Source organism: Nocardiopsis moroccensis (genome assembly GCF_055763695.1).
The window spans coordinates 4676730-5599475 of the sequence record NZ_CP199747.1 but is presented as its reverse complement, the minus strand read 5'-3'; the positions used below and the strand labels follow the sequence as shown (position 1 = coordinate 5599475).

Here is a 922746-nt window from a genome sequence, read left to right as displayed (position 1 = left end):
GGTGCGGGCGCCAGCCGGGCCAGGGCACAGGCGCGCAGGTCCCGCTTGGTCAACTGCCCGTCGTGCTCGAAGGCCTCGTCGGGCAGTCCGGCGACCAGCCCGTACCCCGCCGGTCCGGCGAGTTCCACCGCCAGTACGTGCAGTGCGGGGACCTCCTCGGGCGGTGCGCCGAGCCAGTCGTGGGCCGTGCTCTCCAGCCGTGACTCCGCGGCCGACCCCAGGTCGCCGAGGACGGTCATCCGGCTGGCCCCGTAGCCCGCACCGGCCAGCAGGGCGGCGACCGTCCCGGGTGTGTCGGCGCCGGAGGAGAGCACCAGGACGCGGTGGCCGGGCGCCAGTTCACGCATCAGCAGTCGCGGATCGCGCCCGACCAGGGTCAGCACCGAGCACCCCTGCGCCGGCCAGCCCATCCGGGCGCGGGCCAGGGACACCGAGGAGACGGCGGGTTCGACGTGCACCGCGTCCGCGCCGAGTAGTTCGACCAGGGTGCCGCCGATCCCCGACACCAGGGGGTCACCGGAGGCCAGCGCGACGACGGCGCGGCCTTCGAGGCAGGAGAGCAGTCCCGGTAGGCCCTCGCGCAACGGGGAGGGCCAGGCGCGGCGTTCCTGGCCGGGCACGTCCGGCAGCATGGCCAGGTGCCGGCGCCCGCCCAGTACCGTGTCGGCCGCCAGAACCAGCTCGCGCAGCCTCTCGGGCACGCCCTGCCAGCCGTCGGCGCCGACGCCGACGACGGTGATTCGGGGAGGGGACGTCTCGACCTTCATGGGCAGGACGCTATCGTGGCGGCCGAAGGTGTGAGGTGCCCCGGCTGCCCAACCATCGGAAACGGTGGGGACGGTGCCCGGGGAGAATCTGGGAAGCCCGGTGAGATTCCGGCACAGGCCCGCTGCGGTGAGCCGAGCCTCCGGACAGGAGGACTCGGTAAGTCCGAAGACCGGCCCCGCACCCGCCCATGACCGATGGCGAAACGAGCGGGAGCCTCACATGCCATTGCGGACGTCCCACTACCCCTTCTCCGCGATCGTCGGCTGCGACGCCGACCCACTCGACGACCTGGGCCTGGCGCTCGTGCTGGCCAGCGTCTCCCCGGAGATCGGCGGTGTCCTGGTCCGTGGCCAGAAGGGCACCGCCAAGTCCACCGCGGTCCGGGCCCTGGCCTCCCTGCTGCCGCCGGTCGAGGTCTACCGGAGCGACCGTTTCTCCGTGGACCCCGCCGACCCCGCGCAGGAGTCACCGGACGGCCCCTTCCCGGCGGGCACGGCCGTGGAGAGCCGCCCGGTGCGCCTGGTCGAACTCCCGGTCGGCGCCACCGAGGACCGTGTCCTGGGCTCCCTGCACCTGGAGCAGGCGCTCACGCACGGCCAGGTCGCCTACGAACCGGGGCTGCTGGCGCGGAGCCACCGCGGCCTCCTCTACGTCGACGAGGTCAACCTGCTCCACGACCACCTGGTCGACCTCCTCCTGGACGCCGCCGCGACCGGCCGGGTGACCGTGGAGCGGGACGGGTTCTCGGTGGAGCACGCCGCCCGGTTCCTGCTCATCGGCACGATGAACCCCGAGGAGGGCGAGCTGCGCCCGCAGCTGCTGGACCGGTTCGGGCTGACCGTCGAGGTGGCCGCGCCCGCCGACCCGGCCGCCCGGGTCGAGGTGGTCCGCAGACGGATGGCCTACGACTCCGACGCCGCCGCGTTCGCGGAACGCTACGGCGCCTCCGAGAAGGCCCTGGCCGAGCGGATCGCGGCGGCCCGGGAGACCGTCCGGCACGCCCGCCTGTCCAACGCCGCGCTGTTGAAGATCGCGCAGGTGTGCGCGGCGTTCGAGGTGGACGGCCTGCGCGCCGACATCGTGACCGCGCGCACGGCCCTGGCACACGCCGCCTGGGAGGGGCGGACCTCGGTCACCCGGGCCGACATCCGCCGCGCCGCCCTGCTGGCCCTGCCGCACCGGCGCCGACGGAACCCGTTCGACGCACCGGGGCTGGACGAGGAGCTCCTGGACCGGATCCTGGGCGACGAGGAGCCGCCGCCGGACGACCCGGAACCACCGGGCGGCTCCGACGGCCCCGAGGACTCCGACGACCCCACCCCCGGCCGGGACGGCGGGCCCGAGGAGGACGGCGCCCCGGCCACCGACGGTCCGGAGGCGGATCCCGCCCAGGGCCCGGACCCGGGTCCCGACCAACCGGACCAGCCACCCGAACAGCCCCGGGGCCCGGAGGACTCCCAGGCCCCGGCCCGGGAACCAGAAGAAACCGAGGAGGCCGAGGGCGACGGTTCCCGGCCCGCGCCGGGCACCACGGTCGGGGCGAGCACCCCCTACCGCCCCCGAACGTTCACCGCCCGGGGCACCGGGATCGGTGCGGACGGCCGGCGCAGCCGCGCCCTCGGCACCCGGGGCCGCCGGATCGGGGCCGAACCTCCCGGCGGGGGCTCGGGGAGCTCGCTCCACCTGGTGGAGACCGTCAAGGCGGCGGCCTCCCGCCCGCACGGCGGCGGCCGGGTGAGCCTGCTCCCCCGCGACCTGCGCGTCGCGGTGCGTGAGGGGCAGGAGAGCAACCTGGTGCTGTTCTGCGTGGACGCCTCCGGCTCGATGGCGGCGCGCAAACGCATGGGCGAGGTCAAGACCGCCATCCTGTCCCTGCTCCTGGACGCCTACCGGCGCCGCGACAAGGTCGGTCTGGTGACCTTCCGGGGAACCAGGGCCGAGCTGGTGCTGCCGCCGACCCGTTCGGTGGACACCGCCGCCGCCCGCCTGGACGAACTGCCCGCCGGGGGGCGCACCCCGCTCGCCGAGGGCCTGCTGGAGGCCGCCCGGATCCTGCGGCGCGAGCGGCTGCGCGACCCGAGGCAGCGTCCGCTGCTCGTCCTGGTGACCGACGGCCGGGCCACCGGGGGTCGGGGTTCGGTCGGCCGTTCGCTGGCGGCCGCCGACCACGTCGCCGAACTGGGTGTGGCCACCGTCGTCGTGGACGGTGAGTCCGGCCCGATGCGGCTGGGCCTGGCCGCAGCCCTCGCCACCCGCATGGGTGCCGAGCACCTCCCCGTCAGCGAGGTCAGCGCCGACGCGCTGAGCACCGCCGTGAGAGAAAGGGCCGCCTGATGCCCCAGGGCAAACCGCTCGTCGTCCCCGATGACGGGCTCACCACGCGGCAGCGCCGCAACCAGCCCGTGCTCGCCGTCCACACCGGGGACGGCAAGGGCAAGTCGACCGCCGCGTTCGGGCTCGCCCTGCGCGGCTGGAACCAGGGCTGGCGGATCGGGGTGTTCCAGTTCGTGAAGTCGGCGAAGTGGCGCATCGGCGAGCAGACCGTGCTCGAACGCCTGGGTCAGCTGCACGAGGAGACCGGCGAGGGCGGTCCGGTGGAGTGGCACAAGATGGGTTCGGGCTGGTCGTGGAGCCGCCGCAAGGGCAGCACCGAGGACCACGCGGCGGACGCGGCCGAGGGCTGGGCGGAGATCAAGCGCAGGCTCACCGAGCAGACGCACGACCTGCTCATCCTCGACGAGTTCACCTACCCGATCAACTGGGGCTGGGTCGACGCCGACGACGTCGTGGCCGCCCTGCGGGACCGGCCGGGCCGCCAGCACGTCATCGTCACCGGCCGCCGCGCCGATCCCAGGCTCGTGGAGGCCGCGGACCTGGTCACCGAGATGACCAAGGTCAGGCACCCGATGGACGCGGGCCGCAAGGGCCAGCGGGGGATCGAGTGGTGACGACCCCGGCGGCCTCCGGGCCGACGGAGCTGCCCCGACCCGCGGCCCCGCCGACGCCCCTGCCGAGGCTGATGGTCGCCGCGCCCATGACCGGGCAGGGCAAGACCACGATCGCCACCGGGCTGATGGCCGCGCTGGGAGACGCCGGATTGGTGGTGAGCGGCCACAAGGTCGGCCCGGACTACATCGACCCGGGCTACCACGCGCTGGCCACCGGCCGCCCCGGCCGCAACCTCGACCCGCACCTGGTCGGTGCGGATCGGGTGGCGCCGCTGCTCCTGCACGGAGCCCGGGGCGCGGACGCGGCCGTCGTCGAGGGTGTCATGGGGTTGCACGACGGGCGGATCGGCACCGACGGGTTCGCCTCCTCCGCGCACGTGGCGGCCCTGACCCGCACCCCGGTGGTGCTGGTCGTGGACGTGTCCCGGATGTCCCGTTCGGTGGGTGCGCTGGTCAAGGGCATGGCGGACTTCGACCCGGCGGTCGAGGTCGTCGGCGTGATCCTGAACAAGGCCGGTTCGGCGCGCAACGTCGCCGAGATCACCCGCTCGGTCGGCCTGCCCGTCCTCGGTGTGGTCCCGCGTGACGAGCGGATCGCCAGCCCATCCCGGCATCTCGGGCTGGTCCCGGCGGCCGAGCGGGAGGGGTCGGCGCGGGTGGTCGAACGCCTCGGTGAGCACGTGGCCGACCACGTGGACCTGGACGCCCTGCTGGAGGTGGCCCGTTCGGCGCCCGCGTTGGACGCCCGCCCCTGGGCCCCGGCAGCGGAGGTGGCCACACCTGCCGGGGGCGAACGCCCGGTGGTCGCCGTGGCCGGGGGCCGGACCTTCACCTTCCGCTACACCGAGACCGAGGAGCTGCTCACCGCGGCCGGATGCGAGGTCGTCGCGTTCGACCCGCTGGAGGACACCGGGCTTCCGGCCGGTACCCGGGGGATCTACCTGGGCGGTGGTTTCCCGGAGGTGTACGCGGGCGAGCTCGCCGCGAACCGGAGCCTGCTGGCCGAACTGCGCGAGGCGGTCCGCGACGGGGTGCCGACCGTCGCCGAGTGCGCGGGCCTGCTCTACCTCGCCGCATCACTCGACGGCCACGGCATGGCGGGGGCGATCCCGGCCGATGCGCGGATGACGAAGCGGCTCACCCTGCGCTACCCCGAGGCGGTCTCGCCCGGGGACACCCTGCTGACCCGGACAGGGGAGCGGATCACCGGCCACGAGTTCCACCGCACGGCCCTGACACCCGGACACGGGGACCGCCCGGCCTGGGAGATCGACGGCGCGCCGGAGGGTTTCGCCTCTCCGAGCCTGCACGCCTCCTACCTGCACACGCACTGGGCCGGACACCCGGAGCTCGCCGCGAGGTTCGCCGGGGCCGTGCGCACCGCCCCGGCCGTCGCACCGGCACCGACGCCCGAGCCCTCCCCCGCCGCCCGGAGCACCGGAGCGGGCATCGCGCCGCTGGCCGACCCGCTCCGCCACCACGGCGACGTGGAGGCGCGCGGCGGGCTGCTGGACTTCGCCGTCAACGTCCACCCGGGGCAGCGGCCCGCCTGGCTCGACCGGGCGCTGCGGGAGAGCCTGGACCAGGCGGGCGTCTACCCCGATCCCGGACCCGCACGCGGGGCCGTCGCGCGTCGGCATTCCCGGGCGCCCGCCGAGGTCCTGCCGACAGCGGGCGCGGCGGAGGCCTTCACCCTGGTCGCGCGGCTGCGTCCGTGGAAGCGTCCCGTCGTCGTGCACCCCCAGTTCACCGAGCCGCACGCCGCCCTGGAGCAGGCCGGGCACACCGTCACCACCGTGCTCTGCGCGGAGCGCGACGGGTTCGCCTTCGACCCCGCCACCGTCCCCGAGGACACGGACCTGGTGATGGTCGGCAACCCCACCAACCCCACCGGTGTCCTGCACCCGGCCGAGGCGCTGCGCGGACTGTGCCGCCCCGGGCGGCTGGTCGTGGTGGACGAGGCGTTCATGGACGCCCTGCCCGGGGAACCGGAGTCCCTGGCCGGGGAGCGGATCACGGGACTGGTGGTACTGCGCAGTCTCACCAAGCACTGGTCGGTCCCGGGCATCCGGGCCGGGTACGTGGTCGGTGACGAGGCCGTGGTGCGCGAGCTGGCTCGGGTGCAGACGCCCTGGTCGGTGTCGGCGCCGGCGATCGCCGCCACCGTCGCCTGCATGGGTAAGGAAGCGAACGCGGAAGCGGGACGCCGGGCGAAGGAGTTCGACGGCTGGCGCGCCGACCTGGAGTCCGGCCTGCGCGGGGCGGGGCTGGAGTTCGTGTCCTCCCGGGCCCCGTTCGTACTGGTCAAGACGGGCGAAGGGGTCCATGCGCGGCTGCGCGAACAGGGCATCGCCGTGCGTCGGGCCGACACCTTCCCGGGGCTGGACGCCGTCTGGGTACGGGTGGCCGTGCGCCCGCCGGAGACCACACGGAAGCTGCTCGCCGCCCTGGCGGGGATGTAGCGGGAGGACCGCCTGGTTCGCAGGCCGGTCCCCGGCCCGGCCGCGCTGTGTAAGCACTACCCGGCGAAGAATTCGACGAGGGCACGGGCGACCCGGGCGGGATCGTTCTCCATCGGGATGTGTCCCGCTTCCGGAACCCGGACGAGTGTGCTCTCCGGGATCTCCGATGCGAACCGCTCGGCGTACTCCACCTTCTGGAAGCCGTCGTCCTCGCCCCACACCAGCAGTTTGGGCACCGTGGACCGCCGCAGTCCGGGGACCAGGTCGAGGGTGTGGCGGTCGTCGGCGGCGCCCGCCAGCGCCATCCAGGACCGCCGGACCCGTGGATCGGTCAACGGGTCCAGGTAGTCGGCGACGAGCTGCTCGGTGGCGGCACCGGCCAGCGCCGTCGTCACCGCCTTCCGGCGGGCGGCGAGGAACTCGTCGGCGGTGGTCGCCGCGACGACCTCCGGGTCCCGGAACCGGGCCACCCCGGGCACCGGCCAGGAGTCGTAGGTGACCGAGTTGACCAGGGCCAGCCGGGAGACCTCCACCCGGCCGTGGACCAGGAGGTGCTGGGCGACGGCGCCGCCGATGTCGTGGCCCGCGACCGCGACGGGCCCGGAGAGCCCCAGCGCGGACGCGAACTCCGCCGCCCGGTCCGCGAGAGCCGGGACGGCGGCCGTTACCGGGGTGAGTTCGCCTCCCGAACGCCCGAGCCCGGGGAAGTCGAGCGCGACGGGCCGCAGCCCCGCCTGCCCGAGGCGGCCCAACACCGGGAGCCAGGCCCGGCTCCAGTAGGTTCCGTGCAACAGCAGCACGGCCGGGCCGTCCCCTCCCGCGGTCAGGTAACTGGCCGTCCCGCTCCCGGTCCGGACCTCTGCCCTCTGCACGCCTGTCTCGGTGGTTTCGCTCATGGGACCACTGTGGCCGGAATCGGCCCACGGGCACAGAGCCCGGGAGGACACCCATGGGTACATTCGTGCCATGAGCCTGCACCGGGTCGTGGCACTGCTCAACCCGCCCCAGTCCCCCTTCGAACTCGCCTGTGCCACCGAGGTCTTCGGCATGGACACACCGGACGCACCGGCACGCTACGACTTCCGGGTCTGCGCCGAGCACCCAGGACCGCTACGGACCACCGCCGGCTACTCGGTGCTCGTAGACACGGGTCTGGCTGCTCTGTCGGAGGCGGACACCGTGGTCGTCCCGGGCCGACAGCCGCCCGGTGCGCCGGTGTCGTCGACCGTCGCCGAGGCGTTGCGGGCCGCCCACGAGCGCGGAGCGAGGATCGTGGCCGCCTGCACGGGGGCGTTCCTCCTCGCCCAGGCCGGGCTGCTGAATGGCCGCCGCGCCACCACCCACTGGCGCCACACCGACCGGCTCGCCTCCGCCTTCCCCGAGGTGCGTGTGGACCCGGAGGTGCTCTACGTGGACCACGACGACGTGGCGACCAGCGCCGGGACCGGGGCGGGCATCGACCTGTACCTGCACCTGGTGCGCCGGGACCACGGAGCGGCGTACGCGGCCCGGATCGCCAGGAACATGGTGCTGCCACCGCACCGGGAGGGGGACCAGCTCCAGTACACCGCGCGGCCCGTCCCGTCCGAGGCGGAGGAGTCACTGGCGCCACTGCTGGACTGGGCCGCGGCCCGGCTCGACACCCGGCTGGCCCTCGACCGGCTCGCCGAACACGCCGGGCTGTCCCGCCGGACCCTCTCCCGCAGGTTCACCGAACAGTTGGGCACCAGCCCGGGGCAGTGGCTGCTCCGTCGGCGCCTGGACACGGTACGGGTGCTGTTGGAACAGACGGACCTCCCGGTGGAGGCCATCGCTGCCCGGGTCGGCCTGGCCTCGGCGGTGAACCTGCGCCGCCGGTTCCGGGCGAGCTTCGGCACGACGCCCGGCGCCTACCGGAGGGCCTTCTGCCAGTCCCGGCACGAAGGCGGCGGCCCGGTTGCGTCCGTGGGCCCCGTCTCCGACTTTCGGCCGATCCGCCGCCAGGGCCGCCCGGCTAGCCTGTAGCTGTGCACGGCTTGCTCCGTTCCCTGTGGAACGAACCCCGCCCTCCCGGCGCGCGGGGACCCACGTGGTGGGACGGGGCCCTCGTCGTGGTGTGCGCGCTGGCGGCGCTGACCGAGGGCGCCCTGCGGCCGGACCTGCCCTGGCCGGTCCCGACCGTCGCGGTGGTCGCCGGTCTGGCCCCCGCCCTGCTGTGGCGACGGACCCGCCCGCTGGCCGTGGTCGCCGCGGTCTTCGGCGGCGCGACCGTGCTCACCCTGGCGACCGGCGGAGGGGCCGGGCAAATGTACACGACGGTGTACTTCCTCGCCCTGCCCTACGCGCTGGTGCGGTGGGGGTCCGGCCGGGAGGTCGCGGCGGGGGCCGCGATCGTCCTCCTGTCCTCCTCCGTCGACCTGTTCCTCGACGGGGCACCGGCGGCGGACCTCCTGGGCGGTGCCGCCGTCCTGTTCGCCACCGGCACCCTCGGCGCGGCGCTGCGCTACCGAGGCAGGGCCAGAGCGCGCGAGATCGACCGCGCCCAGCTGCTCGAACGCGAACACATCGCCCGGGAACTGCACGACACCGTCGCCCACCACGTCTCGGCCATGGCGATCCGCGCCCAGGCCGGGCAGGCGGTCGCCCGGACCCGACCGGAGGCCGCCGTCGAGGCCCTCGGGGTTATCGAGTCCGAGGCCTCCCGTGCCCTGGACGAGATGCGCACCATGGTGCGGGCCCTGCGCCGGGACGGGCCCACCGATCGTTCGCCGAACCCGGGCATCGGGGACCTGGAGGAACTCGCCTGCCGGGCCGGACCGGGCCCGGCCGTGGCGGTGGAGGTGACCGGTTCCCTCGACGACCTCCCGCCGTCGGTCACGGCCGCGGTCCACCGCCTGGCCCGGGAGTCGGTCACCAACGCCCGGCGCCACGCCCGCGACGCCACCCTCGTCACCGTTCGCGTGGCCGCCGACGACACTTCGGTGCGCCTGAGCGTGAGCGACGACGGTGACACCGGCCGCCTGCGGCCGACCGCTTTGCCGGGGTACGGGATCATCGGCATGGCGGAGCGCGCCGAACTGCTCGGGGGCAGCTGCGAGGCCGCCCCGAACCCCGACGGAGGCTGGACCGTGACCGCCGTGCTGCCCCGTTCGGGGGCGCCCTCGTGAGTATCCGGGTGGTCGTGGCCGACGACCAGGAGATCGTGCGTACCGGCCTGTCCATGATCCTGGACGCCCAACCCGGCATCGAGGTGATCGGCCAAGCCGCGGACGGGCGCGAGGCCGTGGACCTGGGGCGGCGGCTGCGCCCGGACGTGTGCCTGTTCGACATCCGGATGCCCGTGCTCGACGGGGTGGAGGCGACCCGGGCGCTGGCCGGGCCCGAGGTCGAGGGCCCCCTCGCCGTCGTCGTCATCACCGTCTTCGACCTCGACGAGTACGTCTACGCCGCCCTCAGGGCGGGTGCCCGGGGGTTCCTGCTCAAGGACGCCGGAACCGATCTGCTCACCCGGGCCGTGCGGGCCGCCGCCGCGGGCGAGGCGCTCATCGCCCCGAGCGTGACCGCCCGGCTGCTCGACGCTTTCGCCGTTTCCGGCCCCGAAGGGCATCCTGCCCAGCCCCTGCAACCCCTGACCGGCCGGGAGGAGCAGGTCCTCGCCGCCGTGGCGCACGGTCGCACCAACCATGAGATCGCCGAGGAGTGCCACATCGCGCTGAGCACGGTCAAGACCCACATCACGAGCCTGATGGCCAAGCTCGGGGTCCGCAACCGGGTCGAGATCGCCATGTGGGCCTACGAGACCGGCCGTGTCCGGGGACGCCGGGACCGGTAGTACGGTGCGGTACCCGTACTTTCGGCCGAGTGGATCCCGGCCTGTGCTCCGATGTCCGGCGCCCCTCCCGGCGGCCACGATCAGGACATGACCACCACCGTGAAACCCCCGGCCCGTGCCGAGTGGACCGTGATCGCCCTCCTGATCGTGCTGAGCGTCGTGCCCCTCGTAGCCGGGGCCTTCCGCCTCGGCGAGCTGGCCACCGGCGCGCCGGTCACCGCCGACAACGCCCGTTTCGCCGCCTCACCCCTGCCCGTGGTGCTGCACGTCCTCGCCGCGGCCCCCTACTGCCTGTTGGGAGCCCTCCAGTTCTCCCCGACCCTGCGCCGCCGACGTCCCCTATGGCACAGGGCCTCCGGCCGGCTGCTCGTGCCCCTGGGGCTGGTCGCCGCGCTGTCGGGGCTGTGGATGACGCTGTTCTACGCGATCCCGGCGATCGACACGGGCTTCCTGACCGTGCAGCGGCTGGTGTTCGGTGCGGCCATGGCCCTCGCGCTGATCCTGGGCTTCGTGGCGGCGCGGCGCCGGGAGTTCGCCCGGCACGGTGCCTGGATGATCCGCGCCTACGCGATCGGGCAGGGGGCCGGGACGCAGGTGCTGACCCACCTGCCCTGGACACTGCTGGTCGGTGAGTACGACCAGCTCAGCCGGGCGCTGCTCATGGGAGCCGGGTGGGTGATCAACATGGCGGTGGCCGAGTGGGTCATCCACCGGACCCTGCGGCGTCCCCGTGCCGTCCGGCGCGTGCCGGAGCGCACGCCGGAGTGAAGGCGGTGGCCGGGGCGGCGGTGGTGCGGCACTCCCATCAGCCCTGACGGAGGCCGGGGGCACCGCACCGCGACGCTGTCCGGACGCGGTCAGGCGGCCGCAAGGACGTGCAAGCCGCCCGTGTTCCGGGCGAGCTTCGGCACGACCCTCGGCGCCTACCGAGGCCCTGTCACCTGCGGAGATGCCCCCGTCCACACAGCTCTACGTCCTGCCAGAATCGCTTCCAGGAACTGTTGGTTCCTTGAGGTGAGTCCAGGTGGCCGCCCTCAACAACGGCACGGAAAACGTCGGGTGCATCGGACTCGGTGTACTTACGCCCTTTACCCCCCGAGACCTCGTGCTTGAGGATGCTCTTCGGGTCGGGGAAGCGTCCGGTGTCCTTACCAGCGTGCTTGGCAGGGAGCTTCCACGCCTTCACCACCTTGGGCAGCGCTGCGGGAAAGAGGAGCATCCATGCCTCCATCTCGGCGACCGCGAGGACGTAGTGCCCGTGGCCCATCTGACGGTGGATCTCCCGTTCCACACGCTGGTGGGCTTCCCGGTAGGCAGGGCCGTCAACGGCGTCGAAGTCCTCGTGCACGTAGAGGCAGCCGACCTGAGTCCCTGGCCCTTGCTTTTCTGCGACACCCTCCGCTTTGCTGAGGATGGAGCGGACCCGATGGGTGAGGTTCGCTCCCGTTGCCTTGTGCAGACGGACGGTGTCCTTGATCTGTACAACGTTTCCGCGTAGCTCCGGATGCTTCTCCTCCAGGAGGGTCCTCAGGCTCTCCCGGTCGTTACGGTCCTCACCCGCAACGACGATGACGCTTCTGGGACGCCCTTTGCGTCGAGTCTGGCCTCGACCACTCACAGATCACCGCCCAGGACCCCCGAGAACCACAGCTCCCCCAGGGGGAGGCCCTCGCTCCGTTCCACGATGGCTTCCAACCGTTCCTGAGACACTGCCGGAATCCGGGACGCCCCGTCCTCACCCCGCTCGCAGACGATGAGTTCGTCTGGTCTGAGTCTGTCAGCCAGTGCTGGCGAGTGGGTCGCTATGAGGAACTGGGTGCGCTCACTCGCCTCACGTATGCGTTCCACGAGGAGTTCCAACGCTTGGGGGTGGAGCCCGTGGTCGATCTCCTCGATGCAGGTCAGAGCCGGGGGGTTCGGATCGTACAGAAGCGCGAGGAGTCCGAGGAGCCGGATGGTTCCGTACGAGGCGTCCGCCAGTTGAGTGGGGACCCGAAGTCCGGACTCGTGCAGGACCACGACGACTTCGCGTGCCGCTCCGGAAGGGAATTCGAAGTCGATGCCTTCGAGCTGGGGCAGTACTTCCCTGGCGTCAGCTACCAGCCGTTCCCATGAGACGAGATCATTCTCCCTGAGCGCCAACAGGGAGAACGCGAGGTTGGAGGCGTCTTCCGCGAGCACGGCCTCGGGAAGGGAGCCAAAGGCGATGCGGGACGGGAAGCGAGCTGAATTCACGTCCACGTCGAACACACGGAACGCCGCGAGCCCTTCTGCCAAAGCGGCGACTTCACTGCCTCCTGCGTCGTCGCTCAGACGCGGCAGGGTGGACAGACCGCTGCTGAAGCGTTGCAGGCCGATGGAGCGGGTGACCGGGTCTTCGTCCTCGCTCCTGCGAGTGTCCACGACCTGCGCCTTCTCACCTTGGATGGTGATACGGCGCCCGCGCCCCTTGGTCCTCTTGAACTGGAAGCTCTCCTGACGGGAAAGCGTGTCTTTGCCTTCCCTACGACGCCTCGTGATCTGAAGCGCGTACTCATCGGGCGCGTTGGGGCTGCTGTGCTTCGTCCAGGTCGCCTTGAGCTGGATACGGATGTTGGAGGGGGGTCGGCTCCCACCACGGAACGCCGTGCTCTCGAAGCCACCACGCCCTTCCAGAGCGGGCTCGATGTCGGTCTGGATGATGTCGGCCAGGAAGCGGAAGACGTCCAACAGGTTGGTCTTGCCCACACCATTGGGTCCTACCAAGACGTTGAGGGGGCCAAGCGGGATGCTGACCTGGCGCAGACTCCGGAAGTTCTGGACTTCGAGTTCCAGCAAGCGCTTGTGCATAGCTCCCAGCGTTCGTTGTCGTCGTTCCACTCGGACCGAAGGGGGAGGTGTCGTGGTTAGGACCCGTCCCCGCTTGCGCGGAGACAGCCTTTGAACACAACCCCTAAGCACCTTAGTAGCGCGTACCCCCGCGTGCGCGGGGAGCAGCTACGCCGCCCCCTCTTCCAAGGAGTGACCGTGGGGTCCATCCCCGCGTGCGCGGGGAGCAGAGGAGTCGCAGAATTACGCGACTAGTCGCGTAGGGACCATCCCCGCGCAGGCGGGGAGCAAGCCGTTTCACCAGGGACTTTATCCCGGGGGTCGTCACCGACACATGTTTTCCCGGGACACTTCGTTTTAGAGCTGAGCCGGGAGACGAACTGCGGGCGGGGCGGTGTGCGTCCACAGCTCCAGGAGGAGCGTGTCGACGTCGGGGGCCTCGATCATGCCGGTGGGGGTGGCTGCCCAGAAGGACTGGGTGGCCTCGCCGTAGTAGACGATCAGGTGGCGGTAGTGGGCCTGGAGCTGCGCGGCCTGGGCGTGTTCGCGGGTGTACTCGGACCGGTGTCCGCCCAGACGGGGCAGGTTCTGGGCGCGGCGCTGTCGGCAGGAGGGGTGCTCGCACACCCGGCAGGCGGGGCCTTCCAGAGGCTGGCGGCGCGGCAGGGTAGGGAGGGGGCGGAAGTCGTCGGAGCGTCGGGGCCTCGGGATAGGGTGCTGCATCAGATCCTCTTTCCTTGCATATGCGTTGTTGGGTTTCGGGGGTTCAGGGCCCAGGGCAAGCGTTGGCGCGCTTTCCTGGGCCCGTCTCATGCACGGGGCATGTGTGGCCGGTGGTTCAGAGCCCGGCGGTGTTGTTCCAGCGGCTGCGGTCCAGGTCATGGGCCAGGTAGAGCCAGACGCTGCGGTACTCGGCGTTGCCGTTGTCGCCCCAGGCGGTGGCCAGGGCGTCGATCATGGCCAGGCCCCGGCCCGATTCGGCATTGGGGTCGAGGCCCCGGGGGTGGGGGGCCAGTGGTGCGTTGCGGGTGCGCAGTCCGCCCCGGTCGCGGCAGGTCAGGTGCAGGCCGTCCTTGGTGCGGTGCACGCGCAGTGTGTAGCTGCCGCCCGGGTGTCCGGAGAGGCTGTGGCGGATGGCGTTGTTGGCGAGCTCGCTGCCGAGCAGGGTGAAGAGGTAGCGGTAGTCGCCGGACTCGGTGGCGGCGCAGGTGTCCAGGAAGGCGCGGACCAGCGGCACGGTGGCCTCTCCCTGGACTGGCACGGGTGCGGGTGACGGCATGACGAACACACTCCTTGGCATGGACCACTGGGAACAGAGGCACCGGCTGTACAGCTACGAGCTCCCGAGCTCTTCTCCCTTTGCGTTGCACGGAGCTCTGCCAAAGCCTCATCATCTTGATAGTCAATATTGATTTTCAATATAGAGTGCCAAGCAGAGCTTCGCCAGCGATTCCCGAAGCTGGTCAGCCAGGTTTCTCCAAGCGCCTGAAGCCCGAAGTCGAGCCGACTAACGTTCGATCGACTGCTTCCGGACAGACAGGGTGGTGCGAATGGGCTCAAGCCCGACCGTGTGGCGACGCTGGCTTGCCCACGAACTGAAGCGCCTACGGGTGGAGGCGGACCTCAGCCGCAAGGAAGTCGCCGCCAAGCTCCGATGCACCCAGGGCAAGCTCCACTACATCGAGACGGCAGTGGTCGCCCCGCGTGTGCGCGACCTGGAAGAGATCCTCTTCGACCTCTACCAAGTTCCCGAGGAACACCAAGAGCACTACCTACAGGCTGCGCGCAACGCGAAGAAGAAAGGCTGGTGGGAACAGCAAGAGGATGCCGTCGCCGTACCCAAGTGGTTCTCTTTGTATCTGGGCTTGGAGCAGGGTGCGTCTGAAATCTACGCCTGGGAGACCCATCTGGTACCAGGCCTGCTGCAAACCCATGGATACGCAACAGCCCTCAACAGGAACGGCACGGCGGAACTCAGCCAAGAGGAGATCCAAGCCCGCGTCGACATGCGAATGTCACGGCAAAAGGTCCTTCACGGAGCAGACCCCATACGCTTCTGGTGTGTGATCGACGAGGCTGCCCTGCGCAGGGATGTCGGCGGAGTCGAGGTCATGCGGGAACAGATAGCTCACCTTCTGGAGATCTCCCAGCTCCCAAAGGTGACCCTTCAGGTACTCCCGCAGCCCAGCGGAGCCCATACCGGCATGGCAGGGAGCTTCTCCATTCTGGGTTTCCCGGCTCCCCTCGACCCCGGCCTCATCTATATCGAATATCGCACTGGTGCTGTCTATCTGGAGCAGCCATCTGAGATCAAAGAACACCAGATAGCGTTCGAGCACCTGAGGGTGGCGGCGTTGAAACCAGCACCATCGCAAGTCCGACTCCAAGAAGTCATGGAGAGCTACTCATGATCACAAAGACCGCCCACGCCAATCTCACGTGGATGAAGAGCAGCTACAGTGCCGACACCGGCGGCAACTGTGTCGAGGTCGCGCACATCCCCGCCAGCTTCCGGAAGAGCACCTACAGTGGCGCTGGCCAGAACTGTGTGGAGGTCGCCGACCTTCCCTGCGGCGCCGCCGTCCGCGACTCCAAGCACCCCACCGCCGGACACCTCCCCTTCCCCAGTTCCGAGTGGAGCAGCTTCCTCTCCGCCACCCTCTACCGCTGACCAGCCGAAAGCGCGGACGCCCGGCTATCGCTGCTCCCCCAAGGGCAACCGGGCGCTCCTGCCTTCTTCCCTTCCCGAGGCGGGCGCTCCTGGGGTCCCCCCTTTCCCGCCGCGTGAGTGTGGCCGCCCGCACCGCACGCGTCAAGGTCGTACGTCCTCGCTTCGCTCCGGGCGCTCCACCTTGACCCGCACGCCACGGGCGGCGGGTTGGCGGCTGTCGGGAAACGGGGGAGTGTGGTCGGGCGGCGAACGGTGCCCGGGCTTCGCCGGACCCCGGTCCGGCCGTGGCCGGCCGGATTCCCGCCCGTCCCTCTGGCTCTCTCGGCAGGCGCGTCCCCATCCAGTGACGGGTGGGCAACGAAGGGCCCGAGCAGCCGGGTAGGGGCCGGGCGCGTCCCACCGGGCTGACCGGCCCAGGGGTGGCGGAGGCGGCTCGTCCCCCGGGTCCTCGGGGCGGATTCGGTCCCCTTTTCCCCGGTGATCTTGCTACCAGGGGCAATTTCGGCGCCGAAGTTGCCCCTGGTAGCAAGATCACCGGGGAGCTAGGGGTTTTGGAAGCAGCGGACAGGCAGAGATGCGGGTTTCGGCCCCACGGGCCACCGGCCCCTGCCTTTCACCGGCCCGAACAGCCCTTATCCGCCCTGCGGACCGTTGCCCCTGCCCCTACATCCTGCCTCTGCCGCTACTCCGCCGCCGCTGTTTCGCAGGAGCGAATGACCGGCCGCGACACGCCCAGGCGTGGAGCGGCGGACTGGGGAAGAGGGGGTTGCTCGGACCGGGGCCGAAGGCCGTGGAGCCGAAGACCGGGAACAGCGGGCCCGGCAGGGCCCAGGCTGTCCGGCCTGTCCCGGCGGGGCCCGGCCTACTCAGCCTGTCCGGGCGAAGCCCGGGAGGCATCTGCCGCCCCGACCACACTCCCCCCCTTCCCCGACAGCCGCCAACTCGCCGTCGCAGCGCAGCGGGTCAAGGTGGAGCGCCCGCAGCGAAGCGAGGACGTACGACCTTGACGCGCGAAGCGAAAGACGGCCACCATCACGCGGCGGGGAAGGGGGACCACCCGCACCCGCCGCGCCCACGAACAGGCACCAAGTGTGCTCGGGAATCCCCCGAAGACTCACCCCAGCCCGGTCACCCAGTCGAACGCTTCCGCCACCCTGTTGACCGTGGGCACACCCTGCGGGCCCGGTGGGCGCCGCACCACCACGACCGGAACGCCGAGCTGCCCGGCGGCTGCCATCTTCGGCCAGGTGTAGGTACCCCCGGAGTCCTTGGTGATGAGCACGTCCGCCCGGTGCCCGGCCATCAGCTCCAGCTCACCGTCCAGGTGATACGGGCCCCGGCTGGTCAGCAGCCGCCAGGCGGCCGGCAGTTCGAGATCGGGCACGTCCACCACCCGGGCCAGCACCGCGCGCTCCCCCAGCGTCGGCACGAGGCGGGCCAGCTCCTGACGGCCGACCGTCACGAACGGCCGTTCCCCCAGCCCGGCCGCCAACTCCGCCGCCCCCTCGTGGGTGTCGGCGTAGTGCCATGCCGGGTCCGGCTCCCACCCGGGCCGCTCCAACCGCAGCAGCGGCAGATCCGTGCAGGCGGCCGCCGCGTTCGCGGTCATCCCGAGCGCGAAGGGGTGGGTGGCGTCCACCACCGCGTCGTAGTCGGCCAGGGCCGCGCGCAGTCCGGGCACGCCCCCGAACCCACCGATCCGCACCTTCCCCACCGGCAGGCGCGGCCGGGCCACCCGGCCGGCCAGTGACGTCGTCACGTCCACACCGGCCTCGACCAGCAGGGCGGCCAGTTCACGGGCCTCGGAGGTGCCGCCCAAGAGAAGAAGTCTCATCGCACACCACCCGGGCCCAGCAGGGGCAGTCCAGCAGGAGAACCCTCGCGAGCCAGCTCCAGCAGCGCGTCGACGTCCAGGTAGCGCTCCGCGAGGTCCGCGAGCAGGTCGATGCGCCGCTCGCGCGCGGCGGCGAACTCCACCCCGGACGGCCCGTACCCCAAAGCCTGGTCGAGGAAGGCCGCCCGGAAGGCGTCGCCCTCCAGGCTGCCGTGCCACATGGTGCCGAAGACGTTGCCCGAACGCGCTCCGCCCAGGAACTCCTCGGCTCCCGCGCCCACGGTGACGCGCCCGTGGTGGATCTCGTAGCCGTCGGCGGGCGCGCCCAGCGCCTCGCCCTCGGGCAACCGCAGGGTCTTGTCGGCGGTGAAGTCGGTGCGCACGTCCAGCAGCCCCAGCCCCTCCGCCGACGCACCCGGGGCGGCCTCGACACCCTCGGGGTCGGCGACGGTGCGCCCGAGCATCTGGAACCCGCCGCAGATCCCGAGCAGCGGCCGCCCCCGACTCACGTGCTCGGTGATCGCCGCGTCCAGCCCGCGCGAGCGCAGCCAGGCCAGGTCGGCGAGGGTGGAGCGGGTGCCCGGCAGCACCACCAGGTCGGCGTCGGCGACGTCGCGCGGCCCGGAGGCGAAGACCACGTCGAGCCCGGGTTCCAGGCCGAGTGCGTCCACGTCGGTGAAGTTGCTGATCCGGGGCAGGCGCACCACCGCCACCCGCAGCGCCGCCTCCCCGTCGGCCCGCCGTCCCTCCAGGTCCAGGGCGTCCTCGGAGTCCAGCCACAGCCCGGGGTCCCACGGCAGGGTCCCGAACACCCGGCGGCCGGTGATCCGTTCCAGGTCGTCCAGGCCCGGCCGGAGCAGGCCGTGGTCACCCCGGAACTTGTTGACCACGAAACCGGCGATCAGCTCCTGATCGGCCGGCTCCAGCAGCGCCACCGTCCCGTACATCGCGGCGAACACCCCGCCCCGGTCGATGTCGCCGACCACCACCACGGGCACCCCCGCGTGCCGGGCCAGGCCCATGTTCACGTAGTCGCCCGCGCGCAGGTTGATCTCGGCGGGACTGCCCGCCCCCTCGGCGACGACCACGTCGTAGCGCTCGGACAGGTCGTCGAAGGCGGTGTGCGCGGCCTCGGCGAGGTGACGGCGTCCGGCCTCCCAGTTCGAGGAGGACACGTCCCCGGCGGGGTGGCCCATCAGCACGGCGTGGCTGCGCCGGTCGCTGCCCGGTTTGAGCAGCACCGGGTTCATCGCGGGTTCGGGGACGACGCGGGCGGCCAGCGCCTGCACCCACTGGGCCCGCCCGATCTCCGCGGGACGACCGTCCGGGCCGTGGCAGACCATGGAGTTGTTGGACATGTTCTGCGCCTTGTACGGCGCCACCCGCACGCCCCGGCGGGCGAAGGCCCGGCACAGGGCGGTGGTGACCACGCTCTTGCCCGCGTCGGAGGTGGTCCCGGCGACCAGCAGCCCGCTCACTCGGGCCTCCTCAGCAGGGCGGTGTCCATCACCCAGCCCGCCTTCTCCCTGGCCCGCCGCCGGGCCGCCCCGATCTCCGGCAGCACGTCACCGAGCCTGCCCGCGACCAGTTCCTCGGAGTCGGCACCCAGGTTGGCACCCCACCACAGGGACCAGTCCTCCAGGCCCTCGAAGCCGTGCCGCCCGGTGAGCATGACGACGATGTTGTCCTGTCCCGCCGCCACGGCCTCGGGCAGCCGCCGGGCCGTGGTGACGTGCACCGGGCGGCCCACCCCGTGCAGCACGATCCGGTGCCGCGCCGCCAGGATCTGCGGCGCGCTGATCCCGGGGAGCACGTCGTAGTCCAGGGCGACGTTCCCGCGCTCGGCGATCCGCGCCACGATCCGCAGGGTGGAGTCGTACAGCGAGGGGTCGCCCCAGACCAGGAAGGCCGCGGTGCCGCCGCGCTCGCCCAGCACCCGCTCGAAGGCGGCCACCCGGGCCTCGTGCCAGTCGGCGACCGCCGCCGGGTAGTCCGCCGGGTCGTCGCGGTCGCGTTCGGGGTCGGCCACGGCCACCAGCGACAGCCCGAAGGCGTCACAGACCTGCTGCCGCAGGGCGAACAGGCCGTCGTCGTCCCGTTTGCGGACGGCGACGGCGTAGTCGCAGCCCCGCAGCGCCTCGGCGGCCTCCCCGGTGACGTGCTGGGGGCCCATCCCGATCCCCAGAATCCGCACCCTCACTCGGACTTCTCCTCCAGGTCGCCCTCGACCTCCAGGTAGACCTCGGTGAGGGCCTCCATGGTGGCCGGGTCCGGCTCCTCCCACAGGCCGCGCCGGGCCGCCTCGTGCAGCCGCTCGACGATGCCGTGCAGCGCCCACGGGTTGGAGCGGCGCAGGAACTCCTGGGTCTGCTCGTCCAGCACGTACTCGGCGGCGAGCTTCTCGTACATCCAGTCGTGCACGACCCCGGCCGTGGCGTCGAAACCGAACAGGTAGTCCACGGTCGCGGCCAGCTCGAAGGCGCCCTTGTAGCCGTGGCGGCGCATGGCCGCGATCCAGCGGGGGTTGACCACCCGGGCGCGGAACACCCGGGCGGTCTCGTCCGCGAGGGGGCGGGTGCGCACCGCGTCGGGCGAGGTGGAGTCACCGACGTAGGCCTTGGGGTCCGCCCCGCTGAGGGCGCGGACGGTGGCGATCATGCCGCCGTGGTACTGGAAGTAGTCGTCGGAGTCGGCGATGTCGTGTTCGGCGCTGTCGATGTTCTTCGCGGCGACCTTGATCCTTCGGTAGTTCGCCCGCATGTCGTCGGCGGCCGGAACACCGTTGAGGCCGCGCCCGTAGGCGAAGCCGCCCCAGGCCGTGTAGACCTCGGCGAGGTCGCGGTCGTCGCGCCAGTTGCCCGACTCCACGACCTGGAGGATCCCGGCGCCGTAGGAGCCCGGCGCGGAGCCGAAGATCCGGGTGGTGGCACGGCGCTGGTCTCCGTGCTCGGCCAGGTCGGCATGCATGTGGGCGCGCACGTAGTTCTGCTCGTCGGGCTCGTCGAGGTCAGCGACGAGGTTGACCGCGTCGTCCAGCATCGCGACCACGTGCGGGAAGGCGTCCCGGAAGAAACCGGAGATGCGCACGGTGACGTCGATGCGCGGGCGCCCCAGCTCCTCCAGCGGCACCACGTCGAGCCGGCCGACCCGACGGGAGGCCTCGTCCCACTCCGGCCGCACGCCCAGCAGGGCCAGCACCTCGGCGATGTCGTCGCCGGAGGTGCGCATGGCGGAGGTGCCCCACACCGACAGGCCGACCGACTCCGGGTAGGTGCCGGTCTCCTCCATGTGGCGGCGCAGCAGTGACTCGGCCATGGCCTGCCCGGTCTTCCAGGCGAGCCTGGAGGGCACCGCCCGGGGGTCGACGGTGTAGAAGTTGCGGCCGGTCGGGAGCACGTTGACCAGGCCGCGCAGCGGTGAACCGGACGGCCCCGCCGGGATGAAACCGCCGTTCAGGGCGTGCAGGACGTGGTCGAGTTCGTCGGTGGTGCGGGCCAGCCGGGGCACCACCTGTTCGGCGGCGAACTCCAGGACGCGGCACACCTCGGCGTCGTCGTGCATGCCCGCCGCGGCGGCGGGGTCCCAGTCCGCGGCCTCCATGCGCTCGACGAGGCCGCGGGCCAGCGTCTCGATCCCGTCGACCTCGTGGGTGGGCGCGTCGTCCTTCAGGCCCAGGGCGGCCCGCAGTCCGGGCACAGCCCCGCCGACCCCGCCCCAGACCTGGGCGGCGCGCAGCACGGACAGGACCAGGTTCACCCGGCCCGCACCCGCGGGGGCCTCGCCCAGCACGTGCAGGCCGTCGCGGATCTGGGTGTCCTTGATCTCGCACAGCCAGCCGTCGACGTGCAGCAGGAAGTCGTCGAACTCCTCGTCGCCCGGCCGCTCGTCCAGGCCCAGGTCGCGGTGCATCTCGGCGGCGCGCATCAGGGCCCAGATCTCGCCCCGGATCGCGGGCAGCTTGGCCGGGTCCATGGCGGCGATGTTGGCGTACTCGTCCAGGAGCTGTTCCAGGCGGGCGATGTCGCCGTAGCTCTCCGCGCGGGCCATCGGGGGGATGAGGTGGTCGACGACGGTGGCGTGGGCGCGGCGTTTGGCCTGGGCGCCCTCCCCCGGGTCGTTGACCAGGAACGGGTACACCAGCGGAAGGTTTCCCAGGGCGGCGTCGGTGGCGCAGGCCGCGGACAGCGCGGCGTTCTTGCCGGGCAGCCACTCCAGGGAACCGTGCTTGCCCAGGTGCACGACGGCGTGGGCGCCGAAACCGTGCTCCAGCCAGCGGTAGGCCGCCAGGTAGTGGTGGCTGGGGGCCAGGTCGGGGTCGTGGTAGATCGCGATCGGGTTCTCGCCGAAGCCGCGCGGCGGCTGGACCAGCACGACGACGTTGCCCGCCCGGAGCGCGGCCAGCACGAGTTCGCCCTGCTCGTTCACGTACAGCTTGCCGGGCGCGGCGCCCCACGCCTCGGTCATCGCCTCCTTCAGGGCCGGGTCCAGGTCCCGGGTCCATTCGGCGTACTGCTCGGGGGTAATGCGTACGTGGGCCTCGGTGAGCTGGACGGAGGTCAGCCAGTCCTCGTCCTGGCCGCCCGCCTCGATCAGGGCGTGGATCAGGGCGTCGCCCGCCTCGGTCTCGTCTGGCAGGTCCAGACCGGGCAGGGCGTCGGGCTCGCCCAGGTCGTAGCCCTCCTCTCGCAGGCGGCGCAGCAGGCGCACCAGCGAGCGGGGGGTGTCCAGGCCGACGGCGTTGCCGATCCGCGCGTGCTTGGTGGGGTAGGCGGACAGGACCACGGCGAGCCGCTTCTCGGCGGGCGGCACGTGTCGGAGTCGGGCGTGGGCGGCGGCGATACCGGCCAGGCGGGCGCAGCGCTCGGGGTCGGCGACGTAGCGGGGCAGCCCGTCGCTGTCGATCTCCTTGAAGGAGAACGGCACGGTGATGATCCGGCCGTCGAACTCGGGGATGGCGATCTGGGTGGCCGAGTCGAGCGGGGTGACCCCGTCCTCGGACTCCTCCCAGTCCGCGCGCGAACTGGTCAGGCACAGGCCCTGGAGGACGGGGACGTCCAGGGCGGCCATGCGCTCCACGTCCCAGGCCTCGTCCTCGCCCCCGGCGCTCGCGGACGCGGGCACGCTGCCGCCCGCCGCGAGGACGGTGACGATCAGGACGTCGAGACCGCGGAGCGCCTCGTAGAGGTCGTCGGGGGCCGAACGCAGCGAACCGGCGAAGACGGGGACGCCCACGGCCCGGCCGGTCGCGTCGACGGCGTCGGCCAGGGCGTGCGCGAACGCGGTGTTGCCGCCCGCCTGGTGGGCCCGGTAGTAGAGGATGCCCACCTTGGGCAGGTCCGCATCGCGCGGGCGCTCGCGCTCGGCGAAGCCCCACGGCGGCAGGGCCGCCGGGGGCTCGAAGCCCTCCCCGGTCAGCAGGACGGTGTCCGACAGGAAGGCGTGCAGGCGGGCGAGGTTGGCGGGGCCTCCCTCGGCGAGGTAGCGGTGGGCCTCGGTCGCCAGCCCGATGGGCACGGTGGAGTGTTCCATCAGCTCGGCGCTGGGCTGCTGCTCGCCGCTGAGCACCACCAGGGGTGTGCCCCGCTCGCGGACGGCGGCCAGGCCGGGCCACAGGTCGTGGGAGGAGCCCAGCAGGCGCACCACCACGAGGTCGGCTCGCTCGACGGTGTCGGTGAGTTCGGCGTCACGGGCGCGGGACGGGTTGGCCCACAGGTATGAGGCGCCGCTGGCCCGCGCGGACAGCAGGTCGGTGTCGGACGTGGACAGCAGAGCGATCCGGACCGTCATGGCCGGGCTCCTCCCTCGGGGTTCTCGCCCCATCGGCGGTCGGACTGCCCGAGGCCAGTGTCTGGCTGCACCCCGGATCGGGGTGTCACAGTGGCGGAACCGCCCCGGACTCGCACCGGGTTCCTGTACCACGAGCAAAGGATTCACACTTTAGCCGGGCCGCTCCCGTGCCGCCTCGGCGGGGAGGTCAGGGGGCGCGGGGAGGCCGGTCCGCCCCGGTCCGGCCCGGCGGGGCGGCGCCCCGGCGCAGGAAGCGCACCACCGGATGGTCGGAACCCGGGGTGACCTCGACCGGGACCCCGTAGACCTCCTCGATGAGGGCGGGGGTCAGGACCTGGGAGGGCGTGCCCTCGGCGACGGCCCCGCCGTCCTTGAGCACCACCAGGCGGTCGCAGTACATCGCGGCCAGGTTGAGGTCGTGCAGGGCGATCACGGCGGTCACCGGCAGGCCGGTGACCAGTTCCAGCAGGTCGAGCTGGTACTGGATGTCGAGGTGGTTGGTGGGTTCGTCGAGCAGGAGCTCGCCGGGTTCCTGGGCCAGGGCCCGGGCGATCTGGGCGCGCTGGCGCTCCCCGCCGGACAGGGTGTGCCAGGACTGGTCGGCCCGGTCGGTCAGGCCGGTGCGTTCCAGTGCCCGCGTCACGGCCGCCAGGTCGTCCGGGCCCATGGGTGACCAGGAGCGGCGGTGCGGGATGCGACCCAGTGCCACCACGTCGCGGACGGTCAGCTCGGTCTGGGTGTGCGCGTGCTGCTGGACGGTGGCCACCCGCCGCGCCACGGCCCGGCGTCCGACCCGGTTCAGCGGGCTCCCGTCCAGGGTGACCACGCCGGCGGAGGGGCCGAGTACCCCGGCGAGCAGCCGCAGCAGGGTGGACTTGCCCGACCCGTTGGGGCCCAGCAGGCCGATGGTCTCCCCCGGCCGGGGGACGAGGGTGACGCCGTCGAGCAGGATACGGCCGCCGATTCCGAGGCTGACCCGGTCGGCGCGCAGCCCCTCCCCCGAGGCCCGGACGAGTTCGTTCAAGTCTTGCTCCTCACGCGGTACAGCACGGCGACGAAGGCGGGCACGCCGATGAGGGAGGTGACCACCCCCACCGGGATCTCCTGCGGGTCCAGCGCGGTCCGGGCGACCGTGTCCACCCACACCAGGAAGACCGCGCCCGCCAGCACGGTGACCGGCAGCAGCCTGGCGTGGGAGGAGCCGGTGAGCGCACGGGCGGCGTGCGGCAGGACCAGTCCCACGAAGCCGATCGCGCCGGCGGAGCTGACCAGGACCGCGGTGAGCAGCGCGGTGGCGCTCAGCAGCAGCACCCGGGCCCGGCCCACCTGGACGCCCAGGTTCGCGGCGGCCTCCTCACCGAAGGCGAAGGCGTCCAGGGTGGTGGTGTTCGCCAGGCAGACGGCGAGCACGAGGCCGAGCACGGCGGCGCACAGGAGCACGTCGGTCCAGCCCGCGCCGCTGAGGGAGCCCAGCAGCCAGAACAGCACCCCGCGGGTGGTCTCTGCGTCCGCTGAGGTCAGCACGGTGAACGAGGTCAGCGCCGAGAACAGCTGCATGGCCGCGACCCCGGACAGCACGACCCGGTCCATACTGCCGCCCAGGGAGTGGCTGAGCAGCATCACCATGGCGAAGGAGAGCAGGGCGCCCACGAAGGCACCCGCCGACAGCGAGACCACACCGGCGCCCCAGCCGAGCACGATCACGGCGACCGCACCGGTGGAGGCGCCGGAGGAGACCCCCAGGACGAAGGGGTCGGCCAGCGGGTTGCGCAGCAGGGACTGCATCACCGCGCCGCACAGGGCCAGCCCCGCCCCGCAGACCGCGGCGAGCAGGGTGCGGGGCATCCGCAGGTTCCACACGATCCCCTCGCGCAGTTGCGACAGCGGGCTCTCGCCGAGGCCGAACCGCGCCGCGACCGACCGCCAGACCTGGGCCGGGGTGATGTCGGCGGGGCCGATGGTGACTGCGACCGAGACCGACAGGGCCAGGAGCAGGAGACCTGAGGTGATGAGCAGTGCCGGGCGGGCACCTCTCACCGGGTGTACCCGAGCTCGCGCAGGCCGTCCGCGACCAGCTCGATGCCCTCGACCGTGCGGATGGAGGGGTTCATCGCCTGGCCGCTGAGCAGGACGTACCGCTCCTCGCGCACCGCGGTGAGGTTGCGGGTGGCCGGGTTGGTCTCCAGGAAGGCGATCTTGGCCTCCGCGGTCTCGGCGGTCTGGGACTCACGGGTCAGATCGCCGAGCACGATGACGTCGGGATCACGGTCCGCGACGGTCTCCCAGTTGATCTGGGGCCACTCGTCGTGGGTGTCGTCGAAGGCGTTCCGGGCGCCGACGGCGCCGGTGATGGCCCCGGGGGCGCCGCAGCAGCCCGCGAGGTAGGGCGACTGGGAGTTGGCGAACCAGTACATGAGGCTCACGTCCGAGACCTCCAGGTCCTCGGTCGCGGTGTCCACCCGGAGCTGGAGTTGCGAGACCAGTTCCTCCCCGCGCTCCTGCACCCCGAAGACCTCGGCCAGATCGTGGATCTCGCCGTAGACGGAGTCCAGGGTGAGCGGTTCGCTCCGGGAGCCGTCCCCGCCGCTCTCGTTGTCCTTGCCCGCGGCGCAGTCGGTCGGGGAGACGTAGGTGGGGACGCCCAGTTCCTCGAACTGTTCGCGGGTGGCGACGCCGCCGGTGCCGAGCGTGGAGACGAAGGAGGCGGTCACGAAGTCGGGGTCGGCCTCCAGGACCCGTTCGAAGGAGGGGTTGTTCTCGGCCAGCCGGGGGATGTCGGCGTTGGCCTCCTCCAGCCCCGTCATGATCGGGTCGGTCCAGGTGGCGGTGCCGACCACCCGGTCCTCCAGGCCCAGGGAGAGCAGGATCTCGGTGGACCCCTGGTTGAGGGAGACCACCCGTTCCGGGGGTGTGTCGAGGGTGATCTCGTGGCCGCAGTTGTCGATGGTGCGGGGGTAACCGGATGCGGTGGCCGCTTCGGTGCTGTCGTTTTCCCGGTCTCCCGGGACACCGCAGGCGGTGAGGGCGAGGGCGGGGACGAGCAGGAGGGCGAAGGACGGGAGCGCGTGACGCGGCATGGGGACGCCTCGGGTTCGGGGCTCGAACGCGGAGCCCGGCACGGGTTCGCCTCCGCGCACTCGACGCGGAGGGGCCAGCAGGTCTTCGGACTCGGGTTCCTCCGGACGGGGTGCCTTCCCGGGTCGGTGCCGCGCGGACGCTGCCGCCCGCGCACCCGTGCCCCAGTGGCTCGCGTACCCCGCCCGTCCCCCACACCGCTGCGCGTCAGTTCCGGATTCGCACCGGATTCCCTGACCACCTGAGTGGTACGACTGGCCCGGGAAGGATAACAAGGGCCGCGTGCCCCTCCCGGCCCCGGGCGCGGTTTGCCCCGGGGGTCCGTGGGCGGCGGTGGTGCGGCCGGATCAGACGATGACGCGCAGCAGGGGGACCCGCTGGGCGAGGGCCACCAGCACCAGGCTGATCGCGGCGGTCGCGACTGCGTAGCCCACGGCGGCGAACAGCGCGAGGAAGCCGTCGGGCACGCCCCAGAGGTCGCGCAGCGTGTACAGCACCATGACGTGCACGAGGTAGACGCCGAGGCTCAGCCCGGACGCCACCCGGACGGCCCGCCTGGTGGCCGCGGCGGTCGGACCCTGCGCCATGGCCAGTCGGGTGCCCGCGGTGCGCAATACGAGGTAGGCGCCCGCCCCGGCGAGGATCATCGGCAGGGAGAGGAAGCCGTAGAAGTACTCGCCGGCGGGGCCCCACTCCCCCGCCATGCGGGCGGCCGTCCCGGCGCCCGCGGCGGTTCCGGCCACGCCCAGGACGAGCGCGACGGCTCCGTAGCGCGTGGTCCGGGGGCCGGTGTCGGCGGTCAGCAGCAGCCAACCCAGCAGGTAGTAGCCGAGGAACGGCAGGAAGCGGGTGACGGCGCTCGCCCCGCCGGCCCCCTCGACCAGGGACAGCAGCTGGTCGGCGATCCCCACCGCGAACGCCACCCCGGTCAGCCACCACAGCCCGGTGCGCGAGGTGTGTGCGACCACCGTGCGCAGGAACGGGGTGAACAGGTAGAGGCCCGCGATGACGTAGAGGAAGTACAGGTGGATCGACGGCGATCCCGAGGCGGCCTGGGCGGCGGCCTGGGAGGCGTCGATGCCCTCGCGCCAGTAGTGCCAGAGCAGGTAGGCGGCGCTCCAGACCAGCAGGGGCACACCGATCCTGGCCCACCGCTTGCGGTAGAAGTCACCCGCGCTCTCCTCGCGTGGGCGCAGCAGCAGCGCGCCGCTGATCATCACGAACACCGCGACGCACCAGCGCACGGCGGCGTCCACGACGTTGGCCGTCCACCACGTGGGACCGCCGAGCTCGGCCTGGAGGGTGCTCACCAACGGGGAGTAGGCGTGCACGAGGATGACCGCGACCATGGCGGCGACGCGGGCGAACTCCATCCAGGATGTGGCCGGAACGGTTGGGGGTGGGGCCTGGGCGCCCACCGGGGCTCTCTCGACTCGCACCCCCCATCGATACCACTTCGTTATCTTCGAGTTCAACCCGCGTTACCGATCGGAAAGCCCGGACGGCGGCGGGCCCCAGCGGCTTCCGGCAGCGCGGGCACGGCACGGCGGGCTGGTCCGAGCACCGGCCCGCCGTGCCGCGCCGTTCGGTCTCCCGTCGGCCGACGAGGGCTCAGCCCTCCTCGGGGATGGCCGCGGCCACCACGTCGCGCTCCTTGCGACCGAACAGGGGGAACAGGATCCGCAGACCCTGTTCCTCACCCGGCACGGTGACCACGAAGGACGAGTTGATCACCCGCTCGCGGATGCGCGAGCGGACCAGACCGGCCCGGCGCAGGGTTATCAACAGTTCCTTGGGCTTGGCGAACGTCGGGTCCGCCTCGAAGATGAACAGACGCCGGTCGGTCATCGCCAGGTACATGGGGACCGGGCTCGGGATCATGACCATGCCGCTGCCCAGGGCCACCGAAACGGCCGCGGTGGCCGCGGTTCGGCCCACGGAGACCGACTTGAGGTTGACGATGGTCGTCACCTCGACCCGCTCGTCGGATTCGAGCATGGGTTCGAGGGTCGCGAGAAGGTGCCGACGGCGTCTTCCGTTCACGGGTACTGCTCATGAGGGGATCGTGCGGAACCGGACGGGGGGTCCGTCCGGCGACGACCGGGGCCGCGTGCGCCGGCGCCTGCCCGGGCCGGAGGGGTGCGGCGGGGACCGGTCGCCGTGAAACGTCGCCCCAGCCTGCCACAGGGCCCGGGGACGCCGATCGGCAGCCGGTTCGGCAACGGCGGGGCCGCGGTCGGTCCGGGAGCGGTCTCCGGCGCTAGGTTGGTCGGTGACCGAGCCGTCCACAGGACGCTCCCGAACCTCCGAGGCCCCGTTGAACGAAACTCCCCCCGCACCGGCTCCCGTCCGCTCGTCAGCCCTCTTCCTGGCCGGAGCCCTCCTGTGCTTCGTCGCCCCGCCGCTGGCGGTGGGCATCCTGGCCCCGGTGCCTCCGCCGCCCTGGACGCTCATCGCCCTGGCCCTGGTCGAACTCGTGGCCGCGACGGCACTGGTGCTCTGGTGGCTCCGCCGCCGAGGGCTGACGCCGGCCGACGCCGGACTGACGTGGCGTTCGTGGAAGCGCGACGCGCTCATCGGCGCCGCGACCGTGCCGCCGCGCCTGCTCCTGGAGTTCGGTGTGCTGATCCCCATGGCCGGAGGGATCGACAACCCCGGTGTCCAGGAGGTGCTCACCAACGCCTCGGCGGGGCTGACCGCGCTCACGGCCGCCCTGGTCCTGGGTGTGGTCGGCGGAGGAGCGGCCGAGGAACTGTACTTCCGCGGTTTCCTGCTGGGAGCGCTGCCGAAGCTGTTCGTCCACCGCAGGGCCGCCCTGTACACGGCAGCCGTGGTCTCGGTGCTGCTCTTCGCCGTGCTGCACCTGCCGACCTCGGCGCCCGACGTGGCCGCCATCATGGTCGCCGGACTGGTCTACACGGCCCTGTTCCTCACGACCCGCCGGATGACGGCGACCGTGGTGGCGCACTCGCTGTGGAACACCGCTGCCGTGGTGGCCGTACTCGTGATCTACGGCTGAGTCCCGGTCAAGACCGTCCCAGACCCCTGGGCCAGGTATCGGCCCCATGGGAGCTGAACGCGACCCGCCACCCCGGGAGGCGGGTCGATCGGCCGCCGTCGGGTGCACGGTGCCCGGCCGCCCGATGCCTGGCGGCCCGGTGTCCGGTGTCCGGTGTCCGGTGTCGAGGGTGCCGCTCGCGGCCGTGCAGCCGATCTCTGCCGATGGTCATGACGCGGACCTGGTTCGAGGGCGACTGTCTGCAGGGTGAAAAGGAGGGCGGCCCACGGGCTTCGGCCTCAACCCTCCGGGCGAACACGGCTCACTCTCCGGGGTGAGGCGCAACGGTGCTGCGATGGTTAACGTTTCTTCCATGATGACCCGACGCGGGATGAGATTCCTTTCCTCTCATCTTTTTCCAACCCTCAGATCCGCTCTCACACTTTCCATGACAGTCGGCATGGCTTTTATCTTTACTTCGCTTCCGGTGCACGCCGACACAGCAGGAGAAGAACTGGTCGACACCTACCAGGAGGCGTACGACAACCCCGGCCTGGCTGTGGCGGTGATCGACGGTGACTCGGTCGAGACCATGGTCCGCGGCAAGGATGGAAACGGGGAAGCCATCACTTCGGACACACGTTTTCGGATCGCCTCGATGAGCAAGTCGATGACCGCGGCGTCGATCATGCTCCTGCTGGAACGAGGAAATTTCGATCTCGACGATCCGGTCGTCGATGTTCTACCGGAGTTCACCATGGCGGATCCGCGGTTTCGCGACATAACGGTCCGTCACCTCTTGAGCCACACCTCGGGTCTGTCGATCAGAACAAACAACGAGTACGCGTTTCCGCCCCCACGCAGTGCCGAAGATTCCGTCAACGCACTCGCGGACAAGACCTTGGACGCCGCCCCGGGTGCGCAGTACGAGTACCACAACACAAACTACTCGGTGGCCGCGCGGATCGTTGAGCTCCAGTCAGGAAAGCCGTTCAACGAGTTCATGGAATCGGAGTTGTTCGCCCCGCTCGGCATGAACGGGACCACCGCCACGGAAGGCTGTTCGGATCCGGCGGACGGGTTGGCTTCAGGGCACGAGACGATTCTCGGCCTGGCGTTCACCGTCCCGGAGATGCCCGGCACATGCGTGGGGAACGGCGGTGTCGTCTCGTCCCTGGACGACATGGTGCGGTGGGTGCGGTTCAATCAGGGAACGCTCGGTGTCGACCTGTTGAGCACAGAGTCCCTGGAGGAGATGCACACGGCCCAGCCAGGAGCCGATGGCCACGGTTTGGGATGGGAAGTCCGTCCCGAACAGGAGTGGGCTCCGCAGCCGCTGATCGGCCACGGCGGCGCCTTGGCGACCTGGACCGGCGACATGGTCTTCTCACCCGGAACCGGAGAGGCCGCGATCGTTCTGGGCAACAGCGCCGGTGCGCCCGGGCTGCTGTCGACGAACCTGCTGGCCGAACGGAGCGGTGCGGAAACGACCCGGATGAGCAATCCTCTGACCGTCGTGAACGCGGTCCTGCTCGGACTGACCCTTTTCCTGGGTGCGGTCCTCACGTTCACCGTGGTGCGCGCGCGGCGCTGGGCGGTGCGGCGCCAGAAGAGCAGCTGGCCCGGAGTGGCGCTTCGGCTGACGCCACTTGCGCTCGTGACCGTCATCGGGGCACTTCTTCCGACGCTCATCGGCGTCCAGGGCGGCTCGTTCAGCTTCCAGTACTGGATCGTCGCCGCCTGGATGATGCCTCTGCTCGCACTACTCTCCCTGGTGTGTCTCACACTCGGTACAACCGCGATCATCCGCCGGGTCCTGTGTTACGGAAAGGCTCGGAGACAGGTGGCGTGAACCGAACCCTCCGAGACCCGCGAACCGACCACCGCCGGGAACGGGAGATCATTCCGCGCGGACGAGGCCGTGTTCGTAGGCGTAGATCACCACGTGGACGCGGTCCCGCAGCCCGAGCTTCATCAGGAGCGCCCGTACGTGGGTCTTGACCGTGTTCTGGGTCAGGTGAAGCTTCGCCCCTATTTCGGCGTTGGACATGCCCGCGACGATCAGTTCGAAGACTTCGCCCTCACGCGGGGTGAGGGCGTCCAGCGCATGGGCGTCGGTCCCCGGTGAGCGGCGAAGCATACCGATGATCTTGGTCGCCACACCCGGTGCCAGGGCGGACGTGCCAGCGGCGACGTCATGGACCGCCCGGCAGAGTGCGGCCGGACGCGTGTCCTTGGTCAGATAACCGCTCGCGCCGGCTCGGACGGCGGCGACCACGAGCTCGTCGGCGTCGAACGTCGTGAGGATCAGCACCCGCGTCGACGGTGACAGGCGCGTGATCTCCTCGGTCGCGCTGACACCGTCGAGCCTGGGCATCCGGATGTCCATGAGCACCACGTCGACGCGGTGGGAGCGCACGACCTCGATCGCGGACCGACCGTCGCCCACATCACCGACGACCTCGATCCGCGGGTCGGCCTCCAGCACCGTCCGGAGCGCGCCGCGCAACAAGTCCTGGTCGTCGGCCAGGAGTACCCGTACGGAGCTCATTGGAATTCCTTGGTCGGTAGTCGCGCAGCCAGCATCCATCCACTCTTCCGCGTCACGGTGAACGTACCGTCCGCGGCTTCGACCCTCTCCCGTGCGCCCACCAGTCCGGTCCCCGCGGAGCCGCCGTGCAGCGCGCCGGCTCCGCCGTCGTCATGAACCTCAAGGAGGGCGTACGGGCCCTGCCACTCAAGGCGGACCCGCACGGCGACCGGAGGTCGCACATGGCGAAGCGCGTTGGTGATTCCCTCCTGTGCGACACGAACGAGGGCCAACTCGGCCCCGATCGTCAGCGGCCTGCGTTCTCCGGCCTCCTCGAAGGTCACCCGGTGCAGCGGTGTCGTCGCCGCCTCCGCCAGCTCCGGCAGTGCGGCCACGGTCAGTGGACGCTCGTCCCGGTCGGGGCGTTCCGCATCCAGCACGGTCAACATGGCTCGCAGCGCCCCGAGCGCGTCGCGTCCCGCCTCGGCCACGTCCTCCAGTTCCCGGCTCGTGCCGACGTCGCTCGTGGTGACAGACGCCGCATCGACCCGCGCGACCATGACCGTGAGCGAGTGAGCGATGACATCGTGCAGGTCACGGCGGATATGCGCCCGTTCGGTGGCGATAGCGGCATCCAGTCGTAGCTGCTCCGCACGAGCGGCCCGCTCCCTCCTACGGGCCGCCGCGATCGCGGCGGCCCACACCGCGATGACGATGCCCATTCCGATCGCGCCCTGGACCAGGGGTGCCCACCCGGGGACGGAGCCCTCGATCCGGGTCCAGGAGAGCAGCCCGGCGATGACGATTCCGATGAAACTCACCAGGAGCGCGGCGAGGCGCAGCCGAGGTTCCGCGACGGTCGTGAACCGCCACAACGCCAGTAGAAAGCACACCGCGGACGGAAGCGCGCTGGGCTCCCACCCGGGCACGGGCGTCAACACCAGTCCCAGCATGGCTGCCGAGGCGACCGCGAAACCCGTGGCGGGGCGGCGGCGGGCCACCTCGATCGCGGCGTGCAGTGCCACCGCCGCCAGGACTGTCGCCGTGACCTGCCATGCCCGTGCTCCGTTGAGGACGAGGAGGGGCACCACCAGTACCGACAGCGGCGCGAAGACGCAATGGACGATCAGGTTGGCCCGGAACGCCCGCGCCTCGCCTCGATCGTCAGGAATCGGATGTCCTTCCATGGTCACCTCGGTGCCGGGTCGGCAGGCCGCGGAGGAAATGGCGCGATCGCGCCGAGCACGATTAAACCACGTTGTCCACGGACCCGACCCACTGCCATGGAGTGCCCGGTGATCTCACTCTTCGGGGTGAGGAACAATGGCGTTGCGACCGTTACAATCGGCGCCGCGGTGACCGGAGATGCGTTACGCACTCTTCTGGATCAGGCCCGCACAGAGGCTGTGAACTGGCTTTACAGGCGATCCCCGGGCCTGGTCGAACGCCGGGTGAACACGTGGGACCCTCGACCCTCCCTTTCACCAACCGCCCCGATTCCGCTGACCCAATCCTCATACATGACCCCTGGACGATCCGGTTATCCGGCAATCCAATTCACACGATGTGGATTTCGGGGTTCTGTTGCGCGCACCGGCCCGCACCCGAATACCACCTACTCGGACTGGTACCACCGGCGCGGGCCCGGGGTCGGGAACTGGCATCCAGGAGTTCGTGGAGGGGCGCCGTCCTGCTCGCCGCGAAGGAGTCGCGGGGCCGACCGCGTCGAAGGCGTCCGCCAGCGCGGCAGCGTCCAGCGGATGGCACAGGGCGTTGTCGAAGTCTTCGCGCAGCCGGGAGGCCAGGAGGACGTCCTCGTCGCTTGAGCATCAGCCCTGGCCCCGGTGGGCAGGGCCGGTCGCGAACAGAACTCTGCGACGGCCGGTGAGCAGGCAGTGCGGTCCGATGGTGCGGCCAGGCCCGGCGAATCGCTGAAAACCCCCGCTCTGGCACGCCCCGCCATCCGCGCGGGGCCGTGAGGGCCCGACCATCATCGACTGGCGGCTGAGGCCGCCGCTCAGCCGCCAGTCAAGCGTGCGCGGACGCACTCGTGTGTACTCGGAGGTACTACTCAGCCGCGTCATCGGTGGTGGCCACCCCGATGGGGCAGCTGGCACCGGTGCCACCGATCCCGCAGTACCCGCCCGGGTTCTTGGCGTCGGACAGGTACTGCTGGTGGTAGTCCTCGGCGAAGTAGAACGCCCGGAGCGGGGCGATCTCGGTGGTGATCGGGCCGTAGCCGGAGCGGGTCAGGGCCGGTTGGAATGCGTCCCGAGTGGCCTCGGCGGCCTCACGCTGGGCCTCGGAGTGGTAGTAGATCGCCGACCGGTACTGGGTACCGACGTCGTTGCCCTGGCGCATCCCCTGGGTCGGGTCGTGGCCCTCCCAGAACACCTTGAGGATCTCGGTGTAGGAGATCTTCGCCGGGTCGAAGACCACGCGCACCATCTCGGTGTGACCGGTCAGGCCCGAGCACACCTCCTCGTAGGTGGGGTTGGGCGTGTAGCCACCGGCGTAGCCCACCGCGGTGGTGATGATCCCGCGTTCCGCGCCCAGTCGCCAGAAGGTGCGCTCGGCACCCCAGAAGCAGCCCATCGCCAGGTCGGCGATCTCGCTGCCCTCCGGATAGGGCGGGGTGAGCCGGGTCCCCAGCACGGTGTGCTCGGAAGGCACCGGCATCTCGGTGTCACGGCCGGGCAGGGCTTGTGCGGGGTCGACCATCGTCGTCTTTGTGCCGAACATGGTTCCAGGCTATCCGCACCGTCCAGGGCTTCCCAGGGCCCGCACCCCGCCTGTGGACAACATCCGCGCCCGGGTCACGGAGGTTGTCCACAGGCAGAGGGTGGGCGGGCGACAGGGAAACTTATTGGTCCTACGATTACGGATGTGTCGGAAACCAACCGCGGCGTCGCCCTCGGGGCGAGCGCCTTTCTCCTGTGGGGCTTCGCGGCCCTCTACTGGCCCTTCCTCTCCGCCTCCGAACCCACCGAGGTCCTCGCCCACCGCATGGTCTGGGCGCTCCTCGCGATGTGCGTCTTCCTGTTCGTCGCCCGACGCGGCTGGTCCTGGCTGCCCCAGGTCCTGCGCAACCCCCGGAAACTGCTCCCGGTCGCCGCGGCCGCCGTGCTCATCTCGGTGAACTGGTGGGGGTTCATCTACGCGGTCTCCACCGTCCAGACACTCCAGGCCTCACTGGCCTACTTCATCAACCCCCTCATGACGGTCTGTCTGGCGGTGGTGTTCTTCGCCGAGCGGCTGCGCGCCGCCCAGTGGGTGGCGGTCGGCTTCGGCGTGGTGGCGGTCGGGGTGATGACCGTCGCCTACGGCTCCACGCCTTGGCTCTCCCTGCTGATGGCCTCCTCCTTCGCCGCCTACGGGGCGGTGAAGAAGTACGTGGACCTTGACGGTATGCAGAGCCTGACCGTCGAGACCCTGGTGATGTTCCTGCCCGCGCTGGGGTTCGTGGTCTACCTGGAGGCGACCGGGGCGGGCACCGCCCTCTCCGTCTCCCCGGCACACACCGCCCTGCTGGTGGGCGGGGGGTTCGTTACCGCGCTCCCGCTGCTGCTGTTCGGCCTGGCGGCGCGCCGGGTGCCGCTGAGCATCATCGGCATGCTGCAGTTCATCGCACCGACCATGATGTTCCTGATCGGCTGGCTGATTCAGAACGAGGAGATGCCGCTGAGCCGCTGGATCGGCTTCGTGTTCGTCTGGCTGGCCGTGTGCGTGTTCGCCTTCGACCAGATCCGGAACTCGCGGGCCCGGACCACAGCCGCACGAATGGCCGCCTCCACCGCCGCGGTCGCTCCGACCGCGACGGAGGACGTCGACCGGGACGACCCCGTACGCCCCGAGCCTCCGGATCCCGAAGCCACCAGCCCCGCCGACCCCCGGGCGTGACCCTCTCCGGCTTCCCCGGTTTCGGCCATTCCAAACTACTCTCGGTGACACTGTGCTAACGTCAAGTCGTGGGCGTCGGGCTCTGCCCCGTCCCGACCTGGCAGCACGTCCCGGAGGGTTCCCTTGATACCTCGCACCAGCCGAACCGGCACGCTCCGTGCCGTCTCGGCCGCGTGCGCGGCGGCGCCCTCCCTGCTCTGCCTTCCGCTCCTGATCGGCGCGTTCCTCACCGTGCTGTGGCTGCTCTGCTCCGCCGCCCCGGCGCAGGCCGAAACCGCCCCCGCGCTCCCGGACACCCCGGCCGGCGAGAACACCTCGGCGACCCGTGGCTCCCTCCCCGCCGAGGCCCTGACCCCGGGAAGGAGTCTCGGTCTGGGCGAGGAGAAGTCCCTGGAACAGGTCGTGCCGGAGCGGGTCGCCGAACCGGTGAACACGACCCTGGGCACCGTGCACGAGAGCCTGGGCAAGCACACCGCCGACACCGCCGCTGCCGCCGCCTCCCTGCCCGAACCGGCCGTCACCGAGGTCCGGAGCGAGGTACGCGAGGTCGTCACGGAGATCGGCCGCACCGGCGACACCGCGGTCGAGCAGGGTCTGAACCACGCGCTCCCGACCACCGAGGCCCGGGCATCCCGTAGTACCGTCCCCGCCGAACCCGCCGGGGACAGCGCGGAGCGGCGTCCTCGGGGGGACGCGGAGGCCGAGCGGACCGAAGCGGAGACCGACCGGAGCCCCGCCGTCCTCGACACGACGGCCACCCCACAGCGCACCCCCGCGCAGACCGGGGGTCCGGTCGATGCCGCCGAGACGGCGGCGACCGACCACGGCGCAGCCGACCGCGCGCCCGAGCACCAGCGCGTCCAGCAGACCGCCGGCTCACCCGCGCCCACCGCCAACGGACCGGCCGGCGCGCCCTCCGTCGCCGGTTACCTCACCAGTGCTCCCCTCCCCGCGCCCGCCGCCGACACCATGCGCCTGGCCGCGCACCGGCTGCACGCCGTGCCCGTCGACCCGGCCGACGACCCCACGGTCTCACCCGACTAGCGAACGGTCCCGCCCCGGCGCCTTCCGCGCGCCCCGGACCGTTCCCAGCCAGCACTTCTCCTGGGAGCTGACCTGAGTCCCGTGCCGTCGTTCACGTGATTCACGTCAGCCGGTGGTCCGCCCCGGCTCCCCACGGCCGCCGCACGCGGCATTACGGCCATCTCGCACACCAGAGCTTCACCAGGGAAGGAAAACCATGACGCAGACCAAGCGTTTCTCCGCCCGAGTCGTACTCCTCGCCACGGGCACCGCGGGCTTCGTGGCCCTCGGCGCAGGGGTCGCCGGCGCCGAGGACCTGAAGACCCCCATGCACGAGATCGCCCCGGTCGTCGAGCGGGCGCTCGTCGAGGGCGTGGCCCCGACCATGAACGAGCTGGCCCCCCAGGGCCTCACCCCGGTCGCCGGAAGCGCCCTGAGCGAACTCCAGGACACCGCGAACAACACCAAGCCCGCACCGGACCTGGGCGCCGTGCTGCCCGACTCCCCGCTGGCCGACGCCGCGGCCCGGACGCAGGACGCCACCGGTCTGGACGGCGACCCGCACGACACCGTCGGCCAGGCCGCGGGGCGGGCCCTGGAGGCCTCGGCCGAGGACACCAGCGTCGCGTTGGAGGACACCGCCCGCGAGGCCGGGACGTCGGTGGAGGACACCGCCACCGAGGTCCTTCCCCACACGGTGGTGGCGGTGACCGAGCTGCGCGACGAGATGCTCACCCTGCCCGACCTGGACGCCCCCCGGGTGCCCGAACTGTCCGAGGCGTCCTCGCTCCCCGACGTCGGCGAGGTCACCAACCTGACCGGGGGCAACGCCCTGGTCCTGGACGAGCTCGACCCGCTGGGCGGGCAGGGGGCCACCCTCCCCATGAGCCACTCCGAGACCGCGGCGCCCACCGCTCCCAACATGTGGGACCTGGCCGCCGCCTTCGGCCTGGAGACCCCGGACCAGCTCCAGGACGTCGTGGAGGCCACGGAGCTGACCGAGGACAACTACGTGAACCTCGGCGAGGAGGAGGTCCTGGGCATGGTGGGCAACCGCGCCTGGGAGGACCGCGACCTGACCGTTCCGCAGAGCTCCGCCGGGAACACCGGCATCCCGGAGGCCCCGGGCGTCCAGGACCTGACCGACGCCGTGGTCTCGGGTGTGTCCGAGCCCGGCGCCGCCGAGACCGTCTCCCTGGACGGCCCCCTCTCCGAGGCCCAGCTGCCCCGGGTCGCCGAGGGCATCGACACCACGACCGCCGAGGACCTGGTGAACGGTCTCGGCCAGGGCGACCTGCTGGGCCAGGTGGACACCAGTGACCTGGTGTCCGTCGAGGGCGGCACCGCCGAGCAGGAGACCCCCGAGGGCATGGTCGAGCACCCCACCTTCATGGACCTGCCCGGTTCCGAGGCCCTCCCCGTGATCAGCTGACGCTCCCCGAGCCGACGGCGCCGCCCCACGAACCGGGGGCGGCGCCGTCGTCCTGTCACCTCTGCTCCCGTCATGCCCGGAGAGGACGGCGAACGTGCCGGTAGGGCGGCTGAGGAGATCACCACGCAGCCGCTCCCGGGAACAGCAGCACCCCGACCGCCCAGGCCGCCAGAAAGGCTCCCGCCGCCGCGGCCAGGACCAGGAGCCGCCGCCTCCCCCGCGCACGGGGCCGCGCCAGCCGCAGCCACCCCCGGCGCACCAGCTCGGCCGTCTGCACACCGTCCGCGGGAAGCCCGCGGAGCAGTTCCGGGGAGCGGGGGCGCCGGTCCGGGTCCTTGTCCAGTGCGGCCTCGACCAGGGGCAACAGGTCCTCGGGGACCCCTTCCAGGTCGGGTTCCTCCCAGAGGACCCGGCGCGCCACCTCCTGCGGAGTCCCCTCCCCGAAGGGTTCCCGCCCGGTCGCGGCGAAGGCCAACAGCACGCCCCAGGCGAACACATCCACCCCCGGCCCGGAACCGCCCCGCCGGTACCGTTCGGGCGCGGTCCGTCCGGGAGCCCCGGCCAGCCCTCCGGTCCGGGCCAGGACCGCTTCGTCCAATGCGCGGGCGATCCCCGGGTCGAGCACCTTCGGTCCCGTCGGTGCGAGCTTGACGTTGCCCGGTCCGAGGTTCCGGTGCACCAGGCCCCGGTTGTGCAGGGCGCACAGGGCCTCCAGGGTTCCGGCGGCCACAGCGAGCAGCGCCTCCCCGGTCAGCGGCCCGCTGCCCGCCACCCACTCGCCGAGGGTCGGTCCGGGTACGAGCTCCGTCGCCATCCAGGGAGGGTCCGCCTCCGGGGCGGCGGTGACGAAACGCGGGATGTAGGGGCTGTCGACCCGCCGGACCAGATCGACCTCCTCCCGGAGCCGTGCCCGGAAGCCGGGGTCGGCGGTGTACCCGGGACGGAAAACCCTGACCGCGAAGAGTTGCGAGTCGTGGCCCAGAGCCGCGTAGACGGTTCCCAGACCGCCCGCGCCCAGCCGCCCCACCAGCGTGTGGCCACCCATCCGCACGGGATCGCCCGAGGTGAGCGGGGACAGCCCCAGGTTGCGGCGGGCGGCCTGCGGGGGTGCGGGCATGGTGTCCGGCCTTCCGTCGGGGAGCGTAAGGACGTCACCCGTTGAGACGCCGCCTCCGCGGCCGTGGTTGCGGTTCCGCGGCCCGTACCGGAACCGTGGCCGGTCCGGTCCGGTCCGGTCCCGAACGCACCGCGGGCCCCGGCCGGAGGATTCCGGTCGGGGCCCGCGGCCACAGGTGCGCGGTGCCGGTCAGCCCGAGCGTTCCACCACGTAGTCGCACAGGGCCAGGAAGGCGTCCCGGGCCGGGATGTCCGGCAGGGTGACCAGCTCCGAGCGGGCCCGGTCGGCCCAGCCGCGCAGGGTGGCGTCGGCCTCGGCCATGGCGGGGTGCGGGCGCAGCAGCCCCAGGGCCTCCTCGGCCTCGGTGTCGTCGAGCGGACGGCCCAGCAGCGACTTCAGCCGCTCGTCGGCCGGGTCCTGCGAACGCATCGCGTAGAACATCGGCAGAGTGAGCACGCCCTCGCGCAGGTCTGTTCCGGGGACCTTGCCCGAATCGGCGCTCTCACTGGCCACGTCCAGGATGTCGTCGGCGAGCTGGAAGGCCATCCCCAGCGCGTCACAGGCGCGGGTCAGGGTGCTCACCGTCTCGGGGTCGACCTTGCCGAACATGCCGCCGAACTCCGCGGAGGAGGCGATCAGCGAGGCCGTCTTGTCGTCGATGACGTTCAGGTAGTGGTCGAGCGGGTCGATCCCGTCGCGCGGTCCGGAGGTCTCCAGGATCTGTCCCTGGACCAGGCGGGCGAAGGTCTCGGCCTGGAGCCGGACGGCCTCGGTGCCCAGGTCGGCCAGCATCGTGGAGGCCTTGGCGAACACGTAGTCGCCGGTGAGGATGGCGATGGTGTTGCCCCAGCGCTGGTTGGCGCTGGCCTTGCCGCGGCGCAACTCCGCCTCGTCCATGACGTCGTCGTGGTAGAGCGTCGCCACGTGGGTCAGTTCGACCACGGCCGCGGCCGGGATGAGGTCGGGGACCCGGGGGTCGCCGAAGTGGGCCGCGAGCAGCACCAGCATGGCGCGGAAGCGCTTGCCTCCCGCGGCCAGCAGGTGGGAGGCGGCCTCGGTCAGCATGGGGTCGCTGGACCGGACCGACTCCCTCAGCAGGTCCTCGACCTTCTCCAGGTCGTCCTTGACCTCCCGGGCGAGGCTCGGGTCAACTCTCGGCAGAGCGAGAAAACCGCTCGGGACAGCACCGCTCACCGTAAAGCTCCACCTGTTGAACGGGCGTGTGACGGCCCCCTCGGGAGGGGGCCGTCACACGCTCAGCACATGAACATGATCCGACTTGCCACGGTATCCGACCCGGAATGATCGTCCAAAGCCACACCCGGGTAGGCGGTCACTCCTCGCCCGGAACCGCTGTGACCTGGTCAACCATTACCGCTGCGGGTTCCTGACCCGGCTCGGAGGACGGCAGGAGGTTGCCCAGTACCGGCCCCGGGAAGATGCCGAGCGCCAGGGTGGCCGCGACACCCACGGTGATCACACCGCCGGTGAGCAGACCGGCCCGGGCCACCGTGGGGCCTTCGCCCTCGGAATCCCGGAAGAACATCACAACGATGATGCGGACGTAGAAGAACGCGGTGACGGCGCTGCTGAGCACACCGACGACGACCAGCGGGGCCGCCCCGGCCGCGACGGCCGCCTCGAAGACCGCGAACTTGCCGATGAACCCGCTCGTGAGCGGGATGCCGGCGAAGGCCAGCAGGAACAGCGACAGGGCCAGGGCCAGGGCCGGGGAACGACGTCCCAGACCCGCCCACCGGTCGATGTCGCCGAGCTCCTGCCCGCCGTCCCGGGTCCGCACCAGGGTGACGACGGCGAACGCGCCCAGCGTGGTGAACCCGTAGGCGGCCAGGTAGAACATGGCGCCCGCGAGCCCGTCGACGCTGCCCGCGACCACGGCGGTGAGGATGAACCCGGCGTGCACCACCGAGGAGTAGGCCAGCAGCCGCTTGATGTCCCGCTGGGTGACGGCGACGAGCGCGGCGACGACCATCGTCAGGACGGCCACCGTCCACAGCATCGGCTCCCAGATCTGCGCCGAGGTGCCGAACGGGACGAAGAACACCCGCAGCAGGGCACCGAAGGCGGCCACCAGCGTGCAGGAGGCCATCAGCGCGGTGATCGGGGTCGGAGCGCCCTGGTAGACGTCCGGCTTCCAGTTGTGGAAGGGCACGGCGCCGACCTTGAACAGCAGGCCGATCGCGACCAGGCCCACACCCATGAGCAGCAGCGGCTCACCGTTGCCGTCGGCGAAGATCTCCGCCCCACCCGACTCCACGGCCAGGCGGATCACACCGAAGTTCACCGAGCCCGCGTAACCGTAGACCATGGCGATCCCGAACAGGAAGAACGCCGAGGAGAACGCGCCCAGCAGGAAGTACTTGACCGCGGCCTCCTGCGAGAACAGGCGACGGCGGCGGGCCAGGCCGCACAGCAGGTACAGCGGGAGGCTCATCACCTCCAGGGCGATGAACATGACGAGGAAGTCGTTCGAGGCCGGGAACATCAGCATGCCCAGCACGGCGAACAGCACCAGCGGGTAGACCTCGGTGTGCTGGGAGCCCGCGAGGATGTGCGTGCGCTCCTCCTCGCTGCCCGGGACGGTGGCGGCCTGGGCCGAGAACGCGTCCCGGCCGTCCCGCCGCTCGGCGATCAGCATGAGGCTGACCAGGGCCAGCACGGTGATGGTGCCCTGGAAGAAGAGCACCGTGCGGTCCACCGCCAGCACACCGTTGGCGACGGTCGTACCCTCCCCGACCGCCTCCACCTGGAGGATCAGCAGGACGAACGTGACCAGCAGGGCGAGCGCCGCGAGGGCGATCTGTACGGTGCGGCGGGAGTCCTTGGGCCAGAAGGCCTCGAACAGGACCGCCAGCACACCGGCGCCGAACAGCACCAGGAACGGGGCGAGCAGCCACCAGTCCAGGGCCGGCGGCGCCTCCGTGACTCCGTGGAGCGCCGGGGGCGCCCCGTCCGCAAGGTTGAGGGGGATCACTCCTCGTCTCCTTCCGCGTCGCCGTCCGTGACCGCCACTGCGGTGTCGGCCTCGGCCTCCACGGTGCGTTCGACGGCGGGGTTGATCACGTTGAGCATGGGCTGCGGGTAGACGCCGAACGCGATGATCAGGGCGACCAGCGGGGCGACCGCCCACATCTCACGCCCGGACAGGTCCGGGAGCCCGGACAGCCTCTCCGGGGTGGGGCCGGTCATCGTGCGCTGGTACATCCACAGGATGTAGAGCGCCGCGAGGACCACACCGGCCGTGGCGATGACCGCCGGGACCGGGTTGAAGGCGTACACGCCGACGAACACCAGGAACTCGCTGACGAAGGGGGCCAGGCCCGGCAGTGCCAGGCCGGCGAGCCCCGTGACCAGGAAGACCCCGGCGAGTTTGGGCGCGACCTTCTGAACGCCCCCGTAGTCCTCGATCCTGGAGCTGCCCCGGCGGGCGATGAGGAAGCCCACCACCAGGAAGAGCGCGCCGGTGGCGAACCCGTGGTTGACCATGTACAGGGCGGCTCCGGCCTGCGCCTGCTGGGTCAGGGCGAAGATCCCCAGGGTGATGAAGCCGAAGTGGGACACCGAGGTGTAGGCGACCAGGCGCATCATGTCGCTCTGCCCGATCGCGAGGATCGCACCGTAGACGATGCTGACCAGGCTCAGCCCCACCACCGGCCACACGAACCAGGACACGGCGGCCGGGAACATCTCCAGGCAGTACCGGAGCATGCCGTAGGTGCCGACCTTGTCCAGCACGCCGACCAGCAGTACCGCCGTGCCGGGGCTGGAGGACCCGGCCGCGGTGGGCAGCCAGGTGTGCACCGGCCACATCGGGGCCTTGATCGCGAAGGCGATGAAGAATCCGAGGAAGAGCCAGCGCGCCGTGGCCGGGTCGACGGCCGCGAGGGCGCCGCCCGGGTCGGTGAGCTCGGTCCACAGGAAAGTGCCGCCGACGACGTACACGCCGATCACCGCGACCAGCATGATGAGGCCGCCCGCGAGGCTGTACAGCAGGAACTTCATCGCGGCCCTGGCGCTGTCGGCGCCGCGCCCGTACCGCCCGATCATGAAGTAGACCGGGATGAGCATGGCCTCGAAGAACACGTAGAACAGGAAGACGTCGGTGGCCGCGAAGACACCGATCATCATCGCTTCCAGGGCGAGGACGAGGGCGAAGTAGCCGCGTCCGCCGTCCTCACGGTCGGAGTACTCGTTCCAGGCCGCCAGCACCACCAGCGGCACCAGGACCACGGACATGAGGATCAGCAGCAGGGAGATGCCGTCGACGCCGACCGCGAAGTGGACCCCGAAGTAGGGGATCCACGGGTAGACCTCCTCGAACTGGAGGCCGCCCGCCCCCGAGGTGTCGAAGTTCAGGGCCATGGCCGCGACCAGGAGCAGGGTCGCGACCGAGAAGCCGAGTGCCAGGCGTTTGGCGGTCTCGGCCGGGGCCGCCGCGCCGCCGGTGGCGGCGGGGCGGGTCCTGGTGGCCGTGGCGGTGCCCGAACCGGCGTCGGCGCGGGCCGAGGCGCCGGCCTGGGCCGCGGTGTCCGCGGCTGCCGTGGCCTTGACGCGCGGCAGCGCCCAGATGACGGCCGCGCCGACCGCGGGAAGCGCGATCGCGAGAGTGAGCCAGGGGATCATTTAGAACCTCACAACCAGCGTCGCGGCGACGATGACGGCGCCGAGGAGCATGGTGAGCGCGTAGGTGCGGGCGAACCCGGTCTGTGTCCTGCCGAGCCCGGTGGAGGAGTCGCGGACCCCGGCACCGATCCCGTTGACCGCGCCGTCGACGACCTTGTCCTCGATGACGACCAGCGCCTTGGTGAGCACCTGGCCGGGCCGCATGAACAGGCCTTCGTTGATCTCGTTGCCGTACAGCTCGTTGCGGGCCGCGTCGGTGACGAGGTTGCCCTCGGGGGCGGTGCGTGCCACGGGCTTGCGCAGGTACGCGAACCAGGCGAGCGCCACGCCGAGGACCAGCACGGCCAGGGCAGCCAGGCCGTAGGGGGCGGTGAAGGCGTGCCCCACGGTGAAGTGGTGCGGTTCGGCGCCGACCGCCGGGGCGAGGAAGCCCGCGAACCGGTCGCCGAGCACCAGGAAGGCGCCGAGGAAGACCGATCCGATCGAGATGACCACCATGGGGGCGGTCATGCTCACCGGGGACTCGTGCGGGTGCACGCCCTCGTCCCAGCGCTTCCTGCCGAGGAAGGTCATGAAGACCATCCGGGACATGTAGAAGGCGGTGAGCGCGGCTCCGGCGATGACGGCGGTACCGAAGACCATCCCGGCCGTGCCGCCGATGCCGAAGGTGGCGGAGATGATGCTCTCCTTGGTCCACCAGCCGGACAGGAACGGGACTCCGATGATGGCGAGGTAGCCGAGGCCGAAGGTGGCGAAGGTGATCGGCATCTTCGACGCCAGCCCGCCGTACCTGCGCATGTCGACACCGTCGTTCATGCCGTGCATGACCGAGCCGGCGCCGAGGAACAGCCCGGCCTTGAAGAAGCCGTGCGTGACCAGGTGGGCGATGGCGGCGACGTAGCCGACCGGGCCGAGCCCGGCGGCCAGCACCATCATTCCGATCTGGCTCATCGTGGATCCGGCCAGGGACTTCTTGATGTCGTCCTTGGCGGAGGCGATGATCCCGCCCGCCAGCATGGTGGCGGCGCCGACCGTCATGACGGCGGTCTGGGCCACGGGGGCGCCCTCGAAGATCGGCCCGGCGCGCACGATCAGGTACACACCGGCGGTGACCATGGTGGCGGCGTGGATGAGCGCCGACACCGGGGTCGGGCCCTCCATCGCGTCGAGCAGCCACGCCTGGAGCGGGAGCTGCGCGGACTTGCCGCAGGCGCCCAGGAGCAGGAGGAGCCCGATCGCGAGGAGGACGCCGTCACCGGCGCCCGGCACCGCGGCGAAGACATCGCTGAAGCTCACCGCGCCGAGCACGGTGAACATGATCATGATCGCCACGAGCAGACCGATGTCACCGACCCGGTTGATCAGGAACGCCTTCTTGGCCGCGGTGGCCGCCGCGGGCTTGTACTGCCAGAACCCGATGAGCAGGTAGGACGCGAGGCCCACACCCTCCCAGCCGAGGAACAGCAGGACGAAGTTGTCCGCGAGCACCAGCACGAGCATGGCCGCGACGAACAGGTTCAGGTAGGCGAAGAAGCGCCGCCTGGCGGGGTCCTCGGCCATGTAGCCGAGCGAGTAGACGTGGATGAGCGAACCCACGAAGGTGATCAGCAGGACGAAGCTGATCGAGAGCGGATCCACCAGGAGGTTGATCCGGGCGGAGAAGTCGCCTGCCGCGAACCACTCGTAGACGGGGACGGAGACGCTGCGCTCGGCCGTGCCCCGGCCGAGGAGCTCGAACAGGGCCAGGACGGCCCAGACGAAGGAGCCGACCGGCAGGGCGGTGGCCAGCAGCGGCCCCCACCCGTTGGTGCGCCGCCCGCCGAGCAGCAGGATCGCCGCGCCCGCGAGCGGCAGGGCGATCAGCAGCCAGGCGTTCGACAGCACCGCGCTGTCGGCCGCGGTCGCCACCGCGGGTTCGGCGGCGAGGTATGCGTGATGTTGTGTCACTGCCACGTCGCCTTCTAGTGCTTGAGCAGGTTCGCGTCATCAAGCGACGCCGACCTGCGGGTTCGGAAGATCTGCATGATGATCGCGAGGCCGACGACCACCTCGGCGGCGGCCACGACCATCACGAAGAAGGCGACGACCTGCCCCTCGATGTCCCCGTGCATCCGGGCGAACGCGACGAACGCCAGGTTGCAGGCGTTGAGCATCAGCTCCACGCACATGAAGACGATGATCGCGTTGCGCCGTACGAGGACGCCGACCGCGCCGATGGTGAACAGAAGCGCCGCGAGGACGATGTAGTTCATCGGGTCCACGTGGACTCGACCTCCTGCCCGTTGCCGTTGCCGTTCTCTTCGCCGTCCGTTTCGGAGGCGGTCCCGTCCTCACCGTGTGCGGCGGGGCGGGACTCCCCGTCCGCGATCGGCTCTGCCTCCTTGGAGCTGGTCGGGTCCGACGCCCCTCCGGGGATCGCGGACCGCCCGGTCCGGACCTCGCCCGGGACCCCCGACTGGTACTCGGGGTCGCGGGCGGTCAGGACCGGGTTGAGGGAGAGCTGGGAGACCGTGCCGTCGGGCAGCAGCGCGGGCATGTCGATCGCGTTGTGCCGGGCGTAGGTGCCGGGTCCGGGCAGCGGGGTCGCGTGGTCGCCGCGGATGCGGTCCTCGGACATCTCCCGCTGGGTGCGGCGCTTGCCCGTCCGGGCGGTGTGCGCGAGCACCATGGCGCCGAGCACCGAGGTGATGAGCAGCGCGGCCGTGGCCTCGAAGGCCACCACGTAGCGCAGGATGAGCTCACCGGCGATCCACGGGATGGTGCCGCCGACCGGGGCGGCCGCGGCGGCGATCCCGGTCGGGTCGCCCACGACGATGCGGGTGATGCCGGTGGTCAGGGCGCCGACGAAGCAGATCGCGACGACCGCCGTCATCAGCCGCTGTCCGCGCAGGGTCTCCACCAGGGAGTCCGCGGAGCTGACGCCGACGAGCATCAGCACGAACAGGAACAGCATGAGGACGGCGCCGGTGTAGACGACGATCTGGACGACCATCAGGAACGGCGCCTCGTTGATGCCGTAGAAGATCGCGAGGCCGACCATGGCCAGCGCCATCGACATGGCCGAGTGCACGGCCTTGCGGGAGAAGACCACGCCCAGGGCCCCGAGCACGACGACCGTGCCGAGGATCCAGAAGACCGCGGCCTCTCCCGAGCCGATGGGGGCCGGGGCGGCGAGGTGGAACGCGGGGGTCGCGGGGGTGAGCGGGTTCAACGGACCGCCCCCGTGTTCTCCGGCCGGTCCTGCGTCCCGTGCTCGCCGCGCCCGGTGGCGTAGTAGTCCTGTTCGGTCTCACCGAGCCGCATCGGGTGCGGCGGCTGTTCCATCTCCTCGCGGAGCGGGGCGAGCAGCTGTTCCTTCGTCCAGATCAGGCTCTGCCTGCTGTCGTCGGCCAGTTCGTACTCGTTGGTCATGGTGAGCGCGCGGGTCGGGCAGGCCTCCACGCACAGCCCGCACAGGATGCACCGCAGGTAGTTGATCTGGTAGACGCGCCCGTAGCGTTCGCCGGGCGAGTACCGGGCGTCCTCGGTGTTGTCCCCCGCCTCCACGTAGATGGCGTCGGCCGGGCAGGCCCAGGCGCACAGTTCGCACCCGATGCACTTCTCCAGGCCGTCGGCCCACCGGTTCAGTTGGTGCCGTCCGTGGAAGCGCGGCGCCGTGGGGCGCTGTACCTCCGGGTACTCGACGGTGGGCACCTTCTTGAACATCGTGTGGAAGGTGACACCGAAACCCTTGACGGGGTTGAGCCAATCAAGCACCGGTAACCTCCCCCTTCTTCTGGTTGCGTTCGGCGGTGGCGGCCGGGGCCGTCCGCGACGGTTCGGCGAGCACGCTGCTGCCGTAGTGGGCGGCGGTGCTCGGGGGCACCGGGAAGCCGCCGTAGGAGGGCTCCCGGTGGGCGCGGCGCGCGTTCTCCGCGCGCTGACGGGCCTCCTCGGCGCGTTCGCGGCGCACGAAGCGGACCCAGGCGGCGATCGCGGCGACGGTGGCCGCGGTGAAGCCCGCGACGACCGCGGCGATGACCAGCGGGTGGGCCCCGTCGAGCACGAGCATGCGGACGACGGCGACACCGGTGATCCACACGAGCTGGATCGGGATGAGGACCTTCCAGCCGAGCTTCATCAGCTGGTCGTACCGGACGCGCGGAAGGCTGCCGCGGGCCCAGATGAACAGGAACATCACGGCCACGAACTTGAGCAGCCACCACAGGACGGGCCACCAGCCCTCGTTGGCGCCGGGGATGATCATGCTGACCCCGGGCGGGGCGTACCAGCCGCCGAGGAAGAGCGTCACCGACACCGCGGCGACGGTGCACATGTTCACGTACTCCGCGAGGAAGAACATCGTGAACTTCATGGAGCCGTACTCGGTCATGAAGCCGCCGACGATCTCGCCCTCGCCCTCCGCGAGGTCGAACGGGAGCCGGTTGGTCTCACCGACCATCGTGACGATGTAGATGAGGAACGACGGCAGGAGCAGCACCGCGAACCACAGGTTCTCCTGGGCCGCGACGATGCCGGATGTGGTGAGCGTCCCCGCCATGATGAAGACCGCGACGAAGGACAGACCCATCGCGATCTCGTAGCTGATCACCTGCGCGGAGGCGCGCAGGCCGCCGAGCAGGGCGTAGGGCGACTGGGAGGCCCAGCCGCCGAGCACGAAACCGTAGACGCCCAGGGCCGCGGTGGCCAGGACCAGCAGGGCGGCGATCGGAAGGTCGGTGAGCTGGAGCGGGGTCATGACCCCGAACATGTTCACCTCGGGCCCGAGCGGGATGACCGAGAAGGCGATGAACGCGGGGATGGCCGCGATCATCGGGGCGGCGATGTAGACGAACCGGTCCACCCCGCGCGGGATCAGGTCCTCCTTGAGGGAGAGCTTGATGCCGTCGAACAGGGACTGGAGGAGGCCGAAGGGGCCCATCCGGTTGGGTCCGTGGCGCTGCTGCATCCGGCCCATGACCTTGCGGTCGGCCATGATCATCATGAGCACGCAGACCATGAGGAAGACGAAGATCCCCAGGGCCTTGATGGTGGTGATCCACCACGGGTCGTTCCCGAAGGCGCCGAGGGTGCTCTCCGAGGCCAGGTGGACCACGCTCGGTTCGAGAGCGGCGGGGGTCACTGCTGCCTCCCGTTGGTGGTGTGCGCGGCCAGGGCTACCGGCTGACCGGCGGTGCCGCCCAGGTCACGGCGGATGTCGCAGCCGTGGGCATTGGCCGGGAGCCAGACGACTCGGTCGGCGATGTCGGTGACGACCACGGGGACGGTCACCGAGCCCCGGGTCCCGGTGACGCGGAGCGATCCGCCGTCGGGGACCCCGACCTCGTCGGCCGTGGCCTTGGACAGGTAGGCGCGCGGTTGACGGGCGGTACCGGCGAGGTAGGGCTCGCCGTCCTCCATCCGGCCGGTGCCGAGCAGTTGTCGCCAGGTGGACAGGAGCGCCTGGCCCGGTGCGGGTTCGGGCGGCGGTACCGGCCGGACCGCGGGTCCGGCGGCCCGGTCGCCGAGCCACATCCCCATCTCCAGCAGCTCGTTGTAGGCGCTGGCGGAGTCGGGCAGGCCCAGGTGGACGTCCATCTCGTCGGCGACGGCGGACAGCACCCGCAGGTCCGAGAGGGCGCCGGGCACCTTGAGGGCGTCGCCGAAGGGCCGGTGACGGCCCTCCCAGTCGACGAAGGTGCCGGACTTCTCGGCTACGGCGGCCACCGGGAGGACCACGTCGGCCCGGTCGGTGACATCGCTGGCGCGCAGTTCGAGGCTGACGATGAACGGCACCCTGGCCAGTGCGGCGCGGGCCGCATCGGGGTCGGGCAGGTCGTCGAGCTCGACCCCGGCGATGACCAGTGCGTCGAGCTCCCCCGCCGCGGCCGCCGCGATGATCGCGCCGGTGTCGCGTCCGGGGGTCTGCGGGAGGGAACCGACGTTCCAGGCGCGGGCCACCTCGGCACGGGCCGAGGCGTCGGCGACCGGGCGGCCCCCGGGCAGCAGGCCCGGCAGCGCCCCGGCGTCGATGGCGCCCCGTTCACCGGCACGGCGCGGCACCCAGGCCAGCCTGGCGCCGGTGCGCTCGGCCAGGGCCGCGACGGCGGTGAGGGCTCCGGGGACGGCGGCGAGCCGCTCGCCGGCCAGGATGACGGCGCCCTCCTGGCCGATCGCCTCGACGACGTCGGGGTGGTCCGCGTCCAGGGCGTTGAGGGCACGGCCCTCGTCACCGGGGACGGTCCGGACCAGGGTGCCCTTGGCCTTGGTGAGGCCGAGGCTGGCGTGCGAGGCGATCGAGTACACCTTCAGCTGCCGCTTGCGGGCCCCCTTGCGCAGGCGCAGGAACACCAGGGGCGACTCGTCCTCGGGTTCGAACCCGGCCAGCAGCACGGCGGGGGCCTTCTCCAGGGCCGTGTAGTCCACGTCCACCGGGGTCCCGGCCACGTGGGCGGCCAGGAAGTCGGCCTCCTCGGCGGAGTGTTCGCGGGCGCGGGCGTCCACGTCGTTGGTGCCCAGGGCCACGCGGGCGAACTTGGCGTAGGCGTAGGCGTCCTCGTAGGTGAGGCGCCCGCCGACCAGGACACCGACCTTGCCGCGGGCCGCCTCCAGCCCCCGGGCCGCGACACTGATCGCCTCGGGCCAGGAGGCGAACTCCAGGGCCCGGGAGTCCTCGTCGCGGACCAGCGGCCGGGAGAGGCGGTCGGACCGGGTGGCGTAGGTGAACGCCCACCGGCCCTTGTCGCAGTTCCACTCCTCGTTCACCTGCGGGTCGTCCCCGGCCAGTCGGCGGGTGACCTTGCCCCGGCGGTGGTCGGTGCGCTGGGCGCAGCCGGCCGCGCAGTGCTCGCACACGCTGGGGGTGGAGACGAGGTCGAAGGGGCGCGACCGGAACCGGTAGGCGGAGCCGGTGAGGGCGCCGACCGGACAGATCTGCACGGTGTTGCCGGAGAAGTAGGAGTTGAACGGCTCCCCCTCGGCGATACCGACCTGCTCCTGGGCGCCGCGTTCCATCAGTTCGATGAGCGGGTCCCCGGCGATCTGCGCGGCGAAGCGGGTGCAGCGCGCGCACTGGATGCAGCGTTCGCGGTCGAGCAGCACACCGGTGGAGAGCGCGATCGGTTTGGGGAAGGTCCGCTTGACGTCGATGAACTCGCTCTCGCCCTGCCCGGTGGACATGGCCTGGTTCTGCAGAGGGCACTCGCCGCCCTTGTCGCAGACCGGGCAGTCCAGCGGGTGGTTGATCAGCAGGAACTCCATGATCCCGCGCTGGGCCCGCTCCGCCGTCTCGGAGGTGAGGTGGGTGTTGACCACCATCCCCTCCATGACGGTGATGGTGCAGGAGGCCGCGGGTTTGGGCATCCCGCGCCCATTGCCCATGTCGGGAATCTCCACCAGGCACTGGCGGCAGGCCCCGACCGGGTCGAGCAGCGGGTGGTCGCAGAACCGCGGGATCTGGATGCCCAGCAGTTCGGCGGCCCGGATCAGCAGGGTGCCCTTGGGGACCCGGATCTGGAAGCCGTCGATGGTGACGGTGATCAGGTCCTCGGGGGGCGGGGCGGGTGTGGACCCGCCGGAGGTGTTGGAGGTGACGGTCACTGGTTCCCTCCCTCTTCCGTGGTCGGCCGGTCCGCCCAGACGGTGGACCTGGAGTGGTCGAAGGGGCAGCCGCCCTTCTCGAAGTGGTCGACGTACTCCTGGCGGAAGTGCTTGATCGAGGACATGACGGGGCTGGCGGCACCGTCGCCCAGCGCGCAGAACGAGCGGCCGAGCAGGTTGTCGCAGATCTGCAGGAGCTTGTCGATGTCGGCCTCGGTGCCCTCGCCGCGCTCCAGCCGGTCCAGGACCTGGACCATCCAGAAGTTGCCCTCGCGGCAGGGTGTGCACTTGCCGCAGGACTCGTGTGCGTAGAAGGCGATCCAGCGGCCGACGGCGCGGACCACGCAGGTGGTCTCGTCGAAGATCTGGAGAGCGCGGGTGCCGAGCATGGAACCGGCGGCGCCGACCGACTCGAAGTCGAGCGGGGTGTCCAGGTGCTCCTCGGTGAAGATCGGTGTGGAGGATCCCCCCGGGGTCCAGAACTTGAGCTGGTGCCCGGCGCGGACGCCGCCCGCCATGTCCAGGAGCTCGCGCAGGGTGATCCCGAGCGGCGCCTCGTACTGGCCGGGGTTGGTGACGTGTCCGGACAGCGAGAAGAAGCCGAAGCCGGCGGACTTCTCGGTGCCCATGGAGGTGAACCACTCGGCCCCGTTGGCGACGATGCCGGGGACGCTGGCGATGGACTCGACGTTGTTCACCACGGTGGGCGAGGCGTAGAGCCCGGCCACGGCGGGGAAGGGCGGTTTGAGGCGGGGCTGGCCCCGGTAGCCCTCCAGGGAGTCCAGGAGGGCGGTCTCCTCACCGCAGATGTAGGCGCCCGCCCCGGCGTGCACGACGACGTCGAGGTCGAAGCCGCTGCCGAGGATGTCCTTGCCGAGCAGTCCGGCCTCGTAGGCGTCGGCGACCGCCTGGCGCAGTCGGCGGATGACGTGGACAACCTCGCCGCGCACGTAGATGAAGGCCTGGTTGGACCTGATCGCGTACGAGGCGATCGCCACACCTTCCACCAGCACGTGCGGGTTGGCGAGCATGAGCGGGATGTCCTTGCAGGTGCCCGGCTCGGACTCGTCGGCGTTGACGACGAGGTAGCGCGGGTTGGGGTTGTCCTTGGGCAGGAACCCCCACTTCATCCCGGTGGGGAAACCCGCGCCGCCGCGGCCGCGCAGACCGGACTCCTTGACCAGGTCGACGATGGAGTCGGGTTCCATGGTCAGCGCCCTGCGGAGCGCGTCGTAGCCGCCGGTGGCCCGGTATCCGTCGATGGTGAAGGAGTCGGGGCGGTCCCAGTTCTGGGACAGGATCGGGGTCAGGGTGGTCACTTCGCGCCCTCCTCACCCTGGTCGTCGGTCGAGGGGGCGGGAAGGTTCCGGGGGTCCGGAGCCTCCCACCCGTTGCTTCGGGCGAGTGTGAGCCCGGCCAGCGAGGGGGCGGCCGCCTGCACGCCCTCGCCCGCGCGGCCGTCGTCGAACCCGGCGAGCACGCGCGAGGCCTGCTTCCAGGTGCACAGGCTCGCGGGGCCGCGGGTGGGGGCGACGTCCTTGCCCAGCCGCAGGTCGTCCACCATCTGCCTGGCGGTGGCGGGGGTCTGGTTGTCGAAGAACTCCCAGTTGACCATCACCACGGGGGCGAAGTCGCAGGCCGCGTTGCACTCGACGTGCTCCAGCGTGACCTTGCCGTCCCCGGTGGTCTCCCCGTTGGCCAGGTCCAGGTGCTCCTTGAGCGCGGAGAAGATCTCGTCGCCGCCCATGACCGCGCACAGGGTGTTGGTGCACACGCCCACCTGGTAGTCGCCGCCCGGCTTGCGGCGGTACATGGTGTAGAACGTGGCGACCGCCCTGACCTCGGCGAGGGTGGTGTCGAGCTGGTCGGCGCAGAACTGCATGCCGGCCTGGCTGACGTGCCCCTCCTCGGCCTGCACCAGGTGCAGCAGCGGCAGGAGCGCCGAGCGCGGCTTCGGGTAGCGGCTGATGATCTCCTTGGCGTCCTGTTCCAGGCGCGCCACGACCTCGTCGGTGAAGACCTCGGGGGTCTCCTCGGTGGTGTTCTCGTTGTGCTCGCTCACCGGTCCACGCCTCCCATCACCGGGTCGATACTGGCCACGGCCGCGATCACGTCCGCCACCGTCCCGCCCTCGCACATAGCTGCGACGGCCTGGAGGTGGGTGAACGAGGGGTCGCGGAAGTGGACGCGGTGGGGGCGGGTGCCCCCATCGCTGACGGCGTAGCAGCCGAGTTCGCCCTTCGCGCTCTCCACCGCCGCGTATGCCTGGCCCGCGGGGACCCGGAAGCCCTCGGTTACCAGCTTGAAGTGGTGGATGAGAGCTTCCATCGAGCCGCTCATGATGTGCGCGATGTGGTCCGGGGAGTTGCCCAGGCCGTCCGGGCCGAGCGCCAGTTTGGCGGGCCAGCCGATCTTGGCGTCCTCGATCATCACCGGGCCGGGCCGGAGCTTGTCCAGGCACTGCTCGACGATCTTGAGGCTCTCCTCCATCTCGGCGATGCGCACCCGGTAGCGGGCGTACACGTCGCCGCCGTCGGAGACCGGGACGTCGAACTCGTAGTCCTCGTAGCCGCAGTACGGTTTGGCCTTGCGCAGGTCCCAGGCCAGGCCCGAGGCGCGCACCAGCGGGCCGGTGACGCCGAGCGCCATGCAGCCGGGCAGGTTCAGGTAGGCGACGTCCTTGGTGCGGGCCAGGTAGAGGGGGTTCTCGTCCAGGAGCTTGCGCATGACCTGGATGCGCTTGGGCATCTCCTTGAGCAGTTCCCGGATCTTGCCGACCGCGCCGGGCGGCAGGTCCTGCGCCACCCCACCGGGCCGCACGTAGGCGTGGTTCATCCGCAGGCCCGTGACGAGCTCGAAGATGTCCAGGATCATCTCGCGCTCACGGAAACCGTTGGTCATCACCGTGGTGGCGCCCAGCTCCATGCCGAACGTCGCCATGGCCACGAAGTGCGAGGCCATCCGGTTGAGCTCCATGAGCATGACGCGGATGACGCTGGCGCGCTCGGGGACCCGGTCGGTGATGTCGAGCAGCTTCTCGACCGCCAGGCAGTACGCCGTCTCGTTGAAGAGCGGCGTCAGGTAGTCCATGCGGGTCACGAACGTGGTGCCCTGCGTCCACGTCCGGTACTCCATGTTCTTCTCGATACCGGTGTGCAGGTAGCCGATGCCGACCCGGGCCTCGGTGCAGGTCTCGCCGTCCAGTGTGAGGATCAGCCGGAGCACCCCGTGCGTGGACGGGTGCTGCGGTCCCATGTTGACGACGAGGCGCTCGGCGCTGGTGCCCTGGGCCTTCTCGACGACGTCGTCCCAGTCCCCACCGGAGGCGTCGATGTAGTCCTCGGTGACGGTCATGCCGTGCCTCCCTTCCGGAGGGGCCTTCGTGTGGCTGGTGTGGTAGCAGGGCTGATCACTGGTAGGACCGCCGCTCGTCCGGCGGGGGCACGGTGGCTCCCCGGTACTCGACCGGTACGCCGCCCAGCGGGTAGTCCTTGCGCTGGGGATGGCCGTGCCAGTCGTCGGGCATCTGGATCCGGGTCAGCGCCGGGTGGCCGTCGAAGACCATCCCGAAGAAGTCCCAGGCCTCGCGCTCGTGCCAGTCGTTGGTCGGGTACACCGACACGATCGAGGGCAGGTGCGGGTCGGCGTCGGGGCAGGTGGTGCAGACGCGGATCTCGCTGTTGTGGGTGATCGACCGGAAGTGGTAGACCGCGTGCAGCTCGCGTCCGGCGTCCTCGGGGAAGTGCACCCCGACCACGCCCGTACACAGCTCGTAGCGCAGGGCCGGGTCGTCCCGCAGGACGCGGACCAGTTCCAGCAGCGCCTCGCGGCGCACGTGGAAGGTGATCTCACCGCGGTCGACCTCGACCCGCTCGACCTCGTCCTGCCGACCGATCCCGGTGAGGGCCGCCTCCAGGTCGTCGGCGACCCGGTCGAAGTCCGCGGTGCGCGGGTCGCCGGGGTCGGTGAAGGGGCGCCGGCTGTGGGCGGGAGCGCTCCCCCGCACCTGGAGTCCGCCGAAGCCGGAGGTGTCGCCCGTGGTGTTCGCGCCGAACATGCCGGTGCGCCTGACCGGTGCGGCCAGGCGCTCACGACCGAGCTGGTCGGGGAGGTTCTCCGCGGCCTCGTCGCGCTCGTTCTCGTTGCTCATGTCAGTCCTTGGTCACCAGGGGCAGCGAACGGCGGAGCATGCGCTCCTCGGTCTCGGTGATCTCCTGCTCGCGGTGGGCGCCGAGCTTGGTGTTCTGCACCTTGTCGTGGAGCTTGAGCACGGCGTCCAGGAACATCTCCGGCCGCGGCGGGCAGCCCGGCAGGTACATGTCGACCGGCACGATGTGGTCGACGCCCTGGACGATCGCGTAGTTGTTGAACATGCCGCCGCTGGAGGCGCAGACGCCCATGGCGATGACCCACTTGGGTTCGGGCATCTGGTCGTAGATCTGTCGCAGGACCGGGGCCATCTTCTGGCTGACCCGTCCGGCGACGACCATCAGGTCGGCCTGGCGCGGGGTGGCGCCGAACTTCTCCATGCCGAACCGGGCGAGGTCGTAGTGGGGGCCGCCGACGGACATCATCTCGATGGCGCAGCAGGCCAGACCGAAGGTGGCGGGCCACATCGAACTCTTGCGGGCCAGGCCCACGACCTGTTCGACCGTGGTGAGGGCGACTCCTGCGGGTAGTTTCTCTTCGAGTCCCATCAGCTGCGGACCTCCTCCGGGATGGGCGGCTGGGGCTGGTGTGGCTGGATGCGGGGTGCGCGGGTCGTCCCCGTTCGGGTCAGTCCCATTCGAGGCCCCCGCGGCGCCATTCGTAGGCGTAGGCGATGGAGACGTTCACCAGGAAGAGGATGATCGCGACCAGACCGAACCAGCCCAGGGCGTCGAAGTGCACGGCCCACGGGATGAGGAAGATGATCTCGATGTCGAAGACGATGAACATCATCGCCGTCATGTAGTACTTGACGGTGAAACGGCCGCCGCCCGCGGGCTGCGGAGTGGGTTCGATACCGCACTCGTAGGCCTGCATCTTGGCCCGGTTGTAACGCTTGGGGCCCATGACCGCGCCGGCGACCATCGACACCACGACGAACGCGGCGCCGATCCCACCGAGCACGAATATCGGTGTGTACAGCTCCACGGCTCACCCTCCTCCACTGAATGGCTGGTCGGAGTGCGCGACCGGCAGTCTTGTGAACGTTTTCACGTGCTTCTCGAATCCGTTTCGGCGAGGCCGGGCCGCTCCGGAGAGCGCCGGGGACCCGGTCCCCGCGCCGCGGCGCCCGCCCGGGTCTGCGCGCTTGGCCTCGACCCGCCCGGACGCCAGGGAAAGCCGGGGGTTCCTCGTCCGCGCCCCGCCCGTTCCTCCTGGCGGCCCGGTTCGTCCTGCGGAACCCCGGCGGCGCCCTCGCCTAGGCGGCGGGCGCGATCTTGGTCAGTCCGTTGATGACCCGGTCCATGGCGTCGCCCTTGTTCGGCTCGGTGAGGTTGGCGAGCATCTTCAGGGCGAACTTCATGAGCGTGCGCTGGCGCAGGCCGTACTTGGTCGCGTACTTCATGAACTCGGGCTGGCCGATGACCTTCACGAAGTAGCGGCCGAGCGTGTAGTAGCCGCCGTAGGTGTCCGCCAGCACGTCCGGGTAGTGCAGCAGCGCGCGCTCCCGGGTCTGCTGGGTGGGGCGTCCGTGCGCCTGCACGATCACGTCGGCGGCGATCTGACCGGCCTCCATGGCGTAGGCGATGCCCTCCCCGTTGAAGGGGTTGACCATGCCGCCCGCGTCACCGACCAGCAGCAGGCCGCGCGAGTAGTGCGGGACCCGGTTGAAGCCCATCGGCAGCGCGGCGCCGCGGATGCCGCCCTTCTGGTTCTCCTCGGTGAAGCCCCACTCCTGCGGCATCGAGTCGGTCCACCGGCGCAGGAGCTTGCGGTAGTCCACGTCCTGGAAGGAGGAGGTGGAGTTGAGGATGCCCAGGCCGACGTTGCTGGTGCCGTCGCCGACCCCGAAGACCCAGCCGTAGCCGGGCAGGAGCACGTCCTTCTCACCGCTGCGGTCCCACAGTTCCAGCCAGGACTCCAGGTAGTCGTCCTTGTGGCGGGGGCTCTCGAAGTAGGTGCGCACGGCCACGCCCATGGGGCGGTCGTCGCGCTTGCGGATGCCCATGGCCACGGAGAGCCGGGAGGAGTTCCCGTCGGCGGCGACGACCAGCGGCGCCCGGAAGGTCACCGGTTCGCGGTCGGCGTTCTTGGCGCGCACCCCGACGATGCGGTTGCTGCGCTCGTCCATGAGGGGCCCGGTGACGTTGGTGCGCTCCAGGAGTTTGGCCCCGGCGGCCACGGCCCGGTTGACCAGGATCTGGTCGAAGTCGAAGCGCGTGCGCACGAGTCCGAATCCGGGGTAGGCGGCCAGGTCGGGCCAGGGCAGTTCGAGGCGGACACCCGCGCCGACGATGCGCAGGCCGTGGTTCTTGATCCACCCTTCGTCCTCGAAGGTGATCCCCATGGCGGTGAGCTGTTTCACCGCCCTCGGGGTGAGCCCGTCGCCGCAGACCTTCTCACGGGGGAAGGAGGTCTTCTCCAGGAGGAGGACGTCGAGCCCTGCCTGGGCCAGATAGTAGGCGGTGGTGGAGCCAGAAGGGCCAGCGCCGACGACGATGACGTCGGCGTCGTACTCGATCCGTTCCCGGCCTCTGGGAGAGGAGGTGGCTGTCTCGCTCACGGATGTGTCCTCGACTACTTGCGCGGTACGCCGTGGCGGGTCAGTGCGGGGTCGACCCGCTCACGGGGGGTGTTATGGGACGTTTTGGGACTTCCGACATACCCGACATGGGTCTTGTGTCATACGACTCGTGTGCTTGTGAAGCACTTCACAAGCCTCTTTTCCGCAGTCTAGACCCTCCCGGGCCGGGAGGCGACCCCCGGGGGGCGTTCTTCAAGAAATCGGATATAGCGCCCACAAGGCCACTCATGCGCACCAAAGAGGTCACTCAGTGCTAGAAGTGCAGCTAGTACCACCACAGGAGGCACAAGTGACTCATGAGTAACAAGAAACCCCGAGGAACGGACCGTTCCCCGGGGTTTGAGTTCTTTTTAGTTGAAAGCGAAAGCTTTTGCCCTTTGGGCGTTATGTCGGATTTTACTTCTCTCGGAAACCGCGGTGCAGGGCCACCGTGCCCAGGGTCAGGTTGCGCCAGGCGACCCGCGACCATCCGGCGTCCTGGAGGTACTTCGACAGCTCGGCCTGGTCGGGCCAGGCCATGATCGACTCCGACAGGTAGTCGTAGGCCTCGCTGCGGCCGGAGAAGGCTCCGGCGATCCTCGGCAGGGCCGCCATCAGGTACGTCGAGTAGAGCCTGTCCACGAACTCGACCGGGATGTGGCTGAACTCGCAGATGACCAGGCGGCCGCCGACCCTGGTCACCCGGCGCAGCTCCCGCAGCGCCTGGTCCACGTCGGCGACGTTGCGCAGACCGAAGGAGATCGTCACCGCGTCGAAGGTCTCGTCGGCGAAGGGCAGGGAGAGGGCGTCACCCGCCACGAAGGTCACGCCGCCGCGCGAGGCGCCGCCGCGCCGCCGGGCCCCGTTCTGCAGCATGCCCAGCGAGAAGTCGCAGGCGATCACGCGGGCGCCCTTCCTGATGAAGGACTCCGAGGAGGTACCGGTACCCGCGGCCAGGTCCAGGACCAGCTCGCCGCTGTGGGCGTCGACCGCGTCGACCACGGCGCGCCGCCAGACGCGGTCCTGGCCGAGCGAGATGACGTCGTTGACGAGGTCGTAGTTCTCTGCGATGCCGTCGAACATCGCGGCGACGTCCTGGGGCTTCTTGTCGAGCTTCGCGCGGGTCATGGAAACAGCCTAAGGGGGCCCGGACAGCAGCCCGGACCGGCCTTGTCTCAGACGGGGAACTCCCCCTGCCAGGAGCGCTCCAGCAGGGCACGGGGCAGGTAGTCCGAGCGCACGTCCATCCGGTAGCCCGGGTCGTGGTCGACCCGGTCGAAGGCCAGGCCGGCCAGGCCGAGCAAGCCGAGCGGCAGCACCTGCGCGAGCGGATCCTCCTGCCCCGCCGACCGGGCGTGGTACTCCCCGAACGACTCCAGGCCCCGGACCAGGATCCGTTCGAACTCCTCCGGTTCACCGCCCAGGAAGGCGCGCAGCAGGTCCAGTTGGGGGAAGACCAGCAGATCGAGTTCGAGGGCCGGAAGGTCGGTCCCGGGCTGCCGGGGATCGGACAGTTCCATCGCCGAACGCAGGTACGGGACGAGCCGGTCGTCCCCGTTGACGAGCGCCTGCAGGGCGCCCACCCAGTGGTGGAGGTAGGCCGGATGCGCGGCGGCGCCCCCGGCCTCCCGCAGGCGTTCGACCGGGATACTGGCCAGGTCCCGCACCCGCTTCTCGTCGCGACCGACCAGGGCCAGGAAGAAGGCCCTCGTCCAGGCACTGGCGTCGGCGGCAGCCATCGGCCCGGGCGAGGTCAGGCGACGGTCCTCGTGCTCCACCCGCCACTCGAACTCCGTGCCGCGGGGAGCGGTCCCCAGCGCGACGACGGCGTGGTGGTACTGCGTGGCCAGTACCCAGCTCTCCCAGCCCCAGAGCCAGTCGCAGTCGGGTGCGGCCACGAGGGTCTCCAGCACGGGCCGGTACACCTCGTCCAGACAGGCGCCGGCGGTCGACGGCCGCTCCTGGAGGAGGGCGGCGTAACGGGGCCGCTCGGCCTCGATCTCCTCGATCCGGGCCCGGTCGACGGACACACGGACCGGCGAACGCCTGGGAACGAACACCACGGACTTCACTTCCTCACGGAGTCGGTATGGGCGGGTCGGTCTCAGCCGGGGAACGAACACGGCCCGTGTCGGACCGGCCGGTTCCCGCGCCCGGACGGTCCGGTCCCCCGCCTCACACAACACCCCGACGGGGGCTTGCGCCAGGAAACTCACCCGACCGGCCCGGGCCCCCGGGATCGGAGAGCCGGGATAAGACGAGAACGCCTGATTACCTGGAGTAATTAATCAGCAACAACATGCAATAATGGCGTCTCCGAAACCATCCCGCCATGCGTCGAGGAGAGTCACGTGAACCCGGCCCGATCGTTCGTCGCCCTGACGATGAGCTCTCTGCTCCTGCTTCCGCTGGGGGCCGCGGCCGCCTCACCGGCCTTCGCGGCCCCGCACGAGGGCGTGGTCAGCGAACAACCCGTCCAGTGGACCCCGCACGTCCTGGACGGGACGGTCAAGGACATCCTCCGCCTCGGCGACACCGTGGTGGTGGCCGGGGACTTCGACCGCGTCTCCGACGCCGACGGAAGGCGCACCCACGACCGGTACAACCTGTTCGCGTTCAGGCACGGCAGCGGCGAGGTCCTCCCGGGCTTCGCCCCGGCCGTGGACGGCACCGTCACCTCGCTGGCGGCGGGGCCCGACGGGTCGGTGGTCATCGGCGGCGAGTTCAAGCGGGTCAACGGGGCGGACAGCAGGGGCGTCGCACGAATCGACATGGCCACCGGAAGGACCGTCAGGGGGTTCGACGCCTCGGTGGACAGCGGGAAGGTGCACCGGCTCACCGGCGGCGGGGGCCACGTCTACCTCGGCGGGGACTTCACCGGGGTCAACGGCCAACGGCGCACCGGACTGGCCCGGATCGACACCGCCACCGGGCGGGTCGACCCGTACTTCGCCCCGACCCTCGCCGAGCAGCGGCGCGGCAGCCTGCGCGTCCAGGAGCTCGCGCTGAGCCCGGACGGGGAACGGCTCGCCATCAACGGAACCTTCACCCGGGTGGAGGGGCTGGACCGCCACCAGATCGCCCTGATCGACACCGCGACCGCGTCCCCCACGACCTGGTCGACCTCCGCCTACGAGGCGTCCTGTGACTACTCGGCGATGCACACGTACATGCGGCAGATGGCGTTCTCCCCCGACGGCTCCTACTTCGTGGTGGTGACCGCGGGCGGCCCGAAGATGAAACCCGGCCTGTGCAAGTCGACGGCCCGGTTCGAGAACAACGACACCGCGGGTTCCGAGCCCACCTGGACCAACCTGACCGGCGGGGACTCGCTGTACTCGGTCGAGGTCACCTCGTCGGCCGTCTACGTGGGCGGCCACCAGCGCTGGATGGACAACGAGCAGGGCGCCCTGAACCCGGGCCCCGGGTCGGTGGCCCGGGAGGGCATCGCCGCGGTGGACCCCGGCACGGGGCGGGCCCTGCCCTGGAACCCGGGACGTTCCCGCGGCCACGGCGTGGAGGCGCTGCACGCGACCTCCGACGGCCTCTACGTCGGCAGCGACACCGAGCGCCTCGCCGACGAGTACCACGCGCGGCTGGGGATGTTCCCGGCCCCGTGAGGCACTCTCCCGGCCGAACCGGGGACCGGAGGGGGCTCTCGTCAGTTCCTGGTCTCGGCGGCCCCGGTGCCCTCCGCGGGAGCGGCCTCGGCCCCCTCCGCGCCCTGGGCCTCCAGGAGCTCGTCCTGGATCTCGTCCTCGCGGGCGGCACCGCCGGAGAGCCGGGTGCCGACCGCCCTGTCCTCGCGCTTCTTCGACCAGTCGACGACCGACGCCGACATCTGGTCGCGCCACTTCGAGAGCAGGACGTAGGAGGCGAGCCCGCTGACCACCCACGCGAGGATCAACGCGACCCACGACCTCGCGCCGAAGAGGTAGACGACTCCGAAGGCGCCCGCGAACAGCGCCAGGCGGGCGGCGGTGTAGGTCAGCCAGCTACGCATCAAAAAGCCTCACAACAGACGATTACCTGCACTAGATTGGTCGGCACACCCGCCCACGCATGATCACGCATGTGGTCGGCCGAGTCGCGCGACCACGGTCGAAGGGGTGGCGTTCCGCATCAGGCAGCCCTTACCTCCAGGTTAAGGGTGTGCCTCCGGCGGCACGCACCAGGGCGGGGTGTGTTCCACCGCAGGCCTGGCCGGGCGTGATCGGCACCGGATTCGGATAGTCATGGGATGTTTCCAATCCCGACAGCAGGGCCCGAACATCACGTTCCGATCACATATCTCCCACTCCTCCCCCCAGCGGAGCAATTTCTCCGAAAACTAGGGAGGAAACGGACCAACTCGTGCACACTAGGGGATCAAACGCCCGCCGCCCCCTCAGTCCAGGCGGGCACGATTGGGGGAATGTGAAGGTGGAACGAGCAAGCGAACGCCTGTTGACCCCCGGGGAAGTGGCCTCACTCTTCCGGGTTGATCCCAAGACCGTCACCCGCTGGGCCGCCTCCGGGCGGATCAGCAGCATTCGGACGCCCGGCGGCCACCGCCGTTTCCGGGAGTCCGAGGTACGCGCCCTCCTGCTCGGAGAGCCGAGCGAGAGTACCCCCTGACCGACCGGCGTCCGACACGCCCCCCGACGGCCCCGGACCCGACGATCCGCGCGGTCTCCCGCACCTCTGGGCAGGCGCACCCGGCTGTGCGGAGTCGACAGCAAGAGTAGGCTGGAAGCATGGTGTGGCTCGGTGGCCTGATCACGCTCGTATCGATCGTTCTGTGGGTGTACGCGTTCTTCGACGCGTTGACCACCCCTGCCCAGGAGGCTCGGAACCTTCCGAAGGTCCTGTGGCTGGTCGTCATCGCACTGTTCATGCCCGTCGGCTCGATCCTGTGGCTCTTCCTCGGTCGTCCGCGCAGGCCTGCCTCCGTCGGTGGCACGCCCTCTCCGGAGCAGGCCGCGTCCGTGGACGACCTCGACCCGTCAGACTTCGCCAAGCCCTCGGACAGCCCGCACCCGCTCGGCCCCGACGACGACCCGGAGTTCCTCCGACGCCTCAACCGTCGGATCGACCCGGAGGAGTAGTCCACTCGGTACCGCCGAACGGCACCTGCCGAAGGGCTTCGCAGACAACGGACTGCGGGGGCCGTACCCGGTTCGGGTACGGCCCTCGCCGCCGTTTCCGGTCAGGGACCCCTCGGGCCGGGCCGCCCGGCCGCCGGGCCCGGGTGGCTACAGGAGCCCGGCCCCCACCGACCGGGGCAGCCCCCGTACCGCGTGCACCGGCTCCACCTCGTCCGCCAACTGCGGCACCCAGGTCAGTCCGGTCCCGAGCTGGTCGTCCGGCCGGAGGGCGTTGTGCTCGGCGACCAGGTCGACCGGGGTGAGCCGTCCGGCCCCCTCGGTCAGCAGGACGTTCCCGTGCTCCACGATGTCGGTGCCGCCCCAGTTGCGCAGCAGCTCACCGGCCCCGATCCCGTCGTGGAGGTCGAAGATGTTGTTCTCCGCATACAGGTGCGACTCCTTTCCCACCCCCAGGCTGTAGCCGAAGAGCTCCGGGTCCCGGACCGTGTAGTAGTTGTTGTGCACGTGCACCTGTCCGTAGCGCACACGCGGTGCCCGCTCCCCCAGGCCGTCGAAGTGGTTGTGGCGCCAGGTCACCCGCAGGTAGCCCCGGTCGGTGGTACGGCCGTCGCTGTTGCCCAGCAGCATCGCCTTGTCCCGGCCCTCGAAGTGGTTCCGGGAGACCGTGACGAGGTCGGTGGCGCGCACGATGTCGAGCAGACCGTCGTGCACCTCGTACTTGCGGCCGAAGTACTCGGGGAGTTCGCTGCCGGGGTTGTCGCCGTCGTCGAAGGTGTTGTGGTCCACCCACACGTTGGTGGATCCGGAGACCTCGACCTGGTCGTACTCGGAGTTCCAGTTGCCGGTGCCCCCGTCGCCCGGGTCCCAGCCGGGGAAGCAGTCGTACGCGTCGGAGAAGGTGAGGTTGCGCAGGATGACGTTGTCCGCGTTGTGGACCCTCAGGTTCATCCCGGTGATGGTGGCGTCGTCCCCCACCCCCACGATGGTGGTGTTGGAACCGACCCCGACCCGGATCTGTTCGGCCTGCACGGCCGACGAGGCGATCCGGGCCTCCTCCAGCGGGCCCTCTGGATCCCTCCAGCCCCAGGTGTCCGGGTCGTACTCGGCTAGGTAGTCCTCCTGGGTGTAACCGTCCACCGCGTAGTCCTCGCAGCTCAGGGCTGTCCCGTCCGGGGCGGTGTTGGCGTCGATGACGCCCTCGACGTAGACGATCACCGGGGTGTCGCCGTCCCGCTCGCCCACCGCCGCACGGAACTCCGCCATGGTGGAGACCCGGTGGACGTCCTCCGGGACCGCCTCGGAACCGCCGGTCGTCCCGTTGCCCGCCGACCCCCAGCCGTCGCCCTCGGGCAGGGTCTGGCGGCCGATGCCGCGGGGATCCCCGACCGGGTCGGCCGCGGCCGGGGCGAGGGTGGTGGCGACCAGCGCGGTGGCCAGGGCCAGAGGTGGGACGAACCTGCGCATCTGTCTGCTCCTTGGTCGGGGGTCCTGAGCACATGCCTGCAAACGTTTGCAAGTATCTCTCTGAATTTGTCGCCCCCGTCAACCCTTCTTCGACCGCGTTCCGACTGGAAAAAGATGGAAAAACAGTCGTTGGGCCAGTGGGAATGACAAACAGGACGTGTGCCGACCGGGCTGACATCCGACAAACGATTGCCGTATTGTCGAGGCAGCGAGAACAGTCGGCGGAACGGAGGCCCCGGTGGCCGTCACCATCAGGGACGTGGCACGGGTGAGCGGGGTGCACGTCTCCACCGTCTCGCGTACCCTCTCCGCGGCCCACCTGGTCAGGCCGGACACCCGCGCCCGGGTGCTGGCGGCCGCGGACGCGCTCGGCTACCGGCCCAACCGCGCCGCCAGGGCCCTGTCCACCAGTAGGACCGGCAACCTCGGGCTGATCGTCGCCGACATTGCCAACCCGTTCTTCCCGCCGCTGGTCAAGTCCGCCCAGGCCCAGGCCAGGGAACGCGACTACCACGTCTTCGTCGCCGACACCGACGAACGGCCGGAGGTGGAGGAGGAACTGGTCCGGTCCATGGCCAAGCAGGTGGACGGTGTCCTGTTGGTCGCGCCCCGGCTGGCGAACCGCGTCATCGCCGAGCTCTCCCGCGAGCTCCCGCTGGTCGTCGTCAACCGGCGGCTCCGCGGGGTCCCGGGGGTTGTGATGGACGTCGGTTCCGGCGCCCGCCAGGCCCTCGATCACCTCCTCGGGCTGGGCCACCGGGAGATCGCCCTGGCGACGGGGCCGCACACGGCCTGGACCAGTCGGGAGATCGAACGCGCCGCCGAGGGACTCGCCGCCGAACGGGGGGTGCTGCTCCAGCGGGTCGGCCCCAACCCACCGACGGAGGAGGGCGGCCGGTCCGCCGCCGAGGAGGTCGCGGCCAGCGGGGCGAGTGCCGTGCTGGCCCACAACGACCTGATGGCCTTCGGCCTGGTCAGGCAGGCTGCCGAGCTGGGCCTGTCGGTACCCGGCGACCTGAGCGTGGTCGGCGTGGACAACAGCCACGTGGCCCAGTACTGCAGTCCGGCCCTGACCACGGTGGAGATGCCGGTGTCGGCCGCCGGGCGCGGAGCCGTCGACCTGCTGCTCCAGGCCGTGGACGCCGGGGGTCCCCCCGGGACGGTCTCGTTGGACACCGGTCTGGTCGTACGCGAGTCGACCGCGCCGCCCCGAGGGGTCGGCGCGGTCGACTGAGTCCGTGTGGCCCGGTGACCGGTCAGGCGTAGGAGTGCAGTCCGCTGAACATGTAGTTCACGGCGAAGAAGTTGAACATGACGGTCAGGAAACCGATCACGTTGATCCACGTCGCCTTCGGACCGCGCCATCCGCCCGTGGCCCGGGCGTGCAGGTAGGCGGCGTAGACCACCCAGGTGATGAAGGACCAGACCTCCTTGGGGTCCCAGCCCCAGAACCGGCCCCACGCCTCGTCGGCCCAGATGGAACCGGCGATGACGCCGAAGGTCCACAGCGGGAAGGCGAACAGGATGAACCGGTGCGAGATGCGGTCGAGCAGCTCGGAGCTGGGCAGGCGGCCGGCGATACCGGCGACCTTCTCCCCCAGGGCGCGTTTGGCCTCGGCCCGGTGCGCGACCAGGTAGGTGACACCCGTGACACCGGAGACCATGAAGGCCCCGCCCGCGATGATCACGGCGGTCACGTGGATCGGGACCCAGTAGGAGTGGAGCGCGGGGATCAGCGGGCCCGGGTCGACGTACAGCCAGCGAACCCCGATGCCCAGCAGGAGCAGCACCGGGACGAGCACGAAGGCGCCGAGGAAGCGGGCCTGGTAGCGCCAGGAGGCGTAGAGCAGCGCACCGACGGCCACCAGGCACATCGCCACGACGAACTCGAACATGTTGCCCCAGGGCCAGCGGCCCGCGGCCAGCCCCCGGGTGACGACCTGCGCGACGCTGAACACGAAACCCAGCGCGGTCACGCCCAGGGCGATCCTGCCCAGAACGCTCTGGGAGGCCTGGGCCACGCCCTCCGAGGTGCGGACCTCGACCTCGATGTCGCCGTCGTCGGCGTTCTCGACGGCCCCGGCGCCCACCGGCATGAGCCGGCCGGCCCTGAGCCTGGTGCGTCGTCCGTAGGCGGCCTCGATGGCGAAGAGGAACAGTGCGGCCGCGTACGTCACGATCATCGCGATGATCAACGTGTCACTGGCCGACGCCATCGTCTCGTTCACCGGTCCGGCGAGTGTGTACGTCACCGGTCACTCCCTCTTGTCGTCGACTCTGGCGGGTCGGATGGTGTGCGGGGGTTGTCGTCGGACTCGCTCCGGAGCCGTCCGGCAAGCTGTTTGGTGATCTCGTGGAACTCGGAGTTGTCACCGGCCGCCTCGGTTTTGCCGAGCCCGGCCAGCTCCACCCGGGTGCGGCCGTCCGCTCCCCTGGTGGCGCGCACCCACACCCGGCGCGGGCGCACGAAGAGGGTGAGGAGCAGACCGGCCACGGCCGTGGTGGCCGCGCCCAGGGCGGGCAGCCGGGCCCCGTCCCGGTTGCTCTGGAGGGTGGCGTACTGCTTGTACCCCTTGAAGGTGACCGAACCGGCCTCCTCGGGCAGTTCCCAGGTGTCGCCGACGGCCATCACGGGTGATTCGCCGAGCTCCTCCATCCCCGTGGTCTGGAGCTGGTAGACCGACTGCGGTTCGGACATCCCCAAATCGCCCCGGTAGGCCTCCAGGGTCACCGCGGGGTTCTCCGGTCCGGGGAAGGTGGAGGTCAGTTCGCCCTCGGCGTCCTCGGCGGCCGTGGGCAGGAAGACCCCGACGAGACCGATCTCCTCGCCGCCGGTGTCCGGGACCTTGATGACACCGTCGGAGGTGTAGCTCCTGGTCTCGCGGTGCAGGAACGGAACCGCTTGGTCGAAGACCACGTCGCCGTCGGCGTTGCGGACCTCGAACTCCGGGGCGTAACCGTGCCCGAGCAGGTAGACCTGGACGCCGTCCACGCTCAGCGGGTGGTTCACCTCCAGCCTGTGCTGCTGCTCCGGCGCCCCGGGAGCCTCCTTGTAGGTGACCTCGGCGACGTAGGACTCGGCCTGCCCGCGCAGGTCGCCCTCCTCGATGAAACTGGCCTCGAAGCTGTCGAGGTGCATCGTGAAGGGCTCGAACTGGTCGGTGTCGGTCCAGTGGCCCGGGTAGACGGCGTCGTAGGACGGCAGCGTGTTGGCGAACCCGTCGCCCTCGACGATCAGCATGTTGCCGCGGTAGCCGAAGAACGCCCCGGCCGCGAGGGCCAGCAGCAGGGCGAGCAGGGCGAGGTGGAACAGCACGTTCCCGACCTCGCGCAGGTAGCCGGTCTCCGCGGAGACCGAGTCCCCGTACCGTTCGGTCCGGTACCCCCGGAGTACTCCGCCGACCCGCTCCAGTGCGACCTCGGGTGAGGCGTCGGTGCTGAACCGGGCCACGTAGGGCATCCGGCCGAGGTTGCGCGGGGTGGGCACCGGCCGTGCCCGGACCGCCTTGGCGTGCACGAGGGCGCGCGGGAGCACGCACCCGGCCAGGGAGACGAAGAGCAGCAGGTAGATCGCGCCGTACCAGGGCGAGGAGAAGACGTCGAAGAGGTAGAGGCGGTCCAGCCAGGGCGCCAGCTCCGGGTTCTCCCGGAAGTAGGTGCTCACCTCGTCGACGCTGACCACGTTCTGCGGCAGGATCGAGCCGGGGATCGCCCCCAGCGCCAGCAGGAAGAGCAGGATCAGGGCGGTGCGCATCGAGGTGAGGGTGCGCCAGACCCAGCGCGCCCAGCCGATGGCGCCCAGGCCCCTGGGCCGGTTCCCGGGGGATGGTCCCCCGGACGTGTTCTCCGAGTTCTCGGACGTGGTCGTGGTCAAGTCAGATCACCGTCTGGAAGTTTGCGGCCCAGCCCTGCATGGCGATGGTCATCTGTGTCCAGAGGCCGGTCACCATGGCGAGGCCGACCAGGACGAGCATGACACCGCCGAACACCGTGACCGCGCGGGTGTGGCGCTTGAGCCATCCGAACGCGTGCAACGCGCGCCGGTAGAGCAGCGAGGCGAGGATGAACGGCAGCCCCAGCCCGACGCAGTAGACGAGGGACAGGAGCATCCCCCGGCCGGCGCCCCCCTCGACGAAGGCGAGGGTCTGGACGGCGGCCAGGGTGGGTCCGATGCACGGGGTCCAGCCCAGGCCGAAGAGGACGCCGAGCAGGGGCGCCCCGGCCAGCCCGGCGCGGGGCAGGCGGTGGAAACGGAACTCGCGGCCGAACCCCGGCAGGAGGCCCATGAAGGCCAGGCCGAGGACGACGGTGAGCGCACCGAGCACCCGGGTGACGGGGTCGGTGTAGTCCATGAGGAGGTCGCCGAGCCAACCGATGAATCCGCCGACCGCGACGAAGACGAAGCTGAACCCCGCGATGAACAGGATGCTGCCGGTGACCATCGTCCACCGGCGCTGCGCGAGCTCGGTGTCGATGTCGGCGACCGTACGGGTGGCCGCGGCGCCGCCCCCTCCGACCGCGTCGTTCTCCTCCCGTTCGCGGACCTGGGTTCCGCTCATGCCGGACACGTACGACAGGTAGCCGGGGACGAGCGGGAGCACACAGGGTGAGAGGAAGGAGACCAGTCCGGCGGCGAGGGCGAGGGGCGCGGCCAGGAGGAGGGAGCCGGTCAGGACGGTGGTGCCGATCGGGTCCATCAGTCGTCGTCCCCGTCCGGAGCGCCCTCGGCGGCGTCCTGGTCGGTCTCCTCGGCGGTCTCCGGGGCCTCCTCGGCGCCCTCGCCGTAGCCCTCCTGCTCGGAGACGCGGGGACGCTCCTCCGGGTCGCCGAAGTCGAACTCGACCACCAGCGGGTCGAGGAGGCCGGTGAGCTGACCGTAGGTGGTGGGGCCGATGACGCGGGCGGCGATGTTGCCGTCGGGGTCGATGACCAGGGTGCTGGGGATCGCCCGGGGCGGGACGGTGTCCCGGAAGGCCTGCGGGATCTCTCCGGGCTGGTCGTACAGGCTCGGGTAGGGCACGTCCTTGTTGTCGGTGTAGGCCAGAGCGGCGGTCTCGTCGTCCTTGATGTTCACACCGAGGAAGTCCACCCCGAGGCCGCCGTACTCGGTGTACACCTCGTCCAGGACGGGCTGTTCGGCCCGGCAGGGGCCGCACCAGCTGGCCCACACGTTGAGCACGAGGATCTCGCCCGAGTAGTCGCTCAGGGAGATTTCGTCGCCGTCGAAGGTGGTCCCGGTGATCTCGGGAACCGCTTCGCGCTCGCCGGTCTCGAAGACGGTGGCGCTGCCGTCACCGGAGATGAACCGGTCCTCCTCGCCGCCGGACTCGATCTCGTTGCCTCCGGCGCAGCCGGACAGGGCGAGGACGGCGGCCAACGCCGCGGCCGACAGGCGCGGCACGGCACGGCGGCGTCGTGTACCTGCGCTGGTACTGGGCATCGAGGGGACCTCGCGAACGCGGTGTGAACAGGGCGGACTACAACAACGACAAAGTGTAGTAGATGCCCTGGGGACCGCTCGGCCGCCCCGGCGCAAGGGCGCGGAGCGGCACTCGGCGAGGTGGACCCCTTACGGGGGCGATGTCGGGGAGTCACCGCCCCCTGATGATCGGCGGACCGGGCGCTGGGCGTGTGGGCCCCGCACCCGGGTCCGGCCCGGCCCTGTCAACCAGCCTCGACGAAAGCCTCGCGGAGGTAGTCGTGCACGGCTCGCTCGGGTACCCGGTAGGAACGCCCCACACGGATCGCGGGGAGAACTCCCGAGTGCACCATTCGGTAAACGGTCATCTTGGACACACGCATGATCGTGGCGACCTCCGCCACGGTCAAGAACCTGACCTCTTCGAGAGGCGGCTTGCTCCCGTTCATCTTCCGACGCCCTCATTCCCGGACGTGAGCATTTGTCTACCGTTCAGCCCTGGCGTGCCCGGAAGTGGTTGGGCGACCCCGGAAACTGTGCCCGTCCCACCGACACGCCAGCGTGTCGTGCTGTCACTACTGACACGTCCGTTTTCAGAGTAGAGCCGAGTTCCCGTCTACGGAAGGTCGTTTTTGCTGTCTTCGGAGCCACACGTTGACCACGGGTCAGATGAGGTTTAACGGTGGGTATAAATGGTCGGCCCTACTCAGACAAGGCCCGCGCGGGCCAGGACGTAATCGCGCAGCGGGGCGTAGTCCTCGGGCAGATAACCATCGTCCAAAGGCACCGTGACCAGTAGTTTTCCCTCGTGTTCAGCGAGAAAGAGCGCGGGGTCGTTGCAGTCGGCGAAGCCCATCGTGGGCACCCCCGCCTCCGCCGCGGCCCCCGCGAACCCGTGGTCCGCGATGACCAACTGCGGCCATGGCTCGTCCCGGTCGGTGAGCTCCGCCAGGATGGCCCGCATGGCGAAGGGGTGGTGGCTGTGTCGGGGGAGGTGCCCGTCCGTCACCAGCGCCACCTCGTCCCGCCAGACCACGATTCGGCGGTTGGGCGGCCGTTCCGTGGTCACCTCGTAGGAGTAGCCCCCCGCCGCGGTGATGACCTTGCACCCGCGGCCGGACAGGGCGTCCTTCCAGTCCCGGTAGGTCTCCCGGAGGTTGCGTGGGTGGCCGGTGGCGAACATGACCGTCTCCTGGCGCTCGGCGGCCAGTGCGAACCGGTCCGCGAGGGCCTCCAGGGCGTCGATGGTCAGGTCCGGGTCGATCGTGTCGATCCCCCAGACGTACTCCTCGTCCCCCACCACACCGCAGCGCTTGTTCATCAGGGCGAGGACCTCCGAGACGGTCCAGTCCTGGGAGAAGGTCAGCCCGAACTGGTGGTACGGGTCCTTCTGCACGAGTCTCCGGTAGTGACGCAGGTTGTTCTGCCGTGGGGTGTCGACGTGCCCCGCAATCCCCGTGCGAACCAGATAGGTGATGAGTTCAGCGCGTGTCGGCGGCGTCACCTGCGTTCCCCTTCCTCGTCAGCGCGGCGAGCTTTGCGAAACGCCGCGCGACCGCCACGACGTCGACTCCTGTTCGCCCGGTATTCATCCTCTTCCTACCCGCTGAACGCGCGCCACGCGGCGATCCGGGATATTTCACCGGGGTGTGACCGGACGGGCCGGCCCGACGCCGCCCGGGGCCCCGGTCAGGGGCCGACCCGGCCGGGTTCAGAGGGTCGGGTCGATTCCGTGGCTGGGGAAGACGGCGGTGCGGGTGGCGTGGATGGCCCGGTCCACGGGGTCGCCGGGGTCGTACCCGCGCTCGAAGGGCGTGAAGGAGACCTCGCGGCCGTCGGTCATGTAGAGCGGGGCCAGTTCACCGGTGCGCCGGCGCACGAAGTCGCGCCACCCCTGCGGGGTCTCCCGCTCCGGGTCCACGGGTGAACCCGCGGCCTCGGCCAGCAGGTGGGTCCAGGCCCTGGGTACGACGTGGACGAGTCCGTAGCCGCCGCCCCCGAACAGCAGCCATCGGCCGCCCGCGGTCTTGCGCGCCAGCCTGTGCAGCTCCTCGTAGGCCCGGCGCTGGCCGTCCACGCTCAGCGTCAGGTTGGCCAGGGGGTCGAGGGCGTGGGTGTCGCAGCCCTGCTGGGTCACCAGGATCTCGGGCTGGAACTCGTGCAGGAGCGGCGGGACGACCGCGTCGAAGGCGCGGTGCCAGCCGGTGTCGCCGGTCCCGGCGGGCAGGGCGACATTGACCGCGTACCCCTCCGCGCCCGGTCCGCCGACCTCCGAGGCGTGGCCGGTGCCGGGGAAGAGGGTCGCCGGGGACTCGTGGAGGCTGATGGTGAGGACCCGCGGGTCGTTGTAGAAGGCGTTCTGGACGCCGTCGCCGTGGTGGACGTCCACGTCGACGTAGGCGACGCGCTTGGCGCCCTGTTCCAGGAGCCAGGCGATGGCCAGCGCGGGGTCGTTGTAGACGCAGAACCCCCACGCGTTGCCGTGCATGGCGTGGTGGAGGCCGCCGGCGATGTTGGCGGCGTGCGCGCTCCGACCGGTCCACACGGCCTCGGCCGCGGCCACCGAGGCACCGGAGATCAGGGCGGAGGCCTCGTGCATGTCACGGAAGACCGGGTTGTCCGCGGTCCCGAGCATGTGGGCGTCGTCCGGCTCCAGGGTCCGGCCCGCCCGTTTGACCGCCTCGATGTAGGAGGGGTCGTGCACCAGGGAGAGGAGTTCGTCGGAGGCCGGCTCGACGTCCAGCAGGTCGACCCCCGCCCCGTCGAAGACCCCGAGTTCGCGGCTGAGCGCCATGGTCAGCTCGACTCGGATCGGTGCCATCGGGTGCTGCGGACCGAAGTCGTAGGCGGTGAGTCCGTCGTCCCATGCCACCCGAAGCGAGCAGGACGTGCGCCCTCCCATGTGGTGACCCCCGTTCCAGGTGTGCGTGCTCCGAAGCACACAGTACGCAAGGCCGCAGCGGGGGCAGAACCCCGGGGCGTCCGATCTCCGGGGAAGGACGAGGGCCCCGGCGTGAAGGGGTGCTTCACGCCGGGGCCCGGGCCGTGGTCCGTCGGCGCCCTGCGGGGCCGGCGGGAGGAGGGGTCTCGGGTCAGTCCGCCTCACCGCGGTAGAAGCAGTCGGCGTAGACCTCCCCGGCCTTCATGTCGACGTTGCCGTGCAGGGGACGGTCGAACAGGTTCTCGGTCGAGCCGATCACGATCCGGTACTTGCCCGGGTCCAGCTTCAGGTCCATGGCGTTGGGATCGCTCATGCAGGACGTGTCGGTCGGCGGGGAGGAGACGTCGCAGTCCTCACAGGGCTCGATGATGACCTCCCCGTGCACCGCGTCCGGGCCCACGTAGAGGAAGCGCATCTCCTCGTCGGTGTAGTTCACGTACTCGACGGAGACCTTGTCGCCGCCGCCGGTGCTGTAGGCGACCGCGTCGAGGTCGCTCTCGCCGAGAAGGACCGCGGTGTCCATCTCCTCCTCGATCCGGCCCGCCCCGACGTGCCGGACCAGGTCCTCGACCTCGTCGGCCTCGTGGTCCGGGTACTCGGCGGAAAGGAAGTCCGCGCGCGCCTCGGCGTCGTCGAAGTCGCCCGCGTCGACCTGGGCCCAGCCGCACTTGAGAGCGGCGTCGGGACGCTCCTCCTCGATACGGTCGGCGATCTCGGGGGCCGCGTCCCAGCTGAGGTCGTCGAACATCCCGATCTGGTCGGAGGCCGAACACCAGCTCTCCGCGGAGTAGTCGCCGGTCGCCAGGTCGTACAGGTCGTTCAGGGCGGCGGGGACCTCGGCGGCGGCCGGGGTGTCGGAGAAGTCCTCGGCGACGAAGGCGTAGGTCTCCTGGGCCTGCCGGAAGGTCTCCCTGACCTCCTCGGTCACCTCGCCGCTGTAGAGCTCGTCCGCGTCGGCCGCGAGCTGGGAGGCGTAGTCGAGGTGGATGTCGGCGATGCTGCCGTCGGTGTCCTCCCAACGGGAGGCCTCGTGCGCGAAGTAGTCGCTGTAGGACTCCAGCGCGTGGTCGAAGGCCTCGTTGTCCACGTCGGACTGGGCCCGGCTCAGGATCTGGCAGGCCTCGCTGCCGGAGCGCGCCCGGTCCATCAGCGACGGTGACATGGAGAGTTGGAATCCGCTCTCCACCTGGCCGTAGACGTCAATGGCGGTGTCGCAGTCGCCGCGCGCGTGGGCGGCGTCGGCCACGCGGAGCCGCCACTCGCCGGTCTGCCAGACGCCGAGGAGCGAGACGACCATCACCAGGGCGAGGCAGGCCGCCAGCACGAGCGTCATGGGTTTGGCCGGGGGCTGTTCGCCCCGGGCCAGGAGGCGCCGGTCGTGGGCCCGACCCGCGAAAAGGCCGTGGACGGCTGTGATCAGGATCCAGACCAGGATCGCCGGAGCCCAGACGAGCAGGTCGTCGGCGGCGCCCATGATGGCGGCGGTGACCAGCAGGCCGAGTGTGACGGCCAGGTTGATCCCGAAGAACACCCAGCTACGCAGGTAGAAGTAGCCCGCGCCGACGCCGGACAGGTTCATCAGGGCTGCGCGCAGGCCGGACTTCGACTTGAAGAGGCCGAGCGGGGGCAGGGGCGGCGGTGGCGGCGGTCCACCGAACTGGCCCGGGGGCGGCCCGCCGGGGGGCATCCCACCCGGAGGCATCCCACCGGGGGGCATTCCGCCCGGAGGCGGTCCGAACGGCGGGTTCGGCCCCGAGGGGGGTCCGCCGGGAGGCGGCCCGCTGAACTGACCGGGGGGCGGCGGCCCGCCCGCGGGGTTTCCGCCGGAGGGGGTCCCGCCGGGAGGCGGGCCCGTTGGAGGCGTCCCGCCCGGGGGCGGGCCTCCCGGTGGCGGCCCGAGCGGCGGTTGACCGCCGGACGGGTTCTGGGGTGCGGGGCCGCCTCCCGTCGGGGCGCCCCCAACGGGACTCTGCGGACCGCTCGGGACATGGGGCGGCGTGGCGGGAGGACCGGATTGTCCGGGCTGGTGGGAAGGGTCCGAAGGGGGTTGAGGAGTTGTCATGGGGCCCCGGAATCAGGAGGATGCGAACACGTACACAGGAGAGGAGACAGGAGGGTCAGCCCCCTCTTATTCCGACTTTATGCACCTGGTGTGACGCAGCGTCCGGCGCCCCACGACCAGCACGACTGGGAATTTTTTGTGTGACGTGCATCACGTGAGCTGTGGTTCAGCTCTCGGAGAGCGCCCTACTCCGGTCCCGAGCCGCCTCGATCGCGTCGGTGAAGGCGGTACGCACCCCGTGTCGTTCCAGTTCACGCAGGGCGGCGGCGGTGGTCCCACCCGGTGAGGTGACGGCTTCCCGCAAAACCACCGGATGCTCGCCCGAGCCGTCGAGCATGGCCGCGGCACCAGTGATCGTCTGACCCACGAGCCGCTGCGCCGTGACACGGGGCATACCCATGGCGACCCCGGCCTCGATCATGGTCTCGGCGATGAAGTAGAAGTAGGCCGGTCCGCTGCCGGAGATGGCGGTGACCGTGTCCATGTGCTGTTCACCGACCCGGAGCACCTCGCCGACCGCACCCAGCAGCTCCTCCGCCCGGTCCAGGTGGGCGTCTCCGGTGTGGGCCCCGCCGGAGACGGCTGTCATCCCCCTGCCCATGAGCGCCGGGGTGTTGGGCATCGCGCGTACGACCGGCACCCCCGGGTGCAGGTGGCTCTCCAGGACGGCGGTGGTCAGCCCGGCGGCCACCGAGATGACCAGGTGCTCACGGCCCAGGTGCGGGGAGAGGTCGTCCAACAGGGCGAGCATGTCCTGCGGTTTGAGGGCCAGCAGCAGGGTGTCCGCCCGTTTGGCGGCGTCCTGTGCCGGAACCGTCTCGATCCCGTAGCGGCCGCGCAGCTCCCGTGCGTGCTCCGCGCGCGGCTCCGTGACGAGCACGTCCTCCGGTGTGTGGCCCTTGGCCAGCAGCCCGGCGAGCAGCGCCTCGCCCATCTTTCCTGCACCGATGATCGCGATCATGTGGGGTCCTCTCTGCGGATTCCCTCCACGCTAGCCTCCCGCCCCCGGGAAACGGACCGGTCGTCCCAACCACTGGACAACCGGCCGACCGGGGTGTCATCAGCCCGGGTCGACCGAGCCCTCGTCGTCAGCCGCTCCCCCGGGGTCCACCGAGAAGCGCCGGGGCGGCGACTGGGGGCGCCTGCGGAGCAGCGCGATGCGCTCGCGGCGGCCCGGCACGGATTCGGAGCCCGGAGGACCCTGGGCGAAGTGCAGCCGGGTGAAGGCCAACGCCTCGGCGAGCTCACGCATACGCGCCTGACGGTCGGGGGCCTTGCGGGTGCTCACCTCCAGGACGAGTTGTCCCTCGTAGCCGTTGCCCGCCAGGTGTTCGAGCAGCTCGGCGACGGGCTGGCTGCCGCGGCCGGGGATGAGGTGCTCGTCGAGGTTCTGCCCGCCGAGCCCGTCGGCCACGTGCACGTGGGACAGGCGGCTGCCCAGCTGTTTGGCCATGTCCATCGCGTCCGATCCGGACATGGCGGTGTGCGAGAGGTCGAGGGTGACGTCGGGGTAGTCGCGGTCGAGCGGGTTCCAGCTCGGTGCGTAGGGGACGACCTCCCGGTCGCGCACCCGCACCGGGTACATGTTCTCCACGGCGAAGACCACGTCGGTCTCCTCCTGCATGCGGGCGACACCGTTCTCGAAGTCGCGGGCGTACTCGCGCTGCCAGCGGAAGGCCGGGTGCACCACGATCGTGCTGGCGCCCAGGGCCTCGGCCATCTCCTTGGAGCGGACGAGCTTGCCCCAGGGCTCCCGCCCCCACACGCGCTGGGTCAGCACGAGGCAGGGCGAGTGGACCGCGGTGACGGGCATCTGGTGGTAGTCGGAGAGGCGCCGGAGGAGTTCGATGTCCTGGCTCGTCGGGTCGGAGGAGACGAGGACCTCGACACCGTCGTACCCCAGTTTCGCGGCGATCTCGAAGGCCGCCGGGGTCTTCTCCGGGTAGACCGACGCCGACGAGAGGACCACGGGCGCGTCTGGGACCTGGATAGGGCTCACGGAAACCAGACTATGCGCTCCACGGCTCCCCGGGGCGTCCGCCCGGGTGAACGCGGCGTGGCGGACAGCCCCTGTTCCCCCTCGCACGAGGCCGGCGTGACAGAGGGAGACGACCGCCCCCGGGAGCACGGGAGACGGCCGTCGTCAGCTGTCGGGGCGCCTTCGCGCGCCTGTTCGGGACCGGTTCAAAGACGTACGGCGCCGGCGAGGTTGTAGTGGTTCACGGGCCGTTCGGAGATGCTGCCGCCGGAGTTCGGGGCGTCGATCATGCGGTCGCCGCCGAGATAGATGGCGACGTGGTAGGCGTATCCGCCGCTGTCGGTCCAGTAGAGGAGGTCGCCGCGCCTGGCCTTGGCGTAGCTGACGCGGGTTCCGGAGTTGACCTGGTCGTGGGCGATCCGGGGCAGGCTCACCCCCGCCCGCTTGAAGGAGTACTGCACCAGGCCCGAGCAGTCGAAGGAGTCCGGCCCGGTCCCGCCCCAGGCGTAGGGCTTGCCCTTCTGGGCCTGGGCGGCGCTGATGGCCTTCTCGACGGTGCTGGAGGGGAGCGCCTGGTGGATCCGCTCGGAACCGCGTGCGCCCTCCGCGGCGACGGAGGCGGCCGGTGCGGGTTGGGCCAGAGCCGGGGCTCCCCCGACGGCGAAAGCGGTCGCGAGAACGGCGACGGCGAGTGCGCGCGGCGCACGGCGACGCGACTGGGCGGGTACGGCCTGCCGCCCCGGGTCCGTGGTGGGACGGCAGGCCCGCGTTTGCTCGTGGTGTCGCGGTAGTCGCATGACGTGGTTCTCCCTGTGTGGTCCGTCGGGGCCGCCCGCGCCGCTGTGACACGGATCTCACGACCGCCGACACATCACCATTGGTCACACAGACACCAAGAGTTGTCACTCTCCGTAGCCAAATCGGTATCCAAAGACGGTAAAGCCTGCTTGACTTCGGTAGACAAAACGGTCAGAGAACCACTAAACAACCGCGCGCCACCGAGGGCGGTGACCGTGCGCTACGGGACCGGCACCCCCAGGGAGGCGTGGACGAAATCGGTCGTCGCGGCCATACCGAGGTTGTTCGGGTGGATGGGCGCCCCGTCCTCCGGGATCAGCCCCTCCACCCAACGGGTGTCCGACCCCTGGCAGACGTCGTGACCGCGTTCGAAGGTGTCGACGAAGACGGCCCCCTGGCCCTGCGCCTCCTCCCTGAGCATCTCGTTGAGCGCGGTCTGGACCTCGTCCAGGAACGGGACGTCACCGCGGGCGATCGGCGTGCTGGGCCAGCAGCCGCCGCTCTCCGGAAGGATCTGGAGGTACCCGACGCTGAGGACCGTGGCGTTCGGGCTGCGCTCCGCGATGTCCGCGTAGACCCCCGAGACCTCGCTCCGCAACCCCTCGATCCGCTGGTCCAGCTCGTCGCCGTAGTGGTTCGCGCACGGGCTGCCCCACGGGTTGCGCAGGCTCTGCTTCGCGCACTCGACGAGCACGTCGGAGAAACCGAAGTCGTTGCCCGCGATACCCACCGTGACCAGGTCGGTGTCGTGCCGGAGCGCGTCCAGCTGCGGCGGGGTGTCGTCGAACTGGGCCTCGTAGAGGTGGTCCATCCGCGCACCGGAACAGCTCACGTCGGTGATCTCGGTGATCCCCAGCTCCTCCGCCAGGAGCTTGGGGTAGTTGACCGAGGACTGCATACAGCCCAGGAGCGGCATCCGGGCACTGGCGACCATGGGACCGGCGACGAAGGAGTCCCCGATGGCGACGTAGTGACCGAAGGCCGAGGTCTGCACCTCGTCCGCGGCGGCGGGCGCGCTGACCAGGGATGTTCCCAGAGCGGCCAGGGCCAGCGGGACCGTGAGCCGGGCGAGTCGGCGCAGGGCTCCCGGACGGCGGTGGCTTCGGGTACTGCGGGGGACGGCGGGGGATCGGCGTGTACGGGACACGTGGGTTTCCTCTCCAAGGAGCGGGGGCATCGGAGTGTTCGGACCCGGGGAGTGACTCCCTAAGGAAGTCTCTAACACGACCTACGAAAGAAGGGCCCTAACCCGTAGGTAACTTTCCTGTGTCCCGGGCGGCCCCTGCCGCGGCAGCGAGAGCTGTCCCCGGCAGCCGTTAGCGTGTCGACCATGGCAAAAGCAGCGAAGACCACGTTCCGGTGCGCCGAGTGCGGATGGAGCACCCTCAAGTGGGTGGGGCGCTGCGGGGAGTGCCAGGCATGGGGCACCGTCGAGGAGGCCGGCGCCCCCGCGCCCGCCGCCGTCGCTGCCGCCCCCGTGACCTCCCGGGCCCGCCCCATCACCGAGATCAGCGTGGAGAGCGCCGAGGCGGTCCCCACCGGGGTGGACGAACTCGACCGGGTCCTGGGCGGCGGAGCCGTCCCCGGCGGCGTGGTCCTGCTCGCCGGAGAACCGGGCGTGGGAAAGTCGACCCTCCTCCTGGAGGTCGCCGCGATGCGCGCGGCCGACGCCCCCGTTCTGTACGTGACCGGCGAGGAGTCCGCCGGGCAGGTGCGCCTGCGCGCCGAACGCCTCGGCTCCCTCTCGGACCAGCTCTTCCTCGCCGCGGAGACCTCGGTGGCCACCCTGGTCAACCACGTGGAGGCCGTGGCCCCCAAGCTGCTGATCGTGGACTCGGTGCAGACGATGGTCTCCCCCGAGGCCGCCGGTGTCCCCGGCGGCGTCACCCAGATCCGGCAGGTGACCGGGGCGCTCATCCAGATCGCCAAGGAGCGCGGCATCGCGACCGTGCTGGTCGGCCACGTCACCAAGGACGGTTCCATCGCGGGCCCCCGCATGCTGGAGCACCTGGTCGACGTCGTCCTGCACTTCGAGGGTGAACGTCACTCCCAGTTGCGCCTGCTCCGCGCGGTCAAGAACCGGTACGGCCCCACCGACGAGATCGGCGTCTTCGAGCTCACCGAGAAGGGCATCTTCGGGCTGCCCGACCCCAGCGGCCTCTTCCTCACCGAACGGACCGACCCGGTGCCGGGCACCTGCGTGACCGTCGCCCTGGAGGGTCGGCGCCCCCTCATCACCGAGGTGCAGGCCCTCGTCGCGCCGACCCCGCTACCCGCCCCCCGCCGGGCCACCTCGGGACTGGACACCTCACGGGTGAACATGATCCTGGCGGTGCTGGAGAAGCGGACCGGGATGAGGCTGGCCAACATGGACGTGTACGCCTCGACCGTGGGCGGCGTGAAGCTGGGCGAACCCGCCGTCGACCTGGCCCTGGCCCTGGCCGCGGCCAGCTCCAGCAACGACGTCGCCCTGCCGAGGGGGTTCATGGCGGTCGGCGAGGTCGGCCTCGCCGGTGACGTGCGCAGCGTGAACGGGGTACGCCGCCGGGTCGCCGAGGCCCAGCGCCTGGGCTTCACCGAGGCGGTCGTGCCCCAGCACTTCGGCGATCCGATCCCGGGCATCCGCGTCCACGAGGTGGAGGAGCTGAGCGAGGCCCTGACCCGGGTCGCGCGGCGCCGCCGCTCCCGCAAGGAGGAGTGAGCGCGGGCGCCCGCCGCTAGAAGTCCAGGACCGCGTCCTTGGCACTCTTCATGACACAGGCGTTGCTGAAGGTCTCCTCGTACTCCTCCGCGCCGGTGACCCTGGCGGTGACCGGCTGGTAGACCATCGTGCAGACACCGTCCCCGACCTCCCGGATCCCGGCGATGCTGCCGTGCTCGGCGATGAGGCCACAGGCCTCCTCGGCCCGGGGGTGGGAGCCCCCGGGCTCCTCACACGTCAGGACGACCGCGCGGTACCAGCTCATACCGGTCTCCTCGCGCTGTTCGGCGGGGGTGTAGAGCTCCAGCTTGTACACGGGGGCCTGCGCGGTGCCGGTCAGCGCGGTGTCCGCGTGCCCGGGCGCGGCCAGGGCGAACGAGGCGGCTGCGGCACAGGTCAGGACGGCAGCGATGCGTTTCACGGCGGACTCCAGGATCGAGGAAGCAGAAGTTCACTCCGAATGGTAGTCATTCGATGACCAAGAGTCATGACTTTGCGGCAAGCCGCCCCGGACACACGAGAACCCAGCCCGAAGACGGGCTGGGTCGGCTCGGGTCGGGTTCTCAGGCCTTGAGCTGGAACACGAGCTGGTCGACGTTCCCGACGTGATCGCCGTGCAGGTTGGCCTTGTACCAGCCGGGCTGGGCCTTGGCACTGCTCTCCCGGCAGTCGGTGAAGGAGCGTTCCCGCGCCCAGTCGATGGTGTACTCGTGCGGTCGGCCCTGGCTGAGCTGGCGCTCCTCCTCTGCCTTGCCCTCGACACAGTCCGCGGAGGAGTAGACCCGGTCGTCGCCGGAGTGGATCCTCAGTTCGATCGCCTCCGGTCCCACGTCGGCGGTGCAGGTCTGCTCGGCGACGTTGACCACGGTCACCTTGAACCCGGGGCCGGCGCCGCCGCCGTACACCTCCCGGTCGTCCTCGGCGAAGTCGAAGGTGACGACGAGGTCCTGCGGGCGGCACGGGTCCTCCGGGCGCTCGGGAGCCGCGGCCTCGCCTCCCTCGCTCTCCGCATCCCCTGAGCCGCCGTCGGCCCCCTCCCCGCCTTCGGCCTCCTCACCTTCCGACCGTGAGGGAGAGGGCGAGGCGGACGGGTCCTCCGCCTCTTCCTCCGTTTCGGGTTCGGAGGGCTCGTCCTCCGCGATACTGGGAGAGGCCTCGGGTTCCTCCAGGGCCGCCTGCGAGCCTGTCGGCTCGCCGTCGTCACCGGAGGGACGGCACGCGTACGTGATCAGCGCGAGCACCAGCATCAGACCGGCCAGCACGAAGGCACGCCGCCTCCAGTAGATGTCCTTGCTGACAGGTGCGGGGTGTCCGGTACTTGACGCCATGGGCCGTAGTATTGCGGTTTTGCGCGCCACCCACCTACTCAACCCGCCGATTTCCCGTTAAAGATGAGCGATAACCCTTACAGCACCGCGGTTCTGGCGTGGTACGAGACCAACGCCCGAGACCTCCCCTGGCGTGCGCCGCACGCCTCGCCCTGGTCCATCCTGGTCAGCGAGATCATGCTCCAGCAAACCCCCGTCGTGCGGGTCCTCCCCGCCTGGGAGGCCTGGATGGAACGCTGGCCCACCCCTGCCCACCTGGCAAAAGAGCCCTCCGGTGAGGCGGTGCGCATGTGGAACCGGCTCGGCTACCCCCGCCGGGCCCTGCGCCTGCACGCCTGCGCCGTCGCCATCACCGAGGAGCACGGCGGCGAGGTCCCCGAGGACCACGCGACCCTGCTCTCGCTGCCGGGGATCGGCGCGTACACCGCGGCGGCCGTGGCGAGCTTCGCCCACGGGCAGCGGCACGCGATTTTGGACACCAACGTGCGGCGGGTCCTGGCTCGGGCCGAAACCGGGGTCGAGTACCCGCCGAAAACCCAGACCAAGGCGGAGACCGCCCTCGCCGAGTCCCTCCTGCCACCGGTCCCCTCGGTGGCGGTCCGCTGGGGCGTGGCCGTGATGGAGCTGGGCGCGCTGGTCTGCACCGCGCGCTCGCCGCGTTGCGTGGACTGCCCCATCGCCGGGCAGTGCGCCTGGAAGCTCGCCGGGAAACCCGCCTACGACGGCCCGCCCCGGCGCGGACAGACCTACGCGGGCACCGATCGCCAGGTGCGCGGCAGGCTTCTCGCCGTCCTGCGCGACTCACGCGAACCGGTCGCCAAGGACGCGTTGGACTCGGTCTGGGACGACCGCGTCCAACGCGAACGAGCCCTGGACGCCCTGGTCCACGACGGCCTGGTGGACCCGCTGGACGACGGCCGCTACGCACTGCCCGGGTGAGACGACCGGCGTGTGCCGGCGGGGGCACTCAGTTCATCCGCTCCTCGAGGGCCCCGGCGCCCTGGGCGTCGAACTCCGCCTGGGTGCCGTCGTAGGCGCCGGTGCACGGCGCCCCGGGTTCCGGGGACTCCGAGCTCTGCTCGTACTCGCGCAGGAAGGCGCCCAGTTCCGGATCCTGGGGATCGTCCGTCCTGAGCTGGGCGCCCCAGGCGGTGGCCACCACCGCGGAGGGCAGGCCCTCCATCGGGCTGACCAGGACGTAGGAGCCGGGGAGGTGGTAGGCGGCCAGAGCCTCGACCCCGGCCGGATCCAGAGCGGGGTCGTAGGTGATCCAGACCGCGCCGTGCTCCAGGGAGTGGACGGCCGCCTCGGTCAGGACGGGCTCGTCGTAGACACCGCAGTTCTGCCAGAAGCCGTAGTGCTCACCGCCCACCGGAGGAAACTGCTCGTAGTCGACGGTCTCGCCGGTGTCCACGTGCTCCCTCGACAGGTCCTCGAAGGTCTCGGTCTCCGAGGCTCCGCCTCCTGCCGCGACGCCGTTACCGGACCAGCCGTACAACCACACCCCGCCGAGGACCACACCCGCCACCAGGACCAGCGCGAGCACGATGCCGCCGACGATCAGCCACGGCGCCGCGGACCTCCGTTCGGGTGCGGGTCCGGGAGCCCCCGGGTAACCGTACGGCGGATAGTTCGGGGGCGGACCCTGCGGTGGGTGACCGGGAGGCGGAGCCTGGGGCGGATAGCCGGACGGAGGCCCCTGCTGCGGGTAACCGGGAGGCGGACCCTGCTGCGGCTGCCCCGGGCCGAACGCGGGCCCCTGGGGCGGATAGCCGGGCGGCGGGCCCTGACCTCCGGGAGGCCCCTGAGGCGCCTCGTGCGCCTCTGAGGGGCCGTGCGGGAACGAGGGACCGGGAGGAGGCCCCTGCGGCGGCTGGGGGCCGCCCTGGCGGGGATCGTTTGGATAGGCCACGGACGGCACCCTAGCGTCTCCCGGCCCCGCGGCCCCGACCCGGCCGCCCCGCCCCGGCAACGCCGACGGGGGCACCCCCGAAGGGATGCCCCCGTCCACACTCGGACCGGTACCGGCGGGTGGCCGGTCAGCGGCGTTACTCGCCCTTGGCGGCGGACTCCACCTCGGGGGTGTCCGGCACCTCGGCGGGCTTGGGAACGCCCTTGAAGGTGAACTTGGCGTCCGTGCCCTCGCCCTCGGCGTCGATCACGACGATCTGACCCGCCTTGATGTCGCCGAACAGGATCTTCTCGGAGAGCTGGTCCTCGATCTCCCGCTGGATGGTGCGACGCAGCGGCCGCGCGCCCAGGACCGGGTCGAACCCGCGCTCGGACAGGACCTTCTTCGCCTTGGGGCGAAGCTCGATGCCCATGTCCTTCTCCTTGAGGCGACCGTCCAGGCTCGTGATCATCAGATCCACGATCTGGAAGATCTCCGACTCGGTCAGCTGGTGGAAGACGATGACGTCGTCCACACGGTTGAGGAACTCGGGCCGGAAGTTGGTCTTGAGCTCCTCGCTGACCTTCGCCTTCATCCGCTCGTAGTTGGTGTTGGCGTCGTCCTCCTTGGCGAAGCCCATGGCCTGGCCCTTGGAGATGTCCCGCGTACCCAGGTTGGTCGTCATGATGATGACCGTGTTCTTGAAGTCGACGTTGCGACCCTGGGCGTCGGTGAGACGACCCTCCTCCAGCACCTGGAGCAGAGAGTTGAAGATGTCGTTGTGGGCCTTCTCGATCTCGTCGAAGAGGACCACGGAGAACGGCTTGCGGCGCACCTTCTCGGTGAGCTGGCCGCCCTCCTCGTAGCCGACGTAGCCGGGAGGCGAACCGAACAGCCGCGAGACCGTGTGCTTCTCCATGAACTCGGACATGTCGAGCTGGATCAGCGAGTCCTCGTCCCCGAAGAGGAACTCGGCGAGGGTCTTGGACAGCTCGGTCTTACCCACACCGGACGGACCGGCGAAGATGAACGAACCACCGGGGCGCTTGGGGTCCTTCAGACCGGCGCGGGTACGGCGGATGGCCTGCGAGAGCGCCTTGATGGCGTCCTCCTGGCCGATGACCCGGCGGTGCAGCTCGTCCTCCATGCGCAGCAGGCGGGAGCTCTCCTCCTCGGTCAGCTTGAAGACCGGGATGCCGGTGGAGGCGGCCAGGACCTCTGCGATGAGCTCCTCGTCGACCTCGGCCACGACGTCCATGTCGCCGGCCTTCCACTCCTTCTCCCGCTGCGCCTTCTTGCTGAGCAGCTGCTTCTCGTCGTCACGCAGGGAGGCGGCCTTCTCGAAGTCCTGCTCGTCGATGGCCGACTCCTTGTCGCGGCGCACGGCCGCGATCTTCTCGTCGAACTCGCGCAGGTCCGGCGGAGCGGTCATCCGGCGGATACGCATCCGGGAACCGGCCTCGTCGATGAGGTCGATCGCCTTGTCCGGCAGGAACCGGTCGCTGATGTAGCGGTCGGCCAGTTGCGCGGCGGCCACGAGCGCGCTGTCGGTGATCGAGACGCGGTGGTGGGCCTCGTAGCGGTCGCGCAGGCCCTTGAGGATCTCGATGGCGTGCTTGGTCGACGGCTCGTCCACCTGGATCGGCTGGAAGCGCCGCTCCAGGGCGGCGTCCTTCTCCAGGTACTTGCGGTACTCGTCGAGCGTGGTCGCGCCGATGGTCTGCAGCTCACCCCGGGCCAGCATGGGCTTCAGGATGGAGGCGGCGTCTATGGCACCTTCCGCCGCCCCCGCGCCGACCAGCGTGTGCAGCTCGTCGATGAAGAGGATGATGTCGCCGCGGGTGCGGATCTCCTTGAGCACCTTCTTGAGGCGCTCCTCGAAGTCACCGCGGTAGCGGCTGCCGGCGACCAGGGCGCCGAGGTCGAGCGTGTACAGCTGCTTGTCCTTGAGCGTCTCGGGGATCTCCCCCTTGACGATCTTCTGCGCAAGGCCCTCGACGACGGCGGTCTTACCGACGCCGGGCTCACCGATCAGCACCGGGTTGTTCTTGGTGCGCCGCGAGAGCACCTGCATGACGCGCTCGATTTCCTTGTCCCGGCCGATGACCGGGTCGAGCTTGGACTCACGCGCGGCCTGCGTCAGGTTGCGGCCGAACTGGTCCAGCACCAGCGAGGTGGAGGGGGTGGACTCGGAGGAGGCCCCGGTGGCCTGCGGCTCCTTGCCCTGGTACCCGTGCAGCAGCTGGATGACCTGCTGGCGGACGCGGTTGAGGTCCGCTCCGAGCTTGACGAGGACCTGGGCGGCGACGCCCTCACCCTCGCGGATCAGGCCCAGCAGTATGTGCTCGGTACCGATGTAGTTGTGGCCGAGCTGAAGCGCCTCGCGCAGCGACAGCTCAAGGACCTTCTTGGCGCGCGGGGTGAAGGGAATGTGCCCCGACGGCGCCTGCTGGCCCTGCCCGATGATTTCCTCTACCTGCTGCCGAACCGCTTCGAGGCTGATACCAAGGCTCTCCAGAGCCTTGGCGGCGACGCCCTCACCCTCGTGGATGAGGCCGAGCAGGATGTGCTCCGTACCGATGTAGTTGTGGTTGAGCATCCTGGCCTCTTCCTGGGCCAGAACCACCACTCGCCGCGCGCGGTCGGTAAACCTCTCGAACATGTCTCGTCGCTCCTCTACAGAGCGGTCAGGCAGGGACGGTTCTTTCCGACCCAACTCTTCCGCATATCGGCCCCACAGGGATAACCGCCCCGGGGAGCACTGTCGCACCCGTCCATCCTGTCGGCGGCTGCCGACGTGGATGGACATCTCCGCACGGCCGACCGCAGCCGTCCGTGTCAGAGACTTTCCCCGACGATAGGGCGTTCACCCAACATCCAACTACCAATTGCCGCGTCAGATTTCCCTGTACGCCGAAGGCGAACGACCCGGGCACTCCCATCCATCACGAGAGTGCCCGGGCCGCACGTGTGTAAGCCGGATTATCGGCTCTTAGCGAACAAGCCGAAGTCGTGTTGTTCTTCAAGCAGAAATGCTCCGGACCGTCGTCCGGTGACGGTCACGTGCCCCGCGCGCCCCGAGAGGGGGCGGCACCGCCCCGGACGCTCCCCGGAACACCTCGGGGTCCGACGGTGGCGAAGCCTGACGGCCCCGCGTGCCCCGGGCTCCCCCTCCGCGGCCCTCGGACCGCGGCACAACAGTACCCGCCCCGCCGGCACAGCTGCTGTGGACGGGGTCCTGCCCGCCCCGGCCGCCGACACGGCCCGCGTCCTCGAAAGAGCTTCACGCCCCCGGAGTATCCCCTTCACCCCGCTTGTCGCGGGATCCCGGTGTCACAGGCACTCCGGCACCACCGGTCCTGCCGGTGCGCCGGACACGGCCGGTCCGGCCCGCGATGTCACGCGGATACCGGGCCCGGCGGTTCTCCGGCACCTCGAACGTCCTTGCTCATGGGGCGCTCGGGTCGAGCCGGGCCTCGGGATGTACGGGTTCGGGGCGGTGAACTGAAGCCGCGGGACGAAATCTTGATCAAGAACTGACAACATTTCGGCCGACCGGGGCAGTGGCAAACCTAACCCTTGACGGCCTCGTATTCGGCGACGATGGCCGCGGGGATACGGCCGCGCTCATTGACGGGCTTCCCGGCAGCCTTCGCCCAAGCGCGAATCTCGGCGCTGCGCTCACGGCTGGGAGCATTCCGGCTTCCACGCCGGGAGCCGCCACGAGCCTGCTTCGTCGGGGCCTTGCGGGAAGCTTCGACGAACGGGGTAAGGGCCTCGCGGAGCTTGGCAGCATTACCCGCGCTGAGGTCGATTTCGTACGTCGATCCATCGAGACCGAACGTCACCGTCTCCTCGGCCTCGCCGCCGTCGAGGTCGTCGACCAGGAAAACCTGGACCTTCTGTGCCATGGAATCAAACCTTTCAGAAGAGCGGTGTCTCCACACCTGAATATAAAGCTATCTCGCGAGAACGCGAAAGACAATTCCCGGCGTGCCAGAAATCGCGCGGATCCGGATCGCCGTGATTCGGGGTCGCCGAAGCAGCGCGGGGCGGCCAGCGGCGCACACACGCGTGTCCCCCCGCTTCGGGAGCGTTCGGGTCCGGGTTCGTCGGACCCCGGGGCTAACGACCGTCGGATTCGGTGCGTTCCCGGCCCTGGGCAATCGGCGTCTCGTTCGTCGCCTCGGTCTCGCCGACCTTGGTCGCGCCCTTGTCACGCGTGTCTTCCGCGCCGGCCTCCTCGTCGCTGACCAGGCTTCCGTCCATCCTCCGCGGCGCCATCTCCTTGCGCAGCAGCTTGATGACGAAGGCACAGAACACGGTCGCGACTACCACCGGCGGGATGAGCGCGGACAATACGTCGATCAGTCCAGGGGGAAGCACCGATGACAAAAAGTCACCCATCGAAGCGGCCTACCCTTCCTGGTTGTTACTTATTGCAGCAAATACCCGACTCAGTGTCGGCACTGCCCTGGGGGATGGCGCTCCGGCACCGCCGGTCAAACGCATACCAGACATCATAGACATCGTTTGCCACCGGTTTGACACCGGACGTACCGAAGACGACTCGGCAAAGCCCCCTGACGGCCAATGTCCGGTCCGCTCTCGCACCGTCACACGGAAGACCGCTGACGCTCAGACGATCGAACACCGGGGGATCCGGAAAAACTGGGATCCGCAACGTCCGATCGCCACTTCGTCGGCCCACCGACGATCCGGACGGACGCAGGTACACATTACCTGCCTTGTTCCACGCCCATACCACCCGGTGCGCTTAAGCGCGCACGGCGGGAGGATCCGATGAAGCGGAGGGAAGGGGAAGCGGATCCTATGCGGGGCCCAAATCCTTTAGCCAGGCGCGCTTGCGGAGTCGGCACCCAGGTGCACAAGCATCCGGGTGTTCCCCAGGGTGTTGGGTTTGACCCGCTCAAGATCGAGGAATTCGGCCACACCCTCGTCATAGGAACGCAGGAGTTCCTCGTAGACACGCAAGGAGACGGGGGTCCCCTGGATCGGGGCAAAGCCGTGTTTGGCGAAGAAACCGGTCTCGAATGTCAGACAGAACACACGCTGCACGCCCAACTCGCGCGCGGTGTTCAGGAGTTCAGTCACGATTCGGTGACCGACACCGAAACCACGCAGGGAGGGGTCCACCGCAACGGTGCGCACCTCCGCCAGGTCCTCCCACAGGACGTGGAGGGCGCCGCAGCCGACCACACGGGCCCCGCCCTCCGGCCGGAGGGGGCCGCCCGGGGTTTCGGGGGGGTCCTCCTCCACCTCGGCCACCCAGAACTCCTGGATGTCCTCGTAGAGGTTGACCGTGCTCTTGGAGAGCACCCGCCGGTCAACGGAGTAGGTGTCGACCAGGCGGCGGATATGGGCCACGTCGCGCGTCCTGGCGCGGCGGACCCGGACATGACGAACGGGCATAGCCGGACCAGACTACGCCCACGCGGCCTCCCACCGGAACGCTCTTCGTCCGGTGGGTGCCGATGCGCGGCTTCCTGGGCCGGTATGCCCGCGGTGTCTCCCGGCGGCGGCCGGGAAGCGTCAGATCAGATGAGCTGACGCCTCGCGGCCCACACGACCGCCTCGATGGGTGTGTTCACGCCCAGCACGTCGCAGATGTTGCGAATGCGACGTCGCAGGGTCCGGGCGCTGAGTTCGAGGTGCCGAGCGGCCACCTCGGTGGTGACGCCGGTGGCGATCTCGGCGAGCAGCTCCAGCTCCTCGTGACTCAGATCGACCGGCGGGTAGGGGCCGTTGAGCGTGGTCTCACGCGAACGGGCCTGCAGGGGAACCACGTTCTCCCGGTGCTCCCGCGGCGCGAGGGTGTTCTGGTCCTCAACGGTACGTCGTACGAGTGTGGCCTGTTCCACTCCGTCCTCCCTCATCCATGTGAGTGCGGAACATCAACTCGTCGCCTACGGATCAAGCGCGTCCGACTGGCTGTCGGCGCGGGCGAGTCCCGGCCACCCCGACCGACCCCCGGAACCCCTCTGGCACAGGGGTGGGAGATGGAGGGGAGCACAAAGGACACACGACCCCGGGCGTTGCGGTCTGGGACGGACAGACCACACCGTGGGCACGCGTGCGGTGGGTTCTCGGGCCGTTCTCGGCCCTGACCCCTGCTCACCGTTGTTCTCGATCCACTTCGGCAAACTCGCGGGCCAGAGCCCGCTCACAGCACGCTAAGGCGGCGCGGGTTATACCGTCAAGGCCCCATAAATCACCATCCGTGATTACCCAAAACCCCTGTGTCACAGGGTCCTCGAAAGGGAAATAATCTTCACACCCTGACCTGCGAAAACAATCTTCGGCAAAGACAGGGGCCCGGTAACGGAACTTCTGACGGAAAAACTGCGCTCTGGCCTCGGAGACATCTGCCTCTGGCTGGGAGTTTGTTCCGTATGACCGTTAAGTGAGGCAGGTCTCATGCCCTCCGCCACGTCTTCGCAGGCAGGGACCGACGCGTCGGGGCCGTCGCAACGAAGGTGCGACGGCCCCGAATTGACCTTTCGGTCCTCCCCCTACCGGGATTCGATCTCTCCCGTTTCCCGGCAGAGGGCAAAGGACCGCGTCTAGTCCCCGGAGGGCTTCACAATCGGGAAAAGCACAGTCTCCCGAATGTTCTTGCCAGTGAAGGCCATGAGCAGGCGGTCGATACCGACGCCCACACCCCCGGTGGGCGGCATGCCGTACTCCAGCGCCCGCAGGAAGTCCTCGTCGAGCTGCATCGCCTCGGGGTCGCCGTCAGCGGCCATCAGCGACTGTTCGGTCAGCCGGCGGCGCTGCTCGACCGGGTCGACCAGCTCCGAGAAGCCCGTACCGAGCTCCATACCGAAGCCGATCAGGTCCCACTTCTCGGTGAGCAGCGGGTCCTCGCGGTGCTGACGGGTGAGCGGGCTCGTCTCCACCGGGAAGTCGCACACGAACGTGGGCTGGATGAGCGTGTGCTCCACCAGCTCCTCGAAGAGGTGCTCGACGAGCTTGCCCGGGCCCCAGTCGTGGCTGAACTCGACCCCCCTGGCCTCGGCCAGCCGACGGACCTCCTCGACCGGGGTACGCGGGGTGACCTCGGTGCCCAGGGCCTCGGAGACCGAGCCGTACAGGGTGATCCGTGGCCACTCCCCGCCCAGGTCGAAGGTCTGCCCGTCGCGCTCGATCGTGGTGGAGCCGAACACCGCGCGGGCGGCCTCCTGGATGAGCTCGCGGGTCACCTCGGCCACGTCGTTGTAGTCGGCGTAGGCCTGGTAGAACTCCAGCATCGTGAACTCGGGGTTGTGCGTGGAGTCCGCGCCCTCGTTCCGGAAGTTCCGGTTGACCTCGAAGACCTTCTCCAGGCCGCCCACGACCAGCCGCTTGAGCGACAGCTCGGGGGCGATGCGCAGGTAGAGATCCATGTCGTAGGCGTTGATGTGCGTGGTGAACGGACGCGCCGTGGCGCCGCCGTGCACCCGCATCAGCATCGGGGTCTCGACCTCGATGTAGTCGCGGGCGCTCAGCCCCTCGCGGATGGCCCGGATGGCGGCCGAACGGCGGCGCACCATCTGCTGCGACTCGGGGTTGACGATGAGGTCCACGTAGCGCTGACGCACCCGGGCCTCGGGGTCGGTCAGCCCCCGGTGCTTCTCCGGGAGGGGACGCAGGCACTTGGCCGTCAGCGTCCAGTCACTCACCATGACGGAGAGCTCACCCCGCCGGGAGGTGATGACCTCGCCCTGCACACCCACGTGGTCGCCGAGGTCGACGTCGGCCTTCCAGGCGTCGAGCCTGTCCTTGCCGACCTGGTCCAGGGACAGCATGATCTGCAGGTCCCCGGTCTCGTCGCGCAGGGTGGCGAAGCACAGCTTGCCACCCGAGCGGTAGAGCATGACGCGTCCGGCGATGGCGACCTTCGCCCCGGTGTGGGTGTCGGGCTCAAGGCCCTGGTGTTTCTCACGCACAGGGCCGATCGACGTCGTCCGCGGGTAGTTCACGGGGAAGGGATCGGTGCCCTCCTCCCGGAGACGGTCCAGCTTCTGCCGCCGGACCCGCATCTGTTCGGGCAGGTCGTCGTAGTCGTCGTGCGTGTGATTCACGGCCCTGATCCTACCGGCGCGACGGACCCCGGCCGAACCGGGCCGGACGAGCGGGAGACGGGGCGGGCGGTCCCTGGCGCCCACCCCGGACCGTCAGCCGGCGTTGCGCTCGAAGACCAGGCGCAGACCGATCAGGGTGAGCCAGGGCTCGTGCACGTCCACGGTCTCGCACTCACCCACCACCGTCGAGGCCAGGCCCCCGGTGGCGACCACAGTGACGGCGTCCGGGTTGTCGGTGAGCTCGGCGACCATGCGGTCCACGATCCCGTCGACCTGTCCGGCGAAGCCGAAGACGATCCCCGAGCGCAGCGCCTCGGTGGTGTTCCTGGCGATCGCGGCGCGCGGCCTGACGATCTCGACCATGTGCAGCTGCGCGCCCCGCCGGGAGAGGGCGTCCACCGAGATGTCGATGCCCGGCGCGATGGCGCCGCCCACGTACTCCCCCTTGACACTGACCGCGTCGAAGGTGGTCGCGGTCCCGAAGTCCACCACCACACAGGGGCCGCCGTAGAGGTGGCTGGCGGCCAGCGCGTTGATGATCCGGTCGCTGCCCACCTCCTTGGGGTTGTCCATCCGGATCGGCACGCCCGTCTTCACACCGGGCTCGACGATCACCGCGGGCAGGTCGCCGAAGTGGCGGCGGAACATGTCCCGCATCTCGTGCTGCACGGAGGGGACCGAGCAGCACAGCGCGATGCCGTCGACCTCGTTCAGGTTGCTCAGGGAGCTTCCGTCGATGAGCCCGCGCAGGACCACGGCCCATTCGTCCGCCGTGCGCCTGGTGTCGGTCCCCACCCTCCAGTGTTCGAGAAGATCGTCGGATTCGAAGAGACCGAGGACCGTCTCGGAGTTACCGACGTCGATCGCGAGCAGCATTCTGGGGGCCTCACTGGTCGAATTGGTGTGTACCAAAGGAATCTTCCACCAAACGGGTCCCTCACAACAGGTCGAGTGCGATATCGAGCGCGGGACTCGAGTGGGTGAGGGCCCCGACCGCCAGGTAGTCGACCCCGGTACGGGCCACGTCCGCGGCCGCGTCGAGGGTGAGGCCGCCACTGGACTCCAGGCGGGCCCGGCCGTCGACCAGGGCCACCGCCTCCGTGAGCCGCTCCACGGTGAAGTTGTCGAGCAGGATCTCCTCGGCCCCGGCGGCCAGCGCGTCCTCGATCTGGTCGATCCGGTCCACCTCGACCTCCAGCGGCAGGTCCGGGAAGCGCTCGCGAACGGCGCGGACCGCCTCGCCCACCCCGCCGGCGGCGACCACGTGGTTGTCCTTGACCAGCCCGGCGTCACTGAGCCCGTACCGGTGGTTGACCCCGCCGCCGCAGCGCACCGCGTACTTGTCGAGGGCGCGCAGGCCGGGTGTGGTCTTACGGCTGTCCCGGATGCGGGCGCCGGTCCCGGCCACGGTGTCCACCCAGGTGCGGGTGGCGGTGGCGATCCCCGACATGTGGGTGAGCAGGTTCAGCGCGGTGCGCTCGGCGGTGAGCAGGTCCCGGGTGCGGGCGGTCACGGTCATGAGCACGTCGCCGCGCCTGACGGAGTCGCCGTCCCCCGCCTGCCGGGAAACCTCCAGCGCCCCCTCCGCGACCAGCCAGAAGACGAGTTCGGCGAGGGGGAGGCCGCTGACCGTGCCGTCGGCGCGGGCGACCACGTGGGCGGTGCGGACCTGGTCCTCGGGGATGGTCGCCACGGTGGTGACGTCGATACGGGGCCCTGCGGTGAGGTCCTCGGCGAGGGCCCGGCGGACGGTGTCCGCGTGCGACTGGTGCGGCGCGGTCCAGGGGAGGGTGAACTCGGCGCGGGACTCGGGTGCGGGGCCCGGTCCGGCGAGGGGGAGGGCGATGGTGTCGAGCTCGGCCGCGAGGGCGGACGGGAGGTCGGGCTGCCGGGTCTCGTCTGTGGCCACGATCGTGTCCCCTTCCAGTCGGACGACCACGGGCCGCAGACGCAGCTCGGGCCGGGGTTCGGGTGTGTCGGCGCGCTGGTGCGCACCTCGGCTCTCGGTGCGGTGCAGTGCGGCGGCGGCCACGAGGCGGGCCACGGTGAGCAGGTTGGTGGCCTCCCAGGCGGCCACGTCGGGCGCGACGTGTTCGGTGGGCCAGGACAGCGAGTCGAGCCGGGCGGTGAGTCCGGCCAGGCCCTCCCCGGTGCGCAGGACCCCGGCGTCGCGGGACATCAGGGCACGGACCGTGGCCGTGGTGGCCGGATCCACCAGCGGGACGGTCGTACCCGGGACCGGTGCCCCGCCCGGGGACCGCTCCGGGACCCGCTCGGCCGCCCGTGCGAGGCCGGCGGCGATCCGGTCGGCGAAGACCAGGCCCTCCAGCAGGGAGTTCGAGGCGAGGCGGTTGGCGCCGTGCACGCCGGTGCGTGCGACCTCACCCACCGCCCACAGGCCGGGGACCCCGGTGCGCCCGTCGATGTCGACCTCCACCCCGCCCGAGGCGTAGTGGGCGGCGGGGGCGACCGGAAGGGCCTCGGTGAGCGGGTCGATGCCGTGGGAGCGGCAGGAGGCCAGGATGGTCGGGAATCGGCGTTCCCAGGTGGCCCGGCCGAAGTGGCGGGTCTCCAGGTACACGTGGTCGGTGCCCTGGGCGGCCATGGTCCGGGCGATGGTGCGGGCCACCACGTCGCGGGGGGCGAGGTCACCGAGCTCGTGCACCCCCTCCATGATCCGGCGGCCCCCGGCGTCGACGAGGTAGGCTCCCTCCCCGCGCAGGGCCTCCGAGACGAGGGGTTGGCGTCCGCGCGCCTGCGGGCCGAGCCAGAGGACCGTCGGATGGAACTGGATGAACTCCAGGTCGCGCAGGCGTGCCCCGGCCCGGGCGGCCAGGGCCAGGCCGTCACCGGTGGACACCGGCGGGTTGGTGGTGGCGGCGAAGACCTGGCCCATACCGCCGGTGGCCAGCACGACGGCGGGGGTCACGACCGCGCCGACGCCGTCGCGCTCCCCCTCCCCCATGACGTGCAGGGTCACCCCCCGCACTGCGCCCTCGTCCCCCTCGCGCAGGGTGTCCAGGGCGACGGCGTGCTCGACGACCTCGATCCGTTCCTGGGACAGGACCGCCTGGACCAGGGCCCGCTGGATCTCGGCGCCGGTGGCGTCGCCGCCCGCGTGGGCCACCCGGTCGGCGCGGTGGCCGCCCTCCCTGGTCAGGGAGAGCCCGCCGTCGTCGTCACGGTCGAACTCGGCGCCCAGGTTGATGAGCCAGCGCAACGCGTCGGGGCCGTCCGTGGCGAGGACGTTGACCGCGTGGGGATCGCAGAGCCCCGCCCCTGCCAGCAGGGTGTCGACCATGTGGGCGACGGGCCCGTCCTCGGGCGCCATCGCCGCCGCGATGCCGCCCTGGGCGTAGGCGGTGGAACCAGTGGAGAGGCGGTCCTTGGTGACGAGGACGACCCGGCCCGCCCCGGTGCGCTGGACGTAGCGCAGTGCGGTGCTCAGGCCCGCGATGCCCGAACCGATCACCGCGACGTCGGCGTGCACGGTCCACCCGGGCTCGGGGGCTTCGATCCGGGTCTGTCTGGCAGAACTCATCTGGGGTCTCTTTCCGCGATGCCGCCGGAGGGCGGCCGGCCGGGAGCGGCCTGAGTCAGAGGGTCACCGACACGTTGTCGATGAGCCGGGTAGCGCCCACCCGGGCGGCGACGGCCAGGACGGCCTCGCCCCGGTGGTCGGCTCCGGCCTCGGCGAAGGTGGCCGGGTCCACCAGGGCCAGGTAGTCGAGTCCGACCGGCGGGACGGCCTCGGCCGCCTCGGCCAGGACCGCTAGTGCCGCCGCGCGGACGGCCTCAGCGCCTCCGGGCGCGGCTTCGGCGCCGGCGCGCAGCGCCCGGGACAGCGCCAGGGCGCTGGTGCGCTCCGGTGCGGAGAGGTAGACGTTGCGGCTGGAGGAGGCCAGACCGTCGGGGTCGCGCAGGGTGGGCGCGCCGACGATCTCCACGGGCAGGTCGAGATCGGCGACCATGCGGCGGACCAGGGCGATCTGCTGGGCGTCCTTGGCGCCGAAGACGGCGAGGTCGGGCCGGACCAGGTTGAACAGCTTGGCGACCACGGTGAGGACCCCGGTGAAGTGACCGGGCCGGGAGGCGCCTTCCAGGCGCTCACCCATGCTCCCGGCGTCCACCTTGACCATCTGCGGGAGGGGGTACATGGTCTCGGTCCGCGGAGCGAAGACGATGTCCACGCCCTCCTCCGCGCACAGCCGGGTGTCGCCGGGCAGGTCGCGCGGGTAGCGGTCGAGGTCCTCGTCCGGGCCGAACTGGAGCGGGTTGACGAAGATGCTCACCACCACGGTCTCGGCCCTGGTCCGGGCCAGGCGCATGAGGGAGCGGTGGCCCCCGTGGAGGGCGCCCATGGTGGGGACCAGTGCCACGCGCCCCGTACCCTCCAGGGCCCGGCGCAGTTCCTCCGAGGTGCGGACGACGAGGGGTTCCGCGGCGGTCTCGCGCGGAGCGGGTTCGGTCATGGTCGTACTCTCCTTGCTGGTCTGCCGGGTCGGCATCGTGTCCGGGCCGTGCCCGGTACCCGTGTCGGCCCCGGTGGACGTCGTGGCCGCGGTCACCGGCCGCTGCGGCCGGGGCGCCCCGTGTGCCGGGAGGGGTGGTTCGGGCCGTTCAGCGCCTGAGGACGTCGAGCAGGCGTGCGGCGTCCTCGGGTTTGAGCATCCCGGCGTTGATGGCGCGGTCCGCGGTGAGCCGCGCGAGTTCGACGTAGCTGGCCACGCTCTCGGGCGCGTTCTCCCGCAGCTGCTCGACGTGCCCGGCCACGGTTCCGGCGTCACCGCGCAGGACGGGGCCGCTGAGCCCGTGGATGCCCAGGCGCAGGGCGTTGTCCAGGGCCGCGCCGAGCATGGGCGCGAGCATACGGCCGGGCTCGGCCACCCCGGCCGCGGTGAGCAGGGAGGCGCTGTCGGCGACCAGGGTGACCAGGTGGTTCGCCCCGCCCGCGAGAGCCGCGTGGTACAGGGTGCGCTTGTCCTCGGCGATCCACACCGGTTCCGCACCCATCTCGACCACGAGGGCCTCGGCGATGGGCCGGAGTTGTTCCGGGGCGGTCACCCCGAACGCGCAGTTGGCGAGCCGGTCGAGGTCCTCGTCCCGGCCGGTGAAGGTCATGGCCGGGTGCAGCGCCAGGGGGAGGGCCCCGGCGACGGTCGCGGGGGCGAGGATCCCATAGCCGTGGGCTCCGCTGGCGTGGACGAGGATCTTCCCCCGCAGATCGGTGCCGGTGGAGGCGAGCCCTTCCACCAGGTCGGGGAGGGCGTCGTCGGGCACGGTCAGCAGGACGAGGTCACTGGCCTCGGCCACCCGGGCGGGTTCGAGGATCCGGGCTCCGGGCAGGCGTTCGGTGACTCGGGCCACCGAAGCGTCGGAAACCGCCGAGGCCGCCACGACCTTGTGCCCGGCCCGGGCAAGGGCGGCGCCGAGGACGGAGCCGACCCGGCCGGCCCCGATGACGCCGACGCGCAGGCGGGCGGGACGCCCCTCTGTCGTCTCCATGTTCCGTGTCCCCTCGTGGTCCCGGCGCGTGCGTTTCTTCCCGCGCCGTGGTCTGCGGGCCGTGTTCGGCGGATGCACGCCCTGCTGCGCACCACCCCACCGAAGACGCCCCAGCACACGATAGCCCTCCCGGACCGGTGACCTGCCGCCCCTCCCCCGAGGGAAGGGCCCGGAACGGCGTGGCGGCAGGTCCCGGGCACGCGAACGGGGGTGGGCGCCTTCGCCCACCCCCGCGCCCGTCCCGCGGAGCCCCGGCAGGGGCTGAGGACGAAAGGGGTGCTGCCCCGCCGGGCGGCCGGCCCCCGGGGGAAACGGAACCCGGGAGCCGGTACCGGTCAGTTCTGGATGATCACCCCGGAGTTGTAGCAGGAGCCCAGGGACTGGCCCAGGACGGCGCTGGAGTTGCCGCAGCCCTCGTTGCCGGCGTCCACGCCGTTGATGTAGGCGATGTTCCCGCTGACGTCGGAGCCGCCGTGGCCCGAGGTCCAGGCCCCGGCGTGCGCCGCGGCCGGGGCGGCGGAGAGGAGGACCCCGGCGGAGGCGAGGACCACGGCGCCGGCGGCGAGCGTCTTCTTCAGCACTACTTGTCTCCTTCTGTGTCCGGACGGGGGCCGGCCGGACTTGCAGTGTCTCTTCGGTGGCACCCGGGGGGTACCGAGACAGAAGCTATCCGCGAACAAGCTCCGTGAATACGCCCTGAGCTGCATTGATCACAGAAAATCCAATAATGTTCACACTGGGTGCTGATGCATTCCGGAATCGTTCGGGGCAAAGAACCGGACTTCGCCATACCCACGTGTACGCAGTGTCACCACGGGCCGGGGTTGCAGCCGGGCGCCAATCGGAGTTCCGGACACACGTAAGGGCGCCGCCCCGTCATCACGGAGCGGCGCCCCTGCACAGAAAGCCCACGGATCCCGGTCCGGGCGGTTCGGCCGGGACTCCCCGGCCGGACACCCCCGCCCGGCCGGGCCGGGAAGTCAGGCTGCTACCAGTTCTTCACCGTGGCGTCGGAGTCGGTGCAGTTCGCACCGGCCACGCCCAGGACGGCGATGGCGTTGCCGCAGACGTTGATCGGCACGTCCAGGTCGGCGACCAGCTGGTTGCCGCCGAGGATGCTGCCATTGCCGGAGGTGAAGACGTTGCTGTTGGCCATGGCAGGAGCGCCGGCGAACAGGACGCTGCCAGCGGCAGCCGCGATGGCCGTGGCGGCGAGACTCTTCTTCAGCATGTGTTTTCTCCCGTCAGACCGGCGGGCGGGGGCGCCAACCGGTCGATAACGTTGACGATGTGTATGACAGTGAACACTCAACGTGTTCAACCACTATTTAGCCACACTCGGTCGCCCGCCGTGGCCGAAACACGAAAGCGTTTCGCGGCCCTGACCTGGAAGTATCACCATGAGTGGGAAGACATGTCGGACATGAAACCCCCAACCGGAACCCCTTCAGCCCCGCGATGTGACACACGACACACTCAAGTCCCGGGGGTGTCTTTCGGAACACCGATCCTCGGGCTTTCCGGTCCCTCTCCCCCGTCCCGCCCCGAGGCGGGCTCCCCGTGCATGGTCGACCGGGTGGCCCACCGTTCCGTGCCGGCGGAGGGCACCCGTGCGCGCCTCGCACGCTCCACCAGGGCGTCCAGGAACCGACGCGCCTCGCCCGCCTCCCGGTCCCAGGCACGGGCGGCGACCGGCCCCGGGGGCGTGTCCACATCGATGGTGGCCCTTCCCCTCAGCTGCGCGAGCGGCCCCGAGGACAGCCTCAGCGTCTGCATCCTCTCCACCGGGACGATCTCCGTCACCCGACAGAACAGGCCGCGCACGCTCACGAACAGCCGCTCGTCCACCCCCGCCGCGTTCGCCAGCAGGTCGCGGTTGACCACCAGCGGCACCACCGCCGCGTCACTGTCCGGGAAGACCTCGTTCACCAGAGAGAACGCCCTCCCGCGCGGCGCGACCGGGAGCAGATCCGCCGAGTCGCCCTGGCGGGCCCCCGCGTACCCGGCGACCGTCGCCTCCACCCGGGCCACGCCCAGGGCACGCCACAGCAGGGGCTCGACCACCCGCACGGCCTGCACCCGTCCCGGCGGAACGGTCTGCATACGGCGCTGGAACATCCCGTAGCGCAGCCGCAGACCGTCCGAGGACAGCGAGGCGTAGAAGTCGGTGTAGCGGGCCAGCGGGCCCCAGTAGTAGCGCAGGAGCCCCAGGACCAGCGGGATGGCACCGCCCAGGGCCCCGGGTTCCAGGAAGACCGCGAACGCCGTGAGCAGCAGGAGCAGCAGGACGAACGACAACAGCACCGGCACCCGGAAGGTCAGCGCGCCGAGCAGCAGCAGGAAGGGGAGCCGGTAGAAGGGCCACTCCGGCGCCTCGGGCGACCGTCCGGACAACCCGGCCGCGTGCGCGAGCACCGCCGCTCTCAGCCTCTCCGCCAGCTTCCGGCGCAGGCAGCGCAGCCGGATGGCGCTTCCGTCGCCGCCGGCCAGTTCGATCCGCAGTTCCGCCAGCCCGAACACCTGCATCAGCAGGGGCTGGACCACGTCCACCGCCTGGAGCCGGCTCAGCGGGATCTCCCTGGAACTGCGCCTGATCAGCCCGCTGTGCACGACCAGATGGTCCTCGCGCAACCCGAAGGAGCCGTACCACCAGGCGGGCAGGGCGTAGGCGAGGGAGCCGAACACCACGGCCACGGCCAGCACCAGGACCCAGGCGAAACCGAACTGGGTCAGGATCGGCCCGATCAGCGCGACGAACACCAGGGTGACCGCGAGGACCTGGAACGGGATGATCAGCCAGTGCGCGCGGAAGACCCCGGTGGTGACGTCGTCCTCCGACCGCGGCCGGGGCGGCGGCGGAGGGGGCGGCGCGCCCTGGACCTGCTGCGGCGGCAGGAACGCGGGGCTCCAGCCGGGCGGCGGTGGCGGCCCGGGCTGCTGCGGCTGTCCGTGCACTTACAACCCCGTTGAGAAGCTCTCGCTGCGCGCCGCGAGCCGGTCGCGCAACTGGACGGCATCGGCGAGCGGGAGGCCCACCACCCGTGTGTCCGCGGTGCTCGCGGCGGTGCGAACCCGCACCGTCGCGATCCCCAGCGCCTGTTCGAGCAGGTCGGCGGTGACGTCCACGACCTGCATCCGGCCGTAGGGGACGACCACGAGCTGGCGGACCAGCACCCCGTAGGTGAGGTACAGCTCGGCGGGCGCCTCGGCGTACCCCCAGGAGCGCTGGAAGCCGCCGGCCAGGAACCACAGGACGACGGCGGCCGCCAGCGCCGACCCCGCCCAGACCCCCGCCAGGAGCGGGAGGTCCCACAGCAGGAGCAACAGCGCGCCCCCGGCGCCGACGGCCAGGCAGACCGCTCCGGTCACCAGGCGGCGGTACCAGGCCAGCGCCTTGGGTATCCGCAGCCAGGACGTGCCCTCGGGCGCGGCGAAGGCCGTGTCCACGGCGCGGGGCGGCCGGGAGGCTCCCGTCGCGGGCGGTGGTGTCGGTTCACTGGTGTCCACGACCTCAGTCAACCATCAGCGGGCAAGCCCCGTCCGGAACGGCTCGGCCGGAGCCGGGAAAGGGCCGCACGGCAGTAACGGCCCAAACCACGGTGATCTTGCTACCAGGGGCAACTTCGGCGCCGAAGTTGCCCCTGGTAGCAAGATCACCGCGAAAAGAGGGGGGTCAAACCGCCCCGGGCAGGCGCTCCCTACGTTGCTCCGGGCGTGTCATCGTCGTCACCGTCGTCCTCGGGCACCCGGCAGGCGTTCTCCAGGTACAGGGCCGCGGCCAGCAGCAGAGCCGCGGAGGCCGCCGTACCCAGCGCGGTCAGGAACACCTCGCGGTGGCTGGCCAGCTCCAGTCGGCCGGACACGGACAGCGCCATCCCCACGAAGAACCCCGCCGCCAGTGCGGCGAACAGCGCGCTCGCCTTGGCCAGGGCCAGCAGCCGGGCCGCGCTGAGCGGTTCCATCGGTTCCGTTCCCGGCGCCCGGCGGATCCGGCGCGCGGTGCGTCCGGCCGTGAAGGCCTCCGCGAAGGCCAGCAGCAGCAGCGTGGGGATCGCCGACCACGGCAGGAGCGGCAGACCCGTCACGGAGTTGGCGACCAGCAGCCCGGCCAGGGCTCCGAGGGCCGCCAGCAGGGACGGGACACGCCACCCGGTGGGGGTGAGCGTGCCCCTGCCGTCATCGGACACCGTCCGCCTCCCCGGGCAGCCGCAGTCGCAGGTCGTCCCGGCGCACCAGTTCCTGTTCACCGCCGGTGTCCGCTGCCTCGACCCCGGCCAGCAGCGCGGCGACCGGGGCCCGGCCGGGCAGGACCGCCGCGGGGTCCGTGTCCAGCCAGGGGCGCAGCACGAACGCGCGCAGGTGGGCGCGCGGGTGCGGCAGGGTCAGGACCGGGTCCTCGTCGGTCAGGTCACCGAAGGCGATCACGTCCACGTCCAGGGTTCGCGGTCCCCACCGGACCTCGCGGACCCGTTCGAAGGCGCGTTCCGCGGCCTGGGCCAGATCCAACAGTTCCTTCGGGTGACCCTCGGTGTCGACGACCAGGACCGCGTTGAGGAAGGCGCCCTGTTCGGGCCCGCCCACCGGAGCGGTCTCGTAGACGGGTGAGACCGCCGCCGGCGTGACGCCCGGTCCGGCCGAGAGCAGGTCCACGGCGCCCTGCAGGGTCGCCATCCGGTCTCCGAGGTTGGATCCCAGGGAGAGCACCGCGCGCGTCACCACTGGCCCCGCCTCCCCCTGGTCACGGTGACGGACACGTCCGAGAACTCGTGTTCGATGGGGGCCGACGGCTTGTGCACCGTCAGTTCCACCCCCTCGACCAGGGGCTCGGCCGTGCACTCGGCGGCCAGGCGCTCGGCCAGGGTCTCGATCAGGTTGACGGGCTCACCCGACACCACCCGGACCAGGCGGTCGGCGAGCAGGCCGTAGTGCACGGTGTCGCCGACGTCGTCGCTGGCCGCGGCGGGCCCGGTGTCCAGGTACAGCACGGCGTCGACCACGAAGTCCTGGCCCTCGCGGCGCTCGAAGTCGAACACCCCGTGGTGGCCCCGGGCGCGCAGGCCCCGGAGCTCGATGCGGTCCCGCATCAGCCCTCCGCCTCCGTCTCCTCGTCCTCCTCCATCAGCACCGGGGAGGCGTGGTGCGACCACAGCCGCCACCCCTGGTCGGTGTCGACGAACAGGTTGGTGGTCACCACCTGGCCGCCGGCCACGAACCCGGGGCTGCCGTCCTCGGCGGTCAGCACGTTCTCCTCACAGGTCACCATGGCGATGTCGCCGCCGACCCCGATGTGGGTCTCGGTGAGCACGTACTGGATGTAGGTGACGTTGGCCATGATCAGCGACCAGGCGCGCATGATCTCGGTGCGGCCGCGCAGCAACGGCCACCCGGGGTTGACGCACACCAGGTCGGGGGCCTCGTGTTCCTCGGCCCAGACGGTGCGCATCAGGTCGATGTCACCGTTCTCGATCGCACTGTAGAACTGCGCGTTGGCCTCGCCGACGCGCTCCATGACTTCCTGGCGCGGCTTCACAGGCCACTCCCGATGCTCTGGTCACGGCCCTGGTCGAGGCCGGCGCCGCCGTCGGCCCAGGCGGACGCCACCCGTACCGCGTCGGCGTTGGGCCGGACGTCGTGTACCCGTACCGCCCAGGCGCCGCGGTGCGCGGACAGCGCGGTCACGGCCGCGGTGGCCGCGTCGCACTCGACGAAGGGCCGGTCCCGGCCCTCGGCGTCGCCGAGCAGGCGGCTGAGGAAGCGTTTGCGCGAACCCGCCACCAGGACGGGCCGACCCAGTTCGTGGAACCGGTCGAGATGCTGGAGCAGCGCCCAGTTGTGCGCCTGTTCGGGACGCTTGGAGAATCCCAGCCCCGGGTCCAGAACGATCTGCCCGGGGTCGACACCTGCACTGATCATGGCCTCCATACGGTCGCGGAGCTCATCGAGGACCTCCTGGACAACATCCGTGTACACGGCACGGCTCTGCATGTCATGACTATGCCCGCGCCAGTGCATCAACACGTAGGCGACACCGGAAGAAGCGACGAGCCGGGCCATCTCCGGGTCGGCCAGCCCACCACTGACATCGTTGACCAGTACCGCGCCGGCGTCGACCGCCCGCGCGGCGACTTCGGCGCGCATGGTGTCGACACTGACCGCGATCCCGCGCGAGGCGAGTTCGCGCACGACAGGTTCGACCCGGCGCAGTTCCTCGGCGGCCTCGACCCGCTGCGCGCCGGGGCGGGTGGACTCACCGCCCACGTCGACGATGTCCGCGCCCTCCTCGACGAGGCGCAGGCCGTGTTCGATCGCGCGCTCGGGGTCGAACCAGGACCCTCCGTCGGAGAAGGAGTCGGGGGTGACGTTGACGACCCCCATGACCAGGCACCGCCCTCGGTCGGGCAGCCCCGGAAGTGTGTGTTTCGGCGCCATGCGCATCACCCTACGCGCACGCCGAGGGGCCGGGGGCACACGGCCCCCGGCCCCTCGTCCGGTGTCGCGGGGACCCGGGCGTGTCCGGCTGACACACCCGGGCCGACGGGTCCGGCGGCGGTCGGTTCAGCTCCTGCCGAGGATGAGGCTCATGGCCTCGGCCCGGGTGCGGTCGCTGCTGCGGAAGCTGCCCCGCACCGCGGAGGTGACCGTCTTGGCCCCGGGCTTGCGCACCCCGCGCATGGTCATGCACAGGTGTTCGGCCTCGATGACCACGATCACGCCGCGCGGGTCGAGGTGCTCCATGATCGCGTCGGAGACCTGCCCGGTAAGACGCTCCTGCACCTGCGGGCGGCGGGCGTAGACGTCGACCAGGCGGGCGAGCTTGCTCAGCCCGGTGATGCGACCGTGCGCCCCCGGGATGTAGCCCACGTGCGCGACCCCGTAGAACGGCACGAGGTGGTGTTCGCAGGTCGAGTACAGCTCGATGTCCTTGACCAGGACCATTTCCTCGTGGTCGGCCTCGAAGACCGTGGTGAGGACGTCACCGGGCTTCTGGCCGAGTCCGGCGAACTGCTCCTCGTAGGCGCGGGCGACCCGCTCGGGGGTCTTGGTCAGTCCGTCGCGGTCGGGGTCCTCCCCGATGGCGATGAGGATCTCCCGGACGGCGCGGGCGATGCGCTCGCGGTCCACGGGTCTGGCGGGCAGGTCCTCGCTCACGCCTGGTCTCCTTCGGTGCTGGCGGGCTTCCCCGGGAGTTGACCGTTACTGGCGGAGCCCTGGACCTCGGCGCTGTTGAGCATGGCCAGCTCCTTCTTGGAGCGGACCGGGGGCCGTTCGGAGGGCTGGCGCTTGCCGTATCCGGTGTACGACCCGCGGGAGGGGCGCTTGCGGACCGGCGCGAAGATCTCCAGCACCTGGGTCTTGGTGAGCGTCTCCTTCTCCAGCAGCTGCACGACCAGCTCGTCGAGCACGTCCCGGTACTCGACGAGGACCTCGTAGGCCTCGTCGTGCGCGGACTCGATGAGGCGGCGCACCTCCTCGTCGATGATGGAGGCGATCTCCTCGGAGTACTCGCGTGCGTGGGACATCTCCCGGCCCAGGAACGGCTCGGAGTTGGCCGAACCGAACTTCCGGGCGCCCAGGCGCTCGCTCATGCCGTACTCGGTGACCATGTTCCGGGCCAGGTTGGTGGCCTTGTCGATGTCGTTGCCCGCGCCCGTGGTCGGCTCGTGGAAGACGAGCTCCTCGGAGGCGCGGCCGCCGAGCATCATGGCCAGCTGGTCCATCATCTGCGAGCGCGAGGTGAGGAACTTGTCCTCGGTCGGCACCGACATGGTGTAGCCGAGTGCCCGGCCGCGCGGCAGGATCGTGATCTTGTGCACGGGGTCCGCGTTGGGCAGCGCGTGGCCGACGAGGGCGTGCCCGCCCTCGTGGTAGGCGATGACCTTCTTCTCCCGGTCCGACATCACCCGCGACTTGCGTTCGGGGCCGGCCATCACGCGTTCGATGGCCTCCTCCAGGATGGCGTGGGTGATGACCTTGTTGTCCGCACGCGCGGACAGCAGCGCGCCCTCGTTGATGACGTTGGCCAGGTCCGCACCGGTCATCCCGGCGGTCTGGCGGGCGATCACCGCGAAGTCGACGTCGTCGGCCATGGGCTTGCCCTTGGCGTGCACCTCGAGGATGTCGCGGCGACCGTCCAGGTCGGGACGGTCCACGACGACCTGCCGGTCGAATCGGCCGGGGCGCAGCAGCGCGGGGTCGAGGATGTCGGGGCGGTTGGTGGCGGCGATGAGGATGACGCCGCCCTTGACGTCGAAGCCGTCCATCTCGACCAGCATCTGGTTGAGGGTCTGCTCGCGCTCGTCGTGGCCGCCGCCCATCCCGGCGCCGCGGTGGCGGCCGACGGCGTCGATCTCGTCGATGAAGATGATCGCCGGGGCGTTCGCCTTGGCCTGCTCGAACAGGTCGCGGACCCGGGAGGCGCCCACACCGACGAACATCTCGACAAAGTCCGAACCGGAGATGGAGTAGAACGGGACCTCGGCCTCGCCGGCGACGGCGCGGGCCAGCAGGGTCTTACCGGTTCCGGGCGGCCCCATCAGCAGGACGCCCTTGGGGATCTTCGCCCCCATCGACTGGAACTTCTCCGGGCTCTGCAGGAACTCCTTGATCTCGTGGAGTTCCTCGATGGCCTCGTCCGCCCCGGCCACGTCGTCGAAGGTGTTCTTCGGGGTGTCCTTGGTGATGAGCTTGGCCTTGGACTTGCCGAACTGCATCACCCGCGAGCCGCCGCCCTGCATCTGGCTGAAAATGAACCAGAAGATGATGATGATGATGATCAGCGGCAGGAGGCTGAACAGGGCCGTCGTCCAGATCGGGGTGGTGGCGACCGAGACCTCGTAGGAGTCCAGGTTCCCGTCGGGGTTCTGGCTGGACTCCTGGAGCATGGTGGCGAGCTCCAGGCCCTGCCCCTCGACCCAGTATGCCTCGTAGATGTCCTCGTCGACCGTGGTCAGCTGGATGCGCTGGTCCCGGTCGATGATCTCGGCGTTGTCCACCTGATCCTGCTCGATCAGCTGGTAAACGGTCGAGATGTCGGTTTCCTCGGGCTCCGGACCGGCCCCTACGTCGAACACGCGGAAGCCGATGACGAGCATGAGGGCGACGACCAGGATCCAGATCCACGGGCCGCGGAAAAAACGCTTCAGATTCATGTGAGCGGAACCCTGTCGGGTCCGTCCCTCCTGACCAGGCCGCCCGCCCCAGAGGACTTTCCGAAGCAGGACCTATCGGACACGTGCTCCCTGCGATGACGCCGGGATATTCGACGGTACACCTCGCCGCGCGGAGCGGGCACACCGCTCAGGCCGGACACGGGGCCGTCATGGGGGCAACGACTGCGACCCGTCCGGTTGTTCCCGGCCGACGCCGTACGGGCCGCAGGGACCCGCACGGCGGCCGTGACGCTACTCCTCGTAGACGTGCGGGGCGAGCGTGCCGATGAACGGCAGGTTGCGGTACTTCTCGGCGTAGTCGAGCCCGTAGCCGATGATGAACTCGTTGGGCAGGTCGAAGCCGATGTACTTGACGTCGAGGTCGACGTCGAAGGCCAGCGGTTTGCGGACCATGGTGCAGATCTCCACGGACTTCGGGCCGCGCGACTTCAGGTTGCCGACCAGCCAGGAGAGGGTCAGCCCGGAGTCGATGACGTCCTCGACGATCAGGACGTCGCGGTCCTTGATGTCGGTCTCCAGGTCCTTGAGGATGCGCACCACGCCCGACGAGGTGGTTCCCGCCCCGTAGGAGGAGACGGCCATCCAGTCCATGGCGACGGGGCTGTGCAGCGCCCGTGCGAGGTCGGCCATGACCATGACCGCGCCCTTGAGCACCCCGACGATCAGCAGGTCCCTGCCCGCGTAGTCCGCGTCGATCCGCGCTCCCAGCTCGGCCAGGCGCGCCTTGATCTCTTCCTCGGTGACCAGGACCTTCTCCAGGTCCTGACCCATGTCCTTAGCGTCCACGCTCACTGTCCTCGCTGCTGGTTTCCCCGTTTGCGGCAACCAGGATAAACGTGTCGAACGAGGCCATGGTGCCCGACACCTGGACCGGCGGCTCCGGTTCAGCGTTCGAAGAGGATCCGGCCGGCGGCCCGGCGCCCCCGGATCCCGCCGGGCAGGTCGATGTGGGCCTGCCCCCGCCACTCGGTGACCAGGCGATCCAACTCACGTACGTGACGTGAGTTCAACGCGCTGGCCGGGCAGCCCGCCCGGAGCGCGGCACGGTGCAGCACCCGGGAGCGCAGGGAGGGTTCGGCGCGCTCCAGCGGCTCCACGGCCAGATCCGTACCCTCCCCGCCCACCAGGGCCCGCCCGTGCAGGTCCGCGGCGAGCGAGTCCAGGGTCTCGGCGTCCGCGCGCAGCATGCCTGCGGTCCTGGCCAGAGCGGCGGCGATCCCGGGGCCCAGTGCCTTCTCCAGTGCGGGCAGCGCCTCATGGCGCACCCGGGAGCGGGCGAAGCTCGGGTCGTGGTTGTGCGGGTCCTCCCAAGGGCTGAGCCCCATCAGGGAGCAGGCCGCACGAACCGTGGCACGGTCCAGGTCCAGCAGGGGGCGCAGGTAGCGGCCGGTGCGCGGGGCCATCCCGGCCAGGGAGCGGGCGCCCGAGCCCCGGGCCAGCCCGAGCAGGACCGTCTCCGCCTGATCGTCGAGGGTGTGGCCGAGCAGGACCACCGCGGGTGCGTGTGCGTCGGCCGCCTCCCCGAGCGCCCCGTAGCGAGCGCGCCGTGCCGCGGCCTCGGGGCCGCCGCTGCCCCGGACCCGCACCGCGGCGGTCCGGACTGGGTCCAGACCGAGTTTGCGCAGGACGTCCGCCACGGCCTCGGCACGTTCGCCCGAACCCTCCTGGAGGCCGTGGTCGACGGTGACCGCCCCCGCGGCCACCCCCGACCGGGGGGCCTCGAAGGCCACGGCACCGGCCAGGGCCAGGGAGTCGGCACCGCCGCTGCACGCCACCAGGACGGTGGTCCCGTCGGGCAGGTCGGACAGCACCCGCCGGACCGCCGAGCGGACGGCGGCCACGGCGGGGGGCGGCCCGCTCACTCGGTGATGGCGGCGGGGCGCACGATCCGCTCGATCCACGTCGAGGGGTTGCGGATCTCCTCAAGCGTGGGCAGCGTCTCGGGCGAGGTCCACACCTTGTTGAACTCGGCCATCCCCACCTGGGCGACGACCTGCCGCACGAAGGCGGCACCCTCCTCGTACTGCTTCATCTTGAGGTCCATGCCCAGGAGCTGGCGCATGATCCGGTCGATGGGGTTGAGGGTCTGGCGCCGCTTCTGGAAGCGCTTCCGGATGGTCTCGACCGAGGGCACGACCTCTGGGCCGACGGCATCCATCACGTAGTCACCGTGCCCCTCGGCCAGGCTCATGACCGCGGTGACCCGGTCCATGAGCGCTTTCTGCTCGGGGCTCTGGAAGGCGGTGATGAGGTTGCCCTCGCCGCCCCGCACCGCGTCGGCCACGGCCTCGCCCGCCTGCCGGAGGCGGTCGATCAGGTCCGAGGCGTCCATCTCCGTGGAGAGCAGGAGTTCCTGCATGAGCTCCTGAACGTACGCCCGCAGCCACGGCGTGGCCGTGAACTGCATCCGGTGGGTCTCCTCGTGCAGGCAGACCCACAGGCGGAAGTCACGCGAGTCGACGTCCAGCTCACGTTCGGTGTTGACGATGTTGGGGGCCACCAGGGTCAGGCGCCCGGTCGGCGAACTGCCGTCCGGGTCCGGCGGCAGGAAGAGTTCGTACTGGCCGAGGACCCGCCCGGCCAGGTAGGACAGGACCGCCCCGAGCTGCACCCCGGTGATCCGCGAACCGACCGCGCTGGTCAGGTTCCCGGCCGGGCTGTTGTTCAGCCGGTCGGCGCCCATCTGTTGGAGCACGGGTTCGAGCACCACCCGAAACCCGTCGACGTTGGCTCGAATCCAGCCCGGGCGGTCGACGACGACCGCCGGCCCGGAGGGTTCGAGGGGGTTCATCCCGGTGAATTCGCGCACATGCCCGGCCGCCACGGTGGAGAGCTCGCGCAACTGCACCACGGCCTGCCGCGCGTCGGACAGGTCCACCTGCGGCCCAGGGCGCACGAGGCGGACACCGGTGTTGACGGCTACGTCCCAGTCGATCACAGTCACACGGCCAGCCTACCCACGCCAAGCCCGGCGGCACGGGGATCAGGGCTCTATTTCAGGGCAGGTCCGGGGTTAACCCCGAGAACGGCCGAGGCCCCGGACCCGAAACCCGCTCACCTCAGCCGTAGGGACCCTCCTGGCTCAGCCACGGGAGAAACACCCTTCCACTCACATCGGCCACAGGGGGTGTCCCTGCCCGCTCACCTTCGCCCCAGGGGGTGTTCTTTCGTTCGGGCGCCGCCAGGGTTCTGCAAGACGAGTCAAGCCGCCAGCAGGGACGGGTACAGCGCCGTAGGCGTCCGTTGAGGGTGGCGGCGGGCGACGGGTGGGCGAGCCAGGCGTGGACGAGGATGAAGAATCCCTGGCTTATTGGGCGCCCGAACACGGGCCGAAGCGCCAGCGGAGGACCCAAGCAAGCACAAACGAAGCGGAGGCCCCAAGCAAGCACGAACACGGGCCGAAGCGCCAGCGGAGGCCCAAAGAGTCAAGAACACCCGCACTGGCTGAGCGCGGCCGCCAGCGTGTCCAGTTGGGGCCCTGAGGCGCCCGGGCTGTTGGCCATCAGGGCGAACACGAACACGTTGCCCTCCTGGTCGTGGATGGTCCCGGCCAGGGTGCTCACTCCGTTCAGGGTTCCGGTCTTGCCGCGGACCAGCCCTGCTGCGGGGCTGGAGCTGGAGTACTCGGAGTAGCGCCCGGCGAGGGTTCCGGTGGAGTGGGCGGTGGGCAGGCCCGTGATGGTCGCGTTGAGCCGAGGCTGCTCGGCGGCCGTGGTGACCAGTTCGACGAGGGCGCGGGGTGTGATGCGGTTCTCGGTGCTCAGGCCGCTGTTGTCGGACAGGCTGATCCCGTCGATGCCCAGGGAGTCCATCGTCCGGTGGGTGGCGGCCGCGGCCCCGGAGGCGTCGGGCTCCTCCCCCAGTTCGAGTGCGGCGACCCGGCCGAGGGACTCGGCCATGTTGTTGTCGCTGGCCAGCATCATGTGCTCGACCAGGGCGTGCATCGGCATGGAGTCGACGGCTGCGACCGGGTCGCCGGCGGCCTCCTCCTCGGTCGGGGCGCCCTCGACGGTCAGTCCGGCCTTCTCCAGTTGGTCGGCGAAGGCCTCCGCGGCGGCGAGGGGCGGGTTCGGGGAGCGGGTGGACACGTCCGGGTCCACCCGGCCGCTGTCGATCATCAGCGCGTGGATGGTGGCGGTGCTGCCTTCGGTGACGTAGTTGGGTTTCCAGCCGGGCGCGGTGTCCGGTCCGGTGAAGTGCGAGTCGTCGTACCCGACGGCGACGGTGTCCAGGCCCAGGTCGGCGAGGGCGGAGGCGGTGTCCTCGGCGAGCTCCTCCAGGGTGGCTACCTGCGGGTAAGCTGCGGAGTCGGCGGTCGCGGTCAGCGTCACGTCGCCCTCACCGCGTAGCACCACACGGTTCTGCGCCGGGTCGAAGTAGGCCTCGGTCCGCAGCACGTGGTCGGGGCCGACGGCGTCCAGGACGGTGACGGCCGTGGCGATCTTCGTGGTCGACGCCGGGGTCACCGGGGCGTCCGCGTCCCGTTCGAAGAGCGTCTGTCCGGTTGCGCCGTCAATCACGTAACCGGAGAGGCCGTCCCCGAGCCCGGAAGCCGACATGGGATCATCAAGAACGTCCGCGATCCGATCCGGGTCCGCCGGGGTCGGGGCCGCGGGTGCAACCGCCGCCACGCCGTCGGCGTGCGTGACGGGGTTGGGCACCGCCGGAAGCGGCCGTGCCTCGATCACGTCCAGGGCGACGAACCCAGTGATCAGCACGAATATGTTGAGCAGGGCCAGCGCGAGGAACGCCTCGCCTCGTACCCGTCGCACCCGGGGCACCTGCCCTTCCTTCGGTGTCGCGGCCTGACGTTGTAGTTATACGGCGACATTAGTCGCATTGGGAGCCGAGATCAGCATGGAATTCGACGTTACGATCGAGATCCCCAAGGGGGAGCGCAACAAGTACGAGGTGGACCACGAGACAGGTCGTATCCGTCTCGACCGCATGCTGTTCACCTCCACGACCTACCCCGCCGACTACGGTTTCGTCGAGGGGACGCTCGGCGAGGACGGCGACCCCCTGGACGCTCTCGTCCTGCTCAAGGCCCCGACTTTCCCGGGTTGCCTGATCCGGGCGCGTGCCATCGGCATGTTCCGCATGCGTGACGAGGCGGGCGGCGACGACAAGCTGCTGTGCGTTCCGGCGACGGACCCGCGCCAGGAGCACCTGCGTGACATTCACCACGTCAACGAGTTCGAGCGCCTCGAGATCGAGCACTTCTTCACCGTGTACAAGGACCTTGAGCCCGGCAAGTCCGTGGAGGGCGCCAGCTGGGCCGGCCGCCACGACGCCGAGCAGGAGATCATCGCCTCGGTGAAGCGCGCCGAAGAGGCCGGTACGCACGGTGATGCATCGCACATCACCAGCGAGGGCAAGTAACCGGCAGCACCACACTCGTCTCGGTGTCTCGTAGGGCCCGGCAGGGGTTTCCCGCCGGGCCTTCGCCGTGCCCGCGAGGCCCGGGGCGCCCCCGCCGCCTCCGACGGCTCTGCGGACAGGCCCGGGATCACGGGGCTCCGACGCTCCGGGAGACCCCCGCTCCCAGTTCCCGCCCGGGGTCCCGGGCCAGCGCGTACCCGGCCAGTGCGAGCACCAGGATCGCGCACAGCACTGCGAGGGCGACGGGCAGCGCGGCCAGCAGCCCGCGTGAGACGTGCGGGGGGTCGGGGGGCAGCGGGAAGCCGTCACGGCCGAAGCGGTCGGCCCGTGCCGCCACGTGTGTGCGGTAGCCGTCCAGTTCGGGTCCGCACATCGCCTTCAGCACCCGTATCCGGACCAGCTCCGTCCGCTCCGGCAGCGCGAGGTCGGGCGCGTCGTCCGCGGGGGTCACGCGTGCCCGGTGGCGTGCGCACTCCGCTTCGGCCAACGCGTGCAGCCACTCCCCCAACCGGTCGGCGTCCGGCAGCCGCCGGATGTGCGCGTGGGCGGCGATCAGGGTGTCCCTGAGGACGACGTGCGCGGCGTCCCTGTCGCGGAGAACCAGGATGCAACGCCGGTACAGCTCCTCTCCGTAGGCGTCGAGGAGCCGCACGTAGGCGTCTGCCGACGGGGTCTGGCCGGAGCGCAGGGCGTGTAGAAGATCCTGGTCCGTCATAGCCCTAGAATCTACGCCGCGCACGGAACGGTGCTCTCCGGTTTGTCGAAAGAAGCACCGTTCACCCGGAGCGGCGCGGGAGGTGCCGGCGGCCCGGAGCCGTCGGGTCCACCGGGGCCCGATCAGGTCCGACGGACGGTGCCGGTCCGGTGGGCGGGTTCGGTGCGAGGGCCGGGTTCAGTCCGGCGGGCGCCGGGGGTGCGGCGACCGGGGCGGGCCCTGCGGAGGTTTCGGTCCCCCGAGCGGCTCCTCGGGCCCCTCTCCGTCGGCGCCCCGGCCCGGTTCGGGGAACAGGGACCGTGCGTACCGGGACCGCGCCCACAGGAGCACGTAGGTGAGCACGGTCAGGAAGGCCACCAGCAGCGCCGCCTCGGCCCCCAGGAAGCCGAGCGCCATCACACCGGCGGTGACCACGACGAGGGCCCGCACCAGCACACGTGCCCACAGGCCCTGGGCCTCCGGGGTCAAGGCTGCCCTCTGGGGACGGACGGCTGCACGGCCACTCCTGTCACTACGGCTGTACTGGGGGGTGGGGCCCGGTCCGGCGGACACGCCGTGTTCTCGGGCTCCACATGTCACCACCACCGGACGCCGCCCGCAACACGTTCCGGACGGGCGGGTGAGCGGTACGACACGCACGATTCCCGGCGTTCGCTTGACTCACCACAGGCTTTGCTGGTCTCCTTACCTTCATGTATCCGCGCACCCGCACCGACGCCACGGCTCGTACGACCCCCGGGGTCTCCTGCCACCTGGCCCGTGCGGCGTGTCCGTGTTGTCGTCACTGAGTCGTAGCCGAGGGGTCTTCGTCGACCGACCCCGCACGACCGGTCCGTGAGCGGCCTCCACCGTCCGGTGTGAGGGGCCCGCGCGCGGCCTCCACCAGGGTGATTCTCCCCTCCGAACGCGTGTTCGGAGCGACTGACCCTGCCGCCCCGGCGCCCCCGGGGTTCCCTGACGACATCCTCGCGGCCCCTGGCACCAGCCCCGGCCGCGTACACGTGAAGGATCTTCTCACGATGCCCCAGCAGGCCTCCGCCATGACCGCCGTTCGCCCTGACTCGACCGAACGCACCCCCCGTCCCCGTGCCACGGCCGTCTCCCTCGACGGGATCGGTGATGTGGTCGACGCCGGACGTCCCTCCGGCTACGCCCACCTGGGCGGGCTCCGGCTGCCCACCACCGGCCAACTGGTCGCCGCCGCACGCGGAGCCGCCTCCGCCCTGCGCCGGCCGACCCTGTGGCCGGCCCGGCGCGGGCGCTGGCAGCCCGCTCCCCGCAGCGCCCGACGACACTCGGGCGGCCGTTTCCGGGTGACCACCGTGGCTCTGGAGCCGAACAGCTTCGTGCCCGGCCCGACACAGCGCTCCGACCGCCCGCACACCATGGAGGTCCTGCACCTGGTCAGCGGGAAGGCGCACCTGATCACTTCCGGCCCCGACGGCCAGATGCGCTCGGCCGCCGAACTGGCCGTGGGACGGACCCGCGTGGTGGGCGGCGTCGGCGCCCCCGGCCGGGGCCACCACCACCTGGTCAACACCGGCGACGAGGTCGCCGTCCTGGTCCGGGTGACCGCCTGACCCCGGGGCGCACCGCGCCGGCCGCTCACTCATGGTCCGACCGTTCCGGGGCCGCTGCGCGCAGCGCGCCGTCCACGGCCTCGACGGAGCGCAGGACCTCGGCGGTGCGCCGCCCCTCGGCGAGGTAGGCGTTCATGACCTGGTCGAGGGCGTGCGGTGGCAGGTGGTCGCGTAGGTCCACGCGGGCCGTGCGGTACCCCTCCCGGGCCGCCTCCAGCGTGGCGAGGACGTACTGGCGGGCCAGCCGGGAGAGGGCTACGGGGTGGCGCCGCAGAACCCCGTGCAGGCGGTAGTCGGCCGGTACCTGGTCGAACAGCCAGTCCAGGGCCGTCTGTTCGAAGGAGTCCGACCCGGGCGGGTGCACGCTCGCGGGCCAGTCCGACGTCAGGGGCTGATCGGGCATGCCCCACAGCATACCCGCCACTCGAAAGCATGTTCGATGCCGAGTACCGGGGTGCGGAGCCCTCCGGTCGTGCGGAGCCCTCCGGTCAACCGGGCCTGTCGGACTCGGCGGAGACGTCGGACCCCTCGACCGGATCTGCCGTGTCGGGTTCCTCTGCCGCCCTCTTCTCCAGTTCCACCCTCAGGGCCTGTTCCGCCGCGTCCACGGCGGCCCGGGCGGTGATCGCGTTGGTGTGCGCCCGGTCCAGCTCCTCCAGCAGGATGCAGTCGAACGAGACCCGCGCATCGTGGATGGCGGCTTCCAGCTGTCGTGATGCCTCTTCCAGACTCATGCCCCTCCCTTACCCCAGAAGTCGGCACCTGCACACACCCACCCCGGTCCGCTTCGAGCAGGTGGCGGCGGGGTAGGTCACTGATCGGACCGCAGCACGCCGACCACGCAGGAGCGCCCATGGTCTACTTCATTCTCGTCCTGCTCGCGATCTGGCTGATCCTCGCCATCCTCGGCATCGTGATCAAGGGGCTGTTCTGGCTCGCGGTCATCGGTGGCATCCTGTTCGTCGCGACCGCGGTGTGGGGTTGGCTGCAGAACCGCCAACGTCTGTGACCCCGCTCCGGGGCCCGGTCCGGGCCCCGGCCGGTCGCCCGCCCTGCGCTCCGGACGGTCCGGCTCCGGGGCTGCTCCGACTCAGGGCTCCATGGCCGGGCGGCCCCCGCCGCCCAGGCGCCGAACGGCCCTGCGCGCACGCTCCTCGTCGCGGTCCAGGCGGGAGCGGACCAACCGGACCGCCTCGTCGTCCCGTCCCAGCGCGAGCAGGTTGCGTACCCGCGCGCGCAGTTCTTCCGGAATCTCGTCGGGATCCCGTGGAGCGGGGACGTAACCGCCCACCTGGGGGCCGGTCACCGGCTCGGGGGGCGGTTCCGGTTCCGCCACCGGAAGGCGCTCCTCCATGTGGGCGAGGACGCGGCGCAGAGCGTAGGAACCGCCCCCGAGAACAACCACAGCGCCCATCAGTGCAAACAGCATGAACATCAGACTCATAACGCCCACCTACCCACACTTCGGACACGACAGGCGCAACACCGATACACGCAGAGTAATCATTCCGCCAAGGGCGGCCTACCCGGGACCTCCCGCCGGAAGATCCTCGGGCAGCAGGGTCTGAAGCTCCGACACGTCGAAGCCCTCCCCCGCCAGGGCCGCCGCCTCGATCCGCCGTGCCTGCCGGGTCGCACCCGACTCGAACAGAGCGCGCACCTCGTGCCCGTTGCCCTCCGAGAAAGACCCGCCATCCGTGCCGACCAGCACCGACAACCTCTCGCGGGTCTCCTCCGGGACCAGGAAGCCGGCGTCCCCAGCCATCCCCACGAAGATCTCCACCAGCTCCTCTCGGCCGTAGGGGAGGAAATCCACGGTGCGGGAGAACCGTGCGGCCAGCCCCGGTTCACCCGCCAGCAGCCCAGCCGCGTCCCGGGGACGGCCCGACACGATCACCACGACCTCGTCGCGGTACTCCTCCATCAGCCCGACGAGGGTCTCGGCCGCGCCCTGCTCTCCCCCCGGGCCCCCGGTGGGTCCCCCGTCGAACCCCCGGGCCCCGGTCACGAACAGCACCCCGCCGCGTGCCCGCTCGAACAACGCCCGTGGCCGCGGTGACGCCTCCCCCCGGAGCGCCGGAGCCCCGGCCAGGTCCTCCGGGGCCGCCTCCACCACGTGCCCCCGGCCCAACACCCCCAGGGCGGCCAACAGTTCCCCGTAGATCCGGGCCACCGTGGTCTTACCGGTCCCGGACGGCCCCGAGAACACCAGGTGCGGCGACGGCTCCGGCCCGCGCCGACGGGCCGCCGACAACAGGTCCACGACCGCCCTCACCTCACGTTTGGCCTCCGTCAGACCCACCATGCCGTCCAGGTCCGCCAACAGGGCCGCCACCCGGGAGCCACCGCCCGGCCCGGCCCCGGGCCCCACCGCCACCTCACCCTCCAGATCGGCCGGCAGGACCCGGGTGAGGTCCTCCACCGTCTGGTACGCGCCCGTCACGATCCGGTCGGCCTGGGCCCGGAGCGCCTCCTCGAACATCCTCCGCACCTCCCGGGCGTTACCGAAGGCCTCGTCGCGCCGCTGCCCCGCGAAGTGCCGGACCAGGAGCTCGTGCACCCCCTCCCCGAGGAGGTAGCCCTGCTCCCCTGCCATCCCCTCGAAGAGCCCGCTGAGTTCCTCCGGGGAGTAGTGCCCGAACTCGATCATGCGCGCCACCCGTGATCGCAGCCCCGGATTCTCCTCGAGGAAGGAGCGCATCCGGTCGGAGCCGCCCGCGAGGACGACCACGACCTCCCCCCGCAGGTCCCCCATCAGTCCGGCCAGGGTGTCGACGGCCTCCTGCCCGCAGGCCATCCCACCGTCGGGCCCCGCCACCAGCTCGTCCGCCCCGTCCACGAACAGCACACCGCCCCGGGCCCGCTCCACCAGGTCCGCGGTTCGGCGCGCCGTCCCGCCCTGGTGCCCAGCCACCAGGTCCGCCCGTGACACCTCCAGGAACTGGCCCTTGCGGAGCAGCCCCAGCGAACGCAGGATCTCCCCGTACAGCCGTGCCACCGTGCTCTTCCCCGTCCCGGACGGCCCCGAGAACACCAGGTGGCGGCTGACGTTGAGCGCGGGCAGGCCCACCTCGACCCGTTTCGCGCTCACCTGCTGGAAGTTGACCAGGGAACGGATCTCCTTCTTCACCCCGTCCAGCCCGGTCAACCCCTCCAGCTCGGCCAGCAGCGCCTCCAGGGGGCGGGACCGGGCCCGCAGGGCCCCGTCGCCGGCATCCGCAGCCGTGGCCCCGCCACCCGGGGGTTCGGCCGCACCCGCGGTCCGAGCGGTGACCCGGTCGCCGTCCCCGCCCCGGTTACCGCTGAAAGTGCTGTCCTCCAGGTACACCGACGCGTTGTCGGCCGCCCACAGGCCCTCCTCGTCGTTGCCGGAGACGGTGCACCGCACCAAGCGCACCCGGCCGCCGTCCTCCACCATGAGGCCGTCGCCCCGACCGTCCCGGACCGCGGTGTCCTCCAGGGCGGCGACCCCGCCCTCGCCCACCCGGACGCCGCGCTCCCCGCTCCCACACAGGGTGGAGGAGCGGATCGTGACGTGCCCGCCCTGGACGTAGACCGCGTCCTCGCCGCAGTCGGACAGATCGGCCTGGTGGAGTTGGAGCTCGGTGCCGTCGAGGATGTTCAGTCCGTCCTCCCGGGCGTCGCGCAGCACCATGCCCCGCACCGTGATCGTGGCGTCCTCACGGCTGTGGATCCCCGAGCCCACGTCGTGGCCGACGATGTCCTCGAAAAACCCCCGGCCGCCCAGCACGATGGCCATCGGTCCGTGCCAACGGCTGACCCTGAGGTCGCTCACCTCGAACCGGGAGCGGACCGAGGCGATCGCGCCGCGCTCCTCCTCGCTGCTCTGCGCGACGGACATCCCCGCGACGGCGGCTCTGGCCCCGTCCGCGACCAGCAGGGCGGCCTTCCCGATCCGCGTACACCGGAGGTCGGTGATCTCCGCCTCGCCACCGTCGACGAACACCGCGTCGGCGGCGATGCCCTGCAGGGTCAGCCCCCTGGCGGTGAGCCTGCCGCCCTCGATCGCCACTCCGGTACGGGTGGCGTCGGTGATCTCGCAGTCGTTCAACGTGCTCTCGGAGTCACCGTGGACGAAGAAGGCATCGGTGTCCTCCTTGCGGGAGCCCTCCACCACCATGCGGGTGAAGGTCGCCCTGGAGCGCTCGTAGACCCGGACCGGCCAGTCGTAGGACCCGATGATCCGCAGGTCCGTGAATTCCGGTCGCGCCCGGTCCCGGACGTAGACGCCGCCCCCGTCGACCAGGGCGCAGTCGGTGAACTCCGGGGAGGCGTTGGCGACGTAGAGGGTGTGCCAGTCCTCGTGGGCACCGGTGAAGACCGTCCCGCTGATCCGCGGCGAGCAATCACCCTGGACGGCGATCACCGCCCCGGCGAAGTAGCAGTCCCGCACGCTGCCCTCACTGCCGTCCCACAGCAGTCCGCTCTCCTCGAACCGGCAGCCGACCACCTCGGCGCGGGCGCCCACCACGTTGACCCTCCTGGATGCGGTGAAGACGCAGTCGTCCGCCTTGAACCGGGCGCCCTTCTGCACGTACACCGGCGGGTACTCCTTCGAGGAGCTCCGCACCCAGACCCCGTGGAGCTCCAGCTCCCCACCCGCGTGCACGTTGAACACGTTGGTCTCGCCGGCCGCCACGACCGCCACCGACCCGGCTTCCTCGGTCGGCACCACGACCACACGCCGCTGCACCCCGATGACCTGCGGCTCCACGTACTCACCGGGCTCCACGCACAGGCGCAGGTCCGCCCCCGGATAACGGTGTTCCCGGATCGCCTGCCCGAGGGAGGGACTGGCGGCGGGGTCTGTCTTCGAGACGCGGACTGTGATCATCCATCGGCTCCCAAGGGGGGTAGCGGCCCCGGCGCCGCGCCGGAGGGTCTGCGCTATGTACCGTATCCACCTCGTCCGCCGGGAATCCGGGACAGCGCACACGCCTGTGGCCAGGGTCGGTCAGAACCTGCCCGGGGCGACGGCTCGTCCCCGGTCGTGACACCCCTTCGGCGCTCTCCGGTCCCGGCGTCCGGTTCGCACGCCGGGACCCGCTCAGTCTCCTTCCACCGGGAGGTACGCCCAGTCCTCGGCCCCGTTGTCCCGGAGAAGGAGGTCCTGCGTCCCGACGACGGCGTCCGGGTGCACGCGGACTCCGCCCCGCGCGTTGCCGGTGACCCGGGAACGGACCAGCGTCGCCCGGCTCCTGGCGTCTAGCACGCGGAGCCCGGCGTTGTGCCCGTCCCGGATCACGGTGTCCTCCAGGGTCAGCTCGCCGTCCCCCAGAACCGCCGCGCCGGTCCCGGCGGAACCGCTCACCGTCACCGAGGTCAGGGTGATGGAGGCTCCGTCGGCGTACGCGGCCTGGTGTCCGGTGCCGGAGACGAGCGCGTCCACCACCTCCACGACCGCACCGGTCCGGGCACCGAAGGCCTGGCCCCGGATCCCGGTGGCCTCCGCGCCGTGCACCCTCACCGTGCTGTCCTGATGAGCCGACACCACCATGTTCACGCGCTCGGCGGTCACCGAGACCAGGGTGGCCCGGGAGCCCCGGCTCAGCACAGCCACATCGTTCAGGTCCGCGGCCCTGATCCCGTCCGCCTCCAGGCGGCTGTCGCTCATGAAGAACCCGCCACCGAGCGAGTCAGGGCCGGGGAGCGTGCCTCGGAACTCGACGTCGGACAGCTCGAACCGGCTCCCGGCCCCCGAGACCGCCGACGCGCCCAGCTGCCCGAAGACGAGCCTGCGGCCGAAGAAGCGGCCCTCCTGGACGTGGACGCCGTGCGACCGGACGTTCTCGACCGTCAGGTCCTCGGCGTTGAGCGTTCCCCTCGCCACCACCACGGCCCTGGAGCCGGAGCCGGAACCGGAGCCGTCGATCCGGCAGGAGGTGAAGGCGGCCTCGGCCCCCAGTCCGACGCCGATCCCGTAACTCTCATCAGCCCATCCGGTCAGGTCGAGGTCGGTGAAGACGGCGCGGGTGCCCTCTCCCAGAACGGAGATCGCGTACCCCGGGCTGCCGCTGATCGAGAGGCCGGTGAACCGGGCGTCGCTGCCCTCCTTCACCAGGACCGCCGCACCGTCGGCCCTCCCGAAGTCGGACATGACGCAGTCGGTCACCATCACACTGGTCTCGTAGGCGACGAGACCGCCCCGGTCGTAGTCGCTGAACCGCACCGAGCTGACGGTCGGGTTGACCGCCCGCCAGAAGTACAGGGACGCTCCCCGGAAGACGGTGTCCCGGACGAAACCACCGGTCCCCCGCTTCCAGTAGAGCCCGCAGCCGTCGAATCGGCAGTTGACGACCTCGGTACCGTCCCCGCTGACCTCCACCTCGGCACCGGACGTGAACACGCTGTCGACCGCCTTGAACCGGGTCCCCTGGTCCGCGCGGATCGTCGGTGAGCCCGGTGCGTCCTGCGCGCCCCGGACGTGGATGCCGTAGAGCTCCAGAGTGCCCCGCTCGCCGGTCACGACGAACACGCTGTCCGCCGTCGAGACGGAGATCTCCACGGTGCCGGGCCCGGCGACCGGAACGATCATGACCCTGGTGGAGATCTCCAGGAAGTAGTGCTCCGTGTACTGGCCGGGTTCCACGTGGAGGTACAGGTCCGTGCCGGCGTACCGGGCGTCCCGGAGGACTGACCTGAACGAGGGGAACGCGTGGGGGTCGGTCTTCGAGACGCGGGCGGTGTACATCCGAAGGCTCCCGGTTCGGGGGACTGTGTGCGCTTCGTACGGTAGCGCCGGCCCCGTCAGGGAGCGCCTACCCGCCCCGGAGGCCGGGGACCAGGAACCGCGGGAACCCCGCGAACGCATCAGGCCCGCCCGGATGGACCGGACGGGCCTGATGTGGCTGAGCCGCCTATCGGAATCGAACCGATGACCTATTCATTACGAGTGAATCGCTCTACCGACTGAGCTAAGGCGGCACATCACCACGCGGTGCACGTGGCGAAGCAGGAACCAGTCTAACGCCTCCGCCGAGTGGCGCGTACCGGTTTCCCGGGTACCCCGCCGCCGCGCCTATCCGGCCGCCTCCGCCAGGTGGTCCGCGCAGGCCATACCGTCCTCGGGCACCGCCAGCTCCAACAGGTACTCGTCGACCATCGTGTCCACGCATTGGTCACCCATCCGGTAACCGGTGTGGCCGTCGCCGTCGCGGGTGACCAGGAAACCCGAGTCCAGCTGGGAGGCGAGCGCCTCGGACCAGGCGTAGGGGGTGGCGGAATCACGCGTGGTGCCCACCACCATGATCGGATCGGCGCCCGCGGCGTCGAGCTCACCGACCGGGGCCACCGCCTCCTGCGGCCAGAACGCACAGGCCAGCGCACCCCAGGCGAGCATCGGACCGAACGTCGGCGATTCCTCGGCGGCTTCGGCCGCCGCCTCAGCGTAGGCCTCCACGTCCCGGGGCGCGGGCGAGTCGGAGCAGTTCACGGCGGTGAGCGCGGCGGTCGAGTTCTCGTACTCGGCGGTGTCACCGCGCCCGTACAGGTCGTCGCCGAGCAGCAGCAGGCCGGTACCGTCGCCGTCCTCCATCGCGTCGGTGAGCGCCTCACGCACCCGCGGCCACCAGTTCTCGGTGTACAGGGCGGCGAGCACGCCCAGTTCGGCGCGGGCCCGGTTGACCTCGCGGCCGTCACCGGTGGTGTTGCCCAGCGGCTCCTCCCCGGCCGCCGCCAAAAACTCCTCCAGCACGGCGATCCCCTCGTCGACACTGGTCCCCGGGCCGCCGAGCGGGCAGTCCGGCCTGCCCAGGCAGTCCCGGACGAAGGAGCGCAGCGCCGTCTCGAATCCGGTGGCCTGTTCCACGCTCACACTCAGCTGGTCCTGGCTGGGGTCGACCGCGCCGTCGAGCACCAGTGCCCGGACCCGCTCCGGGAACTGCTCCGCGTACCGAGCGCCGATGTGCGTGCCGTAGGAGGCGCCGAAGTAGCTGAGTTCCTCGTCGCCGAGCAGCCCGCGCAGCACGTCCATGTCGCGGGCGACGTCGGCGGTGCCGATGTTGCGCATCAGCTCGGGGGCGTTCTCCTCACAGGCCTCGACGAAGGCCCTGTTGGCGGCCTCGATTTCGGCCAACCCCTCGGGGCCGAGGTCGGCGAGGTCACCGGCACCCTGGTCACCGCCGTAGTCCGCACCGAGGAACTCGTCGATCTCCTCGGCGTCCAGACAGGTCAGCGGGGTACTGCGGCCGACACCGCGCGGGTCGAACCCGACCACGTCGAAACTCTCCCGGACCGCCTCGCTGAGGCTGTAGGGGGCGTGGTCGACGAAGTCGTAGCCGGAGCCGCCGGGACCGCCTGGGTTGATCAGCAGGGAGCCGATGACGTCGTCTCCGGTGGCGGGGAGCCGTTTGACCGCGATCTCGATCCGTTCGCCGTCGGGGTCGTCGTAGTCCAGCGGCACCTCGAAGACCGCGCACTCGCTTCCGGGCAGGCCGCTCTCGCACTCCTCCCAGGCGAGTTCCTGCTCGGTGGCGTCCGCGCGGGCCCCCTCCCCGCCGTCCTCGGGCGCGTCCTCACCCGCCGTGCACCCGGAGACCAGCACCGCCCCGGCGAGCAGTACCGCCAACGGACCCCGAACCCTCGTGCCCACCCGTAACCGCCTTCGCTCGAATCCCGTAGCCGGACCATTCTCCCGGGGCCGGGCCCCGGCCATGCCCCCGACCCCTAGCCGGGCAGGAGTGCGGAGGTCATCGCCTCCATGGCGATCTGTGGGTGGACGTTGGCCGCGATCCGCTCCCGGCAGGTCATGATCGCGTCGATTCGGCGAAGCGTGGACTCCGGCGTGCCGGAGCGGGCGATCCGGTCCAGGTCACCGGAGCGCTCGGCGGTGGACAGCTCCACCGTCGCACCCAGCTGGAGGGCGAGCACGTCCCGGTAGAAGGCGGCCAGGTCGAGCAGGGCCCGGTCATAGGAATCCCGTTTGATCCGGGTGGCCCGGCGCTTGTGCCGCTCGTCCAGGTCCTTGAGCGCCCCCGCCGCCCCACGGACCGCCTTGGCCACGCCCTTGCCCGTCGAACCCTCGCCGAAGGCCGCCTTGAGCTCGCTCTTCTCCTTCTCGTTGAGGGCCGTGGTGAGCGCCTTGGACTCCTCCTCGGCGATCTCGTACAGGCGCGCGGCCGCGGTGACACAGGCACCGAGGCCGTCGAGCCGGGCCGGGATGGACAGAACCTCCTCGCGGCGGCGGCGCGCTTGCGGGTCGGTGGCCAACTGCCGGGCCCGGTCGACCCGTCCCGCGGCGGCACGGGCCGCGGCCTCCGCCTCGGCGGGGTCCACCCCCTCCCGCTGCACGAGGGCGTCGACGATCTGCCGGGTGCCGGGGGTGGCCAGGGTGACCAGGCGGCAGCGGGACCGAATGGTGATGAGGAGGTCGTCGGGGGTGGGCGTGCACAGCAGCCACACGGTCCGCGGCGAGGGTTCCTCCACCGCTTTGAGGAGGGCGTTGGAGGCAGCCTCGGTGGCGCGGTCCGCGTCCTCGAAGAGCACGATCCGGAAGTTGCCACCGGAGGGTTTGGAACCGGCGCGGAGCACGAGGTCACGGGTGGCGGCCACGCCGAAGCTCAGGCCGCTGGGCCGCACGTAGAGCATGTCGGGGTGGGTGCCGGTCAGCACCTGGTGGCAGGAGTCACAGTGCCCGCAGCCCCCGTCCCGGCACTGCAGGGCGGCGGCGAAGGCCCGCGCGGCCTCCTCCCGCCCGGACCCCGGGGGCCCGGTGAACAGCCAGGCGTGGGTCATCCCTGCGCCGGTCCCGCCGGCGAGGAGGTCGGACGCGCCGGCGACGGCGCGGTTCAGCTGTGCGCTCGCCGCATCCTGGCCGACGAGGTCGTCGAAGACCGTCAAGCTTGCCCCCCGAGCCGCGTGGAATGTCTGCTCCCAGGATAGGAGCCCCCGATGACACCCGAACCGTTTTCCACAGGCCCCCGCCCACCGCACCGATCCCGGACTGTCCGGCGGCGGGGCGATGAGTTTCGCCCCCTCGGCGGGTCCGTTCCCGTGGAAGGAAGGAGCCCCATGAGCGAACCGACGCCCATGACCGACGTCTGCCCGGATTTCAGCAGCAGCGGAGCCTCCCCGGTCCCCTGGGACCGGGCCCGCACGATCCTGACCGAAGCGCCCCTGTACTGGGTGACGACCGTGCGCCCCGACGGCCGGCCCCACGCCACACCCCTGCTGGGTGTGTGGGTGGACGGCGCCGTCTGCTTCTGCACCGGGCGGGAGGAACGCAAGGCGCTCAACCTGGCGGCGAACCCGCACTGCGCCATGAGCACGGGGGACAACCGGCTGGAGGGCGGACCGGACGTCATCGTCGAGGGCACCGGGGCCCCGGTGGACGATCCGGCCGGACTCGACCGGATCGCCGAGGCCTACGAACGCAAGTACGGCACCGCCGTCACCGCCGAGGACGGCACCTGGTACGGGCTCGGCGACTCCGTGCGCGGGAACGCGGTCCTGGTCGTCCGGGTCACCCCGGTGAAGGCCTTCGCCTTCGGCAAGGCGCCCGTGTACAGCCAGACCCGCTACACGTTCCCCTGAGCGGCGGGAACCGCACCGGCGCCCCGTACCGGCGGGAGGGGCCCTCCCCTGCTGGGAAGAGCCCCTCCTGTCGTCGAACGGGTACGCCGGGTCCTACTCGGGCCTGATCACCGGGATCATGCCGGTGACCGCCTCGGAGCTGGAGTCGACCGGGTCGGGCAGCAGCGGACGCATCCGCCGCTGGATCTCCCTGGTGATCCTCTCCTGCGGTTCGCGGGCGTCGAGCACCAGGTAGCGGTCGGGGTTCTCCTCGGCCAGCGCCCGGAAGCCCCTGCGGACCCTGTTGTGGAAGTCCACCGACTCGGCCTCGATGCGGTCGGCCGGTCCGCCCAGACGGGACAGTCCGTCCTCGGGCCGCACGTCGAGCAGCACCGTCAGGTCCGGGACCAGGCCCTGGGTGGCCCACGAGCTGATCGTGCGGATCTCGTCCACCGCCAGAGAGCGTCCGGCCCCCTGGTAGGCGAGCAGGGAGTCCACGTAGCGGTCACTGATCACCACGGCGCCGCGGCGCAGCGCCGGAAGGATCTCCTGCTCCACGTGGTCGGCCTTGTCCGCGGTGTACAGAAGCACCTCGGCACGGTCGGTGATGTGCGAGTTCTCCCTGTCGAGCAGGATGCCGCGCAGGCGCATGCCGAGCTTGGTGGCGCCCGGCTGGCGGGTACCCACCACCTCGAAGCCCTGGTCACGCAGCCACACCGTCAGTTCGCGCACCTGGGTGGACTTGCCCGCGCCCTCACCACCCTCGATCACGATGAAGGCCCCGGTGATCCGGGAGTCCTCCTCTTCCTCCTCGACCGCGGGGGTGACGCCGCGCAGGGCCGCGAAGAGCTCGGGGAGCAGGCCGGGACCGGCCTCCGGGTCCTCCCGGTTGGCCTGCGTGTAGGCGACGACGGCCGCGACCAGCGCGACCAGGCCGCCCGCCATCAGGACCAGGCCACTGCCGTACAGGTCGTAGGTGAGCGGGCCGCCGAGCGGGATCTCGTGGTCACCGGCGAACCCGGCGGCCAACGGGGCCAGGACGGCGCCCAGGAGCACGGCCAGCCGACCGGTGCCGTGCAGCAGGGCGAACGCGGCGTCGCGCTGGTCCTCCTCGACCTCCACACCGATCAGGGAGGTCCCGGTCACCCAGGCCAGGCCCGCGCCCAGGCCCAACAGGAGGACGAGGACCGCGGAGAGCACCATGTCGGCGATCGCCCCGGTGAAGAGCAGTGCCAGGGCGGCCAGGACGGCGGCCAGGCCGAGGAGTCGGCGGCGGCTGAACTGCTTGAGGATCCGCGGCCCGGAGACCAGGCCCAGACCCAGGCCCAGGAAGAGCGCGGCGACCAGGACACCGAAGCCCGCGTTGCCCGCGCCGAGGTCCTCCACGTGCGGTCGGCCCGCGCCGAGGACGAGGCCGCCCGCAGCCGCGGTGGCCGCGAGGCCGGTGACCACGCCGCGCACGAGTGGTCCGCCGCCGACCGCGATCCGCCCGGCGAGGACCGCGCTGAGGATGTTCGCGTCCCGGCTGGGGCTCAGCGAGTCCCTGGACACCGTGTGCTTGGGCAGCGGCAGCCCGGCCACGACGATCGCCGCGACGAAGAAGGTGAGGGCGTTCAGGTAGAGGGAGACGTCGGCCTCGGGGTTGGCCATGGACGGCACCAGCGCGCCCAGCAGGTTGCTGACCGAGGCGAGTACCGCGAACAGCAGGGCGGCGACCGGGGCCGCGCCGTAGGTGGCGAGCAGGGTCAGCCTGTTGGCCTGGCCGAGCATGCGCTTGGGCACGAGGCTGGGGATCGTGGCGTCCCGGGCGGGCGTCCAGAAGAGGGCGGTGATCTCCGCGAGCAGGCTCGCGATCAGCAGCCACTGGAGCGCGAAACCGGAGGCCAGCAGTCCGACAACCGGGATGGAGGCGTAGAGGAGGCCCCGCAGGACGTCGCCGCCGACCATCGTCCACCGCCGGTCCAGGCGGTCCGCCACGGCCCCGACGAGGGGGCTCAGCAGGACCGAGGGGGCGAGCTTGATGGCGACGACGCCGGTCACGGCGAGGTACTGGACGAGGGTGGAGCTCTCGGCGGTGAAGATGGCCGCGAGGGACACCAACGCCAACAGGCTCAGCCAGTCCCCCAGGCTGGAGAGGGAAAGCGAGATCCACAGCCTTCTGAAGGGTGTGATCGCGAGGACGTTCTGCGCCTCGGCCGGCGCTCCCAGGGGTGCAGATCTGCTCATAGCGCTCAAGATTATCGATGAGGGGGATAGGAACTGACAGGCGTCGGTCGCCCATCCAGGGAATCGGGGGACACGCCCAAGGGTCACACACGATTCTGTGTCCCCAGCCGTCACGCACAGACTAGTACGGAAGATCATCCCCGAACAGGGGGTGAGGTGGCGTATCCGCCGTGGTGCCCCGAAACATTCACCTGGGCGCCCCGTGTGGGAACGCCCAGGTGAGAAAGGGGCTCCACGGCCCGCGACCGCCCGGCCCGAACGGCGACCGGAACGGGCGCCGCGACCGGCGGCACCGGAAGGCTCAGTCGGACTTCTTCGCGTCCGTCTTCGGCTCTCCGGTCTTCTTGGCGGCGGTCCTGCGCGCCGTCGTCGCCTTCTTGGTAGCCGTGGTGGTCGTGGCGGTCGTGGTGCTCTTCTTCGCCGCGGGCTTCTTCGCCGGCGCCTTCTTCTTGGCCGGCGCCTTCTTCTTGGCGGGGGCCTTGGCCCGGCGGTCGGCCAGCAGCTCGGCGGCGCGCTCGTCGGTGATCGACTCGACCTCGTCGCCCTTGCGCAGGGAGGCGTTGACGTCCCCGTCGGTGACGTAGGGGCCGAAGCGGCCGTCCTTGACGACCATCTTGGCGCCCGAGGCCGGGTCCTCCCCGAGCTCGCGCAGCGGCGGGGCGGCCGCACGACGGCCGCGCTGCTTGGGCTGGGCGAAGATCGCCTGCGCCTCCTCAAGGGTGACCGTGAACATCTGCTCCTCGGTCTCCAGGGAGCGGCTGTCGGTGCCCTTCTTCAGGTACGGGCCGAAGCGCCCGTTCTGAGCGGTGACGTCCTCGCCGTCGAGCTGTCCCACCACGCGAGGCAGGGACAGCAGGCGCAGCGCGTCCTCCAGGGTGACCGTGTCCAGGTCCATGCTCTTCAACAGCGAGCTGGTGCGCGGCTTGACCTTGGCCTTCTTCGACTTGCTCCTGGCCCCGCCCTCGGCCTCCTCCGGCTCCGGGATGACCTCGGTGACGTAGGGGCCGAAGCGCCCGGACTTGGCCACGATCGTGCGGCCGGTCTCCGGGTCGACGCCGAGCTCCCGGTCGCCGCTGGGCTGGGCGAAGAGCTCCTCGGCCTTGGCCTCGGTCAACTCGTCCGGGGCCAGGTCCTCCGGCACGTTCACCCGGACGCCGTCGCGGTCCAGGTAGGGGCCGTAGCGACCCACCCGCAGCACGATGTCGGTTCCGGGCAGCGGCAGGGAGCTGACCTCCTTGGGGTCGATCTCGGAGAGGTGGTCGCCCACCAGCTCCTTGAGACCCGTCTCCTGGTTGCCGTCGGCGTCCTGGCCGCCGAAGTAGAACCGGCGCAGCCAGGGCAGGCTCTCGGCCTCGCCCCGGGCGATGTCGTCGAGGCTGTCCTCCAGGCGGGCGGTGAACTCGTAGTCCACCAGGTTGCCGAAGTGCCGCTCCAGCAGCTGCACCACGGCGAAGGCCAGGAAGGACGGCACCAGCGCCGTGCCCTTCTTGAACACGTAGCCGCGGTCGAGAATGGTGCCGATGATCGAGGCGTAGGTGGAGGGGCGGCCGATCTCCCGCTCCTCCAGCTCCTTGACCAGGGTGGCCTCGGTGTAGCGCGCGGGCGGCCGGGTGCTGTGCCCCTCGGCCTCCAGGTTCTGCGCCTTGACCGGGTCCTCCTCCGCCATCGCGGGCAGGCGGCGTTCGCGGTCGTCCAGATCGGCGGCCGGGTCGTCGGACCCCTCCACGTAGGCCTTGAGGAAGCCGTGGAAGGTGATGACCTTGCCGCTGGCGCTGAACTCGGCGACCTCGCCGCCGGTGGAGACGCCCTCGATACGCACGGTGACGGACTCGCCGACCGCGTCCTTCATCTGGGAGGCGACGGTGCGCTTCCAGATGAGCTCGTAGAGCCGGAACTCGGGGCCGGACAGCCCGGTCTCGGCGGGGGTGCGGAAGCTCTCGCCCGCGGGGCGGATCGCCTCGTGCGCCTCCTGCGCGTTCTTGACCTTCTTGGCGTACACGCGCGGCTTGTCCGGCAGGTAGTCGCCGCCGTACAGGCGCCGCACCTGGTTGCGGGCGGCGTTGACCGCGCTGTCCGACAGCGTGGTGCTGTCGGTACGCATGTAGGTGATGTGGCCGTTCTCGTACAGCCGCTGGGCGACCTGCATGGTCTGCTTCGCGGACAGGTTGAGCTTGCGGGACGCCTCCTGCTGGAGGGTGGTGGTGCGGAAGGGCGCGTAGGGCGAGCGGCGGTAGGGCTTGCGCTCCACCGACCTCACCGCGAACCCGGCCCCGGCCAGGCGCTCGGCCAGGCCCCGGGCCGCCGCCTCGTCCAGGTGGCGTACGTCCCGGTCGGCGCGGATGGTGCCCTGGGAACTGAAGTCGCGTCCGGCCGCGATCCGCTTGCCGTCCACGGACACCAGAGTGGCGGGGAAGGTGGCGGGACCGTCGGAGACACCGGCCTCGGTGGCGTCGAACACCGCCTTGAGGTCCCAGTACTCGGCGGAGGTGAACGCCATGCGCTCGCGTTCGCGCTCGACCACCAGTCGGGTGGCCACGGACTGCACACGGCCCGCCGAGAGCTTCGGCATGACCTTCTTCCACAGCACGGGGGAGACCTCGTAGCCGTAGAGGCGGTCCAGGATGCGCCGTGTCTCCTGGGCGCTGACCAGACGGGTGTTCAGGTCACGCGTGTTGTTCGCGGCGTGCTGGATGGCGTCCTTGGTGATCTCGTTGAAGACCATCCGGCGGACGGGGATCCTGGGTTTGAGTTCCTCGCGCAGGTGCCAGGCGATGGCTTCGCCCTCGCGGTCCTCATCTGTGGCCAACAGGAGTTCGTCGGCGTCCGCCATGAGCTCCTTGAGCTTCTTGACGTGTGCCTTCTTGTCGGTGTTGACGACGTAGAGCGGTTCGAAGTCACCGTCCACGTCGACACCGAGCCGCGCCCAGGGCTGCCCCTTGTACTTGGCGGGGATCTCGGCGGCCTTGGTGGGCAGGTCACGGATGTGGCCGATGCTGGACTCCACGACGTAGCCGCGACCCAGATAACCGGCGATGGTCTTCGCCTTGGCAGGCGACTCGACGATGACGAGGGCGGTACCCGCCCCCTGGCTTCCGCTGTCCTTCGAGCCGTTCTTGCCGGCGCTGCCCTTCTTGGGTGGCACGCTGTTTCCCCTACGTCTAGCCTTACGTGTTCTGTCGGCCTCGGTCCTTCGGCTCCCGTGGGAACCGACAGTAACCGAACTACAGGCACTCCCCCGTCGGTGAGCGGGCCCGTTCCCCCGTTCGGGGAGGACCCTTCGCGGGATCCGGACCGCCGTCCACCGGCACCCGCAGAATAAGCGCTACCCCGACCGGTACCGGCCCGTAACGTGCGCTCCCGGCCGTGGCGGCGCTCTCCTTCGGGCCGTTACCGACTCTGACGAGCACCTCTAACACCTCGCCATGGTGACTTGCCTCACACTTAAGGGCCCAGGGTGTCTCTGCCTCCAGAATGCGGCGAGTCCTCCCGGATATTCCCGGGAGGACTCGGCTCACGTCCTGAGCTCGGCCGTCACCTCCACCCTCCCGCAGTCCACCGCGTTCCATAACGGAACGGGAGCGCGGAGGCGACCCACCGATCTCGGCTCCGGACGCACACGGCACCTCGGTGCCGGTCGCGGGGACAACACCCCGGCCACGGCGTCCGCCTCACCCGGGAGTCCGGCTTCCCGCAGTCCACCGCGTTCCATAACGGAACGGGAGACCGCACTCCCCTGGTTCGGCGGGCGTCCGCGAACGGGCACCGCCCCGCTCAGGTCCTCTCGGACCCGTGCCGGCCCCTACAGGCCGACGCCGGCGGCACCCAGCAGGTCACCGACGGGGTCGACGGAAGGCATCTCGGCGGCCTCGGGCAGTTCGTCGGCGCGCTCCGGAGCGTGCTCCTGCACCGACTGGGCCGCGGTCTCGCTCAGGTCGTAGCCGACCGGCAGCATCTCGGAGACGGGAACCTCGGGCAGCTCGCCGACCACCGGCGCGCCGTCCAGGGCGGAGCTGTGCGCCTCGGTCCCGGCGCTCTGGTGGACGACCTTGGAGTCGCTGCCGGTGGAGGAGGCACCCGCCACACCCGCCACGGCGCCGACCGCGTTGCCCGCGACGTTCACCGGGACGTCGGCGTCGCCCACGAGCTGGTTGCCGCCGACCAGCGAACCGTTGCCGGAGGTCGCGATGTCGCGCTCGGCCTCCTTGACCACGGCGTCGCTGTCGGTGGCGGCCGCACCCGCGACCCCGCCGACGGCGCCGACCGCGTTGCCGGCCACGTTCACGGGCACGTCCAGGTCCAGGACGGCCTGGTTCCCGCCGAGCGCGGAGCCGTTGCCGGAGGTCGCGATGGACTGGTGCTCACGGACCGGGGCGGACTGGCGCAGGACGCCCGCGTCCACACCGGAGGTGTCGGGCAGGATCGAGGCGTTCTCGACCGCCTCGGTGACCACGTCGGTCGCGGTGAGCTGACCGGACTGGTGCTCGACGGGAGCGCTCTGGTGCTCACGGACGATCGCGTCGGCGTCGGTGGCGGCCGCACCCGCGACGCCGCCGACGGCGCCGATCGCGTTGCCGGAGACGTTCACGGGCACGTCCAGGTCGCCCACGAGCTGGTTGCCACCGATGAGCGAGCCGTTGCCGGAGGTCGCGACCTCGGGGTCGTCGTGCTTGTGGTGCTTGTGGCCGTGCCCGTCGTGCAGGACCTTGGCGTCGCTGCCGGTGGAGGAGGCACCCGCGACGCCGCCCACGGCGCCGACCGCGTTGCCCGTGACGTTCACCGGGACGTCGCCGTCGACGACCAGCTGGTTGCCGCCCAGGACCGAGCCGTTGCCCGAGGTGTGCACCTCGTCGTGGTGGTGGTCGATCACCTTGGCGTCGGAGCCGGTGCTGGAGGCACCCGCCATCCCGGCCACGGCGCCGACGGCGTTGCCGGTGACGTTGACGGGGACGTCCGCGTTGAGGACCGCCTGGTTGCCACCCAGCACGGAACCGTTGCCGCTGGTGGCCGCGTCGGTGTCGGCGAAGGCGACGCCGCTGCCCAGGGCGACGAAGCCGGCCGCCATGAGCACGGACTTCGCGGAGGTGCTAGCCCACTTACGCATGTGGGAAGTCCTTTCGAAAAACGAGTTGATGAGAAGGTGTCGTGCACGGGCCACAGGCCGTTCCACACCCCTGGGTGGGGCGCGGGCCTTCGGCCGGGGCCGGGGATCATCCGGTCGGCTCCGCACCTGGTCGGTACGTGGTCTGCCGGTCTGTTGGGTGCGGTCTCGTCACGTCTGCGCTGGCTGCGTACGGACGCTCACACCCCGTCGATCAGCTCCGCTCTGGTTGAGCGGCGGCTGACGTGAACCCCGAGCACGTGGCCTCGGCCGGTGCTGCGGGACTCGCGTCAACCCCCGGGCCGCACGGCCCGGGCGGCTGATCAGACCCGGTTCCTGCGGCGCCTGCCGAAGAGCAGGAGCCCTGCGCCGGCGGCGACCGCGAGGACAGCGGCAGCGACCAGCCCGACGAGGGCGCTCTGGTCGGCACCGGTGACCGCGAGGCGGCTCTCGTCGGCGGGCGGGGCGGACGGGGAGGCGGACTCGGAGGGCTGTTCGGAGCTCTCCTCCTCCGTCTGTTCCTCGCGGTCCTCCTCTTCTTCCTCCTCCGGGGCCTCCTCCTCGGGGCTCTCCTCTGGAGCCTCCTCCTCGGGGGACTCCTCGGGGCTCTCCTCCTCCGGCTCCTCTTCTTCCTCCTCGTCCTCTTCGGGGTCGTAGCCGTCGTAGCCCGGGTGGGGGTCGGAGGGGGCGTCGGTCACCTTGGCGTCGCTGCCGGTGCAGTCGGCGCCGGCCATACCGAGTACCGCGATGGAGTTCCCGCAGGCGTTGATCGGGGCGTCGAGGTCGAGCTCCACCTGGTTGCCTCCGCCGATCGACCCGTTACCGCTGGTCGTGGTGTCGGCGTGGGCGATGCCGTGGGTGGTGGCGATCAGACCTGCGGCCACGATGGTGGCGAATCGGAGATGGGTTGACTGGGTCATCGGCTGTCCTTTGGTCGACGAGGAGGTCTACTGGCTACTCGTGTGACCGCGGACGGATTCCCGGCATGGGAGCCAAGGGAAGGAGAGCACGCCCACCGAGAAGGGGTGAGGCGGCTGTGCGCAGGGCGCACGGACCGGCCGCGGTCTGGAGCGCGACTAGTCGGGGGAGAAGGAGGGGTCGTCCGCGGCGTCGCGGACAACCAGGGTGGGGTCGCCGGGCAGGGCGACCCGCTGGGCCCGGAGCACCATGTGACCGGCGCGGGCCATCAGGAAACCGGCTGCGCCGGGTGCCGGGAAGGACGGGGCGGAGGCACCGGTGGCGTCCGGCCCGACCTGGTGGTGGGAGCCGCCGCCGATGAGGCGGATGCGCTCGGCCGAGTCGTCCTCGGAGTCCGCGCGGTCCTCGCTCTGGGCGGCCTCGTTGGCCACCCGCCAGGAGGTCTCGGCGACGTGGGCGGCGACATCACCGTCGACACGCACCACACGACCGTCCCGGTCGCCGCTGTCCCGCTCGTCCCGTTCCCGGTCGCCGCGCTCGTCCTCGTCCGCCTCGGCGTCGGAACGCTCCTCGGCGGGCGCGGCCGCGGGCTCCTCCGCGGAGCCCAGGATCGGCAGGCCCAGGGGCCCGCCGGACTCGGTCGCGGACTCGATCCGGTCCTGGCCGACCGTTTCGGTCAGACCCTCGGTGACGCCGTCGACCAGTGTGGTCTCACGCAGGGACTCGTCCGTGGACTCGACCACGTCCTGCCCGGTGCGGGCGACCCCGGTGACGAGGCCGGTGGCCCCGCGCGCCGTGTGGTCGACGGTCTGACCGGTGTCGTGGACCATCTCGTTGGCGACCGTGCCGACCGTGCTCTCCTCGATGGTGGAGGTGGCTCGGGACGCGGTCTCGGAGATCCGGGCCTGACGGAGTTCGTCGGCGGCCTGACCGGCGCGTTCGGTGATCTCACCGACGCCCAGGACGTCGCCCCCGAGTCCGCTGGGCTCGGGGGAGGTCTCGCTGTGCGCGACACCCACTCCCCCGGCCAGCCAGGCCACGGCGACGATGCCGGACAGGAGCAGCAAGCGGGCGTAGAAGCCACGGGCGTCACGAGCAGCGCGGCTGGAGGAAACCAACCACCCTCGGCTCGCGAGCACCATGGATGCCCCTTCGTTTCGCTACTGCTGGACGGTCCCGTGCGGCGGCGCCGCTGACGGTCGTACGACGGGGCTCCGAAAACAGGAACACCGTCGAACCCAAAGCAACCGTAGCATCACGTTGGGTTATCAGGGGTCGAAAAACAAACCGCGCCGAGAGTTTCTCAGCGCGGTTCGTCCGGTTCTGTAGGACTTGCCCCGGAAGATTCGGCCGGGTTTTCGGTCAGCCCAGTCGGTCAGCTCATGCCGACGAAGCGGTCCAGCACACGGACCCCGAACTGGAGCCCGTCCACCGGAACGCGCTCGTCGACACCGTGGAACATGCCGGCGAAGTCCAGCTCCGGCGGCAGCTTCAGCGGGGCGAAACCGTAGTTGCGCACCCCCAGGCGGGAGAAGCTCTTGGCGTCCGTACCGCCCGACAGGCAGTAGGGGACGGCCTTGGCACCCGGGTCCTCGGCCAGCAGGGACTCCGACATCGCGTTGACCAGACCGCCGTCGAACCCGGTCTCCACCGCGGGCAGGTGGTGGATGAACTCGCGGCTGACCTTCGGGCCGAGCAGCTCGTCGATCCTGGCGAAGTACTCCTCCTCGGTCCCGGGCAGGAAGCGCCCGTCGACCTGGGCGGTGGCCTCACCCGGGATGACGTTGGCCTTGTATCCGCCGCCCAGGACCGTCGGGTTGAGGGTGTTGCGCAGCGTGGCACCGATCATCTTGGCGATCGGGCCCAGCCTGGCCACCGTGGCGTCCACGTCCCCCTCGTCGAAGGGGATCCGAAACTCCTCGCAGATCTCCTCCAGGAAGGTCCGCACGGTCGGGGTGAGCTGCACCGGGAACTCGTGCCGGCCCAGCCGCGCAACCGCCTCGGCCAGTTCGGTGACGGCGTTGTCCCGGTTGGTCATCGAACCGTGCCCGGCGGTACCGCGCGCGGTGAGCTTCATCCACGCGATGCCCTTCTCCGCGGTCTCCACCAGGTAGAGGCGCCGGTTCTCGTTGACCGTGAAGGAGAAACCGCCGACCTCACTGATCGCGGAGTCGCAGTCGGCGAACAGTTCGGGGTGCTCGTCCACCAGGTACTGGGCGCCCCAGGTACCGCCCGCCTCCTCGTCGGCGAGGAAGGCCAGCACGATGTCCCTCGGCGGCCTGCGCCCCTCGCGCAACCGCTGGCGCAGCATCGCCAGGACCATCGCGTTCATGTTCTTCATGTCGACCGCGCCGCGGCCCCACACACAGCCGTCGGCGACCTCACCGGCGAAGGGGTGGTGCGTCCAGTCCTCCGGTGCCGCCGGGACCACGTCGAGGTGGCCGTGGATCAGCAGCGGCGGCCGCGAGGAGTCCTCACCCGTGATCCGCGCCACCACGTTGCTGCGTCCGGGGTGCTTCTCGTAGATCCGCGACTCCACCCCGACCTCGTCGAGCCTGCCCGCGACGTACTCCGCGGCCTTGCGCTCCCCCGGCCCGGAATGGTCGCCGTAGTTGGAGGTGTCGATCTCGATGAGCTCCCGGCACAGGTCGGCGACCTCCGCCTCACCCGCGCTCGGACCCCTGTCTGGTTCCACCATCTGGCTCTCCCGTCTCCGGCCGCACCTTTCGACCTAGACACTGCCACGAGCACCCCCCACCGGAAAACTGGTTCGGGCGCCCCCAGACCTTTGCTATGGTTAAACCTGTTCGGCGCAACAGAAGCCGAACGACCCGGTCCGGGTGGCGGAATAGGTAGACGCGCTAGCTTGAGGTGCTAGTGGCCGTTAAGGCTGTGGGGGTTCAAGTCCCCCCTCGGACACAGGATGAAGGCCCCGCAGCGCGGGGCCTTTTTTCGTTTCCGGGGACTTCCGCGTCCTGCTCCCGGGCCCCTCCTCCCCCCGGCCGGCCCCTGTCCCCGCTCCCGGACCCGTGGCGCGCGCCCGAAGCGGCCCCATCGGCGAAACGACCCGTTGGCACACGGCACCCGTTGTCCCCGCCCGGAGACCGGCATACCGTCACGGAGCGGCCGCCGATCCCCCCGCAACGAGGAGGCCCCTGTGAGCATCAACGCGCACCGCCTGAGAGCGATCGTCGCACTCGCCGTCAGCGGAGTACTCACCGCCGCCACGGCCTCGGCCGTGTCCGCCGAGGAGACATCCCTGATCCCGGTACCCGTACCCGACGTCCGGGGTCCGCTCCCCGGCGGGCTCCCCGGGGACCCCGGGGCGGACGACATCGAGGACACCTACCCCTTCTTCGCCACGACCGAGGACCTCGACTCCCACGGCTACGTGGAGGAGGAATTCGTGGTCTCGGGGAGCGCGAACCGCTACTCCGGCGGCGAGGCGGTCTCGTCCCACCCCTACGAGACCCGGCTGCTGGTCCGCCGACCGGCCGAACAGCGCGACTCCAACGGAACGGTCCTGGCCGAATGGCAGAACGTCACGGCAGGCAACGACCTGGACGCCCTGTGGGGGCCGAGCGCGGAGCACATCATGCGCTCCGGATACACGTGGGTGGGCGTCTCCGCGCAGAACGTGGGCGTCGCCCAACTGGCGGAGTGGAGCCCGGCCCGCTACGGCGACCTCGACGTCACCGACGGCGGCACCGTCGGTGACGACCAGCTCTCCTACGACGTCTTCTCCCAGTCGGCCCAGGCCCTGCGCGCGTCCGGAAAACTCACCGGCGGGATCGAGCACGACCAGATCCTGGCCATCGGCGCCTCGCAGTCGGCGCAGCGCATGACGGCCTACTACGAGCAGGTGCTGCCGCTGACCGAACCGGTCTTCGACGGTTACGCCTTCATGGTGGGAAACGCGCCGGCCTCCCCGGACCGTCCGGAACCCGTCTTCCAGGTGCTGTCGGAGACCGACGCGGCGGCCATCCCCGCGGCGCGGGACAGCGACACCTTCCGGCGCTGGGAGGTGGCCGGGACCTCCCACTCGGCCTGGGCGGGCCGGATGGCCCGCGTGGACCAGGAGGAGCGCGACCTGGGCGGACAGCCCGACTACTCCTGTGCGAAACCGCCGTTCAGCCGGGTACCGCTGCACCACGCCTTCAACGCCTCCTACGACCACCTGAGCTCCTGGGCCCGCGGCTCGGAACAACCTCCGGGGGCGGAGCCGATCGAGCGGACCGAACTCGGACGCGTCGTGCGCGACGAGGACGGGTTCGCGCTCGGGGGCATCCGACTCTCCCAGGTGGAGGCGCCCCGTGCGCTGAACACCGGCGCGAACGCACCGGTGGACGAGGAGAGCTTCTTCTGTGTGCTGTTCGGATCGCACCAGCCGTTCGACGAGGCGGAGCTCGCGGAGCGCTACCCGAGCCACGGCCACTACGTGTCGGCGGTGAACCGGAGGGAGAGCGAGAACCTTCGCCGGGGCTACGTCACCCGGGAGGACTCCCGGGAGAACCGGCGGGAGGCCGCCCGCCCTTGAAGCGCGCACGCCCCGCCGCGGCCGGACCCGAGCCCTCCCGGGTCCGGCCGTCCCCGAACGGATCAGGCCAACCGGGCGGCCAGTTCGCGCAGGGCCCCGGTGCCGATGGGCTCTCGTCCGTTCAGGGCCAGTTCGACGGTGCCCTGTTCCCCGAAGCGTTCGCGGACCTGTTCGAGGACGTCGGGGTCGGCGTCCGCCGGGACCTGGTTGACCACCACGGTCCCCAGGCGAAAGCCCGTCTCCGCGAGCTCGCCGGCGGCGCGGTCGGTCTCGGCGAGGACCATCCGGCGGGGCACCAGGACCAGCCTGACCTCGGCGTCCTCCCGCAGGCGCCGCGCGGCCCGGTCCAGTTTGCGGCGCCTGGCGTGCAACCTCTCCAGCAGGGGGTCGTCCCCGTCCTCCTGGGAGCCGCCCACCACACCGACGGCGAAGCGGTCGGCGTCGACGGCGCGTTCGCGCTGGCGGACCAGCCCCTGGACCCAGGGGGCCAGGAGTTCGGGCAGGTGCAGCAGGCGCAACAGGTGGCCGGTGGGCGCGCTGTCCACCACCAGGCGGTCCCACGTGCCGGGGACCTCCTCCATGGCGTCCATGAGCAGGTCGGCCAGCGCGGACTCGGCCATCCCCGGCCCGGCGGCCGCGTGTTCGAGGTGCCGGGAGACGGCGGGCAGGATCTCGCTGGGGAGGGCGGCACCGGCGTCGTCACTGATCTGCCGGACCCGTCGGCGCAGGGCCGCCTCCGCGTCGGGCTCCCGGGCCCAGAGGTTCTCGACGACCCGGACCGGCCGGTCCCCGAGGGGGACGTCGAGGGCGTCACCGAGAGAGTGTGCGGGGTCGGTGGACACCAGCAGGGTGCGCAGGCCCTCGTCGGCCAGGCGCAGTGCGTACGCGGCTGCCATGGTGGTCTTGCCGACACCACCCTTGCCGCCGAAGAACACGATGGGCGGTGGCCCGCTCGGGCCCCGGGGCGGCTCCTGGCGCCGTCTGCCGAACCTCAACAGCACACCCCCGGCCCGCCAAAATCGTCACTCCCCATGCGCTGATGCCATTCGTGCAGGTCAGCAACCATGTAGGGGATGAGGTCGAGGGTCTCGTAGGAGACCGGCCCCTCCACGCCCAGAGTCTCCAGGAGCAGCAGGGCCCGCAGGGTGTCCTCCTGGGTGCGTGCCTCCCGGCGAAGTTCCTGACGCCACCGCGAGGCGAAGACCTCGTCGTGGAGGGCCTCCACCCGTTTCCAGGCCTCCCGTGCGCGGGAGAGCACGCCCTGCGGATCCACGGTCCTGCTCCTCCTTCGGGTTCGGGGTGTCGGCAACCGCCCGCCCCGCGGGTGACGGGTTCCGAGCGCCGCCATGATCCCGTTTCCGCGCTCGTCACCCGGCGGGATCGCGGTCGAGGAGGATGGGTTAGGGTCAGCAGAAATTAACATGCGGCATTCCTCACACATAAGGCCCGGCCTTGACTGACCTCATCACGGTTTGGCAGCGGTCAACCGTCGCCGAACTCAGTTGGACCACCGCCTCCGGCCCTTCGGGGATCCCCGTGGTCCCGCTGGTGTGGCGCGGCAGACCGTGTGCCGCCCTGCCCTACTCCATGGCCGAAACCGCCCTCTCCCTGCGTGGCCGACGCGTCGCCTTCAGCGTGAGCGCCGAGGACGCGGGGGGCCGGACCGCGGTGGTCGGTACCGGCCCCGTGGAGGTGTTCGAGGACGTCGAGGGAACCGAGTTCGTCGAGCACATGGTGGAGCAGGAGGCGGTCAAGCACCCGCCCACCCGGCTGCGCGCGGACAGCCTCATGGCCCGCCGGGAGAACTGGTGGTGGGTGCCCCGCCTGCTCGTGTCCCTGATCTCGGTCGAGGAGCAGCACGAACCGCGTCCGAGAACGCGCGCCGGTGACGCCCTGCTGGTGCGCGACCGGGCGGGCTCCCCGGAGGTCGGGGTGGTCACGGCCGAGGACTGGTCGGACCGCTCGGCACGGAGCATCGGACTGTGGTCCCGGGAGGGCGGTCTGCTGGAGGGTGCGCAGGAGCCGGTCTTCGTGTTCGCCCACCAGTACAGTCCCGACTTCGAGCGGTGGGAGCGGTGGTCCCGGTCTGGTCGGCTCGACGGGGAGACCCTGGTCGTGGACGGTGTCGAGGGCGCCCCGACCGGAACGGACCCCTCGGGCCCGCTACAGCCGTACCGGTTGCTCGAACGCCTCTCGAACCACCGCTCCCTGGCCCGGGCCTGTCGGTCGGGTATCACCGCGGCGGAGTCCCGCCTGGCCCCCTGACCCCCGGGACCAGGGGGAACGGGCGGATAGAATGCCCCGGTACCGCCGGACGGGAAGAAACGCGCATGGGGAATCTGAACAGCGAGCTCTTCGCGGCGATCGACAGCGTCGCGGACGGGGCCGAGGAACACGAGCTGGCCGCGTCCGTCCAGGAACTCATGCGTCAGTACCGGAGCAGGGTCGACCCCCGGGACCAGGTTCTCGCCTCGGACACCGACGTCGTCGCCTACGCCGCCTATCGGCTCCCCGCCACCTTCTCCGCCGCGCGGTCAGCCTTCGAGTCGGCGGCGTCCTCGATGCCCGGGTTCGCACCGAACACCCACCTCGACGTCGGCGGGGGTATGGGGGCGGCCGTGTGGGCTGCTTCCTCGGTATGGCCGTCCTTGCGCTCCATCACCGTCCTGGAGCAGTCGGCCCCGGCGATCAGGCTCGGCAGACGGATCGCCCGCAGGTCCACGGCCTCCGCGGTCAGTGGCTCGGAGTGGGAACGCTTCCGGCTCACCGGCGCCGTGCCCGACGGCCCCCGCGTGGACCTGGCCACCATGTCCTACGTGCTCAACGAGCTGCCCCCGCAGGTCCAGGAGGACGTGGTGCGCTCCCTGGCCCGGCGCGCGGGGGCCGTCGTCCTGGTCGAGCCCGGCACCCCGGAGGGCTACGAACGCATCATCGCCGCCCGGACGGTGCTCACCTCGGAGGGCAAGTCCGTAGCCGCGCCCTGCCCGCACGGGCACGCCTGCCCCATCACCCCGGGCGAGGACTGGTGCCATTTCTCCGAGCGGCTCAACCGTTCCGGGATCCAGCGCAGGCTCAAGTTCGGCACCCTGGGCTTCGAGGACGAGAAGTACTCGTTCGTGGCCGCCACGTCCGAACCCGTCGAACGCCCGGCCGGCCGGGTCCTGCGCCACCCCCACAAACGCAAGGGCCTGGTCTCGCTGAATTTGTGCACCGACGCCCCGGGGGTCGAGGAACGGCTCGTGTCCAAGCGCCAGGGCCGGACCTACCGCGCGGCCCGCAAGGCCGAGTGGGGCGACGGCTGGCCGCCGCCGGAGGAAACCGGGCACTGAACGCCGACGCAGGGGCGGGCCCGGTGACTGTTCGGATTCCTTCCAATGAAACATTGGCAGGATGATCGATCGCTACACCCTCCCGGAGATGGGCCGCGTCTTCAGCGACGCCCACAAGTACGAGCTCTGGTGCCAGGTGGAGACACTGGTCCTCGAAGCCCAGGCCGAGGCGGGAATCGTCCCCTCCGACGCTGTGCCGCCGGTCCGCGCGGCACCCGCGCCCACCCCTGGACAGGTCCTGGAGGTCGAGAAACGCACCCAGCACGACGTCATCGCCTTCCTCACCGCCTGGGCGGACAACACACACCCGCGGGAGGCGGCCGCCTGGGTCCACTACGGCATGACCTCGTCCGACCTCGTGGACACCGCGTTCGGCGTGCAGCTGGTCGAGGCCACGGACCTCCTCCTGGCCAAGGCCGACACGCTGGTGGCCGCTCTGCGTGACCACGCGCTCGAACACCGGGACAGCCTGCGGGTCGGGCGTACCCATGGAATCCACGGAGAGCCAGACGTGTGGGGCCACCGCGTGGCCGACTTCGCCTTCGGCCTCGCCCGTTCGCGTGAGCGCCTTCGACGGGCGCGGGAGGCGGTCGGTCTGGTCGCGCTCTCCGGACCGATGGGGACCTACGCCAACATCGATCCGGAGATCGAACGCCGGGTCGCGGAGAAACTGGGGTCGCGGCCCGCGGACGTGTCCACCCAGGTGGTCATGCGCGACGGGATCGCCGAGTGGGTGTCCTGCCTGGCGATCATGGCGACCGTCTGCGAGGCGTTCGCCCTGGAGATCCGCCACGGGCAGCGCACCGAGGTCCGGGAACTCCGCGAACCGTTCGCCCGGGGGCAGAAGGGCTCCAGCGCCATGCCGCACAAGAGGAACCCGGTCATGGCGGAACGGGTGTGCGGTCTGGCACGTGTCGTCCGCGCCCAGATCGTCCCCGTACTGGAGGGGATACCGCTGTGGCACGAGCGCGACATCTCGCACTCGTCGACGGAGCGCATCGCCCTTCCGGACGCGGCACTCGCGACCGACTACCTGCTGCACCTGACCACACAGCTGGTCACCGGACTCGTGGTGGACACCGACCGGATGAGGGCCAACATCGACCTCACCCACGGCCTGATCTACTCCTCGACGGTCGTCTCCGAGCTGATCGAGGCGGGCCGCTCCCGGGAGGACGTCTACGCTCTGGTGCAGGCGGCCGCCATGCGGACCTGGGAGAACGAGACGCCCTTCCGGGAGTCCCTGCGGAAGGAGGCTGCCGCCCGGGGTGTCGGCCTCGACGAGGAGCGCCTGGACGAACTCTGCCGACCAGAGCGGTTCGTCCAACGGCTGTCCGGAGTGTTCGACCGGGTCGCGGCCCTCTGAACCACCAGGTCGGCGGGCGGCGCCGTTCAGTCCGCCGTCGCGTTCCCCCGGCCCAGCCCGTGACGAACACCGGCGGTCACCAGCGGTTCCAGCAGCCTCCCCACGGGTGAGAGCCACTGCTCGGGGATGACACGGCGCAGGGCACCGGGCGCCATCGTGGCCAGGGCGGAGCGTGCGAGGGGGGTGTCCAGGTCGGGGACGGTCCCCCCCGCGCGCCCGCACTCAGCGGCGAGCACCCCCAGACTGTAAGCGTTCTCCCAGACCTCGGCCAGCAGGACGTCGCTGATCCGGTCCCGGACGAGCTCGCGGTGCGGCAGGACCTCGAGTTCGGTCGCCAGGGCCCGCATCACGCCCTCACGGCCGATGCCCCGGTCCTGGAGCGCGTAACGCGACATCCTGCGCCGCCACCCCTCCGCCTCGGAGGGGTCACGGTCGTACACGGCGGACTGCTGTGCCCACCAACAGAAGTAGGGGACGCTCTCGGGGTCGGGTGCGAGCGTCCCCGTGGCCGGGGGCACGGGGCCGGAGGGGAAGTACACGGAACTGCGCGGCCCCATGATGGCGTTGCCGACCAGGCTCGTCCCGTTGTCGTGGTCGACCGGGTTGGCGACCGGGGCGAGGGCCCGTACCCCCTCCTCCCTGATGTGGTCGAACAGGGCGACGTCATCGGGGGTGCCCTCCCCCGCGCGGGCCTCGACGAACCGGTCGAACCCCTTGGCCACGCGGGCCGGCAGGACCAGTGCCACTGACGGAAGGTAGTCGTCGACGACCGGGGCCCACGCGTGGCCGTTCAGGGCGGCGATCCGCACGGAGTTCGCGGTTCGTGCACCCCACTCGACGAACAGGCACAGTGCGTCGTCCGGGCGGGAGGCGACCAGCGCCGACAGCCTCTCGGTGAAGTCCCCGGTGAGGACGGCGTCGTCCTGGACGACGAGGTGGTGTGTCGCCTCGTCCGACACCGCTCCCCAGGCCGCGCGGGAGGTACGCAGTGCCGACGGAGGGCCGTCGGGTTCGGGGTCCGTCACGATTTCCAGGCCCAGCCCCGGGTGCTTCTCGGCGAGCGCGAGGGCCGCCGCGCGACGACGGGGGTGGGCCATGACGGCCGCGGACAGGCGAACATCCGGGATCTGCTTCACAGGGATCTCCTTCTTTCTTGCTGTGGACTGGTCGGGACGGTCACCAGGCGGCCAGGCGGCTCGACCCCGGTCCGGACGACATGTTGAGCAGACGTGCCAGCTCCGGCAGCAGAGCGCTCAGGTCGCCCTCGAGACCGGACGGCGGATTGACCACGAACACCCCGGAGCCGGAGAGCACATCCTCATCGGTCCGGGGAAGGACCTCCACCTCGGCTCGGAGCCTCCTGTGGCCGAGGGTCCGGAGCACCTCGTGGAGGCCCTCCGTGCGGCTGCTGCTCTCGATCGGGTACCAGGCCGCCACTACCGCCTCGGGGGTGTGGCGCAGGATCGTGTGGACCGCGTCGGAACAGCGCAGGACGTCGTCCCCCAGATAGGGCGGGTCAAGGAGGACGACGGTGCGGGGCCCGGCCCCGTCATCCGGGTTCCGGGCCGCCAGACGTTCGACTGCGGCCCAGCCGTCTCCGTCGCTCACGCGCACACGCGGGTCGTCGCCGGTGAGCGCGGCCAGCGAACATACGTCGTCCGGGTGGGTCTCGTGGAAGTGGAAGCGGTCCCCGCCACGGCCGAAGGCGAGCGCCAGCCACGGTGATCCCGGGTACAGGCTCAGTCGCCCCTCCGGGTTCAGCTCCCGGAGTGCCTCCAGATAGTCGCGGCAGAGCCCGGGAGGTTCCTGCGCCTCCCACAGACGGCCCGCTCCCGAACGCCACGCGGCGTCCGCCGGATCCCCGGCACCGAGCCGGTACAGCCCCGGCCCCGCGTGGGTGTCCAGGTAGGAGAGGGGACGGCGCCCGGTCGCCAGCCGCCGGAACAGGCGGGAGAGGACGACGTGTTTGAGCACGTCGCCGTGGTTTCCCGCGTGGAACGAGTGCCGGTACCCCGTCATCACCGGGCCGCCCCCGTCCGTTCCGCCCGCTCCGGCCGGGAGTGGTCCGTGGTTGCCGCGAGAACCCAGAACCCCACCGCTCCGGTCCCGACGATCAGGGCCAGGGTTCCCCAGAGCACGAGCCCGCCCTGGCCGATGAGCAGGCCGACCAGCGCCGGTCCCACCCCGGGAGCCGCGGCCCAGGTGAGCTGGAAGGCGGACATGTACCGGCCCCGGATCTCACGCGGGGACAGGGCCACAGCCAGGGAGTTGGCGGCGGGGATGGCGAGCATCTCCCCGAAGGTGAACACCACGGCGGCGCCGAGGGCCAGGACGATCGCCAGGGTGACCGGAATGTACCCGACCACCGCGAAGAGCACGATCGACACCTGGAGGACCAGAGCGGCGCCGAAGACCGTCCGAGCCCGGTCCCGGTGGCTCACCTTCGCGGTGAGGATCGTCTGGAGCAGCAGGATGACTGTGCTGTTCGCGGCCAGGATCGCCGGGGCGAGCCAGTGCGGCATCCCCGCGCCGACCGTCAGGTAGACCGGGAGGACGGTCGTCGGGATGATGAACGCGAACGAGACGAGGAACTGTGAGACGAGCAGGAGAAGGAAGCGACGGTCGCGGAACAACCGGATCCAGGCCCCGGTGTCCGCGGTGCCCGGCTCCGGCCCCCCTTCGCCCTCCCCTGCCCGTTCCGCGTTCGGTTCGGGGGCGTGCTCGGGCGTCGTGACCGGTCGGACGAGCAGTATCCCGGCCACGACGGACGTGACGATGTTGAAGCCCAGGAGGACGTAGAACATGGCATCGGACCCCAGGGCCAGTGCCAGAGCGGCGATCAGGGCGCCCGCCCCGATGCATCCGTTCCGTAGCGCGTGGGTCATCGAGTACCAGGCGTCCAGGTCCTTGCCGGTCGCCAGGTCTCCCACGAGGGTGGGCCACGCCGCCCAGTAGAGGCGGTCGGCGCTCATGACGAACAGGACCACCCCGAAGACCGCGAACCGGTCGTCCGCGAAGACGTAACCGACGTACCCCGCCGCCGTGATCAGGTTCCCGACCATCACCATCTGCCGCGCGCCGTACCGGTCCACCAGGGAACCGGCCAGGGGGATGGCCAGGAAGGACAGGAGGGTGGCCGTACTCACCACGACTCCGACCTCGGCGACGGGGAGGCTGGTGAAGTGCAGGAAGTACAGGAACGACAGGGGCATGAACGCCCCGGCCCCCATGGTGTCGATCAGGACGGAGAAGACGACCCTGCGCTGTCCTCCCAGGGGAGGCAGCCCCAGTCGCCTGGTGAGTGGCTGTCTTGGCATAGCTGATGCCCTTACGTGATAGAGGGGTGGTCGTCCCGGCCACCCTTGGGCGGCCGGGCACCTTCGTCCGATCCAGGTGCCTCTTCTCCCAGGTGCTGGAGGTGCACGGTACGGAAGCGCTCCTGCCTGTCCCGCGAGCCGACCAGCCCGAACAGGTACTGGAGGGGACCGGTGTTACGGGTGAGGGAGAAGGCCGCGACCCCGGCTGGAACGGAGACGTACTCGACCGGCCGGAGGGGGGCGAGGGAGCCGCCCATCCCCTTGACCGCTCTGCGGATGAGCCAGACGGTGAGCACCCCGTTGAGCACCGGTAGCAGCGCGGCGACGACCGGGCCGCCGAACAGGGGCCAGAGGATCGCGCAGAGGTAGGGGACCGGCCCCAGCAGGAACGCGCCCGTACTGCGGTAGAGGAAGGTCGACCGGACCAGTTCGAAGTGGAACGGCTTCTCCCGACGTTCCCGGGGAAGGAGCCGGTGGTAGTTGAGAACGTCCCACATACCCGAGAACCAGTAGCGTTTCTGGGCGGTCACAGCCCCCGGGGTGACGGGGTGCTCGGTGTCCTCCAGCACGGGTATCGCGTGGACGGGCAGGTCCAGCAGGGACAGGCGCAGTCCCATCTCCAGGTCCTCACAGGGCGTTTGTGTACTGAACCCGCCGAGGTCCACCGCAGTGTCGAGACGCAGGAGGAGCCCGTGCCCCTTGGTGTGGTACAGCCGACCGAAGGGCGTCGCCCGGCGCCCCGGGCCGTTGCGCCGACACATGTCGAACTCGAACCCCAGAGCCCACCGGGTCTGGTAATAGGCCGCACCGGCCGCGTACCAGCCGCCCGGACCGGTCATCTCACTTATGTTGCGCATGGACAGGCACACCAGCTGGCCCACCTCGGGGAGCCCCGCTGCGGTCAGTTCGTCGCCCAGCGCCTGCACGGTGTCGGTCATGGACGTGGAGTCCGCGTTGTATGCCACCACGTACGTGCTGTGCGGGCGCACACCCTGCGTGGAGGCCACCACGCGTGTGCCCGTGTTGAACGAGGCAGCCATGCTCGAGACCGGGCTGTCGTCGATGGCCGTGCTCGCGTACTCGACGCCCGCGCACAGTTCCTCGGCGACTTCTCGGGTCGTGACCCCGCCCGTTCCCTCACGCTCGGCCGCCTCGTCCTCCCGAGCCGAGGTGACGATGACGATCCGGGCGCGGTAGGTGCTGGACTCGATGGAGTGCCGGAGCGCCCTGATCGTCTGTGGAAGGGCGTCCACCTCGCGGTAGGCCGGGACGACGAAGACGATCTGGGGATCGGCTGTGGGGCCGTTCGGGGCCGCGACGGCCCGGCGGGCACGCTCGCGTTGACCCCTGAGCCGAGCCGGTGCGCGCCACAACCGGAACCAGTAGGAGAGGTTTCGGGCAAGTCCGTAGACGGTCATCACCGCGAGGAAGGCGACCAGGACTCCGGTCGGTGAGAGGGCTGGGAGGGTCAGGGGCACAGGTGGTCTCCTCGGTACGTCGAAGCGGGGGTCACGGCTCCAGGCGCCCGGCGAGCCTGAGGCACAGGGCGACCATCATGAGCAGCGGGTTCCACGAGCCCCGGGTCGGAAAGAGCGCACCACCGGTGACGTGCAGGTTCTCCACCCCGTGGACCCGGCCGTAGAGATCGGTCACCGAATCCGCGGCCGAGTCGCCCATACGGAGCGTTCCTGCCTCGTGGACGGAGAACGGCATCCTGCGGTCGGGCGGAGGCTCCACCGACCAGCGCCGTTCCGTGGGCCACCAGTACTCGGGCGTGTACCCCTGGGAGACGGTGTCGACCAGGGTGTCGGCGGCACGGTCCATGGCGTCCCAGGCGGTGCGGTCGGCATCGCTGAGGGTGAAACGACCGACCGTGGTGCCGTTCTCGTCGATCCGGATCGAGCTGGGTTCGGCCGCGGTCTCGTCCGCGGCGAGCTCGCCGAGCCCGTGCACGAGGAGGACCACGTGGTCCGGGGAGCTCATGCGCTCGGGTGTGCCCTCCCCGAACATGTCGGGCACCAGCCGGTAGATGTCCGACAGGTCCCGGCGGGGGTCAGCGGTCCCCGTGGCGTTGACGTGGAGGTGGAACTCCCGTTCGGAGGTCGAGGCGTCCACATAGAGCGCGGCCACCTCGGCATGGTTCCGGGACAGGTCCGGAAAGGCCGCGCGCGGCAGTCTGAAGCAGAACCAGCTCGCGGTATTTCCGGCGAGGTGACGACCGGCCAGGGAGGCCACCGGCCGGGGGAACCGTGACGCCAGGACCAACCGGGTGGCCTCCGTGGCGCCCAGCGCCAGCAGGACCTGGGCGTCCCCGGTCGCCAACCGGCCCAGACCGGTCTCGACAGCGGTGATCCGGCCGTCGGTGTACTCCAGTCGTTCGGCCTGGCAACGGGTCACGACGGCGATCCGACCGGGGTGGGTGTGCATCGCCGACATCAGCAGGGGGAGCGCGCTGAACTTGCGCGGGGGGTTCGTGTCACCTCCCGCGCGCATGGCCAGTGGTGCGTCGAGCCCCTCCTCCAGCGCGGGGGCCGTCATGTCCGGGGAGTCCGCGGCGGCCTTGTGCACGAGACCGCGCAGCCGTGTGTGCAGCGCGCCGAACTCCGGGCCGATCCGCCCGGCGGGAACGGCACCCACGAGCCCTTCGGCCTCCTCCCAGTACTCGGCGAGTTCGGAGACGACGGAAGCGGGCCACCCGGAGAGCTGTTCTTCGCTCGGCCGGGGACAGGAACCGCTCCAGAAGAGGGTACGGCCGCCGAGAAAGGGCACCTGCGCGACCACGGAGAGGTCCCCTTCGGACCGCCAGGGACTGGCGACAGCGGTCCCCATGAGCGGCTGCATCGCCCGGTTGAGGTTCTGGACGTGGTCCGGGATCAGGTAGGGGCCCTGTTCCAACAGGAGGACACGGGCCCGGGGGTTGCGTTCGAGGAGCTTGTGCGCCATGACCGTTCCGGTGCAGCCCGCACCGATGACGACGTGGTCGAAACGCTCGCCCTCGACCGCGGAGAAGTCACTGAGGAGGTACTTCTCCACGGTGTCGCCGGGCGCGGAGAGTCTGGAAGCGGTGTTCACGGTTCTTCTCATTCCAGAAGGTTGTGCCGGTGTTCGCGGGTGCGTCTCACAGCCAGTCCAGGGCAGTGGCCAGACGCGCGTCAGGGATGTGCCGGTCGGCGGTGCCGACGACCTCCGGGCTGGCCGGTCCGACCGCGACGGACAGGTCCGCGTGAGCGAACATCGGCAGGTCACCCGAGGAGTCACCGAAGGCGACGACGTGGTCGGCGCCGAAGTGCTCGATGGCGGCCACGGCGTGGCGGCCCTTCTCGGTCTCCCCGATCTCGATGAGCGCGCGTCCTGTGCACACGCCGTCGCTCACCTCGAGGTCGTTGGCCACACAGCGGTCGTAGCCGAGGCGTCTTTCCAGCACGCTGGTGAGCACCCTCAGGCCAGTCGAGACGAGCACCACCCGGTAGCCGCGTTCACGCAGGCCGACGATGAGCTCGTCCGCTCCGTCGTTGAGAGGGATCTTGGCCGCGAGTGCGCACAGGTCGGCGTAGGACGTCCCGGCGAGAAGTTCCGCATCCCGGTGACAGAGGAGCTCGTAGGTGATGTCCCCCCGGAGGAATTCCTGGAGGTTCCTCTCCCCGGGGCCCTCCCAGGCTCCGTGGTGCTCCAGGAGGAACTGCCAGACGGACCGGACACGGGTCAGGGTTCCGTCGACGTCGAGCAGGGCGATCCGGCTCCCGGCCCCCGGCTCCGGTTCGCGGGCGGTGGCAGTCACAGGACCACCTCGGCCAGAGACGACCCCGGACGGACCAGCATGTCGGTGTCGCGCGGCCCCTTCGTGACTCCGCCGATGTCCGTCTCCAACCACTCGCCCACGAAGTCGACGAACGCACGGGCCTGCGGAGGCAGGTCCTCGTATCGGGTGATGTCCTTGGTGGAGGTGAGCCAGCCGTCGAAGTACTGGAAGGCCGGGGTGCAGCGGGACAGGTACGAGTGCTCGGGGTGGAAGTCGACGGAGACCTCCGAGTCGACCTCGTAGGCGACGCACACGCCGATCTTCTCAAAGGAGTCGAGGATGTCGAGTTTGGTCAGGACGACGCTGGTGAACCTGTTCAGGTCCACCGCCCAACGCGCCTGCACCAAGTCGAGCCATCCGCACCGGCGGTCCCGGCCGGTGGTGGTACCGAATTCCCCTCCCTCGCTCCGGAGCCGCCGACCGAGCTCCCCCAGGTCCTCGGAGACGAAGGCACCGTTGCCGACCATGGTCTGGTAGACCTTCAGGACCCCGACGCGGTGGTCGATGCGTGACGAGTCGAACCCCGAGCCGGTGGAGACCGAGTGCACGGTGGTCGGTGACGTGGTCACGTAGGGGTAGATGCCGTGCTCGATGTCGATGAGCGCCCCTTGGGCACCCTCGAACAGGATCGAGTGGCCGGTTCCGGCCAGGTCGTCAAGCAGGCGTACCGAGTCCACCAAGCGCTCCGTGACCACGGGTGCGTAGGTCTCGACCCACTTGAGGTTGATCTCCAGCTCGACCTCGTCCAGGCCGAAGAAGTCGATATTCTCCCGGATCCTGCGTTCGACAAGTTCGGGATCACCGATCTCCACGGCCCGCAGGCCGATGCGGTTGGTCTTGCTGACGTTCGCCGGGCCGATTCCACGGAGCGTGGTTCCGATCGCGTTTCCGCTGTTCCGCTTCCTCTGCTCCTGCCGGTCATCCACCTCCCGGTGCAGGGGGAGGATCAGGTGCGCCCGCCCGCTCACGAAGACCCGGGCACCGATCCCGGGAACGCTGGTCTCCATTTCCTGGAGCTCTTCGTACAGACTCTCGGCGTTGACCAGGACACCGTTCCCGAGAATGCCGATCGTTCCGGGGTGGCGCAGGCCGGACGGGGTGATGTGGTTCTTCACGGTGTGCTGGGAACCGTCGGCGGAACGGTATACGGCGGTGTGCCCGGCGTTGTCCCCGCCCTGAACGCGAACCACAACGTCGTGGTGGGCGGCGAGCCGGTCGGTCATGGCCCCTTTGCCTCCGTCGCCCTGTTGCAGGTCACCGACCCAGGTCACCCGACGGTTCCCAGGGAAGCGTGGGTCGGGGGCTCCGGCGGAGGCGAGCCGTCGCTCCCGTGCGGCCGCACGGAGCGCGCGGACGGACTCGTGGTTCAGGGGACGAGAAAGCGCCGAGGGGGTTTCCAGAGCAGCAGGATCAGAGTTCACGTTGTCCATTGGATATCTTTCGTGGGAGCTGGAACAGAATTTCTTCTATTCCCAATAGGTACTAGACAAAGCGGGACCCCAAATCTTTCCCCGACATACCACGAGTGACATCAAGAGCAGCAAAAAATACTCAACAAACATCAAGGCGGAAGGGGAAACAAATCACTCAAACAAAAACAGACAAACGACACAGGCAGCCTTGCGAAGCCAAAGACGACCCCGTTTGCCGTAGGAAATTATGCACATCCCCCGCGGCGCCATCCAGTACCCAGACATGGCAGCTAGTTTCCGTGGCACCTAAATGCCAGATACCGCACGGGCAATTTCGGAACCCCCGCGGCGCCAACCAGCCAGAACAGCCGGAGTGTGACGTACGGCACTCGACCGGGCCAATCTCAATATGCGAGAACAGGGCTCGTGGCATCTGGAAACGAGGTTTACAGTTGGCCGGGCAACTGACCGGTAACCTCTTGGGGGAGAAATGTTGGACCTTCTGGGGTTGAGCCCTCAAGCCGAAAGGGTCTACCGAGTGCTTCTGAGGTCACCCGGGAAAGGGATCCACGAGGTGGCTGCCGAACTCGAGGTGAGCGAGCTCGAGGTGAGCGAGGCCGCCCGCTGTCTCCTCCTCCTCGGACTGGCCCGGTCCTTGGGGGACGCCCCGGACTCCCTCCACCCGGTGAGTCCCGAACTCGGGCTCACCGCGCTGCTGTCCAGGCACGAGGCCGAGATCCACCAGCGCAGACAGCTCGTGGCGGAGGCCCGTTCCTCGTTGCACACGTTGATCGCCGACTACAACGACCTGAGTTACCAAAAGGTCAGCTCGACCGTGGAACGCATCGAGGGGATCTCCTCGATCCGCTCCCGGATCGAGGAACTGGCTGCCCAGACCCGCTTCGAACTGCTCTCGTTCGTCCCGACGGCCATGGGTGAGGAGGGGATCAGGTCGGCCAGGCCCCTGGACGAAGCCCTGTTGGAGCGCGATGTCCTCCTCCGGAGCCTGCATCCGGACAGCATCCGCAACCACCCTGAGGCCCTCTCCTACACGCGCTGGTTGTTGGGCAGGGGTGCCCAGGTACGGAGCACGCCCGCGATCCCCGTGCGAATGGCCATCTACGACCGGGAGACCGCAGTACTGCCCAACAACCGCGCCACCGGTGTGGCCGAGGCGGTCGTTCTGCGCGGGCAGGGCGTGGTCACCGCCCTTCTCGCCCTCTTCGAGCAAGTCTGGAGGTCGGCGCGGCCCCTCGACAAGGAGTCGGACACCGAGGTGCCGGAGCTCAGTCCTTCCGACACCGAGCTCCTGCACCAGCTCGCCAACGGCCTCACCGACGAGGCCGCGGCCCGTCGGCTCGGGGTCTCCCTGCGCACAGTGCGGCGGATGATGTCGAGGCTGATGACGCGCCTGGACGCCCGCAGTCGTTTCCAGGCGGGGGTCGAGGTCACACGACGCGGCTGGCTCAACTGACCGGTGGCCGGCGCCCCGGCCCGGACAGCGGCCAACACCCGTACCCCGCTCCCCAACCTGGTCCCGACCTCGGTCCCGAGCACACGTTTGCTCAGAGCCAGAGTGCCGGGTCACTGCCCCAGCGGGTGGCGGGGGCGACCCAGTCCTCGGGCCCGCCCTCGTAGCGCACCGGCGGAAGGGCGTAACGCAGCGGACCATAGGGGGACGCAGCCCCGGTCAACCAGGCCTCGGCGTCGTAGCCGCCCGCCGCGGCCGGTTCCGGAGCGATACCGTTCAGCAGCCACCCGGCGGTGCCCGCCAGGGAGAACCGCAGCCGCCGTCCACGGCCGTCGGCCTGGCGTTCGGTGAGCGCGCGCAGGACCCCGGCGGCCAGCAGGTAGCCGGTGCCGTGGTCCAGTGCCTGGGCCGGCAGGGCGCCGGGGCGGCCGTCGGATCCCGCCTCGATCGCGGCGATCCCGCTCGCCGCCTGCACCAGGCTGTCGAACCCCCGCCGCCCCGCCCAGGGGCCCGTCCGGCCCCAGGCGCACAGCTGGGCGACGACCAGCCCGGGGCGGCGGGCGATCAGCTCCTCCGCCACCAGCCCGTGGCGGTCCAGCGCGCCCGGCCGGTAACCGGTCACCACCGCGTCGGCGGTGTCCAGCAGCGCCTCGAAGGTGCTCCGCCCCTCCTCCGTGGCCAGGTCCAGCAGGGTGGAGCGTTTGCCCATCCCGGTGTCGGTGTGGCTGTCGGGGTCCTCCGGCAGGCCCGGGGCGTCCACGCGCAGCACGTCCGCACCCAACAGGGCCAGTGTCCGGGTGGCCACCGGCCCGGCGATGACCCGGGTCAGGTCCAGCACCCGGACCCCGGCCGCGGGCAGTGCCGCCGGGGGCAACCGACGGTCCCCGGCCCCGCCCAACGCCTCGAAGCCGGCCAGCGGGAGCCCCGCCGCCGTGAAGTCCCCCGCTTCACCGGGTCCCCCTCCCGGACCGGGCGCGGGGGCCACGGCGACCGCCAGACCGCCCTCGGCGTAGACCTCCTCCTGGATCTGGTGCGCGGTCCGGGACAGGAGTTCCCCGGCGAGCCCATCGGGGCCCGTCCCCGTACCGAGCCCCAGGGCGGACAGCAGCCGGGCCCGGTGGTGGGGGTAGTTCGCGTGGGTACGCACCCAGCCGTCGGCGGCCCGCCAGAACCCGGACAGCGGTGCGAAGGAGGTCGGCTTACGGCCGTCGACCAGCAGGTGGCGTTCGCTGACGAAGGCGGTGGCCACCGCGCCCTCGTCGACCGGCACGCCGGGGACCGGCCCGCCGTTGCGCACGGCCAGCAGTTCGGCCGCGGCCAGCGAACACGCCCCGACGGTGGCACGGGCCAGCTGACGCACCGGCAGCGCGGCCGGGAGCACCTCCCCCGCGCCCCGATAGGAGACTCGTTCCACCAGGTCCGCAGCCCCGCCGATCGCCTGCCATGCCCGGGCCGTCGCCCTGTCCGGTCCGCTGCCGCGTTCGTTCGCCATGGCGCCATTGTGCACACCCGCCCCTCGGTCCCACTGGCCGGTCCCGGCCAACCCGGGGCACCGCCGCAGTCGCCAACGCCCGGGCCCCGAGGCACCGGGGGACATATCATCGCCAAGCGCAGGAGTCCCCCGACACGCCCCCCGAAGGAGTCCGTTTGCCGGCCGTCCGCCTGCCCGAACACCTGGAACCGCTCCTCACCGACGAACCCGTGCTGGACGTGTACGAGCACGGGCCGTGGCGGGTGCCCGGCCAGATCACCGAAGAGCTGACCGAGCTCCTCGACGGGGTGTTCCACGATCCCCGTGCGGCACGGATCGCACCGGACCGGGTCCGGGGCTGCGAACGGGACCTCCGCTCCTGGTGGTCCTGGGCCGTGGCCGACATGGTCATCGCGGTCTCCGGGCCGCTACGCGTGGTGGGCGGCAGCCACCAGGCGCTGCCCCTGCTCCTGACCGAACGTCACCTGCCCCGGGAGCACCGGCCCGCCAGGCCCCACCAGTGGGTCCTCGACGACCTCCGCCGACCCCCCGGGGGCCCGATCCCCGACCGGTTCGACGATCCCGAGCACACGCGTCTGGCCGCCGACCTCTTCGGAGAGGTCGTGGACGCGCTCGCCGGGATCGGTCCCTGGGAGGAGCGCCGGCGAGCCTGGCGGGACCTGCTGGACAGGAACGCGGCCGAGAGGGCCACCGAGGAGGCCGAAGCCGAGGTCGTGCTCAGGACCGTGGAAGGGATCCCCCGCCTCCGGTCCCGCTGGGCGCGGGAGATACACCGCGATCACTTCCCCGTGATCCCCGAGTACGCCGAGCCCGCCCCCTACTTCGGTTGGGCCTTCGGTCGCTTCACCGAGGCGCACACCCGGCTCTCGGAGATCGCCTCCGGAGTCCCGGACCGGTACGAGACCCTGGTCGACATCTGCCTGGGGTCACCGCTGACCGGGATGAGCGCGGTGGCCGCGCAGGCGCTGGGCACCGAGCGCTTCGAGGCGTTGGAGGAGGACTTCGAGCGCCGCGTGTACCAGTTCCAGCCCCTCAGGTGGTCCTTTCGGGCCCAGGAGTGGCTGTGGGAGTGCGTGACGGCCGGGGAGGCCGACGTCGCCCGTTCCTGGCTGGACGCCGGGACCCGAACGGCCCTGGCCCTGCTCTCCGACCCGGCCGAGGAGGGGTTGCGTGTCCGGTCGGACTTCGGCACCCCGCTACCGGTCAGCGGTTTCCAGGAGATCCTGCACCGCCGCTGCGAACCGCCGAGCCGCGGCGTGTCGGTACCCGGTCTCCCCGGAACCGGCGAAGCGAACGCCGGTCACGGGAGCGGCGGCGCGGACACCGCGAGCCGGACCGTCGGCGGGGACGGTGAACGGTCGGCCCCCGCACCCGCCCCCGAACCGGCCCCGGCACCGCGGCAACCCCCCGTCCCAGGTGTGCCGGCGGACCAGGTCTCCGCGCAGGACCTGCTCGACGGGCTGGTCGGTCTGGACGAGGTCAAGAGCGAGGTGCACGCCATCGCCTCCGAGGTCACGGCTCATCTGCAGCGCAAACGCTCCGGGCTCGCTCCGGCCTCCGCGCCCCGGCACATGGCCTTCACCGGCGGCCCCGGAACCGGCCGGTCGACCGTCGCCCAGGCCCTGGCGATCCTGTACTCCTCGTTCGACATCCTGGAGTCGCACCAGGTCACCGAGGTGGGCCCCGCCGACCTGGTGGCCGAGAACGCCATCAGTGTGACCGAGTGGGTGGACCAGACCGTCGACCGGGCGCTGGGCGGCGTCCTGTACATCAACGAGGCGGGCTCACTGATCGGCCCCGAAAGCAGCCGGACCCTGGGGCCGGACGCGGTCGCGGCTCTGATCCGGAAGATGGATCGGCACCCCGACGACCTGGTGGTGGTCCTCGCCGACACCGAGGACCGGATCAACCGCCTGTTCACGGCGGTCCCCGGCCTGTCCGCGCGGATACCGCACCGGCTCCGCTTCACCGCCCCCGACCGCGACCGGCTGGGCGAGGTCTTCAGCACCATGGCTGCCGCGCACGATCTCGAACCCGCCCCCTCGGCGGTGGCCAAGGCCGGCGAGGTGCTGGGCCGCGCCTTCGGCGGGTCGGGGTTCCTCGGCGCCCGATCCGTTCGCTCCCTGTTGGACCGCACCCTGTCCCGGCAGGCCCGACGGCTCGACCTCCCCATACCCTGCGGCCACCATCCGCCTTCGCCGTCGCTGGCACCCGCGGAGAAGGAGCCGCCCGGCATCCGCGACATCCGGCCCGAGGACGTTCCCGACAGCCTCCACGCGGCCGCCCCGGTTCCCCGAAGCCCCGGAGGCACGGCGACCGAACCGCCCGGGGACCCCATGGCCGCCCTCGACTCGCTGGTCTCCCTGGAGACGGTCAAACGCGAGGTCCGGCTGTACGCCGCCGAGGCCCGGGCCGAACGGCTGCGTGCGGACGCCGGGGTGCCGGTCCCCGCACCCGCTCGGCACATGGTGTTCAGCGGAAACCCCGGCACCGCCAAGACCGTCGTCGCACGCATGCTCGGCGCCGTCTACGCGGAGCTGGGGCTGCTCTCCTCCGGGCACCTGGTCGAGGCCACCCGTTCCGACCTGGTCGGCGAGTACATCGGCCAGACCGCGCCCAAGGTGGAGCGGGTGGTCCGCAGTGCCCTGGGCGGGGTGCTCTTCATCGACGAGGCGTACACACTCACCGACGCCCAGGGCAGGGACTTCGGGCCGGAGGCGATCGCCACCCTGCTCAAACTGATGGAGGACCACCGCGACGAACTGGTCGTGGTGGTGGCCGGTTATCCCGCTGAGATGACCCGCTTCCTGTCCTCCAACCCCGGGCTGGCGTCCCGCTTCCCCCGCCAGCTCAGCTTCCCCGACTACACGGACCGCGAGCTCACCGAGATCTTCGCGGTGATGGCGGCCGAGGCCGGGCTGCTCCTCGGCGACGGCACCCGATCCCGGGTCCGCCGTCTACTGCTCGCCACCCCCCGCGACCGGACCTCCGGCAACGCGCGTCTGGTCCGCAACCTCCTGGAGCGCGCGAGGGCGCTCCAGGCCGAGCGGATCACCGACGGCCGGGACCGCACCCCCGAGGAGCTCCGCTCGCTGCTGCCCGCCGACATCCCCGCCACCCTCTCCACCCGGCTCGGCGCCCCCGATCCGGAGGACCCGCTGACCCGCGCCGACCGGCTGGTCGGCCAGGAACCCGCCAAGCGGGAGCTGCGCGACCTGGACGCACGTGCCCGGGTGGAACAGGCCCGCCACGCGGCGGGTGTCGCCGCCCCCGGGGCCCTGGAGCACATGGTGTTCCTCGGTGCCCCCGGGACCGGCCGGAGCACGGTCGCCGAACTGGCGGGGGCGGTCTGCGCACGCCGTGCGATCCTGTCCTCCGGCCACCTGGTCCGTGCCCGGAAGGAGGACCTGCTCGGCAGCGGCCCCCGATCGGCCCCTGACTCGGGACCGGGCGCCACACCCGTGGAAACCGCCGTCCGGTCGGCGCTCGGCGGGGTCCTCTACCTGGAGGAGGCGCACACGTTCCTGGCCCGGCCCGCCTCCCCGGTGGTGGAGGAGACGGTGCGGGAACTGGTGCGGTTGGTCTCCCTGCACCGGAACGAACTGCTGCTGGTCGTTTCCGGGTCCGCGGAGGCACTGCCCGGGGTACTGGAGTCCCACCCCGGGCTCGACGCGCTCCTGACTCGCCGAGTGCCCTTCCCCGATCTCGACGGGGAGGAGCTGACCGCGGTGTTCACCGAACGCGCCCACGAAGCGGGGATGCGGTTGGCGCCCGGCACCGCGGACGCCGTCCGGGTCCGGCTGCGCGCGGGTGGACCGCCCCCGGGCCCGTGCAACGCCCGGTTCGCCGCCGACCTGTTCGAGCGGACCGCCCGGGCCCAGGCGGCACGGATCGCCGGGCTCGACCTGGACGACCGGGACGTCCTGTGCACACTCACCCCGGAGGACGTTCCGGCTGCCCGCCCCGACCGGGTGGAGGAGGGCGCGGGCGCGGGCCTGTACCTCTAGGGGCGTCCGATCCGCCGGGGCCTGTCCGGCGGTCCGGGGCCCGTGCCCGTGTGCCCCGCGCAGGAGCGGCATAGGGTTGGCCCATGGACGGCCACGCGGACACCGTGGTCCTCAGACCGGGGGTCGACGGCATCGCCGAGGTGTTCCACACCCATCTGCGCCAACACGCCTACCCGATGCACACGCACCGGTCCTGGACCCTGCTCATCATCGACTCCGGGACCGTCCGCTACGACCTGGGGCGGCACGAGCACGGGGCCCTGGACCGGACCGTCACCCTGCTTCCGCCGCATGTCCCGCACAACGGCACCCCCACCACCGCCCGGGGACTGCGCAAACGGGTCCTGTACCTGGAACCGGAGCAGATCGGCACGGACCTGGCCGGGCGGGCGGTGGACCACCCGATGTTCGAGGACCCCCTCCTGCGCCACCGCATCCACCAACTGCACGGCGCCCTGTTCCAGCCGGGGGAAGGGCTGGAGGCGGAGAGCCGGCTCGAACTCGTCTCCGAGCGCCTCCGCCAACACCTGCGCGGCACGCTGGGTCCGCTCACGTACGCCGACGACCCCGGCCTCGCCGAGCGGTTGCGGGACCTGCTGGACAGCCGAACCGTCGAGGGAGTCTCCCTGGCCGAGGCAGCCGGGCTGCTCTTCACCCACCCCGCCTACCTGACCCGGGTGTTCACCCGCCGGTTCGGCATGCCCCCGCACCAGTACCTCGTGGGACGGCGGGTGGACCTCGCCCGGCGGCTGATCCTCGAAGGCCGGGCGCCCGCGCACGCGGCGGCGGACTCCGGGTTCCACGACCAGGCGCACCTGAACAGGCACTTCAAAAGGATTCTCGGCCTCCCACCCGGGCGGTACGCTCGCGCCCTCAGCCGTGCATCCGGGCGCCCTTGACGATCTTGTCGACCCCGTTCCTCGGCCCGTACACCGCCAACCCCACAAGGTCGAGCGAGTCCCGCCCGACCGCCCGGACGGCGGCCCGGTTGTCCCGGTCATTGCCGGTGGCGAAGAGGTCGGAGGTGAACACGGCGAGGTCGACGTCCCGGGACAGGGCCCGGGTGTGCGCCTTGGTCAAGGTCTCCTTGGTGCCCTCGAAAACCAGGACGGGCTGACGGAACATCGGCAGGTAGGCGGTGCCGTCGGCGTCCTCGTAGGGTTCGCCGATCAGATCCGGGACCCGAGTCCCGAACCCACTGACCAGGAAGGCCGTCACGTTGAGCCGCTGCCATACCTCAAGGTCCGTACGGAGCAGGACGGCGATCTTGGTGTCGAAGCGCTTGTTGCCGGGGGGCACGGGTGCGTCTGTGGTTTCCATGCCCCGCATCCTCGCCGTAAGCGCGGGCCCGGGTCTTGTACGTTCCTCACCCGCCTCGACCTCGCCGGGCCCGTGAAGTGCGCCACATGACCGAATCCGGCCAGCCCGCTCCGCGGTCCGCTGCCCATCCCGGCACGCGTGTGAACTCCTGCGATGCCGGGTTTCGTGCCGCAAGTGCCTTCTGGCAGGTGATGCCGAGCCGGGCAGGACACGACAAAACCCGACAGAATCAGAACCAAGACTACGCACAGCGCAACTCACACAACACAAAGCCATCCAGCTCGTTGAACAGAGTGGAGGGACAGGTCCGTGAAGTTCGAATTCACCCCGGAGGAGGAGTGGGGCCCGCTCCCCGAACCAGAGCATGCCCCAGAGAGCGTTTCCGAGGCCCGGACCCCCGCACTCCGGATCGCCATGGCCTCCGCATGGTTGCACGCCCGGGCCCGTTTCGACTCCGACCGACTGCACGCCTCGTTGAACCGCATGCTGTACACGGTCGAGGCCTCCCGTCCCCAGCCCGGCCCGTCCTTCGCCGACACCGGCCCGGAGCTGGGCGTGGACGTCTTCCGCCCCGAGGTCTTCGGAGGCAGTCGTGGGTAGCTGGGATGTGAACCCCCAACAGGTGGGCGCGGTGCTCACCGAGACCGCCGGGCACATCGGCGAGGAGGGCGGGACCGAAGGCCTGCTGGGCCACATGAACCAGCTGGAGACCCGGGTCACGGCGCTGAACAACCACATCAACAGCGCCCCGATCGGGATCGCGCTGGGCGAGTTCGCCGAGCACTACTTCGGCATGGTCGGCGACATGCTCTCGCTGACCGCCTCGGCGGTGCAGGGCACCAGCGAGGCCACCACCTTCTATGTGGAGGGCGACCGGGAGATGGCCTCCGAGGCCCAGGGAACCGCGGGGACGATCCCCGATCCGCCCCCGCCGCCGGCACCGCCCCCCGGCGTCAGCCTGACCTGACCCCCACCGGCCCCGGCGGGCTCTGCCCTGCCTGACCTGACCCCGTACGCGCCCCTCTGCCTTCGGCTTCCCCCCTTGTTGTCCCCTTGAGTTTTGGAGACCCCCGTGCTGCCCGGAGATCCCGGCACCGCCCCCGCCGCGCCCAAGAGCATCCAGGAGCAACACGCCGCCCTGACCGACGCCGAGGAAAAGATCAGCCCGCTGACCTTCCCCGAGCCCTCGGTCTCACCCGAGTACGTGAACGCGATGGCCTCGGGCCTGCGCACGGTGGGTGGCTCGATCAGCGAGACCGGCAACAGCATCACCGGAGCCTGGTCGGGGCTGCGTGAGTACTACTCCGCCCCCGAGAGCGAGACCCTCTACGAGGTCCTGGACCCGGTGGCCACCGACGGCGAGGAGGTCTCCGAGGCCCTGGCCAACGCGGCCACCGCCTTGGAGACCTTCGCTGAGAACGTCGAGAGCATCAAGGAACGCTGGTCCTCCCTGCGCACCGAGGCCTACGAGCTCCTGGGACGCATCGAGGCCGAGGGCGAGGACTGGGACAAGGCCGACGGCGTGAAGGGGGTCTTCGGCGGCAAGAGCGACCTGGTCGAGGAGAACGCGGCTCTGGTCTCCACGGGCGAGAAGATCATCGATGACTACGCCGAGTACGAGACCGCCTGCGCTGACGCGATCAACAAGGACGTTCCCGACCGCACCAGCTTCGCGAAGATGCCCGAAGGCGATGTCGAGCTCGACCCGAACGTGTTCTACCACGGCTACGAGCAGGACCTGTCAGAACTGGCCACCGAGTGGGGGTCCGCGCCGGCGGAGACCGACCACGGCTGGTGGGTCGATGCCGGGGCCGCGGTGTGGGACTTCGGTGTGGGTGCGGTGGAGGACACCGGGGCGATGCTGGGCTTCCACTCCTCGGAGGGGTGGTTCAACCAGTCCTGGGGGGATTCGCTCAAGGAATACCACATGGACAACCTCCAGTCCGCGGCCTCTTTGGTGGGGTTGTATGACAACGAGAGTGGCGAGTTCGGACTGGCCGGCAAGGACAGCCTCAAGGGCGCGTGGAAGGATCTGGCGCACTCGGTGGTGCCCTGGGAGGAGTGGGGGGATCGCCCCGGTTATGTGATCGGTACCGCGTTGCTCAACATCGGGGCGACCGTGGGTGGTGCGGCTTTGACCGCGACCGGTGTGGGCGCGGTGGTGGGTGTGCCGTTGATGGCCTGGCGGGGGATGGCCATCGTGGACGGGATGGGCGGCTCCGGCCGCGGCCCGGATGTGGATCTTCCCGACCTCCCGGACATGCCCACCTTCGGCGGCCAGGGCGCTCCGGTCATCAACATCGACGCCAGCAACTTCACCCCGGCCCAGAAAGCCGAACTGACGGCGTCGTTGGACCGGCTGAACACCACCACCGGCAGCGGCGGTAGCGGCTCCAACAACAGCGAACCCGCCCCCGGCGGCGGACGCTCCAACCAGAGCGCCTCCTCCGAGAACGAGCCGAACAAGCCCAAGAAGCCGACCGCGACGAGATCGGACTCCGTCGAGAGCACCGATCCGGACCAGCGCAAGCACGGGGCAGACGAGGCCGCCCCCACCCAGAGTGAGGACTCCGGCCAGACCCCCCGAGTCGGGGACGTCTACGAGGCCGACCAGCGCCTGCAGGCGATCGCGGAGTCCTTCACCCCGGAGGAGAGAGCCCGGTTCGAGAACGGTGAGCAGAAAGCCGCGGAGAACAACGTTGAGGGCCAGGCCCAGCCCCAGCCGAGCCAGGAGCAGGTCAACCAGCGGCTCCAAACCAACCCGGAGTACAAGCACATCGACGCGATGCTGAGCGAGATCGTGGCTGATCACCCGGACTGGCGCGGCGGCCCGGGCGAGAGCGTCGGTGGAGGTTCCGGTGGCCGGGGCCCGGACGCCGATGGCGAGAAGGTGCTGGCCGGTACGGGAGGCCGGGAAGACACGCACGCCGCCAGCCAATCCGCCAACGCGCCCGCGTCACCCGCGACCGTCGCCAACCTCACCAACATCGGGGAGTCGGGACCGAACAACGGTCGCCCAGGCGGCGAGATCGCGGACAGCAACCAGTCCAACATGCAGGACCGCACCCCCGTGGCGAGCAACCAGGACGGTTCAGACAGCCCCTCGCCCGCGCCGAATGACCCGAGCACCAACCGGGTCGGAAACGACGAGAGTCCGCATGCCGGAGGAACCCCTGCCGACAGCTCGCGGAGCGCGGGCTCCAGCGGCGATGGCTATAGCTCACTGCCCGGTCTCGGCGACAACTCTTCTTCGAGTGGAAACGGAGGCCGATCTTCAAATGATGAAGGAGGAGATTCCGGGTCATCGAACGGAGATCGATACGATGGCTCGAAAAATCAGCCATACCACAAAGAACCAGCAGTTGAGATTGCCGCCGACAACCGCGCTTACCTAGGGGAGAGCAGGCGCTTCGGCACTGATCCAAGCGGAAATGACGTCAAACTCGACCCCAATACCAAATATGAGGTCGAAGGCCGAGGGACATTTATCACAGATCCCTCCGGAAAGATTATCCATATCGAAACAAAACCTGGCCAGTCGAGTGCTGGCAATCCGGAATTGGTCTACCCTCGACCTGACGCCAAATATTATATAGAACATCCAACATCAGGAGCTAAGTTCGTCTATGAGACTGACAGCAAATCGCGAACTATTTCAATTGAAGGAGAGCTGAAGACGGGAAAAACCCCCAGAGGCGGCGAGCAGACTCCAATTGGACACGAGGGAAGAGATTACTTCAAAAAATACAACAGCGACCAGCAGGGTGAGTTCACGTACGAAGATGTCAAATGGGATGGCGGACACTTCGTCGCGGCAAATCTTTTCGGTGGACCAGGGGAAAGAATTAATGTCATCCCCATGCTTAAATCAATCAACCACGTCGGAAAGAGCCCTGACTATCGAACCAACTGGGGGAGAATGGAAAACCTGTGGAATGGACTGTTGCAGCGAGATGCATCGGAGATCAAGAAGGCTTTCAGGAGGCCCCGCGACGGAAGCCCAGACACTCGCAATGAAGTAGCCCAGGAGTGGCTGAGCCAGGCCGGCTCCACTGAGGGCGACACCTCTATCACCTTCAGCATGAAAGTTAACTACAATGATTCCCTTCCTGAATACAACAGGAAAGAATTTTCAGAATGGCAGGACAGCGTAAAGAAGAACTCCGACAGGGAGAGGTACAATAGAAATCGCCCAACGAGCGGCAATGCCATCGGCGAACCTCCTATTCGGATTGCTGTAGACTGGAGCCTGAATGGCTCGAGACAAGAGCGGTTAGTACATGGGAATCACCCAGAAAGAGATCGGAGATAGGCTAGATGAGCAATCACCAAATCGACCCCGATGATCTACTTGATCCAGTTCAACAGCAAGAATTGATTCATGGAGTGGTGCGTGGGCTCATCGATTCAAGCCCACCTGGATGGACTGAGATCACCTTCGAAGTCAAGTCCCTATCGAGACTCACGACAATTAGCAAGTGGGTAACCCGAAAAGAGGGCAGGCCTGAGCGTGAAGACTTTCCCCATGAAATTAATGATGATGTCATAAATCTCCGCTTGGGGATGTATCGGGACAACGTGGGGACTTGGTTCTCAATGAGGATTCATATCATCCCCCCCACCAAGTTTAAGGTTGATTTCAACTACGACGAAAGGCCCACATATTTGTTTGACCCGGATCCAAGTGAATTTGCGGAAGACTTCAGGAAATTTCCTCGGACACCAGATAATATTCCCGACTGGTTGAGGGAAGAACTTCACCAAGCCGAGCAGGAGGAGTAAAGCCTCAGTGGGGCAGGACCCATCCAGATGACGGCACGCGCCTCTTGTTGTATCGAGAACCTCACGCCCCGACGGCACAACCCTATACATTCAGTTCCGAAGCTGGCGGGTCTATCCTAGGCGTCCCCGTACTCGCCTTCCAGGATGAACACTCACAGTCGCAGATGGCGCCCGCACCCGGCCCACGCACATTGACCCAAGCGATCCCATGAATCCCATCCAGCAGGAAAAATAAGAACCATTGGCAAGTTGATCTTCCAAGTAGTGCCACACGGGTGGATCGAGGCTGAATGTAAGTATGTTGACCTCGGAGTCGCCGGAGAATTATTCTTTCGAAATCGCGTCGAGGGTGAGGATTTCCGGGAAGGATCTATGCCCTCGCCTCCATGCCTCCACGGGAGGACATACACAAGGACGATTTCGGAACTTGGCCCTCTGCGACCTTCCGAATTTCAGACAACGGCGACTACCGAGTTGAGTACGACTACGACAACAAGCCAGCGTTAGCGTCAATCCATCTGACCCGCTGCTCCCTGCGACCCTGTGCCTGGCGGCTCGTACTCCAGGCCGATACCGCGCGCCCACAGGCGGGTCGCGGTTTCCACGACCACCTCGGGGTCGTGCTCCTCGCCGTACAGGAACAGCATCCGGGCAGTGTGCTCCACCATCCCGCCGAGCATGCTCGCGGTGGTCTCCACGTCGATGTCGGCCAAGGCCAGCCCCTCCTCCTGGAGGCGGCGGGTCCCCGAGATGATCCGATCGACGAAGAGCCCGCGGATCTCCAGGAAGAGAGTGCGGAAGTGCGCGTGGCGCGGGGAGACCTGCTCGATGACCTGCATGATCCGCGCGTTGTCCCGGTAGGCGGCCAGGAAGCGCTCCGTGGCGTACCGGATCCGGTCCACCGGCGCGGTACCCGGGGGCGCGGCAGACCGGGCAGCGTCGAACATCTCCCCGGCCACACCCTTGGCGACCTCGTGGAAGACCGCCTCCTTGGAGTCGAAGTAGGTGTAGAAGCTCCCGTAGGCGATCCCGGCCCGGCCGGTGATCTGCGCGATCCTTGTCTCCTCGAACCCCCGTTCCTCGAACACTTCACGGGCCGCCTGGACGAGGGCACCGCGCTTACGCCGTCCGCGCGCCGTGGGCGGCCGCCCGGTCAGCGTCTGCTTTCCCACTGGTACCCCTCCTCGTGGTCAGCGCAGGGGGAGGAACTTCGCGATGACCTCGTTCATGATCTCGTAGGTGCCGCCTCCGATGCTGAACACCCTGGCGTCACGGTAGTGGCGCTCCACCTCGGTGCCGCGCATGAACCCCATGCCGCCGTGCAGTTGGACGGCGTTGTCGACCACGTAGTCCATCGCCTCGGTCGCGGTGTTCTTGGCCATCGCCACCTCCGCGATCAGGGGTTCGCCGTCCTGGAGGCGTTCGGCGATCCCCCGCACGTACGCGGTGGCGACCTCGGTGCGCCGGTGCATCTCCACCAGCCGGTGCCGCAGGACCTGGCGGCGCGACAGCGGCCCGCCGAAGGCCTCGCGTTCGCGGACCCATTCCAGGGACAGGTCGACGCAGCGCCGCGCCATCGCGCAGGCCTGCACCGAAAGGCCGATCCGTTCGCCGGCGAACTGGCGCATGATCTGGAGGAAGCCCTGGTCCACCCCGCCCACCAGCCGGTCGGCCGGAACCCGGACGTCGACCAGGGAGAGTTCGGCGGTGTCCGAGGAGCGCCACCCCATCTTGTCCAGCTTGCGGGTGGCCGTGAACCCGGGGGAGCCGCGCTCCACGACGAAGAGCGAGATCCCCTCGTGCCCGGTATCCGAGGTGCGGGCGGCGACCGTCACGAAGTCGGCCCGGTAGCCGGAGGTGATGAAGGTCTTCGCCCCGTTCAACACCCACTCGTCGCCGTCACGGACCGCGCGGGTGCGCAGGTGGGCCACGTCCGAACCCGCGTCGGGTTCGGTGATTCCGAGCGAGCAGACGAGATCGCCGGCCAGGGCCGGGCGGACGTAGTCGCGCATCAGGTGTTCGCGCCCGTCGGCGACCAGAGCGGGAAGCGCGATGGTGTGCGTGAACAGCGAGGCCAGGACCCCGGTGGGTACCCCGGCGAGGACGGCTTCCTCAGAGACGACCAACTGGTCGAGCATTTCGCCCTCCCCGCCCGCGGACTCCGGGTACCCGAGCCCGAGCAGGCCCAGTCGGGCCGCCGCCCGGTGCAGGTCACGGGGCAGTTCACCCTCGTCCTCCCACCGTTCCACATGGGGAAGGACCTCCTTGGCCGCGAAGGCCCGCACCGTCTCCCGGAGCGCGGCGCGTTCCGGGGTGTTCCAGCGGTCCGTGCCGGGGGTATCGGTCGCGGTCATGTACGCACACTCGCATCCGTTTCGGGGGGCCCGGGCGGCGCTCCGGGTTCTGGCGACCCGACCCCTGGGAGAGTCAGGTCACACTTTGCTATGGTGCGCCGAACATGACAAGTCAGTCAACATTTGTCGGGCGAGGCCGGAGGACCGGCGGCTGCCCCCCGTGAGGAGTCCCCGTGGTCGATGCACAAGCCCTGGTAGCGGACCTGCGCGCGGAACAGGAGGACCTCGCCGCGCTGCTCGACGGACTCGACGCCGCCGACTGGGCCCGGCCGACCCCGGCACCCGGCTGGACCATCGCCGACCAGGTCGCCCACCTGGCCTTTTTCGACCAGTCGGCGCTGACCGCCCTGACCGACGCGGACGGGTTCGCGAAGATCGTTGAAGCGGCCGTGGCCGACCCAGAGGGGTACGTGGACACAGCCGCCGCACCCCTGGCCGCGCTGCCCCCGGACACCCTGCTCGCCGAGTGGCGAGCTGCCTCGGCCGCCCTCCGCTCCGCCCTGGCCGCGGCGCCCGCCGGGACCCGCGTGCCCTGGTTCGGCCCACCGATGAGCGTGCCCTCGAAGGCGACCGCACGGCTGATGGAGACCTGGGCCCACGGCCAGGACGTGGTGGACGCCCTGGGCACCACCCGAGAACCCACCGAACGCCTGCGGCACATCGTCCACATCGCCCTGCGCGCCCGCCCCTACAGTTACTTCGCCCGCGGCCTCCCGATGCCCGAGGCGGCGGTCCGCGTGGAACTGACCGCACCCGACGGCGGACTCTGGAGGATGGGCCCCGAGGAGGCCCGTGAGCTGGTCCGCGGCGACGCGGAACAGTTCTGCCTGGTCCTCACCCGTCGCCGCCACGTGGCCGACACTTCCCTGACCGCCCATGGCCCGGCTGCCCAGGAGTGGCTCCGGCTCGGCCAGACCTACGCGGGCGGCCCCGGCGAGGGCCGTCAGCCCGGCCAGTTCCCCGGCCGGACCGGGTCCGGGCGAGGCTGACCGACGGGGCCCCTGCCGAACGGCAGGCGCCAGGCCCTTCCGATGTTGACCACTTTGTCAGGTCGATGGTCCGCTCCGTGGCGGGGCGGACCGCCGGAGAACCCGGTGCCCCCGGAGAGCACCCGGTTCCCGCCCGTTCCGGGCCCGTTGGCCCCGGTGGGCTCAGGACTCGGACCGCATCGACTGCATCAGGGATTCCAGGAGGGGCCGGAACTCCTCGTCGGAGGTGAAGAGCGAGATCTCTCTCTTCTCGTCGTCGACGGTGATCGCCACCTCTCGCAGGTCGGGGAGGTCGCTACCGCGCGAGTCGGGGTGCCACCAGTACAGCTTGTCGCTGACCGGCTTGTTCGTGTCGGCTGTGTACCGCTCGGCCAACTCCTGGAGGTGCTCCATGGCCGTGACGGGGTTGCTCCGGCCCAGGACGTGCGCCACGATCACCGACGGGGAGGGGAGCACCACGAGGGCCCCGTGCGGGGCCTCGACCAGGTAGCGGTCGAGGACGTTCAGGTGGGCGAGGGTGTACTCCTGGTTCCCGCCGCCGATGTGCACGATCGGGGTGTTGAGGAGGTCCGTCTCGGAGACCTCGAACGGTTCCTCCAGGGAGTTGGCGACGGCCGCCTCCAAGGCCCGCTCCTCGGTCATGCCGCCCAGCTGTTCGCGCCTGAGCACCAGCATGCTCTCCGGGTAGTCGACGACGACCACCAGCCGCAGGTCCGAGGTGAGCGGACGTGAGACCAGCGTCGGGAGCGCCTCCTCGGGAAACGACGATTCGGGTCGGACGCGGACCCGCAACCGGTCCTCGGAGACCGAGGTCTGGACTCCCCGGGCGTAGTCGCGCTCGAAACCCTCCACGTACTCGACCGCGTACCGGAAGACGGCGTCCCCGTCGAGGCCCTCGGCGGCCGCGAGATACCGGTGGGCGTGGAGCGTCCTCTTTTCGGTGTCCCCGAGGAGGGCCACGGTGTCGGGATCGGTGAAGTGGGCGTCGTGCCCCCGTTCGGACAGTGCGGCGAGCAGGGCCCGCCTGGTGTGGTCTTCGGACCGGGGCGGGTAGTGCGTGCCCAGCGGGATGCCGCGCTCCCGCATGTTGCGCATCATCGCGAGAACCACCTGTTCGGCCAGCTCGGGATACCTCTCCTCCGGGTGGTCGGCGAGCTGGGCGATGGGTTCGGTGTAGTCGATGACCGTGGTCCCGTAGCCCGGGAGTTCGACGCTCAGACCGGCCGGGGGAACGATCTCGACCTCGACCCGCGCCCTGGTGTAGGCATCGACGAGGAGGGCGAGGAAGGTGTTCGTGTGTGACATACCGAGGTGGTCCTCCGACTACCCGCGCGGTGCGGATGCCTGGTGGTTGGTGGTCGGGGTGAGCGGCTGGGACCACGGGAACGTCGTTCCGGGCCTCCGGGAAACCGGCCCCGTCAAGCTACCGGGTCCTGGAGAGGACCTTCTTCTGGAGGGCCTTCAGCGGGCCCTGGCGGAAGTAGCGCTGGACCGGGCCCACGGAGGCGCCGAGTTCGTCGGCGACGTCCACGAAGGTGGTCCTGGCCGGACCCGTGCTCAGGAGGGCCTCGGCGACCTGGCGCCTTCTCTCGTCGTGGTCAGCGGTGCGAGGCATACAAAAACATGAAGGAAAATGTTTCATCTTCACAACCCATGGCCGCTTGCAGCCACGTCCCGCGACCGGCATGGCTCCGGAGCCTCCTCCCGGAGCCGCGCCGGTCGGACATGCCCCGATAATGCGGGGGTGACGTGCCCGGAACCGGAGGGCACGGAGGTCTCGGGAGGCGGCGTGGACAGGGGCGGACGGGGTTCGGACAGTGTCCCCCGGTCCCTCGTGAGCCGGAGGTCCCTGCTCGGCGGGGGTGTGCTCCTGGGCGGCTCGGTGGCGCTCGGCGCCTCGGCCCGGATGTCGTGGGAGCGGTGGGACGTGGCGGTGGTCGGCGCCGGGGTGGCGGGGCTGTCGGCCGCGCGCAACCTGGCCGACCACGGGCTGTCCGTGGTCGTGCTGGAGGCCCGCGACCGGATCGGCGGCCAACTCCACACCGACCACTCCTTCAGCTCGGTCCCGGTCGAGCTGGGAGCCGGGCTGATCCACGGCAGGGAGGCCTACACCTGGGAACTGGTGGATGCGGTCGGGGCCGAGACCGTCCGGGTGCGTACCGGGACCGGGGCCGGCGCACCCCTCCGGACTCGGGGTTCCGCCCGCGACGACGAGGACGCCGCCTCCTACCTGCGCCGGATGGGCGTTCCCGAGGACCGGTGGCCGCCGGTGGCCGTCGACAACGAGCCCCTGGAGCGGTGGAGCGCCGTCTGGATGCGCGAGTACGGGATCTTCGACTGGTGGTCCGCGCCACGGGAGGACTTCCGGGTGGTCGGCGGCTACGACACCCTCCTTCCTCCGCTCTCCCACGGCCTGGACATCCGCCTGGGGCACGCGGTGCGCCGAGTGCGCTGGTCCGGCCGGGGTGTGGCACTGGACGTGTCCGCCCCGGGAAAGGGAGGCGGCGGAACCGAGGTGCGTGCCGACCGGTGCGTGCTCACCCTGCCGATCGGGGTCCTCAAGTCCGGTGGCGTCACCTTCGACCCCGTGCTCCCTCCCGGGCACCGTGACGCTGTCCGCGCCCTCGACCGCACGGACGCCCTCAAGCTGGTGTACGAGTTCGACCGCGCGGTCTTTCCCGCCGACGAGAACCTCCTGGGATGGGACGAGGGGTCCGGGTTCGTGTTCTGGTGCCTGTCCAGGGAGGTCCCCGAGGTGGTCGTGGCCTGGGCCGCGGGCGAAAGCGCCCGCGAACTTCTGGCCATGACGCCGGGTCGGAGGTTCGCCGCCGGGCTGGCGGCACTGGCCGAAACGCTTGGCGAGGGGGTCCCCGAACCGGTCGCCCGTACCACCCACGACTGGTCAGCCGACGAGTTCAGCCGGGGCGCGTACCTGTTCGTGCCGCCGGGGGCCCATGATGCACCGGACGCACTGGCGGAGCCCCTGGAGGGGGTCCTGTACTTCGCGGGTGAGCCGACCACCGGGGAGAACACCGTGGACGGCGCCTACGCCAGCGGGTACGACGTCACCGACGCCCTGGTCGCGGAGGTGTGAGGCCTTCCGCCACCGGCCGCCTAGACTGGTGCGGGCACCGGCGCGGCACCCTCCCGGGCCAGATTTAGTCCGATATGCCTGAAATGACCAGTTGTGATGCAATATCCGGTGGGTTCGTGACCCGTGAGGGCTCCGGCACCGCGCAACAGCACAACAAGCAGAGGGAGGTTGGCGATGACCAACCGCGCGTACGTGATCGCAGGGTCGGAGGCCACCGGCGGCGCCGGGATCCAGGCCGACCTCAAGGCCTTCCAGGAACTGGGCGTCTACGGGATGGGGACGATCACCTGCATCGTCTCCTTCGACCCCGGGAACGACTGGGGTCACCGCTTCGTCCCGGTCGAGCCGGGCGTCATCGCCGACCAGATCGAGGCGGCCACCACATGCCACGACCTCGACGTCGTCAAGATCGGCATGCTCGGCACCCCGGACACGATCGACGTGGTCTCCGAGGCGCTCCGGCACCAGCCGTGGCGACACGTGGTCCTCGACCCGGTCCTGATCTGCAAGGGCCAGGAGCCCGGCGCCGCGCTGGACACCGACAAGGCCCTGACCGCGCAGATCCTGCCGCTGGCCACCGTCATCACCCCGAACCACTTCGAGGCCCGCACCCTTGCCGGGATGGAGTCCCTCGACACCGTCGACGACCTTGTCGAGGCCGCCCGCCGCATCCGTGAGCTCGGCCCCGCGCACGTGGTCGTCAAGGGCGGCACCGAGCTGCCCGGGCCCGACGCCGTCGACGTCTACTTCGACGGCGAGGAGGTCACCGTCCTGCGCGCCCCCAAGATCGGTGAGGAGCGCGTGAGCGGCGCGGGCTGCACCTTCGCCGCGGCGATCACCGCCGAGCTGGCCAAGGGCGCCGAGGTGGGCGAGGCCGTACGCACCGCCAAGGCCATGGTCCGCGAGGGCATCGCCGAGCGCCTGACCACACGCGCACCCTTCGCCTCCGTCGTTCCGATCGCGCCGTCCGAGGTCTAAGTCCCCGCCTCCCGGGGTAGCGCCCCCGGCCGCCGGGAGGGACACCTCACTCCCGCGACATCCGTGGCCCCGGAGATGATTCAACCGCCCGCGGAGCGGACAGGGATCCCGGTAGAACCGATCGAAGGAGGCTCCCATGTCCGAAGAGGACAAGGCTGAGAACAAGTTCGACGAGTTCAGGGGCAAGGCCAAGGAGGGCCTCGGCAAGGCCACGGACAACGAACAGTGGCAGGCCGAGGGCAAGGCCGAACAGACCAAGTCCAAGCTCAAACAGGCAGGTGAGAAGGTCAAGGACGCCCTCACCCCGGACAACGGCCCCAAGAAGGACCAGGGCTAGTCCGGAACAGGACTCAGGGAGGCCCCCGTGTGCGGGGCCTCCCCTTCGTGTCGCGGGGGCCGGACTCCCGGGGTGCCGCCCCGCTTCCGGGCCGCCCCCGGCCACGCGGCACCCGGAACCGGGTTCAGGCCCGCGGTTCCTCCGGCGCGGTGTCGCCCAGGGAGAGCAGCAGCTTGCGCATCAGGGCGGCGAGCTGGTCCCGTTCGACCGCGTCCAGCCCTTCCAACAGTCTTGCCTCGTTGGCCACGTGCCCCTCCACGACCCGGTTCACCAGGTCCAGCCCCCCGCCGGTGAGGCTGACCAGGACACGGCGCCGACTGGCGGGGTCCGCCTGGCGGTACACCAGTTCCCTGCGGACGAGGCGGTCGACCCGGTTGGTCATGGCGGCCGAGCCCACCATCATCATCCGCACCAGCTCCTTGGCGGTCAGCTGGTAGGGGGCTCCGGACCGCCGCAGGGTGGCCAGCACGTCGAACTCCCAGCGCTCCAGGTCGTACTCCGTGAGGAGCTCGCTGACCCCCCGGCCCAGGATCTGCTGCAGACGGTTCGTCCGCCCGATGACCCCCATGGGTGAGGTGTCGAGGTCGGGTCGCTCACGTGCCCATTGGGCGAGGAAGAGGTCGACGGCGTCGTTCATCCGGCGATCATAGCGCCGCACCCTTGACGAACCGGACCTGCGCGCATAATCTTTCGACATCGAACAATTAGACGTCGAAAGGTATCCCGTGGCGCCTCCCACCGTCGCCGAGGCCATCCGGACCCGGCGCAGCATCCGCCGCTTCCGCCCGGAGCCGGTCCCCGAGGACCTCCTGCGCGAACTCCTCGAACTCACCCTGGAGGCGCCCTCCAGCTGGAACTTCCAGGCCCGGTCCGTGGTGGCCGTCCGCGACCCCGCCAACCGGGAGGCGCTCTCCCGGGCCGCCGACGGTCAGCGCCAACCCCGCGAAGCACCCGTGACCCTGGTCTTCCTCGCCGAGGCCGAGGGGTGGCGCGCGGACCTCACCGACGTCTACGCGAGAGCCCGGGAGAACCGGGCCTGGAACGAGGACTTCGTGCGCAGCACCGCCACCCGCGGGATCGAGTTCCAACGCGACCTGGCCGCGCGCGGCCTGGCCCGCGAGTACGCGGTCAAGGACGCGATGATCGCCGCGACCCACGCCATGCTCGCCGCCACCGCCTTCGGGCTGGCCACCTCGCCGATGAACGGCTGGGACGAGGCCGAGGTGCTCAGGGTGGTCGGCGCCGGCCACCGGGACGACCTCGCCGTCGCTCTCCTGCTCTCCGTCGGCTTCCCCGCCGAGGAGCGCCGCCACCCCGGTCGGCGCCCCCTCGCCCGCCTCGCCTTCGGCGAGCGCTACGGGGCGGGGCTGTGACCGGCCGCGGCCGTGTCGCCGCGGACTCCCTGCTCACCGTGCTCGCCCCGGCGGTCTGGGGGAGCACCTACCTGGTCACCACGGAGTTCCTCCCACCCGACCGCCCGTTCCTGGCCGCGATGGTCCGTGCCCTGCCCGCCGGGCTCCTCCTGCTGCTGTTCACCCGGTCGCTGCCCGCCGGCGTGTGGTGGTGGCGTTCGCTGGTCCTCGGCACCCTCAACATCGGCGCCTTCCTCTACCTGCTCTTCGTCGCCGCCTACCTGCTCCCGGGCGGGATCGCCGCCCTGGTGATGTCGGTCCAGCCGGTCGTCGTGCTGCTGCTGGGGGGCCTGCTGCTGCGCCAGGCGGTCCGGCCCGTGCACCTCCTGGCCTGCCTGCTCGGCGCCACCGGGGTCGGCCTGCTCGTGGTGGGCCCCGAGGCCGCCCTGGACCCGGTCGGTGTCCTGGCCGGACTGGCCGCCGCGGTCTCCATGGGCGCCGGCGTCGTGCTCACCAAGCGATGGGGGCGGCCCGAAGGGGTGGGCCTGCTGGGCTTCACCGGCTGGCAGCTCACCGCGGGCGGGCTCGTCCTGCTGCCCGCCACCCTCGTGCTGGAGGGGCTGCCGACCTCGGTCACCGCGGTCAACCTGGCCGGGTTCGCCTACCTGGGGCTGATCGGCGCACTGCTCTCCTACGCGCTGTGGTTCCGCGGCCTGGAACGGCTACCCGCCCTGGCGGTCTCCTTCCTGTCCTTCGCCAGCCCGCTCACCGCCACCGCCCTCGGCTTCCTCGTGCTCGACGAGACACTCACCCCCGTCCAGGGGGCCGGCGCGCTCGCCGCGGTCGGGGCGGTGCTCCTGGTCCAGTTCACCGCGCACCGGCCCCCGGCCCGCCCCGCGGCGGAACCCGACGGCGCCCCCGGTGCCGGTGCCCGCGGAACAGAAGGGTCCGGGGCCCCGACCGTCCGGAGGCCCGTGGTCCCGGAGGCCGCAGCCCGATAGGGCTCTCCCCCGGGCCCCGGAGGTGTCCGTCCCACGCGGCAGCGGTACCGTCCGCCCCGGTCAGCCGATCGGGAGGAAGCCCAGGCGCAGGTGGTGGCGTCCGGCGGGCAACCGGTGCTCGGGAAGGACACCCGGACCACAGGAGGCCGAGCCCAGGCCGTGCTGGGCCAGGTCCAACCCCAGGTGGATCCGGTCCTGCGGGGACAGCTCGTGCGGGTGCCCGGCGGCGTCCAGGGCGCGGTCGTCCCAGCGCCGGGCCGTCAGGGCGAAATCCGGTCCGCCCTCGATCCGCAGGCCCGCCCCGTCCGGTCCGCGCAGCTCGGCCCAGCGGACCCCCATCCGGTTCCCATTCTCCTGCGGACGCAGGTAAGGGGTCTGCAGGCCGTCCACCGTGTCGAGGAACCGACCGACCCGCACCCCCTGCGCCATGTCCCGGTACGCCTCCCCCGGCCCGTACCCGAACCACTCCACCTCGCCCAGCTCGGCGGGGACCGTCAGGGCCAGGCCAAACCTCGGCAGCGGGCAGATCCACTCCCCCGTCGCCTCCGCCGTCAGGTCCAACCACAACCGGTCACCGTTACCGGTCCACCGGTAGACCACGTCCATGCCCAGGTCGCGGGCGGCCGGGGCGAGGCGGGTACGCACCACCACGGCGTCGGGTCCCGTCTCCACCGACACCCGCCGTTCGGTGAGCCGGTCCAGGCCGACCGCCCGCCAGAGGGAGGAGACCGCCACGCCGTGCAGACCGTCGTCGTTGTCGGTCGGCGCCCGCCACAGGTTCAGTCCGGGAGCGCCCACCGCCACACCGCCCACCGAGCGCAGCCGCCCCGTCCACGGGTCGAACACCCCCGGCCCGAGTCCGATCGTCCCGCCGTCCACGACCGGCTCCGAGAGCGGTGCGGTCGGGTCCCCGGGCACGGAGCCCTCCGTGCCCGGATCGGTGGCACGGCCGGGGACGGGGGGAACGACGCGGGCCTGGGCCCAGGCGACCTCATGACCCGTCTCGGCCCAGGCGCACCCCTCGGTCAGGTGCGCGGAGACCGTCAGCCAGCTCTCCTGCCCGGTCGCGCCCCCGGCCGCGGTCGGCAGCGCGACCCGGGCCTCCTCCCCCGGCCCCAGCACCGGTACCGGAAGGGGGCCCTCCGCGACCAGGGCCCCTTCCGCCTCCAGTCGCCAGCGGAACTCCAGCCCGGAGGTGTCCAGTACCTCCTGGCCGTTGACCACCCGAACCGTGCCGCCGCCGGCCCCTGCCGCCGCGTCCGTTCCCGCGCCCGGTGCCGTTTCCGTTCCGGCCCCGGGTTCGACGGTGATCCGTACCGGGGCGAAGGTCCGGGCCAGGGCGGTCAGCCCCGGGCTCGGGGTGCGGTCGGGGAACAGCAGCCCGTCCGCCACGAAGTTGCCGTCGTGCAGCTCCTCGCCGAAGTCGCCGCCGTAGGCGAACCACTCCGTGCCGTCCGCCTCCCGCCGCCGCACCCCGTGGTCGATCCACTCCCAGACGAACCCGCCCTGGCAGCGCGGGTACCGCTCGAACAACCGCTGGTACTCCTCCAGTCCGCCCGGGCCCGGGCCCATCGCGTGCGCGTACTCGCACAGCACGAACGGCAGGCCGCGCCGGTGCGCGTCGGCCTCCGGGTCCTCCGTGCGGGGTTCGCGGCCCTGACCGATCGCCTCGACCTCGTCGTGCGGGGTGTACATCAGCGAGTACACGTCCGCGTAGGAGCTGTCCCGGTCGCCCTCGTAGTGCACCGGCCGGGTGGGGTCGTGCTCGCGCGTCCACTCCGCCATCGCACGCAGGTTCTCCCCGGTGCCCGCCTCGTTGCCCATCGACCACAGGATGACGCTCGGGTGGTTGCGGTCCCGGGCCACCGTGCGCCGTATCCGGTCCAGGTAGGCGTCCCGCCAGCGTGGGTCGTCGGAGGGGTTGCCTCGCCAGTCCACCACCTCGAACCCGTGCGTCTCCAGGTCGCACTCGTCCACCACCCACAGCCCCAGCTCGTCGCAGAGGTCGAGGAAGTCCGGGTGCGGCGGGTAGTGGCTGGTGCGCACGGCGTTGACGTGGTGCCGCTTCATCAGCAGCACGTCCTCGCGCATGGTCTCCCGGGGCACCGCACGGCCGTGGTCGGGGTGCCACTCGTGGCGGTTGACCCCCCGCAGCAGCAGGGGGACCCCGTTCACGCGCAGTCGCCCGCCCTCGGTGTCCACCGTCCTGAAGCCCACACTCAGCCGAACCCGTTCCCCCGGCGCGACCACCTCGGCGTCGTACCGGCGCGGGACCTCGGCCGACCACGGTTCCACCGGGCCGACCTCGTGCACGGTCCCGGTCCCGGCTCCGAGGAGACCCAGTTCGGGCAGGTCGACCACGGTCTCGGCGGAGCCCACGACGTCCACCCGCAGGGTGCCCGTGCCGGTCCGGTGGTCGTAGTCGGCGCGCACCGTGACGTCCTCGACCCCCTCGTCCGGCCTGGCCAGCAGGGTGACGTCGCGGAAGATCCCGGACAGCCACCACATGTCCTGGTCCTCCAGGTAGCTTCCGGCGGACCACTGGTGCACCCGTACCGCCAGGACGTTGCGCCCCGGCCGCAGCAGGTGCCCCACCTCGAACTCGCTCACCAGGCGGCTTCCGGTCGCGAAGCCCACCTCGGTTCCGTTGAGCCACACCCGGAAACAGGAGTCCACCCCGTCGAAGCGCAGCACCGCCCCGCCCGCGCGGGCCCCCGCCCCGGTCTCCGTCGGCCAGTCCCCGGGCAGGTCGAACTCCCTCCGGTGGTCACCGGTGGGGTTCTCGTCCGGCACGTGCGGCGGGTCGAGCGGGAAGGGGTAGTGAATGTTGGTGTACGCGGGGGCACCATAGCCGTGCATCTGCCAGTGGGAGGGGACCGGCAGTGCGTCCCAGGCGGAGTCGTCGAAGTCCGGCTGCTCGAACCCGCCGGTCCCGCTCTCCGTCCCGTCGGTGGCCTCCGGCAGCAGCCGGAACCGCCACGGGCCGTTCAGTGCGATTTCCGGGGCGTTCGAGGACAGCCGGGCGCGCGGGGCACGGGCCCCGGCGGAGGGGGTGAAACCGTCCAGGTAGGCGGCTTTCGTCCCGGTCGTGGGACGGGTGTGCGCGAAGGACACTCAGCTCTCCCTTGGGGGTACGGCCTGCGCCGGGTCGGGGTTCGGCGTCCAACGGCCGGACCGGTTCAAAACGTCGCGCGCCCGTGAGCACCGCCGCAGGGAAACACCCACATAGTCAACACTTCACCCAGCACCTGTCAACACTTACAAACAAGAAGCAACAAAAAATCAGCCATAAGCCAGCGTTGACAACGGAAACAAACATCAGGACACTATTTTCGAACAAGAACCAACACAGCCAATCGCCTTGGGAGACGGATGCTGGCCGCGCAACGGCAGGAGCTGATCCTCGAACAGGTCCGGCGGGACGGGGGCGTGCGCGTCACCGAACTCGTCGAGGCCCTCGCCGTGTCGGACATGACCATCCGGCGCGACCTCGACGCCCTGGAGGGCCGCGGTGAGCTGCGCAAGGTCCACGGCGGCGCCGTAGCTCCCGAGGGGGCTCGCACCGAGGAGCCCGGGTTCGAGGCGAAGTCGACGCGGCAGTCCGAGGAGAAACACGCGATCGCCCGCGCCGTCGCCGGTCTGGTCCAACCGCACAGCGCCGTGGGCCTGTCCGCCGGAACCACCACCGCCCTGGTCGCCGAGTACCTGCACCAGACCCCCGGGCTGACCGTCATCACCAACTCGGTCCACGTGGCCGAGGTCTTCTACCGTTCCGAGCGCACCGACCAGACCGTGGCCCTCACCGGAGGTTTCCGCACCCCCTCGGACGCCCTCGTGGGGCCGATCGCCCTGGCCTCCGTGCGCGGACTCAACCTGGACACCCTCGTCCTGGGCGTGCACGGCATACACGAAAAGGCCGGGTTCACCACACCCAACCTGATGGAGTCCGAGACCAACCGGGCCCTGGTCGAGTCGGCCGACAGCCTGGTGGTCGCCGCCGACCACACCAAGTGGGGCACGGTCGGCATCAGCACCATCGCCCCGCTGGACCGCTGCGACGTACTCGTCACCGACGAAGGGCTGTCCCCCGCCGCACGCGACACCCTCCAGGACCGCGTGGGCCGCCTCGTGGTCGCCGAAGTCCCCCGGGAGTCTCAATGAAGTTGTCAAGCCGCTTGCGGGACCGGTGGGGCGGGGGGGAACATCCTCCCGTCTCGCAGCAGCGCCCACAGCACGCTCACCCGACGCCGGGCCAGAGCGATCACCGCCTGGACGTGCTTGAGCCCTTCGGTCCGCTTGCGCTAGTAGAACTCCCGGTTGGGCCCGTCGACACGGATCGAGGACAGCGCGGACATGAAGAACACCCTACGCAGAGCCCGGTTGTAGCGTTTGGGCCGGTGCAGGTTGCCGGCCCGTCTCCCCAAGTCCCGGGGCACGGGCACCAGCCCGGCGGCCGAGGCCAGGTGCCCGGCGTCCCGGTATCCGGTCAGGCCCCCGGTCGCGGCGATGAACTCCGCCCCCAGGATCGGGCCGAACCCGGGCACGGACTCGATGATCTTCGCGGCGTCCAGCTCACGGAAGGTCTGGCGGATCTGCTTCTCGGTGCCGGTGATCCGCTCGTCCAGGTCCAGGACCTGGCGGGCCAGGTCGGCGATGATCGACGCGGTCACGGCCTCTCCGGGTACCTGGGTGCGCTGGGCGGCGGCGGCCTCCAACGCCGTGGCGGCGATCGCCTCGGCGCTGCGCACCTGGCGTTTGCGCAACCAGGTCTCCAACCGGGCTTGGCCGATCTTTCGCAGGGCGCGAGGGGTCTGGTAGCCGGTGAGCAGCACCAGCGGCCCCTTGGCCGAGGAATAGTCGAAGGCACGCTCCAGGGCGGGGAAGATCGAACACAGCGCGTCGCGCAGCCGGTTGATCGCCCGCACCCGGTCGGCGACCAGGTCGTTGCGGTAGCCGGTCAGCACACTCAGGGAGCGGACCGCGTCGGTGGGCACGTCGATGGGGGCGAAGTCGCTGCGGTGACGGACGGTCTCGGCGATGACGTAGGCGTCGCGGGCGTCGGTCTTGGCCTCGCCCCGGTAGGCGCCGGCCATCCGGTTGACGGTGCGTCCGGGCACGTAGAGCGGTTGTTGGCCGTGGGCGGCCAGCAGGGCCAGCATCAGCGCGGAGGCGGTGCCGGAGATGTCGATACCCCAGGTGATCTCCTCGGCCAGAGCCAGGATGTGGGCGAGGGCGTCCAGGACCGCGGGCTCGTCGTTGGTGATCTTGCTCGACCACAGGGTGGCGCTGGTGTCATCGACCACGGCGGCCCAGTGGTGGGTTTTGCCCGCGTCGATCCCGACCCAGACCCGTTGACGCGAGGGTTCCATCTGCTCCTCCACACGCTCGGCGCTATGGCGTTGGCCCGTGGAACACCCTGTCGTCATCTCCGTAAACAGCGACCGTTGCGCGGATCTCAATCAGCGACCGGAGCGCCCCGGAGGGTCGGGCGGCCACTCCTTGGAAGCCACTTGGGGCAAGAACCGATCAGCCACACCCGGCCCTCCCGGGCCACCAACCAACTTACGGAGGACCGATGAGGAAGACCTCCGCGCACCTGGCCGACGGCCGGGAGATCATCTACTACGACGAGGACGGCGGCACCCGGGTGCCGGCCCCGGACCTGCGGGAGCTGCCGCCCGCCACCCCGGGCTCCGAACTGCGCTGGGACCCGCTCAGACGTGAACAGGTGATCCTCGCCGCCCACCGCCAGGGCCGTACCCACCTGCCGCCCAGCGACGAGTGCCCGCTGTGCCCCTCCGAGGGCGACCGGCTCACCGAGGTGCCCTCGTCCTCCTACGACGTGGTGGCCTTCGAGAACCGCTTCCCCGCCCTCAGCGGCACCGAGGGCCGGTGCGAGGTGGTCTGTTTCTCCTCCGACCACCACACCTCCCTCGCCGGGCTCGGCCCCCGGCGCCTGCGCACCATCGTGGACGCCTGGGCCGACCGCACCGAGGAGTTGTCCGCCCGGCCCGGAGTACAGCAGGTGTACGTCTTCGAGAACCGGGGCCCGGAGATCGGGGTGACCCTGCACCACCCGCACGGGCAGATCTACGCGCTCCCGTTCGTCACCCCCCGGACCGAGCGCGACCTGGAGTCGGCCCGCCTGCATCGGGCGGAGACCGGGCGCGACCTGTTCGCCGACATCCTGGCGGCCGAGACCGCGGGGCCCCGTGTGGTGCTGGCCAACGAGCACTGGACGGCCTTCGTACCCGAGGCGGCCCGCTGGCCGGTGGAGGTGCACGTGTACCCGCACCGGGCCGTGCCCGACCTGCCCGCCCTGGACGGGGCCGAGCGCACCGCGCTGGCCGAGCTCTACGGCGACCTCCTCGAACGGGCGGACCGGCTGTTCGACGGCCCGCTGCCCTATGTCTCCGCCTGGCACCAGGCGCCCGTCGGCGACCCCGGGCTGCGCGGGCTCGCCCGGCTGCGCCTCGAACTGTTCTCCGTGCGGCGCGCCCCGGGCAGGCTCAAGTACCTGGCCGGGACCGAGTCCGGCGCGGGTGTGTTCAGCAACGACGTGGCCCCCGAGACCACGGCCCGACGACTCAGGGAGGCCTGACCGTGAAGCTCCTCGTCACCGGCGGCGCCGGCTACATCGGCAGCACCGTCACCGCACTCCTGCTGGAGGCGGGGCACGAGGTCACCGTGCTCGACTCCCTCTCCACCGGGCACCGCGACGCCGTTCCCCCGGGCGCGCCCCTGGTCGAGGGGGACGTCCACGGGGCCGCCGACGTACTCGACCCGACCTTCGACGCGGTCCTGCACTTCGCCGCGAAGTCCCTGGTGGGCGAGTCCGTCCAGGACCCGGGCCCGTACTGGGCCAACAACGTCGGCGGCACGCTGGCGCTGCTGGAAGCGATGCGCAGCCACGGGGTGGACCGCCTGGTGTTCTCCTCCACCGCCGCCACCTACGGCGACCCGCCCTCCGACGCTCCGCTGCGCGAGTCCGACCCGGCCGTGCCCACCAACCCCTACGGCGCGAGCAAACTCGCCGTGGACCACCTGCTTTCCGGCTGGGCGCGGGCGCACGGGCTGGGCGCGGTGAGCCTGCGCTACTTCAACGTCGCCGGGGCGCACCTGGGGTTCGGCGAGCGGCACGACCCGGAGACCCACCTCGTCCCGAACCTGCTCCGGGTGGCCGCCGGGCGAGCCCCGCACGCCTCGGTCTTCGGTACCGACTACCCCACCGGGGACGGCACCGCGGTCCGCGACTACCTGCACGTGGCCGACCTCGCCGAGGCCCACCTCCGGGCACTGGAACGCGCGGAGCCGGGGATCCACCGGGTGTACAACCTCGGCAGCGGCGGCGGGTACAGCGTCCGGGAGGTCCTGGCCGCCGTCCGACGCGTCACCGGACACCCCGTTCCGGTGGTCGACGGACCTCGGCGCGCGGGCGACCCCGCGGTACTGGTGGCCGCCAACGCCCTCGCCCGCCGGGAGCTGGGCTGGGAGCCCGTGCGCACGCTGGACCAGATCGTGGCGGACGCGTGGGCCTTCGCCCGCGGGCGGGAGGCCGGCGAGTGAGCGGCGTCGCGGCGGAGTTCCGGAGGCTGTTCGGCCGGGAGCCCGAAGGGGTGTGGACCGCACCGGGACGGATCAACCTCATCGGCGAGCACACGGACTACAACGACGGTTTCGCGCTTCCGATCGCCCTGCCCCACTCGCTCACCGTCGCTGCCGCACGCCGCCCGGACGGTGTGGTCCGGCTGAGTTCGCGGCAGTTCCCGGACGTCTTCGAGGCGCCCCTGGCCGACCTGGTCCCGGCTTCGGTGCCCGGCTGGGCCGCCTACCAGGCCGGGGCGCTGTGGGCCCTGCTCGACGAGGGGTACCCGGTCAGCGGGGCGGACCTGCTGGTGGACAGTGCGATCCCGACCGGTACCGGGCTCTCGACGTCGGCGGCGGTGTGCTGCGCGACGGTGCTCGCCGCGACCGGTCTGCACGGCTGCGCACCGGCTCCGGCCGAGGTGGCGCGGTTGGCCCAGCGCTCGGAGAACGACTTCGTGGGGATGCCCTGCGGGATCATGGACCAGTCCGCGGTGATGTTGTCCGACCAGGGCCGGGCGCTGTTCCTGGACTGCCGTTCGCTGGCGACCGAGCAGGTGCCGTTCGACCCGGCCGCGCACGGGATGTCGCTTCTGGTGGTGGACACCCGGGCACCGCGACGCCTGGTGGAGGGCGCCTACGCGCAGCGGCGGCGCTCCTGTGAGGAGGCCGCCCGGATCCTGGGGGTGCGGGCGCTGCGGGACGTCTCCCCAGAGGAGTTGCCCGGTGCGCTGGCTGTGCTCCCGGACGACCTCGTCCGCCGCCGGGTGCGGCACGTGGTCACCGAGAACGCGCGGGTGCTGGAGACCGTCGCCCTGTTCCGGGAGGGTCGGCCGCGTGCGGCGGGGCCGCTGTTCACCGCCTCGCACGCCTCCCTGCGCGACGACTTCGAGGTGAGCGTGCCCGAGGTGGACACGGCGGTGGAGGCCGCCCTGACGGCGGGGGCCCTGGGCGCGCGGATCACCGGGGGTGGGTTCGGCGGTTGTGTGATCGCGCTGGTGGAATCCGATCTCGTGGCCGAGAGCGGCAGGGCGGTGCGTGCCGCCTTCGCCGAACGCGGGTTCGGTGAGCCCGTGGTGTTCACCGCCCTACCGTCCGCCGGGGCCCGCCGCCTGAGCTGAGCGGGGCCCGCCGTCCGCCCGTGGGCGGCCTCAGCACAGGTGCGCGCCCACCCGCTCGGCCTCGGCCCCGTGCCCGATCCCCCGGTACAGCCGTACCGCCACGACCAGGTGTTCGCGCCAGTCCTGCGCCCCGGAGAGCTGGTCCACACCGGCGAGCACCTCGCGGACCTTGGCCGTCTGGTAGGTGTGGCCCCCGGACTCGAAACCGGACAGCGCCCGTTCCAGCTCCTGTCGGGCCTGCGCGGTCCGGCGTTTGCCGTTGAGCGCGCGGCCGCGTTCCAGGCGCACCCTGGCGACGTCCATCCCGTCCGCGTCCCGGCCGTCCCCCGACGCGGTGAAGGCCTCCAGCGCCGAGTCCAACCGTTCCAGGGCGTGGTCGAACCGGCCCAGACTGACCAGCGACCGCCCGCTGAGCAGGTCCAGGACCGCGATCTCCCGTGGTCCGCCGGTGGCTTCCCGGAGGGGTCGGGCGCGGTTGAACAGCGCCAGCGCGGCCTCGTCCCTCCGGTCGTGCTGGGCGACGGCCCCCATGCACTCCAGGGCGGCCGCGCGAGCCCGGTCGTCCTGGTCCGCCTCGGCCAGCGCGTGGGCCGCGGCGGCCTCCTCCCCGGCGCGTTCGAGTGCGCCGGTGTCGAGCAGGGCGAGCGCCAGGATGTTGCGCATGCGCGCCTCCCACGCGGTGTCGCCGAGGGCCAGCGCGGCGCGCACACCGGTCTCGGCCATCTCCAGGCGTTCGGTGGGGGGCCCGCTGCCTCGCAGGTGGCTTTCGACCGCCTCCACGACCCACAGGACGGTGGTGTGGCGCTCCTCGGTTCCGGCCCAGCGCACGCAGGAGGCCAGGGCCTCGCCGTTGGTCCGTATCCATTCCCTGGCCTCGCCATCGGCCTCGTCGGAGCGCGGACGCGGGCCGGTGCTCCCGTCCTGCCGGGCCAGGGGCCGGCGGCGGGTGATGAGGGTTGCGGCACGGACAGCGGTCTCGACCAGGTGGTGGATGGTCGGCTCGTCGTCCATCGGGTCGGGACTCACCGGTTCGGCCCCTTCGTCCGGAGTACTGGCGTCCGTGGAGCGGAGGGTCAGGCGGGATCCGCCGAGGTTTCCGTCAGTGCTCTGACCTGCACCCACAGGTGACCATGATGGGGGAACCCCGAAGAGATCACCAGGAGTTTCCCGAAACGGAGCGCGGCACCGTTCACGTACTCCTCGGGCAAAGTCCGGCCCACCTGTGCTTTTGTCGGGACGACCCCGGGCCCGGCGTCCGCATCCGGCCACGTCAGCCGAGGCGGACGGCCCGTGTGCGGCGCTCATCGAGGGCGGCGGCCGTTACCCGTCCTTCCTGCCCACCCCTTGCTGGGAGCGTTCCCATAGGCCAGGGTGCACATGGTGGACTTCCGACCTCGGAGGGATGCATGGGACTGCGATTCGGCCTGCTGGGCACCGGCCACTGGGCCCGCGAGACACAGGGGGCGGCGCTGGCCGCCCACCCGGAGGCCGCCCTGACCGGAGTGTGGGGGCGCGACCCCACCAAGGCGGCGGCACTGGCCGCCCAACTCGGTACCCGGCCCTACGAGGACGTGGACGCCCTGATCGCCGACGTGGACGCCGTCGCGATCGCCCTGCCCCCCGACGTCCAGGGCGAGCTGGCCCTGCGCGCCGCCCGGGCCGGCAGGCACCTGCTGCTGGACAAACCGGTCGCCCTGTCCACCGAAGCCGCCGACGCGATCGTCGCCGAGACCGAGGCGCGCGGGCTGGCCTCGGTGGTCTTCTTCACCAGCCGCTTCTCCGACACGGTGAACGACTTCCTCGCCGGGGCCACCGCCGACGGCGGGTGGCACGGGGTGCGGGCGACCCTGTTCGCGTCCATCTTCCAGCCGGGCAACCCGTACGGGGCCTCACCCTGGCGCCGCGCGAAGGGCGGACTGTGGGACGTGGGCCCGCACGTGCTCTCGGTGGTGCTGCCCGTGCTGGGCCCGGTCGAGGAGGTCACGGCGGTCACGGGGCCGCGGGACAGCACCCACGTACTGACCCGGCACCGGGACGGTGCGGTGGGTTCGCTCTCGGTGACGCTGGACGCCGCGCCGGAGGCGAACACGTTCGCGGTCGACCTGTACGGAGAACACGGATGGCGGCCGGTCCCGGGTGGGGACCGAAGCGCGGTCGAGGCCTTCGGCGCGGCTGTCGACCGCCTGTCGGACCAGGTTCGCGGCGGCCCCGGCGACCCCTGCGACGTGCGATTCGGACGCGAGGTCGTCGCGGTGCTGGCCGCGGCGGAGGCCTCCGCCGGGTCCGGCCGGACGGTGCGTGTACCCGAGGCCACCGGATCCGGTCCGGTGGCCTCGGGCTGACGCGGCGGGTCGTCGGTGCGGCGACCTGTCAGGCGGTTCCGGGTGCTTCGGTCACGGTCAGGCCGTATGGGCGTTCTTGGAGTACATGCCGTCCGCGAGGTAGACGATCCCCGCCGCGACCAGGACCTGGACGATCAGCACGAACAACCAGAACCCCGTGAAGAAACTCGCGATCCACCCTCCGAGGAACGCGGCCACAATGCCCAGGATCAGGGTCAGCCAGATGGGCAGGTGTTGCTTGCCGGGAACGATGAGCCGCCCCAGCGCACCGATGATGAGACCAACAATGATCGCGGTGATGATTCCGGTGATCTCCACGGATCCTCCCCAAGGTAGACGCCCTCACCCCGTTCCCGCTGAGAGCGCTCGGAACACCGCCTGAGGCCGCCCGGCCCGAAGGTTTTGCCCGTGCTTGGCGACTTCGCGCACTTCACATGCATCCGCACGGCGGAAGCCGCCGTGTCGAACCCCGCCCGGCACGACGGCTTCTGCCGTCCGCAGAAGGCCGCCGGATCCCCTCCCGCCGGAGACGTTCCCCGGCATAGGCTCGAAGGCCTGGACCCAGAACGACCGGGAGGCACCGATGTCCGAAAGCGTCCTACGCTCCCTGGACGAGGCCCGCAGGGGCGACCGCACCGGGGAGGATGCGGTCGAACCCCTGATGCGCGACCTCATCGGTGACCTGCTGCGCCGTACCCGCACGGAACAGGGCCGGACGCTGCGCGAGGTGGCCGAGGACGCCCGGGTGTCCCTCCCCTACCTGTCGGAGATCGAACGCGGCCGGAAGGAGGCCTCCTCCGAGGTCCTCGCCGCGGTCTACCGGTCCCTGGGGCTGGGCATCGCCGACGTCCTCGGGCAGCTCCACCAGCGCACCTCCCCCGCCCGCTTCGAGCAGGTCGGGCAGCGTCGGGCACACCTGTCCCGCACCGACGCGTCCGTCCCCTCCCAGGCCGGGCAGGCCCTGGTCATGTCCCTGGCGGCCTGACCCGTCCGGGCCCCGGAACCCGGGGCCCGGACAGTCCTCAGCCGACGGCCGGACCGGGCTCGCGGGTGGTGATGATCCCGTCCACCAGGCCGTACTCCCTGGCCTGGTGGGCGGTGAAGATCTTGTCCCGGTCGGTGTCGGCCCGCAGCCGTTCCTGGCTCTGGCCCGTGTGCCGGGACAGGATCCCCTCCACCTGGGAACGGACCCGCAGGATCTCGGCGGCCTGGATCTCCAGGTCGGCGGCCTCGCCCCGGCCCTCGGTGGAGGGCTGGTGCAGGAGTACCCGGGCGTGTTCCAGGGCCGCCCGCTTGCCCGGCGTCCCGGCGGCGAGCAGCACCGCCGCGGCGGAGGCGGCCTGTCCCATGCAGACCGTGGCCACGTCCGCGCGGACGAAGCGCATCGTGTCGTAGATGGCGGTCAGCGCGGTGTTCGAGCCGCCCGGCGAGTTGATGTAGAGCTGGATGTCCATGTCCGGGCTCTCGTAGTCCAGGTGGAGCATCTGCGCCATGACGACGTTGGCGACGTCGTCGTCGATCGGCGTGCCCAGGAAGACGATCCGCTCGGACAGCAGACGGCTGAACACGTCGAACGAACGCTCTCCGTGCGGGGTCCGCTCGACCACCATGGGTACCGTGTAACGCCCGCTCACCTGTGGCCTCCCGTCCGCGTCGCGAACCCGGGCGAGGTGCCGCCCAGGCGCATCCCGCCCGCCATCTGGCCGACCGAGTCGACCACGTGGTCGACGAACCCGTAGTCGCGGGCCTCCTGCGCGGTGAACCAGGCGTCCCTGTGCTGGTCCCCGGCGATGGTCTCCTCGCTCTGGCCGGTGTGCCTGGCGATGAGCCCGACCATGGTCCGCTTGGTGTGGGCCAGGTTCTCGGCCTGAATGGCGATGTCGGCGGCGGTCCCGCCCAGTCCGCCGGAGGGCTGGTGCATCATGATGCGGGCGTGCGGCAGGCTGTAGCGCTTACCCGGGGCGCCCGTGCAGGCCAGGAACTGGCCCATGCTCGCGGCGAACCCCATGACCAGGGTGGAGACGTCGTTGGGTACGAAGTTCATCGTGTCGTAGATGGCCAGTCCCGCGGAGACGACCCCGCCGGGGCTGTTGATCGCCAGGGTGATGTCCTTGTGGGGGTCCTCGTCGGCGAGCAGGAGGATCTGGGCGCAGACGCGGTTGGCACTGTCCTCGTCGACCTGTGTGCCCAGCATCACGACGCGGCTGCGCAGCAGGCGTGCGGCGAGCTGGTCGTCGAAGGTCCCGCTCGGCGCGTACTCCGCGGCGAGCCGGTGGTGGATCGGCATGAGCTCTCCTTGCCCCGGCGCCTTGCGGAACGGACCACTCGTCCGCTCCCGCCGGTGCACCCAGCCTGCGCCGCGCAGGGCTGTGACCTCCACCTTTTCGGCCCGGGGCAGATCTGCCCACGGCAGAGGCGCCCACGGTCCGGTCAGGCCCGGGGGCGGATCAGGTGTCCTCTATGGCCTGGCGCAGATCGCGCAGGACGTCGAGGACGACGGGGCGCAGCGAGGGCCTTATCGCGTCGAAGACCTGGCGCTGTTTGCACTCCATGTACCTGCGGCGTTCGGCGAGGACCCGCTCGCCCTCCGCCGTGATGGTGACCACGGTGCTGCGTTCGTCACGTTCGGAGCGGCGCCGGACCACCATCCCCTTGCGTTCGAGCTGCTGGATCATGCGGGTGGCAGAGGGAGAGGACACGCCGACGATGTGGGCGACCGCGCCGACACTCGGGCCGTCCATCCCGCGCACCGCCTCCATCAGCAGCGACTGTGTCAGTGTGAGGTCCCCCGCACCGCGGTGGCCGTGCCCGCCCCGGGAGCGGGCGTGGAGTGCCGCGTTGATCAGCTCGGTCCACACACGTTGGAACTCTTCGAGCTCCGCCGTCTCGAACTCGGCGGGTTCCTGCTGGTCAGAACAGGGCTCGGGGGTCTCGTCGGGCACGAAACAGTCCTCGCAGGCTGGGCGTGTCACGCGGGTACTCGACCCGCGCGGTGGTTTGACGTTTGTGTAGTCTAGCTATTAGATAGCTTATGTACGCAAATTCCAGTAGATCCATGCCCCCTCGAAACGCTGGCGACACCCCGCCCCCTGATCCGGTTGCGGGCGAAGCGATCCGCCGCGGGGGCGGTGGACGTCCGCCCGAACACCCGGGCGGGCCCGGACCGGTCCGGGAGGGGCGCATTGACAACAGTGCTGGTCGCGCATTTCATCACCGCTGCGGTCGCACCGTTACTGGTGCGCCTGTGGGGCCGTAACGGCTTCTACGCGCTCGCGGTCGTCCCCGGTCTGGCCACCGTGTGGGCCCTCCTCCAGCTTCCGGACGTGCTCCGCGGCGGCACCCGGTCCGAAAGCACCGAGTGGGCGCCCGAGTTCTCGCTCCGGCTCGGCCTGCACATGGACGCCCTCGGCCTGGTGATGACACTGATCGCCGCCGGCGTGGGCACTCTGATCCTGGTCTACTGCGCGCGTTACTTCGAGGACTCCGAACCCGGCCTCGGGCGTTTCGCCGGCGTGTTCGTCGCCTTCGCCGGTGCCATGCTCGGCCTGGTCCTGGCCGACGACCTCATCCAGCTCTTCGTCTACTGGGAGCTGACCACGGTCTTCTCCTACCTCCTCATCGGCCACAAGGCCGAGGCGAAGGAGAGCCGCCGCGCGGCGATGACGGCCCTGACCGTCACCACCTTCGGCGGCCTGGCGATGCTGGTCGGCATGATCCTGCTCGGCGAGGCCGCCGGAACCTACGTGATCACCGACATCGTCGCCGACCCGCCCGCGGCCGGCGCCGCGGTCAACACGGCCCTCGTGCTGATCATGGTCGGGGCGATGTCCAAGTCGGCGCTGTTCCCGTTCAGCCTCTGGCTGCCCGCCGCCATGCAGGCGCCCACACCGGTCTCCGGGTACCTGCACGCCGCGGCGATGGTCAAGGCCGGCGTCTACCTGGTCGCCCGCCTCACCCCGGCCTTCGGCGACACCGTCGTCTGGCAGGGCATGGCCCTGCTCTTCGGTGTGGTCACCATGCTCCTCGGCGGCTGGAAGGCGCTGCGCCAGTTCGACCTCAAGCTCGTCCTGGCCTACGGCACCATCAGCCAACTCGGGTTCCTCATCGCCCTGCTGGGCACCGGAACCCGGGCCGCCGCCCTCGCCGGCATCGCGATGCTCATCGCGCACTCGCTGTTCAAGGCCCCCCTGTTCCTCGTGGTCGGCATCATCGACCACAGCACCGGCACCAGGGACCTGCGCGAGCTTTCCGGCCTGCGCAGATCCATGCCCGCCACCTTCTGGACCACGGTCCTGGCACTGGCCTCCATGGCAGGGCTGCCGCCCACAGCGGGTTTCGCCGCCAAGGAGCTCGCCTTCGGCGCCTACACCCACGGCAGCACACTCGACACCCTGGTCCTGGCCGGCCTGGTCGCGGGCTCGGCCCTCACGGTCGCCTACAGCCTCCGCTTCCTCTGGGGCGCCTTCCTCGACAAGGAGGGCGTGCAGCCGACCCCGGTCCACGCCCCCGGCCCCCTGTTCCTGGCGCCCGCGGCCGTCCTGGCCGGACTGGGCCTGTTCGGCGGCCCCGCCTCCGGCTGGGCCGACCCGTTCCTCGCGGTCTACGCCGACACGGTCCCGCCGGGGCCGCACGAGGAGTACACCACCCACCTCGCGCTGTGGCACGGCTGGGAACCTCCGCTCCTGCTCTCCGCCGCCTGTGTGGTCAGCGGCCTGGTGCTCTTCCACTTCCGGCACCGGGTGGTGTGGCTCGGCAACCGCCTGTCCTTCGTCAACCCGGAGCGCAACTACCGGCGGATGCTCGCCGGGCTGGAGAACCTGGCCCTCCAGGTCACCGGTAGCACCCAGCGCGGTTCGCTGCCGGTCTACCTCGGCACCATCCTGATCGCCCTGGTGGTGGCCGCCGGAGTCCCGATGGTCACCGGTCGGCTCTGGGAGGGCCCCAGCCCCGACCTCCGTCTCTGGGACACCCCGGTCCAGGTCATCCCGGCCCTGATCATCGTCATCACCTGCCTGCTGATCCTGTTCGTGCGGCGGCGCCTGTTCGCGGTGATCCTCGTCGGCATCGGCGGGTACGGCGTGGCGGCCCTGTACTACCTCCAGGGCGCACCGGACATCGCCCTCACCCAGTTCCTCGTGGAGACCGTCAGCCTGGTGGTCTTCGTCCTGGTGCTGCGTCGCTTCCCGACCCACTTCTCGGTCCCCGCCCTGCGCGGCCGCCGTATCTGGAACATGGCCATCGGCCTGGCCACCGGCCTGGTGATGGCGTCGATGACCTGGTTCGCCCTGGCCGGACGGCAGGAGCCCTCGATCTCCGAGGGCTATGAGGCCGCCGCCCACGAGGCGGGCGGCTACAACATCATCTCCGTGCTGCTGGTCGACGTCCGCGCCTGGGACACCATGGGCGAGATCTCGGTGCTCGCCGCCGCGGCCGCCGGTGTCGCCAGCCTGATGTTCGTCCGCCGCCGGGCCCAGCCCCGCAAGGCGCCCGGCGGGGTGATGGCCCTGTCCGTCACACCGCCCCCGGAGCCCGCCGCCGGACACACCCGGCCGGACCTGGGAGAACTCCGGATCGCGCCGCGGAACCTGCACGTCAAACCCCGGTGGGAGCGCACCTGGCTGCCCGGGGCGGGAAACCTGCCCACCGAACGCCGGTCGATCATCTTCGAGGTGGTGTCCCGCTTCCTCTTCCCGGTGATCATGGTCCTCTCGGTGTACCTGCTCCTCACCGGCCACACCGACATCGGCGGCGGGTTCGCCGGCGGCATCGTGGCGGGCCTGGCGTTCATCGTCCGCTACCTGGCGGGCGGCAGGTTCGAGCTGTACGCCACCGCGTGGGTGCAGCCGGGCGCGCTGATCGGCGCCGGCCTGGCCCTGGCCACCGGCACCGCCCTGGGCGGGGCGGTCTTCGGCGGGGACGTCCTCGCCGGCGGCGACACCCACATCAGCTTCGGCTTCCTCGGCGAGGCCCACCTGACGGTCTCCCTGATCTTCGACATCGGCGTGTACCTGCTGGTGATCGGACTGATCCTGGACATCCTGCGGAGCCTGGGCGCCCGGATCGACGAACAGATCGAACGGGACGCCGTACAGGTGGGGAAGACCGCCGGGGCCGAGGGCCGAGCACGCGCCGAGGAGGTCACCTCGTGAACGAGTCACCAAGCCTGACCCTCGTCCTCGTCATCGGTGTCCTGGTGGCGGTCGGCGTCGTGCTCCTGCTGGAGCGCAGCCTGACCCGGGTGCTGCTGGGCTTCATCGTGATGAGCAACGGCGTCAACCTGATGATCATGGCCATGGCCGGCCAGGGGGGCGGGCCCCCGCTCCTGTGGTTCAACGACGCGGACGAGATGACCGACCCCCTGCCGCAGGCGATGATCCTGACGGCCATCGTCATCACCCTCGGCATCACCGCGTTCCTGTTGGCCCTCGCCTATCGGAGCTGGCAGCTCGAAGGCAACGACGAGGTCCAGGACGACGCGGAGGACCTGCGCATCCTGCAGGGCGAGGGGCGCCGCGCCGTGCGGCAGCGCTTCCTCAAGGAACGCCGCAGGCTACGGGCGGACATCCGCCGCCAGCGCGCCGAACTCCAGGCCACCATCGCCGCGGCCGACGCCCAGGAGCTGGCCGAACAGGCCCGTATCAAGGCGGAGATCGCGGCCGCCCAGGCCGAACTGGCCAGATTCGAGGTCGAGGCCGAGGACGGCCGCTCCGACGAGCACTCCGAGGAGACCGTCCGCCGCCTGACCGACCGCCAGCAGAGCATGGTCAACCAGGTGACGGAGCTGCGCGGCCGCATCCGGCTGGGCCGCAAACGACTGCGTGAGCACCGGCGCGCCGACCGCGCCGCCGAGCGCGAGCTGTGGCGTGAACTGCGCCGCCGCATCCGCTCGCAGCGGCGCCAGGCGCGCCAGACCATGAGGGCGGAGCGGGAACGCCTGGCACGCGCCGAGGACAGCGAACTGCAAGGGAACGACTGACCATGGGATGGGACTACTTCGCCGGCATCCTCCACTACCTCATTCCCCTGCCGGTGGTGCTGCCGCTCTTCGCGGCCGGGGTCAAACTGGCCATGGGCATCCGCTGGCCCCGGGTCCAGCAGTGGCTGAGCGTCATCTCGCTGGCGCTGGTGCTGGTGATCGGGGCCGCGCTGATGGTGGGCGCCGACGTGTTCGGCCCCCAGGTGGTCCACGTGGGCGGATGGGAGGCCCCGGTCGGCATCAACCTGGTCGCCGACCGGCTGTCCGCGCTGATGGTGACGGTGTCGGCGGCGATCACGCTGGCCGTGCTGGTGTACTCCATCGGCCAGGGGATGGCGGGCAAGGCCGAGGTGGCGCCGCTGTCGGTGTACCAGCCGACCTACCTGATCCTGGTCGCCGGCGTCTCCAACGCCTTCCTCGCCGGTGACCTCTTCAACCTGTACGTCGGGTTCGAGATCCTGCTGACCGCCAGCTACGTGCTGCTGACCCTGGGCGGCACGCAGTCGCGGATGCGGGCGGGCGCCATCTACGTGGTGGTCTCGCTGGTCTCCTCGGTGCTGTTCCTCATCGCCATCGCGCTGGTGTTCGGCGCGACCGGCACGGTGAACATGGCCCAACTGGGCGAGCGCATCCCCGAACTCTCCCCCGACCTGGCCCTGGTCCTCCAGGTGATCCTGCTGATCGCGTTCGGTATCAAGGCCGCGGTGTTCCCGCTGGCCGCCTGGCTGCCGGACTCCTATCCGACCGCGCCCGCCCCGGTCACCGCGGTGTTCGCGGGCCTGCTGACCAAGGTCGGCGTGTACGCGATCATCCGCACGCAGACCCTCCTCTTTCCGGGGACCCAGCTCAACAACGCACTGATGTGGGTGGCCCTGGCGACCATGCTCATGGGCATCCTGGGCGCCGTGGCACAGACCGACATCAAACGTCTGCTGTCGTTCACCCTGGTCAGCCACATCGGCTACATGGTCTTCGGGGTGGCGCTGGGCACCGAGCAGGGCATGGCGGGGGCGGTGTTCTACATCGCGCACCACATCACCGTGCAGACCACCCTGTTCCTGGTCACGGGGCTGATCGAACGTCGGGGCGGGTCCACCTCCCTGGACCGCCTGGGCGGTCTGGCCAAGATCGCCCCGGTGCTCGCGGTCCTGTTCTTCATCCCCGCGATGAACCTGGGCGGCATCCCGCCGCTGTCCGGTTTCCTGGGCAAGGTCGGGCTGCTGCAGGCCGGTGTGGACGCGGGCACCCCGCTCGCCTACACACTGGTCGGCACCTCGGTGACGACCAGTCTGCTGACCCTGTACGTCATCGCACGGGTGTGGAACTACGCGTTCTGGCGCACTCCGTCCGAGGGCATGGTGGCCGAACCCGGCACCGTCCTGGAGGACTCCGAAGCCGACGACACCTCGACCGCGGCACTCGGCCCCTCGGAGGAGGCGGTCGGCCCGTCCTCGCGACTGAGCGACACCACCACCGCGGCCACCCCGGTGGTGACCTCGGTGGTCCTGCCCAAGAGCATGGTGGGCGCCACGGTCGCACTGGTCGCGTTCGGCCTGGCCATGACCGTGTTCGCCGGACCGCTCATCGGCTACGCCTCCAACGCGGCGGTCGACCTCCAGGCCCAACGGCCCTACATCGAAGCGGTCCTGGGAGGTTCCCGATGAACGACCTGAAGACCAGGAGGGGCAGGGGCCTGAACGCGCTCCGGCGCCGGCTCGGCAAGGTGCAGATCCCGGTCGCCCTCGGGATGACCCTGGTGTGGATGCTGCTGTTCAAGGGGTTCGAACCCCGCCCGGAGTCCCTGGGGATCGCGCTCCTGGGGTTCCTGGTGTCAGCGGCGATCATGATGGTCTTCCCGCTGCCGCCCATCGTGCCCGGTTTCCGCTTCTGGCCGGTGCAGTGCGTCCGCCTGTTCTGCCACGTCCTGGGGAAGATGGTCGTCGCCAGCTTCCAGGTGACGGCACAGGTGTTCCGCCCCGGCCCCCCGGTGCGGAGTTCGGTGGTGGCCGTGCAGATGCGCACCGACTCCGACCTGATGCTCGTGTGCACCGCGATCGCCGCCTCGGTGATCCCCGGCAGCGTGATCGTCGAGGTCGCCCAGCCCGAACACATCCTGTACGTGCACATGCTGGGCGCGGAGAGCGACGCCGAGGCGCAGAAGTCCAAACAGATCATCCTCACCCTGGAGGAGCGGATCGTCCGGGCGCTCGGCACCCGGAAGGACATCAACGACCTGGAGGCCGCGACGGCGGCCGGGAAGGAGAACACGTGAGCGCGCTGTGGGTCGTCATCGCCGTCCTGCTCGGTGTGGCCTCGCTGCTCGGCACCGCCCGGCTCCTGCTGGGGCCGAGCATCCTGGACCGGGCGCTGTCCGTGGACGTGCTGCTGGCCTCCGCGCTGACCGGGCTCGGTGCCTACGCGGCCTTCAACCGTGATCCCACGATCCTGCCCACTCTGCTGGTGCTGTCGCTGCTGGGTTTCGTCGGATCGATCAGTATCTCCAAGTTCGTCGCCAGGCGTCCCGAGGAGCACGTCCGTCCCGAGGACACCGTGTACCCGGCGACCATGGAACAGGGGGAAAGCCGTGAGTGAGCAGTTCGTCAGCGTCCTGGACTGGGTCGCGATCCTGTGCATCCTGGCCGGGGCCCTGCTGTCCTTCGTCGCCGCGGTGGGCCTGATCCGCTTCCCCGACCTGCTCTCCCGGATGCACACCGCGGCCAAGCCGCAGGTACTGGGCATGCTGTTGGTGCTGCTCGGTATCGGGCTGCGCATCATGCCGGTGGAGGAGACCGGGGTGTTCGACTTCGGCACCCTGATCCTGGTCGGCCTCTTCCAGATCGTCACCGTCCCCGTCGCGGGCCACATCGCGGCCCGGGTGGGCTACCGGACCGGCCGGATCCGGCACGACCTGGTGGTCACCGACGAACTGGAGGAGCGGCTGGAGGCCAAGCGCCGTGCGGTACGAGACCGGCCGTCCGGCGAAGGCACGTCCTAGCGGGGCACCCCGCACCGACTCGGCGTGCGACCACGCCCCGCCCCCACGAGTCCCCCATGCCGTGGACAACCAGACCGCCGTCACCGGCATCATCGTCTTCGTGGCCCTGTCCCGCCGCCCGCGGCGGTCGCGGTCGGGGTGGCCGCAGCGCTGCGCCGAAGCCCGGCTCGCGAGCCGACCCTCGCCCCCAGCGGTCCACACCCTCCGCCGCACACCGTCCACAGCCCCTCAGCAGGACTGAAACCGAAAGCAGCAGACCCCCTTATGCCGATCCCCGAAGAAGGCCCACCGCACGGCGGGCACCAGCAGCCCTCCGCTCCTCCGCCACCTCCACAGGACCTGAGCCTGCCCAAGGCCCCGCAGGGCGCCCCGCCCCCACCGCCCCCGCAGCACCTGCGACCGCAGCACCCGCCCGTCGCGCACCCCCAACACGCCGGCCCCCACGATTCGCCAGTCGCACCGGCAGGACCGGGCGCCGAGGAACCACTCCCCGACGTGAAGCCCGCCCGGTTCTGGTACTGGGTGGGCGGCGCGGTCTTCCCGGTGAACCTGCTGATCAGCATCCTGCTGCTCAGCGACAACCCCGAAGCCTCCCCGGCCCTGATCGTCGGCGGCATCCTGTCCCCGATGCTCACCTTCCTGGTGTCGCTGGTCGTGTGCGTGACCGTACTGGTCATACGCACCAGCAGGCTGTCCGGCCGGCGCGCACAGCGCCGGTACGCGGCCGCGGCCGCCCACGCCCCTCCCCCCGGTTACGCCGCGTCCCCCGGATACGTCGTGGTCCCTCCCCCGGTGCACGTCCCCGCGCAGGACGTCCGGCCCAGACTCCGCTGGATGCTGCTCGGGCCCTTCGGTCTGGTGCTCTGCGTCGCGCTGGGCGCGTCCGCCTTCTGGCTGTTCGGCAGCAACGCTCCCCAGGACCGACCCGAGTTCGCCTCCGAGGTCGTGCCGGGCGGCGGCAGCACCGTGTTCCAGGTGGAGGCGGGACAGACGGACTCGCTGGGCCTGTACGTGGCGCCCCGCGACGGGGACCCCGACTCCTGCCGCCTGTCCGGCTGGGGCAGCCCCCGACTCGTGGAGAGGGTCGTCAGCTACAGCCACGGCGAGTGGCGGCTGGCCCACTCGGTCTCGGTCAGCTCCCCGGGCCAGTACACACTGGAGTGCTCCGGCTCCTCCGACACCGAGTACGTGATCGCCGACACCGACCTCGCGGTCGAGTACGACCAGGCCATGCTCACCGGGTTCGGGACACTGATGCTGTCGGTCGCCCTGGGCGCGCTCCTGTCCGTGGCCCTGCCGGTCGCGGTCGCGATCAGGCGCGGCAACCACCGGCGGCGACTGGTCCGCGAGTACCAGGCCCACGCTTACCACGCCTGGGTCAACGGGCAGGGCCGGCGGCACGGCTGACGTCCCCGACAGGAGACCGTCAGGGAGGAGTCCGGAACCGGAGTGCGCCCTCCGTGCATCACACCGGACACCGGCGGGCGCCCGCCGGTGGAGCCCACCCGTACCCGGCACGAAGGTGCAGCCATGAGTTTCCCCCACCCGCCACCGCACGGCCACCCCGGCCCGGTGCCGATCCGCATCGACCCGCGTGAACTGCGTCCTGGCCGGTTCTGGTACGCCGTGGGCGCCCTGGTCCTTGTCGGCGGGCTCGTTACGGCCCTCGTCGGATTCCTCGTCTCCGTTCTCTCCACGGTGGCCCTGCCGGAGTTCGAGGCCCGGGTGTCCTCCGGTCAGGAGGCCGTCTTCACCGTGACGGGGACCGACACCCTCCTGGGCCTGTACTCCTCCGGCGGGGCCGCGGACACGTGCGTCCTGGTGCGCCCCGACGGCACCAAGTCCGGGTTCGGCCTACCGGGTTACAGCCACGACGTGGACACCGGTTCGGAGAGCTGGTCGCTGGTCGGGGCCCAGGAGGCGCCGGGGGCCGGGGAGTACACGCTGTCCTGCCCCGGCACCTCCGGCGGCGCGGAGTTCGCGGTGGCCGACGTCGGTGACGGCGGTGCCGAGTTCGTCCGGGGTGTGGCGGGCACGTTGCTGTGGGCCTTCGTCCCGTCGTTCCTGGGCCTGCTGCTCGGGCTGCCGATCCTCATCACCACGGCGGTCCGACGCAACCGGCACAGGCGGCGTCTGCTCGTCGAACGCCGTCAGGGCTTCCACGGGCCGGCGACCGGCTAGGCCAGACGGTGCCGAAGCCCTCGACGGCCGACGGGGGCTCTCCGACGGGCACGGAGAACAGCACGCGAGGATGCCGTGGACCACGGCCGGGCGGTCTCCCCTGCCCGAGGTTCGCCTACCTCAGGGAAGAACGTGGCAGCCGCGCAGGAAGCCTCCGGGACCGTTCAGAGGAGGTCGCGAAGTTCGTCGGCGGTCAGTCCGGCCTGCTTGAGGATCGACGCGGTGGTCCCGCGTTTGAGTTCCTTGTGCAGCGGGACGACGACCACCCGCGAATCTCTCCTGAGCTTCGCGTGGTCCCCCTTGGTCCGGACACCGACCTTCTGGAAGGCAGAGACGACTTTGGCACCAGAAGAGATCGGAACGAGGGAAGGACTCACGCGGGCAAGCGTATGTCGATCTCCCTCGCCCTGCTGGCGGTTTGCCTGAAATGACGCACGGCCTCTTCATCATCCTCGAAGCACAAATCCAAGGCTTCGGTGAGCGCGGCCAACGCCTCCTGCTCCGTTTCGCCCTGGGAGGCGACCTCAACGTCCATCGCGCGTGCCACATACCCACCAGCGTCAAGGTCAGGCGTCACCGTGACGGCCAAGTGCAGTGTGCGCTCCATAGCCAACAGAGTATCCCCGCCAGTTGCGATTGGTGGTGATTAGTTGCCAACCAATGGCAACCAGGCACTCCTTGCATAGCATCAGTTACTAAAAGTAGTTAAAAGGTTGCCTGGTGCGCCCTCACGCACACATGTTAGGTCTCAGGCTTGATGGGATCATCACTCCGTTCGGCTGCACCCAGCACGGGCGGGCGGGCCTGGTCAACGGGGTGAGCGTCAGCGCACTGCTGGCCGGGGTCGCTGTTCCGCCCCAGGACAGGGCGCGGCGGGCCCGGCCCCGCCGTGCGCGGTGTGGCCGGAAGCGGCCGTTACGGCACGCCGCCCCCCGGACGCCCGGGCCCGTGGATAACCTCCCGGAGAGAGAGCGGCGAGACCGAGGGGGCGTTCGATGGGCGTGGAATCCGAGAGCACCCGGGCGGCCAGGGAGGCGGCCGCCCGGCTCTGGGCCAAGGCCAGCCTGGTCACCCCGATGGCGATCCGGGCGGTGGCGACCCTGAGGGTGGCCGACCACCTGGCCGACGGTCCGAGAACCGCCCGGGAACTGGGCGAGGCGGTCGGAGCGCGGCCCGAGGCCCTGGCCCGGGTGTTGCGGCACCTGGCGGGCGAGGGCCTGTTCGCCCGGGAGGGCGAGGGCCTGTTCGCCCGGGAGGGCGAGCGGTACGCCCTCACCGGGACCGGCGCCTCGCTGCGCTCGGACCACCCGTACTCGCGGCTGGACTGGTTCGCCGCCGACAGCGCGCACGGACGGGCGGACCTGTGCCTGGCGGAGCTGGCCGAGGCGCTGCGCACCGGGGAGCCCGCCTACGGGCTGTACTTCGGAGGTTCCTCGTTCTGGGAGGACCTGTCCGCCGACCCGGAGCTGTCCGCCTCCTTCGACAACATCATGGGGGCGCGCATGGCCGCACAGGCGCGGACCCTGGCCGGGATGTACGAGTGGGAGGCGCTGGAACACCTCGTGGACGTGGGCGGCGGGGACGGTTCCCTGCTGCGGGTGCTGCTGGAGCGCTTCCCCCGGCCGCGCGGTACCGTCGTGGACCTGCCCGGACCGGCGGCGGCCGCCCGGGAGGCCTTCCGGCACGCCGGGCTGGCGGACCGCGCCACGGCGGTCGAGGGCAGCTTCTTCGACCCGCTGCCCGAAGGCGCGGACGCCTACCTGCTGTGCTGGATCCTGCACGACTGGGACGACGCCTCGGCCCGCGCCATCCTGCGGCGCTGCGCCGAGGCGGCCGGCCCGAGCGGGACCGTCCTGGTCGCCGAGTACGGCGGCGGGGAGGCGATGAGCGAACTCGACGTGCGGATGCTGGCGTACTTCAACGGGAGGGAGCGGGACGGCGAGGAGTTGGCGGCCCTGGCGGCGGAGGCGGGGCTGAGCCTGGCCGGGGACCACGAATCACACGGGATCAGGCTCCAGGAGTTCACCGTCGGCCGCCCCGAGTGACCCGGGCCGCGCCCGCACCCGCCACCACGGGAGACGCCGCCCCTCCGAATCCGCTCCCCGTCGACGGGCGCGCCGCCCGGCGCTCTCCGCCTCGGGCACGGTGTCTGTGAGGCACACGGCCAAGGTACGGGGTTCTGGTCCCCGGCCCCTTTCTCCGACGGGCTCGACGGCCCCGACCGTCAGCCGCCGGTGTACTTCGCGCCCCGCTGCGTCACCTCGAACCACTCCCGGGAGGGAGCCCTCTCCACGAGCAGGACGACCGCGACGGCCAGCACCAGTGCGATGACGGCGTTGAGCCACCGGCCCAGCACCAGGTTGAGCAGCACACCGGCGAAGCCGAGACCGGCGGCCACCCGGGCGAACACCTGCGCCCGCCGCCCGCCCCGTTTCACGGTGGCCGCGACGTAGTAGTCGAAGACGGCCATCGCGACCCCGAGCAGCAGCAGGAACGCCAGCACACCCTTGGTCGTCCCGTAGTCGACATCGGCCTCGGACCGGCTCATGCTGTCCAGGATCGCCAGGGTGAAGACGTAGGACAGGCCTCCGAGCGCGAACCTGACGAAAAGCAGGATCCGCGCGACGGACAGGGTCTGGGGCAGCGGGTGGTGATACGACACGGGGGCTCCTGGCACAGTCGTGGGGGTGGTCTGTCCAACAGATGTACCACCCGGCCTCCTCCCGAAACACCCGGTTCCGTTCGGTTCGTCCTGCCGACGGGGGCTACGGTCCCGTCCGCGTGGTGCCCGCCCCGGGCTCGGCGAGACCGAGCGGCCCGTCCGGGGCGGGGTCGAAGGCCCGGGCGACGTCGGTGTCGGCGACCTCCGCCAGCGCGGCCGGGGACCACCTGGGCCGACGGTCCTTGTCGATCACCTGGGCCCGGATGCCCTCCGCCAGGTCCGGCCAGGCCAGCGTGGCCGTGGAGACCCGGTACTCCTGTTCCAGGACCTCCTCCAGGGTGGCCAGCGCGCGGGCCCGGCGCAGCGCCGCCAGGGTGGTCTTCACCGAGGTCGGCGACTTGCCCTCGATGGTCTCGGCCGCCTTCGCCGCCTCCGGGTCGCCGTGGGCGCGCAGCCGCGCCACGATCTCCTCGGCGGTGTCGGCCGCGTAACAGGTGTCGATCCAGGCCCGGCGGGACGCCAGGTCCCCGGCTGGTGCGGTCTGCGCGAAGCGGCCCACAACCTCGACGACGTCGGCCTCAGTGACCGTTTCCGAGAGCGCACGGACCAGTTCGGGCAGGTGTTCGGAGGGCACGTGGTGGTCGGCCATGCCGGTGTACACGGCGTCCGCCGCACCGACCGCGGTACCGGTGAGCGCCAGATGGGTCCCGGTTTCGCCCGGGGCCCGTGACAGCAGGTAGGTGCCGCCGACGTCGGGCACGAACCCGATGGTGGTCTCCGGCATGCCCACCCTGGAGCGCTCGGTGACCACACGGACTCCGCCATGCGCGGAGACACCGACCCCGCCGCCCATGACCACACCGTCCATGAGGGCGACATACGGCTTGGGATAGCGGGCGATCTGGGCGTTGAGGTGGTATTCGTCCCGCCAGAAGTCGGCTGCCCGCCGGTCCCCGGTCACGGCGCTGGCGCGGATGGCTCGGATGTCGCCGCCCGCGCACAGGCCGCGTTCACCGGCACCGTCGAGCAGCACCACCGATACCCTCTCGTCCTTCTCCCAGACGGTGAGGGCGTCCGCGAGCACACGGACCATGCCGTGGTCGAGGGCGTTGATGGCGCGCGGCCGGTTGAGCGTGGCCCGGGCGAGCGAGCCGTGGACGCGCAGCAGCACCGTGGCTTCGTCGGGGGTCCCGTCACTGGTCATCCGGCGGCTCCGGTGGTCCGGCGGGTGATGATGGGGCTCATGGTATCGGTGGTTCCTTCCAGGATTCGGTGCGCCCGAAGGCCGCACACGATCCTCTCAACACCGTCCTCGGCCCGGTAGCCGTGCCCCCCGGGGGAGCCCCCGTCGTCCTCTCGGCCGCCGCCCATGGAGACAACCCGGCGGTGCTCAAGGCCACCGAATCGGCCCTGGACGGCCTGCCCGAACACACCCGTCTCATTTACTATGACTTCATCGAGTCCAAGCTCAGCGCGGCGGCTCGACTGATGTGGGAGGAACTCATGGCAACCGGAACCTACGAGTGGCAGAGCGACTTCGCCCGCAAGTACGTCGGCCAGGGACGCGAAGAGGGGCTTGAGGAGGGCCGAGAGGAAGGCCGGGAAGCAGGCCTGGTCCAGGGCAAACGAGAGGCGCTCCTCCGCCTTCTGGACGTACTCCCCGTTTCGGTCGGGCCAGACGCGCGCAGGCGGATCGAGGAGTGCACCGACTCCGACCGGCTCGACATCTGGATCACCAGGGCCGTCGGGGCGAAACACACCGACGAGCTCTTCGACTGACTGTGAGGATGTGTAGTGGCTTCTCCGGCAGGTCTGACCCACCGACTGACCGACACCGCAAGGTTGTCCTTTACGGGATTCGTCGGCCTGCCCGGGGAAGCCACCGCACGCGACCGGACGGGCGACCGTGACCTCATAGGAGCTTGGTCGAGAAGCCCCGCCACAGTCTTGTCCGCCCGCCCGGCCGGCGCGTGCCGCCCCGACGGAACCAGCGACAGGACGACCATGACCAGCATGACCGATCAGCCCCTCGTTGTCACAGCGGGCGTGGACACCCACGGTGACACCCACCACGCCGCCCTCATCGATCCCCTCGGCCGCCACCTGGCCGACGCCGAGTTCCCCGCCACCGGTACCGGCTACCGCCGCCTGGTGTCCTGGCTGTGCTCCCACGGCACGGTGGACGCGGTCGGGGTGGAGGGCACCGGCGCCTACGGCGCTGAACTCGCCCGTGTGCTGGGCGGTGCGGGCCTGGCCGTGGTCGAGGTGGACCGCCCCGACCGCAAGACGCGCAGGATGAAGGGCAAGTCCGGCCCCATCGACGCCTACGCCGCCACCGCGGTGGCCTCGGGGCGGGCGTCGGGCACGCCCAAGACTCGTGATGGGATCGTGGAGGCGATCCGTTCCCTGCGGGTGGTGCGCCGCTCGGCGGTCAAGGCCCGCACCCAGGCGATCAACCAGGCCCGCCAGTTGGTGGTCACCGCCCCCGAACAGGTCCGGACCCCGCTGCGCGGGCTGGCGGTGGCGAAGCTGGCCGCGGTGTGCTCCCGGTTGCGTCCCGGTACGGACCTGGCCGACCCCGCCCAGGCGGTCAAGGCCGCTCTGCGCCGTTTGGGCAAGCGGATCGGCGCCCTGGGCGAGGAGATCGCCGAGTTGGATGTCGAGCTCAAAGCCCTGACCCACCGGGCGGCCCCCGAGCTGCTGGAGCTGAAGGGGGTGGGACCTGACGTGGCCGGGCAGTTGTTGGCCACGGCCGGGGACAACCCCGACCGGTTGGCCTCGGAGGCGGCGTTCGCGCATCTGTGCGGGGTCGCGCCGATTCCGGCCTCCTCGGGGAGGCGGGATCGGCACCGGCTCAACCGGGGCGGTGACCGGGCCGCCAACCACGCCTTGCACACCATCGTGCTGGTGCGGATGCGCTGGGACGAGCGCACCCGCGCCTACGTGGAGCGGCGCACCGGGCAGGGCCTGGCCAAGAAGGACATCATGCGCTGTTTGAAACGCCATGTGGCACGCGAGGTCTACAAGGTCCTGACCAGGCAGGCCAGGGTCCTTGAGAGCGGGCTTCCACCCGCCCGACACGATCTCGCCCAAGCTGCTTGACATCTATAGGAGCATCCCGCAGCACACACGGGGGCCGGGCGCACCGCGTCCGGCCCCGTCGTCGCTCACCGGCCCCGCTCACCGCGTGCCTTTGACCGCGACCTAGCCTGGTGCCGTGCTCCGGCCATCCGCCCGGGACCGCCCCGGGGCCCGGGCGGGGTCAGTTCCCGAGGGTGTGCAGCATCCCGTAGGCCTCGTCCACCCGTGCGGGGAAGAGCTCCGGGCCCTCGGCCAGCCGCATCGCGGTGAGTTCGCAGGCCATCGCGGCGTGGCCGGCCAGGACGGCGGTGTTCTCGGCCGCCCCCGCCTCGGTCAGGGCCCCGGCGAGGCGGAACGCCCGCTGCTGTCGGGTGAACAGGTAGCGGGATCTGAGGTCGACGCTCTCTCTGAGCAGGCGGACCAGAACCGCGGAGTGGGCGGGGGACAGCGCGGCGTAGGGCCTGGTGGCGACAGCGGCCTCGCGGAGCAGGGTGAGCGCGGCCCCGAGGTCGCCGCCCAGCGGCCGGTCCGCCTTGTCGAGCACGTAGGCGCACATGCGGTCCACCTCGGCGCCGTCGTCGGCGAACAGCACCTGTTGTTTGTCACCGAAGTACCGGAAGAAGGTGGTGCGGCCGACCTCGGCGCGTTCCGCGATGGCGGCAACCGTGACGTTGTCGAATCCGTGCTCGGCGAAGAGTTGGAAGGCTGCTGACACGATCGTGGCCCTCGCCTTACGACGTTTGCGAGCGTGGAGTGTGTCCGGGGGGTGGTGCATGAGGCGACCCTATCGAGTGGGAACTCGGTTCTCTTTGGTACGCGGGACCGGCCATAGGGACGGTGGTCCCGAAACGGACCGGGAGACCGAGGGAGCGGGAAGTCTTCCGGGCTGGATGACGGGCTGTCACCGGCCATCCGAGGCCTGGGAGAGCCTCGGATGCGAACACCGGTTGGCCCGGGAGTTTATTGCAAAGAGATCTGGTACTGACAACCGCCTTCCCCTGACCGCGGAACCCTTGCCCGGAAAAGGTTCCCTCCTCACAGAACTTATCCCTCCGAGAGGGTCACCATTTTCACTCAAGGCGAATTAGTCACCACGGCAAATCGTTCGGGTTCCTAACTATTAACTTACCGAGACGTCCGTAACCCATCGGGCAAGGCCACCCCGGCAACCCCGGGCCCCTCCCCGCCGACCCTCCCCCGAATGTCGCACCCCTGTGCCAGAGTGGAGACCTGTCTCACACTCGGGGGTTCGTCATGGCATATCTCCTGGTCATCGGTACACGTAAGGGCCTGTTCACGGCCCGGAGCGAGGATCGGCGTGCGTGGGAGGTGAACGGACCGCACCGCCTCGACGAGGCCAACGACGCCGGGATGAGTCCCGTCTACACCGTCGGGATCAACCCGCACACCGGACGCCTACTCGCCGGAACGGAGAGTTGGCACTTCGGACCGAGCGTCTGGCACAGCGACGACCTCGGCGACACCTGGGCCGAACCGGGGGCGCCGCCGATCGCCTTCCCCGAGGACACCGGGGCCTCACTCACCCGCGCCTGGCAGTTCGCCTTCGGCCCGGACCCGGACACCGTCTACGCCGGGGTGGAGCCGCACGCCCTGTTCCGGTCCTCCGACGGCGGCGACAGCTTCGACCTCGTCCGCGCCCTGTGGGACCACCCGCACCGGAGCAACTGGTTCCCCGGGGCCGGGGGCGCCGCGATCCACACCGTCCTGCCCGGCGTCCTCGGCGCGGGACGCCGCTCCCCCGAGGCGCTCACCGTGGCGATGTCCACCGGTGGTGTCTACCAGACCGAGGACGGCGGAGCCAGTTGGGCGCCGACCAACCGCGGTATCTCCGCGGGGTTCCTGCCGGACGAGGAGCCCGAGTACGGCCAGTGCGTGCACAAGGTCGCCGTCGCCTCCGACGGCTCGTTCTACGCGCAGAACCACCACGGGGTCTACCGGAGCTCGGCCCCTGCCGACGACGGCTGGAGCCGGATCGAGGAGGGCCTGCCCACGGACTTCGGCTTCGCGATGGTCACCCACCCGCACCGGCCAGGGACCGCGCTGAACTTCCCCGTGGTCAGCCAGGAGGTGCACTTCCCGCCGGACCACAGGCTGAGTGCCTACCGCACCGACGACGGCGGCGACTCCTGGCGGCCGGTCAACCAGGGTCTGCCCGAGGACCCGTACTTCGGGATCGTGCTGCGCGACGCCGCCTGCACCGACGGCGCCGACGTACCCGGCTTCTACTTCGGAACCCGGTCCGGGGACGTCTACGCCATCACCGACGACGGCGAACGCTGGCACCAGGTGGCCGCGCACCTGCCCGATGTGCTGTGCGTCCGGGCGGGGCAGGTGTGAGATGCGGGTGACCGTGCACCTGACCAGCGTGCTGCGGGCCGACGCCGAGGGGGCCGCACACGTCCTGCTCGAGGTCGCCGACGGTGCCGCGTTGAGCGGGGTACTGGACGAGTTGGCCGCCCGCCATCCGGGCCTGGACCGGCGGATCCGGGACGAGCGGGGCGAACTGCGCCGGTACGTGAACGTGTTCGTGGACCAGGACGAGTGCCGGTCCGTCGGCGGGCTGGACGCCCCCGTCCACGAGGGGGCGGACGTACGCCTGCTCCCCTCGGTGGCCGGGGGCTGAACCGAGGGGCCCGGGACCGAAACGAACGTTTCCGGGCCCAGGCCCCTCGTGTCACGTGCCGGCGGTGCTGCTATTCGGCGTGACCGCCGTGCCCGGGCCGCCCGGCGCTCTCCGGACGCCCCGGCTCCCCCTCGCCCCGCACCCCGCGCATCGGCATGGGACGCAGGTAGGTGAGGCTCCGCCAGACCCACTCCAAGGGGCCGAGCCTGAAGCTGCCCAACCACCAGCGGGCGAAGAGGGCCATCACCACGAAGTAGGCGGCGGCGATCCCGTACTGCGCCAGGATCGGGATCACCCCTTCGAACGGCTTCATGGTCAACAGGAACACCGCGGTGCTGCCCAGGTAGACGGTGAGCGTCATCCGCCCCAGCGGGGCCAGGGCGCCCAGGGCCCTGGCTGCGGTCCGGTCACGAGTGAACAGCCACCACACCAGGCCCAGGAAGAACAGGCCTCCGCCCAGGCCGGAGAGGCTGCCTCCGAGGGACATCATCATGTCCGCGCCGGGATGGACCACCGGCATGCCGTCGGGTCCCAGCACCGGGATGCCCTGGGCGTCGAACTCCATCGGGAAGAACAGATCGGAGCCGAACATGGTGACCATGCCGAGCACCTGCCCGACCAGTCCCGCCCACAGCAGGCGCAGCGGAAGCCGGGTGGGCTCGCCAGCGGTCTCCGAAGCGAGTTCGGGCCTGCGGGCGAGCCACACGCCCACGCAGAAGAACCCGAGGGTCTGCGGGATCAGGCTGACCAGGTCGCCAGGGCCGCCCGGGAGCAGCTCGCCCGCCCCGTAGGCGAGGAACGGCGCCGCGACGAACAGGGCCGCCGCGAACCAGAACGGCCGGGCCCGCGAGCCGGACAGCAGGAACGGCATCAAGGGGGCGAGCAGCAGTACGGTGAGCGAGTAGTGGGTGAGGATGTCCCCGGAGAACACCATCAGGTGCGGCGCCCCGAAGAGCAGGCCCAGGACCACGTAGCGGCGCAGCATGAGCACCATCGGCCGTCCCCCGTGCCGGGCCGCCGCCCGCCAGGCGAGGACGGCGCCCACGCCCAGCAGCAGCATGAGCAGCGCACGGGCCTTGCCGGACATCAGCACGCTCAGCCCGCCGTCCACGACCGAGGCCAGGGTGCTCGGTTCGCGCTCTCCGAGCCGTTCCGCGGCGAAGACGACGGTGGGCGCGTTCATCGCCACCACACCGATCATCGCCAGGGCGCGGGCCGCGTCCAGGAAGGCGACCCTCCTGCGGGGCGCGGGCGCTCCCCCGTACACGGGTGTGCGCGGGTCTGCTTCGGGCGGCGCTGCGGCCGGGGTCGGCTCTGCGGTCACGGGTCCTCCTTGTGAGACGGCCCCCAGCATCACCCGCCCGGCACCCGCCGCACATCACCCGAACAGCCGAAACGCCTCCCCCGCCGAGTCAGCCTTTCGGCCGATCGACGGCGCCCGGCGACCGACGGCGCACCGCTCCCGCCGGAGGGGCCCGGCGGGACTCCCCGTCCCGCCGGGGAACGTGCTCCGCGGTTCGTCCCTTTGACCGATGCCCGCTCCGGGGCGTCGGCCTAGCCTGAACACCATGACCCGCACCACCGCCCTGAACAGGTTCTTCGCCGCGTTCGACCAGAGGTCCCGGACGCTGCGGCACCTCGCGGCACCCGGCCTGTCCGCGATGATGATCCTGCTGTGGGCGCTGGACCTGCGGGCCGCGCTGCAGATCCCGACCATCGAGGACTGGCCCGGCCCGCCCACGGGCCCGATGGACTTCGCCGGTGTGGCCTCCGGGGCGGTCTGTGTCCTGGCCGTGGTCCTGGTGTCCGTGCCCCGGGCGGGTCCCCGGGCGACGCTGGCGGCCGGGGTCACGGTGTCCCTGTCCGTCCTGACCGTGTCGACACTGCTGTGGCCGCTGCCCAAGGGGATGTTCGGCTTCCCGACCACCATGGCCGAGACCGCCGGAGTGATCGTGGTCCTGGCCCTGGCCGGACTGCGCTGCCGAGCCTGGCAGATCGCCGTGGTGTCGGTACTGGCTCTGGCCGCCTTCTTCTCCGACTACCTGCGCGAACCCACCGGCCTCTACCTCTCCAGCACGCTGCTGATGGTCGCGACGGGGCTGGCCCCGGGCCTGTACCTGCGCTGGCACGCGGCCGAACGCCGAGCGCACGTGGAACGGGTCCGGTCGGCGGAGCGGCTGGCCATCGCCCGCGACCTGCACGACGTGGTGGCCCACGAGGTCACCGGGATCGTGGTGCAGGCACAGGCGCTGCGGCACATCGCGGACCGGAACCCCGCAGCGGTCCGGGCCGCCCTGCCCGAGATCGAGGCGTCGGGCACCCGGGCCCTGGAGTCCATGCGGGGGATGGTCTCCCGGCTGCGGGCGCCGGGTGAGCCACCGCTGGCTCCCAGCCCCGCCGAGGGGCTGACCGCGCTCGCCGCCCCCGCCGCGCCCGGGCGGCCCGAGGTGACGGTGCACCTGTCCGGCCCGATCGGGGAGCTGCCCCCGGAGGTGGGCACGGCGGTGCTGCGGATCGCCCAGGAGTCGGTGACCAACGCGCTGCGGTACGCCCGGGGCGCCACCCGGGTGAGTGTGGTGGTGACGGCGACGGACGAGGAGGTCCTGGTCCGGGTCGAGGACGACGGCCGGGGCGCCGGGAGGCCGGTGGGCGGCGGCCACGGGCTGGTGGGAATGACCGAACGCGCCCGGCTGCTCGGCGGTGAGCTGACGGCGGGCCCCGACGGGGTGGGGCAGGGTTGGACGGTGCGGGGGACCATCCCCGCCCGAAACGGAGGGGACGGCCGGGAGTGACGGTTCGGGTACTGCTCGCCGACGACCAGCAGATGGTCCGGACGGGTTTTCGCTACATGCTCGACGCCGAGGACGGGATCTCGGTGGTCGGGGAGGCCGGTGACGGGATCGAGGCGGTCCGGCTCGCCCGGGAGCTGCGGCCGGACGTGGTCCTCATGGACATCCGGATGCCCGGGATCGACGGTCTGGAGGCGACCCGGCGGTTGGCCGGTCCGGACGTGGCCGACCCCCTGCGGGTGGTCGTGGTGACCACCTTCGACCTGGACGAGTACGTGCACGCGGCGCTGACCGGCGGCGCGGTCGGCTTCCTGCTCAAGGATGCGGGGCCCGCCCTGCTGGTCGAGGCGGTACGGGCCGCGGCCAGGGGTGACGCGCTGGTCTCGCCCCGGATCACGGTGCGTCTGCTCCGGCACTTCGCGAGCGCCCCCGCCCCCCGGCGGGACCCGGCCGGGGCCGGGCTGACCGCGCGCGAACTGGACATCGTGCGCACCGTCGCGCGCGGGCTGACCAACACCGAGGTGGCGGCGGAGCTGCACGTCACCGTGAGCACGGTCAAAACGCACCTGGCCCGGGTCCAGGAGAAGCTGGGCGCCCGCAACCGGGTGGAGATCGCCGCCTGGGCGTACCGGGTCGGACTCATGTCCTGAGCAGCCGCGGAGGGCCGCGGCGCTGTCCGCTTGACGAAAAAGTAAGCGGTTTCTGACCCTTTTCGCCCGTGTCGTCCTTGTAGACACCCCTGCACGAAGCGTGATGATCAGTGGGGGAATGAGTGTCAACGACACGACTGCGAGGAATGACCTATGGCCACCATGCGCGCGGCCCGACTGAACACCACCGACCGGTCCTTCGGGGTCACCGACGTCCCCAGGCCCGTTCCGGGCCGGGGCCAGGTCCTCGTCCGGGTCCGGGCCGCCGGTGTGTGCCTGTCCGACATCCACCTCATCGACGGCTCACTGAGCCCGCTCCACCTCGATGGCGACACGGTCACCCTGGGGCACGAGGTGGCCGGGGTCGTCGAGGAGCTGGGCCCGGAGGTGTTCGACGTCGGAGCCGGCGACCGGGTGGCGCTCCAGGCGGGCGAGTACGACCGGCGCGGGCGCCTGCTCACCCGGGGCGTGGACTACGACGGCGGGTGGGCCGAGTACGCACTGGCCGCCGAGGAGACACTCGTCCCGATCCCGGACGACCTGCCCTTCGAACAGGCCGCGATCATCCCGGACGCCGTCTCCACACCCTGGGCCGCGGTGACCGCCACCGGTGACGTGCGCCCGGCCGAGGCCGTGTGCGTGTGGGGTGTGGGCGGCCTGGGTGCACACGCCGTCCAGCTCCTGCGGATGGTGGGCGCCGCGCCGATCATCGCCGCCGACCCCGACGAACAGGCCCGGGACCGCGCCCTGACCTACGGGGCGGACGTCGCCCTGGACTCCACGGCACCGGACTTCCTCACCCGGGTCGGTCAACTCACCCACGGCCGCGGCCTCGACGTCGCCTTCGACTTCGCGGGGGTGCCGGTCGTGCGCGAGCAGGCGATCCAGGTGCTCGGCGAGCACGGCCGCCTGGTGCTGGTCGGCCTGACCGCCAAACCGCTGGAGGTCGAGGACGGCACCCGGTTCAGCTACCTGCGCCAGCAGATCCTCGGCCACTACGGTTCGGAGCCCGAGCACGTGACCCAGCTGGTGGACCTGGTCCGGGCGGGCCGTCTGGAGTTCAGCCGCTCCATCAGCGGCACGTTCACCCTGGAGGAGGCCCCCGAGGCCGTGGAGCAGTTGGAGAAGCGGATCGGTTCCCCGGTCCGTCTGGTTCTGCTGCCCTGACCTGCTCGGCCCGGGCGGGTCGCGGGGCCGGGCCCGGGCGGTGGTCACCAGTTCGCGGGCCGGTAGTCCTTGAGGAAGCAGCCGTGCAGGTCCTCGCCGAGTTCCCCGCGGACGATGGGGTCGTACACGCGGGCCGCGCCGTCCTCCAGGTCCAGGGGCGCGTGGAAACCCGCCTCGGCCATCCGCTCCCGGTCCGGGTGCGGCCGCTCGTCGGTGATCCACCCGGTGTCCACACTGGTCATGAGGATGCCGTCGGTCTCCAGCATCTCCTGTGCGCTGGTCCGGGTGAGCATGTTCAGCGAGGCCTTGGCCATGTTGGTGTGCGGGTGGCCCGGCCCCTTGTACCCGCGGCCGAACACGCCCTCCATCGCGGACACGTTGACGATGTACTTGCGCCGGGCCGAGGAGGCGGCCATCGCCGGGCGCAGCCGGTCGACCAGCAGGAAGGGCGCGCTCACGTTGCACAGCTGCACCTCCAGCATCTCCACCGGGTCGATCCCGCCGATCCGCTGGGTCCAACTGTTGACCGGCGCCAGGTCCGGCACCAGCCCGCCCGCGTCGATCGCCCCTCCCTCGCGGACCCGGTCCGGGTGCGCGGCGCCGGTGGTCAGCGCCAGCGAGGTGAGCATCTCGGGGGTCAGGGTGTGCGGCGCGGCCTCGGCGACCTCCGCCTCCGCTGCGCCCGACAGCTCCCGGGGCCGGACCCCGCCGAGCACCAGCGGTTCGGGCAGCCCCTGACCGGTGACCGGTTCGGCCTCGGCCGCGAGCAGCGGGGCGTAGGAGCCCGGTGAGCGGCGGACGGTCTGTGCGGCGTTGTTGACCAGGACGTCCAGCGGCCCCTGCTCGGCCACCGAGTCGGCCAACCGCACCACCTGGCCGGGGTCGCGCAGGTCGAGGCCGACCACCCGCAGCCGGTGCATCCACTGGCCGCTGTCGGGCATCGCGGCGAACCGGCGCACGGCGTCGTTGGGGAAGCGCGTGGTGATCGTGGTGTGGGCGCCGTCGCGCAGGAGCCGCAACGCGATGTACATGCCGATCTTGGCACGGCCGCCGGTGAGCAGGGCCCGCCGCCCGGTCAGGTCGGTCCGGGCTCCGCGGCGCTGCCGGTTGAAGGCGGCGCACCCCGGGCAGAGCTGGTGGTAGAAGGCGTCGACCTCCTGGTACTTCTGCTTGCAGACGTAGCAGGGCCGGGCCTTGCGCAGGACCCCGGCGAGCCGCCTGCCCTCGTCGGCACCATCCGCGCCGGTAGGGCCCGTGTCGGCGAGACCCTGGTCGGCGGTACCGCTCCCTGCGCCGTCACCGTCCTCGCCGTCGGCCAGGGCACGGCTGGTCAGGGCACGGCCGTTGGTCTCGTCGTCGATCCGGTCCGGCGCGGCCGTGGCCGTGGCGGCGAACACGGCCTCGTCGTGGGCCCTACGGGCGGCCTGGCGCTCCTTGCGCCGACGCTCCTTGAGTGCCTTGAAGAGCCGGGCGGTGGCCCGCTGGAGGGTTTTGGAGTCGTCGTGGTCGCCGGGCAGCGCCTCCGCCTCGGCCAGTACCTCCAGGCACACCCGAAGTCTGTCCGGGTCGATCCCGTCGACTGTCGTCCGCGTCACCGTTTCCGTCACCACTGCACCCCGCCGCTGTCTCCGATGGCCACCCTGCCGGGCCATCAGGAACCCTATGCGCACTCCGGCACCGGACGGTCTGGGCGTCTTTTCTCCCGTTCGGGGCACGACGGACCCCGGGACGGGCCACCATGGGAGGGAAGAGAGTCGATACGTGTGCACCAGGTGCCACGGGTAGGGGGAGTTCCGTGACCCAGCAGACATCCGCCCCGGCCGAGAACGGGCGCGGAACCGGACGCGAGTTCGTGGTCCTGTTGGACGAGGAGCACGAACCGGTGGGGGTCGCCGACAAGGCCACCGTGCATACCGAGGACACCCCGCTGCACCTGGCCTTCTCCTGCTACGTCATGGGCCCGGACGGCCGTGTGCTGCTCACCCGGCGCGCCCTGGGCAAGACCACCTGGCCGGGGGTGTGGACCAACAGCTGCTGCGGCCACCCCTCCCCGGAGGAGACCATGACCGAGGCGGTGCGCCGCCGGGTCCGCCAGGAGTTGGGGATCGGTCTGACCGAGGTCGCCGAGGCCCTGCCGGACTTCCGCTACCGGGCGGTATCGGCGGAGGGGATCGTGGAGAACGAGTTCTGCCCGGTCTTCTGGGCCCGTACCGAGGACACCCCCGACCCCGACCCCGGGGAGATCGCGGAGTTCGCCTGGGCCGCCTGGCCTGACGTGGTGGCGCTGGCCGAGCGGACCCCCTGGCTGATCAGCCCGTGGGCCGCCGAGCAGGTCCCCCGGCTGGCCGCGGACCGGCCCCCGGCGGTGTGAGCGCGGGCGGTCCGAACGGGTAGGAACACTCCACCCCTCAGGAGTTTGGAGTGCAGCCGATGCCCCCTCGCCCGCACGGCCCCACCCGTCCCGCCGCCTTGGTCTTCGACGTCCTCGACACCCTCTTCCCGCTCGGTCCGTTGGAGTGGCGTTTCCGGGAGGCGGGCGTCCCCCGGGTGCTGATGGCCCGGTGGCGCGACCACCTGTTGCGGGACACGTTCGCGCTGGCCCTGCTGGGTGGAGAGCGCACCTTCGAGGAGGTCGCCCGGGGGTCGCTCCGGGACATCACCGGGAACCAGATCGCCCCCGCGGCGGAGGACGTCGTCATCGACGGCCTCACCCGCCTCGAACCGCGCCGTGAGGCCGCAACCGCCCTGGCCGCGGCACACGGGCGGGGGATCCGGACCGCGGTGCTCGGGCACGGCGACGACGGGAACATCCGCCTGCTGTTGGAGCGCTCCGGGCTCCCGGTGGAGACGGTCGTGGGCGGGGACGGCCTCGGGGCTCGAAGGCCGTCACGGGAGCCCTATCTGGCGGCGGCCCGTGCCCTGGACATACCTCCGGATCGGCTGGGACTGGTCACCGCGCACGGGTGGGACGCGGCCGGCGGCAGGGGGGCGGGCCTGGTCACCGGTTGGTCGGCGCACCTGGAGGGACGTTTCCCCTCGGTCTTCGAGCGCCCCGACGCCGAGGGCCGGGATCTGGCCGAGACGGTCGAGCTACTGCTCGCACTGCCCGAACGAGGAGGACGGGAGTCGGGAGGAGGCCGCGCCGCAGGCGTCCGTTGAGGGTGGTGGTGGGTGACGTGGGAAAGGGACAGCGCCGCAGGCGTCCGTTGAGGGTGGTGGTGGGTGACGGGTGGGAGGCCCTCACCCCTCCCAGGTGCGGTCGTATTCGGGGTGGCCCCGATAGACGGCGGCCAGGTACTTGACCGCGAGCCGCCAGGCCAGCAGTTCGGACCAGGGGTCCCCCTCGGCCTTCGCCGCCTGGGGAGAGGTGTCGAGGATGCGCATGCTCGCGCTGTGCGCCTCGGTGTAGCCGCGGACGATCTTGCGTTTGGCCGACACCTCGGCCAGTGCGCGCTCCCGACCGCGTGAGCCCACCGGCACGGCCTTGGAAGCGCGTTCGTCCTCGTCCAAACGTGCGTTCAGGAACTCCACGATGGTCAACGGACAACTCCTCTTCTCTCCCCCCAATGCCCTACACGAGGTTCAGTATCTGCCATATAACTCTCTCGGACCACCCGGAGACCGCCGCTGATCCGAGCGAACACGGCGGCGTGATCCCAGGTCTCACCGGAGGCACACGAAGTCCCGTGCGGAGCTCCGGGCCCCCTGGGGAGCGCTAGGCACAGCCCTCGAACTGCGGGACGCTCCGGACCACCTCCAGGTCGGTCTCGCCGAACCACTCCTCCAGCAGGCCGACCGCGGTCCCGTCCTGGTACATCTCGCTGATCGCCTTGTTGACCGCCTCGCAGGCCGCGACGTCGCCGTACGGCAGACCCACGCCGTACTTCTCGTCGGTGAACGGGTTGTTCACGAACCGGAACGCGTCAGGGTCCTCGGCCAGGAACCCGGCGAGGATCAGGTTGTCCGTGGACACCGCATCCACCGAACCCTCGCTCAGCCGTTCGATACAGGCGCTGTAGGTCTCCGCCTCCTGGAGCTCGCGCACCTCGATGCCGAGCCCCTCGGTGATGCGGGTGGCCGAGTTGGAGCCCGCCCCCTGGCAGACGCTGCGGCCCTGCAGGTCGCGTACTCCCTCCACCCCGCTCTCGTCCGCGCGCACCAGGATGTCCTGCTTGGCCACGTAGTACGGGCCGCCGAAGGTCACCTCGGTCCTGCGCTCCGGGGTGATGGAGTAGGTCGCCACCACCATGTCGACCTCTCCGCTGATCAGCTTCTCCTCGCGTTCCGCGGAGGTGACGCCCACCATCCGCACGTCGTCGATCCCCATGTGCCCGGCGATGTAGGTCGCGACGTCCACGTCGAACCCGACCAGCTCGCCGCCCACGTCCAGCCCCAGCCCCGGCTGGTCCTCCTTGACCCCGACCGTCAGCGAGGTCGCGTCGACCAGGGACCCCTCACCCTCCGCGGAGCAGGCGGGCAGCGCAATCACCGCCACGGCGCCCAGGGCTGCCGCGGCCGTGCCACGGCGGTGTCGAAACCACATCGGCCTGTTCCTTGTCTCTCGGGGTCAGCGGTACTCGGCGAGCCGGGGGCGGACCCCGACCACCACCAGTGCGAGCAGGACGAGGGAGCCGAGCGGCAGCCCCCAGGACCACCGGGACAAGGCGGCGTCGCCCCGCCCGATACCCGTTGTGAACTCCTCCCGGTGGAGGTCGATCAGCCCGTCCAGGGCGTCCGTGTAGGCGGTGAACGCCCCGTCGTCGGCGTGGGCGACCCCCATCCGGATGTCGATCGCGGCCGCCGTGTCCCCTCGCTCGGCGGCGGCACGCATCCGCTGGTCCTCCTCCTGGAGTGCGCTGTAGGCGGTGAGGACCTCGGCCAGGGCGTCCTCCTGACCCGGCAGCAGGGAGTCCTGGGCGCTCTGCCCGAGGTATCCCAGCGTGCCCGGGTCCAGGGGGTCGGTGCCGTCCGGGCCCGGCAGGTCCGGGTAGGCGTCCGGGATCTCACCGATCGCCTCGTAGTAGTCCGTCAGCGTGCTGGCCGGGCGGAACAGCACCTGTTGGGCGCGCTCCAGGTAGACCTGCTGGTAGTTGTCGGCGAAGTCGTCGTCCAGGAGGTAACGGCTCTGGTCCGCCTGCATGTCGGTGGCGATGGCACTGGCCCGGGCCAGTGCCATCGCGGCGTCCAACCCCTCGTCCCTGGCACCGCTCTGGTGGGCGCCACTGCTGTTCAGCGCCAGGACGACGCCGAGGGTCAGCGCCACGGCCCCGGCCGTGGCGGCCAGCAGCGGGGCGTTGAACCGACGGCGGAACCGCACCCGCAGGTAGAGCTGCAGCCCGACGAGGGCGGCCACGGCCGTGGCGCCCACCACGCCGACCCACACGAGTCCGAGCGCCACCGAGGACCGCCCCGCCTCGTGGTTGGCGCGCACGATCGCGGAGGAGTCGAGCCCCAGGTTGAACGCCTTGGGCAGCAGTTCGGTGTGCATCAGCCGGGTGGCCTCCCGGTACACCTCCAGGGCCCGCGGGTCCACCTCCCCCGGCGGGGACTGGGCCTCGTCGTTGAGCAGGCGCGCCTCGCCGACCTTCTGGTCGTAGGTGCCCATCCCGTCCAGAACCGCCCGGACGTTGAACTCCTCGACGGTGTCGCCCTCGGTCAGCGAGGCGGCCTGGAGCAGGGCCTCATTGGCCCTGGCCCGACTGGCGTCGTACTGTGCCAGGGCCTCGTCCCGCCCCGACCCCAGGTCGTGGTCGGTGCCCATGAGGAGAACGTCCGCGACGACGGCGTCCATCTCGGCCAGTGCCAGGTACAGCTCGGTGGTGGCCATGGCCTGCGGCCCCGCGTCCCGGCCCAGGACGGTGAGCCCGTCCCGAGCCTGGTTGAGTGTGACCGTCGCGGACCCGAACAGACCGGCGATGACCATCAGGCACAGGAGCGTCAGAGCCCACAGCCGGGCGGGCGTGGTCCGCATCGCCCCGCGCAGGCGCGGCCTCCAGGAGCGGAGCCGTGCCGGAAGGGGGTCCGGCTCCGCTCGCCCGGCCGCCGGATCGGAGTTGGGGGGCATCAACGGGGTTCACCCCTTCTGGAGGATGATGACGGTCCATGCGCCGACGTAGATGCGGTCGCTGTCATTCAGGGGAACCTCCACGTGGTGGGCGATGGGGTCGGCGGTCCCGTTGACCGTGGTTCCGTTGGTCGAGCCGGGGTCGACCAACGACCAGGTGTCGCCGGGGCGGGCCAGCAGGACGGCGTGGACGTGGGAGATCGCTGGGTCCCCTCCCGGGCCGCCCAGGTCGATCTCGGGGGTGAACCTCCTGGACCTGCTCCGGCGCCCGATGTGCACCCGGTCGCCCTGGAGGCTCACCCGACGCTGCCGGGCCCCTGCGGGGAAGCTGATCCGATTCGGGTCGAGCATCCCCCGGTCCACCATGTACTGGTAGTACGCGGGGTCCGCCGCGACGACCGCACGCCAGTGCACGCCGGTCGACGCGCTGCCGGGCTCGGAGGTCCGGCGCTGGTGGCTGCCCGACCGGGAGGCGAAGTCGTAGCCGCACTCCTCGCAGAACCGGCCGGTCCGGGAGGTCCCGCACTCGGGGCACGGGCCGCCCCGGGTCGCCGGTCCCGGTCGGGAGGGGGCAGGGGGCGGGGCGGACGGTGCCCGCAGGCGCAGCCCGCAGACGTCGCAGCGGTCGGTGGCCGTGGAGTGGTGCCCTGAAGGGCAACTCGGCATGGGTCCCTCCTACCCGGGCCCGGGGGTACCGCCGGTTCCCGGAGAGCACTGGCGGGGGCGGGTCCGTGCGGTCCGGGTCGAGTCGGTGTCGGGGGTCCTCTCGTCGGCCTTGCCGGCGCCGGGTTCGAGGTGGGTGGCCCCGGTGACCGCGGCGAAGCGGAACCCGGGTTCGGTCGGCCGGTCAGACCTGTGCGGCACGGGGACCCCCTCGTCCGGCGGGTACCGGCACGAGGACGACGGTGATGTTGTCCTTGCCGCCCGCTCCGAGGGCGAGGCTGACGTAGGTTCGGGACGCCTCGTGGGGTGCGCCCGCCGCTCCCGGCACGGCTTCGGTCAGGTCCTGCGCCTCGGGGTAGTAGTTCCAGAGACCGTCGCTGCAGAGCAGGACGGCGCCCGGGCCGGTGGGGGTGACGGTCGAGATGTGCGCGTCGATCTCGCCCGAGTCCGCTCCCATCCAGGCGATGAGCGCGTGGGCGTTGGCGGAGCGCATCGCCTCCTCCCGGGAGAGGGCGCCCATCTGCACCATCGCCTCGCTCCAGGAGTCGTCCCTGGTGAGCAGGGCGGAGGCGCTGGACGCCGCTCCTCCGGAAATCCAGTAGGCGCGGCTGTCCCCGACCCAGCCGACGGTGACGGCGCCCGTCGCCGGGTCCACCACTGCCGACACGAAGGTGCAGGCCGGAGCGGAACTGGGTGAGTCGGCGATCGCGGCGACCGCTTCGGCGGCACGGATCATCGCCGCCCCGGTCGCCTCGCGGGGATCTGCGCCCTGGCGCATCCGTTCGGCGAGCACGGTGGCGCCCGTCTCGGCGGTGATCCGGGACGCCTCGTCGGAGCGGGGGGAGCTGGAGACCCCGTCGCAGACGACGGCCACGACGGTCCCCGCGGCCCGGGGCGCGTCGTCCTCGATGACCCGGATGGCCATGGCGTCCTCGTTGCGCTTGTGCCGCAGGCCGCGGTCGCTGACCCCGAAGGCGCGCCGGGCGCGCACCTCGACGTGGTCCCGGCCGGTCGGCTGGAGGAAACCGCACTCGCCGCAGTACCCGTCCACCACCCGGCCCGGGCACCACACGCACAGGTCGGGGTTGTCCACCGCCACGGGGTTGCTGCCGACGGAGGGCGGCGGCCAGTCGGGGACCGCCTTCGGCGCACCCTCGTCCGTGTCATCGCCGACGGCGGTGCGCCCGGCCTCCGCGGGCCCGACGGCTCCGTGCAGACTGACCTGGGGTGCGGTCGGTGTGCCTTCGTCGGGTGTCAGGCCGGGCCGCTGGACCACCATCGTCTCCGCCTCCGGAGACGCGCCGGAGGCCTCCGGGGGCGTGTCCGGCGCCTCCGGGCCCGTCCCGGACAGGCTCGGCTGGGGTGCGGTGGGCACCTGGTCGAGTCCGCCGTCCCCCGCGGCCCCGGGCCGATTCCGGTCCGGAAGGGTCCGGCCGCAGCCCTCGCAGAAGGAGTCGCCCGCTGACACCATGCCGGCGCAGGCAGGGCAGGTCCGCACCTTTGTCATCGCCGTTCCTTCGATCCTCACAGCAGCGTCACGGGGCGTAGGGAGTTCGCCCTGTCGATGAGTTCGTAGCGTTCCGGAGCGCGGCCGGCGCGGTGGGCCAGGGACCGGTAGCGCCGCTCCAGGTTGACGCGGACGCCCTCCTCGGTGAACTCGCCGCCGAGGAGGTGCTGACCTTCGGGAGGCACACCGCCCGAGCTGAGCCACCCGAGGGCGGCCTCCAGGACCCGGGCGGCCAGCCGGTCGGCGGACTCGCTGTCCAGTCCGATCCGGCCGAGCCGTTCACCGGCGCGCACGTGGTCCGAGCCGTCGCCGGAACCGCCGGCGAGCACGGAGATCAGCGCGGTCTGAGCGTGGACGTACAGGCTGGACAGCTCGGGGACGGTGTCCAGGACCCTGATGGCCGAGGTCCGGTCCCCCTGCGCCAGCCGGATACGGGCCAGGCCGAAGGCCGCGCTGACGTAGGAGTGGTCGGTGGACCAGACCGTGGCGTACTGGCGGGCGGCGGTCTCCAGTTCCCCGAGGTGCTCGCAGGCCAGGGCCAGGCCGAGCTTGGGCGCCACCTCCCCGGGGAGGTGGCTGTAGAGCTCGTCGAAGTGGTTCCTGGCTCCGTGGAGGCTGCCCGTGCTCAGTTCGGTGACGGCGAGGTACCACATGGTCCGCCAGTCGCCGGGAACGGTAGAGCTGAACTGCTGGAGGACGTCCAGGGCCTCGCCCGGCCGTCCGACCGCGATCAGGGCCCGGGAGAGCATCAGCAGGGTCTCGGGGGTCGGCGCGCGGGCCGCGCGCAGGGCCGGGACGAGTTCGTCCGGGGGCATTCCCGCGAAGCTGCGCAGGAGTTGCGCGGCCGGATCGGCCGGGTCGATGAGCGGTGCGGGGAGCAGCTCCGCGGCCCCGGCGGTGGACGGCGGGCCGAGCATGTGGTCGGCTTTGTGCACCCCGGTGTCGGAACCGCTGGTGAAGCTCTCCGCCCCGAAAAGCGCGGAGGCCGCCGGGTGCGGGGCACCCTCCACGTCGGAGAGGACCTCGCGGAGCACGCCGGTGAGCTGGTCGGCCATGTCCCCGGCGTCGTGGAAGCGCGCCTCGGGTTCGCGGTGGGTGGCGCGGCGCAGGAAGCGGTCGTAGGACTCGTACCGCTGGAGCAGGGGCACCTCGTGTCGGGGCGGGATGCTGTGCGGATGCCTGCGTATGAAGCTGAAGTGGAAGCTGAGCACGGCCAGGAAGCGTCCCACCGAGTAGAGGTCGGCGCTCACGGTGGGTCCCGGGCCGCGGAGTTCGTCCTCGGGGACCCGGTAGCCGGGTGTCGTGTAGACGGGGCTGAGGGTGTCGTCCATGCGCCGGACGCCGCCCAGGTCGATGAGCTTGATCAACTCCTCGCTCTGGAGGACGTTGTCCGGTTTGAAGTCGCAGTAGAGCAGGCCCCTGGAGTGGAGGTAGCCGAGGGCGCGCAGGCACTCCAGCCCGTAGGCGATCACCTGGGCGAGGGGGAGGACCTCCTCCCCGTTTCCCTGCTCCCGCCGTTCGACGAGGAGTTCCCGCAGGGACTTGCCGCCCACGTACTCCATGACGATGTGGCCGCCGGGGATGCCGGTGCGCGGGTCGGGGTGCTGGGAGAAGTTGATGATCTTGACGATGTTGGGGTGCTCGACCTCGGAGAGGAACGCGCGCTCCGCCGCGGCCGCCTTGTGCGCCTCGGCGTCACCGGCGTTGAGCAGACCCTTGAGGACCACCCAGCGGTCGTTGACGTTGCGGTCCCTGGCCAGGTAGATCCAGCCCAGCCCGCCGTGGGCCAGGCAGCCGAGGACCTCGTACTGGCCGCCGACCATGTCGCCCCTGACCAGTTTGGGGGTGAAGGAGAACTGGGTTCCGCAGTGGCGGCAGAACCCCTCGGTGCGGCCCGGCCGGCCGCCCCGGCTGCGGCCCACCCTCTCGCCGCAGTTTCCGCAGAAACGGTTCTTCTCCGAAACGACCGGGTCGGTCATGACCGCCTCGGAGGGGTCCTTCGCCGGTACCAGGGGGATCTGGACCATGCCCAGGCCCAGCATGCCGCGTCTGGAGCCGCGGCCGGAGCCGCCCGGCCCGCTGACCGTGCCGCCGGTCGTCCCGGAGACGGTGCCCGGGCCGGAACGTCCGGAGAGGCGGATGTTGCCCGAGCTGATCGGGTGGGAGTGCGCGGACGGGGCGTTGCCCGCGGAGCCCCGGGTGAGGGGGCCGGAGGTCGGCGGTCGGGGGGCCGGGAAGCGTGCGGTCACGGGGGCGAGGCCGCACACGGCACAGGAACCGTCCTCGATCCGGCCCCGGCAGCCAGGGGAAGTGCACTTGGTCATCTGCTCACACCACCATCAGTCTCGCCGTCTGACGCTCCGTTTCCGGGTGTGGTTCTGTTCCCCGGGTGTCCGGTTCCGGAAAGTTCCTGGATCGTCCGCTGGTAGGCGGACAGCGCCACGGTGGCCGCTCGCAGGTCACAGGGGGCGTTCCACAGCTCCCAGTGCGCCTGTCGGTGGAGCTCGCTCAGCCGCGTGTGTTCGGCCAGCCCGAGGCGGACCGCCCGCGCCCGGAAGGCGTCCAGGCGGCCGCGGAGCTCGGCCCGGCGGCGGAGCAGTCCCGAGAGGTTCCGTTCCCGTTCGCGCGCGTCGTCGCCGGCCTGGTGGACGGCGCGTTGCAGTCGCCCCAGCCGGGTTCCCAGTCCGCGCCAGTCCCCCCGGGAACGCAAGGCGTCCATCTCCACCACCGCGGCGCGCAGCCCTGGCACGGGGTCGGGGACGTCCACGGCCGGGGGTGAGGAGATCTTCGCGACCACCCGGGTACGCAGGTCGCGTGCCCGGCCGACAGCCTGTTCGACGTCGTCGACGGCCGACACGAGGCGCTGGATGTTCTCCGTGTAGGAGTCGCGCATGCGCAGGGCGTCGCGGAGCTCGCCCCTGCTCTGGTCGAGAAGGGCCCGGAGGCGGTCCAGGGAGGAGGTGTCCACCCGGGTGTCGGTGACCAGGCGGAGTGGGTCACGGCGGACGGTCTCGCCCTCCCGCACCAGTTGTTCGCGGAGCTCCTCGTGCTCCTCCGGGTCCAGTTCGACCATGTCGGAGAGGGTGCCGATCTCCTGCCACATGGTTTCGAGCTCCCCGAGCCTGGGGTGGAGGGTGTCCCAGGCGGTCTCCACGGCCGAGACGACCTCGGTGACCGCCTCGTAGTCGGCGGTCATCCGGGCGACGGCCTCGGCCGGGGTGATGCGTTCGGTGTCGGGGCCGGGCAGCCCGCGTTCGTGCGGGGACCGCTCCGCCGGGAGCAGGACGACGGACTCGTCCGTCAGCAGGAACGTGAGGTCGGGCAGGGGGTCTCCCCCGCCGTTCTCCCGGATCCCGAGGGCCCGGTCGACCACGGCCCGGAAGGCGTCGTACACCTTCCACAGGCTGTGGACACGCACCTGGGCCCCCTCCCAGCGGTCCCGGGTCCCGCCGACCAGGTCGGCGTCCCCGAGCAGGCGGTAGCCCACGTGCCGGTCCAGGGCCGCGAGCCTGAACGAGATGTCGTCGGCCTCCCCGCATACGCGGTTGAGCGCGTGGTCGACCCCCTCCCAGCTCATCGGCGGAACACCTGCCCCGGACGCCCTCGCCACCTGCCGAACCACCTCCGCGGGCCGAGATCCGGCCCTCGCTCTCCCGTTGCCTAGGTCAAGAGTCTGGCCGCGCACACCCCGAACTACAAGGGAGAGCCGGGTTTTGCGGCGACCAACGGCCACCAACGGCCACAACCGCAACACACACGTCATCTCCGGCATCCCGATCACTGGGTACTACAGCACCATGGACGAAGCAGAGGAAGAGTTCCCCGGTATCGGCGCCCCGGCCCGCCGGGCCCTGATCCGCGCCGGATACACGCGCCTGGAACAACTGGACGGGGTGAGCGAGAGCGACCTGATGACCCTGAGCGGGATGGGGCCCACCGGGACCGACATCCTGAGCGACCTCCTGGCCGCCCGGGGCATGTCACTGGAGGCTTAGGACGTGTTCCAGGAGGAACCGGGCGCGCTCGGCAACCGGCGCCCGGGGCAGGAGAACGAGTTCGTACCCGCAGGCCGGGTAGGCCTCGCACATCGCCTCGAAGGTCCGTTCGGCCTCCTCCTGCGACTGGTGGCGTTCGGTGTCCCCGGTGAAGATCTCCGGCCAGGGCGGGGCCGCGAAGGCCGTGCGGTGGTAACGGAACCGCCGGGCCGCCTCCCACACGTGCTCGGGGACCGGTAGGCCGCGCAGCATGAGGTAGCCGACCGTGTCCGGCACCCCGCGGTCGCAGACCACGAGACCGTCGTGTCCGGACGCCTCCCGGTGCGAGCGCATGTCCCAGGCGAGCATGAGCTCGGCGAACAGGGCGTCGTCCCGCCAGGCCAGACCCCGGCCGCCGATCCGGCGCTGGTCGCGGATGACCGCCCGCCCCGCCTCGGCCGTGCTCCCGTACCCGAGTCCGGACAGGTGGTCGACCAGTGTCGTCTTGCCTGAGCCCGGGCCTCCGGTGACGGCGACGAGCTGGTTCACGGTGTTCCTCCGTACGTTGTCGGGCGGCTCGGCCGGGCATGGTGCGGCTGGTGGTTCCGGAAGCCGCCAAGCACGGCGGTGCGCCGTACCCGGGGAGGGCACGGCGCACCGCGGTGGCGGGAAGGGTGCCGGAAGGGTCAGGCGGTGGCCCCGGTGGCCTCGGCCTCGATGAGGTCGGCCGCGTAGGAGGCGCCGCTCTCCCGGAGCCGGGCGCTGATCCCGGCCAGCCGCTCGGCCACGTCCGGGTCCGAGGTCAGTTCGAGCAGGGCCGCGCGCAGCGTCTCGGCCGTGGCGTCCTCGGTGTCGATCCGGCGGGCCACCCCGGCCTCCTGGAGGCGGTCGGCGTTGTCGAACTGGTCGACCGCCTGGGGCACCGCGATCATCGGTGTGGCCGTGTACAGGCCCTCGCTGGAGCCCCCCATCCCCGCGTGGGTGACGAAGGCGTCCGCCTGCCGGAGGATGTCCAGCTGCGGCACCCAGGAGTGCACCTCGACGTTGGCCGGGACGTCCCCCAGTTCGTCGCTGTCCACGTACTTGCCGACCTGGAGCACCACGTGCCAGCCGGGCAGGTCGCCGAAGGCCCTCAGGCACTCCCGGTAGAACCCGGGCAGGTTGGTGTAGGCCGACCCGAGGGAGACCAGGAGGACGTGCTCCGCGTCGGCGGGCCTGGTCCAGGTGCCCTGGTCCGCTCGTTGACCGAGACAGGGGCCCACGAAGGTGACCGCGTCGGAGACGGTGTCGGCGTGCGGCTGCATCTCACGCGGGATCATCGCCAGTGCCCGGTCCGGCGCCCCGGCGAAGTTCGAGTGGTCCAGGTCCGTGATCCCGTTCTCGGCCAACCAGGCGTCGAACTTGGCGTGGTGCTCGGCCGCACCGGGCTGCTCGCGCAACCACTCCATGACGGTGTTGACGTAGTCCGCCCAGGCCACGTAGGTCGGGGAGAGCTGGACGGACGGGATACCCCAGTTGATCCCCAGGACCCGGGCGGAGTAGCCGCCGATGTCGTACAGGAACACGTCGGGGCGGTCGTCGTCGTAGGAGTCGCGCAGGACCGGCAGGGAGTTGATCGCGTCGTCGAGGAAGATGTCCATCCCCTCGATCGGGTCGTCGGCCCACTCCTCGTCCCCGGTGGGCAGGGTGGTCGTGAAGCGGACGAGTTCGGCGCCGGTCGAGGCGATCAGCTCTCCGACCCGGTCCACGGGATCGTTGGCGTAGGTGACGCGGTGGCCACGGTCGACCAGTTCCCGGATGATCTCCAGGCTGGGCAGGACGTGGCTCACGGCGGGGACGCCGACCATGGCGATGTGCAGGCGACGGGTCATGTGATCTCTCCAGGGGCTGTCTACAGGTAGGACTGACGGGCGCCTGTCCCCCCGGGGGGGACGGCGCCGGGCGTCGGGGACGCCGTGTGCCTAGCTGTAGATCAGGGCCTGGAAGTACATGCCCCTAAGCTAACCGGACAGCCGCCGTTCGTCCAACGCCTTTTTCGTCCGGCGGGCCCTCTGGAAGGAAGAGGACCGTGTCCGTTTCCCCTGTCGCTCTCGTCATCTCGATCCGGGTCCTGCCCGGTCGGCGTGAGGCGTTCCTCTCCGGTATCTCCCGCAACGCGTCCTGCGCCCTACGGGACGAACCCGGCTGTCTGCGCTTCGACGTCGTCGGCGACCCCGAGGACCCCGATGCGTTCTGGGTGTACGAGGTGTTCGCGGACGATGAGGCATTGGCCGCGCACCGCCTGACCCCGCACTTCCTGGCCTGGCAGGAGGAGAAGGCCGCACTGGTCGTTCCGGGAAGCCAGGTCGACCGGCGCGGCCCGCTCCTGCTCAGCGAGGGCTGATGCCCCGGCCCGGAGTGTCCCGGGCCCCGCGCCTAGGGGGTGTCCGTGCCCTCCCGCGGGTCCTTCGGGGCACGGTGCCGGCCGCTGCCGGGGGTCGCGGTTTCGTCGTCCTCGGTCCCGCGCCCCTCCCCGGTGCTGCGCTGGTCGCCCCGGAAGCCGTGGGTGTAGCCGCCGGCGTACCCCTCGTCGAAGGCACTCACCCCGCGGGTGCCGTCCTCCTCGCCCGGCTCCTCGGTGTCGAGGAGGTCGCCTCCCCCGGTACCGGCGGACCCGGTGCCCGCGGCGCCCTCCCTGCCGGTGTCCGGGGCCTCGGCTGCCGGGCCGCGCCCCTCCAGCGGTGCGATGTGGTCGGCGGCACCGCGCAGCCGGAAGCCCGCGACCGCCATGACCACACCGAACACGATCGCGTAGATCCCGACGACCAGGACGATGGCCTCCGCCCCCGCCAGCGGCCAGAACCACAGGAGGAGGCCGAAGATGATCGAGAGCGCGCCGACGAAGATCAGCAACCACTCGGAACTGATCTGGGCGCGTAGCCGGACGGCGGTGACGATCTCGGCGACCCCGGTGACGACGGCCCACGCGCCGATCAGGAAGACGAGCGCGATGACCGCGGCCATCGGCCAGATCAGGGCGAGCAGGCCCAGGATGATCCCGAGGCCGGCCTGGAGGGCCAGGGAGGTCCTGGCCCCCGGGGCCGCCCGGTAGGCCGTGAAGGCGAGTGCGACCCCGTCCACCAGTGCGAAGGCACCGAAGACCACCGCCAGGGCGACCGTGGTCATACCCGGCCAGATGAGGGCCAGCAGTCCGAAGAGCACGGCGGCCACGCCCCGCAGGACCACGACCCACCAGTTTCGGCTCAGTTCTCCGAGCATGTCACCGGCCAACACGTACCGGACCATGACCAGGCCCCCTTCCTTGTGCGGTCCCGCCCCTGTGCGGGGTCGCTCTCTGCAACTTCTCTCAACGTCGCACACTGATGACAGAAAGTACGCAAAGTGCGGGGAAAGGGAGGTTCTGCACCCGGTACGAACCCCGAACACGCGACCGCCCGCCCCGTCGGTGACGCGGGCGGGCGGTCGGGATACTCCGGGAGGGGTCAGCCCTGGCCGGGGTAGCGGCGCTCGGGAGAGCCGATGTAGTGCTGGCGCGGGCGCGCGATCCGGAAGGCCGGGTCGACGCGCTGCTCGCGGTAGTGGGCTACCCAGCCGGGCAGGCGGCCGATGGCGAACAACACGGTGAACATGTTGGACGGGAAGCCCATGGTGCGGTAGATGACGCCGGTGTAGAAGTCGACGTTCGGGTAGAGCTTGCGCTCGGTGAAGTACGAGTCCTGCAGCGCGGCGGCCTCGAGCTTGAGAGCCAGCGAGAAGAGCTCGTCGGGGTTGTCGTGCCGGTCGAGGATCTGACTGGCCAGAACCTTGATCTCCTTGCTGCGCGGGTCGAAGTTCTTGTAGACCCGGTGGCCGAAGCCCATGAGGCGCATCTCGCGCGCCTTGACCTTCTCCAGGAAGTCCTCGATGGAGATACCGGAGTCGCGGATCTCCTCCAGCATCTCCAGGACGGCCTGGTTGGCGCCGCCGTGGGACGGGCCGGACAGGGCGTTGATGCCGGAGGCGACGCTGGCGTAGATGTCGGCCTTGGAGGAACCGACCACGCGCACGGTGGCGGTGGAGCAGTTCAGCTCGTGGTCGGCGTGCAGGACCAGCAGCATGCCGACAGCCTTGTTGAACAGGTCGCCGAGCTCACCGGTGGGAGCCTTGTCACCGAAGGTCATCCGGATGAAGTTGTCGACGTAGTCGAGCGAGGTGTCCGGGTCGATCGGGGACTCACCGATGGAGTTGCGGTAGATGCGGGCCGCGATCGTCGGCAGCTTGGCCATCAGCCGGATCGTGGCGAGCTCCACCTGGCCCTCGTCGTCCGGGTCCACGCTGTCGTCGTAGTACGCGGCGAGGGTGTTCACGGCGCTGGCCATCAGTGCCATGGGGTGGCCGTTGCGGGGCATCGCGTCGATGAACGCGCCCATGTCGGCCGGGATGTCGGAGTTGTCGCGGAGCTTGTCCGAGAACTCCTTGAGCTGGCCGGGCTCCGGCAGCTCACCGTAGATCACGAGGTAGGCAACCTCGAGGAAGGTGCTGTTCACCGCGAGGTCCTCGATCGGGTACCCGCGGTAACGCAGGATCCCGGCGGCCCCGTCAATGTAGGTGATCTTCGAGCTACACGAGGCGGTGTTGCCGAACCCGGGGTCCAGGGTCGTCATACCGGTCGACCCCAGCAGGGTCTTCAGCTCGATGGTGCTCTCACCCTCGGTACCGGTGAAAACCGGCAGCTTCAGCACGCCGCCCTCGTAGTGGAGCTCCACCGTGCGCTCTTTGTCATCGCTCATGCCCGAGGTCAACCTTTCCAGGCGGGGGATACGTGAGGTGCGTCAGACGCGGGGCGGTCCGCCACCGCGTTCTTCATTCACTCGTTATTGTTCTGTTTTGTTAAACGACAGTTAAGCAAAATCATATAAGTTTCTCCGATTCACGAACAGGTGACATGCAACACATACCCAGACGTGATCAGAATTACCGCAGAGTGAAGATTTACAAACTTTGCCGAACGTCGTTAACACCTCGCCCTGAGACGTCACGGGCGACGACGGGGATCCTCCCGCCCTGCCGCCCCTGACCTCCTGGACCGGTCCCCTGGGCACCCCGACTCCACCCGAACCGGGCCCTCGCGCGCCGTCCTTCACAGATGCGGACAGACCCGAGCAGAGTCCAGTGCGGCCAGGTCCTCGAACGTGCCCTAGTGGCCTGGCATCAGGTTACCTTCGCCCTGATCACGGGGGCTGACGCGGGGTGCCCCCGACTCGGTGATCTTGGCCTCTGCCATGCTCCCGAGCGCTCCCGGGCAGCCCCCCGGGGCGGCCTCCCCACCCGTCCCGGGACCTGAATATGTGCCCCGAGCACGAGGGTTCACACCCCCCCGGGCCGATGCCCGGACCTCCGGCGCCGGGGCAGGGCCGGACGGCCCGAACCAGCGGGCCAATTGACGGCCGAACAGGACAAAAGTCGACAGCCGGTAACCGTCATTCACCTGGGGTAAACAATGTGGGTGCGCATTGCCGAAAAACCCGGCCCGGCGTCAGGCCGGTGCCGGGACCGGAGGCAGAAGGGCCCCGAAGGGGACGGCCGGGGGTTACTCGCCCTCGTCGACGCCGCCGGCGAGCAGCGGCTCCATCAACAACGACGGGTTGTCCCGCTCGATCACCCGCAACCGCCACTTGTTGTGCACCAGCACCAACAACTCCCCGTCGTTGCGCCGCCTGAGCACCTCCGCACCCGAGAGCGCGTGCAACACCGGAGCCGACTCCGCGTCGGTGCGCCGCGCCACCGAGTACTCCAACGGCGAGGCCTCGATCGGCGAGCGGAACTCCTGCTCCATCCGGTGCCGCACCACGTCGAACTGCAGCGGACCCACCGCCGCCAGCACCGGGGCCTGCTCACCCCGCACATCCGAGGTCAGCACCTGCACCACACCCTCGGCGTCCAACTGGGCGATCCCCCGCTGGAACTGCTTGTACTTACCCGCGTCCACCGCCCGCGCCACCACGAAGTGCTCCGGCGCGAAGCTGGGAATCGGCGGGAAGACCACCTTGGGGCCGTCGTAGAGGGTGTCGCCCACCGCCAGGGCATGCGCGTTGACCAGCGCGATCACATCACCCGGGTAGGCGGTGTCGATCGTGGAGCGGTCCGAGCCGAACACCGCCTGGGTGTACTTGGTCGCGAACGGCCGCCCCGTCGAGGCGTGCGTGAGCACCATCCCCCGATCGAACCGGCCCGAGGAGACCCGCACGAACGCCATCCGGTCCCGGTGGTTGCGGTCCATGTTGGCCTGCATCTTGAACACCTGCCCGGAGAAGGGCCGACCCACCGGACGAGGCTTCCCCTCCTGGTCGGCCTTGGCCGAGGGCGCCGGCGCCCGGCCCACCACCGTGTCCAGCAGCTGGCCCACCCCGAAGTTGGACAGGGCCGCGCCGAACAGCACCGGAGAGGACTCACCCGCCATGAAGGACTCGTGATCGAAGTCGGCGCCCAGCGCCTCCAACAGCTCGATCTCCTCGGTGGCCTGCTCCCAGGCCTCCAGCTCGACCTCGGCGGCCTTGTCCGCGTCCAGGACCTCCTCGATGGCCTTGCTGGCGCCGCCCGGGGTGCGGGTCATCTTGGTGTAGGTCCCGCTGGTGCGGTCCACCAACCCGCGGAAGTCGCCCGCGATACCCACCGGCCAGTTCAACGGGGTCGGCCGCAGACCGATGCGCTGCTCGATCTCGTCCAGCAGCTCCAACGGCTCACGCCCGGGCCGGTCCCACTTGTTGACGAAGGTGATCACCGGCATCCTGCGCGCCCGGCACACGTCGAAGAGCTTCAGCGTCTGCGGCTCCAGGCCCTTGGCCGAGTCCAGCAGCATGATCGCGCAGTCCACCGCCGAGAGCACCCGGTAGGTGTCCTCGGAGAAGTCCGCGTGACCGGGGGTGTCCACCAGGTTCAACACCCGGTCGGCGTAGTCGATGCGCAACGCGGCCGAGGTGATCGAGATCCCCCGGTCCTGCTCCATCTCCATCCAGTCCGAGGTCACCCCACGACGGTCGCCCTTGCCGTGCACCGCCCCGGCCGAGGAGATCGCCGCCGCGTGCAACGCCAGGGCCTCGGTCAGCGTCGACTTACCGGCGTCCGGATGCGAGATGACCGCGAAGGTCCGCCGCCGATCCGCCTCGTGAACGACCTCTGACTCCTGCTTGGTCGCACCCGCCGTGTCCGCGCTCATCTCCGCTGTCCGCCCCGCCTCGTGTGCTGCCCTGTTTTCGGCCCCGTCCAGCCTACGCGCGCCGGGATGTGCGCGGGACGCGCCCGGAGGGGCCCCTACCGGTCCCGGTCCACCGCCTCGACGACGCGCCGCAGCAGTTCCGAGCGCTCCACCCCGTGCGGGTAAACCGCCACCAGGACCCGCTCCCGACCTGCCCCGGGGCCGGGGCCGGGGCCGGGGCCGCCGAGCATGGGCGCCGCCAGCTCGCCGACCCTGGCCATCGCCTGGTCGAACCGCTCCCACACCCGGTCGTCCTCCGGGTCCCGCAGCCACCCGCGCAGCACGTGGTTGTGCGCGGCGATGAGCGCCGCCGAGACCACCTCGACCTCCAGGGACGAGCGGTCTCCACCCGCGCACTGGGCCAGGTAGTGGCTGAACGCCGCCTGGTATCGGGCGGTCATCGCCACCTCCCGGTCCCGCAGCCGCGGATGCGCGCGCACCAGCCGGTACCGCGGCACGGTGATCTCCGGGTCACGGACGTACCCCTGGAAGACCAGGCGCGCGGCGGCGACCACCGTGGGCAGCGGGCCGTCCGGGGAAGCCTCCATGTACCGCACGACCGTCTCGAAGAGCTCGTCGTGTTCGGCGAAGAGGATGTCCTCCTTGGAGCCGAACCTGCGGAAGAGGCTCCTGCGGCTCACCCCGGTGGCCTCCGCGACGCCCTCCATGGTGGTGGCCTCGAACCCCGCTTCGGTGAACAGTCCCACCGCCGCCAGCACCACCTCCCGGGTCTCCCGCGGCGGTGCGCCCCGCACCGCGCGCCCACCTGTCGCGCTCATGGCTTCCTCCTCCCGCCGGGTGACCCGACCTCTGGCGAAGGTAGCCGAACCCGTCGGTGTACTTCGCCCCTTTCACCCCCTACTCTGGCACTGAATGCCAGACATCGGCACCTAGTGCCAACTACCGGGGATCGTGCACTTCCTCGGGGAGGGAAGAACATGAGCGAATTCGACCTGTTCAAGACCAACGAGGAGCACGAGGAGCTGCGCGAGGCCGTGCGCTCGGTGGCCGAGGACAAGATCGCCCCGCACGCCGCCGAGGTGGACGAGAAGTCGGCCTTCCCGCAGGACGCCCTCGACGCCCTGGTCGCCACCGACTTCCACGCCGCGCACATCGCCGAGGACTACGAGGGCGTGGGCGCCGACGCGCTCGCGACCTGCATCATCATCGAGGAGGTCGCCCGGGTGTGCGCCTCCTCCTCGCTCATCCCCGCGGTGAACAAGCTCGGCACCATGCCGCTGATCCTGGGCGCCTCCGAGGAGGTCAAGCAGCGCTACCTGACCCCCGTGGCGCGCGGCGAGGCGATGTTCTCCTACGGCCTGTCCGAGCGCGAGGCCGGTTCCGACACCGCCGCCATGCGCACCCAGGCCGCCCCCAAGGGCGACGACTGGATCCTCAACGGCCAGAAGTCCTGGATCACCAACGCCGGCGTCAGCGACTACTACACCGTCCTGGCCGTGACCGACCCCGAGGGCAGGCGCGGCCGCAACATCTCCGCCTTCGTCGTGCACGCCGACGACCCCGGCTTCACCCTGGGCGAGCCCGAGCGCAAGCTCGGCATCAAGGGCTCCCCCACCCGGGAGCTGTTCTTCGACGACGTCCACATCCCCGGTGACCGCATCGTCGGCGCCCCGGGCGAGGGCCTGAAGATCGCGCTGCGCACCCTGGACCACACCCGCGTCACCATCGGCGCGCAGGCCGTCGGCATCGCCCAGGGCGCCCTGGACCACGCCGTGGCCTACGTCAAGGAGCGCAAGCAGTTCGGCAAGGCCGTCGCCGACTTCCAGGGCATCCAGTTCATGCTCGCCGACATGGCCATGAAGCTGGAGACCGCCCGCCAGATGGTCTACGTGGCCGCCGCCAAGTCCGAGCGCGGCGACGAGGACCTGCCCTTCTACGGCGCCGCGGCCAAGTGCTACGCCTCCGACGCCGCCATGGAGATCACCACCGACGCCGTCCAGCTGCTGGGCGGAGCGGGCTACGTCAAGGACTTCCCGCTGGAGCGCATGATGCGCGACGCCAAGATCACCCAGATCTACGAGGGCACCAACCAGATCCAGCGCATGGTGATGGCCCGCCAGCTCCTCAAGTAGGCCGCAGACCCCCGGGCCCGGCTCCGCGGACCCGGAACAGCGAACGCCCGCTTCCCCTCTCCGGGGGGCGGGCGTTCGCCGTTCCGGGTCAGTTCAGGGACTCCCGGGCGAACTTGGCCATCGGGGCGGGGTCCCGCCCCAGAGCACGGCGGACGTCGTCGGTGACCACGGCGGCCCGGCCGTTGGCGATCGCCCGGAACCGCTCGTTGAGGGTGTCCACGTACCGGTCCGACCAGCCGATGTCGGTGGCGCGGAAGTAGAACCCGGCCTCGTCCACCTTCTTGTACCGCCACACCGGGCTCTCCGTGCCCTTGGTCATCTTGACGACCTCGCGGAAGGTGACGGCGGCGGGGCCGGTGAGCGTGTACTCGCGGCCGTGGTGCCCCTCCTCGGTGAGCGCGGCGACGACGGTGTGGGTGACGTCCCGGGCGTCCACGAAACTGACCGCCGCGTCCTTGGGCAGCGGCAGCTCCAGGCGCCCCTTGCGGGAACGGGCCAGACGGGCGAAGACCCCTTCGGTGAAGTCCTGGTCCAGCCAGTTGGGGCGGACCACGGTCCAGTGGTCGAACAGTTCCCGGACCCGGCGCTCCAACACGCGCTGTTCGGAGTCGGGCGGCCCGTTCTCGGTGCCCATCGCGGTGGTCAGCACGGCTGTCCGGACCCCCGCCGCGACCGCCCGCTCCAGGAAGGCGCCGACCCGGTCGGTGAGCCCACTGGCCATGGGGACCGTCACGAACAGCCGCTCCACGCCCTCCACCGCCGGTTCCCAACTGGTGGTGTCGGTCCAGTCCAGCCGTACCTCGCCGTCCCTGGAGGCACCGGCGGCCGGCAGGCCGCGCCTGCGCAGTTCGGTCAGGACACGTCGGCCCACCTGTCCGGTGGCGCCGGTGACCAGTGTGCTCATTCGGGTGATCCCCCAGGTTCACGCGCAAGTGCTCCGCCTGCTGACGGTACCCACTCCCGCGAGCGAAACAGGCCCGCAACGGCGCATCGGCCCGGCGCGCCGCTCCGTCCCGCCCCGGGCGAGGAGCCCGGTCCCAACCCGGGCGGGGGCTCAGGCGTGGCGCCGGGCTGAGGGCAGCGCCTCCGCGGCCACCACGAGCACGACCCCGCAGACCGCCAGGCCCAGGTTGGCCAGCAGGGCGTTCTCCTGGAGCACGGTGACGTTGCGGACGACGAGGCGGTTGAAGGCGTTGAGCACGACGCCGAGGATCGGCTGGGTCCAGAGGTGGTCGACGGCCCCGCTGACCCCCATGAGGGTGATGAGGGCTCCCAGGCCCTGGAGGAACTTGCGCATACGCCGAACCTAGGAGGCGGAGTCCTCTCGCCGCATCGGCCGAAGGCCCGCCCCGACCGAACCCAGGTCTACCGCTGCCACCTGCGGTGTTCGACCAAAGTAGGGGATCGCCCGTCCTTGGTACCGCGCCGGGCCGGGGAGGCCCTGTCGGGTGCCCGCCGCTCGTAGACTCCGAGCGATGAACGACACGGCCACTCCCCCGGGGCGACAACGGCGCAGCGTACGCGACTGGATCGTGGACGCGCTGATGTTCCTGATCGCCTTGGGGTTCGGGCTGCTCGGCTCGGTGACGTTCCCCGGCGACCCGCCTCCCCCGCCCCGGCCCGAACTGTTCACCGTGGCCGACCAGCTGGTCGCCCTGGGCGGTTGCACGGCCCTGTGGTGGCGGCGCCGGTGGCCGGTGCGGATCGCGGTGACCCTGGTGCTGCTCTCCGCGGTCTTCCCGTTGGTCGGCGGTGCGATGCTCGCCGCCCTGTTCTCGCTGTGCGTGCACCGTCCGCCCAGGGTGGGGCTGTCGGTGCTGGCGCTGAGCTTCCTGGCCTCCCTCGTCAACGTCACCATCCACCCCGAAGGCGGCGCTCCCTTCCTGGTGATGTTCCTGCTCGCAGCGGTCTTCCAGGGGGCGGTCGCCGGCTGGGGGCTCTCGGTCCAGCACCGCCGCCAGCTGTTCGACTCGCTGCGTGAGCGGGCGGTCCATGCCGAGACGGAGGCCCGGCTGCGCGCCGAACACGCGCAGCACCAGGTGCGCGAGTCGATCGCCCGGGAGATCCACGACGTCCTCGGACACCGGCTGTCGCTGCTCAGCGTGCACGCGGGCGCCCTGGAGTACCGTCCGGACGCCCCGCCGGAGGAGGTGGGCCGGTCCGCGAAGGTGATCCGGGAGAGCGCGCACCAGGCCCTCCAGGACCTGCGCGAGGTGATCGGGGTGCTGCGCGCCCCCGTGGGCGAGCTGCCGCAGCCGACCATGGCGGACCTGGCCCAGCTGGTCGCGGAGGCGGGTGTGGCCGGAGCGGGCGTGGAGTTCGTCGAGGAGTACTCCGGAACCGTCCCCGAACGGACCGGGCGCACGGCCTACCGGATCGTCCAGGAGGCGCTGACCAACGCCCGCAAGCACGCGCCCGGCGCCCGCACGTCCGTGCGGGTCTCCGGGGGACCGGGCCGGGGCCTGAGCGTGGAGGTGCGCAACGGGTCGGCGGGACGGCCCGCCGCGACCGCCTCCGAGGGGCCGGGGAACGGCCGGGGCCTCGTGGGGCTGAGTGAACGGGTCTCCCTCGCCTCGGGCCGGCTGGAGTACGGGCCGACCGGCGATGGTGGCTGGAGCCTGTCCGCATGGCTACCGTGGCCGTCATGAGCGAAGCGGCGCGGGACGGGGACCGGCGGATCGGTGTGCTGATCGTCGACGACGACGCACTGGTGCGGGTCGGTCTGGTGATGATGATGGGCGGCGCTCCGGACGTGAGCGTGCTGGCCGAGGCCGAGGACGGCGGCGAGGTCCTGGACCTGGTCGCGCGGCACTCGCCCGACGTGGTCCTGATGGACATCCGGATGCCCACCGTGGACGGGCTGACCGCCACCGAACGGCTGCGGGCGCTGCCCCGACCGCCGGAGGTGCTGGTCCTCACCACCTTCGACGCGGACGAGCACGTACTGCGCGCCCTGCGCGCGGGGGCCGCCGGTTTCCTGCTCAAGGACACCCCGCCCGAGGAGATCGTGGAGTCGGTCCGGAGGGTGGCTCGGGGGTTCCCCGTGCTGTCGCCCAACGTGACACGGCGGCTGATGGACCGGGTCGCCCACGCCGACCACAGCGAGCGCGCCGACCGGGCCCGCGACCGCCTGGCCGTGTTGAACGCCCGGGAGACCGAGGTGGCGGTGGCGGTCGGCGAGGGCCGGTCGAACGCGGACATCGCGGCGCGGCTGTTCCTGAGCGTGCCGACCGTGAAGACGCACGTGTCCAGCATCCTCACCAAGCTGGACCTGAACAACCGGGTGCAGATCGCCCTGCTGGTGCACGACGCGAACCTGCTCGGCGAGGACCGGGGCTGACACCCTCGGAGGCCGCCAGGACGGGTGGGCCCGTGGGGGCTCCGGTCGGCCGTACCGTCAGTCGGCGGGCTCGAAGGATTCCGAGATCCGGTCCAGGAGGTCGTGGTTGTAGTCCTGGGGCTCACCGCTCGTCAGGAACAGCGCGTATCCGGTGTCCTCGGTGTGGAAACCGCGGTTGATCGCGTGCATCTGCCCGCCGTCCCCGGAGTAGGTGAACTCCCAGTCGGCGGCGCTGACGTAGTCGTCGGCCCAGTCGGCGTCCACGTCCTCGATCCCGATGAGGGAGTAGCCGCCGAAGTTCTGGCTGCCGGTCGGCTCGAAGTCGCGCCAGTCGTCCCCGGCGTCCGGGTTGGGGTCGGACGTCTGGTCGACCAGGAGGTAGCCGCCGTCGGGGTTGTGGAAGTAGACCATGTGGTCCCGGCGCTCGAGCTCCCAGTCCTCGGGGACGTCGACGGAGAAGCCGCTGGGGTCCTCGTGGCGGACGAGGAAGTCCCACTCCTCGTCCTCTTCGTCCTCCTCCGACTCCTCCTCGTCCGCTTCCTCCTCCTCGATCCCGGCCTCCTCCTGCTCGGCGGCCCCCTGGCCACCATCGGCCCCGGCTCCGGCCTCGGGACCACCGGTGGGATCGGCCGCGGTCTGTTCCTCGCTGGAACCGGCCAGCCCCGCGTCCGGGCCCCCCGAGCGGTTCATGCTGACGAACAGCGTGGTCGCGGCTGCGCCGACCAGCAGGACCAGGGCGGCCGCGACGACCATGAACGCCCGTGTCCGAGAACCGGCCGCCCTCTCGCGGGTGTGCCGGGGGGCGTCGGCCGGCGGCGGGGTGCCCGGCGCGGACCCGACGGCGCTGACCACCCGGTTCGCCGTGCCCTGGCCGGTGACCCTGTTCCACTCCGGTTCGGGGCCGGCGCTCTCCTGCGGGGAGCCGGCCGTGTCGGGGGCGGGGGCCACCGCGGTGGTGGTCGCCCCTCCGGCACCGCGGACCTCGCGCAGGAGGGCCCGGACCTCGGAGACCGAGGGGCGGTCCTCGGGGTCCTTCTCGCACAGCGCTTCGAGGACGGGACGGAGCGCGCCCGCGTTGGGCGTCTCCGGCAGGTCCTGGGTGACGATGGCGGTCAGGGTGGCCATCGGGGTGGGCCGGTCGAAGGGCAGCCCGCCCTCCACCGCCTGGTAGAGGGTGATGCCCAGCGCCCACATGTCGGAGGCGGGTGTGGCCGAGCGGCCGTGCGCGATCTCCGGCGCGAGGTAGCTCGGCGAACCGATCAGCAGCCCGGTGCTGGTCAGGTGGGTGGAACCGTCCAGGTGGGCGATACCGAAGTCGGTGAGGACGGCCCGGTCGTTCCCGGCGATCAGCACGTTGCCCGGTTTGATGTCGCGGTGCACGATGCCCCGGTTGTGCGCTTCGGCGAGCCCGGCGGCCATCTGCTCGCCGATGTCGGCGACGCGGCGTACCGGCAGCGTCCCCTCCTCGCGGATGATGTCGCCGAGGGAGGGCCCGCGTACGAGCTCCATCACGATCCACGGGCGCCCGTCCTCCTCCGCCACGTCGAACACCGTGATGATGGCCGGGTGGCTGAGCTGGGCGGCACTGCGGGCCTCGCGGAGCATGCGGGTGCGCAGGACGTCGACCTCGTGCGAGGGGAGGTTCGGCGGTGTCGTCAGTTCCTTGACCGCGACCGTCCGGTCCAGCAGGGTGTCCGTCCCGCGCCAGACCCGGCCCATACCGCCCGCGCCGATGACCTCGTCCAGGCGGTACCGGTTGGCCAGGACACGGCCGGGCTCGGCTTCCGAACTGTTCATGTGTGCGCGCAATCCTCTTCGGGGGAGGGGCCTTCCGGGGAGGAGGGCTGAACCAGGGTTGGGACAGGGCAGGGGGTCGTGGGGGACCCTCCCGAGTCTAGGAGCCCGAACCCGCCCCTCGGTGCTCCCCCGAAGGTGCCAACAGTGTCCCCATGACCGGACAGACCCACCCGAAACGCCCCTGAAATGCGAAGATCCCGCCGGGGGAGGCCGAAGCATCCCACGACGGGACCGGGAAAACCGGGCGTGTCCCGAAGGACTCCGGTGAGCGCCGCCGGAGCGGGGTCAGCGCAACCGGACCGGGAGTGCCTCCACCCCCGCGGAGATGATGGACGGCGACTCGGCCAGGTCGGCCTCGTTCACCGCGACGTCGAGCCCGGGGAAGCGTTCGAACAGGCGCGGCAGGAGCTCGTTGACCTCCATCCGGGCCAGGTTCGCCCCCAGGCAGTAGTGCCGCCCGTGGGAGAAGGCCAGGTGCGAGGTGTCCTCCCGGGTGATGTCGAACTCGCCCGCCGTGGAACCGTGGCGTTCGGGGTCCCGGCCCGCGGAGGCGTAACCGAGCATCAGCGCCTCGCCCTTGGGCAGGCTCACCCCGGCGAGCTCCATGTCCTCGGTGGTGTAGCGCATCGGCACGTACTCGCCGGGCGGGTTGAGGCGCAGCACCTCCTCGATCGCCTCGGACCACTCCGCCTTGCCCTCGACGATCATCTCGAGCTGGTCGCGGTGGCCGGTGAGGAGTCGCACCGCGTTACCGATGAGGTTCATCGTGGTCTCATAGCCGGCGCTGATGAACAGCACCAGGTTCCAGATGAGCTCGTCCTCGGTGAGCTTGTCCTCCTCGTCGCGGGCGGCGATGAGGGCGGTGGTCAGGTCGTCTCCGGGCTCGGCGCGTTTGGCCGCCACCAGCTCGGTCAGGACCGCCCACATCTCGAAGAAGGTCGACATCGCCTCGTCGGGCGTGACGCTCTGGTCGAAGAAGACGCCGACGAGCCGGTGCAGCTTGGGCCGGGTCTCCTCGTCCAGCCCGAACAGGTCACTGATCACCGTGAGCGGGAGCGGCTGCGCGACCAGGGACCTGAGGTCGACGACGCCGTCCTCGCTCTGCCCGGCCGCCCGCTCCAGGTCGTCGAGGAGTGCTTCGACGATGCCCGTGACGGCCGGGCGCAGCTGCTCGACGCGGCGCGGGGTGAACGCCTTGGACACCAGCCTGCGCAGTCGGGTGTGGTCCTCCCCGTCCTTGGACAGCATGTTCTCGTTGATGATCCAGGAGATCAGCGGCCAGTCCGGCGGGACCTCGCCCTCGTTGAACGCCCTCCAGTGCCGCTTGTTCTTCTGGATGCGCGGATCGGCCAGCGCGTCGCTGACCGCCTGGTGGGAGGTCACGACCCACGCGCCAACCTGACCAGGAAGTTCGACAGGGACGACAGGGGCGATGTCCCTGAGGTGGTCTGCCTGTGCGCTGATGTTTCCGGGGGCGAGTCGGATGCGGTCCAAGGTGTTCCTTCCACTGGGGCTCGGGGTGCGGCGGGAGGCTGCGGGGGGAACCCGACCGGGAGTTCGACCGGGATCCAGGACAGGGCCGACAGGTGCCAGCGCAGGTCCTGGGGAGGTACCGCCAGGTGCAGTCCCGGCAGCCGGTCCAGGAGGGTGCGCAGCGCGATGATGGTGATCGTGGTGGCCTCCTCCCGCGCCGGGCAGCGGTGGGCCCCGGCACCCCAGGCCACGTGGGCGCGGTTGCTCGACTCCGCCATCTGTTCCGCGTTCTCCTCCAGGAAGAAGCGGTTGGCGGCGGCGAAGCCCAACAGGATCGGCGCACCCGCCTGGATGGTGCGGCCGCCACCGATCGGCACGTCCGTCCTCGGGTAGATGACGGGGTAGTTGGTGATCGGCGGGTCCTGCCACAGGACGCGGTCGACGGTGTCGGCGAGGACGGTCGGGGAGGGCGCGCCGCCGCTCACGTTGTTGGGGTCGGCGAGGACCGCCCGCACCCCGGCGCTGATCAGGTTGGCGGTGGGCTCGTTGGCCGCGGCCACCAGCAGGAGGAGCTGCATGATCACCTCCTCGTCGCTGAGCGCCGCCCGGTGCTGGATCAGCCGGGTCGTGACGTCGTCGCCGGGTTCGCGGTGCTTGGCGGTGACCACCTCGGACAGGGCGCGCTCGGCCTCGGCGTTCGACTTCTCAGCGTCGATACCGAGCCAGAGGTTGCGCATGGCCGCCGCGAAGCGCATGCTCTGGTCCCGGTCGAAGCCGAACAGCTCGTTGATAACGAGCAGCGGCAGCATCCGGGCGTACTCGTTGAGGACGTCGGCGCGGCCCCGTTCACAGAACTCGTCGATGAGGCCGTCCGCGTACGACTGGGTCACCTCGGTCAGGCGCTCCGAGCCGACCGCTCCGAGGCTGTCGGTGATCGCCCGCCGGTAGCGCTGGTGTTCGGTGCCGTCGGTGAAGAGGGCGTTCGTGCGGGGGGCCATCATCGGCAGCACGGCCGCGTCCGCGTCGATCCTGCCCTCGCGGAAGTCCTTCCACAGGCGGGCGTCATGCCCGAACGCGGTGGTGTCCCGGCTCCAGGAGATCAGGGTGGTGTAGTCGGTGACCAACCACCCGTGCACACCGGGTTCCAACTCGACCGGGACCACCGGCCCGTGTGCGGCGCGCATCTCGGCGTACACGGCGTAGGGGTCCGGGTGCGGTTCGTCTCGGTACAGCTTGGCGCGGGGGCATCCGGATGTCACGGGGGACCTCTGTCGTGCGGGGGCGGATAACAGGTGCGGGTCGACCGTCCTTCGGTAGGCCGCCGGCGTTCAGCCGGCCCGGGGCGGAGCGCGGACGGGCCGCGCGCGTGGCGCGGAGCCCCACGGGGTGGAGCTCCGCGCAAACCCTAGCGGCCGGGGGTCCCGCGGGGCGAGACCTGGGCCACACCCGGCCAGAGCAGGCGGGCGGGCACCGGCGGTGCTCCGCCCGCCCCGGACGGACCGCGCCCGGCCCCTCCGGCGCCCCCGCGACCCGCCCCGTGCTCCGGCCGCTCCCTGCTCAGGCTCCCTTCCCGCTGACGCTCCGCCTCCCCCGCACCTGGGTGTCGCCCACCGGGGTGTCGCCGTCCGCGTGCGGGGCGTCGGAGGGGACCGTTTCGTTCAGCGGGCGGAAACGGCGCAGGCGCTGACTGTTGCTCACCACGAACACGCTCGACAGAGCCATCGCCGCACCGGCGAGCATGGGGTTGAGCAGCCCCATCGCGGCCAGTGGCAGGGCAGCGGTGTTGTAGGCGAACGCCCAGAACAGGTTGCCCTTGATGGTGCCGAGGGTGCGCCGGGACAGCCGGACCGCGTCGGCGGCCGCCCTCAGGTCCCCCCGGACCAGGGTGAGGTCGCTGGCCTCGATGGCCACGTCGGCCCCGGTGCCCATGGACAGCCCCAGGTCGGCCTGGGCGAGCGCGGCGGCGTCGTTGACCCCGTCGCCGACCATCGCCACCGTGCGCCCTTCGGCCTGGAGCCGGGTGACCACGTCGGCCTTCTCCTTGGGCAGGACCTCGGCGATGACCTCCTCGATCCCCACCGTGTCGGCGACCGAGCGGGCCACCGCCCGGTGGTCGCCGGTCAGCAGGATCGGGGTCAGTCCCAGAGCACGGAACTGGCGGACCGCCTCGGCACTGGTCGGCTTGACCGTGTCTGCCACCTCCAACACGCCCCTGGCCCGACCGTCCCAGCCGACAGCGACGGCGGTGCGGCCCTGTGCCTGGGCCGACTCCAGTGCTCGGGCCAGTTCCTCCGGCAGTGCCTGCGACCACTCCGCCAGAAGCGCGGCCCGGCCCACCAGGACGGCGTGGCCGTCCACGACGCCCTGGACGCCCCGGCCCTCGATGTTGGCGAAGTCCTCCGGAGCGGGGAGGTCGCCGACCCGCGCCGCTGCCCCCGTGGCGATCGCCCGGGCGATGGGGTGTTCGGAGGCGTTCTCCAGGGCTCCGGCCAGTCTGAGGACCTCGTCGGCGTCCTCGCCGCGGGCCTCGGTGACGCCGACCAGGGCCATCTTGCCGGTGGTGACGGTGCCGGTCTTGTCCAGCACGACGGTGTCCACCCGCCGGGTGCTCTCCAGCACCTCCGGGCCCTTGATCAGGATGCCCAGCTGGGCGCCGCGCCCGGTGCCGACCATCAGCGCCATCGGGGCGGCCAGACCCAGGGCGCAGGGGCAGGCGATGATCAGCACGGCGACGGCGGCGGTGAAGGCCGCTCCCGCCGGGTCTCCGGCGCCGAGCCAGAAGCCCAGGGCGGCGACCGCGATCATGATGGCGACGGGGACGAACACCCCGGCGACCCGGTCGGCGAGCCGCTGCACGGCCGCCTTGCCGTTCTGCGCGTCCTCGACCAGGCGCGCCATCTGTGCGAGCTGGGTGTCGGAGCCGACCCGGGAGGCCCGTACGACCAGGCGGCCGCCCGCGTTGACGGTGGCCCCGACCACGGCGGATCCCGGTGCGACCTCGACCGGCACGGACTCACCGGTGAGCATGCTCATGTCGACGGCGGAGGTGCCGGACTCGACGGTGCCGTCGGTGGCGATCTTCTCCCCGGGGCGGACCACGAAACGGTCGCCGACCGCCAACCGGTCCACGGGGACCAGTTCCTCGCGGGCCGCGGCGCCCTCGCCCCGCAGCACGGTGACCTCCTTGGCGCCCATCTCGAGCAGGGACCGCAGGGCTGCGCCCGCCCGGCGCTTGGACCGCGCCTCGAAGTACTTGCCGAGGAGGATGAAGGAGGTGACGCCCGCCGCGACCTCGAGGTAGATGTTGGCCGAGCCGTCGGTGCGGGCGATGGTGAACTCGAAGGGGTGGGTCATGCCCGGTGTTCCGGCGGTGCCGAGGAACAGGGCGTAGAGGGACCAGAGGAACGCCGAGGTGACGCCCAGGGAGACGAGGGTGTCCATGGTCGCCGTGCCGAGTCTGAGGTTCTTCCAGGCCGCGGTGTGGAAGGGCAGGGCGCCCCAGACGACGACCGGCGCTGCCAGGGTCAGGGAGGCCCACTGCCAGTGGGTGAACTGCAGGGCCGGGATCATCGCCATCGCGATGACCGGGACGGACAGCACGATCGAGATGAGCGCCCGGTTCCACAGGGCCTGGGCGGGGTCGGCCGGGTCGGCCTCCTCCTGGCCCTGCTCGGACTCGGTTCGGGGCACCGTGGCGGTGTAACCCGCCTTCTCGACCTGGGCGAGGAGGTCCTCGACCGGGATCTCCGGGCCGTCGAAGGAGACCCGGGCCTTCTCCGTGGCGAAGTTGACGGTGGCGCTGACGCCCTCCATCTTGTTGAGGCGTTTCTCCACCCGGTTGGCACAGGCCGCGCAGGTCATTCCGCCGATGGCCAGTTCCACCGGCTCCACCGCGGCGGACGCCGTCTTGCTGGTACTCATATGCCGCTCCAGGCTCGGTCAGTGTTCGGCACCGTCGCCGCCGTCGTGGTCCTGTTCGCCCTCCGCGGGGAGCTCCGCGCCCTCCGAGTGCCCCTCGGGCCACTCCGGCAGGACGGGGCCGGCCAGGGAGCCGACCCCGAACGCCGCGGCGAACACGACCACGAGACCGACGGCGTAGAGCCCTAGTTTCGTGGCCACACCCATGTCAGCCGGCCACCTCGTAACCGGCCTCGTCGATGGCGGCGCGCACGGCGGAGTCGTCGATCTGCCCCTCGCCGGTGACCGTCACCTTCTTGCTCTCCAGGTCGACCCGTACGTCGGTGACGCCGGAGACACCGCCGACCTCCTCGGTGACCGAGTTGACACAGTGCCCGCAGCTCATGCCCTCGACGGTGTAGACGGCGGTGCTGGCCATTCCTGCCTCCTGGTGCGATCTGCCGCGCTGTTTCGCGCGTCGGTTCCAACAGGGCCCAATATACCCCCCAGGGGTATATTTCTGTCAAACCCCCATGGCGCCCCGCCACCGGAACGCGCTCGCCACGTTACCCCAGGGGGGTACCAAAAAAGGGCAAAACCCCCACCAGGCCAGGACAGCGGGGCGCCGGGCCCGCGCCCGGACGCCACCCCCGCACAGCAGAACGGGCCCCCGCAACGCACACGGGGACCCACGGATCATCGGACATCAGGGCGGAAGCGGCGGCGGCGACACGCCCGGAAGGGGGAAGGAGGCTGAGAGGTATACCCTCCCCCCGTTTATGGGGAACGCTCCCAAGAGCGCGTCACTCCGCCTTGAGGGCGAGCCTGGCCACCACCCTCTCGCTCGTGTGGTGGCCCTGGATGGTGAAACCGGCCCGGCGGAACATCTCCACCGTGCCGGTGTAGACCTCGGCACTGGGCGCACGACCACCCGCGGTGTCCACCGGATAGGCCTCCAGGACACGCGCGCCTCCCGCACGCGCGTACTCGATCGCCCCGTCCAGCAGCCGACTGCCCAGCCCGCGCCTGCGTCTGCGCGGCGGCAGCCAGAAGCACACCAGGGACCACACCCCGGGCTCGCCGGGATCGGCCGGGCGCAGGGTCCGGGAGCGGGACAACCGGATGAAGTCCTCCCGCGGGGCCACGGAGACCCAGCCGCACGGGCCGTCCCCGTCGTAGGCGATCAGCCCCGGAACACGCCCGTCCAGGGTGAGTCGGCGCAACTCGTCCTTGTTGTCCAGACCGCGCGTGGAACGGTCACACGAGACGCTCGCCGTGTGGTCCTTGGCGCGTCTTCGGAAGAACGTGCACCAGCAGTGCCCGTACGCTCCGGTCGGTCCGAACAGGTTCTCCAGGTCATCCCACCGCTCGGCGGTGGCGGGCTCGATTGAGACGATGGACATCGGACTCCCTCGCGAGGCACAACTCTGACCGCCACAACTGTGATGCAGCACACTAGCGGTGATCCGCTGTGACCGAAAGAACACAGATGCGTGAAAGCTCCTACCGTTAGCGATTTGTGCGCTTCTCCGGTGGGGACGGGCACCCCGTGGACAGCGCGGGGCGCGCCCGGACCAGCCGGACGCGCCCCGTCTCCACTCGTCTGCGGGTCAGGAGGAGGTCTGCTCCCCCGCCGCCGAAGCGGCCTTCTCCTCGGGGTCCCAACACTCCACCCCGCGCAGGTCGGGCATCCGGTCCCGGGTGAAGACCGGGTCCAGCCCCTGCTTGCGCTGCTCGGTGTAGTCCTTGAGCAGCCGGAACGCGATCGCCGCCAGGGGTGTGATCGCCACCAGGTTGACCAGCGCCATCAGACCCATGGTCGTGTCCGCCAGCGTCCAGACCAGGTCGATCGAGCCCAGCGCGCCGAGGAAGGTCGCCGTCAGGAACAGCACCTTGTAGACGAACATGGCGTTGGAGCTGCTGGTGAGGTACTCCAGGTTGGACTCGCCGTAGTAGTAGTTGCCCAGCACCGACGTGAACGCCACCAGGACGATGATCAGGGTCATCAGGTGCATCGACCAAGGCCCGAGCATCGCCGTGACCGCGTGCTGGGTCAGGTCCGGCTCACGGACCCCGTCCAGCGTGCCCTGGTAACCGAGCAGGATGACGAACGCCGTCATCGAGCAGACCACCAGCGTGTCGAAGTAGACGCCCAGGGTCTGGACCAGCCCCTGCTTGACGGGGTGGGAGACCGAGGCGCTGGCGGCGGCGACCGGGGCCGAGCCCAGGCCGGCCTCGTTGGAGAACATGCCCCGACGCACGCCCTGGATGATGACCATCGCCAGACCCGCGGCGGCGAACTCGCGGATACCGAAGGCGTGCTCGACGATCAGCGCGAACATGGCCGGGATCTGCTGGTAGTTCATCACCATGATGACCAGGCCGAGCACGAGGTAGGCCAGGGCGAAGGACGGGATGAGCGCCTGGGCGGTGCGCGCGATGCGGCGCACCCCGCCGAAGATCACCAGTGAGGTGATCCCCACCAGGACCGCGCCGACGACGACCGGGAGCAGCCAGCCGTCGCCGCTGACCACGTTCGCGGTGGAGTTGCCGACGGCGCCCACGATGGTGTTGCTCTGCACCGCGTTGAAGACCATCGCGAAGGTCGCGAGGATCGTGATCGAGAACAGGACACCGGCCCAGCGCGCGCCGAGCCCGCGCTCCATGTAGTACGAGGGGCCGCCCCGGTAGCCGCTGCTGTCACGGACCTTGTACAGCTGGGCGAGGGTGGACTCGACGAAGCTGGCCGCTCCGACGAGCAGGGCCATCATCCACATCCAGAAGACCGCGCCCGGGCCGCCGAGCGAGATGGCCACGGCGACGCCGATGATGTTCCCGGTGCCGATCCGGGCCGCGGCCGAGATCATGAACGCCTGGATCGAGGAGACGGCCCTCCTGCCGTCCGGAGCGATCTCCGGCTTGCTCCTCAGCACCCGGAACATCTCCGGGAGCAGGCGGGCCTGGACGAACCCGGAACCGATGGTGAAGTACAGGCTCACCACCACGAGCAGCGGGATCAGGATCCAGGACCAGAAGATCTCGTTGTTGAAGAACGCAATCGCCTCGGTGAGGCGGGCGTCAAGTGTTGTTGCCTCATCAGCGAGTAACACGGGAGTGGGGCTCCTTTGCTCCGACGAATAACCGCCAGATCATGCCCACATAGTGGGACGGAACACCATTTGTCGCACGCTGTGGCCGGATGGTGATGTTCCCGTTAGCCCCCGTGCCCCGGTCAGCCCGTGTGGACGAGGTCCGCGTAGTCCGGGTTCCGCTCCAGGAAGGCCTGGGCGAACGGGCAGATCGGCACGATCTTCAACCCCCGGCCCCGGATGTGGTCCAGGGAGTCGCGCATGAGCGCGCTGGCCACGCCCTTGCCCTCGAACGCCGGTTCCACCTCCACGTGCGGGAGGGCCAGAACCCCCTCGGCGATCAGGTGGTAGGCGGAGAAGCCGACCACCTTCCCGTCCGCGCTCACCTCGTACCGAGACCGTTCCGGAACGTCGACGACGGACAGATCCATTGTCACTACCCCCGATTCGAGTGTGTCCCGCACACGTGTTGTGCGCTTGGTGGGCCCCACAGGATGCCACGTTCCCACATCGGCCCCCCGCGCACACCCCGGGGTACGTGCGCCGGCCCCGCTCAGTGGCCCGCCCGGTACGGGTCGGTGATCCCGCCCGGGCAGGCGAGTGCGTCGACGTCCCAGCCGAGCCGCGCCGCCCCGGCCCGGTAGGCGCTCTCCAGGAACTCCAGGACCGCCGCGCGCGGGTCCGGCTGTTCGCGCGCCTCGGCGTACCGCAGCAGCGCCAGGTGCCCGTGGCCGCTGGGTACCCACTCAGCGGCCGGGCTGAGCGGTTCCGCGGTCAGCCCCTCGGGTTCGGGCGCCGCGTAGGCGTAGAAGCAGGGTTCGGGGACGTTGTCGTCGCCGAACCAGAACCCGAAGCTGACCACCTCGCGCGAGTAGGCCTCGCGCACCAGGCCGCCCGCCTCCTCCGGCTGTTTGACCGGGTGCTCCGAGAAGCGGGTGAGCGCGATGTCGAACGTGTGCCAGAAGTGGTGCACCGGGCTGGTCTTTCCGGAGAACCCGGACGCGAACTCCTCCAGCAGCAGGTTCACCTGGCTCAGGACCTGCCAGTACCTGGTGGCGTGCTCGGGCACGTACACGGCGTGCTCGTGGTCGTCCACGAAGGGCCGTTCGGCGTCCGGCAGGTCGAAGGGGCGCGCGAGCGGGATGCTGCCGTCCACCCCCAGGCTGTCCAGGGCCGACTGGAACCGGAGGTAGAACGAGGAGACGCTGTGCCCACGGAGGGGGAAGGCGGCCGTGTCCCCGTCCAGGTTCGACGCGACCAGCTGGTGCCGGACGAAGTCGAAGTCCACCGTGAACACCGGATTGCCGTCGACGAACCCCATCGGCCGGGAGGTGATCCCGCTCCCGGTGAGGTGGAAGGGCACGTGCCACCAGTGGTTGCGGCGGGGGCTGTGGCTCAGCCGGACCTTGCCGACGATCTGTTCGAAGCGGTGGATGGTTTCCTTGGTCTCGTGCCACTCGTCGAGCGGGAACGATGGGAACAGCTCCATGACGACGGTTCTCCTCGGTGCTTCCGGAACGGGTCGGGGTGGCTCTGGGATCGGACGGAACGGGTACGGGACGGGTCCGGGACGGTGCGGGACCGCGGCCCGTTCACCAGCCCCGACGGGTGGCCCGCTCCGCCTGACCGGCCCCCGCGGGGTGCTGGTCGCGGGAGCGGTAGAGGACGTAGGGGCGGAACAGGTAGCCGACCGGAGCGCTGAAGGCGTGCACCAGCCGGGTGAAGGGCAGCAGCGTGAACAGGGCCAGGCCCATCAGCGCGTGCAGCTTGTAGGGAGCCTCGGCCGCGGCCATCGCGGCGATGTCGGGCTGCAGGACCCAGATGGACCGGAACCACGGCGAGACCGTCTCCCGGTAGTCCTGGGTGTGCCCGCCCGCGAGCTCCACACCCGCGAAGTAGACGGTCATCCCCAGACCGCTCAGGATCGCCAGGACCAGGACCGCGTACATGAGCTTGTCGTTGCGGGTGGTGGCGCTGAACACCGGCCCGGTGGTGCGCCTGCGCCAGATCAGCAGGGCGATCCCGGCGAGCGTGCAGAAACCGGCGACCAGCCCGAGTGAGAGCGCCGTCACGTGGTAGAGCGTGTCCGGGACCCCGAGCGCACGCGTCCACGTGTCGGGCACCAGCAGCCCCACCACGTGGCCGACGATCACCACCAACAGGCCGAAGTGGAAGAGCGGACTGCCGATCCGCAGCAGCCGGGACTCGTACAGTTCCGAGGAACGGGTGGTCCAGCCGAACCGGTCGTAGCGGTAGCGCCACACCAGTCCGCCCACCACGAGCACCAGCACCACGTAGGGCAGCACGCCCCAGAGCAGGAGGTCCACCGGGCCGAACCCGCTCATCCCCGTCTCGCCGCCCGTCCCCCGGCTCAACCCTGCCCCCCGGCGGTGTCGGTCCGCGGCAGCGGGACCCTGGGCCGCGCCCCGTAGGGCTCGGTACCCACGTCCTCCGCCGGCGGGCCCTGAGCCGCCAGGCGGCGCACGCGCTCCTCGTCGGCGTTCCGGGGCGCCGGGAGGGTGTGCCGCACCGCGTCGACCACCCGCGCGTAGGGCGTCCCGTACTCGGCCAGGGACCGGGACAGCAGGTCCAGCCCGGCCCTGAAGTCCACCAGGAGCCCCCACCCGGCCTCGGCGTCGCCCCGGGCCGCGAACTCCAACATGACGGCCAGGTGGTCGGGCAGCTCCCGGGCGGACACCCGCCACCCCGCCTCGGCGTAGACCCGTTGGATCTCGGCCAGCGCATGGCCGCGGCGCCGGGTGTCGCCGTCGGTGTAGTAGGTCATGTGCAGGGCGCGGCGCCGACGCAGGTCGAACACGGCCACGTAGTGCTCGGCGAGTTCCGTCTCGGGTGTGGTGGAGGCGTGTTCGCAGAACTCCAGCAGGTCGGTTCGGGCCTGGCCCCTGGGCAGTTCCGCGGCGGCGCGCGCGACCAGCGGGAGCCGCTCGAAGAAGACCTCGTCCGGGTAGCCGAGCAGGACCGACGCCGCCTGGTGGGTCACCGCCCTGGCGTGTGCCCTGCGTGCCGCCCGACCCGCGCCGAGCCAGCCCGCCCCGCCGGTCCTGCCGCCGGTCGCCTCGCCGTCCGTACCGTTGGTGGTGGTGCTCATGTTCGACCCCCGTCACGTGGTTCGGGGCCTGGGCCCCGCTTTCCTCCGTTGTCGGTACCGCCGCCCCGGCGGGGCGGGAAGAGTCCTCGGGGACGCCCGTTGCCGTCCCAGTTCAGCAGGTTGACGCGGCCCTCGGTGGCGTCCCGGCCGTCGCCGCCCGCCCCCTCGCCCGCCGGACCGTCACCACTCTGGCGCTCGCGCAGGGCGTGGAAGGTCTCCACGGACGCCGCCTCGGGGCGCCCGGAGGCCTCACCGAAGGGGACGTCCCCCATACCGCCCATGCCGGGTCCGCCGTCGAAGTCGAGGCTGCACCCGACCTCCTCGATGACACCGCGGTCGGACTCGTCCACGCCGAAGGCGGTGGGGATGACGTAGCGGTCGTCGTACTTGGCCAGGGCCAACAGCCGGTACATGTCCTCGATCTCGTTCCCGGTCATCCCGACCGCGGCGGCGACGGACTCGTCGCGGTCCTGGCCGAGGTTGACCCGACGCATGTAGGAGCGCATGGCGGCCAGGCGCCGCAGCACCAGGTCCACCGGCCCGGGATCTGAGGCACTGAACAGCTCCGCCAGGTACTCCACCGGGATGCGCAGGGTGTCGATGGCGCCGAAGAGGTTGTCCGCCTCCTCACCGTCGTGCCCGGTCCCGCTCAGCGCGTCCACCACCGGTGACAGCGGCGGGACGTACCAGACCATCGGCATCGTGCGGTACTCCGGGTGCAGCGGCAGGGCCACCCGGAAACGTTTGGCCAGCGCGTACACCGGCGACCGAACCGCCGAGTCCACCCAGCGGCCGGGGATGCCGTCCCGGCGGGCCGCAGCCCGCACGGCCGGGTCCGAGGGGTCGAGGAAGACGTCGAGCTGGGCCTCGTAGAGATCCTTCTCGTCCTCCACCGAGGCGGCCTGCCCGACCCGGTCCGCGTCGTAGAGGACGACCCCCAGGTACCGCAGGCGGCCCACACAGGTCTCGGAGCAGATGGTGGGCATGCCCACCTCCACCCGCGGGTAGCAGAAGGTGCACTTCTCGGCCTTGCCCGTCTTGTGGTTGAAGTAGATCTTCTTGTACGGGCAGGCGGTGACGCACATGCGCCACCCCCGGCAGCGGTCCTGGTCCACGAGCACGATGCCGTCCTCGACCCGCTTGTAGAGCGCCCCGCTCGGGCAGGCGGCCACACAGGTGGGGTTGAGGCAGTGCTCGCAGATGCGCGGCAGGTAGAACATGAAGGTCTCCTCGAAGGAGAGCTTCACCCGGTCGCCGAGCTTGCGCACGATCGGGTCCTGCGCGGCGAGCTCGGGGCCGCCGCCCAGGTCGTCGTCCCAGTTCGCGCTCCACTCCACCTTCATCGGCTTGCCGGTGAGCGCCGAACGGGGACTGGCCACCGGGAAGTCGTCGCCGAGCGGGGCGTTGGTCAGGGTGTCGTAGTCGTAGGTCCAGGGTTCGTAGTAGTCCTGGATGGAGGGCATCACCGGGTTCGCGAAGATCGTCGCGAGCCGCCTGATCCGGCCGCCCGCCCGGGGCACCAGCCTGCCGTCGGGTCTGCGGACCCAACCGCCCCGCCACCGCTCCTGGTCCTGGTAGGTGCGCGGGTAACCCTGGCCGGGCCGGGTCTCGACGTTGTTGAACCACGCGTACTCGACACCGCTGCGGTTGGTCCACGCCTGTTTGCAGGTGACCGAGCAGGTGTGGCAGCCGATGCACTTGTCCAGGTTCATCACCATGGCGACCTGCGCCATGACCCGGCCGATCGGGCGCTCACGCGCGCCCGCGCCCTCCCTCTTCCGGCTCCGCTCCGCCATCAGTACCGCACCTCCGTCGTCCGCTTGCGCACGACCGTGACCTCGTCGCGCTGGTTACCGGTCGGGCCGAGGTAGTTGAAGGCGTAGGTGAACTGCGCGTACCCGCCGATGAGGTGCGTCGGCTTGACCAGTAGCCGGGTGAGCGAGTTGTGGATGCCGCCCCGCCTGCCGGTGGTCTCCGTCCTGGGCACGTCGACGGTGCGTTCCTGGGCGTGGTGCATGTACACCGTCCCGGTGGGCATCCGGTGGGAGACGACCAGGCGCGCGGCGACGACGCCGTTGCGGTTGACCGCCTCCACCCAGTCGTTGTCCCGGGCCCCGATGGCCTCGGCGTCGGCCACGCTCATCCAGATCGTGGGTCCGCCCCGGGAGAGGGTCTGCATGAGCAGGTTGTCCTGGTACTCGGAGTGGATGGACCACTTGGAGTGCGGGGTCAGGTAGCGCACGACCACCTCGCGCTGCCCGGTCGGGCCGATCTGCGGTTCCCCGAACAGGCGGCCGGCGTCCAGCGGCGGCCGGTAGACCGGCAGGGCCTCGCCGAACTCGTGCATCCAGTCGTGGTCGACGTAGAAGTGCTGGCGGCCGGTGAGCGTGTGCCAGGGCTTGTCGTGTTCGATGTTGATGGTGAAGGGCGAGTAGCGGCGGTCCGAGGACTCCTTGCCGGACCACTCCGGGCTGCTGCCCACCGGGGTCGGCCCCCGCCTGGCGTCGTCGAAGACCACCCGGCGTTCGGCCGCGTGGTGGATCAGCTCGTCCATGTCGGTGCCGGTGCGCTCCGCCAGGCGTTCGAAGCCCTGCGCGGCGAGGCGTCCGTTGCTGGTGCCCGACAGCGCGAGGATCATCTCGCAGGCCTTGACGTCGGTGTCCAGGGACGGACGGCCGTCGGCGACCCCGCCGCGTACGGCGCCGTTGCGCCGGCGCAGCCAGTCGATCTCCCGGTCCGGGGTGAACGACACCCCCTTGACCGGCAGCCCCCGGTCCTCGGCCAGCGGGCCGAGCGCCGCCAGCTTCTGGGCGACGGCCGAGTAGTTGCGGCGGACAGCGGCGATGCCCGGCATGGTGCGTCCCGGGACCGGGCGCTCCCCGGCCGCCTTCCAGTCCGGCGGCACCCCGTGCGGCTGGGCGAGTTCACCGACCGTGTCGTGCTGGTGGGGCACCGCGACCAGGTCGGTGACCTCGCCGAGGTGGTCGGCGGCCAGCTCGCTGAACACCTTCGCCAGGGCGTGGAAGGCGTCGAAGTCGGTGCGGGTCTCCCAGGGCGGGTCGATCGCCGGGTTGAAGGCGTGCACGAAGGGGTGCATGTCCGTGGTGGACAGGTCGTGCTTCTCGTACCAGGTGGCGGCGGGCAGCACGATGTCGGACAGCAGCGTGGAGCTGGTCATCCGGAAGTCCATCGTGAGCAGCAGGTCCAGCTTGCCCTCCGGGATCTCCTCCCGCCAGGCCACGTCACCGGGCCGGTGGTCGGGCCCGGCCGGCTCCGACCGGAGGTTGGAGTGAGTACCCAGGAGGTGCTTCAGGAAGTACTCGTTCCCCTTCGCGGAGGAGCCGAACAGGTTGGACCGCCACAGGGTGAGCGTCCGGGGCCAGTTGGCCGGGTCGTCGGGGTCCTCGGCGGCGAAGCGGAGGGTGCCCGCGTGGAGCTGGTCGGCGACGTACTCCGCGGCGTCCTGGCCGCGTTCGGCCGCCTCCCGACCGAGCTGGACCGGGTTGCGGTTGAAGGTGGGGAAGGACGGCATCCAGCCCATACGGGCCGAGGCCGCCACGAGGTCGGCGGTGTGCCGGCCCCGCACCCGCCCCGGGCCGAGCGGTGACATGAGGGCGTCGGCCCGGTAGGAGTCGTAACGCCACTGGTCGGTGTGGGTGTACCAGTAGGCGGTTCCGGCCATGAAGCGCGGAGGGCGGGACCAGTCCGCGCCCGAGGCGTAGGCGGCCCAGCCCGCGGCCGTGCGGCACTTCTCCTGTCCCACGTAGTGCGCCCAGCCGCCGCCGTTGACCCCCTGGCAGCCGGTGAGCAGCAGCAGGGAGAGGAAGGAGCGGTAGGCGTTCTCACCGTGGAACCACTGGTTGGTCCCGGCGCCCAGGACGATCATGGCCCGCCCTCCGCTGGCCCGGGCGGTGTCGGCGAACTCCCGGGCGATCCGCACCGCGCGTTCGGCCGGGACCGAGGTCAGCGCCTCCTGCCAGGCCGGGGTGTAGGCGGCGTGCGGATCGTCGTACCCCTGGGGCCAGACACCGGGGAGCCCGGGGCGGGAGACCCCGTACTGGGCCAGGACCAGGTCGAACACGGTGGTGACCAGGCGGCCCCCGACCCTGCGGACCGGAACCCCCCGGGTGTCGACCTCGGCCGTACCGCCCGGGGTGTCGAAGCGGGGCAGCGCCACCTCGACGGCCTCGGCGCCTTCGGCGTAGAAAGTCAGTTCGGGTGTGCGCCCCTCCAGGTCGAGGTTCCACCTCCCCTTGCCGTCCTCGCCCCAGCGGTGTCCGATCGTGCCGTTCGGGGCGACCGGCGCGTCCTCCCCCTCGGGCCAGAACACGGGCTTCCATTCGGGGTTGGCCTCGTCGGTGTTGTCGGGCAGGTCCGAGGCGGTGAGGAACTTACCGGGCACGAACCGGCCGTCGCGCCTGTCCAGGGCCACCAGGAAGGGGAGGTCGGTGTAGGCGCGCACGTACTCGGTGAACTGGGGGGTGGGACTGTCGACGAAGCGCTCCCTGAGGATCACGTGCCCCATCGCCATCGCCAGGGCCCCGTCGGTGCCGGGGTGCGGAGCCAGCCACTCGTCGGCGAACTTGGCGGCGTCGTTGTAGTCCGGGGCGACCACGACGACCTTCTGGCCGCGGTACCGGGCCTCGGCCATCCAGTGGGCGTCCGGGGTGCGGGTGACCGGGACGTTGGAGCCCCACAGCACGAGGTAGGCGGCGTCCCACCAGTCACCGGACTCCGGGACGTCGGTCTGGTCGCCGAACACCTGCGGCGAGGCCACCGGCAGGTCGGCGTACCAGTCGTAGAAGGACAGCATCGAGCCGCCGAGCAGGTTCACGAAGCGGGCCCCCACCCCGTGGGAGACCATCGACATCGCCGGGATGGGCGAGAACCCGGCGATCCGGTCGGGGCCGTACCTCTTGATCGTCAGCACGTGCGCGGCGGCCGCGATCTCCAGGGCCTCGGCCCAGGTCGTGCGAACCAGCCCGCCCTTGCCCCGGGCCCGCTGGTAGCGGCGGCGGCGTTCGGGGTCGGTGGTGATCTCCTCCCAGGCCAGCACCGGATCACCCAGCCGTTGGCGGGCCTCCCGGTACATCTGGACGAGGACACCGCGCGCGTAGGGGTAGCGCACCCGGGTCGGAGAATAGGTGTACCAGGAGAAGGCGGCGCCGCGCGGACAACCGCGCGGTTCGTACTCAGGACGGTCCGGACCCACCGAAGGATAATCAGTGGCCTGAGTTTCCCAGGTGATGATTCCGTCTTTTACATAAACATCCCAGGAACAGGAACCGGTGCAGTTCACACCGTGGGTCGAACGGACCACCCGATCATGGCTCCACCGGTCCCGGTAGAACACATCACCTTCACGGCCACCATGCCTGACCTGCGCACGATTCCCGTCCAAGGGCTCGGATCGGGTCAGGTAGCTTCCCAACCGAAGAAGGCTGTCACCCGCCCTCCCGTCTTTGCTCTGTTTCGCCATAAGGAAAACACCCCGTTTGCCCGACCGTTGCCCGGAACAAGGAAAATCACATCCAGCCCCGACCACATTCCGTTAATGAATATGCCTTCTCCGGCACGGATGTCACGTTTCCCACACCGCTTCGGGTGACAATTCCCGTGAACCGAGAGACGAAGGAGCCCTCATGCGTACGGAAACCGGGGAGCGGACGGCCCGTTCCGGAACGGCGGGCGGCAACCTCGCCCTCGCGACGGCGGCGTTCGCGCTGACCTTCTGGGCATGGAACCTGATCGGCCCGCTGTCGCGGACCTACAGCGACAACCTGGATCTGACGCCGACCCAGACGTCGGTCCTGGTGGCCTTCCCGGTACTGGTGGGCTCCCTCGGCCGCATCCCCGTGGGCGCGCTCACCGACCGCTACGGCGGCCGGGTGATGTTCACCGCCGTCTGCCTCCTCAGCATCGTCCCCACCTTCCTGGTGGGGCTCTCCGCCTCCTCGTACGGGATGCTGCTGCTCTGGGGCTTCTTCCTCGGGATCGCGGGCACCTCGTTCGCGGTCGGCATCCCGTTCGTCAACGCCTGGTACCGGGCCGAACGGCGCGGGTTCGCCACCGGCGTGTTCGGTGCGGGGATGGGCGGAACGGCGCTGTCGGCCTTCCTGACCCCGCGTCTGGTCGAGGGCCTGGGAGTTTTCACCACCCACCTGCTGATGTGCGCGGCGCTGGCCGCGATGGCCGCCCTGATGTGGTTCCGCGCCCGGAACTCGCCCACGTGGCGGCCCCGGACCGAGCCCGTCCTGCCGCGGATGCGCGAGGCGCTCGGGCTGAAGGCGACCTGGCAGGCGTCCGCGCTGTACGCACTGGTCTTCGGCGGTTTCGTGGCCTTCTCCACCTACCTGCCGACCCTGTTGACCACCGCCTACGCGTTCGCCCAGACCGACGCGGGCCTGCGCACCGCCGGGTTCGCCGTGGCCGCGGTCGTCGCCCGCCCGGTCGGCGGCGTCCTGTCGGACCGGATCGGACCGGTACGGGTCTGCCTGATCTCGTTCTTCGGCACCTGCGCCTTCGCCGTCGTGCTGGCGCTGCACCCGCCCGCGGAGTTCCCCGCCGGGCTGGCCTTCGTACTGATCGCGCTCTCCCTGGGCCTGGGGACCGGCGCGGTGTTCGCCCTGGTCGCCGCGCTCGTGGACCCCTCGCGCGTGGGTACGGTCACCGGCCTGGTCGGCGCCGCGGGCGGCCTCGGCGGTTACTTCCCACCGCTGCTCATGGGCGTGGTCTACCAGGCCACCGGCGCCTACACGCTGGGCTTCGTCCTGCTGGCCGTGCTCGCGCTGGTCGTGGCCCTGTACACCTCACGCGCCTTTCGCGACGCGGGCTGAGGGCGGCCCCGCCGGGGCGGGGGTCGGTTCACAGGGCGAAGGCGAGGTCCCGGGCGCGGACCAGGGCCGCCGACCGGTTGCCGACCTTGACCCGCTCCAGTGCGCGGACCCCCTCCGGCAGCGCCACCCGGCGCGTACGCGCCGTCACCACCACCACGGCGTGCGGGGGCAGGACACGGCCCATCGAGGCGAGCAGCCCCCGGATCGGGCCCCCGTCCGGGACCCTGCCCTCCCAGTGGGTCATCTCGCCGTAGGGGACGTCGGTGACCACCAGGTCGGCGTCGACCGGATCGGTCAAGCCGAACACGTCGGCCACGGCGGAGTCATGGGGAAGGTCCCCACCCATCGCGGCCAGTCCGGCGGCCAGGTCGCGGGCGGACTCGGCACGTTCCACGAACGCCACCCGGCCGAAGTCGCGGGCCGAACGGCGCAGCTCCCGCTCCCGCTCGGCCAGCCCCTCCGCCGTCAGCAGCTCCAGGTTGCGCGCGGCGATGCCCACCGCGTCCTCGTCCACGTCCGTGGCGCGCACGTGCGTCAGCCGGTCGCGGTGCAGCAGCCCCAGGACGGTCACCAGGTACCCGCTGCCGCAGCAGGGGTCCCACAGGCGCACCCGTTCGCCCTCGGCGTGCACCATCGCCCGCTGGAGGAGTTCGCTCGCCAGTCTCACGGGGAAACCCGGGTATCCGGGCGCGGACCGCAACACCTGTCCGCTCGCCAGCGCCGAGTGGTCCGTACGCTCGGTGGCGTACCGGTAGCTCACAACCGTCCCCCTCGTTTTTCCCCGACAACGCCGAAGGCCCGGTGTCTGGGACACCGGGCCTTCGATGATGCGGTCCTGACGGGATTTGAACCCGCGGCCTCCACCTTGACAGGGTGGCGAGCACTCCTAACTGCTCCACAGGACCTCGTTGCGTGTACAACTCTAGCGCGACTTTGGAGCGCTTCGTACCGCGGCCGACCTAGAGTGGCTCAGAACGCACCCGAAACCACGAGAGGACCCCGGTGTGAGTGACTCGTCCGCCCCTCTTCCCTCCGGCCCGGACTCCACGCGGGTCGACCGTTGGCTGTGGGCGGTACGCCTCACCAAGACCCGCGCCGACGCCGCCCAGGCCTGCCGCGGCGGGCATGTGCGCGTCAACGACCGTCCGGCCAAACCGGCCATGGCGGTCAGGGTCGGCGACAAGATCAGGGTCCGGCTGCACGGCACCACCCGAATCGTGGACGTGAGCCACATCATCGTCAAAAGGGTCGGGGCGCCGGTCGCGGCCCGCTGCTACGTCGACCGCACCCCGGCACAGCCGCCGCAGGCCGCCCCCGTGATCCGCCGGGACCGCGGCGCGGGGCGGCCCACCAAGAAGGACCGCCGCCAACTCGACAGGCTCCGCACGGACTTCCCGCCCCCGATCTGAGCCCCCGCACTCCGCACGACAGGATCAGGAGTCGCCGTGACCTCCCCCCTCGCCGCCGGGCGCGACGCGGACGTGTTCGCCCTCGACGACCACCGGGTGCTGCGCCGCTACCGGAACCCCCAGGACACCGCGCCCGAGGCCGCGGCCATGGCGCACGCGGCGGAACACGGTTTCCCCGTGCCCGAGGTGCACCGGGCGGAGGGCGGCGAACTGGAGATGGAGCGGCTGTACGGTCCCACGATGCTCGACGCCTGCCTGGACGGGCGGATGACGCCCGAGGGTGCGGCCCGAACGCTCGCGGAGCTCCACGAACGCCTCCACGCCCTCCCGCCCCGCTCCGGAGAAGGCTGCCTCCTGCACATGGACCTGCACCCGGGCAACGTGGTCCTCGCCCCGCAGGGCCCGGTGGTGATCGACTGGACCAACGCCCGCGACGGCAACCCGGACCTGGACCTGGCGCTGACCGCGCTGCTGCTGGCCCTGATCGGGCAGAGCGGACCGCCGCCCCTGGCCGCGCTGGCCGGGGCCTGCCTGCCGCACTACGTCGGACACGTCACGGGCGACCCCGTCCGGCTCGTCGACGAGGTGGTCGCCCTGCGCGGGGCCGACCCCAACCTCGGTGCCGGGGAACTCTCCCTGCTCCCCCGAGCGGCCGACCTCGTCCGGCGGACCGTGCACGCGCGGACGGGGGACACGCGAACCTAGAGCGCGCTGAGCGGGTTCCTGGTGAGGAAGGCCAGGGCCGCCTCGGTCGCCTTGGGCGCCGCCTCGTGCAGGTAGCCGTGGCGGACGCCGGGCAGGACCAGCAGCTCGGCGCCGGGGATCCGCTCAGCGAGCAGTTCGGCGTTGCCCACCGGGGTGAGCTCGTCGTCCTCACCGTGCACGACCAGCGTCGGTGCCTGGAGCCGGGGCAGCAGGTCCCAGCCGTCGTACCCGAGGCCGGCCTCGTAGTGCCGGCGCTGGGCGCGCAGCGGGTTGCGGGGCAGGATCCGGGTGACCGTCTCCGGGTGCGCGGCCGCCCACTCCGGCGTGTAGAAGAGGGGCGCGATCAGCTCTCGCCCCTGCGCGGTGCCGGCCCGGCGCAGGGCGAGGGACGCGTGGCGGGGGCGCTCGATCTCGTTGCCCCCGCCGGGCGCGGTGGACCCCAGGACCAGGGTGCCGACCCGTTCGGGGGCGACCGAGGCGAGGGTCTGGGCGACCTTGCCGCCCATCGAGAAGCCGTAGACGTGCGCGCGCCCGGCACCGAGGTCGTCCAGGACCGCGAGGGCGTCCCCGGCGAGCAGCTCCATGCTGTACGCCCGTTCGAGGGGGGCGTCGCTGCCGCCGGAGCCGCGCAGGTCCACGCGCACCACCCGGTGGTGTTCGGCGAGGTCCTCGTACACCCCCTCCCACATCTCGTGGTCGAGGGACTGGCCGTGGATGAGCAGCAGCGGATCCCCGGCCCCGTGGACGTCGTACCAGAGGCGGGTTCCGTCAGCAGCGGTCGCGTGGTTCACGTCAACGGACACTACCGGACGAACCAGGCATCCCGCCGCCGTCACGGGCGCCCCGGACCGGCCGGCACCCGCCGAAGCGCCCCCACCACGCGCCCGCGCCCCGTTCGTGACCTGCCCGAGCGAACCAAACCCCCGTCCCCGGGCATCTCCCCAGGTCCCAACGTCTATGGGTGCGGCCCCGCACGGCCCGGCCGAAGGAGAGCGCATGAGTTCCCCCGTCATCGCCACCGACACCGACCAGGGCCCCAGGCCGAGCCAACAGGACGCCTGCTCGCACCGGGTCGAGCCCGCCACCGGGGGATGGCGGGCCGCCGTGGCGGACGGGTTCGGCGACCACCCCGGCACCCGGGAGGCCGCGCAGTTGGCCGCCGACACCGCCACCGCGGCGCCGGGCGGGGCCGCGGACGCCGTCCTGGCCGCGGCCCGGGCGATCACCCGGGCCCACCCCGGGGCAGACTGCGTGATGGCGCACGCCCGTCAGAAGTCCCCCGACGAGCCCGTGGAGATCGCGTGGGTGGGTGACTGCCGGGTCTGGACCTGGAGCCCCGGAGAGGGGCTGCGACAGCACACCCGCGACCACACCCGCGGCCAGGAGATGCGCGACCTACGGGTGTCGGACCACCTGGCGCGGCGCGGCGACCACGCCGTCACCACCTCCGTGGCCACCGCCGTCCCCGGAGGTGTCGGAACCGCCACCGCGCCCGTCGCCGACCTCACCCTGTTCACCTGCGACGGCATCCACGACTACGTCGACGAGCGGCTGCTGGCCGAACTCGTGACCGACCACGCCCACGACCCCGACATCCTGGTCCGGGTCCTGGTGGACGCCGCCCGCGAGGCGGAGAGCACCGACAACGCCACCGCCCTGGTGATCGGGACGGTTCCGGAACCGGACGGGTGCGCACGGCACCGCACCCGGCAGGAACGCCTCCTGTACGGCTTGGAGGGCTTCGGCGGGCCCGGGGACCGTCTCCCCGAGGACTCGGAACACCTGCTGCGCGTCCTCGCCGAGGACCGCATCACCGGCATCGCCTGCGACCGGTTCCTCCTGCGCGACGGCGCCACCTACTGGTGCACGAAGGATTCCGACCACACCGACCGCCACGTGAGCTGGCACGGCGTCACCTGGTCGCAGACGTACTGACGGCGCGCGGGCCCGCTCACGCCCGGAACCCCCACCAGGACGGGATCGGGTCCGTGCGGGCACGCTGCCCGGCCCCAACGCGAGAGGTTACGGGTTCGGCCGCCCTTCCCGTTGGGGGCGCTTGTACACGCGGCCCTCCTTCATCACGAAGTCCACCTCGCCGGTCACCTCGATGCGGGTGAACGGGTCGCCCGGCATCGCGATGAGGTCGGCGACCTTCCCGGTCGCGATCACCCCGAGGTCGTCGAGGCCGAGCATCCGGGCCGCCACGCTGGTAGCCGCCCGCAGTGCCCGTGCGGGCGTGATCCCGTTGGAGACCATCGCCGGGAACTCCCGCCAGTTCTCCGCGTGCGGGAACATCCCCGCGTCCGTTCCGAAGGCGATCTCGACCTCGCTGTTCGCGACGTGCTCGGCGCAGTCGAGCAGGGCCCTGCCGTACCTGCGGAACTTGTCGCGCTTACCCGCGGGTTTGTCCGCCCAGTAGGCGTCGTCGTCCACCCTGCGCGCGTCGTCGGTGATCGTGAACTGGGTGGGGACCAGGAAGACCCCCTCGTCCGCCATCATCCGCAGCGTGTCAACGGAGGCGAGGTTGCCGTGGTCGATGCTGCGCACTCCGGCCCGCACCGCGCGCCGCACACCCTCGTCCCCGTAGCAGTGCGGTGTCGCCGGGCGACCGAGGTCACGCGCGGTCGCGACCAGGACCTCCATCTCCTCCTGGGTGTAGGTGCAGTGCGCGGGGTCGTCGGAGGGACTGGAGAAACCGCCGGTCGCACCGAACTTGATCCAGTCGGCGCCGCCCCGGATCTCCCTGCGCACGGTGGTACGGATCTCGTCGGGTCCGTCCGCCGCGGCCAGTTCCAGCGGGGAGGGCCACCTCTGGAGGTCGGGGGAGACCGCCGCGGAGAAGTCGCCGTGTCCGCCGCGGGCGGAGATCAGATGCGGGGCGACGAGCATCCGCGGACCGTCGATGACCCCCTGTGCGACCGAGTCGCGCAGGGCGATCAGGCCGAACCCGGGATCGGCGCTCATCAGGTCGCGCACGGTGGTGAACCCGTTCAGCAGCATCGTCCGCAGGACCGGTACGGCCCGCAGCGCACCGGCGGCGGAGGAGAGCAGGAGCGAGGACATCAGGTCCGGGGTGATGGTGACATGCGTGTGACAGTCCATGAAACCGGGCGTCACGGTACGGCCCGACAGGTCCACCACCTCGGCTCCGGCGGGCGGGGGGATGTTCTCCGCCACCCGGGTGATGCGGCCGTCCTCGACCAGGACGTCCCGGACCCCCAGTGGGGCGTCCGCCACTCCGTCCCACACCGTGCCTCCTGTCAGCAACGTGGCCACGGTTCCCCCGTTCGTGCTCGGCTCTGCGGGCCGCGACCAGCGCCCCTGCCAGTCACGATCGATCAGAGTCGATGATGCAACACGGTGGTTCCCGGGTCCCGGTGCCACGCGGGACCGTCACGTCCCGGCCCACCGGGCGTGACGGAGTCGGCAGGAAAGCAGCGCGGAACATTCCGGCCGAGTCTTTCGGGTGACGCACGTGGACGCGCATTGGCCGTAGGCATCCATCGAAGCCCACGGCGGACACCGGCAACCAGCGGCGCACGAAAAGGCCCCGCCCCTGCTTTCGCAGGAGGCGGGGCCTTTTGCATGTCTGTGTGTTGTGGCTAGGGGCGGGGTCGAACCGCCGACCTTCCGCTTTTCAGGCGGACGCTCGTACCAACTGAGCTACCTAGCCGCGGCGCCGATTTCCTCGGCGACGCTTGCGGTCCTGACGGGATTTGAACCCGCGGCCTCCACCTTGACAGGGTGGCGAGCACTCCTAACTGCTCCACAGGACCTTGTTCAATTTTCACACCCGGCCGTACCGGCCCGGTGTGTTGCTGCGGTTCTCATTCTGCCAGATGTCCGACAGTGCTCTGACCGCTTCGTACCCCCAACGGGATTCGAACCCGCGCTACCGCCTTGAAAGGGCGGCGTCCTGGGCCGCTAGACGATGGGGGCCCGTGTAGACAGCCTAAGCATAGGGGAGATTCCCACCAACGCCAAAGTGATGACCCGAGTCGGGCCAAACCTTCACGACCTGCGGGAACGCGAGGGCTACCGCTCGCCCTCCGTCTCGGAGGCCTCCTCCTCCGGTTCCCCCGGTTCCTCGGACTCCTCGCCCGCTTCACCGACCGGGCGCTCCGGGTCCTCCTCGATATGCCGCTCGACCTGCGCGGACGTGAGCCCGACACCACCGAGGTCGATGTCGTCGCGCGCCTGGAGGCGGCCGGTTTCGGCATCGAAGTACAGGACCGAGGCCTGGTACGGGGTGGGGCGACCGGGGCCGTGATCCAGCCCACTCAACCCGGCTCCGCCCGTGGACCCCTGAACGAGGAACCTGGTGCCCAGTTCGGTCAGTTCCGTGGAACGCAGGTGCTCGTTCCCCGCCAGCACCAGCGGAACCACGCCGTCGAACGGCTCCGCCTGGGTGCGCGTGTGCAGGACCGCGACATCCACCTCCGTGTCGCCGCCCGCGACGGACGCCGCCTGTTCCTCACCCAGGGCGGCCACCCCCGCCTCGTCGGGGTTGAGGCGGGTCGCGTCCGGGGTGAACCGGGGGTCTCCGGCCCCGTAGAAGGTCAGCCCGGCGACCTCCTCGACGTCCCCGTCCAGGACCACGGTGTTGGGCTGGGACTCCACCGCGCGCTGGGTGCCCATGGAGTCGTGCTGGCCGCGCACCCACACGTAGGGCACGTCCAGCTTGCCGATCTCGTCGGCGAAGACGTCCTCCGCCGCGCTGCCGCGGTCGGTCAGGTCGCCGGAGTCCACGACCACGTCCGCGCCGTACTGTTCCCGGAGGGTGCTGATGATGCTCCACGAGGCCGGGTTGAGCTGGATGTCGGACACGTGCAGGACGCGGATGACCGACTCGTCCTCGTCGTAGACCGGCAGCGTCGAGGTCGCCTCGTAGATCATGGACACGTTGCCGACCAGGCCGGCGAGCTGTTCCTGGTACTCACTGAACCGGCTGACCACGTCGTCGGCGCTGCCCACCACCTGGGGGGCGCCCGCGATGAGCCCGGTGTAGCGCGGTTCCGCGATCGCGCTCGGGTTGAAGGTGAGCCCGGCCAGCCCGCCGAAGGACACCAGGACGAGCAGCGAGGTGACCCCGCTGGCCAGGGCGCGCCAACCGCTGCGGAACAGCAGGAGGCCCATCACGGTCGCTCCCACGACCGCCGCGAGCAGGGAGCGCACCAGGAGCGCGGTCACTCCGCTGGTGAGGTCGGAGCCGATGCCCTCGGCCATCCGGTTGATGGCGTCGGGGTCGGAGAACATCTCCTCGGCCGCGGCCAGCCGGATGTCGGTGATGGTCGCCTCGAGTTTCAGCGGTGCCGCGTGGGTGTCGAAGGCCAACTGGCCCAGCGGGGCGACGTTGACGACCGTCTCACCGTGCCACTGCGGGCTCAGGGCGAAGGTGACGTCGGCGGGGCCGATCGGCGTGACCACCTGGCCGCCGAGAGCCAGCCCGAGCCAGCCCCCGACCAGACCCGCGAAGAGAACACAGCTCCAACGCCAGAGACGCCCGGCACGCCATCGACGGAGGGCCCCCCGGAACCGGCCGAAGGCTCCACGGTAGTCGTAGGCACGAATCTTTCCCCAAGACAACACAACCCCATCATGCCGTTGACTGAAGCTGTTCCCAATGTTTCCTCCCATCCAGAGTGTTATGTCTCTTCCTCGACGCTCCGGGGAGGCAGCACAATGGCAGGTGTGGTTGAACTGACACGCGGGGACTTCGAGGAACTGGTGGCCGACGCCCTGGACCAGATCCCACCGGAGCTGGCCCAGCTCATGGACAACGTGGTGATCACGGTCGAGGACGAGTCCCAGGAGGGCCTGCTCGGCCTGTACGAGGGGATCCCCCTGACCGAGCGGGGCGACTCCTACTTCGGGGTGCTCCCGGACCAGATCTTCATCTACCGTCGCAACATCTGCGCGATCTGCCGGTCCCCGGAGCAGGTGGTCGACGAGGTGCTCGTCACCGTCGTGCACGAGATCGCCCACCACTTCGGCATCGACGACTCCCGGCTCACCGAACTCGGCTGGGGCTGAGCCCTCCGAGCCACCGGCCCCGGGTCCCGTTCGGCCCCGGCCCCGCACCCCGACCACCGAACCGGTACGGGCGCGCCCGCGGACCCCTCCGTGTTCACCCAGGGCGACATTCGCCCACAATTCATCCGCTGATCCCATAAAAATGGCCCTGTGGAACGGTGTTCCGCTTTGGCGACACCGTGTCTGCGTGTAACGACGCATCTCGACCGCCCGGCACACCAGGCGACCGAAAAATTCTTCTCTCCAACCGGAACCACCTGGGAAAACAATCCGAATGCCGAAACCCGCGGACCCGAGGAAGCGTAAAGGGAAGCATTACTGGGAGCAACGAATCAGACACGAATTAGCCCAACCGGCTTGTCATCGAAGCCCACTTCCGGAACCGTTGGTCATGGGAACACGACACAGCGTGATTCCACCCCCTGTGAAAGTAAGGGAGTGCCGGGTGGGCAATCCGAGCCTCGACAAAGCCCCTGACAACGGAGACCACGAATCTTCCGCGGCGCAGGACAACAAATGGCGCAGTAGTTACCGCGACGTCATGGCGATCGGTGAGTTCCGCTCCATGTGGCTGGCCCACGCCCTGTCGATGATCGGCACCAACCTGCTGAACATCACGGCCAGTGTCCTGGTGTACCAGCTGACGGATTCGGCCTTCGCCGCGGGAATCACGCTGGCCGTGACATTCCTGCCCCCGATACTCGCCGGCCCCCTGTTCTCGGGGCTCGCCGACATCCTGCCCCGGCGCCGGGTCATGGTCGCCTGCGACGTGATCCGGGCGGTCGTCATCGCCAGCGTGGGAATCCCCGGCATACCGGTCTGGCTGGTCTGGATCCTGTTGTTCCTGTCGATCCTGCCGTCGATCCCGTTCGCCTCCGCCAGGGCGGCCCTGCTGACCCAGATCGTCCAGGGCGAGCGCTACGTGGCGAGCACCGCGATCCTTCACCTGACCACACAGGTCGGGATGCTCCTCGGGCTGATCGCGGGCGGCGTGATCGTCACGTTCGTCGGCCCCAACACCACCCTGATGTCGACGGGCATGCTCTTCGTCCTGTCCGCGCTGATCCTGCGGTTCGGAGTCAGGGCCCGGCCCACCCCGCTCAGGGAGCAGACCGGAGAGAAACGACCCGGGCTCGTGGCGATGACCACTGGCGGCGCCAAGCTCGTCTTCGGTGACCCCAGGCTGCGCACCCTCGCCCTGCTCGCCTGGCTCGCGGGCCTGTACTCGGTCCCCTACGGGCTGGCCAACCCCATGGCCGCCGAAGCGGGCGCCGGCCCCGCGGCGGCCGGGTTCATCATGGCCGGTCAGGCGATCGGTGCACTCGTCGGCGGACTGACGCTGACCCGGCTGGTCCCGCCGCCGACCAGGATCAGGCTGCTCGGCCCACTCGCGGTCCTGACCTGTGTGCCACTGCTGCTCTGGGTCTTCCAGATGCCGTTGTGGATGATGATCACCGCGCTGGCCCTGTGCGGGGCCGCGGGCTCCTACCAGTTCGTGGCCAACGCGGCCTTCGTCCTGTGTGTGCCCAAGGAGGGTCGCGGTCTGGCCTTCGGCCTGGTCGCCTCGGGGCTCCAGGCCGCGCAGGGCGTCGGCATCCTGCTGTCCAGCTACTTCGTGGAGGTCACTGACACGAGCACGGTCATCGTCGGGGCGGGCCTGCTCGCCCTGCTCTCCGCGATCGCCCTCGCCGTCCCGTGGTCCCGGATGTCCGGGGAGGTCTCCGCGCGCATGGAGGAGACCGAGTCGGAGTCGGCCTCCTAGGCGGTCGGGCCGGTCCTGCCGTCGGCGGGCCGGGCCCGTCCAGCCCTCGTCCGGGCCCGGCCCCCGCCGTTGCCCGTCGCGCCCTGCCGGACGTCTCGTCCGGTCAGCACTCGACGCCGTGTTCCACGTGCTGCTCGCGGGACTCCTCGGCCTCGTGTTCCTCCCGCTGGGCGCGCAGCTCGCGCCGCTCCCAGTCCGGATGTGCTCGCAGGCTCCACATCAGTTCTCGCTCCCCTTTCCCTGGAAGTTGCGGATGATCTGCTCCAGCAGCGAACGCCGCTCGCTCTCGGCGGGCATCAGCAGCCAGGCCAGGATGTAGATCGGGATCCCGGAGAAGCCCAGCAGGGTCAGGACGACGAAGACGATCCGGATGATGGTGGAATCCAGACCCGTGTAGGCGGCGATACCCCCGCAGACACCGGTCAGGAAACGGTCGGATTCACTGCGCTGGAGTCGCTTGCTTCCGAATTTCTCGTTCATACCTCCACCTTGCCCGCAGCCGACGACGATTCCCATCGGGGACAGCCCTGGGCGGCCCCTGACTTCCTTCCCCGACTCCCCGGGGAGGCCGGGCACGGGATCGCGGAACCCCGTAGGGGGTCTGACGGTTCACGGGCCCACGGCGTTCCTGAGGCGTGCGGCACACCTTGTGGCGGGTGCGATCGGGAGGCTGGCAGACCGGATTCAGGCGTCCGTCTCGGGCGCGAAGACCTCGCCCAGCATCCGCAGCGACTCACTGAGCTGACCGTGCAGCTCGTCGATCCCCGCACCGCTCCCGTAGGGGACCCGCTTTATGGAGTGGCGTACGGCGGACATCGCGGCCGCCGCGGCCAGCTCGGAACGCGCGTCGTCGGCGGGGGCGCCCGAACGTTCGGCGATCGCCCCGGCCAGGCCCTGTTCCAGGTTGTGGAAGCGGGCGAGCAGGCCGGGCAGGAGCTGGGGTTCGCGGTCCATGAGCTGTTTGCGCAGCGCGGTTTCGGCACGCTGGGTGGCGAGGTCGCCTGAGGTGACCAGGGAGGCCACCAGCAGGATGACGAGGTCCTCCGCGAACACACCGGTGGGCCCGTCGGCCACGAACTCCCCGCGCGCCTCCTCGTGCGGGGCGTCGGGGACGTCCCCGAGGAGTGCGTCCTCCTTGGTCGCGAAGTAGTTGAAGAAGGTCCTGGCGGAGACGTCGGCAGCGGCCGAGATCGCCTCCACCGTCACGTTCTCCAGGCCGTGCTCCAGAGTGAGCCGTACCGCCGCGCCCTGCAGTGCGCGGCGCGTGGCCAGTTTCTTGCGTTCCCTCAGCCCCATGGATCCTCCCCTTACACGATCAATAATTTCATGACGTGCAATATTTCTCAACGTGTATTTTTTCATGATGCATCAGGGGACCCGCTGCGCTGAACCGGGCTCCGGGCGTGCCCCGAGCGGGGCCGGGGAGGAAGAGCCCGCCGCGTCCGGATCATCCCCCGCGGCCGACCGGTACGTCCGGAACCCACCGGCTCCGGGACCGCCGCCACCAGAGGCCCCAGTACTCCACGGCATCCGACGAAGGGTGCTCTGCGCCCGCCGTACCACTGCGGTAGAGTTGTCCCGGCGACGAGCCCAGAGCCGTCGTGGGGCCTTAGCTCAACTGGCAGAGCAGCGGACTTTTAATCCGCGGGTTCGGGGTTCGATCCCCCGGGGCCCTACCAGGGAGAACCCCAGGTCAGAGCGTGTTTGATGCCGCTGGTGACCTGGGGTTTTCGTATGTTCGGGGCCTCGGAGGAGTTCCGGGTGCGCTCCTCGGTTCAGAGCGACCGCCATGGTCGGGACAGGCCAGCCAGCTCTTCCATCTCCCTGTGACCCCAGCTGGCCGACCGCCGGACCAGGGCAGCCTCAACAGCGCTTACGGGAAGTTATCGGCACACCCGGCGGGGCCGGCCCTTGTTCGACTACCGAGTAGAAACCACGGTGCCGAGCAGCGCGGACCACTCGTTCTTACAGAAGGACAGGTGCCCGGCCTCGCGGTTCTGGGTGTCGCGGACATCCGCGCCCCCGGAGTGCTCCCGCGCCTCAACACAGTTCGCCCCCGTGTTGCTGTACGAGGACTTGTGCCAGTGGTTCATGTCGTCAAGCCTTCCAATACCTGTCGAGAGTGCTCGGCGGGGAGGGATGCCGCCAGGGCCCCTGTGATGAGTGATGCAAGCCGGTCGTAACCCTCGGAATTCTCGTAGATCACGTTACCGTCCACGTGATCACTGGAGATCACGGTCTCCCCGGAGCGCAGGCGAAAGACGAGCAGGGGAGAGGTTACCGCCGCAAGAATGGAACCTTCCGGGACGACGTGCACTGACACCTCTCGCTTCTGTGTCACCGCGAGTAGGTGCTGAGCCTGGGATCGTCGCACTTTTGGTGGTGAGCCCGACAGTGCGGTCACGGGGAAAACCGCCGTTATACGCAACCCCGGCAACTCGCCCAGGCGGCGTGTCCGAACTTGGGTGAGGTACTCGATTTCCCGGTCGGAAGCCTGCGGCCAACCCAGCCGGAACACCCACTCGGCGTACTCGGCGCACTGAAGGTAACCAGGCACAAGTACTGGGGACACGCACTGCAGCGTCTGAGCGGCCTGCTCGATCGCAGACAACGACCTCGCCCACTCGGGGGTGACCGTACCTGTACGGCCGAGCCTCCATGCCGCAAACAGTTTCTTGCCCGCATTGAGCAAATTGTCCAGTTCTTCGGCGGTTTCACGCTGCGGGAGGGAATGCCCGTTCGCCCATCTCGACACGGATGCCGACGAACATCCCAGGTGAGAAGCTACCTGTTCCTGACTCAGCCCTTTGAGTTCTCGGTACTTCGTGAGTAGCTCACGAAAGGGGGGCTCGCTCATGCACGCAATATTACGCGCAATAGCCGAGAACTGTCAGGAAGTTACGAGAATCGCGCAATCAGTAGCGCAAGGACAGTGCGTGAGGCGACCGTTGAAGCACGAGCACAACGAAAGCACTGACATGACTGACTTCATCCACTGGCCTCAGACGTGGATCAACGAGGGCGCGTGGAACGCCCTGACGACCTCAAGCCGAGATCGTTGCCGTCCCCGCAGGGCTGGGCGTGTACGCACCTACGCTTCGTCTCCCCCGACCTTCTCTGAGGGCCCGCCGCGCTCACCCAGCCCGCCACTGATCCCGGTTTCCCGACGACCGTTGGACAGCGCGCCGCTGCAGATCCTTCGGGCGGTCCTGGCTGGGCTGCACCGGTTGGGGACGACCGTATGAGCACCACGACGTCGATGCCGTTACTACCCGAGGTAGCACTCTCCTCCAGTCAACCAGTGCCCTACCAACAGGCCAACGCCCACCGAGGCCAGCTGAAGTAGGACCGATCGGCGGCCGACACTCCTCGGTTCCGCCCCGGTGAGGCGTGCTGGACAACCAGACGACCTGCTCGGCCCCCAACGGGCACGACCACATCCCAGATCAACCGCCCGTGAAGCGCGGCAACACGGCCACCGCCACATGCCGCTACTGCGGAAACACGATCACGGCCATGCGCTGACGCTCTCCGAAGGCCCTCCGAACCCGGTCACCGCCCGAAGGCGACCGCGAAAAAGCTCTGGCGGGTGCGCTAACACCCCCAGAGCAGGCCGACAACCAGCCCCGATTTCAAAGAAAGCGAGTTGCCGACATGGTCATTGTGCCGCACCCCCGAGCCCCGCTCCACACCCCCACCATGCCCTTCACCGGACGCCGCTGGCCCTCCCGCATCTACCCGGGCGAGCTGGCTCAGACTGCTTGGGTCCGCTCCGACCTGGCCGCTGATCTGGCCCGCCTGATCGGAATGACCGAGGAGACGAGCGAGAACATGGTGCTCTGCGCCAGCGAGATGTTCGCGAACTCCTGCGATCATTCGCGCTCGGGCCAGGATCCCGAAGGCCGGGTCATCCGCACGCTGCACATGCCCACCGCCGACACCCTCCGAGTGGCGATCGTCGATGACGGCGCCCGCGCCGACACCCCCGAAACCCTCAGGCCCCAGATCCCGCACCGGCGCACCCTGGAGGAGTGGGCCGAAGCCGAGCGCGGCCGGGGCCTGCTCCTCATCCACCACCTCGCCGAGCGCTGGGGCACCCGCTCGGTACTGGACTTCCCCTTCTGCTCCGGTTTGGGGACCGTCACCTGGGCCGAATTCGCGTTGGGCGGCGGTCAGGGATGACGGTCCCAAGGTCGCCCACCTCCGTCAGCACGTGGATGTCGTGATCGCTGAACGCCCGAACCCCGCTCGACCTTGAAGAACCGTCACTGCCCAGGCCGGGAAGCAGGGCGAAGCCCAGGAAGGGACACATGGTCCGAGCACGAGCACCGCCCCGTGCAGAGCACACCCCCGAATCCAACGAGGTACGAGGAGATCCTGATGGACAGCACCACGCAGTACGCCGACGACGAGCTGGTTCTCGCGGTGGAGGACATCGCGGCCGTCCGGTCCCGCGCCGAACAGCCCTCCGACGGAGGCAGCACCGGCAGGGGCGACACCAACGACAACGGCCTCTACTAGGAGCACACCTTGACCGCTGACCTGATCAGCGGCCGTCTGGGCGGGGACCAGTTCCCCGCCCGGGTGCTCGGCCGCGAACACCGCCGCTACCCGGCCGGCGAAGGCGAACGAGAGGCCTTCGCCGACCTGCTGAACTGGTCGGATCTGAACACACTGCTCGCGCACCAACGGCTCGACTCCCCCAGGATGCGGCTCGCCGCGGGAGGGGTCGTTGACGCTGGTGCCTACACTCGGCTTCGGCAGTACCGCCGGATGCCCGACTGGAACCAGCCCGTCCCCCACCTGTTCCAACAGCAGCTCAAAGAGGGCGCCACACTGGTTCTGGACGCCATCGACGAGATGCACCCGCCGATCGGACGGCTCATCAGCGAGCTGGAGGCCTGGCTCAGGACCGGAATCCAGGTCAACGCCTACGCCTCCTGGACCAGCCGGGAAGGCTTCGGAGTCCACTGGGACGACCACGACGTCATCGTTCTCCAGGTGTCGGGGCGCAAACGGTGGCGCATCTATGGCAACACCCGTCTGGCCCCCTTGCATGAGGACGTCGAGTTCGCCGAAGAGGAACCCACGGAGGTCATCGACGAGTTCGTCATGGCTCCCGGGGACGTCCTGCACGTCCCCCGAGGATGCTGGCACGCGGTCGCTGCTTCCGAGGGCGAGCCGAGCCTGCACCTGACCTGCGGTCTGGTGACCACGACCGGGGTGAACTTCCTGCGCTGGCTGGTCAACGACCTGGTCGGAAACGACGAGATCAGGGCCGACGTTCCGCGTGCGACCACCGAGCACGCGCTCTGGGCCCGGCGCATCTCCAAGCTGGTGTCGGGCCGTCTGCGTTCTCCAGAGGTGGTGGAGGAGTACTGGCGAAGCCAGGACGAGACCTCTGCGGCACGGCCGGTGTTCAGCCTGCCGGTCGCGGTCACCGGCGACCTGACACTGTCCTCCGTCGTCCGGTTCGCCTCCCTGCGAGGCACCATCACCTCCGAACTCACCCAGGCGGGGGACGAAGTGGTCTATGCCGCGCAGGGGCGGCGCTGGCGCCTCTCGGCCAAGGTCGCCCCGGCGATCGCCCACCTGAACCGCAACGGCCCCACCTGCGTGAAGGAGCTGCACGAGCTGGTCCCCACCGTCTCGGAGAAGGCGCTTCTGGGGCTGCTGCGCAGGTTGATGGACGATGGTGCGCTGGCCTGGGAAGGCACCGTATGACCGTCCTCGGCATGGGGACCTACCGGAGCCGCGACGCCGCCACCTCGGTGAGCATCGCGGCTTCGGCCGACTGCCCTCTCATCGACACCGCACCCGTGTACGGAGGCGGTTCGCACCAGGCCGCGATCGCACCCGTGCTGCGTGAACATCCCCGGCTCCGCCTCTCCACCAAGGTCGGCTACATGACCGGTGGGCAGGCCCGGGTGGCGCTCACCAGCGGCGCGCTTTCCCAGGAGGAGGCCGAACTCCGACACAGCATCTCCCCCGACTACGTGCGCCACCAGGTCGCCATGTCGCGCACCGAACTCCGGCGAAGGCCCGACCTGGTGTACCTGCACAACCCCGAACACCACCACCAAGAGCGGGGCGACCTCCACCGGCGCATACGGTCCGCCTTCACCGCCCTGGAGGAGTTGTGCGCCTCGGGTGCCATCGGCGGGTACGGCGTTTCCACCTGGAGCGGGTTCGACACCGGGGCCTTCACCGTCACCGAGCTGCTCCACCTCGCCGAGGAAGCCGCAGGCCGACCCGAGAACGGGCTCCGCGCGATCCAGCTCCCCGTATCCATGGTGAAGATCGCCCCCGTCCGCCAAAGCCTGGAAGGAAACGGCCCCATCGCCCAAGCCAGCCAGGCAGGATTGGAAGCGTGGGCGTCGGCCCCTTTCCACGGCGGCGAACTGCTGCCGCTGATCACCCCGAAGCTGGCCGAAGCGGTGCAGCCTGGAGCGGACCGCGTCGAAGCCGCGCTGAAGGTCGCTGCGTCAGCACCGGGGCTGACAGGGGTCCTGATCAGCACCACCAACAGCACGCACTACGCGCAGGCGGCCGAAGCGATCTGTGAGCCTGTGCCCGAACACCGACTCAAGGAACTCTGTGAACTCCTCGACCCACCTGCCCGCTGACCTGACCGGTCGATGGCATCAGGCGGCCGGACACCTCGGAGCCCACGCCCCTGCTGGCGTTTTGTTGCACTCCGGGGTAGGCGGACGCACGCTGAGCGGCCCGGTGACCGCGGTCGGTGGGCTCCCGGCCTGGCTGCGGCTCATGGCTGCGCCCCGGCCGGAGGGGAAGATCTGGGAAGGCGCCGCGCTCGCGGATGCGCTACTCGGTGAGGCGACTCCGCGCCCGGTGATGCTCGGCGAGTACGTATGGCAAGAGGAGGAAGGTGCGTTCCAGGCAACTCTGTGGACGCGCCTTCGCGGGCAGGTTCTCTCCCCGAGGCCGGACCTGTCCAATACGGCTCCGGTGGACGACCAGTGGTGGCAGAACCTGCGCGCCTGCCTAGAAGAGGTTCGCGCTAACTCGGTGCCACCGGGCCGGGAGGTGATGACGCAGGCGTACATCAACCGGATCCCCCGGTTCATCCCCGGCCTGGCCGGGGCGGATCTGACCGTGCACCGCTGGGAAGCAGCTCACGGAGACCTGCACTGGGCTAATCTGACCCGCGACCCGCTGGAAGTCCTCGATTGGGAAGGGTGGGGAGCCGCCCCGGCCGGATACGACCCAGCCGTACTGCTGGCTTACGCCCTGCCCGCCCCGGCCACCGCCTCGAAGGTGCGCGAAGTGTTTGGCGATGTGCTGGACACCGAGCACGGCCGCTTGGCCCAACTGGTGATCTGCGCCGAGATCATCCAAGCCTCCGAGCGCGACGACGTCCACGCCCGGCTGAAGCCCTACGTAGAGCGGCTCGCTGGCGAAGTACTCGTTCCGCAATAGTCGGACTCGGTAGAGCCTTGAACGTTGATCTAGGTGGGGTGGCTTGAGCAGTAGGCGTGGGCAAGGTTACGCCCTTGTCACAACCAACACAAAAAGGTTCTCAGAATTATCCTAAGTAGGCGGAGATGTGTCTTGGGCGAGGCGGACACGGTGGCCTTCTGCAGTATCGCCGAAGTCGTGTTCGTCGTCATCGCGGAAGCGTTGGTAGAACCAGTTAGGTACTCGGGTGGAATCCAGGCGAGTGCGGAGTACGCCATCCTGCACGTTCCGTGCGACGTTTCGCAGGCGGTGCCATTCGTCGTTGGTGATGGGACCAGGGCGACCGTTGTGTAGCTCGTTGTTGACGACCTTCGCGAGTCGTTCGCGTTCGTCGGCTACCCTGCGTTGGCCGGACCAGATCTCGTATGCGATCTGGTAGGCCGCCAGGGATGGAACGAAGAAGCTGAGGAGGGTATCGAGCAACGTGGCGTCCGCGATCACGAGACCGACAACTAGGCCAATGGTGGTCCACAGGATCGCGACGGTGGCGATGAAGTGGCTGTAGCGGCGGCGCAGACGAGCATCCCAGGCAAGATTCTGTTCCTGGGCGATGAATACGTCATAGGGATGGTGAACGTCGTTAGTGGGGTCGTACCAGCCCTCGATGATGTATTTGTCTTTCGCTCCATCTCGGGGAAGCTTACGCGCGAGACGGCGGACGTCAGGTTCGGGGATAGGGTCGCCTGCCACGGTGGCGCGCCACGGCAAGTAGAAAAGAGCGGTGTCGAACATCTCCTGGAGCAGGGCACCCTGGCGGGCAGTGTTCCCGGCATAGCCCTTGAGCAGGAACGCGGAGACGACAAACCAGAAGAACCCGACGATCAAGACGACTGTCCGGCCGTCGCCGATCAGCGTGAACAGGACACCAGAGGCTGCGAGTGCGAGGGCGGCGGTGACGCGCCCGGCTTCGAGGAGTTGGCCTCGTTCGTGGCTTGCCGATGCGGCACGCTGCAGGAGCAGCATGTCGTCGTCGAGCTGGCGCTCATGGATGGCACGAGGCGGGATCCCGTGGACACCGCCGGGGTCGGTAGAGAGGTTCATGGCTTGGTCATCCGCTTCCCGAACAGCTTCTTCCACTCGTCGTAAGCGGCGCGTTCCTGCTCCTCATCCTCCAGGTCGACCGCGCGTTCTGCGATGGCTCGCGCCTGGTCCAGCGCGCTGGCCGCAGCGAGTGTCTGTGTCGTGTTCATGGCGGAGTTGACGTCACCACCCAGTCCAGCAGGATCAGACCATTCCTCGCTGATGCGTTCGGCGGCGGTGGCCAGGAACAGCACGATCTCGTCCTGATAGCGCCCAATTGGTGGCTTCACCAGTGCCTGGGCCATGACCTCCAGCAGGAAGGAGGGCTTCACGGGCTCGCCGAGTTCGCGGTTGATGCCCTTGACCATCTTGACGAAGGGTACGAACTTGCCATCGCAGTCGGCGTTCTTGGCGATGCTCAGCTCGTGGTGGTGCTTGGGGTTGGTCGCAATCCATTCGCCCGCTGAGGGATCGGGAATGTAGTAGCCGCCGCCGTCGCGCTTGAACGCGGGGACTACGTCAATCGACATGACCTCGTCGTCGGAGCCGTAGGGGATAACGACGGCCATGCCATCGCTGCTTGCAGCGCTCCACTTCTGACGGAGCAGAGTCTCCAGGGCGTTGATCACCTGGATGGGGGCCTGGTTGCGGAAGCTGGCCTGGGAGCCGTTGGCGTCGATGACCACGAAGATGTCGATGTCCTTGAGCTTCTTCGTCTTGGTGTCACGCCGGTAGCTGCCAGTGAGAAAGTCGTCGGCGAGATCCCAGTACAACCGGACGAAGTCTCGGATGGCCTCGTGCCGTGTCTTCGCCAGCTTCTGCTCGGTCGGAGTGATCTCTAGGTTGTGTTTGAGGTTGGTGAAAGCGTCGTCGATATATCCCATAGAGGTGTATTCCTAATCGTCGTCTCAGTTGCCGTAGTACCGCATACCGGTCGAAGCGTGCGGAGCGGAGCCAAGGGTGCCGAAGCTGATTCCGCGCAGGCCGTCGATGCTTGCCCGCTGGCCCGGGCCCCAGCCTGGTTGTGGGGTGCGGGACCCGTTGAAGGTGCAGAACAGCCGGTAGGTGGTACCTGTGGGCACTTGGTCGAGCTTGGCGCGGAACCGTGCGGCTCGGGCACGGGAGGCGGTGAACTCAGCGTTGCCGTTACCGGAGGTGGTATAGGACACCGGGAACTCAATCACCGGTGCCACAGCGCCTGAGGGCTGATGGCACTCGAGGACGACCGTGTCGAGGGAGCCCTCCTCGATCCACGCCTTGATCGCGTTCTCGTTCTGCGTCCATTGGTGGTGCAGCCGATCCATGTTGATGCCCAGGTCGGCGAGGATGTCGGTGATGGTGCCGAGGATGACGTCGGTCAGGTGCGTGGCTGTGTGGGTCCGGGTGCAGCTGTAGGTATAGGTCGAGGTCATCGCTGAGTCACCGCCCGCCGCAGAGCCTCACGATCGATCAGCGGAACAGAGTTGGCGGCCTTCGTCTCCGGAGCGGGTGGGACAGCGTCAGACAGCCGGGCGTGCTTGTTCGCAGCTATCTTCACCTGCTCCTGGAGCGGAGCCGGGGACGGGAGGTAGATCATGAAGTCGTCGGCGCCAGCCGCGCCAGGAACAGGGTTGAGATTCTCGTCCAGCGTCAGCGCCGCCGTTCCGGACACCGTCGTGATCTCGCAGTGGACTTTGCCGGCTACCAGGATGATCGGGTGCTTGGCCAGGTGCCCTGCTGTGACCAGCATCCGCCCGACCGCCTCAGCGGCCGACATCGCCTGTACCGTCTCCTCGCGGGACAGCGCGGAGGACTGCTCCACAGTGTCCGCCAAGAGGTCCGCAATCACCACCCAGGTTCCGCTGGCGCTGCGCACGGGAGAGGCCGCCACCTGTCTAGTACGCCGCATGGGACACCTCCGGCTGGCCCGTCTCCGCGACGGCGTTGCGCACTGCGGCAGCCAGGTCGTCTTCGGTGAGGCTGCCAGGGTCCAGCACCGTGTCCAGCCGCTGCGCCAGGGCTTCGAAGACCACCTTGCGCGTACGGCGGCCGTCCAGCCCGTGAGCTGCCTCGGCGATGCGGTCTATCGCCGAGGAGCGTGCCAGCACACCCAGGGATGGGTACTTGTCGGCAAGCGTCAGCAGCGTGGAGGTCAGGATCTCCCACAACGCCTCCGGTTCGGGAAACGGGACGAGGATAGCGGCGTCAGATCGGGAGAGGAACGCCTCGTCCAGGGCGGTGGTGAAGTTGCTGGTCGCGATGAAGAACAGGTGCGGGTGCTCAGCGGCGTTGAGGTCCAAGGCGGTGAGCACCGCGTCGGTGGCGCGATGGACGTCGGCCGGGTTGGCGGCCAACGATGCCGCTGAGCGGGCGACCGCCATCGACTCGACCTCGTCGAGGATCACTACGGTCGGCATACCATCCGAGGCGAGACCGGGCACGTATTCGCCGAGCAGCTCACTGACCCGCTGCTGAGACTGCCCGTGCTCGGCCCTCATCAGCCCGTGCGGGTTGATCTCGATCCGCCGGACCGCACCTCCGGGTACGTAGCGGGCGATCTGCGCTGGCAGACCCCGTGCCAGGGTGGTCTTGCCGGTACCGGGAGGACCGTAGAGCGTGCACAGCCCGTGCAACGCGGTCACCGCGAACGGCAGGTCAGGCCGAACGAGCAGCGACAGCATGGTCTGGTTACGCAGCCGCTCCTTGATCGTCTGGGGCACCACGATGGCGTCCCACAGCGCGGTCTCCCCTGAGTCCGCGGTGATCACCTCGTCCGACAGCACACACTCCTGAACGGTCATCCCTTAACTCCACTCCCCCACCCATGGCAGGCAGCCTCAGATTTGAACATCTTTTTCTCTATGTTGGGTACGTTACACGACGGAACAGTCATCCACGACGACACACTTCTCTCGGGCGTGTCCTGCTGGAACTCGGACAAGGTGACCGTCCGGTAACCAAGGTGTGCCTAAGATGCGAGCGGAGCAATCAAGATCGAGAGTCGTCCGCTGATCGGTGGACCTCGACTGGCGCGGAGACGAGCGACGTGAACAACCCGCAACTGGACCCCGGAGACATCGCAGCCCTGTTCGATCGCGCCAGGCTGCGCATGGCGCGCGAGCTTCGTGGGCTCACCCAGGTGCAGCTGGCCCGGGAAGTCGGCTCCGTCACCGCAGCCTCCATCAGCCAGTTCGAGAACGGACACACCAAACCCGCCACATCGACGCTTCTCCGGCTCGCGGTCGTGCTGCGGGTGCCTCCGTCGTTCTTCGCCGCTCCAGTCCGCCCCCCTGCCAAGGATCAGATCAACGGGTTCTTTCGCAGCCTTCGGTCCACATCTCCCCGAGATCGCCAACAAGCGCTCGCCTATGTGCATCTCGCGCGAGAACTCGCGCTCGAGCTCGAAAAACACGTCGCGTTGCCCGATCTCAACCTGCCGCGCGTCCCAATCGAGGAAAATCATCCTCTTCAGCCCGCCGACATCGAACAAGCAGCAGCCCAGGTTCGTGCCCACTGGAACGTCCCACGCGGTCCAGTCCAAGATGTTGTACGACTGCTGGAAATTAATGGAATTATTGTCGTCCGCTTCCGCGTCAGCATCGAAAAGGTTGATGCATTCTGCGTCGACTTCCCGGACAGGCCCGTTGTTGCTCTCGGAGCAGACAAAGGCCTACGCGACCGCTCTCGTTTCGATGGGGCACACGAACTAGGCCACCTGGTCTTGCATGGTGTCACTGGAAAAATCGGCGACAAGGTCACTGAGAACCAAGCTCACGCGTTCGCCGCCGCGTTCCTCATGCCAGCCGACGACATCAAATCCGAGCTTCCAGCACGGCTCGATTGGCCTGCATTCCTCCGATTGAAGGCAAAATGGCACGTCTCGCTAGCCGCACTCCTGGTCAGGGCAAAAACGCTCGGCGTCATGAGTGAACACACATACGCACAGGGATGGAAAGCCTTGTCTGCCCGAGGATGGAGGAAAGTAGAGCCAGGCCCCCTGGGAAACCCAGAGGCTCCTGTACTCCTGCATCGCGCGCTAGAACTCATGGAGACAACCGGTGTCTCCTTTACCGATTTTATCAATAGTTCCGGACTTCCGGAATCCGATGTCCGAACTCTACTTAGCCGGGACATCAGTGAACGACCACGGGTGGAATTCTGACCTATTGATCAGGGAACTCATGGAATTCTCGCTCCATGGCTGCTCCGTCGGCAAGCCACAATGGTAAATTGGATTAGATCGATTTTGGTTCCTGGAGAGCCGCCCCACCACCTCGAGCACCCAGCCGATTTTGACCGTGCCCCGACCCTCCCCGAATTAGCTCCGTTGTGGCTCCGGTGTTTCGGAACCCCCTGGTCTGCGGTGGTCCTCCGTGGTCTCCGGTGGCACGACACCGCCCGGGCAAGCCGGAACGAACCACCACATAGTGGCGCAAGCCGCCCACCATCCCGCCGACTTTTAATCCGCGGGTTCGGGGTTCGATCCCCCGGGGCCCTACCAGGGAGAACCCCAGGTCAGAGCATGTTTGATGCCGCTGGTGACCTGGGGTTTTCGTATGTTCGGGGCCCGCGCCCGGCGGGAGGGCCGGACGGAAAAAGGAAATCCCCGCCCGGTTCAGAGGCGGGGTGACTGGTAAGGCTCAGAACAAGGCTCGGGCGGGCGCCCGGGGCCGGGCGGTACACCCTCAGTTGGACGGGTCGGCGGCGCGCAGTTCCTCGTTCATGCGCTTGGCCTCCTCCAGCTGGTCCTCCAGGATGATGATCCTGCACGCGGCCTCGATCTGGGTGCCCTCGTCCACGAGTTCACGCGCCCGGGCGGCGATCCTGAGCTGGTAGCGGGAGTAACGGCGGTGTCCGCCCTCCGAGCGCAGCGGCTCGATCAGCCGGGCCTCACCCAGGGCGCGCAGGAACGCCGGCGTGGTGCCGAGCATCTCCGCGGCGTTGCCCACCGTGTAGGCGGGGTAGTCATCATCGTCGAACCGGTTACCGATATCGGCACGGGACAAATGCGTGTCTTCCTTCTCCTGAACGCACGTCGAGGGCCCCAGCGCCAAACGGCGCTGGGGCCCGAGAGTTCAATACCACCTACCGGTCGCTGCCGGTCTTCCGCTTCCCGAGATCAAGCTGGGACGGGATAGCGGGGATCGCGGTTGTGTGACCGTGGACCACCTTCTTCCGAACCGGGGCCTGCGGTACCCGAGCGGAACAACCCACGCTCAGGCGATCCTGATGGCATCTACTCCTCTCGATCTCAATTCGTGCAGTGCTATCTGCTTTCCTACCGGCTCCCGGCGCCTTGAAGCACGTGCACGCCGTCGAGCCGTCCTGCTTCCTGCTGCGGCATCCCCTGTACGAGCGGGACACCGGTACTGCGTTACTGCTTTACCTCAGTACTGCTGTCCTACCGGCTCCCGGCGCCTTGAAGCACGTGCACGCCGTCGAGCCGTCCTGCTTCCTGCTGCGGCATCCCCTGTACGAGCGGGACACCGGTACTGCGTTACTGCTTTACCTCAGTACTGCTGTCCTACCGGCTCCCAGCGTCTTGAAGCACGTGCACGCTGGTCGAGCCGTCCTGCTCTCTTCCTTGCTGCACGACCTTCCCCGTACGGGCGGAAAGCCGCTTCCTGCGGTACTGCGGTCCTGCTCTCCACCGGTGTATCCGGTGGCCCATCCGTGTAGCTCTGTGGCTACGACAGGAAATTTAGCAGCACGATCATCGAATGTCTACTCCAGCCACTACAGATTTCCGGGTGTGGCGCAATCAGGTTCCTGAGGCCCACGACGGGCGGCACCTGTCCGATCCGGGGGAAGAGTTGGTACTCCCCTGGCCTCGGCGGGCCGCGTCCCGGGAATGCCGTACACGCAGGAGGTTCGGCATAGGTCCGTGGAGGACGAGGGTCCGCCGCCGGATCGGGCATTCCCACCGGCCGGTTCCGCGTCCCCGGTCCGGGCCGATTCTCCCGGCCCCGGCGACGACGGCACCGCTCCAGAAGACAGGGGGCGATTCGATGACTGCTTCTACACCCTCGGACGGCGCGGTGAGCGGAGACGGCTCATCCGGGAGGGGATTCTCCGCGGGTTCGGTCCCGCCCCGGGTATGGTTCGCCCTGGTCCTGCTCGTCATCACGATCGTCTTCATGCTGCAGAACCGGGACTCCACCGAGATCCAGGTCCTGTTCTTCTCCCTGGTGGCCCCGCTGTGGGCCACCCTCGCCGTCGCTGTCGGCGTCGGCGTGCTCATCGGCCTCCTCCTGCGCCCCTCAGAACGCAGGAAACGGAAGGCGGCGAAGAGGGGGTGACCCCAGGCGCTCCGACCGGGGTCCCGCACAACCGATCGCACCGCTTCCCCGGGCCGCCCGCCCCGGGGAAGCGGTGCGCACCCGGCCAAGGGGAGGTTGACCGCCCCTTGGCCCTAACCCGGACGCGCCCCGGGTAGACCCGGGCCGCGACTTCCCGGACAGACCGGAGAGCGTCCGGACCGACAACACACCCCAGGAGGGGTTCATGGCGCGTGCCACCGAGACCGGAAGCAGGACCACGGGCGTCCCCCGGCCGACCAGGCCGGGGGACGCCCGTGCGGGGGCGGGCGGCCCCTCCCCGGACGACACCACCGACTTCGACAATGCCAACCGGGGCCTCATCGCCACCGCCCCGCAGAGCGTCACCGACGAACAGGGCAAGTCCGTCTGGGACCTGCGCGACTTCTCCTTCCTCCTCGACGGCACCGAAACCGCCCCCGAGACCGTCCACCCCCACCTGTGGCGACAGGGCAGGCTGACCGCGATCAACGGCCTGTTCGAGGTCGTCGAGGGCGTCTACCAGATCCGCGGCCTGGACCTGTCCAACATGACCCTCATCGAGGGGCGCGAGGGCGTCATCGTCGTCGACCCGCTGGTGTCCGAGGAGGTCGCCTCCGCCGGCCTGGCGCTGTACCGCGAGCACCGCTCCGACCGGCCGGTCACCGCCGTCATCTACACCCACCCGCACCTGGACCACTTCGGCGGAGTGCTCGGGGTCGTGGACGAGGCCGACGTCACCTCCGGCCGGGTCCCGGTCGTGGCGCCGGAGGACTTCATGGAACACGCGGTGTCGGAGAACGTCTACGCCGGTACCGCCATGATCCGCCGGGGCATGTACTTCGCCGCCTTCGGCCTCGGAGCCGGACCGGAGGGCCGGGTGGGCATGGGGCTGGGCATCGGCACCTCCCAGGGCAGGGTGGGGCTCGTCCCCCCGACCCTGGAGATCACCCGCACCGGCCAGGAGGAGGTGCTCGACGGGGTCCGGTTCGTCTTCCAGATGACCCCCGGGACCGAGGCCCCGGCGGAGATGAACTTCCACCTCCCCGAGAGCCGGGCGCTGTGCACCGCCGAGAACGCCTGCCACACCCTGCACAACCTGCTCACCCTGCGCGGCGCACAGGTCCGTGACGCCCGTATGTGGTCGCGCTACGTCAACGAGACCATCGAACTGTTCGCCGACGACTCCGATGTCGTCTTCGCCTCCCACCACTGGCCCGTCTGGGGGCGCGAGGAGATCCGGGGGTTCCTCTCCGAGCAGCGCGACATCTACGCCTACCTGCACGACCAGACGCTCCGGATGATGAACAAGGGGTCGACCGGTATCGAGATCGCCGAGGAGCTGCCGATGCCGCCCGGCCTGGAACAGGCCTGGAGCACCCGGGGCTACTACGGTTCGATCTCGCACAACATCAAGGCCGTCTACCAGCGTTACATGGGCTGGTTCGACGGCAACCCCGCCCACCTGTGGCAGCACCCGCCGCAGGCCCAGGGGGAGCGTTACGCCCGCGCCATGGGCGGCGTCGACGCCCTCATGGAGCGGGCCCGTTCCTTCGCCGACGAGGGCGACCTGCGCTTCGCCGCCGAACTGGCCTCGCACGCGGTCTTCGCCGCACCCGACCGGGACGACGCCAAGGGGCTGCTGGCGGACGTCCTCACCCGGCTCGGCCACGGGGCGGAGTGCGCCACGTGGCGGAACTTCTTCCTGGTCGGGGCCATGGAGTTGCGGGAGGGTGTGCCGCCCACGGCCATCGCCCTGGCCGAGAGCCTGGCCTCCGCGCTCAGCGTCACCCAGATCCTCGACTCGGTGGCCATCCGGGTGGACGGCCCGCACGCCTGGCAGGAGGTGCTGTCCCTGGACCTGAGCATGGCCGACAGCGGTGAGCGGTACCGGGCGATGCTCTCCAACGGTGTGCTCATCCACTACCCCGACCCGAAGGACGGGGACGCGGACCTGGCCCTGACCCTGACCAAGGAGCAGTTGCTCGGGCTCCTGTCCACGGGCGACCTGGACGGGGTGGAGCACCGGGGGGACGCGGAGGTGCTCCGACGGCTGATGTCCGTCCTGGACGAACCCCGCCCCGACTTCCCGATCGTCACCCCCTGAACCGGGCCGTCCGCGGACCGTCGGCCGGGAGCGGCGGGCGCGCTCCCGGCCGGTACCGCCCGGTCACGGGGCGTTCGGCCGGAGGTGCTCATCCGCCCACGGGACCGGCCTCGACACGTTCGCCGCGGGTCGTCTCCACCACGACCCTGAGCTGGTCGGGCACCCGACCGTGCAGATCCGTGAGCAGGGCGTCGATCGGTGGCGGCTCCTCCTGGACGCGGACCTTCACGTGCAGAGTCCGCGAGGCCGTGTGCACGCCCGTCACCGAGGCGTTCGGCTGCTCCGACACCCAGCGGTCGGCGGCCTGGCCGGCCCGGTGCGTCCACACCTCGACCAGGACGGTGGCGGTCGTGTTGGCGGCCAGGAGGATGAACACGAAGGAGAACAACAGCCCCAGCACCAGGCGTGCCCGGCTCCCCGACCGGGTGTCGCGGGCCTCGCGCGGGATGCCGTGGCCGGAGGCCGCGAAGACGACCATGCCCGCGAAGACCAGGGCGAGCAGGTTGGACAGGAACAGCACCGCCGCCCCCGCCGCCAGCCACAGCGCTCCTTTACCCAGGCACACGCCCACCACCACCAGGGGCGGGACCAGGGAGATGGCGATGGCCACGCCCGGCAGGACGGCGGCGACGTCGCGTCGGGAGAGGCCGACCGCCCCGGCCGCGCCGGTCGCCAGTGCGGCCACCAGGTCCAGCAGGCCCGGTGAGGTGCGCCCGGCGACCTGGTCGTTCTTCATCAGGTCGTACCCCGCCGGGACGACCGCCGAGAACACCACGCCGACACCGATCACCAGCAGGCAGCCCAGGACGACCGTTCGGACCGCCCCGGTCTGGTTCTGTCGGACGATCCCGAGGGCGATCCCCATGATGGGCGTGGACAGCGGCGCGATGATCATCGCGCCGATCACGGTGGCCGTCGAGTCGGTCAGCACGCCGCCCGCGGCGATGACCGCCGACAGGGTCAGCATGCTCCAGAACGCCGATCTCTTGGCTCGGCTGTCGCCCGCCGACAGGTCCAGGTCCTGTACCAGGTTGTCCGAGGTGCGCAGTTGCGAGGCGGGCAGGACGCGTTCGAGGATTCCGCTGAGCATGGGTCGAGTATCGCGACGTCACCTCGGAAAACGCCGAAGGCGCGACCTGGTCGGCGCACGGCCCGCCCCGCTCACTCGGGGTCGGTGAGCAGGTCGGAGTGGGCGGAGGCGTTGCCCAGGGAGCGCAGCAGTTCGCCGACGAGGCGGTCGGTGGCGCCGCCCGGCCGCTCCAGCTCCGTCTGGGGTACCCGGGTGGCCTGCTCGTAGCGTTCGGCGTCGTACTTCGCGCCCGGGGCGGACCGGCGGTCCCCGCTCCACGAGGACACCCCGTGCGTGTTGGTGACCGCCACGCCCACGTCCCAGCTGCCCCCGTACCCGGCGTCCTCGGACAGGCCGGCAAGCAGGTCGAGGAAGGCCCGTACTCGGAAGGCCAGGGCTCCGTCGAAGAACAGGTAGCGGTCGGCGTACCGTGCGGCGGCCCGGCCGCAGTACAGGGACACCTCCCCGCGTTCCCGGACGACGAAGCGCAGGTCCCCCTCCTCCCGCGCGTCCGCCGAGGGTTGGCTGGCGATGCCCACCCCGCCCGCGGTGCGGAACCCGGACACGAGGTCGCCGAGGACAGGCGACACCCGGGCGGCCTCGCCGCCGAGTTCCCGGGTCCGCTGCGAGACCCCGTCGCGGACCAGGTCGAACAGCAGCGGTTGCGCGTTCTCCGCGGCCGTCCAGGCCTTGAACATCCCGGGGATGCGCCGCGAGGGCAGCGCGAGCAGGTGCAGGTGCGCCAGCTCTCCGTCGGGGAAGGGGTCCTTGTCCGCCTGTTCGCGCAGCGCGGTGCGCACCACGTCCAGCGAGGCGTCCCTGGCCCGGATGAGCCGTTCCACCTCGGCGTCGGACAGGCGCCGCTTCTCCCGGTCGCCGCGCCCGTAGTACGCGCCGCCCGCCATGTGCGGGGCCAGCGGCGAGGCGGGTACCTCGATGAGCAGGTAGCCGTGTCCCGGAACCTCGCTGTCGAGCCAGTCCACCGAGACCTGGAGCGGCGGGTCACAGGAGGAGGCCGCGATCCTGGCGGGGCTCTCCAGGATCTGGTCGGCCCACTCGACCGGGGCCAGCTCGAACCGGCCCTCGGCCTTGACCTCCCGTACCCCGACCACGATCAGGCCACCGTCGATCGCGAACGACGCCATGTCCTTGGCCTGGTCCTTCGAGCTGCGGAGCTGCTGTTTGGCCTCGCGTTTGGGGGTTTCGGTGAACGCGCCCTCGTTCAGGGCGGCTTCGAGTTCGGTTTCGCTGGAGGGACGCCATGTCGGAGGGAGGACTCGATCCATGTCCGCATCATGCCCACTCTCGCCGGGAACCCCGCAGGGCTGACCGAATCCGGGCGGACGGGGTTTCCGGAGGTCGGAGTCTCCGTGCGGCCGGGGTTCAGGATCCGGCGTCCGGGGTCCCCCGGAAGGTGCGGCGGTAGGCGCTGGGGGACACCCCGAGTTCGGCGTGCACGTGCTGGCGCAGCGACACCGCGGTACCGAAGCCCGCCTCGTGCGCGATCCGGTCCACCGACAGGTCCGACTCCTCCAGCAGCTGCCGGGCCCGGTCCAGTTTCTGCTCGTTGATCCACCGGCCCGGCGACATCCCGGTCTCCTCCCGGAACCGGCGGGTGAAGGTACGCACGCTCATCGCCTCCCGCTCCGCCATGTCGGCCAGGCCCGGCCGGAGGTGGAGGTGGTCCAGCGCCCAGGAACGGGCGCGGGCGGTGGCGGAGCGCTCCGGGGCGGGCACGGGGCGGCGGATGTACTGGGCCTGGCCGCCGTCCCGGTGCGGCGGCACCACGGTGTTGCGGGCCACCTCGTTGGCGACGGAGGCGCCGTGGTCGGTCCGGATCATGTGCAGGCTGAGGTCGATCCCGGAGGCGACCCCGGCGGCGGTCAGAACCCGCCCGTTGTCGGTGTAGAGCACGTCCGGGTCCAGGTCGATGTGCGGGTACATCGCACGGAAGTACCCGGCGGACAGCCAGTGCGTGGTCACGCGGCAGCCGTCGAGGAACCCGGCGGCGGCGAGCACGAACGCCCCCGTGCAGATGGAGGCCACCCGTGCGTGTCCGGGGATCCGGGCGAGGGCGGCGGCCAGTGCGGGGGCGAGCGGGTCGTGCGGGCGTTCGACGTAGTCCTCCTCTGCGGCGGGCAGGACGACCGTCTGCGCCTCCGCCAGGGCTTCGGGCCCGTGCCGGACGTTCAGGGTGAGGTCGGTGTCGGTGGTGACCACCCCCGGTTCCAGGGCGCAGGTGAGGACCTCGTAGAGCGGTTGGTCGTCGGCGTCGCGGACCCGGCCGAACATGCGGTGGACGATCCCGGTCTCGATGGGCAGGACGCCGTGCCGGACGAACACGGCCACCCGGTGGAGCTCGGATGCGGTGAAAACACTCATGGCCGGATTCTTTCGCATATTGGCTTTCGGGTCACTGTCGGCGGCGGGTCCCGAACGCGAGTCTGGACCCATGCCTTCCAGGACCGTTCCCCAGAACCCCGACCCCGGCGCCGACGACGGCGCCTCCCCGGACGCTGCCGGGACTGCTCCCCCGGCCTCGGACCGGGGCCACCGCCCCGCCACGGGAATCCACCGCGCGTGGGCCGTCGCCCTGGTCGCGGGCATGACCATCGTGGCCGCGGCGGCCTTCGCCGCGATGCCCGGGCTGCTCGTCGACCCCCTGCACACCGAGTACCGGTGGACACGCGGCTCGATCGGTGCGGCCGCCTCGGTCAACATGGTCGTCTACGGCCTGGTCGCCCCGTTCGCGGCGGCGCTGATGGACAGGTTCGGCATCCGCCGGATCGCCCTGGTGGCGCTGACGGCCATCGTCGTCGGGGCCACCCTGACCACGGTGATGACCGCGTCCTGGCAGCTGACCCTGTACTGGGGGCTGCTCATCGGCGCCGGCACCGGATCGCTGGCGATGACCTTCGCCGCGACCGTGGCGAACAACTGGTTCGTGGAGCGCCGCGGGCTGGTCATCGGCGCGCTGACCGGGGCGAGCGCCTTCGGGCAGATGGTCTTCCTGCCCGCCCTGGCGTGGATCATCGACCACCAGGGGTGGCGTCCGGCCATCGTGACGCTGGCCCTGACCGCCGCCACGATGGCCGTCCTGGTCGCGTTGGTGCTGCGCGACCACCCCGCCGACGCGGGACTGCGCCCCTACGGTGCGAGGACGGACGTGCCCAGGCCGAGGGTGGAGCCGGGCGCGGCGCGGCGCACGGTCCGGGTGCTGGTCGCCTCGGTGCGCAACCGCCAGTTCTGGGTGATCGGCGGGACCTTCGCGGTGTGCGGGGCGACCACCAACGGGATCATCTGGACCCACTTCGTCCCCGCCGCCCAGGATCAGGGGATGGCCGTGACCACCGCCGCCGCGCTGGTGTCGGTGATCGGGGTGTTCTCCCTGGCCGGGACCGTCCTGTCGGGCTGGCTCACCGACCGCTTCGACCCGCGCCGCCTGCTGGTCGCCTACTACGTGGGCAGGGGGCTGCTGCTGGCCGCGCTGCCCGCCCTGCTCGGTCCGGACGCCGGGGTCGCGATGGTGGTCTTCGTGGTGGTGTTCGGCCTGCTGGACGTGGCGACCGTGCCGCCCACGGTGCTGCTGTGCCGCCGGGTCTTCGGCGCGGACGGCGCCATCGTCTTCGGGTGGGTCAACGCCCTGCACCAGGTGGGCGCGGGCACCATGGCGGTCTTCGGCGGTTTCACCCGCGACATGGCCGGGGGTTACGGCCCGGTGTGGCTGATCGCGGCGGTGCTGTGCGGGTTCGCGGCGGCGCTGGCCCTGCGGATCGCCCGCCCCGGCGAGGTCCCGGACGGTCCGGAGGGTTCCGGGAGCCCGGCCCCGCAGGCGGGTTCCGCGGACGACCGGACGGCGGAGGTCTGATCACCGTGACCGGAAACGACACCGGACGCACCGCGGGCGCGGCCGCCGAGGGCGCCGCGCACCGGGGGAGGAACGGCGCCCGTGCGGGGAAGGTGCCCGGCCGTCCCTCCCTCCCCTTCTCCGTCGTGCTGCTGCTCCTGGCCGCGGCCGTGGCCCACGTGGGGCTGTCCGGGTTCGACCAGAGCCTGCGTGCGGCCCGGGGCGAGGGGGTGCCGGGGGAGTTCACCGCTGTCAGCCTCAGCTGTGTCCAGCACCCCGGGCACGAGTCGTGCACCTGCAACGGCACCTTCCTCCCGGATGCCTCCGGGGGCCCGGAGGAGGGCGGCCAGGTGCGGAGCGTCTACCTGCACGCCGCCGGCCGGGACACCTGCCGGGAGGGCGGGACGGTCCCCGCGGTCGACGCGGGCGCGGCCAACCGGGTCTACGGGCCGGACGGCTCCAGGGAGTGGCTGTTCTCCCTGTTCCTGGTCGCGGGGCCGCTGGCCGTCGCCGGGGGCGTCCTCCTGGTGTGGGTGCGGTGGACCCTGCACCGAACCCGACACGGGGCGGATGCGGCCCCGCCGGTGGTGCGGTCCGCCGTGCGGTCGCAGCAGCGCAGGCACGGCCGTGCTTCGAAAGGCCCGCCCACTCCGGGTTCCTGAGGTCGTTCCGGTCTACTCTTCGGTCAGCGTGTCGAGCGGACGCTTCTCTCCGGCGAGCGCGGCGAGGAGCCGCTCGGACACCGTCCACCGGTTGGTGGAAGGACCGAAGGTGTTCGTCCGGTGTCGCAGCACCAGCTGCCTGAGCGCCTCACGCTCCTCCGGGGCGAGGGCGGGCGCCATCTCGATCAGGACCTCCATGCTGTGTGCCTGCTCGAAGGCGCTCTTGGCGGAGTCGAAGACCTCGCTCAGAGCCCGCAGGTCGCGGAGGTCGGGGCGTTCCCGCATGGCGGCGAGCCCGACCACCCGTGTCTCCGCGTCCTCCGAGCGCAGCCAGGCGCACACCTCGGCCACGGTCAGGGGACGCTCGGAGGTCACCCTCCTCGCACGCTGCATGAAGTCCTCCAACTGGCGGGCCCTCTCCACGCCGGGCTCCATCAGCCTGCGCGTCCACCGGTACTCCTCCTCCAAGGACGCCAACAACTCCCGGGACTTCGCGCGCTCCCGGGACGCCACCGCCAGATCTCCCCTGCGCTCCGCGGCATCGGCCCTGCGCTGGTGCTCCTCCGCCCGGAGCAACAGCTTCGTTCCGCCGACCTCCACCCCCTGGATCCGGTGTTCAAAAAACGGGAAGAGCATGAGCACCGCACCGACGACGAGCAGGGCGACCGTTCCCAGCCCGTTGTCGCTGACGAACACCGCGGCGGACCCGGCGCCCAGCCCGGCCGTGCCCAGGGCTGACACGGCCCAACGCACCCAACGGGACAAATCCGGCGTCGAAGTCTCTGAGGGCATGGGGGGCACCTGGTCTCTCCTTGCGAGGAACGGACTTCTCGGGGTAAGCGTCACTATCCTGGCAGCATGCCCGAAGACCGTCGACGGACCCCGCTGAGCAGCGAGACCGCCCAGCGGGTGGTCGACCTCATCGCCCCGACGATCAGCCACAACATCAACGTGATGGACGAGCACGGCACGATCATCGCCTGCCTGGACCCCGCCCGGGTCGGCACCCTGCACCACGGGGCCCAGCGGGTCATCGCCGAACGCCGCGCCGTGCTCGTGACCGAGCCCGGGCCGAGCACCTCGGACCGGCCCGGCGCCAACGAACCACTGCTGATCGACGGTGAACTGCGCGGGGTCGTCGGGGTCACCGGCGAGCCCCGGCAGGTGGAGGACCTCGCCAGGGTCGTCGCGCTGACCGTTCAGCTCCTCATCACCCAGGAACACGAACAGGACGCGGTCAGCAGGCGGCACACCGAGGCCCGGGACCTGATCGCCGCGCTCGGTGCGGGGACGACCCGGCCCGACGACGCGCGGGCCCGGCTGGCCGCCGCGGGGCTCCGGCCCCCGTGGTCCCTGGCCCTGTGGACGGCGCAGGTGCCCCGGCCGGGCGGCTCGGCGGCCCCTCCCCCCTCGGCGGAGTCCGCCGCCGCCCGGGTGAACGGCGACGGCGGGCGGCGGGCGGCGGTCCTGCACGGCGCCCTCTGGCTCCTCGGCTCCGGCCGGCCCCCCGGTACGGACGCCCTGGGCCTGCCTGCGGGGTGCCGACACACCAGCACCCCGGGAACCGAGGACGTGGAAACACTGATGGCCCACGCGGAGGAGTCGCGGGCTCTGTGCCGTTATCCGGGGCTGCTCCCCGGTGCCGGGGACCCGGGGCCGTGGTCCCGGGAGGTCGCCGTGGCCGTGGCCCACCTCCCGCGCCGGACCCTCGACCGGCTGGCGGCCCGGACCGCTCCGCTCAGTACGGCCCAGCGGCGGACCGTGACCGCGATGGCCTCGGCCGGTTCCATGCGCGAGACCGCCGACACCGTCTTCGTGCACCGCAACACCCTGCTCCAGCGCGTGGACCGGATCCGGGTCGTGACCGGGCTGGACATCCGGCGTCCGGACGATCTGACCACGGTGCACATGTGTCTGTACGCCGAAGCCGCCCTGGGCTTTTCGCACATATCCCCGGAGTGAAACCGCAGGAAGACTGGGCAGCACACCGTCGAAACGCACCGGTTCGGGTTCTATGCTCTCGCTCATGTCCAACGTTTCGCAGGAACACACCGGGGCCGCCGACGGCCCCCCACCCGTCCGCGTCGCGGTGATCCCGGACTCGTTCAAGGGGAGCGCGTCCGCGGTCGAGGTCGCGGAGGCGATGGCCCGCGGTGTCCGTGAGGCCTACCGCGAGCAGGGGATCCCCCTGTCCGTCCACACCCTGCCGTTCGCCGACGGCGGCGAGGGCACCCTGGACGCCCTGCTCGGCGCCTGGGGGGCGGAGCCGCTCACGGTGGAGACCACCGACGCCCTGGGCCGACCGGCCCGTGCCCGGTTCGGGATGTCCCCCGACGGCCGCACCGGTGTCATCGAGGCCGCCGAGGCCAACGGGCTGCCCGCCGTCGCCGACGTCCCGCTCCAGCCGCGCGCCGCGAGCAGTCGGGGTGTGGGCCCTCTCGTGACCGAACTCCTCGACGCGGGGGTCGAGGAGATCCTGCTCTGCATCGGGGGGTCCGCCTCCACCGACGGTGGCACCGGCGTGCTGAGCGCGCTCGGTGCGCGCTTCCTCGACGCCGACGGCACCGAACTCCCCGACGGGGGCGGGCGCCTGCGCGAACTGGCCGCCCTCGACCTCGGAGCCCTCGACCCGCGCGCCCGCGCCGTCCGCTGGCGGGTGGCCTGCGACGTCACCAACCCGCTGGTCGGCCCCGAGGGCGCCGCCGCCGTCTTCGGCCCGCAGAAGGGCGCGGACCCCGAGGACGTGCGCGTCCTGGACGAGGGGCTGGGCAGGCTGGCCGACGTCCTGGCCGACACCATCGGTGACGACCTGCGGAACGTTCCCGGTATGGGTGCGGCCGGCGGCATACCCGTCACCCTGACCGCCCTCCTCGGTGCGGAGGTGGTCCCCGGGTCGCGCATGGTGGCCGACGTTCTGGGTGCCGGGGAGCTCCTGGCCGAGGCCGACCTCGTCCTCACCGGCGAGGGCAGCTTCGACAGCCAGTCCCTGGGCGGGAAGGTCGTCGACGCGGTGCGCCGCCTCACCCCCGCGCACGTGCCCGTCGTCGTGATCGCCGGAAGCGTGTCGGTCGACTCCGAGGACCTCCGCCGTTCGGGGGTCACCGCGGCGTTCTCGATCGCCCGGGGCCCCCGGACCCTGGAGCAGATGCAGGAGGAGGCCGTCCCCGCCATCACCTGGACCGCGGCCAACTGCTGCCGGCTCCTCGCACTACGGGGGACCGCGGCGGACTGAGGCGCCCCGGACCGGGGCCGGCGGCGGTACCGTGCCCGGCGGCCGGGGCGGCGGCGGGAGTCCGGGTCCCGCGGCTCGGGCGAACCGGGTGCCGGACAGCGGCATCACTGCAGTGGGTCCGTCCTCTCCCGCGCCCGCGGGACCGCCCGGCCCACAGGCCCCGTCGCCCCCACGAAAGCGGACCGCAGTGCAACCTCTCGGCCCGAACGACCCGAAGCGCATCGGGAACTACCGCCTCACCCACGTCCTCGGCAGCGGTGGCATGGGCCGCGTCTACCTGGCGCGCACCCCTTCGGGGCGCCGGGTCGCCGTCAAGGTCGTCCACGCCGAACACGTGCGGCACGCCGAGTTCCGCGCCCGCTTCGTCCGCGAGGTCAGCGCGGCACGTCGTGTCGGCGGTTTCCACACCGCCCAGGTCGTGGACGCCGACACCGAGGCCGAGCAGCCCTGGATCGCCAGCGCCTACATCCCCGGCCCCTCCCTGTTCTCGGTGGTCAGCGAGCACGGGCCGCTTCCCGAACCCTCGCTCCGGGTGCTGGCCGCCGGGCTGGCCGAAGGCCTGCTCGCCATCCACCGGGCGGGCCTGGCCCACCGGGACCTGAAGCCCGCCAACATCCTGGTGGACCGGGAGGGGCCGCGCATCATCGACTTCGGTATCGCCCTGCCCTCCGAGGACACCCACATCACCCGCACCGGAACGGTGCTGGGCACCCCCGCCTACATGTCACCGGAGCAGGCCTCGGAGGACCCGAAGCTGTCCGGGCCCGCCGCCGACGTCTTCACGTTCGGCACGGTGCTGCACTACGCCGCCACCGGGAACAATCCCTTCCAGGCCCAGACGGTCATGGGCAGCCTGGCCCGGCTGCTCACCGCCGACCCGGAGGTGGCGCCCGACGTCCCGGCGGACCTGGCGTGGATCATCCTCCGCTGTTGGCGGCGGGACCCGGAGCAGCGGCCCGACCTCACCGAGGTCCTCGACTCCCTCGACGGGGTCGACCCGGACACCGCCTGGCCGCCGCACGGGGCCGGTGCCCCCGCCGCCTCCGATCCCGGCCCCGACACCCAGGACACCGTGGCCGGGATCCCCCGGACCCTGGTGGACACGGAGCGGCCGCAGGGCGTGGGTTCGGGCCCCGCCGCACACGCCGACTCCCTACGGCAGCGGGCCGAGGACTTCAGGGAGCTCAGGATGTACGAGGAGGCCCGGGCTGCGGACGCGGAGGCCGTCGCCCTCCACCGCTCCCTCGCAGAACAGGATCCGGACACCCATCGGGCGGACCTCGCCGCCGCCCTGCAGGACCTGGCCCTGGACCTGGACGGGCTCTGGCGCGGGGAGGAGGCCCTCGCCACCGGAACCGAGGCGTTGGACCTCTACCGGGTCCTCGCCGAACAGGACCCGGAGCTCCACCGGGAGGGCCTCGCCCGCGCCGTGCACAGGAAGGGCGTTTTCCTGTACGTGCTGAACCGGCTGGAGGAGGCGCTGCCCCTCAACGAGGAGGCCATCTCCCTCCGCCGTGTCCTGTCCGAACGGGACCTGGTCGGCCAGGGGCACAACCACTCCGTCTCCCTGCGCAACCAGGCGATCCTCCTCCAGAACCTGGGGCGTGCCGAGGAGGCCCTGCGGCTCGGCACCGAGGCGCTCTCCCTCCAACGGTCGCTCGTGCGACGCTCCCCCGGGCACGACAGGACGCACCTCGCCGCCACCCTGGCCACGTTGGCCCGCAGCCTGCGCTCCCTGGACCGCAACGAGGAGGCGCTGCGCTTCTCGACCGAGGAGCTCGAGCTCTGGCGGTCGCTGGCGCTGGAGGCCCCCCGCAGCCACCGGGAGAGCCTCGCGGACGCTCTGCACAACCGGGCTGTCGACCTGGCCGCGGTGGACCGGAACGAGGAGGCGCTGGGCGCGGTGGAGGAGGCGCTGCCCCTCTACCGGTCCCTTCTGGCGAGTGAGCCGGAGCCGCGCGCCCGGGACCTCCGCGACTCCCTCGCCCTGACCCTCAACCTCAACGCCGAGCTCCTCGAATGCCTGGGTCGGGAGGCGGAGGCCGTTGTCGTCAACCTCGAAACCCTCTCCTGCTGCCGCGAGCTCGCGGCCCTGGACCCGGACACCCACCGGGCCGACCTGGCAACCGCCCTCCTGCAACAGGGGTACTACCTTGACCGTCTCGGCCGGGACGCGGAGGGCCTCCCGTTCGTGGAGGAGGCCCTGGTCCTCTGCCGGACACTGGTCGAACAGAACCCGTCGGAACACGGCGCCCTGCTCTGCCTCGCGCTCACCAACCGCGGTGCGCTCCTACACGACCTCGACCGCCCCGAGGAGGCCTTCCGGGAGTACGAGGAGGCCATCGCGCTCCGGTGCTTCCTCGCGGAGAAGGACCCCGACTCCCACCTGGGCCCGCTGTCCAGAGATCTGCTCAACCACGGGAAACACCTGTTGGTCCGGGACCGGGCCGGGGAGGCGTCCACGGCCCTGTTCAGGGCCGTTTCCGGCTACCGGGCGCTGGCCGTCCGGGAACCGCTGGTCCACGAGCGGGACCTGGCCTGCGCCCTGGGCCATGAGAGCCGCGTGCTGAACAGGGTGGACAAGGCCAGGGACGCGGTGGGGGCCGCGGAGGAGGCCGTGCGGATCGGCGAGGATCTGGTGCGACGTGACCCCGAAGCGCACTCCGAACTCCTGGGGGCCCTCCGGGAGATCCTTGCCGAGATCACCGGCCCACAGGACTGACCGCCCCGAGACCTTTCCCCGGAGCGATCGGGCGTGGGGCCCGGCTTCCGGACGCGGCCGGGGCCGCCCCGAACCCCGGTACCGGGTCAGGGCCTGCGTGCGGCCTGGCGGGTCCTGCGGAGGCAGTCGACGGCGTCCCACACGGCCACGGCGATCACCACCGCCGCGAGCGGGGCGGCGGGTGCCGACCAGTCGGCGGGGACGCCGAACACCGCACCGAGCCGTTCGGGGAGGTCGGGGACGAGCAGTTCGTCCCGGAGCAGCAACCACACGGCTGCGGTCGCCCACGTGGCGCCGGCGAGCACGTTGACCGCCGCGAGCCGCGGGGTCCAGTGGCCGGTGCGCCAGACCGCGACCAGTACGGCGATCTCGGCCGCGAGCACGCCGACCAGGAGCGCCTTCCAGGACAGGGCGAGGCCGGGGTCGAGGACCTGGACCTGGGTGGCGGGGTCGGTGACCCCGGCGAACTGCCAGACCAGCACGGCGATCACGAGGGCGATGAGGAATACCTGGACGAGGGTTCCCGCCAGGTGGACCTGGCGCCACGGGGCCTCGGCGGGCAGCTGGTCGGTGCGCCAGGCGGTCAGCGGCCGGTCCCGTTCGGCGGCGGGTCGGGTGCGTTCGACGATCGCGAACACCAGGGTCACCCAGAAGGCGACGTGCACCGTGACCCCGAGCAGGACGCCCGCCGCCTCCAGCGCGATGTCGCCGAAGCCGCCGGCCCCGGACACGAGGCCCTCCACCAGCACCAGGCCGAGGGCGACCGGAACCAGGACCGCCAGGAGGGTTCTGAGCATGCGGACGTACTCGGGGTACAGGGCCGGACCGACGAGGTGGCCGGGGCGCTCCCCGTACTGTCGGGCGAGGACCTCGGGGTCGCCGAGCTCGGTCAGCGCCTCCTCCTCGGCCCGGGCCGGATCCGCCCCGGCCTCCACCTTGGCGTCGACCATGTCCTGGATGGAGCCGCGCAGTTCACGGGCGATGTCGGGACCCGTGTCCGCGCCCAGGTGTCGGGTGACGGACCAGACGTACCGGTCGATCAGCGTGGAATCTTTTCTCTCAGTCATCGGCTTCGCCTTCCGTGAGGGCGCGGATCGAGCCGTCGAGGGCGCGCCACTCCCCCGTGAGTCCGTCGAGTAGTTGCGTACCGGCGGCGCTGACCCTGTAGAACTTGCGCGGTCTCGCCTCCTCGGTGTTCCACTCGCTGGTCAGCAGTCCCTGTTTCTCCAGGCGCCGCAGGAGTGGGTAGAGCGTGTTTCCGTCGACCGAGAACCCGGCGTCGTCCAGCGTCTGGAGCAGCGCGTAGCCGTAGTGGGGGCGCCGCAGGATGGCCAGGCAGGCCAGCACGACGGTGCCGCGCCTCAGTTCCTGGAGGTGTCCGGCCAGGAGCCCGTCTTCCTTCATGTCTCACACGATAGTGTGTCTCACACACCATAGTCAAAGACACACCTTGGTCTTCCGCGCGTTCTGGGCCGCACCGGAGCGGCCGGAGACAGGGTTTCGGACCGGAGCTCCCGGGTCGGAGCCCCGGGCCGAAACCCTGTGGGACGTCGCCGCCAGTACCCTCAGCCGCCGAAGGGAGCCCCGTCGGCACTCGCGGAGGGTACGTAGAGTTCCGCGACCTCGCCCACGGCGCTCCAGGCGTCCTCGGGCGACCCGCCGTCCGCAACCAGGACCAGGGCGTCGAGCATCAGGTGCCAGCCGGTGGCGAACTCGGCGGCGGACTCGGGGAGGAGTTCGCCGTGCACGAGCGCGAGCCGGGTCCCCTCTGGCACCCCCTCCAGCGTCCAGCGGACGACCGACTCGGGCACACCCGGCCAACGCCAGCTGTGCACGAGGACCCCTTCCGTCCCCGGCGGAACGACCTCGCCGACCACACCGGTGGCGGTGCCCTCGTCACCGAAGTCGAATCTGACCTGCCCCCCGACCCGGGGGTCGATCGCGCAGCCGGGGAGCCACCGCTCCAGCTTCTCGCGCTCCGTGATCCACGCCCACACGCGTTCGGGTGCGTGCGCGAGGACACGCTCGAAGCGGATCCGGAACTCCCCGTCCGGGCCGACGCCGAGCGTGCCGCGCAGGGGGTTCGGGTTCGTCATGGCTCTCCTTCGTCCATCGCCTGCTCCAGTGCGTCGAGCGCCCGGTTCCACCGCCCGCGCTGGGCTTCGAGCCAGTCGCCCACCTCGTCCAGCGCGGCCGGATCGACCGAGTAGAGCCGTTGGCGGCCCTCGCTGCGCACCCGCAGCACCCCGGCCTCGACGAGGACCCGCAGGTGTTGCGAGACCGCGGGGCGGCTGATGTCGAACCCGGCCGCGATCCCGCCGGCGGAGAGCTCCCCCGCCGCGAGGACCTCGACCACACGCCGACGGTTCGGCTCTCCGATCGCCTCCATGACATCCACGAAAATATGTAAGCATTCACTTACGCGTTAGGTCAAGGAGTACCCGCGCACCGGGGTTGCCGCAAGGGCTCCGACCGGTGGGAACCGTCCTCCTCGGCGACGCCCTCCCCCGCGGTCTCCTCGGCGGAGCCCTCCTCAGCGGGTTCCTCCTCCGTGGCGTCCAGGCGGGTGCGGCGCAGCAGCCAGATCACGGCCAGGCCCACCGGGGCCAGCACGGCCGCACCGAAGCCGTACCCGGCCTGCACCGCGGTGGTGAAGGCGGTGAAAGCGGCGTCCACAAGTTGCTCGCCCTGGTCGGCGGGGAGTCCTTCGGCCACCCCGACCGCTCCGCCGACACTCTCCCCCGCCGCCTCCAGAGCGGGTTCGGAAAGGCCCTCGGTCCCGGGCCCACCGAGACCCCTCCGGTAGACGACCGCGGTCATACTGCCCAGGAAGGCCATACTCAGCGCGGCCCCGAAGCCCCCGGCCACGTCGGACATCGCCGCGGCGGCCCCGGCCCTGCGGACCGGGGCGCTGACCACGATGAGGTTGACGCCGAGGGTGAAGAGCGGCCCCAGCGCCGCGGCCATCACCGTCGCCGCCGCGATCAGGGCCGGGGCGCCGACCTCCCCCAGCATGAGGGCGAGGGCGGCGGCCCCCGCCGAGGCCACGAGCATTCCGCCGCCCATGGTGACGGAGGGCCGGACCCAGCGGGTCAGCACGGGCGCGGCCATCCCGCCGACGATGGAGGCGAGCGCGGGGACGATCATCAGCATGCCCGTCTCGGCGGGCGAGAGCCCGAGATCGGTCTGGAGGTACTGGACGAGCAGCATGTCCGCGGCACCGTAGGCCAGGAGCATCAGCAGCATGGCGGTGAGGGACACGGAGAAGGCGGGGAGGGCGAACAACCGCATGTCCATGAGGGGGTCGGCCAACCGCAGTTGCCTGCGGACGAACGCCGCGCCGAGCAGCAGGCCGACGGCGACCGAGGCCAGGTAGGGCCACAGCGGGCCGCCGGAGGCGGTGGCCCCGCGGTCGGCGATTTCCTGGAGGCCGAAGATCACGGTGATGATCGCCGCCATGGACAGCAGGACGCTGGGCAGGTCCACGCTCCCGTCGGTCTCCTCACGGTGGCCGGGCAGGAGCGGTGCGCTGAACAGGAGGAGCGCGGCGACGGGGACGTTGATCAGGAAGACGCCGCCCCACCAGAAGTGCTCCAGGACGAACCCGCCCAGGGGCGGCCCCAGGGCCATCCCCGCGGAGAAGGCGCTCATGACCACCGCGACGGCCAGGGAGAACTGGCGGGAGTCGGCGAACATGACCCGGAGCAGCCCCAGGATGCTCGGGGTCATCGAGGCGGCGGCCATCCCCATGAGGGCCCGCATGGCGATGAGGAACTCGGGGGCGGTGGCGAAGGCGGCGGCCAGCGAGGCGAGCCCGTAGACGGCCACCCCGGTCATGAGCAGGCGGCGGCGCCCGATCCTGGAGCCCAGCCAACCCATGGTGAGCACCAGGCTGACCGCGAGGAACTCCCCCACATGCAGGATCCACAGCATCTGGGTGCTGCCCGGGGCGAGGTCCGCGGTGATCGTGGGCAGGGCCATGAACAGTACGGTCATGTCCGTGGCGGTCATCAGCAGGGGCAGTGTCATGACGGCGAGGGCCAGCCACTCGCGCCAGGTGGCGCGTCGGGGAGCTCGGGTACTCACGGCTTCCTCCAGGGTCGATGTCGTCCGGACGACCGTAAGACCTAAACCAATGTTGAGATCAACCCCGGAGACTCCGGCACACACCGCGCCGACCCCTCACAGACCCGGCTGACCACCCCTCCGACGGGGTCGGAACCCACCCGGGAGCGGGCGGGCCCGGAGGCGGCCCCGGAAGCCGAAATCCCCGCACCACAAGGGGTTCCCGGTGCGTTATCGTCCCCGTCATGGGACACTCAGCGACCGCCCCGCCAACCTCGGTCACCCCGGCGGGATCATCCCAGGTGGAGACCGCCCTGCTCGTCAGAACCCTCTCCGCACACCTGGCGGTGCCGCTCGCACCGCACGCCTTCACCCTCCCTGACGGGATCAGGGTGGGCGTGGACGGGGCCGACGGGGAACCGCCCCGCATCCTCGTGCAGTGCTCGCCGCTCCAGGGAAGGCTGCGCTCCTCCCACCGGAACAAGCTCATCGCCGACGCCTTCAAACTCTCCTGGCTGCGCGACGCGCACTTCCCGGAGGCGCACACACTCCTGGCGCTCAGCCCCGGCTTCTCCCCGCTGCTGAACAGGGGCGCCTGGCTGCCCGCCGCACTGGAGCAGTGCCGTATCTCCGTCGCGCTCGTCCCGGAGGACGGCTCGACGAGCGTGCTCGACACCCCCACTTAGCCCCCGGTTCACCTCCGGGTGAGCGCCCCTCCCTAGACTTGGCGGGTCATCGACCCCGCGGGCCGTCAGGCCTCCCCGCTTCCGCCCGCTCTCCACCGACGTCCCTGGTGTCCCCTACTCCGGAACCGGTGGCCGGAGAGCGCGTGGACCGCGGACCAGACCCCTCCCCTCACCTCCTGCTGAAGCGCTCTTCGTAACGGTGGCCCCACCCTTCACCGGAAGAGCTCTCATGCCCCATGCACACAGATCCCCGCGCCGCCTCCTCGGCGCCTGCGCCTCCCTCACCGCCCTGGCTCTGGCGATGAGTGCCTGCGGAACCCAGCGGGAGGAGGACGCGGCCGCCGCCCCCGCGGAGGTGATCGACGCGGAGCGCTGCGCCGCCAACCGGGCGGCCGGAACGCTCACCCACATCACCGGTTACGAGTACCAGGCGTCGGTGAGCATCCTGGAGGTGATCGCCGCCGACGCGCTCGGCTACTTCGACGAGGTCTGCCTGGACGTGGAGATCCAGCCCGGGACCGGCGAGACCATGGCCAACTCCGCGCTCGTCTCCTCGGGCCAGGCCCAGTTCACCTCCCTGGGCAACGAGGCGGAGGTGCTCCAGGCCGGGGCGCGCGGCCACGACGTCCTGGGCCTGGCCACCTACGGGCACGTTCCCGTCGCCACCCTGCTCACCGCCCCCGAGGTGGAGGAGCTGAGTGACCTGGAGGGCGCGGTCCTGGGGCACAAGGGCATGCTGCCCGCCCCGCTGGAGGCGATGCTGGTCGCCGAAGGCGTGGACGTCTCGGCCCTCCAACAGGTACAGGTCGGTTACGACCCGAGCGTCCTGCCCGACGGGGAGGTGGACGCCCTGACCGGTTTCCGGTCCAACGAGCCGTACCAGCTCGACGGCATGGGGGCTCCGTTCAACCAGTGGCTGCCCGAGGAGCACGGGGTGACCGGTTCCTTCGGGGTGATGGCCACCAGTCCCGGGTTCGCCGAGGAGCACCCCACCGTTGTCGAGGACTACCTCCGGGCCCTCTCGCACGCCTTCGACCACTGCCGGGAGAACGGCGCCGAGTGCGTCGGCTACGCGGCCGATCTGGCAGGTGAGGGGTACGACACCGACCACAACCTGAGGGTGTGGAACACGGAACGGCAACTGGTCACCTCGTTCACCCCTGAGGGCGCGCCCCCGGGCTACATCGACCTGGGCATGACCGAGGCGGAGGGAACGACCCTGGTGGACAACGGGGAGCTCGACTCCCTGCCCGAGCTGGAGACCCTCTTCGACCCGGCCTACCTGGAAGCGGTGCACCTCGCCGGCGAGGTGGCGTGGCTCCCGGTGGAGGAGTAGGGGCGCGGAACCGGTCGGGGGCGGGGGCGTTGCCCGGGCAGCGGTTGAGCCCGCCCCCGGCCGGGTAGTGACAGGTGTGTCCGCGCAGGTCCGGGCGGGTGTCCGCCCCTCGGGGGCCGACGACGTCCGGACCTCTCACTACCGGGAGGACGAGCGATGGGCGTCAAACGTGGCCGTAGCGGGCTCCGACAGGTCCTGGCCGGGATGGACTTCCCCCAGCCCCGGGACGCGGTCGTGACCGCGGCCCTGGAGGCGGGCGCCGACGAGGAGATCGTGAGCGCCCTGCGGTCCATCCCGGACGCGGAGTACAACGAGGCCAACGAGATCCTGGGCTCGGTACCGCTGCCCGAGTACGAACCGGGTTCGCACACGGAGTCGGCACAGGCCCAGGAACGGGACCAGTAGGTCCGGGAGAGGACCGGTAGGCCCGGAGGAGGGCCTCCGGGCCCGGCACGGACCGGGTCAGGCGGGTGTCCTCGCGCGCAGCGGGGCGCCCGTCCGATGCATGTGGGTGAGGGCCTCGACGTGCGAGCGGACGAAGCCCGTCTCGTGGTACGGAACCCCGATCTCCGCGCAGTAGTCGCGCACGATCGGTTGGGCCGACGCCAGGTTGGGGCTGGGCATGCTCGGAAACAGGTGGTGCTCGATCTGGTAGTTGAGCCCGCCGAGCGCCAGGTCGGTGAAACCGCCGCCCCGGACGTTGCGCGAGGTCAGCACCTGTTTGCGGAGGAAGTCGAGCTTCTCGCCCTTCTTCAGCGTCGGCATGCCCTTGTGGTTGGGCGCGAAGATGCAGCCCAGGTAGACCCCGAACAGGCCCTGTTGGACCGCGATGAACACGACGGCCGGCAGCGGGTCGAGGACGGTGAAAACCGCCCCGAGGTAGAGCACGAAGTGGGCGGCCAGAAGCGCGCCCTCCAGGACCCGGTGCCTGGTGGTGGGTTTGAAGAGCGCCCGCACGCTCCCGTAGTGCAGGTTCAACCCCTCCAGCAGGAGGACCGGGTAGAAGAGGAAGGCCTGGTACCTGCCGAAGAACGCCGGTATCCCCCGCGCGGACCCGGCCTGGTTCTCGGACCACACGAACAGGTCGGCGTTGACGTCCGGGTCGTGCTCCTCGTGGTTGGGGTTGGCGTGGTGGCGGGTGTGCTTGTCCTGCCACCAGCCGTAGCCCAGACCGATGCCGAGGTTGCCGACCCCTCGGCCGATGGCCTCGCTGATTCTGCGGCCGTTGAAGATCTGCCGGTGCGCGAGCTCGTGGGAGACCAGTCCCACCTGGCCGAAGACGGCTGCCATGAAGACGGCGGTGACGATCTGCCACCACGAGTTCCCGATGAGGAAGAACGCCGCCCACGAACCGACGAAGGCCAGGGCGATGAGGCTCAGGCGTACGGCGAAGTAGGCGGGGGTGCGTTCCATGAGTCCTGCTGCCTGGATCCGCTGGGACAGCCGGGCGAAGTCGCTGCCCCTTCTGGTTCCCAGGGTCTCGGTGGTGTTGTCGGGCATTACCGCTGCCCCTCCCCGGAGTTGGTGGGGCCCCGATTCCGGTGGCACCTGTGTCAACGCTAGGTCCGTCCCGGGACGGGGACCATGGCGTCCGCACTCCGCGAAAGAGGGGTGCCTGCACCCGTGCCTATCGGCGCTCCCTGCTTTGCTACCTGTCGGTACACGCCTGCCGGTACCCGGCCCCGCCGCCCGCGAAACGCCGCTCCTCGGCAGCCCGCCCGGCCCGCCCGAGCCACCGGGACCGACCGGATCAGCGGTAGTAGACGCCGATCCGGGCGCCGCCGACCTCCTCGACCCGTACCTCCAGGTCGAACACGTCCAGGAGCACCTCGGAGGTCATGATCTCCGCGGGGGTGCCCGAGTGCGCGACCCGGCCGTCGCGCATGGCGATGATCCGGTCCGAGTAGGCCGAGGCGAAGTTGATGTCGTGGATGACGACCACCACCGTCTTGCCGAGGCTGTCCGCGGCCCGGCGGATCTGCCGCATCATCGACACCGCGTGCTTCATGTCCAGGTTGTTCAGCGGTTCGTCGAGCAGCACGTAGTCGGTGTCCTGGCACAGCACCATCGCCACGTACGCCCGCTGGCGCTGGCCGCCGGAGAGCTCGTCGAGGAAGCGGTCGGCCAGCGGTACCAGGTCGAGGAAGCCCAGGGCCGCCTCCACCTGAGCGTGGTCCTGAGCTGTCAGCCGCCCCCGCGAGTGCGGGTAGCGGCCGAACCGGACCAGGTCGCGGACGGTCAGCCGGGTCGTGAACTGGTTCTCCTGGCGCAGGATGGACAGCCGTTTGGCGAACTCCCGGCCCGGAGCCCGGTCCACGTCCATGCCGTCGACGCTCACCCGGCCGCCGTCGGAGGCGAGCAGCCGCCCGATGATGGTCAGCATCGTCGACTTGCCCGCGCCGTTGGGCCCGATGATCGAGGTCACCCCGCCGCGCTCGATGCGCAGCGAAACCCCGTCCAGAACCGTCGAGGACCCGTACGTCTTGGTGAGCTCGGTCAGTTCGATCAACGTGCGGCCTTTCGCAGCAGGAAGTACAGGAAGAGCGCGCCGCCGGTGAACTCGATGACCACGCTCAGCGTGCCCGCGTGCCCGAGGACGTGCTCCAGGACGAACTGGCCGCCCACCAGGGTGCACAGGCCCACCAGGAAGGCGGTCGGCAGCACGTAGCGGTGCTCGTGCCGCCCGGCGACCTGGTAGGCGAGGGTCGCGGCCATGAAGCCGAAGAAGGTCATCGGGCCGACCAGGGCTGTGGAGACCGAGACGAGCAGCGCGACGGCCATCAGCATCCGCACGGCCACGCGCCGGTGGTCCACGCCCAGGTTGACGGCGGTCTCCCGGCCCAGGGAGACGACGTCGAGGAGTCGGTGCCTGCGCCACACGTAGATCCCCACGAGGACCACGGCGACCGCCACCCACGGGAGCAGGTCGGCGTCGGCCCGGGTGAGCCGGGCGAAGAGCCTGCCCTGGAGCGCGTCGTACTCGTTGGGGTCCAGCAGCCGCTGCATGAGCCGCGACAGGCTGTTGAACAGCACCCCGAAGACGATCCCGACCAGCAGCGTCAGGTGGAGGCTGCCGATCCCGCCGGTGAACATGCGCTGGAACAGCAGTAGCGCGAACACCACCATCAGGGCTGTCTGGGACAGGAACGCCGCCACCGGCGGCAGCGCGGACAGGCCCGCGATCCCGAACACGAACACCAGGCAGGTCTGCACCAGGACGAACAGCGCCTCCATCCCCATGATGGACGGGGTGAGGATGCGGTTGTCGGTGACCGTGTGGAACAGGACCGTGGAGACCGCGCCGGCGAACGCCACCACGAGCATCGTGAGGACGACGGTGGTCCGCCGTTCCACGACGTAGGCGACGTTCCCGCTGACCCCGTAGGTCAGGTAGAGGGCGGTGCAGAGCACGGCGAGAGCGGCCAGAGCCGCGATCCGCGCCCAGGCGGGGACCGCCCGCGGCCGCGGGCGGCGCGGGCCGCGATCCCGTTCCCCGCCCTGTTCCGGGCGCAGGTCCTGTTCAGCCGACATTACGCCTCCGAAGCAGCATCACCAGGAACACGGCGGCTCCCACGACGCCGAGGACGGTACCGACGGGGATCTCGAAGGGCTGGCGGATGACCCGGGAGACGATGTCGCAGAGCACGAGGATGCCGCCGCCGAGCAGACAGACCCAGGGCACGCCCCTGCGCACGTGGTCGCCGACGACCATGCTCACCAGGTTCGGCACGATCAGTCCGAGGAAGGGCAGCGTGCCGACCACGGACACGACCACGCCGCTGACCATCGCGACGATGCCCACCCCGAGCGCCACCACAGCCCGGTGGTTGAGGCCGATGCTGACCGCGATGTCGCGGCCCAGCCCGGCCACGGTGAGGCGGTCGGCGACGAGGTAGGCGGTCAGCGCCATGATCCCCACCAGCCACAGTTGTTCGTAGCGGCCCCGCATGACACCGGAGAAGTCGCCCGACTCCCAGGTACCGAGGGTCTGGAGCAGGCCGTAGCGCAGCGCGAAGAAGGTGGTGACGGCGCTGATGACGGCGCCGAGCATGATGCCGACCAGGGGGACGATCAGCGAGGACTTCAGGGCGACCCGGCGCAGCACCCCCAGGAAGAGGAGGGTGCCCAACAGGGCGGCCGCGCACGCGGCGGTCATCTTCACCGGCAGGGGCGCGCCCGGGAAGAGGACGGTCACCAGCAGGATGCCCAGCGAGGCCGACTGCACGGTGCCCGCCGTGGACGGTTCGACGAACCGGTTCTGGGTGAGCATCTGCATGATGAGGCCCGCGACGCTCATGGCGGCGCCCGCGAGCAGCAGGGCGAGGGTACGGGGGACCCGGCTGAGGAGGAAGAGCTCGCGGGCGTCGGGGTCCCCGATCAGCCTCGCCGGGGTGATGTCGCTGGCCCCGACGAAGAGGCTGACCACGGACAGGGCCAGGACGGCGGCCCCGGCGGCGGCCGCTGTGAGGTGGCCACGGACGCCCGGGCCCCGGTCCTGCTGCCGGGTCCCGGGCGCCGTGGCGGGGGTTGTCGCTGCCACTGCCTAGGACAGGGCGTCTTCGATGACGTCCAGGGTGTTCAGGTGCGCCTGGATGCCGCCGACGAGGTAGATCTCCTCGGAGTTGAGGTGGATGATCTGGTCCTCCCGGGCCGCGGTGGTGCGGTCGACGAGGTCGTTGTCCAGGACCTGTTCGGCGGTGTCGGCGCCCTCCTCTCCGATGGCGCCGTCGCGGTCGATCACGTACAGCCAGTCGGGGTCGGCGTCGGCCAGGGCCTCGAAGGACAGGACCTCGCCGTGGCTGGCCTCCTCGCTGGTCACGTCGATGGCGGGCGTCAGGCCGAGGGCGTCGTAGAAGAAGCCGTAGCGGGATCCGGGACCGTAGGCGCTGATCTCGCCCGCGGAGGTGATGATGACCAGGCCGTCCCCGGCGGCGGCGACCTGTTCGCCGACCTCGGCGATGCGGGAGTCGAACTCGGCGTTGAGTTCCTCGGCCTCGGTCTGCCTGTCGAAGATCTCGCCGTAGGCCAGGGCGCGGTCCTTCATGTCGCCCACCGTGTCACCGCCGAAGACGGTCATGTCGAGGGTGGGGGCGATCTCCTCCAGTTCGGGGATCGCGTCGGAGCTGCGGCCGCCCGCGATGATGAGGTCGGGGTCCATGCCCGCGACCGCCTCGAAGTCCGGTTCGAAGAGGGAGCCGACGTTCTCGACGTCGGGGTCCTCGACGTAGTCGGAGAAGAAGGAGGGGTAGGTCTCGGCGGAGGGGATGCCCGCGACCTCGACGCCGAGAGCGTCCAGGATGTCCAGCTGGGTGTTGTCGAAGACGATCACGGTCTCGGGGTTCCTGGCGACCTCGATGTCGCCGTTGAGGGCCTCGACGGTGACGGTCTCCGCGGCCGTGTCCGTACCCGCCCCGTCCGCGTCCTGCGCGGAGCAGCCCGCGAGGACCAGGGCGGAGACCGGCAGCAGCGAGAACAGGGCGGCGGAACGTGGGGACACGGGGCACTCCAGGGGTCAGGAAGTGGGGGGATACTTCGGTAAGGCTTGGCTAAGTAAGGCAAGGCTAAAGTTACACAACCACCCGGAACCCCACAACGCCACCCCCGACGGCCGCACCGCTGCCCCGGGGCGCGAACACACCGGAAACCCGCACGCCACGGGAGTTCACGCACGCCAGGCAATAGCAGTAGTGACCCTGATCACCCTTGTGGCCCGCCGATACTGGGAGCATGCGCACACCCCCGGCCGAGGTGGCCCCCACCTCCGAACTCGTCCACCGGCTCCTGCGCGACCAGCACCCCGACCTCGCGGAACTGCCCGTCACCCCCCTCACCAACGGGTGGGACAACGTGCTGTTCGGCCTCGGCGAGCACCTGTGCGTCCGGATGCCCCGGCGCTCGGCCGCCGCCCGGCTCGTGCTGAACGAACAGCGGTGGCTGCCCGGCGTCGCCGAGCGCGTGGGGGTCCCCGTCCCCGTGCCGGTGCGCACCGGCCGCCCCGGCCACGGGTACCCCTGGCACTGGTCGGTCAACCCGTGGTTCGGGGGCCGCGCCGCCGCCGAGGTCCCGCCCGCCGACCGGGGCCCCCTGGTGGAACCGCTCGCCCTGTTCCTGTCCCGGCTGCACGTTCCCGCGCCCCGGGACGCCCCCGAGAACCCGGTGCGGGGCGTACCCCTGCGCCGGCGCGACGGACGGGTGCGCGAACGGCTCACCGGCCTCGACTCCCCGCACGCGGCCCCGCTCCTGGCCCGGTGGGAGGAGCTGGTCGACACACCCGGCTGGGCCGGGCCGCCGCTCTGGCTGCACGGCGACCTGCACCCGGCGAACATCCTGGTGGGGACCGGGCCGGACGGGCAGGCCGACCTGGCCGCCGTGATCGACTTCGGCGACCTGACCTCGGGTGATCCGGCCACCGACCTCGCTCTCGCCTGGCTGCTGTTCGAGGCCGGGGACCGGGCTCGGCTGCGCGCCCGCCTCGACCGGCTGTCCCGGATCGACGGGGACACCTGGAAGCGGGCCCGCGCCTGGGCGGTCAGCTTCGCCTCGGTGCTCGCCACCAGCACCGACGACCACCCCGCACTCGCCGCCGTCGGTGAGCACACCATCGGCCAACTCCTGACGGAGGGGTAGCGCCGGGGCGGAACCCCGGAGCGTTCCGGGCCGGGCACGGAACCGGGGGGGCGGGGAAACGAGGGCGCGCGGCACGGCGGGGCCCGCCGCCGGGCGCACAATGGTCCAGAAACCACCCGAACCCGACAGGTGATGAGCGTGCACAAGCCAGGACCGACAGTGAAGACCCTGATGGAGGCGTTGGAGGGCCCGATCCACGGGCTCGTCTCGGCACCGCGGGGCCTGGACGCCCTGGTGCACACCGTGGTGGTCGCCCACCCCGACGACCCCGTACCGACCGGCTCCCTGGTCGTCGCACCGACCGGCGGCACCGAGGCGGTCGCCCTCGCCGAACGGGCCGTGCGCGGCGGAGCGAGCGCGGTCGCCGTTCCCGGAGAACCCGACGAGGGGCTGCGTGAACTCGACCTCGCCGTGTTCTCGGTCGACCCCGCCCTGGACGCGGCCGAGTTCGCCGCCCTCGCCCGGACCGCCCTGGACTCCTTCGACCCCGAGGACCGGCACCGCGACCTGTTCTCCCTCGCCCAGACCGTCGCGACCCTGACCGGCGGAATCGTGAGCATCGAGGACGGCGCCAACCGGGTCCTGGCCTACTCGGCCTCCCACGAGAGCGCCGACGAACTGCGTCGGCAGACCATCCTCGGCCGCGACTGCCCCGCCTCCTTCATCGCCCACCTGCGTGAGTGGGGTGTGGACGAACGCATCCGCGCCGGTGAGGTGGTCGAGGTCGCCGAACGCCCGGACCTGGGAGCCTCGCGCCGCATGGTGGCGGGGATCCGCGCGGGAGAGCGGGCGCTCGGCAGTATCTGGGTGCAGCAGGCCGCCCGGCCCCTGGCGCCCACCAGCGAGCAGGTCCTGCGCGGGGCCGCCCGGCTGGCGGCCGTGCACGTCTCCCGGGTGAACAGCGACGCCCGCGCCACGGGCCACGACACCGGGGAACTCGCCGTGGGCCTGCTGACCGGCGCCTTCGACACCGACGCGCTCGCCCGGCACCTGGGCGCGGACCCCGCCACACCCGTGTCGGTGATCGCGTTGGCGCTGCGCGAGGAGGGCGTGGACCAGTTGTGGCGGCTGGACCAGGCCGCCGAGGTGGTGTCGGTGTACGCCGCGGCCTACCGCAGGCACGCGCTGGTCGTCCCGGCCTGCGGTCTGCTGTACGTGCTGCTGCCCACGCCCTCCGGGGAGGCGCCGCTCGCCTGGGTGCGGGAGCTGGTGGCGGTGCTGCGCGAGCACTTCGGCACCCCGGTCCAGGCGTCGGTGGCGGGCGTGGCGCCCCGGATGCGCGGGGTGCCCGCCCTGAAGAAGCACGGCAGCCGGGTACTGGAGGTCATCGCCGACACCCCCGATCGGTTGTTCGCCACCTTCGAGGAGGTGCGGTCCTCGGTGGTGCTGCGCGAACTGTTCGAGTCCCTCGCCGAGCAGCCCCACCTGCGCGACGAACGGCTCGACGTCCTCGACGGGGAGCAGCACCGGACCCTCGCCGCCTACCTGGACGCCTTCGGAGACGTGACCAGTGCCGCCGGTGTCCTGCACGTCCACCCGAACACCCTGCGCCACCGCATCCGGCGGATCTGCTCGATCACCGGGCTCGACCTGGACGACGCCGACCAGCGACTGCTCGCGGCGGTGAGCCTGCGCAGGTGAACCAGGGGTCCCGGGCGCGGGTCGCGGTCCGGACGCTCTGGTGTCTCCGCCAGGTCACGGCAGCCGCCTCCGAATCCCCCGTCGCGGCCGCATTGTCGGCGGCGACACCCTCCCGCCCCGGTTGTCGTCGGTTCGGACAACGGTGACGGGCGCCACGCGGTTCTAGGCTCCGGGCCATACTCACGGGTCCGCTCCGCTCAAGGCCCGTGGAATCCCCGTCCCGAACTGGAGTCCCACCCATGAGCGCAGAGAGCACGAGCGCGTCGAACGCGCAGGCCAAACCGCCCAGAGCCAAGGTCCTGGTGGCGAGTCTGACCGGAAGCACCATCGAGTGGTTCGACTTCTTCCTCTACGGCACCGCCGCAGCCCTGATCTTCAACAAGCTGTTCTTCCCCTCGGACGACCCGCTCGTCTCGTTGATGCTGTCGTACCTGACGTTCTCGCTGACGTTCTTCATCCGTCCGCTCGGCGGCGTCCTGTTCTCGCACATCGGCGACCGGATCGGCCGGAAGAAGACACTCATCATCACCCTGTCCCTGATGGGCGGGGCGACGATGTTCATCGGCCTGCTGCCGACCTACGACAGCATCGGCGTCCTCGCACCGATCCTGCTCGTGTTCCTGCGCGTCGTGCAGGGGCTGGGCATCGGCGGTGAGTGGGGCGGCGCCCTGCTGCTGGCCTACGAGTACGCGCCCAGGAACCGGCGCGGGTTCTTCGGCAGCGTGCCGCAGATGGGCATCACCTGCGGGATGCTGCTGGCCAGCCTGGCGCTGACCCTGATGTCACTGCTTCCGGACGATCAGTTCGAGGCGTGGGGCTGGCGGGTGCCCTTCGTCGCGAGCGTGCTCCTCGTGCTGCTCGGCCTGTGGATCCGCTCCGGGATCGACGAGACCCCCAGCTTCAGGAAGGCCAAGGAGGAGGGCAACGTCGCCAAGCTGCCCGTCGCCGAGACCCTCCGCCACCACTGGCGGGCCGTGCTCGTCGCCGTCGGCGCCAAGGTCGTGGAGACCGCGCCCTTCTACATCTTCGGCACCTTCGTGGTCAGCTACGCGACCGGAACCCTGTCCTTCGACAACACGACCGCGCTCAACGCGGTGACCATCGGCGCCATCGTCGCGACCGTCTGCATTCCGCTGTCCGGCCGCCTGTCCGACACCTTCGGCCGCCAGCGTGTCTACCTGGTCGGCGCCGTGGCGCTGGGCCTGTTCATCACGCCGTACTTCCTGATGCTGGGGACCGGCAGCAACCTGATGCTGATCCTGGCCACGGTGATCGGCCTGGGCGTCCTGTGGGCGCCCGTGACCGCGACCATCGGCACCCTGAGCTCGGAGATCTTCTCCACCCGGGTCCGGTACACCGGGGTGACCCTCGGGTACCAGATCGGTGCGGCCCTCGCGGGCGGCACCGCGCCCCTGATCGCGACCTGGCTGCTGTCCCGGTTCGACGACTCGTGGGTGCCGATCGCCGCGTACCTGGTCTTCACCGCCGTGGTCTCCGTGGTCGCGGTGTCCTTCGCCGGCAGGGCCTCCAACGCGGAGGACCGCCACCTGGGCAGCGGGCCGAGGGAGGAGCCCGGTGAGTCCGGCGAGACGACTGCGCCGGGCGAGAGGGCCGACACCCAGGCCTGACCGCGCGGACGGAGCGGACGGCGCTCCCGGACCCGCCTCCGCGGTACGCACCCTTCACCGGCCGCGGCGCCGAGAGTACGGGTACCCCGCCCCTTCCGAAGCACCGAGCGGTCAGGGCTCTTGGTCACTCTTGAGCGCTGACGCGAGCGGGTACCCCGTTCCATACCCGGGGTACCCCCTTCCCTTCCCGAGGAGGCAGCGCGTGCGGTGGTTCGAGTCCAGCTACGGCGGCAGTGGCGGCAGCGACTGCGCCGAGGTGACCTGGCGTAAGAGCAGCTACTCCAACAGCACCGGTGGCGAGTGCGTCGAGGTCGGCTGGCACGGGCCCGGCTATGGCAGTGGCCAGGGCAACTGTGTCGAGGTATCGGAAGGGCCGAGCATCCTTGTTCGGGACACCCGCAACCGCCCGCTCGGGCACCTCGCCTTCGGCCCCTCCTCCTGGCAGCACCTCCTGCGAACCCTCGCCCGCTGACCCCCTGCCCCCCGGGGCAGGTTCGGTCCCCTTTTCCGCGGTGATCTTGCTACCAGGGGCGACTTCGGCGCCGAAATGGCCCCTGGTAGCAAGATCACCGCGGTTGGGGCGGTTTCGGAACCAACGGGCACCCGCCGAACGGGCTCCACCCGCATCTCACTCATGGAACCCACGGTGCACACGGCTTCTTCGAGTACACAGGGTTTCCGCGCCCGGAGCCGGGTGTTGCCTACCTTGGACGGATGGACACCGAGCAGCCGCGTGGCGCCGTCGCAGTCATCACCAATCCCCGCGGGGGACTCCTCCTCCACCTGCGGGACGACATCCCCGGGATCTCCTGGCCCGGACACTGCTCCCTGCTCGGCGGGGCCTGCGACCCCGGGGAGCACCCCCGGGAGACCATCGTCCGCGAACTCGACGAGGAGGCCGGACTCGCGGTCGACGACCTGGCCGAACTCTTCGAGACCACCGACGCACAGGGGTCCGGCCAGCTCCTCACCGTCTTCACCGCCACCTGGGACGGCGATGCCCGAGCCCTGCCCCTGACCGAGGGGGTCAGGCTCGACTGGGTCTCGCCCGCACAGGCGGGAACCCTTCCGCTGCCCCCGTTCGCGCGGGAGGCCGTCCGTCGGTACCTCGGCGGAGCCTGATCCCGCGCCATCCTCGGAATGTCACTGGCGGGTGCGAGGATCAGGCTCCACCCCTACCGAGGAGGTCCCATGTCGTTCCAGGCGTATCTGGACACCATCGAGGAAAGGACCGGCCTGGTGCCCCGCGCACTGGTCGACCTCGCCAGGGAGAAGGGCTACGACGCCCCATCGGTGAAGGCGGGCACCATCATCCGGTGGCTGGCCGAGGACTACGGGCTGGGGCGCGGCCACGCGATGGCCCTGGTCCACGTCATCAAGAAGGGGCCCGGGATCGACGCCAGGCACGTGGGCACCTCGGGCAGCCACCGGGACGCCTCCGCCGAACTCTGGCTCGACGGCAAGGCGACCAATCCGAACAGGAGCTGAGCCCGCTCAGCCGTCCGCTTCGGTCACCAGCGCCCGGACCTTCTCCGCGAACTCGTAGAGGGACAGGTGCCCGGCGCCCTCCAGGACCCGCAGTTCGGAACCGAGGAACCTGCGTACCGGGGCCTTCAGCCGGGACGGGGGGAAGAAGACGTCGTCCGAACCCGTCGCCACCAGGACGTTCCCGCCCTGCCAGCGCAGCAGGGTCTCCAGGACCAGCGGGCCCGGAGCGAGGCTGGTCCGGCAGTGCCGGCCGACCATCGTCATCCAGGCGGCGAACGGGTGGACGGGGTGCCGGAAGGCGGGGCCGCTCATGAAGTTGAGCAGCCTGGTGCTCTTGTCCTCGCGCGGGTTGATCATCCACGGCAGGGTGACGCGCATCAGCTCGGGGGAGGTCGCGACGCCGGTCAGACCGGCGGGGTTGACCAGCACCAACCCCTTGACCAGGTCGGACGGTTGCGAGGCGAGGGCGACGGCGCCCCCGAGGGAGTGGCCGAGGACGATCGCCGGCCGGTCCACCAGCTCCGGCAGCACCTCGTCGAGCCACCTCCCGTACGCCTGCGCACGGTCCCCCTTCGGGCGCAGCCCGCAGCTGAGTCCCGGCTGCCCCGGGAGGTCGACCAGAACGACGTCGCGGTCCTCGGTCATGTCGGAGGCGGGCGAGGCGCTGAGCGCGCTGTTGAAGTTGGTGCCGCTGAGCACCACCACCGGGGCCCCGGGGCCACCCGACATCCGGAAGGCCCGGGTCGGCCCGAGGGAGGTGGAGATCTCGGCCACAGAACTCAGGTCCGGGTACTCGTCGAGCCGGTCCCGACACCAGCCGCGGACGATCCTCTCCGCGGACTCGGATCGGTAGACACGCGCACCTTGGAGTGCGGTCTCCGGCATGGGGCACCTGGTTTCGCGTAGGGACGGACACCTTCGCCGACCAGTCTTCCCCGCCCACCGGTCAGGGATGTGCGTCCGGGACCGGCTTCGGGCCGGTTACGGGCGTCCCGCACGCGCGGCCTGTCGGCGACAGGTCATAGTAGCTGTTCAGGGACTATATTGGACAGAACTTTCGTGTGTCGGCGCCGGCCCGTTCCCCAGCGGGTCCGGTTGGCCGAAACTGGACAGAACTGCCCCCATCGACGAATATGGGCGCGGCGCGTCACCGCACGCGCCAACTACCCTTACAGACGAATACGGGCGCGGCGCGTCACCGCACGCGCCAACAGGTGTGCCGGGAAGACTGGTCGGCGTCCCTACGACCCGTACCCCGGAGCCCACCACATGACCTGGAACCATACACCGCCCCCAGGTGCGCTGCGCCGAAGCCGTTTCTCGGAGCGGCACAGGCTCCCGGTCGGAAACCGCCGCCCGCTCGGTACCAACGGCTACACCACCGCCTGGGGCACCAACGCCCACGGCGAACTCAGCTCCTGTCCCCCGGGACCCGGTTGACCGCGCCCCCGTCGGCGCCGTCCCGAAACCGTTCCTACCCGTGTCGCCGCGCGAACCGCATCGGACGCCCCTCCTGGGCGCCGTGACACCGTCCGCGCGGCGCCAGGCTGTGAAAGGACAGTGGCGTGGTGCTGCTGATTCTCCTCCTCGTGCTCGCCGTGACCGTAGCGAGCACGCCCTTACTGGACAGACTGTTGGGCCGAAACGCCGGCTGGCCGATCGCCGCGGTGTTCCTCGGCCTGACCCTGCTGGTGTCCGCGCAGGCCACCCAGGTGCTGGGGGCCGGGGAACCCCTGGAGTTCTCCCGACCGTGGATGCCGCAGATCGGGGTCGGACTCCACCTGCGCATGGACGGGCTCGGCTGGCTGTTCACCATGCTGGTCACCGGGATCGGCGCGCTGATCATGGCGTACTCGACCCGGTACTTCCCGCCCAGGCGCAGGTTCGGCTTCTACTTCCTGATGACCCTCTTCGCCACGGCGATGTCGGGTCTGGTCCTGGCCGACGACGTCGTGCTGCTCTTCGTGTTCTGGGAGCTCACGACGATCGCGTCGTTCTACCTGATCGGCCTGTCGGGGCCCTCGGCCAGCCGCCCGGCGATCCGCACCTTCCTGCTCACCGCCATGGGCGGGCTCGCGCTGCTCGCGGCGGCCGTACTGCTCATCGTGCGCACCGGGACCTCCCAGCTCAGCGTGATCCTGGCGGACACCTCGTGGACCGAGGACACGGGGTTCGTGTCGCTGGTGGCGGTGCTCGTCGCCGTCGCGGTGTTCACCAAGTCGGCCCAGTTCCCGTTCCACTACTGGCTGCCCGACGCCATGGCGGCGAGCACACCGGTCAGCGCCTACCTGCACGCCGCGGCGATGGTCAAGGCCGGGATCTACCTGGCCATGCGGTTCACCCCGGCCTTCGGCGACCTGCTGCTGTGGAACACCCTGCTCATCGTCCTCGGTCTGACCACGGCGGTGGTCGGAGCGGTCTTCGCGCTGCAACAGCACGACCTGAAACGGCTCGCCGCCTTCTCCACCGTGAGCCAGTTGGGCTTCCTCGTAGCGGTCATCGGTGTGGGCACCCCCGAGGCCCTGGTCGCCGCGGCCGTGCACACCGTCGCGCACGCCCTGTTCAAGTCGGCGCTGTTCATGTCGGTCGGTCTGGTGGACATCCAGGCCGGGACCCGCGACCTGCGTCAGCTCGGCGGCCTGCGCAGGCGGGTGCCGGTCACCGCAGCCCTCGCCGCGCTGTCCGCGCTGTCCATGGCGGGCATCCCGCCGCTGCTCGGCTTCATCAGCAAGGAGAACCTGTTCGAGGCGTTCCTGCACGCGCCCGGCCCGGCCTGGTTCGGCCCGGTGGCGGGTGCCGCCGCGGTCGGTGCCGCGGCCTTCACCTTCGCCTACTCGTTCCGGTTCGTGTACGGGGCGTTCTGGGGCGAGCCCAGGGGCGATACGGAGGAGCGCACCGCCTCGGAGGCACGACCCAGCTTCTGGCTCCCCGCCATGACCGCCTCCCTCGGCGGTGTGCTGCTCGGTCTGGCCGTGCCGGTCCTGGACACGATGGTCAACGAGGTCGCCCTGAACGCCACCCACGAGGCCGCCGACGCACGCCTGCTGCTGTGGCACGGCTTCAACGCCGCCCTGGGCATGTCCGCCGCGGCCGTCGGCCTCGGTGCGCTGCTGGCCTGGCGGAGCCGCTCCGGCGACGCCCTGGCAGGACTCGACCTCGTACCGGTCACCGGTGTGCGGATCTTCGAGGCCCTGCACGAGGGGATCGTCCGGGTGGGCAAGCGGACCGGTGACCTCACCAGGACCGACGCCCCCGCGTTCCACCTGGGGGCACCGGTCGTCCTCATCATCGCGCTGGCCTCGGTCCTCGCGGTGGTCGGCCTGGACCTGCCGCCGGTGGCCGGGCAGACCGCCATGGGGCTGGACTGGCTCCTGGTGGGGCTGATGGCCGTGGCCGTCGGCGCGGCCGTGGTCACCCGCTCCCGGATGGCGGGGCTGGCGCTGGTCGGCGTCGCCGGGTTCACCGTCGCCCTGTGGCTGTTCTTCCTGGGCGCCTTCGACGTCGCCCTCACCCAGCTCCTGGTGGAGATCCTGACCGTGGTCGTCGCCGTGCTGGTACTGCGGCGCCTGCCCAAGAAGTTCCACCGGGTGAAGCGGAGCCGCACCGCACTGACCGCCGTCATCGCGATCGGCGCCGGGCTCACCGCGGCCGTGGGCGCCTACGCCCTGACCGGCCGCCGGGAGATATCCGCCGCGGGCGAGTACTTCCTGGGCAACGCCCCGGAGGACACCGGCGGAACCAACGTGGTCAACACCATCCTGGTGGACTACCGTGCGCTCGACACCTTCGGCGAACTGGTGGTGCTGGGCGTCGCGGGACTGATCATCATCGCGGTGCTGCACTCCAGCGGCCTGCTGCCGGTGCACAGCTCCCGCCGGGTGGTGGTGGGTGAGACCAACGCCGCCTACCCGCCGGTGGACAACACCGTGCTGATGCGCACGGTCGGCCGCTTCCTGATGCCGTTCCTGGTCCTGTGGTCCGTGTACCTGCTGTTCCGCGGGCACAACGAGCCGGGCGGCGGCTTCATCGCCGGGCTCGTGGGCGGTTCGGGCTTCGCCCTGCTGTACCTGGCCGCCCCGAGCGACGACAGGGCACGCATCCGGCTCGCCTACCCCGCGATCATCGGGGCGGGCGTCCTGGTGGCAGCGTTCTCCGGTTTCCTCGGCTACGCGGACGGATCGTTCCTCAAGCCGCTGCACGCCGAGATCCCGCTGGCCTGGGGCGGATACTTCCACTTCACCACCGCACTCGTCTTCGACATCGGCGTCTACCTGGCGGTGGTGGGCGTACTGCTCACGGCGCTCAACGAGCTCGGCCTCGAACGGGGTGAGGGCTCGGTCCGAGAACCCGAGGGGTCCCGGACGGACCAGCCCTCGGCCCAGGCGTCCGGCGACGACGCACCCGCCCTGGACGGCTCCACCACCGGAGGTAACCGATGACCCTCGCCATCACCATCGGCATCATGGTCGCCGGAGGCGTCTACCTGATGCTCCAGCGCGGCATGGTGCGCATCGTGCTCGGCCTCGTCCTGCTGGGACACTCCGTCAACCTGCTGATCATGTCGGCGGGCGGCGTGTTCCGCCGGGACCTTCCCCTGCTCCAGTTCGGTACCGCGCTCACCGCGGGCGACCCGCTCCCGCAGGCGTTCGTGCTGACCGCGATCGTGATCGCCTTCTCGATCGCGATCTACATGCTCACGCTCGCCGCCTCCGGTAGCGACGACGACACCGAGGACGCCTCATGAACACCTCGTTGCTTCCTCTCTTCGTCGCGGTCCCACTGGTGTCCGCGGGGCTGCTGATCGTGCTGAGCGGACCCCTGTGGCTGCGCCGGACCCTGCTGCTCGCACCGAGCTCGGCGGCCCTGCTGGCCAGTACCGGGCTGATCTGGCTCACCCGGGACGGGGCCGTGTTCGCCCACAACGTGGGCCTGTGGCAGGACGGGATCGCGATCCCGTTCGTCGCGGACGTCCTCAGCGCCCTGATGCTGTGGACCACCTCGCTCCTGGCCCTGGTGTGCTCGGCCTTCGCCATCGCCACCGGGGACGACCGGCGCCCCTTCTTCGCCACGCTGGTCCTGGTGCTGACAGCGGGTGTGTCCGGTGCGCTGCTCACCGGCGACATCTTCAACATGTTCGTGTTCATCGAGGTCATGCTGCTGCCCTCGTACGGGCTGCTGGCGATGCTCGGCGTCCTGGGGCGGCTGCGGGCCGGACGGATCTACGTCACCGTCAACCTGCTGACGTCCACGATCTTCCTCGCGGGGGTCGCGCTGGTCTACGCCTCCGCCGGGACCGTGCACCTGGGCGAGCTCGCCGGAGCCGCCAAGGAGGACCCGGCGGTCGCGGTCGGCGCGGGCGTGGTCATCCTCGCCCTGTCGATCAAGGCCGCGGTCGTCCCGGTGCACGGCTGGCTGGCCCGCACCTACCCGGCCGCCTCCCCCGCCGTCACCGCCCTGTTCTCCGGTCTGCACACCAAGGTGGCGATCTACGCGATCTACCGCCTGTACGCGATGATCTTCGACGGGGACGCGAAGTTCCTCTGGATCGGGGTGGTCGCCTTCACCCTGACCATGGTCATCGGGGTGCTGGGCGCGGTCGGCGAGAACACGACCCGCTCGATCCTGGTGTTCCACATGATCAGCCAGATCGGTTACATCCTGCTGGGCGTGGCCCTGTTCACCGAACTGGGGCTCATGGCGGGCATCTTCTACCTGATCCACCACATGATCGTGAAGGCGTCCCTCTTCCTGTCGACCGGGGCGATCGAGCACACCTACGGGACCGGGGCACTGGACCGGCTGGGCGGTATCGCCCAACGGGAGCCGCTGCTGGCCCTGGTGTTCATGGGTGCGGCGCTCTCCCTGGCGGGGCTGCCGCCGTTCTCCGGGTTCGTCGCCAAGCTCACCCTGGTCACGGCGGCGGTCGACGACGCGCAGTGGACCGCCGTGGCCGTGATGATCGCGGTCAGCCTCATCACGCTGATGTCCATGCTGAAGATCTGGGGCGGCGTGTTCTGGGGCAGGGAACCGAGAGCGACCGAGCTGCCGGAGCCAGCGGCCGTCGGCGCCGACGGCGCCGTCGCCACCCGGACGGCCGCGCCCGTGAAGATCCGGCCCGCACTGATCGCTCCGGGCCTGGTCCTGACAGCCACGACCCTGTGCATCGGCCTCGGCGCCCAGGTCCTGCTCGACCTGAGCGCACAGGCCGCCGCGGGGCTCATGGACACCTCCGGATACGTCGAGGCGGTGCTGGGACGATGACCCATCTGATGTGGGCGCTGCGAGTGCTCCGGTTCCCCTTCTACGCGGGCTGGGAGATCATCAGGACCTCCTTCGAGGTGATGTGGGACATCGTCACCCCGGGGAGCGCCTCGACCCCGGCCTTCGTCGAGGTACCGATCCGCTGCGGAAGCGACCTGGAAACCACCATGCTGGCCAACCTGATCTCCCTGACCCCGGGGACGGTGACCGTGGCCGTGCGCCGTGAACCCGCCACCCTGTGGGTGCACGGGCTGTACGTGAAGGACCGGGAGTCCTTCCGGGAGGGGATCCGCGAGATGGAGAACCACATCCTCGCGGCCACCCGGCTGACGGGGCCGCCGGAGAGCGCCCCGGCCGAGGGGGGACGGAACTGATGCACTACATCGACATCGGCCTGGCCGCGATCGTGCTGGCGATGGCCATCGCCACGTACCGCATCCTGACCGGCCCCTCGGCCGCGGACCGGGGAGCCGCCTCCGACGTGGTCTTCTTCGGTTTCGTGGGGCTGGTCGCCATGCTCGGCTACCGTCTGGGCACCGAACTGGTCGTGGACATCGTCCTGGTGAGCGCACTGGTCGGTTTCCTGGCCGCCCTGTCACTGGCCCGTCTGATCACCGGAGGTAAGCGATGAACGCGTTGGACGTCGCCGGGATCGTCTGCATGACCGCGGGGGCCCTGGTGTTCCTGGTGGGCTCGATCGGCCTGCTCCGGCTCCAGGACTTCTACGCGCGGCTGAGCGGGGTCAGCATCGCCGGCGCGCTGGGCACGGCCCTGCTCCTGCTCGGCCTGCTGCTGCACTACCCGACCGTGGACAACGCGATCAAGATCGGCCTGGCCCTGCTCATCCAGTTGGCCACCGCCGCGGTGGGTGGCAACGCCATCGCCCGCGCCGGTTACCTGGTCGGGGTGAAACCCACCGAGAAAACGCAGTTCGACGACCTCGCCGCCACGGAGAAGGACGGCTAGACACTCCGGCGGGCAGCGGTGGGCCCCGTCGTGTCCGAGCGGACGCGACGGGGCCCTTTCGCGTCCGAAAAACCCCGCCCACCTGGGAAACCCCGGGTGAACACCCCGGGGGCCCCGATCGTTACCACGTTCGGCGGTGCCTTGTGACACACCCCGATTATCCGCAGGATCGGAAACCCTGTGCTAGGTTTAACGAAGTTGCAGTCGTGATACCCGTTTGGATTTACATCGTTTTCGGGTGATCACCGCGGTGACGGGAAAATCGTCAGACCGCGGTTTTCTTAACATGCTCCCGAGCGAGAGGTACATCCATGGCTACTGGCAAAGTCAAGTGGTTCAACGGCGACAAGGGCTTCGGCTTCATCGAGCAGGACGGCGGCGGCGCTGACGTCTTCGCCCACTACTCGGCAATTCAGGCCAACGGCTACCGCGAGCTCGCGGAAGGCCAGGCCGTCGAGTTCGACGTCACCCAGGGCGCCAAGGGTCTCCAGGCTGACAACATCACCCTGATCTGACCGAACACGCCCTAAGGCTGTTCAGACGGCAGGGGCCCGCCCTCAGGGCGCAGGGCCCCTGTCCGTTTTACTGTTTCCAGGACCGGGTTTCTGGCCGTCGTTCTCCGACTGGCACCGGTCCAACCGCCACGACCCCGGGATTTCCGTGCGGGCCGTGGATCTCTATGCATTTCCTCCGGCGCACACCCGGTGCCACAGGCCGAAGCCCCCAGGGGTTTCCCGCCCGGCAAGCGCCGTCGGCGAAAGGTCTTACATGAACCATCCTCGCGCCAACACGCGTCACGGCCGTCCCTCCGGCGGTCCCGGCGGTTTCAACCGTCAGCGCCCCCGCCGCTCCTTCGACGGCCCCCGCGGCGGCTACCAGGGCCGTTCCGGCGGCGGACGCTCCGGCGGTGAGTTCGCGCTCCCCGTCACCGTCAACCCCGGGCTCGACCCGGTGGACGACTTCCAGAACCTGGAGATGCCCGCGCCGCTGAAGTCGACGCTGACCCGCCAGGGCCTGACCACCCCGTCCGCGATCCAGGCGGCCACCCTGCCGAACTCGCTGGCCGGACGCGACGTCCTGGGCCGCAGCCAGACCGGTTCGGGCAAGACGCTCGCCTTCGGCCTGGCCCTCCTGGCCCGGCTCGACGGCCGCAGCGCGAACGAGCACCGCCCCATGGCCGTGGTCCTCGCGCCGACCCGCGAGCTCGCCCAGCAGGTCACCGACTCCCTCACCCCCTACGCCCGTTCGGTGCGGGTGCGCATGGCCACCGTGGTGGGCGGCATGCCCATCCACCGCCAGGCCCGCGCCCTGCGCCAGGGTGTCGAGCTGCTCGTGGCCACCCCGGGCCGCCTGCGCGACCTGATGGAGCGCGGCGACTGCGTCCTGGACGAGGTCGAGGCCGTCGTCCTGGACGAGGCCGACCAGATGACCGACATGGGCTTCATGCCGCAGGTCACCGCGATCCTGGAGCAGGTGCCGGCCGACGGCCAGCGCATGCTCTTCTCGGCCACCCTGGACCGGAACGTGGACCAGCTGGTCCGCCGCTTCCTCAACGACCCGGTGGTCCACTCGGTCGACCCGTCCGAGGGCGCCGTCTCCACCATGGAGCACCACGTCCTGCACGTGGCGCACGCGGACAAGATGTCCACCGCCACCCACATCGCGGCGCGCGAGGGCCAGGTCCTGATGTTCCTGGACACCAAGCACGCGGTGGACCGGATGGCCCAGCACCTGCTGGACAGCGGCGTCCGGGCGGCTCCGCTGCACGGCGGCCGGTCCCAGCCCCAGCGCACCCGCACCCTCAAGCAGTTCAAGGAGGGCACGGTCACCGCGCTGATCGCCACGAACGTCGCCGCCCGCGGCATCCACGTGGACGGTCTGGACCTGGTCGTGAACATCGACCCGCCCACGGACCACAAGGACTACCTGCACCGCGGCGGCCGTACCGCCCGCGCCGGTGAGTCCGGCAACGTGGTCACCCTCGTGACGCCCAACCAGCGCCGCGAGATGACCCGCCTGATGCACCGCGCCCGGATCGAGGCGCAGACCGCCCAGGTGAACGCCGACGACCCGGAGCTGGCCCGCGTGACCGGGGCCCGCACCCCGTCCGGTGTGCCGGTGTCCCTGCCGAGCGAGCCCCGCCGGGAGAACCGTCAGCGCGGCCCGCGCGGCGGCGGCTACGGCGGCTCCCGCGGTGGCGGCTACGGCGGTTCGCGCGGCGGCTTCGGCGGCGGCGGTTCCCGTGGGGGCTCGTCCTCCCGCGGACGCCGTCCCCGTCCGGCCGCGCAGGCCTAGCCGACGGCGACAGCGGTCACGGAGCCCCGTCACCCCTTCGCGGGTGGCGGGGCTCCGTCGTGTCCGGGGTCGCCTCACACCGCGGCGAGTTCGGCCGCGCGCAGGCCGGGCAGCTTCGCCTCGCCCAACCGCACCACCGCGTCCAGCAGCGCCTGCGCGCCCAGCACGAGCTGCCGGTCCGGGGTGTGCTCCCGGTTGGAGTGCGAGAAACCCCCGGTGGAGGGGACGAACAGCATCGCGGTGGGGACACCGGTGGAGATGACCGAGGCGTCGTGGCCGGCGTAGGACAGCATCGGACGGCACCTGTCGGTGTGCTCGCGGCAGGCCTCCTCCACGACACCGAGGACCTGGGCGTCGAACTCGGCCGCGGCCTTGGCGCTGGTGCGCTCCAGGTTCGCCGTGCACTTCTCCTCCGCGCTCGCGGCGGCCAGGAAGTCGGTGAGGTCCCCTTCGATGCCGTCGAGGACCTGGTCGCTTCCGGCCCGGATCTCCAGCTCCACGTGCGCGGTGCCGGGGACGACGTTGGCCGCGGCCGGACCGAACGTGACCACCCCGGCGTTGCCGACCGCGTCCGGGTCCCTGTCCTGGCAGAGGGACCTCAGCCGCAGGGCGACCCGGGAGGCCACCCGCCCGGCGTCCTGCCTCAGCTCGAACGGGGTCGTTCCGGCGTGGTTGGCCTGTCCGCTGACGGTGACGGTATAGCGGCGCACACCCACGATGCCGGTGACCGGGGCCAGGTCGATCCCCTCCCGCTCCATCCGCGGCCCCTGTTCGACGTGGAGTTCGAGGTAGCCGACCAGTTCCCGGGCGTGGGGGCTGTTGACGAGGGCGGTGGAGCCGGTCAGGCCTCCCCTGCTCCCCTCCATGACGCCCTCCTCGTCGAACCAGGACACGGTCTCGGTGTGGTCGGCCATGGGGTGGTCGTTCTCGTGCAGGGTGCGCAGGACCTCCATGGCGGCGACGACCCCGTAGGCGCCGTCCAGGTGGCCCGCGGCGGGGACCGTGTCGGAGTGGGAGCCGATGAGCAGCCAGGGCCCGGAGGTGTCACCGCGTCTGGAGAGGACGTTGCCCGTGGCGTCGTAGCGGGAGTGGAGCCCCGCCACCCGCATGGTCTTGTCGATCCAGTCCCTGGCGGCCATGTCCGCCTCGTTGCCGGCGATGCGCCAGATCGCGCCGTCCTGCCCGGCGCCGATCTGGGCGAGCCGTCGGATGTCCTTCAGGAGTCGTGCTTCGTTGATCCGCGGAACGGGGGGCATGCGGTTCTCCTTCATCTGTGGGTCGGGGGTGCCTGCGGCGGGGTCCGGGTCACCTGCGGGAGGAGGCCAGGGCCACGCCCGTCAGGACCAGGACCGTGCAGACGACCTGGGCTCCGGTAACGGGTTCGGCGATGGTCAGGTAGGCCAGGACGGCGACGCAGACCGGCTGCAGGTAGTAGACGACGCCGGCCCGGGTGGCGCCGATCAGCTCCACCGCCTTGTTCCAGAGGAAGAAGGCCAGGGCGGAGGAGGCCGCACCGATGTAGAGCAGGGCCGACAGGTTGCCCGTGGTGGGGGTGAACCCGCCCTCCAGCACCAGGGAGACAGCCAGTGCGGGCAGCAGCATGACCAGACCGAACAGGACCGTCGCCGCGAGGAAGACCACCGCGGGCACCTGCTTGGGCTTGCGTTTGAGCAGGGCGGAGTACCCGGCGAAGGTGAGCATGGCGGCGATCATCCACAGGTCTCCGGGGGCGAAGTCCATCCGCAGGAGCACACCGACGTCGCCCTTGGTGATCAGGGCGACCACGGCGGCGAGGGCGATGAGCATGCCCGCGACGCGCACGGCCGGGAGCCGTTCGCCGCCGATGACCGCGAACACCGCGATCGCGACCGGGGACACCGCGGCGATGAGGGCGAGGTTGGTCGCCGAGGTGGTCTGTCCGGCGACGTAGATGAGGGTGTTGAAGAGCGTGACCCCGAGCAGGCTGACGAGCGCGATGTAGCGGGCGTGTTCCCGAATCGTGCGCCGGTGCTCCCACAGGCCGCGGGCGGCGAACGGGGCCAGGACGGCCAGGGCGATGGCCCACCGCCAGAAGGCCGTCTGGACCGGCGGGATCTCCCCCGAGACGGCTCGGGCGATGACGAAGTTCCCGGACCAGATGAGGGTGGCCGCCGCTGCGAGGAGCGGGCCGAGCCACACCGCCCAGCTCAGGACGCGGGCGGTGGACGGCCTTTCGGCCTCGGGGTCGGCGGGGGTGTCTGTGGCGGTCACGTCGGTTGACCCTCCTTCGGATCATCGGATGGATGGTGGCCGGTCCTGACCGTTGGCAGGTCACGGCCGGCGGCAGGTGACAGGTGCGGGCAGCGGTGCCGGTCAGCTCCAACCCGCGCTGTCGTCGTTCGAGGGGACGGCGCCGGCGGCCGTGGCGGCGTGCGGCGCACCGGCGGTGGCGGGCCCGGTCGGCAGGACCGGACCGGCGAGGACGGCGGCGAGGGCGGCGGCTGCGATGCGGGCGGCGAGCTTGCGGAACATGGGCGTACTCCTCCACGGCTGGGGGTTCGAGGGGTGTGCCCGCACCGTTTCCGGAACCGGGCAGGCACCACGATGCCGTCCGCGCGGTGGGCCGGGAAGGGTTTCGGGGTGGCAGCAAGCGCCCCGGCAGGCTCATGCCCGGGGGAGCCAGCCCCGTCTCTGCGCGATGACCCCCGCCTCGAACCGGGAACGCGCGCCCAGGCGCCGCATGAGCGAGGCCATCATGCGGCGTGCGGTGCGCACACCGATGCCCAGGTGGCGGGCGGCCACCTCGTCGGTCATCCCCTGGGACAGGAGTCTGAGCATCTGCCGTTCCTGGCCGTCGGGGGCGTCCCCGCCGTCCGCGCGCCCCTCGCGGTCGGCCGTGGCGCCGAACGGGTTCGCCTGCTCCCACACCACCGTGTGCAGTTCCGCCAGCGCGGTGATGACACCGGGGCCGGAAAGCTGGACCGCTCCGGCGCCCGTGTCCTCGGGGTCCAGGGGGAGCAGCGCCGCGGAGCGGTCGAACAGCACCATGCGGACGGGGAGCACCGGCACGGTCCGCACGGCGGCCCCGTTCTCCGTCAGCCACCGCGCGTATCCGAGGGTGCCGTGGTCGTTGCGGACGGAGTCCTGGTAGAGCGTGCGCATGTCCACGCCGCGTTCGAGCAGCATCTCGTCCAGGGGCCGGGAGGCCTCCAGCTGGGCGTGCGGCTGCGCGCCTCCCGGGTGGAAGGACCAGATCCGTTCGGTGCAGGCGTGGGTGAGCCGTTCCAGGCGGTCCTGCACCTGTTCGATCGAGCACATCTCCTCGCCCGGCCGCCCGCCCCCGGGGCGCGCGGCCCCGGTCTCCAGAGCCTCCAGGGCGGCTGCGCGGCCGGCGGCCAGACGCTCCTGGGCGCGGTGGACCTCTCCTTCGCGACGGGCCAGGAGGATCTGCACGGCGACCTCCAGCCCGACCGGCCGCAGGACCGAGGAGTCGGCGAACTTCGGCCGCAGCAGGCGGAGTTCGGTGAGGTGGTCCAGCGCGGTGTGGACCCGGGTCTCGGACAGGACCAGATGGGAGGCGATCTGCGCCACCCCCCATCCGGGATGGTCGACCATGGCCCGGTAGACGGACTCGGTGGTGGCGTCGATTCCGAGTGCGGACAGCACACAACCCCCCATGAGGTGAACGGTGTGCGGCCGGAGGTGATTCTCGCACAGGTCCCGGGCGTGTTGCTGCCGGGCCGCTTCCTGTCAGGGCGCGGGCCTGTCGCGCGGGTTCCGTTGTCACCAGGCTGGCGGACATGCTCATTCTGGCCGTGACCATCGTCGGAGACAGCGACCGCACCCCGCCCCCGGGGCTGGTGGACATCCTGTGGGCGCTGGCCGGACCCGCGGAGCGGGTCGAACACATCCACGTCGCCCCGGGGGCGGGGTCCGCCGTCATCACCTACTTCGTGGGGGCCACGGACGACCTGGCCGCCCTGTGCTCGGTCCGGGCGCTGACGGTGCGTGCGCTGGCCCGCGCGCCCGCGCTGCGGGGCTGGCTGCCCCGCTGAGGCGGTCAGCCCCGCAGGGACTCCAGGTAGGCCGGCCAACCGCCGTGGCGGGTGATGTCCTCGGCCCCCTCGGCCGCGGCCGGTTCGCAGCCGAAACCGACCACGGTCCGCCCGTCGGCGAGGGTGACGGCGCCGAGCGACATCGGGGCGGGAAGCGCGGCCAGGAAGGCGCCCAGTCCGGCCGGGGAGATCGACCACACCTCGCAGCGCAGTGCCGAACCCCCGTCGTTCACCCGCAGCAGCCCGGGTTTGGCCGGCGTCGTCGCGAGAGCCACCATCCGGTAGTCCCCGCTGGTCGCGGTCGCCTCCACGAACCTGGCGCCCAGCTCGGTGAGCTGGTGGTTGAGCGGCTGTCCGCGCAGGTGCGCGCCGAACACCGCCAACTCCACCCCGGTGCCGGGCAGAGCCCGACCGGGTTCCTCGCCGGTGATCAGCCCGGCCAGGTCCAGGGCCGCCTGGTCCTCGAAGGCGCGGGTGACCACGGTGACCCCGAACGTGTGGCCGTCGGCGGTTCCTGCGGGGACGGCTACCGCCGCCAGGTCGAGCAGGTTGACGAAGTTGGTGTAGGTGCCCAGGCGCGAGTTCTCACCCACCGGGTCGGCCGCCACCTCGGCCAGCGTCGGGTGGCCCACGGTGGTCGGCACCAGCAGCCCGTCGAACCCGTCCAGCAGCCCCCGCGCCAGGGCCCGGTACTCGACCAGCCGGTGCTGGTCGGCGGCGAGCCGGGTGGCGGGCAGGTCTGCGGCGGCCAGGATGATTCCGGCGACGGTGGGGTCGGTGTCCGGGCGGTCACGGTGCTCCGCCAGGAACGCGCCCACCGCCGCGTGCCGCTCGGCGACCAGGGCGCCGTCGTAGAGCAGCCGGGCCGCCTCCAGCAGCGGGGCGATGTCCACCTCCTCGACCTGGACCCCCGCACCGGCCAGGGCGGCCACCGCCTTCCGGAAGGCCTCCCGCTCCCCGTCGCTGAGCGGGGCCAGCCCGTCCGCGTCCGGGATCGCCGTCCGTGCCGGGTTCCGGGGGGCCAGGCGCACGTCGGCGGGCCAGTCGCGGCTGGCCGGGTCCCGGGGGTCGGGGCCGGTCATCACCTTCAGGACCCGCTGACCGCAGGCCAGGTCCCGGGCGAACACGGTCACGCAGTCGTACGGTTCGGCGGCGGGCACGACCCCGGTCTTGGGCACCAGGCCCAGGGTGGGTTTGAGGCCGACGAGGCCGTGCAGGGCGGCGGGCACCCGGCCGGATCCGGCGGTGTCGGTGCCCAGTGCGACGTCGGCGATGCCCAGGGCCACCGCCACGGCCGAGCCCGAGCTGGACCCCCCGGAGATCCGGGCGGGGTCGAGGGCGTTGCGGACCGCGCCGTAGGGGCTGCGGGTCCCCACGAGACCGGTGGCGAACTGGTCCAGGTTGGTCTTGCCGAGCACCAGTGCTCCGGCGTCCACCAGGCGTCGCACGGCGGTCGCGCTCACCTCGGGGGTGTACGCGAAACCCGGGTGCCCGGCGGTGGTGGGCAGGCCCGCGACGTCGATGTTGTCCTTGACCGCCACCAGGGTGCCCGCCAGCGGCAGCCCCTCCCCCGCGGCCAGGCGCTCCTCCAACGCCTCGGCCTCCGCCGACAGCTCCTGTTCGGGACGCAGCGCGATCCAGACCTCCGACCGGTCGGCCTCGGTGATCCTGCGGTAGGCGGCGCGAACCCTTTCGGTGGGTGCGGGCATCAGGCGGTCTCCCCTTCGGTGATGACGGCCAGGGCGTGCCCCGGGTCCAGGTGCTGGCCCGGGCTGACGAGGACCTCGGCGACGGTTCCGGCCGCGGGGGCCCGGACCACCACCTCCAGCTTCATCGCCTCCAGCCGGACGACGGGCTGCCCCTGGCGGACAGTCTCGCCCGGTTCCACGTCCACCTTCCAGACACTCGCGGACAGCGGTGCCTGCACCAGGGAGGCGCCGGGCGGCAGGTCCGGTCCCTGGGCGGGCGCGGTCGGCTCGGGTTCGGGCCTGTCCTCGAACTCGCCCACCTCCTCCCAGCGCCGCCGCTCGGCCTCGAAGGCGGTGGCCTGACGGCGCTCGAACTCCGCGATGGAGTCGGCGTTCTCGGCCAGGAAGCGCTCGTGGTCGGCGAGGACGAACTCGCCCTCGGCGACCTCCGGTTCGTGACGCCCGGCGAGCAGGTCGGCGCGGATGTCCAACAGTTCCTGATGCCCGACCGGGTACCAGGTGATCCGGTCGAAGAACCGCAGCAGCCAGGGTGTTCCGGGCTCGAACCGCCCGTACTGGCGCAGGCCGGACCAGATCGGCACGGTGCGGCCGATGAGCTGGTAGCCGCCCGGGCTCTCCATCCCGTACACGCACAGGTAGGCGCCGCCGATGCCCACACCGGCCTCGGGGGTCCAGGTGCGAGCGGGGCTGTACTTGGTGGTGACCAGCCGGTGCCGGGGGTCCAGCGGGGTGGCGGCGGGCGCGCCCAGGTACACGTCGCCCAGGCCCAGTACCAGGTAGGAGGCGTCGAAGACGATGTCGCGGACCTGGTCGACGCTGTCGAGGCCGTTGATGCGGCGGATGAACTCGATGTTGTCGGGGTTCCAGGGGGCGTCGTCACGCACCCCGGTCCCGTAACGGGCGATGGCCTCGTGGATGGAGGGGTCGTCGAAGGACATCGGCAGGTGCAGGGTGCGGCTGGGCACCCGCAGCCGGGAGGTCGGCGGCAGTTGCGCCTCGATCTCCTGGAGCAGACCCAGGAGCGTGCGCAGCGGCAGGACCTCGGGGTCGGTGTGCAGGTGCAGGGAGCGCACACCCGGGGTGGTGTCCACGATGCCCCGGGGTGCGGCCCGGTCCAGGGCCGCCATCAGCGCGTGGACGCGCATGCGCAGGCCCAGGTCCAGCACCATCGGCCCGTACTCGACGAGGAGGTTGTCGTGTCCGCCGCGCCGGTAGGTGACCTCCGGGGTGTCCTCGCCCGCGGGGACGCGGGCCAGCACGCCGTCGTCACCGTCGGATCCGCTGCCGCGCAGCAGGGCTGCGGCCGCGGGTTCGGTGTGCAGCCGTTCGGCGGCGGCCTCGGTGACCGGGTGGAACCGGACGGTGTCGCCGGGGCGGAGCTGGCCGATCTTCCACCGGGCGCCGGTGACCACGGTGACCGGGCAGACGAACCCGCCGAGGCTGGGTCCGTCGGGGCCCAGGAGCACGGGGGTGTCGCCGGAGAGGTTGACCGCGCCGACGGAGTAAGCGGTGTCGTGCACGTTGGAGGGGTGCAGTCCGGCCTGGCCGCCGTCGGGGCGGGCCCAGGTCTGTTTGGGTCCGGACAGGCGGACGCCGTTGCGGGCGGACTGCGGATGGACCCGCCAGGCGGTGGCGTAGAAGTCGGCGAGGCCGTCGCGGGTGAGGAACTCGGGGGCCGCGTGCGGGCCCTCGGAGACCTCGATGTCCCAGTGGGCGCCGTCGCCCGTCCCGGCCCCGCCGCCCCGGCCGGGCGCGGGGAAAGCGGGGCGGTCGGCCTCGGGGACCGGGCGCGGTTCCGCGGTGCCCTCCGGGGAGCCGGAGGACGGCCGGCCGGTACCGGTGCCGTTCGCCGCCGGGCGGAGCACGTCGCCCGGGCGCAGGGCGCGGCCCGCGTGCCCGCCGTACTCCCCGGCGGTGAACGTGGAGGCGCTGCCCAGGTACTCGGGGACGTCCAGGCCGCCACGGAACAGCACGTAGGTGCGCATGCCCGGTCCGGTGGCGGGGCCGACGTCGAGCAGCGTGCCCGCGGGCACCCGCACAGGCTCCCACTGCGGCACCGGGTCGCCGTCCACGGTGACGTCGGCGGGGGCGCCGGTCACGCACACGGTGGCGGCGTGCGTGAAGCGCAGCGCCGGGCCCTCCATCGTGCACTCCAGGCCCGCCGCCCCCTCGGGGTTGCCCAGGGCGGTGTTGCCCAGGCGCAGCGACAGGTCGTCCACGGCGCCCGACGGGGGCACACCGACCTGCCAGTACCCGGTGCGGCCCGGGAAGTCCTGGACGGTGGTGAGGGTGCCCGCGCGCTCCACCTCGATGCGCGGTTCGGGGTCGCCGACCCTCACGCAGGTGGCGGTGGTGTGGGTGGCCGCGCGGACCTGCGGGTGGACGGTCAGGGCGCGCAGCAGACCCAGGTTGGTCTGCACCCCGTCGATCCGTACCCGGGCCAGGGCGCGGCCGAGCCGGTCCAGCGCGTCCGCGCGATCCTCGCCGCGCACGATCACCTTGGCGAGCATGGGGTCGTAGTCGCTGGTCACCCGCTGGCCGGTCTCCACCCAGCCGTCCACCCGGACGTCGGCGGGGACCTCCACCCGGGTGAGCAGGCCGGAGCTGGGACGGAAGTCGTGGGCGGGGTCCTCGGCGTACACGCGGGCCTCGACGGCGTGGCCGGTGCGGGCCGGACCCCGGGGCGGGACACCGGAGAGCACGTCCTCGCCGCGGGCCAGGCGCAGCATCCAGGCGACCAGGTCGATCCCGGCGATCTCCTCGGTGACCGGGTGTTCGACCTGGAGCCGGGTGTTGACCTCCAGGAAGGAGGCCTCCCCGCGTTCGACGTCGTAGACGAACTCCACCGTCCCGGCGCTGCGGTAGGACATCCCGGCGCACAGTTCACGGGCGGTGCGGTGGAGTTCGGCGCGCAGGGCGTCGGGCAGGTCGGGGGCGGGGGCCTCCTCCACGACCTTCTGGTTGCGGCGCTGGAGCGAGCAGTCGCGGTCCCCGAGGGTCACCACGTTGCCGTGGCCGTCACCGAAGACCTGCACCTCGATGTGCCGGGCCTCGGACACGAAACGTTCCACGAACACGCCGCCGTCACCGAAGTGCGTCCGCGCCATCCGGCTGACCTGGTCGAAGGCGGAGCGCAGGGAGTCCTCGTCGAAGCAGGGGCGCAGACCGATCCCGCCGCCGCCCGAGGTGGACTTGAGGATCACCGGGTAGCCGATGCGCTCCGCGGCCCGCACCGCCTGCCCGACGTCGGGGAGGGTCTCGCTGCCCGCGACCATGGGCAACCCGGCCGCGGCCGCGGCCTTGCGGGCGGTGTGCTTGTCGCCGAACTCCTCCAGGTGACGGGGCTCGGGTCCGACGAACACGAGTCCGGCGGCCTCCACGGCGTGTGCGAACTCCGCGCTCTCGGACAGGAACCCGTACCCCGGGTGGACGGCGCCGGCCCCGGTCGCGACGGCCGCGGCGAGGACGCGTTCGATGTCGAGGTAGCTCTGGGAGGCGGGCGCCGGGCCGAGGCGGACGGCCTCGTCGGCCATCCGGGTGTGCGGTGCTCCCGCGTCGGCGTCGGAGTAGACAGCGATGGTGCGCAGGCCCGTCTCCCGGGCGGAACGGATGATGCGGCAGGCGATCTCGCCGCGGTTGGCGACGAGCACGGAGTCGAACACGGGGCTCTCCCTCGGGTCGGGGACTGGGTCGGCGGTCGGGAGTGCGAGAGGTGCGGCGAGGGGGTTCAGAGGCGGTCGGTGTGCAGAGCCATCCGGGTCAGGGCCCCTCGGGCCCGTTCGAGCACGACCTCCATGGAGGCGCCCACGTGTTCGTGCAGGGCCCGGTAGGCGGAGTCGAGTTCGTCGGCGCGCAGGTGCTCGACGATCCGGACGTGCTCGGTGATGGTCGAGGCGATCCGGTCCTCGGTGCGGAAGTCGTACATGCGCACGCGGCGGATCCGCTGGTTGACGGAGACCAGCGACTCGGTGAGGGCCGCGTTTCCGGAGGCCCGGGACAGGGCGGCGTGGAACTCCTCGTCGAGGAGGACGAACGAGGGGTCGGGCGCGGGCGGGTCGGCGCGCAGTTTCTCCCAGCGCTCCAGTTGGTCGGCGAGGATCCGCGGGTCGTGCCGGATGGTGCGGTCCTCCACGGCGCGGGCGATACCGCGGAGTTCGAGGGTGACCCGGAGCTCGTAGAGGTCGCGCAGCTCGGCGAGGTCGGGGACGGTGACGTAGAAGCCGTTGTCGCGGCGTTCGACCAGGCCGTCGGAGTGGAGCCGGGCCAGGGCCTCGCGGACGGGGGTGCGGGAGACCCCGAAGCGTTCGGCGAGCCGGACCTCGCCCAGACGGGTGTGGGGCGTGACGCGGCCGCTCAGCACCTCCTCGCGCATGAGGGCGTGGACCCGGTCGCGGCGGGAGACGGCGGTGTTCCCGGTTCCGGCCGGGTCGGGCCGCGTATACAGCGGTGTGTCCATGGGCCCAGACGCTAGGAAGCGCTTGTTTCACCGGTCCTGTTGCCGGGTGAAGCCTGGGTTTCCCCGTGTTTCGTCGTTTTCCGGCGTGTTTCGCGCCCGGCCGTACCGGTTTGTCCGGCCGGGGGGCCGGTCCCGGGTGCGGACATTGCAGAACACACGGGAGGGCGTGGGGCACTCCGGACGACGACAACCCCGGACTACGGGACCGGATCGGGCAGCCCGGAACACGACAGAGGGCGCCCCGACCGGTTCCGCTGGACGGGAGCGGAATCCGGGCGGGGCGCCCGTGGGAGTACCGGGGCGGCCGCCGAAGAGGAGGCGCCGCCCCCGGGGTGGGGCCCGAAGGTCAGAGGGAGACCCCGAGAGCCCAGGTGACCAGGCCGTACATGGTGGCGAGGGTGAGGAACAGGGCGATCAGGTTGAGCCAGAGCCCGCCCTTGAGCATCTGGGTGATGTTCACGTAGCCCGAACCGAAGGCGATCGCATTCGGCGGGGTGGCCACCGGAAGCATGAACGCCATGGTGGCGGCCAGGACCGCCGGGATGATGAGGACGAGGACGTCGACCTGCATACCGACGGCGACGCCGCCGAGGATCGGCAGGAAGGTGGCGGCGGTAGCGGTGTTGCTCGTGAGCTCGGTCAGGACCAGCACCAGCGCGGCGACCGCCGTGATCAGGATCCAGGTCGGCACCCCGGCCAGCCCGGAGACCTGGCCGCCGATCCAGGCGCTCAGCCCGGAGTCGGTGAACTGCGTGGAGACGGCGAGGCCGCCGCCGAAGAGGAGCAGGATGCCCCAGGGGAGCTTGACCGCGGTGTCCCAGTCCATGAGCGGGGTCCGGCGGTCCACCGGGATGAGGAAGAGCAGGACCGCGACGGTCATCGCGATACCGGCGTCACTGACGCTGCCCAGCCACGGGGCGACCTCGGCCACGGCACCGATGTCGGCGATGATCGGGACGAAGATCCAGGAGAAAGCGGCGAAGACGAAGAGGGCGAGCACCAGCTTCTCGCCGCGGGACATCGGGCCCATCTCGGCGAGTTCGGTGCGGATGAGCTCCTGGGCGCCCTCGACCTTCTTGATCTGCGGCGGGAAGACCCTGAGCAGCACGAACCAGGCCAGCAGGAGGAAGACGGCGGCGAGCGGCAGGCCGACCATCATCCACTCGCCGAAGCCGAGGTGGATGTCGTGGTTCTCGGCGAGGTAGGCGACCATCAGGACGTTGGGCGGCGTGCCGATCAGGGTGGAGACCGAGCCGATGGAGGCGGCGTAGGCGATGCCGAGCATCAGCGCGGTGGCGAAGTTCGCGTCGGTCCTGCCGTTGCGGAACTGGGCGATCAGTGCGACGACCGAGAGGCCGACCGGGAGCATCATCACGGCGGTGGCGGTGTTCGACACCCACATGGAGATGAAACCGGTGGCGATCATGAAGCCGCCGATGAGCCCGGCGGTGTTGGAGCCGACCTTGGAGACGATCGTCAGAGCGATGCGCTTGTGCAGGTTCCACTTCTGCATCGCCAGGGCGAGCATGAAGCCGCCCATGAACAGGAAGATCGTGGCCGAACCGTAGGAGGTGGCCACGTCACCGACGGCCGTCCCCTCCACCATCAGCGGGAAGAGCACCAGCGGCAGGAGCGAGGTCACCGGAATCGGGAGGGCCTCGGTCGCCCACCACACGGCGATCCAGGCCGTGATGGCGGCGACGGCCGCTCCGTTGACGGACATGACCGTCTCGGTCTCGTCCTCACCGAGCGGCAGTGCCATCTCCGGCATCGCGAGGTAGACCACGAGGCCGAGCAGGGGCCCGAGAACGAGGCCGATGACGCGGCTGCGGGTCAATCCCTGCGAGGACTTCTCCTCGCGCTTGACCTGCGCCTTGTCGGGGGTATCGACGCCCTTCTGGGTCGCCATGGGAGTCCTCCTTCACTGGGCGCCGGAGCCTGCCCCCGCGCCCGTCTTCGCAGGCCTGAACCGCGCGTTGCCACGGGGTTACCTGCGAATTACGTCCTGACCCAACAGATGGTGAGTTCACAGGGGTGTGTGTGCAAAGTAACTCCGGCATTCTTGGGATTCCTCTGACATAGAGCGACATACGGTGCACGCTCGGGAACAACGGGTGATGCGGGATGGTCCGCTCACCCCACGCCGCACACTGTCTAAGCTGCGGGTATGGGATCCACGGGACCGACCAGACGAGCCGCCCTCCTGGGAGCCGCGGGGGTGCTCGCGATCGGCGCCCTGGGCGGTTGCACCCGCAACCCCGCCCCCGGCCTGCCCCGGATCGTGATCGCGACCGGCCCCCGGGGGGCCGTATACCGGGAGATCGGCGGAGCCGTCGCCGCGCTCCTGGACGAGCGCCTCCCCGAGAGCGAGGTGGTCACCGTCGAAACCGGGGCCTCACACGACAACCTGATCCTGCTGGAGGACGGCCGGGCCCACCTCGGGCTGGCCAACCTGGACTCGGTGCTGGAGTTCGGCGCCGAGAGGTCGCTGATCAGCGCGGTGGGCAGGCTCTATGACAGCTTCGTCCACCTGGTCGTCACCGCGGACTCCCCGGTGTGGCGGCTCACCGACCTCGAAGGGCTGCGGGTCTCGGTCGGCACGGTCAACTCCGGCACCGAGTTCACCGCCGAGCAGCTCCTCGACGTGACCGGGGTGACCCCGGAGGTGGTCCGGCTCAACCAGGCCGACTCCGCTGCGGCGTTGGCGGCGGGCGGGATCGACGCGATGTTCTCCCTGACCGGCCTGCCCACCCCGGCCATCACCGACCTGGCCGGGGAGAACGACCTGAGACTGGTGGACCTGGGCGAGGCCGCCGACCTCATGGCGGCCGTCCACCCGGAGGCGTACTTCCCGGCCACCATCCCGGCCACCACCTACGCGGGTGTCCCGGCCTGCCCGACGATGTCCATTCCGAACCTGCTGCTGTGCCGGGACGACCTGCCGGAGGACCTCGTCCACCTGGTGGCCGACACGGTGTACACGGAGGCGGCCCGGATGGCCGAGCAGCGCCCCGAGGCGGCCCAGATCAACGTGCGCACCGGCATCTCCACCGGTGTCACACCCCTGCACCCGGGGGCGGAGCGCTGGTACCGGGAGAACAAGCCCGCCTCGGAGGGACCGGGGCCGGCGGAAGACGAACCGGCCGCCCCGGCGCACTCGGAGTGAGGGTCAGTTCCGCGGGTCCGGTGGGTTCGGTGGCTCGGCCGACGGCTCGGCGGGGGGCAGGATGATCACCACACCGAACCCACGCCGTTCTCCGTCCGCCAGGCCCTCGCCGAGGGTGAGCCGCCCGCCCGCCTCCCGGACCAGGTCGGCGGCGATCGCCAGCCCCAGACCGGTGCCCTCGATGTTCTGGTGGCCGGGAGAACGCCAGAACCGTTCCAGGGCGGCCTCGCGCTCCTCCTCCGGCAGCCCCGTGCCGTTGTCGAGCACCCCGATCCGCACCTGCTCCCCGTCCTCGGCCCGCACCTCGATCCGGGTGCCTCCGGACAGCCGCAGCGCGTTGCTGACCAGCTCGTCGAGGATGCTCCCCAGACCGCCCGCGGGAGCGTGCGCCCACACCCGCTCGGGCAGGTCCGTGCTCACCTCGATGCCCCGGGCCCGGCCCAGGGCGTTCCAGCGCGCCACCCGGGTCTCGACCAGCCCGGTCACCTCCACCGCCTCGGTGCCGGTGACGCTCTCCAGCCGTGTCGCGGCCAGAAGAGAGTTCAGCATGCGGTGCATGACCGTGGTCTCCTCGATCGCGACCGCGTGTGCCTGGCGCGCCTCCTCCCCCCGCAGGTAGGGCGCGAGGTTCTCCACCGACAGCCGCAGACTGGCCAGGGGGTTGCGGAGTTGGTGCGAGGCCTCGGAGACGAAGGAGCGCTGCCGTTCCAGGGCCCGGCGCACCACGTCCACCATGGTGTTGAAGGACTCCGTGAGGCGGCGCAGCTCCGGCGGTCCGCGTTCGGCGTCCACCCGCACGTCCAGGTCGCCCGAGGTCACCGCGGTGGTGGCCGCGTCCAACCGGCGGACGGGCCGCAGGACCCACCGGGACAGCGGCATCGACGCCGCCACCAGCAGGGCCAGCGGGAGGGTGCTGAACAGGGCCATCCACCCCCAGGTCCCCAGGATGGCCTCCCCCAGTTCCTCGGTGGGCGCGACCAGCACCACCGCCCCGGCGACCTCGCTGTCCCGGCCGATGGGTTCGGCGACCACCAGGGGGTCCGGGTTCCACGGCCACACGGTCACCGGCGGCGCCGGGCGCTCCCCCGCCAGGGCCGCGATGATCCCGCCGCCCGTGGCAGCCTCCTCGGCGACGGCCCGCATCCGCGGAGGGTCACCGGAGCCCGCGACCACCCGCCCGTCGGGGGCCACCACGACCACGGGGATGCCGTAGAGCTGTTCGTACCGGGACATCTCCTGGGTGAGGGCGTTGCGCCGGTCGGTCTCCAGGGCGGTCCTGGCCAGCGCGGCGAACCGGCCCGCGTCCCCCAGCCGGTCGACGTAGACCTCCTGGGTGCGCTGTTGGGCGATAACCGCGCCCAGCGGGGTGACAACCGCTCCGACCAGGACGAAGGCGACCGGGAGCAGGATGGTCAGGAGCCGGCGGAGCACGGGTCAGTCCTCGTCGAGCACGTAGCCGACCCCGCGCACCGTGCGGATGCGCGGCGTCGGCCCGACCTTGGCGCGCAGCGAGGCGATGTGGGTGTCCAGGGTCCGCGAGGAGGCCTCCCAGGCGGCGCCCCACACCTGGTCGAGGATCTGGTCCCGCGCCACCACCCGCGGGGAGCGCTCCGCCAGCAGGCGCAGCAGGTCGAACTCCTTGCGCGTCAACGGGAGGGGGTCGTCCCCGGTCCGCGCCTCCCGGGAGTTGAGGTCGAGAGTGAGCCGACCGGCCCGCAACGGCGGGTCCTCCTGTTCGGGTTCGGCCCGCGCCGTCCGGGTCCGTCGAAGCACGGCGTCGATCCTCGCGAGCAGTTCCGCGACACCGAAGGGTTTGACCACGTAGTCGTCGGCGCCCGCCCGCAGCCCGCGCACCCGGTCCCGCTCCTCGCTTCGGGCGGTCACCGCGATGATCGCCGTCTGCGGTCGTTCCCGGAGCCTGCGCAGGAGGTCGATCCCGTCCGCGTCGGGCAACCCGAGGTCGAGCAGGACCACGTCGGCGGGGGCTGCGGAGAGCGCCCGCTCCGCGGTGGCCACCCGCTGCACGTCGAAGGAGGCCGCGCGCAAGGCGGTCACCAGCCCGCGAGCCACCCGGTCATCGTCCTCGACCACGAGAATACGCATGGCTAGTCATAGTAGGCAGAGTTCGGAGCGTCCGTGGCCGTCAGCACACGTCAGCGGGGGTCGGAGCCTCGGGCTCCGAAGCAGGTGACCGCGCAGGAGAGGGGCCGTGTCACACGCCGTGCGCGTACTTCTTTCAGGCCGGTTCCTCTTTTCGGGAACCGCGCTTCCACTCCATCTCCACCTGCAGATTCCCCTCGACGGACGACTTCGCGATGACGGCTCCCGCCTCGGCCGCGAGTTTGACGCCGAAGGTCACTTTGATGGTCTCGGGCTGGAGGGTGTTCCCGAGTTCGGTAAGCGTAACCGAAACCGCTTTACGCACCGAGGAGAGTTTCTCGGTGAACGTCTCCGTGGCTTCGACAATCGCGCCGTCCGCACTGACCAGGGAGGTCCCCAGTTCGTCCTCGTCGACCTCCACCAGGACGTCTTCGGTGTCGTCGATCCTGAAACGCACTAAACGCGCCACTTCATAACCTCCTCTGCCCACTGTCAACATCTGGCCAACATGATCGGTTTGCCAGCGGGCATGTACAAGGCGGATGTCGGTCCATCAGAATACACGGGAGAACTGGTTCCGAACAGGCCTGGTCTTTCACGATGATCCGGTAAACGGAAGCGACCAATGATGGACCTGGGAGAAAAGAGGACATTTCGTGTGTAAAGCAGTCCAACTGAGGCCGCTCCGGCAGGAGTCCCCGTGAAAGGGTTGGGCAGGGACCAGGGCCGATGGCGCAAGTCGAGTTACAGCGGCGCGATACAAAACGGCTGTGTCGAAGCCGTGCTCACAGTTGAGGGGCGCGTGGGCCTTCGGGACTCCGAGAACGCTTCCGGCCCCTGTCTCAGCCTCTCTCCCTCGGCCTGGTCCGAATTACTGCACGGTGTTCTCCCGAACCCCGCCCCGGGGAGCTCGCCGGGACGATGGGACCCCGCCTGATGCTCACAGGCCCCCGATGTAGATGTCGGCGTCGCCCCGTGAACGCTGCCGAAGGCTGGTGGTCGCGGGGTGGTCCTCCCCCATGACCTCCCGGTAGGAGGACTCCAGGGCATCGAAGCCGGATTCCGTGTCGGAATCGGCGGCGGTCTGGTTCAGGATCAGGTTGCGGCGGGCGAGAAGTGTGAGCGGGTGGTCCCGCCCCAGGGCCGCCGAAGACAGCTCCAGACTGTTCTCGTCACGCGCACGGGCCCCCGCGGCGTCCCCTGCCTGGAAGTGGTCGCTGGCGAGGTTGATGGCGCAGGCCAGGGTACTGGGGTGGTCCGGCCCCAGACGCTCGGTGAGCAGGCGCATCGCCCCCTCGTCCAGTTCCCTGGCCTCGGCCAGCCGGTCCAGGCGGCGGAGGATGATCGCGCGGTTCACCTGAGCGAACACCACGTACGTGTGTTCCTCCCCGAACAGCTTGGCGTACTTCTCTCCCGCCTCCTCGGCCAGTTCCAGGGCCTCGGCGAAACGCTCCACCGCGCAGAGCGCCAGCGAGTGGTGCAGGGCCGCGCGCAGGGTGTCGGCGTCGTCCGCGCCCAATCTTTCCCGGAACTCCCGCAGGACGTGTTCGGAGAGCTCACACGACTCCTCCAGGTCCCCCGACCGGCGCATCATGGTGGCGAGGGTGCCCTGCAGACCCAGCACCCCGGAGTGGTCGGCGCCGAACAGCCCCAGGGCGCGGTCCACCAGTGCCTGCTGGACGTCCCGGGCCTCCCGGTAGCGCCCCGACTCCATCAGGGTGTCGGAGTAGCCGTCGATACTGGCCATCGTGGACATGTGATCCGGCCCCAGGACCGCCTGCCTGCGTTCCCAGGTGTCGGCGTACCGCTGCAGCGCCTCCTGGATCCTGCCCACCAGACGCAGGTCGTAGGCGAGGAAGTGCGCCGCCGCCAGGGTCTCCGGGTCGTCCGGACCGAAGAGCCGGAACCTTCGGTCGAAGTTCTCGGTACTGAAGGCCAGGGAGTCCTGGAACAGACCGGACATACGCAGGTTGCGTGCGTGTTCCTGCTCCGCCTTCAGGTACTCCGAGGAGTTCTCCCCCAGCACGGAACCGATCTCGTGCATCGTGCTCTCACACATCTCCCGAGCCCGGTCCAGTTCACCGCCGTCACGGACCGCCCGGGAGATCTGCAGCGCCATGCGCAGGGTGTCCCGGTGGTCGCTGCCCAGACGGTCCGCCCACCGATCGTGTGCACGGCTGCCCAGGCGCAGGGCGTCGCCGTGGTTTCGCTGGATCAGAGCGGCCTCGCACAGCTGGATGACCAGGTTGCGCACCCAGGCGTCCTCGCAGTTCCACGCCTCGGAGGCCAGCACGTGGGGCAGCAGCCGCGCGTAGGTGCGCATGGACTCGGCGGAGTCGTTCTGCGGATCGTTGCGGGAGAGCAGCTGGTGCGCGCAGTGTTTGAGCCGCGCCTGCTCCTGCTCGCTCATCGACGCCTGTACCGCCGGCTTCACCAACCGGTGCAGGGAGATGGTGTCCTGCTGGTGGTCGACATGGGCCAGGCTGTACCGGTGGACGTCCCGGATCGCCATTCCCAGCAGGGGCGGGTCGCTCAGGATGGTCCGCAGTTCCTCGGGGCCGTCGATGTCCCGGCCGAACCTGAACAGTGAACGGGGGATGGGCACCGTGCCCAGGAACGAACAGAGTTGGAGCAGTCGGATGGCTCCCGGGCTGTCGACGGCCAACTGTTCCAGGGAGACGTTCCACGCCGCGGCGACCGGGATCGGGTAGTCGGGATCCACCGGTTCGAGCAGCCGGATCATCTCGGAGGACTTCTCGGCGAGGCGGCGGAGGTACTCCGGCACGTCCATGCCCACCTCGTGCAGCCAGACCGCGGCCTGGTTCAGGGCCAACGGCAGGTTCCCGAGCTCCTCGGCCAACCGTCCGGCCTCGTCCTCGGTCAGGCCACGCGGCCCCCGGCGGCGCAGGAGCTCGACACTCTCCTGGCGGGAGAACTCCGTGACCTCCAGGGACGCCTCGGTGCCAGCCCGGCGCCAACTCCTGTCCTGGGAAGTGATGATCACGTGCCCGTCCCCCGCGACGGGGATGTAGCGGTCCAGAGTTTCACGGTCCCCCGCGTTATCGAATACCAAAAGCCATTTCCGGAATACTTCGCCCTGTCTCAGCGACTCCAGCACACCGCGAACGACGTGGCCACTGTCGGCACGGGTGACATCCAAGCCGATCCTAGCAGCGATTTCGGTGAAGGCCTGCCGGATCTGGTTCTCGTGTCGGGACGGAATCCAACAGATCAGGTCGTATTCCTCGGAATGGAGGTAGATATGCTCTTTTGCGAGCTCGGATTTTCCGACTCCGGACATGCCATTCAGGGCGGTGATGACCTGACGGTTCCGGTTTTTTATGTTGGACCGCAGCTCCTGGAGAAGCTCGGCTCTACCGACGAAGACCGGCGCACGCCGGGGGACCTGGATCCATGCGGCGCCGGAGGGACGACCGCCGACGACGGGCACCGCACTCACCGGGGGCGTCAGCCGACCCACTTCCGGATTCTCGTCAAAACGGTTCAAGGAGGCTCCACCCGCAGAAGATCCAGGAATCCGGCGACGATGGTCCCGATCTTCGTCTTCGAGGCCTCCACCGCCATACTTCGGGGCACTCCGGACAGAGCCCGAGGAACCCCCAGAAGAGGCCAACACTACAGGATCTTCGGCGTTTATGGACCCCTCATCATGTGGCCCCTGTGACCCGTGTTCATCATTGTGATTGATGTAAGCACTGACGACTTCCGGAAATCTCTCATCAAGGGAAATACTCACCAAAGCGGGGAGGATTTGTTTCACCCAGTGATAGGACATCCGACCGACCTGTGGACTGACGTTCTCCTCTCCCCTGAGCATCGCCCCCAGCACGGGGAAGAAGGGGTCCGCGTGCCAGAGTTCCTCGGAAACCGACAGCAGCAGGGACCTGATCTCCGAGACCCGGCCGCCCAGCGCCAGGAGTTCCCCGCGTACCCCGGAGCGAAAGTCCCACACCGGAGGCCCGTCACCGGGAGCGTTCCACAACCTCTCGGAGAGCTCGACCAGGTCGGCTCCACCGAAGAAGATCTCGCTCAGTTCGGAGCGGGGCGCTCGGCGCAACACGTGCCGCCCGAGCATCCGGATGGAACGGAGGTCCATCGGGACCGCCGCCAGGGCCACCGCGAACCGGAACGTGCTCGGCGCCGCCTGCTGCGCGAACCTTCGCACGAGGGCCCCCACCGACTCCTCGCACTCCCCCTCCGACTCCGATCCCTCGTCCGGCACCGCCGGTTCCTCGGGCACCTTGCCCGGTACCGGCAGGACGTGCGACCGCAGGGTGCCGCTGCCCCGTCCCATCACGAAGAGAGCCCACGAGTGCAGCTGCTCAGCGGACAACGACAGGACCGGCACGCTGGTACCCAGGGAGAGGTCTCGCGAGGCGGCTGACGGGGCGGACCCGGGACGAGCGCTCACTCGCCGCCTGGTCGCACGGTAATGGCTGTTGGGGCACGCCGGGGCGACGCTCAGGGGTGCCGTGAGCTCCGCGGGTACCGTCTGGACGCCACTGCGCCGCCACAGTTGGGGGTCGAGCAGGTGGACGATCGAGACCGCAGCCCGCGTCGCCCGGCCGTTCAGCCAGCCACGGAACCCGTGGTCGCGCCAGGCGTGGCCGATCCCGTCCGTCAGGATCATCACCACGTGCGGGCCCGGATCCCCGTCTCTCCAGGGGTCCCGTGCGTATCCCAGGGCGTCGCGCAACACCGGGGCTCCGGCGAGCCCGGAATCGAAACTCAGCTCGTGTACGTGCCGGAAGACACCACCGCCGCGCAGCAGTCCGAGCAGCGACCGGACGACCTCGTCCTGGAAGTAGAGCATCGAGGCCCCGGCGTCGAGGAGTACCGTGAGACCGACCGAACGGCGGGGCCGGGCCCGGAGAACCGGCAGCAGCGGCATCCGTACCGTTCCGGGCGAGGCCGCCACGCCCAGCACGGACCTCGCGTAGTCGCTCGCGGTCCTCTCCGCGTCCAGCTCCTCCCGCGGACCACGGGGGTCCCGCCGGTGGAACGGCCCCATGGCCGCCACCATCTCCTGTCCCGGGAGGACGGGCCCGACGGCCCCCTCCCCCGCGCCCCGGTCCAGGGAGGGCAGAGCGGCCCAGAGGCCGCTGCGTCCGCGCGGCCCCGAGGGGACGGACTCGATCCGGGTGGACGGTGCGGGTGCGACCCCCGTGGGATCGGCGGCTCCCTCCCCGTTCCGGGGGGCCGTGTCCGGGGCGGGCGGCTCCGGCGGGTCCTCCCCGGACCCGGGTGTCTCCGGTTCGTCGGTCGGCCGGGGCTCTTGGGGCTCCTCGGTCTCCGCCGGGCCGGAGGGCGGATCCTCTCCGACCGGTGAGCCGGGGTCCCCTTCCCCGCTCGCCCGATCGGCGGTGGAGTCGTTCGTGTACCGAGCGCGTACCGCGGCCAGGAAGAGGGCTTCGGCCAGCTCCCTCGGAGGCAGGTCCAGGGGCGCGGTCGAAGAGGACGTCCGGGGCGGCTCCGCTTCCCCTCCGACGCCCTCGCCACGTCCGGCCCCACTCATCCCGCCGGTTCCGTGAGGTAGTGCCAGACCACCTGCTTGAGATGGTCCACCTGCTTACTGTCCAGGCTCTCCACGCCCGGCGACGTGGTGGCCACGAGCTGGACCGCGTTCAGCAGCTGGTCGACCGAAAGCCTGCCGGTGGCGCTGCGTTGCAGGAACTCCTCCACCAGCTGGCGGGCGACCGGTGGCGGGTCCCCCCGGAAGTGCCTGGCCACCATCCGGAGCAGTTCCTCCTCCGAGGGCAGACCCACCTGGGCCGGTATACACCGACGCATGAAGGCCTGGGGCAGCTCGCGATCGGAGTTGCAGGTCAGGATCACGACGGGGAAGGCCGAGCAGACGACCCTGCCCCGGGTGACGGGCGCGGTCCGACCCGGATCGTGTGTGCCGACCTCGATCGTCTCGGCCACGCGGGACAGGCGCTCCAGCTCGGGGATGGGGAACTCTCCGTTCTCGAAGAGGTCGAGCAGGTCCCCGGCCAGGTCGAAGTCGCCCAGGTCGAAGTCGTCGACCAGGAGGACTCGCGGCAGTTCCTGGGGGAGGAAGGCGGTACCGACCGGACCCAGGGTGAGATAGCGGCCGATGTGCTGTGCGCCGCTCCTCGGCTCGTCCGCGCCGGGGGCCTCAGGGTCGGCCCTACCCATACTGTCCAGGTTGATGTCGTGGATCCGGCTGATCGGATCGTAGACATAGCAGGCGGTGCGCACGGTGGCGGTGCTGTTCACGCTCCAGACGAGCACCCGACCCAGGCCCAGTTCCCGGGCGATCTGGTGCGCCAGGCTGGACTTGCCGACCCCGGGGGGCCCTGACAGCAGGAGCGGCCTGCGCAGGTACAGGGCGGCGTTCACCTTGTCCAGGAGTTCCAGCCGGACGGGATCCGATGGCCGGGAACCGTCGTCGGTGCGGTACCCGGTGCCCAGCAGCCGGTCGCCCCTCTCGTCCTCGGGCGGCGGGGGCAGGTGCGGGCCGCCGTCGTAGACGCGCCAGGGGGGCACGGCCCGCAGCCGTGCCCCGAGGTCCAGTTCGGGCCGAGGGGTTCCGGTGCCGCGGAAGAGCCACCACTCCGGCGGTGGCGGCGCTGAGGGGTCGCGGTCGGTAGGAGCGCTCATACGGTCGGCCTCCGGGCCTGGGGGGTGTGGAGGAGGGGTCCGTCACCGAGGGAGAGGGGGCTGGGTTCCAGAGGGTGGGGGAGGAGGTCGTGGAAGATCATGCCCACGTCGAGGCTGTCGGTGATGCGTCCGCCCAGGGGCTCGACCGCGCCCCGGCCGGACTCACGCAGGAGTGCGGGCAGGGATGTGACCGCCTCCAACGGCACTCTCTCCTCCTTTCCCGCCAGAATCGCACGAAAAGTCTCCCGGGATGAATGCTGCCGGGTCCGCCAGAGGATGACGGGCACCCCCACCAGCATCGCGCTGTGGATGTCCCGGTAGACGTCCTCCGGTTCATGGTGCCCCGTGGCGAACAAGATCACGCGTTCGTTGGTGGCATATTCAACGAACCTTACCGATTCCGGAATTTCGTCACACTGTCGGTCGACCATGTGGGCCTCCCGTTCCCGGTCGATACGCCCCCAACGGCGTCGCATACTCCTCCGGGCGGAATCGTGTTCCACGTCCCCGAGCAGGAGGAATTCCTCGACCCGGTAAATGATCTCCGCGTCGATCCCCAAACGTATCCGTTGGGGGAGGAGGGACGAGGGTGGTTCCCAGTGTCTGGCCTCCAGCCCCATGAGCACGTCGAAGGGGGCGATCAACTCGACCCTGATCCGGTCGTGGTGGTGGCACCAGGGGTGTCCCTTGAGCCTGTGCAGCAGCTGGAACACCGTTTCGGGGAACTTCCCGGGGACGACCCGGGTGTTGAGGATGTTCGCCGGGCCGATCTGCGGAGGTTCACCGGGCTCGGGGCTGAGTACGTTCCAGGACTTCACCCAGAAACGCGGATCGTCCCCGGGGTCCGGCTGTTCGCGCCTGCCCCGTCCGTCCTCCGACTCCTCCGGTCCGGTGAGGGTGAACCACACCAGGAGCCGAGCGGGAGGGCTGTCGTCCTCCCCCGCCTCCCCCGCGTCGGCGTCCTCCGTCGGCCCACCCCCGGGGGCCGCCGGGGCGGTTCCCCCACCGAGCGACCGCAGAGCGATCCACTGGCACAGAGCCTCCACACCCGCGCGGTCCCGGTGCTCCCCCACTTCTTCCAACCGTTCGGCGAACAGGCTCAGCGGCGCGGCTCCGTCGTACCGGGGAGCCTCGGCCAGGTCGGTGAAGCACTCCCAGAGGCAGGTCGGTTCGGGTACCGACATGTTGAGGGCCCGGGGGCCCATCGCTTCCAGGTAGGCCTCCCGTTCGCGTTCCGTCGGCTCGGCGCCCTCCCTGCCGCGGGCGAAACAGTCGCGGAGCCTGCCGAGGATCCGCCGGGCCTCCTCCCTGCGCGCGGATCCGATCCCGGACAGGAGCCTGTCCTCCTCCTCCCGGACGATGAGCGGCGCGACCCTGGCCCAGGCTCTTCGTGCCGACACCGAACCCTGGTCCAGGAAGTACACGATGCGCATCAGCTCGGCCACGCGCTGCTCCGCGAGAGCGAACTGGGAGACCTGGAGCACGTACTCGGTGGAACCGTGGTCCGTGCCCAGCCCCGGCCACGCGTCCAGATATCTCGCCAGGGTCCCCCTGAGCCCGCTCTCCTTGAAGGTCAGGGTGTTCTGGAGAGCGGCGACCAGAAGCATCTCCGCCCGGTTGCTCACGTCTGCTCTGCCCCGAGGAGAGGTCCCGCCGCCTCCCACACCCGCCGCATGCCCTCGCTGCCCTGTTCCCGGTCCTCCAGCCGGGCGAGGACCTCGCGAAGGCAGGCGTAGTCCCGGTGGGCGAGGGTGACCAGGTTCGAGGAGAAGACGAAGGGGTCCTGGTCGGCCCGGAGACGGCCCGGAAGCGGGGAGGGCAGAGCGAGGTAGAACTCCGTCCTGTGGTCCGGGAGCAGCAGGGTCCGCAGTCGGGAGACCTCCCGGGCCAGGGTCGTCAGGGCACCGACGTCGGCCTCCCGGCATCCCCCGGCGGCTCCGCCGCCGGTTCCGGCCCGGGTGGCGGTGCTCCTGCGCACGGACCGGGGCATCCCCGGTACCGGGGGGACGATGTCCAGGGGGATCATCCAGCCGGCCCGGCCCGATGAGCCCTTCTCGGTGACGATGCCCAGAAGGTCACCGCTGGTCAGGTCCCGCACACCACTACCGCTGTACCCCTTGGACACGGTGATCCCCGCGGACGAGTCGGTGTCGATCTGCACGTACTCGTTGTGTGTGCCCCCCGTGCCGATGAGCCTCCCCGTGATCCAGTAACCGGCCTCGGCATGCGGGCCTCCGACGAAACGCACCGGCCGTCTCGGGGTACGGGCGTCCCCGTGCGGTGCCGGGACGGCAGGGGGGACCGCCACCGCATGGTCCAGGCGGAGCACCGCCGCGTCCCACGGGCTCGTGTCCTCCCACCATCCGTCAGGGACCACGGTGGCGGTTGCTCTCCACCGGGCGTCGCCGCGAGGGGCGTCCAGGTGGACCACCGAGCCCGGACCTGCCTCACGGCCGGTACGAGCCAGAGCCGCCCGGACCACGTGAGCGCAGGTGAGCAGGTGGTCGGCGGAAACGAGAACGGCGGCCCCGCACATTCTCGTGCCGTCATCATCGATGACACGGAACTGCCAGTCGGATTCGCGGGTCCGGTTGGACACAGTTCTCCCGTTCGGCATGTGGGTTCGAAAACGGGGGGTCGACCCAGGCAATACACCCCTACCCTGTCAACACGACTTTCTCCGGCATCGATTCTACCGATCACTTCTCAAATGACCAGGCAGCGAAGAAATCGACAGAAAGATCCGTATGTTGCTTTTTGTCGAATTTGTTAAAAGAGTCAATGAAGTTACTCCTGGGACAAAGCGAACGGCCGCCCCCGTCACCGGTGGGCGGCCGTTCCGGCGCATCGGGGGTCGGCTCAGGTGGAGGGCACGGTCTCCGCGGCCTCGGTGCGCCCGCGGGCACGACCCCAGGGCAGCAGGCTGTCGACCGAGTAGCGGCCGCCGGAGAGACCGAGGGCCAGCGCCGCCGCACCCAGGACCAGGGGCAGCTCGAAGCCGCCGACCAGGGGGTCGCCGACGTGGGCGAAGAAGTACGCGGAACCCATCATGAGGGCGAGGAGCAGGCCGGCGACGGGCAGGGCGAAGCCGACGAGGAGGGCCGCACCGGCCCCCACCTCGATGGCCGCGCCGAGGAGAGCGGCGAACTGCGGGAGGGGGACACCCATCGCCTCGAAGCCCTGGGCGGTGCCGCCGGGGTCCGTCATCTTGGGCAACCCGTGGGCGATGAAGACGACCCCGAGGACGACCCTGGCCAGCAGGGCCGCGGCGTCGCCGAGCCTGGATCTGAGCGTTGCGGTCATGGTGGTTCCTGTTCTGTGAGCGGGTATCCCGGAACCGGTGGGTCCCAAAGCGTGACTGTAACACTTGAGACCACAACCTTTTCCTGGAAAAAAGATACTAGTGCGCATCCGGCCGAACACATAGCGTGGACGGGAACGAGTTGGAAACGTCACGCGACCGCCCTGGTCAGGACGGAGAACAGAACACGGTTCAGTCCCGGGGCCGAGCCCCGTCCGGGTCGGGGTACCTGGGCTCCTCGCCCTGGGGGTCGAGCGCGGACAGCATCGACTCGGAGATCTCCCGCAACTGACCCACCTGCTCCGGGCTGAGCGTGTCGAACAGGACCCGCCGCACCTCGTGCACGTGCCCCGGGGCCGCGGCCTCCAGGGCCTTCATCCCCTCGGGCGTGATCTCGACGATCGTGGTGCGCCGGTCATCCGGCCTCTTGAACCGGTGAATCATCCCCTCGCCCTCCAGCCGTGCGGCCGCGTGCGAGAGGCGACTCGGTGAGGAGCGCAACAGCCGGGCCAGCCGGGTCATCGTCAGCTCCCGCCCCGGGACCTCGGAGAGCATCGCCAGGATCTGGTAGTACGCGTGCGGCAGCCCGGAGTCGTGCCTGAGCTGGCGGTCCAGTGCGCCGTCGAGCAGATTGACGGCGGCCAGGAAGGCACGCCAAGTCTGCTGCTCGCCGTCGTCGAGCCAGCGCGTCTCGCCCATCGGACCTGTGCCCCCAGAAATACTTGAGCGTTCAATTGTGTTGTTGCCGCACACGGAACCGATTCCCCACATCCGGAGGCCACCATGGCGACACGCATGCCCACGCTGTACCTGAGCCACGGGGCCCCACCGCTGGCCGACGACCCCGTGTGGACCCGCCAGCTCGCCGACTGGTCTGGTGCCCTCGACCGCCCGACGGCGATCCTGGTCGTCTCCGCGCACTGGGAGGACGCACCGCTCACCGTCGGCGCCACCGCGGACGACACCCCGCTGACCTACGACTTCTGGGGTTTTCCGCAACGCTACTACGACGTGGCCTACACCGCTCCGGGCGCTCCCGCACTCGCCGAACGAGTCCGCGAGCTCGCCACTGGTCCAGGCGGGACCATCCGCCAGGACCCCGCCCGGGGACTCGACCACGGCGCCTACGTCCCCCTCCGGGAGATGTACCCGGAGGCCGACGTCCCGGTGCTCCAGGTGTCCATGCCGACCCTCGACCCGGCCAGGCTCCTCGAACTCGGCCGACGGCTCGCCCCGCTGCGCGAGGAGGGCGTCCTCATCATGGGCAGCGGGTTCACCACCCACAACCTGCGGGAGATGTCCCGGCAGACCCACGGCGAGGCCCCCTCCTGGTCGGTCGAGTTCGACGACTGGACCCACCGGGCCGTACTCGACCACGACGTCGACACACTGTTGGACTTCGCGCACAAGGCGCCGGCGGCAGCACTGGCCCATCCGCGCAGCGACCACTTCGCCCCGCTGTTCGTCGCCCTCGGCGCGGGGCTGGACGGCCACCGGAGCTCCACCTCCACGGTGGACGGCTTCTGGCACGGCCTGGCCAAACGGTCCTTCCAGTTCGACTGAGGGGCTACCGGAGTGTCCTGGGGGTCTGCAAAACTCCCGTGCATGACAGGCACACGCAACCCTGCCGACGCGAGGACCGTGGAGGATCTGCTCCGGATCGACGGGCGGATCAAGTACCTGCACTTCTGGGGGCACCAGCCACCGCCCGACGGGGTGTCGGCGAGCTGTTTGTCCCAGTGGTGGCCGGCCGACTTCACCGTCGACGGAACCACCTACCCCACCGCCGAACACTTCATGATGGCCGGGAAGGCACGGCTGTTCGGCGACACCGGGGCCGCCGAACGGATCGTGGCGGCGGGCCACCCCCGGGACGCCAAGGTGATCGGCCGCGAGGTCCGCGGGTTCGACCAGCAGGTCTGGGAGCGGGAGCGCTTCGAGATCGTCGTCCGCGGCAACGTCGCCAAGTTCGATCAGAACCAGGACCTGCGCGCCTTCCTGCTCGGCACCGGCCGGCGGGTGCTGGTCGAGGCCAGCCCCCGCGACCGGGTGTGGGGGATCGGAATGGGCAGGGAGAACGAGAACGCCGAGCACCCCCGCTTCTGGCGCGGACGCAACCTGCTCGGATTCGCCCTGATGGAGGCCAGAGCCCGGCTCGCCGCACAGGACGCGGACTCGACGGAAACCGCATAGCGGCCGCCCCTGCGGTGCCGGGGCGGAACGGGACCCGAACGGAGCGCGCTCCGCTCGGGTCCCGCCCGGCCCCGCGTCCACAGCCGTTCTCCCCGATTTCACTTCGGATTCTTACGTTCACCCTCCGTGTCCACACCGGCGGGAGTAGAGTCCCCACACGCGGACAGCACGGTGCCCCGGCACCCGCGCCTGTTTCCCGCACTCGGCCTCAGGCACTCCACGCCACCGAACCCGCGGCCCGACCCCGAGGTCCCGCCGCGCCCGGGAGACAGACCTTCCAGCTTCGTCGAACGCGCGTGTTCCGGACTCCACCGTCCTCGCTTTCCAGGACGACACTCAGGGGATTCCCATGGCCTACTACCGCATCCAGTTGAACGACGGCTCCTCCCACACCCTCCAGGCGGTGCGAATGCGAACCGACGCGCGCAGCCTCTACCTGGAGGAGCGCGCGGCGGGCGACTGGCGCGAAGTGTTCAGCAACCCGATCGACGGCGTCGAACGCGTTCAGCGCCGCTTCACCGAGAACGACGGCACCTGGACCTGGCTCCAGGAGCGGCTGCCCGCCCCGGTCGGCGGGGTCCGCGCCTGGTGAGAACGGTCGGCGCGGAGCACAGCGGCCCCGCGCCGACCGGAGGTCCGTGCCCGGTGCCGCCCGGTCACCAGGGCAGGACGCCATAGCTCTCCGGATCGTCCTCGGAGGCCAGATGGCCCCACAGGACACCGCTGGGCCCGTCGTCGGGCAGGGTCGCCAGGTGCAGGCTCACTCGGGCGCCCTGCTCGGCGGTGCGATCTCCGCTGTGCCCGTTCAGGTCGGTGGCACAGAACCCCGGGTTGGCGGCGTTGACCTTCACCGGCGTGTGCGCGAGTTCCTTGGCGTACAGGGCGGTGAGCATGTTGACCGCCGTCTTGGACACCGGGTAGGCGGGCGATCCGGACATCCCGAAGAAGGGGCCGTCCGGGTCGGTCATGGCGGTGATCGAACCGATCTCGCTGGACACGTTCACCACCCGCCCCGCCGGGGACCGGCGCAGCAGCGGCAGGAACGCGTTGCTCACCGCCACCACGGACACCGTGTTCACGTCCAGGAGAGCGCGCAGCTCCCCGGGATCGGCGGTGCTCGGACCCGAACCCGACCCCAGGGCCGACCCCGCGTTGTTGACCAGCACGTCCAACCGCCCGTACTCGGCCTCCACCCGTTCGGCGGCCGCCCGCACGCTCTCGGCCTCGGTGACCTCCAGCGGAACCAGGTGCGCGGCCAACCCCTCCGCGCGCAGGGCCCGCTCCGCCGCCGCGCCGCGTCCGAGGTCCCGCGCACCGAGCAGAACCGTCATGCCCTCCCTTCCCAACAGCCTGGCCGTTTCCAGGCCGATGCCCTTGTTCGCGCCCGTGACCAGGGCGACCTTCGCGCCGTCTGCGCCGTTCCCGTCGTTCGCGGAGCCGTTCGGGTACCGCATGCTCTGTTCCTCGCTCATGGCCCCAGCGTGGGCGCACGCACGGCCCCGGAAAAGGGGCCGGGCGATGGTGGTACCGGCAGTACCAGTGTCACCGGCGTCCCGGTGGTGCACCCTGGAGGCGAGAACCGAACCCGTGGCACCCCGAGGAGACCGTGATGACGGACCGTCCCGAACTCGCCGCGTTCCTGCGCAGCCGACGCGCGCGCCTGGTCCCCTCCGACGTGGGGCTGCCCGGGACGGGACGGCGGCGGACCCCGGGGTTGCGCCGCCAGGAGGTCGCCCAGCTCGCCGGGATGTCGGTGGAGTACTACGTACGTCTTGAACAGGCACGCGGTCCGCGCCCGTCCGCACAGGTGCTGTCCGCGCTCTCCCGGGCCCTCATGCTCTCCGCGGACGAGCGCGCGTACCTGTTCCGGGTCGCCGGGGAGGAGCCGCAACCGGTCCGGGGGCCCGACCGGCGGGTGTCGCGTGCGATCCGCCACCTCCTGGACAGCCTCACCGCCACCCCCGCCTACGTGCTGGACGCCAAGTACGACGTGCTCGCCTGGAACACGCTGGCCACCCACTTCATCGGGGACATGTCAGCGGTCGAGGACTCCGAGCGCAACATCATCACGTGGATGTTCCGCCTCCCCGACGACGATCCGCGCGTGACCGGACAGGCCGACACCGAGTGCATGGAACGCCACTCGGTGGCGGATCTGCGCGCCGCCTACGCCCGTTACCCCGGTGACCCCGGCATCGGCCGGATGGTGACGACGCTCCTGGGTTCCTCTCCCCGGTTCGCGCGGCTGTGGGAAGAGCGCGATGTCCAGGAGCGCCGCGGGTTCCACAAGCGGGTGGAGCACCCGCTCGTCGGCCCGCTGGAGTTCGAGTGTCAGGTGCTGCACGTACCCGAGAGCGACCAGCGGGTGATGCTGTACTGCGCCGAACCCGGCTCTCCCAGCGAGGAGGGCATGCGCCGGCTGGCCGCCGACCACGCCCCGCCCGGGGCCGGCGACTTCCCCGGCGGTGCCCACAACGCCCGGCTGACCCGCCCGTAAGGCCGGAGCTGCTGCTGGGGCACACCCGGGTCACCTGCAACGAACCGCTGTTCGGTCTTCCCGGGGCGTAGCGACCCCGCCGCGCGGCGGTCGTCTCCGGCGGTGTCGGCGAACCGGGCGCGTCTCGGTAGCGTGAACGGTGTCCCGGGCACGGAGTCGGCGGCCACCGGGCCGGGGCACCGCCCCCCGGTACGAGGAAGTGGAGAGCAGGAATGAGTGAGACGCCCCCCGCGAGGACCGGCTCCCCCGAGGAGCGGCCCCCCGAACGCGCCCCGCGCAGACGGGTGAACCGGCGCGAGCAGATCCTGCGCACCGCGGCCGACGCGTTCGCGGCCCAGGGCTTCAACAACACCTCGCTGGCCGACATCGCCGCGATGCTCGACATCACCCCGGCGGGCGTCCTGCACCATTTCGGCTCCAAGACCGACCTGCTCACCGCGGTGCTGGAGCTGCGTGACAGCAACGACCCCGCGCCCTCGGGCAGCGGCATGCTCGACCACCTGGTCACCACCGCCGAACGCAACGCCGAGCGTCCGGGAACCACGCAGTTGTACGCCGTGCTCTCAGCCGAGAGCGCCACCGCCGGGCACCCCGCGCAGGCGTGGTTCCGTGAGCGCTACACGGTGCTGCGGCAGGAGGTCGAGGAGGCGGTCCTGGACCGGATCGGCCCCGAGCACCGGGAGGCGGCCCGCACCCCGGGGCCGAGCGGCCACTCCCCAGCCCGGTCCGCGGCCGCGGCGGTCCTGGCCACCATGGACGGCCTCCAGGTGCAGTGGTTGCTGGACCCGGAAGCCGTGGACATGGCCGCCGTCACCGCTCTGGTCGTGGACGCCGTCGTGGCCGGGCTGAAGAGCCCGCCCGCCACGCAGGGCGTTTCCGGGGGCGCCGGGTCCTAGGGGTCATCGGGCCCGGGGCCCGGTACGCGGAAGGGGCGCCGCGGTGCTCGCGCACCGTGACGCCCCTCGGGTCCGTCGGCCTCCGGGCCCGCCGTCAGCCGTGTGTCACAGGTCCTCGCCGTGCACGGAGCCGGGCGTACCGTCGGTGGTCATCTGCGGCTCGCCGGTCTCGCTGCCCTCGAGCCACTCGTCCCAGGACTTCTGCCAGTAACCCCAGCCGTTGTCGAACTCGAACTCGCGGTCGGTTCCGGTGGTGTCCAGGATGTCGCCCATCAGGGTGTTCTCGAAGAACCACCTGGCGTCGTCCATCCGCAGGTTGGTGCAGCCGTTGGAGGTGTTGGCCGAACCGATGTTGGTGTTGTAGGACGCCTCGTGCACGAACTCGCCGCTGTTGGAGGTGCGCACCGCGTACTGCACGTCCACCAGGTAGGAGCCCGGATCGTCCTCGGGGATGCCCACGGTCGCGGAGTCCATGGTCAGCTGCTCGTAGCGCTCCATCAGGACGTGCGTACCGGTGCTGGTGGTGTCGAAGCGGCGGTTGGCCGCGCCGTTGCTCACCTCGATGACGCGTTCCTGCTCGCCGTCGACCTCGATGACCATCTCGTGGTCGGGCACGTGCATGGTCGCGATGAGCTCACGGCCGATCTCGAAGTCGATCTGGTAGTTGGTCACGCCGTAGACGCCCTCGGACGCCTCGACGCCGGCCAGGTTCAGGTCGACGGTGACGTTCTGGTACGGCTCCCAGTACTCCTCCGGTCGGAACACCGCCATCTGGTCGGTGATCCAGTTCCAGGCGCCGGCGGTCTCCTGTTCGGCGACGACGTTCATGGAGTTCTCGACCTGCGCCTTGTTGGTGACGGGCAGGTCGAAGTTGATCACCACGGGCATACCGACGCCGACGGTGTCACCGGAGCTGGGGAAGTTGGAGACGAGTTCGAGGCGCTGGCCGGGGACCGCGTCGAGGGTGGTGAACTCGGTGGTGAGCTCGGTCTCCTCACCTGCCTCGTTCTCGGCGGTCGCGGTCACGACGACCTCCGCACCGGGGCGCAGGTTCCAGTCGCTGACCCACTCGCTGCCGTCCTCGTTGAGGGTGCCGGTCATGGCGTAGAGGTCGCCGTCGTCGCCCTCGCCCCCGGCAGCGGCCTCGGTGACCACGGTCTGGTCGACCTGAACGTCGGTGATGGATCCGTGTTCGGCGCTGACCCGGATGGGGGTGTTCGGGGCGATCTCCTCGCCACCGGTCTCCGGTGTGATGCTCAGTTCGGCCGCTTCCGCTTCCGCTTCGGCGGGGTCAGCACTGCTCTGCGTCTCGGCGTCACCGGACGTACAGGCCGTGGCGACGAGCGCGAGCGCCACCAGCCCGATACCGAACCGACGCGTCACCGCCGAGTGGGTCTTGCCCGTCACGTCTGGACCTCCATAGATGAAACTCGAACCCGTCTTGTCCCTGCCACCGGTTGGACGCCGGCACGCGGGAAAAGGTTCTGAACTTCCGCGCATCGGTACGGAGCGGTTATCCGGGGCGCAACCGCCGTGCCCGGAACCGCCGAGGATACACCTCGGGGGTACGCACCCGACCCACCGGGGGACGGATTTCCGGACGCCCGAAAGCCCGGTGCTTGCCCTGCCATCATGCCTGACATAGAATCTTGTTCAGTTGATCAGGTTTTATGCGGAGTAAAAGCTGTTCATTTGCTCAGGTTCCAGCGGGCGAGGAGACGTGACATGCCGTGGATCTGGCTGGCCGGGGCGATCGCCCTGGAGGTGCTCGCCACCACCTCCCTGAAGTTCTCCGAGGGCTTCACCAGGCTCCTGCCCTCGATCTTCGTCGTCGCCGGTTACGCCGGGGCCTTCTTCATGCTCTCCCAGGCCCTCGTCCGAGGCATGCCGCTCGGGGTGGCCTACGGGGTGTGGGCAGCGATCGGGATCGCACTGCTCGCCGCCATCGGCGCCCTCTTCCTCGGGGAGTCCCTGACCTGGATCCAGGTGGGCGGCATCGCTCTGGTCATCGCCGGGGTCATGGCCCTGGAGATGGGTGGTCAGCACTGACCGGTGACGGCTGTCCGGCAGGATGGGACAGCGTGAGCAGCATCCGGCCGGGCGAGGCCCCGGAGAACATCAGCGACGGCCGTCGGCGCAAGGGCGAGCAGCGACGACGACTACTCCTGGACGCCACCATGCGCGTCATCGAAAGGGACGGTGTCACCGCCGTCAGCCAGCGCCGGGTGGCCGCCGAGGCGGAGGTCCCGCCCAGTACGGTCACCTACTACTACGCGACCGTCGACGACCTCCTCGTCGACGCCCTCACCAGGGTCAACGACGCCTACGTCGCCCTCGTCGACGCCCTGCCCGAGGACCCGGACGAGGCACTGCGCGGCTTCGCCGCCCTCATCGCGGAGGGGGCGGTGGCCGACCGGGCGCACGCCCTGGCCGAAATGGAACTGTTCCTCATCTCGGCCCGACGGCCCTCACTGCGCTCGCAGACCGAACGCTGGTCCGCCGCCGTGGACGCCTTCCTCACCCCCTACCTCCCCGACCCCGCCGCCCGGGCCGGGGTCGCCGCGGCCTCGGACGGCTATTTCCTGCGCTGCTGCACCATGGACCCACCGCCCAGCGCCGAAGAGGTCCACCGGGCCCTGCGCCGCCTCATCGATCGCGAGCGCCCCAACCGCTGACCTCCCCCGGGCCGGACCGGGTCACCGACGCGGGCGGTCCCCGCCGTCCCGGACCATGTCCACCAGCAGGCGCAGCACGAACATCGCCGTGGTCGCCAGCAGCAGCCAGGCCAGCAGGTTGAGCGCCTGGGTGTGGGTGGGCAGGTCGGGCCAGGCCACCCCGGTCCGTTCCGTGACGTTGAACAGCCCCACCGACATGAACCCGGTGACCACCGCCAGCACGGTCATGACCGCGCGCCGTGCCACCGAGCGCAGGAGCTTTCTGTCCTCGGGGTGGGCGAACATCCGGACCTGCACGGTGAAACGGCCCTTGTGCAGTTGGTCGGTGATCCGGTCCAGTCTGCGCGGCAGGCGCCGCAGGGTGGGCAGCAGAGCGATCAACTCCGCCGAGGCCATCTCCCTCAGGTTGCCGCTGCCCAGCTGTTCGGACATTCGCGCCCCGGCGTACCGTTTGGCCTCGGCCACCGTGTCGAACCCGGGCGAGAGGTGCACCAGGGTCCCCTCCAGGGTGGCCAGCGCCCGGAAGACCGCCGCCAGCTCGGCGGGCAGGACCAGCCCGAACCGGGTGACCAGCATCAGCAGCTCGGTGAACATCCGCATGCTGGCCGTGGTGCCGCTGTGCAGGTAGCGCGCCATGAACTGGCCGAGCGACCGGCGCAGCCGCTCGGCGTCGATCTCCCCCGGGTCGTCGACCACGTCGAGCAGGGTGTCGGTGAGCAGGACCGCGTCGCCCCGGTCGATGGCCAGCAGCATCATCTGCAGGGCCTCCCGGGTGTGGGCGTCCAGCCGGCCCACCGACCCGTAGTCCAACAGCCCCACGCCGCCCCCGTCGAGCAGCAGGATGTTGCCCGGGTGGGGGTCGGCGTGGAAGATTCCGCTGGACAGCACCTGTTCGAGCAGGCAGTCCAGGAGGGTCCGGGCGACCTGCTCCCCTTCCTCCGCGGACAGCTCGTGCCCGCTCACCTGGGTCCCGTACAGGCGTTCCATGACCAGGACACGACGACTGGTGTAGGCCTCGTACACCTGGGGGATGCGCACCCGCGAACCGCTGGCCGCGTCGGCGACGGCGGCGATGTTGGCCGCCTCCACCTCGAAGTCCAGCTCCTCCAGCAGCGCCTCGGCAAACCCCTCCGCCAGTTCGAGCACCCCGATCGCGGGCCCCCAGTCGGTGTGCTCCTCGAAGCGTCTGGCCAGCCTGCGGATGATGTCGAGGTCACGCCGGACCACCGGGGCGATCCCGGGCCGCTGCACCTTGACCACGACCTCCTCCCCGCCGTGCAGTCGGGCCAGGTGGGCCTGGGCGATGGAGGCGGCGGCCAGGGGCTCGGGGTCGAACTCGGCGAAGACCTCGCCCGCCTCACGGCCCAGTTCGCCTTCCACGCAGTCGCGAATCCGTTCGTAGGGGACCCGTGCCACCTCGCTGTGCAGGCGTCCCAGCTCCTCCACGAACACCGGCGGCAGCAGGTCGCGACGGGTGGCCAGCACCTGTCCGAGCTTCACGAAAACCACCCCGGCCTCCTCCATCGAGCGGACCAGGGAGCGGGCCAGGCGGCGCTGGGCCGAGGTGTCCTCCACCCCTTCCCTGCGGCCGACGACGTAGCCGCCCAGCCCATGCCGGGCCAGGATCCACAGGATCCGCCGGTAGCGGCCCAACCGGCCGAACCAGCCCCTGGCCTCACGGACCACGGCGACCGGCCGGAACCGGGTGCCCCGAGGCAGGAGCAGTTCCAGGGCGACGAAGGCGAGCATCGCGCCCACCGCCATGGCGAAGAGCATCAGCGCCATGAACCCCGGTTGGTCCATCTCGGTCGTGCCGGCGGAATTGAGCGCGTCGAAGGTGCCGTAGTAGGCCAGGACCGCGCCCACCGCCCCCGTCGGGGCCCCGAACAGCGCCGCCAGCGCCAACCTCGGCAGGTTGAACGGCACGTCCATGAGCCGGCTGGCGAGCTTGCCCAGCCCCAACAGGACCAGGATCAGCATGACCAGTGACAGGACCTGGCCGAGGACCATGCCGAACACCGAGGTGAGGGTCAGCGTTTCCATGAACATCCTTCTGGGACCGCCCCCCCGCGCAGGCGGGGAGCGGAGGGGCGACGGAGGGCGCGGGAGGACAGGAACAACAGTGCCAGCTCCAGGCTGTGGGCGACAGTCGTCACCCACAGCCTGTGGACAACCTTCGGCTGCACGCCCGCACCCGGACACGCGACCGTCCCGCAACACACCGGGACCCGTGGGAGCGCAGCCCCGACCGCCACCGCCGTCACCACCGCCTCCGCGGGCGGTCACCGGCTCAACGGTGCGACGGCTCCCCGGCCCCGGATCAGCAGGTCAGCTCCCAGGAACACTCCAGCTCAGCGCTGCCCGCCGCAGTCCCGCTCCGGGAGAGCGCCACCTGCTCGGGGACCCGGTTGCCCAGGTACTCGGCCAACCGGACCGCGATCGCGTCCTGCACCCGGGTGGGCGCGTAACCGGAGTGGCCGTTGTTGACCACGCTGAAGTACAGCTCGCCGCCGGGACCCTGCACGTAACCCGAGAGGGCGCTCACCCCGGTCATGGTGCCGGTCTTGGCCTGGACGACCCCCGCCGCGGGGGTGCCGCCCATCCGCCGGGCCAGGGTGCCGCCGACGAACGGGTCGCTGTCTCCGGCCACCGGCAGCGAGTGGTGCCAGACCTCGTACCAGGGGGCCTCCTGGGCGCGGGCGAGCAGGTCCACGACGGTGTCGGCGGTGACCCGGTTGCCCCGGGACAGCCCCGACCCGTCGGTCAGGACCAGATCGGAGGTGTCCACGCCCAGGTCCCGGAGCGCGGCCTCCTGGGCGGCCAGGCCCGCGTCCCACGACCCCTCCCCGGAGACCTCCCGGCCGATGCTCTTGACCAGCATCTCGGCATGGCCGTTGTTGCTGAACTTCGTCAACGGGACCACGAGCTCGGCCAGGGGCGGGGACGTGTGCTCGGCGACCACCCTCGGACGGTGCCACTCGCCCGGCACCTCGGCCCGCGCGACCTCGCCGCTGACGGTCACGCCGTGTTCCTCCAGCGCCTGCGCGAACAGGTGCCCGGCCAGCCCGGCGGGCTCGTCCACGGTGCGCAGCACCACCCGCGGACCGGCGTCCGCGGGCAGCGAGCCGGTGACCTCAATGGTGTTGGTGCCCACCGGACGGTCGACCACCAGGGTGTCCTCTCCCCCGGCCGCACCGGTGACGGCCCGGTTGTCGAGCTCGACGTAACCGGCGGCAGCCCCCGGGTCCACGCTCACGGGCTCGCCCTTCCCGGTCGCGGTCACGGTCACCTCCGTCACCCCGGTGTCGTGGCGGTCGCCGTGGGCCACGGTGAGAGCCGAGATCTGCGCCGAGTAGGCGTAGGGCTCGTCCTCGGGCCACCAGTCGTCCACGAGCCGCTCGTCGTCGAACCAGGAGTCGTCGGCGTACAGGTCTCCGACCGAGGTGACGCCGGAGGCGGCCACGTCGGCGGCCATGGCATCCAGATCCTCGCCGTCGAGTGCCGGGTCGCCGCCGCCGACCAGGTAGAGCTCGTCGACGTCGCCCCGGCCCGGGCGGCGCTCCACCACGGCCTCGGTACCGAAGGTGTGGTCGGCCCCCAAGACTCGGAGCGCGGCGGCCGTCGTGAAGGGCTTCATGTTGGAGGCGGGCAGCAGCCGGGTGTCGGCCTCCTCCGAGTAGAGCACCTCCCCGGTGCCGGAGTCGGTCACCACCACCCCGGAGGTCGCACCCTCCAGCATCGGGTCCGTCAGGATCGCGTCGATGTCCGCGCGCAGCCCGTCGGCGCGCTCGGCCTGGTCGGCACCGGCCTGGTAGCTGTCGTCCTGGTGGATGTCGGCGGGGGTCACCGGGGCGGCCGCGGCGGGCTCGGCGGCGACCGGGGCGAGCCAGACCAACGGGGCGGTGACGAGGGCCGCTGCGGCCCGCCGTCCAGGTCTGCGCCGCGACTGCTGTCCGCGGGGGGCCGTGGGGGTCATGGGCAATCTCCTCCGGGGTCAGCCGATCGGGAGCACGCCAGGCGAAAATAACCGAAGGTGCCCTCGCGGCGCCATACCGTGACCGGTGGTTCGCGCACGGCCCCGGCCGAGCGCACGTGAAGGGGCGGGCCGGGAGAACCCCGGCCCGCCCCGTTCCCGGACTCAGAAGAGCTCGACCACCTGCGAGTAGTGGCAGGCGTCCTCGTGCCCCGCGCCCCGGTCCAGCAGCTCCGGCGGCTGTTCCACGCACAGGACACGCTCGGCGTCCGAAAGCCCGTCGGCGAACTTCGGGCAGCGGGTCCGGAACCGGCAGCCCGACGGCGGGTCGGCCGGACTGGGGATGTCACCGGTGACGGTGATCCGCTCCCGGGTCCGCTCCTTGACCGGGTCCGGCAGCGGAATCGCCGAGATCAGCGCCTGCGTGTACGGGTGCGCGGGTGCCCGGAACAACTGCTCCGTCGTGGCCGTCTCCACGATCTTCCCGAGGTACATCACGGCCACCCGATCGGCGATGTGCCTGACCACCGACAGGTCGTGCGAGACGAACAGGTACGACAGGCCGAGCTCGTCCTGGAGGTCCTCCAGCAGGTTGATCACACCCGCCTGGATGGACACGTCCAGGGCCGACACCGGTTCGTCCAGGATCAGCACCTTGGGTTTGAGCGACAGGGCCCTGGCCACGCCGATCCGCTGGCGCTGACCGCCCGAGAACTCGTGCGGGTAGCGCGAGCCGTGCTCCGGGTCGAGCCCGACCAGTTCCAGGAGTTCCCCGACCCGCCTCCGGGCGTCCTGGTGCCCGGTGCCGTGGATGCGCATCGGTTCGGCGATGATGTCCGCGACCGTCATGCGCGGGTCCAGGGAGGCGAACGGGTCCTGGAACACCAACTGCAGGTCCCGGCGCAGCGGCCGCATCCACCGGTCGGACATTCCGTGCAACGGATGGCCCATGTAGCTGACCTCACCAGAGGTGAGCCTGATCAGGTTCAACAGCAACCGCGCGGTGGTGGACTTACCGCAGCCCGACTCTCCCACGAGCGCGAGGGTCTCGTGCTCCCTGAGCTCCAGGGAGATCCCGGAGACCGCCTGCACCTCGCCGATCCTGCGCCGCAGCAGTCCCTTGGAGCGGACCGGAAAGTGCTTGACCAGATCGGTGGCGGTGAGCAGGACCTCCGGTTCGGCCGTGCCGAGGGCCTCCCGGTCCGACTCAGCGCCCGATCCCTCCGGGTGCTCCTCACTTGTACCGGAGTCCGGGGACTCGGCCGGTTCGCTCTGGGAGACGGATCCCCCGCCCTCGTCGTCCGCGACTGCGGACCCGAACAGGTCGGCCGCCTCGACCCCCACCAACTCGTCGTTGAAATGGCAGGCCGTGGTGTGGGCGAGGGTGCCGCCCTCCGGCTCCTCCCGGTCGGCGCCCTCCACCAGGAGCAGCCGCGGCTCCTCCTGGTGGCAGAGGTCCCTGGCCATCGGGCAGCGCGGAGCGAACCCGCAGCCTTCTGGCAGGTCCCGCAGGGACGGCGGCGCACCGAGGATGGGGGTGAGCCGGTCGTCCCGGCCGCCGTCCAGGCGCGGCAGCGAACCGAGCAGGCCCAGCGCGTAGGGCATGCGCGGCCGGTAGAAGACCTCCTCCACCGAACCCATCTCGACGATGCGTCCCGCGTACATCACACCCACACGGTCGACCTGCCCGGCTACCACGCCGAGGTCGTGGGTGATGAGCACCAGGGCGGCCCCGGTCTCCTTGCGGGCCCGTTGGAGCGCGTCCAGCACCTGTGCCTGGACGGTCACGTCGAGAGCCGTGGTGGGTTCGTCGGCGATGATCACGTCCGGGTCGTTGGCCATCGCGATGGCGATCACCACGCGCTGGCGCATACCGCCGGACAGCTCGTGCGGGTACTGCCTGAGCCGCTGCTCAGGCGATGGGATGCCCACGACCTCCAACAGTTCCAGCGCCCGGCCCATGGCGGCCTTCTTGCTCACCCTGCGGTGGGCGAGCACCGCCTCGGCGATCTGGTATCCGATCGTGTACACGGGATTGAGCGAGGTCAGCGGGTCCTGGAAGATCATGGCGATCTTCTGCCCGCGAACCTCGCTGATCTTCTTGTCGGAGAGCCCGAGGATCTCCTGGCCCAGCAACCTGGCCGAGCCCTCCACCCTCGCCTTCCGGGGCAGCAGGCCCATGATCGCCATCGAGGTCACGGACTTGCCGGACCCCGACTCCCCCACGATGCCCAGGGCCTCGCCCCGGCGCAGCCGGTAGGAGACCTGTCGGACCGCGGGCAGCGGTCCGTCCTCGGAGGGAAAGGTGACGCTCAGTCCGCTGACCTCGAGCACGACGTCATCGGTGCCCGCCTCAGCGGTGTGTTCTTCGTTCATGTACTCAGTCGTCATCGCCGCACCCCGGTCTGTCGTGGGTCGAGGGCGTCCCGGAGGCCGTCACCGATGAAGTTGATCATCAGACAGATCAACACCAGCATCACACCCGGCGGATAGAACAGCCATGGACGCGTGGACACCGCCGTGCGCGCACTGCCGATCATCTGGCCGAGCGAGATGTCCGGCAGCTGGATGCCCAACCCGAGGAAGGACATGCCGGCCTCGGCGAGGATGGCCACCGCCACCAGGAGGGTGGCGGCGACGATGATCGGCCCGGCCGCGTTGGGCAGCAGGTGCCGGAGGATGATCCATGACGCGGAGGCGCCCGAGGCTCGGGCGGCTTCCACGAACTCCTGCTCCCGCAGAGAGAGCACCACACCGCGTACCACTCGGGCGATGGCGGCCCACGAGAAGATCGCGATGATCAGCGCGATCGCGGACCAGGAGGCCCCGGCCCCGCTGTTGCCCGCGATCGCCGCGGCGGCGACGAGCAGCGGGACGATCAGGAAGATGTCGACGACCCGCATCATCAACGCGTCGACCCGGCCGCCGTAGTAGCCGGATGTGGCGCCCCACAGGGAGCCGACGACGGTGGACAGCAGCGAGACGGTGAAAGCCACCTTCAGCGTCTGCTGGGCTCCGCGCATGAGCTGGCCGAGGACGTCGTGCCCGGCCGCCGAGGTGCCCAGGGGGTGGACGCTGTCCGGCGGCTGGTTGCTGGGGATCTCACGGTAGACCGTGTGGTCCCAGGTCCAGAAGAGGGGGCCGAGGAACGCGAACAGGACGATGAACGTCAGGAGCACCAGGCTGATCATCGCGGGGCGGTGCCGGCTGAACCGGATCAGGATGGTCTGGAGCTGGGTCCGGTCGACGCGGCTCTTCGCCTTCTTCGCCGGATCACGGCGGGCGCTTCCGGACATGCCGTTCTCACTCATAGCGAATCCTCGGGTCCAGCACGGCGTACAGCAGGTCGGCGATGATGTTGGCCAGAATCACCATCACCCCGCTGAGCAACAGCCAGCCCATCAGGGCGTAGGAGTCGTTGTTGTTCACCGCGGTGATGAAGAAGTCACCGAGACCGCGCCACTGGAAGACCGCCTCGGTGAGGATGGCGCCGTCGATGACCCCGGCGACGCCGATGGCGACCACCGTGGTCAGCGGGATCAGGGCGGTGCGCAGGGCGTGGCGCCGGATGACCGTGTGGTTGCGCAGGCCCTTGGCTCTCGCCAGACGCACGTAGTCGCTGTTCATCACCTCGAGCATGGAGGTGCGCTGGTAGCGGCTCCAGGAGGCGAAGCTGATCAGCATGAGCACGATCGTCGGCAGGGCCATGTGGGCGAAGGCGTTGAGGAACTGGTCCCACATCGGCGCCCCTTGAGCGCGGAAGCGCCCGTCACCGATGGTCGCGAAGACCTGCCCGCCGACCAGTTGGTTGAACTTGACACCCGCCGCCTGCATGATGCCCGCGAACCAGAAGCTGGGCATCGCCAGGGCCAGGAAGCCGACGAAGGTGAGGGTGTAGTCGAGTTTGGAGTACTGGCGCAGCGCGCTGATCACACCGGTGATGATGGCGAGGCCGAGCGCGAAGACCATGGCCGCGCCGACCAGGCGCAGGGTGGTCCACGTGCGTTCGGCGATGGCCGTACCGATGTCGTACTGGGGTCCCTGGGTGGAGGGACCGAACTCTCCTTGGAGCAGACCGATGTCGCCGTTGCCGCCGATTCCGGTCATCCACAGCCAGTAGCGCTCCGGCATGGAGCGGTCCAGGTACAGGCGTGCCTCGTTGACCTGGATGACCTCTTCGGTCGGAGGGGGCGTGGACATCCGGAGGTCGGCCAACGGATCGCCTGAGAGGTCGATCATCACGAAGGTGAGGACGGATGCGAGAAGCAGGACGGGAATCGCGCCCAGGAGCCGCCGCATCGTGTAAACGAGCATGGGAGTGATCCTTCAGGGGTGGACGAGGACCGGTCCGGCCCCGGGAGGGGTGTCCCGGGGCCGGACCTGGGAGAGCCGTCGGACTAACTGACGACGTCCCACTCACCGATGTTGTAGGTGGCTCGGTAGCTGGACTGCAGGTTGTCGTGGACGTTCGCGAGCCGGTCGGAGTTGACGAAGAAGTAGTTCGGCTCCGCCATGATCGGCAGCACGTAGGCGTCCGGGACCACGATCTCCATCGCCTGGTTGGCGAGGTCGGCCGCGGTGTCCAGGTCGGGGGCGTTGCCCGCGGCGAGGACGAGCTCGTCGACCTCGTCGTTGGCGTAGCGGCCGTAGTTGCTGCCCGCACCGGAGTACCAGTACGTGGTCGGACTGGAGGCGAAGTACGGCGAGCCGGACCAGCCGTACTGGGCGATGTCGAACTCGAGTTCGGTGAGCATCCCGCCGAGGTTGTCGGTGATCTCGATGTTGCCGGTGATGCCGATCTCGGCGAGCTGTGCCTGGATCAGCTGGAGCGAGTTGTTGCGGATGGCGGTGTCGGTGCTTCCCAGACGGAGCGGGCCGATCTCCTCGCCGTCGAGGGTGAGGGTCCCGCCGGACTCGTACCCCTCGTAACCGGCGTCCTCCAGAATGCTCCTGGCCTCGTCCAGGTCACCGGTGCCCTGGGACTCGCCCTCGAAGTGGTCGACGAAGTAGGAGCTGTCGTTGCCGAAGACGTGGTTGTTCTTCAGCTCGTAGTCCGGGTAGCCGGCGCCGAAGTTGCGGTTGGCGATGTCGTCGCGGTCGATCGCGGTGAAGATGGCGCGGCGCAACTCGACGTCCTGGAGCTGCTCGTTCTCCATGTTGAAGTCGAGGTGCTCCCAGGTCGACCCCTCGCCGATGCTCAGCTCGGCGTTCCCGACGTCCTGGAGCTGGGTGATGACGTCCTCGCTGTACTGAGCGGGGTTGGCGCCGTCGAGCTCGTTGTTGACGAAGGCGTTGACGTAGGTGCCCTCGTCGGTGTTGTACATCATCGTGATCTTGTCGAGCGCGGGCTCGGTCTCACCGAACCAGTTAGGGTTCGGCTCCTTGACGACCTCGTTCTCCAGGTCGCCGTCCACGATCACGTACGGGCCGCCGGACCAATCGGGGCGCTCGGCGTGCAGCCAGTCGTAGTACTCGCCCAGGTCGTCCGGGTCGTCGACGTCCAGGTCCTGCTCGGCGGCCAGGTGCGCGGGCAGGAAGCCGCCGGCGATGCTGTGGGCGTCGAACAGCCCCATCCACTCCGGGTTGCCCTCGCCCTCCTTCAGCGTGATGGTCGCGGTCTTGCCGTCGACCTCGATGGTGTCGACCTTGTCGTAGCTGCTGGAGTCACGGGGGTCGCAGTCGGTGCAGTAGCCCTCGTCGGGACTGGTGGAGAGCATCCAGGTGACCCGCAGGTCCTCGCCGGTCATCGGCTCGCCGTCACTCCACACGGCGTCGTCGGCGAGGGTGATGGACCACGAGACCGGGCCCTCGTCCACGTCGTCGTTGATGAGGGCGGGCTCCTCGGCGAGCACGTCCATGTCGTACTCGTACGTCGCGTCCGGCTGCCACTGCCCGGTGTAGGGAATGGTGCCGGAGAGCATCTGGATGGTGTAGACGCTGCCGCCCGCCAGACTGACGGACTGCCAGGCCCCGGGAAGGCTGTTGATCACCCAGGTGGCCTCCTTGGAGCCGTCGCCCCCGCCGTCGTCCCCTCCACCGGAACAGCCGCTGACCACCATGACCGCTGACGTCGCGGCGGCGGCGAGCGCCAACGTCTTTCGACGCTTGTACATAGTCACACCCTTGATCATTCATACGAACAGGCCACGGGGTTGGCACCAGTCGGGCACAACCCGCAAAAACTAGGCGATTAGTCGCTTAGAAGACCATTAAGCGAAATGTCTGTATAGCCCCAATGCCGGATTCGTGACCCATCCGCAACCGGTTCGCGCCCATGCCCGGACCGCGGCGGCACGAACTCCCCATACGCCCGAAACAACGGGGAAACCTGCCATCAACGCAGGTCAGACGGGCAACCACCGGGGACGGCAACCCGCCGGGATTCGGACAAGGAAGAAAAGCATTGCGGATTAAACGAGCCGCCATCCAGCGCCACGTAAAGGTAAACGACGTTTAACTACCACCCCGAAGCGTGCGACTACCGAGAGAGAAACAGACAAAACCTTACAAACGGAGCATCAGGCAACACTCATGTAACAAAAGAGGACTTCTATCCCACTGGACTCGACTGACAATGCCAATGTCCTTTCATGGGACGATCCTGTCATTGAACATAAAAAGCGACAGAAGGCAGGAATCCGAGCAGGGCATGTCCTGAACCCCACACACGAGCTGACCGAAACGGAGACCCTCGCACCCGTGGAGCGGATAGGGTTCGCTGTGACGCCCTCCGTCACCCCCAACGCCCCGCCCAGCGAGAGAGGCATCCGCCGTGTCCGAACCGGTCCGCCTGGTCTGCCCCGTAGGCCGCAAGTACGTGGAACTGTCGGGCGGTTACGCTCTCGTGGCCCTGGGGGCCGGGGTCGTGGCCCTCGATCCCGGGCACTGGGCGAACATCGTGCTCGGTGTCGTCCTCGCCCTGCTCGGCGCCGTCAGCGCGGTACACGGCCACCTGATCAAGGCGCCGGTCCTGGAGGTCTCCGACGAGGAGTTCCGGTACGAGCGCGGGGACTACGTCGTGCGGATCCCCTTCAACGAGATCGGCTCCTACCACGTGCTCCCCGGACGCATCCGCTCCCTGGGACTGTGCGACCGCGCGGGGCGCCCCAAGCGCTTCCCCTCGCTGAAGAGCCGCCGGACCTCGCGCACCCACCTGCCGCTGACCGGGATGACCAACCCCGCCAAGGTGGAGTCGTTCATGGCCATGGCCGGGATTCCGCCCCGCAAGCGCTCCCTGGCCTCCTGAGCCCGGGCCCCTCCGGCTGAACCCGCGTTCCTTCGGCCCCGGGGGCCGCCGCACCGCCCCGAAACCCCGAGCGTCTGCGTACCCCTGCCCGTCGACTCAGCCCCAACTGTGAACACATCGGACCAATCGCCCACACGCGCCCCACGGACATACCACCCCAAGACAGTTTGATCTAGTCTCGATGGGGTGAAGCAGTCCAGAATCACCGCCATCCTGACCGTAGCGGGGATGCTCGCGGCCATGTGGGTCCTCGAGATCCTCGACACCCCTCTCGGGGGCCGTCTCGACCGCCAGTTCGGCATCAGGTCCGGAGAGGCCGACGCACCCTGGGCCGTGCTGACCGCACCGTTCATGCACGGCAACTTCGCCCACCTGATCGGCAACTCACTGCCGTTCCTGGTGCTGGGCTCCCTCGTGGCCTTCAGCGGCCTGGGCCGCTTCCTGCTCACCACCCTGATCGTGGCCCTGGTCAGCGGCGTGGGCGTGTGGCTGTTCACCGCCGACAACACCGTCACCGTGGGGGCCAGCGGCCTGGTCTTCGGCTACTTCGGCTACACGGTCCTGCGCGGCATCATCGAACGCAAGACCATCGACATTGTCATCATGATCTGCGTGGTCATCTTCTACGGAACGATGATCTGGGGGGTCCTGCCCCAACACCCCGGCGTCTCCTGGCAGGCGCACCTGTTCGGCTTCCTCGGCGGACTGCTGGCCGCCTACGTGCTGCCCAAACGCGAGAAGCCGAACCAGGCGAACCAGGGCATCGGCGGCGCCCAGGGCGGCTACTACGCCCCCTGAACCTAAGCGTCCCGCACACGCGGCGGGGGCCGCCTCCCGGTTGGGGGCGGCCCCCGCCGCGTGTGCTCCCGGACATCCCGCGGGAGCGGGCCGGACGCTCAGAACTCGAGGTCCCCGGCATCCTCCTGCAGGGTGCGCTCCAGGAACAGGGGGTTCTCGGCGAGCCACTGCCGGGCGCCCTCCGCCGGGTCGGTGACCCCGGGGCCGACCGTGAGGGTCTCCAGGGAGGCGAGCTCGTCGTCGTTCATGGACCAGTTCCGGATCCAGTCGGTCAGCTCGGGGTAGTCCTCGGCGAAGCCCGCACGCCCAATCGAGTGCAGGCCCTCGGTACCGCCCATCGCCCCCTGGGGGTCGTCCAGGTCCTTCAGGTCGTACTGGGCGTAGGCCGGGTGCGGACGCCACAGCGTCACGACGACCGGCTCCTGAGCCAGGACGGCCTCGTCCAGCTCGGCCATCATCTCCGCGCCCGACGACGTCTCCAGCTCGAAGTCCTCCTCCAGGCGGTACCCGGGCATGGCCTGGTCCCGGGTGACCTGGGTCAGACCGGCGTCCGGTTCGATCCCGACGATGGTGCCGTCCAGGTCGTCGGCGTACTTCGGGAGGCCGTCGATCGAGCGCACGTCCTCCATGTACTCGGGGACCGTGAGGGTCAGGACCGCGTTGTCGTACCAGGAGCCCAGGCTCTCGATCCGGTCCCGGTGCTCCTGCATGTACTCGTGGTGGGTGACCGGAAGCCACATGTCCAGGTACAGGTCGAGGTCGCCGTCGGCCACCCCCTGGAAGGCCGGGGCGACGTCGACCTCGGTGACCGTGACGTCGTAGCCCTTCTCCTGAAGGATGACCTCCCACATGTGGGTGACCGCGACGGCCTCCTCCCAGCCGATCAACGCGATGTTGATCTCCCTGGCGTCCCCGCCACCGTCAGAGCCACCGATCAGGTTCCCGCTCTCCCCGGCACAGGAGGTCAGCAGGAGTGCACCGCTCATACCGGCGGCGGCCAGAGCCGTCCCGCGCCTGTGGCTGTCCATCATGAAATCGTCTTCCCTCAATACGTGCTTGCGCGGGGCCGGTCCGCGTGAGGGGGGACCATCGGTACCGGCTCCGGAACTTCGCCCAGACGACGGCCGCCCCCACACGTGGTGGAGGCGGCCGACTTCGTATTTCTACCCGATGATCCGGGCGTTTTGTACGCCCTGTGACCGGGGCGACACGAGGGAGTCCTAGAAGTCCAGACCCTCGGCGTCCTCGCCCAGGGTGCGCTCCAGGAACTCGGGGTTGTCGGCGAGCCACTCGCGGGCACCCGCCTGCTCGTCCTCGACGTCCTCACCGACCGTGAGGACCTCCAGGGAGGCGAGCTCCTCGTCGGTCATGGTCCAGCCCTCGATCCAACCGCTCAGGTCGGGGTAGTCCTCACCGAAGCCCTCGCGGCCGACCGCGTGGATCTCCTCGGCCTCGCCCATCGCGCCCTCGGGGTCCTCGAGGTCCTTCAGGTCGTACTGGGCGTAGGCCGGGTGCGGACGCCACAGCGTCACGACGATGGGCTCCTCGTCGGCGATCGCGGAGTCCAGCTCGGCGAGCATCGCGGCGGTGGAGGACTCCATCAGCTCCCAGTCGCCCTCAAGGCCGTAGGCCGGCATGGCCTCTTCCTTGGTGACCCGGGTAAGACCGGCGCCCGGGTCGATCCCCACGATCCGGTTGTCCAGCTCGTCCGCGTGGTCCTGGAGGTCGGCGATGCTGTTGACGTCCTCCATGTACTCGGGGACGGTGATGGTCAGCTTGGCGTTGTCGTACCAGGTGCCGAGGTCCTCCAGCTGGTCCCCGTAGTCCTCCCAGTAGTCCGCGTGGGTGGTGGGGAGCCAGGTGTCCAGGAACAGGTCCACGTCGCCGTTGGCGGCGCCCTGGTACATCGGGGCCACGTCGACGTCGGTGACGGTGACGTTGTAGCCCTTCTCCTCCAGGATGACCTGCCACATGGCGGTGGTGGCGATGGCCTCCTCCCAGGCGATCAGCGCGATGTTGACGTCCTTGGCGTCCTCGGTGCCCTCGTCGGAGCCACCGGTCAGGTCCTCGCCGCCGCCTCCGCAGGCGGTCAGCAGGAGGATGCCGCTCATACCGGCCGCGGCCAGACCTGTCATTCGCTTACGGCTGTACATCGTGGGATGTCCTTCCCTAGTGCTTCTGTGAACCGGCCTGCGTCAGGACGAACCGTCGACGCGGGCCTGCGGGCTGTTCTTGGTTACGGCGGCGGTGAGGCGGTCCAGGAAGATCGCCAGGATGACCACGGCGATGCCCGCCTCGAAACCGAGCGCGCCGTCGTTGCGGGTGATGCCCTGGTAGACCTGGCTGCCCAGGCCGCCGGCGCCGACCATGCCCGCGATGACGACCATCGACAGGCCCAGCATGATGACCTGGTTGACGCCGGCCATGATCGTCGGCAGGGCCAGGGGGAGCTGGATGCCGGTGAGGATCTTGCTCCGCGGAGCACCGAAGGCCTCGCCCGCCTCGACGAGCTCCTTGTCGATCCCGCGGATGCCGAGCTCGGTGAGGCGCACACCGGGCGGCATCGCGAACACGATGGTCGCGACCACACCGGGCACCGAACCGATGGAGAAGAAGAAGATCGCGGGGATCAGGTAGACGAACGCCGGGAGGGTCTGCATCAGGTCCAGGACCGGCTTGATGATCTTGCTGACCAGGTCGCTGTAGGCGGCCAGGATGCCGATCGGGATCGCGATGACCACGGCGATGAGGCTGGCTACCAGGACCAGGCCCAGCGTGTCCATGGCGTTGAACCACTGGTCCACCGAGGCCACGAGGGTCAGCGCGATCAGCGCGAACAGGCCCATGCGCCAGCCCGCCACCGTGAGGGCGAGCAGGCTGAGCAGCAGGATCATGACCAGCGACATCGGCGCGGTGACCAGCATCGGCAGGACCAGCCAGCCGAGCAGCACCAGGACCAGCCAGCCCCCGGCCACGACGGCGGCGCGGACCCGGCTCCGGCTCTCCACGAGTCCCAGTGCGGTGACCGCGATCAGGAACACCAGGGAGATGACGAAGTACGGTTCGACGTTGGTGTCGAACAGGTTCATCGCCCACAGGAAGAGCACCGGAACGCTGTTGATGACGACGGTCACGAGACCGAACAGCGCCTGGAGGACGTACAGCAGCGAGACGCCGACGACGATCCCCAGTAGGGGCGTGCGGCGCGTGCGCACCAGCGGGACCGCGATGATCACGGCGGCGATGAACGCCAGCTGCCCGGCCCCGGGGTCGACGAAGAACCCGGACAGGACCGCGACGGCCCAGCGGATGAAGTCACCGGTCAGTTCGAAGAACAGGCCGAAGGTGGACTTGAGCCAGGTGTTGAGCGCCTCGAAGCCGTCACCGACCGGGATGTTCGGCGGGAAGTCGACGGGTGTCACTTGTTCTCCTCCCCCTTCTCCTCGGTGGTGAGGGAGGCCAGCACGGACTCGCGGGTCACCATGCCGAGCACCTCGCCCTCGTCCGAGACCACCCGGAGGCGGTCCGTGGTGGAGACGGTCGGGTACAGGTCGGCCACCAGGGTGTCCGGGCTGACCTGGGGGGCACTGGTGTCGGTGGCGGTGCCGGCGTCGATCACGGCCGAGGCGGTGAGCACGCGGGAGCGGTCGACGTCCTCGACGAAGCGCTCGACGTACTCGTTGGCCGGCTCGCTCAGGATCTCGGCGGCCGCACCGATCTGGGCGACGCGGCCGTCACGGAGCACGCAGATCCGGTCGCCGAGGCGCATGGCCTCGTTGAGGTCGTGCGTGATGAAGATGATCGTCTTGCCCAGGGAGGCCTGGAGTTCCAGGAGCTGCGTCTGCATGTCCCGCCGGATCAGCGGGTCGAGCGCGCTGAAGGCCTCGTCCATGAGGATGATGTCGGTGTCGGCGGCCAGGGCGCGGGCCAGGCCCACACGCTGCTGCATGCCGCCGGAGAGCTGCTGGGGGAGCTTGTCCTCCCAGCCGTCCAGACCCACGAGCCCGAGGGTCTCCTTGGCCTTCGCCTGGCGTTCGGCGCGGGGCATCCCGCGCAGTTCCAGGCCGTAGGCCGCGTTCTCCAGAACCGTGCGGTGCGGAAGCAGGGCGAAGTGCTGGAAGACCATGCTGATCTTCTCGCCCCGCAGGTTCAGGAGGTGCTTCCTGCTCAGTGCGGTGATGTTGACGCCGTCGACCTCCACGGTGCCCGCGGTGGGCTCCAGGAGACCGTTGAGCATGCGGATCAGGGTTGACTTGCCCGACCCCGACAGGCCCATGACGACGAAGATCTCGCCCGGTTGGACCTCGAAGGACACATCGATGACGGCAGCGGTCACGTCGAGGTCGGCGATGGTGTCACGGTGGCTGCCGTCGGAGAGCCGTTCGACGGCTGCCTTCGACTGTCTTCCGAACACCTTGTACAGGTGGTCTGCGCGTACTACTGGCACGGTCTCCTCTATGGGGCTGTCCCGGCCGCGAGGCGCAGTGGGGCTCAAACCCCCGATCCGGCCCGCGGTTTCCGCAGGTAGCCGGTTTGCGCAGAGCCCCCCCGTGCGCACCCTAAGCGGGCGAAACCGCTACCTGGTTCACGTCGGGGCGCCACCTTACCCAGATGTGTACGCACAGTTCAGGCGGTATGTCACTACCAGATAACATGTTTAACCGCCATAAAAACCGTCTGCCGACCTATGGCACGGGATGCCGACACCCCGAAGCGCCCAGATGTGATCTATACCACCGGCAATTTTAGGGCGATGAGGATCACAATTACATGACAGGCACGCCATACGACAGAACGTGTCAAAGCATGACCGTACCGTAAGCCCCGGTTGGGCCACCAGAGGGACCCCTGCGTCAGGGCCCCTCCTCCACGACCCGGGTCCGCGAGAAGTTCTGGTGCGACCGGGAGGGGGTCGGCCCGCGCTGCCCCTGGTAACGGGACCCGCGGGCGGCGGAGCCGTAGGGGCGTTCAGCCGGCGAGGTGAGCCGGAACATGCACAGCTGGCCGATCTTCATCCCCGGATAGAGCTTGATCGGCAGGGTCGCCACGTTTGAGAGCTCCAGGGTGACGTGACCGGAGAAACCGGGGTCGATGAACCCCGCGGTGGAGTGCGTGAGCAACCCCAGACGGCCCAGGGAGCTCTTGCCCTCGAGCCGGCTCGCGATGTCGTCCGGCAGGGCCACCACCTCGTAGGTGGACGCCAGGACGAACTCACCCGGGTGCAGTACGAACGCCTCGTCGCCGTCGGTCTCGACCAGCCGGGTCAGATCCGGCTGTTCCACCGACGGGTCGATGTGCGGGTACTTGTGGTTCTCGAAGACCCGGAAGAAGCGGTCGAGTCGGACATCGATACTCGACGGCTGGATGAGGGAGGGGTCGAAGGGATCGATCCGGACCCGTCCGGAGTCGATTTCTGACCTGAGATCGCGATCGGAGAGCAGCACGTTCCGAACCTACCGCCTGCGGGAACAGCCCAGCGGCGCCCGAGCACACCCCCGGGCACAGTGCCGACTTGCCCATGGGGCCCGGAGTTGGGCTAGGATAGCCAGCGTTGGCCGGGAGCCCCGGCCCAGCAGCGCGGATGTAGTTCAATGGTAGAACTTCAGCTTCCCAAGCTGATAACGCGGGTTCGATTCCCGTCATCCGCTCCACCAGCAGAACGGCCCCTGGTCCGCGAAGATCCTTCGCTCACCAGGGGCCGTTTTCGCGTTCAGAGTGCACCAACCCGTACCCGCCCCGACGGCCTCGGCAACCACGAGGGCGAACACCACGGCGCGGCCACCGGTCAGCACAGCGCGACCGCCTGGACCGACCCCTGATCCGCACAGACCGCCGGCGAGCCGTCCGTCCATGCGGCGGCGGTTGCACCGGGCGACGGTCTGCACGGCGCCGGACCCCGGCTTCGTCCCGCCGAAGAGCGGTGAACATGTCCGTGGATGCCACTCACCATCGAATGCGGACCGCAGACCGGGTCTGCCCTACACCATCCTGAACGAATTTCGGAGATCCCGAATAAAAGTCCTGAGATGTGGCAGGGGTTCATGGAGACAGGCAACGACGCCACCGATCCGCATCAGGAGGAGGGCTCATGCGCCAGTCGGAGAAACTCAAGGGCAGAGCGACCCAGGCCACGGGCAAGATCAAGGAGATGGCCGGGAGAGCGACCGGCAACAACCGACTGCGGAACCGGGGCCGCTTCGAGATGTTCAAGGGACGAGCCCTCACACGGACCGCGGGCTGGAGGAACTCCGTACGCGGAACCTTCGGGAACCTGCGCTCCAGCGGGCGATGAACGCCTGAGCACCAACTCCACAGCTTCACCGGTCGGCCCCTCCCACGGCACTTTGCGGGAGGGGCCGACCCTCTTGTGCCACGGTCGTCCTGCACCCGCGAAAGCCCTGCGTGCGGCTTTACCGCGTCATTCGACGTGGCCTGTTACGACCTTTGACCAAAGCACTTCAACGTCGGGGCCGCACACCGCTCCGGTTTCAGGTGCGGTAACCGAACCAGACATGAAGCGAGCAGGACCCCGCGGGGACCGCCCCAGATGGAGGCGCGCGAGAATTTCTTCACCTCCACGAACGCGTCCCGTGCGGAGGATCCGATACGGAGTCAGGCATGGGAGAGCGCTTCCGCGCCCACCTCGGAGCGCAGTTTCTTGAGGGTGCTGGAGAGCAGGCGGGACACATGCATCTGGGAGTACCCCATCTGCCGGGCGATCTGGGTCTGCGTGCGGTCCCTGAAGAAGCGCAGCATGAGGATGGTGCGTTCACGGGGTTTCAGGCGGGCCAGGGCCGGTTTGAGCGATTCTCGCTCGACCACCCGCGCCAGGGCCTGGTCCTCTGTGCCCAGACGGTCCTCCAATGAGGAGCTCTCCTCCGCCCCGTCCAGGGAGGGGTCGGGGTAGTCCAGCGAAAGAGCGCTGTAGGCCTGGGAGGCCTGGGAGATCTCCAGCACCTCCTCTTCCGGCAGCCCCATGGCCTGAGAGATCTCGCCGGTGCTGGGGGATCGACTGAGCTGGTGCTGGAGCTCGGCAACGGTGCGTTTGAGCCGGGCCCGGTTCTCCTGGTGACGCCGGGGCACCCGCACGGCCCAGGTGTGGTCGCGGAAGTGGCGTTTGATCTCACCGGTCAGGGTGGGCATCAGATAGGAGATGAAGGGCCTGCCGTAAGCGGGGTCGTAGCCGTCAATGGCTTTGAGCAGCCCGAGCATGGCGATCTGGTTGAGGTCGTCGAACGGTTCACCGCGACCGCAGTAGCGACGGGCGATCTTCGCCACCAGGGGGCGGTAGAGCGCGACCAGGCGCTCCCTGAGCTCGACGGCCCCGGGGTCGGTCGGTTCGAGACCTCTGAGCGTGTGCAGGAGCTCTTCGGCCGAGCCCTCCTCCAGTTCCAGGGCTGGCGTGCGCGACTGGGGGAACACGCCGAGTTCCATGCCGACTGCTTCATGGGATGAGTTGTCCGTTGCGCTTGTCACGAGAGAACCCCCCGGTACTCTGCGTTGCGTGTTCTCGCGGCGGCCCGGGACAGATGCCGGCGCCCCGCACCTGGCACCGAAACCACCGCTTCCGCGGCCCTCGGCGACGAAGTCGGGCCGTACGGCCAGCCTGCCCGGGGAACTCCGGCGGACCTCCCGGGCCGCCCCGCTGGCGTTTTCCCCTCCGACCTTCGGGGGCCGGAGGCGCCAGCGAATACCAACCTCCCCCGAAAGACGTATTTAAACCCCGTCGGGGAAATTTCTTGCTGTTATAAAGAAAGCCCAGAACATAGGGTCGCATAGCACCCCAACCGACACTTACAAGGTGGGCCGCCGTGCCAGAGTTCTTTCCCCGAAGACCACGATGACACGGCGGCCGCATTCCCTCAAGGGGTGAGCTGCGCACGAGACCTTCCCCCAAATGCCTCAAGTGCGCGGCATTGCCAATCCCCTGTCTGACACTAACACGTACAGGCAGTCCTTGGCCTACCCGATGGGAGATCCCAAAACATTCCGGTGGCATTAATTTTTCTTTAGGTACGGTCTTGTACAGTCGCGCTCCGCCTGAGAAGAGCGCTTTCCACGAGCGGTCTCCTGCTGACTCCTGCGCACTTCGCCGCAAAATCCTCGACATCATCGAAAGCCCGGTGCTTTCGTCGTGAAGCCACGAATGCGACGACAGCGGACACACTCATCAACCCCGTACGGGTGTGCCAGGGCCAAGAGGCCGAGCCCCATCTGCCCTGGTGGTGCAGCAGGGCAGACAGGGCGCCGGGGCGCCGTACGCTCTTCGACGGATACTCACCGGCCGCATACACACACCGTGGTCAGCGGCGTCCTGTTCGAGCACCGCGCCCCGCATCGGGTATGGAACGGCAGGAGCAGGATCTGAAAGGCTGGTTTGAGCCGCCGTCACCGAGACACGGTCCTGGCCCCGGCGGGCTCGAATGGTGCGGGCAACCAGGTTCAAGGTGCGTCGTGACAACGGCAGGGCGGCACACTGGAACAGCATGTGGAACCTCTGGTGCTGGATCTTCTTGCTCGTTGACTCCTCTACCAGGGGATTCTTTCTGCCAGGGATGGTTCCGTCAGGCCGGCACGGAGCTGTGCACTGCACCTCCAGGGCAGAAAACGATCAATCCTGTTCAGCCTGGGGTTCTGATCACTCCGCTCAGCGTCCGCACGAGAATGCAAGGTGAGTTCGAGCTCGAGAGCTACCCCTTCGCGAGTGACGCCATACACGCTGTGATATAAACGACGGGCGAAGGCGGATACTGTGCTACACAGGCACAAGTAATGAGAAACCTCCTTCATCTCTCATGAAGCAGGGAACTCAAGCAGCAGATTCTACAGAATGACCCACGCCACCTTTTCCCTTTCCTCGAAACCCCCGAGCCAGTACGGAAGGAAAACGCGCCCAAGCGCGAACCCCACATGAAGATCAATAAGAGAATCCTTGACTCCGTAGGCTTTTTCTCTGTCGCGGGACTTGCCCTGACCGGGTGCGGTTCCGGACCGGACAGCGTGTATGACTTCACTCAGAGCAGTGACGCGGAACCAACTACCGCGGTGGAGATCCAGATTCCCGATGACCTTCGCGAAGCCGCCGGAGCCGACGCCGAGGGACTGCTGGTCAACTCCATCATCGCGAGCTCTCGGGAGCTTGACGGCGCACAGTACTGCGCCATCGACCTTGAGGTGTCCTACACCGACGGCGCAGTCGAATCACTGACGGCACCCGCTTACTCTGAGGCGGACGCGGAAGCAGAGGTGCGAGAACAGCTTGACCTTCTGGTGAGACATCTCGACCTAGAGGAATATGAAAGCCTGGAAGAGGATCTCACGGAGAAGATCCGGGAAGATCTTCAGTACGAGATCGATGTTTTGCATAATGACTCTTTCGGAGATTTGAGTGTCGATGAATATGTCATAGAAATTGGTTTTGACTCCGTTGAAGACGTAGCAATCCACGACATCTGGGAGTGGTACACGGGGTGGCTGGCGGACTGGGGCAAGCCGTCCGATGTGGAGCCCCCGTCAACCTTCGCCGAGGCTGAGCAGGAGATGACCAAGGGGATCGAGGAGGTCTACGCCGAGCAGGTCTCAGAATCAGCGGAAAAGCCCGCCTGGGAGAACCTTTCCTCGCGACTCGGAGTCGGGGAATCGTTCTCGATGGACGAATTCGATGAAACCAAACCCGAAGCAGGGGCGTATTTCTCGGACGAATTCGATACCGTGACACTCGTGCGTGATTGTGCGAAGTCTTCAACCGATGAGGACGCGATATCCAACTTCCGCTTCCCTGTCGAGACAGAGAGCGGGATCGACACCTTCGCTAAGGCCGGGCTCACCGTGATGCGGAACGGTGATGTCTCGGTCGCCACCAGCGAGGTGGACGGCTACATGGTCGACGCCAACGGCGACTGGATCGTGGAGTGAACCGTGGCTACTTCAAAGTCGGTCCCCTGAGGCTCAGCACCGAGCACAGACTTGGAACTCATCCCATTTGGTGAGTCTGCGGTAACAGATCCGTGTACAGGCGATGCCGACGAAGGCCGGGGAGTGATCGGCTAATAGCGGCGATGTAGGCGGCGGCATCCGAACAGTCAGGCCCATGGTGTGCTCAATCTGCCGTCGGTGCCGCCCCAACCGCTTCAAGGACTCCACACCTTTGCGGGCCAAGCGGTGGACGATCCCACGTGCGCGGAGCCCTCGGCGCAGGCGGTCGTAGTCGTAGCCCTTGTCAACGTGCAACTTGGCAGGCCTGCGCCTCCTCAGTCTGCGGCGAGAGCGGACCGGAGGGATCCTGCGGACCAAGGTGTGGAGGCCCGACTGTCGTGGGTGGTGGTTCCCGGGATCGCCACGAACAGGGGCAGACCGGTCCGATCGGTGATCCAATAGACCTTCGTGTCTTTATGCCTCGGCCGGCAGGATAGGGGCCTCTCAGGTCCTCCCTTTTGAGGGCGCGCATGTTGACTGAGTCGATGGCGCACCGCGCCCAGCCCACCCGGCCACGAGCACCGAGTTCGTCCAGGGACAGGCGTGCATGCCGGGCGGAGGCCGGAACCCCGACTGTCATCGCGGCGGCGTCCACGCCTCGGCCGGGCGAGGGACCCCGAGAGACCGGGCGAGCGCACAGGCACTGAGCGCCCGGGAGCGCAGCGCCCCCGTTCCGCACACCCCGGAACTCCGATGGCGGTCCGAGCCGGGAGCTGGTGGATCCGGCCGGAGCACGCGAGGGATATTTCCCCTTGGGCATGAATTGCAACGAATTACCCCCGCCTCTACCCCAGGACCGACAGGCCTCCCCCTCTTCTGTCCGCATGTGGCCAAAAAAGAGATCACGGACAAAGAAGCGAGGTAGGACTTTCCTCAGAAGGACCACGGAGCATGCGCGCCTTCGAGAAAGCACCTGTTCCAATTCTGCAATCCTTTTCTGCAGCCCCTGTCGGGGGCACCTTCGGAAACCGAACACAAAGGCAGGGGGCCATCATGGGAAAGACCTCGAAACACGGGATCGCCGCTGCTGTCCTCGTCGCGGGAATCACCGCAGGAGCAGCGGGAGCAGCCCTGGCCGGAACCCATATCGGAGGCGGGACCTGGTACCACGGCGTCTCGGCCTCCACCGTCTACTCGAACTACCACCACTCCCACAACTGCCACGGGTCCACCGCGGTGGGCACCTACACAGACCGGTCCAGGAACGCCGCCCCCGGATACACCTCCTACGCCAGCGCGCCCAAGGCCTGGACCAACAACCAGACGTACTACCGCAGCGGCTGCTGAGGAGGAAAAACCGTGAATTCCCTGAAGCGCGTTTTCGTGAATGCGGCCTGCATCGCCGCCATCACAACGGGCACCGCCGGAATCGCCCTGGCCGGGCATTCCTACATCGGAGGCGGGGAGTGGCACTGGGGTATCACCGGGGTCCCCGGGGCGGGAGACACCTTCTCCCGGTACCACCACGGTTCCGCCTGCCACGGAGCCACCGCTGTCGGAACCCGCACCGTCCGTGTCCGGGCACAGGCCGGAGCGTGGGCCGAAGCCTTCGCCCCGCGCGCCAACGGCAACAACCAGTCCTACTGGCGCAACAACTGCTGAGGGAAAGGAACCTCCGTGGAGACCCTGAAACGCGTTTCCGTCAGCTTGCTCGTCACCGCCGGAATCGCCGCGGCGACCGCCGGCATCGCCGCCGCCGCCGAACGCTCCACGGTCGGGGGCGGGGTGTGGGAGCGCAGCCTCACCGGCGTCCCCGGGCAGGGCTTCGTCCGCTCGGACTACCACCACCCGCGGAACTGCCACGGCGCCACCGCCGTGGGCACCCACACCGAACGCGCCCACGCCCCGGCCGGGACCTGGGCCAGGGCCGAGGCCTCGCGGGCCCTGGCCAACAACCAGCAGTACTGGCGTGACGGCTGCTGATCCCGGCCCCGCCCCCGGACCCGTCGTCGCCCCCGCCAACGGGTCCGCTCCACCCGCCCCGACAGGACCCCCAGGTGCCGAACAGGACACTCTCCTTCGCCTACACGGCGTGCGTCGCGTTCGCCGCGCTCATCGCGTTCCTCCTCTCCGCCACCGCCGAACAGACCCTCTACGTGCTCGACGACTCGGAACTGGTCTGGATCACCGAGAACAACGGCACCCACGACACGGACGAGGTCGCACGAACCGTCCAGGAGGTCGCCGACGACCACGGCACCGCCATCGGCTACGGCGTCCTCGACGTCAACGAGCCCTCGTCACGGGCCCACCTGTACCTGGCCGTCTCCGATCCCGGCTCCCGGCACGCCCGCTGGCTGAACGACGGCTACCGGACCTTCAGCCGCGGCTTCACCGTCCACACCCACCCCGTCACCGACTTCGGCGAGGTGGGGCCCAACGGCTACTACCTGGTCTTCGGAGCCCCGGAGGCCGCGTCGGCCCTGCGCCAGGCACTCACCGACCACGGCCTCACCGAGGCCCCCGGTACCCGGACGACCCGGCTGTGGCACTTCTTCTCCGGGGGGCACCTGCTCCACCTGGCGGCCGTCGCCCTGCTCAGCACCGTCACCGCCACCGCGGCCGGGGTACTGCTCGCCGCCCGCGACCACGCCGTCAGGCGGCTCCAGGGCCACTCCTACGCGAGCGTTCTGGCCGGAGAGCTGGCCGGGGTCGCCCGACTGTGGGCGGTCGCCCTGCCCGGCACGGCCGCGATCACTCTGGTCGTTCTCGGCGTCTACAACGGATGGAGCCAGCTCGGTTTCTACGCACCCCTCGCGCTCGTTTTCCTCGCCGCGCTCACCCTGCCCTGCCTGGCAGTACACGCCGCCGCGCTCGCCCTGGTACACGCCACCGGCATCCTGCCCGCGCTCAGGGGGCGCCTTCCGCTGCGCAGCACCACCGCCGCCGTCTACCTCGTGCGCGTCCCCGCACTGGTCCTGGCCCTGGTCATCGTCGGTGGCGTGGCCGTCGCCGCACAGGAGAGCCGGGACCGACGCGCCGCGCTGGAGGTCTTCGCGCAGTACGGCGACACCTCACGCCCCGCGCTCAGCGCCAACTACGGCTGGGCGGACGCGGACGCGGTCGACGAGGTACTCGGGCCGTGGCTCCGTGCGGCCGACACCAGCGGCGACATGGTGCTGGCCCTCCCCCTCGCCCCCTCCGAGATCGTCCCCTCCGACCCGGCGGCCCCGCGCAGGGACCGGTTGGCGGCCCCCGTCCTCATCGTCAACGACACCTACCTGGCACGGGAGAAAGTCCTGTCCCCGACCGGAGAACGGTACGGACCGGGCGGGACCGTGCGCGTCCTCCTGCCCGAATCGTCGGCCGCGCACGCCCGGCCGGTGGCCGAGGGGGTGGCCGGGTGGCTGGAGGTGAACGGCGAACCCGGCCGTGCCCCCGACGTCGAGGTGCTGCCCGCCGCCGACGGCCAGACCGTGTTCACCTACGGCACCCAGGAGCGCCTCGGCCAGGCCCTGCCCCTGCTGCGGGAACCCGTCATCGTCGCCCTGCCGGTCGGCGGGGCCCTGTCCGACAACAGCTACGTCAACCACATGTCGGGGCGGCACACGGTCTTCCCCGACCCCGGTGTGGTGGCGGCGCTGCGCGCCGAGGACCCGCAGGCGTCCCGCTACGTCTCCATGGTCGAGACCCTGACCACCGGCGCGTCGAAAGCACACGCCCTCGCCCTGGGCACGCTGCGCGGTGAACTGTTCAACCTGCTCGGAGCGGCTTCCGTACTGCTGCTGACCGCGGTGGCCGCGTGTGTCGTCCACGTCCGCACCCGTGCGCAGACGATCTTCGCCCGACACATCAGCGGGTGGAGCTTCCTCGCCACGCACCGGCGGCTACTGGCCGTCGAAGCGGTGATCGCGGCGGTGTTCGTCGGATGGGCCGCCTGGGGCGCCGTCACCGCCTCCACCGGGCCGAACGACCCGGCCCGCCCGCTGCCGCCCGGCCCGGCGTCCGCCACGGGGGCCGAACCCCTCCACGCCGCGGGGATCGCGCTGGCCTCGCTCGCGCTGACCCTGGGCGTGCTCGTGCTCTTCCACCACCGCATCGTCCGCGAGGGCTCGTCCCGGGCCTGACCCCGATCCCTGCCCCCGACCGGGGAGCCGAGAAGGCGAGGAATCACATGATCGTCCTGGAAGAACTCACCAAGTCCTTCGGCCCGCGCACCCTGTGGGAGGGGCTCACCCTGACCGTCGAACCCGGACGGATGCTCGCCCTGGTCGGCGCCAGCGGTTCCGGCAAGACCACCCTGCTCAACTGCATGGGCCTGCTGGACGAACCCAGCAGCGGCCGGATCCTGTTCGAGGGCACCGACCTCGTCCGTCTGGGGCCCGGCGGACGGCGCCGCTTCCGCCGGAAGCACCTCGGCTACCTGTTCCAGGACTACGCCCTCATCGAGAACGCCACCGTCAGGGCCAACCTCGACGTGGCCCGGCGGCGCGGAGCCGGGGCCGACCACGCCGGAGCACTGGCGCGGGTCGGGCTGGCCGGCCGGGAGAAGGAGAGGGTGCACCACCTGTCCGGCGGCGAACAGCAGCGCGTCGCCCTGGCCCGGCTGATGGTCAAACAGCCGTCCCTGGTTCTGGCCGACGAACCGACCGGCGCCCTGGACAGCGGTAACGGCGCCATGGTCGTGGACGTGCTGCGCCGGATGAGCCGCCAGGGCTGTGCCGTGGTCATCGCCACGCACGACGACAGGGTGCGTGGGGCCTGCGACACCGCCTTCGACGTGCACGCCCGACAGGAGGTCGGCGGGTGACCGGCGGCCCCGCGCACGGGTCGGCCGCGTTCCCCGAGGCCGTCGCACCGGCTCGCCGGGACTTCGGCGGGACGGCGGCCCTGACCCCACAGGTGCGCACGAGCCCCTCGGGGGCGGGGCCCCGGTGCCGGAGCTGTAGCATCTGTGGCGGATTCTCCCCTCGTCCGCGTGCTCCCCGGTCCCGGAGAAAGCCGTGTGACGGGGTTGCCCCCAGACACGGAAACGGACGGCATGGACGCTGAAGAGACCCAGGTCATGACCAGGACCGGCCAGTTCACCACGACGCTGAGTTGGGAGACCGCCGTCAGAGGCCGGGTCGCCGCCGCGGTCGACCGGCTCTCCGGGCCCCTGGCCGAACTCGCGGAGCGCGACGCCAACGACGGTGACACCCGCATGCTGGTCGCCGACTTCTTCAGTGTCGGTCTGAACTTCAGCAAGTACCAGGACATGACCACGGAGTACCGCACCAGCGGGGACTCGATCGACTACGCGATCGTCCTGGACGGTGAGCTCTTCGCCCCCGTCGAGGTGCGCCGGATCGGGCAGGAGGACCTGGACCTGCGCAACATCCAGATGGCCCGGCGCCTGGCCGTGGAGGAGGGCGCCGAGTGGGTGTTCCTCACCAACGGCCGGATCTGGCGGGTCTACCACCTGCGTCCTGACGCCGACGGTGGTTCGCCCCAGCCGGTCACCGTCGTGGACGTGGACCTGCTGGACGAGGAGTCCTACCAGCGCAACATCGACGGCCTGTTCCACCTCACCCGCGAGGCCGTCGAACACGGCCGGCTGGACGCGCTGCGCCGTTGGCGGGAGACGGCCGAAGCCGCCCCGGTGGCCCGGGCCCTGCTCAGCGACGAGGTGGTCGAGGCGGTCCGCGGCCGGCTGCGGGAGAGCGCCGAACACCCCGGCCACCTGGGCGAGGACGAGGAGATCCGCCGCGTCCTGACCGAGGAGGTCGTCGCCCGCGGCCTGCTCGACTAGGGCGTGTCCGTGGTCCGGGTGGTTGCCGCCCGGGTGCCCGGGCCGTGAAAGGGCCCGGGCGGAAGCCGGTGAGCCCCCCTGGCGGCCGATACGGAGCCGGTGGGCCCGCCCGCCGGGTGACGGGCCCGGGCTCCCGTCACCCGGCGGGCGGGCCGGGCTCGAAGACGCTGTCCCCGTTGTCCGAGACGACGTCCGTGTTGTTGCCGGGACCGGACTCCGGGGTGGTCGACGTCGCGGAGGCCACGTTGTCCGGGATCCGGGTGGCGTCGTCGTTGAGCCTGCCGCCCACCACCAGCGTGAGCGCGTCGTCCGTGCCGGGGTCGTGGTCGCCGATCGGGCAGGTGAGGCTCAGGCCCGCTGCGGCACAACCGATGGCGGGTTCACGGACGTAGCCGAAGGTGTGGGTGAGTCCGCCGGGCAGCGTGTCGGTCACCTCGACGTCCCGGGCCGTGGACGGTCCCATGTTGGTCAGGGTGAGTTCCCAGACGATCCATGCGCCCGGCCGGACCACCTCGGTGGCCAGGTCGTTGCGCAGGTCCAGGTCGGTCTCCGGCTCCAGGCGCGGGTCCTCGGGTGCGGTGACGGGACCGTTGTCCTCCGGGTCGGGGTCGTGGGTGTCAGCCGTGACCCAGGCCTGGTTGCGGGGGACCTCCAGGACGTCCGGTTCGACGATCCCGGAAACCTCGATCCGGGCCTCGGACCCCGGGGGCAACGGATCCGGGACGGTGCACGTGGCCGCCCCATCCTCGATGGAGCAGGGGCGGTTGTCGATGACGGCCTCGAGGTGGTCCACCCCACCTGGTAGTTCGTCGGTGACCACCACGCCCTCGGCGGCGTCGGGGCCGTGGTTGGTGACGGTGATGTTCCAGCGGATCGGACCGCCGGGCATCACGTACTCCTGCCCGATGGACTTGCTGATCTCCAGGTCCGCTTCCCCGGTCGAGGGTGTGTACCCCACCAGTAGGGAGGTGGAGGCCGCGAAGACGAGCATCCCCCTCCCGAAGACCGCCAGCCGTCCCCTGTGCCGTGTCCGCCGTCGCTGCACCGAAACCCCGCTCTCGTCCCCGCCCGGACCGGCCCGAGCTGCCGTCACAGGGCATCCTCGGCATTCGGAGGCGGAACGACCTGGTGCGACCGGCGGCTTTCCTCTTTCTTGGGGCCGACCGGACCGCCCCTTCACCCGGAGCGCCCACCGGGTGTCTTCACCCTGCGGGCATCCCTTCCGCCGGACGTCCCCCTCCGCCCCCGTTCCGGAGTCGGCACGCCCACGGGCCCTATTCCAGCGGAACGTTCACGATCCGGTCGTCGCCCTCGGCCGGGGAGCCCCAGGAGTCGTGGTTGCTGGTGCTCAGCCACAGGGCGTCGCCGTCCGGGGTCGGGACGACGGTGCGCAGCCGGCCGAGCTCGTCCACGAAGTGCGCTTCGGGTTCGCCCACGGTGCCGTCACCGGCCAGCGGGACCTCCCACAGCCGTGCGCCCCGCAGCGAGGCCACGTACAGGGAGTCACCGACGATCGCCGCTCCGCTCGGCGAGGCCTCGGCGGGCTCCCAGGTGAGCAGCGGGTCCGTGTACTCGTCACCGCCGCCCGGGCCTTCCACCTCCGGCCAGCCGTAGTTGTTCCCGGGCTCGATCAGGTTGACCTCGTCCAGGGCGTCCTGGCCGAACTCGGTCGCGTACAGGTTCTCCTCGTCGTCCCAGGCCAGTCCCTGCACGTTGCGGTGGCCGTAGCTGTGGACGGGGTTGTCGAACGGGTTGTCCGGTGCGGGCTCGCCCGTGGCGGTGATCCGCAGGATCTTCCCGCCCAGGGAGTCGGTGTCCTGGGAGTTGCCGGTGTCCTGTGCGTCCCCGGTCGCCACGTACAGGTACCCGTCCGGGCCGAAGGCGATCCGGCCGCCGTTGTGGGTGTTCGCGGCGGGGATGCCGTCCAGGATCACCTCCGCCTCGCCGAGGGTGTTCGCGTCGGCGTCGTAGGGGATCCGGCTGACCCGGTTGTCGGAGTCGGAGGTGAAGTAGACGTAGGTGTAGGGCTCCTCCGGGAAGTCCGGGTCCACGGCCAGCCCGAGGAGACCGCCCTCACCGCCGTGCTCGACCCCCTCGACGGTCCCCGCCTCGTCGGTGGTGCCGTCCGGGGCCACCCGGACGACGGCCGCGGAGTCGCGCTGGGCGACCAGGGCGGAGCCGTCGGGCAGGAAGCCGATCCCCCACGGGACTTCGAGGCCGGTGGTGACGTCCTCGGGCCGGCCGGGGTCGGAGGCGACCGCCTCCGTGGACCCGTCACCGGGTTCGGTGTCCTGCCCCGCACCGGCGCCGTCGGCCCCGGTGGTGGCACAGCCGATCACGAGAAGGGCGGTGCCCAGGAGGGCGAGGGTTCGGATGGTGGTGCTGTTCTTCCGTGGGCGTACCGGTGTCCGTTCCATGCCCGTCCCCTGCCCGCGGGCGGCCCGTGTGTACCCTCACCTGCCGTCCGCGGGTTCTCCGTGCTCACTGGTGCTGTTCTCGTAGCCCTGGCTGATCTCCTCGAAGAGCCGTTCGACGTCGGTGACCAGGGCACTGTAGACCGGCCAGTTCTCGTCGTCCCAGCTCTCTCTCATCCTGGCCCGTTCCTCGTCCACCAGCCGCAGCGCCTCGTCGACCCTGGTCCGCAGTTCCTCGGAGGGCTCCGGGTATTCGGGCTCCTCGGCGTCGTACACGGCCTGGAGGATGCCCGAGGCGTGGTCGAGCAGCGGGGCGTACTCGCGAAGAAAGGCGTCGTCCGGCCCGGGGAAACGCGACCCCTTGCCCGTGGTGGAGCGCAGGGTCCGGACGATGGACTGCACGTGCCGGGAGGACCGGTTCAGCGCGGAGATCCAGCCCTGGTAGTTGTCCAGGACGACGGGGTCGGGGCGTCGCCCGGCGATCAGGCGCCGCGGATTGAGCCGGAGCCGCTCCTCCTGTCGCCGGACCGCCTCCTCGGCGTTGCGGATGGTGCCGTCGAGTCCGCCGCAGGCCTGCCCCCAGTGGTCCAGGTCCAGGCCTTCCCTCCCTTCGCTCAGGCCCTCGGCCATCTCGCCGGTCAGGGAGCGCAACCCGTCCGCGAGGTCCAGGACCGCGTTCTCGGCGTCCCGGAACCGGATGGCGGGGGCGAGCACGGCGTTGACGGCCAGGGCGGAGACCGCGCCCACGCAGACCATCAGCAGGAGGTATCCCAGGTCGGAGGCGCTTCCCGCCGTGCCGCCCGCGAGCGCGAAGGCCGTGACCACGGGCAACTGGGTGCCCTGGCTGCCGAAGAACCGGAACTGCCCGGCGACCAGGGCGACCAGGAGGATCAGCGCGAACGACCACAGTTGCGCACCGACGGTGAGCCCGACCAGGCCGGCGAGCAGGGCGCCCGCGAAGACCGCCGCCACGTAGCGGGAGGACTGGAGCACTGACCCGTACACGCTCGGCCGGACCACGAGCAGCGCGGTGAAGGGCGCGAAGCCGATCTGGGAGGTGGCCCCGACGAGGGATCCCACCCACCAGGCGAGGGTCGCGGCCAGCACGCACTTGAGGATGACGACGCCGGTCTCGCGCTCGAACCCGCGCCGTTGGCGGGCGCGCCTGACCCCGTTCCGTAGACGTTCGAACACCCCTGGCCTCCGTTCAGACGTGCGTGGGAGCCGTGGCCAGGTACACCGTGTTGGTGGCGGGCCGCTCCTGGTAGGGGTTGGCGAAGCTGACCACCTCCGCGCGTGCGTCCGTGAAGACCTCGCGCAGCACGGACAGGTAGTCCTCGTCCGGCGGGTCGTTGGACCACAGGGCGAAGACCCCGCCGGGGCGCAGGTGGCCCAGGAGGCGGCGGGTCCCCTCGGGTTCGTAGAAGGGCGCGTGCGAGGGGTTGAGCAGGTGGCGGGGTGAGTGGTCGATGTCCACGACCACGGCGTGGAAGCGGCGTTCCGGCTCGGCCGGGTCCAGACCCTCCCCTGCGGCGAGCGCGAAGAAGTCACCCTGGGCCAGGCCGCAGCGGGGGTCCGCGGTGAGTCGTTCCCCGGCCGGGATGAGTTTCTCCTCGTGCCAGTCGACCACCTCGGGGAGGGCCTCGACCACCACGAGGGAGCGCACGTCGGGGTCGTCGAGCACGGTCAGGGCGGTGTGCCCGAGTCCCAGTCCGCCGACCACCACGTCGTATCCGCCGTCCGGGACGGGGCCACGGTGGAGTTCGGCCAGGGCGAGCCGGGCCACGTCGATCTCGCCCTGGACGAACAGGCTGGACATGAGGAAGTCGTCGTCGAGTTTGATCTCGTGGACCTCGGCCTTGGCCATCGGGTCCCAGCGGACCCGGAGGCTGATGACCCCCATGGGTGTGGGCCGCCAGTCGAGCTCCTGGAAACGCAGGTTCACGGTGCTCCCGGTTGGTTCGTGTACGCGGTCGCGTGCAATCCCCGAGCCTAGAGCGTGGAGCGGCGCCGGGGGCGGAGTCACACGGGCCGCTCCCGGTGCGTCGCCCTACTTGCGAACCATGACCAGGACCCCGCAGGACCAGCCGAGCAACGGGAGCCGTTCCCAGCCGGAGCAGGACTCCAGGCCCTCGACGAGGGCCTCCACGGCCAGGCAGTGGTCCTCCGGGTCGGAGGTGCCCGGGGGTTGGCGGGCGAGGTCGTCCACCACGTAGAAGCCGCCCCGGTCCACCAGGGACAGGGCCTCGTCGAGGTGGGTGAACTTGCCCGGCCCGGTGTCGGCGAAGACCAGGTCGTAGCCGGGGCCGTCGTCGGTGGCGCGGGCGCCGAGCCATTCACCGCCGTCGGCCTCGAAAATCGTCACCCGGGGGTCGGCCGTGTGGTGCCGACGGGCCACGCCCAGGCACTCGGGGTCGTTGTCGAGGGTGTCCAGCCTGGCGTCTGAGTCCATCCCGGCCAGCAGCCAGGCAGTTCCCGCCCCGGTCCCGGTGCCGAGTTCGAGGAGGCGGCCGCCGGGTTTGGAAGCGGCGAGGGCGCGCAGGAGGTGGCCGACGCCCTCCTCGCAGGACATGCGGAAACCGATGCCCTCGGTGTCGTTCTCGATGGCGTCCAGGGTGGCGGGGCGCGAAGCGGACCGGGTGGCGACCACGGGGACTCCTCGGCTCGGCGGACTCGTAACCGAAGGTTATGCCGGAGGTGGCGACCGATCCAGGAGCCGTCCCGGAGCGGGTCGGGTAGGGCGGCCCGGTGCCGCCGGAAGCGGGGGTCGCGTCCGGACGACAGGCCGCCGATGGAGGGCGGCCGGCTCTTTCGCGAGCGGCACGGGACACAGGTCGGCTCTGGCCGGAGATGTGTGGCCGAGGGTTTCCCGACGGGGCCGGGAGGACTCCCGCCCGGGCGCCGTAGGCTTCCCCACAACCCCCAGTAGACGAGGTTCGTATGCGCTTCTTCCGACTCTGGCGGCGGCCCCGGAACGACCCGCGGCGGCCCGGACCACCTGAGGCACCCGCTCCCGAGCCGCCCGCACCCGAACCGCTGCAGGGGGAGCTGCCCCATTACCACGACCACGTGGTGCGTATCGGGGTGGAGGTGGAGCCACGGGACGAGGCGGCCTTCCTCGGAACGGTGGGCGGCCAGCCCTGGCAGACGCAGAGCCTGGGTGAGGGCCGGTACGACGTACGCGTCGCGGTCTCCGGTGCGACTCTGGGCTCCACGGGGGCGGCCCTGGCGGAGTTCCACCGCACCTTGAACAGGGACGGGGCGGGTGTCCGGGTCCTGTTCGCGGCCCGGCTGCGTCCGAGACTGTCGCCGTCGCGCCGGTACCTGGTGATGCCCCGGGGCTGGATGACCGAGCGGAGATGGCTCGCTGCCCCCGTCCGGGGTCTGATGGCCTGGCGGGCCCGGGGAACCATCCAGGCGGCCTCGCTCGCCGAGGCCGGAGCGAGGCTGGCCGACTTCGCGGACCGCAACCCCGAGGCCGGTTCGCCGGACGATCTCACGGTGGTCGGCCCGCCGGACCGTCCCGGCGCCACGAGCCCCGCCCCTGATGCGGCGCCGGTGGATCTGCTGGACGACTGGCGTTTCCTCCTAGCCACAGCACTCCTGATCGGTGCCGGGGCGGTCGCGGTCGGCCTACGCGTCACCGTGTGGCGGCCCGAGGGGATCACGCTCGGAGCCGCCATCGCCTTCCTGGTCGCCATCCCCTGCCTGTTCGGGGTGTGGCAGATGCTCCGCCGGATCCCGGAGGGGCGGATCAACACGTGGCTGCCCCTGGGACTGACCGCCCTGGCCGCGCCCTCGGCGATCGCCCTGAGCAACTTCAGCCAGGACGTCTACCTGGAGGCCTTCGGGATCTCATCCGGGGAGGTGACACCGACCGGTGCCGGTCGGCTCTTCGCCCTGGGCAACACCCTGCCGCTGGTGTTGTTCGCGCTTCTCGTCTCTCTGGGGTTGTTCGGGCTCCTCCAGTACTTCCACCTGTCCAGCCGCGGGCATTTCCGCCTCCTCCAGTGGCTGATGGTCGTCATCGTGGTCGTCCTGTACGGGCTCACCGCGGTGGTGGTGCTCCTGGAGCGGGACACCGAGCGGGGCCTGGCCCACGTCGCCGATTACCAGGACGAGGGCGGACCGGCTCAGAGCTATGTGGGCGTTCGGCCCTCAGTGGTGTGTGTGGAACCCGGCAAGGATCCGGTCAATCGGATCGGGCCGCCGCTGACCACTGACCGACCGGTGCTGTACTTCGGCGGAGCGAACAACGTCGACCTCCTGTGGGACCGCGAGGAGGGGCTCACCAAGGTGACGCGCTTCTCGGTGAGCCTCACCCCGGTGACGAATCTGAAATCCGACTGCCCTGAACCAGAGGCTGCCGAATGAGCAGGACCGTGGTGCTGCGGGTGTCGGTCCGGTGGTCCTCCCAGGTCCGGGGAGCCGTGTAACCGGGGCGGCCGCGCTGCGCCGCGCACGCCCCCGGGACTTCCCGCCGCCCGTAGGAGGGTGCACAGGTCCTGAGGAAGCGCTCCGGCCCCTGTGTGCGACCCACTTGCCATCCCTTCAACCGGCCTGCTTCTCCGTACCTGTCACCGAAGACCCCCCGGTGACGGGGCTTGGGCCGTTTGTGGCCGCACCGGGCCCACGTTCCGGTGCGGCCTCTTGAGTGGTCCGATACTTCGCCGGGCTGATGGTTCAGCCCAGCAGCCCGCTGAGGTTGTGGGCCAGGGCTCCGAGTGCGGCCGAGAGGGTGTAGCCGGTCAGGATCCATCCGGTGCGGCGGCGGGGTTTGCGGTGGCTGGCCGGGCGCCGGGGGCGGCGCGGCAGCGGCGGCCGGGAGGGGCGGGGAGGTGTTGACGGGCTCCGCCCCGGGGCGGGGCCGTCGTCGGGTGCGGGCCGTGGGCGCGGTACCGGAGGCACGACCGGTGCCGGTTCGGGGCGCGATGTCTTCCGGTGCTGAGCGACGTGCATCCAGTCGGGGAGGTCGCCGTGCCGGAGCCGGTGCTCGACCCGGGGGTTGCCGCGCATCTGCGCCAGCATGAGTTCTTCGCGGGAGGGTTGCCGGTCGGGCCGCCGGGTGGCCTGCGGGGCTGCCAGGCGCTCACCCGGGCGGCCGAAGCGGCGACCGTGCGGGCTGTCCAGGACCCTTCGCACCCCCGGGGTCATCGTGGTCGCGGTCATCACGCACCTCCGCAGACGCACGCCTGTCGGCGGCGGGCAGCGGGGACGGGGTAGGTGAACTCCGCCCACAGGACCGCGCCCAGCACGTCACCGGTGTCGGGGTCGGCCCAGCGCTGAGTGCCCCACTCGGTGGCCAACTGGTGGATGAGGAGCAGGCCCCGCCCGGACTCGGACTCCTCCCACTCCTGGACCGAGCGCTGCGCGGGGACCATCGGGCGGGTGTCCATCGGCCCGTCGTCCAGCACCGACAGGCGCAGGGTGGTCTGGTGTCCCATCACGACCGGGGTGGAGAGCAGGCGCATCACCGTGCCGCCGCGCCGGTGGGAGCGCGAGTGCAGGACGGCGTTGGCGAACGCCTCGCTCGCGCAGAGTTCGACGTCGTCGCGGATCTGGGAGGGCGCACCGGCGAGGGACGCGAGGTCCAGGCGCAGGTCGGAGCGGAAGACCGCGCTCGCGGCGAGAACCCCGGGGTACTGCCGGGCCTCCCACCTCCGGCCCGGGTAGGCAGGGGTCGGGGTTTGGGGAAGAATGGACACGTCGGCAACTCCTGTTGTGGAAGACGGACGGTTGTCGATGCGGCCCTGGCGGGTGGTGCAAGCACCCACCAGGGCCTTCTTCATGTCTGGCCGAAGCGCACTTCGACCAGGCACGTGAGCCCCACTTGCTCTTGCTGGTCCCGGGCTCTGCGCGCTGAAGCAAAAACCCTCAGCCGATCTCGCTGAGCGCCCAACACCGTGCCAGAACTGGTGGGATACTCACTGAGAACAGAAGACAGTGTTGCCAGTTGAAAGTCAAGTGGAAATTCCACTTACACTGAATCAGGCCACCAGGCTGGAAGAATGAACTGGACAAAGCGGATTCTAGAGACAGGTGAGTGAGTCATGGTGAACCCAGGGCCACGGGTTCTACGGCTCCAACTGGGGCGTGAGATCCGGCGACTCAGGGAGAGCTCAGGCCTCTCCAGGGAAGATCTCGCAAAGGCTCTGGGATGTGGGACACCCAAGGTCAGCAAGATCGAACTCGGCTACAGCACGCTGAGTAGCGCTGAGAGCAACAAGCTCACAAAGCTGTTCGGGCTGACCGGTGAGGAGGCTGGGGCCTTCCGCGATCTGGCTACCTCAGCCCGCAAGCGCGGCTCATACGGCAAAGTGGTCGATTTCGCCCGCGGCTACGTCAGCATGGAAGCGGACGCCACCGACCTGAAGATCTTCTACGAGGAGCTCATCCCCGCCCTGTTCCAAACTCAGGCCTACGCCGAGGCTGTCTGCTCCACGTCGGTCACCATCGCACCGGCCGACATCAGTCACGTGGTGCAAGGACGTTTGAGCCGAGCCTCCGTCCTCTCCCAAGAGAACCCTCCCAACGTAGGACTCATCCTCGGCGAGGGTGCTCTGATGCGGACCGTCGGCGGCTCGGACACCCTCCGAGAACAGCTGGAGCACCTGCGTCTGTTGGCCCGCCAGCCCCACATTGACCTCCAGATTCTCCCCTACTCCTCAGGCGAGCACGCAGCCATGGGGACCGGGTTCACGCTTCTACGCCTGGACGAGGTGGAAGCGACCTATGTCTACCTGGAGGACCTCACCAGTTCCGACTTCTGGGACCGCCCTCAACACACTGGCGTGTACGAACTCGTCTTCAACAAACTCCAAGTGGCTGCCCTCGGCAAGCGTGAGAGCATAACTCGCATAGAGGAACGCATCCGAGAACTGGACGAGGGGGCCCGCTGATGTCTCAGCAGAAACGGGCGTCAGCAGCTTGGCACAAGAGCACCTACAGTGCCGGGGCCAACAACTGTGTCGAGGTCGCGGAGGGTCTGGTCACGGCTGTCCGCGACACCAGACACCGTGAGCTTGGGGCGCTCTTCTTCTCAGGCAGCGAGTGGGAGGCCTTCCTCCGCACCGCCAAGCACTGACACACGACCGGCCCCGGCATCCCCGCGCCCCCACAGGGCCCCCCCGGGGCCGAGGTGTCTCCGGCACCGCTCGATCGGCTGCGTGCGCACAGCGGCACGACGGCACCTCCCCTACATCTGGCTGGCAGACCAGCGCGGCAACCGCAAGGAGGCGTCAGGCGCGTCCCTTGCCGTGCTGATCTTGCCCCGAGTGCAGTCCTGAACCCGCGAGCACCGCACTACGAGCGAGACTCTCGGGAACGGCCGAGCTCACGCCGACAACGGCTCCGGTCAGTCCGGGAGCGATCGCTCCACCAACGCCGTCACACGGCCGAGCCAACTCTTCCCCTGAGCCAGATTCGGATGTTCCTCACGGCCGGAACGACACGCCGAGGCTCCACTGCGGTCCAGGTCGCCGCCCAGGCGGAAGACCCTCTTTGGACACGACGCTGACCTGCAACAGCGAGTTTTGGTGCATAGCGTGTCGGGAATGTCACGAATCGCATCATTCGTGGGTGTATGTCCTGTTGAGCTGTTCGTGGCGCCGAGCGTCCTGGGTGAGCGCGTGCCTGGCCGCAGGATCCACCGAGATCACGAGGGGGGCACATGAACCTGGCCCACACCGCAACGACCGCTGCCGCGACCCTGGCCTGCGGCGCCGCACTCGCTCTGGGAGCGGGCGCCCCGGCCATGGCCGAAAACTCGATCCCGGCACCGCCGCCGGACCTGGACTGCGCGGACATCGATGAGACCGACTTCGAGGTCAGCGAAGGCGACCCGCACAACTTCGACGCCGACGGCGACGGCATCGGCTGCGAAACCAATGGCGGGAACGGCTCCGCTCCGTCAGGCTCGATTCCGGCACCGCCGCCGGACCTGGACTGCGCGGACGTCGACGAGACCGACTTCGAGGTCAGCGAAGGCGACCCGCACAACTTCGACGCCGACGGCGACGGCATCGGCTGCGAGACCTTCGACGACGGCACTGCCCCGCCGGAAGACGAGGAGGACACCGACTCGACCTCCGACAACGGCGACGAGCCCGCGACGGACGACGAGAACGGGACCATGGCCGACGACGAGGGCGAGACCATGGTCGAGGACGAGGACACGGCACCGGTCGGTGGTGTGGACACCGGTGGCGGCGGAACCGCGAACGGGTCGCCGGACGCCTGGCTCCTCGGCGCAGGAGGCGCCTTCGCCGCGGCCACGGTCGGCGGGTTCGTCCTCACCCGGAGACTGGGCCACAACGGCTGACCCATGGGCCGACACTCTCGACCCAGTCGTGGCCGCCGCGGAAGCATCATCACCGCAGCGGTCACGGTGGCGTGTGCCGGCATCGGCACCGTCCTGCTGACACTCGGGATGACGGAGGAACAGAGCCTCCCCCGACCCCCCGTCGCAGCGACCGGGCCCGCCCAACCCTCGATCGCCCCGAGCCCGACCGACCCACCGAGCGGCACCGAAGACGTCGCTCCCCTTCCGAGGTCCGCCCCGGTGGCCCTGACCATTCCGGCGATCGAACTGCACACCACACACCTGGTCGAGCTCGGCCTCACCCCGGACCGCCGCCTCGAAGCCCCCCGGGAATGGCAGGCGGTCGGCTGGTACGCCCGCGGTGCCGCCCCGGGCCAGACGGGCCCCGCCGTCCTGGCCGGGCACCTCGACTCCGTGGACGGCCCCGCCGTCTTCCACCGACTGGGCGGACTACGCCCCGGCGACCGGGCGAGCGTGCGCCGCGCCGACGGCACGAGCGCCGAGTTCACCGTGTACGCCGTCGAATCGCACCCCAAGGACGCCTTTCCCACCGACAGCGTCTACGAGGACACCCGCCAGCCCGAGCTGAGGCTCATCACCTGCGGTGGCGGCTTCGACGCGGCCACCGGGCACTACACGGACAACGTCATCGTCTACGCCCGGCTCACAGCCGAACACGACCAACCGGGGACGCCTTCGGGGTAGCGGCGGGAAACCCCGTTTCAGCGACGGTGGGGGGTGCCGCCGGGCGATGCACTGGTCCGGTCGGGGGCAGGGCCAAGGCGCAGGAACAGCACCAGCTATCTTGCGTTTACTTCGCTTGTTTCGAATAATGCGACTATAGATTGGGTATCTACTGCTGGACCGAGCGAAGAGGAGGAACCATGGCCGTGTTGTCCTCACACCCGGACAGCAAGCAGATCCAGGCAGCCGAAAGCGCCCTGCCCCAGATCCGCCGCTATCTGGACGAGCACCAGGAGGCGTTGACGCCTGTCCCCGTGATCGTCGAGGACAGCCAGGAAAAGCTCCTGCTCCCTCGGGCGGCTGTCGAGCTGCTGGTCGGCGTACTCACGCACATGGCAGCCGGGCGGGGAGTGTCCATCGTTCCGGATCACGCCGAACTGACGACCCAGCAGGCCGCGGACATGCTCAACGTCTCGCGGCCCCACCTGATCGGCCTGCTCCAAGCCGAGGAGATCGACTACCGCAAGGTCGGCACCCATCGCCGGGTCCGGGCAGCCTCACTGATGGAGTACATGCGCAGAGACGATCAGCGCCGCCGTGAGGCCGCAGACGAACTGTCCGAGATGAACCGGGAACTGGGCCTGGACTGAGATGCCCTTCGTCGTCATCAACGCTCCAGACAAGACCGCCTCCGGCAGCATCAGGGAAAGCTCCGTGCGTACAGTGGCACTGCATATGACCTTGCCACCTCAGGCACCAAGGACCAGAGCCACGGAGGCGAGATGTCCACCCCCTCAGCTCCGAATGACGACTCGGCTTCCTACGTCAAGGCCCAGAGCAACGGCGGATCCGACCCGTGGACCGCGCAAGGGACGCACGCGACCCAGCGCCTGTTGGAGGTAGCTGAGGTCGACGCGCCGGACGACGTCCTTCAGGCACTGAAGCAGAAGCGCGTCACCGTGCGCCGCAGGCTGATGCTCTTCGACGGCGTCCCCGTCGAACTCACCGACTCCTACTACCCGCTCACTGTCGCATCAGGCACCGCCCTCGCGGAGAAGCGCAAGGTGCGCGGTGGCGCACCCACCCTGCTCGCCGAACTCGGCTACGTGGCGCACGAGGTCACCGAAGACGTATGCGCGCGCCCCGTCACCCCAGCGGAAGCGACCGCGCTCGACCTCCCCGAGCGCAGCACGGCCCTCGTCCTGCTGCGCATCACCTGTGACCGGGAGGGCCGCCCCTTCGAGGTCTCACGGATGGTCATGCGCCCCGAAGGACGTCATCTCCGCTACAACTGGCTGGTCGACTAGAACCATGGCAAGGAAGACAGACACCCGCCCCAGACACCAGCAGATCGCTGCCGAACTGCGCACCGCGATCATGTCGGGAGTCCTGCAACCCGGAGAACGGCTCCCCACGACCCAACAACTCATGGAGCGCTACGAGGTCACCAGTCAAACCGTGCAGCGCACACTCCAGGTGCTCAAAGGCGAGGGGTTCGTCCTCGGCAAACCGGGCGTCGGGGTGTTCGTCCGACCTGAACCACCTCTGGGTATCCAGGTTGCCTCCTACCTCGGAGCACCCCGAGCCGGTGGGGCCCACCCCTGGTTGAAGCACGCCCGGGAACGGGGGCAGAAAGGTTCAACGACTCTTCTTCGGGTCGAACGAGTCGAGCCACCGGGCCAGATCGCCGAAGCACTCGAACTCGCCCCGGGCGAGAGCGCTGTTCTCCGCCACCAACTGTTGTCCCTGGACAACGAACCGACCGAACTCGCCTGGAACTACTACCCCCTCAGCATTGCCGAGGGCAGCGCTTTGGAGGGCAGAGCTCGCATCCGGGGCGGCTCTCCAGCTCTACTCGCCGCGCTGGGTTTCCCTCCCCGGGAGCACATCGACCGCGTGTCGGCCCGCCTTTCAACCACCGGGGAGTTCGAGGCCCTGGAGCTGCCGGACGATGTCCCGGTTCTGCGCACACTGCGCACCGTATACACCGACAATGCTCGCCCCGTGGAGGCTTCCGTACTGGTCAAAGGTGGCCACCGGTACGAATTGGTGTACCGGGACAGCATCACTTGACCGACGGACCTCGGCGACCTGTGGGGGCTTCCAACCCATCTTTACCTTGATGGTTTATGTAGCAAGGTAGTTTGGTAGAACTGTCCTGGGACCACCCCCTAATCCCAGGAGCGTCGCTGTGTTGGAAGACTTCGAGCGCACGAAGATCGCCGACTACTTCACCCGGACGGCCAATGGCACCGCACCCATGGGCAAGCCCGCGTCCGTGGTGATCACCCACCTTCTGCCCGAACGTCCGACTTTCCTGGAGGCACTCGCCCGGATCACCGACCTGCGCTCCGCGCTCCCCAAGCCCAAGAGCATCAACACAGCCGCGTACAACGAAGTGAGTGGCCGGTGGCGTTGCGATCATCTGGACCGCACCGCGTTCGCCTCACCTGACAAGGCACTCGCCTACCTGGAATCCAGGGCTCCGGGAGAGCGCCTCGTACTCCTCGACGTAGGCGGCTACTTCGCCGCAGCACTCCCCCAACTGTGTGATCGTTTCTCCGGACAGATCCTTGGCGTGGTGGAGGACACCGAGAACGGGCATCGGCGCTACCTCGAACACGGCAAGCCGCCCTGCCCGATCTACAGCGTCGCCAGGTTACCGCTCAAGCCCCCTGAGGACTTCCTGGTTGGGCAGTCGGTGGTGTTCTCGACCGAAGCTCGGTGGTGTTCTCGACCGAAGCCCTGATCCGTTCACGCGGTGACATCCTCTATGGGAGGGGCGCCACTGTCATCGGCTTCGGGAAACTGGGCTCCTCTGTCGCGGGCATGCTGCATGCCCGTAACGTCCGGGTCACCGTCTACGACACGGATCCGGTCAAACTCACACACGCGATGTCCCAGGGCTTCCAGACCGCTTCCTCCCTGAACCAGGCACTGAGCGGTGCGGGAATCGTGATTGGGGCGACGGGCAACCTGGCTCTGCGCCGCTCCGACTTCGAGCACATCCCCAACGGGGCCTACATCGCGTCAGTGACCTCCTCCGACGACGAGATGGAACTCGACGCCGTCCAAGCCGCCTACGCCCGGAAAGAGATGGGACCCAACGTCATTCGCTACTCCCGCACCGGCCACTACTTCTACGTCCTCAACGACGGCAACGCCGTGAACTTCCTGCACGGCGCCAGCGTGGGGGCGTTCATCTTCCTGGTCCAGGCCGAGATCCTGGCAGCGGTGGCGCTACTCGTCGAGCGCGAGCACGAGCCGGGACATCACGAACTTCCCGCGGACATCCGCGAATCGATTGCGGCAAGCTGGCTCGCCCACTTCACTGGAGCACTGTGAGCATTCCGAACTCCCACGTCCGAACCGTCCTGGACCGCTATCTGGACCGGTTCCCGGAGGAAACCGAAGGCACCCGCCTGTTGAGGCAGGCACTGGGGGCCGAGCACGAACTCAGTTCACACAAGGAGTTCCGAACAGGGCACGCGACCGCTGGCGCGGTTGTCCTCGACCAACAGGACCGGGCCCTGCTGATCCACCACAACGCGCTGCGCACGTGGCTTCTGCCCGGCGGACACCTGGAGCCGGAGGACAGCGACCTCCAGGAGGCGGCCCTGCGCGAACTCTCCGAGGAGACCAGCCTCCCCCCGGACGAAGTCACGGCGGTCGACGCACTGGTCCCCCTGGACCTGGACATCCACCGGATCCCGGAGAACCCGGCCAAGGGAGAGCCTGAGCACTGGCACTTCGATTTCCGTTACCTGTACCGGGCTTCGGGCGGCGAGGTCAGTCTCCAGGCTGAGGAGGTCAGCGACCATGCGTGGCGCTCCCCGGCAGAACTGCCCTCCGCACGTCTGGCGGGCAAGGTCTCCCAGTACCTGGCTGCCGCCCGAAGCAGCTGAGGGACCGGGCGGGGCCGCAGGGGGTCCGGCCCCGCCCGGTGGTAGAAACCGGCTCCCCTACTCGTCCAGGTGCTTCTCGACCCAGGCGTCCAGCGGCCGGCCCTGAATGGCCGCCGCCATCAGCTCCGGGAAGGCATCCGGGGTGCAGGCGAACGCCGGGACGCCGAGTTCGGCCAGGGCGGCGGCGTTCCGGCGGTCGTAGGAGGGCGCCCCCTCGTCGGACAGGGCCAACAGCACCACCACCTGGACCCCGGAGGACCTCATCGCCGCCACCCTCCGGAGCATCTCCTCCCGGACACCGCCCTCGTACAGGTCGCTGACCAGCACGAAGATCGAGTCCTGCGGGCGGTCGATCAGCTCCTGTCCGTAGCCGATCGCCCTGTTGATGTTGGTACCACCGCCCAACTGGGTGCCGAAGAGGACCTCGACGGGGTCGGTGAGCTGGTCGGTCAGGTCCACGACCGCGGTGTCGAAGACGATCAGGGACGTCCTCAGGGTGCTCATCGAGGCCAGGACGGCCCCGAAGACACTGGCGTAGACCACCGAGGAGGCCATCGAACCGCTCTGGTCGATGGCCAGCACCACGTCCTTGTGCACGCCCCGGCTGCGGCGGCCGTGCCCCACCAGGGTCTGCGGGACCACCGTCCGGTGTTCGGGCAGGTAGTGCGCCAGGTTGCGGCGGATCGTGGCGTTCCAGTCGATGTCGGCGACCCTGCGCGGGCGGTGCGTGCGGGCGGTCCGGTCGATCGCTCCGCGAACCACCGACCGGGTCTTCTGGGCGACCCGCCTCTCCAGGTCGTCAACCACCGTGCGGACGACCGCCCGGGCGCTCTCCCGAGCCTCGGCGGGCATCACCCGGTTCAGGGACAGGAGTGTGCCCACGAGGTGCACGTCGGGTTCGACCGCCGCCATCATCTCCGGTTCCAACAGGAGCTGGTGCAGGCCCAGCCGGTCCATGGCGTCGGACTGCATCACCTGGACCACCGAGGACGGGAAGTACTCCCGGATGTCACCCAGCCACCGGGACACCCGGGGCGCCGAACCGCTGAGGTCGGCCCCCCGCTCGTCCGAGTCGGGACGACCCACCCCGGGGACCCGGTCACCGCGGTTGTACAGGGCCTCCAGCGCCGAATCCATCGCCTGGTCGGTACCGGACAGGGTCGCGCACCGCGACTCCCGGCCCAGGACCAGGCGCCAGCGACGGGCCCTCTCACTCACCGCGGAACCCTCCGTCGTCGCCACCGCGCTCATCCGCCGCTCCTGTCCAGTAGTGCCGTCACGGCCGCCACGGCGGGGGCCGCGCGCTCGGTGTCGATCGGACGGCGGGTGCGGGACGGCGTCGCCGCCCCGCCGTCGGCCCTGGTCACGGCCTCGCCGATCTCCTGGCGTTCGGGGCCACCGAAGGCCCCGAAGGTCCTGCGCAGCAGCGGCAGGACCGCGGTGAACCGGTCCTCCGGCAAGCCCAGCAGCCAGGTGTCGACGAGTTCGAGCAGCCGCTCGTCGTGGACCAGGACCAGCCCGCTGCCCTGCAGGAATCCCTCCAGCCAGGCCGCGGCGCGGGTGGGTTCGGTGCCGGGCGACATCGCCAGCCCCAGCCGTGCGCGCAGCTCCTCGGGGCCGGTGCGGCCCGCGTCCGCCAGGATCCGGTTGACCCGGCCGGCGATCCGGCCCGGGACGCTCTCCCGGCGGGCCAGTGCCTCCAGCGCCTCCGTCCAGTCCTGGGTGCCCTCGCCGAGGAGGCCTGCGGCGTGGTGGGTGCTGTCGATCGCCCTGGTGAACACGGCCGCAGCGTCGTCGTCCAGCCCGCGCACCGCCGGGGCCAGGCCGACGCACACCCGGGCGAGGAGCCGCCGGGCGACGGTGCGCAGCCGGGCGCCGTCGGTGCCGCGCACGTCCCCGTACCTGGCCGCGCGGGCCAGCGGCGGCAGCGCCGACATCAGGTGGGTGATGTCGCTGTCGGTGGCGGCCCGGTCGGTGAGCCGGGCGAGCACCTCGGGCAGCGCCCCGTCGAGTTCGGCGAACAGACACTGTTCGGTGAGCGCGGTCAGGTCGGGGAGTTCGGCGTCGGCGGCGCTCTCCACCGCCCTGGCGGTCGCGGCGGCGGCGACGGTGGTCCCCCACGGCGCGGCCTCGATCAGCGCCACGTCCATGTCGGGGTCCCAGCACAGCCGCCAGGACTCCCGGAAGGTGCCCCGGGCGACGCCCTCGGAGGCGCGCGGCACACCCCACTCCACGCCGAGCACGCGCAGCCGGTGCAGCAGGACGCTGCGTTCGCGCTGGCCGTCCTTGCGCAGGTCAAGGTCGAGGTCGCGTTCGAAGGCCTCGGGTTTGAGGCGGAGCCGTCGCTGCGCGGCCACGAGATCGCGCTGCAACGGCACCATGGGCGTGTCCGGGGGGACCGAACCCAACCGTTCACCGACCGCCATCCGCCCGTGCACCAGGGCGGCCCGGGTCCGTTCGCCCTCGCAGAGCACGGCGGTGACCGCCTCGGACACCTCGTCGATCCCGGCGAGCGGGCGTCCGCGCAGCACCGCGAGGCTCTCGGCGAGCCGTACCCCCTCGATGACGTGCGAGGAGGAGACCGGCTGGCCCTCCTGACGCAGGATCCGGGCAGCCTCGGTGAGCCACCGGTGGACCGGCAGGTCGGGGGCGGTGAACAGATGGTGGTACCAGCCGGGCGCCCGCACCCCGGCGCCGTACCCGCTGGCGGCGGCGAGCCGCCCGTGCGTCCACGGCACCCAGGTGGCGGTGGTCCTGACCCTGGGCAGCCCCCTGAGCAGCGCGGTGTCGTCCTTGATCCGGTAGTCGGCCAGGTCGCGCAGGGCGGGCGCGTGCCAGGCCCCGCACACCACGGCCACCCGCTGGTACCCCTCCCTGAGCACGGAGCGCAGCGTCCGGCGCATGTACGCCTCGCGGCGCGCGTCCCGCACGGTCTGGGGCCCGGAGTCGGCGCGGACGGCGGCCATGGCGTCGGCGATCGCGGGGAAGGGCGAGGGTTCGCCGTCGCCGCGCTGTTCGACGACGTCGTCCCACCAGCGTTCGGCGTCGTCGTACCCGGCGGCCTCGGCGAGCACCCCGAGCGGGTCGGCGCGGACCCGGGGTGTCTCCTTCGGAGCCTGGTCGGCGGCCTCCGGTCCCTCCTCCGAGGCCCGCTCGGCGGCCTCCGCCCGCGCGATCCGCTCGGCGATGGTGTGGGCGGCGGGCAGGTCGCAGAAGCGCACCGGCACACCGTCCCCGTGCGCGTGGACCAGGGCGGCCCACTCCGGGGAGAAGGACGCGAACGGCCAAAAGCCCCAGCCCTCCCGGGAACGGACCGTGCCCGCCTTCGGGGTGTCCGCCAGGTGCACCAGCAGCGCCACCGGCGGCTGCAGTCCGCCGACCAGGGAGGTGATCGCGTCGGCCTCGGGCGGCCCCTCGATCAGCACGATGTCGGGTTCGAGTTCGGCCAGGGCGGCCCGCACGGCCCGGGCCGAACCCGGGCCGTGGTGGCGTACGCCCAGGACACTCACCTTCGCGGTGTCCGGTCGGGGTCCTGCCATCAGGCGCCCACCTCCCGGCAGGCCCGGTAGAAGTCGCCCCATCCCTCGCGTTCGCGGGCGACGGTCTCCAGGTACTCGCGCCAGACCACCCCGTCGGACACCCGGTCCTGGACGACGGCACCCTGGATGCCGGCGGCGACGTCGGCGGGACGCAGCCGTCCGTCGCCGAAGTGGGCGGCCAGCGCGATCCCGTTGGTGATCACGGAGATGGCCTCGGCGGTGCTGAGGGTGCCGCTGGGCGACTTGACCCTGGTGGTGCTGTCCTCGGTGACGCCGGAGCGCAGTTCACGGAAGACGGTGACCACCCGCTGGATCTCGGTGAGGCTGGTGGGCACCTCGGGCAGGTCGAGGGAGCGGCCGAGCTGTTCCACCCGCTGGGTGACGATGCGGACCTCGTCCTCGGCGCTGTCCGGGACCGGCAGCACCACGGTGTTGAACCGGCGGCGCAGCGCGCTGGACAGGTCGTTGACGCCGCGGTCGCGGTCGTTGGCGGTGGCGATGATGTTGAACCCGCGATGGGCCTGCACCTCGATGCCGAGTTCGGCGACGGGCAGGGCCTTCTCCGACAGCACGGTGATCAGCCCGTCCTGTACGTCGGAGGGCATCCGGGTGAGCTCCTCGATGCGACCGATGGAGCCCCGGGCCATGGCGGTCATGACCGGGCTGGGCACCAGCGCGGCCTCGGAGGGCCCCTCGGCGAGCAGGCGGGCGTAGTTCCACCCGTACCGGATGGCCTCCTCGGAGGTCCCGGCGGTGCCCTGGACCAGCAGTGTGGAGTCACCGGAGACCGCCGCCGCGAGGTGTTCGGACAGCCAGGTCTTGGCGGTGCCGGGGACGCCGAGGAGCAACAGGGCGCGGTCGGTGGCCAGGGTGGCCACGGCGATCTCCACGATCCGGCGGGAACCGATGTACTTGGGCGTGATCTCGGTTCCGTCGTCCAGGGTGGTGCCCAGCAGGTAACGGGTGACCGCCCACGGGGACAGGTGCCACCCCGGGGGGCGCCGGCGGTCGTCGGCCTTGGCCAGCGCTTCGAGCTCGGTGGCGTAGGTCTGCTCGGCGTGGGGCCGCAGAGCGGAACCGGACCGGAGGTCTCCGTTGGGGGCGGCGGCGAAGGTGGTCAACTAGAGCTCCCTGTGCATGTCGAGCCGGAATCGGAGGGTTTTGCGGAGGTGGAGGTAGGCGGATTCCTCCTCCGCGCGGGGTGGTTCCCCGGGTAGGAGGTCGAGGTGTTCGGGCGGCATCCGTCCGGCGGCGGCCTCGCAGAGGAGTCGGTAGCCGCGCGGGTCGCGTCGGCCGTTCGGCTCGGCCGGGGCCGCCAGGCGGCGGACGACCTCCTCGGAGAGCTCGCGGGTCCACGGGGCGCCGATCGCGAGGAGGATCTCGCCCAGTTGCGGGGGTTCCTCCCCGGGGCCGATCGCGGCCAGGATCCGGGTGCACCGTTCGGTGACGGGCAGCGGGGCGAGCAGCGCCCGCAACCGCTGGCGCCCCGGGTGCTGGGTGCCGTGGCGGACCAGGTGGGCCAGCCCGGACCGGGGGTGGTCGAGCACGGCCCGGGTCCAGTCGGGGTCGGCCTGGACGCAGGCGGCGTCGGCGAGGGCCTCGTACAGGTCCTGCTCCTGCTCGGCGAGGGTCAGGACGCCCGCGGGGTCGGTGTCCAGCAGCCCGGTCCACACGTCCAGCGGGGTGTGCGTGACCAGGACGCGGCTGTGCTCCCAGCGTTCGTCGCGGGACTGCGGCCGGTTCCCCGGTGCGACCAGTGCGAGGTCGCGCAGCAGGTCCGTGCGCCGGAGGTCGATGGGGACGACCTCCACCGGGCAGCGCGGGGTCACGTCGAGCCGCAGGTGTTCGCGCAGGTGGCCGCGGAGCCGGTGGGCGTGGGCGCTGTCCGGGAGCCGGGTGAGCAGGGCCAGGGCGAGGCCGCGCACGTTGGCGCCCCGGTCGTCCAGGGCCGCGTCGAGCAGGCCCCCGTCGTCGGGGCCGAGGTTGACCGCCAGGGCTTGGAGGAGGCCGCGCCGTTGCTCCCCCCGGCTTTCCCGGGGCCAGGCGGCGGTGAGCAGGGACCGGGCGGCCGCGGGGTCGGTGGCGCGCAGGGCGAAGAGGGCCCGGCGGCGTTCGGCGGGGGTGCCGTCGTTCCAGGCCGCGTCGGAGTAGGTGTCGGTGGGCAGGGGTTCGCCGGCGACGAAGGACCACGTCCTGTTGAAACCGGCCAGCCAGGTGCCCCGGTCGCCGACGACGGTGGCGACGGCGGAGCGCAGTCCGCTGTCCCGTGCGGCGCGTTCGAGCAGGTCGGGGATATGGGTGTGGCTGACCCGGCGGCCGGACCGGGCGGCGTGGGAGAGCCACTCGGGCAGGAGCTCGGGGCGGCCGACGAGGATGGCGTCCAGTCGGCGGGTGGCGGCGGGGCCGGTCTCGGGGCGCGGGTCGGGTGCGTCGGGGATGACGGGTTCGGCGGTGTGCGCGGTGTACCCGGCGCGGGTGCGCACGGTGTCGAGGGCGGCCAGGTCCAGCAGTGCGGCGGCGCCCTCCCCGGGGCGTCGGGGCAGGTCGGGCAGGTCGGGGACGGGGCGGCGGGAGGTGCCTACCAGGGCGGTGGAGACCAGGCGGTCCCAGGAGGGGGTGTCGGGAGAGTTCACAGGGCGAGGGCCTTTCCGTCGGCGTCCCACACGGTCATCGGGGCCAGTCCCGTGCCCGGCGACCATTCGGCGGCGACGGTGGCGGGGCGTCCTCCGGTGGCCGCGAGGAGCCGCCACAGTTCACCGGTGTCCATGGGCAGGGAGGCCCCGGTGGGGTCGGCCAGGTGCCAGCCGTCGGCTCGGGCGGGGACCGCGTTCTCCAGCACCACGGGCCAGGCCTCCAGCCAGGGGTCCTGTGCCAGGGCCGCCGCGTAGGAGTCCAGTGCCTGGTCGACGGTGCCTCCGGGCGGCGGTGAGGCGGGGCGTTCGGGCGTCCGGCCGACCCGGACCGCCCTGCGGCCGTCCGGGTGGAAAGCGAGTTCTCCGTCGGTTTCGGTGCCGCACCGGAACGGGGAGTCCGGGGCCTGGGCGGGCCGGGCGTAGGTCAGACAGAGCGCCCAGCGGCCGGTGGCGGCCCCGCGCAGCCACGTGCGGCGGCTGCGCATGCCGTCGGGGGTGAGGCCGTCCCGGCTGCCGAGGACCCGCCAGGTGTCCCGGACGCGCTCACCGGTGGCCAGGACCTCCTCGGTGCGGGTGCTGATGCCCGCCCGGGACCGCACCACGGCGCGGAACCGGGTGTCGGTGCCGTCGTCGGCGAGGTAGCCCTCGACCAGCAGGTGCAGCAGACCGAGGCGTTCCAGGAGGCGGTCGGGCCAGCGGTCGCCGCCGGTCTGGGGCAGTTGGGTGACGAGGGAGGCCGCGCCGCCCGCCTTGGCGTCCACCAGGCGTTTGGCCATGCGGTCCCAGTGGTCGTAGCCGAGTTCGGGGGCGCCGGCGAGGCCGCCGTCGACCTGGTCGCGCAGCCACAGCCGAAGCTCCTCCAGGCCGGCGGTGACCGCGCGTTCCCTGGCTCGGAGGGTGGCCGCGGCCCGCTGCGGGTCGACCGGGGCGGCGGGGGCACCGTTCACCGCGCGTTCCTGACGGGCGTGGCGGGCGCAGAGCCACGCGGCGACCCACTCGGGCCGGTCCAGCCGGTCGGCAACCGCGCCCCGGCTCCACAGCGCGAGCAGCGCGAGGACGTGTTTGCAGGGGATCTTGCGGCTGGGACAGCTGCACCTGTAGGCGGGGCCCTTCTCCCCGTCCAGGTGCGCCGCGGCCAGGTACGGCTTGGCCCCGCTCCCCTCGCACTCGCCCCAGACGACCGAGGTGCCGCCCCCTTCGGCGGGGACCACACCGCTTCGGGGCCACGAGCCGGTCCCGGCCACCTTGAGTGCGGCCTTTCGGGATGAGGGGTCCGGAGCCAGATCCCAGACTTCGTCGGTACTCCATCGATCGCTCACACGGATAACCCTAGGGAGCACCACTGACAATCCGGGGCCTTCGGGACACCGGTCGGAGCGGGACCGAAAAGAAAAACAAACATCCCGCACAAAAGGGTCACGACCATAGTCGGCGCGTGTTGAAAAAGCGTCGACAGGAAACCTAGAATGCCTCGATCAGGGCGGCCCGATCCCCGGCCGCCGCACCACTTCGGCCACGACGCGCCCCGCTTCCCCTTTCCCGTCACCACGGCAGCGCCACGTCTCCTCGAAGGGAGGGAAGCGGCCCCCGCGAACGCCGTTCCGGGGGTCCGTGCACCCGAGATGACCACGACCCGGCACGACCAAGAGGACACCGCCCCCGCTTCCGCCCGGGGCTGCCCCGCCGACGTCACCCGCCTGTACGGCACCACCCCGCCCAGCGGCCGCGACGCGCTGTGGGAGCGGCTGCGCGAAAAGCACGGACCCGTGGCCCCGGTGGAGCTGGAACCCGGCGTGCACGCCTGGCTGCTGCTCGACTACCAGGAGAACCTCACCCTCCTCCAGCAGCCGCACCTGTTCTCCCGGGACACCCGGCACTGGCGCGAGGCGGTCGAGGGCCGCGTCGACCTCGCCAAGACCCTCCCGCTGATGTCCTGGCACCCCAGCGCCCTCTACGCGGACGGTGCCGAGCACGCCCGGCTGCGCACCCCCATCATGGACGCTCTGGCCAGGATCGACATGACCGAGGTCGCCCACACCGTGCGCCGGCTCGCCGACGAACGGGTGGACGCGTTCACGGCCGCCGGCAGCGCCGACCTGATCGGTGAGTACGCCGGACGGCTGCCGGTCCTGGTCGTCAACCGGCTCTTCGGGCTCCCCGACAGCTACGGGCACATGCTCGGCGACCTCACCACGGACGTGTTCGGGGAGGACGCGGCGCGCGCCGACGACGCGATCACCCGCATGCAGCAGTACTTCGCCGGTCTGGTGGCCCGCAAGGCCGACAAGCCCGGCCCCGACCTGGCCACCTGGATGCTCGAACACCCGGTGGGGCTGGCCCCGGACGAGGTCGCCTACCAGGCGGCGCTCATGGTCAGTGCCAGCCACATGCCCACCACCCACCTCATCGGCAATACCATGCGGACGCTGCTCACCGACGACCGCATCCGTTCCGCCCACGCCGACGCACGCCTGTCCACCCATGACCTGCTGGACCACGTCATGTGGACCGACACCCCCTTCCAGATCCTGGCCGGACGGATCGCACTCCAGGACGTGCGGATCGGCCGGGCGCGGATCAGGGCGGGCGACGCCCTGCTGGTCGGGATCGACGCGGCGCACCGCGACCCGGCGGTACGCCGCGGTCCCGCCGACCCCGGCACCGGGGCGGCTGTCGGAAGCCGCGCCCATCTGGTGTTCGGCGCCGGGCCGCACAGCTGCCCGGCCCGGGGGCTGGGCCGCCTGGTGGCCTCCACCGCGGTGGACGTGCTCCAGGAACGGCTCGGCGGGCTCCGACTCGCGGTGCCCCCGGAGGAGCTGCGCCTGGTGCCCTCCGCGTTCCTGCGCGGGCTGCGGGAACTGCCGGTCACCTTCACCCCCGGCAGCCCGGTCGGCGGCGGTTCCGTGCCGACCCGGCAGACGGCACAGGTCCCCGCCGTGGCCGAGGAGGAGCAACCCCCCGAGGACCTGCTCGGGAGGTTGCTCAGCTGGTGGCGCGGCCTGGGACGCTGACCGCCCGGGCGGGCCGCCTCACCTCAGGGCCTGCTCCATACGGCAGATCTGCTGCGCCAGTTCCTCCTCGAAGAAGGTGAAGAAGCCCTCCGGGTCGGGCCCGGCGTTGATCAGGACCAGGTGGTCGAACCCCGCGTCGACGAACCCCTGGACCGCCGCGAGGTGCCGTTCGGGGTCGGGGCCGTACCCGAACGCGTCGGCCATGTCGCCGGAGTCGATCAGGGCGGTCGCGGCCTCGAAGTTCACCGGGTTGGGCAGCTCCGACTGCACCTTCCAGCCGGTGAGTCCGAAGCGGAACAGCTCCCGCGCGGATTCCAGGGCCTTGTCGTCGTCCGGGGCCCAGGCCAGCGGGACCTCGCCGTAACGGGGTCCGGCGCCGCCCGCCTCGTGGTAGGCGCGGGTGAGTTCGGCGTCGGGTTCGGTGGCGAAGAGCCCGCCCCCGGCCTGGGCCGCGAGCTCGGCAGCGCGGGCGCCCCCCGCGGCCACGGCGATCTGCGGCGGCTCCTCCGGCAGGTCGAACACCCGGGCGTCCTCCAGCACCAGGTGCCGCCCCTCGTAGGAGTGGTAACCGCCGGACCACAGCAGGCGGATGATCTCGATCGCCTCGCGCAGCATCTCGTGGCGGGTGGTCGCGTTGGGCCATCCCCGGCCCACCACGTGTTCGTTGAGCCGCTCGCCCGCGCCCAGGCCGAGGGTGAAGCGGCCGTCCGAGAGCAGCGCGGTGGTGGCCGCCGCCTGGGCGACGATCGCGGGGTGGATCCGCAGGATGGGGCAGGTGACCCCGGTGACCAGCCCGATCCGTTCGGTGCGTTCGGCGATCGCGGCGAGCATCGACCACACGAACCCGGAGTGCTGGTGGCTGAACAGCCACGGATGGAAGTGGTCACTGATCTCGACGAAGTCGAAGCCCGCCCGTTCGGCGCGCACCGCCTGCTCCACGATCTCGCGGGGCCCGTAGCCCTCGGCGAACAGCTTGTAGCCGACCTTCATCCCGACCCCCGTCAGGTCTGCCGTGGCCTCCGGGACCGGAGGCCGTCCTGTCGCTCTCCCGTCGTCCCCCGCCGCAGGACTCCAAGGTTTCGACGGGCTCGTCCCCGCCCCTGCCCGGGGGCGGGTCAGGGGAAACACCGGAGCAACCCAACCGTCACATAACGGGACATAGCAGGCATATCTCCGAGTCATGCCGCCCAGAGTGACCGACCCCCCACGGAGAATCCACAGCTATTCACCGATGCTGAACAGGGGCGTTATCAGCACTGGTGGTTCAACGGATGCACGTTCACACGATCGACTTCATAGTCGAACCCACGCCCCATAAGGACGACCGAGAAGCATGAACTTTCCGGTCACCCCCCTTTATGGGAACCCCGGTCCGCGGAAACAACGAATTCCGTGGATTCCCGCTGCACGAGAAAAGGAAAAAGACGTGCGAACAGAGAATCCCCCCTCCCCCGTCTCCCCCAAGGTCCCGCGAAGCCGCTCCTGGCTCTCCGCGGTCGCCGCGAAGTCCGCTCTGGTCATCGGACTCTCCCTCTTCGGCGCCGGCGCCGTCGTCGCCCCGGCCCAGGCCGCCAACCCGCACGAGCGCGGCCCGGACCCGACCGAGCGGAGCGTCACCGCCTCCCGAGGTCATCTCGACACCGACACCACCAGCGTCTCCTCGTTCGTGAGCGGCTTCGGCGGCGGCACCATCTACCACCCCACCAACACCAACGAGGGCACCTACGGCGGCGTCGTCATCGCGCCCGGCTACACCGCGAGCTCGACGTCCATGTCCTGGTACGGGCACCGCATCGCCTCCCAGGGCTTCGTGGTGTTCACGATCGACACCAACACGCGGTACGACCAGCCGAACAGCCGCGGCCGCCAGCTGGACGCGGCGCTGGACTACCTGGTCGACCGCAGTGACGTCAGGGGCATGGTGGACGAGGACCGCCTGGCCGTGATGGGCCACTCCATGGGCGGCGGCGGTACCCTCGCGATCGCCGACGACCGGCCGGAGCTGCGCGCGGCGATCCCGCTGACGCCCTGGCACACCCAGAAGCGCTGGGGCGGCGTGGACACCCCGACCCTGATCATCGGGGCCGAGAACGACTCCGTGGCCTCGGTCCGCTCGCACTCGATCCCGATGTACGAGAGCCTGGACAGGTCCCTGGACAGCGCCTACCTGGAGCTGCGCGGCGCGAGCCACTTCGCCCCGAACTACTCCAACACGACCATCGCGAAGTACAGCATCTCCTGGCTGAAGCGGTTCGTGGACGATGACGTGCGCTACGACCAGTTCCTGTGCCCGCCGCCCCGGACCGGGTTCGGCACCGACTTCTCCGACTACCGGGACACCTGCCCGCACGGCGGCTGATCACCCCGACACCGCACACGGCGACGGCCCGGAGGGACTTTCTCCCTCCGGGCCGTCGCCCTTTTCGCGTTCCGCCGTGTCCTCGCCCCCGCACCGCGCTGTGCGTACTCCGCCACGCCTCCGTGCTCAGCCATCCTGTACGTACTCCATCCCACCCCGTACCCGCACCGCTCTGCTCGTGCTCCACCGCGCCTTTCGTACTCGGCCGCACGGTCCGGACACCGGTGGGACACGGTGGGGCCTGCTGCTCGGGACCAGCCGGTCCCGAGCAATCGATACCTGCACCGGAGGGACGGGGCCGCCGGGGAGGTGGCCCCACGAAGGCACCGCCCCCACCCGGCCTCGGCCGGAGTTCCGTTCCGCACCGGGCCCCGACCTCCCCAGGGCCCCGGGCGGGGACCGCGCCCCGGGCGGGGACCGCGCCCCGGGCGGGGACCGCGCCCCGCACGCATCGCGCGCCGTGCGCACCGGTCCGGAAGGCGCCGCCCGGCGGAGCCACGGCGACGCGGAGTCCCCGCCCGCACGACGGGCACCCCGCCCGACCCCGTGCGCGGTGCCGCTCATGGCCCCGCACACGGCGGCGGCCCGGAGGGATCCGGGCCGCCGTTCGTTTCGTGTTCCGCCGTGTTCCCAGGACACCGGCGGGGTCGTGACCGTTTCGGTCGTGACCGTGTTAGTCGTGGAAGGGGAGCTCCTCCGGGGAGAGCCGCTCGAAGTCGACCTCCTCGATGGGGCCGCCCTCACGGTCGGTCACCCGGGCCTCCTGGATCATCTCGATGTTGCCGCCCGCCTCGTACTGGACGACGTACACGCCCTGGTGCCCGCCGTGGTCGCCGTCGCTGGAGGAGAACGGCGTGTAGCCGGGCCCCTGCCACTCCTGGGTCTCCATGGCGTCGATCAGGGCCTGCCGGGTGAGGTCCTCACCCGCGGACTTCAGGACCTGGGCGAACATGACGGCCTGGGTCATACCGAAGATGTGCGTGTTGGTGAGGGTGCCGCCGTCACCGTACTCGTCGTAGATCGCGATGAAGAACTGTCCCCAGTCGTCCTCCTCGTCCTCCACACGCGGCATGTAGCTCGTGATGAGCATTTCGTCGAGGAAAGCGTCGGCCGGGACGTCCTCGGCGTCGGAGCCCTCGGTGAACTCGGCCAGCAGCGCCTGCAGCGTCGCGGTGTCACCGCCGATGCTGGAGACCACCCACTGGGGCTCGTAGCCGATCCGGGCGGCTTCGAGCATGGCGAGCGCGGTGAAGGTGGGGATGCAGGAGCAGACGACCACCTCCGCGCCGGAGTTCTCCATCTCCGCGATCTGCGAGCTGAGGTCGGGGACCTCCGACTCGTAGTGCTCCCGAGCCACGACCGAGTCGCTGAGGTACTGGTCGAGACCCGCCTGGGAGTCCTCACCGACGTCGTCGTTCTGGTACAGGTAGCCGACGGCCTCGTCGGGGAAGTTCTCGGCGATGTACTCGCCCTGGATCTTCGCTTCCTTGGTGTAGTCGGTCTGCCACCCGTAGGTGAGCGGGTGCTCCTCGGTGTTGTTCCAGGCCAGGGCGCCGGAGGCCGGGAAGATGTCGGGGACGCCCTCGTCGTTGAGGTAGTCGAGGACACCGCTGTGGGTGGGTGTGCCCAGGCCGCCCACCATCGCGAAGATCTCGTCCTCGATGACCAGCTGACGGGTGACGTCGATGGTCTGGGACGGGTCGTAGGCGTCGTCCTCGACCCGGTAGTCGATCTCCCGGCCGTTCACACCGCCCTGGGCGTTGACGTAGTCGAACACGGCAGCCGCCCCCTGGGAGACCGCCATGTAGCCGGGCGCGGCCGGCCCGGTCAGGGGCTGGTGGGAGCCGATGACGACGCTGTCGTCGGTGACGCCCGGAGCGACGTCCAGGTCGGCGGCGTCGCCGTCGGTGACCTCGCCTGCACCGGTGCAGGCGGTGGCCAGCATGACCAGGGCCAGCCCGGAGGCCAGAAGGGCCCGGGTTCCACTGCGTGTACGCATGGTCTTCTCCTTTACTAGGGGGTCAAGAGGAGTTGCTGCGGGCTCGGAGACGGGCTCTGAGGTTCTGGAGGGCCCCGTGGACGCCCAGGGGCCAAAAGCGCAGGACGAGGATGAGAACGATGCCGAAGAACACGATCGGCAGGTTGTTCTCGGCGTCGCGGCTCATGTTCAGGAAGCGGGCCAGGTCGGTGGCCCAGATCTGCAGGTAGACGATGGCGACCGAGGCCCACAGAGCGCCCCACAGGCTGCCGATGCCGCCGAGGACCAGGGCGGCGAGCAGGGTCAGCGAGAGCACCAGGGTGAAGCTGCTCGGGGTGACGGTGCCGAGCACGTAGGCCTGGAGGCCTCCGGCCAGACCGCCGGCGGCGGAGGCGATCACGAAGGCGACCACCTTGGTCTTGCCGACGGGGATGCCCGCCATGGAGGCGGCGGTCTCGTCGTCGCGGATGGCGCGCATCCGGCGGCCGAGCCGGCCCGCGGAGACGGTGGCGAGCAGGGCCAGACCGATGACGACCGTGGTCCACACGACCAGGGCTCGCCATTCGCTGGTGGAGATGACGCCGTCGAGGAAGGGCGGGGCCCCGGCGGTGCGGATGTTCAGGCCGTTGCTGCCGCCGAGGAAGTCGTGGTAGCGGTGCGTGAGCCCGGGCAGGCCGACGGCGAGGATGAGGGTGGCGCCGGCCAGGTAGGGACCGTGCAGGCGTGCGGTGGCGGCGCCGACCGCGACACCCGCCACGATCGAGACCAGGACGATGATGCCGAGGTTGGCGATGATCGGCAGCGTCGGCTGGTGCAGGACGAGCAGGGCCATCGAGTAGGCGCCGATCATCATGAACGCGCCGTGGCCGAGGGAGACCTGGCCGGAGCCGCCGACGAGCAGTTGCAGGCCCGCGATGGCGAGCATCGTGTACCCCACGGCGGCGAGCCGCAGGGCGGTGAGGTCGCCGGTGGCCAGCAGCAGTCCGGTCACGGCGGCGAGGCCGAGGGCGGCCAGCAGCAGGTGACGGGCGGGCAGGGGCAGCGCTCCCCAGCGGGAGGTGCCCGGGGTCCGGGGCGGGGTCGTTCCGTCGCCGGAGGCGGTGGGGCGCTCTTCGCGCTGTGTGGTGGGCGAGGTCATGACTGGCTACACCTTTCGCGCGGTCGGTCGGGACAGGATGCCGTCGGGGCGCACGCTCAGGACGATGACGACGATGGCGAGAGCGGTCAGGGTCGCCAGTTCGGGTCCGACGTAACCGGACACGTAGGACATGCCGAGACCGATGAGCAGGCCGCCGATGACGGCGCCGAAGGGGTTGTCCAGTCCGCCGACCACCGCCGCGGTGATACCGAAGACGAACACGACGTCGAAGACGTTCGGCGAGATGAACGGCGGCCCGGCGAGCATGCCCGCGAGGGCGCCGATGAGGGAGGCGATGCCCCAGCCCGCGGTGAGCATCATGCCGACCTTCACCCCGCTGAGCCGTGCGGCCTCGGGGTGGAAGGCTGCGGCGCGCATCCGCAGCCCGAGCGGGGTGAACCGGTACAGGGCGAACAGCAGCAGGGCGGCGATGCCCACGGACACCAGCGCGAACACGTCCGAGGGGGCGAAGCGGCCCACGTAGCTGAACGCGTAGCCGAAGCCGTGCTGTTCGTTGCCCCAGATCATGCCGACCCCGCCCTGGACCACCAGGAGGAGGCCGAGGGTGACGATGATGGCGTTGAGCTGGGAGGTGCGGGCGATGGGCCGCACGACCACGCGTTCCACGAAGGCGCCGACGAGCAGACCCGTGCCGAGGGCGGCGGCGAAGCCGATCCAGTAGGAGCCGGTGAGCTGGGTGACCGTGTAGGCGGCGTACACCGACAGCAGGGCGAGGGCCGGCTGGGCGAAGTTCACCAGCCGTGTGGCCTGGTAGATGATGACCAGGGCCAGCGCCAGTGCTGCGTAGGCCGCCCCGGACGCCAACCCGTTGAGGGTCAGGGTGATGAAGTAGTTCATGGGTCTCCCTCAGAAGCCGAGGTAGGCGTGGCGCGTACGGTCGTCGGCCAGGAGTCCGTCGGAGGGTCCCTCCGCGGCGACGCGTCCCTGGTTGAGGACGAAGCCATGGTCGGTGACGGACAGGGCCCCGGCGGCGTTCTGCTCGACGAGGACGACGGTGAGACCGGTCCGGTCGCGCAGGTCGCGCAGCAGGCTGAAGATCTGTTTGGTGATCAGCGGCGCGAGGCCGAGCGAGGGCTCGTCGAGGAGCAGCACCTTGGGCCTGGCCATGAGCGCGCGGCCGATGGCGAGCATCTGGCGCTCACCTCCGGAGAGGGTTCCGGCGGGCCTGGACCGGCGTTCCACCAGGGGCGGGAAGAGGTCCATGACCTCGTCGAGCGTGGTGCGGTCGCGCCGGTCGGAGCGCCACAGGGCGCCCAGGCGCAGGTTCTCCTCCACGGTGAGCTCGACGATCACGCCGCCGCCCTCGGGGACGTGGGCGAGGCCCCGGGTGATGACCTTCTCGGTGGGCAGCCGGGTGATGTCCTCGCCCGCCAGCAGGACCTTCCCCGAACTCGCCCGGTGCAGGCCGGTAAGGGTGCGCAGCAGGGTGGTCTTGCCCGCGCCGTTGGCGCCGAGGACGGCGCACAGGCCGCGTTCGGGCACGTTCAGGCTGACCTCGTCGAGGGCGCGGACCGCGCCGTAGGAGGCGCTGAGGTCCTGCACGCTCAGGAGCGTCTCGCCGGTCGGCGGGGTGCTGTTCAGCGGTGTGTCGCTCATCCGGCGGCTCCGTTCCCGTTGCCGTGCGTGGTCTCGACGGCGGCTCGGCCGCCTCCGGAGGCTTCTTCGGAGGCGGGTGTGCCCAGGTAGGCCTGGGTGACGGCGGGGTCGGCCCGAACCTCCGCGGGGGTCCCGGAGGCGATGACCTTGCCGAAGTTGAGGACCACGATGTGGTCGCAGACCTCCATGACCAGGTCCATGTGGTGTTCGACGAGGACGACCGCCATGTCCTGGCTGAAGCCGCGGATCTGCTTGGCGAGGGTGTCCATCTGCTGGCCGGAGAGCCCGCTGGCGGGTTCGTCCAGCAGCAGGAGTTCGGGTTCGCCGACGCAGGCTCGGGCGAGGGCGACCTGCTTCTGTACGCCGTAGGGGAGGGTGCCGGGCAGGCGGAGGGCGTGCTCGGCGACCCCGAAGCGCTCCAGGGCGGCCATGGCGCGCTCCCTGAGCTCGCGCTCCTCGCGGTGGTGCCTGCCCAGGCCGCTGAGGAGGGAGAACGCGCCGCCCCTGGCGAGGCGGTCGGCGCCGACCATGACGTTCCCCAGGACGGACATCATCGGGAAGAGGTTGAGGCCCTGGAAGGTGCGGGCGATCCCGGCCCTGGCCAGGTGGTGCGTCCGCTTTCCGGGCGGCGGCGCCCCCTTCCAGGAGATGGTTCCGCCGGTGGGGCGCAGCACCCCGGACAGGACGTTGAAGAGGGTCGTCTTGCCGGCTCCGTTGGGGCCGATGAGGCCGACGACGGAGCCCGGCTCGACCTGGAGACCGACGTCGTCGAGCGCCGTGAGCCCTCCGAAGCGCACGGTCACCCCGTCCGCTCTCAGGAGATGTTCCGGTGCGGTCGTTGTCATGACTGCCTTTCTCTCGGTTTCGACCAGAGAACCCGTACCGACCAGTTGGTATGACCCTGTTGGTATGCGGGGGCGCCGTCCGCCTCGTCGCGGCCGGCCCCGGGATGGTTCAGTTCAGGAGACGGGCCAGGTCCACCCGGGACCTGATGTTGAGCTTGCGGAAGATGCCCCGCAGGTGGTGCTCCACGGTGCGGGGGCTGATGAACATGTGCGCGGCCACCTCGCGGTTGGTCGCGCCCTCGGCCACCAGCCGGGCGATCTGCTGCTGTTGGGCGGTGAGCTCCCCGGTGGCGGGGGGCTCGGGGCTGCGCTCGGCGGTACCGATGGCGCGCAGCTCGGCGCGGGTCTGTCGGACCCACAGCCGGGCACCGAAGCGCTCGAAGGTCTCCAGCGCGTCATACAGGTGTTCCCGGGCCCGTCCGGGTAGGCGGGCCCGGCGCAGGAAGGCGCCGAAGAGCAACTGGGTGCGTGCGTGTTCGACGTCGTCGTCCCCGCAGGTCCGGTGCAGGGCGAGCGCGGCCTCGAAGTGGTCCGCCGCCTCGTCGCCCGCCGCGAGCAGGGCGTCCCCGCGCGCGGCCAGGGCCAGCGCGCTCGGGCTGTCCACGGCGTCGGCCCAGCCCCGGTATCCGGCCTGGGAGGCGCTCGCCCACTCGGTCTCACCCATGCGGACCGCGGCCTCCACGAAGTGCGGGGCGGTGAGCAGGCGCATGGTGGGGTGGCCATGGCCGGGCCCGGCGTGCACCAGGGAGCGCAGCCGGAAGAAGGCCTCGGCGGCGTTGCCCCGCGAGAGCTCCAGGACGGCCAGGGCCCAGGCGGCCAGTGCGGCGGGCAGGCCGAGGCTGTTCTCCCCGGCCTGGGCGGCGACCGCCCGCGCTCGGATCCGGCAGGTGTCGACATCGCCCTGGATGGCGGCGATCATCGCCAGCGAGGCCAGGTGCTGGGTAGCCCAGATGGACTGTCCGGACTCGCGGGAGGAGCGCAGACCGGCCAGCGCGGTCCCGGCGGCCGAGGGGAAGCGTCCGCTCCAGAACTCGGAGAAGACGAGGAAGGCCAGGGCCGAGGGGACGAACGAGTGCTCGCCGCGGGAGCGGGCGGCCTCCACCGCGCGGGAGGTGATGGTGCGGACGTAGGGCGTGTCGGCCAGGCGCAGGCCGCAGATGCCCGCCCACACCATCTCCGAGGGCTCGTTCATCTCGTTCGAGAGCCGGACGGCCTCGCGCAGCAGCGGGGTCGAGTTCACGTAGTCGCCCTGGAAGGAGAGCGTGCACCCCTCCAGGTAGGCCGCTATCAGCCGCATCGAGGCCGAGTCGTCCGGCCTGACCAGGGGGACGGCGAGATCCGACGCCTTCTTGTGGCGGATCGGGTCGCCCGCGTAGGAGGCGCTGTCGGCCGACCGCACCAGCGCGCGCAGGGCCAGGTTCCGGTCGTGCGGGACGAGGTCGCGGCCCACCTGGTACAGCCGTTCCGCCGCGTCGATCGCGTTGCAGTCCCGCATGTCGAACTCGGCCTCGATGAGGGCGACGGTGGCCCGGCGCCGATCCGAGACCGCGAGCGGCCGGGCCTGGCCGAGCAGGCGGGCGGCGCGGGCGGAGTCGCCGGCGACGTAGGCCTCGTAGGAGGCGGTGGCCAGGCGGCAGGTGCGTTCGTCGGGGTCGGGGGTGAGGGCGGCGGCGCGCTCGTTGGTGTGCGAGGCCGGAAGCGGCCCTTCCAGGCGCTTGGCGCGCCGGGCGGCGGACGCCACGTCGTCGGCGAGCGCGGTGTCGGGGGCGTCGGCCCCGCAGGCGGCGTGCCGGGCGAACTCGACCGGCGAGTACTCGCGGTCGGTCACCCCGGCCAGGGCGCGGTGGGCCTCGCGCAGCCGGCCGGCGGGGGTGCCCTGGGCGATGGCCTTGCGCAGGAGGGGGTCGACGAAGAGCACGGCGTCCCCGTCCACCCGGACCAGGCCGCGTTCCTCGGCCGGTTCCAGGGTCGCGACGGAGGCGCCGGGACCGCCCGCGGCGTCGAGCAGCCGGTGGACCCGGGGTTCGGCGGCCAGTGCCGCGAGCAGGAGGATCCGCCGCGTCTCCTCGGGCAGTTCCCGGTAGGGGGCGAGCTGGGCCGAGCGCAGGCGGGCGGTCAGGGGCAGGGGCTCGGGCAGGGGCCGCTCGCCCTGCACCTGCTCCGTGGTCAGGGCCGACAGGAAGCCGAGGACGGCGGCGGGGTTGCCGTGGGCGGCGAGGACCAGCGCGGCACGGACCGAGGAGGCCAGGTGGGCGGGGGCCCGGTCGGTGAGGACGTCGTGCACCGCACGGTCCTCCAGGGGGGCGAGCACGTGTTCGGTGACCCCCGGGACCAGGGCCGTGTCGGCGCCCTCGCCGCGGACGCCCCCCTCCGAGGCACCGGCCCGCCGGGGACCGACGGGTTTCCCGCGTCCGGCGCAGGCCGCGAACACGGCGGCGACGTGGGTTCCGGTGAGCCGTCGGGCGACGAAGGCCAGGGCGTCGAGGGAGGCGCCGTCGAGCAGGTCGGCGTCGTCCACGCACAGCAGGAGGGGCTGCTCGGCTCCGATCAGGGAGAGGAGTTCGAGCAGGGAGGTGTAGAGCGCGAACCGGTCGGTGTCGGCGACGCCACCGCGGGTGAGGGCCTCGCGGAGGAGGTCCCGCCTGGGCGCGGGGAGCCGGTCGAGTGCGGGTTCGACGGGACGGAGGAGGCGCTGGAGTCCGGAGAGGGCGAAGTCCGCCTCGTCGGCGACCCCGGCCACGTGCAGGACGGTGAAATCACCTGCGGTGTTTCGGGCTTCGTCGATGAGGACGGTCTTGCCGTGGCCCGGGGCTCCCGTGAGGAGTACGGACGCGCCTCGGCCGGACCTCGCGTCGCCCAGGGCGTCAGCGAGGATCCGTTGTTCGGCGTTCCGGCCCCGGAGGCGTGCTCTCGGGTGCTCCGCGTACCTTTCTGTCACGTTGATCACATTCGCACAGCTCGCCCCTGTTACGGCAGGTCTCTATGGTCACACTGGTCGTTTCACCGATACCCGCACGGAGTCGCACACGGTACTCGCGCGGTGGGGCCCCGGAGCCCTCGGGGCATCCGCGAACGGAGGCTCCCAGAGCGCGAAACCCGGTATCCACCTGCGCTTCCGACACCCGGTGAAGTGACGCCGGTCACCGTCGAACCCCCGGCGGACGCCCCTCGCGGACCGCCGCCCGGCCTCATCCCAGTTATCAAGACGTTACGTGCGTGTAACACCTCACCCGCGAAACCGGCAAACCGTACATACAACCCTCCGGATAGCTTTTTGTCCTCTTGGGGACACTGTCCCGGCCGTCCCGCGCGGGATATCCAGTGCGGGACGCACTGGATCGGACAGCCGGAGGACCCGTATGGAGAACTGCTCCCTGACAGCGGACGAGCGAACCGTCCCCGTCGGCACCGCGAACCGACCCCTCACGTTCGGTGTGGAGGAGGAGTTCTTCGTCGTGGATCCGCGCACGCGCCGCATCCTCTCCCGGGCCCCCGACGTCCTGGCCCGCACCCGGACCCTCGGGGCCCACCTGTGCGGTGAGTTCACCGGCGCCCAGGTGGAGGCCAACAGCCCCGTGTGCACCACCGCCGAAGACGCCCGCGCCTTCCTGGAGAGCGCGCGGGGTGAACTCCGTCGCGCCGCCGGCGACGCGGGACTGGCCGTGGCCGCCACCGGCACCGCCGTCCTCGGCGACCCCGGGGCGGCCGCGGTCAGCAAGGGCCGCCGCTACGCCGACATCGCCGCCTACTTCGGCGCCCTGCGCGACGCCCACGTGGTGTGCGGCTGCCACGTGCACGTCGGGATCCCCGACCGGTCCACCGCCGTGGCCGTCAGCGACCACCTCCGCCGATGGCTGCCCTTCCTCGTCGCCCTCTCCGCGAACTCGCCCTTCCAGTCCGGACGGGACACCGGCCACGCCAGCTGGCGGACCGTCTCCTGGAACCGCCTGCCGTCCGCCGGGCCGCCGCCCCTGCTGCGCACCCTGAGCGGGCACGAACGCGCGGTCCGGGGGCTGGCCGCCAGCGGGGCGATCCTGGACCGGCACATGGTCTACTGGGACATCCGCCTCTCCGACCACCTGCCCACCCTGGAGATCCGGATCGGCGACGTGGCCGCCACCGCGGAGGAGGCCCTGCTCTTCGCCACCCTCACCCGGGGGCTCGCCGCCCGGGCCCTGGCCGACGTGCGCAACGGCGTCCCCGCCCCCGACCTCAGCGGCCAGACCCTGCGGGCCGCCGTGTGGCGCGCGGCCAGGGACGGTCTGGAGGGCGTCGTGCCCGACCCGTTGACCGGCCAGGCCCTGACCGCGAGCGCCGCGATGGAGCGGGTCCGCGGAGCCGCCTTACCCGGTCTGGCCCTCACCGGCGACACCGACCTGGTGTCCTCCCTGCTCGACCGGGTCCTGACCGCCGGATCGGGCGCGGCCCGCCAGCGCTCGGCCTACGCGCGCAGGGAGCGGATGAGCGACGTGGTGGACCACCACCGGTGAGGGGCTGCGGTGAGCGCCGTCCGGCCCGGAGCTAACCGCCCCGGACCGGCCCCGCGGCCAGCTCCGCCGCGGTGGGCGGGTCCGCTCCCTCCCTGGTGACCGTGTGCGCGGCCACCGCGGCCGCGTAGGACAGCAGGTCCGCCAGAGCGGCCCCGGTGAAGCCGGTCAGGCGGCTCCGGGGGTCGGATCCCAACCGTCCGTCCAGGTCCAGGCGGTGGAGCAGGGCGCCCATGAAGGAGTCGCCGGCACCCACGGTGTCCACGACCTCCACCTGCGGAACGGTGACCGAGGCCGTCACCCCGTGGGAGAGGGCCAGGGCACCGTCACCGCCCATGGTGACCACGACCAGGGACGGGCCGAGAGCGGCGAGGGCGTGCGCGGCCTCCACGGTCGTGCGCCCCGGGTAGAGGAAGTCGAGGTCCTCGTCGCTGGCCTTGACCACGTGCGCGTGGGCGGCGTGGCGCAGGGCCAGGGCGCGGGCGGCGTCCGGGGCCCCGACCACGTCCTGCCGGATGTTGGGGTCGAGGGTGACGGTCACCCGCCCCCGGTCGTGTTCGCGCCGCAGCAGCTCCCCGATCCGGGAGGCCCCGGGTTCCCGGAACAGGGCGATCGAGGCCGCGTGCACGGCCCTGACCCCCTCACCCGGGGACTCCGGTAGTTCTCCCGGGCGCCACCGCCAGTCCGCCGCGTCGTCCATCCGGAAGTCGTAGCGGGCCGAACCGTCCGCGGCCAGCGTGGCCAGGGCCAGCGCCGACGGCTCCGAGGCGGCGACCAGACCGGAGGGGTCCAGCCCCTCGGCCAGGAGGCGGTCGCGGATGAGGCCGCCGAAACCGTCGGAACCGATCCGGGCGAGCAACCGGGTGGGCAGGCCCAGCCGTGCCGCGGCCACCGCCGTGTTGGCCGGGCCTCCCCCGGGGGCCGCACGGAGGATCCCGGGCCCGTGCTCGGTGGGCAGCAGGTCCATGACGTTCTCCCCGACCACGAGGAGTCGGGCCGATCCGGCGCTCATGCCGTCCCTCCGTTCCGACGCGCGGCGGGCAGGGCCGCCGCGATGGAGCCCGCGAGCCCGATCTGGGGCAGGAGCGCGGCCTGGTAGGCGTGGTAGACGTCCGGTTTGCCCGCCCACACCGATCCCGAGGGCTGATTGGCCGGGTCGAGTTCGTGCCGCCAGCTGCCGTGTTCGCGGTCCACGTGGAACCGGTCCGCGTAGGACCACCAGCGGTCGTAGTGCCCGGTGTAGGCCTCGTTCCCGGTGCGCCGGGCCAGCGTCCACGCGGTCATGGTGGCCTCGGCGACCACCCAGTGCATGCGTTGGCGCACGACCGGCCGGTCCTGCCAGTCCAGCGTGTAGGCGAACCCCTCCGCGCCGTCGACCGCCCAACCGCGACGGACGGCGTTGGCGAAGAGGAGTTCGGCGTCGCCGAGCAGCCAGTCCGGGGCGCTCTCCCCCGCGCGTTCCAGTGCGAGTTCGAGGTGGACGAGGAGCCGGGCCCACTCCAGGAGGTGGCCGGTGGTGCTGCCGAACGGCCGGAACGGGTGGTCGGGGCGGTCCCGGTTGTAGTCCGGGAGCGGCTTCCAGTCCGGGGTGAAGTGCTCGGGCAGCCGCCAGTCGTGCGCGGCGGCCACCCCGTGCACCAGGCGTTCGGCGACGGCCAGGGCCCTGCGGGTCCAGAGGGCGTCCCCGGTGGCGTCGGCCGCGGCGAGGAACGCCTCGACGCAGTGCATGGCGCTGTTGGCCCCCCGGTAGGGCTCGGTCGCGCTCCAGTCCGCGTCCCAGCTCTCCCGGACGCAGGCCGCCTCCTCCTCCCAGAAGTGCTCGTCGACCACGCGCAGGGCCTCGTCGAGCAGTCCGCGCGCGCCGGGGCGCTCGGCGAGGACGGCGGAGGACGCGGCGAGGACGACGAACGCGTGCGGGTAGGCGGACTTGTCCGGGCGTTTGCCCCCGGTCCCATGGGAGCGCTCCCGGGGCTCGTTCGCGGCAGCCCCCTCCGGCACCTGGTCGAACCATCCGCCCAGGTCGGCGTCGCGCAGCGGGCCAGAGAGGGCGGCCAGACCGTGGTCGGCGAGCTTCGCCGCTCCGGCGTCGCCGCGCAGGTGCGCGAGGGAGAACACGTGCGTCATGCGCGCGGTGATCCAGGTCTCGGTCGGGCGGTCGGGCTCCACCTCGCCCCGGGCGTCCAACCAGCCGAACCCGTCGGGGACGGCGGCCCCCACGGCGAACTCGACCAGGTGCCGCTCCTGAGCCCTCAGCCAGGCGGGATCGCCCGGTACCGGGTGTGTCGATGCGGTCAAACCAGTGCCTCCTCGGGAGTCGTTGCGCGCGTAACCGTATCCCGTGCCCGGCCCTCCGGGAAAGGCCGAGGTGCGCCGTTGACCGGCGCGAAGACGGGTACCGTCCAGTTGCGGCTCCGCCTCGTCCGGTGGTTACGTCTGTCCGGGCCGCCCCGGGGACGCCCGCGTCCGAGCGGCCGCGGGGCCGAGGCGCCCACACCACCAGGAACGCCCAGGAGGCAGACAGTGATGCTCGCTGCGGGGGAGACCCCCGTGTACCTAGGCCCCATCGTGGCCCTGCTCGTCACCGCGGGGCTCATCGGGGCGCTCTTCGTCCGGTTGAAGGTCGTCCCCATCGTCGGGTTCCTCCTCGCGGGCGTCCTGATCGGCCCGCACCAACTTGGGGTGGTCGCGGACGAGAGCCAGGTGGAGGCGGCGGCCGAGATCGGTGTCATGCTGCTGCTGTTCACCATCGGCGTGGAGTTCTCCGTCGAACGCCTCGCCAAGATCAAGCGGTTCGTGCTCGGTGGCGGCACCATCCAGGTCCTGCTGACCACCGCCGTCGTGACCGCCCTGTGCACGGTGTTCGGGGTCGACTGGCGGGTCGGCGTCTTCACCGGGTTCCTCGTCGCCCTCTCCTCCACCGCGATCGTGCTGAAGGTGGTCGCGGCGAAGGGAGCCACCCAGCAACCGGTGGGCCAGGCCTCGGTGGGCACCCTCATCCTCCAGGACCTCGCCATCATCGTGATGGTCCTGCTGATCCCGATCCTGGGCGGCCAGAGCGACGGGGTGTGGGACATCGTCCGAGCCCTGGGCACCGCGGCCCTGGTCCTGACCGCCGTGATCGTCATCGCCCGCAAGGTGATGCCCCCGCTGCTGGAGCGGGTGGCGCGCCTGTGCTCCCCCGAGATCTTCCTGCTGTCCATCGTGGCCATCGCCCTGGGCGTGGCCTACCTGACCTCGCTGGCCGGGGTCAGTGACGCGCTGGGGGCCTTCCTCGCCGGGATGGTGCTGAGCGAGTCGCGGCACAGCGCCCACGCGCTGAGCGAGATCATGCCGCTCCAGATGATCTTCAGCGCCGTCTTCTTCGTGTCCATCGGCATGCTGCTCGACGTCGCCGTGCTGGCCCAGCTGTGGTGGATGGTCCTGCTGGCCGCCCTCGCCGTCGTGGTCGTCAAGGTGGTGACCGCCTACGCGGCGATCTCCGTCCTCCGGGTCGGAGCGCCGACAGCGGTGGGGGCGGCCTTCCTCCTCGCCCAGATCGGCGAGTTCTCCTTCGTCCTCCAACAGGTGGGCGCCGAGTACGGGCTGAGCCCCGCAGGGATGGGAGCCGACGGCGACCAGTTGCTCGTGGCCGTCACGGTCGTCCTCATGACCGCCACGCCCGCGCTCGGCGCGCTCGGCGAGCACCTGGCCAAACGGGTGGGCGGACGGCCCGCCCCGGCGACCGACCGGAGCGCACCGGAACCCGGCGACACCCGGGACCGCGTCCTGGTCTCCGGCTGGGGCCAGGTGGCCCGGCACCTGTCCTCCTACCTGCGGTCCAACGACGTCCCGGTGACGGTGACGACCCTCAACCCGGACCTGGCGGCCCAGGCCGAGGCCGAGGGGCACACCGTCGTCCGTGGGGAGGTGACCAAGGCGAGCGTCCTGCACGAGATCGACATGGACCGGGTGAAGCTGATCGTGATCGCCGAGAACACGGCGGAGGAGGCCACCCACATCGCACACATCCTGGGCGGGGTCGCCCCCGGGGTCCCGATCGTGGTGCGCCCCGTGGACACCCCGGACGTCCCCGGCCTGTACGAGGCGCACGCCGACCGGGTGGTGGACACCCAGCGCGCGGTGACCGAACCGCTGGGCCACACGGTCCTGGACCTGCTCGGCATCGGCCGCACCGGGGTGAAGCGCCCCGACCCCACCGTGATGTCCCTCTTCACCCCTGACCCGGACTCCTCCTGCGTGCACACCGAGAACCTCCAGCCCGTCCTGCCGAAGAGCCCCGGGTGCACCGAGTGCCTGCGCCAGGGCAGGCGCGACTGGGTCCACCTGCGCCTGTGCGCCCACTGCGGTTTCGTGGGCTGCTGCGACGACTCCCCCGGCAGGCACGCGACCGCCCACGCCGAGGGGGTCGGCCACCCGGTCGTGACCTCCGTGGAGCCCGGCGAGGACTGGGCCTGGTGCTACCTGGACTCCGTCAGGATCGAACCCTCGACGGGCTGAGGACCCGATCCCCGGCACGACAGGTCCAGCGGATGTGTCCGGAGACGGCGAGGGGGTCGTCGGCCATCGGGATGTGTCCGGCCCCGATCAGCGACACCATGCGCGCCCCGGGTATCCGCCGGTGCGCGTGCCCGGCACCGGAGGGCGGCAGCATCCGGTCCCGGTCGCCCCAGGCGACGGTGACCGGGCAGGGGATCGGGCGCGCCGTGAAGTCGTAGTCGGCGATACGGGGCACCAGCCGCACGTAGGAGCCGCCGGGTTCGAGCTCCCGGACGCCGAACCGGGTGGTCCTGGCCCCGGGGGAGGCGGGGTCGCCGCGCAGGGCCCTGCGCGCGGCGGCCCGCGCGGGCGGGGTGTCGGCGAGCCGCTCCCGGACCGTCAGGGGGACGCGGGCGGCGAGGTTGGCCACCAGGCCGGCCGTGCGCATGCCCCAGCGGGCGAACCTGTCGGAGAAACCGGCCGGGGAGAACACCGTCACCGAACCCGCGACCCCCTGGACCCCCAGTTCCAGGGCGATGGAGCCGCCCAGGGAGTTGCCCGCCAGGTGCGGGCGCTCGAAACCGTGGAGTTCGCAGAACTCCCGGACCACCCGCACGAGGCCGGCCACGTCGTAGGGCTCGTCCCGCTCCGGGGCCGGGGACTCGCCGAAGCCCGGCAGGTCCACGGCGACGACCTCGTAGTCACCGGTCAGGCGGGGAGCCACGGCCCGCCAGCTCTGTCGGCGGTCGCCGAGCCCGTGCAGGAGGATCACCGGTCGGCCGCTGCCCCACCGGTCGTAGGCGATGTCTCCGGGGTTCATGCCACCGGTCTACCCGAAGCGCTCCGTCCCGCCGTCGGCGACAGGCCGTGCGGCCGGGCCGGCCCGGGGCCCGGTTCGGCCGCCGTGGCGGGGCCCGGCCCCGGGACGGCCGTCAGCGCTGCCACGCCCACAGGCCCGGACGCGCCCCGGCCGCGCCGGCCACACGCGGGGCCGCGGTCAGCAGCAGCCCGGACACCACGGCCACCAGGCCCAGCACCGGGGCCAGCCCGAAGCCCAGCCCGGCCACCGTCAGCGCCAGCAGGCCCCCGCCGATCAGCGCCGCGGCGGCCAGCGCGCGCACCGTCCCGGGGTCACCGCCCAGGACCTTCGGCGGCTCCTCGAACCGCACCGCCCAGTGCGCCAGCGGAAGGATCAACGGCAGCAGGACCGCCACACCGAGCACGCCCCACAGCAGCCACAGCCCGGTCATCGGCTCGGGCGTGTCGACGCCCAGGCCGTACACCAGAACCCCCGCGACCACGCTGATCGGGAGCATGTGCCACAGGTACACCGTCATCAGCTGCGGCGAGACCCGGTCCAGCATCCTGGCCGGTCCGGAACGGTCCGTCCACGCGGCGATCCGGTCCCGGAGCAGCATCGCGACCCCGACCTGCACCGCGCCCACCGCGGCCAGCACCAGGGTCGGCGGGGCCACGTTCGAGTTCTCGGCGGCGAACACGCCGGTCATGTTCAGCGAGTAGGGCCCCGCGGTCACCAGGACCACGGCGGCGACGGCACCGGCACCGGCGAACCACGCCGCGTGGGAGCGGCGGATCGCCCCCGTCGCGTACCGGAAGCCGAGCTGGTGCACGGCCAGCCAGACGAACGCCACGTTGAGGAAGCCGAAGGCGTCCACACCGGACGCGTACCGGGCGAGGTCGACGAGCACGGCACCGGTCAGCAGGCCGGCCGGGACCCACCAGCCGAACCGGTCCTGCGCGGCCGCCAGCAGCGGTGTGGCCACGACCACCAGCACGTACGTGGCGAGGAACCACAGCACCATGCCCGCCGCACCCGCACCGACCAGCACCGGCTGTTCGGGGGCTCCGGCCAGCACCAGCAGGTGGCAGGCGAGGATCCACACCACCGCGAGGGGGACCACCGGCCACGCCAGCCTCCGCAGCCGCTTGGCCCACCAGACCGAGGCGGTCTCCCCCCGGGCCGAGGCCGAACGCCAGCTGATCAGGTTCGCGGCTCCGCCCACGAAGAAGATCAGCGGCATGACCTGCGAGACCCAGGTCAGCGCGAAGCCGCCCGGGGTGCTCAGGACGCTGCCCGCGGCGAGCTCGCCCTCGGACTGCACGGTCAGTACCGGCAACCACCAGTGCTGGGCGACCACCAGGACCATGACGAACAGGCGCAGGGCGTCGAGGAAGCGGTCGCGTCCCCCGCCCGGAGCGGGCGAGGTGCGCACCGGTGCGGCGGCGCGGCCCGGGGCGGGGGTGGGGGGCCTGCCTCCGTCTGTCGGTTCGACGGTCACGGTCATCGGCTGTCGCTCCTTGGTTCTACCGGACTCGGGTCGACCCGGGTACGCGGCGGTGCCCTCGTCGTACTGCCCGGGATCAGGGGGGTGTCGACACGTTCCGGCGTGCCGTGTCCACGAACGCACACCGGTACGGTTCATCGAGACGGTGACGCGTCGTCGGAAACGACACTAGGTGCGACGACGGGTTGTTCGCGAGGGCCCTGGAACCCCACCCGCCCCACGGCCTGCCCACCCTCGTGAGGTGGTGCCAGCACTACCGGCGCTCCGGAGGCACCGGCGGGAAAGGGCTTGTTCGGGCCCGGACGCGGTCAGGGCGCCGTGGGCAGGGCCCGCTTGTGGGCGGTCACGCGGTAGCGGTCGACGAGGGTGCGTACCACCTTGTCGGAGACCGGGAGGCCTTCGAGGAAGTCGTCGATCTGATCGTAGGTGAGGCCCAGTGCCTCCTCGTCGGGCTTCTGCGGGGCGAGCGTCTCCAGGTCGGCCGTGGGCACCTTGCGCACCAGGTCGTCCGGGGCGCCCAACCGGGCGGCGACCGCGCGCACCCGGCGCTTGGTCAGACCGGTCAGGGGGACCAGGTCCGCCCCTCCGTCACCGTACTTGGTGAAGAAGCCGGTGACCGCCTCGGCGGCGTGGTCGGTGCCGACCACGAGGCCGCGCAGCCCGCCCGAGACCGCGTACTGGGCGATCATCCGCTGCCGGGCCTTGACGTTGCCGACCACGAAGTCCTCCGCGGCGGCGTCGGTGTAGGCCATGCCCGCCTCGGTGAGCGAGGCCGCCATGGCGTCGGTGGCGGCCCGCACGTCCACGGTCAGGCAGCGGTCGGGGGAGGTGAACTCGACCGCCCGGGCGGCGTCCTCCTCGTCCTTCTGGGCGCCGTAGGGCAGGCGCATCGCCACGTACTCGGCCGTGTGCCCGGCATCCCGGGCCCGGTCGACGGCCAGGCGGCACAGGCGTCCGGCCGTGAGCGAGTCCACCCCGCCGCTGATCCCCAGGACCAGGGCGCGGGCGCCGGTCGTGGTGAGCCTCTCGGCGAGGAAGGCCGTGCGGCGCGCGATCTCGGCGTCGGCGTCGAAGCTCGCGGGAACCTCGAGGTCGCGGATGATCTCGCGGCGCTCCTGGCTCAGCTCGGTCTCGGTCACGTGCGCTCCCTGCGTGTGGTGCATGTGTTCCCCGATTATCACCCGTACCGGGGAGCGCTTCACCATCCGGGCCGGTGATCGCCCGGGTGTTCGGCTCCCGAACAGGTCAAACGTCGCAGCGCAGGCGGCGGGCGAACCGCTCGTAGTCCACCACCAGGCCGTTGCCGTCCACGGACAGCCGGTACTCGCCGTGGAGGGGGTCCCGGTAGGTGTAGCGCTCCAGCCCGTCCTCGGCCGGGTACCGGGTGTAGCGCTGGCGGACACGGCGGACCCGCAGGGAGGGGATGTCGATCCACACCACCGCGATGTCCCGGTGCTCGCCGGGGCGCAGTCCGAGGCGGCGGATGGGGAGCGTGTTCGTCAGGGGGGTGGCCGCGACGTCGACGTCCAGGCACCCCACCAGCTCGGCGAGGGGGCAGCCGTCGGCGTCGGTCCAGTGGCCGTCCTGGGCCCGGAGGGTGACCGACTCCGGGCCGGAGGCGGACAGCACCTCGGCCCGGACCTCACGGGTCGTCCAGGCCAGGTCCGTGCGGACGGTGAAGCGGGTGAAGAAGCGCTCCTCCCCCTCCACCACGGTCTCCCCCGCCTCCAGCCGGTGGCCGTCCGGTTCGGGCAGGAGCGTGCCGAGCCCCAGACCCTCGGGGACGTCGGTGCGGGTCCAGGCTGCCGGGTGTTCCGTCAGTGACGACATGTCACCGTTCTACCGTTCCCGGGCGGGGGACGCCAGACCGCCGACGGCCCCGTGCCGCATGGCGGTTTCTAGGGATCGTTGCAACACGTGGTCAGTCGGTTCAGGCCGCGAGTAGTTTATGCAAGCGCTCGGCTGGGGTTTCCCAGCCGAGCGTTTTGCGTGGGCGGCCGTTGAGCTCGGCCGCGACCGCCTCAAGGCGCTCCCGGTTGTGGAGGGTCAGGTCGGTGCCCTTGGGGAAGTACTGCCGCAGCAGACCGTTGGTGTTTTCGTTCGAGCCGCGCTGCCAAGGACTGGCCGGGTCGCAGAAGTAGACCGGGACGTCCGTGGCGACCGTGAAGGAGCCGTGGGAGGCCATCTCGCTGCCCTGGTCCCAGGTCAGCGACCGCACCAGATGAGTGGGCAGGCGTTGGACGGTGTCCGCCAGGGCGTCACGGACGTGCTCCGCGCTGCGGCCGTGGGGCAGGTGCACGAGCATCACGTAGCGCGTGGCGCGTTCAACCAGGGTGCCGATGGCCGATGCCCCGTCCTTGCCGATGATCAGGTCGCCCTCCCAGTGACCGGGCACGGCCCGGTCCTCGACCTCCGCGGGGCGCTCGCTGATCATCACCATCGGGGTGGAGAACCGCGGGGTGCGCTGCTGGGCTTGGCGGCGCGGTTTGCGGCGTGCCCGGCCCGATCGCAGCGCCTTGGCCAACTCTCGGCGGAGTTCGCCTCGGCCTTGGACGTAGAGGGCCTGGTAGATCGTCTCGTGGACCACGTGCAGCTCCGGTTGGCCGGGAAAGGCTATCCGCAGAGCCTGACAGATCTGTTCAGGGCTCCACTTCTTGTCGAGGCGGTCCTGGATGAAGTCCCGAAGAAGGGGGGTGTGGCCGATCTTCCCCCTCTTGGGGCGGGGACGGCGGGCCTCGGCCCGGGCCTGGGCCGCGTGCGGGCGGTACTGGCCGTTGACCGGGTGCCGATTGCGGCGGATTTCCCGGCTGATCGTGGAGGGGGCGCGGTCCAGCTCCGCGGCGATCTGCCGGATGGTGGCCTTTTCCCTCAGCCGGTCGGCGATGTGGATCCGGTCGGCTTCATGCAGGTAGCGCGAGGGGCCGGAGGGCTCCACCGTGGTGATCGGTGGAGCCCCGCCGGTCCTTGCGGACGGGGCGCGGCCGTTACGCCATCGCTTCCCGGTCCGATAGTTGATCCCGACGATCCGGCACGCTTCCTGACTACTCACGCCTTGCTGCACGAGCTCAAGGTAGACGCGTCGCTCATCGGTCAGCTTACGGCGACCCCGGTTGACGGATCGGTTCCGGATCTTGAAATCCATCGCACTCCCTAGCAGGAGTGTTGCGACAACCACTAGAACCTAAGCATGCGACACGGGGCCGGAAGCCGTTCGTTACGGGCCCGGGCCCGCCACCCCAGCGGAGCGCGGGGGCGCGGGGCCCGGACCGGAGAAGGCGGGGTCAGGCGGTCGGTTCGGCCGCCGGGGCGCGGCCCTGGCCGATCTCGCGGACGACCTTGTCGAAGTCCTCCTCCATCTGCGCGCTGACCCGGCCGAGACCGTTGAGGGCGAAGATGGCAACGAAGCTCAGGATGACGGCGGGCACCATGGCGTACAGGCCGGTTTCGAGGTAGGCGCTGTCGACGATGTCCCAAATGATGGCGGTCGCGCCGCCGACGACCATGCCCGCGAGCGCGCCGACCCAGGTCATGCGCTTCCAGAACAGGGCCAGCAGCAGGACCGGGCCGAAGCCGGCGCCGAAGCCCGCCCAGGCGTAGCCGACCAGGTCCATGACGGACTGGTTGCCCCACAGGGCCACACCGGCGGCGACCGCCGCGACGGCGACCACGGTGCCGCGGCTGATCCACAGCAGCGACTTGGGCGAGGCGTTCTCGTTCACGAAGGCCTTGTAGCCGTCCTCGGTGAGCGTCGAGGCGGCCACCAGGAGCTGGGAGTCGGCGGTGCTCATCACGGCGGCGAGGATGGCGGCCAGCAGCAGACCGGCGACCAGCGGGTGCGTCAGCGCCTCGATCAGGCGCGGGAAGACCTGCTCGGGGGTGTCGAGCGGGGTGTCGAAGTAGGCGATGCCGATGAAGCCGACCACGACGGCCAGGGCCATCGCGGAGACCGCCCAGGCCACGCTGACGAAACCGGCCTTGGGGATGTCCCTGACCGAGCGGATGCCCATGAAGCGGGCCAGGATGTGCGGCTGGCCGAAGTAGCCGAAGCCCCAGGCCAGACCGGAGACGATGACGACCCAGCCGAGGGTCTCGGTGGAGACCCAGGCGCCGGCGTCGGTGTCCAGGGCGGTACCGCCCACGGCGGACAGCAGGTCGTCGCCCCTGCCCGCGACCCCGTCGGCGAGACCGGAGAAGCCGCCGATGGCGGTGAGGGCCATCACCGGGACGACCAGCAGGGCGGCCCACATCATGACGGCCTGGATCACGTCGGTGTAGGAGACCGCGAGGAACCCGCCGAGCACCGTGTAGAGCACGACGATGCTGACGCCGATCACGATGGCCGGGGCCGGGGCCAGACCGAAGACCTGGTCGAAGAGAGCGGCCATGGCGACGAGGCCGGAGGCGACGTAGAAGAAGTAGAAGACGATGATGAGCACGGCCGAGACGGCGCGCAGGGCGCGTGAGCGGTCGTTGAAGCGGTTCTCCAGGAAGGAGGAGAGCGTCAGCGAGTCGGACTCACCACCGAAGCGGGAGTCGCTGACCCGCTCGGTGTAGACCCGCAGGCGCGGGGCGATGAGGATCCAACTGCCCGCGAATCCCGCTGCCAGACCGACGGCGATCCAGGCCTCTCCGAGACCGGAGACGTAGATGGCTCCGGGGAGTCCCAGCAGCAGCCAGCCGCTGAAGTCGCTGGCGTTGGCGCTCAGGCCGGCGACCCAGCTGTTGAGCTGCCGTCCACCGAGCACGAAGTCGGACTGCGAGACGGTTCTCCGGTAGACCCAGAGCCCGATGGCCACCATGACGGCGAGGTACACGCCGAAGGTCGCGACTGACGCGAGCGTGGAGTCGTTCACCCGTCTCCTCCTTTCCTTTGGAGCGCGGCAACTGTGCTCACGCGCGCTAGACGAACTTTGTCCGTGATCATCACCCCTCGTAGCCCGGACCACAATGCCCCGTGTGTGGAACAACACCTGTTCGAGACCTCACCGAGTTCTTGACCAGGCATTATTGTCCGGTTGGCCATCGACGGGAACGTCCGTTTGTCTGATCGGACATACGCGACATCCGGTAATCGGACCCCTGCCTGTCGGGGGTCCGGGAGGCTGGGGAGGACGTTCGGCCGGAACTCGGCCCGCCGAAGGTGGTCGGAGAAGGTGGTGGGCGAGGGCGAGGAGGGCTACCGTTACGGCATGGACGCACAGCCCGCCGCCATCCGCGCCCGCAGCATAGGACCGTCCGGGATATGTCCTCGCGGGGAGCACGACTGGCAGCCCTCGTCACCCGGGTCGGCCCGACACCTGTGCACCAAGTGCAACTCGATGATGACCCGGAACTACACCCCGGACCCGGTCCCGGCGGCCCCGGAGGCGGACTGACAGGTCCCGGCGGCCCCGGAAACGAACCGACCCGGAAGCGGACCGGCCCCGCCAGAACCCGGAAGCGGACCGACAGGTCCCGGAAGCGGACCGGCCCCGCCAGAACCCGCCGGGCGTTCCGCGTACCTCTACCCGTGCAGCGCCCGAAACCTTCCAAACCGCGGTGATCTTGCTACCAGGGGCTACTTCGGCGCCGAAGTAGCCCCTGGTAGCAAGATCTACTGGTTCATCCTGGTGTGTGTCGGGAGGGTTTCGACGGGAGCCGCCCGACAGCGGGGCTGGGGTGACTCCAGCAAGATCTGTCCCACGTGGACCTTGTCGTGACCTGTCCACCAGCACCCGCAGGCCAAGACCCTGGCCGCGGGAGTGACCTCATAGAAGCCTGTGCAGCCGATAACTCACAGTAGATCTGTCCCCCGGGCCAGGGCCCTGGTAGTCGTCCCGTTCCTGAACAAAGGAAAGACAGGACACCACCATGGTGACAGTGGGCATCGATCCGCACAAGAACATGCACCAGGCCCTCGCGCTGGCCGATGACGGCACCCGGCTGGGCACTGCCAAGAAGGTCACCGCGGGCCCGCAGGCCCTGGGCGAGCTCCTGGCCTGGATCCGCCCTCTGGCGGGCGATGCCCCGGTGTTGTGGGCGATCGAGGGCGGCCCCGGGCTGGGCCGGGCCATCGCTGACGCCTTGTTGGGGGCGGGCCAGGAAGTGGTGTGGGTGCCGGCGCGCGCGATGGCCGCCCACCGCCGCCTGAGCGGGGCGGTGGGCGCCAAGTCCGACGTGATCGACGCGGTGGCGGTGGCCCGCGCGGCGATGGCCGACCCTGATCTGGCCCGCCACCGTCTCGATCCGCTGGTGCGGCAGGTGCGTGTGCTGGTGGATCTGCGCCAGGACCTGGTGCGGCGGCGGGTGGCCCTGACCAACCGGGTGCTGGCGATGCTGCACCGGGAACTGGACCACAACCTGGGCAAGGGTGCGTTGGCCACCCGGGCCAAGGTGGGACGGGTGCGTGCGCTGGTGGAGGGGGCCGAGCTGGGTGAGGTGGTGCGATGGGCGCTGGCCGAGCAGCTGGGTGAGGTGCACACGCTGTTGGTGCGTATCGCTGGGGTGGAGCGGCGGCTCAAGGAGTTGGTGGAGCCGTTGGCGCCGAACCTGTTGGGGATTCGTGGTGTGGGTGTGGTCTGGGCTGCGGTGTTGCTTTCGCAGGTAGGGGACGTGTCGCGGTTCAAGACCTCGGCGAGGATGGCCCGGTGGGCGGGGTGCGCGCCGATCCCGGTGTTCTCCTCGGGGCGCCAGCGGCACCGGTTGCATCGGGGTGGGAACCGGCAGGTGAACCGGGCGCTGCACTCGATCGCTGTGGTGCAGGCCCGGTTCCATGGGCCGGCCCGGGAGTTCGTGCGTTCCCGGCAGGAGGCCAAGGGCACCAAGGGTGCGTATCGGGCGTTGAAGCGGCATTTGATGGATGTGGTGTATCGGGCGATGGTCGCTGATCAAGTGGTGAGAGAGCGGGCTGTTGTCTCTCTTCAGCCCGCCACTTGACATAGAAGCGTCACGGCGAGAAAACGGCCCGGGGCGCGCGCCCGCCCCGGGCCGTTCAGGGGAGAACCAGCGCTCTCCCCGGAGAGGACCTAGTCCCAGTCCAGGCCGCCACCCGTCTGGTACTCGATCACTCGGGTCTCGAAGAAGTTCTTCTCCTTCTGGAGGTCCATCATCTCCGACATCCACGGGAACGGGTTCTCCGTCTCACCGAAGATCGGGGCCAGGCCGATCTGCTCGGCGCGGCGGTCGGTGATGAAGTGCATGTACTTCTCGCACAGCTCGGAGTTGAGCCCCAGCACGCCGCGCGGCATGGTCTCGCGGCCGTAGGCCACCTCCAGCTCGCAGGCCTCGGTGAGCATCTGCCGGACCTCGGCCTGGAACTCCTCGCTCCACAGGTGCGGGTTCTCGATCTTGATCTGGTTGATCACGTCGATGCCGAAGTTCAGGTGGATCGACTCGTCGCGCAGGATGTACTGGTACTGCTCGGCGATACCGACCATCTTGTTGCGGCGGCCCAGCGACAGGATCTGCGCGAAGCCCGTGTAGAACCACATGCCCTCGAAGATCACGTAGAACGCGACCAGGTCACGCAGGAAGGCCTGGTCGGCCTCGGGCGTACCGGTGCGGAACTCCGGGTCCTCCAGGTTCTGGGTGTACTTGAGCGCCCAGGCGTCCTTCGCGGTGATCGAGGGGACCTCGCGGTACATGTTGAAGAGCTCGCCCTCGTCCAGGCCCAGGCTCTCGCAGATGTACTGGAAGGTGTGCGTGTGCACGGCCTCCTCGAAGGCCTGGCGCAGCAGGTACTGGCGGCACTCCGGGTTGGTCAGCTGGCGGTACACGGCCAGGACGATGTTGTTCGCCACCAGCGACTCGGCGGTCGCGAAGAAACCGAGGTTGCGCTTGAGCATGAGGCGCTCGTCCTCGCTCAGCCCGTCCTTGGACTTCCACAGCGCGATGTCGGCCTGCATGGCGACCTCGGTGGGCATCCAGTGGTTGTTGCACCCGGACAGGTACTTGTCCCACGCCCAGGTGTACTTGAGGGGCAGCAGCTGGTTGACGTCGGCGCGGGCGTTGATCATCGACTTGTCGTCGACGTTCACGCGCTCGGCGTCGCGCTCGATCTCGCCCAGGCCGCTGGTGGCGGCGGCGCTGTTCTCGGAAACCGCGGTCATGCTCGGTACTTTTCCGTTCTCCGGTCGTGCCGGTGTCGTCTCGGGGAGGGGCTGTGCCGTCGGGGGAGGGCGCCCGCCGCGCTCGGCGGGCGCCCGGCCGGGCCCGTTACTGGCAGGCCTCGCACTCGGGGTCCTCGATGCCGCACGCCTGGCCGTCGACGATCTCGAACTCGTCCTCGTTCGCCTCGGGCTCGGCCGCGGGGGCCGGGCTCGGAGCCGGGGAGGGGGACGGGCTCGGCGCCGGGGAGGCGGGCACCGCGGCGGCGGCCGGGGTGGCCGACACCGCGTTGAGGCGACCGTCCGTGCCCTTCAGGGTGCTCTTCTCCACGTGGGTGGCGCTCTGCGAGCGCAGGTAGTACGTGGTCTTGAGACCGGAGCGCCAGGCGCGGCGGTACAGGGCGTCCAGCTTCCTGCCGCTGGGAGCACCCATGTACAGGTTCAGCGACTGGGCCTGGTCGATCCACTTCTGGCGACGCGAACCGGCGTCCACCAGCCAGTCGGGGTCGACCTCGAAGGCGGTGGCGTACAGGGCCTTCAGGTCGTCCGGCACGCGGTCGATGGTGCCGAGGCTGCCGTCGTGCATCTTCAGCGCGGACACCATCTCGTCGTCCCAGAGACCGCGCTCCTTGAGGTCGCGGACCAGGTAGTCGTTGACCACGGTGAAGTCACCGGACATGTTCGACTTCACGAACAGGTTCCGGTAGACCGGCTCGATCGACTGGCTGACGCCGGTGATGTTGGCGATGGTCGCGGTCGGCGCGATCGCCATGACGTTGGAGTTGCGCATCCCGGTGGTCTTCACCCGCTCGCGCAGGGAGTCCCAGTCCAGGGTCTCGCCGCGGTCCATGTCCAGGTCACCGCCGCGGGACTCGGCGAGCAGGCGCAGGGAGTCGATCGGCAGGACGCCCTTGCTCCACAGCGAGCCGTCGAAGCTCTCGTAGGCGCCGCGCTCGCCGGCCAGCTCCATGGACGCCTCGATGGCGTAGTAGCTGATCAGCTCCATGCTCTCGTCCGCGAAGGTCACCGCGCCCTCGGAGGCGAACGGCGTGCGGATCTTGAACAGCGCGTCCTGGAAGCCCATCAGGCCCAGGCCCACCGGACGGTGGCGCATGTTCGCGCGGTGCGACTCGGGGATCGTGTAGAAGTTCACGTCGATGACGTTGTCGAGCATGCGCACGGCGGTGCGGACGGTGCGGCGCAGGCGCTCGACGTCGATGCCGTCCGGGCCCACGTGCTGGGCCAGGTTGACCGAGCCGAGGTTGCAGACCGCGACCTCGTCCTTGCTGGTGTTCAGCGTGATCTCGGTGCACAGGTTCGACGAGTGCACCACGCCGGTGTGCTGCTGCGGCGAGCGCAGGTTCGACGGGTCCTTGAAGGTGATCCACGGGTGACCGGTCTCGAACAGCATGGTGAGCATGCGGCGCCACAGGTCCACGGCGGGCAGCTTCTTGGAGACCTTGATCAGCCCGGCCTCGGCGTCGGCCTCGTACTTCTCGTACGCCTCGACGAAGTCCTTGCCGTACTTGTCGTGCAGGTCGGGGACCTCGTCCGGGGAGAACAGGGTCCAGGTGCCCTGCTCCTCCACGCGCTGCATGAACAGGTCCGGAACCCAGTTCGCGGTGTTCATGTCGTGCGTGCGGCGGCGCTCGTCACCGGTGTTCTTGCGCAGGTCGAGGAACTCCTCGATGTCGATGTGCCAGGTCTCCAGGTAGGCGCAGACCGCACCCTTGCGCTTGCCGCCCTGGTTGACCGCCACGGCGGTGTCGTTGGCGATCTTCAGGAACGGGACGACGCCCTGGCTCTTGCCGTTGGTGCCCTTGATGTGCGAGCCCAGGCCGCGGACCGGGGTCCAGTCGTTGCCGAGGCCGCCCGAGTACTTGGACAGCATGGCGTTGTTGCTGATGCCGTGGAAGATGTCGTGCAGGTCGTCGCCGACCGTGGTCAGGAAGCAGGACGAGAGCTGCGCCCGCACCGTGCCCGAGTTGAACAGGGTGGGCGTGGAGGCCATGAAGTCGAACGAGCTCAGCAGCTCGTAGAACTCGATCGCGCGGGCCTCGCGGTCGTCCTCGTTGAGCGCCAGGCCCATCGCCACGCGCATGAAGAACGCCTGCGGGAGCTCGTAGCGGACCTCGTCGCTGTGCAGGAAGTAGCGGTCGTAGAGGGTCTGGATACCGAGGAAGGTGAACTGCTCGTCGCGCTCGGCGTGCAGGGCCCTGCCCAGGCGCTCCATGTCGAACTTGGCCAGCGCAGGGTCGAGCTGGCCCAGGTCGATGCCGCGGCCGACGTAGGCGGCCAGGTAGGTGGCGTAGCGCTCGGACATCTCGGACTGGCCGGCGGTCTCGGGGGCGCCGCCGACGAAGCTCAGGGCCTCGGTGCGGAGCTTGTCCAGCAGCAGGCGCGCGGCCACGTACGAGTAGTTCGGGTCGACCTCCACGAAGCTGCGGGCGGCCATGACCAGGGCCAGCTCGACCTCGGAGTCGGGGATGCCGGGGTAGAAGCCGCGACGCGCCTCGGTGAGGACCTTTTCCGCCGAAACACCGGTGAGCCGCGCACAGGCCTCGGTTACGACGTGCTCGATCCGGTCGATGGCGGCGCGGGCGCCACCACCGTCGGTCGGCTCGGGCCGAACGGATGCGGGCACGGCCTCGACGTCAAGGGTCATACAGCGGCTCCAACCTCGGTAAAGAAGAGTCCCGGCGGGGAACGGGGGTTCACGAGTGGCAGGCGCGCGGCTCGCACCGGTGGACCGCCGCACTGGATGCGGAGGATCCTGTGACCGGTGGGTCGCGGCGACTCCCCTCGACGCCCCCTCGTCTGGGTAGCTGGTGGCAGGCCTGGGGCCCGCGGGTGACCTACTCGTCCACCGACGTCCGGGGCCGATCGGACCCCGGTCCGGGTGGCGGTCGTCGTTCCCGCCTACTTCACCAGGGCGGGAACCCCGGTGAACCACCAACGGGTCCCGATACTACATCTAGGGGCTCCCGCCTTGGAACACCGCAAGATACTGGCGTGTTGCGGATTTCTCAGATTCTTCGACACCCGTCGAACACACGCATGGAGCGTGGTATGAGTGCCTCACGAACACCCGATTCCGGTGCACGCCCCGCCGGGTTCGCAGGCTTTCGGAGAGGGTCGGACACAGCCTAGAACGTCGCCGGGGCGCATGTGTCCGAGCCGCTCCCGGAGATCGGCCGCAGAACGGCACAGGAGCGCCGGGAAGGGACCCGTGAACGGGGGCCGCGTCGACGGAACCCGGCGTACCAGGTCGCTGCGGTGCAATGGGGCCGCCGTCGCGTGTCCGGAACCGGACGCTGGCCCCCGGCCCCGGATCACCGGGGCGCGTCAGAAAGCTCACTCCTCGTCGAGACGGCGGTCCAGGTCGTCCTCGGACAGACCCAGATCGGTCCGGATCCGGAAACGGATCCTCAGGAGTTCCACGAACAGGTCGCGGACGTAGGCGGGCAGCGCCCCGCCCGCGAACCGGCGGGCGCCCTCGGTCGCCCAGCGTTCGGCCCCCTCCAGGTCGTCGTGGGCGTAGAGGACCTCGGCGACGTGGATGTGGGTCGCCAGACCGGCCCGGGGGCCGCTCTCCAAACGCTTGAGGTGGTCGTAGGCCCGTTCGCGCTCGTCCAGCTGGAGCAGGGCCCCGGCGCTCAGGGCGCGCGCGTCGACCACGGTGGGGCCGCCGTCGTCCATGGCCCGCTGGTAGGCGGCGCAGGCCCGCTCGAACTCCTGGGCGATCTCCCACTGCTCCCCCGCGCGCACGAACAGCTCCGCGCGGGTGACCTCGCTTCCGGCGTCGACCCGGTTGGCCAGATCCAGCAACTGGGCGGCGATCCTGCCATGCTCACCGGATCGGACGGCGTGGAATTCCAACCGGTCGAGTTCTGCCGTCGTCACCTGGGTCAACCGCATCGCCCCCATCCCCTACTCGCTCCCCCCGCGCCCGTCAGGCCCTGGCACGCTCCAACGCCTGCCAGAACCCGTGGCGCAGTCCGTCACGGACCTCGTCGCGCAACAGGTGGTCAATCGGGAGCGAGGAGCCCTGGAGCAGGCGCGCCTCCAGGTCGGAGGGCATCCGGGGCCTCCGGGCCAGTACGGCCTCGACCCACAGGGCGGGTGCCTCACGTGCGATCGACTCCGCGAAGTCGTTCCCTTCCTTGTGCGCGACACGCACCGCGTCATCAACGGTATGCGCGGCGGAGCCAGTCTGCTGGGCATATCCAGGACTGTGACCTGATTCCTGGTAACCACCGGTACTGAACCGGCTGTCGAACTCGGGACCAGTAGGTTGCCGTTCCCCGAAGCGGGGTCCGGCGTGACCGCGGCGTGCGGCGTCAGTTTCCGTACTGGTCCCATAGGTAGGGTTTGCTTCTGCCCCACCTCCGAAGCCTGGATCCTCACCGGGTCCGAACCTCAGGTCCTGCTGGGGTGGCGGGGTCTTTCTCTGCGGTGGCCTCTGCTGGGGTGCGAAGGAGGCCTGTGGGCCGGTTCCGCTGTCGAAGGCCCTCTGCGGCCCGGTCCCGTGGAAGGACTGCTGCGGCCCGGTCCCGTGGAAGGACTGCTGCGGCCCGGTGCCGTCGAAGGACGGCTGGGGGCCGGTCATCGGCTGCCCCTGGCCCTGCGCCGGTCTGTTGGGGAGCCCGTAGCCCCCCTGTTCGGCACCGCCCATGGCCTGGTGTCCGCCGGTGCCCGGGGGCGCGTATCCGCCCTGGCCGTTGGCTCCGTGCCCGTTCTGGGCCGGGTGCCCCCCGGCGGCTCCGGGGTAGGCCCCGTTGCCGTTGGGCGGGGCCTGGCCGCCCGAGGGGAAACCGTTCGCGTCGATCCCGCCGGGGGCCGGGGAGGCGTTCTCCGCGCCCGGCCCGGCCAGGTGGTCGACACCGCGCTGTTGCGCTATCGACCGGCGCATCGCACGCAGCTGGTCCATCGCGCTGCCCTGGGGGACGGACTGGCCGCCGGTGCCCGCGAACATCGCCTCCAGCCCGCCGGTGGAGGTGTCGGCCGGTTCGCCCCTGCCGGTGTCGGCGGTCGCCGCGGGCTGGCGCGGTCCGGGTTGGCGCGGCGTCTCGGGGGCGGACCGGGCACGGCCGTTGGCGAAGGGCGTGGTCGTCTTCGCGGCGTTCTCCTGGGTGGAACCCCCGCCGGAGAGCAGGCTGACGTGCGGACGCAGGTGCCCCGCGCCGATCTCGATGAGGTCGTCGCACTCCCGGCGCAGCGCGCGGGAGATGGTCCAGTTGCCCTCGACCGAGATGTGCACGACGGTGACCCGTACACCCATGTCCTGGACGTCGGCGACCACCTCGGCCATGTCCTCGTCCCCGCTGACCAGGACCGCGTCGCACAGGACACCGGTGCGGGCCAGGGTGGTGAGGTCGCGCTGGACGTAGCTCTCCACGCCCTCTCTGCGGCCCGGCCGTATCCGGGCGGCACGGAACTTGACCCCGGGGATGTCCGCGATCCCGTCCTGCTCCTGGGCCCTCCGGTCGTCGGCGACCGCCTCGTACCAGTAGCAGCGCAACAGCGGCAGGCCCGTCCGGTCCCGCGCCACCTCGTTGAGGAACTGGACGAGACCGGAGTAGTCCCAGGCGACGGAGTCCCGGTTACGGGTTCCGTGCACGGCCATCGCACCGTCGGCGAGAAGGTATCCCGCGTCGACGAACAACGCGCAACGGTCCACGTGACACCGCCCCCTTCCCTGTCGATCTCTGGGCCATGTCCATGACCGGGGCACAGCCTAGCCAAGTCTGTATCGGTTTGCGTGCCCACCATGAACACTGACAGTTACGGTCTTGCTACGCACAAACGGACCCCCGAGGCGGGTGCCGGCCTGCCGACCGCCCTCTGAGGACCGGAAACCGCCCGCCGGTAGCTGGCTCTCAGGACCGCATCGGAGCGGTGAGGGCGACGACGCCCACCATCACGGCATCCTGCCCGGAGGAGATTCGGATATCCGTTTCGCGCCCGAGTACTGCGTCGAATCGGACCACGTCGACCCCGAACACCATCGGGTCCCCGACCGCACCCCTCGCGGAACTCGTGAAGGCGTTGTCCGCGCTGCCGTGGCCCCCGGTCGGCGCGAGCGGGGTCCCGCCCACCGTCACCCGGTCGCCGCCCAGGTCGGCGTCGCCCTCCCAGGCCACCACGTCGAACCGCGCCGGGACCGACTCCGGCAGCAGACCCGACACCGGGAACCCCGCTCCGACCCGGTCCTGGAAGACAGCGGTGGTCTCGTCCAGGACCATCGCCTGGTGGGCGCCCTCCACCGCCGGGTCCTCCAGCACCACCACCAGGCTCCAGCCCGCGTGGACGCCCCGACCCTCCCGGGCGGGGATGTCACCGACCCACCACTCACCGCCGCCGCTCTCCCGGACCAGCTCGGTGACGTTCGCGAACGCCTGGTAGGTCGGGTAGCCGGGAAGTTCGGCGACGCGGGTGTCGGAGGAGGCGACCGTCGTGTAGGCGGCCATGCCCGGCCCCTTCACCCGGGCGGTCGGCGAGCCCGGCTCCCCCGCCGCGGAGAAGTACAGGCCCGCCCAGCGCACCGAGCCGCCCTCGGGGAGTTCCCAGGTGGCGGAGCTGGAGGAGGTGGTCGTGGGGTCCTGGTCCCGGTCCAGCGGAGCCATCACCCAGTTGTCGTTGTCGAGCCGCTCGCCCGAACGCTCGCGCGCCCGCGCGCACTCTCCGAGCGCCTCCTGCGAACCCTCCTCGTCGTACCCGGGGGTGGGGGAGGGTTCGGCCGGGACCTCGGGTACGGGCGGGCCCGTACTCCCGGCCCCGTCCGGGGCGCCCTCCTGGCCGGTGGCCTCCTCCTGTCCGGTGCCGTCCGTGCCCTGCTGCGCCTCGGGCACATCGTTACCGGATTCGTCCTCGGAGCCGTCGAGAATCCCACCGCCCCCGAGAACATCACCGAGCCCATCATTCACACCGGGCCCAGGGCTCTCCGAGTCGGCCGGGGCCCTGCGCAGGTCGGCGTCCTCCTGCTCCTGAGACCCGGGCGTCGCGGGTCCCTCCTGAAGCCCGGGCGGGACGGCGGGGCGTTCGTCCGGCGGGCTCTCCGGCAGCTCCGGCCACCCCCACCACGGCCAGGGCCACCCGCCCTGCGGCGGTTCCGGTTCGGTACAGGTCAACAGGGCGTTGCCGACGGTCTCCGTACGTACCTGGCCCGCGGTGGCGTAGCGCGCCGTGGTTCCGTCCGGGGTCACCCCCCGCTCACCGGTGGCCCGGAAACTCACCCCGCCCGAGGTGATCACCACGCTGGCGGGCACGTCGACGTCGGCGTCCGGCGCCACCCGGACGTCGAGGAACTGGGTACTGCTCTCCCCCTCCTCCATCCCCGAGCGCACGCACTCGCCGCCGCCGCTCCCGGCCGCACAGCCCCAGTCGCCGTGGCCGACCGCCATCGGGACGGCGTTCCCGGCCCCGCCGGAGGAGATCATCTCCACGCCGGGCGGCAGGGTGACGGCGGCGACCACGTCCTCCACGGTGGACGCCCCCGTGTTGAGCACGTCCAGGACCATGATTCCGTCCTCCCCCGGCACCAGCGCGCCGACCGGGTCGATGCCCGCCGCGAACAGGGGCTGGGGCTCCTCGGCCTCCTCCGGAGGCTCCGGGGGGACGGGTGCCTCCGGGGGCTCCGGCTCCTCCGGGGGCTCCGGGGCGGGTGCCGGGGCCGCCGGGACGTCAGCCGGGATCGCGGGCACCGGTTCCGGTTCCGGGGCGTCCGGGGAGGGCGGGTCCTGCGCGGGCGCGGCCGCCGGGGGGTCTGCGGGGGCCGGTTCCCCGCCGGGCCGCTGCTCCGGCTGGGGGGCCGCGGCGGGCGGAGGGTCCGCCGGCGGCGCGCCCTCCCCGCCGACCAGGGCGAGCGCGACCGCGACCGCCACACAGGCCGACGCCGTCGCTCCGGCCGTGGCCTGCTGCTGGCCCCGGGACATCCGGTTCCACCAGGCACCGGCCGCGATCCCTCCCGGCGTCGCGGTGAGGTAGCCCGTGGCGCCGAAGCCGACCACCAGGGGAAGGACGATCCCGCGCAGACCGACGTTGACGTCCATCAGCTCCGCGTACACCTCGCGGCAGTCCGCGCAGTCGTCCAGGTGTCGGTCGACCTTGGTGGTGTCGCGTTTGGCCAGGCCGCCGCGCACGTAGGCGCCGAGCAACCCGAGCGTGGGCCGACAGGCCTCCGCCGCTCCCCCGCCCGCCAGGTGCATCTGGAGGTAGGCCTGGCGCAGCCCCTCACGCGCCCGGTAGGCCAGGGCGGCCACACCGTTGGCGTTCATCCCGAGGATGGTCGCCGCCTCCGCGGGCTTGACCCCCTCGATCTCCGTGTGCCAGAGCACCGACTGCCAGCGTTCGGGCAGGGAGAGGAAGGCGCGGGCGATCAGTGAGCGTTCCAGACCCTCCAGGGCCGGATCGACGAAGGGTTCGCCGGCGTCGTAACTCTCCATGTCGTCGGTGACGACCTGGCGCTTCTCCCCTCTCCCCCGGTCGTAGGCGGCGTTGCGGACCGCGGTGAGCAGGTAGGGGCGGAAGGCGTCGCTGGGACCGCCACCGCGCTGGATGACGCTGAGCACCTTGGTGAACGCCTCGGCGACCGCGTCCTCGACCTCGGCCTCACCGCGCAGCAGCTGACGCGCCAGACCGCGGGCGGCCCCGGCATGGCGTTCGTAGAGGGTTCCGTAGGCGACGTTGTCACCGGACTTCACCCGTTCGATGATTTCGGCGTCACCGAGGAGTGTCTCTGTGTGATCGCCTTCGGCGTCGGTCACCCAGCGCCCTTTCGTGGTCAGCTCCCCCGCCGCGGGCCAGCCGGGGGCACGGGGGCGGGGTCGGTGTCGAAGAATCGCGTGCTCGAAAAAAATATCCCGTATCCGCGTCATAGCCGCCACCGATCTCCGTGATTGGAGTGAAGGAGAACGGAGGGGGTCCACCGCGGGGGCGCGGACCCACCTCCGTTCACCTGGCCGAACGACGACCGGGAGCAGTGCCATGGGCGAGATCGATGTGGGTGCCGGGGCGCGGGGCCGTATGGTTCGCCGCGCCCGGGAACTGCGTGCGCCGTGGGGGCGCCGGAGCAGGGAGGAGGGGTGGAACCCCGCCGAGGACTGGTGGACGCCCTCGGTGGACGCCGTCTGTGAGGCCCACGCGTGCGGGGGCGATCTGACCGGTGCCTGCACCCGGCTCGGTCAGGCCCGGGCCCGCTCCGGGATCGGCATCGGCAGGGCCCTGACCGACCTCGACGCCTTCGCCCGGGTCGCGGGCTGGGACCCGGTCCCGTTCCACCTCGTCCTCGCCCTGGCCGAGGGCTGGGTGGAGGGCGGACGCGGACGGAACACCTGCCAGGACCCGCTCACCGGCCTGGCCGGCGAGGAGTACCTGCGCACTCGGGTCGGTGAGCTCTACCGGGGCGCGAACGAGACCGTCCCCGCCGCTTTCGGGCACCAGCTCGTCGTGGTTGCGCTGGACCCCTCGCTCGACCCCTGGCGACGAACCGCCCGGATGATCGTCCTCGGACACGAACTCCGCCGCTTCTTCACCCGCGGCGAGTCGGTGTGCCTGGTCAGCCGCGGCCGGATCGCCGTGGTCACCCGGGACGGTTCCGGGTTGACGGCGGAGCTGGACGAGCTGCGTGAGGGGATCTGCTGGGACCACGGGGCCGCCGTGTGGTCGGTCCCGTTGCCCGGGACCCACCGGGAGGCCGCTTCCCTGCTCGACGGCCTGGGGAGGCCGCGACGGGGCGAATGACCCACTGACGCCGTCCCGGACCGCGCGGCCCTCCTTGAGGGGGGAGGGCCCGGTTCGGACGGCAACGCCGACCGCCGCGCGAAGCTGAGGGGACGAGCGCGAAGCGGTCGGCGCCGTCCGACGGGGTCCCCGGGCCCTCTGGCCCCCACGAGAGGGCGGCCCGCGGGACCTGTCGGACGGGTACAGGCGCCGCGCGACGGCGGTGCCCGGAGGCGCGCTCACACAGGGGAGGTGGGCGCGCCTTCCGTCATCTCAGCGGATGACCGGGCCCCGGATGAGAGGTCATCCGACCTTGAGCAGACCGAAGCTGGCCCGGAAGAGCGCCCTTCCCAGCAGGGAGGCGGGCACCGCCCGAACCCCGGCGATGCGTTCCTCGAAACCGCCCGGGACCGGCAGGGGCCTGGCGGATGCCGCAGCGCTCCAGGGGTCCGTGCCCGGGACGGGGACCCGTTCAGCGGATTCGACCGGCTCGGCGGGCTCGACCGAAGCCTGCTCCACGGGCTCGGTCGGGACCCGCTCCACGGATTGGACCGACTCGGCGGGCTCGGCGGGGACCCGCTCCACCGGCTGGACCGACTCGGCGGACTCGGCGGACTCGACCAAAGCCTGCTCCACGGGCTCGGCCGGGACCCGCTCCACCGGCTGTGGACCGGTCTCCCGCCGGATCGGAGCCGCAAGGGGTTCTTCGGGCCTGCTCGGCGGCCCGGATCTGACCGGTCCGGGCACCGGGGCGGGAGCCCCCGGGGGCCGGGCCGACGGCGGAGGCGGAGGCGGCACCACGCCATGCGGCGGTGTGGGGACGACGGGGCCGGGCTGGGGCCCCTGGAACGCCGGTGAGTTCCGTGGCCCCGGCCCCGGGGCTCCTCCAGACGGCGGTCCCTGGGGCGGCGGCCCCTGGTACGGCGGTGCCTCCTGAGGCGGGGAGGCCGTAGGAGTGCCGGGAGGTGCGGGCGGAGGAATCGTGGTGCCGGAGAGGAAGGCCTCGGTGATCGAGTCCCACGCCCGGACTCGCGGGGGCACCGGGGGACGTTGGGGACCCGAGGGCGCACCCGGGGGCGGTGGAGGAGGGCCCGGTCGATGCTGAGGACCCGGGACCGGAGGCCCCGGAGGACGCTGAGGCCCCGAAAAGGTGCCCGGGGCCGCCTCCCCCGGCCTCGACCGGTACGGGACAGCGGGGGTGGGCGGCTGTCCGGGGTTCGGGCCGGAGTGCTGCGGCGGGGCCCCTCGGGGAGGCTCCTGGGGCTGGTCCGCCCCCGGCCGGGCCGGAGCGTCCTTCGGCTCGGCCGGTCGCTTCGGGTCGTGCTGGTTCACACCCACTCACCTCTCCCTTCCGTTCCCGCCGGCCGGGGCCGAACGTCCACCGCGCTGTTGACCGCCTCGGCGGCGATGCGGAGCGCGGCCCGGTGGGTGACGTCCGCGATGCGGCGTGTGTCCACGGCCAGCCCCTGCGCCAGATGCCGATCATGCGGCACGAGCACGACCTTGGCTCCGCTCTCGGCGATGATCCGGGTGACGCGCGCGGCGTCGAAGCCCGGGTCCTCTCGTTTTTCCTGGTCGAAGACGACGACCACGCTGCGCTCCACCTCGTCCCGGCGGCCGTCCCGGAGGAGTTCGTCGAACTTGCGGCCCACTTCGAGGGCGGCCTCCCGGGTCGCACGCACGACTCTGATCCGGGAGTGCGCCGTTTCCGCAACGGCGTCCACGAAGGTCCCGCCGGAGCCGCCGGCCACGAGCGTCACCCCGAAGAACCGGGAGATCGGCAGTAGCCCGAAGGTGTGGACGCCCGCGTCGTCCTGCGCGGCCCGGACCGTCCACAGCCCGGTGGCCGCCGCGCCGAGGCTCTTCTCGGCGAGCTCGAAACTGCCCGCCTCCACCCCTTCTCCCAGGGCGTGATCGGCTCGGGAGCCCAACCGGGTGCCGAGCGTCGGGAGCCGGTCGGTGGCGTCCACCGCCAGCACCCGGTCGTCGCGGTGGTGGGCAAGGGCCCGGGCGACCAGGGCGGTCACGACCGCGGTGTCCGCTCCGGTGCCGAGATCGTCCACGACGATCCGGCGGCCGGTGGCACTGGCGCGTTGGAGCCGTCCGCGCACCTCGATGGCGTCGGCGATCTCCGACACCGAACGGAAGGGCGCCAGGGCGGCCCGGCCGAACCGGCGCACCCAGGGGTCCCCGTGGACCGACTTCGTGGGGCTCATCGCCCGCCTCCCCGTCAGAAGGTCGTGAGCAGTCGTTGGAAGGTCCCGAAGGCGCCGACCGCCAACGGCACCATCACGACCACGGCGATCACCTCGAACCTGCTGGTCACACCGCGCAGGCGGGCACGCACGTGCTCGGGCTGCTCGATGGACAGGACCACCGCGGGGATGATCGCCGTACCGGCGGCGATGCCCAGCGCGGGCCACACGCCCCACGGCTCGGCGTCGGCCCACGATGCGAGGAAGACCACCAGCGTCACCAGGCTCGCCGCGATGAGCGCCACCTTCTGCGCGATCAGCGGGAACAGGCGGGAGCGGCTGGCCACCACGATCGCGAGCGCGGCGGACAGCCCGCCGGTCCAGGGGGTGAAGTTCGTGGCCAGGCCCAGGCCCGCGACCGCCGCCACCACCGCGACGGCCAGGGTGGCGATGACCAGGCTGCGGTGCGCCCGGGCCACCGAAGTGAGCACGTCGGCCCTGGTAACGGACTCACCCGAGGTGCGCCGGTCGTCCAGGACCGCCAAACCGGAGATCATCAGGGCCACCCGCAACAGCAGGCTCAGAGAGATCACACAGGCCACGGCCATGACCACGGCGACGAGGTCGGTGGACAGGCCCAGGGCCCGGCAGACCGTCCACACCGCCGTCATGGCCAGGCCGACACCGCCGCCGGCCAGGCCGCCCAGGCCCAGCCCGGAGGTGAGTCCGAGCAGTAGTACGAGCCCCGAGAGCAGCGCGGCGGCGCCGCCCCACAGGACCCACTCCGGCCAGCCGTACTGCTCACTGCCCAGCCACAACGCGAAGGCCCCGGCCGCCGCCCCGCTGACCGCCAGCGCGGTCCCCAGCGGTTCCCGCCAGGTCGGGCCGACCGTGGCCCCGATCGCCAGCAGCACACCGGCGACCACCGCGATCACGGCCGTGCCCCCGCCCCCCGGCGCGTGGCCGTGGACCAGCCAGGCCATCCCGAGCGTCAGGGTGACCAGGGCGAACGTAGCGCTCCACCGGGCCGCCTCCGGCGTCCAGCGGCCCCCGTGGTCATCCAGCGCCTTCGCCACCGCCTCGGGCACCTCGTGCACCACGGGCGCGGGCACCGGGGCCTCGTCCCGGACCAGCCTCAGCACGGCGCCATCCCGGATCTGCCGTTCCTCCAGGGTGTTCTCCCCGGCCAGGACCACACCCGAGGCCGTCACCAGGTGGCGCAGCCGGGCCGGGTTCTCGGGTTCGTCACCGAGCAGCTCCAGTACCTCCGGCATGAGTGCGCCGACGGGTTCGTCCGCCGGGAGTACCGCGTCGACCCTGCGCTCCTCGCCGACGAGCGTCACGCGGCTCCAAGCGGTCATGACCTTCCAATCCTGGTGCTTCCTGCTGTGTTCGCGGCGCGGTCCGCCGTGGTCTCCGCTCCGGGAGCGGGTGCGGGGCGGGTGTACCGCCCCGGGGGAGGGGTCAGTCGGGGATCGTGTCGACCGAGACGCGCTCAACGTACCCCTGACCGACCAGCCAGCGCAGGGTGGGGGCCGACGGCACCTCGGCGAACCCCGCGGTGTCGAGGGTGAAGCGGACCCCGCCGCCAGGACTGCCGTCCTCCGCGGGGTCGGTGGTGGCGGTCACCCGGAACGGGTGGACGACGCGGTAGCGGTGGTAGAGGTCCTCGCCCTCGGTGTCGGTCCGTACGTAATCCGGCAGACCGCGTTCGGCGAAGGGCATCCCGTCGGGGAAGAGGTACCGTCCGCTCTCCGGACCGAAGGCGTCGAGGGTGTCGCCCGGTTCGAGGGTGTGCAGGTAGGAGTCGGCGTTGCGCTCCTCCAGGCCCGCGTGGACCTCCTCGCTGATCTCCTCCGAGGCCTCCTCGGTGGCGGTCTCGTCCGCCGCGCTGAGTGTGCGCGGGTCGCCCTCGGTGGTGGCCAGTTCCTGGAAGAGCCAGCGCGCGGCCTCGTCCTCGCTACGGAAGTCCATCCCGGGACGCCCCTGGTCGAAGTCCATCACGGACACGGACAGGAAGCCCTCCGCGTCCTGGGTGACCAGGTAGTAGCTGCCCACGGTGCCGGGTTCGGGACGCGGCTCGCCGGGCAGGACGTAGAGGTCCTCGGGCACCTCGGCCCGGTCCAGCTCCTCGACCAGCATGGGGAACTCGACCTGCGCGCCGACCCAGTCGCCGGGGATCGGCGGGATGGCGTTCTCCACCGGCCCGGACTCGGCCTGCTCCCGCTCCAGCCGCTGACTGCTGAGGGTGTTGCTGACGAAGGACCAGCCGACCGTCCCCGCGCACGCGACGGCAGCCAGGCAGGCGCTGATCGTGATCTTGCCGAAGTTCTCGTCCAGGCGGCGCTTGGTCCGCTGTCCGCCGAACAGCACCGCCTCACGCAGGCGCTGCCGACGGACCGCGACGGACTCGAGCAGCTGGTTGTCGTAGTCGCGGCCCACCGGTGCTCCTCGTCAGATGTCTCCCCTCCCGACCGGGCGGGGTTCAGATGGCCTGGACGGCGTTGCTCGCGTTGGTCATCGTCTCGGCCGCGATGTTGTCGTACTCCACGAGCGTCTGCTCAACGGCCTTGATGATGCCCCGGACCTCCGTCGCGGCCTCGGCCCACTTCTGTTCCTTCTCCGTGTACAGCGTGGTGGCCTCACCGGCCTCGATCTCGGACATGGCCGTGCCGACGTCGATGCCGCGCTGGTCGATGAGGCTCTCGACCTTGCTGGTGACCTGGTTGAGGGTGCTCTGCACCTCCGCGGAGACCGCGGGGTCGTAGGCTACGCGTTCACTCATCGCACTACTCCTTCAGGGGTGCTGGGGCTGTCTTCGGAGGTTCGGGGCGCAGAGCTCCGGGGGCGTCCGGGCCGGGTGCGCGGCCCGGAGGCCCGGCTAACGGAACTTGGCGGCGTCGAAGTTGGCGGCGCTCATCTGGGTCCGTGCCTCGTCGGCCATGGCCTCGTCACCCGCCATGATGACCTTGCTGAACTCGGCCTGGCCCTCGTTCATCCGGCCCAGTCCGCGGTTGAGGTCGGCCGCGACCTCGCCGGCCCGCCTGTTGAGCTCATCGAAGTCCGTTTTGGCCTGGCCGGAGAACGAGTCGCCCATCGGCTCCGCCGCTTCCATGAGTTTGGTGACCTGTGAACCGAGCTCCTGCAAGGCCTGCTCGGTGGTCATCATCAGATCGCTGGCTGAGTCAGCGTTGACGTCGATGTGCTGGCTGGACATCACTGCACCCTTTCTCGTGGGCTCTGAAACGGCTCCCGTGAGCCCTGTCACGGGTTCGGTACAGGGTGGTGCGGCCCCCGGGAAGACGCGATCCGGACAGCCCCGGTTCTCATAATCCATCACAGAAGTCCGACAGGGACACAGATCCCTCCTCCTGTGGATCGAAAGCGCGCAAGAACCGCAAAAGGCACATCGATTCCGGTTTGAACTGCGCAAATACCAACGGAAACCGGGGCGCCACGCCTCCTGGAACACCCAGAAAGCCGACATGATGTGACTCAATTCACATAACGACCCGATCGATATCCGCCATCCGACCGGACGGCCCGAACTCGCCCCCGCCCTTTCAGCGAAGGAAACCCCCGACCGCCGGGCCGCCAATCACATGAGATGACGGAAATACCCCCGAACAACACTTCGGTAGGGTTTCTGTCGCTCCTGACCGATCTCGTGTTCCCCCCTGCGTCGAGAGGAACGCCGATGACCCTCCGGGTCGTACACCGGCCGACACGCACCACCCACCCGGCCCCCGAACAGGAGCCCCGGGAGGTGGAGGCCCCGCCCACCCTCCCTGACGGGAAGTCGCAGGGAAACCCGCTGATGACCGTCCTGCCGCTGGTGGGCATGATGGCGTCGCTGTCGATCATGATGGTCATGCGCAACCCGGCCTTCATGGCCCTGGGCGCGGTCATGCTCTGCGTGGCGCTGCTCGGTGCCGCGCTCATGCTGTTCTCCCGGCGCGGTCAGGTCGGCAGGCAGCGGCGCAACCAGCGCGAGCTCTACCTCCAGTACCTGGAGGAGCTGCGCGAGACGCTCAGCGAATGGGAACACGAGACGCGCGCTCACGCACGTCTGATCGACCCTCCCCCCGAGGCCCTCTACGACGTCCTGCGCGACCCCAGACGCCTCTGGGAACGCCGCCGTCGCCACGCCGACTTCCTGAAGGTCCGCGTCGGCACCGGCATGGCCCGGGGACACCCCCTCAACCTCGCGGAACAGGGCACCGCCCTCACACCCACCGATCCGTTCATGCAGTCCGAGGCCCAGGCGGTGATCAGACGGTTCGAGACCATCCCGGACATGCCGTTCACCCTGCCGCTGGACATGACCGGCAACATCAGCGTGGTCGGTGAGCGCGAGGACGTCATGTCCCTGGTCCGGGCCATGGTCGCCCAGTTCGGGGTCTTCCACGCCCCCGAGGACGCCGGGATCGCCGTGGCCCACCCGGAGGAGAACGCCGACGACTGGCCCTGGCTGCTCTGGTTCCCGCAGGTTCTGGACCCCCAGCGCCGCGAGGCCGGGATCGCGGCGCGACTGATCGCGCCCACCCCCCGTGAGCTCGGCATGCTGCTCTCCGACGAACTGCGCTCCCGGAGCGACTTCGCCTCCGAGGTCCGCAGGGGGATGGGCCGCCGCGAGGCCTACCAGACGCTCCGCCGCCTGCTCGTCATCCACGACACCCACGGCGAGGTCGCCACCGAGCTGGTCCGCCCCGACCACACCGTCGACCCCGCGGCCCTCGGTGTCACCGTGCTGCACCTGGTGTCCCGGCAGATCGACGAACCGAGCGACGTGAACATCCGCGTCACGGTCAAGGGCCGCGAGGTCGTGGTCGAGGACCTGCGGCCCACCGACCCCGTGATCACCTCGGGAACGCTGGACGACGTCTCCCCCGCCACCCTGACCGGCCTGGCCCGCATGGTCGCCCCGCTGCGACTGTCCCCCGAGTCCGTCGAGGAGACCGCGCAGGAGGGCGGCCGCGTCGACTTCCCCGCGATGATGGGCGTACGCGACCCCGGCAACATGGACGTCCAACGCCTGTGGGCGCCGCGCAGCGAGCGCGCCTTCCTCCGGGTGCCGATCGGCGTGGACGAGATGGGACAGCCCCTCGTGCTGGACCTGAAGGAGTCCGCCCAGCTGGGCATGGGCCCGCACGGCCTGTGCGTCGGCGCCACGGGTTCGGGCAAGAGCGAGATGCTGCGCACCCTGGTGCTGGCCCTTGCCGCCTCCCACCCGCCCGAGCGGGTGAGCATGGTGCTGGTGGACTACAAGGGCGGCGCGACCTTCGCTCCGTTCGAGGACATGCCGCACGTCGCCGGAATGATCACCAACCTCGAGGACGACGCCGCTCTCATCGAGCGGGTCCACGCGAGCCTGTCCGGTGAGGTGCAGCGCCGCCAGCAGATGCTGCGCGACGCGGGCAACGTCCCCAGCATCGGCGACTACACCCACAAACGGGAGCAGGACCCGAACCTCCCCCCGATGCCGCACCTGCTGGTGATCATCGACGAGTTCGGCGAGCTCCTCACCGCCCGGCCCGACTTCATCGAACTGTTCCTTTCCATCGGCCGGATCGGACGCAGCATCGGCGTACACCTGCTGCTGTCCAGCCAGCGCATCGAGGGCGGCAAACTCCGCGGACTGGACACCTACCTGTCGTACCGCCTGGGCCTGCGCACCTTCTCCGAGGAGGAGAGCCGGACCGTCCTCAACACCCCGGACGCCTTCCACCTGCCCTCCCTGCCCGGGTTCGGCTACCTGAAGGTGGACACCACCGTCTACCAACGGTTCAAGGCCGGATACGTGTCCGGCGCCTACCGGGGCCCGGTGGTCGAGGAGGAGGACGACGAGGGCAGGACCCCGTCGCCCCGCCCGTACACCGCCTACAACCCGCCCCCGGAGAAGGAGGCCGAGCGGAGCGAACCCGAGGAGGGCTCCGGCATGCCCTCCCGGACCACCGGCCCGACCCTGCTGGACGTGCTGGTCAACCAGCTCGGCCGCCACGGCGAACCCACCCGGTCGGTCTGGCTGCCGCCGCTGCCGAGCGCCACCACCCTGGACGAGGTCGCGGGCGTCCCCGAGGAGACCGAGCGCGGCCTGCGGCTGCCCGGCGAGCGCCCCGTCCTGAACGTGCCGATCGGGCTCCTGGACGACGCCACCCGGCAGTGGCAGGGCGAATGGCTGCTGGACCTGACCGCCTCCGGCGGGCACGTGGCCGTCATCGGCGGCCCGCAGAGCGGCAAGACCACCCTCCTGCGCACCCTGGTCCTGTCCCTGGCCCTCACCCACACCCCCGAGCAGGTGTCCGTGTACTGCCTGGACCTGCTCGGCGGCGGGCTGCAGTCGCTCTCCGGGCTCCCGCACGTGGGCGGAGTCGCGGTGCGCACCGACCTCGAACGCGTCCGGCGCACCATCGAGGAGGTGCGCGGGATGCTCGAACACCGCGAGGAGGTGTTCCGGGAGCGCGGCATCGACTCGGTGGAACAGCTCCGGCGCCGACACGCGCGCGGTGAGGTCCCCGAGCTGGCCAGCGCCGACGTCGTCCTGTGCGTGGACGGCTACGGTTCCCTGCGCAAGGACTTCGAGGAGGTCGAGGCGGTCGTCAACGAGCTGCTGCAGCGCGGCGGCGGGTACGGCATCCACATCGTGGGCGCCATGCTCCGCTGGAACGACGTCCGGATGGCGGCCCAGTCGAACTTCGGCCAGCGGGTGGAGCTGCACCTCAACACCCCGGGGGACTCCTCCATCGCCCGCAAGCTCGCCGAGACCATCCGGGAGGACGCCTCCGGGCGCGCCCTCACCAGTTCCAAGCTGTTCGCGCAGACCTGCCTGCCCCGGTTCGACGGGGTGCCCTCCACCGAGAACCTCGGCGAGGTCGCCGAGCACGCCGTGCGCGCGGTCGACCGGGCGTGGAAGGGCCCCCGCGCCCCCGAGGTGCGGATCCTTCCGCACCTGCTGTCGGTGCGCGCCCTCCCGGACAGGGAGGAGGCGCCCGCGACCGTGCCGATCGGCCTGGACGAGCGCGCCCTCCGGCCGGTCCAGTTGGACCTGTTCGATCGGGACCAGAACCTCCTGGTCCTCGGTGACGGCGAGTCCGGCAAGTCCAACCTGCTGCGGATGATCTCCGAGGGGTTCGCGGAGCGCTACTCCCCCAAGGAGGTCGTGTTCGCGATCATGGACCCGCGGCGCAGCCTGCGCGACCTCGTTCCCAAGGACTACGTGGGCGGGTACGCCACCACCCCCCGGGTGTGCAACGGCCTGGCCACGGGTGTGGCCAAGGAACTGGAGGCCCGCATCCCCCAGGACGGCGGCGCCGAGGACCTCGAACCCGGCTCGTTCTCGGGGCCGCGCGTCATCGTGATCGCCGACGACTACGACGTCCTGACCACGGCGGGCCAGAAACCGCTGGCCCCGTTCGTGCCCTACGTGTCCAACGGGCGCGACATCGGTCTGCACTTCGTGATCGCCCGCCGGGTCGCGGGCGCCAACCGCGGCATGTACGACCCCCTGCTCCAGTCCATGCGCGAGGTGGGCAGCAGCACGCTGCTGATGTCGGGTGACCGCGGCGAGGGCCAGATCTTCCCGCGCGTGTACGCCACACCCCTCCCGGCGGGTCGGGGCCGGTGGATGCCGAGGGGCGGCGCCCCCCGCCTCATCCAGACCGCCATCCGCGGCCAGGCCTGATCCGGAAGCAACGGAGGAAGCGCAGGCCGCCCGGCCGAGCATCGCCACCCCCCCAGTCCGACACCGCCCCGGAGGAACGTTGAGCTACGACACGGTCGCACTGGTCGCCCAGGAGCCCGACCTCGCAACGGTCGCCCGCGTCCTGGAGCACATCGCCCCGGGGCTGTGGCTGCAGCCGCACACCGACAGCGGCCTCCTCGAACTGCGGGACGACCGGGACTCGCTCCTGGCAGCCGTGGAACCCGGGCTGGCCCTGGCTTCCCACCAGGAGATCGGGCGCCTCCTGGGCCCCGAACAGCAGGACGCCGCCCCGGACCCGTGCTGGTGGGTGGAGACACGAGCCCACCCCGAAGCCGCCGGACGCCGGATCGCGGACGATGTCGCGCGAACGCTGACCGCCCGCCTCGGCGGCACGGTGTGGACCTCCGGGCAGGCGGACACCGACTTCTGGGCGGAGGGACCGCATCCCGCAGTCGACCGGGTCACCGACCACGCCGTCATCGTGACGCAGGACCGCCCTGTCGTGCCCTGGTCCTCCTGGCTCGCCGACGCCGTGGTTCGGTGCGGCAGTGAGCGGGTCCTGCAGCTCCGGACCCCGGCGTCTTCCCGGCTCACCCTGTCCGCGTGGACGGCCGTCACCGCCAGCGCTGGGATGTGGGTGGTGCACGACGGCGACGGGAGCCACTTCGACGGGGTGACCGGGCTTCCGCTCTCCTGGGAGGAACACCGGGGGTTCGTCCGCCACATGCCCGGACCGCCGGAGAGGCGCGCCGCTAAGGCCACGGACGGTATGCCTCAGGGCCCCGTACCCGCGTTCCTCCAACCGCCTCCCCCAGGCACACATCTGGAGGTTCGCCTCTCCACCGTGCACCCAGCCGGGGAGGAGCCGAGGCTCGGGCGCGGCGTGGAGATCCTCGCCGAGTACCTGTCCGGGCCACCGCCGGCCGCATGGGGCCCGCATGAACCGGCCACCCGGGCGTGGGACCCCGCACTGATGCTGGCGTCGGCCCGCCACCACGCCCCGGAACGACTGTTGCTCCATTTCGCCGGCCCGTGGGAACTCGGCCGTCCCTACGTCGGCCGCATCGGGCTCACCTGGGCCAACGGTGCGCTCAGCGAGGAGGTGACCCTGCTGATGGGTCTGGCACAGGGCGGGGAGACCGCGCTCTCCACTCTCCCGGAGGCGGTCCGGGCCCTGGGCGAGGCCGATGTGCTGGACACCTTGTGGGCGCGTCACCGCACCGGTCGTTCTGACACCACCCACGAGCCCGCCTGGCGTGCTCCGGGTTCGGCCCTGGGGTTCGCCGTCGGACCGCGGAGAGTGCGCCTGGTGGGGCTCCCCGCGACCGAGAACGGTCCGCTTCCGGGGACCCCCTTCGGCCCACCGGAACACCGGTCCGTGTGGTACCCGACCCTCGGGGACGTCGACGAGCCCAGACGTGCTCTGAAGGCGTTGCGTACCCAGTGGGAACACCTGGCGGCTCACGCGGGAAAGGGGCCGCCGAGGCGTACGACGGACGAACAGTGACCCGGTCGTCTCTCGACAGACATCAGAACCGCTGGCCGGTGAGCCAGTGGCCGCTTTCGGCCACAGGTCCCCCGGTAAACGCTTGGTTCCCTGCGAACCTTTTGTCCTTGTCGGTCGTCTTCTCCAGCGGACTCGCTACTCAGCGCAACAACACTGTCCTGAACAGTAACCCCCCGTTAGGACGGAGTATCCATGAAGTTCGACCTGAACGACCCCGCCCCTGAGGAGTCGAACTCAAGCGTTCCCGCCTCCCCCGGGTACCCGGCCCCGGCACCCACCGAGGAGTTCGAAGTCGGTGGCGTGAAGGGCAAGTACGGGCGCGCCATCGACAGGGCCCTTTCCTCCCTGTCGCAGCTGCGCGCCCACGTCTCGGGGCGTCCGGCACCGCAGGAACCGCTCGGGCGCGATGAGCTGTCCTTCGACGGTGAGGACAGCGCCCAAGCACTGTTCCGACCCGACCTGTTCTCCGGCCGGACCGGAGGTGGGCGATGAGTTCCTGGAACATCGACGTCTACGGCGTCCACGGCGTGCTGAGCGTCTACAACAACCAGCTCGGCACCGAGGGCGGCGGGCTGTCCGACGAGATCGACTCGACCGCGCGCGGCATCGACATGGCCCTGGAGAACGCCAAGAGCCCGCCGGTGGAGACGGCGCTCGCGGGCTTGTTCGAGTACTACTCCAACGAGACCGAAACGATGTTCCTGAAGGGCCTCTCCTGCTTGAAGGGCGCCAGTGACGCCACCAACGCCTACCAGAACGGCGACCACGAGATGGCCCTGACCGCACAGGGAGAGGCTGGGAAAATCGACGCCCTCGACCTCGACGGGGGCAGTGGCTCGTGAGCGGCTTCGAGCCGACCGAATCCCAGACCGGGGTCGGCTACAACTTCATGACCCTCATCGACCCGGATGCGATCCCCTACCCCGAGACCGACACGTGGTCGCTCAACTACGCCGCCGAGACCCTCCGCACCGGCGGTCAGGAACTGGGCTCCATCACCGAGAGCATGGAGACCACCTGGCAGGGGTTACAGGAGCACTACGAGGCGCCCGAGTCCGAGACCCTGTTCGCGGCGGTGGGTCCGGTGGCGACCATCGGTGAAGACTTGGAGGGTGACCTGGCCACGGTGGCCACGGCCCTGGAAGAGCTGGCCGAGGCAGCAGCGGAGGCCAGACGCAAACTCAACAGCCTCAGGATCGAAGCGCAGGTGTTCGTCCGCGGCCTGGAGGACCGCAAGTGCTGGTGGCTGACCAAGGACGAAGACAACGACGACTGGTCCATCGACACCAATTTCGGCCTGAAGTCGGACGTGAACAGCGCATGGTCGGACTTCACCGCGGCCGAGATCGCCTGCGCCAACACCATCACCGGAGTCTTCGGCGGGGCTACCTTCAGCAAACCTGGTGATGCCACGGGGGCCGACAACGAGCTCGTCTACGGCGAGTCCCGGTTGATATTCGCTCCGGGGGAGGACAGTCGTTCGGCCGCCCACGCTGCTGCCGCATGGTCGTTGGACAACGTCACCGAATGGGCCGGCCAGGAGCTGAATCCGGAGTCGGTCGAGTTCGACAACAGCAACGTGCAGGCGGCCTGGGACACCATCGCCCTCGGGGGTGTCTGGGGCCCCGTGCAGGGCGCCGTCACCAAGACGGGGTACTGGCACAAACAGAACGGCTGGGCCAGCAACAACGAGGAGTACCTCGACAACCTCGAGATGACCTGGACCGATACCGCTCTGGACGCGGGGGAACTGTTCGGCGTCCGCAACGAGGACGGCTGGCTCTACGACTACCGTAGCGACGACCCCACGGAGAACCTCAGCTGGGACTGGTGGCTGGGCAACGCCAAGAACTCCCTGGGCGAGGTGTGGGAGGGCCACTCGGCATGGTCGAAGCGCGAGAGCGATCCCGCGTACACGGGAACCCACACCGCGATCAACACCGCCATGCTCCTGACCGGCCCGGTCAAGTTGGGCATCGAAGTCCTCAACCTGGGCAACGGCCGTTCCGGAGACGGCGCGGGGGCCGAGGCCGGTCCGTACGGCGGCCAGGGCTGGAGTCCCGGCGTAGGAGAGTCGGACCGCGAGATCGCGGACATCATCGGGGAAGGTCGTACTCCGATCACCGAGCGCCTCGGGGACGTCCTGGAGCAGACACCCACTCCGCCGCCCATCGCCCCGGATCGCCCCAGCACACCGCCGCCCTCGGGCCAGCCCGCCCCCGTGACACCGACTCCGAGCCAGGCGCCCACCAACCAGGGCCCCACTCAACAAGACTCCACCCAGCAGGGCGACGCCCGCAGTGAGAGGGAGATCGACACGTCCCGGAACGGGGGGCAGCGCCCAGAAGAGGGTTCCCGAACCGATAGTGAGCGCCAGGGCACCGACCAGGACCAGAATGAGACAGATCGGATCCGCGAGAACGGGGAGGGTCCGTCCAGAGTCGGGAGCGAGGGCAACGAGCCCAACGGGTCACGTTCGGAGAACAGGCAGGACCGCCAGAACAGCTCAGACGATACTCAGACCGTCCCGCCCCACACCGGGGATACGGGAACGGACGATGGCGCTTCCGCCACGTCCAACAACTCGAACAATGAGACGACCAGCGGCAGAAGGAGCACCTCCGAGGACTCGACCTCCAACCCGACCCCGCAGAACCCGGGAGACGGCAGCGCCAATGGAGGAGGGAACTCAGGCAACAGTGGTGGTGGCGACGGAGACAGTCCCGGTGACCCGGCTGCAGAGGGGGCTGGCGATGGCGACCCATACAGAAGCCCGCACCCGGGAACTCCTGAATACGAAAGTAGACTACAAGAATTGAAGGAGGATCCAGCGAGTGGCCCTGCAAATACACAACACAAAGATGACGCTGCCCTCAGGGAGGCCGAAGTTGGCCTCGCAGCGGAAAGGCAAGGATTACTGAAAGGGCCGATTCGGCGTGGAGAGATGGACTATTCCGACCCGAGCAACCCTAAAGATGGCGGAGACTTCATTGATGCCAATGGCCAACCTTGGGACGTCAAGGGATTCAGGGATACCTTTCCACCTTCGGCTGGACCCATGGCAGGAAAGCCACTCAAGGGGCGTGGCGCATTTGATATTTCCAAGGTCGAAAAAGCAATTCAAAGGGAGCTACAGGACGGCGAAAACGTACTCTTAGATCTAGGAATCCTCACTGATGCAAATAATAAAAAATCCATCGAAGACCTGGTTCTCGGAAATCCAGATTGGAGAGAAAGGGTTGTGATTGTTCATGTCTAAGGAAGTTGACCTTCCCGCTGTTGAGCCAACTGCGTGGCCGAGAGATCCGGATACCAAAGAGGCACTCCAGGAGTATCTGATCTGGCTTCGAACTGGAGGCTCCCAGGGCAGCGAACTCGGTGGCGTATTGGATTTTCGTGGGGCCGACCTTACCGGGTTCCAGATGAAGTGGAAATTCTTGTGGGGGTCGAATTTTTCAGATGTGATACTAGATGGCGTCGATCTGTATAAATCTGAACTGGTTGGCGCTGTTCTTGACGGGGCTTCACTTAGGGGTTCGCGCCTGCACAGGACTAATATGAGTGAATGCGAAGCGCATCGAGCTGTGTTCGTAGGGGCAAATCTTTTGAAGGCCCGAATTTATGATTCGGAATTGGCAGGGTCAGATCTTCGCGAAACTTGGACCAGTGGTGCTCACTTCGATCACACGGACCTGAGGGGCGTTGATTTTCGTGATGCCAGATTTGGATCAGGAGAACCGGGTGAATGGACAAGGTTTTCCGGGGCGCGCATGGGAGGTTGCCGTTTGGCCGGAGCAAAGGGGTCCGTGCTTGGCCCAATAGACGTAGGTGTGGACGATGCCGAACTCATTGGTGGCGTTGAGCTGGATGCTTGGTTCTGTTCCCAGGGTGCGCCTGGTGTGAAAGTTGCCCGCACGTAAAGCGCCGTAGAAAAATCGCAGTTCAAAGGAGTCTCTCAGGCAGGAACAACGGTTAATCACCCTCGCTGAACACGAGGGGGTCCCGCTCGCCCACAAGCAAGGAGAGCGACCGACCGGGATCGAGCAGATCGAAGCCGGTCTTTCCCCAGCTGGATCTGTTGCGCGCCTTCCTAGGTGGTGAGCCGGAGGAGTTCGAGCAGACCCTCGTCCAGGAGCTGGAGTCGTTCGGGGAGTACCGCGCTCGGGAGGAAGGGCAGGGGATTCGCTCACGCAGGTGCTGCCGCTCGGGTTGCCGGTAATCCGGTCGCACTTGGAGTCTCGGGCTGATCGCCCCCCCGAACATGAGACGGCCACCGCTGTGAGCATGTGGGTGTTTTGGAACCAGACGATCGGCGGTGCCCGTGCCGCCCACCGTAGTAGCGATCACCCCACTCGACTGGCCGAGGGGGGTAGGTCGGGCGTCTCGGCACGGGGCGTGCTCGCGGCGTGACGGCAACGGCATGGGCGAATTACTCAGGCCGCTGTCCCTTCTCACACACGCTCCAAGCCCTCCGCCGAACCAACTCAGCCCCGGCCCCCTGCCAGGGGCTTCAGTGTTTCCGGCCGGAGAGGGGATGACGTGGTGGCACGAGGAGGAGCGGCGTACCAGCACGGGAAGGCAGACACCTCAATTTCATTCACCTATGAATCAAAACACTCAAAAATGCACATCGGCCCCAAAAGTCAATACCGACATCGATAGCGGTTGGTATCTTCCAGGGATGCTCGCACGCTTCTCGGGGTTCTTCGTCGGTTCGGTGTTCGGATTGGCGTTCGTGCTGATCAACAGTGGTCCGCCCCTACCACCGACCGTGTCCCTCGCGCTGCGGACCCTGGCCGTCGCCGTGGCCGTCGCCATCGTCGTGCTGGCGGTTCTCGCCATGCGCAGGGACAGCCGGAACACGGGAGGCTCCGCCCACGAGCAGGGGGAACGACCGGTCGCCCCGCGTTTCGGGGCCCTCTTCGGCACCGTCACCCTGGTCGAGTTCGCCCTGATCTTCGGCGGGGTGGCGGCGCTCAACTCCTTCGGGGCCCCGCCCCAGACCGGGGTGGCCTGGGTCGCCCTCGTCGTCGGCCTGCACTTCTTCCCGCTGGGCCTGGCCTGGCGGCAGCGGGAGATCCTCCACCTCGCCTGGTACGCGACCGCGCTCGGCGCGATCGGCCTGGTCATGGTGCTCGCCGGGTACCCGGACTGGGTTCCGCTGGTCAGCGGGGTCGTCACCGGCGCGGGGATGCTGCTCGGCGCCCTCACGGCCCTGGTCCTGATGCACCGCGAGGCCGCCCCGGCATCCGAACACCCGGCCTAGTCGGGCAGTTCGCCCAGCCCGAAGTAGGGCAGGCACGGCTCCAGGCCCTCGACCGTCACCGGGACCGTGCGGTGCCTCTCCCAGTCCTGCCTGGTGAGTCGGTACACGGTCTCGCTGACCTGCCTGCCCCTTACCGCGACCAGGCGTGAGCCGTCCGGCCGGTACCCCAGCCTCCGGGACACCCCGTGCGAGGCCGCGGAGTCCTGGAAGGCCTCCGAGACGGCCGCGTCCGCGCCCAGGCACTCGAAGGCCAGGTGCAGCACGGCGGCGCGCATCTCCGTGCCCAACCCCATGCCCTGGTGGCTCAGGGCCAGCCACGAACCGGTACCCACCTGTCGGGCGACCGCGAAGTCCTTCGCCGTCATGTCCTGGACGCCGATCACGGTGCCCTCGTACACCACGGCCGCGTTGAACGTCCACTTCTCCGGTGTCCACGAGGCCATGGACGACCAGTTGTGCTGGATGACCCCGAGCGCCAGGCGGCGGGGGGTCTGGTCGGTCCACGGAACGACGAAGGGCATCCGCTCCGGCTCGTGCACCCCCGAGACCGCGGCCTCGGCCAGTCGGGCGAGGTCGTCGTCGGAGGGCATCCTCAGTTGGAGCCGGGGCGTGTTCAGGCGCAGCCCCATCGGGGGAAAGTGCTCGGCGATCATGTCCCGATTCTGGCCGCGCGGCACCCCGCTGTCACCCGTGTTTCGGCGGCCCGGAGAGCTCCGGGCCGCCGTTCAGCGGGTGAGTTCACCGACGAGCGCGGCCAGCTCGGCCGCTGCCCGGGCAGGTCCACCCGTGACATCCCGGACCACCCACCCGCGCATCCCGGCCAGGTGCGCGGGGTGCGCGAAGGCGGGGTCGGTGAGCAGGTAGCCGCAGGGCGCGTCCGGCCAGTCCGGGACCGTGGGCAGGCGCTCGGTCCGGTAGGCGGCGGGTTCGCCCTCCCGGCCGGGGAGTCCGTCGAGTCCCTGGTTCCGGGAGATGTCCGCGCGGGTCGGGCTGCCCGGTTGGGGCAGCGGGGCGTCCACCAGCACGTAACCGAGGACCGGACGGTGCGCGGCGCGCTGGGCGGCGCCGATAGCGCCGAGGAGCGGACCGGAGTCCCCCTCGGCGACGAGTACGGTCGGCGCCCCCGCGGCGACCAGCCGGCTGATCTCCAGGCTCGCCCGTGCGACGTAGCGGGCGGCGTGGGGCGGCGTGTCGTCGTCCGGAACCTCGGGGAGGACCGGGGTGCGCCCCCCGGCGGTGAGCGCTTCCGCCGCGCCAGGGAGGGAGAAGGGGGCCTGGAGGGTGGGGGGCAGGAGGACGGTGATCACGCGGGGCCGTCCTGGCGGGTCTCGTCCCGGACCCAGGCCAGATAGGCCGGGTTGCCGCCCGCGACCGGTACCGCCACGATCTCCGGCACCTCGTAGGGGTGCGTCCGGACCAGGTGCGTAACCAGGCCGTCCAGACGGTCCGCCGCGGTCTTGGCCACCACCAGCCACTCCTGGTCGGCCTGGGTGGCGCCCTCCCAGCGGTAGAAGCTCGTGATCGGTCCGCTCACCTGCGCGCAGGCGGCCAACCGGTGGTCGACCAGCGAACGAGCCACCTCCTCGGCGCCCTCGCGGCTGTCGACGGTGGTCTCCACCCGGACGGTCCCGGTGTGCTCCTGCATACTCGTCCCAACTCCGGGTCGGGGCAGCCCTGGTCCGCGCGGCCCCACCCGGTGTCCTAGGCTCACTGGTCATGAGCGAACGTGATGAACTCCTGCGTCAGATCAACGATAAGGCGGTCGTGCGCGGGAAGGTGACCCTGTCCTCCGGCAAGGAGGCCGACTACTACGTCGACCTGCGCCGGATCACCCTGGACGGGGAGGCCGCGCCCCTGGTCGGCTCGGTACTGCTGGACACCGTCTCGGACCTGGAGTTCGACGCGGTGGGCGGTCTGACCCTGGGCGCGGACCCGGTGGCCGCCGCGATGCTGCACGCGGCGCACGCGCGCGGCCGCAGGCTGGACGCCTTCGTGGTGCGCAAGGCCGGCAAGGCGCACGGGCTGCAGCGCCGGATCGAGGGGCCGGACGTCCGGGGCCGCCGGGTGCTGGCGCTGGAGGACACCTCCACCACCGGCGGTTCGGTGATGACGGCCGTGGAGGCGCTGCGCGAGGAGGGCGCCGAGGTCGTGGCGGTGGCGTTGATCGTGGACCGCGGCGCGCGCGCACGGTTGGAGGAGGAGGGCCTGGAGTACCGGCCCGTCTTCGAGGTGTCCGACCTGGACGTGTGACCCCGGCTCAGCGGCGGTTCGCGGGCGGGGCCGGTCGGCCCTGCCCCGGACCGGAGCCCGGTCTAGGGGTTCAGCGTGAAGGTGTGACCGGGGCTGCGGTCGGAGATGTCGCGCTGGGTGCCGTTGACGTAGACCTCGACGGCGGCCGGGTCGCCGATGCTGACCTCGAGGCCGTCGGTGTTGTCCGGGTAGTTCACCGAGTGTCCCTGGGCGAGCTCCTGGTCCAGGAGCACGTCCCCGCCGGGGACCCGGACGAACACGTCGCTGGACTCGCCCACCACGCGGATGAAGAGGACGCCCATCTCGTCGGCGTCCACACCCTCGGCCGCGGCCTCTGACGCGTTGGCGCTGACGCTGTCGCCGGTGCCCGGCAGCGAGCGGTACAGGAAGTACCCGCCGAGGGCTACCAGGGTGACCAGGAGCACGACAGCCCCGACGATGGCCATCACCTGGCCAACGCCGCGCGGATCGTTCCTATGCCTTCCCACGGCGACGAATGTAGCGCGTATCACGACAAAAAGCGACAGCAGCCGCCCTGAAGTCCACGATTCACCACTATTCGTGACATAGCTACCCAGGCGCTCTCGACTTCCCCGGCACCCCCGCCCCTCGCTTCCATCGAGCCCCGTAAGCTGCGGGTACGTAGCCGATCCGGAGCATTTTGGTCTAGACCTTTCCAATGGCTCCGGCTATTCGGGATACTTGGACGACACCCGGTGGACACGTCCGGACGCACGGCCCGCGGGCCTTCCCCTGACGACCGGTTCCTCCCACCGGGGGCAACGCACGCGGGGTGCCGTCGGCACGCGAGAGCATCGCACCGGCGGTCGCTCGATCCAGGCCGAACCAGGGAGAGTCAAGCCATGCCCATCGCCAGCCCCGAGGTCTACACCGAGATGCTGAGCCGAGCGAAGTCCGAGGGCTTCGCCTACCCGGCGATCAATGTGACCTCCAGCCAGACGCTGCACGCCGCCCTGCGCGGCTTCGCCGAGGCCGAAAGCGACGGCATCGTCCAGATTTCCACCGGCGGCGCCGAATTCCTCTCCGGCGCTTCGGTCAAGGACATGGTCACCGGCTCGGTCGCCTTCGCCGAGTTCGCTCGCGTGGTCGCCGCCAAGTACCCGGTGAACATCGCCCTGCACACCGACCACTGCCCGAAGAACAAGCTCGACGGCTTCGTCCGCCCGCTGCTGGAGATCTCCAAGGAGCGCGTGGCCAAGGGCCAGGAGCCGCTGTTCCAGTCCCACATGTGGGACGGCTCCGCGGTCGAGCTGGAGGAGAACCTCCAGATCGCGGACGAACTGCTCGCTGCTTCGAAGGCCGCCCGGACCATCCTGGAGATCGAGGTCGGCGTGGTCGGCGGCGAGGAGGACGGCATCGTCGGCGAGATCAACGAGAAGCTGTACACCACCCCGGAGGACGCCCTGCGCACCGCCGAGGTGCTGGGCCTGGGCGAGAAGGGCTACTACATGACCGCCCTGACCTTCGGCAACGTGCACGGCTCCTACAAGCCCGGCTTCGTGAAGCTGCGCCCCGAGGTCCTCAAGTCCGCCCAGGAGGCCGTCGCCGCCAAGTACGGCAAGGCCAAGGCCTTCGACTTCGTGTTCCACGGCGGCTCCGGCTCGACCATGGAGGAGATCCACGAGGCGATCGGCTACGGCGTCGTGAAGATGAACATCGACACCGACACCCAGTACGCCTACACCCGCCCGGTCGTCGACCACATCATGAAGAACTACGACGGTGTGCTGAAGGTCGACGGCGAGATCGGCAACAAGAAGGCCTACGACCCGCGCGCCTACGGCAAGGTCGCCGAGGCCGGGATGGCCGCCCGGGTGGTCGAGGGCGCCCAGCACCTGAAGTCCGCCGGCAACAAGATGAAGTAGGACCCCCGCCCGACCGCTCCCCCGGCGGTCCGGCGCCCGGTGCCCGGCGGTCGTGCCACGACCGCCGGGCACCGTCCTTTCCACCGCGTTCCGCCCGTTCTCCCGTGACCCGCCCACCCCGCCCTCTGCGGTGGCACACATCGGTCTCGGCACGAAACGCGCCCGCGGACCGTCCGTATTACGCGGACCACTGGCCTCCGGTACCCCCACACGAGAGAAACCGGGGTGCACTTTTCACTGCATTCCCCCAAATTGCACCCAAGGGTGATAACGGGCCGCCGACCTCCGGTTTCGAGATCGGGGGCACGGGCATTCCTCCTGCCGATTTCCCCTCGGACGGAATGAGGACATGTGAAGGACAGGAACGGCTCGGTCCGTCTGGCGGCCGTCGGCGTGCTCGTGACGGGCAGCGTGCTCGTCGGAGGCTCGGCGGCCGGTGCCGCGTGGGCGTCGTCGGTCCCAGCCGGAAGCGCGATCGGGAACACGGCCGAGCGGTCCGCTGCCTCCTGCGGGCTCGGCGCCGACAACCCCACCGTGTCGAACGGCACCATCACGGGAATCGGCTCTCGCACCGGCTGCGGAGGCACGGTGACCCTCACTGTGCAGGTGCGCAAGCACCGCACCGCCTGGCCTGACAAGGTCGTGGCCGAGAGCAGCCAAACCGGGTTCTCCAACGGGCCGCTCGATGCTTCCGGGAACTGCGACGGAAACGGAACGTACTTCACCGAGACCAGGAGTTCGAGCGGCAACAAACTGTCGTCCGGAAGGGTCCACAGGTGCTGACCGGGACCCTCGAACGAATTCCGGTGAGGGGAAAGGGACGGCCCCGTGCGCATCACCGCTGAGGGTCTGGACTTCGGTTACCGGGGCCGGAAGAAGGTCCTGGACGGTCTCACCTGGACCGTGGAGCCCGGGGTCACCGGACTCCTCGGCCCGAACGGCGCGGGCAAGACCACCCTGCTGTCGCTCATCGTGACGCTGCTCCCCGTGCGAGGAGGGCGCCTGCTCATCGGGGAGCACGACCTGGCCACCGGTACTGGCCGGGCCCGGGCCCGCCGCGAGCTGGGGTTCGTACCGCAGCGCTTCACCCTGGCGGGCGAGCTGACCGTGGCGGACACCGTCGCCTACGCCGCCTGGGTGCACGGGCTGGACCGCCGCGAGTGCGGGGAGGCCGCCCGCCGGGCCCTGGACTCCGTCGACCTGGCCGGACTCGCCGACCAGCGCACCCGATCCCTGTCCGGGGGCCAGCGCCAGCGCGTGGGCATCGCCGCGGCCCTCGCCCACGACCCCCGGGTCCTGATCCTGGACGAGCCCACCGCGGGTCTCGATCCGGGGCAGCGGCTCCGGGTGCGCGAGGTCGTGGCCGGTCTGGGCAAGGACCGAACCGTGCTGATCTCCACCCACCTCATCGAGGACGTCGCCCACCTGTGCTCCCGGATCGGGGTCCTGGCGGGTGGCCGGATCGAGTTCCAGGGCACCTTCCCCGAGCTGGAGGACCTGATCGACGACACCGCTGAGGCGAGTGCTTACGGTTCCGGGTTCGAGCGGGCCTACGACCGGCTGATCGCCCGGGTCGGAGAGCGCCCGTGAACCCGCTTCGGAACCGGGAGCCCCGGAGCGAGGCGGATCGGGGCCCGGCGGCCCAGGGCACGTTGACCCGGAACACGTCGGCCCGGAGCAGGTTGACGACCTCGCCCCTCTTCTGGCCGTTCCCGCCGCCCCTGGTGCTGGTCCCGTCCGGGATCGTCCTCGTCATGACACTGACAGCAACCTGGGGTCAGCTCTCCTGGCGTGCCCTGGACTGGGTGTATTTCTCCGGACAGGTGGGGGTCCAGGCCCGGCTGCCGGTTGTGGTGGCGACCGGAGCCGCGGCCTTGGCGGCCGCCCGGTTCACCCGGCCGAGCCTGGTGTTCGCCCAGCCCTGGCAGCCCCGTCTGGGGCGGGATGTCCCGCTGCGGCACGCGACAGTGGTCACCGGCTGGTGCCTGGGCGCCTATCTGGTGGGGCTGCTGCCGCTGACCGCCGCCGTCGCCTCGCAGGGCGCGGGCACGCCGCATCCCGTGCCCGTCCTGGGTGCGCTGACCGGATTCGCGGCCCTCACCCTGCTCGGCTACCTGTGCGGGGTCGCCCTGCGCGGGCTGATCGCCGTCCCCGTGGCGATCGGTCTTGTCTTCGTGTGCACCAGCCTGCCCCTGGTAGCCGACACCTGGACCGCGCTGTCGCTCCAGCTTCCGTTCACCCCCTCCCTCGGTGCGCGGGAGAGCATCCCGCTCGGCCTCTACCGGCTGGGGTTCTTCCTGCTCCTGGCGACCGCCGCCGCGTGGACGTCCGTCTGGCTCCTGCGGGCCCCACGCCAGTGGTCGGCCCCGCAGGTCACGGCGGTGGTCGCGGTGGCGACCGCCGCTGTCCTGCCCCACCTGTACGCGTTCCCGCTCGTGACCTACGCTCCGGGCGGCTCCGAGGTCTGTGCGGAGCGCGAAGGGGTCCGTTACTGCGTGCACGAGGGTCACGCGGACGAACTCGCCCTGATCGTCGAACTGGCCGCCCCGGTCTTCGCCGCCTACGGGTCGTCCGAAGCCGTCCCCGCGCAGGTGCGCGACCACAGCCTGGCCACCGGGGACGACGAGGTGCTGCACGGCGCCGAGCACGGCGTGCTCTGGATGCGCGTCTATCCGGGCTGGGACCCGTACCAGGAGGTACCCGCGACGGCGGCCGTGTGGCTGCTGCCCGACATGTTCGTGTGCGGCTCCGAGAGCGTGGGCAATACGGACGAGAGGGCACCCTCGGAGCAGCGCCGGGTGGCCGTGCTGGTGGAGCTCAAGGCCTGGCTCGCCTCGCGCCCTTTCCCCGGCTCCGCCGACGGCGGTCTGTTCGCCGGGGCCGACCCCGACGAGATCCGGGACTGGATCAGCAGGAACGAGGAGCGGATCGCGGCGTGCGAGGTGGAACCGGAGGAACTGCCGTGGCGACCCTGACCCGGAGCCCCGTCCTCACCTCCCTACGCCCCTGCCTGCTGCCGATGCTGCACGCCCTGGCCGCGGCCGTCGCGGCGGTGGTTCTGGGCCTGGCCGCCTCGGGCGTCGTGGTGCCGGTGGCGGTGTTCGACTGGCCCTACGAGGAGCAGCGGATCCCCGTGGCCGAACTGCTGTGCGTGTGCGCGGCCGCCGTCGGCGCGTGGGCGAACCGGCCCCGGCTGTGGGAGTGGGAGCGGCTGGGCGGGGCCCGGACCCGAATCCGGGCGGCCGCGGTGGCCGCGCTCGGCGTGCTGCTGTCCGGAGGCGCCGCACTGGCGCTGCTGCCCCACGCGTCGGAGGCGGAGAACTCCTGGCTACTGGTGACCAACGTCCTGCTGGCGGTGTCCGCCGTGTACCTGCTGGCGCCCTTCCTGGACGCGGTGCCGTCCGGACTGGTCGTGCTGGCGGGGATCCTCCTGGGGGCGGCGGCCTGCAACACGGTGCCGGGACTGAACCGGGTGAGCCCCTACGCCTACGTGGGATCTGACGGGTGGAGGGCCCCGGACCTGCTCGCCGGGGCGACGGTGCCCGCCCTGGCCCTCGGGCTGGCCCTGGCCGCGGTGGCGGCGCACGCGGTGACGCACGGCTCCACGGCCAGGGTCCGACGGCGCGAGCCGGAGACGGGTTGAGCTCCGTGATCCGGGAAACACCGGGCCCGGTGGCAGGATGGGGGCATGAACCTGCACCAGAACCTGCTGAACGAGCCGCCCGAGACGCGCCTGCCCGACGACCCCGAGGCCCGTGAGGCCCTGGCCTCCGCTGACGACCCCACCCCGGTCGCCGGGCGTTTCCCGTCCTACTCCGCCGCCTGGGCCCGCCTGGCCGAACTGGCCCTGGCCGACGGCCGGCCGGTGACCGCCTACGCGTACGCGCGCACCGGCTACCACCGCGGCCTCGACCAGCTGCGCCGCTCCGGTTGGAAGGGCCACGGCCCGATCCCCTGGGAGCACGCGCCCAACCAGGGCTTCCTGCGCGCCCTGCACGCTCTGAGCAGGGCCTCGGAGCGGATCGGGGACGCCGAGGAAGCCGAGCGCTGCGCCACCTTCCTGCGCGACTCCAGCCCGGAGGCCGCCGAGGCGCTCAACGGCTGAGGCCGCCCCGGCTCGAACACCGCCGTGCCCGGCCCCGGCCTCCGCGGGGGCCGGGCACGCGCCTGCCGCCCGCACCCCGAACCGCGCCAACCTCCCACTTAACGCGGTTCGAAGGGTCGTGTACGCTCAATACGCAACGGCCCCTGTCGCTGCCTTGCGCCAGGGGTTCATCCATGTTCGGGGTCGGAAAAGCCCCGGTCAGGTGTCGAGCGAAGAGGTAGAGACCAATGCCGGCGATCACGCTCGTGGGTGCCCAGTGGGGCGACGAGGGCAAGGGCAAGGCAACCGACCTGGTCGGTGACCGCGTGGACTACGTGGTCCGTTACCAGGGCGGCAACAACGCCGGGCACACGGTGGTCATCGGCGACCAGAAGTACGCCCTCCACCTGCTCCCCTCGGGCATCCTCTCCCCGAACGTCGTACCCGTCATCGCCAACGGCGTCGTCATCGACCCGGGTGTGCTGTTCGAGGAGCTGCACGGCCTCCAGGAGCGGGGCGTGGACACCTCCCGCCTGGTCATCTCGGCCAACGCGCACCTGATCATGCCCTACCACCGGGCCCTGGACAAGGTCAGCGAGCGCTTCCTCGGCAAGGGGAAGATCGGCACCACCGGACGCGGCATCGGCCCGACCTACGCCGACAAGGTCACCCGCCAGGGCGTGCGCGTGCAGGACATGTTCGACCCCAAGATCCTGCGCAAGAAGATCGAGCTCGCCCTCCACGACAAGAACCAGCTCCTCACCAAGGTGTACAACCGGCGCGCGCTCGAGGCCGAGCCGATCATCGAGGAGTACCTGGGCTACGCCGAGAAGCTGCGCCCCCACGTCGCCGACACCTCGCTGATCCTCAACAAGGCGCTGGACGAGGGCAAGACGGTCTACCTGGAGGGCTCGCAGGGCACCCTCCTGGACATCGACCACGGCACCTACCCCTTCGTCACGTCCTCCTCCCCGACCTCGGGCGGCGCGGCCGCGGGCGCCGGCATCGGCCCGAACCGCATCACCAAGGTGGTCGGCATCCTGAAGGCCTACACCACCCGCGTCGGCTCCGGCCCCTTCCCGACCGAGCTCCTCGACGAGCAGGGCGCCTGGCTGCGCACCCAGGGCGGCGAGTACGGCGTCACCACCGGCCGGGACCGCCGCTGCGGCTGGTTCGACGCCCCGATCGCCCGCTACGCCACCCGGATCAACGGCGTCACGGACTTCTTCCTGACCAAGCTCGACGTGCTCACCGGCCTGGAGCGGATCCCGGTGTGCGTGGCCTACGACGTCGACGGCGTGCGCCACGACGAGATCCCGATGACGCAGACCGACTTCCACCACGCGACACCGATCTACGAGTACTTCGACGGGTGGTCCGAGGACATCACCGGAGCCCGAAAGTTCGAGGAACTCCCCGAGAACGCACAGGCCTACGTGCGTACCCTTGAGGAGATGGCGGGGGCCCCGATCTCCGCCATCGGTGTCGGACCCGGCCGCGACGAGACCCTCCAGCTGCGTTCCCTGGTCTGAACCGGAGACCACCCGTCCTTCCTCCAGACAGAAGAAGAGGCCCTCTGCAGTGAAAGCCCTCGTTCTCGGCGGCGGAGGCCGCGAGCACGCACTCGTCCGCGCTCTGTCCCTTGATCCGGGTGTCACCAGCATCCACAGCGCCCCCGGCAACCCGGGGATCTCCGACCTGGCCGAGAACCACGTCATCAACGTGACGGACGGGTTGGCCGTGACCGAGCTGGCCGCGCGCATCCGCGCCGAGCTGGTCGTGATCGGCCCGGAGGCCCCGCTGGTGGCCGGGGTGGCCGACGCCCTGCGCGACCGCGGCATCCCGGTGTTCGGCCCCGACAAGGAGGCCGCTCGCCTGGAAGGGTCCAAGGCCTTCGCCAAGGAGGTCATGGAGGCGGCCGGGGTGCCCACCGCGAAGGCCCGGGTGTGCCGTAACGCGGGCCAGGTCTCCGAGGCCCTCGACGAGTTCGGGGCGCCGTACGTGGTCAAGAACGACGGTCTGGCCGCGGGCAAGGGCGTCGTGGTGACCGAGGACCGCGCCGCCGCCGAGAAGCACGCCCGCGAGTGCGGCCGCGTGGTCATCGAGGAGTACCTCGACGGCCCCGAGGTCTCGCTGTTCGTGCTCACCGACGGGGCGCACGCGCTCCCGCTGCTGCCCGCGCAGGACTTCAAGCGCGCCTACGACGGCGACCAGGGCCCCAACACGGGCGGCATGGGCGCCTACGCCCCGGTGCCGTGGGCCCCCGCCGGGCTGGTGGACGAGATCATGGAGTCGGTCGTGCGGCCGACCGTGTCCGAGATGAACCGCCGCGGCCTCCGCTACCAGGGCCTGCTCTACGTGGGTCTGGCCCTGACCGGCAAGGGGCCGCGCGTGGTGGAGTTCAACGCCCGCTTCGGCGACCCGGAGACCCAGGTCGTGCTGGACCGCCTGGCCACCCCGATCGGGACGGTCCTGCAGGCGACCGACACCGGCGGCCTGGGGTCGATCGGTTCGCTCCAGTGGAAGTCGGGTGCCGCGGTGACCGTCGTGGTCGCGGCGGAGAACTACCCGGGCGACCCGGTGAAGGGCGACCTCGTCGGCGGCCTGGCAGCCGCCAACTCCCTGGAGGGCGCCTACGTGCTGCACGCGGGCACCGCCTGGGACGGGGTGCGCGACATCAAGTCCAACGGCGGCCGGGTACTGAACGTGGTCGGCACCGGATCGGACCTGCGCCAGGCCCGTGAGCGCGCCTACGAGGCCGCGGGCAGGCTCGAACTGCGCGGGTCCTTCTACCGCACCGACATCGCCGAGCGGGCGGCCGCGGAGGTCTAGGGCGTGCGTCCGCGAACACGCGCCCCGGGAGAACGGCAGGACCAGAGCACCGCCCGCACCGCGGTCGCACGGCAGAACCCCCAGAAAGCAGCATCATGAGTGGCTTCGTCACCGTTCCCGAGCCCGTCGAGGTTCCCGGACTGACCCACCTGCACACCGGCAAGGTGCGCGACCTGTACGCGACGGCCTCCGGCGAACTGGTGATGGTGGCCAGCGACCGGGTCTCGGCGTTCGACTGGGTGCTCCCCACCCAGATCCCCGGCAAGGGCCGCCTGCTCACCCAGCTGTCCCTGTGGTGGTTCGAGCGCCTCGGCGACCTGGTCGCCAACCACGTCGTCTCCGACGTCCCGCCCGAGGGCGCCCCCGCGGACTGGGCCGGCCGCACTCTCGTCTGCGAGAGGCTGGACATGGTGCCGGTGGAGTGCGTGGCCCGCGGCTACCTCGCGGGCTCCGGGCTGTCCGAGTACCGGGTGGACCGCACGGTGTGCGGCGTCGCGCTCCCCGAGGGCCTCACCGACGGCTCAGAGCTCCCCGAGCCGGTCTTCACCCCCGCCACCAAGGCCGAGGTCGGCGACCACGACGAGAACGTCTCGTTCGGCGTCGTGGCGGCCAGGCACGGCGAGAAGCTCGCCGCGGAGCTGCGCGAGCTCACCCTGCGGGTGTACGGGCGCGGCCGGGACACCGCCCGGGAGCGCGGGGTCATCCTCGCCGACACCAAGTTCGAGTTCGGCCGGAGGCCGTCGGGCGAACTCGTCCTCGCCGACGAGGTGTTCACCCCGGACTCCTCCCGTTACTGGCCCGCCGACGAGTGGAGCCCGGGACGCGCCCAGCCGTCGTTCGACAAGCAGGTCCTGCGTGACTGGCTGACCTCACCCGTGTCGGGGTGGGACCGTGCCTCGGACACTCCGCCGCCGGAGCTCCCGGACGACGTGGTGGAGCGCACTCTGTCCCGTTACACGGAGATCTATGAGCGTCTGACCGGCGGGAAACCCGAGCTGTGACCGTCGTCAGCTGCGTGATTCAGCGCACGCGGACGTCGTTCCGGCTGTGGGAGCGCGTATGGTGGTGGAGTCGTATGCAACACCGGAGTAACGGGCAGCCGTGCGTACGATCCCTGGTCTCTCCCTCCGGCGTAATGCCTCTTTGGCCGTTTGGCGGGACTTCAACCGCGATCTGCGGGTATACCACGTTCTGGACCGGTTGGCGTGAGCTGGTTGCTATAGAGTCTTCGCGAACCGACCGGTTCACCGGCCGCGCAGGTCACACGCAAGATGGTCGCAACGTTCCAGGGGAAACCCGCGTCTAAAACGCATACAGGCGATACCCGACGAGGGTGACCTTTTTTCACATCTGCCTCACAAAGGAGCACATGAGCATGGGCCAGGAGGTTCGTTACCGCGTTCGCGGCGGACGCCCCCTCAGCGGAACGGCGTTCATCCAAGGCGCGAAGAACGCCGTCCTGCCGATGATCGGGGCCGCCCTACTGGCGGCCAAGGGCCGTACTGTGCTGCGGAACGTCCCGGTCATCGAGGATGTCTACCGCGCACTGGAACTCGCCGAGCACGTGGGCGCCAAGGTCGCCTTCCACGAGGCGGAGCGCACCGTCGTCATCGACGCGTCCGGTCTCAACGACCCCGAGCGCGCCGTCCTGCCCGCCGACATCGCGGCCCGGTTCCGCGGTTCCGTGCTCTTCGTCCCCGCGCTGATGCACCGCACCGGCCACGCCCGCATCGAGGGCGTCGGCGGCTGCAACCTCGGCAGCCGCAACCTCGACTTCCACTACCGGGGCTTCGCCCGGCTGGGCGCCGAGGTCACCGAGGACCTCGAGCGCAACCACATCAACGTCGAGGCGAGCAAGCTCCGCGGCGGCCGCCTCTACCTGGACACCCCGTCCCACACCGGTACCGAGAACCTTCTCATGGCGGCCGTCCTGGCCCCCGGTACCACCGTGATCGAGCACGCGGCCCTCGAGCCCGAGGTCATCGACGTCATCGACTTCCTCAGCGCCATGGGCGCGAAGATCAGCGGTGGCGGCACCGGCCTGATCACCGTCGAGGGCGTCGAGGAGCTCACCGCCGTCGAGCACACCATCATGTCCGACCGCATCGACGCCGGCGTGTTCGCGATGACCGTGGCCGCCACCGGCGGCGAGGCCAGCCTTGTGGGCGCCAACCTGGACCACCTGGGCGTGGCCCGCTGGAAACTCGAGCAGATGGGTGTCGGCTTCTCCCAGGAGGGCGCCGTCCTGCACGTCCAGCGGGACCCCTCCGTGCCGCTGCGGCCGATCAACGCGGTCACCTCGCCCTTCCCGGGCTTCGCGACGGACCTGCAGTCCCCGCTGATGGCGCTGGCCAGCCTGGCCGACGGCGAGAGCTACATCCACGAGGCCATCTACGACGGCCGCTTCGCGCTGGCCGACGAGCTCAACAAGATGGGCGCCAAGATCGAGGTCGAGGGCACCCGCGCCATCGTGCACGGTTCCACGAACCTGCGCGGCGCCGAGGTGGTCGCCCACGACCTGCGCACCGGTGCGGCCCTGGTCCTCGCCGGACTGGTCGCAGAAGGTGAGACAATCGTGGCGCCTGGTTATCTGGTTGACCGCGGTCACGCTCAGTTCGCGTCGCGGCTTGCCGCGCTGGGCGGTGACGTGGAGCGCGTCACCGTCTCGTAGGAGTCGTAAGCGCAGCTCAAGCCGGGGTGGGGGGTCTCCTCCCACCCGGGCTTTCGGCGTTGATATGGAAAACGATCTTCTTTGGCCCCGCACAATGGGTACGATCTCGGCAATCATGCCGTGACAGAGATCGGGTCGGGAAACCAGTGGGCGCACATAGTGAAGAGCGTGGAATGGTAGCGGGGAGCAACCCGAGGTGAGTGCCCAGCGTACTGGCGATTTGACGATCGGCGTCATAGGGCCCCATGAGGTGGTCGAACGGGTCATGCTCATGGGTCCGGGGTCCACAGGACCCCTCAACGCCAGACTCATCGCCGCCGCATACCGAGATGAGCAAGAGGCGACGGACAAGGTCGTCAGGCTGGGTTCGGCGATCGACGCCTATCTGTTCGCCAGCCCTGTCCCGTACGAGTTCGCGCGGAAGGCGGGCGTGCTGACCATGCCCGCGACCTTCGTGCCGCTCGGCGGGGCCAGCCTGCACGAAGCCCTGCTCCGAGCGACCCTGGACGAACGTTACGACCCGACCAGAGCCAGCCTGGACGTGCTCAGCCGCGCCGACGTGGTGGAGGCCTACTCCGAGGTCGACCTGCCCGTGGACGGCATCCACGTGCACGAGGAGCTGACCAACACAGCCCAGCTCACGTCCTTCCACGAGGGCCTGTGGCGGCGCAAGGCCACCAAGATGGCGATCACCTGCGTGCGCGGTGTCGCCGAACGCCTGGAGGCCATCGGGGTGCCGGTGATCCGGCTGCGGCCCACCAACGCGGGCGTGCGCAGCGCCCTGCAGACCGCCGGTCTGCTGGGGGCGCACCACCGCCTGGAGGAGGCCCAGCTGGGGGTGGTCGTCGTGGACGTGCCCACGCTCCGCGACTCCTCCCGGCGCTCCACGCCGCGCTACTGGCGTGACGAGCTGCGGCTGTCCCTGCACCGCCTGCTGCTCCAGGAGGCCCACCGGATCAACGCGACTGCGCACCGGCTGGACGACCACTCGTTCATGGTGACCGCCACGCGGGGTTCCCTCGTCACGGCGACCGAGGGGTTCCGGCAGCCTCCGTTCGTCGAGCGGATCAAGGCGGAACTGGGCATCGCGATCGAGGTGGGCATCGGCATGGGCCGGACCACACAGGACGCGGAGTCCCACGCCCGCGCGGCGCTCAACCGGGCCCAGGCCTCCCGACAGAGCTTCGCGGTGGACCGGGAGGGCCGCTCGCTGGTCCCGGCGCAGCGCGCGCCCGCCCGCCAGTCCTCCGAGCCCTTGCGCACCAAGGGCCGGGAGACCCTCGTCCGGCTCTCGGAGAAGATCGCCGAGGAGGACGGCCCGCTGGTCGTCGACGCGGAGAACGCCGGACGGATGCTCGGTGTCACCTCCCGGACCGCGCGCCGGCTGCTGCGCACCCTGGTGGAGGAGGGCCTGGCCTGGCCCCTGCCGCCGAACCGCACGCTCCAGCCCGGCCGTCCGCGCCAGCTCTACCGGTTGATCGTGGAGAAGCTGGACAAGGACGCGGCCGGCAAGTAACCGCGCCCCGCCCGCGCCGTCCCGTGCATCGGCACGGTGCGGGCGCACGGGACGACGGCACGCCCGACGGGGGCGGACCCTCAGCCGGGGCCCGCCCCCGTCCGCGTGTCGGCGGACGCTCCGGCCGGTGCCCGTCCCGGCCGCGGACCCCCGGGTCAGCGGCGCCTGGCGTAGCCGGTCGCGACGGAGAGGAACACGTCGTTCTCCTCCGGGGTCCCCAGGCTCACCCGGACCCCCTCGCCGTCGAACGGGCGCACCGCGACACCGGCCTCGGCGCAGACGCCGGAGAAGTCCATGGTGTCCTCATCCAGCCGCAGCCACACGAAGTTGGCCTCGGTCGGGGGCACGGTCCACCCGGCGGCCACCAGGGCGTCACGGACGCGCTCACGCTCCTTCACGGTGGCGGCCACGCGCTCCAGGAGCTCGTCCTCGGCCTCCAGGGAGGCGACCCCGGCGGCCTGGGCGATGTGGTTGACCGCGAAGGGCACCACCGTCTTGCGCGCAGCGGAGGCCACCGGGGGGTGGCCGACGAGGTAGCCGAGGCGCACCGCGGCCAGGCCGTAGGCCTTGGAGAAGGTGCGCAGGACCGCGACGTTGGGGCGGCCGGTGTACAGGTCCAGGCCGTCGGGCACCTCGGGGTCGCGCACGTACTCGCGGTAGGCCTCGTCGAGGACGACGAGCACGTGCTCGGGGACGCGGTCGAGGAAGTCGACCAGCTCCCGTTCCCGGACCGCGGTACCGGTCGGGTTGTTCGGGTTGCACACCAGCACCATGCGGGTGTCATCGGTGATCGCGGCGAGGATCGCCTCGAGGTCGTGGGTCTCGTCCTTGAGCGGCACCCGGACCGAGGTGACCCCGGCCAGCTCGGCGAGCAGCGGATAGGCCTCGAAGGAGCGCCAGGCGTAGACGAGCTCGACACCCGGCTCGCCGACGGCCGTCAGGAGCTGCTGGAGCAGGCCCACGGAGCCCGCGCCGAGCGCGACGTGGTCCTCCGGCACGCCCAGGCGCTCGGCCAGTCTGGCGACGAGCTCGGTGGCACCCGGGTCCGGGTAGCGGTTCAGGTCCGCCGAGGCCCGGGTGACGGCCTCGCGCACGGACGGGAGCGGGCCGTAGGGGCTCTCGTTGGAGGAGAGCTTGATGGAGCGCCCGTCGGGCCCGACGACCCTGAGTCCGGGCTTGTAGGCGGGGATGGACTCCAGTACCGCCCGCAGATATGGCGATTTCGACTCCGACACCATTGTCCTTCCTCAATACTTTGTGCTAACCCCGCGGCACTCTCGGCGATGAGAGGCCCGGGACGGCCACCGCTCCAAACGGAAATATTGCACAAACGAGGAGATACCACCATGCGTTTGCGTCAAAGTCCCGCCCGCTCCACACCGAGCGCGGCCCTGCCCGTCGCGATCGCGCTGGCCTCGGCGGTCGCCCTGACGGCCTGCGGCGGACAGGAGGGGGAGCAGAGTGAGGACCCCAACGCGGAGGCGGCGGCGCAACTGCACGACGCCCAGCCGCTGAACGTCGAGGACGTGACGCTGCTCCCCGAGAGCAGCGAGGCCGGGACCTACTCCGAGCTTGTCACAGTGCAGTACTCGGAAGAGGTCCGGGCCAGCACCGAACTGGACAAACCCGAGTGCACGGACGCCGCCAACCGCTGGAGCGACCTGGAGGCCGTGCGGGAGGCCCCCGCCTCCGTGGCCGCTTACGAGTGGGACCGGGGCAACGTCTCGCACATCCTCGTCCAGCTCGACGAGGGCTCCGCCGCCGAGGCGCTGGCCGTCGAACCGCCCGAGACCTGTGCCGAGTACACCGCCACCTACGAGGACGGCAGCAGCTCCGACTACGGGGTCGCCGACCTGGACGTCCCCCCGGTCGGCGACGAGTCCCGCTCCTTCAGCATCCAGGTCAGCGACGACGGGGGCGAGAACCACATGTACACCGTCATGTACCGCAACGGTGGCCTGCTGGGCACCACCTCGGTGATGGGCCCCGGCGACGCCGAGGACTACGAGCAGATGCTCGTGGACTTCAGCGAGGCCGCGATCAAACGGCAGGACCAGATGCTCTGACCCCGTCCGGCAGAGCGCGCCCGGACTCCCCCGGGGGTTCCTCGGCGAGGGTCCCCGGCCGCGCGCCGCCCCGCCCTGCGGCCTCGTCCCGTCTGGCCGCCCGACGCGGGCTGGGCAGCCTGCGCGGCGGCCCCTGGAGGTCGAGGGTGGTCACCGCGCCGAAGGTGGCGACCACCGTGCCGCTCTCCCGGTCCACCAGGGCCGCGCGCACCCCGGTACGGCGCGGGCCGCCGATCCGGACCGCGTAGACCACGTCCACGCGGCGGCCGTGGCGCATCCCGTCGTAGCGCAGGAACCGCCAGCAGCCGTGGCGCCACGTCTCCTCGGGTTCGCTCCTGATCATGACCTTGGCGTTGGTCCGCCAGACCTCGCTCCCGCGCAGGCGCCGGCTGGTCCGCCGCTCGGAGACCTCGCGCAGCGCGCACGGTTCACGGGTGGCGGCCCGGGCGGCCACCTCACGCAGCTCGGGGCTGAGCAGTGCCAGCACGATCAGTTGCACGCCCAGGACCGCCCCGTGAAGCGGCTCGGGCGCAGCTGCCACCTCCCACCCGGAGAGCGGCAGCCCGACCGTGGCGACCGCGGCCACCGCGAGCAGGGCGGCCCGGGTGAGCGTGCGCCAGCCGATCGGCGCCCGGCTCAGTCCGCCGAAGCAGCCGCACCCGGCCTCGGGATCGCGGCGGCGGGCCGCCAGCAGCAGGACCACCGACACCGCGAACATCAGTGCGGTGGCGACGCGGGCCGCCTCGCCCAGAAGGCCGGTCGCGGTCAGCAGCGCCACCGCGAGGGCGGCCTCGGCCAGACAGGTGGCGAGCGTGGCCGGTCCGCGCAGCCGTTCGGGCAGCAGGACGGCCGCACCCGTCCCCGCCGAACGCGGGCCGGCCTTGGCCGCCGCGCCGAGCAGGAGCAGCGCCGCGAGCAGCGGCAGCTGGAGCTCGCGGGCCGCTTCGAGAACCTCCGGGAACATCGGTCACCCCTCTTGTTCGGCGACGGTCATGGTCGCGTTGAAACAACCGGCCTCCAGCCGCCCGCCCAGGGCGACGAAGGAGGTCATGGTGAGGGAGGCGAGCCGGCCCGCGCTCTGGTTGCCGCAGGCCGGGCACAGGTCGCACAGCCAACTGTCGGCGGCCGCGCAGCCGACGACGGGGACCACGGCCGTGTCCCGGGTGCAATCGTTGCGCAGGTTGAGCGAGGCCCCGGCCGACAGCAGCGGCAGGGGCAGGCAGGAGGTACGGCGGTCGCACCGGCCCTCGTGCCCGACGGGGTCGAGCGCCGGGTAGGCGGCCCCGTTGACCATGGCCCTCGGGTCGAGGTGGCTGGAGCGCCCCCAGGCCGGGTCGTACCAGGTGGCGATGCCGGTCACGGTCGTGGAGTACCGCCGGACGGGCGGACGGCGCGGGGTCGAGTTCAGCGGGTACGGCGGTTGGGTGGTGACCGGGCGTGCGGCCCGAACCTCCCCGTCGCGCCAGGTTCCGACGGCGTCGAACAGGTAGCCGGGTTCCAGTCGCGGGTGCCGGACGGCGATACGCCCGGAGCTGCGGTAGGGCAGGACCACGGTCAGGCGGGGGCGGCCGTGCCCGGGGTCGATACGCAGACTGTCGCCCTCGCGTTCGACGATGACGCCGGTGGCCCGGGCGGTCTGGGCCCAGACGCGTTCGGCGACCAGGCGTCCGTCGTGCGAGCACAGCACCACCGCGTCGTCGCCGGGGCGCAGTTCGGTGGGCAGGACCTCCCCGCCGCGCCAGAAGGTCGTGGCCCGCTCGTGCAGGAAGCGCTCCTCCCCGTTCGGCGTGGCCAGGCAGAGCATGTAGGCGGTGGAGTCGACGACCACCCCGCGGGCGACGCGGTGGTGGACCGGTGTGGGTTCGGGAGCGGCCGCGGCGCCGAGCACGGCGGCCGTGAACCGCCGACGATCCCGTCCGCTGTCCGTCATCACTGACATGTCCTGAGCGCCCCCTTGTCGACCGACTCGTCCGTTGGTGCCCATTGTCGCCTCCGGACCCGCGAACGAACGCGCACACGCCGAAACGGAACCGTTCGTTTCAGTGAGATGCCCTGGGTATTGCACTGTTCCACCCGGTTTGTCGGCACGTGGCGCCCAGATTCCCGAGCGTTTGCGTCCGCTGTGTGAGAGTGAGGATCAAGGGCGGCGCAGAGCCGCGGTGCACAGCGAGGACGCGCCTGGAACCGGCGCGGCCGGAGGTCGGTGATCGGCGTGACGGGAGCCACCCGGACCCCCAGGTCCGACGAGTTCAGCCGCTACGTGTCCGAACGCGGCCCGGCCCTGCTGCGGATGGCCCGCTCCCTGACCAACAGCCACGCCGACGCCGAGGACCTCCTGCAGGCGGCGCTGGTCAAGACCTTCCTCGCCTGGGGGCGCATCGCCAACCCCCGCGCCCGCGACGGCTACGTCCGCCGGGCGATGGTCAACACCCAGATCTCCGAGTGGCGCCGCACCCACCTGGACGTGTACCCCACCGACGAGATCCCCGAACAGCGGGTGGACGACCCCACCTGGCGCAGCGACCTGGCCGACGTCGTGGGCCGCGCCATCGAACGCCTCCCCCGGCGCCAGCGCGCCACGGTCGTTCTGCGCTACTACGACGACCTCACCGAAGCCCAGATCGCCGAACGGATGGGCGTCACCATCGGCACCGTCAAGAGCACGCTCTCCCGCGCCGTGGACAAACTCCGCAGCGACGCCGACCTCATCATCGAACGCACCACCACCTGACCGCTCGGCACCGGTCCGACCTGGCCACCAGGTGTCCCGGGGCCGTGGCGGCCCCCGTCTTTGCGGACACCGCGCGGCACCCGGCCCACCAGTCACCGGCATCCTCCCCCGGTGCTGTGACGAGGCGGGCATGCTGGTCAGGCAGACCACCGACCTGCTCACCGGCCTCGTGGGCATCGTCGCCGCGGCCGGGGTCCTGAGCACCCTGCACCCGGCGCTGGTCCCTCTCCTGCTGCTGGCGATGGTCCCCCAGTGGTGGGGCGCGGCCGCGTCCGCGCGGATGCGGTACCGGATGGTGCTCGCCTTCACCGAGGGGAGCCGCCGCAAGCACATGCTCGAACAGCTCCTGACCGGGCGGGACAGCGCCGCCGAGGTCCGCTCGTTCACGATGGAGCGCCGGCTGCTCGCCGAGTTCGACCGCGTCGCCCGCCGGGAGCTGGACATCCACCTGGGGCTGGCCACCCGCCAGGCCGCCGCCAGGCTGGCCGGGTCCGCCGCCGGCGGCCTGGTGGCCGCCGGGGTGTTCGCCGTGCTCGCGGTGCTGCTGGCCCGGGGCGTGGTGCCGATCGCGGTCGCCGGGGCCGCCGTGGTCGCCGTGCGGGTCGCCCAGGGCGCGCTGAGCAACGCCCTGCACGCGATGACCAGGGTGTACCAGTCCGGCCTGTACTTCTCCGACTTCGTGGCCTTCCAGCACCAGGCCCGCGCCCGACTGCCGCGCCCCGGACTGGTGCCCGCCCCGGCGGGGTTCGAGCGGATCGAACTGCGGGACGTGACCTTCGGCTACCCCTCGGGGGAGGGCCCGTCCCTGACGGACGTGAACCTCACCCTCCACCGCGGCCGGACCGTGGCGCTGGTCGGGGAGAACGGTTCGGGCAAGAGCACGCTGGCCAAGCTGTTGTCCGGGCTGTACACGCCCCAGCGGGGCAGCGTGCGCTGGGACGGCACCGACCTGGCCGGGGTGGACGGGGTGAGCCTGCGCGAACGGATCTCCGTGATCGCCCAGGACCACACGCACTGGCCGCTGACCGCGCGCGGCAACACCGTGATGAGCAGCGCCGAGTGCCCCAAGCGCTTCGCCCGAGCGACGGCGGTGACGAGGTGCCGCTGCTGATCGCCGACGAACCCACCGCCGCCATGGACGCCCGCGCCGAGCACGGATTCTTCACCTCCGTGCACGCCCACGCCCGCCGCACCGGCGCGACGGTCGTGTTGATCACCCACCGGCTGGCCTCGGTGCGGATGGCCGACCACATCGTGGTGCTGGACGGGGGCCGGGTGGCCGCCCAGGGCAACCACGCCGAATTGATGGCCGGAAACGGCCTGTACCGGGAGTTGTGGGAGCCCCAGGCCAGCGCCTACCGGCCCCCGACCGTGCCGAAACCGCGCACACCCTGACCTCGGGCGGGAGGGCTCGGGCACGCTGCCGCCCTCCCGCCCCGGACATTCGTTTTGCGCAGGACCTCTGCGCTCTGTAGGCTGGTCGCAGCCAGGAGGATTCGCCTAGAGGCCTAGGGCGCCGCACTGCTAATGCGGTTGGGGAGCAATCCCCTCCGGGGTTCAAATCCCCGATCCTCCGCGCTCTGACCTGGGGTTTTCCGCACTGCGGAAGGCCCCAGGTCTTTCTTTTTGGACGGTCGGCACGCACGAGGCACGCACGTCAGTCGGCCTGGAGAGCACTCCCGGCAGCTCCCTTCGGGTTCCGTCGTGACTCCCCAGCGTCTTCCGCATCGAGGTAGCGCGCTGTCACTTCTGCAGCCTCACGCTCCTGGTGCGGCATCAAGCACCCGTAGAAGTCACTGGTGAAGCTCGGCTTCGCATGTCCAAGGGTCCTGCTGATGACCTCCATCCGGACATCAGCGGCCATACTCAGGCTGGCGGACTCATGCCTCAGGCCGTGCAGGGTCACTGGTGGCAGCCCGGCCCGGCGTACCAACTCAGTCATCTGAGCAGTGACGTTTCCCGGCCCCAGAGGGAGCCCCAGCTCTGTGGTGAAGACCAGGTCGTGTTCTTTCCACAGCTTGCCAGCGGCTGCTCGTTCCCGCGTTTGACGCCTCTTCCACTCACGCAGCACATCGACCGTCGTGGCATCCAGGTCGATGTAGCGGTAGCCCGCTTCGCTCTTGGGCTCGCCTGTCCCGTCCTCGCCCTGACGGGCCTCATGTATCAGCACGAAGGCGTTGTCCAGGTCCACGTCCGGCCACTGGAGCGCAAGCAGCTCACCCCGGCGAGGGCCGCGGGCCATCGCGAGCCGGTACAGCGCGAAGAGGCGTTCTTGAGAGATGAACCGGAGGAACTCCCGAGCCTGGCCCGCGTCCCACACCATGACGGCTGAGGGCTTCTTTCCTGTCTCCTTCCAACGCCTCACTCGGTCCTCTGTCCAGACCATGGGGCGCTGTCTGATCACTCGAGGCATGGTCAAGTGCTCTGCAGGGTTGTGTTCCAACAGTTCCCAGGTGACCGCCTCGCCCAGCGCGCTGCTGGCACAGGCCATGATCCTTTTGATCCTGGCGGCTGACAGGGGCTTGTTCGATTTTCTCCGGGCAGGGGCGTCTCCCACCGGTTTCCGGTAGGCCCGGACAGCGAGCAACCGCCCGAGCAGGTCGCTGGGGTCTTCCTCGTCCCGATTGATCTTCTCGAGTTCGACAACGAGTTGATTGAGACGGCGCCTCGTGACCTCGTTCAACTTGAGATGACCCCATGCCGGAATGAGGTACAGGTCACACGATTCCTCATACGACTTGCGAGTGGACTCAACCAGAGCGACCTTGCTGGGCAACCACTCTTCCTTCAGGTACTTCTCGAACGTGATGGTGCTGCTGTAGTCGTATCCAACGGCACCCGTCTTGGCCAGAGTGACGGCAAGCTCCTGGTCGGCCTGGGCCCGGGTCCTGAAGGGTCCATGCTGTCTCTGTCGACGGGACTGTCCCTGGCTGGCTGGTACATCGATGCGGAACCAGTAGCGGCCGTGTGTGGAGTCCCTGAGCTTGGGGCACTTGCCCTTGCGATAGGGCTTGCGCGTCTGAGGCTCCCTGCACCAGCACCGCCGGAAGACGTGTCCTCGCATGGCAGGCTCCTTCAACAACTTCCCACCCGTGGGATGAGAGGGCTTTCCTCTCTACCCATGAAGAAGCCACGACAGGCCCAGCTTGTGACAAGGGCAAGCAAAGATTCTCGACATCAGTTCCAACGAGCAGGCGGATGGCACGCACCAGGCACGCACCGCTCCGCAGAGCTTCGAACAGGGATGACTCCGCTAGAACCGTTGGATTTCAGTACGAGCTGTCCAGACAGACCAGACCGTCTCACGACGTTCATTTGGGGCTCAGTCAAGAACAAGACCGCCACTAGGGCGCCCCTGAGTTCTTGAGGGCATCTGACGACATCACAGCCCATACTGGCGGCCTCCACACCACGTCCCCGGCTGCCCGATCTCGTCTGTGACAGACCAGAGGCGCTGGACACGGTGCACGCGGCCCAGCGCCTGTCCCGTTCCGGCCAGAGCCCACTTGGCCTTCTCAGCTCATCAAGTATCCCGGCTGTGTGCTCACCGCGCAGAGGCCCCTGTCGCGTAGAGGTAGAGAAGCGCGTTCATGGACGTACCGCTGACGAGTTCGCGTTTGCTCACCAGGTCAGGGATGCGCTCGATCGGGACCCAGTCCAGGCGCTCGGCTTCCCAGTCCTCTTCCGGTTCACCGACGTGCTCGGCGCTGTCAGCCACGAAGATGTGGTGTTCGCTGTCCGAGAGGCCGCTGGAGGGCTGGGTGTACAGCAGTGGCCTCAGCGGACCCGGCCTCCATCCGGTTTCCTCCTCGACCTCACGTGCGGCGGCGTCCTTGGGCTGCTCTCCCTTTTTGATGCCACCGATGGGGATCTCATAGCCCCAGGTATCAGTGATGAAGCGGTGACGCCACAGGAGAAGGACATTGCCCTGACCGTCGAGCACGACGGCTCCAGCACCAGGAGCCGAGCGGATGACTCGGTGCGCCAGGTGTCGGCCTCCGGTGATCTCCACGTCCGCGAGGCGGATGTCGAGCCACTGGTCGGTATAGAGGGGTTTTTCCGAGTGGACGGTCCAACGCATGCGAGGTCTCCCTGAGGGTCGCTGACGGACTGCTGCATCAGGCAATCACAGCCCTAGCATGAGTTGGCCATCGGCCTGTTCGACGAATGCCCGCACCTGCGGCTCGGTGCTGCGCCGGCCGAGCGCGTCACGGACGGTTTTCACCCGGTCGTTCAGCCTTCCGGACTCCATGCCTCCAACACGTCTGAGCATCTCCCATGCCGCAGGGAGCGCTTCGTCAACACGTGATCGTTGGGCCCGGATGACAGCCAGGCCCGCGTAGCGATGCACCTGCCCTCGCGTGTGCGCGAGATCGGCGGTACGTACTGACTCGAGCGCGTACTCCTCAGCAGCCGTGAGGTCGCCGAGCTGGCGTAGGGCTTCGGAGAGCTGGATTTCCACGAGCCCCGTCTGCACATAGCTCGTCTCCGCGGGCTCTTCGGCATGACGGATGCATCCGGCCAGGGTTTCTGCCTTGGCCATATGCGCATGGCAGGCCGAGCGGTCGCCCAACCGCGCGAAGGCCCGCGCCTGCATCGTGTACAGGTCCGCCTGCAAGGCTGGGGACAGGCCCCCTCGCGTTCCCTGTAGTGCTGTGTTGACGTACTGGATCACACGCTGGTATTCGCTCATACTCATGGCCTGGTTCGACATGAGGGCGACCACGTATCCGCCTAAGCTTCGGTCTCCGGATGCCTTGGCCATCCGCAGAGCCTGGAGAAAGTACCGCTGCGCCAGCGCCTGCCGGGAGGCGTCGTAGGCGCACACCCCTGCCAGGGCGGCCAAGCTCGCTGCTGTCTGGAAGAGCTGGCGCCCTACGGTGTCGCTGTAGGTGCCATGGAGCAGTGCGGGCGCCACCTGGCGTGACAGGAAGGCGGAAATCCGGCCACGCACAGGAATTCCTCCGACCCGGCGATACATTTCCTGGTAGCGATGGCGGGCCGTCTTGAATATTTCTAGGTCAGAGGCGCCTACTGCTCGTCTCCCCTTGTGAGATACGTCGATATCGGCTGGGGAGTTCTCCCACTCGAAGACCGGGACGATCGTGTCTGCTCCGCCGAGAGGCACTCCGGGTTCGAGGAAGTCAGCGCGTTTGGCGTCTTGCGTCCAAAGCGCGGTCGCTTGGCTGATGCTTCCGGTGAGATCGCTCGCGCTGTGGGAAGCCGGTCCGGGTCTTCGCATCCCTATGTCCGCCCGGGTGACCTGGCGTTTGAGCTGTTCAGAGAGGATCATGCAGATGGCTTCGGGGGCCTGGCCTCTCGGTATGGCGCGGTCCCTGATCCATCGTGCCACGGAGGCGTGATCATATCGGGTTCCGAGCTGGTGGTTCATTCTGGAGGCCAGTCCAGAATGCGAGATTCCCGCCTCCTCGAGGAAGCTGTCCAGCAGGAAATTTGGCTCGCTCACAGACACCCTTTCATTCACACACTGTGTGAATGAAGTACCACAATCCCTGAGGGTCACACTCTGTTTTTGCCAGGCGGTCAGAGGCAATCTTTGGTATGCACACCGGGAAGGCGCCAGTTGAATGACGGCCTGACCAGGCCATATGCCTTTTTCTCTGGTTAGAGGCTGAGGAGGGCCCTCAGCGCCAAGACCCCTGGTTCTTGCGCGGCCTTGAGCACCATCAGGGCCGTTTCGGCTACCGCCCCCGGACTCGCGGCACACGGACAGGAGTCAGCATGCGCATCGCCCTCTACGGCGAACACAGAACCGGAACCACGGGGCAGGGATTCAACGTGGTCGAACGCAAGGGCATCGGCCATCCCGACTCGCTCGCCGACCTCATCGCCGAGGAGTTCTCCCGCCGATACTCGCTCCACGGACTCGACGAGTTCGGAGCGGTCCCCAACCACTGGGTGGACAAGGTCGCCCTGATCGGCGCCGAGGCTGAGGTCGGCTTCGGCGGCTACACGGTCCACAAGCCCATCAGCGCTTACCTGTTCGGCAAGGTGACGCGTTCGGTCGGCGACCAGACCCTCCCGATCATGGAGATGTTTCGATCCGCGGTCGAGGACGTACTGACCGAGGCGACCGGCAGTGACAGCATCGTCCGCTCCGTGCGCACCTTCGTGGAGAACACCGCGGGTGTGGGCGCTGACCGTCCCGCCTCGTTCTACCGCCCCGGCGTCGGAGAGGAGTGCGGTGTCCCTGGTGGGAGGGTGCTGGCCAATGACACCGCCTTCTGTAGCGCCTACGCCCCCGCCGATCCCTTGGACGTCCTGGCGGTCGATGTGGAGAACCACGTCAACGGCGGTTCCTTCGCAGACGGGGTCGGCGGTCTTGGTTCCGATGTCAAGGTGATGCTGGTTCGGGCAGGGGATGTGCTGGAGGCAACGGTCTGTCTTCCGGTACGGCCCGAAGCGGTGGGCTCGCACCGGGAGTACACGGCGCTGGTCGTTGAGGCCCATCAGCGGCTCGACGACTTCGTGAACCAGCATCCTGTCGTGCAACGGCATCGGTGGCTGACAAGGTTGAGTATCAACACCAAGGACCACGGCCGTAGCGCCTACCTGGCGCCCTTCGGGACCTCTCTGGGTAAGGGCGACTGCGGGCTCGTCGGACGGGGCAACAAGGCCAACGGTGTCATCTCGATCAGTGGTGGTGCGGGAGTCGAAGCACTGGCGGGCAAGAACCCGGTGCACCACACCGGCAAGCTGTACACGCTTGCCGCCGCGCACCTAGCTGACCGGATCCACACCAAGCTCGGTGTCCCCAACGAAGTGGTGATGGTGTCGCGCAACGGCGACCCGCTGGGCACCCCGTCGTTCGTCGGTATCCGCACGGCACACCAGGAGAGTCTGCCTGACCGCGATGCCATCGAGGAACTGACCGCCTCGACCCTGACCGAGATCCCGTACCTGTCCGAGCGCCTGCTCACTCTGTCCCCGCTCGACCGTTTCCGTGACCCGTCACTGGTCCTACAGGGGTGAGCGATGACGACCACCGATCTAGCCGACCTCAGCGTCGTGTTGGTCACCTTGGACTCTTGCCGCTACGACGTCGCGGAGAGCGCGTACACCCCGAACCTGGCGAAGCTCGGACCGCTGGTACTGGCCGAGAGCCCTGGAACCTATACGCTGCCCGCCCACGCGGCGTTGTTCAACGGCTTTCTCCCCCGACCGATCTCGGCAACGTTGAAGCTCGACGGAAACACGGTGGACGCCGTGTGGCGTTCGGCGGCGGCCCGCCCCTCCAAAGGCCGCGTCGCCGTCCCCTTCGAGGGGCCCACGCTGATGGCCCACTACGCCAGGAAGGGCTACCGGGTGGCAGGTACGGGAGGGGTGTCCTTCTTCGACTCCTCAGATTCGGCCAACGGCCTGCCCAAACTGTTCCCAGAGTTCCGTTACTTCGGTCGGCCCTCTCGTGCCCGGGCCGCCACAGAGGACCGTGTCGCTGATCGCGACGAAGTCCTACCGCTGTCCCACACCCGAGAGCTCGCGGAGCTGTGTCTGCGGGCCGAACGGTTCTTCCTGTTCGTGAACTGCTCCAGCACGCACATCCCCTACACGACCCCGTTCAGCCCCCTCAACGACCGAAACAAGCAACTCCTCGAACGCCTCTATCGACTGCACGACTCCCAGCGGGGCTCCGGCGAGGGGCAAGAGTTGGCCGCTGAGGACATCGAGGTGCTTCTGGGCATGCAAAGGCACGCTCTGGAGTGGGCCGACACCCGCTTGGGTGACTTGTTCTCACTGCTGAACGCGCGACGCTGCCTGGTCGTGGTCTGTGCTGACCACGGCGAAGAGTTCGGTGAAGGCGGCAGGTTCGGTCACGCGCACTCCCATCCGACGGTCGCCACCGTGCCGCTGTGGTGCGGTGTGCTGGGAGGGGAATAGTCCATGGCTGATATCCGCCCCTGGTATGCACATCCCGCGATCACCATGGCCTCCTCCGTCGGCGTCCGGACAAGGTTGGGGGTCTCCCCCAACCACGGGTCCTTCCGGGCCGGAGTTCTGCGCACCCACCTGCTCACCGCGCTTCTGGCTCACAGAGCCGCACAGCACCTCGGTGTGGGTGTACACGTGGCGGTTCGGTGGGATGACAGCGACAGCTTGCGCAGCCGTGATGTGCATCGGGCCCACCTCTTACAAGAGATCAGGCGGGTAGCGCAGATACCGGTAGCGAACGAGGAGGAAGCCTTACGCCAGAGCCGGCGAAGCGATCGGTACCGGCAAGCCCTGCGGCGCCTGGCGGCCCAACGGCTCCTGGTGACAAGGCGAGGACTTCCCTGCTTCCACGTGGCTGCTGTGGATCGTCTCATGAGCCAACAAGGCATCTGCCCCAAGGCTTTGACTGCCTCTGTGGCGGTGAACGTGACCACGCCCCTCGCACCGGGGCAGGAGATGGTTCCGCTCATGCGCAGCGATGGCCGGGCCCTGTGGCACCTAGCGACGGTCGTGGACGACATCGCCCAGCGCACGACTCTGGTCGTGCGGGGTACCGACAAACGCGACGCCACACCCATCCAGGTCCGCCTGTACTGGGCTCTGACCGGAGGAAGGCGCCCACCGGCGCACCTGTTCCTACCCAAACTCCTGGAGCAGGGCCCTGATGTTCCTCGCATCGCTGACCTGCTCGCACAAGGCATCAGGCCCTCCACGCTGCGGTACTTCCTGGCCGAACCCTACCTGGACCAGCCTGAGTCGGCTGCTCGATCCTTGGGCTTCTCCGCGCTGGCGGAGCGCGTGCGCACGGTTCTTCCCAGACATGGGGACAGCCGCCTGGACGAGCGACGACTGACCTCCGTGGACCGGAAGGTATCCGCCGTCCTTGCCCCAGAAGTAGCTGGCAAGGAGCTGAGCGAGCACTGCCCGGACTCCCCTTCGCACATCATCGGGTGGACCGTCCGGCGCTACCCCCGGCCATTGGTCCAACAGATCCGGTTGTGCCGAGCCCTCACCAATACACAGATCAGCTACGAAACACCCCCGGCCCAGGTTGAAGAGGCCTGGCGGTGGTTGGAAGCCTACTCACACGGCGCGAAGAAGGGCCCGCCCCCACAGCCGGTGCGCTGGGTGCTCACCGGACAACAGGACGGGCCCCAAGTATCGGAACTCCTGAAGGTCTTTCCTCCACAGCTAGTGGCTGTACGGCTGGATGCGGCTCGTCAGGTGTTGAGCCGCTCCAACGCCGCGCGCAGGCGCTCCAGCGTGCGCTCCCTACCCAGCAGTTCCAGGGATTCGAAGAGCGGAAGCCCGATCGTGCGGCCGGTCACCGCCACACGGACTGGCGCCTGAGCCTTGCCGAGCTTGAGCCCTTGGGCGGCCCCGGCCTGCTCAAGGGCTCCCTTAAGGGCCTCGGGCTCCCAGTCCAGGGACTCGTCCGAGTAGGTGGCGATCGCTGCGGTGAGCATCTCCGCTCCGATACCGGGCTTCATGGCCTTGGTCCAGCTCTTCTCGTCGAAGACGGGCGAGTCCAGGAACAGGAAGTCGACGTTGGGCACGATCTCGCTGAGCACCGCCACCCGGCTCTGCGCCAGCGGAGCGATCTGCGCGAACACATCCGCGTCGAAGTCCTCCGGCCGCCACGGAACCCCCTCGCCCTCCAGGTAGGGGGCGCAGCGCTTGACGAACTCCTCCACGTCGAGGGCGCGGATGTAGTCGCCGTTGAAGGCCCGCAGCTTCTTCTCGTCGAAGAACGCCGGCGAGGAGTTGACGTCGGCCAGGTCGAAGAGTGGGATCATCTCCTCGATCGGCATGATCTCCCGGTCCTCGCCCGGTGCCCAACCCAGCAGCATCAGGTAGTTGACCATGGTCTCGGGCAGGAAGCCCTCGGCCTGGTAGGACTCCATCGCGACCTTGTCACGCCGCTTGGACAGCTTCTGCCGCTTCTCATTCACCAGCACGGGGGCGTGTGCCCACACCGGCGCGGTGTGCCCCAGCGCCTCCCACAGCAACTGCTGTTTGGGGGTGTTGGACAGGTGTTCCTCGCCCCGGATGACGTGTGTGATGCCCATCTCGACGTCGTCCACCACATTGGCCAGGACGAACAGGGCGGTGCCGTCGCCGCGGGCGATGACGAAGTCCTCCAGAGCCTCGTGCGGGAACTCCACCCGGCCCCGGATCTTGTCCTCGACCACGGTCGGCCCGCCCTCGGGGATACGGAAGCGCAGCGCCCGCCCCGGCCCGGCCTCCAGACCGCGGTCGCGGCAGAATCCGTCGTAGCCCAGGTTGGGGTTGTCCCGGCGGGCCTGGACCTGCTCGCGCTTGCAGTCGCAGTAGTAGGCCAGACCTTCCTTCAACAGGCGCTGGGCGGCTTCGGTGTGCTTGTCGGCGTAGTCGGTCTGGGAGTAGGGGCCCTCGTACTGGGTGGAGTCCACACCCAGCCAGGCCATCGCCGCCAGGATGCCCTCGGTCCATTCGGGGCGGGAGCGGGCGGCGTCGGTGTCCTCGATCCGCAGCACCATGGTGCCGCCGGATTGTCGTGCGACCACCCAGTTCAGCAGCAGGGACCGGGCGTTGCCCACGTGGAACATGCCGGTCGGGGAAGGTGCGAACCTGGTGCGAATCGAGGTGTCAGTCACCCCACAGAGCCTAGCGTGACTCCGTTAGGCATCCATGGCGTTCCACGACGACCTCCTTCCGAATCCATGCAGTACCGACATCAGAACCTCTGCACTCGAAATGCAGGGATCGCAGTGAAACACCTGTCCCAAGCTCGACTGAGGTGCCTCGAAGCTTCCGGACAGGCCCAGATCGAGCCACAGAAGCGCCTTCAATGTAGACGCCCTAACTGAGGGCGTTGAGGCGTCCATCGCGACCAACCTGGCCAAGGTGACGCCGGAGCTTAAACGTAGACACCCCCGATGAGAGGCGTTGAGACATGGGCGGACGGATCCCAGCCTGGGTGTTCTGCCAACTTCGATGTAGACGTACCGCTCGAGGACGTTGAGACCAGCGGAGCGAGGTACATCCCGGTCTGGTCTTCCCACCTTCAACGTAGACGTCCCGCTCAGGGACGTTGAGACGCCGTCCTGGTTGCGGACGAACAGCGGCATGGACGCCCTTCAACGTAGACGGCCCGGGCAGGGACGTTGAGACCTTGATCAGGGGTGGGAGCGGCTGGTGCTGCATGTGCCTTCAACGTAGACGTCCCGAACAGGGACGTTGAGACCCGGACACCGCTCGCACCCGATTCATCGACGCCTCTCTTCAACGTAGACGTCCCAAGCAGGGACGTTGAAACAGCCGGCCGGCGTCGGTGTTGACCGCGCGGTCAGTCCTTCAACGTAGACGTCCTGCGCAAGGCCGTTGAGACTCCTGGGCCTTGGCCTCACAGATCATCTCGGACACCCTTCAACATAGACGCCCTGCCTGAGAGCGTTGAGACAATGCCGGAGCCAACGGCTACTCGATCAGTATCGACCTTCAACGTAAACACCCTGTTTGAGGGCGTTGGGACCCCGCTGGTCGCGAAGGGCCTGTGGCACTTGGCGCTGCTTCAACGTAGGCGTCCTGCTTAAGGGCGATGGGACGAGCTGGGCGAGGTCTCCGAGATCGAGAACGCAGAACTTCAACGTGGACGCCCTGCTTTAGGACGTTGAGACGTCATCATCGGCCGGACGCTACAGACGATCGAGCGGCTTCAACGTAGACGCCCTGTTTGGAGGTGTCGAGACTAGCCAGTGACCAGGCCAATCCGGGTTCGTCGTCGCACTTCAACGTAGACGTCCCGCTCAGGAACGTTGAGACATGATCTCCTTGGTGCCCCACCCGGCCATACCCAACCTTCAACGTAGACGTCCCGATCGGAGACGTTGAGACCGCCAGCCATGCCAGCGCGGCGGCGTCACGTGGGGTCCTTCAAAGTAGACGTCCCGGTCAGGGACGTTGAGACCAGGCGTGCCCGGGTCACGGGACCGCGCGCTGGACCTTCAACGTAGACCTCCCGATCAGGGACGTTGAGACACGGACATCCTGTATCTGACCGCTACGCACGTCCCTCTTCAACATCGACGCCCGGCTTGAAAGCGTTGAAACCGGCGGGGCTAGGAGGGCGCAGCGCAGAGCTGGAACCTTCAACATAGACGCCCCCTGAGGGACGTTGAGACCGCGGAAAGCGCGTTGACCCCCAGTCGGCCCGTGGTCCTTCAACGTGGACGCCCCACTCGAAGGCGTTGAGATGGGTCGCCCTACCCCGTGTAGGTAGCGGCCACAAACCTTCAACGTAGACGTCCCGGCCGGAAGCGTTGAGACAAGATAACCTTTGTGGGCTTCAGCCCTTCCTTCGTTCTTCAACGTAGGCAGCCCGCTCGGGGCGTTGAGACACGTGGCAGCAGGCCATCGACCAGGCCGTGCGCAACCTTCAACGCAGACGTCCCGACCAGAGACGTTGAGACGACCAATCTTGTCCGTACCCCTGTAGCCGATTAGACCTTCAACGTAGACGTCCCGACCAGGGACGTTGAGACGTCGTAGCGGCGGCTCAGCTCGGTGCGCAGGGCGCCCCTTCAACGCAGACGCCCCACACAGGGACGTTGAGACTGGGTCACTCTCGACGACGAAGAGTACGACATCACCCTTCAACGCAGACGTCCCGATCAGGAACGTTGGGACGGTGCGGGCCGCATCAGCCGCACCCGCGACTCGCACCTTCAACGTAGACGTCCCACTCAGGGACGTTGAGACCGGTGGGCCTCACGGTCGGGCGTCCTCTTCCCACACCCTTCAACGTAGACGTCCCGGTCAGGGACGTTGAGACTTGTCCGGTCACCGCACGGCCATTACCGCAGGAGGCCTTCAACGTAGACGTCCCGATCAGGGACGTTGAGACAGCGTGTGAACAGGCAGAACCCTCTGGAGAAGATGAGAGAGCTCTCGGCACAGGACGCATGCTAGGCGTTTTGTGGGGTTTTGTGGTTGGGAACCTCCCGGGAATGTGGCGTGCACGTGGGGTTCGCGCTTCAGAACAGGTCGGCGGGCATCGGAGTGAGTACGCCCGCGGACTTTCCGCCGGGGATGGGTCGGCGGTGCGCGGCGGCGACGGTGAGCACGCCCAACGAGACCAGGCCCTTGCGGTCCAGACGGGGTGACGGTTGCTCTGCGGGCTGAGGCGTCAGGTTCGGGTGGGTGAGAAGGGCTTGGACGCTGTCCAGGTCCAAGGGTTGTTTCCATACGGGCCAGAGCATGATGCGTTGCCGGTGGTGGCGGTACCACAGGCCTGAGCGCAGGTATCTGCCATCGCCGGACAGCGGCAGCAGGGGTAGGGCTTGGGTGGCCAGCCAGGTCGCGCCGGGTACCCCGTTGGGTGTGGAGGCGCCGGTGGTGGTGTCCACCGCGGTGCGGATGGCCCGGTGGTCAAGGTTCTCCCCGGTGCACCCCTCCAGGCGTTGCCACCCGGTGAGGGCCTGGTGCAGAACTGCGGGGTCTTTGAGGACCAGTTCCAGGGGTTTGGAGAAGAACGTGGCGGCCTTCTGTCCACCTGCGGGGGCCATGAAGGGCGTGAGTGCGACGCGGCCGTCGTTGTCGGTGGCCAGGTCGGTGACGATGGTGTGCAACCAGGCCGGGGCGTGTTCACCGCCCACCTGGCGGGCCCGGTCTCGCAGCTCCTGTAGGTGGTGGCGGGGAACGCGCAGAGGGTCTTTGCCGACACCGATCTGGGGTGGCCAGGCCGCCTGCACCTGCGGGAGAGCACCTTGGGTGGGGATGTCTTGGACGATGCGGTGCAGGGCAGCGCTGATCTGTTCCACCTCTGGAAGTGGGCTGGTGATCTGCGCGGTGGCCATCAACGGGTCGAACGAGAGCCGTACTCGGCCGGGTCCGAGGTGTTGGTGGAGCAGGCGCAGCACGCCCAGGCTGGTGAGGAAGCCCAAGGGGTCGCGTCCGTCCAGGGCCGGCAACGTCACGGTGTGCGCCTCGATCGCTGTGGCGGCGGGGGTGGGTTGCTGGTGTGGCCGGGGTGGGGTGTGTGTTGTGGTGGTGACCGGTTGTCCGGCCGAGCACCACATGTCGGCCATGCGCACCACCGCTTCCAGCAGGGACAGCTTCCACCGGCCATGCGTGTGGTTGAGGCGGGCGAACCGGGCCGGGGAGCGCCAGTCCAGCAGGCCTGCGGTGCTCACTGTGGTGTCGGTGCCCGGGAGCGGTACCTGGACGGGTGCGGGGTCGGGTACCGGTGCCAGCAGGGGGCGGGAGTGGCCGTGGTGGGAGGCCACCAGGTGCAACACCAGATCCCGTACCTGTTCGTCGAGGCCGTGGGAGTCCAGGTGGTGTTGGGCGATGCGGGCGGAGAGCCCTTCATGGCGTGTGCCGGGCGGGTAGCCCGAGGCGTGGAGCGCCTGCTCGCGTGCGGTCGGGTCGGTGGGGGCCTTGAGTGACTTGGCGAGCACCTGGCCCGCCTGTATCTGGGCGGCGGGCAGGGGGAGGCCGCCGCGCAGGATCGTTTGGAAGCGGGGGTCGCGTTTGCCCTCGTCGTGGTACAGACCCGCCAGGTAGACGGCGTGCACCTCGGTCTCCGTCAGGCTGATGTTGCGAGCGAAGGCCGCGGCCTGGCGGGCGACCTGGTCCTGGTGATCGTCCAACCACACCGGTTCGAGTTCGTCGGTGGTGGAGGCCGAAGCCTCGTCGGTGTCGCCGCCGCGCAGCGCCCTGCGTGCGGCCAGCACGACCCTTCCCCGCAGCGACTCCTGTTCCACCTCAACCCCGGGGTTGGCGGGGGTGCGGGACTCTGTGCCCTCGGCGGGGAGGACTTTGACGAGCAGGCTGCGGTTCTTGGCGGCCTGGGCGAGCCGGGTCAGGTTCGTGGCCAGCGGATGCTGTAGGCGTTGCTCTTGGATGAGTGCGTTGACCTGTTCCAGAGCGGCACGGTAGTCGCCTGGTTCGGGGGCCCGGCCCATCTCTTCGAAGGCGTCCTGGACCGCGAGTAGCTCGTGGAGTGCTTGTCGTAGGGCCTGGGCGGGTGCGCTGGCATCGTTCGCCTCGACCAGGCCGACGGTGTGGATCAGGCGCTGGTCCAGGCGCACGGTGGGGAAGCCGCAGCGTGAGGCCAGGTCGGCCACGTCCACGACGGGGCCGGTGTGGTGCTGGGGCGCCCATCCGTAGCGGTCGCATCCGCCGAAGGAGCTGGGCAGGATGAGGGCATCTCCCGGGCGGACCTGGTTCAGGGTGATGCGTTCCAGGTCGCGGTGGCCCCGGTAGCGCAGCACGTACTCCTGCTCCGCTACCTCCTCCACGTCCTGGGGAGCGGGGGCTGTTTCCAGGTCAGCGATCTGGCCGGCCGCGACGTGGTCGCTGTTGCGCCAGCGGCGCAGAGCGGTCAGGGAGACCTGGAGCTGTTCGTCGCTGCTGGGCGGTACCAGCCGCAGCCGCTCAACCACCGCCTGAGCGACCTTCCCGGTCTTGTCCAGGCAGGTGGCGGGGTCAATGTCCTCACGCCAGAGCACGGTGACGTCGGGGTCGCGGGTGTCGAGTCCGTGCAGGAACGGCGCCACGGGTGGGTCGGTCACGGGGGTAGGGCTGGTGTGTTCCCAGGACCGCAGCACCCCCGGGTGCATCACCGGGGGTGCTTTGGCCGCCTCTTGCAGGGCGGCCCGCTCCTCTTCGCTGGCTTGGGCGAGCAGCTTCTTGAGGGCCGCGGGTGAGACCTCGATCCCGGTACCCAAGTCCTCCACAGTGCAGGCCTGCTTGGGTGTGGTGGCCAGGGGCGGGCACAGGCGGGACAACAAGCGCCAGGTGCCCTGGCGGGCAGCCCCGTAGGCGGGGTCCTCGTCTTCCACTGAAGGGTCGTGGACGATGACCGCAGGAGCACGCCAACCCCGCCCGCCGCCAGTGGTGGCGGGAGCTTCGCGAGTTTCGGGGGTGCGGGCCAGCCGTCCCAGGCGTTGGATGAGGGCGGTCATGGACGCCGATTCGCTCACCAGCACATCGGCGTCGATGTTGGCTCCCACCTCCACCGTCTGGGTGGCGACCACGTACAACGGCTCGCTCTCACGACCGTGCTTGCGTTTGACCTGGATGCGGTCGTAGAAGGTGTCCATGAGGCGTTGCCGGTCCGCGGGGCGGCTGCGCCCGATCAACAACACCCTCTGCTCGGGGGCGATCTGTGCCTCGGTCAGGGCGGTGAAGACCGCTCGGCCTCGAGCGACGGTGTTGCACACCACCAGCACCACCGGGCCGGCCATGGGCTGGGCTGCGGCCAGGGTCTGGGCCCAGGAGGCGAGCTGGGCGGTGATGACCTGGGAGGCGTTCTTCTTGGTGACCTTGTGTGGTTCGACCAGGTGCATCCACCGCGGCGAGGTCAACCGGCGCGAGGCCACAGGGTGGGCGTGGTCGGCCTCGCCGATGGAGTGGGTCCGGCGGGCGGCACCGTCTTTGACGGTGGCTGACATCTGTACCACACGCGGCCGGGCGAGCCGGTGCTCGGGCTGGTCGATGGTGGCGGCGTCGATGCTGGTGAGCATGGCCTGGGCCAGGTGGGCCTCATCGACCAGGATGAGACTGTCGGTGCCCACCAGGGCCGCGTCGATGGGGCGCAGCCGGTCGGAGACGCCGTAGCCGCGTAGGAACAGGCGGGAGCCGATCTGGTCGACGGTCCCCACCACCAGGGCGTGGCGGTCGGGGCGTTGGATCCACTGCCAGGACCAGGTGGTGCCGCCCCGCATCCGCGTGACCTCCACGACCGGGCCCTGGTCCTCGCTCTGGCGCAACCGATCGGCAATCGCCGCCAGGACGGCCATGTCCTCTGCGGTGCGGTCAGCACCCGCTGGTGTGTGTCCGTTGAGCAGGTCGGCGATCACGTGGGCGTGCTCAAAGGCCTCATCCACCACCAGGCGGCGGTCGACGATGAAGAACACGCGGCGGCGCCGGTCGGCCGCCCCGGCCGCGGCGGTGTACAGGGCGATGTCGAGCAGGCTGGTCTTGCCCAGCCCGGTGGGCACGTCCACGGCCTCGGGCCAGTCCTCGCCGGCCAGGAGCCGGTCAGCGAGGGCGGCTTGCCAGGGGAAGGGGCCGTGGCCGTGCACGGCCTTGAAGAACGCGGTGAACGTGGGCAGCTCAGCCGGTGACATCGACAACCTCCTCCGAGCGGGCACGGTTCTGGGCCGTGGTGTGGGGGCGGGCTGTGGGGTGGGGTTCGAACAACCCCAGGCCCAGGTAGCGCATGGAGCCGACCAGGACGGGGCCCACCACGGGTTCGGGGAATTCGATGCGGGCGTGCAGCACCCACCGCCGGGGCCGCTTTGGGGGGTAGGTGTCCTTGCGGGGGCGCAGCATCGCCCCCGGGGTCAACGGGGCCTGGGAGACCTGCACACGTGAGGGTGCGGGGTAGCCCGCGGTCACCACGGAGCGGGCGATGCTCTCGGTGGGGTCGCTGTTGCGGCGCACGAACCGGTCCAGCATCAGCGGGGTCGCGCTCACCCACACCCGCGAGCCCGTTCCAGGGGCGCTCCAGCGTGCCGGATCCAGCGCCTTGGTGTTGGAGCCTTCTGTCTGCAGGTGCAGGGGGAAGATGGGGCCGTAGCCGCGATTGAGGTGGGTCAACGGCTCCTCCACCAGGGCCCGGTGCACCGCCTGGGCCGCCTCGGGATCCACCTCGTGGGGCAGCACCACCGCCAGGCCGTGCAGGGCACCGCGGGCGTGGCGGTGGCCGACCTCGGGCAACCCCACAAAGCCCACGTGGTGACGGCCCGGGTCGGCGTGCCCGGACACCTGCCCGGGGATGTTCTCACCGATGCGTGCCATCACCGTGTCGCGGAGCTTGTCGGTCAACGTCAACAGCTCACCGGAAGCGGGCAACACCACGTCACGTGCGAAGGCGAACACCAGCATCGTCCCGAACGGGCCCCGCACCACCTCAGGCTCTTGCACGGCTGGGGCGTCGGGGGTGGTGTAGCCGATCGTGCGGCGCACATCCCACGCACTCTCCCCTTGGGTGAAGGCCCGGTCCAAAGCCTCCAGGTAGCCCGGGTAGGGCACGCCCAGCGCGGTCGTGGCCCGCTCGCCCAACGCCACGGGGGTGTAGGGGGTCCACTCCGGCCGCGCGGCGGGGGTGGTGTGGACGCGGATGGCGACGGTGCTGGTGGACCGGCCCAGGTAGGGCACCTTCCACGCCAGCTCCGCCAACGCCTTCTCCACCTGCGCAGGTGGGTCGGCCTCGGGCCACACGAACGCGAACTCGTCCGTGTCCGGGATACCTGACACCCTTGTCAACGGGGCGGTGGTGCGCCCGGGCAGGGACTGACTACCGCCCTTGCTCGAGGTCTTGTTGGTCACCGCATACCCGTCCGAGCGAAACCGCGCCCGCTCGGGCAGCTCCCCTGCCCACACCTGGGGTGGGCTCTGGTTTTCCAACCAGACCAGGGCTTGGCGCTCCTCTGCGGTGGGGGCCGAGGCCACCAGGGCGCAGAACAGCCGGGAGGGGGCGGGGGGCCATTCCACGTTCTCGCGCCACCCATCGGCGGCGTCATAGCGGCCCTGCAACAGCCGCACGTTCATCACCAACGGCACAGGACTACTCCCCCGGCTCGTCGGACTTGGCCACCGAGTACTCGATGGCCTTGGCCAGTGCCGGCACCGGGTCCAGGGCGATGGTCTCCTGGGACATGGTGATGCCGGCCTTGGCGGTGCGCTCGCACAGCTCGTGGAAGACCTCGATCGCCTCCCCCGCACCCAACGTGATCTCTTCACGTGCCTGGCCCTCGCCTTCGAAGACCAGGCGCTGGCCGGTGTGGATCAGGTCGCACCCTGAGCGCAGCCACACCGAGGGCCCACCGAACGCCAACCGGTCCCCGGCCAGCGCCAACGCGGCCAGCGTGGCCCGGGCCAGACGCACCGCCTCCACCGGCGCGTCACCAAAACGCAGCCGCGCCAGAGCGGCCATCGACAGCCACCCCGCACGCCGGGCGCCGGTGATGGACACCCCGCCGTGGGCGGGGTTGGGGGCGATGTTGCCAAGGCCGCGCTCGCTGAGCTTCTCGCCCTTGGTCTTGGCCTTCTTCTCCCCCGGGATCATGAACTCCCAGTCATCCTTGGCCGAGTCCTTGACGGCACCGGTGAGGTTGACCGGGTCCATCCGCCCGCCCTGGCGCTGACCCAGCCGCGGGTCCAGGCCGACGATGGAGGAGGAGTAGGCGCGAGCGAACCGGGTCTGGTGGCCCTTGCGGTGGGAATCCCAGCCGCCGAACAGCAGCGACTCGGGCGAGTACTCGAACAGGGCACGCACATCCCGCGCGGTGACCGAACGGATCTTCTGCCCCACCTCCGTTTTTGGGAAGCGCACCCCGCCGATCTGGCTGTCGCGCAGGTAGGCGTCAGCGAACCGGTGCGGCATCTCCAACGAGGTGATCCGCACCGGACCACGCGAGGTCGTGGTGGTGAGTTCGAACAACGGCAGCCGGATGCGGCCCTCGTCACGGGCCTCCAGCAGGGCGGTCTCGACGCGGTTGGCCTGGCTGGGCACCTGGTCCAGCACCACGACCCACCGCTGCTCGCCGTCCACCCAGTGCTCCTCGGCCAGGTAGGGCGCATCGGCCAGCGGGTTGCCTTTCTCCTGGCTCCTGTCCTTGGGGTAGGAGGGCGGGAACACCTTGTCGCCCGCGGCGGGACGGTATTCGGCCTGGGCCGACACCCCGGCCCAGGGGCGCTCGGGCCCCACCGCGGCCAACAACAACTCCAGGAACTGACTGGACATCAACGTCTCCTTCAACAAGGCAAGGGGGCTGCGTAGTGATGGCGGTGACCAGCGGGGGAAAGGGGTCCTACAGCGGTGTGGGTAGCACCGGGCAACACCGTAGGGGCGGGGTGTGACAGATCCGGGTGTTAGTCTGCCGATCCGAGATCGCCAAGCATCTGTGATGACGGAACTCGGCCCGCGCGAACCTGGAGTGCGCATGAAAACCCCAGCAGGTTCCCAAGCAGAAAACCGACAAAACGCCCGCCAGAACAGGTTTTCCGTCTTCTCTCAGATGCCTGCTACGGATATCTGCTGGTCAGATGCTGTCTCAACGGCTCCTTGGGAGCTGTCCACGTTGAAGGTTCTTTTGTCTGTGCTCGTCGGGGTACAGGGCCCGAGTCTCAACGGCTCCTTGGGAGCTGTCCACGTTGAAGGACGTCGGCGCCCCCGCCGAGGAAGAGCGTCTTGTAGGTCTCAACGGCCCCTTGGGAGCTGTCCACGTTGAAGGTCTTACACCCTCGGATGACGCTCGCGAGCAGGTGTCTCAACGGCTCCTTGGGAGTCGTTCACGTTGAAGAAACATCGTCCAGACCGCCGGGTCCGGCGGCCAGCAGCCTCAACGGCCCTTCTCGCGCCGTCCACATTGAAGGATCGCGTTGTCGGTGCGGTTGCGGCCGAACCGGTCGTCTCAACGACTCCTCGTGAGCCGTCCACATTGAAGGCAGTACGTGGGTCCTGTTGCTTCTTCGGCTGGCCTGTCTCAACGGCTCCTTGGGAGCTGTCCACGTTGAAGGTGCTCTGCCGGTAAGGATTCCGGTTGCTCTCCCCTCGTCTCAACGGCTCCTTCGGAGCCGTCCACGTTGAAGACACCTGGCACACATCGCGGCCTCCACGATCCTGACGTCTCAACGGCTCCTTCGGAGCCGTCCGCGTTGAAGGTCCGAGCGGTGGTTCTTCGGTGGCCCTGGGTGGGAGTATCAACGGCTCCTCACGAGCCGCCCATGTTGAAGGAGCGTCATCTGTGACGCGGTGCGGCGACCCCGCAGGTTTGAACGGCTCCTTGGGAGTCGTCCACGCTGAAGGGCCGGCCACCCGCCCCACATCCAGGGCCAGGCCGAGTCTCAACGGATCCATGTGAGCCGTCCACGTTGAAGAAAGCTGCCCGTCCCCGTCGGGATACGCTGCTTCGGGTCTCTCCGGCTTCCCCTGGAGTCGTCCACATTGAAGCATCCTTGGCGGGCACGCGACGGTGATGGACCCGAAGGTCCCAACAGCTTCGTGGGAGCCGTCCACGTTGAAGCCGCTGGGTGAAGTCCTCACCCTCTTGGACTTCCGGGTCTCAACGGCTTCTCTGGAGCCATCCATGTTGAAGCTACAAGTGCCACATCACTGGCGCCAAGCTCCGGTCGTCTCAACAACTCCCCAGGAGCTGTCCATGTTGAGGTGCTTGGGGTGGCATCCTCGTACGTACGACCTACGTCGCCTCAACGGTTCTTCGGGAACCGTCCACGTTGAAGCATTTTCACGATCAGCCAGGGAGCATCCCGAACCGTGGTCTCAACGTCTCCCCGGAGATCGTCCACGTTGAAGGGTCCCACTGACCATCACCGACTGCGGCGCCGATATGTCTCAACCGCTCCTCCTGAGCCGTCCACGTTGAAAGTCTGAGCGCGGCCCGGTGGTGGACTTGAGCGCGTCGCCTCAACGGATCAACGTGAGCCGTCTGCGTTGAAGGAGCGTGAAGGTCGCCACCCCGTTCTCCAGAGTCCAGCCTTAGCGGCTCCTCACGAGCCGTCCACGTTGAAGGGGGGTGGTGATCGCGTCGTCAGCGATCTCCGTCTCGTCTCAACGGCTCCACCTGAACCGTCCACGTTGAAGGGGCAAACGCGCGGGGACCCGCGCTTACCAGGGCAAGACCTCAACGGCTCCTGAGGAGCCGTCCACATTTAAGGCGCGTGGTCATCGACGGGGTACTGCACATCAACTGGTCTCAACGGCTCCTTCGGAGCCGTCCACGTTGAAGGTTGTCGGCGGCGCTGATCGCGCTGTTGGCCTGGTCGTCTCAACGGCTCCTTGGGAGCCGTCCACGTTGAAGGAACATCGTCCAGACCGTCGGGTCCAGCGACCAGCAGCCTCAACGGCTCCGTTTGAGCCGTCCACATTGAAGGGGGGTGCATTTCGTGGTCGATCTGCTGCATTCGCTTGCCTCAACAGCTCCTTGGGAGCCGTCCACGTTGAAAGCAGATCGACGGGGTCACACCGGAGCAGATCACCGCGTATCTACGGCTCCTCGCGAGCCGTCCGCGTTGAAGGTGGCCGATGGTGATGGACGGGTCGCGGGACAGCAGGGCTCAGCGGCTCCTCGGGAGCCGTCCACGTTGAAGCAGGTGCCTTGCGGGACCTCTTAATGTGACCGGCTGGTCTCAACGACTCCCTGGGAGTCGTCCACGTTGAAGGTTGCACTTCAGTCCGCACCTGGTACAGGTGACGCGTCTCAACCGCTCATCGCGAGCCGTCCACGTTAACGCGGGCAGCAGGCCCTGAGCTGCTCAGGTGCAGGTGGTGTCGTGCTCGCGTCCGGGACCCACCGGCGAGGTCCACAGCGACCAGCCGTCGGGGATGGAAATGACCTGGACGTTGCTGCCGTGGTGCTTGGTTGGCCCGACCACCACAGATCCGCGCCGCTGGGGCCAAGGGTGGCCACCGGGTCGGTGCGCACCAGTGTGCCGTCCAAGTTGAGGTGGGAGTGTCCTGCCTGGTGGGCCCGTTGCAGTGCAGTGTGCAGGTTTGGGGCTTGGGAGGACAAGATGTCGATGCCCTCGTGTAGGTAGGCGTAGACGGTGTCTTCCCGATGCCGTTGTCAGTGGCGAGCTGGGTGGCGCGAGTGGAGTGCAGGAACCAGCGTGGGACGAGCACGGCCTGGCCGAAAGGGCTCAGGGCCCGGGTTTCCGGGCGGGTGCCGATCGTTTCTTGGTGTGCGGTGAGCAGCCGGGCGAGATGTTGGGCTGTGGAGGGTTGGACGCCCAGGACCGCGGTGTAGGTGATATTGGGAAACACGTGAGGCCTTCGGTGAAGGGCTGTTCTTTGGTGAGAACTCTTCTACCAGAGGCCTTGCGTCTGTTCTGTGACGGGTGGATGGAAAGGTCTCACAAGACATCACGCTGAGCCACAAAATCTTGCCCGAAAAGGCTCACTGCAGTTCTCCCTGCAGAGCTGACATTCATACGGATAAATGCCTACCACGGACCGCCTCAGCGAAGCCGTCTTCGACCTCTGGGGCTACGCCCCTGCCTCGCCCTGGAAAAACTGAGATCTTTGTTCAGGTACACGGTCTCCTCGCATGACCGGAACCGGACACCAGCACCATATCTTCGCCGAACAGGAGCCAGAATGTCCTCGAAAGACCGCGAGGGAGGAACATGCTCGTCGCCAATAATCACGATAGGGAGCGAACTATCGCTGCCAAAGATACCCCGGACGGCTCTTACACCTGCCCGGAGTGCGGCTCAGGGGTCATCCTCAAGAAGCGCGGCCGCAAGATCGCAGCACACTTCGCTCATAGCCCCGGGTCCACCTGCACAGCGCAAGGCGAAAGCTGGCGTCATCTTCTCGCCAAGAAAGTCCTGGCAGAAGAGTTCACACGCCTGGGCTATACCGCTGAGATCGAGGTGAGCCATAGAGCCCTGGGGCGTCGCGTGGACGTTGTCGTCTCCCGCGTCGACTCCCAGGGCAACATCCGCAAGGTCGCCGTTGAAGTCCAAGACTCCGCGATCCAGGTAGACGAAGCGAAAGACAGACTCATGCGGGATCGCCAACTCGGTTACGACGCCACAGTGTGGCTGTTCACCAGCCACCGCGCAGCGACCCTGCTCATCGCAGACGAGGAAGATGAGGTGCGTGTACCTGCGGAGATGCTGTGGGTAGATAACCGGTACGGGCAGGGCGTGCACATCATCGATCCCGAAAGCCGCGAGGTGTGGCGCGTCGACTTCGAGAGCCTTCGCCGCCCGGGGGAGTCCTACTCCTGGTACGGCCCAGGGGGTGAACCGACTGGTGTGGACTACCCAGGGTACTCACCACGCACGCTCAGAAAGTGCTTGCGCGAGCAGGTCGGGTTCAATTTGAGCTCGACCCGTGGGAGGTTCGGTAAAGAGTGGGCCATCCTTCTGGTTTCTGAGGAACAGAGTCAGCAGGAGCACTGACCTTGGTCATGGGTGTGAGATGAGTTCGGCTAGGTCGTTGATTCGCTTCTGAACTGCTGCGATGTTAGCCCGGAGATCGTCATCAACGACCGCAATTAGATCAGCAGGATCAATGGATTCGATGCTCTTAACCGTGGTGGTGATCGCCTTTGCGAATCGCGTCCTCTGCTCTCGGATCGAAATCTCCGGATCTGAAGCGGCCGTCTCGACAATGAGCGCCTGGATAGCCCCATAGGCCTCGGCGACCATTTCTGCAGTGGCTTTCTCGTCTTGGACCGATTCCGCATAGGCAGCGGCCTTTTCTTTGGCTAGCGCAGGCAGGTCAATTGGCAGCCCAGCCGGAGTCTTGGCCTTGCCCTCGTCAGCGATCCGTCGAAGATAATCGACGCGCTCGGCTTGCCGAGCTTCGGCCGCGCGTACCTCCAGCGCCTGCTTTGCCGCCTCAGCGGTCCGTTGGTCGGCGATGATCGCCGCTTTCAGCGCCGTAGGGTTCTCCGTGACCTCCAGCGCCTTTGTAGGTCGGACGCCAGCCATCTCGGCCGCGGCGGCAACCAAGGCACTCCGTTCCGAGGTGGAGTTTCGACGGGAGCTGTAGAACTGGCCCCAAACCTCATCATCAGGAAGGTCAACTAGCTCGTGCCCAGGGAAGAGGTCAGTTGCCCCAAGCTGGACCACGCCAGCCTCCGTGGCCGCCTCCCATGCTTGCAGATAGCGCAGGACACGCTCTGGTGAGGTCTCGGAGCGGCGTGCAAACTCGGCAGCAGAGATCTTCGCGGGGCGGCTGGCTGCAGTCTGCTTGCCGCTCGCGCCCTTGGAAACCTGGCAGGCCACAAAAAACGCAAGCCACCAGCCGCCCGACCGGTCAAGGGCGGCCCAGGCCTTGATGTCCCGATCCCGCTGTTCCTCGCTGTAGCCCGTGATCCCGTCTTCAGCGAGCATCGCGCGGACAGCGACCCTCATCCCTTCCATGCGCTGACGAATCTCGGGGACACCCTCATGGGGGTGAGGTACCTGGAGAACCTTAAGCACGTATTCGGGCTTGTGGCCCAGCCCGAAAGGCGGCTTGGCCTCAATGAACTCCTTGAAGGAGACGAAGGGCTGGTCGACGTTGATGTCGGAGGGTATCTGCCGCCAGGTTCCCTCCTCGACGACCGCCGCGAGCAAGTCGAGGAATCCGCCGGGGGTGCCGCCGTTGCGCTCAAGACTGGCACGTAGCTGGTGGACCCGCTGCTGTTCTTCTGTGAGATAGCTGTTGGACTCGACTCGCACGGTCATCTAGGTCTCCTAAGCCAAGTGTTTGCTGATGTTCAGAGCCACCTGGAGCCGCTTCTCCGCCCTCTGGAGCGTATTCGTTTCGTCCGCGCTAAACCCGCAGGCCTGCTTCAATGCGAAGTTCGCCTTGGTCATGGCATCCGCGTAGCCGGGCTGACCCGGTCTCACACCGCGTCGGGCGAGCTCGCTCTTGACCGCTTCGGCAGCTTTCGACTTGAGGTTCTCGATCTGGGCCCGTTCCGTCTTCGGAGCTGGGGTCGGCGTGGCCGTCGAAGGCTCCGGTCCCAGCGGGGGAACGACTTCGCTTTGGACCTTGACCCCAGCCAACTCCAGGATCTTCTTCACCTTGGTGGCATCCTCGCCGGAGTCCGCCATCACCTTGTACCCATCGATCAGGAGGAACTCGTCCGCCTCCACGTCGGTGTCGTTGCTGGCCGCTCGAGTCGTGGTCGCGACCGAGGACTCCACGTAGGAGAAGGCTTCCTGGACGGGCTCGCCCGGCTCCCTCGGCTCCAGCGCCTCATCACGCTCCTGGAGGATCCGCAAGCCCTGCATCTCCTCGTCGCGCAGCACATTGAGGAAGTTCTGCATCTTGGGGTCATCAGGAGCCACAATGATGCACGACTGCTGGCGGGCTGGCGACCCCTCCTTCCACACGCGCAGACCACGACCGACCAACTGCTGAAGGTGCCCTACGTCACGGTAATTGGTCAACACACCGACGACGCTAATCTCCGGACAGTCGTAACCGATGAACGCCATGCGGACAGTCACCAGCAGATCCATCGGTTTAACCTTGAAGTCGGCTAGAGCCCGACCAGCGGCGCCTGCCTCGGCCGAGACCGCTAGACCGACCCGCAGTCCAGGATGGTTCTCCTGCAGGTACTTGACGACCTTCTTCGCCTCGGCCTGCTGCATACAGGAGATCAAGCCGCGGTAGGCCTGGTTGAATTTCTGCTTGTCCCGAACCGATTTGACCACCAAGTCAACCAGTGGTTTCCAGGTCCGTTCATCCTTCAGCGCCGCCCTCAGCTCACTGCCGTCGTTGGAGAGGTTGAACTCCAGCAGGCTGTCGCCACGGCCGGCCTCAGGCTCGCTCATGGTGCGCTTGGAGATCCGAGCGTCGGTGAGCTTCATCTCGAAGGTTCGAAGATAGCTCTCGGCGATGCCATCGATGTAGGTGGCCTCCGCGTGCCGAACCAGCCGCTCCTTCCCGGAGTCCCGGTGCGGCTCGTAGTCGGCGAGAATCAGCTTCTGGTTGTCGGCACGATAGGGCGTTCCAGTCAGCAGCAAAGTGTGCAGCGCGTACTCGTGCAGCTTCTTGATCAGCTCGCCAGCGCGGGTTCCACCGCCCTCTTTGTCATCGTCACCGCAGAATTGCGCCTCGTCCGCGATCAGGAGGAAACGCCCCTGGTGACGGGTGGCCCATCGAGTGAAGATCTCTTCGTTCGTGACCAGCGCGCTGTAGGTGGCAACGAAACCACTGTTGCGCTCGTTGCTGGGAATGAGCGGCACCTCGTTGACACGGTGGCGGATCTTCCCGAGCCGCTTCGTGGCATCGAACAGCTCGCACAGCCCACCTGTGACGTGCCCACTGGCGTCCGTCGTCATCCAGCCGACCTCGCACTGTTCTGCGAGTGCCGTTCGAGGGGCGAAGACCGCGATGTAGTCAATCAGCCCCTCCCTGATCATCCGGGTAGCCAAGGACTGGTAGGCGAGGGTCTTACCTGATCCGGGAGACGCGAGCACTACCGTGCGGTCCTCGCCAGCGGAAACTCGTTCCAGGACACGGTCGATCAAGTTGGCTTGAAACGGGCGGGGGATGAAGGCATCGCGATAGTGCATATCACGTCCTTTGAGTAGATTGCAGGAGTTACAGAGGGCTTGTCCGTTTTCTATTTCTGTTCGCCCTCCGTCGGCCCAGGGGATGCGGTGATCCGCGTGCCACCCTGGGCCCAAAGGTGTGAGGCACCGCTGACAGCGGCCTTCAGCGTTTTCGTAGAGCATTTGTCGTTGGGAGGAGCTGAAGGATCGGCGAGGATCAAGGTCAACCATGAGAGCTCTTCTCCCCCTCCGCAGAACCTAATGATGGTTCGAAGGCTAGCGTCAGCCACCGACATTACGGAAGACGTATGACGAGCGGCAGCGGGCACGGGCACCGCATGCCCCGCTGGTATATGCCGGTTTTGGTGGAGCATCTTTACTGTTTTCAAGGCATGATGCTCGATTTTTTGCTCTCAAACTCTATGGGTGTCAACCAGCCAATCGCTGAGCCATCCATCTGTTTAAGAAGACGGCTCCCTAAAAACAGCCCAAGGCGATAGCAGCGGGATGGAGCCCTGCAGTCTGGGCTCCTGGTGGATACTCCTCGCCAACATTGACGAGACCAAGGTCAACTCCGCCGCCGGCGACCTGGTCAGCCAGTGCCAGCGCGAATCCGATCAAGCCTTGCGCCACTACTGGACGGAGGGTGGCGCCATCAACTTCTGCGCCACGGTCGGCCAGCTCGGCGCACTGATCGCCCGTACCGCCACGCAGCTCGAACTTCTCGGCGTCGCCAAGAAGTACGGGCTCGTCAATGACTCCTACCTCGAAGGCATCTCCCACGCCCTCCTCGCCCGCATGACCGATGAGGAAGCCCAGCTCGACCCCGCCGATATCACCATCACCTGCCACGAGTGCCTGGATGACCAGGGCGTCAAGGGCAAGGTGTTGCGCTCGGCCACGCACTCGGCTGGGCATGGCCGCGGCTGCCCTCTACTGAGCCCAATGCGGCAAGGATCCTCAAAAGATCAAATGCCCCGTTTACGGGGTGCACCGCCCCGCGCCGGTCTACGCTCAGCGGGAAATCGACCTGTTCGACACGGCGTGGGCTGAGGTCTCCCACCACTACACACAGGCGGCCAACCGATGAGCGAGTCCACGATCACCATCCCGGCCTTCATCGCCGAACCGACCTTCTACCCGACCCCGAACGTCGCGGTTTTCATGTCCTCAGCGGAGCTGCCCGCCGGGTACCCCCTGATCGCAGCCCGCCTAGAGGAGAAACACGACGGGCTCCAGCTCTTCTGCTTGATCTTCAACTTCGAGCTCACCGCCGCCGAGCGCACCAAATGGGTGCGGAACACCGACATTTTGCCGATCGGCCTTGTCGACCACATCACCGCCGAGATCACCCGCCGCGACGCCCAGAAGGTGAGCCGATGACCACGCAAACCAGCAACAAGCTCGGCACCACGAGGACTACCGCACTCGGCGAGATCACCATCGTCGGACACACCTGGGTCATCCTGCGCAGGTTGTACACCCCAGGCCCCGGCCGCCCCCTGCCCAATACCTGGGGGATCGGAACCGCACCGGAACTGTGTACCCTCACCTGGCTCACCGAGGATCTCGGTACCGACGAGAAAGGGACCAGTTCAAATCCGGGGACCTTTGGAGACGGACAGGCCGTCCTGGCCGCCGCCCCTGCCGCGATCTTGCACAACCGCCCCCGCATCCGGCCGGAACTGGTCTGGACCCAGCGTGAAACCAAAGACGGAACCGCGTACGTGGCCCCGCTGCTGACCATCACCCATGCGAACGGCAACATCGTGGAAGTCCAGGCCTTCCACCACCCTGCGTTCCGCGAAGCCCTCGGGCGCTCCAATGGCATGAGTGCGTTCAGCGGTTCCCGCCCTCACCGGGAACTGCTGCTCCTGGTCACCGATATGGACGCCGTGGACCTCGGCGCGCTCTTCGAGCAGCTCCGCACAGCACCGCAGCTCCTGGGCTGATCCCTCCCCTCCGCGTCCAGGAGTGTTGCAAAGTCAGGGATGGGAGACATCGTTCCTGGTCACAAGAGGGCGTCAGAACCAGGCAGGCCCCTTGAACGCAGCAACGGAGCCCCGATGAGAGGTCAGGAACTTCCACGCCCCTGGCGCCACAAGGGCTCCGTTGCGCCTTCACAGATGAGGAGGCTGCCCCCGCGATCGGCGGAGCCGCCCTCACCATCTGGACCGCATCGTCCTGATCTGTCTGTACGCGGTGCTGTCTGGGGCCTGCTTCCTGACCGCGAGCAGCCCAGGCGCACAACGCGCCCCAGCACACCCTGGCTCGCCTGGGCTCCCGCGTAATCTGCCGAGCCCTGGTCCTGCACCAACCACCCATCCCGGCCACCATCCGAGGATTCCTGAACAGCCTTACCCCCAACCCCGACCTGGCCGTGCTCATCATCGCCAGCACGTGCGCCAGAGGCTCACGCACCCGTTGCCGCCAGTTGGTACACCTGCTGGCAGCGATGGCACGCCCCCTCCTTCGTCCTCCGAATCCCCTGGTGAACGATTCCCACCGATACGGGGTTCGGTTCCCTGGCCGCCGGCCGAGCCACCGGCGCTCAGGGCCAGGTGTTCTGAGGCCGCGGGACGCCTCCTGCCACCAGCGCTTCGGGAAGGAAGACCCGTCGTGTTTCGCTGGGCTGTTCCTATGAACCCCACGGAAAAGGCAAGGCCGGTTCCACAACTCCAGAGCCCCTGGTTCTCAGTCCTGGTCGTCTTCCGATTCCCAGGCGGCGAGTTCTTCCTCGATCTCCTGCTGGTACTCCAGCCAGGAAGCGCGGGCCACGTCGACCGCGGCTGAGCGCTCAGGTGTGCGCTTTTGGGTCCCCACGCTCAACAGCAGATCGAAACCGGAGGCATCGGGTAGGACCAGGACCGCGTTCCCGGCCATCGTGAGTCCCTGTCGTACCAGGTCGCCTTCGAACACCTCGTCCAGCTCTGACGTCTCTTCGCTCAGCAGGTCGAGGAGCCCCCAGGCGAAGGTCGCAGAGCCGGCGGGGTTCTCGTCCGGGAAGCCGGGCAGAGGTTGCCCTGGCCGGTTATGGTCGCGGCAGGAAACCCTGATCAGCACATCGTGGCCCGTCTTGGCTTCCAACACGATGGTGGGGCAGGAGTCCTCGTTGATCTGGGCTACCCGTCCCTGGTGGAGGATTCTGTTGAGGAGCAGGTTGAGGTCTTCTTCGCGTTTGGCCAGTAGGTCGAAGATGCCTGAGGCCATCACCCGGGACTGGTCGGGGTTGTCGTCGAAGACGTGCGGAGTGTTCTGGTCGGAGGGCGGGTGCGTACCTGATGCGGCCTGCTGCAGCCATTCCTGTGTCTCCTGTGACCAGGGCTCCCACCAGCGGTCGGGGTGCAGGGGAGAGGTGACCAGTCGGCCCTCGATCTGCAGGGGGGCCAGCAGGTGCGCCGCGTAGCGGGGCGCATCGAGCATCTGCAGGGCCTGGATCAGCTGAGGGGAAGTCAGGGCCCGCCGCACCGTCGGCCACTTCTTGCGCCCTACCAGGTCCTGCTCGTACTCCCGGTATCCGAGGTCGGAGAGCTCGGATGAATCTCCCAATGACGCAGAAGTGAGCGCGATGCGCAGGGCGGCTGCTTCGGCGAGGTTCTCGGCTCGGGGAGGCCACCCCTGGTCAAGGAGTCCGCCCAGGTGCTGGGACGTGGCCAGGAAGCGCCTGAACCACTGTGGCCGTTCCGCGACCTGCATCAGGACCGCGTCTGCAAGTTCGCCTAGGACGTGGGAGTCCCAGACATTGTCCTCGTTGAGGTGAAAGGGTTCCCCGTTCATCGTGAGTTCCATGGCCAGCAGGTGCGCTTGTGAAGGTGTCAGCGGGTCACCGCGAAATCTCCTGTTGAAGAGCGGCACCCAGGCATGGGCCGGATGTAGGGCCGCGGTGACCATCTCACGGATCTTCTTCCGGGTTGTGGCGCCCACCGCGGAGGTGTCCGACTCCGCTCGCCGCCATGTGGCTAGGGAGATCCCCGCGCGGCGAGCCGCTTCGGCCTGACTGAGGTTCAGTGTTTCTCGTGCTGCCCTGATGTCCACTGGTTCCGACACGATACCTCCATTGAGTACTCAGTGAGTGCTCATAATATGCGATGTTGGCACGATGTCGAATGGCGAGGGCCTGAGCGCCTGAGTCCACGCCTAAGCAAGCCCTCTGACTGTTCGAACCATGGCGTCGCACAGGGCATGCGGCTATAATGAATCAAGCCGGAGAAAAGTGATTCAGATTGGTGGGGTGGTGACGATGACAGCAGCAGGTATCGGCGCGCGGATCGAACGCGCCCGCGCGGCAGCGGGACTGAGCCAGCGTGCTCTCGCTGAGGCCACGGGCATCTCGCAGGCCACCCTGTCTCGGATCATTTCCGAAGACCGGGTAGCGAAGATGCCAGAGCTCGTGGCGATCGCCTGGGAGACCGGGCATACGGTTGCCCAACTCACCGGAACCGGTGCGGTAACCGAGCGCGTGCAGTGCGCGGCCCGGGCCACCAACGACTCTGACATGGGCGATATGCGCCAGGCACTGCTGGACTTCCTGGAACTGGACGCCTACCTGGACGACCAGGCCATCCCCGCAACGGTCTGAAACGGAACCGAAGAACTGTGAGTGCCGAAGCCGAAGGCCGTTCCGCCGCCGAACGGTTCCGCGGGGAGCAACACCTGGGCGTACAGCCGTTGGGTGACCTCGTGGCCCTCATCGAGCAGGCTACCGGGATCGACGTGGCCGTACTCGAGGCTGACCAGGACCAGCACGGCCTGATGATGCGGGACCCACAGCGCGACGCCGTGTTCATCGGTGTCGCGTGCACCAGCCGCCCGATGCGGCAACGCAGCACCCTCGCCCACGAACTCGGCCACGTCCTGTTCACGGACGTGACCGACAATTCGGCGGGCGCCTGGAGCCATCGGTCCCACGAAGAGATCCGAGCCGACTCCTTCGCCCGAAACCTGCTCATCCCGGTCGAGGGCCTGCGCGAATTCCTCGGTGAGCGAGAGCCGCTGACCCAGTCAGTGCTCTCCGAGGTCGTTCAGCGCTTCCTCGTCTCACCATCGATCGCCGCGATCGCGCTATGTCAGGCGGGCTACATCGATGCCGCCACCAAACGGGAGTGGCTGACACTCACCACGCCGCAGTTGGCCACGCGGTTCGGGTGGAGCGACCAGTACCGCGCACTGCAGGACGAATCAGCTCGGCGCAGGGCACCGCAACGACTGCTCGCCCGAGCCATCAGTGCCTATGCCGAAGGCGTGCTGTCCGTACAGGCCATCGCCACCCTTCGCGGTATCACCCGGCAAGAGGCCGAAGCGGAACTGCGAGAGGCCGGCGTGGTTCCGAGCGAACAGCCAGTCGAGTGGGCCGATCTCACCGAACTACCGGATGCGGACGTGGACCTCGCGGCTTTGGACTCAGCTCTCGAGGATCCTGGTCACGATGCCGCGGCTCCTGACGTGACAGCGGGCGAGGACGGATGAGCCACCGGCCGATCATCGACGCCGGTCCCGGCCTGAACTTCCTCTCGATCAACCAGGAACGTCTCCTCATCCGCGTCCTGGGCAAGCTCAGCGCCCCAGAGACCGTGCAGAGCGAGGTGCTCAGCAAGGCCCGGCAGGATGAGCGCTTCCGCGTCGCCGAAGGTATCTGGCGAAAGCTGACCCCCAACTGGGTGCAGATCCTGTCCGACGACCAGACCCCGGAACTCGAAGGCGTCGTCCAGCGCATCACCCACCAACCCATGGCTGAACGTCTGGGGCGGCCCAAGGACCTGGGCGAGATCATGGTCATCGCGCACGCGGTCGTGGCTGCTGAAGCAGGCCAGGAGGTGACCGTGCTCATCGACGACGGGGAAGGGGCGCGGACCGCCACCTCCGAGATCAACCGCCTCGAACGACTCCGGCGCAGTGGGCGTCCGGTGGGGTCGATCGCCCTGGCCAGCACGCTGTCCATCTTGGAGCGCGCGGCACAGAAGCAGTATGTGCCAGGCAAAGCGGATATGCGCCATCTCTACCGGAGATTGCGCGAGCTGGATGACGGGTTGCCGCCGATCGAGACGACCCGACTGCTGTCGCCTGGCCTCTGGCCCTGAGAACGGTCCTCGCTGCACAAAACCGCAGTGTGGGCTGTTCCCGTACCGGGGCTGGCGGAGCTGGTGGTGTGTCCCGCGTTCTTCGGAGACGGATTTCTGGATTCTGGGACCCCGCGACCTCAAAGAGGACATCGTGGAACGTGATCGATACCCAGCTGAGTTCCGCCACAAGATGCTGGACCTGGTCGAGGTGTTCGCACTCAAGCTCCTCGTGATTTTGTCACCGGTGTCTGTAAGACTCATCCGAGATGGGTAGAGGTCCGGCCTTCCTAGGGAGGTGGTCCCTCGGATGGGGACCAAGAGCGCCGAGCAGTTCCTCCACGAGTTCCGCAACGGTTCGGAAGCGGACACGGCGATGTCGCTGCTGCGGTCCCGGCATGCTCTGGTGCATCTGGCCCTGATGGCCGCCCACCTGGGAGACGGGCAGATCGCGGACGGTATGACCCTGACCGCTCGACTCGACGAGGACCTCCCCCCGCTCACCCAGAGCATCCCGGGAGCGGAAGCGGATACACCCACAGGCGCCCTCTCGGACGCGGAGGAGACCCTCGCGACGTGGGTGAGGAAGAGATGGGTCCATCGCGGTGTGGATCCCGAGACCCGCACTGAGCGCTACCAACTGACCTCGGGCGCCGCGCACGCAGTACGGCAGATGCGGGGCCTGCGTCGGGAAGCCTCGGTCGCGACCCGATCCGCACTCGCGATGGTCATGGCCGAGCTGCGGCAGATCGCTACCGAAGCCGACCCCGACCCCGCCGTACGACGGGAGGCAATCGACCAGCAGATCCTCGCGCTCCAAGCTCAGCGCGAGGAACTCGAAGACCAACGGCACATCAAGGTCGACACGAATCGACTGATCGACCAGGTGACGGCCCTGTCCCAGCTGATCGAACGCATTCCCGCAGACCTCGCGCGCTACGGCGAGGAGATGCACACCAACACCGCCACGCTCCTCCGGCAGAGCCTGTCGGACACACCGGCGGAGTTCGCACAAGCCCTCGATCGTATGTTCGCCGGCCACGACGTCATCGCCGAATCCCCGGAAGGGCAAGCGTTCCGCGCTTTCGCCACACTGGTCGGAACTCCTTCGCAACGCTCCCAGCTGGAATCCGACATCAAAGAGATCCTCACGAGGTTGGAGGAACTTCCCGAGCATCCGGCAGGGTCACTACGGGGCTTCATCGACGCCATGTGGCGCCGTGTCCAAGAGGTTGAAGACGTCCGCGGGGCCGCCTTTCGCAGGATGAGCAACTTTGTGCGCGGTGGTGACGCGGCCCATTACCGGGGTATGCGCACCCGCATCAGCGAGGCACAGGCACTCGCCGCCGACGCGTTCCACGTCACCCATGGTGGCCGCGACGTAGGGTTCGTCGTTCCCATGAGCGGTGCCGACACTACGTCGGTCGGCAGACTGCGTCTGGACGAGGGCACCGCGACCCAGCCCGAGCCCGTCACCGACTCCGGAGATGAGTTCGCTATCGACCCGACCGAGCTGACTGGGCGGGAATCCATCGACTGGGTGGCCCTGCGTGCGGCCGTACACGCCGCGATGGCCGGGCACGGAGACATCGCCACCCTCGCCGAGGTGCTCGAACACCTGCCCCAGGCGCGAACCGGCGACATCGTCGGTCTGTGGTCACTGGCCGCGCGCTATGGGGAGATTGACGACCGTACGCGAAGCAGCGTCCAGGTCGAGACAGACCGAGGACGCCGTGAGCTGTCCGTGCCCTACCTGGTTTTCGGCGAACCGATCCCCACCCCCGCGCACCTGACCGCCGCCCCACCTACCCGAGCGCGAGGGCCCCTTCGGAAAGGCAGCAAGGATGAGCCACCCCCCTGAACCGTCCTTCGAAGAGGTCTTCGGTGAGACGGAGCGCCCGGGCGCCGCCCCCTCTTCGCCCGCCGGCATCGCCAGCGACAACCTTTCCGAGGTGTTCAACGACGAGGGCGACACCGTCGGTTCGCACGTAGAGGGTGCAACACATCAGCCGCGCTTCGATGGCGACACCGGCGCATTACCCGCCGAGACGAGTTGGGCGCTGCAGGCCCTGGTGGCCGCACCCCACGTCAGCCAACAGCACCCCAAACACTGGGCCACGGTCCTCCAATACGAGGACATCCTGCGCAGTCGGCTGTCCGAACTCGGGCTCATCCTGGAGATCAACCGAGAACACGGATACGCCTTCACCCGTCAGGCCGAGGATCCCAGCCCGCACAGCCGGACGATCCTGCGTACCAAAACCCTCAACCTCGCCGCGAGCACCTTGTGCCTCTACCTCTACAACCAGTACGTGCTCTCCCCGGACGCGCCTGTGGTGGAAACCGCCGACATGGAAGAGCACATGCGGGCCTACCGTCGGCCCACCGACACCGATGACGCCGCCTTCCAGAGGAGGATCGCGACAGCGATCAAATCCTTGGAAGACGCGGCGATCATCAAGCCGGTCAAGGGGACCAGCCGCTACGTCGTCTACGGCGTCATCGCCTCCATCCTCACCGCCGAACGGGTGGAGGCCCTCAGCTCCCGTTTCAAGGCGCTCGTTGACAGCGACCGAGCCAATACGCCCGGGGCGCCTCCAAGTACTTCCCTGCACGCCCACACTGCAGAAGGCCCCTCCCAGGAGGACACCGATGCCTGACTTCAACCATGCGGCCGACACCGCCGCAGCACAATTCCGGTTGACCCGGCTGCAAGTGATCAACTGGGGCACCTTCGGCGGATACAAGGACTTCCCCATCGATCCTCGCGGTGTGCTGTTCACCGGCCCGTCCGGGTCGGGAAAGTCCTCACTGATGGACGCACACTCGATCGTGCTGCTTCCGACCCGGGACCACCGGTTCAACGCCTCAGCGGACCTGACAGCCCGCGGTGCCAAACAGGGCACCCGCAACGCCGCCGACTACGTGCGCGGCGCATGGTCCGAAACCGACGACGAACGCGGACAGTCCCGGATCCGTTACCTGCGCGGAGGTCAACCGACCTGGTCGGCCGTCGGTGCCACTTACGAGGACGGACAGGGCTCGGTCACGACAGCGGTAGCGGTGAAATGGTTCACCGGGACCGAGACCGACGGCGCGTCCCTGAAGTCGATGTTCCGACTGCACGACGGACACTTCGACCTACTCGCCCTGAACGAGTGGGCGGAGCGGGGATTCGACACAGCCTGGCTCAAGAAGAGGCATCCCGCTGATGACCCCAACGGTCAGGAGGTCTATCTGCGCCGCCTGAGCAAACGCATCGGCTTGGGCACCTCCCGGACCGCATTGTCGCTGTTGGGCAAGGCCAAGGCCATGAAGAACGTCGGTGACCTGAACCTGTTCATCCGCGAGAACATGCTGGACGAACCAGCGACCTATGAGGCCGCTGAAAAGATGGTGAAGGCCTTCACACCACTGAACGAGGCCTACGAAACCGCCAAACGTGCCGACCAACAGAAGGAAGTGCTCAGCTCGGTCCCAGAGGACTGGCGTGTCTACCGCCAGGCCAAGGAGGAGGCCGCTCTGGTGTCCCGGCTCCTCGGCTCGCCGCTGGACCGGTACCTGCGACGTGTGCACGTTGACACGCTCCGGACGGAGATCACGCGATTGGAGGAGGTCCGCGAAGGACTCAAGGCAGAGTTGACGGAGCAGACGCGGCGGGCTTCGACCGCGGAGTCTGACTACCGCTCCTTGGAGAGGCAGCTCGATCGGGAAGGCGCGGTGCTTCAGGAACTGACCGTTGAACTCGAGACGGTACGCAACGAACAGAACCTGAAGAAAAACGCCTTCGACCGCTACGCGGCTCAGGTGCGCCTTCTCGGACTCGCGCTCCCCTCCGACGAGGTCGCGTTCACCACCGTCCGCGACAAGGCCGACGTCATGCGCGAGCACGCCGAACAGGAAAGGGAAGAGCTCACACCAACGCTGCACGAAGCGTTCGGCACCGCCTCCACCACCAATCGGCAGTACGAGGACAAACTCAAGGAACTCACCGCCCTGCGAACCGCCGGTTCCCTCATCCCGCCCAGGGAACTGCACCGCAGGGACCAGATCGCGCGCGGCAGCGGAGTACCCGCCGCCGACCTCCCCTACGCTGCCGAGCTGATCGACCTCCTGCCAGAGGAGGAGCGGTGGCGTCCAGCCGCAGAGAAGGTACTGCGCGGCTACGGGCTTCGCCTCCTCGTCCCCTCCGAACAGCAAGACGCGGTCAAGGCGTTCATCGACCAGCACGATATGAGGGGTGTGGTCGACTACAGCGTCATCACCCAGGCCTCGCAACACCAACCCCTTCCGCACGCCGACACCCTGGCCAGCAAGCTGAAGGTGCGAACCGACCACCCCTACGGGCTGTGGCTGAGCGGACAGCTCGCCCGCAAGTTCGACCACGTGTGCGTCGAGAGCACACGTGATCTCGAGGCACACCGTAAAGCGGTGACCGTACGCGGAACGGTGAAGCTACCCGGCAACCACTACCGCAAGGACGACCGCCCCGATGTGGCCAAGCCATCCTCGTACATCCTCGGGGCCGATATCGCCACAAAACGCGCGGCTCTGGAGGAGGAAACAGCACGGCTGGAGGCGGCTAAGAAGAAGGCTCGGGACAGGGCGGATGAGATCGCCCGCCGAGGCGATGCCATCCGCGACCTGGTCCAGGCCGCAGAACAGGTTCTTAACCACCACAGGTGGGCCGACCTCGACCATGGAGCCTCTCAAAAGCGGGCCGTATCCCTGGCGGAGCGCATCGCGGACATCAAACGGAACGACGTCGACCTCCAGCGACTCACGGACCAGAAGGACGCGGCGAGGAGCACGTGGAAGAGACTGAACGACACCTGTTCCCGGATCAGCAACAAAATCGAGGACGACGACCGATCAAGATCCGATATGACCCAAGTGCGCGAACGGCTGTGCGCCGAACCGCGCACGGTCGACGACGACGATCACGCCTACCTCACATCGCTGCTCACCGACTTGGGCACTCCTGTCCGCCTCGACACGATGTCGCAACTCTACGAGCTCACCCGTAAAGAGCTGGAACATCGAGGGAAGAGCGCCGAGGCCGAGCAGAAGCGGTCGTCCGCAGGGATACAGCAGGCCATCCGACGTTTCCTGGACCGGTGGGAAGACTCAGCCCCCCACAACAGTGACGACGTCGAGCGCAGCGGAAGCGACTTCGCCGCCCTGCACGAGGAGATCAACGAACGCCGACTTCCAGAGGCCATGGACAGGTTCCGTCACATGATCAGCCAGGACATGGTCCCCTCGATAGCGTTCGTCCAACGTGCCATCGAAGAGGCCACGAGCGGCATCAAGGAGCGTGTCGAGAAGGTCAATATCGGGCTTCGACGGACCGAGTTCAACACCGGTACCCATCTACAGATCGCCCACACAGCCAAGCAGTTCGCCGAGGCCAAGGACTTCCGTCGACGGGTCGACGAGCTCATGCGTAGCCAGCCCGCCGCTGAGACCGACGTACAGGTGTCTGTGGAGCAATTCAAGCGTGTCCGCCGGCTGATGGCGCGCTTCACCTCCGACGACGCCGAATCCCGCCGCTGGAGGGACACCGTCCTCGACGTCCGCCTCGGCTACACCTTCTACGGCCGCGAGGAGACTCCCGACGGGATCACGGTCAGCACCCACCGCAACACCGCCACCAACTCCGGAGGAGAGCAGGAGAAACTCGTAGCCTTCTGCCTCGCCGCGGCACTCAGCTACAACCTGGCCGACCCCAGCTCCAAGGGCCGCCCGCGCTTCGCTCCGCTCATGCTGGACGAGGCGTTCAGCAAGTCCGATGAAACGTTCTCTGGGCAAGCCCTCGCCGCGTTCGAAGAATTCGGTTTCCAGCTTCTCGTGGCCGCCCCGATCCGCATCTCCGGCGTTCTCGAACCCTTCATCGGTCAGGTGCTCCTGGTGGAGAAGCGCACCACGGCCGAAGGTGCACGCTCCAACGCCACGTCAGCGACCTTCGGCGATCTCGCCGTCCGAAGGGCCGCGGAGAGTGACGGGGGTGAAGATGCGTGAACCCGCCGACGTCGTCGAACGGCTTCGGGCCCGTTTCGAACGTGACTACCCCCAATGGGCTCGCGGGGGAGGTTCCTGGCCCCTACGTATTCCCCTGGCGCCACCGTCCACCGGGCAACGGTCGGCGGATCCGGTCGGCTGCCATGCTTGGGCAGCACGTTGGGCCGACCACAACGGTCCGGGAAGGATCGAACACTCCAGACTCCGCTTTCCTACAGGCCTCCACGACATACCGAAGACCCTCGTCTTCGACCGGCCCGCCGACGTCGCTGGGGTTACACCCCACACACGGGAGACCTGGGCACGGTGCGGTAGAAGACTGCCCAAGCTCCAGCGTGACTTTCCCGAGGCCTCTTTCACCGGGATCATCCGCAAGCTCATCGAACTGGACGAAGACCAGTACCAGCAACTGGTCGACACGGTCACCTGGCTGAAGAGCAACCCGACCTCCGGCCGGCTGCTGCGGCAACTCCCCATCGAGGGCGTCGACACCAAATGGCTTGCCCGACACTCCACCCTGGTACTCGCCCTGCTCGGAAAATCCACCGGACCAGATGCCCAACAAGCGGAGCCGAGCACGCCCGGTCCGATCCGCCGACGCCTGCACGAACGGCTCGGGCTACGAGTTCCGCCCGAACTCGTCCAGGTCTGCGTACTCGACCCCGGCCTGCGCTCCCAGGTCGGCGGGATGCGGCACTTCGCAGCCTCGGTCGAAGACCTGAGCCGATGGGCCCATGTGCCGCACACCGTGGTCATTCTGGAGAACAAGGAGACGGGCTACGCCATCACCGACGACCACATGGGCGTGGTCGCCTTCCACGGCCAGGGCTTCAACGTCTCCGAGTACGGACGACTTCCCTGGATCCGTGGTGCCCACACCGTGATCTATTGGGGAGACATCGACGCCCCGGGGCTGCAGTTCGTCAACGACCTCCGGCACCAGGGCGTCCCGGCTCGGAGCATCCTGATGGATCTCCCCACGCTGAAGCAATTTCGGCACCTGGCCGTCGACGGAGCCGGCCCGCAACGCGGAGAGCTACCCCATCTCACCGAGCATGAGCAGAGCCTGTACGACCACCTCGTCCACCACGCCGCCGAACACAGGGTCGGCCTGCTGCTCGAACAGGAACGCATCCCCTGGCCCCACGCCCACTCGGTTCTCACCGCGGCCATCGAAGCAAAGTGACACGTTCAGTTCGATTGAGCCCGTGCCGGCACCGCCGCCCCGCCCTACCGTCAGTCCCCGAGAATGCACACCAGACAACGAAAATAAGACACGGATAGGAAAATCGATGAACCAAAGGTTCGACGAAGCCGTCCTGGACGTCTTGGTGGACGAGACGTTCGCCCCCACCGAAGACGGAGGCGCACACCCCCACCAGCCGCATGTGCGCATTGTCGGACGGGATTCGAACGGGTCATGGATCCCGCCCCGCATCGGAACCGTGACTCGGGAGCACGCAGAACCCGAAGTCGACGAGAACGATCAGGCCGTGGTTCCCGACAGTTTGTTCGACCACCTCCTCCGAGCCTTTCCCGGTGTGCGCTCGATCGGCTACGACGGCGAGTTCCTGGATCCCGACGAAGACGTGCCAGCGATCCTCGACGAAGAATTCACCTGGACCTGCCATCAACTGTGCGGCCAGGATCCGGTTTAGGCCTGGACAGGCGGGATCAGATGACCCGCCTTCCTGGGAGACCTCACCCGGTGGCGACGCCACAACCCATATCGCCCCCGCGAGGTCTTCCACCCGAACACGTCAGCCGTGTACCGAACTGGGCCAAGGCGTACCAGCCCTGTACCAAACCGGTCCAAGACAAGTCAGCAAGAGAACCTCGAGCAGCCAGGGTACGACGTACTCATCGCCGAGGCCGGTCCGGGAGCTACCACCATGAACGGCGGCCCACACCCTGCGTATGCTGCAGCCAGAGTGGGGTATCACCGACGCAGTCCCCAAAGGCGAACGGCCGACGTCCGTCCTGTTGCTCGAGGGCACCTGGGTAAGCGGTGCTCGTGCTCAGTCTTCCGCGCACTATCTGGAAAACGCAAGTGCCGATCGGGTGACCGTCATGGTATTAGCTCGGCAGCTCAACCCGAACTACGAACCAACCCAACCACTGTTCACCCAGGCCAAGAAACCCCTTACGGACCTGAGACCTGCGTTCCGCACTGAACTTCGCTCCGAGGACTCAAAAGCTGTGCGGACTCAGTCGATGTGCGTGTTGTGACCCGGAGCGAGACAGAAATCTCCGTTCAGGAACACTCAGCGGCATTTCAAGCTATCCGCAGGGGAAGCCTGAACGAAACAATGGCCTACTGATCTTTGAGGTGGGTCTTGACGGAAGCGGGCTCCTGTCGTGTCATAAGGCATGGAGGTCCCCCCGAACCCTCGCACCCTGGACGAACTCCACGACCGTCGAATGCTCGCCGCTGCCCTGTTCGAGGCCGGTGAGCACTCCCAAGCCCAGATCGCCCGCATGCTCGGCGCCTCGCGCCAGGCCGTCCACCAGTGGCACAAGGCCTGGACCCAGGGCGGCACCAGCGCCCTGGCCCCCGGCCAGCAGGGAGCCGACACCCTGCTGGCCCCCGCGCAAGAGCGTGAGCTGGTGTCCCTGATCGCCCAGGGCCCCGGCGCCCACGGGTGGCAGGACCAGCAGTGGACCCTGGCCCGGATCAACCGTGTGATCGAGGAGCGCTTCGGCGTCTCCTACGCCGACCCCTCCGGGGTCTGGCGGATGCTGGACCGTCTCGGACTGTCCTGGCAGGTACCCGCCGTTCGGGCCGCCGAGCGAGACGAGGAGGACATCGCGGCTTGGCGCACCCAGGTGTGGCCGCGGGTCAAAAGAACAAGCGCACCGGTGCGGGGCGTGGATCGTCTTCGCTGATGAGACCGGTGCGAGCACCGATCCTCCGGTGCGGCGCACCTGGGGCAAGCGTGGCCAGACCCCGCTGATCGCGGTGTCCCGTAAGCGGCGTCAGAGGATGAACGCCAGCGGGTGGCTGTGCGTCGACCCCGCCCAGGGCCGGGTGCGCCTGGTGTACACCGCCCAACGCGACTCCATCACCCAGTACGACCTGCCCGACCTGATCTCCAGAGTCCACTCCCAGCTCGGAGCACCTGTGGTGCTGGTGTGGGACAACCACTCCTCGCACACCGCCCGGTGGGTGAGCCGGGAGCTGGCCGACCGTCCGTGGCTGAGCGTGGTCCGCCTGCCCAAGTACGCGCCCGAGTTGAACCCGGTCGAGACACTGTGGTCACACCTGAAGGCTCACCTGGCCAACCGGGCGTTTCGGAGTCTGGACGAGCTGGAGAAGGTGATGCGGTCTCATCTGCGCTCGGTCCAACGCCGACCGGGCTTGCTGCGCGGATTCATCCGATCGGTCGGGTTGGACCCCGACCCCATTCTGTCAAGCACCTAATCAAAGATCAGTAGCCAGAGGACAGGTGAGGGCGTGGGGAAAGAACACGGAGATGGAAAAGGGAGCCGCCCCACGTCTCCAGTTCGCCGGGGCTCGTGACCCGGAGCCCACCACCGCGCACGATCTGGCGCGGGAGCTGTGGTGTCTTTTTATCCTACCTGGATGGGATGCTGTTTCTGGGATTCGGGGGAATCCCAGTAAGGAGATCAACATGGCCAAGGGAGACATCCACACCACCCAGCAGGGAGACCGCTGGGTGAACAAGGTCGAAGGCAACGAGAGGGCTTCCAACAGCGCGAGCACCAAGGCCGAGGCTCAGGGGAAGGGCCGAGAGATGGCGATCGACCGCGGTGTGGAGCACTTCATCCACAAGCAGGATGGTCAGATCGGTGAGCGTAACACCTACCCTCGCAGCCGTGATCCGCGCCGCTCGCGTGGCTGAAACACCGCTGATCCCGCTGCTGCCGTAACAAGCCCCCGCAACCGATCGTTGCGGGGGCTTCCTTACACCTGGACAACCAATTCTCTCAGGGCGGGCCGGGGTTGAAAATGGCGTGGGTACCCACCCGACGCCAGATCACGTGCGGCTTTCCGGGGAAACGCTCCTCCCCGTACTCCCACGTGGCTCGCCCGTCAGGGGCCCAGGTCATCTCGTAGACCCCCGGGGCACCCTGGACACCCTTGACCCGCAGGCCGGGCCGGAACTCCCCCTTCTGCACGTCGGGCGCGAACTCGCCCGTGACCACGCGCCGAAAGCGCGCGACCTGCTCCCTGGTCAGCTTCTTGAAGTCCGCCTTGAAGCGGGGGGTGGTAGCGAACGTGGCCAACTACTCTTCAGCGCTCCTGTTCAAGAGCGTCGAACATCGACTCCGCGTCCTCGAACTCCTCGGTGCGACCAGTGGCGATCTGCTCGCTGGCCTCCCGCTCTCCCTGCTGCCACTCCCGATCCCAGAACCAGGCCTGATCGGCCGGGACCACAGTCATGCCGCGCAGCACGACCTGTCCGTCCTCACCGATCTCGAACTCGACCTCGTCACCTTCGCGGATGTGCAGCGCCTCTGTGACCTCCCGAGGCAGGGTGAGCTGGTTCTTACGACGCATCACCGCACGTCGACGTCTCCCTTTCGTGTCGTGCATCGGTCATCCTCCCGGCGGGGTAAGGCCTTTCTGATGGGGCGTGCTCCAGGGGCTTCCCATCCCCGGAGACACACTCGAGGATACATCTGAAAGTAAGAAAGTACGACTTTCTGACGCGAGTGTCTCAGGTCTAGTCTTGTTTGAGTCCTCGGGAGCCTGCCTCTGTGTCGATGGTTGAGCGCTTGATGCCGGATGAGTTGGGGGAGCTGTTTCAGCGAGTAGCGCACGGAGCGGCTCATCCGGCCTCAGGACAACGAGCGGCGCAGATACGGCGACCGTAAGGCGTTGGCCCCGATCATCTTCGTGGCCACCACCGGCTCTTCGGGCCTTCCGAACCCACTGCGGATCAACGTTTCACCGAGTGGGCGCTGGACCCGGTCGGGGCCAAGCCGCACCGCCAAGCCCTGGACGAACTCGGTGCCCACAGCGAACTGGACTGGTGATGGCGCGCCGCCAGCCTGGTCAACATGCACACCCTCAAAGAAGGACCTAACGAGTCCGAACTCTGTCGATCGAGGCAAGAAGAGGCCAAAGATCCACCTGATCACCGAACGGCCCGGAGCACTCTCGGCCATGGGGACTAAGGGGCGAACCTGCATGACAGTCAGGCCTTGCAACCCTTTGATACGCGGCACACCCCTCTCCGAAATCGGGGTCATCAGGTTCGCAGTAGGCATCTAAGTAAAGTTTTTCTGGCTCCCTCAATGGGCCAGGTCTGACCACATACTCTGCCCATAAACGATCCGAAAATCGGATCTGGGGCACGCCTCTTGAATCAGCTCCGGGGCCTCGCCCAACAGACCATGAACCTGGTGCAAGGGTCAGATCATGGTAGCTTCATCTGCTTGGTACAAACTAATCAGAGGGCTTGGACAGAGATCCTGGCACGCGCCTGGCACAAACCTTCCGGCACGAGGGATCACAGGGCAACACACCATGACACGGCGAACCTATACTGACCATATAAAATGGCATCACAGGGCACCTGAAAACATGATGCAACTGCTAATGCGGTTGGGGAGCAATCCCCTCCGGGGTTCAAATCCCCGATCCTCCGCGCTCTGACCTGGGGCTTCTCGCATCGCGAAAGTGAGAGAAGCCCCAGGTCTTCTCATGTTCAGGTGTCCACTGGCACAGGATCCGTGTCAGGTACGCACGCCAGTCACCCACGACCCCCAACCCTGGCCACTGAGCTGCGGGAACGAGCCCTCGGGCGACCTGGACCTGAGAGTGCCGCAGAAGGCATGCGGCGCAACCCAGCGCGCCAGCACCCCCCAGCAGGCCAGCTCCAGGCAGCTTTGTACCAAGCGAGAGTGGCCGGCGTCACATAAAATGGGCTCGTCTTGTCACTGGGCGTAGCGGTCAGCAGACCTTCGGAACATCGAGACACACAGCGGGGAGCAGCCCTCGTCTTCATCGAGGCGGCCCGCCAGCCCTTGGGGGGTGTTCTCGGGTGCGATTCCGCCTGGATGCCAGGCTCGGCAAGCCCTGGAGCTGGGGCAACGCCCTTCCGCGCTCGGGGTGGACGCCAGTGGGGAGAACCGACGCTGCGCGGCGGCAAAGGGCATGACTACGAGCACCTGCACCAGTGCCGCACAGGCGTGGATCGCTGACCGCTTGGACCGCCAGGACGTGTCGTTGAAACGGTCGGGCCGGCGCTGAGCAGAGCGAGCGCATCAGAGTTGGTTGGTTGGATGCCTCGCCTGCGCATTGATTTGTCGCCCCGGACTCAGCAGGGAAAAGAGCCCTCAGAGCTCATCTCAAAAGTCCTGCGAGGTGCTGCTGAGCCTGGCATGATCACACCCTGTGAGTGATGTGTTGCCTGACGGGCTCTGGGAAATCGTCCAGCCGCTGCTGCCCTCACCACCCAAGACCGGCCGCCCCCGCGCGGACCAGAGAGCGGTGCTGACCACCGTGTTGTTCGTCCAGGCCTCGGGGTGCTCATGGGAGAAGGCCGACGGCCTGTTCGGCGTCACCCGAGCCACCGCCCACCGCTGGTTCCAGACCTGGACCGAGACCGGCCTGTGGCCCCGCATCCACCAAGCAGTCCTGGACGAGCTGGGCAGACGCGCCCTGCTGGACTGGTCGCGGGCCACGGTCGACTCCCAGTCGATTCGCGCCAAGAGAGGGGGAGAAGACGGGGCCAAATCCCACTGATCGCGGCAAACCCGGCTCCAAACTCCACCTGGTGTGTGACAACCAGGGTCTCCCGTTAACCTGCGCGATCTCCGCGGCAAACGTCAACGACGGCGAAGCGCTCAAACCCCTGGTGCGAGGAATCCCGGCGGTGCGCTCACGCCGCGGCCCCCGACGGCGGCGTCCGGCCAAGCTTCACGGCGACAAGGCCTACCACTCCCGTGACCGGCGCCGCTGGCTGCGCGGACGTCAGATCGGGGTGCGCATCGCCCGGCCCGGCATCGAGTCCTCTCAACGGTTGGAGCGGCACCGGTACAAGGTCGAACGCTCCATCGCCTGGCTGGGCTCCTACCGCAGGCTGAACGTGCGCTGGGAGCGCAAGGCATCCACCTTCCTGGCCATGCTCGGTATCGCTTGCATCCTCATCTGCTACAAACATCTGGCCAAGCACACCGACGACTTTTGAGATGAGCCCTCAGCCCACGATCGGACGCTCCTCGGGGAGTTCGTAGGCCCGGCTGCGCCGCCGCATGGCCAGCGCCGACGCCAGGGTGATCGGGCCGATGCGCCCGACGAACATCAGGAACACCAGGACCAGCTGTCCGGACACCGGCAGGTCACCGGTGATACCGGTGGACAGCCCGACGGTGGCGAAGGCCGAGGTGGTCTCGAAGAGGACCTGGTCCAGGGTGAACGGCGTGACCGTCATCAGGACCAGCGTCGCGGACAGCACCAGCCCCAGCGACAGCAGCACGACGGTGGTGGCCTGGGACACCGTGGCCTGGCTCAACCGCCGACCGGCCGCATGCACCGTGGGCTCCCCGCGCACGTTGGCGTAGGCCACCAGCAGCAGGATCGCGAAGGTGGTCACCTTGATGCCGCCCGCGGTGCCCGCGCTGCCGCCGCCGATGAACATCAGGATGTCCGTGGCCAGGAGCGTCTGGGTGTTCATCGCCCCGAAGTCCAGGCTGTTGAAACCGGCGGTGCGGGGCATCACGGCCTGGAAGAAACCGGTCAGCAGTCTCTCCCGCACGTTCAGGGCGCCCATGGTGGCCGGGTTGTTCCACTCCAGAGCCAGGAAGGTCACCAGGCCGATCAGCAGCAGGCCCGCGGACATCCCCATCGTGATCCTGGCGTGCACCGACCAGTGCCGCGGTTCTCCCCTGCGTCTGGAGAACCGCCACAGCTCCACCCACATCGGAAAGCCGAGTCCGCCGGCGATGACGGCCAGGGCGATGGGCACCGTGATCCACGGGTCCGTCGCGTACCCCGTCATGCTGTCGGAGTAGAGGGAGAACCCGGCGTTGTTGAACGCCGACACCGAGTGGAAGGTCCCCGTGTACAGGGCGTCCGGGAGGGACAGGCCGTAGGCGAGCCACCAGCGCAGTGTCAGCAGGACCAGCAGTACGCCCTCGAACAGCAGGGTCACGTAGAGCACCCCGGTGACCAGTTGGCGCACTTCCCCCAGGGAGACCCCCTTTGCCTCGGAGCCGGTGTAGACGGCCATCCGTAGGCCCAGGCTGCGCCCCACCACCAGCGCCAGCACGGTGGCCAGGGCCATCACGCCGAAGCCGCCGACCTGGATCAGCAGGAGGATCACCGCCTCGCCCAGCGGGGACCAGTACGCGGAGGTGTCCTCCACCACCAGCCCTGTCACGCTCGCCGCCGAGGCCGCGGTGAACAGGGCGGTGAGCGGGGGCGCGGACCCACCGCTCTCGGTGGCCTGCGGAAGGGACAGGAGCCCGGTGCCCGCCAGCACCAGGGCGGCGAAGGCCGCCACGGTGAACTGGGGAGGGCTCGCCCAGAACCACCTCCCCCGCCGGTGCCACCGGCGGACCCGGCCCGGCCGGAGGCGCCGTCCGGGGATCACGTGTCCCGCTCCCCCGTACTGAACCTGTATCCCAGCCCCGGCTCGGTGAGGAAGTACCTCGGTCGGGGCGGGTCCGGCTCCAGCTTCTGCCGGATCTTGGTCATGAAGACCCGCAGGTAGTTGGTCTCCCGGCCGTAACCGGGCCCCCAGACCTCCTGGAGCAGCTGCCGGTGGGTGATGAGCCGGCCGCGGTTGCGCACCAGCACCTCCACGATGTGCCACTGCCGGGGGGTCAGCTGCACCGCCTCCCCGCCCCTGGTGATCTGCTGGGCGGCCAGGTCCACGGTGAAGTCCGCGGTCACCACCGAGACCTTCTCCTCCGTGGGCGCGGTCCTGCGCATCGACGCCCGGACCCGGGCGAACAGTTCGTCCATGCCGAACGGTTTGACCACGTAGTCGTCGGCGCCCAGGTCCAGGGCCTGGACCTTCATCGGTTCGGTGTCTCGGCCGGACAGCACGACGACGGGTACCCCCGTCCAGCCGCGCAGCCCCCGGATCACGTCCAGACCGCTCATCCCCGGCAGCCCCAGGTCCAGCAGGACCAGGTCGGGGCGGTGGTGGGCCACGAGTTTGAGTGCGCGCTCCCCGGTGTCGGAGAGCAGGGCGGTGTAGCCCCTCGCCCGCAGGTTGAGGTCGAGCGTCCTGAGCAGTCGGGGGTCGTCGTCGACGACCAGGACCGCCGGTGCGGCGGTGTTCCGCTCGTTCATACGGATCCGTTCTGTGCCGAGTCAGCGCGTTCTTCCCTATGACGCCTGAACTGGTTTTTCGCCGCTTCCGTCCGGCAACACGATGGTAGGAGGGCGTGCCCTGAGCGGAGCCCGGGGCACACCCGTGAGGCGCCCTTCCGGCCCGGGGCGCCTCGTCCGACTGTGCGGCAGCGCGGACGGCGGGTGGTGTCTCGGTAGCGTTCCCTTAACGGCCAGCCGAGGGGATTTAGCGGACAATTAGCACCAAAGAACTCAAAAGCACACGGTGACCGGTGAGGATGGTTCCCGAGGAGGGGCTGCTGTGACACGTGGGAGCTTGCGGGTCTACCTGGGAGCGGCACCCGGGGTGGGCAAGACCTACCGGATGCTGGACGAGGCCCACCGGCGCCGTGACCGGGGCGCGGACGTGGTCGTGGGGTTCGTCGAGTGCCACGGACGGGTGATGACCGAGGCGATGATCGACGACCTGGAGGTGGTCCCGCGCACCCGGACCACCCACCGGGGCCGCGCCTTCGAGGAAATGGACCTGGACGCGGTCCTGGAGCGCCGGCCCCGGGTGGTCCTGGTGGACGAGCTCGCGCACGACAACGCCCCCGGCAGCCGCAACGCCAAGCGCTGGCAGGACATCGAGGAGCTGCTGGACGCGGGCATCACCGTGCTGTCCACGCTCAACATCCAGCACCTGGAGTCCCTCAACGACGTCGTGGAACGCGTCACCGGGGTCCGTCAGGAGGAGACCGTTCCCGACGCCTGGGTGCGTGCCGCCGAGCAGATCGAACTCGTCGACATGACCCCCGAGGCCCTGCGCAAACGGCTCGCGCACGGCAACGTCTACCGTCCGGAGAGGATCGACGCCTCCCTGGGCGACTACTTCCGCGGCGGCAACCTGTCCGCCCTGCGGGAACTGGCCCTGCTCTGGCTGGCGGGCCGGGTGGAGGACGAACTCGCGAGCTACCGCAGCGACCACGGCGTGACCGACACCTGGGAGACCCGGGAGCGGGTCGTGGTCGCGCTCACCGGCGGCGCCGAGGGCGAGACGCTCCTGCGCCGCGCCGCCCGTATCGCCCGGCGCGGCCGGGGCGCGGACCTGCTGGCCGTGCACGTGGCCCGCAGCGACGGGCTGACCGGCGCCGACCCCGGTCTGCTGGCCCGGCAGCGCGTCCTGGTGGAGCACCTCGGCGGCACCTACCACCAGGTTCTGGGCGAGGACGTGGCCCATGCGCTGATCGCCTTCGCACGAGGTGTCAACGCCACCCAACTGGTGCTCGGGGCCGGTCGACGGGGGCGGATGGCCCGGCTGCTCTCCCCCGGAATCGGAGCCGCCACCGCTGCCCTGTCCGGGCCGATCGACGTCCACCTGGTCTCCCACGAACAGGCGGGGGCGCGAACCCCCTCGGGTCCGGGGGCCACCCTCTCCCGGCGCCGCAGGCTGGTCGCCTGCGGGCTGGCGCTGCTGGGCCTGCTCCTGGTGGGGCTCGGGCTGGGCGCTCCGGCGGAGGAGGCCTACCTGAGCAGCGCGATCGTGCTGGTGTTCGCCACGGTGACGGTGGTCGCCCTGGTCGGGGGGATGTGGCCCGCGCTGCTCACCTCGGTCAGCGGCTTCGCGGTGCTCAACTTCTTCTACACCGAGCCCTACCTCACCTTCACCGTCGCCCGGGTCCAGAGCGTTCTGGCGCTGGCGGGCTTCGTGGTGGTGGCGGTGTCGGTGAGCGTGGTGGTGGACCAGGCGGCGCGCCGCACCCGGGAGGCGGCGCAGGCGGGGGCGGAGGCCCAGACCCTGGCCACCGTCGCCGGCAACGTCCTGCGGGGCTCACGCCCGCTGGAGGCCCTGATGGAACGCCTGAGGGAGACCTTCTCCCTGGCCTCAGTGGCTCTCCTGCAGCGCAGACCCGGTTTCTCCGCGCGGCCCGACCAACGACGGGACCACCAGGGGTGGGAGGTGGTCGCCGCCGCCGGCGAGGGCCCTCCCCGCTCCCCGACGGACCGGGACACCGAGGTGCCGGTGGACGAGACCCTCACCCTGGTGCTGCGCGGGCGGCGGCCCCGGGCCGGGGACCGCCGGATCATCGAGGTGTTCGCCGCCCAGGCAGCGGTCGCCCTGCGCCAGGAACGGTTGGAGCGGGAGGCGGCTTCGGCCCGCCCGCTGGCGGAGGCCGACCGGATGCGGACCGCGCTGCTCTCGGCGGTCAGCCACGACCTGCGGGCTCCGCTGGCCTCGGCCAAGGCCTCGGTGACCAGTCTGCGCAGCCGCGAGGTGCACTTCAGCGACCAGGACCGGGACGGGTTGCTGGCCATGGCGGACGAGTCCCTGGACCAACTGACCCGGCTGGTGACCGACCTGCTGGACATGAGCCGCCTCCAGGCCGGGGTACTGGGGGTGACGGCGCGTCCGCTGCAGTTGCGCGAGTCGGTGTTCTCCGCGCTGGACCAACTGGACGGGTCGGGGGCCGACCGGGTGCGGGTGCTGGTCCCCGAGGAGCTTCCGGACGCGGTGGCCGACCCCGGGCTGCTCGACCGGGTCCTGGTCAACGTCGTGGGCAACGCCCTGCGGTTCAGCCCCGGGGACCGGCCGCCTACGGTCTCCGCCTCCTGGGCCGGTGACCGGATCGAGCTGCTGGTGGCCGACCACGGGCCGGGGGTGGCGGAGGAGGACCGGGAGAGCATGTTCGTGCCGTTCCAGCGGTTGGGGGACACCGACAACCACAGCGGTCTCGGGCTGGGCCTGGCCCTCTCGCAGGGGCTGGCCGAGGCCATGGGCGGTTCGCTGGAGGCCGAAGCGACACCCGGTGGCGGGCTGACGATGCGGTTGACCCTGCGGGTGCCGGAGTCCGAGCGGGGACCGGACGGGCTCGAAGGCCGGGACTGACCCATCCGCCGGGGCCCGGGCCGGCACCGGACCGGGCCCCACCGGGGCCCCCGTCCGGGACGGATCGGGGCCCGGACGGGGGCCGCAGGAGCGGCTGCCTCGGCGCGGTCAGGGCACGTCGGCGGGGGTGAGCAGGGTCAGCTCCTCGCGCGTGGGTTCGGCGAGGGCGACGGTACGGCCCGCCTGGCGGGTGATCATGCGCTCCAGGACCTGGCGCGCGTAGCGGGCGTTGCCGAAGGAGTCGGTGCGCGGCACCGAGGCGAAGTGCTCCCCCAGCGCGGAGGCGGTCTCCTCCGGGACGGTGAACCCGCTGTCAGCGGCCATCCGGCCCACGATGGAGACCAGTTCCCCGTCGGAGTAGTCGGCGAACCGCACGTGGTGGGAGAAGCGCGAGGCGAGCCCCGGGTTGGAGTCGAGGAAGCGCCGCATCTCCGCGTCGTAGCCGGCCACGATCACGACCACCTCGTCCCGGTGGTCCTCCATCAGCTTGACCAGGGTGTCCACGGCCTCCTGACCGAAATCGCCGTTGGCTCCGGAGGGGGTGAGGGTGTAGGCCTCGTCGATGAACAGCACCCCGCCGCGCGCCTTCTCGAAGGTCTCCAGGGTGAGCTGGGCGGTGTGGCCGATATAGCGTCCGACCAGGTCGGAGCGGGCCGCCTCCACCGTGTGGCCGCCGGGGAGCGCGCCCAGGGCGCGCAGCAGCCGGCCGTAGAGCCGGGCGACGGTGGTCTTGCCGGTGCCGGGCGGACCGGAGAAGACCAGGTGGTGGCTGAGGCTGGGCGTCGGCATGCCCATCCCGCGCCGGCGCTCGGCGGAGACCAGCACGTTGACCAGGTCGTTGACGGTGGACTTGACTTCGGCCAGGCCGGTCAGGGCGTCGAGTTCGGCGCGGAGTCCGGCGACGTCGGCCCCGCCGGGGCCGGACGACTGCTCGGGGCGGGCTCCCAGGTCCTCGGGGGTGAGCACGGTGAGCTCGGCGGGGTCGGCGGGCGGGTCCTCGCCGAGCCGGTGCGCCTGGCGGTCCACCATCTGCTCGAAGACCCTGCGGGCCTCGCGGCCGTTCCCGAACGTCGGCCCCTTGGGCAGCGCCTCGAAGTGCTGCGACAGCAGCGGCCGCAGGTCCGGGGAGAGGCTGTAGCTGTGGGCGGCGCCGAGGCGCTCGACGATGAGCACCAGCTCCTCGGTGCCGTAGTTGGGGAAGGTGACGGTCCGCGAGAAACGCGAGGCCAGACCGGGGTTCGAGGACAGGAAGCCGTCCATCTCGGCCGCGTAGCCGGCGACGATCACGACCACCTCGTCCCGGTGGTCCTCCATCAGCTTGACCAGGGTGTCGATGGCCTCCTGGCCGAAACCGCCGCCGTCGTCGGCCGAGAGCGTGTAGGCCTCGTCAACGAACAGCACGCCGCCGCGCGCCTTCTCGAACACCTCGGTGGTCTTGATGGCGGTGGCTCCGACGTACTGGCCGACCAGGTCCGCCCGAGCGGCCTCGACGACGTGCCCGTAGCGCAGCACGTCCAGGTCGGCCAGGACACGCCCGTAGAGGCGGGCCACGGTCGTCTTGCCGGTGCCCGGCGGGCCCGCGAAGACCAGGTGCCGGGCCACCGGCGGCGAGGGCAGGCCCATCTCGGCGCGGTGGCGGGCCATCCTGTTCCGGTTGACGAGGGTGGTGACCTCGTCCTTGACGCTGTCGAGGCCGATGAGGGCCTGGAGCTCGGCCAGCGGCCCCCGCTCCTCGTCGTCCTCGGGGTCGTCCCCGGCGGCCGTCCCCGTCGCGGTGTCGGCGATGTCGGCAGGGACGGCGTCGGGCCCGTACCGGTCCTGGGCCTGGTTGTCCTCGCTGACCAGGGAGTCCGCCCTGAGGCGGCCTCCGGCGACGGTCTGGCGCAGTCCCGCCCTGCCGTTGGCGCGCACGGTACAGCCGTCGAGGACGACGTCCTCGCCGCTGCCGACGAGGACCCCGTCGCCGCCGTTGCCGACCAGTTCGCAGGAGCGCAGCACGGCGCGGCCGCCGGCGGCCACCAGGACCCCGTTGCGGGTGTTCTCGTGCGAACGCACCCGCAGCGCGGTGATCTCGCCCTCGGCGTGCACGGCCACGCCGTCGCCGCCGCACCCGGAGGCCTCGCCGTCGCGCAGGTCGAGCACCGCGCCGCCGACGGCGGCGACACCGTTCTCCCGGGCGCCGATGACCCGCACCCCGCTCAGGGAGGCCCGGGCTCCGGCCGCGGCGTACACCCCGGTCCGGCGGACACGGGCGATCTCGAAGTCCTCCACCCGTCCGCCGCCGCCGTCCCAGCGCACACCGTGGCTCCGCGCCCCGGTCACCGTGCCGTTGCGGAGGAAGGGCGCCGCACCGGAGAGGATCTCCACCCCGGGCCCGGCGGTGCGCCCCACGGTGACGCGGTCGAACTCGGCGGTGGAGTCCTCGGTGACGCGGATCCCGGCGGCCTCCGTGCCGTGCACGGTCAGACCGCTGAACGCGGTGGAGGAACGGCCCGTGACACCGACCCCCTCCGCACCGGCGTCGCGGACCTCACAGTCGCGGACGTGGCCGCGGGCCTTGTCCTCGGCGACGATGCCGGCGGCGCCGCTGCCGGTGATCCGGACCCGGTCCAGGCGCGGGTCGGTGCCGGCGCGCAGAACCAGGCCGCGGCCGGCGGGCTGCTCGACGACGAGGTCGGTGACGACCACGGACGAACGGGTGGAGAGCACGACCCCGTCGTCGGCGACCGCGCGCACCCGCAGTCCGCGCAGGCCCGTGGCCGCGTGTTCCTCGATCACCACGGCGGCCTTGGCGGTGCCCGAGACGGTGCAGTCGCTGATGTGGCCGGCGCCGCCGCCCGCGGCGTAGAGGCCGTTGGCGCCGGCGTCCCGGATGGTGCACCGGCGTACCTCCGGGGCGCCCCTGTCGTTGATCACGACACCGCTGGTGCCGACGTCCTCGATGAGGCAGTCCTCGATGACGCTGGGCTGGGCGGAGGTGACGACGATGCCCGCTCCGACGGTGCAGCGGACGGTGCAGCCCCGGAGGGCCAGGGCCCCCTCCCCCCGGGCGAGCACCGCCGCCCACGCGGCCCCCTCGACCTCGCAATCGGCCAGTTCGACCTGCCCGGCGGCGGCGTCGACCACCGGGGCCTCCGGGTCGCGTCCGCGCAGGACGAGGCCGGTGAGTTTGACCGCCTCGGCCACCGAGGTGACGGCGGAACCCGAGGAGCACAGGACCTCGACGGTCCCGGGCCCCTCGGCCGCCATCAGGGTGACCACGCGGGTGAGCACGAGCCGCTCGTCGTAGCGGCCCGGTGCAAGGGACAGTACGGCGCCGTCACCGGCGGCGGCGAGGGCTTCGCCGATGGTGCGGAACTCGGCTCCGCCGGAGGGGTCGACCGCGCGCACGTGACGGTTCATCGCCTGTCGTCTTCCTTTCTGTGCCCGCGGACCGGTGGGTCCGCGGGCTCGTCCTACTTCTGTACCGGTTCGGGGTTCTGAGTGCTTACGCTCCGGTCAGCGGCATTCGGCTTCGACGACCGACAGGGGGAGCTGGGGCGCTTCGCCCCCTTCGGGGACGGCGCCCGCGTTGCGCGCGCGCAGCGTGAACGATTCCCCGACGTCGTGGATCTCGGTCAGCGCCCAGTACCGGCCGCTGTCGGGACGGGTGACGTCGAAGCCGCCGCGGGGGGAACCGCCGGTGGTCTCGCCGTCGAACACCTCGTAGTGGGTGGGCACCCCGTTCGCCCACAGCGGTTCGGGGCCGTTCTGCACGAGGATCTTGATCGTGCAGGTGGCGCCCGGGCGCCCGGGCCAGAACGTCCACTCCGCGGAGGTGTCACCGCCGCCGGGGTCGCCGCTCACGGCCATGACGTCGAAGCCGTCGTCACATCCGGAACCGGAGTAGCCCGCCGGTCCCGAGCGCCAGACGCCTCCACCGTGCACCTGGTACCGGGCCCCCTCCGCCTGGCAGCCGGGTCCGGCGACCGCACGGAAGGGTTCGGGCACGGGCGCGGGTTCCGGCTCCGGTGCAGGTTCCGGCTCGGGCTCCGGTGCGGACGCGGGTTCCGGTGCGGGCTCGGGTTCCGGTGCGGGCTCGGGCTCTGGCTCGGGACGGCTGTCGTCGTCCCCCTCGCGGCTGCTGCCGGCACCGGCGCTGAGCAGCCCCGCCTCCGCGACGTCACCGTCCGACCCGGTGTCCTGCCCGTCGGGAACTTCCCCGGCGGGGCCTTCCTCCCCGGCGCTGAGCGTCCCGGCCACCTCGCCGCCCCCGGGGTCCTTCTCGGAGTCCTCGCCCCCACCGGGCGCGGGATCCTCGGGATCCTCGGGATCCTCGGGATCCTCGGATTCCCCGGACCCGCTGGGTTCCTCGGGCTCCGCGGGCTGCTCGGAACCCCCGTCACGTTCGGCCAGCAGGTCCGCCAGCAGCGATCCCTCCTCGACGGGCACGCCCACGGGCTCGCTCCCGCCGCCGCTCCCGCCGTCCCCGGCCTCGCCCCGGTCGTCCTCTCCCTCGGAGGAGCCGGGGACGGGTACGCCCTCGGGGCCGCCGGACCGGGGTTCCACGGGCCGTTCGGGCAGGCCGCCGTTGCCCGGCCCCCCGGAGGACCCATCAGCGGCGGAACCGGGTGCGGAACCGGCCCCCGGGTCCGCCCCCGGGTCGGCTCCGGCATCCGCTCCGGGAACGCCCGGGCTCTCCGGCAGCACCTCGGGGACGTACCCCTGTACCCCCTCGGGGGCACCGCCCTGGTCCCCTCCAGGGGCTCCCTCCTGCGCTACTCCTCCCTGCGCTTCGGCGCCCGAGGCGGTGGCGGTCGCCCGGTCCGTGGAGCCACCCGAGGCGAGGTCGCCGTTGAGGAGCGCGGCGCCCTGGTGGTCCTCGGCCACGGACAGCCCGAACGGGGCCGCCACCAGCAGCAGACCGGCGATGGCCGCGACCGCGAGGACGGGGCGGCTCGGCCGGTAGCGCTCGCTGTCGGGGTTGTCGGCCCCGTCAACGGGGCGGGCGGCGCCGACGCCGCGCAGCGCCAGCGCGGAGAGCAGGGCCCGGCGTCCGCGATCGGTGCTCTCGGCCGTGGTACCGGCCGCGGCGGGGGTGGGGCCGGAGGAGGTGGGCGCGGGGGCGGACTGGGCCGGGCTCCGATCGGGCGGGGACCCGATGGCGTCCTTGGCCGCCGCCGAGGGGGCTTCCCCAGTCGAGCTGAGGACGGGCCCCGCACGGTCGGGACCGCGTGGTGTCTCGGTTCTGTCCGTCATTCTTCGTCTCGTCCTTTCGGGCACCGGATGTCTTCCGGTGGATCGGGGACCGGCCGCGGAGGGGCGGCACGGGCGGGGATGGTTCCGGGCGCCTATCCGGCGGGTGGGTTGAGGGCGCTGTCGAAGGCCGCCTGCAGGGGCGTGGTGCCCGTCGGCGGGTCGGTCGGGGCGGGCGGGGTGGTCGGGTCCGGCCGGGCCGGGGGCGCGAAGGCGGTGTCCAGGGCCGTGAAGTAGGCGTCCAGGGCCGCCCGGTGCGAGTTCAGCGCGGTGTGCAGGGCGTTTCGGCGTTCGACCAGGTCGCGTAGTGCTTCCACCGTTTCCACGGGTAGCCCTGCGGGGGTTCCCGCGCCCCGCTGGAGCGCGGTCAGCCCGTTCAGGGCGGCCCGGTGCTCCGCCTCGGTCCGGTCGGCCGGTCGGCCCCAACCGTGGTCGTCGTCCGTGGAGCCGAGGTAGTCGCGTACGGCCCGGAGCCCGTCGGAGGTCTCGGGCGCCCAGATCCGGGGGTCCGCGTCGGAGCCGAGGGACAGCAGGTCGGCGGCGGTGCGGGCGCTCGCCCGGGCTTCCTCCGACCGGTCCAGACCCGCTTCCCGGTCGACCGCCGCGCCGAGGGCCTTCTCGGTGGCGGCGGCCTCGGTCTGGCGCTGCGCCACGGTGTCCCACGAGGCGACGGAGTCGTCGTGCACCCCGGTGGCCACCGTCCGGAGCTGGTCGGGGCCGAGCCACACGTCGACGGTGGACTTGGCCCACTCCGCCCGCGGCGGCCCGCCCGACGCGGTGTCCTGGGCGATGAGCAGGGCGTCGACGGGGAAGCGCACCAGGTAGCCGCGCCCCTTGACGGGGGCGGCGGTGTCGGTGCGCATCGTGGAGGACGACTGCTTGCCGCCGCCCGCCGCGGTGCTGTTCGCTCCGGCGGTGGCCACGCCGCCGCCGACCAGGGCCCGGCTCTCGTTGAAGTCGGAGACGGGCTGTTGCACGGCCTTCATACCCGACAGGTCCAGCCCGGTGGTGAGCGCGGTCGATCCGGCGTGGGCGGTGGCGCGCTCGTCCCGGTGCAACTTCTGGGTGTCGTTGCCGGTCGCCAGTTCCTCGGTCGCCCCGATGACGGTGGCCCCGTCCGGGTCGACCTGGGTGAACAGCCGGGTCTCCAGGCCGGGGACGGCGAAGGGTCCCTGGGGGTCCCTGCCCACCAGGACGGCGCCGCGGCTCCCGGAGGCCGCGTCGAACAACCCGCGCAGCACCTGCTCGTCGACGGCGGCGCCGAGCATGTGCGCCCTGGACCCGGACCGCCCTTCACGCAGGTACTCGGCGGCGGCCCCGGGCGTGACCCGCTCGGTGCCCTCGGGCTGCCACCCCAGCGCCCGCGCCTGGGCGAGCAGTGCCGCGTCGGCGATGGGGCGCTGCCCCACACCCTCCACCGGAGGCAGGGCCGTCTCCCCCCGGCCGAGTCGGCCGCGCCAGTCGCGGGCGAAGACTTCGGGGTCGTCGGCGCCGGCCCGGGAGGGGGCGACCGGGGCGGAGGCCACGGGGGCCGAGGGGGGCGACGTGGGGCGGAAGGTCCCCGCCTGGAACACCTCCCTGCGGTTTCCCACGTCGACGGTGCCGGTGATGACCGGGCCGCGCGAACCGCCCCGCCAGTTGTCCACCGACAGGGTGAAGTCGACCCTCATCGGGGTGGTGGCGGTGACTCCGGGGGCCTTGACCGTCCGCGAGGTGTTCCGCGTGTCGGTGTCAGAGGTCAGTTCGGTACTGGTGGTCGCGGTTTCCCAGCCGGTGCCGACGGTGCCCGTGTTGGTGTAGTAGCGGTCGCCGGGGAAGGTAGGGGCGCCGCCGGGGCCGGTCCCGGTGGCCGGGACGGGGTTGAAGCCGCCGTCCGCGGTGGCGGTCACACCGTGCTTCTTCTGTCTTCCGCGGGACTCGTTGTGTTCGGTGGACTCCGAGACGGAGCGCTCCGAGGACAGTCCCGACTCGACCGGGCCGAAGGCGGGGTCGCCGTTGCGGCCCAGTTCCAGGCGCAGCCAGCCGCCGCTGCTGAGGCGCTGTTCGCCGAAGGCGTCCTCGCGCACGCGGACGGGCAGGACGAGTCCGCCGGTCTGCAGCCTACGGTTGGTCCCCCGGGTGTTGGTGGCCGACAGGGCCACCTGGATGTCGTGCTCGCTCTGCTCGGTCAGTTCGACCCCCCGGCCCCGCACCCGCTGGGCGATGCCCTCGACCGCCCCCGCGGTGTCGATGCCGTTGAGGGCGTATCCGGAGCTCTCGCGTCCGGGGACGAACCCGGTGCCGTCGGGGGCCGCGCGAGCGCGCGCCAGTGCGGCGTCGAGGCCGGAGGTACCCGGCAGGGCGGCGTTCTGGGCGAGGTCGAGGACGCGGTAACGCGCCTCGGTGGACCCGGGCTCACCGTGGCGGTCGGGTGCGGCGTCGTCCCGGTCGCCGTCGTCCCGGTTCCGGTCGCCGCCGGTGCCGCCGGTCGCGTCGGCGGGACCTGCAGGCTTCGGGGGTTCGGCGGTTTCGGTGGTGGAGCTGTAGGGCACCGAGACGAGGAGGTTCCAGCGGCTGCGGATCCTGGCCTGCACGGTGAACCGGTCGGCGGTCGTCACGTCCACGGTGCTGCCGGACAGGGAGACCTTGTCCTCCTCACCGAACGTGGTGGTGTCCCCCTCGGTCCGGGTCTGCTTCGAGGCGTAGGGAACCGCGCCCGCGCTGAAACGCAGGCGGTTGTTCCTGGTGTCGGCCGGGTTGGGGGTGCCCTGCCCCTTCACTCCGACCGCCGTGTTGTGCGATGAGCTCCTGCCGGCACCGGTGACCCTGTCGGATTCGGTCTTGTAGGTGAGGTCGACGCCGCTTTCGCGCAGTGCGCCGGAGGTGCGCATCGACGTGCGTTCGGCGTGGAGGGTGAGGGAGAGGTCGGCGCGCCTGCGCACGCCGTCCTCGAACTGCCCCTGGAGGGGGAGCCCGCCGTTGTGCACGTCCATGGTGTGTGCGGCGAGGGCCTTGGCCGAGCTGAGGACGCGCCAGTGGCCGATGACGGCCTCTCCCGAACGGGAGGCGGCGGTGAATCCGGGGGCGGAGCGGACGGCTTCCACCACGGTGTCCCAGAGGCTGCGGGCCTCGGTGTGCCTGGGCGCGTGCGGCAGCGCGTCGAGGTCGAGGTCCGCCCGGGGGCGCGGTGTTCCGGCGTGGTCCCCGGGATCGGGGGCCCCGGTGCGGTCCCCGGGCGTCCGAAGGCGCGCGTCACGCTCCAGCGCGAACCGGTGCTCCTCTCCGCGCCCGTGCGCGGCGGCGGCACCGGCGTGCGCCCGCCGCTCGTCGTCCAGCGCCTCCGTGAGCTCCCGCTCCCTCGCGGGGAGGTCACGCTCCGCGGCGACGGACTCGTCGTGGTCCTGACTCGCCTTGTCGGCGAGCCGCTCGGCCTCTCCGGCCCGGAGCCCGGAATCCGCGGCCCGCCGCCGTGCGGTGTCGGCCTCGGCACGGCGCTGGGAGGCCTTGCCCTCGCGCAGCCCGGCGTTCTCCTCGGCCCCGGTGGCCTTGTCGTCCTGTGTGTCGGCCTCATCGTTGCGACGGTCGGTGGCCTGCACGGCCTTTTCGGCCGCCGTGCGCAGCTTCTCGACCGCCGGCGGGGTCGTCGGCCGCGGCGGGGCGGCGGCCGTGCCGCCGTCGGAGGACGACTGCCGAGGGGGCGCGCGGAAGGCCGTCTCGGCGGCCCTCACCTCGCCGCCCGCGTCCCGCGCCGCGTCCTCCAGGGCCTCCCAGTTCTCGACCGCCGTGTCCCAGGCGCGGTCGGCCGCGCTCTGGTCGGGGTCATCGCCGAGGGCGTCCGCCCCCGTGTCGCTCGGCTGCGGCAGCGGCGCGGGGGCGGGGGTCCGTTCCCGCGACGGTTGCGCTGCTCCGCCGTCGTGGCGGTCGCGCGCCTCCTTCTCCGTGCGGAGCGCCTCGGCGTAGGCCCGCATCTTCTCGATCGCGTTCCTGCGGAGGACCGCCGCCTCCTGCTGGTCCCGTGCGGCTTCCAGACGGTGCCGGACCGCCTCCCGCCGGGCCTCACGGGCGACGTTCTCGGCCTCGGCGGCAGTACGCTCCTGCTCCTGGGCCGCCCGAGCGTCCCGCGCGGCCTCCTCGCGCGTGCTGCCGGCTTCGCGCTGAGCATCGGCCAGGCCGGCCTCCCGGCGCGGGAGCTCCTCGACGAGGCCGGCCAGGCGGTCCCGTTCGGCACGCAGCTCGTCCACTCTGCCACGGGCCCGCCGGGCCTGGTCCAGTGCCTGCCGGGCGTCCGTGCGGGCCCTGTCCGCCTCGGCGGCGCGGTCGGTCTCCGGGCCGAACGGGCCGAGCTCACCGGGGACGGGGGCCGTTCTGGGGCCCTCGACCAGGAGCCGGGGCCCCGCCGCGGTCGCACCGGCGCCCGTCGGGGTGACGTCGACGGGCGCGTTGCTCCCGATCGAGGCCTCCAGGTGGAGTGCGTAGGTCCACGCGTCCAGTTCGCCCTTGGCGCTGGAGGAGGATTCGACGCCGGACTTGCGGGTGCCGGACGCGGGGGTCGTCTTCTCCCGCTCGTAGGCGTATCCGGCACCGACCTCGACGATGCCGCGGGGCATGGCGGCGGCGGTCTCACCGGGACGGACCTGGAGCGCCGCCGAACCCTCCGCACCGTAGGCGGTGGTGTCCTGCCTGCCCGATCCCTGGGAGGTCGAGGCGTTGAGGCCGGAGCTCAGCGACCCGCCTCTCCGGGAGCCCGCGAAACGGGCGTCGTCGAGCCGACCGCTGAGCCGGACGGTGACGAAGTCGGCGCCGTCGCGGTCGTCGGTACGCACGGACGAGGCTCCGGGCAGCGCACCGACGACCGTGCGCAACCGTCCCGGGGCGGGCGTCAGGGCGTTGCGCAGCCCCCCGGCCCGCAGGACGATCCGGACGCCGTCGGTGATCAGGCTGTCGGCCTCGGCCGCCGCCCTGCCGACCTGCTCGTGGATCGCCAGCGTGTTGAGGGCGCGCAGGTCCGGTCCGCGCCACAGGCGCCCCCAGAACCCCCGGCGGTCTCCGCCGGGGCCGGCGGGGTCGTTCACCAGCTCGGGGTGGGCGGCGAAGACCGCTCGGTGGACGCGGTTCGCCACGGCGGTCAGGGGCGCCTCGCCGTTGGTGTCGCGCAGGCGTCCGTCGTTCCATTCGGCCCGCACCGGGACCGATTCACCCAGGTGCTCCACCCGGTCGGCGCGCAAGCCCGGGGTGGCGGGGGCGGCCGGACCGCCCCGGGGGGCGTGCCCCGCGCCGTCCCCGGCCAACGCCCGGGCGTCGGAGGTCGACACCTGGTCGAGGGTGGTCAGATCCAGCGTGCCCGCCCGCACCCTGGGCTGGTGCCGTACCGGACCGCCGTGGCGTCCGGCGCCGTGCGGGTCGGCGGCGGCGTCGTTGCCGGTGTTCCCGGCGTCGGGGGCCGCGTGCTGCTGTTCGGTGGTCGTGACGCGGTAGGTACGGGTCACCCGGTAGAAGGCGGAGTCGCCCTTGGTGCCCGGCCCGTGCACGCGCTCGCTCCCGTGTTCGGTGGTGCGCGTGTACTTCTGGGCTCCCTTGACGCCGCCGACCACCTCGGGGCCCACCCGCAGCAGGGAGGACGACCCCGCTCCGGGGATGATCGTGCCGAGGAAGCCGGCCCCCGCACGGATCTCCTGTTTGTTGGTGCGCCCCGCGTTGCTCTGGGCGTTGGTGGAGGACTTGTCGGTGTCGGAGAAGGAGGAGTCGGCCATCTCCGGGCCGATCCGCTCGTAGGCGACGGGGCCGCCGCTGAGTTCGGCGAACTGCCAGTCGCCGGAGTCGTCCCGGTAGGGGACGTGCAGCACCTCCCCGTGGTCCATCCGGCCCAGGGTCTCGCGCAGCGTCCGCATGTCGAGCGGGAAGTTCTCGGGCGGTCCGCCGTCGAGGACGCCCAGCGTGCGCGAGAAACGGGGCGCGCGGACCGGGGTGCCGTTACCGTCGCCGACGCGCGAGGCGGGATCGTCGGTGCGGAATTGCCGGGGAGCCTCGCGGGGGTCGGCGGTGCGCTGCCCGCCGCCGTCCACGGCACCGTCGCCGTCGCCGTCGCGCACGTGTCCGGGCAGGACCACGTCGAAGGCGTCGTCCAGCCTGTCGGTGAACCGTACCGGCTCCGTCGGCCGGGGCGGTCGCTCCCGTCCGTCCTGCCGCTCCGACCGGTCCCGGGTCTCGGGACGCGCGGGCGGGGGCTGCTGTCCGCTCGTCTCCTGCTGCTCGGTGCCCCCGTCGGGCGGGACCGACGGCGGGGCGACCTCCAGGGAGGCCGTCACGGTGAGGTCGGCCGTGAAGCGGGCCGGGTTCTCCCCGTCGACGTCGACCTTGCGCTTGTGGCGGCGTTCCGCGCTCGTCTGGTATTCGCTGCCGCGCTGGCGGACGGCGATCGACCCCTTCAGACGCGGGGAGATCAGCATGGTCTTTCCGGCGATACTGCCGATGACGGTCGCGGGAAGCACGGGGTTGACGCTCTTGCGTGACTGCTGGGCCCCGGCACCCACGGCCTTGGCCCGGGTCTCCACCGTGTGGGTGGCGCCGGTCCGCCGGTCGGGGGAGTCGGTGGTCTCGCGCCACGCCCGTTCGACGGTGAACCGCACCTGCCCGCGCACCGGCGGAGGGGTGCCGTCCCGCCCGGCGCGGTCACCGGTGGGGACCTCGCGGACGGGGACCCCGATCTCGTCGCCCGGGCGGGCGCGGCCGTCGGTGATGCGGTCGAGGGCCTCGCCGAGTGCCGTGCCGTCCGGTTCCACACCGTGCCGGGTGAGCTGGTCGCGCAGGCGTCGCCCCAACCCTCGGGCGTCAGTGCCGGAGTTCACGCGCAGGCCGGGGTACCCGCCCCCGTCCGCGTCGGTTCCGGCGTCGGCGAGTGCGTCGAGCATCCGCACCGTCTCCGCGTCGACCGGCCTCGCTGTCGGCGGCCGTTCCGGAGGAACGCCCGTGGCCTCGGTGCCCACCGGCCGGGGCGGCCCCTGCCGGGTGGGCTCGTTCTGAGTCGGCTGGTCGTTCTGGATCGGCTGGGGCCGATCCTGTTGCGACGGGGGCGTCTCCCGGCGAGGGGCACCCGAGGTTCCCTCACCCGTGCCGCCGGTGGTCCCGTCACCCCTGTTCCCGCTGGTCCGATTCCGGTTCTCCGACAGGTCCTGCATCGGATGGTCCTCGGTCCTGCTGCCGCCGCTGCCACCGCTCCCGTCCTTGGGCCGGAAGATGTCGGAGAGGGGGCCCGCGGCGCGGTGCTCCGCGCCGCCCTCGGTGGGCACCGGCGCGGGGCGGCCCGGCATCCGCGACAGCGGTGCCTCCATACCGGCCGTGCGCGCCCTGCCGAGGGCGCGTTCCAGGCGGCCGTCGGACGTCCACTCCGCGACCGTGCGGTCGAAGCGGTCCCGTAGCCGGGGCGGCAGGTCGGCACGGACCCGGTCCTCGTCGAGACCGCGCACACGGCTGTCGTAGGCGGCACCGAACAGGGAGACGGTGTCGGAGGGGTCCTGCCGCCCTTCGGGATCGAGCAGGGCGGCCAGGTCTCGGTGCACGGGGCCGGGAAGGTCGGCCAGCCGGGCGGGCGGATCGTAGCGGGAGGCCCCGTGTGCCTGCGATTCGATCTGCTCCAGGTAGCGGTTGAGGATCTCCGGAGGCCGGCCGTCGCGCCCGCCGGGCGCGTCCATGTAGCCGCCCACCTCGTGGACGGCGGTGGAGTCCGGTGAGCCGCGCAGCACGGCCTGAGGTCGGCCGGACTGCTCCTGCGAAGGGTCACGGTACTCGTCGTCGAGGCCGAGCCGGTGCAGGGTCTCGTGCAGCCAGACGTCGGCGCCGTCGTCGAGGCGCCAGTTGGCGGTATCGCTGCGCCCGGGCAGGTCCGAGTTGTCGCGGACCCAGGTGACGTCGGCGTGCGGGCGGTCGTCGGCACCGACCGGCTCCACCCGGACGTGGAGCTGGTCCCCGCTGTCGGGCAGCCGGTAGCGCTGGTTGAGGACGTCGTCCACCCGGTCGAGGAAGGCCCGCTGAGCGGTGTCGGCCTCCTCGGGGCGGACGTCGTCGCCGGGGTCGAAGTTGATCCTGACCGTCAGCTCGGTGACATGGGTCGGGCCCTCGGATCCGGGGTCCGGGAGGGGGACGCGGCGCACGTCGAAGCCGCGCTCGGCGACCGAGACGATCGGGCGGTCCCTGGTGGAACCGTCCAGGATCTCGACCCCGTCGGTATCGATGCCGGATCCGTCGCGGCTGGTGCCCACCCGCGCGGTCTCGGCGCCGTCACGGGCGTCCTGCCAGGCTTCGGGCGGGCGCAGCCCTTCGGCGGCGGGGGCCGGGGCGTCGGGCTCGGGGCGGGGCCGGACCGCCGGCGGTGTGTCGGTCCGGCTCGTGGGCGGGGCCTGTCGGCGTCCGTCCCCGGCGAACTCCTGGCCCTGCGCGGCGGGGTTCACCGGCGGGGGCGTGACGGCGGGCCCGGGGGCACCGTCCGCGTGCTGGGGCGGGTCCTGCGCACGGCTGGCCGCGGGGGCGGGTGCGTCGAGGTCGCCGTCGTCGCGCGGCAGGCCCTGCTGGTCGCCCTCGCCACGGGAGGGCCCACCGGAACCACTGCCCTCCCCGGCCTCTTCGCCGCCCCGGGGCCGAGCGTCTCCGCGACCCTCTCCAGCCGCTTCCCCGTCCGGGCGCGGCGGGTTCGCCGTGCCGCCGTCCGCTCCCTGTCCGTCCGGACCCGGAACCAGATTCTGCGCCGGACTCGGATTCGGCGCCGGAGCGGCCGGAGTCTGCCCGTCAGCGTCGGTACGGTCTTCCGTCACCCGGGTCGGGAAGTCCTCGTCGGAGGTGCGGTCCTGCCCGTCGGGCGACCGGTCCGGACCACCGCTGACCGGTGCGGCACCGGTGCTGTCCGAAGCACCTACCCCGCTCGCGCCGCCCCCGCCGTTCGTCTGAGCCGTTTCCTCCGGTACCCGCTGATCCGGGCGGTCGAAGACGGCGCCGTCCTGGTTCGGGACCTCCCCTGCCGGAGCGTTCTGGCCAGAGGCGTCCTGAACCGGAACGCCCTCAGCGGGAGCGTTTCCTACCGGCACCTCCTGGCCAAAGGCATCCCGGACCGGAACCTCCTCAACAGAAGCGTTTCCTACCGTTGCGTCATGTCCGGGAGCGTTCCGAGTCGGAACGTCCTGGTTCGGAACATCCCGTGAAGTCATGTTCGGGGTCGGCACGTCCTCGGCCGGAGTGTCAACGGCCTCGTCGGAGCCCCGCACGGGGGCACCCCCGGTCTCGGGAAGGCTGTCCGCACCGCGGTTCCCGGAGCTCGGCGCGGCGGGCCGGTAGGGACCGGTGTCGGTCGGGCCGTTCATGGCGGAGGACTCGGTGACGACCCGGTCGGGCGGTGGGGGAGCCGGAGCCCCCGGGGAAACGGCCGTCGTGTCGCCGTCCTGTGCGCCGTGTGTGCCGCCGCCCTGCTGATCCGGCGTGCCGTCCCCCTGCGGGCCACGGGTGCCGCCGTCCTCCTCCGAAGAGGGCCGGTCCGGGGAGGGCCGGTCAGAGCCCGGCCCCGTCCCCGGCGCTCCGCTGATCCGGTCCGGAGAGTCGTCACCGGTACCGCGGTCGCCGTCCTCAGGGTGTGGACCCATCGGCGGATCGGGCAGTTCGGGTACCCCGTCGGGCAGACCGGCTCCCTTGAGCTGGTCGATGAGCATCAGGCCGCCCTGGGTGAGGCTCTGCTGGACCGCCCCGGAGACGAACCCCGAGACCCCGGACAGCCACGTGATGGAGAAGGTCTTCTCGTCGCTGAAAAGCAGGTTGAAGAAACCTTCGCCGAGTATCCCCTGAGCCGCGTTGGCGATGCCCTGGCCCCCGAGCTGCGCCAGGAAGTTCTTCCAGTGCGAACCCACGGCGGAGAGCCCGTCGCGGACCCCGCCGGGCACACCCGTGGTCAGGAAATCGCGCATTTTCGGGTCGAGGCCGCGACCGTACTTCGACACCACGTCACCCAGGGCGTCGTCGAGGCCGCCCCGCCCCCAGTGGCGGGCGAACACGTCGGCGTAACGCTCACCGAAATCGCGCGCCTGGTCCCGTCCCATGGCTCCGCCCAGGGAGTCGGCGAACCGGTCCCCCATGTCGGTACGGAAGCGCTCCCCGTCGACCGGGCGGGACCACCCGGGCCGGTCGTCCATCCCGTACGGGCGCAGCAGCTCGTCACCGTTGCGGCCCATCACCGAGCCGATCCCCTCGGGCAACCCGCCGCCCGTCCCCGGGCCGTTGCCCGGGGGGAAGCGGTCGTCGAGCTGGTGGGCGATGGCCGATCCTGTGTTGTTGCCGAGCAGTCGGTTGAACTGGTCCGAAAGCGCGTTGCCGCCGAAAGCCGCGGCGGTGCCGAACAGGCCGTCCAGCATGGCGCCCTTGGCGGCGTCCTCCGTGAGCTTGGTGTCCCACTCGTCGCGGACGCCGTTGTCGATCTGGATCCGCTGGATCAGCGCGTCCAGTGTGAGCGCGAAGAACTGGCTGATCATCATCTGCTGGAGCAGCTCCGAGATCAGCCGGAACATGACCCGCCCGACGACGGTGCGGGCGATCGCCTGGAAGATCGGGATCTTGGCCAGGGAGGCGCCGAACGTGAACGGCGCCATGGCGATCGCCCAAGCGATCTCCGCGGCCAGCTGCACGAGCTGGCCGATGATCATCCACTTGGCGTACTGCACCTGCGTGCCCGCGTTGTGGACGTACTCCTGGAGCCCCCGGGCCACCGCCGTGCCCTCACCGAGGTAGTTGCGCTCCCCTGCCGTGAACTGGTCCACCGACTCGTCGAAGAAGTCCGCCGCAGTGGCGTCGAAGTTCTCCCGAACCTTGTTCTTGATCCGGATGACGAGCTGGGGGAGCTCGACCTGCAACCGGTCAGCCGTGGTCCCGTAGACCTGGGCGAGCTGCCACAGCCGTGTCTCGTCGGCGGTGGGCCACTCCGACCCGGTCAGGACCATGAACAGGTTCCGCAGTTCGGGGGGCAGTTCCATTCCCATGGGGGTCAGTGCTTCCCGGCGCCGGGGGCGCCGCCCTGGAATCCGCCGAGGCGCGTTGCCTCGTCGATGCCGTACTGCTCGGAGCGGGCGAACTGCTTGGCGCTGTCGACCGTGCCCTCGGCGGTCTTCTCGAACGCGGTGCCCAGCGCCTGCAGGAAGACGTCGAACCGCTCGCGGGCCGGGAGATACTCCTTCTCGAACGACTTGGCCACGGCGTCACCGTCGCCCCAGCACTGGCCCAGGGCGTCGGCCGAGTCGGTGAACCACCGGTGGATGGCGCGCACCTCCGCGGCGAGTTCGTTGATCTCGGCGCCGTCCCTGGCGACTGACTCCGGGTCGACGGAAAGGCGGTCGGCCATGGTCCCTCCTGCCTCGTTACGTGTCTTCGTGTCCGTGCGGTGGCCGCGGTGCGGGGCGGCGATCGTCGCCCGGCACCGCGGCGGTCCGTCACGCGGGCGGGTTGACCTTCCCCAGGCCCAGCTCCTCCAGCAGGGCCGAGGGGTCGCCGGCCACCGCCTGCTCCCGCGCCGCGGAGTCCCCCGGCACCAGTCCCCGCATGGCCTCGGAGACCTGCCGGGCCACGTCGCGCCGTGCCCGTTCGATCACCTCGGTGACGGCCGAGGCGAGTTCGGCGGGCGCCATCGACCGGTACTTGTCGGTGTGGAACTTCAGCTCAGCGATCTCGCCTCTGGCGTTCACCGTCGCGCTGACCATCCGGTCCTTGGACACCGCTTCGGCGGTAACCGACTCCAGGTTTGCGCTTGCCTCCGCCAGGCCCTGCTGTGTCCGACGAAGCTGTTCGAGGGACCTCTCCATCTGCCCTTGCAGGGACATGTCCACCGCTGCTCACTCCCTTGTCCTGTCTTGTTCCCGGCCGCCCCAGCGAGGCGGGTCCGCCCCGTGCGGAAGTGCCCCACACCCGTTCGTCCTCCGCGAGCCACGTGGTGCGGCTGCGCTCCTGCGATCCGGCTCCACCACCGCCCGCGCCGCCCGCGCCGCCCGGCGGCATCATCGGCATGCCGGGCGTGCCCGGAGTTCCGGGTGTTCCAGGGGTGCCGACGGCTCCTGACTGGAGAGAGCCGTCAGTTCCCCCTCCCGCGCCGAAGGCGCCCAGCGGGCTGGTTCCACCCGGCCCGGCACCCCTGCCACCTCCGGATCCTTCGGTGCTCCCGCCAACGGAGCCCGAGTCCGGCCGGGCGGTGATCTCGCTGCCTCCGGGGAAGCCGGAACCGGCCCCTCCCGAGCTGTCGGGGGAGCCGAGCCCGGAGGGTGGTGTCAGCACGGGACCGTCACGGCCGATCGGGGTGCGGTCGCCGCTGCCGCCCGCCCCGGAACCCGGAGCCGACGAGTCCACCTCGTCCGGGGCCCCGAGGTCACTGGAGCCACCGGGCGCAGGCAGATCAGCACCCCCGAGACCACCCGAACCACCAAGAACCGGATCCTCCGAACCCCCCGGAAGACCCACACCCCCCGGACCCCCAAGGCCACTGGAGCCACCAGGCACAGGCAGACCCACACCGCCCGAACCCTCAAAACCACCCGACCCGCCAACAACCGGGTCATCCGAAGTCCCCTGAAGATTCACACCCCCCGGACCCTCAAGACCACCGGACTCACCAGGCACAGGCAGACCCACACCGCCCGAACCACCATCACCGAGACCACCAGAACCACCCGAAGACGAAAGGCCCAGATCACCGGGACCACCCGACCCACCGAGAACCGGATCATCCGAAGCTCCTGGAAGATCCACACCCCCCGAATCCCCGAGACCGCCCGCACCACCAGGCACAGGCAGATCAGCACCCCCGAGACCACCCGACCCACCAACAACCGGAGACTCCGAACCCCCCGGAAGATCCACACCCCCCGAATCCCCGAGACCGCCCGCACCACCAGGCACAGGCAGATCAGCACCCCCGAGACCACCCGACCCACCAACAACCGGAGACTCCGAACCCCCCGGAAGATCCACACCCCCCGAATCCCCGAGACCGCCCGCACCACCAGGCACAGGCAGATCAGCACCCCCGAGACCACCCGAACCACCAACAACCGGATCCTCCGAACCCCCCGGAAGACCCACACCCCCCGGACCCCCAAGGCCACCCGCACCACCAGGCACAGGCAGACCCACACCGCCCGAACCACCATCACCGAGACCACCAGAACCACCCGAAGACGAAAGGCCCAGATCACCGGGGTCACCCGTCCCGGTGGGCACACGGCTCGGCGGCGGAACCAGTGCGCTCCTGTCGTCGTCCGGGGAGGACTCGAATTCTCCCGTGCCGGGCGGGACTCCCCCGATGGACGAAGGCAGACCGCCGCTACCACCGTCGGCTCGGGAACCGTCCGGGAGCAGGGTGCCGTCCGGAAGCGGACCCCCCTGGTCCCGCCGCCCGGAGTTGCCCGCGCCGCCTCCGGAACCACCGAGGCCCATACCGCCCATGCCCGGGGCTATGGGAGGCGGGACGAAACCTCCCGGCCCGCCGCCGTCCGACGAGGAGGAGAGGTCACTGCCGTCGCCGAAGCCGTCAGGCGAGCCGCCCGCGCCGAGCGAACCGGATCCGTCGAGGTTCTGTGAGCCCGGAGGACCCTCCAGGTCCAGCGATCCCGGAGAGCCCGGTGAGCCGTTGAGATCGCCAGAACCTCCGGGAACGGGTTGTCCCCCGGAGTCCTCCGGAAGCGGCCCCCCGCTTCCCTCGGGACCCTGGTTGTTCAGGTAGTCGTCAACGATGTCCTCGACGCTGCGGCCATCACCACCAGTACCGCCACCAGTGCCGTCCCCGACACCGCTGCCGCTGCCCCCGTTGAGGTAGTCGTCAACGATGTCCTCGACGCTGCGGCCGTCACCGCCACCACCATCGCCGCCACCGTTCAGGTAGTCGTCAACGATGTCCTCCACAGTGCGGCCGTCACCGCCACCGGTGCCATCGCCGCCGCCATCACCGTCACCACCCCCGTTGAGGTAGTCGTCAACGATGTCCTCGATGCTCCGACCATCACCACCATCAGTGCCATCACCGCCACCGCCGTTCAAGTAATCGTCAACGATGTCCTCGATGCTCCGACCGTCACCACCATCAGTGCCATCACCACCGATGCCGGAGGGCGGCTCGCTGGAGGTCGGGACGGGCGTGAAGGGCAGAATCGCCGAGGAGGCGTTGTTGTAGGACGTGGCGACGTCGGAGATACCACCGGTCACGGCCTTGCGCAGCGTGTCCAGGCTCTCCCACCAGCGCTCCTTGACCTCCGTCTCGAAGGTCTCCCAGGTGGCCTGTTCGTCGGTCCGCATGCCGCGGATCTTGATGATGCCGCCCTCGTAGGTGACCTGCTGTCGCTGCTCCTCCCACCAGGTGCGGATCAGGCGGCGCGGGGAGTGCTCGGGGCTGCCGACCCATTCGTTGTAGGCGCTGATCACCGACTGGATGTAGGTGGGGTTGGCGGCCCTGCGCGCCGAGTTCACCGCGTCGACCGCCGGGTCGACGAAGTTGGCGATGTTCTTGAATTCGAGGGCCACGGTCCTCATGTACTGGCCCAGGGCCTCGGCCCCCGCGCCCTCGAACTTCTCGTTGCCCGGCTTGATCTCCTCGTACAGCGCCCACAGGTCGTCGTAGCGGGCGTTGGCGAAGTCGCGGAAATCGCCGAGGTCGGTCTCGATCCGGCTGAGAACACCACTGTTGAAGGTGTCACTGCCTCGTGAGGGGTCGGAGGCGGCGTTGAGAATCGTGGGCATCCGGTCGATGAAACGCCCCCATACGGTGTCCCCGCGCTCCTTGACGGCGTCGTTGACGTGGATGCCCGAGTAGACCGCGAACCCCCACTCGTAGCCGCCGAGCAGTTCGGCGTCGGAGGAGCGGTCGGAGAAACCAAACCACTCGTCGGCGTCCTTGGGGTCGCTGACGTTCCAGAAGTAGTTGGAGAACCAGTTGGTGTCCCGCACCGCCTGGGCGGTGCCCATCGGGGGGACCGAGCCCTCTTCGTCCGCGTCGGCGAAGACGTTGACGGCGTGGGCGACCTCCTCGCTCTCGGCAGCGCCCCCGTCGGCGGGGGCGTCGGGGTCGGTCCCCTCGCTCTCGGGGAGATCCTCGTCAGCCATGGAAGTTCCTCAGGGGGCGGGATGGGCGGTCAGCGCAGAGCCGGCGGGAAGGAGCCGCCGCCGGCCGGGTCGGCTCAGGGCGACTCGGAGGTCTCCTCGGTGGGGTCACCGAGTCCGTTGGATCCGCCGGAACTCAAGGGGGCACCGCCGGACACGATCTGGTTGACGCGGGCTGCGTCCAGTTCGGCGTCGGACTCCAGCTCGTCGAAGTGGATCGCGCTGTCACGGATGCCGACGGACATCCCGACCAGGCGTTCCTCCAGGTCGGTGATCATGGTGGTGAACTGTGTGAGCACGGTCGCGACCTCCTTGGAGACCTCGCCGGCGGCAGACATGAGACTGCTGTTGCCGAAGGGCACGTTGACACCGGAGGCGGTCCCGTCCCCTTCGTAGTGCTGTGACGCGCGGGTCTTCATCGCCGACACCTTCTCGCGCAGCGGCTCGACCTCGCCCGTGCGCAGGGTGCGGAGGTAGTCCAGAGTGACCTTGGTCCTGTCCTCTGACACGTGTTGTCCTCTCCTGTGCTGTCCTGCAACTCGTCAGACCGCGGCGCGGCGTTCCCGGTGGCCGCGGCGCGGGTTTGTCGGAGCCGCGCCGCGGCCGTCGGGGGAAGGTCAGCGCCGGGCCTGCCAGTTGCCGGCTTCCTGGAGGTCGCCACGGCGGTAGCGGTCGGTGATGTCGCCCAGGGAGACCTGTGCGTGGCCCAGCAGCGCGCGCATGTCCGCCACGTTGCGGCGCCAGGCGGCGAGCCGCTCGTCGTACTGCTCGGAGGCCTCACCGATCCAGTCGGCCTTGACCACCCGGACCTTGGCGTCCAGTTCGTCGATCGCCGCCGCGATCACATCGGTCTGCTTGCGCAGGTCCAGGCCCGCGTCGTCGGCCCCGCTGTAGGTGATCTCGAATCCGTCGATACTCATGGCGCCGGTTCCTCTCGGTGATGCGCCTCCGGTCCCGGAGGCGGTCGGGTCGGATCAGGTCGGATCAGCGGGCGGCGACGTCGCCCTGGTTCGGGTTGAGCTGGGTGATCCAGTTCGCGGACAGCATGTTCTCGTCTTCCATCTGGTGGAAGTTGCGCTCGGTTCCGCCGAGGATGCCGATCATGTCGTTCATGTCGTTGGTGATCAGACGCAGCTCCTCGAGCCACTTGACCAGGGCGGTGTCGTACTGGGTGGCGGCGCCGCCCCGCCAGTTGCCGCCGAGCAGGTCCCGCACGGCGTCGACCGTGGTGTAGACGCCATTGCACGTGGTGTGGGCTGTCTCCATGGCCTCGCGACCGGTCCGCATGGCCTGGTCGGTACTGCGCATCATCGACACGGGAGTCTCCTGTTCTGTTGCGCGTCACTGGGAAAGGCACCGGGGTTCTCCCGGTTCCGCGAGCGCGCCGAGGGGTTCCGCGGCGGCCTGCGGGGTCAGGTCGGGTCCGGTGGGCAGCAGGTCCAGCAGGGCGGTGGTGGCGGTGGCCGCCCCGCCGGGCGCGTAGCCGAGCCGCTCGGCGGCCCCGGCATCGGGCAGCGGGTACTTGGCTCCGGTGTCGGTGACCAGGAAGTAGGCACCGCGGAGCGCGGTTCCGCCCGCCGGGGACGCCCTGACCAGACCGCCCTCGCCGACCGGGATGTCGATGAGGTCGGGGGCGGTGCAGGCGGCCGTGCTGCCGGCGGGAGGGCGTGCGGCACGGCCGCCGATCTCGGCGGGGGCGGTGAGCGAGAGCGTCGGCGTTCCCTCCCCCCGGTGGACGGTGCACAGCGCCGCACCCTGCGGGTCGGTCAGGGGAGGCGGTGTGGCGGGCAGTCCGCCGGTGACCGGCTCCTCATCCGACAGGTGCGCGCGCACCTGGGAGGCGGCGAGTTCGACCGGTACGGCCTCGTCGCCCCCGTAGGCGTCCTCCGCGGTGAGCGGATGCCCCAGCAGCAGCCGGGCGCGGGTGGTGTCGGTGGGGGTGAGGCCGCCCCGGGTGAGCACGTAGAACTGCGCGGGGCTGCCTTCGGCGGCCGGGACAGTGAAGACCTGGCCCACCCGGGTGTCCGCGCCGTCGATGCGCGGCCCGGCCCCACCGCGTCCGTCGATGTCGGGCGAGGCGAGCTCGGGGCCGGCCGGCAGTCCGTCCAGCAGGGCGGCCGAGACGGGGTGGGGGGCCGTGGTGCCGTATCCCAGGGACTCCAGGGCGCCGTGCTCCTCGTCGACGGCCAGGCGGCTGCCGTTCCACAGCAGGTGGCTCCCCCCGTCGGGGCCGCGGACCAGGACGGCGCCGTCCTCCCCGACCGGGGTTCCCGTGGGCGACCGGCCCAGGGCGAGTGAGGTCAGGGTCTCGGCTCCCTCCCCGGCGTCGACGGTGGTGGCGCACACCTGCCAGGCGAGGGGGTCCTCCGCGTCGGTGGCGGGCAAACCGTCGGGAGCCCCGGCTATGCCCAACGGGGCCCCTACCGGGGTGCCCTCGAGCGAGTCGGCGGCGACCTGGACCGGTTCCCCCGCCTCCGCCAGCAGCAGGGCCGAGGCCTGGTTGGCCACCGGCCAGAGGACACCGTCGGAGAAGACGTACCGGCCGGCGCCACCCTTGACGGCGACGACCGTCCCCTCGTTGCGCCAGGTGGTGGCTCCGCCGGGGAAGATCAGGCCGAAGACGAGGAATCCGACGCACAGCAGTGCCGCGAGGACGAGTCCGATGAAGGAGCCGTTGCGGGTGCGCCGCAGGGGCGCCTCGGCGGCGTCGGGGTCGGCGGCGGACACGGCCGTGGAAAGCCTGCGCACCATGAACGAGTGCGCCTGAACCTGGTCGCGACGGGTCTGCATCAGCTCGCCCGCCTTCCGGTGCGCCTCATCCGCCGATCCCCCTCAGCAGAGCCAGCAGCCCGAGGTTCGCGGGGACCAGGCACACCAGGACGATCGCGGCGAGGCTCTGGACCAGTTCCCCGGCCCGCCCCCAGTGCGGGACGGGACGGGTGCCCGGCACGGACCAGGCCGCCAGGAGCAGCACGAGCGCCGCGACCAGGAGCAGGCCGAACAGGACCATGCGGGTCGTGTCGCCGCCGAGGAGCCCGCCCCCCACCGCCAGGGCCACCGGCCCGTAGACGCCGGGCCCCAGCAGGAAAACCCGGTGCCGGACACCGCTGAGCCCGCGCGCCTGGAGCAGCAGGACCACCGATACGCACACGCCGGCCGAGGAGGACGGCCAGCCGGGGTAGGCGGCCAGAACGGTCAGCGCGACCGCGCACACCGCTCCGGCCACGGCCAGCAGGGCAGCGAGGTGGTGGTCCGCGCGGAGGGTGCGCGTGCGCACCTCGCGGGCCGCGTGAGGGTCGATGTACTCGCCGAGTTGGGCGGCTCCGGCCGGCAGCGGGGGCAAGCGCATCCCCGCCATCCGGAAGGCCAGGGCTGGGGCGGGGGAACAGAGCAGCAGCGCCAGGGCGGCGGCCGCGGCGGCCACGCCCTGCGGCGGGGCGTTGTCCCAGAACATGAGCAGGGCGCCCGCCGCGGCGGTGAACAGGGCCGTGCCGATGACGGCCGCGAAGAAGGGCAGGCAGGCCGCCACCGCAGCGATCGCCAGGACCGCCGCGCCGGTCGCGGTCGAGGCGGCGGAGAGCATCCGTGCCCCGGTGAGGGCGGTGCCGGGGTCGCCGTCCGGCAGTGTGGCTCCCGCGAACGCCATGAACAGCACGGCGGCACCGCCGGTGACGGCGCCGGCGACGGGGGCGTCGAAGGCGCGGGCGGCGGCACCCGCGGTGAGCAGGAGGAGCAGGCCCGTCGCGGCGGCGGTGGCACCGGCCGTCCAGACGGTCCCGAGCATCGTCAGCAGGCCCAGGGCACCGGCGAAGCCCACCGCCGCGGTAGCGGTCAGCGCACGCCGGGAGACGGCCGGGCCCCACGCGTCGGAGCGGTCGGCCAGTGAGTCGGCCACCCCGTCGACGAGGTCGTCGAAGTGGATCTCCGGCATCTGGTTGGAGCGCTCCCGCAGGTGGAGAGTCTCGCCGTCGGTCAGACCGAGCGTCTCGACCGTCTCGCCCTCGTCCAGCGGCGGTGAGCCCAGCCGTTGGAGCACCCATCCGCCGTGCTCGATCCCGCTTTCGTCCAGGTCCTCGTTCTCGTTCTCGGCGTAGAGCACGAACGTGGGCAGCAACTCGGCCAGCGGCAGGTCGCACGGGACCGCGATCTCGAAGACGGCGTTGGGCGCGCGCACGACCAGGCGGCACAGATCGGCGGTGACGGCGTCCGGCATCGGCCCTCCTCACTGGACGACGGTGGCTGGGTCGGAATGCGGGGGGTGTGATAAAGACACCCCCGGAAGGGACGAGGTCAGGGTCCGCCATTCCTTGCCAGAACGCCCGGAGGCGGGACGGCGCACCCGATCGCGAAATGCTGGGCTAGAGTAGCATCACTTCCGAAATGTCAGTCATGACGTTTTGGAAAACTCCGGCCCGGGGTTACCGGTGCTCATTTGAGCGCGCCGCGGCCGGAAACCGAATCCGATTCCAGGTGTCCACCCAATTGATCCCCCCGGAATTCACCGGGGCCGATCCGCCCTGCGCCCCTGCTGCACCCACCGGACCAGGGGAAAGAGAAGGGAAACGCTGATCAGCACCATCCTCGTCCGCAGGCCGGCCCGCCGACCCGGCCCCGAGCCGCCCGAGGGCGAGCTCTCCCTGCAGGAGCCACCGGTCCTCCCCGAGCACGAGAACAGCATCTCGGGCGTGTTCATGTACCTGCCGATGGCGCTGAGCTCGCTCGCGATGGTGATGATGTTCATCCGGCCGGGCGGGGGCGCCCTGGGCACGGCGATGCCCTTCATCGCCGGCGGGATGATGCTGGTCGGGGCGGTGGCCATGGTCGGCGGACAGTTCCTGCGCACCCGGATCGAGCGCAGCCAGCGGCTTTCCGGGGACCGCCGGGACTACCTGCGCTACCTCGGCCAGATGCGCGGCCGGGTGCGGGGGATCGTGTCCGCCCAACGCGAGGCGCGCGCGTGGAACGGTCCCGATCCGGCCGCGCTGTGGTCGCTGGTGCGCACGAGCAGGCTCTGGGAACGCCGCGGGGGGCACGACGACTTCGCCGAGGTCCGCATCGCGCTGGGCGAACAGCCACTCCAGACCCGCATCGCTCCCCTGTCGACCAAACCGGTGGAGGACCTGGAACCGCTGTGCGCCCACGCGCTGCGCCGTTTCATCAACGCCTACGCCACCGTCGAGGACCTGCCGGTCTCGCTTTACCTACGGGGGTTCGCACATCTGGCCCTGCGCGGGGACGACGAATCCAGCCGTGCAATTATGCGCGCACTCGTGGGGCAGGTCACAGTATTTCACGCCCCGGATGAATTGCGCCTGGCAGCCTGCGTGAACGATGAGCGAATACCCGACTGGGAATGGATGAAATGGCTCCCGCATTGCCTGCACCCGACCGAGCGAGACGGCGCCGGACCCCTGCGGCTCATCACGTCGGACGCCATGGAACTCGAACGGATCGTCGGGCCGGAACTGGCCGACCGGCCGCCCTTCGACCCGCAGGCGGCACCCGGTCGTGACGAGCCCTTCACGGTCATCATCGTCGACGGCGGAGCCGTGCCACAAGGGTCGAGATTACTCAGCGGAGGCTTTCGAAACGCGATCGTGATCGAGGTGGGCGCCGAACGGGCCTGGGACGGCGCCCCGCACACCCTGTCCCTACGGGTCGCACCGGACTCGCTGGAGATGAGCGAGCTGGACCGGTCCGGGCGGGAGACGTTCTCCCCCCTCGGCCGTCCCGACGCGCTGGACCTCCCCCGGGCGCGCTCCCTGGCACGCATGCTGGCGCCCTACCGGGTCAGCGTCGCCGCCGACGTGGTGGAGCCGTTGACCACGGACTTCGACCTCACCACCCTGCTGGGCATCCCGAACCTGCACACCTGGGACGCCGCCCGCGAGTGGGAGCGCGAGCGCCCGGAGAGCCGACTGCGGGTGCCCATCGGTATCGCGGCCTCGGGTGCTCCACTGGAGCTGGACCTCAAGGAGTCGGCGCTGGGCGGGATGGGGCCGCACGGGATGCTGATCGGCGCCACCGGATCGGGCAAGAGCGAACTGCTCCGCACGCTCGTGCTGTCCCTGGCGCTCACCCACTCGTCCGAGACGCTCAACTTCGTGCTGGTGGACTTCAAGGGCGGCGCCACGTTCATCGGCCTGGACCGGCTGAACCACACCTCGGCGCTGATCACCAACCTGGCCGACGAAACGGCCCTGGTCGAACGCATGCGGGACGCCCTGCACGGCGAGCTCGTGCGCCGCCAGGAGCTCCTGCGTTCGGCGGGCAACTTCAGCTCGGTGCACGAGTACGAGAAGGGCCGCAGGAGCGACCCGGCCATGGAGCCCATGCCCACGCTGCTGGTGGTCGTGGACGAGTTCAGCGAGCTGCTCGCCGCCCACCGCGACTTCATGGACCTGTTCGTCATGATCGGGCGGCTGGGCCGGAGCCTGGGCGTGCACCTGCTGCTGGCGTCCCAACGGCTGGACGAGGGGCGCATGCACCAGCTGGAGAGCCACCTGTCCTACCGGATCGCGCTGCGCACGTTCTCGGCGATGGAGAGCCGGGGCGTGCTCGGGGTGGCCGACGCCCACAAACTCCCCCCGGCGCCCGGATCGGGCTACCTCAGGTCCGACACCGAGGAGCTGGTGCGGTTCAAGGCCGCCTACGTGTCGGGCCCCTACCGCGCCAAGCGCCGCGCCGGACGGGCGTCGACCGCCGCACGCGAGATCGCCCCCTTCCTCGCCGGGTACGTCGCCGGGCCCCCCGCACCCGCGGTGGAGCCCGAACCGGAACCGGAGGAGGGATCGGACGCGACCCTGCTGGAGACCGCACTGGAGGCGGTGCGCGAGGTCGGACCGCCCGCCCGACAGGTGTGGCTGCCCCCTCTGGGCGAGCCCCCCACGGTGGCGGGGCTGCTCCGGGCGAACGACGCTGGGGAGCTGCCCGCCTGGGGTGCCGAACCGGTGCTGTCCGTGCCGGTGGGGCTGGTGGACCGCCCCTTCGAGCAGCTGCGCACACCGCTGACCGCCGACCTGCGCGGGGCCGGCGGGCACACCGCGGTCATCGGCGGACCGCAGAGCGGCAAGAGCACCCTCCTGGTCTCGCTGATCACGGCGCTCGCGCTCACCAACACGCCCGAACAGGTGCAGTTCTACGTACTGGACTTCGGCGGCGGCACGCTGCGCGGTGTCGCGGACCTGCCCCACGTGGGCGGTATCTGCGGCCGGATCGACACCGAGCGCATCGTCCGCACCGTCGCGGAGATAACGGCGCTGCTGAGCCGACGCGAGCAGTTCTTCGCCGAACACGGCATCGACTCGATCGGCGCCTACCGGCGCCGGCGGTCCGCCGGGGAGTTCCCCGAGCAGCCCTACGGGGACGTCTTCCTGGTCATCGACGGCTGGGCCACCGTGCGCTCGGACATGCTCGACCTCATCCCCGACATCGTGCAGATCGCGCAGCGCGGCCTCAACTACGGCATCCACCTGGTCGTGGCCTCGCCGCGCTGGGCCGACGTGCAGTCGAGCCTGCGCGACCTGCTGGTCACCCGGTTCGAGCTCCGCCTGGGGGACGCGGTGGACTCGGCGATCAACATGCGCCAGGCCGAGAAGGTCCCCCGGGTTCCCGGACGCGGCCTGACCTCCGAGTTCAAACACTTCCTGGCCGCCCTACCGCAGGTGGCGGAGGGTCCCGAGGAGTCGGTGGCGGGTGTCGTGGACGCCGTCACCCGGAAGTGGACCGGCCCGTCGGCCCCACCGGTGCGGATGCTGCCGCTGTCGCTGCCGGCCGCGGACCTCCCGCCGACCGAGGACGGACCGCGGATCGCGCTGGGGTTGGAGGAGCGGCGCCTGGAACCGCTGTGGCACGACTTCTCGGTCCTGCCGCACCTGCTGGTCGTCGGCGACAACGAGAGCGGCAAGACCAACCTGCTGCGGCTGGTCACCCGCACCATCCGGGAGCGCTACAGCGCCACCGAGGCGCGCGTGGTCGTCGTGGACCCGCGGCGCGGCCTGTTCAACGCGATCCCCGAGGAGCAGCGCCTCGGCTACGCGGTGACCGGGGAGAGCGCCCGCGAGATGATGCAGGCCGCGGCCCAGGCGCTCAAACCCCGGCTGCCCGGACCGGAGGTCACCCCGGAGCAGCTGCGCGAGCGCTCGTGGTGGACCGGGCCCGAACTGTTCGTGGTCATCGACGACTACGACCTGCTGAGCTCGGGGGGCGGCGGCGGTCCGCTGACACCGCTGATGGACATGCTGCCCCAGGGCGCCGACATCGGGCTGCACCTGATCCTGGCGCGTGGGGCGGGGGGCTTCAGCCGAGCCATGGGCGAACCGGCCCTGCGGATGCTCATCGACGCCAACACCCCCAGCATGGTGCTGTCCTGCCCGCCCTCGGAGGGTGTGCTGTTCGGATCGCTGCGCCCGCAGCGGCTGCCTCCGGGGCGGGCGCTGCGCTTCGACCGCCGCGACCCGGTGAAGGTGCAGTTGGCGCTCGACCCCGAGACGGAGGAGGCCGCCGCCCGGGGCTGAGGGCTGTGCGCGGGCGGGGCGCCCCGCACGTGCGAGGAGACAGGCGCCGGCCGCCCTGCCGGAGGCACGGCGGTTCGGGCGGTCGGCGGTACCGGTGGACAGGAGCGGGAGGCCCCGTGGCGAACGGAACGAGATGGAACCGGGTACGGGTCGGGGCGGGGATGTGCGCAACGGCCGCACTGCTCCTGGTCGCGGGAGCGCCCGCGGCAGCGCAGGACGAGGTTCCGCCCGCGCTGCCCCGGGTGGCGCCCGAGCTCTCCGGGGACACGTGTACCGGCCCCTCCGAGGAGGTGGTCGACCAGGAGGTATGGACCGAGTACGCCCTCGGGCTCCCGCGGGCGCGGTCCACCTCCTCCGGGTCGGGGACCACCGTGGCCATCGTGGGCGCGGGCGTGGACGACTCCTCCGCCGCCCTGGCGGGGGCGGTGGACGGGGCGGGCGAGGACTGCACCGGGTTCGGGACCTTCCTGGCCGGGGTCGTCGCCGCGCGCCCGCAGCCGGGCAGCGCTCTGGTGGGGGTGGCGCCCGAGGCCCGGGTGGTGTCGGTGCCCGTCACCGACGACCGGGGGCTCGCCGACGCCGACGCGGTGGCCGGGGGCATCAACGAGGCCGTCGACGACGGCGCCGACATCGTCCTGGTGGGTGTCGCCATCCCGTTGGGGAGCCCCGGGCTCGACGCCGCGGTGGACACCGCCATCGAGGCGGACGTACTGGTCGTGGCCCCCTCCACGGCGGTCGTGCGGGGTGAGGTCCACGCCGCCGTCCCGGCAGCCCGCACCGAGGTGCTGGGGGTCGTCGCGACCGGCACCGACGGTTCCCCGCTGAACGCCGTGCCCGCCTCCGGGGAGGAGGGCCGCGTCTCGGCGCCCGACCTCGCCGCCCCGGGACAGGCCGTGCTGGGCCCGGCGCCCGGCGGGGACGGCCACGCGGTCGCCGAGGGGGACGCGGTCGCCGCTGCCTTCGTCGCCGGTGCGGCGGCGCTGGTCCGGTCCCACCACCCCGAGCTCGACGCCGCACGGACGGCCGAGCGCCTCACGGTTTCGGCGTACCCGGACGCCGGTGCGGGGCTCGGAGCCGGGACCCTCGACCCGGTGGGTGCTCTGACCCGGACCCTCGGGCCGCGCTCCCCGGGCGAGGGCCCCGAAACGGAGACCTTCGCGCTGGACCTGCCCGCGGAACCGACCCGGGGCCGCGTCCTGGCCGTGCTCGGGGGCACCGTTCTGCTCGTGGCGGTCTGCGGTGTGGGCGCCGCGGCCGTCCGGCGCCGCAGGAGTACGACCCCGGCCTGATCCTTCCGCCGGGCCCCCGCAGGGGCCCGGGGGCGTGCGGACGGAGCTGACCGCACGCGTGAGCGGACCGCTGATCTGACCGGGCCACCGGCCCGGCCGGGCGGTCGGCCTAGTTCAGGCCCTTGCGGGCCAGCAGGGGCTCCATACCGGGCTCGCGGCCCAGGAAGTCGGTGACCGCCCCCATCGGGTCGACGCTGCCGCCCAGGGACAGCACCCTCTCCCGGAAGCGGTCGCCGCCCGCACGGGTCAGTCCGCCGTTCTCCTTGAACCACTCGACGCTCTCGGCGTCCAGGACCTCGCTCCACACGTAGGAGTAGTAGCCCGCGCTGTAGCCGTCGTCGGAGAAGATGTGCTGGAAGTACGTGCTCCGGTAGCGGGGACGCACCAGCGGGTGCAGGGCGCCCGCGGCCTCCAGGGCCCTGGCCTCGAAGGAGGCCGGGTCCTCGACGGTCTCGCCGGGCGCAAGGCGGTGCCACGCCCAGTCGAGCAGCGCGGCGGCGAGGTACTCGAAGGTGGCGAAACCCTGGTTGAACTGGCCGGCCGCGGTCAGCCGCCGCACGAGTTCGTCGGGCACCGGCTCACCGGTCTCGTGGTGCCTGGCGTAGTGGGACAGCACCTCCGGCCACAGCGCCCACATCTCGTTGACCTGGGAGGGAAACTCGACGAAGTCGCGCGGCACGCTCGTGCCCTCCACCCTGGGAAAGCGCACCGCCGACAGCAGCCCGTGCAGGGCGTGGCCGAACTCGTGGAAGGCCGTCTCGACCTCGTCGAAGGTGAGCAGGGTGGGACCGGAGACCGGCTTGGTGATGTTCAGGTTGTTCACCACGACCGGCCGCTCGTCCAGGAGGAAGGACTGGTCGACCAGGTTGTGCATCCACGCGCCGCCACGCTTGGTCGGACGGGCGTAGGGGTCCAGCAGGAACAGGCCCAGCGCGGAGCCGTCCCCGTCGAGGACCTCCCAGGTGCGCATGTCGGGGTGGTACCCCGCCAGATCGGGGCGCTCGGTGAAGGTGACCCCGTAGAGCAGGGTCGCCGCGTGGAAGACGCCGTCCTCGATCACCCGGCCGAGTTCGAAGTAGGGGCGCAGGACGCTCTCGTCGAAGTCGTACCGGGCCTTGCGCACCTGCTCGGTGTAGTACGGCCAGTCCCACGGTTCGATGTCGTGCCCGGCGTACTCGGCCAGTACCCGGGCCTCCTTCTCGACGTTGCGCCGTGCCGGGCCGACGAGCTGGCCGAGCCGCTCCTCGACCGCCTCGACGGTACCGGCGGTCTGGTCGGCCACCTTGTACGCCGCGTGGTCGGGGTACCCCAGCAGCCGGGCCCGCTCGGCGCGCAGCTCGGCCGTGCGGGCGGCGATCTCCAGGTTCTCCGGAGCGCGCCCGACGCTCAGCGTGTAGAGGCGCTCCCGGGTGGCACGATTGGTGAGCTGGGCCAGGGCGGGTTGCACGGTGGTGTTCAACAGCGGGAGGACGTACTCCCCGTCCTTCTCGATCGCGCTGAGCTGCGCCTCGTCCAAACCGTCGAGGTCGGCGGCGTCGGTGGTGACCAGGGAGGCTTCACCGGTCGCCCGGACGACGTTGGCGGAGAACTCCGTGCCGAGCTCGGCGAGCCGGGTGTTGAGCTCACGCAGGCGCTCCTGTTCCTGGTCGCCGAGATCGGCCCCGGCCTTGACGAAGTCGAGGCGGTACCGCTCCAGCAGCCAGGCCTCCTGCGGGTCGTCGGTGGTGACCTGCTGGATGCGGGCCCACAGGTCCCGGTTCAGGGAGACGGCGTCCCCGTGCTGCGAGGCGCGGGGGGCGATCTCCCGCTCGATCTCCCGGATGCCCTCGGTGGCGTCGGACCCGGCGAGGGTGTGCAGGACGGTCTCCACCCGCTTCAGGGTCGCACCGGAGCGCTCCAGTGCCGCGATGGTGTTGTCGAAGGTCGCGGGCTCCGGGTTGGCGACGATCGCGTCGACCTCGGCGAGGTGCTCGGCCACCCCCTGCTCGAAGGCGGGCAGGAAGTGCTCCTCGCGGATCGCCGCGAAGTCGGGCAGCCGGTAGGGGAGTTCGCTGGGTGACAGGAACGGGTTGGCGGTCAAGGGGTGGTGCTCCTCGTTCTTCGGGGCCAGGGCGCTGGTCACGGCCTGGGCGCTCGTGCCGTTCTACCTTGCCGACCGCGAGCTGTCACCCGGGTTCGGCTCACCCGTCCCCGACGACGTGCGGGTCGGGCAGCGGCTCCTCCCCGTCGGCCATGGGCAGCTCCACGATCGGGACGTAGCGTCCGGTCGCCTCCCCGGCGCCCTCCGGACTGTAGGTGAGCGTTCCGCCGCCCGCGCGAACGTCGTGTGCGGAGTTGAGCAGCATCAGTCTGGCCCTTACCTCGGCGGGGGTCGGGGTGCTCCCCTCCGCCCCCAGCCCGTTGGTCATCCGAACCGCGTGGGCGGCGACCGCCACGGCGTCGTGGGTGACCAGCGCGTAGCCGTTGCTGAGCCCGTCGACGCGCGCGGACGGGGCGTACTCCAGGTAGGCGTCGCGGAAGTCCGGGTAGCCGGGCGGAACCGCGTTCGAGGTGGGGTCGGCGGTCTCCCATCGGGTGTCGGTCCCGGAGGCGTACACCAGGGAGATGTCGTTCTCGGCCAGGAGCGCCAGGGTCTCCTCGTCGTCGAGGACGCTCAGCCCGGTGGCGACGAACAGGATGCGCAGCGGACGGGGCCCGCCGCACCTGTTCGAGGCCAGGGCGGCCAGGAACTCGTCGAGGTCGGGGGAGCGTCCGGCGAACAGGATCGTGTCGACCCCGGCGCCGCACACGTTCTGGGTCACGTCGTGGAACAGACCGCTGACCGGGGCGTCGCCGACGGTGGTCCCGTCGTACTGCTGGGTGGAGCCGTCGATGTGGTCGTGGAGCTGCTCCTGGTAGGCCTCGTACAGCGTGGAGACGAACAGGTCCGGTTCGGTCCGGTCGTGCACGATGAGCGCCCGGACCGGGTCGGAGAGCCCGTCGAGGTAGGCGTCGAGCGCCCTGACGTACTCGGTGTTGCTGGGGAGCACCCGGATCACGCCGGGCAGGGCCGGCTCCCCCTCGGTCCCGGCGTCGTCCAGCCCTCCGGGGCCGTGCGCCAGGCCGTCCGCGGTGAGCGCCGAGGAGACCATCGGGATGTCGTTCTCGTTCAGCCGCGCCGCGGCCTCGCGGGTGCTCTGGATGCTCACCCCCATGCCGGTGACGGCCACCAGCGGTCGGTCCTCGTCCTGCGACATGGCCACGAGCTCGTCCACGACCGGCTCCCACTGGCGCTGCTGGCTGCCGATGTTGGCCAGGACCAGCTGGATCTGCGGGGTCGGGTCCGCGAAGTCGCGGGTGTGGTTGGCGCGCATGACGGCGGTGTAGGCGCCCTCCAGGGATCGGCGCATCCGCTCGGGGTCCATCGGGCTGACCCGGTCGAAGGTCAGGATGCCGAGGAACGCGATCCGGACCACGGGGGTGCTGTCGGAGAGGGCGTCGACGCGCTCGTTCTCCTGCCTGATGAGTTCCTGGATGTCGGTGAAGTCCTCGTGGAAGACGTGTGAGCCGTCGGTGACGCCGACGCACTGGCCGCCGGTCTCCCGGACCCCGTTGCCGGGACCGCCGCAGGTGAACCGGTCCCACAGGGCCACGGTGGTGACGACGAGGGTGACGGCGAGTGCGGCCGCCGACCCCAGCAGCAAGGCTCGTCTCCAGTCCTTACCACCCGTGTCGGCCATCCGTGGTCACCTCTCCTCTGCGTTCCGCTTCCCCCGGCGGCTCGTCCGGTCCGCCCTCCGGCAGGACTTCCGGAGTCTGCCCGTTGGACGGTCAAGGACCCATGATGCGCGTTTTTCCTCGATGTATGAGTGGCTCCGCCTTTCGTAACGCAGGCGTTATAAGAATTCCCTCACTTTCCGCACTGAAAATCACCGGAATCACTTTTGATACCTGAAGTCGATTTCGGGACCTGAGGCCCGAACCACGCCCCCACACCGTTTCCCCACTCCCCTCCCTCTCGGACAGAACCGTCCGGTTCCCGACCCGCTCCCCGCCCCGGGCCCCGCTCGGGGCTCTGGTTACATGGGCGTGCGCCGGCTCACACGGAGGTGTCAGTTGCCCGACCCCGTAGGCGTCCCCGGCCCCTGGGGGACCCGACCACTCCCCCGCACGGCCCTTCCGCCCATCGGTGCCCCCGACCTGCGCGGCCCCCTCCGCTACGTGTGGTGGCTGATCTCCGCCCAGCCATGGCGCGTCCTGCGCGGCTCCCTCTACGGCACCCTGTGGATGGCGGGGCTGATGGTCCCGCCCTACCTGCTCTCCCGCGCCATCGACGACGGTCTGCGCGCCGGGAACACCAGGGCCCTGGTCCTGTGGGCCGGCGTCACCGCCGCGGTGGCCGTGGCCACCGCGGCGGTGTCGATCCTGCGGCACCGGACGCTGTCCCTGGTCCGGATGGACGCCGCGCACCGGACCATGCGGGTGGTCACCAGGCACGCCACTGTGCTGGGCGCGTCCCTGGCCCGCCGGGTCACCTCCGGGGAGCTCTCCACCGTGCAGGCCTCGGACGTGCTGCTGATCTCCCACATCCTCACCCTGACCGGCCCCGGGGTGGGCGCGGTCATCGCCTACGCGGGCGTCTCGGTCCTGCTGTTCACCGTCTCCCCGCTGCTCGCCGCGATCGTCGTGCTGGGTCTGCCGGTGCTGGCGGTACTCATCGGCCCCCTGATGGGGCGGCTGCACGGCCGGCAGAGCGTCTACCGGGAGCACCAGGGGCGGACCACTGCCCTGGCCGGGGACATCGTGTCCGGACTGCGGGTGCTGTGCGGGATCGGCGGCAAGGCGCACTTCGCCCGCCGGTACGGGGAGCGGTCCGAGGAGCTGCTGCGCCAGGGCTACCGGGTCAGCGAGACCACCAGCTGGTTCCAGGCGGTGAGCTCCTGCCTGCCGGTGGTCTTCCTCGGCGCGGTCACCTGGGCGGCCGCCCGGATGGCCGTGACCGGGCAGATCACCGTCGGCGAGACCGTCGCCGTCTACGCCTACGTGGCGGTGCTCGTCCTCCCGGTGTTCTTCCTCGTCGAGGGGGTCAGCACCCTGGTCCAGGGGCTGGTCTGCGTGCGGCGGGTGCTCGACCTGCTCACCCTCGAACCCCCGCTCACCGGCAGCGGCAGGGACCGCCCCGGGCCGGCCGGGGGCTCGGAGCTGGTCGAACCGTGCTCCGGGTTGACCGTCCCGCCGGGCCGCACCACCGCCCTCGTCTGCGCCGACGCACACGGGACCGCCGCGGTCGTGGACCGGCTGGGCCGCTACACCGACTCCGACACCCGGTGGGGCGGCGTCCCGCTTCGGGACATGGCGCTCGACGAGGTCCGCCGCCGGATCCTGGTCAGCGACAACGAGTCCTACCTGTTCGCCGGTTCCCTGCGCGAGGTCCTGGACCCGCACGGGACGCACACCGACGCCGGGATCCGCTCGGCGCTGCACGTCGCGGGCGCCGACGACGTGGTCGCGACCATGCCCGACGGCCTGGACTCCGCGGTGGAACCGCAGGGCCGCAACCTCTCCGGCGGCCAGCGCCAGCGGGTCCGGCTGGCCCGGGCGCTGCTCGCCGACCCCGAGGTCCTGCTCCTGGTCGAACCCACCTCGGCCGTGGACGCGCACACCGAGGCCACCGTCGCCGACCGGCTGCACGAGGCACGGGCCGGGCGCACCACGGTGGTCGCGGGCACCTCGCCCCTGCTGCTGGACCGCGCGGACCAGGTGGTCCTGCTGGTGGCCGGGCGGGTCGCGGCCGTGGGGACCCACGGCGAACTGCTCGCCACCGTGCCGGACTACCGGGCGCTGGTCTTCCGCGGCGCCGAGGAGGAGGGGACCCCGGTATGAGTGAACGGCTCCCGGTCGCCGACCGCGCCCAGGTGCGCCGCGACACCGCCCGCCTGTTGGGCGCCGAACGCGGGCGGGTGGCCTGGCTGGTGCTGCTGACCTGTCTGGCCACCGGGGCCGGGCTGGTCGGCCCCTACCTGCTGGGCCGGATCGTCAACATGGTGGAGGACGGCACCGCCACCCTGGGCACGGTGGACCTGCTCGCCGCCGGTGTGGTCGCGGCGGCCTGCGTCCAGCTCCTGCTGACCCGGTACGCGCGCCGGGCCGTCCACCGCTTCGGCGAGCACGTCCTGCGGCGGCTGCGCGAGGACTTCGTCGGCCGGGTGCTGGCGCTGCCCACCCGGGTGGTGGAGCGTTCGGGCACCGGCGACCTCACCACGCGGGCCTCCTCGGACGTGGTGACCGTGGGCAACAGCCTGCGCGGGGCACTGCCCGAGATCAGCACGGCCCTCCTCCAGGTCCTGGTCCTGCTGGCCGCGATCACCTGGATCCACCCGTTGCTGGGACTGTGCTCCCTGCTGGGGGTCCCCCTGATGTGGCCGACGGCACGCTGGTACCTGAAGCGCTCGCGTGAGACCTACCTGGCGGAGGGGGCCGCGCTCTCGACCGCCCTGGAGGGCGCCACCGCCACGGCCGAGGGCGGGCGCACCGTGGAGGCCCTGGGCGTCCAGAAGGACCGCCGGGAGGTGACCGACCGGGACCTCGGCGTCCTGTACCGGGCCCGCCGGGGCGGCCTGCGGCTGCGGTCGGTGCTGTTCCCGGTCGCCGAGTCGGTCTTCGTGCTGCCAACCGCCTTCGCCCTGCTGGTGGGCGGGGTGCTGTACCTGGGCGGCGGGATCGGCCTCGGCGCCCTGGTGACCTGCCTGCTGTACGTGCAGCAGTTGGTGGACCCGATGATCGGCATCACCCAGCGGCTGGAGGAGCTCCAACGGGCCGGGGCCTCCTTCGCCCGGCTGCGGGGCGTGCAGCGGCTGCCCGAGGAGACCTCCGCCCCGGGCGGGATCCCCCAGGACGACCGGATCGAACTGTGCGGTGTCCGCTACGCCTACGTGCCCGGCCACGACGTCCTGCGCGGTATCGACCTGGGCGTGCGCCCCGGCGAGCGGCTGGCGGTGGTCGGCCCGTCAGGGGCGGGCAAGACCACGATCGGCCGCCTGCTGTCCGGGGCGGACGTCCCCGGCTCGGGCCGGGTCCTGCTCGGCGGTGTGCCCGTCACCGAACTCTCCCCCGAGGTGCTGCGCGAGCGGATCGTGCTGGTCGACCAGGAGCACCACGTGTTCACCGGGACGCTGCGGGAGAACCTGGCCGTCGCAGCCTCCGACGCGGACGACGAGAGGCTGCTCCGCGCCCTGGACGCGGTGGACGCCGACTGGGCGCGGGAGCTGCCCGAGTGCCTGGACACCCGGGTGGGATCGGGCGGCCGGGCCCTGGACCCGGCCCGGGCCCAGCAGGTGGCGCTGGCCCGGGTGGTGCTGCTGGACCCGCACACCGTGGTCCTGGACGAGGCCACCTCCCTGTTGGACCCGAGGACGGCGCGGCAGGCGGAGCGGTCCCTGGCGGCGGTGCTGGAGGGGCGTACGGTGATCGCGATCGCGCACCGGCTGCACACCGCGCACGACGCCGACCGGGTCGCGGTGGTGGAGGACGGGCGGATCAGCGAGCTGGGGACGCACGACGAACTGATCGCGGCGGGCGGGGCCTACGCGGCCCTGTGGAGCTCCTGGCACGGCAGCGGCTGAACAACGGCGGCCGAGGGATGCGCGGGGCCGACGGGCAGGGCCGGTCCCCGCGCGCCGGTCAGCCCCGGGTACCGACCGGGGTGATGAACTCCAGGCGGTTGCCGTTGTTGTCGCGGGTGTGGAAACGGCGGTGACCGGGGAGGTCGTCGTTCCAGACGATCTCGTACCCGGCGGCGGTGAGGCGCTCGGCGAGGGCGTCGAGCTCCCGGACGAGGATGCCGGGGTGGGCCTTGCGCTGCGGGGCGAAGTCCCTCTCCACACCCAGGTGGAGTTCCAGACCGTCGGCGCGGACCCACAGACCGCCGCGCGCGGCCAGGGCCGAGGGCTTGGGGATCTCGACGAAGCCGAGGACGTCCACGTAGAAGGCGCGGCAAGCCTCCTCCCCGCCCGGGGGCAGGGAGATCTGGACGTGGTGGAGCCCGAAGCCGAACCCCGTGGCGGTGTCCGGTGTGTCCTCGGTGCGGGGGGTGGCCATACTTACCTCTCTCGGTGTGCGGACGGCTCCCGGTGCGCGGACGGCGGGGGCGAGGGGCGTTCGTGGACGTGTTCCAGGCCGTCGATGTCGTCCCACTGCTCGCCGACCCGTTCGAAGCCGAAACCGGCGATGGTCGCCAGGGATGCGGCGTTGTCCGGTCGGATCGAGGCCCGCACGGTGGCGACCTCCGGAGAGGCGTCGGCCCTGCGGAGCAGTTCGACCAGGGTCGCCCGCGCGTAGCCGCGGCGGCGCAGTTCGGGCACGACGGAGTAGCCGATCTCCACCATCCGGCGCTCGTCCGGGGGACCGTGGAAACCGGCGTGGCCGACCGCCCGGCCGTCGTCGGCGTCCACGACCACGTACGCGAGCCAGCCCGCCCGGCCGGGCACGGCCCGGAGCTGGCCGAGGCGGTACCGGCTCAGCCAGCGCATCTCCGCACTCGCGAAGTGCTCCCCGAGGTCGGTGCCGAGCAGCGCACCCGCGGTCTCCGTGTCCCCCTCCGCCAGGGCGGCGAGCACGGGTTCGACCATCTCCACCAGCCGTATCCGGGGTGGACTGGTGCGTCGCGGTCCGAGTGGCGGGTCCGTGTCCGTGTCTGTCACCGTTCCATCCTTCCCTCCGCGGGCATCCGGTACAACGTGTTTTCGCCCGCCCCACGTCCCTGAACGGGGTTCTCCCGCCCGGCGTTCCGTGCGACGTTCCGTCCGGCGGACCACGGACCGTCGGAGCCGTCCGGGACGATGGACGCAGCCATCCGTACCGCCTCTTCGGGGAGCACCTTTGACCGACACCGACGACCGCCGCTGCGCCTGGGCGCGGAACGCGTCCGAACTGATGACCGCCTACCACGACACCGAGTGGGGGCGCGTCTCGCACGAGGACGGGTACCTGTTCGAGATGCTCGTCCTGGAGGGCGCCCAGGCCGGCCTGTCCTGGTCCACGGTGCTGAACAAACGCGAGAACTACCGGCGCGCGATGGACGGTTTCGACTACGAGCGGATCGCCGCCTACGGGCAGGCGGAGACGGATCGGCTGCTCGCCGACCCCGGGATCGTCCGCAACCGCCTCAAGGTCGCCTCCGCGGTACGCAACGCCCGGGCCTTCCTGGCGGTGCGCGAGGAGTTCGGAAGCTTCGACGCCTACCTGTGGGGGTGGGTACCGGGACCGGTCGTCGGCCACTGGGCCTCGGCCGGGCAGGTCCCGGTGACCACCGACCTGTCGGACCGGCTGAGCCGGGACCTGAGGAAGCGAGGGTTCAACTTCGTGGGGAGCACGATCGTCTACTCCTACCTGCAAGCCACCGGTCTGGTCGAGGACCACCTGGAGGACTGCCCCGCCAAACCCGGGTAGGCCCGCCCGAAGCCCCTCCCGACCTGCTCCGGAAAGAGGACACCAGAAAACTTTATGCCCTAAGGAATTATCTTCCCGGGTCCCCGCGTTCCCTTGTCCGTACGCCGTACTGTACGAAGTACGAACGAGGAGGGACCCATGGCAGCAGCACCGGCGCGCACAGCGCCAGCCGTCAGCGCACGCGGGATCGGCAGGAGGTTCAAGGACAGGTGGGCCCTGCGCGGGTTCGACCTGGAGGTCGGCCGGGGCACCGTCCACGGCCTGCTCGGGCCCAACGGTGCCGGGAAGTCCACGGCGGTCCGCGTGCTCACCACCCTGCTCCGCCCGCACGAGGGCACCGCGCAGGTCGCCGGGTACGACGTGGCCACACAGGGCGCCCGGGTCCGCCACCGGATCGGGCTGGTCGGCCAGAACGCCGCCGTGGACGAGATCCTCAGCGGCCGCCAGAACCTGGAGCTCTTCGGCCGCCTCCACCACCTGGTCGGCCGCGCGGCCGACCGCAGGGCCGCCGAACTCCTGGAGCGCTTCGGCCTGTCCGACACCGGGAGGCGCCCGGTCAGCACCTACTCGGGCGGGATGCGCCGCAAGCTCGACCTGGCCGCCGGGATGATCCTCAGCCCGCCCGTGGTGTTCCTCGACGAACCCACCACCGGCCTCGACCCGCGCGGCCGTGACGAGGTCTGGGCCGCCGTGCGCGGCCTGGTCGACGGGGGTACGTCCGTCCTGCTCACCACCCAGTACCTGGAGGAGGCCGACCGGCTGGCCGACCGGATCTCGGTGGTCGACACCGGGCACGTGATCGCGGAGGGCACGCCCGCCGAACTCAAGTCGAGGATCGGCGGGGACCGGATCGACGTGGTCCTGCACGAGGGGCACGCCCTGGCGGAGGCCGCCGCCCTGATGGAGGGGGCCACCGGGCACCCCGTGCGCACCGCCCCGGAGGAGCGGCGGATCAGCGCCGAGGTGGACGACCGCGCGACCTCCCTGACCCGGGCCGTGCGCGCCCTGGACGAGGGCGGGGTGGCCGTGGCGGACGTGGTCCTGCGCAGCCCCAGCCTCGACGAGGTCTTCCTGCACCTGACCGGCCCCCGCGCGGGCACCGGCTCTCCCGCCGCCGCCCCGGTGACCGGCGGCACCACCGCACCCGAGCAGCAGGACACCGGCCAGGAGGTCCAGCGATGAACCGCACCGCCCCGAACCCCGCCGCGCCCGCCGCCCCGGCCCCCGCGCCGCCGAGCGGGCCCCTGAACCGCCTGGCCTGGGCCGCCGCCGACGGCTGGACCGTGGCCCGGCGCGACGTCACGCACTGGCTGCGCCAGCCGTGGGAGCTGCTCTTCGGACTGCTCTTCCCGGTCCTCATGGTGCTGATGTTCGTGTACCTGCTCGGCGGCGCCATGTCGGTACCGGGCGGCGGAAACTACACCGAGTACCTCATGCCCGGCATGTTCGCGATGGTCATGGTGTTCGGACTCGGAGAGACCGTCACCGCCGTGGCCACCGACTCCGCCCGCGGGATCACCGACCGGTTCCGCTCGATGCCGATGGCCGCCTCCGCAGTGGTCGTCGGCCGCTGCCTGGCGGACATGCTCCGCTCCACGGCCACCCTGATGATCCTGGTCGGGTTCGGGATGCTCGTGGGCTGGCAGTGGCACGGGAGCGCGGGGGCGGCCCTGGCCGGGTTCGGGCTGCTGCTCCTGCTGCGCTTCGCCCTGGTGTGGATCGGCGTCTACGTGGGCCTGGTCATGCGCGGCCAGGGCGGCATCGCCGTCATCCAGACCCTGGAGTTCCCGATCGGCTTCCTGTCCAACGCCTTCGTGGCCACCGCGACCATGCCGGTGTGGCTGGGCGCGGTCGCCGACTGGAACCCGATGTCGTCCACCGTGGCCGCCGCGCGCGGGCTGTTCGGCAACCCGGCGGCCGTCGGGGACGGCTGGGTCGCGCAGAACGCCCTCCTGATGGCGGTGGTCTGGCCGCTGCTGCTGGTCGCGGTGTTCGCACCGCTGTGCGTGCACCGGTACCGCAACCTCGGCGGCTGATCCGGCCCGGGCCGTGCCCCCGCCCGGCTTACACTGGCCCGTACGCCCCACGGAACCAGTACCAGGACGGACCGATGTCCCCGCAGCACAGCAAGAGTGGCGACCCCGCGCGCAGCCTGGCCCTGCTGTGGCGCACCCAGGAACCCGCGAGCCGCCGCCGGGGCAGGCCGGGGCTGAACGTCGACCGGATCGTGGCGGCCGCCACCGCCCTGGCCGACGCCGAGGGCCTGGCCGCGCTCTCGATGCGCAGGGTCGCGGAGGCCCTGGGCGTGGGCACGATGTCGCTCTACACCTACGTGCCGGGCAAGGGCGAGCTCATCGACCTGATGGTGGACACCGCCTACGCCGACCTGGACACGCAGGAGCGCTCCGGTACCTGGCGGGACCGGCTCCGCCGGATCGCGCACGCCAACCGGGAGCTGTACATCCGCCACCCGTGGATGCTGCAGACCGTCACCGTGCGCCTGCTCGGCCCGAACGTGATCGCCAAGTACGACCACGAACTCTCCGCGGTGGACGGGCTCGGCCTCAGCGAGATCGAGATGGACTCCACGGTCAACCTGGTCAACGGTTACGTGGAGAGCTCCGCCCGGCAGACCCTGGGCGCCGAGCAGGTCGCCTGGGAGTCCGGCATGGACGACGAGCAGTGGTGGCGGACCCACGATCCGCTGCTGGCCGCGCTGGTCGACGGCTCCCGGTACCCGACGGCCTCCCGGGTGGGTACCGCCGTCGGTCAGGCGCACCAGGCGGTCCACGCCCCCGAGCACGAGTTCTCCTTCGGCCTGGAGCGGGTCCTGGACGGCGTGCAGGTCCTGGTGGACGCCCGTTCCGCACCGGCTACGGGTTCCTCCTGACCGCCGGCCGCCAGGGGCCCCGCTCCCCGATCCGCCGCCTCTGCTGCGCGGCCCCGGTGTCGCGCCCGCCCCGCCCGGCCAGCCTGGCCGGGATTCCTGGCTAGATCACGTTGAACTTGGCGGCGGCCTCCGTCACGTGCAGGACCAGGCCCCGGATCCCGGAGAGCATCCGGCCGTAGGGCTCCCCGTCCGGGGTGACGTCGGCGTGGTCGCCGTCGGGCTGGAAGTGGGCGAGCTGACCGAAGTCACGGCCCCGGGCGATCCACGCCCGCCACTCGTCGTCGACCGCGGCGTCCCACGGGTGAATGGGCATGACGGAACCCTCCTGGATAGATATGCAGACCATTACATACCTTCACAGGAGGGTTCCAGGGTTTTACGGACTCCGGGCCGGTCTCCAGGGCTCAGGAGCCCAGTGCGGCCGCCTCCCGGGCGAGTTCGGTGACCGTGTCCCAGCGTCCCCCGGCGACCAGGTCCGCGGGGGTCAGCCAGCTACCGCCCACGCAGCCGACGTTCGGCAGGGCGAGGTAGTCCGGGGCGGTCCGGGCGGTGATGCCGCCGGTGGGGCAGAACCGGAGCTGCGGCAGCGGCCCGTTGAGGGACTTCAGGAACGCCGCCCCGCCGGAGGCCTCCGCGGGGAAGAACTTGAGCTCGGTCAGGCCCAGTTCCAGCAGGGCCATGGCCTCGGACACCGAAGCCACCCCGGGCAGGGCGGGCAGGCCGGTGTCGGCCATCGCCCGGGCCAGGTTCGGGGTGCACCCGGGGCTGACCAGGAACCGGGCCCCGGCCTTGGCGGCGGCCGCGGCCTGCTCGCCGTTGACGACGGTGCCCGCGCCCACCACGGCCTCGGGCACCTCCTCGGCGACACGCTCGATCGCGGAGAGGGCCGCCGGTGTCCTCAGGGTCACCTCGATGCCGGGCAGGCCGCCCGCCACCAGGGCGCGGGCCAGCGGTACCGCGTGCTCGACCTCCTCGACCACCACCACGGGCATCACCGGGGCGAGGGCGAGGACGTCCGCACCGGAGCGGGGGAACGTCGTCATGGCTGTCTCCAAGGGGTCTCGGGTCGAAGGGGCGATGTGTACGGACGCCTCGCGGACGGAGTCACGGACGGAGGGGCTCAGTGGCCGAAGACCCCGGCCCCGGTCTCGGCCGGTCCGACCGCTCCGCGCAGGGCGGCGAACAGTTCGCGGCCGGTACCGGTGGAGGAGTCCACCGTGGGCCGGGCGTCCTCGCGGCCCTCCAGGTCGGCCAGGACCTCCAGTGTCCCCTTGACCGCGTCCAGCCTGATGATGTCGCCGTCCCGGACCCGGGCGAGCGGTCCGCCCGCCTCCGCCTCGGGGGAGACGTGGATGGCCGCGGGCACCTTGCCGGAAGCACCGGACATGCGGCCGTCGGTGACCAGCGCGACCTTCTGGCCCCGGTCCTGGAGGACGGCCAGCGGCGGGGTGAGCTTGTGCAGTTCGGGCATGCCGTTGGCGCGCGGGCCCTGGAAGCGCACCACCGCCACGAAGTCTCCGTCGAGCTCGTCGGCGGTGAAGGCCGCCTGGAGCTCGGCCTGGTCGGCGAACACCCTGGCGGGGGCCTCGACGACGTGCCGCTCGGGGGCCACCGCGGACACCTTGATCACGGCTCGGCCGAGGTTGCCCGCGAGCATACGCAGCCCGCCGTCGGGGGCGAAGGGGTCCTCGACCCCGCGCAGCACCGTCTTGTCCGAGCTCTCCACGGGACCGTCCACCCAGGTCAGCGTCCCGTCCTCGGCGAGCTGGGGCACCTGCCGGTAGCGGTTCAGCCCCGGCCCGGCAACCGTCTGGACGTCCTCGTGCAGCAGCCCCGCGTCGAGCAGGGTACCGATGAGGAAGGCCATGCCGCCGACCTCGTGGAACCGGTTCACGTCGGCGGCGCCGTTGGGGTACATGCGGGTGAGCAGCGGCACGGCCTCCGACAGGTCGGCGAAGTCGTCCCAGGTCAGCTGGATCCCCGCCGCGTGGGCGATGGCGACCAGGTGGAGGGTGTGGTTGCTGGAGCCGCCGGTGGCCAGCAGGGCGACCACCGCGTTGACGACGGCCTTCTCGTCGATCTGCTCGCCGACCGGGTTGTGGTGGTCGGTCAGGGCGGTCAGCCCGAGCACACGACGGCCGGCCTCCGCGGTCAGGGCCTCGCGCAGCGGCGTGCCGGGCTGCTCGAAGCTGGCCCCGGGCAGGTGCAGGCCCATGACCTCCATGAGCATCTGATTGGAGTTGGCGGTGCCGTAGAACGTGCAGGTACCGGGCGAGTGGTAGGAGGCGGACTCGGCCTGGAGGAGCTCCTTGCGGTCCACCTTGCCCTCGGCGAACTGCTGGCGGACCCGCGCCTTCTCCTTGTTGGGCAGACCGGAGTGCATCGGCCCGGCCGGCACGAACGCCACCGGGAGGTGGCCGAAGGACAGGGCCCCGATGAGCAGGCCCGGCACGATCTTGTCGCACACGCCGAGCATGAGCGCGCCGTCGAACATGTCGTGGGACAGGGCCACGGCGGAGGCCATCGCGATGACGTCCCGGCTGAACAGGGACAGCTCCATGCCCGCGCGGCCCTGGGTGATGCCGTCGCACATGGCGGGCACCCCGCCGGCGAACTGGGCGACGCCGCCCGCCTCGGAGACCGCCTTCTTGATCAGGGCCGGGTAGGTCTCCAGCGGCTGGTGGGCGGAGAGCATGTCGTTGTAGGCGGAGACGATCGCCAGGTTGGGGGTGACGTCACCGGCCAGGGAGAGCTTGTCGCCGACCCCGCAGGCGGCGAACCCGTGCGCGAGGTTGGCGCAGCCCAGGGAGGTACGGGCCGGCCCCTGGGCGACGGCCTCGCGGATGCGGTCGAGGTAGGCGGAACGGGTCCGGGCGCTGCGCTCGGCCAGGCGCCGGGTGACCTCGGCGACGACCGGGTGGGTCTTCGCCCCTGCTCCCGGGGCGCTGGTGCTGGGGGTGTGCGCGGTCATGTCTGCTCCTCTTCGTGCCACATGCGGCCGGTCCGGCTGATGAGCCGCTGTGCTCCTGCGGGGCCGGAGCTACCGGCGGGGTAGGTTTCGGGTGCGGTACCGAGGCCGTTCCAGGCCTCGATGATGGGGTCCACCCACCGCCACGCGGCCTCGACCTCGTCGCGGCGCATGAAGAGGGTGGAGTCCCCGGCCAACACGTCCATCAGGAGCCGCTCGTAGGCCTCGGGCGAGCGGGTGGCGAAGGTGTCGGCGAAGCTGAGCTCCAGCGGAACCGGCCGCAGCCGCAGCGCGCCGGCGCCGGGCGTCTTGGTCAGCATGGTGAGGTGTATGCCCTCGTCCGGCTGGAGGCGGATGACGAGGCTGCCCGCTCCGGGGGCGGTGGCCGCGCCGGGGAAGATCGTGTGCGGGACGTCGCGGAAGCGGATGACGATCTCGGAGCGGGCGTGCGACATGCGCTTGCCGGTGCGCAGGTAGAAGGGGACGCCCGCCCACCGCCAGTTGGCGACCTCGGCGCGCAGGGCCACGAAGGTCTCGGTGTCGCTGGCCGGAGGGCCGCCCGCCTCGTCCAGGTAGCCGAGCGCCTCGTCACCATGGACGGTGCCGCGGGTGTACTGGCCGCGGACGGTGTGCTCGGCGACCGCTGACCCGGAGATGGGTCTCAGGGACTGGAGGACCTTGAGCTTCTCGTCCCGGACGGCGTCGCGGTCGTAGCTGGCCGGGGGCTCCATGGCCGTGAGGCAGAGCAGTTGGAGCAGGTGGTTCTGCACCATGTCGCGCATGGCGCCGGAGGAGTCGTAGTAACCGCGCCGACCGCCCACTCCCACGGTCTCGGCCGCGGTGATCTGCACGTGGTCGATCCACCGGGAGCTCCACAGGGGTTCGAGGAAGACGTTGGCGAACCGCAGCACGAGCAGGTTCTGCACGGTCTCCTTCCCCAGGTAGTGGTCGATCCGGTAGGTGTGGGCCTCGTCGAAGACCGCCCCGACCTCGTCGTTGACGGCCTGGGCGGAGGCGAGGTCGCGGCCGAGGGGCTTCTCCATGACCACGCGGGAGTCCGGGGTGACCAGGCCGGCGTCGCGCAGGCCCCGGCAGATGGCGCCGGAGATCATCGGCGGCACGGCGAGGTAGAAGACGCGGTCGCGTCCGGGGGTGAGCGCGGCGGCGAGGTCCGCCCAGCCGGCGGGGTCCCCGCCGACGTCCACGGTCACGTGGGAGAGGCGTCCGCGGAAGCGGCGCAGGACCTCGGGTTCGACGACCTGGACGGCGCTGTGGCCGCGGACGGCGGAGGACGCCTTGTCACGCAGGTCGGCGTCGGTGAGGCCGTCGCGGGAGACCGCGATGACGCGGGTGTCCCCGACCAGGTGGCCGTCGCGGTCCAGGAGGTAGAGGGAGGGGAGCAGCTTACGCATGGACAGGTCACCGGTTCCGCCGAAGACCACCAGGTCAGTGGGACGGGGGTCGGGCTGCTGCGACATTCGGTTGGCTCCTGCGGGAGGGGAGGTGAGCGGCGGGGGCTCCGGGGACGGGGCCCGGGGCTCCGGGCTGTTGCCTGGGGGACTTACGGCCCGATTTCGACCCTAATCGCACTATGGTAAAAAACCAAGCACACTTCAGAACATAAATTTACATAAGTGAACGGCCTTCGAGGCTCCCAGCCGAGTGAATGGTTCAATGAGGCATGGCCAGAACCCCCGGACGCTTGTCCTCCACCGCCACCAGCGGGCACATCCTGGAGATGATCCGCACCGGTGCCGCCGCCAGCCGGGCGGAGATCGCCCGCGCGACCGGCCTGTCCCGACCCTCCGTGGCCCTGCGGGTCACCGAGCTGATCGAGAGCGGGCTGGTCACCGAGGGGACCCGGGCGGCCTCCAGCGGGGGACGGCCGCCCACGCTGCTGGAGTTCAACGCCTCGCACGGGCTGATCCTCACCGGCGCCCTCGGCATGGCCCGCAGCCAGGCCGCCGTGTGCGACCTCGACGGCCGGGTACTCGTGCGCGCCCCGGGTTCCCCCGAGATGGAGCAGGGGCCCGACGCCACCGTCCCCTGGCTGCTGGACACCTGGTCCGAGCAGCTCCGCGAGCTGGGCCGCTCCCCCGAGGACGTCCGCGGCGCCGGCATCGGCCTGCCGGGCACGGTGGAGTTCCACACCGGGCGGGCCGAGGACCGCCCCTTCCTGGGCAAGTGGGCGGGCGTGGCCCTGGCTCCGCTGGTCGCCGAGCGCTTCCCGGTCCCGGTGACGGTGGACAACGACGTGAACGTGATGGCGCTGGGAGAACACATCGCGGGCGGTCACGGTCACACCGAGGACATGGTGTTCGTGAAGGTCTCCACCGGGATCGGCGCCGGGCTGGTCTCCGGCGGCAACCTGCTGCGCGGCGCCCTGGGCGCGGCCGGGGAGCTCGGCCACATCCCCGTGCGCGACGGGGGCGGCCTGCCGTGCCGCTGCGGCAACACCGACTGCCTGGAGGCGGTGGCGGGCGGACGCCGCCTGCTGGTCCGCGCGGCGGAGCAGGGCCGGCAGGTGTCGGGGCTCAAGGAGCTGGTGTCGTTGGCCGCGGAGGGCGATCCGGTCGCGGTCACCCTCGTGCGCGGGGCCGGTCGGCGGTTGGGCGAGGCGCTCGCGGGCGCGGTCAACCTGCTCAACCCGGAGCTGATCGTGCTCGGCGGCGACCTGTCCGAAGCCTACGACCACCTGGTGGCGGGGGTGCGCGAGGCGGTCTTCCAGCAGTGCACCGCCCTGGCCACCCGTCAGTTGCGGATCGTGTCGAGCTCCCTGTGGGACGACGCCGGTGTGCGCGGCTGCGCGGCCGTGGTCAGCGAGGAGATCCTCTCGCCCGAGGCCGTGAACAAGTTCCTGGCCGGTTAGGCCCGCCCCAAGACGCCTTCCGGCGGGGCCCGGGGAAGAGGGACCGACCCGGGAGAAACGGCCGGAAGGGGGCGGTCGGACCGGGGCGCCGTCCACAGCCTGTGGACAGGCACGTTTACCCGGCCCGGGTGCGGGCAAGCGGTAGACAGGGCGAAGTGTCGACAATGCCCCCGTCCGTACTGACCTGCGAAGGCGCCGTCCCCACGAGCGCCCGCCCCGTCGTGACCCTTGACAACGAGTACTCATCTGCCGAATAGTCACGCACCCGAGTACTGACCAGTACCCCCGCACATCCCCGTCACCCCGTGGCCATGCCCCGTGCGGCCCCCCGCCCGGAAAGGTCTCCCGTGGAAATGCTCACCAACGACGCCGCGCTCATCGTGCTCGGCGCCGCCATCAGCCTCGTCACCAGCGTGGTCGTGACCGCCCTGCACGCCCGGCAGATCCGCCGCTCCGAGCTGCGCACCGCCACCCGCACCTCCGCGCGCAACCTCACCAGCGCCTTCATCGCGGAGCGCGACGGCACCGCCGAGGGCGCCGACTTCCTGAGTGAAGCGGAGCTCACGGTCATGTCGATGACCGACCGCAAGGCCCGCGAGCGGCTCAGCCGCGTCGTCCGCCTGCTGCGCGAACACGAACTGCCCGAGGTCGAGCAGTTGAGCGGCGTCAACTCCGCCGCCGCCAAGCGCGTCCTGTGCGACCACGCCCTGGACGTCCTCGGCGCCCACCTGCGCGCGGACCGCCTGCCCGAGGTACCCGACGTGATGCGCAGGATGCTGAAGGTGGAGGAGGAGGCCCTGAGCATCCACTCCGGCGAGGCACCCAAGCCCAGCGCACCGATCGAGAAGAGCCCGGTCACCCCCCGGCCGCGACACACCGGCACCGCGAAGGCCACCGGTGGCACCGGCAGTACCGGCGGCACCGCGCGCAAGACCGCCAAGACCACCAAGACCGCCGCCAAACCGAGCGGGAAGAGCGGCGGGCGCACCACCGCGACCGCCACCGAGGAGGAGCCCAAGAAGGAGAGCGCCTTCTGGGACGACTGATCCGGACAGAGGACGACAACGCATGATCTTTGCGTCGAACACCGCTTCACCGGAGGGAAACCGTGTTTCACCGGCGGGTCAGAGGTGATTCGCGCGGGTGCGGATGAGACAGTCGGACAGGAAAGCCTCGGACGACTGCCCTCGGCGAAGGAATTGTGCGGCGTAATTGTGGTCAGGAACCGCGCGCGTGGACAACCCGAGCGCGCACTCATCGGGAACTTCACCTAGGATCACTGCCACGCGCGGGTTCCGGTATTCTCAGCGCCCTCTGGCCGCTGCCGCTCCAGCTTTCCTCACGGATTCGCCATCCCCCCTCGGTGACTTTTCGGCCAGGATTCCGGTCCGCCCGCGCGCATCCCCCGCGCGACCTCCGCCCCTCTCGGACACGGACGCGTGACCCGCCAGGGTCGGTGTCCGGCCGTTGGCACACCCAGCCGTCCGAACTCACCGAGATTGTCACTATGCCCGCTGACGAGAACCCCGCCGATCCCGGCGCGGACCACACACCAGACCAGACCCCCGAGCACCCTCCCCGGACCGAGAGCGCCGGGGAGGAGGCCGCCGAGCCCGACACCGAACGGTCCGCCGATGCGGGGGAGAGCCCCGAGGCAGAGTCCCCCGAGGAGGACGCGGCTCGGTCCTCCGGCGAGGATCCCGACCGTGACGCATCAGCCGCGGACGGGGAGGACTCCCCGGAGACCGTGGTCATCGACACCGGGGTACCGGTCGAGACCACCGCGAACACCGGGGCCGGGTCGGAGTCCGACGGGGATACGGAGCCCACCGCCGAACCCGCTGCGGCCACCGTGATTGGAACGGATGCCACTGTCGGGCCAGACCCGGGCGGGGCGGGCGCCGGGGCCGGCACGGTCGAGGACGGCCCTGCGCAGGACGGCGCCGCAGGAGAGGGCGCTCCGGAGGCCGGAGCCGGAGCCACCGGGAAGAAGCGCAGACGGGGCCGTCTGCGCAGGGTCGCCCTGTGGACCTCCGCGACCCTGGCCCTGGTCATGTGCGCCGGCGTGGCCACCGCCTACGGCTACTACCAGTACCTGCGCTCCGACATGGTGCAGCACGACATCGGTGCGCTGCTCAACGAGGAGGAGCGTCCGGACAAACTCAACGACGCGGTCAACATCCTCTTCATCGGCTCGGACGGGTACGAGGAGGACAGCCCCGCCTACTCCACGGAGTTCGAGGGCGAGCGGTCCGACTCCCTGATGCTGGCGCACATCTCCCCGGACAACCGGGCCTCGGTGATCAGCTTCCCGCGCGACTCCCTGGTCCAGCTCCCGGAGTGCGACGCCTACGGTGAGGCCCAGGGGACCTACGGTTACTTCGGCATGATCAACGCCGCGATGTACCACGGCGGCCCTCCCTGCGTCGTGCGGACCATCGAAACCCTCACGGACATCCGGGTCGACCACTTCGTCCACCTGAGCTTCGCGAGCTTCCGGGATGTGGTGGACGCCATCGGTGGTGTGGACATGTGCATCCCCGAACCGATGCAGGACCGCCGCGCCAAACTGGACCTCGAAGCCGGCGAGCAGACCCTGGACGGGGACGAGGCGCTGTCCTTCGTCCGCGCCCGGTACGACATCGGTGACGGCGGCGACATGGGACGCATCGACCGGCAGCAGATGTTCCTCGCCGCGCTCGCGGACCAGGTGACCAGCAGCGACGTGCTCACGAGCCCGGGCAAGCTCAACGGCATCCTCCAGGCGGTGGTGCGGCACAGCGCCACCGACCGGGAACTGACCCTGGACCGGATGCTGTCCGTGGCGGTCACGATGGCCGACGTGGACCTGGCCGACATCGAGTTCCACACCGTGCCCTGGTACCAGGCGCCCTACGACCCCAACCGGGTCATGTGGAACGAGGCGGAGGCCGCCGAGCTGTTCTCCGCGGTGCGCGAGGACCGCAGCCTGCCCGAACTGCTCGCTGCCGACGACGCGTCCGCCCCGCAGGAGCCGCCGACGGCCGAGCCGACCCCGGCGGACGCGGAGGCTGCCGCCGGAGAGGGCGATGCCATGCCGGACACGCCCGCCCGACCGGGCGTGGGCCGGGACGCCACGTCCGATCCCTGCCAGGACGGTCTCGGCTTCGGCACCGGCGAGAACGACTGGTAGCCGGACACGACCGACAGCACGAGGCCCCCGCCGCGCGAATGCGGCGGGGGCCTCGTGCTGTCCGCTGGGGCGCAGGGCCCGCTCTCCCGGGACCGGGGGTGTCGTCACGGTCCCGGGAGGGGGCGGATGCCTCGGGCGGCGGGGTCTGCGCCCTCCCGTCGGTACGCGCCGGGGAACCCCCACAGTCCCCTGGCGCCCCGGTCGACGGGGGTGGTCCCGCGCACCGCCCGAGGCGGTGTGCGCCCGCCATGACCGGCGGGCGCACGTTCTGGGGCTAGGACAGCTCCGGCAGGTCCTCGCCCAGCAGGTCACCGGCGGGCAGCTCCTCGGCGAGGGGCAGCTGCTCCACCGGCAGCAGGTCACCGGTGGGCAGGTCGTCGGTGGGCAGTTCCCCGGCCAGGGGCAGCTGCTCGGTGCCGACCTCGGGGGCGTCCAGCTCCGGCAGGCCCTGGACGTCGACCAGGTCGCCGCCGGGGGTCTGCGGCAGCAGGCCACCCTCCAACCCCGCCTCGGCACCGCTCATCGGCAGGGTGTCGTTGACGTCGCTGGGCAGCAGGGTGGTGAGCCCACCGGTCAGGTCGGCGTTCTCGCCCGCGTCGAGCCCGACCGGGTCGCTCATCGGAACGGTCTCACCGACCTGGGCGAGGTCGATGTCGTCCAGGCCCACCAGCTCGGGGTTGGCCTCGTGGAGGCCGCTGCCGACACGGTCGCCCAGTTCGGCGGCGGTGTCGTTGACGACATCCGTGCTCTGCTCCAGGGAGAGCGGCGACTCGGGGTGGCTCAACGGCAGGGTCTGGCCGCCACCGTTCAGGCCCAGGCCGTCGAGCAGGCCCGCCCCACCCAGCAGGGTGGAGACCGGGTCGACCGACCCGCTGCTGAGCGGCAGGGTCTCGGTGGCGCTGTCCAGCTCCAACGGGCCGACGCCGGTGGAGTTGTCCTCACCGGTCTGGAGCGGAGCGTCCGCGGAGATGCTGTCGCTGGAGACGGTGTCGCCGACCACGTGGCCGAGGGGGCCGCCGTCCTGGCCGGACTGGTGCTGCAGGTCGGGCTGGGCGGAGAGCTCGCCGGGCTGGACCTTGATCAGGTCGCCGACGGGCGAGGTGACGCCATCGGTCAGGGTGGACGGAACCTGGCTGCCCAGGTCGCCCAGGGGGAGGCCCTCCGTGGCACCGCCGAGCGCGTCGGCCCCTGCGACACCGGCGCCGAGGGCGACGAATCCGGCGGCGCCGGCGGCCACCAGCAGGGTCCGGGCGGAGGTACGGGCGGTGTGGAACATGGAATGTCCTTCCGGAGTGTGTGTTCGGTTCGGGGGCGCGACGGAGCGGGTGTCGTGCCCCGGTGGTCCGGTTCCCTGGCCAAGGGTTCCGGGCCTGGTGGTCGTACGGGTGAGCTCTCCGGCCGGTGAACCCCGCCGCCCCTGGCGGGGGCGGGTCGGGTTCGGGCCGGAACCAGTCGGTCGGTCTGGCGGACCACCGGCTGACGTGAACCTCGCGAACGAGGTGCGGGGCTCACGTCAACCCCCAGGTGTCACTGGGTAGCGGGTGTCGCTGGGAGGGCGCCGCTCGAAGGGGCGCGCGGAAAGCGGACGCGTGCGGCGCGCGGGGCTCGGGGCCTGCGGTGCGGGACGCGTGTCCGGTGGTGCGCTAGTCCGGGGAGAAGGTCGGCTCGTCCGCGGAGTCGGCGGGGGCCGAGCGCAGGACGTGCCGGGCGGCCTCGAACAGGCCGGGGGCGGGAGCCGGGGATCCGGCGGTCTGCAGGTAACCGGCGACCGCGGGGGCGGTGGCGCCGCCGACGGCAGAGGTACCGTTGGCCACGGTGGTGACCGTCTCGGCCCCGCGGGGTCCGGTGTCAACGGTTCCGCCCTGTTCGCGGGTACCGGTCTCCTCGGCGGAGGGGTCGGTCTGCGGACGCGCCGTGACGGGGGCTCCGTCCGCGATCCGCTCGTCCACCGCCGGCTTCTCGGCCTGCGCGCCGGGCCCCTGCTCCTGGCGGGGCTCGGCGGGGACGTCCGCGGCATCGCCGACCGGGGCGGGTGCGGTGACCTGCTCGGGGACGGGGATGACGGTCTCGGGCAGGTCCTCGGGACGCGGCAGGGAGGTGTCCCGGACCGTTTCACGGACCTGCTGGACGGGTTCGGCCGCTTCGGTCTCGACCGCTCGGGCGGTCTCGGCTGCTCCGTCCAGTGCCCTGTCGGCCTGCCTCGCTGCCTGGTCGCCCACGGCGGTGACCGCTCCGCTGATCGAACCGCCGAGGGTCTCGGCGCTTTCAACGACGGTCTCGCCGGGTAGGGCGTTCCCGGTGACGGGTACCTCTTCGGCGTGCGCCGGGATCGCGGCTGCGAGCCACACGGTGAACAGGATTCCGGCAACCAGACCGGCGAGCAGCAGGGCCCGCCGGAGTGCTTCCGGCCACACGGCGGGACGGACGCCGATGGCGCCGACCGTACCGTGGTATCCAGACACCGGGAGGTTTCCTTCCGCTGTGGGGGCGAGTCCGCCCCGGCGAAGTGCCGAGGAGCGACAACATCAGGGGTGCGTGCGAATAGCACCGGAAAACAGGGGTTACATGCGCTGGACGCGAGGTCAGAGAGGCCTTCGTGCGCCGACTGACCGTGACGTTAGCATGAATTGCCGAGCCGCCGCCCCCGATTCCCGGGGAATTTCCGGGCTCTCGGACAAGCTTCCTAGCAGCCAGATGTGGCAAACCGGGAAAAAACCAACGACAATTCAACTATTAGCCCTCAACCCCTCAACGGCTCTGCGGAGGTTGACCCACACATGACCGAGATCCCCCAGAGCCACCGGTTGTCCCCCAGGCCCCTGGAGGAGCTCCTCTCCGAGGTGCACTCCCAGATGAACCCGGGGCTTTCCGCCCAGGGGAGGGTGCACTCCCTGCTCCAGGCGGTCCTGGCCATCGGTGGTGATCTGGATCTGGCGACCGTGCTGCGCCGGCTCACGGAGGCCGCCGCGCACCTGGCGGAGGCCAGGTTCGCCGGTCTGGGTGTGATCGGTGAGGACGGGAGCTTCACCGAGTTCATCCCGGTCGGGCTCTCCCGGGCACAGGCGGAGCGGATCGGCCGTTTCCCGCACGGCAAGGGGGTGTTGGGCGCGCCCCTGTACGAACGAACCGCGCTGCGCCTGTCCGACCTGCGCGACCACCCGGACTTCGGCGGGTTCCCCGAGGGGCACCCCGCGATGTCGAGTTTCCTCGGTGTGCCGATCCAGGTGCGCGGCGAGATATTCGGCAACCTCTACCTGACGGAGAAGGAGAACGGCGGGGAGTTCGACGAGGAGGACGAAACCATCGTCACCGCGTTGGCCACCGCCGCGGGCGTGGCGATCGAGAACGCCCGCCTTTACGAGGAGACCCGGCTGCGCGAGCGGTGGCTGGGCGCCTCCACCGAGATCACCACCCGGCTGCTGTCGGGGGCCGACACCAATGAGGTACTGGCCTTCATGGCGGCCCAGGCCAGGGAGATCGGCGGTGCGGACACGGCGGTGGTGATGCTGCCTGACCCGCACGCGCGGGGGCACCTGTTCGCGGAGTTCGCGGACGGCCCCATCGCCCAGGAGATCCTGGGGACCCCGGTGGAGATCCACGACTCCGTCTGCGGGCTGGTGTACGAGACGGGTGAGGCCACCGCACTCCCCGACCTGCGGCTGGCCAACTGCCCGATGCTCACCCACCGGGGTTACGGCCCCGGTCTGCTGGTGCCCCTGGGAACGCCCGGGAACACCCGGGGGGTGCTGCTGCTCGGCAAGCTCGCCGAGCGGCCCCCGTTCGACGAGAACGTACGGCGCATGCTGCACGCCTTCTCCGTGCAGGCGGGGGTGGCCCTGGAGCTGGCAGAGGCACGGCGGGACAGCGAGCGGATCGTGGTGCTGGAGGAGCGGGACCGGATCGCCAAGGACCTGCACGACGTGGTGATCCAGCGGTTGTTCGCCTCCGCGATGACCCTGATGAGCACGGTCCGGCTGATCGGCTCCCCGGAGGCCGAGGAGCGCGTCCAGAGCACCATCGACGAACTGGACGGCACGATCCGGGAGATCCGGTCGACCATCTTCGACCTCCAGAACCCGCCGAGCCGGCGGGACACGTCGTTGCGCGGGAGGATCCTGCGGCTGGCGGAGAGCACCGCGCACAGCCTGGGGTGCCACCCGGGGGTGAGTCTGGACGGGCCGATCGACGCGTCGGTCCCGGACGAGGTGGGCGAACAACTGCTGGCGGTCCTGGGCGAGGGCCTGACCAACGTCGCCCGGCACGCCCGGGCCACGGAGGTGCACGTCTCGGTGACGGTGGAGGAGAGGTCCGCGACCGGACGGCCCACCACCCTGGCGCTCACCGTCACCGACAACGGGGTGGGGCTTCCCGAGGAGGGACGCCGGAGCGGCCTGCGCAACCTGGACCAGCGCGCCCGGGCCCTGGGCGGCGTGTTCAGCGCCGGCAGGGGCTCCGGCGGCGGCACCGTGCTCGTGTGGAAGGTCCCGGTCGAGGGCCCCGCGAGCTGAGGAGGGCCCCGGGGCCGAGGGGTGTCGCGTCCCTGCGCGGCCCGGACTGCCACGAGGGCCGGGCCGCCCGTCGGCCCGTGGGAGGTGGACACCGGGAACGGGTCACGAGACGCAACGCAGTCGTGACGAAACTACGCAACGAAAGCAACCCCGCTCGGAGCGGCGGTCCCGGCGGCACGGGGTGAAACGTTTGCTGCCGGACCGCGGTCGGCCGTCCACAGGCTGTGGACGGCCGACCGCTCATCGGTGGGCACGGTCAGGCGCGGGGACCGGGTCCCGAGGCGCGCGGGGCGGGCCGCACGACATCCTCGGAGGGGACGGTCAGCAGGCGGATCCCATGCGCCGCGACGAACGCGCACACCAGGGCGACCACGCCGCCGAGCCAGCCACCCGCATAGGACTCGCCCATGAACGAAACCCCCACGATCGCCGCCGCGACCGGGTTGGCCAGCGTCGTGACGCCCAGCGGAGCCCCCAGGTCGACCCCCTGGTAGGCGGCCTGGGCGAGGAAGAGCCCGAGGACCGCGATCACCGGGGCGGCCAGCGTCGCGGGATGTGCCATCCCGGCCGGCGCCCCGTCCCCGAAGGCCCACACGGCGGTCTTCACCGCCGCCGAGGAGACCCCGAAGGCCACACCGGCGGACGCCGCCAGCAGGTAGCTGCGCCAGGCCGGTGACGGAACCCGGCCCGCTGCCCAGGCGACGGCGGCGAGCAGGGCGACGGTCCCGGCGCCCACGAGCACCGAGCCCTCGGCGGACAGCACCCCGCCCTGGCCGCCGGTGACCGTGACCGCGAGCAGGACCCCGAGCGCCACCGCCGTGTAGGCGGTGCCGCGCCACTCCGCCCGGGTCACCCGGCGATGCGCGAGCCTGGCCGACCAGGGAACGCCGAAGATCAGTACCAGGACGCCGAGGGGCTGCACCACGGTCAGCGGCGCGAAGCTCACCGCGGCCACCTGGAAGCCGGCGCGGCCCCCGTTGAACACCAGGGACACCCACCAGAGCGGGTGTCGGAGCAGCGGCCCCAGTTGACCGCGTCCGGTCAGTGGTCCGGTGATACGGACGGCGAGCCTGCGCTGGGCCACGGCTGCGGCCGTGTAGGCGGCGCAGGACAGAACACCGAAGGTGATTCCGAGCCACACCCCGTAGGACGAAGCGGTCATATCGACCATCCTCCCGGCACCTTCCCGCTCAGGACAACGGGGGCCTGAGTCCCGTTGGCGGGCCTGGTCAGGGGCGGCACGAAGACGGTACGGCTCCGGTCGGTGCGCGGCACACCCGGACGGTGCGGGCCCGGCCGGTGCGCGTCACGCGAGAGCGGCGCGGGAGAGGGGAGCCCCGCTGTGCCGGAGGTCCTGGGCGGCCATCGCGCCCCGGGCCCCACGGAAGTACCGGTTGGCTCCGGGCAGGAAGGCGGACACCGTCGCCACCACCACAGCCCCGACGTAGACGAGCGTGTGCGCGACCCGGACGAGGAGGACGGCACCGTGGCCCTCGTAACCCAGTCCGACGAACACCCCGAACCCGGACAGCACCCCGAGCCCCATGGAGACCAGCACACTCGCGAGCCCCACCCCGGTCATGAGCACCACCAGGGTGATCCGCGCCCACCCGTGTCCCCGGGAGAACCAGGCGACCAGGAGCGCGGAGAAGGTGTAGAGCAGCCCGCGCGTGACCAGGGCGAGCCACGGCACGGCCCCGCCGTCGGCCAGACCGGGGGCGACGGCGAGGGAGGTCTCGGTGATCCCGGCCGCGATCGCCACCGACCACAGGATCGTGGCCCAACGCACCGGGTTCGGAAGGGTTCTGTCCATACGACCCAGGTTCGCGCGCGGGGGCAGCCTTTTCCATGGTGGTGATACCACCACCTCCCGGGGTGCGCGCTCCCCGTCCCGCACGCTCCCGCCCCGGGGCAAGGGCCACCGACCCCGCGCCGGAGCGGGACCGCGGTGTCCGGCCCCGGGCGGGCCGGATCACGGCGCCCGACCCCCTCGGTACAGGGCGGACACCACCCCCTCGATATCGGGTTCGCGCAGGGTCAGGTCGGCCACCTCGTGTTCCCGGGTGACCGCCGCGATCACCCGGGCCGGGTTGTCCGCCAGCTCCAGCCACTGGCGCGGTCCGTCCACCCGTACCGCGGTGGCACCCGACACCTCGATGGCGGGCGCCGGGGCCACCAGATCGACCACCAGCACCCGCGGGGTCGGGACGGTGGCGCGCAGCTCGGGCAGGTCCCCGTCGAAGGCCACACGGCCGTGGTCGATCACCATCACCCGGTCGCACAGCCGTTCCACGTCACCGAGGTCGTGCGTGGTGATGAGGATGGTGGTGCCCCGCTCCCGGTTGACCCTCAGCAGGAACTCGCGGATGGTCGACTTGCTGACCACGTCCAGCCCGATGGTCGGCTCGTCCAGCACCAGCAGGCGCGGGGCGTGCAGCAGTGCGGCGGTGAGGTCCCCGCGCATCCGCTGGCCCAGGCTGAGCTGGCGTACCGGGGTACCCAGGAACGGCCCGAGTTCCAGGAGCTCGGTGAGTTCGGCCAGACGCTCGGCGTGCACGGCTGCGGGCACCCGGTACAGGTGCCGGGTGAGGGTGAGGCTGTCGCGCAGCGGCAGGTCCCACCACAGAGTGGTGCGCTGACCGAACACGACGCCGATCTCCCGGGCCAGGCGAGTGCGCTGCCGGGACGGTTCCATCCCGGCGACCCGCACGCTGCCCGAGGTCGGGGTGAGGATGCCGGTGAGCATCTTCATGGTGCTGGACTTCCCGGCGCCGTTGGGGCCCAGGTAGCCGACGATCTCCCCGGGCCGGACGGTGAAGGTCACGTCCCGGACGGCGCTGACGGTGCGCCTGGTCCTGCGGAGGAACCGGCCCTCGGAGCGGACGAAGTCGCGGCCGAGCCCGACCGCCTCGATGATCGGTCCGCCGTCCCCGTCGGCGGCGGCCTCGCCCGCTGTGCTCTCGTGGGTGGGCATCGGTCAGCTCCCGGTGGATCGGTAGTGGCGCAGGCCGAGCCGCCAGACCAGGGCGGCCGCCAGGGCGAGGACGACGGCGACGAGGGGGCCGAGGAAACGCAGGGCCCCGGGGAGGCCGGTGGGGTCGGGCCGGTCCAGGAGGTAGAGCGCGGGCTGCCAGCTCACGAAGGCCAGCGGGACCACGAAGGTCACCGTCCGGACCAGGCTCCGGCCGTAGATGGCGATGGGGTACTCGGTGAGCGCCTGCCCGCCGTAGGTGAGCGAGTTCGCGGCCTGGCGGGCGTCGAGCACGAAGAACTGGAGGCAGCCGCCGAGCAGCCACACCGAGCAGCAGATGACGACCCCGGACACCACCAGGACGGGGAGCATCAGCACCCGCCCCGCGGTCCAGGCGACATCGCACACGGCCAGCACGAACACCAGCACGACCAGCGCGGGGACGGCCTTGCCGAGACGGCGCGGGGAGAACTGGTCGGTGGCCAACTGGACGAGCGGCGGGACGGGGCGGACCAGCATCGTGTCGAAGCTGCCCGAGCGGATGTGCTCGCCCAGCCGCTCCACCGACCCCATCAGGAAGTCGGCGGTGCCGAAGGCCGTGGCGGCCAGCGCGTAGACGAGCAGGCCCTCGTACACCGAGAACCCGGCCAGGGTCCCGGCGTGGCCGAACACCACCGCGACGGCGCCCATCTCCGCCAGCGAGCTGAGCGCCACACCGAAGGTGAACAGGGACAGCGCCATCGGGTACTGGGCGACCGCGCGGCACCAGGTCCAGGCGAGCAGGACGTAGGCGCGCAGGGCCGGGCGCACCTGGCGGAGGAGGCCGTCGCGCGGGCCGGGACGGGGCCGACGCGGGAGGCGGGGCGTCCCCGGGGCGTTCGCGGGGAGGAGGTCAGCCACCCTGGACCACCACCTTGCGCATGGCCAGGGTGGTCAGCCGGGCGGCGAGGGCGAGCAGCACGACCGCCCACCCCGCCTGCAACAGCAGCCCGCCGTACACGCTCCCGCCCGGCAGGGTGTCCTTGCCGAGGAGGACCTCCGCGGGGATCTGCACCATCGACGCCCACGGCAGCAGCCGCAGGACCTCGGCGGCGGGGGCGGGGAAGAGGGTGAGCGGAAGCAGCATCCCGGCGGCGACCGGCCCGACCGGGCCCATGACCGCCCACACGCCCCGGGTGTCCATCAGCCAGAAGCCCACCACCGAGTACAGGTAGCGCAGCGCGAAACCCACCACCGTGGCCAGCGCGAACGACAGCAGGGTGAGCGCCCAGCGCAGGGCGTCGCCGGGCAGGGCGAGCGTGAACAGGAGGGCGCCGAGCGCGAAGGTGGGCACGCTGCGGAAGAGGAGGTCGAAGGTGGCGCGGCCCAGGTCCTGCGCCAGCCACCAGCCGAGCAGGGAGACGGGGCGGAGCAGGTCGGTGCCGACGGCGCCGGTGCGGATGCGTTCGCTGAGTTCGAGGGCCGGTCCCATGATGGCGAGGGGCGCGATGAGGGCCTGGGCGACGTACACCTGGGTGACGGCGTCGGCGGCGTCGTAGCCGTTGATCTCCGGGCGGGCCGCGAACAGGGCGAGCAGCACCATGGCGTTGATGACGCCGAAGACCGAGTTGGTGAGGATTCCGGCGACGGCTGCCGCACGGTAGGTCGAGTAGCGGCGCAGCCCGCGGGCGTACACCGCGCAGTGGACACGCACGGGCGTGGCTCCCTGGCAGGTGGAGAACGTGCAGAAGGGTCCGGTCGCCACCGCGAGGGGCCCGGGAGGGCTTCGGGGGGACACGGGTCCGGCACGTCCCTGGGCCACGGGGCCAGGTCCGGGTCGCCGCGAGGAAGCGACGTTAGCACAGGGCGCGGGCGGGTGGGGCGGGTTCCGGGCAGTGGACGGACAGCGGGGATGTTCGGGGCGTTCGGGCAGCACGAAGCGGGCGGGGCACGGGCTCCCCCGTATCGACGGTAGGCCGCCGGAGGGCTCCGGGGCCAGGCCGGTATGTCGACCTGTGGACAACTCGGCCCGGTCGACGCGCCCCGACCGACTCGACCCGGCTGGTCGGCCCCGCCCGGGATCGCTCAGCCGCGCCCGGCGAAGGGCATCTCCCGGGCCATCACGGTGACGGTCGGGACGTTCACGTCCGTGGGCAGGGAGACGATGTGCGCGATGGTGTCGGCGACGTGGGCGGCGTCGATGGTGGGTTCGGGGCGCACCGAGCCGTCGGCCTGGCGGGCGTTGGCCCCGAACCCGGCGGTCATCGCGGTGGCGGCGTTGCCCACGTCGATCTGGGTGCAGGCGATCCCGTAGCCGCGCAGGTCCAGGTTCATGGAGGCGGTGAGCCCGCTGACGGCGTGCTTGCTCACCGTGTACGCCACACTCGACGGCCGGGGCGCGTGCGCGGAGACGGAGCCGTTGTTGATGATCCGGCCGCCTCCGGGTTCCTGCTCCTTCATCATCCGCGCGGCCTCACGGGCGCAGTTCAGCGAACCGGTGACGTTGGTGTCCAGGACCTCGCGCCAGTCCTGGTCCCCGATCTCGTCCACCGAGGCCGCGGGCCCGAACACCCCGGCGTTGTTGAAGAGCACGTCCACCCGGCCGAAGCGTTCGCGGACCAACCCGAACAGGGCCCGGACCGACTCGGGGGAGGTCACGTCCGCCTCGGCCACCGTGGCCCCGGGGCTCCCGTCCGCGGTCTCCGTCAGGCTCTCCCGGCGGCGCCCGGCCAGGACCACCGAGTGGCCGTCCCCGAGCAGCCGCCGCGCGGTCACCCGACCGATCCCGGCGCCCGCCCCGGTGATCACGATGACTTTGTGGTCGTTCGCGGTGTTCCCGGCAGTGTCCACGGTCGGCCCCCTCGTTCGTCCCAGCCTTCGGCCCGGCAGGGAGGAGACTACCGATGGCGGTTGCCGGGCCATCCACCGGACCGTGGGCGGCGGGACGGCCCTCTTTCGCTCACCGCGGCGGGCCGGAGCGGCCCGGCCGGTCCCTCAGGCCCCTTCCGCCGCCTCGAAGAACCACGCCACCGAGACCGCTCCGGGGTCGAGTACCTCCTGTGCCCGCTCCCCCAGGTAGCTGGCACGGCCGCGGTGGGCGATCATGCCGCTGGTCGAGTCGGCCCCGGCCCGTGCGGCGCGGGCCGCCCCACGTACGGCCTCACGCCAGGAGCGCGTCTCGGCCGAGGTGAGCGCGTCGGTGGCCGGGGCCATCGCGTCCACCATGGTCTTGTGCCCCACCTCGGCCTTGCCGAGCCTGCGCACCGCGCCGGTCGCCGTTTCGAAGGCCTTCCCCAGGTCGGCCACGCTCCACGGCGCCGACGGCCCGGCACCCAGCCGCCCGAACCACAGCCCGAACAGCGGGCCGCTCGTCCCGCCGGAGGCCAGGAAGGCGTCCGAAACGGCCTGGAACACCTCCGCCGGATCCTGCGCGCCGCTCTCCTCCAGGCCCGTGCGGGCACGTTTGAGCGCCGAACTGATGTTCCAGCCGAAGTCGCCGTCACCGGCCTGTCTGTCGAGTTCGGTGAGCTCGTCCGCGTCCGCGACCACCCGGTCGGCGAAGGCCAGCAGCCAGGCCCTGGCCTGTGCTCCGGTGAGTTCCGTCCCGTTGTTTGCCGACATCTGCACTCCTTCGCTCACCAGACCAGTGCGGGGGTCCGCACCGGTGCGTCCCAGAACTTCACGAGGTCGTCGGTCAGCACGGTGAGCGTGATCGACAGCCCCTTCATGTCCAGCGAGGTCACGTACGGGCCGACCAGTGTCCGGGCGACGCTCACCCCCAGCCCGTCGAGGACCCGACGGGTCTCGCGGGCCGCCACCCCGAGCTCCAGTCCGTGGGTGGCGCCGAGCCCGTTGACGATCGCGAGCACGGAGTCCCCGCGTTTGGCCCCCACCGACTCCACCAGCGGGCCGACCAGGCTCTCCACCAGGTCCGCGGCCTCCGTGACCGGGCGGGTCTCGATACCGCGTTCACCGTGGATGCCCACGCCGAACTCCATCTGGCCGGGCTCCAGCTCGAAGGAGCGCTTTCCCGTCATCGGATTGGTGCAGGCCTCGAAGGCCACGCTGAGCGTCGCCGACCGCGCCACCACGTCCTGGCCGAGCGCCCGCACCTCGGCGACGGGCGCCCCGGCCTCCGCGGCCGCCCCGCACACCTTCTCCACCGCGACCACGGCGGCGGTCCCCCGGCGTCCGGGGCCGCCCTCGTCCTGGCTCTGGGTGGCGAGGTCGTCGTCCACCAGCACCTGTTCGACCCGGTGGGTCTCGGCGAGGAGTTCGGCGGCGATGGAGAAGTTGAGGACGTCGCCGGTGTAGTTCTTGACGATCATCACCGTGCCCTCTCCGGTGTCGGCGGCCCGGATCGCCGCGCGCACCTGGAGGGCGGTGGGGCTGGCGAACACGTCTCCGGGCACCGCGGCGTCGAGCATGCCGGGCCCGACGAAACCGGTGTGCAGCGGTTCGTGCCCCGAGCCGCCGCCGGACAGCAGGGCGGTCTTGCCCGTGGCGGGTGCGCGCCGGGTGACGAACAAGGGGTCGGTGTGCACGTCGACCAGGCCGCCGTGGGCTTCGACGAGCCCCTCCAGCGCCTGTTCGACCAGGGTCTCGCGTTCGTTCATGAAGAACCGGCTCATAGCGCCTCCTGGGGTCGGATCCCTCGGCCGGGCACCGCGCGACGGACAGGGCGCCGTGTCCCATCCCCCTGCCTACCCACTTCCGACCGCTCGACCGGCCGGAGCGGCACCTGTGTACGGACGGGGGCGGGGGCCTTCCGGGCCCTCCCCAACGGCCCGGGGCCCGCGCCGCCCCCGTCACTCGACCCGAACCCGCGCGGGTGTGCCGCGGGTTCAGGCGAGTCTGCGCCCGGACGACTGCCCGGAGACCGAGATGCGCAGCACCGTCGGCAGCCGGTCCAGGTCCAGGGAGAGGCGCAGCCGGGCGAGCGCGTCGTCCCGGCACCGCTGCCACACGGCGACGGGGTCGGCGTCCTCGGCGAGGACGAGGTCCATCAGCAGGCAGGGCTCGCGCGGGGACTCGGTCAGTTGGGCCCGCCCCCTGTGCACCCCCGGGTATGTGGCGACCTCACTGGTCAGGGCTTTGCAGGCGGCGCGGGCGAGGACGTCGGTGCGGCCCCGGTCCCCCTCGTCGAGGCGGAGCGCGGGCACCCGGGCGGAGCGCCCCTGCACGAGCAGCCAGCGCAGGGCCAGCAGCACCACTCCCACGGACAGCGCCGCGGCGGCGTACGGGACCCAGGGCGTGGCCAGCAGCGGGGCGATCCGTTCCCCAGCGGCCCCGAGCGCCTGCCCCGTGCTCCCCGCAGCGGACAGGTGGGAGGGGCCGTGCAGCAGCAGGGGCGCGGCCGAGCCGACGGCCAGCAGCAGTACGCCGACCAGGGCCAGCCCCTGCCGGTTGCCCCGGGCCGTCCGGCGGGCGGCCCGGTGCGGGTAACGCCTCACCGGAGGCCCCCCTTCACCTGGCGGACCCGCACGCGCACCCGCACCGGGCGGGCGGGCCCGAGTTCGAGGAGGCGTTCCCGGACCCTGTCCTCCACTCGCGCCCGCAGTCCGGCGTCGGCGGGCTCGGGGGCGCGGGCCGTGATCCGGACGGTGCGGGCCCGCGCCCGGGCGCGGGCCCCGGTGACGCCGTCCACCTCGTGGGCGGCGCTTTCAGCCATCCGGCGCAGCCCTCGCCGGGACAGGCCGACGACCAGGTCCCGGTCGTCGGTGCGCAGCACCATGTGGCTGCCCTTGCCCGGGATGAGCGCGGTGAACAGCAGGTACAGGCCGACGACCGCGGTCGCCGCGGAGGCGATGACCATCTCGGGCCCGCCCCAGCGGGCGCCGATGGAAGGCTCGGAGACCCGTTCCAGCGGCAGGCCCCGCAGCGGGGCCCCGACCAGCGCGGCGATCACCCCGGCGGCGGCCACCCCGGCGACCAGCACGGTGACGGTGCTGACCAGGACGGCGGTGGTCGACCGCCGGGGGCGGAAGGTGCGGACCGCGACGCGGTGGGCGGCACGCGCCTCGGGACCGGACGCGGTCGGCCCCGGTGTTGCCGGGCCGGGCGCCATCGGGTTGGGGGCTGCCGTGCTCACCATCGCGCGCCCCCGTCCTGACGGGTGAAGAGGGCGGCCAGGTCCGTCTCCCCGGCGTAGGCGCGGCCCGCCAGGAACCCGGCGGCGCCGAGGACCAGGACGAGGAGGAAGGCGCCGAATCCGCCGAAGTAGGCCACCAGGCCGAGGAGGGACCCGTAGGCCAGGCCGGTGATCGACCACATCGTTCGTACTCCTTACTGCTGTGGGGGAGGGGCGCGTCAGCGGACGCGGGGCTCGGCCGGTGCCTCCTGGGTCTCGTCGTCCGGGAGGTGGATGTCGTCGACGGTCACGTTGACCTCGGTGACCTCCAAGCCGGTTATCCGCTCCACGCCGGCGGTGACGTTGCGGCGGACCACCGCGGCGAGGTCGGGGATGGAGACGCCGTACTCGACGACCAGGTTGATGTCGACGGCGGTCTGGGTCCGGCCGACCTCCACGGAGACGCCGCGGGCGGCGGCGTTGGTGGAGGTGGAGCCGGGGATGCGCTCGCGGACGGCGTCGAGGGCGCGTCCCGCTCCCCCGCCCATCCGGTGGACGCCGCGGACCTCGCGGGCGGCCATTCCGGAGATCTTGGCGACGACGTGGTCGGCGATGTCGGTGCGGCCGTTGTCCTCGGACCGGGCGGGGCTCCGGTCGGTGCGGGCGAGGTCGGTGCGGTTGGCGGGCGCATCGCCGCGCGCGGAGGGGGCCTGGTGGATGTCGGTGTGCGCGCTCGCGGTGTTCCTGGCTGCCATGGGGTGCTCCTGTGCTCCGTGCGGACTGGTCTGCGTGGCCCCGAATTCGGGCCGTCGTGTGGAGGACACACGGGAGGGGGTTCGGCTCACGCAGAAATCAATGTGACTTGGAACATGTTTACTGATCGCGAGTCTGCTACTTAATGTAGTTAACTACTCACGACAGGTAGTTACCCCGGCTTCGGGAAAGCTGAATCCCGCAGATGCATACGGACACCGCACTACCGGAGAGCGTGCTCGTGGAACGAGCGCAGGACGGCGACGACCAGGCGTTCGAGAGCCTCGTCCGTCGCCACCAGGACGTTGTCTACCGCATCGCCCTCCGCACCCTCGGCAACGCCGCCGAGGCCAGGGACACCGCCCAGGAGGCCCTCATCACGGCCTGGCGCAGACTGCCCGACCTCCGGGACCCGCACACCTTCCCGGCCTGGCTCCACCGCATCGTCAGCCGCCTCGCGCTGAACGCCCTGCGCGCCCGCCGCCCCGAGGCCCCCGCCGAGGCGGAGCACTCCGGGCTCAGGGAACGGAGCGCGGGGCCCGACGACCGGGCCCTGGCCACCGGCCTGCACGAGGCGCTGCACGAGGCCCTGGCCGGGCTGCCGCCCCCGCAACGGATCTGCTGGGTTCTCCGGGAACTGGAAGGATTGGGTCATGAGGAGATAGCGGAGATCGTCGACACGACCCCGACCGCCGTACGCGGCCGCATCCACCGCGCGCGTACCCATCTCGTGGAGGCGCTCGAACCATGGCGGTAGACCCGTCCGACGACCACGACCAGCTCCCCTGCGGCACCTCCGCCGACACGCTCCTGGACCACCTCCGATCGGGCGCCACCACCGGGCACGAGCGGACCTGCCCGCACTGCCGGGCCGCCGCGGAGGAGTTCCGGCCCCTGCTGTCGGCTCTGGGGGACGAAGGCGAGATCACCGCGCCGCCCGGGCTCCTCGACGACGTGATGCGCACCGTGCGCGCCGAGGGGCGTTCCAGGCAGACCCTCCGGCTGCCCGGCGGCGGCCCCGGTGACACCCGCGTCCGCCACTCCGCGGTCTCCGCGATGCTGCGCGCCTGCGTGGACCCGACCGAAGGACTGATCGTCGGCCGCTGCCGGATCGAACAGACCCCGGACGGTCTGGCCGTCACCGCCACCGCCCGGGTGCTGAGCGGCACCGTCATCCCCGACGCCACAGCCGCGGCACGGCGGGCCATGGGCGCCTTCGTCCAGAACCGCCTGGGACTGAGGGTCGGGCGGATCGACATCGACGTCACCGACGTCATCGAACGCCCCGGGCGCCCCTGACCCGGGCGCTGGAAGCGTCGTGAGCGGTGTCACCCTCCGCGTTACCGCGAGGACACAGAACGACGAACGGACGCAACCTCGGCCTGACACCGTCGGCGGCATGGACGCTTCGAGTGGCAGCCACCGAACCGACGACCGTCACGGATTCTTCGGCCGCGAGGTGCTGGAGCTGGGGACCCTGCTGTTCGCTGCGGGGGCGGCCCACCTCCTGGTGGTCTCCCTGGGGCACAGCGACAGCGGGGTGCGAACCCTGATCGGCCTGGGGGTCCTCCTTCTCGCGTGCTCCGCCCTGCACCGCTGGCACCGGCACCGCCGCTCCCGCGACCGGGCCGCGCCCCCGGCCGGGACGACCGAACCGGCGACCGGGCGGACCCGGTCCGCGACCCCGGCCGAGGAACGACTCTGGGGCGTACGGGTCACCGTCGCCGACGTGCCCGGCGGACTGGCCGCCCTGACCGGGCGGTTCGCGGCCCTGGGGGTCGACATCCGACTGATGCAGGTCCACCCCGACGGCACCGACGCCGTCGACGAGTTCTTCGTGAGCGCGCCCGCCTGCGTGGGCGAGCCCGAGCTCCACCGGTCCGTACGGGACGCGGGCGGGCGTGACGCCGTGGTCCGCCCCGCCGACGTCCACGAGCTCAGTGACACCACCAGCCGCACCCTCACCATGGTGGACGCCCTGGTCACCGGAACGACCACGCTCGAACGCTGCCTGCTCGCGCTCGCCGCCGCCCAGGACGTCCGGTACACCCGGGCGCCCGACCGGCAGGACCCCGCACGGGAGCTGTCCGGCACAGCGATGACCCTGCCCGCCCCCGGCGGCGGCACCCTGACCGTCCACCGCGCCGACGTCCCGTTCACCCCGGTGGAGTTCGCCCGCTGCCGTGCCCTGGCCCAGGTGGCCTGCTCCCTGCACGAGCGTGCGTACCACCGCTGACCGGGCCGCCGGCCGAAGGGTCCGCACCCGGCCGCCCCGAATCCGGGACAGTGCCGGGCCTGTGGGTAAATGGGACGTATGGTTTCCCCCCGATCACCCTTCGCAAGGAACCCCCTCCGAACGAGCACCCTCGCCTTCGGCGCGGCCTGCGCCCTGGCGGCGGGGCCGGCGCTGACGGCCGCGCCGGCCCACGCCTCCCCCGTCCCGACCTCCTCCGCATCCGCTCCCGCGGCCTCCTCTCCGGCTGCCGCCCCGAGCGCCCCGGCTGTGACCGCGAACCTGCGCAAGGGCGACTCCGGTGCCCAGGTGAGAGCGCTCCAGGGGCGGCTGGACGAACTCGGCTACTGGATCGACGGCGTCGACGGCCAGTTCGGGATGCACACCGAGCACGCCGTGCTGGCGCTCCAGAAGGCCGCCGGAATCGCCCGGGACGGCCTGGTCGGCCCCGACACCAGGGCCGCGCTCGCCGAGGGCTCGGTCCCGTCCGCCACCACGGAGTCCGGTTCGGTGGTGGAGATCGACCTCGAACGGCAACTGCTGCTGGTCGTCGCCGACGGCTCGGTGGAGAGCGTCATTCACACCTCCACCGGTTCCGGCCGGCCCTACGAGGGCTCCGACGGCTCCGAGCGGATCGCGACCACGCCCACCGGCGAGTACACGGTCTTCCGCGACGTCGACTCCTGGGACCCCGGGCCGTACGGGGCGCTGTACCGGCCCAAGTACTTCAACGGCGGGATCGCCGTGCACGGCTACCCCAGCGTTCCGGCCCAGCCCGCGTCCAAGGGCTGCGCCCGGGTGAGCCTGGCCGCCATGGACTGGCTGTGGCAGCAGGGCCACCTGGACCTGTACGCCACCGTGGTGGTGCGCTGACCCGGCTCCCGACAGGCCCCGCGCGACCCGGATCCCGGGCGTGCGGGGCCTTCCGTGTGCCGGGAGCCACCCGTGTGCCGTGCCCCCTCACGGGTAGGAGGGGCCCGTGCCCTTCCTTCTCGCCACCGAACCCGGACGCCCCGACCACCCGAACGAGGACTTCGCCGCGGTGACCGCCACGGCCGCGGTCCTACTCGACGGGGCCGGCGCCCCCGCCGACGTCGACAACGGCTGTTCGCACGGGGTCGCCTGGTACACGCGCCGGCTGGGCGCCCTGCTGCTGGCCGGGGCGGACGCGGGGGCGGACCTGCGCGAGGCGCTGGCGGAGGCGATCAGGTCGGCGTCGGCGGCACACGGCGGGACCTGCGACCTGGGGAACCAGGAGACGCCCTCGGCCACCGTCGTGGCGGTCCGGATCAGCGGGGACCGGCTGGAGTACCTGGTGCTGTCGGACTCGGTACTGCTGGCCGAGGAGGGCGGAAACCTCCGAACGATCGCGGACACGCGGTTGGACGACCTGCGGCCCGAGGCGGGCCCGGGGACCGCCATCCGCGCCTGGCGCAACGTTCCGGGCGGGTTCTGGACCGCGGGCGCCGACCCCCGGGCTGCCGAGGAGGCCCTGGTCGGGACGGTGCCCAGGGGGCCGTTCCTGGCGATGACCGACGGTGCGACCCGGGCGGTGGAGGTGTTCGGGGACCTGTCCTGGGAGGGTGCGTTCGCCCTGGTGCGCCGCCGGGGGCCCGGCGCCCTACTGGAGCGGGTCCGAGAGCTGGAGGCCGCGGATCCCGACCGCCGAAGGCATCCGCGAGCGAAGGTGCGGGACGACGCCACGGCCGTGTGGTGGTCTCCGTAGTTACGGACAACCTCAACTCCCAATTTAAGACAGGACATTTCCCGGGGGCGAAAGATCGTTTTTCGACCATACCGCAGTGAACAGGGAAAAGAATGTTTCTGTCATTACAGACGTTTCTCCTGGCGCCCGAGATCACCTTTGATCAGGTTTCCCAGAAAAGTTCCCAACGGGACACCCCGTGGCGAAGCGACCGTGTCGGAAAGAGACGCACGCCTCCCGCAAACCCGGACACCAGGCGCTTTCGCACACCGTCTTCATCCGGTAGATTTCCCTGTAACCGATCGGTCGGTGTTCCCGCCACAAAGCCCGTAGCCGATGGTCGGTGTTCTGAGAGCCCTCTGCCCACGCCCCCCGCACGGGCGCTGGAGCACCCTTTCGCAATCTTGGCCGTCGTGACGACCGCCGATAAGGAGACCCAGTGAGTGTTCCGGGCGTCCTCGAACCGACCGGTCCCAACCGCTCACTCCCCCGGACCGGTTGGCTGGACCTCGTCCCCTCCGAAGCCATGAACACCCCCGTCGAGACCACACACCCGGAGCCGGAGCAGCGCCCCGACCCCGGGGACGCGAACACCCCCGCGGAGTTCCTGCTGACCATGCGCCGCTATCTCGCGTGGGCCGGCGACTGGTCGTACCTGGAACTGGAGTACAAGTGCGGCGGCGTGGTCAGCGCCACCAAGTTCCAGCGCGCCCTGGAGGGCACCGAACTCCCCGGCTACGTCTTCCTGATGGCCTTCGTGACCGCGTGCGTCGGCACGGACGAGGGCGAACGCCTCCGCTGGGCCACCTCCTGGCACCGCCTGCGCCGCGCCGCGCGCGCCGAGGAGGACGCCCGCCTGCGCCGCGCCGAGGAGGAGGCCCGCCTGCGCGCGCAGCGCCAGGACGGCTGACCCGCCCGGGCCCCGGGATGGCGGGGCAGCAGGGCGACGAAACAGCGAGACGACGGAGCAGGGTGACGGCGGAACGGCCGACCTGACGTCCCCGTGCGGAGGGGGCACGGTCCGCGGGTGAACAGCGCGCCGTGACCGGTGCGCGGTGATCGGCCTCACCGCCCCCGAATCCCCCACTGGCAGGGGATTGCAGTCTGTGGTTCGGATCACCGGGGATCCCGGGTCAAGCGGGGATTGCCATCCCATGGCCACCCGTTGCACGCGGAGTGTCCCCGCGTGGGACCCGTCCCGCAGGTGCCCCACCCGAAGGTGGCTCACGGCGCCGCACACCACCCCAGGTCGTCCCCGACCTTCCACAGCCCTGCTTTGGAGAGCTCGTGAGCCTTACCCTCGTGCGCCCGAACAAGCGCCGCAGCAGCCGCCCGGAGACGGCGGCCCCGGCACCGCGCCGTCCCGTCAGCCCGACGCCCCGCCGCCCCGTCACCCTGCTCGTCCTCGTTCTCGGCGTCCTGTCCGCCATCGGCCCGCTGGCCACCGACCTCTACCTGCCCGCGCTCCCCGAGATCGCCGCCGACCTCGGTGCCGGCGAGTCCCGGGTCAAACTGACCCTGACCGCCGTGATGGCGGGCCTGGCCCTGGGCCAACTGGTCACCGGGCCGCTGAGCGACCGCTGGGGCCGCCGCGCGCCCCTGCTCGTGGGAACCGCCGTGTTCACCGCGAGCACCTTCGCGATCGTCTTCGCCTCCTCGGCCGAGGCGTTCATGGCGCTCCGCTTCCTCCAGGGGCTGTCCGCCGCGACCGGGCTCGTGGTCTCCCGAGCGGTGGTCCGGGACGTCTTCCACGGCGAGACCGCCGCCACCTTCTTCTCCCGACTCGTACTGCTGACCGGGCTGGCGCCGATGCTCGGCCCGCTCCTGGGCGGACAACTGCTCCTGCTCGGACCGTGGCAGCTGATCTTCGGAGCGCTGGGACTGACCGGCGCGCTGACGTTCGCCCTCGTCCTGTTCGCCCTGCCGGAGAGCCTGCCGCGGGAACAGCGGAGCCGACAGGACCCGCGCGTCCTCGCCCGCACCTTCGCCCGACTGCTGCGTGACCCGGGGTTCATCGCCCCGACGGCGGTCCTGGCGCTGAGCTTCGGGATGAGCTTCACCTACATCTCGGCGTTCTCGTTCGTGTCGCAGTCCCAGTTCGGGGCGAGCGCCCAGCAGTTCAGCCTGGTCTTCGGGGTGACCACGCTCGGCATGATCCTCGGCAACCAGGTCAACGTGGTGCTGATCCGGCGGATGGAGCTGCGCCGCCGCCTGGGCCTGGGGCTCGTGGGCGCGGTCGCCGCCGTGCTCGCCATGGCGCTGCTGTCCCTGACCGGCGGGGCCGACCTGGTGACGGTCACCGCGGCGCTGTTCGTGATGATGGTCTTCACCGGCCTCATCTCGCCCAACGCGACCGCGATGGCGCTGTCCGGGCAGCCCTCGGAGATCGCCGGAACCAGCTCGGCGCTCCTGGGGACCCTCCAGTTCGGCGCGGGTTCGGCGCTGGCCGCCACCGCCGGACTGGCCGGTTCCACCACGATGGCGAGCATGACCGCGGTGATGCTGGCGACGGCGGTGGGCGCCGCCCTGGTCTTCCTGTTCGCCACCGTGCGCGGCGGCACCCCCGCCCCGGCGGTCTGAAACCACCGGGGCGCCCCGGAACGAGGGCCCCGACCGCTGGAGTCCGTTCGGACCGGCACGGGTCGGGGCCCCGGTTCGACACAGCTATACACGACGCGTATACACCGCATGTATAGTCGTTGGCATGTCACTCGGACCAACCTTCCTGGGGCTGCTGGAAACCCGCCCCCAGCACGGATACGACCTCAAACAGGCCTACGACGAACAGTTCGCGACCAAGCGGCCGCTCGCCTACGGCCAGGTGTACGCCACCCTCTCCCGCCTGCTCAAGAACGGCCTGGTGGAGGTGGAGGCGGTCGAGCCCGGCGCGGGCCCCGAACGCAAGCGCTACACCGTCACCGAGGCCGGGGTCACCGACGTCGAACAGTGGCTCGCCGCCCCCGAGAGCCCCGAGCCCTACCTGCAGAGCACCCTGTACACCAAGGTCGTGCTCGCCCTGCTCACCGGCCGCCCGGCCGACCAGGTCCTCGACGTCCAGCGGGCGGAGCACCTCAAGCAGATGCGCGTGCTCACCCGCCGCAAGGCCGGCGGCGATCTCGCCGAACAACTCATCTGCGACCACGCGCTCTTCCACCTCGAAGCCGACCTGCGCTGGCTGGAACTGACCGCCGCACGGATCGACGACCTGGCCGGGGAGGTACGCGGCCGATGACACACACCGCCCCCCAGAGCTCCCCCGCCCCGGAGCACGCCACGGAACCCCTGCTCACCGCCTCCGGACTGAGCCGCTCCTTCGGTCCCACGACCGCCCTGGTGGACGCCTCCCTCACTCTGTATCCGGGGGAGATCGTGGCCGTCATGGGCCCCTCCGGCTCCGGCAAGTCCACCCTGCTGCACTGCCTGGCCGGGATCGTGCGGCCCGACGGCGGCCGTGTCGACTACGACGACACCGACCTCGCCAAGGCCTCCGACTCCCGGCTCAGCGACCTGCGCCGAACCGACTTCGGTTTCCTCTTCCAGTTCGGCCAGCTCGTCCCCGAACTCTCCTGCGTCGAGAACGTCGCGCTGCCCCTGCGGCTGGGCGGAGAGCCCCGGCGCCGGGCCGAACGCACCGCCCTCGACTGGCTGGAACGGCTGGACGTGGCCGAGGTCGCCGGGAAGACCCCCGGTGAATGCTCGGGCGGCCAGGGCCAGCGGGTCGCGGTGGCCCGAGCCCTGATCACCCGCCCCCGGGTGGTGTTCGCGGACGAACCCACCGGTGCCCTCGACTCCCTCAACGGGGAGCGGGTGATCCGGATGCTCACCGACGCCGCCCGGGACAGCGGGGCCGCCGTGGTCCTGGTGACGCACGAACCCCGGGTCGCCGCCTACGCCGACCGCGAGGTCGTGGTCCGGGACGGCCGCACCCGGGACCTCGGAGGTCTCGGATGAGTCTGCGCGAACGCGCCCCCGAGGTCCGGCAGGAGCGGGCCCGCCGGTCCTTCCCCAAGGACCTCTGGCTGGGCGCACAGCTCTCCCTGCGCGGCGGCAGGGAAGTCGTACTGAGGACCGTGCTGACGGCGATCGGAGTGGGTGTGGCCACCGCCGCCCTGCTTCTGGCCGCCGCCCTGCCGACCGTCATGGCCCACCTGAACGAGCGGCACGCGGACCGCTTCGACTACCAGGTGGCGGAGTACCCGCCGCCCCCTGCGGGCGAGGACACCCTGCTGTTCAGCATCGCCGACACCGACTACGAGGGCAGGAAGATCTTCGGCCGGGTCGTCCGTGCGGAAGGGTCCGGCCCTCCTCTCCCGCCGGGGGTGGCCGAAATCCCCGGCCCCGGGGAGATCGTGCTCTCCCCCGCCCTGGCCGAACTCCTCGAGGACCCGGAGAACGAGGTACTCCAGCGCAGGTTCGACCACACCGTGATCGGGGAGATCGGGCCCGAGGGCCTCATGGGGCCGCACGAGCTGGCCTTCTACCTCGGCGACGAGGACCTGACCCTGGACAGCGCCGGGAACCGGATCACCAGCTACGGCGGGGAGCCGAGTCCCAGCGGGGACGAACCCGTCATCCTGCTGCTCGGCGCGGTGGGCGTCGTCGTCATGCTCACCCCCGTGGTGGTGTTCCTCGGCGCGGCGGTGCGCTTCGGCGGCGAGCAGCGCGACCGGCGCCTGTCGGCGCTGCGGCTGATGGGCGCCGACCGCGGGGCCACCCGGCGCATCGCGGCCGGGGAGACCCTCCCCGGGGTCGCGCTCGGCCTGGTGCTCGGAGTGGGGTTCTTTCTCGCCGGACGCCCGATCGTGGAGTCGGTGCCGATCTCGTCCGGGTTGTACACCGCCGACGTGACACCGCACCCGGTGCTCGGCCCCCTGGTGTTCGTCGCGGTACCGCTGTTGGCCCTGTGGGTGGTGCTCGGCTCCCTGCGCAGTGTGGTGGTCGACCCGTTGGGCACCGTACGCCGCGCCGAGCGGCCCCGCCCCAGGCTGTGGTGGCGACTGCTCCTGTTCGTGCTGGGCATCTCCCTCATCGTTGCGAGCATGCGTCTCAGCCCCTCCGGAGGCCAGTGGGTCCCGATGGTGTCGGTCGGGCTCCTGGCCGCCCTGTTCGGCACGACGGCCGTGCTGCCCTGGTTGGTCGACCGGCTCTTCGGCCGCGCCTCGGGCGGCCCCCTCTCCCTCCAGCTGGCCCTGCGCCGCCTGGGCGCGGCGGGCGGCGGGCCCACCCGAGCGGTCAACGGGATCGTGGTCACCGTCGCGGGCGCCATCGCGTTGCAGAGCCTGTTCGCGAACGCCTGGGACGATTCCACGGTGGAGCTCGCGGAGACCGTCGAGGAGGTGTACGCGGCTCAGGAGTTCGGTGTGTCCGGGTTCCAGCTCCAGACCGATCTGCGGTCGGTCCCGGTCGGGAGCGACCCGGCCGGTGCCGTGGCTCAGGTGCGGGGGGTGGAGGAGGTCCTGGCCTACAGCAGCGTGGGCGGCGTCACCGACGACGGCTCCCAGGTCCGCGTCCTCGTCGCCGACTGCCCTTACCTGCGGGAGATGGCCGACCTGCCCGAGTGCTCCCCCGGGGACGCCTTCAGCGGAGTACCGGGGCTGGAACCCGGTGGGACGCTCATGGTCGGAGGCGGCGACGAGGTGGACGCGGCCCCGTGGACGGTGCCCGAGTTCACCGAGTTCGACGGGCCGCTGGCCGAGCACCCCTGGTACGGGCTGGGGTACACGGCGCAGAACGCGATCCTGGCCACTGAGGAGGCGGCCGCACTGCCCGAGGGGATCGCGGTACCGGGCTCGCTCTGGATCCGGGTCGACCCGTCCGCCGCCGGAATGGAGGAGGAGCTCAAGGCCGCCGTCGCGGCCCTGGACCCGACGGCCCGAGTACAGGTCCCGATCGCCAGCGCGACCGTCCCCGCCATGGTCAGGATGCGTGACGCGCTCATGGCCGGAGCCCTCGCCTGCCTGACGGTGATCGCCGCCGGTCTGGTGGTGGGCACGGTCGAGCAGATCCGCGAACGCAGGAGGGTGCACGCGGTGCTGACCGCCTTCGGCGCCCGGCGACGCACCCTGGTGGCCTCGGTGCTGTGGCAGACCGTGCTCCCCGTGCTCCTCGGCATCGCCCTGGCAGCGGTGGCCGGGACCGCTTTGGGGGCCCTGATCCAGCGGTTGGCCGGGCTACCGGTGACCTTCGCCCCGGCCGACATCCTGACCATCGTCGGCGCGGGCGTGGGGGTGGCGTTCCTGACCACCCTGCTCGCGATGCCCGCGCTGCTGCGGACCATGCGCCCGGAGGGCCTGCGCTGGGAGTGAACCGGCGGGTGTTTCGGCCGGGCCCCGGACCCTTCCGACGGGAAGGGCCGGGGCCCTGACCGGGTTTGTGCCCGGCGGCCGTTCAGTGGCTTCGCTCACCAGAGGTTTTTCCGAAAGCAGCCGCCCGCTCCGCAACACGCTGCTATCACTCGGGTATGCCCCTCCCCTGAGCAAGTCGCAGATCGTGCGGCTCGGTGAACGTCTGGTGCGCCAGGCCGAGCCTGCGGAAGATGATCTCGGCTGCCTCAACGAGCTTCTCCTGGCCTACGACGAGGCCCTGGAGCACTCCATGGAGCTGGTCCGGGACCTGGGCTTCGCTCCTTCCGGACGTATCAAGAACACCGGAACGATCCTTGAGAAACTACGCAGGCACGGCGGATCGTGGCTGAAAAGCATCCAGGACCTCGCTGGCATGCGCGTCATCATCAGGGGTGGACGCAGAGAACAGGACGACGCGGTCGCCAGAATCGTGCGCGCCTTTCAGGGGCAGGCCAAGCAACCCCGAATCACCGACCGCCGTGACCAGCCAAGCTCCGGTTATCGCGCCGTCCACGTCATCGCCTACCCGGACGGTCTCCCCGTGGAGATCCAGGTTCGGACGGCCTGGCAGCACGAGTGGGCGGAGATGTTCGAGAAACTGGCGGACGTCCTCGGCCGGGGAATCCGATACGGCGAGGCACCGACCGACTGGCGAGATGCCCTGGACCTGGATCTGGAGCCGACAGAGGATCGACGCCTCATCATGCGCAGACTCGCCGACGCCGCTTATACGCAGAGAGTCCTCATGGTGCGTCTGGCCCTCACCGTCGGCGACTTGATCGCAGTGCTCGAAGAGGCCGAACTGGACGGGGTGGCCCCTGACTCCCCCGAAGTACAGGAGCACTGGCAAACAGTTGAGCATGACCTGGAGGAGCTCCAGTCAGGCGTACTGGAGCTGGAACCGATCCGAGACAGGTGAGCACGTGTCAGGTACCTTTGAAACCATGACCAACCTCCTCGTGGTGTATGACCGTTCCTCCGGTCGCATGGTGCGTGAGCAGGAGTACACACACAGGCGAAAGGCTCTGGAGGCGCGCTTCGAGGCTGAGCGGGAGTTCCGTGGGGACCCCTCGGTCGAAGTTGTGGTTCTCGGTGCGGAGAACCGTGAAGCTCTGCGACGCAGCCACGGACGTTACTTCCTGGACTTCGACGAACTGTCCGCCCGCATCACCTGAGAGCTCATACGCCAAAGAGACGATTGACACCGGGGCGGGTCCGGACTCCAACAGCAGCGCGACTCTCGGTCAGAAACTGACCAGGGTCGCTTTCTGCCGTCCACCCACTCGGATGGCCCTGGGCCGAGGTGACCGAGGTCCGCCGCCTCGCAGGGAACAAGCTCTGGGCTTCACCCAGTACCTCGACCACCGTGACTTCTCCGCCGAGCCGGGCAGCCGTGAGGCCGGGGACCTGGGCGCCGAGAGGTTGGCCTTCGTCAGCGCCGGGGACTCTCCCGTCCCGGGCGTGCCGCTGCTGGCCGTCGCCAACGAGGTGTCCGGCAGCACCACCCTGTTCCGCGTCGACCGGAGCTGAGCGGTCATGTCGGGCCCCGGACCGCGCCCGCCGCCCCGTGTCTCCCAAACGTCCCGGTCCGAACACTGCACAATGGTGGGAGAGCCCCCTGACCGGGTATGAAGTGACCCTCAAGCCGAGACACGGGTGGTCGACATGGCCGTCAACGACGAGCTGGTCGAGATGTTCGCCGGGCTGCTGGAGGACTCGCACCTGACGACGATCGAGCAGCTCCCCGCGACAGTGCGCGGACGCGCCGAGAGTGCGGGGCTCCACCACGTGGCGATCTACGTGGTGGACCTCCAGCAGGACGTGCTCCGACTGCTGCTCCACGACAAGGACCGGGGGGACCCCGAGTACGGAGAGACCGAGCTTCCGATCAACGGCACCCTGGCCGGACGGTCCTTCGAGACCCTCACACCGCTGAGCGAGACCCGCCCGGGACTCGACCGGTGGTGGATCCCCCTACAGGACGGGGCCGAGCGGCTCGGGGTGCTGCGCGTGGACGCCGAGGAGTCCGGTGACGACACCGTGCGGGCCATGCGGGCACTGGCGGTCATGGTCGCGATGCTGGTCGTGGTCAAACGCGAGTACAGCGACTCCTTCGCCCGGCTGTGCCGCACCCGGCCGATGAGCGTGGCGGCCGAACTCCAGTGGAACCTGATGCCGCCGAGCGAGTTCGCCAACCACCAGGTGACGATCAGTGCCGTACTGGAACCCGCCTACGAGGTCGGCGGCGACGCCTTCGACTACGGGATCGACGGCGACGTGGCGCACATGGCCGTGTTCGACGCGATGGGCCACGACGTGACCGCGGGCCTGGCAGCCAACCTCGCGGTCGCCGCCTACCGCAAGAGCAGGCGGGAGGGCGCCACCCTGCTGGAGACGGGAGCGGCGATCGAGGCGACCCTGGTGGAGCACCTGGGCACCGTCCGCTACGTGACCGCCCTGATGGCCGACCTGAACATGAGGACCGGGCAGCTGACCTGGGTCAGCCACGGACACCACCCGCCGGTACGCATCCGGGGCGGACGCATGGTCGACCTGCCCGACTGCCTCCCGGGCTCCCCGCTCGGCATCGACCTGGGGTTGGGCGCGGCCCTGTGCGAGGAGCAGCTCCGCCCCGGGGATCGCCTGGTGCTGTTCACCGACGGGATCACCGAGACGCACGACCCGGGCGGCGACGAGTTCGGGCTGGACCGGTTCGTGAACTTCATCGTCCGCCACAACGCGGAGGGCCTGCCCGTCCCGGAGACCCTGCGGCGGCTGATCCACAACATCCTCAACCACCACGGCGACACCCTCCAGGACGACGCGACGGTCCTGTTCATGGAGTGGCTGGGCCCCTGAACCGGGCGGGCGCAAGGGGCGCCGCGACACCCGGAACGGGAAGGACGCACATCCCGAAAAAAGGTTCACGGCAATCAATCGATAATCCGATTGATTCGACGGAAAACAGGGGCGGAAAATCCCGGCGGGAGTTATCCGATCGTCATTACCCGGTGCCCTCAGACTTTCTTTCGGCTCACTAGGATCGTCGATCGGTGAACGTCCGTTCTGTTCAGTACGCCCTCACCGACCTCCGACCCGCGCACGGACCCCGTGAAGACACGGACCGGTGCCGCGGTATCCCCTCCCCCGCCGACGAACCAAACGCGGTCGGGCCCACCGAATGAGAGTTCCTTGACTTCCTGTACTCGCAACAGCACCCGTCGCTCCCTCCGGGGCGGCCTGGCCTTCGTCGCCTTCGGAGCGCTCGGCGTCGCGGCCGCGGTCCCCGCCCACGCCGACACCGGAGAGATCGGCTACGCCGAATCGAGCATCAACGGCGAAGGGAGGATCTTCGGGAACTACCCGCGCGGAGGTGACGTCGGTGGTTACGGCGGATACCTGTATGACGAAGAAGTATGGGCCGACACGATCCACAGCGTCGTGGTAGACGTGCAGGAGGACGAGATCCGCGCGCGTCTGATGTATCGGGAGCTCAGCCTGGTACTCACCGAGGCTGACGTGGAGGCCATGCGTGCGGCGGCCGTGGACGGCACCTCCCAGCCCGGCCTGGAAAACCCCGAGGGCGAGGGCTCCGACGACGTCGTCCTACAGGTCGCCTACACCGGAAGCGACTCCTCGGTCACCCAGGACTGGGCCGGCGCTACGGAGTTCTCCCATGACCCGGGCCAGGAGTCCGTCGAAGTGAACGAGCTCGGCGCCGAAATTTCCCTCACCACCGAGTCCGCCCCCTGGGAGGGTCGGTTCGAAGGCGTTGACTACTGGGGCTCCACCCACAACCTTGTCCTCGTCGTGGAATTCCCCGAGGAGGAGTTCAGTGTCACCTACGGGGTCGGTGAGACCTGGGTCGGCGCTGACGTCCCGCCCGCGACCAACGGCGACGGTGACGAGGGGGACGGCGGGGACACCGGTGGCGACGGGGATGCCGGGGACGGGGAGGACGACGGTGACACCGGCACCGGCGAGGACGGAGACGCCGGCGAGGGCGACCAGGGTTCCGGGGACACCGGTGGTGAGAGCGGCGATGACGGCTCCGACACCGGCGAGGACGAGGGCGGCGAGGCTCCGGCTGACGAGAAGGGCGGCAGGGACGATGACGAGGACCTGGCCCGGACCGGTGCGCCGGTCGTCGGTCTGATCGCCGCCGGAGCGGCCGTGGCCGCAGGTGGTGGCGCTGCCGCCTACCTGGCTCGCCGTAGGGGGAACACGGTCACCGAGGAGAACGACGAGAGCTGATCTCCGTTCTCTGCCCCTGCCGGGGCGGGTGCCCGGGCCGGCCCGGGCACCCGCCCCGAACCGTCACCCGCTGTGCCCCGGGCGGACGACGGCTTCGTCGGTCCCTCAGTCCCGGGGGAAGAGCGCATCGGTGAAGGGGTTGCGGAACTTCCCGTCCGGGTCGAAGCGCTCCAGAAGGCCCGCGAAGTCCGCGGCGCGTTCGTAGCCGCCGACGACCTCCGACGGCGGCAGCGTGGTGAGTTTGCCCCAGTGCGGTCGGGCACCCAGCGGGGCGAGTCTCTCCTCCACCGCCCGCAGTACGGGGGCCACCCTCTCCGGGTCCCGGACCCAGGTGAAGTGGAAGGTCGCCGAGTCCCGCCCGTGGGCGGGGCTGAGCCACAGGTCGTCGGCGCGGACCGTGCGTACCTCGGCGGTGTACAGCACCGGGGCGACCAGGTGCCCGATCCCCCGCAGTGCGGCGAAGGCCTCCGGGGCCGCCGCGCGCGGCAGGTAGAGCTCGGACTGCAGCTCCTCCCCCGCGCTCGGGGGCAGTTCGGGTCGGAAGTGCGGAAGCCGCTCGAACCAGGGGCCGACGGATCCCAATTGCTCCGTGGCGGCACCGGTCGGCATCCCCGGCACCGGGTGTTGGGGGCCGGCCGCCGGGCGTCCCCCGCCCCAGGCGCCCTCCGGTGAACCCTCGCGGTGCTTGAGCCAGACCCGGCCGGTGTCCGCGCTCCAGTCGGTGAACAGGCTGACGCTGTGGGCGGCGCCGAACACCTCGTCGAACCCGGCTCCCACCTCGTCCAGGGGTACGTCCAACCGGACCCGCTGGAACATCTCGAAGGCCGGTTCGATCTCCAGGGTGAGCCGGGTGACGACACCGAGCGCCCCGAGCGCCACCACCGCTCCGGGGAAGGTCCCCGGGTCGCCGTCCCGGCTCAGCCGCACGGTGCCGCCGTCCGGTCCGACCAGTTCCAGGCCGCGCACGGCGGCGGACAGGCAGCGCTGCCGGTCCCCGGAGCCGTGGGTTCCGGTGGCACAGGACCCGGCCACCGAGATGTGCGGCAGCGAGGCCAGGTTGCCCAGGGCCCAGCCCTTCCGGTGCAGTGCGGCGGAGAGCTCGGCGTACCGGACCCCGGCCGCGACGGTCACGGTGGACGCCGACGGGTCGATCTCGATCTCCTCAGGGAGGGAGTCCAACCGGAGCAGGTCGTGCCCGGAGTCCGCGACCCCGTTGAAGGAGTGCCCGCTGCCGAGCGCACGGATCCGCGGACTGTCGCGGACCAGGGCGGAGAGTTCACCGAGGCTGGTGGGGCGGTGGATCCGGGGGCTGGCGTAGGTGAGGTTCCCGGCCCAGTTACGGACCGGCGCCGACGAGGAGGACATGGCGCGCTCCGGAGGTAGAAGTGGCTGTGCCAGACCCTACCTGGGAGCGATTCCAGAGACCGGGCGGCGCGTACCGCCAGGCCGTGCGAGCGCCCGCGGGTTCTCCCGCCACCGGGCTCACAGGCCCTCGCCGTGCACGGAGCCGGGGGTGCCGTTCCCGTCGGTCAGCTGCGGCTCACCGGTGGCGCTCTCGGACAGCCACTCGTCGAACTCCAGCTGGAAGTAGCTCCAGCCGTTGTGCCACTCCACCTGGCGGTCGGTACCGGTGGTCTCCAGGACGTCGCCCATCAGGGTGTTCTCGAAGAACCACAGGGCGTCGTCCATCCGCAGGTTGGTGCAGCCGTTGGAGGTGTTGGCCGTACCGATGTTGGGGTTGCCGGACGCCTCGTGCACGTATTCGCCGCTGTTGGTGGTGCGCACCGCGTAGGAGACCACGGTGTTGTAGCCGGGAAGGCTGTTGGGGATGGCGGTGGTACTGGAGTCCATCTCCTCGCGCTCGTGGTGCGACATGAGGACGTGGCTGCCGCTGGTGGTGGTGTTGAAGTCGGTGGTCGCGGCGCCATTGCTCACCGGAATGGTGCGCTGCTGCTCGCCGTCGACGTTGACGACCATCTCGTGGTCGGGCACGTGCATGGTGGCGATCAGTTCGCGGCCGACCTCGAACTCCAGGCGGTAGTCGCGCAGCCCGTAGACGCCCTCGGACGCCTCCACCCCCGCCAGGTGCATGTCGACGGTGACGGTCTGGTACGGCTCCCAGTACTCCTCGGGCCGGAAGACCGCCATGGTGTCGCTCAGCCACCGCCACGAGCCCGGGACCGGGTGCTCGGAGGTGACCTCCATGGAGTTCTCTACCTGGACCCGGTTGGTCACCGGCTGGGTGAGGTTGACGATGACGGGCATGCCCACGCCCACGGTCCGGCCGCTGTTGGGGAAGTTGGAGGCCAGGTCCAGGCCCTGGTCGGGCGCGACGGCCAGGGTGGTGAACTCCGCGACCTCCTCGGTCTCGGTACCGTCCTCGCCCTCGGCGACCGCGGTGACCGTGACCTGCGCCCCGGGGCGCAGGTTCCAGTCGCTGACCCAATCGGCCCCGTCCTCGCTGAGGGTGCCGGACATCTCCCCCAGCGCGGGGCCCTCACTCCCGGCCTCCTCGGAGACGTCCTGGTCCACCCACACCTCGGTGATGGTGCCGCCCTCGGCCGAGACCCGCACCGGAGTGTTGGGCGCGACCTCGGAGGCGCCCGCCTCGGGTGTGACGCTGACGGAGACGTCCCCGCCCCCGGTCGTGGCCTGCGGCTCGGCCTCGGTGGGGGTACAGGCCGCGGTCGCCAGCGCGAGCACCGCGACCCCCATGCCGTACCGGCGAACCGCCGTCCGGGGGAACCTGAACATCCTGCCGAACCTCCTACTGCCGTGTGCGCTCTCCACACGTAGTAAGACCTGCGGCAGCCGGAAGGGTTCGCTTCCGGTGGAAGTTTTCTTGTGGTTTCAACTGTTTCATTCGTCAAGTTCCCGGCCCCCGCACCTCCGGGAGGACCGCCCCGGCCTGGGCCGGGGCGGCCGCAGACGGGATCAGCCCTGCTGAGGGCGGGCCCCGTCGGACTCGGTCCGCAGGTTCGCCCCCTCGATGTCGACGTCCGGCAGGACACGGCCCAACCACCCCGGAAGCCACCAGGCCGCCTTGCCGAAGAGCGCCATCAAGGCCGGGACGAGCGTCATCCTGACCAGGAACGCGTCCACCAGAACCCCGACGGCCAACGCGAAGGCGACCGGCTGGATGGTGGTGTTGTCACTGAAGACGAACGACGCGAACACCGCGAACATGATGACGGCCGCACAGACCACCACCCGGGCACTGGCGCGGAAACCGCTCACGACGGCGTGCCGGGCGTCCCCCTCGTGGATGAAGTCCTCCCGCATCCGGCTGACCAGGAAGACCTCGTAGTCCATGGCCAGACCGAACAGGGTTCCGATGAGCACGATCGGCAGGAACGACAGCAGTGTCTCGGTGGGTGTGACCCCGAGCAGGGCGCTGCCGTAGCCCCACTGGAAAACGGCGACCGTCGCACCGAGCGCCGCGCCCATGCTCAGGACGAACCCCAGCGCGGCCTTGACCGGCACCAGGATGGAACGGAAGACGAGCATCAGCAGCACCAGGGCCAGGCCCACCACGACCGCGAGGAAGAGCGGCATCGCCTCGGCGATGCGCTCGGAGGTGTCGATGCTGGTCGCGGTCGCACCGGTGACGGAGATGGTGGCTCCGGTGTCGGACTCCCAACCCGAGCGCGCGTCCCGGATGTCGTGCAGCAGTTCCTCGGTCCGCACCGAGGAGGGACCGTCCTCCGGTACCGCCACGACCATCGCGGTGTCCCCGGCGTCGTTGCGGACCGGCGACTGCACGCTTTCGATCGCGTCGAAGGACTCCAGTTCCTCGCGGACCCGTTCGGCGTCGCCGGTGTCCTCGGACTCCACTGTCACCAACAGGGAGGCGTTGAAACCCTCGCCGAACTCCTCGGTGATGATGTCGTAGGCCCGGTGCTGGGTGCTGTCGGGAGCGCTGGACTCGTCCGTGGGCAGGCCCAGCCTCATGCTCTGGATCGGCAGCAGCGCCGCCCCGAGGACGACGAGAACCGCGACCACGGCCAGGAGCGGGCGCCGGGTCACGGTGCGGGCCCACCGGGAGCCGAGCGTGGATTCGGCTGTCAGGGCCCTCTCCGCGCGCGCCCCCAGTCCGGGCAACCGCCCCGCGCGTACCCGCCCGCCGAGCAGCCCCAGAACCGCGGGCAGCAGGGTGACGGCGACCAGAACCGAGAAGGTCACGGTGACGGCGGCGGAGACACCCATGACCGTCAGGAACGGGATCCGGACGACGGACAGGCCCAGCAGGGCGATCACCACGGTCACACCGGCGAAGACGACCGCGCTTCCGGCCGTGCCGATGGCCCGGCCCGTGGACTCCTGCGGATCCATGCCCTCCAGGATCTGCTGGCGGTGCCGGGCGAGCACGAAGAGGCTGTAGTCGATGCCCACGGCCAGCCCGAGCATCAGCGCCAGCAGGGGGGCGGTGCTGGTCAGCTCCAGGATCCGGGAGAGCGCGTAGACCAGGGCCATGCCCGCGCCCGCACCGGTCAGGGCCATGAGGATCGGGAGCCCCGCCGCCACGACGGCTCCGAAGTTCAGGACGAGGACGCCCAACGCGACGAGCAGGCCCACGCCCTCGCCGCCGTGGATACCGGCGACCTGGGCGGCGGTGATCGACTGGCCGCTGAACTCGACGGTCAGCCCGGCCCGCTCGGCCTCGTCGCCGCTGTCGAGCAGTTCGTCCACGGTCCGGGAGGGGACGCTGCCGTCGGGTTCGACGAACTGCACCTGGAGTAGTGCCGTGGTCCCGTCGTCGGAGAAGAGCGGGATCTGTTCCCTCAGTTCGTCGTCGATCCGCTCGGTGGCCTCCTCGGGGAGGTCGTCCTCCTCGATACGGCGGTCGACCTCCTGCTCGACCTGGGACCGGGCCTGCTCCTCGTCGAAGGCGGGCGCCTGGGAGCGGACCTGCTCGCGTGCCTGCTCCTCGGCCTGTTCCAACGCCTGCTCACGGCCCGGCGCGCCCTCGGGAAACTGTTCCTCCACAGAGGAACGCGCCTGTTCGACGGCTTCCTCCTCGGCATCGGCCAACTCGGAGTCGTACTCCGCCCGTGCCTGTTCCATGCCCTCCTCCATCATGGAGGAACGCACCTCGTCACTGTTCAGGGCCTGTTCGTAGCCCTCTTCATACAGCTCGAAGGGGTCGGTGACCGACTCCACGCCGTCGATGTCCCCGACCTCGTCGGCGGTGTCCCGGACGGCCTCCTCGTACTCACCGGAAGCGATGTCCTCGCCCTCGGGGGCTTCGAGGACCACGGTGGCGCGGCCACCGCTGCGTTCGGGGAACCGCTCCTGAAGCATGTCCACGGTGTCCTGGGACTCGGTCCCGGGGATCGAGAAGGAATCGTTGACCGGGACCCGGAACACGGCGGCGGCCGTGGCCAACGCGGCCACCAGGGCGATCCACGCGATGATGACCGACCACCGGTGTCTGTAGGTGAACTTTCCCAGCCGGTACAGGAGCGTTGCCATCGTTTCATCTCTGTAGTCGTCGGGTATTCGGCACCGTCAGGCCGGGCAGCCCGATTACCGGGCGCTCCTCCGCCTCTGACGGCTCACAACGAGTCCGCGCGTCGCACGGCGAGGGCCCTCGCGTGCGGTTGTGCACTCACTCACCCTGGGTCATCTTCGGTGCCGGACCGGGGTGCGTTCACTCCTCGGCGTGTCCGGGAGGCGAGCGTTCGCTACGGCCCGGACCGGCCTGGCCGGATGTGGACACGGGATCACCCCGGGTGAGGAGGCTGTCGTCCTCCGCTCAGCCGGGACCGCGCCGCGACAGGCCCGCACCTGCACGGCGCCGCCGACCGCCAGAAGGAAGCATCCGGGAGGAGAAACCCTTGACTGACCCTGGGTGCCGACAACGGACAACTCCCCTTGAACCGCTCCCGCCCCCTCTGTAGAAAAGGCTCCGAAGAATCCCCCCTCCCACGGAAAAGCGATAAAAATGATCAGGCAGAAAGAAGCATCCGCACGGAAAACACACGACGGCCGGTCCTGGCCGGGCTCTTCGCCCTGACTGCGGCGGCCTCCCTCGGCCTCGTGGACCTGGCCGCAGCCGACCCCGCGCAGGCGTGTGTACGCGGCACCCGGGACGTCACCCTCTCCTATGCACGCGCCAGCACATCCACCAGCGGCTGCACCGCGGAGGGGCGTTCCTGGGCCTACCATGGGAGCGCTTCCGAAACCACCGGTTGGCATCAGGTGAGCACCACCGCCTACGCAGCCAGCAGCCGCGGAGCGACCCCCCGCTTCGCGGACTACTCGTTCCGCTGACCCCCCGCCGCGGCTGCCCGGGAAACCGCCTCAGGCAGCCGCGGCCTTCGGAAGGGAACCCATTGCACAGGAAAGCCGGAGCCAGCGCCCTCCTCACGGTTCTCGTGTTGGCCGGCTGCGGAGCGCAGGAGCCGCCGGAGGGGATGTCGGAGGCCGCGCAGGCGGCCGGGACCATGGACGAGAGCCTCACCGAACTCCTCGAGGCGGCGAAGGAACGTTCCACCACCGACTTCGAACGCGAAACCCTCGACCGCGCCGTGGAGAACGGCGGTCTGACCCAACAGGACTATGAGGAGGCCTTCAACCGGTACCAGGAATGCGCCGAAGCCGCCGGCCTCCAGGAGACGTACCGGAAGATGCCCAGCGGCCTCTACCGCCTCGTCGAGACCGGAGGCGGTGACAGCGAGGACTCCATGGCCACGGCCATGGACACCAACGCCGAATGCGCCGACGGGACCATCATGCGGATCGAGTCGATGTACGCGCTACAGATCGGCAACCCGCACATGCTGGCGGACTCCAGGGCCGCGGTCATCCAGTGCCTCTACGAACAGGGGCACATCGAGGCCGACTACTCCATGGCCGACTTCGACCGCGACATGGAGGACGGCATGCGAAGCGCCCCCTTCGACCTGGCCGACGAGGCCGTGGACGACTGCTTCTACAGTTCCGGCTTCGCGATCTCCGCGCAGACGTGAGAAGGGGCAGAGTGCGATTCCACCCCAACGGAGGCGCTCCGCTGACCGCCCTGGTACTGGTCGCGGCCGCAGGCACCGCGGGCTTCCTGCTCCGTCCCGCGGAGCCACCCGCCAACCTGGCCTCCGGCGGGGTCGCGGACTCCGCGCCCTCGTCCGTGGAGAGCTTCTCCGACGAGCACAGTGTGGAGGTGGGCCTGGAGACAGGCCCCGACCTCGACCTTGAGGTGGGCCGCGGGGGCCGGGTGACGGCCACGGAGTGCACGACCGGGGCGACACTGGTGTCCGGTGAGGCTGCCGCCGAAATCGACGGCGAACCGGTCCTGGCCCTGGCGACGTCCGCTCCCCCCTACCGCAACCTGTCGCAGGGCGATCGCGGCCCGGACGTGACCGCGCTGCAGAGCGAGCTCAACCGGCTCGGCCACGACACGGCCGAGGACGGCACCTACGGCGAGGGGACCGCCGGCGCCGTGCGCGCCTTCCAGCGGGACGGCGGGCTGTCCCGCCCGGACGGTCGAATGTCGTTGGCGGACACCCTGTGGATACCCGCCGCGGAGGTCGTGGTGGGAGAGTGTCACGCACCGCTCGGCAGTACCGTGGGCGCCGGCTCCCTCTTCGCGACGGTTCCCGGGGCCCTGGCGGGGGTGACCGTAGAATCCCCGTTCACCACGCGCGTCGACGGCGAACGCGTTCTGACGGTCGGCGGCGTCACCGGCCCGGTCGACGCCGACGGACGCGGTGACGATCCGGACTTCCTCCGGGAACTGTCCGACACCGCGGAAGCCCGTGCTACCCGTGGGGGAGACGACACCCGGGTCATGGGCAGCATCGCCCTCGCCGAACCAGTGGAGGTTCTCAGGGTCCCTCCCGGAGCGCTCGCCGGAAGCAGCGACGGCACCGGATGCCTGGTATCCGAAGGACGCACCCACGCGGTCGACATCGTCGGCTCCACCATCGGCTCGACCCTGGTCGTCCCGGCCGGGGGCGGGAACCCGGCGACACTGCCCGATCACGTGGACCTCGGGGGAACCGGGGCGCGGACCTGTCGAGGAACGGAATCATGACCGGCGGGGCCCGCGTAGTGGCCACAGGTCTCGGTCACCGGTTCCCCGGGACGTCCTGGCTCTTCTCCGGCCTGGATCTGGACCTGCGGCCGGGAGAGGTCACCGGGCTGTGCGGCCCCTCCGGGTGCGGCAAGTCCACACTGATGTCCGTCCTCGCCGGGTGGTCTCCGCCCGTGGAGGGCACCGTGCGGTCCGAGGGAGTGCGACGGACGGGCTGGATCTTCCAGAACCCCCACGGCGTTCCGGGACGCACCGCGCTGGACCACGTCGTCCTGCCGCTGCTGGCCCGCGGTTACGCCCGCGGCGATGCGCAGGAGCGTGCACTCGCCACCATGGCCGACTTCCACCTGGGCGGACTCGCCTCGCGCCCCTACCGGGAACTGTCCGGCGGCGAGGCTCAGAGGCTGATGCTCGCCCGCGCACTGTGCTCGGCACCGGACCTGCTCCTGGTCGACGAGCCCACCGCGCAACTCGACCTCCGAACCGCCCGGAGCGTCAACGCCTCACTCGGCCGAGTGGCCGCGGAGGGCGCCATCGTGGTCGTGGCCACCCACGACCCGGGCACCCGAAGAGCCTGTGCCCGCATCGTTGACCTGGAAGAGTACGCGTGAGACCGTCCGCGATCCTGTCCGAGGCATGGCGCAACCTCGCCACCGGCACAAGCCGCGCCGCGGTGTTCGGACTGGGCCTCGCCGTAGTGTGCGGGGCACTGGCTGTGGCGGACGCCCGGAACATCGTCGCGTTGGAACAGCGCGCCGCCGAGTTCGTGGCCTCCGGAGCGCCCGTGCGGGTACTCAGCGCCGAGTCAAGCGTGAACGGGTCGTCCTGCGACGCGCTCCCCGGTGTGCCGGGGGTGGGCGGCGCCGGCGCGTTGCGTGAACGTGCGGCACTCCGGTTGGACGCGGTGCCCGACAACCCCCTCCCGGCCTACACGGTGACCCCGGGGCTCGCGGCCGTTCTCGGAGTGGAGACGGTGACGGCGGAGGGCGTGTGGCTCTCCGAGGAGACCGCACGGACGCTGGAAACCGCGCCTGGTCAGAGCCTCGGTACCGCGGAGGGGGTGCTCACCGTGGCGGGCACCTTCCCCTACCCCGATGACGGCCGGGACGTACGTCCCGGGTACGCGGCCCTGGTCCCCTCGGCGGACACCGATCCCTTCGACGAGTGCTGGGCCCGGGTGTGGCCGCCCTCGGAGAGTACGCAGGAGCTGCTGCTCTCCGCCGTGACGGCCGACTCCCCCGCGGACACGGCCCTCACCACCGGACAGCTCAACGCGAGCCTCGGCGAAACCTTCGACGGCGCTGCCGAGTTCAGCGACCGCATCACCCGCTTCGCGCCGCCCGCCACCGCCCTGGCCGGGCTGCTGATGGGCTTCGTCTCGGTCCGGCTGCGCCGGCTGGAGTTCGCGAGTGCCCTGCACGTGGGCCAGTCCCGACGCTCCCAGCTGGTGACGGCCCTCCTGGAAACCGGAGTGTGGTCGACGGCGGGGCTGGTGACGGCCGGATGCGCCCTCGTCCTGGCCTCCCATGCGGGCAACCCGGGTGAACCCGGCGCCGTCCTCGCGGTGAGCGGGCCAGGGCTCGTGGCGGTGGTACCGGCGTGCCTGGCCGGTGCGGCCCTGGCTCTGGCGGGTGTCCGGGAAGAACACCTGTTCCGGTACTTCAAAGACCGGTGAGCGCTGCCGGACCACGCGGTCCCGCCCGGGAGACGCCCTGCCCCACCGGTGTCAGCGATTTCCGGGGCCGGTTTTCGGGCGTGGGGGCAAACCGCTGACCCTCGCCGGAAGCTGTGTGAATACACGGTCATGAACTGCGAAGACGCGTTCCCCTGAGCACATGGCCGCCATCCCCCGGCCTGCGGTGCGCACCCCCGTGGCGCACCTGAACGACGAATGGATTCCGGACAGGGGCTTGCGGTTCCCCGGACACGTGTGGCACGCTCTTCCGCAGCACCACACGTGCATCCAACCCGGCCTCGGCCGGGTTTTTCTGTTTCCGGGGCCCTGTCACCCCAGTCCGACGCCAACGCGCCGCGCTCACGGACGACCGACGTCGTCCCACAGGGCCCCGCGTCCGTCCCGGTCTCCTCGCCGACGGCTCCTCAGCCGTGTCGGCCCCACCGGTGACCGCGTCGCCACTGCCTTCTCTTCGTGCGCAGGGCCCCACCCGTGTCCACTGCGAAGAAAAGGTGAGCCATGTCCGGTGCCGTCACCGTGCGCGTCGATCTGATCTCGGAATTCCAGAGCATCGGCGACCAGATCAGAAAGGAAGTCGAGCAGAGACTCGCGTCCCTGCCACAAGCGGGACAGCAGGCGGGGAGGGAGGTGAGCACCCAATTCGCCGACGCCGTCTCCGGGAACATCTCCTCGGCCCTGTCCGGAGCACCGGCGGCCGTCCAGGCCCTCGGGGACCAGGTCGGTGAATCGTTGAGCTCCTCGATCATCCAGGCCGGAGAGGGGGTCGGGGCCCGGCTCGGTTCCATGGTCTCCGACGGCGCCGTCTCCCTGATCGAGAAGGGGGTCAGCGGGTTGCCGGGGGTGATCGACGGGGTCACCTCCACGATCGGAGCGGCGTTCCAGGGCCGGATGCCCTCGATCGGCCTCAGCGGGGGCCGGGAACTGGGCGGCAGGCTCAGTGACTCCGCGATGGGCCTGATCGGGTCCGGCCTGGACGCGCTTCCCGGCACGGTCGACTCGCTCGGTGCCAAGGCCGGGGAGTTCCTGGTCGACCAGGTCACCGAGGGGGCCGCCGACGCCGGACGCCAGGGCGGCGAGCTCCTGGCGGGCAAGGCCAACGAGATGATCGAGAGCGGCCTGTCCGGGATGCCCCCGGCAGTCCAGGCGTTCGGTTCCCAGGTGGGGGACACCCTCAGCGCCACCCTGCCCGACGCCGGCGAGGAGATCGGCCGTGCCCTGGCCGGAAAACTGGTGGACACCGCGGGCCCGGTGGTCTCCCAGGGCTTCTCCGCGGGTACGGACGCACTCCGCAACCTGGCCTCCGGCTTCCGGAGCGCGGGGTCCAACGCCGCGGGATTCTCCCGCAACCTCACCCTGGCGGGGGCGGCCAGCAAGATCGCGGCGGTCGCCAAGCAGGGGCTGGCGGCGGCGCAGCGCGTGCTCAACACGGTCATGCGCGCCAACCCGATCGGGCTGATCGTCACCGCGCTCGGGGCGCTGGTCGCGGGCCTGGTCTACGCCTACAACAACAGCGAGACCTTCCGCGAGATCGTCGACTCGGTGTTCACCTTCGTCAAGGAGATCGCCCAGGACGTCATGTCCTTCTTCACCGAGACTCTCCCCGCGATGTGGGACGTCCTCAAGGAGACGGCGCAGGCGTTCTGGGACTGGCTGGTCGGGGTGATCGAGACCGCCTGGGAGTGGATCAAGGCGATCATGGCCCACCACCCCTTCATCATCCTCTTCACCTACTGGGAGGAGATCAAGGCGTTCATCGGCGAGGCCTGGGACTGGCTGGTGGAGAAGACCGGTGCCGTCTGGGACTGGATCCTCGAGAAGATCACGGCCGTGGGCGTGGGCCTCGTCGAGTTCCTCACCGGCATCTGGGAGGCGATCACCACCGCCGTCCAGGCGGCCTGGACCTGGGTGACCGAGGTGATCTCCGGAGCCTGGAACACCATCCTGGAGCTGGTCGGCGCCGCCGTGCGGTGGGTCGTCGAGCGGGTCACCTCGTTCCGGGACCAGGTCGTGGCGATCTTCACCGCGGTCCGGGCCCGCGCGCAGGAGATCTTCGCGGCGATCCGGGAACGGATCGTGGCCATCGTGACCGGTCTGCGCGACCGCGCGGTGGCGGTCGTGTCCGGCATCCGGGACCGCATCGTGGGGGCCTTCACCGGTGCCCGCGACCGGGCGGTGGAGGCGTTCGTGACCATGCGCGACCAGGTCAGGCAGCGGATCAGCGACCTGTTGACCACGGTCAGGGAGATCCCGGGCAAGGTCCGGGAGGCCTTCTCCAACGCCAAGAACATCCTGCTGGACGCGGGCAAGAACATCATCCGGGGGCTGATCGACGGCGTCTCGAACATGATCGGCTCCCTGAAGGACAAGTTCTCCTCGGTCACCGACCTCATCCCCGACTGGAAGGGGCCCCGCCGGGTCGACCGCAGACTGCTCACCCCCGCAGGCCGTCTGATCATGGACGGCCTCATGGGAGGCATCGACGACCGTCTCCCCGACCTGCGCGGACAGCTCGGCGACATCACCGGCCAGATCGGCGGGAGCGTCGTCCCCGCCTCCCTGGAGGTGCGCCGCCACGCGGCGGGCCGCACCGACTCCCCCTTCACCGGCACGGGCCCGGCCGTGCACATCGAACACTTCGAGACCACCGAACAGCTCTCACCGCACGACGTCGGTGAGCGGCTGATGTTCCTGATGCGATCGAGAGGAATGTGATGACCGAACTCACCGAGGGACAGGTCCGCTGGCGCGGCCGACTCCTCTTCGACGGCCGTGACCTGGCACTGGTGTCGCTGGAGGGGTGGGACGACCTCCCCGACGTGGACACCGGCAACGCGGCGCGCCCGTCCCGGCACGGTGCCTGGCCGGGCCGCCCCCTGGCGGGCCAACGCGCCGTCACCGCGACCGCCGTACTCGCCGGCCCCCGCGGCCTGGCCGACGTGGGAGCCCGGCTGGCACCGGTGCGCAGGGCCCTGACCCTGCCGGACGCACCGGGCGAACACGAGCTGGCCATCCGGATCGGCGGGGAGACGCTGACCGCCCGCGGGCAGGTCACCGCACGCTCCATCCCCGGCGGCCCGGGCTACCAGGCTGCCCGGCCCACCATCGCCGTGCAGTGGGTCTGTTCCGACCCCCGCCGGTACGGGCGCGCACGCGACGCGTCCCTCCGGGCCCCGTACCGCTCCGGGGAGGGGCTCGACTACCCCCTGGCGTACCCGCTCGACTACGGCGAACCCGCCCGGGGCGGTTCCGCGACCCTCGCCAACCGCGGCGACACCTCCGCCCATCCGGTGGTGGAGGTGACCGGGCCCTGCACCCGCCCGCGCCTGATCAACAGGGACACCGGACGGACCCTGGAGTTCGCCGTCGCCCTCGCCGCCACGGACACGCTCACGGTCGACTGCGACCGGGGGACCGTCGACGTCAACGGCACCGACCGCTTCCACACCCTGACGGCCGCCTCGGTTCCCCCGGAGCACTGGACCCTGGCGCCCGGCGACAACCCGGTCCACTTCCGTCCCGAAGCCGCCGAGGACACCGCACGGGCGGTCGTCCGCTGGCGCGACGCCTACCTGTGAACCCGACACGACCCTTGGAGGATCACCATGTCCATTCGCTCACTCGCCCTGCGCTCGGGGCAGACCTCGGCTGAGGACCACCGGCTCCTCATCGGCTCCCTGCTCGGCGGTACCGACGGCACCTGGCCGCTGGACCGCAGGGGCGGCCTGCTCTACGCACCGGGCGCCGCCGACCTGGGCGGCAGCGTGATGACCGCGCTCGTCCGTCCCTTCGCCGCCGCCGTCGCCGGCGGCGCGTCCCCCCTCCAGGGCACCTACCTCGTGGTCAGCACGGAGGACACCGAGGTGGTGCTGGAGGACGGTCCCAGCGCCGGCTCCCGGACCGACGTGATCGGGGTGGTCGTGCGCGACGATCTCTATGACGACTCCGGCGAGGTGGTGGCCGAGGTCCGGGTCGTCGACCCGGAGTCGGACGAGTCCTACCTGCCCCTGTTCGAGGTCACCGTCGGGCAGGGGGCCGGCGCCGGGAACGGCGGCATCGAGTGGCCGTCCGACCCGGGCTCCTCCCTGCCCGGCAACATCCGCGACCTGCGCGACTACACCGCCTCGGCCGGAGGCGTGGTGACGGTTCCCGACAGCGCCGCGCGCAACCGGCTGGACCAGGTCCGCGACGGCACCCTCGTGCACGTCGGCTCCACCCGGGACCTGTACATCCGGGACTCGGGTGAGTGGCGACCGGTCGCGGGACCGTCCGCCGACGCGGACCTGGACCGGCGCTACGAGCCGCTGTGGACCCCCACGCTGCGCAGCGGCGACGCGTACGTCGATCCCACCGAGCTGTTGGAGTCCCCTCCCCTGTTCACGGGGGACTACTACCGGGGGTACCAGCGAGTGGAGTTCCCGGTGGGCACCTTCACGGAGCGGCCGTCGATCCAGTTGACCGGACACTCCGAGGTGCCGGGAACCCTGTTGGAGGTGTCCTTCACCGACCCGACGGCGGACGGCTTCACGATCGTGATCGCCCGGAGGACGACGACGAGGACCAGGGTCACCTGGCTGGCGGTGGGTGTCTGACATGGCCTTCTACCGCTACCAGTTCTGTGACCTGGTCACCGACCGTCCGATCGCCGAACTCGACCTCACCGGGGTCAGGTTCGACCGCAGGATCTGTCAGCCGGGGTCTTTCAGCGGATCGGTGCCGGTCACCGGCCCCGAGACCGCCGACAAGGTCGCCAGGATCGCCGGCAGGCACGACTCCGACCTCACCGGGGGCCCCGGCCGCACCGTCGTGCACGTCTGGCGCGGCGACCGGATCTGGGGCACCTACGTGATCTGGTCGGCCGAGCCCAAGGGCGACGGCCGGGGCCGGGTGACCGTGGAGTTCGGCGGTGCCTCCCTGGAGAGCTACCTCCACCACCGGGAGATCCGCTCCGACCTGAGCTTCACCGGAACCGACCAGTCGCGCATCGCCCGCACCCTGATCGCGGACATGGAGGCCCCGCGCCCCACCGGGCTGGTCAACGCCGACACCGGCACGTCCGGCGTGCTCCGCAACGCCGTCTACGCCGCCTCCGACGCCCTGACCTACGGCGAGGCCCTGGAAGAGCTCTCCGCCCAGGAGAACGGGCCCGAGTGGATGATCCGCACGGTGCTCCGTGACGGCCGGCGGGTCCGGGAGTTCGTCGTGGCCCGACGGCTGGGCCAGGACGGGGCCGACCACGTGTTCACCCAGCCGGGGAACGTGCTGGACTGGAGCTACCCGTCCGACGCCAACGACGCGGCCACCGCGTGGCGCGCCCGTGGCGACGCGCCGGAGACGGACCCGGAGGAGGACGCCGAGCCGGCCCTGTCCGGGGTGTGGTCGGACCCGCGCCTCACCGAGGCCGGATGGCCCCTGCTGGACCGCACGGTCGACGTCAAGGGGGTGTCCGACACCGCCTCCCTGGACGCGTACGCCCGTTGGTGGGCGGCCCGCGCCTCCGGGACGGTGCGCTTCCCCCAGGTCACCGTGCGTCTGGACGACGCCACGACGCTGACCCCCGACCGGTTGGGCGACCGTGCCCGGCTCACACTCGTCAACACGTGGTTCCCGCTGGTGGACGGACGACCGTCCTTCTCGCGTTCCCGGCGCGTGATCGGTATGGAGGTCACTCCGGCCACGCGCGGCTCCGGCCAGGACACCGCCACGCTCGTCTTCGAGGAACCCACCGACACCATCCCCGAGGAGGTGGCCTGACATGCCCATGCCCTCTTATCCACCCGACCTGGCCACGGAGTGGGCCGACCTGCGCCGACGGGTGCGGTCGGCCTACGCCGCGTCCCAGCGCCGGTCGGCGCTGAGCCGTCCGGGCGGGCTCGCCCGCCTGGACGCCGACGGTCTGGTCCCGGTCGAGTCCCTTCCACCCGAGGCCACCACCACCGGTGTGTACGACGTGCGCGCCTACGGAGCGGTGGGGGACGGAGCCACCGACGACACCGCTGCCCTCCAGGCGGCGCTGTCGGAGGTGAGCGACGCGGGAGGCGGCACGGTCTGGGTCCCCGGCGGCACCTACTCGATCCAGGCCCCGCCGCTGCGCGTCCACCGGAACACCAGACTCGTCCTGGCGCCGGACGCGGTCGTCCGCCGGGACGGGGAGCGGACCCTGCTCACCAACGGCGATCCCGGCCAGGACCTGCCCGGCCACACCGGACACGGGAACATCCTGCTGGAGGGTGGTGTGTGGGACGGCAACGCGGGCCAGGTGCCCCGGTACAACAACATCCTGTCCTTCGGCCACGCCGACGGGCTCACCGTGCGGGACACCGTGGTCCGCGACGTCCCCGGCTACCACGCGATCGAGTTCAACGCCTCCCGCCGGATCCGGGTCGACAACGTCCGCTTCGAGGGCGTGGCCGACCCGGAGGGCACCCGGTCCTACACCGAGGCGGTCCAACTGGACCTGGCGAAGGCGAGTGCCTACTTCGGTGAGTTCGGCCCCTACGACGACACACCGTGCACCGACGTCACCATCGTGGGCTGTACGTTCACCGGCTCGGACACGCCGGGGGTCGGCCCCTGGCCGCGTGGTGTGGGCTCCCACGCCGCCACCCGCGGCCGCGCACACTCGGGGGTGCGGGTGCTGGGCTGCCACTTCGAGAACTGCACCCGCGAGGGGGTGCACGCCTACGCCTGGAACCGGCTGGCCGTGCACGCCAACACCTTCACGGGGTGCTCCGGCGGCGTGGCGGTCGCCTCGATCATCGACACCAAGGACAACGACACCCGGCCGCCCGGCTGGGGCGACCCCACCGGGCTCTCACAACCGGTCACGGACGTCGTGATCACCGGTAACACGTTCACGGACAGCGGGACGCACGTGCCGGTCCGACTGGACGGCCACCCGAACGGAGGTTGGATCGACAACGTCGTCATCACCGGGAACACCGTCAACGGAAGCGCGTCCTACGGCATCGACGGGCGCCGCGTGCGGGGCCTGGTGTGCTCCGCCAACCTGCTGGCCGGAACCACCACGTCGGCGATCCGCCTCGACACCGCGACGGGTAACTCGATCAGCGCGAACACCGTCACGGGCACGGAGGGGACCGGGTTCTACCTGGTCTCGTGCCCGGACACCGTGGTGTCGGGCAACACCCTGCGCGACCTCGGCCACAACGGCGTGCACGTCCAGGGAGGCGAACGGCTGACCGTCAGCGACAACCAGGTCTCCGGCGCGCCCGGCTACGGGATCCGGGTCAGTACCGGGGCCGCCGGCCTCGCGTTCACCGGCAACCGGGTGGCGAGCACGGCCGAGGGCCTGTCCATCACCGGTACGTGCCGGACGGTGCGCCGCTACGGCAACGACCTGCGCGATTCGGCAGGCCTGGAGGACGCCTCGCCCGATCCGGTCACCGACCCCGGCGACCTGGTCTGAGGCCGGGTCCGGTGTACCCGTCGGCTCCGCGCACCCGCGGGTGCGCGGAGCCGACGCTCGGCCCCACATGGCCGGGGAAGCCGGACCAGGGCCACGGCAGGGCGGCCCGCCGAGCACGATGCCTCCCAGGCATGCGAGGACGCCCGGCGCCGGCGGTCACGCGACCCCGACGGCTACAGCTGCCCCGGTCCACCGCGCCCCAGGGGGGCGCACGTTGCCGACGGCTGATCCCGCCTACGTGGCATCAGCCGTCCTTTCTCCCCTGTTACCTGCGCGAACGCGCTCAGGAAACAAGAAACGGCAAGATATCCCGCAGAGGGGCTTGCGAATCTCCGAACAACTGTGGCACGCTATTTCGCAGCACCACAGGTGTATCCAACCCGGCCCCGGCCGGGTTTTTCTGTTTCCGGGCCTGTTCTGGCCCGTCTCCGCTGGAGCGTTGTGCTCGCGGTCCTTTTCGTAGCCGGCACCTCTTCGGCTCTTCCTTTTCGCAAGGTCTCATCCCAAGGAGCACTGACTCATGCCTGCCATTATCAGCCGATCAGGCTGGGGCGCGCGTACACCAAGAGCGGTCACCACCGCGGAATGGCCGAAGCGCACCGGTTTCACCGTCCACTATTCATCGGGGTCGCCGTCCCAGACGCCCCGCCGGATCCAGGACTTCCACATGGACGGCCGGGGGTGGTCCGACGTGGGCTACAACTTCCTGGTCGACCGGCGCGGCCGGATCTACGAGGGGCGCGGCTGGACGGTCGTCGGCGCCCACGCGGCCCCGCACAACGTCTCCCACATCGGGGTGTGCTTCATCGGGCGCGACGGCGACGCCACGAACGCGGCCAAGGCGTCGATCCGAGCGCTGTACGACGAGGCCGGCCGCAGGGCGGGGCGCACACTGTCGCGTACTTACCACGGTGGGCTGTCGGGCAACAGCACCTCGTGTCCCGGATCGGAGCTGCGCGCCTGGGTACTGGCGGGCATGCCCGTCCCCGACGGGGGAGCTCACCCGCCCGTGTCCGCGACACCCGGCCGTCTGGCCGAGGACGGGCGACTGGGCCCGCTCACCCTGCGTGCCACCCAGCGCGCGCTGGGCGTGGCCGCCGACGGTGTGTGGGGGCCGGTGACCGTGCGGGCGATGCAGCGCCGGACCGGTGCCGCCGCCGACGGGTTCCTCGGGCCGAAGACCATCCGTGCCGTGCAGCGCCGCGTGGCCGCGATCGTCGACGGGATGTGGCCGTCGGTCCGGGGCTACGACGCCACGGGGATCGTGTGGACGACCGCGTCCACGGTCTCGGAGACCACCAGGCGCCTACAGGCCGCTCTCAACGGCGAGCGGTTCTGATCATTCCCCGAAACCAGGGGGAGCCCCGGAGCGGGGCCGTGCGAGCACCGGTGTCCGGTGCGCGCCACGACCCGCCACCGCACTCGCCGAAGCCCGACACCCGTCGGGCTTTCGTGTTCTCCGGGGTCATCGTTTTCATTCCATGAGGAGAAGAGCCCCGGACCATGATCGTTCAACCCTTTCCCGACGTCGAGGACCTGATCGCGGAGCACCTGCGCTCCCGGGTCCCCGACTTCCCGTCCGCGTGGGCCGGGACGCCGGTGGCGACCGCGTCCTTCCCGGACCGGTCACCCGGCGAAGAACCGACGCTGACTGTGCGTTGCGAGGAGTCGACCGGGAACTACCCGATCACCCAGCAGGCCCTGTTGCGGGTCTCGGCCTGGACCGACACCCGCGACGACGCCAAGGCCCTCGCGCGCCTGGCGCACGCCGCGCTGCTCGAACACGCCGGTGACGCCGACATCGTCTCCGTGCGGCAGGTCGACGGTGTCATCGCGGGATTCGACCCCGAGGTCCCCGAGCCCCACGCGACCTTCACGGTGCTGGTCACCCAGCGCCCCTCCTGACCGGCGGAGCCGGTCCCCACGAACGCCCGTTGCTACGGGTTCGCATCACCAGTGAATCAACCGATCATCCCATGAAGGGACATTTCTATGGGTAACGCCAAGAACGCCAGCGTCTGGGCCTACGCGGACGTGTACATCGCTCCGCTGGACGCGCCGATCCCCGAGGGGGGACTTCCGTTCGGCCCGGAGTGGGAGCAGGTCGGCCTGCTCGACGGCGAGGAGGGCTTCACCGAAACCGTCGAGGTCGAGTCCGAGGACCTGTACGCCTGGGGCGGCGTCCTGGTTGCCTCCACCCACAACAACTTCAAGGTGACCCGCAAGTTCCTGCCCTTCGAGGACAACAAGGCGGTCTACGACCTGATGTACCCCGGCCACGAGGTCGCCTTCGACGGTGAGGGCGGCTACGAGGGTCAGATCCACGTCCCCGACCTCCAGGCCAGGTTCAAGATCGCCTTCGAGACCCGTACCGGCGACCTGATCAAGCGGACCGTGTCCGCGAACTACGCCCAGGTGGCCGAGCGCGGGGAGTCCACAGAGAACGCGACCGAGCTGGCCAAGCGGGAGATCACCGTGGCCGTCTACCCGACCGACGCCGACGCGAACGGCAACTCGACCCTCTTCTACACCTACAAGGGCGCCGCCACCGCCGAGAGCGGGGCCTAGGCCAGGGGCCGGTCGGCCCCTGATCCGAGACCGGCCGGGCCGGGGTTCGCGCGGTTCACCCGGCCCGGCCACCCCTGCCCCCGAACCGCGCACGCCAGCACAACCACGTATCGGAAGGAACCGCGACATGACCGAACAGACCATCGCCCCGGCGGTACAGGACGAGGCCACCGGCAAGGCCGAACCCAAGAAGCTGACACTGGCGGGGGCCGAGTACCTGCTCCCGGCCGGCTCCGAGGAGTGGCCGCTGGCTGCCCTGGAGGGCTTCGAGGAGGGAAAGATCGTGGCCGCCCTGCGTGCGCTGCTCGGCCCCGACCAGTGGAGTCGACTCAAGGGCACCGGTGCCACGCTCAGCGACCTCAACACCCTGGCCGAGCAGATCGCCGCCGCCTACGGGTTCGAGACGCCGGGGGAATAACGCGCCTCCTCCGCCTGCTACGGAGCTCGCCCGGTGCGGTGGAGGCCGACCTCGCACGTTACTACCGGATCGAACTGGCCGACCTTTGGCGCGGTCGCCTGACCCTGCGCCGGCTGGCTGTCCTCGTCCGCCACCTGCCCCTGGACTCGGCGACAGCCGTGGCCGCGGGAGGGGACGGCTGGACGCTGACCCACTACCTCCAGGCCGACACGGTGCATGCCACCACCGGCCAGCCGCACCCGGCTGATCCACGGATCAGGCGGGCCGAGGAGGAGAAGCGGGTCCGACTGGCCGAGGCACGGAACCGGGCCGAACGCCGCCGTCGCCGCATGGCCACGGACGATCCGAACCGACCATGACCGCTCGGGGCGGGGTGCTCAGAGCACCCCGCCCCGTTCTTTTCGTCCGAGGGCCCACTGAGGCGGTCCACCGGACTCTCACAGGAGGAAGGAACACCCTTGGCACACGACCGACCACCGGAGACGAACACGGGGGGACCCAACCCCTTCTCCTCCGTCGTGACCGCCCGGGACGTCTACGACGCCACACGTGAGACCCAGGCCGACGTGCGCTACGCGCTCACCCGTCTGACGGCCCTGGAGAAGGAGCACACGGAGTTCAGACTCCGGCTCATCGCTCTGGAACGGTGGCGATACGCGCTTCCGGTCACCGGGTTCAGCGCGGCACTGGCAGCACTGGGGGCGGTGCTCGCCGCCATCTTCGGCTGACCGGCCCGCAGACAAGAGAGGTGATTGTCTTGATAATTTTCACATTTGTCAAGGCCAAACGTGGTTTACGAAGATCCTTGTCCGGAATCGGCCACGCAACCTCCTCGCAGTGTAAGCGCAGGTCGAAGTGCCGCGTTCTTCGTGAACGCACTGTGAACGGATGGGCATCGGAGAGAAAGGCACGCAGGTACTTGCGATCTGTCGTGTCCAACTGATCATCTAAGGACGTTTAGTTGGAAGTACGAAAAGAGGTAGGTCTCTTCATGACAGCGGGACTAGGGGTGTCCGGACGCACTCGTCTGGAGTTCAGCGTCTGTTCCCCTGCGGAGCTATCGGTCCCGTTCGCCGTGGCCACCACCGGGACGGTGACCGTCGTACTGGTGCGAGTCGACCTGAGCATCCGCGAGATCCTCGCCGACGCGGCGCTGCTCCTGTCGGCCTCGGAGCAGGCCGCGCTGCTGGCCTGGCTGGAGGCCAGGCCCTGATCAAGCCACCGGCCGGATCCCGGCCAGGTACGCATCGACGACCTCGCCCAGACTGTACAACGGACGCCCGGCCGACCCCGTACCCCTCTGCTGGATCCTTCCCCGCCTGGCGTACCCGCGGACGGCCGCCGCGCTCACTCCATACCCGAGGGTACGCAGGGCCCGTGCCGCGTCGGCCGCAGTGACCAGGTGTTCCCCGGCTGTCAGGAGCAGGCGCCGACGACCCTCGCGCACCGACAGGGGGGTGTCGCACTCACGGCAGCGCGTGGACTCGGCCCCGGCCCTGGCGTAGCAGGGAGAGCCGCAGTGTTCGCACAGCCCGGCGATGACCCGTTCGGCGGGCAGATCCACGGCCCGTTCCACCTCGACGACCGCGGCGACGACCTCGTCGACGCACTCGGGGCCGAAATCGCAGCGGCGCAGCCACTCGGTGAAGCGCCCGAGCCAGGTGGCCATGGCCGCTGGGGTGTCCGCCGGGAGCCGGCCGCCGATCTCCTCGTGCAGGAGCCGGCACCACGTGGAGAGGGTGTTGCGCAACACGGCTGCTGCCTCGGCGGCCACCGGATCGTAGGCCAGCGGCGTCTCCGTGGACCTGCGGCCCATGTTGCCCGGTCCCGTGCGTCTCTGCCGAGCCAGAGTCAGATCCAGGTCCTCCAGGAGTCCGCCGTCACCCTCACCGACGACCAGGCGCAGGGCCCGGCCGAGACGCTGGGCGCAGCCGGCACAGACGAGGGCGCCATCGACCACGGGGTTGACGCAGGAGGGGACGTCACAGGGGAGGGACACGTGTACTCCGTTCGACAATGGTTGATCCATAAGCAAACTTAGCCAAAGTAGAGCAAAGTATCAAGAGGGTTAAGGAAGGTTGCGGTCGTGCCCCTCCCCTGAGGACCGGACATTCTCATCAGGCCGAGCTGCCTCGCCTTGAGTGATCGTCCCGGGCAAGAGGCTTCGGCAGGTGCTGGACCCCGCCGGGGATGCGCAACGGACCCTGGACCCGCCGGCCACCGGAGCGGATCGCCCCAGCACGCGGTGGACGCGGCGCCTTGACGATCGAGACGATGTTTACCCAGGCCGAGGGCGCCCTGGCCCTCGCGGATCTCGCCCCGACCCGCGTGCAGCAGCAGGGCGGGCCGAGCCACATCGCAGGCGGACCCGATGCGGTCGGCACCCACGGAGCGTCATCCGCGTGTGCGCACGATCTGCATCGCGGTTGCCCCGGAGGCGGCCTCCACCCGCCGCCCCAACGATTCCGCGGCCTCCTTTTGTGTCGGCCCACCCCGGCTCGCCCGTCGGACCGAGAAACCAAAGGTCAGAGGGGCACAGAATTTTTGCCCCCCACGGGGTGATGCGGGTTTTGGTAGTCCAAATTTGGGAAAGTTAAACAAATTTTGCGCTAGTTGTGCCTAGCTTCACTTAAGATGAGGGCATGCCGAAGGACGCTTCCCCAGTTCCCGCCCTCCGTTACGACCTCCTGGACCAGGCCATGGACCAGCGCCGCCTGACCCTGGGCATGCGATGGCGCGACCTCGCCGACCACACCGGGATGTCCGGTCAGGCCCTGCGCGACATCCGACGTGGCCGAAGCGCGCCCCGCGAACTGACCGTTCGTCAGTTGGAGGAAGCCCTGGGCTGGGCCCCGGGGTCGATACACCGGATCCTGGATGGCGGCGATCCCGAACTCCTGGAGGATGCCCGCCCCGAGACCGTCACCGAGGGTGGTCTGACCTACTGGAGCGAGGGGGACGCCGTCTGCTACGAACTGACCCGCCCCATCGCTGGGAACCCTTTCACCGCACGGCTGATCGTCCGCGACGGTCGATCCCGGGCCCAGGTCGAAAGGGAACTGGCCAAGGTCGTGGAGATGGCCCGCATCCAGTTGGAGGGATGAGCAGAGAAACGGAGCCGGCGCAGTCAGCCCGGACTCCGTCCACAGGCTCCTCCGCGGCAGGTCAGGAGCGTCGGGCAGGCAGGCCGTGATGATCACGGAGAACCCCTGACAGCCGGGCGCACTCGCCCTTCGTCCTGGCAGGAGGAAGAGCTCGCCCGGAGGACAGCGGAGGAGATACCCGCTTGCCGCGGGCACATGAAAGCCACCGGATCTCCGGTGGTATCTCTTTTCGTTGCGCAGAGACCAACCACGACTGCGCAGAACGTGACCCCTGGGGCACCAGGGACCTGACAGTGCGGCGTGCCGTGCCCGTTACCCGGGCAGAAGCAAGTCGTTACCTTCACCTTCTCAACCTCCACACGACACCATGCGTCTCTCATGGGAAGTGACAAAGGAGGCAAAGAAGTCGATGAACGACGAACACGAATATGAAGACGAATACGAAGACGAGTACGTAGAGGGTGAAGAGCACTTCTACGACGATGACGGCACCTTCGGGGTGGGACTCCCGTTGAACCGTCCATGAGCGGGGACGCCGGTCGGCCTGTCGACAAGCCGACAGATCCGCTTGTGACCTGGGGACGCTCCCCGGCGACTCCCCCTGGCGCCCACCCGTCCCTTCTCCGTCATCTACCCCGCCCCAGACGAGCAGAACAGTCCCCAGGCTTTCGCCGACGTCTCCCCCCAGCCCGGGTACACCGCACGAGCATCCAGCAACCACAGAGGTAGGGGCCGCATGAACGCCACGGCCCGCGCCGAGATGGTCCTGTGGTCGGTCACCGACGTCTCCGCGCACCGGCCGCGGCCCTCCACGGGCGTGGAGACCCGCGTGGATTTCGGTTCGGTCCGCTCCTGCGTGCCCGGTCGCTCAGTGCCTGCCGGGGCGCCATGTCGCGGCTGCCCGGGCCGAGGCCGTCCCCGCCACCAGTCCGGCGGCGAGCGCCAGGACGACTGCACCCAGGGTGATGGCGGCCAGGGTATCGGGCGGGGCGACCGGGACCTGACGGTTCTGCTGGATGACCGTGCCCAGCGGCAGGCCCAGCGCCGCGGACAGGACCGCCGCGAGCGCCATGGGGACGGTGATGAATCCCAGAGCGATACCGAGATGCCAACGGCGTCGGCCGGTGAGCACACTCAACGGGGCCGTCGAACGCACCGCCTCCGCGATGTGACCGCCCGCGCTGATCAGACTGGCGAAGGCCAACAGAGCCAGCCCGTAACCGCCCAGGAGCGCACCCCACTGGGACAGACGCGCGTTGGCCGGGGTCATCTCCAGGGAGACCAGCCGGTCGACCCCGGTGGTGGGCCCCAGCACGGGGTGGAGGGTGTCGCGAACGCCGGCGAGGGTGAGGGGGTCCTCCATCGGGGAGAGCACGGCCAGTTGCTCCACGCTTCCCTCGGCGGGCGGAGCTGGTGCCGCCTGGATCCGCACGTCGCTGTTGTTCTGCCGGTTGACGATCTCGGTGACCCGGGCGTCGCCGGTTCCCGACTCCACCGGGGCGGGCTGTTCGGGGCAGTCCAGCCGCAGGGAACGCAGGGTCGGGCAGGGGGCCCGCAGCACGGTGGGCCCTTCTCCCTCGTCGGCGGTGTCGATGGCCATCAGGCGTGCCCGCTCGGGCAGGGCCCGGGCCGCCTCGGTGACGCGCTCGGCGGTGAGGTCGTGTGCCGATACCTGCAGGGCTCTGTCGGCGAGGCGTTCGTTGGCCTGGCGGGCCTGTACCGAGGTCAGGGTCTCCGAGGCGAGGAAGTAGTGCATGTTGACCAGGGTGACCACGCCGATGACCACCGGGGCGACCAGGCGGGCCAACACCCCGGGGCGGTGCTGGCACCAGCGCCCGGCCACGATCCAGGCGGGGCGGCCGGTGCGCAGGCCCCGGCGGGCCACAGCGGCCCCGACCCGGGCCAACAGGGCCGCCAGCGCCGAGGGTGCCAAGGCCAGGGCCCCGATGAGCCCGACGGCGTAGACGGGTATCGTCCAGGGGCTGCCCGCAGGGATGAGGGCGGAGGCCGAAGCAACGGCGGTGAACAGCGCGAACAGGGCGATCTTCCAGGTCGCGACGCGATCGGTGGCCGGGCGCGGCCGGGTGGTGCCGCGTCGGGCCCGGCGGGCGTGCAGGGCGGCGTAGCCCAACGCGGCCGAAGCAGCCGAGACGGCCACCGCGACCAACAGGACCCACCACATCCGCCGGACGTCGGCGGTGCGCACGGTGTAGTCGATGCCGGGCAGCGTCACGTCGGCCGCCAGCACGGGGACGATCGCCAGGGTGCCGATGACGGTACCGGCCAGGATCGCCGGCAGGCATGAGGAGAGGCCGACGAGGAACTGGTGGCGGGTGCGTGCGCCCAGCGCGTTCAGCAGGGCGGCGCGGCGGTCGCGCCCGGCCGCGGCGAACCGTGCGGCCACGACGAACAATCCGGTCGCGGGCAGGACCACGAACACCAGGTAGACGGCGATCATGAGTTCCTGGGCAGCGGGGGTGATGGTGATCTTCTCCCCGAAGGAAAAGGCGCCCGGCGGGCCGAACCCGGCAATCGACCGCATCCAGTCGTCGGGGACCGCTGCGTCCTCGGGCAGGCCCACATAGGCCAGGCGCTCGGTGGGGGAAAGCAGCCCCCGGGGGCCGATGGTCCCGGCGTACTCGCCGTAACGGTCCCGGACACCGGGGCCGGCATCCGCCAGCGCGGGAGACAGGTAGACCTGTCCCGGACCGGGCCAGGAGTCCAGACCCGGCGGAGGGGCTGCGGCGGGGTCGATGGGGTCGAGGTAGACCACCGAGTGCTGCCACCGCCCGACATTGTCGGGGCTCTCGCCCCACCAGGCCGTGGCCTGCACGGAAGAAGTGGTGATGACGGGTTGGCGCATGGCGTCGCGCAGGTCGCGTCCGTCGAAGGTCGCCGCGATCACGGCCAGGCCCAGCAGCACGGCCGTGAGGGCGGCCGTGGCGATGGCGAGCACGACCTGGCGGGTGCGCTGGGACAGGCCACCGGTGCGGGTCCGCCCCAGTTTCAGCAGCTGTCCGGTCAGGCCCGGTGCACTGTCGCGGCTCATCGCCCCACCTCGCTCAGGCGCCCTCCCCGCAGGTGGAACACGTGATCGCTGCGCTCGGACAGGTCTCGGTCGTGGGTGACCACCACCAGAGCGCAGCCGCGCTGGGCGGGCAGGGCGAACAGCAGGTCGGCGACCTTGTCGCGGTTGTCGGGGTCCAGCGCTCCGGTCGGCTCGTCCGCCAACAGCAGCGAGGGCTCGGTGATCAGGGCCCGGGCCACGGCGGTGCGCTGGTGCTCGCCTCCCGAGAGCTCGCCGGTGGTCTCGGCCGCGGTGGCCACGTCCAGGTCGGCGAGCAGGCCACGGGCCCGCTGCACGACCTCCTCGGCGCCGAGTCCGGCGAGCAGTCCGGCCAGGGCGACGTTGTCCACGGGGGTGAGCTCGGGCAGTAGTTCACCGTCCTGGAACACCATGCCGATGTCACGGCTGCGCACCGCGGCCAGGTCCCTGCGGCGCATCCGGGTGATCTCGCGTCCGGCGACGCGGATGCTGCCCGAGTCGGGTGCCGACAGCCCCATGACGCAGGCCAGCAGGGTGCTCTTGCCGCTTCCGCTGGGGCCGGTGACCACGGTCGAGGTGCCGCGGCGGGCACTCAGCTCTACTTCGTCCAACAGAGTGCGGCCTGCGACCGTGCAGCTGACCCCGCTGAGTCGGAGCGGTAGCGCCTCCGCGGAGGTGCGGCGCGGGATCGGTGCGTCGGTGCCGTGCGGCATGTGTTCTTCTCCGGGCAGGGTCTTCTCGCCATGCGACAAAGCTTCTGATCAGGCTGCGACGGACCCTGGCACAGGGACCGGAGAGAAACAAAACGAGTACGCCCCGACAGGCGCGCAGAAGCTTCGTTGACGCACTTGGAGGAGGTGGGGCCGGATCCGGCCACCGAGACCTGAGGAGACGCAGTCTGCGCAGGACCCCATGGGAAGAGGGTCGGCGCCTGGCCGCCGAGCCGGTGATGGAATCCCAACAGCCGCCCGAAGTACAACGCGGCCCGGACGAGAGCGCTGCTCCCGTCTGGTGCAAAAAGCCGACCGAGCTGCTTTCACAGTTCGGGCCCGGGGGTTTGAGCCGGCACAGGGCCGGAGCCCGGCTTACCGAAGCAAGTTCCGGGCTTTGCTGGGTCTGAGGCGGCACACAGGCGGCCGCCGGGCTGTTCGCACAGGCCCAGCGGTCGCTCCACTGTCTCAAGGCGGTCCACCCGGGAGGATCCGGACCCCCGCCTTCTGACGCACCGCCATCGGATGACGGGATGGATATCTGCACATCAGAGACCGGGTGGTGGCGTCCTGGTGCTGCACTGTTCCACTACGCTCCAGGCCCGGGGCTCCGAGCACCATCACCGCTGCGCGGGAGAGGCGTCGCCGCGGCGCCGCCATGGAGCACCTCCCGGACAAGGGGCAGGGAAGGCCCAAACCTGCGATGGCGGTGCTGTCAGGCCAGGCAGGTAGGGAGTCTTCCGCCGTTGAACTCGACCATCTCCTCGAAGGCGGCGAGCACGTCCAGGGGTGCGCCCGGTTCGGCCCCGTCCAGTTCGGCGTAGGCGCGGTGCAGGTTTCCGACAATCCGTTCCGGGTCGATGAGGTCGGCATAGGGTTCCGGGTCCGCCTCGAACGCCGTCTCCAACGGGGTCCGTCCCCGTCTGCGCCCCCTCTCGGCCAGGTCCCGGAGCCAGTGGGTGTATTCGCTTGTCAGGTCGATCGCCTCGGGCCCGCAGACCGGACCGTGCCCGCACACGAGCACGCGCGCGCCGAAACCGCGCAGCCGGTCCATCGCCTCCAGGGTTCCGCTGATCGAACCCATCAAGGTGAACGGGGTACACCCGCTGAGCACGGTGTCACCCGTGAAGAGGACCCGTTCGTCGGGCAACCACACGACGACGTCGTTGGTGGTGTGGGCCGGACCGACGTAGTGCAGTTCCGCGACGCGGTCCCCGAGTCTCAGATCGACGCGGTCGGTGAAGGTTATCGTGGGAGTCACCAGACGGATGTCGCCCCAGTCGACGTTCGGCCAGAGCCGGGTCAGCGCCAACCCGGTCTCCTCGATCTCCGCCACCGCCCGGTCATGGGCGATCACTTCGGCAGAGTCGCCGAAGACGGAGTTGCCGAAGACGTGGTCGCCGTGATGGTGCGTGTTGACGATAATCCGGCGCGGCCCGGGCGCGAGAGCGTCCACCTCTCGACGCAGACCCTTCGCCCGCCGTTCGGTGGCGGCGGTGTCGACGACCACGGCCCCGCCCTCGAAGACGATCACACCGGAGTTGCTCAGGCACCAGCCCCCGTCGGGCTGGATGTGGGCGTAGGTCCCGTCGGCCACTTCCTGGACCAGGGGGGCGGCGGCCCGAGCCGCCACCCCCTTCACGAACCGTCCCGTGCACCCGAGGGAACACCGCGCGAGACGTGCGCGGCGGCCCGTTCCAGGGTGGCCCTGCTGTTGGCGCCCAACAGGTCACGGACCCGGTCGCGGGCCTGGGCCAGGGAGGTCCCGGCGCCCAGGATTCGGTCGACGGCTTCCGTCGCCAGCAGCACCGTGTGCTGGGAACGAGCCGTCGAGGACCCGTCCGGCTCGTCCTGGAAGGTCCAGATCCCGCTGTGCCCCAGAAGGAGCTCCGGCAGGACCACCTGTTTGTAGGCGATCCACGAGGGCTCCTCGCAGACACGGTGCGAACGTGTGACGTGCGCGGAGCCGTCCGCGGTCGCGGTCTCCATCTCCAGGTCCTGGATACCCGGGGTGTCCTCCCGAAGCGACACGCGCCGCACGTGGGGGAGGTGTTCGGGCCAGGCGTCGGCACGGGCCACGAAGTTGTAGACGGCCTCGGCGGGCGCCTGGACCCTCATCGTGTCCGTAAAGGTGAACAGGGCGTCGTCCAGCGCGTCCCCGAGTTCGGCGACAGCAGCGAGCGCGCCTAGTTCCCGAACGCTGTTCTTCTCGACGGCCGCCAGGAAACCCTCATGCGACCCCTCGGGCCCGTCCCCGAGGGTGAAGTCGTGCCGGAGTTCGACTTCGCTGAGTCCGGGTTCCAGGGCCCGAACCGTCCATGAGCCCGTCATCGACGTCACCGGGGGCCTGGAACGCTCCTGCCGGAAGGAGACCCGCAGCGCTTCGCGTTCCAGGGTCCGGCGTGAGGTCCACGTGGAAACCTCGCCGTTGACCAGGGCCCAGATGCGGAACCTCTCCTCGCTCTCGCTCCGCTCGATGTGCCGGAGCGCGACACTGGGCTCGAACACCGCGGGCCAGCGGGTGGCGTCCGCGACCAGCGAGTAGACGAGCTCGGCCGGGGCACGGACCTGCCGGTGATGACGTGTGGTGTGGGGCGATGGGGTCACCGCGGTCACCTTTCCGTGTCAGTGGACGTGTTCAGGAGGCCACGGGTGCGGCGTTGACGAACTCCAGAAACTGGCGCGGTGTCCTCAGGTCCGCGAGTGTCTCGTCCGGTACCTGGACCCCGTACTCGTCGGTAATGGCGGCCGCGCTCTCCATGAGTGCCAGGGAGTCGTAGCCGATCTCGTCGAAACCGACGTCGAGCAGGCTCTCGTCGAGCTGGACTCCGTCGATCTCCCCGGCGTTCTCCGCGAGCACACGGCGCAGGTCGGTGAGGGTCATCCTCGTCATGGTGGTTCCTCTCTCCGGTCGGTTGGTTCAGTTGCGCTGGTTGTTCTTGAGCAGCACCGCGCTGGTGAAGCCGCGGATTCCGCGGGCCAGGATCAGGGCGGTGCCCAGACGGGCCGGGCGGGGGCGGGCGCCGACCAGGTCGATGCCGTACTCCCGGGGGACCTCGATGTCGGTCCCGGTCGGAGGAATGCTGCCCGCGCCGAAGGCGGACAGGGCCGTCGCGGTGTCGAGCGGTCCCCCGCCGGAGCCGAGCCTGCCCACCAGGGCCTTGGGTGCGGTCACCGGAACACCCCCAGGACCGAAGACCTCCCGGATCGCCCCTGCCTCCGAAGCGTCGCCCCCGGGTTCGGCAGCGGCATCGGCGAAGACGACGTCGACGTCCTCCGGTCGAAGCCCGGCATCGGCGATGGCGGTCTCGATCACCCGCCGCAGGACGGAGGGGCTTCCCGTTCCTGACTCGGGGTCGAACCCGGAGGCGTAGCCGGCGATTTCGGCCAGCGGTTCCACCCCCCTGGCCCGCGCGTTCTCCGCCGACTCCACCAGGAGCATGGCGCCGCCCTCCCCGGGGACGTGGCCCTCGGGACTGGCAGAGAAGGGGAGGTAGGCCCGGGCGGGATCGGTCGTCCGGCTGATCCGGCCGCTGGAGATGTGCGAGGCGTAACCCCAGGGGTCGAGGGCGGAGTCGACCCCGCCCGTGACGACGATCGGAGTGCCCTTGCGAACGGTCCGGCGCGCGTGCCCGATGGCGTCCAGCCCTCCGGCTTGGTCCGCCACCAGCGCGCTGCCCGGTCCCCGCATGCCGTTGCGGATCGAGATCTGGCCGGTGTTCACCGCGTAGAACCACGCGAAGGACTCGTAGACGCTGACGGACCTGGGCCCCTGGCGCCACAGCTTGCGGAACTCGCGATGGGTGAAGGCGAACCCCCCGGTGGCGTTGGAGGTCACGACCCCCATGTCGTAGTCGGTCGTCTCCTCGGGCTGGAGCCGCGCGTCCTCGATCGCTTCGGCCGCGGCCACGAGGGCGAGCCTGGTGGAGATGTCGGTCTGAGGCAGCAGGCGTTTGGAGATGTGCTCGGCGGGCTCGAAGCCCGTGATCTGTCCGGCGAGAGTCGAGGGGTAGCCGGTCGTGTCGAATCGGGTGATCGGGGTGATCCGGCGGTCCCCCTCCACTGTCGCCTTCCAGTGCTCGTCACGGCCCAGGCCGGTGGGCGCCGCGACACCGACCCCGGTGATACAGACGGACGTGTTCACGAACGGCCTCCCTCGGCCCCTTGGAGCAGCACGGCGGTCTGGAAACCACCGAAACCGCTGCCGACACTGATCACCGTCTCCACGCGTTCGTCCCTGGCGACTCGTGGCACGTAGTCCAGGTCGCACTCGGGATCGGGGTGTTCCAGGTTGGCCGTCGGCGGGATTCCGCCCTGGTCGATCGCGAGCGCGCAGGCGGCCAGCTCGATGGAGCCGATGGCTCCGAGGGAGTGGCCGACCATGGACTTGATGGAACTGATGGGCACGGCCCGGGCGTGTTCTCCCAGGGCCCGCTTGAACGCCGCGGTCTCGTGGCGGTCGTTCTGTTTGGTACCGGAGCCGTGCGCGTTGATGTAGTCGATGTCCGCGGGGTTGGTGCGCCCCTGGTCGAGGGCGACCCGGATCGCTTCCGCCATCTCGCGTCCGTCGGTCTTGAGGCCCGTCATGTGGTGGGCGTTCAGGCGGGTGGCGTGCCCGGTGACCTCACAGTAGATGTGGGCTCCACGGCGACGGGCGTGTCCGAGCTCCTCCAGAGTGAACACGGCCGCGCCCTCGGCCAGCACGAATCCGTCACGGGTGGCGTCGAAGGGGCGGGAGGCCTGGCCCGGAGTGTCGTTCCGGGTCGTGGTGGCCTTGATCGCGTCGAAGGAAGCGACGACGATCGGAGTGATCGGGGTGTCGCTGGCTCCGGCGATCATCACGTCCGCGCTGCCCTCGGCGATGAGGTCGCACGCGTGGGCGACCGCGTCCAGTCCTGAGGTGCAACCGTCCGAGACCAGCGTCGCCGGCCCTTCGGTGCCCGCGTGCCAGGCCACTTCGGCAGCCATGATGTCGGGGGCGAGATAGCTGTGCATGTGCGGGGAGAGGTAGTCCGTGTCCATCTCCCACCGCTGCCCGGAGTCGGACAGGACAAGGTACTCGCGTTCGAGGCTGGTGGCCGCGGCCACCGCGCTGCCCAGGGAGACGCCGACGCGGTGCCGTCCGGTCTCCTCCACGTCCAGTCCGCTGTCCGCCAGTGCCTCGGCGGTACAGGCGATCGCGAACTGCGTGGCCCGGTCCATCCGTCTGACCTGCCGGGGGGTGAGCCCTTCGGCCGCGGGGTCGAAGTCGCATTCGCCCGCGACCTGGGAGCGGAAGGGCTCCGGGTCGAAGAACGATATACGGCGCGTCGCCGACCGACCCGCCATGAGGAGCTCCCAGAACTCCTTCTTTCCCACCCCTCCCGGTGCTCGGACACCGACCCCGGTGATCACGACACGACGGTTCATCAGATCCCTCCCCCTCCACGCTCAGCCGTGCTTTCGGCCTATGGTGCGAACTGATGTCCCTCACTGTGGTCGGACCCGCTTGAGACAGCCTCAAAAGGTGTTCGCGGACGGCCGGAGGAGCGGGAGAAGGAGGGGAGGGTCGGTTTTACCAGCCGTTCCTCAGAGGCCGACCGCGGCGGCGAGCAGGTCGACCTGCTCCGGGTCGGCGCTGTTCCCGGTGAAGACGAGCTCGTGACAGCCGGCCGCCTCGAAAGCTGCGACCGCCTTACGGATGTCCTCCTCCGCCGTGTAGGCGCCGTCGATGGCGTACTGGAGCCACTCCTCGCCGATGAAGGCGTAGTAGGGGCGGATCTCCTCGTCGACGATGGTCTTCGCGTCGGGCCCGAGCGCGAACATCACGGCCGCTGAGGTCGGCAACTCACCCGTGTGCCCGGCCTCCGCCCAAGCCTGCCTCGCCGGAACGGCGAACTCCGTGAACTCGTCGGCGGTGCAGTCCCCGATGACCCAGCCGCCACCGAACTCACGGATCCGCCGGAGCGTGGCTGCGGACATGCCGCCGAACATCAGTTCCGGGCCGCCGGGGGTGGCGGGGGCCGGTCCGATCTCACTGTCGCCGCCCCACACCTCCTTCATCCGGCGGAGCTGGCTGTCGAGGTCCCGGCCGCGGGCGCTGAAGTCCACGCCGGTCAGCTCGAAGTCGTCCTCGCGCAGCCCGGGGGCGACGCCCAGACGAAGCCGCCCTGGGCCCGCTATGCGGTCCAGGGTTGCGGTCTGCTTGGCGAACAGGGTGTGGTTGGTCCGCAGGGGGCCCAGGAGGACCCCGGTGGCCAGCCTGATCTCACGGGTGGCACCGGCTGCGGCGGCCAGGGTGACCAACGGCTCGGGGGTCGTGTAGACGACTCGGTCACTGACGGCGAGGGTGCTGAAACCTCGCGCTTCGGCCCGGCGGGCCCACTCGACCACGGTTGTGCCGTCGATACCGCCGCGGATGTGGCCGGGCAGTCCGATGCCGATGTCCATGTGTTCGTCTCCTCAGAGTGTTGATTTCGGGGCAAACCATTGTGGAGCGCCGTGTTCGGGGTTCAGGGGAGGCTTATGCGGTGGCGGCGGCCTCGGTGGCCCGCAGCAGCCGCACCAGCGAGGCCACCTCGGGCGGGCCGTGCTGGAACTTGCGTCCGTTCAGGGCGAAGGTCGGGACGCCCCGGGCCCCGACGGACCCGGCCTCGGCGAGGTCCGTGCGCACGTCGTCGTTGTACTGGTTCCCGCCCAGGACCTCCAGGGCCTGGCCACGGTCCAGTCCCGCTTCGGCGGCGAGGTCGGCGAGCACGGTGTGGTCGGCGATGTTGAGGTTGCGCGTGTGGTAGCCGTGCAGGAGTGCCTCGACGATCGCGTCCTGCTTGCCCAGCTCGCGGGCCCAGGCGGAGACGCGGTGCGCGTCGAACGTGTTGACCGGGTACGCGGAGTCCAACCGCAGTTCCAGACCGTCGGCCGCGCCGATCCTGGAGATCTCCGCGAAACGCGCCCGGACGTGGGCGTGGTCGCCCCCGGGGCCCGCCATGACCTCGATCGCGCTGGGGCCGGGTCGGTCGGAGAGTGCCGGGTCGAGCTGGAAGGCCCGCCAGACCACGGTGACCTGGTCGGCGTGGTCGAAGTCCGCCAGGGCGGCTTCCAGGCGGCGCTTGCCGATGTAGCACCAGGGGCAGATGACATCTGACCAGATATCGATACGCATGGAGCGTTCTCCTCGTTCGTTCGTCACAGGATCGGTTCTGTTCACTTCTCGGTGTCAGTCGTCTTCGGCTCCGGTTGCTCCGGTTTCCCGGAACTTCCGCGCCGCCGCTCCGGGATGAGCAGAGCCGTGATCGCAGAGAGCAGGACAAAGGCGCTCATGGTCAGGAAGACGGTGCTCATGGCGTTGTCCAGGCCGTCGACGTAGGGCGTGGCGATGTCCGGGTGGACGCGCTGAAGGAAGGACGTGTCGTCCAGGTCCTCCGTGGACATGCCTTCACGTACGGTGTCGACCGCAGCACGGTTCTCCGGGTCGGCCATGATCACGGGGTCCTCGACCACACGGGAGAACTCCGCGGTCGCCGACTCCTTCGTGATCTCCGTGACCGCGGCGGTGAACAGCAGGGACACGAAGAACGCAGCGCCCACGGCCCCGCCCAGCTGGCGAGTGAAGGAGTAGAGGCCGCTGGCGACACCGATGTCCTTGGGTTCGACACTCGTTTGCAGTGCGATGAGCACCGTCTGGAAGAAGAAGCCCAAACCGATACCCATGAAGGACACGACGACAACGACGAGTGCCAGGTGTGTCTGCGCGTTCATGAACGCCAGGGCCAGATAGCTCGCGCTCATGATCGCCACACCCGCGACCAGGAGCGGTTTCGAGCGCCCGGTGCGTTCGGTGACCGGCCCGCAGACGTAGGCCCCGATGGTGGTGAAGATCGACTGGGGCAGGAGCAGGAGCCCCGCCGTGGTGGGTGAGAGGCCCTGGACCACCTGGAGGTAGAGGGGCAGTACCGTCAGCGCCCCGAACACACCCATGCCGCCGAGGAAGTTCACCACGTTGACCATCGAGAACGACCTGCTGCGGAACAGCCGGGGAGGCAGGATCGCTTCGTCGGCCATCCGGCGTTCCGTCAGGAGGAAGGCGATGAGGCCGATGAGGCCGAGGGCGTACAGGGACAGGACGGTGGGCGACCACCATCCCCACTCACGGCCCTGTTCGACGGCGACGAGCAGTGGTATGACCGTCAGGACCAGCAGGAGCGCACCGATGACGTCGACCCGGCGCCGGGACCGGTTCGCGGAGGCCTGGAAGTACTTGGCCACCACGAGGAAGCAGAACAGCCCCAGTGGGAGATTGATCAGGAACACCCACCGCCAGCCGTCGATCCACAGCAGGGTGTCCATCCCGGCGAAGAGGCCTCCCCCCACCGGGCCCGCGACACTGGCGACACCGAACATCAGGCCCAGGTTCGCCTGGTGGCGGACCCTGCGCTCGGGGGTGAACAGATCGGCGGTGATGGCCAGGGCCAGCGTCATGAGGCCGCCGGCGCCCAGGCCCTGCACCGCGCGGTAGGCGGACAGTTCGTAGATCGACTGGGCGAACGCGCACAGGACCGACCCGAGGACGAAGGCCGAGATGGCCAACAGGTAGAGCCGCTTACGGCCGAAGATGTCCGACATCTTCCCGTAGAGAGGGGCCGAAGCGGTCATCGCCACGAGATAGGAGACGGTGACCCACGCCTGCCCGGTCATACCGCTGAGCTGGTCGGCGATCGTGCGCAGCGCCGTGGCCATGATCATCGTGTCGAGTGCGGAGAGGAAGACACCGATGAAGAGGCCGGTGAGGACGAAGGCGGCCGCCTTCGAGGTGGGCCGCTCCTTTTCGGCGGGCTGTGTTTCCGGCGTGCTCATGAACGGTTCCCCTCCCCGAGCGCCGACAGCGGTTCCCCGAAGGGCACGGGGTCGGCCCGCGTGGTGACCCGCTTGATCTCGTAGCAGCTGTCGTCGGTGGCCAGCACCTCGAACGCGTCCCACAGCCGAAGGGCGCGCCCGTCGTCGGCGACGCGGTCGAACACCGGGCCGAATCGACCCGGCTCACCGTTCACCGAGATTGTGGGAACACCGATGAGTTCGAGGTCCTGGTTCCCGGAGGGGACCCGTTCGTGCGATTCGAGCACGACCGCGTCCCAGCTTTGGTCGTCGGCGGCTCCGGCCAGGTCCACCGGCAGTCCGTTTTCGGACAGGGCCGCCTCGGTCACTCCCTTGAGCTCTCCGAGGGCCTTCCGCCACAGGTCCGGAGCCTGGGTGAAACCCGCCCGGATCGGGGTGAGGAGACCGTCCTCGGAGTGCAGGAGTGTGCCGAGCGCCGTGTAGAACGCGCCGACCCGTTCCGGCTCATGGTCCGCCGCGACCGCCGCGACCACCCGAACGGGCCCCTTGGTGAGTTCGAGGAGCTCGCGCACCTGGTCGGGTACTCCCGGCCCGCTGTTGAGCAGGCCCAGTCCCATCGGGTGCCAGCGGGCGCGCACGCGTTCCTGGCGCTCGACCGCGACGATCCACCTGGAGGTGATCCAGGCGTAGGGGCACAGGGGGTCGAACCAGAAGTCGACCTCGGTTGTCGGCCGACTCATGTCGCGGGCCCTTCGGTCTCAGGGCCCGCCGGGCTCCCCGACTCGGGCCGCACCGTGATGACGACCTTGCCTCTGAGGTGCCCCGTTTCGGAAAGGCGGTGGGCCTCGGCAGCGTCGGCCAGGTCGAAGGCGCCCGCGATGGGCACCTGGAGGCCTCCCCGCTCGTGCAGGGCGACGAGACCGGCCAGGCGTTCCCTGGACCGCTGGCTTCGGATGGCCCGGACACCCGTCTCCTCCACCAGGTCGAAGGAGACCAGGGTCCCGATCCGGTCGCGGTCCCCGACCAGCGCGAGCGAAGCCCGAAGCGCCTCCTCCCCGGCCGCGTCCAGAGCGACGTCGACCCCCTGGGGGGCAGCCTCGCGCACGCGTTCGACCAACCCCTCACCGTAGGCGACCGGCACCGCCCCCAAGGCGCGCAGGTGCTCATGGTTGCCGGGGCTCGCGGTACCGATAACGGTGGCGCCCAGGTCGCGCGCGATCTGCACGGCGAACGTGCCGACCCCTCCCGCCGCGGCGTGGACGAGCAGGGTCTCGTCCCGGCTGACCTTGAGCTCCTCCAGGGCTGTGTGAGCGGTCTGGCCGGAGGCCGAGAGCACCCCGGCCACCTCCCAGGGCATGCCCTCGGGCTTGGCGACGACCTGTTCCACCGGGGCCACCGTGTACTCGGCGTAGCACGAGAGCAGCTGCCAGCCGAGCACGCCGTCACCGGGGGCGAACTCGGTGACGCCCGCCCCGACGGCGTCGACGGTCCCGGCGAACTCGTTACCGAGGACCTGCGGGAAGGTGACGGGGAAACCGAATGAAAGCCCCTGGCGAAGCGCCGTGTCGAAGGGTTGGACGCCAGCGGCGCGGACCCGGACCCGGATCTCCCCCGGGCCCGGCTCGGGTGTGGGGAGTTCGACGGTTTCGAGGACGTCGGGCGCCCCGTGTGCGGAGAACGCGATTGCGCGCATCTGCTGTTCCTTAATTCAGTGCCGATGGTGAGCGATGTCGTGAACGCGGGCGGCCAAAGGACCGATGAGTCCTCGCTCCTCCGTCACACAGGCCCGGAGGTGCTCCACTCGCATCCTCGGATGTCAAGTGCACTTGATGTCAACTCGCCTGGTCCCCTTCGTCGAGTCAGCGCACGGCCAGGTTCGGGGGGCTCGGTCGAGGCCTCCTCGAACAGCCCTTGACCGTCCCCGCGCAGAATCAGCGGCATGAGAATGCTCTTTGTCGCAGGAGGAAGCGGCGGTGTGATCTTCGCGATCACCCCCCTGGCCCTGGCCGCGCGCAACGCCGGGCACGAAGTGTTCGTCGCCGCCCCGGAGAACGTCGTCGACACGGTGGCCGGAACCGGCCTGCCCTGCGTTCCAGTCACCCGTCTGACCATGCTCGACTTCATGTTCCGCGACCGGGACGGACAGCCGGTCGAGCGGCCGACGGACCTGCACGAACGGTTCATCTTCAACGGCAGGGGGATGGGCCGTTTCGCCGCGGGGAGCCTGGACGGGCTCCTCGATCTCACCGCCGCCTGGCGGCCGGACGTCGTCGTCGGCGGAGCCCTGTCGTTCTCCGCCGGGCTGATCGCCGCGCACCTGGGGGTGCCCTTCGTCCAACACGCCGTGGACATGGGCGAGCCCCGGATGATCGACCTGGCCGCGGCCGCGGAGCTCGCCCCGGAACTCCAGCGCCTGGGCCTGCGGAGCATGCCCGAGCCGGACCTGTTCGTCGACGTCTGTCCGCCGAGCCTGCGCCGGGCCGACGCCCCGCCCGCCAAGCTCATGCGGTACATCCCGATCAGTACTCAGGGGGCGGTCGAACCATGGATGTACACCAAGGGGGACCGCCGCCGGGTGCTGGTCACCGCCGGAAGCCGGGTCACCCCGGAGTTCGACCTCGACATCCTGTCCGGGTTGGCCGAGAAGGTCGCGTCCCTCGACATGGAGCTGCTGATCGCCGCCCCGCAGAAGGTGGTCTCCGAGTTGTCCCACCTGCCCGAGGAGATCCGGGTGGGCTGGTTGCCGCTGGACGTCCTGGCCCCCACCTGCGATCTCCTGGTGCACCACGCCGGGGGGAACACCATGCTGACCGGCATGGCCAACGGCGTTCCCCAGGTGGTCGTCCCCTACCTCCCCTACGTCGTCGACTACTCGACGCGGCTCCGGGACTCGGGGGCAGCGGAGATGCTCCTGCCCGGCGAGGACTCACCCGAGAACATCGCCGACGCCTGTGAGCGGGTCCTCGACGATCCGGAGTACACCCGGAAGGCGGCCGAGATCCGCACGGAGATGCACTCCCTGCCCACCCCCGCCGCCGTGCTCGAGGAGGTCGAGTCCCTGGCCGGCTGAGCGCGCCGACCAGGGCCGGGAACGGCTCAGGCGGTCGCCTCGACGATCGTGTAGCCCAGGTGGTCGCGCTCCAGGACGGACACCTGGGAAATCATCGCCCTGAACTCCTCCGCGAACTCCCGTCCGCCCTTCTCCACCACCGTCGGGTAGTGCTCGGCCACGACGCGTTCGATCCGTTCCGCCGACCGCTGCAGGTGGGGGGTGGCGTCCGTGGTCCTGACCACGGTGAACCCGGCCTCGGCGAACAGCCTCCCGTACTGCACCGCGGTCGGCAGCGCGGAAACCGTGAAACCCTCCTTGAGCACCTCACGCAGCTGGTCGGAGAGCTCAGTGCGCTCGGTGTAGTCGGACAGCACCAGGGTGCCACCGGGCTTGAGCACGCGTCGCGCCTCCTTCAGCGCCCCGGCCTTGTCGGAGATGTACATCATCGTCTCCACCAGCCACACCGCGTCGAAGGCGTCGTCGTCGAAGGGCAGCTTGGCCGCGTCAGCGAGACAGAACTCCGCGCGCTCCGCCAGACCCGCGTCCCGGGCGTTGCGCTCGGCCGACTCGACCTGCTCGGCGCTGACGGTCACCCCCACCACGTCGGCTCCGGTGGCTGCCGCGAGCCTGAGGACGGGGTGCCCGGTCCCGCAGCCGATGTCGAGCACACGCTGACCGGCCGAGACCGGGGTGCGCCCGATCAGGACGTCGGTGAGGCGGTCCTTGGGGTCCAGTTCCGGCTGCGCATCGTCCCACCAGCCGATATGCAGATTCTGACCCATGAAGATCTCGTACAGCCACCCGCGGTCGTCATAGAACTCCCCGACCTCGTCGGGACGCATGGAGTCCTGCTCACTGGTCATGCCGCGACACCTCTTCGCTGTCTGTCCGTTGGCGGCACGAGCGTGGCAGGGACCCCTCGACCCCCACTCGAAGGAGCACGGAACCGGACGTCCACCACGGCTCCAGCGCTCTTCGAATCCGGGCAGCGATGCTGACCGCGCCAGTCACCGCGCACAGAAGGAGAGAGCATGGCGGTCCCCAACGACCTCTACACCGAAGTCCTCCAGTTCTACGCGGAGCAGATGCAGGCTCTCGACAGCCGGAACTTCGCCTTCTATGCCGACACCTTCACCGAGGACGGGGAGTTCACCCACTCCCCCAACCTGCCCGCGGCCCGAGGGCCGCGGGACATCCGCAGGACGCTGGAGGACTTCCACCGCGCCAAGTTCGGTGACCAGCCGGTCCAGCGCAGGCACTGGTTCAATCACGTGGTCCTCGATGCGCTGGACGACGGCGGGATCAGGTCGACCTGTTACGCGCTCGTCATCACCACGCGCCCCGGGACCCCGCCGGAGATCACGCCGAGCTGTGTCGTGCACGACGTGCTGGTCCGGCGGAACGGGGCGCTGCGGATGCGTTCCCGCCGTGTCGACCACGACGGCGACCTCGCCGCCTCGGCGACGGCCTCGACCGTGGAGAGCGTCCGATGAGCGGCGGTGCGCGAGAGTCCGGCATCGTGGCGGCGGCCCCGGCGATCGCCGAGCTGGCGGCCGAACGCGCGGCCGCGTCCGACTCCTCTGGACGGCTCTCCCCCGACGTGGTGGACCGCCTGCTCGAGGCGGGGTTCGCCCGGCACTTCGTCCCGGAGTCCTCGGGCGGGTACGCGGGGACCTTCGGCGCCGCGTTGGAGGCGAGCGCGGTACTCGGCGAGGCCTGTGTCTCAACGGCCTGGGTCGCCTCGCTGATGGCCGGTGTCGGACGCATGGCGGCCTACCTCCCCGAGGAGGGCCGGGCCCGGGTCTGGGAGAAAGGCCCGGACACGGTCATCGTCGGCGCCCTCATGGCCACCGGCACCACCGTCCCCGCCTCGGGCGGCTACCGGCTGAGCGGGCGCTGGTCCTACGTCAGCGGTGTGGACTTCGCCGACTGGGCCCTGGTGTGCGGACGCCTTCCCGGCGAGGCGGGGACCCCAGCGTTCTTCGCCGTACCCAGATCCGAGTTCCGGACCGATCCGACCTGGGACAACGTCGGGATGCGGGCGACGGGGAGCCACTCCCTCGTCGTCGACGACGTGTTCGTCCCCGCCGGGCAGGCGTTCCCTCTCGCACAGCTCATGGCGGGGCGACCCGACGAAGGGCTGTCGCACTGCCACTCCGTGCCCCTGAAGGCCGTCAACGGGCTCACCCTGACGGGACCGATCCTGGGCGGGGCGCGCGGAGCGCTCCGCGCCTGGGCCGAGCTGTTGGACGCCAAGCTCTCGGGCGGGGTGTCCGGCCCCGTGTCCGGTGCGGTCGGTTCCTCCCATTACGAAGCGATCCTCGCCCGGGCCAGCGGTGAGACCGATGCCGCGGGCCTACTCCTCCAGCGCTGCGCGTCCGTCGCGGACTCAGCTGCGACCACCGGACTCTCACCGCTGGAGACCGCACGCGCCCCCCGTGACTGCGCGGTCGCCGCCGACCTCCTGGCCGGATCCATGGACCGCCTGTTCCGTTCCTCGGGCAGCCGCGGACAGGCATCCGAGGGGCGCCTCCAGCGTCTGTGGCGGGACGTGCACTCCGCTGCCGGTCACAGCGGTCTGCAGCCGGCGTCCTCCTCACACGCCTTCGTGCAGGTATACCGCGAGAACGCCACCCGATGACCTTCGGGGAAGGGACGGGGCCGGACACGGGTGTGTCCGGCCCCCGCTCCCGTGTGCTCAGGCGCTTCCCGCCGTGTACTTGCGCACCAGCTCGACCGTTCGGTCCAACAGGTCGGGCGAGAGGCCGGGGTAGACCCCGACCCAGAAGGTGTTCGCGGTGACGACGTCACTGTTGTCCAAGCTGCCCGATACCCGGTGCGGGACCGACTGGTAGGCGGGGTGCCTGGTCAGGTTCCCGGCGAACAGCCGACGGGTCCGCACCCCCTCGGACTCGAGGAAGCCCACCAGCCCCTGACGGGTGTAGCCGGCATGCGGATCGACCGTGATGGCGAACCCGAACCAGCTCGGGTCGCTGCCGGGGGTCGGCTCCGGCAGGATCAGCCCGGCCGTTCCTTCCAACCCGTCCCGCAGCAGGCGCCAGTTGCGTCTGCGGGCGGCCACGAAATCGTCGATCTTCGCGAGTTGGGAGAGCCCGAGAGCCGCCTGCAGGTCCGTGGCCTTCAGGTTGTAGCCGACGTGCGAGAAGATGTACTTGTGATCGTAACCCTCGGGGAGGGTTCCCATCTGCTGCCGGAACCGCTTGAGGCAGCGGTCGTCCTCCCCCGGCTCGCACCAGCAGTCCCGCCCCCAGTCACGCATCGACTCCACGATGCGGGCGAGGAAGAGGTCCCCGGTCAGCACGCACCCGCCCTCGCCCATGGCAATGTGGTGGGCCGGGTAGAAGCTGACCGTGGCCAGGTCGCCGAACGTACCGGTCAGCTGCCCCTCGAACGTGGATCCGACAGCGTCACAGTTGTCCTCCACCAGGAAGAGATCGTTGCGCTCCGCGATCTCCGCGATCTCCTTCACCTGGAAGGGGTTCCCCAGGGTGTGGGCGATCATGATCGCCCGGGTCTTCGGCCCGATCGCCGCGGCGACCCGCTCGGGCGTGGTGTTGTAGGTGCCCAGGTCGATGTCGACGAAGACGGGCACCAGGCCGTTCTGGATGATGGGGTTGACCGTGGTGGGGAAACCCGCCGCCACCGTCACGACCTCGTCGCCAGGCCGCAGTGCGCTCTCCCCCAGCTTCGGTGAGGTCAGGGCGCTGACCGCCAACAGATTCGCCGAAGAACCGGAGTTGGTCAGGTGTGCCTTGCGGAGTCCGTAGTACTTGGCGAACGACCGCTCGAACCTCAGCGCGTCCGATCCGGCCGCGATACGCAGATCCAGTGCCGCCTCGACCAGGGCGACCCGGTCGTCAGCGTCCAGCACCGCCCCCGAGGCCATGATGTTGCGGCTGTGGGGGACGAACTGACGGTCGCTGTCGTTCTCGTGGAACTCTCGGACGAGCTCCAGCAGTTCTTCCTTGCTGATCCCCATGGGCGCTCGCGCGACCCCGCGTCGTCGTGTATCGAGCGCGGCCGCGCCCTCCTCTCGTCGGACCGAAATGGTGGTGGGCTGTCACCGCGCTCGGGCGGCCTGTCTCACAAGGTCGATGACACGGGCCTGGGCGCGCGTGGCAGCACTCGTTCCGCTGTGCCCGGAACGCACGTCCCGGGCGAAGGCCTCCAGGCTGTTTCGGAACTGGTCGTCGGCCTCGACCGTGATCCGGCTTTCGCGCCCCTCCCCCTCGACCCGGATGACGGGCGTGTGGTCGGCGGGGGTGGTGAAGACGTGGTCCACACTGATCCGGCCCTTTGTCCCGAGAAAGCGGTAGCCGGAGGTGTAGGAGTGGTCGAATCCGAACTCGCAGAGGACCGACGCGCCTTCTTCGGAGCTCAGCAGCGCCGCGCCCGCGACGTCGACACCCAGGTGCGGGTCGGACCTCAGGTGGGCGCCGGCCACGTCGAGCCCGGTTCCGAGAAAGTGCAGGGCGGCCCGCACGGGGTATCCACCGCAGTCCAGAAGGGCACCGCCGCCCAGCTCGGGCCGGTGGCGGATGTCGCCCGACGGACGGGGCGGGATCGCGAACACCGCGTGCAGGGAACGGATGTCGCCTATCGCGCCCTGGGCCAGCAGGTCGGCGACCTGCCCGTGCATTCTGTGGCCGAGGAACATGTAGTTCTCACGCAGGAGCAGCCCGGCCGCCTCCGCTTGGGCGTGCAGTCGCTCGGTGTCGGCGGCGGACGTCGTCAGGGGTTTCTCCGCCAGGACGTGCTTGCCCGCCGACAGCGCCCTACTGATCCAGGGGGCGTGCAGGCCGGAGGGGAGCGGAAGATAGACGGCGTCGATGTCGTGGGCGTCGAGCAGAGGTTCGTAACCCCGGACGGCGCGTCCGCCGAACTCAGCGGCCACCGCCTCCGCTTTGGCGAGATCCCGGCTCGCGGCTGCGACGAGCTCCACGCCGTCGAAACGCCGCACGGCGGGCAGTACCCGTCGGACCGCGACGTCCGCACAGCCGATCAGGCCCAGCCGCAGCGGGCGCCCCGTCTCCCCTCCGGCACCGCTCATCCTCCGGTCACCTCGGTGCTGGTGAACTCGACCCCGTCACCGGGCTCCACGAAGCACTCGAAGGCGTCCCATTCCCGGGTGTCGGGGTGCAGCCGGAACCAGCCGAAGGAGAGGTCGTCATAGCTGGAGCCGCCGGGGGCCGTGACGAGGGTGCCGCTCCTCGGGGCCTTGAGGCGGACCTTCAGCGTGGGCAGGTCGAACTCCACCCCGCCCGGCTTGGGCGCGGGCGAGTGCACGGTCAACTGGTTGCCCGAACGCGAGACCGAGTCGGTCGGTTCGTCGCCGACCAGCCAGTAGTTGACGATCTTCGCGTTCTCGGGCAGAGCGTAGGTGACGTGTACGTCGATGAGCTCCTCGTTGAAGTCGGGCACCGGGTAGATCGGGGCCGGATCGAACGAGGTGACGTACTTGGACCTGGGCGCGACGGTCGCGGGAGCCGACACCTCGAAGTCGCGTTCGTAGTCGTCGATGTCGATCTGCTCACCGGCGAACCAGGTCTGACAGGTGTAGGGGACGCTGGTGGGTCCGGACTGGGCCGGCTTCGACTCCGCCGACACGGGGGTGAAGGCCACCAGGAAAGGGGCGGCCATCGTGGCGACGGCGATCGGGCTCAGGGCTTTCAGGGATCTGCGCACGTTGTTCTCACTGTCTCTCGGGCCGGAGGCGGCCCGTCAGGGTGTGGGTGAGGGCGGGGTCTGTGAGATCGGTGTCCGCTGGGTCAGGGGGACGGAGAGGGGGCCGTGGTGAACAAGCGGTCAACAAAGACGAGTGCGTCCGCCTCGTCGGTATGGGTCCACACGACCTGGCCGACAAGGATGTCGTGGTCGCCGCCGGGGTAGCGGTCCACCACTCGGCACTCCAGAGCCAGGCGCGCGCCCTCCAGCAGGAGGGCACCGGAGTCACCGCGTCTGAAACTGCCCGCGGCGAACTTGTCGCCGCCCTTGGTCGCGAACCGGCTGGCGATTCCGGCATGCTCTTGACCGGCCACGCTCACCGCGAACCACGGCGATGCCGCGAAGGCGGCGTGGCAGTCGGCGGTCCGGGCCAGGCACACCAGGACCAGGGGCGGTTCGAGGGAGACCGAGACGACCGAACCAGCGGTGAAGCCGTGGTCGCCACCGTCCCTGTCGCAGGTGGTGACGATGGAGACCGCCGTAGGCAGACGCGACATCGCGTCCCGGAAATCCCTGCCCCCGGGGCCCGGGGCCCGGGCGGCCGCCGAAGATCTGGCCGAGGTCGCTGCGGTGTCCACGTGTGGCTCCCTTCCTCGTGCTTCGCGCTGTCACCGCACTGTGGTGGATCCGGCTCGAAAGCCGCTCGACCACCGCTGGTCGACCGGTGCCGCGGCCGGTGCCGCCGTGCCCGGGCGGCTTCTCCCCCCGGTTTCCCCGGCTTCCACCAGTTCTCAAGGACGGTGCTAGCTCCACCCCCGAAACTCCTTGGCAGGCACGGACACGATCAGCGGTGCATCCGGGAGGAACAGCGGTGGAGCAGACGGAAACCCCTCGCACAGTGGTGGTCATCGGCGCGGGAACTATCGGGCTGAGCTGGACCATGCTCTTCCTCGCGCAGGGGATGCGGGTCAGGCTCAACAGCCGCAGGGCCGATGTCGAGAAGGCCGTCGGGGAGGCGCTCCGAGCCTTTGGCACGTCCCTGCCCCTGCGCCGCGGGACCGATCCCGTGTCCCTGCTCGAGCACCTCGAGGTCGAGCCCTCCCTGGACAAGGCCCTCCGAGGGGCCGACGTGCTCCAGGAAAACGTCCCGGACGACCTGGAACTCAAACAGGAGCTGTACGAACGTGTCCACGGGGCCGCCGATCCCGCCACCCTGCTCCTGTCATCGACCTCGAAGTTCTCCCCCGATGAACTGGGCAGACGCGCGGGCGGCCTCCGGCGCCTGGTCGTCGGGCACCCCTTCAACCCCCCGCACCTCATACCGCTGGTCGAGGTGGTCAGCGGCGAACACACCGCTCCGGAGGCCGTCCAAGAGGCGATGGAGTTCTACCGGGCCGCCGGACGGACACCCGTCCACATCCGTAAGGCCCTCCCGGCCTTCGTGGCCAACCGGCTGCAGTCGGCTCTGCTTCGGGAGAGCATCCACCTCGTCCGGGAGGGGGTGGTGACGGTGGCCGAGCTCGACACCATCGTGACCCAGTCGATCGGCCTGCGCTGGTCCGCCATCGGCCCGTTCCACGCCTTCCACCTCGGCGGTGGCCCGGGCGGCCTACGGCAGTGGCTGACCCACCTGGGGACCGGGCTCGAACGCGGTTGGGCCGGGCTCGGACAGCCGCCCATGGGACCGGAAACCGTGGACCTGCTCGTACGGCAGACCGACGAGGCCTACGGGCACACGACATATGAAGAACTCTCCGTCGACCGGGACCGCAAGCACCTGGCGGTCCTACGCGCCCTCAGCGACGAGGACGACCCGACCGACGACCCGACCGCGGCAGGGAACACCGTCGGGAACGACCGATAGGAGTCAGTCCCATGTCCATCACGGACTATTCGCCGAACACGACCGAGGCGCACTCGCTGCACGGACACGTGTCGGAGCTGGCCGCCCTCAAGGAGAAGGCCGGCGCCGGCCCGAGCCCGCAGGCGACCGAGGCACAGCACGCCAAGGGCAAACTGACCGCACACGAACGGATCGAGCTCCTGCTCGACAAGGGTTCGTTCCAGGAGATCTCCCCTCTGCGCCGCCACCGTTCCCGCGGTTTCGGGTTGGAGGACAAGAGGCCCTACGGCGACGGCGTGATCACCGGCTGGGGCATGGTGTACGGACGCAAGGTGTTCGTCTACGCCCACGACTTCCGGGTCTTCGGCGGTGCGCTGGGCGAAGCCCACGCCCAGAAGATCCACCGGCTCATGGACCAGGCCCTGGCTGTCGGCGCTCCCCTGGTGTCCCTGAACGACGGGGCGGGCGCGCGTATCCAGGAGGGGGTGGTGGCGCTGGCCGGATACGGGGGTATCTTCCAGCGCAACACCCGTGCCTCCGGCGTGATCCCGCAGATCTCGGTGATGCTCGGTCCCTGCGCGGGCGGGGCCGCCTACGCCCCCTCCCTGACCGACCTGGTGTTCATGGTGCGTCCCATCGCCCAGATGTTCGTCACCGGCCCCGACGTGGTGGAGGCGGTCACCGGGGAGAAGATCACCCACGACCAGTTGGGCGGCACGGACGTGCACTCGGAGCGATCCGGGGTGTGCCACTTCTCCTACGACGACGAGAAGGACTGCTTGGAGGACGTCCGGTACACGTTGTCGCTGCTTCCCGCCAACAACCGGGAGCGACCGCCGGCCGAACCGGTCGGCGACCCGCCCACCCGGCGGGTCGAGCGCCTGCTCGACCTGGTCCCCGCGGACGGGAACCGCTCCTATGACGTGCGCGAGGTCATCGGGGAGATCGTGGACGACGGGGAGTTCCTGGAGGTCCACGAACGCTGGGCGCGCAATCTGGTGGTGGGGCTGGCGAGGCTGGCCGGTCAGACCGTGGGGATCGTGGCCAACCAGCCCTCGGTGCTCGCCGGTGTGCTCGACATCCCCGCCAGCGAGAAGGGGGCACGGTTCGTCCAGATGTGTGATGCCTTCAACATCCCCCTCATCACCTTGGAGGACGTCCCGGGTTTCCTGCCCGGAGTCGCGCAGGAGCACGGGGGCATCATCCGGCACGGGGCGAAGCTCCTGTACGCCTACTGCAACGCCACCGTGCCCAGGATCTCCGTGATCCTGCGCAAGGCCTACGGTGGCGCCTACATCGTCATGGACAGCCAGTCCATCGGGGCGGACCTCACCTATGCCTGGCCGACCAACGAAGTCGCGGTCATGGGGGCGGAGGGCGCGGCCAACGTGGTCTTCCGCAAACAGATCACGGCGTCCGACGATCCGGAGGCAACACGGGCCAGGCTGGTCAAGGAGTACCGGCAGGAGTTGATGCATCCCTACTACGCCGCTGAACACGGCCTTGTGGACGATGTCATCGACCCGGCCGACACCCGCGAGGTACTGGCTTCCGGGTTGACCATGTTGGCTGGCAAACACTCCGACCTCCCGGAGCGCAAGCACGGAAACCCGCCTCAGTGAGCGGGGAACAGGGGAACGGCCTCTTTTTGGAGATGGCCGGAGCGAGCGCCGAGGAGGTGGCCGCGGTGGTCACCGTGCTGTCCGAACGCCTTGCCGCAGGGGCCGCTTACGCCAGGTCGGACGCCAACGAAGCCGTCCCGGCACACAGGGCGCCCTGGCGGAGGCGTGAGCGCGAGAAAAGGTCCGGACCCGCGCCCAGCTGGCGCCGTGAGGAGAGTGGAGGGATCGTTCATGCGTAAAGTTCTGATCGCCAACCGCGGCGAGATCGCCGTGCGCATCGCCCGCGCCTGCCGCGACGCCGGACTCACCAGCGTCGCCGTCTACGCCGAACCCGACCTGGACGCCCTACACGTCAAGATCGCCGACGAGGCCCACAGCCTGGGCGGCTCCACCCCGGCCGACTCCTACCTGGACATCGCCAAACTCCTGACCGTGGCCGCCGACTCCGGCGCCGACGCCGTCCACCCCGGTTACGGCTTCCTGGCCGAGAACGCCGACTTCGCCCAGGCCGTCATCGACGCCGACCTGACCTGGATCGGCCCGCCCCCGGCCGCGATCACCGCGCTGGGCGACAAGGTCGCCGCCCGCCACATCGCCCAGAAGGTCGGCGCCCCCCTGGTGGCGGGCACCCCCGACCCGGTCACATCGGCCCAGGAGGTCGTGGCCTTCGCCGAAGAGCACGGGCTGCCCATCGCGATCAAGGCGGCCTTCGGCGGCGGCGGCCGCGGCCTCAAGGTCGCCCACACCCTGGCCGAGGTGCCCGACGCCTACGAGTCCGCGGTACGCGAGGCCGTCACCGCGTTCGGGCGCGGCGAGTGCTTCGTCGAGCGCTACCTCGACAAGCCCCGGCACGTGGAGACGCAGTGCCTGGCCGACACCCACGGCAACGTCGTGGTCGTCTCCACCCGGGACTGCTCCCTGCAGCGCCGCCACCAGAAGCTGGTGGAGGAGGCCCCCGCCCCGTTCCTTTCGCCCGAGCAGATGGAGCGGCTCTACGCCTCCTCCAAGGCCATCCTCAAAGAAGCGGGCTATGTGGGTGCGGGCACCTGTGAGTTCCTGGTCGGTGTGGACGGCACCATCTCCTTCTTGGAGGTCAACACCCGCCTGCAGGTCGAGCACCCGGTGAGCGAGGAGGTCACCGGCATCGACCTGGTCCGGGAGATGTTCCGGATCGCCGACGGCGAAGCCCTGGGCTATGACGACCCCCAGGTGCGCGGGCACTCCTTCGAGTTCCGGATCAACGCCGAGGACGCCGGGCGGGGCTTCATGCCCGCCCCCGGCACCATCACCGACTTCACCCTGCCCGGCGGCCCCGGTGTGCGGGTGGACACCGGCTGCGAGGCGGGTTTCACCGTCCCGCAGGCCTTCGACTCCATGGTCGCCAAGCTGGTCGTGACCGGCCGCACCCGCACCGAGGCACTGCAGCGCTCGCAGCGGGCGCTGGCCGAGTTCACCGTGGGCGGCATGCCCACGGTGATCCCCTTCCACCAGACCGTGGTGGTCGACCCGGCGTTCGCCCCCACCGACCCGGCCCAGGCGTTCGGGGTCCACACCCGGTGGATCGAGACCGAGTTCGACAACCGGATCGAGCCCTGGGCGGGCCAGGTGGGCACCACCGAAACACCCGAGCGCGAGACCGTGACCGTGGAGGTCGGCGGCAAGCGCCTCGACGTGGTCCTGCCCGCTTCCCTGGGCGCGGCCGCGGCCCCCGCCACCAGCGGCGGGGGCGGTGGGCGCAGGAAGCGTGCCGCCCGTAGGAGCGGGGGCGCCGCAGCGGCCAGCGGCGACTCACTGGTCTCACCGATGCAGGGCACCGTGGTCAAGCTGGTGGCCGAAGAAGGCCAGCAGGTCGCCGAGGGCGAGACCGTGGTCGTCATCGAGGCGATGAAGATGGAGCAGCCGCTGACCGCGCACCGGGCGGGCGTGGTGACCGGGTTGAAGGTCACCGCGGGCGAGACCGTCGGCAACGGCGCGGTGGTCTGCGAGATCAAGGACCTCTGACCAGGACGGCCCGGTGTCCGTGTCGAGCCACACGGACACCGGGGTCAGTCAGGCGAGCAGTTCCTCGGTCGACTTCCAGAAGTCGGGGTTGTCCTTGTACCACTGGACCGTCGCGGCCAGCCCTTCGTCCAGGGACCGGCGCGGCCGGTAACCGAGTTCCGTGCGGATCCTGCTGTCATCGATCGCGTACCGCAGGTCGTGCCCCTTCCGGTCCTCCACATAGGTGACCATGTCCCAGTCCGCCTGGCACAGTTCGAGGAGCCGGCCGGTCATCTCCAGGTTGCTCAGAGCACTCCCGCCGCCGATGTTGTAGACCCGGCCCGCGACCCCTTCGGTGAGGACCAGGTGGATGGCGCGGCAGTGGTCCTCCACGTGGAGCCACTCGCGCACGTTCCGGCCGTTACCGTAGACGGGCACACGACGCCCGGTGAGCAGGTAGGAGATGAAACGCGGTAGGAGTTTCTCCACGTGTTGGTGCGGTCCGTAGTTGTTGCTGCACCGGGTGATCCGGACGTCGAGCCCGTGGGTCTGGTGATAGGAGCGGGCGATGAGGTCGCCGCCCGCCTTCGACGCCGCGTAGGGCGAGTTGGGCAGGAGCGGTTCGTCCTCCGTCCAGGTCCCCTCCTGAATCGACCCGTAGACCTCGTCCGTGGAGACCTGGACCACGGGTCCCACGCCCGCCTTCAGACATGCTTCCAGCAGGTTCTGCACCCCGAGGACGTTGGAGCCACTGAACACGACCGAGTCCGGGCCCAGGGAGCGGTCCACGTGTGACTCCGCCGCGAAGTTCACCACCCGGTCGTGTCCTGGGACCGTGCGGCCCAGGAGCTGTGAGTCGCACAGGTCCCCGCGGACGAAGGTGAGCTTCGGGTCGTCCATGGGCAGGTTGCGGGTGTCCCCCGCGTAGGTGAGTTTGTCCAGGACGGTCACCTCGGCGTCCTCGAAGCCGGAATAACCGCCCGCCAGCATGGTGCGGACGTACTGGGAACCGATGAACCCGGCTCCGCCGCAGACCAGGACCCTCATGACCGCACCTCCACGGTGGTGTCGTCCCCGACGGTGAGGCGGCCGGTCGCCCCCCGATCCCCGGTGATCCGGGCCCGGCGGCCGACCACGGAACCGTGGAGCCTGCCGATGTCACTGACGGAGGAACCCTCCAGAAGGATCGTGTCGCTCACCGACGTGTTGCTGATCCGGCTGTCCGGACCGATCGTCACGTCGGGTCCGACGTCACTGTCCTCCACGACGCTGCCGACCGCGATCGCCACCGGCCCGCGCAGGCGCGAACCCCGCACCCGAGCTCCGGGTTCGATCAGCACACGGCCGGAGATCTCCGTGCCCTCGTCGACGTCACCGGTCGACCCGGCGCCCAGCCTCTCCAGGAGGACCCTGTTGCAGTCGAGCAGGTCGCCGACGGTCCCTGTGTCCGCCCAGTAGTCCGCGTAGGTGCTGGCCAGGATGTGGAACCCCGCGTCGACCATGTGGGCGATGGCGTCGGTGATCTCCAGCTCGCCCCGGCCACTGGGGGAGATCGCGCCGGTGGAGCCGTGGATCGCGGAGGTGAAGAAGTAGGCGCCGGTCACGGCGAGGTCGCTGACCGGCTCCCGGGGCTTCTCGGCCAGGGAGACCACCCTCCCGTCCGCGTCGGTCACGGCAACTCCGAAGTTCCTCGGGTCCTCGACCTTCTTGGTCACCAGAAGCGCGTCGGGGCGCTCCCGACGGAAGCGTTCGGCCTCGGCCGCCAGCCCTCCCGCGAAGACGTTGTCGCCGAGGAGCATGACGAAGTCGTCGTCACCGAGGAACTCGGACGCCGTGATCACGCAGTGGGCCAAACCCAAAGGCGCCTCCTGAGGGATGAATCGGAGGTCGAGGCCGAGAGAGCGCCCGGTACCGAGCGCTCCGGCGATCTCGTCGCCGTGCGCGCCGACGATGATCCCGACCTCCGTCACCCCGATCTCACGGAGCGCCTCCAGGCAGTGGACGATAACCGGCTTGTTGGCGACAGGAACCAGCTGCTTGGCCATGGTGTGGGTGAGCGGCCGCAAACGGGTGCCCGAGCCGCCGGAGAGTACTAGTGCTTTCAACGCTGACATCCTTCTGCTGGCGTGAGAGCCCGTGCTGTCCTGGGCCCTCACGACTGTCCGCCGCGTCGATCGAACCCTGGTCGAAGGACGCTGGTCCGCAGCCGTCCACGGGCCCCGCACGGCTGGCCCCGCCACCCCCCTACAGCGGTCTTCGAGAGGTGTTCTAAGCCGTTCGGCGAAGCTGTCCCCGACCGCAGACATACGGACCCGGCGGTAGGGGGAACGAACATGGCGCTGGACCGGGCGCTCCGCGCGTGGATCGACGAACGCGAGAGCGCACACCGCTTCTCCGTTCGGAGGACACCGCTCACGAAGCTGGACGGTTGGTCCTTCAGCTCACCCGACGGCGACCTCGTCCACCGGAGCGGCGGGTTCTTCTCCGTCCACGGTGTCGAGGTCTCCCTCAACGACGGCCGGCCCCCTTGGCACCAGCCCATCATCAGGCAGACCGACATCGGGGTCCTGGGCATCCTGGCCACCGAGTTCGACGGCGCCCCCCACGTCCTCCTCCAAGCGAAGGCGGAACCCGGCAACGTCGGCCCCCTCCAGCTCTCTCCGACCGTCCAAGCGACGAGGAGCAACTACAGCCGTCTCCACGGGGGATCCGCTGTCCCCTACCTCGAGTACTTCCTGGACCCCAGCCGCGCGGAGGTGGTCACCGACACTCTCCAGTCCGAGCAGGGGTCATGGTTCTGGGGAAAGCGCAACCGGAACATCGTGGTGGTCACCGGAGAGGACGTGCCCGTCCGGGAAGGGTTCCGCTGGTTCTCACTCACCGAGCTGAACGCGGCCCTGGGCGTGGACAACCTGGTCAACATGGACACCAGGTCGGCTCTGTCCGGACTGGCCCGCGCCCCCTGGGACACGGACTCCTCGTCCGTTCACCCCACCTCCCACATCCTGTCCCGGCTTACCGCGGCCAAGGCCTCGCGCCGCCTCACCCGACGCCGTGTCCCCTTGGGAGAGCTGTCGGACTGGCATGTCGGCGAGGACCGGATCCACCGTGCGGACGAGCGCTTCTTCAGCATCATCGGGGTGGACGTCGAAGCTGGGAACCGAGAGGTCGCCCGCTGGTCACAACCCCTGCTCGCACCGTCCTCACAGGGCCTGGTCGCCTTCGCCCTGCGCCGCTTCGCCGGGGAACCGCACGTCCTCATGCACCTGCGCACCGATGCCGGGACCTTCGACACCGTGGAGCTGGCCCCGACCCTCATGTGCGCGCCCGCCAACTACGAACAACCCGTCCCAGGCGGACACCCCCGCTACCTCGACGACATCCTCGATGCGCCCCGGGAGCGACGTCTGGTGGACGTCATCCACTCCGAGGAGGGCGGCCGCTTCCACCACGCGTGGAACCGGTACACGGTCGTCGAGATGGCGGACGGGTTCGCGGACCAGCCGGGCGACGACCACGTATGGGTCTCCCTCAACCAGCTGGCCGGGCTGGTCCGGTACGGCAACGTCGTCGACGTCGGTGCCCGCTGCCTGCTGACCTGCCTCACCCTGGCCGGACACCACCCCACCTCGTGGGGGAACCGATGAGGTTCGAGGAGACGGATCTTCCCGAGGTCCTCGTGGTACGCCAGCGCGTTCACAGCGACCCGCGCGGGGACTTCCACGAGTCGTTCCGGGCCGACCGGCTCTCCGAAGCGACCGGAACCCCTTTCACCGTCGCCCAGATCAACCACTCGACCTCCCACCGCAACACGATCCGGGGGCTCCACGGGGTGCTCTCTCCCCCGGGCCAGGCCAAGTACGTCAGCTGTGTCAACGGCGCCCTGCTGGACATCGCGGTGGACCTGCGCGTGGGTTCGCCCTCCTTTGGCCGGCACACGGTGAACGTACTGGAGGCCGCGGAGGGCACAGCCGTGTTCGTGCCCGAGGGGTTCGGCCACGGGTTCCGCGCGCTCACCGAGAACGCCCGCATCTGCTACGTGCTCTCGAGCGCCCATGTGCCGGGGACGCAGTTCGAGATCGACCCCCTCGACCCGGACCTCGACCTGCCCTGGGGTCACGAGTCACCCCCGTTGCTCTCGGAGAAGGACGCGAAAGCCATGAGCCTCCAAGAGGCGCTCGGGGCGGGTGTACTCACCCCCTGGGCGCCCGACACCGCGGTCAGAACCCAGTCCGACGCAACCGCGAACACGAGGGACCACCGTTGATCAACGTATTCCAACCCAGTCTGGGCAAAGCCGAGCTCGACGCGATCGCCGAGGTCCTGGCGACGAACTGGCTCGGCCACGGGCCGCGGACCAGCGCCTTCGAGCAGGAGTTCGCACAGCACATCGGGGCCCGGCCCGACCAGGTCATGTTCCTGAACTCCTGCACAAGCGGACTCTTCCTCGCGATGGAGCTGCTCGGCATCGGCCCGGGCGACGAGGTGGTGCTGCCCTCGATCAGCTTCGTTGCGGCCGGGAACGCGATCGCCGCCGCCGGGGCCACCCCCGTCTTCTGCGACGTGGACGCGCGGACCCTCAACCCGAGCGCGGAACAGGTGGCCTCCCGGTGCACGGAACGCACCAAGGCCGTCATCGTCCTGCACTACGGCGGCTACCCCGGCGACATCGCGAACATCGCCGAACTCTGCCGGGAACGGGGCGTCCCCCTGGTGGAGGACGCGGCCTGCGCGGTCTCCTCCCGCGTGGGGGACACGGCCTGCGGCACCTTCGGCGACATCGCCATGTGGAGCTTCGACGCGATGAAGGTCCTGGTCACCGGGGACGGCGGAATGCTCTACGTCCGCGACACCGAACTGATGGAACGGGCCCGCCGACTCGCTTACCACGGTCTGGAACGGGCCAGCGGCTTCAGCGGCGCAAAGGTGTCCGAGCGCTGGTGGGAGCTGAACGTCACCGACCACGCCCGCAGGCTGATCGGCAACGACCTCACGGCCGCGATCGGGCGCGTCCAGTTGGACAGGCTCCCGGAGTTCGTGGACCGGCGCGCCGAGATCCACGCCTTCTACGACCGGGCGCTGGCCGACGTTCCCGGGCTCCGCCTGCCCCCGGAGCTCCCCGGGGGCCACACGACCAGCGGCTACTTCTACTGGGTCCAGATGGACTCCGAACACAGGGACGGGGTCGCCGCGGATCTGCGGGACGCCGGCGTCTACACCACCTTCCGCTACCCACCGCTGCACCTGGTCGAGGCGTTCCGCCCGGCCGAGCCGACGCATCTGCCGAACACCGAGGCAGCGGCTGAGGAGACCCTGTGCCTGCCGATCCACCAGGGCCTGTCGGACGCTGACCTGTCCACCGTGGTCACCGCGCTGCGTGCCTCCCTCGAAGCGCGCCGGTGAAGGCCCCCAAACGCACCGACACGACCAGCCGAGAGTAGACGGATGCAGCTGCTGTTCATCGCCCCAGTGGCGAAGACCTACCACGAGACCACCCTGGGCCTGGACCTCGCCGATCAGCTGTCGGAGGCGGGATTCACGTCGCACTTCCTGGTCGACCCCTACAACTCCGAGCAGGTGCGTGCGCGTGGACACGCCCACACACCCATCGCACCAGGGCAGGGAGACGTCCAGCGGACCGTCGACTCGCTGGTCCGGTCGGTGCGACCCTCGGCGATCGTTCTCTGCGACTACCTCGCCTACTGGATGGCGATGGCCAAGGGGCATCGCACCGATCCGTGGTTCATCGACCGGTACGACCTGCCGATCATCCCGGTCGACCCCTACGACCTCGCCGGCACGGACTTCAGGATCGACATCCTCGGCCATGCGGACGAACTGGACCGGCGGCTCCTGGAGCTGCCCGCCTCACTCCTGCCCGTGCCGATGGCGAAGCCGAAGGCATCAGGAGAACGGGCCCTGCCCTACCGTGCCACCGCCTCGCTCCACCCGCTCACCCCCGAACGGCGCCGCGAGCTGCGTGGGTCCCTGGGTGTCGGCGGCACGGGACGGCTCCTCACCATCCCCACCCTGGACTGGCAGAACTCGGTCCGGACCCGGGGTACGGACGTGGCACGCGCGACCGCCGAGCAGATCCCGGAGCTCGTCGTGGACTACCTGCTTCACCTGCCCGATACGACGCACTTCGCCATGCTGGGTCCGCGCTTCCCCGCCTACGACCGCCTCCCGGCAGGGCGCACCCGAGTGATCACTGACTACTCCGCCCAGGAGTACGACGACGTCGTGGGCGCATCCGACGGCGTGTTCGCCTTCCACCTCCCCGCGTTCGCGCTGGAGCGGGCGATCCACTCCGGGGTCCCCGGGATGGTCGCGCTCAACTCGTTCGACGTGGAGGGCGAGGTCGGCGTCGATCAACTCTCCTCGGTCTTCGGGAAGGTGGGGCCGTCCGTGGAGCGACTGGTCACCGGTTTCCCCGGAACACTCCCCTCCTTCACCATGTGGCCGCTGGGCTGGAATTCCTTCCTCCGCCCAGGGCTGCTGGACAACCCCTACCCCGAAGCCGGGCTGCAGGAGGAGATCCTCAACGAGTCAGCGATGGTGGAGAAACTCCACGGGCTGCTCTACGACGAGTCCGTCCGCGCCCGCCTGGCCGCGAAGCGGGGCGCCTACGTCGAGGAGATCGAGGCGCTGCCGGACACCGCCGAGACCTTCCACACCGCGCTGCGGCGCCATCGGACGTCCGTTGAGCCGTGACCTGACACGTCCACCTCTTCTCAAGACGGCCTCAAGGCCCGTCCCTGACCCTGGAAACAGGCGTTAGCACCCTCCTTCCGACGTCACCGGAGATCAGCATGGATGCACAGAACTCACCCGTCGCCCTCATCACCGGGGCCACCAGCGGTATCGGCCTCGCTGTCGCACGGGGGCTCGCCCGCCTCAACCACCGGATCCATATCTGCGCGCGTGACGCCGACGGCGTCGCCGACACGGTCAAGGGTCTGCGTGCCGAAGGGGTCGAGGCGGACGGAACCGTCTGCGACGTCTCCGACCCCGAGCAAGTCGAGGCGCTGGTGACCGCGACCGTCGAACGCTGGGGGCGGATCGACGTCCTGGTGAACAATGCCGGCCGAAGCGGCGGCGGTGTCACCGCCGAGGTCACCGACGAGCTGTGGACCGATGTCATCGACACCAACCTCAACAGCGTCTTCTTCGTCACCAAGCAGGTGCTGAATCGCAGCGGCATGCTGGACCGCGGTAACGGCCGGATCATCAACATCGCCTCCACCGGGGGCAAGCAGGGTGTGGTCTTCGGAGCGCCCTACTCGGCCTCCAAGCACGGTGTCGTGGGGCTGACCAAGGCCTGGGGCCTTGAGCTGGCCAAGACCGGGGTCACGGTCAACGCGGTGTGCCCGGGCTTCGTCGAGACGCCCATGGCAGAACGGGTCCGCGACCACTACTCGAACGTGTGGGGTGTCTCCACCGACGAGGTGTTCGAACGGGTCACCAACCGTGTACCGATGGGCCGCTACGTGGAACCGGAGGAGGTGTCCGCGATGGTCGACTACCTGGTCGGCGAAGGTGCAGCCGCGGTGACCGCCCAGGCGCTGAACGTCTGTGGCGGCCTCGGAAACTACTGAGTCCGCACCCGCTTCCCAGGCACACCGACCGAAAGGGAGATCATGCGTGCTGTCCAGTGCCACGCCTACGGACCACCAGAGGTTCTGGGTCTGGAGGAGGTGGCCGACCCGGTACCCGGTCCGCGTCAGGTCCTGATCGAGACCGAAGCGATCAGCGTGGGTTTCGCCCAGACCCAGATGCGCCGGGACGCCTTCCCCGCACCCATGTGGCGGCCGTCGTTCCCGATGGTCCTGGGTGGTGACGTGGTGGGCCGCGTCGCCGCCCTCGGCCCCGGTGTCAAAGGTTGGCGGGTGGGCGACCGGGTCGGCGCGTTCACTCTCTACGGTGCCTACGCGGAGTACGTGGCCGTGGACGAGGAGGCGCTCGTCCCGGTCCCCGAGGGGCTCGACGCGGCTGAGGCGGCGATCCTTCCGGGAACCGGGCTCATCGCCGCTGGGGTCCTGGACACGGCCCGGGTCTCCCCCGGAGAGTTCGTGGTCGTCCACGCCGCGGCCGGCGGGATCGGGCACATCGCGGTCCAGCTCGCGCGGCGGGCGGGAGCCCGGGTCATCGGTGTGATCGGTTCCCCCGAACGCGCCGACTTCGTCCGGTCGTTGGGTGCGGAGTCCGTGGTGGTGTCGGACGCCCCGGACTGGGCCGACCGTGTGCGTGCGAAGACCGGGGGCACCGGTCCTGACGTGGTGCTGGACGGAGTGGGAGGGCCACAGCTCCTGGAAAGGGTGGACCTCCTCGCCCCGTTGGGCCGATTGGTTTTCTACGGTTCCTCCGACGGCGATCTGGCCATCCCCGAGGTGTCGGTGATGCGTCTCATCGCCATGAAACACGTGACGGGTTTCGCCCTCTCGGCCTGGCGTGCCGCCCGGCCGAAGGAGTACCGGCGGGCGCTGGAAGACCTGACCCGAGGGCTGGCCGACGGGTCGGTCAGCTCCCGGGTCCGGTCCCGTTTCCCGTTGGCCGAGGCCTCGAAGGCACACGCCCTGGTGGAGTCCCGGACCTGCAATGGGAGGGCCGTGCTGATTCCCTGAGAGCCCCGCTGGTTCCCTTCATGAAGGGGTGGTCCCCTCCCTGCGGAGGGGACCACCGAGGACCGAACAGCGGGTACCGGGCCCCGGGAGGTCAGGCTCCCAGGAGCTCCATGTGCAGCTGTTCCAGCTCAGGTGAGGGATCGATGCCGAGCTGGTCGTTCAGGGTGCCCCGAAGTGAACGGTAGACCTCCATCGCGTCACCACGCCGACCGCTGCGTTCCAGGGCACGAATGAGCTGTTCGTGAATCCATTCGTCATACGGGAAGTACAGGGCGAGCGACCGGAGTTCAGCGACAAGGTCATTGCTCGACCCTCCTTCCACTTCTGCATGGATTCTCATTTTCAGCACACTTCTGTAGTTTTCTTTCATGTGCGTTATATGCGCATCCAGCAGGGGCCCGGTCTTGACGTTGGAAAGCGGACACCCCCGCCAGAGGTGAAGCGCCTGCCTGAGCGCCTCGGCCGACTCGTCCCACTTTTCTTCCCCGTGGAGTCGGCGGCCGCGATCGACCAGGGACTCGAAGACCTGGATGTCAATGGAATCCTCGTCCAGGTAGAGGATGTACCCCGGCACGCTCGTGACGAGCTTCTCGTCCAAATCGGGACCGATTCGGGCAAGGATCCTGCGGATCTGGTAGATGTACGTCTGGATCGTGGTGCGTGCGCTGCGCGGGGGACTGTCGTCCCAGATCTCCCGTATCAGCAGCTCAGTAGAGACGAGCTTGTTCGCCCTGAGAGCGAGCATGGAGAGGACCTGGAGGACCTTGGGCGCGCTGGGCGTGAAATCCTTGCCCTCCGCACCGACCACGAGCGGCCCCAGCAACCCGATGCCCACCCCTCCCCCGGAGGGAACTTCCCAGCTTTTTCTCTTGCTAGCATACCAATGAAATTCCGAACTCTCCATTTAAACCCTCGGCCCTCGGCATACCATGAGATATTAAACTCGAGTGAAATTTTAAGCCAATAGTTTCGAAACTATTTCCCCTGGAGTGCGCCCGAGCAGTACTCAATGCATTTGCCTCCCCAAGAAGCCCCGCAAAAGCACACCTAGGCAAGTATAATCACATTTATACAAACCCCAAGGGAAAAACATGTCCTCATGTGGACAGTGCCGTTTCTTGACAAGTTTGGCAAGGGGTCAGAAGGAAAGTTGCAAAGTTGGGTGAGGACCGCATTCTCCCTGGTCCGGGGATCCTCAGCAGACCAAGAGGGCGGGTGAACACCGCATAGGAGACCCTGCGGATCGCTTCGGGGCTCTGGGCGTCCCCGGCCCCAGCGGCGGCATGGCCAGGCTAGGCAGCATCGCCGTGTCCTGTGGGCCGCGCCCGATACGCACACCCGGGAAGTGTCTTCGCCGAAGCTCACGTCCCGCACATGGTGGAGCGCCTCGATGGCCCCGCATCAAGCCAGCCGGCCTCTCAGCGCTGACCTGACGCACGTCCTGGTGGCCGGGATGACCAGGTCGGGGAAGGGGTCGGTGATCTGGTCCGCCGTTCGGGCCATGGTCCCCGAGATCGCGGACGGGACGGCACAGGTGTGGGGTATCGCCCCCACCCTCCCGGTGTGGCCCACGGCCGCGTGGAGGGCCCACCGTCCCAGGCGCGGGCCGCCTTCGTCGCCGATGAGGACATCACCGCCATGGCTGAGAGCTACAGGGCGGGTTCGCCATCTGGGGGTGAGGTGGGCTGATGCCGACTGCCCCTCTTCCGTGCGCGGTACCGGATTGTTTCCGAAGCAATCCATACAACGGCGACCGTGGAGAAGACCACCGCGTTGAAGACTTGGGCATACCTGACCAGGCCATCACCCTCGTAGGGTTCAAAGGTCGCGATCGGTACCCATACGAGGGCCATCACCAGGTTCGCAATTCCGGTGATCCGCATGGGGGCTCCTTCTCCTCGGCACCGTGGGGTGGGCTGATCCCGACGCCTACCGGCAAGACGACCCGAGCCGAAGGGCTCACACGACCGCTGGCCCGTGAGATGGTCGGCCGACCCACGGCGTGTGCATCCGACCGGCCTTTCTTCGACGCACGAACATCGCGACCGGCGCCACAAAAGAAGCCGCCCGAGCTGTTTTACCAGTTCGGGCGGCTTCTCCACTGTCTCAAGGTGGTGCACTCGGGAGGACTCGAACCCCCAACCTTCTGATCCGTAGTCAGATGCTCTATCCATTGAGCTACGAGTGCAGGTCTTCAGTTGTGTGTCGCCCGGTTGAGCTGTGCTCTCCCTTGCGACGTCTCCGACTCTATCACGGTGTGGGAGTGCCTTCGCGCCATATTCCGGTGTGACGCGGGCCATGCGGACGCCGCCGGGTTCCCGGCGGCGTCCGGGCTGGTCAGGTGGCTTCTTCGACCGAAGCCGCCCACAGTTCCAGGGCGGTGTCGACCTGGTCGGCGTTGACGACGAGCGCCGGGATGAAGCGCACGACGTTTCCGGCGGGGCCGCAGGTCAGGAGCAGGAGCCCGTTCTGGGCGGCGGCCTGCTGGGCGCGCGCGGCGGCGGCGCCGTCGGGGCTGCCGTCGGGTGTCACGAACTCGTTGGCCCGCATCAGTCCGCGGCCCCGGACGTCACCGATGGCGGGGTGGGACTCGGCGATCTTGGCCAGGCCCTGCTGGAGGCGTTCGCCCTGGCGGGCTGCGTTCTCCACCAGGCCCTCCTCCTGGATCACGTCCAGGGTGGCCAGGGCCGCGGCGCAGGACACGGCGTTGCCCCCGTAGGTGCCGCCCTGGGAGCCGGGCCAGGCCTTCTCCATGACCGAGGCGGGCGCGGCGATGGCGGAGAGGGGGAAACCGCTGGCCAGGCCCTTGGCGGTGATGACGATGTCGGGGCGCACACCCGAGGGCTCGTGCCCCCAGAAGGTGCCGGTGCGGCCGAAGCCGGTCTGCACCTCGTCCATGACCAGCAGGAACCCGTGCTGATCGGCCCGCTCGCGCAGACCCTGGAGGAAGGCGTCGGGGACGGGCACGTAGCCGCCCTCGCCGAGGACGGGTTCGATGAACACGGCGGCGGTGTCCTTGGGGGAGGTCACCGTGGCGAACTGGTAGTCGAGCTCGCGCAGCGCGTAGTCGACGGCCTCGCCCTCGGTCATGCCGAGCCGGTAGGCGTAGGGGAAGGGCGAGACCACGACCCCGGGCACGAGCGGGCCGATCCCGGCGCGGATCTTGACCCCGGATGTGGTCAGCGAGGCGGCGCCCATGGTGCGCCCGTGGAAGGAGCCCTGGAAGACCACGGCGTTCTGGCGGCCGGTGGCCTGGCGGGCCAGGCGGAGCGCGGCCTCCACGGCCTCACTGCCGGAGTTCACGTAGAACAGCCGGTCGAGCCCCTCGGGCAGGACCTCGCCGAGCCGCTCGGTGAGTCGGAGCAGGGGGCGGTGCATCACGGTGGTGTACTGGCCGTGGATGAGCGTCGCGACCTGTTCCTGGGCGGCGGCGACCACCTTCGGGTGGCAGTGTCCGGTACTGGTGACGCCGATCCCTGCGGTGAAGTCCAGGAAGCGACGGCCGTCCTCGTCGTAGATGTGGACACCCTCGCCTCGTGCGGCGACGACCGGGGTCGCCTGCTTGAGGGCCGGGGAGAGCTCCGCCATGCGATGGCCTCAATTCCGTGTATCAGGTTCCGTAGGATTGTTGACAATCGACGCTGCTATGGAAACATCCGGGGCGTGGCGGTGTCCAGCGGGCGCACGTCGGGCAGTTCTGACCACAGGCCGCCCATACCGGGGCGGCCCGTCGACGGAGGAGACAACATGTCGGATCGCGAAGCACGGGTCGTCGAGCAGGTGGAGAAGAGGCTCTTCCTGGCCGGGAAGTGGCAGGACGCCTCCTCCGGCGCCACCTTCGGGGTCGAGGACCCCTCGAACCGGAAGGTGCTGTGCGAGATCGCGGACGCGGGCAAGGAGGACGGCCTGAACGCCCTGGACGCGGCCGCGCGGGCCCAGCCGGAGTGGGCAAAGACCGCGCCCCGCGAGCGCAGCGAGATCCTGTACAGGAGCTACCAGCTGCTCATGGAGCGCCAGGAGGACCTGGCGGTCCTCATGACCCTGGAGATGGGCAAGCCACTCGCCGAGGCGCGCGGCGAGATCGCCTACGCCGCCGAGTTCTTCCGCTGGTTCGCCGAGGAGGCCGTGCGGATCGAGGGCGGGTTCGCCACCTCACCGGACGGCAAGTCGCGCTTTCTCATCATGCGCCAGCCGGTCGGCCCCTGCATGCTGATCACCCCCTGGAACTTCCCCATGGCGATGGGCACCCGCAAGATCGGCCCCGCCATCGCCGCCGGGTGCACGATGATCCTCAAGCCCGCCCAGCAGACCCCCCTGTCCGCGCTGGCCCTGGCCGGCATCCTCAGTGAGGCGGGCCTCCCCGAGGGCGTGCTGAGCGTCCTGCCCACCACCGACCCCGGCGGGATCACCGAGCCCCTCCTCACCGACGGCCGGATCCGCAAGGTCTCCTTCACCGGGTCCACCGCCGTGGGCAGGAAGCTCCTGGAGCAGAGCGCGGGCCAGGTCCTGCGCACCTCGATGGAACTGGGCGGGAACGCGCCGTTCCTGGTGTTCGACGACGCCGACCTGGACGCCGCGGTGGACGGGGCGATGCTCGCCAAGATGCGCAACATCGGTGAGGCCTGCACGGCGGCCAACCGGATCTACGCGCAGTCCGGGATCGCCGAGGAGTTCTCCCGCCGGCTCAGCGAGCGCATGGGCGCGCTGCGCCTGGGCCGGGGCCTGGAGGACGGCACGGACGTGGGCCCGCTCATCGACGAGAAGGCCAGGGACAAGGTCCAGGGCCTGGTGGACGACGCCGTCGAGCGGGGAGCGCGCGTGCTCGTCGGCGGCGGCCCCGGCGAGGGCCCGGGGCACTTCTACCAGCCGACGGTGCTGGCCGACGTGCCGTTCGCCGCGGAGCTGTCCACCACCGAGATCTTCGGCCCGGTGGCGCCGGTGCTCTCCTTCGACACCGAGGAGGAGGCGGTCCGGGCCGCCAACGACACCGAGTTCGGCCTGGTCAGCTACCTGTACACCCAGGACCTGAACCGGGCGATGCGGGTCAGCGAGGCCCTGGAGACCGGCATGGTCGGCCTGAACCAGGGGGTGGTGTCCAACCCGGCGGCCCCGTTCGGCGGGGTCAAGCACTCCGGGCTGGGCCGCGAGGGCGGCCGCGTGGGCATCGACGAGTTCCTGGACACCAAGTACGTGGGTATCGGCGGGCTCTGATCCGCCGCTGCGGTCCGGCCACAGCGGCGGGCCGGTGTCAGGCCCCGGCTCCGGTCTCCGGAGCCGGGGCCCCGTCGTCGGCCGGGGCATCGGCGTTGATGCGGGCGACGGTGTCGAACATGTGCGACTCGATCAGCGTCAGGAGGCGGCCCTCGGCCCCGTCGACGATCGCGTCCAGGATGCGGCGGTGCTCCTCCAGCAGTTCCTCGGGTTCGGGGTAGACGTCCTGCATCACCGTCAGGCACATGCGGGTCTCCACCAGCAGTGTCTGCGCCATCCGCTCCAGTCGCGAGTTGCCCGCGCAGCTGACCAGGGTCTGGTGGAACTCCTGGTCGGCGTCGCTCATCGCGGTCCGGTCCCCGCCGGCCGCGGCCTCGGCCAGCCGGTCCACCGCGGGGGTGAGGCGGGCCAGGGCCTCGCCCCGGTTGCCCCGCATGATCAGCTCGCAGGCGGTCCGTTCCACCGCGAGGCGGGCCACGTAGACGTCCCGGACGTCGTCGGGGGTGAGCTCGCACACGAACAGGCCCCGGTGCCGTTCGCTGCGGAGCAGCCCCTCCTGGACCAGGCGCTGCATGGCCTCGCGGAGCGGCCCCCGGCTGACACCCAGCCGGCCCGCGAGTTCGGCCTCGCCGAGCTGGTCCCCGGGCGCGAGGGAGCCGTACATGATCGCGGATCTCAGCTGGTCGGCGATCAGCTCGGCGGTGGACCGTCTGGGGACGGGTCTGAGCTGGCCAGGGGCTGACATGGGGTTCCCTTCGGATGGGGACGTACACGGACGGATCGGCAGGCCCCGAGGTTAGGGCATGCACGGCGGGCACACGCTCTACCCCCCGTCGAAGGCGCTCCTGACCACGGAGGCGCCGGAGCGGAACAGGGTGCCGGGGCCGGGTCTGGCCGCGCCCCGGCCCGCGAGCCGGAGGCCCTCCCAGACGCTCACCTGGTTGGCGGTGAGGACGGTCTTGCCCAGGAGGGCCTCCATCGGTTCGATCAGGTCGGCACTGTGCAGGGCGGTGTCCGGGACGAGGACGGCCTCGGCCCGGGGGTGGTCGTTGGAGATGGCGAAGTCGAGCGCGTCGTCGGGGTCGAGGTGGCCCACCTCGGCGGCGGTGGCGATGCCGTGGCTGGCCATGGACAGCACGGTGACGCCCGCCGCGGCGAGGAACTCCGCGAAGTGCTGGGCGACGTCGTCCGGGTAGGTGGCGGCGACCGCTACCCGGGACAGGCGCAGTTGTCTCAGCGCGTGCACGAAGGCGAAGGACGTGCTGGAGGCCGCGACGCCCGCGGCCTCGCGCACCCCCCGGACCTGTTCCCGGGCGCCCTCCCAGCCGTACACGAAGCTTCCGCTCGTGCAGGCCCAGACCGCGGAGTCGACCTCCAGCGCGGCGAGCTCCCGGGCGCCCTCGGCGAGCACGCCCTCGCTGCCGACGTCCAGCAGGGCGTCCACCCGGTGGGCGTCCTCGCGCATCAGCGTGTGCACCACGGGGAGTTCGACGTCCCCGCCGAGTACCGAGGCGAAGGTCTTGTAGTCGTCTTCGGCGCTGTGGCCTGGGTACAGGATTCCGACACGGGTCATGGTTCTCCTTCGGGCGCGGGCGCCCTCCCTGACGGTGGTCAGGCGGCGCTGGGCGCGGCCACGTCGAGCAGTCGCTGTCCGTGGGCCACGGCCCGACGGTCGGCGGCCCGCAGCAGGTCCCACATGGTGACCTGGTTGGCCGCTATCACCGGTTTACCCAGTTCTCGTTCCAGGGGCGCGATGATGTCGTAGGTGAGGACGTTGGTGCAGCTGATGTACACGGCCTGCGCGTCCGGGCGGTCCACCTCGTGCACCGCCCGGGCGACCTCGGCGTAGGTGACCCGCCAGATGTGGCTGAGCAGGCCGAGTCCGATGCTGGAGGTGACCCCCACGCCGTGTTCGGCGAGGTAGCCGAGGAGGCGTTCGGTCACGCTGTCCACGTAGGGGGTGACCACGGCGATCCGGTCCGCCTCCAGGGTTCTCAGGGCCCGGATGAGCGCCCCCGAGGTGGTGACCGCGGCCGGGGCGCCCGCGGCCAGCATGGTCCGGTGGAGTTCCCGTTCGCCCGCCGCGCCGTGTACGAAGCTGCCCGAGGCGCAGGCGTAACCGACCGCCAGGGGTTCGGGGGCCAGGAGTGCCCTGACCGCCCTGGTCACCCCCTTGCCCTTGCTGAGGGCGGCGGCCTGGTCGACCGTCACCGGGACGTGCACGTACGGCAGGCGGGTGAGGTGCAGCGAGACGTCGTCGGGTGCCCACCGCCACAGTTCACGGTCGAGCGCGAAGTCGTAGGGCGCGATCACACCGATCCCCGCCTGCCACGGGGTCAGCATCGTCCCGGACAGTTCGACGGCCCCGCGCGGGACGGTCTGCTCGGGTACGGGTGCGGTCGCCTGCAGGGGCGCGTGTTCGGCGCCGTGCTCCGGTCGGTTTCCCTCGGTCCGCATCGGTCACTCACCTCCCAGGGGGTGCTCTCTCGGGGTGTCGGGTGGGGCTGTCGTCCGGTGGGGCCGGTCAGCGGTCGAGCCGTTCGTACAGGAGTCGTTCGCCGACGCTGCCGGAGCGCCAGACGTCGTTGCACGCCTCGGCCATGGCGGGGAGGTTCTCGACGACGGTGCCGAACACGTTGCCGGGCACCCAGCCCACGTCCCCGTTGAGCAGGAGGTTGTTGCGGCCGTAGAAGAGGGCGAGGTCGATGACCCCGGGCAGGTGGTCGATGCCCTTGTCCTCCTTGAAGCTGCGGTCGAGCATGCCTCCGTCGAAGGAGAAGTAGACGAGGTCGCCGGGGATCGGGGTGACGGTGGGGTTCTCCTGGCCCGGTTCGGGGTCGGCGAACCTCGGCACCATCGTGTAGACCTCGTTGCGCGCGTACTTGGCGTGCTGGACGGCGCCGCCCTGCGGGAGGGCGTTCCACACCGCGTCGCAGGTGCGGGGCGCGTCCTTGTCGAGCAGTTCCGCCACGCAGGAGACCCCGCGTTCGGCGAGTGTGACGGTCATGTACCTGGGCACGTGGGGTCCCTTCGACGGATGGGCGGGGATCCTGGTCGGCCGTCTGAGTCACGAGAACGTTGATTGTCGACAATCTTATGATCAACATACCGAAGGCGGCAATAGACCCCCGGGTGCACGGGTATCCCCCCGACGTCGGGCGGGTATGTCGCGCCCTTTGATGCGGAAACAGCCCTTTTGTGGATTGTTGACAATCCTATGGCAGCTCCCTAGCGTTTCCCGTGCAGGGCGGACCCTCACCTCCCGACGGCAAGGCAGTCAACCGTCGCAACCGGAAAGCGCGCGCCCGTGAACAGTTCCAGCACCACCCCTTCCGCCCCCGAACGCCCGCGCCTCCTCGTCCTCCGGGGCGACGACCTACCGCCCGGGCACGAACGCATCGACGACCATCCCGGCCTCGGCGAGGTCGTCTACACCACCGCCGACGAACTGTCCGCCAGGCTCCCCGGCGCCGACGCCCTGCTCGTGTGGGACCTGTTCACCGAGGCGCTGTCCTCCGCCTGGCCCAAGGCCGACTCCCTGGGGTGGGTGCACGCCGCCACCACCGGCGTGGACAACCTGATGTTCCCCGGTCTGGTGGAGAGCGGCGTCGTCGTCACCAACTCGCGCGGGGTGTTCGACGAGCACATCGCCGAGTACGTCCTCGGGCAGGTCGTCTCCTTCGCCAAGGACTTCCACCGCAGCTGGGACTACCAGCGGGAACGACTGTGGAAGCACCGTGAGACCGAGCGGGTGGCGGGTGCGCGAGCCCTGGTGGTCGGCACCGGTCCCATCGGCCGCGCCATCGCCCGCAAGCTCCGTGCCGTCGGCATGGACGTCCGCGGCTCGGGCAGTCACGCCCGGGACGGCGACCCCGACTTCGGCCACGTCGCCGAGTCCAGCCTGGCCGAGCGGGCCGACAACGGCGGGCGCACCCTGCACAGCGAACTCCCCGAGGCCGACTACGTGGTGATCGCCGCTCCGCTGACCCAGGCCACCCAGGGCCTGGTCGACCAGAGCTTCCTCGACCTGATGAAGCCGACCGCGCGGCTGGTCAACGTGGCCCGCGGCCCCATCGTCGTCCAGTCCGACCTGGTCAACGCCCTGGACCGGGGCTCGATCGCCGGAGCGGCACTGGACGTCTTCGAACGGGAACCGCTCAAGGCCATCAGCCCGCTGTGGGGCCTGCCCGGGTCCGTCGTCTCGCCGCACATGTCCGGTGACGTGGTCGGTTGGCGCGACGACCTGGTGGAGCTGTTCCTGGACAACCTCGCCCGCTACCTGGACGGGCGGGAACTGTGCAACGTCGTGGACAAGAGCCGGGGTTACGTACCCGGCTGACCCCTCGCGTGACTTGGGAGGCTGAAGTGACGATCCGTTCCGACCGGGCCGAGACCGACAACGCTGGTGCGGCCGTCGGTGCGGCCGAAGGATCCGCCGGGGCCGAGGCGGGGGCCGCACGCGGCGTCCCGCCGGCGCGCTCCGGAGATCCCGTGACACCGGCCGACCTGTCCGCCGAACAACTCCTGCACGCCTACTCCACCGGGGAGCTGTCCCCGGTGGAGGCGGTGGAGGCGGTGCTCGAACGCATCGAGCAGGACAACCCCGCTCTGAACGCCTTCTGCCTGGTGCGCCCGGAGGAGGCCCGGGAGGCGGCCCGCGCCTCCGCCGAGCGGTGGCGGCGCGGCGAGCCCTCCGGGAGGCTCGACGGGGTGCCCGCCTCCGTCAAGGACATCCACCTGACGAAGGGCTGGCCCACCCTCAAGGGCTCGGTGACCTCCTCGCAGGAGGGCCCCTGGGAGGAGGACTCACCGGTGGTGGCCCGGATGCGCGAGCAGGGGGCGGTCTTCGTCGGCAAGACCACCACCCCGGAGCTGGCCTGGAAGGGCGTCACCGACAACCCGCTCACCGGGATCACCCGCAACCCGTGGGACCTGGCCACCACCCCCGGCGGCTCCAGCGGGGGCGCGACGGCCGCGGTGGCGGCCGGGATGGGCCCGCTGGCCACCGGGACCGACGGGGGCGGTTCCATCCGGATACCGGCCAGCTTCAGCGGGGTCTGCGGGATCAAACCCACCTGGGGCCTGGTCCCGCACTACCCGGCGAGCCCGTTCGGGTCGCTGGCGCACACCGGGCCGATCACGCGGACCGTGGGCGACATGGCGCTGATGCTGGACGTGATCTCGGGCTTCGACTCCCGGGACTGGATGGCGATGCCGACGCCGGGGCCCGGCCTGGCCGAGGCCGGACGCGGTACCGACCCCGGGGAGCTGGTCCGGGGGCTGCGGATCGCCTACAGCCCAACCCTGGGCGGCCTGGACGTGGACCCGGAGGTGGCCCGTACGGTCGCCGAAGCGGTACGGGTGTTCGAGTCGCTGGGCGCCGACGTGGAGGAGGCGGACCCGGGCCTGCCGGAGTCCGTGGACGAGTTCCACGTGCTCTGGTACTCGGGTGCGGCCAAGGCCACGGAGAAGCTCACCGAGCGGGAGCGCGAACTCCAGGACCCCGGTCTGCGGGAGATCATCGAGGAGGGCCTCACCTACTCGGCGCAGGACTACCTGACCGCGATGGCCCTGCGCATGGCCATGGGCGCCCGGATGGGCCGCTTCCACGAGACCTACGACCTGCTGCTGACGCCGACCATGCCGATCGTGGCCTTCGAGGCCGGGCTGGAGTCGCCGCCGGAGCTCGCCGGACGACGGTGGACGTCCTGGGCCGGGTTCAGCTACCCGTTCAACATGACCCAGCAGCCCGCCGCGAGCGTGCCCTGCGGGTTCAGCGGTTCGGGGCTGCCCATCGGCCTCCAGGTGGTGGGGCCCCGCCACTCCGACGCACGTGTGCTGCGGGCCTGCCGCGCCTACGAACTCGCCCGCCCCTGGGCCGCGCGGCGGCCGTGACCCGCGGTGGTCGGTGACGAGATGGTGACGATGGGGCGACGGTAGTCACACCCGCACCGGCCGTGATCAGGCATGTTGCTCCCCGGGCAGGATTTTTGTCCGATTCCAGGACCTTTGCCCGGGGAGTTCGGTGCTCTAAGGCCCCCGCTGGACCCCCCGCAGGCGTTAACGTCTTCCTCGAAGGGGTGTCACGTGCGCGCGAACGCGGGATGGGGAGAGAGATGACTGGCGGTGGGGCCGAGGGTGCTCGGAAGCAGATCAGGGTCTTCCTCGTCGACGACCACGAGGTCGTCCGGCGCGGTGTGGCCGCGCTGCTGGAGACCGAGGACGACATGACCGTGGTGGGTGAGGCCGGGACCGCCGAGCAGGCGCTGGCGCGGATCCCCGTCGTCCTGCCCGACGTCGCCGTGCTCGACGTGCGGCTGCCCGGGGGTTCCGGCGTCCAGGTGTGCCGGGAGATCCGCTCCGACCACCCCCAGATCGCCTGTCTGATGCTCACGTCCTTCGCCGACGAGGACGCCCTCTACGACGCCGTCATGGCCGGTGCCGCCGGCTACGTGCTCAAGCAGATCCACGGCGCCGACCTGGTCGGCGCGGTGCGCACGGTCGCCGCGGGCGGCTCCCTGCTGGACTCGGGCAGCACCGGGGCGATGCTGGAGCGGCTGCGCGGCGCCCAGGCCGAACCGGACCCGCTGGCGGAGCTGACCCCGCAGGAACGGCAGATCCTCGACCTGATCGGTGAGGGCATGACCAACCGACAGATCGGCGAGCGACTGTACCTGGCCGAGAAGACCGTCAAGAACTACGTGTCCGCACTGCTGGCCAAGCTGGACCTGAAGCGCCGGACCCAGGCCGCGGTCCTGGTCGCCGAACTCCGCGGCCGCCGCTACTAGGGCGCCCCACCGGGGCGCCCCTTCCCGGGCCTGCGCCCCGCGCTGGGCCCCGCACCGCCGCGTGCGGTGCGCCCCTGCCCCGGCGACCTGCGAGGATGAGGATTCCCTCATGTCCGCTTCATCCGGACGCCGTCTTCCTCGGGGATGCTCGACAGGTATGAGATCACCTCTGGTACCGCTGGCCGTCGGGGCGCTGACAGTCGTCGCCGCCGTGACCGCCGCCCTGCTCTGGGTGTTGTTCCTGCGCACCCCCGACCCGGCGCCCGCCGCCGAGGTGGTGGTCGGGGAGTCTCCCGGGGCCGCCGAATCCGAACCCGAGGACGACGGGGTGGTCGCCCCCCTCCCTCCCGTCACCGACTGGGGCGGGGAGGGCTCCGCCGAGAGTCCCGGCCCCTCCCCCGCTCCGCCGACGGGCTTCCCGTTCGACTGCCTCGACGAGGGCACGGACCACGAGGCCTGGGGAGAGGACGAGTGGGACGACTGGTGGGAATCCTGCCTGGACGCGCGGTACGAGGACGGGGACGACGATGACGGCTGACCACGAGGGTTCCCCCGACGCCACCACCCCTCCTCCCCCGGGTACCTCCGGCCCGAGGTCGGACGGCACCGCGGTCCTGCCCACCCTCGTCATGCGCGGTCCCCAGCCCGAGGTGCCCCAGCACCGCCGGGTGCCCGCACGGCTCCTCATCATGGTGTGGGTCGTCCTGCTGATGGCCGCCGTCCTCGTGCTGGTCAACGTCCTCACCTGGAGCGCGCTGACCGCCCGGACCGACGAACGGGTGGACACGGCCCTCAGCCAGGAGATCGCCGAGTTCCAGGAGTTCGCGGCGATCGGGGTCGACCCCGGAACCGGAGAGGCCTTCACCGACGTCGCCTCACTCATCCGGGTCCACCTGGAGCGCCAGTACCCCGAGGACTCCGAGATCCTCTTCGGCTGGGTCGACGGCCCCGAGGGCTCGGGCGGGTCGGCGGACCCCGGGGGCCGGGGCGCCGACGGCACCGAGACGGGGCGCATCCGGCAGGGGCAGGAACCGCCGCACGACCTGTCCGGGGACCCCGCCGCGGTGGCGGAGATCCTGGACTCCCCCGACGCCCGCGGCGTCCTGGACACCCCCGCGGGCCCGGTCGAGTGGGAGAAGATCCGGGTGCTCGCACCGGAGGGCGGGGACGACGCGGCGGGGTGGTTCGTGATCGGCTACTTCACCGCCCGGGACCACGGCACCGACGCCGGGGCCATGGGCACCCTCGCCGTGGTGAGCGCGCTCGGCCTGGCCGCCGCGGCCACCGCCTCCTGGTGGGTGGCCGGGCGTATCCTCGCCCCGGTCCGGCTGGTCCGGCAGACCGCCGCGGAGATCTCCGAGGAGGACCTCACCCAGCGCATCGAGGTGTCCGGGCGGGACGACATCGCGGCCCTGGCCGAACAGTTCAACAGCATGTTGGACCGGTTGGAGGGGGCGTTCACCGCCCAGCGCCGGTTCGTCGACGACGCCGGCCACGAGCTTCGCACCCCCATCACGATCGTGCGCGGCCACCTGGAGCTCATGGGCGACGGCCCCGAGGAGCGCCGGGAGGTGGTCCGGCTGGTCACCGACGAGCTGGACCGGATGGGTCGCATCGTCGAGGACCTGCTGGTGCTGGCCAAGGCCCAGCAGCCCGACTTCGTGCGCCTCCGGCCGGTCTCCCTGGCCGAGCTCACCAGCGACATCGACGCCAAGGTCCGGCAGCTCGGCGACCGGGACTGGCGGTTGGAATCCCTGGCGGAGGAGACCGTGCGCCTGGACCCCCAGCGCATCACCCAGGCGATGGTCCAGATCGCCGCCAACGCCGTGCGGCACACCGGCCAGGGGTCCACCGTGCGGCTCGGTTCGGCGGTCGACGGCTCCCGGGTCCGGCTCTGGGTGGCCGACCAGGGGCCGGGCATCCCCGCCGAGGAGCACGGCCGGATCTTCGAACGCTTCTCCCGGGGCGGCGGCGCCGCGCGCGGGGACCGCGGCGCCGGCCTGGGCCTGGCCATCGTCCGCGCCATCGCCGAGGCCCACCACGGACGGGTCGACCTGCGTTCCGCGCCCGGCGCCGGGTCCGTGTTCACCCTCGTCCTGCCCCTCGTCCCCCTCGACAGCCGCGTTGGAAGGGAACACCTGTGAGCCGGGTACTCATCGTCGAGGACGAGGAACGGATCGCCTCGTTCGTCCGCAAGGGCCTGACCGCCAGCGGCTTCACCGCGACCGTCGTCGGTACCGGCGGGGAGGCCGTCGACTACGCGGTCACCGGGGGCTTCGACCTCATGCTGCTGGACCTGGGGCTGCCCGACACCGACGGCTTCGACGTCCTGCGGCGCATCCGTGCGATGGGCGTGGACACCCCCGTGGTGATCCTCACCGCACGCGACGGGGTGCGCGACACGGTGACGGGGCTGGAGATCGGCGCGGACGACTACGTGACCAAACCGTTCCGGTTCGAGGAACTGCTGGCGCGGGTCCGGCTGCGGATGCGGGCCGAGCGGCCCGGCGCCCTGACGGTGCTGGTCGCGGGCGGACTGTCCCTGGACCTGCGCACCCGGCGGGTGACGGTGGACGGGACCGCGACGGACCTGACGGCGCGCGAGTTCGCCCTGCTGGAGCTGCTCATGCGGCACCCGGGCCAGGTGCTCACCCGCCAGCAGATGCTCTCCCACGTGTGGGGTTACGACTACGACCCGGGTTCCAACGTGGTGGACGTGTTCGTGCGCGCGCTGCGCCGCAAGGTGGGTTCGGAGCGCATCGTGACGGTACGGGGGATGGGGTACCGGCTCGACGACTGAGCGGTCGACGGCCCCCCCCCCGCCGGCCCGTGACCGCCCGGGCCACGCGCGTACCGACACCGGTGCTCCGGGGTCCGTCCGGAGGAGGGGCCGCTGCCCTAAGCTCCGGTCATGGTCATCCTCGGTTTGGTGTTCGCGCTCGTGGGCGCGCTCGTTCACGTGTACATCTTCGTCCTGGAGTCGCTCCTGTGGACGTCCCCGCGCGGCCGGGCGGTGTTCGGCACGACCGAGGAGGGGGCCCGGGCGACCCGGGAACTCGCGTTCAACCAGGGTTTCTACAACCTCTTCCTGGCGGTGGCCGTGGTCGTGGGCACCGTGCTCGTGGGCACGGGGGCCACCGGCGCCGGGGCCGCCCTGGTGTACGCCGGCGCGGGTTCGATGGTGCTGGCCGGAACGGTGCTCGCCGTCTCCTCGCCGGGCAAGCTCCGTCCCGCGCTGATCCAGCTGGCCCCGCCCCTGGCGGGCGTGGTCCTGCTGACCCTCGGGCTCCTGGGGTGAGGGCCGCCGGAGCCGCCGGGGTATGAGCGGGGCGGCCTCGGGTCCGGCTGCCGTCCGCGGCCCCTCCCGGAGGGGAGGGCCCCGGAAAGATGAGGGTTCCCTCATCCGCCGCTCACGGGCACCTCACCGGGGTCGGACACCGTGGTCACATGTTCTGGTTCGCTCTGGCGGTCGACCTGGCCGCGATCACGGTGTTGTCCTACGTCCTCTACTTCCGCAGGCACGGCCGGCGGGACCTGCTGCTCGCCTACGCTGCGCTCAACGTCGGCATCTTCGCCGTGGTGTCGATGCTGACCCAGCAGGAGGTGGGCCTGGCGGTCGGCTTCGGCCTGTTCGGGGTGCTGTCGATCCTGCGGCTGCGTTCGGACCTGATCAGCCAGGGGGAGATCGGCTACTACTTCGTGGCGATAGCCCTCGGCCTGGTGAACGCGGTCGCCGCCCCCGCCCCGGGGCTCCTGTTGGGGCTGAACGCGCTCCTGCTGGCCGTCCTCTACGTGGCGGGGCACCCGAGGCTGTTGGCCCGCACCCGGCGGCGGATCATGACCCTGGACGTGGTGCACGAGGACCCGGTGGCGCTCCGGCAGGACCTGGAGGGGCGGCTGCGCGGCCGGGTGAGGCACGTGGACGTGACCGAGGTGGACTACGTGCGCGACCTCATGGTGGTGGACGTGCGCTTCCAGGAGCCGAGGCTGGACGCGGTCCCGGGTCCGGCCACCGGGCGCCGGGCACCGATGGCCGCCTGGTGGAGTGACCGTTGATCCTGCGCACCCCCGGAACGACGGCCCCCGTCCCAGGCCCTCCCGGGCTGACCGGGCTACGGCCCGTGTCCCTGGCCGAGCTCAACGAGCGCGCCGCCCTGGTCACCCGCACCTGCCGCAAGTACCTGCTTCCCGCCGAGCTGCTGCCCGAACTGTTCGCCGGGGCCGAGCGGCGGTTCGGGGTGCTGGAGATCGGCGGCCGGACCTCCTTCCTGTATTCGTCCACCTACCTGGACACCCCGGAGCTGCGGACCTTCCACGACCACCGGCAGGGGCGGCGGCTGCGCTACAAGGTGCGCACCCGTACGTACGTGGACACGCGGACCCGGATGTTCGAGGTGAAGCTGAAGGGCGCGCGCGGGATCACCGAGAAGGTGCGGACCGAACTCCCCATGGACGCCCCGGTGGACCGGCTGACCTGGCGGACCCGGGAGTTCCTCGACCGCTCCCTGGGCCGGTGCCGGATGGACCCTCCGGGCGTGCTGCTGCCCGCCGCGGTGACCGACTACCGGCGGACCACGGTGGCGGCGCTGGACGGTCGGGAGCGGGTGACCGTCGACCACGATCTGGTCGGGTACCGGAACGGCTGGGCGGTGCGGATGCGGCCGGACGTGGTGCTGCTGGAGGTCAAGACCCGGGGCGGGCTGACCGACACCGAACGGCGCCTTCACGGGCTCGGCGTGCGCGAGGCGCGGTTCAGCAAGTACGCGGCGGCGCTGGCCGCCCTCGAACCCTCGTTGCGCGGCAACCGCTGGCACCGGGCGATGGGCCACTGCATGGGCCACCCCGAACCGGCCGGGGCCCGTGGCCCCTCCCCGGGAGGGGTTCGCGAACACGCAGGTGAGAGCGGTGAACGTTTCACGTGAAACATCCGGCCCCACCCGCACGGGAACCGAACGGCAGGCGACCGCCGCCTCGTAACCGGTCGAGGCGGCGGTCTGAGCCGTGAGCCCTCTCCCGCTACAAGAGGGGGACCACGACTCCTCAGATGTTGCCAGGCGCGGTGCCGGAAGTCACGCCGGTGTCCCGCGCCCCGCCCGGCGGACGGGGACGCGGGACACCGACACCAGGGCCAGGGCCAGGTCAGTCTCCGGGGCGCAGGTCCAGCCCGCGGAGGAGCTGGGCGTTGAGCGCGACGATGATGGTCGACAGGCTCATCAGCACCGCACCCACGGCGGGGGCGAGCACGAACCCGACGGGCGCCAGGACACCGGCGGCCAGTGGCACGGCCACGATGTTGTAGCCCGCCGCCCACACGAGGTTCTGGATCATCTTCCGGTAGCCCGCCCGGGACAGTCGGCGCACCGACACCACCCCGCGTGGGTCGTCCGAGGCCAGCACCACCCCGGCGGACTCGATGGCCACGTCGGTCCCGGCCCCGATCGCGATGCCCACGTCGGCGCGCGCCAGCGCCGGGGCGTCGTTGACCCCGTCACCGACCATGGCGACCCGGCGCCCGCGTTCCTGGAGGTCGCGGACGACCGCGTCCTTCTGGTCCGGGAGGACCTGGGCGAACACCTCGTCCAGCCCCAGCTTCGCGGCGACGGCGTCGGCGACGTTGCGGGCGTCACCGGTCACCATGGCCACGCGCACCCCCTGTTCCTGGAGGCGCAGAACGGCGGCGGCCGATTCGGGGCGGACCTCGTCGGCCAGGGCCAGGGCGCCGGCCACGGCCCCGTCCACGACGACGTGCAGGACGGTCGAACCCTGTTCCCGCCAGGGCCGGGTGCGTTCGGCGAGGGTGTCGGGCTCGGCGAGGTCCAGGTGCTCCAGGAGCGCGGGGCCGCCGACGTACACCTCGGTCCCGTCGACGGTGGCCTGGACGCCCCGTCCGGTGAGGGAGCGGAAGTCCGAGGCCGCGGGCACCGGCCCGGCCTCCTCGGCGGCGCGGACGACGGCCCTGGCGAGCGGGTGCTCGGAGTCGGCTTCCACCGCCCCGGCCAGGGCCAGCACGCGCTCGACGGACTGTTCCCCGGTGGCGGCGGTGTCGCTGACCGCGGGCGCGCCCTTGGTCAGGGTGCCGGTCTTGTCGAAGAGCACCGTGTCCACCAGGCGGGTGCGCTCCAGCGCCAACCGGTCCTTGACCAGGATGCCGTTGCGGGCGGACAGGGCCGTGGAGATCGCGATGACCAGCGGGATGGCCAGCCCCAGGGCGTGCGGGCAGGCGATGACCAGCACGGTGACGGTCCGTTCGACCGCCTGGCTGCCGTCGCCGAGCAGCAGGCCCCAGACCACGGCGGTGATGACCGCGGCGGTGAGGGCGAACCAGAACAGCAGGGCGGCGGCCCGGTCCGCCAGTGCCTGTGAGCGCGACTTCGACTCCTGGGCCTCGGTGACCAGGCGCTGGATCCCGGCGAGCGCGGTGTCCTCGCCGACCGCGTCCACCCTGACCCGGACGGAGGAGTCGGTGGCGACGGTTCCGGCGACCACACGGTCGCCCTCGGAGCGGGTGACGGTGCGGGACTCCCCGGTGATCATCGACTCGTCCACGGCGGCGCGGCCCCGGACGACGGTGCCGTCGGCGGGGACCCGGCCGCCGGAGCGGACCAGGACGGTGTCCTCGGCGCGCAGGTCCGCGATGGCGACCTCCTCGACCTCACCGTCCGAGCCGACCCGTTCCGCCTGGTCGGGCAGGAGTGCGGCGAGGGCCTCCAGCGCCCCGGAGGCCTGGCCGAGGGCGCGCATCTCCAGCCAGTGCCCGAGGAGCATCACCACGACCAGCAGGACGAGCTCCCACCAGAAGTCGAGTCCCGAGCCCACCACGCCGAGGGTGGCGAGCATGCTCGACCCGAAGGCCACGGTGATCGCCATCGCGACCAGGGTCATCATCCCGGGGCTGCGTTCGCGCAGCTCCCCCGGGACCCCGGCGAGGAAGGGCCACCCGCCATAGAGGTAGACGACCGTACCCAGGACGGGAGGCACCCAGGTGAGGGCGTCGGGGACGTGGTAGCCGAGCCATCCGGAGATCATGTGGCTGGTGAACACCACGGGGACGCTCAGGAGCAGGCTCCACCAGAATCTGGTGCGGAACATCGCGGCGTGGTCGCCGTGGCCCCCGTGGCCGTGCCCGCCGTGGCCTCCGTCGTGGTCCCCGCCGTGTTCACCGCGGGCCCCGGGGTCTCCGTGGTCCTGCCGGCTGCCGTGGTCCTGTCGGTGTTCGGTGTGTTCGGAGCCGCGCCGTCCTGTACTCATCTGATTCCCTCCCTGTCCGAAAATACCTCTGAGGGGTATCTGAGCCGGGGACGCCCGCGCGATCCGCGCGCCCCTACCGCAGGTATACCCCCTAGGGGTATTTCAGGCAAGGCCCCGGGCCCGCGGCCCCGGCCTGGACACGGACGGGCCCGGACACACGGGAACGCCCGCCGGACGACGGCGGGCGTTCCCGTGTGTGTTACCGGTCGGGAGCTAGGCCTTGGCCTCGGCACCCCTGCCGTACCAGGGCCACCACTGGACGGTGTGCCCGTGCGGGATCATCCGGTCCAGGCGGATCGTGAGCCTCAGCGCGAACCCGCCCGCGATCATCCCGGCCACCAGGTCCGTGAACCAGTGGAAGTGCAGGTAGATCGAGACGGTCGACTGGAGGATCGCGATGCCCACGATGCAGTAGGCCAACCGCTTGATGATGTGCGGCCGGGCAGCGCCGAACCTGATGATGAGGAACAGCACCAGCCCGTAGATGAGGATCGCGTTGGCCCCGTGCCCGGAGGGGAAGGCGACGTTGCCCGCCCCGGCGAAGAAGTCGGGGTCGTAGTTCTTGGCATGGCCCCGGCTGAACAGCAGCTTCATCACGGAGACCATCGACATCATGCCGAAGACGCCGCCCGCCCCCAGGATGATCGGTCGCCAACTCCGGTGCCAGTAGGCCAGCTGGAGCGTGGTCACGCCCAGGACCGGCAGGGCGACGTAACGGGAGGCGACGTTGTCGGGCCAGAAGATCAGGGGCTCGCGCAGGGCGTCCCAGTAGGGCCGGTGGAACTCGTTCAGGAAGTTGTCCACCGGGTGGAGCGGCCCCGCGGCCAGCATCGTCATGACGATCAGCGCGACGAAGAGCATGATCGCGATCCGGTCCGAGGCGAGCCCCCACGCGATCTCACTCACACTCGGCCACTTGACGGCGCGCACGACGGGTGGCCCCGGCGCGTGCTCCTTGGCTCGCACCACGGGAATGGGGCCGCTGTAGGGGCCGGGGTCGGGCTTGCGCTGCTCCGGCTCGTGCGGCGTTGACTGTCTGGACCGCGCGCGCCGGGTCCGCGAAGGTTGCGTCATGTGCTCAGTGCTGTCTCACACGTTGTGGGCTTGCCTGTGGCACTGCTGAGGCGTGGGGGACGGGCTAGCCGAGGTTGTTGGGACTGGTCCTGACGTTCCCGGGGCCGACACGGGGTGTTGGTAACGTACCGGGGGGCTCTCCCCCCGCACCCTCGTTCGACGGTCGAACCTTCGGACTGGTTCACGGCGTTCGTGACCGGCCCTGCGCAGGCTCGACTTCCAGGGAACGGAACTGGTCGACAGTGGCGCCCTCGTTGGCGCCCGTCACCGCTTCGGTTCGGTCGGTCAGCGCGGGTCAGTGCGCTCTCGTGAGCCCGTCGCCGTGAGGCGGGTAACGTCCCGCACGGCTTCGGGGTGAATGTTGCCAACATGCGAGCCTACCCGGACACTTCCCCTCATTGGTGGTTCCGCGGGTCAAGTGTGACCCTTCCACCTCGGACTTTGCCCTGGGACCACCCCCGGTACCGACGCACTTCACTCGGGAGCGACCGGTTCGTGAGGCTTCCGTTAGCTGTTCGAGGCCGACCGTCCGGTCGACCCGCACAGGTGTGGCACTCTTCAAGGAGCCTGTCAGACGCTGGAGTGTGCGGGCCCGTGTACTGGTCGTACGCGGGCCGGAAAACGGAAGGGCCCTGGATGGTCGACCTCCCACAGTTGCCGGACGACCCCTCGAAACTGGCTCGTGAGCCGTTGCGGGAGCAGATCCGGCAGGTACTGGTCGAGGGTCTGCTGTCCGGACGGTGGCAGCCCGGCGAACGCATCGTGGAACGCAGGGTCGCGACGGAGCTCAGGGTCAGCCAGGCACCGGTCCGCGAGGCCCTCCGCGAGCTGGAGACTCTGCGGCTCATCGAAACCGTGCCGAACAAGGGGGCCAGGGTCAGGGCCTTCGGTGTCCAGGACATGGCGGAGATCTACCCGGTCCGCGCCGGTCTAGAGCTGGTGGCGGCACAGTTGGCCGCCCCGCGCCTGGCCGTGGACCCCTCCTGCCTCGAACGCGAGGTGGAGGCCCTGCAGCGGGCCACCGCCCGGGGGGACGTCACCGAACAGATCCGGCACAGCGTGGAGTTCCACCGCGAGGTCGTGCGGGCCGCCGACAACAGCGTGCTCCTGCACACCTGGGAGTCCCTGGGCGTGGAGGTGTGGACGGCCCTGTCGGTGCGCTGGCTCAACATGGAACTGCACGCCAAGGCGGCCGACCACGCGCAGATCACGCGGGCCTTCCGGGATGGGGATCCGGCCGTGGGCCAGATGCTCAGCGACCACGTCCTGAACTACGTCGAGGCTGCGCTCAAGACCCACGAGGGCAGTCACTGACGCCCGCCTGAGGACCGCCCGGCCGCCCTGACCCGTCGGCCCGGCCGACCGTTGGCCGGACCCCCTCCTGCGCCCCGCATGTTGGACTTCCGCCATCACCTGGTGCTTTGCGCCAAACTTCGGGTATCTGCCGTAATGTTGTATTGATCGATCATCGATCAGACCGTAGAGTGTGCGCGACGCACGTCACAGCTCCGAACGCGCGTATCCCTGGTGGTACGGGGTCGTTCATCCGGCCGGTGAACGAACTCGGACGGCCTCCCGGCGGATGCTTACGGCACTCCAGACCGGGAAGCAATGCCGTCAAGGGTTACCTGCGCGACAACTGCACACGCGACCCGCATCGCTTCGCGTCCGAAACCGGGCCCAGCCACGGCCCGGACCCGGACGCGCCCCGCAACAGCCACAGTGCCGCCGCCGATGAGCCCGGCGGCGGCACACGCCAGGACCACGCCCGACAGCGGGTCCCTGGCGGGTCACGCCACCCGGCCCACAGGCCGGGGCGGCGAGGCCTCACGCGCACGTAGAAAGGCACACCATGGCTGACACGGCCAAGCCGAAGGGCGGCACCGCCCGGGGCTCCGCGTCCCGGCGCCGGGGCCGCAAGGACACCGGCCTCGGCAACGAGAAACCGGAGACCCTCCTCGACTACTACCGCCAGATGCTCTTCGTCCGACGCTTCGAGGAGCGCACCGGGCAGGCCTACACCCAGGCCCGCATCGGCGGTTACTGCCACCTCAACCTCGGCGAGGAAGCCACCGTCGTCGGCCTGATGACCGCACTCCAGGAGCGCGACTACCTGTTCACGAACTACCGTGACCACGGGTACGCGATCGGCAAGGGCATGGACCCCAAGCGGGTCATGGCCGAGCTCTACGGACGCGCCGACGGCGTCTCCAAGGGCTGGGGCGGCTCCATGCACATGTACGACACCGAGACCCGCATGCTCGGCGGCTACGGCATCGTCGGCGGCCAGCTTCCCCTGGCCACCGGTGCGGCGCTCGCCGTCACCTACCGCGGCGGCGACGAGGTCGTCATGTGCCAGATGGGCGACGGCACCACCAACATCGGCGCCTGGCACGAGTCCCTCAACATCGCCAAGCTGTGGAACCTGCCGATCGTCTTCGTGGTGGTCAACAACTTCACCGGCATGGGCACCACCGTGGACATGTCCTCCGCCGAGCCCGAGCTGTACAAGCGCGGCGGCGCCTTCCGCATCGAGGGCGAGCGCGTCGACGGCCGTGACGTCCTGGCCGTCCGCGACACCGCGACCCGGCTGATCGAGCGGGCCCGCGAGGAGCAGACGCCCTTCCTGCTGGAGGCGTGGAGCTACCGGCAGAAGGGCCACTCCGTGGTGGACCCGGCCAAGTACCGCACCGACGAGCAGCGCGACGAGGCCCGTTCCGAGGAGAACGACCCGGTCGCGCTCTTCGACGAGCGGCTGGCCAAGGCCGGGATCCTCACCGACGACCTGCGCGAGGAGATCGCCGCCTCGGTCAAGGCCGAGGTCACCGAGGCCGCCGACTTCGCGGAGAACAGCCCGAAGCCGGACGTGTCCACGCTCTTCGACTACACCTACGCCACTCCGGTGCCGAACGAGTCGCGGCGCATGCCCGCCGACCCGGTGTTCGCGGAATAGGGAAGGAACCACTCACATGTCCGTGATCACCTACCGCCAGGCCCTGCGGGACACCCTGCGGGCCGAGATGGTGCGCGACGAGAACGTCCTCGTGATCGGCGAGGAGATCGGCGTCTTCGAGGGCTCCTACAAGATCACCGAGGGGCTCCTCAAGGAGTTCGGCCCCCGGCGGGTCAAGGACACCCCGATCGCCGAGGAGGGCTTCGTCGGTGCCGCCGTCGGCGCCGCCATGCTGGGTCTGCGCCCGGTCGTGGAACTGATGACGATCAACTTCTCCCTGATCGCCATCGACCAGATCATCAACCACGCCGCCAAGATCTACGGGATGTTCGGCGGCCAGACCAGCGTCCCCATGGTCATCCGCACCCCCGGAGGCGGTGGCCAGCAGCTCGGCGCGACGCACTCGCAGAACATCGAGCTGTTCTACTCCTTCATCCCCGGCCTCAAGGTGATGGCTCCCAGCACCCCGGCCGAGGCCTCCTCGATGCTGCGGGCGGCCATCCGCGACGACGACCCGGTCCTGTTCCTGGAGAACCTGGGCCTGTACAACTCCAAGGGCGAGGTCCCCGAGGACTACGCCGAGGCCTCCTGCGACGAGGTCGCGACCATCGGTCGCGCCGGCGTGTCCCGCGAGGGCAGCGACATCACCCTGATCGGCTACTCCCGGATGGCCACGGTCGCGAACCAGGTCGCCGAGAAGCTGGCCGAGGAGGACATCAGCGTCGAGGTCGTGGACCTGCGCAGCCTGCGCCCCCTCGACCGGCAGACCTTCGTGGACTCGGTCAAGAAGACCGGTGCCGCGGTGATCTGCGAGGACGACTGGCTCACCTACGGGATCGGCGCGGAGATCGCCGCATCGATCCAGGAAGGGGCCTTCGACTACCTGGACGCCCCGGTACGCCGGGTGGCCATGGCCGAGGTGCCCATGCCCTACGCCAAGCCGTTGGAGACCGCCGCTCTGCCGTCGGTCGAGTCGATCAGCACCGTGATCAAGGAGACCCTGAGCGCCGTCGGCAAACGGGTCGGGTAGAGGGAGTAGTCAATGAGCGAGATCCACATGCCGCGCCTCTCCGACACCATGGAGGAAGGCGTCATCTCCACCTGGGTCAAGAAGGTGGGGGACAAGGTCGCCTCCGGTGACGTGCTGGTCGAGATCGAGACCGACAAGGCCGTCATGGAGTACGAGGCCTACGAGGACGGCTACCTCGTCAAGCAGAACGCCTCCGAGGGCGACACCGTCCCGATCGGCGAGGTCATCGGCTTCATCGCCGACTCCCCGGACGCGGTGCCCGAGGACTCCGGCACGCCCTCCGCTCCGGCTTCGGAGAAGAAGGAGGACGAGGCCGACGAGGAGAAGGAGAGCGCGGAGGAGGCTCCCAAGGGCGAGGAGAAGCCCGCCGAGTCCGGGTCCGCCGCTCCGTCGGCCCCCTCCGGCGGCGGTGACGCCCCCGCGGACCGCCCCCGTACCTCCCCGCTGGCCCGCCGGCTGGCCAAGGAGTACGGCCTGGACATCACGAAGATCAAGGGGTCCGGGCCCAAGGGCCGGATCGTGCGCGCCGACATCGAGGCCGCCGCCAAGGAGGGTCCGGCCGCCGAGTCGGCTCCGGCCGCCCAGGAGAAGGAGGACAGGCCCGCCGCCGCCAAGGCGCAGACGGCTCCGTCCTTCGACGACGGGCGCGACTCGGAGCAGGTCAAGACCAGCAACGTGCGCAAGGTGATCGCGCGCCGCCTGACCGAGAGCAAGCAGACGGTCCCGCACTTCTACCTGCGCCGGGCGATCGACGCCGAGCCGCTCAAGGCCTTCCGCGGCCAGATCAACGAGCAGCTCTCCAGCACGGGTGTGAAGGTCAGCTTCAACGACCTGATCGTGAAGGCCTGCGCCACCGCGCTCAAGCTGCACCCCGCGGTCAACACCTCCTGGGTGGACGACAACCTGGTCCAGCACAACCGGATCAACGTCGGTGTGGCGGTCGCCGTGGACGCCGGTCTGGTCGTGCCGGTGCTGCACGACACCGACAAGGCGACCCTGTCGGAGATCTCCACGAACACGCGTGAGCTGGCGGGCAAGGCCCGGGACAACAAGCTCAAGCCGCAGGAGATGAGCGGTGGCACGTTCAGCGTGTCCAACCTGGGCATGTTCGGCGTGGACAGCTTCTCGGCGGTGATCAACCCGCCGGAGGCCGCCATCCTCGCCGTGGGCGCCATGCGCCAGGAGCCGGTGGTGGTGGACGGCGAGGTGCAGGTGCGCAACCGCATCGCGCTGGAGCTCTCGGTGGACCACCGCGCGGTCGACGGTGCCGTGGGCGCCGCCTTCCTGAAGGAACTCGCGGAGATCCTGGAAGAGCCCATGCGGATCATCCTGTAGCGACTCCGTACGCGACGCCCCGGCCGGGTCCCTTCCGGCCGGGGCGTCCTGCGTCGGCGCGGACCGCCACAGGTTGTCCACAGCCTGTGGACAGAGGTTCGGCTAAAGGATCAGCCTGGCGAGCTGGCCGATCATCATCCCCGCGACCAGCACCGCCCCGTAGCTCGGAACGGCCCAGCCGCGCCAGCGGCGCGGGGTGCGGCGATGACGACCGCGCGGGAGCGGAGCGGGTTCGGGCTCGGGTCCGGTCACACCCGCTCCCCCGGCCGCCCGTCCCTCCGATCCCCCATGGTCCTTCGCCACGCGCATCCACCCGGGCAGGACGCCGTGCGCCAACCGGTGGGCGACCTTCGGGTTGCCCGCCATCTGCCGCAGGAGGTGCTGTTCGCGGACCTGCCGGGTTCCCCTTACCGGTGCGGGGGTCCGGGAGAACCGGCGTCCCCGGGGAGCGTCCAGGACCGACCGCACCCTCGTCTCGACCGTGGTCACCGGTCACCACCGCCCAGCGCGAACTCGGCCCACACGGCCGTGCCCAGGTCCGAGCAGAACGGGAAGGGCACGACCGGGTAGGTGCCCCACCTGGCGGCGAGCACGTCCACCAGCAACAGGCCCCGACCGCGTTCGGCGCTCAGCCAGTCCCCTGCCAAGCGGTCCGGGATCTCCGGCGAGGACTCGCGGGCTCCGTCGTCAACGACCACCAGGCGCAGTACACCCGGCTGCGGAGCGAAGAGCGCCCGCAGCACCCGGCCGTCCGGGGCTCCCGACCGGCTGTGCTCGATCGCGTTGGCCACGATCTCGCTCCCGCACAGGACGGCGGCCTCCGCCAGGTCCTCTCCGAACCCGGCCAGGTCGGCGCGCAGGTCCGCACGGACGGTGCTCATCTGGGCGAGATCACCCGGATAGATCCGCGCCTGCCAGCGGGCAGGGCTCACGTGGGGCACAATGGTCATGTCGACAACTCGCTTTCTTGATGGATGGTCTTGTCGGCCTGCTCTGGGGGTGTTGGTGCACCCGCCAGAGCTTTTCTCTTGGTTGCCCCGGTTACGGGGCAGCGGTGGTCCCGGGTGCGGGGGTCAGCGCGTGGCCGTGATGGTGTGCCCGCAGTGGCGGCAGGTGGCGGTGGCCGTGTTGCCGTGTCTGACCGGTGGTTGGTCCGGGACGTAGTCGTGCCCTGCGGTGCCGGGACACGTGGTCTGGTTGTCCACGCCGCCTCACGGGGGCTGCGGGCGGAGCGGGCCCCGCGGGCTCACCTCTGTTCTTCCAGGTGGTTCCAGGGGTTGTCGGTGAGGTCGTAGGCCAGGGTGAACCAGACCTTGCGGGTGATGGGGACGCCGTTGTCGCCCCACTCGGAGGCCAGGGCGTCGATCATGGCCAGACCGCGACCGGCCTCGGCGTCGGGGTCCAGCCCGCGCGGGTCGGCGCTCAGGTGCCGGGGGTGGTCGGCGTCGAAGGAACCGAGGGGCTGGGTGCCCTGGTCCTGGCAGGTCAGCCGGAGCCCGTGCCGCAGGCGTTCACAGGTCAGGGAGTAGTGGCCGAACCGCTCGCCCGAGCGCGTGTGCCGGATCGCGTTACTCGCGAGTTCGCTGCCCAGCAGGGTGAAGAGGTACTGGTAGTCGGGGTTCTGGCGCTCGGCGCAGGTGTGCAGGAAGGCACGGACCAGCGGCATCTGGAGGGGTCCGGCCCCGAACTCGTAGCGGCGGTGACGGAAGGGGGCCCGGCCGGAGTCCGGGTCGAAGTAGTGCCGGTGCTTGGACTGGACGGTCGCGAGCAGCGGCAGCGTCACCTCCGGGAGCTCAAGAGTCCGCGCCTTCACGCGACCATCCCCATGTCAGCAGAGACAACCGCGCTGGCCCCGCACTGGAGCACGAAGCGACGGACCCGAGAAGCCCGGCGTCCAACCTCTTCCGAAGATCCCAAAGACTGTTTCGTGAACTGTCGCATTTTGCACTGCCCTCCAGAGGAAGTCATCACTGAAGCATGCTGCTCACGATGAACGCTCTGACTACCCCCTCGCAAGGCAGAACGTGATTATGGGCAGCAAAGAACGACTCCGTGAAATTTCGAATGATTTTGAATACATGACACGTCCGACCATGTTCTAATGAGGACATGACGACCCCTCAAGCGAAGAAGCGGTTCGGGCGTGAGCTGGCAAGGATACGCAAACGTGCAGGAATGACCCAGGCGAGGATGGGCGCCCTAGCCGGAGTCAGTACTTCCCATATGTCCAATTTGGAAGGCGGGTACCGGAGTCCAGCCCTGTCATTGCTCCCCTGCCTGGACGAAGTTCTGGGGACCGGGACTCGCCTTCAGGACCTGTGGGACGATCTCACCGGCACCGGTCGCCCAGCATGGCTGGACGAAATCGCCAACGCCATTCAGAACGCTCTGGCCGTGTACGAATACCAGGTACTAGCGTTCCCGGCACACCTCCAAACGGAGACGTACACGCGGGCCCTCATGCGTTATGGAGCCCCGTGGCTTTCAGCAGACGAAGTGGATGTGCTCGTCGCGGAGCGCATGACGCGGGCAGAGGACATGGCAGATGCCACAACGCCTAAGCTGTGGCTGGTGGTGGACGAGTCGCTTTTGTCCCGTCGATACGGCGGGCGTGAGGTGACGCGGGCACAACTGGAACACATCGCGGGGCTTGCGGAACAGGAGCGCTTGACCCTGCAGGTGGTCCCCGTGGATTCCCCCAAGCATCCCGGGAACTCCGGAGCGTTCAGCGTGATCGTGACGCAGGACAGCCCGGACTCCGTGTACGTGGAGAACGCCCGTGAAGGACAGTCCGTCACGGAGGCCGACGAGGTGGCACATCGCAGGATGCTGTTCGCCGCACTCCAAGCCGTGGCGCTGACCCCGGACAGCTCCCTGGAACGCGTCCGAGAAGAGATCAAGAGGTTGGACAAGGCATGAATCAGCAGTGGCACAAGTCGTCGTACAGCGGGGCCACCAACAACTGCATCGAGGCCCGTGAGAGTTCCGCCTACGTAGACATGCGGGACACTCAGAACAGGGACCTGGGACACCTCACTTTCCCCACGAGGGAGTGGGCCGCATTGCTCAACGCAGCCCACACCACCCAGGTATAAGCCCTCCCAGGACCACTCGCACCAGGGACGGAGCCCCACAATGACACCCGAGTTCCGTAAGAGCAGCTACAGCGGCTCCTACAACGACTGCGTGGAGGTCGCTGACCTGCCCGGTGAGCACCTGGTCCGTGACACCCAGAACAGGGACGCCGGTCACCTCGGCTTCGCCGGATCTGAGTGGACCGCCGCCCTCGGCGCCATCCGCGCCGACCAGGTCTGAGCCACCCCAACCAGCTCCGCCCCCGGCCGGATCCCTTCCGGCCGGGGCGTCGCCTACGTCTGCGCGGACCACCGCAGGTTGTCCCCAGGCTGTGAACGACCGTCCCGGTTAGACGCGCCTGGGAGGGCGCTCCGCGAACCGAGTCGCTACCGTCTCCCCCATGGCCCACATCCTGCACCTGACCGAACTCTCCCGCTGGCGGTCCGGCGGGGACGTCGAAGCCGAATCCCTCCGCACCCAGGGTTTCCTGCACGCCTCACCCGACGACGCCACCCTGCTCGCGGTGGCGAACGCCTTCTACGCCGAAGCCGCCGAGCCCCTGGTGGTCCTGGTCGTGGACACCGACCTGGTCGACGCCGAGGTCAGGTGGGAGGCCGCCGATCCCGCTCCCCCGCCCGGGGCTCCCGAGGTGGTGCTCTTCCCCCACGTCTACGGGCCGGTCCCGCGCCGCGCGGTGGTGGGAGTACGCCACCCGCGCCAGGACCCCGGGGGCCGGTACACCGCCTTCGAGGAGCGGCCCGGGACCGCGGAGGAGCTGGACCTGCTGCCCCACCCCGAGGGCGGCTGGTACCGGCGGACCTGGCGCGCCGGAACGGAGATCCATACCGCGGGCTATCCGGGCCCCCGGCCCACCGCCACCGGCATCCAGTTCCTGCTCGGACCCGGCGAGGTGTCGCGCTGGCACCGGTTGCGCTCGGACGAGATGTGGGTCTTCAACCGGGGCCGACCGCTGCGGCTGGAGTTCGGCGGCACGGGCGGGGCCCCCGAACCCGCCGACGGCTTCGTTCTGGGGCCGGGAACCGGGGACGGCGAACACCTCCAGGTCCTGGTCCCGGCAGGCACCTGGCAGAGCGCCCGTCCGCTGGGCGGGGAGTCCCTGGTGAGCTGCTTCGTCTCACCCGGGTTCGACTTCGCCGACTTCGAGACCGCCCAGGGCTAGCGGTCACTAGCGGCCACCGGCGCAGGCCCTCAGCCCGCCCTCGCCCCGACCCGGTCAGCGAGGTCGCCGTCGCGGGCGACCCGGGTCAGGCCCGCGGCGAGTGCGGCCATGTCCTCGCCGTCCACGAGCCTGCCGAGCTTCTCCTCGTCCGCGGGCAGCCCCGCCCGCTCGGCCCCGCTACGGGCGAGCTTGTCGGTGTAGGGGCGGAGCCAGGGCCAGACCGCCTGGGCCTCGCGGCAGAACATCGCGGCGCCGGTGGGGCCGATCCCCGGAAAGGCGCGCAGCCCGGACTCCAGGCGGCTCCGGTCCCGCTCCGCACTCTCAGCGAGTCGGCGCAGGTCACCCCGGTACTCGTCGCGCACTCGGTCGGCGCACTCACCCAGCCGGGTGGCGGTGCTCTCGTCATAGCGGACGTAGTGTCCGCGCCCCAGCGCGTCGACGCGGCCCTGCCACCCCAGCGAGGCCGTCCCGTCCGGGGTCGTGGCGCCCGCCCTGTTGAGCTCGCGCGCGGCCGTGACCGCGATCCGCGCCGAAATCCGGGTGGACAGCAGGTTCACCAGCACCAGCAACTGCCACAACGGGGCCGGTTGGTCCGCCATCCGGATCCCGGCCTCGGAGGCGAGGGTCCTCCCCGCCTCGTCGACGACGGCGCGGGCGATCTCCGTCTGCTTCGCCATCCCGCTTCTCCTTCCACCACGGTGAGAGGACTCCGGTGGGGGGCTACTACCCGTCCCGACCAGGGGCGGCACGATGTCGGGGCGAATTGCCAAAACTTGTCCACAGCCTGTGGACAACATTTCTCACCCCCGAACCCCGATCGGAGAACGCACCCCGGTCGCACCCGGACACGCGGGAGCCCCGGGTCGCGAAGGAACACCTCCGCGCCCCGGGGCCCCGGCGGTCCCGCTCGGGTGCGGCCGCCTCAGGCGTGGCCGAGGCCGGTCTGGTCGGACGCGACGTCGCTGTGCTGCCCGACACTGCTCGGGACCGCGTGGCGGGCGCGACCCTTGTCGATCCCGAGGAACCGGTTGAGGTGGCCCTTCTTGCCGACCACGAACCAGGCCACCGCCCCGAACACCGGGAACCAGAGGATGAACAGCACCCACAGGAGTTTGCCGCCTCCCGTGGTGTCGCCGTCGGCCAGCGTGGAGATCAGCGCCGCGATCACCAGGACCAGCACGGCGAGGAGCACGATCAGGAGCAGAACGCCGGTAATTCCGCCCATCCAGGCGACGGCGGGACTGGTGTTGTCCGCCAACTCCGACAGTCTCGTCCGGTCCGCCAGCTCCGACAGGTTGGTGATCATGTCTCCCCCAAGCAAAACGTGGTTGCCTCAATACACAGAGTAATAATCCAGGATGTTCAGGCACACACATTCCGACGCTTTCGGGCGATTCCTCGCATCAGCCTCCCCGGTTCCGATTCCGTGCCCCCGCGCAGACGGGGCCGACTACTTTCGAGTAGAGCCCCCCACCAGGCTTTTCCGCTGCTTTACTGGAAGCATGGGCGAGCTTCGGCGATCTGGTAGGTCCACCCCCTCCCTCCGGCCCGGCACCAGCACCGGAAACGGTGTCGGCGCGGGCACCCGTGACCACCGACCCGCGCCCCCGGCCAGAACGCCCCCGCCGACCGGGGGCGCCACCGCAGAGGCCGGGTGAGCGGTGTCCCGGAAACCCCGCTACCTCTGGCTGGCCGAACAACTACGCGAACCGATCCTCAACGGCGAGATGCCCCCCGGCACCCGGCTGCCCTCCCGCACCAGCCTGGCGCGCACCCACCGGGTCAGCGAACAGATATCCCGCACCGCGCTACGGCTCCTGGTCACCGAAGGGCTCGTCGAGGCACGACCCGGCTCCGGGTACTTCGTCCGGCCCGTCCCCGAGGTCTTCCGGCTGTCCCGGACCGACGCCACCTCCGGTTCCGGGCTGGGACGGCTCAGCCGTGAACGGGTCGGCACCGAACAGGAACGCTGCACGGCGCCGCTGAGCTCCAGGCTCCGGCTCCGCGACGGCGAGCCCGTGTACCGCACCACCTCGCGGGGGCTGGCCTGCGACCGACCGGTCACCCTGCACCGGTCCTGGGAACCCGCGGTCCTCACCGCCGGAACCCTGCGCACCCCCTTCGACGCCGCCGGTTCCGGACCCCTGGAACGCCTCGGCGCCGCCGGGTTCCCCGTGGACCGGGTCGTGGAGGAGGTCGGGGTCCGCGCCCTGCGCGACTCCGAGGCGGCGCTTCTGGGATCCGCCCCCGGGATGCCCGTGCTCGTCGTCGAACGCACCCACTACTGCGGCGACCGCCCCGTCGAGACCTCCGACCTCATCGGATCGGCCGAACAGTGCCGGCTCCTCTACAAACTGAGCCTCGCCCGGCCCCGCAACCACGGGTAGGCACAGCGAAGGGCGGTGGCCCACCCCCTCCGTGGAGGGGACGAACCACCGCCCTCGGTCACCGCCCTAGACAGGGGGCGCTTGCGTTCGGGCGCCGGCAGGGTTTTGGAGGTGCCGGAGGTGGGATTGCGAGGAACGAGCCATCACACCGTAGGTGCCGAAAGTTCCTGCCCTCATTGGCGCCCGAACACGGGCCGAAGCGCAGCGGAGGCCCAAGGCAAACACAACCTAGCCCTGGGTGAACTCCTTGGCGACGACCTCGGCGATCTGCGCGGTGTTCAGCGCGGCGCCCTTGCGCAGGTTGTCCCCGCACAGGAAGAGGTCGAGCGACTTCGGGTCGTCGATGGACTGGCGGATACGGCCGACCCAGGTCGGGTCGGTGCCCACCACGTCGTTCGGGGTCGGGAACTCGCCCTTGGCGGGGTCGTCCAGGACCTGGACGCCCTCGGCGGCACCGAGCAGCTTGCGGGCGTCGTCGGCGGCGACCTCGCTGTCGAAGGTCGCGTGCACGACCAGCGAGTGCGTGGTGATGACCGGGACGCGCACGCACGTCGCGGAGACGCGCAGGTCCGACAGACCCAGGATCTTGCGGGACTCGTTGCGGACCTTCAGCTCCTCCGAGGACCAGCCGTCGTCCTTGAGCGAACCCGCCCACGGCACGACGTTGTAGGCCAGCGGCGCCGGGAACGGGCCGAGCTCGTCGACGGCCGAGCGCATGTCGCCCTGCTGGTCACCGAGGGTGCGGTCACCGCCCGCCTTGGCCATCTGGTCGCGCAGGACGTCGATGCCCTCCTGGCCGGCGCCGGAGGCCGCCTGGTAGGAGGAGACCACGAGCTCCTTGACGCCGTAGGACCGGTGCAGGGCACCGATGGCCACGATCATCGACAGGGTCGTGCAGTTGGGGTTCGAGATGATGCCGCGCGGACGGTTGCGCACCTGGTCCGCGTTGACCTCGGGAACCACCAGCGGGACGTCGGGGTCCAGGCGGAACGCGCCGGAGTTGTCGACGGCGACCGCGCCGCGGGCGGCGGCGATCGGCGCCCACTCCTTGGACACCTCGTCCGGTACGTCGAACATGGCGACGTCGACGCCGTCGAAGACCTCGGGGGCCAGCGCCTGCACGACGACGTCCTCGCCGCGCACGCTCAGGACCTTGCCCGCGCTGCGCGGGGAGGCGACCAGACGGATCTCGCCCCACACGTTCTCACGCTGGGTGAGGATATCGAGCATGACGGTACCGACGGCGCCGGTCGCGCCGACGATGGCCAGGGTGGGAAGACGGTTGCTCATCGGCCGGTACCTCCGTAGACGACAGCCTCGACCTGGTCGGCGTCGAGCTGGAACTCACTGTGCGCGGCCTGCACGGCCGCGTCCACCTGGTCCTCCTCGACGATGACCGAGATGCGGATCTCCGAGGTGGAGATCATCTCGACGTTGGTGCCGGAGGAGGCGATCGAGTCGAAGAAACGCGCGGTGACGCCCGGGTACGAGCGCATACCCGCACCGATCAGCGAGACCTTGCCGATCTTGTCGTCGTAGCGGAGGGAGTCGTAGCCGACCTTCTCCTGGACCTTCTTCAGGGCGGCGACCGCCTCCTTGCCGAAGTCCTTGGGGACGGTGAACGAGATGTCCGTGCGGGAGGTGGAGACCGCCGACACGTTCTGCACGATCATGTCGATGTTGATCTCGGCGTCCGCGAGCGCCTTGAAGATGGCCGCGGCCTCACCGACCTTGTCAGGGACGCCGACGACGGTGATCTTGGCTTCGCTCCGGTCGTGGGATACCCCGGAGATGATCGGCTGTTCCATGCCTTCGCTTTCCTCGACTTCCGAAACGATCCACGTTCCGGGCTTCTGGCTGAACGACGAGCGGACGTGCAAGGGGATGTTGTACTGGCGCGCGTACTCGACGCAGCGCAGGTGCAGGATCTTCGTGCCGCTGGCGGCCATCTCCAGCATCTCCTCGTAGGAGATCTGGGGGATCCGCTGAGCGGTGGGCACGACGCGCGGGTCGGCGGTGAACACACCGTCGACATCGCTGTAGATCTCGCAGGCGTCCGCGCTGAGCGCGCCGGCGAGAGCGACGGCGGTGGTGTCGGAACCGCCACGACCCAGGGACGTGATGTCCTTCGTGTCCTGGGAGACGCCCTGGAACCCGGCGACGATACAGATCGCGCCCTCGCCCACGGCCTCCTGGATACGTCCGGGCGTCACGTCGATGATCTTGGCGTTGCCGTGCAACGACGTGGTGATGACGCCGGCCTGGGAACCGGTGAAGGAGCGGGCCTCGTAACCGAGGTTCTCGATGGCCATCGCCACGAGGGCCATCGACATGCGCTCACCAGCGGTGACGAGCATGTCGAGCTCGCGCGCCGGCGGCATCGGAGAGACCTGTTCGGCCAGGTCCAGCAGTTCGTCGGTCGTGTCGCCCATGGCCGAGACCACGACCACGACGTCATGTCCCGCCTTTTTCTGAGCCACGATCCTTTGGGCTACTCGCTTGATGGCTTCCGCGTCAGCCACGGAAGACCCACCGTACTTCTGCACGATTAGGGCCACGATCGATGCTCCTGAGGAGTTGGGATCAAGACAATTACCTATGGAGTGTAGCCAGCGACGCCCATCGCACCCCTTCCGACCTGCGGAGGGAGGGCGTGGCGTCTTGACACACCAGCGCTCGGGCCTACCCGTTCGAACGGAGGTTACTCATATTTCGCCCAGATTACGGACAAGTGTGAGCTAGAACTCCAGGCTTCGGCGGCCCTCGAAGGCGCGCCCGAGGGTGACCTCGTCGGCGTACTCGAGGTCGCCGCCGACAGGCAGTCCGCTGGCCAGACGGGTGACTTTCAGGCCCATGGGTTTGACCAGCCGCGCCAGATAGGTCGCGGTGGCCTCCCCTTCCAGGTTCGGGTCGGTCGCCAGGATCAGCTCGCTCACCTGGCCGTCGGCCAGGCGGGTCATGAGCTCCTTGACCCGCAGGTCGTCGGGGCCCACACCCTCGATGGGGCTGATGGCGCCCCCGAGCACGTGGTAGCGCCCCCGGAACTCGCGGGTGCGCTCGATGGCGACGACGTCCTTGGACTCCTCGACGACGCAGATGACGGCGACGTCGCGGCGGGCGTCACGGCAGATACGGCACTCGGTCTCTTCGGCGACGTTGCCGCAGATCGAACAGAAGCGAACCCGCTCCTTGACCTCGACGAGTGCGTTGACCAGGCGTTTGACATCCGCGTGTTCCGCGGACAGCAGGTGGAAGGCGATGCGTTGCGCGCTTTTCGGACCGACGCCGGGCAGCCGCCCGAGCTCGTCGATCAGATTCTGTACCGCGCCTTCGTACATGCCTACCCACTCGGTCGGAACCGGGCCTGGACCCGGCGGGGCCACTCCTGCCCCGAACCCCACCGTATCGGGGGGCGGCGACCTCTTGGGACCGCACCCGGCCGGCCCCGGCGCCGCTCCGGTGCCACGGGGGCGCCGAAACGGCCGCAGGGGCCGGGCAGGGCGGGACATCCGGGGCCGAAGGCGGGCCCGGAGAATCCTAGAAGCCGGGGAGGCCGGGGATGCCTCCGCCGGGCATCCCACCGCCGAGCCCCTCGGCCAGCGGGCCCATTTTCTCCTGCTGCAGGCGCTCGACCTGGGCCTCGGCGTCGCGGATGGCCGCCAGGACCAGGTCGGCGACGGTCTGGGCGGTCTCCCCCGCGTCGGCGGGGTCGACGGCCTTGGGGTCGACGGTGATGTCCTCGACCTGACCGCGCCCGCTCAGCTTGACCTTGACCAGGCCGCCGCCGGAGCTGCCCTCGACCTCGGCCTCCTCCAGGGCCTGCTGGGCGTCGGCCAACTGCTGCTGCATCTGCTGGGCCTGCTGGAGCAGGGCCTGCATGTCCATTCCGCCAGGGTTCACGGCCGTCTCCTCGCCGCACACGTGGTGCTTGTGATCGCTGCCTGTCACTTGTCTGTGAGGGTAACCGGTCCGGCCGGGCAGGCTCGGCCACGCGCACGACCCGCCGCGGAGGCGTTCACCGGGCGTTCGCGATGACCTGGTCGAGGGCCTGCCTGGTGCGCTCCAGACCGCGGATCGCCTCGCTCACCCGGACGCGTTCGGCGCACAGCCAGTCGAGCAGGTCCGGCGCGGGGTCCCCGCGCTCCTGGGCGTACACGCAGGGCAGCAGGTCGCGGATGGTCTCGGTGTTGAGTCCGGCTCCGAGGAGGCACTGGACGCGGTCGACCCGCTCCACCGCGTCCTCGCCGTACTCGCGGTGCCCCCCGACGGTGCGTTCGGAGGTGAGGAGCCCCCGCTCCTCGTAGTAACGCAGCGAACGGGGGCTCGCCCCGCTCCGCGCGGACAGTTCACCGATACGCACGGCCACCTCCGGTGAGCCTGGTCACGAACACTTGAACCTCACATGGATGTCAGATTCTACGCTCACCTCATGAACGCACCGAACCAGTACCCGAACCCGTTGCTCGACGCCTACGCACTCGGCTCCCTCCGGCTGCCCAACCGGGTGGTGATGGCCCCGATGACCCGGCTGCGCGCCGACCGGAGCGGGGTACCCGGCGACCTGATGGCCGCCTACTACGCCCAGCGCGCCGAAGCGGGCCTGATCGTCTCCGAGGGGATAGCGCCCGACGTACCGGGGCAGCAGTACCTGACCGAACCGGGTCTGTACACGGACGCGCAGGTCAGGGGGTGGCGCCGGGTGACCGGCGCCGTGCACGCCGCGGGCGGCCGGATCTTCGCCCAGCTCATGCACGCCGGCCGAAGCGGACACCCGGCCAACCGCCCCGACGGCGGGACCCCCGTGGGGCCCTCGGCCGTGCCCCGGACCGACCCGGTGCACACCCTGGACGGCAAAGTCGCTCCGGCCGCGCCCCGCGCCATGTCCATCCGGGAGATCTCCGAAACCGTGGCCGCGTACGCGGACGCCGCCCGCGCGGCACTGCGCGCGGGGTTCGACGGGGTCGAGATCCACGGGGCCAACGGGTACCTGCCGCACCAGTTCCTGGCCGACAACACCAATCTGCGCACGGACGCCTACGGGGGCGGGGCCTCCGGGCGGGTCCGGTTCCCCGTGGAGGTCACCGAGGCGGTCGCGGACGCCGTGGGGGCCGACCGGGTGGGGCTCCGGATCTCCCCAGGCAACAGCCAGTTCGAGATGGTCGAACGCGACCCCGAGCCGGTCTACCGGGAGCTGCTGCGCCTGGTCTCCCCGCTCGGGCTCGCCTACCTGCACGTCACCGAGGACCCCGCCCGCACGGTGCTGGCCCGGGCCCGCCGCCTCTGGGAGGGCACTCTGGTGGGCAACACCGGCGAGCACGAGGAGACCACCGCCGAGAGCGCGACCGCGCTCGTCGCCGAGGGCCGGGCCGACCTGGTGTCCGTGGGACGGCCCTACATCGCCAACCCCGACGTGGTCGGACGGCTGGCGGCCCGGGTGCCCTGGGCGGCGATCCGGGAGAAGGACTTCCACTACACGACCGGACCGCGCGGCTACATGGACTATCCGGGCCACAACGGTGCCAAAGGGAACTTTGTTGCACCGTTGACCTGATTTCACCAGCAAAAAGAGCGAGGGGTGGCGCGAATGTCACGTTCGGTTGAAAGAATGCCCCGTGGGCCCGTTGGCCCCTGAGGTGCCCTCGGGCACCGTCCTTGAACAGCGAGAGCAACAGGGGGCTGAGGACGTGTTGACCGCCAGAGAGCGCAACTCGGCTCTGATCGAGGCGATAATCGCGGACGGCCTGCTGAGCGACGCGGCACTCGTCGACGCCTTCCGGTCCGTGCCCCGCCATCTGTTCATCCCGGAGTCCGGCGCCCTGACCGCGAACGGCGGTTCGCTGAGCGCGACGGGCAACCCCGACCGCTGGCTGACCGCCGTCTACACGGACAACGCGATCGTCACCCGGGTGGAGGAGACCGAGGTGCCGCGACAGCGCGGAACCGACCGGCCCGCCGCCACCTCGTACAGTTCCGCGCCGACCGTGCTCGCCCGGATGCTGGAACTGGCCGACCTCGCGAACGGGCAGCGGGTTCTGGAGGTCGGCACCGGGACGGGATGGAACACCGCGCTGCTCGCCCACCGCCTCGGCGACGCGGGCGTCACCTCCGTGGAGATCGACGAGAGGCTGCTGGGCGCGGCCCGGCGGGCGCTGCGCGAGGCGGGCCTGGCCCCCGGGACCCACCTGGCCGACGGGTACGAGGGGTTCGAGGAGGCGGGGCCCTTCGACCGGATCATCAGTGCGTGCGGGGTGGGCAGGGTGCCCGGGGCCTGGCTCGACCAACTCGCCGAGGGCGGACTCGTGGTGTGCCCGTGGGGGCTGCTGGAGAACGCGGGGGTGCTGATGCGGCTCGAACGGCAGGCGGGGGGCACGGCCCTGGGGACGTTCCACGGCGGTGTGGGGTTCGTCCCGTTGCGTACGCCCGGCCCGGTCCCGCCGCCCGTCCGGGACTCCGGGCAGCAGCCGGACGAGTACCGGCTCACCCAGACCGATCCCGTCGCACCGATGCTGGCCTTCGCCTCGGCCTTCGCGGTATCGGTGATGGTCCCGAACTGGCGGATGCGGCGACGGTGGATCGGCACGGGTTCGGGGATGTGGCTGTGCGACCGGGGCGGGAGCTCGTGGGTGCGGATCTATCCCTACGGGACCTCGTGGATGATCGAGCAGGGCGGGCCCAGAAGTATCTGGGACGAGGTCGAGGAGGCCCTGGCCGAGTGGTCCCGCCTGGAGGAGCCGGGGCCGGACCGGTTCGGCCTGGCGGTGGGGCCCGACGGGGGGCAGCGGGTGTGGCTGGACTCACCGGACGGGTACTCGTGGCCGGTCGGCCCGCCGGACTGAACCGGCCGCCCCCGGAGCCCTCCGCGAGGGTCCCGGGGGCGGTTGCGGGAGCTTTCGTCCGCGAGGACGCGGCGACCCCTCGTCCGACCTGTGACGGGGCCGCCGAGCGTTCACGACTGCGCTTCGGCTCCCTCGACCACCTGCGCGGACTGCTTCTCCCGGAGCTTGCTCAGGAGTTCCTGCCTGCGCTCACGGGCCTCTTCGCTGGGACCGCCCCCGGCCCCGCCCTTGCCGCCGCGCAGCGCGGAGCGGGAGACGGTGGCGCGCCGGCCGCCCATCCCGAGAAGGTTGTCGCTGTTCTTGGCCATGTGTTTGGCCTCCTGTCAGAGATCGACGGGACGGGGATCCCCGTTCCGTCTCGTGTCCCTGATCCTACCTGATACAAGACGATACGTCTCGTCTTTTTCGCCGGATACGGATACCGTGGGGCCATGGCCGACAACACCGCTGAACAGACGCGACGGTCCCCGGACCCCCGCCGTCGCAGCCAACGCGCGCGCAACGCCATCCTCGACGCCGCCGCCGAGCTGCTGGGTGAGGTCGGGTATTCCAAACTGACCATGGAGGCCATCGCCGCCCGGGCCAGGGTCGGAAAACAGACCATCTACCGCTGGTGGCCCTCCAAGGCCGCCGTGGTCTTCGACGTGTTCACCCGGCTGACCGGCGCCACCGCCGGGGCGCCCCTGCCCGACACCGGGGACCTGGCCGCCGACCTCAAGACCGTTTTCCGCGCCACCGTCGACGAGTTCGCCGACCCGGAGACGGACCGGACCACCCGGGCCTTCACCGCGGAGATCCAGCACGACGAGGAGCTCGCCCGGGCCGTCACCGAGCGGCTCGTCGAACCCAACAACCGGGCGGTCCGGGACCGGCTGAGCTCCGGCCGGGCGGCCGGTCAGATCGCTCCGGACGCCGATCTCGAACTCGCCGCGGAGATGCTCAGCGGTCCGATCAACCACCGGTGGCTGCTGCGCACCGGACCACTGACCCACGAGTACGTGGACCGGCTCGTGGACACGGTGCTGCGCGGCCTGCGCCCCTGAGCAGCCTGCCCCCGAGCTAGGCCCCGGGTGCGGCGCCGTGCTCGATCTCCTCCAGCAGCTTCCCGCCGAGCTCCGTCTCGATGAGTGACGCGCCACCACCGGAGCCCCCGCCGGAACCGGCCTTCGAGGCGCCGGAGGCCGGACCGTTGGACGCGGGAGCGCCGCCCCGGCTGCCCGTCGTAGGCGCCTGCGAGGCCTGCGTCTGCCGTTCCGGGGCGTTGCGCGCCGAAGACCCGGACGCCGGTGCGCCGGACTGCCCACGCTGGTCGGGGCGGCCGAAACCGCCCTCGTCCGGCGGCGGAGCCGAGGCGCCGTCCTCGTACGGGTCGGGAGGCGGTTCCTGGAGGCCGGTCACGATGCGGTCCGGCGGCGGCCCGGCGGGCTGAGCGGACGCCTGGGCCGGGCCGGTCCCGGGGGCTGCGGCCCCGGATCCCGCCTGCGGGGCGGGGGCGGGCGCGTCCCAACCCGCGGGCTCGGCCGTGGGCGGGGCGGCGGGGCGCGGAGCGGGTTCCGCGCGACGCGAAGGTGCGGGCGTGTTGCCTCCGGCGGGGGCGACGCGGACCTCGACACCGAGAACCTGCTGGATCGCCCCGGCGACGACCTGGTCACTGCCGCTGTTGGTGAACCCCTTGGCCTCGTTGGGCTTGTTGAAGCCGAGCAGCACGCTGTTGCCCTCGACCCCGACCGGCCGGACGTCGCTGCCGGACAGCACCATCCAGGTGAACCGGCGGCGGCCCTTGACCGCCTCCAGGATCTGGGACCAGGCCCCCTGGATACGGCCCAGGTCGAGTGCTCCGCCGGCAGCGGGCGCGGACGCGCCCTGGGCCGGTTCGGGCCGGTTCCGCTGCGGGGCGTCCCAGCCGCCGGGCTCACCGGCGGGCGCCTGCCGGGGCTGGCTCGGAGCGGGTTCGGGGGCGCTGGGGCGGGCCGGAGCCGCGGGCTGCGGAGCAGGGGCCGCGGGCGCCGCGGGCCCGTTGGCGGGAGCGGCCGGGGCGGCGGCCGCAGGCGTCGAAGGCGCAGCTGGAGCGGAGGCGGGGGCCGCCGGGGCGGGGGCCGCGGGCGCCTGGGCGGCAGGGGCGACGGCACCGGAGGCCAGCCGGCGCTCCATCTGCTCCAGGCGGGCCAGCAGCGCGGTGCCCTGGGCGCCGTCGGTGGCGGGCAGCAGGATCCGCGAGCAGACGAGCTCCAGGAGCAGGCGGGGCGCGGTCGCCCCGCGCATCTCGGTCAGACCCTGGTTGAGGATGTCCGCGGCACGGGACAGTTCGGCCGGGCCCATCCGGGCGGCCTGGTCCTTCATCTGCTCCACGGACTCCGGGGAGACGTTCACCAGCCCCTTGTCCAGGGCGTCCGGAACGGCGGCGAGCACCACGAGGTCACGGAAGCGCTCCAACAGGTCCGTGGTGAAGCGGCGCGGGTCGTGCCCTCCCTCGACGATCCGGTCGACCAGGCCGAACGCCGCGGCGCCGTCGCGTGCGCCCAGAGCGTCGACCATCTCGCCGAGCAGGCTGGAGTCGGTGTAGCCGAGCAGGGAGACGGCGCCCTCACGGGTGATACCGCCCTCGTCCGAACCGGCGATGAGCTGGTCCAGGACGGAGAGGGTGTCCCGGGCCGAACCGGCCCCGGCCCGCACGACCAGCGGCAGGGCGGCGGGGTCGTAGGACAGGCCCTCCTCCTTGAGGAGGTCCTCCATGAGCTCCTTGAGGGTGCTCGGCGGGATGAGCCGGAAGGGGTAGTGGTGGGTCCGCGAACGGATCGTGCCGATGACCTTCTCGGGCTCGGTGGTGGCGAACACGAACTTCAGGTGCGGCGGGGGTTCCTCCACCAGCTTGAGGAGCGCGTTGAAACCCTCGCGGGTCACCATGTGCGCCTCGTCGATGATGTAGATCTTGTAGCGCGAGTTGACCGGCGAGAAGAACGCGCGCTCCCGAAGGTCGCGGGCATCGTCGACACCGCCGTGGGAGGCGGCGTCGATCTCGATCACGTCGATGCTGCCGCCGCCGTCGGGAGCGAGCGACACACAGGAGTCACAGGTCCCGCACGGGTCCGGGGTGGGGCCCTCCACACAGTTCAGGGAGCGCGCGAGGATGCGCGCGCTGGTCGTCTTGCCGCAGCCGCGCGGCCCGCTGAAGAGGTAGGCGTGGTTGATACGTCCGCTGCGCAGCGCCTGGCGCAGCGGGTCGGTCACGTGTTCCTGACCGCGCACCTCACCGAACGTCGCGGGACGGTACTTGCGGTACAGCGCGATGCTCACGGTGTGATCACTCCCCTGGTCCCTGCCACGGTCCCATTCAACCCGTTGGCGGTGACAACTCGCGCCGGGTTCGGGAAACCGGGAGGGGGCGGCTCCGGGGCGAGGTCCCCCCAGAAACAAGAAAGGACCCCCCGCGCACCCGCCAGAGCCCACTTATCCTTGCTGCCTTCCGGCCCTGGGGAGGTTCGTAGGGTGACGCCGCACGAGGGGTCTGCCCCGAGTGTATCCGAACCGGGCACCCCCGCAACCCGGGACGGACCGTCGTCCGGCCGCCGTCGGGACACGTTCCGAGCACCCCCCGAAAGCCTGTAGAGTTGTCCACGGAGGATTCGCCTAGTGGCCTAGGGCGCACGCTTGGAAAGCGTGTTGGTGGCAACGCCTCAGGGGTTCGAATCCCCTATCCTCCGCCAACAGGAGCGAAGGCCCCGACCGGACACCGGTCGGGGCCTTCGTCGTTGCCGCCCTCCGCCTCGGGGTCAGGTCGCCGAAGCCCTCCCGGTGGCTCCGCGCTGTGGCACTGCCGGGACCGGAAGGCGGGCTACTTCCCGACCGTGCTGGCGACCCAGTCGCCGTGCTTGGCCGCTTCGGTGAAGACCCACGGGCCCACGCAGGCCACGTTCTCGTCGTAGTCGCCGTCACGGCTGACCAAACCGACCAGCTCCCAGTCCCCCCTACTGCCGCGGATCACAGGGCTGCCGGAGTCGGTCGAGCAGACCTGCGCCTCATCGGTGGGGTGTTCGGAGCACAGGTCGCCGTCGAGCTCCGCGCACCGGTCGTCGGGCACGATCTCGGTGTCGAGCTGCTGCAGGATCTCCGGTTTGGGCTCCCAGCCGAGCTCATCGACCACACCCCAGCCGAGGGCGCGCACCGCCGCACCCGGCTCCGGCCGGTCCCCGGCGACGCGAACGGGCGCCTGATCGACCGGGGAGTCCAGCTTCAGCAGTGAGAGGTCCTTGCTTACGAGGAGAAACGAGTGGGGGTAGTCGGGGTCGTCGCTGACGTCCTGCGCCTCGTAGTCCGGGTGCTGGACCACCTTGGTCACCTCGCGTTCGCTGCCGCCCTCGCCGATGTCGTTGCTGCCCACCCGCACGGAGATACCCTCCGTCACCAGCAGGTCGGAGTCGGAGCAGTGGGCGGCGGTGAGCACCCGCTGCTCATCGATCAGCGCCCCTCCGCAGTAGTGCAGGCCCTGGTCGTCGAACAGGGCGGTCACGAACGGATACTCCTCGGTGGCGTCGACCCCGCCGAGGACAGCGGAGGCGGGAGCGGCCGGCACCACCGCACCGAGCAGCGTTGCCAGTCCCGTCGCCCCCGCGGCTGCCGCCACGCGACCCCGGTTTCGTCCGTTCCCATTCCCGTTCCCGCGAATACCGACCATGTCCGACCCATCCCTCAGGTTGCACCAGTGACCAAGCCATTGCTTTCTGTCACGCACGACCCTAGGAAATCTGCCCTGTCCGGACATCGTCCGCGAGAGCCAACTCGCCCCCCTACAAAAGTCGGCCCCGCAACGCCTTCCGGCTTACGAAGGTCGGCCTGCGGGCGCGCCTCTCAGGCCTTTCGCGTCATCTCGGCTCCGGCCGCCGGCAAACCCCCTGAAACGGGCGGTGAAGGCTTCTCGGCGCCTTGGAGGATGGCCCGTCACAGGCACCCACGGGTACTCGACCGACGTCGCCGCGCAGACGGGTTCCGGCTCCCCCACCGCCTTCCGCGAACGCCTCCGCGCGGTGGTGGGCACCAGACCGCAGACCCGCCGCAAGGCCTTCCAGGGAAGTGGAGCAGCCGATTCCGGATAGGCGACACGGGGATTGATCGGTCTGGCGACCTGTGGACGGGTCAGACCGATCTACGGCCTGGGGATGTTGCGCAGGTTGGAGCGGGCGAGGTCGATCATCGAACCCACACCGCCCCGGAGCACGGTGCGTCCGGCCGACAGGGCGAACCCGGTGACCTGGTCGGCGGTGATCCGGGAGGGCATCGACAGCGCGTTGGGGTCGGTGACCACGTCCACCAGCACGGGCGCGTCCGCGTGCAGCGCCTGGTGCAGGGCCTCCCGCACGTCCTGCGGCTCCTCCACCCGGATCGCCCGCATCCCCAGGGCCTCCGCGACCGCCGCGTAGTCCACCGGGGCGTGGTCGGTCTCGAAGGCGGGCATGCCGTCCACCATCATCTCCAGCCGGACCATGCCGAGCGAGGAGTTGTTGAAGACCACCGTGGTGATGGGCAGGTCGTGCTGCCGGACGGTGATGAGCTCACCGAGGAGCATGCTCAGGCCACCGTCACCGGACATGGACACGATCTTGCGGTCCGGCGCGGCGTAGGCCGCCCCGATCGCGTGCGGCAGGGCGTTGGCCATGCTGCCGTGGGTGAAGGAGCCGATCACGCGGCGGCGGCCGTTCGGGGTGAGGTAGCGGGCGGCCCACACGTTGTTCATCCCGGTGTCGACGGTGAACACCGTGTCCTCCGGGGCCAGGGAGTCGAGGACGCTCGCCACGTACTCGGGGTGGATCGGGGTGTGGTGCTGGATGTTCTTCGTGTAGGCGTCGACGACCCTGGTCAGGGCGCGTTCGTGGCGGCGGAGCATGTCGCGGAGGAAGGAGTCGTCGGTCTTCCTGCGCACCAGCGGCCGCAGGGCGCGCAGGGTCGCGGCGACGTCCCCCTGGACGCCGAGCCGGAGCGGGACTCGGCGGCCGAGGCGGCGCGGATCGCGGTCCACCTGGACGACGTTCCTTCTCGGCAGGAAGTCGTCGTAGGGGAAGTCACAGCCGAGCAGGATCGTGAGGTCGGCGTCCTGGAGCGCCTCATAGCAGGCGCCGTAACCGAGCAGCCCGATCATGCCGACGTCATGGGGGTTGTCGTACTGGATCCACTCCTTGCCGCGCAGGGTGTGCCCGACCGGTGCGTTGACCTGGTCCGCGAGGGTGACGACCTCCTCGTGTGCGCCGCGGACCCCGGCACCGCAGAACAGGGAGACCGTGTCGGCCTCGTTGATCCGGCGCGCGAGCTCGCGGACGTCGTCCTCGCTCGGCCATGCGGTGGCCCGGCCCGCCGTCACGGGTGTGGTGTCGGCGGGGCCGCCGGCCGCGCGCCCGGCGACGTCTCCGGGCAGGACGAGCACGGCCACGCCGGGGGTACCGAGGGCGTGCTGGACGGCGATCCGGGCCAGCCGGGGCATCTGGTCGGGGTGGGAGACCAGTTCGCGGAACTCGGTGACGTCACCGAAGAGCCGTTCGGGGTGGGTCTCCTGGAAGAAACCGGTCCCGATCTGGTGCGAGGGGATGTGCGAGGCCAGCGCGAGTACCGGGGCGCCGCTGCGCTGGGCGTCGTAGAGCCCCTGGACGAGGTGGGTGTTGCCGGGGCCGCAGGACCCGGCGCAGACGGCGAGCCCTCCGTCGACCTGGGCCTGCGCGGAGGCGGCGAAGGCGGCGGCCTCCTCGTTGCGGACGTGGACCCACTCGATGCCGTCGGTGGAGCGAACGGCGTCCACCACCGGGTTGAGGCTGTCCCCCACGACCCCGTAGACACGGGTGACGCCCGCGGCGAGCAGTGTTCGTACGAGTTGTTCGGCGACGGTGTTCCTGGTCAAGACGGACCCTCCCGGGGCGCGGCGCGGCCGGGGGCCGGGTTCCCGCCCCCGGACAACGCTAGGAGCGTCCCGAGCGGATGTGCCGGACCGCCACGCTCCGGTCTTCCGACGCCGGGACGGGGGTGTCCGAACCCGGGTGGTGCACAGGGCTCATAGTCGTCTTTTTGATTATTGTTCGGTGGTAACCAGGAAAGGGGCGGGACATGAGGTTGGACGGGGACCTGCGCTACGTCGCGCTCGGGGACAGCCAGACCGAGGGGATCGGGGACGGCGACGAGAGTGCCGGCTACCGGGGATGGGCGGACCGGTTCGCGGAGCGGCTGGCCGCCACCGGGGCACGGGTCGACTACGCCAACCTCGCGGTGCGCGGCCGCCTGGCCGAACAGGTCCGTGCGGAGCAGCTCGAGGACGCCCTGGAGCTGCGCCCGGACGTGGCGACGGTCTTCGCCGGGGTCAACGACCTCATCCGCCCCGGGTACGACGCCGACGCGGTCGTCGGCCACCTGGAGACGATGTTCGCCGAACTCACCGGGGTCGGCGCACGGGTGGCCACGCTGACCTTCCCCGACATCGCGAGGATCGCCCCGCTGGCCAGGCCCCTGGTTCCACGAGTACTGGACTTCAACGCGCGTGTGCGCGAGGCCGCGGAGCGGCACGGGGTGGCGGTGGCCGACACCGCCCTGCACGAGGTCGCCACGGACCGTCGCCTGTGGCAGGGCGACCGGCTGCACTGCTCCCCCGAGGGCCACGAACGGATCTCCGGGGCGGTGGCGCACGCGCTCGGCATCCCCGGCAGCGACGACTCCTGGGCGGACCCGCTGCCGCCGCTGCCCGCGCCCGGAGCCTGGCGGACCGTCGCGGCGGAGGTCCGATGGCTGGGTTCGTTCCTCGGCCCCTGGGTGGTTCGCCGGGTCCGGGGCCGGTCCTCCGGTGACGGCCGGACCGCCAAGCGCCCCGCGCCCCTTCCGGTGGTCCTCTGCGGCGAAGGGTCCTGAACCGTTCCTGGCCGCTCACTGCCCCCTCCGGTCACTGCCCCCTCCGGGGCTCCGTGCGGCCCCGGGGCCCGCCCGCGCGGGGTTTGCCGGAACCCCCGTGCGCTTCATTGTGCAACTTGTTGCATAATGAAGGCGGTCGGCAGGACACCGGCCGCGAGGCACCCCGCGAGGAGACGTCATGAGCGAGTACCCCCACCTTCTGGAACCCCTGGACCTGGGCTTCACCACCCTCAGCAACCGCGTGATCATGGGCTCCATGCACGTCGGCCTCGAAGAGGCGCCCAACGGGTTCGAGAGGATGGCCGCCTTCTACGCCGAGCGCGCCCGCGGCGGCGTCGGCCTCATCGTCACCGGCGGCATCGCCCCCAACCCCGAGGGCGCCACCCACGGCGGCAGCGCCAAGCTCACCAGCGAGGAGGAGGCCGCCGAGCACCGGATCGTCACCGACGCCGTGCACCGCGAGGGCGGCAGGATCGCCATGCAGATCCTGCACACCGGCCGCTACGCCTTCAGCGAGGAGTCCGTCTCCGCCAGCGCCCTCCAGGCGCCGATCAGCCCCTTCGTGCCGCACGCGCTCACCGAGGAGGAGATCGAGCGCACCATCGAGGACTTCGCCCGCTGCGCCGAACTCGCCCGCAGCGCCGGGTACGACGGCGTCGAGATCATGGGCTCCGAGGGCTACCTCATCAACCAGTTCATCGCGCCCGCCACCAACCGGCGCGAGGACCGCTGGGGCGGCTCCTTCGACAACCGCGTCCGCCTCCCCCTGGAGATCATCCGCCGCGTCCGCGAGCGCGTGGGCGAGGACTTCATCCTCATCTACCGGCTCTCCATGCTCGACCTGGTGCCCGACGGCTCCACCTACGACGAGGTCGTCGAACTCGGCAAGCGGGTCGAGACGGCCGGAGCCGACATCATCAACACCGGTATCGGCTGGCACGAGGCCCGCGTCCCCACCATCGCCACCTCCGTGCCGCGCGGCGCCTACACCTGGATCACCCAGCGCCTCAAGAAGGAGCTGACGGTCCCCCTGGTCGCGGTCAACCGCATCAACACCCCCGAGATCGCCGAACAGATCATCGCCGAGGGCAGGGCCGACATGGTCTCCCTCGCCCGCCCGATGCTCGCCGACGCCGAGTTCGTCGCCAAGGCCGCGCAGGGGCGGTCGGAGGAGATCAACACCTGCATCGGCTGCAACCAGGCCTGCCTGGACCACACGTTCAGCCTCAAGATCACCTCCTGCCTGGTCAACCCGCGCGCCTGCCACGAGACCGAACTGGTGCTGTCCCCCACCCGGACCCGCCGGAACGTGGCCGTGGTCGGCGCCGGCCCCGCCGGGCTCGCCTTCTCCGTCTCGGCGGCCCAGGTCGGCCACAGCGTCACCCTCTTCGACTCCGCCGACGCGATCGGCGGCCAGCTCAACATGGCCCGCCGGGTGCCCGGCAAGGAGGAGTTCAACGAGACCCTCCGCTACTACCGGGTCCAGCTCGCCAAGCACGGTGTCGACGTCCGCCTGAACACCACGGTCTCCGCGGCCGACCTCGACGGCTACGACGAGGTCGTCATCGCCACCGGTGTCACCCCGCGCACCCCCGACATCCCGGGCGTCGACCACCCCAGTGTGGTCAGCTACGTGGACGTGCTGCGCGGCGGCGTCGAGGTCGGCGAGAAGGTCGCGGTCATCGGCGCGGGCGGCATCGGCTTCGACGTGGCCGAGTTCCTCACCGACGGCGGCGAGGACGCCAGCCAGGACCCCGAAGCGTTCTTCCGGCAGTGGGGCGTGGACACCGACTACAGGGAGCGCGGCGGCCTCGGCGCCCCCGAGCGCTCCGCACCGCCCCGCTCGGTCCACCTGCTCCAGCGCAAGACCAGCAAGGTCGGCAAGGGCCTGGGCAAGACCACCGGGTGGATCCACCGGCTGGAGCTGCGCCACCGCGGCGTGGAGATGGTCGCGGGCGCCGACTACCGCCGGATCGACGACGAGGGTCTGCACCTGACCGTGGACGGCGAGGAGCGCGTGCTCGACGTCGACACCGTGGTGGTCTGCGCCGGCCAGGACCCGCGCCGCGAACTGGCCGACGAGCTCACCGCCGCCGGACGCACCGTGCACCTGATCGGCGGCGCCGACGTGGCCGCGGAGCTGGACGCCAAGCGCGCCATCAAGCAGGGCACCGAACTCGCCGCCGCCCTGTGACCACCCCGCCTAGAATGCGCTCATGTCCCTGCCCCACGCGATCCTGACCGCCCTGCTGGAGAAGCCCTCCTCCGGACTGGAACTGACCAGGCGGTTCGACCGCTCCATCGGTTACTTCTGGTCCGCCACCCACCAGCAGATCTATCGCGAGCTGGGCAAGTTGGAGAAGGCCGGGCTCATCCGGGCCCTGCCCACCGACTCGCCCACCCGGGGTCAGCGCAAGGAGTACGAGGTGCTGCCCTCGGGGCGGGCGGAGCTGGAGCGCTGGGTCGAGGGACGGGACGAACCGCGCGACCCCCGCGACCCCCTGTTGCTGCGTTTGCGCGCGACCGGGGTCGTGGGGGTCGGTGACGGCCTGATCGCCGAGCTGCGCCGCCACCGTGAACTGCACGCCGCCCGTCTGGCGGAGTACCGGGAGTTCCAGCAGCGCGACGCGGCCCGCGGGCACGGGACGGAGCGGGACCGCGTCCACGGCCTGGTGCTCCAGGGCGGGATCGACCTCGAACTCTTCTGGGTGAACTGGCTCGACAAGGCCATCGACGGCCTCGCCCACCCCGAGCCGGCCGAGCGGGCCTGCGGGCCCACCCCCTAGGCCCGGCCGACGCGCCGCTTTCCGGCCGACGCACCGCCCGCGGCAGGGCCCCGGCGCACGAAAAAGCCGCCCCCGGCGACTGCCGGGGGCGGCTGATGCGGTGGATGAGGGATTTGAACCCTCGAAGGGTTGCCCCTTACCCGCTTTCGAGGCGGGCGCCATCGGCCACTAGGCGAATCCACCGAGAGAAACTCTACCGGATACGGCGCCGTGCGAAAAACCGAACCAGCAGATCCGAGCACCTCGCGGCGACGTCCTCGCTGATCAGATCCGGTGGAACGACTTCGGGACGGTGGTTCTGCCGGGGGTCCCGGACCAGGTCCCACATCGAACCCACCGCTCCGGCCTTGGCGTCACGCGCCCCGTACACCAGGCGGTCGACCCGGGAGAGCACCACGGCTCCCGCACACATCACACAGGGCTCCAGGGTGACCACCAGGGTGCAACCGGACAGGCGCCACTGTCCGCGCTCCCCCGCGGCCGCGCGCAGCGCCAGAACCTCGGCGTGTCCGGTCGGGTCCCCGGTCGCCTCGCGTTCGTTGCGACCGCGGCCCAGGATCGCCCCGTCGGGGCCCAGCACCACGGCGCCGACCGGTACGTCGCCGGTCCCGGGGGCGAGCTCGGCCTCGGCCAGGGCGGCGAGCATCGCGCCGTCGAGCGCGTCCCGGTCGAGTTCGGGCAGGCCCCCCACGCGTTCACAGCCTCATCGAGTCGAGGAGGTCGGCGAACCCCGAGCGTTCGGCGACCACCGCGAGGACGTCGCTGGGCAGCACACCGCCGCCCACGGACAGGGAGGCGAGTTCGTCCTCGGTCACTCCGAGGTCGGTGAGCAGGTCCCCGTCCCCGTCCGGCCTGGGGTCGGGCCGGGCGCCCGCGCTCTCCGCGGGCTGTGGGGCACCGAGACCCCCTGCCTCGGAGAGCACCTCGGCCAACGGGTGGTCGTGCACGACCCGGCCGTCGGAGAGGTAGACCTTCGGGTCGGTGCCCGACTCGTCCACCCGGACGACGGCGAACCACTCGTCATCCGCCTCGACGAGCAGAAGGGTCAGATCGGTGGCCCATTCCGTGGCGAAGTCCAGCATGAGATCGGTGACGTCGTCGATGGCCTCCACGTCACCGAGATCGACCTCACTTCCCCGCCAGGTCTTCCCGTTCGGAGCGAAGACGGCTGCGAAGGTCGACACCGCGTGCCCTCCTGTCTCTCCAGGTCGTTTTCCAGGCGATCCCTACCCCATCACGTCCAGGACACGCTGGAAGGACTGGGCGAATCCCAACCGCTCCGCCACGCTGGCCAGCACCTCGTCCGGGTACAGGTCCAGGTCGCCGGCGAGGGCGCCCAGCTCCATCTCGTCCAGACCCAGGTCCGCGACCACGGACAGGTCACCCGCGGGCAGGACCTGGTCGAGGTCGTCATCGTCGGGAAGTTCGATGTCCAGGTAGTCCAGGACGTCCCTGGCGACCTGCCAGTCGACCGACGCGGTCACGTCGGACAGGAAGAGGGAGACCTCGCCGCCGTATACCCGGACGATGATGAAGAAGTCGTCGCCGACCGACACCAGGCCGAGGGAACCGCTGATGCTCGGCTGTTGGCGCAGGGCGTGGATGAGCCCTTTGAGGTCGTGCGTCAGTGCGACGGGGAGGAGGTCGACATCCCAGTACTCCTCTTCCCTGTACGCGACGGCCGCGAAGTCACCCGAGTCGTCGTCACCATGATCGAGCACTGTCATCGTCACCCCAACCCGGACGGTGTTTCGGTGCGGACGAGAGGAGCCCGGCTCGTCCGTGCGAGTGTCATGGTAACGATCACTCCCACCTCGCCGTAGCCCCTCGTCCACCGTGGAACGGACCCAACGTTCTCATGACAGGCGCCTGCCCCGCGCCCCCGTGGCCGATCCCGTTGCCGACGGCCCCCGGTCGAGGACGCCCGGAGCGGTACGTGCGGGGACGGCGGGGCCCCTCAGCGCCCTGGTCCGGGTGATACGCGCGGTTAGACTCGGGCTGGCCCCTCACCCCCTCAACCGCCATGTTGCCCCAGCTCACCCGGAGAACGTTTTGGAAACCCTGGTCGTCGACCACCCCTTGGTCGCGCACAAACTGACCACCCTGCGCGACGTGCGGACCGACTCACCCACCTTCCGGCGGTTGACCGACGAGCTGGTCACCCTGCTCGCCTACGAGGCGACGCGGGACGTCCGCGTGACGGAGGTCACCATCGAGACCCCGCTCGTGCAGACCACCGGTACCCAGCTGAGGCGGCCCACCCCGCTCGTCGTCCCGATCCTGCGCGCCGGCCTGGGCATGCTCGACGGCATGACCCGCCTGCTGCCCACCGCGGAGGTCGGCTTCCTCGGCATGGCGCGCGACGAGGAGACGCTCCAGCCCGCCACCTACGCCGACCGCCTCCCGCAGGACCTGTCCGGACGCCAGTGCTACGTGTTGGACCCGATGCTGGCCACCGGCGGCACCCTGGCCGCGGCGCTGAAGCTCCTCGTCGAGCGCGGCGCCGACCACATCACCGCGATCTGTCTGCTGGTGGCGCCCGAGGGCCTGGTCGCCGTGGAACAGAAGCTGGCCGAAAACCTGCCCGAGAACCACGGGGCCACGCTGCGCGTCGTGACCTCCGCGGTGGACGAGCGCCTGAACGAGAACGGCTTCATCCTCCCGGGCCTGGGCGACGCGGGCGACCGGCTCTACGGCTGCGCCTGACTCCGCCCCCCAGCGAGAGTCCGCGCCCAACCAGATCACCGGTTGGGCGCTTTTTCGGCTCTTTTCGGCTTGGGATGAATGAACGCCCGAAAATCGGGCACTGGTCCCAGCGTGCCCAGGTGTCCCCCCAGGTCGAGCCCGCTCGCCCGGCTTCGGGCGACACGTTATTGCATTAGCCGAATTCATTTCGAGATTGGAACGTAACAGATTAGAGTGATCATGGTTCCTGACCACCCGTAACCGGGTGCACCAGCCAGACCGAAACCACCCCACAAGGGGCTCAGCCCACTGATACCCGAACGTCGCCGCCCGTTTCCGGCGCGGCGCTCCGGCAACCCTCCAGTGGCTACATAAAGCCCCCGAGCGCACACGCGCCGTGCTGTTCCGTCCTCGCAGCCCTAAGGAGTGAGATGCCCGAGAACCCCTCCCCCTCGACAACCCAGGCCAACCGCGACCCCCACTTCAGCCCAGTCATCAGTCGCCTGTCCTCGGAGTTCTCCGGCGTGCACAACTCCTCCACCGTCTCCCGATGCGTGGACGCGGCCAGACACGGCGCCCAGGACGTGACCGGGCGGGCCACCCCCGACCTCGTGGAGCGGATCGCCCGCCAGCACCTCCAGGTCCTGGCCCTGGCCTTCGCCGAACAGCACTGAGGCCCCTCCCCCGCTCCGGGCGGGTTTCGGGCCTGCATTTCCTCCCCCTTCGGAACGCGAAGAACTGGCTCCCCCACTGTCTCCCGCCCCGATTCGGCGGCCCTTCCACCGGCACCCGGCGGCCACCTCCAGTACTGCGGCACGGAAGCCAGAGCGCTCCCCGCCCTTCCTTCCACCCCTGTGACCTGCACCTGAAAGGAACCCCTTTTCCGGACCACCATTCACGGGGTCACCAACACCACCGGAACCGGACACAGCCCGCAAGAGCCGAACGTCCGACATACCGCCACGCCGAGGGTGCGCCCCAGGCTTTACGGGCATGATGGTCGATGGAACAATCACTGCTGGGTTGGTGGGTCAGGTGGATTCCAAGGGGAGTCAGTCGTGGCGAAGTTGAAGAAATGGGGCGGTTACGCGCTCATAGGTTTCGTGGCTTTTTATCTGCTCACGCAACCAGAAAGCGCGGCCGGAGTGATCCAGAGCGGACTGGATCTCCTGGTGGGCGGCGCTGAGTCGATGTCCCGGTTCGTCAACACGCTGCTGTCGTAGCCGGATGGATCGGGTGTCATGAAGCTCGTCGCCTCGAGCAATGCGGCTCCAGCGTCAGTCAACCGCTATCTCCTGCCCCATGAGCAGGACGTCGTGACCATCCGTCGGCACCCCGCGGTCCTGATCGGACCGGTGGGCGCGGTACTGGCGGCTCTGGTGCTCGCGGCGATCCTGAGCAGGACGATGGGCGCCGACAGCACCGCGACCCTGGCCGTCATCTGGTGGCTCTGGCTGCTCGTGTTGGTGTGGTTCGTGTGGCGGGTGGCCGAGTGGTCGGTCGACTACTTCGTCATCACGTCGGCACGCCTACTGCTCACCACGGGACTGATCACCCGGCAGGTGAACATGATGCCGCTGGGCAAGGTCACCGACATGCGGTTCGAGCGAACCCTGGTCGGCCGTTTCCTGGGCTACGGAACCTTCGTGATGGAGTCCGCCGGTCAGGACCAGGCACTCAGCCGGATCGCCTTCATCCCCTACCCCGAGCAGCTCTATCTCGAGGTCGTGGGACTGATCTTCAAGGAGTAGCCGGGCCGGGCCACCGGCCCCGAGCGCTCAGGGAGCACCCGTCCAGGTGGCGGGTGCTTCTCCGTGTTCGGGGCAGCAGTGGTTCCCACCCCGTTCACCTTCCGTTCACTTTGAGGGCCACAGGCCCCGCGAGGCCCAGCCCAGACGCGCCGGCAAACAGAACCGGATTGACTCAAAGGTGAACATAGGGTTAACTTAGCTCATCTGATAAGGAAACGAGGAGGGCTTCATGGCACGCAGCACCGAACCCGGGCCGCACCTCACTCGCTCCGTGACCACCCCTCGGCGCACCCGATCCGCCGCCACGAGCCGCCGACTGGCCGGCCTGGCCCCGGAACCCGCGCTGGTCCCGAAGCCGCGCGAGGACGCCGACACGACCACTTCGGAGCACCCGATCATGCACTGGGTCCTGGTCACCGACGACAACGGACGCACCCGACCCGAGGCGCGCTGGCTCTAGCCCCAGCCCCCCACCGGACGCGACACGAAGGGCCGCCCGCAACGCGCGGGCGGCCCTTCGCCATGCCCGGCGAAGGGACCTCGCGGTCACTTTCCGAAGCCTCTTCATCGCTATGTCGACAAATCGGCAAGGCAATAAATGCTGTTACGGGTGTCCCTATCAGGGCCAGACAGCGGGGACTCCGGGTGACACCCATCTCACTCCGGCACTGTTGACGTCCAATAAAACGAGACGTATCGTCTCATCCATGAGGCTCTACTTCTTCCTGTAACCCCGCGCCGGACGCCCGCGTTCCGAGCAGCCCCACCGCGACCGCGGTCCCGGGCCGCTCCGCCGGCGTCAGCACACCGCGGTCGTGTACGGACAGCCTCGTCCCCCCTGTTTCGGTCCTTGCCACAGCTGTGTTCGCACATCCGAAACCCCAGGGCTCTCCCGGTCGATCCGCGGCACCGAAAAGAACCGGCACCACACGGACCAGGAGAAACGCATGCTCGGTACACGACTTCGACACCGATCCCAACTCACCCTCGGCGAGATCAGCAAAAGGTACGGGGACCACACGGTCCTCGACCGCGTCAGCCTCACCGTCAGCCCGGGCGAACGCGTCGGCGTGATCGGGGACAACGGGTCCGGCAAGAGCACCCTCCTGCGTCTGCTCGCGGGCGAGGAGGAAGCCGACAACGGAGAGCTCACCGTCCGGACCGCCGGCGGTGTCGGCTATCTGCCCCAGACCCTGGAGGGGGTGTCCGGCGGGGTGCCGCACGGAACCGTCGGCGACGCGATCGACGCCGCGCTCCGGGACCTGCGCGAACTGGAGTCCCGGATCCACGCGACCGAGGCCCGCCTCGGCGCCGCCTCACCGGAGGAGCTGGACGCCTACGGCGACCTCGTCGCCGAATTCGAGGCGCACGGCGGCTACGGCGTCGACGCGCGCGTCGACTCCGGACTGCACGGCCTGGGCCTGCCGGGCCTGGACCGGGACCGGCCGCTGCGCACCCTGTCCGGCGGGGAGCGTTCGAGGTTGGCCCTGGCCGCGATGCTGGCCGCGTCGCCCGAACTCCTCTTGCTGGACGAGCCCACCAACGACCTGGACGACCGGGCGGTCGCCTGGTTGGAGGACCGGCTTCGGCGGCACCGGGGCACCGTTGTCGCCGTCACCCACGACCGGGCCTTCCTGGCCGAGGTGACCGACACCGTGCTGGAGGTGGACGCGGACACGCACCGGATCACGCGCCACGGCAACGGGTACGACGGATTCCTCACCGCCAAAGCCGCGGCCCGGGCCCGCTGGACTCGTGAGTACGAGGAGTGGAGACACGAACTGGCCAGGCAGCGGAGGCTGGCCGACAACCACGTCGCCGCGCTGCGGGCGATCCCACGCAAGATGGCCAAGGCCGCCTTCGGGCACGGCGCTTTCAAGATGCGCGGTGCCGCGCACGGCGCCATGGGCCGGATCCGCAACGCCAAGGAGAGGATGGAACGACTCACCGAGAACCCGGTGGCGCCGCCGCCGGTACCGCTCCGGATGGCCGCAGAGTTCACCGGTCCCCGTGCTGAGGGGGAGGCCCCGGAGGGGTCCGCCCCGATCGCCGAGCTGGAGCGGGTCCGCGTCGACCACAGGCTGGACATCGGTGCCCTGTCCCTGGCTCCCGGTGAACGGGTACTGGTCACCGGACCGAACGGGGCCGGGAAGACCACCCTGGTCCGGGTCCTGTCCGGGGAGCTGGCACCGGACACCGGCCGGGTCGCCCTACCGGACCGGATCGGCCTGCTGCGCCAGGAGGACGCCCGGGTCGCCCCGGGACGGACCGTGCTCGGAGCCTACGCGGCCGGGAGGCCGGGGAACGCGGAGGAGTACCGGGACGAACTGGCCTCGCTCGGCCTGTTCCGGCCCGCGGAACTCGACCAGGAGTTGGTCTCGTTGTCCGTGGGCCAGCGCCGCCGGATCGAGGTGGCCCGGCTGACTTCGGGCGCACACGACCTGCTGCTGTTGGACGAACCGACCAACCACCTCTCCCCCGGACTGGTGGAGGAACTGGAGGAGGCGCTGGCCGAGTACACGGGCGCCCTGGTCCTGGTGACGCACGACCGGATGATGCGAGAGCGCTTCCGCGGCCGCCACCTCGAACTGCACGGAGGCGCTCTGATCGGCGACTCCGGCCGCGCGTGAAGTCGACGTATCGCTTTGTCGACATTTTGGTTCGCACATAAGTCGACTTATGGATTGACCGATACAACGGGGCGTGACCGTACTGGTCACGTCCCGTACTCGTGAGCCGCCGTTCACCGGCTCCCGTTCACCGGAGCGCCCCGCTGGACCGGCCCGGGTTCGCGGCGGTGCGCCCCAGGGCGAGCGCGACAACCCCGGCCAGCAGCGAGACCGCGGCCAGAACCCAGAATCCGGCATGGGTACCGGCCGCTGCGGCCGTCGGCGCGGAAGCACCGTTGTCCAGGCCGACCGCCGCTGCGGCTGCCGAGACCGGGGCGACGACCGCCAGTCCGACCCCGGCTCCGGACTCGTTGAAGGTGTTGAGCAGCCCCGAACCGACCCCGGCGTGCGTGGCCGGAATCGGGGCCGAACCGAAGGTGTACAGCGGCACGAACATCGTCGGCAGACCCAGCCCGAACACCGCCAGCGCGGCGATCACCACGGCGGCCTCGCCGGTTCCCGAAGCGGTCCCGGCGAGGATCACCGCGATCGAGGCCGCCTGAACGAGGACCCCGACCAGGTGGACCCGGGTCATCCCGATCCGAGCCGCGAGGCCGGGGACCGCGAACGCCGAGACGAGAGACCCCAGACAGAGCGGCAACAGCGCGAACCCGGTCTCCAGCGGGGACATCCGGTGGACCGTCTGGAGGTGATTGCTGGACAGGTACAGCGCTCCCAGCATGAGCGTCGCGGCCAGCAGCAGACCGAACCCGGCCCAGGCGTAGGCCGGGGTGCGCAGGAGGAACACCGGCAGCAGCGGGTCTGCGCTGCGGTCCTGGTGTCGGAGCAGCAGGGCGAGGAGCACGGCGGAGGAGACGAGCGCGACCCACGGCCACGGTCGACTCAGGCCCTCCTGGAGTTCGATGAGTCCGAAGCACAGCATCCCGATCCCGAGCGTGGCGGTGACCGCCACGGGCAGGCGCATCCTGGTCCCCGCCGCCCCGGGCATCGGAGCAAGCCAGGCGAACGAGGCGGCGACCACCGCGAGGACCACGGGGATGTTCACCAGGAACGCCCACCGCCAGGACAGGTACTCGACGACGACCCCGCCCAGGACCACACCGAGCACCGCGCCGATGACGCCCAGACCGCTCCACACCGCCAGGGCCGTGTTGAGCTGGGCCGGCACACGACCGTAGACGGACACGATGACGGAGAGCGCCGAGGCCGAGAGCACCGCGGCCCCTGCTCCTTGGCAGAGGCGGGCCACGACGAGAACGGATTCCGTGGCGGCGACTCCACAGACCAGCGAGGCCGCGCCGAACAGGACGAGTCCGAGAAGCAGTGCCCTGCGCCGCCCGAGGGCGTCGGCCAGACGACCGCCGAACAACAACAGCGCGCCGTAGGTGAGGACGTAACCGCTGATCGTCCACTGCAGCGCGGTGGCCCCGGCCCGGAGGTCGCGGCCGATCGACGGGAGCGCGACATTGACGATCGTCGAGTCGAGCATGACGAGCATCTGCGCGATGCCGACGATCGCCAGTGCTGACCATGAGGCTCTGGCCGTCACCGGGTCGGGTGGAGCGATGCGGCTTTCGAGGAGGTTCTGTCGGTCATCGTGCGGACCTTTCCCGGCGGGGGCGAAGCGCTATTTATATGCTCACGCATATTGTTTCGACCGACAGAGTACATGCCCGGGCATACAATAGGGGCGGGAGAGAGGAGAACCAGTGACGGCACCCCGTGAAACAGAGGCGGCGGCCCACCGTGCCCTCGGAACCTGGCTCGGCATCGCCCGCCCCGTCGAGGCGGTCAGCACCCGCATCGAGGCCGAACTCGGCGAACAGCACTCCCTCTGCCTGAGCGCCTACGAGATCATGACCCACCTGATCGGGCACCCCGGCTGGACACCTCTGGCAGAGGTGTGTCGGGCGGTCGGCCGCTCACAGCCCCGCATCTCCCGCCTGGTCACCCAGATGCAGGAGCAGGGGCTGGTCGACCGCGAACGCGTGGCCGGCGACGGCCGCGCCTTCCAGCTCAGGCTCACCGCCGAGGGACACCGCGTCCACTCCGAGGCCTCTGCCACCCTCGTCCGGACCCTGGAGGAGGCGACCCGCGAACACCCATCGCTCGCCGAGCTCCTCCCCCGCCCCGCGATCGGATCCGACACCGTGTCGACTGACTAACCCGGCGCCATGTCGACGAATCGGCTGTAGTGGCCCTGGAAGGCGACGGTCACGTCGGCGGTCGGACCGTTACGGTGCTTGGCCACGATGATGTCGGCCTCGCCCGCGCGCGGGGACTCCTTGTCGTGCACGTCCTCGCGGTAGAGCAGGATGACCATGTCCGCGTCCTGCTCGATACTGCCCGATTCGCGAAGATCCGACACCTGTGGGCGTTTATCGGTGCGCTGCTCCGGGCCACGATTGAGCTGGGACAGCGCCACCACGGGCACCTCCAGCTCCTTGGCGAGGAGCTTCAGCGAACGCGACATCTCCGAGACCTCCTGCTGACGGCTCTCCACCCGGCCGGGCGAGCTCATCAGCTGGAGGTAGTCGACGATCACCAGTTTGAGGTCGTGCTGCTGCTTGAGGCGGCGGCACTTGGCCCGGATCTCCATCATCGACATGTTCGGGGAGTCGTCGATGAACAGGGGCGCACTGGCCACCTCGCCCATCCGTCTGGCCAGCCGCGCCCAGTCCTCGTCGGTCATCAGACCCGAACGCATGGTGTGCAGCGGCACCCGCGCCTCCGCCGAGAGCAGGCGCATGACGATCTCGTTGCGCCCCATCTCCAGGCTGAAGAAAACGGACGTCATCTCGTTCTTGATGGACGCGGCACGCGCGAAATCCAAGGCCAGGGTACTTTTTCCCACGGCCGGCCTCGCAGCGATGATGACCATCTGCCCGGGGTGCAGGCCGTTGGTGAGGGCGTCGAAGTCGGCGAAGCCGGTGGGGACACCGGTCATGCTGCCGTCGTTGGCGCCGATGGCCTCGATCTCGTCCAGGGCGCCCGGCATGATGTCGCCGAGGACCACGTAGTCCTCGCCGGTGCGCTTCTCCGCGACCCGGTAGATCTCGGCCTGGGCATGGTCGACGAGGTCGTCGACCTCTCCGTCCCCCGCGTAGCCGATCTGCGCGATCCGGGTGCCGACCTCGACCAGGCGGCGCAGGACGGCGCGGTCCGAGACGATCTTGGCGTAGTAGCCCGCGTTGGCCGCGGTGGGGATCGCCTCGGTGAGGGTGTGCAGGTACGGCGCCCCGCCGACCCGGGTGGCCTCGCCGCGCTTGGTCAGCTCCGCGTTGACGGAGATGGCGTCGACGGGTTCGCCCCGGGAGAAGAGGTCGACCACGCTGTCGTAGATGATCTGGTGCGCGGGCCGGTAGAAGTCCGCCGAACGGATGATCTCGACGACCTGGGTGATGGCGTCCTTGGACAGCAGCATGCCACCGAGGACGCTCTGCTCGGCCTGGATGTCATGGGGTGGGGTGCGCTCGTATCCGCCTTCTTCAGGTGGTTGCCCAGCGACGCTCACGAACTTCTCCCCACACCGGTCGCGTGCGTCGGCCCGGGTCGGACCGACCCTTCCAGGATGCCCCATCCCGGACGCCGGGGGCGCCGCCCGGCACGCCTGTGGACAGTCCCCTACCACCACATCCGGAGCCATGTGCGGCATTGCGCGCACAGGTTATGCACATCACCTGTGGATAACTTTGCCGCGAACCATCAACAGCCCACCTGAACTGCGAAAACATGGGCCATGGGCGGGACGTGCAAGATGTCTCACAGGGTGGCTTTCCACAGGTTATCCACAGGCTTCGGCGGCCCTGTGGAAAAACCCACAGGGAAGGTCGAACGCCTGTCCGGTACTGTGGCTCCGTCATGGCCACACTCCTCTCGGCTGCCCCCTTCCGGCACCGTCACGACCGCGAGATCTTCGCCCTCGCCGTCCCCACGTTCTTCGCGCTCATCGCCGAACCGCTCTTCCTGCTCACCGACGCCGCGATCGTCGGCAGCCTGGGCACCCAGGCGTTGGGCGGGCTCGGGGTCGCCGGCCAGGTCCTGCTGACCCTGGCCGCGGTGTGCATCTTCCTCGCCTACGGGACCACCGCAGCGGTGGCCCGCAAGTTCGGTGCGGGCGACATCCCCGGCGGCATCCGGGACGGGGTGCACGGACTCTGGCTCGCGGTCCTGCTGGGAATCGCCGCGATCGGGATCGGCTGGCCGCTGGGCCCGTGGATGGTCGACCTCCTGGGCGCCTCCCCCGAGGTCGCGCCGTACGCCCTCACCTATCTTCGGATCAGCCTGCTGAGCACCCCGTTCCTCCTCGTCGTGATGGCCGGGACCGGGGTGTTGCGCGGCCTCCAGGACGCACGGACCCCACTGGTGGTCGCGGTGGCCTCCTACGCCGGGAACGCCGCACTGTGCGCGGTCCTCGTGTTCGTGTTCGACTGGGGCATCGCCGGTTCGGCGTGGTCGACGGTGATCGCGCAGGGGGCCGGCGCGTTCTGGTACACGGCTGCCATCGCCCGGTCGGCACGGAGCAGGGGCGTCTCCCTTCTGCCGACCGCGTCGGGTCTGCGCACCTCCGCGTCGGCCGGTTTCGCGCTGTTCCTGCGCAGCGTGTCCATGCGTGTGGTGGCGCTGGTGACGACCGCCGTCGCCGCCCGGCTCGGCGACGAGTCGATCGCCGCGCACCAGGTCAGTTACAACATCTGGGCCCTACTGGTTTTCGCGATGGACGCCATCGCCATCGCCGGGCAGTCGATCGTGGGCCGCTACCTCGGCGCCGGAGACGTTCGGGGGACCAGGGACTCCACCCGGCGCATGGTCGAGTGGGGCGTGATGTCGGGCCTGGTCTTCACCGTCCTGGTGTTCCTGGTGCTGCCCTGGGCCCACGTCCCCTTCACCTCGGACCCGCAGGTGGCCACACTGATCACGGCCTCCCTCGTGGTGGTGGCGCTGATGCAGCCACTCAGCGGGGTGACCATGGTGCTGGACGGCGTCCTCATGGGCGCCGGCGACCAGCGCTACCTGGCCTGGGCCTCCCTGTGGACGATGCTCGCCTTCCTGCCGTTCGCCCTGGTCCTCCCCCGGCTCGCCGTCTCCGACGTGTGGGGGCTGGTGGGGCTGTGGACCGCGTTCTCCGTGTGGATCCTCGCCCGCGCCGTCACCCTCGGCCTGCGCGCCAGGGGCGAGGCCTGGCTGGTCACCGGAGCGACCAGGCCCTGAAAACACGAAACCGCCCCTGCGGCGGGGAGCAGGGACGGTTCCGGGGGATCCTCGGTCAGGTGGTCGTGTCGAGTTCCCCGATGGCAGGACCGTGGTAGAAGGTCGCGACCCGTTCGGACCGCGGGGCGGTCGGGTAGGTCGGCAGCTCTTCCAGGGTCAGTTCCTGCCCGACGTGCCTGCTGAGGTGTCGGAGCTGTTCGCGCAGCCTGCTCCCCACGTCGTCGCGCAGCTCGGGCAGCATCGAGTAGAGCTTGTCGCCCGGGCAGCTGGTGGCGTTGTAGTCGCGGTGTCCCACGATCGCCTCCTGCGGGTCGAGGCGGTACACGAGGCACAGCCACGCACAGGTGTCGACCAGGGAGGACATGAGCGTGCCGGGCGGGCTCGCCGAGGTGTAGGTCCCCTCGTTCTCGATCCCGATCGTGTGCGAGTTGTGGTTCGCGGTGTGCGCCCCGAGAACGTGGCCGCCGTCCCGGACCGCCTGGAGCGTCCTGTCCCGCCCCTCCATGATGTGGCCGCCGCGGCTGATCGTCAGTTGCTGTCCGGTGTCGTTCCACCCGTTGTGGTCCATGTGGTAGCGCTGGATGGACCGGGACAGTGCGGCGGCGTGGCTGGTGGAGGTGTCCGACACGTTCCCGGTCGCGGTGTGGTGGACGACGATGTGGGTCGGCCCCTGGCCCAGTACCTGAACCGCCCTCTTGGGCGCACGCGCCCCCCAGTCCGCCCGGGTGTAGACCTTGGGTACCGCGGCGGCGGTGGCCGGTGCTGCCGGTGACACCCCCAGCGCGCCGCCGAGGAGCACTCCTCCGGCGGCCAGAGCGGTTCCTCGCAGCATCGTCCTGCGGTCGACCGCCCCGGGGCGGTCGGTCTCGGGTCGTCTCTCAACGGCCATCGGTATGCTGTCCTCTCCGTGCGGAGCGCCGCGGGACGCGACGCGACACAGAGAACACGTTAAGTTACAAAGAGTAATCAAAGGGTTGTTTTCACAGCCCGGGCGTGTTCCACCGACGCAGCAGGCCCCGCCCCTCCAGAGGAGGGACGGGGCCTGGGACCGGGACGGTCAACGCCTACTAGGCGCCGACGATCTCCAGCTTGATCGTCGCGGAGACCTCGGGGTGCAGGCGGACCTGGACCTTGTAGTCACCGACGGACTTGATCGGGTTCTTGATCTCGATCCGGCGCTTGTCCAGCTCGGGACCGCCGGCGGCCTTGACGGCCTCGACGACGTCCGCGGGCGTGACCGAACCGAACAGACGACCACCCTGGCCCGCGCGCTGCTTGAGGCGCACGTTCAGGGCACCGACCCGGCCGGCGACCTGCTGGGCCTCGTCCAGGGTGCGGATGTCACGCGCCTTGCGGGCGCGCTGGATCAGGTCGATCTGCTTCTGACCGCCACGGGTCCACCGAATGGCGAACCCGCGGGGCAGCAGGTAGTTGCGACCGTAACCGTTCTTCACCTCGACGACATCGCCGGGGGCTCCGAGACCGTTGACCTCGTGGGTCAAAATCAGCTTCACGACAAAAACCTCCCTCGGATATCGCCGCTAGCGAGCGGTGCTGGTGTAGGGCAGCAGGGCCACCTCGCGCGCGTTCTTGATCGCGGTCGCGACGTCGCGCTGGTGCTGGGTGCAGTTGCCGGTCACCCGACGGGCACGGATCTTGCCGCGCTCGGAGATGAACTTACGGAGAAGCGTGGTGTCCTTGTAGTCGATGTAGGACTGCTTCTCCTGGCAGAAGAGGCAAACCTTCTTCTTGGGCTTGCGCGCTGCCGGCTTAGCCATCGTGGTGCTCCTTCGCAAGAGCCCCGGGGTCCTCCCGGGGATGGGCTGGGACAAGGGATAAGGTGGCTCGGCCCCGAGGGGCCGGGCCGGGTGTTACGCGGGGTGGGCGCCGTCTAGAACGGGGGCTCGTCGGAGAAACCTCCGCCGCCGCCACCGAAGCCGCCGCCACCGCCGTTGGTCGCCCACGGGTCGTCGGCCGGGGCACCGCCGCGGCCGCCCTGCGGGCCGCCGAAGCCGCCGCCCTGGTTCCCGTAGCCGCCACCCTGGGGCTGTCCGCCCTGGGGCTGGCCGCCACCGAAACCGCCCTGCTGACCGCCGAATCCGCCGCCCTGGCGCTGCGTCTTCGTCACCTTGGCGGTGGCGCTGCGCAGAGCCGGGCCGACCTCGTCGACGTCGATCTCGAAGACGGTCCGCTTCTCACCCTCGCGGGTCTCGAAGGACCGCTGCTTCAGACGGCCCTGCACGATGACGCGCATGCCGCGCTGAAGGCTCTCGGCCACGTTCTCCGCGTACTGCCGCCAAACGGTGCAGGTGAGGAACATGGACTCGCCGTCCTTCCACTCCCCTGCCTGCTTGTCGAAGGTACGGGGCGTCGAGGCCACACGGAAGTTGGCGACCGCGGCTCCACTGGGCGTGAAGCGCAGTTCAGGGTCGTCGACGAGGTTGCCGACGAGCGTGATCTGGGTTTCGCCTGCCATGGATCGGCTCCGGTTCGAGATAGTTCGGATCAGGCGGTTTCGCCTGTGCCCCGTATCATCCACGTCCCTGGGGACAGAATCGGATGCGCGGGGTCAGGGGGTCGGGGCAGCGGGCTGCCTAGTGAACCTCGGGACGCAGAACCTTGGTGCGGAGCACGGCCTCGGCGATGCCGAACTGACGGTCGAGCTCCTTGACCGTCTCGGGCTTGGCGGTCAGGTCGATGACCGCGTAGATGCCCTCGGAGTTCTTGTTGATGTCGTAGGCGAGACGACGCTTGCCCCAGATCTCCGTCTTCTCGACCGAGCCGCCGTCGTTGCGGACGACGCCCAGGAAGTTCTCCAGCGACGGAGCGACGGTGCGCTCGTCGAGGTTCGGGTCGAGGATGACCATGATTTCGTAACGACGCATAGGCGTACGTTCCTCCTCTGGACTGTTGCGGCCATGGAATCTCCATGGCAGGAGGGCAGGAGCCCGGGACCACGCCGCCCCGGTCGGGCCGGGGCGTGCCACTCGGGCTCTGAGCCATACGGGAGCCAAGGCTACCAGCAGCGGCGCACCACCGGTGCTGGGCTGTGGATGCGGCCGGACACAGAGCCGGGGGCCGGCGTGCGACGGGTCTCCCCGCCGCGCACCGGCCCCCGGAGGAACCTTCCCCTGATCAGTCCCTGGGTCTGATCAGGCTGTTGTCATTGGTTCCGCCCTGCTGCTGTTCTCCCCCGGGCTGTCCGGGGCGCTCGGTCTCCTCGTCACCCTCGTCCTCGCAGTAGGGGGGCGGGAAGAGGCCGTTGCACTCTTCCGGCGGCTGGGAGCTCCCGTCGTCACCGCAGGTCGGGTCCATGGGGTCGCACTCGTCCGGCGGAAACTCCTGGTCGCACCCCTGCTCCCTGGGGTCGCACTCCTGGTCGGTGGGTTCCTCGGTCTCCTCCTCGACCGGCTCCTCCGACTCCTCCGTCTCGGGCGACTCGCTCGGGGTGGGGGTCGGCAGGAAGCGCTGGTCCTCGCCCACCCACTGGGCCGCCGGGAACTGCCGCTGCTCCTCGCCCTCCATGGCGATCTCCATGAAGGCCTTCCAGACCTTCGCGGAGGTGGTACCGCCGTAGACGTCGCCGAACTCGGGGCCGAAGTCCAGCGGATCGGTGGCCTTGGCGCGGCTCAGCCCCACCGCGGTGGAGAGCTGCGGTGTGTAGCCCACGAACCAGGCCGAGACCGCGTCGGTGGAGGTACCGGTCTTGCCCGCCACAGGGCGCCCGTCGCTCAGGGCCGCCCTGCTGCCGCCGCCGTTGCGGACCACCTCCTGCATGGCGTGGGTGGCGTCGGCCGCGACGGCCTGCGTGAGGACCTCCGTGCCCGTCTCCAGCTCGTCCTTGTCGTCCGGTTCGATCACCGTGCCGTCGGCCGTCGCGACCTCGGTGACCATGTGGGCCGGGAAGTGCCGCCCCTCGGCAGCGAAGGTCGCGTAGCCGCTGGCCATGTCGAGCGCGTTCACCTGGTGCGTGCCCAGGGCGATGAGCGGACCGACGGTGGAGGTCGTCTGACGCTGGGGATCCACACCCATCTGGACCGCGAGTTCGTCGACCCTGGCCTCGCCGACCCGGATCGCCAGGTCCACGAAACTGGTGTTCACCGAATCCCTGGTGGAGTCGATCAGGTCGACCTCGCCGTGGTCGACGTAGCCGGAGTTGTTCACCTCGCTGGCCAGGCCGGGGAACTCCCGTCCGGTGTCGCCGTCGAGCTTGGTGCGCAGACCGATGTCGTCCATCAGCGCGCGGGCCAGCACGTAGGGCTTGTAGGACGAGCCCGCCTGGGCCTGGTGGACCAGGGAGTTGTTGATCACCGTGGAGACGTCGGGGCCCCCGTTGAAGGCGACGATCCGGCCCGTGTCCGGTTCGACCGCGGTCAGGCCGTGCATGGTGTCCTCGGCCGCGGTGTCGGGCAGGACGTTGAAGGCCTCCTCGGCCGCGGTCATCAGCTCCGGGTCCAGCGAGGTCTTGATCGTCAGACCCTCGGTGGCGATGTCGGTGCCATCGATGTTCGACCCCTCGTAGCGGCGCTCGACCTCGTCGATCACGGCCTGGCGGACGTATCCCAGCTTGGGGTCGTCGGCCGCCGCCTCGGGGTTGTAGTCGATGAGTTCGGGGATCTCCAGCTTCTCGGCCTCGGCCCGGGGCAGACCGCGCTCGCCGTCGGTCTCCTCGTACATCACGGCGAGCTGGTTCTGGACGTAGGGCCAGCGCTCCTCGTTGAGGTAGGTCTCCGTCCAGGAGCCCTCCTCGGGGTTCTCGAAGTTGCTGGGCATCTGGATGATGATGCCCAGGAACGCGCCCTCGGCCTCGTCGAGCTCGCCCACGCTCTTGCCGAAGTACTCCTGGGCGGCCATCTCGATACCGGAGGCGCCGCGGCCGAAGTAGATCGTGTTGAGGTAGATGGTGAGGATCTCGTCGTGGGTGAGCTGCTGGTTCAGCTTGATCGCGATGAAGATCTCGCGGATCTTGCGGGTCAGCGGCTCCTCGCCCTGGAGGTCGCTGTAGTAGTTGCGGGCCATCTGCTGGGTGATGGTGGAACCGCCGCCGGCGTCACCGCCGGAGAGCACCGCGCGGCCGATACCCATGAGGTTGATCCCGGGGTCCTCGTAGAAGGTGCGCTGCTCGGCGGCGAGCACACCGTTGATGACCTCCTCCGGGATCTCGTCGCGGGTGACCTCGATCCGCTTGACCTCACCGGTGGTGAGGGCGACCTCCTCCTCGCCCTCCTCCCCCGCCCAGTAGATCTGGGTGGCGGAGACGGTCTTCTCCGCGTCCTCGTTCAGGTCGTCCTCGTCCGGGGCCATCGCGTAGAGCACCGCGAAGGCGGCCACGCCGCCGATGATCATCAGACCGCAGAAGGCCAGCGCGGGTTTCCACGCCTTGGACAGGAAGCGCCTGAACCAGGGACGGTCGTCCGGCTCGTCCTGGCGGGGGCGTCGGCGACCGCCGCCACCGCCGCCGCGGCCTCCGGCGCCCGCGGCGGCACGGGAGCCCCGGCCACCGGGGCGGCGCCCCTCGGACCGGGAGCCGTGTTCGCGGTCGCGGGGGTCTCGGGGGCCGGCCGCACGACGGCGGCCACCCGCACGCGGGTCGTCGGGGCGGCGCCGGGGGCGGTCACCGTCCTCGGGCCGCCGGGGCCGCTGTCCGTCCGGGCGGCGGCGCGGGCGCTCGCCGTCCTCGGGCCGCCGGGGCCGCTGGCCCTCCGGGCGGCGCGGGCGCTCGCCCTCGGCGCGGCGCCGGCCGCCCTCCGGGCGCGGCCGTCCCTCGGAACGGGCCTCGGCCCCTGGGGGGCGGGGTCTGCGGGAACGCGGAGCGGGCTGGTCTCCTCCCCGGAGACCTTCCTCGGAACCAGGTCGGCGTCGGCCGCCCGCACGCTCTTCCCGAGGAGGGCCCTCGGCCCTGCGCCTTCCGCCGTTGCCGCGCTGACCGTCGCCCGGGCCCTCGGCCCGGCGACGGCCGCCGTCGGCACTACGTCGTCGTTCGGTACTCACGTGGTCCTCGATTGCCTCTCACGGCCGGTCGGCCTGACGATTCCTTGGTGGAAACGGGGGACGGTCCCCCTGGGGGATCGGTGATTCGCGACCTGTGGTGGTGTACCAGCACGGCCCAGGGGCCGGTGGACCTGTTCCCACCTCTGTTGCCTGTCGTTCAAGGCTTGATAAAGAGACGCCCAGTTGCGGGCGAAGGTTTTCAACAGGCCGCGAAGACGTTGGCCGCTACTTCCTCCTGATCGTTGGCCTGCGGGAGCGCTACCCCTGGCCCGTCGGTGCTCTGGGCCGACGTGGACGTCGCCGCGGCGGTGGCTTCGTCCGGGGTCCCTACCGGCTGCGCACGCAAATCAAGGGTCACGTTAGAGCGATCGAACCGTATAGCACAACCCACGCGCGAGGGTATCGCGCGCTTTGGAAGACCTGATCACCCTCTGCCGGGAAACGCCCGTCCTCGCAGTTCAGCTCCGTGGTGGCCGATGGGGCCAATCATGTGAGCGCGATCACCGACAAAGCCGAAGCGCCACGTTCTCCCTGTTCGGTGACGTGTGTGTGACATTGAGCGCGCAGGTGTCACCCGCCCCTCGCTCACCGCCGTCACTCCCGGTCACACGCCTTTCGGCGGCACTGACCGCATACGTGCTCACCATGAAGCGAAGATAGAGTCATAGCAGAACAAACCAGCCAGACATGCATAGTTCTCCCCCGTAGTCGACGGCCGTGAGGGGGAACAGAACCACGGTGCGCGCTGCTGACCACATACGGAATACGAACGCAGGATGACGAGCCCCGGACCGCCGTCGGCGCGGGCCCGTCGCCGTGCGCTGTGGCATCCATGTTCGCGAAGAAGAAGGAGCAAGGACCAATGGGTTCGGTACGTGTAGCCGTCGTGGGCGTCGGCAACTGTGCGGCGTCGCTCGTCCAGGGTGTGCACTACTACAAGGACGCCAACCCGGAGTCCCGGGTGCCCGGCCTGATGCATGTCCAGTTCGGCCCGTACCACGTGAGCGACGTCGAGTTCGTCGCCGCCTTCGACGTGGACGACAAGAAGGTCGGGCACGACCTGGCCGACGCCATCGTCGCGAGCGAGAACAACACCATCAAGATCTGTGACGTCCCGCCGACCGGCGTGACCGTCATGCGCGGCCCGACCTACGACGGTCTGGGCAAGTACTACCGCGAGACGATCCAGGAGTCCCCCGAGGACGCCGTGGACGTGGTCGCGGCGTTGAAGGCCAGCAAGGCGGACGTGCTCGTCTCCTACCTCCCGGTGGGCTCCGAGGAAGCGGACAAGTTCTACGCGCAGTGCGCCATCGACGCCGGGGTGGCCTTCGTCAACGCGCTCCCGGTGTTCATCGCCTCCGACCCCGAGTGGGCCGAGAAGTTCACCAAGGCGGGCGTGCCGATCATCGGTGACGACATCAAGTCCCAGATCGGCGCCACCATCACCCACCGGGTGCTGTCCAAGCTGTTCGAGGACCGGGGCGTGGTCGTGGACCGCACCTACCAGCTGAACTTCGGCGGCAACATGGACTTCAAGAACATGTTGGAGCGCGAGCGCCTGGAGTCCAAGAAGGTCTCCAAGACCCAGTCGGTCACCTCCCAGATCCCGCACGAGCTCAACGCCGGCGCGGTGCACATCGGCCCGTCGGACCACGTGCCGTGGCTCGACGACCGCAAGTGGGCGTACATCCGCCTGGAGGGCCGCGCCTTCGGTGACGTCCCGCTGAACCTGGAGTACAAGCTGGAGGTCTGGGACTCCCCGAACTCCGCGGGCATCATCATCGACGCGGTCCGCGCCGCGAAGATCGCCAAGGACCGCGGGATCGGCGGCCCGATCCTGGAGCCCTCCTCCTACTTCATGAAGTCGCCGCCCGTGCAGTACAGCGACGCCGAGGCGCACGAGAAGGTCGAGCAGTTCATCTCGTCCGGGCACGACGCCCAGGACTGACCCCCACCGGAACCCCGGCCGACCGCCCGGGGCCGCCACGGCCCCGGGCACGCCCTACCCTGAAAACGTGTCCTTCTTCGGCGATCTGCGCACGGTCCTCCAGGGGTCCCGGTTCCGTCGGCTGTTCGGTACCCGGTTGGTCTCGCAGTTCTCCGACGGGGTCTACCAGGCCGGGCTGGCCGGCTTCGTCTTCTTCAACCCCGAGCAGCACACCGGGGCCGGAGAGGTGGCCGCGGCCTTCGCCGTCCTGCTCCTGCCCTTCTCCGCGGTCGCCCCGTTCGCGGGCGTGCTCATCGACCGCTGGCCCCGCCGCCAGGTCCTCCTGCTGTCCTCGCTGGCCAAGGCCGTCCTGGCGACGGTGACAGCCTTCCTCGTCGCCAACGGGGAGGGGCCCGCCTTCTTCGTCGCCGCCCTCCTCGTCCTGAGCGTCAACCGCTTCTTCCTGTCCGGACTGTCCGCGGGCCTGCCCTACGTGGTGCCCCGGGACAAGCTGATGATGGCCAACGCGGTCACACCGACCTGTGGAACCGTCGCGAGCTCCCTGGGTACCGGCGCGGGCCTGGCGATCGGCGTGCTCGGCGGTGCGCAGGCCCTGGGCACCGGGATGATCCTGTTCGTGGCCGCGCTGGGGTTCGCGGGCGCCGCCCTGGTCTCGCTCACCCTGCGGTACCGGGAGCTGGGCCCGCACCTGGAGGAGGAGCCCGAGGAGGTCCGGGCCGCGCTGCACCACGCCGTCCGGGGCATGGCCACCGGGGTCCGGCACATCTGGGAGCGGGTGCCCGCCCGCGACGGGCTGCTGACCATCGGCGGCCACCGCGTGCTCTTCGGTATCTCCACGCTGCTCACCATGCTGCTGTACAACAACACGTTCACCGGCGGCGGCGTCGCCGGTGTCGCCGGGTTCTCGGTAGCGGCCGGCCTGCTCGCCCTCGGGTTCTTCCTGGGCGCGGTGGCCACGCCGTGGGCGACCGCGCGGATCAGCGAGAGCGCCTGGATCGCGGCGCTGCTGGTCGGAGCGGCCGTCGCCCTGCTGCTGTTCGGTCTGCCCTTCTCCGCGGCCCTGTTCCCGGTCGCCGCCTTCGTCCTGGGGTTCGTGTCCCAGGCGGTGAAGGTCACCGTCGACACGCTGGTTCAGCGACATGTCGACGACGCCTACCGCGGCCGTGTGTTCTCGGTCTACGACGTGCTCTTCAACGCCACGTTCGTGCTGGGCGCCGCACTGACCGCCGGGCTGGTCCCGCAGTCCGGGGTGAGTGTCCCGGTGGTCGGCGCGATGGTCCTCTCCTACCTCCTGATGGGCGCGGCCTGGACGGTGCGCGCCCGACGTCTGGGGAGCCGGAGGGCTCGGGGTACCGGAACGCCGGAGGCCGGGACTGCCGAACCCGGAACGCCCGACCCCGGGGCGCCGAAGCCCGAGGCGGTCTAGGGAGCGCGGCGGTACACACGGCCTCTCCCGTGCACGCCGCACCGCGGCCCCTCCGTCCGGGTCGACGTGTCCGCCTGTCACCTCGGCGACATGTCGACCTGTCCGCCAGTCGCCCGGTCCGCGACCGTCTCGCGGTAGAGGCGGAGACCGCGCGCCCGGTAGTTGGCGAGGGCGTGCTCCCCGTCCAGGGAACAGGTGTGCAGCCACACCCTCCGGGTGGCCTCCCGGCCCGGCCAGCGTTCGGCGAGGTCCCAGGCCCGGCGGACGGTCTCGGTGAGCATGTGGCCGCCCAGGCCCCGGCCGAGGAAGCCGGGCATGAGACCGAAGTGGACGATCTCGACCGCGCCCCCGTCCTGGGCCTCCAACTCCGCGTAGCCGGCGGGCGTGCCCCGGTCGTACAGGACCCAGGTCTCGACCCCGGGGCGCTCCACCCGGTCGCGCCACTCCTGGTCGGTCCAGGGGCTCCGGTCGAACCACTGGTAGTCGCGGCCGACCGTCTCGTAGAGGAACCGGGAGAGCTCGGGACTGGGCACCTGCGCGCGGGTGAACCGCACCGGGCCCTCCGGCTCGCGCCCGGGCCTCAGTTCGGCGGGGTCGGTGGTCTCCAGGTACCAGGTGGTTTCGCTCATCGCGTCATCCTCGCACCGCCCGTCCGGAGCCCACCGCCCAGGGGCGCTGCCCGGTGCCCCGGAAGTCGACGGGTCGACATGTTGCCACATCTATCAGTAACTAAATCATTACTCAATGTAGTCTCCCCCGCAGGGATTCGTCACGGCAGGGGATGGTGGCCATGGGCTTCGGTTACGGACTCGGCGACCCCTCGGGCTCCTCCGGGGCCCGGGGTGTCGCCAGGCGGGTCGAGGCGGTGTGCCGACAGCTGCCCGCCCAAGGCGACCGCCTGCTCGACCTGGGATGCGGGGGCGGCGCCCACACCGTGGCACTCGCCACGGGTTACGTGCGGGTGGACGCCGTCGACGTCGAACCCGAGCGGCTCGACGCGCTCACCGAGCGCGTCGCCGGCACCGGCCTGGAGGGCCGTGTCGGCGTGCACAAGATGTCCGCGGAGGCGCTGGCCTTCGACTCCAACACCTTCGACCGGGTCACCGCCTTCGACCTGGCCGAACACCTCGACGACCTGGAAGGCGCCCTCACCGAGGCCCATCGGGTGCTCAAACCCGGCGGGGCCCTCTCCCTGACCACGTCCAACCGGTGGTCCCCGATCGACAGGCACGGGGTGCGGTGGGGCGGTCGGGACCGCTCCGCGCTGACCGCCCCGTTCCTGCCCTGGGTGCGCCCGCTGCACGAGCGGATGGCGAACGCACGCTCCCTCACCAGCCAGGAGCTGGGGCGCCTGCTGCGCGGCCACGGACTGCGGGTGCGCGCGATCGACTACCTCATGCCGCCCCTCGGAGTCCGCCCCCGGGCCCCGCGGGGCGTACCGGAGGCGCTGGAGCGCACACCGCTGCGCGTGTTCGGGACGACGATGGCCGTCACCGCGGTCAAGCCGGGCCGGTGAACCGGCTCCGGCCCCGCAACCCCTACTGCGCCTGCCGACCTTCCTGCTCCAGGTGCTCGGCCGCCCAGGAGCGCAGCTCCGCGGCGACCGCGTCCTTGTCCATCGGTCCGTTCTCCAGGCGCAGCTCCAACAGGAACCGGTAGGCCTTGCCGACCAGCGGACCGGGCCTGACGCCCAGGACCTCCTGGATCTCGTTGCCGTCCAGGTCCGGACGGATCCGGTCCAGCTCCTCCTGCTCGGCGAGCTTGGCGATACGGCGCTCGATGTCGTCGTAGGAGCGGGAGAGCGCCGCGGCCTTGCGCCGGTTGCGGGTGGTGCAGTCGGCCCGGGTGAGGATGTGCAGCCGCTCCAACTGGTCCCCGGCGTCACGGGCGTACCTGCGCACCGCCGAGTCCGTCCACTCGCCCTTGCCGTAACCGTGGAAACGCAGGTGCAGCGCGACCAGGGTGCTGACCTGGCCGACCACGTCCTTGGAGAAGCGCAGCGCGGTCAACCGCTTGCGGCTCATGGAGGCGCCCACGACCTCGTGGTGGTGGAAGGTCACCCGGTTGCCGCCCTCGAAGGCGCGGGTCTTGGGCTTTCCGATGTCGTGCAGCAGCGCGGCCAGGCGCAACACCAGGTCGGGTCCGTGGCCGCGTTCGCGCTCCAGGTCCATGGCCTGGTCCAGCACGGTGAGCGAGTGCTCGTAGACGTCCTTGTGCCGGTGGTGCTCGTCGATCTCCAGCTGCATCTTGGGGATCTCGGGCAGCACGTGCTCGGCGATCCCCAGCTCCACCATCAGCTCGACGCCCCTGCGCGGGTCCGGGCTGAGCATGAGCTTGGTCAGCTCGTCACGCACGCGCTCGGCCGAGACGATGGTGAGCCGGTCCGCCATGTCCCGCGCGGCCTCGGCCACCTCGGGGGCCAGGGTGAAGCCGAGCTGGGCGGCGAAGCGGACGGCGCGCATGATCCGCAGCGGGTCGTCGCTGAAGGAGTCCTCCGGGCGCCCCGGGGTCCGCAGCACCTTGTCCCTGAGGTCGGCGAGCCCGCCGAAGGGGTCCACGAACTCGTGCCCGGGCAGGTGCACCGCCATGGCGTTGACGGTGAAGTCGCGGCGCAGCAGGTCGTCATGGGTGTCGGTGCCGTAGGACACCTCGGGCTTGCGGGACTCGGGCGAGTAGGCCTCGCTGCGGTAGGTGGTGATCTCCAACTGGAGCCCGCGCTTGCGCAGGCCCACGGTGCCGAACTCGATCCCGACGGTCCACACCGCGTCCGCCCAGCCGTCGACCAGTTCGAGGATGCGCTGGGGCACCGCGTCGGTGGTGAGGTCCACGTCGTTGGAGGCGCGCCCCAGGAGCGCGTCGCGGACCGGACCGCCCACGACGGCGAGCTGCTGGCCGTGCGAGGAGAAGAGGTCGCCGAGCTCCTCGGAGACCGGTTCGATCGAGTCGACCAACTCGGTGATCGCCGCACGCTGCTCACCGGTCAGGGTGCCCGCGCGCGGGTTCACCTCGGCGGACCGGTTCTGGACGGCGTCGTTCTCACTCGAAAACTCTGTGTTCGGCACACCAGGCAGGTTAGGCGGCCGCACGGGGTAACCGCGAATCGCCGCTGCCGACGCGGCGGGCCGACACGGGATCTGGCGCGTGACCCCCGGCGGATGAAAGGCTGGGCCGACCACACGCCCGAACAACGGTCCGCACCAGAACCGGGGTTCGGGGAACGCGGTATCTTCGGGTGCAGTGGTGGCATGTCACGGCCAGTCCGAGGCCACCAGCCCCGCTTCCGCTGAGCGCGCCGCGCGGGCGCCCGACCGACCCCGCCCCACCTTCCGTATCCCTGGCGGGACGGACACCCGGACCCGAATCAGGAAACCAAGCGTTGCGTCGAACTGCTTCCGCAGCCGCGGTCATGGCCATGGCCGCCGCTCTGCTTCCGATACCGGCCACCCTTTCCTCCGCGTCGGCGGAACCCGATGACGAGGGCTCCGCGACGCCGGTCGTCGTGGACCGGATCACACCGGACGCCGTCGACGAGGACAGCACCCTGCGGGTCGCGGGCGAGGTGACCAACACCACCGAGGACCCCGTCGAGGACGTCACCGTCCGCATCCGGTACTCCAGGCACCCCTTCACCTCGCGGGACGAGCTCGACGAGTTCGCCTCCGGTGAGGGATGGCAGCCCAACGCCTCCGGCCCGGAGGAGGAGTTCGAGGGCGAGCTGGCGCCCGAGGACACCCTGGAGTACTCGCTGAGCACCCCGGTCGAGGACCTCGGACTGAGCTCCTACGGCGTCTACCCCCTGATCGTCGAGGCACTCGACGGTGACGGCGACTCCCTCGGAGCGCAGTACTCCTTCCTCCCCTACACCGCCGACGGCGATGACGACGTCCCCTCCCTGAACCTGGCCTGGGTGTGGCCGCTGATGGAGGACCCGCAGCGCGCCGACGACGACACCTTCCTCAGTGAGGAGCTCCACGGATCCGTCGGCGCCGAGGGGCGCCTGGGTCGGCTCCTGCAGTCCGGGGCGCAGGTCCCCCTCTCCTTCGAGGCGGGTGACGGGGACCTCGTCGAGGAACTGGGCCTGCGCGAGGAGGAGGAACAGACCGGTGGTCCCCCCACCGCCGGCGAGGAGGCCACCGCGGAGGAGGACGCCGACTCCCTCACCCCCGAACCGTCCGAGGAGGGCTCGGACGAGGACGAGGGCTCCGGGAACGACGAGGAGGCCGAAGAGGAGGAAGAGGAAGGGGAGGACTCCCCGGAGCGGACCGAGGGCGTCCCGGTGACCTGGGCCGTCGACCCCGGAACGCTCGACGACATCCTCCGGATGGCGAGGGACGAGCACGAGGTCGTGGAGGACCTCCTCGCGGTCCCCGCCGAGGCCGAACCGGCCCGGCACGACCAGGCCGCGAACGAGGCGGCCCAGGTGTGGCTGCGCGAGGCCCGCGAGGTCCTGGCCACCGACACCGTCGTCTCCTCCCCCTACGCCAACGCCGACCTGGCCGCGCTGCTCCGCAACGACATGGACACCGAAGCCGAAGCCTCGCTGTGGCTCGCCCAGGAGGCGATGTCGCGCTCGCTCGGCCTGGAGGCCGACGACAGCTTCGCGCTCCCGGCCGGGGGTCTGATGGAGGAGAACGTCCAGGAGCTGTTCGCCGAGAACGGCGCGCACCGCTTCCTGCTGGACGAGGAGGCGGCCCCGCCCGCCCCGCGGATCTCCACCACCCCCACGGCCCAGACTCCGCTGCCCGCGAGCGGCGGGGAGGGGGACGAGGAGCCCTACGCGCTGGTCGCCGATTCCGAGCTGACCGAAGTCCTGTCGATGCCCTCCTGGGAACCCGGCGAATCCGCCCTGGCCCTCCAGCGCTTCGCCGCGGAGACCGCGATGATCGCCGGTGAGAACGCCGGCGAGGACCGGGTGGTCATCGCCGCGCCCGAGGCCGGCTGGGACCCCAGCCCCGAGTTCGCCGACGGGGTGCTGGAGGCCACCGACAGTCTCCCCTGGCTCTCGCCCCAGCGTCTGGACGAGGTGGAGCTCCCCGACCCCGAGGAGCGGGAGGACACCCGGCAGGGGCTGACCTACCCGGACCGGGCCTACGAGGAGGAGCTCAGTTCCACCTACCTCGGCCAGGTCAACGACGTCAGCCGGGACGTCCGCCTGTTCAACAGCATCCTGGTCGGCGACAACGACCCCTTCCGTCCCTCCCTGGTGCGCCTGGAGTCGGTGTACTGGCGGGACCGCGAGGCCCTGGCCGGCGCCACCCGCTCCGTGGTGGAGCAGTCCGTACAGAGCCGTATGGAGGACGTGCGGGTGATCCCCGGCGAGCCGGTCACCCTGGCCAGCAGCACCGGCACCACGGGGGTGCTCGTCGCCAACGACCTGGAGGACGAGGCGGTCTACGTCCACCTGTCCATCTACTCGGAGAACTCCGAACGGCTGAGCGTCGGCGAGTACACGACCCACTTCGAGATCGCACCCGGCGCCAAGACCACGGTCTACGTCCCGCTGTCCGCCCGGATCAACGGCACCACCACCGTGCACGTCAGCCTCCAGAACGCCGACGGCGAGCCGATCAGCTCCCAGGACACCCTGATCCAGGTGAACGCCACGGGCCTGGGCACCCAGGCCCTGATGATCAGCGGGATCGGCCTGCTGATCCTCATCGCGGCGCTGGCTCCCCGGGCCGTGCGCAAGTGGGCACGCAAGCAGTCGGCCAGGGCCAACGCGGCTGCGGCCCCCGACGGAGCGGACGCGACGCCCGGCACCGAGGTCGCCTCGGCCGGGGAGACCGCCGGTGCCGCGACCGGAAGCACCGCGGCCGGGGACGCCGAGAACGCCGGTGGCGGCGCGGACGGCGCCCCCTCCACGCCGGAGGAGCCCCCCACCGCAGCCGAGGAGTCGGCTGCCGGACCGGACACCCCCGCCGGTGCGGAGACGGACCCCGAGGGCCGGTCGGACGGCGGCCCCGAGAAGTGACCGCCACCGCTTGATCCGCGGCACCACGGCACGGTGCCGCGGCACGAACCTCCCAGTCGGACGAAAGGAACCCTGATCCACGGTGGTCACCGACTCCCCGCACGGCGACGAGCAGGACTCTCGTCACACACCCAAACACCGAAAACTGCCCGCGGAGGGCCCCATGCCCGGAGAGAGCACGGTCCGCCCCGCAGGCGGACCGACCCCGTCGTTCGAGGAGGGTGAGATCCCCGAAACCGAGACCCCCACCCCGAAACAGGACTCGGGTTCCGGCGGCATGATGCGGTCCAGCATGATCATGGCCGTCGGCACCATGGCCTCCCGCCTGTCCGGCTTCGCCCGCACCATCGTGCTGGCCGCCGCCATCGGTACCCACCTGCTCGGTGACGCCTACCACACGGCGCACACGATCCCCTTCATCCTGAACGACCTGCTCATCGGCGGCCTGATGGCCTCCGTGGTCATCCCCTTCCTCGTCAAGCGGCGCAAGCGCGACGCCGACGGCGGCAAGGCCACCGAGGACCGGCTGTTCACCTCGATGGTGCTGGCACTGCTGCTCGTGACGGTGACCGCCATCGCCGCGGCCGAGGCCCTCATCTGGCTGTACGGCTCCCGGTTCACCCCGGTGCAGTTCGACACCTCGGTCTACCTGGCACGCTTCCTGCTCTCGCAGATCTTCTTCGTGGGACTGAGCGGCCTGCTGAGCGCGATGCTCAACACCCGGGGCAAGTTCGGCGCGGCGGTCTGGGCCCCGGTGCTCAACAACTTCGTCATCATGGGTGTGGCCGGGATGTTCCTGGTGGTGGCGGGCCCGGGCCGCACCCCGGAGACGGTCTCCACCGCCGAACTCACCCTGTTGGGCGCGGGCACGGCCGCGGGCATGGCCCTCCAGGCGCTCGTGCTGTTCGTCGCGCTGACCCGGACCGGCTACCGGTGGAGCCCCCGCCTGGACCTGCGCGGCTCCGGCCTCGGTGAGGCCCTGCGCACCGCCGGGTGGATGATGCTCTACACCCTTCTGACCCAGGCCGGCCTGTGGATCACCACCAACATCGCCAACGCGGCGAACGTGGCCGGCATCGAACAGGGCCTGGACGTCGGTGCCGGTATCAGCGCCTACAACCTGGCGTACCAGCTCTTCCAGCTCCCCTACGCGATCATCGCGGTCTCCCTGATCACCGTGCTGCTCCCCCGGATGAGCGCGCACGCCGACGACCGCGACTGGGACGCGGTTCGCTCGGACTTCTCCCGCACCCTGCGGATCTCCGCCTTCGTGCTGGTACCGACCGCCTTCGCGGTCGCGATGTTCGCCGAGCCGCTGTCGGTGCTGGCGTTCGCCCGCGGTTCGGTCTCCGTCGCCGACGCGACCGCCATCGGCCAGATCCTCGCGGTGATGTCGCTCGGTCTGCTGCCGTTCACCGTGTTCCAGCTGATGCTGCGCGTGTTCTTCGCGATGGGCGACACCAGGACCCCCGCCCTGATCGGGGGGGCCAACCTCGCTGTTCACAGCGCTCTGGCCCTGGTCGCCTACCTGATCCTGCCGCCGAACCTGGTCGTCGTCGGCGTCGCAGCGGGCTTCATGGTGTCGTTCCTGTCGGGTCTGACCATCGCCGGGCAGGTCCTCAGCCGACGTGTCGGGGGTCTTGACGGAAAGCACATCATTGGCACATTGTTGCGGCTGCACCTGGCCGTCGTGCCCAGTGTCGCGGCCGGCTTCGGTGTGCTCTGGTTCTTCGACACCCAGGTCGGTCCCGGTCTGGTCACCTATGTGGGTGCCCCGGTCGTCGGATGCGCCGTCGGCGCGCTGCTCTTCCTGGTGTCCGCCCGTGTCCTGCGCGTGCCCGAACTGAGTGCCGCCGTGCAGCTGATCCGCACCCGCCTGGGTCGTTAGACGCCGTACCCCTTCGGCCAGGACCCGCCGGAACCCCGTAGCCGCCCCCGCCAGAAAAGGACCGCCCGACGGTGTCCAGCGACCAACTCCGCCAGCACTCCGAGGAACCGGAACGAGAACCGGAGGAGCACCGGGACCCAGCGTCCCGCCACCACATGGTGATGCCGGGTGACGTGCTCGACGCCTATGAGCGCTCCGAGCCCGACACCGAGCCCGAGACCGGGCTGAAGGCGGTCCGCGACCCCAGCGAGATCGGTGACGTGGGCACCGCGGACCGCGCCGGTCTGGAGGACGGCGACGAGATCGGCGGTACGGCGCACACGGCGCCGGGCAACCTGGCGAGGTCGACCGCGATCATGGCGGTCGGCACGATCGCCTCCCGGGTGACGGGCTTCGTCCGCACCATCGTGCTGGCCGCGGCGATCGGCACCCAGCTGCTGGGGGACGCCTACCAGACCGCCGGCATGGTGCCGTACATGATCTACGACCTGCTCATCGGCGGGTTGTTGGCCAGTGTGTTCGTGCCGTTCCTGGTCAAGCGGCGCAAGTTGGACTCCGACGGCGGGAACAGGACCGAGCAGCGCCTGGTCACCCTGATGTTGCTGGCGTTGTTCGCGCTCACCCTGGTGTCCGTGCTGATCGCGGAGTGGTTCATCCGGATCTACGCCGGCGGGTTCAGCGGAGCGCAGTACGAGGTCTCGGTGGTCCTGGCCCGCTACCTGGTGTTGCAGATCTTCTTCATCGGCGCGAGCGGCCTGTCCAGCGCCATGCTGAACGCGCGCAACAGGTTCGGCGCCCCCATGTGGGCCCCGGTGCTGAACAACCTCGTCATCATCGGCGTCTGTCTGTGGTTCCTGTCCGTCGCCGGCCCGGGCCGTACCCCGGACACCGTGACCCAGGGGGAGATCGCGCTGCTCGGCCTGGGCACCGCGCTCGGCCAGGTGGTACAGGCCGCCGTGCTGGTCTGGGCCCTCGCCGCCGCGGGTTTCCGCTGGCGCCCCAGGCTGGACCTGCGCGGGTCCGGCCTGGGGGAGGCCGCCGGTGCCGCCTCGTGGATGATGCTCTACATCGTGGTCGCCCAGGTGGGGGCGCTCGTGTCCACCAACGTCGCCACGCGGGCCGGAGCGATGGCCGCCGAGCTCGGCCACGAGACGGGTTCGGGTATCGCGGCGTACAAGTTCGCCTCGATGCTGTTCCAGCTGCCGTACGCGGTCATCGCGGTCTCGGTGATCACCGCCCTGCTCCCCCGGATGAGCGAACACGTCGCGGCCGGGCGCAGGGACCAGGTCCGGAGCGACTTCTCCCGGGGTCTGCGGCTCTCCTCCGTGCTGATCGTCCCCATCTCGGTGGCGATGATCGTCTTCGCCGTCCCCTTCTGCGTGATGATCTACGCGCAGGGCAGCACCAGCGCGCAGGACGCGGCCGCGATCGGCCGGATCCTGATGGCCTTCTGCGTGATGTTGATCCCGTTCACGCTGTTCCAGCTCCAGATGCGCGTGTTCTACGCGCTGGGCGACACCCGCACCCCGGCGCTGGTGTCGATCCCCTCCGAGGTCGCCCACGCGGTCACCGCGCTGAGCCTGCTGTACTTCATGGCGGAGAGCCCGCAGCACATCGTGGTGTGGCTGCCGGTCCCCTACGGGCTCTACTACATCGTGGGTTCGGCCATCATGTGGTTCCTGCTGAACCGCAGGCTGAACGGCCTGGACGGGCGCAGGACGGCCGCCACCCTGTTCAAGCTGCACGTGGCCACGGTCCCGGCCGCACTGTTCGGTGTGTTGATGACCTACGCCTTCCAGGGCCTGCCGGGTGATCTCTGGCCCGCGCTCGCGTCCATGGTGGCCGGGGGGCTGGTCGGTGCCGTACTGTTCGTGGTTGCCGCCAAGTTCCTTAAGGTGACAGAAGTCACATCATTCCTTGATTTGGTCAGAACCCGGCTGCGACGCCGCTGATCACCTGGAATGGATGACGTTGGGTAGTCACGTCCTGGTACTTCCCAGAAGGTGAACGAGCACCCGGTGTCCTCCAAAGAGGCTGTTCACGCGTCCTAGCATGGACAGACACCGCTTTACCGCCAGAGCATCGATGATCCGAGCTGCCCGAAGGGAGGCTGGGGACAGCAGACAGGGCCGACCCCCTCGCGTGCGCCCGCAGCGGCACCACGCGACCCAGCGGCACTGGCGCCCGTCACTCCCATCATGAGCACCTTCCTGATCGAACCCGGGGCGAAGCTGGCCAACCGCTACCGACTCGACCACGTGGTGAGCGAGACCGGTGGTGCGACCCGGTGGAAGGCCACCGACGAGACGCTCGCGCGTCCGGTCGCGGTATGGACCTTCACGGACGGATTCCCGCGCACGTCAGAGGTCGTGCACGCGGCCCGTGCCACGAGCCGCATCCCGGACGCCCGCGTCACCCAGGTCTTCGACGCCGACGACACCTCCGCCGTCCCCTACGTCGTCGAGGAATGGGTGATCGGTTCCTCCCTCTCCGAGCTCCTGGCGCAGGGGCCGATGGAGCCCGAGCGCGCCGCCGGCCTGGTCGCCGAGGCCGCCGAGGCCATCGCCGCGGCGCACGCCAGCGGCCTGCACCACCTGGGCCTGACCCCCGGAAAGCTCATGTGGAGCAGCGGCGGCGCGGTCAAGGTCACCGGCATCGGTGTGGACGCCGCACTGCTCGGCAACAACGTCCCCTACCCCGGCGCGGTCGACGCCCAGGGACTGGGAAGCCTGCTCTACGCGGCGATCACCGGGTACTGGCCGGGCGGTCCGCAGAGCGGACTGCCCGGCGCCCCGCAGGGCCCCATGGGCCCCTACCCGCCCGGGCAGCTACGCCAGGGCGTGAGCGAGCCACTGGCCAGCATCACCACCCGCGCGGCCCTGCCGCAGCTGGCGGGTCAACTGGTGCCCGGCCCGCCCATCACCAGCCCCGCCGATTTCTGCGCGGCGCTGGCAGAGGTGCCCCGGCTCATCCCGCTGCCGGTCTCCCCGGCGGAGGCCGCCCCGCAGCCCGAGCAGGGGACCTCCCGGCGCACCGGTGAGTTCGGCGCCACCAACGGCCAGCGGCGCGGATCCCGGGAGGCCGCGGCTCCGGCACGCAACTCCGCCCGGTCCGCTCCCGCCTCCCGCATGGAGCAGCGAGCCGCCCGCCAGGAGGGCGGCTCGGCCCGCAAGCTCCTGGTCGGCGTGGTGGCGGTGCTACTGTTCGCCGGGGTCGTCACCGGTGCGTGGATGGTCGGCACGCTGTTCGGCGGCGGGGACAACACCGCCGACCCGAGCGCCGGCGCCTCCGAGGAAGCCACGGACAACGTGGAACTGGAACCCCTCGCCATCGACTCGGCGCGGGGTTTCAACCCGATGGCCGAGGGCGACGAGCACTCCCAGAACGCGCCCCTCGCCCTCGACCAGAAGCCCGACACCGGCTGGAGCACCCAGGGCTACTGGGACCCGCTGGAGATGCAGAAGGAGGGCGTCGGCCTGCTGCTGGACCTGGAGTCCGGCCAGGAGGTCCACGAGGTGGACCTGATGCTCTCCGGTGGAGCACACGCGGTGGAGATCCGGGTCGGGGACAGCGACCAGGTCAGCGACCAGGCCAGCCTGGACGCCAACCTCCCGGCCGTCTGGTCGGGCAGTGTCGACGGCGAACAGACCATCACCCTCGACGAGGGTGTGACCGGGCGATACGTCCTGGTCTGGTTCACCGAGCTCCCGGAGACCGACGGAGAATGGCGTGGGACCATTAACGAGGTCGAGGTACGCGGGACCTAGGTTCTAGTTGTGGGGTATGTGATCAGCGCTGATGGACGCGGCCCAGGAGCTTCCTGACAAGGAGCTGTTGTCGAGGCACGCTCAGGGTGACGAACAGGCGTTCGCGGTACTGGTACGCCGACACCGTGAGCGCCTTTGGGCTGTCGCCATCCGGATGACCGGCGACCCCGAGGAGGCCTCGGACGCGCTCCAGGACGCCTTCCTGTCCGCGTTCCGGGCCGCTGGGCGCTTCCGCGGCGAGTCCCAGGTCAGCACCTGGCTGCACCGCATCGTGGTGAACGCCTGCCACGACCGCCTCAGACGCCGCAAGGTGCGTCCGGCCACCCCGACCGAGGACGAGACCCTCGACGTCATCTCCAACGAGCGCCTGAGCCGTTCTGGCGGCGCAAGCGACCACGCCTCGCGGACCGAGGCCCGCCTGGACGTGCACGCCGCCCTGGACCTCCTCCCGTTGGACCAGCGCATGGCGCTGACCCTGGTGGACATGCTCGGTTACCGGGTGGACGAGGCGGCCGAGATCCTCCAGGTGGCATCGGGCACCGTCAAGAGCCGGTGTGCGCGAGGTCGCGCCAAACTTCTTCCCTCCCTGGCCCATCTAAGGAACCCTCAGCCTCCCCGAGACGTCACATCTGGGAGAGGAGGTGCCAACCCATCGTGACGTCCCACCCAGACACGGAGGCGCTCGCCTTCTTCGCCGAGGGTCTCACCGACCCCGACGAGGAAAACTCGGTCGCCGCCCACATCGAGACCTGCGCGGAGTGCGCTGCCACCCTGGAGGAGCTCTCGGGGGTCACCCGCGTCCTCAGCGAGGCACCGGTACCCGCGCTGCCGCAGGGCGTCGCGGACCTCCTCGACAGCCGCATCGCCGAGGCCGTCCGTGAACGCTCCCCGTCCGCGGCGGGCACCGGAGCCGCCGCGCCCCCCGAATCCGCCGCCCCGTCGGCCGGGGAACCAACACCGACCGTCCCGGACGCACCCGCACCGGTCATTCCCATCGCTTCCCGACGCCGCGGTTTCGGCCTGCCCAAGCTGATGGCGGCCGCCGCCGCGGCCGTCTTCGTGGTCGGCGGCGGGGCCGCGATCGTCAACGGGCTGATGATCGGCGAAACGGAGAACGACGCCGCGGCCCCCATGGTCCAGGAGGACTCCCGCCCCGAGTCCGCGCCCGACATCGCCCAGTCCTACTCCGCGGAGTCCACGGCGAGCGGCACGGTCTACACCGAGGACCAGCTCGGCGCGCAGGCGGCCGAGGTGCTGGCCGAATCGGGAGAGACCGCTGAGGGCATGGGAGCCCAGGCGCAGCAGCCGGTGACCGCGCCCGTGCAGGGGTGCGTCAACCGGTTCGAGGAAGCCAACGACGTCCGGGGCACCCTGGTCGACGAAGCACTCTTCGACTCCGGTGACGGCGCCGAGCGCGTATGGGTCCTCTTCACCCAGGACACCGGGGGCAACGGCGTGGTCGTGCTCGACCCGCGCTGTGCGCAGGGCGGCGACATCAACACCAGCGTCCTCGCCGAAGCGGACCTGTGACCGGCCGGGGGCCTCAGCCGCCTCCGGGCCGGACCAGACCGCTCTCGTAGGCCAGCACGACCAGGCCCACCCGGTCCCGCACACCGAGCTTGGCGAGCAGGCGCCCCACATGGGTCCGGGCGGTCGCCGGACTCAGATGCAACTCGGCGCCGACCTCCTGGTTGGACATGCCCCGCCCGACGAGCGCGAGAACCTCGCGCTCGCGACCGGTGAGCCGGTCCAGACCGGCGGCGGCCTCCGGGGAGGGTTCCGTGGCGGCGAGGCGTTCGATGACCCGCCGGGTCACCCCCGGCGACAGCAGCGCCTCCCCCACCGCGACCGTCCGGACCGCCGCCCGCAGTTCGCGTGGTCCGGCGTCCTTGAGCAGGAACCCGGCCGCGCCCAGGCGCAGCGCGGAGAACACGTTCGCGTCCTCGCCGAAGGTGGTGAGGACCACGACCCGGGCGTCGACATGTCGACGCCCCGACGTGTCGACACGTCGACGTTCCAGTTCCCGCAGCACCCCGAGCCCGTCCATCACGGGCATCTGCAGGTCCAGCAGGACCACCTCCGGACGGAAGCGGTCGATCTCCACCAGCGCCTGCCGACCGTCGGTCGCCTCCGCCACCACCTCGATGTCGCCGTCCCTCTCCAACAGCGACCGCACCCCCGTACGCACGAGCGGCTGGTCGTCCACGAGCAGAACCCTGATCATGCGCCACCCCCGACCGGGATCCGCGCGCACACCCGGAACCCGCCACCGCGAACCGGACCGACCTCCAACGTGCCCTCCACCATCCGTACCCTCTCCCGCATACCGGAGAGCCCACCACCGCCACCGGCGGACGCCCGCGGTGCGACACCCCGGTCCGGCGTCCGGGCATCCGGGGCGCCGCCGGCAGCACCGTCATCGGTGACCGTCACGGCGAGCACCCCCTCGGTGCGTTCGAGCACCACGTCGGCACGCCCTGCCCGGGCATGGCGGAGGGTGTTGGTGAGGGCCTCCTGGACCAACCGGTAGGCGGTCGCGTCCACCATCCGGGGCAGGCCCTCCCCGCCGTCCCCCGTCACCTCGACCTCCAGCCCGGCCGCGCGGACCGAGGCGACCAACTCCTCCAGGTGGGCGAGACCGGCGATCCGCTCGACCTCGGCTCCGGGTTCACGCAGCGCCCGCACCGTGGAGCGCAGATCGCGCAGCCCTCCTCCGGCGGCCCGGGTGACGTGGTCCAGCTCGGCGCGGGCCGTCGGTAGATCCACCGCGCCCTCCTCCAGAGCCTCCGAGGCCACCGCGGCGTGCAGGGAGACCACCGACAGATGGTGGCCGACCGCGTCGTGCAGGTCCCGGGCGATCCGGGCGCGTTCGCGCGCCATCCGCTCGGCGGACTCGGCCTCCCTCGCCTGGGCGTCCAGCACCGCGATCCGCTCGCGCTGGCGGGCGCTCCGTCTGCGCTGCCGCGCCCCGTCGCCGAGGGCGATCGCCGCGCCCATGACCGCCACGGTGGACGGTAGTTCGTACCCGATCAGCAGGGCCACGTCCTGTCCCTCGGCGATCCGCGCGGGGGTGGAGACCGCCACCAGCGCGACCGCGACCCCCACCGCCCACCGTGTCCGGTCGAACGCGGCCGCGGAGTACAGCGCGGCCGCGACCGGAACCGCCATCCCGATCACCGGGAGGTCGACCACGTAGTAGGCGATGAGGAGCACCCCGGTGGTCAGGAGGACCCCCACCGGCCACCGGCGCCGCACGAGCATGAGCAGACCGAACAGGGCGGCGAACCCGTAGGCCACCGCCGCGGGGAGGTCTCCCCCGCCGATGTCCGCTCCGACGGAGATGGCGACCACTGCGAAGACCGCGAACCCCGCAAGGGCGTCGACGACGACGTCTTGGCTGGTTGAGTGACCGGGCATGCGGCGATTCTACGGATCCCCCTCCCCGGGGCCGCCTTCTCCCGAACGCGTCCGACTACGCATTCGGACGTACCGGGGCGGGACCGTGGGCCGATGTCACGGGGCCAACTGCTCCCTACCGTGCGAAGGGTCGGCACAGCCGCCCCACAACCCACGGAGAGATCATGAGCCACCACCCGCACATCCCGCAGGGGGACTCCGGCCGGACCGCCGAACACCCGCACGACATCCCCTGGTCACTCGTGCTCGGCCTCGGTGCGCTCGCCCTGGTCCGCCCCCTGATGAGCGCCACCGGAGTCTCGGAGGCGATCGGTTCGCCGCTGGCGCAGATCGCCTCGACCCTGCTCGTCACCGCGGTCTGGATCGTGGCGGTGGTCGTGGCACGCGTCCCCCGCCCCTTCGTCACCCTCGTGTACACGGGCCTGGCCTACGGGGTCCTCGCGATCGTGCTGAGCGCGGCGCTGTCCCCGTTCTTCACGGGAGAGCTCCAGGGGCCGATCACCAACCCCTTCGGCCTGGTGGCGGTCCTGGTCACGAACGCCCTGTGGGGAACCGTCGCGGGGGCGGTCGCCCTGGCGGTCCGCCGAGGGGCCGACCGTGCCGGACCTCGCCGCTGAGACCCATCTCCCGCCCGCCGCGCGCTGGGCGGATACCCGAGGGGGAATGCCCTGCGCCTACCATCGGTTGTGCTAAGCATCTTTCCCTCCGGTCACGCCCCCGTGGCCAGGAACAGCGACTGTGTGAAGGGCCTACGAGCGTGAGTGACGTCCGCAATGTCATCATCATCGGTTCCGGACCGGCGGGTTACACCGCCGCCGTGTACGCCGCGCGCGCGGAACTGCGCCCTCTCGTGTTCGAGGGGTCCATCACCGCCGGCGGTGCGCTCATGAACACCACCGACGTGGAGAACTTCCCCGGTTTCCCCGACGGGATCATGGGCCCGGACCTCATGGACAACCTGCGCAAGCAGGCCGAGCGCTTCGGTGCCGAACTGGTCCCCGAGGACGTCACCGAGGTGGACCTGACCAAGCCGGTCAAGGAGGTCACCGTCGGCAGCGAGACCTTCCTCGCGCACACCGTCATTCTGGCCACCGGCTCCGGCTACCGCGAGCTGGGCATCCCCGGCGAGAAGGCGCTGTCCGGCCGGGGGACCTCCTGGTGCGCCACCTGCGACGGTTTCTTCTTCCGTGACCAGGACATCGCCGTGGCCGGCGGCGGCGACACCGCGATGGAGGAGGCGCTCTTCCTCACCCGCTTCGCCAAGTCCGTGACGGTCATCCACCGACGCGACGAGCTGCGCGCCAGCAAGATCATGGCCGAGCGGGCCTTCGCCAACGACAAGATCTCCTTCCTCTGGGACACCGAGATCACCGAGGTTCTCGGGGAGGACCGTGTCAGCGGCCTCCAGCTGATCAACAACAAGACCCACGAGATCAGCACCCTGGACGTGACCGGCCTGTTCGTCGCCATCGGCCACGACCCGCGCGTGGAGCTCTTCCAGAAGCAGATCGAGCTCGACGAGGAGGGCTACGTGAAGGTGGACGCGCCGTCCACCCGGACCAACCTCGAAGGCGTCTTCGCCGCGGGCGACGTGGTCGACCACCAGTACCGCCAGGCGATCACCGCCGCGGGCACCGGCTGCGCCGCGGCCCTGGACGCCGAGCGCCACCTCGCCGAGATGGGCAACTGACCCCTCCCAGTCCTCTTTCCCACCGGTTTCGTCGAACCAAGGAGAACCAAGCAGTGTCCACAGTCAAGACCGCCACCGACGCCTCCTTCAAGGAGACCGTCCTCTCCAGCGACAAGCCCGTCCTGGTGGACTTCTGGGCCGACTGGTGCGGCCCCTGCAAGCAGATGGCCCCGGTCCTGGACAAGCTGGCCGAGGAGTACGCCGACAAGATCGATGTCGTCAAGCTCAACACCGACCAGAACCCCGAGACCCCGCGCACCTACAACGTCATGTCGCTGCCAACCCTGAACGTCTACAAGGACGGCGAGGTTGTCAAGCAGATCATCGGGGCCAAGCCGAAGCGTCTCCTGGAGAAGGAGCTGGCCGAGTTCCTGTAACCCGGAACCGCACCGAATCCGCGAGAGGCCCCCAGGTCACCCCTGGGGGCCTCTCGTCTTCTCGTGCGACCGGCCTTCGACCCGCGCACTCCACACCGCCCCACGGCCCCCGTGTCGCCCCGCGATGGGGCACCCCGGCGATCGGGGTGCGCCGGGGCGGCCCGGACGGCCGAGACTCTTCGCGTGCGCGCCCTGTTTCACGTGAAACAGGGCGGAGGTACAGAGGACCCGCATACGACGTTGGCGGTGTTTCACGTGAAACACCGCCAACGCTCGGGTGGAGGGTCAGCCCTGCCGGTCCATCTGACTGATGATCCGCTCCAGGTCCTCCATCGTCGCGAACTCCACGACGATCTTGCCCTTCTTCCGACCGATGTCCACCTTCACCGTGGTGTCGAGCCGGTCGCCCAGACGGGTCGCCCACTCCTCGACCTGAGGAGGGTTATTGATCCTGCCCGCGGAGGAGCGGCGGGGCTTCTCCCCCTCGGGGCTCTCCTCCCCGGGGATCTCCCGGAGGGCGACGATCTCCTCCAGGGCCCGAACCGACAGGTTCTCGTTGTTGACCCGCTGAGCCAGGCGTTCCTGCGCTTCCGGATCATCGATCGAGAGCAGCGCACGGGCGTGGCCGGCGCTGAGCACCCCGGCCGCCACCCGGTTCTGCACCCTCCCCGGAAGGTTGAGCAGGCGCAGCGTGTTGCTGACGTGCGAGCGGGACTTCCCCACCCTCTGGGCCAGCTCCTCCTGGGTGGTGTCGAAGTCGTCCAGCATCTGCTGGTACGCGGCCGCCTCCTCCAGCGGGTTGAGCTGCTGCCGGTGCAGGTTCTCCAGGAGCGCCTCCCGGAGCAACTCGTCATCGTCCGTCTTGCGGACGATGGCGGGGATGCGGTCCAGGTCCGCGAGCTTGCTCGCCCGGAACCTGCGCTCCCCCATGATCAGCTCGTATCGGTCCTCGCCGTGGCCCTCGAGCTTGCGAACCACGATGGGCTGAAGCAGACCGACCTCGACGATCGAGTCCCGCAACTCCTCCAGGGCTTCCTCGTCGAAATGTGTCCTGGGCTGACGGGGGTTGGGGGTGATCGAGGCGAGCTCGACATCCTCCAGGTAGGTTCCGTCCGGCAACTCCGCCGGACCCTGGACCTCGGGGGGTTCAGGGGCGGGCAGCTCCACCTCGGGAACACTCTCCACCGGCGCGGGGGCCGTCGGCCCCTGCGGGATGAGCGCCCCCAGCCCCTTACCCAGTCCGCGCCGCTGCTGGCTCACCGGCAACTCCCTCCACACTCCTTGCGTGCTGTTCCGCCCGACCGCAGCACGGCCGGGCGGAGTGTTTCACGTGAAACAACCGGCGTCAGCCGGAGATCCCTTCGGCCCGGTAGGCGATCTCACGGGACGCCTCCAGGTAGGCCACCGCGCCGGTGGACGCGGGATCGTAGGTCATGACCGACTGCGCGTAGCTCGGCGCCTCGGAGACACGGACGCTTCTCGGCACCAGGGTCTCCAGGACGAGTTCACCGAAGTGCGAACGCACCTCGTCCGCGACCTGCTGGGCGAGCCGGGTCCGGCCGTCGTACATCGTCAGCAGGATCGTGCTGATGGACAGGCCCGTGTTCAGGTGCGACTTGACCAGCTCCACGTTGCGCAGAAGCTGGCCGAGCCCTTCCAGTGCGTAGTACTCACACTGGATCGGAATCATGACCTCGTCACACGCCACCATCGCGTTGACCGTCAGCAGGCCGAGCGAAGGCGGACAGTCGATGAGGATGTAGTCGAGGTCCGACGTGTCGTAGGCGGCGAAGGCCCGCTTGAGCCGAGCCTCCCGGGCGACCAGGGAGACCAGTTCGATCTCGGCTCCGGCGAGGTCGATGGTGGCCGGAGCGCACCACAGGTTCGGAATGTCCGGGACCGGCTGGGCCAGCTTCCGGATCTCCTCGTCCTCGACCAGGCAGTGGTAGATCGACCGGGTCTGGGTGTCACGCTCCATGCCGAGCGCGGTGGACGCGTTCCCCTGCGGGTCGAGGTCGACCACGAGAACACGCTGTCCGTGCATGGCCAGGGCGGCGGCGATGTTCACCGTGGTGGTGGTCTTACCCACCCCGCCCTTCTGGTTGGCGACACTGATCACCCGGCAGGCCTTGGGGCGGGGCCAGTGGTCCTCGTGCCCGCGAACCGCCATCGCGGCATGGGCCGCGCGGGCAAGAGGAGTGTCGGGGACGCTGTCGGAGGCCGTGTCGCCACTCTGTGTTTCACGTGAAACAGAGGGCCGGCCCGCCGTGGAGTCCGCTGCTGTTTCACGTGAAACATCGAGCAGGTCTCCATAGGCGCCCGCCGGGGTTTCACGTGAAACACCGGCGTTGTCGGCTGGGTTCTGGGGCACGAATGAGTTCACCTCTTCCGTCCGCGCTTCTTTTTGCCGCTCCGCGCCTTCTTCTGGGATCCTCCGGGCACGGGCGGACCACCGTCGGATGTCACCGTGACGCGAACGACCGTGGTAGCGGGATCGACTTTACCCCGACCCACCCTGATCACATCGCAGACGCCAGGACGCAGTTTCGAAACGTCTTTCTCCGCCTCGGCCAGTTCGGCCTCCGCCTGCTCCCCCTTCAGGGCCAACAGGCTCCCGCCCCTGCGGAGCAGTGGCAGCGACCAACCGGCGAGACGGCCCAGTGGGGCGACCGCGCGGGCGGTGACGAAGTCGGTGTACAGCTCGCCGTGCACCTCCTCGGCACGCCCCCGCCGAACCTCCACGTTGGCCAGGCCGAGGGTCTCGACAGCCTCGTCGAGAAAGACCGTCCGTCGCAGCAGGGGCTCCAGAAGGGTCACCCTGACATCCGGGCGCAGCAGACCGAGCACCAGACCGGGCAGTCCAGCACCCGACCCGATGTCCACCACCTCCGCGCCCTCGGGGATCAACTCCTCGACGACAGCACAGTTGATGAGGTGTCGCTCCCAGAGGCGGGGCACCTCGCGGGGGCCGATCAATCCTCGGCGCACCCCGTCGTCCGCGAGGAGTTCGGCGTAGCGCGCAGCCGTGGGCAGGGTGTCGCCGAAGACCGCCTCGGCCTGCGGGGGCGGGGCGGGGAGCGTAGCGCCGGGCTCCTCAGTGCCCGAGGTCATCGGTCACCACCTGTCGGAACTCGTCCATCATCACTTCCATGAACCGTCGGGTCGCCATGTCGACCTGTCCATTTGGAGCATTGTCGACCGGCGTGGGAAACGCGCGGCGGATCACGGTCGCCCGCACGCACGGGGTTACCCCCTCCCCCGCACGGGCCGCGTGGCTCGCGGATCCACTCGCGGCGTCGTCCCGGAGTACCGGGGCGGAACGGCTCGTGGGCGGGAAGGCCCCGGAGACGATCCTATGCGTGGGACGCACCCGGGTTTCACGTGAAACACCCCCGGAGGCTCCTCGCGGGCCCCGCGCCCGCGGTCCGTGACCGCTGCCCCCGCCACCCGTGCGAGAGCCGGCCCTCGCACGACGAAGGGGCGGTGTTTCACGTGAAACACCGCCCCTGACATCCGCGACCGGAAACGCTAGTCGGCCGGATGCACCACCACGTAGCGGTTGGGCTCCTCACCCTCGGACTCACTGCGCAGACCGGCAGCGGCGACCGCGTCGTGCACGACCTTGCGCTCGAACGGGGTCATCGGCTCCAGCGGGTGAATCTCCCCGCTCTCCTTGACCTTGTTCGCGGCCTCGGTGCCGATCTGGAAGAGCACCTTGCGACGGCCCTCGCGGTAGCCGCCGATGTCCAGCATGAGGCGACTGCGCTCCCCGGTCGCGCGGTGCACGGCCAGACGGGTCAGCTCCTGGAGGGCCTCCAGGACCTCACCGTCGTCACCGATCAGTTCGTCCAGGGTCGCACCGACGACGGAGACCATCGCGCGGTCCCCTTCGACGTCCATGTCGATGTCGCCGTCGAAGTCCGCGATGTCGAGGAGGCCCTCGATGTAGTCCGCGGCGATGTCACCCTCGTTCTCCAGGGCTTCGATGTCGATTCCGGCCTCAGGTGCCTCAGCCACCGCTACGCCACCGCTCTCTTCCTCGCTACTTCCCACAGCGATCCCGTCTCCTCAATCCGTCAGTCCCTGGCCGTCGTACGCCTCAGGGGCATTGTCGCCTGCGTACTGGAAAGTCGTCGCCGCCGACACGAAACAGGAAGATCCTCAGTTGGACCCGCCGCTGCGCTTGGAGCGCGGCTGCTTCTTCGGCTGCTTACGTTCGATCTTAGGCTCTTCCTTGGGCTCCGGAGCGGTTTCCGGGGCCTTCTTCCGGCCGAGCATGCCCTTGGCCGAGCCCTTGGCGGTACTGCCCTTGCCCGACTGGTCCCCGTCACCGGGGAGGGGCTGGTTCCGGTAGAGGTAGTGCTGCTGCACCATGGTCCAGACGTTGGACGTGACCCAGTAGACGAGCACACCGACCGGCATCGCGAGACCGAAGAGCCCGAACGCGGGCGCCAGGTACATCATGATCTTCTGGGTCTGCATCATCGGGTTGTCGGGCTGCTGCGCCATGCTGCGCTTGATGCTCTGCCGCATGGTCAGGAACGTCGTGGTGCCCATGACCACACAGGCGATCGCGATGACGATCTTCGCCATGACGGGGTCGGTCGCGCCGAGCTGGCGCAGTTCCTCCGGGGTGGTGTTGAACTGCGCGGCGATCGGGGCGTGGAAGATCAGCGCCTCACGGGCACTGTTGGCGAGTTCCTCGGTGAAGCCGTACCGGACATTGCCCTCGGCAACGCTGCGCAGCACGCTGAACAGTGCGAAGAACACCGGCATCTGCAGGAGGAGGGGGAGACAACCCATGATGGGGTTGGTCCCGCTCTCCTGGTAGAGCTTCATCGACTCCTTCTGGAGTCGCTCCTTGTCGTGCTTGTAGCGCTCCCGAAGCTTCATGATCTTCGGTTGGACTTCCTGCATCTTGCGCTGCGTGTTCATCTGCTTGACGAACAGCGGCACGAGCAGGAGCCGCATGACGACGGTGAGCAGCACGATGGACAGGCCCCACGCCCACCCGCTGTCGGGGTTCAGGCCGACGAAGGACAGACCCGCGTGGATCTGGACCAACGTCCAGCCGACGATGTTGTAAAGCCAGTCCAGCACCGGCCAACTCCTAGTTCAGTGAAACTACTGGTCCCCGGAAGCGGCGCCGGTGTTCCCGGTTCCGCCCGCAGACTCCTCGGACTCCTCGTTCCCGCGCCCCCTGGGCGGCGGAACCGGATCAAGACCCCCCGGGTTGAAGGGATGGCAGCGGGCGATACGCCTGACAGCCAGCCACAACCCGCGCAGGGCTCCGTGCACGCGGAGCGCCTCGACGGCGTACGCGCTGCACGAAGGGTAGAAACGACAGACCGGGGGGAAGAGCGGACTGATGAAGCGCTGGTAACCACGGATGGGCAGGATCAGCAGCCGTGCGAACGACGTCGGTCTGTGCTCGGTCATTGCTTCGCCCACCGTTCTCCGCCCCTGGGTGGGCGACGGTCACCGTCTGCCTCGCTCCTCGCCGACTCGGCCGATTCGGGGCGCGGGCCCCCACGGCCCCGTCGACGCTTGGCGGCCCCCCGGGGCCGCTGCGCCGCGGCGATCGCGCTGTCGAGTTGTACTGCCAGATCCTGCTGCCGCATGTTCGCGGCAGAGGGCTTGGCCCGCACTACCAGCAGGCTACCGTTTGGCAGAACAGCCAACCGAGCCCGCATCAGGTGACGCAGCCTCCGCTGTACGCGTTTGCGCACCACCGCTCCCCCGACCGCCTTACTCACGACGAAACCGACGCGCGGCGGCGCCGCGGCGTCGGTGTCTTGGTCGGACGGCTGTCGGGGTGCGAGGTAGATGACGCCCAGGGCCTCACGCGATGCGCGCCGGCCCGAGCGCATGACCGTTCCGAACTCGGCGCTGTGACGCATCCGGTTCTCCGGCGACAACATCGGCGTTCCTCCGGGAGAGGGGGCACGGCCCTCGACTACCGGATCCGTACCCCACGACAAAGGGACCGACCGGCAAGAAGGCCGGACCGGTCCCAGTGAAGACTTGAGGCTTACGTGGCCCTAGTGGCTCACGGTCAGCGCGGCGCGTCCCTTACGACGACGCGAGGCGATGATGGCGCGACCGGCGCGCGTACGCATGCGCAGCCGGAAGCCGTGGACCTTCGCGCGACGCCGGTTGTTCGGCTGAAACGTACGCTTGCTCACTACTGGCTCCAGGGGCGTGTCAGGAAAGTACTACGACAGACCCCCAGGATATGCGGGGCCTTGCTGTGCATGTGTCGATGCCGCGCTCCCATGTCGGACATGAGCGCGGACAGAATCATCGGCATAAGCATAAAGAAGATACGACCTGGTCGGGCCGTGGTCAAATCAGACCGCTCGGCGGACCGGGGCCCGGGTCCGCCGGACGCGGCCCGGCAGGTGGCGGACACCACTGCGCACAGCCTATCCCCGCCCCTGTGGACAACCAGTTGTCCACAGGGTGCACAACTTCCACAGTGGGGCGTGTCCTGTGGATAACCTCAACCTGTGGATAACTCTCTCCTCGCTTCGCCCCCAGCCTTCAGGAAGCTGCGGACGAGCGCTTTACACACCTTCTGACCTGCAAATTGTGGATAACCCCACAGAGTGCACAGCCAGCTGTCATCCTGTGGATAAACCTGTGCACAACCTGTGGACAACCCTCTGATCCTGTGGATACCCAGAGGTAGTCAAACCCTTGGCCGCTGTTGGCAGATTCCGCTGTCCACAGGCCCCGTACGGCCAGACGAACCCACCACACCCCCTTACTCCCTGCCCCGGCACCCCCCGGAGGGGAGGACAATGGGAGGGGCGGGCCCCGCAGGGGCTCAACCGTGCCCGTGACAGGCCGTACCAACCTCCCCCGTCCCCTCACCGCTACCAATCCGCACCGAACAGATCCGCACCGAAGGGACAGCAACCATGGCAGGTCACCTTGGCTGAAGCACAGGTCAACCTCGCAATGGTCTGGTCAAGCGTGCTGGACGGGATCGACAACGACTCCCTGCCCGCGCACCAGCGCGCCTGGCTGCCGCAGACCCGTCCGCTGGGTCTGATCGAGGACACGGCGCTGATCGCAGCGCCCAACGAGTTCACCAAGAAGGTCCTGGAGACACGTCTCTACCCGGCGATCAGCAAGGCCCTCTCCGCACACCTGGGCCGGGAGATCCGGGTCGCGGTGACAGTGGACCCCACCGCGGTACCGACCCCGCCGCCGACCCCCGCACCGTACGGCGGTGCACCGGGAGCGCACGGCCCCCGCCCCGCTTCGCAGGGTTCCGCCCCGGCCACGCCGCGCTCCGAACCCCCCGCACACGAACCCCCTCCCCAGGAGGGCGCGGCGCACGAGTCCCGTGGCCAGCACGCACGCCCGACCGAACCGCACCCCTCCGAGGCACTGGGGGCGCACCCCGGCCACGCCCGGGCCCAGGCCGACCTGCTCGGCGCCGCTCCCCCGCCTCAGGAACCCCAGCAACAGGCCGCGCCCAGGCACCCCGCGCCCCAGAACGGTGACCGGTGGTACGCGGCCCCGGGGGGCTGGGCACCTGACCAGGACCAGCCGGCCCAGGGGCAGCACCCCCAGGCCCCCCGTTCCCACTCCGCGCCACCGGAGGCGCCCGCGCCCGGCGTCCAGGGGGCTCCCCCCTCCTCCCGTTCCCCGCGCTGGGAACAGCCCGCCCAGGAACAGCTGTGGCAGCAGCAGGCATGGGGAGAATCCTCCTGGGACCAGCCCAACCGCTGGGAGACTCCGGCCGCGGAGGCGCCGGAGCCCTCGGCGCCCGGCCCCGAGGGCCCGGCCCCGGGGCGGGAGCAGCCCGCCGAGGAGACCCAGGCACCTGCACGGGAGCCGTCGGAGGAGAAGGGGGGCGCGGGCTCCCCCGCCTCTCCGCCCGGGCGCTCCCCGGAGATCCCGCCGGGCGAGCACGCGCGGCTGAACCCGAAGTACACCTTCGACACGTTCGTCATCGGTTCCAGTAACCGGTTCGCGCACGCGGCCTCCGTGGCCGCCGCCGAGGCCCCGGCCAAGGCCTACAACCCGCTGTTCATCCACGGGGGCTCCGGGCTGGGCAAGACCCACCTCCTGCACGCGATCGGCCACTACACGCACCGGCTCTACGAGGGCTCCCGGGTGCGGTACGTGAGCTCCGAGGAGTTCACCAACGAGTTCATCAACTCGATCCGGGACGGGAAGGCGGACGGCTTCCGCCGCCGGTACCGGGACATCGACGTGCTCCTGGTGGACGACATCCAGTTCCTGGAGAACAAGGAGCAGACGCAGGAGGAGTTCTTCCACACCTTCAACACGCTCCACAACTCCGACAAGCAGATCGTCATCTCCAGTGACCGGCCGCCCAAGCAGCTGACCACACTGGAGGACCGGATGCGGAGCCGGTTCGAGTGGGGCCTGCTGACCGACGTCCAGCCGCCCGAGCTGGAGACCCGGATCGCCATCCTGCGCAAGAAGGCTGCGCAGGAAGGACTGGCCGCCCCGCCGGAGGTCCTGGAGTTCATCGCCAGCAAGATCTCCACCAACATCCGTGAGCTGGAGGGCGCGCTCATCCGGGTGACCGCGTTCGCCAGCCTCAACCGGCAGTCCGTCGACCTGGACCTGACCGGCCAGGTCCTGCGGGACCTGGTCCCCAACGCCGAGGTCCCGGAGATCACGGCGAGCGCGATCATGTCCCAGACCGCGGCCTACTTCGGGCTGAGCCTGGAGGACCTGTGCGGGACCTCGCGGTCCCGGGTCCTGGTCACGGCCCGGCAGATCGCCATGTACCTGTGCCGCGAGCTCACGGACCTCTCCCTGCCCAAGATCGGCCAGCAGTTCGGCCGGGACCACACCACCGTCATGCACGCCGACCGCAAGGTACGCGCCCTGATGGCGGAGCGCCGCTCCATCTACAACCAGGTCCACGAACTGACCAGCCGGATCAAGGACCAGCCCTCGCTGACCTGACCGGGCTTCTGCCCGGCACCGGAACGCCGGGGCGGGGACACAGGAACGCCGAAGGTGTACAACGGGGCCGCGTCCGACAGGGGACGGCGGCCCCCGCTGTTTCTCCGGGCCCGGGGCGGTGCCCGGGCACCGCCCCGGGCGATGTGTCTCCGTATCTCCGTATCTCCGTATCTCTGTGTCGCCGTGTCGCCGTGTCGACAGCTCTACCCGTCGACCCTTCCCCACGGTGTCCGGCACCGGCACGAGAGCTCCGTGGGCGGCCCGTCCTGTCCACTGGCTCCGAGGTTCAACCGCCCGCACCGAGTTATCCACAGGCTTGTGTGGTCATTGCTCCCCCGAAGCCGGTTACGCCCGTGTCGTACGTATCGAGCACCGTCCGTGCCGGACACGCACTGTTTTCCCTGTTTCCCCAGGACTCCAGCGCTTGTTGCCCTGCCCACACCGCTCCCGGAGGAGCCTGGTCGGAGACCGTGACAACGACCGGGGTTCGTAGTTCGCCAAGAGCCTGTGGAAAACCCTGTGTACAGACTGTTTGTCCAGGTTCGCGAGGTCTGCGCGCGGTTCGGAAAAAAAATTTTCGCTCTTCTCGGCCAAGTTATCCACAGGAAGGGCGTCAAATCTGTGGACAACCCTGTGGATAATCTGTGGACAACTGCTCCGAGCCTGTGGGTAACCGGGGGTCCCCCTGTGGACGCAACCATGGGTCATCGGATCACCGAACCACAGGCTGTTGTGGACAACCTGGGGAAAACCTGTGGACGAACCTGTGGATGAGGTGTGGACAACCTGAGGGCCCTCTGTTCCGTCCACAGGGAGGCCGAGTTACGCACAGGGTCATCCACAGGACCTGTGGACAAAAATTCGCGGGGTGACCTGCGAAAACGATGGTTATCCACATTATCCACAGGCCCTACTACTACTACGCACCTTGAGTAACCAAGAGGGGGCTTCAAAACAGCTCCGCGTCAAATCTGTGGACAAAGTCCCGAGATCGAGGTGACGGCGGTCCCGTGCCGAGCTGGCAGCGGCAGGCGGTGAATCCGGGTAACGTGTGGTCTCGCCCCTGTCCTGAGCCGCCCAGATCTGAGCGGTGACCCCTACGGGAACCGAGGCCGCTCCAGTGGCACGGCCCGCGTTCGTCGCGGACACCGTCCACATCCTGTTGACGGAGCCGCCCGGCAGACCCACGAGACACCCACGAGCTGCAACGTTGAGGCTGCGACCGGTCCACCGGTCGTGCGGAAAGTGAGTCGGAAAGTGAAGTTCCGGGTCGAACGCGACGTACTGGCCGACGCTGTCGCCTGGACAGCGCGAACACTGCCGACACGCCCCTCGGTACCGGTGCTCGCCGGAATCCTGCTGGACGCCGGCGAGACCGACGGCCGTCAGCGGCTGCGCCTGTCCGGCTTCGACTACGAGGTGTCCGCACAGGTCTCGGTCGACGTCGAGATCGAGGAGGCCGGGCAGACCCTGGTTTCCGGTCGTCTCCTCGCCGAGATCACCCGCAACCTGCCTCCACAGCCCGTGGAGATCTCCACGGACGGCTCCAAGGCCGTCGTCACCTGTGGAAGCGCGAAGTTCACCCTGAACACCATGCCGGTCGAGGACTACCCGTCCCTCCCGGAGATGCCAGGGGTCAGCGGGACCATCGGCAGCGACGTGTTCGCCGCCGCCGTCAGCCAGGTCGCCGTGGCCGCGGGCCGCGACGACACGCTGCCCATGCTCACCGGTGTCCGGGTCGAGATCGAGGGCGAGACGATCACGCTCGCCTCCACCGACCGCTACCGCCTCGCCGTCCGCGAGCTGAACTGGAAGCCGGAGAACCCCGACCTCTCCGCCGTCGCCCTGGTCCCGGCCAAGACCCTGCACGACACCGCCAAGACGCTGACCTCGGGCGCCGAGGTCTCCATCGCCCTCTCGGGCAGCGACTCCGGCGAGGGCATCATGGGCTTCGAGGGCGGCGGCCGCCGGACCACCACCCGGTTGCTCGACGGTGAGTTCCCCAAGTACCGGGCACTGCTGCCGGACACCTTCAACACGGTGGCCGAGGTCAGCCGCTCCGAGTTCGTCGAGGCCGTCAAGCGCGTCTCGCTCGTCGCCGAGCGCAACACCCCGCTGCGGCTGGCCTTCTCCCAGGGCGCCCTTGTCCTGGAGGCGGGCACCGGCGAGGACGCACAGGCTGTGGAAACCCTGGAGGCGGACCTGGACGGTGACGACATCCAGATCGCGTTCAACTCCGGATTCCTGCTGGACGGACTCGGCGCCATCGGCACCGACGTGGCACGCCTGCACTTCACCACCTCGACCAAGCCCGCGATCCTCACCGGCAAGCCGGCCGAGGAGGGCTCGTCCCCCGAGTACCGATACCTGATCATGCCGGTGCGCCTCTCCGGCTGACCCGAACGCCCGTCCGACCGAACGCGTCCGCCGCGCCCGGGCCGGTCGGCTTCCACGTGTCCACAGGTGCCCAAGGGGGAGTCCACACATGCAACTCGGAATGATCGGCCTCGGCAAGATGGGCGGCAACATGGCCGCCCGGCTCCGGGAGAAGGGGCACGAGGTCGTCGGCTACGACGTCTCCCCCGGTGACCGGGATGTCGAGTCCCTGGCCGAGCTGGTCGGCCGCCTGGAGGCCCCCCGCCTCGTGTGGGTGATGGTCCCCGCGGGCGAACCGACGGCCACGATCATCTCCGAGCTCGGTGACCTCCTCTCCGAGGGCGACGTCATCGTCGAGGGCGGGAACTCGCACTACGCCGACGATCGAGCCCGCGCCGAGACGCTGTCCGCGAAGGGCATCGGCTACGTCGACGCCGGGGTCAGCGGCGGTGTCTGGGGGCGTCAGAACGGTTACGGGATCATGGTCGGCGGCCAGGCCGGGGACGTGGAGCGCCTGCGCCCCGTCTTCGACTCCCTGACACCCGACGAAGGCGGCGGTTTCGTACACGCCGGAGCGGTCGGTGCCGGGCACTTCGTGAAGATGGTCCACAACGGCATCGAGTACGGCATGATGCAGTCCTTCGCCGAGGGCTACGAGCTCATGGTCGCCTCGGGTCTCGTGGACGACGTCCCGGGCACCTTCGAGAGCTGGCGTGAGGGGACGGTCGTCCGTTCCTGGCTGCTGGACCTGCTCTGCCGCGCCCTGGAGGAGGACCCGGACCTGTCGGAGCTGCGCGGATACGCCCAGGACTCCGGCGAGGGTCGCTGGACGGTCCAGGCCGCCGTGGACCTGGCGGTGCCCGCACCGGCGATCACCGCCTCGCTCTTCGCGCGGTTCGCCTCCCGGCAGGACGACAGCCAGGCCATGAAGGTCGTCGCCGCCCTGCGCAACCAGTTCGGCGGCCACGCCGTCACCAAGGCGGACGAGCAGGCCTAGCCACCGTCTCTCCTCCGGGGGCGGTCCGGGGTACACCGGACCGCCCCCGATTCCTCTTCCGCACCCCTTTCCGCTTTTGCGCTCCCCTCCAGGAGGAAGGCCGGATGTACGTCTCCCACCTGCAACTGGCCGACTTCCGTTCCTACGAGTCGGCTCTTGTGCGCCTCGAACCCGGGGTGAGCGCGTTCGTCGGATCCAACGGCCAGGGCAAGACCAACCTGGTCGAGGCGATCTGTTACGTCGCCACCCTGGGCAGCCACCGGGTCTCCTCCGACACGCCGCTGGTCCGCCAGAGCGCGCCCCGCGCCATCGTCAGCGCCAAGGTCGTCCGGGACGGCCGGGACATGATGGTCGACCTGGAGATCAACCCCGGGCGGGCCAACCGGGCCAGGGTCAACCGGGGCGCCGCGGGGCGTCCCCGCGACGTGCTCGGCATTCTGCGCACGGTGCTCTTCGCCCCCGAGGACCTGGCCCTGGTCAAGGGGGATCCGGGAGAGCGGCGCCGTTTCCTCGACGACCTGCTGGTGGCGCGGGCGCCCCGGATGGCGGGGGTGCGCTCCGACTACGAGCGGGTGCTCAAGCAGCGCAACGCCCTGTTGAAGTCGGCCTCGGCCCGGTTGCGGCAGCGGGCCGCGCCCGACCTGAGCACGCTGGAGGTCTGGGACTCCCATCTCGCGGAGACCGGAGCCGAACTCCTCGCCGCCCGGCTGGGCCTGGTGGAGGAGCTGCGTCCGCTGATCGCGCACTCCTACGCGGGGCTGACCGACTCCGGCGGGCCGGCCGTGCCCACCTACCGGAGCTCGGCGGTCCCGGAGGGGGCGGAGGTGCCGCACGAGCGTCCACAGCTTGTGGAAGCGCTGCGCGAGGCGATGACCCAGGCGCGCGAGCGCGAACTGCAGCGCGGGATCAGCCTGGTCGGACCGCACCGCGACGAACTCCACCTGCAACTCGGCGACCTGCCCGCCAAGGGTTACGCCAGTCAGGGCGAGTCCTGGTCCTACGCCCTGTCCTTCAAGCTCGCCGCCTTCGAGCTGCTGCGGGCGGAGGGCGATGACCCGGTGCTGATCCTGGACGACGTCTTCGCCGAACTGGACACCGAGCGCCGCCGGAGGCTGGCCGAACGGGTGCGCGACGCCGAACAGGTCCTGGTGACCGCCGCGGTCGGCGAGGACATCCCGAAGGAACTGGACGGTGCCAGGTTCGGGGTGCGTCAGGGGGTGGTCGAGAGTGAGTGACCGTTATCCACAGCCTGTGGACCCCGGGTCGAGTCGGGGCGTCCCGGAGCTTCCCACCGATGCGGCCCGTCCACAGCCTGTGGACGAGAACCCGCCCGCGGTCCCGCCCGTCCCCCCGGCCTCCGGGGCGGATCTGGCCCGCCAGGCTCTGGCCCGGGCCAAGGCGGAGGCACGGGAGCGCGGAGCCGTTCCCAGGGGAATGAACCGCACTCGCAGGCGTGGCCGGTTGCGGTCACGGAACGAGCCCCAACTGTTCGGCGACGCGGTGCGGACCTGGCTGATCGAGCACGGCTGGCAGGAACAGGTGGCCATCGGTGGGGTGTTCGGCCGGTGGGCGGACATCGTGGGTGAGTTCAACGCCGAGCACCTCCGGCCGGAGAGTTACTCGGAGGGCGAACTCGTCGTGGTCGCCGATTCGCCGACGATGGCGGCCCACGCGCGAGCGATGGTGCGTGATCTGGTCCGCCGCCTCAACGAGGAACTGGGGGACGGCACCGTCGTCTCGATCAAGGTCAAGGGTCCCGGTTTCCGGCGCCGGTGACCCCCTGCGGAAGGGAGTTCCGGGACGGTGAAAACGCCTGTGACCTGGGGGTCCCGAGGGTCTTTTCAGACGTTGTGGGGTGTTTGGGCTCCCGAGTGTGTACTCGCTCCACCTGCGGGCCGGCGGCCGGGGACGGGGGGTGACCGTCCTTCCAAGGGCACTCAACCGCGCCGGGACTTGCGCAAGGGGTCCCCCGCGTGTAGGGACTCGGCTCCCGCCCCAAACGTTCGTTCTGGAGCGGCACAGGGCCGCCAATGCCACTTTGTCGCACCGCGCGGGGTATCATGGAGACGGTTCTTCAGACGCCTGTAGCCGGTACCACGCCCCCATGTAGAGGGTGGGCGGACGGCCCGTGCGGCGAACGGTGATCCCCGGGTGTCGCGGCATGTCGACCCTGCGATCACCCTGCCGTGGGTTGACCGTAGTCCGCTCGGCCGCGGCCGACAGGCGTCCCCAGCAGGAGGGTGTTCCCACTTGGCCTACGACGCAGGATCAATCACGGTTCTCGAGGGGCTTGAGGCAGTACGCAAGCGCCCGGGCATGTACATCGGCTCCACCGGGGAGCGGGGTCTGCACCACCTGGTTTACGAGGTGGTCGACAACTCGGTCGACGAGGCGCTGGCGGGTCACGCCGACGCCATCGAGGTGACCCTGCTCGCCGACGGCGGCGTCAGGGTGGCCGACAACGGCCGGGGTATCCCGGTCGACCTCCACCCCGTGGAGAAGCGTCCGGCCGTCGAGGTCGTCCTCACCACGCTGCACGCGGGCGGCAAGTTCGACGGAAAGTCCTACGCGGTCTCCGGCGGTCTGCACGGTGTCGGCGTCTCCGTCGTCAACGCGTTGTCCACAGCGCTGGACGTGGAGATCCGCCGAGACGGCCACGTGTGGCGTCAGCACTACGAGATGACCGCCCCGACCGGCGATCTCATCAAGGGTGAGGCGACCGACGAGACCGGTACCCAGACCACTTTCTGGGCCGACGGCGGCATCTTCGAGACCACCACGTACTCGTTCGAGACGCTGGCCCGCCGGATGCAGGAGATGGCCTTCCTCAACAAGGGGCTGTCCATCACCATCCGCGACGAGCGGCCCGACCACACCGACGGCGGACCCACCGTCAACACCTTCCACTACGAGGAGGGGCTGTCGGACTACGTCCGGCACATCAACGCCAAGAAGGAGCCGGCGCACGCGTCGATCATCTCCTTCGAGGAGGACGGCGAAGGCATCTCGGTCGAGATCGCCATGCAGTGGAACCAGTCGTACACCTCGTCCGTGCACACCTTCGCCAACACGATCAACACGGCGGAGGGCGGCACCCACGAGGAGGGCTTCCGCTCCGCGCTCACCACACTGGTCAACCGGTACGCCCGGGACCAGAGGCTGCTGCGCGACAAGGAGGACAACCTCACCGGCGACGACATCCGCGAGGGCCTGACCGCGATCATCTCGGTCAAGCTCGCCGACCCGCAGTTCGAGGGCCAGACCAAGACGAAGCTCGGCAACACCGAGGCCAAGTCCTTCGTCCAGAAGGTCACCAACGAGCACCTGCGCGACTGGTTCGAGCGCAACCCCGGCGAGGCCAAGGACATCGTGTCCAAGGCCAGCCAGGCCGCTCGCGCCCGCGTGGCCGCGCGTCAGGCCCGCGACCTGACCCGCCGCAAAACCCTCCTGGAGACCACCTCCCTGCCGGGCAAGCTCTCGGACTGCCAGTCCACCAACCCGGAGGAGTGCGAGGTCTACATCGTCGAGGGTGACTCGGCCGGTGGCTCCGCCAAGGGTGGGCGAAACCCGCACAACCAGGCCATCCTGCCCATCCGGGGCAAGATCCTGAACGTGGAGAAGTCCCGGATCGACCGGATCCTCAAGAACAACGAGGTCCAGGCGATCATCACCGCCCTGGGCACCGGTATCCACGAGGACTTCGACGCCGAGAAGCTGCGGTACCACAAGGTCATCCTGATGGCCGACGCCGACGTCGACGGTCAGCACATTCGCACCCTGCTGCTCACCCTGCTGTTCCGCTTCATGAAGCCGCTGGTCGAGGCCGGGAACGTGTACCTGGCCGCACCGCCGCTGTACAAGATCAAGTGGGACCAGAAGGGCGCCGACGCCAGCTACGCCTTCTCCGACGCCGAGCGGGACCGGCTGATCGAGGCCGGGATCGCCCAGGGGAAGAGGGACCCGCGCCCGCGCGACATGGTGCAGCGCTTCAAGGGTCTGGGCGAGATGAACGCCAACGAGCTGTGGGACACCACGATGGACCCGGACCGCCGCGTCCTCCTCCAGGTGAGCCTGGAGGACGCGGCCCAGGCCGACGAGTTGTTCAGCGTGCTCATGGGTGAGGACGTCGAGTCGCGACGCGCCTTCATCCAGCGCAACGCCAAGGACGTCCGCTTCCTGGACATCTAGGTTCCTCCCGCGTTCCTCCCGCCCGTGCTCAAGCAAGCTTTAGAAGGGATCGACATCCGTGACGGATGCGAACAACCCCGACACTCCTGAGGGCGGGGACTCCCCGGTGGAGTCCCTGCCGCGCCTGACCGACCGGATCGAACCCGTCGACATCCAGGTCGAGATGCAGCGCAGCTACCTCGACTACGCGATGTCGGTCATCGTGGGCCGCGCCCTGCCCGATGTCCGGGACGGCCTCAAGCCGGTACACCAGCGCGTGCTCTACGCGATGTACGACGGCGGTTTCCGGCCCGACCGCGGGTACTTCAAGTGCGCCCGCGTCGTCGGTGACGTGATGGGTAACTACCACCCGCATGGTGACAGCGCCATCTACGACACCCTGGTCCGGCTGGCCCAGTGGTGGTCGATGCGGATGCCGCTGGTCGACCCGAACGGCAACTTCGGCTCGCCGGGCAACGACCCGGCCGCCGCCATGCGCTACACCGAGTGCAAGCTCGCGCCGTTGGCCATGGAGATGCTCCGGGACATCGACAAGGAGACCGTCGACTTCCGGCCCAACTACGACGGCCGCTCCGCCGAACCCGTCGTGCTCCCGGCCCGCTTCCCGAACCTGCTCGTCAACGGTTCCTCGGGTATCGCGGTCGGTATGGCGACCAACATCCCGCCGCACAACCTGCGCGAGGTCGCCGACGGCGTCAACTGGTACCTGGACAACCCCGAGGTCGAGGACGAGGAGCTGCTCGACCAGCTCATCGCCCGGGTCAAGGGCCCCGACTTCCCCACGCGCGGACTCATCGTGGGCAAGCGGGGCATCGAGGAGGCCTACCGGACCGGCCGCGGCTCCATCACCATGCGCGCCGTGGTCGAGGTCGAGGAGGACAGCCGGGGCCGCCAGACCCTGGTCATCACCGAGCTGCCCTACCAGGTCAACCCGGACAACCTCGCGCTGAAGATCGCCGACCTGGTCAAGGACGGCAAGATCACCGGCATCGCCGACGTACGGGACGAGAGCAGCGGTCGCACCGGTCAGCGCCTGGTGATCGTGCTCAAGCGGGACGCCGTCGCCAAGGTCGTGCTGAACAACCTGTACAAGCACACCCAGCTGCAGGAGACCTTCGGCGCGAACATGCTGGCCCTGGTCGACGGGGTGCCGCGCACCCTGCGCCTGGACCAGATGATCCGCCACTGGGTCAAGCACCAGGTCGAGGTCATCGTCCGCCGGACGCAGTATCTCCTGCGCAAGGCCGAGGAGCGGGCGCACATCCTGCGCGCCCTGCTGCGGGCCATGGACCGTATCGACGAGGTCATCAGCCTCATCCGGAGCAGCGCCTCCGCCGACGCGGCGCGCACCGGTCTGATGGGCCTCCTGGAGATCGACGACATCCAGGCCCGCGCCATCCTCGACATGCAGCTGCGCAAGCTCGCCGCGTTGGAGCGCAACGCCCTGACCGCCGAGTACGACGAGCTGATGTCGCTCATCGCCGACTACAACGACATCCTCGCCTCGGACGTTCGCCAGCGGAGCATCATCCGCCACGAGCTGGGCGAGATCGTGGAGAAGTACGGCGACGAGCGGCGCACGCACATCATCCCGTTCGAGGGTGACATGCGCATGGAGGACTTCATCGCGGAGGAGGACGTGGTCGTCACGATCTCCCGCGGTGGGTACGCCAAGCGCACCCGCATCGACAACTACCGGGCGCAGAAGCGCGGCGGCAAGGGGGTGCGGGGCGCCCAGCTCAAGCAGGACGACATCGTCCAGCACTTCTTCGTCACCACCACCCACCACTGGATCCTGTGCTTCACGAACCAGGGTCGGGTGTACCGGACGAAGGCGTACGAGCTTCCGGAGGCCGCCCGCGACGCGCGCGGCCAGCACGTCGCCAACCTGCTGCCCTTCCAGCCGGGCGAGGAGATCGCGCAGATCATGGCGCTGCGCGACTACGAGGCCGCGCCCTATCTGGTGCTGGCCACCCGGGAGGGCCTGGTCAAGAAGTCGCGCCTGGAGGACTTCGACTCCGCGCGCGCGGCGGGCATCATCGCGATCAACCTCCGCGAGGAGGACGAGCTGATCGCGGCGCGCCTGGTCTTCCCCGACGACGACCTGCTGCTGATCTCCAGCGACGCCCAGGCGATCCGCTTCCCGGCCGCCGACGAGTCGCTGCGCCCGATGGGCCGGGCGACCAGCGGTGTGATCGGGATGCGTTTCCTGGAAGGCGACTACCTGCTCTCCATGGACGTCATCCGCCCCGGGGACGGCTCCACCGACGTCCTGGTCGCCACCGAGAACGGGTACGCCAAGCGCACCCCCTCGGAGCAGTACCCGGTGCAGAACCGCGGCGGCAAGGGCGTGCTCACGGCGAAGGTCGTGGAGGCCCGCGGCAAGCTGGTCGGCGCCCTGATGGTGGACCCGGGGGTGGACGAGATCTTCGCGATCACCTCCGCCGGCGGGGTCATCCGCACCGGTGCCGCCGAGGTGAAGCAGTCCGGACGTACCACCATGGGTGTCCGGCTGATGAATCTGAGCAAGGGCAACAAGATCGTGGCTGTCGCCGCCAACGCCGAGGCCGCCGAGGAGGCCGAGGCCGAGGAGGTCGCCGATGCCGTCGAGGCCGCCGAGACACCCGACACGGGTGGGGAGACGGTCGCCGGGGATGGCAACCCTGAGGCATAGACTGCGCGTTAAGCCCAGTAAGTCCCGCGGGGTTCTTTTCCGGAACCCCGCGGGACACACGGATCGACCCGTCTCAACGAAAGTCCAGCGGTAACGCTTCTATGTCTGAGAACCAGCGGAACACCACCAGCAACGAGTCCGATGCGGCTGCGACCGCCGGTGACACGGACGTGGAAACGGCGGAGCCGACCGAGCCGGAGTCGGGAGGAACGACGGTGACGACCGAATCCGAGCCGGAGCCCGAAGCCGCCAAGCCCGAGGGGCCGGGTGCCGTCAAGGCGTCCCTGGCGAGCCGCAAGGCCCACCTGACGGTCTCCCGGGTGGAGCCGTGGTCGGTGATGAAGTTCAGCTTCGTGGTCGCCCTCGTCTGCTTCATCATCCTGTTCGTCGCGGTCGCCGTCATCTACGCGACCCTGTCGATGCTGGGTGTCTTCGACGAGCTGACCAACATGATCGGCGCCCTCCTGGAGGGTGACGGGGCAGAGGACGAGCTGGGCCTGAACCCGGCCGCCTGGTTCTCCCCCGGCCGTGTGCTGGGTTACACGGGTGTCATCGGCGCGCTGAACGTCGTGCTCCTGACCGCCCTGTCCACGGTGGGTGCGATGCTGTACAACCTGGTCGCCGACCTGGTCGGCGGCGTCGACGTCACCCTCTCCGAGGCCGAGTAGTTCCCGAACGTCTGCCGGGCCCGGTTCTCCTGGTTTGAGCCGGGCCCGACGTCTGCCCGGGGCTGTCCCGAGCACTCGTGAAACCCGCTAAAATGGGAGGTGAAGAGGGACGCGGCATGCCCGTGTCTCCTCTTGCCAGCCCCGAGGGAACCGGTTCGCTCCGGCCCCCGGGATGCGGTAGAGTTCTCGTCGGAACAAGGGCGTATAGCTCAGTCGGTTAGAGCGCATCCCTGATAAGGATGAGGCCCCAGGTTCAAGTCCTGGTACGCCCACCCAGTTTCATCTGGTCAGAGCCTTGCTTCTCCACTCGGAGAGCAGGGCTCTTTCTGTTGTGACCGCCATTTGACTGCGGAACTCCACGGCATCCCTGTTCGAGCCCGCGCTTCTCCGGCCCTGAGCGGTACCGACAAGACGACAAGACGCCAAGTCGACAACAGATCGAATCGCTGTGTCGACTCGACTCCAGTCGAGGCTCCCCCGGTGGGAAGAGGCACGCCCAAGAGCTCCAGGAGCTCCGCAGTGGCCACCCGGTAGGTCCCGCCATAGCGGAGCAGCCGACAGGGGAACTGGCCGCTTCCGGCGAGCCTGTGCGCCGTCGTCCTCCCCATGCGCAGGGCGCGTGCGGCTGTTAGCAGGGGCGTTGGTGCAAACCGCGAAGGTCCTGGAGAGGAAGAATCCCGGGAGCTTACGTGTGGGTCTATCGGGTCAGACGGAGGAAGGCCATCCACTCAGCCGGAGGCACGTTGAGGTGGCCGAGCTCGCGATTCTGCGTGTCACGCACAGCCGCACCGCTCGCACTCTCCCGGACCTCCACGCAGTTCGAGCCGCCGTCGGAATACGTGCTCTTGTGCCATGCCAGCTTACTGTCCATCGTTCAACTCCTCATTTCCGTCCTCGGACTCTGGAGGGTCTTGTCCGGGGTCAAGCGTCGTGCTCCGTAGAACCGCGAACCGCAGGCGCCATGCCGTTACTTCCGTGCACGTCGTGACCAACCGGCTGTACCGAGCGCTCTCGGCGAACAGCCCATCAGAATGATCGCCCGACGTGGTCAGCCTAAACGGGCCGTCGGCGCCAGGATCTTCCGTGTGTCCACCGGGACCGTCCTTGGGGGAGCTCTTCAGCGACCGCGGGTTCATGGTGGATCTGGTGGAGAAGCCGGACGAGCTCACGGCACGTGGTCTCGAACGCGAGCACGGGTCCGTACGCGCTCGTACGGACCGGATCCTTTCCCGACTGCCTGAGTTCGTACCGTTCCGGCCGCGCTGGAGCGTGGCCGGGTCCCCGTGGTGCGGATGTGCTGTGCCGGTACAGGTTGATCCGTCGACAGGCCGACACGGCGACATGTCGACTGGCCGATCCGTCGACAGGCGGCACCCACCGGGGTTTGCCGTACCGGGACGGCCCATGGACCTCCTCCGGGGCCGTGACCGGGTAAGGCTTGTCCCATGAACAACCACGACGACCGCATCCGGGTGCGCGGCGCCCGCATCCACAACCTGAGGAACGTGGACACGGAGCTGCCCCGGGACTCCCTGGTCGCCTTCACCGGGGTCTCCGGGTCGGGGAAGTCCTCCCTGGCCTTCGGGACCCTCTACGCCGAGTCCCAGCACCGGTACCTGGAGTCGGTGGCGCCGTACGCGAGGCGCCTGCTCCAGCAGCTCCCGGCCCCGGACGTGGACGACGTCACCGGGATGCCGCCGGCCGTGGCACTCGCACAGCCGCGCTCCGCGCCCTCGGTCCGCTCCACCGTGGGCACCCTCACCACGCTCTCCAACACGTTGCGCATGCTCTTCTCCCGGGCGGGCACCTACCCGCCCGGGGCGGAGCGCCTGGACTCCGACTCCTTCTCCCCCAACACCGCGGCCGGCGCCTGCCCCGTATGCCACGGGGAGGGGGTCGAGCACGAGGTCACCGAGGATTCGCTGGTGCCCGACCCCGGGCTGAGCATCGCCGACGGGGCGGTCGCCTCCTGGCCCGGGGCCTGGCAGGGCAAGAACCTGCGCGACATCCTCGACACCCTCGGGTACGACATTCACCGGCCCTGGCAGGAGCTCCCCCAGGACGAGCGCGACTGGATCCTGTTCACCGAGGAACAGCCTGTGGTGACCGTTCACCCGGTCCGTGAGGCGGGCCGGGTCCACCGGCCCTACCAGGGAAAGTACAGCAGCGCCCGGCGACTGGTGCTCAAGGCCTACGCCTCCTCCGCCAGCGAGGCCCGGCGGCGCAGGGCGGCCGAGTTCATGGTCAACCGGACCTGCCCGGAGTGCGGCGGCCGGCGGCTGCGGCAGGAGGCGCTGCGGGTCACCTTCGCCGGGCACACCATCGCCGAGCTGGCGGCGCTGCCGCTGACCGAACTGGTCACCCTGCTGCGCCCCTGGCGGGAGGAGACGGGGGCTGCCGGGGCGCTCGTCGGGGAGATCACCGGACGGGTCGAGGTGCTGGCGGAACTGGGCCTGGGCTATCTGAGCGTGGCCCGGCCGGCTCCGACCCTGTCCACCGGGGAGCTCCAGAGGATCCGGCTGGCCACCCAACTGGGCACGGGGCTCTTCGGGGTGGTCTACGTCCTGGACGAGCCCTCCGCGGGCCTGCACCCGGCCGACTGCGAGGCGCTCACCGGGATCCTCCGGCGCCTGCGCGACGGCGGCAACACCGTGTGCTTCGTCGAGCACGACCTGGACATCGTGCGCGGCGCGGACTGGATCGTCGACGTCGGACCGGAGGCGGGTGAGCACGGCGGGCGCGTCCTGTACAGCGGCCCGGTGCCCGGCCTGCGCGAGGTTCCGGAGTCGGTGACCCGCCGCTACCTGTTCCACGACGTCCTTCCGGAGCACCGGCCCCGCACCCCCGCCGGGCAGCTGCGACTGCGCGGGGCCACCCGCAACAACCTGCGCGAGCTGGACGCCGACATCCCCCTCGGCGTGTTCACCGCCGTCACCGGGGTGTCCGGTTCGGGCAAATCCTCCCTGCTGGCGGAGATCGGGGACCGGGCCGCCGAGCACGGCCGGGTGGTGTGGGTCAGCCAGCAGCCCATCGGGCGGACACCGCGCTCCAACCTGGCGACCTACACCGGGCTCTTCGACACGGTGCGCAAGCTGTTCGCGGCCACCGAGAAGGCCCGATCGCTCGGTTACGGGCCCGGCCGCTTCTCCTTCAACGTCGCGGCGGGGCGCTGCCCCACCTGTGAGGGGGAGGGGTTCGTCTCGGTGGAGCTGCTGTTCCTGCCCACCACCTACGCGCCCTGCCCGGCCTGCGGCGGCTCGCGCTACGACGACGACACCCTCCGGGTGGAGTACCGGGGGCGCACGGTCGCGGACGTGCTCGCGATGTCGGTCGAGGAGGCGGCGGGGTTCTTCACCGAGGAACCGTCGGTACGGCGCTCCCTGGAGACCCTCTCCGGGGTCGGCCTGGGCTACCTGCGCCTGGGCCAGCCCGCCACGGAGTTGTCCGGCGGCGAGGCCCAGCGGATCAAGCTCGCCACCGAACTCCAGCGCCGCCGGGTCGCCGACACGGTTTACCTGCTCGACGAGCCCACCACCGGCCTCCACCCGCACGACACCGACGTCCTCGTCAGCCGGCTGCGCGACCTCGTCGGCGCGGGTGCCACCGTGGTGGCGGCCGAGCACGACATGCGGGTCGTGGCCACCGCGGACCATGTCATCGACCTGGGCCCGGGCGGTGGTTCGCGGGGCGGACGGATCGTCGCGCAGGGAGCGCCCGCGCTGGTCGCGGCGGCCCCGGACAGCCGGACCGGCACCTATCTGAAGGGGCTGCTCTGATGCGCCGCGCCCTCTACCTGCCGCCGTTCGGGGAGCTCGCCGAACCGACCGTACTCGCGGACCTCGCGGTCCTGGCCGAACGTGCCGGGTTCGACGGCCTCTTCCTCTGGGACCACGTCGTGCGGCCGCTCCGTCCGGAGCTGTCCGTCTGTGATCCCTGGATCGCCCTCGCCGCCATCGCCTCGCGTACCGAGCGGATCATCCTGGGCACCCGGGTCACGCCGCTTTCCCGGCGCAGGCCGCAGACGGTGGCCCGGCAGGCGGTCGCCCTGGACCAACTCAGCGGAGGGCGGTTCGTCCTCGGTGTGGGGCTGGGTGGGGACAACGGAGGGGAACTCGGCCGACTGGGCGAGGTCACCGACCCCCGAGCCAGGGCGGAGCTGCTCGACGAAGGCCTGGAGCTCCTCGAGGAGATTTGGAGCGGCGAGGTCGTCCACCACGAGGGACCGCACTACCGGGTGGACGGTCTGCGCTTCCTGCCCACCCCCTCGCGCGGGAGGAGGATTCCGGTCTGGGTCGCGGCCCAGACCACCAAAGGCGCCCCGCTGCGCCGGGCGGCCCGGTTCGACGGCCTGTGCCCGGAGGCCGGCCCGGAGGAGCTCGGCGAGATGCTGGCCGTCGTCGCGGAGCACCGGGGCGGTCTGCGGGGGTTCGAGGTTGCGGTGGGCGGCCCGGCCGGGCAGAACCCGGAACCCTACCGGGAAGCCGGGGCGACCTGGTGGCTCCACCAGTTCCCCGAGGTGACCACACGCGCCGAGGTGGAGAGCGTGATCGCGGGTCCGTCTCCCGGCGGGGGCTGAGGCCTTTCGGTCCGGGCTCCTCCCGGCAGGCCCGGGGGACATGTCGACAGGCCGACCTGTCGCCGTCCGGCTGCCTCCGTCTCGAAGGATGGACGGCGGAGAATTTTTCTTTCTGGTCGTGACCGGGCGGTCGCATGCCGGAAAGCTTCCTTGTCAGCGGGGGGTTTCTCACCGACCGTTCGGTCAGGACACATGTCTCTAGCTGGGAAAATCGTGACCCGATGTAGAAAGTGCCCTGCATCACATGGCATGGTGTCCTGGGGCTCATGGTCTGTCCCGGTATCCCCCGTTCCGCCTTCGGGCCGTGGGCCGACCTACCCGGGCCCAACAGCGAACCCGGCCCCCTCGAGCCGGTAGAGAACTACGGAGCAGCAATGGCGACACCCGACGCCACGGTCCCAGGACCCGGTGGAACCCTCGATCCCAAGGAGAAGCGCAAGGTCCTCGCGGGGACCATGGTCGGTACCACCATCGAGTGGTACGACTTCTTCATCTACGCCCAGGCCGCGGGCCTGGTATTGGCACCCCTCTTCCTGGCGCCCCTGTCGGACGCCAGCCCGGCCGTGGCGCAGGTCCTCTCCTTCGCGACCATCGGAATCTCCTTCCTCTTCCGTCCGCTGGGCGCGATCGTCGCCGGACACCTCGGGGACAAGTTCGGGCGCAAGCGGATCCTGGTCTTCACGCTCGTCATGATGGGGGCCGCCACCTGCGCGATCGGCCTGCTGCCCACCTACGCCCAGATCGGCGTGGCGGCACCGGTCCTGCTGATCCTGATGCGCATCATCCAGGGCTTCTCCGCCGGCGGTGAGTGGGGCGGCGCGGCCCTGATGTCGGTGGAGCACGCGCCGGTCGACAAGCGTGGTTACTTCGGCGCCTACCCGCAGATCGGCGTGCCGTGCGGCATGATCCTGGCGACCTTCGTGGTCTGGGTCATCACCGCGGTCATCGGTAACGAGGCCTTCCTGGAGTGGGGATGGCGCATCCCGTTCCTGCTGTCCTTCCTGCTGATCATCGTCGGCCACCTCATCCGCAAGACGGTCGAGGAGTCCCCGGTCTTCAAGCTCATGCAGGAGCGCCGGGCCAAGTCCTCGGCCCCGCTGGGCCGGCTGTTCCGCAAGAACAGCAAGGAGGTCGTCCTCTCCGCGCTGATCTTCGTCGCCAACAACGCCGCCGGTTACCTGGTGATCGCCTTCATGGCCACCTACGCCTCGCGGCCGGTCGAGGAGTTCGGCCTGGGTATGGAGCGGGGACCGGTCCTGCTGGCCACCACCCTGGCCTCCTTCGGCTGGCTGGTCTCCACGCTGTACGGCGGTTGGATCAGCGACCGGATCGGCCGGGTGCGGACCTTCCAGATCGGCTACGTCCTGCTCGCCGCCTGGGCGGTGCCGATGTGGTTCATGGTCGACACCGCGAACATCTACATGTACTTCCTGGGCCTCTTCGTCTTCACGCTGACCTTCGGCCTGAGCTACGGCCCCCAGTCGGCGCTGTACGCGGAGATGTTCCCGGCGGAGGTCCGCTACTCGGGCGTGTCCATCGGCTACGCGCTCGGGGCGATCCTGGGCGGCGCCTTCGCCGCGATGATCGCCGAGCTGCTGCTGACCAACTTCGGCGCCTCGTGGACCATCGGTGTCTACGTCGTCTTCCTCTCGCTGATCTCCTTCGTCGCGGTCTCCCTGGTGAAGAAGAACCTCCAGGGCATCGACCTGCACGCTGACGAGGACGAGCCCACCTCCGTGACCTGATCACGGGGTGGGCCCTCCCTGCGGGGGCGGTGGTCCGCCGCTGCGGACCACCGCCCCCGCTCTGTGTCCGTCGGCACCCCTGCCCGTCCGGTCGACGGGGCCGTGCCGACGGAACCCCGTGCCGGTAAATCCCTGTGTCGATTTGGCGATCTGGGGACCTGTCGGTACGTCGACAGGGGTTCCTGGGCTGGAAGCGGGTCAGCCCAGGGCGCCGCGGACGTGGTCGATGACGCCGCCGTTCCACATCATCGAGATGTGTTCCACGCAGCCGGTCTCGATGTTGTTCGCTCCCGGCAGCGAGGTGCTGCTCACCGGCGAGATGACCAGGTCGCAGCGCGAACGGATGGTCGTGTAGGAGACCGGTCCGGGTGTGGGGTCCCCGCTGTTGAGGTCGTTCAGGAAGTTCGAACCGTGCCGCATCTCCCCGCAGGGGGTGAGCAGGGACGGGCACAGGTTGGCGATGTCGGTGCCGTTGTTGGGGCCGCCGATGGAGATCCACTGGTCGACGGTCTCGGTGCCGCCGAGGTTCTTGATGTAGTGGCGCGAGGACAGCCCGCCCATGGAGTGGGTCACCAGGTGCACCCGGTCGGTGCCGTGCTGTCCTCGGACCTCGTCCACACGGGCGGCGAGCTGCCCGGCGATGGTGGTGTTCGAACGCGCCCAGTCGTAGGAGAAGACGTGCAGGCGGTCCTGCGGATAGCCGGAGTCCACCAGGGCGGACCGCATGGAGTTCCACTGGCCGCCCTTGCCCATGAATCCGTGGACGAAGACGACCGGCGTGTGCGTGTTGGCGGAGGCGGGGGCGGCGTGCAGGGCCGTGCTCAGGACGAGTACGAGGCCGCACAGCAGGGAGAGCAGAGGTCTCATGTGAGCTCCGTCGGTGGGGGATCGGGGAACTCGATTGTGTGCCCTGCGTCACGGGGAGCGCATCGGCTGAATAGCCGGTCCCTTTACTCTTATTTAACCGGTGGGTAACTTGTGGGGGTGATCAGCGTGAACCCGCTCACACGCACCACGCCCCTGTACGGGCGCGCCCACGAACTGTCCGCCCTCCGCCGCCTGATCGAGGCCGCACGCTCCGGAGTGAGCGGCGGCCTGCTCGTGACGGGCGCCCCCGGCGCGGGACGGACCGCCCTGCTGGACCGGGCCGCTGAGGAGGCCCGCGACTTCACGGTGCTCCGGTCCCGCGCCGCGCCGGGCGAGGGCCTGCTTCCCCTGGCCGGGCTGCACCAGCTCCTACGGCCCGCACTCCCCTATCTCCCGCGCCTGCCGGAACCGCAGCGCGAGGCGCTCACCCGCGCCCTGGACACCGGAGACCCGGGCGACCCCTTCCCGCTCGCCAACGCGACCCTGGGGCTGCTCTGCGAGGTCGCGGCGGAGTGTCCCCTCCTGCTCTGCGTGGATGACTTCCACCTGCTCGACCGGCCCTCCCGGGAGGTCGTGGCCTTCGCCGCGCGCAGGTTGGACCAGGAGGGGGCGGTGGTCCTGCTCAGCGCTCCGGAAGGGGACGCGGACCGGCTGGCCGGAATCCCCGTGCTCCGGTTGCGTCCCCTGGACCGCGCGGCCCTCCTGCGCGTTCTGTCCGACGAGGAGCTGGTGGGTTCGGTCGCCGGGGAGATCGCCGCCGCGGCCGAGGGCAACCCCCGGGCCGCGCTCGAACTGCTGGATGGGACCACCGCCGAGCAGCGCTCCGGTTCGATCGTGCTCGAACAGCCGCCGCGCTCTCGGGGCGAGCTCACCGAGACCTTCGCCCGAACCCTCTCCCGGCTTCCCGGTGCCACCCGCCTGGCCCTGGTCCGGCTGGCGGCCGAACCCGGCCGAGGCCCTCGATCGTCCGAACCCGACGTCCTCGAACCCGCCCGGACGGCGGGCCTGGTCGCCGAGGAGGGCCGACACGTGGTTTTCACCCACCCGCTGGCCCGTTCCGCCTGCTACCACCGGGCCCGCCCCACCGAACGGAGTTCCGCCCACCTGGCGCTCGCCCGTGTCTGCGAGGCCGAGCAGGAGGAGGACCGTGCCGCCTGGCACCGGGCCCTGGCCGGGAGCGCTCCCGACGAGCGGATCGCCGCGGCCCTCCACCGGGCCGCCCAGCGCACCGCCGACCGGCGGGGCCACGCCCACGCCGTCCTGCTTCACGAACACGCCGCCCGGCTCACCCCCGATCCCGCCACCCGTGGCCTGCGTCTGACCGAGGCCGCCCGCTCCGCCTGGCTTTCGGGCGATCCGGACCGGGCCCGCCGCGTGCTCGAACGCGTGCGCTCCGCCCCCGACCACGCGGACCTGCTCCGTGCCGAGATGGATCTGCGCTCGGGGGTGGCCATCGACGCCTCCCAACGGCTCGGGGCCACCGCCGACCGGCTGGCCGGGAACGACCCCGGGTCCGCACTGCGGATGCTCTTCCATGCCGGTGAGGCGAGTTGCCTCTCGGGCGACCACACGCGCTTCTTCGCCACCGCGGAGCGAGCCCGCGCCCTCGTGGCCGGGGCAGGGGCCGGCACGGAGGCGGATCCCAGGCCGGGACGCGGCTCCGGCGCCGGCCCCGACCGGCCCTGGGACCGGCTCGTACTGGACTACATGACGGGCAAGGCCGCCATGTTCCAGGGGCGGCACCGCGAGGGCGTCGTACTCCTGGCCAGGGCCGAGGAGGCCGCGGAGCTCATCGGTGACCCGCAAGCCCTCGTACTGGGCGGTATCGCGGGCCTGCTCCGCGGGGACCACGTGCGTACCCGGGCCCTGGCCGGGCGCGCCGCTGCGGTGGCCCGCCGGACCGGTGCACTCACCCTCGTGCCCCAGGCCCTGGAGTTCCTGACCTACGCCGAGATGTGGTTCGGCCGCCTGTCCCTGGCCCAGGCGAGCGCAACCGAGGGACTGCGCCTGGCGACCGACTCCGGACAGGACAACTGCGCGAGTCACCACCGGGGCGCCCTCGCCTTCGTCGCCGCGATCCGCGGGGAGGAGGACACGTGCCGGGAACACGCCGGAACCGCCCTGGCGATGGCCGTGGAACACGACGTCGGACTCCCCGCCGGGCTGGCGGCCTGGGCCCTGGCCCTGCTCGACCTCGGCGCCGGACGCACCGCCGAGGCCGCCATGCGGCTGCGCGTGCTGGCCCGGTCCGGTCCCGGCAGCGGGCACGCGGCGGTGCGGTTGCTGCTCACCCCGTACCTGGTGGAGGCTTCCGTGCGCGGCGGGGTGCGGGTCCGGGTCCGCTCCGGGGTGGAGACCTTCGCCGGCTGGGCCGAGGCGACCGGGAACGACACCGCCCTGGCCCTGGTGATGCGTTGCCGGGGCCTGCTCAGCGAGGGGGAGGAGGCGAGCGGGTTCTTCGAGAGCGCGCTCGAACTGCACTCCTTGGGCTACTGCGACTTCGAGGAGGCCCGCACCCGTCTGTTGTTCGGTGGGCACCTGCGCCGCTCCCGGCATCCGGGCCGGGCTCGCGAGCACCTGTACACCGCGATGGAGGCCTTCGAACGGTTGGGCGCCCGGCCGTGGGCGCTACAGGCCGGGGAGGAGCTGCGGGCGGCCCGCGGCAGCGCGGTGGCGCGCCGGAGAACCGGGCTGGAGCCGCTCAGTCCGCAACAGCTCCGGATCGCCCGGCACGTCGCTGACGGCGCCACCAACCGGGAGGTCGCTTCGCGGCTCTTCCTGAGCACCCGCACGGTCGACCACCATCTGCGCAACATCTACAGCAAGCTCGGGATCCGCTCCCGGGTCGAGCTCTCCCGGCTGATCGGTGTTTCACGGGAGCGGGGGCTCGACCCCGGGTGATACCCCCGTTCCGCGTGGCAGCGGGGCCAGTTCTTGCTTGGAAAACGACACGGCGGTCGCAACCTCCCCAAAGTCAGGGTGTTGCGACCACCGCTAGAACCCAAGCCGGGTCCGGGGCCGCACCGGTTTCCGGCCGGGTCCGCCTCAGCGCTCGGTCACACGGCGTTCGTTGGGTACGCAGTGGGTCATGGTCAGACCCGAGACGTCCCGGGGGCCGTTCGCGCCCAGGTTCGCCAGGCGTTCCCGGTCCTCGTCCGTCAGTTCCTGGCCCCGCAGGGGCTCCAGGTGGGACACGTCACCGGGCTCGATCCCCAACCCCTTGCCGACCCGTGCGCCCAGTTCGTCCTCGACCAGGAGGAGGTGCCAGACCATCCGCTCCTGGATGGCGCGGTCGCACTGGGAGAGCAGGCCGGTGAAGTTGTGCACCAGGTCGTCGCGCTCCCACTGCTCCATCAGCAGGTACCGCTGACCCGCCTGTTGGTAGTCGTTGGTGCGGCTGATCCGTTTGCGGGTGAGCCGCCCCCGGATCTCGGGGCCCTGTTCGTCATGGGTGGGGTACTGCCCCTCCCGTAGCCCGCCGGTGATGGAGGGCTCGTAGTTGACGTGCGGGTTCTCGCCCCCGGTGTCCTGGTGGTAGGCCATCAGCCCGTCGCGCTGGTTGGTGCGCACGGACGCGTTCCTGGCCTGGTTGACCGGCAGCTGCAGGTAGTTGGGGCCCACCCGGTACCGCTGGGTGTCGCTGTAGGAGAAGGTGCGGCCGACCAGCATCTTGTCGTCGGAGAAGTCCAGCCCGTCCACGAGCACGCCGGTGCCGAAGGAGATCTGCTCGTTCTCGGCGAAGTTGTCCGAGACGTTCCGGTCGAGCACGATGCGCCCCACCGGCTTGGGCGGGAAGTCCTGCTCTGGCCAGGTCTTGGTGTCGTCCAGGGGGTCGAAGTCGAGTTCGGGGTGCTCCTCGTCGCTCATCATCTGCACGAGCAGTTCCCATTCGGGGTACTCGCCGCGGTCGATGGCCTCGTGCAGGTCCCTGGTCGCGTGCCCTGTCTCGGACGCCTGGATGTTCGCGGCGTCGGCCTCGGTCATGCTGCGGACCCCCTGCTTGGGCATCCACGTGTACTTGACCAGGACGGTCTCGCCCGCCTGGTTGACCCACTTGTAGGTGTTGACCCCGAACCCCTGCTGGTGCCGGTAGTCCGCGGGGATGCCGCGGGGGCTGAAGAGGTTGACGAGCATGTGCATGCTCTCGGGGGTCTGGGACATGAAGTCGAAGATCCGGTTGGGTTCCTGCCGGAACGTCACCGGGTCCGGTTTCAGGGCGTGGATCACGTCCGGGAACTTGATGGCGTCGCGGATGAAGAACACCGCGAGGTTGTTGCCCACCAGGTCCCAGTTGCCGTCCTCGGTGTAGAACTTGACGGCGAAGCCCCGGGGGTCCCGCGCGCACTCGGAGGAGTCGCGCCCGCCGATCACCGTGGAGAAGCGCAGCGCGATGTCGGTGCGCTTCCCCTTGCCCTGGAACAGTTTGGCGCGCGTGTAGCGGTCGATGGGCTCGTCGCCCCAGGTGCCGTAGGACTCGAAGTACCCGAACGCGGTCACCCCGCGGGCGTGCACCACCCGCTCGGGGATCCGCTCACGGTCGAAGTGGCTGATCTTCTCCAGGAACTGGTAGTTCTCCAGGGTGGCGGGGCCCCGTTCGCCCACAGTGCGCTGGTTCTGGTTGTCGTAGACGGGGTGGCCCTGGCGGTTGGTGAGTACTCCGCGCTCGTCCTCGGGCGCGGGCCCCCGGCCGGATACGTCGGTCATGCGGCTGGTCCTCTCCCTGCGGGTCAGGCTTCCTCACCCCTGCCACTGCCCGTGATCACGCTGAGTGATACGCACATGGCGGAAACATTGCCAAGGAAGGGGCCGGGGCGGAGTGTCGACAGGTCGCTTCGCCGACAGGCCGATACGCGGGGCGGCGCCGGCACGGTTCGCCGGACGGGCGTTTCACGTGAAACACCGGAGGTGCCGCGCCCCCCGGGCCGGAGGGCAGGGCCTCGGACGGGAGGGCGGAGAGGGTGCCGAGCCGACCACCGGGAGGGCGTCGCGAGGATCAGGCGTCGCGCACCTGGTCCTCGCGGTGGACGACGGGGGGCTCCACCGACCAGGGGAAGTTGATCCAGCGGTCCGTGTGCTTCCACACGTACTCGCACTTGACCAGTGACTGCGGCTTCTCGTAGATGACCGCGCTGCGCACCTCGGCGGTGTGCTCGGCGCAGAAGTCGTGCACCAGCTTGAGCGTCTTGCCGGTGTCGGCGACGTCGTCGGCGACCAGCACCTTCTTCTTGCTCAGGTCGACCACGTTGGGCACCGGCGGCAGCATGACGGGCATGTCCAGCGTGGTGCCGACCCCCGTGTAGAACTCCACGTTCATCACGTGCAGGTTCTTGACGTCGAGTGCGTACCCCAGGCCGCCGGCGACGAAGAGGCCGCCCCGGGCGATGGACAGGATGATGTCGGGCTCGTACCCGTCGTCGGCGATCGCCTGGGCCATGTCACGCATCGCGGTGCCGAAGAGTTCGTAGCTCAGGTTCTCGCGCTCATCGCTCACTGTCTGGTCCCCCCGGTGTTCTCGTTGTGAAGTGCGCCCGGCGCCTCGCAGGTCAGGCCGCTCGCGGCACCGGTACATGCTAACGACGACCGAGGCACGGCCGACGGTGCGGGGCGGTCCGCGGAGGGCGGGCGGTCGAGGAATCGGTATGGGGACAGGTCGACAGATCGACCCGTGCGACCACGGTCACGAAGGGCGGTGTCCCCGGCCACATGTCCACCGTGCCCCGTGTTCCGGGTCACATGCATGGACAAAATGCTCGAAAATCAGCGAACTAACATGACATTTTCTTGATTCCTCCTGGTTTGTGGCGAACAGATGGTCGCAAATAGCACCATGTCCCTGTACAGATCTTCCGTGAACCAGGAGGTTGCAGCATGGCTGAACACCAGGGCCTTCTCCCCTCCGAGCGGCCGCTACGGCTGCTCGACGAGTCCGGGGTCCCGGTCAGCGAGACCGACCTGCGGATGCCGGGCTCCCAGCGCCTCCTGGAGGCCTACACCTCCCTGGTGATCGGCCGCCGCGTCAACGACCAGGCCAGCGCCCTCGTCCGCCAGGGCCGCCTCGCCGTCTACCCCTCCTCGCACGGCCAGGAGGCCTGCCAGACCGGCGCCGCGCTCGCCCTGGCCGACGGCGACTGGCTGTTCCCGACCTACCGCGACACCGCCGCCGTCGTCGCACGCGGCGTCGACCCGGTCGAGGTCCTCACCCTCCTCAAGGGCGACTGGCACGCGGGCTACGACCCCTACGAGCACAACGTCGCACCCCAGGCCACCCCGCTCGCCACCCAGCTCCTGCACGCCGTCGGCGTGGCCCACGCGGCCCGCCTGCGCGGCGAGGACACCGTGGTCATGGCTCTGTGCGGCGACGGCGCCACCAGTGAGGGCGACTTCCACGAAGCCCTCAACTTCGCCGCCGTCTTCAGGGCCCCGGTCGTGTTCTTCGTGCAGAACAACGAGTACGCGATCTCCGTCCCCCTGGCCAAGCAGAGCGCCGCCCCCTCCCTCGCCCACAAAGGCGTCGGCTACGGAGTCAACGGCGAGCGGGTGGACGGCAACGACGCCGCCGCCGTCCTCACCGTCCTGGAGGACGCCGTCGGAGCCGCCCGCTCCGGCGAGGGCCCCCAGCTGGTCGAGGCGCACACCTACCGGATGCAGGCGCACACCAACGCCGACGACGCCTCCCGCTACCGCAGCGAGGACGAGGTCGACCCCTGGGTGGCTCGCGACCCGCTGCTGCGGATGGAGGCCTACCTCCGGAAGAAGCGGGTGCTCACCAAAGCCAGGCAGACCGAGATCACCGAGAGGGCCGAGGCCGTCGCCACCGCCATGCGCGAGGGGGTCAACCGGGACGTGCAGCCCGACGGCGCCGAGCTGTTCGCGCACGTGTTCGCCTCCCCCACCCCGCAGTTGACCGAACAGGCCGCCTTCCTGGCCGACGAACTGAGCAGAGAGGGCAACTGACATGGCGACCGAGAAGCTCTCCATGGCGCAGGCGCTCAACCGGGCGCTGCGCGACTCCCTCGCCGAGGACCCCGCCGTGTACGTCTTCGGTGAGGACGTCGGCCCTCTCGGCGGCGTCTTCCGGATCACCGACGGCCTGACCGCGGAGTTCGGCGAGGACCGCTGCTTCGACACCCCGCTCGCCGAGTCCGGGATCGTCGGCATGGCCGTGGGTATGGCGATGAACGGCATGCGCCCGGTGGTCGAGATGCAGTTCGACGCCTTCGCCTACCCGGCCTTCGAACAGATCGTCAGCCACGTCGCCAAGACCCGCAACCGCACCCGCGGCCGGGTCGGCCTGCCGATGGTCATCCGCGTCCCCTTCGCGGGCGGTATCGGCGGCGTCGAGCACCACTGCGACTCCTCCGAGGCCTACTACGCGCACACCCCGGGCCTGAAGGTCGTCACCCCCGCCACCCCCGGGGACGCCTACCACCTGCTGCGCGAGGCCATCGCCTCCCCCGACCCCGTGGTCTTCATGGAGCCCAAGAAGCTCTACTGGGCCAAGGACGAGGTGGACTTCGACCGCCCCGCCCCCGGGATCGGCCGGGCCGTGGTCCGCCGCGAGGGGACCGACGCCACCCTCATCGCCTATGGGCCGGCCGTGCCCACTGCCCTGGAGGCCGCCGAGGCAGCCGCCCAGGAGGGCCGCAGCCTCCAGGTCGTGGACGCACGCTCGGTCGTGCCCTTCGACGACGAGACCGTGTGCGCGGCGGTGCGCTCCACCGGACGCGCCGTGGTGGTCGCCGAGGCCAGCGGGTACGCGAGCGTCGCCTCGGAGATCGTCGCCCGGGTCACCGAGCGCTGCTTCCACTCCCTGGCCGCCCCGGTCCGCCGGGTCACCGGCTTCGACATCCCCTTCCCCCCGCCCAAGCTGGAGCGTTTCCAGCTGCCCAGCGTGGACCGCATCCTCGACGCCGTCGACGACCTGCAGTGGGAGGACCAGTGACCGCCCAGACCTTCGACCTCCCCGACCTGGGAGAGGGCCTCACCGAGGCCGAGGTCGTGAAGTGGCTGGTCGCCGTCGGCGACACCGTCGCCGTCGACCAGCCGATCGCCGAGGTGGAGACCGCCAAGTCGATCGTCGAGGTCCCCTCCCCCTTCGCCGGGACGGTCAGCGTCCTGCACGGCGAGGAGGGCGAGGTCCTGGAGGTCGGCAAGCCACTCATCACCGTCGAATCCGGTTCCCCGGCCGAGGCCCCGGCCGCGGGGTCCCCCGTCGCGGAGGCATCCGTCAGCGGGACGAAGCCGCCGGCCCCGGCAGCCACGGGGGCCGAGGCCGACGCCGCCGGCGAGCGCTACCGCGAGGAGGAGCGCGCGGGATCGGGCAACGTCCTGATCGGCTACGGCACCCCCGAGACCACGGGCTCCGGACGTCGCCGCCGTCCGCGCAACCGTCCGCCGTCGCACGGCGCCCAGCCGCCGACCCCCGCGGCCGCTCCGGCCCCCGCACCGGCGCGCCGGGTCCCGCTGGTCACCTCACCGCTGGTCCGCCAACTGGCCCGGGAAGCCGGGCTGCGGGTGGCCGACATCGAGGGCAGCGGCCCGGGTGGGCTCATCACCCGCCGCGACGTACGCTCCGCGATCGAGGCGGCCGGTGCCAACACCGCTCCGGCCCCGTCCGCCCCGATCGCGGTCCCCACTCCGACGAAGTCCGCCCCGACGGCCTCCGCCCAGGCGGAGCCGGGTGCCGTTGACGCCCGCACGGGTCTGGCCGAGTCGAAGCGGGAGGCGATGGGCGCCTTCCGCAGGGCCGTGGCTGCCTCGCTCTCGCGCAGCCGCAGCGAGATCCCCGAGGCCACCGTGTGGGTGGACGTGGACGCCACGGAACTGGTGCACCTGCGCCGGTCCGACCCGGAGGGCCCCGGCCTGCTCGCCTACGTGGCCCGTTTCGTGCTCGCCGGTCTGCGTGCCCACCCGGAGCTCAACGGGCTGGTGGACACCGAACGCGAGGAGCTCGTCCAGTACGACGGTGTCAACCTCGGTCTGGCCGTCCAGACCGACCGCGGCCTGGTCGCTCCCGCCGTCATGGGCGCCCACAAGCTCACCACCGCTGAGCTGGACACCGAGATCAAGGAGCTCACCCGGCTGGCGCGGGCAGGGAAGGCCACCCCCGCCCAGCTCACCGGGGGCACGTTCACACTGAACAACTACGGTGCGCTGCGCGTGGACGGCAGTGCCGCGATCATCAACCACCCGCAGGTCGCCATCCTCGGCCTCGGCCGGATCATCGACCGCCCCTGGGTGGTGGACGGTGAGCTGACGGTCCGCAAGATCACCCAGCTGTCGTTCGCCTTCGACCACCGCGTCTGCGACGGCGGAGCCGCGGCGGGCTTCATGCGCGTGGTCGCCGATGCCATGGAGAACCCGGCCAGGGCCATCGCCCGCCTGTAGACCAGGGTCGCCGGACAAACCCGGCGGCCCGGAACGGAGCGCCTCGGGGGAGTCGGCACCCCCGGGGCGTTTCCCGTGTCCGGGGCCCGTGTGGTCCGGTCAGCCCTTCAGAGCGGTGTGCATCCGTCGCAGCCTCGGGCCGAAGGCGCCGCGGACACCGACGGCGGCGGCGAGGTCGCCCGCCGGGCCCAGACCGGTGCTGATCTCCACCAGGTCGGTGTGCCGGGTGCCCGTCCCGTGCGGCTCGACCGTGTGCGTGTGCCGCCAGTAGCGGAACGGACCGCGTACCTGGAGATCGCTGAACGAGCGCCCCGCCTCGTAGGCGTCGATGACGGCGGTCCACCGCACGGGGTGGAACCCGGCCGCGCCCCAACGCAGGTCCAGGACCTCGCCCTCCCCGAAGCACTCGGGCCAGTGCAGGACCTCCACCCCCGGCGGCATGGCGTCCAGGAACCCCGCCCTGCTGAGGATCAGCGCGAACACCCGGTCGGCCGGGGCGTCGAAGTCCTCGACCACCCGCAGCTTGGTGGTGCGCCTCGGTCGAACCCTCGGGTCACGTCCTCGCACGGATGCCCTCCCCCGTCTCCTGGACCGAGCTCCAGCATGGCAGGGGCCGCTGCGCCCGGCACCGGTTTCCCCCGACCCCGTGTCGTATCCAGCATGCCGGCGGTTCCGAGAGCGTCACCGACCGGACACGGCTGTGCCCCCGGAACCGGGGGCACAGCCGTGTCCGCGCAGCGGTTCGTCGACCTGCCGTCATACCGCCATGTCGACGAATCGGCAGGTCGACGAAGCCACGTGTCTACTCCTCGCCCTTGGCCACCAGGGTGAGGACGTCGTAGGTGGCGACCGCCTCACCGTCCTGGTCGGTGACGACCGCGTCCCAGCGCACCTCGCCGTAGTCCGCGTTGGTGCGCGGGGTGATCTGCTTCGCGGTCAGCTTCACCCTGATCACCGCGTCCTCCTTCACCGGGGTGAGGAATCGCAGGTTGTCGACGCCGAAGTTGGCCAGGACCGGCCCGGGGGCCGGGTCGACGAACAGGCCGGCGGCCAGCGACACCACCAGGTATCCGTGTGCCACGATCCCGCCGAACAGCGGGTTGGCGGCGGCGGCCTCCTCGTCGGTGTGCGCGTAGAACGTGTCACCGGTGAACTCGGCGAAGTGGTCGATGTCCGCGCGGGTCACCGTGCGTTCGGCGGACTCGATGGTGTCGCCGATCCGCAGTTCGGTCAGGTCCTTGCGGAACGGGTGCACCTCGCCGACCGTGCGGCGCGAACCCGTGGTCCAGTGCCCGGTGATCGCGGTGAGCATGTCGGGGGACCCCTGGACGGCGGTGCGCTGCATGTGGTGCTTGACACCGCGCACACCGCCCATCTCCTCGCCGCCGCCGGCGCGGCCGGGGCCGCCGTGCACCAGGACGGGCAGCGGGGAACCGTGGCCGGTGGACTCCTTGGCATCCTCCCGGTTGAGCACCAGGATGCGGCCGTGCCAGGGGGCGACGCCCAGGACGACCTCGCGGGCGACGTCCTCGTCGTTGGTGACCAGGGAGCCGACCAGGCTGCCCTGGCCGCGTGCGGCGAGCTCGACCGCCTCGTCCACGGTGTCGTAGGTGATGACGGTGCTGACCGGGCCGAAGGCCTCGACCTCGTGCGGCTCCTTCGCGCCGGGCTCGGCACGGAGCAGGATCGGCGACATGAAGGCGCCGGACTCGTCGTCGGCGCCGGTCACCTCGACCCGCTCGGGGTCGCCGAACACCAGCTCGCTGGAGGTGCGCAGGGCCTTGACCGCCTTGCGGACCTCCTCGCGCTGGTCGAGGGAGACCAGTGCGCCCACGCGGGTGTCGGGGTTGTCGGCGGCGCCCACCACCGCCTTGGACAGGCGGTCGGTGAGGGCCTCGGTGACGGCTCCGGCCATGGCGGAGGGCACGATGACCCGGCGGATGGCGGTGCACTTCTGTCCGGCCTTGACGGTCATCTCCGTCACGACCTGCTTGACGTACAGGTCGAACTCGGGGTCCTCGACGGTCACGTCCGGGCCGAGGATCGAGCAGTTGAGGGAGTCGGCCTCCACGTTGAGCTGGACGCCGCCGCTGACCACGTTCGGGTGGTTGCGCAGGATCGCTCCGGTGGCGGCGGACCCGGTGAAGCCCACGACGTCCTGCGGGCCGAGGGCGTCGAGCAGGCCCCGGTGGCTGCCGACGAGGAGTTGGATCGAGCCCTCCGGCATGAGGCCGGACTCGACCATCCGCTTCACGACGGCGACCGTCAGGTAGGCGGTCTGGCCGGCGGGTTTGACGATGCTGGGCAGGCCCGCGAGGAAGGCCGGTGCGAGCTTCTCCAGCATCCCCCAGACGGGGAAGTTGAACGCGTTGATCTGCACCGCGACGCCGGGGCGGGAGGTGTAGACATGCTGGGCGACGAAGGTGCCGCCCTTGCTGAGGGGTTCGAGGGGGCCGTCGAGGATGACGGTGGAGTTGGGGAGTTCGCGTCGGCCCTTGCTGGAGAAGCTGAAGAGGGTGCCGAAACCGCCGTCGACGTCCACCGCGGTGTCGCGCTTGGTGGCTCCGGTTCGGTGGGAGAGGGCGTAGAACTCGTCCTTGTACCCAATGAGGTGCTTGGCGACCTCCTTGAGGATGTTCGCCCGCTGATGGAAGGTGAGCGCGCGCAGCGCGGGCCCGCCGACCTCACGCGCGTACCCGACCATCGCGTCCACGTCGGGGCCGTTCTTCGAGATCCGTGCGACGGTCTCACCGGTGTTCGCGTCGGCCAGGGGCGCGCCCTCGTCCGCGGGGGTGAACCACGACCCCTGTGCGTAGCTCTCCAGTACTTCGGACACGTGACGGTCCTCTCCTCGGTGTGGGTCTTTGGGAACAGTATTACAGACCGATCGGTCAGTAAATAGCCCCGTAGCTGCGGAAGTGCGCTTCACCAGCACTTTCGCCAACAGGTGCGGGCTGCCCGCCTGGCCCGCGCAGGGCCGTTTAGCGTGGCCCCATGACCAACTACGCGCGGATGTACCGTCTTGGTTTCACCCCCTGGGAGCGCTACGGCCCCGCGGCCGGCGCGCAGCTCCGCTCCTGGCTCGACCGCGAGGCCGAGGAGCGTCCGAACGGCCCCGGCCGGGCACTGGACATCGGTTGCGGACGCGGGCAGTTCACCCCCGAAATCGCCCGGTACGGCTGGGAGGCGGTGGGCGTCGACCTCGTGCCCGAGGCGATCGGGGCCGCCCGGCGCAAGGGGCCGAAGGAGGTCGCCTACGTCGTCGGTGACGCGGCCGACCTTCCGGCCGACCTGGGCACCTTCGATCTCTTTGTCGACATCGGCTGCTTCCAGGGGCTCGACGCGGTTCAGCGGACCGCGGAGGGTGAGGGCGTAACGGCGCTCGCCGCGCCGGGGGCCACCCTGCTGATACTCGCCTTCGGGCCGTCGAAGTACCGCAAACTCGTCGAGGGCGTCTCACAGGCCGAGGTCGAGGCCGCATTCCCGGCATGGGAGCTCCTCGACGTGGCGGACGCGGCCACCGAGGGCCTGGGCTGGCCGATGAACCGCACCTCGCCGAAGTGGTACCGGTTCCGCCGCCACACCGGATGACCGGAGGCCTTCCGGTGTGGCAACCGTGAGGGTGACGCGATCGTCCTACGTGGACACCCCCGAAGCCGAGGAGAGCCCTATGTCCCCCGTCCAGATCATCCGCCTGGCGGCGATCGCGTTGATCGCCGGCGGTGTGTCCCTCGGCTTGGTCCCCGGCGGGTCGTGCGGGTCGGGTTGGCGGGACCCGGCCGGTGCTGACGAGCTCCACGGGTGGTTCGCCTTCGGGGAGGCTTCCAGCAACATGGCGATCGATACGTGCGAGACGGCCATGGCTCCGGTGGGGTCGTGGGCGATCGCGTTGATCGTGATCGGGGCGGTCCTGCTGGCGGGAGCCTGGCTCAACACTCCGTCCCAGCCGAAGGCGTCGAAGGAGTAGGTGCCCCGCCGCGCGGTCGACGCGCCCTCGGGGCCACTCCCCTGCCCCAGCGCCAGGGACCGGATCTCCCGCGCACTCCACCCGAACTCCGCGCGCGGCATCCTCCCCAGGTGGCCCGCGTTCAGCACACCCCAGCGTGCGGCGATCGCCGAGGTGCTGCGCTCGCCCAACAACGGGTCTCCCAGATCCCGCCGGATTCTGGACAGACGCTCGGCGCGGGGATCCACCGCGCGAGGGTGAACCCGCGGGCACGGCACAGCTTGTACGGGTACTTGCACAGGGCCGGGCACCTGCACGGTCAAGGGGGCGACACCCGGTGCCCGAGCAGGCAAAGGGGCGCACCAAAAACCGGGACGACCAAGCCGAAACCACTCATGGATTTGTCGACAAACCGACAGGGCCAGGACCCCCGACGGCGGGTTCCCTCCCCCGCCCCCGTCCGGGTAACCCGTACCCGCGCGGTCCCTAACGTGTCAGGGACAGTACCTCGGCGCCCGGCAGTTCGGCCAGTAGCGGCCCGGGGACCCGCAGCTTGGACCTGCGCAGACCACTGCCCACCACCACCCACGGGGTGTCGTACACCCTCTTGTCCACCAGGACCGGCCAGCCGAGCGGCACCCCGAACGGGGTGATGCCGCCGTACTCCATGCCGGTCAGCCCGGTGGCCTCGTCCATCGGGGCGAACGAGGCCTTCCGCGCGCCCAGGTGGCGGCGGAGGACACCGTTGACGTCGGCCCGATCCGTGGCCAGCACCATGCACGCCGCGTACGTCACCTCACTGCCGCGCTTGGCGGACAGCACCACGCAGTTCGCGCTGGTGTCCAGGGTCAACCCGTAGGCCTCGCAGAACTCCGCCGTGTCCGCGAGGTCCGGGTCGATCGAGGCTGCCCGGACCGAACCGTCGAAGGGGGCGATGGCCTCGCGCACCGGGTCGGCCGTCAGTTCCGGGTGGTCGTGTGCCGCTACCCATTCGATCCGCTCCGCCATGGCCGCTCCCCGTTCCCGTACCGATCCGCGTTCCCGCTTACGTGCGCCACCATGATGCCGCACGCGGCGGGACGCAACGCGGCACCGAACAGGCCCGGGGTCGGGAGGTCGCGGATTGACTCCACCGAGACACTCACTGTCCGTATCCGGCCTGATAGAGGGCTCTGTGTGGGGATTTGTCACCGTACAATCCGACACATGGAGTCCCCCACCCCCTCCCCCCTCTCCGGCGTCACGCTGCACGGACGCGTGCTCATCGGCGCGCGTGTCGGCGGCGACGGCTCGGTTTCCGTCCACGAAGGGCACGACACGGTGGCGGACCAGCCCGTCACGGTCACCCTCCTCGATCCGGAACCGGCCGCCGATCCAGCCATCGCGCACGCCTTCCTCGGCCGTGCCCAGACCTTCGCGGGCCTCACCGCACCCAACTTCGTGCGTGTCCTGGGAGACGGACAGGACGGGGAGCACGTGTACGCGGTTACCGAGCACACGCCGGGGGAGACCCTCGCCGAGGTGCTCGGCGGCGGTGAGCAGGGACTGCGCTACAGCCCGCACACGGCGCTCTCGATCGTCGCCGACGTTCTCGCGGCCCTCCATCCGGCGCACGACGAGGGGTTGGTGCACGGCGCCCTGAGCCCGGACAACGTCGTCCTGGACGACGACGGCGGGGTGACGGTCACCGGTTTCCGGCTCGTGGGGGTCGAGGAAGCGACTCCGCGCACGGACGTACACGCCGTCGGGATGCTCCTGCACACCCTGCTGACGGGAGCGCTCCGATCAGCGGACGGCGCTCCGCTGCGCCCCTCGGCCACGGTCCCCGGCCTGCCGCCGGACCTGGACATGCTGGTCGCCAACGCCACCGAACCGAACCCGCGCTACCGTCCGCGTGACGCCGGACAGTACCTCACCCTGGTCGAGCAGGTCCTGAGGTCACTCCCACGGCCCCAGGACCCGGCCGCTGCCACCCAGCCGATCCCGGTGGTGGCTTCCGATGCGGAGGCCGGGCCGTACGCGCACCGGGCCGGGGACGGTACCGACGACGACCGTCCCGCCCCCTGGCGCCGTTTCCCGGTGCTGGCGGCCGCGGGGGTCCTCGTGCTGGCACTCTTCGCAGCGGGGTGGGCCCTGGTCCCCGACGATGCGGTCGAACTCCCCGACCTCGCCGGGTTCTCCCCGGAGATGGCGGAGGCGGAACTGGCCGCCCTCGAACTCGACCTCTCCTTCACCTACGAGGACGCCTACAGCGACGGCATCGAACCCGGCGAGGTGGCCGCCACCGACCCCGTCGCGGGCACGGAGCTGGAGGCCGGCGGGTCGGTCGTCCTGGCGCTTTCCGTCGGCCCCCGGCACGTCGGGGTCCCGGACGTCGTGGGCGGTACCGAGAACGAGGCCCGCAACCTCCTGCGGGAGGCCGGTTTCACCCTGGTGGAAGTGGTGCAGGAGCACTCGGCGGAGGAGGCCCCGGGGACCGTGCTGTCCTCGGAGCCGGAGGCGGACGAGACCGGCGACCGCGAGGAGACGGTGACCCTGCACGTCAGCGAGGGTGTCATCGTCCCCGCCCTCATGGGCATGGGGCGGACGGAGGCATCCGACGCCCTGGGCGGGATCGGTCTGTCCGTCACCGTCGTGGAGGCCCCCAGCGACTCCGTCCCCGAGGGCGGAGTCAGCGGTCAGGCCCCCGAACCAGGAGCGATCCTGCCCGAGGACGGCACGGTCACCATCACCGTCTCCACCGGGCCCGAGGAGGTCGTGGCGGAACCCGAGGAGCCCGAGGAACCGGAGGAGGAGTCGGCCGGGCCCGAGGAGGCGCCGGACGACGATGCCGAGCAGGAGTCTCCGGGGGCTTCCTGCTCCGGTGAGTCCTGGGACCCCCGGACGGTCTACGACGAGGGCGACCGGGTGCACTTCAGGGGGCGGGTGTACGAGGCCCGCTGGTGGATCCAGGGGATTCCGCCGACGGTCGGCGGGGAGTGGGGTGCCTGGTCCGACCAGGGGCCCTGTTGAAGCCACCGCGCTACCCACCGCGGCCCGTGGTGCGGCCCCGACCGGGACCGCACCACGGGAGGGGCCGCTCCGGAGCGGGCGGCCGGGTGGTGCGGTCCAGGAACCGGCGTCAGTCCCCGGGGGCGAAGTCGGCGGCGTGGTCGCGGGCCCAGTCCCGGAAGGTGAGGGCGGGGCGGCCGAGAACCCGGGAGACGTCCTCGGAGACGGGCTCCGGGACGTCGCCGTTCTCGGACCAGTGTCTGATGATCTGGTCGGCGAAGTCCTCGCCCACCGCCTCGGCCAGTTCGGTCCGGGCCTCGTCCAGCGGCTGCTCCTCCCAGCGCGCGTGGACGCCGATCGCCTCGCCGAGTACTCGCACCTGCTCGGCCTGGCTGATCACCTCGGGTCCGGTGGCCACGTAGGCCCGGCCCACGTGCGCGTCGTCGAGCAGCGCCCGTACCGCCACCGCGGCCAGATCCCGCTCGTGCACCACGGAGCGCCGGATGCCCCCGAACGGCGCGCGGACCACCCCGCGGTGGACCTGGTCGGACCAGGCCAGCGCGTTCGCGGCGAACCCGCCGCCGCGGATGAAGGTCCACTCGCGGACCGACTTGCGGACCTCCCGCTCCACGCTCCCCCAGACCCCGCCGTTCCCCTCGGTCGCGCCGGTCGAGGACAGGTGGACCACCCGGTCGACGTGCTCGCCCAGAGCGGCGACTACCTCCGCCGCGCCCTCGGCGGCGTCGTCGGTTCCGGGCCACACCAGATACGCGGCCCAAGCGCCCTCGGCGGCGGCGGACACGTCCTCGGGGATGGTGGTGTCACCCGCGACCACCTCCGCTCCCTCCGGTAGCCCCGCACCCGCCGGGTCCCGGGTCAGGGCGCGTACCGGGACGCCCTCCGCGAGCAGTCCCGCCACCACGTGGCGTCCGGTGTTACCTGTGGCTCCGGTGACCAGAATCGGCTGTGTCATGGTCCGTCTCCTCTCGGTGGACCGGGAGGGGTTCCCGGCCGGGCGCCCTTGAGGCGCCCACGGACCACACAAGTCCCTCAACCAATGTTGAGGTCAAGGCCGCGCGAAGGTGATGCACCCGACGGCGACACGCTCTAGATCCCCTCCGCGTCCCGGGCCAGCTCGCCGAAGTGGGCGACCGCGGCCCCCAGGGCGAAGTGCGCGGCCTGGTGTTCGGTCATCGGGACGATCCCCGCGGGGATCTGGACCCTGAACGGGAAGTCGTCCTCGGGCCGGATCCGGAAGTCGTCGATCACCCCCTGGGACAGCAGGAGGGTCAGGGCCTCGCGGACGTGGCCGGTGCGGTTGTCTGACGCCCAGATCGACATGTGACCACGTTAACCCGGAACGGTCCGGAAGAACCGGTGTGGGCGGGCTCCGAAGCCCGCCCACACCGGTTTTCCGCAGGCAGGGAGAGCACGGGCACGACCCCCGTGGTGCCCGTCTCCTGCCGTGACCGCGGCCGTCAGCGTCCCCCGACGGCGGCCGCGGAGCGGGAACGCCCCGTCCTCAGGGCTCCTCGACGACGCGGGCCTCCCCCTCGAGGACGTGGGCGGTCAGTCGGCGCAGGGAGAGTCTGGTGGCCTCGAACTCCTCCTCGGGCAGGTCGATGACCCGCCCGACGGCCTCCGGGATGCCGCGGGCGCGCACCCGCAGCGCGGCCCCCTCCTCGGTGGGCAGGACCCGTACCGAGCGCTCGTCGGCGGGATCCCGGTCCCGGCGCAGGAGCCCGTTGGTCTCCAGGCGCTTGAGCAGGGGGGTGAGCGTTCCGTAGTCGAGTTGGAGCACCGCCCCGATCTCCTTGACCGAACATTCCCCGCGTTCCCACAGCAGCATCATCACGAGGTACTGCGGATAGGTGAGGCCGAGCGGAGCCAGGAGAGGACGGTAGAGGTTCGTGACGGCACGCGAGGCGGCGTACAGCGCGAAGCACATCTGTTCGTCGACTGCCGGGAGTTCGAAGTCGCCCGCGGGGGCTGGGGATCGGTCGGGCATCACACGACATCGTAGTAACCGCGCACCCGATGTCAAAGCCCACAATTGCCTTGTGCACAAGCAAAAAAGGGACGTAAGGAACAGGGGTGTTCATAAGCATCCAAAAGCTCACAGGAAAGCGCCGGTGCGGACGGACCGCACCGGCGCCACACCCCGAACGGGGCCTGTCCGACCCTGCCTGCCTACTCCCGCGCCCGCACGCTGCTCGGCAACCGGCGCTTGACCACCTTGCCGGTGGCGTTGCGCGGCAGGTCCGACAGGACCACCACGTCGCGCGGAACGGAGAACCGGCCCAGCACCTCACGCACGTGCATGCGGAGCTCGTTCGGATCGACGGAGGAACCCTCGTAGGGGACCACGTACGCCGCGAACCGCTGCCCGAACTCCTCGTCCGGTACCCCCGTCACCACCACCTCGCGCACCGCGGGCATCGTCACGATCGCCTCCTCCACCGGGCGCGGGAAGACGTTCTCACCGCCCGACACGATCATGTCGTCGTCCCGGCCGGCCACGTGGAGCAGCCCGTTGACGTCCACGTAACCGCGGTCCCCGGTCTCCATCAGCCCGTCGGCCATCCGCTTGCTCCGGCCGCTCGTGTAGCCGTCGAAGAGCATCTCGTTGCCGACGTGGATGGCGCCCCTGCTCCCCTGCGGGACCTCCCGGCCCTGCTCGTCCAGCACCGCGATCCGGGTGCCCAGCGGCGGCCGCCCCGCGGTGGTCGGGGCCAACCTCAGGTCCTCCGGGGTCGCGATCGTCGCCCACGACACCTCGGTCGAGCCGTACAGGTTGTAGACGACGTCCCCGAACACGTCCATGAAGTCACTGATCAACTGCGGGCTCATCGCCGAACCGCTGCACGCCACGATCCTCAGCGAGGAGGTGTCGTACCTGTCCCGGGTCGACCTCGGCAGGTCCATGATCCGCCGCAGCATCACCGGCACCGCGAACAGCGCCGTACACCGGTGCTCCTGGATCGTCCGCAGCACGTCCTCCGGCTCGAACAAGCGGCGCATCACCAGGCTCGCCCGCATCGACATGCCGAGCTGGACCCCGGCCAGACCCCAGGTGTGGAAGACCGGCGCGGACACCAGGATCCGGTCCTTGGAGTTCAGCGGAATCCGGGACAGCACCGAGGCCGCATCCTGCGGGCCCTTCGGGGTGGGGCGGCGCGCGCCCTTCGGCGTCCCCGTCGTCCCCGAGGTCAGCACGATCAGTCTGCCCGGCCGCTCCGGGGGCTCGGGGTCCACCGCACCGGGCCCCTGTCTTTCCTCCGGGATCCGGGGCCCGGGGGTACCCGACTCCCCCCAGGCCGTCACCCGCGGGAGTTCCGGCGGCAGAGCGCCGCACAGCTCCTCGAACTCGGCGTCCGCGACGAGCAGCGAGACCTCGTTCTGCTCCACCACGTCGACCAGAGGCCCGGCGGCCAGACCGGTGTTCAGCAGGACGGCGTCGGCGCCCAGGCGCCCGCAGGCCACCATGGTCTGCACCATCCCGGCGTGGTTGCGGCACAGGATCCCCACCCGGGTGCCCTGCCCCACCCCCATGCCGTGCAGCTCCCGCGCCAGGGCACGCCCGAGCAGGTTCATCTGCCCGAACGTGGTGCTCCCCGCGTCGTCGATCACGGACACCCGGTGGGGGACCCGCTCACCGGCGGCGGCGTAACCGCCCGCGATGGTGGCCCCCCACGTCCGCAGCGCACGGAGCTGGCGGACCACCTTGTCCGGGCGGCCCGGGGACAGGACCCCGGCCTTGACGAGCACCCTCACGACCCGGAGGGTGTGGCGCAGTTTCGACGGTGCGGGCGGACTGCCGGTCTGGGTGGCCATGGGGACTCCGAAAGGGCGTACGGGACGGGCGAAGCGGTCCGCGCCCTCCGGGAAGCCTTCGCCTCGTGACTCCACGGAGTACTGCGACCGTAGGCGAGGGACCCGTACCGTTTCTTCTCCTCGGAGTGAGTGACTACCCGCGCGTACTTGTCACTACAGGTCGAGTTTCATCGGCGGCTTACTGGGTTCGGGCATGCCGCCCTCGGGCTCCAAGGTGACACCCACCTGGACGGGTTCGCCCATGTCGTGGGACATCGCCGAGTACCGGCCGTCCGGAGAGGGCTCCAGCATCCCCGCGGAACGCATGCCGTCCTCATCCACGTACCAGACCTGGTAGGCCATCCCGGGCGGGGTGTCGGGCAGCCCCTCCACCACCAGCATCAGAGCATCCATCTCGTAGGACGTGAAGGCCGTCGCCCTCGCCCCGTCCCCCAGGGAGCCCTCGTGCATGTGCGTGTCCGGTGCGGCGAGGAGGGCCTCGACCTCGGCGGTGTGCCGGCTCACGTCGTCCCGGTGGCGGTCGACCGCCACCAGTGCGGCGCCGAGCACCACCGCCACCAAAGCGCACGCGGCGGCCACCAACCAGGGGAACCGCCCGTACCACCAGCGGCCCGGCCCCGGAACGGCCCCTTCGGGAGCGGTGGGCGGGGGCTTCTGCCTGGTCCGCCGGGCGGACGCGCTGATCCGCGCCCATAGTTCGGCCGAGGGCTCCTCCGACTCCGCGTAGGCCATGCGGACCAGGGTCTCGCGGAACTCCTCCAGGTCGCGGCGGCACTCGTCACAGGCGGCGAGGTGGCGTTCGGCCTCGGCCCGCTCCTCGGGCTCCAGCGCGTCGACCGCGTAACCCGCGATCAGACCGTGCGCTCGCATGTCGCTCACGTGATCACCCCCAAGCAGTCCCGAAGCCGGATCAGGCCGTCCCGCAGACGGCCCTTCACGGTGGTCAGGGGCACTTTGAGGAGCTCGGCCGCCTCCCGCTGCGTGTGCCCCGTGTAGTAGGTGAGGCGGACCACGTCCTTCTGCAACTGCGTGAGCCGGCGCAGACAGCGCCGGACCTTCTCCCGTTCGAGGGTGTTCTCCACGTGCCTCTCGACACCGTCGGCGGGTGTCGTCTCCGGTTCCAGCCGACCCGCCGCGGCCACCCGCGCGGTCGCCGACTCCTCCGACCGCACGCGGTCGACCGCCTTGCGGTGGGCGATGACCAGCACCCAGGAACGCGCGGTGCCCCGTTCCGGAGCGAAACGCCCGCAGTTCCGCCACACGTCGAGGAAGACCTCCTGGGCCACCTCCTCGGACTGTGCCTCGTCCAGGAGCACCCTGCGGACCACCCCGAACACCGGGCCGCTCAGCTCCCGGTACACACGCTCGAACGCGGCGAAGTCGCCGAGGGCCGTCTGCCGCATCAAGGACGCCAGGTCCTCGTCCGACAGGGCGGATCCGCGGCCGGGCCCTCTGGCACCCGTCCTGATACCACTCACCTGTTCCACTGCCATCTTCCTCCCAGAGCCGTCACCCGGCATTCGGTGCCAGGCGCCCGGAGGAGACGCCTCCGGAGAGGGATGGTTACCTTTTCGTGATCATATGGTACGTCTCCTCCGCACCGACGGCTCCGAACCAGGGGCATGTTCGACACCAACCGCACCGCGGGCCCGGTCCCGGGAGCGATCGCCGGTCTCGTCGCTACCGGGGCCGCACTCGCCGTCGCCGAGGTCGTGGGCGCCCTCATCTCCCGTCCGGGGGCGACCCCGGTCCTGGCCGTCGGTGACGCGGCCGTCGACCTGACGCCGCAACCGCTGAAGCAGTTCGCCGTCGACACCTTCGGCACCGCGGACAAGATCGCCCTGTTCGTCGGTATGGGCGTCATCCTCGTCGCTTTCGCGGCCGTTCTGGGCGCCTGGTCCGGGAGGCGGCGCCGGATCGGATATGCGGGCATCGCGGTGTTCGCGGTCCTGGGCCTGGCCGCCGCGCTCACCCGGCCCGACAGCGGGGTGTTCGACGCGCTCCCGACCCTCGCGGGCGCCCTCACCTGCGCCGCCGTCCTGCTCTGGCTCCTCCGGATCGCCGGAACCGGCCCGGCGGAGCCGACCGGGGACGGACCACCCCCTCAGGGTTTCGACCGCCGACGGTTCGCCCTCGTCGCGGGTGCCGTCGCTGCCGCCTCGACGGGTGCGGGAACCGCGGCCCGGGCATTCGCCGGCTCCGGTGCGGAGCTGTCCAGACCAGACGTCCTACTGCCACGACCGGCGTTCCCGGCGGCACCCGTCCCGGACGGCGCGGACCTGGAGATCGACGGACTCGCCCCCTTCCTGACCCCCAACTCGGACTTCTACCGGATCGACACCGCCCTGTCGGTCCCCCGGGTGGACGCCGCCGCCTGGGAACTGCGGATCCACGGTCTGGGCGCCAGAGAGCGCGTGTACACCTTCGCCGACCTGCTCGCCCGGAACGACCTCACCGAACGCGACATCACCCTGGCCTGCGTCTCGAACCCGGTCGGCGGGGACTACGTGGGCAACGCCCGGTGGATCGGGGTCCCCCTGGCAGCCCTGCTGGCGGAGGCCGGTGTGCGTTCCCCCCGGGACGGCGGGCGCGCGGACCAACTGGTGTCGCGCTCACAGGACGGGATGACCATCGGAACGCCCGTCGCCGACGTGATGGACGGCCGGGACGCGCTCATCGCCGTCGGCATGAACGGACGCCCACTCCCCTACGAGCACGGGTTCCCCGCCCGCATGGTGGTCCCGGGCCTCTACGGCTACGTGTCGGCGTGCAAGTGGATCGTCGAGATCGAACTGACCACGTTCGACGCTTTCGACGCCTACTGGGTACCGCGCGGTTGGTCCGCGCTGGGTCCGGTGAAGACGCAGTCGCGCATCGACACGCCTCGTGCGGCCTCCACCGTCGGGGCCGGGACGGTGACCGTCGCGGGGGTGGCCTGGGCGCAGCACACCGGAATCGACGAGGTCGAGGTCCGGGTGGACGGCGGAGAGTGGCAGCGGGCGAGCCTGGCGGAGGAGGACACCGCCGACACCTGGCGCCAGTGGGTCTTCGACTGGGCCGCCGCACCGGGGGAGCATGAGCTCACTGTGCGTGCGACCGACCGGCGGGACAGGACCCAGACCGCCGACCCCGCTCCCCCGGCCCCCGACGGGGCGACCGGCCACCACACCGTCCGGGTCACCGTCGAATGAGGGCGTCCCCACAGAGCTCCCGCGCACCAGGCGCGGGGAGTGCCGGCCCGGGGCCGGCACGAAGGTACGAGAACCGAACAGCAGGAGAGATGATGACCGCTTCCGCCACCAGCACTGTGCGCCGCCTCCTCATCGCCGGGGCCATCAGTTTCACCGCTGCCCTGACCATGGCGGCCTGTGAGAACACCTCCTCCGACGCCCCCGCCGTGGAGAGCGAGGAGATGGAGGACGAGGAGATGGAGGACGAGGAGATGGAGAACGAGGACTCCATGGAGGACGGGGAGGGCGAGGACTCCATGGACGAGGAGATGGAGGACGAGCCCATGGACGACGGCATGGGTGACGAGGAGTCCATGGACGAGGACATGGACGACGACAGCTGACGCTGCGCCGGTCCCCCGGCCCCTCGGCACGAGGCCGAGGAGCCGGGGTTCCAGGTGACCGGTTCCGGGGGTCACGGACTCACGTCAGTGGCCCCGGAATCCGGTTCCTCAGGAAACGGTGATCGGTGCGGACGGGTCGTCGGCGTTGGTCACCTCGTAGGTGGCGGTGAAGTCCGACTCCGTAGCGTTGGTCGGGCACCCGAAACCGCCCTCGACCACGACCGGGGCCGAGGTGTCGAAGGCCAGCGTGGAGGCCGGGTCGCCGTTGGTCCAGGTACCGCTGATGGCGGCTTCGGCCTCGGGGCTGACCGTGGCGGTGCACGAAGCCAGGCCGCTGGTGGTGACCACGATGCCTCCGGCCGGAACCAGCATCGTTCCGGTGGAGGGCGATCCGGCCTGCATCGACATCTCCCACACCGCGTCGTTCACGGTCACGTCCGCGCCCACGAAGGCCATGTTCGTGTCGCAGTTGTCGAAGTTCGGGGCCTGGATGGTCCCCGAGACCGGGCCGTCGGGGTTGTGGTTGTCCGGGGCGTCCGGGACGAGGTTGTTCCCGCCGCCGGGCTCGGTGGTGGAGACCTCGCAGGTGACGATGGTGGAACCGGCGGAGAAGGTCGCCGTTCCGGTCATGGACGCGGAGAAGGCGGCGCCGGCGGGCTCGACGGTGGTCGGGTTCGCCTGGGCGGCGATGGCGGGACCGCCCCAGGCCAGGACGAGTGCCCCGGCACCGGCGATGGCGAGGCAGGAGCGGTTGCGGGATCTCGGTTGCGGAACCGACATGAGTACTCCTTGTGTGTGACGGCCGGACGGCACACTGCGGGCGTCCGGCGGCAACTGGGGGTGTTGTTCGCGCCGACGTAGGTAGATGTCACTTGCCGGAGGACAACCGGAGACGCACGAGGCGGGGTGCTGTGCCCCGCGCGCCTCCGGAGGATCAATAGCCCCGAAGCACCCGGAAACAGGGAGCGGTCAGTCTTCGGCCGTGGTGGAGGCCGGGAGTGGCGCCGTTTCGGCTGCGCCCTCCGACGGCGCTCCCCCGCGCTCCCTTCTCCGGGTTCCCTTCCGCCCGAACCGCCGTTTCCGGGGCGGGCGTGCGACGGGCCGCCAGGAAAAGGCCAGGCCGCCGCCGACCAACGCCAGGAGGGTGCCGATCACCAGGCCGCCGAGGTTGGACAGGATGAGTGCGCCCAACCCGAGGAATCCGGCCAGTGAACCGGTGATGACGTGCTGGTTCGGGGTGAACCAGGTGACCGATCCGAGGACGATCAGCATGCCGCTGAACACCAGGGAGGACACCCCGGCGACACCGGTGTGGATCATCAGTTCCACCGGCATCGCCACGAGCGCGCCCATCTCGATCCCGGCGAGGATCATCAGGAGCCCTCCCGCGAAGGGTCGCCGCCTGGACCAGTTGCGCCAGGCGGTCCACAGGCTCCGGAAGGACCTCAGAAGCACTCGTTGCTCCCGCTGCTGATGCCGAGGCTCAGGTCAGCCAGCCGGAAGGTCCCGGCGGTGGCGGAGATGGCGGTCTGTTCGAGGTCCTCGACGTAGATCGTGTCGGACTGCATGCCGAAGAGGTCGTTGAAGCCCTTCGCGGCCTCCGGGCCCTTGTCCAGGGTGGAGGCGTCCCGGCCGATCTCCATGTTGTTGAACTCGGCGTTGCCGTCCATCTGCTCCATGTCGATGATCAGGTTGCTCGCCTGGACGGGGGTGTCCCCGGTTCCGGCGGTCAGCTGGAGCGAGACCTGCCCGATGATCGGCATCTCGGTGAGTACCGACTGGCACAGGTTGTTGAGCTCGGCCTCGCGGATACCGGCGACAGCGGTCGGTACGGCCTCGCCGCGGATGGTCTCGTTGACCCAGCCGTACTGCACGAACCCCTCACCCTGGAGTTCGTCGGCGGAGATCTTGAACTCCTGGCCGGAGACGGTGAAGGAGGCAGCGAGCGCTCCCGAGGCCATGGCGAACAGGATGCCGCCGACCGCTGCTGTCGCCGGGACGGAGAACAGGGCGAAGCGCTTCCAGCTGGTGTGGCTCTCGGGTGTCTCCGCGGCGTCGACGGAACCCTCGGCCGTGTCGGGGGATGTGGTGTCCATGCGAGTCCTTCCCTGGGTGCATGGCCGCGCTGCGCCCGCCGTCCCCCCGAACATCCGGCACGCGGCCTGGTCTGATTTCCCCGTGTAGCGGGGTGGCACCGGACCAGAATCGGTTCCAGTAACGCTGCACATCATGTATCGGAGCCGGTCGGATTTCAAGGGTGTTAAGGAAACTTTTGTATCTTCCCCGTTCTTTCCGAGAATGATCTTGCATGCGAGTTCCAGGTCTCTGACGTGCGATGATGTCAACAAGGTGGCGCAGTGCCAGCGGAGACGAACCATTCGTTGCCGACGATGCTGTTCCGGGTCGGTTGCGTATTGGGGGAGAACGTGATCCCGGAAGGTGTTCTCCTTTGTCATCGGGGTGAGCGGTTTCCTTCCCCGATTTCCTCATTGCGGTGAGTGGTCGTGGCCGGCGGGGCCCGGGGCTCGGTCCGGGAAAGGGGGAACGCGCGCGCACGCGTGTGCGTGGAGGCGTGGAGGCGTGGAGGCGCTGCGTCCTGACAGAGGCCGGCGCACGGGTGCGGCCCGGCACCTCGGCCCGGGGCCCGCCGATCCTGCAGTGACCGGGGACACAGGCGTTTCGGTTTGCTTGGAGTGGGGGCCACGGGTAATGTTCTCCAGGTCGCCGCGGGACGGCGGGCGGAGCCACTTCGGCTACCAGCTCGGAACCGGACCGCGATCACAGACACCTCTTTTCGAAACACGGTGGTTCGAGCGCTGCTCGGGGCATGTAAACTTCGGAGAGTCGCTTCAAAAGCCCGGTGGAAGCCAACACGGCGGAAACGCAAAGGCAAACGGAGCACACGGGCTTTACCCCGATCAGGAAAGACACAAACCGCCGATTTGGCGGGGCGCGGAACACCTGATAAAGTAAAGACACAACACAGCGAGAAAGCCGCAACGGCGGCCGGACCGCGAAAAAGCCTTCCACGGAAGAGCAACCGGAACACACGTTCCGGAGCTTGTACGGGAAAAGCGATTGTTTCTTGAGAACTCAACAGCGCGTGTTTGATTTTCTTTAAGCCATGTTTGTTTTGGCCCCGACGCACCACGGTGCGTAGGGTTCCTTTGATTAACCAACGCGAGTTGGTTGGTCAGGATTTCTTCTAGGTTTACCCGTCCCAGGCAGACCCTCGGGTCGCCGGGTAGGGTTGTAGGACCTTTATGGAGAGTTTGATCCTGGCTCAGGACGAACGCTGGCGGCGTGCTTAACACATGCAAGTCGAGCGGTAAGGCCCTTCAGGGTACACGAGCGGCGAACGGGTGAGTAACACGTGAGCAACCTGCCCCTGACTCCGGGATAAGCGGTGGAAACGCCGTCTAATACCGGATATGACACACCATCTCCTGGTGGTGTGTGGAAAGTTTTATCGGTCAGGGATGGGCTCGCGGCCTATCAGCTTGTTGGTGGGGTAAAGGCCTACCAAGGCGATTACGGGTAGCCGGCCTGAGAGGGCGACCGGCCACACTGGGACTGAGACACGGCCCAGACTCCTGCGGGAGGCAGCAGTGGGGAATATTGCACAATGGGCGAAAGCCTGATGCAGCGACGCCGCGTGGGGGATGACGGCCTTCGGGTTGTAAACCTCTTTTACCACCAACGCAGGCCCCGGGTTCTCTCGGGGTTGACGGTAGGTGGGGAATAAGGACCGGCTAACTACGTGCCAGCAGCCGCGGTAATACGTAGGGTCCGAGCGTTGTCCGGAATTATTGGGCGTAAAGAGCTCGTAGGCGGCGTGTCGCGTCTGCTGTGAAAGACCGGGGCTTAACCCCGGTTCTGCAGTGGATACGGGCATGCTAGAGGTAGGTAGGGGAGACTGGAATTCCTGGTGTAGCGGTGAAATGCGCAGATATCAGGAGGAACACCGGTGGCGAAGGCGGGTCTCTGGGCCTTACCTGACGCTGAGGAGCGAAAGCATGGGGAGCGAACAGGATTAGATACCCTGGTAGTCCATGCCGTAAACGTTGGGCGCTAGGTGTGGGGACTTTCCACGGTTTCCGCGCCGTAGCTAACGCATTAAGCGCCCCGCCTGGGGAGTACGGCCGCAAGGCTAAAACTCAAAGGAATTGACGGGGGCCCGCACAAGCGGCGGAGCATGTTGCTTAATTCGACGCAACGCGAAGAACCTTACCAAGGTTTGACATCACCCGTGGACCTGTAGAGATACAGGGTCATTTAGTTGGTGGGTGACAGGTGGTGCATGGCTGTCGTCAGCTCGTGTCGTGAGATGTTGGGTTAAGTCCCGCAACGAGCGCAACCCTTGTTCCATGTTGCCAGCACGTAATGGTGGGGACTCATGGGAGACTGCCGGGGTCAACTCGGAGGAAGGTGGGGACGACGTCAAGTCATCATGCCCCTTATGTCTTGGGCTGCAAACATGCTACAATGGCCGGTACAATGGGCGTGCGATACCGTAAGGTGGAGCGAATCCCTTAAAGCCGGTCTCAGTTCGGATTGGGGTCTGCAACTCGACCCCATGAAGGTGGAGTCGCTAGTAATCGCGGATCAGCAACGCCGCGGTGAATACGTTCCCGGGCCTTGTACACACCGCCCGTCACGTCATGAAAGTCGGCAACACCCGAAACTTGTGGCCTAACCCTTCGGGGAGGGAATGAGTGAAGGTGGGGCTGGCGATTGGGACGAAGTCGTAACAAGGTAGCCGTACCGGAAGGTGCGGCTGGATCACCTCCTTTCTAAGGAGTCTTTTGAAGGCCAACTTTTTCCTATCGTTGGTCGGACTCGAAAGTGGACCCGAGCGTGCTGGTCTTGATGGCCGGCAGGTGTTCGGGAGTGGCTGAAGAGAATCGGACTCATACCTCTGGTGACTAGAAGCACCGGGGGGCGCGCTGTTGGGTATCTGAGGAAGCAATCGTGGCCATCGGCCTTCACCATGGGTGGGGGCGGGTGGTCTGGTTGGTTCCCCTGGACCACCCCTGAGAACTCCCAGCTGGTGCTGGTGTTGAGGTATCGGGGTTTGTGGTGGGTGTTTTGACTTGTGAATAGTGTGCGCGAGCATCTTATTATCTGTAGTGGCCAAGTGATAGTGGCACACGGTGGATGCCTTGGCATCAGGCGCCGATGAAGGACGTGGGAGGCCACGATAGGCCGCGGGGAGCTGTCAACCGAGCTTTGATCCGCGGGTGTCCGAATGGGGAAACCTAGCCCGAGTTGTGTCGGGTTGCCGCTACCTGAATGTATAGGGTAGTTGGTGGTGACGCGGGGAAGTGAAACATCTCAGTACCCGTAGGAAGAGTAAACAACAGTGATTCTCCTAGTAGTGGTGAGCGAACGGGGAAGAGGCTAAACCGTATGCGTGTGATAGACGGCAGTCGTTGCGTGTGCGGGGTTGTGGGGTGCATCTTTCCAGGTCTGTCGGCCTGGAGCGCTGATGGTTCTTCTAGCTGAATCCGTTGGGAAGCGGTACCGGAGTGGGTGAGAGTCCCGTAGGTGAAGGAAGAGTCTAGGTGTTGGTGTGTTCCCGAGTAGCGCGGAGCCCGAGAAATTCCGTGTGAATCTGGCAGGACCACCTGCTAAGCCAAAATACGTCCTGATGACCGATAGTGCACTAGTACCGTGAGGGAAAGGTGAAAAGTGCCCCGGTGAGGGGTCGTGAAATAGTACCTGAAACCGTGTGCTGTCAAGCCGTCAGAGCTGGGACTTGTTCCTGGTGATGGCGTGCCTTTTGAAGAATGAGCCTGCGAGTCATGGTGTGTGGCAAGGTTAACCCGGGTGGGGTAGCCGTAGGGAAACCGAGTCTGAATAGGGCGGTTGAGTCGCATGCTGTGGACCCGAAGCGGAGTGATCTACCCATGTCCAGGGTGAAGCGGGGGTAAGACCTCGTGGAGGCCCGAACCCACCAGAGTTGAAAATCTGGGGGATGAGGTGTGGGTAGGGGTGAAAGGCCAATCAAACTCCGTGATAGCTGGTTCTCCCCGAAATGCATTTAGGTGCAGCGTCACGTGTTTCTTGCTGGAGGTAGAGCTACTGTTTGGCTGATGGGCCCGACAAGGTTACTGACGTCAGACAAACTCCGAATGCCGGTGAAGTGAAGCGTGGCAGTGAGACTGCGGGGGATAAGCTTCGTAGTCGAGAGGGAAACAGCCCAGATCATCAGCTAAGGCCCCTAAGCGTGTGCTAAGTGGGAAAGGTTGTGGAGTTGCCCAGACAACCAGGAGGTTGGCTTAGAAGCAGCCATCCTTTAAAGAGTGCGTAATAGCTCACTGGTCAAGTGGTTCTGCGCCGATAATGTAGCGGGGCTTAAGTACACCGCCGAAGCTGTGAAGTTCAGCCCGTTGAGGGCTGGGTTGGTAGGGGAGCGTCGTGCATCCAGTGAAGCTGCCGAGTGATCGTGTGGTGGAGGGTGTGCGAGTGAGAATGCAGGCATGAGTAGCGAAAGCAACGTGAGAAACGTTGCCGCCGATTGACTAAGGGTTCCTGGGGCAGGTTAATCCGCCCAGGGTGAGTCTGGACCTAAGGCGAGGCCGACAGGCGTAGTCGATGGATAACGGGTTGATATTCCCGTACCCGTGCATGAGCGTCCAATACTGAATCAGGTGATGCTAACCACGCCGGATCTTTCAAAATCCTTCGGGAGATTGTTTGTATCTGGTCTGGGACCCGAGCTTGTAGTAGGTAAGTGATGGGGTGACGCAGGAGGGTAGCTCTACCCGGCGGTGGTTGTCCGGGGGTAAGCGTGTAGGCCGAGGGGTAGGTAAATCCGCCTCTCGTTGAGGCTGAGACGTGATGCCGAGCCGTTTTTGGTGAAGTGAGTGATCCCATGCTGTCGAGAAAAGCCTCTAGCGAGTTCGTGTGTGGCCAGTACCCTAAACCGACGCAGGTGGTCAGGTAGAGAATACCGAGGCGTTCGGGTGAACCATGGTTAAGGAACTCGGCAAATTGTCCCCGTAACTTTGGGAGAAGGGGAGCCCTGTCTGGTGACGGTCTTTACGGCCTGAGCTGGGTGGGGTCGCAGATAGCGGGGGGAAGCGACTGTTTATTAAAAACACAGGTCCGTGCGAAGTCGTAAGACGCTGTATACGGACTGACGCCTGCCCGGTGCTGGAACGTTAAGAGGACTGGTTAGTTGGGGTTCGCCCCGGCGAAGCTAGGAATCTAAGCGCCAGTAAACGGCGGTGGTAACTATAACCATCCTAAGGTAGCGAAATTCCTTGTCGGGTAAGTTCCGACCTGCACGAATGGCGTAACGACTTCCCCACTGTCTCAACCATGGGCCCGGTGAAATTGCACTACGAGTAAAGATGCTCGTTTCGCGCAGCAGGACGGAAAGACCCCGGGACCTTCACTATAGCTTGACATTGGTGTTTGGGATGGTTTGTGTAGGATAGGTGGGAGCCGGTGAAGTCGTCACGCTAGTGGCGGTGGAGGCGTTGGTGAAATACCACTCTGACTGTTTCGGGCATCTAACTTTGGACCGTGATCCGGTTCGGGGACAGTGTCTGGTGGGTAGTTTAACTGGGGCGGTTGCCTCCCAAAGAGTAACGGAGGCGCCCAAAGGTTCCCTCAGCCTGGTTGGTAATCAGGTGTTGAGTGTAAGTGCACAAGGGAGCTTGACTGTGAGACGGACGTGTCGAGCAGGAGCGAAAGCTGGGACTAGTGATCCGGCACCGGCGTGTGGAAGCGGTGTCGCTCAACGGCTAAAAGGTACCCCGGGGATAACAGGCTGATCTTCCCCAAGAGTCCATATCGACGGGATGGTTTGGCACCTCGATGTCGGCTCGTCGCATCCTGGGGCTGGAGTTGGTCCCAAGGGTTGGGCTGTTCGCCCATTAAAGCGGCACGCGAGCTGGGTTTAGAACGTCGTGAGACAGTTCGGTCCCTATCCGCTGTGCGCGTTGGAGACTTGAGAAGGGCTGTCCCTAGTACGAGAGGACCGGGACGGACGAACCTCTGGTGTGCCAGTTGTCCTGCCAAGGGCATGGCTGGTTGGCTACGTTCGGGAGAGATAACCGCTGAAAGCATCTAAGCGGGAAGCTTGCTTCGAGATGAGGTCTCCTGCCTCCTGGAGAGGGTAAGGCTCCCTGTAGACGACAGGGTTGATAGGCCGGGTGTGGAAGCCTTGTGAGGGGTGGAGCTGACCGGTACTAATAGGCCGAGGGCTTGTCCGCTGCAGATAATTGGATGTTCGCGCACACTATGTTCACGGTTTTCCGCCGTGTGGGTTCCCCTGTTTTGGGTGGGGTTGAGCTTGCGGGGTGGTTGTTGGTTTCCGTGGTGGTTGTAGCAGGAGGGTCACACTCGGTCTCATTCCGAACCCGGTCGTTAAGTCTCCTTGCGCTGATGGTACTGCCCTGTGGTGGGGTGGGAGAGTAGGTCGCTGCCACGGTTTTTCTTGAGAAGAAGGGGGAGGGGTTCGCTGGTGCGGGCTTCTCTCTCTTCTTTTTTTGTGGTGGTTTGTGAACATGTGAAAAGCGGGGTTGTTGGCTGGGGTGCCGGCCCCCCGGGGGGTGCCCGCCCTCCCGGGGCCCGCCCCCTGGGGGCTGGGGTGCAGGCCCCCAGGGTCGGGGTGCCGGCCCTCCCGGGGGTGGCTTGGAGGGGTTTTTCCGGGTGGGTGGGTTCGGCTCCTCTTTTTTGCGGTGATCTTGCTACCAGGAGCAATGTCGGCGCCGAGGTTGCTTCTGGTAGCAAGATCACCGTGGTGGGGGTGCGGGGGTCTGCGCGGGTGGTGCCTTCCATCGGTCTGTGGTCGGGGTTCAAGGCACCCCCCTGGGGTGGTCTGGGCCCGGTGTTCGTCCGGCTGAGCCCTGTGGGGGCTGGTGTAGGGCGTACTCGGAGGCCGCTACGCACCTCGCGGGACGTGCTTGATCTTTCTACGACTGGATCTGGAAAAGGGCGAGGCCCGTAGCTCGCCAACCCCCCTGGACCACTGATGTGTTCCAGAGATGCGTGTCCCCACGTCTGGCGAAACCCCCTGTGTCCGGGCGCCGCCCACCGCGCTCCGGCCAACCCCCACCACCGGGGGAGGGTAAACCAGGTGCACGTTCTGTGACCCCCTGGGGCTGAGGGGGTCTGCGCGGGTGCGGCTTCAAACAGCGGATGGTTCGGGTTCACAACCCCTTGGGGGCCGGGAGCCTGACAAGCGCGGCAACCCCCAGGGCGTGAGGGGGTTGGTGGGGGGTCAGGCGTGGAGGTCGGCGGCTTCGATTTCCTCGCGGGTGATGCCGAGGATGAAAGCGATCGTGTCCAGGTACGGCACGTTGACCGAGGTATCGGCCTGTTGGCGCACCCCTGGTGGTGTGAGCACACCTGGCGGAGGCCGAGCGCCGGCCACCGATGGTGTACCTCCAGTACCCCCTCATGCGGTCTTGGAGCGGCGCCCTACCGTGTGGTTGGCGCTGGCGCGGTAGTGCCTCCGGAACGGCCTCTCGCAGCTGCCCTCCTCAGGCATGCCCCCTGGATCTCGCCTCCCTGTAGCCGTCCGAGCTCGTTCGCCAGGACCGTCTCCAGGAGTAGGGGTAAGGACAGCGGTGGTCGGAGGGATCGGGGGCATCTCCGTAGTGCGGTTCCACTCCGGAGGGCGGAAGCCGCCGGAGCGGGTTCTCGCTAGTCCTCGTCAGCTTCCGGGATTTCGATGAGCTGCCTCAACAGCGCAACGAAGTCGTCCTCGCTCATCGCCGACCAGTCCACGTGCTCGTTCATGTTCAGCGGTTTCCCCAAACTCTCGGCCCGATAAGCCTCCGAGGGCCTTATTCATTCGAGAAGTCTGGGTTAACAGCGTGTAGACGCAGGTGGAGAGGGTGTCCGGAACAGGACAGGGGGCAGAACAAGGAGCTCAGAACACCGGCATCGGGAGGTCTGGCCAGAGGTGTTCTGGGCTCCCCAGAGGTGTTCTGGGCTCCTCAGACACGCTGTTGGAGGGCACTCCTGCACTCCGGGCACCGGCAGCGTTTGTTGTACCCGGTGACGCTGCCGTGGGGCAGGGACGGGTCTCGCTGCTCGGTGAGGGTCGCGTCGAGCTGCTCACCGAAGGGCTTGAGGACGCGTGCGGTCGAGAAGACCTGCTTGGGGCTGATGTCCAGCTCTCCCGCTGCGTCGTCGATGTGCTTACCCATACGGAGTTTCGCGATGAGGCGTGATCGGGTGCTCGGGGGCATCTGGGCCTCCGCGTTCGCGATCAGCTGCTCGGCGTCGTCAAGCGGGTAGCTCATGGAGTTCCTCTATGTGTGCGGGCACGCCCGCCGGAACGGGCACCTCAAGCATCGTACGCGCTTTCTCCCCCCGGACGCCGGGCTGAGACATAGGCGACACGGAGTACCGGAATCCCGAAGCCCTGGATCCCTCGTAGCGATCTCGGCAGCAGACCCGCCGGCCAGTCAGCCCGGCGACTCACGAGTCCACCAATCCACCCCGCCCACTCGTCCATGAGCCCACTCCTCCACGAATCCACCAAGGCCCGACATGACACGAGGGGCCCCAGTCCTGATGTGAGCGGTGGAGCCGGAGAGAAAGATGTCGCCCTCTCCCTTTCCTGTGGCTTCCTGGTGCACAACTCTTGTCCTGGTACACAACTTCAGTTACCTAACGTAACAAAAGTGATGCTTTTGCTGTGGGGGGCGTGCCTGCGGTCCGGCCTCTAATGCATCGAAACGGCCGCTCTTTTCTAGAAACTCATTGCTAGATGCTAGATGTCGTGTTTCGCTGGTGGCACACCCTCGACACTCTGCGTCATTGGATCAGTGTTATGACCAGCCCCACGGTCCGTCGGCGGCGACTGTCCGCCGAACTTCGCCGCCGCCGTGTGCAGGCGGGTATGACCCTCAACGACGTGGCGGAGGAACTGGAGTGGTCTCCGGCCAAACTCGGCCACATCGAGACCGGTATCCGCAAGTGGCCCTCGGTGATGGAGATCTCCGCGCTGCTGCGGCTGTACGGGGTCACGGGAGGACAGCGCGAGGCCATTTTGACGCTTGTCCGCGAATCAAGGCTGAGGCCTTGGTGGACCGAGTACGAGGACGTCCTCTCCTCCGCCTACGTGGGAAACGAGGCCGGAGCGGTGTCCCTGCGGACCTACGCAGGCATTCTCGTGCCCGACCTCCTCCAGACACCCGACTACACCGCAACCCTGGCGCGTTCTCTCGGCTACGGGGAGGACGCCGTCGAGCGTATGGTCGCCGCCTACCTGAAACGCCAGGAGCTCCTCGATCCCGGCTCCTCGGTCCGCTACCACGCGGTCGTGGAGGAGGACGCCCTCCAACGCGTCTCAGCCGATCTGGGGCTGCTGCGGGGGCAGGCCACCAGGCTCGTGGAGCTGGCCACCGGCACCGAGCGTGTGACGGTCCAGCTTCTGCCGACCTCAGCCGGTCCGCACGCGGGCCTGGCGGGTCCCTTCTCGATCCTGGAGTTCGAGGAGGACGAGGCCGACCTCGCCTACGTCGAGGCTACTTCCGGGGGCAGAATCGCCGAGGCCGAGGAATCCGTTCGCTCCTGTCGTCGGGTGTGGGAGAACCTCACCCGGATCGCAGCGTCTGAGCAGGCCACAGTGGAGATTCTGCGCCGGATGGCGCTGTTGACCTGACCGTCTGGGGCCGTCTCGGGGCGGAACGGAGGAAGAAGCCGGTGCGAATCGGTCCTCTGTGGCAGGGACCGCCCGCGGTGGCTTGCTAGTCTGCTAGGTGACAACCTCATAAAGTTGCCCGCGGAGCCCTCGCCCCAGGGCGGGTGCCCGTGTGTACGACCGGTTTTCCAACAGAGAAAGGGTCCGGACAGTGAAGAAGATCATCGTTCTGGCGCTGGTGGCCCTCGGGGCTTTCGCCGTCTACCGCAAGATCCAGGCGGACCGTGCCGAGCTCGACCTGTGGACGGAAGCCACCGCGGCCAGCGAGAGCTGATCAGCGGGTCCATTCGGCCGCCGTCAGGGGGCCGGGAGGTTTCCATGAACGGGTCGACGGTGTACACCTGCGTGTGTCACCGAGTGTCCGTTTCAGAGTGACACGAAGACGTGGGTGGGCCGACAATCCCGTGGTGCGACCCACGGCTTTGTGCTGTGTCCGGTCCCTGGTCAACCCCCGGACCCCGGGTTCTTCTGGCTCCGTGACCGGGACCGCTTCCGATGCGGGTATGCTCTGCAAGTGAACCGGGCTCAGACCCGGGTCCACGGGGCCATAGCTCAGCTGGCAGAGCGCCGGTTTTGCATACCGGAGGTCAGGGGTTCGACTCCCCTTGGCTCCACACAGGAAAACAGCAGATCAGACGTAGCGTTCGGGGACTCCTTCGGGGGTCCCCGTTCCGTGTTTCCAGCTTCCGGTACGTACTCGGGGCGCTCGGCCCTGGGCCACCTCCTCTCCGGTCTCCCCCAACCTCCACGACCTTTCAGCGGAGCAGCGGAGCAGCGGAGCAGCATCCGGGTCTCTGCCCGGCCGTGAGGTGCCCGGACAGCGCCCGGAAGCCGCCAGAGGGCCCAGGGCCCCGGAGGGGGTGACACCGGCCTTCCTGGCGCGACCAGCCCTCTGCGTGGTTGGCCCTCGCGGCGTCGCCGGCCTTCCTGGTGCGGCCTGTGCTCCGGCGGAAGCGCCACCCTCCGTCCGGGCCCCTCGCGGCGCGGCCCGCCCCCCGTTCCCCACCCGAGCAGCCCTGGGACACCCCAGTGCTCCCCGCCCCCGCCCACCCCGTCGGATCCTCGGGGCACATGCGTCTGGAATCACGACCTATGAAGTATTCGTGTGGAAATCCATAAGTTGGGCTATTTGACCAGGTTCATAAGGATCATCCTGGTCGAATCGGGAAAATTTTCTTAGGTTACTAAACGGTAGTTCTGTTTCTGACCGTGTGGGTGGGAAATGGGTGATCTGTGGTGTTGCCCAGTGTGTCCGACCGGGGGGTCCGCATAGCCCGATCGGGTGGGTTCGGTCGCAGGCCCCCCAGCCCGATCGAGCCTGTCGCCGTGGGGTCAGTCGCTCATGGGATGACGTGAAGTCGCAGGTCATCACGGTTTCCAGGGAATGGTCTGAGACTGACCTTTCATTGTGATTGCCAGGAGGTGCCTGTATCACATGCAGTGACTCTCCGTGTGTGTATGATGACACTTCCCCAGGAAGCAATGGTCCTACTGGGCCATATGAGAAATAGGCCTCTTGGGGCCTGTTGGTGAACTCGGACGATCCGTAGTTTCGACACCAACGACAACGAGGAACACAGCGCGCCGAAACGATCGACCCCCGAAGGCGAGCCGCGCGGCCCCCCGCCCGGCTTCGTGCACCGTCCTCGCATCGGCCAGCTGTCCCTCGTCCACCGACGGCCGCGCCGACCGGTGGGTTCCGATCACCACACATGCTGATCTTGGGAGTGGGGCAACATGTGGAACGAGAAGATGGCGGCTCGTGCCAAGTGCCGCGAAATCGACCCCGACGCCCTGTTCGTACAGGGCGCCGCGCAGAACCGAGCCAAGCTGATCTGCAGGGGCTGCCCGGTCCGTACCCAGTGCCTCGCGGAGGCGCTGGACAGCCGGATCGAGTTCGGTGTCTGGGGAGGCATGACCGAACGGGAGCGTCGCGCCCTGCTGCGCCGGCGCAAGGACGTCACCAGCTGGTACGAACTGCTCACCAGCGCCGAACGACACTATGAGGAGGAGCACGCCCAGGAGGAGCCGGTACGGTCCGGGGTGCCTGTCGTCGCCCGTCAGTGACAGGGCGGCCGCCAGGGAGGGGAGCCCGGGCGGCTGGGGGCCGGATACGAGGATGTTCACGTCAGGCCGTTAAGGCCGTGACGGCGCGGGAGGGCACAGCGCGTCCCGACCAAAGTCGATGCCGCCCTCCTCCTTCGGGGGGAGGGTCGGGTCAGGGGAGGATCAGGGACGCCCCCCATATCCGCACACGCCGTTGTGCCTCATCATGAGAGGAGGGCGTGGTCATCCTCGTACGGCCGCGCCCGGCAAAGCGCGTTGGGAGTGGGGATGGCCGTGCAGAACCCTCAGAATCCGCAGAAGCGGTACCCGTGGGATCAGAGCCCCGTCCCCCGAACACAGCTCCGGCTCACCCACGCGGACAGGGACGCGGTGGGCGACGTGCTCCGTGAGGCCTACTCGCAGGGACAGTTGGACGAGGACGAGTTCGAGGAACGTCTCGACCAGGCCATGAGGGCCAAGGTCAGTTCCGAGCTCGTCCCCCTCACCGAGGACCTCGGAGTCCAGGTCTCCCCCGGGGGGACCGGGCACACCCCGAGCGTGTCCCACCAGAACGGGGGCCGGACCAAGGGCGACGGAAAGGGCTCAGCGGGGCCGACCACGGACAACCCCGTGGAGAAGGTGGCCGCCGCGGCGGGGCATCTCTCCGTGTACTACATGCCCTTCCTCACCCCGCTGCTCCTACTGATCGTCAGCGGGGACCTGTCGCCCTACCTGCGGCGGCAGGCCATGGAGGCGCTCAACTTCCAGCTCTTCTGCTTCATCGGCGCGATCGTGAGCGGACTGCTCTTCTGGTTGCTCGTTCCGATCCTCGCCCTGCTCGGCATCGTCGTCGGATGGTTCGTCATGCCGATCATCGCGACCATCGTCAGCATGACGGGCCGGAACTGGAAGTACCCGCTGGTCTACCGCATCATCAAGGACAACGGGCAGGGATAACCAGCAGGGCAGCTGTTCCTGCCCGCCGGCGGGATCGGGAGACGGGTGGCGGGGCCGGGCGGTCGGTCCACCCGGCCCGGCGGGGCCCTCCCGGAGAGGGTGTGCCCGCACCGGGAGGGTGACCTCAGCGTCCGGAGCGCCCGTCTTCCTGCGCGCTGCCCTTACCCGTGGCGGCACGCGCCGTCTCCTTCGCCTTGGACTTGGTGGCCTTGGCGGTCTCGGCCGCGCTGTCAGCGACGTCCGAGGCCTTCTCCTCCAGGTTCTCGCGGGTCTCGCGAACCTGCTCGCGGGCCTGGTCCAGGTGTTCCTGCCACTCGGCGTCCTGGGAGGCCTGGCGCATGCGGATGAGTGAGTACACGACCACACCGCCGATCACGGCGGCACCGCCGATCAGGGCCCCGCGGGGGATACGGCGGTTCCCGCCGCGGAACAGCCGCAGGCCCCGGCGGCCCGGGTTCGGGTCGATCCTCTGCGCGGCGGTGGTCAGCATCTCCGCCACCCGGGGCGCCACGGTGTCCTCGAACCGCAGTGCCGCGGTCTCCAGACGGGGGGCGGTCCAACCACGAGCCTGGAGGAGCTTGATGGCTGCCTGGTCCCGTGCCTGGTCGGCGTACGGGCCGATCCGGTCGGCCTGTTCCTTGGCAAGGTCCTGCAGGCGGGCGAGGGTCGCCTCCGCCTCCTTCTGTGCCTTGCGACGCTTGGCAGTGATAGGCACGTCGTCAGCTCCTTCGATCGTTCACCGGTTCGTACGGTCCCACCACCCGGTGGCCAAGACGTAACGGCCACGATGGGCGGCTTCTCGTCGTCCTTCCCCGTGATCCGGGTGTTATCTCAACTTACGTCCTCTGCGTCTGTGATCTACGTTTCGACACTGGCAGTCCTCAGGTGACTTCGGGGAGGCCCCGAAGCCGACCCGGCGGCGGATACCCTCTGCCGGAGGTCGGGTTCAGGCAAAACGCGGTGGACGGAGGGGTAACGTGAGCACGTAATCTCACTCGACCGAAAGGCACTGAGGTGTCGGACTCCAAGGGGCAGCCCACCGCGCGGCTGAACACCTCCAAGGGAATCATCGTTGTCAAGCTCTTCGAGGAGCAGGCGCCCGAGACGGTCGCCAACTTCATCGGGCTGGCCGACGGCTCCAAGCAGTGGATGGACCCCACCACGGGCAAGCCGTCCAACAGCAGCCTTTACGAGGGCACGATCTTCCACCGTGTCATCGACGGCTTCATGGTCCAGGGCGGGGACCCGCTGGGCACCGGTCGCGGCGGCCCCGGCTACACCTTCGACGACGAGATCCACCCGAGCCTGCGCTTCGACCGCCCGTTCCTGCTGGCCATGGCGAACGCCGGTCCGGGCACGAACGGCTCGCAGTTCTTCATCACCGTCGGTGAGCCGTACTGGCTCGACGGCCGCCACACCATCTTCGGCGAGGTCGTCGAGGGCAGTGACGTCGTCACCGCGATCACCAAGGTCGCGACCGACGCGCAGGACCGTCCCCACGAGGACGTGGTGATCAACAGCATCGAGATCGACCGCTAGGGCGGACATGCCAGTGGTGAGACCCAAGGAGTGACGACCCGCCGATGACCGCATCTCCCCCTCCGCCCGGATCACCGTCCGGCCCCGGATCCGAGCCGGGAGCGCCGCGTACCTGTTACCGGCACACCGGACGCGAGACCGGGGTCAGCTGCACCCGGTGCGCACGCCCGATCTGCCCCGACTGCATGGTCGAGGCTTCGGTCGGGTTCCAGTGCCCCGAGTGCGTGGCGGAGGGGAACCGCAAGGTGCGGTCCGCACGGACCACCTTCGGGGGCAGGGTCGTCCGGAAGCCGTACGTGACCTGGACCATCCTGGGCATGATGGCGGTGGGTTTCCTACTCCAGCTGGGCACATCGGACCCCGTCGGCCAGGCCGGCCGCTCGTCCCTGGTGGCCGTGTTCGGCATGCACGGGTTCGCCGCCCTCGTGCAGAACGAGTGGTACCGGCTGATCACCGCGGCCTTCCTGCACGGCGGGGTCCTCCACCTGCTGTTCAACGGGTACGCGATGTACCTCCTGGGACAGCAGTTGGAACGCTGGCTCGGACACGGCCGTTTCCTGGCGCTGTGGGTCGTGGGGGCCCTGTCCGGCTCGGTCATGAGCCTGCTCTTCGCCCCGGCCCAGCTCTCGGTGGGGGCCTCCGGGGCGATCTTCGCCCTCTTCGGGGCGGTGTTCGTGATCGGTCAGCGCCTCCGGCTGGACATGCGGATGATCCTGGTCCTGTTGGTGCTCAACCTGGGCATCACCTTCCTGGTCCCCGGGATCTCCTGGACCGCCCACATCGGCGGTCTGGTCGCGGGGCTGGCCGTCGGCGCGGTGTTCGCCTACCTGCCGACCGGCTCGGAGCAGGCGGCCAGGCGCACTCTCGTGCACACGCTCATGGTGGCCCTGTTCGTCGGACTGCTGGTGGTCCTGGTGTTCCTGGCCCCGACGCTGTGGTCTCTGGCCACGCCCGCCTGAGGGAGCCAGCCCGCCGGCGCCCGGCCCCTGAACGGCTCGCAGAAGCATGCGGAAGGCCCCCGGAGAGTCTCCGGGGGCCTTCCGCATGTCCGGACCGCAGACCCGGGAACCGTTTCGGATACGCGAACAGAGCTACCCACAGCCTGTGGATAACCCTGTGGAAAACCTGATCAAGGCTGGTCGAACGCTCATGAGGGGACGTTGACGCCGTTGTCGGACCCCGCGTGCGACAGGGGGCGTCGCGCCCGGGGGAGGGAGAAACCGGTCAGTGCCAGCGCGTGGACAGGACGACGGCCACGATGATCCCACTGAAGCCGATCAGCAGGTTCCAGTTGTGCCAGTCCTGCATGTAGGGCACGTAGGAACCCGCGATGTAGTAGACCGCGATCCAGAGAATGCCCACGATGAAGAAGCCCAGCATCGTCGGCACCAGCCAACGCGGACTGACCTTCGGCTTCTCTTTGGAAGGAGGCGGGGTGTAGACAGCCTTCTTCTTGCGATCGCTGCGGGACTTGGGCACGGTCGCTGCTCCATGAGGTGGGGCGGTTCGGAATGAAACCACAGTCTACGCCCAGGGTGGGGTCTTCGTCACCGGAGGGAGGTTCCAAAAGCCCAACGGCTTCGGGGACGCCTGCCCTCCAACGAAAAGCCCGGAGGCGGGGGCGCTCCGCCGAGCACCCCCGCCTCCGTCGCTTTCCGCTGGTCGGATCAGGGCCTGGAGAAGATGAAGTCGTCGCCTCCCGGCGGCAGCGGGATCTCCGGCTGCTCCGGGTCGGTCGGCTCCTCCGGCTCCTCCGGGTCGGTCGGCTCCTCGGGCTCCTCGGGCTCCTCGACCGGAGCCACCGCGATCGTCACGGTCACCGTGGTGTCGGGGTTGACGTTCTGCCCGGCGGCCGGGGACTGGCCGATCACGGTGCCCTCGGCGGCGTCAGCGGTCTCCTGCTCCTGGAACTGGGCGGTCAGCCCCGCCTGGTCCAGCGCGGACTGGGCCTGTTCACGCGTCATTCCCTGCAGGTCCGGGACCCCCACCTGGTCGGGGCCGGAGGAGATGATCAGCGTGATCTCCTCGGAGGGGTCGACCTCGTTGCCCGCGGAGGGGTCCGTGCCGACGGCGCTGTTCTCCGCGATGCTGTCGTTCGCCCTGCGTTCGGTGGTGACGTTCTCGAACCCGGCGTTGGTCAGCGTGGACATCGCCTCGGACTCGTTCTGCCCCTCCACCGCGGGGATCTCCATCGCCCCGGGGCCGGAGGAGACGTAGATGACGATCTGGTCGGTGGCCTCGATCTCGGAGCCGGCCTCGGGGTCGGTCTCGATGACCGTCCCCTCCTCCACGTCCTCGCTGGCCCGTTCCTCGTTGCGGTAGTTCTCGAAGCCGTCCTCGATGAGCACGGCCTCCGCCTCCGCGAGCGAACTGCCCGCGAGGTCGGGGATCGCCATCGTCTCCGGTTCGGCTTCGCCGAACCCGCCGTTGATGATGAAGAAGACCAGGGCGATGGAGCCGATCACGCCGAGCGCCAGGAGCACCCACAGGGCGGTCTTGCCCCCGCCGCCCCTCCGGTCGTCCCGGTAGTCGTCGTCGTAATCGTCGTAGTCGTCGTACCGGCCCTCGTCCGCGGGCGGCAGCGTGGTGGTCGCGCCCGCAGCGGCCATCGCCATGGTGCCCGCCTGGGTGGGCATCCCGGCCAGGCCACGCTGGATGTCGGCGCGCATCTCCGCGGCGTTCTGGTACCGCTCCTCGCGGTCCTTGGTCATCGCCCGGAGGGTGACGTCCTCCAGCCAGTCCGGGACCTGCGGGTCCACCTCGGACGGCGGGACCGGGTCCTCCCGGACGTGCTGGTAGGCGATCGACACGGGGGAGTCGCCGGTGAACGGCGGGCGCCCGGTGAGCAGCTCGTAGAGCACACAGCCGGTGGAGTAGATGTCGCTGCGCGGATCCACGCGCTCACCGCGCGCCTGTTCCGGGGAGAGGTACTGCGCGGTACCGATGACCTGGGAGGTCTGGGTCATCGTCGCCTGGTTGTCGTCCATCGACCGGGCGATACCGAAGTCCATCACCTTGACGTCGGCGCCCCGGGTCAGCATGACGTTCGCGGGCTTGATGTCCCGGTGCACGATCCCGTTGTCATGGCTGTACTCGAGAGCCTTCAGGATGCCGTCCACCAGCTCCGCCGAACGCTCCGGCAGCAGCTTGCGGTCGTCGTCGAGGAGCTCCTTGAGCGTGCGACCGTCCACGTACTCCATGACGATGTACGGCAGGGACACCCCCTCGACCATGTCCTCGCCGGTGTCGTAGACCGCGATGATCGCCGGGTGGTTGAGGGAGGCCGCCGACTGCGCCTCCCTGCGGAAACGCGCCTGGAAGATATGGTCGCGTGCCAGGTCGTGTCGGAGCGTCTTGATCGCGACGAGACGGTCGAGCCGCAGGTCGCGTGCGCGGTGTACCTCGGCCATGCCGCCGCGCCCGACCACTGTGTCGAGTTCGTAGCGTCCGCCGAGGAGCCGGGGCTGGGACATGTCGTGCACTAATCCTCGTGTCTTCCGGAAGCCGCCCTCGGGCCGCTGCCTACCCTGATCGTCTCTCGCTCATTGCCTGTTCAGGTGCTGCCCTGCTGAGAGCCGCCTCCTGCGCCTGTGCCTTCGCCCCCGCCCCCGTCTTCGTCGCCGCCTCCGCCTTCGTCCTCCGGAGGGACGGTACCGGGGTCCTCCGTGCCGGAGTCACCGTCATCGGGGACCTCGGTGCCCTCGTCCTCCGGGGAGGTGGGTTCTTCCTCCTCGCCCTCGCTGGGAGCGGGGCTCTCGGTCTCCTCCCACTCCTCGGGCTGGGGGACCCACTCAGGGGTCTCCTCGACCTGAACCGGAGCTTCGGGAGCCTCTTCCTCCTCCGGTTCCCCACTGGGTGTGGGGGAGGGGGTGACGTCCGAGGCCGGGGGCTTGGTGGAGTTGTTGACGTTCTCGGCGTCGTTGTCACCGGCGGAGAGGAAACCGGCCACGGCCGCGGCCGCGATCAGGACGGTCGCCGCCACGGCCGCCAGCACCATGGGCATCCGCGTCCGGCGACCGGGCCCAGGATCCTCAGCCAGCGTAGCCGAGCCCTCCTCCTGGACCGGAGGGACGGGGTTCTGGCCGGAGGTGCGCCGGACCGGACCGGACGGCCCGGTCCGCGGACCGTCGTCCGGGACGGCGCCGACCACCATCGTCTGAGCCATGCCGTTGAACCCGGTGGACGGGGTCGGCGGCCCGGTGCCCGCGTTGGAGCGGATGACCGCCGCCAGGTGGGCCACCTCGCCGGCCGAGGAGGGACGGTCCCCCGGGTTCTTCTGCAGCAGGGAGAAGACCAGGTTGTCGATCTCCGCGGGCACGTGCGGGGGGAGCTCCGGCGGGTCGTCGCGGGTGTGCGCCAGGGCCAGGGCCACGGGACTGTCCCCGGTGAAGGGGGGTTGTCCCGACAGACACTCGTAGGCCACCACACCGAGCGCGTACAGGTCGGAGGCCGCGCTCGCGGGCCGCCCCGACGCCTGCTCCGGCGAGATGTACTGGGCGGTCCCCATGACCATGCCGGTCTGTGTGAGGGTCACCGAGGTGTCCCCGCGCGCGATACCGAAGTCGGTCAGTTTGAGCTGGCCGTCCTCCGCCACCAGCAGGTTGCCGGGCTTGATGTCGCGGTGGACCACACCGCGGGCGTGCGCCGCGGCGAGGGCCTTGGCGGCCTGGCACACGAAGTCGAGGGTCTGGTCGGCGCTGAGGCGGCCCTGCTCGCGCAACACCTGGGAGAGGGGTTCGCTGACCACCAGTTCCATGATCAGGAACGCGCGGCCCTCCTCCTCCCCGTAGTCGTAGACCTGGGCGATACCGGGGTGGGACAGCCCCGCGGTGATCCTGCCCTCCGTCCGGAAGCGCTCTCGGGCCGTCGGTTCGGCCATCTGGGCCGGGTGGAGCAGCTTCACGGCCACGGATCTGTTGAGCAGTGTGTCGGTCGCCCGCCACACGGTGCCCATCCCTCCGGAGCCGATCTGCTCCTCCAGTCGGTAACGGTCACTCAGAACGGCCCCGGCCAGTTCACCGGGGCCGTTCCGTGAAGACGGCTCGTAGGCGCTCACTACAGAACCACTGCCTCCATCATCTGGCGAGCGATCGGCGCGGCCAGCGAACCTCCGCTGCCGCCACCGTGCTCGATGACCACCGCGACCGCGATCTGCGGATCGTCGGCGGGTGCGAAACCGATGAACCAGTTGTGGGTTCCGAGGTCGTTGCCGGTCTCGGCGGTACCCGTCTTGCCCGCCACGTCCATGCCCGGGATGGCGGCGTTGGGGCCGGACCCGTCCGGGCCCGTCACCCGGACCATCATGTCCTTGAGCGTGGACGCGGTGCTGGGGCTCACGGCCTGGCTGTACACGTCGGGGGTGGTCTGGGTGACGACGGAGCGGTCGGCGTCGCGGACCGAGTCGACCAGGTACGGGTGCATGACGTCGCCGGAGTTGGCGACACCGGCCGCCACCATGGCCATCTGCAGCGGTGTGGCCTCCACGTTGGACTGGCCGATGCCCGCACGGCCCAGGATGTTGCGGTCCTCCTCGGCCGGGGCCCGGCTCGGGATCACGTTCAGGGGGACGTTGAGTTCGTCCTCCTCCCGGTTGAACCCGAAGGCCGTGGCCTGCTCGGACAGGTTCTCGCCGCCCACCTCGATCGCCCAGTTGGCGAAGGAGGTGTTGCAGGAGATCTGGATCGAGTGGGCCAGGGTGTCCGGCTGCCCGTTGTTGCAGGTGCCGCCCGGGGTGGCGTTGGGCAGGGTGCGGCCCAGCTCCAGCACGTCCGGGGCCTCCATCGTGCTGTCCGGACCCGCGTCCAGGTACTCGATGGCGGCGGCCGCGGTCACGACCTTGAACGTCGAACCCGGGGGGTAGCGCTCTCGGAGGGCCCGGTTGAGCAGGGGCTGGTCCTCGTCGTTCTCCAGGGCCACGTAGTTCTCGGTGGCCTCGGTGGTGTCGGTGACACTCGAGACGTCGTTGGCGTCGTAGGAGGGGTAGGAGACCGAACCGAGGATGGCACCGGTGTCGGGCTCGATGGCGACGGCGGCACCGTTCATGCCCAGGTCCCGGAAGCCGTTGAACCCGGCCTCCTGCACCGCGGGGTCGATGGTCAGCTCGACCCGCGCCCCCTCGGGCTCCCGGCCGGTGATGATGTCGCGGAAGTTGCGCACCGCGAGCCTGTCGTCGCTGCCGTCCAACAGGGCGTTCTCGGTCGACTCGATGCCCGAGGCGCCGAACTGGCGGAAGGAGCCCACCACCGGGGTGTACAGGGCCCCTCCGGTGTACTCCCGCTGGTAGCGCGCCGGGTCGTCCTCCTCGGAGATGTCCGTGGAGAAGGCGACGTTCTCGTCGCCGACGACGATCGGGCCGCGCTGCTCGGTGAGCCGCTCGGTGTACTGGCGCCCGTTCAGCGGGTCCTCGCGGATCGCCTCCGCCTGGAAGCCCTGGATCCAGGTGAGCTGGAGCATCAGGGCGCCGAACAGGATCATGGCGAAGACGCTGAGGCGTCGGATGGGTGTGTTCATCGTTGGATCACCTGGGTGGCCCCCTCGTCCTGGATCGCCTGCGGGGCCGGGCTTCGCGCGTTGTCGCTCATCCGGAGGAGCAGGCCGATCATGAGCCAGCTGGCCATCAGGGCCGATCCGCCCGCGGCGAGGAAGGGTGTGGTCATACCGGTCAGCGGGATGGTCCGGGTCAGCCCGCCGAGCACCACGAACACCTGGAAGCACATGACGAAGGCCAGCCCGCTGGCCAGCATCTTGACGAACAGCTCACGTGAGGCCAGTGCGATACGCATGCCCCGCTCCACCAGGAGGAAGATGACGACCAGGATGGCCATGAGACCGGTCAGGCCCAGGTCCTCACCCAGTGAGGCGAGGATGAAGTCGCTGTCCGCGGCGAAGATGTGGTGCGCCTGTCCGCCGCCCATCCCGGTGCCGGTGGTACCGCCGTAGGCCATACCGATCTGGCCCTTGACCAGCTGTTCACTGCCGCCCAGCCGGTAGTAGACCTCCTGGTCGTAGGCGTTGAACCAGATGTCGACGCGCTGACGGAAGTGCCAGAAGAGCCGGAAGGCGAGCGTCGCCGCCGCCAGGAACAGGCTCACCCCGATGATCACCCAGGAGGAGCGCTGCGTGGCGACGTACAGCATCGCGAGGAAGGTGCCGAAGAGCAGCAGCGAGGTCCCGAGGTCCTTGGTGATGACCAGCAGGCCGATCGCGGCGACCCAGCCCACGACCATCGGCATGAAGTCGCGGGCGCGCGGCAGGTCCATGATCTTGAACCGGCCGATCTTCACCTGCTTGGCCGCCAGTGACAGCACCTGCCGCTTGGTGACCAGATACGAGGAGAGGAAGACCACCAGGGCGATCTTCGCGAACTCCGAAGGCTGCACCGTGAAGCCGCCGAACCCGATCCACCGTCGGGCGCCGAATTCGGAGATGCCCAGGCCCGGGACCATCGGCAGCGCGATGAGGACCAGCGCCACCAGGGCGCTGATGTAGGTGTAGCGCTGCAGGACCCGCGGTTCCTTGAGGAAGAACAGCAGGGCGATGCACAGGACCATGCCGACCGCGGTCCAGATCAGCTGCATGCCGACACCGGCGTGCTCGATGTCGCCGGATTCGGCGGCGTCCAGGCGCCAGATCATCGCGACGCCGATGCCGTTCAGGAACAGCGCGCAGGGCAGGATCAGGGGGTCGGCATAGGGGGCGATGAAGCGCAGCGCGATGTGCGTGGCGAGCGCCATCGCACCGAAGATCAGGCCGTACCCCCACATGGCGCCGGGGACGGCACCGTTGAGGTTGAGCCCGGAGACCGCGATCGCGCTCATGGTGATGACGATGGTGAGCCCGATCAGGACGAGCTCGGCGTTGCGGCGTTGAACCGGGGGCAGCGCCGTGGGCGCCTCAGGGGTTGCGGTGCTCACGGGGTCACCCCGATTCCTCGGTCTCGGTCCCGTTGCCGGCGTCCTCGTCCGCGCTGGTACCGCTCGCGGCTTCCTCGAGGTCGGCGACGACCCGGACGGCGCCTTCCCGGTCGTCCGCCGTGATGGTGTTAGCGACCAGCTCCTGGTCGGCCTGCGGGAGGGACTCGATCCTCAGGTCGGTGCTCTCGATCTCATCGGAGAGGCTGAAGCCCGCGATGTCGGTGTCGATGCCCTGGTAGACGCTGACCGTCTCGCCGTCCGGGGAGGCCCCCACGTAGTACTGGCTCTCGATGTACTGGCGGCCGAAGTAGTAGCCGCTGCCCGCGACCAGGGCGACCACGACGAGGAAGACGAGGATGATCGGCCACCAGCTGCGCGTGCGGTACTCCGCCTCGGGTTCCCGGCCGCGCGGGGTCGGGGCGTCATGGGTGTCGTACGGCTGCTCCTCGTAGGGGCTCTCGTCCGTTTCCTGGCCCGGGACGTCCGCCCGGACGGGGTCCATCTCGGCGGTGTCACCGCCGCCGCGCAGTTCCTGGGCCCGCCTGGCCGGGCTGGTCTCGTTGGGGCCGGTGGACTCGTCGCGCTGGTCCGCGGCACCGACCGTCTGGGCGGCGAGCGTGGGGCCCTCGCGGTCGGTTTCCGTCTCGATGACGTCGGCGACGACCGCGGTGATGTTGTCCGGCCCGCCGCCGCGGATGGCCAGTTCGATCAGCTTTTTGGCGGCCGCGCGCGGGTCGTTCTGGGTGGCGAGCGTCTCGTGGATGGTCTTCTTGCTGACCACGCCGGACAGCCCGTCGGAGCAGAGCATGTAGCGGTCGCCCGGCTTCGCCCTGCTGATGGAGATGTCCGGGTCGACCGGGGTCTTGCCGTCCAGCGCACGCAGGATCAGGGACCGCTGCGGGTGGGTGGCGACCTCCTCCTCGGTGATCTTTCCCTCGTCGACGAGGGTCTGCACCAGGGTGTGGTCGTGGGTGATCTGCTCGAAACGCGGTCCACGCAGCAGGTAGGCGCGTGAGTCGCCGATGTGGATCAGCGCGACCTGGGAACCCGACCACAGCATGGCGGTCAGGGTGGTGCCCATGTTCTCCAGCTGGGGTTCCTGCCGGATGCGGATGGCAAGCGACTCGTTGGCACGCTCGACGGCGCGCTGGAGGACCTCGGCCATCTCCTCGGCCCTGGGGTCGTCCGGGGTGTCGAGCTGGCGGAGGGATCCGATGGCGATGGAGCTGGCCACCTCACCGCCCGCGTAACCGCCCATGCCGTCGGCTACCGCGAGGAGGTGTTGGCCGGCGTAGCCGGAGTCTTCGTTGCCTTCGCGGAGGCATCCTACGTCGGAGTACGCCGCGTATCGGAGAGCGATTGTCATTTGCGCAGTTCCAGGACGGTTTTGCCGATACGGATGGGCTGACCCACCGTGATGGGCTGGGGGCGGTTCAGCTTCTGCTGGCCGAGGTAGGTGCCGTTCGTGGAATTGAGGTCCTCGACGAACCAGCGGCCGTTTTCGGAGTAGACACGGGCGTGGCGGCCCGACGCGTAGTCATCGGTGATGACCAGGGTCGAGTCGGGGGCGCGTCCGATGAGGATGGGCTGTGCGGTCAGGTTGACCGTGGTGCCCGAGAGGGGGCCCTGGGTGACGGCCAGGACCGTGGGCTCGTTGCGGCGCGGGCGCTGCGGCCGGGCCTGCGCCGACGACGGCGCGCGGCGCTGGGCCGGGCGGGCCGAGGACGACCGGGGCTTCTTCTTGGCCTTCTTCTTCGACTGTCCGAAGAGGTCTGTGCGGATGACGCCGACCGCCATGAGGACGAACAGCCAAAGCACCGCGAGGTACGCGATCTTGATCAATATGAGGGTCAAGTTGGACATCGAACTGCTCTTCAGCCCCTGTCGTGCTTCGGCCGGGGTGGCGGTCATCGGCGCCGCCACCGTGTCTGCCCCACCTTCGGGTCGGTGAGTCTGGGTCGCTGGTCCTCGGCCCATCCGGCCGCGGACATTCTGCCCGATCGGTCAGGTCTTCGCGGAGACTACCCTCCCGGCCGGATATCCGACAGCAGGTCCGTATCCGGCCTGACCCGGACTTCCACCTTTCAGACGCCGTCCCGGGGCGGTTGGTTGCGGTCCGGTCCGGCCGGATCCTCCGGCTGCGCGGGGTGGGCCGGTCAGTCCCTGCGGAAGGTCATGGTGGTGCGGCCCAGGCTGACCCTGGTCCCGTCCACCAGCCGTGCCTGCCTGACCTGTTGTCCGTTGACGAAGGTCCCGTTCGTGGACCCCTTGTCCTCCAGGATGACCTCGTCGCCGTCGACCCGGATCTCGACGTGGTGACGCGAGACCCCGTTGTCGACCAGACGCAGGTCGCAGTCGGTGCCGCGGCCCAACAGGGTGACCGGGGTGGTCAGCTCGAAGGACTGCTGCATGCCCTGGCTGGCGATGTTGCCCTCGGCGGTCGCGCCGCCGGGCGAGATGAGCAGCCGGGGGCGGCCGGACTGGCGCGGACCAGCGCCCTGGCCCGGGTCACCGACCGGCTGGCGGACCTCGCCGTCCTTCACCATGGTTCCGCGGACGACACCGGAACGGATGCGGAAGCGACCGGTCTTGAGACCGTCGTCCGACCTGAACTGGACCCGCACCGGACCGACGAAGGAATAACCCTGTTCGGTCGCGTAGTCGCGAGCCAGCTTGGAGAGTTCCTGGCCGAGGCTGTCGGCGTAGACCTCCAGGCGCTCCTTGTCACTGGCCGAAAGCTCGACGATGAAGTCGTTCGGGACCAGTGTGCGTCCCTGGGCGACGATCGCTGCTCGCTCGTCCATTTCCCGCTGGACCGCGCTCGCGACCTCGACCGGCTGGAGCTCAGACTTGAAGGCCATCGCGAAGGTGCCTTCGATCATGCCCTCAAGCCTGCGCTCGAAGCGTTGGAGCACTCCCACGAGGTACCTCCCTTTGTACTCCACTCCGTATGTGTAGACGATCGTAACCGGGCCGGGGTGCCCCTGCTTTCAGGCGCACCCCCGGGAAGGCCCTCCCAGCGGCCGGATCCGGGTCCTCCGTAAACGGTGTGCAACCCACCTCCAGGCCGTGCTAGCCTTATTCATGTCGCCAGGGGGAACGGGCAAAAAGCCCGAAGCACCTGGCAACACAACTTAATGCATGTCACTCGGGCGGGTGGCGGAACGGTAGACGCGCACGGTTCAGGTCCGTGTGTCCGAAAGGATGTGAGGGTTCAAATCCCTCCTCGCCCACTCGACTCTGGACGGCCCCGGAAGCAAGTACTACTTGCGACCGGGGCCGTCTTCGTCGTGCCCCCTGGGCCCTCGAATCGGAAGGCTTTCGGGTGCCTTCCGCATGGTGTTCCGGTCCTCCGCAACGGCTTTCGGCCGTCGGCAACGATCTTCGATCGTTAGCTGGGACAGGGGAGGACCCGCCCGTCCGGGGCCGGAAACGGTCACCGGCGGTGCGGTACTCCCGGGCTCGGGCCGACAACGCCCGGATGGGACACTCCGGGCGTGGGAATCACCGAACACCTTCACCAGCTCGGGCGGCCACTGGTCGCCGAACAACTCGCACACCCGACCGTCGCCGGGATCGCCAGGGGCGACCTCGACGAACGCGCCTTCCGCTACTGGTTGGAACAGGACCACCTCTACCTGCTCGACTACGCCCGGGCCTTCTCCCGGTTGGCCTGGCAGGCACCGGACGGACACCTGGCGGACCTGGTCGGGATCGCGCACAGCACCCTCAACGAGGAACTGGAACTGCACCGCTCCCTGTCCGGGGAGTTCGGTGCCGACCTGACCACCAAGGACAAGGGGCCCGCCTGCGCGGCCTACACGTCCTGGATCCTGGACGCGGCGGCCGACTACCGGGACGGGCTCGCCGCGGTCTACCCCTGTATGTGGGGCTACAACACCCTGGGCCTCGAACTGGCCGAGGCCCGCCCCGACGACCCCCGCTACCAGCGGTGGATCGACACCTACGCCGACCCGGACTTCACCGAACTGACGGAGCGGTACGGCCGCATGCTCCAGGAGGCCGAACCCGACCCGGATCGGGCGGAGCGCTTCTTCCTGGAGGGGATGCGCCACGAGGTCGCCTTCTGGGACACCCCCTACACGTAGGGGCCGCCGCACACGACGGGGAGGGGCGGACCGGGCGGTCCGCCCCCCACGGGTGTCGGTATCAGGGGTTGATCACCGAGCCGACCTGGTCGAAGCGCTCGATCTCACATCCGTTGCGCTTGTTGAACTCGGTGTCGACCTCGGTACCGTTCACCTGGCCGGTGACGTGGACGACCTCGGGGCCGCCCATCTGCATCGTGCACATCATGTCGGAGGTGTCCATGGTGAACGGCTCGGTCCCGACCTCCTCGATCTCGGCGCAGGCCGTCTCGGGGTCGGGGTGGCTACCGCCGGCGGGGGAGCAGGTGAGGGTCCACTCGCCCTCCTCGAAGCCCTCCTCGGCGGTCAGGCCGTCCTCCTCGGACAGAGAGCGTTCGATCACGAGTTCCACCTCGGCGGACTCGTTCTCCTCGGAGGCGTCGGTTTCGGTGGCGTCGGTCTGGGGGGTCTCGGTGGCATCGGCCTCGGGTGCCGGTGCGTTCACCTCGACGGGCTCGTTGCCGCAGGCCGTGATAAGCAGGCCAAGAGCTGCGAGTGCGGCGAGGCGGGTCGGCAGGGCCGTGGCGAAGGTGTGCTCACGCATACCCCTTGGACGCGGGTCCCGAGCACGCCGTTCCGTCGGTTCCTAATTTTCTGGCACACACCTGACACAGGGGGTCACCATCATGTTCGGTGGACAGGTCGCTGAGGTCCTCGTGAACGAGGTTCCCGAGGACGTATACCTGCTCGACGTCCGGGAGGACGACGAGTGGCGGGCCGGCCACGCGCCCGGCGCCGTGCACATCCCGCTGGGGAAGCTCGGCGAACGCGCCGACGAGGTCCCCAGGGACCGGAGGGTCTACGTCATCTGCCGTTCGGGCGGCCGCTCCGGCCAGGCCACCATGGCGCTCAACCAGGCCGGCTGGGACGCGGTGAACGTCGCGGGCGGCATGCAGGCATGGGAGCACGCGGCGCGCGACATGACGGCGGACGGCGAGGGGGAGCCCCGGGTCCTGTGACCGTCGAATTTGGTCGGATTGCGCGAAGCTCTGCCATCGGGGGGCTTCCAGGTGGCACTATGACGACGTGAGTTCCGAGCGCGCGCCCCTCAGCGCCGAAGCCGTGCTGGCCTCTTCAGCGGACGCGGTGATCGGTATCGACGGCGAGCTCCGAGTCACCGTGTGGAACCCCGCGGCCGAACGGATGTTCGGCTGGGGTGCGGACGAGGTACTCGGCGGCGAGCTGCCGATCATCCCCCAGGAACTGAGGCCCGAGTACGGTGCGGTGCTCGAACAGGTGCGCGCCGGAACCCCGTTGACGATCTTCACCCGCCGTCTGCGCAAGGACGGGACCGCCGTCGACGTGCGGGTCAGTACCGGCTGTGTGCACGACGACCAGGGGCAGCACGCCGGGTGGGTGCTCGTGCTCTACCCGAGTGAGAAGGAGGTCCAGGCCCAGACCTCCGCGATGGAGCGTGCCCGCCTGGTCCGCCGGCTCACCGACGTGGTCGCCGACATCAACGCCGACCTCAGCCTGAAGTCGGTCCTGGATCGCATCATCAGCAGCCTGACCGAGCTCACCGGCGCCGACGCGGGCGGCTTCGTCCTGCTCGACGAGAACCGGGTGGAACTCGTCAGCCTCACCCATCTGTCCGAGGAGCTGTACGGGGTCAGCGCGCCCCTGGAGTCGAGCCTGTTCGGTGAACTCCTGCGCAGCGGGAAGTCCGTGCTGTTGGCCAACAGCGCCACCCGCAGCCTGGAGGACCTGGTCTGGGCCGACCTGCCCGGCCTGCACACCATCGCCCTGTGCGTGTCCAACGTGCAGGGCCGCCCCTACGGTGCCCTGTACGCGCTGTACAGCCAGCGCAAGGTCGGCCACGTGGAGCTGGAGCTCCTGGAGCTGCTCGCCGAGCACGCCGGGGTGGCGATCGGCAACGCCATGGCCTACGAGGAGCTCAAGCTCCAGCGCGCCAGGGAACAGGCGGTCTCCGACTCCAGCGCGGACGGGATCGCGGTACTCGACTACGACGGCAGGGTCCGCAAGTGGAACCGCTCCGCCGCGGAACTGACCGGATACACCTCCGAGCAGATGGTGGGACAGCCGCCGCCCTTCCCGATCCCCGCCGCGCACGGCGAACCGGTCAAGCACAAGAACGAGGGCGGGCGCTGGCTGGAGATCCTCATGGCGCGGATACCGAACACCGACGAGTGGGTGGTGGACTTCCGGGACATCACCGCGCAGAAGGCGCTGGAGGAGGAGCGGGAGTTCTTCCTGGCCAGCACCGGGCACGAGCTGCGGACCCCGGTCACGGTGATCCAGGGGTACGCCGCCCTGCTGTCCCGCAAGGGCGAACGCCTGGGGCCGGAGGGCCGCCAGGAGGCGAGCGAGATCATCCTGGACCGCGCGCGTTCGCTCGCGAAACTGGTGGAACGGCTCCGGCTCGGATCGGATGTGGCGAGCGGCGAGATGACCGTCGACAAGGTGCCCTTCGACCTGGTGGAGCTGCTCGGCCAGGCGGTCGCGGCCTTCCGTCCGCTGGCCGAGCGGCAGGAGCTGACGCTGGACTCCGGCGGGACGCTCTGGACCGTCGGTGACCCCCTGGTCACCGGCATGGTCATCGACCAGTTACTGGAGAACGCCCTGAAGTTCTCCCCGAGTGGCGGGGCGGTGCGGGTCGGGGCGCGGGAGGACGAGGACACCGTCACCATCCACGTCGACGACGAGGGCATCGGTATCGATCCCGGGGACGAGGAACGGATCTTCGAACGGTTCTTCCAGAGCGGTGAACGGGGCGACCGGAGGGGCTACAGCGGGCTCGGGATCGGCCTCTACATCGTGCGCCAACTGGTGCGGGAACAGGGCGGTGAGGTGACCGCGCACCGGCTGGCGAACGGTACCCGGATGCGGGTGACCCTGCCCCGGCACCGGGGTGAGGATGCCGAACTCGGCTCGGTCGTACCCGAAACGCCGAAGAGCCGGGGCGGAACGGGGCTTCCTTCGGCAAAGGCGTAGCCAGGGCACTGTCTCCCGCAGGAAAAGACAAAAACCTCAGGAGCCCCGAAGCCTTGGGGCGTAGGCGATGTGCGCGTACGCGACCGGTGCCGCCGCCGGGGATCCGACCCCGATCGGGTTTCCCCCGCGCGGGATCGGGGCATTTCCACCCCTGGTGGAATTCGCTGGCACACTTCGGGCGGGTTCCGGGCTGGCCGAGAAACACGAACTCGCAGGGACGAAAGCCGTGTCAGGAGACAACACCGCGTACGACGACGGGGAACCCCAAGGCCCTCGGAAGATCGAGCGGAGCGTCGTCCTCCCCTACGTACCCGAGAGCGTCACCAGGGCCCGGCAGGGCATGTGCGCGGATCTGCGCGCCATGGCGGTCTGCGCCGACCGGATCGACGACGCCGCCCTCATCCTCAGCGAACTGGTCAGCAACGCCCTCAGGCACGCGAGCCCACTCCCCGAAGACACCGTGGGCGTGTCCTGGCGGGGCGAGGTGGATCCGGGCGATCCGACCGGGGGCTGGTTGGAGGTCTCGGTGCGCGACGGCGGGTCCACCACCATGCCGCGGGTGGCGCGGCCCTCCGTGTCCGGCCTGGGTGGCCGGGGCCTGGGCATCGTGCAGACCCTGGCGGGCCGCTGGGGGACCGAGATGGACGCGACCACCACCACGGTGTGGGCGGTTCTGGAGATATCCGCGCAGGATCCGGCCGACCGTCGGTACGGCACCGTCACCGCGTTGCCCGTCGTCGGCCGCGACCGCGCGGCCGAGGACTCCGCCGACGTGTTCGACCTCGATCTCGACCTGCGGGTTCAGACGCACGAACCTGCCTGGGGCGCCCTTCTCTGAGGCCGGCCGGCCCTGTCCAGAGGGGTCGATCCGGGGTTCGGACCCAAGGGACGCGACCGATACGGCGAAACACCGCCAACGAGGTGGCCCGCCCCTGTCCTGAACGCTACAGTCACGACTGTGGAGTTGAAGATATCAAGCCGATCTCAGGACGACGTCGCAGTGGTAACCGTTGGTGGTGAGATCGATCTGTACACGGCACCCCAGTTGCGCACCGAGCTCATCGAGGCACTGGGGGCGGGAGCGCGGCGTCTGGTCGTCGACATGTCGCGGGCGGAGTTCTGCGACTCGACCGGGATCAGCGTCCTGCTCTCCGCGATGAAGCGGTCCCGTGGCGCCGGGGGCGACCTGGAGCTTGTCGCGCCCACACCGGCGGTCATGAAGGTCCTACAGGTCACCGGCCTGGACGAGGTCTTCGTCATCCACTCCGACCTCGACGCGTTGCCGGTGGCCGCGGGGACCGGCAACGCCCGTTAACCGGGTACCGGTGGCGCGCACAGGGCCCGCGGGGCCGACCGGCACGGGGGTCGCCGTGGTGATCGCCGCCAAGAACGAGGCCGAACGCATCGGCACCACCGTCACCGCGGTGCGCACACTCCCCGGTGTCGACCTGATCGTGGTGGTCGACGACGGTTCCACCGACCGCACCGCCGAGTTGGCGCTGGAGGCCGGGGCCAGAGTGCTCAGGCACAGCCGCAACCGGGGCAAGGGCGCGGCCATGGAGTCGGGCGCCGAGGGGGTACGGGCCCTTGAGGAGGACGAAGGAGCTGAGGGCGCCGTACGGGCCCCGCGCCACCTGCTCTTCCTCGACGCCGACCTCGGCGCGACCGCCAAGGGGGCGGCGGCACTGGTGGAGCCGGTCCTCGAGGGTTCGGCGGACATGACCATCGCCCTGTTCCCCGCGACCCGGATGCGTCTGGGCGGCCACGGTTTCGTGGTCCGCCTGGCCAGGGGCGGTGTGCGCCGGGTGACCGGCTGGGAACCCGAGCAGCCGTTGAACGGACAGCGCTGCCTGACCCGCGAGGCCTTCGCCGCGGCCCGCCCACTCGCCCCCGGTTTCGGTGTGGAGACGGGGCTGACCATCGACGTCCTGCGCGGCGGGTTCCGGGTGGTGGAGGTCGAGGTACCCCTGGAGCACCGGGCGACCGGCGCGGACCTGCGGGCCCAGCTGCACCGTGCGCGTCAGTTCGCGGACGTGGCGCGGGCCCTGGCCGCGAGGGAGCTGCGACCGGCGCTGCGCCGGACATGGCAGGGCGTTTTCGGGCGACCCCGAAGCACCGTTCGCGGGCGCTCTCGGGGAACAGGGCGCATTGCTCGCAAAAATCGCCAAGAGTGACCCCATGGGTGCGATGGGTAGCGCTACGCTCGCGCTGTGCTCACTATGCTCATGGCTTCCATCGCTCTGCTCGCCGGGTCGGGCGGGCTCGCCCTCGGCGTGTACGCGCTGTCCAGGACCCGCGAGATCCGGACTGAGTACCGCGCACTGGCCCAGCGCGCCCTCGCCGTCAACAGCTCGGGGGCCGACCCCCGCGCCGTTCGCGACGTCGCCGTGCTGCACTACGACGCCCTGGAGGAGATGTCGGGCGCCCGCTCCTTCTCCCTGGCCATGCTCAACAGCCACGGCGACGGGGTTGTCGTCACCTCCATCAACGGGCGCACGGAAACACGCACCTACGCCAAGGCCGTCACCCGGGGCGAGGCCGACCACCTGCTCAGCCCCGAGGAGTACCGGGTGATCCGCTCAGCGCGCCTGGGCAACGGGATCGGTTCCCCGGCCACCGAACCCGACACCTCCGGACCGGGCCGGGACCACGTGGACCGACCGGCCCACGAGGCACCGGACGCGATGGTCACGGTGGTCCAGGGAGCGGAGAGCCCCGGACCGGACGGGCCGGACACCGGACCCGTCGAGGGGTCCGCCACCGCAGGAGGGGACCCAGGGCCCGCCGGCTCCGGAGGAAGCGACGGCCCGCGGGCAGCCGAGCCCCGGACCGGGGAGCGGCCCTCCCCGGGCACCGGGTCCGTATAGCCTGAACAGCATGCCCAACCGTTACGCCTACCTCGGCCCCGAGGGCACCTTCACCGAAGCCGCCCTGCGCGATCTGCGCCCCGACGCCGACGACGAGTCCCGTGTCCCGTGTGACGGGGTGGCGGCGGTCTTCGACGCGGTCCGCTCCGGCACCGCGGACGGCGGGGTCGTTCCACTGGAGAACTCTGTGGAGGGCGGGGTCACCACCACGATCGCCGAACTGATCAAGGGCGAACCCCTGCTCGTCACCGGGGAGACCGCGGTCCCGGTCGAGTTCGCCCTGTTCGCCCGTCCCGGCACCGTGCTGGAGGACGTCAAACGGGTGGCCACCCACCCCCACGCCCTCGCCCAGTGTCGCGGCTGGCTCTCCCGCCACATCCCGGACGCCGACACCCACACCGTCTCCTCCACGGCCGCCGCGGCGCGCGCCGTGTCCGAGCCGGGCGCGCCCTATGACGCCGCGATCTGCGCCGTCATCGCGGGCGAGCGCTACGGACTGCACGCCCTCGCCACCGGGGTGGGCGACCGCTCCGACGCGGCCACCCGCTTCATCTACCTGTCCAGGTCCGGGGCGCTCCCCGAACCCACCGGTGCCGACCGGACCTCCCTGGTCGCCTTCATCGCCGACGACCACCCCGGTGCGCTCATCGAGGTGCTCAACCAGTTCGCGGTTCGCGGGGTCAACCTCACCCGCCTGGAGTCGCGCCCCACCGGCGACGGTCTGGGCAGCTACTGCTTCTGCATCGACGCCGAAGGACACGTGGCCGAGGCCCGCGTGGGCGAGGCCCTCATGGGCATCCGCCGCGTCTGCCGGGACGTGCGCTTCCTGGGCAGCTACCCGCGCGGCGGCCGCGACACCGGGACCGCCCCCGCGATGCGGCCGCGCTCCGCCACCGACGCGGACTTCGCCGAGGCCGAGCTCTGGCTCGCCCGCATCCGCGCCGGCGACATCGACTGAGGGCGCACGCCTCAGACCTGCACGGGCACCGGCGGCCCGTCCTCGAACAACCACTCCTCCGCGGCCGCGCGGCGCAGCTCCAGGTACAGCGCCAGCCGCAGCGCTGTGTCCTCCGGACGCGCGTCGTCGAGCGCCTCCAGCGCTCCGGCGAGTTCCTCGGTGGTCATCTCACCCAGCGGTTTCACGACTACTCCCCACGATCCGTGTGCCGCCGGGAACCCTCGCTCCCGGCTGACCCTGTCGATGGGGATACGGGGACGGAGGGTTTCCATGACGTGACTGTCGGCAAAAGATGTGGGTCGGGGTTGGGGCGGGCGGTAACCTGCAAGACGTGATCGACCTTCGCGCTCTTCGAGAAGACCCCGAACGACTCCGTGCATCGCAGCGGGCCCGCGGCGAGGACCCCTCCGTCGCCGACCGGCTGCTCGAACTGGACTCCGACCGGCGCTCCGCGCTGGGCCGGTTCGAGACTTTGCGCGCCGAGCAGAAGAGCGTGGGCAAATCCGTCTCCAAGGCCTCGCCGGAGGAACGGGAGGAGCTCCTCACCCGGGCCAAGGCGCTCTCCGCCGAGGTCAAGGAGGCCGAGGCCGAGGCCGGCCGTCTCGGTGACGAGCTCGACGCCGTCCTGGTGCGCGTGCCCAACCTCGTCGAGGAGGGGGCGCCCGAGGGCGGTGTGGACGACTTCGTGGTCCTGGAGACCGTCGGTGAGCCCCGCGAGTTCGACTTCACCCCGCGCGACCACCTGGAACTGGGCGAGATGCTCGGCGCCATCGACATGGAGCGCGGTGCCAAGGTCTCCGGCGCCCGGTTCTACTTCCTCACCGGAGTGGGCGCCCAGCTGGAGCTGGCCCTGCTCAACATGGCGATGAACCAGGCGGTCGAGGCCGGTTTCACCCCGATGATCCCGCCGGTCCTGGTCAAGCCCGAGACCATGGAGGGCACCGGTTTCCTCGGTGAGCACTCCGACGAGGTCTACCGCCTGCCCGACGACGACCTCTACCTCGTGGGCACCTCCGAGGTGGCCCTGGCCGGGTACCACGGCGGCGAGATCCTGCCCGCCGACGCGCTGCCCAACCGCTACATCGGCTGGTCGTCCTGCTTCCGCCGCGAGGCCGGGTCCTACGGCAAGGACACCCGGGGCATCATCCGGGTCCACCAGTTCAACAAGGTGGAGATGTTCGTCTACACCCACCCCGACCAGGCGCACGAGGAGCACAAACGGCTCCTGGCCTGGGAGCGGCAGATGCTCGACAAGCTCGGTCTGCCCTACCGCGTGGTGGACATCGCCGGCGGGGACCTCGGCACCAGCGCGGCCCGCAAGTACGACTGCGAGGCGTGGGTCCCCACCCAGGAGACCTACCGCGAGCTCACCTCCACCTCGAACTGCACCGAGTTCCAGGCCCGGCGGCTCAACGTGCGCTACCGGGACGCCGACGGCAAGCCCCGCTTCGCCGCCACCCTCAACGGCACGCTCGCCACCACCCGGTGGATCGTCGCGATCCTGGAGAACCACCAGCGCGAGGACGGTTCCGTGGTCGTCCCCGAAGCTCTGCGCCCCTACCTGGGCAGGGACGTCATCGAACCTGTCCAGGCGCCCAAGGGCGGCACGGCCAGGAAGAAGTAGCCCCCGGCGGCCCGCGACGGGCCGACCGGCGGCACGACGGAGCCCGCCCCGCACCGGGGACGGGCTCCGTTCGTGTACGCGGTGTTCTCAGGTGCGCGGTGGCCGCCACACGGTGTCCGTGCGGGCGGCGCCCCGGTTCCGTTACAGGTAGGGGCCCGATCCCGTGTGCGGCTGCTCGCCCTGGCCCTCGGCGCCCGGCCCCTGGGCCTGGAGCCCGGAGATCCCCGGGGGGAGTGCCTTGCGCATGTTCTCCAACTGGGCGCGGGCCGCCATCTGCTGGGCGAACAGAGTGGTCTGGATGCCGTGGAAGAGGCCCTCCAACCAGCCCACCAACTGGGCCTGCGCGATCCGCAGCTCGGCGTCGCTGGGCGCCGAACCCGCGGCGAACGGCAGGGTCAGCCGGTCCAGCTCCTCGATGAGCTCGGGCGCGAGGCCGTCCTCGAGCTCCTTGATCGAGGAGGTGTGGATCTCCTTCAACCGGGCGCGGCTGGCCTCGTCCAGCGGGGCCGCCTTCACCTCGTCCAGCAGTTGGCGGATCATGCTGCCGATCCGCATCACCTTGGCGGGCTGCTCCACCATGTCGGTGAGCGAGCGCGGCTCCCCCGAACCGTCCTCGCTCCCGGACTCGTGGTCCTCGTCGGTCCCGACGACCAGGACCTCCGGGTCCTTCTGGTTGTCTGCGTTGCTCATCGATTCCCTAGCTCGGCTCTGTTCGGCACGCTGTCAACGGGTGAGAAGGATCTTGCCGGTGTGCGCGCTCGACTCCATGACACGATGCGCCTCCGCCGCGTCTGTCAGGGGCAGGGTGCGGTCCACGACGGGACGGATGGCTCCTTCTTCTACCAACGGCCAGACCTCCTCCAGTACTCCCGAGACGATGGCCGCTTTCTCCGGGGCCGGACGGGAGCGCAGCGTGGTCGCCTGGACGGAGAGCCGTTTGGCCAGCATGCGGCCCAGGTCGATCTCCGTCCTGCGTCCGCCCATCAGGCCGATGATCACCAGGCGCCCGTTCGCTGTCAGCGAACGCAGATTCGCGTCCAGGTAGGAGCCGCCCATGATGTCGAGGATCAGGTCGGCTCCGCCCTCGGCCCGCAGGCGTTCGGTGAAGTCCTCGGTCCGGTAGTTCACGGTGATCTCGGCGCCCAGCTCACGGCATCGCTCCAGCTTCTCCGCGCTGCCCGCGGTGACGGCCACCCGGGCGCCCAGGGCCCGGGCGAACTGGACGGCGAACGTGCCGATGCCGCTGCCGCCGCCGTGGACCAGGACGGTCTGCCCGGAGCGCAGGCCGCCGACCATCACCAGGTTGGACCACACGGTGCAGGCCACCTCGGGCAGGGCCGCCGCCTCCGCCAGGCCGACCCCGCGCGGGACCGGCAGGAGCTGGCCGACCGGCACGGCCACCCGCTCCGCGTAACCGCCCCCGGTCAGCAGGGCGCAGACCTCGTCCCCCACGGACCATCCGGAACCCTCCGTTCCCGGTCCCAGTTCCAGGACGGTGCCCGAGCACTCCAGGCCCGGGTACTCGGAGGCACCGGGTGGCGGCGGGTAGTTGCCCTGCCGCTGGGCCACGTCGGCCCGGTTGACGGCGGTGGCTGCCACCTCCACCAGGACCTCGCCCTGTTGCAGGGACGGTTCGGGGACCTCGGACCAGGACAGGACCTCGGGCCCGCCCGGTTCGGTGATTCGGATCGCGTGCATGTGGCCGACAGTACCCAGCCGCGCGGCCGGGCGGCACCCGACCTCTGGGCGGGGCGCCGGATCTCTGGTCGGCGGGCCCGGAAGGATGCTTTGCTGTGTCTGTGCGGGTAAGAGAACACCCGAGGGCCATACCCGACACTCCCCTACGGGAGGGCCCTTCCTCCACAGCAGACCCCCTTGACGCAGGAGAGCCCCGGTGGCACAGCACGAGCAGAACGGGTCAGGCGCCGAGCCGGAGCCGCACGAGCGCACGGAGCCGATCTGGCGGCGGACGGACGACACGGACGCCCCGGAGGGGACCGGTGAGCCGTCGGCCGGGGCCGACCCGGACCCGGCCGTGTCCTCGCCCAGCCCCAGGGAACAGTGGTTCGGCGGATTCGAGGGCGCGGCTCCGCCCCCGCCCCCCTACGCCCGGCTGCCGGAGGACGCTCCTCCCCCGTTGCCGGGGGCCGCTCACCCGGCGCCCGCACCCGAGGAGGACCCCGAAGCCCTGGAGGAGCCCGAAGCCTTGGAGGAGCCCGAGGTCCCCGGGGCCACGGAGACCCCCGAGGGCGGTGCGGAGGCAGCCGGGGACGAGCAGGTCGGGGAGGAGGCCCCGGACGACCCAGAGGAGACGCGGAGCAGCACGGTCCGGCTGATGCCGGGCGTCCGGAACCGTCCGAACCGGCCCGCTGTCCCGTGGCGGGACGGTAGGCCGCAACGGCCCGCCCGCCCCGGAGGAGCGGACCGCGGTGAACAGGACCCCCTGGGGCCCCGGAAGCTGCGCAGTGACCCGGACGTCCCCGAACCCGAACAACTGCCCCCGCTGGAGTCCGAACACCCGGGACCCGAGAGGCCGGCCCGCGGAGAACCGGGCCCCGAACGCCCGGGACCGGCGGCCGCCCCCTGGCGCGGTCCCGCTCCGGAGGGCACGGGCGCCGAGGCCCCCGACACATCCGGCTTCCGGAACACCCCCGTGAACGCTCCGGCCCCGGAACCGGCCACGGCCGAACGGACCGAACCGCCGTCCTCCCGGCCGAGCCCGCCGCCGTCCCTGACCGGGCCGCGCGACCCCGGGCCGGACCCCGCACCGTGGGTCGGACCGGGGCAGGCCCCCGCCCGCCGCCAGGACCCGAACCACGGGGAGACCTCAGACTCGCTCAACGCCGCCACCCTGGTCCGCAACCGCCGCCAGGGCCCCGACGGTGGGTGGCGCAGGGCCGTGCACACCGCCAGCCTCGGCCTGATCAACCCGGGCGAGTCGCCGCGGGTGCTGCGCCGGCGGGAGCTCGTCGCCCGTGCCTGCACCCCGGTCGCGACGGGGCACCACCGGGTGGCCGTGCTCAGCCTCAAGGGCGGGGTCGGCAAGACCACCACCACGGTCGCCCTGGGTTCCACCCTGGCCTCCCTGCGCGGTGACCGGGTCCTCGCGGTCGACGCCAACCCCGACCGTGGCACGCTCTCGGACAAGGTGCGCCTGGAGACCGCGGCCACCATCCGGGACCTGCTCAACGAACGCCACCTGGTCTCCCGCTACGCCGACATCCGCGGGTTCACCTCCCAGGCGCCCAGCCGCCTGGAGATCCTCGCCTCCGACCGCGACCCGGCGGTCTCGGAGGCCTTCAGCGACGCCGACTACCGCGAGGTGGCCCGGATCGTCGAGCACTTCTACTCCATCTGCATCACCGACTGCGGGACGGGGCTCCTGCACGCGGCCATGCGCGGGGTGCTCGGCCTCGCCGACCAGGTGGTGCTGGTGAGCTCGGCCTCCGTGGACGGCGCCCGCAGCGCCAGCGCGACCCTCGACTGGCTGGAGGCCCACGGGCACGGGGACCTGGTCCGGAGCGCGGCCGTGGTGCTGTCCATGGTGCGCTCCAACAGCAAGAGCAGCGTCGACCTGAACCGGCTCGAGGAGCACTTCGCCGGGCGGTGCCGGTCCGTGGTGCGGGTCCCCTGGGACGGGCACCTGGAGGAGGGGGCCGAGGTGGACCTGGAGCAGCTCGCACCCGCCACCAAGGACGCCTACCTCCAGCTGGCCGCGAGCGTGGGGGAGGCCTTCGCCCGCCGGCCGTGACCGGCGGGGCCCCGACAACGCGCGGATCGCCCCTCGGTGGTTTCCCACCGCGCGGTCCCGAGAATGGAGGGGAGTGGAAGAGGTGGACATGAACGCACAGGAACGCCCGCCGGCGGTCATCGTGGGGGTGGACGGTTCACCCGCCGCCCGCGAGGCCCTGGCCTGGGCGACGGAGGCCGCCGCCAGGCGCCGGGAACAGCTCAGGATCGTGCACGGTCTCGGGGTGCCGATGGTGGCGGGGACGCTGCCCGGTGCCGGCGGGGTGGAGCGGCACAGTGCCGTCGAGGCGGTCCGGGAGGCCGGACAGGAGCTGCTCGCCGAGAGCGCCGAGTACGCCCGCGGGGCCCGTCCGGACCTGGACGTGGCGACCGTGCTGAGAGTGGAGGACGCACCGGAGGTCCTGCTCGACGAGGCCGGGCACGGAGACGTCATCGTCGTCGGCTCGCGCGGGCTGGGAGCGGTCCGGGCGATCGTGCTCGGCTCGGTGAGCGTACGGACCTCCTCACACGCGCCCTGCCCGGTGGTCGTGGTGCCCGAACCGGACGGGCGGGACCGGCACCGGGGGAAGGTGGTCGTCGGTGTGGACGGCTCCGACTCCTCCCGGCGGGCCCTGCGTTTCGCCCTGGACCACGCGTTGGTCACGGATTCGTCGGTGATGGTGGTCAACAGCTGGGAGGTGCCGCTGCCGGAGGATTCGGCGTCGCTGGCCGCCGACGCCCAGTCACTGCACGAGGAGGTGTTCGACCGCCAGTCGGAGGAGATCGTCGCCGGGGTGTTGGCCGAGGTGGTCGACGACCGGACCGAGGCCCTGGACATCACCGCCGTCCGGATGCAGTCCGACCCGGCGCAGGCCCTGCTCAGGGCGGGGGAGGACGCCGACCTGATCGTGGTGGGCTCCCGGGGCCGCGGCGGCGTCCGCGGGCTGGTGCTGGGTTCGACCAGCCAGGGGGTGCTGCACGACGCACGGGGTCCGGTCGCGGTGCTGCCTCCGCACTCCGACGAGACGGACCGGTGACCAAGGGCGCACACCCAAAGGGCCTTCTGTCCTGTGCCGGTCCCGCATGATCCTGCTGTACTCGGTGAGGATGGTGGGCAGCGCCTAAAGGGGGAACCATGGCAAACAGCAAAGTGGTAGTGGGGACGGACGGATCGGACCACTCCAGGGCGGCCCTGGAGTGGGCGGCGGCGGAGGCCGCGCGCCGCGGCGTCCCGCTGCACATCGTGCACGCTCTGGGTATGCCGTTGATCGTGTCCGCCTACGGGGGACCGTCCCGGTTCGAGCCGTCAGAGGAGATGTCGGGCCAGGCCACCGTCGTTCTCACCAACGCCGCCGAACACGCCCGCGGCGTCCAGCCGGAGGTGGAGATCGAGTCGGTGACCGCGCTGGAGGAGGCTCCGCTGGCGCTGATCCGGCAGAGCCACCCCGGTGACCTGATCGTGCTGGGCACCCGGGGCATGGGCGCCGTCGCGTCGATGTTCGTGGGCTCCGTCAGCGTTCGGGTGGGGGCCCAGGCGCCGTGCCCGGTCGTGGTGGTCCCGTCCGACGACAGCGGCAAACCGGCCACCACCAAGCTGGACCGGATCGTCGTCGGCGTGGACGCCTCCAAGAGCTCCCGACGCGCCCTGGGGCTGGCCGTGGACATGGCCGCGGAGACCGAGGGCGAGGTCGTGGTGGTCCACAGCTGGGAGGTGCCGTACCCGTACGACCCGCTCGCGATGGCCGCCGCGGGCTACCAGCCGCAGGAGACCGTGTTCGATCAGCAGTCCGAGCAGTTGGTCGCGGAGCTGCTGGCGGAGGTCATGGACGACCAGCGCGAGGACGCCAACGTCGATGTCTCCGTCGTACGGACCCGGTCCAACCCGGTGGACGCCCTCCTGGAGGCCTCGACCGAGGCGGACGCCGTCGTCGTGGGTTCCCGGGGCAGGGGCACCGTGCGGGGCCTGCTGCTGGGTTCGGTGAGCCAGGGGGTGCTGCACCGGTCGAAGATCCCGGTGGTGGTGCTCCCCAGGAACGCCGACGAGGACCACTAGCGCGGATCAGGGGGCGGGCTCGGCCGAACACGGGCGCGAGGCGCACCCCGGACACACCGAAGGCCGCCCACCGTGCTGGTGGGCGGCCTTCCCTGTACCTCTGCTGCGGAGGGTGTGGGATTTGAACCCACGAAGCCCCGTTAGTCCGGCGCCCCGGACCGACCAGAGCTCGGACCCTGGAAACGGCCGCTGACCTGGTCGGGAGTGCTCACGGCTTCCCACGGTTCCCGGCGGCTTCCTGATGTCGTGTGCACCATATGTGCATCGCCCGAACACCAGCCATGAGGCGTGTTCCTAGTTAGCCGGCACGTTCCCAACGCGATCACCATAGCTCCCCGCGCTCCAGTACCCGGCAACCACGGTTTCGATCCCGCATGGGTTCTGGCGCGAACGGTCTGCGCCCCCGCACGTCCTGCACCGCGCCAGGTTCCATGCGGGCCCGGGGGGTCCAGGGGGCACGGCCCCTTGGTACCACCAGCCCTTAGAGCACCTCTCATTTGATGATTCGGCGGAAGCAGGTCAGCGCGAAGGCGATAAAACCTAGGATGGAAGGAAGCTATTGAAAAGCTAACCGAATAGGTAAGATTGCCGAAGGCACTTCAATTGTTAGATTTTTTGAGCAGTGGGGTGATTTTTTTACCCCTGTGCAATATAATGAATCATTGATAGAAAAACGCAAAGTAAAAGGAGTGTAAATATGCCAAGGATCCCGTGGTCTACTCTTGGTGGAGACGAAGTTGAAACAGTGGTATCGAACCTTATATATAGCGAACATCAGCGTGCTGTTCGGGTTAGGCCTTCGCAAGGAGACTGCGGAATCGACGTACTTGTCCCGCGCGGAGACAAATGGGATGTTTACCAAGTTAAAAAATTTTCTGAAAACCTTGATGCCAATCAAAAAAAGCAGATTGAAAAATCTTTTCGTCGGGTTATAGTTGGGATGATTCGGCGTGGTGTGCCTCTGGGCAACTGGTATCTGGTAATGCCGCTAGATCCCACGCTACCTAATCTGATGGACTGGTTCTCTTCGATGCCGGACGAAGAGATAAAAGAAATTATCAATGACCCAGAACTGAAAATAACTGAGGCAGAAAAAGAGAAAATCCATGGGTGGAAAAATGAAACTGGACGTGTCATTGATTGGAAGGGCCTAGATTTTTGCCAGACCCTCGCAGCTAAGTACTGGTATGTTCCGGATTACTATCTGGAGGGTGGAAACCAGCGCATAAGGTCGGCGGTTACAGAGATGGCTAAGATCCTTCAGCGCGATGCGAATCTCCCTGATGCGGTGGAAGATTCTGCAGTCTCAATTCTCCAGCCAGCTGAAATATATAGCCACTTGCAGCGCCTAAGGCATGCCCTTGACGGTGATCCGCACTTCCGCTATAGCTTTGAGTTTTCTCCCGTTACGGTTCCCGTGGTCGACAAGCCTTGGTTGGTCGCGGCGGAGCAGAGAATAAATCCAGAGAACGGATCTTGCTTCACATTTGGGATATATGCAAGAAACTCTGAAGCTCTTAATGAACGCCCAGTCCCGATCAAGGTCAATTTTATTGTTGGTGAGACACCAGAGGATCGTGAAAATCTTGATATGTGGCGGAAGTATGGAAGACCCCTTAGTGCCAAAGCTGAGGTTGAGGCCGACCTCCCGGGTGGCCTGGGGTTTTCGTCGCAGAAAAGTCATGTGATAGTAGGCCCAGGTGGAGGCGGAGAAAGCCACGAAATAAGATTCCGAGTGAAGGCATCAGACGGATCGGTGAGTCCGGAGATTCTTTTTTCGATGTCTTCTTCTGTTGGTCTTGATGGGACTGGTTCTTGGCTAGAAGGATATGATCCATCTGGGATCCTGTGCAATGAAGGTCTTCTTGATCGAAATGACTCGTCCGGGCATATCAAATTTTCTTTGAAGAACTGTTCTGGTTTTGAAGCTGTGAAAGTTCTTCCGGCATTAGAATTCTGCTCTGAACTTAAAGCTCCTAGTACGGTTCAGATCGCAAAAAAATACGGACCCTTCCATGATTTGTATCAGGCATCTGATTCGGAGGCCATAGTTTCTACCAGGCTTGTACGTTACGTTCAGGCACTCGTAAAGTTGCAGGATCTGACCGCGTCACCTTTGCTAATTCCACAGATTGATGATCTTGAGGCATGGGATATAAGGGTGGTGCAAATTGCTGCAGGATTGATAGACGCAAAAACGGATGTATCCAACTGGAGGGAGTGGAAATTCACCCCTGATGCTCAGGTTGATTTTGGCGAAGATGAAGACTATGAAATCAGAGTTTTCAAAAAATTCTCAATCCAAGTCGGGGATGTTTTGATCCCTGTCGGCGTTGTCTTGGAGCATTTCCTCTCGGTGAAACTGTCGATGGATGGAGGAGAAGTTCTAGTCCGACCAAGTATGAATAGTACGTTCCATCGTCATTTGATTGACGATGGATCCGTTGCCGACGATGGATTGAACAGGGTCAATGTGCGTCGAGTCGTTTCGACCTCAGAAGGAGCCTGAAATTATCTCGGAGGTTGGCGTCACGCCAAGTAGTCCGGCCCTTGCCCGGCTCGGGACCGGGCGGCAGCCCGCAGCCGGAGCCGGGCAAGGGTATGCGGCGGTGCTTGCGCCGCCGCTTTGATCTCATACAGCCCAACTCGGCAGTATCTGCACTGCACGATTAATTTACCGAGGGAGGTTTGTTTTGGATTCGGAAGAGGAGCGAATTGAGCGCAGAATAGAAGAGCTTAACGCAAAACCCTCGATGACTCTAGATGAATTTCAAGAACTTCGAAGGATCTCTCCGCCTGGTTCTCTTCGTCGTGTGGGCCACTTGAGTGAAATGGGTGCAAAGAACATGGAGGGAGCTTTTAGAAATTTTGCGGTCTTGAAATGGAAGTACGATGAGGCGGTCGAGGCTGAATTTTGGCTCGAGGCTGTGGCTGCGAAGTCCTATTTGATCGAATTTGAACTACGTTCATGGTTGAGTACTGTAAAAAAGAGGGAGTTTCCGGATGGCGAAAGGATTACCCTCGGTAGATTTATTGGAATTGTGGAGGGAATGAATTTTGATGCAGCCCTGCTGGTTCGCTTGAAGAATTTTAATCAAATTAGGAACTCGGCGATCCATCACCTGTTGTTGGGTGAAATTTCGTACGGCGACCTCTCTTCCGTTCTTCGGGATGAAGCGCTGGTGAAAGATGTAAATGAGTGGATATTCCAACAGCTTCCATATTGATGGTGTTGAAATTGGCTGGGGTGATAATTATGGCGTCTGATTTGGGAAATCAAATGCCTCTCGGAGTGTGATGTTGGCTGCGGACGGATAATTAATTCTTCCTCTCCAATGCTTCGACGTCGAATTGCTGAGGCTCATGGTGGCAGAGGTTTCCATGGCTTGAACTGTCCAGCCTGGGCCCTGTGTCAAGCCGTCCAAAGTGCCGACTTCCTGAGTCAGTCCAGGCTCGCGCGCCACCACGGAGAGCTATTTTGAGGACAGTTGTTTCCCGTCGTGGATGCGGACATGAGGGTTGTTCGGATCTAGAGCGTCTAGAAGGCGGATGGCGTAGACCTCGCCCATGTGCTTTTTGACCTCGTTGGGTGTGAGCCACTCGACGGCGGTGGCCTCGCTCGTAGATCGTTCCTCGCCGCCTGACGGCTTGCATCGAAAGACGAGGGCCACGATTCCGCGGGCCATGTTCTTGTAGACGCCCGTGAGCCGCTCCACTTCGACGCGGATACCGGTCTCCTCCAGGACCTCCCGGACAACGCCCTCTTGCGGGGTCTCGTCCAACTCCAGCACTCCGCCGGGCGGTTCCCAGTTGCCGTTGTCCCTGCGCTTGATCACCAGCATCCGCCCGTCTTCACGGATGACCGCTCCTGCGACGGACACGGAGTGCAGCGGCGTTGACGGCTTGTCTCCCGTGCTGTTACTCATGTACATGAGCATAGGAGGCATAGAAGGACTATGGCGAGCACTGTAGGGGCGCGGTCTGCGAAGCCCCGGTATCTCCAGATCGCGGACGACATTGAAGAGCAGATCAAGGGCGGGACTCTGGCTCCTGCTGAGGAGATTCCGAGTGAGACCGCACTGATAGAGCGCTACGGCGTCTCGTCGGGCACTGTCCGCAAGGCGGTTGCTCAACTCCGGGCTATCGGGCTCGTGGAGACCCATCAGGGCAAGGGCTCCTTCGTGAAGTCGCGCCCTCCGGTGACTCGCAAGTCCTCGGACCGCTTCCGGCGTTCGCATCGTCGCGCGGGCAAAGCTGCCTACATCGCGGAGACCGAACAGGCCGGGGTCAAGCCCACCGTCCAGGTGATCTCCATCGGTCCCGTTCTCGCTCCTGCTGGTATCGCTGAGCGCTTGGGCGTGAATGAGGGAGACAAGGTGCTCGCTCGTCGACGGCTCTACTTCTCTGATGGCACGCCCACTGAGGAAGCCACGTCCTACCTGCCGTGGGATGTAGCGCGGGACATCCCCGAACTCTTCGAGGAGAACCCCGGCGGTGGTGGAATCTACGCCCGTCTGGAGGAACACGGGCATGAGTTCGCTGAGTACACCGAGACTGTCCGTGCGCGGCTGGCCACCAAACAGGAGTCGAGTGCCCTCGCGCTGAGCCCCGGCGCTCCGGTGATCCACCTGACCCGAAACGCTGTGACTGAGGCCGGGCGCGTGGTGGAGGTGTGCGACACGATCATGGCTGCTGATCAGTTCGTGCTCGACTACAGGATTCCGGCCACCGACTGACGTAGGCGGCCGGTGAAGCCGATCAGAGACTTCACCGAACAGGGTTGACTCATGTACATGAGTGAGGCAACCTTATGGCACTACTCATATACATAAGTGCATGGGTTTCTCTCATGCATATGAGTTGGATCTTGGATGAGCGGTGCCTCTCTGCTCAAGCGGTGCGGGTGCCTCCGGTTCACAGGAGCGTGCTTGGTGGATGCAGTCACAGCCTCGAAGAGGTGCAAGTCCTGTCGAGGACGGGGGCACAAGACCGTCCGTTCACGGCGACTCGTGGTCGTGCGCTACGCCGGAACCCAGCAGTCGGCGATGCGTATCGAACCCTGCACCGCATGTCGGGGGACCGGAACGGACTCCTGAGAAACACTCAAACCGCCCGTGGCTGATCCTTCGCCACGTTGCAAGGCGGTTTGTCGACAAGTGACCCCCGCGACGCGGGCAAGGCGTCCGGGGGCGCGGCCAACCTGAGAAAGCAGGCTGACGTGAGCGACTTTATCGCCCTGATTCGGGCTCTGGTGACTCTGATACGACCGACACCACGGGGAAGGCATCACCGAAACGGGCCCCGCACGGTGCACCTGCCCCCGCCCGTGCGGGTGGAGCTGTGGCCCGCACCGGAACCCATCGTGATGGACAGTGACGACCCCCGCGCCTACAACCTCCTGCGCGGTCCCTATGCGCATTTCGAGCGCAAGCGCACCGCGCCTCGGGTCAGCCGAGACAGGTGGGGCCTGCGTCTGCTGGAACAAGCCGCGGCTTCACCCCCGGCAGTCGATGACATGGCCGAGTTGCGTGACCTGGTGCGCACGGCCATCGCTGTTGGGGCGGTGCGGCGATGAACAGCGACGTACGCGACACGGTGGTCGACCGCGCGACCCTGATGGCTTGGGCCCGTGCTCAGGGGGTGCGGGTGCGTGTGGCCTGTGAGGACTGGGAGTCCATCACCTACGAGACCCTGTCCCGGCAAGAGGACGGGACGTCTCTGATCCAGCGGCATCGATGTGTGCTGCCCGAACCCGTGGTGCGGCGACGGCTGCTGATGTCCTACGTGGTCGGGATGTGCCACGAGGTCGACGGGGCCGAGTGCAGCCATGTCCGGCGCATCGTGCCCCCGGTACTGTCCTCGACGGACGAGGCGGCTCGCCATGACGTGGCCTTGGTCGCCGTCGCTCTGGTGGAAGTCGAACGCCGGGCGGTGTGCGGGGCGACGGTGGACAATCTGCGGGTCTGTACCGTCGAACGCGCCGTGCACTGGCGGCCTTCCTAGGAACTCCCGCGTGCCCTGGCCTCTCTCCGAGACCACGGAGGCCGGGGCACGCGGGTTTCGTTCTGCTTCACACGGTGATGTGCGCGTCTGAGTGGCGTGCTTCCCGCTGTGCTGCCTGATCACGGGTGGGTTCAAATGTGTCCCCACCTGCTGACAGGGCCAGACCACGCAAGTAAGCTACTCGACCATACGAGTACTAGAGTCACCAGGTGGACATCATGTCGAGTTTGGAGTTCGCTCCGCCCAAGTACGTACAGATCGTGCGGGCGATCCAAGAGCGCATCGAAGACGGGACCTATCCCGTGGGGGAGATGCTTCCCTCTGAGTCCCGGATGGTCCGCGAGTTCGGGGCCGGGCGCTCCACGGTCGTACGGGCGCTGCAAATCCTGAGTATGCAGGGATGGATCGAACGCGAACACGGGCGCGGCTCGTTCGTGCGCGGCGTCCCCCAACAGACCTCCGAGCGCTCCCATGCCGGAGCCAGTGCCTTCGACGCCTCCGAAGAGGCCAGAAAAAACCGGATCCTCACCGCTGGCCGTGCTCCTGTCCCCGCCTCTCTGGCTGGGACCCTGGACGTTCCGGCTGAGTCCCCGGCGGTCATGCGCCGCCGCCTGGTCCTGGACGCCGAGGGCGGACCGAGTGAGCTGGTCACTCTCTGGTTCCCCCTGGACGTGGCAGAGGGAACCGACCTCGGCTCTGAGGCGCCGATCAGTATCGGGGCGCGCGACCACGTGCAGATGGTCAAGCAGCTTCGTCCCGCTCGCGTCGTGGAACGCCTGTGCGCCCGAGTGGCCACCGGTCAAGAGCGCGAGATTCTGGAGCTGGACGAGGCGACGCCCGTGCTGGGCATCACCGCGCGGATACTGGATGCCTCCGATCGCATCATCTCCGTCGCTGAGATCGTCCTGCCCGGTGACCTGCACGAACTGGAAGACTCCTACCCAGCTGTGTGACTTCCTCAGATAGCCCACCTTCTTATCCACTTGTCCGGACGAGTTGGGCGGGCTATCCTGACATTCACTTGACCGAACAAGTGGTTGAGTGGACATCAACTGAGAGGCTGACTGATGGCTATTCAGGGAGCGTTGCCGGTCGCGTTCGGCGCGGTCTTCCCGCACGGTGCGTTCGCGCTCGGGGTGGAAGCGATCACCGACTTCGAGACCAAGCGTCCGCAGATGGACAAAGACACCGGGCTCCCGTTGTGGGCGGTGGACGTGATCGACGCTGACCCCGAAGCACGCGGCAAGGCCAAGAGCGTGAAGGTCAAGGTCGCCGCCCAGGTGTGCCCCACGTTGCCGGACGAGGTTCCGGGCCTGCCGTTCCGGCCGATCGAGTTCGAGGCGATGGCGGTCATGCCCTACGTGGACGACTCGGGCCGTCGCCCCCGGGTGGCGTACTCGCTCCGGGCGCGTGGTGTGAAGGCTCCCGGTGGCGCCGCTGGTGGTCGACGTGCCCCGGCCAAGGAAACGGCCTGACCGCCTCCTGACACATGAAGCGGGGCGGCCTGGTGCTGGAACACCTAGCCGCCCCTGATCCCCTCCCGCGACTGCGAAATCTCAGAAGAGGTGCCCCCAGTATGTCCCAGATTCCCGAAGACCTGTCCACCCTGACCGGCCCTGAACTGGTCCGGGCCTTCCTGGACGCCTACGACCAGCCCCGCACCACCAAGGCAGAGCGGGCGGAGTTCCTCGACTTCAAGTCCCGGATCTTCGCCGCCATCGCTGAGCTGGACGGCAACCCCGATGCCGCTCGCTTCGCTGCCTGCGCTCGCGCTGACTCCGACCTGCTCTGGGCTGAGATCGCCGCCGCTGAAGTCCTGAACGGCGGTGGCGAGTGATGATGCGTCAACCCAAGGTGGGGGCCACTCAGTCCTCCCCGACCCTGCCGACCCCGGCGCAGGGTGTGCGGTGGACGACTCCGATCGTGGAGACCCCCGGCATCGTCGTCCTGGGCTCGTGGATCTACCGGCTCGTGCGGCTGCTGGTGCTGCTGCCGTTCCGCTTCCCCGTCATGGTCGCCTCGACCACGACCGTGGTGGCCTGCTGGTGGTACCTGTCCTGGGCCGGACTGGCCGCCCTGGCTGGTGGACTCTCGGCGGTCTCCCTCATCTGGTGGCGCACCTGGCCGCACTCCTACCGGTACTGCGTGAGTTGGCGTCTGCTGGCGTGGTGGCGTCACCTGACTGTGTACCGCCGTCACTGGCAACCGGTCCTGGTCATCTCCGGGTTGGCCGAGTCCTACCAGGAACGCCGCTACCTGCCTCGCATCCGCTCCGTCCAGTGCAACGACCGGGCCGACTACGTCCGCGTCTCCCTGGTCGCCGGAACCTCCCCGGCTGACTTTGAGCACCGGGTGGTGGAGCTGGCGCACGGGTTCGCCGCACCCTCCTGCCGCGTCACCGTCAACGGACCAAGGGACATCACTCTGGAGTTTCCCCGACACGACACCCTCGCCGAACCCCTCGACGCCCTCCCGGTCCCTGAATCCCCGGACCTGAGCGGGCTGCCGGTCGGCAAACGCGAAGACGGCACCCCGTGGAAGCTCCGGCTGCACGGAACCCACGTGCTCGTGGTCGGAGTGACCGGGGCGGGGAAGGGGTCGGTGCTGTGGTCGGCGGTCCGCGCCATGCTCCCCGCCCTGGAGGAGGGTTCGGCGCAGGTGTGGGGGATCGACCCCAAACGCATGGAACTCGCCTACGGACGCGACCTGTTCGCCCGCTACGCGGACACCGGGGAATCCGCGGTGGCACTCCTCGAACACGCCGTCACTCAGATGCAGGAGAGGGCCGAACGCTACGCGGGAAAGCAGCGCTCGCACACCCCGACCACGGCTGATCCGTTCGTGGTCGTGGTCCTGGACGAGGTCGCCTTCCTGACCGCCTACCACCCCGACCGTGACGTACGAAAGCGCTCGGAGAACGCCATCGCCACCCTGACCTCACAAGGACGCTCGGTCGGCTTCTGCGTCCTGGCCGCACTCCAGGACCCCCGCAAGGAGGTGATGAACCTGCGCAACCTCTTCCCGGACAAGATCGCCCTCCGCCTGGACGATGCCTCCCAGGTGGACATGGTCCTCGGAGAAGGAGCCAGGGAACGCGGCGCAGAGGCGCACCTGACCGACCCCACCCTTCCCGGAGTGGCCTACGTCCGCCTAGAAACCTCACCCTCCCCGGTACGGGTGCGGGCCGCCTTCGTCTCCGACGACGACATCACCGCCATGGCTAATGGCTACGCGGTGGGCTCTTCGGGCGGTGAGGTGGCCTGATGCGCGCGGTATCGCTTCAACTCAAACCGGTAGAAGAAAAGAGCCGCTACAAGGATCACGGTCCCGTAGAACAGCGCTTGGAATACGGCGAAAGGCGGCATGAAGTCGAACACGAATCCGATGACGCCGAACGCAGCCAGGCAAGCGCCAAAGATTGCGAAACGAAGACGCGGCCTCTCGAACTTCATCGGGTGGGGGCTCCCGTTCAGTGGTTGTGGGGGTGGCGCTGATGCCGACTCCTACCGGTAAGACAACCCGGGCCGAACGACTCGCGCAACCCCTCGCCCGAGAGGTGGCCGAACAGGTCGCCGCTGACCACGGCGTGTGCATCCGACCCGTTTCCCTCAGGCGTACCGACATCACTACCGGCAAGACCGAGGTGATCGACGTCCCCTGCGGATCCACACTCGAATCTCGCTGCCCGGCCTGCGCCAAACGCAAGCGCTCCCTACGCCGCTCCCAGTGCGAAGAGGGCTGGCACCTGGCCACCGAACCCGTCGTGGAACCCGACCCACCCACCGAACAGCAACAGGGGTGGGTGGAACAGCGGGCCGTGGTCACCGCTGAACGCGACCGCCTCGCCGCTACCGGGGCTGCTGAGCCCGAACAGCTCGCCGCCCTGGACGCTGCCATCGCGGACCTGGACGAGGAGATCACCGCCTCCGGCCTGCGGGGCTCGGTCACCCGCTCGGCCTCCTCGGAGTCAGGTCCGCGTCGGGTGCGCTCCACCAAGAGGCGTCAGGACGTCCCGGATCTGCCCAAGCGACCCATGACGAGGAAGACGGTCGGGCGGGCGTTCACTGATCCGGCGTCCGGGAAGGTGTTCCGTCCCTCCCTGTTCCTGACCCTCACCCTGGACTCCTACGGGCGGGTGCGCTCCGATGGCACACCTGTCGACTTCTCGACCTATGACTACCGGCGGGCCGCCCGGGACACCCTGCACTTCTCCAAACTCGTGGACCGGTTCGTTCAGAACCTACGCCGGGTCGCCGGATTCGATGTCCAGTACTTCGCCTCCGTCGAACCCCAACGCCGACTGGCCCCGCACCTGCACATGGCCACACGCGGCACCCTGCCCCGCGCTGAGCTGCGCCAGATCGCGGCTGCGACCTACCACCAGGTGTGGTGGCCTGCCGCTGACACGGTGGTCTACGAGGGCGAGAACGTGCCCGCATGGGAGGAATCCATAGGTGGCTATGTCGACACGACGACCGGCGAAGTCCTGCCCACCTGGGATGAGGCGCTGGACGAACTCGACGCCGAACCTGATCCGGAGCCATTCCACGTGGTGCGGTTCGGAAAGCAGGTCGACGCCAAAGGGGTCGTGGCCGGCACCGAGGACGCCGCCCGGTGCGTGCGCTACCTGGCCAAGTACCTGACCAAGGACATCGCCGACTGCCACGCCGCCGAAACCGTTCGGCAGGAACAGCACGTGGACCGGCTCATGGAAACCCTCCGGTACGAGCCCTGCTCGCCCCGGTGCTCGAACTGGCTCCGGTACGGCATCCAACCCCAGGACCCCAAAGCCGGACAGCGGCCCGGGTTCTGCCGCTCCAAAGCCCACCGACGTGAACACCTGGGCTACGCGGGCCGCCGCGTTCTGGTCTCGCGCAAGTGGTCCGGCAAGACCTTGGCCGATCACAAGGCGGACCGGCTGTCCTGGGTCCTGGACGCCCTGGGCGTGAACTCCGCCAACGAGGACCAGGGCGACGACACCAACCCCCGGCCTCCGGTGCTGACCTCGGTCAACTCCGGTGACTTCGCCTGGGAAGTGGCCCGTCCCACCGACCCGGACGTGGCTCCCCGAGAACAACGCCTCCTCCGCGCGGTGGGTGAAGCCCTCAAACGCCGCACCCAGCTTCACGCCGCACGCCAACACGACTCTTCGGCAACTGACGAGACGAGGGCCGCATGACCACCCCCACCATTCCCCTGCCCCGCTCCGAGACAGCCCTGTGGTCGGTCCCCGACGCAGCCGCCTACCTCCGCGTGCCTCCCAAGACCCTCTATGAGTGGCGCTACAAGGGCGACGGCCCTCCCTCCCACCGCATAGGCCGGTACGTGCGCTACGTGCCCGCTGAGGTCCATGCCTGGGTCCGAACCCGGTAACCCCCCCAAGGAGACTGACTATGGCCCGTGCCTGGGTCTACGACCGCACCAAGGACAAGGCGTACACCGAAGCCGTACGCAAGGCCAAAGCCGCCAAGCGCACCCCTCCCGGCCGGTGGATGGTCCGCTACTACGACCCCTCCGGGAGGATCAAGAGCGCCGGCACCTACAAGAAGAAGCCGGACGCGGAGAAGCGGCAGACCGAGATCGAGAACAGCCTGCACGAGGGCTCCTACCGCGACCCCTCGGCCGCGAAGGTCACCCTCGGGCAGATGGCCGAGAAGTGGTTGACCACCCGGACCGACATCAAGCGGTCCACCTGGTGGCAGTACCGGGCAGTGCTCGACAACCACGTGCTTCCGCGCTGGGGAGAGCAACCGCTCTCGGCAATCCACGGGGAGGACGTCGCCGTGTGGGTGGCCCAGCTCCAGAAGCCGCGGGATGAGGGCGGATCGAACCTCGGGGCCTCACAGACCAGGCACTCACACGTCGTGCTCTCGATGGTGCTCGGCTGGTGCGTGCCCCGGCGCATCCCCTACAACCCGGCCAAGGGTGTCCCGTTGCCCAAGCCCTCCGAGTCCGAACACGTCTACCTCGACCACGTCCAGGTGGAGGCTCTGGCCAACGCTGCTGGCGGGCTGCGCACCAAGTACGGGCAGATCGCCGCGACCGCTCCGGTCAACCGTGCGCTGATCCTCCTGCTGGCCTACACGGGCCTGCGGTTCAACGAGGCTGCTGCCTTGCGGGTGGGGCGTGTGGATCTGGAGCGGCGTCGGGTGCGCGTGGTCGTGGCCTTCGCCGAGGTGGAGAGCGAACTCATCGAGCAGACCCCGAAGTCGGGCAAGCCCCGCACGGTGCCCGTGCCTCCCTCGCTGGTGCCCGAACTGCGTCCGCTCCTGGAAGGGCGCGACCCTGATGAACTGGTGTTCACGACTCGTCGGGGCGCTCCGCTGCGCATCCGCAACTGGCGATACCGGGAGTTCGGCAACGCGGTGAAGGCGGCCGACCTGGCGGGCAAAGGGCTCACCCCGCACAAGCTCCGCCACACGGCCGCGTCACTCGCCATCGCCTCCGGGGCGGACGTGAAGGTGGTGCAGTCGATGCTCGGGCACGCCACGGCCACGATGACCCTGGACCGGTACGGGCACCTGTTCCCGGACCGCCTGGACGAGGTGGCTGAAGCGATGGACGTCGCCCGCCTGGCCGCGCTGGCCGCGTGACCCTCTCCTCGGCGTCCTCGGCCGCCTCAACGGGGACGACCCCGGATACACCGAAGGCCGGTGGCCTGTGGACCATGTGCACTGAATGTGCACCGGCCCGGGACCACCGGCCTTCGCCGTGTTCCGTGGAAGTCTCCCATCTGGGCAAACTTCCGGATTCTGCGGAGGGTGTGGGATTTGAACCCACGAAGCCCCGTCAAGGACTTGGTGCTTTTCAAGAGCACTGCACTCGGCCGCTATGCGAACCCTCCTGGGGGAGACTGCCTCTCCGCCAGACATGGTAACCCACGGCGGGGACGGGTTCGTGGGGATGTTCCGGGTTCGCCGCGAGGAGGGCCCGGGGGTGGCGCCAGGTGGTTACCCGTGAGTAACCTGTGCGTATGGAGAAAATGGACGCCGAGACGGCAGAGACGATCAAGTCCGGGTTCCTGGCCTCGGTTCCCTTCGCACGGACGCTGGGCGTGACCTTCAGCGACCTGGACCACGGGCGTGCCGTCATGCGGCTGCCCGACAACGCCGACCACCACAACCACGTGGGCGGCCCGCATGCGGGAGCCATGTTCACGCTCGCCGAGTCCGCCTCGGGCGCCATCGTGGTCGGCACCTTCGGCGACCAGCTGGAGCGGGCCGTCCCGCTCGCGGTCAGCGCCGAGATCCGCTACCTCAAGCTCGCCATGGGCGACGTCACCGCCGAAGCCACCCTGGGCCGCACCCGGGACGAGGTCGTCGCCGAACTCGACGCGGGCAAGCGCCCCGAGTTCCCCGTCGACATCGAGCTGCGCACCGACGACGGCACGGTCACCGGCCGGATGACCGTCCTGTGGACGCTGCGCCCCAACAGGAAGTAGCCCTCTCCCGGTTCCGGCCCTGGTCAGACACCTCTTCCGCCCCGTCTGACCGGGGCCTCGCGCGTCCTTGGCCGGGTCCGGCACGGGCCTGTCGAATGTCGTCGCCGCTGGGTACGTTGACCGGTACAGGCACGGGTCGACGCAGGAGGCAGCGCAGTGAGACTTCGAGTGGATCGCGACGCGTTCGCGGAGGCGGTCGCATGGACCGCTCGGGCCCTGCCCGCCAGGCACGCGGTACCCGTGCTCGCGGGGATGCGGATGGAGGTCTCCGCGGACGGAAGCGCACTGCACCTGTCCGGCTTCGACTACGAGGTCTCCACGCGCGCCTCCGTCGAGGTCCTCTCCGAGGAGCCCGGGGCCACTCTGGTCCCCGGCCGGCTGCTCGCCGAGATCGTGAACAACCTGCCCTCCGGCACGGTGCGCATCGAGACCGACGGGCCCAAGGTATTGGTCAGCGGCGGCGCGGCCAGGTTCACGCTGATCACCATGCCGCTGGAGGACTACCCGAGTCTGCCCGGCATGCCCGGACGGATCGGCTCCGTCCCCGCGGACGCCCTCACCGCCGCCGTGCGCCAGGTGAGTCCCGCGGCCAGCCGGGACGACACCCTGCCCATGCTCACCGGCGCCTACCTGGACTTCACCGGCGACACCCTGCGGGTGGTGGCCACCGACCGCTACCGCATCGCGGTGCGCGAGCTGTGGTGGCGCCCCGAGGACCCCGGGGTCGACGTGTCCGCGCTGGTGCCCGCCCGCACCCTGGCCAACACGGTCCGGGGCCTGATCAACCGGAGCAACGTGGACATCGCCCTGTCCACCGTCCAGGTCGGTCAGGGGGCCAGCCTCTCGCCGGGCGAGGGCATGATCGGTTTCGAGAACGGGGAACGCCGGACCACCACCCGGCTGATCGACAGCGACTTCGTCAAGTACGGCGCCTGGTTCCCCACGGAGTTCTCCGCCCGGGCCGAGGTCGGGGTCGCACCCCTGCTGGAGGCGGTCAAGCGGGTCGCTTTGGTGGCTGACCGGAACACGCCGCTACGGCTCGCCTTCACGGAGGGTGAGGTCGTGCTGGAGGCGGGTTCGGGGGACGACGCCCAGGCCGTGGAAGCCATCGGGGTCGGGTACGAGGGGGAGCCGATCCGGCTGGCCTTCCGGCCCGACTACCTGGTGGACGGGCTCAACGGGGTGGAGACCGACACCGCCCGTCTGAACTTCACCGAACCGACCAAACCCGCCGTGTTCACCGACGTTCCGGCGAAGGAGGGCGAGGAGCCGTCCTTCCGCTACCTCGTCCAGCCCCTTCGTGTTACTTGACCAGTGGTTTTCCCGTTCTTGGGAAAGTTCTCCACAGGACTGCGCACGGGTTATCCACAGGCTGCATCCTCAGCCTGTGGATAACCCGGGGTGATCGACCCCTTCGGAGGCCTGAACGGCCTCTCGAATCGGCTCGTATTTCCCCTTTGACAAGGGAAAACAGTGCCAGCTTGGAATCTGTGCACAGCCTGTGGACAACTCCGGGTGGCAGGCTATTCGCCCTCGGCCAAGGTGGACGCCCGCCCACTGGTCACCGGGGTGTCCAAACCCAGCTCAGCCTGGCGTCCGCGGCGGTACCCGGCCCGGTAGCCGGCGGCGCTGTGGGTGCGCTCGGGGCGGTGTTTACGCAACTGTGGGAACTGCTTGTGGAACTCTTCGTTCACCCGGTTCAGATCGTCCCGGAGAACCAACTCCGCACCACGTGTCGAACCGTTCTCTCCGCTACCCTCAGTGACGCCTGAGTCATCGTCGTTCGAGGCCATTTCCTGGAGTCGCGCCCGAAACTCACGAATGCGTTCGGCCACCGCCTGCCCGTAGGCGCGCACGAAGGACCGGTAGTAGCGCTTGCGCTCGGTCTCCAGCTCGGAACGCGTGTAGTTGCGCAGTTCCCGGATATCGGTCACGTGCGCGGAACTCATGAACTTGGCCGAGGCCTCCATCTGCATGGAGATCGACGGCATCAGCATCCGCAGGGCGTCCAGGGCGCTGACCGTCCCCACCAGGATGATGGTCCGGTCGGTGTTCTCGGAGTTGTTCCCGCGCACCGCCGACTGGCACCCGTAGGCGGCGGCGATGTCGGCCAGGGCCCGGACCCGGGCCTTGCCGTGGCCGCCCACCCCCGGGACGGTGTAGTCCAGGCGGCTGATCGCGTCCGGTTCCTCGCCCCTCTCGGCGCGGGCCTCGGCCTCGGCGATCGCGTGGCGGGTCATCAGCTCGGCGGCCTTGGCGGTGAACGCCTGGCTTTCGGCATCAGTGACCGCGGGGTCCTCCGCCATGCGAAGGAGCCCGCGGACCCGCTCGACCATCTTCTGACGAGCAGCTTCAGTCATCGGCGCCGGTTGTCTCCCGTAGGTGAGGTGTGGTCCATCCGCTCCTTGGCGGAAAACATCGAGCCTAAGCCCTTCTGTTCCCCGCCACCATCACGGTGGCGCAGAACCACCCTCCGAAAGCGCCTACTTCTTGTCCCCGGCGACCATGGCCACGACACCGATGATGAGCCACAGGGCAAGGCCCACACCAAGACCCGTCCAGAGGCCGCCGAACAGCCCGCCGATGATCGCGAAGTCAGTGATCACGGACACGATGTAGCTCACCACGGCGGCGGCGCCGCCGCCGAGCAGGGCCGGGGCACTCGCGTAGCGGAAGGGGTACGAGGCGGCCCAGCGGCGTCCGCGGCGGTCGCTCTTCTTGCTCAGCACGCCGCCGACCCCGCCGATCAGGGCGAAGAAGAAGATGCCGGTCGTCACCCCGGCGGGGATACCCGCCAGGCCGAAGTTGGCCAGGAAGGACAGGGCACCGGCCACGGTGCCGCCGATCACGGACGCCCCCCACGGCCAGATCATCGCCGCCGAGGCGACGGGAGTGAATGCGTTACCGCGCTCCAGCGTCATGTTCACAGCTCCAGTCGAATCGCGTGGCACCCACTCGTCGCAGGGCCGTCCCGTCCAGCATGCCGGGCCGGGTCGACCAGCACATCAGGGCCCGTCCCTGACTTACCCCCGAGGCGGCGCCTCGGCACCTGTCCCGGTGACGGAACCCGACACGAGCCGTCCCGGAGGGACGCACGGGGTGCCTCTTCCGGTAACAACGTTCAGTCGGCCCCGGAAGTGCCCGCAGCGTCGGGGCTGTGGTGACCCCCGGCTCCGACCGCCGCCGAGCGCAGACCGGCCCGCAGGTGCGGCCAGGCGGCACGGAAGGCGGGCAGCAGGGGCAGCCCCTCGGCCTCCTCGACCGGTACCCAGCGGATCTCGTTGCTCTCCGCGTTCCCCGGTCGGAACGGGGTCAGGACCGGGATCCGCAGCAGGAACGTGTCGTAGCGCCACACGGTCAGGTCCTGCTCGTGGCTGCCCAGGACCGTGTAGTCCTCGAGGTCGCCCGCGACCTCCTCGCGGAACTCGCGCACGGCGGCCTCCAACGGGGTCTCGTCCCGGTTGCGGGCCCCGCCCGGGATCCCCCAGGTGTCGCCCATGTGGGTCCAGCCAGCGCGGTGCTGGAGAAGGACGTGACCGGAACCGGCCATGTCGGTGGCGTACAACAGCAGCCCGGCGGCACCGTACAGGCCCCACCTCCGGGACCCGTCGGCCAACTTCACCCAGCCGTTTCCGTCACCCTCCTGCATCAAGCCCTCCAACCAGAGCGGTCGCTCGTGTCCGACGATCGTGCTCCGCCGTCCACCGCCTGTGGACAACCGGAAACCGCGGGGATCATTCCCGCTGCTCCCTTGAACCTACGGCCCGCCCGACCTCTTCCGCAGCCTTTCTTTCCCTGTACCCACCGGCCTCCTCCCACGGCGCGGGCCCTGCGGCACGGGCCCCGCCGCCGCGCTCCCCCGCCGCGAGCCCGGGAACCTCCCGCCCAGGTGCGCGCCGATGGTGCCGCAGGGCTCCCCGATCCCCGAGGACCCGAGGAAAACCCACATTGGTTCCGGGAGGGACGCAGGTTTTCGCACCCGGTGCCGGAAACCCCGGAGGCGATGTGGTTCACCCCGGAAGCGGGGGGGTAAGTGGAATAACCGTGCGATTGGTTTCACCGGTTCCGAGATCGGGGTCGCCCCTGACTCGTGTCCTTCCCAGGATTGCGAGAATGACGGAATCGTGTTCGCCCGGTTACCTGAAGTGCCCGGCGGGTTTTGGGAAAGCTCCCAGCGCGCAAGTTGCGAACAACGGGTAGCTGCCGTGTGACCTTGGGTTTTCCGCTCCCGTTGAAAGCCGGTTGAAAGCGGAACGCAAGAAGATCTCTCTAGTGTGAAGCACGTTCGTCGGACCGGAAGCCGCGTGAGGACGGCTCGCGGCTCCCAGAAGGCCCGACGTCCGTCGGACACAGGCCATCCGTGGCGCAGCTGAGGCGGAAGCGCCACGGATGGCGGCTCCGTCGGAGGGCGGTGAGTCCCATGATGCTTCGTAGACGACGTAGGGCTACGTTGAGGCTCTACACGAGTGCTGTACGCAAAGGAGTTCGAGTGCCCAAGATGCTGACCGTGGACGAACAGTTCGAGGCGATCGTCGACGGGGTCATGACCACGGCGAGGCTGGACCCCTTCCAGGAGCCTGCTCCGAAGGAAAGCGTCCCCGCCGAACAGGATGACGAGCCCGAGGAGAAGGAAGAGAAGTAGAGAGTTCTCTTCACGGGGCCGATGCTCCGAGTACCGATATAGAGGGGGGTACTCGGCGTGATCGGCTCCTTCGGCATTCTCATTTCCAGGGGCGGTCCTTGCTAGGGTGACTCCTTGTGGATTTCGGCGTGCTTGGCCCCATTGCCGCGTGGTCTGAAGGACGATCCCTACCGGTCGGTGGACCACGCCAGCGGTGTGTTCTGGGTGTGCTGCTGGTACAGCCAGGCCGTGAGGTCACCTTCGACCAATTGATCAGCTACCTGTGGAGCGACGACCCCCCGAGAACGGCGCGCTCGGTCATCCAGGTTCAGATCTCCCATCTGCGCCGGGCCTTCCCCGGTATGATCAGCACCACCTCCGGCGGATACCTGGCCGAAGTCACTCCCGATCGCGTTGACCTGCATCGTTTCCGTAGGTTGCGGGAAGAGGCCGGTTCTGCTGAACCCGAGGTCGCCCTGGCCCGGCTCTCCGAAGCGCTTGAGTGCTGGAGGGGAGTCCCCTTTTCCGGAGTCGGTTCGGAGCACCTGTACTACTCGGTGGTGTCCCCTCTCCTGGAGGAGCGCTGGGCGGCAGTGGCCGAGTGGGCCTCCTGCGCACTGGCCCTTGGGCGTGCGAGCGAAGCGGTCTCCTATCTCACGCCGATCGCTCGTGAGGAGCCGCTTCGGGAACGGATCCACCATCTGTTCATCACCGCACTGTGGCATAGCGGTGAGCGGGCGGCTGCGCTCTCGGCCTATGAGGAGATTCGCTCTCGGCTGGCCGAGGAGTTGGGTGTGGATCCCGACCCGGACCTCAACGCCCTACACACCCAGATCCTCCGTGCGGACACGCCTGAGAAGACGCCCGCCAAGGGCACCTCCCCCCTCTTTCCGATGAGGAAGGACTACTTCGTAGTCCGGAACGATCTCCCCCGCGACATCCCGGACTTCGCGGGGCGCGTGGAGACCTTGAACCATCTGGTGGGCGTCGGCACATCAGGCGATGCCAGGGCCAGGGTCTGCGTGGTCTCCGGAAGCGGTGGCTCCGGAAAGACCACCATCGCTGTTCGTGCGGGGCATGAGATGGTGTCGCACTTCCCGGACGGACAGCTCTTCATCGACCTCTACGGATACACGGCGGAGAAGAAACCGTTGGACGAGGGTGCGGTCCTCGGCGCACTGCTACGCGCGGTCGGGGTGCCCTCGGACGAGCTTCCGGATTCGGTGGATGAGCGTTCTGCGCTCTGGCGGGCGACTCTGCGGGGCAAGCGGCTGCTCGTGATTCTCGACAACGCGGCCAGCTACGCCCAGGTGAACCCCGTCCTGCCCTCGGCGGAGGGCACGCTCACCCTCATCACCACCCGCAATGACCTCGCCGGTCTCAGCGCCACCGATTACATATCCCTGAGCATGCTCAGTGAGGAGTCAGCCCTGGAACTCCTGGCCAATGTGCTGGGGGAAGACCGGGTCGTGCGGGAGCGGGAACAGGCCCTCCGCGTTATCCGGATCTGCGGGGGACTTCCGTTGGCACTCCGGGTGGTGGCCGGAAGGATGCTCAGTCGGCCGAAATGGTCGTTCGGACATGTCGAACGTCGGCTGAGTGAGCAGAGCCGGCGTTTCCGTGAGCTGCAAGTGGACGGGCAGAACGTTGAGGCGGCCATCGACCTCTCGTACCAGAGCCTCAACCCTGGCCAGCGCAGGGCTTTCCTTCTGCTCGGAGCGTTGATCGGTACCACCGTGGACCTTCACGGTGCCTCAGCACTCTTGGACATGGAGCCGGAGGAGGCGGACGACCTGCTCCAAGGCCTCGTCGGGGTCTGCCTGTTGGAGGAACCGGACGGCGACGTGTACCGGCTGCACGACCTCATCGGAGACTTCTCGCGTCACCGGGGGCGAACCGATCTGAGGCCGGGCGAGGCAGACGCTGCCAGGATGAGACTGGCCAACCAGTACATGGCCGTTGCGCAGCGCGCCGCCGACCTGTTGGGGCCGCGCGGCCACGGGAGTCCTGGTGATGCTGGGGGGTCACGTTATCGGGCCGAACTACTCGATCGTGCTGAGGCTGAAGCCTGGTTCGACCTTCACCAGGACAATGTCGCCGACGTCATCGACTTCTTCAGTGCCGAGGAAAGTGTCGAGGAGGCCTGGCGTATGGCTGACGCAGTGTGGCGGTTCTACGCGCAGCGCGGCAAGATGGGTCTCCTGCTTACTTCTCAAGAGAAGGCTCTGCGTGCCAGTGAGAAGCGAGGCAGCCAACGCGGACGCGCGGTCACGCTCATCGGCATGGGTATCGCACAGTGCCTCTCCGGACGTTTTGAAAGCGCACTTTCTTTGCTGCTGGAGGCTCGGTATCTCCTTGCGGAACTCGGGGACGAGCGCGGAATGATCCGTGCCCTGGCCAACCTGGGTATGGTCTACGAACGCATGGGACGTTTCCGAGAATGCGTCGAATGTATCGAGGGCGTACTCAGCTACGCGGTCTCCTGCGGGGACAAGCAGCTTGAGGCGATGCAGCGAGGCAACCTTGCCGTGCTGTATCTGACCCTGGGCCGATCCCGGGAAGCCCTGGAGATGAGCGAGCGGGTCCTGGCACTGGGACCGGATGAGCGCCTGGAGAACAGCCGGATGCAGGCCGGACTCGTCGTCGGTGAGGCCAAGACTGCGTTGGGGGATCTGGAGGGCGCGTACACGGCGCTGCGTTTCGCGGTCGAGATGGCCGAGGGGAAGAGCCTCAAGGAGATGTACGCGCACAACTCCCTCGGGGTCGCCTACCGGCTGGGGGGACGGATCAACGAGGCCGTTTCAGAACACAGAACCGCGCTGGAGTTGGCGGAGAGGAGCGGCAACCGTAGCGCTGACGCGGAGATCCTCACGGACCTGGGGACGACCTACGCCGCGGCCTCCCGGTACGAGGAGGCCGCGGAAACCCTGGAGAGGGCACGCGCCACCGCGACCGAGCGCGACGAGCGCTACATCGCCGCGCGGGCCTCGCTCGCCCTCGGACGTCTGCCCGCCTCCGTGACGGACCCCAAACGGGCGCGCGGACTCCTGGAGGAGGCGCTGGAGACCTTCGAGGAACTGGGTCTGCCCGAGGCGGACCAGGCCCGTGAGGCGCTGAAGAACGTCTGAACCGGCTCCTCGGTGCCTTTCCGGCGGCTTCCCACCGGGCCCCTTGCCGGACCCAGCAGGTACTCAGGCCACCCGGTTGCCCCTGCTGCCCTTACCCGGCGCCCGGGGACGGCCGATCGCCCCGGCCGGCCTCTTCGGTTTCGGTGCCTTCCACCCCTTGTTCCGCCGCAGCGACCGCATGTACAGCGCGGCGGGCAGGGTGCGCACGGCTCTGGGCAGACGCGGGTACACGGCCCGGACGAACCCCATCAGGCGGTCGAACCCGCGTTGGTGCGCCTGGGACCACGGGATTCCGAACTCGCTTCGCAGTTTCGGATCCAGCAGACCCCCGGTGAGGAACCGCTGGGCCAGGGTGAGCGGCCACAGCAGCCTGTTGTTCGGCCAGAAGAGCTCTCCGGCCAGTTCCCGGGCCTGAGGGCCGACCTCCAGGCGGGCGTAGGCGCGTTCCCAGTAGGCGTCGAACTCCGCGGGGCTGTGCGGCCACTCCCGCTCGGGCAGACCGAGGGCGGTGGCGTACACCGCGGAGTCGCGCAGGAACTCGGTGCGCTCCTCCTCGGACAGCGCGGCGACGGTCAACTCGTGGACGTGCAACGCGGACCGGTGGAGCGTCGCGGCGACCCACAGCAGCAGTTCGGGGTCGAGGGCGTTGTAGCCGGGCCCCCGCACCCTGCGGTGGATGGCGCGCACGATGGCGTGCACGCGCTCACGCTCCTCGGGGGTTCCGTGGGCGGACCCGTAGACGTAGTACAGGGTGCCGCGCAGCCGGTCGAGGGGGCGGGAGGCGAAATCGCTGTGCTCGGCGACGCCCCGGGCGACGCTGGGGTGGGCGATCTGGAGCAGGACCGCGTAACCGGCGCCGGCGAGCAGGACGCCCTCGCCGTTGATCCGTTTGAACGTTGATTCGTCGGACGATCGGTCCATATCTGGATCGTATGGCAATACCCCTTCCCGTCACAGGTGGCACGCCCGGCCCGGTTCGCGCTGCCCGGCCCTCCCCGGGCTGTCGCTCTCCAGGGCCGGTCCGGCGCGTCCCCCGCCGGGCGGGTGACGCGCCCCCACCTGGTGGGGAGGGAAGGTAATTGTCACCTTCAGGTGAGGTCTGGTCTGACCTGCCCATGGTCGACCTATTGGTCCAGTCCTGCCTCCGGCAGACCGGTTCCGCGCCGGGGAGGCCATCGGACCAGTTCGGGGCCCCGGGGCCTGCGACCGTTCGCCAGTACCAGCGCCGAAGGCCCCGCCACTGGGCTCTCGACCTGGTACATACGTCACACCCGTCCCAGTGGTGACAGCGGTCTTGACCGGGAGTGACAACCTCCTTACGGTCTTCGACACCGGGTGGACGGAGGATCCCGGAACCCACGGGAGAGATCCCAGGCACCCCTGACCTGGGACTCGCGGAAATAACCGGCCGCGAGCACGTCGTCCCACCCGCCCTGGGCCGTCAACGGCCCGGGTCACCCCGCTACGGCCGCCCGAGGCCGTGACCCAGGAGAAGGGCTCTCTTCATGACCATGAGCAGCAAGATCCGCTCCACCGCGGCCGTCGGCGCCGCGACGGCCCTGGCCTTCACGCTGATGCCTGCGGGCACCGCCAGCGCCCACGGCTACATCTCCAACCCGCCCAGCCGCCAGGCCCAGTGCGCCGCGGGCACCGTCTCCTGCGGCCCCATCCAGTGGGAGCCGCAGAGCGTCGAGGGCCCCAAGGGTCTGATGAGCTGCTCCGGCGGCAACCAGATCTTCTCCGAGCTGGACGACGACAACTACGGATGGGACGTCACCCCCGTCGGCACTACCGCCACCTTCGACTGGAATCTCACCGCCGCGCACGCGACCGCCGAGTGGGAGTACTTCATCGACGGCCAGCTCGTGGACAGCGTCGACGGGGGCGGCGTGCAGCCGCCGTTCAACTTCTCGCACGACGTCGACCTGTCCGGTTACAGCGGTGAGCAGACCATCCTGGCCCGCTGGAACGTCGCGGACACCCCGAACGCCTTCTACGTCTGCGTCGACGTGAACATCGGCGCCCTGTAACAGGAGTGGCCCCGGCCCGGCCCGCGAGCCGGGCCGGGCCGCGCCTCCCCCGGGGCGTCCCGCGGCGGAGGCCGGTACCGCAGTGAGACCCCCGTCCCCACCCGCACCAGTTGGCCGGAGTCGGTCGGATCGGCGCCCCAACGGGCGTACGGACCGTTTTCGCCGGACAAGCCATGGGAACATGCGTTGAGTCAGGTTTCGACTATCCCCGGACGGACCTCTTCGCATGGGCCAGCCCTTCCCGCCTCCCCAGCCCGGACACCCCCACTCCGGTCCACCGGGGCAACCCCCGCCCCCTGTGGGGCCTCCGGGGCACCCCGGGTTCCCCGGCCAGCCAGGCTTCCCGGGCCAACCCGGCCAACCGGGACAGCCCGGCCCGCCCCCGCCTCCTCCCGGCCCTCCGGGTTTCCCGGGCCGGCCCCAGCCCGCCGCGCGGAGTCCCCGGAAGGCCGTGACCGTCGCGGTCACCGCCGCCGTGACCCTGGCCGTCGCCGGGGTCCTCACCTGGACCGTCGTCTCCACCTACGGCTCCTCCGCCGGGCTGGGCTCAGCCCGGGGTCTGCCGACCGACGACCCGTGCGCGGTCGTCGATGAGCAGGCCCTCAGCCGGATGGACGGCGAGGTCGGCTCCTGGCACACGACCGTCTACTCCAACGGGTGCAACTGGACGGCCACCATCGCCGACGAGGCCGACGTCGACCTGTACTTCAGGCGTTCCGTGCCGATGTCGGAGAGCGACGCGGAGACGGCCGAGGAGCGCGGGAGCGAGGACGTCCCCCGGGACGCCGACGAGTTCTACGAGATGATCGTCGACGAGGCCGCCGAGCCCAGTTACCTCTCGGACGTGTCGAGCGTCCTCGACACGGAGGAGAGGGCCCTCCAGTACGGGGACGAGAGCGTGCTCGTACTGACCGAGGTCAGCTACGGGCTCTCCTCCGGTGCCGGCAACCAGCGGGTGACCCTCGTCGTACGCGAGGGGGACGTCGTGAGCCAGCTGTCCTTCACCCTGTACTCGGAAACCACCGTGGGCACGGACGAGGCGGAGGACCTGATCACCGAGTTGGTTGCCGACTCCTTCTTCGAGTGACCCCGCCCCGAGCAGCGCGTCGACGACGTCCAGAACAGGAGACCGCCGTGTACAACGGTCCAGCACAGCAGTTCCCCCAGCCCCCCGCCGCTCCTCCCGCGCCGGCCCCGCGCCGCGGTGGTACCGGGCGGACCGTCGCGATCACCGTGGTGGCCACGCTCGGGGTCTACACGGTGGTTGCCGGGGCCGTCGTGGCGGTGGTCGCCGCGACGGGGTCGGGGGCGGCCGCGCAGGGGCCGGAGTTCGAGGGGCTGCCCACCGACCCGTGCGGGGCCAGCATCGGGCCCCAGCTCGGTGCCGTCTCCGCCTTCCTGCCGTCGGCGTCGTTCTCGGAGAGCAGGTCCTCCTGCTCGTGGAACGTGGAGTACTCGGACGGGACTCCCGGGGACCTCTTCCTCGGCTACCGGCACCCCACGGACGACGGGGGCGAGATCCTCCGGGGCGAGTCGGAGGCCGAGGACTACTACGAGGCGCGGGCGCGGGAACTGCTCGACGGTGACGCCGACGAGTACTGGTCCGTGGAGGTCCAGGACGCGGGCGAGCTCGACCTCGGCGACGAGGCGGTGGTGTCGCACTACCGCCAGGAGTCCGGGGACAACATGTACAGCAGGGCCGAGGTGCTGGTGCGGGTCGGGGACCGGCTGGTCGAGGTCATGGCGGACGAGGGCTGGGAGAACCGTTCCGGGAGGGCCGACTTCACCGGTGACGAGGAGGTCCTCATCGCCATCGCCGAACGCGCTGTGGCCGAACTGGAGTGACGTGCGGAGCGGTCCGCCCGGGCGGGTCCGTGCTTGCCCCCGGCTCGGACGCCTACCCGTAGATGGTCAGCATGCCGACCTCCAGCAACAGACGCGGGGGGCATGATCGCCGCTCCCAGCAGTGCGTCCCGGACCAGTAGACCGAGGGTCAGCGGCGAAACGACGAAGCAGACGAAGGCTCCGGTGAGGAAGATCGCCGACGAGTGGACGGGGCGGGGCAGCAGTGGGGACGGGGGCGGTTTCGGTCACAGCAGTCTCCGTAGCTCGCGTACGGGGACGGCACTGGGGGTGTTCCTGGCCCTGTCCTGCGCTGTGGGAACACTGGTCGCGGACCGCCTGGTCGTGCCCGTCGAGTACCTGCCGCCGCGCTGTCCGTGTCCTCCGGGGAAGGGTTCGCGATCACCAGCACCGCCACGGCCGATCTGACGGTGGCCGACCCGACCACGGCCGGACAGGTGTGGACGATGGGCCCCTCGTTCCTCGTGGCCGTGCTGATCGTTCCTCGTGGGAACGCTGCTGCTGCGCGTCGTGCGCTCACTGTGCACGGGTGACCCCTTCGCCGCCGTGAACGCGCGCAGGATCGGTGCGTGTGCCGCCGTCGTCCTGGTCGGCGGCGTGGTCGTGGGAGGACCGCGGGCCGCCGGTACCTACGCGGTCGTGGGCGGGGCCGAGCCGATCCGGCCGACCGTGTGAGGGGCCCGGCGTGCGAGCCCACGCTCAGGCCCTTCGAGGTGTTCGGTGCCATGCCGACATGGCCGGGGCCGGTCGTAAAGTACGGCCTGCCCCGCCTTGGACTCTCCGGCGGACGAGTCCACAACTCATCAGGCCCTCTGCCGTGGACCAGGAGGCGGCTGGGTGATCTGTCAGTACGCTGCTCGGCATGGGGGCAAGCCGGTATTCGGTGCACCCCTCACCTGCGAAGACAAAAATTATCTTCGACTTCTACCCTGATCTTTAGTTGCTGAAACGAGTCGAATGGCTATGACTCTTTCTGTTCGAAAGCACCAAGAGCTCTCTCGGTGATCACAGAAGAACAGTACGTGCCAGGGGCCACCGGATCATGATTCCGTGATCCGTCAATGCCTCGGATTCCCACTGATCGTCTGCCGGTAACGCCCCATGGCCTGCTGACACCTGACAGGATATGGGCATCGTTGTAACTTCCCGAGCGGTGCCTCGAAGAACCGTTTCGGTGGCGGCCGGTCCCTTCGCTTGCTGGGCCCAGGGCCGGCGGCTCACTGGCGGCGTCACATGAAACACTGCCGAGGGACACGGGCAATCGACGTTCAGGAGCCATGTAGGTGCAGGTCTGGCAGGGGTGCATTGTGATATCGGTGGCCGAGGCGGTGCGGTCGTCATGAGGGAACGTGCCGCATGGGTTCCGGATGAAGAGTTGGTCGAAGAGGTCGACGGCCTCTTCCACCGGGCGATCGAATCGTACCGTGTGAACCCGAATTTGATCACGGAGCATGCCAACCACGAGGAGTCCATCCGCGTCGGTGGTTACTCGAACCGTACGCTGTTGGAACTCGTGCAGAACGCGGCCGACGCGATGTCGGGAGTCGAGGGCTTCGGAGAAGGATCCGGACGTGTCGAGATCATCCTCGACCTCGAGAATCATACATTGTACTGCGCGAACGCCGGCCGCCCCTTTTCGAACAGTGGTCTCACCGCGATCGCTCACGCCCACCTCAGTGGTAAGCGAGGCGACGAGATTGGGCGATTCGGGCTCGGATTCAAGTCGGTCCTCGCCGTGACCGATACTCCGCAGGTGCTCAGCCGCTCCATCTCGTTCGAGTTCAACTCGCATGAGTCGAAGGCGGCGATAGCCTCGCTCGGGTCGTCGGCCAAGCGCTTCCCGATCCTGAGGGCCGCGACACGGATCGACGCCAACGCCGAGTTCGCAGAGGATCCGATCCTCGCCGAGCTCGCGGAGTGGGCGATGACGATCGTCAAACTCCCCAACGCCTCGAAGCTGGAGAACCTCAGGCAGGAGATCGAGGGGTTCCGCTCCGAGTTCCTCCTCTTCGTCAACGCCGTGCGTGAGGTGCGACTCCGAGTGATCGGCGGGGATGCGGACTTCACGACGAGTCACGTTTCACGTGACCTCGGCGACGGCAGATTCCGGATCGAGCGTCCGGACGGAAACAACGACGAGTGGCATGTCGAGAACCGGATGCACTCTCCCGGCCCCCATGCTCGTTCCGAGGTCGGCGAAGCGGTGTCACGTGACCAGGTGAAGGTCACGGTGGCCATGCCGACTCGCTTCTCCCAACGGCGATTGGGGGAATTCTGGTCGTACTTCCCCCTCCAGGACAAAACGTCCGCCTCCGCCTTGTTCAATGCTCCATGGAGTGTCAACGACGATCGCACCACGCTGCTGCCCAACACCTACAACCGGGAGATCCTCGCGACCCTCTCGGCGATTTTTGTTGAGATGTTGCCGAAGGTTGCTTCCGTCGATGATGCGGCCGCGCATCTGGAGTACATGCCTGCGCGTGGTCGGGAGACCCACTCGTTCGGCGACGAGATCCTCTGTACTCACATCCCGCATATCGGAGCCGATCGGGCACTCATTCCGAACGCCACGGGTGCCATGTGCACCCCGTCGGAACTCCGCCCGTTGGATTTCACTGTAGACGGCGTGGCCGACAGTGACCACGAATCGTGGATCAAGTCGCCCAACACCGACGTCGACGTCCCGCATTGGCGCTGCTACGCCAACAACCAACGAGTGACTCGACTGCGTCAACTCTACGTTCACGCGTTCTCTCCCTCCTTCCTGGACCGGCGGACCAGAGACGAGAAGAAGGCACTGCAGAAGATGCCCAAGCGGGGTATTCTGACATGGCTGCACGAGTGGGCTGACGGATCCGACATGGTCTCCGCCGCCAAGGCGCTCGACTTCGTTCTGATGCATTCCAGGATCGACGGCATTGATTCTGCCAAGGTCTTACCCACGACCAGTGGCATGCGGTCACGCCAGGACCGGGACGAGGTATTCCTCGCACGTGTGGACGACGTCGACATCGAAGGGGCAAGCTTCGTCCACCCAGAGTTCCTTGCTCTCCCCGGCATGGAGAACAAGCTCCGAGACAAGGCCGGCTTCAGGGACCTGAACGCTTCCACGATCCTTCAGGCCAGGTTGGCCAAGCTGTCGCCGACGTCGAGCGAGGACGAACTCTCGAAGTTCTGGCGTGCGGTCGAGGACGTGCCCATGGCCGAAGCTCAGCGGATCGTGTCCCGTGGCGCGATGGGACGCATCAGGGTGCCGACACGCGACGGTGGTTGGTCCCGACCGGAGCGCGTGCTGGATATTGACGGGATCGGCGACGACTTCGCTGATCGCATTCTGGATACGACCAGGTGCGATCCGCGCGTCGCCCATGCGTCGGGAGTCGTGCATGAACCGGTCACCGAGTACTCCGTCGAGGACGAAATCCACTTCGAGGACTACCGCCGCTCTGTGAAGGCGGAGCTCAACGCGAGTCTGGGGGCCGGAGAGCGCCCTATCGAAAGGATCGAGTTCGACATGAACGTGGGCGCCGGTCCCTTCTCGGTGCTCTTGGCGTTGAAGGAGGCGCGCGCGGGTGACCACGTCCGTGAACGGTGGACAGTTCAGTTGCTCGCCTTCGACAAGGGGGATCCCTGGATCTGTGAGGACCTCGACTCCGGTCGGACCCATCGGGTCGACTCTCCCGTTCGATGGGCTGCGAAGCGGGCAGGGCTGCTGCGATCGACGCGTGGCCTGCGAACCCCGCAGCGGGTCGTGTCCGCCTCACTCCTGGAGTTCGAAGCGTTCCTCCCTCTGTTCAACGGGCCGCGTGCCGCCGAGGACGCTCTCGCCCTACCAAGGGATCTGGGCGCGGTTCCCCCCGAACTATTGAAAGAAGCGCTGGGAGAGCGGTTCGCCCCGTCTGCGGTCAGGGATGGCGTGCTGACGAAGTTCGTCCTTGATGCGAGCAGGATCGCGTTCCCTGGAGGTCGACCCGAAGCCGTGCCCGCTCGTGTGGGACGCGGTGTCGAGGCGAAACGACCCGACATGGTGTATGTGGCGACCACCGATGAGGAGAGAGAGTTTCTCGCCTCGCGGCACAAGCCCTACCTCCGTGCGGACGACGAGCAGGCAAAGCTGCTTATCGAAGCGGTCGGATGCCGTCGATTCGAGGACAGCTTCTCCTTTTCCATGCTGGTCGAGGGCCGGCAGGAGGGTGAGCGCGTCATCGACCTGTATACCGGGCTCCGTTCGACGTTCGTCGTGGACAAGGTCGTGAACGCGACCGTCGCGAGGGCCGCTCACATCGCCAAACGAGTGACAACCGAGGACGGCGTCGAGGACGAGTCACTCGAATGGCACCTGGACGGAGTGACCCTGGTGGTCCGTGCGGACCTCGGCGAGCGGCGTGTCCTCGACATACTCAACGAAGCGTTCGACCTGAGGTTGTCGAACGCCGACCAAAGCCAGGTTCTCCAGTCGGGTGTCGACCACCGGCTGGACGAACAGCGACAGGAAGCTCGCGCCGCCGACAATGACGCGGAGCGACTCGAGGTCTACTTCGGTGAGGACACACTGAAGGAGGTCCTGCCGAAGGGGCTTTGGCAGGCACTCGAAGCCCAAGATCTGGTGGACGAGCGAACGTCGGTTGCGAAGCTCTTTCTGACCGTCTACGGCAGTGACTCGATCCGGTTCCTCCAGGACCAGTTCCGGGACGAGGGGTACACGGATGTTCCTACGACCTGGGCGGGTGGAGCACCGACCATCTCCTGGCTCCGCAGGATGGGGTTCGGGGCCGAGTTCGCGGGGCGTCGGAACCAGCCGCGCGACGACGAGTTCGTCGTGCCCGGTGCCGTGCGTCTGAACCCACTGCACGGCTTCCAGAAAGACATCTCACGGCAGTTGCGGGATGTGCTGACGCTTCAGGAACCGAACAGCCGCTCACTCAAAGGCATGGTGGAGCTACCGACAGGCGCTGGGAAGACACGTGTCGCCACCGAGACTGTGCTACGACTTTTCGTGGACGAGAGCATACGTGGAACTGTGCTCTGGATCGCGCAGTCGATCGAGCTGTGTGAGCAGGCCGTGCAGACCTTCAGCACGGTGTGGCGCGCACTCGGTGACGAGCGGCCGCTGACGATTGGTCGTCTCTGGGAGAGCAACACCGTCCATCAGCCTGACACCGAGTTCAGCGTGATCGTGGCCACCGACGCCAAACTCGAGAACGTGGCCGGGGCTCCCGAGTACGAGTGGTTGAGCAAGGCTTCCGCCGTCTTCGTGGACGAGGCGCACCGTGCCGGTGGTTCGAAGCGCTACACAAAGATCCTGAGGTGGCTCGGGGTCGACGGTCGCAGCTGGGAACGGCCGCTGGTGGGTCTCTCCGCGACGCCCTTCAAGGGAAAGATCGACGACGGGGAACCGACGAAGGAGCTCGCGGCACGTTTCGGTGATCGCAAGATCAAGGCGTTCACGGGAAACGCTTACGAGGAACTGTCGCGTCTCGGTGTCCTGGCCCGGGTCAGGCACGAGGTGTTGCCCGGTGTCGACGTCGACCTGGACGCGGGTGAACTCGCGCATGTCCGGTCCAAACTCAAGCTCGAACCCCAGGTGCTCGCGAGGATCGGGCGGGACCAGGTCCGGATGAAGGACCTCGTGAATCACATCCTGGGACAGGACCCCACATGGCCCATTCTCGTGTTCACCCCGAGCGTCCTCTCCGCCCAGGTTCTCGCCGCGACGCTGCGATACCGCGGGGTCGAGGCCGCGGCTGTCAGCGGCCAGACCGGACGGCAGGCAAGGCGCGAGGTCATCAAGCAGTTCACCGACGGGAAGATCCGGGTCCTGGCCAACTGCGATCTGCTGATCCAGGGCTTCGACGCTCCGGGTGTGCGGGCGTTGTACATCGCCAGGCCGACGTTCAGCCCGAGCGCCTACATCCAGATGGCCGGCCGTGGCCTGCGTGGTCCACGAAACGGTGGCAAGGAAGAGTGCCTCATCGTTGATGTCGCCGACAACTTCGGGGCGGTCAACGACTTCCTCGGGTACCGAGCTTACGAAGACCTCTGGTTGGAGCGGGGAGCATGATCCTCATCCCGGACATCACCGACATCGAAGCGAACACCACCAGCAACGCCGAACGTCGGGTCGCACGCCTGCTGCGGTCGGTCGACGGTCCCCGGGACGCGGTGGCCTTCCACTCCGTCAAATTGAGAAGCCATGCGGTGAAGCAGCAGGGCGAGGCCGACTTTGTCGTGCTCTGGAACGGCGTCGTGATCCTTCTCGAGGTCAAGGGCGGAGGAGTCAGGAAGTATGACGGAGTCTGGTACAGCATCGACCGCCACGGTGACTGGAAGAAGTTGCGCGAGTCACCGATGGATCAGGCGCAGTCGGCCATGTTCGCGTTGCGGGACATTCTGCGCGAGGAAGGTCTCGGATGGTTCGCGACCGAAGCCGTCGCCATTACCCCGGACATCGATGCACCTCCTCCTACCGTCGAGTGGAAGGGGAACCACTGGTGGGCCAGGGAACGAATGAGCGTCGACGAGATGACGGTAGCCCTGGAGGAGGTGGCGAGCGAGGCCAGAAGCGCCCCCCACCGGGTCAAGGTCGCGCGTTCCGAGGACGTGCGGGACCGCCTGTTCGGTGAGTTCACGCGGCTGCCTGTCATCGACGCGCAGCGTGGCGCCGTCATCGAGGAGCAGAACAGGGCGACCAACGGCCAGGCGCGGGTTCTGGCCGCGCTGTCACGCAACCCACGAATGCTCGTCTTCGGTGGCGCCGGTACCGGGAAGTCCTTGGTTCTCGCGGAGGCAGCGAAGCAGGAAGCGGGTGAGGGGAAGTCGGTGCTCATTACGTTCCATTCGCCTTCCCTCTCCGCCTTCTTCGGTCCGCTGATCGTGGGACGGGACATCGACCTCATCCCGTTCGCCGGCTTGACCGGTGACAAGCAGTACGATGCCGTCTTCGTCGACGAGGCACAGGACCTCATGAACGCCGCGGGCATGGACACGTTGGACGCCGTGATCAAGGGAGGTCGCGCGGGCGGCCGGTGGCGAATGTTCCTCGACCCCAACAACCAGGCGCGCGTGGACGGTGATTTCGACCCCGATGTGTGCGAGCTGGTGCGGGAGGAAGCGCTCCAGCTCGACCTCGACCGGAACGTGCGCAACACTCGGGCGATCGTCCACGTCGTCCAGGAGTACCTCGGAGCCGATGTCGGGGATCCCGGCATCGTCCATGGTGATCGCGTTCGCTGGCCCAAGCACGAAGGGGCGGCCGACGTCGTGGCGGCCGAGGTCGTGGCCCGAGAACTCGTCGGGGACGGGGCACGTCGCGAGGACATCTGGATCATCAGCGCCTCCGTGGACGCTGCGCCGAGCCGGGGGAAATCCGGTTTCCTCGTGACGAGCCCGCGGTTCGCCAAGGGGCTGGAGGCGGAGCATGTCATTGTCTGTGACCTGCCCCGTAGGTACGACGACAGGGGATTGGCCGCGTTCTACGTCGCCGTCACCCGGGCCCGGGTCACGCTCCACGTGGTTGCCGCCAAGGAGGACAAACAACGGCTCCAGGACCTCATCCGAGAGCGGGTCGGCACGTGAACCTCACGACAGCACAGCACGAGGCATTGGAACACCTCCGCGCGTCCTACGTCGGGCCGGAGGCCGGGGAAGAAGAGGTCACCACGAACCTCCCACATCGGCAGTACGCCGTCGGCATGTTGTTCCCGGCCGAGGCCACGAGGGCCGAGCCACGCGATGGCGTGGGCGCACAGGAGGACGTCTCGGCCGACGTCCCGGACGGCGATGTCGAGGAGCATGGTGCCGGGGTCCCCTTGGCCGAGGACTGGCGGCCCTCGTCGGTCGCGATCTCCTTCGTCACCGACGGCGAAGCCGTCGACGTCGACTTCTCGTGCGGAACGTACGCCCCCGTCGAGGATGACGGACCGCCGAGGTGGCGTCGGAGCCCGTTTGTCGTGGACGCCCTCGTCCTTCACCGAGGATCAGGGCCGGTCGCCCTGAACGTAGGGGAGGTCCCCGTCGAAGTCGGGGCACGTTGGCGGGATGTCCGCGGTGGCTCCTTGGTCACGGTGCACGTCCGGGTTCTCACCGCGTCCACGGGGGACGCGCGCCTCGATGTCGCCCGCATGCTCTTCCAGGTCCATCTGGCCGTCACCCCTGCCGAGGGCGCCCGGATCCTGGAGTACGACACGACGCGCTCATTCGACGCCGACCCTGAAACAGCAGAGCTGCGGCTGCGCTACCGGACGAGGAAGGTCTACGCGGTCGGCCATGGCATGGCTGCGAACTGGGAGTTCGCAGCAGGTCGCTGCACGACGGCCTTTCTCGAACCGGTCCCGGCCTTCGTCGTGCCCGCTGTCGAGACCACGGGGTTCGACGAGGGCACTGCCGAGGCCAGGTCCCTCGAGCTGGAACACCTCCAACGGCTCGACACCGATCCCGAAGCGGTACTTCGGTCACTGGACGCCTTCGTGGACGCTTTCGCCGGCTGGGCCGGGGAGCAGAGGGATCGAGCCGCCAATTTTGGCGAGGCAAAGGCCGTGGCGGCGCGGATCGCCGAACGCTCTCAGGTCGCGGTCGACAGAATGAGAGAAGGAGTGGAACTGCTGCGGGCACCGGCACAGGAGGACCTGCGCAAGGCCTTCGCCCTCGGCATGGCTGCCATGCAGTTGCAGATGAGGCAGGCTTCACTCAACCGCGATGGCGCAGGTAACCGGCCGGAGGAACCGCGGTGGCGCCCGTTCCAGCTCGGTTTTCTGCTCGTCTCCTTGGCGTCCACCGTCGACCCGACACACCAGGATCGTGACCGTGTCGACCTCATCTGGTTTCCGACCGGTGGTGGCAAGACCGAGGCCTACCTCGGCCTGGCCGCTATCGAGATATTCCGCAGGCGTCTCGCTCGGGGCATAGCGGGTGGTGGAACCGCTGTGATCACCCGGTACACCCTGCGGCTCCTCACCTCTCAACAGTTTCAGCGGGCCGCTGCGCTCGTCTGCGCGATGGAGCTTCTACGAGCCACGGACGAGCGAGTGAAGAGGATGGTGCCGTTCTCGATCGGCCTCTGGGTGGGAAATCAGGTCACCCCGGCAACACGGCGAGAGGCACGCCACGCGCTCGAACGTCTGCTCAAAGCCAAGCGTCCGGAGGAAGCCAACCAGTTCCAGGTCGAGAGCTGCCCGTGGTGCCTGACACCGTTGGTGCCGAAGGACAAGAGCGTCGATCCGCGTGACTACGGGATGCGGCGGGTGGGCCACGACGTCGTCCTCCACTGTGTCGACGTCTCGTGCGAGTTCGGCGACGAACTGCCGCTCTCGGTCGTCGACGATGTCCTCTACGACGATCCACCCACGATCCTGCTGGCCACCGTCGACAAGTTCGCGCGCCTGCAATTCAAGCCGGAAGCCGGCGCTCTCCTGGGGATCGGGACCGCGTTCGAGCCACCGTCCATGGTCATCCAGGACGAGCTTCACCTGCTCTCGGGGCCGCTCGGCACGACGGTCGCCGTCTTCGATGCGGTCATTCAGCTCCTCCTGAGCAAGTCCGGCACCAGTCCCAAGATCGTCGCTTCGACGGCCACCATCCGTGCTTCCGATGACCAGGTCCAGGGACTCTACGGGCGCGATGTCGCCCTGTACCCGCCATCGGGGCTGGATGACGACCGTACGTTCTTCTCACGTCCCGTGGAGAGTGGACGGGGACGTCTCTACGTCGGCCTGATGCCACAAGCAGTGTCCCAGCCTTCCGCAGTCATCTCTGCGGTCACCCCGCTGGTGGAGATGCCGGAGGTGCTCGAAGCCCGTGCCCGTTCCACCGTTCCCAAGGACGCGTACTGGACGTTGGTCATGTACCACAACAGTCTTCGTGAGCTCGGTCGGACCGGGCCCCTGATCGTCGACGACGTCAACGGACGTTTGGAGCCTCGTGCTGATCGTCTCGGCCTTCCGTTGCGTTCGGTCAGGGCTGGGAACATTCTGGAACTGACGAGTCGCCGTGGAGCCGAGGAACTGCCGAAGGACCTCCGGGCGCTTCGGGTCGGGGCCGACGAGTCGACGGACGCCGTAGACGTGCTCCTGTCGTCGAACATGCTCTCCGTCGGCATCGACATTCCGCGACTCGCCCTGATGCTCATGGTGGGACAGCCGAAAACCACGGCCGAGTACATCCAGGCCACCAGCCGCGTCGGGCGTGGCGACACGGCCGGAGTCGTCGTCACGCTCTTCAGGTCGGGCAGGGCCCGTGACCGATCGCACTTCGAGACCTTCCGCGGCTACCACGAGGCGCTCTACCGCAGTGTGGAACCCACGAGCGTGACCCCGTGGTCGCTGGCCTCACGCGATCGCTCACTCGCCGGCTCACTCGTCGCACTGTTGAGGCAGTCCTTCTCACCGCTCGCCGCCAACGACGCGGCGGGTCGATTCGACCTCCAGGACGAGACATTGGTCGGCGCTGTCGAAACGCTCGTCGAGCGGTTCCTCGAGTATGTGACGCGTGCCGACAGCCGTGAGGCCCAGGAGACGCGCGATGCCGTGTGGGGTCTGTTGAAGGACTGGGACCGTCGGTCGAAGCAGGCACGGGAGTCGGGTGAGTCCTTGTACTACGAGCACACGAAGAAGGGGCAGGCGGCGCTGTTGAAGAGGTTCGGTGAGCCGGGCGAGGGATGGCTCGTCGGAGACTCGATGCGATCCGTCGAGCCCAATGTGGCGGTCGAGGTCCAGGAACCACAGGAGGAGGTGCGGCGTGGAGAGGATCAGGCATGATCTGCGTCTGTCCGAGACGCTCTCGCCCTACGGGGTCGGAGCGATCGTCGATGTCCGGGGCGAATCCCTCATTGCGCCGGACACGTCCTGGTGGGACAGGAAGTTCGCCCAGGAGATCAGCTGCGGGCGTCTGATAGCCCGCCTCGGGGCCGGCGTCCTCAGACAACCTCCGACGCACGCGGATCGCGTCGGCAAGAACACGCCCGCGTTGCCCTACTGGCGCTTTCCCACCTGGCGGTTCTGCGAGCGCTGCGACAAGCTGTCGAAGTTGACCGGTAAGAAGCAGGGCAAGTGGACCAACACCTGCGGGTGTGGTGGTCTGCTGGTTCCGATGCGCTACGTTGCCATTTGTGAGAAGGGCAGCCATATCCAGGACATCCCTTGGTTCCGGTGGGCGCATCGTGGGCCTGAGGCGAGTAAGGACGATTCGGTTCGTTTCTGCCGCGACTACAAGGCCCTCAGGTTCAGGAAGTTGGCTCGTCAGGGTGAGGGTCTGGCATCCCTGATCGTCAAGTGCTATGGCTGCGGGAACTCACGAAGTCTCGCCGGGCTCGTGACGGAGGGCGCTCTGCAGCGTGACGGTATCCGCTGCGAGGGTAGCCAGCCGTGGGAACCGACAGGTTCGGTCGAGAAGGCGTGCTCGCACCGGCTCACCGCTGTGCAACGCGGTGCCACGGGCAACTACATCGCAGAGCGGATCTCGGCTCTCGACATTCCGGAGGAACGGCCGCAGTCCGGGGAAGCGACGGACAGGATCCGTGGTCACGTGTACTTCGACAAGGTCGTGGCGGACAACGGCGGACCCCAGGCGGAGATGGTGGCCGGATGGATCGCAGCTGAGCTCGGAGTGACGGCGGAGACCGTCCTCGCCGTGGCCGGAGGTGAGGAGACGAGCGCGGACGAGATGTTGCTCGACCTCAAGGACGGCGAATGGGCGGCATTCCTGAAGAAGCTCGAAGGTGGGCGTGACCGCACGGGCGGTGACTTCGTCGTCGACGGGGTCGGACTCGAAGGGTTCGCGGGGCCGCAGAGCCTTCTCGGGGCGATCAGTGGTGTCGGGCAAGTGCGTCGGGTCCGTGAGGTCAGGGTGCTCCGTGGCTTCAGGCGGCACAACGCCGAAGCGGCCATGATCAACGCGGATCTGGGACCGGACCAGTGGCGCCGGCCCACGTATCCCGCGATCGAGCTGTTCGGGGAAGGGATCTTTCTACGGTTCGACGAGGACAGACTCTCCCGGTGGGAAGCGCAGCCGGAGGTACGAGCACGCGCCGGCATCCTCCGGAAGCGCAGGGACGATTCCCCTTGGGCCGGTCGCCTGGACGTGCCCGAACCGAGGTACGTCGTGTTGCACACGCTGGCGCATCTACTCATCCGTCGCTTGGCGTTCGCGAGCGGATACGCGTCCGCGTCCTTGCAGGAGCGCATCTACGCGAACTCGGACCGTGTCGACAAGACCGCGGGAATCCTGATCTACACCGCGGCGGGTGACGCGCAGGGGACCCTCGGTGGACTCGTCAGGCTCGGAGATCCGGACACGTTGATTCCGCTCCTGATATCTGCTTTGGAGGACGCGGACTTCTGTTCCAACGATCCGGTCTGTATCGAGAGCGATCGGCAGGGCGCATCGCAGCTGAACCTCTCGGCCTGCCATGGTTGTGCCCTCGTGAGCGAGACCTCCTGCGAGACCGGAAATCGACTGTTGGATCGACAGTTGGTCCTGGGCGGAAGCGACGTGAGGGGCCTGTTGGTCGATGTCCTCGGGGAGCTCCGTCGACCTCGGTGAGGTGCCGGGCCCACCCCGCCCGGTCTCTGTCGCGGGCGGGTGTCAAAAGAGCCTGTGGCCCATGGCCCGGGTGCCGAAGGGACGACACAGGCCATCACGCCGTATGCGGGGCCTAACGGTAATTTCCAGGTCGGGCCGAAGCGGCCCTTCTGTCTTCGTGGGAGAGTCCGCCCGTAGGCCCCGAAGAGGAGTGTCATTGAGGAGACGCGTCGCTCGCGTCTGTTCCCGGACACTCCGCCCGGGGAGAAGGTTCCCCACGAGTGCGCACCGCCTTGTGTGAGTCCGGCGGGCATTGGCTCTGGTCGCCGCACCCGAGGAGGCGCAAGTCGCTCTCGGTCGTTCGGGATACTGAGGGCCAAGTGGTCGCGGACGCCAATTCTGCGGCCGTGGGGGCGTTCCGACGAATCGCCCCGCTGAGTACATGCATGCCCAGGAGAGGCGGTACCGCGTTGCCGACCTGCTGTGCCTGATCCTTGCCCGACCAGGGGAAGTTGTGCGGGAAGGTCTGGAGGACGCCCGACTCGGGGATGGTGAAGCGGTCGGCTCGCCCGGCCTCGTACTCGCTGATACTCCGGTAGACCTTGTTCCGTGAGATCTTCCCGGTGACCGTGAAGGAGGGCTCGGAGGACAATCGCCGGCCACGGTTCTTCGGGTCGCCCCCGGAACCGTAGTTCGATACGACGAAGAACTGCATCCTGCCCCCCGTGCGGAGCCGGGAGACGTCGACGGAAGAGCCCTTCGGCCTGCTCGCTTCCTCAAGGGACTCCGCCATGGAGACCCACCGTCGCCGGGCGTCGGGAAGCGCGGACTCGCTCGGATGCACATCAGGGTGAACGACGTTGCGCTTCTCACGGTAAAGGTCGAAGGGTAGGTGCGTCGGGTCGAGTCGTTTGGGTGGCCCCAAGCCCGCCAGCCGAGCGATGAGTACGGCCCGCTTGCGTGTCTGCGGTACCCCGAACTGCTCGGTCTTCAGCACGCAGCATTCCGCTTCGTACTTGACTCCGTTGAATCTTCCTTCGCCCCTGCGCAGAAGCTTCGCGTAGACCTCCCAGAGGGGCAGGACCGCAGGTACCTGTTCCAGCACGATCACGTTGTACGGGTCGCGGCCCTCAGTCTCGATCGCCTTGAGCAGCCATCGAAGCGGCTCGAGGACCAGGGCGGTGCGTGTGTCGTCGCCGAGGGCGTGCAGGTCCTCGTCGATCTTGGCATCGTTGTCTCCATCCACGAGGCGGTGGATGAACTTCTTCACGACGTCGAGGGCTCGCCGCCCCGCGCCGCTTCCGGCGACCGAGAAGGACTGGCAGGGTGGGCCTCCGGCGAGTACATCGACGGATTCCGGGATCTCGTCGAAGCGGCTCTCGCGCATGACTCGGACATCGGCGTGAATCGTCGGTAGACCGGCCGCGTAGCGTGTCTCGCATGCGTTCCGGTCCCACTCGATCCCGATGCTCTTGAACCCCAGGAAGTGGGCCGCCACGTCGAGTCCGCCAGGTCCTGCGAAGAGATCAAGGATCCGGGCCCCATCGAGATGATGGACTGGTTTTCCTGGGCTGTTCATGGGGTTGAAGTGTAACCGTCGATGGGGGCCCGCGGGTGTCCAACAGCTCGGACCGACCGGTTCGGCACTTTGACCTCCGCTCGTGAGGTACGTCCACCCTGGTGCGACGGGACGCCAAGTCACTGGTGTAGCTCTGCTCGGACAGGAAACGCCGCAGGTGCCAGGATCGATGTTTTGACGCGCCTTGATGGTGGCCCGGTGCTCTGGGCCGGCCCAAGGAGCGAAGGATGGACGGTCGGGCGGTCCTGGCTCTTGAACGAGGTTTCTGTCGTGCCTCCTCCGGGCTGCCGACCGCGTCAGGGCCCCCGATGGCGGCGAATCATGATGCCCTCAGCGGCGCGCATCCTCCGATGGTTGTACCCGTCTGCGAGCCTGGGTCCGGTCGACAGCCGCGGTCACCCGGCTCATGACCTCATCCGGTGGTTCGTGTTCCCAGAAGCGCAGGACCGTCCATCCCTCGGACAGCAGCTGTGCGTTCGTCTCCTTGTCCCGCTCGATGTTGCGGTCGAGCTTCTGGCGCCACCATTCCGCGTTCGACTTCGGGCTGGTGGCGTGCTCCGGGCACCCGTGCCAGAAGCAGCCGTCGATGAGGACTGCCAGCTTCGCGCGCGTGAACGCGATGTCGATCTTGCGTCTGGGCATGCCCGGCACCGGATAGTGGGTCCGATAGCGGTATCCGGAAGCATGTAGGCGTTGTCGTACCGCCCGTTCGGCACCTGTGTCCCGGTTGGTCTGCCGACTCATGCGGGCAGAGACGTCGGCTCCGGAGGAAGGTACCGTACGCATTGCTCCAGCGTCCTAACGTCCCGACGGAGTGGCCGTCACCGGTCGTGCGGTCAAGTCGACTGGTCGCCGCACATGAAGTTCAGGGGCAGCCTGGGCTTCAGCGCTCGAAGAGGCCTGTATGAGAGTGAACGCCACGATCATATGACGGGAACCGATGGTCCTGCCGGCCAGTAGAGCGAACCCGGCATCGTTCTCTCCAGGGCTCAGGGACCAGGGACCAGCGCTACCCGCTCGTCTGCCCGTCATGACACAGGAAGCGGCCGGTCGGCCCTGACACGGCATATCCCGAGCCTCGCGCCGCGTTTCTCGGCGTCCATGCCGGGCCCTCCCGCGTCGATGACCCAGGCAGCTGGACGACCCAGAACACGACGAAGGTCGGTCCCGTAGGTCCGTCCTTCGTGCTGGTCGGGGCGGCGGGATTTGAACCCATGACCTCTTCCCGTACCGGGGCCCTCCAGTGGCCTGTGGGTCGACCCCGGAAACCGTCGCTGACCTCGGCCTTCGTTCCGGATGCTTCTCACCGCTTCCGGTACCTTCTCGGAGCCATGTGCACTGAATGTGCACTGGATACGGGGCTCCGCGGCTCCGGTCAGACCTGGGCTTGGCGCTGTTCCTTCACAAGGGCGCGGAGCTGGTCGACGGTCAGCCAGGGCTTGGACACGTGGATCATGCGGTGGCAGTTGGCGCACAGGAGCGCGAGGTCTTCGAGTCGTGTCTCGCTCTCCCCGATGTGGTGGAGGGGGGCGATGTGGTGCACCTCGATGTAGTTGCTGCCGCGGTCGCCGTAGGCCGTCGCGAAGTCGAAGCTGCACGCCTCGCAGGCGATGGGCTTGCCCTCGGCCCGGGTCCTGGCGATCTTCTGGGTGCGGAGCTTGCGGCTGCGCTCGCGTGCGTAGTGCTTGCGGACGAGTAGTCGGCCCTCGGGCGCGCTGATCTCCTCGTCCGCTTCCTCCTCGAACGCGGGCAGATCAGCGAGGTCGCCCGAGAGGACACCTGCACGGATGCTTTTGGCCGCGGTGTGCATGCGCTCGGGATCTTCGAGGAATGCTTCGACGATCCTGCGGTCCAGCACGCCGCCGTTGGTCTTCTTCGTCGTGTGCGAGGGGTGCCAGTCGCGGATATTCGCCATCTTCAGCCTGACACTCGAAGGGCTGCGGAAGTTAGCGGGACGCTGCTCCACGGGGTGGAGGGGCAGGAGCCGAAGGATCTCGGACAGCTCGACCACCTCCGGCCTGGATGTGTCCAGCGTCTTCCAGCCGTGTCGTGCCAACAGGTCGCAGGCCAGTATCAGCTCGTCCCATACCCAAGGGAGGTTGGTGCGGGCGTGAACCTTGAAACCGAGCGAGTTCAGAGTCTTGGCCACGGTGGCTGCTCCTCCTGAGAACTCCGAGGCCAGAAGAGGACGGCCGTTGGCGTACTTGTGGGCTACTCCGCAGATGGCCTTGGAGTCGTACTGATGGCCCTCGTGTACCAGGAGGTAGGTTCGCGAGGACTCGAACCCGTAGGTGGTGAGAAAGTCCTTCTGGCCGAGTTCGTCATACTCGGCGATTGCCTTGAGAACCGCGTCCCGGGTGATGTCCGTCAGGGGCATGGCGTCAGCCTAGGCGCGACATCGGACACGTCGGGGTGTGGAATCCCCACGGGTGTACTGCTTCGGCTGGAGGGCTGGCGGAGTTTGCGCTCGGGCCACCATGGCTTCGGGCCGAGGTGCCCGGCAGCGCCGGAGTCCGTCACCCCAGACAGTCGTAGTCCGCTGCTGGGTGCCTCGGGACACCTGAGCACATCCGTCCGTTTCGGGACCAAAAGCTCTGACATACGTGCAGGTCATCAGGCATGATGACCTAACTCGGCCAGTTCTGGCCCCCGCTCTGTCGGGCCTGTCCGAGAACGGCATACGGTGCGCGGCCTTCGGGCGCGCTCGGGACCGGGCGTCAGCCCGCAGCCCGAGCGGCGGCCGTAAGCCGCTGCGCCGGCGCGTGCGCCGGCGCCTTGATCTCATACAGTCTAAATCAGCAAAGAAATTAATGGACTACAGCTTTTCGCCAGCCAATCTGCGTAGGGTCTGGGATATTCAAACCAGAAAGGGCCAAGACCTGCTCGTTCTATTTCCAGAATTAGAGGAGAAATACGAGAACTATCGAAGCGAAAGGGAGGACCTTCGAAGTTTTATAAAAAGAAATGAAGCCGAACAAGATCTTGTCCGTTCGGCTCGCAGAAGGTTGCGCGAAATAAAGAATGGGATGGACCATGATCTCCTCGAATCTTTGACATTAATAAGCCATGATCTCATTTCTGACGTTGAAGATGAGATCTTTACTTGGGGCTTGGTAAGAGGTCCAGAAGACAAAAATAGGCAGACGTACCGGATACGTGATGCGGCAGGTACGTATTTTGCGGACAAGCAGATTCAGAGAAACGTGGAGCACGTCCTTCCGCGGCGCCCAGCGTCAAGGAATGAGATAGTTTCTGCGCTTGCCGAGTCTCTGGATAACGATGTACCAAAGGTCGTCGTTCGAGTGGATGTCCGGGCTTTTTATGAGAGCATTGATCATGACATGATTTGTTCCGTAATCGATGATTCCGGATTGAACCCTACTTCGCAAGATCTAGCTAAGGGGCTGCTCCGGGAATATGCAAAAATTACAGGAGAGGAAAAGGGTTTACCCACAGGAGTCGGCCTGAGTTCCAAGCTGGGTGAGCTGTATATTAGTCAGATTGACAGATCAATAAGGGATCGTAGGAATGTCCTTTACTATGCTCGTTATGTGGATGACATCGTGGTGGTCTACGGGGCCAGCAGGGAGTGCGGTGAGAATGATCAAAAATTTATAGAATTGGTAGAGCGTGAGTTGGGTAACGTAGGTTTGGAGGTAAATAAGGATAAGAAGCATGTGCAGAGATTGAGTGATTCAAATAGAATCTCCCCGTTTGAATTCTTGGGATATTCGATTGAGTACAGAAAGGGGGTCCATGTGAGAATAAGCAACCAAAGAACGGCACGTATTAAAAAAAGAGTGGAGCTTTCCTTAAAAGCTTGGTCTGGCTCAGAATCTTTGAAACCGAACCATGGGAAGAGAAAACTTCTATTAGACCGCCTACGATTCATTACAGGCAACACTAGGCTCTCTCATAATAAGAGGAATGCCTTGGTAGGAATATACTTCACCAACCCGCACGTAACGGATCCGACAACGTTGAGAGGGTTAGATAAATTCTTGCAGAGCCAGTTGTCCCGGTTCGGTGTCCCAAAAGATCTTGGAGATAAAATTTCGACTCTTTCATTTGAAGAGGGATTCCGAGACCGTCGGATGCATAGGTTCACGACAAAGCAGATGCGCGACATAGTTGGGGCGTGGCGTGAGGAAAAAGAAAAGAACAATTCGTAAGCGGGATGCCCGAGTTCTATTGAGCGAGGTTCTTCCCTACGAAGTACCACCCAGTTATAACAACCGAGGACTATACAATTTCATCAACGACAAAAAAATAGTTTGCACCAAAGAAGAAATCTTGGCGAGGGGGTTAAATCCTGTCGAAGTTGCGCATCTTTCTATGATTCTCGGGCGCATGATTAGGTTCGAAGAAAATGGTACACGTAAGAACCGAATGGATGTGGCAATCCGAAGGGATTCGATTGGATTCACCATTCCCTTTAATTTCACTATTCGCCGTCAGTCAAACAAGCTTAGAACTCTGTCAGTCCCCCATCCCAGGGCCCAGGTTGAAGTAATCGAATTTTATTCAAGATACTCTGATCTATTGCTGTATTATGCGTCGAAGAGCCAATTCTCCCTAAGGTACCCTGTGCGAGTTGCACGGTACAGCGTAGTTCGAGATTGGTTGTTCGATGAAAATCGACGTGAGCATGATGGAATTGAGGACGATCGGTATGAGTACGAGTGGCTGAGATCCTATTTTTCGTACAAAAAATACAGCCAATTGTATAAATTCTATGATTCCAAGGAGTACCGCACCTGTGAACGCCGATTCGGCTACCTTCTGAAGGCGGACATAACTAAATGTTTCGATAGCATTTACACGCATTCTGTGGCTTGGGCTGTGCATGGGCATGACCTGGTGAAATCAAATATCAAAGCTTCGAAAGGTTCTTTCGGCGGCGAGTTTGACAGCTTGATGCAACGCCTTAATCACAGTGAGACTAGTGGGATCGTCATTGGTTCTGAAGTATCGCGAATATTTGCAGAGTTGATCTTGCAGTCCGTGGATGTCGAAGTTGAATCGAACCTGAGGGAATCTGATTTAATCCATGAAAAAGATTATAAGATTCTCAGGTATGTTGATGACTATTTCATATTTCTTGCGGATGATTCTAATAAGCAAGCCGTTCTAGATGTTCTAGAGCGGAGCTTAAGACAGTACAAGCTTCACTTGAATCCGGATAAGGAGGAGGGTGAGTTCACTCCATGGCTTTCTCCACTCACCTCTGCGAAACAGCGGACTTTCAACTTGATTCAAGAAAGTGTTAAGGGAATTGGAGACGAAGTATCCCAAGGCAAGCTTCCCCGGCCCTATGTTATGAGCGACAGCCTCATTGTTGGCTACAAGGGAATTCTGATCGATACGGGGGTCAGTCATTTTGAGCTGGCAAATTATACGCTCTCGCGGACTGAGATTATGGTGGAAAAGGTAATTAAACGAGCGAAAGATTCATGGGAGAACTTAGAAGCTGTCCCCATCGGGGAGAGAGTAAAGGGCGCCAGGGCTATGGCGAACTCGCTAATGGCTCTTCTTGATTTTTCATTTTTTGTTTATTCTGGTGCTCCACGAATGACTCCGTCTGTCAAGCTTGCCAGGATTGTTAGTTCGATCATCAGATACTCAAGGCTGGAAAATGTCCCTTTGCATGAGCGTGAGCGTTTGGAGGTGAGTACAAGGGAAGAACTTGTTTTTCAGCTAAACCGGTCAAAGAGGATTCACCAGACTAGTGTGGTCACGGCAACCCTGCTCGACTGCCTCAGTGACTTGGGGGAAAGATATTCTTTAAGTGAAGAGGATCTTGCAGCCTTCTGTGGTTTTAGAAGGAGTACGAATCGTTTCTCTCCTCCAGTTGATATGAATGCTTTTATGCTTTTTAGCATGCTGTTGCATATGCGAGAATCTAGCGAGTACTCAGGCCTTCGTGAATCTTGCATCAAGTGGGTTCTTGATTTGCAGGATCGACCGATTAATGATGCCGAACGTTCTATAGTGAGTATGAATATCATTTCATGTCCTTTTGTTGAATGGGGGGTCAAGAGAGAAATTCTAGTTTCCTATGGCTACCGTGGGGCGATGCGGTTGGGAGGGCCTGTTAGTCAAGGATCCTATGGGAATGTGGATTGGAAGCGCTTTAATCTGTACTCAGCCCTGCAGGAGAAGCGGCAATATGAGGTATACTGAGCGTGCGCGTAGGCACCCCCTCATAGGGACACACACCAGCGCTGAGCATGATGCCTATAGAATTGCTCACCTTGGACGGGCCCTGTTAGGGGCCCGTCCAACTTGCAGCTCTCTACTTGTCTGAAGTTAATCGGATACCGTTGTGATTGCGGACGTGCGGGGGGGGGTGGCCGTAAGAGCGTCCAAGAGGCGGATCGCGTAGACCTCGGACATCCGCTCTGATGCCTGATCGGAAGTGATCCATTCAACGGCCGAGGACTCAGAGGAAGGAAGTTTGCTGCCACCAATCGGCTTGCAGCGGAAGACGAGGGCGACGACTCCGCGGACCATGTTCTTGTAGACGCCTGTGAGTTGTTCCACCTCAACATGGACGCCAGTCTCCTCCAGAACCTCGCGAACCACGCCCTCTTCGAGGGTCTCGTCCAGTTCCAGGACTCCGCCCGGTGGCTCCCAGCTGCCGTTGTCCCTGCGCTGGATCGCCAACATACGGCCGTCCTCCCGTATGACGGCTCCTGCCACGGAGACCGAGTGCAGCGGTGTCAATTGGGGCCGGGCGTTATCGCGGTGCACGTGTCGCATACCTGCATTCTGGTTCTACTGCTCTAGAGAATCTTCTCTGCTTGGTCTAGAGCAAGCTGCCAAGGGAAGGTGCCGAAGGCGCTCGACCCGCTTCCGGTTTCATGCGGTATGAACGCATCTTGCCCGATCAATACGGACACCTCTTCCCCCCTGAGCTTCCTGACGCTCTCTCGGAACGGGGCTCTACCGGCGTAAGCGGAGTTCACGAAGGGGAGGATGACGGTCGGTACTCCAAGGCCGATCGCCTCGTTCGCAACGTCAAGGATGTAGTTGTCGGCGATACCGCTTGCCAGTTTGTTGATGGTGTTGAACGTGGCTGGGGCGATGATGATGGCGTCCGCTTTCGGGGAGCGGGGGTCCCCTGGCGCGCGGTGCTGGCTCCGTACCGGTCGTCCGGTCTGTTTCTCCAATGCCTCGGCGTCGATGAAGCTGACTGCGGCCGGAGTCGCCATGACCTGAACGGTCCAGTCTCGGTCTTGGGCCAAGCCGACCAGGGTGCCGACTTCTGAAGCTGGTCCGGCCGCGCACACCACCACGTAGAGCGTCTTTTGGTCGCTCACTGACTCAGGCACCGACCCTTTCCGCGAGTTCGCTGACGTTCCCGTACAGGTGCCCGTTGGCGCGGGTACGGATGTCGTTGATCAACTGGTGCACCACCGGACGCGCGGTCAGTTCCTCGCTCGCCATCTCCTCGGCGTTGCGCAACGCGTGGTAAGCATGCTCGGTTTTCCCCCACTGCGTGTAGGCGCGGGCCGCGTCGATGAACAGGGTTACCTTGCGCTCCATGACCTCGATGTTGTCCAACTGCACCTGACGCGCATAGTCGATGGCGCTTCCCGCGTCGCCCAGCTCGGCGGCTGCGCTGACCCGGTGAAGGAGAACGTTGGTCGGGCCGAACGCTGTCCACTGGTAATTGAAGTCGCCGCCGAGTCGTTCACCCGCGTTGCCAGCCTCGTCAAGCAGGCTGAGCGCCTGGCCCCGGTCCTCGCGCTTGGCCGCTGATACCGCGCCGCTCAGGAGAAGTGACCCGTACACCGACAGGGATTCCGGCGTGGGCTCGTCCATGGCGCTGTCGACACGTTCGGCCGTGCTTGTCGCCAGTTCCGTCGCCGCCTTGTAGTGCCGTTCGCGCATCAGTGCTCGGGTGAACGCTCGGGCGGTGGCTCCCACGACCGCGGGGTTCTCGCTGTCCTCAGCGGCTCGCATGCTCCGATCAGCCGCGAGGTAGGACAGTCCCCGCTCCTCGCACTTGAGCAGCAGGCTCGCCGCGACGTGATACGCCTCCGCACGGAGCGCGTGGACCTGGGCGACGTCGTCCCCGTCTACTCCGCTGGCGGCATCATCCAGGTTCCGCAGCAACTCGGGAAGCTGCTTGGCCACGGCCGTGTAGTGGCACGCCTGATATCCGACCTTGGCGGAGTGCGTCCGCTGGGCGAGTTCTCTCAGAGTGGTCGCCGCTCGGGCGGTGCTTCGGCTGGCTCCCGCGTACCTGGTGAGTGCCGCTGCGATCTCGTCCATGTCCAGCATCGAACCACCTGTGGCTTGGAAGAGGGCCGTTCCGGCCAGTCCGACGAATTCGCGGCGGTGCACCTTTGAGACCTCCCCTGGGCCTGGGACCCTCTGCGCGGGCAAGCTCGGGACTGCCGAGGCCACCGCGCTCTCATGTCCAGTGAACGCGCCCGGGTTCTTCGGGGCAAGGCCGAACATCATCCGGGACTTGTCGGGCATGCTGATGCCCTCGGCGATCCGCTCGTACACCTCGAAGGCCGTGACGGTCTTGCGGCCGTTCAGGATCTCGCTGACCCGCCCCTGAGACAGACCGGTCGCCGCCGAGATCGCCATCTGACTCGCGCCGCCGTACTGGCGCACGAACTGGAAAAGCGCCTGGACATCGCGCCTGCGCAGGAACTCGGCCGTGTGTTCTCGCTCCCATGCCCACGACGGGATGGTGATCCGGCTCGTCGGGTGTCCCTGCATCCTGACTCCTCGGCGCTGCGAGTACGGGGACCGCCAGTATCCCTCTTTGTCATCCCGAGGAGGAATGGGTTTCGGAATCCCAACCCGGGATTGTTGGCCATATGGATGCCAGGAACGGAATGAAGTGCAGGTCATGCCGTGGGCGGGGCTGGAAGTCCGTCCGACCGCGACGACTGGTCGTCGTTCGATCTGTGCCTGGTGAGAAGCAGGCAACGCGTGCAGCGGCCTGTCCCTTCTGCAAGGGGACGGGAGAGCGCTCCGTCACGTCGGAGCCCTCCACTGACAGCGGTCTCGCCTGTTGATCCATGACATGACAGACCCCCGCGACGCGTGCGAGGCGTCCGGGGGCGCGGCCAACCTGATGAAAGCAGGCTGACGTGAGAGACCTTATCGCCCTGATTCGGGCGCTGGTGACTCTGATTCGACCGACCCGACAGGGCAGGCACCACCGCAGCGGACCCCCTCCGTTCCGGGTACCTGCTCCCGCGCGAGTGGAGCTGTGGCCCGCTCCGGAACCCATCGTGATGGACGGCGACGATCCCCGTTCCTATTCCCTGGTGCGTGGCCCCTACGCGCACGTGGAGCGCCGTCGCTCGACTCAGCGGGCCGAGCGGGACCGGCGGGGGATCGACCTGCTGGTGCAGATCGCGCGTTCGTCCCCCGCCTTGGACGACATGGCCGAGTTGCGTGACCTGGTGCGTACGGCCATAGCCGTGGGGGCGGTGCGGCGATGAACGGCGACGGATGCGGCACGGTAATCGACCGCGCAACCCTGATGGAGTGGGCTCGTGCCCAGGGTGTGCGGGTGCGTGTGGCCTGTGAGGACTGGGAGTCCATCACCTACGAGACCCTGTCCCGGCAACAGGACGGGACGTCCCTGGTCCAGCGGCATCGGTGTGTGCTGCCCGAACCCGTGACGCGTCGACGGCTGCTGATGTCCTACGTGGTCGGGCTGTGTCACGGGGTTGACGGGGCCGAGTGCAACCATGTCCGGCGCATCGTGCCCCCGGTACTGTCCTCGTCGGATGAGGCGGCTCGGCGGGACGTGGCCCTGGTCGCCGCCGCTCTGGTGGAAGTCGAACGCCGGGCGGTGTGCGGGGCGACGGTGGACAATCTGCGGGTCTACACCGTCGAACGCGCCGTGCACTGGCGGCCCTTCTGAGAACTCCCGCGTGCCCTGCCGTCTCTCCGAGTTCACGGGGTGGGGCACGCGGGCCTCGTTCTGTTTCACACGGTGATGTGCGCGCCTGTGTGGCGTGCTTCCCGCCGTGCTTCCTGATCACGGGTTGGGGCTCAAATGTGCCCCTGCCTGCTGACAGGGCCAGACCACGCAAGTAAGCTACTCGACCATACGAGTACTAGAGTAACCAGGTGGACATCATGTCGAGTCTGGAGTTCGCTCCGCCCAAGTACGTACAGATCGTGCGGGCGATCCAAGAGCGCATCGAAGACGGTACGTATCCCGTGGGGGAGATGCTTCCCTCGGAATCCCGGATGGTGCGCGAGTTCGGGGCCGGCCGCTCCACGGTGGTGCGGGCCTTGCAGATCCTGAGCATGCAGGGGTGGATCGAGCGCGAACACGGGCGCGGCTCGTTCGTGAGGGGCGTTCCGCAGCAGACCTCCGAGCGATCCCACGCCGGTGCCAGTGCCTTCGACGCCTCCGAGGAGGCCAGGAGCAACCGCATCGTCAAGGCGGGCCGCACTCCCGTGCCCGCTGCCGTGGCTGAGGCGGTGGGTGTGCCCGAGGGTTCTCCGGCGATCATGCGTCAACGCCTGGTCCTGGATGACGGCCAACCCAGTGAGCTGGTCACCCTGTGGTTCCCCCTCGACGTCGCTGACGGCACCGACCTGGGCGACGAACAGCCGATCAGCATCGGCGCGCGTGAACACGTGCAGATGGTCAAGCAGGTGCGGCCCTCCCGGGTCTCCGAACGGCTGTGCGCCCGGTTGGCCACGGACGAGGAGACCGAGCGCCTGGGCCTGGACGAGGGGACTCCCGTGCTCGGCATCACCGCGCGGATACTGGACGCCGCAGAGAAAGTCATCGCGGTGGCTGAGGTGGTCCTTCCCGGTGACCTGCACGAACTGGAGGACTCCTACCCGGCGGGGTAGCTGCGGGCGCACACCGGCCACTTATCTACTTGTCCGATCAAGTGTGGCCGGTTACCCTGAACTCAACTTGACCGGACGAGTGGTTGAGTGATTATCAAGGAAGGCTGATCGATGGCTATTCAGGGTGCGTTGCCGGTGAGCTTCGGGACGGTGTTCCCGCACGGTGCCTTCGCGTTGGGCGTGGAGGCGATCACGGACTTCGAGACCAAGCGTCCGCAGATGGACAAGGACACCGGGCTGCCGCTGTGGGCGGTGGATGTGATCGACGCCGACCCCGAGGCGCGCGGCAAGGCCAAGTCGGTGAAGGTCAAGGTCGCCGCCGAGGTGTGCCCGACCCTGCCCGATGAGGTCCCGGGGTTGCCGTTCCGGCCGATCGAGTTCGAGGCGATGGCGGTCATGCCCTACGTGGACGACAACGGCCGTCGTCCCCGGGTGGCGTACTCGCTGCGGGCCCGGGGTGTGAAGGCTCCCGGCGGTGCCGCTGGTGGTCGCCGTGCTCCGGCCAAGGAAGCGGCCTGACCGCCTTCTGACACGTAAGCGGGGCGGCCTGGTGCTCCAACACCTAGCCGCCCCTAAAACCCCTCCCGTTACCTGCGAAAGCTTCGTGAAGAGGTGTCTTCAGTATGTCCGATTACCCCACCGACCTGTCCACTCTGACCGGTCCGCAGTTGGTCCGGCTGTTCCTGGACGCGGTCGACTCCCGGCCCGCCACGGATGCCGAGCGCGCCGAGTTCTTCGATTTCAAGGCCCGTGTGTTCGCCACGCTCGTGGACCGGGACGACAACCCGGACGCGGTCAAGGCCGCTGCCCGTGCCCGCGCTGACCGTGACCGGATCCTGGCGCGGATCGAAGACGTGATGGGTGGTGAGCTGTGATGGCGAAGGTCGGTTCTGCTCAGACCCCTCCGACGCTGCCGACTCCGGCTCAGGGGGTGCGGTGGTCGACCCCGATCGTGGAGACGCCGGGAATCGTGGTCCTGGGTTCCTGGATCTGGCGGCTGGTCCGGTTCCTGGTGTGCCTGCCGTTCCGCTTCCCCGTCATGGTTGCCTGCTTCGCGGCGTCCTTCGCCGCCTGGTGGTGGCTGGACTGGCCCGGTCTGGCCGGACTGTGGGGAGCGGCTGCGGTCGCCTCCCTGGCGTGGTGGCGCACCTGGCCCGACTCCTACCGGACCTGGGTCACCCTGCGCATGCTGGCCTGGTGGCGGCACGTGTTCGTGTACCGCCGTCACTGGCAACCGGTGCTGGTGATCTCCGGGCTGGCCGAGTCCTACCAGGAACGCCGCTATCTCCCCCGGATTCGCCGCGTCACCTGCGACACCTGGGCTGACCGGGTCCGGGTCTCCCTCGTCGCCGGGACGTCTCCGGCTGACTTCGAGACGCGGGTGGCTGAGCTGGCGCACGGGTTCGCCGCTCCCTCGTGCCGGGTGATCGTGAACGGGCCGAGGGACATCACCTTGGAGTTCCCCCGGCGCGACACCCTGGCCGAACCCCTCGACGCCCTTCCGGTCCCCGGCGTCCCGGAACTGGACGCTCTCCACGTGGGCCAGAGGGAAGACGGCTCTCCGTGGCGGCTGCGACTGCACGGCACGCACGTTCTGGTGGCCGGGGTGACCGGGTCGGGGAAGGGATCGGTGATTTGGTCGGCCATTCGGGCGATGCTCCCCGCCGTCGCGGACAACATCGCGCAGGTGTGGGCGATCGACCCCAAGCGCATGGAACTCGCCTACGGGCGGGACCTGTTCGCGCACTATGCCGATGACGGTGAATCCGCGGTGGCGGTGCTGGAACTGGCCGTGGCCCAGATGCAGGACCGGGCTCGGCGCTACGCGGGCAAGCGGCGCTCGCCCACCCCCACTACGGAAGACCCGTTCGTCCTGGTGGTGCTCGATGAGGTGGCGTTTCTGACCGCCTACCACCCTGACCGGGACATCCGGAAGCGCTCGGAGAACGCCATTGCCACCCTGACCTCACAGGGGCGTTCGGTCGGCTTCGCCGTGCTGGCCGCGTTGCAGGACCCGCGCAAGGAGGTCATGAACCTTCGGAACCTGTTTCCGGACAAGGTCGCGCTTCGACTGGACGAGGCGTCCCAGGTCGACATGATTCTTGGGGAAGGCGCTCGGGACCGGGGTGTGAACGCCCACCTGATCGACCCGACCTTGCCCGGGGTGGGCTACGTCCGTGTGGAGGGTTCACCGGCCCCGGTGCGGGTGCGCGCCGCGTTCGTCTCGGACGAGGACATCACCGCCATGACGAGTGGTTACGGACGGGGCGTCTCATCGGACGAGGAAGTGGCGTGATGTCGGCGGTACTTGACCCACTCATGTATGTAGAGGCTCGCGCACGCCACCACGGCGATCAGGGAACAGACGAACGCGGCCCAGATGCTGTCTGTTCGCAGCACATCCTCGGCCCAAAGCAGGAGGCTCGTCGTCAGCGCGACGGTAGCCACAGCAAAGAGCAGAAGCCATGGCTGGGGACGCCTACTGCGCATGTATCGGTCTCTCTCTTGGATCAACTGCGGGGGTGGGCTGATGCCGACTCCTACCGGTAAGTCGACACGGGCTGAGCGGCTGGCGCAACCTCTGGCCCGTGAGGTGGCCGAACAGGTCGCTGCTGACCACGGGGTGTGTATCCGTCCGGTGTCCCTTCGACGTACGAACATCACCACTGGTGCCACCGAGGTGATCGACGTCCCGTGCGGGTCCACGCTGGAATCCCGCTGTTCGGCCTGTGCCAAGCGGAAGAGGTCACTGCGGCGGACTCAGTGTGAAGAGGGCTGGCACCTGACGGAAGAACCCGTGGTGCAGCCTGACCCGCCCTCCGAGGAACAACGGGGCTGGGTGGAACAGCGGGCGGTGGTGACGGCCGAACGTGACCGGCTCGCCTCCACGGGCGCGGCATCGGCTGAGGACCTGGCGCGGCTGGACGCGGCGATCGTGGACCTGGACGAGGAGATCACCGCCTCTGGCCTACGCGGATCGGTCACCCGCTCCGCCTCATCCGAGTCGGGGCCGCGTCGGGTGCGCTCGACCAAGCGTCGGCAGGACGTCCCGGACCTTCCCAAGCGGCCTATGACCCGCAAGACGGTCGGACGCGCGTACACCGACCCTGCCTCGGGCAAAGTCTTCCGGCCCTCCCTGTTCATCACGCTCACGCTCGACTCGTACGGGCGGGTGCGCTCGGACGGAACCCCGGTCGACTTCTCGACCTACGACTACCGTCGTGCGGCTCGGGACGCACTGCACTTCTCCAAGCTCGTCGACCGGTTCGTGCAGAGCCTTCGACGGGTCGCGGGCTTCGACGTGCAGTACTTCGCGGCCGTGGAACCGCAACGGCGTCTGGCTCCGCATCTGCACATGGCCACGCGGGGCACGATTCCGCGTGTTGAGCTACGGCAGATCGCTGCGGCGACGTATCACCAGGTGTGGTGGCCTTCGGCTGATCAGGTCGTGTTCGAGGGCGACCACCTCCCCGTCTGGGACGAGGAAACAGGTGCCTTTGTCGACCCGTTGACAGGCGAAGTCCTGCCGACCTGGGATGAGGCGCTGGATGCGCTCGATGACGATCCTGACGCGGAACCTCATCACGTGGTCCGGTTCGGCTGGCAGGTGGACGCCAAAGGCGTGGTCGCGGGTTCGGTGGATGCTGGCCGGTGTGTGCGCTACCTGGCGAAGTACCTGACCAAGGACATCGCCGAGTGCCATGCCGCCGAGACGGCACGTCAGGAACAGCACGTGGACCGACTCCTGGAAGCGCTCCGCTTCGAACCGTGTTCGCCTCGGTGCTCGAACTGGCTTCGCTACGGAATCCAGCCCGAGAACGCCAAAGCGGGGATGCGTTCCGGGTTCTGCCGGTCCAAGGCACACCGCCGCGAACACCTGGGCTACGCGGGTCGCCGTGTCCTGGTCTCCCGGAAGTGGTCCGGCAAGACCCTCGCTGATCACAAGGCCGACCGCCTGACCTGGGTCCTGGACGCTCTGGGCATCGACCCCATAGGCGAGGACCAGGGCGACGACACCGACCTCCGGCCTCCGGTGCTGACCTCGGCCAGCTCCGGTGACTACGCCTGGGAACTGGCGCAGCCCACTGACCCTGACGTTGCTCCCCGCGAACAACGCCTCCTCCGGGCTGTCGGCGAAGCGCTCAAACGCCGCGCTCAACTCGACGCGGCTCGACAGACCGATCTTTCGGCAACTCCAGAGACGAGGGTGGCATGAGTGCAGCGACGGCCCGTGTGGACGTTCCCGAACAGCGTCGGGCCGACGTCCTGTGGTCGGTCAAGGATGCCGCCGCCTACCTGCGCGTTCCCGCGAAGACGCTCTACGAATGGCGCTACAAGGGCGACGGTCCTCCCTCCCACCGGATCGGCCGGTACGTCCGCTACGTGCCCGCAGAGGTCCATGCCTGGGTCCGATCCCAGTAATCCCAACCCCCGAGAGGAACACTCCCCATGGCTCGCGCGTGGGTCTACGATCGCACCAAGGACAAGGCATACGTGGAGGCGGTGAAGAAGGCCAAGGCGACCAAGCGAACCCCGCCCGCGCGCTGGATGGTCCGCTACTACGACCCTTCCGGCCGGATCAAGAGCGGGGGCACCTTCAAGAAGAAGCCGGACGCGGAGAAGAAGCAGACCGAGATCGAGAACAGCCTGCACGAAGGCTCGTATCGCAACCCCCACGACGCCAAGGTCACCGTGACCGAGATGGCTGAGAAATGGCTGAGCACGCGCACCGACATCAAGCGATCGACCTGGTGGAAGTACCGGGGCCTTCTGGACGCGCACGTGCTGCCTCGCTGGGGAGAGCTTCCGATCTCGGCGGTGTACTCCGAGGACGTCGCCGTGTGGGTGGCCGACCTCCAGAAACCGCGGGACGAGGGCGGGGCCAACCTGGGTGCCTCACAGACCAGGCACGCCTACGGCGTCCTCTCCATGGTCCTGGAATGGTGTGTGCCGCGTCGCCTGCCCGCCAATCCCGCACGCGGGGTGCCGCTTCCGAAGCCGAGTGAGGCCGAACACGTCTACCTCGATCACCTCCAGGTGGAGGCGTTGGCGGACGCGGCCGGGTCTCTGCGCACCAAGTACGGGCAGATCGCCGCCGCCGCGAACATCAACCGGCCCCTCATCCTGCTTCTCGCCTACACGGGCCTGCGCTTCAACGAAGCCGCCGCGCTGCGAGTCGGCAGGGTGGATCTGGAGACACGGCGCATCCGGATCGTGACGGCCTTCGCCGAGGTGGAGGGCAAGCTGGTCGAACAGTCGCCCAAGACGGGCAAGAGCCGGACCGTGCCGATCCCGAAGTCCCTCGTCGCCGAGCTGCTTCCGCTCGTGCGGGGGCGGCCGGACACGGCGCTGGTGTTCACCACCAAGCGGGGGAGCGAGGTGCGGCTCCGCAACTGGCGCAACCGGGAGTTCGGCAAAGCACTCAAGGCCGCTGGGCTCGACGGGATGGGCCTGACTCCGCACAAGCTCCGGCACACCGCCGCGTCACTCGCCATCGCGGCCGGCGCTGATGTGAAGGTGGTGCAAGCGATGCTCGGGCACGCCACCGCGACGATGACCCTGGACCAGTACGGGCACCTGTTCCCCGACCGCCTGGACGAGGTGGCCGAAGCCATGGGCGCCGCCCGGCTGCGGGTGCTCGCCGCCTGACCGGTGGATCGACCGACCGGCCCCGACCCCCGCCGTGTGCAATGAATGTGCACTGCGGCTCTGACGGCTCCATGCCCACAAAAAGAAGAACGGATGCCCACCTGCGTGGACACCCGTTCCTTTGTCGGGGTGGCGGGATTTGAACCCACGACCTCTTCGTCCCGAACGAAGCGCGCTGCCAAGCTGCGCTACACCCCGAAGCAACGTCCCCAAGTCTAGCGGACTCGGGGAGTGCTTGTGCACGTCAGTTCCACCCGAATCGAACCGGTCCGGTCAGGGACGGGCGACCAGGTCCAGGAGGGAGGCCTCGGGGCGGCAGCAGAACCGCACCGGGGCGTACGGGGACGTGCCCAGGCCGCCGGACACGTGCAACCACGCGTCCCCGTATCCGTTGAGCCCCCAGGCCCGCCTGCGGTCGATCCCGCAGTTGGTGACCAGCGTCCCGTAGAACGGCAGGCACAGTTGGCCGCCGTGCGTGTGTCCGGCGAGGAGGAGCTGGTAGCCGTCGGCCTCGAAGCGGTCCAGGTTGGCGGGCTCCGGGGAGTGCAGCACACCCAGCCGGATGTCGGCCGCGGGATCGGCCGGGCCCGCCACGTCCTCGTAGCGGTCCAGCTTGATGTGCGAGTCGTGCACACCGGCCAGGGCCACGTCCAGACCGTTGGCCTTCAGTGAACCCTTGTGGTTGTTCAGGTCCAGCCAGCCCGAGGCCGTCATGGCCGCGCCCAACTCACGCCAGGGCAGGTCCGGCACCCGGCGCTTGTTGTAGTCGGTCTTGCTGGTCCGCCACAGGTAGCGCGCCGGGTTCTTCGGCTGCGGTGAGAACAGGTCGTTGGACCCGTACACGAAGGCGCCGGGGCGGTCCAGGAGCGGCCCCAGGGCGTCGATGAAGGGGCCCACCGCCTCCGGGTGGGCCAGCGAGTCGCCGGTGTTGACCACCAGGTCCGGCTCGTACGCCTCCAGGCCCCGGATCCAGTCGATGAGCATCTTCCGCCCGGGTGTCAGGTGCGCGTCGGCCAGGTGCAGGATCCGCAGGCGAGGGCTGCCGGGAGGCAGCAGCGGGAGTTCGTACCGGCGCAGCCGGAACCAGTTGCGTTCGATCACCGAGGCGTACCCCAGTCCGGCCACACCGACCGCACCGGTGATCGCGGCGGCGCGCCCGATCCGGTGCAGGAGCGGTCTGTTGTCGGCGCCCATCCGGCCCTCCTTCGTCGTCGACCGATCGTCTCAGATCCTCCGGCCTCCCGCGCGCAAACCGTTGGTGGGCTCCTCCGGGGCGGCCATAGGATCAGGCCATGTCCGAACTCAAAGACCGCCTCAAGTCCGACCTGACCACCGCCATGAAGGCGAAGGACAGGGTCCGCACCGCCACCCTGCGCATGGTGCTCACCACCATCGCCACCGAGGAGTCCGCGGGCTCCTCCCAGCGGTCCCTCGACGACGACGAGGTCACCAAGCTCCTGATCCGCGAGGCCAAGAAGCGCCGTGAGGCCGCGGAGGCCTTCGACAAGGGCGGTCGTCCCGAGGCCGCCGCCAACGAGCGGGCCGAGAGCGAGGTCCTTTCGGACTACCTGCCCAAGCCTCTCACCGACGAGGAGCTCTCCGAGCTGGTCGCCGCCGCGATCGCCGAGACCGGCGCCTCCGGGATGAAGGAGATGGGCAAGGTCATGAAGGTCGTCAACGCCCGGATCGCGGGCCGGGCCGACGGCGCCCGCGTGGCCGCCGAGGTCAAGGGCCAGCTGGCGTAACGCTCTGTCCGGGCTCCACCCCGGGTGGCACTGTCCTCGCGCGCTCGGGACCGCCCGGGGCGCCGGTCACGGCGGCAGACGACGCGGAAGGGGGCGGTGGTGACCAGTCACCACCGCCCCCTTCGCCTGCTCCGTCAGTTCCGCAACCCTGCGGGTGTCAGTCCCTGCCGTCCCGGCCGGGCGCTCCCGCGGCGGGCGTCACCGGGTACCAGCCGTCGTTGCCCGGAGTGTCCTCGGTGCTGGCCTGACCGCCGCCGCTGCTCAGGAACACGTTGACCGTGGCGCCCTCGGGGAGCTGGCTGCCCGGGTCGGGGTTGACCGCGGCCACCGAGCCCTCGGGCTCGGAGGACCGGACGGTCGTGCCCGAGACGTTCGCTGAGTAACCGGCGTCCTCCAGGGCCGACACGGCGGCTGCCTCGGTCATGCCGACCACGTTCGGAACACCGCCGTCGTGGCTGGCCGGGCTGGCCTCCTCGTCCGCGTCGTCACCGGACCTGGGGGCGGACTCGGAGGTGGAGCCGAACTTGCCGGGCGGGGACGCCAGCTGTTCGACCTCCAGGCCCTCGTGGGCGCCGCGCATGGTCTCCTGCCAGATCGGTCCCGGGATCGTCGCCCCGTACACGACCGAGTAGGGGCGGTCGCCGATGGTGACGTTGCGCAGCGGGTACTGCTGCGGGCCGCGCGGGTCGCCCACGAACACGCTGCTGGCCATCTGCGGGGTGAACCCGGCGAACCAGGCCGCCGCGGAACCGTCGGTGGTACCGGTCTTGCCGGCCGCCGGACGGCCGATGCCCAGGTTGGAGGCGGTACCGCCGTGGAAGGTCTGCGACAGCAGGTAGCTGGTGCCGTCGGCGACGTCCTCGTCGATCACGCGCTCGCACTGCGGTTCCAGTTCGATCGTGGTGCCCGCCTGGCGGTCCTCGATCCTGGTGATGGCCTGCGGCTCGCAGTACGTTCCGCCGGCGGAGAAGGTCGCGTAGGCGTTGGCCACCCGGATCGGGGAGACCTCCTCGCTGCCGAGGGTGAAGCTGCTGTTGGCGAGGGAGTTCGGGTTCTCCGTGAACAGGGTGCCGTCGGCCCGCTTCAGCCCGAGCTTCTCCGCCATCTCCATCGTGTTGCACAGTCCGGCGCGTGCCTGGAGCTGGGCGAAGTAGGTGTTGGAGGAGGCCTTGGTTCCGGACACCATGTTGAGGTTGCCCGCGTTGCTGTCACCGGCGTTGCTCGGCGACCACGACTCCAGCCGTCCGCCGTTGCAGGACACCTGTCCGCTCACCGTGGTGGAGCTCGGCGAGTTGAACGAGGTGCTGAAGGGGAGTCCCTGGTCCAGCGCGGCGGCGAGGGTGAACGCCTTGAAGGTCGAACCGGCCTGGAAACCGGTGCTGCCGCCGCGGTCCGCGTCGGTGGTGAAGTTGATCGAGGTCTCGCCGAGCTTGCTCTCGTCGGGCCCGTAGTTGCGGCTCTGCATCATGCCGAGGATGTGACCGGTGCCGGGCTCGATGACCACCTGCGCGGCGACCTTGCGCGACTCGTTGTCGCGGGGGACCCATTTGTCCACGGCGTCCTGTCCGGCGTCCTGCGTCTGCGGGTCCAGGGTGGTGTGGATCTCCAGGCCCGCGGTGCGCAGCCAGCGCGCCCGCTCGGTCTCGTTGGGGCCGAAGCGTTCGTCCTGCTCGATCTCCTGCACCACGTAGTCGCAGAAGAAGGGCTGGTCGCTGGGGACGCACCCGTTGGGCGGGGTGTCCAGGTCCAGGTCCATGTCCTCGGACTTGGCCTCCTCGGCCTCCTCCTCGGTGATGGCGCCGGTGCTGACCATGCGGTCCAGGACGACGTTGCGCCGCTCGATGGTCTGCTCGGGGAAGAACCGGGGGTTGTACAGGTACGGGTAGCGCACGAGTCCGGCGATCGTCGCGGCCTGGTGCAGCTCCAGATCGCTCGCGGGCACCTGGAAGAAGTGCTGCGCGGCGGACTCGACGCCGTAGGCGCCGTCACTGAAGTAGGCGATGTTGAGGTATCCCTCGAGGATCTCGTCCTTGGTCATCCGCTGTTCCAGGGCGACCGCGTAGCGCAGTTCCCGGATCTTGCGGGCGATCGTCTCCTCGCGGGCCTCGTCCAGTTCCTCCTGGGAGGTGGCGGCCTCGATCTGCACGTTCTTGACGTACTGCTGGGTGATCGAGGAGGCACCCTCGGTGTTTCCGCCCAGGGTGCGGAGGGCGGCGCGCAGCGTGCCGGACACGTCCAGGCCGCCGTGTTCGTAGAAGCTGGCGTCCTCGATCGCCATGATCGCCTCGATCATCACCGGGGAGACGTCTTCGATGTCGACGAGCTCACGGTTCTGGTCGAAGATCTCGGCGATCACGCCGCCTTCGCTGTCGTAGATGGTGGACCGCTGCGGGGGCGGCGGTGTCTCGAGTTGGCTGGGCATGTCCAGGAAGCCGCTGGCGACGTTGCGCGCTGTGATCCCCATACCGCCCACGGCCGGGAGGGCCAGCGCGGCGACGAGGAGGCCGGCGACCACGCCGACGACCACCAGTTGGCTGATTCTTTGAAGCAATGTCCCCTGACCCACCCCATCAGACTAAGTGACCACAAACGCTCATAAGCGGTGCGATCGGTAACAGACGGTGCGTATTCACGCCGAATCGCCCATGGCGACGCACGGGCCGTGCCCCCGGACCATCTTTTCACGGTTATCGCAGACCGGCCCCGGTGCGGTTCGGCCGACCTGTGCCCCCGCCCCGGTCGGGGCGGGGAGCGGTCGGTCACGCGGCAGCCCTTCCGGGCCGTGTCCGATGAGACGGAGAGCAGGCCCGTCGGGTTCTGTCGACGCGGTGATCCGAACCGTTTTCTCGAGACGAGGGGGTGCCGTGACGCCACGTGTGCGCCGCACCCCGCGTGGTAGCGGGGGCCACCGTTTCCACCTCCACTCAACCAGAGCAGGACAACCACCTGGAACCGTGGGAGCGAGCACACGAGGGGGAGCGCGGCCGCACACGGAGCGGACGACGGGTGCCGGAGGCGCTGTTCCGCCGGATCGGCCCCGCTGCCCGGTTCGTCCGAATCCACGGTTTCCGATCGCGGATTCCCGGTACCGGTGCCCCTCAGTCCTCCGCGCCGGCCCTCCACAGCTCAGGAATGCCCGGGTGCGTCCTGCCCGGCGAGGGCGGAACCGATCCCACGCAGTCCCGCCAGGTCGTGCACGTCCTCCGGGCGGGCCGCGACCTCGACGACGCGCAGGCTCCGATGCGCGGACAGCAGCCGGGCCCGTAGCCCGGCCTCGCGTTCGTGGGCGCGGACCCGCTCCGCGTGCAACCGCAGCGCCGCCCTCGCCAACGGGTGGTCACCCGCGGACAGGGAGTCCGCGGCGGCCAGCGCCTCCGCGGCGCCCAGGCGTGCCCCCGGACCGGCCGGCAGGGGATGGGTCCGGTTGATCACCAGCCCGGCCAACGGCATGGAGTCCCTCGCGAGCCGGTCCACGAAGTAGGAGGCCTCGCGCATCGAGTCCGCGTCCGGGACCGCCACCACCACGAACGCCGTCCCCGGGGCCTGGAGCAGCCGGTACGTGCGTTCCGCGCGCTCCTGGAACCCGCCGAACACCGTGTCGAAGGCGGAGACGAAGGCACGCAGGTCGTTCAGGAACTGGGCACCGACGATCTTGCCCACCACCGAGCCCACCACGTTGAAACCCGCCCCCAGCAGCCGGAAGGCCCCGGTGCTCGCGGGCGCGCTCAGGAACCGGATGAGCTTGCCGTCCAGGAAGCGGCCGAGCCGCTTGGGGGCGTCGAGGAAGTCCAATGCGGACCGGCTGGGCGGGGTGTCCACCACGATCAGGTCCCACTCGCCGGACTGGCGCAGCTGCCCCAGCCTCTCCATCGCCATGTACTCCTGTGTGCCGGACAAGCTCGTGGAGAGGGTCTGGTAGAAGGGGTTGGCCAGGATCTGGCGGGCCCGCTCGGGGTCGGCGTGTTCCCTGACGACCTCGTCGAAGGTCCGCTTCATGTCGAGCATCATGGCGTGCAGGCTGCCTCCGGCCCCACCGGACCCTCCCGCCCCTACGCTCGCCTCGGAGAGCGGTACCGGGCGCGGGGTGTTGTCCAGCTCTTCCAGCCCCATCGACTGGGCCAGCCGCCGGGCCGGGTCCACGGTGATCACGACGGCCCGCCGTCCGCGTTCGGCCGCGCGCACGCCCAGCGCCGCGGCGGTGGTGGTCTTGCCGACCCCGCCGGCGCCGCAGCAGACGATGATCCGTGTCCCGGGATCGTCGACGAGGGCGTCCGCGTCCAACCGTCCCGCCTCGGACACGTCGGATCGGGGGATCGCCCCCGGATCGGTACCGGTCACCGTCCCACCCCCTGTTCGCTCAGCCGCCGGGCCAGGCCCGCCAGCGCGGCACGGTCCGCCCCGCCCTCCAGCAGGGGCAGTTCCAGGAGAGGGGGTCCCAGCTCCTCGAGTTCACCGCGGACCCTCTCCTGGAGCAGGTGGCGCAGCGCGTGCGAACGCACCTGACCCGCGAGGTCCGCGGCCAGCGCCTCGGGTGCCTCCGCCGACGCGGTCTCCGGCCGGGCGGCCTTCAGCCCGCGGACGAGTTCGGCGGTGTCCAGCTCCCCGGCCGCGGCAGCGGCCAGGTCCGTGCCGTCGAGGAGGGGCGGGGCGACCATGTTCACCAGGATCGCACCCAGGTTGAGGCCCAGACCGCTGATCTCGTTGATCCCGTCCCGGGTCTCCTGCGCGGGCATCTCCTCCAGCAGCGTCACGAAGTGCACCCGGGTCCGCTCGGAGCGGATGACCTCCATCACGCGGTCCGCGTGGTTGCGTACCGGCCCCACCCGGGCCAGCCCGGCCACCTCGGAGTTGACGTTCAGGAACTGCCCGATCCGACCGGTGGGCGGGGCGTCCATGACCACGCTGTCGTAGTGGAAGGGGGCGTCCCCGGAGCCGCCCGAGGAGTGCCGCCGGCCACCCGCGCGCCGCCGGACCGCCTCGGTGGCCTTACCGGTCAGCAGTACGTCCCGGAGCCCGGGCGCGACGGTGGTGGCGAAGTCCACGGCTCCCAGTCTGGTCAGCGCCTGACCGGCCCGCCGTATCCCGTAGAACATCTCCAGGTACTCCAGCAGGGCCGCCTCCGCGTCCGCCGCCAGCACGTGGACGGAGCCACCGTTCGCGGCGCGGAGCATCTCGCGCTCCTCGTAGGGCAGTGCGGCGCTCCCGAGCAGGGCGGCCACCCCCTGACGGCCCTCCACCTCGACCAGGAGCACGCGCCCGCCCCGGGAGGCCAGGGAGAGTGCCAGGGCCGCGGCCGCAGTGGTCTTCCCCGTACCGCCCTTGCCCGTCACGATGTGCAGCCGGGCACCGGCGAACGCCGCCTCCGGGCCGCTGCCGCGCGGCCCCCGTTCAGGATCGCTCACCCCACGGAGTCTATGCGCGCGCCCTGCGGAGAGTACGGGCGAGGCGCTGCCGGCCCGCGTTGACCGGCAGGGTGGGTGCGGGTGAGTAAGGTGAGCGGCGTTGAGGTGCGGTCCCCCCGGGACCGCCGGTGACTGAGAGGGGTGGACGATGTCCAAGTGGGAATACCAGAGCGTTGCTCTGCTGTCGCACGCGACCAAGCAGATCCTGGACAACTGGGGTGAGGACGGCTGGGAGCTGGTGTCCGTCGTGCCGGCGCCGCTGCCCGAGGGCACCGACCCGCGCAACCAGCAGTACGTCGCCTACATGAAGCGGGCCAAGTAGATGCCGACCCCCGAGGAGCGGATCGCGGAGCTGGGCCTGACCCTGCCCGAGGTGGTTCCGCCGGTCGCGGCGTACCAGCCCGCTGTTCGCAGCGGTGACCACGTGTACGTCTCCGGACAGCTCCCGTTCGTCGAGGGCGGTCTCCCGGCGACCGGCAAGGTCGGTGCCGAGGTCGACGCCGAAACCGCGAAGGAGCTGGCTGCCGTGTGCGCGCTGAACGCCGTCGCGGCGGTGCGTGCCGAGATCGGTGAGCTGTCGGACGTGGTGCGGATCGTCAAGGTCGGCGGTTTCGTCGCCAGCGCCCCCGACTTCACCGGGCACCCCGGGGTGGTCAACGGGGCCAGCGAGCTGCTCGGCGAGATCTTCGGCGAGGCCGGGGTGCACGCCCGCGCCGCCGTCGGCGTCGCGGCCCTGCCGTTGGACGCTCCGGTCGAGGTTGACATGATCGTCGAGGTCCGCTGACCGGGTCCGGGGAACCCGGGCCACAGCGCGGCTTTCGCGAACGACAGGAGTACGTCGATGACCGAGAACGACGATGTGGCCCGGCCCCGTCCCGCCGCCACCGTGATGCTGCTGCGTCCGGTACCGGGAGCGGAGGGCGCCCGGGCGGAGTGCGCCATGGAGGTCCTGCTGATGCGCAGGGTCGCCTCCATGGGCTTCGCCCCGGGCGCCTATGTCTTTCCCGGCGGCGGGGTGGACCGGCGCGACGCCGACGGCGACCTCCCGTGGACCGGTCCGGGACCGCAGGAGTGGGCCGCGATCCTGGGTACCGACGTGCCGATGGCCCGGGCCCTGGTGTGCGCCGCCGTACGGGAGACCTTCGAGGAGACCGGTGTCCTGCTGGCGAGCGAACCGGAGCGGGCGGGTGGGGAGGCCATCACCCTGGACACCGCCACGGACGACTGGGAGCGGGACCGCCTCGGTCTCATCGACCGTTCCCGTTCCTTCACCGAGGTGCTGTCCCGGCGCGGGCTCGTGTTGCGCTCGGAGTGGCTGCGCGCGTGGTCGAGATGGATCACCCCGAGGAATCAGCCGCGCCGATTCGACACCTGGTTCTTCACCGCCGAGCTCCCCCCGGGCCAGCAGGCGCGCGACGTCGGCGGGGAGTCGGACCACACCCGGTGGACGGACCCGTCGGTGGTCGCCTCCGAATGGGAGGCGGGCCGGATGCCGATGCTGCCGCCGACCGTGATCGCCTGTGCCGAGCTGGCGGACCGGCGGACCCTCGCGGGTGTGCGGGAGGCCCGGCGGGATATCGTTCCCATCGAACCGGACGTTCGGGAAATCGACGGCCAGATCCGTGTCGTTGCCCCGGACGGGGGCGAATTCCCCCTACCCGGGCCCGACTCGACTCCGTGAGCGCCCGCTCCCGGCGGTGTGGAGCGCTCTGTCGCGGATAGGTTTCCCTGCATGTCCTCTTGGCCGTCCTTCAGACCAGTCCGGTTCCGGCGAGCGAAGCGAGGTGCGATGAGGATCGACGGTTCCGGGACACTGCGCGCCAGCTGCGTACTGTGCCCCAACCCAGGCCCGATGACGTTGGAGGGAACCAACACCTGGATCCTGCGGGAACCGGGTGCGCGCGGGGTCGTGGTGGTCGACCCCGGGCCGCACGACGAGCGGCACCTGGAACGGGTGGCGCGGACCGTGCAGGAGCAGGGCGCCCAGGTCCTGATGACGGTGGTGACGCACCGGCACTTCGACCACACCGAGGGTTCGCGGTACTTCGCCGAACTGACCGGGGCCCCCGTGCACGCGGTCGACCCGGGGATGCGGGTGGGCGGCTCCGGCCTGTCGGACGGCCAGCTGCTCACCGCGGACGGGTTGGAGTTGCGGGTCGTCGCGACCCCCGGGCACACGGACGACTCCGTCTGCCTGTTCCTGGAGTCCGACAGCGCGATCCTGACCGGGGACACCGTTCTCGGTCACGGAACCCCGGTGATCGACGGGGACGACGGTCTCGCCCCCTACATGGACTCGCTGTACCGGCTTCGGGACCTGGTCGTGGAGCACCGGGTGCGCACTCTGCTGCCCGGGCACGGCCCGGTCCTGACGTCGCCGCTGGCGACGCTGAACTCCTACATCGACCACCGCGAGGCGCGCCTGGCACAGGTGCGCGAGGCGGTGCGGGCCGGTGCGACCAGGGTCGAGGAGGTCGTCGACCGGGTCTACCCGGACGTGGTGGAGAGCATCCGCCCCGCGGCGGCCTCCTCGGTCCGGGCGCAGTTGCGTTACCTGGCGGTCAAGGAGGAGCTCCCCGAGGGGGTCGAGAGCTGACTCCGGGGCGCCGTGGTCGCGGGCCGTGCCCCCCGCGGGGGCACCGGGGGTCCTGCGGGCCCTGAGAGGGTCCTGGAAGCGCTGCGGCCGCCACCCCGGAGGGTGACGGCCGCGCAGCGTCCGGAGTGGCCCTAGCGGGCGCGGCGGCGCATGCGCTCGACGTCCAGCAGCACCACGGCCTTGGCCTCGATCCGCAGCCAGCCGCGCAGGGCGAACTCGGCGAGGGCCTTGTTGACCGTCTCCCGGGATGCGCCCACCAGCTGGGCGAGCTCCTCCTGGGTGAGGTCGTGGTGGACGTGCAGGCCGTCGTCGCCCTCCTTGCCGAACTTGTCGGCGAGTTCGAGCAGGGCCTTGGCCACGCGGCCGGGCACGTCGGTGAAGACCAGGTCGGCCATCACGTCGTTGGTCCGGCGCAGGCGGGCAGCCAGCGACTTCAGCAGCTGCAGGCCCACCTGCGGGCGGCTGGACAGGAACGGCCGAAGGTCGTCGTGGCCCAGCCCGGCGAGAACGGAGTCGGTGACGGCCACGGCGCTCGCGGTGCGCGGGCGCGGGTCGAACAGCGACAGTTCACCGAACATCTCGCTGGGGCCGAGTACCCCCAGCAGGTTCTCCCGCCCGTCGACGGCCGTGCGGGTCAGTTTCACCTTCCCGCTGAGGATGACGTACAGGCGGTCGCCCTCGTCGCCCTCGTTGAACAGGGTCTGGCCGCGGCCGAGACGCACCTCGTTCACCGAGGAGCGGAGCGCGGCCGTGTCCTCCTCGTCCAGCGCCTCGAACAGAGGGGCTTTCCGGAGCACCTCGTTGATCTCGTCCACACGTCCTCCTAAAACCTGACCGTCAACAGTGTGACGTATATCGCAACCAGGTGTGAAACCAGGTCGTTACCTCGGCTTGTCCGCCGGGAGACAACGTGCCCACAACAGCCGACGTCAGCCCATGCGATCCTAGTCGTAATCGGCTTGTGTCAGGGCTTGTCCGCGCCGGGTGACCGGACATTGGTTACATAATCTCGGTCACCAGTCGAAACTTCGGTACGCCGCCGAATTCCGGCGACCCTGCCGTGCCCCCGCAACCGTGCGCCTACCCTGTGACGATGCCTCGCGACACCCCAGACGTGCCCACGGAGTACACCACGCCCACCGGTGAGAGCCGGCTCGCGCTGGTCCGCCGCGCCCGAAAGATGTACCGGGAGCTCTCCGAGCTGTACCCGGACGCCCACGCCGAACTGAACTTCACCACCCCGCTGGAGCTCCTGGTCGCGACGATCCTGTCCGCGCAGTGCACGGACAAGCGGGTCAACCAGGTCACCCCGGCGCTCTTCGCGCGCTATCCCGACGCCGAGGCCTACGCCTCGGCCAGGCGTGAGGAGCTGGAGGAGATGATTCGTTCGACGGGGTTCTTCCGAGCCAAGGCCAACAGCCTGATCGGTCTTGGTCAGGCCCTGTGCGAACGGCACGGCGGTGAGGTCCCCGGGAACCTCAACGACCTGGTCAAACTACCCGGTGTGGGACGAAAAACCGCAAACGTACTGCTCGGTAACGCCTTCGATGTGCCGGGGATCACGGTCGACACCCACTTCGGGCGGCTCGTCCGGCGGTTCGGCTGGACCGACGAACAGGATCCGGTCAAGGTCGAACACGCGGTCGGCGAACTCTTCCCGCGCAAGGACTGGACGATGCTCTCCCACCGCGTGGTGTGGCACGGGCGCCGCGTGTGCCACGCCCGCAGGCCCGCCTGTGGGGCCTGTGTGCTGGCCCGCTGGTGCCCGTCCTTCGGAGAGGGCCCGACGGAGCCCCGGGCCGCGGAGAAGCTGCTGCGCATGCGCTCGTTCGCGTGACCTCGGGGTCGGCGGCGGTTTGTACCCTGAATCACGTGAGAGCGCACACGTCGGCCCCGGCACGGGCCACCGGAGCAGCCCGGCTCGGTGTCCCGGTCCTCCCGACCCCGGCGGACCCGCGGGACGCGAGGTCCGACCATCAGACGATCCGTCGGGGAAGCACCAGGTGACCGGACCCCCGTCCCAGGCGCCCGACCCCCCGCACATGTCCACACATCGGCGCGACAACCCCCGGAACAGGTTCTGCGTATGAACTCGACCCCGCTCTGGCTGTCCGCGCTCGCGGACGACGCCAAGACGATGCCGGTGCCCGAACCCATGCGCCCGCCCGAGCAGGGCGGGCGCGAGTCGGCCGTCCTCATCCTCTTCGGCGAGACGGACCGGGGCCCCGACCTGCTGCTCATCCAACGCAACGCCGGTCTGCGCCGGCACGCCGGACAGCCCGCCTTCCCGGGCGGCCGGATCGAGCCCACCGACCCCTCGCCAGAGGCCGCCGCGCTGCGTGAGGCGGAGGAGGAGACCGGGGTCGTGCCCGCGGGGATCGACGTGGTCGGTCGGCTGCCCGAGCTCTACCTGAGCTTCAGCGACTTCCGGGTCGTCCCCGTCCTCGGCTGGTGGCGCGAGCCCTCCGAGGTCCGGGCCGCCGACATCGGCGAGGTCGCCGCCGTCGCCAGGGTGCCCGTCGCCGACCTCGCCGAGCCCGCCAACCGGGTCAAGGTGCGCTACGGGGCGGGGCCGGTGTGGGGCCCGGGCTTCAGGGTGGAGAACATGCTCGTGTGGGGCTTCACGGGCGCGATCATCGACAGCCTGCTCACTCTCGGCGGGTGGGAACTCCCGTGGCATGACAGCGGTCTCACCGACGTGTTCGAAGCCACCCCGCAGGGCCTCCGGCCGGTCGGGTAAAGCTCACTTCTTGGAGGGCATCCGTGCTCGACGCGGTTCTGGTCGTCCTGTTGCTGCTGTTCGCGGTGACCGGTTACCGGCAGGGTTTCATCGTCGGAGTGTTCAGCTTCGCCGGCTTCATCGGAGGAGGGGTCCTGGCGGCGCTCACCGCACCGGACCTGATCCAGGAGTGGGTGGAGGACCCCGGGCGGCAGGCGCTGCTGGCCATCGCCGTGGTGTTCCTTTCCGCCGCCCTGTGCCAGTTCATCGCCTCCTACCTGGGCACCCTGGTGCGCAACAAGGTCACCTGGGACTCGGCCCGGGTCCTGGACGCCCTGGGCGGAGCCGTGGTCAGCGGGCTCTCGGTGCTCCTGGTCGCCTGGTTCATCGGTAGTACGGTCGCCAACTCGGCCCTGCCGTACGTGTCCGAGCAGGTCAAGGAGTCGCGCATCCTCCACTCGGTGGACTCGCTGATGCCGGGTGCCGCGCACCAGGGGTTCTCGACCTTCCGTCAGATCGTGGACCAGAGCGCGTTCCCGCAGGTGTTCAGCGGTCTGGGCACCGGTGAGCTCGCAGAGGTCGAACCGCCGGACCCCGACGTCCTCACCACGCCGGAGCTCATCGACTCCAGCCGCAGCGTGGTCAAGGTCCTGGGCACCGCGCCCTCCTGCCAGCGACGGGTGGAGGGAACCGGTTTCGCGTACGGGGACGAGCGCATCATGACCAACGCGCACGTGGTCGCCGGGGTCACCGAGGACCTTCGCGTGGTCACCCGGGACGGGCACCAGCGGGAGGCCACCCTGGTGCTGTTCGACGCCCAACAGGACCTGGCCGTGCTGCACGTGCCGGGGCTGGAACTGGACCCGCTGGAGTTCAACGGCGAGGCCGCGCAGGGCGACGACGCCGTGGTGGCGGGGTTCCCGCGCAACAGCGGTTTCACGGCCGTCCCCGCCCGGGTCCGGGCCAAGCAGACCGCCCAGGGGTCGGACTTCTACCACTCCCAGCAGGTGAGCCGGGAGATCTACCAGGTCCGCGCCGTGGTGCGCCCCGGCAACTCCGGCGGGCCGCTGCTCGCCCCCGACGGCACCGTGTACGGCGTCGTGTTCGCGGCGGCCACCAACGAGGAGGAGACCGGTTACGTGCTCACCGCGGACGAGATCTCCGAGAACGCGGAGACGGGGATGACGGCCACCGGCGAGGTCTCCTCCCAGACCTGCGACTGAGCCTCCGGCTCCGGTCCGCGGGAGAATTCCTCCCGCGGACCGGAGGATCCGGATCCACGACCACGAGGGGCGCCCCCCTGCCGGGAGGCGCCCCTCGTGGCGTGCTGTCCGGTTCGAACTAGTTCGAGCTCGGGTTCTGGGTCTGGTCCGCCTGAAGCGGCCAGCTCATCCTGACGACCGTGCCCGTGTCGTTGGGCTCGATACTCACCTCGTCCGCGAGGCCGGTGATCACCGCCAGGCCGAGGCCGGGGGAGAACCCGGAGATACCGCCGGGAGGAGTGTCCTCACCGTCCAGGAAGAGTCCGTCGAGCAGTGGCTCCACGGGGTTGGCCGTCTCCTCGGCGTCCTTGGCCGGGGCGCGGTCGGAGACGACGACCTCGAAACGTCGTGTGGCGCTCCCGTTGGCGCTCAGCGTTCGGCTCGTGGTGTCGGTGCGGGGGTCCGACACCGGATCAGGTCCGCTGCCGTCGATCAGCTGGAGCAGGATCGGCTGTGTGGGGCAGTGCAGCTTGTGTGCCGCCACCGCCCGGGAACAGGCCTCTCCGACCGCCAGCCTGATCTCGTCGATCGCGGAGGCGGCGATGCCCGCCCGACGTGCGACGGTCGCGGCCATGAGCCGGGCCGTGCGCACGTGGGCGGGGAGCGCGCTGATCGTGAGCGTGATGGTTGCCATCGCTCGCTCTGGGTTACTTCGAGGAACGCTTGTCGATGGCTTCCTGCACCGAGCTGTGGATACCGAACACCTTGGTCAGCCCGGTGATCCGGAAGATCTTCAGAATCCGCTCCTGGGTGCAGACCAGGTCCAGGGTCCCGTCGTGAGCACGGACCCGCTTCAACCCGCCCACAAGCACACCGAGGCCCGTCGAGTCCAGGAACTCCACCTTCTCCATGTTGACCACGAGGTGGAAGTTGCCCTTGTTGACCAGGTCGATCAGCAGCTCGCGGAGCCGGGGCGCGGTATAGACATCGATCTCACCCTCAACGACGACGATCTCGGTGTCGCCCTCGGTGTAATGATCAAGCTTCAAATCCACTAGTCCTCCAGCGCCGAACCGCGAAAAATCGCGAAGTATCTCTGCCGGGCGTTACCCCACCAGCACGCATTCAACCACGGGTGTCGTGGGTGTCTTCCCGCCGTTCACGGGAAAACGGGGGCCCCGCGCCACTCTTCCCCCGGATGTCAGACTGAAACCGATGTCCACCGGCGCCCCGACCTCGGACGGAGGGCCAGCGGCTCGTGAACGTTTCCAGTGAGGAGGGGTCTCGATGAGGCGGTCGGAGCCCGCGCTCCCCGGTGTGTGGCGTGACGACACCCGGTACCCGCAGGTCACCCATATCGAGCATGTGGCCCGGAACGCGGGAGTGAGTGGGGACTGGCCGGGGTGGACAGCCCCCCATCTGGTCGAACGACTGGCCGAACGGGGGATCACGGGTCCGTGGTC

The 922746-nt window shown here is 69.9% G+C and carries 792 protein-coding genes, 17 tRNA genes, 3 rRNA genes, 1 other RNA gene, 8 pseudogenes and 3 riboswitches (2 of these 824 running past the window's edge); of the genes and pseudogenes, 384 read left to right on the top strand and 437 right to left on the bottom strand.

What is annotated here, in order from left to right; translation table 11 throughout:
- A protein-coding gene (cbiE, locus tag ACUKCB_RS24740; RefSeq protein WP_473037989.1) for a precorrin-6y C5,15-methyltransferase (decarboxylating) subunit CbiE crosses the window boundary here: on the bottom strand, window positions 1–767 show its 5' portion. 466 nt of this gene lie to the left of the window's left edge; 767 of the gene's 1233 nt are visible here — the first part of the coding sequence; it begins with the start codon at window positions 765–767; the stop codon falls past the left edge of the window.
- Window positions 768–821: 54 nt separating this feature from the next.
- Window positions 822–959: riboswitch (cobalamin riboswitch) on the top strand.
- A 28-nt stretch (window positions 960–987) separates the two neighbouring features.
- Here cbiE and ACUKCB_RS24735 point away from each other — a divergent pair.
- The 3 genes from ACUKCB_RS24735 (at window position 988) to ACUKCB_RS24725 (ending at window position 6178) form a co-directional block, all read left to right on the top strand.
- Window positions 988–3102, top strand: coding sequence for a VWA domain-containing protein (locus ACUKCB_RS24735; protein ID WP_473037988.1), 2115 nt, complete (start codon window positions 988–990; stop codon window positions 3100–3102).
- Window positions 3102–3716, top strand: coding sequence for a cob(I)yrinic acid a,c-diamide adenosyltransferase (gene cobO, locus ACUKCB_RS24730; RefSeq protein WP_473037987.1), 615 nt, complete (start codon window positions 3102–3104; stop codon window positions 3714–3716). Before ACUKCB_RS24735 ends, cobO begins: the two co-directional genes overlap by 1 nt.
- A 71-nt stretch (window positions 3717–3787) precedes the next feature.
- Window positions 3788–6178 carry a cobyrinate a,c-diamide synthase gene (locus ACUKCB_RS24725; protein ID WP_473041124.1) on the top strand — a complete coding sequence of 797 codons (2391 nt, stop codon included), beginning with the start codon at window positions 3788–3790 and terminating at the stop codon, window positions 6176–6178.
- Window positions 6179–6234: 56 nt separating this feature from the next.
- Here the strand turns inward: ACUKCB_RS24725 and ACUKCB_RS24720 are convergent, their stop codons facing one another.
- Window positions 6235–7074: an alpha/beta fold hydrolase gene (locus ACUKCB_RS24720; RefSeq protein WP_473037986.1), complete on the bottom strand. Its 840-nt coding sequence runs from the start codon at window positions 7072–7074 to the stop codon at window positions 6235–6237.
- A gap of 70 nt (window positions 7075–7144) precedes the next feature.
- Here ACUKCB_RS24720 and ACUKCB_RS24715 point away from each other — a divergent pair, with 70 nt between their 5' ends.
- The 5 genes from ACUKCB_RS24715 (at window position 7145) to ACUKCB_RS24695 (ending at window position 11487) form a co-directional block, all read left to right on the top strand.
- Window positions 7145–8182 carry a GlxA family transcriptional regulator gene (locus ACUKCB_RS24715; protein ID WP_473037985.1) on the top strand — a complete coding sequence of 346 codons (1038 nt, stop codon included), beginning with the start codon at window positions 7145–7147 and terminating at the stop codon, window positions 8180–8182.
- Between the two features lie 2 nt (window positions 8183–8184).
- A complete protein-coding gene (locus ACUKCB_RS24710) occupies window positions 8185–9324 on the top strand; it encodes a sensor histidine kinase (protein WP_473037984.1) in 1140 nt (379 codons plus the stop codon).
- Window positions 9321–9989 (top strand): response regulator transcription factor, encoded by a 669-nt coding sequence (locus tag ACUKCB_RS24705; RefSeq protein ID WP_473037983.1) that lies wholly within the window; start codon window positions 9321–9323, stop codon window positions 9987–9989. Before ACUKCB_RS24710 ends, ACUKCB_RS24705 begins: the two co-directional genes overlap by 4 nt.
- Window positions 9990–10076: 87 nt before the next feature.
- A complete protein-coding gene (locus tag ACUKCB_RS24700) occupies window positions 10077–10757 on the top strand; it encodes a DUF2306 domain-containing protein (protein WP_473037982.1) in 681 nt (226 codons plus the stop codon).
- Window positions 10758–11013: 256 nt separating this feature from the next.
- The gene (locus ACUKCB_RS24695; RefSeq protein WP_473037981.1) at window positions 11014–11487 is read left to right on the top strand and encodes a hypothetical protein; all 474 of its coding nucleotides are present in this window, start codon (window positions 11014–11016) and stop codon (window positions 11485–11487) included.
- A 116-nt stretch (window positions 11488–11603) separates the two neighbouring features.
- On the opposite strand, the gene ACUKCB_RS24690 is transcribed toward ACUKCB_RS24695, so the two are convergent.
- The 3 genes from ACUKCB_RS24690 to ACUKCB_RS24680 all read right to left on the bottom strand — a co-directional run bounded on the left by ACUKCB_RS24690 (window position 11604) and on the right by ACUKCB_RS24680 (window position 14076).
- Window positions 11604–12806 (bottom strand): AAA family ATPase, encoded by a 1203-nt coding sequence (locus ACUKCB_RS24690; RefSeq protein WP_473037980.1) that lies wholly within the window; start codon window positions 12804–12806, stop codon window positions 11604–11606.
- A gap of 348 nt (window positions 12807–13154) precedes the next feature.
- Window positions 13155–13520, bottom strand: coding sequence for a hypothetical protein (locus ACUKCB_RS24685; protein ID WP_473037979.1), 366 nt, complete (start codon window positions 13518–13520; stop codon window positions 13155–13157).
- Window positions 13521–13635: 115 nt separating this feature from the next.
- Window positions 13636–14076, bottom strand: a complete 441-nt coding sequence (locus ACUKCB_RS24680) for an ATP-binding protein (RefSeq protein WP_473037978.1) — start codon at window positions 14074–14076, stop codon at window positions 13636–13638.
- A gap of 271 nt (window positions 14077–14347) precedes the next feature.
- Between ACUKCB_RS24680 and ACUKCB_RS24675 the strand changes: the two genes are divergently transcribed.
- Together ACUKCB_RS24675 and ACUKCB_RS24670 are read left to right on the top strand one after the other, a co-directional pair.
- The gene (locus ACUKCB_RS24675; RefSeq protein ID WP_473037977.1) at window positions 14348–15208 is read left to right on the top strand and encodes a helix-turn-helix domain-containing protein; all 861 of its coding nucleotides are present in this window, start codon (window positions 14348–14350) and stop codon (window positions 15206–15208) included.
- Entirely contained in the window at window positions 15205–15468 is a 264-nt protein-coding gene (locus ACUKCB_RS24670) for a DUF397 domain-containing protein (RefSeq protein ID WP_473037976.1), read from the top strand. The genes ACUKCB_RS24675 and ACUKCB_RS24670 overlap by 4 nt, the downstream gene beginning before the upstream one ends.
- A 1114-nt stretch (window positions 15469–16582) precedes the next feature.
- Here the strand turns inward: ACUKCB_RS24670 and ACUKCB_RS24665 are convergent.
- From ACUKCB_RS24665 to ACUKCB_RS24625, 9 genes are all read right to left on the bottom strand, one after another.
- On the bottom strand, window positions 16583–17302 hold the full coding sequence (locus tag ACUKCB_RS24665; protein WP_473037974.1) for a cobalt-precorrin-6A reductase: 720 nt from the start codon (window positions 17300–17302) through the stop codon (window positions 16583–16585).
- Window positions 17299–18780 (bottom strand): cobyric acid synthase, encoded by a 1482-nt coding sequence (locus ACUKCB_RS24660; RefSeq protein ID WP_473037973.1) that lies wholly within the window; start codon window positions 18778–18780, stop codon window positions 17299–17301. Before ACUKCB_RS24660 ends, ACUKCB_RS24665 begins: the two co-directional genes overlap by 4 nt.
- Window positions 18777–19502, bottom strand: coding sequence for a precorrin-6A synthase (deacetylating) (gene cobF, locus ACUKCB_RS24655; protein ID WP_473037972.1), 726 nt, complete (start codon window positions 19500–19502; stop codon window positions 18777–18779). Before cobF ends, ACUKCB_RS24660 begins: the two co-directional genes overlap by 4 nt.
- On the bottom strand, window positions 19499–23089 hold the full coding sequence (cobN, locus tag ACUKCB_RS24650; protein WP_473037971.1) for a cobaltochelatase subunit CobN: 3591 nt from the start codon (window positions 23087–23089) through the stop codon (window positions 19499–19501). Before cobN ends, cobF begins: the two co-directional genes overlap by 4 nt.
- Window positions 23090–23124: 35 nt before the next feature.
- Window positions 23125–23237: riboswitch (cobalamin riboswitch) on the bottom strand.
- Window positions 23238–23276: 39 nt separating this feature from the next.
- Window positions 23277–24113, bottom strand: a complete 837-nt coding sequence (locus tag ACUKCB_RS24645; protein ID WP_473037970.1) for an ABC transporter ATP-binding protein — start codon at window positions 24111–24113, stop codon at window positions 23277–23279.
- On the bottom strand, window positions 24110–25126 hold the full coding sequence (locus tag ACUKCB_RS24640; protein ID WP_452542620.1) for a FecCD family ABC transporter permease: 1017 nt from the start codon (window positions 25124–25126) through the stop codon (window positions 24110–24112). Before ACUKCB_RS24640 ends, ACUKCB_RS24645 begins: the two co-directional genes overlap by 4 nt.
- Complete coding sequence (locus ACUKCB_RS24635) at window positions 25123–26166, bottom strand: ABC transporter substrate-binding protein (protein WP_473037969.1); 1044 nt, start codon at window positions 26164–26166, stop codon at window positions 25123–25125. The genes ACUKCB_RS24640 and ACUKCB_RS24635 overlap by 4 nt, the downstream gene beginning before the upstream one ends.
- A gap of 59 nt (window positions 26167–26225) precedes the next feature.
- Window positions 26226–26438, bottom strand: a riboswitch (cobalamin riboswitch).
- A 73-nt stretch (window positions 26439–26511) separates the two neighbouring features.
- Window positions 26512–27603, bottom strand: coding sequence for an acyltransferase (locus tag ACUKCB_RS24630; protein ID WP_473037967.1), 1092 nt, complete (start codon window positions 27601–27603; stop codon window positions 26512–26514).
- Between the two features lie 172 nt (window positions 27604–27775).
- Entirely contained in the window at window positions 27776–28162 is a 387-nt protein-coding gene (locus ACUKCB_RS24625; RefSeq protein WP_473037966.1) for a hypothetical protein, read from the bottom strand.
- Window positions 28163–28481: 319 nt separating this feature from the next.
- Between ACUKCB_RS24625 and ACUKCB_RS24620 the strand changes: the two genes are divergently transcribed.
- Both ACUKCB_RS24620 and ACUKCB_RS24615 read left to right on the top strand, forming a co-directional pair.
- Complete coding sequence (locus ACUKCB_RS24620; RefSeq protein ID WP_473037965.1) at window positions 28482–29183, top strand: lysostaphin resistance A-like protein; 702 nt, start codon at window positions 28482–28484, stop codon at window positions 29181–29183.
- A 427-nt stretch (window positions 29184–29610) separates the two neighbouring features.
- Window positions 29611–31014: a serine hydrolase domain-containing protein gene (locus tag ACUKCB_RS24615; protein ID WP_473037964.1), complete on the top strand. Its 1404-nt coding sequence runs from the start codon at window positions 29611–29613 to the stop codon at window positions 31012–31014.
- A 48-nt stretch (window positions 31015–31062) separates the two neighbouring features.
- Here the strand turns inward: ACUKCB_RS24615 and ACUKCB_RS24610 are convergent, their stop codons facing one another.
- The 3 genes from ACUKCB_RS24610 to msrA all read right to left on the bottom strand — a co-directional run bounded on the left by ACUKCB_RS24610 (window position 31063) and on the right by msrA (window position 34434).
- Complete coding sequence (locus ACUKCB_RS24610; protein ID WP_473037963.1) at window positions 31063–31713, bottom strand: response regulator; 651 nt, start codon at window positions 31711–31713, stop codon at window positions 31063–31065.
- Window positions 31710–32879 (bottom strand): sensor histidine kinase, encoded by a 1170-nt coding sequence (locus ACUKCB_RS24605; protein ID WP_473037962.1) that lies wholly within the window; start codon window positions 32877–32879, stop codon window positions 31710–31712. Before ACUKCB_RS24605 ends, ACUKCB_RS24610 begins: the two co-directional genes overlap by 4 nt.
- Window positions 32880–33759: 880 nt before the next feature.
- Window positions 33760–34434, bottom strand: a complete 675-nt coding sequence (msrA, locus tag ACUKCB_RS24600) for a peptide-methionine (S)-S-oxide reductase MsrA (RefSeq protein ID WP_473037961.1) — start codon at window positions 34432–34434, stop codon at window positions 33760–33762.
- Between the two features lie 144 nt (window positions 34435–34578).
- Here msrA and rarD point away from each other — a divergent pair, with 144 nt between their 5' ends.
- The 3 genes from rarD to ACUKCB_RS24585 all read left to right on the top strand — a co-directional run bounded on the left by rarD (window position 34579) and on the right by ACUKCB_RS24585 (window position 38047).
- Window positions 34579–35592 (top strand): EamA family transporter RarD, encoded by a 1014-nt coding sequence (gene rarD / locus ACUKCB_RS24595; protein WP_473037960.1) that lies wholly within the window; start codon window positions 34579–34581, stop codon window positions 35590–35592.
- A gap of 123 nt (window positions 35593–35715) precedes the next feature.
- On the top strand, window positions 35716–36636 hold the full coding sequence (locus tag ACUKCB_RS24590) for a hypothetical protein (RefSeq protein ID WP_473037959.1): 921 nt from the start codon (window positions 35716–35718) through the stop codon (window positions 36634–36636).
- Between the two features lie 196 nt (window positions 36637–36832).
- Window positions 36833–38047, top strand: a complete 1215-nt coding sequence (locus ACUKCB_RS24585) for a hypothetical protein (RefSeq protein ID WP_473037958.1) — start codon at window positions 36833–36835, stop codon at window positions 38045–38047.
- Between the two features lie 118 nt (window positions 38048–38165).
- On the opposite strand, the gene ACUKCB_RS24580 is transcribed toward ACUKCB_RS24585, so the two are convergent.
- The 19 genes from ACUKCB_RS24580 to ACUKCB_RS24490 form a co-directional block, all read right to left on the bottom strand.
- On the bottom strand, window positions 38166–39164 hold the full coding sequence (locus tag ACUKCB_RS24580; RefSeq protein ID WP_473037957.1) for a serine/threonine-protein kinase: 999 nt from the start codon (window positions 39162–39164) through the stop codon (window positions 38166–38168).
- Between the two features lie 189 nt (window positions 39165–39353).
- A complete protein-coding gene (locus ACUKCB_RS24575) occupies window positions 39354–40358 on the bottom strand; it encodes a polyprenyl synthetase family protein (protein WP_473037956.1) in 1005 nt (334 codons plus the stop codon).
- Window positions 40359–40497: 139 nt separating this feature from the next.
- Window positions 40498–42159: an NADH-quinone oxidoreductase subunit NuoN gene (gene nuoN, locus ACUKCB_RS24570; protein WP_473037955.1), complete on the bottom strand. Its 1662-nt coding sequence runs from the start codon at window positions 42157–42159 to the stop codon at window positions 40498–40500.
- Window positions 42156–43808 (bottom strand): NADH-quinone oxidoreductase subunit M, encoded by a 1653-nt coding sequence (locus ACUKCB_RS24565; RefSeq protein ID WP_473037954.1) that lies wholly within the window; start codon window positions 43806–43808, stop codon window positions 42156–42158. The genes nuoN and ACUKCB_RS24565 overlap by 4 nt, the downstream gene beginning before the upstream one ends.
- Window positions 43809–45755, bottom strand: a complete 1947-nt coding sequence (nuoL, locus tag ACUKCB_RS24560; RefSeq protein ID WP_473041123.1) for an NADH-quinone oxidoreductase subunit L — start codon at window positions 45753–45755, stop codon at window positions 43809–43811. It abuts the gene before it with no gap.
- 14 nt (window positions 45756–45769) lie between these two features.
- Window positions 45770–46069 carry an NADH-quinone oxidoreductase subunit NuoK gene (nuoK, locus tag ACUKCB_RS24555; protein WP_017543069.1) on the bottom strand — a complete coding sequence of 100 codons (300 nt, stop codon included), beginning with the start codon at window positions 46067–46069 and terminating at the stop codon, window positions 45770–45772.
- Window positions 46057–47019 (bottom strand): NADH-quinone oxidoreductase subunit J, encoded by a 963-nt coding sequence (locus ACUKCB_RS24550; RefSeq protein ID WP_473037953.1) that lies wholly within the window; start codon window positions 47017–47019, stop codon window positions 46057–46059. The genes nuoK and ACUKCB_RS24550 overlap by 13 nt, the downstream gene beginning before the upstream one ends.
- Window positions 47016–47564 carry an NADH-quinone oxidoreductase subunit NuoI gene (gene nuoI / locus ACUKCB_RS24545; protein ID WP_191266916.1) on the bottom strand — a complete coding sequence of 183 codons (549 nt, stop codon included), beginning with the start codon at window positions 47562–47564 and terminating at the stop codon, window positions 47016–47018. Before nuoI ends, ACUKCB_RS24550 begins: the two co-directional genes overlap by 4 nt.
- On the bottom strand, window positions 47557–48930 hold the full coding sequence (gene nuoH / locus ACUKCB_RS24540; protein ID WP_473037952.1) for an NADH-quinone oxidoreductase subunit NuoH: 1374 nt from the start codon (window positions 48928–48930) through the stop codon (window positions 47557–47559). Before nuoH ends, nuoI begins: the two co-directional genes overlap by 8 nt.
- On the bottom strand, window positions 48927–51386 hold the full coding sequence (locus ACUKCB_RS24535; RefSeq protein ID WP_473037951.1) for an NADH-quinone oxidoreductase subunit G: 2460 nt from the start codon (window positions 51384–51386) through the stop codon (window positions 48927–48929). The genes nuoH and ACUKCB_RS24535 overlap by 4 nt, the downstream gene beginning before the upstream one ends.
- Window positions 51383–52705 (bottom strand): NADH-quinone oxidoreductase subunit NuoF, encoded by a 1323-nt coding sequence (gene nuoF / locus ACUKCB_RS24530; RefSeq protein ID WP_473037950.1) that lies wholly within the window; start codon window positions 52703–52705, stop codon window positions 51383–51385. The genes ACUKCB_RS24535 and nuoF overlap by 4 nt, the downstream gene beginning before the upstream one ends.
- The gene (gene nuoE, locus ACUKCB_RS24525; protein WP_473037949.1) at window positions 52702–53448 is read right to left on the bottom strand and encodes an NADH-quinone oxidoreductase subunit NuoE; all 747 of its coding nucleotides are present in this window, start codon (window positions 53446–53448) and stop codon (window positions 52702–52704) included. The genes nuoF and nuoE overlap by 4 nt, the downstream gene beginning before the upstream one ends.
- Complete coding sequence (locus ACUKCB_RS24520; RefSeq protein ID WP_473037948.1) at window positions 53445–54740, bottom strand: NADH-quinone oxidoreductase subunit D; 1296 nt, start codon at window positions 54738–54740, stop codon at window positions 53445–53447. The genes nuoE and ACUKCB_RS24520 overlap by 4 nt, the downstream gene beginning before the upstream one ends.
- A 55-nt stretch (window positions 54741–54795) precedes the next feature.
- Entirely contained in the window at window positions 54796–55536 is a 741-nt protein-coding gene (locus ACUKCB_RS24515; protein WP_473037947.1) for an NADH-quinone oxidoreductase subunit C, read from the bottom strand.
- A 1-nt stretch (window position 55537) separates the two neighbouring features.
- The gene (locus ACUKCB_RS24510) at window positions 55538–56083 is read right to left on the bottom strand and encodes a NuoB/complex I 20 kDa subunit family protein (protein WP_191266930.1); all 546 of its coding nucleotides are present in this window, start codon (window positions 56081–56083) and stop codon (window positions 55538–55540) included.
- A 79-nt stretch (window positions 56084–56162) separates the two neighbouring features.
- On the bottom strand, window positions 56163–56522 hold the full coding sequence (locus tag ACUKCB_RS24505) for an NADH-quinone oxidoreductase subunit A (RefSeq protein WP_191266932.1): 360 nt from the start codon (window positions 56520–56522) through the stop codon (window positions 56163–56165).
- Window positions 56523–56793: 271 nt separating this feature from the next.
- Window positions 56794–58098 carry a geranylgeranyl reductase family protein gene (locus ACUKCB_RS24500; RefSeq protein WP_473037946.1) on the bottom strand — a complete coding sequence of 435 codons (1305 nt, stop codon included), beginning with the start codon at window positions 58096–58098 and terminating at the stop codon, window positions 56794–56796.
- A 417-nt stretch (window positions 58099–58515) separates the two neighbouring features.
- On the bottom strand, window positions 58516–59226 hold the full coding sequence (locus tag ACUKCB_RS24495) for a demethylmenaquinone methyltransferase (RefSeq protein ID WP_473037945.1): 711 nt from the start codon (window positions 59224–59226) through the stop codon (window positions 58516–58518).
- Between the two features lie 47 nt (window positions 59227–59273).
- Window positions 59274–60161, bottom strand: a complete 888-nt coding sequence (locus ACUKCB_RS24490; RefSeq protein ID WP_473037944.1) for an immunity 49 family protein — start codon at window positions 60159–60161, stop codon at window positions 59274–59276.
- A gap of 288 nt (window positions 60162–60449) precedes the next feature.
- Here ACUKCB_RS24490 and ACUKCB_RS24485 point away from each other — a divergent pair, with 288 nt between their 5' ends.
- Window positions 60450–61718 carry a hypothetical protein gene (locus ACUKCB_RS24485; RefSeq protein ID WP_473037943.1) on the top strand — a complete coding sequence of 423 codons (1269 nt, stop codon included), beginning with the start codon at window positions 60450–60452 and terminating at the stop codon, window positions 61716–61718.
- Between the two features lie 41 nt (window positions 61719–61759).
- Here ACUKCB_RS24485 and ACUKCB_RS24480 read toward each other — a convergent pair whose 3' ends face one another.
- The gene (locus ACUKCB_RS24480) at window positions 61760–62101 is read right to left on the bottom strand and encodes a DUF4229 domain-containing protein (protein ID WP_473037942.1); all 342 of its coding nucleotides are present in this window, start codon (window positions 62099–62101) and stop codon (window positions 61760–61762) included.
- Window positions 62102–62514: 413 nt separating this feature from the next.
- Here ACUKCB_RS24480 and ACUKCB_RS24475 point away from each other — a divergent pair, with 413 nt between their 5' ends.
- Together ACUKCB_RS24475 and ACUKCB_RS24470 are read left to right on the top strand one after the other, a co-directional pair.
- Entirely contained in the window at window positions 62515–62715 is a 201-nt protein-coding gene (locus ACUKCB_RS24475) for a BldC family transcriptional regulator (protein WP_017535950.1), read from the top strand.
- Window positions 62716–62834: 119 nt separating this feature from the next.
- Window positions 62835–63185: a PLD nuclease N-terminal domain-containing protein gene (locus ACUKCB_RS24470; RefSeq protein WP_191266948.1), complete on the top strand. Its 351-nt coding sequence runs from the start codon at window positions 62835–62837 to the stop codon at window positions 63183–63185.
- A gap of 147 nt (window positions 63186–63332) precedes the next feature.
- Here ACUKCB_RS24470 and ACUKCB_RS24465 read toward each other — a convergent pair whose 3' ends face one another.
- On the bottom strand, window positions 63333–64649 hold the full coding sequence (locus ACUKCB_RS24465; protein ID WP_473037941.1) for a pectate lyase family protein: 1317 nt from the start codon (window positions 64647–64649) through the stop codon (window positions 63333–63335).
- A gap of 238 nt (window positions 64650–64887) precedes the next feature.
- On the opposite strand from ACUKCB_RS24465, the gene ACUKCB_RS24460 reads away from it, so the two are divergent.
- Window positions 64888–65883, top strand: a complete 996-nt coding sequence (locus tag ACUKCB_RS24460; RefSeq protein WP_473037940.1) for a LacI family DNA-binding transcriptional regulator — start codon at window positions 64888–64890, stop codon at window positions 65881–65883.
- A 22-nt stretch (window positions 65884–65905) separates the two neighbouring features.
- Here the strand turns inward: ACUKCB_RS24460 and ccsB are convergent, their stop codons facing one another.
- From ccsB to ACUKCB_RS24400, 12 genes are all read right to left on the bottom strand, one after another.
- Entirely contained in the window at window positions 65906–66901 is a 996-nt protein-coding gene (gene ccsB / locus ACUKCB_RS24455; RefSeq protein ID WP_473037939.1) for a c-type cytochrome biogenesis protein CcsB, read from the bottom strand.
- Window positions 66898–68523, bottom strand: coding sequence for a cytochrome c biogenesis protein ResB (resB, locus tag ACUKCB_RS24450; RefSeq protein WP_473037938.1), 1626 nt, complete (start codon window positions 68521–68523; stop codon window positions 66898–66900). The genes ccsB and resB overlap by 4 nt, the downstream gene beginning before the upstream one ends.
- Window position 68524: 1 nt before the next feature.
- Window positions 68525–69346, bottom strand: a complete 822-nt coding sequence (locus ACUKCB_RS24445; RefSeq protein WP_473037937.1) for a cytochrome c biogenesis CcdA family protein — start codon at window positions 69344–69346, stop codon at window positions 68525–68527.
- Complete coding sequence (locus tag ACUKCB_RS24440) at window positions 69346–70089, bottom strand: TlpA family protein disulfide reductase (protein WP_473037936.1); 744 nt, start codon at window positions 70087–70089, stop codon at window positions 69346–69348. Before ACUKCB_RS24440 ends, ACUKCB_RS24445 begins: the two co-directional genes overlap by 1 nt.
- A gap of 224 nt (window positions 70090–70313) precedes the next feature.
- On the bottom strand, window positions 70314–70517 hold the full coding sequence (locus tag ACUKCB_RS24435; protein WP_013155995.1) for a helix-turn-helix domain-containing protein: 204 nt from the start codon (window positions 70515–70517) through the stop codon (window positions 70314–70316).
- A 257-nt stretch (window positions 70518–70774) separates the two neighbouring features.
- Entirely contained in the window at window positions 70775–71572 is a 798-nt protein-coding gene (locus ACUKCB_RS24430; RefSeq protein WP_473037935.1) for a phosphatase, read from the bottom strand.
- A gap of 207 nt (window positions 71573–71779) precedes the next feature.
- Window positions 71780–72940: an acetoin utilization protein AcuC gene (locus ACUKCB_RS24425; protein WP_473041122.1), complete on the bottom strand. Its 1161-nt coding sequence runs from the start codon at window positions 72938–72940 to the stop codon at window positions 71780–71782.
- A 220-nt stretch (window positions 72941–73160) separates the two neighbouring features.
- Window positions 73161–74696 (bottom strand): DUF1109 domain-containing protein, encoded by a 1536-nt coding sequence (locus ACUKCB_RS24420; RefSeq protein WP_473037934.1) that lies wholly within the window; start codon window positions 74694–74696, stop codon window positions 73161–73163.
- A 541-nt stretch (window positions 74697–75237) separates the two neighbouring features.
- A complete protein-coding gene (gene proC / locus ACUKCB_RS24415; protein ID WP_473037933.1) occupies window positions 75238–76032 on the bottom strand; it encodes a pyrroline-5-carboxylate reductase in 795 nt (264 codons plus the stop codon).
- Between the two features lie 99 nt (window positions 76033–76131).
- Window positions 76132–77070 carry a sugar phosphate isomerase/epimerase family protein gene (locus ACUKCB_RS24410; protein ID WP_473037932.1) on the bottom strand — a complete coding sequence of 313 codons (939 nt, stop codon included), beginning with the start codon at window positions 77068–77070 and terminating at the stop codon, window positions 76132–76134.
- Between the two features lie 185 nt (window positions 77071–77255).
- The gene (locus tag ACUKCB_RS24405; RefSeq protein ID WP_473037931.1) at window positions 77256–77846 is read right to left on the bottom strand and encodes a C40 family peptidase; all 591 of its coding nucleotides are present in this window, start codon (window positions 77844–77846) and stop codon (window positions 77256–77258) included.
- A 221-nt stretch (window positions 77847–78067) separates the two neighbouring features.
- Window positions 78068–78994 (bottom strand): SGNH/GDSL hydrolase family protein, encoded by a 927-nt coding sequence (locus tag ACUKCB_RS24400; protein WP_473037930.1) that lies wholly within the window; start codon window positions 78992–78994, stop codon window positions 78068–78070.
- Between the two features lie 183 nt (window positions 78995–79177).
- Between ACUKCB_RS24400 and radA the strand changes: the two genes are divergently transcribed.
- Window positions 79178–80548, top strand: a complete 1371-nt coding sequence (radA, locus tag ACUKCB_RS24395) for a DNA repair protein RadA (RefSeq protein ID WP_473037929.1) — start codon at window positions 79178–79180, stop codon at window positions 80546–80548.
- A gap of 16 nt (window positions 80549–80564) precedes the next feature.
- Here the strand turns inward: radA and ACUKCB_RS24390 are convergent, their stop codons facing one another.
- Together ACUKCB_RS24390 and ACUKCB_RS24385 are read right to left on the bottom strand one after the other, a co-directional pair.
- Window positions 80565–80969 carry an SSI family serine proteinase inhibitor gene (locus tag ACUKCB_RS24390; protein ID WP_473037928.1) on the bottom strand — a complete coding sequence of 135 codons (405 nt, stop codon included), beginning with the start codon at window positions 80967–80969 and terminating at the stop codon, window positions 80565–80567.
- 142 nt (window positions 80970–81111) lie between these two features.
- Window positions 81112–81795 (bottom strand): hypothetical protein, encoded by a 684-nt coding sequence (locus ACUKCB_RS24385; RefSeq protein WP_473041121.1) that lies wholly within the window; start codon window positions 81793–81795, stop codon window positions 81112–81114.
- A 144-nt stretch (window positions 81796–81939) separates the two neighbouring features.
- On the opposite strand from ACUKCB_RS24385, the gene ACUKCB_RS24380 reads away from it, so the two are divergent.
- Entirely contained in the window at window positions 81940–82815 is an 876-nt protein-coding gene (locus tag ACUKCB_RS24380) for an HhH-GPD family protein (RefSeq protein ID WP_473037927.1), read from the top strand.
- A gap of 28 nt (window positions 82816–82843) precedes the next feature.
- On the opposite strand, the gene ACUKCB_RS24375 is transcribed toward ACUKCB_RS24380, so the two are convergent.
- From ACUKCB_RS24375 to dacB (ACUKCB_RS24250), 26 genes are all read right to left on the bottom strand, one after another.
- Window positions 82844–83422, bottom strand: coding sequence for a DUF3105 domain-containing protein (locus tag ACUKCB_RS24375; RefSeq protein ID WP_473037926.1), 579 nt, complete (start codon window positions 83420–83422; stop codon window positions 82844–82846).
- A gap of 502 nt (window positions 83423–83924) precedes the next feature.
- The gene (locus ACUKCB_RS24370; RefSeq protein WP_473037925.1) at window positions 83925–86429 is read right to left on the bottom strand and encodes an ATP-dependent Clp protease ATP-binding subunit; all 2505 of its coding nucleotides are present in this window, start codon (window positions 86427–86429) and stop codon (window positions 83925–83927) included.
- A 910-nt stretch (window positions 86430–87339) separates the two neighbouring features.
- Window positions 87340–87678, bottom strand: coding sequence for a histone-like nucleoid-structuring protein Lsr2 (locus ACUKCB_RS24365; protein ID WP_473037924.1), 339 nt, complete (start codon window positions 87676–87678; stop codon window positions 87340–87342).
- A 214-nt stretch (window positions 87679–87892) separates the two neighbouring features.
- Window positions 87893–88174, bottom strand: coding sequence for a hypothetical protein (locus tag ACUKCB_RS24360; RefSeq protein WP_473037923.1), 282 nt, complete (start codon window positions 88172–88174; stop codon window positions 87893–87895).
- Window positions 88175–88618: 444 nt separating this feature from the next.
- A complete protein-coding gene (locus ACUKCB_RS24355; protein WP_473037922.1) occupies window positions 88619–89200 on the bottom strand; it encodes an amino-acid N-acetyltransferase in 582 nt (193 codons plus the stop codon).
- Window positions 89201–89325: 125 nt separating this feature from the next.
- Window positions 89326–89649 (bottom strand): LuxR C-terminal-related transcriptional regulator, encoded by a 324-nt coding sequence (locus ACUKCB_RS24350; RefSeq protein WP_473037921.1) that lies wholly within the window; start codon window positions 89647–89649, stop codon window positions 89326–89328.
- Window positions 89650–90351: 702 nt separating this feature from the next.
- Window positions 90352–91851 carry a bifunctional lysylphosphatidylglycerol synthetase/lysine--tRNA ligase LysX gene (gene lysX, locus ACUKCB_RS24345; protein WP_473037919.1) on the bottom strand — a complete coding sequence of 500 codons (1500 nt, stop codon included), beginning with the start codon at window positions 91849–91851 and terminating at the stop codon, window positions 90352–90354.
- 93 nt (window positions 91852–91944) lie between these two features.
- Window positions 91945–92727 (bottom strand): type III pantothenate kinase, encoded by a 783-nt coding sequence (locus ACUKCB_RS24340; protein ID WP_473041120.1) that lies wholly within the window; start codon window positions 92725–92727, stop codon window positions 91945–91947.
- Between the two features lie 61 nt (window positions 92728–92788).
- A complete protein-coding gene (locus ACUKCB_RS24335; protein ID WP_473037918.1) occupies window positions 92789–95392 on the bottom strand; it encodes an L-aspartate oxidase in 2604 nt (867 codons plus the stop codon).
- A 55-nt stretch (window positions 95393–95447) separates the two neighbouring features.
- Entirely contained in the window at window positions 95448–96323 is an 876-nt protein-coding gene (gene panC, locus ACUKCB_RS24330; protein WP_473037916.1) for a pantoate--beta-alanine ligase, read from the bottom strand.
- A 148-nt stretch (window positions 96324–96471) separates the two neighbouring features.
- Window positions 96472–97356: a Rossmann-like and DUF2520 domain-containing protein gene (locus ACUKCB_RS24325; protein ID WP_473037915.1), complete on the bottom strand. Its 885-nt coding sequence runs from the start codon at window positions 97354–97356 to the stop codon at window positions 96472–96474.
- Between the two features lie 335 nt (window positions 97357–97691).
- A complete protein-coding gene (locus ACUKCB_RS24320) occupies window positions 97692–97937 on the bottom strand; it encodes a hypothetical protein (RefSeq protein ID WP_473037913.1) in 246 nt (81 codons plus the stop codon).
- Window positions 97938–98344: 407 nt separating this feature from the next.
- Complete coding sequence (locus ACUKCB_RS24315; RefSeq protein WP_473037912.1) at window positions 98345–98587, bottom strand: DUF320 domain-containing protein; 243 nt, start codon at window positions 98585–98587, stop codon at window positions 98345–98347.
- A gap of 245 nt (window positions 98588–98832) precedes the next feature.
- Window positions 98833–100311 (bottom strand): PH domain-containing protein, encoded by a 1479-nt coding sequence (locus tag ACUKCB_RS24310; protein ID WP_473037910.1) that lies wholly within the window; start codon window positions 100309–100311, stop codon window positions 98833–98835.
- Window positions 100312–100758 carry a PH domain-containing protein gene (locus ACUKCB_RS24305; RefSeq protein WP_473041119.1) on the bottom strand — a complete coding sequence of 149 codons (447 nt, stop codon included), beginning with the start codon at window positions 100756–100758 and terminating at the stop codon, window positions 100312–100314.
- A 296-nt stretch (window positions 100759–101054) separates the two neighbouring features.
- On the bottom strand, window positions 101055–101543 hold the full coding sequence (locus ACUKCB_RS24300; RefSeq protein ID WP_473037909.1) for a DUF3180 domain-containing protein: 489 nt from the start codon (window positions 101541–101543) through the stop codon (window positions 101055–101057).
- Window positions 101533–102072, bottom strand: a complete 540-nt coding sequence (folK, locus tag ACUKCB_RS24295; RefSeq protein ID WP_473041118.1) for a 2-amino-4-hydroxy-6-hydroxymethyldihydropteridine diphosphokinase — start codon at window positions 102070–102072, stop codon at window positions 101533–101535. The genes ACUKCB_RS24300 and folK overlap by 11 nt, the downstream gene beginning before the upstream one ends.
- Window positions 102069–102440: a dihydroneopterin aldolase gene (folB, locus tag ACUKCB_RS24290; protein WP_473037908.1), complete on the bottom strand. Its 372-nt coding sequence runs from the start codon at window positions 102438–102440 to the stop codon at window positions 102069–102071. Before folB ends, folK begins: the two co-directional genes overlap by 4 nt.
- Window positions 102440–102886, bottom strand: a complete 447-nt coding sequence (locus tag ACUKCB_RS24285) for a nuclear transport factor 2 family protein (protein WP_473037907.1) — start codon at window positions 102884–102886, stop codon at window positions 102440–102442. The genes folB and ACUKCB_RS24285 overlap by 1 nt, the downstream gene beginning before the upstream one ends.
- Window positions 102883–103785: a dihydropteroate synthase gene (gene folP / locus ACUKCB_RS24280; protein WP_473037906.1), complete on the bottom strand. Its 903-nt coding sequence runs from the start codon at window positions 103783–103785 to the stop codon at window positions 102883–102885. The genes ACUKCB_RS24285 and folP overlap by 4 nt, the downstream gene beginning before the upstream one ends.
- Before the next feature lie 126 nt (window positions 103786–103911).
- Window positions 103912–104505: a GTP cyclohydrolase I FolE gene (gene folE / locus ACUKCB_RS24275; RefSeq protein ID WP_473037904.1), complete on the bottom strand. Its 594-nt coding sequence runs from the start codon at window positions 104503–104505 to the stop codon at window positions 103912–103914.
- Complete coding sequence (gene ftsH / locus ACUKCB_RS24270; protein WP_473037903.1) at window positions 104502–106505, bottom strand: ATP-dependent zinc metalloprotease FtsH; 2004 nt, start codon at window positions 106503–106505, stop codon at window positions 104502–104504. Before ftsH ends, folE begins: the two co-directional genes overlap by 4 nt.
- Before the next feature lie 252 nt (window positions 106506–106757).
- A complete protein-coding gene (hpt, locus tag ACUKCB_RS24265) occupies window positions 106758–107312 on the bottom strand; it encodes a hypoxanthine phosphoribosyltransferase (RefSeq protein WP_191267020.1) in 555 nt (184 codons plus the stop codon).
- Window positions 107313–107410: 98 nt separating this feature from the next.
- On the bottom strand, window positions 107411–108388 hold the full coding sequence (gene tilS / locus ACUKCB_RS24260) for a tRNA lysidine(34) synthetase TilS (protein ID WP_473037902.1): 978 nt from the start codon (window positions 108386–108388) through the stop codon (window positions 107411–107413).
- Window positions 108385–109464 carry a zinc-dependent metalloprotease gene (locus tag ACUKCB_RS24255; RefSeq protein WP_473041117.1) on the bottom strand — a complete coding sequence of 360 codons (1080 nt, stop codon included), beginning with the start codon at window positions 109462–109464 and terminating at the stop codon, window positions 108385–108387. Before ACUKCB_RS24255 ends, tilS begins: the two co-directional genes overlap by 4 nt.
- A gap of 487 nt (window positions 109465–109951) precedes the next feature.
- Window positions 109952–111307, bottom strand: a complete 1356-nt coding sequence (gene dacB / locus ACUKCB_RS24250; RefSeq protein ID WP_473037901.1) for a D-alanyl-D-alanine carboxypeptidase/D-alanyl-D-alanine endopeptidase — start codon at window positions 111305–111307, stop codon at window positions 109952–109954.
- Between the two features lie 76 nt (window positions 111308–111383).
- On the opposite strand from dacB (ACUKCB_RS24250), the gene ACUKCB_RS24245 reads away from it, so the two are divergent.
- On the top strand, window positions 111384–111908 hold the full coding sequence (locus ACUKCB_RS24245; RefSeq protein WP_191267028.1) for an inorganic diphosphatase: 525 nt from the start codon (window positions 111384–111386) through the stop codon (window positions 111906–111908).
- Window positions 111909–112035: 127 nt separating this feature from the next.
- Here ACUKCB_RS24245 and ACUKCB_RS24240 read toward each other — a convergent pair whose 3' ends face one another.
- On the bottom strand, window positions 112036–112623 hold the full coding sequence (locus ACUKCB_RS24240; RefSeq protein ID WP_473037900.1) for an RNA polymerase sigma factor: 588 nt from the start codon (window positions 112621–112623) through the stop codon (window positions 112036–112038).
- Window positions 112624–112800: 177 nt separating this feature from the next.
- Window positions 112801–113091 carry a hypothetical protein gene (locus ACUKCB_RS24235; RefSeq protein ID WP_473037899.1) on the bottom strand — a complete coding sequence of 97 codons (291 nt, stop codon included), beginning with the start codon at window positions 113089–113091 and terminating at the stop codon, window positions 112801–112803.
- A 551-nt stretch (window positions 113092–113642) separates the two neighbouring features.
- Between ACUKCB_RS24235 and ACUKCB_RS24230 the strand changes: the two genes are divergently transcribed.
- Window positions 113643–114203 carry a hypothetical protein gene (locus ACUKCB_RS24230; RefSeq protein WP_473037898.1) on the top strand — a complete coding sequence of 187 codons (561 nt, stop codon included), beginning with the start codon at window positions 113643–113645 and terminating at the stop codon, window positions 114201–114203.
- Window positions 114204–114228: 25 nt separating this feature from the next.
- Here ACUKCB_RS24230 and ACUKCB_RS24225 read toward each other — a convergent pair whose 3' ends face one another.
- Both ACUKCB_RS24225 and ACUKCB_RS24220 read right to left on the bottom strand, forming a co-directional pair.
- Window positions 114229–114618 (bottom strand): hypothetical protein, encoded by a 390-nt coding sequence (locus ACUKCB_RS24225; RefSeq protein WP_473037896.1) that lies wholly within the window; start codon window positions 114616–114618, stop codon window positions 114229–114231.
- A 73-nt stretch (window positions 114619–114691) separates the two neighbouring features.
- Window positions 114692–114937, bottom strand: a complete 246-nt coding sequence (locus ACUKCB_RS24220) for a hypothetical protein (protein ID WP_473037895.1) — start codon at window positions 114935–114937, stop codon at window positions 114692–114694.
- Window positions 114938–115056: 119 nt separating this feature from the next.
- Here ACUKCB_RS24220 and ACUKCB_RS24215 point away from each other — a divergent pair, with 119 nt between their 5' ends.
- Complete coding sequence (locus ACUKCB_RS24215; RefSeq protein ID WP_191267045.1) at window positions 115057–115212, top strand: hypothetical protein; 156 nt, start codon at window positions 115057–115059, stop codon at window positions 115210–115212.
- Between the two features lie 81 nt (window positions 115213–115293).
- Here the strand turns inward: ACUKCB_RS24215 and ACUKCB_RS24210 are convergent, their stop codons facing one another.
- The 6 genes from ACUKCB_RS24210 to ACUKCB_RS24185 all read right to left on the bottom strand — a co-directional run bounded on the left by ACUKCB_RS24210 (window position 115294) and on the right by ACUKCB_RS24185 (window position 124061).
- A complete protein-coding gene (locus tag ACUKCB_RS24210; RefSeq protein WP_473037894.1) occupies window positions 115294–115647 on the bottom strand; it encodes a hypothetical protein in 354 nt (117 codons plus the stop codon).
- Window positions 115648–115725: 78 nt separating this feature from the next.
- A complete protein-coding gene (locus ACUKCB_RS24205) occupies window positions 115726–119058 on the bottom strand; it encodes a right-handed parallel beta-helix repeat-containing protein (protein WP_473037893.1) in 3333 nt (1110 codons plus the stop codon).
- Between the two features lie 213 nt (window positions 119059–119271).
- On the bottom strand, window positions 119272–120915 hold the full coding sequence (locus tag ACUKCB_RS24200) for a right-handed parallel beta-helix repeat-containing protein (protein ID WP_473037892.1): 1644 nt from the start codon (window positions 120913–120915) through the stop codon (window positions 119272–119274).
- A gap of 160 nt (window positions 120916–121075) precedes the next feature.
- Window positions 121076–121148, bottom strand: a tRNA-Thr gene (locus ACUKCB_RS24195).
- A 94-nt stretch (window positions 121149–121242) separates the two neighbouring features.
- On the bottom strand, window positions 121243–122814 hold the full coding sequence (locus ACUKCB_RS24190; RefSeq protein WP_473037891.1) for an alpha/beta hydrolase: 1572 nt from the start codon (window positions 122812–122814) through the stop codon (window positions 121243–121245).
- A 74-nt stretch (window positions 122815–122888) separates the two neighbouring features.
- Window positions 122889–124061: a DNA polymerase III subunit delta' gene (locus ACUKCB_RS24185; RefSeq protein ID WP_473037890.1), complete on the bottom strand. Its 1173-nt coding sequence runs from the start codon at window positions 124059–124061 to the stop codon at window positions 122889–122891.
- A gap of 171 nt (window positions 124062–124232) precedes the next feature.
- On the opposite strand from ACUKCB_RS24185, the gene ACUKCB_RS24180 reads away from it, so the two are divergent.
- Window positions 124233–124754, top strand: coding sequence for a pyridoxamine 5'-phosphate oxidase family protein (locus ACUKCB_RS24180; RefSeq protein WP_473037889.1), 522 nt, complete (start codon window positions 124233–124235; stop codon window positions 124752–124754).
- Between the two features lie 93 nt (window positions 124755–124847).
- Here ACUKCB_RS24180 and tmk read toward each other — a convergent pair whose 3' ends face one another.
- The 6 genes from tmk to ACUKCB_RS24150 all read right to left on the bottom strand — a co-directional run bounded on the left by tmk (window position 124848) and on the right by ACUKCB_RS24150 (window position 135673).
- Window positions 124848–126959, bottom strand: a complete 2112-nt coding sequence (gene tmk, locus ACUKCB_RS24175) for a dTMP kinase (RefSeq protein ID WP_473037888.1) — start codon at window positions 126957–126959, stop codon at window positions 124848–124850.
- Between the two features lie 301 nt (window positions 126960–127260).
- Window positions 127261–130101, bottom strand: a complete 2841-nt coding sequence (gene topA, locus ACUKCB_RS24170) for a type I DNA topoisomerase (protein WP_473037887.1) — start codon at window positions 130099–130101, stop codon at window positions 127261–127263.
- Window positions 130102–130758: 657 nt separating this feature from the next.
- On the bottom strand, window positions 130759–132060 hold the full coding sequence (locus ACUKCB_RS24165) for a hypothetical protein (protein WP_473037886.1): 1302 nt from the start codon (window positions 132058–132060) through the stop codon (window positions 130759–130761).
- Between the two features lie 320 nt (window positions 132061–132380).
- The gene (locus tag ACUKCB_RS24160) at window positions 132381–132977 is read right to left on the bottom strand and encodes a chaplin family protein (protein ID WP_473037885.1); all 597 of its coding nucleotides are present in this window, start codon (window positions 132975–132977) and stop codon (window positions 132381–132383) included.
- A 156-nt stretch (window positions 132978–133133) separates the two neighbouring features.
- Entirely contained in the window at window positions 133134–134117 is a 984-nt protein-coding gene (locus ACUKCB_RS24155; RefSeq protein WP_473037884.1) for a hypothetical protein, read from the bottom strand.
- 233 nt (window positions 134118–134350) lie between these two features.
- The gene (locus ACUKCB_RS24150; RefSeq protein ID WP_473037883.1) at window positions 134351–135673 is read right to left on the bottom strand and encodes a M20/M25/M40 family metallo-hydrolase; all 1323 of its coding nucleotides are present in this window, start codon (window positions 135671–135673) and stop codon (window positions 134351–134353) included.
- A 136-nt stretch (window positions 135674–135809) separates the two neighbouring features.
- Between ACUKCB_RS24150 and ACUKCB_RS24145 the strand changes: the two genes are divergently transcribed.
- A tRNA-Leu gene (locus tag ACUKCB_RS24145) sits at window positions 135810–135894 on the top strand.
- A 238-nt stretch (window positions 135895–136132) separates the two neighbouring features.
- Window positions 136133–137512 (top strand): alpha/beta hydrolase domain-containing protein, encoded by a 1380-nt coding sequence (locus ACUKCB_RS24140; protein ID WP_473037882.1) that lies wholly within the window; start codon window positions 136133–136135, stop codon window positions 137510–137512.
- A 62-nt stretch (window positions 137513–137574) separates the two neighbouring features.
- Here ACUKCB_RS24140 and ACUKCB_RS24135 read toward each other — a convergent pair whose 3' ends face one another.
- Together ACUKCB_RS24135 and ACUKCB_RS24130 are read right to left on the bottom strand one after the other, a co-directional pair.
- Window positions 137575–138513 (bottom strand): ArsA family ATPase, encoded by a 939-nt coding sequence (locus ACUKCB_RS24135; RefSeq protein WP_473037881.1) that lies wholly within the window; start codon window positions 138511–138513, stop codon window positions 137575–137577.
- A complete protein-coding gene (locus tag ACUKCB_RS24130) occupies window positions 138504–138785 on the bottom strand; it encodes a cory-CC-star protein (protein WP_452542474.1) in 282 nt (93 codons plus the stop codon). Before ACUKCB_RS24130 ends, ACUKCB_RS24135 begins: the two co-directional genes overlap by 10 nt.
- Window positions 138786–138964: 179 nt before the next feature.
- Here ACUKCB_RS24130 and ACUKCB_RS24125 point away from each other — a divergent pair, with 179 nt between their 5' ends.
- The 3 genes from ACUKCB_RS24125 (at window position 138965) to purB (ending at window position 142207) form a co-directional block, all read left to right on the top strand.
- A complete protein-coding gene (locus ACUKCB_RS24125; protein ID WP_473037880.1) occupies window positions 138965–139777 on the top strand; it encodes a hypothetical protein in 813 nt (270 codons plus the stop codon).
- Between the two features lie 65 nt (window positions 139778–139842).
- Entirely contained in the window at window positions 139843–140841 is a 999-nt protein-coding gene (locus ACUKCB_RS24120; protein WP_473037879.1) for a small ribosomal subunit Rsm22 family protein, read from the top strand.
- A gap of 61 nt (window positions 140842–140902) precedes the next feature.
- Window positions 140903–142207, top strand: coding sequence for an adenylosuccinate lyase (purB, locus tag ACUKCB_RS24115; protein ID WP_473037878.1), 1305 nt, complete (start codon window positions 140903–140905; stop codon window positions 142205–142207).
- A 26-nt stretch (window positions 142208–142233) separates the two neighbouring features.
- Here purB and ACUKCB_RS24110 read toward each other — a convergent pair whose 3' ends face one another.
- From ACUKCB_RS24110 to ACUKCB_RS24080, 7 genes are read right to left on the bottom strand one after another with little or no spacing between them, the layout of a single operon-like run.
- Complete coding sequence (locus ACUKCB_RS24110; protein WP_473037877.1) at window positions 142234–143343, bottom strand: hypothetical protein; 1110 nt, start codon at window positions 143341–143343, stop codon at window positions 142234–142236.
- A gap of 40 nt (window positions 143344–143383) precedes the next feature.
- Complete coding sequence (rlmJ, locus tag ACUKCB_RS24105; RefSeq protein WP_473037876.1) at window positions 143384–144181, bottom strand: 23S rRNA (adenine(2030)-N(6))-methyltransferase RlmJ; 798 nt, start codon at window positions 144179–144181, stop codon at window positions 143384–143386.
- Window positions 144182–144225: 44 nt separating this feature from the next.
- Window positions 144226–145524, bottom strand: a complete 1299-nt coding sequence (locus tag ACUKCB_RS24100; RefSeq protein WP_473037875.1) for an MFS transporter — start codon at window positions 145522–145524, stop codon at window positions 144226–144228.
- 11 nt (window positions 145525–145535) lie between these two features.
- Window positions 145536–147002 carry a glycosyltransferase family 2 protein gene (locus tag ACUKCB_RS24095; protein WP_473037874.1) on the bottom strand — a complete coding sequence of 489 codons (1467 nt, stop codon included), beginning with the start codon at window positions 147000–147002 and terminating at the stop codon, window positions 145536–145538.
- Window positions 147003–147033: 31 nt separating this feature from the next.
- Window positions 147034–148596 (bottom strand): GMC oxidoreductase, encoded by a 1563-nt coding sequence (locus ACUKCB_RS24090; RefSeq protein WP_473037873.1) that lies wholly within the window; start codon window positions 148594–148596, stop codon window positions 147034–147036.
- Window positions 148597–148642: 46 nt separating this feature from the next.
- Window positions 148643–149302 carry an HAD family hydrolase gene (locus tag ACUKCB_RS24085; protein WP_473037872.1) on the bottom strand — a complete coding sequence of 220 codons (660 nt, stop codon included), beginning with the start codon at window positions 149300–149302 and terminating at the stop codon, window positions 148643–148645.
- Window positions 149299–150594, bottom strand: coding sequence for an adenylosuccinate synthetase (locus ACUKCB_RS24080; RefSeq protein WP_473037871.1), 1296 nt, complete (start codon window positions 150592–150594; stop codon window positions 149299–149301). The genes ACUKCB_RS24085 and ACUKCB_RS24080 overlap by 4 nt, the downstream gene beginning before the upstream one ends.
- 715 nt (window positions 150595–151309) lie before the next feature.
- Between ACUKCB_RS24080 and ACUKCB_RS24075 the strand changes: the two genes are divergently transcribed.
- Complete coding sequence (locus tag ACUKCB_RS24075) at window positions 151310–152209, top strand: LuxR C-terminal-related transcriptional regulator (RefSeq protein ID WP_473037870.1); 900 nt, start codon at window positions 151310–151312, stop codon at window positions 152207–152209.
- 91 nt (window positions 152210–152300) lie between these two features.
- Here the strand turns inward: ACUKCB_RS24075 and ACUKCB_RS24070 are convergent, their stop codons facing one another.
- Complete coding sequence (locus ACUKCB_RS24070) at window positions 152301–153698, bottom strand: CoA transferase (RefSeq protein WP_473037869.1); 1398 nt, start codon at window positions 153696–153698, stop codon at window positions 152301–152303.
- 155 nt (window positions 153699–153853) lie between these two features.
- On the opposite strand from ACUKCB_RS24070, the gene ACUKCB_RS24065 reads away from it, so the two are divergent.
- Both ACUKCB_RS24065 and ACUKCB_RS24060 read left to right on the top strand, forming a co-directional pair.
- On the top strand, window positions 153854–157705 hold the full coding sequence (locus tag ACUKCB_RS24065) for an AAA family ATPase (protein ID WP_473037868.1): 3852 nt from the start codon (window positions 153854–153856) through the stop codon (window positions 157703–157705).
- 83 nt (window positions 157706–157788) lie between these two features.
- Window positions 157789–158604: a helix-turn-helix domain-containing protein gene (locus ACUKCB_RS24060; protein WP_473037867.1), complete on the top strand. Its 816-nt coding sequence runs from the start codon at window positions 157789–157791 to the stop codon at window positions 158602–158604.
- On the opposite strand, the gene ACUKCB_RS24055 is transcribed toward ACUKCB_RS24060, so the two are convergent.
- The gene (locus ACUKCB_RS24055; RefSeq protein ID WP_473037866.1) at window positions 158579–159025 is read right to left on the bottom strand and encodes a DUF2000 family protein; all 447 of its coding nucleotides are present in this window, start codon (window positions 159023–159025) and stop codon (window positions 158579–158581) included. The two genes, ACUKCB_RS24060 and ACUKCB_RS24055, sit on opposite strands and share 26 nt — an antisense overlap.
- 309 nt (window positions 159026–159334) lie before the next feature.
- On the opposite strand from ACUKCB_RS24055, the gene ACUKCB_RS24050 reads away from it, so the two are divergent.
- From ACUKCB_RS24050 to ACUKCB_RS24035, 4 genes are all read left to right on the top strand, one after another.
- On the top strand, window positions 159335–159625 hold the full coding sequence (locus ACUKCB_RS24050) for a hypothetical protein (RefSeq protein WP_473037865.1): 291 nt from the start codon (window positions 159335–159337) through the stop codon (window positions 159623–159625).
- The gene (locus tag ACUKCB_RS24045; protein ID WP_473037864.1) at window positions 159618–159992 is read left to right on the top strand and encodes a DUF6507 family protein; all 375 of its coding nucleotides are present in this window, start codon (window positions 159618–159620) and stop codon (window positions 159990–159992) included. The genes ACUKCB_RS24050 and ACUKCB_RS24045 overlap by 8 nt, the downstream gene beginning before the upstream one ends.
- 105 nt (window positions 159993–160097) lie before the next feature.
- On the top strand, window positions 160098–163337 hold the full coding sequence (locus ACUKCB_RS24040; protein ID WP_473037863.1) for a DNA/RNA non-specific endonuclease: 3240 nt from the start codon (window positions 160098–160100) through the stop codon (window positions 163335–163337).
- 5 nt (window positions 163338–163342) lie between these two features.
- Window positions 163343–163807, top strand: coding sequence for a hypothetical protein (locus ACUKCB_RS24035; RefSeq protein WP_473037862.1), 465 nt, complete (start codon window positions 163343–163345; stop codon window positions 163805–163807).
- Between the two features lie 509 nt (window positions 163808–164316).
- On the opposite strand, the gene ACUKCB_RS24030 is transcribed toward ACUKCB_RS24035, so the two are convergent.
- Together ACUKCB_RS24030 and ACUKCB_RS24025 are read right to left on the bottom strand one after the other, a co-directional pair.
- Window positions 164317–164979, bottom strand: a complete 663-nt coding sequence (locus ACUKCB_RS24030; protein WP_473037861.1) for a TetR/AcrR family transcriptional regulator — start codon at window positions 164977–164979, stop codon at window positions 164317–164319.
- Between the two features lie 18 nt (window positions 164980–164997).
- A complete protein-coding gene (locus ACUKCB_RS24025; RefSeq protein ID WP_473037860.1) occupies window positions 164998–166161 on the bottom strand; it encodes an acyl-CoA dehydrogenase family protein in 1164 nt (387 codons plus the stop codon).
- A gap of 173 nt (window positions 166162–166334) precedes the next feature.
- Between ACUKCB_RS24025 and ACUKCB_RS24020 the strand changes: the two genes are divergently transcribed.
- Complete coding sequence (locus ACUKCB_RS24020) at window positions 166335–167150, top strand: TIGR03084 family metal-binding protein (RefSeq protein WP_473037859.1); 816 nt, start codon at window positions 166335–166337, stop codon at window positions 167148–167150.
- A 162-nt stretch (window positions 167151–167312) separates the two neighbouring features.
- Here the strand turns inward: ACUKCB_RS24020 and ACUKCB_RS24015 are convergent, their stop codons facing one another.
- Together ACUKCB_RS24015 and ACUKCB_RS24010 are read right to left on the bottom strand one after the other, a co-directional pair.
- Window positions 167313–168455: a hypothetical protein gene (locus tag ACUKCB_RS24015; RefSeq protein WP_473037858.1), complete on the bottom strand. Its 1143-nt coding sequence runs from the start codon at window positions 168453–168455 to the stop codon at window positions 167313–167315.
- A 118-nt stretch (window positions 168456–168573) separates the two neighbouring features.
- Window positions 168574–168765: a hypothetical protein gene (locus ACUKCB_RS24010; protein ID WP_473037857.1), complete on the bottom strand. Its 192-nt coding sequence runs from the start codon at window positions 168763–168765 to the stop codon at window positions 168574–168576.
- A gap of 219 nt (window positions 168766–168984) precedes the next feature.
- On the opposite strand from ACUKCB_RS24010, the gene ACUKCB_RS24005 reads away from it, so the two are divergent.
- The 3 genes from ACUKCB_RS24005 to ACUKCB_RS23995 all read left to right on the top strand — a co-directional run bounded on the left by ACUKCB_RS24005 (window position 168985) and on the right by ACUKCB_RS23995 (window position 171559).
- Window positions 168985–170244 (top strand): flavin monoamine oxidase family protein, encoded by a 1260-nt coding sequence (locus ACUKCB_RS24005; protein ID WP_473037856.1) that lies wholly within the window; start codon window positions 168985–168987, stop codon window positions 170242–170244.
- A gap of 174 nt (window positions 170245–170418) precedes the next feature.
- Window positions 170419–171222 carry a bifunctional hydroxymethylpyrimidine kinase/phosphomethylpyrimidine kinase gene (gene thiD / locus ACUKCB_RS24000; protein ID WP_473037855.1) on the top strand — a complete coding sequence of 268 codons (804 nt, stop codon included), beginning with the start codon at window positions 170419–170421 and terminating at the stop codon, window positions 171220–171222.
- A gap of 136 nt (window positions 171223–171358) precedes the next feature.
- The gene (locus tag ACUKCB_RS23995) at window positions 171359–171559 is read left to right on the top strand and encodes a CsbD family protein (RefSeq protein ID WP_473037854.1); all 201 of its coding nucleotides are present in this window, start codon (window positions 171359–171361) and stop codon (window positions 171557–171559) included.
- Window positions 171560–171683: 124 nt separating this feature from the next.
- Here the strand turns inward: ACUKCB_RS23995 and ACUKCB_RS23990 are convergent, their stop codons facing one another.
- Window positions 171684–172196, bottom strand: a complete 513-nt coding sequence (locus ACUKCB_RS23990) for a MarR family winged helix-turn-helix transcriptional regulator (protein WP_473037853.1) — start codon at window positions 172194–172196, stop codon at window positions 171684–171686.
- An 88-nt stretch (window positions 172197–172284) separates the two neighbouring features.
- Here ACUKCB_RS23990 and ACUKCB_RS23985 point away from each other — a divergent pair, with 88 nt between their 5' ends.
- Together ACUKCB_RS23985 and ACUKCB_RS23980 are read left to right on the top strand one after the other, a co-directional pair.
- Entirely contained in the window at window positions 172285–172932 is a 648-nt protein-coding gene (locus ACUKCB_RS23985) for a nitroreductase family protein (protein ID WP_473037852.1), read from the top strand.
- Window positions 172929–173912: an EamA family transporter gene (locus tag ACUKCB_RS23980; protein WP_473037851.1), complete on the top strand. Its 984-nt coding sequence runs from the start codon at window positions 172929–172931 to the stop codon at window positions 173910–173912. The genes ACUKCB_RS23985 and ACUKCB_RS23980 overlap by 4 nt, the downstream gene beginning before the upstream one ends.
- Window positions 173913–173972: 60 nt before the next feature.
- Here ACUKCB_RS23980 and ACUKCB_RS23975 read toward each other — a convergent pair whose 3' ends face one another.
- On the bottom strand, window positions 173973–177026 hold the full coding sequence (locus ACUKCB_RS23975; RefSeq protein ID WP_473037850.1) for a glycoside hydrolase family 2 TIM barrel-domain containing protein: 3054 nt from the start codon (window positions 177024–177026) through the stop codon (window positions 173973–173975).
- A gap of 258 nt (window positions 177027–177284) precedes the next feature.
- Here ACUKCB_RS23975 and ACUKCB_RS23970 point away from each other — a divergent pair, with 258 nt between their 5' ends.
- Complete coding sequence (locus ACUKCB_RS23970; RefSeq protein WP_473037849.1) at window positions 177285–178073, top strand: DeoR/GlpR family DNA-binding transcription regulator; 789 nt, start codon at window positions 177285–177287, stop codon at window positions 178071–178073.
- A 5-nt stretch (window positions 178074–178078) separates the two neighbouring features.
- On the opposite strand, the pseudogene ACUKCB_RS23965 reads toward ACUKCB_RS23970, so the two are convergent.
- A pseudogene (locus tag ACUKCB_RS23965) lies at window positions 178079–179281 on the bottom strand (IS110 family RNA-guided transposase).
- A gap of 206 nt (window positions 179282–179487) precedes the next feature.
- Here ACUKCB_RS23965 and galT point away from each other — a divergent pair.
- From galT to galK, 3 genes are read left to right on the top strand one after another with little or no spacing between them, the layout of a single operon-like run.
- Window positions 179488–180513: a galactose-1-phosphate uridylyltransferase gene (galT, locus tag ACUKCB_RS23960; RefSeq protein WP_473037848.1), complete on the top strand. Its 1026-nt coding sequence runs from the start codon at window positions 179488–179490 to the stop codon at window positions 180511–180513.
- Window positions 180514–180515: 2 nt separating this feature from the next.
- The gene (gene galE / locus ACUKCB_RS23955) at window positions 180516–181478 is read left to right on the top strand and encodes a UDP-glucose 4-epimerase GalE (protein WP_473037847.1); all 963 of its coding nucleotides are present in this window, start codon (window positions 180516–180518) and stop codon (window positions 181476–181478) included.
- The gene (gene galK, locus ACUKCB_RS23950) at window positions 181475–182617 is read left to right on the top strand and encodes a galactokinase (protein ID WP_473037846.1); all 1143 of its coding nucleotides are present in this window, start codon (window positions 181475–181477) and stop codon (window positions 182615–182617) included. The genes galE and galK overlap by 4 nt, the downstream gene beginning before the upstream one ends.
- Window positions 182618–182647: 30 nt before the next feature.
- Here the strand turns inward: galK and ACUKCB_RS23945 are convergent, their stop codons facing one another.
- Window positions 182648–183643: a tetratricopeptide repeat protein gene (locus ACUKCB_RS23945; RefSeq protein WP_473037845.1), complete on the bottom strand. Its 996-nt coding sequence runs from the start codon at window positions 183641–183643 to the stop codon at window positions 182648–182650.
- 380 nt (window positions 183644–184023) lie between these two features.
- Between ACUKCB_RS23945 and ACUKCB_RS23940 the strand changes: the two genes are divergently transcribed.
- Window positions 184024–184959: a Gfo/Idh/MocA family protein gene (locus ACUKCB_RS23940; protein ID WP_473037844.1), complete on the top strand. Its 936-nt coding sequence runs from the start codon at window positions 184024–184026 to the stop codon at window positions 184957–184959.
- A gap of 57 nt (window positions 184960–185016) precedes the next feature.
- Here ACUKCB_RS23940 and ACUKCB_RS23935 read toward each other — a convergent pair whose 3' ends face one another.
- On the bottom strand, window positions 185017–185277 hold the full coding sequence (locus tag ACUKCB_RS23935) for a GlsB/YeaQ/YmgE family stress response membrane protein (protein WP_473037843.1): 261 nt from the start codon (window positions 185275–185277) through the stop codon (window positions 185017–185019).
- Between the two features lie 265 nt (window positions 185278–185542).
- On the opposite strand from ACUKCB_RS23935, the gene ACUKCB_RS23930 reads away from it, so the two are divergent.
- Window positions 185543–185944, top strand: coding sequence for a helix-turn-helix domain-containing protein (locus tag ACUKCB_RS23930; RefSeq protein ID WP_473037842.1), 402 nt, complete (start codon window positions 185543–185545; stop codon window positions 185942–185944).
- A gap of 37 nt (window positions 185945–185981) precedes the next feature.
- Here ACUKCB_RS23930 and ACUKCB_RS23925 read toward each other — a convergent pair whose 3' ends face one another.
- The 3 genes from ACUKCB_RS23925 to ACUKCB_RS23915 form a co-directional block, all read right to left on the bottom strand.
- Window positions 185982–186593 carry a ClpP family protease gene (locus ACUKCB_RS23925; RefSeq protein ID WP_473037841.1) on the bottom strand — a complete coding sequence of 204 codons (612 nt, stop codon included), beginning with the start codon at window positions 186591–186593 and terminating at the stop codon, window positions 185982–185984.
- Complete coding sequence (locus ACUKCB_RS23920) at window positions 186590–187246, bottom strand: ClpP family protease (protein WP_473037840.1); 657 nt, start codon at window positions 187244–187246, stop codon at window positions 186590–186592. Before ACUKCB_RS23920 ends, ACUKCB_RS23925 begins: the two co-directional genes overlap by 4 nt.
- A gap of 160 nt (window positions 187247–187406) precedes the next feature.
- Window positions 187407–187901 (bottom strand): MarR family winged helix-turn-helix transcriptional regulator, encoded by a 495-nt coding sequence (locus tag ACUKCB_RS23915; RefSeq protein ID WP_473037839.1) that lies wholly within the window; start codon window positions 187899–187901, stop codon window positions 187407–187409.
- A gap of 249 nt (window positions 187902–188150) precedes the next feature.
- Here ACUKCB_RS23915 and ACUKCB_RS23910 point away from each other — a divergent pair, with 249 nt between their 5' ends.
- The 8 genes from ACUKCB_RS23910 to ACUKCB_RS23875 all read left to right on the top strand — a co-directional run bounded on the left by ACUKCB_RS23910 (window position 188151) and on the right by ACUKCB_RS23875 (window position 197111).
- Window positions 188151–191108, top strand: coding sequence for a Na+/H+ antiporter subunit A (locus ACUKCB_RS23910; protein WP_473041116.1), 2958 nt, complete (start codon window positions 188151–188153; stop codon window positions 191106–191108).
- Complete coding sequence (locus tag ACUKCB_RS23905) at window positions 191105–191935, top strand: Na(+)/H(+) antiporter subunit C (RefSeq protein ID WP_473037838.1); 831 nt, start codon at window positions 191105–191107, stop codon at window positions 191933–191935. The genes ACUKCB_RS23910 and ACUKCB_RS23905 overlap by 4 nt, the downstream gene beginning before the upstream one ends.
- A 2-nt stretch (window positions 191936–191937) precedes the next feature.
- On the top strand, window positions 191938–193599 hold the full coding sequence (locus ACUKCB_RS23900; RefSeq protein WP_473037837.1) for a Na+/H+ antiporter subunit D: 1662 nt from the start codon (window positions 191938–191940) through the stop codon (window positions 193597–193599).
- Window positions 193596–194207, top strand: a complete 612-nt coding sequence (locus tag ACUKCB_RS23895) for a Na+/H+ antiporter subunit E (protein WP_473037836.1) — start codon at window positions 193596–193598, stop codon at window positions 194205–194207. The genes ACUKCB_RS23900 and ACUKCB_RS23895 overlap by 4 nt, the downstream gene beginning before the upstream one ends.
- On the top strand, window positions 194204–194527 hold the full coding sequence (locus ACUKCB_RS23890) for a monovalent cation/H+ antiporter complex subunit F (RefSeq protein ID WP_473037835.1): 324 nt from the start codon (window positions 194204–194206) through the stop codon (window positions 194525–194527). The genes ACUKCB_RS23895 and ACUKCB_RS23890 overlap by 4 nt, the downstream gene beginning before the upstream one ends.
- Window positions 194520–194930: a monovalent cation/H(+) antiporter subunit G gene (mnhG, locus tag ACUKCB_RS23885; RefSeq protein WP_473037834.1), complete on the top strand. Its 411-nt coding sequence runs from the start codon at window positions 194520–194522 to the stop codon at window positions 194928–194930. Before ACUKCB_RS23890 ends, mnhG (ACUKCB_RS23885) begins: the two co-directional genes overlap by 8 nt.
- 495 nt (window positions 194931–195425) lie before the next feature.
- Window positions 195426–196337 carry a hypothetical protein gene (locus ACUKCB_RS23880; protein WP_473037833.1) on the top strand — a complete coding sequence of 304 codons (912 nt, stop codon included), beginning with the start codon at window positions 195426–195428 and terminating at the stop codon, window positions 196335–196337.
- A gap of 123 nt (window positions 196338–196460) precedes the next feature.
- Window positions 196461–197111 carry a hypothetical protein gene (locus ACUKCB_RS23875; RefSeq protein ID WP_473037832.1) on the top strand — a complete coding sequence of 217 codons (651 nt, stop codon included), beginning with the start codon at window positions 196461–196463 and terminating at the stop codon, window positions 197109–197111.
- Between the two features lie 164 nt (window positions 197112–197275).
- Here ACUKCB_RS23875 and ACUKCB_RS23870 read toward each other — a convergent pair whose 3' ends face one another.
- Both ACUKCB_RS23870 and ACUKCB_RS23865 read right to left on the bottom strand, forming a co-directional pair.
- Window positions 197276–197488: a type II toxin-antitoxin system HicA family toxin gene (locus ACUKCB_RS23870; RefSeq protein ID WP_473037831.1), complete on the bottom strand. Its 213-nt coding sequence runs from the start codon at window positions 197486–197488 to the stop codon at window positions 197276–197278.
- Window positions 197485–197718, bottom strand: coding sequence for a type II toxin-antitoxin system HicB family antitoxin (locus tag ACUKCB_RS23865; protein WP_473037830.1), 234 nt, complete (start codon window positions 197716–197718; stop codon window positions 197485–197487). Before ACUKCB_RS23865 ends, ACUKCB_RS23870 begins: the two co-directional genes overlap by 4 nt.
- Before the next feature lie 388 nt (window positions 197719–198106).
- On the opposite strand from ACUKCB_RS23865, the gene ACUKCB_RS23860 reads away from it, so the two are divergent.
- Window positions 198107–199156 (top strand): methyltransferase, encoded by a 1050-nt coding sequence (locus tag ACUKCB_RS23860; protein ID WP_473037829.1) that lies wholly within the window; start codon window positions 198107–198109, stop codon window positions 199154–199156.
- Window positions 199157–199335: 179 nt separating this feature from the next.
- Here the strand turns inward: ACUKCB_RS23860 and ACUKCB_RS23855 are convergent, their stop codons facing one another.
- Window positions 199336–199773 carry a hypothetical protein gene (locus ACUKCB_RS23855; protein WP_473037828.1) on the bottom strand — a complete coding sequence of 146 codons (438 nt, stop codon included), beginning with the start codon at window positions 199771–199773 and terminating at the stop codon, window positions 199336–199338.
- Window positions 199774–199876: 103 nt separating this feature from the next.
- Window positions 199877–200977 carry an enoyl-CoA hydratase/isomerase family protein gene (locus ACUKCB_RS23850; protein ID WP_473037827.1) on the bottom strand — a complete coding sequence of 367 codons (1101 nt, stop codon included), beginning with the start codon at window positions 200975–200977 and terminating at the stop codon, window positions 199877–199879.
- Window positions 200978–201045: 68 nt separating this feature from the next.
- On the opposite strand from ACUKCB_RS23850, the gene ACUKCB_RS23845 reads away from it, so the two are divergent.
- The gene (locus ACUKCB_RS23845) at window positions 201046–201552 is read left to right on the top strand and encodes a hypothetical protein (RefSeq protein ID WP_473037826.1); all 507 of its coding nucleotides are present in this window, start codon (window positions 201046–201048) and stop codon (window positions 201550–201552) included.
- Window positions 201553–201786: 234 nt separating this feature from the next.
- Window positions 201787–202875 carry an IS110 family RNA-guided transposase gene (locus tag ACUKCB_RS23840; protein ID WP_473037825.1) on the top strand — a complete coding sequence of 363 codons (1089 nt, stop codon included), beginning with the start codon at window positions 201787–201789 and terminating at the stop codon, window positions 202873–202875.
- 160 nt (window positions 202876–203035) lie between these two features.
- Here ACUKCB_RS23840 and ACUKCB_RS23835 read toward each other — a convergent pair whose 3' ends face one another.
- Window positions 203036–203629: a TetR/AcrR family transcriptional regulator gene (locus ACUKCB_RS23835; protein WP_473037824.1), complete on the bottom strand. Its 594-nt coding sequence runs from the start codon at window positions 203627–203629 to the stop codon at window positions 203036–203038.
- A 479-nt stretch (window positions 203630–204108) separates the two neighbouring features.
- On the opposite strand from ACUKCB_RS23835, the gene ACUKCB_RS23830 reads away from it, so the two are divergent.
- Both ACUKCB_RS23830 and ACUKCB_RS23825 read left to right on the top strand, forming a co-directional pair.
- A complete protein-coding gene (locus ACUKCB_RS23830; protein ID WP_473037823.1) occupies window positions 204109–205212 on the top strand; it encodes a WD40/YVTN/BNR-like repeat-containing protein in 1104 nt (367 codons plus the stop codon).
- A 1-nt stretch (window position 205213) separates the two neighbouring features.
- Complete coding sequence (locus tag ACUKCB_RS23825; protein ID WP_473037822.1) at window positions 205214–205498, top strand: MoaD/ThiS family protein; 285 nt, start codon at window positions 205214–205216, stop codon at window positions 205496–205498.
- Between the two features lie 70 nt (window positions 205499–205568).
- On the opposite strand, the gene ACUKCB_RS23820 is transcribed toward ACUKCB_RS23825, so the two are convergent.
- On the bottom strand, window positions 205569–206822 hold the full coding sequence (locus ACUKCB_RS23820; RefSeq protein ID WP_473037821.1) for a DUF418 domain-containing protein: 1254 nt from the start codon (window positions 206820–206822) through the stop codon (window positions 205569–205571).
- Window positions 206823–207066: 244 nt separating this feature from the next.
- Here ACUKCB_RS23820 and ACUKCB_RS23815 point away from each other — a divergent pair, with 244 nt between their 5' ends.
- From ACUKCB_RS23815 to ACUKCB_RS23805, 3 genes are all read left to right on the top strand, one after another.
- A complete protein-coding gene (locus tag ACUKCB_RS23815) occupies window positions 207067–208290 on the top strand; it encodes a sensor histidine kinase (RefSeq protein ID WP_473037820.1) in 1224 nt (407 codons plus the stop codon).
- Window positions 208287–208937 carry a response regulator gene (locus tag ACUKCB_RS23810; RefSeq protein ID WP_473037819.1) on the top strand — a complete coding sequence of 217 codons (651 nt, stop codon included), beginning with the start codon at window positions 208287–208289 and terminating at the stop codon, window positions 208935–208937. Before ACUKCB_RS23815 ends, ACUKCB_RS23810 begins: the two co-directional genes overlap by 4 nt.
- A 153-nt stretch (window positions 208938–209090) precedes the next feature.
- A complete protein-coding gene (locus ACUKCB_RS23805) occupies window positions 209091–210104 on the top strand; it encodes a zinc-binding dehydrogenase (protein WP_473037818.1) in 1014 nt (337 codons plus the stop codon).
- Window positions 210105–210148: 44 nt separating this feature from the next.
- On the opposite strand, the gene ACUKCB_RS23800 is transcribed toward ACUKCB_RS23805, so the two are convergent.
- Entirely contained in the window at window positions 210149–211711 is a 1563-nt protein-coding gene (locus ACUKCB_RS23800) for an SDR family NAD(P)-dependent oxidoreductase (RefSeq protein ID WP_473037817.1), read from the bottom strand.
- Between the two features lie 188 nt (window positions 211712–211899).
- Between ACUKCB_RS23800 and idi the strand changes: the two genes are divergently transcribed.
- Together idi and ACUKCB_RS23790 are read left to right on the top strand one after the other, a co-directional pair.
- Entirely contained in the window at window positions 211900–212475 is a 576-nt protein-coding gene (gene idi, locus ACUKCB_RS23795) for an isopentenyl-diphosphate Delta-isomerase (protein WP_473037816.1), read from the top strand.
- A 59-nt stretch (window positions 212476–212534) separates the two neighbouring features.
- Complete coding sequence (locus tag ACUKCB_RS23790; RefSeq protein ID WP_473037815.1) at window positions 212535–213263, top strand: HAD family hydrolase; 729 nt, start codon at window positions 212535–212537, stop codon at window positions 213261–213263.
- 81 nt (window positions 213264–213344) lie between these two features.
- Here the strand turns inward: ACUKCB_RS23790 and ACUKCB_RS23785 are convergent, their stop codons facing one another.
- The 8 genes from ACUKCB_RS23785 to ACUKCB_RS23750 all read right to left on the bottom strand — a co-directional run bounded on the left by ACUKCB_RS23785 (window position 213345) and on the right by ACUKCB_RS23750 (window position 221915).
- Window positions 213345–213644, bottom strand: coding sequence for a DUF6221 family protein (locus ACUKCB_RS23785; RefSeq protein WP_473037814.1), 300 nt, complete (start codon window positions 213642–213644; stop codon window positions 213345–213347).
- 175 nt (window positions 213645–213819) lie between these two features.
- Window positions 213820–214647 carry a glutamate ABC transporter substrate-binding protein gene (locus ACUKCB_RS23780; RefSeq protein ID WP_473037813.1) on the bottom strand — a complete coding sequence of 276 codons (828 nt, stop codon included), beginning with the start codon at window positions 214645–214647 and terminating at the stop codon, window positions 213820–213822.
- Window positions 214648–214671: 24 nt separating this feature from the next.
- Window positions 214672–216075, bottom strand: a complete 1404-nt coding sequence (locus tag ACUKCB_RS23775; protein ID WP_473041115.1) for a hypothetical protein — start codon at window positions 216073–216075, stop codon at window positions 214672–214674.
- A gap of 102 nt (window positions 216076–216177) precedes the next feature.
- A complete protein-coding gene (locus ACUKCB_RS23770; RefSeq protein WP_473037812.1) occupies window positions 216178–216834 on the bottom strand; it encodes an FHA domain-containing protein in 657 nt (218 codons plus the stop codon).
- Window positions 216835–216843: 9 nt separating this feature from the next.
- A complete protein-coding gene (locus tag ACUKCB_RS23765) occupies window positions 216844–217032 on the bottom strand; it encodes a hypothetical protein (RefSeq protein WP_473037811.1) in 189 nt (62 codons plus the stop codon).
- Complete coding sequence (locus tag ACUKCB_RS23760) at window positions 217016–218338, bottom strand: PP2C family protein-serine/threonine phosphatase (RefSeq protein ID WP_473037810.1); 1323 nt, start codon at window positions 218336–218338, stop codon at window positions 217016–217018. Before ACUKCB_RS23760 ends, ACUKCB_RS23765 begins: the two co-directional genes overlap by 17 nt.
- 17 nt (window positions 218339–218355) lie before the next feature.
- Entirely contained in the window at window positions 218356–220662 is a 2307-nt protein-coding gene (locus ACUKCB_RS23755) for a tetratricopeptide repeat protein (RefSeq protein ID WP_473037809.1), read from the bottom strand.
- Window positions 220659–221915 carry a hypothetical protein gene (locus ACUKCB_RS23750; protein ID WP_473037808.1) on the bottom strand — a complete coding sequence of 419 codons (1257 nt, stop codon included), beginning with the start codon at window positions 221913–221915 and terminating at the stop codon, window positions 220659–220661. Before ACUKCB_RS23750 ends, ACUKCB_RS23755 begins: the two co-directional genes overlap by 4 nt.
- A gap of 136 nt (window positions 221916–222051) precedes the next feature.
- Here ACUKCB_RS23750 and ACUKCB_RS23745 point away from each other — a divergent pair, with 136 nt between their 5' ends.
- Entirely contained in the window at window positions 222052–222333 is a 282-nt protein-coding gene (locus ACUKCB_RS23745; RefSeq protein WP_473037807.1) for a helix-hairpin-helix domain-containing protein, read from the top strand.
- On the opposite strand, the gene ACUKCB_RS23740 is transcribed toward ACUKCB_RS23745, so the two are convergent.
- The gene (locus ACUKCB_RS23740) at window positions 222319–222861 is read right to left on the bottom strand and encodes an AAA family ATPase (RefSeq protein WP_473037806.1); all 543 of its coding nucleotides are present in this window, start codon (window positions 222859–222861) and stop codon (window positions 222319–222321) included. The two genes, ACUKCB_RS23745 and ACUKCB_RS23740, sit on opposite strands and share 15 nt — an antisense overlap.
- 137 nt (window positions 222862–222998) lie before the next feature.
- Window positions 222999–224183 (bottom strand): macrolide family glycosyltransferase, encoded by a 1185-nt coding sequence (locus ACUKCB_RS23735; protein WP_473037805.1) that lies wholly within the window; start codon window positions 224181–224183, stop codon window positions 222999–223001.
- A gap of 197 nt (window positions 224184–224380) precedes the next feature.
- Here ACUKCB_RS23735 and ACUKCB_RS23730 point away from each other — a divergent pair, with 197 nt between their 5' ends.
- A complete protein-coding gene (locus ACUKCB_RS23730) occupies window positions 224381–224695 on the top strand; it encodes a putative quinol monooxygenase (RefSeq protein WP_473037804.1) in 315 nt (104 codons plus the stop codon).
- A 32-nt stretch (window positions 224696–224727) separates the two neighbouring features.
- Here the strand turns inward: ACUKCB_RS23730 and ACUKCB_RS23725 are convergent, their stop codons facing one another.
- From ACUKCB_RS23725 to ACUKCB_RS23710, 4 genes are all read right to left on the bottom strand, one after another.
- Window positions 224728–225597: an HdeD family acid-resistance protein gene (locus tag ACUKCB_RS23725; protein WP_473037803.1), complete on the bottom strand. Its 870-nt coding sequence runs from the start codon at window positions 225595–225597 to the stop codon at window positions 224728–224730.
- Window positions 225598–225794: 197 nt separating this feature from the next.
- Window positions 225795–227081 carry a citrate synthase gene (locus ACUKCB_RS23720; RefSeq protein WP_191267364.1) on the bottom strand — a complete coding sequence of 429 codons (1287 nt, stop codon included), beginning with the start codon at window positions 227079–227081 and terminating at the stop codon, window positions 225795–225797.
- Between the two features lie 800 nt (window positions 227082–227881).
- Window positions 227882–229507 (bottom strand): peptide chain release factor 3, encoded by a 1626-nt coding sequence (locus tag ACUKCB_RS23715; RefSeq protein ID WP_473037802.1) that lies wholly within the window; start codon window positions 229505–229507, stop codon window positions 227882–227884.
- 95 nt (window positions 229508–229602) lie between these two features.
- Window positions 229603–230325: a TetR/AcrR family transcriptional regulator gene (locus ACUKCB_RS23710; protein ID WP_473037801.1), complete on the bottom strand. Its 723-nt coding sequence runs from the start codon at window positions 230323–230325 to the stop codon at window positions 229603–229605.
- A gap of 159 nt (window positions 230326–230484) precedes the next feature.
- Here ACUKCB_RS23710 and ACUKCB_RS23705 point away from each other — a divergent pair, with 159 nt between their 5' ends.
- On the top strand, window positions 230485–231639 hold the full coding sequence (locus tag ACUKCB_RS23705) for an acyl-CoA dehydrogenase family protein (RefSeq protein ID WP_473037800.1): 1155 nt from the start codon (window positions 230485–230487) through the stop codon (window positions 231637–231639).
- Window positions 231640–231727: 88 nt separating this feature from the next.
- Here the strand turns inward: ACUKCB_RS23705 and ACUKCB_RS23700 are convergent, their stop codons facing one another.
- Together ACUKCB_RS23700 and ACUKCB_RS23695 are read right to left on the bottom strand one after the other, a co-directional pair.
- Complete coding sequence (locus ACUKCB_RS23700) at window positions 231728–232543, bottom strand: NAD(P)H-binding protein (RefSeq protein WP_473037799.1); 816 nt, start codon at window positions 232541–232543, stop codon at window positions 231728–231730.
- A gap of 150 nt (window positions 232544–232693) precedes the next feature.
- On the bottom strand, window positions 232694–232936 hold the full coding sequence (locus ACUKCB_RS23695) for a hypothetical protein (RefSeq protein ID WP_473037798.1): 243 nt from the start codon (window positions 232934–232936) through the stop codon (window positions 232694–232696).
- A 178-nt stretch (window positions 232937–233114) separates the two neighbouring features.
- Between ACUKCB_RS23695 and ACUKCB_RS23690 the strand changes: the two genes are divergently transcribed.
- Window positions 233115–234287, top strand: a complete 1173-nt coding sequence (locus ACUKCB_RS23690; RefSeq protein ID WP_473037797.1) for a sensor histidine kinase — start codon at window positions 233115–233117, stop codon at window positions 234285–234287.
- Window positions 234266–234979: a response regulator transcription factor gene (locus ACUKCB_RS23685; protein ID WP_473037796.1), complete on the top strand. Its 714-nt coding sequence runs from the start codon at window positions 234266–234268 to the stop codon at window positions 234977–234979. The genes ACUKCB_RS23690 and ACUKCB_RS23685 overlap by 22 nt, the downstream gene beginning before the upstream one ends.
- A gap of 57 nt (window positions 234980–235036) precedes the next feature.
- Here the strand turns inward: ACUKCB_RS23685 and ACUKCB_RS23680 are convergent, their stop codons facing one another.
- From ACUKCB_RS23680 to ACUKCB_RS23615, 14 genes are all read right to left on the bottom strand, one after another.
- On the bottom strand, window positions 235037–236776 hold the full coding sequence (locus tag ACUKCB_RS23680) for a serine/threonine-protein kinase (protein ID WP_473037795.1): 1740 nt from the start codon (window positions 236774–236776) through the stop codon (window positions 235037–235039).
- Window positions 236777–237061: 285 nt separating this feature from the next.
- Complete coding sequence (locus tag ACUKCB_RS23675; RefSeq protein WP_473037794.1) at window positions 237062–238159, bottom strand: cytochrome P450 family protein; 1098 nt, start codon at window positions 238157–238159, stop codon at window positions 237062–237064.
- Window positions 238156–239445, bottom strand: coding sequence for a cytochrome P450 family protein (locus ACUKCB_RS23670; RefSeq protein ID WP_473041114.1), 1290 nt, complete (start codon window positions 239443–239445; stop codon window positions 238156–238158). The genes ACUKCB_RS23675 and ACUKCB_RS23670 overlap by 4 nt, the downstream gene beginning before the upstream one ends.
- A 361-nt stretch (window positions 239446–239806) precedes the next feature.
- The gene (locus ACUKCB_RS23665) at window positions 239807–242170 is read right to left on the bottom strand and encodes a heavy metal translocating P-type ATPase (RefSeq protein WP_473037793.1); all 2364 of its coding nucleotides are present in this window, start codon (window positions 242168–242170) and stop codon (window positions 239807–239809) included.
- Between the two features lie 18 nt (window positions 242171–242188).
- Complete coding sequence (locus ACUKCB_RS23660) at window positions 242189–242374, bottom strand: hypothetical protein (RefSeq protein ID WP_473037792.1); 186 nt, start codon at window positions 242372–242374, stop codon at window positions 242189–242191.
- Window position 242375: 1 nt separating this feature from the next.
- On the bottom strand, window positions 242376–242585 hold the full coding sequence (locus ACUKCB_RS23655; RefSeq protein WP_473037791.1) for a heavy-metal-associated domain-containing protein: 210 nt from the start codon (window positions 242583–242585) through the stop codon (window positions 242376–242378).
- 364 nt (window positions 242586–242949) lie between these two features.
- Entirely contained in the window at window positions 242950–243549 is a 600-nt protein-coding gene (locus ACUKCB_RS23650) for a GNAT family N-acetyltransferase (RefSeq protein ID WP_473037790.1), read from the bottom strand.
- A 207-nt stretch (window positions 243550–243756) separates the two neighbouring features.
- A complete protein-coding gene (locus tag ACUKCB_RS23645; RefSeq protein WP_473037789.1) occupies window positions 243757–245256 on the bottom strand; it encodes an alanine/glycine:cation symporter family protein in 1500 nt (499 codons plus the stop codon).
- Between the two features lie 122 nt (window positions 245257–245378).
- Window positions 245379–245666, bottom strand: coding sequence for a GNAT family N-acetyltransferase (locus tag ACUKCB_RS23640; protein WP_473037788.1), 288 nt, complete (start codon window positions 245664–245666; stop codon window positions 245379–245381).
- Window positions 245667–245788: 122 nt separating this feature from the next.
- Complete coding sequence (locus tag ACUKCB_RS23635; protein ID WP_473037787.1) at window positions 245789–246724, bottom strand: DUF5996 family protein; 936 nt, start codon at window positions 246722–246724, stop codon at window positions 245789–245791.
- A gap of 103 nt (window positions 246725–246827) precedes the next feature.
- Entirely contained in the window at window positions 246828–247580 is a 753-nt protein-coding gene (gene narI, locus ACUKCB_RS23630) for a respiratory nitrate reductase subunit gamma (RefSeq protein WP_473041113.1), read from the bottom strand.
- Window positions 247581–247606: 26 nt separating this feature from the next.
- On the bottom strand, window positions 247607–248344 hold the full coding sequence (narJ, locus tag ACUKCB_RS23625) for a nitrate reductase molybdenum cofactor assembly chaperone (RefSeq protein ID WP_473037786.1): 738 nt from the start codon (window positions 248342–248344) through the stop codon (window positions 247607–247609).
- Entirely contained in the window at window positions 248341–250140 is a 1800-nt protein-coding gene (narH, locus tag ACUKCB_RS23620; protein WP_473037785.1) for a nitrate reductase subunit beta, read from the bottom strand. Before narH ends, narJ begins: the two co-directional genes overlap by 4 nt.
- Complete coding sequence (locus ACUKCB_RS23615; RefSeq protein WP_473037784.1) at window positions 250140–253823, bottom strand: nitrate reductase subunit alpha; 3684 nt, start codon at window positions 253821–253823, stop codon at window positions 250140–250142. Before ACUKCB_RS23615 ends, narH begins: the two co-directional genes overlap by 1 nt.
- Before the next feature lie 163 nt (window positions 253824–253986).
- Here ACUKCB_RS23615 and ACUKCB_RS23610 point away from each other — a divergent pair, with 163 nt between their 5' ends.
- A complete protein-coding gene (locus tag ACUKCB_RS23610; protein WP_473037783.1) occupies window positions 253987–255180 on the top strand; it encodes an MFS transporter in 1194 nt (397 codons plus the stop codon).
- A 28-nt stretch (window positions 255181–255208) separates the two neighbouring features.
- On the opposite strand, the gene ACUKCB_RS23605 is transcribed toward ACUKCB_RS23610, so the two are convergent.
- Both ACUKCB_RS23605 and ACUKCB_RS23600 read right to left on the bottom strand, forming a co-directional pair.
- The gene (locus tag ACUKCB_RS23605) at window positions 255209–255940 is read right to left on the bottom strand and encodes an rRNA methyltransferase (RefSeq protein ID WP_473037782.1); all 732 of its coding nucleotides are present in this window, start codon (window positions 255938–255940) and stop codon (window positions 255209–255211) included.
- A 70-nt stretch (window positions 255941–256010) separates the two neighbouring features.
- Window positions 256011–256085, bottom strand: a tRNA-Asp gene (locus tag ACUKCB_RS23600).
- Between the two features lie 99 nt (window positions 256086–256184).
- On the opposite strand from ACUKCB_RS23600, the gene ACUKCB_RS23595 reads away from it, so the two are divergent.
- On the top strand, window positions 256185–256589 hold the full coding sequence (locus ACUKCB_RS23595; protein ID WP_473037781.1) for an RNA-binding S4 domain-containing protein: 405 nt from the start codon (window positions 256185–256187) through the stop codon (window positions 256587–256589).
- A 36-nt stretch (window positions 256590–256625) separates the two neighbouring features.
- Window positions 256626–257294, top strand: a complete 669-nt coding sequence (locus ACUKCB_RS23590; RefSeq protein ID WP_473037780.1) for a phosphotransferase — start codon at window positions 256626–256628, stop codon at window positions 257292–257294.
- Here ACUKCB_RS23590 and ACUKCB_RS23585 read toward each other — a convergent pair.
- The gene (locus ACUKCB_RS23585; RefSeq protein WP_473037779.1) at window positions 257291–258085 is read right to left on the bottom strand and encodes an alpha/beta fold hydrolase; all 795 of its coding nucleotides are present in this window, start codon (window positions 258083–258085) and stop codon (window positions 257291–257293) included. The two genes, ACUKCB_RS23590 and ACUKCB_RS23585, sit on opposite strands and share 4 nt — an antisense overlap.
- Window positions 258086–258290: 205 nt before the next feature.
- Here ACUKCB_RS23585 and ACUKCB_RS23580 point away from each other — a divergent pair, with 205 nt between their 5' ends.
- Complete coding sequence (locus tag ACUKCB_RS23580) at window positions 258291–259229, top strand: PP2C family protein-serine/threonine phosphatase (RefSeq protein ID WP_473037778.1); 939 nt, start codon at window positions 258291–258293, stop codon at window positions 259227–259229.
- Window positions 259230–259316: 87 nt separating this feature from the next.
- On the opposite strand, the gene ACUKCB_RS23575 is transcribed toward ACUKCB_RS23580, so the two are convergent.
- The 5 genes from ACUKCB_RS23575 to ACUKCB_RS23555 form a co-directional block, all read right to left on the bottom strand.
- A complete protein-coding gene (locus ACUKCB_RS23575) occupies window positions 259317–260570 on the bottom strand; it encodes an amidohydrolase family protein (protein ID WP_473037777.1) in 1254 nt (417 codons plus the stop codon).
- A gap of 323 nt (window positions 260571–260893) precedes the next feature.
- Window positions 260894–260967, bottom strand: a tRNA-Phe gene (locus ACUKCB_RS23570).
- A 28-nt stretch (window positions 260968–260995) separates the two neighbouring features.
- Window positions 260996–261070 (bottom strand) — tRNA-Asp (locus ACUKCB_RS23565).
- A 90-nt stretch (window positions 261071–261160) separates the two neighbouring features.
- A tRNA-Glu gene (locus ACUKCB_RS23560) sits at window positions 261161–261233 on the bottom strand.
- Window positions 261234–261329: 96 nt separating this feature from the next.
- On the bottom strand, window positions 261330–262880 hold the full coding sequence (locus ACUKCB_RS23555) for a metallophosphoesterase family protein (protein WP_473041112.1): 1551 nt from the start codon (window positions 262878–262880) through the stop codon (window positions 261330–261332).
- A gap of 96 nt (window positions 262881–262976) precedes the next feature.
- Between ACUKCB_RS23555 and ACUKCB_RS23550 the strand changes: the two genes are divergently transcribed.
- A complete protein-coding gene (locus ACUKCB_RS23550) occupies window positions 262977–263327 on the top strand; it encodes a metallopeptidase family protein (protein ID WP_191267484.1) in 351 nt (116 codons plus the stop codon).
- Window positions 263328–263772: 445 nt separating this feature from the next.
- A complete protein-coding gene (locus ACUKCB_RS23545) occupies window positions 263773–265089 on the top strand; it encodes an MFS transporter (protein ID WP_473037776.1) in 1317 nt (438 codons plus the stop codon).
- A gap of 219 nt (window positions 265090–265308) precedes the next feature.
- On the opposite strand, the gene ACUKCB_RS23540 is transcribed toward ACUKCB_RS23545, so the two are convergent.
- On the bottom strand, window positions 265309–265569 hold the full coding sequence (locus tag ACUKCB_RS23540; RefSeq protein WP_191267488.1) for a PspC domain-containing protein: 261 nt from the start codon (window positions 265567–265569) through the stop codon (window positions 265309–265311).
- A gap of 204 nt (window positions 265570–265773) precedes the next feature.
- A complete protein-coding gene (locus ACUKCB_RS23535; protein ID WP_473037775.1) occupies window positions 265774–266385 on the bottom strand; it encodes a TetR/AcrR family transcriptional regulator in 612 nt (203 codons plus the stop codon).
- A 307-nt stretch (window positions 266386–266692) separates the two neighbouring features.
- On the opposite strand from ACUKCB_RS23535, the gene ACUKCB_RS23530 reads away from it, so the two are divergent.
- Window positions 266693–266768, top strand: a tRNA-Lys gene (locus tag ACUKCB_RS23530).
- 240 nt (window positions 266769–267008) lie between these two features.
- On the opposite strand, the gene ACUKCB_RS23525 is transcribed toward ACUKCB_RS23530, so the two are convergent.
- Window positions 267009–267182, bottom strand: coding sequence for a DUF397 domain-containing protein (locus ACUKCB_RS23525; protein WP_473037774.1), 174 nt, complete (start codon window positions 267180–267182; stop codon window positions 267009–267011).
- The gene (locus ACUKCB_RS23520) at window positions 267179–267946 is read right to left on the bottom strand and encodes a helix-turn-helix domain-containing protein (RefSeq protein WP_473037773.1); all 768 of its coding nucleotides are present in this window, start codon (window positions 267944–267946) and stop codon (window positions 267179–267181) included. Before ACUKCB_RS23520 ends, ACUKCB_RS23525 begins: the two co-directional genes overlap by 4 nt.
- 797 nt (window positions 267947–268743) lie before the next feature.
- Between ACUKCB_RS23520 and ACUKCB_RS23515 the strand changes: the two genes are divergently transcribed.
- The 5 genes from ACUKCB_RS23515 (at window position 268744) to ACUKCB_RS23495 (ending at window position 272529) form a co-directional block, all read left to right on the top strand.
- Window positions 268744–269271: an ATP-binding protein gene (locus ACUKCB_RS23515; protein WP_473037772.1), complete on the top strand. Its 528-nt coding sequence runs from the start codon at window positions 268744–268746 to the stop codon at window positions 269269–269271.
- 198 nt (window positions 269272–269469) lie between these two features.
- A complete protein-coding gene (locus ACUKCB_RS23510; RefSeq protein WP_017578987.1) occupies window positions 269470–269610 on the top strand; it encodes a hypothetical protein in 141 nt (46 codons plus the stop codon).
- Between the two features lie 9 nt (window positions 269611–269619).
- Window positions 269620–270813 carry a cupin domain-containing protein gene (locus ACUKCB_RS23505; RefSeq protein ID WP_473037771.1) on the top strand — a complete coding sequence of 398 codons (1194 nt, stop codon included), beginning with the start codon at window positions 269620–269622 and terminating at the stop codon, window positions 270811–270813.
- A complete protein-coding gene (locus ACUKCB_RS23500; RefSeq protein ID WP_473037770.1) occupies window positions 270810–271715 on the top strand; it encodes an aldo/keto reductase in 906 nt (301 codons plus the stop codon). The genes ACUKCB_RS23505 and ACUKCB_RS23500 overlap by 4 nt, the downstream gene beginning before the upstream one ends.
- On the top strand, window positions 271687–272529 hold the full coding sequence (locus ACUKCB_RS23495; RefSeq protein ID WP_473037769.1) for a phosphotransferase: 843 nt from the start codon (window positions 271687–271689) through the stop codon (window positions 272527–272529). The genes ACUKCB_RS23500 and ACUKCB_RS23495 overlap by 29 nt, the downstream gene beginning before the upstream one ends.
- Before the next feature lie 111 nt (window positions 272530–272640).
- Here ACUKCB_RS23495 and ACUKCB_RS23490 read toward each other — a convergent pair whose 3' ends face one another.
- Genes ACUKCB_RS23490 through ACUKCB_RS23470 form a run of 5 tightly spaced genes read right to left on the bottom strand, consistent with a single transcriptional unit; the run spans window position 272641 to window position 276368 of the window.
- A complete protein-coding gene (locus ACUKCB_RS23490) occupies window positions 272641–273609 on the bottom strand; it encodes an S-4TM family putative pore-forming effector (protein WP_473037768.1) in 969 nt (322 codons plus the stop codon).
- Complete coding sequence (locus ACUKCB_RS23485) at window positions 273606–274472, bottom strand: CBASS oligonucleotide cyclase (RefSeq protein WP_473037767.1); 867 nt, start codon at window positions 274470–274472, stop codon at window positions 273606–273608. The genes ACUKCB_RS23490 and ACUKCB_RS23485 overlap by 4 nt, the downstream gene beginning before the upstream one ends.
- Before the next feature lie 24 nt (window positions 274473–274496).
- Window positions 274497–275000, bottom strand: a complete 504-nt coding sequence (locus ACUKCB_RS23480; protein WP_473037766.1) for a hypothetical protein — start codon at window positions 274998–275000, stop codon at window positions 274497–274499.
- Window positions 274997–275419, bottom strand: a complete 423-nt coding sequence (locus tag ACUKCB_RS23475; RefSeq protein ID WP_473037765.1) for a hypothetical protein — start codon at window positions 275417–275419, stop codon at window positions 274997–274999. The genes ACUKCB_RS23480 and ACUKCB_RS23475 overlap by 4 nt, the downstream gene beginning before the upstream one ends.
- Window positions 275420–275462: 43 nt before the next feature.
- Window positions 275463–276368: an AAA family ATPase gene (locus ACUKCB_RS23470; RefSeq protein ID WP_473037764.1), complete on the bottom strand. Its 906-nt coding sequence runs from the start codon at window positions 276366–276368 to the stop codon at window positions 275463–275465.
- A 245-nt stretch (window positions 276369–276613) separates the two neighbouring features.
- On the opposite strand from ACUKCB_RS23470, the gene ACUKCB_RS23465 reads away from it, so the two are divergent.
- Entirely contained in the window at window positions 276614–277729 is a 1116-nt protein-coding gene (locus tag ACUKCB_RS23465; protein WP_254419716.1) for a helix-turn-helix domain-containing protein, read from the top strand.
- Between the two features lie 523 nt (window positions 277730–278252).
- Here ACUKCB_RS23465 and ACUKCB_RS23460 read toward each other — a convergent pair.
- Window positions 278253–278573, bottom strand: coding sequence for a MerR family transcriptional regulator (locus ACUKCB_RS23460; protein WP_473037762.1), 321 nt, complete (start codon window positions 278571–278573; stop codon window positions 278253–278255).
- Window positions 278574–279575: 1002 nt separating this feature from the next.
- On the opposite strand from ACUKCB_RS23460, the gene ACUKCB_RS23455 reads away from it, so the two are divergent.
- Both ACUKCB_RS23455 and ACUKCB_RS23450 read left to right on the top strand, forming a co-directional pair.
- Window positions 279576–279866: a LapA family protein gene (locus ACUKCB_RS23455; protein WP_473037760.1), complete on the top strand. Its 291-nt coding sequence runs from the start codon at window positions 279576–279578 to the stop codon at window positions 279864–279866.
- Window positions 279867–280071: 205 nt separating this feature from the next.
- The gene (locus tag ACUKCB_RS23450; RefSeq protein WP_473037759.1) at window positions 280072–281970 is read left to right on the top strand and encodes an alkyl/aryl-sulfatase; all 1899 of its coding nucleotides are present in this window, start codon (window positions 280072–280074) and stop codon (window positions 281968–281970) included.
- An 88-nt stretch (window positions 281971–282058) separates the two neighbouring features.
- On the opposite strand, the gene ACUKCB_RS23445 is transcribed toward ACUKCB_RS23450, so the two are convergent.
- The 3 genes from ACUKCB_RS23445 to ACUKCB_RS23435 form a co-directional block, all read right to left on the bottom strand.
- Window positions 282059–283060, bottom strand: a complete 1002-nt coding sequence (locus ACUKCB_RS23445) for a DUF389 domain-containing protein (protein WP_473037758.1) — start codon at window positions 283058–283060, stop codon at window positions 282059–282061.
- Window positions 283061–283131: 71 nt separating this feature from the next.
- A complete protein-coding gene (locus ACUKCB_RS23440; protein WP_473037757.1) occupies window positions 283132–284325 on the bottom strand; it encodes an AlbA family DNA-binding domain-containing protein in 1194 nt (397 codons plus the stop codon).
- Between the two features lie 97 nt (window positions 284326–284422).
- Window positions 284423–285421: a GlxA family transcriptional regulator gene (locus ACUKCB_RS23435; RefSeq protein ID WP_473037756.1), complete on the bottom strand. Its 999-nt coding sequence runs from the start codon at window positions 285419–285421 to the stop codon at window positions 284423–284425.
- Between the two features lie 70 nt (window positions 285422–285491).
- On the opposite strand from ACUKCB_RS23435, the gene ACUKCB_RS23430 reads away from it, so the two are divergent.
- Together ACUKCB_RS23430 and ACUKCB_RS23425 are read left to right on the top strand one after the other, a co-directional pair.
- Entirely contained in the window at window positions 285492–286907 is a 1416-nt protein-coding gene (locus ACUKCB_RS23430) for an MFS transporter (RefSeq protein WP_473037755.1), read from the top strand.
- Between the two features lie 5 nt (window positions 286908–286912).
- Window positions 286913–287548, top strand: coding sequence for a hypothetical protein (locus ACUKCB_RS23425; protein ID WP_473037753.1), 636 nt, complete (start codon window positions 286913–286915; stop codon window positions 287546–287548).
- Window positions 287549–287560: 12 nt separating this feature from the next.
- Here the strand turns inward: ACUKCB_RS23425 and ACUKCB_RS23420 are convergent, their stop codons facing one another.
- A complete protein-coding gene (locus ACUKCB_RS23420) occupies window positions 287561–288289 on the bottom strand; it encodes a hypothetical protein (protein WP_473037752.1) in 729 nt (242 codons plus the stop codon).
- Window positions 288290–288406: 117 nt separating this feature from the next.
- Between ACUKCB_RS23420 and ACUKCB_RS23415 the strand changes: the two genes are divergently transcribed.
- The 3 genes from ACUKCB_RS23415 to ACUKCB_RS23405 all read left to right on the top strand — a co-directional run bounded on the left by ACUKCB_RS23415 (window position 288407) and on the right by ACUKCB_RS23405 (window position 293502).
- On the top strand, window positions 288407–289510 hold the full coding sequence (locus ACUKCB_RS23415; RefSeq protein WP_473037751.1) for a sugar diacid recognition domain-containing protein: 1104 nt from the start codon (window positions 288407–288409) through the stop codon (window positions 289508–289510).
- Window positions 289511–289574: 64 nt separating this feature from the next.
- Window positions 289575–290780 (top strand): glycerate kinase, encoded by a 1206-nt coding sequence (locus tag ACUKCB_RS23410; protein ID WP_473037750.1) that lies wholly within the window; start codon window positions 289575–289577, stop codon window positions 290778–290780.
- Between the two features lie 187 nt (window positions 290781–290967).
- Window positions 290968–293502, top strand: a complete 2535-nt coding sequence (locus tag ACUKCB_RS23405) for a serine/threonine-protein kinase (protein ID WP_473037749.1) — start codon at window positions 290968–290970, stop codon at window positions 293500–293502.
- 86 nt (window positions 293503–293588) lie between these two features.
- Here the strand turns inward: ACUKCB_RS23405 and ACUKCB_RS23400 are convergent, their stop codons facing one another.
- The 5 genes from ACUKCB_RS23400 to ACUKCB_RS23380 all read right to left on the bottom strand — a co-directional run bounded on the left by ACUKCB_RS23400 (window position 293589) and on the right by ACUKCB_RS23380 (window position 297588).
- Window positions 293589–294569, bottom strand: coding sequence for a permease prefix domain 1-containing protein (locus tag ACUKCB_RS23400; RefSeq protein ID WP_473037748.1), 981 nt, complete (start codon window positions 294567–294569; stop codon window positions 293589–293591).
- Window positions 294562–294906: a PadR family transcriptional regulator gene (locus ACUKCB_RS23395; protein ID WP_473037747.1), complete on the bottom strand. Its 345-nt coding sequence runs from the start codon at window positions 294904–294906 to the stop codon at window positions 294562–294564. Before ACUKCB_RS23395 ends, ACUKCB_RS23400 begins: the two co-directional genes overlap by 8 nt.
- 161 nt (window positions 294907–295067) lie before the next feature.
- Window positions 295068–295598: an SRPBCC domain-containing protein gene (locus tag ACUKCB_RS23390; RefSeq protein WP_473037746.1), complete on the bottom strand. Its 531-nt coding sequence runs from the start codon at window positions 295596–295598 to the stop codon at window positions 295068–295070.
- Window positions 295595–295891, bottom strand: a complete 297-nt coding sequence (locus ACUKCB_RS23385; RefSeq protein WP_473037745.1) for an ArsR/SmtB family transcription factor — start codon at window positions 295889–295891, stop codon at window positions 295595–295597. The genes ACUKCB_RS23390 and ACUKCB_RS23385 overlap by 4 nt, the downstream gene beginning before the upstream one ends.
- 41 nt (window positions 295892–295932) lie before the next feature.
- Window positions 295933–297588 carry an MFS transporter gene (locus ACUKCB_RS23380; RefSeq protein WP_473037744.1) on the bottom strand — a complete coding sequence of 552 codons (1656 nt, stop codon included), beginning with the start codon at window positions 297586–297588 and terminating at the stop codon, window positions 295933–295935.
- 224 nt (window positions 297589–297812) lie between these two features.
- Here ACUKCB_RS23380 and ACUKCB_RS23375 point away from each other — a divergent pair, with 224 nt between their 5' ends.
- The 3 genes from ACUKCB_RS23375 to ACUKCB_RS23365 all read left to right on the top strand — a co-directional run bounded on the left by ACUKCB_RS23375 (window position 297813) and on the right by ACUKCB_RS23365 (window position 299994).
- Window positions 297813–298253, top strand: a complete 441-nt coding sequence (locus tag ACUKCB_RS23375) for a hypothetical protein (RefSeq protein WP_473037743.1) — start codon at window positions 297813–297815, stop codon at window positions 298251–298253.
- 229 nt (window positions 298254–298482) lie between these two features.
- A complete protein-coding gene (locus ACUKCB_RS23370; RefSeq protein ID WP_473037742.1) occupies window positions 298483–299589 on the top strand; it encodes an ABC transporter substrate-binding protein in 1107 nt (368 codons plus the stop codon).
- Window positions 299590–299745: 156 nt separating this feature from the next.
- Window positions 299746–299994, top strand: coding sequence for a DUF2795 domain-containing protein (locus ACUKCB_RS23365; RefSeq protein ID WP_191267595.1), 249 nt, complete (start codon window positions 299746–299748; stop codon window positions 299992–299994).
- Between the two features lie 57 nt (window positions 299995–300051).
- Here ACUKCB_RS23365 and ACUKCB_RS23360 read toward each other — a convergent pair whose 3' ends face one another.
- From ACUKCB_RS23360 to ACUKCB_RS23340, 5 genes are all read right to left on the bottom strand, one after another.
- Window positions 300052–301002, bottom strand: coding sequence for a fatty acid desaturase family protein (locus ACUKCB_RS23360; RefSeq protein WP_473041111.1), 951 nt, complete (start codon window positions 301000–301002; stop codon window positions 300052–300054).
- A gap of 337 nt (window positions 301003–301339) precedes the next feature.
- Entirely contained in the window at window positions 301340–302098 is a 759-nt protein-coding gene (locus ACUKCB_RS23355; RefSeq protein WP_473037741.1) for an iron ABC transporter ATP-binding protein, read from the bottom strand.
- Window positions 302095–303120, bottom strand: a complete 1026-nt coding sequence (locus tag ACUKCB_RS23350) for an iron chelate uptake ABC transporter family permease subunit (RefSeq protein WP_473037740.1) — start codon at window positions 303118–303120, stop codon at window positions 302095–302097. The genes ACUKCB_RS23355 and ACUKCB_RS23350 overlap by 4 nt, the downstream gene beginning before the upstream one ends.
- Window positions 303110–304129 (bottom strand): ABC transporter permease, encoded by a 1020-nt coding sequence (locus tag ACUKCB_RS23345; protein WP_473037739.1) that lies wholly within the window; start codon window positions 304127–304129, stop codon window positions 303110–303112. The genes ACUKCB_RS23350 and ACUKCB_RS23345 overlap by 11 nt, the downstream gene beginning before the upstream one ends.
- Before the next feature lie 3 nt (window positions 304130–304132).
- Entirely contained in the window at window positions 304133–305086 is a 954-nt protein-coding gene (locus ACUKCB_RS23340; protein WP_473037738.1) for a siderophore ABC transporter substrate-binding protein, read from the bottom strand.
- A 230-nt stretch (window positions 305087–305316) separates the two neighbouring features.
- Here ACUKCB_RS23340 and ACUKCB_RS23335 point away from each other — a divergent pair, with 230 nt between their 5' ends.
- From ACUKCB_RS23335 to ACUKCB_RS23310, 6 genes are all read left to right on the top strand, one after another.
- Window positions 305317–306216, top strand: coding sequence for an aminoglycoside phosphotransferase family protein (locus ACUKCB_RS23335; RefSeq protein ID WP_473037737.1), 900 nt, complete (start codon window positions 305317–305319; stop codon window positions 306214–306216).
- 159 nt (window positions 306217–306375) lie between these two features.
- Window positions 306376–307857, top strand: coding sequence for a PucR family transcriptional regulator (locus tag ACUKCB_RS23330; protein WP_473037736.1), 1482 nt, complete (start codon window positions 306376–306378; stop codon window positions 307855–307857).
- A gap of 239 nt (window positions 307858–308096) precedes the next feature.
- A complete protein-coding gene (locus ACUKCB_RS23325) occupies window positions 308097–309485 on the top strand; it encodes an MFS transporter (RefSeq protein WP_473037735.1) in 1389 nt (462 codons plus the stop codon).
- A 202-nt stretch (window positions 309486–309687) separates the two neighbouring features.
- Entirely contained in the window at window positions 309688–309957 is a 270-nt protein-coding gene (locus ACUKCB_RS23320; RefSeq protein ID WP_473037734.1) for a DUF397 domain-containing protein, read from the top strand.
- Window positions 309958–310199: 242 nt separating this feature from the next.
- Complete coding sequence (locus ACUKCB_RS23315; RefSeq protein ID WP_473037733.1) at window positions 310200–310607, top strand: NUDIX hydrolase; 408 nt, start codon at window positions 310200–310202, stop codon at window positions 310605–310607.
- 69 nt (window positions 310608–310676) lie between these two features.
- On the top strand, window positions 310677–310973 hold the full coding sequence (locus ACUKCB_RS23310) for a DUF4287 domain-containing protein (RefSeq protein ID WP_473037732.1): 297 nt from the start codon (window positions 310677–310679) through the stop codon (window positions 310971–310973).
- A gap of 6 nt (window positions 310974–310979) precedes the next feature.
- On the opposite strand, the gene ACUKCB_RS23305 is transcribed toward ACUKCB_RS23310, so the two are convergent.
- A complete protein-coding gene (locus tag ACUKCB_RS23305) occupies window positions 310980–311858 on the bottom strand; it encodes an alpha/beta fold hydrolase (RefSeq protein WP_473037731.1) in 879 nt (292 codons plus the stop codon).
- Window positions 311859–312538: 680 nt separating this feature from the next.
- Here ACUKCB_RS23305 and ACUKCB_RS23300 point away from each other — a divergent pair.
- The 8 genes from ACUKCB_RS23300 (at window position 312539) to ACUKCB_RS23265 (ending at window position 320495) form a co-directional block, all read left to right on the top strand.
- Window positions 312539–315412, top strand: a complete 2874-nt coding sequence (locus ACUKCB_RS23300) for a DUF4040 family protein (protein ID WP_473037730.1) — start codon at window positions 312539–312541, stop codon at window positions 315410–315412.
- Window positions 315409–315717 carry a sodium:proton antiporter gene (locus tag ACUKCB_RS23295; protein WP_191267657.1) on the top strand — a complete coding sequence of 103 codons (309 nt, stop codon included), beginning with the start codon at window positions 315409–315411 and terminating at the stop codon, window positions 315715–315717. Before ACUKCB_RS23300 ends, ACUKCB_RS23295 begins: the two co-directional genes overlap by 4 nt.
- On the top strand, window positions 315714–317234 hold the full coding sequence (locus tag ACUKCB_RS23290) for a monovalent cation/H+ antiporter subunit D family protein (protein WP_473037729.1): 1521 nt from the start codon (window positions 315714–315716) through the stop codon (window positions 317232–317234). Before ACUKCB_RS23295 ends, ACUKCB_RS23290 begins: the two co-directional genes overlap by 4 nt.
- On the top strand, window positions 317231–317608 hold the full coding sequence (locus tag ACUKCB_RS23285; RefSeq protein WP_473037728.1) for a Na+/H+ antiporter subunit E: 378 nt from the start codon (window positions 317231–317233) through the stop codon (window positions 317606–317608). Before ACUKCB_RS23290 ends, ACUKCB_RS23285 begins: the two co-directional genes overlap by 4 nt.
- Window positions 317608–317865, top strand: coding sequence for an MrpF/PhaF family protein (locus ACUKCB_RS23280; protein ID WP_473037727.1), 258 nt, complete (start codon window positions 317608–317610; stop codon window positions 317863–317865). Before ACUKCB_RS23285 ends, ACUKCB_RS23280 begins: the two co-directional genes overlap by 1 nt.
- Complete coding sequence (mnhG, locus tag ACUKCB_RS23275) at window positions 317862–318200, top strand: monovalent cation/H(+) antiporter subunit G (RefSeq protein WP_191267672.1); 339 nt, start codon at window positions 317862–317864, stop codon at window positions 318198–318200. The genes ACUKCB_RS23280 and mnhG (ACUKCB_RS23275) overlap by 4 nt, the downstream gene beginning before the upstream one ends.
- Before the next feature lie 311 nt (window positions 318201–318511).
- Window positions 318512–318715: a cold-shock protein gene (locus ACUKCB_RS23270; RefSeq protein WP_191267677.1), complete on the top strand. Its 204-nt coding sequence runs from the start codon at window positions 318512–318514 to the stop codon at window positions 318713–318715.
- A 253-nt stretch (window positions 318716–318968) separates the two neighbouring features.
- A complete protein-coding gene (locus tag ACUKCB_RS23265; RefSeq protein WP_473037725.1) occupies window positions 318969–320495 on the top strand; it encodes a DEAD/DEAH box helicase in 1527 nt (508 codons plus the stop codon).
- A gap of 74 nt (window positions 320496–320569) precedes the next feature.
- Here the strand turns inward: ACUKCB_RS23265 and ACUKCB_RS23260 are convergent, their stop codons facing one another.
- The 4 genes from ACUKCB_RS23260 to ACUKCB_RS23245 all read right to left on the bottom strand — a co-directional run bounded on the left by ACUKCB_RS23260 (window position 320570) and on the right by ACUKCB_RS23245 (window position 324140).
- Window positions 320570–321751, bottom strand: a complete 1182-nt coding sequence (locus ACUKCB_RS23260) for a M20/M25/M40 family metallo-hydrolase (protein WP_473037724.1) — start codon at window positions 321749–321751, stop codon at window positions 320570–320572.
- Window positions 321752–321800: 49 nt separating this feature from the next.
- Window positions 321801–322745: a DMT family transporter gene (locus tag ACUKCB_RS23255; protein WP_473037723.1), complete on the bottom strand. Its 945-nt coding sequence runs from the start codon at window positions 322743–322745 to the stop codon at window positions 321801–321803.
- A gap of 102 nt (window positions 322746–322847) precedes the next feature.
- A complete protein-coding gene (locus ACUKCB_RS23250) occupies window positions 322848–323006 on the bottom strand; it encodes a hypothetical protein (RefSeq protein WP_473037722.1) in 159 nt (52 codons plus the stop codon).
- Between the two features lie 132 nt (window positions 323007–323138).
- A complete protein-coding gene (locus ACUKCB_RS23245; protein WP_473037721.1) occupies window positions 323139–324140 on the bottom strand; it encodes a helix-turn-helix transcriptional regulator in 1002 nt (333 codons plus the stop codon).
- Between the two features lie 134 nt (window positions 324141–324274).
- Between ACUKCB_RS23245 and ACUKCB_RS23240 the strand changes: the two genes are divergently transcribed.
- Window positions 324275–324529 (top strand): hypothetical protein, encoded by a 255-nt coding sequence (locus ACUKCB_RS23240; RefSeq protein ID WP_473037720.1) that lies wholly within the window; start codon window positions 324275–324277, stop codon window positions 324527–324529.
- 5 nt (window positions 324530–324534) lie between these two features.
- On the opposite strand, the gene atzF is transcribed toward ACUKCB_RS23240, so the two are convergent.
- The 4 genes from atzF to ACUKCB_RS23220 all read right to left on the bottom strand — a co-directional run bounded on the left by atzF (window position 324535) and on the right by ACUKCB_RS23220 (window position 332603).
- Window positions 324535–326238, bottom strand: coding sequence for an allophanate hydrolase (gene atzF, locus ACUKCB_RS23235; protein WP_473037719.1), 1704 nt, complete (start codon window positions 326236–326238; stop codon window positions 324535–324537).
- The gene (uca, locus tag ACUKCB_RS23230; RefSeq protein WP_473037717.1) at window positions 326238–329900 is read right to left on the bottom strand and encodes an urea carboxylase; all 3663 of its coding nucleotides are present in this window, start codon (window positions 329898–329900) and stop codon (window positions 326238–326240) included. The genes atzF and uca overlap by 1 nt, the downstream gene beginning before the upstream one ends.
- Window positions 329901–329965: 65 nt before the next feature.
- On the bottom strand, window positions 329966–330694 hold the full coding sequence (locus ACUKCB_RS23225; protein ID WP_473037716.1) for a GntR family transcriptional regulator: 729 nt from the start codon (window positions 330692–330694) through the stop codon (window positions 329966–329968).
- 346 nt (window positions 330695–331040) lie between these two features.
- Window positions 331041–332603 carry an SLC13 family permease gene (locus ACUKCB_RS23220; RefSeq protein WP_473037715.1) on the bottom strand — a complete coding sequence of 521 codons (1563 nt, stop codon included), beginning with the start codon at window positions 332601–332603 and terminating at the stop codon, window positions 331041–331043.
- Window positions 332604–332861: 258 nt separating this feature from the next.
- Here ACUKCB_RS23220 and ACUKCB_RS23215 point away from each other — a divergent pair, with 258 nt between their 5' ends.
- A complete protein-coding gene (locus ACUKCB_RS23215; RefSeq protein WP_473037713.1) occupies window positions 332862–333860 on the top strand; it encodes a TAXI family TRAP transporter solute-binding subunit in 999 nt (332 codons plus the stop codon).
- Window positions 333861–333863: 3 nt separating this feature from the next.
- On the opposite strand, the gene ACUKCB_RS23210 is transcribed toward ACUKCB_RS23215, so the two are convergent.
- The 3 genes from ACUKCB_RS23210 to ACUKCB_RS23200 form a co-directional block, all read right to left on the bottom strand.
- Window positions 333864–335291, bottom strand: coding sequence for a sensor histidine kinase (locus tag ACUKCB_RS23210; RefSeq protein WP_473037712.1), 1428 nt, complete (start codon window positions 335289–335291; stop codon window positions 333864–333866).
- Between the two features lie 3 nt (window positions 335292–335294).
- Window positions 335295–335963 (bottom strand): response regulator transcription factor, encoded by a 669-nt coding sequence (locus tag ACUKCB_RS23205; protein ID WP_473037711.1) that lies wholly within the window; start codon window positions 335961–335963, stop codon window positions 335295–335297.
- A gap of 133 nt (window positions 335964–336096) precedes the next feature.
- Window positions 336097–336417, bottom strand: a complete 321-nt coding sequence (locus tag ACUKCB_RS23200; protein WP_473037710.1) for a CU044_2847 family protein — start codon at window positions 336415–336417, stop codon at window positions 336097–336099.
- 243 nt (window positions 336418–336660) lie between these two features.
- Between ACUKCB_RS23200 and ACUKCB_RS23195 the strand changes: the two genes are divergently transcribed.
- Window positions 336661–336897, top strand: a complete 237-nt coding sequence (locus ACUKCB_RS23195; RefSeq protein ID WP_473037708.1) for a DUF397 domain-containing protein — start codon at window positions 336661–336663, stop codon at window positions 336895–336897.
- A 3-nt stretch (window positions 336898–336900) separates the two neighbouring features.
- On the opposite strand, the gene fxsT is transcribed toward ACUKCB_RS23195, so the two are convergent.
- The 6 genes from fxsT to ACUKCB_RS23165 all read right to left on the bottom strand — a co-directional run bounded on the left by fxsT (window position 336901) and on the right by ACUKCB_RS23165 (window position 346605).
- Complete coding sequence (fxsT, locus tag ACUKCB_RS23190; protein ID WP_473037707.1) at window positions 336901–341496, bottom strand: FxSxx-COOH system tetratricopeptide repeat protein; 4596 nt, start codon at window positions 341494–341496, stop codon at window positions 336901–336903.
- Window positions 341493–342605: an AAA family ATPase gene (locus ACUKCB_RS23185; protein ID WP_473037705.1), complete on the bottom strand. Its 1113-nt coding sequence runs from the start codon at window positions 342603–342605 to the stop codon at window positions 341493–341495. Before ACUKCB_RS23185 ends, fxsT begins: the two co-directional genes overlap by 4 nt.
- Window positions 342602–344230 (bottom strand): VMAP-C domain-containing protein, encoded by a 1629-nt coding sequence (locus ACUKCB_RS23180; protein ID WP_473037704.1) that lies wholly within the window; start codon window positions 344228–344230, stop codon window positions 342602–342604. Before ACUKCB_RS23180 ends, ACUKCB_RS23185 begins: the two co-directional genes overlap by 4 nt.
- Window positions 344227–345204 (bottom strand): trypsin-like peptidase domain-containing protein, encoded by a 978-nt coding sequence (locus tag ACUKCB_RS23175; protein ID WP_473037703.1) that lies wholly within the window; start codon window positions 345202–345204, stop codon window positions 344227–344229. The genes ACUKCB_RS23180 and ACUKCB_RS23175 overlap by 4 nt, the downstream gene beginning before the upstream one ends.
- Window positions 345205–345464: 260 nt before the next feature.
- Complete coding sequence (locus ACUKCB_RS23170) at window positions 345465–345908, bottom strand: DoxX family protein (RefSeq protein ID WP_473037702.1); 444 nt, start codon at window positions 345906–345908, stop codon at window positions 345465–345467.
- A gap of 190 nt (window positions 345909–346098) precedes the next feature.
- Window positions 346099–346605: a MarR family winged helix-turn-helix transcriptional regulator gene (locus ACUKCB_RS23165; protein ID WP_473037701.1), complete on the bottom strand. Its 507-nt coding sequence runs from the start codon at window positions 346603–346605 to the stop codon at window positions 346099–346101.
- A gap of 84 nt (window positions 346606–346689) precedes the next feature.
- Between ACUKCB_RS23165 and ACUKCB_RS23160 the strand changes: the two genes are divergently transcribed.
- The 3 genes from ACUKCB_RS23160 to ACUKCB_RS23150 all read left to right on the top strand — a co-directional run bounded on the left by ACUKCB_RS23160 (window position 346690) and on the right by ACUKCB_RS23150 (window position 348691).
- Window positions 346690–347469: a dioxygenase family protein gene (locus ACUKCB_RS23160; protein WP_473037700.1), complete on the top strand. Its 780-nt coding sequence runs from the start codon at window positions 346690–346692 to the stop codon at window positions 347467–347469.
- A gap of 42 nt (window positions 347470–347511) precedes the next feature.
- Window positions 347512–348099 (top strand): NADAR family protein, encoded by a 588-nt coding sequence (locus ACUKCB_RS23155; RefSeq protein ID WP_473037699.1) that lies wholly within the window; start codon window positions 347512–347514, stop codon window positions 348097–348099.
- 349 nt (window positions 348100–348448) lie between these two features.
- Entirely contained in the window at window positions 348449–348691 is a 243-nt protein-coding gene (locus tag ACUKCB_RS23150; protein WP_473037698.1) for a hypothetical protein, read from the top strand.
- A 64-nt stretch (window positions 348692–348755) separates the two neighbouring features.
- Here the strand turns inward: ACUKCB_RS23150 and ACUKCB_RS23145 are convergent, their stop codons facing one another.
- Entirely contained in the window at window positions 348756–349571 is an 816-nt protein-coding gene (locus ACUKCB_RS23145) for an SDR family oxidoreductase (RefSeq protein ID WP_473037697.1), read from the bottom strand.
- Window positions 349572–349708: 137 nt separating this feature from the next.
- On the opposite strand from ACUKCB_RS23145, the gene ACUKCB_RS23140 reads away from it, so the two are divergent.
- Complete coding sequence (locus ACUKCB_RS23140) at window positions 349709–350596, top strand: helix-turn-helix transcriptional regulator (protein WP_473037696.1); 888 nt, start codon at window positions 349709–349711, stop codon at window positions 350594–350596.
- Between the two features lie 212 nt (window positions 350597–350808).
- Entirely contained in the window at window positions 350809–351492 is a 684-nt protein-coding gene (locus ACUKCB_RS23135; protein WP_473037695.1) for a TetR/AcrR family transcriptional regulator, read from the top strand.
- A 105-nt stretch (window positions 351493–351597) separates the two neighbouring features.
- Here ACUKCB_RS23135 and ACUKCB_RS23130 read toward each other — a convergent pair whose 3' ends face one another.
- Window positions 351598–352899, bottom strand: a complete 1302-nt coding sequence (locus ACUKCB_RS23130) for a L,D-transpeptidase (protein WP_473037694.1) — start codon at window positions 352897–352899, stop codon at window positions 351598–351600.
- Window positions 352900–353217: 318 nt separating this feature from the next.
- Here ACUKCB_RS23130 and ACUKCB_RS23125 point away from each other — a divergent pair, with 318 nt between their 5' ends.
- Window positions 353218–353541: a DMT family transporter gene (locus tag ACUKCB_RS23125; protein WP_473037693.1), complete on the top strand. Its 324-nt coding sequence runs from the start codon at window positions 353218–353220 to the stop codon at window positions 353539–353541.
- 128 nt (window positions 353542–353669) lie between these two features.
- Window positions 353670–354167, top strand: coding sequence for a TetR/AcrR family transcriptional regulator (locus ACUKCB_RS23120; protein WP_473041110.1), 498 nt, complete (start codon window positions 353670–353672; stop codon window positions 354165–354167).
- 21 nt (window positions 354168–354188) lie between these two features.
- Here the strand turns inward: ACUKCB_RS23120 and ACUKCB_RS23115 are convergent, their stop codons facing one another.
- The 6 genes from ACUKCB_RS23115 to ACUKCB_RS23090 all read right to left on the bottom strand — a co-directional run bounded on the left by ACUKCB_RS23115 (window position 354189) and on the right by ACUKCB_RS23090 (window position 364253).
- A complete protein-coding gene (locus tag ACUKCB_RS23115) occupies window positions 354189–356210 on the bottom strand; it encodes an ABC1 kinase family protein (protein WP_473037692.1) in 2022 nt (673 codons plus the stop codon).
- 277 nt (window positions 356211–356487) lie between these two features.
- Window positions 356488–358143, bottom strand: coding sequence for a D-alanyl-D-alanine carboxypeptidase/D-alanyl-D-alanine endopeptidase (dacB, locus tag ACUKCB_RS23110; protein WP_473037691.1), 1656 nt, complete (start codon window positions 358141–358143; stop codon window positions 356488–356490).
- Window positions 358144–358305: 162 nt separating this feature from the next.
- Entirely contained in the window at window positions 358306–360516 is a 2211-nt protein-coding gene (locus tag ACUKCB_RS23105) for an ABC transporter ATP-binding protein (RefSeq protein WP_473037690.1), read from the bottom strand.
- 11 nt (window positions 360517–360527) lie between these two features.
- Window positions 360528–361451, bottom strand: a complete 924-nt coding sequence (locus tag ACUKCB_RS23100; RefSeq protein WP_473037689.1) for an ABC transporter permease — start codon at window positions 361449–361451, stop codon at window positions 360528–360530.
- Window positions 361444–362454 carry an ABC transporter permease gene (locus ACUKCB_RS23095; protein WP_452543463.1) on the bottom strand — a complete coding sequence of 337 codons (1011 nt, stop codon included), beginning with the start codon at window positions 362452–362454 and terminating at the stop codon, window positions 361444–361446. Before ACUKCB_RS23095 ends, ACUKCB_RS23100 begins: the two co-directional genes overlap by 8 nt.
- A gap of 83 nt (window positions 362455–362537) precedes the next feature.
- Entirely contained in the window at window positions 362538–364253 is a 1716-nt protein-coding gene (locus ACUKCB_RS23090) for an ABC transporter family substrate-binding protein (protein WP_473037688.1), read from the bottom strand.
- A gap of 659 nt (window positions 364254–364912) precedes the next feature.
- Here ACUKCB_RS23090 and ACUKCB_RS23085 point away from each other — a divergent pair.
- Both ACUKCB_RS23085 and ACUKCB_RS23080 read left to right on the top strand, forming a co-directional pair.
- Entirely contained in the window at window positions 364913–365386 is a 474-nt protein-coding gene (locus ACUKCB_RS23085) for a hypothetical protein (protein WP_473037687.1), read from the top strand.
- 186 nt (window positions 365387–365572) lie between these two features.
- A complete protein-coding gene (locus ACUKCB_RS23080) occupies window positions 365573–366184 on the top strand; it encodes a rhomboid family intramembrane serine protease (protein ID WP_473037686.1) in 612 nt (203 codons plus the stop codon).
- A gap of 98 nt (window positions 366185–366282) precedes the next feature.
- Here the strand turns inward: ACUKCB_RS23080 and ACUKCB_RS23075 are convergent, their stop codons facing one another.
- The 5 genes from ACUKCB_RS23075 to dcd all read right to left on the bottom strand — a co-directional run bounded on the left by ACUKCB_RS23075 (window position 366283) and on the right by dcd (window position 371628).
- Window positions 366283–367212 carry a glycine betaine ABC transporter substrate-binding protein gene (locus ACUKCB_RS23075; RefSeq protein ID WP_473037685.1) on the bottom strand — a complete coding sequence of 310 codons (930 nt, stop codon included), beginning with the start codon at window positions 367210–367212 and terminating at the stop codon, window positions 366283–366285.
- 192 nt (window positions 367213–367404) lie between these two features.
- Window positions 367405–368337: a glycine betaine ABC transporter substrate-binding protein gene (locus tag ACUKCB_RS23070; protein WP_473037684.1), complete on the bottom strand. Its 933-nt coding sequence runs from the start codon at window positions 368335–368337 to the stop codon at window positions 367405–367407.
- A gap of 42 nt (window positions 368338–368379) precedes the next feature.
- Complete coding sequence (locus ACUKCB_RS23065) at window positions 368380–369606, bottom strand: ABC transporter permease (RefSeq protein ID WP_473037683.1); 1227 nt, start codon at window positions 369604–369606, stop codon at window positions 368380–368382.
- Complete coding sequence (locus tag ACUKCB_RS23060; RefSeq protein ID WP_473037682.1) at window positions 369603–370631, bottom strand: quaternary amine ABC transporter ATP-binding protein; 1029 nt, start codon at window positions 370629–370631, stop codon at window positions 369603–369605. Before ACUKCB_RS23060 ends, ACUKCB_RS23065 begins: the two co-directional genes overlap by 4 nt.
- Window positions 370632–371037: 406 nt before the next feature.
- Window positions 371038–371628 carry a dCTP deaminase gene (dcd, locus tag ACUKCB_RS23055; RefSeq protein WP_473037681.1) on the bottom strand — a complete coding sequence of 197 codons (591 nt, stop codon included), beginning with the start codon at window positions 371626–371628 and terminating at the stop codon, window positions 371038–371040.
- 133 nt (window positions 371629–371761) lie between these two features.
- Here dcd and ACUKCB_RS23050 point away from each other — a divergent pair.
- Window positions 371762–371835, top strand: a tRNA-Gly gene (locus ACUKCB_RS23050).
- A 437-nt stretch (window positions 371836–372272) separates the two neighbouring features.
- Window positions 372273–372476, top strand: coding sequence for a CsbD family protein (locus tag ACUKCB_RS23045; RefSeq protein WP_473037680.1), 204 nt, complete (start codon window positions 372273–372275; stop codon window positions 372474–372476).
- Window positions 372477–372796: 320 nt separating this feature from the next.
- On the opposite strand, the gene ACUKCB_RS23040 is transcribed toward ACUKCB_RS23045, so the two are convergent.
- Window positions 372797–373618: an RNA polymerase sigma factor SigF gene (locus tag ACUKCB_RS23040; protein ID WP_473037679.1), complete on the bottom strand. Its 822-nt coding sequence runs from the start codon at window positions 373616–373618 to the stop codon at window positions 372797–372799.
- 1476 nt (window positions 373619–375094) lie between these two features.
- Here ACUKCB_RS23040 and ACUKCB_RS23035 point away from each other — a divergent pair.
- On the top strand, window positions 375095–376099 hold the full coding sequence (locus ACUKCB_RS23035; protein WP_473037678.1) for a hypothetical protein: 1005 nt from the start codon (window positions 375095–375097) through the stop codon (window positions 376097–376099).
- Between the two features lie 33 nt (window positions 376100–376132).
- On the opposite strand, the pseudogene ACUKCB_RS23030 reads toward ACUKCB_RS23035, so the two are convergent.
- Window positions 376133–376715, bottom strand: a pseudogene (locus ACUKCB_RS23030) (transposase); the annotation flags it as partial.
- 437 nt (window positions 376716–377152) lie between these two features.
- On the opposite strand from ACUKCB_RS23030, the gene ACUKCB_RS23025 reads away from it, so the two are divergent.
- The 6 genes from ACUKCB_RS23025 (at window position 377153) to ACUKCB_RS23000 (ending at window position 381890) form a co-directional block, all read left to right on the top strand.
- The gene (locus ACUKCB_RS23025) at window positions 377153–377446 is read left to right on the top strand and encodes a lactococcin 972 family bacteriocin (protein WP_473037677.1); all 294 of its coding nucleotides are present in this window, start codon (window positions 377153–377155) and stop codon (window positions 377444–377446) included.
- Window positions 377447–377458: 12 nt separating this feature from the next.
- Window positions 377459–377761: a lactococcin 972 family bacteriocin gene (locus ACUKCB_RS23020; RefSeq protein WP_473037676.1), complete on the top strand. Its 303-nt coding sequence runs from the start codon at window positions 377459–377461 to the stop codon at window positions 377759–377761.
- A 15-nt stretch (window positions 377762–377776) separates the two neighbouring features.
- A complete protein-coding gene (locus ACUKCB_RS23015; protein WP_473037675.1) occupies window positions 377777–378082 on the top strand; it encodes a lactococcin 972 family bacteriocin in 306 nt (101 codons plus the stop codon).
- Between the two features lie 74 nt (window positions 378083–378156).
- Window positions 378157–380226 (top strand): bacteriocin-associated integral membrane family protein, encoded by a 2070-nt coding sequence (locus ACUKCB_RS23010; protein WP_473037674.1) that lies wholly within the window; start codon window positions 378157–378159, stop codon window positions 380224–380226.
- A gap of 47 nt (window positions 380227–380273) precedes the next feature.
- Window positions 380274–380909: an ATP-binding cassette domain-containing protein gene (locus ACUKCB_RS23005; RefSeq protein ID WP_473037673.1), complete on the top strand. Its 636-nt coding sequence runs from the start codon at window positions 380274–380276 to the stop codon at window positions 380907–380909.
- A 231-nt stretch (window positions 380910–381140) separates the two neighbouring features.
- Window positions 381141–381890, top strand: a complete 750-nt coding sequence (locus tag ACUKCB_RS23000) for a hypothetical protein (protein WP_473037672.1) — start codon at window positions 381141–381143, stop codon at window positions 381888–381890.
- 136 nt (window positions 381891–382026) lie between these two features.
- Here ACUKCB_RS23000 and ACUKCB_RS22995 read toward each other — a convergent pair whose 3' ends face one another.
- The 5 genes from ACUKCB_RS22995 to ACUKCB_RS22975 form a co-directional block, all read right to left on the bottom strand.
- Window positions 382027–382881: a DUF11 domain-containing protein gene (locus ACUKCB_RS22995; RefSeq protein WP_473037671.1), complete on the bottom strand. Its 855-nt coding sequence runs from the start codon at window positions 382879–382881 to the stop codon at window positions 382027–382029.
- Window positions 382882–383164: 283 nt separating this feature from the next.
- Window positions 383165–384307, bottom strand: a complete 1143-nt coding sequence (locus ACUKCB_RS22990; protein WP_473037670.1) for a PQQ-dependent sugar dehydrogenase — start codon at window positions 384305–384307, stop codon at window positions 383165–383167.
- A 36-nt stretch (window positions 384308–384343) separates the two neighbouring features.
- Window positions 384344–385498: an FUSC family protein gene (locus ACUKCB_RS22985; protein WP_473037669.1), complete on the bottom strand. Its 1155-nt coding sequence runs from the start codon at window positions 385496–385498 to the stop codon at window positions 384344–384346.
- Window positions 385499–385511: 13 nt separating this feature from the next.
- Window positions 385512–386249 (bottom strand): polyamine aminopropyltransferase, encoded by a 738-nt coding sequence (locus ACUKCB_RS22980; protein ID WP_473037668.1) that lies wholly within the window; start codon window positions 386247–386249, stop codon window positions 385512–385514.
- 105 nt (window positions 386250–386354) lie between these two features.
- On the bottom strand, window positions 386355–386954 hold the full coding sequence (locus tag ACUKCB_RS22975; RefSeq protein ID WP_473037667.1) for an O-methyltransferase: 600 nt from the start codon (window positions 386952–386954) through the stop codon (window positions 386355–386357).
- Between the two features lie 290 nt (window positions 386955–387244).
- Between ACUKCB_RS22975 and ACUKCB_RS22970 the strand changes: the two genes are divergently transcribed.
- Window positions 387245–388678, top strand: coding sequence for a hypothetical protein (locus tag ACUKCB_RS22970; RefSeq protein ID WP_473037666.1), 1434 nt, complete (start codon window positions 387245–387247; stop codon window positions 388676–388678).
- A gap of 309 nt (window positions 388679–388987) precedes the next feature.
- Here ACUKCB_RS22970 and ACUKCB_RS22965 read toward each other — a convergent pair whose 3' ends face one another.
- Window positions 388988–389473, bottom strand: coding sequence for a hypothetical protein (locus ACUKCB_RS22965; protein WP_473037665.1), 486 nt, complete (start codon window positions 389471–389473; stop codon window positions 388988–388990).
- Window positions 389473–390009, bottom strand: a complete 537-nt coding sequence (locus ACUKCB_RS22960; RefSeq protein WP_473037664.1) for an ATP-binding protein — start codon at window positions 390007–390009, stop codon at window positions 389473–389475. The genes ACUKCB_RS22965 and ACUKCB_RS22960 overlap by 1 nt, the downstream gene beginning before the upstream one ends.
- A 345-nt stretch (window positions 390010–390354) precedes the next feature.
- On the opposite strand from ACUKCB_RS22960, the gene ACUKCB_RS22955 reads away from it, so the two are divergent.
- From ACUKCB_RS22955 to ACUKCB_RS22910, 10 genes are all read left to right on the top strand, one after another.
- A complete protein-coding gene (locus ACUKCB_RS22955; protein WP_473037663.1) occupies window positions 390355–391203 on the top strand; it encodes a helix-turn-helix domain-containing protein in 849 nt (282 codons plus the stop codon).
- On the top strand, window positions 391203–391388 hold the full coding sequence (locus tag ACUKCB_RS22950) for a DUF397 domain-containing protein (RefSeq protein WP_191267758.1): 186 nt from the start codon (window positions 391203–391205) through the stop codon (window positions 391386–391388). Before ACUKCB_RS22955 ends, ACUKCB_RS22950 begins: the two co-directional genes overlap by 1 nt.
- Before the next feature lie 585 nt (window positions 391389–391973).
- The gene (locus ACUKCB_RS22945) at window positions 391974–392624 is read left to right on the top strand and encodes a hypothetical protein (protein ID WP_473037662.1); all 651 of its coding nucleotides are present in this window, start codon (window positions 391974–391976) and stop codon (window positions 392622–392624) included.
- A gap of 3 nt (window positions 392625–392627) precedes the next feature.
- Window positions 392628–393329 (top strand): class F sortase, encoded by a 702-nt coding sequence (locus tag ACUKCB_RS22940; protein WP_473037661.1) that lies wholly within the window; start codon window positions 392628–392630, stop codon window positions 393327–393329.
- Window positions 393330–393508: 179 nt separating this feature from the next.
- Window positions 393509–393958, top strand: coding sequence for a helix-turn-helix domain-containing protein (locus tag ACUKCB_RS22935; protein WP_473037660.1), 450 nt, complete (start codon window positions 393509–393511; stop codon window positions 393956–393958).
- Between the two features lie 132 nt (window positions 393959–394090).
- A complete protein-coding gene (locus ACUKCB_RS22930) occupies window positions 394091–394615 on the top strand; it encodes a GntR family transcriptional regulator (protein ID WP_473037659.1) in 525 nt (174 codons plus the stop codon).
- Between the two features lie 4 nt (window positions 394616–394619).
- On the top strand, window positions 394620–395381 hold the full coding sequence (locus ACUKCB_RS22925; protein WP_473037658.1) for a GntR family transcriptional regulator: 762 nt from the start codon (window positions 394620–394622) through the stop codon (window positions 395379–395381).
- Between the two features lie 118 nt (window positions 395382–395499).
- A complete protein-coding gene (locus ACUKCB_RS22920; RefSeq protein ID WP_473037657.1) occupies window positions 395500–396057 on the top strand; it encodes a hypothetical protein in 558 nt (185 codons plus the stop codon).
- The gene (locus tag ACUKCB_RS22915) at window positions 396033–396653 is read left to right on the top strand and encodes an NAD(P)-binding domain-containing protein (RefSeq protein ID WP_473037656.1); all 621 of its coding nucleotides are present in this window, start codon (window positions 396033–396035) and stop codon (window positions 396651–396653) included. The genes ACUKCB_RS22920 and ACUKCB_RS22915 overlap by 25 nt, the downstream gene beginning before the upstream one ends.
- Window positions 396650–397213: an NUDIX hydrolase gene (locus ACUKCB_RS22910; RefSeq protein ID WP_473037655.1), complete on the top strand. Its 564-nt coding sequence runs from the start codon at window positions 396650–396652 to the stop codon at window positions 397211–397213. Before ACUKCB_RS22915 ends, ACUKCB_RS22910 begins: the two co-directional genes overlap by 4 nt.
- A gap of 57 nt (window positions 397214–397270) precedes the next feature.
- Here ACUKCB_RS22910 and ACUKCB_RS22905 read toward each other — a convergent pair whose 3' ends face one another.
- Genes ACUKCB_RS22905 through ACUKCB_RS22885 form a run of 5 tightly spaced genes read right to left on the bottom strand, consistent with a single transcriptional unit; the run spans window position 397271 to window position 404629 of the window.
- On the bottom strand, window positions 397271–398464 hold the full coding sequence (locus ACUKCB_RS22905) for a vWA domain-containing protein (protein ID WP_473037654.1): 1194 nt from the start codon (window positions 398462–398464) through the stop codon (window positions 397271–397273).
- Window positions 398461–400752: a DUF5682 family protein gene (locus tag ACUKCB_RS22900; protein WP_473037653.1), complete on the bottom strand. Its 2292-nt coding sequence runs from the start codon at window positions 400750–400752 to the stop codon at window positions 398461–398463. Before ACUKCB_RS22900 ends, ACUKCB_RS22905 begins: the two co-directional genes overlap by 4 nt.
- Complete coding sequence (locus ACUKCB_RS22895; protein WP_473037652.1) at window positions 400752–401873, bottom strand: ATP-binding protein; 1122 nt, start codon at window positions 401871–401873, stop codon at window positions 400752–400754. Before ACUKCB_RS22895 ends, ACUKCB_RS22900 begins: the two co-directional genes overlap by 1 nt.
- A complete protein-coding gene (locus ACUKCB_RS22890; protein WP_473037651.1) occupies window positions 401874–403385 on the bottom strand; it encodes a DUF5691 domain-containing protein in 1512 nt (503 codons plus the stop codon).
- A complete protein-coding gene (locus ACUKCB_RS22885) occupies window positions 403382–404629 on the bottom strand; it encodes an SWIM zinc finger family protein (RefSeq protein WP_473041109.1) in 1248 nt (415 codons plus the stop codon). Before ACUKCB_RS22885 ends, ACUKCB_RS22890 begins: the two co-directional genes overlap by 4 nt.
- 378 nt (window positions 404630–405007) lie before the next feature.
- Between ACUKCB_RS22885 and ACUKCB_RS22880 the strand changes: the two genes are divergently transcribed.
- Entirely contained in the window at window positions 405008–406396 is a 1389-nt protein-coding gene (locus tag ACUKCB_RS22880) for a cytochrome P450 family protein (protein ID WP_473037650.1), read from the top strand.
- Between the two features lie 18 nt (window positions 406397–406414).
- Here ACUKCB_RS22880 and ACUKCB_RS22875 read toward each other — a convergent pair whose 3' ends face one another.
- A complete protein-coding gene (locus ACUKCB_RS22875) occupies window positions 406415–407386 on the bottom strand; it encodes a TIGR03557 family F420-dependent LLM class oxidoreductase (protein ID WP_473037649.1) in 972 nt (323 codons plus the stop codon).
- Window positions 407387–407822: 436 nt separating this feature from the next.
- Between ACUKCB_RS22875 and ACUKCB_RS22870 the strand changes: the two genes are divergently transcribed.
- Window positions 407823–408755: an alpha/beta hydrolase family protein gene (locus ACUKCB_RS22870; protein WP_473037647.1), complete on the top strand. Its 933-nt coding sequence runs from the start codon at window positions 407823–407825 to the stop codon at window positions 408753–408755.
- A 673-nt stretch (window positions 408756–409428) separates the two neighbouring features.
- On the opposite strand, the gene ACUKCB_RS22865 is transcribed toward ACUKCB_RS22870, so the two are convergent.
- The 6 genes from ACUKCB_RS22865 to ACUKCB_RS22840 form a co-directional block, all read right to left on the bottom strand.
- The gene (locus ACUKCB_RS22865) at window positions 409429–410754 is read right to left on the bottom strand and encodes an ABC transporter substrate-binding protein (protein ID WP_473037646.1); all 1326 of its coding nucleotides are present in this window, start codon (window positions 410752–410754) and stop codon (window positions 409429–409431) included.
- Between the two features lie 22 nt (window positions 410755–410776).
- A complete protein-coding gene (locus ACUKCB_RS22860; protein ID WP_473037644.1) occupies window positions 410777–411871 on the bottom strand; it encodes a branched-chain amino acid ABC transporter permease in 1095 nt (364 codons plus the stop codon).
- Between the two features lie 6 nt (window positions 411872–411877).
- Window positions 411878–412729 carry a branched-chain amino acid ABC transporter permease gene (locus tag ACUKCB_RS22855; protein WP_473037643.1) on the bottom strand — a complete coding sequence of 284 codons (852 nt, stop codon included), beginning with the start codon at window positions 412727–412729 and terminating at the stop codon, window positions 411878–411880.
- A 9-nt stretch (window positions 412730–412738) separates the two neighbouring features.
- The gene (locus tag ACUKCB_RS22850; RefSeq protein WP_473037642.1) at window positions 412739–413488 is read right to left on the bottom strand and encodes an ABC transporter ATP-binding protein; all 750 of its coding nucleotides are present in this window, start codon (window positions 413486–413488) and stop codon (window positions 412739–412741) included.
- Complete coding sequence (locus tag ACUKCB_RS22845; RefSeq protein ID WP_473037641.1) at window positions 413485–414333, bottom strand: ABC transporter ATP-binding protein; 849 nt, start codon at window positions 414331–414333, stop codon at window positions 413485–413487. The genes ACUKCB_RS22850 and ACUKCB_RS22845 overlap by 4 nt, the downstream gene beginning before the upstream one ends.
- Before the next feature lie 109 nt (window positions 414334–414442).
- On the bottom strand, window positions 414443–417271 hold the full coding sequence (locus tag ACUKCB_RS22840) for an AAA family ATPase (protein WP_473037640.1): 2829 nt from the start codon (window positions 417269–417271) through the stop codon (window positions 414443–414445).
- A 421-nt stretch (window positions 417272–417692) separates the two neighbouring features.
- On the opposite strand from ACUKCB_RS22840, the gene ACUKCB_RS22835 reads away from it, so the two are divergent.
- Window positions 417693–418823, top strand: a complete 1131-nt coding sequence (locus ACUKCB_RS22835; RefSeq protein ID WP_473037639.1) for a carboxylate-amine ligase — start codon at window positions 417693–417695, stop codon at window positions 418821–418823.
- A gap of 31 nt (window positions 418824–418854) precedes the next feature.
- Here the strand turns inward: ACUKCB_RS22835 and ACUKCB_RS22830 are convergent, their stop codons facing one another.
- Both ACUKCB_RS22830 and ACUKCB_RS22825 read right to left on the bottom strand, forming a co-directional pair.
- On the bottom strand, window positions 418855–419832 hold the full coding sequence (locus ACUKCB_RS22830; protein WP_473037637.1) for a PfkB family carbohydrate kinase: 978 nt from the start codon (window positions 419830–419832) through the stop codon (window positions 418855–418857).
- Window positions 419829–421115, bottom strand: a complete 1287-nt coding sequence (locus tag ACUKCB_RS22825; protein ID WP_473037636.1) for an AGE family epimerase/isomerase — start codon at window positions 421113–421115, stop codon at window positions 419829–419831. The genes ACUKCB_RS22830 and ACUKCB_RS22825 overlap by 4 nt, the downstream gene beginning before the upstream one ends.
- A 252-nt stretch (window positions 421116–421367) precedes the next feature.
- On the opposite strand from ACUKCB_RS22825, the gene ACUKCB_RS22820 reads away from it, so the two are divergent.
- Entirely contained in the window at window positions 421368–423317 is a 1950-nt protein-coding gene (locus tag ACUKCB_RS22820) for a cation:proton antiporter domain-containing protein (protein WP_473037635.1), read from the top strand.
- On the opposite strand, the gene ACUKCB_RS22815 is transcribed toward ACUKCB_RS22820, so the two are convergent.
- The 6 genes from ACUKCB_RS22815 to putP form a co-directional block, all read right to left on the bottom strand.
- Window positions 423292–424116 carry an alpha/beta fold hydrolase gene (locus ACUKCB_RS22815; protein WP_473037634.1) on the bottom strand — a complete coding sequence of 275 codons (825 nt, stop codon included), beginning with the start codon at window positions 424114–424116 and terminating at the stop codon, window positions 423292–423294. The genes ACUKCB_RS22820 and ACUKCB_RS22815 overlap by 26 nt on opposite strands.
- Before the next feature lie 112 nt (window positions 424117–424228).
- Window positions 424229–425602, bottom strand: coding sequence for an acyltransferase family protein (locus ACUKCB_RS22810; protein ID WP_473037633.1), 1374 nt, complete (start codon window positions 425600–425602; stop codon window positions 424229–424231).
- 308 nt (window positions 425603–425910) lie between these two features.
- Window positions 425911–426741, bottom strand: a complete 831-nt coding sequence (nadE, locus tag ACUKCB_RS22805; protein ID WP_473037632.1) for an ammonia-dependent NAD(+) synthetase — start codon at window positions 426739–426741, stop codon at window positions 425911–425913.
- 106 nt (window positions 426742–426847) lie between these two features.
- Window positions 426848–427432 carry a putative glycolipid-binding domain-containing protein gene (locus ACUKCB_RS22800; protein WP_473037631.1) on the bottom strand — a complete coding sequence of 195 codons (585 nt, stop codon included), beginning with the start codon at window positions 427430–427432 and terminating at the stop codon, window positions 426848–426850.
- A gap of 100 nt (window positions 427433–427532) precedes the next feature.
- Entirely contained in the window at window positions 427533–428744 is a 1212-nt protein-coding gene (locus ACUKCB_RS22795) for an IS30 family transposase (protein WP_473037630.1), read from the bottom strand.
- A gap of 139 nt (window positions 428745–428883) precedes the next feature.
- Window positions 428884–430455 carry a sodium/proline symporter PutP gene (gene putP / locus ACUKCB_RS22790; protein ID WP_473037629.1) on the bottom strand — a complete coding sequence of 524 codons (1572 nt, stop codon included), beginning with the start codon at window positions 430453–430455 and terminating at the stop codon, window positions 428884–428886.
- A gap of 336 nt (window positions 430456–430791) precedes the next feature.
- Here putP and ACUKCB_RS22785 point away from each other — a divergent pair, with 336 nt between their 5' ends.
- Together ACUKCB_RS22785 and ACUKCB_RS22780 are read left to right on the top strand one after the other, a co-directional pair.
- Window positions 430792–430977: a hypothetical protein gene (locus tag ACUKCB_RS22785; RefSeq protein ID WP_473037628.1), complete on the top strand. Its 186-nt coding sequence runs from the start codon at window positions 430792–430794 to the stop codon at window positions 430975–430977.
- A 475-nt stretch (window positions 430978–431452) separates the two neighbouring features.
- A complete protein-coding gene (locus ACUKCB_RS22780; RefSeq protein ID WP_473036352.1) occupies window positions 431453–432517 on the top strand; it encodes an IS110 family RNA-guided transposase in 1065 nt (354 codons plus the stop codon).
- A gap of 89 nt (window positions 432518–432606) precedes the next feature.
- Here ACUKCB_RS22780 and ACUKCB_RS22775 read toward each other — a convergent pair whose 3' ends face one another.
- From ACUKCB_RS22775 to ACUKCB_RS22755, 5 genes are all read right to left on the bottom strand, one after another.
- Window positions 432607–433689: a ribonucleotide-diphosphate reductase subunit beta gene (locus ACUKCB_RS22775; RefSeq protein WP_473037627.1), complete on the bottom strand. Its 1083-nt coding sequence runs from the start codon at window positions 433687–433689 to the stop codon at window positions 432607–432609.
- Window positions 433690–433795: 106 nt separating this feature from the next.
- Window positions 433796–436351, bottom strand: a complete 2556-nt coding sequence (locus ACUKCB_RS22770) for a ribonucleoside-diphosphate reductase subunit alpha (protein WP_473037626.1) — start codon at window positions 436349–436351, stop codon at window positions 433796–433798.
- Between the two features lie 689 nt (window positions 436352–437040).
- A complete protein-coding gene (locus ACUKCB_RS22765) occupies window positions 437041–437613 on the bottom strand; it encodes a hypothetical protein (protein WP_473037625.1) in 573 nt (190 codons plus the stop codon).
- Between the two features lie 25 nt (window positions 437614–437638).
- Window positions 437639–439366 (bottom strand): NYN domain-containing protein, encoded by a 1728-nt coding sequence (locus ACUKCB_RS22760; RefSeq protein ID WP_473037624.1) that lies wholly within the window; start codon window positions 439364–439366, stop codon window positions 437639–437641.
- A 199-nt stretch (window positions 439367–439565) separates the two neighbouring features.
- Window positions 439566–442451: a sigma-70 family RNA polymerase sigma factor gene (locus tag ACUKCB_RS22755; RefSeq protein WP_473037623.1), complete on the bottom strand. Its 2886-nt coding sequence runs from the start codon at window positions 442449–442451 to the stop codon at window positions 439566–439568.
- A 220-nt stretch (window positions 442452–442671) separates the two neighbouring features.
- Here ACUKCB_RS22755 and ACUKCB_RS22750 point away from each other — a divergent pair, with 220 nt between their 5' ends.
- On the top strand, window positions 442672–443427 hold the full coding sequence (locus tag ACUKCB_RS22750; RefSeq protein ID WP_473037622.1) for a hypothetical protein: 756 nt from the start codon (window positions 442672–442674) through the stop codon (window positions 443425–443427).
- Window positions 443428–443709: 282 nt separating this feature from the next.
- Here ACUKCB_RS22750 and ACUKCB_RS22745 read toward each other — a convergent pair whose 3' ends face one another.
- The 6 genes from ACUKCB_RS22745 to ACUKCB_RS22720 all read right to left on the bottom strand — a co-directional run bounded on the left by ACUKCB_RS22745 (window position 443710) and on the right by ACUKCB_RS22720 (window position 448818).
- Entirely contained in the window at window positions 443710–444030 is a 321-nt protein-coding gene (locus ACUKCB_RS22745) for a hypothetical protein (RefSeq protein WP_473037621.1), read from the bottom strand.
- 704 nt (window positions 444031–444734) lie between these two features.
- Window positions 444735–445622: an ATPase gene (locus ACUKCB_RS22740; protein ID WP_473037620.1), complete on the bottom strand. Its 888-nt coding sequence runs from the start codon at window positions 445620–445622 to the stop codon at window positions 444735–444737.
- A 14-nt stretch (window positions 445623–445636) separates the two neighbouring features.
- Window positions 445637–446962, bottom strand: coding sequence for a type VII secretion integral membrane protein EccD (gene eccD / locus ACUKCB_RS22735; protein ID WP_473037619.1), 1326 nt, complete (start codon window positions 446960–446962; stop codon window positions 445637–445639).
- Window positions 446963–447065: 103 nt separating this feature from the next.
- Window positions 447066–448043, bottom strand: a complete 978-nt coding sequence (locus tag ACUKCB_RS22730) for a TNT domain-containing protein (RefSeq protein ID WP_473037618.1) — start codon at window positions 448041–448043, stop codon at window positions 447066–447068.
- A gap of 43 nt (window positions 448044–448086) precedes the next feature.
- Window positions 448087–448386: a hypothetical protein gene (locus tag ACUKCB_RS22725; protein WP_473037617.1), complete on the bottom strand. Its 300-nt coding sequence runs from the start codon at window positions 448384–448386 to the stop codon at window positions 448087–448089.
- Window positions 448387–448482: 96 nt separating this feature from the next.
- Window positions 448483–448818: a hypothetical protein gene (locus ACUKCB_RS22720; RefSeq protein ID WP_473037616.1), complete on the bottom strand. Its 336-nt coding sequence runs from the start codon at window positions 448816–448818 to the stop codon at window positions 448483–448485.
- Window positions 448819–449298: 480 nt separating this feature from the next.
- On the opposite strand from ACUKCB_RS22720, the gene eccCa (ACUKCB_RS22715) reads away from it, so the two are divergent.
- The 7 genes from eccCa (ACUKCB_RS22715) to ACUKCB_RS22685 all read left to right on the top strand — a co-directional run bounded on the left by eccCa (ACUKCB_RS22715) (window position 449299) and on the right by ACUKCB_RS22685 (window position 460076).
- A complete protein-coding gene (gene eccCa, locus ACUKCB_RS22715; RefSeq protein WP_473037615.1) occupies window positions 449299–453282 on the top strand; it encodes a type VII secretion protein EccCa in 3984 nt (1327 codons plus the stop codon).
- A 79-nt stretch (window positions 453283–453361) separates the two neighbouring features.
- Complete coding sequence (locus tag ACUKCB_RS22710; protein WP_473037614.1) at window positions 453362–454810, top strand: DUF6177 family protein; 1449 nt, start codon at window positions 453362–453364, stop codon at window positions 454808–454810.
- A 192-nt stretch (window positions 454811–455002) separates the two neighbouring features.
- On the top strand, window positions 455003–455302 hold the full coding sequence (locus tag ACUKCB_RS22705; protein ID WP_473037612.1) for a hypothetical protein: 300 nt from the start codon (window positions 455003–455005) through the stop codon (window positions 455300–455302).
- A complete protein-coding gene (locus tag ACUKCB_RS22700; RefSeq protein WP_473037611.1) occupies window positions 455299–455652 on the top strand; it encodes a DUF6507 family protein in 354 nt (117 codons plus the stop codon). The genes ACUKCB_RS22705 and ACUKCB_RS22700 overlap by 4 nt, the downstream gene beginning before the upstream one ends.
- Entirely contained in the window at window positions 455649–458069 is a 2421-nt protein-coding gene (locus ACUKCB_RS22695; protein ID WP_473037610.1) for a hypothetical protein, read from the top strand. Before ACUKCB_RS22700 ends, ACUKCB_RS22695 begins: the two co-directional genes overlap by 4 nt.
- Window positions 458062–458730: a pentapeptide repeat-containing protein gene (locus ACUKCB_RS22690; protein ID WP_473037609.1), complete on the top strand. Its 669-nt coding sequence runs from the start codon at window positions 458062–458064 to the stop codon at window positions 458728–458730. The genes ACUKCB_RS22695 and ACUKCB_RS22690 overlap by 8 nt, the downstream gene beginning before the upstream one ends.
- A 761-nt stretch (window positions 458731–459491) precedes the next feature.
- A complete protein-coding gene (locus ACUKCB_RS22685) occupies window positions 459492–460076 on the top strand; it encodes a hypothetical protein (RefSeq protein WP_473037608.1) in 585 nt (194 codons plus the stop codon).
- Here the strand turns inward: ACUKCB_RS22685 and ACUKCB_RS22680 are convergent.
- The 3 genes from ACUKCB_RS22680 to cutA all read right to left on the bottom strand — a co-directional run bounded on the left by ACUKCB_RS22680 (window position 460073) and on the right by cutA (window position 461721).
- Window positions 460073–460729: a GNAT family N-acetyltransferase gene (locus ACUKCB_RS22680; RefSeq protein ID WP_473037606.1), complete on the bottom strand. Its 657-nt coding sequence runs from the start codon at window positions 460727–460729 to the stop codon at window positions 460073–460075. The genes ACUKCB_RS22685 and ACUKCB_RS22680 overlap by 4 nt on opposite strands.
- A 72-nt stretch (window positions 460730–460801) precedes the next feature.
- Window positions 460802–461383, bottom strand: coding sequence for a hypothetical protein (locus ACUKCB_RS22675; RefSeq protein WP_473037605.1), 582 nt, complete (start codon window positions 461381–461383; stop codon window positions 460802–460804).
- Window positions 461380–461721, bottom strand: coding sequence for a divalent-cation tolerance protein CutA (gene cutA / locus ACUKCB_RS22670; RefSeq protein WP_473037604.1), 342 nt, complete (start codon window positions 461719–461721; stop codon window positions 461380–461382). Before cutA ends, ACUKCB_RS22675 begins: the two co-directional genes overlap by 4 nt.
- 71 nt (window positions 461722–461792) lie before the next feature.
- Here cutA and pyrE point away from each other — a divergent pair, with 71 nt between their 5' ends.
- Complete coding sequence (gene pyrE, locus ACUKCB_RS22665; RefSeq protein WP_191267811.1) at window positions 461793–462326, top strand: orotate phosphoribosyltransferase; 534 nt, start codon at window positions 461793–461795, stop codon at window positions 462324–462326.
- Window positions 462327–462388: 62 nt separating this feature from the next.
- On the opposite strand, the gene ACUKCB_RS22660 is transcribed toward pyrE, so the two are convergent.
- Window positions 462389–462772 (bottom strand): RodZ domain-containing protein, encoded by a 384-nt coding sequence (locus ACUKCB_RS22660; protein WP_473041108.1) that lies wholly within the window; start codon window positions 462770–462772, stop codon window positions 462389–462391.
- 417 nt (window positions 462773–463189) lie between these two features.
- Between ACUKCB_RS22660 and fbaA the strand changes: the two genes are divergently transcribed.
- From fbaA to ACUKCB_RS22605, 11 genes are all read left to right on the top strand, one after another.
- A complete protein-coding gene (gene fbaA / locus ACUKCB_RS22655) occupies window positions 463190–464212 on the top strand; it encodes a class II fructose-bisphosphate aldolase (protein WP_452543319.1) in 1023 nt (340 codons plus the stop codon).
- A 351-nt stretch (window positions 464213–464563) separates the two neighbouring features.
- Complete coding sequence (locus tag ACUKCB_RS22650; protein ID WP_473037603.1) at window positions 464564–464995, top strand: hypothetical protein; 432 nt, start codon at window positions 464564–464566, stop codon at window positions 464993–464995.
- Window positions 464996–465040: 45 nt separating this feature from the next.
- Window positions 465041–465802 (top strand): ABC transporter ATP-binding protein, encoded by a 762-nt coding sequence (locus ACUKCB_RS22645; RefSeq protein ID WP_473037602.1) that lies wholly within the window; start codon window positions 465041–465043, stop codon window positions 465800–465802.
- A 164-nt stretch (window positions 465803–465966) separates the two neighbouring features.
- Window positions 465967–467187, top strand: coding sequence for an ABC transporter permease (locus tag ACUKCB_RS22640; RefSeq protein ID WP_473037600.1), 1221 nt, complete (start codon window positions 465967–465969; stop codon window positions 467185–467187).
- Window positions 467175–467855, top strand: a complete 681-nt coding sequence (locus ACUKCB_RS22635) for a hypothetical protein (protein WP_473037599.1) — start codon at window positions 467175–467177, stop codon at window positions 467853–467855. Before ACUKCB_RS22640 ends, ACUKCB_RS22635 begins: the two co-directional genes overlap by 13 nt.
- Window positions 467856–467900: 45 nt before the next feature.
- Entirely contained in the window at window positions 467901–468317 is a 417-nt protein-coding gene (locus tag ACUKCB_RS22630) for a DUF3151 domain-containing protein (protein WP_473037598.1), read from the top strand.
- Window positions 468318–468544: 227 nt separating this feature from the next.
- On the top strand, window positions 468545–469828 hold the full coding sequence (locus ACUKCB_RS22625) for an adenylosuccinate synthase (RefSeq protein ID WP_452543309.1): 1284 nt from the start codon (window positions 468545–468547) through the stop codon (window positions 469826–469828).
- Between the two features lie 49 nt (window positions 469829–469877).
- Entirely contained in the window at window positions 469878–471128 is a 1251-nt protein-coding gene (gene purD / locus ACUKCB_RS22620) for a phosphoribosylamine--glycine ligase (protein ID WP_473037597.1), read from the top strand.
- A gap of 95 nt (window positions 471129–471223) precedes the next feature.
- The gene (locus ACUKCB_RS22615; RefSeq protein ID WP_473037596.1) at window positions 471224–472129 is read left to right on the top strand and encodes a phosphoribosylaminoimidazolesuccinocarboxamide synthase; all 906 of its coding nucleotides are present in this window, start codon (window positions 471224–471226) and stop codon (window positions 472127–472129) included.
- Between the two features lie 374 nt (window positions 472130–472503).
- Entirely contained in the window at window positions 472504–473799 is a 1296-nt protein-coding gene (gene murA / locus ACUKCB_RS22610; protein ID WP_191268060.1) for a UDP-N-acetylglucosamine 1-carboxyvinyltransferase, read from the top strand.
- A 250-nt stretch (window positions 473800–474049) separates the two neighbouring features.
- On the top strand, window positions 474050–475315 hold the full coding sequence (locus ACUKCB_RS22605) for a transcriptional regulator (protein ID WP_191267818.1): 1266 nt from the start codon (window positions 474050–474052) through the stop codon (window positions 475313–475315).
- 155 nt (window positions 475316–475470) lie between these two features.
- Here ACUKCB_RS22605 and hisC read toward each other — a convergent pair whose 3' ends face one another.
- Complete coding sequence (hisC, locus tag ACUKCB_RS22600; protein WP_473037595.1) at window positions 475471–476553, bottom strand: histidinol-phosphate transaminase; 1083 nt, start codon at window positions 476551–476553, stop codon at window positions 475471–475473.
- 108 nt (window positions 476554–476661) lie between these two features.
- Between hisC and ACUKCB_RS22595 the strand changes: the two genes are divergently transcribed.
- A complete protein-coding gene (locus ACUKCB_RS22595) occupies window positions 476662–477381 on the top strand; it encodes a hypothetical protein (RefSeq protein ID WP_473037594.1) in 720 nt (239 codons plus the stop codon).
- Here ACUKCB_RS22595 and ACUKCB_RS22590 read toward each other — a convergent pair.
- Entirely contained in the window at window positions 477356–478345 is a 990-nt protein-coding gene (locus ACUKCB_RS22590; RefSeq protein ID WP_473037593.1) for a MauE/DoxX family redox-associated membrane protein, read from the bottom strand. The genes ACUKCB_RS22595 and ACUKCB_RS22590 overlap by 26 nt on opposite strands.
- 3 nt (window positions 478346–478348) lie before the next feature.
- A complete protein-coding gene (locus ACUKCB_RS22585) occupies window positions 478349–479311 on the bottom strand; it encodes a hypothetical protein (RefSeq protein ID WP_473041107.1) in 963 nt (320 codons plus the stop codon).
- 273 nt (window positions 479312–479584) lie between these two features.
- Here ACUKCB_RS22585 and ACUKCB_RS22580 point away from each other — a divergent pair, with 273 nt between their 5' ends.
- From ACUKCB_RS22580 to ACUKCB_RS22565, 4 genes are all read left to right on the top strand, one after another.
- Window positions 479585–480112 (top strand): SigE family RNA polymerase sigma factor, encoded by a 528-nt coding sequence (locus tag ACUKCB_RS22580; RefSeq protein WP_473037592.1) that lies wholly within the window; start codon window positions 479585–479587, stop codon window positions 480110–480112.
- A gap of 130 nt (window positions 480113–480242) precedes the next feature.
- On the top strand, window positions 480243–481223 hold the full coding sequence (locus tag ACUKCB_RS22575; protein ID WP_473037591.1) for an ATP-binding cassette domain-containing protein: 981 nt from the start codon (window positions 480243–480245) through the stop codon (window positions 481221–481223).
- Window positions 481172–481507, top strand: a complete 336-nt coding sequence (locus ACUKCB_RS22570; protein WP_473037590.1) for a hypothetical protein — start codon at window positions 481172–481174, stop codon at window positions 481505–481507. Before ACUKCB_RS22575 ends, ACUKCB_RS22570 begins: the two co-directional genes overlap by 52 nt.
- Before the next feature lie 94 nt (window positions 481508–481601).
- A tRNA-Ser gene (locus ACUKCB_RS22565) sits at window positions 481602–481688 on the top strand.
- Window positions 481689–481769: 81 nt separating this feature from the next.
- Here the strand turns inward: ACUKCB_RS22565 and ACUKCB_RS22560 are convergent.
- From ACUKCB_RS22560 to ACUKCB_RS22550, 3 genes are all read right to left on the bottom strand, one after another.
- Entirely contained in the window at window positions 481770–483176 is a 1407-nt protein-coding gene (locus tag ACUKCB_RS22560) for a tyrosine-type recombinase/integrase (RefSeq protein ID WP_473037589.1), read from the bottom strand.
- A gap of 480 nt (window positions 483177–483656) precedes the next feature.
- On the bottom strand, window positions 483657–484193 hold the full coding sequence (locus tag ACUKCB_RS22555; protein WP_473037588.1) for an NUDIX hydrolase: 537 nt from the start codon (window positions 484191–484193) through the stop codon (window positions 483657–483659).
- Window positions 484194–484238: 45 nt separating this feature from the next.
- Window positions 484239–485579 carry a transcriptional regulator gene (locus ACUKCB_RS22550; protein ID WP_473037587.1) on the bottom strand — a complete coding sequence of 447 codons (1341 nt, stop codon included), beginning with the start codon at window positions 485577–485579 and terminating at the stop codon, window positions 484239–484241.
- Window positions 485580–485854: 275 nt separating this feature from the next.
- Here ACUKCB_RS22550 and ACUKCB_RS22545 point away from each other — a divergent pair, with 275 nt between their 5' ends.
- Together ACUKCB_RS22545 and ACUKCB_RS22540 are read left to right on the top strand one after the other, a co-directional pair.
- Window positions 485855–487105, top strand: coding sequence for a methionine adenosyltransferase (locus ACUKCB_RS22545; RefSeq protein WP_473037586.1), 1251 nt, complete (start codon window positions 485855–485857; stop codon window positions 487103–487105).
- A gap of 3 nt (window positions 487106–487108) precedes the next feature.
- A complete protein-coding gene (locus ACUKCB_RS22540) occupies window positions 487109–488011 on the top strand; it encodes a sulfatase-like hydrolase/transferase (protein WP_473037585.1) in 903 nt (300 codons plus the stop codon).
- A gap of 1271 nt (window positions 488012–489282) precedes the next feature.
- Here ACUKCB_RS22540 and gltX read toward each other — a convergent pair.
- From gltX to ACUKCB_RS22515, 5 genes and pseudogenes are all read right to left on the bottom strand, one after another.
- Window positions 489283–490698, bottom strand: coding sequence for a glutamate--tRNA ligase (gene gltX, locus ACUKCB_RS22535; protein WP_473037583.1), 1416 nt, complete (start codon window positions 490696–490698; stop codon window positions 489283–489285).
- A gap of 2379 nt (window positions 490699–493077) precedes the next feature.
- Complete coding sequence (cas3g, locus tag ACUKCB_RS22530) at window positions 493078–497178, bottom strand: type I-G CRISPR-associated helicase/endonuclease Cas3g (RefSeq protein WP_473037581.1); 4101 nt, start codon at window positions 497176–497178, stop codon at window positions 493078–493080.
- Window positions 497165–498616: a type I-G CRISPR-associated protein Csb2 gene (gene csb2 / locus ACUKCB_RS22525; protein ID WP_473037579.1), complete on the bottom strand. Its 1452-nt coding sequence runs from the start codon at window positions 498614–498616 to the stop codon at window positions 497165–497167. The genes cas3g and csb2 overlap by 14 nt, the downstream gene beginning before the upstream one ends.
- A gap of 4 nt (window positions 498617–498620) precedes the next feature.
- Window positions 498621–499799 (bottom strand): type I-G CRISPR-associated RAMP protein Csb1/Cas7g, encoded by a 1179-nt coding sequence (gene cas7g, locus ACUKCB_RS22520; protein ID WP_473037578.1) that lies wholly within the window; start codon window positions 499797–499799, stop codon window positions 498621–498623.
- A gap of 2537 nt (window positions 499800–502336) precedes the next feature.
- Window positions 502337–502838: pseudogene (locus ACUKCB_RS22515) on the bottom strand (transposase family protein); the annotation flags it as partial.
- A 362-nt stretch (window positions 502839–503200) separates the two neighbouring features.
- Here ACUKCB_RS22515 and ACUKCB_RS22510 point away from each other — a divergent pair.
- Window positions 503201–503983 (top strand): competence protein CoiA family protein, encoded by a 783-nt coding sequence (locus ACUKCB_RS22510; RefSeq protein ID WP_473037577.1) that lies wholly within the window; start codon window positions 503201–503203, stop codon window positions 503981–503983.
- Window positions 503984–503989: 6 nt separating this feature from the next.
- On the opposite strand, the gene ACUKCB_RS22505 is transcribed toward ACUKCB_RS22510, so the two are convergent.
- From ACUKCB_RS22505 to ACUKCB_RS22495, 3 genes and pseudogenes are all read right to left on the bottom strand, one after another.
- Complete coding sequence (locus tag ACUKCB_RS22505) at window positions 503990–505258, bottom strand: hypothetical protein (RefSeq protein WP_473037576.1); 1269 nt, start codon at window positions 505256–505258, stop codon at window positions 503990–503992.
- Between the two features lie 9 nt (window positions 505259–505267).
- A complete protein-coding gene (locus ACUKCB_RS22500; protein WP_473041106.1) occupies window positions 505268–507100 on the bottom strand; it encodes a DEAD/DEAH box helicase in 1833 nt (610 codons plus the stop codon).
- Between the two features lie 15 nt (window positions 507101–507115).
- Window positions 507116–507262: pseudogene (locus ACUKCB_RS22495) on the bottom strand (HNH endonuclease); the annotation flags it as partial.
- Window positions 507263–507586: 324 nt separating this feature from the next.
- On the opposite strand from ACUKCB_RS22495, the gene ACUKCB_RS22490 reads away from it, so the two are divergent.
- From ACUKCB_RS22490 to ACUKCB_RS22480, 3 genes are read left to right on the top strand one after another with little or no spacing between them, the layout of a single operon-like run.
- Complete coding sequence (locus tag ACUKCB_RS22490) at window positions 507587–508132, top strand: hypothetical protein (RefSeq protein WP_473037575.1); 546 nt, start codon at window positions 507587–507589, stop codon at window positions 508130–508132.
- A gap of 33 nt (window positions 508133–508165) precedes the next feature.
- The gene (locus tag ACUKCB_RS22485; RefSeq protein WP_184366822.1) at window positions 508166–508462 is read left to right on the top strand and encodes a hypothetical protein; all 297 of its coding nucleotides are present in this window, start codon (window positions 508166–508168) and stop codon (window positions 508460–508462) included.
- Window positions 508459–509031, top strand: coding sequence for a hypothetical protein (locus ACUKCB_RS22480; protein WP_473037574.1), 573 nt, complete (start codon window positions 508459–508461; stop codon window positions 509029–509031). Before ACUKCB_RS22485 ends, ACUKCB_RS22480 begins: the two co-directional genes overlap by 4 nt.
- A gap of 742 nt (window positions 509032–509773) precedes the next feature.
- Here ACUKCB_RS22480 and ACUKCB_RS22475 read toward each other — a convergent pair.
- On the bottom strand, window positions 509774–511003 hold the full coding sequence (locus ACUKCB_RS22475) for a hypothetical protein (protein WP_473037573.1): 1230 nt from the start codon (window positions 511001–511003) through the stop codon (window positions 509774–509776).
- Window positions 511004–511319: 316 nt separating this feature from the next.
- Between ACUKCB_RS22475 and ACUKCB_RS22470 the strand changes: the two genes are divergently transcribed.
- The 11 genes from ACUKCB_RS22470 to ACUKCB_RS22420 all read left to right on the top strand — a co-directional run bounded on the left by ACUKCB_RS22470 (window position 511320) and on the right by ACUKCB_RS22420 (window position 523019).
- A complete protein-coding gene (locus ACUKCB_RS22470) occupies window positions 511320–511658 on the top strand; it encodes a helix-turn-helix domain-containing protein (protein WP_073701080.1) in 339 nt (112 codons plus the stop codon).
- A 17-nt stretch (window positions 511659–511675) separates the two neighbouring features.
- On the top strand, window positions 511676–512545 hold the full coding sequence (locus tag ACUKCB_RS22465; RefSeq protein WP_473037572.1) for an ImmA/IrrE family metallo-endopeptidase: 870 nt from the start codon (window positions 511676–511678) through the stop codon (window positions 512543–512545).
- A complete protein-coding gene (locus ACUKCB_RS22460) occupies window positions 512542–513156 on the top strand; it encodes a PIN domain-containing protein (protein ID WP_473037571.1) in 615 nt (204 codons plus the stop codon). Before ACUKCB_RS22465 ends, ACUKCB_RS22460 begins: the two co-directional genes overlap by 4 nt.
- Before the next feature lie 289 nt (window positions 513157–513445).
- Entirely contained in the window at window positions 513446–514996 is a 1551-nt protein-coding gene (locus ACUKCB_RS22455; protein ID WP_473037570.1) for a DUF3375 family protein, read from the top strand.
- Window positions 514980–515795 (top strand): DUF4194 domain-containing protein, encoded by an 816-nt coding sequence (locus tag ACUKCB_RS22450; RefSeq protein WP_473037569.1) that lies wholly within the window; start codon window positions 514980–514982, stop codon window positions 515793–515795. Before ACUKCB_RS22455 ends, ACUKCB_RS22450 begins: the two co-directional genes overlap by 17 nt.
- Window positions 515788–519156: an ATP-binding protein gene (locus ACUKCB_RS22445; protein WP_473037568.1), complete on the top strand. Its 3369-nt coding sequence runs from the start codon at window positions 515788–515790 to the stop codon at window positions 519154–519156. The genes ACUKCB_RS22450 and ACUKCB_RS22445 overlap by 8 nt, the downstream gene beginning before the upstream one ends.
- The gene (locus ACUKCB_RS22440; protein WP_473041105.1) at window positions 519149–520342 is read left to right on the top strand and encodes a Wadjet anti-phage system protein JetD domain-containing protein; all 1194 of its coding nucleotides are present in this window, start codon (window positions 519149–519151) and stop codon (window positions 520340–520342) included. Before ACUKCB_RS22445 ends, ACUKCB_RS22440 begins: the two co-directional genes overlap by 8 nt.
- Window positions 520343–520448: 106 nt before the next feature.
- The gene (locus tag ACUKCB_RS22435) at window positions 520449–520814 is read left to right on the top strand and encodes a hypothetical protein (RefSeq protein WP_473037567.1); all 366 of its coding nucleotides are present in this window, start codon (window positions 520449–520451) and stop codon (window positions 520812–520814) included.
- Between the two features lie 712 nt (window positions 520815–521526).
- Window positions 521527–522042, top strand: coding sequence for a winged helix-turn-helix domain-containing protein (locus ACUKCB_RS22430; protein WP_473036174.1), 516 nt, complete (start codon window positions 521527–521529; stop codon window positions 522040–522042).
- Between the two features lie 28 nt (window positions 522043–522070).
- Complete coding sequence (locus ACUKCB_RS22425; RefSeq protein WP_473036173.1) at window positions 522071–522577, top strand: transposase; 507 nt, start codon at window positions 522071–522073, stop codon at window positions 522575–522577.
- Window positions 522578–522788: 211 nt separating this feature from the next.
- Window positions 522789–523019, top strand: coding sequence for a DUF2188 domain-containing protein (locus ACUKCB_RS22420; RefSeq protein ID WP_473037566.1), 231 nt, complete (start codon window positions 522789–522791; stop codon window positions 523017–523019).
- A gap of 85 nt (window positions 523020–523104) precedes the next feature.
- On the opposite strand, the gene ACUKCB_RS22415 is transcribed toward ACUKCB_RS22420, so the two are convergent.
- Together ACUKCB_RS22415 and ACUKCB_RS22410 are read right to left on the bottom strand one after the other, a co-directional pair.
- On the bottom strand, window positions 523105–523404 hold the full coding sequence (locus ACUKCB_RS22415) for a hypothetical protein (RefSeq protein ID WP_246420464.1): 300 nt from the start codon (window positions 523402–523404) through the stop codon (window positions 523105–523107).
- 7 nt (window positions 523405–523411) lie between these two features.
- Complete coding sequence (locus tag ACUKCB_RS22410) at window positions 523412–523678, bottom strand: AbrB/MazE/SpoVT family DNA-binding domain-containing protein (RefSeq protein ID WP_184372540.1); 267 nt, start codon at window positions 523676–523678, stop codon at window positions 523412–523414.
- A 1842-nt stretch (window positions 523679–525520) separates the two neighbouring features.
- On the opposite strand from ACUKCB_RS22410, the gene ACUKCB_RS22405 reads away from it, so the two are divergent.
- Window positions 525521–525871: a transposase gene (locus ACUKCB_RS22405; protein WP_473037565.1), complete on the top strand. Its 351-nt coding sequence runs from the start codon at window positions 525521–525523 to the stop codon at window positions 525869–525871.
- A pseudogene (locus ACUKCB_RS22400) lies at window positions 525837–526316 on the top strand (IS5 family transposase); the annotation flags it as partial. The gene ACUKCB_RS22405 and the pseudogene ACUKCB_RS22400, both read left to right, overlap by 35 nt.
- Window positions 526317–526325: 9 nt before the next feature.
- Here the strand turns inward: ACUKCB_RS22400 and ACUKCB_RS22395 are convergent.
- A complete protein-coding gene (locus tag ACUKCB_RS22395) occupies window positions 526326–527630 on the bottom strand; it encodes a TrkH family potassium uptake protein (RefSeq protein ID WP_473041104.1) in 1305 nt (434 codons plus the stop codon).
- 86 nt (window positions 527631–527716) lie between these two features.
- Entirely contained in the window at window positions 527717–528427 is a 711-nt protein-coding gene (locus ACUKCB_RS22390) for a response regulator (protein WP_473037564.1), read from the bottom strand.
- Window positions 528428–528728: 301 nt separating this feature from the next.
- Here ACUKCB_RS22390 and ACUKCB_RS22385 point away from each other — a divergent pair, with 301 nt between their 5' ends.
- The gene (locus tag ACUKCB_RS22385) at window positions 528729–531293 is read left to right on the top strand and encodes a sensor histidine kinase (RefSeq protein ID WP_473037563.1); all 2565 of its coding nucleotides are present in this window, start codon (window positions 528729–528731) and stop codon (window positions 531291–531293) included.
- A gap of 108 nt (window positions 531294–531401) precedes the next feature.
- Here ACUKCB_RS22385 and ACUKCB_RS22380 read toward each other — a convergent pair whose 3' ends face one another.
- The 11 genes from ACUKCB_RS22380 to eccD (ACUKCB_RS22330) form a co-directional block, all read right to left on the bottom strand.
- Window positions 531402–534695, bottom strand: a complete 3294-nt coding sequence (locus ACUKCB_RS22380) for a right-handed parallel beta-helix repeat-containing protein (protein ID WP_473037562.1) — start codon at window positions 534693–534695, stop codon at window positions 531402–531404.
- 96 nt (window positions 534696–534791) lie between these two features.
- The gene (locus ACUKCB_RS22375) at window positions 534792–536531 is read right to left on the bottom strand and encodes a DNA polymerase III subunit gamma/tau domain-containing protein (protein WP_473037561.1); all 1740 of its coding nucleotides are present in this window, start codon (window positions 536529–536531) and stop codon (window positions 534792–534794) included.
- Window positions 536532–536623: 92 nt separating this feature from the next.
- The gene (locus ACUKCB_RS22370) at window positions 536624–547507 is read right to left on the bottom strand and encodes a WXG100-like domain-containing protein (RefSeq protein WP_473037560.1); all 10884 of its coding nucleotides are present in this window, start codon (window positions 547505–547507) and stop codon (window positions 536624–536626) included.
- A gap of 11 nt (window positions 547508–547518) precedes the next feature.
- Window positions 547519–547872, bottom strand: a complete 354-nt coding sequence (locus tag ACUKCB_RS22365; protein WP_473037559.1) for a WXG100 family type VII secretion target — start codon at window positions 547870–547872, stop codon at window positions 547519–547521.
- An 88-nt stretch (window positions 547873–547960) separates the two neighbouring features.
- The gene (locus tag ACUKCB_RS22360; protein ID WP_473041103.1) at window positions 547961–548266 is read right to left on the bottom strand and encodes a YbaB/EbfC family nucleoid-associated protein; all 306 of its coding nucleotides are present in this window, start codon (window positions 548264–548266) and stop codon (window positions 547961–547963) included.
- A complete protein-coding gene (locus ACUKCB_RS22355; RefSeq protein ID WP_473037557.1) occupies window positions 548187–551612 on the bottom strand; it encodes a hypothetical protein in 3426 nt (1141 codons plus the stop codon). Before ACUKCB_RS22355 ends, ACUKCB_RS22360 begins: the two co-directional genes overlap by 80 nt.
- Window positions 551613–551686: 74 nt before the next feature.
- Entirely contained in the window at window positions 551687–552118 is a 432-nt protein-coding gene (locus ACUKCB_RS22350) for a hypothetical protein (RefSeq protein WP_473037556.1), read from the bottom strand.
- A gap of 108 nt (window positions 552119–552226) precedes the next feature.
- Window positions 552227–552529, bottom strand: a complete 303-nt coding sequence (locus ACUKCB_RS22345) for a WXG100 family type VII secretion target (RefSeq protein WP_191267833.1) — start codon at window positions 552527–552529, stop codon at window positions 552227–552229.
- Between the two features lie 64 nt (window positions 552530–552593).
- Entirely contained in the window at window positions 552594–552926 is a 333-nt protein-coding gene (locus tag ACUKCB_RS22340) for a WXG100 family type VII secretion target (protein ID WP_191267834.1), read from the bottom strand.
- 24 nt (window positions 552927–552950) lie between these two features.
- Window positions 552951–554399, bottom strand: coding sequence for a type VII secretion protein EccB (gene eccB / locus ACUKCB_RS22335; protein ID WP_473037554.1), 1449 nt, complete (start codon window positions 554397–554399; stop codon window positions 552951–552953).
- Window positions 554400–554424: 25 nt separating this feature from the next.
- Entirely contained in the window at window positions 554425–555822 is a 1398-nt protein-coding gene (gene eccD / locus ACUKCB_RS22330; RefSeq protein WP_473037553.1) for a type VII secretion integral membrane protein EccD, read from the bottom strand.
- A gap of 355 nt (window positions 555823–556177) precedes the next feature.
- On the opposite strand from eccD (ACUKCB_RS22330), the gene eccCa (ACUKCB_RS22325) reads away from it, so the two are divergent.
- Both eccCa (ACUKCB_RS22325) and ACUKCB_RS22320 read left to right on the top strand, forming a co-directional pair.
- Window positions 556178–560125 (top strand): type VII secretion protein EccCa, encoded by a 3948-nt coding sequence (gene eccCa, locus ACUKCB_RS22325; protein ID WP_473041102.1) that lies wholly within the window; start codon window positions 556178–556180, stop codon window positions 560123–560125.
- Between the two features lie 161 nt (window positions 560126–560286).
- Window positions 560287–561414, top strand: a complete 1128-nt coding sequence (locus ACUKCB_RS22320; protein WP_473041101.1) for a S8 family serine peptidase — start codon at window positions 560287–560289, stop codon at window positions 561412–561414.
- 109 nt (window positions 561415–561523) lie between these two features.
- On the opposite strand, the gene ACUKCB_RS22315 is transcribed toward ACUKCB_RS22320, so the two are convergent.
- Both ACUKCB_RS22315 and ACUKCB_RS22310 read right to left on the bottom strand, forming a co-directional pair.
- Entirely contained in the window at window positions 561524–563494 is a 1971-nt protein-coding gene (locus ACUKCB_RS22315; RefSeq protein ID WP_473041100.1) for a M3 family metallopeptidase, read from the bottom strand.
- A 100-nt stretch (window positions 563495–563594) separates the two neighbouring features.
- On the bottom strand, window positions 563595–565133 hold the full coding sequence (locus tag ACUKCB_RS22310; RefSeq protein ID WP_473037552.1) for a type 1 periplasmic-binding domain-containing protein: 1539 nt from the start codon (window positions 565131–565133) through the stop codon (window positions 563595–563597).
- A 376-nt stretch (window positions 565134–565509) separates the two neighbouring features.
- Between ACUKCB_RS22310 and ACUKCB_RS22305 the strand changes: the two genes are divergently transcribed.
- Both ACUKCB_RS22305 and ACUKCB_RS22300 read left to right on the top strand, forming a co-directional pair.
- A complete protein-coding gene (locus ACUKCB_RS22305) occupies window positions 565510–567276 on the top strand; it encodes an ABC transporter ATP-binding protein (RefSeq protein ID WP_473037551.1) in 1767 nt (588 codons plus the stop codon).
- Window positions 567273–569015, top strand: coding sequence for an ABC transporter ATP-binding protein (locus ACUKCB_RS22300; RefSeq protein WP_473037549.1), 1743 nt, complete (start codon window positions 567273–567275; stop codon window positions 569013–569015). Before ACUKCB_RS22305 ends, ACUKCB_RS22300 begins: the two co-directional genes overlap by 4 nt.
- 58 nt (window positions 569016–569073) lie before the next feature.
- Here ACUKCB_RS22300 and ACUKCB_RS22295 read toward each other — a convergent pair whose 3' ends face one another.
- Both ACUKCB_RS22295 and ACUKCB_RS22290 read right to left on the bottom strand, forming a co-directional pair.
- Entirely contained in the window at window positions 569074–569490 is a 417-nt protein-coding gene (locus ACUKCB_RS22295) for a VOC family protein (RefSeq protein WP_473037548.1), read from the bottom strand.
- A 2-nt stretch (window positions 569491–569492) separates the two neighbouring features.
- Window positions 569493–570092: a GNAT family N-acetyltransferase gene (locus tag ACUKCB_RS22290; RefSeq protein ID WP_473037547.1), complete on the bottom strand. Its 600-nt coding sequence runs from the start codon at window positions 570090–570092 to the stop codon at window positions 569493–569495.
- Between the two features lie 178 nt (window positions 570093–570270).
- Between ACUKCB_RS22290 and ACUKCB_RS22285 the strand changes: the two genes are divergently transcribed.
- From ACUKCB_RS22285 to ACUKCB_RS22270, 4 genes are all read left to right on the top strand, one after another.
- Window positions 570271–570840, top strand: a complete 570-nt coding sequence (locus ACUKCB_RS22285; RefSeq protein ID WP_473037546.1) for a DNA-3-methyladenine glycosylase I — start codon at window positions 570271–570273, stop codon at window positions 570838–570840.
- A gap of 138 nt (window positions 570841–570978) precedes the next feature.
- Window positions 570979–572022, top strand: coding sequence for an ATP-binding cassette domain-containing protein (locus ACUKCB_RS22280; protein WP_473037545.1), 1044 nt, complete (start codon window positions 570979–570981; stop codon window positions 572020–572022).
- Window positions 572019–572876, top strand: a complete 858-nt coding sequence (locus ACUKCB_RS22275) for an ABC transporter permease (protein WP_473037544.1) — start codon at window positions 572019–572021, stop codon at window positions 572874–572876. The genes ACUKCB_RS22280 and ACUKCB_RS22275 overlap by 4 nt, the downstream gene beginning before the upstream one ends.
- A gap of 74 nt (window positions 572877–572950) precedes the next feature.
- Window positions 572951–573730 carry a TetR/AcrR family transcriptional regulator gene (locus ACUKCB_RS22270; protein ID WP_473037543.1) on the top strand — a complete coding sequence of 260 codons (780 nt, stop codon included), beginning with the start codon at window positions 572951–572953 and terminating at the stop codon, window positions 573728–573730.
- Between the two features lie 100 nt (window positions 573731–573830).
- On the opposite strand, the gene ACUKCB_RS22265 is transcribed toward ACUKCB_RS22270, so the two are convergent.
- The 4 genes from ACUKCB_RS22265 to zwf form a co-directional block, all read right to left on the bottom strand.
- Complete coding sequence (locus ACUKCB_RS22265; RefSeq protein WP_473037542.1) at window positions 573831–574043, bottom strand: hypothetical protein; 213 nt, start codon at window positions 574041–574043, stop codon at window positions 573831–573833.
- Window positions 574044–574134: 91 nt separating this feature from the next.
- Complete coding sequence (gene eda / locus ACUKCB_RS22260; protein WP_473037541.1) at window positions 574135–574773, bottom strand: bifunctional 4-hydroxy-2-oxoglutarate aldolase/2-dehydro-3-deoxy-phosphogluconate aldolase; 639 nt, start codon at window positions 574771–574773, stop codon at window positions 574135–574137.
- 77 nt (window positions 574774–574850) lie between these two features.
- A complete protein-coding gene (gene edd / locus ACUKCB_RS22255) occupies window positions 574851–576701 on the bottom strand; it encodes a phosphogluconate dehydratase (RefSeq protein WP_473037540.1) in 1851 nt (616 codons plus the stop codon).
- The gene (gene zwf / locus ACUKCB_RS22250) at window positions 576698–578176 is read right to left on the bottom strand and encodes a glucose-6-phosphate dehydrogenase (protein WP_473037539.1); all 1479 of its coding nucleotides are present in this window, start codon (window positions 578174–578176) and stop codon (window positions 576698–576700) included. Before zwf ends, edd begins: the two co-directional genes overlap by 4 nt.
- Window positions 578177–578379: 203 nt before the next feature.
- On the opposite strand from zwf, the gene ACUKCB_RS22245 reads away from it, so the two are divergent.
- The 3 genes from ACUKCB_RS22245 (at window position 578380) to ACUKCB_RS22235 (ending at window position 582739) form a co-directional block, all read left to right on the top strand.
- Window positions 578380–579567 carry an ROK family transcriptional regulator gene (locus ACUKCB_RS22245; RefSeq protein ID WP_473037538.1) on the top strand — a complete coding sequence of 396 codons (1188 nt, stop codon included), beginning with the start codon at window positions 578380–578382 and terminating at the stop codon, window positions 579565–579567.
- Window positions 579568–579920: 353 nt separating this feature from the next.
- Entirely contained in the window at window positions 579921–580613 is a 693-nt protein-coding gene (locus ACUKCB_RS22240) for a hypothetical protein (RefSeq protein WP_473037537.1), read from the top strand.
- Between the two features lie 461 nt (window positions 580614–581074).
- A complete protein-coding gene (locus ACUKCB_RS22235; RefSeq protein WP_473037536.1) occupies window positions 581075–582739 on the top strand; it encodes an LCP family protein in 1665 nt (554 codons plus the stop codon).
- Between the two features lie 274 nt (window positions 582740–583013).
- On the opposite strand, the gene ACUKCB_RS22230 is transcribed toward ACUKCB_RS22235, so the two are convergent.
- Window positions 583014–584015 carry a hypothetical protein gene (locus ACUKCB_RS22230; RefSeq protein ID WP_473037535.1) on the bottom strand — a complete coding sequence of 334 codons (1002 nt, stop codon included), beginning with the start codon at window positions 584013–584015 and terminating at the stop codon, window positions 583014–583016.
- A gap of 367 nt (window positions 584016–584382) precedes the next feature.
- Window positions 584383–585201: a prolipoprotein diacylglyceryl transferase gene (locus ACUKCB_RS22225; protein WP_473037534.1), complete on the bottom strand. Its 819-nt coding sequence runs from the start codon at window positions 585199–585201 to the stop codon at window positions 584383–584385.
- A 315-nt stretch (window positions 585202–585516) separates the two neighbouring features.
- Between ACUKCB_RS22225 and ACUKCB_RS22220 the strand changes: the two genes are divergently transcribed.
- On the top strand, window positions 585517–587247 hold the full coding sequence (locus tag ACUKCB_RS22220; RefSeq protein ID WP_473037533.1) for a GAF domain-containing sensor histidine kinase: 1731 nt from the start codon (window positions 585517–585519) through the stop codon (window positions 587245–587247).
- A gap of 256 nt (window positions 587248–587503) precedes the next feature.
- Here ACUKCB_RS22220 and ACUKCB_RS22215 read toward each other — a convergent pair whose 3' ends face one another.
- From ACUKCB_RS22215 to ACUKCB_RS22160, 12 genes are all read right to left on the bottom strand, one after another.
- A complete protein-coding gene (locus tag ACUKCB_RS22215) occupies window positions 587504–588409 on the bottom strand; it encodes a DMT family transporter (protein WP_473037532.1) in 906 nt (301 codons plus the stop codon).
- Window positions 588410–588553: 144 nt separating this feature from the next.
- Entirely contained in the window at window positions 588554–589060 is a 507-nt protein-coding gene (locus ACUKCB_RS22210; RefSeq protein WP_473037531.1) for a hypothetical protein, read from the bottom strand.
- A 159-nt stretch (window positions 589061–589219) separates the two neighbouring features.
- On the bottom strand, window positions 589220–590221 hold the full coding sequence (locus tag ACUKCB_RS22205; RefSeq protein ID WP_473037530.1) for an ABC transporter ATP-binding protein: 1002 nt from the start codon (window positions 590219–590221) through the stop codon (window positions 589220–589222).
- 3 nt (window positions 590222–590224) lie between these two features.
- Window positions 590225–591118, bottom strand: a complete 894-nt coding sequence (locus ACUKCB_RS22200; protein WP_473037529.1) for an ABC transporter permease — start codon at window positions 591116–591118, stop codon at window positions 590225–590227.
- Entirely contained in the window at window positions 591111–591911 is an 801-nt protein-coding gene (locus tag ACUKCB_RS22195) for an ABC transporter permease (RefSeq protein ID WP_473037528.1), read from the bottom strand. Before ACUKCB_RS22195 ends, ACUKCB_RS22200 begins: the two co-directional genes overlap by 8 nt.
- 371 nt (window positions 591912–592282) lie before the next feature.
- Entirely contained in the window at window positions 592283–593047 is a 765-nt protein-coding gene (locus ACUKCB_RS22190) for an SDR family oxidoreductase (RefSeq protein ID WP_473037527.1), read from the bottom strand.
- A 144-nt stretch (window positions 593048–593191) separates the two neighbouring features.
- Window positions 593192–593818, bottom strand: a complete 627-nt coding sequence (gene dhaL / locus ACUKCB_RS22185) for a dihydroxyacetone kinase subunit DhaL (protein ID WP_473037526.1) — start codon at window positions 593816–593818, stop codon at window positions 593192–593194.
- Between the two features lie 14 nt (window positions 593819–593832).
- On the bottom strand, window positions 593833–594828 hold the full coding sequence (locus ACUKCB_RS22180; protein ID WP_473037525.1) for a dihydroxyacetone kinase subunit DhaK: 996 nt from the start codon (window positions 594826–594828) through the stop codon (window positions 593833–593835).
- 213 nt (window positions 594829–595041) lie between these two features.
- The gene (locus ACUKCB_RS22175) at window positions 595042–595650 is read right to left on the bottom strand and encodes a hypothetical protein (protein WP_473037524.1); all 609 of its coding nucleotides are present in this window, start codon (window positions 595648–595650) and stop codon (window positions 595042–595044) included.
- Window positions 595647–596291 (bottom strand): DUF6286 domain-containing protein, encoded by a 645-nt coding sequence (locus ACUKCB_RS22170; RefSeq protein WP_473037523.1) that lies wholly within the window; start codon window positions 596289–596291, stop codon window positions 595647–595649. Before ACUKCB_RS22170 ends, ACUKCB_RS22175 begins: the two co-directional genes overlap by 4 nt.
- Window positions 596285–596470, bottom strand: a complete 186-nt coding sequence (locus ACUKCB_RS22165; protein WP_473037522.1) for a hypothetical protein — start codon at window positions 596468–596470, stop codon at window positions 596285–596287. The genes ACUKCB_RS22170 and ACUKCB_RS22165 overlap by 7 nt, the downstream gene beginning before the upstream one ends.
- 36 nt (window positions 596471–596506) lie before the next feature.
- Complete coding sequence (locus ACUKCB_RS22160) at window positions 596507–597022, bottom strand: Asp23/Gls24 family envelope stress response protein (RefSeq protein ID WP_473037520.1); 516 nt, start codon at window positions 597020–597022, stop codon at window positions 596507–596509.
- 203 nt (window positions 597023–597225) lie between these two features.
- Here ACUKCB_RS22160 and ACUKCB_RS22155 point away from each other — a divergent pair, with 203 nt between their 5' ends.
- The 15 genes and pseudogenes from ACUKCB_RS22155 to ACUKCB_RS22085 all read left to right on the top strand — a co-directional run bounded on the left by ACUKCB_RS22155 (window position 597226) and on the right by ACUKCB_RS22085 (window position 611556).
- Entirely contained in the window at window positions 597226–597777 is a 552-nt protein-coding gene (locus ACUKCB_RS22155; protein WP_473037519.1) for an RNA polymerase sigma factor, read from the top strand.
- Complete coding sequence (locus ACUKCB_RS22150; protein WP_473037518.1) at window positions 597768–598319, top strand: hypothetical protein; 552 nt, start codon at window positions 597768–597770, stop codon at window positions 598317–598319. Before ACUKCB_RS22155 ends, ACUKCB_RS22150 begins: the two co-directional genes overlap by 10 nt.
- Before the next feature lie 100 nt (window positions 598320–598419).
- Window positions 598420–599256, top strand: a complete 837-nt coding sequence (locus ACUKCB_RS22145) for an ACT domain-containing protein (protein WP_473037517.1) — start codon at window positions 598420–598422, stop codon at window positions 599254–599256.
- Between the two features lie 78 nt (window positions 599257–599334).
- Window positions 599335–600126, top strand: coding sequence for a L,D-transpeptidase family protein (locus ACUKCB_RS22140; protein WP_473041099.1), 792 nt, complete (start codon window positions 599335–599337; stop codon window positions 600124–600126).
- Window positions 600127–600232: 106 nt separating this feature from the next.
- Entirely contained in the window at window positions 600233–600979 is a 747-nt protein-coding gene (locus ACUKCB_RS22135) for a protein phosphatase 2C domain-containing protein (protein ID WP_473037516.1), read from the top strand.
- A 418-nt stretch (window positions 600980–601397) separates the two neighbouring features.
- A complete protein-coding gene (locus ACUKCB_RS22130) occupies window positions 601398–601868 on the top strand; it encodes a hypothetical protein (RefSeq protein ID WP_473037514.1) in 471 nt (156 codons plus the stop codon).
- A gap of 377 nt (window positions 601869–602245) precedes the next feature.
- A complete protein-coding gene (locus ACUKCB_RS22125) occupies window positions 602246–603538 on the top strand; it encodes a multidrug effflux MFS transporter (RefSeq protein ID WP_473037513.1) in 1293 nt (430 codons plus the stop codon).
- A 124-nt stretch (window positions 603539–603662) separates the two neighbouring features.
- Window positions 603663–604190 (top strand): PadR family transcriptional regulator, encoded by a 528-nt coding sequence (locus ACUKCB_RS22120; protein WP_473037512.1) that lies wholly within the window; start codon window positions 603663–603665, stop codon window positions 604188–604190.
- A complete protein-coding gene (locus ACUKCB_RS22115) occupies window positions 604187–604909 on the top strand; it encodes an ABC transporter ATP-binding protein (protein ID WP_473037510.1) in 723 nt (240 codons plus the stop codon). The genes ACUKCB_RS22120 and ACUKCB_RS22115 overlap by 4 nt, the downstream gene beginning before the upstream one ends.
- Window positions 604906–607263 carry an ABC transporter permease gene (locus ACUKCB_RS22110; RefSeq protein ID WP_473037509.1) on the top strand — a complete coding sequence of 786 codons (2358 nt, stop codon included), beginning with the start codon at window positions 604906–604908 and terminating at the stop codon, window positions 607261–607263. The genes ACUKCB_RS22115 and ACUKCB_RS22110 overlap by 4 nt, the downstream gene beginning before the upstream one ends.
- Window positions 607264–607468: 205 nt before the next feature.
- Window positions 607469–608221: a hypothetical protein gene (locus ACUKCB_RS22105; protein ID WP_473037508.1), complete on the top strand. Its 753-nt coding sequence runs from the start codon at window positions 607469–607471 to the stop codon at window positions 608219–608221.
- Window positions 608222–608246: 25 nt separating this feature from the next.
- Window positions 608247–608477, top strand: a complete 231-nt coding sequence (locus ACUKCB_RS22100) for a hypothetical protein (protein ID WP_473037507.1) — start codon at window positions 608247–608249, stop codon at window positions 608475–608477.
- 169 nt (window positions 608478–608646) lie between these two features.
- Window positions 608647–608832, top strand: a pseudogene (locus ACUKCB_RS22095) (choice-of-anchor I family protein); the annotation flags it as partial.
- Between the two features lie 135 nt (window positions 608833–608967).
- A complete protein-coding gene (locus ACUKCB_RS22090; protein ID WP_473037506.1) occupies window positions 608968–610161 on the top strand; it encodes a PP2C family protein-serine/threonine phosphatase in 1194 nt (397 codons plus the stop codon).
- A gap of 333 nt (window positions 610162–610494) precedes the next feature.
- Complete coding sequence (locus ACUKCB_RS22085) at window positions 610495–611556, top strand: hypothetical protein (protein WP_473037505.1); 1062 nt, start codon at window positions 610495–610497, stop codon at window positions 611554–611556.
- A 105-nt stretch (window positions 611557–611661) separates the two neighbouring features.
- On the opposite strand, the gene ACUKCB_RS22080 is transcribed toward ACUKCB_RS22085, so the two are convergent.
- From ACUKCB_RS22080 to ACUKCB_RS22070, 3 genes are all read right to left on the bottom strand, one after another.
- Window positions 611662–612921 carry an FAD-binding protein gene (locus ACUKCB_RS22080; RefSeq protein ID WP_473037504.1) on the bottom strand — a complete coding sequence of 420 codons (1260 nt, stop codon included), beginning with the start codon at window positions 612919–612921 and terminating at the stop codon, window positions 611662–611664.
- A gap of 117 nt (window positions 612922–613038) precedes the next feature.
- Complete coding sequence (locus ACUKCB_RS22075) at window positions 613039–614310, bottom strand: L,D-transpeptidase (protein ID WP_473037502.1); 1272 nt, start codon at window positions 614308–614310, stop codon at window positions 613039–613041.
- 180 nt (window positions 614311–614490) lie between these two features.
- Window positions 614491–617028 carry an MMPL family transporter gene (locus ACUKCB_RS22070; protein WP_473037501.1) on the bottom strand — a complete coding sequence of 846 codons (2538 nt, stop codon included), beginning with the start codon at window positions 617026–617028 and terminating at the stop codon, window positions 614491–614493.
- 567 nt (window positions 617029–617595) lie between these two features.
- On the opposite strand from ACUKCB_RS22070, the gene ACUKCB_RS22065 reads away from it, so the two are divergent.
- From ACUKCB_RS22065 to ACUKCB_RS21985, 17 genes are all read left to right on the top strand, one after another.
- Window positions 617596–617829 (top strand): hypothetical protein, encoded by a 234-nt coding sequence (locus ACUKCB_RS22065; protein ID WP_473037500.1) that lies wholly within the window; start codon window positions 617596–617598, stop codon window positions 617827–617829.
- A gap of 62 nt (window positions 617830–617891) precedes the next feature.
- Window positions 617892–618527 (top strand): hypothetical protein, encoded by a 636-nt coding sequence (locus ACUKCB_RS22060; protein ID WP_473037499.1) that lies wholly within the window; start codon window positions 617892–617894, stop codon window positions 618525–618527.
- Window positions 618528–618538: 11 nt separating this feature from the next.
- Entirely contained in the window at window positions 618539–619588 is a 1050-nt protein-coding gene (locus ACUKCB_RS22055) for a peptidoglycan-binding domain-containing protein (RefSeq protein WP_473037497.1), read from the top strand.
- Window positions 619585–620199 (top strand): ATP-binding cassette domain-containing protein, encoded by a 615-nt coding sequence (locus tag ACUKCB_RS22050; RefSeq protein ID WP_473037496.1) that lies wholly within the window; start codon window positions 619585–619587, stop codon window positions 620197–620199. Before ACUKCB_RS22055 ends, ACUKCB_RS22050 begins: the two co-directional genes overlap by 4 nt.
- Entirely contained in the window at window positions 620196–621263 is a 1068-nt protein-coding gene (locus ACUKCB_RS22045; RefSeq protein ID WP_473037495.1) for a hypothetical protein, read from the top strand. Before ACUKCB_RS22050 ends, ACUKCB_RS22045 begins: the two co-directional genes overlap by 4 nt.
- Window positions 621264–621782: 519 nt before the next feature.
- Window positions 621783–623996, top strand: coding sequence for a phage tail protein (locus ACUKCB_RS22040; protein WP_473037494.1), 2214 nt, complete (start codon window positions 621783–621785; stop codon window positions 623994–623996).
- Complete coding sequence (locus ACUKCB_RS22035) at window positions 623996–624859, top strand: phage distal tail protein (RefSeq protein ID WP_473037492.1); 864 nt, start codon at window positions 623996–623998, stop codon at window positions 624857–624859. Before ACUKCB_RS22040 ends, ACUKCB_RS22035 begins: the two co-directional genes overlap by 1 nt.
- A gap of 27 nt (window positions 624860–624886) precedes the next feature.
- Entirely contained in the window at window positions 624887–625873 is a 987-nt protein-coding gene (locus ACUKCB_RS22030) for a hypothetical protein (RefSeq protein WP_473037491.1), read from the top strand.
- A gap of 1 nt (window position 625874) precedes the next feature.
- Window positions 625875–627035, top strand: a complete 1161-nt coding sequence (locus ACUKCB_RS22025) for a hypothetical protein (protein WP_473037490.1) — start codon at window positions 625875–625877, stop codon at window positions 627033–627035.
- Window position 627036: 1 nt separating this feature from the next.
- On the top strand, window positions 627037–628710 hold the full coding sequence (locus ACUKCB_RS22020) for a right-handed parallel beta-helix repeat-containing protein (protein WP_473037489.1): 1674 nt from the start codon (window positions 627037–627039) through the stop codon (window positions 628708–628710).
- A gap of 520 nt (window positions 628711–629230) precedes the next feature.
- On the top strand, window positions 629231–630049 hold the full coding sequence (locus ACUKCB_RS22015; RefSeq protein WP_473037488.1) for a peptidoglycan recognition protein family protein: 819 nt from the start codon (window positions 629231–629233) through the stop codon (window positions 630047–630049).
- Window positions 630050–630213: 164 nt separating this feature from the next.
- Window positions 630214–630615 (top strand): hypothetical protein, encoded by a 402-nt coding sequence (locus tag ACUKCB_RS22010; protein ID WP_473037487.1) that lies wholly within the window; start codon window positions 630214–630216, stop codon window positions 630613–630615.
- An 87-nt stretch (window positions 630616–630702) separates the two neighbouring features.
- The gene (locus ACUKCB_RS22005; RefSeq protein ID WP_473037486.1) at window positions 630703–631278 is read left to right on the top strand and encodes a hypothetical protein; all 576 of its coding nucleotides are present in this window, start codon (window positions 630703–630705) and stop codon (window positions 631276–631278) included.
- A gap of 127 nt (window positions 631279–631405) precedes the next feature.
- Window positions 631406–631696, top strand: a complete 291-nt coding sequence (locus tag ACUKCB_RS22000) for a hypothetical protein (protein WP_473037485.1) — start codon at window positions 631406–631408, stop codon at window positions 631694–631696.
- Window positions 631697–631734: 38 nt separating this feature from the next.
- A complete protein-coding gene (locus ACUKCB_RS21995; protein ID WP_473037483.1) occupies window positions 631735–632055 on the top strand; it encodes a hypothetical protein in 321 nt (106 codons plus the stop codon).
- Between the two features lie 99 nt (window positions 632056–632154).
- A complete protein-coding gene (locus tag ACUKCB_RS21990) occupies window positions 632155–632424 on the top strand; it encodes a hypothetical protein (protein ID WP_473037482.1) in 270 nt (89 codons plus the stop codon).
- A 263-nt stretch (window positions 632425–632687) separates the two neighbouring features.
- Window positions 632688–632909, top strand: a complete 222-nt coding sequence (locus ACUKCB_RS21985) for a hypothetical protein (RefSeq protein ID WP_473037481.1) — start codon at window positions 632688–632690, stop codon at window positions 632907–632909.
- Here ACUKCB_RS21985 and ACUKCB_RS21980 read toward each other — a convergent pair whose 3' ends face one another.
- Entirely contained in the window at window positions 632910–633695 is a 786-nt protein-coding gene (locus tag ACUKCB_RS21980) for a hypothetical protein (RefSeq protein ID WP_473037480.1), read from the bottom strand.
- A 643-nt stretch (window positions 633696–634338) separates the two neighbouring features.
- On the opposite strand from ACUKCB_RS21980, the gene ACUKCB_RS21975 reads away from it, so the two are divergent.
- Entirely contained in the window at window positions 634339–634800 is a 462-nt protein-coding gene (locus ACUKCB_RS21975; protein ID WP_473037479.1) for a helix-turn-helix domain-containing protein, read from the top strand.
- A gap of 868 nt (window positions 634801–635668) precedes the next feature.
- On the opposite strand, the gene ACUKCB_RS21970 is transcribed toward ACUKCB_RS21975, so the two are convergent.
- From ACUKCB_RS21970 to ACUKCB_RS21915, 12 genes are all read right to left on the bottom strand, one after another.
- Window positions 635669–637849, bottom strand: a complete 2181-nt coding sequence (locus tag ACUKCB_RS21970; RefSeq protein ID WP_473037477.1) for a hypothetical protein — start codon at window positions 637847–637849, stop codon at window positions 635669–635671.
- Window positions 637846–638559 (bottom strand): ABC transporter ATP-binding protein, encoded by a 714-nt coding sequence (locus tag ACUKCB_RS21965; RefSeq protein WP_473037475.1) that lies wholly within the window; start codon window positions 638557–638559, stop codon window positions 637846–637848. Before ACUKCB_RS21965 ends, ACUKCB_RS21970 begins: the two co-directional genes overlap by 4 nt.
- Window positions 638560–639271: 712 nt before the next feature.
- A complete protein-coding gene (locus ACUKCB_RS21960; protein ID WP_473037474.1) occupies window positions 639272–640198 on the bottom strand; it encodes an MBL fold metallo-hydrolase in 927 nt (308 codons plus the stop codon).
- Entirely contained in the window at window positions 640195–641163 is a 969-nt protein-coding gene (locus ACUKCB_RS21955; protein ID WP_473037473.1) for an aromatase/cyclase, read from the bottom strand. Before ACUKCB_RS21955 ends, ACUKCB_RS21960 begins: the two co-directional genes overlap by 4 nt.
- A gap of 31 nt (window positions 641164–641194) precedes the next feature.
- Window positions 641195–641449 carry an acyl carrier protein gene (locus tag ACUKCB_RS21950; protein ID WP_473037472.1) on the bottom strand — a complete coding sequence of 85 codons (255 nt, stop codon included), beginning with the start codon at window positions 641447–641449 and terminating at the stop codon, window positions 641195–641197.
- Between the two features lie 27 nt (window positions 641450–641476).
- Window positions 641477–642700, bottom strand: a complete 1224-nt coding sequence (locus ACUKCB_RS21945) for a ketosynthase chain-length factor (RefSeq protein WP_473037469.1) — start codon at window positions 642698–642700, stop codon at window positions 641477–641479.
- Window positions 642697–643965, bottom strand: coding sequence for a beta-ketoacyl-[acyl-carrier-protein] synthase family protein (locus ACUKCB_RS21940; protein ID WP_473037467.1), 1269 nt, complete (start codon window positions 643963–643965; stop codon window positions 642697–642699). The genes ACUKCB_RS21945 and ACUKCB_RS21940 overlap by 4 nt, the downstream gene beginning before the upstream one ends.
- Before the next feature lie 159 nt (window positions 643966–644124).
- Window positions 644125–644985, bottom strand: coding sequence for an LLM class flavin-dependent oxidoreductase (locus ACUKCB_RS21935; protein WP_473037466.1), 861 nt, complete (start codon window positions 644983–644985; stop codon window positions 644125–644127).
- A gap of 73 nt (window positions 644986–645058) precedes the next feature.
- Window positions 645059–645697 carry a DsbA family oxidoreductase gene (locus tag ACUKCB_RS21930; protein WP_473037465.1) on the bottom strand — a complete coding sequence of 213 codons (639 nt, stop codon included), beginning with the start codon at window positions 645695–645697 and terminating at the stop codon, window positions 645059–645061.
- A 41-nt stretch (window positions 645698–645738) separates the two neighbouring features.
- Window positions 645739–647388, bottom strand: coding sequence for an MDR family MFS transporter (locus tag ACUKCB_RS21925; RefSeq protein WP_473037464.1), 1650 nt, complete (start codon window positions 647386–647388; stop codon window positions 645739–645741).
- Window positions 647385–648107 carry a mycothiol-dependent nitroreductase Rv2466c family protein gene (locus ACUKCB_RS21920; protein WP_473037463.1) on the bottom strand — a complete coding sequence of 241 codons (723 nt, stop codon included), beginning with the start codon at window positions 648105–648107 and terminating at the stop codon, window positions 647385–647387. Before ACUKCB_RS21920 ends, ACUKCB_RS21925 begins: the two co-directional genes overlap by 4 nt.
- The gene (locus ACUKCB_RS21915) at window positions 648104–649060 is read right to left on the bottom strand and encodes an NADP-dependent oxidoreductase (protein WP_473037462.1); all 957 of its coding nucleotides are present in this window, start codon (window positions 649058–649060) and stop codon (window positions 648104–648106) included. The genes ACUKCB_RS21920 and ACUKCB_RS21915 overlap by 4 nt, the downstream gene beginning before the upstream one ends.
- Before the next feature lie 246 nt (window positions 649061–649306).
- On the opposite strand from ACUKCB_RS21915, the gene ACUKCB_RS21910 reads away from it, so the two are divergent.
- Entirely contained in the window at window positions 649307–650437 is a 1131-nt protein-coding gene (locus tag ACUKCB_RS21910; protein WP_473037461.1) for a nucleotide disphospho-sugar-binding domain-containing protein, read from the top strand.
- Window positions 650438–650463: 26 nt separating this feature from the next.
- Here ACUKCB_RS21910 and ACUKCB_RS21905 read toward each other — a convergent pair whose 3' ends face one another.
- On the bottom strand, window positions 650464–651282 hold the full coding sequence (locus ACUKCB_RS21905) for an SAM-dependent methyltransferase (protein ID WP_473037460.1): 819 nt from the start codon (window positions 651280–651282) through the stop codon (window positions 650464–650466).
- 168 nt (window positions 651283–651450) lie between these two features.
- Between ACUKCB_RS21905 and ACUKCB_RS21900 the strand changes: the two genes are divergently transcribed.
- Window positions 651451–651912: a nuclear transport factor 2 family protein gene (locus tag ACUKCB_RS21900; RefSeq protein ID WP_473037459.1), complete on the top strand. Its 462-nt coding sequence runs from the start codon at window positions 651451–651453 to the stop codon at window positions 651910–651912.
- On the top strand, window positions 651909–653060 hold the full coding sequence (locus ACUKCB_RS21895) for an acyl-CoA dehydrogenase family protein (protein WP_473037458.1): 1152 nt from the start codon (window positions 651909–651911) through the stop codon (window positions 653058–653060). Before ACUKCB_RS21900 ends, ACUKCB_RS21895 begins: the two co-directional genes overlap by 4 nt.
- 57 nt (window positions 653061–653117) lie before the next feature.
- Here the strand turns inward: ACUKCB_RS21895 and rfbH are convergent, their stop codons facing one another.
- From rfbH to ACUKCB_RS21875, 4 genes are all read right to left on the bottom strand, one after another.
- A complete protein-coding gene (gene rfbH, locus ACUKCB_RS21890) occupies window positions 653118–654419 on the bottom strand; it encodes a lipopolysaccharide biosynthesis protein RfbH (protein WP_473037457.1) in 1302 nt (433 codons plus the stop codon).
- Between the two features lie 81 nt (window positions 654420–654500).
- A complete protein-coding gene (locus ACUKCB_RS21885) occupies window positions 654501–655490 on the bottom strand; it encodes a Gfo/Idh/MocA family protein (protein WP_473037456.1) in 990 nt (329 codons plus the stop codon).
- Complete coding sequence (locus tag ACUKCB_RS21880; protein WP_473037455.1) at window positions 655487–656125, bottom strand: hypothetical protein; 639 nt, start codon at window positions 656123–656125, stop codon at window positions 655487–655489. The genes ACUKCB_RS21885 and ACUKCB_RS21880 overlap by 4 nt, the downstream gene beginning before the upstream one ends.
- A gap of 83 nt (window positions 656126–656208) precedes the next feature.
- Window positions 656209–656742 carry a flavin reductase family protein gene (locus ACUKCB_RS21875; RefSeq protein WP_473037454.1) on the bottom strand — a complete coding sequence of 178 codons (534 nt, stop codon included), beginning with the start codon at window positions 656740–656742 and terminating at the stop codon, window positions 656209–656211.
- 233 nt (window positions 656743–656975) lie between these two features.
- Here ACUKCB_RS21875 and ACUKCB_RS21870 point away from each other — a divergent pair, with 233 nt between their 5' ends.
- The 3 genes from ACUKCB_RS21870 to ACUKCB_RS21860 all read left to right on the top strand — a co-directional run bounded on the left by ACUKCB_RS21870 (window position 656976) and on the right by ACUKCB_RS21860 (window position 661570).
- A complete protein-coding gene (locus ACUKCB_RS21870; RefSeq protein ID WP_473037453.1) occupies window positions 656976–657968 on the top strand; it encodes a 3-hydroxyacyl-CoA dehydrogenase NAD-binding domain-containing protein in 993 nt (330 codons plus the stop codon).
- Window positions 657969–657979: 11 nt separating this feature from the next.
- Complete coding sequence (locus ACUKCB_RS21865) at window positions 657980–659569, top strand: acyl-CoA carboxylase subunit beta (RefSeq protein WP_473037452.1); 1590 nt, start codon at window positions 657980–657982, stop codon at window positions 659567–659569.
- Window positions 659570–659800: 231 nt separating this feature from the next.
- Window positions 659801–661570: an acetyl/propionyl/methylcrotonyl-CoA carboxylase subunit alpha gene (locus ACUKCB_RS21860; RefSeq protein WP_473037451.1), complete on the top strand. Its 1770-nt coding sequence runs from the start codon at window positions 659801–659803 to the stop codon at window positions 661568–661570.
- A gap of 48 nt (window positions 661571–661618) precedes the next feature.
- Here the strand turns inward: ACUKCB_RS21860 and rfbB are convergent, their stop codons facing one another.
- Together rfbB and ACUKCB_RS21850 are read right to left on the bottom strand one after the other, a co-directional pair.
- Window positions 661619–662596 carry a dTDP-glucose 4,6-dehydratase gene (gene rfbB, locus ACUKCB_RS21855; protein ID WP_473037449.1) on the bottom strand — a complete coding sequence of 326 codons (978 nt, stop codon included), beginning with the start codon at window positions 662594–662596 and terminating at the stop codon, window positions 661619–661621.
- Window positions 662593–663663: a glucose-1-phosphate thymidylyltransferase gene (locus ACUKCB_RS21850; protein WP_473037448.1), complete on the bottom strand. Its 1071-nt coding sequence runs from the start codon at window positions 663661–663663 to the stop codon at window positions 662593–662595. The genes rfbB and ACUKCB_RS21850 overlap by 4 nt, the downstream gene beginning before the upstream one ends.
- A 219-nt stretch (window positions 663664–663882) precedes the next feature.
- Here ACUKCB_RS21850 and ACUKCB_RS21845 point away from each other — a divergent pair, with 219 nt between their 5' ends.
- From ACUKCB_RS21845 to ACUKCB_RS21820, 6 genes are all read left to right on the top strand, one after another.
- Complete coding sequence (locus ACUKCB_RS21845) at window positions 663883–665196, top strand: NDP-hexose 2,3-dehydratase family protein (protein WP_473037447.1); 1314 nt, start codon at window positions 663883–663885, stop codon at window positions 665194–665196.
- Window positions 665193–665816 (top strand): dTDP-4-dehydrorhamnose 3,5-epimerase family protein, encoded by a 624-nt coding sequence (locus ACUKCB_RS21840; protein ID WP_473037446.1) that lies wholly within the window; start codon window positions 665193–665195, stop codon window positions 665814–665816. Before ACUKCB_RS21845 ends, ACUKCB_RS21840 begins: the two co-directional genes overlap by 4 nt.
- Window positions 665813–666952, top strand: coding sequence for a DegT/DnrJ/EryC1/StrS family aminotransferase (locus tag ACUKCB_RS21835; protein ID WP_473037445.1), 1140 nt, complete (start codon window positions 665813–665815; stop codon window positions 666950–666952). The genes ACUKCB_RS21840 and ACUKCB_RS21835 overlap by 4 nt, the downstream gene beginning before the upstream one ends.
- A gap of 42 nt (window positions 666953–666994) precedes the next feature.
- Window positions 666995–668263, top strand: a complete 1269-nt coding sequence (locus ACUKCB_RS21830; protein ID WP_473037443.1) for a DUF6365 family protein — start codon at window positions 666995–666997, stop codon at window positions 668261–668263.
- Window positions 668264–668361: 98 nt separating this feature from the next.
- Window positions 668362–669147: a 3-oxoacyl-ACP reductase FabG gene (gene fabG / locus ACUKCB_RS21825; RefSeq protein WP_473037442.1), complete on the top strand. Its 786-nt coding sequence runs from the start codon at window positions 668362–668364 to the stop codon at window positions 669145–669147.
- Window positions 669148–669189: 42 nt separating this feature from the next.
- On the top strand, window positions 669190–670173 hold the full coding sequence (locus tag ACUKCB_RS21820; protein WP_473037441.1) for a quinone oxidoreductase family protein: 984 nt from the start codon (window positions 669190–669192) through the stop codon (window positions 670171–670173).
- A 91-nt stretch (window positions 670174–670264) separates the two neighbouring features.
- Here the strand turns inward: ACUKCB_RS21820 and ACUKCB_RS21815 are convergent, their stop codons facing one another.
- The 3 genes from ACUKCB_RS21815 to ACUKCB_RS21805 all read right to left on the bottom strand — a co-directional run bounded on the left by ACUKCB_RS21815 (window position 670265) and on the right by ACUKCB_RS21805 (window position 673761).
- The gene (locus ACUKCB_RS21815) at window positions 670265–671008 is read right to left on the bottom strand and encodes an AfsR/SARP family transcriptional regulator (RefSeq protein WP_473037440.1); all 744 of its coding nucleotides are present in this window, start codon (window positions 671006–671008) and stop codon (window positions 670265–670267) included.
- A 1277-nt stretch (window positions 671009–672285) separates the two neighbouring features.
- Window positions 672286–672361: transfer RNA gene (locus tag ACUKCB_RS21810), tRNA-Arg, on the bottom strand.
- A 149-nt stretch (window positions 672362–672510) separates the two neighbouring features.
- On the bottom strand, window positions 672511–673761 hold the full coding sequence (locus ACUKCB_RS21805) for an aspartate aminotransferase family protein (protein WP_473037439.1): 1251 nt from the start codon (window positions 673759–673761) through the stop codon (window positions 672511–672513).
- A gap of 159 nt (window positions 673762–673920) precedes the next feature.
- On the opposite strand from ACUKCB_RS21805, the gene ACUKCB_RS21800 reads away from it, so the two are divergent.
- A complete protein-coding gene (locus ACUKCB_RS21800; RefSeq protein ID WP_473037438.1) occupies window positions 673921–675384 on the top strand; it encodes an NAD-dependent succinate-semialdehyde dehydrogenase in 1464 nt (487 codons plus the stop codon).
- Window positions 675385–675421: 37 nt separating this feature from the next.
- Here ACUKCB_RS21800 and ACUKCB_RS21795 read toward each other — a convergent pair whose 3' ends face one another.
- From ACUKCB_RS21795 to ACUKCB_RS21780, 4 genes are all read right to left on the bottom strand, one after another.
- Entirely contained in the window at window positions 675422–676129 is a 708-nt protein-coding gene (locus ACUKCB_RS21795) for a GntR family transcriptional regulator (RefSeq protein ID WP_473037436.1), read from the bottom strand.
- Between the two features lie 78 nt (window positions 676130–676207).
- A complete protein-coding gene (locus ACUKCB_RS21790) occupies window positions 676208–676957 on the bottom strand; it encodes a maleate cis-trans isomerase family protein (protein WP_473037435.1) in 750 nt (249 codons plus the stop codon).
- Window positions 676958–676995: 38 nt separating this feature from the next.
- The gene (locus tag ACUKCB_RS21785; protein ID WP_473037434.1) at window positions 676996–677841 is read right to left on the bottom strand and encodes a maleate cis-trans isomerase family protein; all 846 of its coding nucleotides are present in this window, start codon (window positions 677839–677841) and stop codon (window positions 676996–676998) included.
- A gap of 67 nt (window positions 677842–677908) precedes the next feature.
- The gene (locus ACUKCB_RS21780) at window positions 677909–678391 is read right to left on the bottom strand and encodes a DUF3830 family protein (protein ID WP_191268072.1); all 483 of its coding nucleotides are present in this window, start codon (window positions 678389–678391) and stop codon (window positions 677909–677911) included.
- Window positions 678392–678691: 300 nt separating this feature from the next.
- On the opposite strand from ACUKCB_RS21780, the gene ACUKCB_RS21775 reads away from it, so the two are divergent.
- The 9 genes from ACUKCB_RS21775 (at window position 678692) to ACUKCB_RS21735 (ending at window position 687094) form a co-directional block, all read left to right on the top strand.
- Window positions 678692–679723 (top strand): D-2-hydroxyacid dehydrogenase, encoded by a 1032-nt coding sequence (locus ACUKCB_RS21775; RefSeq protein ID WP_473037433.1) that lies wholly within the window; start codon window positions 678692–678694, stop codon window positions 679721–679723.
- 26 nt (window positions 679724–679749) lie between these two features.
- Window positions 679750–681279: an amidase gene (locus ACUKCB_RS21770; RefSeq protein ID WP_473037432.1), complete on the top strand. Its 1530-nt coding sequence runs from the start codon at window positions 679750–679752 to the stop codon at window positions 681277–681279.
- 221 nt (window positions 681280–681500) lie between these two features.
- A complete protein-coding gene (locus ACUKCB_RS21765; RefSeq protein WP_473037431.1) occupies window positions 681501–682172 on the top strand; it encodes a response regulator in 672 nt (223 codons plus the stop codon).
- A 157-nt stretch (window positions 682173–682329) separates the two neighbouring features.
- Window positions 682330–682710, top strand: a complete 381-nt coding sequence (locus ACUKCB_RS21760) for a hypothetical protein (protein WP_473037430.1) — start codon at window positions 682330–682332, stop codon at window positions 682708–682710.
- Window positions 682700–684316: a sensor histidine kinase gene (locus ACUKCB_RS21755; RefSeq protein WP_473037429.1), complete on the top strand. Its 1617-nt coding sequence runs from the start codon at window positions 682700–682702 to the stop codon at window positions 684314–684316. Before ACUKCB_RS21760 ends, ACUKCB_RS21755 begins: the two co-directional genes overlap by 11 nt.
- Window positions 684313–684972: a response regulator transcription factor gene (locus tag ACUKCB_RS21750; RefSeq protein WP_473037428.1), complete on the top strand. Its 660-nt coding sequence runs from the start codon at window positions 684313–684315 to the stop codon at window positions 684970–684972. Before ACUKCB_RS21755 ends, ACUKCB_RS21750 begins: the two co-directional genes overlap by 4 nt.
- Window positions 684973–685083: 111 nt before the next feature.
- Window positions 685084–685470, top strand: a complete 387-nt coding sequence (locus tag ACUKCB_RS21745; RefSeq protein WP_473037427.1) for a DUF1304 domain-containing protein — start codon at window positions 685084–685086, stop codon at window positions 685468–685470.
- Between the two features lie 149 nt (window positions 685471–685619).
- Window positions 685620–686228 (top strand): DUF4956 domain-containing protein, encoded by a 609-nt coding sequence (locus ACUKCB_RS21740; protein ID WP_473037426.1) that lies wholly within the window; start codon window positions 685620–685622, stop codon window positions 686226–686228.
- Between the two features lie 2 nt (window positions 686229–686230).
- Window positions 686231–687094 (top strand): polyphosphate polymerase domain-containing protein, encoded by an 864-nt coding sequence (locus tag ACUKCB_RS21735; protein ID WP_473041097.1) that lies wholly within the window; start codon window positions 686231–686233, stop codon window positions 687092–687094.
- Between the two features lie 217 nt (window positions 687095–687311).
- Here the strand turns inward: ACUKCB_RS21735 and ACUKCB_RS21730 are convergent, their stop codons facing one another.
- Both ACUKCB_RS21730 and ACUKCB_RS21725 read right to left on the bottom strand, forming a co-directional pair.
- Complete coding sequence (locus tag ACUKCB_RS21730) at window positions 687312–689261, bottom strand: heavy metal translocating P-type ATPase (protein WP_473041096.1); 1950 nt, start codon at window positions 689259–689261, stop codon at window positions 687312–687314.
- A gap of 372 nt (window positions 689262–689633) precedes the next feature.
- A complete protein-coding gene (locus ACUKCB_RS21725; RefSeq protein WP_473041095.1) occupies window positions 689634–690350 on the bottom strand; it encodes a phosphatase PAP2 family protein in 717 nt (238 codons plus the stop codon).
- A gap of 780 nt (window positions 690351–691130) precedes the next feature.
- On the opposite strand from ACUKCB_RS21725, the gene ACUKCB_RS21720 reads away from it, so the two are divergent.
- From ACUKCB_RS21720 to ACUKCB_RS21705, 4 genes are all read left to right on the top strand, one after another.
- Window positions 691131–691808, top strand: coding sequence for a GntR family transcriptional regulator (locus ACUKCB_RS21720; RefSeq protein WP_473037425.1), 678 nt, complete (start codon window positions 691131–691133; stop codon window positions 691806–691808).
- Window positions 691809–692346: 538 nt separating this feature from the next.
- Window positions 692347–693447, top strand: coding sequence for a pyruvate dehydrogenase (acetyl-transferring) E1 component subunit alpha (gene pdhA / locus ACUKCB_RS21715; protein WP_473037424.1), 1101 nt, complete (start codon window positions 692347–692349; stop codon window positions 693445–693447).
- Between the two features lie 16 nt (window positions 693448–693463).
- Complete coding sequence (locus ACUKCB_RS21710; RefSeq protein ID WP_191267915.1) at window positions 693464–694477, top strand: alpha-ketoacid dehydrogenase subunit beta; 1014 nt, start codon at window positions 693464–693466, stop codon at window positions 694475–694477.
- Between the two features lie 12 nt (window positions 694478–694489).
- Window positions 694490–695812, top strand: a complete 1323-nt coding sequence (locus tag ACUKCB_RS21705; RefSeq protein WP_473037423.1) for a dihydrolipoamide acetyltransferase family protein — start codon at window positions 694490–694492, stop codon at window positions 695810–695812.
- Window positions 695813–695914: 102 nt separating this feature from the next.
- On the opposite strand, the gene ACUKCB_RS21700 is transcribed toward ACUKCB_RS21705, so the two are convergent.
- The 3 genes from ACUKCB_RS21700 to ACUKCB_RS21690 all read right to left on the bottom strand — a co-directional run bounded on the left by ACUKCB_RS21700 (window position 695915) and on the right by ACUKCB_RS21690 (window position 697625).
- The gene (locus ACUKCB_RS21700) at window positions 695915–696301 is read right to left on the bottom strand and encodes a hypothetical protein (protein WP_473037422.1); all 387 of its coding nucleotides are present in this window, start codon (window positions 696299–696301) and stop codon (window positions 695915–695917) included.
- Entirely contained in the window at window positions 696298–696762 is a 465-nt protein-coding gene (locus ACUKCB_RS21695; RefSeq protein ID WP_473037421.1) for an ATP-binding protein, read from the bottom strand. Before ACUKCB_RS21695 ends, ACUKCB_RS21700 begins: the two co-directional genes overlap by 4 nt.
- A 296-nt stretch (window positions 696763–697058) precedes the next feature.
- On the bottom strand, window positions 697059–697625 hold the full coding sequence (locus tag ACUKCB_RS21690; protein WP_473037420.1) for an ATP-binding protein: 567 nt from the start codon (window positions 697623–697625) through the stop codon (window positions 697059–697061).
- 296 nt (window positions 697626–697921) lie between these two features.
- On the opposite strand from ACUKCB_RS21690, the pseudogene ACUKCB_RS21685 reads away from it, so the two are divergent.
- The 5 genes and pseudogenes from ACUKCB_RS21685 to ACUKCB_RS21665 form a co-directional block, all read left to right on the top strand.
- Window positions 697922–698110: pseudogene (locus tag ACUKCB_RS21685) on the top strand (helix-turn-helix domain-containing protein); the annotation flags it as partial.
- Window positions 698090–698731, top strand: coding sequence for a DUF5753 domain-containing protein (locus ACUKCB_RS21680; protein WP_473041094.1), 642 nt, complete (start codon window positions 698090–698092; stop codon window positions 698729–698731). The pseudogene ACUKCB_RS21685 and the gene ACUKCB_RS21680, both read left to right, overlap by 21 nt.
- On the top strand, window positions 698728–698907 hold the full coding sequence (locus ACUKCB_RS21675) for a DUF397 domain-containing protein (protein WP_473037419.1): 180 nt from the start codon (window positions 698728–698730) through the stop codon (window positions 698905–698907). Before ACUKCB_RS21680 ends, ACUKCB_RS21675 begins: the two co-directional genes overlap by 4 nt.
- Before the next feature lie 40 nt (window positions 698908–698947).
- Window positions 698948–699127 (top strand): DUF397 domain-containing protein, encoded by a 180-nt coding sequence (locus ACUKCB_RS21670; protein ID WP_473037418.1) that lies wholly within the window; start codon window positions 698948–698950, stop codon window positions 699125–699127.
- A gap of 160 nt (window positions 699128–699287) precedes the next feature.
- Complete coding sequence (locus ACUKCB_RS21665; RefSeq protein ID WP_473037417.1) at window positions 699288–700067, top strand: cupin domain-containing protein; 780 nt, start codon at window positions 699288–699290, stop codon at window positions 700065–700067.
- Window positions 700068–700096: 29 nt separating this feature from the next.
- Here the strand turns inward: ACUKCB_RS21665 and ACUKCB_RS21660 are convergent, their stop codons facing one another.
- Window positions 700097–700744: an endonuclease gene (locus ACUKCB_RS21660; protein ID WP_473037416.1), complete on the bottom strand. Its 648-nt coding sequence runs from the start codon at window positions 700742–700744 to the stop codon at window positions 700097–700099.
- Between the two features lie 245 nt (window positions 700745–700989).
- Entirely contained in the window at window positions 700990–701373 is a 384-nt protein-coding gene (locus ACUKCB_RS21655) for a PLD nuclease N-terminal domain-containing protein (RefSeq protein WP_473037415.1), read from the bottom strand.
- A 355-nt stretch (window positions 701374–701728) separates the two neighbouring features.
- Between ACUKCB_RS21655 and ACUKCB_RS21650 the strand changes: the two genes are divergently transcribed.
- A complete protein-coding gene (locus tag ACUKCB_RS21650; RefSeq protein ID WP_473037414.1) occupies window positions 701729–702454 on the top strand; it encodes a GntR family transcriptional regulator in 726 nt (241 codons plus the stop codon).
- A 228-nt stretch (window positions 702455–702682) separates the two neighbouring features.
- Here ACUKCB_RS21650 and ACUKCB_RS21645 read toward each other — a convergent pair whose 3' ends face one another.
- The 5 genes from ACUKCB_RS21645 to ACUKCB_RS21625 form a co-directional block, all read right to left on the bottom strand.
- On the bottom strand, window positions 702683–703744 hold the full coding sequence (locus ACUKCB_RS21645) for an aspartate-semialdehyde dehydrogenase (RefSeq protein ID WP_473037413.1): 1062 nt from the start codon (window positions 703742–703744) through the stop codon (window positions 702683–702685).
- Window positions 703741–705012, bottom strand: a complete 1272-nt coding sequence (locus ACUKCB_RS21640; protein WP_473037412.1) for an aspartate kinase — start codon at window positions 705010–705012, stop codon at window positions 703741–703743. Before ACUKCB_RS21640 ends, ACUKCB_RS21645 begins: the two co-directional genes overlap by 4 nt.
- Before the next feature lie 180 nt (window positions 705013–705192).
- Window positions 705193–705792: a recombination mediator RecR gene (recR, locus tag ACUKCB_RS21635; protein ID WP_473037411.1), complete on the bottom strand. Its 600-nt coding sequence runs from the start codon at window positions 705790–705792 to the stop codon at window positions 705193–705195.
- Window positions 705793–705991: 199 nt separating this feature from the next.
- Window positions 705992–706339: a YbaB/EbfC family nucleoid-associated protein gene (locus ACUKCB_RS21630; protein WP_191268076.1), complete on the bottom strand. Its 348-nt coding sequence runs from the start codon at window positions 706337–706339 to the stop codon at window positions 705992–705994.
- A gap of 130 nt (window positions 706340–706469) precedes the next feature.
- Window positions 706470–706814, bottom strand: a complete 345-nt coding sequence (locus tag ACUKCB_RS21625) for a MerR family transcriptional regulator (RefSeq protein ID WP_473037410.1) — start codon at window positions 706812–706814, stop codon at window positions 706470–706472.
- Window positions 706815–706883: 69 nt separating this feature from the next.
- On the opposite strand from ACUKCB_RS21625, the gene ACUKCB_RS21620 reads away from it, so the two are divergent.
- Together ACUKCB_RS21620 and ACUKCB_RS21615 are read left to right on the top strand one after the other, a co-directional pair.
- On the top strand, window positions 706884–708005 hold the full coding sequence (locus tag ACUKCB_RS21620; protein ID WP_473037409.1) for an alkene reductase: 1122 nt from the start codon (window positions 706884–706886) through the stop codon (window positions 708003–708005).
- Window positions 708006–708141: 136 nt separating this feature from the next.
- Complete coding sequence (locus ACUKCB_RS21615) at window positions 708142–709290, top strand: methyltransferase domain-containing protein (RefSeq protein ID WP_473041093.1); 1149 nt, start codon at window positions 708142–708144, stop codon at window positions 709288–709290.
- 110 nt (window positions 709291–709400) lie between these two features.
- Here ACUKCB_RS21615 and ACUKCB_RS21610 read toward each other — a convergent pair whose 3' ends face one another.
- Window positions 709401–709598, bottom strand: coding sequence for a DUF6243 family protein (locus ACUKCB_RS21610; protein WP_473037408.1), 198 nt, complete (start codon window positions 709596–709598; stop codon window positions 709401–709403).
- Window positions 709599–709721: 123 nt separating this feature from the next.
- On the opposite strand from ACUKCB_RS21610, the gene ACUKCB_RS21605 reads away from it, so the two are divergent.
- Window positions 709722–710333, top strand: a complete 612-nt coding sequence (locus ACUKCB_RS21605) for a TetR/AcrR family transcriptional regulator (protein WP_473037407.1) — start codon at window positions 709722–709724, stop codon at window positions 710331–710333.
- Window positions 710334–710349: 16 nt separating this feature from the next.
- On the opposite strand, the gene ACUKCB_RS21600 is transcribed toward ACUKCB_RS21605, so the two are convergent.
- Both ACUKCB_RS21600 and ffs read right to left on the bottom strand, forming a co-directional pair.
- The gene (locus ACUKCB_RS21600; RefSeq protein WP_473037406.1) at window positions 710350–712584 is read right to left on the bottom strand and encodes a DNA polymerase III subunit gamma and tau; all 2235 of its coding nucleotides are present in this window, start codon (window positions 712582–712584) and stop codon (window positions 710350–710352) included.
- Between the two features lie 119 nt (window positions 712585–712703).
- An RNA gene (ffs, locus tag ACUKCB_RS21595) (signal recognition particle sRNA small type) lies at window positions 712704–712799 on the bottom strand.
- A 107-nt stretch (window positions 712800–712906) separates the two neighbouring features.
- Here ffs and ACUKCB_RS21590 point away from each other — a divergent pair.
- A tRNA-Ser gene (locus ACUKCB_RS21590) sits at window positions 712907–712994 on the top strand.
- 128 nt (window positions 712995–713122) lie between these two features.
- On the opposite strand, the gene ACUKCB_RS21585 is transcribed toward ACUKCB_RS21590, so the two are convergent.
- Both ACUKCB_RS21585 and ACUKCB_RS21580 read right to left on the bottom strand, forming a co-directional pair.
- Complete coding sequence (locus ACUKCB_RS21585; protein WP_473037405.1) at window positions 713123–713911, bottom strand: S1 family peptidase; 789 nt, start codon at window positions 713909–713911, stop codon at window positions 713123–713125.
- A gap of 519 nt (window positions 713912–714430) precedes the next feature.
- The gene (locus ACUKCB_RS21580) at window positions 714431–716170 is read right to left on the bottom strand and encodes a pyruvate dehydrogenase (RefSeq protein WP_473037404.1); all 1740 of its coding nucleotides are present in this window, start codon (window positions 716168–716170) and stop codon (window positions 714431–714433) included.
- 203 nt (window positions 716171–716373) lie between these two features.
- On the opposite strand from ACUKCB_RS21580, the gene ACUKCB_RS21575 reads away from it, so the two are divergent.
- The 3 genes from ACUKCB_RS21575 to ACUKCB_RS21565 all read left to right on the top strand — a co-directional run bounded on the left by ACUKCB_RS21575 (window position 716374) and on the right by ACUKCB_RS21565 (window position 719951).
- A complete protein-coding gene (locus ACUKCB_RS21575; RefSeq protein ID WP_473037403.1) occupies window positions 716374–717165 on the top strand; it encodes an SGNH/GDSL hydrolase family protein in 792 nt (263 codons plus the stop codon).
- Window positions 717166–717343: 178 nt separating this feature from the next.
- Window positions 717344–719359 carry an NADPH-dependent 2,4-dienoyl-CoA reductase gene (locus ACUKCB_RS21570; RefSeq protein ID WP_473037402.1) on the top strand — a complete coding sequence of 672 codons (2016 nt, stop codon included), beginning with the start codon at window positions 717344–717346 and terminating at the stop codon, window positions 719357–719359.
- 22 nt (window positions 719360–719381) lie between these two features.
- Window positions 719382–719951 carry a PadR family transcriptional regulator gene (locus tag ACUKCB_RS21565; RefSeq protein ID WP_473037401.1) on the top strand — a complete coding sequence of 190 codons (570 nt, stop codon included), beginning with the start codon at window positions 719382–719384 and terminating at the stop codon, window positions 719949–719951.
- 98 nt (window positions 719952–720049) lie between these two features.
- Here ACUKCB_RS21565 and ACUKCB_RS21560 read toward each other — a convergent pair.
- From ACUKCB_RS21560 to ACUKCB_RS21545, 4 genes are all read right to left on the bottom strand, one after another.
- Window positions 720050–720134: transfer RNA gene (locus tag ACUKCB_RS21560), tRNA-Ser, on the bottom strand.
- Between the two features lie 10 nt (window positions 720135–720144).
- Entirely contained in the window at window positions 720145–720597 is a 453-nt protein-coding gene (locus ACUKCB_RS21555) for a nucleoside deaminase (RefSeq protein ID WP_473041092.1), read from the bottom strand.
- Between the two features lie 49 nt (window positions 720598–720646).
- Complete coding sequence (locus ACUKCB_RS21550) at window positions 720647–721135, bottom strand: tRNA adenosine deaminase-associated protein (RefSeq protein WP_473037400.1); 489 nt, start codon at window positions 721133–721135, stop codon at window positions 720647–720649.
- A 42-nt stretch (window positions 721136–721177) separates the two neighbouring features.
- Window positions 721178–721678: a tRNA adenosine deaminase-associated protein gene (locus tag ACUKCB_RS21545; protein ID WP_473037399.1), complete on the bottom strand. Its 501-nt coding sequence runs from the start codon at window positions 721676–721678 to the stop codon at window positions 721178–721180.
- 325 nt (window positions 721679–722003) lie between these two features.
- Here ACUKCB_RS21545 and upp point away from each other — a divergent pair, with 325 nt between their 5' ends.
- The 6 genes from upp (at window position 722004) to abc-f (ending at window position 727017) form a co-directional block, all read left to right on the top strand.
- Window positions 722004–722657, top strand: a complete 654-nt coding sequence (gene upp, locus ACUKCB_RS21540) for a uracil phosphoribosyltransferase (protein ID WP_473037398.1) — start codon at window positions 722004–722006, stop codon at window positions 722655–722657.
- A gap of 410 nt (window positions 722658–723067) precedes the next feature.
- Window positions 723068–723310, top strand: a complete 243-nt coding sequence (locus ACUKCB_RS21535; RefSeq protein WP_473037397.1) for a hypothetical protein — start codon at window positions 723068–723070, stop codon at window positions 723308–723310.
- A 384-nt stretch (window positions 723311–723694) separates the two neighbouring features.
- Window positions 723695–723859, top strand: coding sequence for a hypothetical protein (locus tag ACUKCB_RS21530; protein WP_017545737.1), 165 nt, complete (start codon window positions 723695–723697; stop codon window positions 723857–723859).
- Window positions 723860–723877: 18 nt separating this feature from the next.
- Window positions 723878–724387, top strand: a complete 510-nt coding sequence (locus ACUKCB_RS21525; protein ID WP_473037396.1) for a PH domain-containing protein — start codon at window positions 723878–723880, stop codon at window positions 724385–724387.
- Between the two features lie 229 nt (window positions 724388–724616).
- Entirely contained in the window at window positions 724617–724847 is a 231-nt protein-coding gene (locus ACUKCB_RS21520) for a hypothetical protein (protein ID WP_191267947.1), read from the top strand.
- 487 nt (window positions 724848–725334) lie between these two features.
- Window positions 725335–727017, top strand: coding sequence for a ribosomal protection-like ABC-F family protein (gene abc-f / locus ACUKCB_RS21515; protein WP_473037395.1), 1683 nt, complete (start codon window positions 725335–725337; stop codon window positions 727015–727017).
- A gap of 127 nt (window positions 727018–727144) precedes the next feature.
- On the opposite strand, the gene ACUKCB_RS21510 is transcribed toward abc-f, so the two are convergent.
- Complete coding sequence (locus ACUKCB_RS21510) at window positions 727145–728566, bottom strand: MFS transporter (protein ID WP_473037394.1); 1422 nt, start codon at window positions 728564–728566, stop codon at window positions 727145–727147.
- A gap of 160 nt (window positions 728567–728726) precedes the next feature.
- Between ACUKCB_RS21510 and ACUKCB_RS21505 the strand changes: the two genes are divergently transcribed.
- Complete coding sequence (locus ACUKCB_RS21505) at window positions 728727–729182, top strand: MarR family winged helix-turn-helix transcriptional regulator (protein ID WP_473037393.1); 456 nt, start codon at window positions 728727–728729, stop codon at window positions 729180–729182.
- Here ACUKCB_RS21505 and dnaB read toward each other — a convergent pair.
- Entirely contained in the window at window positions 729179–730531 is a 1353-nt protein-coding gene (dnaB, locus tag ACUKCB_RS21500) for a replicative DNA helicase (protein WP_473037392.1), read from the bottom strand. The two genes, ACUKCB_RS21505 and dnaB, sit on opposite strands and share 4 nt — an antisense overlap.
- A 347-nt stretch (window positions 730532–730878) precedes the next feature.
- On the opposite strand from dnaB, the gene ACUKCB_RS21495 reads away from it, so the two are divergent.
- A complete protein-coding gene (locus ACUKCB_RS21495; RefSeq protein ID WP_473037391.1) occupies window positions 730879–732228 on the top strand; it encodes an MATE family efflux transporter in 1350 nt (449 codons plus the stop codon).
- Between the two features lie 55 nt (window positions 732229–732283).
- Here the strand turns inward: ACUKCB_RS21495 and ACUKCB_RS21490 are convergent, their stop codons facing one another.
- The 6 genes from ACUKCB_RS21490 to ACUKCB_RS21465 all read right to left on the bottom strand — a co-directional run bounded on the left by ACUKCB_RS21490 (window position 732284) and on the right by ACUKCB_RS21465 (window position 738219).
- Window positions 732284–733117, bottom strand: coding sequence for a peptidoglycan recognition protein family protein (locus ACUKCB_RS21490; RefSeq protein WP_473037390.1), 834 nt, complete (start codon window positions 733115–733117; stop codon window positions 732284–732286).
- Between the two features lie 178 nt (window positions 733118–733295).
- Complete coding sequence (gene rplI / locus ACUKCB_RS21485) at window positions 733296–733742, bottom strand: 50S ribosomal protein L9 (protein ID WP_452543029.1); 447 nt, start codon at window positions 733740–733742, stop codon at window positions 733296–733298.
- 27 nt (window positions 733743–733769) lie between these two features.
- Complete coding sequence (rpsR, locus tag ACUKCB_RS21480; protein ID WP_013155832.1) at window positions 733770–734006, bottom strand: 30S ribosomal protein S18; 237 nt, start codon at window positions 734004–734006, stop codon at window positions 733770–733772.
- Window positions 734007–734119: 113 nt separating this feature from the next.
- Window positions 734120–734704 (bottom strand): single-stranded DNA-binding protein, encoded by a 585-nt coding sequence (locus tag ACUKCB_RS21475; protein WP_191267955.1) that lies wholly within the window; start codon window positions 734702–734704, stop codon window positions 734120–734122.
- 118 nt (window positions 734705–734822) lie between these two features.
- Entirely contained in the window at window positions 734823–735113 is a 291-nt protein-coding gene (gene rpsF, locus ACUKCB_RS21470) for a 30S ribosomal protein S6 (RefSeq protein WP_191267956.1), read from the bottom strand.
- A 250-nt stretch (window positions 735114–735363) separates the two neighbouring features.
- A complete protein-coding gene (locus ACUKCB_RS21465) occupies window positions 735364–738219 on the bottom strand; it encodes a transglycosylase domain-containing protein (RefSeq protein ID WP_473037389.1) in 2856 nt (951 codons plus the stop codon).
- A gap of 862 nt (window positions 738220–739081) precedes the next feature.
- On the opposite strand from ACUKCB_RS21465, the gene ACUKCB_RS21460 reads away from it, so the two are divergent.
- Together ACUKCB_RS21460 and ACUKCB_RS21455 are read left to right on the top strand one after the other, a co-directional pair.
- Window positions 739082–740167, top strand: a complete 1086-nt coding sequence (locus ACUKCB_RS21460; protein ID WP_473037388.1) for an inositol-3-phosphate synthase — start codon at window positions 739082–739084, stop codon at window positions 740165–740167.
- Between the two features lie 67 nt (window positions 740168–740234).
- The gene (locus ACUKCB_RS21455; RefSeq protein ID WP_473037387.1) at window positions 740235–741593 is read left to right on the top strand and encodes an MFS transporter; all 1359 of its coding nucleotides are present in this window, start codon (window positions 740235–740237) and stop codon (window positions 741591–741593) included.
- A 77-nt stretch (window positions 741594–741670) separates the two neighbouring features.
- Here ACUKCB_RS21455 and ACUKCB_RS21450 read toward each other — a convergent pair whose 3' ends face one another.
- On the bottom strand, window positions 741671–742222 hold the full coding sequence (locus tag ACUKCB_RS21450) for a GNAT family N-acetyltransferase (protein WP_473037386.1): 552 nt from the start codon (window positions 742220–742222) through the stop codon (window positions 741671–741673).
- A gap of 161 nt (window positions 742223–742383) precedes the next feature.
- Between ACUKCB_RS21450 and ACUKCB_RS21445 the strand changes: the two genes are divergently transcribed.
- Window positions 742384–743109 (top strand): class I SAM-dependent methyltransferase, encoded by a 726-nt coding sequence (locus ACUKCB_RS21445; RefSeq protein ID WP_473037385.1) that lies wholly within the window; start codon window positions 742384–742386, stop codon window positions 743107–743109.
- Between the two features lie 22 nt (window positions 743110–743131).
- On the opposite strand, the gene ACUKCB_RS21440 is transcribed toward ACUKCB_RS21445, so the two are convergent.
- Window positions 743132–744655 carry a CCA tRNA nucleotidyltransferase gene (locus ACUKCB_RS21440; RefSeq protein ID WP_473037384.1) on the bottom strand — a complete coding sequence of 508 codons (1524 nt, stop codon included), beginning with the start codon at window positions 744653–744655 and terminating at the stop codon, window positions 743132–743134.
- A 344-nt stretch (window positions 744656–744999) separates the two neighbouring features.
- Between ACUKCB_RS21440 and ACUKCB_RS21435 the strand changes: the two genes are divergently transcribed.
- From ACUKCB_RS21435 to ACUKCB_RS21410, 6 genes are all read left to right on the top strand, one after another.
- Window positions 745000–747564 (top strand): DUF6049 family protein, encoded by a 2565-nt coding sequence (locus ACUKCB_RS21435; protein WP_473041091.1) that lies wholly within the window; start codon window positions 745000–745002, stop codon window positions 747562–747564.
- Between the two features lie 82 nt (window positions 747565–747646).
- Entirely contained in the window at window positions 747647–749452 is a 1806-nt protein-coding gene (gene murJ / locus ACUKCB_RS21430; protein ID WP_473037383.1) for a murein biosynthesis integral membrane protein MurJ, read from the top strand.
- Between the two features lie 155 nt (window positions 749453–749607).
- On the top strand, window positions 749608–751404 hold the full coding sequence (gene murJ / locus ACUKCB_RS21425) for a murein biosynthesis integral membrane protein MurJ (RefSeq protein WP_473041090.1): 1797 nt from the start codon (window positions 749608–749610) through the stop codon (window positions 751402–751404).
- 246 nt (window positions 751405–751650) lie between these two features.
- Window positions 751651–753219 (top strand): protein kinase family protein, encoded by a 1569-nt coding sequence (locus ACUKCB_RS21420; RefSeq protein WP_473037382.1) that lies wholly within the window; start codon window positions 751651–751653, stop codon window positions 753217–753219.
- Between the two features lie 31 nt (window positions 753220–753250).
- Window positions 753251–753877, top strand: coding sequence for an RNA polymerase sigma factor SigM (gene sigM, locus ACUKCB_RS21415; RefSeq protein ID WP_473037381.1), 627 nt, complete (start codon window positions 753251–753253; stop codon window positions 753875–753877).
- Window positions 753874–754749, top strand: a complete 876-nt coding sequence (locus ACUKCB_RS21410; RefSeq protein WP_473037380.1) for an anti-sigma factor family protein — start codon at window positions 753874–753876, stop codon at window positions 754747–754749. Before sigM ends, ACUKCB_RS21410 begins: the two co-directional genes overlap by 4 nt.
- Window positions 754750–754762: 13 nt before the next feature.
- Here the strand turns inward: ACUKCB_RS21410 and ACUKCB_RS21405 are convergent, their stop codons facing one another.
- Together ACUKCB_RS21405 and ACUKCB_RS21400 are read right to left on the bottom strand one after the other, a co-directional pair.
- Entirely contained in the window at window positions 754763–755443 is a 681-nt protein-coding gene (locus ACUKCB_RS21405; protein WP_473037379.1) for a response regulator, read from the bottom strand.
- Window positions 755440–756636, bottom strand: a complete 1197-nt coding sequence (locus tag ACUKCB_RS21400) for a sensor histidine kinase (protein ID WP_473037378.1) — start codon at window positions 756634–756636, stop codon at window positions 755440–755442. The genes ACUKCB_RS21405 and ACUKCB_RS21400 overlap by 4 nt, the downstream gene beginning before the upstream one ends.
- 164 nt (window positions 756637–756800) lie before the next feature.
- On the opposite strand from ACUKCB_RS21400, the gene ACUKCB_RS21395 reads away from it, so the two are divergent.
- The 3 genes from ACUKCB_RS21395 (at window position 756801) to trxA (ending at window position 758703) form a co-directional block, all read left to right on the top strand.
- Window positions 756801–757253: a hypothetical protein gene (locus ACUKCB_RS21395; protein WP_473037377.1), complete on the top strand. Its 453-nt coding sequence runs from the start codon at window positions 756801–756803 to the stop codon at window positions 757251–757253.
- Between the two features lie 140 nt (window positions 757254–757393).
- Window positions 757394–758326: a thioredoxin-disulfide reductase gene (gene trxB, locus ACUKCB_RS21390; protein WP_473037376.1), complete on the top strand. Its 933-nt coding sequence runs from the start codon at window positions 757394–757396 to the stop codon at window positions 758324–758326.
- Between the two features lie 53 nt (window positions 758327–758379).
- A complete protein-coding gene (trxA, locus tag ACUKCB_RS21385) occupies window positions 758380–758703 on the top strand; it encodes a thioredoxin (protein WP_473037375.1) in 324 nt (107 codons plus the stop codon).
- Between the two features lie 285 nt (window positions 758704–758988).
- Here trxA and ACUKCB_RS21380 read toward each other — a convergent pair whose 3' ends face one another.
- From ACUKCB_RS21380 to rpmH, 8 genes are all read right to left on the bottom strand, one after another.
- A complete protein-coding gene (locus tag ACUKCB_RS21380; protein ID WP_473037374.1) occupies window positions 758989–759963 on the bottom strand; it encodes a ParB/RepB/Spo0J family partition protein in 975 nt (324 codons plus the stop codon).
- Between the two features lie 85 nt (window positions 759964–760048).
- Entirely contained in the window at window positions 760049–761008 is a 960-nt protein-coding gene (locus ACUKCB_RS21375; protein WP_473041089.1) for a ParA family protein, read from the bottom strand.
- A 74-nt stretch (window positions 761009–761082) separates the two neighbouring features.
- Complete coding sequence (gene rsmG / locus ACUKCB_RS21370) at window positions 761083–761814, bottom strand: 16S rRNA (guanine(527)-N(7))-methyltransferase RsmG (protein WP_473037373.1); 732 nt, start codon at window positions 761812–761814, stop codon at window positions 761083–761085.
- Between the two features lie 417 nt (window positions 761815–762231).
- The gene (locus ACUKCB_RS21365; protein ID WP_191267975.1) at window positions 762232–762720 is read right to left on the bottom strand and encodes a Jag family protein; all 489 of its coding nucleotides are present in this window, start codon (window positions 762718–762720) and stop codon (window positions 762232–762234) included.
- 144 nt (window positions 762721–762864) lie between these two features.
- Complete coding sequence (gene yidC / locus ACUKCB_RS21360; RefSeq protein WP_473037372.1) at window positions 762865–763803, bottom strand: membrane protein insertase YidC; 939 nt, start codon at window positions 763801–763803, stop codon at window positions 762865–762867.
- A gap of 24 nt (window positions 763804–763827) precedes the next feature.
- Window positions 763828–764142 carry a membrane protein insertion efficiency factor YidD gene (yidD, locus tag ACUKCB_RS21355; RefSeq protein WP_191267977.1) on the bottom strand — a complete coding sequence of 105 codons (315 nt, stop codon included), beginning with the start codon at window positions 764140–764142 and terminating at the stop codon, window positions 763828–763830.
- Window positions 764139–764624 (bottom strand): ribonuclease P protein component, encoded by a 486-nt coding sequence (rnpA, locus tag ACUKCB_RS21350; RefSeq protein WP_473037371.1) that lies wholly within the window; start codon window positions 764622–764624, stop codon window positions 764139–764141. The genes yidD and rnpA overlap by 4 nt, the downstream gene beginning before the upstream one ends.
- A gap of 120 nt (window positions 764625–764744) precedes the next feature.
- Window positions 764745–764888, bottom strand: a complete 144-nt coding sequence (rpmH, locus tag ACUKCB_RS21345; protein ID WP_014909187.1) for a 50S ribosomal protein L34 — start codon at window positions 764886–764888, stop codon at window positions 764745–764747.
- Between the two features lie 778 nt (window positions 764889–765666).
- Here rpmH and dnaA point away from each other — a divergent pair.
- The 9 genes from dnaA (at window position 765667) to ACUKCB_RS21300 (ending at window position 778836) form a co-directional block, all read left to right on the top strand.
- Window positions 765667–767661, top strand: a complete 1995-nt coding sequence (gene dnaA / locus ACUKCB_RS21340; RefSeq protein ID WP_473041088.1) for a chromosomal replication initiator protein DnaA — start codon at window positions 765667–765669, stop codon at window positions 767659–767661.
- A 1257-nt stretch (window positions 767662–768918) separates the two neighbouring features.
- Entirely contained in the window at window positions 768919–770058 is a 1140-nt protein-coding gene (gene dnaN, locus ACUKCB_RS21335; protein ID WP_473037370.1) for a DNA polymerase III subunit beta, read from the top strand.
- 88 nt (window positions 770059–770146) lie between these two features.
- Window positions 770147–771034 carry a phosphogluconate dehydrogenase (NAD(+)-dependent, decarboxylating) gene (gnd, locus tag ACUKCB_RS21330; protein ID WP_473037369.1) on the top strand — a complete coding sequence of 296 codons (888 nt, stop codon included), beginning with the start codon at window positions 770147–770149 and terminating at the stop codon, window positions 771032–771034.
- Window positions 771035–771138: 104 nt separating this feature from the next.
- Window positions 771139–772269 carry a DNA replication/repair protein RecF gene (recF, locus tag ACUKCB_RS21325; protein ID WP_473037368.1) on the top strand — a complete coding sequence of 377 codons (1131 nt, stop codon included), beginning with the start codon at window positions 771139–771141 and terminating at the stop codon, window positions 772267–772269.
- A gap of 79 nt (window positions 772270–772348) precedes the next feature.
- Window positions 772349–772810 (top strand): DciA family protein, encoded by a 462-nt coding sequence (locus tag ACUKCB_RS21320; protein ID WP_473037366.1) that lies wholly within the window; start codon window positions 772349–772351, stop codon window positions 772808–772810.
- Between the two features lie 474 nt (window positions 772811–773284).
- The gene (gene gyrB, locus ACUKCB_RS21315; protein ID WP_473037365.1) at window positions 773285–775222 is read left to right on the top strand and encodes a DNA topoisomerase (ATP-hydrolyzing) subunit B; all 1938 of its coding nucleotides are present in this window, start codon (window positions 773285–773287) and stop codon (window positions 775220–775222) included.
- Between the two features lie 58 nt (window positions 775223–775280).
- The gene (gene gyrA / locus ACUKCB_RS21310) at window positions 775281–777896 is read left to right on the top strand and encodes a DNA gyrase subunit A (RefSeq protein WP_473037363.1); all 2616 of its coding nucleotides are present in this window, start codon (window positions 775281–775283) and stop codon (window positions 777894–777896) included.
- Window positions 777897–777997: 101 nt separating this feature from the next.
- Window positions 777998–778564 (top strand): DUF3566 domain-containing protein, encoded by a 567-nt coding sequence (locus tag ACUKCB_RS21305; protein WP_473037362.1) that lies wholly within the window; start codon window positions 777998–778000, stop codon window positions 778562–778564.
- Window positions 778565–778762: 198 nt separating this feature from the next.
- Window positions 778763–778836: transfer RNA gene (locus ACUKCB_RS21300), tRNA-Ile, on the top strand.
- Window positions 778837–779261: 425 nt separating this feature from the next.
- Here ACUKCB_RS21300 and ACUKCB_RS21295 read toward each other — a convergent pair.
- Window positions 779262–779435 (bottom strand): DUF397 domain-containing protein, encoded by a 174-nt coding sequence (locus tag ACUKCB_RS21295; protein ID WP_473037361.1) that lies wholly within the window; start codon window positions 779433–779435, stop codon window positions 779262–779264.
- A gap of 574 nt (window positions 779436–780009) precedes the next feature.
- Here ACUKCB_RS21295 and ACUKCB_RS21290 point away from each other — a divergent pair.
- The 3 genes from ACUKCB_RS21290 (at window position 780010) to ACUKCB_RS21280 (ending at window position 784885) form a co-directional block, all read left to right on the top strand.
- A complete protein-coding gene (locus ACUKCB_RS21290) occupies window positions 780010–782340 on the top strand; it encodes an ATP-binding cassette domain-containing protein (protein ID WP_473037360.1) in 2331 nt (776 codons plus the stop codon).
- Complete coding sequence (locus ACUKCB_RS21285) at window positions 782340–783140, top strand: LLM class flavin-dependent oxidoreductase (RefSeq protein ID WP_473037359.1); 801 nt, start codon at window positions 782340–782342, stop codon at window positions 783138–783140. Before ACUKCB_RS21290 ends, ACUKCB_RS21285 begins: the two co-directional genes overlap by 1 nt.
- Before the next feature lie 374 nt (window positions 783141–783514).
- Window positions 783515–784885 carry an MFS transporter gene (locus ACUKCB_RS21280; RefSeq protein ID WP_473037358.1) on the top strand — a complete coding sequence of 457 codons (1371 nt, stop codon included), beginning with the start codon at window positions 783515–783517 and terminating at the stop codon, window positions 784883–784885.
- Between the two features lie 198 nt (window positions 784886–785083).
- On the opposite strand, the gene ACUKCB_RS21275 is transcribed toward ACUKCB_RS21280, so the two are convergent.
- Entirely contained in the window at window positions 785084–785752 is a 669-nt protein-coding gene (locus ACUKCB_RS21275) for an esterase/lipase family protein (protein ID WP_473037357.1), read from the bottom strand.
- A 117-nt stretch (window positions 785753–785869) separates the two neighbouring features.
- Here ACUKCB_RS21275 and ACUKCB_RS21270 point away from each other — a divergent pair, with 117 nt between their 5' ends.
- Window positions 785870–788653 carry a helix-turn-helix transcriptional regulator gene (locus ACUKCB_RS21270; protein ID WP_473037356.1) on the top strand — a complete coding sequence of 928 codons (2784 nt, stop codon included), beginning with the start codon at window positions 785870–785872 and terminating at the stop codon, window positions 788651–788653.
- A 144-nt stretch (window positions 788654–788797) separates the two neighbouring features.
- Here the strand turns inward: ACUKCB_RS21270 and ACUKCB_RS21265 are convergent, their stop codons facing one another.
- Window positions 788798–790456 (bottom strand): catalase, encoded by a 1659-nt coding sequence (locus ACUKCB_RS21265; protein WP_473037355.1) that lies wholly within the window; start codon window positions 790454–790456, stop codon window positions 788798–788800.
- A gap of 289 nt (window positions 790457–790745) precedes the next feature.
- Window positions 790746–791243: a phosphoribosyltransferase gene (locus tag ACUKCB_RS21260; RefSeq protein ID WP_017588108.1), complete on the bottom strand. Its 498-nt coding sequence runs from the start codon at window positions 791241–791243 to the stop codon at window positions 790746–790748.
- 377 nt (window positions 791244–791620) lie between these two features.
- On the opposite strand from ACUKCB_RS21260, the gene pdhA (ACUKCB_RS21255) reads away from it, so the two are divergent.
- From pdhA (ACUKCB_RS21255) to ACUKCB_RS21245, 3 genes are read left to right on the top strand one after another with little or no spacing between them, the layout of a single operon-like run.
- Window positions 791621–792706: a pyruvate dehydrogenase (acetyl-transferring) E1 component subunit alpha gene (gene pdhA / locus ACUKCB_RS21255; RefSeq protein ID WP_473037354.1), complete on the top strand. Its 1086-nt coding sequence runs from the start codon at window positions 791621–791623 to the stop codon at window positions 792704–792706.
- A gap of 1 nt (window position 792707) precedes the next feature.
- Window positions 792708–793694, top strand: a complete 987-nt coding sequence (locus tag ACUKCB_RS21250) for an alpha-ketoacid dehydrogenase subunit beta (RefSeq protein WP_473037353.1) — start codon at window positions 792708–792710, stop codon at window positions 793692–793694.
- Window positions 793691–795139: a dihydrolipoamide acetyltransferase family protein gene (locus tag ACUKCB_RS21245; protein ID WP_473037352.1), complete on the top strand. Its 1449-nt coding sequence runs from the start codon at window positions 793691–793693 to the stop codon at window positions 795137–795139. Before ACUKCB_RS21250 ends, ACUKCB_RS21245 begins: the two co-directional genes overlap by 4 nt.
- Before the next feature lie 99 nt (window positions 795140–795238).
- Here ACUKCB_RS21245 and ACUKCB_RS21240 read toward each other — a convergent pair whose 3' ends face one another.
- Together ACUKCB_RS21240 and paaZ are read right to left on the bottom strand one after the other, a co-directional pair.
- Window positions 795239–795706: an SRPBCC family protein gene (locus ACUKCB_RS21240; protein ID WP_473037351.1), complete on the bottom strand. Its 468-nt coding sequence runs from the start codon at window positions 795704–795706 to the stop codon at window positions 795239–795241.
- Window positions 795707–795941: 235 nt separating this feature from the next.
- Entirely contained in the window at window positions 795942–797975 is a 2034-nt protein-coding gene (paaZ, locus tag ACUKCB_RS21235) for a phenylacetic acid degradation bifunctional protein PaaZ (protein ID WP_473037350.1), read from the bottom strand.
- Between the two features lie 158 nt (window positions 797976–798133).
- Here paaZ and ACUKCB_RS21230 point away from each other — a divergent pair, with 158 nt between their 5' ends.
- Window positions 798134–798730: a class I SAM-dependent methyltransferase gene (locus ACUKCB_RS21230; RefSeq protein ID WP_473037349.1), complete on the top strand. Its 597-nt coding sequence runs from the start codon at window positions 798134–798136 to the stop codon at window positions 798728–798730.
- A 45-nt stretch (window positions 798731–798775) separates the two neighbouring features.
- Here the strand turns inward: ACUKCB_RS21230 and ACUKCB_RS21225 are convergent, their stop codons facing one another.
- Together ACUKCB_RS21225 and ACUKCB_RS21220 are read right to left on the bottom strand one after the other, a co-directional pair.
- Complete coding sequence (locus tag ACUKCB_RS21225) at window positions 798776–799333, bottom strand: hypothetical protein (protein WP_473037348.1); 558 nt, start codon at window positions 799331–799333, stop codon at window positions 798776–798778.
- 238 nt (window positions 799334–799571) lie between these two features.
- Entirely contained in the window at window positions 799572–800093 is a 522-nt protein-coding gene (locus ACUKCB_RS21220) for a YbaK/EbsC family protein (protein ID WP_473037346.1), read from the bottom strand.
- A gap of 198 nt (window positions 800094–800291) precedes the next feature.
- On the opposite strand from ACUKCB_RS21220, the gene ACUKCB_RS21215 reads away from it, so the two are divergent.
- On the top strand, window positions 800292–802097 hold the full coding sequence (locus tag ACUKCB_RS21215; RefSeq protein ID WP_473037345.1) for a PASTA domain-containing protein: 1806 nt from the start codon (window positions 800292–800294) through the stop codon (window positions 802095–802097).
- A gap of 109 nt (window positions 802098–802206) precedes the next feature.
- Here ACUKCB_RS21215 and ACUKCB_RS21210 read toward each other — a convergent pair whose 3' ends face one another.
- The 6 genes from ACUKCB_RS21210 to sigK form a co-directional block, all read right to left on the bottom strand.
- Window positions 802207–803049, bottom strand: a complete 843-nt coding sequence (locus ACUKCB_RS21210; protein ID WP_473037344.1) for an SDR family oxidoreductase — start codon at window positions 803047–803049, stop codon at window positions 802207–802209.
- 134 nt (window positions 803050–803183) lie between these two features.
- The gene (locus tag ACUKCB_RS21205; RefSeq protein ID WP_473037343.1) at window positions 803184–803417 is read right to left on the bottom strand and encodes a hypothetical protein; all 234 of its coding nucleotides are present in this window, start codon (window positions 803415–803417) and stop codon (window positions 803184–803186) included.
- Window positions 803418–803598: 181 nt separating this feature from the next.
- On the bottom strand, window positions 803599–804084 hold the full coding sequence (locus tag ACUKCB_RS21200) for a MarR family winged helix-turn-helix transcriptional regulator (RefSeq protein WP_473037342.1): 486 nt from the start codon (window positions 804082–804084) through the stop codon (window positions 803599–803601).
- Window positions 804085–804266: 182 nt separating this feature from the next.
- Window positions 804267–805910, bottom strand: coding sequence for an AMP-binding protein (locus tag ACUKCB_RS21195; RefSeq protein WP_473037341.1), 1644 nt, complete (start codon window positions 805908–805910; stop codon window positions 804267–804269).
- A gap of 153 nt (window positions 805911–806063) precedes the next feature.
- Window positions 806064–806780 (bottom strand): anti-sigma factor, encoded by a 717-nt coding sequence (locus ACUKCB_RS21190; RefSeq protein ID WP_473041087.1) that lies wholly within the window; start codon window positions 806778–806780, stop codon window positions 806064–806066.
- Window positions 806781–806785: 5 nt separating this feature from the next.
- Complete coding sequence (gene sigK / locus ACUKCB_RS21185; RefSeq protein ID WP_473037340.1) at window positions 806786–807403, bottom strand: ECF RNA polymerase sigma factor SigK; 618 nt, start codon at window positions 807401–807403, stop codon at window positions 806786–806788.
- 129 nt (window positions 807404–807532) lie between these two features.
- Here sigK and ACUKCB_RS21180 point away from each other — a divergent pair, with 129 nt between their 5' ends.
- Both ACUKCB_RS21180 and ACUKCB_RS21175 read left to right on the top strand, forming a co-directional pair.
- Window positions 807533–809101, top strand: a complete 1569-nt coding sequence (locus ACUKCB_RS21180; RefSeq protein WP_473037339.1) for a molybdopterin-dependent oxidoreductase — start codon at window positions 807533–807535, stop codon at window positions 809099–809101.
- Between the two features lie 92 nt (window positions 809102–809193).
- Window positions 809194–809484, top strand: a complete 291-nt coding sequence (locus ACUKCB_RS21175; RefSeq protein ID WP_473037337.1) for a hypothetical protein — start codon at window positions 809194–809196, stop codon at window positions 809482–809484.
- A 108-nt stretch (window positions 809485–809592) separates the two neighbouring features.
- Here the strand turns inward: ACUKCB_RS21175 and ACUKCB_RS21170 are convergent, their stop codons facing one another.
- From ACUKCB_RS21170 to ACUKCB_RS21160, 3 genes are all read right to left on the bottom strand, one after another.
- Complete coding sequence (locus tag ACUKCB_RS21170) at window positions 809593–810264, bottom strand: hypothetical protein (protein WP_473037335.1); 672 nt, start codon at window positions 810262–810264, stop codon at window positions 809593–809595.
- 189 nt (window positions 810265–810453) lie between these two features.
- A complete protein-coding gene (locus tag ACUKCB_RS21165; protein WP_473037334.1) occupies window positions 810454–810939 on the bottom strand; it encodes a DUF6114 domain-containing protein in 486 nt (161 codons plus the stop codon).
- On the bottom strand, window positions 810930–811580 hold the full coding sequence (locus ACUKCB_RS21160; RefSeq protein ID WP_473037333.1) for a DUF6230 family protein: 651 nt from the start codon (window positions 811578–811580) through the stop codon (window positions 810930–810932). Before ACUKCB_RS21160 ends, ACUKCB_RS21165 begins: the two co-directional genes overlap by 10 nt.
- A gap of 1164 nt (window positions 811581–812744) precedes the next feature.
- Here ACUKCB_RS21160 and ACUKCB_RS21155 point away from each other — a divergent pair.
- From ACUKCB_RS21155 to rrf, 3 genes are all read left to right on the top strand, one after another.
- Window positions 812745–814277, top strand: a 16S ribosomal RNA gene (locus ACUKCB_RS21155).
- Window positions 814278–814614: 337 nt separating this feature from the next.
- Window positions 814615–817710 (top strand): 23S ribosomal RNA (locus ACUKCB_RS21150).
- Window positions 817711–817811: 101 nt separating this feature from the next.
- Window positions 817812–817927: ribosomal RNA gene (rrf, locus tag ACUKCB_RS21145) — 5S ribosomal RNA — on the top strand.
- The 16S, 23S and 5S rRNA genes sit together here, the layout of an rRNA operon.
- A 792-nt stretch (window positions 817928–818719) precedes the next feature.
- Here rrf and ACUKCB_RS21140 read toward each other — a convergent pair.
- Both ACUKCB_RS21140 and ACUKCB_RS21135 read right to left on the bottom strand, forming a co-directional pair.
- Window positions 818720–818845 (bottom strand): hypothetical protein, encoded by a 126-nt coding sequence (locus tag ACUKCB_RS21140; protein ID WP_473041167.1) that lies wholly within the window; start codon window positions 818843–818845, stop codon window positions 818720–818722.
- Window positions 818846–819440: 595 nt separating this feature from the next.
- Window positions 819441–819749, bottom strand: coding sequence for a hypothetical protein (locus ACUKCB_RS21135; protein ID WP_473037332.1), 309 nt, complete (start codon window positions 819747–819749; stop codon window positions 819441–819443).
- A gap of 533 nt (window positions 819750–820282) precedes the next feature.
- Between ACUKCB_RS21135 and ACUKCB_RS21130 the strand changes: the two genes are divergently transcribed.
- The 5 genes from ACUKCB_RS21130 (at window position 820283) to ACUKCB_RS21110 (ending at window position 824158) form a co-directional block, all read left to right on the top strand.
- Window positions 820283–821116, top strand: coding sequence for a helix-turn-helix domain-containing protein (locus ACUKCB_RS21130; protein WP_473037331.1), 834 nt, complete (start codon window positions 820283–820285; stop codon window positions 821114–821116).
- 190 nt (window positions 821117–821306) lie between these two features.
- Window positions 821307–821429, top strand: coding sequence for a DLW-39 family protein (locus ACUKCB_RS21125; RefSeq protein ID WP_014912962.1), 123 nt, complete (start codon window positions 821307–821309; stop codon window positions 821427–821429).
- 267 nt (window positions 821430–821696) lie between these two features.
- A tRNA-Ala gene (locus tag ACUKCB_RS21120) sits at window positions 821697–821769 on the top strand.
- 1123 nt (window positions 821770–822892) lie between these two features.
- Complete coding sequence (locus ACUKCB_RS21115; protein ID WP_191276119.1) at window positions 822893–823222, top strand: WhiB family transcriptional regulator; 330 nt, start codon at window positions 822893–822895, stop codon at window positions 823220–823222.
- A gap of 267 nt (window positions 823223–823489) precedes the next feature.
- Entirely contained in the window at window positions 823490–824158 is a 669-nt protein-coding gene (locus ACUKCB_RS21110; protein WP_473037330.1) for a DUF1707 and DUF4870 domain-containing protein, read from the top strand.
- A gap of 124 nt (window positions 824159–824282) precedes the next feature.
- On the opposite strand, the gene ACUKCB_RS21105 is transcribed toward ACUKCB_RS21110, so the two are convergent.
- Window positions 824283–824873, bottom strand: a complete 591-nt coding sequence (locus tag ACUKCB_RS21105; protein WP_473037329.1) for a hypothetical protein — start codon at window positions 824871–824873, stop codon at window positions 824283–824285.
- A 299-nt stretch (window positions 824874–825172) separates the two neighbouring features.
- On the opposite strand from ACUKCB_RS21105, the gene ACUKCB_RS21100 reads away from it, so the two are divergent.
- On the top strand, window positions 825173–825697 hold the full coding sequence (locus ACUKCB_RS21100; protein ID WP_473037328.1) for a peptidylprolyl isomerase: 525 nt from the start codon (window positions 825173–825175) through the stop codon (window positions 825695–825697).
- Between the two features lie 115 nt (window positions 825698–825812).
- On the opposite strand, the gene ACUKCB_RS21095 is transcribed toward ACUKCB_RS21100, so the two are convergent.
- Window positions 825813–826007: a hypothetical protein gene (locus ACUKCB_RS21095; RefSeq protein WP_473037327.1), complete on the bottom strand. Its 195-nt coding sequence runs from the start codon at window positions 826005–826007 to the stop codon at window positions 825813–825815.
- On the opposite strand from ACUKCB_RS21095, the gene ACUKCB_RS21090 reads away from it, so the two are divergent.
- A complete protein-coding gene (locus ACUKCB_RS21090; protein WP_473037326.1) occupies window positions 825994–826656 on the top strand; it encodes a rhomboid family intramembrane serine protease in 663 nt (220 codons plus the stop codon). The two genes, ACUKCB_RS21095 and ACUKCB_RS21090, sit on opposite strands and share 14 nt — an antisense overlap.
- Window positions 826657–826921: 265 nt before the next feature.
- On the opposite strand, the gene ACUKCB_RS21085 is transcribed toward ACUKCB_RS21090, so the two are convergent.
- From ACUKCB_RS21085 to ACUKCB_RS21050, 8 genes are all read right to left on the bottom strand, one after another.
- Window positions 826922–827176 carry a cell division protein CrgA gene (locus tag ACUKCB_RS21085; protein WP_473037325.1) on the bottom strand — a complete coding sequence of 85 codons (255 nt, stop codon included), beginning with the start codon at window positions 827174–827176 and terminating at the stop codon, window positions 826922–826924.
- 188 nt (window positions 827177–827364) lie between these two features.
- Window positions 827365–829170: a Stk1 family PASTA domain-containing Ser/Thr kinase gene (pknB, locus tag ACUKCB_RS21080; protein WP_473037324.1), complete on the bottom strand. Its 1806-nt coding sequence runs from the start codon at window positions 829168–829170 to the stop codon at window positions 827365–827367.
- Window positions 829171–829250: 80 nt separating this feature from the next.
- Window positions 829251–830753: a serine/threonine-protein kinase gene (locus ACUKCB_RS21075; RefSeq protein WP_473037323.1), complete on the bottom strand. Its 1503-nt coding sequence runs from the start codon at window positions 830751–830753 to the stop codon at window positions 829251–829253.
- Complete coding sequence (locus ACUKCB_RS21070; RefSeq protein ID WP_473037322.1) at window positions 830753–832207, bottom strand: peptidoglycan D,D-transpeptidase FtsI family protein; 1455 nt, start codon at window positions 832205–832207, stop codon at window positions 830753–830755. The genes ACUKCB_RS21075 and ACUKCB_RS21070 overlap by 1 nt, the downstream gene beginning before the upstream one ends.
- Window positions 832204–833610 carry an FtsW/RodA/SpoVE family cell cycle protein gene (locus ACUKCB_RS21065; RefSeq protein ID WP_473037321.1) on the bottom strand — a complete coding sequence of 469 codons (1407 nt, stop codon included), beginning with the start codon at window positions 833608–833610 and terminating at the stop codon, window positions 832204–832206. Before ACUKCB_RS21065 ends, ACUKCB_RS21070 begins: the two co-directional genes overlap by 4 nt.
- Before the next feature lie 4 nt (window positions 833611–833614).
- Entirely contained in the window at window positions 833615–834976 is a 1362-nt protein-coding gene (locus tag ACUKCB_RS21060; RefSeq protein ID WP_473037320.1) for a Stp1/IreP family PP2C-type Ser/Thr phosphatase, read from the bottom strand.
- A complete protein-coding gene (locus ACUKCB_RS21055) occupies window positions 834973–835473 on the bottom strand; it encodes an FHA domain-containing protein FhaB/FipA (protein ID WP_473037319.1) in 501 nt (166 codons plus the stop codon). Before ACUKCB_RS21055 ends, ACUKCB_RS21060 begins: the two co-directional genes overlap by 4 nt.
- A gap of 293 nt (window positions 835474–835766) precedes the next feature.
- Window positions 835767–836531, bottom strand: a complete 765-nt coding sequence (locus ACUKCB_RS21050; RefSeq protein WP_473037317.1) for an FhaA domain-containing protein — start codon at window positions 836529–836531, stop codon at window positions 835767–835769.
- 229 nt (window positions 836532–836760) lie between these two features.
- On the opposite strand from ACUKCB_RS21050, the gene ACUKCB_RS21045 reads away from it, so the two are divergent.
- Window positions 836761–836843 (top strand) — tRNA-Leu (locus ACUKCB_RS21045).
- Between the two features lie 264 nt (window positions 836844–837107).
- A complete protein-coding gene (locus ACUKCB_RS21040; protein ID WP_473037316.1) occupies window positions 837108–837719 on the top strand; it encodes a TenA family protein in 612 nt (203 codons plus the stop codon).
- Window positions 837720–837780: 61 nt separating this feature from the next.
- On the opposite strand, the gene ACUKCB_RS21035 is transcribed toward ACUKCB_RS21040, so the two are convergent.
- Window positions 837781–838302, bottom strand: coding sequence for an SSI family serine proteinase inhibitor (locus ACUKCB_RS21035; protein ID WP_473037315.1), 522 nt, complete (start codon window positions 838300–838302; stop codon window positions 837781–837783).
- A gap of 82 nt (window positions 838303–838384) precedes the next feature.
- On the opposite strand from ACUKCB_RS21035, the gene ACUKCB_RS21030 reads away from it, so the two are divergent.
- From ACUKCB_RS21030 to pheA, 7 genes are all read left to right on the top strand, one after another.
- Window positions 838385–838717 (top strand): rhodanese-like domain-containing protein, encoded by a 333-nt coding sequence (locus ACUKCB_RS21030; protein WP_473037314.1) that lies wholly within the window; start codon window positions 838385–838387, stop codon window positions 838715–838717.
- 67 nt (window positions 838718–838784) lie between these two features.
- Window positions 838785–840710 carry a sensor histidine kinase gene (locus ACUKCB_RS21025; protein ID WP_473037313.1) on the top strand — a complete coding sequence of 642 codons (1926 nt, stop codon included), beginning with the start codon at window positions 838785–838787 and terminating at the stop codon, window positions 840708–840710.
- A 226-nt stretch (window positions 840711–840936) separates the two neighbouring features.
- Window positions 840937–841548 (top strand): ATP-binding protein, encoded by a 612-nt coding sequence (locus ACUKCB_RS21020; RefSeq protein ID WP_473037312.1) that lies wholly within the window; start codon window positions 840937–840939, stop codon window positions 841546–841548.
- A 120-nt stretch (window positions 841549–841668) separates the two neighbouring features.
- Entirely contained in the window at window positions 841669–842025 is a 357-nt protein-coding gene (locus ACUKCB_RS21015) for an STAS domain-containing protein (protein WP_473037311.1), read from the top strand.
- A 55-nt stretch (window positions 842026–842080) separates the two neighbouring features.
- Window positions 842081–842884 carry a glycosyltransferase family 2 protein gene (locus ACUKCB_RS21010; protein WP_473041086.1) on the top strand — a complete coding sequence of 268 codons (804 nt, stop codon included), beginning with the start codon at window positions 842081–842083 and terminating at the stop codon, window positions 842882–842884.
- Window positions 842885–842920: 36 nt separating this feature from the next.
- Window positions 842921–843577 carry a DUF4446 family protein gene (locus ACUKCB_RS21005; protein WP_473037310.1) on the top strand — a complete coding sequence of 219 codons (657 nt, stop codon included), beginning with the start codon at window positions 842921–842923 and terminating at the stop codon, window positions 843575–843577.
- A 10-nt stretch (window positions 843578–843587) separates the two neighbouring features.
- The gene (gene pheA / locus ACUKCB_RS21000; RefSeq protein WP_473037309.1) at window positions 843588–844535 is read left to right on the top strand and encodes a prephenate dehydratase; all 948 of its coding nucleotides are present in this window, start codon (window positions 843588–843590) and stop codon (window positions 844533–844535) included.
- 11 nt (window positions 844536–844546) lie between these two features.
- Here pheA and ACUKCB_RS20995 read toward each other — a convergent pair whose 3' ends face one another.
- A complete protein-coding gene (locus ACUKCB_RS20995) occupies window positions 844547–844720 on the bottom strand; it encodes a hypothetical protein (protein ID WP_473037308.1) in 174 nt (57 codons plus the stop codon).
- Window positions 844721–844866: 146 nt separating this feature from the next.
- Here ACUKCB_RS20995 and serS point away from each other — a divergent pair, with 146 nt between their 5' ends.
- A complete protein-coding gene (gene serS, locus ACUKCB_RS20990; RefSeq protein WP_473037307.1) occupies window positions 844867–846159 on the top strand; it encodes a serine--tRNA ligase in 1293 nt (430 codons plus the stop codon).
- A 141-nt stretch (window positions 846160–846300) separates the two neighbouring features.
- Here the strand turns inward: serS and ACUKCB_RS20985 are convergent, their stop codons facing one another.
- Both ACUKCB_RS20985 and ACUKCB_RS20980 read right to left on the bottom strand, forming a co-directional pair.
- Complete coding sequence (locus ACUKCB_RS20985; protein WP_473037306.1) at window positions 846301–846849, bottom strand: bacterial proteasome activator family protein; 549 nt, start codon at window positions 846847–846849, stop codon at window positions 846301–846303.
- 33 nt (window positions 846850–846882) lie between these two features.
- Complete coding sequence (locus ACUKCB_RS20980; RefSeq protein WP_473037305.1) at window positions 846883–847857, bottom strand: NAD(P)H-quinone oxidoreductase; 975 nt, start codon at window positions 847855–847857, stop codon at window positions 846883–846885.
- A 196-nt stretch (window positions 847858–848053) separates the two neighbouring features.
- Between ACUKCB_RS20980 and ACUKCB_RS20975 the strand changes: the two genes are divergently transcribed.
- The 5 genes from ACUKCB_RS20975 to ACUKCB_RS20955 all read left to right on the top strand — a co-directional run bounded on the left by ACUKCB_RS20975 (window position 848054) and on the right by ACUKCB_RS20955 (window position 855168).
- Window positions 848054–849910 carry a MinD/ParA family ATP-binding protein gene (locus tag ACUKCB_RS20975; protein WP_473037304.1) on the top strand — a complete coding sequence of 619 codons (1857 nt, stop codon included), beginning with the start codon at window positions 848054–848056 and terminating at the stop codon, window positions 849908–849910.
- A gap of 88 nt (window positions 849911–849998) precedes the next feature.
- Window positions 849999–850925, top strand: coding sequence for a universal stress protein (locus ACUKCB_RS20970; protein WP_473037303.1), 927 nt, complete (start codon window positions 849999–850001; stop codon window positions 850923–850925).
- A gap of 98 nt (window positions 850926–851023) precedes the next feature.
- The gene (locus ACUKCB_RS20965; protein ID WP_473037302.1) at window positions 851024–851941 is read left to right on the top strand and encodes a universal stress protein; all 918 of its coding nucleotides are present in this window, start codon (window positions 851024–851026) and stop codon (window positions 851939–851941) included.
- 697 nt (window positions 851942–852638) lie between these two features.
- The gene (locus ACUKCB_RS20960; protein WP_473037301.1) at window positions 852639–854450 is read left to right on the top strand and encodes a hypothetical protein; all 1812 of its coding nucleotides are present in this window, start codon (window positions 852639–852641) and stop codon (window positions 854448–854450) included.
- A gap of 184 nt (window positions 854451–854634) precedes the next feature.
- Window positions 854635–855168, top strand: coding sequence for a hypothetical protein (locus tag ACUKCB_RS20955; protein ID WP_473037300.1), 534 nt, complete (start codon window positions 854635–854637; stop codon window positions 855166–855168).
- A 246-nt stretch (window positions 855169–855414) separates the two neighbouring features.
- Here the strand turns inward: ACUKCB_RS20955 and ACUKCB_RS20950 are convergent, their stop codons facing one another.
- A complete protein-coding gene (locus tag ACUKCB_RS20950) occupies window positions 855415–855873 on the bottom strand; it encodes an NUDIX hydrolase (RefSeq protein WP_473041085.1) in 459 nt (152 codons plus the stop codon).
- Window positions 855874–855897: 24 nt separating this feature from the next.
- Between ACUKCB_RS20950 and ACUKCB_RS20945 the strand changes: the two genes are divergently transcribed.
- The 11 genes from ACUKCB_RS20945 (at window position 855898) to ACUKCB_RS20895 (ending at window position 864537) form a co-directional block, all read left to right on the top strand.
- Window positions 855898–856677 (top strand): GntR family transcriptional regulator, encoded by a 780-nt coding sequence (locus ACUKCB_RS20945; RefSeq protein WP_473037299.1) that lies wholly within the window; start codon window positions 855898–855900, stop codon window positions 856675–856677.
- 572 nt (window positions 856678–857249) lie between these two features.
- Window positions 857250–857516, top strand: a complete 267-nt coding sequence (locus ACUKCB_RS20940; RefSeq protein WP_473037298.1) for a hypothetical protein — start codon at window positions 857250–857252, stop codon at window positions 857514–857516.
- Window positions 857513–857944, top strand: coding sequence for a hypothetical protein (locus ACUKCB_RS20935; protein WP_473037297.1), 432 nt, complete (start codon window positions 857513–857515; stop codon window positions 857942–857944). The genes ACUKCB_RS20940 and ACUKCB_RS20935 overlap by 4 nt, the downstream gene beginning before the upstream one ends.
- 209 nt (window positions 857945–858153) lie before the next feature.
- Window positions 858154–858897 (top strand): GntR family transcriptional regulator, encoded by a 744-nt coding sequence (locus tag ACUKCB_RS20930; RefSeq protein ID WP_473037296.1) that lies wholly within the window; start codon window positions 858154–858156, stop codon window positions 858895–858897.
- A 114-nt stretch (window positions 858898–859011) separates the two neighbouring features.
- Complete coding sequence (locus tag ACUKCB_RS20925) at window positions 859012–859419, top strand: plasmid replication, integration and excision activator (protein ID WP_473037295.1); 408 nt, start codon at window positions 859012–859014, stop codon at window positions 859417–859419.
- Between the two features lie 101 nt (window positions 859420–859520).
- On the top strand, window positions 859521–859781 hold the full coding sequence (locus ACUKCB_RS20920; RefSeq protein WP_473037294.1) for a hypothetical protein: 261 nt from the start codon (window positions 859521–859523) through the stop codon (window positions 859779–859781).
- Window positions 859781–861208, top strand: a complete 1428-nt coding sequence (locus tag ACUKCB_RS20915; RefSeq protein ID WP_473037292.1) for a cell division protein FtsK — start codon at window positions 859781–859783, stop codon at window positions 861206–861208. Before ACUKCB_RS20920 ends, ACUKCB_RS20915 begins: the two co-directional genes overlap by 1 nt.
- Window positions 861208–861438, top strand: a complete 231-nt coding sequence (locus ACUKCB_RS20910; protein ID WP_473037291.1) for a hypothetical protein — start codon at window positions 861208–861210, stop codon at window positions 861436–861438. The genes ACUKCB_RS20915 and ACUKCB_RS20910 overlap by 1 nt, the downstream gene beginning before the upstream one ends.
- Window positions 861438–863123, top strand: coding sequence for a replication initiator (locus ACUKCB_RS20905; protein ID WP_473037289.1), 1686 nt, complete (start codon window positions 861438–861440; stop codon window positions 863121–863123). Before ACUKCB_RS20910 ends, ACUKCB_RS20905 begins: the two co-directional genes overlap by 1 nt.
- Window positions 863120–863317, top strand: coding sequence for a helix-turn-helix transcriptional regulator (locus tag ACUKCB_RS20900; protein WP_473037288.1), 198 nt, complete (start codon window positions 863120–863122; stop codon window positions 863315–863317). Before ACUKCB_RS20905 ends, ACUKCB_RS20900 begins: the two co-directional genes overlap by 4 nt.
- Before the next feature lie 20 nt (window positions 863318–863337).
- The gene (locus ACUKCB_RS20895; protein ID WP_473037286.1) at window positions 863338–864537 is read left to right on the top strand and encodes a tyrosine-type recombinase/integrase; all 1200 of its coding nucleotides are present in this window, start codon (window positions 863338–863340) and stop codon (window positions 864535–864537) included.
- A 162-nt stretch (window positions 864538–864699) separates the two neighbouring features.
- On the opposite strand, the gene ACUKCB_RS20890 is transcribed toward ACUKCB_RS20895, so the two are convergent.
- Window positions 864700–864788 (bottom strand) — tRNA-Ser (locus ACUKCB_RS20890).
- Window positions 864789–864926: 138 nt separating this feature from the next.
- Between ACUKCB_RS20890 and ACUKCB_RS20885 the strand changes: the two genes are divergently transcribed.
- The gene (locus ACUKCB_RS20885; RefSeq protein WP_473041084.1) at window positions 864927–865385 is read left to right on the top strand and encodes a DUF4442 domain-containing protein; all 459 of its coding nucleotides are present in this window, start codon (window positions 864927–864929) and stop codon (window positions 865383–865385) included.
- Between the two features lie 168 nt (window positions 865386–865553).
- Window positions 865554–866696: a DNA polymerase III subunit beta gene (gene dnaN, locus ACUKCB_RS20880; RefSeq protein WP_473041083.1), complete on the top strand. Its 1143-nt coding sequence runs from the start codon at window positions 865554–865556 to the stop codon at window positions 866694–866696.
- Window positions 866697–866908: 212 nt separating this feature from the next.
- Here dnaN (ACUKCB_RS20880) and ACUKCB_RS20875 read toward each other — a convergent pair whose 3' ends face one another.
- The 3 genes from ACUKCB_RS20875 to ACUKCB_RS20865 all read right to left on the bottom strand — a co-directional run bounded on the left by ACUKCB_RS20875 (window position 866909) and on the right by ACUKCB_RS20865 (window position 869034).
- On the bottom strand, window positions 866909–867721 hold the full coding sequence (locus ACUKCB_RS20875) for a DUF2786 domain-containing protein (protein WP_191276129.1): 813 nt from the start codon (window positions 867719–867721) through the stop codon (window positions 866909–866911).
- 147 nt (window positions 867722–867868) lie between these two features.
- Complete coding sequence (locus ACUKCB_RS20870) at window positions 867869–868306, bottom strand: hypothetical protein (RefSeq protein WP_473041082.1); 438 nt, start codon at window positions 868304–868306, stop codon at window positions 867869–867871.
- Window positions 868307–868506: 200 nt separating this feature from the next.
- On the bottom strand, window positions 868507–869034 hold the full coding sequence (locus tag ACUKCB_RS20865; RefSeq protein WP_473037285.1) for an NUDIX hydrolase: 528 nt from the start codon (window positions 869032–869034) through the stop codon (window positions 868507–868509).
- Window positions 869035–869874: 840 nt separating this feature from the next.
- On the opposite strand from ACUKCB_RS20865, the gene ACUKCB_RS20860 reads away from it, so the two are divergent.
- Together ACUKCB_RS20860 and ACUKCB_RS20855 are read left to right on the top strand one after the other, a co-directional pair.
- The gene (locus ACUKCB_RS20860) at window positions 869875–870027 is read left to right on the top strand and encodes a hypothetical protein (protein ID WP_473041166.1); all 153 of its coding nucleotides are present in this window, start codon (window positions 869875–869877) and stop codon (window positions 870025–870027) included.
- 116 nt (window positions 870028–870143) lie between these two features.
- Window positions 870144–873134, top strand: a complete 2991-nt coding sequence (locus ACUKCB_RS20855) for an AfsR/SARP family transcriptional regulator (protein WP_473037284.1) — start codon at window positions 870144–870146, stop codon at window positions 873132–873134.
- A gap of 63 nt (window positions 873135–873197) precedes the next feature.
- Here the strand turns inward: ACUKCB_RS20855 and ACUKCB_RS20850 are convergent, their stop codons facing one another.
- Entirely contained in the window at window positions 873198–874055 is an 858-nt protein-coding gene (locus ACUKCB_RS20850) for an oxygenase MpaB family protein (protein WP_473037283.1), read from the bottom strand.
- 584 nt (window positions 874056–874639) lie between these two features.
- On the opposite strand from ACUKCB_RS20850, the gene ACUKCB_RS20845 reads away from it, so the two are divergent.
- From ACUKCB_RS20845 to drmB, 8 genes are all read left to right on the top strand, one after another.
- Complete coding sequence (locus tag ACUKCB_RS20845; protein WP_473037282.1) at window positions 874640–875164, top strand: lytic polysaccharide monooxygenase auxiliary activity family 9 protein; 525 nt, start codon at window positions 874640–874642, stop codon at window positions 875162–875164.
- 451 nt (window positions 875165–875615) lie between these two features.
- On the top strand, window positions 875616–876251 hold the full coding sequence (locus tag ACUKCB_RS20840; protein WP_473037280.1) for a hypothetical protein: 636 nt from the start codon (window positions 875616–875618) through the stop codon (window positions 876249–876251).
- A 47-nt stretch (window positions 876252–876298) separates the two neighbouring features.
- Complete coding sequence (locus ACUKCB_RS20835; protein ID WP_473037279.1) at window positions 876299–877009, top strand: hypothetical protein; 711 nt, start codon at window positions 876299–876301, stop codon at window positions 877007–877009.
- A gap of 504 nt (window positions 877010–877513) precedes the next feature.
- On the top strand, window positions 877514–877702 hold the full coding sequence (locus ACUKCB_RS20830; RefSeq protein WP_473037278.1) for a hypothetical protein: 189 nt from the start codon (window positions 877514–877516) through the stop codon (window positions 877700–877702).
- A gap of 664 nt (window positions 877703–878366) precedes the next feature.
- A complete protein-coding gene (locus tag ACUKCB_RS20825) occupies window positions 878367–883088 on the top strand; it encodes a DEAD/DEAH box helicase (RefSeq protein WP_473037277.1) in 4722 nt (1573 codons plus the stop codon).
- The gene (locus ACUKCB_RS20820; RefSeq protein WP_473037275.1) at window positions 883085–884602 is read left to right on the top strand and encodes a nuclease-related domain-containing DEAD/DEAH box helicase; all 1518 of its coding nucleotides are present in this window, start codon (window positions 883085–883087) and stop codon (window positions 884600–884602) included. Before ACUKCB_RS20825 ends, ACUKCB_RS20820 begins: the two co-directional genes overlap by 4 nt.
- A complete protein-coding gene (locus ACUKCB_RS20815; protein WP_473037274.1) occupies window positions 884599–887778 on the top strand; it encodes a helicase-related protein in 3180 nt (1059 codons plus the stop codon). The genes ACUKCB_RS20820 and ACUKCB_RS20815 overlap by 4 nt, the downstream gene beginning before the upstream one ends.
- Entirely contained in the window at window positions 887759–889561 is a 1803-nt protein-coding gene (gene drmB, locus ACUKCB_RS20810) for a DrmB family protein (RefSeq protein ID WP_473037272.1), read from the top strand. Before ACUKCB_RS20815 ends, drmB begins: the two co-directional genes overlap by 20 nt.
- Before the next feature lie 193 nt (window positions 889562–889754).
- Here drmB and ACUKCB_RS20805 read toward each other — a convergent pair whose 3' ends face one another.
- The 3 genes from ACUKCB_RS20805 to ACUKCB_RS20795 all read right to left on the bottom strand — a co-directional run bounded on the left by ACUKCB_RS20805 (window position 889755) and on the right by ACUKCB_RS20795 (window position 893496).
- Window positions 889755–891119, bottom strand: a complete 1365-nt coding sequence (locus ACUKCB_RS20805; protein WP_473037271.1) for a DNA cytosine methyltransferase — start codon at window positions 891117–891119, stop codon at window positions 889755–889757.
- A gap of 330 nt (window positions 891120–891449) precedes the next feature.
- Window positions 891450–891905, bottom strand: a complete 456-nt coding sequence (locus tag ACUKCB_RS20800) for a very short patch repair endonuclease (RefSeq protein ID WP_473037270.1) — start codon at window positions 891903–891905, stop codon at window positions 891450–891452.
- Window positions 891906–892494: 589 nt separating this feature from the next.
- Window positions 892495–893496 (bottom strand): HNH endonuclease, encoded by a 1002-nt coding sequence (locus ACUKCB_RS20795; protein ID WP_473037269.1) that lies wholly within the window; start codon window positions 893494–893496, stop codon window positions 892495–892497.
- A 433-nt stretch (window positions 893497–893929) separates the two neighbouring features.
- Between ACUKCB_RS20795 and drt3a the strand changes: the two genes are divergently transcribed.
- Entirely contained in the window at window positions 893930–895291 is a 1362-nt protein-coding gene (gene drt3a, locus ACUKCB_RS20790; RefSeq protein ID WP_473037268.1) for an antiviral reverse transcriptase Drt3a, read from the top strand.
- Window positions 895263–897302, top strand: coding sequence for an antiviral reverse transcriptase Drt3b (gene drt3b / locus ACUKCB_RS20785; protein ID WP_473037267.1), 2040 nt, complete (start codon window positions 895263–895265; stop codon window positions 897300–897302). The genes drt3a and drt3b overlap by 29 nt, the downstream gene beginning before the upstream one ends.
- Before the next feature lie 112 nt (window positions 897303–897414).
- On the opposite strand, the pseudogene ACUKCB_RS20780 reads toward drt3b, so the two are convergent.
- The 3 genes and pseudogenes from ACUKCB_RS20780 to ACUKCB_RS20770 form a co-directional block, all read right to left on the bottom strand.
- Window positions 897415–897788, bottom strand: a pseudogene (locus ACUKCB_RS20780) (NUDIX hydrolase).
- A 116-nt stretch (window positions 897789–897904) separates the two neighbouring features.
- A complete protein-coding gene (locus tag ACUKCB_RS20775) occupies window positions 897905–898453 on the bottom strand; it encodes a flavoprotein (RefSeq protein WP_473037266.1) in 549 nt (182 codons plus the stop codon).
- Window positions 898446–899858: an XRE family transcriptional regulator gene (locus ACUKCB_RS20770; protein ID WP_473037265.1), complete on the bottom strand. Its 1413-nt coding sequence runs from the start codon at window positions 899856–899858 to the stop codon at window positions 898446–898448. The genes ACUKCB_RS20775 and ACUKCB_RS20770 overlap by 8 nt, the downstream gene beginning before the upstream one ends.
- Before the next feature lie 524 nt (window positions 899859–900382).
- On the opposite strand from ACUKCB_RS20770, the gene ACUKCB_RS20765 reads away from it, so the two are divergent.
- The 9 genes from ACUKCB_RS20765 (at window position 900383) to ACUKCB_RS20725 (ending at window position 907619) form a co-directional block, all read left to right on the top strand.
- Entirely contained in the window at window positions 900383–900592 is a 210-nt protein-coding gene (locus ACUKCB_RS20765; protein ID WP_087102678.1) for a hypothetical protein, read from the top strand.
- Window positions 900589–901020 (top strand): hypothetical protein, encoded by a 432-nt coding sequence (locus ACUKCB_RS20760; protein ID WP_473037263.1) that lies wholly within the window; start codon window positions 900589–900591, stop codon window positions 901018–901020. Before ACUKCB_RS20765 ends, ACUKCB_RS20760 begins: the two co-directional genes overlap by 4 nt.
- A 209-nt stretch (window positions 901021–901229) precedes the next feature.
- The gene (locus ACUKCB_RS20755; RefSeq protein WP_473037262.1) at window positions 901230–901970 is read left to right on the top strand and encodes a GntR family transcriptional regulator; all 741 of its coding nucleotides are present in this window, start codon (window positions 901230–901232) and stop codon (window positions 901968–901970) included.
- A gap of 111 nt (window positions 901971–902081) precedes the next feature.
- The gene (locus ACUKCB_RS20750) at window positions 902082–902489 is read left to right on the top strand and encodes a plasmid replication, integration and excision activator (protein ID WP_473037260.1); all 408 of its coding nucleotides are present in this window, start codon (window positions 902082–902084) and stop codon (window positions 902487–902489) included.
- A 104-nt stretch (window positions 902490–902593) separates the two neighbouring features.
- The gene (locus ACUKCB_RS20745) at window positions 902594–902845 is read left to right on the top strand and encodes a hypothetical protein (protein ID WP_473037258.1); all 252 of its coding nucleotides are present in this window, start codon (window positions 902594–902596) and stop codon (window positions 902843–902845) included.
- The gene (locus ACUKCB_RS20740; RefSeq protein ID WP_473037257.1) at window positions 902845–904266 is read left to right on the top strand and encodes an FtsK/SpoIIIE domain-containing protein; all 1422 of its coding nucleotides are present in this window, start codon (window positions 902845–902847) and stop codon (window positions 904264–904266) included. The genes ACUKCB_RS20745 and ACUKCB_RS20740 overlap by 1 nt, the downstream gene beginning before the upstream one ends.
- A gap of 234 nt (window positions 904267–904500) precedes the next feature.
- Window positions 904501–906186 (top strand): replication initiator, encoded by a 1686-nt coding sequence (locus ACUKCB_RS20735; RefSeq protein WP_473037256.1) that lies wholly within the window; start codon window positions 904501–904503, stop codon window positions 906184–906186.
- Complete coding sequence (locus tag ACUKCB_RS20730; protein ID WP_473037254.1) at window positions 906183–906392, top strand: helix-turn-helix transcriptional regulator; 210 nt, start codon at window positions 906183–906185, stop codon at window positions 906390–906392. The genes ACUKCB_RS20735 and ACUKCB_RS20730 overlap by 4 nt, the downstream gene beginning before the upstream one ends.
- Window positions 906393–906419: 27 nt before the next feature.
- The gene (locus tag ACUKCB_RS20725) at window positions 906420–907619 is read left to right on the top strand and encodes a tyrosine-type recombinase/integrase (RefSeq protein WP_473037253.1); all 1200 of its coding nucleotides are present in this window, start codon (window positions 906420–906422) and stop codon (window positions 907617–907619) included.
- A gap of 124 nt (window positions 907620–907743) precedes the next feature.
- On the opposite strand, the gene ACUKCB_RS20720 is transcribed toward ACUKCB_RS20725, so the two are convergent.
- A tRNA-Pro gene (locus ACUKCB_RS20720) sits at window positions 907744–907817 on the bottom strand.
- Window positions 907818–907892: 75 nt separating this feature from the next.
- Window positions 907893–908813: a metallophosphoesterase gene (locus ACUKCB_RS20715; RefSeq protein ID WP_473037252.1), complete on the bottom strand. Its 921-nt coding sequence runs from the start codon at window positions 908811–908813 to the stop codon at window positions 907893–907895.
- 98 nt (window positions 908814–908911) lie between these two features.
- On the opposite strand from ACUKCB_RS20715, the gene ACUKCB_RS20710 reads away from it, so the two are divergent.
- Window positions 908912–909364: a GatB/YqeY domain-containing protein gene (locus ACUKCB_RS20710; protein WP_473037251.1), complete on the top strand. Its 453-nt coding sequence runs from the start codon at window positions 908912–908914 to the stop codon at window positions 909362–909364.
- A gap of 157 nt (window positions 909365–909521) precedes the next feature.
- Here ACUKCB_RS20710 and ACUKCB_RS20705 read toward each other — a convergent pair whose 3' ends face one another.
- The 3 genes from ACUKCB_RS20705 to bagA form a co-directional block, all read right to left on the bottom strand.
- Window positions 909522–911915: a penicillin-binding protein gene (locus tag ACUKCB_RS20705; RefSeq protein WP_473041081.1), complete on the bottom strand. Its 2394-nt coding sequence runs from the start codon at window positions 911913–911915 to the stop codon at window positions 909522–909524.
- Between the two features lie 575 nt (window positions 911916–912490).
- Window positions 912491–913702: an ATPase BagB gene (gene bagB / locus ACUKCB_RS20700; protein WP_473037250.1), complete on the bottom strand. Its 1212-nt coding sequence runs from the start codon at window positions 913700–913702 to the stop codon at window positions 912491–912493.
- On the bottom strand, window positions 913699–914766 hold the full coding sequence (gene bagA / locus ACUKCB_RS20695; RefSeq protein ID WP_473037248.1) for an ATPase BagA: 1068 nt from the start codon (window positions 914764–914766) through the stop codon (window positions 913699–913701). The genes bagB and bagA overlap by 4 nt, the downstream gene beginning before the upstream one ends.
- 148 nt (window positions 914767–914914) lie before the next feature.
- Between bagA and ACUKCB_RS20690 the strand changes: the two genes are divergently transcribed.
- The 4 genes from ACUKCB_RS20690 to ACUKCB_RS20675 all read left to right on the top strand — a co-directional run bounded on the left by ACUKCB_RS20690 (window position 914915) and on the right by ACUKCB_RS20675 (window position 917362).
- On the top strand, window positions 914915–915088 hold the full coding sequence (locus ACUKCB_RS20690; RefSeq protein ID WP_017590156.1) for a DUF4177 domain-containing protein: 174 nt from the start codon (window positions 914915–914917) through the stop codon (window positions 915086–915088).
- On the top strand, window positions 915089–915550 hold the full coding sequence (locus ACUKCB_RS20685; RefSeq protein ID WP_473037247.1) for a RidA family protein: 462 nt from the start codon (window positions 915089–915091) through the stop codon (window positions 915548–915550). It begins immediately after the preceding gene.
- A gap of 57 nt (window positions 915551–915607) precedes the next feature.
- Window positions 915608–916447 (top strand): NUDIX hydrolase, encoded by an 840-nt coding sequence (locus ACUKCB_RS20680; protein ID WP_473037246.1) that lies wholly within the window; start codon window positions 915608–915610, stop codon window positions 916445–916447.
- A 108-nt stretch (window positions 916448–916555) separates the two neighbouring features.
- Window positions 916556–917362, top strand: coding sequence for an MBL fold metallo-hydrolase (locus ACUKCB_RS20675; RefSeq protein WP_473037245.1), 807 nt, complete (start codon window positions 916556–916558; stop codon window positions 917360–917362).
- Window positions 917363–917493: 131 nt separating this feature from the next.
- On the opposite strand, the gene ACUKCB_RS20670 is transcribed toward ACUKCB_RS20675, so the two are convergent.
- Window positions 917494–918177 (bottom strand): Crp/Fnr family transcriptional regulator, encoded by a 684-nt coding sequence (locus ACUKCB_RS20670; RefSeq protein ID WP_014908639.1) that lies wholly within the window; start codon window positions 918175–918177, stop codon window positions 917494–917496.
- A 278-nt stretch (window positions 918178–918455) separates the two neighbouring features.
- Between ACUKCB_RS20670 and nth the strand changes: the two genes are divergently transcribed.
- From nth to ACUKCB_RS20655, 3 genes are all read left to right on the top strand, one after another.
- A complete protein-coding gene (gene nth, locus ACUKCB_RS20665; RefSeq protein WP_473037244.1) occupies window positions 918456–919199 on the top strand; it encodes an endonuclease III in 744 nt (247 codons plus the stop codon).
- A gap of 249 nt (window positions 919200–919448) precedes the next feature.
- Window positions 919449–920102, top strand: coding sequence for an NUDIX hydrolase (locus tag ACUKCB_RS20660; RefSeq protein ID WP_473037242.1), 654 nt, complete (start codon window positions 919449–919451; stop codon window positions 920100–920102).
- A 23-nt stretch (window positions 920103–920125) separates the two neighbouring features.
- Entirely contained in the window at window positions 920126–921304 is a 1179-nt protein-coding gene (locus ACUKCB_RS20655) for a MarP family serine protease (protein ID WP_473037241.1), read from the top strand.
- A gap of 118 nt (window positions 921305–921422) precedes the next feature.
- Here the strand turns inward: ACUKCB_RS20655 and ACUKCB_RS20650 are convergent, their stop codons facing one another.
- Window positions 921423–921977: an ATP-binding protein gene (locus ACUKCB_RS20650; protein ID WP_452547794.1), complete on the bottom strand. Its 555-nt coding sequence runs from the start codon at window positions 921975–921977 to the stop codon at window positions 921423–921425.
- Between the two features lie 13 nt (window positions 921978–921990).
- On the bottom strand, window positions 921991–922338 hold the full coding sequence (locus tag ACUKCB_RS20645) for an STAS domain-containing protein (RefSeq protein WP_026119772.1): 348 nt from the start codon (window positions 922336–922338) through the stop codon (window positions 921991–921993).
- Window positions 922339–922570: 232 nt separating this feature from the next.
- On the opposite strand from ACUKCB_RS20645, the gene ACUKCB_RS20640 reads away from it, so the two are divergent.
- Window positions 922571–922746, top strand: the beginning of a protein-coding gene (locus tag ACUKCB_RS20640) for a DEAD/DEAH box helicase (RefSeq protein ID WP_473037240.1). The gene runs 2185 nt beyond the window's last position; only the first 176 of its 2361 coding nucleotides appear in the window; its start codon is at window positions 922571–922573; its stop codon lies off the right edge, out of view.

Excerpts from the sequence above, each read along its gene's own strand:
- recR (WP_473037411.1), bottom strand. The coding sequence starts at position 705,792 with ATGTACGAAGGCGCGGTACAGAATCTGATCGACGAGCTCGGGCGGCTG.
- ACUKCB_RS24385 (WP_473041121.1), bottom strand. The coding sequence starts at position 81,795 with ATGCTGGTGCTCGCGCTGATCACGTACGCGTGCCGTCCCTCCGGTGAC.
- ACUKCB_RS21215 (WP_473037345.1), top strand. The coding sequence starts at position 800,292 with ATGGAGTCCCCCACCCCCTCCCCCCTCTCCGGCGTCACGCTGCACGGA.
- ACUKCB_RS20970 (WP_473037303.1), top strand. The coding sequence starts at position 849,999 with ATGAACGCACAGGAACGCCCGCCGGCGGTCATCGTGGGGGTGGACGGT.
- ACUKCB_RS20965 (WP_473037302.1), top strand. The coding sequence starts at position 851,024 with ATGGCAAACAGCAAAGTGGTAGTGGGGACGGACGGATCGGACCACTCC.
- ACUKCB_RS23240 (WP_473037720.1), top strand. The coding sequence starts at position 324,275 with ATGCTCATTCTGGCCGTGACCATCGTCGGAGACAGCGACCGCACCCCG.
- ACUKCB_RS23515 (WP_473037772.1), top strand. The coding sequence starts at position 268,744 with ATGGTCATTGTGCCGCACCCCCGAGCCCCGCTCCACACCCCCACCATG.
- narI (WP_473041113.1), bottom strand. The coding sequence starts at position 247,580 with ATGAGCGGGTTCGGCCCGGTGGACCTCCTGCTCTGGGGCGTGCTGCCC.
- ACUKCB_RS23805 (WP_473037818.1), top strand. The coding sequence starts at position 209,091 with ATGGCCACCATGCGCGCGGCCCGACTGAACACCACCGACCGGTCCTTC.
- ACUKCB_RS20875 (WP_191276129.1), bottom strand. The coding sequence starts at position 867,721 with ATGGTCGAGCGGGTCCGCGGGCTCCTTCGCATGGCGGAGGACCCCGCG.
- ACUKCB_RS20765 (WP_087102678.1), top strand. The coding sequence starts at position 900,383 with ATGGACGGCGACGATCCCCGTTCCTATTCCCTGGTGCGTGGCCCCTAC.
- ACUKCB_RS22690 (WP_473037609.1), top strand. The coding sequence starts at position 458,062 with ATGTCTAAGGAAGTTGACCTTCCCGCTGTTGAGCCAACTGCGTGGCCG.
- ACUKCB_RS22590 (WP_473037593.1), bottom strand. The coding sequence starts at position 478,345 with ATGTTCCCGGAGGTTCTCGAAGCGGCCCGCGAGCTCCAGCTGCCGCTG.
- ACUKCB_RS23990 (WP_473037853.1), bottom strand. The coding sequence starts at position 172,196 with ATGAACGACGCCGTCGACCTCTTCCTCGCCCAATGGGCACGTGAGCGA.
- ACUKCB_RS22860 (WP_473037644.1), bottom strand. The coding sequence starts at position 411,871 with ATGACCTCGCCCACCACACAGCGCGAAGAGCGCCCCACCGCCTCCGGC.
- rsmG (WP_473037373.1), bottom strand. The coding sequence starts at position 761,814 with ATGACCTCGGGCACTGAGGAGCCCGGCGCTACGCTCCCCGCCCCGCCC.
- ACUKCB_RS23850 (WP_473037827.1), bottom strand. The coding sequence starts at position 200,977 with ATGACCAGTGACGGGACCCCCGACGAAGCCACGGTGCTGCTGCGCGTC.
- radA (WP_473037929.1), top strand. The coding sequence starts at position 79,178 with ATGGCAAAAGCAGCGAAGACCACGTTCCGGTGCGCCGAGTGCGGATGG.
- ACUKCB_RS23145 (WP_473037697.1), bottom strand. The coding sequence starts at position 349,571 with ATGAGCGAGGAACAGAGCATGCGGTACCCGAACGGCTCCGCGAACGAC.
- ACUKCB_RS24470 (WP_191266948.1), top strand. The coding sequence starts at position 62,835 with ATGGTGTGGCTCGGTGGCCTGATCACGCTCGTATCGATCGTTCTGTGG.
- ACUKCB_RS21905 (WP_473037460.1), bottom strand. The coding sequence starts at position 651,282 with ATGACCAGTGAGCAGGACTCCATGCGTCCCGACGAGGTCGGGGAGTTC.
- dhaL (WP_473037526.1), bottom strand. The coding sequence starts at position 593,818 with ATGTCGGCAAACAACGGGACGGAACTCACCGGAGCACAGGCCAGGGCC.
- edd (WP_473037540.1), bottom strand. The coding sequence starts at position 576,701 with ATGACCGCGCACACCCCCAGCACCAGCGCCCCGGGAGCAGGGGCGAAG.
- ACUKCB_RS23705 (WP_473037800.1), top strand. The coding sequence starts at position 230,485 with ATGAGCGAATTCGACCTGTTCAAGACCAACGAGGAGCACGAGGAGCTG.
- ACUKCB_RS23450 (WP_473037759.1), top strand. The coding sequence starts at position 280,072 with ATGGCGCGTGCCACCGAGACCGGAAGCAGGACCACGGGCGTCCCCCGG.
- ACUKCB_RS23755 (WP_473037809.1), bottom strand. The coding sequence starts at position 220,662 with ATGACCAAGTGCACTTCCCCTGGCTGCCGGGGCCGGATCGAGGACGGT.
- ACUKCB_RS23390 (WP_473037746.1), bottom strand. The coding sequence starts at position 295,598 with ATGACGAACCCGAACCCCCTGCGCGGCACGCTCGGCGTCGGCCCGGAC.
- narH (WP_473037785.1), bottom strand. The coding sequence starts at position 250,140 with ATGGCGGAGCGGAGCCGGAAGAGGGAGGGCGCGGGCGCGCGTGAGCGC.
- ACUKCB_RS23370 (WP_473037742.1), top strand. The coding sequence starts at position 298,483 with ATGCCCCATGCACACAGATCCCCGCGCCGCCTCCTCGGCGCCTGCGCC.
- ACUKCB_RS21910 (WP_473037461.1), top strand. The coding sequence starts at position 649,307 with ATGAGAATGCTCTTTGTCGCAGGAGGAAGCGGCGGTGTGATCTTCGCG.
- ACUKCB_RS22020 (WP_473037489.1), top strand. The coding sequence starts at position 627,037 with ATGCCCATGCCCTCTTATCCACCCGACCTGGCCACGGAGTGGGCCGAC.
- ACUKCB_RS23035 (WP_473037678.1), top strand. The coding sequence starts at position 375,095 with ATGAAGATCAATAAGAGAATCCTTGACTCCGTAGGCTTTTTCTCTGTC.
- ACUKCB_RS20680 (WP_473037246.1), top strand. The coding sequence starts at position 915,608 with ATGACCGAGAACGACGATGTGGCCCGGCCCCGTCCCGCCGCCACCGTG.
- ACUKCB_RS21940 (WP_473037467.1), bottom strand. The coding sequence starts at position 643,965 with ATGAACCGTCGTGTCGTGATCACCGGGGTCGGTGTCCGAGCACCGGGA.
- ACUKCB_RS22220 (WP_473037533.1), top strand. The coding sequence starts at position 585,517 with ATGACCGAGATCCCCCAGAGCCACCGGTTGTCCCCCAGGCCCCTGGAG.
- ACUKCB_RS22005 (WP_473037486.1), top strand. The coding sequence starts at position 630,703 with ATGGGTAACGCCAAGAACGCCAGCGTCTGGGCCTACGCGGACGTGTAC.
- ACUKCB_RS22865 (WP_473037646.1), bottom strand. The coding sequence starts at position 410,754 with ATGCGTACACGCAGTGGAACCCGGGCCCTTCTGGCCTCCGGGCTGGCC.
- ACUKCB_RS23430 (WP_473037755.1), top strand. The coding sequence starts at position 285,492 with ATGCCTTCCAGGACCGTTCCCCAGAACCCCGACCCCGGCGCCGACGAC.
- ACUKCB_RS21490 (WP_473037390.1), bottom strand. The coding sequence starts at position 733,117 with ATGGCCGTTGAGAGACGACCCGAGACCGACCGCCCCGGGGCGGTCGAC.
- ACUKCB_RS21765 (WP_473037431.1), top strand. The coding sequence starts at position 681,501 with ATGACTGGCGGTGGGGCCGAGGGTGCTCGGAAGCAGATCAGGGTCTTC.
- ACUKCB_RS22725 (WP_473037617.1), bottom strand. The coding sequence starts at position 448,386 with ATGAGTGAACGCGTAGCCTACGACCCCGCGGTCTCCGCGGAGGTGCAG.
- ACUKCB_RS23455 (WP_473037760.1), top strand. The coding sequence starts at position 279,576 with ATGACTGCTTCTACACCCTCGGACGGCGCGGTGAGCGGAGACGGCTCA.
- ACUKCB_RS23165 (WP_473037701.1), bottom strand. The coding sequence starts at position 346,605 with ATGGGCGAGACGCGCTGGCTCGACGACGGCGAGCAGCAGACTTGGCGT.
- ACUKCB_RS21095 (WP_473037327.1), bottom strand. The coding sequence starts at position 826,007 with ATGGTCCAGGTCACGTACGGCTTCCGGACGACCCTGCCCCCGAAGGTG.
- ACUKCB_RS22850 (WP_473037642.1), bottom strand. The coding sequence starts at position 413,488 with ATGAGCGACACACCGCTGAACAGCACCCCGCCGACCGGCGAGACGCTC.
- ACUKCB_RS24405 (WP_473037931.1), bottom strand. The coding sequence starts at position 77,846 with ATGCGACTACCGCGACACCACGAGCAAACGCGGGCCTGCCGTCCCACC.
- ACUKCB_RS23520 (WP_473037773.1), bottom strand. The coding sequence starts at position 267,946 with ATGAGCGAGCCCCCCTTTCGTGAGCTACTCACGAAGTACCGAGAACTC.
- recF (WP_473037368.1), top strand. The coding sequence starts at position 771,139 with ATGTACGTCTCCCACCTGCAACTGGCCGACTTCCGTTCCTACGAGTCG.
- ACUKCB_RS20730 (WP_473037254.1), top strand. The coding sequence starts at position 906,183 with ATGAGTGCAGCGACGGCCCGTGTGGACGTTCCCGAACAGCGTCGGGCC.
- ACUKCB_RS23650 (WP_473037790.1), bottom strand. The coding sequence starts at position 243,549 with ATGTCCATCGTCTCAATCGAGCCCGCCACCGCCGAGCGGTGGGATGAC.
- ACUKCB_RS24720 (WP_473037986.1), bottom strand. The coding sequence starts at position 7,074 with ATGAGCGAAACCACCGAGACAGGCGTGCAGAGGGCAGAGGTCCGGACC.
- ACUKCB_RS24380 (WP_473037927.1), top strand. The coding sequence starts at position 81,940 with ATGAGCGATAACCCTTACAGCACCGCGGTTCTGGCGTGGTACGAGACC.
- ACUKCB_RS22775 (WP_473037627.1), bottom strand. The coding sequence starts at position 433,689 with ATGACCGCGGTTTCCGAGAACAGCGCCGCCGCCACCAGCGGCCTGGGC.
- ACUKCB_RS24100 (WP_473037875.1), bottom strand. The coding sequence starts at position 145,524 with ATGCCAAGACAGCCACTCACCAGGCGACTGGGGCTGCCTCCCCTGGGA.
- ACUKCB_RS21885 (WP_473037456.1), bottom strand. The coding sequence starts at position 655,490 with ATGAGCGGTGCCGGAGGGGAGACGGGGCGCCCGCTGCGGCTGGGCCTG.
- ACUKCB_RS21190 (WP_473041087.1), bottom strand. The coding sequence starts at position 806,780 with ATGCGAGCGCACGGTCTGATCGCGGGTTACGCGGTCGACGCGCTGGAG.
- ACUKCB_RS24150 (WP_473037883.1), bottom strand. The coding sequence starts at position 135,673 with ATGGTGGAACCAGACAGGGGTCCGAGCGCGGGTGAGGCGGAGGTCGCC.
- ACUKCB_RS24680 (WP_473037978.1), bottom strand. The coding sequence starts at position 14,076 with ATGCCGTCACCCGCACCCGTGCCAGTCCAGGGAGAGGCCACCGTGCCG.
- ACUKCB_RS23485 (WP_473037767.1), bottom strand. The coding sequence starts at position 274,472 with ATGGGATATATCGACGACGCTTTCACCAACCTCAAACACAACCTAGAG.
- galT (WP_473037848.1), top strand. The coding sequence starts at position 179,488 with ATGAGGAAGACCTCCGCGCACCTGGCCGACGGCCGGGAGATCATCTAC.
- yidD (WP_191267977.1), bottom strand. The coding sequence starts at position 764,142 with ATGACCGAGCACAGACCGACGTCGTTCGCACGGCTGCTGATCCTGCCC.
- ACUKCB_RS22025 (WP_473037490.1), top strand. The coding sequence starts at position 625,875 with ATGGCCTTCTACCGCTACCAGTTCTGTGACCTGGTCACCGACCGTCCG.
- ACUKCB_RS23700 (WP_473037799.1), bottom strand. The coding sequence starts at position 232,543 with ATGAGCACACTGGTCACCGGCGCCACCGGACAGGTGGGCCGACGTGTC.
- ACUKCB_RS24360 (WP_473037923.1), bottom strand. The coding sequence starts at position 88,174 with ATGGGTGACTTTTTGTCATCGGTGCTTCCCCCTGGACTGATCGACGTA.
- ACUKCB_RS23920 (WP_473037840.1), bottom strand. The coding sequence starts at position 187,246 with ATGCCGATCCACCACCGGCTCGCCGCGGAGTACGCGCCGAGCGGGACC.
- ACUKCB_RS24070 (WP_473037869.1), bottom strand. The coding sequence starts at position 153,698 with ATGGCGAACGAACGCGGCAGCGGACCGGACAGGGCGACGGCCCGGGCA.
- ACUKCB_RS22380 (WP_473037562.1), bottom strand. The coding sequence starts at position 534,695 with ATGAACCGTCACGTGCGCGCGGTCGACCCCTCCGGCGGAGCCGAGTTC.
- ACUKCB_RS21285 (WP_473037359.1), top strand. The coding sequence starts at position 782,340 with ATGCGCCGCGCCCTCTACCTGCCGCCGTTCGGGGAGCTCGCCGAACCG.
- ACUKCB_RS20800 (WP_473037270.1), bottom strand. The coding sequence starts at position 891,905 with ATGCGTACGGTACCTTCCTCCGGAGCCGACGTCTCTGCCCGCATGAGT.
- eccB (WP_473037554.1), bottom strand. The coding sequence starts at position 554,399 with ATGCAGACCCGTCGCGACCAGGTTCAGGCGCACTCGTTCATGGTGCGC.
- pknB (WP_473037324.1), bottom strand. The coding sequence starts at position 829,170 with ATGTCCCAGCCCCGGCTCCTCGGCGGACGCTACGAACTCGACACAGTG.
- ACUKCB_RS22210 (WP_473037531.1), bottom strand. The coding sequence starts at position 589,060 with ATGGACAGAACCCTTCCGAACCCGGTGCGTTGGGCCACGATCCTGTGG.
- ACUKCB_RS21570 (WP_473037402.1), top strand. The coding sequence starts at position 717,344 with ATGAGCGAGTACCCCCACCTTCTGGAACCCCTGGACCTGGGCTTCACC.
- ACUKCB_RS21915 (WP_473037462.1), bottom strand. The coding sequence starts at position 649,060 with ATGCGCGCAATCGCGTTCTCCGCACACGGGGCGCCCGACGTCCTCGAA.
- ACUKCB_RS21925 (WP_473037464.1), bottom strand. The coding sequence starts at position 647,388 with ATGAGCACGCCGGAAACACAGCCCGCCGAAAAGGAGCGGCCCACCTCG.
- ACUKCB_RS23470 (WP_473037764.1), bottom strand. The coding sequence starts at position 276,368 with ATGACCGTTCAGGAGTGTGTGCTGTCGGACGAGGTGATCACCGCGGAC.
- ACUKCB_RS23025 (WP_473037677.1), top strand. The coding sequence starts at position 377,153 with ATGGGAAAGACCTCGAAACACGGGATCGCCGCTGCTGTCCTCGTCGCG.
- ACUKCB_RS20650 (WP_452547794.1), bottom strand. The coding sequence starts at position 921,977 with ATGGCAACCATCACGCTCACGATCAGCGCGCTCCCCGCCCACGTGCGC.
- ACUKCB_RS21665 (WP_473037417.1), top strand. The coding sequence starts at position 699,288 with ATGGCCCACATCCTGCACCTGACCGAACTCTCCCGCTGGCGGTCCGGC.
- ACUKCB_RS23100 (WP_473037689.1), bottom strand. The coding sequence starts at position 361,451 with ATGAGTGAGAACGGCATGTCCGGAAGCGCCCGCCGTGATCCGGCGAAG.
- ACUKCB_RS23875 (WP_473037832.1), top strand. The coding sequence starts at position 196,461 with ATGAGTTTCCCCCACCCGCCACCGCACGGCCACCCCGGCCCGGTGCCG.
- ACUKCB_RS23205 (WP_473037711.1), bottom strand. The coding sequence starts at position 335,963 with ATGCGTATTCTCGTGGTCGAGGACGATGACCGGGTGGCTCGCGGGCTG.
- ACUKCB_RS22780 (WP_473036352.1), top strand. The coding sequence starts at position 431,453 with ATGGTGACAGTGGGCATCGATCCGCACAAGAACATGCACCAGGCCCTC.
- ACUKCB_RS23525 (WP_473037774.1), bottom strand. The coding sequence starts at position 267,182 with ATGAACCACTGGCACAAGTCCTCGTACAGCAACACGGGGGCGAACTGT.
- murA (WP_191268060.1), top strand. The coding sequence starts at position 472,504 with ATGGGCCAGGAGGTTCGTTACCGCGTTCGCGGCGGACGCCCCCTCAGC.
- ACUKCB_RS24200 (WP_473037892.1), bottom strand. The coding sequence starts at position 120,915 with ATGTACACCGCCCGCGTCTCGAAGACCGACCCCCACGCGTTCCCCTCG.
- ACUKCB_RS23005 (WP_473037673.1), top strand. The coding sequence starts at position 380,274 with ATGATCGTCCTGGAAGAACTCACCAAGTCCTTCGGCCCGCGCACCCTG.
- ACUKCB_RS23250 (WP_473037722.1), bottom strand. The coding sequence starts at position 323,006 with ATGTTCCGCAAGCTCGCCGCCCGCATCGCAGCCGCCGCCCTCGCCGCC.
- ACUKCB_RS21230 (WP_473037349.1), top strand. The coding sequence starts at position 798,134 with ATGACCAACTACGCGCGGATGTACCGTCTTGGTTTCACCCCCTGGGAG.
- ACUKCB_RS24215 (WP_191267045.1), top strand. The coding sequence starts at position 115,057 with ATGGTCTACTTCATTCTCGTCCTGCTCGCGATCTGGCTGATCCTCGCC.
- ACUKCB_RS24340 (WP_473041120.1), bottom strand. The coding sequence starts at position 92,727 with ATGCTGCTCGCGATCGACGTCGGTAACTCCGAGACGGTCCTCGGTCTC.
- ACUKCB_RS22630 (WP_473037598.1), top strand. The coding sequence starts at position 467,901 with ATGAACCTGCACCAGAACCTGCTGAACGAGCCGCCCGAGACGCGCCTG.
- ACUKCB_RS22990 (WP_473037670.1), bottom strand. The coding sequence starts at position 384,307 with ATGGAACGGACACCGGTACGCCCACGGAAGAACAGCACCACCATCCGA.
- ACUKCB_RS23895 (WP_473037836.1), top strand. The coding sequence starts at position 193,596 with ATGAACGACCTGAAGACCAGGAGGGGCAGGGGCCTGAACGCGCTCCGG.
- ACUKCB_RS23995 (WP_473037854.1), top strand. The coding sequence starts at position 171,359 with ATGTCCGAAGAGGACAAGGCTGAGAACAAGTTCGACGAGTTCAGGGGC.
- ACUKCB_RS22855 (WP_473037643.1), bottom strand. The coding sequence starts at position 412,729 with ATGAACTACTTCATCACCCTGACCCTCAACGGGTTGGCGTCCGGGGCG.
- ACUKCB_RS22180 (WP_473037525.1), bottom strand. The coding sequence starts at position 594,828 with ATGAGCCGGTTCTTCATGAACGAACGCGAGACCCTGGTCGAACAGGCG.
- ACUKCB_RS20675 (WP_473037245.1), top strand. The coding sequence starts at position 916,556 with ATGAGGATCGACGGTTCCGGGACACTGCGCGCCAGCTGCGTACTGTGC.
- ACUKCB_RS22145 (WP_473037517.1), top strand. The coding sequence starts at position 598,420 with ATGGACGCTTCGAGTGGCAGCCACCGAACCGACGACCGTCACGGATTC.
- narJ (WP_473037786.1), bottom strand. The coding sequence starts at position 248,344 with ATGAGCACCACCACCAACGGTACGGACGGCGAGGCGACCGGCGGCAGG.
- ACUKCB_RS23410 (WP_473037750.1), top strand. The coding sequence starts at position 289,575 with ATGTCCAACGTTTCGCAGGAACACACCGGGGCCGCCGACGGCCCCCCA.
- ACUKCB_RS22090 (WP_473037506.1), top strand. The coding sequence starts at position 608,968 with ATGGCCGTCAACGACGAGCTGGTCGAGATGTTCGCCGGGCTGCTGGAG.
- ACUKCB_RS21645 (WP_473037413.1), bottom strand. The coding sequence starts at position 703,744 with ATGAGCAACCGTCTTCCCACCCTGGCCATCGTCGGCGCGACCGGCGCC.
- ACUKCB_RS24625 (WP_473037966.1), bottom strand. The coding sequence starts at position 28,162 with ATGCTCGAATCCGACGAGCGGGTCGAGGTGACGACCATCGTCAACCTC.
- ACUKCB_RS21275 (WP_473037357.1), bottom strand. The coding sequence starts at position 785,752 with ATGAGACCTCTGCTCTCCCTGCTGTGCGGCCTCGTACTCGTCCTGAGC.
- ACUKCB_RS20905 (WP_473037289.1), top strand. The coding sequence starts at position 861,438 with ATGCCGACTCCTACCGGTAAGACAACCCGGGCCGAACGACTCGCGCAA.
- ACUKCB_RS20910 (WP_473037291.1), top strand. The coding sequence starts at position 861,208 with ATGCGCGCGGTATCGCTTCAACTCAAACCGGTAGAAGAAAAGAGCCGC.
- ACUKCB_RS22450 (WP_473037569.1), top strand. The coding sequence starts at position 514,980 with ATGAGCCACCCCCCTGAACCGTCCTTCGAAGAGGTCTTCGGTGAGACG.
- ACUKCB_RS23350 (WP_473037740.1), bottom strand. The coding sequence starts at position 303,120 with ATGTCGGCTGAACAGGACCTGCGCCCGGAACAGGGCGGGGAACGGGAT.
- ACUKCB_RS21060 (WP_473037320.1), bottom strand. The coding sequence starts at position 834,976 with ATGACAATCGCTCTCCGATACGCGGCGTACTCCGACGTAGGATGCCTC.
- ACUKCB_RS21135 (WP_473037332.1), bottom strand. The coding sequence starts at position 819,749 with ATGAGCTACCCGCTTGACGACGCCGAGCAGCTGATCGCGAACGCGGAG.
- ACUKCB_RS24055 (WP_473037866.1), bottom strand. The coding sequence starts at position 159,025 with ATGGAAACCACAGACGCACCCGTGCCCCCCGGCAACAAGCGCTTCGAC.
- ACUKCB_RS23160 (WP_473037700.1), top strand. The coding sequence starts at position 346,690 with ATGGCGACACGCATGCCCACGCTGTACCTGAGCCACGGGGCCCCACCG.
- ACUKCB_RS23225 (WP_473037716.1), bottom strand. The coding sequence starts at position 330,694 with ATGGACACACCGCTGTATACGCGGCCCGACCCGGCCGGAACCGGGAAC.
- ACUKCB_RS23440 (WP_473037757.1), bottom strand. The coding sequence starts at position 284,325 with ATGGATCGAGTCCTCCCTCCGACATGGCGTCCCTCCAGCGAAACCGAA.
- ACUKCB_RS23635 (WP_473037787.1), bottom strand. The coding sequence starts at position 246,724 with ATGGAGCTGTTCCCATCGTTCCCGCTCGACGAGTGGCACGAGACCAAG.
- ACUKCB_RS20950 (WP_473041085.1), bottom strand. The coding sequence starts at position 855,873 with ATGTACATGAGTAACAGCACGGGAGACAAGCCGTCAACGCCGCTGCAC.
- ACUKCB_RS23435 (WP_473037756.1), bottom strand. The coding sequence starts at position 285,421 with ATGAGTGTTTTCACCGCATCCGAGCTCCACCGGGTGGCCGTGTTCGTC.
- ACUKCB_RS21630 (WP_191268076.1), bottom strand. The coding sequence starts at position 706,339 with ATGGACATGCAGGCCCTGCTCCAGCAGGCCCAGCAGATGCAGCAGCAG.
- ACUKCB_RS20745 (WP_473037258.1), top strand. The coding sequence starts at position 902,594 with ATGTCCGATTACCCCACCGACCTGTCCACTCTGACCGGTCCGCAGTTG.
- ACUKCB_RS22080 (WP_473037504.1), bottom strand. The coding sequence starts at position 612,921 with ATGTCCTCCTCGTCGGCGCCGGTCCGTAACTGGGCCGGGAACCTCACC.
- ACUKCB_RS23535 (WP_473037775.1), bottom strand. The coding sequence starts at position 266,385 with ATGGGGCTGAGGGAACGCAAGAAACTGGCCACGCGCCGCGCACTGCAG.
- ACUKCB_RS23310 (WP_473037732.1), top strand. The coding sequence starts at position 310,677 with ATGTCGTTCCAGGCGTATCTGGACACCATCGAGGAAAGGACCGGCCTG.
- ACUKCB_RS21705 (WP_473037423.1), top strand. The coding sequence starts at position 694,490 with ATGAGCGAGATCCACATGCCGCGCCTCTCCGACACCATGGAGGAAGGC.
- ACUKCB_RS24615 (WP_473037964.1), top strand. The coding sequence starts at position 29,611 with ATGACAGTCGGCATGGCTTTTATCTTTACTTCGCTTCCGGTGCACGCC.
- ACUKCB_RS22165 (WP_473037522.1), bottom strand. The coding sequence starts at position 596,470 with ATGTGGTCGATCACCGGCCTGGCCTACGGGTCCCTCCTCGGCCTGGTG.
- ACUKCB_RS23735 (WP_473037805.1), bottom strand. The coding sequence starts at position 224,183 with ATGACCCGTCGCCTGCACATCGCCATGGTCGGCGTCCCCGCCGTGAGC.
- ACUKCB_RS22875 (WP_473037649.1), bottom strand. The coding sequence starts at position 407,386 with ATGAAGGTCGGCTACAAGCTGTTCGCCGAGGGCTACGGGCCCCGCGAG.
- ACUKCB_RS21660 (WP_473037416.1), bottom strand. The coding sequence starts at position 700,744 with ATGGCGAAGCAGACGGAGATCGCCCGCGCCGTCGTCGACGAGGCGGGG.
- ACUKCB_RS23215 (WP_473037713.1), top strand. The coding sequence starts at position 332,862 with ATGGGATCCACGGGACCGACCAGACGAGCCGCCCTCCTGGGAGCCGCG.
- ACUKCB_RS20805 (WP_473037271.1), bottom strand. The coding sequence starts at position 891,119 with ATGAACAGCCCAGGAAAACCAGTCCATCATCTCGATGGGGCCCGGATC.
- ACUKCB_RS23040 (WP_473037679.1), bottom strand. The coding sequence starts at position 373,618 with ATGGAACTCGGCGTGTTCCCCCAGTCGCGCACGCCAGCCCTGGAACTG.
- ACUKCB_RS22445 (WP_473037568.1), top strand. The coding sequence starts at position 515,788 with ATGCCTGACTTCAACCATGCGGCCGACACCGCCGCAGCACAATTCCGG.
- ACUKCB_RS22765 (WP_473037625.1), bottom strand. The coding sequence starts at position 437,613 with ATGGGGGCGATGCGGTTGACCCAGGTGACGACGGCAGAACTCGACCGG.
- ACUKCB_RS22880 (WP_473037650.1), top strand. The coding sequence starts at position 405,008 with ATGACCACGACCCGGCACGACCAAGAGGACACCGCCCCCGCTTCCGCC.
- ACUKCB_RS22905 (WP_473037654.1), bottom strand. The coding sequence starts at position 398,464 with ATGAGCGCGGTGGCGACGACGGAGGGTTCCGCGGTGAGTGAGAGGGCC.
- ACUKCB_RS23900 (WP_473037837.1), top strand. The coding sequence starts at position 191,938 with ATGGGATGGGACTACTTCGCCGGCATCCTCCACTACCTCATTCCCCTG.
- pdhA (WP_473037424.1), top strand. The coding sequence starts at position 692,347 with ATGGCTGACACGGCCAAGCCGAAGGGCGGCACCGCCCGGGGCTCCGCG.
- ACUKCB_RS22485 (WP_184366822.1), top strand. The coding sequence starts at position 508,166 with ATGAGCGAGTCCACGATCACCATCCCGGCCTTCATCGCCGAACCGACC.
- ACUKCB_RS20750 (WP_473037260.1), top strand. The coding sequence starts at position 902,082 with ATGGCTATTCAGGGTGCGTTGCCGGTGAGCTTCGGGACGGTGTTCCCG.
- ACUKCB_RS23715 (WP_473037802.1), bottom strand. The coding sequence starts at position 229,507 with ATGAGCGCGGACACGGCGGGTGCGACCAAGCAGGAGTCAGAGGTCGTT.
- ACUKCB_RS21900 (WP_473037459.1), top strand. The coding sequence starts at position 651,451 with ATGGCGGTCCCCAACGACCTCTACACCGAAGTCCTCCAGTTCTACGCG.
- pdhA (WP_473037354.1), top strand. The coding sequence starts at position 791,621 with ATGGCTGAACACCAGGGCCTTCTCCCCTCCGAGCGGCCGCTACGGCTG.
- ACUKCB_RS21610 (WP_473037408.1), bottom strand. The coding sequence starts at position 709,598 with ATGGCCAAGAACAGCGACAACCTTCTCGGGATGGGCGGCCGGCGCGCC.
- ACUKCB_RS21130 (WP_473037331.1), top strand. The coding sequence starts at position 820,283 with ATGACCAGCCCCACGGTCCGTCGGCGGCGACTGTCCGCCGAACTTCGC.
- ACUKCB_RS21605 (WP_473037407.1), top strand. The coding sequence starts at position 709,722 with ATGGCCGACAACACCGCTGAACAGACGCGACGGTCCCCGGACCCCCGC.
- ACUKCB_RS22440 (WP_473041105.1), top strand. The coding sequence starts at position 519,149 with ATGCGTGAACCCGCCGACGTCGTCGAACGGCTTCGGGCCCGTTTCGAA.
- ACUKCB_RS21820 (WP_473037441.1), top strand. The coding sequence starts at position 669,190 with ATGCGTGCTGTCCAGTGCCACGCCTACGGACCACCAGAGGTTCTGGGT.
- pheA (WP_473037309.1), top strand. The coding sequence starts at position 843,588 with ATGCCCAACCGTTACGCCTACCTCGGCCCCGAGGGCACCTTCACCGAA.
- ACUKCB_RS23640 (WP_473037788.1), bottom strand. The coding sequence starts at position 245,666 with ATGGATCTGTCCGTCGTCGACGTTCCGGAACGGTCTCGGTACGAGGTG.
- ACUKCB_RS21710 (WP_191267915.1), top strand. The coding sequence starts at position 693,464 with ATGTCCGTGATCACCTACCGCCAGGCCCTGCGGGACACCCTGCGGGCC.
- ACUKCB_RS22470 (WP_073701080.1), top strand. The coding sequence starts at position 511,320 with ATGACAGCAGCAGGTATCGGCGCGCGGATCGAACGCGCCCGCGCGGCA.
- ACUKCB_RS24180 (WP_473037889.1), top strand. The coding sequence starts at position 124,233 with ATGAGCGAACCGACGCCCATGACCGACGTCTGCCCGGATTTCAGCAGC.
- eccCa (WP_473037615.1), top strand. The coding sequence starts at position 449,299 with ATGACCCTCCGGGTCGTACACCGGCCGACACGCACCACCCACCCGGCC.
- eccD (WP_473037553.1), bottom strand. The coding sequence starts at position 555,822 with ATGCCGGACGCCGTCACCGCCGATCTGTGCCGCCTGGTCGTGCGCGCG.
- cutA (WP_473037604.1), bottom strand. The coding sequence starts at position 461,721 with ATGCAGGAGCACACCGGGACCGTCCGGGTGGAGACCACCGTCGACAGC.
- ACUKCB_RS23770 (WP_473037812.1), bottom strand. The coding sequence starts at position 216,834 with ATGCCGAGTTGCCCTTCAGGGCACCACTCCACGGCCACCGACCGCTGC.
- ACUKCB_RS20735 (WP_473037256.1), top strand. The coding sequence starts at position 904,501 with ATGCCGACTCCTACCGGTAAGTCGACACGGGCTGAGCGGCTGGCGCAA.
- ACUKCB_RS21695 (WP_473037421.1), bottom strand. The coding sequence starts at position 696,762 with ATGACCATTGTGCCCCACGTGAGCCCTGCCCGCTGGCAGGCGCGGATC.
- ACUKCB_RS22295 (WP_473037548.1), bottom strand. The coding sequence starts at position 569,490 with ATGGCCACCCCCCGCACCGAGGACACACCGGACACCGCCACGGGGTTC.
- ACUKCB_RS22430 (WP_473036174.1), top strand. The coding sequence starts at position 521,527 with ATGGAGGTCCCCCCGAACCCTCGCACCCTGGACGAACTCCACGACCGT.
- ACUKCB_RS24230 (WP_473037898.1), top strand. The coding sequence starts at position 113,643 with ATGCCCCAGCAGGCCTCCGCCATGACCGCCGTTCGCCCTGACTCGACC.
- ACUKCB_RS24700 (WP_473037982.1), top strand. The coding sequence starts at position 10,077 with ATGACCACCACCGTGAAACCCCCGGCCCGTGCCGAGTGGACCGTGATC.
- ACUKCB_RS20960 (WP_473037301.1), top strand. The coding sequence starts at position 852,639 with ATGCCAAGGATCCCGTGGTCTACTCTTGGTGGAGACGAAGTTGAAACA.
- ACUKCB_RS21850 (WP_473037448.1), bottom strand. The coding sequence starts at position 663,663 with ATGTCAGCGTTGAAAGCACTAGTACTCTCCGGCGGCTCGGGCACCCGT.
- ACUKCB_RS21525 (WP_473037396.1), top strand. The coding sequence starts at position 723,878 with ATGAAGCTCGTCGCCTCGAGCAATGCGGCTCCAGCGTCAGTCAACCGC.
- panC (WP_473037916.1), bottom strand. The coding sequence starts at position 96,323 with ATGACCGAACCCGCTCCGCGCGAGACCGCCGCGGAACCCCTCGTCGTC.
- ACUKCB_RS22215 (WP_473037532.1), bottom strand. The coding sequence starts at position 588,409 with ATGACCGCTTCGTCCTACGGGGTGTGGCTCGGAATCACCTTCGGTGTT.
- ACUKCB_RS23970 (WP_473037849.1), top strand. The coding sequence starts at position 177,285 with ATGCTGGCCGCGCAACGGCAGGAGCTGATCCTCGAACAGGTCCGGCGG.
- ACUKCB_RS22700 (WP_473037611.1), top strand. The coding sequence starts at position 455,299 with ATGAGTTCCTGGAACATCGACGTCTACGGCGTCCACGGCGTGCTGAGC.
- ACUKCB_RS24220 (WP_473037895.1), bottom strand. The coding sequence starts at position 114,937 with ATGAGTCTGGAAGAGGCATCACGACAGCTGGAAGCCGCCATCCACGAT.
- ACUKCB_RS20865 (WP_473037285.1), bottom strand. The coding sequence starts at position 869,034 with ATGCAGGAGGGTGACGGAAACGGCTGGGTGAAGTTGGCCGACGGGTCC.
- ACUKCB_RS22585 (WP_473041107.1), bottom strand. The coding sequence starts at position 479,311 with ATGACGGACAGCGGACGGGATCGTCGGCGGTTCACGGCCGCCGTGCTC.
- ACUKCB_RS22720 (WP_473037616.1), bottom strand. The coding sequence starts at position 448,818 with ATGTCCAGCCAGCACATCGACGTCAACGCTGACTCAGCCAGCGATCTG.
- ACUKCB_RS23780 (WP_473037813.1), bottom strand. The coding sequence starts at position 214,647 with ATGTGGTTTCGACACCGCCGTGGCACGGCCGCGGCAGCCCTGGGCGCC.
- ACUKCB_RS20715 (WP_473037252.1), bottom strand. The coding sequence starts at position 908,813 with ATGGGCGCCGACAACAGACCGCTCCTGCACCGGATCGGGCGCGCCGCC.
- ACUKCB_RS23115 (WP_473037692.1), bottom strand. The coding sequence starts at position 356,210 with ATGGAAACGCTGACCCTCACCTCGGTGTTCGGCATGGTCCTCGGCCAG.
- ACUKCB_RS22785 (WP_473037628.1), top strand. The coding sequence starts at position 430,792 with ATGGACGCACAGCCCGCCGCCATCCGCGCCCGCAGCATAGGACCGTCC.
- ACUKCB_RS24685 (WP_473037979.1), bottom strand. The coding sequence starts at position 13,520 with ATGCAGCACCCTATCCCGAGGCCCCGACGCTCCGACGACTTCCGCCCC.
- ACUKCB_RS20660 (WP_473037242.1), top strand. The coding sequence starts at position 919,449 with ATGAACTCGACCCCGCTCTGGCTGTCCGCGCTCGCGGACGACGCCAAG.
- ACUKCB_RS23760 (WP_473037810.1), bottom strand. The coding sequence starts at position 218,338 with ATGACAAAGGTGCGGACCTGCCCTGCCTGCGCCGGCATGGTGTCAGCG.
- ACUKCB_RS21160 (WP_473037333.1), bottom strand. The coding sequence starts at position 811,580 with ATGGACACCACATCCCCCGACACGGCCGAGGGTTCCGTCGACGCCGCG.
- ACUKCB_RS21280 (WP_473037358.1), top strand. The coding sequence starts at position 783,515 with ATGGCGACACCCGACGCCACGGTCCCAGGACCCGGTGGAACCCTCGAT.
- ACUKCB_RS23510 (WP_017578987.1), top strand. The coding sequence starts at position 269,470 with ATGGACAGCACCACGCAGTACGCCGACGACGAGCTGGTTCTCGCGGTG.
- ACUKCB_RS22010 (WP_473037487.1), top strand. The coding sequence starts at position 630,214 with ATGATCGTTCAACCCTTTCCCGACGTCGAGGACCTGATCGCGGAGCAC.
- folB (WP_473037908.1), bottom strand. The coding sequence starts at position 102,440 with ATGCGGGACCGCATCGAGCTCCGGGGCCTGCGCGCCCGGGGCCACCAC.
- ACUKCB_RS23940 (WP_473037844.1), top strand. The coding sequence starts at position 184,024 with ATGGGACTGCGATTCGGCCTGCTGGGCACCGGCCACTGGGCCCGCGAG.
- ACUKCB_RS21760 (WP_473037430.1), top strand. The coding sequence starts at position 682,330 with ATGAGATCACCTCTGGTACCGCTGGCCGTCGGGGCGCTGACAGTCGTC.
- tmk (WP_473037888.1), bottom strand. The coding sequence starts at position 126,959 with ATGAGCAGATCTGCACCCCTGGGAGCGCCGGCCGAGGCGCAGAACGTC.
- ACUKCB_RS22770 (WP_473037626.1), bottom strand. The coding sequence starts at position 436,351 with ATGACCCTTGACGTCGAGGCCGTGCCCGCATCCGTTCGGCCCGAGCCG.
- ACUKCB_RS23365 (WP_191267595.1), top strand. The coding sequence starts at position 299,746 with ATGGGCGTCAAACGTGGCCGTAGCGGGCTCCGACAGGTCCTGGCCGGG.
- ACUKCB_RS22265 (WP_473037542.1), bottom strand. The coding sequence starts at position 574,043 with ATGCCCATTCACCCGTGGGACGCCGCGGTCGACGACGAGTGGCGGGCG.
- ACUKCB_RS20915 (WP_473037292.1), top strand. The coding sequence starts at position 859,781 with ATGATGCGTCAACCCAAGGTGGGGGCCACTCAGTCCTCCCCGACCCTG.
- ACUKCB_RS22205 (WP_473037530.1), bottom strand. The coding sequence starts at position 590,221 with ATGCCCACCCACGAGAGCACAGCGGGCGAGGCCGCCGCCGACGGGGAC.
- ACUKCB_RS22365 (WP_473037559.1), bottom strand. The coding sequence starts at position 547,872 with ATGGCCGACCGCCTTTCCGTCGACCCGGAGTCAGTCGCCAGGGACGGC.
- ACUKCB_RS20725 (WP_473037253.1), top strand. The coding sequence starts at position 906,420 with ATGGCTCGCGCGTGGGTCTACGATCGCACCAAGGACAAGGCATACGTG.
- ACUKCB_RS22310 (WP_473037552.1), bottom strand. The coding sequence starts at position 565,133 with ATGGCCGACACGGGTGGTAAGGACTGGAGACGAGCCTTGCTGCTGGGG.
- ACUKCB_RS24165 (WP_473037886.1), bottom strand. The coding sequence starts at position 132,060 with ATGCGTAAGTGGGCTAGCACCTCCGCGAAGTCCGTGCTCATGGCGGCC.
- ACUKCB_RS23075 (WP_473037685.1), bottom strand. The coding sequence starts at position 367,212 with ATGGACAGCCACAGGCGCGGGACGGCTCTGGCCGCCGCCGGTATGAGC.
- ACUKCB_RS21445 (WP_473037385.1), top strand. The coding sequence starts at position 742,384 with ATGGGCTTCGGTTACGGACTCGGCGACCCCTCGGGCTCCTCCGGGGCC.
- ACUKCB_RS21565 (WP_473037401.1), top strand. The coding sequence starts at position 719,382 with ATGTCCCTGCCCCACGCGATCCTGACCGCCCTGCTGGAGAAGCCCTCC.
- ACUKCB_RS23540 (WP_191267488.1), bottom strand. The coding sequence starts at position 265,569 with ATGAACGAGAAATTCGGAAGCAAGCGACTCCAGCGCAGTGAATCCGAC.
- ACUKCB_RS21805 (WP_473037439.1), bottom strand. The coding sequence starts at position 673,761 with ATGGCGGAGCTCTCCCCGGCCCTCAAGCAGGCGACCCCGGTCGTCGCC.
- ACUKCB_RS23185 (WP_473037705.1), bottom strand. The coding sequence starts at position 342,605 with ATGAGCGCTCCTACCGACCGCGACCCCTCAGCGCCGCCACCGCCGGAG.
- ACUKCB_RS24240 (WP_473037900.1), bottom strand. The coding sequence starts at position 112,623 with ATGACGGACCAGGATCTTCTACACGCCCTGCGCTCCGGCCAGACCCCG.
- ACUKCB_RS22575 (WP_473037591.1), top strand. The coding sequence starts at position 480,243 with ATGCTGGTCAGGCAGACCACCGACCTGCTCACCGGCCTCGTGGGCATC.
- ACUKCB_RS23815 (WP_473037820.1), top strand. The coding sequence starts at position 207,067 with ATGACCCGCACCACCGCCCTGAACAGGTTCTTCGCCGCGTTCGACCAG.
- ACUKCB_RS24725 (WP_473041124.1), top strand. The coding sequence starts at position 3,788 with ATGGTCGCCGCGCCCATGACCGGGCAGGGCAAGACCACGATCGCCACC.
- rpsF (WP_191267956.1), bottom strand. The coding sequence starts at position 735,113 with ATGCGTCGTTACGAAATCATGGTCATCCTCGACCCGAACCTCGACGAG.
- ACUKCB_RS22845 (WP_473037641.1), bottom strand. The coding sequence starts at position 414,333 with ATGACAACGACCGCACCGGAACATCTCCTGAGAGCGGACGGGGTGACC.
- ACUKCB_RS22075 (WP_473037502.1), bottom strand. The coding sequence starts at position 614,310 with ATGTTCAGGTTCCCCCGGACGGCGGTTCGCCGGTACGGCATGGGGGTC.
- ACUKCB_RS23685 (WP_473037796.1), top strand. The coding sequence starts at position 234,266 with ATGGCTACCGTGGCCGTCATGAGCGAAGCGGCGCGGGACGGGGACCGG.
- ACUKCB_RS21265 (WP_473037355.1), bottom strand. The coding sequence starts at position 790,456 with ATGACCGACGTATCCGGCCGGGGGCCCGCGCCCGAGGACGAGCGCGGA.
- ACUKCB_RS22100 (WP_473037507.1), top strand. The coding sequence starts at position 608,247 with ATGACCAACCTCCTCGTGGTGTATGACCGTTCCTCCGGTCGCATGGTG.
- ACUKCB_RS22800 (WP_473037631.1), bottom strand. The coding sequence starts at position 427,432 with ATGTCGTCACTGACGGAACACCCGGCAGCCTGGACCCGCACCGACGTC.
- ACUKCB_RS23220 (WP_473037715.1), bottom strand. The coding sequence starts at position 332,603 with ATGGCGACCCAGAAGGGCGTCGATACCCCCGACAAGGCGCAGGTCAAG.
- ACUKCB_RS21110 (WP_473037330.1), top strand. The coding sequence starts at position 823,490 with ATGGCCGTGCAGAACCCTCAGAATCCGCAGAAGCGGTACCCGTGGGAT.
- rfbH (WP_473037457.1), bottom strand. The coding sequence starts at position 654,419 with ATGGGGATCAGCAAGGAAGAACTGCTGGAGCTCGTCCGAGAGTTCCAC.
- ACUKCB_RS21575 (WP_473037403.1), top strand. The coding sequence starts at position 716,374 with ATGAGGTTGGACGGGGACCTGCGCTACGTCGCGCTCGGGGACAGCCAG.
- ACUKCB_RS24060 (WP_473037867.1), top strand. The coding sequence starts at position 157,789 with ATGGACGGCCACGCGGACACCGTGGTCCTCAGACCGGGGGTCGACGGC.
- ACUKCB_RS21785 (WP_473037434.1), bottom strand. The coding sequence starts at position 677,841 with ATGCGGACCGAGGGAAACCGACCGGAGCACGGCGCCGAACACGCGCCC.
- thiD (WP_473037855.1), top strand. The coding sequence starts at position 170,419 with ATGACCAACCGCGCGTACGTGATCGCAGGGTCGGAGGCCACCGGCGGC.
- ACUKCB_RS20885 (WP_473041084.1), top strand. The coding sequence starts at position 864,927 with ATGGACGCCGAGACGGCAGAGACGATCAAGTCCGGGTTCCTGGCCTCG.
- ACUKCB_RS22275 (WP_473037544.1), top strand. The coding sequence starts at position 572,019 with ATGAACCGCACCGCCCCGAACCCCGCCGCGCCCGCCGCCCCGGCCCCC.
- ACUKCB_RS23655 (WP_473037791.1), bottom strand. The coding sequence starts at position 242,585 with ATGGCCAGCACCGCCGTCTACACCGTCGAGGGCATGAGCTGCGGGCAC.
- ACUKCB_RS22945 (WP_473037662.1), top strand. The coding sequence starts at position 391,974 with ATGAACCTGGCCCACACCGCAACGACCGCTGCCGCGACCCTGGCCTGC.
- ACUKCB_RS21405 (WP_473037379.1), bottom strand. The coding sequence starts at position 755,443 with ATGATCAGGGTTCTGCTCGTGGACGACCAGCCGCTCGTGCGTACGGGG.
- ACUKCB_RS21210 (WP_473037344.1), bottom strand. The coding sequence starts at position 803,049 with ATGACACAGCCGATTCTGGTCACCGGAGCCACAGGTAACACCGGACGC.
- ACUKCB_RS21180 (WP_473037339.1), top strand. The coding sequence starts at position 807,533 with ATGTTCGACACCAACCGCACCGCGGGCCCGGTCCCGGGAGCGATCGCC.
- ACUKCB_RS23090 (WP_473037688.1), bottom strand. The coding sequence starts at position 364,253 with ATGTACAAGCGTCGAAAGACGTTGGCGCTCGCCGCCGCCGCGACGTCA.
- ACUKCB_RS22830 (WP_473037637.1), bottom strand. The coding sequence starts at position 419,832 with ATGAGCGCCGGATCGGCCCGACTCCTCGTGGTCGGGGAGAACGTCATG.
- ACUKCB_RS21200 (WP_473037342.1), bottom strand. The coding sequence starts at position 804,084 with ATGCCCGACCGATCCCCAGCCCCCGCGGGCGACTTCGAACTCCCGGCA.
- rpsR (WP_013155832.1), bottom strand. The coding sequence starts at position 734,006 with ATGGCTAAGCCGGCAGCGCGCAAGCCCAAGAAGAAGGTTTGCCTCTTC.
- ACUKCB_RS22345 (WP_191267833.1), bottom strand. The coding sequence starts at position 552,529 with ATGAGTATCGACGGATTCGAGATCACCTACAGCGGGGCCGACGACGCG.
- ACUKCB_RS22560 (WP_473037589.1), bottom strand. The coding sequence starts at position 483,176 with ATGCGAGGACACGTCTTCCGGCGGTGCTGGTGCAGGGAGCCTCAGACG.
- ACUKCB_RS23045 (WP_473037680.1), top strand. The coding sequence starts at position 372,273 with ATGCGCCAGTCGGAGAAACTCAAGGGCAGAGCGACCCAGGCCACGGGC.
- ACUKCB_RS21195 (WP_473037341.1), bottom strand. The coding sequence starts at position 805,910 with ATGGCCACCCAGACCGGCAGTCCGCCCGCACCGTCGAAACTGCGCCAC.
- ACUKCB_RS21030 (WP_473037314.1), top strand. The coding sequence starts at position 838,385 with ATGTTCGGTGGACAGGTCGCTGAGGTCCTCGTGAACGAGGTTCCCGAG.
- ACUKCB_RS21070 (WP_473037322.1), bottom strand. The coding sequence starts at position 832,207 with ATGAACACACCCATCCGACGCCTCAGCGTCTTCGCCATGATCCTGTTC.
- ACUKCB_RS23135 (WP_473037695.1), top strand. The coding sequence starts at position 350,809 with ATGAGTGAGACGCCCCCCGCGAGGACCGGCTCCCCCGAGGAGCGGCCC.
- ACUKCB_RS21675 (WP_473037419.1), top strand. The coding sequence starts at position 698,728 with ATGAATCAGCAGTGGCACAAGTCGTCGTACAGCGGGGCCACCAACAAC.
- ACUKCB_RS23385 (WP_473037745.1), bottom strand. The coding sequence starts at position 295,891 with ATGGAGGCGATCGGAGAGCCGAACCGTCGGCGTGTGGTCGAGGTCCTC.
- ACUKCB_RS23865 (WP_473037830.1), bottom strand. The coding sequence starts at position 197,718 with ATGGAGCGCACACTGCACTTGGCCGTCACGGTGACGCCTGACCTTGAC.
- ACUKCB_RS23750 (WP_473037808.1), bottom strand. The coding sequence starts at position 221,915 with ATGAGCTGGGAGGGGGTCGACCACGCGCTCAACCGCGTATGCGGGGAG.
- ACUKCB_RS23395 (WP_473037747.1), bottom strand. The coding sequence starts at position 294,906 with ATGAAGGAAGACGGGCTCCTGGCCGGACACCTCCAGGAACTGAGGCGC.
- ACUKCB_RS22160 (WP_473037520.1), bottom strand. The coding sequence starts at position 597,022 with ATGGCAGCCAGGAACACCGCGAGCGCGCACACCGACATCCACCAGGCC.
- ACUKCB_RS22070 (WP_473037501.1), bottom strand. The coding sequence starts at position 617,028 with ATGGCAACGCTCCTGTACCGGCTGGGAAAGTTCACCTACAGACACCGG.
- ACUKCB_RS21220 (WP_473037346.1), bottom strand. The coding sequence starts at position 800,093 with ATGGCGGAGCGGATCGAATGGGTAGCGGCACACGACCACCCGGAACTG.
- ACUKCB_RS22230 (WP_473037535.1), bottom strand. The coding sequence starts at position 584,015 with ATGTTCCACACCGCCCGTACCTCCGCCCGGACCCTGCTGGTGGCCGCC.
- ACUKCB_RS22110 (WP_473037509.1), top strand. The coding sequence starts at position 604,906 with ATGAGTCTGCGCGAACGCGCCCCCGAGGTCCGGCAGGAGCGGGCCCGC.
- ACUKCB_RS23710 (WP_473037801.1), bottom strand. The coding sequence starts at position 230,325 with ATGAGCGCGACAGGTGGGCGCGCGGTGCGGGGCGCACCGCCGCGGGAG.
- ACUKCB_RS22410 (WP_184372540.1), bottom strand. The coding sequence starts at position 523,678 with ATGCGTCGTAAGAACCAGCTCACCCTGCCTCGGGAGGTCACAGAGGCG.
- ACUKCB_RS22950 (WP_191267758.1), top strand. The coding sequence starts at position 391,203 with ATGTCTCAGCAGAAACGGGCGTCAGCAGCTTGGCACAAGAGCACCTAC.
- ACUKCB_RS22900 (WP_473037653.1), bottom strand. The coding sequence starts at position 400,752 with ATGGCAGGACCCCGACCGGACACCGCGAAGGTGAGTGTCCTGGGCGTA.
- ACUKCB_RS24225 (WP_473037896.1), bottom strand. The coding sequence starts at position 114,618 with ATGCTGTGGGGCATGCCCGATCAGCCCCTGACGTCGGACTGGCCCGCG.
- ACUKCB_RS23150 (WP_473037698.1), top strand. The coding sequence starts at position 348,449 with ATGGCCTACTACCGCATCCAGTTGAACGACGGCTCCTCCCACACCCTC.
- ACUKCB_RS23000 (WP_473037672.1), top strand. The coding sequence starts at position 381,141 with ATGGACGCTGAAGAGACCCAGGTCATGACCAGGACCGGCCAGTTCACC.
- ACUKCB_RS22595 (WP_473037594.1), top strand. The coding sequence starts at position 476,662 with ATGCGTTTGCGTCAAAGTCCCGCCCGCTCCACACCGAGCGCGGCCCTG.
- ACUKCB_RS22120 (WP_473037512.1), top strand. The coding sequence starts at position 603,663 with ATGTCACTCGGACCAACCTTCCTGGGGCTGCTGGAAACCCGCCCCCAG.
- ACUKCB_RS23295 (WP_191267657.1), top strand. The coding sequence starts at position 315,409 with ATGACCCTCGCCATCACCATCGGCATCATGGTCGCCGGAGGCGTCTAC.
- ACUKCB_RS23550 (WP_191267484.1), top strand. The coding sequence starts at position 262,977 with ATGGCAGGTGTGGTTGAACTGACACGCGGGGACTTCGAGGAACTGGTG.
- ACUKCB_RS24670 (WP_473037976.1), top strand. The coding sequence starts at position 15,205 with ATGATCACAAAGACCGCCCACGCCAATCTCACGTGGATGAAGAGCAGC.
- ACUKCB_RS22925 (WP_473037658.1), top strand. The coding sequence starts at position 394,620 with ATGGCAAGGAAGACAGACACCCGCCCCAGACACCAGCAGATCGCTGCC.
- ACUKCB_RS20740 (WP_473037257.1), top strand. The coding sequence starts at position 902,845 with ATGGCGAAGGTCGGTTCTGCTCAGACCCCTCCGACGCTGCCGACTCCG.
- ACUKCB_RS22955 (WP_473037663.1), top strand. The coding sequence starts at position 390,355 with ATGGTGAACCCAGGGCCACGGGTTCTACGGCTCCAACTGGGGCGTGAG.
- ACUKCB_RS22015 (WP_473037488.1), top strand. The coding sequence starts at position 629,231 with ATGCCTGCCATTATCAGCCGATCAGGCTGGGGCGCGCGTACACCAAGA.
- ACUKCB_RS23120 (WP_473041110.1), top strand. The coding sequence starts at position 353,670 with ATGCGCGTCATCGAAAGGGACGGTGTCACCGCCGTCAGCCAGCGCCGG.
- fbaA (WP_452543319.1), top strand. The coding sequence starts at position 463,190 with ATGCCCATCGCCAGCCCCGAGGTCTACACCGAGATGCTGAGCCGAGCG.
- ACUKCB_RS23725 (WP_473037803.1), bottom strand. The coding sequence starts at position 225,597 with ATGGTCCGGTACGTGTTGGCCGGTGACATGCTCGGAGAACTGAGCCGA.
- ACUKCB_RS22540 (WP_473037585.1), top strand. The coding sequence starts at position 487,109 with ATGACGACCACCGATCTAGCCGACCTCAGCGTCGTGTTGGTCACCTTG.
- ACUKCB_RS20945 (WP_473037299.1), top strand. The coding sequence starts at position 855,898 with ATGGCGAGCACTGTAGGGGCGCGGTCTGCGAAGCCCCGGTATCTCCAG.
- nth (WP_473037244.1), top strand. The coding sequence starts at position 918,456 with ATGCCTCGCGACACCCCAGACGTGCCCACGGAGTACACCACGCCCACC.
- eda (WP_473037541.1), bottom strand. The coding sequence starts at position 574,773 with ATGACGACGTTCCCCCGCTCCGGTGCGGACGTCCTCGCCCTCGCCCCG.
- ACUKCB_RS22545 (WP_473037586.1), top strand. The coding sequence starts at position 485,855 with ATGCGCATCGCCCTCTACGGCGAACACAGAACCGGAACCACGGGGCAG.
- ACUKCB_RS23500 (WP_473037770.1), top strand. The coding sequence starts at position 270,810 with ATGACCGTCCTCGGCATGGGGACCTACCGGAGCCGCGACGCCGCCACC.
- ACUKCB_RS24160 (WP_473037885.1), bottom strand. The coding sequence starts at position 132,977 with ATGACCCAGTCAACCCATCTCCGATTCGCCACCATCGTGGCCGCAGGT.
- ACUKCB_RS21930 (WP_473037465.1), bottom strand. The coding sequence starts at position 645,697 with ATGCGTATCGATATCTGGTCAGATGTCATCTGCCCCTGGTGCTACATC.
- ACUKCB_RS22240 (WP_473037537.1), top strand. The coding sequence starts at position 579,921 with ATGCTCACCAACGACGCCGCGCTCATCGTGCTCGGCGCCGCCATCAGC.
- atzF (WP_473037719.1), bottom strand. The coding sequence starts at position 326,238 with ATGCCCGCACCCACCGAAAGGGTTCGCGCCGCCTACCGCAGGATCACC.
- ACUKCB_RS24315 (WP_473037912.1), bottom strand. The coding sequence starts at position 98,587 with ATGCTGAAGAAGAGTCTCGCCGCCACGGCCATCGCGGCTGCCGCTGGC.
- ACUKCB_RS21175 (WP_473037337.1), top strand. The coding sequence starts at position 809,194 with ATGACCGCTTCCGCCACCAGCACTGTGCGCCGCCTCCTCATCGCCGGG.
- cobO (WP_473037987.1), top strand. The coding sequence starts at position 3,102 with ATGCCCCAGGGCAAACCGCTCGTCGTCCCCGATGACGGGCTCACCACG.
- ACUKCB_RS23790 (WP_473037815.1), top strand. The coding sequence starts at position 212,535 with ATGCCCCCTCGCCCGCACGGCCCCACCCGTCCCGCCGCCTTGGTCTTC.
- ACUKCB_RS23265 (WP_473037725.1), top strand. The coding sequence starts at position 318,969 with ATGAACCATCCTCGCGCCAACACGCGTCACGGCCGTCCCTCCGGCGGT.
- ACUKCB_RS20870 (WP_473041082.1), bottom strand. The coding sequence starts at position 868,306 with ATGACGCTGGAGCGCGGTAACGCATTCACTCCCGTCGCCTCGGCGGCG.
- ACUKCB_RS22000 (WP_473037485.1), top strand. The coding sequence starts at position 631,406 with ATGACCGAACAGACCATCGCCCCGGCGGTACAGGACGAGGCCACCGGC.
- ACUKCB_RS21620 (WP_473037409.1), top strand. The coding sequence starts at position 706,884 with ATGAACGCACCGAACCAGTACCCGAACCCGTTGCTCGACGCCTACGCA.
- ACUKCB_RS22300 (WP_473037549.1), top strand. The coding sequence starts at position 567,273 with ATGAGTGAACGGCTCCCGGTCGCCGACCGCGCCCAGGTGCGCCGCGAC.
- ACUKCB_RS23690 (WP_473037797.1), top strand. The coding sequence starts at position 233,115 with ATGAACGACACGGCCACTCCCCCGGGGCGACAACGGCGCAGCGTACGC.
- ACUKCB_RS21970 (WP_473037477.1), bottom strand. The coding sequence starts at position 637,849 with ATGAGCCGCGACAGTGCACCGGGCCTGACCGGACAGCTGCTGAAACTG.
- ACUKCB_RS20825 (WP_473037277.1), top strand. The coding sequence starts at position 878,367 with ATGAGGGAACGTGCCGCATGGGTTCCGGATGAAGAGTTGGTCGAAGAG.
- ACUKCB_RS23930 (WP_473037842.1), top strand. The coding sequence starts at position 185,543 with ATGTCCGAAAGCGTCCTACGCTCCCTGGACGAGGCCCGCAGGGGCGAC.
- ACUKCB_RS22625 (WP_452543309.1), top strand. The coding sequence starts at position 468,545 with ATGCCGGCGATCACGCTCGTGGGTGCCCAGTGGGGCGACGAGGGCAAG.
- ACUKCB_RS24565 (WP_473037954.1), bottom strand. The coding sequence starts at position 43,808 with ATGATCCCCTGGCTCACTCTCGCGATCGCGCTTCCCGCGGTCGGCGCG.
- cobN (WP_473037971.1), bottom strand. The coding sequence starts at position 23,089 with ATGACGGTCCGGATCGCTCTGCTGTCCACGTCCGACACCGACCTGCTG.
- ACUKCB_RS23070 (WP_473037684.1), bottom strand. The coding sequence starts at position 368,337 with ATGTACAGCCGTAAGCGAATGACAGGTCTGGCCGCGGCCGGTATGAGC.
- ACUKCB_RS23665 (WP_473037793.1), bottom strand. The coding sequence starts at position 242,170 with ATGAGTACCAGCAAGACGGCGTCCGCCGCGGTGGAGCCGGTGGAACTG.
- ACUKCB_RS24035 (WP_473037862.1), top strand. The coding sequence starts at position 163,343 with ATGAGCAATCACCAAATCGACCCCGATGATCTACTTGATCCAGTTCAA.
- ACUKCB_RS24715 (WP_473037985.1), top strand. The coding sequence starts at position 7,145 with ATGAGCCTGCACCGGGTCGTGGCACTGCTCAACCCGCCCCAGTCCCCC.
- ACUKCB_RS22940 (WP_473037661.1), top strand. The coding sequence starts at position 392,628 with ATGGGCCGACACTCTCGACCCAGTCGTGGCCGCCGCGGAAGCATCATC.
- ACUKCB_RS21460 (WP_473037388.1), top strand. The coding sequence starts at position 739,082 with ATGGGTTCGGTACGTGTAGCCGTCGTGGGCGTCGGCAACTGTGCGGCG.
- ACUKCB_RS22815 (WP_473037634.1), bottom strand. The coding sequence starts at position 424,116 with ATGAACCCCGGAGACATCGCCTACGACCGGTGGGGCAGCGGCCGACCG.
- ACUKCB_RS24420 (WP_473037934.1), bottom strand. The coding sequence starts at position 74,696 with ATGCCCCCCGGCGGGCCGCCCCCGGGCCAGTTCGGTGGACCGCCGCCA.
- ACUKCB_RS22375 (WP_473037561.1), bottom strand. The coding sequence starts at position 536,531 with ATGACGGACAGAACCGAGACACCACGCGGTCCCGACCGTGCGGGGCCC.
- ACUKCB_RS24675 (WP_473037977.1), top strand. The coding sequence starts at position 14,348 with ATGGGCTCAAGCCCGACCGTGTGGCGACGCTGGCTTGCCCACGAACTG.
- ACUKCB_RS23680 (WP_473037795.1), bottom strand. The coding sequence starts at position 236,776 with ATGAACAGTTCGGAAGCCGAGCCCGGCCGTGTCCTGGCCAACCGGTAC.
- cas3g (WP_473037581.1), bottom strand. The coding sequence starts at position 497,178 with ATGTCACCGGCTGAGCTGCCCACGTTCACCGCGTTCTTCAAGGCCGTG.
- ACUKCB_RS24205 (WP_473037893.1), bottom strand. The coding sequence starts at position 119,058 with ATGATCACAGTCCGCGTCTCGAAGACAGACCCCGCCGCCAGTCCCTCC.
- ACUKCB_RS21055 (WP_473037319.1), bottom strand. The coding sequence starts at position 835,473 with ATGTCCAACTTGACCCTCATATTGATCAAGATCGCGTACCTCGCGGTG.
- ACUKCB_RS22370 (WP_473037560.1), bottom strand. The coding sequence starts at position 547,507 with ATGGAACTGCCCCCCGAACTGCGGAACCTGTTCATGGTCCTGACCGGG.
- ACUKCB_RS23305 (WP_473037731.1), bottom strand. The coding sequence starts at position 311,858 with ATGCCGGAGACCGCACTCCAAGGTGCGCGTGTCTACCGATCCGAGTCC.
- ACUKCB_RS24440 (WP_473037936.1), bottom strand. The coding sequence starts at position 70,089 with ATGCCCAGTACCAGCGCAGGTACACGACGCCGCCGTGCCGTGCCGCGC.
- ACUKCB_RS22460 (WP_473037571.1), top strand. The coding sequence starts at position 512,542 with ATGAGCCACCGGCCGATCATCGACGCCGGTCCCGGCCTGAACTTCCTC.
- ACUKCB_RS22280 (WP_473037545.1), top strand. The coding sequence starts at position 570,979 with ATGGCAGCAGCACCGGCGCGCACAGCGCCAGCCGTCAGCGCACGCGGG.
- ACUKCB_RS20980 (WP_473037305.1), bottom strand. The coding sequence starts at position 847,857 with ATGCACGCGATCCGAATCACCGAACCGGGCGGGCCCGAGGTCCTGTCC.
- ACUKCB_RS23835 (WP_473037824.1), bottom strand. The coding sequence starts at position 203,629 with ATGCACCACCCCCCGGACACACTCCACGCTCGCAAACGTCGTAAGGCG.
- ACUKCB_RS24370 (WP_473037925.1), bottom strand. The coding sequence starts at position 86,429 with ATGTTCGAGAGGTTTACCGACCGCGCGCGGCGAGTGGTGGTTCTGGCC.
- ACUKCB_RS24635 (WP_473037969.1), bottom strand. The coding sequence starts at position 26,166 with ATGCCGCGTCACGCGCTCCCGTCCTTCGCCCTCCTGCTCGTCCCCGCC.
- ACUKCB_RS23860 (WP_473037829.1), top strand. The coding sequence starts at position 198,107 with ATGGGCGTGGAATCCGAGAGCACCCGGGCGGCCAGGGAGGCGGCCGCC.
- ACUKCB_RS22480 (WP_473037574.1), top strand. The coding sequence starts at position 508,459 with ATGACCACGCAAACCAGCAACAAGCTCGGCACCACGAGGACTACCGCA.
- ACUKCB_RS21520 (WP_191267947.1), top strand. The coding sequence starts at position 724,617 with ATGGCACGCAGCACCGAACCCGGGCCGCACCTCACTCGCTCCGTGACC.
- ACUKCB_RS24580 (WP_473037957.1), bottom strand. The coding sequence starts at position 39,164 with ATGCCCGCACCCCCGCAGGCCGCCCGCCGCAACCTGGGGCTGTCCCCG.
- ACUKCB_RS21935 (WP_473037466.1), bottom strand. The coding sequence starts at position 644,985 with ATGGACATCGGCATCGGACTGCCCGGCCACATCCGCGGCGGTATCGAC.
- ACUKCB_RS24495 (WP_473037945.1), bottom strand. The coding sequence starts at position 59,226 with ATGACCCGCGCGAAGCTCGACAAGAAGCCCCAGGACGTCGCCGCGATG.
- ACUKCB_RS21545 (WP_473037399.1), bottom strand. The coding sequence starts at position 721,678 with ATGACAGTGCTCGATCATGGTGACGACGACTCGGGTGACTTCGCGGCC.
- ACUKCB_RS21290 (WP_473037360.1), top strand. The coding sequence starts at position 780,010 with ATGAACAACCACGACGACCGCATCCGGGTGCGCGGCGCCCGCATCCAC.
- ACUKCB_RS21840 (WP_473037446.1), top strand. The coding sequence starts at position 665,193 with ATGAGGTTCGAGGAGACGGATCTTCCCGAGGTCCTCGTGGTACGCCAG.
- ACUKCB_RS22320 (WP_473041101.1), top strand. The coding sequence starts at position 560,287 with ATGTGCGCAACGGCCGCACTGCTCCTGGTCGCGGGAGCGCCCGCGGCA.
- ACUKCB_RS23445 (WP_473037758.1), bottom strand. The coding sequence starts at position 283,060 with ATGCTCAGCGGAATCCTCGAACGCGTCCTGCCCGCCTCGCAACTGCGC.
- ACUKCB_RS21830 (WP_473037443.1), top strand. The coding sequence starts at position 666,995 with ATGCAGCTGCTGTTCATCGCCCCAGTGGCGAAGACCTACCACGAGACC.
- gnd (WP_473037369.1), top strand. The coding sequence starts at position 770,147 with ATGCAACTCGGAATGATCGGCCTCGGCAAGATGGGCGGCAACATGGCC.
- ACUKCB_RS23270 (WP_191267677.1), top strand. The coding sequence starts at position 318,512 with ATGGCTACTGGCAAAGTCAAGTGGTTCAACGGCGACAAGGGCTTCGGC.
- ACUKCB_RS22170 (WP_473037523.1), bottom strand. The coding sequence starts at position 596,291 with ATGGTGAGCACGGCAGCCCCCAACCCGATGGCGCCCGGCCCGGCAACA.
- ACUKCB_RS22035 (WP_473037492.1), top strand. The coding sequence starts at position 623,996 with ATGACCGAACTCACCGAGGGACAGGTCCGCTGGCGCGGCCGACTCCTC.
- ACUKCB_RS24210 (WP_473037894.1), bottom strand. The coding sequence starts at position 115,647 with ATGAGTCTGATGTTCATGCTGTTTGCACTGATGGGCGCTGTGGTTGTT.
- rfbB (WP_473037449.1), bottom strand. The coding sequence starts at position 662,596 with ATGAGGGTCCTGGTCTGCGGCGGAGCCGGGTTCATCGGTTCCCAGTAC.
- ACUKCB_RS24515 (WP_473037947.1), bottom strand. The coding sequence starts at position 55,536 with ATGAGCAACGAGAACGAGCGCGACGAGGCCGCGGAGAACCTCCCCGAC.
- ACUKCB_RS21305 (WP_473037362.1), top strand. The coding sequence starts at position 777,998 with ATGTCTGAGAACCAGCGGAACACCACCAGCAACGAGTCCGATGCGGCT.
- ACUKCB_RS23825 (WP_473037822.1), top strand. The coding sequence starts at position 205,214 with ATGCGGGTGACCGTGCACCTGACCAGCGTGCTGCGGGCCGACGCCGAG.
- ACUKCB_RS22705 (WP_473037612.1), top strand. The coding sequence starts at position 455,003 with ATGAAGTTCGACCTGAACGACCCCGCCCCTGAGGAGTCGAACTCAAGC.
- ACUKCB_RS21745 (WP_473037427.1), top strand. The coding sequence starts at position 685,084 with ATGGTCATCCTCGGTTTGGTGTTCGCGCTCGTGGGCGCGCTCGTTCAC.
- sigK (WP_473037340.1), bottom strand. The coding sequence starts at position 807,403 with ATGGCAGTGGAACAGGTGAGTGGTATCAGGACGGGTGCCAGAGGGCCC.
- ACUKCB_RS24610 (WP_473037963.1), bottom strand. The coding sequence starts at position 31,713 with ATGAGCTCCGTACGGGTACTCCTGGCCGACGACCAGGACTTGTTGCGC.
- ACUKCB_RS22420 (WP_473037566.1), top strand. The coding sequence starts at position 522,789 with ATGGCCAAGGGAGACATCCACACCACCCAGCAGGGAGACCGCTGGGTG.
- ACUKCB_RS22140 (WP_473041099.1), top strand. The coding sequence starts at position 599,335 with ATGGTTTCCCCCCGATCACCCTTCGCAAGGAACCCCCTCCGAACGAGC.
- ACUKCB_RS22245 (WP_473037538.1), top strand. The coding sequence starts at position 578,380 with ATGGCCAGAACCCCCGGACGCTTGTCCTCCACCGCCACCAGCGGGCAC.
- ACUKCB_RS24735 (WP_473037988.1), top strand. The coding sequence starts at position 988 with ATGCCATTGCGGACGTCCCACTACCCCTTCTCCGCGATCGTCGGCTGC.
- ACUKCB_RS22995 (WP_473037671.1), bottom strand. The coding sequence starts at position 382,881 with ATGCTCGTCTTCGCGGCCTCCACCTCCCTACTGGTGGGGTACACACCC.
- ACUKCB_RS24245 (WP_191267028.1), top strand. The coding sequence starts at position 111,384 with ATGGAATTCGACGTTACGATCGAGATCCCCAAGGGGGAGCGCAACAAG.
- ACUKCB_RS22660 (WP_473041108.1), bottom strand. The coding sequence starts at position 462,772 with ATGGCCATCGTCGGGGCTGTCGTGCTCCTGGTCACCCTGGTAGCCCTC.
- ACUKCB_RS22490 (WP_473037575.1), top strand. The coding sequence starts at position 507,587 with ATGGAGCCCTGCAGTCTGGGCTCCTGGTGGATACTCCTCGCCAACATT.
- ACUKCB_RS24465 (WP_473037941.1), bottom strand. The coding sequence starts at position 64,649 with ATGCGCAGGTTCGTCCCACCTCTGGCCCTGGCCACCGCGCTGGTCGCC.
- ACUKCB_RS20770 (WP_473037265.1), bottom strand. The coding sequence starts at position 899,858 with ATGCAGGGACACCCGACGAGCCGGATCACCATCCCGTCGTGGGCATGG.
- ACUKCB_RS22750 (WP_473037622.1), top strand. The coding sequence starts at position 442,672 with ATGGGCGAGATCGATGTGGGTGCCGGGGCGCGGGGCCGTATGGTTCGC.
- ACUKCB_RS21790 (WP_473037435.1), bottom strand. The coding sequence starts at position 676,957 with ATGACCCGTGTCGGAATCCTGTACCCAGGCCACAGCGCCGAAGACGAC.
- ACUKCB_RS21895 (WP_473037458.1), top strand. The coding sequence starts at position 651,909 with ATGAGCGGCGGTGCGCGAGAGTCCGGCATCGTGGCGGCGGCCCCGGCG.
- ACUKCB_RS24025 (WP_473037860.1), bottom strand. The coding sequence starts at position 166,161 with ATGACCGCGACCGATACCCCCGGCACGGACCGCTGGAACACCCCGGAA.
- ACUKCB_RS24605 (WP_473037962.1), bottom strand. The coding sequence starts at position 32,879 with ATGGAAGGACATCCGATTCCTGACGATCGAGGCGAGGCGCGGGCGTTC.
- zwf (WP_473037539.1), bottom strand. The coding sequence starts at position 578,176 with ATGTCGCAGCAGCCCGACCCCCGTCCCACTGACCTGGTGGTCTTCGGC.
- ACUKCB_RS22455 (WP_473037570.1), top strand. The coding sequence starts at position 513,446 with ATGGGGACCAAGAGCGCCGAGCAGTTCCTCCACGAGTTCCGCAACGGT.
- ACUKCB_RS22555 (WP_473037588.1), bottom strand. The coding sequence starts at position 484,193 with ATGCGTTGGACCGTCCACTCGGAAAAACCCCTCTATACCGACCAGTGG.
- folP (WP_473037906.1), bottom strand. The coding sequence starts at position 103,785 with ATGGCGCCGAAACACACACTTCCGGGGCTGCCCGACCGAGGGCGGTGC.
- mnhG (WP_191267672.1), top strand. The coding sequence starts at position 317,862 with ATGAACGCGTTGGACGTCGCCGGGATCGTCTGCATGACCGCGGGGGCC.
- ACUKCB_RS23830 (WP_473037823.1), top strand. The coding sequence starts at position 204,109 with ATGGCATATCTCCTGGTCATCGGTACACGTAAGGGCCTGTTCACGGCC.
- ACUKCB_RS22050 (WP_473037496.1), top strand. The coding sequence starts at position 619,585 with ATGACCGGCGGGGCCCGCGTAGTGGCCACAGGTCTCGGTCACCGGTTC.
- pyrE (WP_191267811.1), top strand. The coding sequence starts at position 461,793 with ATGAGCGAACGTGATGAACTCCTGCGTCAGATCAACGATAAGGCGGTC.
- ACUKCB_RS23400 (WP_473037748.1), bottom strand. The coding sequence starts at position 294,569 with ATGACTGAGAGAAAAGATTCCACGCTGATCGACCGGTACGTCTGGTCC.
- ACUKCB_RS22510 (WP_473037577.1), top strand. The coding sequence starts at position 503,201 with ATGCTCGTCGCCAATAATCACGATAGGGAGCGAACTATCGCTGCCAAA.
- ACUKCB_RS21795 (WP_473037436.1), bottom strand. The coding sequence starts at position 676,129 with ATGTCAGCCCCTGGCCAGCTCAGACCCGTCCCCAGACGGTCCACCGCC.
- msrA (WP_473037961.1), bottom strand. The coding sequence starts at position 34,434 with ATGTTCGGCACAAAGACGACGATGGTCGACCCCGCACAAGCCCTGCCC.
- ACUKCB_RS23360 (WP_473041111.1), bottom strand. The coding sequence starts at position 301,002 with ATGGAACGCACCCCCGCCTACTTCGCCGTACGCCTGAGCCTCATCGCC.
- ACUKCB_RS24010 (WP_473037857.1), bottom strand. The coding sequence starts at position 168,765 with ATGCCTCGCACCGCTGACCACGACGAGAGAAGGCGCCAGGTCGCCGAG.
- ACUKCB_RS21435 (WP_473041091.1), top strand. The coding sequence starts at position 745,000 with ATGGCCATGGCCGCCGCTCTGCTTCCGATACCGGCCACCCTTTCCTCC.
- murJ (WP_473041090.1), top strand. The coding sequence starts at position 749,608 with ATGGTGATGCCGGGTGACGTGCTCGACGCCTATGAGCGCTCCGAGCCC.
- ACUKCB_RS21860 (WP_473037451.1), top strand. The coding sequence starts at position 659,801 with ATGCGTAAAGTTCTGATCGCCAACCGCGGCGAGATCGCCGTGCGCATC.
- ACUKCB_RS21740 (WP_473037426.1), top strand. The coding sequence starts at position 685,620 with ATGTTCTGGTTCGCTCTGGCGGTCGACCTGGCCGCGATCACGGTGTTG.
- hisC (WP_473037595.1), bottom strand. The coding sequence starts at position 476,553 with ATGGTGTCGGAGTCGAAATCGCCATATCTGCGGGCGGTACTGGAGTCC.
- fabG (WP_473037442.1), top strand. The coding sequence starts at position 668,362 with ATGGATGCACAGAACTCACCCGTCGCCCTCATCACCGGGGCCACCAGC.
- ACUKCB_RS23480 (WP_473037766.1), bottom strand. The coding sequence starts at position 275,000 with ATGACCTCGACCTATACCTACAGCTGCACCCGGACCCACACAGCCACG.
- ACUKCB_RS20685 (WP_473037247.1), top strand. The coding sequence starts at position 915,089 with ATGCCGACCCCCGAGGAGCGGATCGCGGAGCTGGGCCTGACCCTGCCC.
- ACUKCB_RS23580 (WP_473037778.1), top strand. The coding sequence starts at position 258,291 with ATGAGTTCCCCCGTCATCGCCACCGACACCGACCAGGGCCCCAGGCCG.
- ACUKCB_RS23695 (WP_473037798.1), bottom strand. The coding sequence starts at position 232,936 with ATGCGCAAGTTCCTCCAGGGCCTGGGAGCCCTCATCACCCTCATGGGG.
- ACUKCB_RS21965 (WP_473037475.1), bottom strand. The coding sequence starts at position 638,559 with ATGCCGCACGGCACCGACGCACCGATCCCGCGCCGCACCTCCGCGGAG.
- ACUKCB_RS23615 (WP_473037784.1), bottom strand. The coding sequence starts at position 253,823 with ATGGCGAAACAGAGCAAAGACGGGAGGGCGGGTGACAGCCTTCTTCGG.
- ACUKCB_RS24585 (WP_473037958.1), top strand. The coding sequence starts at position 36,833 with ATGACGCAGACCAAGCGTTTCTCCGCCCGAGTCGTACTCCTCGCCACG.
- ACUKCB_RS23490 (WP_473037768.1), bottom strand. The coding sequence starts at position 273,609 with ATGAACCTCTCTACCGACCCCGGCGGTGTCCACGGGATCCCGCCTCGT.
- ACUKCB_RS22965 (WP_473037665.1), bottom strand. The coding sequence starts at position 389,473 with ATGACCGCGACCACGATGACCCCGGGGGTGCGAAGGGTCCTGGACAGC.
- ACUKCB_RS23285 (WP_473037728.1), top strand. The coding sequence starts at position 317,231 with ATGACCCATCTGATGTGGGCGCTGCGAGTGCTCCGGTTCCCCTTCTAC.
- ACUKCB_RS21920 (WP_473037463.1), bottom strand. The coding sequence starts at position 648,107 with ATGAGTCGGCCGACAACCGAGGTCGACTTCTGGTTCGACCCCCTGTGC.
- ACUKCB_RS24365 (WP_473037924.1), bottom strand. The coding sequence starts at position 87,678 with ATGGCACAGAAGGTCCAGGTTTTCCTGGTCGACGACCTCGACGGCGGC.
- ACUKCB_RS24520 (WP_473037948.1), bottom strand. The coding sequence starts at position 54,740 with ATGACCGTCACCGAGGACTACATCGACGCCTCCGGTGGGGACTGGGAC.
- ACUKCB_RS23105 (WP_473037690.1), bottom strand. The coding sequence starts at position 360,516 with ATGAACGAAGAACACACCGCTGAGGCGGGCACCGATGACGTCGTGCTC.
- ACUKCB_RS21170 (WP_473037335.1), bottom strand. The coding sequence starts at position 810,264 with ATGTCGGTTCCGCAACCGAGATCCCGCAACCGCTCCTGCCTCGCCATC.
- ACUKCB_RS21475 (WP_191267955.1), bottom strand. The coding sequence starts at position 734,704 with ATGGCAGGCGAAACCCAGATCACGCTCGTCGGCAACCTCGTCGACGAC.
- ACUKCB_RS22040 (WP_473037494.1), top strand. The coding sequence starts at position 621,783 with ATGTCCGGTGCCGTCACCGTGCGCGTCGATCTGATCTCGGAATTCCAG.
- ACUKCB_RS21205 (WP_473037343.1), bottom strand. The coding sequence starts at position 803,417 with ATGTCGATCTGGGCGTCAGACAACCGCACCGGCCACGTCCGCGAGGCC.
- ACUKCB_RS23125 (WP_473037693.1), top strand. The coding sequence starts at position 353,218 with ATGCCGTGGATCTGGCTGGCCGGGGCGATCGCCCTGGAGGTGCTCGCC.
- ACUKCB_RS24155 (WP_473037884.1), bottom strand. The coding sequence starts at position 134,117 with ATGGTGCTCGCGAGCCGAGGGTGGTTGGTTTCCTCCAGCCGCGCTGCT.
- ACUKCB_RS20900 (WP_473037288.1), top strand. The coding sequence starts at position 863,120 with ATGACCACCCCCACCATTCCCCTGCCCCGCTCCGAGACAGCCCTGTGG.
- ACUKCB_RS24015 (WP_473037858.1), bottom strand. The coding sequence starts at position 168,455 with ATGTCACACACGAACACCTTCCTCGCCCTCCTCGTCGATGCCTACACC.
- ACUKCB_RS21655 (WP_473037415.1), bottom strand. The coding sequence starts at position 701,373 with ATGATCACCAACCTGTCGGAGCTGGCGGACCGGACGAGACTGTCGGAG.
- ACUKCB_RS24445 (WP_473037937.1), bottom strand. The coding sequence starts at position 69,346 with ATGGACCCGATCGGCACCACCGTCCTGACCGGCTCCCTCCTCCTGGCC.
- ACUKCB_RS23775 (WP_473041115.1), bottom strand. The coding sequence starts at position 216,075 with ATGCGGACCACGCCCGCCCGGCTGTGGGCTCTGACGCTCCTGTGCCTG.
- ACUKCB_RS21780 (WP_191268072.1), bottom strand. The coding sequence starts at position 678,391 with ATGACCGTCACACTCGCCGAACGCGGGGTCTCCTGCGTGGCGGAACTG.
- ACUKCB_RS24355 (WP_473037922.1), bottom strand. The coding sequence starts at position 89,200 with ATGCCCGTTCGTCATGTCCGGGTCCGCCGCGCCAGGACGCGCGACGTG.
- ACUKCB_RS21730 (WP_473041096.1), bottom strand. The coding sequence starts at position 689,261 with ATGTTCCGCACCAGATTCTGGTGGAGCCTGCTCCTGAGCGTCCCCGTG.
- rnpA (WP_473037371.1), bottom strand. The coding sequence starts at position 764,624 with ATGTTGTCGCCGGAGAACCGGATGCGTCACAGCGCCGAGTTCGGAACG.
- ACUKCB_RS21420 (WP_473037382.1), top strand. The coding sequence starts at position 751,651 with ATGAGCACCTTCCTGATCGAACCCGGGGCGAAGCTGGCCAACCGCTAC.
- ACUKCB_RS20895 (WP_473037286.1), top strand. The coding sequence starts at position 863,338 with ATGGCCCGTGCCTGGGTCTACGACCGCACCAAGGACAAGGCGTACACC.
- ACUKCB_RS21450 (WP_473037386.1), bottom strand. The coding sequence starts at position 742,222 with ATGAGCGAAACCACCTGGTACCTGGAGACCACCGACCCCGCCGAACTG.
- ACUKCB_RS21720 (WP_473037425.1), top strand. The coding sequence starts at position 691,131 with ATGGTCGACCTCCCACAGTTGCCGGACGACCCCTCGAAACTGGCTCGT.
- ACUKCB_RS23315 (WP_473037733.1), top strand. The coding sequence starts at position 310,200 with ATGGACACCGAGCAGCCGCGTGGCGCCGTCGCAGTCATCACCAATCCC.
- ACUKCB_RS23375 (WP_473037743.1), top strand. The coding sequence starts at position 297,813 with ATGGGACACTCAGCGACCGCCCCGCCAACCTCGGTCACCCCGGCGGGA.
- ACUKCB_RS22740 (WP_473037620.1), bottom strand. The coding sequence starts at position 445,622 with ATGAGCCCCACGAAGTCGGTCCACGGGGACCCCTGGGTGCGCCGGTTC.
- ACUKCB_RS23335 (WP_473037737.1), top strand. The coding sequence starts at position 305,317 with ATGCGCACACCCCCGGCCGAGGTGGCCCCCACCTCCGAACTCGTCCAC.
- ACUKCB_RS21295 (WP_473037361.1), bottom strand. The coding sequence starts at position 779,435 with ATGGACAGTAAGCTGGCATGGCACAAGAGCACGTATTCCGACGGCGGC.
- fxsT (WP_473037707.1), bottom strand. The coding sequence starts at position 341,496 with ATGAGTGGGGCCGGACGTGGCGAGGGCGTCGGAGGGGAAGCGGAGCCG.
- ACUKCB_RS22795 (WP_473037630.1), bottom strand. The coding sequence starts at position 428,744 with ATGGATTTCAAGATCCGGAACCGATCCGTCAACCGGGGTCGCCGTAAG.
- ACUKCB_RS22030 (WP_473037491.1), top strand. The coding sequence starts at position 624,887 with ATGTCCATTCGCTCACTCGCCCTGCGCTCGGGGCAGACCTCGGCTGAG.
- ACUKCB_RS23095 (WP_452543463.1), bottom strand. The coding sequence starts at position 362,454 with ATGCTCGTTTACACGATGCGGCGGCTCCTGGGCGCGATTCCCGTCCTG.
- ACUKCB_RS23280 (WP_473037727.1), top strand. The coding sequence starts at position 317,608 with ATGCACTACATCGACATCGGCCTGGCCGCGATCGTGCTGGCGATGGCC.
- ACUKCB_RS21975 (WP_473037479.1), top strand. The coding sequence starts at position 634,339 with ATGCCGAAGGACGCTTCCCCAGTTCCCGCCCTCCGTTACGACCTCCTG.
- ACUKCB_RS21845 (WP_473037447.1), top strand. The coding sequence starts at position 663,883 with ATGGCGCTGGACCGGGCGCTCCGCGCGTGGATCGACGAACGCGAGAGC.
- ACUKCB_RS20760 (WP_473037263.1), top strand. The coding sequence starts at position 900,589 with ATGAACGGCGACGGATGCGGCACGGTAATCGACCGCGCAACCCTGATG.
- ACUKCB_RS24335 (WP_473037918.1), bottom strand. The coding sequence starts at position 95,392 with ATGAGTTCTGCCAGACAGACCCGGATCGAAGCCCCCGAGCCCGGGTGG.
- ACUKCB_RS24325 (WP_473037915.1), bottom strand. The coding sequence starts at position 97,356 with ATGGAGACGACAGAGGGGCGTCCCGCCCGCCTGCGCGTCGGCGTCATC.
- ACUKCB_RS23155 (WP_473037699.1), top strand. The coding sequence starts at position 347,512 with ATGACAGGCACACGCAACCCTGCCGACGCGAGGACCGTGGAGGATCTG.
- ACUKCB_RS23660 (WP_473037792.1), bottom strand. The coding sequence starts at position 242,374 with ATGGGTGTGGCCACGAAACTAGGGCTCTACGCCGTCGGTCTCGTGGTC.
- ACUKCB_RS24120 (WP_473037879.1), top strand. The coding sequence starts at position 139,843 with ATGGGGAATCTGAACAGCGAGCTCTTCGCGGCGATCGACAGCGTCGCG.
- ACUKCB_RS22640 (WP_473037600.1), top strand. The coding sequence starts at position 465,967 with ATGACACTGACAGCAACCTGGGGTCAGCTCTCCTGGCGTGCCCTGGAC.
- ACUKCB_RS23290 (WP_473037729.1), top strand. The coding sequence starts at position 315,714 with ATGAACACCTCGTTGCTTCCTCTCTTCGTCGCGGTCCCACTGGTGTCC.
- ACUKCB_RS24665 (WP_473037974.1), bottom strand. The coding sequence starts at position 17,302 with ATGAGACTTCTTCTCTTGGGCGGCACCTCCGAGGCCCGTGAACTGGCC.
- ACUKCB_RS22150 (WP_473037518.1), top strand. The coding sequence starts at position 597,768 with ATGGCGGTAGACCCGTCCGACGACCACGACCAGCTCCCCTGCGGCACC.
- ACUKCB_RS21755 (WP_473037429.1), top strand. The coding sequence starts at position 682,700 with ATGACGGCTGACCACGAGGGTTCCCCCGACGCCACCACCCCTCCTCCC.
- ACUKCB_RS20820 (WP_473037275.1), top strand. The coding sequence starts at position 883,085 with ATGATCCTCATCCCGGACATCACCGACATCGAAGCGAACACCACCAGC.
- ACUKCB_RS21985 (WP_473037481.1), top strand. The coding sequence starts at position 632,688 with ATGACAGCGGGACTAGGGGTGTCCGGACGCACTCGTCTGGAGTTCAGC.
- ACUKCB_RS22115 (WP_473037510.1), top strand. The coding sequence starts at position 604,187 with ATGACACACACCGCCCCCCAGAGCTCCCCCGCCCCGGAGCACGCCACG.
- ACUKCB_RS23325 (WP_473037735.1), top strand. The coding sequence starts at position 308,097 with ATGAGCGCAGAGAGCACGAGCGCGTCGAACGCGCAGGCCAAACCGCCC.
- ACUKCB_RS20850 (WP_473037283.1), bottom strand. The coding sequence starts at position 874,055 with ATGGACCGATCGTCCGACGAATCAACGTTCAAACGGATCAACGGCGAG.
- dacB (WP_473037691.1), bottom strand. The coding sequence starts at position 358,143 with ATGACCCCCACGGCCCCCCGCGGACAGCAGTCGCGGCGCAGACCTGGA.
- dnaA (WP_473041088.1), top strand. The coding sequence starts at position 765,667 with ATGGTCTGGTCAAGCGTGCTGGACGGGATCGACAACGACTCCCTGCCC.
- ACUKCB_RS24480 (WP_473037942.1), bottom strand. The coding sequence starts at position 62,101 with ATGCGTAGCTGGCTGACCTACACCGCCGCCCGCCTGGCGCTGTTCGCG.
- ACUKCB_RS20845 (WP_473037282.1), top strand. The coding sequence starts at position 874,640 with ATGACCATGAGCAGCAAGATCCGCTCCACCGCGGCCGTCGGCGCCGCG.
- ACUKCB_RS22505 (WP_473037576.1), bottom strand. The coding sequence starts at position 505,258 with ATGACCGTGCGAGTCGAGTCCAACAGCTATCTCACAGAAGAACAGCAG.
- ACUKCB_RS22835 (WP_473037639.1), top strand. The coding sequence starts at position 417,693 with ATGGAGAACTGCTCCCTGACAGCGGACGAGCGAACCGTCCCCGTCGGC.
- ACUKCB_RS23170 (WP_473037702.1), bottom strand. The coding sequence starts at position 345,908 with ATGACCGCAACGCTCAGATCCAGGCTCGGCGACGCCGCGGCCCTGCTG.
- ACUKCB_RS20690 (WP_017590156.1), top strand. The coding sequence starts at position 914,915 with ATGTCCAAGTGGGAATACCAGAGCGTTGCTCTGCTGTCGCACGCGACC.
- ACUKCB_RS22390 (WP_473037564.1), bottom strand. The coding sequence starts at position 528,427 with ATGAACGAGCGGAACACCGCCGCACCGGCGGTCCTGGTCGTCGACGAC.
- drt3a (WP_473037268.1), top strand. The coding sequence starts at position 893,930 with ATGGACTACAGCTTTTCGCCAGCCAATCTGCGTAGGGTCTGGGATATT.
- sigM (WP_473037381.1), top strand. The coding sequence starts at position 753,251 with ATGGACGCGGCCCAGGAGCTTCCTGACAAGGAGCTGTTGTCGAGGCAC.
- ACUKCB_RS20795 (WP_473037269.1), bottom strand. The coding sequence starts at position 893,496 with ATGCCCCTGACGGACATCACCCGGGACGCGGTTCTCAAGGCAATCGCC.
- ACUKCB_RS22810 (WP_473037633.1), bottom strand. The coding sequence starts at position 425,602 with ATGACCGTGACCGTCGAACCGACAGACGGAGGCAGGCCCCCCACCCCC.
- ACUKCB_RS22970 (WP_473037666.1), top strand. The coding sequence starts at position 387,245 with ATGCGCTTCTTCCGACTCTGGCGGCGGCCCCGGAACGACCCGCGGCGG.
- ftsH (WP_473037903.1), bottom strand. The coding sequence starts at position 106,505 with ATGAATCTGAAGCGTTTTTTCCGCGGCCCGTGGATCTGGATCCTGGTC.
- ACUKCB_RS24510 (WP_191266930.1), bottom strand. The coding sequence starts at position 56,083 with ATGGGACTCGAAGAGAAACTACCCGCAGGAGTCGCCCTCACCACGGTC.
- ACUKCB_RS21395 (WP_473037377.1), top strand. The coding sequence starts at position 756,801 with ATGAGCCACCACCCGCACATCCCGCAGGGGGACTCCGGCCGGACCGCC.
- ACUKCB_RS22355 (WP_473037557.1), bottom strand. The coding sequence starts at position 551,612 with ATGGCTGACGAGGATCTCCCCGAGAGCGAGGGGACCGACCCCGACGCC.
- ACUKCB_RS23720 (WP_191267364.1), bottom strand. The coding sequence starts at position 227,081 with ATGAGCGATGACAAAGAGCGCACGGTGGAGCTCCACTACGAGGGCGGC.
- purB (WP_473037878.1), top strand. The coding sequence starts at position 140,903 with ATGATCGATCGCTACACCCTCCCGGAGATGGGCCGCGTCTTCAGCGAC.
- ACUKCB_RS21495 (WP_473037391.1), top strand. The coding sequence starts at position 730,879 with ATGGCCACACTCCTCTCGGCTGCCCCCTTCCGGCACCGTCACGACCGC.
- cas7g (WP_473037578.1), bottom strand. The coding sequence starts at position 499,799 with ATGTCCAGTCAGTTCCTGGAGTTGTTGTTGGCCGCGGTGGGGCCCGAG.
- ACUKCB_RS22500 (WP_473041106.1), bottom strand. The coding sequence starts at position 507,100 with ATGCACTATCGCGATGCCTTCATCCCCCGCCCGTTTCAAGCCAACTTG.
- ACUKCB_RS20925 (WP_473037295.1), top strand. The coding sequence starts at position 859,012 with ATGGCTATTCAGGGAGCGTTGCCGGTCGCGTTCGGCGCGGTCTTCCCG.
- ACUKCB_RS22930 (WP_473037659.1), top strand. The coding sequence starts at position 394,091 with ATGTCCACCCCCTCAGCTCCGAATGACGACTCGGCTTCCTACGTCAAG.
- ACUKCB_RS21670 (WP_473037418.1), top strand. The coding sequence starts at position 698,948 with ATGACACCCGAGTTCCGTAAGAGCAGCTACAGCGGCTCCTACAACGAC.
- ACUKCB_RS21035 (WP_473037315.1), bottom strand. The coding sequence starts at position 838,302 with ATGCGTGAGCACACCTTCGCCACGGCCCTGCCGACCCGCCTCGCCGCA.
- ACUKCB_RS23140 (WP_473037696.1), top strand. The coding sequence starts at position 349,709 with ATGACGGACCGTCCCGAACTCGCCGCGTTCCTGCGCAGCCGACGCGCG.
- ACUKCB_RS21800 (WP_473037438.1), top strand. The coding sequence starts at position 673,921 with ATGTCGGATCGCGAAGCACGGGTCGTCGAGCAGGTGGAGAAGAGGCTC.
- ACUKCB_RS23840 (WP_473037825.1), top strand. The coding sequence starts at position 201,787 with ATGACCGATCAGCCCCTCGTTGTCACAGCGGGCGTGGACACCCACGGT.
- abc-f (WP_473037395.1), top strand. The coding sequence starts at position 725,335 with ATGCTCGGTACACGACTTCGACACCGATCCCAACTCACCCTCGGCGAG.
- ACUKCB_RS21400 (WP_473037378.1), bottom strand. The coding sequence starts at position 756,636 with ATGCCCGGTCACTCAACCAGCCAAGACGTCGTCGTCGACGCCCTTGCG.
- proC (WP_473037933.1), bottom strand. The coding sequence starts at position 76,032 with ATGATCGCGATCATCGGTGCAGGAAAGATGGGCGAGGCGCTGCTCGCC.
- ACUKCB_RS21115 (WP_191276119.1), top strand. The coding sequence starts at position 822,893 with ATGTGGAACGAGAAGATGGCGGCTCGTGCCAAGTGCCGCGAAATCGAC.
- ACUKCB_RS24435 (WP_013155995.1), bottom strand. The coding sequence starts at position 70,517 with ATGAACGGGAGCAAGCCGCCTCTCGAAGAGGTCAGGTTCTTGACCGTG.
- ACUKCB_RS23610 (WP_473037783.1), top strand. The coding sequence starts at position 253,987 with ATGCGTACGGAAACCGGGGAGCGGACGGCCCGTTCCGGAACGGCGGGC.
- ACUKCB_RS22435 (WP_473037567.1), top strand. The coding sequence starts at position 520,449 with ATGAACCAAAGGTTCGACGAAGCCGTCCTGGACGTCTTGGTGGACGAG.
- ACUKCB_RS22270 (WP_473037543.1), top strand. The coding sequence starts at position 572,951 with ATGTCCCCGCAGCACAGCAAGAGTGGCGACCCCGCGCGCAGCCTGGCC.
- ACUKCB_RS21865 (WP_473037452.1), top strand. The coding sequence starts at position 657,980 with ATGTCCATCACGGACTATTCGCCGAACACGACCGAGGCGCACTCGCTG.
- eccD (WP_473037619.1), bottom strand. The coding sequence starts at position 446,962 with ATGACCGCTTGGAGCCGCGTGACGCTCGTCGGCGAGGAGCGCAGGGTC.
- ACUKCB_RS22235 (WP_473037536.1), top strand. The coding sequence starts at position 581,075 with ATGCCCGCTGACGAGAACCCCGCCGATCCCGGCGCGGACCACACACCA.
- ACUKCB_RS20710 (WP_473037251.1), top strand. The coding sequence starts at position 908,912 with ATGTCCGAACTCAAAGACCGCCTCAAGTCCGACCTGACCACCGCCATG.
- ACUKCB_RS22935 (WP_473037660.1), top strand. The coding sequence starts at position 393,509 with ATGGCCGTGTTGTCCTCACACCCGGACAGCAAGCAGATCCAGGCAGCC.
- ACUKCB_RS22615 (WP_473037596.1), top strand. The coding sequence starts at position 471,224 with ATGAGTGGCTTCGTCACCGTTCCCGAGCCCGTCGAGGTTCCCGGACTG.
- ACUKCB_RS22680 (WP_473037606.1), bottom strand. The coding sequence starts at position 460,729 with ATGATCGCCGAGCACTTTCCCCCGATGGGGCTGCGCCTGAACACGCCC.
- ACUKCB_RS21250 (WP_473037353.1), top strand. The coding sequence starts at position 792,708 with ATGGCGACCGAGAAGCTCTCCATGGCGCAGGCGCTCAACCGGGCGCTG.
- ACUKCB_RS21950 (WP_473037472.1), bottom strand. The coding sequence starts at position 641,449 with ATGACGAGGATGACCCTCACCGACCTGCGCCGTGTGCTCGCGGAGAAC.
- ACUKCB_RS21535 (WP_473037397.1), top strand. The coding sequence starts at position 723,068 with ATGCCCGAGAACCCCTCCCCCTCGACAACCCAGGCCAACCGCGACCCC.
- ACUKCB_RS20920 (WP_473037294.1), top strand. The coding sequence starts at position 859,521 with ATGTCCCAGATTCCCGAAGACCTGTCCACCCTGACCGGCCCTGAACTG.
- ACUKCB_RS20985 (WP_473037306.1), bottom strand. The coding sequence starts at position 846,849 with ATGAGCAACGCAGACAACCAGAAGGACCCGGAGGTCCTGGTCGTCGGG.
- ACUKCB_RS22685 (WP_473037608.1), top strand. The coding sequence starts at position 459,492 with ATGCTCGCACGCTTCTCGGGGTTCTTCGTCGGTTCGGTGTTCGGATTG.
- ACUKCB_RS21555 (WP_473041092.1), bottom strand. The coding sequence starts at position 720,597 with ATGCTCGCCGCCCTGGCCGAGGCCGAGCTCGCCCCCGGGACCGGCGAC.
- ACUKCB_RS22155 (WP_473037519.1), top strand. The coding sequence starts at position 597,226 with ATGCATACGGACACCGCACTACCGGAGAGCGTGCTCGTGGAACGAGCG.
- ACUKCB_RS23260 (WP_473037724.1), bottom strand. The coding sequence starts at position 321,751 with ATGCCCCCCGTTCCGCGGATCAACGAAGCACGACTCCTGAAGGACATC.
- ACUKCB_RS20935 (WP_473037297.1), top strand. The coding sequence starts at position 857,513 with ATGAACAGCGACGTACGCGACACGGTGGTCGACCGCGCGACCCTGATG.
- ACUKCB_RS23415 (WP_473037751.1), top strand. The coding sequence starts at position 288,407 with ATGCCCGAAGACCGTCGACGGACCCCGCTGAGCAGCGAGACCGCCCAG.